Source organism: Variovorax paradoxus, assembly GCF_009755665.1.
Lineage (GTDB): Bacteria > Pseudomonadota > Gammaproteobacteria > Burkholderiales > Burkholderiaceae_C > Variovorax > Variovorax paradoxus_G.
This window is the reverse complement of record NZ_CP046622.1, coordinates 1-901,160: the sequence shown is the minus strand read 5'-3', so window position 1 is coordinate 901,160 and position 901,160 is coordinate 1. Positions and strand designations below refer to the sequence as shown.

Genomic DNA, 901,160 nt, shown 5'->3' with positions numbered 1-901,160 from the left:
TTCAACTTTGCAGCGCCGCACAAGTGGCTGGCGCTGGTGGCGGTGCTGATGTGGGGCGCGGTGGCTTTCGGCAACGTGCCGGGGCTGCAGGTGTATGTGGTGAAGCAGGCCGAGCGCTTTACGCCGCAGGCGGTAGACGTGGCCTCGGGCCTGAACATTGCGGCGTTCAACCTTGGCATTGCGCTCGCAGCATGGGTGGGCGGGCTGATCGTGACGCATCTTGGCTTGATGCACACGCCGTGGATTGGCGCGCTGGTGGTGCTGGTGTCGCTGGCGCTCACGCAGTGGAGCGGAACACTCGACCGCCGTGCCGGCATTCCGGTGCGGGCTTCGGGCCCGGTGCCGGTGGGGCACTGAGCGGCCCTCTTCTTTCTCTTTTTTGAAACGCATAAGGACGAACAACATCATGACAACCGACAACACCATTCCCGCCTTCGGTCTCGGCACCTTTCGCCTGAAGGGCCAGGTGGTGATCGACTCTGTGAAGAACGGGCTCGACCTGGGCTACCGACTCATCGACACGGCGCAGATCTACGGCAACGAGGCCGAGGTGGGCCAGGCCATTGCCGAAAGCGGCGTGCCGCGCAGCAAGCTTTTCATCACGACCAAGATCTGGACGGACAACTACGCGAAAGACAAGCTGGTGCCCAGCCTGAAAGAAAGCCTTGCCAAACTGCGCACAGACCATGTCGACCTGACGCTCATCCACTGGCCATCGCCCGGCAACGCGGTGCCGGTGGCAGAGTTCATGGGCGCGCTGGCCGATGCCAAGGCGCAGGGGCTCACGCGGCAAATCGGCATTTCCAACTTCAACATCGCACTGATGAAGGAGGCCATTGCAGCCGTGGGCGCGCAGAACATTGCCACCAACCAGATCGAGCTGCACCCCTATCTGCAGAACCGCAAGGTGGCAGAGTTTGCGAAGAGCCAGGGCATTCACATCACTTCTTACATGACACTGGCCTACGGCAAGGTGCTGGCCGACCCGGTGATCGAGGCGATTGCCAAGGCGCACAACGCGACCACCGCGCAGGTGGTGCTGGCGTGGGCCATGCAGCTGGGCTACGCGGTCATTCCGTCATCAACGCAACGCGCCAACCTCGAAAGCAACCTGAAGGCGCAGCAGCTGCGGCTGGCGGACGCCGAGATGGCGCAGATTGCCGCGCTCGACCGCGGCGAGCGGCTGACGGACCCCGCAGGCCTTTCGCCCGCATGGGATTGATACGAGTGTTTCAGGTCTGAGCTACCCCTCTATCGGCCCCCAACGGCGGGCTCGTGTGGCATTCTGAAGAGAGGCTGTATTGGCTTGCGCGCGCACTTTGTCGACGTGGCGCCTGACGGCATTTCTCTGCAACCACAATCGATCGAGGAGTTGCGATGCGGCAACTTGGACGAGCGCTGCGCGCGTTCGTGTTCGTCGGGGGCTGGGCGTTGGTGCTCGGCATGTCGAGCTGCGGCGGCGGGGGTGGCGGAGGTGGTGGCGCCGCGCTTCCCATTGCCTCGGTGGGTACCGCGCCTCCGCCGAGCAACACGCCCGCCGCACCGCCGGACACGCCCGCTACACCGCCCGCGCCCCCACCCGCTGAGCCGGTCGATCCGCCTCCGGCAACCAGCCGCGTGGTCTCCGACAGCATTGCCTCGGCCAAGACCGGCGCAAGCTATCCGCTCGAGATCTACCTGCCCGCCTCTTACGACGGCAGCTCAACGCGCTACCCCATCATTTATGCGCTGGACGGCGACGCGGTGTTCAACCCGCCCGGCACGCGCTTTTCCAACTTCAAAGACATTCTCGAAAGCCGCGGAACGCAGGCAATCCTGGTCGGCATTGGCGGCACGTCGCGCCGCGAGCAGGACTACACCCTGCCCGGCGCCAGGGCGTACCACGACTTTCTGACGCAGGAGCTGGTGCCGCTCATCGAAGCGAAGTACCGCGCCGACACAGGCAGGCGCATGCTCACCGGCCTGTCGCTGAGCGGGAGCATGGCGGGCATTGCGCTGTTTCTCGAAGGGGCGGCGGGCAGCTTGACGTTCTCGCACTTCCTGTCGTTCGAGGGTGCGTATGCGCACCAGGGGCCGGAGTACGAGAACCTCGAGCAGCAGATGCACGACTCGCTCAACGGCCGGCCCCTGCCCGCCACGCTCATCCTTACGCGCTGCAGCGATCCGGTCGAATGCAACTCGGGCCCTGTCGGCTCGATATTCAACCGGTTGCTGGGGCGCGTGTACCAGGGCCTGACGGTGGAAGAAACCACCTACTCGACAACGCACACCGAAACCGATATTCCGTCGTTCACGGATTCGGTTGCGAGGCTGCTGCCATAGGCCCCGGCGGTCGCCGTCAGAAGCGGTCTGGCAGCCCCATGGCCGGGTCGCTCACCGAATGCCGGCCGGTCTCGATGCGGCCGGCAAAGCGCCGGTAGAAAGACGGGTCGGCATCGCACGTCACCACAAAGTCGTACCACTGGCCGCTGGAGTCCAGGCTCCAGCGCATGGCGGTGTCGCCGCCGCCCTTGACGCGAACGCGCCATGAGCCGTCGGGATGGGGGCGGTAGATGCCGTTGTTGCCGTGGCCGCCGTGGGCGTTGTTCCGGTCGTTGCCGTGGCGGCGGTCGTTGTCGTCGTCTTCGCGGTCTTCATGGCGGTCCTTGCCGCCGGCCTGGTAAGCGTCGGGCCGCGGGTAGGCCTTGTTCGACTGCACGGTAAAGCGGCAATCGCGCCGGCCGTCGTTGCGCATCTGCAGGTAGATGTCGCCGCGGCGCGCGTCGTAGCCCACGCGAATTTCTGGCGCGGCCGCACCGCCGGCGCGCAGGCGGTTGAGGTCGCCCTTGAACTGCCGGTGAAAGCCGTTGGGGCCGAGCACCCACAGGTCGTACAGGCCGGCGTTGTCGGTCATGGCGTTCCAGTAGCCGTCGAGCTGCTTGCCGGGCTCGACTGCATAGCGGCGCGGCAGGCTGTCCGAAAGGTGCAGCTTGTCGTACACGTGGAACACCGCGGCCGCCTTGCCGCTGTTGGCGAACAGCAGCTGAACTCGGCCGTTGAGCGAATCGCTGCGGGCGCTGGTGTGCAGCTCGTAGGGCAGCGCACGCGAGGGCCGCACGCCGGTTGCCTGCACGGGCAACGCGGCATCGGCCGTGGGCACGATGCTCGGCATGGTCTGCTGCGCGGCGGTGAGCGCGTCGGCCTCGGCCTTGGTCTTGCGGCCGGCCAGGGTGGGCAAAGGCTCGTCGTTGGGGCGCTCGAAGTTGAAGGCGCTGGTGAGGTCGCTGCAAACAGAGCGGCGGTATTTGCTGATTTGCGGTTCGGCCACGCCGAAGCACTTTTCCAGGAACATGAGCGTCGAGGTGTGGTCGCACACCTGCGAGTTGACCCAGCCGCCGCGGCTCCACGGCGACACCACCCACATCGGCACGCGCGGGCCAGGGCCGTAGGGGCGGCCGTCCATGGCGGGTTGCCGCGGCGTGGCCGGCGTGTAGTTGTGATATTCGACGGCCACGTCGGCCTCGGCCATGGTGGTGGCGCCGGCAAGCGTTCCGTCGGGGTTGCGCGATGGTGCCGCGGGCGAAGGCAGGTGGTCGAAGAAGCCGTCGTTCTCGTCGAAATTGATGAGCAGCACGGTCTTGCTCCACACCTCGGGGTTGGAGGTGAGTGCGTCCAGCACTTCCTGCACATACCAGCCGCCCTTGGCCGGGCTCGATGGGCCGGGGTGCTCGCTGTAGGCAGACGGCGAAATGATCCACGACACTGCCGGCAAGGTGCCGTTGCGAATGTCTTCACGGAAGGTTTCGAGAAAGCCATACGGCATGGTGTTGCCGAAGCCCTTGGCCAGCGGGCTGAGCGGGTCATCGATGGCCGGGTCATAAAACGGCCCCGCGGCGGTGACCGGCTGCGTGATGTCGGTGGCGGGCACGTACACGGGGCGGCGGGCTTCGGGCATCTGCTCGATGGCGGTGCGCCAGTGCCTGAAGCTCATCATCTCGTTGCAGCCGAAGTTGTCGATCAGGCTCTGGTAGACCTTCCATTTGACGCCGGCTTTTTCGAGCCGGTCGGCATAGGTGGTCCAGGTCCAGCCTTCGGTGGAGGCGCCGATGTCGTTGCCCGCGTTGAACTGGTTGTTGAGTACCGCCAGCTGCACCTTGCTTCCATCGACCGGGCTGGTGCCGTTGGGGCCGTTGGTGCCGCTCCAGTAGAACAGGCGGTTGGCAATGGTGCCGGTGTGCATGCCGCAGTGGTAGTGGTCGCAAAGCGTAAAGGCCTCGGCCAGCGCCCGCTGGAAAGGCACTTCCGCGGTGTCGTAGTAGCCCATCGACAGCAGGTTCTTCGAGTCCGGCCACTTGAACATGCGGCCGTGGTCCCATGCGGCCTGCGAGTCGGACCAGCTGTGCGGCGTGCTGCCCGCGCGCTGCGCGTTGCCCTTGCTCTCGTCCAGGCGGTATGGCACATAGGTGCTGGGCGGCGATGTCTTGGTATAGGTCTGATGGAAGATGGTCTTGCCATTGGGCGCCGGAATGGCAAAGCGGTCGCCATAGCCGCGCACGCCCTTGAAGGTGCCGAAGTAGCTGTCGAAAGAGCGGTTCTCCTGCATCAGCAGAACGACGTGCTTCACGTCCTTGATGGTGCCGGTTTCGTGATGCGCCGGAATGGCCAGCGCGCGACGAATGCTGGGCGGAAAGGTGGCCAGCGTGGCGGCTGCAATGCCGGTGCCCGTGGCGCTCTGTAGAAACTTGCGACGTGTGGTCATGGTGGGTCGGTTTCAGGTGTTGATGATGCGCGCGCCTTCAGGGGGCGTAGCTGACGGTGGGTTCGCTGTTGTTGCCCGGGTCGGGCGTGGTAGATGCGGGGTCGGTCTTGGCCGTGTTGTCGCCGCTGTCCTTCGCGCTGGCGCTGGCGCTGAAGCCGCCACTTCCGCCACCGCCATCACCACCGCCGCATGCGCTCAACGCGCAAGCGAGGACCAACAGCGCGAGCGGCGCGCGCAGATACAAAAGCCGTGAATGCATGGATGAGTCACTCCTGATTTCGCCGAGGCAATTTGGATGGCCTTGACGAACGGCAGTGTCTCCGCCGCCAATGCATCAAGGCGGCTTCAAGCATACGAAGCAGCCATGACACCGCGATGTAGCAGCGATGCGAACCTTGGTAGGCATTGGTGGTGAATCAGTAATGCATTGGTAATGCATTGCCGATGTTTCTCAGTCGAACGGCGCCCATCGGCCGGATTCGGGGCACACGGTTGCTCGCTTGCCGTTCACCCTCACCTGCTCTTCATGCAGTTGCGATGCGGTTGAAGAATCGACGTCGAACGCAACGCCGAGTGCGCGCGCCACGCGGGCATCTTCAATGGGCAGCTCCCAGGTAAGGAACACCAGGGTGCAGTCTTGCTCCGGGCCGAAGCTGGCCGCATCGAAACCACTGCCGCCGCGCGGAACCACCGCATGAGGCTGGCCAGTGTCGAAGGCCAGGACCGTGCCGCGCGCAAGCGGAACGCGATGGCCCGTGGCAGCAAAGTGCACGTCCAGCCCCTTGTCTTCGCTCACGAAGAGATTGCAGAAGGCCGCACCGCCGTATTGCGCAGCATCGTGGTGGTACCTCGCACCGCGGCAAGCCATGAGGGCCACGTCGCTCGACGCAAGCATGTCGCCCAGGCCGAGTGCGCGCGTCCACTCCGCCGCGGCCTGCACGCAGCGTGCGTAGTCGGGCCAGCGCGCACGCGCGCGCGCCAGCGGCAAGGGCTCGACATCGCCGGGCTCCAGCGTCAGGCGCGAGGAAACCTCGCGCTCCCAATCTGCAATGAGGCGTGCGGGGGGCGCGGGCACATCGACCCTACCTGACAACACCACATCGCTCACGCTGCGGCTGCGCATGGCGTCGCCGCTCAGGAAGTGGGAAACGAGGTGGTCTTCTCGCACGCGATGCGGTGGAGTGGGAAGGCTCATCCGCAGCAGTGTAGTGAGGCAGGTTCCGCGTGCCCGCCTTCGCCGCGGGCGGCGTCAAGGCCTGAACGTGGACTCCCGCTTTGCATAGGCCAGCGCGGCGAGAAGGCCCAGGCCCGCCACGGCCGCGGCGCCCCAAGCCACCGCGGGGCTGCACAGCATGCGGCCGAGCGACGAGCGTTGTCCGCTTCCCGTTCCGATGCCCGTGGCGGCCCGTTCGAGCGGCGTGAGCGGCCGCGCCGTGTTCGGGTTTTCTTCGCCCTCAAGAACGGCCTGGGAAATTTCCAGTGGCGTCAGTTCATCGGCAACGGGTCCGGACAGCGATTTGTCGTTGGCGCGCATGCAAAGCCTTTCATTCGAAGTTTGAGTCTGCGGCGAAGACTCTCCTGGCGCCGGCCCGGCGTTCTACAGCCGACAGCGGACTTTTGCGTAGGCCGAGGGCGCGCACGTTTCGTTGCAGGCCGAAGTGTCCGTCCCGCAGACTCTCGATGATCGGCGCACCATGCCAACGACCCCACCCCGCATCGCTTTCGAATGGATGCTGCTCGCCGTGCTCGCCACCTGCTGGGGCGCCTCGTACACCTTCATCAAGATCGGCGTGCAGACGCTGCCGCCCGTCACGCTGATCGCGGCGCGCACGCTGATTGCGGGCCTGCTGCTGCTCGCGCTGCTGCGCATGCGCGGCGTGCGGCTGCCGCGGGAGCCCGCAATGTGGCGCCGCTTCGCGCTGCAAGCCTGCTTGAACAGCGTGCTGCCGTTCACGCTCATCGCGTGGGCCGAGCGCAGCGTGGATGCCGGGCTCGCCGCCATCCTCAACTCGACGTCGCCGATCTTCATCTTCCTCCTGGGCCTGGGCATGGGCGGCGCCGAGAAGCCGACGCTGCACCGCCTCTTGGGCGTGTGCGCGGGCCTCGCGGGCATCTGCCTGATCGTCGGCGTCGAGGCGCTGCACGGCCTCGGGCATTCGCTCTTTGCGCAAATCGGGCTGGTGGCGGCGGCCGTCTGCTATGGCTGCGCCGCCATGTTCGGCCGCGTGTTCAAGGGACTCGATCCGATGGTGCCGGCCGCGGGTTCGCTGCTTTGCGGCGCGGCGATGCTGCTGCCCGCGAGCCTCGCGATCGACCGGCCGTGGACACTGGCGCCTTCGGCCGGCTCGATGTTGGCGGTGCTGGCTCTCGCGGTGCTCTCCACGGCCCTTGCCTTCACGATCTACTTCCGGCTCATCAAGACGCTCGGGCCGATGTCGACCGCCGCGCAGGCCTACCTGCGCGTGCCCATCGGCGTGATGATCGGCGTGGTGTTCCTCGGCGAGGCGCTCTCGCCCACCGCATGGGCCGGGCTCGCGTGCATCGTGGCGGGCGTGGTCGCGATGACGGTGCCCGCGCGGCGGACCGCGCCTGACCAGGCTCCAGGCGTAGACCTCGGCTCCGGCCCGATCGGCCGCTGGGAAGAGATGCAGGTCTTTGATCTCTCCAAAGGGGGAGCGCCGATGAAAAGCCGCATCCGGCACATCGAATCAGCAGTAGCCGACCCACAGCCATTTGGCGCCAGAATGCGCCCATGAGCCACCATAACGACACGCAGGAGACCGCCGAACACATTCCTTTCGAGGAATTCCGCGAGGGGCTGCCGCAAGGGCGGTTCCGGGTCATCGTCAACCCCGCGCTGGCGGTGCCCTTCGTGTCCCACCGCATGCATGCGACGGCGTTGGCACTCGCCCTCATCGGCCCGGGCATTGCCGCGGCTCTGGCCGGGCATCCGTGGATCGGCGGGCCGTTGGTGGTGGCCGGCATCCTGGTGCGGTGGTCCGTCAAGAGGCAGGCGCCGCGTATTCTTTTGCACCTGGCCGCGCGCTTGCCTTCGGTCTACGAGCAGGCCGGCGAGCATGGCGTGATGGAAGTGCGCCGCGCCTGAGGAACGATGCGATGCAAACAGCAAACATGTACGCGGACCAAGGCGGCGAAGGCCCCGACCTGCTTCTCATGCTGCATGGCATGGGCGCAACCGGGGCCGTGTGGTCGCCCATGTGCGACACGGCCAGCGCCCGCTGGGCCGGCCGCTGGCTCGCCCTGGACTTGCCCGGCCATGGCCGATCTGGCCGGCAAGACTCTTATGCCGTTGGCCAATGCGCAGCAACCGTTGCGCGCGCCGCGCTGCCGCACGTCGACCCCGCGGGGCGGCTGGTGGTGCTGGGGCATTCGCTGGGCGGAGTGATCGCCCTCGCGCTGGCCACGGGCTGGTTCGGTGTGGCACCGCACCGGGTCTTTGGGGCCGGCATCAAGGCTGCATGGAGCGACGATGAACTGCGCCGCATGGAAACGCTGGCATTGCAACCCGCCAAGAAGTTTTCCACGGAAGAAGAAGCGCAGGAGCGATACCTGAAGGTTTCAGGCCTTGCGGGAATTGCCGATGCATCGGCGGCTGCCGCTGCAAGAGGCGTGGAGCGCGACGCCGACGGATGGCGCCTGGCGATGGACCCACGGGCCAACGCGGTCGGCAAGCCGCCGCTGTCTGAACTGATGGCGCTGGCCCGCTGCCCCGTTCACCTTGGCCGGGGGCGCGACGATGCGTTGGGGACGATGGAGCAGACCCGCGCGCTGGACCCCGATGCCCGCGACCTTGGACCGCACGCCCACAACGTGATGATCGAGGCGCCCGAAGCGGTTTGGGACTGGGTCGCTTCGTTCACCTGACCCAGGCGTCATTGCCCGTCGGTGGGTAGCGTGCCCACCACTGCCAAGGCGCCCTGGCGCGATCGCATGACCACGCCTTCACCGGACGCCAGCGCGACGCCCGTCAGCGCACTGATGTTGGCCTGGTGAGTGGTTACCACGAGCACGCCCGGGCCGCGCCAGGCCAAGAGCAGCGCCCGTGCACGCGCGCTCTGCTCCGGCTCGCGCGATCGATCGGAGAACAGCGAATTGAATGCACTGTCGACACGAGGCTTGATGGCGGGGAAGGCCAAGGTAGCGGTATCGCGCGCACGGCACCATTCGGACGTAAGCACGGTGGACACCGCAATGCCGCGTTCTCGAAACCGCTCGCCGATGCGGCGCGCTTGCTTGCGGCCCGTGTCGTCGAGGTTGCGCTGCGTGCTGCAGTCGTCCAGGCGCATGCCGGGCGGGTCTCCGATTCCCGGTGCCTCGGCATGCCGGAACAGAACGACGTCGCCGTTGCGCAGCGCGCCCCACCCAGTATCGGTCTGGCCCGAGCCTGGCGCGCAACCCAGCACAAGGGCACTGGCCAGCAGCATGCATACGGCAGCGCGGTTCATGTGAACTCCTGGTACGGGTCGACGCCAAATCGAGCCCTATAGTAAAGACCCGCCCTCAGCTTGAAAAGGAGTACCCGCTCGTGTCCAAGACACTTTCATTCAGGCCACTGGAAGAGCGCGACTTTCCGATGTTCCACGAATGGGTTCGGCGGCCCCACGTCGCCGAATGGTGGAGCGAGCCCAGCACGCTGGAAGAGATAAAGGACGAGTACCTGCCCACGCTCGACGGCAGGTCTTCGACCAGGGCGTTCATCGCCAGCCTTGATGATGAGCCGATCGGGTTCATCCAGATCTATGTGGTGCAAGACTCCGGAGACGGCTGGTGGGAAGACGAAACCGATGCCGGCGCGAGAGGCATCGACCAGTTTCTGGCAGACGCCGCGCGATTGAACCAGGGCCTCGGCACCGCAATGATCGAGGCTTTCGTCGAGCGGCTCTTTCAGGACCCAGCGGTTTCGAAAGTGCAGACAGACCCCTCGCCCGACAACGCACGTGCCATACGGTGCTACAGAAAGGTTGGCTTCAAGGACGTTGGCGAAGTCATGACGCCTGATGGACCTGCGCTGCTTATGCTGTATGAAAGAGAAGAGCCGATTTGATGACTGCGTCACTGCCCGCTGAAATCACCCCGCAGCTGTCGCAAGCGCGAGCCGTGCTCGAGCGTCACTTGGCCGACAACCTCCAAGCCATCCACCTGTTTGGTTCAGCCGTCGATGGTGGGCTCAAGCCGCTCAGCGACATCGATCTGATGGTTACCGTGAACAATGCGCTCACAGACCCGGTCAGGCGGTCGCTGATGATGGACCTGCTGTCCGTCTCGGCCGCACCGGGAGTCGACGGGCCATGGCGCCCCCTCGAAGTGACGCTTGTCGTTCAGAGCGAAGTCGTGCCGTGGCGATACCCGCCGCTTCGCGAACTGCAGTTCGGCGAATGGCTTCGCGAGGAGTTGCAAGCCGGAATCATCTCGCCCGCCGTGCCGGACCATGACCTTGCGATATTGCTCACAAAGGTGAGACAGCACAGCGTATGCGTGGCCGGTGCACCTGCCGTGGAATTGTTCGACCCTGTGCCTGAAGCCGACTTCTCGCAGGCCCTTCTGGACACTGTTGCGCAGTGGAACGACGAGCCCGATTGGCAAGGCGACGAGCGCAACGTAGTGCTTGCACTCGCGCGCATATGGTTCAGCGCGGCCACCGGTGAGATCACTTCCAAGAACGCCGCCGCGGAGTGGGTTCTTGAGCGCTTGCCCGACGAGCATCGGCCTGTGTTGGCGACAGCGTATGCGGCTTACTTGGGCTGTGCAGAAGACGACTTGGCCCATCGTGCGATGGAAGTGGCTGCGTTTGTGAGATACGCCAGGGCAATGGTCGAGCGCGTCTGCGCGGCCCGTTGGTTCGAGCAAAAGACCGAAATTTCTTCCCGTGGCTCACGCACTATGCTATTTGGCCGCAAAGATCATTTCGCCATCGAAGCGATGGTGGAGCCCGACTTGGTAGTGCCCTCCGCAGCATGGGGTCGAATGCGCGTTTGGGCCAGCGGGTTCTCCATTGGAGACTACGCAAATCCACGCTGCGGGCTGCCGCGTGATGAATTCGAGCAGCTCGCGATCAACTTGCCGGCTTTATGGAACCGGGAGTTCGACGGCATGGCTGACGTGGAATTGTTCGATTACTTGGACAGGCTCTTGTACGGCTGCCGCCGCGGCGCGGAGCTCTTCGACGACCGTACGTTGCCGCAATTGAGCGAGGATGAGCGGCTGTACGGCAAGTTCAGTTTTCTCATCAACTGGGGTGAGATGTTTGACAACAGCGGAAAGTCATTCATCTTTTGTCCGGATGGAAGAACCGTAAAGGTGTTGCACCAACCCCTTCGCTCAGAGCAATACATTTCTCTAGAGGCGCCGCTGGAGGCCGTTCGAGAAGCGTGCCACAAGTTCGTCGGGTGGTTCGATCAGCAGGTGCTCAGGCTTGCCCAACGGGCGGGGCGGGGTCGATGAATCTCAGCATTTTTGCCTGTTCACTGGAGGTGTGCTCCATCCCTTTAGACGAGTCGATGCAAAAAGGGAAATAAACAATTCATGAAGGCCCTGTGACCGACACCCGCAACATCCGCATGCTCACCCGCTACACGGCCTGGGCAAACTCACGCCTCTTCGGCGCGCTGGCCGAGTTGCCCAAAAGCGAGGAAGCTGCATCCGCATTGGGCGACATGATCAAGACGCTCAATCACGCCTATGTGGTCGACCTCATCTGGAAGGCTCACCTCGAAGGAGAACGCCATGGCTTCACTTCGCGCAACACAGAGGTGATGCCAAGCCTTGGGGAGCTTTGCAATGCACAGACGCTCATCGACGGCTGGTACATCGACTATGCCGACCGGATCTCCGGCACGGCGCACGATGAAGTCGTGCACTTCGAGTTCGTCGACGGCGGCCCCGGGGCGATGACCCGCGGCGACATGCTGCTCCACGTGGTGAATCACAAGACCTACCACCGCGGATATGTGGCGCAGATGCTTTACCAGGCATCGCTTCGTCCCCCGACGATGGACTTGCCGGTGTTCTTGAGGGATGTTCCGCTTGTTCTTTGAGGAGTAGACATGCAGATTCGCAGCGTTGCTGCTTCCGACGTCGAGGCGGTTTATCGGCTCCTTTCGGCTAACGGATGGGCCCACCGGATCTCTGGTGCCGAGTACCTCGGCCAGCTGATCTCGGCATCGCATGCGTCGGTGATCGCGGTGGCAGATGACCAGGTTGTCGGCTTTGCGCGCGCCATCGGCGACGGCCTGTCCAATGGCTACCTGTCCATGGTTGTGGTCGCCGAGCCGTTCCGCCGAAGAGGCATCGGACAGGCGCTCGTGCAGCACATCGTAGGTTCGGAGACAGACATCACATGGGTGCTGCGGGCGGGCAGACCCGGGGCCGCCGAGTTCTTCGCCAAGCTGGGCTTCCAAATTTCGTCGGTTGCGATGGAGCGGCCGCGGGGCCAATGGCCAACGAAGCTCGAACGCAGGCTCACCACGATGGTGGCCGCGTCAGACCCGCTGATGGCCGCGCTGCGTGCGGTTCGCTCGCTTCAACTCCAGTCCTGGTGCATCGGTGCCGGCGCCATCCGCTCGTTGGTGTGGGACACCCTGCATGGTTTCGACCACCGTTCGCCCGTCGAAGACATGGACGTTGTCTACTTCGATGCGAATGCCGGTCCCGAGCACGATGCCCATCTCGAAAAGCAGCTTCGCTCGGCCATGCCAACCCTCTGCTGGGAAGTAACGAATCAGGCCGGCGTCCATCGCTGGTTCGCCGACGCCCTCGGCCAGGTTGTTGCGCCGCTCGCCTCGCTGGAAGAAGGCGTTGCGACTTGGCCGGAGTTCGCCACGTGCGTTGGCGTGTACCTCAACAGCGACGGAACACTGGGCGTCGTTGCTCCGCACGGGCTTGATGATCTTTTCGGGCTGCGCGTCCGGCACAACCCGCAGAGGGCAAGCGCTGCGACCTACCGCGAGCGCGTTCAGGCCAAGCGGTTTGCCGAGCGGTGGCCCCGGCTTTCGATTGACGCGGCTTGATTGCCCAATGAACTGAACGCTTCGGAGAGCGACAGCACACGCCCGCAGTTCACCGCCTGGTAGCCCGGCAGCCGGTTCACCGCCTGCTGGTAGGCATCGCTGCGCAGAATGTCGAGCATCCGCTGCACGATGGGCGCCGCGAGCGAGCGTTCGTCGCACAAGAGAAAGTAGCGCTCCACCTGGTTGGAGATGAAGTCCAGCTTGAACTGCCGCGCGGGCGTTTCCACGCCGTAGCCCGCGTCGGCCATGCCGCTGGCCACGAAGGCGGCCACGGCTGCGTGCGTGAACTCGCATTGCTCGTAGCCCTTGATCGATTCGGGCGCAATGCCCTGCTCGCGCAACTGAAGATCGAACAGGTAGCGCGTGCCTGAACCCGCCTGCCGGTTGATAAAGCGGACATCGGGGCGCGCGAGGTCGGCCAGCGTGTAGATCTTTTTCGGATTGCCGGGCGCCACCATCAGGCCCTGGTGGCGCGTTGCCATGCCGATGACCTTCTGCGTGTCGGCGTTGAGCCAGGCGCCGTAGTGGGTTACGGCTTCGGCCTCGAATGCGCCGAGCGGCACGTGAAAGCCCGCCACGTCGCAGCTGCCGTGATGCAGCGAGGCCACGGCCTCTTCGCTGCCGCAGTAGCGCAGATCGCCCGGCACCTGCGCCGCGGCCAGGAAGCCGTGCAATGCCTCGATGGCAAAACCGTGGCTGGCGTGAATGCGCAGCAAGTTGGGCGCGGTGGGAATCAGCTTTTCTATCTCCGCGCCCAGTTCGGATGCCAGCGAATCGAGCAACGGCGAAAGGCGCGCGGTAATGCGGCGGTCTGCCCACACCAGCTTTTCGCCCAGCGGCGTGAGGCTGGAGCCCTTGCCCCGCTGCATGGCTACGAGCGGCTGGCCAAACATGGCTTCGCCCTGGCGGATGAGCTCCCATGCGTGGCGGTAGGACACGCCGGCCTCCGTGCAGGCACTGGACAGGCTGCCGTGCTCCAGCACCTTCACCAGCAGCTCGATCACCCGCGGCGCGAGGGCTGCGCCATCCGGCTGGCGAATGGTCCATTGCGGCTTGATGTGCACTTCATGCATGGATTTAGGCTTTTAAAAGCATATTTATTGGGCTGACCGCTTCATATTGTGGCACTTGGTTCTGCTCCATACACTCGCGCAACCACGAGTATGGCAACTCCGAAATTAGGAGATGAAAAGCATATGACAGAGACAACAGATACGGCAGGCCCGGGCATCGCGGCGTCCATCGCCGCCGCGCACAAGGACGTGCCGGGCGGGCTGCTGCCCGCGCTGCACGGCATACAAGACGCACAGGGCTACGTGCCGCCCGATGCGGTGCCGCTCGTGGCCGAGCAGTTCAACCTGTCGCGCGCCGAGGTGCATGGCGTGGTCAGCTACTACCACCACTTTCGCTCTGCGCCGGCGGGCCGGCTGCTGGTGCAGGTCTGCCGGGCCGAGGCCTGCAAGGCCATGGGTGCGGACGCACTGCTGCAGCATGCCGAGCAACGGCTGGGCTGCGGCGTGCATGGCACCTCGGCCGACGGCCAGTACTCGCTGGAACCGGTGTTCTGCCTGGGCCTGTGCGCCTCGTCGCCGTCCATTGCAATCAACGATGAAGTGCATGCGCGCATCACGCCGGCGCTGTTCGACGAGATCGTCGAGGAAGCGCGGCAAGCCTCATGACCACCACCGTGTATGTTCCCCGCGACTCCGCCGCACTGGCGGTGGGCGCCGACCGGGTGGCCCGGCAGATTGCAGCCGAAGCGCTTGCACGCAACCTGCCGGTACGCATCGTGCGCAACGGCTCGCGCGGCCTCTTCTGGCTGGAAACGCTGGTCGAAGTGCAAACACCGCAAGGCCGCGTCGCCTATGGCCCGGTCGTGCGCGCCGACGTTCCCGGCCTGTTCGACGCAGATTTTCTTGGCGGCGGCGCGCATGCGCTGAACCTGGGCCTCACGGAAGAGATTGCCTATCTGAAGAAGCAGGAGCGCCTGACCTTTGCGCGCATGGGCGTGACCGATCCGGTGTCGGTGGCCGATTACGAGGCGCACGAAGGCTTTGCGGGGCTGCGCCGGGCGCTGGCCTTGGCGCCGGCGGATATCGTGCAGCAGGTGCTCGACTCCGGATTGCGCGGCCGCGGCGGCGCCGCCTTTCCGGCCGGCATCAAGTGGAAGACGGTGCTGGCCGCGCAGGCGCGCCAAGAATACATCGTCTGCAACGCGGACGAAGGCGACTCGGGCACCTTCTCGGACCGCATGACGATGGAAGGCGATCCGCTCATGCTGGTCGAGGGCATGGCCATTGCGGGCATTGCGACGGGCGCAACCGAGGGCTACATCTACGTGCGATCGGAATACCCGCATGCCATTGCCACGCTGAACGAGGCCATCGGCAATGCGGAGCAGGCGGGTTTCCTGGGCGATGACATCCTGGGTTCGGGCCGCAGCTTCCGCCTGATTGTGCGCAAGGCTGCGGGCGCCTATGTGTGCGGCGAAGAAACCGCGTTGCTCGAAAGCCTGGAAGGCCGCCGCGGCATCGTGCGCGCCAAGCCGCCGCTGCCGGCGCTGCAGGGGCTGTTCGGCCAGCCCACGGTGATCAACAACGTGATCACGCTGGCGTCGGTTCCCCTCATCCTGGCGCGCGGGGCCGACTTCTACAAGCACTACGGCGTGGGCCGCTCGCGCGGCACGCTGCCGTTTCAGCTGGCCGGAAACATCCGGCACGGGGGCCTGGTCGAAAAGGCGTTCGGCCTCACGCTGCGCGAGCTTCTGTACGATTTTGGCGGCGGGAGTGCGAGCGGCCGGCCGATCAAGGCGGTGCAGGTGGGCGGGCCGCTGGGCGCCTATGTGCCCGAATCGCAATGGGACCTGCCGCTCGACTACGAGGCCTATGCCGCCGTGGGCGCGGTAGTGGGCCACGGCGGCATCGTGGTGCACGACGACACGGCCGACATGTCGCAGCTGGCCCGCTATGCCATGGAGTTCTGCGCGATCGAGTCGTGCGGCAAGTGCACGCCCTGCCGCATCGGCTCCACGCGCGGCGTGGAAGTCATCGACAAGATCACCAGCAACCAGAACCGGCCGCAGCAGGTCATTTTGCTGCGCGACCTGTGCGACACCATGCTGCACGGCTCGCTTTGCGCCATGGGCGGCATGACGCCCTACCCCGTGCTGTCGGCCATCAATCACTACCCGGAGGACTTCGGCATCGAAGCCCCCGACCGCGCTGCAGCCTAGTTGACAGGAGCCACTCCATGCTGAACCCATCGCAAGATATCGACTACGGCACGCCCAAGCGCGAGTCCACCGAAGAAGTCACGCTCGAAATCGACGGCATGCAGGTGACGGTGGCCAAGGGCACCTCGCTGATGCGCGCCGCGGTGGACGCGGGCGTGCAGGTGCCCAAGCTGTGCGCCACCGACAGCCTGGAGCCCTTCGGCTCTTGCCGGCTGTGCCTGGTGGAGATCGACGGGCGCAAGGGCTATCCGGCGTCGTGCACCACGCCGGCAGAGGCCGGCATGAAGGTGCGCACGCAAAGCCCCAGGCTGCAGGAGCTGCGCAAGGGCGTGATGGAGCTGTATATCTCCGACCATCCGCTCGACTGCCTTACCTGCGCCGCCAACGGCGACTGCGAACTGCAGGACATGGCCGGCGTGACCGGGCTGCGCAACGTGCGCTACGGCTACGACGGCGCCAATCACCTGAAGAGCGCCAAGGACGAATCCAATCCGTATTTCACGTACGACCCGTCCAAGTGCATCGTGTGCAACCGCTGCGTGCGCGCTTGCGAAGAAACGCAGGGCACCTTTGCGCTCACCATCAGCGGGCGCGGCTTCGAGTCGCGCGTATCGCCGGGCCAGGACGAGCCCTTCATGGATTCCGAATGCGTGAGCTGCGGCGCCTGCGTGCAGGCCTGCCCCACGGCCACGCTGCAAGAAAAATCGGTTATCTGGCTGGGCCAGGCCGAGCACAGCGCCATTACCACCTGCGCCTACTGCGGCGTGGGCTGCGGCTTCAAGGCCGAGATGAAGGGCAACGAAGTGGTGCGCATGGTGCCGTGGAAAGACGGCAAGGCCAACGAAGGCCACTCCTGCGTGAAAGGCCGCTTTGCCTGGGGCTACGCCACCCACAAGGACCGGGTGCTCAAGCCCATGATCCGCAGCAAGATCACCGACCCATGGCAGGAGGTGAGCTGGGATGAAGCCGTCAACTACGCCGCGAGCGAGTTCCGCCGCATCCAGGCCAAGTACGGCACCGATTCCATCGGCGGGCTCGTGTCGTCGCGCTGCACCAACGAGGAAGGCTACCTGGTCCAAAAGCTGGTGCGCGCGGCCTTCGGCAACAACAACGTCGACACCTGCGCGCGCGTGTGCCATTCGCCCACGGGCTACGGGCTGAAGCAGACCATGGGTGAATCGGCCGGCACGCAGACCTTCAAGTCGGTGGAAAAGTCGGACGTGATCATGGTGATCGGCGCCAATCCGTCAGACGGCCACCCGGTGTTCGCATCGCGCATGAAGAAGCGCCTGCGTGCCGGCGCGCGGCTGATCGTGGTCGATCCGCGCACCATCGACCTGGTGAGGTCGCCGCACGTCAAGGCCGACTATCACCTGAAGCTCAAGCCCGGCACCAACGTGGCGGTCATCAGCGCCATGGCGCACGTGATCGTGACCGAAGGCCTGGTCGACGAGGCCTTCGTGGCCGAGCGCTGCGAGCCCAAGTCGTTCAACGAATGGCGCGAATTTGTCGCGCGCCCGGCCAACTCGCCCGAGGCCATGGAAGAAGTGACCGGCGTGCCGGCCGCCGACCTGCGCGCCGCGGCACGGCTGTTTGCCCAAGGCCACGACGGCAAGCGCAACGCCGCCATCTACTACGGCCTGGGTGTGACGGAGCACAGCCAGGGCTCGACCATGGTGATGGGCATTGCCAACCTGGCCATGGCCACGGGCAACGTGGGCCGCGAGGGCGTGGGGGTGAATCCGCTGCGCGGCCAGAACAACGTGCAGGGCTCGTGCGACATGGGCTCGTTTCCGCATGAGCTGCCGGGCTACCGCCATGTGTCCGACAGCACCGCGCGCGGCAGCTTCGAATCGGCCTGGGGCGTGGAGCTGCGGCCCGAGCCGGGCCTGCGCATTCCCAACATGTTCGATGCCGCCATTACCGGTAGCTTCAAGGGCTTGTACTGCGAAGGTGAAGACGTGGTGCAGTCGGACCCGAACACCCAGCACGTGGCCGAAGCCATGATGGCGATGGAATGCATCGTGGTGCAGGACCTGTTCCTGAACGAAACCGCCAAGTACGCCCACGTGTTCTTGCCTGGTGCGTCGTTCCTGGAAAAAGACGGCACCTTCACCAACGCCGAGCGGCGCATCTCGCGCGTCACCAAGGTCATGCCGCCGAAGGCGGGCTATGCCGACTGGGAGGTGACGCAGCTGCTCTCCAACGCGCTGGGCTACCCCATGAACTATTCGAGCGCCGAAGAAATCATGAACGAGATCGCCGCGCTCACGCCCACCTTCACGGGCGTGAGCTACGCCAAGCTGGCAAAGCTGGGCAGCGTGCAGTGGCCGTGCAACGAGGCCGCACCCGAAGGCACGCCGACCATGCACATCGACCAATTCGTGCGCGGCAAGGGCAAGTTCATCATCACGCAGTACGTGGCCACCGATGAGAAGGTCACGCGCATGTACCCGCTGATATTGACCACCGGGCGCATCCTCTCGCAGTACAACGTGGGCGCGCAGACCCGCCGCACCGAGAACAACCAGTGGCACAGCGAAGACCGGCTGGAGATCCATCCGGCCGACGCGGAGGACCGCGGCATTGCCGAGGGCGACTGGGTCGGCATCCGGAGCCGGGCCGGCGAAACCGTGCTGCGGGCCACCATCACGGAGCGTGTGCAGCCGGGCGTGGTGTACACCACCTTCCACTTTCCGGAATCGGGGGCCAACGTGATCACCACCGACAACTCCGACTGGGCCACCAACTGCCCCGAATTCAAGGTGACCGCGGTGCAGGTGATGCCGGTGATGCAGCCTTCCGAATGGCAGCAGGAGTACAGCCGCTTCAATGCGCTGCAAGAAGAACTGCTGAACAAGCGGCTCGGCGAAGCGGCAGAAACAGCGGTGGCCAAATGAACCTGGCCGACATACCGCTGCGGCCCGGAGGCGCCGAGTTGCTGCCCGTGCGCGGCGTGCGCGCACGGCAGGCTTTCGACAACCGCGACTGGGTGGCCGTGGAGATACCGGTTGCGCTGGAGTTCAACGGCATTGCGCACGCCGTGATGCTTGCAACACCCACCGACCTGGCCGACTTTGCGCTGGGCTTTGCGCTCAGCGAGGGCATCTTGCTGGCGCGCGGCGAGCTCTACGGCATCGAGGAAGAGTACGGGCCCGAGGGCATTACCCTGAAGCTCGAAGTCGCAAGCGCGGCCTTCGCGCGGCTGAAGGATCGGCGCCGCTCGATGGCCGGCCGCACGGGCTGCGGACTGTGCGGCACCGAAAGCCTCGCGCATGTCGCGCGCGCGCTGCCGGCTTTGCCGCCGGGCCCCTCGCTCGCGAAGAGCGCTGTGGCCCGCGGCATGCGGGAGCTTGCGTCGCTGCAGGTGCTGCAGAAGGTGACGGGCGCGGTGCACGCGGCGGCCTGGTGCACGGCAGAAGGCGAGGCCCTGCTGGTGCGCGAAGACGTTGGCCGGCACAACGCGCTCGACAAGCTGGTGGGTGCGCTTGCCAAGAGCACGGTGGCCGCTTCCACCGGCTTCATCGCCGTGACAAGCCGCGCGAGTTTCGAGATGGTGCAAAAGACCGTTGCGGCCGGGGTGCCGCTGCTGGCCGCGGTGTCGGCCTCGACCTCGATGGCCACGGCCGTCGCGCAAGAAACAGGACTGACGCTGGCGGGCTTCGTGCGCGGCGACGACCTCGTCATCTACACCCACCCGGGGCGGCTGAACGGCCAACCCGCAACCGCCTGAGGTTTTCAGCAATGCATGTAGACCAGCTGATTCGCATGGTGAACCAGATGGGCAGCTTCTTCGAAGCCATGCCCGACCGCGGCGAAGCCCTGCAGGACTTGGCGCTGCACCTCAAGCGCTTCTGGGAGCCGCGCATGCGCAGGGAGCTGCTCGCGCACCTGGATGCGGATGGAAGCGGGGCGTTGAACCCGGTGTCGGCCGAGGCGATTCGCGTTCACCGGGCGTTGCTCGAATAGCGCCGCAGCACGCCCGGCTCTTCAAAAGCCTCAATCGATGCTGATGTTCGCGGCCTTGGCCACCTCGGCCCACTTCACGCGGTTGTCGTGCACCGTCTTCTTGAACTGCGCGGGCGATTCGATACGCACGGTGTTGCCCTGGCTTTCGAAGCGCTCGCGAATCTCGGGCTGTTCGAGCACCGTTTTCACGGCGGCATTGAGCTTGTTGACGATCTGCGGGTCGGTGCCCTTGGGCGCGAAGATGCCGAACCAGATCGAGCTGTCGAAATCCTTCGTACCCGGCAATCCGCTCGAGGCGATGGTGGGCACCTCCTTGACGGCCGCCACCGGGTTGGCCGTGGTCACGCCCAGGAGGCGCACCTTGCCCGCCTTGTAGTGCGGCAGCACCGTCTGCACCTGGTTCATGATGCAGCAGGTTTCGCCGCGCACCACCGAGGTGATGGCCTCGGGCCCGCCCTTGTAGGGCACGTGCACCATGCTCAGGCCAAGGCGCGAATTGAATTCGGCAAACGCCATGTGCGTGCCGGCGCCGTTGCCTGTAGACGCATAGTTGTACTTGCCGGGGTTGGCCTTGACGAGATCGACGAACTCCTTCAATGTCTTTGCGTTGATCACCTCGGGGTTGATGGTGAGCACGTTCGAAACATCGAGCACCGGCGCCACGGGCACGAAGTCTGCCTCCACGTCGAACGGCAGCTTCTTGTAGAGCGCGGCGTTGCTGCCGTGCGTGGCGGCGGTACCAAAGGAGAGCGTGTAGCCGTCGGGCTTGGCATGGGCCACGTATTCGCTTGCAATGTTGCCGGCCGCGCCCGACTTGTAGTCGATGATCACGGGCTTGCCGAGCTGCCTGGCAAGCGGCTCCTGGATGGCGCGGGCCACCACGTCCACGCCGGAGCCGGCCGGAAAGCCCATGATCAGGGTGACGGGCTGCTGCGGCCAGTCGGCTTGCGCAAAGGCGGCGGACGACGCGGCCACGCACAGCGCGGCGCCGGCCAGCAGCAGGCCGGGCCGGAAGGAACGTGAAAAGGGAGAATGAGTCATGACTGTCTTTCCTCGATGCGGGCGGTGCAGCCCGGGATTGTGGCGCGCGGTTCATGCCCGATCCGGTATGAGCTTATGCGGGGCGCGCCCGCATCGCGCCACCTCTCCATAATCGCCGCATGGTCCGCCCCACCCAACAACTCCACCCCGCACGCGAGCCGGTGCCTGTGCGCGCGGCAGCCACCGTGCTGCTGCTGCGCGATTCCGAAGCGGGCATCGAAGTGCTGATGACGCGCCGCTCCGACAGAGCAAGCTTCGCGCCAGGCGCCTATGTGTTTCCCGGCGGCCAGATCGACGCGGCCGACGAAGCCGCCAAGCGCATTTCCACCCACCGCCCAACGCAGAGCGGACTTCAACTCACGCAAGCCATCGCGGCCATTCGCGAAGGCTTCGAAGAACTGGGCGTGCTGCTTGCGCGCCATGCCGACGGCCGGCCGGTAAGCGCGGAAGACATCGCGTCCATGGACCGCAGCACCACGTCGCCCGTTTCCTTTGTGGAGCAGTGCGAGCAGCGCGGGCTGCTGCTCGCGTCCGACCAGGTGTTCACCCTCGCGCACTGGATCACCGACCGGGACTTGCCCAAGCGCTTCGACGTGCCCTTTCTTGTGGCGCGCATGCCGGAGGGCCAGACGCCCACGGCCGACGAAAGCGAGCAGTTCGAGCCCTGCTGGGTGCGGCCGGCCGACGCGTTGGCGCGCCATGCGGCGGGCAGCTTCTTCATGATCTTTCCGACGGTGCGCACGCTGCAGCGGCTGGCGGCCTATGCCAAGGTCGATGCGGTGCTGCAAGCCTGCGCCGGCGAAAAGCCGCTGTGGACCAGTTGCCCGCGCGCCGGGCTGCTCGGTGGGCAGGATGCTCGCTACATGGAAGGCGAATCGCCCTACGGCGAGCTCGCGCTGGTGTGCCCCGACGGCCAATTGCTGCACACGCTCGACTGGCAGAGCGAGCACGCGGTGCCGCTGCTCAAGAACGTGCAACGCCTGACCGCACCCAACTCAGGCGCCATGACCGGGCCCGGCACCAACAGCTACATCGTGGGCGATGCGGCCACGGGCTACCTGGTGATCGACCCGGGGCCCAACGATGCCGCGCACATCGGCCGGCTCTGGCGTGCCACGCAAGGCGACATCCGCATGATCGTGTGCACGCATTCGCATGCCGACCATTCGCCCGGCGCGGCGCCGCTGCAGGCGCTGTGCGAAAAGGCAAGGCCGCCGATCCTCGGGCTTTCTTCTGCACCCACGGCGCGTTCGTCCGCGCGCTTTACCGCCGAGCGCGAACTGCTCGACGGCGAGCGCCTGGTGCTTTCGGGCACCGACGCCGAAGGCCAAAAATTCACCCACACGCTGCGCGCCATTCACACGCCCGGCCATGCCGCCAATCATGTGTGCCTGGTGCTGGAGGAAGACGGCCTGCTGTTCTCCGGCGACCACATCCTGAACGGAAGCACCACCGTCGTCGACCCGCCCGACGGCGACATGAACGCGTACCTCGAGTCGCTGGACAAACTCGACGCGGCCTGCGAAGTGGGCGGCATCGACTTCATCCTGCCGGCGCACGGCTACGTCATCGGCAGCGCACGTGCCGCCATCGCCCAACTGAAAGCGCATCGCCTGAAGCGCGAAGCCAAGATTGCATCCGCCATGAAGAAACTCCCCCAAGGCACGCCTGAAGACTGGCTGCCGCTTGCCTACGACGACGTGCCCGAGCGCATGTGGCCCGTGGCGGCCCGCTCGCTGGCCGCGCACGTGGCGCGCATCCGGCAACTGGCTTCCGCCCAATGACCGGCGCCAGCGAAGAAGGCATTCGCCTGGCCAAGCGCGTGGCCGCCATCGCCGGCTGTTCGCGCCGCGAGGCCGAGCTGCTCATCGAAAACGGCGCGGTGCGGGTCGACGGCGTGCCGGCACTGCTGCCGCAGTCGCGCGTGCAAGACCACCAGAAGGTCGAGATCGAAGCCGGCGCCAAGCCCGAGCCGGTGCTGCCGGTCACGCTGCTGCTGCACAAGCCGGCCGGCATGCCGACCGAAACCGCGCACCGGCTGCTGGTGGCCGCCAACCATCACGAGCCCGAGCGCGCGGGCATGCGCTTTCTGCCGGCGCACGCCAAGGGCCAGAACTGCATGACGCCCCTGGAAACCGGCGCCAGCGGACTCGTCGTGTACACGCAGGATTGGCGCATCGAACGCAAGCTGCATGAAGACGCGGGCGTGATCGAACACGAGGTCATGGTCGACGTGGCGGGCACGGTCAGCCCCGAGCAGTTGGTGCGCTTCGAGCGCTCGCCCGCGCGCGTGAGCATCGGCCGCCAGGCCGACGAGCAGACGGGCCTGCGCTTTGCGCTCAAGGGCGCGCGGCCCGGGCAAATTGCGCACCTGTGCGACCAGGCCGGGCTGCGCATTCTTGCAATGCGGCGCATCCGCATCGGCCGCGTGCCGCTGTCGGGGCTGCAGCCCGGGCAGTGGCGCTATCTTTCGCCGCACGAACGCTTCTGACACGGCAACGACAACAACAAGAAAGAAGCTGTCGAGGGACAAAAAACAGGTACAGGGACAGGTACAGGGACAGGAGAAAAAATGAAGTTCGGAATCAAGACCGCCGCATTTGCCTGCACAGCGCCTCTTGCGCTGGCGGGCTGCAGTTATCTTGCGCCATTGCTGCCCAACCAGGCGCCGCCCGCGCCACAGGCACCCCCACCTGTCGTTTCATCCAGCGGGCTCGCGCCCATCACCGAAGAGCAGGTGGAGCGCATCCGCGAGGCGATCGTCGCCAAGCCGCCGACGCCGGCCGTGGCCAAGATCGTGCGAAGCGCGGCGCCGACCATCGAATCTTTCGTGCGGACCGAAGGCTGCATCACCGCCCGCAACGGCGCCGTGCTCAACCCCTTTGCGGCGCCGGGGCGGCTGTTCGAGGGCACGGGCTTCCAGGGTGGGCCCATGGCCGAAATGCACTACCACGACAAGACAGCCTGCGTCACCGTCAAGCGCATCCAGAACTGGAAGATGGTGTCGCCCAAGCTGCTGCGCTTCGACGTGGTGTACGTGGGAGACGACGGCGAAGAGCGCTCCGTCAGGCGCCACGAGCTGATGCGCCAGCCCAAGGGCGGCTGGCTGTTTACGCGCTGAGCGTACGCTCCGCGGCAGCTGCGCAATGGCTCGCTGCCCCGGGAAAGAAAAAGTGTGAAGCCCGCCGATAAGCCGGATTCTGTGCGTTGGGGTTGCCCCCAACGTGACCGCCATTACTCTGGGCCGTTTGTCGCCAAACGGCTCGATGCCACCTACCCGCCAGCTCAGCGGAACCACCTCGATACTGGCCTACTTGGTGTTGCTGCGCGCAGAGATTGCCCGTTTCACCCGAACTTAATCGGCTCGTCTCTGTTGCTCTGATCCTCACCTCACGGTGGAGAGTCGTTAACTCCTGCGCTGTCCTGTGCAGTCCGGACGTTCCTCCAGTGCGGTCTTTCGACGCGGCGCCTTGCGGCGTCGCCCCTTTCGGGCTTGCACCAGCGGCGGTCTGGCGTGCTTCACGAAGGGAATTATCGCCTGATCCCCTCGCATCCGCTGGCGGCCCGTTTCACAATGGCGCTTCGATTGACCTGCCCTGCCCCATAAAGCCCAAGGAGATCCAATGAAGGCCCAGAACATCCTCCAGACCATCGGCAACACGCCGCACATCCGCATCAACCGCCTGTTCGGCAATGCGAAGCAGCAGGTGTGGATCAAGTCCGAGCGCGCCAACCCGGGCGGCTCCATCAAGGACCGCATTGCGCTGTCGATGGTGGAAGACGCCGAGAAATCCGGCGCGCTGAAGCCCGGCGGCACCATCGTGGAGCCCACCTCGGGCAACACCGGCATCGGCCTGGCGATGGTTGCGGCCGTCAAGGGCTACAAGCTCATTCTGGTCATGCCCGACAGCATGTCGATGGAGCGCCGCCGCCTGATGCTGGCCTACGGCGCCACCTTCGACCTGACGCCGCGCGCCGGCGGCATGAAGGCCTCCATTGCCCGTGCCGAGGAAATCGTGGCCGGCACCCCGGGCGCGTGGATGCCGCAGCAGTTCAACAACCCCGCCAATGTCGATGTGCACGTGCGCACCACGGCCGAGGAAATTGCGGCCGACTTTCCGGACGGCATCGACGTGCTGATCACCGGCGTTGGCACCGGCGGCCACATCACCGGCGTGGCAAGGACTCTCAAGAAGAAGTGGCCCAGGCTGCAGGTGTTCGCGGTGGAGCCGGTGGCCTCGCCGGTCATCTCCGGCGGCGCGCCTTCACCGCACCCGATCCAGGGCATCGGCGCGGGCTTCATTCCAAAGAACCTCGACACATCATTGCTCGACGGCGTGCTGCAGGTCGACGCCGAGCCGGCCCGCGAAATGGCGCGCCGCTGCGCGGTAGAGGAAGGCATTCTGGTCGGCATTTCTTCCGGCGCCACGCTCGCGGCCATTGGGCAGAAGCTGCCCTCCCTGGCGCCCGATGCAGTGGTGCTGGGCTTCAACTACGACACCGGCGAGCGCTACCTCTCGGTCGAGGGCTTTTTGCCAGCCTGACCAGCTATCTCTTTCATAGCGCCTGCGGCGCGTAAAATCCGCGGTCTGCTTGATAACCACAAGCCACCGTCATGCTGAGAATCTCCGAACTCAAACTTCCCCTCGACCACGCGCCTGAAGCGCTCGTCACCCTGATCGCCCGGACCCTCGACGTCCCGCTCGAAGCGATCGCCTCCCACACCGTCTTCAAGCGCAGCTTCGATGCGCGCAAGGTCGACCTGCTCACGGTCTACATCTGCGACGTGCAGCTGACCGATGCAAAGCTCGAGGCTGCGCTGCTCGCAAAGCATGCCGGCCATCCGCACATCCAGCCTGCGCCCGACATGCGCTACACGCCGCCGGCGCACGCGCCCGAGGGTGCGCCCCGGCCGGTGGTGATCGGCTTCGGCCCCTGCGGCATCTTTGCGGCGCTGATGCTCGCGAAGATGGGCTTCAAGCCCATCGTGCTCGAACGCGGCAAGACGGTGCGCCAGCGCACCCGTGACACCTGGGGCCTGTGGCGCAAGAGCGTGCTCGACCCCGAGTCGAACGTGCAGTTCGGCGAAGGCGGGGCCGGCACCTTTTCGGACGGCAAGCTCTACAGCCAGATCAAGGACCCGCGCTTCCTCGGCCGCAAGGTGATGGAAGAGTTCGTCAAGGCCGGCGCACCGCCCGAAATCCTCTACGTCGCGCATCCGCACATCGGCACCTTCAAGCTGGTGAAGGTGGTCGAGAACATCCGCGAGCAGATCGTGGCACTGGGCGGCGAAATCCGCTTCGAGCAACGCGTGACCGACGTGCGCATCGAAGACGGCCAGCTTAGAGGCCTTACGGTGGTCGACCAGGCCACCGGCCAAAGCAGCGAACTACGCGCCGACCACGTGGTGATGGCGCTTGGCCACAGTTCGCGCGACACCTTCACCATGCTGCACGAGCGCGGCGTGCACATCGAGGCCAAGCCCTTCTCCATCGGCTTTCGGGTCGAGCACCCCCAGGGCCTGATCGACCGCGCGCGCTGGGGCCGCCATGCGGGCCATCCGCTGCTCGGCGCAGCCGACTACAAGCTGGTGCACCACGCCAGCAACGGCCGTTCGGTCTACAGTTTTTGCATGTGCCCGGGCGGCACCGTGGTGGCGGCCACCAGCGAGCCGGGCCGCGTGGTCACCAACGGCATGAGCCAGTATTCGCGCAACGAGCGCAACGCCAACGCGGGCATCGTGGTGGGCATCGACCCGCGCGACTTTCCCGGCTGGACGGCGGAGACCGCGGGCGACGCGCTCGCCGGCATCGCGCTGCAGCGCGAGCTCGAATCGAACGCCTTCGTGCTCGGCGGCGGCGACTATCGCGCACCGGGCCAGCTGGTGGGCGACTTCATCGCGGGCAAGCCTTCTACCGTGCTCGGCAGCGTGCTGCCTTCGTACAAGCCCGGCGTCACGCCCACCGACCTGCACCAGGCACTGCCGGCCTACGCCATCGAGGCGATGCGCGAGGCCTTTCCCGCCTTCGGCCGCAAGATCAAGGGCTTCGACCTGCACGATGCGGTGCTGACCGGCGTTGAAACGCGCACCTCGTCGCCCATTCGCATCACGCGCGGCGACGACTTTCAAAGCCTCAATGTGCGCGGCCTGTACCCGGCCGGCGAAGGCGCGAGCTACGCGGGCGGCATTCTCTCGGCCGGCGTGGACGGCATCAAGGTGGCCGAAGCGGTGGCACGCAGCGTCACCGAAGCATAAGGAGCCACCGCCATGTCCAGCAACAACAACACCGAAGACGGCTTCCATTTCTACGAGCCCGCCAAGGGGCACGGCCTGCCGCACGATCCGTTCAATGCAATGGTCGGTCCGCGGCCGATCGGATGGATCTCGTCGCAGGACGAGAACGGCGCGCTCAACCTTGCGCCGTACAGTTTTTTTAACGCCTTCAACTACACGCCGCCCATCGTCGGCTTTGCGAGCATCGGCGCCAAGGACAGCCTGCACAACATCCGCCAGACGCGCGAGTTCGGCTGGAACCTGGCTACCCGGCCGCTGGCCGAGCAAATGAACCAGTCGTGCGCGGCCGTGCCGCCCGAGGTGAACGAGTTCGAGCTTGCCGGCCTCACGCCAGCAGCTTCGCGCAACATTGCGGTGCCGCGCGTGGCCGAAAGCCCGGTTTCGTTCGAGTGCCGGCTCACGCAGCTGCTGCAGCTCGAAGGCGTGAACGGCGAGCCGGTGCCGACGTGGCTCATCCTCGGCGAAGTGGTGGGCGTGCACATTGCACGGCACCTGCTGAGGAACGGCATTTACGACACGGCTGCCGCGCGCCCCATCTTGCGTGGCGGCGGCCCGGCCGACTATTTCGAGATCAGCCCCGACAATCTCTTCAAGATGTTCCGACCGCGCTGAGCGCGGGGGAACATTGCTTTTCTTTCTGCCTGCTGCCAACCTGACAAGAACCGACCGATGACCGACACCGCCACGCCTCAAGAAATCCAGGAAGTCCAGCAAACGGAAGCCGGGGGCGCTGCCCAGCAGCCCCGCGCCGAAGGTGCCCGCCCGCCCCGGCAGCCGCGCCAGCCACGGCAGCAGCAGAAAAAACAAAAGGCCGGCAAGCAGGCCGCGGCGCAGCAGCAACAGCCGCAGCGCGCACGCAAGGTGCACCCTGCGCTCGAAAAGCTGTTCGAGCTTTATCCCGGCATGTTCGGCGCGCGCTTCCTGCCGCTCAAGCTCGGCGTGTTCCAGGACCTGCTCGAAAAGCACCCCGACGATTTCAAGAAGGACGACCTCAAGGTCGCGCTCGGCCTGCATGCGCGCTCCACGCGCTATCTCGAGGCCGTGGCGGCGGGCCTTCCGCGGCACGACCTCGACGGCAACGTGGTGGAACCCGTGGCGCCCGAGCATGTGCACCACGCCATCCTCGAACTCCACCGCCGCCGCGCGCAGCGCAACCCCGGCGAGGACCTGCGTCCGCAGCTGGTGGCACGCATTGCCCGCGCCGTGGAAGCCTCGGGCCTCGACCGCGAAGCCTATGCGGTGCTGGTGCGCTCGCGCGACGAAGAAACCAATGCCGTGCTCGACGAGGCGCTGGCCGAACTGGGCCGGCAAGCCGCCAAGCGCGAGGCGCTGCTGCGCGCCTTCGAGGCGAGCGGGCGCGACAGCGAGCAGGCCTTTGCCGAGATGTACGGCATGGACGCCGAAGAAGTGACGCGCACGCTGCAACGGGCGCGTGAAGACAACAAGCGGGCACTGGCTGCCGCCGAGACCGCCGCGCCTGCCGCCGCAGCGGCACCGGCCACTACCGGGTCCGACCAGCCCGCCGCCACCGGCAATTGAACGCCCGAAGCGCTCGGAAGGCCGCAACTGTGCAGGCTGACCGGAGCGCGGCGAAATTTTTTCGCTAGAGATCGGCGCTCTGGAAACGTTTTTATACATTTCCAGTTACATTTCTCCGGCCCATTTCGGGCGGAGGAGAAGTTAATTTGAAAAGAGTCATCAGGCTGCTTCTCGCAGCCGTGGCTGTTTCCGTGTTCGCGAGCGGCTGCGCCGTCAACCGCGCAACAGCCACCGCAGACCCCTCGGCGAATCTCGACAAGCTGCGCGTGGTGCAGGTCAGGAAGCTTGAGGGTGAAGACGGCACGATCCAGAAACTGATCGCCAGCAATCTGCGAAAACGCGGGTATGAAGTGTCGGAAGACGCCAAGCCGCCCGAGAAGGTCGATGCAGTCGTGACGTACGTCGACAAGTGGATGTGGGACATCACGATGTACCTGATCGAGCTAACCGTCACGGTCCGCGAGCCGAAATCCGACTTTCCGTTGGCCACCGGCAATTCGCTCCACTCCTCCCTCACACGCCTCTCGCCGACCGAAATGGTCGACGAGGTGGTCGGCAACATCTTCAAAGAATCGGAAAAATCCAAATGATCAGCACCACCACCCTTCGCCGCGCAGGCGCCCTGGCCGTTCTTTCCATCGTCGTCGTGCTCGCGGGCTGCGCTTCGTCGGCCAACCGCGAGGCCATGACGCCCACCAGCATTGCCTCGAGCAAGAAGCTGCCCTACTCGCTGTCGGTGAAAACCGGTGGCGGCAATGAAACCAACCCGCTGTGGAGCTCGGATATCTCCAACGAGGACCTGGCTGCCGCGATCGAGAAGACGGTGACGCAATCGGCCCTGTTCAAGGAAGTCGTCAAGGGCAAGAGCGGCGACTACGAGCTCTCGGTTTCGATCGTCAAGTTGACCAAGCCCACGTTCGGCGCCGCGTTCACAGTCGACATGGAGGCGGGCTGGTCGCTCATCAAGACCTCTGACAAGTCGGTGGCGATGCGCCAGGTCATCAAGTCGACCTACACGGGTGGCGCGTTCGATTCGCTCGTCGGCACGACCCGCCTGCGCATGTCTGTGGAAGGTGCCGCGCGCAACAACATCAAGCAGGGCCTGGAAGCCATCGCGGCACTCAATCTCTGATCGGTCGACAGACCGTTCGGTGAATGAAAAAAGGGGCTGGTGATTCACCAGCCCCTTTTTCTTGCGCCTCTGCGCAGTGATCAGCGCGCGTTCTGCAGCGCTGCAATGCGCTCTTCGATCGGCGGGTGCGTGGCAAACAGCTTGCCGATGCTGCCCGTGATGCCCATGGCTTCGACCGCCTTGGGCAGTTCACCGGCAGGCAGGCCGCCCAGGCGTGCGAGCGCGTTCATCATCGGCTGGCGGTTGCCCATCAGCGCGGCGGCGCCGGCATCGGCGCGGAACTCGCGCTGGCGCGAGAACCATGCCACCACAATGGCCGCCGCAAAGCCCAGCACGATGTCGAGCACGATGGTGCTCACGTAGTAGCCGATGCCGGGGCCGGAGGAACGGTCGTCGCCGCGGCGCAGGAAGCTGTCGACCGCATAGCCGATCACGCGCGAGAGGAACACGACGAAGGTGTTCATCACGCCCTGGATCAGCGTCATGGTCACCATGTCGCCGTTGGCGATGTGCGCCACCTCGTGGCCGATGACAGCCTCGACCTCTTCGCGCGTCATGTTCTGCAGCAGGCCGGTGGACACCGCCACCAGCGACGAGTTCTTGAACGCGCCTGTGGCAAAGGCATTGGGCTCGCCCTCGAAGATGCCGACCTCGGGCATGCCGATGCCGGCCTTGTCGGCAAACTTGCGCACGGTGCCGACGATCCAGGCCTCGTCGGGCGACTGGGGGTTGTCGATCATGCGGATGCCGGTGGTCCACTTGGCCATGGGCTTGCTGATCAGCAGCGAAATGATCGCGCCGCCAAAGCCCATGATCAGCGCAAAGCCGAGCAGCGCCGTCAGGTTGAGCCCGTTGGCCGTCAGAAAGCGGTTGACGCCGAGCAGGCTGGCAACGATGCCGAGCACTGCAACGACCATCACATTGGTCAAAACGAACAGAAGGATACGTTTCAAGTTGAATTCTCCGTGGGGGAACGCTGCCGCATAGATGAGGACCGGATGGCTCTCTTCAAGCCGTGCGATGTGTGGCCCTCTTCCGTTGTTGTTTGGTTCTGAAGGCGGCCTGCACGGCGGCTCGCGGGTAGAGCGATGATAGGAGCAAAAGTTCTACCGCCCGGGCCGGAAGACCTTCGAGTCGTCGTAGAAATCCGGCAGTTCGTTCTCCGGCCACCAGCCCGGCACGCCCAGCACCGGCAGCGGTACGAAGGGTTTCTGCACCAGGTATTCCGCATGGAGGCTGCGCGCGAGCGCCCCGTCGTCGAGTGCCGGCTGCCTGCCCGCCTCCGGCAAAGGCAGCAGCACATGCGCGGTGAGCGCCTTTCGCGGCGTGGCGAGTTTCTCGAGCAGCGCATGGCCGAACACCAGCAGGCGCGCCTCGGCCCAAAGGGCGCGCTGCGTCACGAAAAGCGAATGCCAGTCGCGCGCCGCCAGCGCCTTCCATAACGGTGCGGGCGCATCGAGCACGGCGCCGTTCTCGTCGAAGAGCGTGAGCGCATCGCGCAGCGCGCCGCGCGTGGACGCGATGCCCCTGCGGGCGATCTCCGCGGCTTGCAGCTCATTGAGGCGGCGCTTGGTTTGCGGAAAGGCAAGCCAGACCAGGCCGTTGAAGAAGTCGTGCAGGTTATCGCGCGTGGGCACCGTGCCGGTCTGGAAGATGTGCGCTTCGTAAGCCTGGCCCGCGGGCAGATCGAACTGCGGCACGAACTCGGGCGAGGCGCCCGGCACCGTGCCCTGCTGAAGCGCGGCCGCCACCGAGGTGGTGTGAAGTGCGGCGCGGGCGGCCGCCTCGCCTATGGCGCGATAAGGCGCAAGCCAGGGCTGCGCCCAGTCGATCGCCGCCAGGCTCAAGACGCGGGAGCCCCTGTCCAGCGGATGCGGTCGGGGTGCTGCAGCACGGTGAACTCCGCCGGGAGCTTGTCGAACAGCTTGAGCGAACTGCCGTGCTTGCCGAGCAGCCCGGCCGCGCGCAATGCCTGGGCCACGTCGTTGAGCGGCACGTCGGCACCGCTTCGCAGCGCGGGCGCCGCCTGCAGGATGAATTCGGCGGCTTCGGAAGGCGGCTGCGCCTGTGCCGGCTTCGCTGCTTTGGCGGTCTTTCGGGCCGGCGTCTTGGCCGCGGTCTTGCGGGCCGGCGCGGCTGCGCTTTTCTTCTCGGTCTTGGCGGCCGCGCGCTTGGCGGCCACCTTGGCCGCGGCCTTCTTCGCCGGCGCGGCGCGCGGTGCCACCGGCGCACCATGGTGCTGCAGGTCGGTGAATTCGTCGTAGACCGTCACCGTCTCTTCGCCCGTCTTGCCCTGCTGCCCGAGGCCGCACACGCGGCAGCCCTTTTCGCGCAGGCGAATCACGAGCGGCGCAAAGTCGGAATCGGAAGACACCAGCACCACCACATCGGGGCGCTCGGCCATGACAAGGTCGATGGCATCTACGGCGAGTGCGATGTCGGTGCTGTTCTTGCCCGCCGAGATATTGACCATCGGCCGCACCGACAACTGCTTGAAGAGCGCCTGCTGCTTGAGCGCGGTTTCGGCGTTGCAGTAGGCACGGCGCACATGCACCGCGCCGTACTCGGACATGGTTCGCTGCACGGCCTGCTCGATCACGTCGGCCGAAACGTTGTCGGCATCGATCAGCAGCATCACGCGCAGCGCGGGCGTCATGCGAGTCTCCAGGCCACCGTTTCACCCCCGCGCAGCGGCTTCAGCGTGGCGTCGCCGTAAGGCACCGTCTCGGGCACGGTCCAGCTTTCGCGCTTCAGCGTGATGGTGTCGCTGTTGCGCGGCAGGCCATAGAAGTCGGGGCCGTGGAAGCTCGCAAAGCCTTCGAGCTTGTCGAGCGCGCCCACGCTGTCGAAGGCCTCGGCATAAAGCTCGATGGCGGTCAGCGCGGTGTAGCAGCCGGCGCAGCCGAGCGCATGCTCCTTCAGGTGCGCCGGGTGCGGCGCGCTGTCGGTGCCCAGAAAGAAGCGGTCGCTGCCGCTCGCGGCCGCCTCGACGAGCGCCACGCGGTGCGTCTCGCGCTTGAGCACGGGCAGGCAGTAGTAGTGCGGGCGAATGCCGCCGGTGAAGATGGCGTTGCGGTTGTACAGCAGGTGGTGCGCGGTAATGGTGGCAGCCGTGAAGCGGCCGGCGTCGCGCACGTAGTGAGCGCCCTCTTTCGTGGTGAGGTGCTCGAACACCACCTTGAGCTCGGGGAAGTCGCGGCGCAGCGGAATCATTACGCGGTCGATGAAGACGGCTTCGCGGTCGAACAGGTCGATGGCAGGGTCGGTCACTTCGCCGTGCACCAGCAGCAGCAGTCCGTGCTTCTGCATGGCCTCGAGCGTCTTGTAGGTGTGGCGGATGTCCGTTACGCCGGCATCGCTGTTGGTGGTGGCGCCGGCCGGGTAGAGCTTGAGCGCGCGCACGCCGGCCTGGGCAGCCAGCGCAATTTCTTCGGGCGGCAGCTTGTCGGTCAGGTAGAGCGACATCACGGGCTCGAAGGCCGTGCCTTCGGGCACCGCGGCGCGAATGCGGTCGCGGTAGGCCGTGGCCTGCGCCGCGGTGGTCACGGGCGGGCGCAGGTTCGGCATGATCAGCGCGCGGCCGAACTGGCGCGCACTGTGCGGCACCACGGCTTCGAGCGCGGCGCCGTCGCGCACGTGCAGATGCCAGTCGTCCGGGCGGGTGATGGTGAGGGTGTCTGTCATGGGAGGGCAATTGTCGCATCGCAGCCTCGCGGCACGCGCCCGAGATGGCCGGGCGCGGCCCCGGAAACCTCGGCTGGCACACGTCGTGCTTCACCACCGGTTCGATCCCTTTGCCCTTTCAGCCCAAGGAGCTCCTGTGAAGCGTGCTGTTCCTGCCTCGATCCTGAAACCCCTGGCCGCCTGTGCGGCGCTTGCCACCCTGGCCTTTGCAACGCCGGCCCTGGCCCAGGAGAAAACGCTGCGCATCGCGATGACGGCGGCCGATATTCCGCGCACCCTGGGCCAGCCCGACCAGGGCTTCGAGGGCAACCGCTTCACCGGCATTCCCATCTACGACTCGCTCACGCAGTGGGACCTGTCGAAGGCCGACGCGCCGAGCGTGCTGATTCCGGCGCTGGCCAATTCATGGGTCGTCGACGCCAAGGACAAGACCAAGTGGATCTTCAAGCTGCGCCCTGGCGTCAAGTTCCATGACGGCTCGGCCTTCAATGCCGACGCCGTGGTGTGGAACGTGCAGAAGGTGCTCGACAAGGATGCACCGCAGTTCGACCCGAGCCAGGTGGGCGTGACCGCCTCGCGCATGCCGACGCTGCGCACCGCGCGCAAGGTCGACGACATGACGGTCGAGCTCACCACCAGCGAGCCCGACGCCTTCCTGCCGATCAACCTGACGAACCTGTTCATGGCCTCGCCCGCGCAGTGGCAGAAGAAGTTCGACGCCGCGGCCGGCGCCACGCACGCCGACAAGGCCAAGGCCGCATGGACCGCCTTTGCCGCCGACCCCGCAGGCTCGGGCCCGTTCAAGGTCACGCGCTTCGTGGCCCGCGAGCGGCTGGAGTTGGTCGCCAACAAGGCTTACTGGGATGCCAAGCGCGTGCCCAAGATCGACAAGGTCGTGATGCTGCCGATGCCCGAAGCCAACGCGCGCACTGCCGCGCTGCTCGGCGGCCAGGTCGACTGGATCGAAGCCCCTGCGCCCGATGCGATGCCGCAGATCACGCAGCGCGGGTTCAAGATCTATTCCAACGCGCAGCCGCACGTGTGGCCGTGGCAGCTGTCTTTCGCCGAAGGCTCGCCCTGGCTCGACAAGCGCGTGCGCCAGGCCGCCAACCTGTGCATCGACCGCGGCGGCATGAAGCAGCTGCTCGGCGGCATGATGGCCGAGCCCAAGGGCACCGTGCCGCCCGGCCATCCGTGGTGGGGCAATCCCAAGTTCGACATCAAGTACGACGTGAAGGCCGCCCAGGCGCTCATGACGCAGGCCGGCTACTCGGCCGCCAAGCCGATCAAGGTGAAGGTGCAGATCTCGGCCTCGGGCTCGGGCCAGATGCAGCCGCTGCCCATGAACGAATTTGCGCAGCAGTCGCTCAAGCAGTGCTTCTTCGACGTGGAGTTCGACGTGATCGAATGGAACACGCTCTTCACCAACTGGCGCAAGGGCGTGAAGGACCCGTCGGCCAACGGCGCCAATGCCACCAACGTGAGCTTTGCAGCCATGGACCCGTTCTTTGCCATGGTGCGTTTCGTGAGCACCAAGACCTTCCCGCCGGTGTCCAACAACTGGGGCTACTACGGCAACGCCGAGGTCGACAAGCTGGTGGCCGATGCGCGCACCAGCTTCGACGACAAGGCACGGGACGGCGCGCTGGCCAGGCTGCATGCGCACATCGTCGACGACGCACCGTTCGTCTGGATCGCGCATGACGTCGGCCCGCGTGCAATGTCGGCCAAGGTCAAGAACGTGGTGCAGCCGAAAAGCTGGTTCATCGACATCGCAACCATGACGATGGACTGATGCTGGCCTATTTGCTGCGCCGCGTGGTCTACGCCGTGCCGATCATGATCGGCGTGGCGCTGGTGTGCTTTCTGCTCGTGCACATCGCGCCCGGCGATCCGCTGGTGTCGATTCTTCCGCCCGACGCCTCGGCCGACCTGCAGGCGCAGCTGCGCGAGCTCTATGGCTTTAACCGTTCGCTGCCCGAGCAGTTCGCGATGTGGATCTGGCGCGCGCTGCATGGCGACCTGGGCGTTTCGATCGCAAGCAACCGGGCCGTGGCGGGCGAGGTGTTCACCGCCGTGGGCAACACGCTGCGGCTGGCGGTGGTGGCCACGTTCATCGGCTTTGTGCTGGGCTGCCTGTTCGGCTTTGTGGCGGGGTACTTCCGCAACTCGTGGATCGACCGCTTCGCCTCGATGCTGTCGGTGCTGGGCGTGAGCGTGCCGCACTACTGGCTGGGCATGGTGATGGTGATCGTGTTCTCGTCGCAGCTCATGTGGCTGCCGGCCACCGGCGCGGGGCCGGGCGGCTCCAGCGACTGGGCGTGGGACTGGGAGCATGTGCAGTTCCTCATCCTGCCGGCCTTCACCATGTCGGTGATTCCCATGGGCATCATTGCGCGCACCGTGCGCGCGCTGGTGGCCGACATCCTGGACCAGGAATTCATTGTCGGCCTGCGCGCCAAGGGCCTCACGCACTTCGGCGTGTTCCGCCACATGGTGAAGAACGCGGCACCCACCGCGCTGGCCGTGATGGGCCTGCAGCTGGGCTACCTGCTCGGCGGCTCGATATTGATCGAGACGGTGTTCTCCTGGCCCGGCACCGGCTTTCTATTGAACTCCGCCATCTTCCAGCGCGACCTGCCGCTGCTGCAGGGAACCATCCTGGTGCTGGCGCTGTTCTTCGTGTTGCTGAACCTGCTGGTCGACGTGCTGCAAACCATGCTCGACCCGCGGATTGCGCGGGCCTGACCACCATGAGCGCACTTCCCATCCCCTCCCCTGCTGCAGCCGCCGATGCAAAGCCGCTGCCGATGCAGCGCTCGCGCGGCTACTGGACCTCGGCGCTGCTGCGCTTCACGCGCGATCCGGTCGCCATGGGTGCCGCCTTGATGGTGCTGCTGCTCATAGGCCTGGCCGTGTTCGGCCCCTGGCTCGCGCCGGCCGACCCGTACGCCTCGTCGATGCTCAAGCGGCTCAAGCCCATCGGCACCGAGGGCTTGCCGCTCGGCAGCGACGAGCTGGGCCGCGACATGCTGTCGCGCCTGATCGTCGGCGCGCGGCTTTCGCTGTTCATCGGCATCACGCCGGTGATCTGCGCCTTCGTGCTCGGCACGGTGATCGGCATCGTCGCGGGCTACGCTGGCGGCCTCACCAACACGCTGATCATGCGCACCATCGACGTGTTCTACGCGTTTCCGTCGGTGCTTCTGGCGATTGCGCTGTCGGGCACGCTGGGCGCGGGGGTGGTCAACTCGCTGATCTCGCTCACCATCGTTTTCATTCCGCAGATTGCGCGCGTGGCCGAAAGCGTGACGACGCAGGTGCGCACGCGCGACTACGTGGAGGCAGCGCGCGCCTCGGGCGCCAACCCGTTCACCATCGTGCGGGTACATGTACTGGGCAACGTGCTCGGGCCTATCTTTGTGTACGCCACGAGCCTGATCGCGGTGTCGATGATCCTGGCCTCGGGCCTGTCGTTCCTGGGACTGGGCGTAAAGCCGCCGGAGCCGGAGTGGGGGCTGATGCTCAACACGCTGCGCACTGCGATCTATGTGCAGCCGTGGGTTGCCGCATTGCCTGGCGCGATGATCTTCATTACTTCGATCTCTTTCAATCTTTTGTCCGATGGATTGCGGTCGGCGATGGACAACAAGGGATGAAGATGGGCGCTTGTTCTTTTGTTGCGGTTGTTTGTTGCGAGCCGTCTTCGGGGCGCTCACCCGCCGACGGGGTACCTTTCTCCGCGAATGTCCCCCGGCCTGCGGCCTCCTCCTTTATTTCGCTGCGCAAGGCACCCCATCGACGGGTGCGTGATTCAGAGCAGTCGTTGATCAGCGGTGCACCCAGAGCGTGCCCCAGTGCACAGGGCATCGGGTGCTCCGCGCAGCGAAATAAAGGAGGAGGGCGAAGCCCGGGGGACATTCGCGGAGGGGAGTACCCGGTGGCCTTTGCACACGCCCTGAACAACAGCGCCAAAAACAAAAGCAACAAAAGGAGCCTGACAACATGGACACCATGAAAGACATAGGCGGCCCCGCACAGCCGCTGCTCACCATAACCGGCCTCGTCAAGCACTTCCCGCTCAAGAAAGACCCCCTGGGCCGCGGCGGCGGCGTGGTCCGCGCCGTGGACGGTGTCGATTTCGAAGTGCTCAAAGGTGAAACGCTGGGTGTGGTCGGCGAATCGGGCTGCGGCAAGTCGACCACTGCGCGGCTGCTGATGCAGTTGATTGCACCGACCCGGGGCGAGGTGATTTTTGACGGCCGCGAAGTCGGCGGCCGGGAACTTCCGCTCAAGGAGTTTCGGCGCCAGGTGCAGATGGTGTTCCAGGACAGCTATGCCTCGCTCAACCCGCGCCTCACCATCGAAGACTCGGTTGCCTTCGGTCCGCAGGTGCATGGCGTGAGCCGGCGCGAATCTGTGGCGCGTGCGCGCGACCTGCTCGCGCGCGTGGGCCTGGAGCCGCAGCGCTTCGCCGAACGGTATCCGCATGAGCTCTCGGGCGGGCAGCGCCAGCGCGTCAACATTGCGCGCGCGCTTGCGCTGCAGCCGCGCATGGTGATTCTGGACGAGGCCGTGTCGGCGCTCGACAAATCGGTCGAAGCGCAAGTCATCAACTTGCTGCTCGACCTGAAGGCCGAGTTTGGCCTCACCTATCTTTTCATCAGCCATGACCTCAACGTGGTGCGCTACGTGAGCGACCGCGTCATGGTCATGTACCTCGGCCAGGTGGCCGAGATCGGGCCGGCCGACGCGCTCTACGATGCGCCAGCGCATCCCTACACCCGCGCCCTGCTCTCTTCGATGCCCTCCATGGACCCCGACAACCGCACCATGGAAGCGGCGCTGGCCGGTGACCCGCCGAATCCGATCAACCCGCCCTCCGGCTGCCGCTTTCATCCACGCTGCGCGCTGGCCGCGCCGGTGTGCAGCCAGGTGGTGCCCGAGCCCGTCGCCACGGGTTCGTTGCACGCGGCGAGCTGCCTTGTTCTCGAGCCCGGGAGCGGGCACCCGATGGCGCAAACGCCGATGAGGCAGGCAGCATGAGCGACAGCAGCAGCAGCAACAACGGCAGCACCAACGTCATTCCCGCCGGCGAGCCGATGGTCCGCCTGCGCGACCTCAGCGTCACCTTCAGCGGCGGCCGCAAGCCCGTGCATGCGGTGAGCGGCGTGAGCCTGGAAGTGCAGCGCGGCGAAGTGGTCGCGCTCATCGGCGAATCGGGCTCCGGCAAGAGCGTGACCATGCGCACGCTGCTGCGCCTGCACCCCGAGCGCCGCACGCGCATGGGCGGGCACGTGCAGGTGGCCGGGCGTGACGTGCTTGCGATGCCGGCGCGCGCGCTCGACGATTTCCGCGGCAAGGTCGCCTCGATGATCTTCCAGGAGCCGCTGCTCGCGCTCGACCCGGTGTATTCGGTCGGCGCGCAAATCGTCGAATCGATCCGCCGGCACGAGAAGAAAGTGACGGCGGCCGAGGCGCACCAGCGTGCGCTCGCGCTGTTCGAGCGCGTGCGCGTTCCCAGCCCCGAGCGGCGCCTGGCCGCGTATCCGCACGAGATGTCCGGCGGCATGCGCCAGCGCGCCATGATCGCGCTGGCACTGGCCTGCAAGCCCCAGCTGCTGCTGGCCGACGAGCCGACCACCGCGCTCGACGCGACGGTGCAGATCCAAATCCTGCTGCTGCTGCGCGAACTGCAGCGCGACCTGGGCCTGTCGGTGATCTTCGTCACGCACGACATCGGCGCCGCGGTGGAGGTGGCCGACCGCATTGCGGTGATGTATGCGGGCCGCATCGTCGAGGAAGGCACGGCGCGCGAGCTGATCCGCTCGCCGCGCCACCCCTACACCATCGCGCTGCTCAAGAGCCGCGCGCATGGGGCGCTGGCGCGCGGTGCGCGGCTGGAGACCATTGGCGGCGCGCCGCCCGATCTATCCGCGCTGCCGCCGGGCTGCGCCTTTGCCGAACGCTGCGCGCTTGCCACCGATGCCTGCCGCGCCGCGCAGCCGCCGGTGGTCGAACTCGCGCCGAACCACCGCGCGCGCTGCATCCACACCGACGCCGCAGCAGCCATTGCGCCCACGCTGGTCGCCTGACCCGCACTGCACAACTCCTACCTACGCACCATGCCCTTGAACGACCCCGCCCACGCCTTCGTTCCGTATCCCGACGTGCCTGTGCCGCATGCGCCCACCGGTCCGCTGGCCGACCTGAGCTTTGCCGCCAAGGACCTGTTCGACGTGGCCGGCTACCCCACCGGCGGCGGCAACCCCATCGTGCTGGCGATGTCGGGCATCAAGACCCGTACCGCGCCTACCGTGCAAAAGCTGCTCGATGCGGGCGCGCGCTTCGCCGGCAAGACAGTGACCGACGAACTCGCGTTCTCGATGAACGGCAACAACGCGCATTTCGGCGCCCCCATCAACGGGGCCGCGAAGGACCGCATCACGGGCGGCTCGTCGTCGGGCTCGGCCTCGGCGGTGTCGTCCAGCCTTTGCGACTTTGCGCTCGGCACCGACACCGGTGGCTCGGTGCGTGCGCCGGCCAACCATTGCGGCCTGTACGGCCTGCGCCCGACGCACGGCCGCGTGAGCCTGGAAGGCGCGCTCGACCTTGCGCCGAGCTTCGACACCTGCGGCTGGTTCGCGCGCGACATCGGCACCTTCGCGCGCGTGGCCGACGTGCTGCTGGGCGCCGACACCCCGGCGCTGCCCGAACGCGTGCGCCTGCTGGGCCCCGACGACGTGTGGGGCCTGGCGGCGCCCGCCGCCACGAAGGCGCTGCAAGGCGTGATCGACCGTGTACAAGGCCTGCTCGGGCCCGCGCAGAGCACGACTGTGGCGATGGAATCGTTCGATGCGATGTACTGGAACTTTCGCTACCTGCAGTCGCGCGAGGCCTGGCTCACCGACGGCCCGCTGATCGAGCGCTATGCGCCGCCGCTGGGCCCGGGCGTGGCCGAGCGCTTTGCGTGGTCGCGCGACGTGACCGATGCGCAGGTGGTGGCCGCGCGCGTCTTTCGCGCCGCGTTTCGCGCGCACCTGGCCGCCTTGCTGGGCACCGACGGCGTGCTGCTGATGCCGACCATGCCCGACATTGCGCCGCTGCGCAGCGAAAGCGAGGCCGGGCTGGAGGACTACCGCAACCGCGCGATCCGGATGCTGTGCATTGCAGGCCTCAGCGGCTTTCCGCAGCTGTCGATGCCGCTGGCTTCGCGCGACGGCGCGCCGCTGGGCATTTCGCTGCTCGGGCCGGCAGGCTCTGACCGCTCATTGATCCGGATGGCCGAGCGCATCGCCGCCAGCTGACGCATTGCGGCGCAGCGCGCCTAGTCTTTCCAGTCGATGGCCGCCGGCGCCGGGAGCGCGCAGAGGTCGCAATCGACAGTCCCAGCGGCGCGCTCTATCACCACGAAGTCGCCCGCGTCCACCGCCAGCAGCGCGTGGTGCCAGGTGCCGGGCGCAAGCACCACCCCCTGCTTTCCGTTGGTAACGAAGGCGGCCAGCTCGCCGGCCGAGGCAGGCGCTTCGCCTGCACGCGCGACCACGATCACGAAGCGCCGCTCGCCCAGGGGCACGAAGGTCTGGCTGCCGAGCGCATGGCGCTCCATCTCGGCCACTGCGTGCGGAAAGCTGCGCGCCGCGGCACGGAACAGCGCGAGCATCGGGCGGCCGCCGGCGGCATCGAGCTGCAGGTTGTCGAGCAGGTCGAAGCGCCTTGCGTTGCCGCCGTTGATGTTGCGGCCACCGGCGGCGGGCGCCTCGATCACGGTACCGAAGGGCGCAAAGGCCTGCGGTGTCAGCGGCGCGACCCGCAAGGCGGTTGCGCAGGAAGCTTGTTCGTTCATGCGGCGATTGCAGCAGAAAGCGTGCCGCGCGCCAACGCAAGATCGGCCAGCCAGCGCCCGAAGGCTTCGCCCTGCTCCGGGTACGGCAGGCGCAGCAGCGCTGAAGGATGCAGGGTGACGAACACGGGCCGGCCATCGCCGCGCTCGTGCAGCCACGCACCGCGCTCGGTCTGCACCGCCACCGGCCGCCCCAGCAGCGTGCGCGCGGCCGTCGCGCCCAGCGCCACCAGACCCTGCGGGCGCACCAGCGAAATCTCGCTGTCGAGCCAGTGCGCGCAGGCTTCGGCCTCGCGCTGGCCCGCGGTCTTGTGGATGCGGCGCTTGCCGCGCAGCTCGTACTTGAAGTGCTTGACGGCGTTGGCCAGGTACACGGCGTCGCGCGCCCAGCCCAGCTGCGCCATTGCACGGTCGAGCAGCTGGCCCGCGGGCCCGACGAAGGGGCGGCCCGCGAGGTCTTCCTGGTCGCCCGGTTGTTCGCCGACCAGCATGTGCGTGGCGCCGAGCGGGCCTTCGCCGCACACGGCCTGCGTGGCGAGCGCGCCGATGGGGCAATCGCGGCAGGCATGCGCCGCCGCGCGAAGCTCGCCAAGGCTGGCGGGCGCCACGCCCGCCGCCGGCCGCAGGTGCAGCGCAACGGGCGCGCGGATGCGGCGCGGCGCGGTGGGCGGCGCCTCGATCATCGACTGGCTGCGCGCCGCAGCCGCCTCGGCCAGCGGCTGGATCAGCGCGGCCTCTGGCAGGTTGTGCCAGTAGCGGCGCGGCATTTCGCGCCGCATCATCGCGAGCTTGAGGCGTGCCGGGTTGAAGATGTGTTCGTAGTAGGTGAGCCAGAGCTGCTCGCCGGCATCGGGCGGCGGTTTCTCGCGGCGGTCGGCGCCGCCCTGGAAGGCCAGCGCCTGGCCGTTCCATTCGACGCAGCGCTCGGGCGTGAGGATGGCCCAGCGCATTTGCGCGAAGCGCCGCGAAAAGAACGGCGCATTGGCCTCGACGATGCGGTGCTCGGGCTCGAACCACGCCACGTGGCGCTCCAGGCCGTCGTCGCCCTGTACGCGGGTAAAGCGCACGAAGGCGCGCATCTTGTGGATGTCGCGGTGCACGGCCTTGGCCATCTGCCGGGCCTGCATCAGGTCGGCGTCGAGCGGATCGTGCCGCAACGCGGGCTCGTGCGAAAGGCGCCACAGCAGCCGGTACAAGAGCGCAAAGCGCTGCGAGTCGCGATGCAGGATGACGTCGCCGCACAGCTCGACGAACCATGCGGGCACAGGCTGATGCTGCGCGGCGGAGGCAAGCGCTGCTGGCGGCGCCGCATCGCTCGCAGCGCCGAACAGATCGGCGGCATCGCCAGCGGCCTGCGCCGCGTTCCATTCGACGCGGTCCGGCGGCACGCCCGCGGCGAGCAGCTGCCGCGCATGCCGGCGAAAGGCGTCGAGATCGACCGGGTCGTCGAGCCGCACATGCATGGCGAATACCTCAGCTCAGAACAGCGAGGCTTGCGCCGGGCGCTGCGGCGCCGGCGAAGGCATGGGCGCTCCGCGCGATGGCCGGTGCCCGTCTGCAACGACAAACGGCAGCACCTTGCGCGCCGGCACGTGCAGCCGCCGCAGGTCGTCCGCGCGCACCCGGCGCACGCGCCGTGCCTGCAGCAGCCGCTCGACGGCTTTGACGCCGAGCCCCGGCACGCGCAACAGCATTTCGCGCGGCGCATGGTTCAGGTCGACCGGAAAGCGATCGGCATGCGCGAGTGCCCAGGCGAGCTTGGGATCGACGTCGAGCCGCAGCAGGCCGTCGGGCTCGGCCACGATTTCCTGGTGCCCGAAGCCGTAGAAGCGCATGAGCCAGTCGGCCTGGTAGAGCCGATGCTCGCGCATCAGCGGCGGCGCCACCAGCGGCAGAGCGCGGGCGGCATCGGGGATGGGGCTGAACGCGGAGTAGTACACGCGCTTGAGCTTGTAGGCGCCGTAGAGGGTGGCGCTCGACGCGAGGATCTGCCGGTCGTCGGTGGCATCTGCGCCGACGATCATCTGCGTGCTCTGGCCCGCGGGCGCAAAGGGCGGCGGCTTTGCGGCGGCGGGCGCCGCGCCGGGCAGCGCGCGAATTGGCACCACGCGGCGCGCCTCTTCGCGCGTGTCGTCGATGCGCAGGCGCAGCCGCGCCATCGATCGGCGGATGGCGCTTTCGTCCTTCTCGGGGGCGAGCGCCTGCAGGCCTTCGGTGGTCGGCATCTCGACGTTGATGCTCAGGCGGTCGGCATAGCGGCCGGCGCGCGCGATGAGTTCATCGCTCGCATCGGGAATGGTCTTCAGGTGGATATAGCCGCGAAAGTCGTGGTCTTCGCGCAGCGTGCGCGCCACCTCGACCACCTGCTCCATCGTGTGGTCGGGCGACTTGACGATGCCGCTGGAAAGGAACAAGCCTTCGATGCAGTTGCGGCGGTAGAAGTCGAGTGTGAGTTGCACCACCTCGTCGACGCGAAAACGCGCGCGCGGCACGTTGCTCGACGCGCGGTTGACGCAGTAGAGGCAGTCGTACTGGCAGTGGTTGGTGAGCAGCACCTTGAGCAACGAGATGCAGCGGCCGTCGGGCGCAAAGCTGTGGCAGATACCGGCGCCCTCGGTCGAGCCGATGCCGCGCCCGCCGAGCGAGTCGCGCGGCTGCGAGCCGCTGGAGGCGCATGAAGCGTCGTACTTGGCGGCGTCCGCGAGGATGGCGAGTTTGCGCTGGAGGTCCACGGAAAACTGGGGTACTGAAATACTGTATGAATATACAGTTTTGAAGGGTGCGTGTCTTGAAGAACGGGAAAGCCCAGGGTCTTACAGCCGCTAAAGTCGCGGGCTCTCCTCCACCCATGCGCAGCGATGCGCTTTCCGATGCGCCGCCCACCCGCCCTCTCCGCTTTCTTTGCCCTGCCTCTCGCGGCTCTCGTCCTGGCCGGATGCGCCGCGCGGCCCGCGCCCCGCGTCACCTGGCTGGGCGACGGCGTGTTCAAGTCGCCCTCGGTGAAGGATGCCGAGGCCTACTGCCGCAACTTCGGCGCTCCGCTGCGCTACCTCGATCCGAAGGCGGCGGCGCGCGCGCCGGAAGCCGAAGTCACCTACCGCTGCGACTGATCGGCCGGCTCCGTAGCGGGCGGCCGCACCCGTTCCAGAATGAAGTCGATGAAGGTGCGGATCGCCCGCGTGTGCTGCCGGTTGGGCATGTAGAGCATGAACATCTGCGTGCCGAAAATACTCAGGCGCCAGTCGTCCAGCGTGGTCACCACCTCGCCCCGGCGCACGTCGTCCTGCACCACGTAGTCGGGCACCAGGCCAATGCCGAGCCCCGCGAGGATGGCCTGGCGCAGGAACAAGAAGTTTTCTGAAATCAGCGTCGGCTCTAGGATCACCTCGCGCCGGGTCTCACCCTGGTAGGCCGACACGCGCAGCTCCCGGCCAATGACCGCGGCGGTGACCACCGGTGCGCCCTGCAACTCGTCCAGTTGCACCGGCAGCGGGTGCTTCTGCGCATAGTCGCGCGAGGCGCAGGCCACGTAGCGCACCGGCCCCAGCTCCCGCGCCACAAGGTTCTGCGGCGGCTCCGGCACCACGCGAATCGCAATGTCGACCTCGTCGCGCAGCAAGTCTTCGATGCGGTTTTCGAACACCACGTCCAGCACGATGCCGGGGTACTGGCGCTTGAAGTCGATCAGCCAGTCGGCCATGACCAGTTGGCCGTAGCCGCTCGGCACGCTCAGCCGCACGCGGCCCTGCAGGCCCTGCCCCAGCGTGGTGACGGATTCTTTTGCGGCCAGCAATTCGGTCTGGATGGCGACCCCATGCTGGTAAAGGCGCAGGCCGATCTCGGTCGGCTCGGCGCGGCGGGTGGTGCGCCTCACCAGCTGGGCGCCCACCGAGCGCTCCAGCTGGTTCAGGTGGTAGCTGACATTGGCGCGGCTCATCTTGAGCCGGCGTGCCGCCGCGCTCAGGTTGCCCGCGTCGAGGATTTCCACCAGCAAGGTCAGCGATTGGAGGTCCATGCCCCGGATTGTGTCAAAAATCCTTTGACAGTCTGTCAACCGTCTATGCAATTGTCAAAGCGCCGCATCGGGCAAAGAATGCTGGGTTCACCCTGGAACCCGAGTCCGCCGCGCATTTGCAGGGCTCGCCACGAAAGAGACAAGAGAGACAAGACATGGCCACCACCGACTCCAGCCTTCCCGCGTCTTCTTCCAACCCTGTCAGCTTCGAGCGCGCCCCGCATCCGGGCGGCGTGTTCGTGGTGACCATCGACAACCCGCCCGTCAACGCCCTGGGCGTGGATGTGCGCCGCGGCCTGGTTGCTGCCATTGAGGCGGCGGAGGTCGACAGCGCGGCCGCCGCGGTGCTGATCGTCGGCGCCGGCCGCAACTTCATCGCGGGTGCGGACATCCGCGAGTTCGGCAAGACGCCGCAGCCGCCCTCACTGCCCGAGGTGTGCCTGAAGATCGAGAACTGCACGAAGCCTGTGATCGCCGCCATTCACGGCGCGGCACTTGGCGGCGGCCTCGAAGTGGCGCTGTCGGCGCACTACCGCCTGGCCGCCCCTTCGGCCAAGCTGGGCTTGCCCGAAGTGCAGCTCGGCCTCTTGCCCGGCTCGGGCGGCACGCAGCGCGCGCCGCGCCTCATCGGCGTGAAGCCCGCACTCGAGCTGATGCTCAGCGGCCGCCACGCCGGGGCAAAGGAAGCGTTGTCGCTCGGGCTGGTCGACCGCCTTGGCACCCAGGCCGATGCGCGCGCCGAAGGCCTTGCCTATGCACAAGAACTCGCCGCTGCCAAGGCGCCGGTGCGCCGTACGCGCGAGGCCGCCGGCCTGGCCGATGCGGAGGCCAGCCGCGCCGCGCTCGAAGCGGCGCGCGCCGACACCGCCAGGAAGAGCCGTGGGCTTTTCTCGCCGATGAAGATCATCGAAGCCGTCGAAGCCGCGCTCACGCTGCCTTTCGACGACGGCATGGCGCTGGAGCGCAAGCTGTTCCTGCAGTGCATCGACAGCCCCCAGCGCGCAGGCCTGATCCACGCCTTCTTCGCCGAGCGCGAAGTACTGAAGGCGCCCGAAACCAAGGCCGCCAAGCCGCGCGCCATCGAATCGGCCGGCATCATCGGCGGCGGCACCATGGGCGCGGGCATTGCGGTGGCGATGCTCGACGCGGGCCTGCCCGTGACCATGATCGAGCGCGACGAGCCCAGCCTTGCGCGCGGCCGCCAGCATGTCGAAAAGGTGTACGACGGCCTGATCGGCAAGGGCCGCATGACGCCCGAGGCCAAGGCGGCCGTGATGGCGCGCTTCTCGGGCTCCACCTCATACGACGCGCTCGCGCAGGCCGACATCGTGGTCGAAGCGGTGTTCGAAGACATGGGCGTGAAGAAGGCCGTGTTCGCCGAGCTCGACCGGGTGTGCAAGCCCGGCGCGGTGCTGGCCACCAACACCTCGTACCTCGACATCGACGAAATCGCCGCCAGCATCTCGCGCCCGCAGGACGTGGTGGGCCTGCATTTCTTCTCGCCGGCCAACATCATGAAGCTGCTGGAGATCGTGGTGCCTGCCAAGGTAAGTGCCGACGTGGTGGCCACCGGCTTCGAGCTTGCGAAGAAGCTCAGGAAGGTGCCCGTGCGCGCCGGCGTATGCGACGGCTTCATCGGCAATCGCATCCTCGCGGTGTACCGCCAGGCCGCCGACCACATGATGGAAGACGGCGCCTCGCCCTACCAGATCGACGAGGCGGTGCGCAATTTCGGCTACCCGATGGGGCCGTTCCAGGTGTCGGACCTGGCGGGCGGAGACATTGGCTGGGCCACGCGCAAGCGCAAGGCCGCCACGCGCGACCCCAAGGCGCGCTACGTGCAGGTTGCCGACCGCATCTGCGAGCGCGGCTGGTTCGGCCAGAAGACGCAGCGCGGCTATTACCTGTACCCCGAAGGCGCGCGCACCGGTGTACCCGACCCCGAGGTGCTGGCCATCATCGACGCCGAGCGCGAGCGCGCCGGCATCAAGCCGCGCGCCTTCACCGAAGAAGAAATCATGCGCCGCTACATGGCCGCGATGATCAACGAGGGCGCCAACGTCGTGCACCAACGCATCGCGCTGCGACCGCTCGACGTGGACGTGACCTTTCTCTACGGCTACGGCTTTCCGCGCCACCGCGGCGGCCCGATGAAGTACGCCGACACCGTGGGCCTGCCGAAGGTGCTGGCCGACATCCGCGAGTTTGCGAAGGAAGACCCGTTGTTCTGGCAGCCCTCGCCGCTGCTGGTGGAACTGGTCGAACGCGGCGCGAACTTCGACAGCCTCAATCACGCCTGACCCCCTTTTTTAAAGAAGCGACGCCATGGACCTGAACTTCACCCCTGAAGAAGAAGCCTTCCGCGCGGAAGTGCGCGCCTTCCTGGCCGGCAAGCTGCCCGCGCGCCTCTCGGCCAAGGTGAGCGGCGGCAAGATCCTCGCCAAGGCCGACATGGAGGAATGGCACGCCATCCTCAACGAGCGCGGCTGGCTCGCCAACCACTGGCCCGAGCAGTACGGCGGGCCGGGCTGGACGGCGGTCGAAAAATTCATCTTCGAGCACGAATGCGCGCTGGCCTTTGCGCCGCGCATCGTGCCCTTCGGCGTGAACATGCTGGGGCCGGTGCTCATCAAGTACGGCAACGAGGCGCAAAAGCGCCATTGGCTGCCGCGCATCCTCGACGGCTCCGACTGGTGGTGCCAGGGCTATTCGGAGCCCGGCGCGGGCTCCGACCTGGCGGCGGTAAAGACATCCGCCGTGCGCGGCATCGATGCCCGAGGCGACCACTACATTGTGAACGGCCAAAAGACCTGGACCACGCTGGGCCAGCATGCCAACATGATCTTCTGCCTGGTGCGCACCAACCGCGAGGCAAAGAAGCAGGAAGGCATCAGCTTCCTGCTGATCGACATGACTTCGCCCGGCGTGGAAGTGCGCCCGATCATCACGCTGGACGGCGAGCACGAGGTGAACGAGGTGTTCTTCTCCGACGTGCGCGTGCCGGCCGAGAATTTGGTCGGCGAAGAGAACAAGGGCTGGACCTGCGCCAAGTACCTCCTCACCTACGAGCGCACCAACATCGCGGGCGTGGGCTTTTCGGTGGCCGCGCTCGAACAGCTCAAGGGCATTGCGGCCACGCAAACGAAAAATGGCAAGCCCCTGGCGGAAGACCCGGCCTTTGCCGCGCGCATGGCGCGGGTCGAGATCGACCTGGAGAACATGAAGACCACCAACCTGCGCGTGATTGCGGCGGTAGCGGGCGGCGGCGTGCCAGGCGCGGAGAGCTCGATGCTCAAGATCCGCGGCACCGAGATCCGGCAAGAGATTTCGTCGCTCGCGCGCCGTGCGATGGGCGTGTACGGCCGGCCCTTCATCGAAGAAGCGCTGCACGACGGCTTCGACGGCGAAACCTTCGGCCCCGCCTACGCGTCGGCCGCGGCCGCGCGCTACTTCAACAACCGCAAGCTGTCGATCTTCGGCGGCTCGAATGAAATCCAGAAGAACATCATCAGCAAGATGATCCTCGGGCTGTAAAGGAGACACGCACATGAACTTCGAACACACCGAAGACCGGCGCATGCTCGCCGACAGCCTGAACCGCTTCATCGCCGAGCAGTACGCCTTCGATGCACGCGATCGCATCGCGAAGTCGCAGCACGGGTTCAGCAAGGAAATCTTTCAGCAGTTCGCAGAGCTGGGCGTGATCGGCGCGCTGTTCAGCGAGGCCGATGGCGGCTTTGGCGGCGGCGGCTTCGACATTGCCGTGGTCTTCGAGGCGCTGGGCCGCGGCCTCGTGGTCGAGCCGCTGCTGGGCGCGGTGATGGTCGGCGAGGCGCTCAGTGCCGCCGGCAATGCTGAGCAGAAAGAAAAGCTCGGCGACATCATCAACGGCGCCCTCGTCGCCGCCTTTGCGCACGACGAAGCCGGCGCGCACCACGAGCGCACGCACGTCGGCACCCGCGCCGAGCGCAGCGGCGACGGCTGGGTGCTGAGCGGTGCCAAGGCTGCCGCGCCGCAGGGCGAGCAGGCCGACGTATTCCTGGTTTCCGCCCGCACATCTGGCGACGTGGACGACGAAGCAGGCATCTCGCTGTTTCTGGTGCCCGCAAAGACGCCGGGCCTCACGGTGCGCGGCTGCCCCGCCATCGACGGCGGCCGCGTAGCCGAACTCGCATTCGACGGCGTGAAGCTGGGCGCCGACGCACTGCTGGGCACCGAAGGCCAGGGCCACGCCACGCTGGAGCGCGCCATCGGCCGCGGGGTGCTCGCACTGTGCGCCGAGGCCGTCGGCGCGATGGAAGCCGCCAAGACCGCCACGCTCGACTACCTGCGTACGCGCAAGCAGTTCGGCATGCTCATCGGCAGCTTCCAGGCGCTGCAGCACCGCATGGCCGACCTGCTGCTCGAGATCGAGCAGGCGCGCTCGGCGGTGATCAACGCGGCAGCCGCCATCGACGGTGCGGACCGCGTGGCGCGCGAGCGTGCGCTCTCGGCCGCCAAGTTCAGCATCGGCCGCATCGGCGCGCTGATGGCGGAAGAAAGCATCCAGATGCACGGCGGCATCGGCATGACGTGGGAGCTGCCGCTGCCGCACTATGCCAAGCGGCTCGTGATGATCGACCACCAGCTCGGCGACGAAGATCATCATCTGCAGCGCTACATCGCGCTTGGCAAGGAGACCGTGCAATGAGCGACAAGACCGTTCTCATCTCGCAGCAGGGCGCCGTCCGCATCCTGACCAACAGCAACCCGGGTGCACGCAACGCGATCACGCCGACGCTGTATGCCGAGCTGAGCGCCGCGCTCGCCGACGCGCAAGCCGATCCGGAAGTCGGTGCCATCGTCTTCACCGGCGCGGGCGATTTCTTCTGCTCGGGCGGCGACCTCAACCTGCTGGCCAAGCGGCGCGAACTGCCCGCCTCCGAACGGCGCGAAAAGCTCGAGAGCCTGCACAACCTGATCCGCGCCATCCGCGATTGCGGCAAGCCCGTCATCGCTGCCGTCGAAGGCGGTGCGGCGGGCGCGGGCCTGTCGATGGCGCTGGCCTGCGACATGCTGGTGTCGGCGCGCGACGCGTTCTACACCGTGGCCTATGTCAGGGTCGGCCTCACGCCCGACGGCGGGGCCACGGCTTTTCTGTCTGAGTTCGTCTCGCGCCAGTTGCTGACCGAAATGTGCCTGACCGGCGACCGCATGACGGCCGAGCGCCTGCATGCGCTGGGCGCGGTCAACCGGCTCACCGACAAGGGCGCCGCGCTGGCCGAGGCGATTGCGCTCGCGGCCAAGGTCGCCAATGGCCCGCAGCGTGCGAGCGCGCGCATCAAGGCGCTGTGTCGCCAGGCGCACTGCGCCACGCTCGAGGAACAGCTCGAGGCCGAGGCCGTGTACATGGTCGAGTCGCAAGCCGATGCCGAAGCGGCCGAAGGCATCGGTGCCTTTCTCGGCAAGCGCACGGCGGATTTCACTGCGCTGCGCCGGCAGGAGCCGGACCCTTCCTGACGACGCCGGCCGCATTCACCCCACATCACGCCTCGCACTCGCTGCGGGGCTTTCTCGTTTCAAGGGAGTTGCTCTCATGCCTATGCTGAATTCCTCGCTGCCGCTTGCCGGCGTGCGCGTTCTCGATCTGTCCCGCATCCTCGCGGGCCCCTGGTGCGGCATGGTGCTGGCCGACATGGGCGCCGAAGTCATCAAGGTCGAGCACCCGGGCCGCGGCGACGACACGCGCGACTGGGGCCTGCGTGTCGGCAACACCGAGACGGCCTACTTCAACAGCGTGAACCGCAACAAGCGCTCGGTCACGCTCGACCTGCAGACGCCCGAAGGCCAGCAGATTGCGCGCGACCTTGCCAGGCAGTGCGACGTGGTGATCCAGAACTTCAAGTTCGGCGGCATCGACAAGTTGGGCCTCGGCTACGAACAGCTCAGCAAGGAAAACCCGGGGCTCATCTACTGCTCGATCTCGGGCTATGACCGCACCGGCCCCGAGGCCGCGCGCCCTGGGTACGACCTGGTGGTGCAGGGCGAGGCGGGCCTGATGGCGCTGAACGGCGAAGCCAACCAGCCGCCGCTGAAGTTCGGCGTGGCGGTGGTCGACCTGTTCACCGGCATGTACTCGGCGCAGGCCGTGCTGGCCGCGCTGTACCAGCGCGAAAAAACCGGCAAGGGTCGCCATGTGGAGATGGCGCTGTTCGACTGCGGCCTGATGATCACCGCCTACTACGGCCTCGAAGCACTGCTGATGGGCGAAGACCCGCCGCGCTACGGCAACTCGCATCCCTCGATCGTGCCCTACGGCGTGTTCGACGCGGCCGATGGCCCGCTGGTCATTACGGTCGGCAACAACGCACAGTTCTCGCGCTTCTGCACCGACGTGCTCGAGCGGCCCGACCTTGCGGCGGACGAACGCTTCAAGACCAACATCCTGCGTTCGGCAAACCGCGCGGTGCTGCTGCCCGAGCTGCACGCCGAACTGGCCAAGCGCCAGCGCGCCGACCTGCTGGCCAAGCTCACGCAATCGGGCATTCCCTGCGGCGAGGTGCTGGGCCTGCTCGAAGCGCTCAACTCCAAGCGCGCGACCGACGCGGGCCTTGTTACCGAGCAGCCGCATCCGGTGGCCGGCAAGGTCAACGTGCTTGCCCCGCCCTACCGCTTCGACGGCGAGCGGCTGCCGGTGCGCAGCGCCCCGCCGCAATTGGGCGAAGCCACGCACGAGGTGCTGCAGTCGCTGCTCGGCCTTTCGGACGACAAGCTCGCGCAACTTAAATCGAACGGCGTTCTCTGAAGACGCTCTTTCCTTCTCCTCATTGATTCACTGAAGAAGTCATGGCATTTCCTTTTTCCCGCTCCCTTCGCAATCCCGCGCGCCGCGCGCTCATCGCCCTGGCGCTTCCGCTGGTGGCAGGCGCCGCCTTCGCGCAAGCCTGGCCGGCCAAGCCGATCACCGTGGTCGTGCCCTTTCCGCCCGGCGGCCCGACCGACGTGGCCACGCGCATCGTGGCGCAGAAGATGTCGCAGGGCCTGAAGCAGAACATCCTCATCGACAACCGCAGCGGCGCCTCGGGCACCATCGGCGCGGCGGCGGCCGCCAAGGCCGCGCCCGACGGCTACACCTTCGTGATGCTGGCCACGCCCACGCTGCTGGCCGCGCACCTGTACGGCCAGACGCCCTACGACATCTTCAAGAGCTTCACGCCCGTGGGCACGGTGTACGACCTGCCGATCGTGATGGTGGTCAACCCGAAGTCGCTGCCCGAAGTCACCGGCCTGCAAGGCCTCATTGCCAAGGCCAAGGCCGAAGGCGGCAAGCTCAACTACACGACCGCGGGCGCCGGCAGCTTCGGCCACCTGACGACCGAGCAGCTCAAGAACATCGGCAAGTTCGACATGCAGCACGTGCCCTACCGCGGCAGCGCGCCGGCCGTGACCGACCTGATCGGCGGGCAGGTGCCGGCCATGTTCTCTGACCTGGTGGCGGTAATGCCGCACATCCGCGCCGGCACGCTGCGCGCCATTGCGGTCGGTTCGGGCAAGCGCGTGAGCCTGCTGCCCGACGTGAAGACGGTGGCCGAACAGGGCTTCCCGGGCTTCGATGCCACCTCGTGGGGCGGCCTGCTCGCGCCCGCGGGCACGCCCAAGGACGTGGTCGACCGCATGAGCGCCGAACTGAAGACGGCGCTGGCCGACAAGGAAGTGCAGGACAAGCTCGAAAGCGTCGGCTCCTTCGCGGCCTACGGCACACCCGAGCAGACGGGTACGCGCATGCGCCAGGATTTCGAGCGCTGGGGCAAGGTCATTCGCGACAACAAGATCACGAACCAGTAAAACAGCGCTTCGCAGGCGGCCGGCAAGAAGACGACATCAGGAGACACGCATGGCAGACAGCAAGAAGACGACGGTGGGCGGCGAGCCGTTCCGCCCCCTGTTTCCGGTGCGCAGCCTGGCCGATATCCGGCGGCTCGAGGAAACGCCGCTCGCGGAGGCGCTGACGGTGCGCAGCACCTACGAGATCTTTCGCAACGCGGGCGCGGCCTTCGGCGGCAAGACGGCGCTCACCTTCCTGCGCACCGGCAACCCGGCCGATGAGCCGATCCGCTGGTCGTACGCCGATTTGCTCGCGGGCATCCACCAGACCGCGAACATGCTGCATGCGCTGGGGGTGGGCCCCCAAGACGCGGTGGCGGTGCTGCTGCCGGGCTGCCTCGAATACCACCTTGCGCTCTGGGGCGGCGAGGCGGCCGGCATCGTGCAGCCGCTCAATCCGCTGCTCACCGACGAGAAGCTGGTGGCGCTGATGACCGCCGGCCGCGCCAAGGTGCTGATCGCCTACGGCTCGGACAGCGAATCGGGCATGTGGTCGAAGGCCATGCGGTTGCGCAGCCAGGTGCCGACGCTCACCACCGTGGTTCGCGTGGCGCCGCACGACGAGGCGCCGGGCGCCTCGGGCGCATTGCCCGAAGGCGTCGCCGACTTCAACGCGCTGCGCGCCGCGCAGCCTTCGGACCGCCTCGTGAGCGGCCGCGACATTGCACCCACCGACATTGCCGCCTACTTTCACACCGGCGGCACCACCGGCGCACCCAAGCTCGCGCGCCACAGCCACGGCGCGCAGGTGTTCACCGCCTGGGCCAGCGTGCAGGTCGCGGGCATGAACGACCAGGGCATCTCGATCAACGGCTATCCGCTGTTTCACGTGGCGGGCGTGCTGCCGGCCTCGCTCGCTTCGCTCTCTGCCGGAGTGGAAGTGATCATTCCGACGACCTCGCTGCTGCGCAACAAGGAGGTGCTTGCCAACTATTGGAAGATGGTCGAAAAGTACCGGCCCACCTCGCTCTCGGCCGTGCCCACGGTGCTGGCCGCATTGGCGAACGTGCCGCTGGACGGCGCCGACATCTCGTCGATCGGCTACTGCCGCACGGGCGCCGCCGTGCTCTCGCCGGAACTGGCCGCGCGCTTCGAGCGGCTGTTCGGCCTGCATGTGCACGAAAGCCTGGGCATGACCGAGATGGCTGGCATCTCGACCATCACGCCGCCCGGCGTGGACGGGCCGGCGGGCTGCGTCGGGTTTCCGCTGCCGTATATGCAGATGCGCATCGTGGCGCTCGACGAAAACGGCAACGCGAGCGACCGCGACCTGCCGCCGGGCGAACAGGGCATGGTGCTGTTCAAGTCGCCCAACCTGTTCTCGGGCTTTGTCGATCCGGCGGACAACGCCAAGGCCTTCACGGCCGACGGCTGGCTTGCGACCGGCGACCTGGGCTGGATCGACGGCGAGGGGCGGCTCAACCTGAGCGGCCGTTCGAAGGACCTGATCATCCGCAGCGGCCACAACATCGATCCCAAGGTGATCGAGGACGCGCTGGGCGCGCATCCGGCGGTGCAGCTGTGCGCGGCGGTGGGTGCGCCCGATGCCTATGCGGGCGAGCTGCCGGTGGTGTTCGCGACGCTGGTGCCGGGTGCATCGGCAACGGAAGACGAGCTGCTGGCCTTTACCGCCGCGCGTGTGGACGAGGCACCCGCCAAACCCAAGTCGGTGATCGTCATCGAGAACATGCCGATGACCAACGTCGGCAAGATCTACAAGCCCGAGCTGCGCGCGATGGCGGCCAGCCGCGTGGTAGCCGCGGCCGTCGAGCAGGCCTGCGGCGAGCTTGGCGTCCGCGCAGAGGCCAGGCCGCTTACCGCCCATGAGGGCGAGCGCCTGGTGCAGGTGCGCATCGATGCCGGCGCCGCGGGCGCACTTGCGGGGCCGCTGCGGCAAAAGATCGAGGCGGCACTGGCGCCACTGCCGTTCAAGACCGGGGTGCTCACCGAATAGCCCGGAATCACCTTGGCTGGCGGCACGCGCATAAAAACAAATCAACCATCGGAGACATCGAGAACATGAACAACGCCACATTCACCACCACCCGCCGAGCCCTGCACGGCCTTGCCATTGCATCGCTCGCGCTCACGGGCACCACCGCCAGCTGGGCGCAGACCTATCCGGCCAAGCCGATCCGCATGGTGGTGCCCTTTGCCCCGGGCGGCGCAACCGACGTGCTGGCCCGCGTGATCGGCGAGAAGATGGCCGCCGGGCTGGGCCAGCCGGTCATCATCGACAACAAGCCCGGCGCCGCCGGCATCATCGGCACCGACGCCGTGGCCAAGGCGCCGCCCGATGGCTACACCCTGGTGCTGGCGCTGAGCAATTCGCTGCTGACCAACCAGTTCCTCTACCAGAAGCTGCCCTACGACACGCAGCGCGACCTCACGTTGGTCTACCAGATTGCCACCGCGCCGCTGGTGCTGGTGGTGCACCCCAGCGTGCCGGTGAAGAACGGGCCGGAGCTCTTGAAGTACGTGGCCGCCAACAAGGGCAAGGTGGCCTACGGCTCGTATGGCGTGGGCGCGTATCCGCACTTGGCCGGCGCGCACATGAGCCTTACGCAGAAGGCCGAGATGAACCACGTGGCCTACAAGGGCGAGTCGCCGATGCTGCAGGACCTGATCGGCGGCCAGATCCAGATGGCCTTTGCCAGCGCGCTGGTGGCCAAGCCGCACATCGAGGCGGGCAAGCTCAAGGCCGTTGGCGTGAGCGGCGAGCGCCGCATGGCCACGCTGCCCGACGTGCCGACGCTGGCCGAGCAGGGACTGGGCGATGAGGCCTACCGGGTGGCGGGCTGGCTTGCCATTGCCATGCCTGCCGGCACGCCCAAGCCGATCGTGCAGCGCATTGCCGAAGAAGTGGGCAAGGCCACGCGCCAGCCCGATGTGCAGGCGCGCGTGGCGGCCATGGGCTTCGACCTGAAGGAAAGCTCGCCGGAGGCCTTTGCCGCCGTGTACAAGAAGGAAAGCCCGATCTGGGAGCGCCTGATCAAGGATTCGGGCGCCAAGCTCGAGTAGCCCGTTTCGACAGGGGTGGAGGGAGGCGGAACCGGGCCGCAGCTTAGGAAAACCCCGATGAACGGATGGACATGGATCGTTACCATCCATAGCTGCTTTCCCCCTCCCTCTCGATGACCACTCCCAACGAGTCCGGCCCGGTGCTGGACGCCGCCAGCCCCCTTCCCCCAGACATCGAAGCCGCCGACGAGCCCACCAAGGTGCCGCTTGCCATCGAGGACTGGCTCACCGTGATCATCATGGGCGCGCTGGCGCTCATCACCTTTGCCAACGTGCTGGTGCGCTATTTCACCGATTCATCCTTTGCGTGGACGGAGGAGTTCTCGGTCTTCCTGATGATCATGCTGGCGCTGGTGGCCGGCTCGGCCGCCGTGGCGCGAGACCGGCACATCCGCATCGAATACTTCTCGGAGAGCGGCTCGATGGCGCGGCGCAAGCGCCTGGCGCAATTCGGCGCGCTCATGATCGCCATTCTGTTCACGCTGATCGGGGCGCTCAGCATCCGCATGGTGTGGGACGACTACCGCTTCGACGAAACCACGCCCGGCATCGGCCTGCCGGCCTGGTGGTATTCGATGTGGCTGCCCATCGTTTCCTTCGCCATCGCGCTGCGCGCGGTGGGCCTGATGATCCGCCGCGGCCGCAAGGCGTACACCGGCGAGCAAAGCAAGAACGACAAAGGCGACGCATCGTGATCGCCACCCTGCTCTTCGTCGCCTTCGTTGCGATGATGCTGGTGGGCGTGCCCATTGGCGCCGCGCTCGGCCTGGCCGGCGCCGCCTGCATTGCACTGGCCAACAGCGACGCGCAGTGGTTCGGCTTGTTGGCCGTGCCGCAGAACTTCTATGCTGGCCTGGGCAAGTACCCGCTGCTGGCCATTCCGATGTTCGTGCTGGTGGGCTCGATCTTCGACCGCTCGGGCGTGGCGCTGCGGCTCGTGAACTTTGCGGTGGCCATCGTCGGGCGCGGCCCCGGCATGCTGCCGCTGGTGGCGATTGCGGTGGCCATGTTCCTCGGCGGCATCTCGGGCTCGGGCCCAGCCAATGCCGCCGCCGTGGGCGCGGTGATGATCGCGGCCATGTCGCGCGCGGGCTACCCTGCCGCCTTCTCGGCCAGCGTGGTGGGCGCCGCGGCGGCCACCGACATCCTGATTCCACCTTCGGTCGCGTTCATCGTGTACTCGGTGCTGGTGCCGGGTGCCTCGGTGCCGGCGCTGTTTGCGGCCGGCATGATCCCGGGCGTGATGGCCGGCCTGGCGCTGATGATTCCGGCCGTGCTGCTGGCCCGCCAGCACAAGATGGGCGCGCTCGAATCGACGCTGCCGCGCCCGCCGTTCTGGAAGAGTTTTCGCGAGGCAGTCTGGGGCCTGGCGGCGCCGGTGCTCATTCTGGGCGGCATGCGTGCGGGCTGGTTTACACCCACCGAAGCTGCGGTGGTGGCGGTGTTCTACGGCCTGTTCGTGGGCATGTGCGTGCACCGGACGATCAAGGTGCGCGACCTGTTCGTGATCTTGCGTGAATCGGGCGAGCTGTCGGCGGTGATCCTGCTGGTGGTGTCGCTCGCGGGGATTTTTGCGTATTCGCTCTCGACGCTGGGCATCATCGACCCGGTGACGCGCGCCATCGTGAATTCGGGCCTGGGCGAATACGGCATCCTGGCGTTGCTGATCCTGCTGCTGATCACGGTCGGCATGTTCCTGGACGGCGTGTCGATCTTCCTGATTTTCGTGCCGCTGTTGCTGCCGATCGTGCAGTACTACAAGTGGGACCCGGTGTGGTTCGGCGTGATCCTCACGCTCAAGGTCGCACTGGGCCAGTTCACGCCGCCGCTCGCGGTCAACCTGATGGTGTCGTGCCGCATTGCCAAGGTGCGCATGGAAGAAACCGTGCGGTGGGTGGGCTGGATGCTGTTCTCGATGTTCCTGGTGATGGTGCTGGTGATCGCGTTTCCTGAGCTCGCGCTTTGGTTGCCGCGCAAGCTGGGGTATTGAGATGCGACTCTGCTTCTCTTTGCTTCGTGCTGTTGGGTTACCGCCTTGTTCGGGGCGCGCACCCGCCGACGGGGTACCTTTCTCCGCGAATGTCCCCCGGCCTGCGGCCTCCTCCTTTATTTCGCTGCGCAAGGCACCCCGCCAGCGGGCGCGTTATACGGAGCGGTCGTTGATCAGCGGAGCACCAGCAGCGTGCCCAGGCGCACAGGGCATCGGGTGCTCCCCGCAGCGAAATAAAGGAGGAGGGGCGCAGCCCCGGGGGACATTCGCGGAGGGGAGTACCCGGTGGCCTGGGCACACGCCCTGAACAACAGCCCCCCCGAACAGCAGCCCCGAAACGCCCAACCGTTCCCCAAAACATCCACCGCTTAATTGTGTTCAGAAAACAAGGAGACCTCTCATGAAATTCCGCCGCACCCTCTTGGGCCTTGCCGCCGTAGCCACCGCCCTGGGCATGTTCTCGACCGGCGCCATGGCGCAGGCCGCCTACAAGCCCGAATACAAGATGTCCCTCGTGCTCGGCCCGCCCACGCCGTGGGGCCAGGCCGGAAAAATCTGGGCCGACCTCGTGAAGGAGCGTACCCAAGGCCGCATCAACATCAAGCTCTACCCCGGCGTCTCGCTCATCCAGGGCGACCAGACCCGCGAGTTCAGCGCGCTGCGCCAGGGCGTCATCGACATGGCCGTCGGCTCGACCATCAACTGGTCGCCGCAAGTCAAGCAGCTCAACCTCTTTTCCATGCCCTTCCTGATGCCCGACTACGCGGCCATCGATGCGCTCACCCAGGGCGAGGTCGGCAAGGACATGTTCAAGACCCTCGACAAGGCCGGCGTCGTGCCCCTTGCCTGGGGCGAGAACGGCTACCGCGAAATCACCAATTCCAAGAAGCCGATCAAGTCGCCTGAAGACTTGAAGGGCATGAAGATCCGCGTCGTCGGCTCGCCGATTTATTCCGACATGTTCACCGCGCTGGGCGCCAACCCCACGCAGATGAGCTGGGCCGACGCCCAGCCCGCACTCGCGAGCGGCGCGGTCGACGGGCAGGAGAACCCTCTCTTCCTGTTCACCGTGCTCAAGATGCAGAACGTGGGCCAGAAATTCGTCACCACCTGGGGCTACGTGGCCGATCCGCTGGTGTTCGTGGTCAACAAGGAGATCTGGGCTTCGTGGACGCCGGCTGACCAGGCCATCGTGCGCCAGGCCGCCATCGATGCCGGCCAGCAGGAGATTGCCATTGCGCGCAAGGGCCTGGTGGAGGCCGACAAGCCCGTGCTGAAGGACATTGCCGCCATGGGCGTGACCGTGACCCAGCTCACGCCCGCCGAGCGCGAAGCCTTTGTGAAGGCCACGCGGCCCGTGTACGAAAAGTGGAAGGGCACCGTGGGTGCCGACCTCGTGGCGAAGGCCGAAAAGGCCATCGCAGCACGCAAGAAGTAATTCAGTAGAGAGACAGCACCGGCGTCGTTTCAGGGTGCCGCCGCGACAATGTCGCGATGCACACCCTGATCATCGACACGGACCCCGGCGCGGACGATGTGATCGCGCTGCTGTTTGCCATGGCGGCGCCTGAAGCACTGAAGCTCCAGGCGCTGACCACGGTGGCCGGCAATGTTCCGCTGGCCAAGACCTCGCGCAACGCGCGCCTTGCCTGCGAATGGGCCGGCCGGACAGACGTTCCGGTGTACGCCGGCGCGGAGCGCCCACTGCAGCGCACGCCAATTCACGCGGCCAACATCCACGGCCGCGAAGGCATCACCGGCGTCGAGGTTCACGAGCCGGCCACGCCGCTGGCCGAAGGGCATGCGGTCGATTACCTCATTCGCACACTGCGCGAGGCGCCCGAGAAAAGCGTGACGCTCGCCATGCTCGGCCCGCAAACCAACCTTGCGCTGGCGCTTGGGCAAGCCCCGGACATCGTGCGCGGCTTGCGCGAGCTGGTGCTCATGGCCGGCGCGCACTTCAACGGCGGCAACATCACGCCGACCGCCGAGTTCAATGTGTTCGCCGATCCTCATGCGGCCGAGGCCGTGCTGAAAAGCGGCGTGCCGACGACGATGCTGCCGCTGGACGTGACGCACAAGATTCTCACGAGCGAGGAGCGCATCGCGCGGCTGCGTGGCATCGGCAACCGGGCCGGCGCCATCGTCGCCGACATCCTGGATGCCTACGCGCCGCAGGAAATGCGGCACTACGAAATGCCCGGCGGGCCGGTGCACGACGCCACCGTGATCGCCTACCTGCTGCAGCCCTCGCTCTTCAAGGGCAGGCTGGTCAACGTCGAAGTCGACAGCCGCGAGGGCATGGGCTTCGGCCAGACGGCAGCTGACTGGTACGGCAGCCTGAACCGCCCCGCCAATGCGAACTGGATTGTCGATGGCGATGCGCAGGGCTTTTTCGACCTGCTGACCGAACACATCGCACGGCTGCCCTGAGAACCCAGGCAATAAAAAAGCCACGCTGCGAACAGCGTGGCTTTTGCTTTTGGTGCCGCAGCGAATCGATCAGTGCTGCAGAATTTTGTTGAGAAAATCCTTCGTGCGCGGCTGGCGGTTTTCCGGGTGGCTGAAGAATTCGTCCTTCGGGCAGTCTTCCAGGATCTTGCCGCCCACGTCGATGAAGATCACGCGGCTGGCCACCTTGCGGGCAAAGGCCATTTCGTGCGTCACCACCATCATGGTCATGCCGTCCCTGGCCAGGCTCACCATCACGTCGAGCACTTCGCCGACCATTTCGGGGTCGAGCGCCGAAGTGGGTTCGTCGAACAGCATCACGATCGGGTCCATGCTGAGCGCACGGGCAATGGCCACGCGCTGCTGCTGGCCGCCCGAGAGCTGGCCCGGGAACTTGTCCTTGTGCGCCATCAGGCCCACGCGGTCGAGCATCTTCAGGCCGCGGGTCTTGGCTTCGTCGGGGCTGCGGCCGAGCACCTTGATCTGGGCGATCGTGAGGTTCTCGGTGACCGACAGGTGCGGAAACAGCTCGAAGTGCTGAAACACCATGCCGACCTTGGAGCGCAGCTTGGGCAGGTTGGTCTTGGGGTCGTGCAGCGGAATGCCGTTGACGGTGATCTCGCCCTTCTGGAAGGGCTCGAGCGCGTTCACGGTCTTGATGAGGGTGGACTTGCCCGAGCCCGAGGGCCCGCACACCACCACCACGTCGCCCTTGGAGATGCTCACCGAACAATCGTTGAGCACCTGCACCGGGCCATACCACTTGGAGACGTTCTTGATTTCAATCATTTTTTCGGACATTTCTTTCTCCGGTTCAGCCACTCAGCGAATGATGGCAATCTTCTTGTGGAGGCGCTTGACGAGCCACGACAAGGCATAGCACATGATGAAGTAAACGACGGCCGCGAGCAGGTAGGCCTCGATCGGGCGGCCGAAGTTCTTGCCCGCGGTCTCGAAGCCCTTGAGCATGTCGTACGCGCCGATGGCGTAGACCAGCGAGGTGTCCTGGAACAGGATGATGGTCTGCGTGAGCAGCACCGGCAGCATGTTGCGGAACGCCTGCGGCAGCACCACCAAGCGCATGTTCTGGCCGTAGGTCATGCCCACTGCCTGGCCCGCATACACCTGGCCGCGCGGAATCGACTGGATGCCCGCGCGCATGATCTCGCTGAAGTAGGCCGCCTCGAACGCGATGAAGGTGATCACGGCCGAGATTTCCGAGCGGTAGTTCGAGCCGATGGAGCCGAAGGCCGCGTAGAACGAGGCCGGCACCAAGAGGAAGAACCACAGGATGACCATCACCAGCGGAATGCTGCGCATGCCGTTGACGTAGATGGCGGCGGGCGCATCGAGCCACTTCTTGCCCGAGAGGCGCATGAGCGCCAGCACGGTGCCAAAGAGCACGCCGCCAATGGTGGCGACGATCGTCAGCATGATGCTGAAGTAGAAGCCCTTGACGACGAAGTTGCTGATGACTTCCCAGTTGTAGAACGACAGGTCGAGATTCATCATGTCAATGTCCCCCGCCGCCGCTGGCCGAGACGATGAAGCCCGGCACGCGCGTCTTCTTCTCGATGAAAGCCATGATGCGGTTGATTGCAAAGGCCGAGACCACGTAGAGCCCCGTTACCGCAAGGTACACCTCGATGCCGCGCGAGGTTTCTTCCTGCGCCTGCATGGCGAACATCGTGAGTTCGGTCACCGACACGGCGAACGCCACCGACGAGTTCTTGAAGATGTTCATCGTTTCGCTCGTGAGCGGCGGAATGATGATGCGGTAGGCCATTGGCAAAATGACGTAGCGGTAGTACTGCGGCGTGGTAAAGCCCACCGCCATGCCCGCATAGCGCTGGCCCTTGGGCAGCGCCTGAATACCCGAGCGCACCTGCTCGGCAATACGCGCCGAGGTAAAGAAGCCCAGCGCCAGCACCACCAGCACGAAGCTCGGCACACCCTTCATGACCGGAATCAGCGCCGGAATGACGTGGTACCAGAGAAAGATCTGCACCAGCAGCGGAATGTTGCGGAACAGCTCGACCCAGGCATTGCCCAGGCGCACGAGCCAGGGGCTGTTGGGCAAGGTACGGATGATGCCGATCAGCGAACCCAGCACCAGCGCGACGATGAGCGCCAGCAGGGCCACCGACACGGTCCAGCCCCATGCGGACAGCATCCACTCCCAGTAGGTCGGGTACTTCCCGCCCGGGTCTTGCAAGAAGACCTGCCAATCCCAGTTTGATCCCATCGGGGACTCTCCTTCTTTCAGATTTCCAGACTGCCAGCTTGCAGAGGCCATGCCCGCGCGCCGCAGCATTGCGTTGCCTGCGAAAACAAACGCCCGCCGGGGGCGGCGGGCGTTGCGCGGATGACCTTCGTGGCGATTACTTCTTCGCGGCGTACTCTTCCATCGGCTTGTCGTTCGGGTTGGCCCAGGCCGTCTTGGTAGCTTCGGACAGGGGCAGGTTCACGGTGACGTTTGCCGGGGGAATCGGCTTCAGGAACCACTTGTCCCAGAGCTTGGCGAGTTCGCCGTTCTTGATCTGCGCCTTGATGCTGTCGTCCACCACCTTCTTGAAGGCGGCGTCGTCCTTGCGGATCATGATGGCGATGGGCTCGACGCTGAGCACTTCGCCCACGATCTTGTACTCGGCCGGCGACTTGGACTTGGCGATGTTCGAGGCCAGGATGGAACCGTCCATCACGAAGGCGTCGGCGCGGCCCGATTCGAGCAGCAGGAAGCTGTCGGAGTGGTCCTTGCCGTAGAGCTCCTTGAAGTCGATGCCGCCGGCGCGTTCGTTCTTGCGCAGCGTTTGCACCGACGTGGTGCCGGTGGTGGTGGCCACGGTCTTGCCGTTCAGGTCCTTGATGCTGTTGATGCCCGAGTTGGCCTTGACCGCAATGCGCACTTCCTCGACGTAGGTGGTCACGGCGAACGACACGTCCTTCTGGCGCGTGGCATTGTTGGTGGTGGAGCCGCACTCCAGGTCGACGGTGCCGTTTTGCACCAGGGGCACGCGGTTTTGCGAGGTCACGGGCTGGTACTTGGTTTCAAGCTTGGCCAGGCTGAGGTGCTTCTGGATGTCGCGAATGATGTTGGCGCAGACGTCGTAGTGGAAACCGGTGTACTGGCCGTTGCCCAGTGTGTAAGAAAGGCCGGAAGATTCCCGCACGCCTTCGGTGATGGTGCCCGAGGCCTTGATCTTGGCCAGGGTGTCATTGGCCTGTGCAAACGCGCTGCCGGCAGCCACGGCTGCGATTGCCAATGCCAATACTTGCTTTTTCATACGGAAAACTCCTGAGGTGACTGGAAGATACAGATACAACTAAATTTTAGACATTCAGGTCATGGGGAATACCCGGGCCAACCCGGTGCATTCTCGATGACGTGTGCACCGGCCCCGCGCATCGCGGTTCCGTCGTGGTGCAGAGGTACCCATTGGCATTGTCCGACTTTCACTAAGCAGCCTTTGTGCCCGAGGGCTCGGCAGCCGGCGGCACCGGTGCGGCCAAGCGCACGGGCTGGGTCAGATTTTCGGGCACGAGCAGCGCGTCCATCTCGGCGCGCGTCATGATGCCCAGCGATTCGGCCACCAGGTCGATGGGCCCACCGGTGGCGAGCGCGGTCTTGGCGATGAGCGCCGCCTTTTCGTAGCCGATGAGGGGATTGAGCGCAGTAACCAGCGTGACCGATTCCCGCACCCTTTTGGCCAGGAACTCGCGGTTCGCCTCGATGCCTTCGACGCAGTTCTGCCGCAGCGTGATGCAGGCATTGCTCAGGTGCCGGATGCTCTTGAACAGGCTCCACCCCATGATGGGCTCGAAGGCATTGAGCTGCAGTTGGCCGGCTTCCGACGCCATGGTGACCGTGATGTCGTTGCCGATCACCTCGAACGCCACCTGGTTCATGACTTCCGGAATCACCGGATTGACCTTGCCCGGCATGATCGACGAACCGGCCTGGCGCGCCGGCAGCCGGATTTCTCCAAAGCCCGCCTGCGGGCCGCTGGACAGCAGCCGCAAGTCGTTGCAGGTCTTGCTGAGCTTGGTGGCCACCCGCTTGAGCACGCCCGAAAGCTGCACGAAGGCACCGGTGTCCTGCGTGGCCTCGATGAGGTTGGCCGCCTGCTTCAGCGGCACGCCGCTTTGCTCGGCCAGGTACTGGCAGGCCAGATTGGCATAGCCGTGCGGGGCGTTGATGCCGGTGCCGATGGCAGTGGCGCCGAGGTTGATTTCCTCGATGAGCGCGCGCGCCTCACCGAGCCGGGCCTCGTCTTCCCCGATCATGATCGCGTAGGTCAGGAACTCCTGGCCCAGCGTCATGGGCACCGCATCTTGCAGCTGGGTGCGGCCGATCTTGAGGATGTCCTTGAATTCGAGTGCCTTGGCTTCGAAGCTCTTGCGCAGCGCCGCCATGGATTCGAGCAGTTTGTCGATCGCAAACCACAGCGCCAGCCGCACCGCGGTGGGATAGACGTCGTTGGTGCTCTGCGACGCGTTGACGTGGTCGTTGGGGTGCAGCACGTCGTAGCGGCCTTTTTCGTGGCCGAGCTTCTCGAGCGCGAGGTTGCAGATCACCTCGTTGGCGTTCATGTTGGTCGAGGTGCCGGCGCCGCCCTGGATCACATCGACCACGAACTCGTCGAGCAGCTTGCCTTCCACCAGGTCGTCGCAGGCCAGGATGATGGCGGCGGCGCGGTCGCGGTCGATGGCGCCCAGGTCGGCATTGGCGCGTGTGGCGGCCTTCTTCACCATGGCCAGCGCGCGCACCAGGTCGGGCATGGCCGACACGCGGGTGCCGGAGATCGCAAAGTTCTCGACGGCACGCGCCGTGTGCACTCCCCAGTAGGCGAAGGCAGGAATCTGCTTTTCGCCGAGGAAGTCGTGTTCGGTCCTGAAATTGGGGCTCATACAGGTTCCTCGGCTAAAAAAAAGCACGCGGGTGGCGCGTGCCGGAAGACTTGCTGTGACAGCGATTCGAAAACTGCCGCGACTGTAGTGGCGGCCCGCCCGCAACGCCAATGCCGTTTGCGGGGGGCCTCATGCGCGGCATTTATAGATTGTGCAGCGCACAAATTCGGCGCGTCAACCATGTCAACGGGTCGGCTGGGCACCGACCAGGTACGACCACAGCGCATCGGCCGTGCGCTTGGGCTGCAGGCTTTCCAGGCCCGCTGCGGCCTTTGCGGAGCGGCCGTTGCCGGTCTTGACGGGGACGGGCGCACTCGGCCGCTCGCGATAGGCGCGGATTTCCATCGTCGCCTCCAGGCTGTCGATCTCGGGCGGCAGCGCGCTCACCAGCTTGCGCGCCTTGATCTCCTTGCGCACCGCGCTTTGCGGCAGAAAGGCGATGCCGTGGCCTTCGAGCGCCATGACCTTCAGGCCTTCGGCCATGTCGGTTTCATAGACCCGGTCCAGGTGGATGGCCGTGCCCGATTCCTTGAGCAGCTGGTCGACCACACGGCCCAGGTAGGCGCCGGGCGCGTAGCCCAGGTAGGGCAGCGGCTGGCCGGGCCGGCCAGGCAAGCGAAAGCGCGGTGCGCCCTCGGCGTCGGCCTTGACCCATGGGGCCACGGTTTCCTCGCCCAGGCTGACCATTTCGTATTTGTTGGCGTCCAGCTGCAGCGGCTGCGAGGGGTGGTGATAGGCAATCAGCAGGTCGCAACTGCCTTCGACCAGGCGCAGCACGGCGTCGTGCACGTTGAGCGCGATGAGCCGGCTCTTGATGGGCCCGAAGTGCTCGCGCAAGCTGGTCACCCACGAGGGAAAGAAGGTGAAGGCGAGCGTGTGCGGCACCGCAATCTCGATCACGTCCTGCCCCGCGGCCGAATGGCCGCGCAACATGGCGCGGGTGCTCTGCAGCGATTGCAGCATCTCGATGGCCTGGCTGTAGAGCGTCTGGCCCGCGGGCGTGAGGCGCGTGGGGTAGGAGCTGCGGTCGACCAGGTCGGTGCCGGCCCAGCCCTCCAGCGCCTGGATGCGCCGCGAAAAAGCCGGCTGCGTGACATGCCTCAATTGGGCCGAGCGGCTGAAGCTGCGCGTTTCCGCCAGGCTGATGAAGTCTTCTAGCCACTTTGTTTCCATACGCGGCGATTATGCGAGCGCCGCGCCATACTGGGCGCCCCCTCCTTTTCCCGCACTCGCCATGCCTTTTGTCGACCTGCCCGGGCTGACCGCCACCGAACTGTCGCACCTGATCGGAAGCCGCAAGGTGTCCTGCCGCGAGGTGATGCAAGCCTCGCTGGCGCGCATCGAGGCGCTCAATCCGCGCTTCAACGCCATCGTTTCGCTGCGCGAACCCGAAGCCCTGCTGGCCGAAGCCAGCGAGCGCGACGCCGAACTGGCGCGCGGCGAGCGGCGCGGCTGGATGCACGGCTTTCCGCTGGCGGTGAAGGACCTGAGCCATGCCGCCGGCCTGCCGACCTCGATGGGCTCGCCGCTGTCGCCGCGCTCCCCGGCGCGCACCGACAGCCTGCACGTCGCGCGCATGCGGGCGTCCGGCGTCGTCGTGATCGGCAAGACCAACACGCCGGAATTCGGCCTGGGCTCGAACACCTACAACACGGTGTTCGGCATCACCAGCAACGCCTATGCGCCCGACCGCAGCGCCGGCGGCAGCAGCGGCGGCGCTGCGGTGGCGCTGGCCCTGGGCATGCTGCCGGTGGCCGACGGCAGCGACATGATGGGCTCGCTGCGCAACCCCGCCGCCTTCAACAACGTGATCGGCATGCGGCCTTCACGCGGCCGCGTGCCCGGCGATCCCGAGCAGGAATTGTTCTTCCAGCAACTGGGCACCGAAGGGCCGATGGCCCGCACCGTGGAAGACACCGCGCGGCTGCTGGCGGTGCAGGCGGGCTTCGACACGCGCGTGCCGCTGTCGTCGCCGCACGCCTTGCCCGCGCCCGATGCGCTGCAGCTCGACGACAACGTGGAAGGCCTGCGCGTGGGTTGGCTCGGCGGCATCTGGCCCGATCTGCCGCTGGCGCCGGGCATACGCGAGCTGGGCGAGCGCGCACTCGACACCTTTCGCGCCATCGGCTGCGAAGTGGAGCCCTGCACGCTCGACGTGCCGCGCGAGCACAACTGGAGCGCCTGGCTGCGCCTGCGGCAGCTGCTGGTGGGCGGCAAGCTCGGCGCGTACCTGAGCGACCCGAAGCTCTTTGCCCAGCTCAAGCCCGAGGCGCAGTGGGAAATCGAGCAGAGCCGCCACCTGGATGCGGCGTCGCTCTACCAGGCTTCGGTCTATCGCTCGAACGTGTACCGCGCGTTCCTCAGGCTCTTCGAGCGCTTCGACTTCGTGCTGGCGCCGTCGGCGCAGGTGTTTCCTTTCGATGCCGAGCTGCACTGGCCCGCCGAAGTGGCCGGCGTGCCGAGCGACACGTATCACCGCTGGATGGAGATCGTGACGCCGTTCACGCTGGCCGGCCTGCCCACGCTGAACGTGCGCGCGGGATTCGGCGAGGGTGGTTTGCCGATGGGCCTGCAGCTGGCCGGGCCGATCCATGCGGATCTTGGCGTGCTGCGGCTGGGGCATGTGTACGACCAAGCCTGCGGCTGGGGCGCCCAGCGCCCCGCGGTTTTGGGCTGACTCCCTCCCCTCCCGGGGGAGGGTTGGGGTGGGGGCACGCGGCGCTTCCACTGGGCGCCCTGCCCGCCCCCATCCCAACCTTCCCCCAGAGGGGGAAGGAGCAAGACCCTCAGACTGGCGTCAGGACACCACGCCCCGCGAAATGCCCTTCGGCATTCGCAAGGAAATGGTCGACCGATTTCTGCGTCGCCTCCGGCGACCAGCCCGCCATGTGCGGCGTGAGCAGCACGTTGTCCAGGCCGATCAGCGGCTCGGGGCGCTTCGGCTCGCTTTCGTAGACGTCCAGGCCCGCCCCGGCGATGCGGTTCTCGCGCAGCGCCGCAGCCAGCGCCTCGGTGTCGACCACGCTGCCGCGGCCGATGCTGACCAGGAAACCTTGCGGCCCGAGCGCATCGAGCACCTCGGCATTCACCAGGTGGCGCGTGGCCGGCCCGCCGGGCGCGGCGAGCACCAGGAAGTCGGCCCAGGTGGCGAGCGACTTCAGGTCGTCGAAGTAGCGCTGCGTTGCGCCTTCGCGCGGCTTGCGGTTGTGATAGCCGACCTCCATGTCGAACGCGGCGGCGCGCTTGGATATCTTCTGGCCGATGGTGCCGAGGCCGAGGATGCCGAGCTTCTTGCCCGACACGTTCGGCGGCTGCGGAATGGCCTCGCGCCACACACCCTCGCGGCACAGCCGGTCGAGCTGGCGAAACCCGCGAACGATGCTGATCAGCAGGCCGAAGGCGTGGTCGGCCACGCAGTCGTCATTGGTGCCGGCGCCGTTGGCCGTGACGATGCCGCGCGCCCGGGTCACGTCGAGCGGCACGCCTTCGTAGCCCGCGCCCATGCAGCAGACGAGCTCGAGCGCCGGCATGGCCGCGATTTCCTCGGGCGTGATGCCGATCACGCCGATGGTCAGCACCGCGCGAAATTTCTTGCCGTGCTCGGCAACGGCCGCCGCACGCGCGGCAGGGTCGAAGGCGTAGGTCACGTCGTAGACCTCGGCAATCTGGGCCTGGTGGGCACTCGAGAGGCTGTTGAGCACCAGCAGGGGAATCTTGGTCGGCACGTCTGAACTCCTGGATCGATGAAAGTAAGGGTGAATGGATGATCGGGCTACATCAGTGGTGTGGCTTCGCTCTTCTGCAAAGCCCACATCTGCGCATAGCGGCCCTGCCTGGCCAGCAACTCGGCATGCGTGCCGCGCTCGACGATCACGCCCGCTTCGAGCACCAGGATCTCATGCGCATCGACCACCGTCGAGAGGCGGTGCGCAATGACCAGCGTGGTCTTGTCCTGCGCCGCGCTCTTGAGCTCGGACTGGATGGCGCGCTCGTTGGCCGAATCGAGCGCCGAGGTGGCCTCGTCGAAGATCACGATCGGCGGGTTCTTGAGCAGCGTGCGCGCAATGGCCACGCGCTGCTTTTCTCCGCCCGACAGCTTGAGGCCGCGCTCGCCCACGGTGGTTTCATAGCCCCTGGGCGTGGCGGCGATGAAGTCGTGGATGCGAGCGGCGCGCGCGGCGTTCTCCACCTCTTCGCGCGTGGCACCGGGGCGGCCGTAGGCGATGTTGTATTCGACCGTGTCGTTGAACAGCACCGTGTCCTGCGGCACGATGCCGATGGCGCGGCGCACGCTCGACTGCTGCACCTCGCGGATATCTTGTCCGCCGATGGTGATTCGGCCCTGCTGCACGTCGTAGAAGCGGTAGAGCAGGCGCGCGAGCGTGGACTTGCCCGAGCCCGAGGGGCCGACTACCGCCACGGTCTTGCCGGCGGGAATTTCGAAGCTCACGTGCTTCAAGATGGGGCGGTCGGGCTCGTAGGCAAAGCTGACATCCTCGAAGCGGATGGTGGAGTCTACGCCGCTGCCCTCACCCCTGCCCTCTCCCGGAGGGAGAGGGAGCAAAGACAGAGGCTGCGCGCCAGGCGCGTCGCGCACCTCGCGCTCTTTTTCCATCAGCACGAACATCTTGTCCAGGTCGGTCAGGCTCTGCTTGATTTCGCGGTAGATCACGCCCAGGAAATTGAGCGGAATGTAGAGCTGGATCATGAAGGCGTTGACCATCACCAGGTCGCCCAGCGTCATGCGCCCTTCGACCACGCCCGAGGTGGCGCGCCACAGCATCAGCACCAGGCTGGTTGCGATGATCAGCTGCTGGCCGGTGTTGAGCATGCTCAGCGTGCGCTGGCTCTTGATGGCAGCCTTGCGGTAGCGGTCCAGGCTGGCGTCGTAGCGCTTGGCCTCGAACTCCTCGTTGTTGAAGTACTTGACGGTTTCGTAGTTCAGCAGCGAATCGACCGCGCGGCTCTGGGCCATGGAGTCGAGCTCGTTCATGGTCTTGCGGAACTGGGTGCGCCACTCGGTCACCGTGACCGTGAAGGTGATGTACAGCACCAGCGCCGCGCCGGTAATCCAGACAAAGAGCGAATCGAACTTCACGCCCAGAATGGTGAGCACCAGCACCAGTTCGATGATGGTCGGCACGATGCTGTAGAGCGACATCGAGATGAGCGAGTGCACGCCGCGCGTGCCGCGCTCGATGTCGCGCGTCATGCCGCCGGTCTGGCGCTCGAGGTGAAAGCGCAGGCTGAGCGAATGCAGGTGGCCGAACACCTCCAGGGCAATCTGCCGGGCCGTGCCTTCGGTGGCCTTGGCGAAGATCAGCTCGCGCAGTTCGCCGAAGAGCGCAGTCGAGAACCGCAGCAGCCCGTAGGCCAGCAGAAGGCCGATGGGCACGATCAGGAGCGCCTGCGCCATGTCCGGCTTGGGCGTCATCGTGTCGATGAGGTTCTTGAGCAGCACCGGCACGCCCACGTTGGCCACCTTGGCGCCCACCATGAAGGCGAGCGCGGCGATCACCCGCCACTTGTACTGCCAGAGGTAGGGAAAAAGCCGGCGCAGCGTGGCCCAGTCGGAGCGGTCGCTGCGCGCCGGGGGGTGCCCGGCGACGGGATGGGAGGATGGAGGTAGGGCTTCGCCGCTGCGGCGCATGAGGGACAATCGTGGTTGCTTGTTCTGCCTCAGATTGTGCCCATGTCCGATACTTCCAGCACCGACGCTGCCGCCACCCTCAAAAGCCTGCCCACCGACATGGAGCTGGTGCTCAAGGTCATTCCCATGCCGGCGGACTGCAACGCCAATGGCGACATCTTCGGCGGCTGGGTCATGGCGCAGTGCGACCTGGCCGGCTCGGTCATTCCGGCGCGATACGCCAAGGGCCGGCAGGCCACGGTGGCGGTGAACGAGTTCATCTTCAAGCAGCCGGTTCGGCTGGGCGACATTCTCTCGTTCTATTCGAAGCTGGTGCGCATCGGGCGCACCTCGGTCACGGTAACCGTCGAGGTGTTTGCCGAGCGCTTCCGGGCGCAGGGCGAGTACATCAAGGTGACGCAGGCCACGTTCACCTACGTGGCCATCGACGACAACGGCCGCCCTCGCCCGATCGAAAAGTAATCGGCGCAGGGGGCCGAGCGTCCTCAGACCTTCGAAAAATCCGGCTTGCGCTTTTCCATGAAGGCGCCGAAGGCCTCGCGCGCGGCCGGTTCCCGCAGCATGCGGCCGAAGCTCGCGCCCTCTTCGTCCATGCGCTCGAGCACGGCGGGCATCTGCGCCTTTTTCAGCAGGCGCTTGGTCTCGACCAGCGCGCTCAGTGGCTTGGCCGCGAGCTTGCGAGCCTGCACTTGGGCAATGGCATTGGCTTCGGTCGGCGGCACGATGCGGTTGACCAGGCCCACTTCGAGCGCGGCCTCGGCCATGAAGGGCTCGCCCAGCAGCAGCGCCTCGGCGGCGCGGTGGTAGCCCAGCATCTGCGGCACCAGCAGGCTCGAGGCCGCCTCTGGACATAGGCCCAGGTTCACGAAAGGCATCGAGAAAGCCGCGTTGTCACCGGCGTAGACGAGGTCGCAATGGAACAGCATGGTGGTGCCGATGCCCACGGCCGGGCCGCAGACGGCGGCGACAACCGGCTTGGGAAAGGTGGCGATGCCGCGCAGGAAGCGGAACACGGGCGATTCCTTGCCGGCGGGCGGAGCGTTCAGGAAGTCTCCGATGTCGTTGCCGGCGCTGAAGATGGTCGGGTCGCCCTGGATCAGCACGCAGCGCACGGCCGCGTCGCTCTCGGCCGTGGCCAGTGCATCGGCCAGCACGGCATACATGCCGCTGGTGATGGAGTTTTTCTTGTCGACGCGGTTGAAGGTAACGGTCATCACACCGGCTTCGGTGTGGACGAGGATGTCGCTCATGGGAATGGTCCTTGAATAAAAACGGGTGGCGCCAAGCTCAGGCGTCGAGGGCTTCTCGCACAAAATCCAGGCGGTCCTGACCCCAGAACATCTGGTCGCCGACAAACATGGTGGGCGCGCCGAACACGCCGCGCTCCACGGCTTCTTGCGTAACGGCTTTCAGGCGGTCTTTCACCTCCTGCGAACCGGCCAGCGCGAGCAAGGCGGTGGCGTCGAAGCCCGCATTTTGAAGCACGGCGCCGACGGCGGCCGGGTCATTCATGTTCTTGGGTTCGACCCACATGGCGTGGAAGATGGCGTCGACGTAGGCGCCAAAGCGTTCCGGCTCTTTCATCTGGATGCCTGTGGCACCGCGCATGAGCAGCAGTGTGTTGATGGGAAAGTGCGGGTTGTGCACAAAGGGTACGCCGTAGCGCCTGGCAAAGCGCTGCAGGTCAATGGTCATGTACGGTGCCTTGGGCACCACTTCGGCCGGAGACCGGTTGCCGGTGGCCTGGAACACGCCGCCCAGGAGCATGGGTTTCCAGACGAGTTCGGCGCCGGTGTCGGCGCAGACGTGCGGCAGCTGGGTGGCGGCCAGGTAGGCCGCGGGGCTGCCGAAGTCGAAATAGAAATCTACGGACTTTTTCATTGACGTCTCCTTTGGGGGGCGCTTGTTCAGGGCTTTTGTTCTTGGGTTGTTGTTCTGGGCGTTTTGTTCGGGGCGTGTTGTTCAGGGCGTTTTGTTCAGGGCGTGTGCCCAGGCCACCGGGTACTCCCCTCCGCGAATGTCCCCCGGGGCTGCGCCCCTCCTCCTTTATTTCGCTGCGGGGAGCACCCGATGCCCTGTGCACTGGGGCACGCTGCTGGTGTATCGCTGATCAACGACTGCTCTTTGCAACGCACCCGCTGGCGGGGTGCCTTGCGCAGCGAAATAAAGGAGGAGGCCGCAGGCCGGGGGACATTCGCGGAGAAAGGTACCCCGTCGGCGGGTGCGCGCCCTGAATGAGGCATCGAACGCACGACGCAACAAACCAACATCTCAGAACTTCTCCGACCACGGCCGCAGATCAAGCTCATGCGTCCACGCATCGCGCGGCTGCGAATGCAGCATCCAATAACTGTCGGCAATGTGCTCGGGGTTCAGGATGCCGTCGCTTTCCTTCAGCGCGTAACGCTCGGGGAAATTGCTGCGGATGAACTCCGTGTCGATCGCGCCGTCGACCACCACGTGCGCGACGTGAATGCCCTGCGGCCCGAGCTCGCGGGCCATCGACTGGGCCAGCGCCCGCAACGCCATCTTCGCGCCCGAGAAAGCACCGAAGTTTGCAGCGCCTCGCAGCGATGCGGTGGCCCCTGTGAAGATGATCGTGCCGCGATGCCCGCCTTTCGGGAGTTCGCGCGTCACCATGCGCTTTGCAACCTCGCGCCCGTTGAGAAAGCCCGAGAAGCAGGCCATCTCCCATACCTTGAAATACTTGCGCGCAGTTTCGGTGAGGATGCTCTCCGGCACGTTGGCACCGATGTTGAACACCATCACCTCGATCGGGCCGATGGTCGATTCGATCTGTTCGACCAGCGCGACCACTTCTTCTTCCTTGCGCGCATCGCAGCCGAACGCATGGGCGCGGCCGCCGTCGGCTTCGATCTGCGCGACCAGGGGCTGCAGCTTGTCGAGGCTGCGGCGGGTCACGCAGGCGGCATAGCCTTCGCGAGCGAAGCGGCGGGCAATGGCACCGCCGGTGGCGTCGCCGGCGCCGATGATGAGTGCGGTCTTTTGCATGGGCGTTCTCTCGCTATTCCTTGTAGTAGACGATCTGGTTCGACGTGGCGAGCAGCACGCCCTTCTCGCTCCACAGATGCGCCGCCTGGTCGAAAAAGCCGTTGAAGAACTGCTGCCCCACCGCACGGCCCAGCAGGTAGCCTGAGCCGACCTCCGCCAGTTGCTCCGGCCCGGCATGGAAGTAGGTGGTGATCGACACCGTGCCCGCCGGCACATGCTTGGCGCGGCGCAGCCACACGCGCGGATAGAACATGTCGCTCATTGCGGCGAGCGAGCAGAAGTCGAGCGGTCGCTCTTCTGCGTCGCGCAGCCAGAGCCGGCTTTCGCTGTGCTGAAGGCCGCCGTCCCACTTCGCGGGAATGCCGCCGCTGATGGGGCGCATCTCGTAGCGGTCCAGCCACGCCACGCCGGCCGGGCCGATGCTGAAGCGCTTGACCGCCTCTGGCGGCGGCGCCTCGGGCATGGGCATGTCGCTTTCGCCCCAGGTTTCGCGCCGTGCGGCCGTGACCACCGTGGCCGTGGTCGTCATGTTCGGCGCGCCGTTCGCTCCCGGCTGGGTGATCTGCACCGTCCAGTGTTGCGTCGACCGGTTGGTGCGCACCGGCGTGGCCTGCACGTCGAACGGGCCGGCCTCGAGCGCCGCCGCAAAGTTGACGGTCAACGCGAGCGGCGTGCCCAGCAGGTCCGGGTGCCGCAGCACCGACTGCAGCGCAATGGCCGCCGTGGCGCCGCCGAAGGGCCCGACCATGTTCCAGTAGTCGGGGCTGGTGGCGCCGGTGAAATGACCGGCGCGGATGTCGCTGTGCTCAAGCGCCAGGGCTTTGTCGAAGGGATGCGTACTCATGGTGATTTGCAGTGTGCCTCCGATGCGTGGCGTTATGCAGTCGTGTGCGGGACGCCGGGTTGCTGCACCGCGGTAAGTGCGGCCAGACGGTGCAGCTTGTCGATGGTGCTCGGCCAGAGGCTGCTCTTGAACTGTTCGCGGAAAAAGCCGAAGTGGCCGATGCGCCGCGCCTGCACGTCGGCGGGTGCAATGCGTTCCACGGCACGCGGCGCGCCCGCATAGAAGCTCACCAGGCTCTCGGTGCCGGCCAGCGTCATGAGTTCGTCGTCCGTCATCGACAATGCGAGCACCGGAAAGCGCACGCGCCCGTAGCTCTGCAAGGCGCTCTCTCCTTCGGCGCCCACGCTGTAGCGCGGATGAAGGCACCAGCGGCGCCATTGCAGGATGACCCCGCGCGGCAGGTCGCCCACCTTCTTGAGCTTGCGGCCCGGAAAGTAGCCGCACAGCCGCGTGACCAGCGGCACCAGCACAAACCAGAAATAGAGAATGCTGCGCTTGAGCTTCGGCGCGTTCTCGCGCCAGTAGCCGCTGCCCGCGGCGATGCTGACCAGGCCGTCTACCTGCTCCGGCCGCTGCAAAAATCCCGGCAGCTGGGCGCCGAGACTGTGGCCGAGAAGATAGAGCGGCTGTCCGGGCAGCGCGGTTTTTGCGGCGTCGATCACCGCCTCGTAGTCGCGCGCCCAATCAAACAGATCAGCCTCGAAGCCGCGCAGCGAGGCGCCATTGCGCGAATCGCCTGAGCCACGATAGTCGAAGGTCCACACCTGCAGGCCCTGCTGCGAGAGCCACTCTGCGAAAGGTTCGTAGAAAGACTGCCGCACGCCCATGGCACCGCCGATGACGATGCTGGCACGCGGTGGGCCGAGGGGCTCGTAGCGGCGCACCGCCACTTGCACGCCACCGTCGACCGATAGTTGTTGTGCCTGCATCGTTGTCTCCTTGTTTCGTTGACCAATCACCGCCCCGCGGCGTAGCGAGCGGGATGAGATGCAAGGCGCGGGTGGCGGGAAACCGGAGCGACCTTCAGGGTCGTGAGGATTTCCCGACGGGCCCCGCAACGCCGCAGATCGCCCGCGCAGTAGCCGCCTACACGCGCTCGAAGATGCCGGCTGCGCCCTGCCCCATCCCTACGCACATCGTGACCATGCCGTACTTCAGGTTCTCACGGCGCAGCGCATGCACCACGGTGGCCGCGCGAATCGCGCCGGTCGCGCCGAGCGGATGGCCCAGCGCGATCGCACCGCCCATCGGATTGACCTTGCTCGGATCGAGCCCCAGCGTGTTGATCACCGCGAGCGACTGCGCAGCGAAAGCTTCATTCAGTTCGAACCAGTCGATGTCCTCGTGCTTGAGGCCTGCGTAGCGCAGCGCCGCCGGAATCGCCTCGATCGGCCCGATGCCCATGATGTGCGGCGGCACGCCCTTGCTTGCAAAGCTCACGAAGCGCGCGAGCGGCGTGAGGCCGTACTGCTTCACGGCCTTCTCGCTGGCCAGGATGAGGGCACCTGCGCCGTCGGAAGTCTGCGAGCTGTTGCCCGCCGTGACGGTGCCGCGCGCGGCGAATACGGTGCGCAGCTTGGCCAGGCCTTCAAGGCTGGTGTCGGGGCGGGCGCCTTCGTCGAGGTTCACGGTGCGGGTTTTCGCAATCGATTCGCCGGTCTCGAGGTTCGGCGCGCGGTCGGTCACTTCGATGGGCGTGATCTCGTCCGCGAACTTGCCGGCCTTCTGCGCGGCCAGTGCCTTCTGGTGCGAGGCGAGCGCGAATTCGTCCTGCGCCTCTCGGCTCACCTTCCACTGCTGCGCAACCTTCTCTGCCGTCAGGCCCATGCCGTAGGCAATGCCCACGTCGCCTTCACGCTCGAAGATGGAGGGCGACAGCGACGGCGAGTTGCCCATCATCGGCACCATGCTCATGCTCTCGACACCGGCGGCAATCATCACGTCCGCCTCGCCCACGCGGATGCGGTCGGCTGCCATCTGCACGGCAGAGAGGCCTGAAGCGCAGAACCGGTTCACGGTAATGCCGCCGATGCTGGTGGGAAGGCCCGCCAGCACGGCGCCGATGCGCGCGACGTTCAGGCCCTGCTGCGATTCGGGAATCGCGCAGCCGCAGATGATGTCTTCGATGGCCTTGGGGTCGAGGCCGGGCACCGCGGCGAGTGCGGCTTTGAGCGTGGTCGCGAGCAGATCGTCGGGCCGGTAATTGCGGAAGTAGCCGCGATGCGACTTGCCGATGGGAGTGCGGGTGGCGGAGACGATGTAGGCGTCTTGGATTTGTTTCATGGATAGCTCCTGGATTTGGCTCCTTCCCCCTCTGGGGGAAGGTTGGGATGGGGGCAAGCGGCCGTCAATTCATCAAGTCGATTGATGACCGCCTGCAGCACCCCTTCAAAATTGACAAACGGATCGTTCGACCCGAAGCGCAAGACCTCAAAACCTTGGGCGCGCAGGAAAGCATCGCGTCGCCCGTCGTAGCCTTCTTGTATCTGATGCTGCGATCCGTCGAGCTCGACAATCAGTTTCGGTTCGAGACAGGCGAAGTCGGCGATGTAGTTCCCGAGCGGATGCTGCCGGCGAAACTTCACTCCCAATTGCTCGCTGCGCAGACCGCTCCAGAGCTTTCGTTCGGAGTCGGTCATCTCGCGCCGAAGAGCGCGAGCATTCTTTTGCGCGGTGGGAGTGGATTGGTTTTGCATAGGCCGGTGCCCCCATCCCGGCCTTCCCCCAGAGGGGGAAGGAGGAAGAGGAAACCTCGTCAGTTCCGCACCGGCTTCCCCGTGCTCAGCATCCCCATGATCCGCTCCTGCGTCTTCGGATGCACGATCAGCGAGCAGAACGCCTTGCGTTCCAGCGCCATCAGGTATTCCTCCGTCACCAGCGAGCCCGCGTCCACGTCGCCGCCAGTCACCACGTTCGCGATCAGGCTGGCAATGTGGAAGTCGTGCGCGCTGATGAAGCCGCCGTCGCGCATGTTCACGAGTTGGCCCTTGATCGTCGCGGCGCCGCTTCGGCCCGCCACGCGGAAGGTGCGGCGCAGTGGCGGGCGGTAGCCGGCGTCGGCCATTGCCTTCGCCTGCTGCAGCGCTACGTAAAGCAGCTCGTCCTTGTTCGGCACGATCACGTCGCTGTCGAGCAGAAAGCCGAGCTTCTTCGAATCGAGCGCGCCCGTGCCCACCTTGGCCATCGCCGCGGCGGTGAAGCCTTCGGTCAGGAACGGCAGGAGGTCGGTGCCCGTCGAGGCCGAAGCGTTCTCGGCCGCACGGCGCGCGATGTAGGTCAGGCCGCCCGCACCGGGGATCAGGCCCACGCCCACTTCGACCAGGCCGATATAGCTTTCCATCGCCGCGACGCGTTTCGACGAATAAACGGCCAGCTCGCAGCCACCGCCCAGCGCCATGCCGCGCACGGCGGAGACCACCGGCACGTTGGCGTATCGGATCTTGAGCATCACGTTCTGCAGCTCTTCCTCCGCGCCCTCGACCGCGCCGATGCCTGCGACCACGAAGGCCGGCAGCATTGCCTGCAGGTCGGCGCCGACCGAGAACATCTCGTCGGGCGACCAGATGACCAAGCCCTTGTATTCAGCCTCGGCCAAGTCGACTGCCGCGTCCAGCGCCTCGGCCACATCGGGGCTGATGGCGTGCATCTTCGAATGGATGCTGGCGATAAGCACTTCACCGTCGAGCGTCCACACGCGCACGTCGCCTTCGTCGCTGATCGTGGTGCCCGCGGTGTTGGCGTCGGCCGCGTTTGCGCCGAGCACGCTCTCGGGGAACAGCTGGCGGTCATGCACCGGCAGTTTGCGCTGCGGCACGAACTTGTTCTGCGATGCGCTCCAAGAACCTTCGGGCGTATGCACGCCGCCGGCTTTCGCCACCGGGCCTTCGAACACCCACTTGGGTAGCGGTGCCGTGCTCAGCGCCTTGCCGGCATCGATGTCTTCCTGCACCCACTTGGCAACCTGCGACCAGCCGGCTTCCTGCCAGAGCTCGAAGGGCCCCTGCTTCATGCCGAAGCCCCAGCGCATCGCAAAGTCGATGTCGCGCGCGCTCTCGGCAATGGTCTCCAGGTGCACGGCCGCATAGTGAAAGCTGTCGCGCAGGATGGCCCAGAGGAACTGACCCTGCGGCCCTTCGCTCTCGCGCAAGAGCTTCAGGCGCTCGCCCGCGGGCTTCTTGAGCATGCGGCCATACACCTCGTCGGCCTTGGCGCCTGCGGGCACATACTCGCCGCTCTGGAGGTCGAAGCGCAGGATGTCGCGGCCGGCCTTCTTGAAAAAACCGGCCTTCGTCTTCTGGCCCAGGTTGCCAAGCTCGAGCAGCTTGGCGAGTACCGGCGGCGTCGAGAAGTTGGCGTAGAACGGATCGCTTTTCTCGTCGAGGTTGTCCTGCAGCGTCTTGACGACGTGGGCCATGGTGTCCAGCCCCACCACGTCGGCAGTGCGAAAGGTGCCCGAACTCGCGCGGCCCAGCTTCTTGCCCGTGAGGTCGTCCACCACGTCGGGCGTGAGGCCGAATTTTTCCACTTCCTTCAGCGTGGCCAGCATGCCGGCAATGCCGACCCGGTTGGCGATGAAGTTGGGCGTGTCGTGCGCGCGCACCACGCCCTTGCCGAGCGTGCTGGTCACAAAGGCCTCGAGGTCGTCGAGCACCTTCGCTTCGGTGGTGGGCGTGTTGATCAGCTCCACCAGGAACATGTAGCGCGGCGGGTTGAAGAAGTGAATGCCGCAAAAGTGCGGCTTCAGGGCTTCAGGGAGCGCTTCGCTCAGCTTGGTGATCGAAAGGCCCGACGTATTCGAGGCCAGGATCGAATGCTTGGCGACGTGCGGCGCGATCTTCTTGTAGAGGTCGAGCTTCCAGTCCATGCGCTCGGCAATGGCCTCGATGATGAGGTCGCACTCGCCGAGCTTGGCCAGGTCGTCTTCATAGTTGGCCTGCTCGATGAGCATCGCATCGGCCACGTCGCCGAGCGGCGCGGGCTTGAGTTTCTTGAGGTTGTCGATGGCGCGCGTGACGATGCCGTTCTTCGCTGCACCTTGGGCGACAGCTCCGGTCGCGTCCTTTGCCGGCAGGTCGAACAGCACCACGGGCACGCGCACGTTGACGAGGTGCGCGGCAATCTGCGCACCCATCACGCCTGCGCCGAGCACGGCGACCTTCTTCACTTGAAATCGGGACATGTTGATTGGTATTTCTTGAATTGAAAACGCGGCGGATTACTGGACACGGTTCCAGGTCTGGGTGCGCCAGAACGGGCCCAGGTAGCCGCGCACTTCGAGCTTCTTGCCGCCATCGACAGGCGTGAAGCTCGCGCGGTATTCCTTGCCGTTCTCGGGATCGAGGATTTTTCCGCCTTCCCAGACGTCCTTGCCCTCGGCCTTCTTGCCGCCGCGAATGATTTCGAGGCCCGCAATGGGCTTGCCCTTGCGGTCGTCGGTGCATTCGTCGCAGATCGCGTCGGGCTTCGTGTCTTTTCGGAGCGACTTCTCGATGCGGCCGATGAGCGCGCCGTTCGCCTCGCCGATGCGGATCTCGGCCTTGGCTTCGCCCGTCTTGTCGTCGACGTTGCGCCACAAGCCCACGGGGGTGCTCTGCGCCATGGCTGTGGCAGAAATGGCAGCAAGGACGATGGCTGCAAGCGTCGTTTTCATGAGCGGCTCCGATTGAACGATGTCGGCGTAGAGGGGCGGCCTCAGGCCAGCGCCGCTTCCGTGTCCATCAGCACCTTGCTGCCGGCGCGCGCCGTGCGCATCAGCGTTGCCGTCTCGGGGAACAGCTTGGCAAAGTAGAAGCGTGCCGTCTGCAGCTTGGCCACATAGAACGGGTCGGTGTTGCCGGCGGCAATCTGGCGCAGCGCCATCTGTGCCATGCGTGCGAACAGGTAGCCGAACACGAAGTGGCCGGCCACGCGCAGGTAGTCCACTGCGGCGGCGCCCACTTCGTCGGGGTTCTGGAAACCCTTGAAGCCGATCTCGGTCGTGAACTTGGTGAGCTGGTCGCCGAGGCCCGCAATCGGGTTGATGAACTCGGCCATCTTCTCGTTCACGCCTTCTTCTTCGACCAGCCTGGCGACAAGCTTGCCGAACTTCTTGAGCGAAGCGCCGTTGTTGCCCAGCACCTTGCGGCCCAGCAGGTCCAGCGACTGGATGGTGTTGGTGCCTTCATAGATCATGTTGATGCGGTTGTCCCGCACGAACTGCTCCATGCCCCATTCCTTGATGAAGCCGTGGCCGCCGAACACCTGCATGCAGGCGTTGGTCGCGATGTGGCCGTTGTCGGTGATGAAGGCCTTAACGATGGGCGTGAGCAGCGCCACCAGTTCGCCGGAGTCCTTGCGCACCTTCTCGTCGGGATGGTTGTGCTCCTTATCGAGCAGCAGCGTGCAGAAGATCTGCAGCGCGCGGCCGCCTTCGGCGTAAGCCTTGGCGGTGAGGAGCATCTTGCGCACGTCGGGGTGCACGATGATCGGGTCGGCTTCCTTGTCCTTGGCCTTCACGCCGGAGAGCGAGCGCATCTGCGTGCGGTCTTTTGCATAGGCCAGTGCGTTCTGGTAGGCCACTTCGGTCAGGCCCAGCGACTGGTTGCCCACGCCCAGGCGCGCGGCGTTCATCATCACGAACATGGCCTGCAGGCCCTTGTTGGGCTCGCCCACCAGCGAACCGGTGGCGCCTTCGATCACGATCTGCGCGGTGGCGTTGCCGTGAATGCCCATCTTGTGCTCCAGGCCGGCGCAGAAGATCGGGTTGCGCTCGCCGAGCGAACCGTCGGCCTTGACCTTGTACTTGGGCACCACGAACAGGCTGATGCCCTTGCTGCCCTTGGGCGCATCGGGCAGGCGGGCCAGCACCAGGTGAATGATGTTGTCGGCCATGTCGTGCTCGCCGGCCGAGATGAAGATCTTGCTGCCCGTGATGCGATAGCTGCCGTCCGGCTGCGGCTCGGCCTTGGTGCGGAGCAGGCCCAGGTCGGTTCCGCAATGCGGCTCGGTCAGGCACATGGTGCCGGTCCATTCGCCGCTCGTGAGCTTGGGCAGGTAGGTCTTCTTCTGCTCTTCGGTGCCATGGGCCACGAGGGCTTCGTACGCCCCGTGCGAAAGGCCGGGGTACATGGTCCAGGCCTGGTTGGCGCTGTTGAGCATTTCGAAAAGGCACTGGTTCACCACGAACGGCAGCCCCTGGCCGCCGAAGGCCGGGTCGCACGACAGCGCGGGCCAGCCGCCTTCGACGTACTTGGCGTAGGCGTCCTTGAAGCCCTTGGGGGTTTTCACTTCGTGCGTGGTCTTGTCGAGCGTGCAGCCCTCTTCGTCGCCGCTGATGTTGAGCGGGAAGGTGACTTCGGCGGCGAACTTGCCGGCCTCTTCGATCACCGCGTTGATGGTGTCGGCATCGGTCTCGGCATGAGCCGGAAGCGCCTTGAGTTCATCGGCGACATTGAGCACTTCGTGCAAAACGAACTGCATGTCGCGTACGGGCGGGTTGTAGGTAGGCATCCGGGACTCTCCTGGTCGAAACTGAGATGAAAAGAAAAAAGGGGGGAACGAGAAAAAGAACGGGTCGCTCAGCGCACGGGCTTGAGCCGGCGGCTGGCGGGTTTGGCCGCCGCGGGTTCCGCAGCAGGCGGCGGTGCATCGGGCGTGGCGCTGCGCGCAAGGATGTTGTCGAAGCCGACGTTCGCGCGGCCAATGGAGCCGGGCACCTGCAGAAAGCGTGCTTCGTAGTGCAGCGCGAGAATCAGGCCGTGGATTTCGAAGGCGACCTGCCGCTCGTCGGCGTCGGCGCGCAAATGGCCTTCGCTCTTCGATTGCACGATGGCGCGCAAAACGGCTGCCTGCCAGATGCTGACCGACTCCACGAGTGCATCGCGCACCGGGCCGGGACGGTCGTCGAATTCGGAGGCGCCGCTGATGTAGATGCAGCCCGAGTCGATCTCGGCCGAGGTGCGCTTCATCCAGTTGGCGAACATGGCGCGCAGGCGGGGCAGGCCGCGCGGTGCATCGAGGGCCGGAAAGAAAACCTCTTGCTCGAAGCGTGCGTGATACTCGCGCACCACCGAGATCTGCAGTTCCTCGCGCGAGCCGAAGTGGGCGAATACGCCCGACTTGCTCATCTTGGTGATTTCGGCCACGGCGCCGATCGACAGGCCTTCGAGCCCGATCTGCGCAGCCAGCGCCAGCGCCGCGTCAACGATGACGGCTTTGGTCTGCTGGCCCTTCTGGGCCGCGCGGACCGGCTTGGCGGGAACGGCATTGACAGACATCGTGGAAGCTCCGAATAAAACGAACGGTCGTTCTATTTTGCAGGGGCTTTCTGCTTTTCGATGTCAATGCCCTTCCGCGGTTGAAGGTTAATCGATGGGACGGGGGCCGTCACCGGCCCCGCCCCGATCAGAACTCCTGCGCAACCGGCCGCAGCACCACCTCATTGATGTCCACGTCCGCGGGCTGCTCCACCGCATAGACCACGGCGCGGGCCACGGAGTCGGCCGGGATCTGGTTGGCCTCGTAGAAGGCCTTCACGCCGGCTGCGCTCTCGGCATCGGTGCTGCCGAACTTAAGCTCCGAATCCACCGCACCCGGCGACACGATGGTCACGCGCACGCCGCTGTTGCCCATTTCCACCCGCAGGCCTTCGGAGATGGCGCGCACGGCGTGCTTGGTTGCGCTGTACACGGTGCCGATGGGCGTGAACACCTTCAGCCCCGCGATGGACGCGACATTGACGATGTGGCCGCTGCCCTGCGCCTGCATGCGCGGCAGCACCGCGGCAATGCCGTAGAGCACGCCCTTGATGTTGACGTCGATGGTGCGGTCCCACTCGTCGACCTTGAGCTTGTCGATGGGCGACAGCGGCATCACGCCCGCGTTGTTGACCAGCACGTCGATGCGGCCGAAGGCTTCGACGGTGGCGGCTGCGAGCTTTTCCAGGTCGGCGCGCTGGGCCACGTCGGTGGCAACGGCAATGGCTTCGCCGCCGGCCTCGCGAATTTCGGCGACCACCTTGTCGAGCCGGTCGGTGCGGCGCGCCGCGAGCACCACCTTGGCGCCGCGCGCGGCCAGGTGGCGCGCGGTCGATTCGCCGAGCCCGCTGCTCGCGCCGGTGACGATGGCGACCTTGCCGCGGATGTTGTCTTGAACGGATGTCATGGAAGTTCCTTTCGGGTGTGTTGAAGAACAAGAAGTGCATGCAGTGTCGAAAATCCACGCGTTCCCGTAAATGAAACTCTTGCGACTTCAGAATTCCCGAAAGTGGAATACTCTGACTTTTGAAGTTTTTTTGAAGGCACCACCATGGCCAACCGCCTCGAAGCCCTGCGCGTGTTCTGCACCGCCGCGGATGCCGCCAACTTCCGGGAGGCTGCCGTGCGCCTGTCCGTATCGCCCCAGGTGGTGACCCGTGCGGTGCGCGAGCTCGAAGAAGAACTGGGCGAGCCGCTGTTCCACCGCAGCACGCGCGGCGTGCAGCTCACCGATTTCGGCCGGCAGCTAGCCGAGCGCGCCCGCGTGGCGGTGGGCGGCGTCGACGAGCTGTTCCATCAGATCGACCGGCGCACGCTCTCCCGCCACGCGGGCACGGTGCGGGTCACGGCGCCGCACATGTATGCGCGGCTCATTCCGCAGGCGCTCGCTCCGCTGCTGGCAGCGCACCCTGGGCTGGTGCTCGACCTGCGCTTGTCGGAGCAGCATGCCGATGTGGTCGACGAGCAGATCGACATCGGCATCCGCGTAGGCCCGATGCGCGACGCGCGCTTTGTTGCGCGCACCGTTGGGAAGATGCCGCTGCATGTGGTGGCGGCGCCGGCGCTCATCGAAAGGGTCGGCACGCCGCAGAACCTCGATGCGCTTTCGGCACTGCCGCTCACCGCGCTGATCGACCTGAGCTCGGGCCGCCCCTGGCCGTGGGCGTTCAGCAAGCGACGAGTCGTCACGGTGACGTCACCAGCCTTCGTGACCGACGACATCGATGCCGAATGTGCCGCCGTGCTGGCCGGCGTGGGCTTCGGGCAGCTCATTGCGCCGCTGGCCGAACCGTGGCTGCAAACGGGCGCGCTGGAGGCCGTGCTGGAAGCCGATGCACCGGAGCCATGGCCGATCAACGTCTACCGCCCGCAGCGTGCGCCGGTGCCGGCGCGCGTGCGGCTGGTGTATGACGAGCTGGTTCGCGTGCTGCGCTGAGCGTGCCAGGCAGCGCAAATAAAAAAGGCGCGGCGGGCCTCCGCCCACCACGCCGTTTCTTGCGTGCGTGTTTGCCTAGAGCTTGAAAGGCACCACTTCCTGGCGCTGCTCGCCCAGCCCTTCGATGCCGAGCGTCATCACGTCGCCCTTCTTCAGGTAGAGCGGCGGCTTCATGCCCAAGCCCACGCCGGGCGGCGTGCCGGTGGTGATGACGTCGCCGGGCAGGAGCGTCATGAACTGGCTCAGGTAGCTCACGATCTTGGCAATGCTGAAGATCATGGTCTTGGTGCTGCCGGTCTGCATGCGCTTGCCGTTGAGGTCGAGCCACATCGACAGCTTTTGCGGGTTGGACACTTCGTCGCGCGTTACGAGCCAGGGGCCGATGGGGCCGAAGGTGTCGCAGCCCTTGCCCTTGTCCCAGGTGCCGCCGCGTTCGATCTGGAACTCGCGCTCGCTCACGTCGTTGATGGTGCAGTAGCCGGCCACGAAGTTGAGCGCGTCCTTTTGCGAGACATAGCGCGCACGCGTGCCGATGACCACGCCAAGCTCCACTTCCCAGTCGCTCTTGACCGAGTTCTTGGGCAGCATGACCGGATCGTTCGGCCCCTGGATACAGCTGGTCGCCTTCATGAAGACCACCGGTTCCGCGGGGATCGGCAGGCCCGATTCGGCCGCGTGGTCGGCGTAGTTCAGGCCAATGGCAATGAACTTGCCGACGTTGGCCACGGGGCTGCCGAAGCGCGGCTTGCCCCTGACCAGCGGCAGCTTGTCGACCTTCTGCTTGCGCAGCTTGGCAATGGCGGCGTCGCCGAGTTGCTCGGGCCCGATGTCCTTGACCACCGCGCTCAGGTCGCGCAGGCGGCCTTCGTCGTCGATGAGGCCGGGCTTTTCCTTGCCGGGGTTGCCATAGCGAACGAGTTTCATGTTGTCCTTTCTTGGGGGAGACTGTTGTCTGTCTATCTAGTAAGTGGATCGGCCGCCGGAGAGATCGAACACGGCGCCGGTGGAAAACGAGCAGTCTTCGGTGCAGAGCCAGCCGACCATCGCAGCCACCTCTTCCACCGTGCCGAAGCGGCCCATCGGAATCTTGGAAAGCATGAACGCGATGTGCTCCGGTGTCATCTGGTCGAAGATGGCGGTCTTTACTGCCGCGGGCGTTACGCAGTTGACGCGAATGCCGGTGTCGGCCAGCTCCTTGCCCAGCGACTTGGTGAGCGCAATGACGGCGGCCTTGCTGGCACTGTAAGCGCTGGCGTTGGGGTTGCCCTCCTTGCCCGCCACCGAGGCGATGTTGACGATGCGGCCGTAGCCCTGCTTGCGCATTTGCGCTACCACTTCGCGGCAGCAGAGAAAGACGCCGTTGATGTTGACTTCCATCACCTGCCGCCAATCGTCGACCGGATAGTCCCAGAGCTTGGTGTTGGGGCCGGTGATGCCGGCGCTGTTGACCAGCGCATCGATGCGCGGCGATTGCGCCAGCGTGGCCGCGACGGCGGCTGCTACCGAAGGCTGCTGCGCCACATCGACCTTCACCGCGAAAGCCTTGGGCCCGAGCGCAGCAGCAGCCTTGTGTGCCGCGGCCTCGTCGCGATCCCACAGCGTGACGCTGCCGCCCGATGCGATCAGCCGCTCGGCAATGCCGTAGCCCAGCCCCGCCGCACCGCCGGTCACCACGGCGTGGCGGCCGGCGAAGTCGAGCTGGTTCATATGGTGATGCCGCCGTCTACCGTGAAGGCCTGGCCTGTTGCAAACACCGATTCGTCGCTGGCCAGGAACACAACCACGGGCGCGATTTCTTCTGCCTGGGCGAGCCGTCCCATGGGCTGGCGGGCGATGAAGGCCTTGCGCGCGGCGTCCGGGTCTTCATTGGCGTTGATGCGCTCGCCGAGCGAAGGCGTATCGACAGTGCCGGGGCACACGGCGTTGCAGCGGATGCCGCGCGCCACGAAGTCCGCTGCCACGCTCTTGGTGAGGCCGAGCACCGCGGCCTTGGTGGTGCCGTAGACGAATCGGTTGGGCAGCCCCTTCATGCTCGAGCACACGCTTGCCATGTTGATGATGCTGCCGCTTCCTGCGGCCAGCATGCCGGGCAGCGCGGCCTGGATGGTCCAGAACTGCGCGCGCACGTTCAGGTTGAAGGCAAACTCCAGGTCCTTGTCGGAAGCGTCGAGGGCGGTGCCGTTGTGCACCACGCCCGCGCAGTTGAAGAGCACGTCGAGCGCGGGAAGACTCTTGAAGAAGGCGCCGATGGCGTCCTTGTCGAGCACGTCGAGCCTGGCCGTGCGAACGTTGGCCACGCCGGCGTAGCGCTCGAGCAGCTTCTCGTTCACGTCGGTTGCCCAGACCTGTGCGCCTTCGGCCGCCATGGCGAGCACGCTCGCATGGCCAATGCCTTGTCCGGCTGCCGTCACGAGCACGGTCTTGCCCTTGAGTCTCATGCATGTCTCCTTGAAAGATGGGAACCGGCCGTTCAGGGTTTGGCCTGATGGCAATGGCGCGGTGCGGATCGTATTCTGAATTGGCCTTACCACTTGTCCAATTCAGGACAACCCTTAACAACAAGCCCCTCGTGCCGCTACAGACCGTCGAACCCCAGCGCTTGTACCGCCAGATTGCCGACCAGCTCCGCGGGCTGATCGGCCAGGGCGAGTTCGCGGTCGGCGCGCGGCTGCCGGCCGAACGAGACCTGGCCAAGCAGCTCGGCGTGAGCCGGCCTTCGGTGCGCGAGGCGCTGATTGCGCTCGAAGTCGAAGGCTGGGTCGAGGTTCGCACGGGTTCGGGCGTGTATGTGCTCGACCGCTCGCATCGCGCAAGCAAGCCGGTGGCGCCCACGGAGTGGGGGCCGCTCGAGTTGATTCGCGCGCGACGCGTGATCGAGGGCGAAACCGCCGCCATCGCGGCCACCATCGGCAAGCGCAAGGACATCGACGCCATGAGCCGCGCCATCGAGCTGATGCGCGAACTGGCCGACCGCGAAGTGCTGCCGCTGGACGGCGACCGCGCATTCCACGTGGCCATCGTCTCGGCCAGCGGCAATACCGTGCTGGTGGAAACGGTGCAGAGCTTCTGGGACTCGCGCAACGGCCCGATCTTCACGCGCCTGGGCGGCTACTTCGAAACGGTGCCCTCCTGGCGCTCGGCCATTGCAGAGCACGAGGCGATTCGCGACGCGGTGGCCGCGCACGACGCCGAGGGCGCGCGGGTCGCGATGCATATCCACATGGACAACTCCCACCAGAGATTCAGCGCGAGCTGGCGCCGCGCAAAAACTTCCTGAATCGCCAGCAGCATTTTCTTTCAGCCACTACAACGGAGACAAACCGATGAACAGCAGCAAACGCAACACCCTGAAAGCCATCGCCGCCTGCACCCTGGCAGCCACGGCGCTGGGCACCGCCGGCATGGCCGGCGCGCAAACCAAGCTCAAGTGGGCGCACGTGTATGAAACCTCGGAGCCGTTCCACAAGTATTCCGTGTGGGCCGCCGAAGAGATCAAGAAGCGCACCAACGGCAAGTACGACATCCAGGTGTTCCCGGCGTCCAGCCTGGGCAAGGAAGCAGACATCAACCAGGGCATGACGCTCGGCACGGTCGATATCGTGCTGACCGGCGCGAGCTTTGCGGGCAACACCTACAAGCCGCTGGCGGTGACCTACTTTCCGTTCATCTTCCGCGACGCGGAGCATCTGCTGAAGTATGCCAAGAGCGATGTGTTCAAGGAGCTTGCCAAGGGCTACGACGACAAGAGCGGCAACCACATCACGGCGCTCAACTACTACGGCGCGCGGCACGTTACCTCGAGCGCGGCCAAGCCGGTGACCAAGCCCGAGGACATGAAGGGCCTGAAGATCCGCGTGCCTGACGCGCCGGCCTACCTGGCCTTCCCGAAGGCGCTGGGCGCCAACGCCACGCCCATCGCCTTTGCGGAGGTCTACCTCGCACTGCAGAACAACACGGTCGATGCGCAGGAAAACCCGCTGCCGACCATCGAGGCCAAGAAGTTCTTCGAGGTGCAGAAGAACATCTCGCTCACGGGCCACATCGTCGACTCGCTGCTGACGGTGACCTCCGGCCAGCTGTGGGGCAAGCTTTCGGCCGACGAGAAGAAGATCTTCACCGAGGTGATGCAGGAAGCCGCTGAAAAGACGGGCCGCGACATCATCGCTTCGGAAGCCCGCCTGGTTGAGGAGTTCAAGAAGAAGGGCAACAACGTGATCACGGTGGACAAGGCCGCGTTCCGCGAAGCCGTGCTGAAGAACACCAAGCCCACGGACCACGGCTATCGCCAGCAGGACTACGACCGCATCACGGCAATCAAGTAGCACCCCCGAAGCGGCTCACTTCGTGTAGCCGCCTCCCCCTCTAGGGGGCGGCACCTGCGGCCCGGCAAAGCCGGTTCCGCGGTGCCTCCCGAACGGGCTTGGCTTCGCTTGCCGCTGGAGATTGCATTGACTGACGACAAGAAAATCATTGACGACGAGGGCCACTTCCACGCGGAAGACGAGGCCGTCGACCTTTCCCACACCATCGCCGAAGGCTGGATCTCGCTCGCGATCTTCTGGATGCTCGGGCTCACGGTGTTCTACCAGTTCGTCACGCGCTATGTGATGAACGACTCGGCCGCGTGGACCGAGGAAGTGGCGCGCTACATGCTGATTGCGGTGGTCTTCATCGGCGCCGCCATCGGTGTCGCGAAGAACAACCAAATCCAGGTCGACTTCTTCTACCGCCACATGCCGGCGGCCATGGGCCGATGGATGTCCCGCGCGGTCGACGTGCTGCGCACCGCATTCTTCGTTGCGGCCGTGATCATGACCGTGCAGATGATGCTGAAGATCGGCAACAACACGCGCATGACCATCGTCGACGCGCCCATGAACATCGTCTACGCGCTGTGCCTGTTCGGCTTCATCGCGATGACCTGGCGCTCCATACAGGTGGCACGCATTCACTGGAAGCGCGGCTACAGCGTGCTCGAACGTCCCGAATCCACCCTGGCCGACCACTGAGCCCGACGAGAACACTGCATGCTCAAAATATTCTTCCTGATCTTCATGGCGGGCGGCATTCCGGTGGCCGTGGCCATGGCCGGCGCCTCGCTGGCCTACATCCTCGTGAGCGGCAGCCTGCCGCCATTCGTCGTCATCCACCGCATGGTGAGCGGCATCGACAGCTTTCCGCTGCTGGCGGTGCCCTTCTTCATCCTGGCCGGCAACCTGATGAACAACGCGGGCATCACCACCCGCATCTACAACTTCGCGCTGGCGCTGGTGGGTTGGCTCAAAGGGGGCCTGGGCCATGTGAACGTGCTCGGTTCGGTGATCTTTGCCGGCATGAGCGGCACCGCCATTGCCGATGCGGCGGGCCTGGGCACCATCGAGATCAAGGCGATGAAGGAGCACGGCTACTCGACCGAGTTCGCGGTGGGCGTGACCGCGGCTTCGGCCACGCTGGGCCCGATCATTCCGCCGAGCCTGCCGTTCGTGATCTACGGGATGATGGCCAACGTGTCGGTAGGTGCGCTGTTCCTCGCGGGCATCCTGCCGGGCGCGTTGCTGGGCATTCTGATGATGCTCACCGTGGCGTACTTTGCCCATCGCAACGGCTGGGGCGGCGACGTCAAGTTCTCGAGCACGCGCTTCTTCAAGGCCATGTGCGAGTTGGCCGTGGTGGTCGGCTGGCCTCTCCTGATCTGGCTCCTGGTTTCGAAGCTGGGCACGCCGCCGCAGCTCACCGTATTTGCGGGCCTGGCCTCGCTCTTCGTGCTCGACAGGATCTTCAAGTTCGAGGCGCTGCTGCCGATCATGACGCCGGTGCTGCTGATCGGCGGCATGAGCACGGGCCTTTTCACGCCCACAGAGGGCGCGATTGCCGCCTGCGTATGGGCCATGATCCTGGGCTTTGCCTGGTACAAGACGCTCTCGTGGAAGATGTTCGTCAAGGTGTGCCTCGACACCATCGAGACCACGTCGACCGTACTGTTCATCGTGGCGGCCGCCTCGATCTTCGGCTGGATGCTCACCGCTACCGGCGTGACCACCGACATCGCCAGCTGGGTGCTGGGCTTCACCAAGGAAGCCTGGGTGTTCCTGCTGCTGGCCAACCTGCTGATGCTGTTCGTGGGCTGCTTCCTGGAGCCCACCGCCGCCATCACCATTTTGGTTCCCATCCTGCTGCCGATTGCCACACAGCTGGGCGTCGACCCGATCCACTTCGGCCTGGTGATGGTGCTGAACTTGATGATCGGCCTGCTGCATCCGCCGATGGGCATGGTGCTGTTCGTGCTGGCGCGCGTGGCGGGCCTGAGCTTCGAGCGCACGACGATGGCGATCCTGCCGTGGCTCATTCCGCTGCTGCTGGCCTTATTCGTGATTACCTATGTGCCTTCATTGGTACTGTGGTTGCCCAAAATGTTCTTCTGACCCACACAACACGAGTTCCACGATGAATCCCTTCATTCGCCTGCATCCGGCCGACGATGTCGTGATCGCGCGCAGCCAGCTGGTCGGCGGCGCCAAGGTCGAAGACTTCGCCGTGCGCGGCCTCATTCCTGCCGGCCACAAGGTGGCCACGCACGCCATTGCCGCGGGTGAGCCGGTGCGCCGCTACAACCAGATCATCGGCTTTGCGAGCAAGCCCATTGCGGCCGGCGAGCATGTGCACACGCACAACCTCGACATGGGCCCGGACAAGGGCGACTTCGAACGCGATTACGCCTTCGGAGCCGACGTGAAGCCGGCACCTGCAAAGCGCGAGGCTACCTTCATGGGCATCAAGCGGGCGGACGGCCGCGTGGCCACGCGCAACTACATCGGCGTGCTGACGAGCGTGAACTGCTCGGCCACCGCGGCGCGCGCCATTGCGGACCACTTTTCGCGCAAGACAAATCCGGCTGCGCTGGCGGACTACCCGAACGTCGACGGCATCGTGGCGCTCACGCACGGCACGGGTTGCGGCATGGACACGCAAGGCATGGGCATGCAGATCCTGGAGCGCACGCTCACGGGCTACGCCACCCACCCCAACTTTGCGGGCGTGCTGGTGGTGGGCCTGGGCTGCGAGGCGAACCAGATCAATGCGTGGCTCGCAACGGGCCACCTGGCCGAGGGCGAGAACTTCCGCACCTTCAACATCCAGGACACCGGCGGCACGCGCAAGACGGTCGAGAAGGGCATTGCGCTCATCAACGAGATGCTGCCGCGCGCCAACGCAGTGAAGCGCGAACCGTGCAGCGCCGCGCACATCACCATCGGCCTGCAGTGCGGCGGCTCCGACGGCTATTCGGGCATCAGCGCCAACCCGGCTCTGGGTGCGGCGGTCGACCTGCTGGTCGCGCATGGCGGCACGGCCATCCTCAGCGAAACGCCTGAGGTCTATGGCGCCGAGCACCTGCTCACGCGCCGCGCGGTGCGGCGCGAGGTCGGCCAGAAGCTGGTGGACCGCATCAAGTGGTGGGAGCACTACACCGAGATCAACGAAGGCGAGATGAACAACAACCCCTCGCCGGGCAACAAGGCGGGCGGCCTCACGACGATTCTCGAGAAGTCGCTCGGCGCGGTGGCCAAGGGCGGCACCAGCAACCTCGAGGCGGTGTACGAATATGCCGAACCAGTGACGGCACATGGCTTCGTCTACATGGACACCCCGGGCTACGACCCCGTGAGCGCCACCGGGCAGGTAGCCGGCGGCGCCAACATCATCTGCTTCACGACGGGGCGCGGCTCGGCGTATGGCTGCGCGCCCTCTCCTTCGCTCAAGCTCGCGACCAACTCGGCGCTCTGGCAGCGGCAGGAAGAGGACATGGACATCAACTGCGGCGAGATCGTGGATGGCAGCAGTTCGATCCAGGAGATGGGCCAGCGCATCTTCGAGCTGGTGCTGGCCACCGCGTCCGGCGAACCGTCGAAGAGCGAGAAACATGGCTACGGCCAGAACGAATTTGTGCCGTGGCAAGTCGGCGCCGTGATGTAGCTCGCCCCCAGGCTACGCGCACTTCGTGTCGCTTCTCCCTCCCCCTACCGGGGGCAACACCAGCGGCCCGGCAAAGCCGGTTCCGCGGTGTTTCACGAACGGGCCTTGCTGCGCGGCCCTTGATCAAACCCATGGAGTCAACTGATGCCCAAGACCCTTCCCGCCGCTACGTTGAGATCGCAATGCGCGCAGATCCTGACTGCTGCCGGCAGCACACCGGCCGAGGCCGAACAGGTGGCCGCCAACCTGGTGCTCGCCAACTTGAGCGGCCATGATTCGCATGGCGTGGGCATGTTGCCGCGCTATGTCGATGCGGTGGCCGAAGGCGGGCTCGTGCCCAATGCATCGGTCAAGGTCAATGCCGACATCGGCACGATGCTCGCGCTCGACGGCCAGCATGGCTACGGCCAGATCGTGGGCGTGCAGGCGATGGAACTCGGCATCGCACGGGCAAAGCAGCACGGCAGCTGCATCTTCACGCTCGCGAATGCGCACCACCTGGGCCGTATCGGGCACTTTGCCGAAATGGCGACGGCTGAAGGCCTGGTGTCGATGCACTTCGTCAACGTGCTCTCGCGGCCCGTCGTGGCGCCGTGGGGCGGCGGTGACGGGCGCTTTGGCACCAATCCGTGCTGCATCGGCATTCCTCTGGCGGGGGCCGAGCCCTTTCTGCTCGACTTTGCGACCAGCCGCGTGGCCCAAGGAAAGATGCGCGTTGCGCACAACAAGGGCGAGCGTGTGCCCGACGGCTACCTGATCGACGAGCGCGGCGCGCCCACCAACGACCCGGGCGTGGTGGTGGTGCCGCAATCCAACGGCCTCTTCGGTGCGCTCATGACCTTCGGCGAGCACAAGGGCTACGGCATGGCCATGGCCTGCGAGTTGTTGGGCGGTGCACTCACAGGCGGCGGCACCTGGCACCGCCCGGCCGATACGGCGCGCACAGTGCTCAACGGCATGCTGACCATCCTGATCGATCCCGCGAAGCTGGGAACGCAGGAAAGCTTCGCGAAGGAAGCGACAGCCTTCGTCGACTGGCTGCGCCAGAGCCCACCGGGCGAAGGCTTCGACCAGGTGCAGATCGCGGGCGAACCCGAGCGCGCCGCACGTATGGCGCGCGAGCGCAGCGGCATCTGGCTGGACGATGCAACGTGGGGAGAAATCGTCGGGGCCGGCTCGAAGGTGGGCGTCGCAATCGCGTAGAAGGCTTCGCTCCCGCAGCCCTCTAGCGGCGTGCGTTGCGCGACTTCTGGCTCAGCACGATGGCAATGCCACCCAGGATGGCCACCGATGCGGCCGCGAGCCGCGGCGTGATCGCTTCGGATAGCAGCAGCACGCCGCCGAACGCAGCCAGGAGCGGCACCGACAGCTGCACGGTGGCCGCCTGCATGGCCGAAAGGCGGGCCAGTGCCGCATACCAGACCACATAGCCGAGGCCCGAAGTCAGCGCGCCGGAGGCCACGGCCAACGCAATGCCGGTCGCGTCCGCATGGGCGCGCGCCACAAAAACGACGCTGAGCGCCAGGGCCAGCGGCACCGCCCGCAAGAAGTTGCGCGAGGTGGCGGCCAAAGGGTTGGGCACGCCACGACCACGGAGCGAATACACGCCCCACGCGACGCCGGCGACGGCCATCAGCACGGCGCCCAGGAGCGGCGGTGCAGCAACACCGGGCAACACCAGGTAGACCAGCCCTCCCGCCGCCAGCACGAAGCCGAGCCATGCGATGGGCCCGAAGCGCTCGCCTGCGCCAAGGCCCGCGCCGAGCATGGTGAGCTGAACCGCGCCGAACAGGATCAGCGCGCCCGTGCCCGCGGAAAGGCTCAGGTAAGCAAACGAAAAGAAGGCAACATAGGCGAACAGCATGGCGGCGGCGAGCCAGTCGGCTCGGGCGGCCGAAGGCGGCCGCGCCCTCAGCTGCACGACGAGGGCGAGCGTGATTGCACCGGAAACCAGCCGGATGCTGCCGAAGCTGGCCGGATCGATACCCTGCCGCTGCAGCGCGAGCCTGCACAACAGCGAGTTGGCCGCGAACGCGAGCATGGCCACCGCCGTCAGGGCGATGGTCTGCAGGGTGGACGGGCCGCGGCGGGCTTCGGACACAACTTCAGACATGGGACGCCACCATGAAGACAGCCCATCCCAGCAGCGCGAACCCGAGCGGCGCACTCAGCCGATGGCCCCAGGAAACGTTCTTCTCCAGTGCCATGACCACAGCCAGCAGCAGCATCCAACCCAGGCTGCCGGTGCCGAGCGCAAACATCAGGAGCATGAGCGCCCAGCAGCAGCCGACGCAGAAGAGGCCATGGTGCATGCCCAGCGCGAATGCCTGGCGGGTTTGCGCATGGCCGCGCCAGTGCTCGATGACGAAGCTCAGGGGCGTGCGGCACTTCTCCAGGCACTGATGCTTGAGGCGGCTGAACTGGAAGGCGCCAGCCAGCGCAATGGTTGCGGCACCGATAACCCAGCCATGCCAGGCCAGCGTGGGCGCGCTGGCCAGCAGTGCCAGCACCGCGCTGTGGAGCCCGTGCGCCAGCAGGCCGAAGGCGCCCCACACCGCCATGTAGCCAAGCCCCAGCATGGTGAGCAGGCGTGCGTGGTCGGCCCGCCCCGCGGTCAGGCGGTCGAAGGCGTTGAACAGCGGCAGCGTGGTCGGCAGCATCATGGCGGCCGTCATGAGAATCCACGCCGCGGCGTAGAGCACCGCAGGCACGACCACGCCGCCGGCCGGGACGACCTGGCACAGGAAGGCGGCGGGGCCAGAGACGGTCCAGTCGCCATGTTCGAGATAGCGTCCGTAGGGGCTGCGTGCCCAGGCCCACAACACCAGCCACGCGAGCGTGGCGAGCGCGGCAAGAACCGGCAGGAACACGCGGCGGTGCCGGACGGCATTGCCCGGCGCGGCGCTCATGAATCGAAGACGAAGGTGCTCTGCAGCGCGTTGTGGTTCTTGATGTCGAGGTCGATGCCGAGGGCGTGGTTCTTCGACCGGTAGGTGGGCGCCTTGCCGACGAACACCGGCGCGCCCGGCACCGTGGAAAACACGGTGTCGGACAGCGTGGTCTGCCCGCCGGTGGCGCCGCGGTAGGGCTCTAGTTCGGCGTAGTAGTCGGTGCCGATCTCCAGTTCGCCCTTGCCTTCGCTCACCGTGAAGCGGATGGGCGCCCGCTCGACCGACACGACCTCGCCGATGAGCTGGGCCAGGTCGGCGATGGGCCCGCCGGCTTGCCCGGTGTAGACCTTGAGCAGCGCTTCTTCCTGTTCCTTGGAGGCGTTGTCGTCGACGAAGATGGCCGCCGTCCAGTGGCCTTGGAGGATGTTTCCGGGCACGTGGGCCACGGCCGCGATGGTGTTGCCGCCGACGTCGATGCCGTCGATGGTTCCCTTGTCGATGCGCCATGCGACGATGGTGTCGCAGGTGCCGTTGTCGGGGTCCTCACCGATCCAGCAGGGACACAGGACATTGCAGTTGCAAACCTCGAGCAGGCGACCTTCCAGGTGATAGCTCATACGAACCTCCGTTCAGAAGCTACACGAACACACAGGCTTGTCGCCGCGACTCAGCGGCAAGGGGGCGCTGATCCTACGCCTCGCACCCGGGCAAGTCGAGTGCGCCATTCGGACCCATGCGGCGCCATGGGTACCCAGGGATACCCATGGGCTGCGGCGGATCAGCTCCGGCTTGAATCGTGCGCCGGCTTGCCGACCTGGACGCTCACTTCCTCGCCCTTGATCTTCGCCTGCACGGCCTTCACGGCTTTCTCGAGCCGCGCGCCGTAGTCGGCATCGGCCTGGCGGAAGTAGCTGATCGAGCGGTCGATGATGTCCTGCCGCGTCACGGCGCCCAGCCCGCCGGCGATGCTGTTCACCAGCCGCTCCTTGGCTGCTCCGTCCATCAGGCGATAAAGGTCGCCGGCCTGAACGAAATCGGTGTCTTCGGGGTGCTGCTGCCACTGGTGGCTGCCGGTCCAGCCGTGAATCTCGAGCGGCGCATACACCGGCTCGTTGGTCTGCTTGGGCGCGTTGCTGAAGCTGTTGGGCTCGTAGTTGGGGCCGCGGCCGCCGTTGCCGTCGCCGCGCATCGCGCCGTCGCGGCCGTAGTTCTGGGCCGTGGTCGCGTGCGGGCGGTTCACCGGCAGTTGCGTGTGGTTGATGCCCAGGCGGTAGCGCTGCGTGTCGCCGTAGCTGAACAGGCGGCCTTGCAGCATCTTGTCGGGCGACGGGCCAATGCCGGGCACGAAGTTGGCGGGGTTGAACGCGGCCTGCTCGATTTCGGCAAAGTAGTTGTCGGGGTTGCGGTTGAGCGTGAGGATGCCGATGTCGATCTTCGGATAGTCCTTGTGCGACCAGACCTTGGTCAGGTCGAAGGGATTGAAGCGGTAGGTCTGCGCTTCGGCCACGGGCATGATCTGCACCTGCACCTTCCAGCTCGGGAACTCGCCGCGCTCGATGGAGTGCAGCAGGTCGAGGTGGTGGTGGTTGGGGTTTTCGCCGCCCACGCGCTGCGCCTCTTCGGCCACGAAGGTCTCGATGCCCTGGTTGGTCTTGAAGTGGTACTTGACCCAGAAGGCCTCGCCCTTGGCGTTCACCCATTGGAAGGTGTGCGAGCCGAAGCCGTCCATGTGGCGGTAGCTCTTCGGAATGCCGCGGTCCCCGAAGAGCCAGGTGAACTGGTGTGTGGCTTCGGGCGAATGCGAGAAGAAGTCCCAGGCGTTGTTGGGCTCCTGCACGTGGCTGTAGGGATCGCGCTTCTGCGAATGGATGAAGTCGGGAAACTTGAGCGGATCGCGAATGAAGAAGACCGGCGTGTTGTTGCCGACAAGGTCGTAGTTGCCTTCTTCGGTGTAGAACTTGAGCGCAAAGCCCCGCGGGTCGCGCACGGTGTCGGCCGAGCCGAGCTCGAGCGCCACGGTCGAGAAACGGGCCAACACCTCGGTCTTCTTGCCCACCTGGCCGAGGAACTTGGCTTTCGTCCATTTCGACACGTCGGCCGTGACTTCGAAGGTGCCGAAGGCGCCCGATCCGCGCGCATGCACCACGCGCTCCGGAATGCGCTCACGATCGAAGCGCGCAAGCTTCTCGATGAGGTTGTGGTCCTGCATCAGCACAGGGCCGTTGACTCCGGCCGTCTGCGACTGCTGGTTGTTCTCGACGGGCGCGCCGTTTTCGGTGGTGAGCTTGCGGGAGTCGGTCATTTGTGGGCTTTCCTCGTGAGTTGTGGAGCCCATGTATTTTGTCAATGAATATGACGGCGTCACGTCATATTCAACTATCGCCTCGATAGGAGGCGATCTCCCCGCGAACGGCGGCGCGCCCGCGCTGCTGCCGCTAGACGATCAGCGCGATCGTGGCTTCGAGATGTTCCGAGGGCGGGCGGCGGAAGCCGGAGCGCGTGAAGCGCTGCAGCTGGCCGACCACGAAGGCCGTGAGCGCGGCGGCGCGCACCTGCGCGTCGACCGTGGGGGTTGCAGAACCATCAGCGGCGGCAGTGCCGCGCAGCACCTGGCGCAGCGTGGCCTCGATCTTGTCGAAGAACTGGTTCATGCGCTGCTGGAGACGCTCGTTCTCGAACACCAGTGCATCGCCCACCATGACGCGCGTCATGCCCGGGTTGCGCTCGGCAAACTGCACCAGCAGCGTGAGAATTCTTGCGGCCTGCTGCGCGCCCGTGGCACCTTCGCGCTCGAGAATCTGGTTGACCAGGGTGAAGACGCTCTGCTCGATGAAATCGATGAGGCCTTCGAACATTTGCGCCTTGCTCGCGAAGTGGCGATAAAGCGCTGCCTCGCTCACGTCCAGCCGGGCGGCGAGTGCCGCGGTGGTCACCCGCTCGGCGCCGGGCTGTTCCAGCATGGCGGCCAGCGCCTGCAGAATCTGCACGCGTCTTTCCCCTGGCTTGGGGCGCTTTCGCACCGGGGCGGCGGCTGCCGGCGGCTCTGTTGGAGTTTCTACGCCGGGATAGCTTGTCTCTTCGTTCTGCATGGGAGCGCGTGCAAAGATGTAATCAATTGATTCTCGCACAGGGCTGCGCAGTGAGCGCGCGCAAACGGGGCGGGAAAGCTCGTACAGAATCAACTTCCCTGACAAAGTAAAGAGTTTTGCATGGCCAACAACGTACTGGTTACCGGCGGGGCTGGATTCATTGGCAGCCACACCTGCGTGGCGTTGGCCGCGGCCGGCTATGTGCCGGTGATCCTGGACAACCTGGGCAACAGCGATGTGCGAGTGCTGGAACGCTTGCGCCAGATCACGGGCAACGCGCCGCGGCTGATCGAAGGCGATGTGCGCGACAGGGACCTGCTCGACCGTGTGCTGGGCAGCGAACGTTTTTCCGCCGTGATCCACTTTGCCGGCCTCAAGGCGGTCGGCGACTCGGTGGCCGACCCGCTGGCCTACTACGACAACAACGTGCACGGAAGCTTCGTGCTCGCCTCGGCAATGCAGCAGGCTGGAGTGCGGACGCTGATCTTTTCGTCATCGGCTACGGTGTACGGCGAACCCGACCACTCACCCATTCCGGAAGACGCGCCCTGCAGGCCGGCCAGCCCCTACGGGCGATCGAAGCACATGGTGGAAGAAGCACTCATCGATTTGCACCGGGCCGACCCGGAGTGGCGAATTGCGCTGCTGCGCTACTTCAACCCTGTCGGCGCGCATGAAAGCGGGCTCATTGGAGAACACCCGCAAGGAAAACCGAACAACCTGATGCCCTTCGTGTGCCAGGTGGCCGTGGGGCAGAGGGACAAGCTCGTCATTCACGGCAACGACTACCCCACGCCCGACGGCACCGGCGTGCGCGACTACGTGCACGTGATGGACCTGGCCGAAGGACACGTCGCGGCCCTGCGGCATGCGGAAGCCAATCCAGGCCTCGTCACGCTGAATCTCGGCACCGGCCACGGCGCTTCGGTGCTGGAGGTCGTGCATGCGTTCGAACGCGCGAGCGGGCGAACAATTCCTTGCGAGATCGGCCCGCGGCGGGCTGGCGATGTGCCCGCGTACTGGGGCGACCCCTCGCTCGCGCAGGCCACGCTGGGGTGGCGTGCGCATCGTGGGCTAGACCAGATGTGTGCGGACAGCTGGCGCTGGCAGCAGGCCAATCCGAACGGGTACGAGGGCTGAGCCTGCCCCTCGGAGATTGATTGGCTCAGCGCGCGCGAATCATCGTGCCGTAGGCCTGGTCGGTCAGGATTTCGAGCAGCATGGCGTGCGGCACGCGCCCGTCGATGATGTGCACCGCGTTCACGCCGCTCTTGGCCGCGTCGAGTGCGCCTTCGATCTTGGGCAGCATGCCACCGGAGATGGTGCCGTCGGCAAACAGGTCATCGATTTCTCGCGCGCTCAGGTTGGTGAGCAGCTTGCCGTCCTTGTCGAGCACGCCGGGCGTGTTGGTCAGGAGCATGAGCTTCTCGGCCTTGAGCACGGTGGCGAGCTTGCCGGCGACGACGTCGGCATTGATGTTGTAGCTCTCGTTCTCCTCACCGAAGCCGATGGGGCTGACCACGGGAATGAACGCGTCGTCCTGCAGCGCCTTCACCACGCTGGGGTCGATGGAGACGATGTCGCCGACCTGGCCCACGTCGTGATGCAGGTTGGGGTCGGTGCGATCGGCCATCTTGAGCTTTTGCGCGCGGATCATGCCGCCGTCACGGCCGGTCAGGCCCACGGCCTTGCCGCCGGCCTGGTTGATGAGGCCCACGATGTCCTGCTGCACTTCGCCGGCCAGCACCCATTCGACCACTTCCATGGTCTCGGCGTCGGTCACGCGCATGCCCTGGATGAAGCTGCCCTTCTTGCCCAGACGGTTGAGCGCCGCCTCGATCTGCGGGCCGCCGCCGTGCACCACCACCGGGTTCATGCCGACCAGCTTGAGCAGCACCACGTCTTCCGCGAAATCGGCCTGCAGGGCCGGGTCTGTCATGGCATTGCCGCCGTACTTGATGACGATGGTCTTGCCGTGGAACTTGCGGATGTACGGCAGCGCCTGGGCCAATATCTCGGCCTTGTCGCGCGGGGGAATGTTGAGGACGGGGTCGGTCATGGGCGGGCAGGCTCCAAAACGGTGAGGACGATGAATAGGGGAAATTGTCGCAACAAGCGCGCAGTCTTGATTGCCGTCACGGGCGCAGCCAGCGCGGCACCTTGAATCGCACGATCATCAGGTACGCACCCACATAAGTCGTGACGAACAGCAGGCAAAAGAGCATCAGCACGATGGTGTTGTTCCAGAACAGCACAGCCGGCACGACCGACAGCGCCGCGAACATCCACAGGTAGGGAGAGGTCCTGTTGTTGCGGGCAAGCAATTGCCGCGCCTCGTCGTCCGCGAACGCCACCCGCACGATGCGGCGAAAAATGAGCTGGTGAAAGTGCAGCGCGTCAGCGGTGCCGGGCGACTGCCCGCGTGCGAGCTTGCGGTAGATGGAAAACAGCGTCTCCCAGACTGGGTAGATCAGCAGCAGCATCGGGAACCACGGCGAGACGACACGGTGCCGCTGCACGAGCGTGACGCAGGCCACGGCGATGACCATGCCCCACACATAGGCGCCGCCGTCGCCGGCAAAGATCTTGCCGCGCGGGTAGTTCCAGATCAAAAAGCCGACGGTGGCGCCGACCAGGCAAACCATCATCGCCGCGAGTTGGCGGTCGCCCACCTGCAGCGCGACGTGCGAAATGGCAAGGCAGACCAGCACGGCCACAGTGCCGGCGAGCCCGTTGTAGCCGTCGATGATGTTGAAGGCATGCGGCAGCCCGCCGATGGCCAGCGCCGCGAACAGCACGGCGCCATAGGGAACCAGCGCCAGCCAGCCGTCGACAGCCTCGATGCCGGTGCGCGACAGGCTGAGCCCGAGCATCCAGCAGGCCAGCAAGGCGGAGCCGATGGTGAGCCCCAACCGGTAGCGCACCCTCACGTTCTGCGTCACATCCTCGACGATGCCGGCGATGACGGCCGGTGCAATGCACAGCAGCGTGAGCATCGATGTCTTGACCGGCCACGACACGTTGAACGGATCGGTCCCGGTGATGCCGGCCGCCAGCCAGGCCACGCCCATCCCGAACATGATTCCGGCGCCGCCAAGGCGCGGCACATGGCCCTTGTGGAAGCGCTGGGGCATGTCCGTGCCATAGAGCCGTGCATGCCTGCGCGCGCGGCGCATGAACAGCTGCACCGCAAAGGCAGAGGCAAAAAAACTGATGACGATCAGAGCAATCATGTGTGGGTGTTGGGGAACTCTAGAATTCCCGAGCGAAATTAGACCATGCCAGCGCCCTCCCCCTCCCTTCCCCCCATCACCGTTTCGATCGTCAGCCACGGTCAGCTCGCGCTGATACGGCCGCTGCTCGAGCAGTTGGACCGCTTCAGCGGCGCATGGACCGCCAAGGTGGTGCTCACGCTGAACATCCCCGAACCCGATGTACTGGCGGGCCAGGAATGGGGCTTTCCGGTCGAGCGCATCGAAAACGCCCACCCCAAGGGCTTTGGCGCCAACCACAACCAGGCATTCCAGCACTGCGAAACACCGTGGTTCCTGGTGCTCAACCCGGACATCCGCTTCGACGGCGACGTGCTGGCGCCGCTGATTGCACAGGCCGCCCCGGACGCGGGCCTGCTGACGCCGCGCATCCTGGAGCCAGGCAAGAGCACGCCCGAGCAGCATCGCGAGATCATCACGCCGCTCGAAATCGTGACCCGCCGGAACCCAAGCTATGAGCGCCCGGCGGTGCCGGCCTGGATTCCGGGCCTGTTCATGCTGTTTCGCAGCAGCGCCTACCGCCAGATCGGCGGCTTCGACGAGCGCTTTTTCATGTACGGCGAAGACTTCGACATCTGCGCCCGGACCCAACTCGCGGGCTGGAAGCTGCAGGTGGGAGAAGACCTGCTGGCGCGCCACGAGGCCCAGCGTGCGAGCCGCAGCAGCAAGAAGCACCTGTACTGGCACGTGACCAGCTTGCTGAAGGTGTGGACTTCAGGCGCCTTCTGGCGCTACAGGCGGCTCAAGGCGGGTACCCGCTAAGCAAGGTCCTGCGAGCCCGAGCTACCCGCGCTCGAGCAGGTCTTGCGCCACCGCGTGCCAGCCGCGCCCGAAGCGGTCATAACGCCCGCGGGCGGCCTCCAGGATCACCGGAACGAGGCGCGCGAGCCTGGACCGGGGCAACTCGGCCCTGAAGCGCTGGTGCGCCACCTTGGCACGCTGGGCCTCGAGGTACTTGGGTTGCACCTTCGCGCCGAGGGAGGTCAACCGCTCCAGCAGCGCTTCCGCCCTGCGCAGCCGCGCCCAGTGCTTGTCGCCGCGCTCGACAAACGCCTTGCCTATCTTTTCGGAGAGCGTCGGCCGGCGCGCGCCGATCTGGTTGCTTGCATGCTGCCGGTAGTCGATGAGCGGTTCCGCCAGCACGTCGACACGGCCCGTGGCCGCGGCCACCGCGCCAAGCCATTCGTCGTGCACCCATCCCTCGGGGAACGGCAAGGCGAATTCAAGCAGTTCCTTGCGAAACATGGTGGTGGCACCGGTCACCAGATTGCGCCGCAGCAGCACATCGAAGGCATTTCCGTTTGCAATGGCAGCCAGTTCGGCGGGTCGTACCTCCAATGCGTGAAAGAGCGAAGTGCCGAGCGGCGCGAGCTCGGCGTCGACCAGGCGGGCATCGGTGTGCAGCAGCAGCAACTCGGGCGCCGCCTCGAAACGAGCCGCCATGCGGGCCAGCCGGCCCGGGTGCCACACGTCGTCCTGGTCGCTGAGCGCGACGAGCTCGTGGGTGCACGCCCGCACTGCCTGCTCGAAATTGCGGGTGACGCCCAGTGCCGGCGAATTCTGGAACACAACGAGCTCGACGCCTTCGCCCACGCCGCAATCTGCCAGGGTGCTGCGCACCGTGGCGATGGTCTCGTCCGTCGAGCCGTCGTCGGAAAGCACGATCTGGCTCGGCCGCCTGTCTTGCGTGCAGATGCTGCGCACTTGCGCCGCCACAAAGCGGGCGCCATTGCGCGTGCAAAGCGCGACTGAAATACCGGGCATCTTCAAACCGGCGCCAGGCGCGGCGGCCAGGCGTAGCTGAAGTCTTCGCGGGCGAGCATGAGGTTTGGGCTGTAGGCAGGGTCGTTCTTCAGCAATTCGCCCCAGCGTTGCTGCATGTAGGCCGCCTCTTCCTCGAACTGCTCTTTTCTCTTCTGCGAGACATTCTTGGAGCGGGTCGCGGACTCGTGGTGGAACAGCTCCGCATACGGCGTCCACACGTTGCGCAGCCCCGCCTCGCGCAGCCGCAGGCAAAAATCGATGTCATTGAACGACTCCTTGAGGTGCACCTCGTCAAGGCCGCCAACTTGCAGGTAGAGGCTTTTCTGGATCACCAGGCAGGCGGCCGTGACGGCCGAGAGCGACTGGATAAGCGCCGCGCGCCCAGCATAGCCCTCTCTCCCGGCGGGCATGCCGCGATGCGAATGCGCGGCAATGCCTCCTATGCCCAGGATCACACCGGCGTGCTGGAGCGTCTTGCCTGGATACCAGAGCCTCGCACCGACCGCGCCTACCCCGGGTTGCAGCGCAAGACTCACCATCTCGCTCAACCAATCAGGCGAGATGACTTCGATGTCGTTGTTGACCAGCGCAAGCACCTCGCCTTGCGCAATGGCAGCCGCACCGTTATTGAGTGCCGAATAGTTGAAGTCCCGGTCGTCGCGCAGCACGCGAATGTTCGGGTTTTCTGCCGCAACGCTCTTGAACCAAGCCAGCGCGGCGGCGTCGTCCGAGCCGTTGTCGACAATGATGATTTCGTAGTGCGAATAACTCGTCTTCTGCAAGATGGAGTCGACGCACTGACGAGTCAGCTGCAACGCGTTGCGCGTGGGGATGATCAGCGAAACCAACGGTAAGACATCGGGCAAGGCGTAATGCACCCGGTAGCCAAAATCCAGATGCTCGGCAGTGGCGCGCACCCCTGTGCGCACGAAGTGTTCGTTCAGTGCCCGCTCGCCCGCAATGGCCGCATAGGGCTTGGCCATCATCGAACGGGCCGTGCTTTCGGCGTGCACGCGCCAGTGATAAAGCACGCGGGGAATGTGTTGAATCTGCCGCGGCTCTACACGCTCCATGCAGCGCAGCACCAGGTCCCAGTCTTGGGAACCTTCGAGCCCCACGCGAAAACCGCCGACCGAACGCATGAGGTCGGTGGACAGCACGCCAAGGTGGCTGAACATGTTCTGCGACCGAAACAGATCGACGTTCCAGTCCGACTTGAAATACGGTCCGAAGCGATGACCGCCTTCGTCGACCTTGTCTTCGTCCGAATAGATCAGTTGCACGCCGGGGTGCTCGGCAATGCAATCGGCAACCCAGAACAACGCATGCGCAGGGAGCAGATCGTCATGATCCATGAGCGCTACCCAAGGCCCTGCGGCCAGCTCCAGCGCGCTGTTGGACGCGGCGGAGATATGGCCGTTCTCAGGACGGAACACCACCTTGATGCGCGGGTCTGTTTCGCTGTACGACTTGAGGATCTCACGCACTTCCGCCGAGGGAGACGCGTCGTCGGCAATGCACAGCTCCCAATGCGGATAGATCTGCCCACGCACCGACTCGATGGCTTCGCGCAGCCATGCCGGGTTGGGGTCGTAGGTCGGCATCAGCACGGAGATCAGCGGACGGTCTTTCATGGCCGCCACCCGTTGCGCGATCTTCTGGCGCAGTTCGGGCGTGAGCGTGTCGTAGCGCCGCACCCATTTCGAATAGTCGTTGTAGCCGCCGATCCGCCGGCCCAACTCCCAGCGGATGCCCGGCCACCCCGACTTCTTGAACATTCGCCATGCCCGCTGCACGCGCCCCATCATTCCGGGGCCTTGCCAAAGTCCAGCCAGGCCGAGGATGAATCGATAAACAGATTTCATAGAAATTGCGCGCCCGCCGAGACGGATAGAGCGGAGCTTGTGAGGAAATACCTGAAATAGGCGGGACGATGCCCAAACATCGCGTCGCCGCGACTTGCGGCAGGATTATCTTCGCAACCGGCCGCAACAAAGGACGGCGCCCGCCACCCCCCCCTCGAAGGGCGGCCGAGAGGCTGCCCGTAAAATTGCCTTGTTAAAAAGCTAAAGGAAAACAATGAGACTACTCTCAGTGGTGCTCTCGGGAGGCGCCGGCTCCAGACTCTGGCCCGCTTCGCGTCAGGCTTTTCCCAAGCCATTCATGAAGATCGGCGACTCCACACTGCTTCAGCAGGCCGTTGAGCGCGGACAGGCTTGCGGAACCGGCGACCTCATGGTCGTGACCAACAAGGACCATTTGTTCCTCACGAAGGACGTCCTCGGGCAGATGAGCGACCCGCCGGCCACGACGTTTCTCCTTGAGCCCAAGGGGCGCAACACCGGCCCCGCCATCGCGCTGGCGGCGCTTCAATGTGCGCGCCAGTTCAGCGGCGACACGGTGATGCTCGTCCTCTCCGCGGACCACTTGGTGCCTGACGTGCACGCCTTCGTGGCCAGCGCAACAGAAGCCTTCCGCCTGGCCCAGGAAGGCAAACTGGTGGTCTTTGGGGTGAGCCCCACGAGCCCCGATACCGGCTTTGGCTACATCGAGGTCGAGCACGTTTCGCGAGAGAGCCAGGGGGTCAAGCGTTTCGTCGAGAAACCCGACCTCGAGACGGCACAGAAATATCTGGCCACCGGGCGGTACTACTGGAACAGCGGCATGTTCGCGTTCACGGCGGATACCATCATTGCGGCGCTCGAGACGCACGCCCCCGACGTGATCAGGGCGGCAAGGCACGCGCTCGAAACGGCCAAGACCTCCGGCACGTCGGTCAACTTCGATCTGCACGCGTTCGGCCTGCAGCCGGACATCAGCATCGACTACGCGGTGCTGGAGCGCGCTTCGAATGTCCATGTGGTGCCGGCAAAGTTCAGCTGGAGCGACGTGGGGTCGTGGCCTGCGGTGTCCAATGCGTTGATTGCCGACGCCAGCGGCAACACGTTTCCTGACGAAGTCGTGGCTCTCGACACGACCGGCACGCACGTACAGGTGGAAAGCTATGGTCCGAAGGTCGTCGCCACTGTCGGCGTTCATGACCTCGTGATCGTCGATACGCCTGACGCGCTCCTTGTGCTTCACAAGGACAGCGCACAAAAGGTGAAGAAGGTTGTCGACGTGCTCAAGGCCCGGAAGCACGACACCGTGCACCTGCCGCCGGTAGTGCATCGTCCGTGGGGCACCTACGCCTCGCTCAAGGAAGAAGAAGGCTACAAGGTCAAGCGCATCACCGTTCGCCCTGGCGAAGCCTTGTCCCTGCAATATCATCACCAGCGCGCAGAGCACTGGGTGGTGGTGCAGGGCCGCGGCATCGTGCAAATCGGAGAAACCGAGCATGAAACGCTTCCGGGGCAGTACCGCTACATTCCCTTGAAGGAAAAACACCGCCTGACCAATATTGGCGACGAAGAGCTGGTGCTCATCGAAGTCCAATGCGGCGGCTACCTCGGCGAAGACGACATCGTCCGCCTTGCAGACACTTACGGGCGTACATGAGTCAAGTTCATTCGAATCTCCACCGAAGCGCGGTTTCCGATTGGTGGGAAGGCACCCGCCGCACAGACATCTGGTGGACCCTCGCCTGGTTCGACATCGTGCTGCGCTACCGCCGCTCGATGCTGGGGCCCATGTGGCTCACGTTGAGCATGGGGGTGATGATTGCCGGCATGGGCCCGCTGTACAGCTCGCTCTTCGGTACCGAGCTTTCGAGGTTCTTTCCGCACCTGGCGTTGGGCATCATCTTCTGGGCATTTTTCTCCAGCATCGTGACCGACGCGTGCAATGCTTTCGTCGGGTCGTCCAATTATCTCAAGCAGGGCTACTTTCCGATCAGCCTCTTCGTCTGGCGCAGCCTGGCGCGCAACCTGATCCAATTTGCCCACCAGATCGTGCTCTACATTCCGGTAGCCATCTGGGCCGGCATTTCGCTGTCCTGGTCGGTGCTGCTTGTGCTACCGGCCTTCGCCATTCTCATCATCAACGCGCACGCGCTGGGGCTGCTGCTGGGCCTGATATGCACGCGCTATCGCGATGTCACGCAGATCGTCACCAGCGTGATGCAGATGCTGATGTTTCTGACGCCGGTGTTCTGGCTGCCCGAGAGCCTGCCCGGACGCGCCAAGTACGTGCTGTGGAATCCTTTTGCGCAAATGCTCGACCTTCTTCGCACGCCGCTCATGGGCGGCGTCGCGCACATTCACAGCTGGATCGGCATCCTGTTCTGGACGGCGCTGTGCCTCATCGCGGCCGTTCTGCTGTTCTCGAAGTACCGCCGCCGCGTGGTCTACTGGCTCTGATCCATGGCATTCATTTCACTTAAAAACGTCGCCGTTAACTTTCCCATCTATGGCGCCGGCGCCAACTCCCTCAAGAAAACGCTTGCAGCCTCCGTCACCGGCGGACGCTTTGGCAAGGAAACAGGTGTCACCGTCGTTCAGGCGCTTAGCGGCATTAACCTTGAGCTCAAAAGCGGGGACCGGCTCGGCTTGGTGGGGCATAACGGCGCAGGCAAGTCAACGCTGCTGCGGACGCTTGCCGGCGTGTACGAGCCGTCTTCGGGAGAATTTACCCGTCAGGGTACGGTCGCCAGCCTGATCGACCCCTCGCTTGGCATCGAGATGGACGCCACGGGCATAGAAAACATCATGCTACGCGGACTCGTGATGGGCATGAGCAAGAAGCAAGTTGACCAGCTTACACCCGAGATCTGTGAATTCAGCGGACTGGGCGAATACGTCAACATGCCGGTGCGTACCTATTCGACGGGCATGATGATGCGGCTGGCGTTCTCGATCTCAACGAGCGTGCAGGCAGACATCTTGCTCATGGATGAGTGGCTATCCGTAGGCGATGCGGAGTTCACCGAGAAGGCCGAGCAACGGATGCGCGATGTAGTGTCGAAATCGGGCATTTTGGTGCTCGCGTCCCACTCACCAGACCTGATCGCAAAAGAATGCAATCGTGTGATCCACCTTGAGCACGGGCGCGTGGTCGAACAATAGGTCGGGCGGATTCGCGTTCAGTCACCCGCCATTCGCAGAGCCCGGATCTCTTCGACGCGCGCAGCCATCCGCCGCCCTGCCGTCTCGAGCGAGAGGTGCGCCTCCGCGCTTGCCTTGGCGCGGGCTCCTACCTCGCGAGCCCAATCCTGGTCCTTGAAGACACGCCGCATGAGCATTGCCGCATGCTCAATTGATGGCTCGGCCCATTCGAGGTCAGCATCGTAGGGAGGAATCGGCTTGCCCACCTTGACTAACTCGTATGGAACAAGAAGGCTGTTGTCGTCGTCCATAAAGTCGACATTTCCAGAGAAGCGGGTTGCAATTACTGGCTTACCCATCAGCATGGCCTCGGCCATCGTCAAGCCCAAACCTTCGCTCCGATGCAATGAGACGTACGCATCGCAGGCGTCCATCAGCGACAAAACCTCGTCAGGGCTATAGACCTGGTCGATCAAGGTGATATTGGCGCCCTTGGCGGCTTTGCGCAGCTGCTGGAACTGCTTGGGATGCTTGTGCCCAAAAGAAGTCTTCAAAACCAGCCGCACCGAATCGCTGTTGCCGAAAGCGTCCTTGAAGGCGCGTATTAACCCCAGTGGGTTTTTCCGCTCCATCACGCTCATCATATGGAAGGTGAAAAGGAAGGTGTAGGGGGCTTCGGGCAAGCCGAAATATGCTCGACCCCGCTTTTCGTACGAGGCCAGTTTGATACCTGGGAACAACGTGCGCACCGGGAGGCGAAGGCGCTCGCGCAATCCGCGCGCGACAAATTCTGTTGCAGCCCATACTTCATCCACCGCTTGCGCGTGCTCGGCCCAAGAAGCGGGAATGGAATCGAATTCCCAGTACCAGTATGCAATTCGATATGTACGAGGGTTGCGTTCGATGACCTGGGACCTTTCATAGGCTACATCGAAGAACGGTTCGGGCTGCGCATGGATTATGGTTACATCGTGAATTTCCATGCCACGGAAGTCAACGTGATGAGGATCGTCGTTCGCGTCGGTTTTCAGATCGCGAAGAGAAACTTGAACTCCTACGGCCTTTGCGGCCTCCACCAGCGATTCGGCCGACACCCTCAGCCCCGACGGATAGCAAAAGTGCCCAATGACGTTGACGCCGGCTGTTGTTAGCTGCGCTGCGATCGCCCCATGATCGAGTCGCGCACACCAATCACATACATCCTTCGAAAGCCCCGACTCCTCAGTGGTCAACCATGCCAGCAATGCTCGAGCGCTCGCCTCTTCGTTCAATGCGTTCGGCCACTTCGCTCGCCACTCCTGGCTTGCCCAATAGCCCGCGAGGATTTGCAACGCCGGCGTTTCCCACTTAGGCCACGAAGAAGGATCGGTCCACCGTCCCTCGACGCCGTATTCTTCGACGATCCATCGCGCGAAGTCGACTCTGCCAAACACTGTCAAACCGGCGGGGTGGCGTTGCTGCCACGTCCTCGAAAAAGAGTGCGCCAGCATCAACTCGCGCCCGGGGTCGCCCTGTGCCTCCAGGAAGAGCCACCAAACCTCTTCCAGTCGCAGACCTGCATCGCGAGCACCACCTCGCATGAACCAGGAAAAAAGAGTCCTGATACCCGCAGGCGTCAAGCCGTGCGGCAACACAGCATTTAGCGTCTCGTTGACCAAAAATGCTTGGCGGGCCCGATCGGAAATGCCCGCCTTCAATGCCTCCTCCACATGGCGCATAGCGTCCTGGCTCAACCTTAATTCGGCTAGCCTCAAGGCCTGCGGGAACTGCGCACGAATGCCTTTCTGCGAACGCCAAGAGTCGATTAGGAATCGTGCCGCAGACCATCGATCCGCCACTTCTTCGGGCTTGACCGGCGTCCAAAGAATCTCGCTCAAGGCAAGGCCGGCGGCGCGCGAAAGGGCATCGTTATCGAACAAATCGAGCGGCTCGGGCGCCTCGACCTTGGCGCCTCGCTGCCGCAACGAGATGCGAGCCCGCTCCTGCTCGACCAGTAGCGTCATCTCGGCGGCACGCGCGTCCGCTAGCGCGCGGTCACGCATGAACGAAATACGTTTGGGCATGCTCCAAGGGGTTGCGAGCCACCACAATCCCTTGAGCGCCCTTCTAAGATACCTTCTGCCCTTTTTTTCACTGGGTGGTCCAGCGGACACCGATACAGGAGCCTGCGGCAAAAACGCCCCTGCATGCCGCGCATACGCCGCAGCAAGCGCATCGAGAACGATGCCAGCACTTCGATCCCAACTGAACAAAGCCGCGTGCTCAAGTCCCTTTGTGGCCAGCATGTCCCTGTATGACGCCGAGGCAGCGATTCGCTGGATCGCCTCTACCACTCCGTCGACGTCATCAGCGTCGAGCACGACACCCGCATCACCGACGACTTCGGGCAAGGAGGACGCGTTGGAACATATCACCGGCGTACCGCAGGCCATGGCTTCCAAGGGAGGTAGCCCGAACCCCTCGTAGCGGGAAAGATATACGAAACACAAGGCATCGCTATAGAGCGCAGACAGATCGGCATCGTCGACGAACCCAGTCAGGATGATCCGGTCGCGCGACCCACCGGCAGCATCCAGAGCCTGGTCGAGTTTGTCGAGCTTCCAGCCGGACATTCCCGCCAGAACCAGATGCATGTCGCTGGATGGATCCTGCGCTAGCAACTGGACGAACGCATTGACGACCTGATCGAGATTTTTTCGGATCTCCAGTGTTGCGAGACTGAGCACATATTGCACGCCTGGGGGAATGCCATACCGTTGTCGCACCGCCGCGCGCTCGGCGTGGTCCAGACATGGGTGGAACCGGTCGCCAGCCGCGAGCGGCATCACTGTGACCTGCTCTGCCTTTAGATCGGGTCGATGCTCGAGCAGATCTCTTTTCGTGTGCTCCGATACCGCGAAAATAAGCGTTCGCTCATCAAAGCTCGCAAAAATGCTTGCCACGCTCTTTGCCGTCTCCGCATCGAAGTATTCGGGTCGGTAGACGGCGATCAGATCATGGACAATGTGGGCGTGCAGCACATTCTTGTCAGCCAGCCACTCGACGGGGGCGACAGTGAACGGCGAAAGGAAGATCTCTGCGTCCGCAGAAGGTGCGGTGCGGTTTTGATAACCACGTGCGTCCATCTTCGTGGCGGACACGTACTTTCGAATCCTATGCGCATATCCGTCTCTTACGAAAAGGTATGTTTCGAAGCGAGGCGATGCATACAGCCTCCGAAATAGTTCGTCGCAGACCCTGTAGACACCCGTCTTTACGTCTTCGGCCAGCACATGCGCGTCAAGTGCGAGGCGTGGCTTTTGATGCTTGTCGTCCATGCAGCCTCTTAGTCGGAAGACACGTGCAAAACCAGATGGCGATCGGGCGTCAATCGGATGTGCGCCCGGCGAGAGGAGTCTTCGTTCTTTAAAAGCCGCGGAAAAATTAGCATGTGGGTCTTCTTTTTGAGTGCACAGTTGCGGTGTCACAACGGCGATATCGGCGCTGCAATGTCGATGCGCATGTTCCAGATGGCAGTTGCTTCGACAGCCCGTCCGCACTCGACCTTCGAGGGTCCGCGTGATTTTAAGTCTCATGCGCCAGCAAGTACGGCTCGAGGACGCCTGTCGCTTTAGGGCAAAATCCAGGGGTTTGGTGACTGCAAATGCATCACCGTCATTTGTATCGGAGGGTTTCCATGAAAAAACGTGCAGTAGTCACCGGCATCACCGGTCAAGATGGCGCATACCTAGCAGAACTACTGCTCGCCAAGGGATACGTGGTCTACGGGACCTACCGGCGGACGAGTTCGGTGAACTTTTGGCGCATTGAAGAGTTGGGCATCCAGAACAACCCTGATCTTCACCTCATCGAGTACGACCTCACTGATCTCGGAAGCTCGTTGACCCTGATGAAGGAAGCCGCTCCAGACGAGGTCTACAACCTCGCCGCACAGAGCTTCGTGGGCGTGAGCTTCAACCAGCCCGATGCGACCGCTCAAATCACGGGTATGGGTGCGTTGCACCTGCTCGAAGCAATCCGACTGACCAATCCCAAAATTCGCTTCTACCAAGCATCAACATCCGAGATGTTCGGCAAGGTCCAAGCAATCCCGCAGATCGAGGAAACGCCGTTCTACCCACGCAGTCCCTACGGCGTCGCCAAGCTGTTCGCGCACTGGATGACCATCAACTACCGCGAAAGCTACGGCATCTTTGGGTGCAGCGGTATTTTGTTCAACCACGAGAGCCCACTGCGTGGCAGGGAATTCGTCACTCGCAAGATTACCGATTCCGTCGCCAAGATCAAGCTCGGCAAACTCGACGTGCTCGAACTGGGTAATTTGGGCGCCAAACGTGATTGGGGCTTTGCCAAGGAATACGTCGAAGGCATGTGGCTCATGCTGCAGGCGCCCGAACCCGATAGCTTCGTACTGGCTACGAATCGTACTGAAACAGTCCGGGAGTTTGTCGACATGGCCTTCAAGGCTGCCGGATATGAGCTGCGCTTCGAAGGCTCGGAACAGAACGAAGTTGGCATCGACATCAAGACAGGCAAGACGCTAGTTCGCGTCAATCCAAAGTTTCACAGACCCGCCGAAGTGGATCTGCTGATCGGAAATCCAGCCCGCGCGAAGGAAAAGCTGGGTTGGGAGCCAAAGACAACGCTGGAACAGCTCTGCAGCATGATGGTAGCGGCCGATCTTCGCCGGAATGCTGAAGGGCATTCTTTCTAGAGCACCGACAGAGGCATAGACCTCGGCTGGTCATTTCTACGTCTCGGCTTCTTTATTACGACAGGACGTCCATGGCTTCGGACCGTGGCCTGCCTCTTTTAGCGGAAGCCCCCTCGATGGATTCAACACAAAAGACAGCGCGGCCCGGGGTGGACATACGTGTCGCGCTGTCCTCCTCAACCAAGACGACTGCTCTCAAGGGACGGCAAGGGTTGAGTTCGGCCAAGCCCCAGCTCGACCTCTCATCGGTCGCCATACCGCTGCGAAGCAAAGTCAAAGCTGTGATCAGGCGGATTGCGCGCGTTTGTTATCGCGCAGTGAAACCCTTTGCTCGCCCCATCGCCTTCAGGCTCCGGGCGTACTTCACCATCGTTCTCCAGCACGAGATCCAACAGGCTCATCTGCGAACTATCAAGGAACTCGAACAGCACGCGCGCCTGCAGCGTCAGTCGACCGAGCGCTTGCTGGCGACTCACACTGCCACCCTCCTGAAAGCGCTCAAATCGTCTCAGAAGGCAACCTCACCCGAGTTGGAGGCGCTGCGAGCGCAATCCGAAGAACAGCTTGCCGGCGTGCAGCAGCTACTGCAGAAGATACTGGTTCCGGGCGACACCTTTGTGAATGTCGGTGCTGGCGTAGGAGCAAATGCGTTGGCTGCACATCTTGCGCTGGAAGGTCAAGGACGTGTTGTGGCGTTCGCGCCGTCCTCTGCGGTACACGCGCCCCTGCGCGGTCCACTGCGGATCGACGACATCCTTGGCGACAACGACCGCGCCGACCTCATCGTGATCGACTCGGGCAACGCCGGACTGCATGTGCTCGAAGGTGCGTCTCGATCCATTGCATTCAACCGGAACATTGCGGTGGTTGTCGAATTAGGCACGCGCCAGGCAGGTGGGATCGGTGACTCAAGCAGAAAATTGCTTCCTTTCTTCAATGACCGCGGCTTTCAGTACGCTGTAATCGATTCCGCGTCCGGCGCATTGCACGAAAGCGCCGACCTCGTGATGGGGCAGACGAAAGCGGCCGGCCTGCTTTTTGCTCGACCGGGTTCTCCTGCGTGGGCGCGCGCGCGAGGCGAACAATGACCTTGGGCGCCGTTATCGTCGGAGCGGGCGGACACGCCAAGGTCTGCATCGAATTGCTGCGCGCCATGAATAAGCCCGTGGCGTTTTGCATCGGCGCAGAGGGCAGCGAGAGCAGTTGCCTTGGCGTGCCTGTACTTCAGGGCGATGCGCATCTGCAGGAGCTTCGTCGCGCCGGCTATACCTCGGCGTTCATCGCCATCGGCTCTAATGCACTTCGCCAGCGCCTCGGCGCCTCGGCGAAAGTCCTGGGCTATGAACTGATCAATGCCATTAGCCCGGCAGCAGTGGTCTCGCCGTCGGCCCGGCTTGGTTGCGGCGTTGCGATCATGGCAGGCGCCGTCATCAATGCAGACACTTCCATCGGCGACCTCGTCATCATCAATACATCGGCCAGCGTCGATCACGACGGCCGTATCGAAGAAGCCGCCCACATTGCCCCGCACTGCGGTCTGGCGGGCAATGTCACGCTCGGCCCTCGTGTATTCCTAGGAATTGGCTGCAAGGTGATTCCGGGCGTGTCCGTCGGTGCCGACGTCGTGGCAGGCGCCGGCTCGGTCATCATCTCGGATATCCCCCACCACTCCAGAATCGCCGGAATACCGGCTAAAAATCTCCGAAAAAAGGACTAAGACAAATGAATCGCATCTCAGTCGCCCATCCCAAACTCGAAGGCAACGAGCGCAAATACGTCCTCGATTGTCTCGACACCAACTGGATTTCCTCCAACGGCAAATACATCGGCGCGTTCGAGGAAGCCTTCGCCGCGTTCTGCGGAGTCAAGCACGCGGTGGCCGCCAACAACGGCACGACGGCATTGCACCTTGCATTGGTAGCTCTTGACCTGCAGCCCGGCGACGAGGTCATCATTCCCACGGTGACTTACATCGCAACTGCCAATGCCGTGCGTTATTGCGGGGCCGTCCCCGTGCTGGTCGATGTCTGTGCCGCCACGATGAATATCGACCCCAAACAGGTCGAAAAGGCGATCACGCCGCGCACGCGCGGCATCATTCCAGTACATCTTTACGGTCACCCGGCCGACATGGACCCACTCGTTGCTATTGCGAAGAAGCATGGCCTCTGGGTTCTGGAGGACGCGGCAGAGGCGCACGGCGCCGAAGTGAACGGAAAGCGCGTTGGCAGCATCGGCGATTGCGCGACCTTCAGCTTCTTTGGCAACAAAATCGTGACAACCGGTGAAGGCGGCATGGTCACCACGAACGACGATGCGCTCGCAGCCAAGTTGCGGCTGTATCGCGGCCAAGGCGTCGATCCAAAACGCCGCTACTGGTTCCCGGTAATCGGCTACAACTACCGCATGACTAACATCCAAGCCGCGATCGGCTTGGCGCAAATGGAAACCATCGACGTTTCTCTCAAGGAACGCCAGGAACTCGCAAGAATGTATGACGAGGCGCTAAGCCCGCTGAACGACTTGCTCGTCTTGCCGACAATACAGGCGCGTATGCACCACGTCTACTGGATGTACACCGTCTTCCTGCGTAGCGGCGATGAAGTCCAGCGGGACGCCCTCATGCGCGCGCTCGACGACACCGGCATCGAGACCCGTCCGGTGTTCTATCCGATGCACGTGTTGCCCCCCTACAAGGAAGACACGGTCTACCCGGTGGCCGACGAGTGGGCGCAGCGCGGACTGAACTTGCCAACCCACCAATACCTGACCCGCGACGACATCGCTCGCGTTGCTGCAGCTATTACAGGCGCGCTCGGACGATGAAAATCGCGCTCTGTTCTTCGTTTGTTCCGTTCGTGAATGGCGGCTACCGGAACATCGTCGAATGGCTTGAGCTCGCGCTGCAGGGTGCAGGGCATGAGGTAGAGCGCGTTTATCTTCCCGAGGTGGACGCCCCCGAACTGCTGTTCAAGCAGATGGCGGCGTTCCGCTTTGTGGACCTTGCAGCCGCCGACCGGATCATCTGCTTCAGGCCGCAATCGCATCTGATTCGGCACCCGCACAAAATCATCTGGTTTATTCACCATCTGCGTCCTTTCTACGATTTATGGGACAGTGAGTACAGAGGCTTTCCCGCAGATTCAGCGCATCGGGGCATTCGCGATGCGCTGCGCACTGCAGACACCGCGGCGCTACACGAAGCGAAGAAGGTGTTCTCGAACTCGCAGGTGGTCTCCGACAGACTTCGACGCTACAACGACATCGATAGCGAACCGCTCTATCCGCCAGTGCTGGGCGCAGAGCGTTTTCACCACCGCACGATGAACGATGAGATCGTGTGCATCTGCCGAATCGAGCATCACAAGCGACAGCACCTGCTAATCGAGAGTCTGAAGTATTGCCGCACGCCGGTTCGGCTGCGTCTTTGCGGCGCGGCGTCGGATTCGGACTATGTCGGCGCGCTGGCACGCACGGCTGAGGAAGCCGGCGTCGCGGACCGGGTCGCGCTGGATCACCGTTGGATCAGCCAGGAAGAAAAGATTGATCACCTGGCGGACTGCCTGGCGGCCGCCTATGTGCCTGTGGACGAGGACTCCTACGGATATCCGACGCTGGAGGCCGCGCACGCGGCGAAGCCGATCCTGACCACCACGGACTCCGGTGGCCCGCTCGAGTTCGTGTTGAACGACATAAACGGACTGATTACCGAGCCGCAGCCCGAGGCCGTCGCGCTGGCCATGGACCGCCTCTACACGGACAAGGAAGCATCTCGACGCATGGGGCTCAATGCCAACGCGCGCATCGGCGAACTGAAGATCGATTGGGCTCACGTTCTGCAAAGGCTCTTGGCATGAGGGTTCTCATCGTCAACAACATGGCGCCCTTCGTCTCCGGCGGCGCCGAAGCCATGGCCGAGCACCTGAAGCGAAACGTGGCCTTGGCCGGCCACGAGGTCGAAGTACTTCGAATTCCATTTCAATGGGAACCGGCAATGCTCATCCCATCGCAAATGTTGATGGCCCGTGCTTTCGAGTTGCAGAACGTGGACCATGTAATTGCACTGAAGTTTCCTGCCTACCTGATCCCTCACGCGCGCAAGACCTTGTGGCTGGTTCACCAGTACCGTCAGGCCTACGACCTCTACGATGCGCAGCAATCGAATTTGCCACCCGGAGAACTCGGCGCCGATATTCGCCGCGTGATCAAGAACGCGGACGACGAATGCTTTCGCGATGCGCGGCGCATCTTCGCTATTTCGGATGTCACGCAAAAACGGCTCAAGCACTACAACGGCTTTTCTTCGGAGGTGCTGCGCGCGCCTATCAACGATCCCGAGATTTTCACGGGTGGCCGCGATGAGGGCTACATCTTTGCGGGTGGAAGGGTGAACGATGCAAAACGGCAGCATCTGCTGCTGGAGGCACTCGCGCTCTGCCCTGGCACTGTGCGCCTCGTCATCGCCGGCCCGCCGGACTCGCCGGCCGATGCCGAAAAACTTCGCCGCGTGACTGAACGACTAGGCCTGCAGGACCGCGTGCGGTTGGACCTGAGATTCCTCGCACGCAGCGAATACGCCGCCTACATCAACGGCGCCTCGGCAGTCGCGTCGCTGCCCTTCGACGAAGAGTCGTTTAGCTACGTGGCCATGGAAGCCGCTACGGCGAAAAAACCCCTGATCAGCACCACCGACAGCGGCGGTGTGCTCGGCCTCGCAAAGAACGAAAAGACCGGCTGGGTGGCCGAGCCAGACGCGAAGGCGCTGGCCGATGCGATGAGCAATGTCTACGCAAATGCGAAACGCACGCGCGAAATGGGCGCCGCGGCTAAGGCTCTCTGGGTTCAATACGGCATCACTTGGCCTGCCACGGTCCAGGCGCTCCTGACATGAAGTTCGTCTTCTTCAGTCCCATGGCGACCAACTCGGCGATTGGCCGTGTCACGGTCCTGATCGTTCGCGCGCTGATGGCACAAGGTGATTCGGCCGTGGTTGTGCGTACCGAGCATGAGCAGCGATTGGACAAGCCCGCGCATGCCTGCGATACCGAGTTGATCGACTGGACGCAAACCGCCGCGGTCGAGGCAGCCATTAGCAGTGCGGATGCACTCATCTACCAGATCGGCAACAACTACAGCTTCCATTGCGGCGGACTGCATTGGCTCGCCACGCACCCAGGGATCGTTTGCCTCCACGACTTCATGGTCACCCACCTCTTCGCCGAGTGGGCCGAAGGACGCCGCGCAGAAGCCGAGGCGATTCTCGCGGACTGGTATGGCGAAGAGCTTGCCGAGGCGTTCTACAAGGCAAACACTGCCGAGAGCTTCATTGAAATGGCGACCCAGTCCTGTCCGATGACGGAATGGATCTGCTCGATGGCCCTAGCTGTGGTGTCGCACAGCCATTGGGGCATGGCGCGCGTTGCGCAATCATGCGCGGGCCCATTGCGCGTTGTTCCACTTCCCTACGACGCGCCCTCCTGCACAAGTGCCATGAGCCTAGCTGCATCGCCGCCTCCGCAAAAGAGTCGCGTCAATATTCTCACCGTCGGCCACGTCAACCCCAACAAGCGGGTCGACTCGGTCATTCGTGCCATCGGATCGAGCGCATTGCTCAGAGATACGGTTTCCTACAGGCTGTGCGGACTGATCGGCCCGCAGGTCGAACAAAGCCTGAGCAGATTGGCACGCGATCTGGGTGTTCAACTCGTCATTTCGGGTGAAGCCGATGATGCTGCGCTGCAGCAAGCAATGAACGAGGCGGATATCGCGTGCTGCTTGCGCTGGCCGAGCTTGGAGGCCGCATCGGCGACGACGATTGAGGGACTGCTGTATGGCAAGGCAGTAATCGTGATGGACGCAGCTTTTTACAGTGAATTGCCTGATGACTGCGTGAGAAAGATTTCTCCATTCAATGAAGTCGCGGAGTTGACCGAAGTACTGGAAGAACTCTGCGGCAATGCAGCGACACGCCAGGCGATGGCACATCGTGGACAAGTCTGGGCCGAGCACACATTCAGCGCGCCCAACTACGCCCGCGAGCTGGCGAACCTCTCGGTCAGCGCAGCAGCCGCACAGCCGGTCCTTTCGATGGTCGGCACCTTGGTCTCAACGCTTGACCGATGGGGCGCGTCACCGGCCCTGATGATGTCCGACGAAATCGCGGATGCGCTTCAGCTATTTCAAGGCCACGGCCAAGCTGCCGTTTAATCTGGGGAACGCAGCCCTGCTCTAGTCATGAAGGTGAAAAGATGATTCCGTTGTTCTCTGCCGCCGCGGCCAATGCGGGTTTGGACCTGGCGTCCGTTGTTCAACGTGTCGTCGATAGCAACTGGTACGTCCTTGGCGGCGAAGTCACGGCTTTCGAGCGCGAATTTGCCGATTACATCGGCGTCAAAGAGTGCGTTTCGCTGGCCAACGGCACAGATGCGTTGGAGTTGGCCTTGCGTGCGCTAGGCGTGTCCGCCAGCGACAAGGTCGCATGCGTGGCAAACGCCGGTTTCTACAGCAGCACCGCTATTCTTGCCATTGGCGCGACGCCCTTGTATGTCGACGTCGATGAGGATTCGTTGAATATGTCAGCCCGCTCGCTATCCGAGGCGCTCACGCAGCGGCCCAAGGCCGTGATTGTGACGCATCTGTATGGCCAGCTGGCGGAGATTGAAGAGCTCGCGAAGCTGTGTCATGCGGCAGGCACGGCTGTCATCGAAGACTGCGCACAGGCACATGGGGCCATGCGCGGCGCGCGCCGCGCAGGAAGCATCGGCGACATCGGCTGTTTCAGCTTCTATCCAACCAAAAACCTCGGCGCGCTTGGCGACGGCGGCGGCATTGTCTGCAATGACGCGAAACTTGCAGCCACGGTGCGAACCTTGCGGCAGTATGGTTGGTCGACCAAGTATCACGTCGCCACACCTAACGGTCGCAACAGTCGCCTCGATGAAATGCAGGCTGCCGTGCTCCGCGAAAAGCTCCCGAGGCTGGACGGATGGAATGCCATGAGGCGAGATATCGCGACCAGGTACAACGCTGCATTTGCCGATCTGCCGCTGGTGCTTCCGCCGTCGACCGGCGAAGACTACGTTGCGCATCTCTATGTAGTCCGGGTCGAGTCGCGTGAGGATTTCCGTGCGCATCTGGGATCGCACCATGTCGGGACCGACGTCCATTACCCGCTGCCCGACCATCGCCAGACGGCCTACGATCTGACAAGCACGACCATTTCGCTCACGCAAACCGAGCGGACCTGCGATTTGCTCGTTTCGCTCCCTTGCTTCCCGGGCCTATCTGCGCAAGAGGTGGATGAAGTCATTCGCGCTGTGCGCTCATACTTCCAACGCTGAGGTCGCACCGTGCTGACGCTCGTGATCCCGGTCTACCGGAATGAAGGTTCCATACCGGACTTGCTGCGCGCCGTGGCGATGCTGCATAGACAGCTGGACGGACAAATGCAAGCAGTGTTTGTCATCGACGGCAGTCCGGACCGTTGCTATGAATTGCTGCGAGATGCACTACCCTCGCAGCCCTTCCCTTCCAGGCTGATGCTCCTATCGCGCAACTTCGGCTCGTTCTCCGCCATCCGCGCGGGGCTCGAACTGTGCGAGAGTGAACGCTATGCGGTGATGGCAGCCGACCTCCAGGAGCCACCAGAATTAGTGCTCCAAATGGACCGCGCGCTACGTGGCGAGCCAGTCGACGTCGTGGTCGGCACGCGCAGCGGCCGCGAAGATCCCTTGCTGAGCCGCCTGCCAGCCCAGCTCTTTTGGGCGCTTTACAGAAAATATGTGGTACCTGAGGTTCCACCCGGCGGCGTGGACGTGTTCGGCTGTAACCGGGTCTTCAGAGATTCGCTGCTGCAGCTCGATGAGCGCCACAGCTCGCTGATTGCGCAACTCTTCTGGCTCGGCTTTCGACGCAAGCTTATTCACTATGTTCGCCAGACTCGCCAACATGGCAAGTCTGCGTGGACGCTCCGTAAAAAGATCAACTATCTGATGGACAGTGTGTTCTCGTTCACCGACTTGCCGATCCGCCTATTGGTGCGCGTGGGCGGGACCACCGCGGCGCTCGCAGGATTGCTGGGTATCGTCGTCATGATTGGCAGGCTGACAGGCTTCATCTCCGTTCCCGGCTATGCCATGACGATGCTGACCATCGTCTTCCTGGGCGCTGTAAACCTCTTCGGCCTAGGCATCGTGGGTTCTTATGCCTGGCGGATCTACGAGAACACAAAGGGCCGTCCGCACACAGTAGCGATGCGCATCCACGAATTCGATAAAGCGGCTTAGCCATGGACTACTTTGCACATCCGAACGCTCTCTGCGAGAGCACCCAAATCGGTAGCGGCACCCGAGTGTGGGCATTTGCGCACGTGCTGCCGAATGCGCGAATCGGAAGCGATTGCAATATTTGCGACAACGTTTTTGTCGAGAACGATGTAGTCGTTGGAGACCGCGTTACGGTCAAATGTGGTGTGCAGTTGTGGGACGGCGTGGTCATCGAGGACGATGTATTCATCGGCCCGAATGCGACCTTCACGAATGACTTGTTTCCCCGCAGTCGTCAGTATCCCGAGGCCTTCGGCAAAACGCTCATTCAGGCCGGTGCGTCGATCGGCGCCAACGCCACGATACTGCCCGGCATTACCGTAGGACGCAACGCGATGATCGGTGCAGGCTCGGTCGTTACGCGGTCTGTGCCACCCAATGCCATCGTGGTCGGCAACCCAGCGCGCATTACCGGATACGTCGACGCGCACGCGAATACGCACTCGCCCGCCGAGCATGGCAATTCGAAATCGGTAGGTACCAGCGCCACATCGATCGAAGGCGTGACACTACACACATTGCGCGCAGTGCCAGACATGCGCGGCAGCTTGTCGGTGGGCGAATTCGAGCGTGATATTCCCTTCAAGCCGCTTCGCTATTTCCTCGTCTACGACGTACCGACGGCGGAAACGCGAGGCGAGCATGCGCACCGCACCTGCCATCAGTTTCTGATCGCCGTAAAAGGCAAGGTTAGCGTCGTCGCCGACGACGGCAAGCGGCGAGAGGAATTCAAGCTTGACTCACCGTCAATTGGTGTCTACCTCCCACCCATGACCTGGGGTATCCAGTACCGCTATTCAGCGGATGCGGTGCTGCTGGTGTTCGCGTCCGACTACTACGACAACGCCGACTACATTCGCGATCATGGTGAATTTTTGCGCCTGAAGGTCGGCGGAGCCGGCCAATCCTGACGCCGTCGCCAATGCCCGCGCGGCAAATCGGATCGCCATTCGTCCGATTCCTGGTTTCAGGCGGTTTGAACACGCTCTGCACCTACCTGCTGTACCTGGCTCTGCTGCAGGTATTGCCATACTGGCTTAGCTATGCATTCGCATTCGTGGCCGGGATCGCACTTGCTTATGTGCTGAACAGAATCTTTGTCTTCGGCGCGCCACGCAGCGAGAAGAAAGCCGCAATGTTGCCGCTTGTCTATCTGGTGCAGTACCTGGTGGGTGCCCTGATCATTTATGTGTGGGTCGACGCGCTAAATCTGCATCCAACCTTCGCGCCGATCGCAAGCATCGCCATCACCATTCCGCTGACGTTCGCCGCGAGCCGGTGGCTGTTTCGTTAAAGCCGGCCCGACCCAATTTTCGCTCTTGATGAAATACGTGAGAAGAACCTGGCCCGCTTTCGCATTGCCATCGGTTGTCGTTGTACTGATGCTTTGGCTGCCATTCGGCTTCAGCCTGCACGGCCTGCTCGAGGAATGGGGAGTGCTGGGGCTTTTCACGAACACAGGACCGGTGCTGTTCGTGAAGTCCCAAACGATGCTGGAAGCGCACAGACTCCGGCCCCTCACGGTGTTCCCGCACGCGGTTGGCTATCTGCTGGATCGCGACTCGTTCGACTCTTGGAACTGGATATTGATGGCCACGCTGGTCTTAAAAGGGGGCGCGGCTTCATACCTCGCAGCTATTGCAACGCGTTCACCGCGTTGGGGCGTGTTCTTCGGGGTGCTGGTCTTGCTGTACCCGGCCGACACAATGCAGTTGTCGTTTCGCAGCCAGCACATTAATCTGTCGCTGTCGCTGCTGCTTCTCGGCGCCGCCCTGCTCGTTCGCACCCAGTACCAAGAAGCCGGATGGGCTCGCAGAGTCCTTATTGCACTGGGCTGTGCAAGCATGCTCGCGGCACAAATGATGTACGAGGTGGCGCTGATGATCATCGGGCTACCGCTTTTCGTGCTCTGGTGCCGAGAAGGGACTGCCGCAACGCTGCGCGAGCTGCGGCGCAATCCGTGGCCGGCATTGGGCTGGATCGCCTCTGCGGTTCTGTACGTGCTCTACGTCGTCGTAGCGTCGGCATCCGGTGGAGACTCCTACCAGCAAACCATCACGAACCGCAACTCGCCCTTTACGGTGCTGTACCAAGCGCTGCCGAAGCTCTTCGATGTCGGCATCGCTCGCGCTTTGGTCGGTGGATGGTTTGATGCTTGGGGCATGGCTGCACGCGAATTCCGAAGCTACCTCTATTTGTTCGCTTTCGGCTTAATCTCTTCAGGATGCATCCTGTTCTTTCCAGCTTCGGAACAAGAGAGATCAGGGCACAGCGTCGTCTTCGCAAGTAAGTTCCGCGCGGTGTTCTCGCAGATGCGTATGGCCGTTGTGGGCGCGCTGCTGCTGGTGTTGGGCTATGTGCCGTATCTGTTCTCTGCTTCCCACGTCCTCATTTCTCAAAGAACGTTTCTCTTCTCGACGTTAGGCGCTGCATTGATAGTGACTGCCCTCGTGATGTCGCTTGCCAAATTCTCAAAAATGTTGGCGTGTGCGTCTGTCGCGCTTCTTCTGACCGCCGGAGCCGCTTCTCAACTCTATCAATTCCACCACTACGTGGCCCTATCAGAAGATCAGCGCAAGATTTTGCGCGCAATCGTTGAGAATTTTGATCCGAGCACTCAAACCGGCAAGACGCTTTTAATCCTCGATCATTCGGGCCGGCTATCGCACAGCTGGATGCTGCGCGACAATCTCGACTATGCTTTGACTTACCTCTATGCCCAGCCAATCGAGGCACCCTATATTTGCCTGATGCCTAACGGAGATTGGCAAAAGCTCGATTCAATTTTGCGTGCCGGCCATTGCATCGAAGATTCCAAGACTTGGACCTTCACGCCTGCAGAGACGATTGCAAACATGCCGGCGCGCGCCACCCCGGACATCGTGAAATTGAAATCGCAATTGGTACAAATTGCAATCGAACTGAATGGTAACGTGGCTTCCGACAGCGGACTCGACCCCTATCGGGGGCTACTGGAAACCGCCGACACACCCGCTGCAAGGCGGTATCGCAATATACTGATGGCGGATCGACCCTTCGCGGCAGTAAACCTGTTCAACTCGGCCGAGGACAGGTCGACCTATCGATGGGATTTCGGCAAGTGGTGGAGCCTAGAGCAACCAATCCAGGGCAGTGGCTGGCGTGAGGCCGAATGGAGCCAAGGTTATTTGCACCATGATGCCGCCGCGTGGAAGTCGCAGAAAAAATCCAACCTGATTTTCAACATCAATCCGAGCGATCAGCCCTACGAGGTGGCGGGAACATTCGACCTCGTTCGGAACGCCTCCATCCGAGAAAGCATGCGAGTACTCGTCAACGGAGATGAACTGCCAATTCGCTGGGCCACCACCAGCAATTTTTCGGCTTCTATTCCAAAAGGCTTGCTGCGTCGTGGCGCGAACGTTCTTGAGTTGAATTCCGCCGTCGACAAAGATTACCACGGGCTCTCCGCGCGTCTGACTAGTATCGAGGTCCGTGTGAATCCCGTGCGGCACTGATGCGAGCATGAACAACAAAAACCATCATGCGCTGCGCTTCCAAGATTGGGATGCAGCGACGGATTGCCGTCGCGATTTGAGCACTGCGGCGTAGATTGCGCCTGAAAGGCTATCCGGCATCCCTCGCTAGGACAGCCATCTCATAAAAGCCGATGCCAATCTTGCGAGGATCCTGAGGAGGTGACGTCGGATACGGCACATCAATCTCAATGACCTTCGCAGGCACTTTCAAATCGAATTCGATCACTACAGGCTCGCTTGCCTGCGCCGTTAAATACATCGTTCGGGTTTGTTCGCCGATGCGTACCGCGATCGGTGCACCGATATTCGAGCCATATGCTGCGGCACGCAGGATGAGCGCGAAAGCGCCCTGAAGCGTGTGCTTCAGCTCGAGCATCACTGTTTTACCGTCGCTCCAACGCCCCCAAGGCTCGGGATCAGACAATCCTTGGATTGAATCGACGAACGCCGGAAATTCAGAAGACCGGAAATCCAATCCGTCCGTTAGTGTGGTGCCCAGTGCGCGCTTGGCATCCTCCAGACTCAGACCGATGGGCGATGCTGCGATCTTTACCAAACCGACCCCCAGGGAGCGCGTATCCACTTCAGGAACGGTCGGATACGGAATCGTTATTAGGATAACGTTCGCAGGTTTTTTCAGATTGAAATGCAGCCACACACCACTAGATTTCTCCAAGCTTGAAGCCAACTGCATCATTCGGGTCTGCGTGCCAATTCGCACGGGTACAGGTACCTCTGCATTTTTTCCGAATGCCACACCGTACACATAAAGTCGAAACTCTCCATGGAGTACGTGTTTGAGGACAATAGTGATTGTCTTGCCGTTGCTCCAGCGCCCCCAGCCTTCATCGGCGCTGATGCCGTCCACGAGATCGACGAACGGCGGAAACCCTACGTCCTTAAACGAAACGCCGTCGAAGAGAGATGAACCGTACTTCTCCTTAGCCTCAGTAGGTGTCAGCGTTGTACTCATCAGCGTCAAAGCTCGACGGTGAGGGTTGATCTTCAGCCGCCCGTGCGCAACCGGTTTCAGCAACGAGCGAAGAAGTTCGATCCAAGCGATTTGCCATTTTGACGTCCTTTGCATCGCTGCAAAAAATCCGCTGTTTTGCATCTGTCGGCGCCACGTCGGTTCGCAGTAAGCGTCTGAGAAATGATAGGCGATCTCCTGCTGATCGGCCTTGATCTCATCTATGAGTGGCCTGTCACCCGCTAGAATTCGCTCGACAAGTTCACGCGCCTCGGCGATGGAATTCACCCGGCCTTTTGTCGAACCGCGACTCAGCCTATCCAGCAATGAACCGGCGAAAAAGATCACTGGCATACCATTGATCGCGGCTTCGATTGGTGAATAGTGGACGTGTCGAACTTCAATGGACGGGTAATAAAGAAGTGCGCAATCCAGGTAAAGCCGATGAAGCTCATCGTCTGACACAAAACCCACAACGTGGGGGTCCGCAACCGGTACATCCTGTGCACCGACGATCACGTGCGGTAAGTCACCGAAGTTCTCTTTGAACTTCTTGTAAATGCCGGAGTAGTAAAGATTCGTGACCGCGTTTGGACACACGAAAAGAATTTTTTTGACTTTCCCGCGCCACTGCTTGGCGTTGGTGAAGAAGATCTTCGGAACGCCAATTGGGAGAAAGAGCGCCCTTTCTCCGAAGAGCGAGCTTTCGCACTCGTGCAGATTGTCATAGCCCTCCCCAAACCAGAATCTGTGCTTGATGCCTTCGATCTTGCGATGAATCATCGGGCCGTAAAGATGCGCGAGCGCCCGGGTGTAACAGTTGCCGTTCTCGAGACCGAAAGCTCTGAAAACGATTTGGCCTTCAAAGTTGTCGATCGCCTCCGATGCCTGTCTTAGGTGCGCAACGATGAAAGCGGCACCGAAGTATCGATTGATGATCACTACGATATCGCTGGGCCATGATTCCTCATAAAAATTGAATTCATTCAGCCGTTCCAAGACCCGAGGCGGGAGAGACAGTGAAGTGTCGTAGCCGTAGTCGACGTCTCCACTTCGAAATCCTGTCTTAGGAATTATCTTGGGGATAAATATCTCGAAGCCGAGCCGTCGAATAAGCGGCGCTTCGAAGGGCATCAAGGTGCGATGGTTCAGGAGCCAAAGAATCCGCTTGTGCTTATTAAACATTTGTTTTTGCGAGGCTCGCCTAATCCGGTCCCAAGTCGTCATGACTATGTTGGCGATTCCGCACCGGCGCGACCCTAGCATTAAGCCGTCACTCAAAGAACTCCGCGCTGTCCATGGTCGCCGCTTGGTGATCCTTAGCCGAAAGTTGCACGGGGACGCCTGTGTCCGGCCACTGTATCTCAAGTTTTGCGTCGTCCCATCGGATGGCGCGCTCATGCTCGGGCGCATAGTAATCTGTCGCCTTATACAAGACGTCAGCAGACTCTGTGAGCACCAAAAATCCATGTGCCAATCCTTCTGGCACCCAAAGCTGCTTGTGGTTTTTTTCAGTCAGTTCAACGCCAGTCCATTGGCCGAACGTTGGCGACGATTTACGAATGTCCACCGCGACGTCAAATACCGCCCCGCGCACCGCACGCACTAGCTTGCCCTGTGTCTGCTGTACTTGGTAATGCAGGCCTCGGAGAACTCCCTTTACAGAACGCGAATGATTGTCCTGAACGAACTTTACACGCCTCCCCACAGCCTCGTCGAAGGCGCCTTGATTGAAACTCTCGAGAAAGAACCCACGCGAATCGCCGAATACCTTCGGTTCGAGCACTAGCACGTCTGCAATAGCGGTAGCGGTGACTTTCACGAGCGCACCTCATCGTTCAGCAGGTGCTTGAGGTATTTGCCATAGCCGCTTTTCTCCAGCGGTGCAGCAAGTTTTTCGAGCTGCTCGGTTGTGATGAACCCATTGCGCCAAGCAATCTCTTCAGGACACGCAATCTTCAATCCCTGCCGATGCTCCAGCGTCGCAATGAACTGCCCAGCTTCCAGCAGGCTATCGTGCGTCCCGGTGTCTAGCCACGCATAACCGCGTTGCATGATCTGCACGTTTAACTGGTCCAACTCAAGGTACGCCTGATTGACTGCGGTGATTTCGAGTTCGCCGCGCGCGCTCGGCTTCACGGCCTTGGCGATGTCTACCACTTGGGCATCATAAAAGTACAGCCCTGTGACCGCATAGCTGCTCTTCGGCTTTAGTGGCTTCTCCTCGATGCTGCTGGCCTTGCCCTGTGCGTCAAAGGCCACCACGCCATAGCGCTCGGGGTCATGAACGTGATAGGCAAACACGGTTGCGCCCGAGTCCTTGGCGTCCGCACCGGACAGCAGGTGGACGAAGTCGTGGCCGTAGAAGATGTTGTCGCCCAGCACCAGCGCGCTAGGCGAATTTCCTACGAACTTGTCGCCGATGATGAATGCCTGCGCAAGCCCGTCGGGACTGGGCTGCACCGCGTACTGCAAGTTGATGCCCCACTGACTGCCGTCGCCCAACAGCTGCTGGAAGCGCGGCGTGTCCTGCGGCGTGCTGATGATCAGGATGTCGCGCATGCCACCCAGCATCAACGTGCTGAGCGGGTAATAGATCATCGGCTTGTCGTACACCGGTAGCAGCTGTTTGCTTATCGCCAGCGTTGCGGGGTGCAGCCGGGTGCCCGAGCCTCCGGCGAGGATGATGCCTTTACGTTGAGTCGTGGTCATGCGTTTCTTCTCGTGTGAATTCACTCTTCAGAGCGTCTCGCGCAGCATGCGCGCAACGCCTTCCTGCCAGGGCGGCAGGCGCAGACCAAATATGGTCTGCAGCTTGGCAGTATCGAGACGCGAGTTGTGAGGCCGCGTCGCTGGCGTGGGGAAGGCACTCGTGGGTATGGCTTCGACCTGTTCGGGGCCGGCCTTGAGTTCTACGCCAGCCTGGCGCGCTTGCTCGAGCACGAAGCGCGCATAGCCGCACCAGGTGGTCTCGCCGCCGGCCACCGCGTGATACAGGCCTGCCTTGGATGGGTCTTGCAAGGTGGCGCGAATCGCATGCGCCGTGACATCGGCCAGCAGCTCGGCACCGGTCGGGGCCCCGTATTGGTCGTCGATGACGGTCAGTTTGTCGCGTTCCTTGGCAAGCCGCAACATGGTCTTGGCGAAGTTGCCGCCGCGTGCGGCAAACACCCAGCTGGTGCGAAAGATCAGGTGCTTGACGCAGTGCGTAGCCACCAGTTGCTCACCTTCAAGCTTGGTACGGCCATACACGCTGAGGGGGCCGGTGGCATCGTCTTCCTGCCAGGGCTTGCTGCCGCTGCCGTCGAACACGTAGTCGGTCGAATAATGCACCATGAGTGCGCCGATCTGCCCGGCGGCTTCGGCCACGACGCCGGGTGAGGTGGCGTTGAGTTTGCGCGCGAAGTCGGGCTCGCTCTCGGCCTTGTCGACGGCCGTGTGAGCCGCGGCATTGACGATGACGTCAGGCCGCACCTTGAGCACGGTCTCGGCCAGCTGCTCGGGACGGCTGAAGTCGGCGTTGAAATCGGTGCTGTCGAAATCGAGCGCCACCAGTTCGCCCAACGGCGCAAGGCTGCGCTGCAGCTCCCAGCCGACCTGTCCGCCCTTGCCCAGCAGCAGCAACTTCATGCGGTCGCCTTCGTCGTGTCGTATTGCTTTTCGACCCACTCGCGGTACGCACCACTTTGCACGTTGCGCACCCATTCGCCATTGGCGAGGTACCACTCGACAGTCTTGCGGATACCGGTGTCGAAGGTTTCAGCAGGCTTCCAGCCCAACTCGCGCTCCAGCTTGCGTGCATCGATGGCGTAGCGCCGGTCGTGGCCGGGGCGGTCGGTGACGTAGCTGATCTGTTCCTTGTAGGGCTTGCCGTCTGCGCGCGGGCGCAGTTCGTCGAGCAGCGCACACACGGTGTTCACGATCTCGATGTTGGGCTTCTCGTTCCAGCCGCCGACGTTGTACGTCTCGCCGAGCTTGCCGGCTTCGAGCACGCGGCGGATGGCGCTACAGTGGTCCTTCACGTAGAGCCAGTCGCGCACCTGCATGCCGTCGCCGTACACGGGCAGGGGTTTGCCGGCCAGGGCGTTGACGATCATCAGCGGGATGAGCTTCTCGGGAAAGTGGAACGGACCGTAGTTGTTGGAGCAGTTGGTGGTGACCACCGGCAGGCCGTAGGTGTGGTGCCAGGCGCGCACGAGGTGGTCACTGCCGGCCTTGCTGGCCGAGTACGGACTGTTGGGCTCGTACTTGTTCTCTTCGGTGAACGCAGGGTCGGTCTTGGAGAGCGAGCCGTAGACCTCGTCGGTCGACACGTGCAGGAACCGAAATGCAGCCTTTTGCTCGGCCGGCAGTGCGCTCCAGTGGCCGCGCACCGATTCGAGCAGGCGAAAGGTGCCGAGCACGTTGGTTTGCACGAAGTCCTCCGGCCCGTGAATGGAACGGTCGACGTGCGATTCCGCGGCAAAGTTCACGATGGCACGCGGCTTGTGCTCGGCCAAAAGACGATCGACCAAGGCGCTGTCGCCGATGTCGCCCTGCACGAAGATATGGTTCGGGTTGCCCTTGAGCGATGCAAGCGTCTCGAGGTTGCCCGCATAGGTCAACTTGTCGAGATTGACGACCGGCTCATCGCTCTGCGCGATCCAGTCGAGTACGAAATTAGCGCCAATGAAGCCTGCGCCGCCGGTTACCAGGATCATGAGGTCCCCTGTTGTTGTCGAACGATCGCCCTCTGGCGAATGAACGGGCGATTATCCCATTGGCCCTCCGCCGGGTCGAAGCAAGGGTTGGCGCGTCCGCAAGCCCCGCCTACAATCGCCCCACTGCAGGAGAGCGGGCAACCCCGGTTGCCCTACCGAAGGCGCAAACTCCCATAAACGCTCAGGTCGGCCCGACGAGATTCTCGAAATTTCGGCAAGGGGCTTGTACTGCACCAAATGACACGCCGTCTGGAGAGCCATCACCTCGCGTGATGCACCGAAGGAGCAAACCCGTTGCGGGCGCAACGGGTGAATCTCTCAGGTACCGAGGACAGGGGGAGCGGCAACTTGGACGGCGGCGTCCGGTTGTTTGCTATCTATTGGATAGCACGCCTACCCCGCCGCTCAAGCGCTTCGACCTCAAAGGTACTTGAAATGCGCGTGATCGTTCTCGGCGCCGGCTTGCTCGGCGTGACCTCGGCTTATTACCTCCAGCAACTCGGCCATGAAGTGACCGTCGTCGACCGGCAGGCCACCCCCGCTGCCGAAACCAGCTTCGCCAACGGCGGGCAGATCTCCGTCAGCCATGCCGAACCCTGGGCCAATCCGAGTGCACCGCTCAAGGTGCTGCAATGGCTGGGCAAAGAAGACGCCCCGCTGCTGTTTCGCATTCGCGCTGACATGCGCCAATGGCTCTGGGGCCTGCAATTCCTGCGCGAATGCACCCCCGCCCGTACGAAGCACAACATCGAGCAGATCGTGCGCCTGGGCACCTACAGCCGCGAAGTACTGCAGCAGTTGCGGCGCGACACCGGCATTGCCTACGACCAACGCACGCAAGGCATCCTGCACTTCTATACGACACAGAAGGAATTCGACCGCGCCCTTGCGCCCGCCGAGCAGATGCGCGCGCTCGGCTGCGAACGGCAAGTCATCTCTGCGGACGAGGCGGTGAAGATCGAGCCCGCCCTTGCGCACGTCCGCCCGCAATTGGCCGGTGCCACCTACACGGCGGAAGATGAATCCGGCGACGCCAACCTCTTCGCCCGCGAAATGGCACGCTTGGCGGCAGCGGCTGGCGTGAAGTTCCTCATGAGCCACACGGTGACTGCACTGCGCGAAGCAGGCGGCAGCATCGACCACGTGGAGGCCACCGACAACGAAGGGCGCTTCCAACGCATTCGCGGCGACGCCTTCGTGCTTGCGATGGGCTCGTTGAGCCCGCTGTACGCCGCGCCGCTGGGCATTCGCCTGCCGATCTATCCGGCCAAGGGCTACTCGGTCACGCTGCCCGTGAAAGACGCGGCAAGGGCGCACCAGGTCTCGCTGACCGACGACGAGTTCAAGCTCGTGTTTTCGCGGTACACCTCAGGCTCCGGAGACCGCCTGCGCATTGCCGGCACAGCCGAACTCAATGGCTACGACCGAGACTTGAACCGCGTGCGTTGCGAGGCGATCGTGCGGCGCGTCGAGCAGCTCTTTCCGGGCGCCGGCGACACCACCCAGGCGCAGTTCTGGACCGGCCTGCGCCCCGCGACGCCGAGCAACGTGCCTCTGATCGGCAAGACGAAGCTGCCGAACCTGTACCTGAACACCGGACACGGCACGCTCGGCTGGACGCATGCGTGCGGCTCGGGCAGGTCGGTGGCGCGGATCGTGAGCGGGCTTGCACCCGAAGTCGATTTCGCGTTTACCGGCATGCCTGCACCAGCAGCGCGCGTGCTCCAGCCGGCCTGATCCGCCGACGGCAACGGGCTCAGTCGTTCCCGGTAAACACCGTCAACACCCCCGTATACCCATACAGGTGGTGCCGGGCAATCTCCCCCGCCGCAAAGAAGCCCACCAGCGGCACGTCGCCCAGCGCGTGCCGCACGATCTGCAGCTCAGCCCCCGGTGCGCCGAAATGCGGCCCGCCCCGCCCGGAGCAGCTCACGTACACGGCGCCGGCAATGCGGCGCGCCGGGTGCGGGGCTGCTTCGGCTTCTCCAGCCGCCACGGCGCGCGCGGTTGCCAGGGTTTGCTCTTCGGGCTCCAGTTCTTCGCGGATTTCCGCGCAGATGCGCATCAGGTCGGCGCGTGCCGCCTGCGCATTGCGCCGGCAGAAAGTCAGGCGCATGCCGGCCTCGGCCACGTCGGCAATGGCAATGCCGCGGCGCGTGGGGTCCAGGCCGATGATGTGGCGCACCAGCACGTCGGCGCCCAGGTCGCCGGTGCGGCGGATGCCGTCGCCGCCCGCATCGGCCAGGCCCACCAGGGTGGCGCGCACGGCGTCGATGGCTTCCTGCGGGCGCTCCAGCGTCACCTGCAGGTCGGCCAGCAGCACGTCGAGTGCGGGCTCGCCATCGAGCTTGAGCAGCAGGTTGCCGTCGGCTTCGGTGATCTCGCGCTCGCGCCCCGCGCCGGAGCGCAGCGGCTGGCAGCCTTGCGTGACGCGCGACACCAGCCGCACGCCCTCGCCGAACACCACGCCCGACAAGCCTCCCGAGAACACGCCGCCCGCCGCGCCGTGGCCGCGGATGTTGCCGTTGCCGCCGACCGCGAACTGCAAGGCGCCCGCACGGCCTGACGAGAGGCCGCCGAACAGATAGCCTGTGTCTGTGCGGCCCGCCATCTCGCCGATCAATTCGGCGAGGTCGGGGGTGGCCGGGTCCGCATGCACCAGCGCCGTATGCGCCTCGAAACCGCTCATTTCCGAGTTGCCCAGCGGCGCCACGCCGGAGAACACGCGGTACTGGTCGCTCGGCAGCGCGCAGAGCATCAGGCTCAGACCGGGCTCGTCGAAGTATTCGGCGTTGTTGGCCGACACGCCGATGCCGACGGTGCCGGACCAGTCGGTCACCTCCGGAAGCTCGGCGCTCAGGTGATCGAGGATGTCCTGCGCATCCGACGCGTAGTGGTCGGTGATGTAGAGCAGCCCGAGCGTCGGTGCCGACGCGTAGTCGGGCAGTGCCATCTGGGCGCGCAACTGGGCCAGCACGAGGCCAGCCGCCATGCGCCATTGCGGATGGGTGGCGTGACCGGAGGGAAACAACTTCATGATGCGTGCCAACCCGTTCTCTTCAAGATGTGTGTATGTATGACGTCAGCGCCGCCCCGTCGTTCGCTTTCGCGCGGCGGTCGGCGCCTTCTTTTTGGCAGCGGTTGCTGTCGCCTTCCTCGGGGCCGGCTTTGCAGCCGCGGGAGCGGCGGCCGGTGCAGGCACCTTGAGCTGGGCCGCGTCGTGCAGCGCCGATGTGGCGATCTGCTGGAACTGCTCGGTCAGCGAACCCCACCATTGCATCGGATCGACCACTGCACCGTCGCCGCCCGATGCGGAAGCAGCCGAGGCCGGCTTGCTGCGCGTTTTTTTGGCGGGCGCCGGCGCCTCCTCCTCCGCCTCGACTTCGGGCTCAGGCTCCGCCGACGGAGCGGCAACCGGCGCCGCCGGAGCCGCCTGCTTGGTGAACGCGCTCGCGATATCTTCCATCCGCACGTTCATGCCGCGCAAGGTCGAAAGTGTCATCTTTTGCACCTCGAGCGCCTGGATGGTCGCCTTGAGCGCGTGGCCGTTCTGCTCCAGCCAATATTGCACTGTCTTGAGCTCCTGGATGCGCTTGTCGACCTCTTCCACGCTGAGCGTGGGCGCCACCCAACTCGCAAGGCTTGGCAAACCGGGCACTGCGCTCGTGGCAGCGCCCGATCCGGCGGCGGCACCGCCTGCGAGGTTCTTCAGAAAGTCGAATCCGGGGACAAATTGACTGAAGTCAAAAGGCTGGCTGGCGTTGCTCATGCAGGGGTCTCCGGGTTGGGTTTTCTTGTGATGCCAGCTTACTCCAACGCCCCGGCAATTTGGGCCCGCGGCCCTCGCGTTTACCTGCCCGGAACTGTCAAAGCTCCGTGCGGACCTTGCTGAACACTTTCCAGAATGCGGCGTCCTGCGAGGTCGCGAAGTTGATGCGCATCATCGTGCTCGGCGGCCTGCGTGCATGGAACAGCGAGCCCGGCGCGAGCAGGTAGCCCTGGTCGAGCATGCGCTGCGTGAGCGCGTCTGTGTCCACGCCGGTATCGACCCAGCCGAACAGGCCCGCAGGCTCCGAGGCGAAGGTGCAGCCGTGCGCCATGGCCAGCTTGACCGCGCGGCTGCGCGCGCCGTCGAGCCGGATGCGTATGCGATCGGCATGCCGGCGCAGTTGCCCCTGGTCGATGCACCATGAAAGCGCCCGCTCGAACAGCGTGGGCGTGGTCAGCGTCGCCAGCAGCTTGGTTTCGAGCAGCCGCTCCTTCAGCTCGGGCGAAGCGGCCAGAAAACCGATGCGCCAGTTGGGCGCAAGGATCTTCGCGAACCCGCTCACGTAGATGGTGCGCTGCAGCCCGTCGAGCGCGCTGAGCCGCGTGGCGTGCTCGGGCGCGAGATGGCTGTAGGTGTCGTCCTCGACGATGTGGAAGTCGTGCTCGTTGGCCAGCTTCAGCACGCGGTGCGCGCTGCCCGGCGTCAGGCTGTAGCCGGTGGGGTTGTGCAGCACGCTCACGCTCACGAAGAGCTTGGGGCTGTGCAGCGCGCAGTACTGCGCCATCACTTCCAGATCGGGCCCGTCGGCACGGCGCGGCACCGGCAGGATGCGCATGCCCAGCGCCTCGAGCCGCGCGAATTCGAGCGCCCACCCAGGCTCCTCCACCATGACCGGATCGCCCGCGCGCAGCAGCGTGCGGCTCACGATGTCCAGCGCATGCGTGGCGCCAACCGTCGTCACGATCTGGTCCGGCGCGGCCGGCACATTGATGCCCACGAGCTTGTTCGACAGGCTGCGGCGCAGCGCGGCGTCGCCGGAGGGTTCGCCGTACTGGAGCGACAGCTCCTGCAGCGCGGCTGTATTGGTCATGCGGCGCACCGCGGTCGGCATGAAGGTCGACGCCATCCAGTCCGGCGGAAACACCCCCATGCCCGGCTGCGGCTTGTCGCTCGGCCGGTGAAACATGCTGCGGATGAGCGAACTCGCGTCGGCCGGTACACGCGACGCCATCATCTGCGCGACCATGGGCGCCGCATTGGCCGGGCGCCCCTCCGGCGCGGGCGCTGCATCGCGCACGTAGAAACCCCGCTGCCGGCGCGCCTCGACCAGGCCCTGCGCCAGCAGCTGGTCGTAGGCAGCCACCACCGTATAGGGGCTCACGCCCTGCTGGCGCGCGCATTCGCGCACCGAGGGCAGGCGCGCGCCGGGCGGCAGCAGCCGGGTGCGGATGCGCTCCGCCAGCCGGTCGGCCAATTGCCCTGTGAGCGACTGGGTTGAGGTTCGTGTCAGCATCGGCGTTGCGCTTCTGTGTCGAGTGGCAGACCAATACAGTTTTCGAATATGTTCGATCAACTGTATTGGAACTGTAATGGTCCCAAAGTTTAGAGTGTATGCAATGAACTGGCAAGAATTCACCGCGCTGCTGGTGCTGGCCACGGCGATGAGCTTCTCGCCCGGCCCCAACACCACGCTCTCCACCGCCCTGGCCGCCAACGGCGGCTTGCCGCGCGCCATGCGTTTCGTCATCGCGGTGCCGGTGGGCTGGACGCTGCTGCTCGTGCTGTGCGCAGCCGGCATCGGCGCGCTGGTGGTGGCGGTGCCATCGCTCCGCCTGGCCATCAAGGCGCTCGGCGTGGGCTACCTGCTGTGGCTTGCCTACAAGCTGAGCGGCAGCGGAACACTCGGCCGCGCCGACGGCGCCAACCTCGACATCGGCTTTGGGCAGGGCGTGATGCTGCAGTTCGTCAACATCAAGGCCTGGCTGCTCGCGCTCACGCTGGTGGCCGGCTGGATTGCGGGGCAACCCGACCAGCTCGGCCGGTTCGCCATCGTCGCGCCGGTGATGCTGGTCTACGCCTTCATCAGCAACTTCACCTATGCGCTGGTCGGCGCGCTGCTGCGCGAGTGGTTGTCCAAAGGCAAGCGCCTGCTGTGGTTCAACCGTGCGATGGGGCTGGTGCTGGTGCTCACGGCCTGGTGGATGTTGAGCGTATGAGCAGCAGGTTCAACATCAAGGATGAAACGCTGGGCATGTGGCTGGGCGTGATCGGCGTGGCGCTTTTCGCGGTCACTCTGCCGATGACGCGGCTGGCCACCGGCACGCAAGACGCGCCGCAGCTTTCGCCCTGGTTCGTCACGCTGGGTCGGGCCGCATTGGCCGGTGTTCTCTCGACGATCTTCCTGGTCGCCACGCGATCGCCCCGGCCGGCGCCGCACCAGTGGAAGCCGCTCGGCATGGCGGTGCTCGGCAATGTGATCGGCTATCCGCTGCTGCTGGGCTATGCCCTGCGCGTGGTCACGGCCAGCCATGCGGCCGTGGTCACCGCGCTGCTGCCGCTGGTGACCGCCGCGGTCGCGGCCCTGGTGCTGCACCAGCGCGCGCGGCTCGGCTTCTGGCTATGCGCCATTGCAGGCAGCGTGCTGGTCGTGCTGTTCTCGCTGCTGCGCGCAAGCCAGAACGGCCACGGCTTCGGCTTCGAGTGGGCCGACCTGCTGCTGGTCGGCGCGGTCATCGCAGCTTCGTTCGGCTACATCTACGGCGCGCAGGTCACGCCGTCGCTCGGCGCGGAACGCGTGATCTGCTGGGTCTGCGTGATGGCGCTGCCGGTCACCCTGCCGGCCACGTTTGCCTTGTGGCCGCAGGAGCCCATCGCCACCACGGCCTGGGCGGGCTTTGTCTACGTCGGCGTGTTCTCGATGTGGATCGGCTTCTTCGCCTGGTACCGCGGCCTTGCAATGGGTGGTGCGCTGCGCGTGAGCCAGACCCAGCTGCTGCAGCCGTTTTTGTCCATACTTGCCTCCATTCCGTTGCTGGGCGAGCCGCTCGATGTGGTGACCCTCGGCTTTGCCGGCGCAGTGGTCTGCACCGTGGTGCTCGGCAAGCGCCTTTCCCAGCCGCAGCCCGCTCCTGCCGTTTCGCCGCACCCTGCGCGCGCCGAACAATCCTGACATTCGCCCCTCACCTCACCCGCCTGAAAGAAGAACCCATGAACTGGAAACTCGCCGCCCGCGCCGCCAAGATGAACCCGTCGGTGCTGCGTGAAATCCTCAAGGTCACCGAGCGCCCCGGCATCATCAGCCTGGCCGGAGGCCTGCCCTCGCCCAAGACCTTTCCCATCCAGGCCTTTGCCGACGCCTGCGCCGAGCTGCTGCACAAGGACGGCCAGGCGGCCCTGCAATACGCCGCGAGCGAAGGCTACGCGCCGCTGCGCCAGGCCGTGGCCGACATGCTGCCGTGGAACGTCGATCCCGCGCAGGTGCTGATCACCACCGGCTCGCAGCAGGGGCTGGACCTCGTTGCCAAGGTGCTGCTCGACCCGGGCAGCAAGTTGCTGGTCGAAACGCCCACCTACCTTGGCGCGCTGCAGGCCTTCGGCCCGATGGAGCCGCAGCCCGTCAGCGTGGCCAGCGACGACGACGGCGTGATCGTCGAAGACCTGGTGGCCAAGGCGAAAGACGCGCGCTTCATCTACCTGCTGCCCAGCTTCCAGAACCCCACCGGCCGCACCATGACCGAAGAGCGCCGCGCGGCGGTCTCCGCCGCGGCTGCCGCTGCGGGCCTGCCCATCGTTGAAGACAATCCCTACGGCGAACTGTGGTTCGACGAAGCGCCGCCGCTGCCGCTGACCGCGCGCAACCCTGAAGGCTGCATCTACCTGGGCTCGTTCTCCAAGGTGCTGGCACCTGGCCTGCGCCTGGGCTTCCTGGTCGCGCCCAAGGCCGTCTATCCCAAGCTGCTGCAGGCCAAGCAGGCGGTCGACCTGCACACGCCCATCTTCACGCAGCGCATGGTTTCGGCTGTGATGAAAGACAACTTCCTCGAAAGCCATGTGCCCACCATCCGTGCGCTCTACAAACGCCAGCGCGACGCAATGATCGCCGCGCTCACGCGCGAGATGGCCGGCCTGGACGTGAAGTTCAACGCGCCAAAGGGCGGCATGTTCCTGTGGGCACGCATGCCCGAAGGCATCGACACGGTGGCATTGCTGCCCAAGGCGGTGGAGCGCAACGTGGCCTTCGTTCCAGGCGCACCGTTCTATGCGGGCCAGGGCGATCCGCGCACGCTGCGCCTATCGTTCGTCACCGCCAACGTCGAAGAGATCGACGTCGCCATCGCCGCGCTGGCAGCGGCCCTGCGCGAAAAACTGGCACTCCTGGGCGAACGCAAGCTCGCGCCAGAACCGGTCTGAGCCGCCATACACGCCATACAGAGAGGTACCACCATGCACATTGCCATACTGACCTTCGACGGCTTCAACGAACTCGATTCGCTGGTTGCGCTCGGGGTGCTCAACCGCATCAAGAAGCCGGGCTGGCGCGTGACGCTGTCCGCGCCCAGCGCCACGGTCACCTCGATGAACGGCGTCACCGTGCATGCGAGCTCCACGCTCGAAGCCGCCACCGAGGCCGAGGCGGTGCTCGTCGGCAGCGGCATCCGCACGCGGGAGATCGCGGCCGATCCCGCCATCATGGGTGTGCTGCGCCGGCTCGACGGCAAGCGCCAGCTGATCGGCGCGCAATGCTCGGGCACCCTGCTGCTCGCCAAGCTGGGCCTGCTGGGCGCAGTGCCGGCGTGCACCGACCTCACGACCAAGCCATGGGTGCAGGAGGCCGGCGTCGAGGTGCTCAACCAGCCTTTCTTCGCGAGCGGCAACGTGGCCACCGCCGGCGGATGCCTGTCGGCGCCCTACCTCGCGGCCTGGCTCATCGCGCGCAGCGAAGGCGTCGAGGCGGCAAGGAGCGCATTGCACTATGTCGCGCCGGTGGGCGAGAAGGACGACTACGTGGCGCGTGCCATGCGCAACATCGAGCCTTACCTCCCGCAGGTTGCGGCAATCGCGGCCGCCTGAAAGAAGAAGCATTGCAGGTCACGCCATGATCAGCCTCGCCACGCTCGCGCTCTTCCTCGTTGCCGTGCTCGCGCTGTTCCTGTCGCCCGGGCCGAACATGGCCTTCGTGCTCTCGCACGGCGTGGCGCACGGGCCGCGCGGCGGGTTCGCGGCGGCGCTCGGCATCTCGTCGGCCGACCTGGTGCACACGCTCTTTGCCGCCACCGGCGTGACGGCGCTGGTGGCGGCATGGCCGCCTTCCTTCGATCTGCTGCGCTACGCGGGCGCGCTGTACCTGCTGTGGCTGGCGGTGCAGTCGCTGCGCAGCAACAACAGCGGATTGCCCGGCGGCACGCGCGCGCAGCCCTCCGCCTTCGCGCGCATCGTGCGCATGGCCTTTTTCAACAACCTGGTCAATCCGAAGGCGCTGCTGTTCTTCATGGTGTTCCTGCCGCAGTTCGTCGACCCGGCAGGCGGCAGCGTGCCCTTGCAACTGGTGCAGCTCGGCGTCATGCTCTCGGCTGCCGCGCTCGTCTTCAACACGGTGCTCGGCGCATGCAGCGGGCAGGTCGGCCGATGGCTGCAGCGCCGCCCGGGGGCTGAAAGATTCCAGCGCGGCCTGCTGGCGCTGGTGATGGTCGGCCTGGCAATTCGCCTGCTGCTGCTCGACCGTCCTTCCATGCCTTCTGCCCTGTCCGCCACACCTGCTCAAGGAAGCTGAACACCATGCTCAACATCTGGGGCCGCATCAGTTCGATCAACGTGCGCAAAGTCGTCTGGTGCGCGCAGGAACTCGGGCTCGACTTTCAACGCACCGAAGCGGGCGGCCGTTTCGGCGTGGTGCAAACGCCCGAATACCTGGCGCTCAACCCGAACGCGATGGTGCCCACCATTGACGACGGCGAAGGCAGCGAGCGTGTCACGCTGTGGGAATCGAACGTGATCGTGCGCTACCTGTGCGCCAAGCATTCGCACGGCAAGTTCTATCCGAGCGACCTGCCCGCGCGCTTCGACGCCGAGCGCTGGATGGACTGGCAGCAGACCACGCTCAACCGCGCGAGCCGCGACGCTTTCGTGCAATGGGTGCGCACGGTGCCGGCCGAACGCGAACCCGCACTCATCGCGGCCTCGGTCCATGCGAGCGAAGCCTTGTTCGCAATGCTCGATGCGCACCTTGCGCGCCAGCCCTTCATGGCGGGCGACCGCTTCACCATGGCCGACATCCCCATCGGCTGCGAGGCGCACCGCTGGTTCGGCCTGCCGCCGGCCGAATACCAGCGCCCCAGCTGGCCGAACCTAGAACGCTGGTACGGCGAACTCATCTCCCGTCCGGGCACGCGCGGCGTGCTCGACCTCCCGCTCGAATGACATCATGAAACCCCGCCCGTTCAAACAAGTCGACGTCTTCACCGCAACGCCCTACCTCGGCAATCCGCTTGCCGTGGTGCTCGACGGCTCCGGTCTCGACGACGCCGCCATGCAGCGCTTTGCGCAGTGGACCAACCTGTCCGAAACCACCTTCCTGCTGCCGCCGACCGAGCCCACGGCCGACTACCGCGTGCGCATCTTCACGCCGGGCGGCGAGCTGCCGTTCGCGGGCCACCCGACCATCGGCAGCTGCCATGCCTGGCTGCAGGCCGGCGGCAAGCCCAAGGCGGCGGGCCGCGTCGTGCAGCAGTGCGCGGCGGGCCTCGTGCCGCTGCGGCTGGAAGGCGAGCGCCTGGCTTTCTCGGCCCCGCCGCTCAAGCGCAGCGCGCCCAGCCCCACGCTGCTGGCCAAGGTGGCGGGCGCACTGGGCCTGAAGGCGCAGCAGATCGTCGCGGCCCAGGTGCTGGACAACGGCCCGGTCTGGTTCGGCCTGCTGCTCAGCGACGCAGACACCGTGCTCCGGCTCGTGCCCGACCATCGCATGCTCAAGGAGCTCGGCGTCAAGGCCGGCGTGGCGGGTGTGCCTGCGGCCGAAGGTTCGTCGATGCTCATCGGCCGCTCGAACCGCGAGGCGCGCGCCTTCGGCGGCAAGGCCTCGGCCGCAGAAGGCGACGGTCAGAAGATCGACCTGGAGGTGCGCGCTTTCGCCGCGCCCATCGGCGTCGAAGAAGACCCCGTCACCGGCAGCCTCAACGCCGGCCTTGCCGAATGGCTGATTGCCGACGGCCACATGCCCGCGCGCTATGTGGCCGCGCAGGGCCAGTGCCTCGGCCGCGCGGGACGTGTGTACATCGAGCGCGACAGCGACGGCATGGTGTGGGTCGGCGGCGACGCCGTGACCTGCATCGACGGCCAGGTCACGCTGTAGGGGCAGGGCACCATGGCCGCTCAACTCGACCACCTGGTGATCGCCGCCGCCTCACTGGCCGAAGGCGTGGCGTGGTGCGAAGCCACCCTGGGCGTGACGCCCGGCCCCGGCGGCTCGCATCCGCTGATGGGCACACACAACCGGCTGCTGAACATTGCGAGCGGCGCGTTTCCCCAGGCCTACCTGGAAATCATCGCCATCGAACCGGGCAAGCGGCCTTCACGCCCTGGCACGCGCCGCTGGTTCGACCTGGACGATGCCGTACTGCAGGCTGGCCTCGTGCGGCGCGGGCCGCGGCTGGTTCACTTCGTTGCGCGCGTGCCCAATGCAAACGCGGCCCTTCAGGCGCTGGCGCACGACGAGCGCGCGCACATCGATCGCGGCCAGCTGCTCGAAGCCTCGCGCGACACGCCCGCCGGCCGGCTCGAATGGCAGATCACCGTGCGCGACGACGGCCAGCGGCTCTTCTACGGCGCGCTGCCCACGCTGATCCAGTGGGGCCCCGTGCATCCGACCGATGCCATGCCGACCTCCGGCCTTGCGTTGCAATCGCTGCAGGCCACGCACCCGCGCGCGGCCGACCTGGCCGCTGCGCTGTCCACCATCGGCATGGCCGGCATGGCCGTGCAGCCCGGCGCGCCCAACCTCGTGGCCGTGCTCGACACGCCGCGCGGCGCCGTCACGCTCCAATCCGAAGGACTCTGACCGACATGCTGACCTTGACCGAAATTGCCTGGTTCGCGCTCGCCTCCATGCTGCTCGCGCTCACGCCAGGGCCGAACATGATCTATTGCGTGTCGCGCACCCTCATCCAGGGTCGCCGTGCGGGGCTCATTTCGCTCGGCGGCGTGCTGATGGCCTTCCTGGTCCATCTGTTTGCCGCAGCGCTCGGGCTCACCGCGCTGCTGCTCGCCGTGCCGCTCGCGTTCGACGCCATTCGCCTTGCCGGTGCGGCCTATCTGCTGTGGCTGGCATGGCAGGCGGTCAAGCCTGGTGGCAATGCGCCGTTCGAGGCACGCGCACTGCCGGCCGACCGGCCCGGCAAGTTGTTTCGCATGGGTTTTCTCACCAACCTGCTGAACCCCAAAGTCGCGATGTTCTACCTGTCGTTCTTTCCGCAGTTCATCCACCCCGAGCGCGGCTCGGTGCTGCTGCAGAGCATGCAACTGGGCGCTGCGCAAATCGCCAGCAGCGCCGTGGTCAACACGGTCATGATTCTGGGCGCCGCCAGCATCACGGCCGTGCTGTCGCAAAGCGCAGGCTGGCTGCGCGCGCAGCGCTACATCATGGGCAGCGTGCTGGCGGCGCTGGCGGTGCGGGTCGCGCTCACGGAACGCAAGTAAACACAAGAAAAAACTCAAGAAGCAAAGGCCGCTCGTGAGATTCACCCGCGAAGAAATCGAAGCCGCGCAGCGCACCGTCGGCGCCGCCATGCCGCCCACGCCGCAGTACGCGTGGCCGCTGCTGGCTCAACGTCTTGGCGCCACCGTATGGGCCAAGCATGAAAACCACACACCGGCCGGCGCCTTCAAGATTCGCGGCGGGCTGACCTATTTCGAAACGCTGGCGCGCGAGCAGCCCGGCGTACGCCATGCCATCAGCGCCACACGCGGGAACCACGGCCAGTCGGTAGGCTTTGCCGCCCGGCGCCATGGGCTCGCAGCCACGATCGTGGTGCCGCACGGCAACTCGCTCGAGAAGAACGCCGCAATGCGCGCGCTGGGCGTGCAGCTGGTCGAGCATGGCGATGACTTTCAGGCAGCGGCGGAGCATGCCGCCATGCTTGCCGAGCGAGACGGCACGCATCGGGTCCCGTCGTTCCACCGAGAACTGGTGCGCGGCGTGTCGACGGCGTATGTCGAATTCTTCAGCGCACTGAAGAGCGCCCCGCCCGACGTGCTCTTCGTGCCGATCGGTCTCGGCTCCGGCTTTGCCGCGGCGGCGGCGGCGCGGGCCCATTGCGGCGTGTCGACCAGGCTCATCGGCGTGGTGTCAGCCCATGCCACGGCCTACCGCGACTCCTTCCGTGCAGGGCGGCCGGTCGAATCCCCGGTCAGCACGCGGCTCGCCGACGGCATGGCCTGCCGCACACCGGTGCCCGAGTCGGTGGAGGTGATCCTGCGCGAGGCCGATGACGTGATCACCGTCTCCGACGACGAGGTTGCCGAGGCCATGCGCATTCTCTTCAGCGACACGCACAACGTCGCCGAAGGCGCGGGCGCTGCGGCGCTCGCGGGGGCGTTGCAGCAGCAGGAGCGCTGGCGCGGCAAGACGGTCGGCATCAGCGTGAGCGGCGGCAATGTCGATTCGGAGATGTTCGCGGGGGTTCTGGGGCGGGGTGGCGCGAAGGCCTAGGGGTGCGGTTTTAGCTTGCGTCTGTGCGAGCGCTGTTGTTCAGGGTGCGTGCACAGGCCACCGGGTACTCCCCTCCGCGAATGTCCCCCGGGGCTGCGCCCCTCCTCCTTTATTTCGCTGCGCGGAGCACCCGATGCCCTGTGCACTAGGGCACGCTGCCGGTGTACCGCTGATCAACCACCACTCTGTGTAACGCACCCGTCGATGGGGTGCCTTGCGCAGCGAAATAAAGGAGGAGGCCGCAGGCCGGGGGACATTCGCGGAGTAAGGTACCCCGTCGGCGGGTGCGCGCCCTGAACAAGGCAGCCAAACAAGCGAACCAATGACGACTAAGGCAACGGCCCCGTATTGGCCGTATCCAACGGCAGCCGAGACACCTCAGCCAACAACAACGCCAACTGCTTGGCAGCCGCATCGACAACAGCCTGCCCACGCGCAGCAGTCGCCGCGGCCGCATTGCCCGCCGCGCCTTGCGGGTTGTAGTCCTCCATCGCCCAGCCGAGCTTTGCGCTCTTGCCGTTGCCGAGGATCGCGTAGTCCGCCGCGCGCTGCTCGGAGGTGGAGCGGAAGTTCTTTGCCTCGCTCATGCGCACCTGCTGCGGCGCCAACGCCAGCATCATCGATGTTTCGATATCGCCCGCATGCACGCCGAAGCGATGCTCGCGGTCGCCGAACTGTGCGCCCGCGTCGCCCAGCGGCAGATTGAACCAGCTCACGCTGTAGACGATGAGCCCGTGCTCCGAACGCAGCTCGCGCGCCACGATGTCCATTGCACCCACGTGCCCGCCGTGCGCGTTGAACAGCACCAGCTTCTTCACGCCGGCCCGCGCCACGCCGGCGCCGATTTCCTTCCACATGCGAATCACCGTTTCGGCCGACAGCGTGAGCGTGCCCGCAAAGCGCGCATGCTCGGGGCTCAGGCCGATTTGCTGGGTGGGCAAGAACAGCACCGGCAGGTCGGCCGGCAGCAGCGGCAGCGACGCGGCCACGATGCCGTCGGCCAGCACGGTGTCCACGCCCAGCGGCAGGTGCGGGCCGTGCTGCTCGGTCGCGCCGAGCGGCAGCACCGCCACGGTGGCTGCCACATCGAGCGCGGCAAAGTCGCGCGTCGTCAGTTGAGACCAGTAGCGGGGCAGGGATACCGAGGATGCATTCATCCGCCGATCTTAGAGCGGTGATTCAATCCACGCGACCCCGCGCCGCGCGGCCTTCTTTCTCTATTCACGATTCAAGTCAAGGACTCTCACATGGATCTCCAGCTCCAGGACCGGCACGTTCTCATCACCGGCGGCAGCAAGGGCATCGGCTTGGCCTGCGCGCTGGGCTTCTTGCGCGAGGGCGCGCGCGTGAGCCTTGTCTCGCGCGATCTGCAGAACCTGGAGCAGGGCCGCAAGATGCTGGTCGAGTCGTTCGCACAGGCCGAAGGCCGTGTCTCTGTGCACGCCGCCGACCTCAAGGACCCGGCCGGCGCAGTTGCCGCGCTCGACGCCGCCGAGCAGGCGTTCGGCCCGGTCGACGTGCTGGTCAATTCCGCCGGTGCCGCGCGCCGCACGCCGCCCGACGAGCTGAATGCCGCCGCATGGCACGACGCCATGGACGCCAAGTACTTCACCTACATCCACATGATCGACCCGGTGGTCAAGCGCATGGGCCAGCGCGGGAGCGGCGCCATCGTCAACGTGATCGGCCAGGGCGGCAAGGTGGCGAGCCCCGTTCACATGGCGGGCGGCGCGGCCAATGCGGCTCTCATGCTGGTGAGCGCCGGCATGGCGTCGGCCTACGCGGCCAAGGGCGTGCGGGTGAATGCGGTGAACCCGGGCCTCACGCTCACCGAGCGGCTGCAGGAGGGCCTTAAGGCGGATGCAAAGCTGCAAGGCATCGGCAGCGAAGAGGCGCTGCAGCGCGCAAAGGCCAGGCTGCCGCTCGGGCGCATTGCGGCACCCGAAGAAATTGCGAATGCGGTCGTGTTCCTGGCATCGCCGAAGGCGAGCTACATCACCGGCGCCATCGTGGCGATGGACGGCGCCGTCACGCCGATGATCTAGTCGGGCAGCGGCGCGAGCGCGTCGAACTTGGCGGCCAGAAAATCCACCAGCGCCCGCACGCGCGCCGGCACGAAGCGACCGCTCGGCAACAGCGCGTGCAGTGGATAAGGCTCGGTCTCCCACTCGGGCAGCAGGCGCACCAGCGTGCCCTTGCGCAGGTCGTCCCGCACGTCGAGCGCCGACTTCAGCACGATGCCGCGCCCCGCAACGGCCCACTCGCGCGCAAGCGATGCGTCGTCCACGCTGCGATCGCCCTTCACGCGCACCTCGGTCCATTGGCCGTTCTGTGCAAAACGCCATGTGCGGTGGCGGCGCCCGCCGCGGTCGAACGTGAGGCAGTTGTGGTGCACCAGGTCTTGCGGCGTCTTGGGCGCGGCATGGCGACGCAGGTAGCCGGGCGATGCGGTGAGCAGCGGGTTGGTCAGCGCAAAGGGCCGCGCCACAAGGCGTGAATCGGCCAGCGCACCGTAGCGCAGCGCCAGGTCGACCTCGTCGCGGGTCACGTCGAGCAGCCGGTCGCCGACCGAAAGCGACAGCTGCACGCCCGGGTGCAGCGCAAGGAATTCGTCGAACCAGGGCAGCAGCGTGCTGCGCGTAAGGTCCGAGGGGGCCGCCACGCGCAAGGTGCCGACCAGCTCGCCGCGGTCGGCCGTGACCAGAGACTCGCCTTCGTCCAGCAGCTCGAAGGCGCGCACCGCGTAGTCGAGCAGCGTCTGGCCTTGCGATGTCAGGCGCATGGCGCGGGTCGATCGCTCGAACAGCCGCGCACCCAGCTGTGTTTCCAGCCGCTTGAGGGTGGCGCTGGCGGCGGCGGGCGTCATGCCCAACGCGTGGGCGGCTGCCGTCAGGGTGCCGCCGCGCGCGGTCTGCACCAGCACCTGCAAGTCCGAGAGATTTTCAATTTTCATTTGAAAGTATTGCTTCAACAGGCAGTCTTATCAATCTTCATTTGCCATCCTACAGTCGAGCCATCGTTCAAGAAAGGTCCTTCGACATGAAAGCCATCGGTTACTACCAGCCCCTCCCCATCGACAACCCCGAGTCGCTGCAGGACATCGAATTGCCCACGCCCGCGGTCGGCCCGCGCGACCTGCTGGTGCGCGTCAAGGCGGTTTCGGTCAATCCGGTCGACACCAAGGTGCGCAAGAACATGGCGCCCGATGCCGGCCAGGCCAAGGTGCTGGGCTGGGACGCCGCGGGCACGGTCGAGGCCGTCGGCGCCGGAGTGAAGAACTTCAAGGTCGGCGACCGCGTGTACTACGCCGGCTCGATCGTCCGGCCCGGTACCAATTCGGAGTTGCATGCGGTCGACGAGCGCATTGCGGCCCTCGCGCCCAAGAGCCTCGACGATGCGCAGGCTGCCGCGTTGCCGCTGACCACCATCACCGCGTACGAGTTGCTGTTCGACCGCCTCAAGGTGCCGAAGGGCGGCGGCGCGGGGCAGACGCTGCTGATTACCGGCGGCGCCGGCGGCGTGGGTTCAATCTTGATCCAGCTCGCGCGCCAGCTCACCCAATTGCGCGTGGTGGCCACGGCCTCGCGCGCCGAGACGCGGGCGTGGTGCCTGGCACTGGGCGCGCATGCGGTCATCGACCATTCGAAGCCGCTTGCGGCCGAACTCAAAGCCGCCGGCATCGGCGAGGTCGACATGGTCGCAAGCCTCACGCAGACCGGGCAGCACTACGCGCAGATCATCGAAAGCCTCAAGCCCCAGGGCCAGCTGGCGGTGATCGACGATCTGCCGGCCCTCGACGCGATGCCGCTCAAGACCAAGTGCATCTCGCTGCACTGGGAAATGATGTTCACGCGTTCGCGCTTCGAAACACCGGATATCGCGGAGCAAGGCGCGCTGCTGGCCGAAGTGGCCGCGCTGGTCGACGCGGGCCGCATCCGCACCACGGCGAATGCGAGCTTCGGCACCATCAACGCGGCCAACCTCCGCAAGGCGCATGCGCTGATCGAAAGCGGCACCGCGCAGGGCAAGGTGGTGCTCGCGGGGTTCTGAGCACAATCGGCCGCATGGCCGACAGCATCACCCCGCCCCCGATCGAATTCGAAACCCCGCGCCTTCGGCTGCGGCAATGGCGCGAGAGCGATCTCGCGCCCTTTGCCGCGCTCGCGGCCGACCCGGAAGTCATGGCGTTTCTGCTGCCGCTTTCCACGCGGGCCGACAGCGATGCCTTGGCCGAACGCCTGAAGGCGCGCATCGATGAGAACGGCTGGGGTTTCTGGGCCGTCGAGCACAAGGCCTCGGGCGAATTCGCCGGCTTCACGGGCCTGAACATGCCGCTGGCCACGCTGCCCTTTTCACCCTGCGTGGAGATCGGCTGGCGCTTCGGCAGAAAGTGGTGGGGCCAGGGGCTCGCGAGTGAGGCTGCGCGCGGCGCGCTGCAGGTCGGTTTCGAACGGCTCGGCTTCGACGAGATCGTGGCGTTCACCGCCGTCGGCAATCTTCGGTCAGCCGCGGTCATGGAACGCATCGGCATGCATGAAGACGCGGCCGGTGTATTCGACCACCCTGCCGTGCCCGAGGGGCACCCGCTGCGCCGGCATCGGCTCTACCGCATCGGGCGCGCTTCGCAATAACAGCGCCGGCTGCTACTTCGCGGCCGAGACGCGCCAGACCACGTTGCCCACGTCGTCGGCCACCAGCAGCGCGCCGCTCTTGTCGAGCGCCACACCCACGGGCCGGCCCTGCGCCTTCTCGTCGGCGGAGAGAAAACCGGTCAGCACATCGACCGGGGGGCCACTGGGCTTGCCGCCGGTGAAGGGCACGAAGACCACCTTGTAGCCGGACTTGGGCTTGCGGTTCCACGAGCCGTGCTCGCCGATGAAGGCGCCGCTCGCAAATTGCGGCGGCATGCCCCGGCCGTCCGAAAAGACGAGGCCGAGCGGCGCGACGTGGGAGCCCAGGGCGTAGTCGGGTGCGACGGCCTTGGCGACCATTTCGGGGTTCGGCGGCGTCACGCGCGCATCCACATGGCCGCCGTAGTAGCTCCAGGGCCAGCCGTAGAAGGCACCCTCCTTTACCGAGGTCAGGTAGTCGGGCACCAGGTCGCTGCCGATTTCATCGCGCTCGTTGACCACGGTCCACAGGGCCTTGGTTTCGGGGTTCCAGGCCAGGCCGTTCGGATTGCGCAAGCCGCTCGCGAACAGGCGCTTCTCGCCGCTTTTCACGTCCACCTCCCAGATGGCGGCACGCCCTTCTTCGGCGGCGAGCCCGTTCTCGCCGATGTTGCTGTTGGAGCCGACCGTGACGTAGAGCTTGGTGCCCTCCGCGTTGGCGATCACGTTCTTGGTCCAGTGGTGGTTGATGCCCGCGGGCAGCGGCGTTACCACCGTGGGCGCGGCGCTGGCCGAGGTCTGGCCCTCGGTGTAGGGCACCTTCACGAGCGCATCGGCGTTGGCAATGAAAAGCTCGTTGCCCACCAGCGCCATGCCGAACGGCGAACTCAGGTTCGACAGGAACACCTGCTTCACTTCGGCCGCCCCATCGCCGTCGGCATCGCGCAGCAGCGTGATGCGGTTCGGGCTTGGCACGCCCGCACCGGCGCGGCTCATGACCTTTTCCATGACCCATTTGCGGACTTTGGCCACCGGGCCGCTGCCGCCATCGGAGCTGCCTTCGGGCTTGGGCGGCTTGTTGCTCTCGGCCACCAGCACGTCGCCGTTGGGCAGGGCGTACACCCAGCGCGGATGGTCCAGCCCACGCGCCAGCGCCTGCACGCGCAAGCCGCTGGCGGGCTTGGGAGCTGCGGCATCCGCCCAGCCGACCGCGGTCGCCACGTTCACGGTAGGAACCAGTGTCTTGTTGGGCTCGGCCAACTGCGGACGCGGCCCCGTCGTGGCTTCGGGCGCCACCTTGGCGGCTTCGCCGCAGCCGGCCAGCGCCAGCGCGGCGGCTACGGCGGCAGTGACAGTGGCCATGGAGGCCAGCGAGGAAACGGCGGTGCGAGGGACCTTCATTCGCTCTCCTTGGTTGTTGCGGCAAGCGCGCCACATCCCCACCAATCATGCGGACAGCGCCGGTTTGGACTGTCGGTCATGGGCGCTTTTTAGCGTGGGCGCACCTCATTCACGCATCGCCGCTACCATCGCCGCATGACCGACGACCTGTTCCGCGCAGACGCGTATCTGCGCGCCTGCGAAGCCCGCATCCTGCGCATCGACGACTCCGGCATCGTGCTGGATCGCACCGTGTTCTATCCGCTCGGCGGCGGGCAGGCCGGCGACACGGGCGTGCTGGCGCTGGCTGACGGGCGCGAAGTGGTCATTGCCGACACCCGCAAGGCCAAGAATGAAGAGGGCCAGCCGACGAGCGAATTCGTTCACGTGCCGGCGCCCGAGCAGGCCGAGTTGCTGGCCGGGCTGAAGCCGGGCGACACCGTGACGGCGCGCCTCGACTGGGAGCGCCGCCACCGGCTGATGCGCTTTCACACCGCAAGCCATCTGCTCTGCCACCTGGTGCCAGTGCCGGTGAACGGCTGCTCGATCACGCCCGACTACGCACGCATCGACTTCCACATGACGGACCCGCTCGACAAGGAAGCGCTGACTGCCGGCCTCGCCCGGCTGGTGGAAGCGGCCCATCCGCTGACCGTGGGCGCCATCACCGACGAGGAGCTCGATGCCAATCCCGCGCTGGTGAAGAGCATGAGCGTGCAGCCGCCGCGCGGCACGGGGACGGTGCGCACCATCCGCATCGGCGGCGAGGGCGACGCGCAGATCGACTTTCAGCCTTGCGGCGGCACGCATGTTGCAAACACTGCCGAGATTGGCGCGGTGATGGTCACCAAGATCGAGAAAAAGAGCGCCAATAGCCGCCGAGTGGTGCTGGGCTGGGCCGCTTGAGCGCCCCAGACCGCCCATACCGCCCGGAACTTCGCACCGCACGCCCGCTCCGACTGATCGGCATGATCCTCTCCCGCATCCATTTAGCTACGTTTCTGGTAGCAACCGCAGCAGCCTGCATGCCGGCTGCGGCGCAATTGGCCTCCAAGCCTGGCGCTGTCGTCACTACCCCCCACGTGCGCGCCGAACTGGTTGCGCATGCGCCGGACGGCGTGTCGCCGGGCGCACCGGTCTGGGTCGGGCTGCAGATCACCCATCAGCCCGAGTGGCACACCTACTGGAAGAACGCCGGCGATTCCGGCTTGCCGACGGAGCTGAACTGGACGCTCCCTGCGGGCGTGGCCGCCGGCGAAATCGCATGGCCGGTGCCGAAGAAGATCCCGATCGGCAACCTGGCCAACTACGGCTACGAGGGCACGGTGCTGCTGCCGGTGCCGCTCGAGGTGTCGAGCAATTTCAAGCCGCCGCTGGCGCTGGGCACGGGAGCGTCGGGCCTGGACATCCGCTTGAAAGCCACCTGGCTGGTGTGCCGCAAGGAATGCATCCCCGAGGAAGGCGAGTTCACGCTGGCCCTGCCGCTGCAGGGCTCGACCGCGCTGCACAAGGCCGAGTTCGACGCGGCCCAGGCCGCGCAGCCGCAGCCGCTCGACAAGCCAGGCACCGTGGAAGTCAGCGGCAACAACCTGCAGGTGCGGCTCGAAGGCCTGCCCGCCGCCGTCCAGGGCAAGACCCTGGGCTTCTTCCCCGAAACCCCCGAGCTGATCCGCACCGCGGCGGTCTCGGGCAAGGACTGGACGCAAACCTGGCAGGGCGGCACCTGGACCGCCACCTTGCCGCTGGCCGACCAGCGCAGCGCCAGCCCCACGACCTTGCCGCTGGTGGTAACGCTGGCCGAAGCCGACCGGCAGCCCGGCCAGCCGGTGGCCTGGCGCACCGAGGCGCCGGTCAGCGGCACTTGGCCGGCCACCGCGCCGCGCGCCGAGGTTTCGCCCGCGCTGCAGGCCGCGCTCGCCGCCAATGCGGCGAATGCGGCTGCCGCCCCGGCGCCGCCCACGGAGCTGCCGGCCCAGCCCGCCGGCACCTTTGTCGTCGCGCTGCTGGGCGCCGTGCTCGGCGGCCTGCTGCTCAACCTCATGCCCTGCGTGTTCCCGATCCTGGCCATCAAGGTACTGGGCTTCGCGCGGCAGGCGGGCAACCGCAGCGCCCACCGCACGGCGGGGCTGGCCTACACGGGAGGCGTGATGCTCTCGTTCCTCGCGCTGGGCGGCGCCATGCTCGCCCTGCGCGCGGCGGGTGCCCAACTCGGCTGGGGCTTCCAGCTGCAATCGCCGGCCGTGGTGGCGGCGCTGGCGGCGCTGTTCACGCTCATCGGCCTCAACCTCGCGGGCGTTTTTGAGTTTGGCCGCGCGGCACCGTTGTCGGTGTGTTCCGCCCAAGCCAAGCACCCGATTGCCAACGACTTTCTTTCGGGTGTGCTGGCCGTGGTGATCGCCTCGCCCTGCACCGCGCCGTTCATGGGCGTTTCGCTCGGCTTTGCCATCGGCCTTCCCGCCGCGCAGGCCCTGCTGCTGTTCGCGGCGCTGGGCCTCGGGCTGGCGCTGCCCTACCTGGTGGCGGGCTTCGTTCCGGCCATTGCGCGGCTGCTGCCCAAGCCCGGCCCGTGGATGAACACGCTGCGCCGGTTGCTGGCGTTTCCGATGTTCGCGACCGTGGCGTGGCTGGTGTGGGTGCTGGGGCAGCAAAGCGGTATCGACGGCGCGGGCACGCTGCTCGCGCTGCTGGTGTGCATGGCCGCCATCGTCTGGGCGCTGACGCTGCGCGGCCGCACGCGGCTGGTCATTGCCACGGTGCTGGTCGCCTTTACCGCGGTGCTCACCGCGGCCATCGGCCGCAACGTGCTGCAGACGGTAGAGCCGGCCAAGCTCGCATCGAGCACCGGCCAGCGCTGGCAGCCCTGGTCGGCCGAACGCGTGGCTGAACTCACGGGTGCGGGGCAGCCGGTGTTCATCGACTTCACGGCCGCATGGTGCGTGACCTGCCAGTACAACAAGAAGGCCACGCTGGCCGATGCCGATGTGCTGGCCGACTTCGACGGCAAGAAGGTCGCGATGCTGCGCGCCGACTGGACTCGCCGCGACCCCGCCATTACCGCCGCCCTGACCTCGCTCGGGCGCAGCGGCGTGCCGTTGTATGTGCTGCAGGCGCCCGGCAAGCCGCCGGTCGTCCTGACCGAAATCCTGGGCAAGGACGAAGTGCGCGCAGCGCTGGCCGCGCTTTGACCCCTTTTGACCCCCGGCGTGACATGGGTTGTCACATGCACTTGAGAAAAGCGCTCTAAGCTGTCGCCGTTATTTGTTTTTTCTTTTGGAGTTCAAGCTGGCCATGTCACTTTCGCCATCGTCCGACTCGCGTTCCATTCGTGCCGCGCGCCACGCCCGTGCCGCCCTCTCCCGAGCCTCGCGGCGCGCCGTCGTGGCGGCAGCCGTGGCACTCGGCGCCAGCTTCCTGATGGGCAACAACGCCTTCGCAGCGCCCGCCGTGGGCCAGCAGGCGCCCGACTTCGTTGCCGTGGACACCAGCGGCGCCAAGCACAAGCTCTCCGACTTTGCCGGCAAGTTCGTGGTGCTCGAGTGGACCAACCCGGGCTGCCCGTTCGTGCGCAAGCACTACAACAGCGGCAACATGCCCGCCACGCAAAAATCGGCCACGGCCCAGGGCGTGGTGTGGCTGTCGGTCAACTCCACCGAGCGCGCAGCCAGCGACTACCTTCAGCCCGCCGCGCTCGACGCGTGGATGAAGTCGCAAAAGGCCTCGCCCACCGCGGTGCTGATGGACGAAGACGGCGTGATCGGCCAGGCCTACGGCGCTCGCACCACGCCGCATATCTTCATCATTGACCCCAAGGGCGTGCTGGTGTACGCAGGCGGCATCGACAGCATTGCCTCGGCCCGGCCAGACGACATCAAGAGCGCAACCAACTACGTGAACCAGGCGCTTGGCGAGGCCTTCGGCGGCAAGCCGATCTCGACGGCCTCGACGCGGCCGTACGGCTGCTCGGTCAAATACAAGACCTGAAGTAAAAGCCGGCAGTGACAGGTACCTGACCACGGCGGTCAGGCAGCGGTCGGGAACCCCGGCCTACCCTTGGGCGAACTACTTCGCCCAAGGGGACAACGAGATGAATCCTGCGCACACCGCCGCGCAATCGGGCCCGGCCGCCCGCGCCTCTTCAGGCACTGCCGCTTCAGCCGCTGCTTCGACGTCCTCCTCTTCCTCGAAATTCGCCACCGTCCTGCGCGTGACGGGCGGCAATTTCATGGAGATGTTCGACTTCTTCCTGTTCGGCTTCTACGCCACGCAGATCTCGAAGGCCTTCTTCCCGGCGGGGGACGAGTTCGCCTCGCTGATGCTGACCTTCATGACCTTTGGCGCCGGCTTCCTGATGCGGCCGCTGGGCGCGATTTTTCTCGGTGCCTACGTCGATCGCGTGGGCCGCCGCAAGGGTCTGATCGCAACGCTCGCGCTGATGGCGCTCGGCACCCTGCTCATCGCCTGCGTGCCGGCCTACTCGACCATCGGCTTCGCGGCGCCGCTGCTGGTGCTGGTCGGGCGGCTGCTGCAGGGCTTCTCGGCGGGCGTGGAACTGGGCGGTGTCTCGGTCTACCTTTCCGAGATGGCCACGCCGGGGCGCAAGGGCTTTTACGTGAGCTGGCAGTCGGCCAGCCAACAGGTGGCAATCATCGTGGCGGCAGCGCTCGGCTACTGGCTGAACGTGACCTTCACCTCGCAGCAAATCGGCGACTTCTACTGGCGAATCCCGTTCTTCGTCGGCTGCCTGATCGTGCCGGTGCTGTTCGTCATCCGACGTTCGCTGCAAGAGACCGAAGAGTTCATGGCGCGCAAGCACCGGCCTGACGCACGCGAGATCTTCCAGTCGATGATCGCCAACTGGGGCCTCGTGGTCGCGGGAATGATGCTGGTGTCGATGACCACCGTGTCGTTCTACCTGATCACGGTCTACACGCCCACCTTCGGCAAGTCGGTGCTGCACCTGAGCACGACCGATGCGCTGATCGTCACGTTGTGCGTGGCCGTCTCCAACTTCATCTGGCTGCCGATCATGGGCGCGCTCTCCGACCGCGTGGGCCGCAAGCCGCTGTTGACCCTGTTCACGGCACTGACCATCCTCACCGCGTACCCGTCGCTCAAGTGGCTGGTGGGCGCGCCGAGCTTCGCGCGCATGCTCGAAGTGGAGCTGTGGCTGTCGTTCCTCTACGCGAGCTACAACGGTGCGATGGTGGTGGCGCTCACCGAGGTGATGCCGGTCAACGTGCGCACCGCCGGCTTTTCGCTGGCCTACAGCCTGGCCACCGCACTGTTCGGCGGTTTCACACCGGCCATTGCCACGGGCCTGATCGAGATGACGGGCGACAAGGGCGCGCCGGGTTTATGGATGACTGCCGCTGCCGTCTGCGGGCTCGTGGCCACGTTGTTGCTGTACCGACGCCAAGTGAATTCTGCGGATTCGGTGCGGGTGCCGGTGGTTTGAGTTCTGGTTCTTGTCGCGCTTGCTGATTCAGGGCGCTCACCCGCCGACGGGGTACCTTTCTCCGCGAATGTCCCCCGGCCTGCGGCCTCCTCCTTTATTTCGCTGCGCAAGGCACCCCGCCAGCGGGTGCGTTGCAAAGAGCGGTCGTTGATCAGCGGAACACCGGCAGCGTGCCCCAGTGCACAGGGCATCGGGTGCTCCGCGCAGCGAAATAAAGGAGGAGCCGAAGGCGGGGGACATTCGCGGAGGGGAGTACCCGGTGGCCTGGGCACGCGCCCTGAACAAGAGCGCTCAAACAAGCAGCTCAGCAAAAGCAAAGTCCCCTCCCCTGCGACAATCGGGCAATGCCTTTCGCCCCATTGCAAAACGACACTTTCCTGCGGGCCTGCTGGCGCCAGGCCACCGACCACACCCCCGTCTGGCTCATGCGCCAGGCCGGGCGCTACCTGCCCGAGTACGTGGCCACCCGCGCCAAGGCCGGCAGCTTCATGGGGCTGGCGACCAACACTGACTACGCCACCGAAGTCACCCTGCAGCCGCTCGAGCGCTATCCGCTCGACGCCGCCATTCTTTTCTCCGACATCCTTACCGTGCCCGACGCCATGGGCCTGGGCCTCTCGTTCGAGGCCGGCGAAGGCCCCCGCTTTGCACGACCCGTGCGCGACGAGGCCGCCGTTGCGGCGCTTGAAGTGCCCGACATGGCCAAGCTGCGCTACGTGTTCGATGCCGTGGCGTCCATCCGCAAGGCTCTCAACGGCCGCGTGCCCCTCATCGGTTTTTCGGGCAGCCCGTGGACGCTCGCCTGCTACATGGTCGAAGGCGCGGGTTCCAGCGACTACCGGCTCGTCAAGAGCATGCTCTACAGCCGCCCCGACCTGATGCACCGCCTGCTCGCGGTCAACGCCGACTCCGTGGCCACCTACCTCAATGCGCAGATCGACGCCGGCGCCCAAGCCGTGATGGTGTTCGACAGCTGGGGCGGCGTGCTCGCCGACGGCGCGTTCCAGGAATTCAGCCTTGCCTATACCGCACGCGTGCTGGCCGGCCTGAAGCGCAATGGCGCCGACGGCCAGCCCGTGCCGCGCATCGTGTTCACCAAGGGCGGCGGCTTGTGGCTCGAAACCATGCGCGAGCTCGACTGCGAAGTGCTCGGCGTCGACTGGACCGTGAACCTTGCGGCCGCGCGCCGCCTGGTCGGCGAAGGCAATGACGGCAAGGCCAAGGCCCTGCAGGGCAACATCGACCCCAACGTGCTGTTCGCGCCCCCCGCGCAGATCGAGGCCGAGGTGGCCAAGGTGCTGCAGGCCTTCGGCAAGCCGCACGCCGGCTCGACCAAGGGGCCGACCCACATCTTCAACCTGGGCCATGGCATTAGCCAGTTCACGCCGCCCGCCCACGTGGCGGCGCTGGTGCAGGCGGTGCACGCGCAGTCGCGGTCCTTGCGCCGCGGTTGAAACTGTTACGCGCAGGCCTGCGTGTGCCGGCGAACTGGTTTTCCCCGAAAAGCAATTCACAGCCGTTTGTCAAGCGCAAAAACGGTGTAGGAGGGACGACTTATGCACAAAACACGTGCTGCACTGCGCAAGATTATCTGAGGCGGGCCCCTCTTTGCTCCTAAACAAGTAGCGCGCGTAAGTGGTTGATTTATATAGGATTTGAACTTTGCTTTTTTTGAGGGCAATCCAGTCAGACGCTTGATTTTCAAGGCTCCGCAGCGTGTCGAGCCCTGTTGTCAACAAAGTTATCCACAGAATCTCTGGATGAGCTTCAAAGCACTGAAAAATCAACGACTTAAGCGATTTTGCTCAAAGTCGCATTAACAAACCTTGCCAACAGGGACGCCCATTTCCACCGCCAGCAGCCCAGCCCCGGAAACCGACGCAGCGCCGGCGAGCACGCCCGCCGCGATGGCCTGGCGGCTCGACATCGCCGTGCAAACACCCGCGCATGCCGCCCTGGGCGACCTGCTGAGCTATGCCAGCGCGGCGCCGCTCGCGCCCGGCACGCTGGTGCGGGTGCCGCTGGGCCGGCGCGAAGTGCTGGGCGTGGTCTGGAACGACCCCACATCGCTCGAGGGCGCCGAGCCCGATATGGCGCTCAAGCCCGTGGGCGCCGCGCTCGACGCGCTCGCGCCGCTCGGCGAAGCGTGGCGCGACCTCGTGGCCTTTGCAGCGCGCTATTACCAGCGCTCGATCGGTGAAATCGCGCTCGCAGCCTTGCCGCCGCAGTTGCGCGACCTGACCGGCACGCAACTGGCACGCCGGCTCAAGCGCAAGACCACCACCGGGCCGGTGGCCGAGACCGCCGAAGCCGCCAACCTGATTGCGCTCAGCCCGGAACAGACCGCAGCCCTCGCCCGCATCGAGGCCGAGACAGGCACCTTCCTGCTGGTCGGCAGCACCGGCAGCGGCAAGACCGAGGTGTACCTGCGCTGCGTGGCCGACCTGCTTACGCGCGACACCGGCGCGCAGGCGCTGGTGATGGTGCCCGAGATCAACCTCACGCCGCAACTCGAAGCGCGCTTCAAGGCGCGGTTCGGCGACGACGCCGTGGTGTCGCTGCACAGCGGCATGACCAATCCGCAGCGGCTCGCAAGCTGGCTTGCGGCGCACAGCGGGGCCGCGCGCATCGTGCTGGGAACGCGCATGGCGGTGTTTGCATCGATGCCGGGGCTGAAGCTCATCGTCGTCGATGAAGAGCACGACCCCAGCTACAAACAGCAAGAAGGCGCGCGCTATTCGGCGCGCGACCTCGCCGTGTGGCGTGGCCAGCGCGAAGGCGCGAAAGTCATCCTCGGCTCGGCCACGCCTTCGCTCGAAAGCTGGCACCAGAGCCGCCCGGCCGAAGGCGAAGACCCGGGCGGGCGCTACGTTCGGCTGGCCATGCCCTCGCGCATCGGCGCGGGCGAGTTGCCAGGCGTGCGGCTGGTCGACATGAACCTGCAGCCGCCGAAGACCGTGCTTTCGGCCGCGCTGCTCGACGCCATCGGCCAGCGCATTGCGCGCGGCGAACAGAGCATGGTGTTTTTGAACCGCCGCGGCTATGCGCCGGTGCTGGCCTGCGCCGACTGCGGTTGGAAGAGCGAATGCCCGCACTGCAGCGCCTACCGCGTGTTCCACAAGATCGACCGCACGCTGCGCTGCCACCACTGCGGCTTTACCGAGCGCGTGCCGCGCGCCTGCCCGGCCTGCGGCAACCCCGACATCGCGCCCGTGGGCCGCGGCACCGAGCGGCTCGAGGAGCACCTGGCCGAACTGTTCGCCAGTGTGAAGCGGCCCGACGGCAACGCGGTACGCATTGCGCGCATCGATGCCGACAGCACCAAGAAGCAGGGCGCGCTCGAATCGCAGCTCGCGTCCGTGCATTCGGGTGAGGTCGACGTGCTGGTCGGCACGCAGATGATTGCCAAGGGACACGACTTCCGGCGCATCACGCTGGTGGCGGCAGTGAACCCCGACGGCGCGCTGTTCTCCAGCGACTTTCGCGCCCCCGAGCGGCTGTTCAGCCTGCTGATGCAATCGGCCGGGCGTGCGGGGCGCGACGCGGCATACCTCGCGGCGCAAGGCGCCACGGCCGAGATGTGGATCCAGACGCACCATGCGCAGCATCCGCTCTTCGCCGCGCTGCGAAGGCACGACTACGCGGCCTTCGCACGGCAGCAGCTCGAAGAGCGCGCCGCGGCCGGCATGCCGCCCTTTGCATTCCAGGCACTGCTGCGCGCCGATGCGCGCACACAGGAGGCGGCGCAGGCTTTTCTCAACGCGGCAAGTGCCGCGGCCGACGCGCTCGAAGGTTCCGACCGCGTGCTGCGCTACCCCGCGGTGCCGCTTGCCATTCAGCGCGTGGCCAATGTGGAGCGGGCGCAGATGCTGATCGAAAGCCCGTCGCGCGCCGCGCTGCAGCGCCTCCTAGCCGGATGGCAACCGCTGCTGCACGCGTTGCGGCGCACGCCCGAGGGCAAGGGCGTGATCCGCTGGCTGGTCGACGTCGACCCGCACAGCATTTGAGGCAGCGGCCTTTTACCAAGGCCGGCCTTTGTCAGTGATGCAGGCCCGCGGGCTCCTTGCCCATGTCGACGTAGCGCAGCTCGCTGCTGCGCCGCCGAGCAATGCTTCCGGGCCATGCGAACACCACCAGGCTCAAGGCGCCCAACGCGAGCGACGTAGCGGTGCCGAGGGTGTCGGCATGCCACAACCAGCCCACGCTGGCGACCCAGGCCAGCCACAGCAGAATACGAACAAGTATTGCCATAGTGCCCTCATATGTACTTTGATTTGCAAACACTTTATCAGTGTTTTGAAAACACAAGCACTCATCTGGAGCAATAACGATAGCTATGGCTTATGGCCTACACGCGAATCAGAAATAAACTGAAAAACCGGTTGACTGCATGGCCGCCCGCTATTCAAGCTGTCACAGCGCGGGCCCGTTCCGGCATCGCGCGTCAAGCAAGAACGCTGGTCGCCAGGGGTTGCCGTGAAACTGCCTTCATGTCTCGGTTGGGCTCTTCTTTTTGCATGCGCATGCTCCGCGGCCGAACTCGAACTGCAGGGTAGCCGGCTGGTGGTGTCGGGCATGCTCGACGGCACGGCCATCAAGGCCTTTACCGAGCACCTGGGCAAAGGCACGGTGCGCACCGTGGTGTTCGAAGACTCGTTCGGCGGCACCGCCGAAGCAGCCGGCGCCTATGCCGAGGCCATCCGCTCGAGCGGCGTGGACACCGAAATCCGCGGCCAGTGCCTGGCTGCCTGCGCCTACGCGTTTCTTGCCGGCAAGACGCATCGCTTCGGTGACGGCTTTCAAGTGAACGGCGTGCTGCTGCCGGTGGCTGCCAGGCCCACCGCCTCCGAACTGGCAATGCGGTGGCGCGGCAGCGAAGTCCACAAGACGCTGGCCGAATTTTCGCCCGCCGCAGCCACCAGCGCGGCCCCCACCAGCGCCACGGAACTCGGCGCCGGCCCGGTCAAGGACAACTGGCAGCCCGATCATGGCGTGCTCTTCACGGCCAGCCCCACGCTGTTCGGCCACATCTACAACGCGTTCTATTGCGATGGAACCCAGGGCCGTGACTTCACGAAGTGCGAGCGCCTTTCGGACGCCGATCCGTTCAAGCTCGGCGTGCTGACGCCCTGATTCAGCAGACGCGCCTTGCAGCGCCCCGGCTCAGCGCAGCAGGCTCACCGCCAGCGGAAAACTGAAGAAGGTTGCGACCGTCGTCCACAGGATGATGCGCGCGATGCGGCCGTTGTCGGCGCCGAAGCGCTCGGCCAGCATGGCCACGTTGCTGGCGCTCGGCAGCGCCGCCACCAGCACGATCACCATCAGCGCCGAAGAAGAGAGCGGCAGCCCGAGCGCAATGGCGCCCTGCCCCAGCGCCCACACCAGCAGCGGATGTACGAGCAGCTTGGCGCCCACCACCGGCAGCACGTCGGCGAGCGGCGCCTTGCGCGCAAGCCCCGACTTCACCCCCATGGCCACGGCCACTTCCGCACTGGCCGCGTGCTCGCGGGCGAGCAGCGCCGAGCGCGCCAGCACGGCGCCGATGGTGAAGAGCGCCACCGGCGAAGCCGCGTCAGCCAGCATGGCCACGGTGCGCTCCACGGGCCCGGGCAGGCGCCAGCGCGCTGCTGAGAGCAGCACGCCCAGCAGGATCGACCACGGCATCGGATTGACCAGCACGCCGCGCAGCGCCTGGCGCGCCGCCTGCCGCGGGCCGTGATGTCCGGCACCACCGCCCGCACCACCGCCCGCGCTGCCGGCGCCGTCGAGCCGCGAGAGGGCAATGCACAGCGACGAGGTCACGACCAGGTCGAACGCGATGGTGATGATCATCGGCCCCGCGGCCTGGGCGCCCAGCAGCGCCACCAGGAGCGGCACGCCCATGAAGCCGGTGTTCGGAAAGGCCGCCACCAGCGCGCCGAAGGCGCCGTCGTTCCAGCCGATGCGCGCATTGCGGGTGAAGACGATCGTGCCGGCCACCACGGCCAGCGCGCTCACGCCCCAGACCAGTGCAACGCTGCCGTCTAGCAGTTGCCCGATCGGCGTGCCGGCACCAAAGCGCAACAGCATGCAAGGCAGCGCGAAATACAGCACGAAGGTGTTGAGCCCGGGAATCGCGTCCAGCGGCAGGACGCGTGCCCGTGCCGCGCCATAGCCGGCGGCAATCAACGCGAAGAAAGGAAAGGTAACGAGAAATACAGGCAGCACGGTGTGATTGTCGTTGCATCCCGCATCGTGAACTTCGGCGGGGTTGCGCGAAAGCTGCGCCCCGTATCATTGCCCGCTTTGCGCCTGCCCGTTCCCTCGCGGCCTTCCGTTTCCACTCCTCATGTCTTCCGGTCTCAATCTCGCGCAACAAGAAGCTGTCAACTACCTGCATGGCCCCTGCCTCGTGCTCGCGGGTGCCGGCTCGGGCAAGACGCGCGTCATCACGCACAAGATCGGGCGGCTGATCCAGGCCGGCCTGGAGCCCAAGCGCATTGCGGCCATCACCTTCACCAACAAGGCCGCGAGCGAAATGCGCGAGCGCGCCAAGGGGTTGATCGGCCGTGACGCGAAGCATGTGGTGATCTGCACCTTTCACGCGCTGGGCGTGCGCATGATGCGCGAAGACGGCGCCGTGCTGGGGCTGAAACCGGCCTTCAGCATCCTGGACAGCGACGATGTCACCAAGATACTGAAGGACGCCGGCGGCACCACCGACACCGCCACCGCGCGCATCTGGCAGTGGACCATCAGCAAGTGGAAGAACATGGGCCTGAACGCCGAACAGGCCGAGGCCGCCGCGGTGGACGACAACGAGCGCATCACCGCGCGCATCATGGCGCGCTACGAAGAGCGTCTTACGGCCTACCAGAGCGTCGATTTCGACGACCTCATCGGCATGCCGCTCAAGCTGCTGCGCGACTACGAAGAGGTGCGCACCAAGTGGCAGTCCACGCTGGGCCACATCCTGGTGGATGAATACCAGGACACCAACGCCACCCAATATGAAGTGCTGAAGGCGCTCGCCGGTGCGCGCGGGCGCTTCACCGCGGTGGGCGACGACGACCAGTCGATCTACGGCTGGCGCGGCGCCACGCTGGACAACCTGCGCAAGCTGCCGGTCGATTATCCGGACCTGAAGGTCATCAAGCTGGAGCAGAACTACCGCTCCACCAGCGCGATTCTGCGGGCGGCCAACAACGTGATCGGCCCCAACCCCAAGCTGTTTCCGAAGACGCTGTTCTCCGAGCTGGGCGAAGGCGAGCCGGTGCGCATCGTCGATGCCGACTCCGAGGCGCACGAGGCCGAGCGGGCGGTGGCGCGCATCATCAGCTTGCGCGCGGGCGACGCCACGGCGCAGGGCAAGCAGTACAAGGAGTTCCGCGACTTCGCCATTCTTTACCGCGCCAACCACCAGGCGCGCGTGTTCGAGCAGGCGCTGCGCAAAGCGCAGATTCCCTACAAGGTGTCGGGCGGGCAGAGCTTCTTCGACCGCGCTGAAATCAAGGACCTGTGCGGCTGGTTCCGCCTGTGGGTCAACAACGACGACGACCCGGCGTTCCTGCGCGCCATCACCACGCCCAAGCGCGGCATCGGCCACACCACGCTCGCGAGCCTTGGCACCTTTGCCAGCCAGTACAAGCTGAGCCTGTTCGAAGCGCTCTTCAGCCCATCGCTGCCGAGCGTGATGCCCAAGCGCACGCTGGAGGGCATCCACGAGTTCGGCCGCTACATCAACGACCTGGAATACCGCGCGCGCCGCACCATGGGCGCCGAAGACTCGCGCACCTTCATGCTCGACTGGCTGAAGGAGATCGACTACGAGAAGCATCTCTACGACGGCGAGGACAGCGAGCAGGCCGCAGCCGCGCGCTGGACCAACGTGATGGAATTCGTCGACTGGATGTCGCAGCGCGCCGGCGGCACCCTCGACGATGCCTCGGGCGCGGACAACAACATCGAGAGCGAACGCAAGAGCCTGCTCGAAGTGGCGCAGACCATCTCGCTGCTCTCCACCATCAGCGAGCGCGAGCAGGACCAGAACGTGGTCACGCTTTCGACGCTGCATGCCTCCAAGGGCCTCGAATGGCCGCACGTGATGCTCATCGGCGTGACCGAGGGCCTGCTGCCCTTCAAGCTCGAAGACGACAACGGCCGCCAGCTGAAGGTGAGCGACGAGACGCTACAGCGGCTGCAGGAAGAGCGCCGCCTCATGTACGTGGGCATCACGCGCGCGCAGCGCAGCCTGGCCGTGAGCTGGACCAAGAAGCGCAAGCAGGGCCGCGAAATGGTGCCCTGCGTGCCGAGCCGCTTCATCGCCGAAATGGGCCTGGACAAGGCCACCACGCGCGAAGACCCGCGCGAGAAGCTCAAGGCGCTGCGCGCCGAGTTCGCGCGCAAGGCCCAGGACAGTGCAGCGGCTGCAGCGGCGGCCGCCTCCGCGTCATGATGGCGCGGGTTCTCCTGCTGTCGCTGGCCGCCCTGTGCACCGCATGCGCCGGCCCCGGCGCGCACAACGCAGCACCGCCCGGATGCCCCGCCACCGCGCGGGACCTGCCGGTCGAAGCGCTGTACGGCAACTGGCAGGCACGCTTCGACGGCCTTCCGGGCGCGGCCTCGGTCGTGCTCGGCAAGCACCCCGAATACGTGGGCGTGCGCGGCATCATCACGCGCGCAACATCCGCGCCTTCGGCGAGCGCATCGGTCGCGCAACTGGCGGGCGATATCAACGACGAGGGCGAGCTCGCCATCGACGAATCGCTCGACGGGCGCAGCATCAGCGGCGTGTGGTCGGCCACGCTGCAGCCGGACTCCTGCGGACGCGAGTTCAGGGGCACCTGGCGCAATGCCGCCGACGAAACCACACATCCCTTCACTCTGAAAAAGACGGAACGGACCGCAGACAAATGAACCCAATCCATCTACGCACCACCCTTGCCGCAAGCCTGCTGGCGCCCGGCCTCCTTGCGTCGTCGCTGGCCAACGCGCAGGCTGTCGAAAAGCCTTCCAGCCCGCTGGCCGATGCCCAGCTGACCTGGCAGCAGTGCGCGGCGCTCGGCAACAGCAACGACGCACGGCTGGCCTGCTTCGACCGCTGGGCGCAGCAGCAGACGCTGCCTTCAGTGTCGGTGCCCGTGGCGCCGCCGGTGCTGGCAAGCACGCAGCCCGCGCCGCCGGTGGACGGGTCGATGCCGGCCACCCGCGTGGTGTCGGTCGCCACCAGCGAGGGCTGCCGTGACCGGCAGTACTCGGCGCTTTCGCGTTTCTGGGAGCTGGAGAACGGCACCGACTGCGGCACCTTCGGGTTCCGCGGCTACCGGCCGTTGAATGTGTCGGCCTCGGCTGCCACCAGCAAGCCCGATACGCCCACGTCGCCCTCCGAAGGCCACACCGCCTCCCCAGTGAACTACCAGGCGAATGAAATGCGCATTGGCCTCTCGGTGCGTACCAAGATCGCGCAGGGCCTGCTTACGCAGGGCGACCCGATCAAGAAAGACTCGCTCTGGTTCGCGTATTCGCAGCAGTCGACCTGGCAGCTGTTCAACGGCTCGATCTCGCGGCCGTTCCGCACGACCGACCACGAGCCCGAGCTGATGTATGTCTATCCGCTGGACTTCAGGCTGCCCGGCGGCTGGCGCTGGCGCTATGCGGGCGTGGGCCTGGTGCACCAGTCGAACGGCCAGAGCCTGCCGTTGTCGCGCAGCTGGAACCGCGTCTACCTGATGGGCGGCGCCGAGCTGGACGACCGCTTCAGCATTACCGGTCGCGTCTGGCAGCGGCTGTCGGAAAGCGTCGCAAAGGACGACAACCCCGACATCTCCAGCTACATCGGCCGCGCCGAGGTCACCGGCCGCTGGAACTTCAACCGCGACAACAGCCTGGGCCTCACGGTGCGCAACAACTTGCGCGACAGCGGGCGCGGCTCGATACGGCTCGAGTGGCTGAAGGCCATCGGCGATCCGACCACCAGCAACCTGCGCTTCCACACGCAGCTGTTCCACGGCTACGGCGACACGCTGGTGGACTACAACCGGAAGCGCACCGTGCTGAGCATCGGTCTCAGCCTGGTCGATTTTTAATTCGCTCCGATGAATGCACAGAAAGGTCGTGTCATGAATGCTGGTGAACTTACCCCCGTGGATGCCGTGCAGCGCGAGATCATTGCCTCGCTGCACGTAGCGCCGGTGTTCGATGCCGCCGAGGAGATCGAGCGGCGCATCGGCTTTCTGGCAGGGTACCTGCGCGCCACGGGCTTGAAGACGCTGGTGCTGGGCATCAGCGGCGGCGTCGATTCGCTCGTGGCCGGATGCCTTGCACAGCGCGCCGTGGAACGGCTGCGCGCCGAAGGCCGGGATGCCACCTTCATTGCGATGCGTTTGCCGTACGGCGTGCAGAAGGACGAAGCCGAGGCGCAACGCTCGCTCACGGTGATCAAGCCCGACCGCACCTTGACCGTCGACATCCGGCCCGCCGCAGACGGCATGCTCGCGGCATTGAAAGGCGGCGAGCTTGCGTTCCGCGATGCGGCGCATGAGGACTTCGTGCTCGGCAACATCAAGGCGCGCCAGCGCATGATTGCGCAGTTTGCGGCGGCCGGCGCGCACGATGGCATCGTCATCGGCACCGACCATGCGGCCGAGGCGCTGATGGGCTTTTTCACCAAGTTCGGCGACGGCGCGGCCGACGTGACGCCGCTCACCGGCCTCAACAAGCGCCGCGTGCGCGCGCTCGCGCAGCAACTGGGCGCACCCGATGCGCTGGTGTTCAAGGTGCCCACGGCCGACCTCGAATCGCTGGTGCCGCAAAAGCCCGACGAAGATGCGTTCGGCGTCAGCTACGAGCAGATCGACGATTTCCTCGAGGGCAAGCCGGTGTCCGCTGCGGCGCGCGAGATCATTCTTGCAACGCACCGCAAGAGCGCCCACAAGCGGGCGCTGCCCGCGGAGCCGCCGCTCTCCGCCTAGGTGCGGGGCGACTCGAGCAGTTGCTCGAGCAGCGCGGTCAGCTTGTCGACGTCGACGGGCTTCGTCAGGTGCGCGCGAAAACCCGCCTCCAGGCTGGTGTCCCTGTCGCTGGCCTGGCCGTAGCCGGTAATGGCAATCAGCGGCGGCGGGTTGATCATCTCGGCCCGCAGCCGCTTGGCGACTTCATGTCCGTTCAGGTCGGGCAGGCCGATGTCCAGCAGCACCACGTCCGGGTCTTGTGCCTTCACCGCCTCGATGGCCGACAGGCCGCCATGCGCGACGCTGGACTTGTAGCCCAGCGCCTCCAGCAGCAGCGCCATGGTTTCGGCCGCGTCCACGTTGTCGTCCACCACCAGCACGCGCTGCTCGCCCACGGGCCGCGGCTCCGCCTCCAGGGTGGCCATCGGCGGCTGTGTGGTCTGGAACTGCACCACGAACTCGCTGCCTTCCCCCGCCCGGCCGGTGCTGAACGCACTCACCCTGCCGCCATGCAGCGTCGTCAACTGCTGCACGAGGCTGAGCCCCAGGCCCAGGCCGCCCTGCGACCTTGCCATGTTCTGCTCGCCCTGCACGAACAGGTCGAAGATCCGCTGCAGGTCCTTGGGCGGTATCCCGGGTCCGTCGTCGCGCACGCTGATGTCGGCGTCCTCGCCGACCTGCGAGAGCGAGACATGGACGTTGCCGCTGTTGTGGGTGAACTTTGCGGCGTTGTGAATCAGGTTGCTGACGATCTGGATGACGCGTGCGCTGTCTCCGGAAATCCAGGGGTCCGTCTCCTGGAGATGCAGGTGCAGGGTCTGCGACTTGCTTTCGATCAGCGGCCGCACCGCCTCGGCAGCCTCGGCGATGGCATCGCGCAGGCGAACCGGCTTGCTCTCCAGGTGGATCTTGCCGCTCGTGATGCGCCCCACGTCGAGCAGATCGTCCACCAGCCTGGTCATCTGCTTGAGTTGCCGGCCGATGATGTCGCGGGTATGGGCGATGACCGCCGATTCCGCTTTTTCCCGCTTGAGGAGTTCGAGCGCGTTGGAAATCGGCGCCAGCGGATTGCGCAGCTCGTGCCCGAGCATCGCAAGGAAGTTCGTGACGCGGCGCCCTTCGTCTTCCAGCGCGGTCACGCGGCGCCGCTCCGTCAGGTCGCGCGTGACCTTGGCAAAGCCGCGATGCCGCCCGGTAGCATCGTGCAGCGCGGTAATGACAACGCTGGCCCAGAACCGGCTGCCGTCCTTGCGGATGCGCCAGCCTTCGTCCTCGAAGCGTCCGTCGCGCAGCGCGTTGCGCAGTTCCTGCTCGGGCCAGCCGGTCGCGGCCACCTCGGGCGGATAGAACACCGAGAAGTGCTGCCCGATGATTTCCGAGGCCTCGTAGCCCTTGTTCTTTTGCGCGCCGAGATTCCAGCTCACGATGTGGCCGGCGGGGTCGAGCATGAAGATCGCATAGTCCTTCACGCCCTCGACCAGCAGCCGGAAGCGCTCCTCGCTCATGCGCAGCATCTCGTCCTGGCGGCGGCGTTCGCTGAGGTCCCTCGTGATCATCGAGAAGCCGCGCACGTCCCCGTTGCTGCCGGTCATCCGCGTGATGACCACGCTGGCCCAGAAGCGCGTGCCGTCCTTGCGCAGGCGCCAGCCTTCTTCTTCCATGTGGCCGGCCTGGCGCACGGTTTCCAGCGCTCGGTCGGGCTGGTTCTGCTCGAGCAGCTCGCTCGGATAGAAAAGCGAGAAGTGCCGCCCGATCGCTTCGGCGGCGTCATACCCCTTGAGCTTTCTCGCCCCGTCATTCCAGCTGATGACGATGCCCCCGGGGTCCAGCACGATGATGGAATAGTCCGAGACCGCCTCGACCATCAGCCGGAAATCGGCGTCGGCCAGAGTGCGTTGATTCAGAGGTGCACTCCCACCGCCGTGATCTGCCATTGCTCTTCTTCCTCCAGTGGCCGCGCATCGGTGCAGCGGCATGCGGGCTCTCGCTTTTTTCTCGGCTGGCGCCGAACTCCCGGATTGCAGCGCTCGAACCTCGTGGCTGCCGTGCGGCAGATGCAGCAAATTTAGCATCAGCAGGTACTTTTCGCGTAGGACAAGGCCCAGATTGCACCTTGGCGCGGACAAGTCCCGGGAGCGCGTCAGGCGCTGGAAGGCTCCTGGCGGGGCCAAGGGACACTGCCCGCAGCCCTGGTCCGGGGCTCTGCCGTCATGAAGCGGTTCTTTCCTTCTTTCTTGGCCGAGTACAGTGCCGCATCGGCGCGCATGAACAAGGACGACAGATCCTCGTCTTCCTCTGCGATTGCAACACCGATGCTGGCTGTTGCCTGCAAGGAACGGCCGGAGAGATGAAACGCCGGCCGCATTGCGGCAAGCACCTTCTGCGCAACGATGCCCGCCTCGGCGATTCCGTCAACTCCCTCGAGAAGAATCACGAACTCGTCGCCGGCATAGCGCGCCGCCATGTCGGTCTCGCGCACGCTTTCCTTGAGCCGCCTGCCGAATTCCCTGAGCACCGCGTCGCCCGCCGCATGGCCCAGCGAATCGTTGATCGACTTGAAGTAGTCGATGTCCAGGAACAGCAGGCATATCGGCTTTCCCGAGCGCCGGGACCTGGCCATGGCCTCGCGCGCATGCTCTTCGAACGAACGGCGGTTGGGCAAGCCCGTGAGCGCATCTTCCCGCGCAAGGGCGTCCAGTTGCCTCTGCTTCTGCTTCAGGTCCGTGACATCGTGCGCGATGACGTACAGCCCGACGACGGCGCCGTCGGCATCCCTGTGCGGCAGGTACGTCGTCTGCAGGGTCCGCTCACCGATCAGCAGCTGGGCCGTCTGCTCGAACGACAGCACCTCGCCCGCGAACGCGCGCGCCAGGAGTGGCTTGCGCACGTCGTAGTGGGCCTCGCCGATGGTTTCCCGGATGTGCCGGTTCATCATCGAAGCCGGCTCGATGCCGAGCCACGCCAGATATCTGCCGTTGCAGAAAACCACGCGCTCTTCGAGATCGAGCTCGGTCAGGAGCGCCGGCACGTTGTCGGTGAGCCCGCGCAGGCGCCGTTCGCTGTCGGCGCTTCGCATCTCGGCCTGCTTGCGCTCGGTGATGTCGAAGGTCATCACGTAGTAGCCCGCCACGCCGTCGTCGCGAACATCTGGCAGCAGGTGGCATTCGAAAAAACCCTCCTTGCCCCTGCGGTCGTAGGTGCCTTCGGTGCGCGTCGGCGTTCCCTGGAGCGCCTTGGCCACCTGCGCCTCGAGCTGCCGGTAGACCGCGTCGGGCAGCGACTCCTGCATGGTCATGCGGCCGACGTCGGCTTGCGTCCGGCCCTGCATCCGCAGCCCCGCCTTGTTGGCGAAAAGACAACGTTGGTTGCGGTCGAAGTAGGCGACCACGGCCGGCAGGTTATCGGTCACGTCGCGCAGGAATCTTTCGCTCGACTGCACGCGCTGCTGGGCCGCACGGCGTTCCCGCATGAGCGAGTCGAAGGTGTTCGAGAGATCGCCCACCTCGTCCTGGCCAGACTCCTCCTCCAGCGGAGTGTAGGCAGAGTTGGCACGCGACACCTGCATGTGTTCGCGCAGGCGGGACAAGGGCGCGAGCTGCGAGCGCACGGTCATGAAGGTGAGCCCGCCGGCCAGCAAGGTGAGCAGGAGCGCCCCCGCCCAGGCAAAGCGCTCGATCTGCTCCGCCTTGGCAAAGGCTTCCTGGCGCGGATACATCGCGCCCAGCACCCAGTTGGTCTGGCGTATGTGCTTGAAGGCGTACAAGGCATGCACGCCCCTGCGGTTCACTCCTTCGGACGCTCCTTCGAATCCGGCAATGGCGCGATCGGCAGCGGTGTTGGGTACGCCGTCGGCGTCGATGTGCTGGAGCAGCCTGGACTTGTCCGGATGGTCGACGATGATGCCGCCGGTATTGACGATGAACATGTACCCGCTCTTGCCGAATTTCACGTTGGCAAGCTCACCCAGGAAGTTGTGTTCGCTCAGGGTGATGAAGGCGGCAATGACATAGGCCACCCTGCCCTCGGGGTCCAGCACGGGTTCGGTCATGGCAACTTGCGCGAGCCCGCTGATTCGGTTCTTGAAAGGCTGGGAAATCACGCCCGCCTTGGACGCGACGGTGCCTTGGAAATAGTCGCGGTCCTTGACGTTGATCTTGCCGATCTGCTGCGCACCGTTCATGTTGGCCACGATCTCGCCCTGCGCATCGATGAAGGCCAGGTTGTCGAAGGCTTCCCTGAGCGACTTGTGCTGCATGACAAGGTCCTGCAGGCTTTCGGCGCCGGTGAAGTTGTGGCTCTCGACGCTGTCGCCGAAGGTCTTGAGCAAGGTGCGCCGGCTCAGGAACTTCTGGTCCACCGCATCGGCAATGGCCGATATCCGCTCGAACTGCTCCTCGGCGATGGTCGCCTGCATGTTGCGCTTGACGAAGTAGAGCTCGGCGCTGGCAATACCGATCGTCGTCAGGAAAACAATGGCCACCACACCGCCCGACAACCGGGCACGCAGGCTGAAACGGGTCAGATCGGGTAACAGGAGACGCATCGTGTGTGGACTCCAGAAGGCGCAGCGGGCGCTCAGTCCGCCATGGCAACATCCAGCTGCGCTTCGAACTCCTCGAGCGGCACCGGCCTGCTGAACAGGTATCCCTGGCAAAGCATCGCTCCGTGCATCTGCAGAAACTCGAACTGCTGTTGCGTTTCGACGCCCTCCGCCACGATTTCAAGCTCGAGGTTGCGTGCCATGCCGATGATGGCCTGGATGATCAGTTCGACCTTCGAGTCGGTGCCGATGCTCTGCACGAAGAACTTGTCGACCTTGATCTGGTCCAGCGGAAGTTGCGTCATGTACGACAGCGACGAGTAGCCGGTGCCGAAGTCGTCCATCGAGAAACGCACGCCCATCGACGCGAGCAGTTGCATCTTGCTGACCGTCTCCGTCATCTTGTCCTGCAGCAGGCTCTCCGTGAGCTCGAGCTTCAGTCTTGTCGGGTCTGCGCCCGTTCTGCGCAGCACATCGCGAACGCGGTCCGCGAAGTCCGCGGTGCGGAACTGGCGCGCGCTGACGTTGACCGCAAGCTGCAGATGCCGGCGCCTCGGGTCGTGACTCCAGCGCTCGAGCTGCACGCAGGCCGTCTCGAGCACCCACAAGCCGATGGGCACGATCAGCCCGGTTTCCTCAGCCAGTTCGATGAAGCCTCCGGGCGGCACCATTCCGCGCTCCGGATGGTGCCAGCGTATGAGCACTTCCGCGCCCGCAATGTGGCCCTCGGACGTGACCTGGCTCTGGTAGTGCAGGATGAACTGATTGCCCGCCAGGGCCGCATGCAGTTCGCTTTCCAGCGTTGCCCGGGCGGTGATGGCCGTCTGCATCGCCGTCTCGAAGAAGCGCAATGCGTTGCCGCCCGCCGACTTGGCGTAGTACATGGCGATGCCCGCATGCTTGAGCAAGTCTTCCAGCGACTGGTTCGCGTCGCCGAAGACGACGGCGCCGATGCTGCACGTGCTGTGGTACTCGTGGTCTTCGAGCTGGAACGATTCGCCCAGCGCGCCGAGGATGGCTTCGCCGGTCGCGTTGGTCTGCATCGCGGCAACCGAAGGGTCTTCGCTGAGGTTTTCGATCAGCACCACGAATTCGTCGCCGCCCAGCCGCGCGACCGTGCCGCCTTCGCTCAGGCTGCCTTGAAGCCGGAGCGCAACCTGCTTGAGCAATGCGTCGCCGGTGGCGTGCCCGAGCGCGTCGTTGAGCGTCTTGAAATCGTCCAGGTCCAGGAACAGCAGCGCGGCGTGCCGCGAGCGGCGCAGGTTCGCGTCGACCGCGGCTTGCAGCCGGTGCAGCAACAGCTGGCGGTTGGGAAGGCCCGTCAGGTTGTCGTAGAAAGCCAGATGCTCGATCTCGCGGGCGGCCAGCTTGCTTTCGGTGATGTCCCTCAGGATGACGATGAACCGCGCGTCCGCACCCTCGCCCACCAGCTTGCGCGAGACCGAGATCTCGAACCACACAACGCCCCTGGGAACCCGGGTCTCGAACTGCCGTCCTGAAGAAAACCCGAACTCGAACGCATCGCGCAGTGCGACCATGACTTCGGCCGCGGCGTTCGCCGGCAAGAGATCGGACATCATCTTGCCGACCGGCTCGCGCACCTTGATCGACGACTTGGGGCGGCGCGGTGAATGGAAGCGGTAGCAACGGCCGTCGATGCCTGCCTCCAGCAGCACGTCCGGCAGGGCATCGAGCGTGGCTTGCAGCTGCGCCTTGCCTTCGAGAATGTCGGAGACGTGGCGCTTCTTCTCGGTGATGTCGCGGTAGATGCACACCAGGCCGCCGTCCGGCGTCGGGCTTTTGACGGCGACGACCACCTGCCCGCCCGGCAGGACGAGCTCCTGCTCGCTGTGCGGATGGAGGCTGCGCGAATTCTGTTCGTCGATGGGCTGGAAAGGGGCCTGCGGCGCAAGCAGCTTTTCCGCCCAGGGAAAGTAATCGACGAAGCGGCGGTTCCAGGTGATCACGCGGCCTTCGGGATCGAGCAGCACGAAACCGTCCGCCATGGATTCGAGCGCCTGGTCCAGCGTGGCCTTGGAGCGCAGCAGGTCGGCGCGGGCACGCCACTGCCGCGACAGCTGCGCCCGGGCGAAATAGGCGACCGCAAGAATCATCAGCGTGAAGGCCAGCGCAACGATCAGGATGGAATTGCGCTCCCTGCGCCAGTCCTCGAGTGCGAGCTGGAGTGGAATGCCGGCGACGATCAGCAGGTTTCTATGCAGCGTGGGCCGCGCGACAACGATGGCGGGCAGGCCGCTGAGGCGCGCGACCATCCGGTGCGGGCGGCCGTCGCTGGTTTGATCGGTCATGGCCGGCCTGATGCTCCGGCCGGCAAGGTCGTCGCGCGGCGGCATGCTGGCGAGCAAGGCCCCCGACTCTCGCTCCAGCGTGACCTCGAGCCCCCGGATGTTCGCCCCCTGCGCAAGGATGGTGGTGAGCATGGAGACCTGCACTTCGGCAACCGCCACGATCCTGCCGCCGTCCGCGAGCCGCAGCACGCGCCCGAAATACAGCACCTGCTGCGAAGTCGCCTGGCTGACGCTAGGTGCGCTGACCGACAGCATGGACCCCGGCCGGCTCAGGATCTCCTTCAGGAAGCCCTGGGGCAGTTGCAGCACCAGCTTCGCTCCGCGGCGGTCGGAAGACGCGATCACCGCGCCGTCGGTATTCAGGAGCGCCACATACCGGACCAGGAGGCTCTGGCGAACGACCGTCTCGACCAATTGCGCGGTTTCGGGCGCCGTGATGTCGGCCGCCACGCTGTCTTCGCTGGAGTTGCGCAGGAACTGCCCCATGCCCGCCAGCAGCATGTCGACGGCCAGCAGGCTCCGGTTCAGCGCGGCTTCGGAGGTAACGACGAACCGCGTGGCCTGGCTCTCGTTGTCGGAGATCGCCTTCTGGTAGGTCTGCCACATCGTGAACGCGGCAATGGCGAGAACGGCCGCCAGGAACAGCGCCGCCACGCCGTAGATAAAGGCGGTGATGCGGCGGGGCAGCAGCTTGTTCACTGCCCGACGGGAGCCTTGACGCCCACCACCGGGCCGACAGTCTGATCCCAGACCTCCGCGCACACGGTTCCGCATCGCTGCACCCAGCGCGTCAGCACGCTCGATGCGAATATTTCGCGCCGGCGGCGTTCGTCATTGGCGGAAGGACGTGCCTCGACCATGGCGCCCTTTGTACCTTTCACGCAGGTGGCGGCGCCCGTGTTGCATGCAATGCCGTTGCCGGTGTCGCGCTCCGATTCTTCCCAGACCGCGGCCTCGAGCTTTGGCAGCTCGGTTTTCAGCAGGGTCTTCAAATCTGCGGGAAGCGCGTTCCATGCGTCCGTGTTGGCGCCGAATACCGCGACCCCCCAGTTGATGGGCATCGTGTAGAGCGAACTCGTGACCTTGTGCAGGCCCAGCGTGTTGCCGGACATCGCGCCGGTGATGGCGCATTCGGTGTTGGCCGAACTCATGTTCGCCATGAGCTCGGCAAACTCGGTGGACACCGGCACGCCGCCGAGGGCGCGCACGAAGTCGGCCTGGGTGGTACCCGAAACACGCACGCGCCGGCCCGACAGGTCGGAAAGCTGCCTCATGGGCTGCTTGCAGAAGATCACCTGGGCCGGATATACATACACGGCCAGCAGCTCGACGCTATGGCGCTCGCGCAGCGTCTTCTCGAGATACGGCCGGAATGCGCCGATCACCCGCCGCATGGAGGACATGTCGGGATTCAGGCCGGCAATATCCGGCGTGCCGATTTCCGGATACTCGTTGCTGATCTGGCTGAGCAAGGCGGTTCCGAACGGAATGACGCCCAGTCGCATGAGATTGAGCATTTCCTGCCCGGGCACGCCGGCCTGGTTGAACGGAACGATGCTCGCGGTGTACTTGCCGCCGCTCAGGCGGGCCAGGTCCTTGCCCCAGAAGCGCTCTTCGTGGAGCGCGTACTGATTCAGGCCGGCCAAGCCGCCCACCACGCGAAGCCGCGTGGGCGCAGATTGCTGTGCTTCGCTGTTCGTTGCCGCGAAAGCCAAAGCAAGCGCGGCGACACAAACCCAGAGGGCAGGTCGCCAAGCGGATGCTGCTTCGCCGGTCGTCATGCCCCGGATCATGATGCCGATTGTGCTTCCTGTAAGAAGTTTTTTACAGAATCGCCGGTTTCCGGTCACCCGCGGACAGGAAAGTCAGGACGACTCGTTGCGCGCAAGGCACAGAGATACCATCCGCAAACCCCTGATCCTGGGTCGTCTTATTCAAATTCCAGATCGATGACCGCGCCCGACCTTTCCAGCCGCCAATTGCGCGCGTTCACGGCGCTGGCCGAACAGCGCAACTTTACGCGCGCCGCCCAAGCCTGTCATTTGTCGCAGCCCGCGTTCAGCGCGCTGATCCGCACGCTGGAAGACACGCTCGGCGCCCGCCTTTTCGACCGGGACACGCGCAGCGTGCAGCTCACGCCCGAGGGGCGGCTGTTCGAGCCCTCGGCCCGGCGCCTGCTCGACGACATGCAGGATGCGATCGGCGACCTCGCCGACCACTCGGAGCGGCGCAAGGGCCGTGTGAGCGTGGCGGCGTTGCCTTCGCTCGCGGCCGGCTGGTTGCCGGCCATCCTCGCCGAGTTCATGCAGACGTGGCCGGGCATTACGGTGGAGCTGCACGACGCGCTTTCCGACGCCTGCATTGCCCAGCTGCGCGGCCATCAGGCCGACTTTGCGCTGGCGGCCACCGGCGCCGATGCGGCCGCGGCCAGCGACCTGCGCGGCCGCAAGCTCTGCGAAGACCGCTTTCACCTGGTCTGCCGCAAGGACCATCCATTGGCTGGTGTCGCCAAACTCACGGCCAAGCAGCTCGCGCCCTGGCCCTTCATCCAGATGGCGCGCAACAGCAGCGTGCGCCAGTCGCTCGACGCCGCGCTGCACCCGTTGCGGCTCAACGCCGTGTTCGAAGTCGAGCACTTGGCCACCGTCACGGGCCTGGTCGAGGCCGGCATCGGCATCAGCGTGGTGCCGGAGCTCACGCTGTTCCACTTTCGGCGCGACACGCTGGTGACGCGGCCCCTGCCGCTGCCCGGCCTCACGCGCACCATCTACCTGGTGCAGCGCCGCGAGGGAAGCCTCTCGGTCGCCGCCCAGACGCTGTACGACCTCATTCTTGCGAGGCTCGGCACGCTGGCCTGAGGCCCGCATGCTCCGCGGGCATAAAAAAACGGCCCCGAAGGGCCGTCTTTTTTTGGAAGCAACCTTGCGGCCGCAAACCATGGCTCGCTGAAGTCTTACTTCTTTGCGGCCTTCTTGGCGGGAGCGGCGGCCTTCTTGGCCGGTGCCGCCTTCTTGGCGACGGGCTTGGCGGCTGCCTTGTCGGCCTTGCGCTTTGCAGCCTTGGGGTCGATGGCGGCCTTGAATGCTGCGCCCGGCACGAACTTGGGCACCTTCTGTGCGGCGATCTTGATCTTGGCGCCGGCTTGCGGGTTGAAGCCGGTGCGTGCGGCGCGAGCCACTTGCTTGAAGGTTCCGAAGCCGATGAGCTGGACGGGGTCGCCCTTCTTCACTGCGGCGACGATGGAACCCGTGACGGTTTCCAGGATACGGGCGGCTTCTGCCTTGCTGACGTTGTGGGCGGCGGCGATCTTTTCGACCAGTTCGATACGGTTCACTTGAAAATTTCCTTTGGATTGTTCTCGTCATGTTGCCAATGACGGCGCAGCGGCTGAGGCCACTGCAAGCGGCGCGGAGTGTAGCGCACACGGGAACCGGTTTCTTTGCGTTCAGGCGCTTGCCTTGATGGCATCGGTGAGGAATTGCACGAATGCCTTGCCCGCATCGGGCAGCGATCGGCCCGCCAGGGTCTCTACTTCGAGGTGACGCTCGTTCATTTCGCGGTCCTTCAGCGCAATGGCAACCAGCGCCTTCGACTTCAGCTGCGTACGGATCGACAACTCCCCATAGAACGCAATGCTTCCGCCCCCCGCGGCCGCAAAGCTCACCAGCGCGTTCGCATGGTTGCTCGACATGGCCTGCACGTACTGCAGCCCCTGCCGGCTGCAGCTGGTGTCGAGCAATTGCCTGATCGAGCTGTCCTGCGGCGGCAGCCCCAGCGGATAGGCCACCACCTGGCGCAAGGACAACTGCCGCTGCCCCGCCAGCGGATGGTCGTTGGCCATCACGGCGAGGATGGGGCTGGGGTGGCGCAGCTCGATCTTGATGCCGGGCTCGGGCACCGTGCTCAAGGTGATGCCGATGTCCGCCTCACCGTCGCGTATGCGCCCGGGTATGTCGTGCGGCGGGCACACCTCCAGGTGAAAGCGGATGCCCTCGTGCTTGCTGCGAAAGCGCGCAATCAGCGTCGGCAGGAAGTCGAAGGCAAAGCCTTCCGTGCTCACCACGCGCACGCGGCCGCTGCGCAGGCCGCGAAGACCCTGGATGTCGCTGGCAACCCGCTCGATGTCCTGCTGCATCCGCTTGGCATGCGCCGCCAACAACTCGCCGGCGGCATTGGGCACCATGCCGCGCGCATGGCGATCGAACAGCAGGGTGTCGAGTTCGCGCTCCAGGCGCGCAACCTGCCGGCTCACGGCCGACGGCGCCACGTTGAGCTTGAGGGCCGCCTCCTTGACCGAGCCGGTGCGCACCACCTCGAGGAAGTACCGCACGGCGGTCTCCTGCAGCGCATGAAGTGCCATGGAGTCTCCCGGTTCAAAGATGGACGAACAGCCGTATCGATTGCCGAAACGGCAATCCACAATTCTAAACATTGCGCTTGTGGCAGCGGGCTCCGGGTCCTAGGATGGAATTGCATCCGCCGTCCCCCAACCTCGTCCCCAGGAGTACCCATGAAACGCCTCCCCGCATTGGCCAGCCTGCTGCTGATGTCCTGCCTTGGCCTTGCATCGATGGCGGGCGCCGCGGAGACCGGCTTTCCGACACGCCCGGTCACGCTCGTGATTCCCTTTCCTCCGGGCGGCGCCACCGACGTGAACGCACGCGTGATCGCCCAGCGCCTGGGCAAGGAGCTCGGGCAGCCGGTGGTCGTCGAGAACCGCGCCGGTGCCGGCACGGTGATCGGCGCGAGCTATGTCTCCAAGGCAGCGCCGGACGGCTACACGCTGCTGGTGAGCTCGGGCACCACGTTCACCGTGAACCCCGCCATCCGCGCGAATCTTCCGTACGACCCGGTCAAGGGCTTCGACCAGATCGGCCTGGTCGGCCGCGTCGGCCTCATCCTGCTGGCCAACAGCGAGGTGCCGGTAAAAACCGTGAAGCAGTTCGTGGACTACGTGAAGGCATCGCCCGGCAAGTATTCGTATGCCTCGTACGGCACCGGCACCACGTCGCAGTTCGCGGGAGAAACCATCCTCAACGCCGCGGGCCTCAAGATGACTCACGTGCCGTACAAGGGCAGCGCACCGGCCATGACCGACCTGATGGGCGGCCAGGTTCCGTTCAGCATCGACACGGTGAGCGCCGCCATTCCCCAACTCAAGAGCGGCAAGATCAAGGCGATTGCGGTGACCACGGCCAAGCGCTCCACGCTGTTGCCCGATGTGCCCACGATGGCCGAGAGCGGCTACTCGGGCATCGACATGGACACGTGGCTTGTCGTGTCGGCGCCCAAGGGCCTGCCCGCCGACGTGAAGGCCAAGCTCGAAAAAGCGCTTGCCGCCACCGTCGCCGACGCCGACACCCGCGCCAAGCTGATCGCGCAGGGCCTGGAGCCGGCCTTCAGCAACGGCGCTGCGGTGAGCGACCTGATCAACAAGGAACTGCCGCTGATGCGCGCGGTCGCGGCCCGAGCCAACATCACTGCAGACTGATGGACAACCAATTGATCGAACAATCCGCAGTCGAACTGCGCCGGCTCATCGGCAGCAAGGCGGTCTCGCCGGTCGAGCTTCTGGAGGCTTGCATTGCGCAGATCGAGCGGGTGAACCCGTTCGTCAATGCCGTGACCGCGACCAGCTTCGACCGCGCGCGGGCCGAGGCCAAGGCCGCCGAAGCCGCCGTGATGCGCGGCGATGCCCTGGGGCTGCTGCATGGCCTGCCGCTGGGCGTGAAGGACCTGGAGCCCACCGAAGGCCTGCTCACCACCTGGGGCTCCGCCATCTTCCGCGACCACGTGCCCGAGGAAGACATCGAGCTGGTGTCCCGCCTTCGAAAGGCCGGCGCCATCGTGGCAGGCAAGACCAACGTTCCGGAAATGGGTGCCGGCGCCAACTCGCGCAACGAGGTGTGGGGCGCCACCGGCAATCCGTTCAACCCCAACCTGAATGCGGGGGGCTCCTCCGGCGGCTCGGCGGCAGCCCTGGCGTGCGACATGCTGCCTGTGTGCACCGGCTCCGATACCGGCGGCTCGCTGCGGATTCCGGCCGCCAAGTGCGGCGTGGTGGGCTTCCGGCCATCGCCGGGCATCGTGCCGAGCGTGCGAAAGCTGCTGGGCTGGACGCCGATTTCCGTCGTCGGGCCGATGGGCCGCACGGTGGCAGACGCCTGCCTGCAAATGGCCGCTTCCGCCGGCATGCACGCGGGCGACCCGTTGAGCTACCCGCTGGATCCACTCTCTTTTCAAAAGCCGATGGACCTCGACCTGAGCAGGCTGCGCGTGGCGTGGACCGAAGACTTCGGCGTTTGCGCGGTGGACGACGGCATCCGCGCCACCATGCGCCGGAAGATCGGCGCCATGCGGCGCCTGTTCAAGTCTTGCGACGAAGTGACGCTCGACCTCGGCGAAGCGCACCGCTGCTTCGACGTGCTGCGCGCCGAAGCCTTTGTGGCCGGCATGCACGCGGCCTACCAGCGCGACCCTTCCAGCCTGGGCCCCAACTCCCGCGCCAACTACGAGATGGGCGCTCAGATGAGCCTGCTCGACAGCGCCTGGGCCCAGGCCGAGCAGACGCGGCTCATCAAGCGGTTCCAGGCGACCTTTGCGGACTACGACCTGATTCTGTCGCCCACCACGCCGGTGTCGCCCTTCCCGTGGACGCAGCTGTATGCGGACACCATCAACGGCGAGAAGCAGGCCAACTACTACCGCTGGCTGGCGTTGACGTACGTCGTCACGTTGACGACGCATCCCGCGCTTTCGCTGCCCTGCGGCGTCGATCACGCGGGCATGCCCTTCGGGCTGCAGATCGTGGGCGGCTTTCGCGCCGACCACCAGGTGCTGGGCGCTGCGCATGCCATGGAAATGGCATTCGCAGCCGATGCGCAACTGCGCCGTCCGCGCCCCGATCTTTCGGCTTTGCGCATGGCGGAACCTGCCCTCACATCCATCGTCACCGCACCGCCGGGCCCGCATGGCGGCGCCGCTGCGGCTGCGGGCCACTCAGCGGTTTCCGCGGTCTGACAAGACCGCGCCCCAACTGAAAAGCCCCCGGCTCTGCGAAGAACCGGGGGCTTTTTAGATTTGGCGTTCAGCGGCTGGCGGGGGCTGCGCGATTGGACGTCAGTGCCACCGACGGAAAACGGATCAGCGGGCGCCCGTTGAGCTCCTGCAGCTTGCGGTTGTTGTGGGCATAGCGCGCGCGGAATTGCGCAATCTGCGCCGGAGACAGCGACACCGGCGCCTGCAGCACATACCACTCGACGTTTTCAGTCAGCGGCGGCGTGGTCAGCGAGCCCAGGTAGTGGTAGTAGGCCTTGTCCTTGGGCAGGAGAACGGAGATGTCGGCCTTGGACAGCTCGCCATGGCCTTCCTTCTCGAGCGCCGCCAGCACCTTGGCCGCCAGCGGATTGGCCGGGCCTTCGCGGTACATCACACCCACCACGGCCAGGCGGCCGTCCGCGGCGCGGAAGACGAAGTGCCCTTCGAGCGGGAAGTGCTTCCCATCGACCGTGTGCTCGCTCTCGGCATGGAAGTGGAACTGCAGCAGCTTGAAGTGGCGGCCGCGAATCATGGCATCGGGCCCCTTCGCCTCGACCTCCACCGCATGGCCGTTGTCGACGACGTCGAGCGCCGCGCGAGCGTTGCTGAGGCGAATGTCTTGCGGCTCGAGCGCATCGCCGGCCTTGGCTTCGCCGGTAGGAATGTCGATCGGTGACTGGGCGCTGTCGTGAACCGCCTTCCAGTTTTCCTGATGGTCGTAGTCCAGCGCCTGGGCGTGGACCGTTGACGCCGCGAGCAGCGCAACGCTCAGGAGACAGCGAGAAACTGGGGACATGGGCAAGGATTCCAGGAAATAGTTATGAGAGGAGCTCGCTGCGCGAGCCGGGGTGCGCATCGAAACGATCAGGGGACTGTCGTCTGTGATCGCCGCCTGGCGGAAGCCGGCTATCCGCGGCAGCCGCAGAAGCCGGCGCGATTGTCTGGACGCCGACCTGACCGGATGCTGACCGCCACGCTGCCCTCCGGTACCGAATGCGCGGCCCGCAGCATTCGAATTCGGCCTACATACATCTTCCCCCGATTTGTGCAAGTTGAGGCAATGACACAACCCATCGAACTCATCATCGAGGAGCCGGCCCTCGGTTCCTATGTCTGGCGCCTGCTTGAAACCGATACGGACGGAGCGAACCCCAAGGTGCTTCGCGACGCCTTCGATCCGGCGGACACCTACGAAGCCGCGCTGGCGGCGGGGCAACGCGCGCTGCAGAGCGAGATCCGCCGGCGAGCCGCACCGGCCCAGGCGCAGCACCACTAGCCTGCGGCAGGCCTCACGGCGCAGTGAGGCCCACCGCGCGCATCAGCCAGCGAAAGACCAGCGCCACCGCAAAGAGGGCGCCGACGCTGGCCAGCCAGATGGCAAGCAGCCATCCGAACCGGCGCAACCATTTGCCGCGGCCGGCGGGGCCGGGGTCAGTGGTACCCATCGCCATGCCGCACCTTGCCGCGGAACACCCAATAGCTCCATGCGGTGTACATCAGGATGACCGGAATGATCAGCAAGGCGCCGACCAGCGCAAAGCCCAGGCTCTGCGGCGGGCCCGCCGCCTGCCAGATGCTGATGTCCGGCGGGATGACGTTGGGCCACAGGCTGATGCCCAGCCCGGTGTAGCCCAGGAACAGCAGCACCAGCGTGAGCACGAATGGCGATGCGTGCCCCTCGCCGCCCAGTTCGCGCAGCAGGCGCCACGTGACCAGGGCCACCAGCGTGGGCACCGGCGCAAACCACAGCAGATTCGGAAAGCTGAACCAGCGCCTGGCAATCGCCTCGTGCGCGAGCGGCGTCCAGATGCTGATGGCGATGATCACGGCCAGCATCAGCCAGGCCAGCGGCCGTGCCAGGCTGCGCATGCGCATCTGCAGGCGGCCTTCGGTCTTCATCACCAGCCACGTGGCGCCCAGCAGCGCATAGGCCGCCACCAGCGCCGCGCCGGTAAAAAGCGAGAACGGCGAGACCCAGTCGAACGCCCCGCCGGCGTAGTTGCCGCCTTCCACCGGCATGCCGTTCAGGAACGCCCCCAGCGTCACCCCCTGGAAGAAGGCCGCGGTGACCGAGCCGCCGATGAAGGCATGGTCCCACCAGCGGCGCTTGCCCGCACGCGCCTTGAAGCGGAACTCGAAGGCCACGCCGCGGAACACCAGCCCCACCAGCATCAGGATGAGCGGCAGGTAGAACGCGCTGAGGATCACCGCGTAGGCCAACGGAAACGCCGCCAGCAGCCCGGCGCCGCCCAGCACCAGCCAGGTCTCGTTGCCGTCCCACACGGGCGCCACGGTGTTCATCAGCACGTCGCGGTCTTCCTTGGCGGGCACGAACGGAAACAGGATGCCGATGCCCAGGTCGAAGCCGTCCATCACCACGTACATCATGATGCCGAACAGGATGATCACGGCCCAGATCAGGGGAAGATCAATGCCCATCGCGCTCGCCCTCCTTGGCCGCATCGGCCCTGATGTCGGTCTCCGCCTGGTCGTCCTCGGGCGCGGCGGACAGCGGGCGCATCGGCGTTCGCGTCTCGCCCGGCCCGCCCCATGCAGGACGTTCGGCTTCGTCTCCGGCCGGGCCCTTGGCGATCAGGCGCAGCCCGTAGGCGGTGCCCGCGCCGAACACGACCAGGTAGACAACGACGAACAGCGCCAGCGTGAAGCCGACCTGCGCCGTCGAATGCTGCGGCGAGACGGCATCGGCGGTGCGCATGAGGCCGTAGACGATCCACGGCTGGCGGCCGATCTCGGTGGTGTACCAGCCCGCGAGGATGGCCACCAGCCCGGCCGGAGAGAGCGCAACCGCAAAGCGCAGGAAGTTCTTCCTGGCATAGAGCCGCTGCCCCCGGCGCAGCCACAGGCCCCAGAAGGCCAGCGCGATCATCAGCACGCCCAGGCCGACCATGGCGCGGAAGGTCCAGAACACGACGGTCGAGTTCGGCCGGTCTTCGGGTGCGAAGTCCTTCAGCGCGGGGATCTGCCCGTCCCAGCTGTGGGCCAGCAGCAGGCTGCCGGCGCGCGGAATCTCCACCGCGTAGCGCGTGACTTCGGCCTGCATGTCGGGCCAGCCGAAGAGCTTCAGCGGAACGCCTTCGCCTTCGGGGGTGCGCTCCCAGTGGCCTTCGATGGCGGCGAGCTTGGCCGGCTGGTGCTCGAGCGTGTTCAGCCCGTGCTGGTCGCCGATGACCGCCTGCAGCGGCGCGGCGGCCAGGAGCATCCACAGCGCCATCGACAGCATGGTGCGCACGCGGGTGTTGTCGCGGCCGCGCAGCAGGTGCCAGGCGGCCGCCCCGCCGACCATCAGTGCGGTGGCCAGGTAGGCGGCGGTGACGGTGTGCGCGAGCCGGTAGGGGAACGACGGGTTGAAGATCACCCTGAACCAGTCGACCGGCACGACGCGCCCGTCGATGATCTCGTGGCCCTGCGGCGTTTGCATCCAGCTGTTGGACGCGAGGATCCAGGTGGCGGAGATCAGCGTGCCGACGGCCACCGCGATCGTCGAGACGAAGTGCAGCGCGGGGCCCACGCGTTCGCGCCCGAACAGCATCACGCCGAGAAACCCGGCTTCAAGGAAGAACGCGGTCAGCACCTCGTAGGCCAGCAGCGGCCCGGTCACGCCGCCGGCAAAGCGCGAGAAGTTGCTCCAGTTGGTGCCGAACTGGTAGGCCATGACCAGGCCGGAGACCACGCCCATGCCGAAGGCCACGGCAAACACCTTGATCCAGAACTGGTACAGGTCCAGGTACACCTTGCGGCCAGTGCGCAGCCACAGGCCTTCGAGCACGGCCAGGTAGCTCGCCAGGCCGATGGTGAGCGCCGGAAAGATGATGTGGAACGAAATCGTGAAGCCGAACTGGATTCGGGCGAGCAGGAGGGCGTCCATGCGGCAGACCTTAACGTCACAAGCAAATACCCGCAACAGGCGCGTCCGTAAGATGAGCGCCGGCCACTGCCCATGCAGCCGTGCCTCCGTTGGCGCATTTGCGGGCTTGCCGGTTTCACAACGACAAAAGGAGATTTGCAGATGCAGAACGAACCCCTTCAAGCGCGCCGCCGCTTCCTCAAGACCGCCGTGGGATCGGGACTCGCCGCCTTCGCAGGCTTGGCGGGCGCGCAGTCTTTCGACTTCAAACCCAACCAGCGCTACCCCGACCCATCGGTGTTGATACTGGACCCGAGCTTTGCCAAATACCGCATCTACAGCAGCACGGTAGAGCAGCTCGGCACCGGCATGCGGTGGGCGGAAGGGCCGGTGTACTTTCCTGAAGGCGGCTACCTGCTGTGCAGCGACATTCCGAACAACCGGCTCATGAAGTACGACGAAAAGACCGGCAAGTTCACGGTGCACAAGCAGAACGCCAACTACGCCAACGGCAACACGCGCGACCGCCAGGGCCGTCTGATTACCTGCGAACACTCCGTCACGCGCCGCGTGGTGCGCACCGAGAAAGACGGCCGCATGACGGTTCTGGCCGACAGCTACGAAGGCAAGAAGCTCAACGCGCCCAACGACGTGGTCGTGAGGTCGGACGACACGGTGTGGTTCACCGACCCGACCTTCGGCATCAACGGCGAGTGGGAAGGCTCCAGGGCAACGCCCGAACAGGCGACGACCAATGTCTACCGCATTGCCAAGGACGGCAAGCTCACCGCGGTCATCACCGACCTGGTGAACCCGAATGGCCTCGCGTTCTCTCCGGATGAGAAAAAACTCTACGTGGTCGAGTGGAAAGGCACGCCCAACCGCAGCATCTGGAGCTACGACGTTTCGGCCGATGGCGCCAGCGTGTCGAACAAGACCAAGCTGGTGGACGCTGACGGCCCCGGCGCGCTCGACGGCTTCCGCGTCGACCGCGACGGCAACCTCTGGTGCGGCTGGGGCTTCAGCGGCGCCTTCTCGCCTGAGCCCACCGATGTGGGCGGCGGCATGAAGGCGCACTTGCCGCTCGGCAAATCCGAAGAGATGGACGGCGTGAAGATCTTCAACCCGCAAGGCAAGCCGATCGGCTTCATCCGCCTTCCGGAGCGGTGCGCCAACCTCGAGTTCGGCGGGCCCAAGCGCAACCGGCTCTACATGACGAGCAGCCACTCGCTCTACGCGCTCTACGTGGAAGCGCACGGCGCGGTGTAGGCGTTCCGCAAGCAGAAGCTGGCCCAGCGCCTGTCCGCCGGCAGCCGCACGCGGTAACACCGGCTGACTTGCGGGGCGGTGATGATGCGGCATACTCCCACCCCCCAAACTCGCCAGAAGCCCGCTGAATGGACAAGGAAGTCGACCCCCGCGTACTCGCCGTCATCGATGAGATGCGCCTGTCAGGACCGCGGCTCAGTCCGGTTGAAATCGTCGCCAAGATGGGCGTGTTCGACGCGCGCGACAAGCCCTTCGAGTACGCCTGGATGGCCACGGGCGACAACGTCATTGCCACCATCTGGGCGGAGTATGTGCACGTGGGCGCGAATGGGCGCTGGTTCTATCTCGAATCGCTCGACACGCAGCATCGCGCGGGCGGCGGCGCGCGAACGCCCAACCAGGTGCAGCGCGCGAAAGACCGCCTTGCATTGCTCAAGCGCACCTTCGATGCGGGCCAGGGCTTCCGTGCGGTAGTGCAGACCAACCGGGTTGCGATTGCAGAACTCGAAAGCAACAAGAGCGCGAAGGTGTCCACCCGCGTGCGCGACGACTCCGATTGGCACGTTGCAAGCTGGGAGCCCGAGCAGCTGCTGGCGGTGCTGGTGCGCGGCCCGCGCGGCTGGGTTCCCGATGAAGCCGACATGCAGGCCGCCAAGGCGCGAGGCGGCGTTCCGGCGGCCGTGGAAGCAGAGCCCGAGGTCGCCCCTGCCTCGCAAGAAGAGGTTCAGGCCGCCGCCATGGCTTATGTCATGGGCCACTTCAAGGGTTATGGCTACAAGGCCGAGGATGTGACGGGCCAGAAGCTGGGCTACGACATCGAGGTGTCGAATGCGAAAGGCGCAACGCTTCTCAGGGTTGCCGTGAAAGGCACCTCCACCGCAACGCCGAACTTCCACCTCACGCCTGAAGAAAGCGCATGCTCCGCGCGCGAGCCGCTCTGGCGCCTGCTGGTGGTGGCAGACGCCGGCGGTCCCACGGCGCAGCACAAGATCTACAAGCCTTCGGAGATGAGCCAGGCGCCCGGCTTCGAAGCCCGGGGCTAGAGCAGCGCCGCGATTTCCGCGGCGCCCAGCGCGCCCTGGTAGACCCGGAAGTCGTCCAGCTGGGCGCGCAGCGCCGGATCGTTCGGATACTGCGAGCGCCCGAGAAAGTTCTGCGTCGTCTCTCCCAGGTCGAAGGGCGCCAGCGTCATCTGCGCGTTGCTGCCCACCGCCGCGCCGTCGACATACAGCGTGCCGAGCGTGCCGGCCAGCGTCACGGCCACCTGCACCCAGCGCCCGGTCGGCAGCGGCGACGCGCCTTCGATCACCTGCTCGCTGTAGCCGTGAACCCTCGAGATCGCGTAGCGCACGGTGCCAGTGTTGCTGCGCGGCGTGAGCATCATCCAGCGGCGCGTGCCGGAGCCGAAGTCGAACACACGCGACCACGTCGATAGGCTGTCCACGTACACCCAGCATGCGATCGTGAAGTCCGCCGCATCCTTCACCAGGCCCGTGGGCAGGTCGACGTAGGCCCCCGTGCCGCCCAGCGCGACGGCCCCTGCGCTCCGGCCCGCGGTCCAGGCCGCGCCACCGGCAAGTTCGCTGGCGGCGAAACGGCCCGTCGCATCGGCGGCCGAGTTCCCTTGCGCTTCGTCGAACGTGAGATGCATCAGCAGTTCGGGCTTGAGGGCGGCCCGCGCTTCGACGGAAGGCTCGCTCTCTCCGCCCGCGTTCACGGCAACCACGGCGTAGTAGTACACCTCTCCCGCAACGCCTGTGGTGTCCGTGAAGGTGAGCGTGTCGGTGATGCCTGAAGCCACGGTGGTGCTGTACGGCCCGCCCGCGGTGGCCGCGCGCCTGACCGAGTAGCTCAGCGCACCGGTGCTGCCCCACCACGACAGCTCCACTTGCGATGCGCGCACTCGCGCGGTGAGCCCGCTCGGCCGGACGAGCGCCGTGAGCGGATCGCGCGTGAAGGTCAGGGTTCCGAAGCCGAGCTGGTCACCGTTGCCGCCGTCCGTTTCCGGGCGCATCTGCTCGGCCTGCAGCGCGGTGTAGGGCGCGGCAATGCCGAGGCGGTTTGCATAGTGGTTGTACACGCTCTCCCAGATGCCTCGCCGGTGCCCCTGCCCGCCCGTCGCCAGCACCGACTGCGTTCCCTGCCTGTTCACGTTGGTGACAAAAGGCACGGTGTAGAAGTCGCCCGCGCCGTCGCGAAGATTGGACTTGGCGACGTACTCGGCACCGGCCAGAAAGCGGTTGTTCTCGTAGCCGTAGATGTCGTCGCCCTGGTTCCATGCCATTTCGCAGAACGCGCCGGCCAGGCCGATGCCCAGGGTGCAGTGGCCCTGGTCGCGGCCGCTCTCCTGCCACTGGCCCAGATAGCCGGGATGCACGTGATAGACCGCCTGCAACCCGGCGCCGTTGCCCGCGCCGTTCTTGTAGTAGTTCAAGGCCTCGTCGTAGATGTCGCGCCGGTCGCACAGCACGCCGATGGCCAGGATGGCGCCAATCGTGCACTGGTCCCAGTTGGCCCAGTAGTTGGTGATCTCCGAGCCGTTGTGGTTGACGAGGAAGCTGTGGTTGAGCGGATAGAACACCGTCAGCATCATGTTCTGGAAGCGCGCGAAGTCGCTGGCCGCCCAGCCCGGATAGGTGCGCATGATCTCGGCCGCGTTCGCGAACTGCTGGCCGTAGATGCCCGCCGCAAGAAAGCGGTCGGCGTTGCCCTCGATCGCCGTCAGCGTGGACGACCATTCGTTGAGGAACTCGACCGCCAGGTCGGCATAGCGCGTGTCCTGCGAAACCTTCCAACGCAGCGCCAACTGATAGGCGCGCGCAACGTCGATGTAGAACTGCGCGAAGTTCTGGCCCGGGACGTCCCCCCGTATCACCGTGGCCAGCGGCCGCGGCGTGGCACCGAGCTGCGAGCGGCCGTTGGATGTGAGCGCATTCCATCCGGCGAGCCAGGGCTGAGCGTTGGCCGCAACCTTGAGGCGCATGCGCTCGAAGTCGGCTTCGGTGTGCAACAGGCCGGGATGAACGAACTGCTTCGCTTGCGCGGGCGAAGGCGCCGGCGCTGGTGCGTCTTCGGAGCCGGCACCCGTTGCGGGACCGGATGCCGCACCAGCAGTGCCCTGCGTTGCACCGCCAAGCAGGCCGAGGCCCCCGCCCGCTCCGCTGCCGCCGCCTCCGCCACCGCATGCGGTGGTTCCCAGGGCGACGAGACTCATCGCGCCCATGCAGAACACGCGGCGATCGAGGGAGTTGTTGATGAGGTCGGCGGGGCGCTTGTCGAAGGGGATGTTGTCTTCGCTGTCCGATGGATGCATGTTGTATTGAGGTTTTGTTAAACCTGGTTACAGCAACATGCATGCCCAAATCGCGGATGAGCCCTTTTCTATTCGCCTTGCTCGCGGATTGCTGCGAAGAGAAGCCTCATTGCCCACAAAACTCTCTGCACATGACAACAGTGTCACCCGCGCGGCGCAGCGTGCTCATAAATGTCACGCCTCGCGCCGCGCCGCTAGAGCTGCAGGTTGACGTCGACCTTGGGCGTGCCGGGCGCCGATTGCGCGACCACGACGATGCGTTCTTCCAGGCGCTGAAAGTGCAGGTCCACCCGCGCACTCCCCACCTGCAGCCCCTGCACGTGCAGCTGGTCGATGTCCGCGGGCAACTGTGGCCTCACGATCTTCACCTCGCGCCGGATGCCGTCCACCTGCAGGCCCAGGCAGGCTTGCAGCAGCATGAACACCGAGCCCGCCGCCCACGCCTGCGGCAGGCATGCCACAGGGTAGGCAACGGGTGACTGGCCGGGCTGGCGGTCGAAGCCGCAGAACAGTTCGGGCAAGCGCATGCCGAAGTGCGAGGCCGTCTCGAACAGGTTGTCCAGGATGCGCACCACGCCGTCGCGTTCGCCGTAGTGCGCAAGTCCGGCCGCACACAGCGCCACGTCGTGCGGCCACACCGAGCCGTTGTGATACGACATCGGGTTGAAGCGCACCGCCTCCGTCGGCAAGGTGCGAATGCCCCAGCCCGACGCGAAGGCCGACGACAGCAATTGGTGGCCGACAGACAAGGCGCGCTCTTCGCCGGGCAGGCCCGTGAAGAGCAGATGTCCCGCATTCGAGGCCCGCACGCGGCAGGGTTGGTTGGCACCGTCGATGGCAAGCGCGTAGAACTTCAGGTCGTCGAGCCAGAAGCGGCTTTCCACCGCTTCGCGCACGGCCTCCGCGCGCTGGCGCCACCGGGCGGAGCCGGAGTCGCCCTGCCATTCGGCCATCGACGACATCGCGAGAAACGCCGCATAGACATAGCCTTGCACCTCCACCAGCGCAATCGGGCCTTCGGGCGTGCGGCCGTCGGCGTGGAAGATCGAGTCGTGGCTGTCCTTCCACCCCTGGTTGGCAAGGCCGCTGGCCTCACCGCGCTGGTAGGCCAGCAGGCCGCCCTGGTGGCGCGCCATGTTGCGCTCCATCCATTCGCAAGCGGCGCACAGCGCGGGCCAGATGTGCGCGATGGTGGCGCGGTCGGCGGTGCGCTGCGCGTAGGCGCCTGCCAAGGCCACGAAAAGCGGCGTGGTGTCGACCCCGCCGTAGTACTGGCCGAAGGGCAGTTCGTCGACCGCGGCCATTTCGCCTTTGCGGGTCTCGTGCATGATTTTTCCGGGCTCGGCATCGCGAAAGCTCGAGGTCTGGTGCGCCTGCCGCGCCGCAAGAAATTCCAGCACGCCCTGCGCCAGCCTAGGGTCGATCCACAGCGTCTGGAAAGCGGTGACGATGGCGTCGCGCCCGAACGGCGTCGAGAACCATGGAATGCCCGCGTAGGGATACGGTCCCGTGGGCAGGTCGGTCGTGAGCAGCGCAAGGTCGGCGCGCGAACGATCGAGCCAGGCCTGGAACAGGCGGCCTGAAGCCTGCAGTCGCGAACCGCGGCGCTGGCGTGCGCGCATGCGCCACCGCGCGAGCACGCCGGCCTCGCGAAACCGCGCCGCGTTGGGTTGGCCAGGCTCGGTGCCCACCTCGATGTAGAGCGTCCACTCGCCGTGCGCCGCAAGCGGCACCGTGAACTCCGCAGTGCCTGCATTGAGGCGCTGCGGAATTTCCGAGAAGTCGATGCAGGCCAGGCGCGTGACCGTGTCCAGCCCCAGATAGCGCAGCACCACGCCGTGCGTGCCCAGCTCTGGCGCGCCGATGTCGCCGCGCCGCGCGCGCTGCTGGCCGCGCACTTCGAACATGTCGCGAAAGTCGGCGCCGAACTGCAGCGCGAGCGGCGCCTGCGCGGGCTGGTCGCTGTAGTTGACGAGCCGGATGCGCTCGAACAGCCGCGCGCCCCACAGAAAGCGCTTGCGCTCCAGGTGGATCACGCCCTGCGGCATCGATGTCGATCCGAGCACCGGCAGCGGGCGGTTGGTGAGATTGGCGGTGAAGAAAACGTTGTCCTGGCTGACCCCGCTGGACAAGAGCGACGGACGCGCGCCGTCGAGCCGCAGCACGAATGTCGACAGCATGCGCGTGTCGTCGTGAAAGAGCCCGTCCACGCCGCCGCCCACGTCGCCGTGGCCGTCCATCACAAAATAGGTATCGCCCTCCTTGAGCACGAACGCGTGCTGCACCGCGCGTTCGGCGGCCGGCTCGGCCTGATCGACGGCAGGCACTTCAACGCTCATCGCTCAGGCCGCCTCATGGTAGACATGGTCCTGCGGCGGCAGCACCCCGCCGCCGATCAGCCGCTTGTATTGCTCGACGTAGGCGCTTGCCATCGCCTGCGCGGAGAACCTGCGTTCGAACGCCTCGCGCACGCGGTGGCGGTCGAGCTGGCCGATGGCGCGCACGGCCTCCACCGCCTCTGACTCGTCTTCGACGATAAGCCCGCTCACGCCGTGCTCGATCACTTCGGGCACCGAGCCGCAGCGCCATCCGATCACCGGCGTGCCGCAAGCCATGGCCTCGATCATCACCAGGCCAAAGGGCTCCGGCCAGTCGATGGGGAAGAGCAGCGCGCGCGCACCGCCGAGAAATTTCGCCTTGTCGGCATCGCCGATCTCGCCGATGAATTCGACCAGCGGGTGGTCGAGCATCGGCCTTATCTTTTGGGCAAAGTAGCTCGCATCGGCCGTATCGACCTTGGCCGCGATCTTGAGTGGGAGCCCCGCTTTCTTCGCGATCTCGATGGCGCGGTCAGGCCGCTTCTCGGGCGAGATGCGCCCCAGGAAAGCCAAGTACCCGTCAGGCTTCGGCTGGAAGGCATAGGAAGTTTCATCCAGCCCGTGGGGGATGGTCGCGAACCAGTTGGCAAAAGGCAGCGGCTTGCGTTGGTGGCGCGAGATGGAGACCAGCGGATAGCGGCTCCAGCGCATGTAGGCACCGGGCAGATCGGCAATGTCGAGGCGGCCATGAAGCGTGGTGAGCGTGCGGCCCGCCATGTCCTCGAAGAACGGAAAGTGCATCAGGTCGACGTGGAAATGCAGCACATCGAACTGGTGCGCTCGTCGCCGCACTTCGTGAAGCATGCTCAGGTGACTGGCCAGGTCCGACTTCAGCGGCGCTGGGTCCAGGCGCAGGGCCTGCGCGCGCATGGGCGCCAGCTGTGCGCGAGTCTGCGTGTCCGCCGAAGCGAAAAGCGTGACCTCGTGGCCCTGGTCGACCAGCGCGTTGGCCAGGTGGGCGACGACCCGTTCGGTACCGCCGTAAAGCCGCGGCGGAACGGCTTCGTAGAGGGGTGCGATCTGCGCGATCTTCATCGTCAAGACAGTCTCCTCGAAGGAAATGAATGAACAAGGAATGAGGGCGAAGAAACGGAGGCGCGAAGCTTCCGAGCTGTAATTTTGATGCGGCTGTTTTTAATTTCAAGAGCATTCAAAAGCGCCCCTGCGGCGTCCGCCGCTTGCAGCCGGCGCCGCCTTGTTCTAGATTTTTTGCGTTGCATTGGAGGTCTCTTGATGAACATTCTCGAAACCGTTGCCGACCAGTCCGACGCGATGCGGCTGCCGCTCTATGCGGTGACCGTGACTGCCGTGGCCCGCGAAGAAGCGCCTGCGCTGCTGTCGCTGCACTGGCACGGCTTCTTCCGGCAGACGCCCTTGCATCTGCCGGGCCTCGAACTCCCGGCGCGGCCGGTGCCGCAATCGATGGCGCAGTTCGACATGCCCCAGGGTGTTCTCGATGCGTTCGACGCGCTCGAGCAATCGCTGCTCGAGGCCGCGTGGCAGCTCGGAGCCTGGGACGTCGAGCGGCTGGAGCGGCCGGCATGGTGGCGGCCTGGCGCCCCCGCAACCGAAGTGAGCGACGGCCGCCGCGCTTTCGGCTACTACGAGGACGACGACAGCGACAACGGCCACGTCATGGCCGATGCGCCCGATCGCGAGGAGCTGATGCGGCTTGCCGCGCACCGCGGCTACCTGCGCTGGCTGTTCCGCCCGCGCAAGCGCGGCATCTGGGCCGAAGTGCAGAACGATGGCGACGACACGCTCGACGAGAGCGGCGGGCGCCCGCTGCCCTGCCCTGTCTTGCCCCAGCCGCTGCATGGCGACGATGCGACGCGCCGCACCGTCTACCGGTTGGGCCGGGCGGATCGCATCCTGCTTGGGGGCGGCTGAAAAAAATCGTCACAAAAAAATCTCCAGCACGGCCTCTTGAAGCGTTGCCGGCGCGCCCATAGCTCTCGCGCGCCGGCATTTTCTCGGTGCCGGTTCAACTTTTTTTGATGACCTGTATCGCTTAGGAGATTGAACATGAAACTTCATCCTCTGTACGACCGGGTGATCGTCAAGCGGATCGAACAGCAGCGCAAGACGGCTTCCGGCATCGTGATTCCCGACTCGGCCGCGGAGAAGCCCGAACAGGGCGAGGTGCTCTCGGTGGGCCAAGGGAAGCTGCTTGCGGACGGCACCCTGCGCCCCTTGCACCTGAAGGCGGGCGACCAGGTGCTCTTTGCCAAGTACGCGGGGCAGACGGTCAAGGTCGAAGACGAGGAACTGCTGGTGATGCGCGAGGACGACGTGCTCGCGGTTGTCGACACCGGCGAACGCGGCGGCCTGAAGCGCGTCGCCTGATGATGTCCAGAAACCCGTTGTGAAAGGAGTGATTAAAAAATGAGTGCCAAGGACGTCAGGTTCCATGACAACGCCCGCCAGCGCATCGTCGCGGGCGTCAACATCCTTGCCGATGCGGTGAAGGTCACGCTCGGTCCCAAGGGCCGCAACGTGCTGCTCGAACGCAGCTTCGGCGCGCCCACCATCACCAAGGACGGCGTGTCGGTGGCCAAGGAGATCGAGCTTGCCGACAAGTTCGAGAACATGGGCGCGCAGATCGTGAAGCAGGTCGCCTCCAAGACGGCCGACGTGGCGGGCGACGGCACCACCACCGCCACCGTGCTCGCACAAGCCATCGTGCAGGAAGGCATGAAGCATGTGGCCTCGGGCATGAACCCGATGGACCTGAAGCGCGGCATCGACAAGGCCGCCACCGCGGTGCTCGAAGAGCTGCGCAAGCTGTCCAAGCCCATCTCCACGGGCAAGGAGATCGCGCAGGTGGCGGCGCTGTCGGCCAACTCGGACGAAGCCATCGGCAAGATCATTGCCGACGCGATGGAGAAGGTCGGCAAGGAAGGCGTGATCACGGTGGAAGACGGCAAGTCGCTCGAGAACGAGCTCGACGTGGTGGAGGGCATGCAGTTCGACCGCGGCTACCTGAGCCCCTACTTCATCAACGACCCCGAGAAGCAGGTGGCGCATCTCGATGATCCGCTGGTGCTGCTGCACGACAAGAAAATCTCGAACATCCGCGAACTGCTGCCCGTACTCGAAGCCGCCGCGAAAGCCGGCAAGCCGCTCCTGATCGTGGCCGAAGAGGTCGAAGGCGAAGCGCTCGCCACGCTGGTGGTCAACTCCATGCGCGGCGTGCTGAAGGTGGCGGCCGTCAAGGCGCCGGGCTTCGGCGACCGCCGCAAGGCGATGCTCGAGGACATTGCAGTGCTCACGGGCGCGACGGTCATCTCCGAAGAAACCGGCAAGCAGCTCGACAAGGCAACGCTCGAAGACCTGGGCCGTGCCAAGCGCGTCGAAGTGCAGAAGGAGAACACCATCATCATCGACGGCGCGGGCGACCAGGCGCTCATCGATGCGCGCGTCAAGTCGATCCAGGCGCAGATCGAGCAGGCAACCAGCGACTACGACCGCGAGAAGCTGCAGGAGCGCGTGGCCAAGCTCGCGGGCGGCGTGGCGGTGATTCGCGTGGGCGCTGCAACCGAGGTCGAGATGAAAGAGAAGAAGGACCGCGTCGACGATGCGCTGCACGCCACGCGCGCGGCCGTCGAGGAAGGCATCGTGCCTGGTGGCGGCGTGGCGCTGCTGCGCGCACGTGCGGCCATCACCGAGCTCAAGGGCGCCAACGCCGACCAGGACGCGGGCATTCGCATTGCGCTGCGCGCGCTCGAGGCGCCCTTGCGCGCCATCGTGGCCAATGCGGGCGTGGAGCCCTCTGTGGTCGTCGCCAAGGTGCTCGAGGGCAAGGGCAACTACGGCTACGACGCATCGACCGGCGAGTACGGCGATCTGGTGCAGATCGGCGTGGTCGACCCGACCAAGGTCACCCGCACCGCGCTGCAGAACGCGGCGTCGATCGCGGGCCTGATCCTCACAACCGATGCGACCGTGGCAGAGCTGCCCAAGCCTGCCGAGAAGGCACCGGCCATGCCTGCCGGCGGCATGGACTATTGATGAGTTCATATCTCGCTTGCTGAAGCACAGAGCGGCGTCCTTCGCGGGACGCCGCTTTTTTTTGCAACGCAGCGCGTCCGGCGAACGAAGCAGCGTTCGCGGATTTGTCTCAGACTATGCAGATGCGAACAACGGTGCCGCCAACTGAAAGCGCAAAGCATGCGGCTGTGCGATGGCCATGTGCCATGCCGCTGGTTCTGCTGGCGCCCATTGCGGGTGCGCATGCGCCCGAAGCGGGATCGCCCGCGCCGGCGATCGGGTGGAGCCCGGAGCCGTGGGTGCTTGCATGCCTGGCCACAAGCCTTCTGCTTTACCTGGCCGGCCTGCTGCGGCTGTGGCGCAAGGCCGGCGCTGGCCGGGGCGTCGGCAAGGCGCGCGCGGCTTCTTTCGGCGCCGGCTGGCTCGCGCTGGTGGTGGCGCTCGTGTCGCCGCTCGATGCGCTCGGCGGCTTTCTTTTTTCCGCCCACATGGTTCAGCACGAGGTGCTCATGATCGTGGCCGCGCCGCTGCTGGTCATGGGCCGGCCGCTTGCCGTATGGACCTGGGCGCTGCCCGCCATGTGGCGCTCGCGAACCAGCGGCCTGGTGAGGTTGCCCGCGGTGGCCGGAACCTGGAACGTACTGACCTATGCGCCCGTGGCCTGGGCCCTGCACGGCCTTGCGCTCTGGGTGTGGCACCTGCCGCCATTGTTCGAGGCGGCGCTGCGCAGCCCGGGCGTGCACAGCCTGCAGCACACCAGCTTTCTCGTCACGGCACTGCTGTTCTGGTGGCCGCCGCTGGGCGGGGCTTCGCGCGCGGGCCACGGCGGCTCGATGCTGTATCTCTTCACGACCATGGTGCATACCGGAGCCCTCGGCGCGCTGCTGACGTTCTCTACCGTGCCGTGGTATCCCGCCTATGGGGCGAGCACGCCCGCATTCGGATTCGACCTGCTCGAAGACCAGCGGCTCGGCGGGCTGATCATGTGGGTGCCTGCGGGCCTTGCCTACCTTGCGGTGGCGCTTGCGGCGGCTGCAAGGCTGCTGCGTGGGGAGCCGGCGCGCGCCTGAGGCTTGCCGCTCATCAATAGCTGCCGATAACCTGTCGGCTTGCCGCCCTACAGCCCGCGGCCCTTGCCTTGCTATGTTGCTGATGCCTCATGTCGGACCGGCAATCGATGCGAAGCCATAACCACACACAGAAGCGAAGCGCGCGATGGGCGAGCCTCTTGACAGGCAGCCTTTTGCCGGGCGCGTTCGCGCTTGCACATGCACAGCCCGCTGCTCCGGCGGATGGGCCGCCGCCCGGCGAGGGCGAGTGGACCATGCCCGCGCGGGACCATGCGAGCACTCGCTTCAGCCCGCTCGCGCAGATCACGAGCGCCAACGTTGCCAAATTGCAGCCGGCGTTCACCTTCTCCACCGGCGTGGTGCGCGGGCACGAAGCGGCGCCGCTGGTGGTGGGCGGCACCATGTACATCGTCGGCCCCTACCCCAATGTGCTGTTTGCGCTCGACCTCGCCAAGCCGGGCGCGCCGCTCAAATGGAAGTTCGAGCCCCGGCCCGACGCCGGCTCGCAAGGCGTTGCGTGCTGCGACCAGGTGAACCGCGGCGCAGCCTATGCCGATGGGCGCCTGTTCTTCAACACGCTCGACAACCAGACGATCGCAGTCGATGCGGCGAGCGGCGCCGAACTGTGGCGCGTAAAGCTCGGCGACATCCGCATCGGCGAAACCATGACGATGGCCCCGCTGGTGGTGAAGGGCAAGGTGCTGGTGGGCAACAGCGGCGGCGAGTTCGGCGTGCGCGGCTGGCTGACCGCGCTGGATGCGGCCACCGGCAGGACAGTGTGGCGCGCGTGGAGCACGGGCCCGGACCGCGACGTGCTGATAGGCGAGCAGTTCAAGCCCTTCTATGCGCAAGATCGCGGCAAGGACCTGGGCGTGAACTCGTGGCCGCCCGAGGCCTGGAAGATCGGCGGCGGCAATGCGTGGGGCTGGATCTCGTACGACCCGGAGCTCGACCTCATCTACTACGGCACAGGCAATCCGGGGCCATGGAACCCCGAGCAGCGGCCCGGCGACAACCGCTGGACCGCAGGGCTCTTCGCACGCCGGCCCGATACCGGCGAGGCGGTCTGGTTCTACCAGTTCAGCCCGCATGATCTGCACGACTACGACGGCGTGAACGAGAACATCCTGATCGATGCAGAGGTGGGCGGCAAGCCGCGCAAAGTGCTGGTCCACCCCGATCGCAACGGCCATGTGTACCTGATGGACCGCGCCAGCGGCGAGGTGCTGTCGGCCCGGGCCTTCGTGAAGGTGACGACCTCTTCCGGCGTGGACCTGAAGACCGGGCGCTTGCGCTACGACCCTGCCAAGGAGCCGAAGGTCGGCCGGACCGTGCGCGAGATCTGCCCTGCCTCGCCCGGCGCCAAGGACTGGCAGCCTTCGGCCTGGTCGCCGCGCACGCGGCTCGTCTACATACCGCACCAGAACCTGTGCCAGGACAGCCAGCCCTACCAGGTGAGCTACATCGCGGGCACGCCCTACGTGGGCTCCGAGACGCGCATGTACTCCGGGCCCGGCGGCCATCGCGGCCGGTTCACCGCGTGGGATCCGATCGCCGGCAAGGCGGCATGGTCGAAGGACGAGAACTTTCCGGTCTGGAGCGGCGCTCTCGCAACAGCGGGCGACGTGGTCTTCTACGGCACGATGGACGGATGGTTCAAGGCCCTCGACGCGCGAACCGGCACCCTGCTTTGGCAGTACAAGACAGAGTCCGGAATCATCGGCCAGCCGGTGTCCTACCGCGGACCCGACGGCAAGCAGTACGTGGCCGTGCTGTCGGGCGTTGGCGGCTGGGCCGGCTCCGTGGTGGCGGGCGACCTGGATGCACGCGACGGCACGGCGGCACTGGGCTTTGCCAATGCCATGAAAGACCTCTCCGCGGCAACACGAAAGGGCGGCAAGCTGTATGTCTTCAGGCTGCCCGATTGATTTGTCTCGCGCAGCATGCGCGGCCCTGCTCGCGCTGCTGGGCGCAATGCCTCATGCCCGCGCGCAGGACAAGGCCACCGCGGTGCAGCCGACAGCGCTGCGCGTTTGCGCCGAGCCCGACAACCTGCCTTACTCGCGCGAGGACCAGAGCGGTTTCGAAAACCGCATCGCGCGCCTCCTGGCGGACGACCTGCAATTGCCGCTGCAATACCAGTGGCTGCCCGACCGGCGCGGCTTCGTGCGCAAGACCATCGGTGCCGATGCTTGCGACCTGATCATCGGCGTACCCGCGGGCGACGACCGCGTGCTGACCACGAAGCCCTACTACCGCTCGAGCTACGTGTTCGTCCAGAACGAAACCGGCGCGGCGGGAAGCGGCGCGCTGCGTTCCTTCGACGACGCTCGCCTGCCATCGCTGCGCATCGGTGTGCAACTGGTCGGCAACGACCTGGCCGCCACGCCGCCCGGACATGTGCTCGCGCGGCACGAGGCGGTGCGCAACGTGGTCGGCTTTACCGTGTCCGGCGACGGGCCGCCTGCCCAGCGCATGGTGGACGCAGTGGCTCGCGGCGAGCTCGACGCCGCGGTGGTCTGGGGGCCGCAGGCAGGCTACTTCGCAGCACGGGCCACGCCTGCCCTGCACATCACGCGGGCAGCCGCGCCGGCCGACCCGGACCTTCCCTTCAGCTTTTCGATAGCAATGGGCGTGCGCAAGGGCGACCATGCAATGAAAGCGCGCCTCGAAGATTTCCTTGCGCGGCGCGCCGCCGACATCGGCGGCATTCTCGATGCCTATGCGGTGCCGCGCCTCCCCATGGTGGGCGCGGAGAAGCCATGACGGCAACGGCGGCATCGACCGCGCGCATTGCGGCGCTCGCGCTCTCTTCGGCGTTGGCGCTGTGTGCCTGCGAGCGCGAGATGCGCCGCTTTGAAACTCCGCCCGACAACCGCTCGAGCGCGCGCCCCGAAACACCGAGAACCAGCACCTTGCAACCCGCAGAGGCACGCAGCGACGCGGTGCGCATGCCGGCGGGCAACGGCGAAGGCTACGAAGGAAACGCCTACAACGTGGCGCAGGGCAAACGGCTGTACCGTTGGTACAACTGCGGCGGCTGCCACGCGCAGGGCGGCGGCGGAATGGGGCCGGCGCTCATCGACGACCAATGGCGCTATGGCAGCGAGCCGGCGCAGATCTTCAGCACCATCATGCAGGGGCGGCCCAATGGCATGCCTTCTTTCGGCGGGCACCTGAGCGAAGACCAGGTGTGGCAGCTCACCGCATACGTGCGCTCGATGAGCGGCCAACTGCGCAAGGACGTCGCTCCGGGCCGCGCCGACAGCCTGCAGGCCAACGAGCCGGAAGCGGCGCGCGACCGTGAACCGCCCCGGCCGGGAGCCAAATGATGGAAGCGCTGCACGACGTGCTCGCCCCCTTCGGCCCGCAAGCCGCCCATGTGCGCGAGCTGTGGCTGCTCACGCTGGCGGTATGCACGGTGGTCTTCGCGGCCGTGCTGGCGGCCTTGCTGTTTGCGCTGCTGCGCGCACCGCGCGCCAATGCGCAGAGCCCGCCCGGCCTGTCCGACCTGGGCCGGCCCGAGCCCGGCAAGCGGCGCAGCGTAATCGCGGCCGTGGCGGCCTCCACATTGCTGCTGCTCGCGCTCATTGCGGCCAGCATCTTCACCGACCGTGCGCTTGCAAGGCTTTCGACAGAAGGCGCGCTGCGGCTCGAAGTAACGGCCCACCAATGGTGGTGGGAAGTGCGCTACGTGGAACCCAACGTGGCCGACAGTTTTATTACCGCCAACGAAATCCATGTGCCGACCGGCCGCCCGGTGATCGTGACGCTCAAGGCGGACGACGTGATTCACAGCTTCTGGGTGCCGAGCCTCGCCGGCAAGAAAGACCTGCTTCCGGGCCGCACCACCACGATGAACTTTCGTGCGGACCGCGACGGCGTCTATCGCGGGCAGTGCGCCGAGTTTTGCGGCTCGCAGCATGCGCTGATGGCGTTCTTCGTGGTGGCCGATCCGCCGGAGCGCTATGCCGCGTGGGCGGCAGCACAGCGCCGCACGGCGAGCGAACCGACGGAAAGCCAGCCGATGCGCGGCCGCGAGATCTTCATGCGGTCGAGCTGCGCCATGTGCCATGCCATCGACGGCACCACGGCGCAGGCCGTGCGCGGCCCCAACCTGACCCATGTTGCCAGCCGCGGCACGCTGGCAGCGGGTGCGCTGGCCAACACGCCCGAAGACCTGAAGCGCTGGATCGCCGATCCGCAGCAGATCAAGCCCGGCACCTACATGCCCGCCACCAGGCTCGCGCCCGAAGAGATGGACGCGCTGGTGGGCTATTTGCAGACCCTGCGTTGAGTTGCACGACATGCAAAACACGCACGCCATGAACCGGCCCGGCCACGCCCCCGCTTCGCGCCTGAAAGACGGAACCGGCCCGGGCTCGCCCGAGGCCGCCGCATTGGATGCCACCTGGAGCGATCCACCAGGGCTGCTCGGCTGGCTCGCGGCCGTCAACCACAAGTCCATTGCCCGCCGCTTCATCGTCACCACCTTCTGCTTTTTCGTGGCGGGCGGCCTGCTCGCGGTGGTCATGCGGCTGCAGCTCGCGCGCCCCGGCTCAAAGCTGGTCGGGCCCGATCTCTACAACCAGCTGTTCACGATGCACGGCTCGACAATGATGTTTCTCTTTGCCGTGCCGGTGATGCAGGCCGTGGCCGTGTACCTCGTGCCGCTGATGCTGGGCACGCGCAGCATCGCGTTTCCGCGGCTGAACGCCTTCGCCTACTGGATCTTTCTGTTCGGCGGGCTGATGCTCTATGTGGTCTTCGTGCTGGGCGCCGGGCCCGATGCGGGCTGGTTCTCGTATGTACCGCTGGCGGGGCCGGACTATTCGCCCGGCAAGCGCGAGGACTTCTGGGCCCAGATGATCACGTTCACCGAACTGTCGGCGCTGCTGGAGGCCATTGTGGTGATCACCACGGTGTTCAAGCTGCGCGCACCGGGCATGACGCTCAACCGCATTCCGCTGTTTGTATGGGCCATGCTGGTCACGGCGTTCATGGTGCTGTTTGCCATGCCCTCCGTCATGCTGGCAAGCACCATGCTCATCATGGACCGGCTGGTCGGCTCGCACTTTTTCAACCCGGCCGAAGGCGGCGACGTGGTGCTGTGGCAGCACCTGTTCTGGTTTTTCGGCCACCCGGAGGTTTATCTCATCTTCTTGCCCGGGCTCGGGTTTCTCTCGGCCATGATCCCGACCTTTGCGCGGCGGCCGATCTTCGGCTACACGGCCATGGTGCTGTCGCTGATTGCCACCGCCTTCCTGGCTTTCGGGCTGTGGGTGCATCACATGTTCGCGGTCAACCTGCCGGAGCTCGGCAAGAGCTTCTTCACCGCCGCAAGCATGCTGATCGCCATTCCCTCAGCGGTGCAGATCTTCTGCTGGCTCGCCACGCTGTGGGGCGGCAAGCTCGACTTCAAGACGCCCTTGCTCTTCGTGCTGGGCTTCTTCTTCATCCTCGTGCTGGGCGGCATGACCGGCATCATGCTGGCCTCGGTGCCGCTGGACCTGCAGGTGCACGACAGCTACTTCGTGGTGGCGCACCTGCACTATGTGCTGATAGGCGGCGCGGTGTTTCCGCTCTTCGGCGCCTTCTACTACTGGTACCCCAAGATCACGGGCCGGCTCATGAGCGAGCGGCTCGGGCGGTGGAACTTCTGGCTTTTCTTCATCGGCTTCAACGTGGCCTTCTTCCCGATGCACCTGCTCGGCCTGAAGGGCATGCCGCGCCGCGTCTACACCTACCAGGCGGGGCTGGGCTGGGACGCCATGAACATGGTTGCAACCATCGGGGCGCTGACGATTGCCATGTCCGTGCTGCTCTTCATCGTGAACGCAGCGCGCAGCCTGCGGCACGGCGCACCGGCCGGCGCAAACCCGTGGGGCGCCGGCACACTCGAATGGGCCACCGAGTCGCCGCCGCCCCCCTGCAACTTTCATGCGATACCGGTGGTGCATGGCCGCGATCCGCTGTGGGAGCATCCGCGCCCTGAGGCCGAAGGCGCGCAGCCCGCTTTCACGCATGTGAGCGGGCTCGCGGCAGATACGCGCGAACTGCTCGCCACCACGGTGCTGGACGCCCGCCCCGATCTGCGCCTGAATTTCCCCGATCCCACCATCTGGCCGTTTGTGAGCGCGGTGGCCGTGACCGCGCTCTTCATCGGATCGGTCTTCACGCCCTGGGCGGTGGTGTGGGGCAGCATTCCAATTGCCATTGCCCTCACAGCGTGGTTCTGGCCCGACCGCGCGGAGACCTCGGTGCACCTGAGCCTGGAGCGCAAGCCATGACCTGGCGCGCACTCGACGTCTCCGGCCTGCCGAGCTATGCCTTCGGCCACCGCAGCCTGATGTGGTGGGGTACCTTCGGGCTGATCGCGATCGAGGGCACCCTCTTCGCGCTTGCCATCGGCTCCTACCTGTACCTGCGTAGCCAGTCTCAAGCATGGCCGATAGGAGCACCTCCGCCGCAGCTGCTGTGGGGCACCGTCAATACGCTCATCCTGCTGGCCAGCACCTGGCCGAACCACAAGGCCAAGCGGGCAGCCGAAGCTTGCGACCTGGTGCGAACACGCCGCTGGCTGATGGCAGGCCTTGCGTTCTCGGTAGCTTTTCTCGTGGTGCGCGGCTTCGAGTTCGGGGCGCTGCATACCCGCTGGGACAGCAACGCTTACGGCTCCATCGTGTGGATGCTGCTTGGCCTGCACACGGTTCACCTGCTCACCGACACCTACGACACCGCGGTGCTTGGCGTGCTTCTCTTCACCGGCCCGATGGAAGGCCAGCGGTTCGCCGACGTGAGCGAAAACGCGCTGTACTGGTACTTCGTGGTGTTCTCCTGGCTACCGATCTACGCGGTCATCTATGGCGTGCCGCGCCTTCAATGAGGACTGGCCATGGCAATCTTCAGGGGCTCCAAGACATGGCTTGCGCTGCTGGCGGTTCCCGCCTTCGCGCTGCTCTACCAGACCCTGGCGTATGCCGCCGTTCCGCAAGCATGCGACCTGCAGAGCTTGTTTCTGCTGCATGCGCTGAGCTTTTCGGCCCTGTTGGGTTGCCTCGCGCCTACGTTGCTCTCGGCACACGAATGGCATCGCCTTGGCTCCGCGCCGCGCAGCGACCGCATCCTGGACAGCGACGCCGCAATGCCCGCCGTGCGCCAGCGCTTCATGGCCGCGGCTGCTACAGGAGTGGGTGCGCTTTTCACGCTCGTGGTGGCGGCGCAATGGTTTGCGGCATGGGTGCTGTCCCCCTGCCTCCATTGAGCGGGCGATGGCGCCCTCGCGCCCGGTTCAAAGGGCCGGCGGCAGGCGGATCTCGATCGGGTGCGTGCGCTCGTAGCGCTCCTGGCATTCGACGCAGCGGGCCGAGGCGGGCATGGCATTGAGCCTTTCGGCCGGGATCTGCGTGCCGCAGTCCACGCAGGTACCGAATTCGCCGGTGCGCAGCCGCTCCCTGGCGGCCTCGATGTCGCGGAGTTCGGCCACGTCGCGGTCCATTTCCGCATTGCGCAGCGCGCCGCGGAGCCGTTCCTCGGCGGCATCGACCGCATCAGGCACTTGCACGTGCGGCGTTCGGGTGGGCACCTCGGCTTCATCCGCCTTGGCGGTCCTCAATTCGGACTCGAGTTCGGCCGCCCGCTCGTCGAGCTTGCGGTGCCACCGTTCAGTGTTCTTCGTCATGTCGCAAGCATCGGCAAACCGCATGCCCGCGGCGGGGCTTCAGCAGGCATGCGATGCTCCACCCGAACTCGCGGCAAAAGCCTGAACTGAATTGCAGCACTCCGACACCTTTCTTCTGGCCGCCCTGCGCACCACGCCGCGCAGGTACCGCATGCCCTCCTTGCCGGCGGACGCGGGCGCGGCCGCGGCAAGCAGCACGGATGCGGCCCTGGCCTTTGCGATAGAAGCCGTTCGCATTGGGCAGGAGGAGCTTGGGGTGCCGCCGCCGGCTTCCGTCCGTTCGCTTTTCACCGAGGCCCTGGCGCAGCTGATCCGCAAGGCGCTGGCGCCTGAAGGCGGGGACTCGGCCTTTCAGGCGCTGGTGATGCAGGCGCAGGATGCAGAGGTTCGTGAACATGCGCAGCTGTCCAAACAACGCGAGGCCGACCAGCGTGCCATCAGGGCCGCGACGAATGCCTTCGCGCATCCGGGCAAGTTGCGGCACATGCCGGCCGATGAAGTGCGCGACGCACTGGCGCGGTTGCACGGCTTGGCGGCGACGGACTCGTGGGAAGAACTTGCGCGCGCCATCGAGCGTTTGCTTGACCTGGATCTCTTCGCACAGAAAAACTTGCAACCGGCGCTGCAAGCCATTCTTTCCAACCCTGCGTTGGAGCGGCTGGTGCTCGGCAACCGATTGCTGCACCTGGAGGCCGTGCAGCGCTACCAGGCACTTTGCGAACGCCAGGGGCCGACGGCCGGAAGCCACGCTGCCCTCACCAAGGGGAGAGCGTCGGCCCGCCGCGGTGAGGCTGCCGAGGAAACCGGCGTGCAGGCGTTCCGGAAGATCGCGGATGCGCTGAATCAGCATGAAAAAGGTGTTGCGAGCTATCGCGTCGTGCAAAGCCTTCGAAACCCTCCCGCTTTCCCGGGCGAGGCGAACAAGGCCAAGGAGGAATGGGACGCCGCCATTGTGCGCAGCAGCGCGGGCGACGGCGACGAACTCGTTCTCCTTGCAGAGATCAAGGCTTCTCCTGCGGCTGCCACGGCGGACTTATCGCGCCTGCTGCGCGGCTTGCGGCGGCTGGCGGAGGCAAGCCCCGAGGCAACCTATGCCTTTGCATCCGCCGATGGCGTCGCGCGCATTCATGGAGGGTCGCTGCAAAGGCTGCAGCCCGACGGCGACTCATTGCCGCCGCACGTGATCTATTGCTGCTCGGCACCGCCCGAAGCGCATCCGCCGGTGCTGAGCGCGGCAAGCAAGGCCGTGCTGCTTGGAGAGCCCGCGAGCCTCGCCTTCGCGCACCAGCTTCTTGCAGGCGAGCTGCCGTCGCCCGCTTCGCTCGAGCCCGTATGGAATGCGCTCATGTCAGAGCCTCGGCTTCGGGCTGCGCTGCATCAATACGACACGGCGCGAAAGGCGCGCGCGGCAATGCTGCACCCGGCCGATCTGCTGGCGTCCGTCGCCCAATGCCTGGAGGCCGCGGGCGGCTAGTGCTTTGCGGAGCGCTGCGCCGGAATGGCGAACGCGGCGCCCGGCGCGACATCGGGCACCGGGAGCCCCAGCAGGGTCGCGTCGCGAGCGAGCGAACGAACGGCTCGCGCCAGGACTTCAGGCGTCGCCGACGTTCACAGTCACCGTGCCGGTGCCGTCGCAGTCCGGACAGGGCCCATTACCGGCTTGCCCCGAGCCGCCGCAGCGCGGACAGATGCCCTCGGCAGTCTGTGAAGTGCCTGGCGGCGCCTCGTCGCCCTCGTGTTCCGCATGGCTCTTGTGGCCCTTGCGGGAGCGGGGAGATAAGGGAGATGGCGCAGGGTTGTTGATATTCTGGGTCATCGAAAAATCCTCGGCGTGCAATCGGTCTTTTGCCGTGCCAAGGCGCATCGAGGCAACCCGCATGCCCGCAAACCCTGCCGCACGCGCCGGGCACCGCGCTTGCCGTGTACCCCGGATGCGCAACCCGGCGGACCTCCGCCCACCCAGGAACTGAAAAAAGATGACGGAAAGCAGAGCACGACCCGGTGACCAAGGCGCGACGCGTGACGACGATCGCTCGCAACCGCAAGCACCGGTGTCGGAAGCCGGCGTCGCCCGCACCTACGACCGGCTCGCGCCGCTGTACGACACGTTATTCGGCCAGGTGCTGGAGCCCGGGCGCAAGCGCATGGCGGAGGTCGTTCGCATGCTGCAGCCGGCATCGCTGCTCGAAGTCGGCGTGGGCACTGGCTTGGCGCTGGCGGGCTATCCGCCCCAATGCAGGATCGTGGGCATCGATCTTTCGCATGACATGCTCGACCGCGCACGGGAACGCGCGGCCCATTTGCCGCAGCACGACATCAGCATCGAGCACATGAATGCCGAGCGCATGCGCTTTCCCGATGGCGCTTTCGACTGCGTGACCGTGCCTTACGTGCTGTCCGTGACGCCGCGGCCGGCCGAACTCGTGCGCGAAATCCGACGCGTGTGCAAGCCCGGCGGAACCATCGTAGTGCTCAACCACTTCAGCGGCAGCAAGCTGTGGTGGCTTCTGGAGCGCGCCGTTCGCTCGGCGGCCGAGCACGTGGGGTTTCGCTCCGACTTCAGGTACGACGAGCAGATACTTTCTCATGACTGGCAGGTGCTGAGCGTCGAGCCGGTCAACCTGTTCGGGCTTTCGAAGCTGGTGGTGCTGAACAACCGCCGCTAGCGCGGCGCACGGGCGCACTGCTCCCGTCACTGCTCCTGGTAGTTCCACAGCAACCCACCGTCCACGACCAGGCTGCTGCCGGTGATGTAGCTGGCATCGTCCGACGCCAGGAAGGCGACGGCGCCCGCCACATCGTCCGGCTCGCCCATGCGGCCGAGGGGAATCTGGCCGATGAGCCGCTGCAGCTTTTCAGGGTTGCCCAGCAGATCGGCGTTGATGGGCGTGCGAATTGCGCCCGGCGCAACATTGTTGACCGTGACGCCGAGCGGCGCGAGCTCGACTGCGATGTTTCGCATCAGCATCTTCAATCCGCCCTTGCTTGCGCAGTAGGCCGCGAAATTGGGAAAGGGCAGCTCCTCGTGCACCGAGCTGATGTTGATGATCCTGCCGGGCCGGCCTGTTGAAGCAAGCGCCTGGGCAAAGGCCTGCGTCAGGAAGAACGGACCTTTCAGGTTCACATCGAGCACGGCGTCGTAGTCTTCTTCGCTCACCGCGAGAAAGCCCGCGTGCCGCTCGATGCCTGCGTTGTTGACGAGGATGTCGATCGCCGCAAAACGCGCGAGCGCGCGTTGCATCAACTGCTCTACAGCGGCGGTGCCGGCAAGGTCCGCGGGAACGACTTCGCAGGCACGGCCCAAGGCGCCGATTTCTCCAGCGGTTTCGCGCGCACGTTCATCGTCGTGCCGCACATGCAGGACGATGTCCGCGCCTTCCTGTGCAAGCCGCAAGGCGATTCCCTTGCCGATGCCCTGCGCCGCGCCGGTGACCAGCGCGACCTTGCCATGCAACCGGGTGCCGGCAGCGCCTTGGGCTCCTGGATGCGGTGCTTTCACGGACGTGCCGGCTGATGACATAGGTCTCTTTCTCGAGGTCGGTGGCATGGGTACGGCAAGCGGGGTGCCCGGCCTCGCAACTCATGGGGCAGTTGCGAGTTGTGCGGCAAATCTTGCCGCACGGGTGGCCCCGCCGCCAGGAATCGAACCTGGATCTCGGCCTTCGGAGGGCCGCATTCTGTCCGTTGAACTACAGCGGGAGCGCTGTCCCATCGGCTCAGCTCTTCGGGCGGACATGGATCTCCGGGTACTTGTCGTCGTAGAACGCCATGCGCTCTTTCAGCGCCTGGTGTTCGTCGTATGGATCCTCGTACGCCCATACGGCGTCGTCGAGCTGCCGCTCGCCCAGGTTCAAGCTGTAGTAGCTCGCATGGCCCTTGAAGGGGCATTCGGTGGTGGTCTGCGAGTGCTTCAGCTTCCCCATGCGGACGTCGGCGCGCGGAAAGTAGTAGCGCACCGGCGACTTGTCCTCGACAACCTTGATGACATTTTTCGAGCTGGCGACGATGGCTCCTTCGACTTCGACCTCCATCGATTGTTCAACCGGCTCTTCGCGTACCTTGTGATCGGGCCACTTCTGATGCCCTGGTGACTTGCCGCTCATTTCGCGTTACTCCTTCGCGTTGTTCCTGGGTTGGTTGAGATGGCTCTTGAACCAGTCGCGAGCCAAGGTGGAAACTGCGCCGAGCGCGTCGGGCTCTTCGAACAGGTGTGTCGCACCCGGCACAAGGGACAGCCGCTTCTCGCAGCGCAGCGCCGCAATGGCCTGCCAGTTCATGTCGATCACCGGGCCGTCGTTGCCGCCGACGATCAACAGCGTGGGTGCGCGCACGCGCTCCAATGACGCGCCGGCCAGGTCCGGCCGGCCGCCGCGGGACACCACGGCATCGACCGCGTCGGGCCGCTGCGCCGCCGCAACCAGCGCGGCACCCGCCCCGGTGCTCGCGCCGAAGTAGCCGATTCTCAAGCGGGCGGTTTGCTCGTGGCTGCGCAGCCAATCGGTCAGGCCGACCAGCCGATCGGCCAACATGGCGATGTCGAAGCGCAGCTCGCGCGTGCGTTCGTCCTCGGCTTCTTCGTCGGGCGTCAGCAGGTCGACCAGCAGCGTGGCCAGCTTTGCCGCATTGAGGCTTTCGGCAACCTGGCGGTTGCGCGGGCTGAAGCGGCTGCTGCCACTGCCGTGCGCGAACAGCACGATGCCGCTGCAAGCGGCGGGCAGGCTCAGGTCCGCCTCGAGCGTGATGGAGGCGGAAGAAGAACGCAGTGGAACGCGGAGCGCATGCTGCTCCACGGGTCTGGATGCGGAGTCCAAGGCTACGCCCCCGCAGAAGAGATTTGCGAAGGGCGTGTTCGATGCGCGCCGGCAGCCGCTGGCATTCGGAACATCTCGACAGTCATTCGGTTTCCTTTGTGCGAGGGCTCGACGTCGTCCGCCGGCCCTGCAATCGGTCACCTTAATTTTTTGTCGCCGTTCTTCTGTAGGGTGATGCCCACATTCGCGTAGGCGCAGTGCAGCGTTGCATCTTGAAAGAAAGAGTGGCGCGTGGCGTCACTCAGCTGTGCGCCGGGCCAGCTGAACCAGGCGCACCGGCTGGGCAAGAGGCCGCACCTGCACAGGTGGTGCCGCCGCAGGTTCGTCATCCTCCTCGTCGAGCTTGAAGGTGGCCACCACCTGCGACAGGCTGCCCGCCTGCTCCTGCAGCGATTGCGCGGCGGCCGCGGCCTCCTCGATCAGCGCGGCGTTCTGCTGCGTCACCTGATCCATCTGCGCGATGGCCTGGTTGACCTGCTCGATCCCCTGGGCCTGCTCGTGGCTCGCCGCCGTGATCTCGCCGACGATGTCCGTCACGCGCTTCACGCTGCCCACGATCTCTTCCATGGTCTTGCCGGCTTCGCCGACCAGCGCGCTGCCCACGTCGACCTTGCCCACCGAGTCTTCGATGAGGCCCTTGATCTCCTTGGCGGCCGCGGCCGAGCGTTGCGCGAGATTGCGCACCTCGGAAGCGACTACGGCAAAGCCCCTGCCCTGCTCGCCGGCACGGGCGGCTTCCACTGCAGCATTGAGCGCGAGGATGTTGGTCTGGAACGCGATGCCGTCGATCACACCGATGATGTCGACGATCTTCTTGGACGAGGCATTGATCGAGGCCATGGTGTCGACCACCTGGTTGACCACGCCTCCACCCTTGACCGCAACCTCCGAGGCCGAGAGCGCCAGTTGATTTGCCTGTTTTGCGTTGTCGGCGTTCTGCTTGACGGTGGAGGTGAGCTCTTCCATCGAAGCCGCCGTCTCTTCGAGCGAGCTGGCCTGCTGCTCGGTGCGCGAAGACAGGTCGTGATTGCCCGCGGTGATCTGCCCGGACGCCACCACGATCGAGTCGGTCGATGCCTTGATGCGCGTCACCACGTCGGTCAGCGTGTCTTCCATCTCGCCCATGCCGCGCAGCAGCCGGCCGAAATCGCCGCCGCGCTCGGTTTCGAATTCCTTGCTGAGGTCGCCCGAGGCCACGGTCTCCGCGATGAAGATCGCTTCGGCGAGCGGTTGCATGATGCTGCGCGACAGCCAGATGCTGCCGCCGAGACCAGCCGCTAGCGCGGCGAGCCCGAAGCCCAGCATGAAGCTCCGTGTCGACTCGATACGGCCTGCGAGCTCCGGAGCGACGCCGCTGCCGGCAGCAATGTCGTGAAGACATGCAATGCCAATGGCAAGCCCCGTCGCCATCAACAGCAACACGATCCCGAATGCCATGCCCATCTGGGCACCGATCTTCCAATTGCGCATGTGCTTTTCCATGACGGCCGCCGACGCGGAGGCCAGGTATCCAGGGATATCGGCAGGCGCTCGAGGAAACTTGAGGGGTGGAATCTAGGGATAAACCCGCACGGCCCGCGAGCGCCAGCCGGATCGGTGTCGCCACGAAGTTCCACCGGCCCATTCCGAACACGAATCCATGGAACGAATCAAGCGATTTCGGTCGCCTTCGCCCACGTCCGGTTGAAGAACGACTCCCGTGTTTTATTGAACACGACGCTCGAGTGCAGGCCGACAGCGGACTCTATCCGCGTTGTCTTGCCAAAGTCGGCGCTGGAAACCCAGACCGTGTCCGGCGCCACGAGCACAACTTTGGCGTTGTTGTTGCTGTGCAGTGCGATGCGTATCTCGGGGAAGCGGCGCTTGAGCATCCGCGCTTCCTTCTGCGCTTCGACATTCGCAATGATGAAGATGTCTCGCGGGCGCTTACCCAAGGTTTGAGAAATGTATTCCGGGTCCGGAAGAGACCCGGTCATGATCAGGACGGGACCGGTGATGCGTGCAATTTGCGCCAGGCGCTTGTTCCACGTGCTTGTGCAGATGGACATCTTCGCGTCGTCGCAGGAAAACGCGAATCCAACACTGTCATCTCTGAAAATCATCTTATGCGCAACCCGTGTCAGAGCGTCAGCGGAGCGCAAAGCCCTGGCTCGGCCGCGTTGGTTTGCTGCGGGTTCCGCCTCGCTCGACTGATCTTTTTCATGACTGCCCGAAAACTGACCTGCAGGCCATCCAATGAACTCGGTGCGAGGCTAGAGAACCGACAAATGCCCGTCCAGACTTTTGACAATTGCTGAGCATCCCAAGCGGATCTCCGGAAGTTTTCGCCCTTTCGAGAAGCCCAGCATCCAGCACCGCTAACACGCGCGTTACCAACGCGCTCGGATTTGACAGTCTTTGAGTTTTGGTTTGCAGCTTGTAATTGGTTGCTCCCTAAAATTGCATCAGCAAGCGCCCAGCCGCGTGCGCCCTCCTGCATCCGCAACCCGATCGAAGTAACCGAAATCATGCGAATCGCAGCTCTTGACGACGATATTGACCAGCTTGACCTGATTAAGAGCACCCTGAAGGCGATGAACCATCATTGCCACGTCTTCACGGACGGTGCTGCATTGGTGAACGAACTGCGCCGCGAGTCCTTCGATTTGCTGGTGCTCGATTGGGAACTCCCCGATATGTCAGGGCTGGATATCGTGCGATGGGTGAGGGCCAATGTGAGGGAGCACATCCCGATCCTTTTCGTGACCAATCGGCGAGACGAGCGCGACATCGTCGAAGGCTTGATGCTTGGCGCAGACGACTTCATGAGCAAGCCAGTGGGCGTCGGTGAGCTGACCGCGCGTGTGCGAGCGCTGCTGCGCCGCTCCTATGCACAGGTTCGGACCGAAGAGGAAATCTGGGGTCGCTACCGGTTCGTTCCGGCCCTGACGCAGCTCGAGATCAACGGCAAGCCCCTGCAGCTGACGCAAAGGGAATTCGACCTAGCGCTCTTTCTGTTCCGAAATTCCGGCCGGCTGATTTCGCGCGGGCACATGCTGGAAACCATATGGAAAACCAACAATCCAGTTGGCACTGAGTTGATGTCGCGTTCGCTGGATACACATATTTCCCGGGTGAGAACGGTGTTGGGATTGCGACCGGAGAACGGCTTTCGATTGACCGCGGTCTACGGCCAAGGCTATCGCCTGGAGGCCGTCCCGGACCTTGGCGCAGACATTGGAAAGATGGCTTGCGCGGCCTGATTTCTCCATAGCACGAGTCGACTGGGAACCTCACCCCCCATCCAAGCCCCTGCAGCTCGCGTCTGAGCGACCGCAGCCGAATTGACGCAACAGCAGCACATCGCGCGTGGCACGCAGCTTGCAAAGCTGCCGTACAACCCTGAATCCTCCAGTCTTGCATACAAGACTGATGACCGAATTTGAACCAATCAGTCCCCATTGAGGTGCATTTCACGCACCGTTCCAGAATCCCACAGAGAGCCACCCAGGGAATGCCCGCGACCACGGGAGCTGAAGGCAGTTGAAAGCGCCAATACCCGAGTACCTCTGGCCGTATGCAGGCCTGGATATGCACGCACGCCGGTCTGGGCACTTCAATCCGAAGGCTCACGCCCGACACCGGTACAGGCGCTGGATCCGGTGGGTGGGTCTCGCGGGTTTCGCGCTCATGCTGGTTTTGGGACTGGATGCGTTGGGAGTCGTGCGACAGCCGAACCGCATCTGGCAGGACACGCTCGTCGCATTGCAAGGCCGCGATGTGCGCAAGAGCAGCGTGATCGTGGTGGCTGTCGATGAACGGAGTATTGCGGCGCTGGGAAGCTGGCCCTGGCGCCGGTCCACCCACGCCGCGTTGATCGAGCGCCTCACGAAAGACACGCCGCTTGCGATCGGCTTCGACATTCCGATCTCGGAATCGGATCCGCATTCTGTCGAAGACAGCAAGGCACTGGCGGCGGCCCTGGAGCAGAGTGGGAAGATCGTATTGCCGATCCAGATGTACGAAGGCAGCAGTCCACTGACCCTGCAACCTGGATGCCCTCTTGTGGCGAGTGCAAACCGCGTGGGGCTTGACCGCTTGCCTGTCGACGATGACGGCATCTTGCGCAAGATCTATCTGCGTGAAGGCCTGCGAGGATTCGAGATGGACCACTTCAGTCTCGCAGTGCTTCGCGTGGGCGACCCGACACGCTTCTCCAAGGATTTGCCAGGCAGTCCGGAAGGAGAGGACCACCTTCACACGCCGCCCTCCGGCAAGTGGCTCGATTGGGAGCGCTCGCACAAACTGATGGTGCCGTTCGCGGGACCGGCCGGGCACTTTCGGCGCATCTCGTACATCGATGTGCTCGCGGGGACGGTCCCGCCGGGCACGTTTCGCGGCAAGTATGTTTTAGTGGGCACCACCGCCGCGTCGCTGGGTGGCCTCTATGAAACGCCGGCGACCGACGACGCCGGCTTGATGCCGGGCGTTGAAGTCAACGCCAACATCCTGGAGAGCCTGCTGAACCGTCATGAAGTGACGAACGCTCCACTTTGGTTGAACACGGGCGTCAACACATCGGTTGTATTGCTTGCCTTTGTCGGCATGGCTGTTCTCGAACCGGTTTCCGCGTTGCTGATGACCGGCGCGCTGGCCTTGGCATTGCTGGTGGTCTCCGGAATCGGCACCGTTGCGTTCCGTTTGCAGTTCGCCCCCGCCGCAGGAATACTGGGCTTGGGCACGGCATACACCTTGTGGAGCTGGGGCCGACTGAACGCAGCGACAAGGTACCTGATTGAGGCGTCCGCACACTTGCGCGCAAGCGCGAGCATCGCGCAAGTGCCTGCGATGCGAATGCATTCGTCCGGCGACTTCCTCGACCGGCGCATCAAGGGACTTGCGGTTGCGGCACAGCACCTGCGCAACGTGCACCAGCTCGTGAGCGACAGTCTCGACAACCTGCCCGACGCGACGCTCGTATGCGGCAAGCACGGCGACATACGCTTGGCCAATGCCGCCGCGGCACGTTATTTCAACGCTGACTCGGCCGAAGCGTTGCAGAACTTGTCGATCGTTGAGCTCATGCGGCAGGTGCGCTCAGTCGACGACAACCAGCCTGTAGCCACGCCAGCCTCGTTGGCGCGCCACCCCCTTGCGGGCGCGGTGCAGGCACGGGATCAGGCAGACCGCGATCTGCTGGTGAAACATGCACCGTCGCTCAGCATTGATGGACAACATGCAGGGTGGATCTTCAGCCTTGTCGACGTGAGCGAAATGCGGCGGGCCCAGCGCCAGCATGACGATGCAATCCACTTTCTGAGCCACGACATTCGCGCGCCGCAGACAGCCATAGTCACCCTGCTTGAGCTCAATCGACACGACCCCGCCGCGATGACAGCGGCACAGTTTCGGGAGCGGATCGCCCGGCATGCGCACAAGGCCTTGGCACTGTCGGAGGGCTTCATCCAACTGGCACGTGCCCGGTCGCAGCCCTACCGGATTGAACTGCGCAACCTTCCGGCTCTTCTGAACGAATGCATCGACGACGCCTGGGAAGCGCATGCAAGCAATCAGATTCAGGTGGTGCTCGACCCAAGCAGCGCGACCAAAGCTTTCTGCCGCATCGACCGCGACCTGGTCTCGCGCGCAATCGACAACCTTCTGGACAACGCCATCAAACACTCTCCGCCCGGTTCGACGATCGGGTGCGCCATCGAGCTGCACGGGGATTGCTGGGCAGTCCGCATCCAAGACCAAGGGCCCGGCATCGCGGCGGATCGGCAAGCTACGGTCTTCGAGCCGTTTGAACGCGGTGACCATGGCGGCGGCCGGAGTCACGGCGCCGGGCTCGGCCTCGCATTCGTCAAGACTGTGGCTGCTCGCCACGGCGGGCGGGTCTCGCTCTATAGCGCCGAAGGGATGGGCTGCGTATTTCGGCTGTTTCTACCGAGAGCGCCTGGCAGCCGAGAGTGAAGTGCCACAGACATTCCGGTGTTGAGGAAATGCGGGCATCCCACTTGCCCGCGCGGAATTCCAAGAATCCGTTCCGACCAGTCTTTCACCTGACTCATAATCCAGCGCATGCCTGCCCTGCGTCATGTCCGCAATCTCGTCCGCTTCGTGCTGGCCTGGTTCGTGTTGTCGCTGGGCGTGGCAGTGGCATCGCCCATGGTCCATCCACAAGAGATGGAACTGGTGTGTTCGGCTGCAGGCGCCATCAAGGTCGTTGTGCAGACCGATGACGGCGCACGCGAGCTCGGCGCCAGTCACCTCGACTGCCCGATGTGCGTGCTGACCGGCGCGCCACCGCCCGCGGCGCAGGCGGGCGATCTCCCTGGCATCTTGCCGCTGGGCCACGCTGTCCAGTCGATTCCGGCTGCGCGTCTCGCCGCAGCCACCGCCGCGCCGTTGCCCGCGCGCGGCCCTCCCGCTCTCTGCTGACCCGATCGAGATTCCGACGCGCGTGACGCCTGCACCGGTCTTCTGACCCTTGCGGCGCACGCAGTCTCTTTCGTTTCCGCAGACAAGCCGGCACCCCGATGGGTGCCGCAGAGAGCATCCATGAAGAAGACCATTTTTCCGCTCGCGCTGGGCGCGGCGTTTCCCTGGCTGGCCACGCCGGCCCATGCCGCCGCCGAACAACAACCCGCGCTTCCCGTCGTGTCGGTCACTGCCACCCACGACAGCGGCCTTGGCGCGCCCGTCGCAACAGGTTCGAACCTGGGCATTACGCCATTCCAGACACCGGCGAGCGTGGGCACCATCACGCGCGAGCAACTCGAGCAGCGCGGTGATGCGAACGTCGTCGACGCCATCACGCGGTCGACCGGCATCAGCAGCCTGGCCCATCCCGGCAACGGAGGCTCCTCCCTGGCTGCACGCGGATTCACCGATTCGACCTCCGTGATGCGGCTGTACGACGGCACGCGCCAGTACGGCGGCGTCGGCGTGACCTTTCCGTTCGACACCTGGTCGATCGATCGCATCGAGGTTCTTCGTGGGCCGGCATCGGTCATCTACGGCGACGGCGCCATCGGTGGCGTGGTCAACGTGATCCCCAAGAAGGCCCGCCGCGGGCCGATCGAGAACGAGGTGCAGGCCACCATCGGAACCCACAACACGCAAAGACTGGCCTTCGGCAGCGGCGGGGCCATCAACGACAGGCTGTCGTACCGGCTGGATGTCAGCGGCGACCGCTCCGACGGCTGGGTGGACAGCGGCGATTCGCGCAACCGGACGTTCTCGGGCGCGGTTCAACTGGACGTCTCTCCCGAGTTCAGCCTGCGGCTCAGCCATGCCCAGGGCAGGCAGAACCCGATGCGCTATTTCGGAACACCGCTGATCAACGGACAGCAACTCCCAGCGCTGCGAGAGAAGAACTACAACGTGGGCGACAGCACCATCCAGTACCGGGACCACTGGACCGAGCTGGCGGCGCAATGGACGCCGAGCGCGGACACCACGGTGCGAAGCCGCCTCTACCGCATCGACAGCAAGCGCTACTGGCGCAACGCGGAGTCGTATGCCTACAACGTGCGAACAGGCCTGATCGACCGGTCCGGCAACACGCAGATCCGGCACGACCAGTCGCAAACGGGGAACACGACCGATGCGACTTTCAAGGGCACTCTGTTCGGCCTGAACAACCAGGCCTCCGTGGGGTTCGACATCAACTCGAGCTCATTCACGCACACGAACAACACCTACGTCGGCTCGTCGCCGTCCGTCGACCCACTGAATCCGATCCCCGGCTACTTCGTCAGCGCCGTGCCCTTCATTCCCCGCTACCGCAACGAGGCGAGGCAGTCGGCGGTGTTCGCGGAGAACCGGCTCGAACTGAGCGATCGATGGTCCCTGGTCGCGGGCCTGCGCCACGACCACGCGCGCCTATCGCGGCGCGATCTGGTGGCCGGCACGGCGGCGTTCGACAAGTCTTTCTCCCACACCGGGTGGCGCATCGGGACCGTGTTCGAGATCGTCCCGAACCTTGCGCTGTACGCGCAGTACGCAAAGGCCGCGGACCCGGTGAGCGGGCTGCTCATGCTGTCGCCGGCGAACAGCAAGTTCGATCTCTCCACGGGCAAGCAGGCCGAAGTCGGCGTGAAGCAGACGTTCTGGGACCAGCGCGGTGAATGGAGCCTGGCGGCGTACCACATCACCAAGAACAACCTGGTCACGCGCGACCCGAACAACCCGGCGCAGAGCATCCAGGTCGGCCAGCGCTCGTCGCGGGGACTCGAAGCCAACGTGTCAATGGCCTTCGCTTCCGGCTGGCAGTTGGATGCCAACGCGGCCGTGCTGCGCGCGCGGTACGACGACTTCTCGGAAACCGTGCGGGGCATTGCCGTTTCGCGTGCGGGGAATGTGCCGGCCGATGTGCCCGAGCGGCTTGCGAACGTGTGGGTGAGCTGGAACTTCCTGCCGAAATGGACGCTGAGTTCCGGCCTGCGCTACGTGGGCAAGCGGTATGCGAATAGCGCCAACACCTTGACGCTGCCCGCTTACACCACGACGGACCTGGCGCTCCGGTGGCAGGTCACGCCCGACACCACGGTGACCCTTCGCGGCTTCAATATCTTCAACAAGCGCTACTACACGACGGCGTACTACACCAACACGCAGTGGTTTGTCGGAGACGGGCGCCGCTTCGAGCTGACCGCCCATCACCGGTTCTGAGCACGGGAGCTTCAAGATGTCGCTGGGCAAGCGCATGAAGCGCCTGACCTATCTCGTCCACCGCTGGACGGGCGTAGGGGCATGCGTGCTGATGGCACTGTGGTTCGTGAGCGGTGTGGTCATGCTGTTCGTGGGTTATCCGAAGCTCACGCCGTGGGAGCGGATGCGGGCACTGCCCGCGCTCGATCCCGCGCGGTGCTGCGTGCCGGTCGACGTGGCGCTGCCCGCAGCTGGCGCAGGCGGACGCGCGCAGGAGGTCGTCCTGACCCGCGTGAGTGGAAGGCCGACCTACCGCGTCCGCACGGCCGAGGGCAAGTACCTGCTGGTGGACGCGGCCGAAGGAAAGCCGGTGCCACCGGCCGATGCCGGTTCGGCGCTGAACGCGGCGCGGCTCTTCGTCGGCGGCGGCCAAGGTGAATACGTGGGTCTCGTTCGGGAGGACCGGTGGACGCACTCGCGCGGCCTCGATGCACACCGCCCGCTGCACGTCGTCGAGATGGACGACGCGGCGCACACGCGGCTGTACGTTTCTTCCGCCACCGGCCAGGTCGTGATGGACGCACCGCACGCGCAGCGGATGTGGAACTACGTCGGCGCGTGGCTGCACTGGGCCTACATGTTCCGTGACCGGTCTGTCGACCCCGTCTGGAGCTGGACCGTGATCGTGCTGTCCGCTGTGTGCGTTCTGACCTCGGTCACCGGCACCGTGGCCGGCATCTGGCGCTGGCGCTTCAGTGGCCGCTACAAGTCCGGCTCGCGTTCTCCCTACCGCGAGTTCCATCTGCGTTGGCACCATGTGCTGGGGCTGGCCTTCGCGTCGATTGTCTTCACATGGATCTTCAGCGGCCTGATGTCGATGAACCCGGCAGGCATCTTCGATGCCAGGGGGCCCCGTCCTGACATGGCGCAGTACCGCGGAAATGTTCCCGGGGCGGCGCGGCTGGATATTCCGGTCGCACAGGCACTCAGGCTTCTGGAAGCCTCTCGCTTTGCTGCAAGCGAATTGGAATGGCGGGTCCTCGACGGCCGCCCGTTCATTCTTGCGCGCAATGCCGCCAACGACACTCGTTTGATCGTGCAGGAGAAGGATCGGTATCGTGTGCTCGACGGATGGCCTCGGGCGGACCTCGTGCATGCGGCGACGCGGCTGCTTGCTGCGCCCATCCTGACGCAGGAGGAGCTCGAGCGCTACGACGCGTACTACTACGAGAGAAAGCCCGAAGCGATGATGGGTGCCGCGGAGCGCGGTCTGCCGGTGGTGAAGCTTCGCTTCGGCGATCCTCACGACACCTGGGTGTACCTGGACGTGCGAACCGGAGACGTGGCGCTGAACGCGGACAGATCGCAGCGCGTGGGCCGATGGCTTTTCAGTTTCCTGCACAGCTGGGACCTGCCGGCGATGCTGCGCGCGTCAGCCCTGCGGGAGGCCGTGCTGATCGTCTTCAGCCTGGGAGGGCTGCTGGTCAGCGTGACGGGTATCGTGATCGGGTACCGGCGTGTGCTCACTTGGATCACGCACATTAAAAGTCGGTCTAGCTATTCGAGCCGGCAGCACTGAGTCTGGCGCCGATACAGGCCAAATGCTCGAGCCCGCGAGATCTGCACCTTCAGCGTCAAGGCCGACAGCCTCACCTCGAGCAATCGCATGGAGCAAGCGGCCGTGCTGCACCGCGATAGCCGCCATGTGGTCGATACAGTTCGCGTTGCGAGAATGGGCATACAGCTCGATGAGCTGTCACTCATCGTCCACGCCCTGTCGAATCTGGTGAATGCGTCGCTGAACCCAAGCCTCGCGCACGAGCAGATAGTCATCGAACGCGTCGCGGCGGAACTTGTCCAGGGGCAGCATTTGCGCACGCCCAACGACTGTCTGCAGCAATAGCAATCCGTTCGACGTGCCGTTGTCCTGAATCTGCCCGATGGGCGACAACGGTTCGTCGCCCGCGATGGCCACCGCGTCGCGTAGCGTGCGCGGACCGAGCAGTGGAACCACCAGAAAGCGCGAACCACGCCAGCCCCAGATCGCCAGGGTCTGGCCGAGGTCCTCATCGTGACGCCGCACCATGCCGAAGCTTGAAGCCGGATCGAAAAGACCACCGATGCCGACGGTGGTATTGACGACGAGTCGCCCGATCGATTGCGCCGCATGTCCCGGCCGTCCCTGAAGGGCTTGGTTCACTGCCGTCGCAGGGATGCGCAGGTTGGCGAAGAAGCGCGAAACGCCCGCTTGTACAGGAGCGGGCGTGATCGTGTTGTAACCCACCGCCAGGGGGCGGAGAACCAGCGTGTCGGCTGCGTTGTTGAAGCCGTGGATCTTTCGGTTGAAGCCCTCCCACGGATCGCGCACCCCATCGTGTTCGTCGGCCGCTTCGGCATCCAGGTCAGCGGGGTCACCGTCCGCCGCCTCCGGGTCGGGACTCATGGCATTCGCCACACTCGATGTTTCGGGAACCGGAAGCGCGACCTGATGTTTCCCGGAGTGGCTGGCGCACGCGGTGCTGGCTAGCACTATCGCTATGAGCACGAGCTTTTGAAGGGCGTTCATATGAATGATCGAGGTATGCAGGCGTTGTGGGGAAAACGAGGGGAACTGGTGAGCGAGTTCGGAGGCCAGCCGTGCTGGCGACGACCCGGCTCAGGCTTTGGGAAACATGCGATTGACGATTGAGGCACCTCCGTGCATTGGCAACCAACGCTCCGGCCTGCAACTCTGGACCAGGTTGTCAATGACCTCATAGAGAACCGGAATCACCAGCAGGCTCAGGAAGGTGGAGGTGACGAGGCCGCCGATCACGACGATCGCCATTGGCGCGCGAAAGCTCGGGTCGGCCCCGAACCCAAGGGCGATCGGCAGCATGCCGGCACCCATGGCGACGGTCGTCATCACAATGGGCCGTGCGCGCTTATGGCAGGCATCGAGCAGCGCGTCGAGCCTGGGCAAGCCGCGATCGCGCTGCGCTGCGATGGCGTACTCCACCAGCAAGATGGAGTTCTTGGTGGCGATGCCCATCAGCATGATCACTCCGATCATGGCGGGCATGCTGAGGTTGGTGCCGGTCACGAACAGCGCCAGGACTGCTCCCGGGATCGACAAAGCCAAGGCCCAGAGGATCGTGACCGGCTGCACCCAGGCGTGGAACAGCAGGACTAGCACGATGTAGATGCAAGCCACGCCCGTGCCCATCGCCAAGAGGAAACTCCTGCCGAGCTCGTTGGAAGTTTCCGCTGGTCCGACGTCGTTCTTCACCAGGCCAGGCGGCAGGTGGGACAGGCTGGGAAGTGCGGCGGCGCGCTGCTGCACATCACCCAGTGCCTGACCATTGAGTTCGATCTCGAAATTCACGTTGCGCAGACGGTCCAGGCGGTTGATCTGCGCGGGGCCACTGGCGATCTCCACCTCCGCGACGTCGCGCAGCGGCACCGGGCCGCGAGCGCCCGGTACCGTAAGTTGCCGCAACAGTTCGAGGTCTCGCATCGCTTCGTCGGGCAGCCGCACCACGATAGGCACCTGGCGCTGGCTCAAGTTCAGCTTCGGCAGGAACTGGTCGTAGTCGCCCAGAGTGGCCACGCGCACTGTGTCTGCAATCGCGTCCGTGCTCACGCCCAGGTCCGCGGCGCGCGCGGTGTCCGGTCGGACGATCAACTCAGGTCGCTGCAGACTCGAGCTGCTGGTCACCTGGCCGATACCCGCCAAGCTGCGCAGTTCCTGCTCGACCTTAGCTGCCTGCTGCGCCAGCAGCTCGCCGTCCGCGCCGGAGAGCACCAGTGTGTAGGCTTCGTTCGCGGCCACCTTGACGCGTGCGCCGGCCACGTCCTGCAGGAGTGCGCGCAATTCGCGCTCGATTTGCTGCTGGCTCCGGCCCGGACGCTCCTTGCGCGGGGTCAGGTTCAACGTCATGTTCGCCCTGCGCGCCTCGGCCGCACTGCTCCCTGGACTGCCTCCGGCGCTGCCACCGCCCACGGCGGTGTAGACCATGGTCACATCAGGATGTTTTGCCACGGCGAAGCGAGCCTGCTCGGCAACGGCATGCGCTTGTTCGAAAGTGCTGCCCGGCGGCAACTCGACGCTGATCCGTGTCTGGCTCAGGTCGCCCGGCGGCATGAAGTCGCCCTTGATCGCACCCGTGAACAGCGGCGTGCAACTGGCGACGCCGAAGGCGGTCATCATCGCCAGTGTCGCGGCCTTGTGCGTGAACGCCCAGCGCGCAGCCTTCAGATATGCCGGCATCCAGAATGGCTCGGCAGGTGGACGGGGCGGCGTCTTCAGCAGGTAGGCCGCCATCATGGGCGTGAGCAGCCGTGCCACGACGAGCGAGAAAAACACGGCGATAGACGCCGTCCAGCCGAACTGCACGAAGAACTTGCCGGCCAAGCCTCCCATGAAGGCGGTGGGCAGGAAGACGGCGATCAGCGTGAAGGTGGTGGCGATCACTGCCAGCCCGATCTCGTCGGCCGCCTCGCGGGCAGCCGCCAGCGGCTCCTTGCCTTGCGCCAAGTGGCGCATGATGTTCTCGATTTCGACGATGGCGTCATCCACCAGGATGCCCACCACCAGCGACAGGGACAACAAGGTGATGATGTTCAGCGTGAACCCCATCCAGTGCATGAGCAGAAAGGTGGGAATGATGGACAGCGGCAGCGCCATGGCGCTGATGAAGGTCGCTCGGATATCGCGCAGGAAGAGTCCCACCACCAGCACCGCGAGCACCGCACCTTCGATGAGCAGCCACATGCTGCCTTCAAAGTTCTCCACGACCGGATCGACGGCGTTCAACGCCTCTGTGAGTTCGATGTCCGGCTGCTCCGCCTTCAATGCGGCGAGCGCTTGGCGCACGCCGTTGGCAACGTCGATATCGCCGGCACCCGTGGTACGCAGGATCTCGAAACCGACCACCGGCTTGCCGTCGAGGTAGGCGCCACTGCGGCGCTCGGCCTGCGCATCGGTCACGGTGGCCAGCTGATCCAGGCGCACGATGCGGCCATCCGGCAAGGGAATCTCCATGGCCGCGAGGGCGGCGGCCGAGGACGCGGTCCCGACGGTGCGCACGGTTTGCTCACCGCTGCCGAGCCTGACACGTCCGCCCGGGGCCTCGCGTTGCACCTGGACGAGCCGTCGCGAGACGTCGGCTGCACTCAAGCGCAACGACAGGAGTCGATCCGGGTCCAGTTCCACGCGCACTTCGCGGCTGACCCCGCCCACGCGGGTGACGGCACCGACACCGGGCACGGCAAGCAAACGGCGGGTGACCTGGTCGTCCACGAACCACGAGAGCGCTTCGTCGTTCAGGCGCGGCGATGACGCCGTGTAAGTCAGGATCGGATCATTCTTGAATTCGAACTTGCTGATCACGGGATCGCGCAAAGCTGCAGTCAGGTCTGTTCGCGCGCGGGCCACGGCCGCACGGGTGTCGTCCAAGGCTTCCTGCGGCAGCTTTTCCAAACGGAACTCCGCCGAGACCGTGGCCGTGCCATCCTGGACGCTCGTGTGCAGGTGTCGGAGCCCCTTCATGGTGGCCATCGCGTTTTCCAGCTTGCGTGCCACTTCGGTTTCCATCTGGGCGGGCGCCGTACCCGGCAAGCTGGCGACGACGGTGATCATGGGCAGGTCGACGTCCGGGAAGTTCTGCACCTTGGCCGCACGGAACGCGAACAGCCCTGCGGCCGTGAGCATGGCGAACAGCAGGATGGCCGGCACGGGTTTGCGAATCGACCAGGCTGAGAAGTTCATGGTCATCCCTTCAGCGTGCAATGGGCTCGGGGGACATATCCGGACCGGCTGCCGCGACGCGCACCGTCAGGCCGTCCGCGAGAAAGCCGACGCCCGATTCGACGACCGCGGCGTCGGCGAGCAATCCGTCGCGTATCTCGACCCGGTCACCACGCCGCGCGCCCAGCGTCACCTTCTGCTGCCGCACCTTGCCGCCTTCGATGCGGAAGACATAGCTGAAACCGTCGCGCAGCAGGACGGCGGTTTCCGGCAGGGTCAGGACCGTGTGCTGGTCCAGCAGAAGCTCGCCGCGGGCGAACAAGCCGGCCCGCACAGGAGCACCGGGGTTGAGTTCGACGTACACGATGCCGGTGCGGCTTTGCGGGTCGACCTGCGGCGCGACCTTGCGCACGCGGCCTTCCATGGCTTGCATGCCACCCGGTGCGATGCGCACCGTCTGGCCGGGTCTTACGCGTGCGAGTTCCGGACCCGGCAATTCGGCGCGCCACTCAAGCCGGCCCTGACGCTGCAGGCGCATGATCTCTGCCCCCTGTTGGACGAGCGCGCCTTCAACCGCCGGCCGGGCACTGATCACTCCGTCGTCCGGCGCGCGCACCTGGGTGTACGCCAGTCGCAGCGTGTCTGTTTGCACACGCGCGCGCGCTGCGGCCAGGCGGGCTTGCGCAGCATCACCGGCCGCCGAGGCCTGATCGATGGCTTGGGCAGACAGGACCTCGGTGCCCCGCAGTGCCCGGGCACGAGCGGCCGAGCGGCTTGCATCTGCGGCATTGACTTCCGCTTCCTGAAGCGCAGCACGGCTCGCGTCCAGATCGGCTGCGAGCGTGCCTGGGCTGAGCTGGGCCAGCAGCTGCCCCTCTTTCACCCGGTCGCCGACGTCGACCAAGAGACGCGACAGGCGCTGGCCGCCGATCTCGGCGCCGATGACCACCTCCTGCCAGGCGGCGATGCTGCCGACCGCGGCGAGCGTCTGCGGCCATTGCTGCGCAACGGCGGAGGTGCGTTTGACCGTCAGTGCGGCAAGTGCGACTGGGGGTTCGTTGGACGAGGCGTCCGCCCGGCGCGTCGCGAAGGTGGCCACGACGACCGTGGAAAGACATGCGAGCGCAGCGAGAACAAGGACGACGTGAGGCTTCATGGCTGAGCAGTCAGTTGATTGGTGGAGCTTGGGTCGGCGTTCCAGCCTCCGCCAAGACTGCGGTACAGACGGAACCAGGCCTGCGCCTGATCCGCTTGCGCGGTAAGTAGGTCGCGGTGCGCTGTCAGGGCATTGCGCTGCGAAGTGACGCGTTGCGGACCGCTGTGCAGACCGGCTTGGGCCTGAAGGACGGCGCGCTGTGCGATGCCTCGCCATTCACGCGCCACCGATTCGGCCTCGCCCCGGCGCTCGCGTGTGGCTGCCACGCGCTCGAGCGCTTCCTCGACCTCGGTGACGGCGCTTTGCCACTTGCCCTGCAGAGCCGCCGCCGCTTCTTCGCCCTCGGCCAGCGCGGCTTGGCTCTCGGCACGGCGTGCCCCGCCATCGAAAAGCGGCAGCGTCAAACTCGGGCCGAAGGACCAGAGCGAGCTCATCGAGCTCTGCCCGCCCACACGCAAGCGCGCTTCTCCGGCCAACGCGCCCAGGCTGAGCTGCGGGTACCGGCGGGCATCCACACTGCGGCGCTTGGCCAGCAAGGCCAGCCAGCGCTGGTGGCTGGCGGCCACGTCGGGCCGCTGCGCCAGCAACTGCGATGGCAACGCGTTGACCGCGAACGCGGGCACGCTGGGCAGCACACGGCCGGGCGGCGCCCAGTCCGTTGGCAAGGCGGAGGCCTCCAACTCGCCCGCCAGCGCAGCCGCCGGCGCGCCTATCAGCAAGGCCAGCTCCTGCAGTGTCACTTGTGCCTCGGCCCGCTCGGTGCTGCGACGGCTGGCGGCGAGCGATGCGCCTGTGTGCAGCAGGGCCAAGTCGCTCGCGTTCATGAGCCCGGCCGCCTGCTGCTGGCGACCCCATGCGGCAAGCTGGGCCGCCAGCAGACCGTCGAGCTCGGCAACCTCCTCGCGTGCCTGCGCCAGCCGCAGGTTCACGTAGGCTGCCGCTACGTCGGCTGCCAGTGTCACCCGCGCAGCATGCCAGTCATGCTGGGCGGCAGCGGCCCGCGCCGCCTGCTCGTCAACCTCGGAGCGCTTGCCGCCGAACACGTCGATCTCCCAACTGGCACTGAATTGGGCATCTGACTGGGTGGAAACACCGGGAATGCTGTTGAGGTTTTTACCCCGGCTCGATCCGGCATCAACGTCGAGTTGCGGCAGCAAGCCGGCGCGAGCTTGGTCGACCCACGCACGCGCCTGCCGATGCCTGGCCGCGGCGATCTGCAGGGTCGGATTGCCGGCCTGAGCGCGTGCGATCAGGTCGGCGAGCGTCGGATCGGGAAAGGCCTTCCACCAATCCACGAGTGCTGCCGTGGACCCGCCATGCGGCAACGGCGCGCGCCAGACTTCGGGCAGGTCAACGGAAACCGGCGCGCGCAAATGCGCGCTGCCGCAGGCGGCCAACAGCAATGCCAGCCCACAGCACGCGAGCAGGGAGGACAGGCGAAGGTTCATGGAGAGGCTTTCCGGTCACCCGCCAGGTGACCTGAATCGTCGGACATGGACCCCGTCAAGTGGGCGTAGCGCGGCAGTGGTTCGACCGTCGTGATGACGGCAGGTTTAAAAGGGCTCACATCAGGGGGGGACGTGCTTCACGCGCCCGAATATAGTTCGTAGTGCGATCTATTATTGATGCGTACTACGAACTATGTCAACATGGAAGCCGAGATGAAGAAGCACAAATCCATGAATCAAGACCCCGGGACCGGAGAAGGACTGGCCGATGCACTTGTGCCGATTGCCTTTGCCACGATGGCCATACTCACCAAGGTCGGTGCCGAGAACGACTTGTCCCTTACGCTGAACCGCGTCCTTGGAATCCTGTGGGACCGGCGGCCGCGAATGGCCGAGCTCGCCGACTATCTCGGCCTCGAGAAGCAGACGATGTCGGGACTCATCGCCAGGGCAGAAAAGAGAGGCTTGGTGGCGCGCGCGCCGAACGCAGAAGACGGCAGAGCGACGGACGTTTTTCTGACAAGCGAGGGCACGGAGCTCGTCAAACGCCTGCACGCGCAGACGCAGCAAGCATTGGCACCGCTCACGGAGCGGCTCAGCGCGTCCGATCAGCAGATCCTGAGGGATCTGCTTCGCCGCATGCTAGGCGCTCGGCAGAGTTGAAGGAGAGACAGGCATCGATTTGGCACCGGCCGATTCGAGCCAGCCTGCGGCACTGCGTCCTCGTCGGCGCTGCTCAATCCGCTCGGAAGCCGACACTCGCAAATCTGAAATCGCGCAGCGCCCACTCCGCGTCCCAGGAGTGGGCGTTCTTACGGACCATGAGGGATGCGGCCTAGCCCAAGGTATGAACCGATCTGAAACGGCAATTTGGTTCTCAGTGCGGCCCGAGCCCTCAGTTTATCGGCAGCAAGGGTATGCCGCGGGACAGTGACCAAAGCGCTACAGTGGTGCATGGCCCATGAGCAGACTGTCAGAAACATCGTTGTCATCGGCGCCTCCGCCGGAGGCGTCGAAGTCGATGCGTAGATAGGCGGAGGGCGAACGCGCAACAAGCTCGCACGCTATGGCAGTTTTTCCGGTGCCGGGTAGCCCGCCGAGAACAATCAGCATCGGCTTCTCCATGATGGGGTCGATTGAACCTGAGGGGCAATGACGAAGGTCCGCCTTTCGCCGAAGGCCGAAGGCCGAAGTTCAATACTAGGCCTCGGCGACAGCCGCGATCGAAATCTTCAGGCCCGGAATTCGTGCAGGCAGCTTCGCTCCCTGCCGCGCAGGCGGATTGGATGGAAACCACCTGAGCCACTCCTCGTTCATGCCCACGAAGTCATCCTCGTCCGCGAGGACGACGGTGAAGCTCACCGCCTTGTCCATGGAGCTACCTGCTTCCTCAAGAATCGCTTGCACGTTGGTCAGGCACTGTCGGGTTTGCTCCTGGATTGTGCTGCCCACTATTGCACCTGTGACGACGTCCGCTGGCGAGGTGCCGGAGACGAAAACGAGGCCAGCGGCTTTGACGGCCTGACTGTATGTCTGCGGTGGCTTGGCAGCCTTCGGTGTGAAAACAATATGACGAGCCATTTGTTTCTCCAGCAAAAAAAGGGGTGTTTCCCAATCAGCCGTCGACAGCGAGAGACGGCTTCTGGCCGCAAGCGGGCTGTAGCAGGGATGCTACTGCGGCCAGCTTCGTTGAAGAGCGCTGGATGCATAGCGATCACCGGCATGCTGACCGGCTGTCGTGCTGCGCATTGAGCCGCTGGGCGTCTCTTCCTGTCGGGCATCCATGGCTCGGTGCATGAGAACGGGGACTATCGGATCGCCGTCGAAGACGGTCTCTTTTCTACGATTCTCGCTGCTCGTTGTCCTCGCCGCTGAAGTGGTCCAGCGGCTCGTCAACTGTGTTGAACGGCACCGTTTCTGCATCCACTTCTCGCGCGTCGACGGCAAGGTCATCGAGAGCAAGTTGTTCGTCAAGCTGAGCATGGATCCAGCTGTCGGGAAACTGGCGCGGCGCTTCGAAGCGCAGAAGTGTCGCCGCGGCGAACACAACGACAGACTTCAAGACCAATTCGGAGCGCAGGCTGGTGGTTTCCTGCACTGGTTCGTCACCGACGGCCGCCTCAATTTCGCCTACGATCTGGTCGATGATCAGGCCCCACTGCGTTGGCGAGACGCCGAGTATCCGGTCGATGCCGCGCAGCAGAGCGGTAGCGTCCAGTTCTTCTCCGTCCTCAAGTTCAGGATCGACGTTGACCCAAACGTCAGCTTGCGCTGCCAACACTCGAGCCCGGCCCACGACAATATCCTCACTCACCTCAACATCGGTGAGGTACCCGCTGCTTGCGATCACCTCTCTGAATTTGTGGATCACCCCGTCTCCTGTGTGAAAGCGCCGTCCAAGTCTGCTTGTGGCCGACTGCAGTCGGTCACGAGCTTGCTCCGTCGGATCGATGCCCCTGTTAGCTTCGCTCGGCGTACAGGTTTCGGGCGGCGAAGGTTCATCTGAGAGCTTTGGCCAACGTTGAGTCGGGATTTGGATGTATCGCGCTGCAGTTGCTCGCCTCTTACTCTGGAGGCGCGGTTACCGAGAAAGTTACTGCGCGATGCCTCGGGAGCACCCGAAGCGGAAGCAAGCGCAATGAAAAAGCCCTAAGTAATTGATTTACTTAGGGCTTTTGGACTCAAGCGGAGAACCGCGTAAGTAGTATTGGTGGCCTGGGGCGGAATCGAACCACCGACACGCGGATTTTCAATCCGCTGCTCTACCAACTGAGCTACCGGGCCTTGGTGTGCAGCCTTAAATTATACAGCGCTTCTGCGGCCTCTCGAAAGATCGACGCCAAGTTGTTTGAGCTTGCGATAAAGATGGGTGCGTTCCAGCCCGGTCTTCTCTGCAACGCGGGTCATGGAGCCGTTCTCCATGGCGAGATGGAATTCGAAGTAGGCCTTCTCGAAACCGTCGCGTGCATCGCGCAGTGGGCGGTCCAGGTCGAAGCTCTGGGTCGACTGCGGGCCGGCGTCGGGCACGGGCACTGAAGCCAGCGAGGCGAGCAGCAGGCTGTCGCCGGTGGTGGTGATGGCTGCCGCCGGGTTGACTCCGGTGGCCGGCGGCACGACGCCGGCGGCCGCGCGCCTGGCGCTTTCACGGGCGAGGCCCTGCTCCACCGCCTTGAGCAGCTTTTGCAGGGTGATGGGCTTTTCGAGGAACGCAAAGGCGCCGATGCGGGTGGCGTCCACGGCGGTGTCGATGGTGGCGTGGCCGCTCATCATGATGACGGGCATGCTCAGCAGGCCGGCGGTGGACCATTCCTTGAGCAGCGTGACGCCGTCGGTGTCGGGCATCCAGATGTCGAGCAGCACGAGATCGGGCCGTGCGCGTTGCCGGGCTGCGCGTGCTTCGGCGGCGTTTTCCGCGAGCTCCACGTTGTGGCCTTCGTCATTGAGAATTTCGAAGAGCAGGTCCCTAATGCCCAGCTCGTCATCGACCACGAGAATGTTTGCCATGAGTGCTGCTTGTTGTATGCGCCGGTGTCTGCAATGGTGTGTATGGTCCGCCAGCCGATCCATCGACTGAGCGCAATGGATTTCTTTCGCGCTCAGGCGGCGGAAGACTTCGAATCTTCGGTGTGAGCGACCGCTGTTTGCGACTCGCCTGCCAGCGCGAATGATAGCGAGACTTGCGCCCCCGCTACAGCCCCATCGACAACGCGGTTGGAAAGCTCGATGCGGGCGCCGTGCTCGTCCGCGATCTTCTTGACCACGGCCAGCCCCAAACCAGTACCTTTTGTTTTCGTGGTGACGTAGGGCTCGAAGGCGCGCTTGAGAATGTTCTCGGCAAAACCGGGCCCGCTGTCCTGCACGGTCAGTCGCACGCGCTGGCCCGAATCGCCCAGGCGGGTGCGAATGACGACTTCGCCCGCCCTGCCGGTGGTACTGGCGGCGGCCTCGGCGGCGTCTTGCGCGTTTTGCAGCAGGTTGTGAATGACCTGGCGGATCTGCTGCGCATCGCCGCGAATGGGCGGGCAGCGCTCGTCCAGCTCGGAGCGCAGTGCGATGGGCGCGTTCTCGGCGCTGTAGAGCTGGAGCACGTCGGTCAGCAGCGCATTCAGGTCGATGGGCTTGAGGTCGGCCGCCGGCAAGCGGGCATAGTCGCGGAACTCATTGACCAGCCGCTTCATTGCGTCGACCTGGTCGACGATGGTCTTGACCGACTTGACGAGCACGGCCTGCTCGGGCGGCGCGACCTTGCCGGAGAGCTTCATCTCGAGCCGCTCGGCGGAGAGCTGGATGGGCGTGAGCGGGTTCTTGATTTCGTGGGCCAGGCGGCGCGCGACCTCGCCCCAAGCCTGTGCACGTTGGGCCGAGACGATTTCGGAGATGTCGTCGAACACCAGCAGCCGTGCGGCGCCGGGCAGTTCGGCACCGCGGGCGACGATGTTGATGGCGCTGCCCTGCTGCGGCAGGTCAGTGCCGGTGGCGTGCAGCTCGAAGGCATGCTGCCAATGGTCGAGGCCGTGCTGCAGGCGCTCGACCTGGAATTCGTCGAACTGCTGTTGCACGCTGTTGCCAAAGTCGGCCAGGCCGGGCACCTGCGCCAGCGGCTGCCCTTCGTAGGCGGCCAGCGGCGCGCGCAGCACGCGCGTGGCGCCGGGGTTGGTTGAAAGGATGGTGCCCTTGGCGTCGAGCACGATCACGCCGGAGGTCAGGTTGTCCAGAATGGTCTGCAGGTTGGCGCGGGCGGCGTCGAGCTGGCCCATGGTCTTTTCGACCGCCCCGCGGGCATCGGCCAGCTGCTGCGTCATCACGGCGAAGGAGCGGGTCAGGCCGCCAAGCTCGTCCTTGCCTTGCAGCACGGCTGTCGGCCGCAAGTCGCCGGCGGCCACCTGGCGAACGCCTTCCGCCAGCACAAGCAGCGGCCGCGCCAGCTGGTTGCCGAACAGAACCGCGAGCAGCACGGCGCCGAACACGGCCAGGAACAGGCTCAGCGTGAGGGTGCCGATGTACATGCGCCGCAGGCCTTCTCGGGCCAGGGCACGCTCCTGGTATTCGCGGTTGGCCTCTTGCACGGCGAGCGCATTGGCCACCACGGCCGGCGGCAGCGGCTGCGTCACCTGCAGAAAGCGCGGCGCGGTGTCGAAGTCGAACCCGGGGCGCTGCACCATCGCAATGGCGCGCACCGTGGCGGGCGGCAGGCTGGCCCCCGGCGCGGCGGTTTCGTCCAGGCCTTCGATATGGGCGATGGCGCGGTCCGCGCGCACTTGCCGCAACTGCTGGATGGTCGGCCGCTCGGGGTTCAGCTGAAAGCGCGAGGTGCCCGCCCCTGCAATGAGCTGCCCGGTGCCCGTCCAGAGCACGACGTCGCTGGCTTGGAGCTGGTCGCGAATGCGCTCGAGCGCGAGGCCCGCGCTCGCATCGGGCACTTGCGCAAGCTGGGCACTGGCCGCGCGGGTCTTGGCGGCCAGGTCGTCGGAGAGCGAATCGAGCGTGGCTCGGCCAAGATTGAGGCCGGCATCGAGCGCGCCCTCCACCTTGACGTCGAACCAGCTTTCGATCGACCGCGCGACGAACTGGTAAGACACCACATAGACCAGCGCACCGGGCACCACACCCACCAGCGCAAAGATGGCGGCCAGCTTGATGAGCAGCCGGCTGCCGAACTTGCCTTGGCGCAGCCGCCGCAGCAGGCGAAAAGCGACCCAGCCGATGACCAGCACCAGCAGCACCGCCACCACCACGTTGATGCCGAAGAGCCGCACGTAGTAACGCTCGTACAGCGCGCGGTTGTTGGTGGCTTGCGCCAGCAGGAACATCAGCACCAGGCCGATGGCGGTGACCAGCGCGGCGCCGACGCCCACGGCCCAGCGGACCGCGCGCGAACGGCGAGCGGCGGGTGTGGCCGCTGCGCCGCTGCGCGGTTTGGTGCTCACCGCTGCTTCTCCAGCGGCAGCTTGGCGCTCCGCTCGGCGACGATGTTCCAGTCCGCCTGCCCGACCACGCCGATCTGGAACGGGCGCGGCAGCTGCGAGGTGTCGAGCCGGAAGCGGAACACGACCTGGTGCTGCGCCTCGTCGCCGATGTCGGACAGGTCGCCCAGCCGCAGCCGGCCGACGCGTTTGACGGCGTCCATGGCGTCGGAAAGACTGTCGAAGTTCTGGTTCAGCGAAACGCCGAACCCGGCGGTGCCGGTGATGGGCACCGGCGATACGTTGAGGCGCCAGCGGCGCGTGAGCGGCTGATAGGCAAGCCGCATGTGGCGCGTGACCTGGGCGACCTTGCGGTCGGTCCAGTACCAGCGCTCCTGGAAGACCTCGGCCTCGGCCACGAAGTAGATTGCAATGCCCTTGTCGAGCACTTCTTCGACCAGCGAGGGCAACTCGAACTGCACGGCTGCCGTGAGGTAGACGCCGTCGTCCGCCTGCTCCAGGCGCATCTGGGTGACTGACGGGCCGTTGCGCCCTTGCGCCGCGGCGCTCAGGGGCAGCCAGCCCAGCAGCGTGACCATCACCACCGCCAGCAGCAGCGCCGCCATCCGCGCCAAGCCGCGCCGACCCCAAGTTTTAACCGGGACGTTTTTCAAGCAGGGCGTAGAAGAAGCCGTCGTGATCACCTGAGGGATTGTCCGGGACGGCGCGGGCATTCGCCCCGCTTTGGGGGAGCAAATGGCCCGGCGATGCCTTCAATCGGGCGTTGGTGTTGTGCGCAAGAAACGCATCGATTTGTTGCGAGCCCTCTTCGCGGAACACCGAACAGGTGCAATAGAGCAGCCGGCCGCCGGGCCGGACCAAGGGCCAGAGCGCGGCCAGCAGCGCGGCTTGCTGCACCGCCAGCTGGCCGGTGTCGCTCTCGCGGCGCAGCCAGCGCACGTCGGGGTGGCGCCGGACAATGCCCGAGGCCGTGCAGGGCGCATCGAGCAGGATGGCGTCGAAGGGCGTGCCATCCCCCCACGCAGAAGGACGTGCGGCATCGGCCACTACTACTTTAGCGGTCAGTCCGAGCCTGCTCAGGGTTTCGTCGATGCGGCGGCTGCGAACAGGGTCGACTTCAAGGGCAGTGACCTCGATGCCGTTCGGGCCGCCTACCTCGAGCAGGTGGGCCGTCTTGCCACCGGGAGCGGCGCAGGCATCGAGCACGCGCAGCGGTGCGGCGCTCTCGGCGGGCAGCAGCCCTTCGAGCAGCAGCGGCGCTGCCATTTGCGCGGCGGCATCCTGCACCGAGCAATCACCGTCGGCAAAGCCGGGCAGTTGCTGCACCGGCCGGGCGCGCGCCAATTGCAGGCCGGACGCACCCACGCGAACGGACTCCAGACCAATTGCTTCGAGCGCCAGCTGATAGGCAGGAACGGTGGTCTTCTGCACATTCACGCGCAGGGTCATCGGCGCGTGTGCGTTGTCTGCGGTGAGCACGCGCTGCCAGTCGCGCGGATGGTCGCGCTTGAGGCGCTCGATCCACCAGCGCGGATGGTTCCACTGCGCGACTGGCTCATGGTCGGTCGCGGCCACGAGCTCGTCGCGCTCCCTCAGGAAGCGGCGCAGGCAGGCGTTGATGAAGCTCGCCTGCGCGCGCGTGGCCGGGTTGCGCTTGGCGGCCTCCACGGCTTGGTCGACCAGGGTGAAGGGTTCGTACGGCGCATGCTGCGCATCCCAGGCCAGCGCCAGCGCGGTGCAAAGCAATGCATCGGGCAGCGGCGGCGGGGTGCGCTTGGCCAGGTGGCGGCGCAGGGCTTCGGCGCGGCCAAGCCAGCGCAGCACCTGAAAGCCGAGTGCCTGCACGCCGGGGCGCATGGCGGGCTCCACGGATTCGAAAGCGACGGTGCCTGAACTGCCGGCGCGAATCGACGCGAGCGCCACCGCGGTCAATTGCAGTTGGCGCCACAACGGCGGTTGCAGCAGCGGTGCGCTGCCGCCTGGATGATCGGTAGATAGTTCTGGCAAGTTGGGGCGATGGTAACGGCCCCGCGTGACGCACAGCGCCGCACAGGATTTAAGAAAAAAATACGACTTCGGCCGACCGGCCTCAGAGCAGCGGCGCGGCAGGACGCAAACGCACCAACCATGCCACCAGCAAAGCCGGAAACTGGACGATCGCGGCGTTGTACTGGCCTACCGCCACGTTGAACTGGCTGCGCGCAATTTCCGCCGAGGCCGAGGGCTCCGGCCATGCCATGGGTTCGACCGCGCCAGGCAGCCCAACCTCTGTGCTGGCACCGATTCCAGCCGACAGCAGCGGCGCGGGCCGCGAGAGCGTGCCGTCCGCATCGAAGACGGTAACCGCTGCGTCCGGATGCTGGCGCTGCCATGCGTTGATCAGCACCTGCAGCGCCGTGGCGAGCGCGGCCATGGCACCCGGATCGAGTGGACGCAGCCGGGTTGCGCCGAGCACCGAGGCAAGCTGGGTGGTGGCGGCCTGCAACGGCGCCACGGACGAAGACAGGCTGTCTGGTGGCGCCTCCTTCGGCGCCGTGGCCGTGATGCTGGCCTGAACGAAGTCGAGCTGCTTTCGCAGCGCCGCGTCGAGCGTGGCATAGGACTGCAGCACGGCCGCGCGCAGGCGCACCAGCCGGTTGTAGGCGCCCACGAACCAGAACAACAGCACCGCCGTAGCGATCCAGCCGGCCAGCGAGTCGGGCAATACGCTCATCGACAAAAACGTCTCATGAAAAGCTCAAAGAAAAACGCCCCCCAACCGGAAGCGGTCGGGGGGCGTCGGATACCGGTCATGACCGGTGATGCTAGCCGTTTATTCGGACGCGGCGCCTTCGCTGGCGTCGGCCGTGCTGTCGACATCGCTGGTCGAACCGGCCAGCTCTGCAGCTTCCGATTCGGCGATGGCGCGGCGCTCGGCCTCGTCCATCTGGTCCTTGACCTTGCGGGCCTGGTGGTAAGCCATGCCGGTGCCTGCGGGAATCAGGCGGCCGACGATGACGTTTTCCTTCAAGCCGCGCAGTTCGTCGCGCTTGCCCATGATCGCGGCTTCGGTCAGCACGCGCGTCGTTTCCTGGAACGAAGCCGCCGAGATGAACGAGTCGGTCGAGAGCGATGCCTTCGTGATACCCAGCAGCAGGTTGGTGAACGTCGCGGGGATCTTGCCTTCGGCGCGCAGGGCGTCGTTGGTGTTGAGCATTTCGCTGCGTTCGACCTGTTCGCCGGAGATGTAGCTCGTGTCGCCGATGTTGTCGACCACGACGCGGCGCAGCATCTGGCGAACGATCACCTCGATGTGCTTGTCGTTGATCTTCACACCTTGCAAACGGTACACGTCCTGCACTTCGTCCACGATGTAGCGCGCGAGTTCTTCCGAACCCAGGAGGCGCAGGATGTCCTGCGGGTCCGCCGGACCGTCGACCACGCTTTCGCCCTTGTTCACCACCTGGCCTTCGTGCACCAGGATGTTCTTTTCCTTCGGCACGAGGTCTTCCCAGACCGTGCCTTCCGGATCGGTGATCTGCAGGCGGATCTTGCCCTTGGTCTCCTTGCCGAACGACACGGTACCGGTCATTTCGGCCAGCATGCCCTTGTCCTTCGGCGAGCGGGCTTCGAAGAGCTCGGCAACACGCGGCAGACCGCCGGTAATGTCGCGCGTCTTCTGGCCTTCGACCGGAATGCGCGCCAGCACTTCGCCGGGGCCCACGTCCTGGCCGTCACGCACCTGCACCAGGGCGCCGATCGGGAAGCCGATCGTCACCGAGTGGTCGGTACCCGGGATCTTCACTTCGGCGCCGGAGGCGTCGATGAGCTTCACCTGCGGGCGCACGACCTTGGCAGCGCCGCGGCGCTTGGGGTCGATCACGACCAGGGTCGACAAGCCGGTCACTTCGTCCACCTGCTTGGCGACCGTGAGGCCTTCCTCGACGTTCTCGAACTGCGTCTTGCCGGCGAACTCGGTGATGATCGGGCGCGTCAGCGGATCCCAGTTGGCAAGCACGTGGCCGGCCTTGATCTGCTGGTCGGCCTTGACGGCCAGGGTCGCGCCGTACGGCACCTTGTGGCGCTCGCGCTCACGGCCGTGCTCGTCATGGATGACGATCTCGCCCGAGCGTGCAATCACCACCAGCTCGTTCTTGCTGTTGGTCACGTAGCGCATCGTGGCGTTGAAGCCGATCGTGCCGTTGGACTTGGCTTCGACGCTCGAGGCCACTGCCGCACGCGATGCCGCGCCGCCGATGTGGAACGTACGCATCGTGAGCTGCGTGCCGGGTTCGCCGATCGACTGCGCCGCGATCACACCGACGGCTTCGCCGATATTGATCAGGCCGCCGCGGCCCAGGTCGCGGCCGTAGCAGGTCGCGCAGATGCCGAAGCGGGTTTCGCAGGTCAGTGCCGTGCGGACCTTGACTTCGTCGACACCCTCGGCTTCGAGGAGTTCGATGTTGTCTTCGTCGAACATCTCGCCGGCCTTGAGCAGCACCGAGCGGTTTTCCGGGTGCAGCACGTCGTCCGCAGCCGAGCGGCCAAGGATACGGTCGCGCAGCGATTCGATGACTTCACCGCCTTCGACGATGGCGCGCATCAGGTAGCCGCCGTGCGTACCGCAGTCCTGCTCGGTCACCACCAAGTCTTGCGTCACGTCGACCAGACGACGGGTCAGGTAGCCCGAGTTCGCGGTCTTCAGTGCCGTGTCGGCCAGACCCTTACGGGCACCGTGGGTGGAGATGAAGTACTCCAGCACGTTCAGGCCTTCGCGGAAGTTCGCGGTAATGGGCGTCTCGATGATCGAGCCGTCCGGCTTGGCCATCAGGCCACGCATACCGGCCACCTGGCGAATCTGCGCTGCGGAACCGCGGGCGCCGGAGTCGGCCATCATGTAGATGGAGTTGAAGGACTCCTGCTCCACTTCCTTGCCGTGGCGGTCGACGACCTTCTGCTTGGACAGCTTGGACATCATGACCTTCGACACTTCGTCGCCGGCCTTGCCCCAGATGTCCACCACCTTGTTGTAGCGCTCGCCGGAGGTCACCAGACCCGAGACGTACTGCTGCTCGATCTCTTTCACTTCCTTGGCGGAACGCTCGATGATGCCGTGCTTTTCAGCAGGCACCAGCATGTCGTCGATCGCGATCGAGATACCGGCCTTGGTTGCCAGGCGGAAGCCGTTTTGCAACAGCTTGTCGGCGAACACGACGGTCTCTTTCAGGCCGCACTTGCGGAACGAGACGTTGATGAGCTTGGAGATTTCCTTCTTCTTCAGCGCCTTGTTGATGTTCGAGAACGGCAGGCCCTTAGGCAGGATCTCGGACAGCAGTGCACGGCCCACGGTGGTGTCCACCAGCGACGTGGACGGCGTGAATTCACCCGTTTCCTTGTCCTTGGTGTACTCCGTGATGCGCACGGCAACCTTGGCGGTCAGTTCGACTTCATTGGCGTCGAGCGCGCGCTGCACTTCACCGATGTCGGAGAAGATCAGGCCCTCGCCCTTGCCGTTGATGCGGTCGCGGGTCGTGTAGTACAGACCGAGCACCACGTCCTGCGAGGGAACGATCGACGGTTCGCCCGAAGCCGGGAACAGCACGTTGTTGGAGGCCAGCATCAGCGTGCGGGCTTCCATCTGCGCTTCCACCGACAGCGGCACGTGAACGGCCATCTGGTCGCCGTCGAAGTCGGCGTTGAACGCCGCGCAAACCAGCGGGTGCAGCTGGATGGCCTTGCCTTCGATCAGGATCGGCTCGAACGCCTGGATGCCCAAACGGTGCAGCGTAGGCGCACGGTTCAGCATGACCGGGTGTTCCTTGATCACTTCTTCCAGGATGTCCCAGACCACCGGCGTGCCGGATTCGACTTCCTTCTTGGCAGCCTTGATCGTGGTCGCGATGCCCATGGCTTCGAGGCGCGAGAAGATGAAAGGCTTGAACAGCTCGAGCGCCATCAGCTTGGGCAGGCCGCACTGGTGCAGCTTGAGCGTCGGGCCCACCACGATGACCGAACGGCCAGAGTAGTCGACGCGCTTGCCCAGCAAGTTCTGGCGGAAGCGGCCGCTCTTGCCCTTGATCATGTCGGCCAGCGACTTGAGCGCGCGCTTGTTGGCGCCCGTCATGGCCTTGCCGCGGCGGCCGTTGTCCAGCAGCGAGTCGACAGCTTCTTGCAGCATCCGCTTTTCGTTGCGCGCGATGATTTCCGGAGCCTTGAGCTCCAGCAGGCGGCGCAGGCGCGAGTTGCGGTTGATGACGCGGCGGTACAGGTCGTTCAGGTCGGAGGTCGCAAAGCGGCCGCCGTCCAGCGGCACCAGCGGACGAAGGTCCGGCGGCAGCACGGGCAGCACGTCGAGCACCATCCACTCGGGCTTGATGCCCGACTTGCGGAAGGCCTCGAGCACCTTCAGGCGCTTGGAGTTCTTCTTGACCTTGACTTCGGAGCCGGTCAGGTCGCCGCGCAGGCGTTCGATCTCGCTGTCGAGTTCGATGCCTTCGAGCAGGTCCTTGATGCCTTCGGCGCCCATCTTGGCGACGAACTCATCGCCGTATTCCTTGCGTTTCGCGTCATAGTCGTCCTCGGACATGATGCCGAACTTCTTCAGCGGGGTCATGCCGGGGTCGGTGATCACGTAGGCTTCGAAGTACAGCACGCGTTCGATGTCGCGCAGGGTCATGTCGAGCACGAGGCCCAGACGCGACGGCAGCGACTTCAGGAACCAGATGTGCGCGCAGGGCGCGGCCAGGTCGATGTGGCCCATGCGCTCGCGGCGCACCTTGGTCTGCGTGACTTCAACGCCGCACTTCTCGCAGATCACGCCGCGGTGCTTCAGGCGCTTGTACTTGCCGCACAGGCACTCGTAGTCCTTGATGGGGCCGAAGATCTTGGCGCAGAAGAGACCGTCGCGCTCGGGCTTGAACGTGCGGTAGTTGATCGTCTCTGGCTTCTTCACCTCGCCGAAAGACCACGAACGGATCTTCTCGGGCGAAGCCATGCCGATCTTGATGGCATCGAAATGCTCATCGGGTGTGAACTGCTTGAACAGGTCGAGTAGCGATTTCATGTGACTCTTTCCTCTTCTGATTACGAACGCTCGAGCTCGATGTCGAGACCCAGCGAACGGATTTCCTTGACCAGCACGTTGAACGATTCCGGCATGCCGGCTTCGATCGTGTGTTCGCCCTTGACGATGCTTTCGTACACCTTGGTACGGCCTTGCACGTCGTCGGACTTCACGGTCAGCATTTCCTGCAGGACGTAGGCGGCGCCGTAAGCTTCCAGCGCCCACACTTCCATTTCACCGAAACGCTGGCCGCCGAATTGCGCCTTGCCGCCCAGCGGTTGCTGCGTGACAAGCGAGTACGGGCCGGTCGAACGGGCGTGCATCTTGTCGTCCACCAGGTGATGCAGCTTCAGGAAGTGCATGTAGCCGACGGTGACGGGACGCTCGAACTGGTCGCCGGTGCGGCCGTCGAACAGGTACGCCTGGGTGCGCGTATCGGTCAGGCCCTTGAGCTTGGCGATGTCGTCCGGGTAGGCGAGCTTCAGCATGCCGCGGATTTCTTCTTCCGAGGCGCCGTCGAACACCGGCGTGGCGAAGGTCGCGCCGCTCTGCAGGTTGGCTGCCATTTCGAGCACGTCGGTGTCGCTCAGCTTGCTGAGGTCTTCCTTGCGGCCCGAGCCGTTGTACAGCTGCTCCATGAACTTGCGCAGCTCGGCCACCTTGGCCTCTTGCTGCAGCAGGTCGCCGATGCGCTGGCCGATGCCCTTGCCGGCCCAGCCGAGGTGCACTTCGAGCACCTGGCCCACGTTCATCCGCGAAGGCACGCCCAGCGGGTTCAGGCAGATGTCGCACGGCGTGCCGTCGGCCATGTGGGGCATGTCTTCGACCGGAACGATCTTCGACACCACACCCTTGTTGCCGTGGCGGCCGGCCATCTTGTCGCCGGGCTGCAGGCGGCGCTTGACGGCCAGGTAGACCTTGACCATCTTGAGCACGCCCGCGGGCAGTTCGTCGCCCTGCGTGAGCTTCTTGCGCTTTTCTTCGAACGCGAGGTCGAAGCTGTGGCGCGTCTGCTCCAGCGAGTTCTTGATCGACTCGAGCTGCGTTGCCACTTCGTCGTCCGCCGGGCGGATGTCGAACCAGTGGAACTTCTCGACCGACGACAGGTAGGCCTTGTCGAGCTTGGTGCCCTTGGCCAGCTTGTTCGGGCCGCCGTTGGCGACCTTGCCGGTCAGGAGCTTCTCGATACGGTCGAACGCGTCGGCTTCGACAATGCGAAGCTGGTCGTTCAGGTCGAGGCGGAAACGCTTGAGCTCGTCGTCGATGATCTGCTGGGCGCGCTTGTCGCGCGTGATGCCTTCGCGGGTGAACACCTGCACGTCGATCACGGTGCCTTGCGAGCCCTGGTCCACGCGCAGCGAGGTGTCCTTCACGTCGGAAGCCTTCTCGCCGAAGATGGCGCGAAGCAGCTTCTCTTCAGGCGTGAGCGTGGTCTCGCCCTTCGGCGTGACCTTGCCCACCAGCGTGTCGCCCGGCTGCACTTCGGCGCCGACATAGATGATGCCGGATTCGTCGAGGCGGTTGAGCTGCTGCTCGGCCAGGTTCGGAATGTCGCGCGTGATTTCTTCGGCACCCAGCTTGGTGTCGCGAGCCATCACCACCAGTTCCTCGATGTGGATCGAGGTGTAGCGGTCTTCCGCGACGACGCGTTCCGAGATCAGGATCGAGTCTTCGAAGTTGTAGCCGTTCCAGGGCATGAACGCGATCAGCATGTTCTGGCCGAGAGCCAGTTCGCCGAGGTCGGTCGATGCGCCATCGGCCACCACGTCGCCCTTGGCGATCTTGTCGCCGCGCTTGACGATCGGACGCTGGTGGATGTTGGTGTTCTGGTTCGAACGCTGATACTTGATCAGGTTGTAGATGTCCACACCGACTTCACCTGCAGCCGCTTCGGCGTCGTTCACGCGCACCACGATGCGGGTCGCGTCGACGTAGTCGACGATACCGCCGCGGGTGGCCGTGACAACGGTACCCGAGTCGACCGCGGAAACGCGCTCGATACCGGTACCGACGATCGGCTTTTCAGGACGCAGCACAGGCACGGCCTGGCGCTGCATGTTGGCGCCCATCAGCGCGCGGTTCGCATCGTCGTGCTCGAGGAACGGCACGAGCGAGGCGGCCACCGACACGATCTGCGCGGGCGACACGTCCATGTACTGGACGCGTTCGGCGCCCACCAGGATCGATTCGCCGGCTTCACGCGCGGAGACCAGGTCGCCGATCAGCTTGCCGTCCTTGTCCAGCACCGCATTGGCCTGGGCGATGACGTACTTGCCTTCTTCGATGGCCGACAGGTAGTCGATGTCCATCGTGACCTTGCCATCCACCACGCGGCGGTACGGCGTCTCGATGAAGCCGTATTCGTTCAGGCGGGCGTACAGGGCCAGCGAGTTGATCAGGCCGATGTTCGGGCCTTCAGGCGTTTCGATCGGGCACACGCGGCCGTAGTGGGTCACGTGCACGTCGCGCACTTCGAAGCCTGCACGTTCACGCGTCAGACCACCCGGGCCAAGGGCCGACACGCGGCGCTTGTGGGTGATTTCGGACAGCGGGTTCGTCTGGTCCATGAACTGCGACAGCTGCGAAGCACCGAAGAACTCCTTCAGCGCGGCCGAGATCGGCTTGCTGTTGATCAGGTCGTGCGGCATCAGCGGCTCTTGCTCCGCCTGGCCCAGACGTTCCTTCACGGCCTTCTCGATACGCGCGAGGCCGGTGCGGTACTGGTTTTCGGCCAGTTCACCGACGCAACGCACGCGGCGGTTGCCAAGGTGGTCGATGTCGTCGACTTCGCCGTTGCCGTTGCGCAGGTCAACGAGGATCTTGACCACGGCCAGGATGTCTTCGTTGGTCAGCACCATCGGGCCGGTCGATTCGTCGCGGCCGACCTTGGCGTTGAACTTCATGCGGCCGACGCGCGACAGGTCGTACGTGTCCGGGTTGTAGAACAGACGCTGGAACAGGGCCTGCACGGCGTCTTCCGTCGGCGGCTCGCCGGGGCGCATCATGCGGTAGATGGCCACGCGGGCGGCAAACTCGTCCACCGTCTCGTCAATGCGCAGGGTTTGCGAGATGTACGCGCCCTGGTCGAGTTCGTTGGTGTAGATCACCTGGATGTCTTGCACGCCGGCCGTGCGCAGCTTCTTCAGCAGCGCTTCGGTCAGCTCGTCGTTGGCCTTGGCCAGGATTTCGCCGGAGTCGGCGTCGACGATGTTGCGGGCGATGACGCGGCCGACCAGGAAGTCTTCCGGCACGCTGATGTGCGTGGTGCCCGACTGCTCGAGTTCACGCGTGTGGCGCGCGGTCACGCGCTTGTCCTTGGCGACCACGACCTTGCCCGACTTGTCGGTGATGTCGAAGCGCGCGACTTCGCCGCGCAGGCGCTCGGGAACGAATTCCATCTGCGCGCCGCTGTCCATCAGGCGGAAGTTGTCGTTCACGAAGAAGTTCGCGAGGATCGATTCCGGGTTCAGGCCGATGGCCTTCAGCAGGATCGTCACGGGCATCTTGCGGCGACGGTCGACGCGGAAGTACAGCATGTCCTTCGGGTCGAACTCGAAGTCGAGCCACGAGCCGCGGTAGGGAATCACGCGGGCCGAGAACAGGAGCTTGCCCGAGCTGTGCGTCTTGCCCTTGTCGTGTTCGAAGAACACGCCGGGCGAACGGTGCAGCTGCGAGACGATCACGCGCTCGGTGCCGTTGATGATGAACGAACCCTTTTCGGTCATGAGCGGCACTTCGCCCATGTAGACCTCTTGTTCCTTCACTTCCTTGACCACCTTCGACTGCGACGTCGACGACTCGCGGTCATAGATGATGAGCTGCACCTTGGCGCGCACGGCCGAGGCGAAAGTCAGACCGCGGGTCTGGCATTCGCGCACGTCGAAAGCCGGCTTCGCGAGGTTGTACTCGAGGAACTTCATCTCGACAAAACCATTGTGCGAGACGATCGGGAAGGCTGCGTCGAACGCGGCCTGAAGGCCTTCGACGGTGCGTTGTTTTGGCGGAATGCCGGCTTGCAGGAACGCGGTGTACGCGTCTTTCTGCATCTGCAGCAGGTAGGGGATTTCGACGACGCTGTCGCGGTTACCGAAACTTTTTCGGATGCGCTTGCGTTCGGTGTAACTGTACGCGGACGATTGGGCCATGAGAGCTCCGGAGCTTGAGATCTTCAGCGACTTGTCAGCAATGCCGAGGCACTACTGCTTGGCGGCTGGCCACTACCAGCCGTTGGCGGACAGCGATGCGTTGCACATCGCCCGAACCAAGGGGTCTTCTGCAGTCGGGGTCAGAAGACACTCAAAAAACGTCTTGGCCTTTGCTTTTCCGTCGACCTGAGGTCTCCGGGAAAGCCGGCGCCAAGCCGGCTTTTGGGTGCGCTCTGAAAGCGGCAAAGGCTGGAGGGCCTTTTTCAGGCACCTCCAGCCCTCTAGTGGGTCTGAATTACTTCAGTTCCACCTTGGCGCCGGCATCTTCCAGCTTCTTCTTGGCGGCTTCAGCGTCAGCCTTCGACAGGCCTTCCTTGACTGCCTTGGGAGCGGCTTCCACCAGGTCCTTGGCTTCCTTGAGGCCCAGGCCGGTGATTTCGCGCACAGCCTTAATGGCCGAAACCTTGTTCGCGCCTGCATCCATCAGCATGACGTTGAACTCGGTCTGCTCTTCGGCAGTAGCGGCGGTAGCACCACCACCAGCGCCGGCGGGGGCAGCCATTGCAGCGGCGCTCACGCCGAACTTCTCTTCGATGGCTTTCACCAGGTCGTTGAGTTCCAGGACCGTCATGCTGTCGAGCGCGGTCAGAAATGCGTCTTTATCGAATGCCATTTTTGTTTCCTAACAATTGGGTTGAATATTTCAAACGCAAGGCTCAAGCGGCCTGCGCTTCTGCCGGTGCATCGGCGGGTGCAGCTTCGCCACCACCACGCTTCTCGGCCAGCGCCGCGAGCACGCGGGCGGTACGAGAGATCGGGGATTGCATCAAGCCCAGCAATTGCGACAACAGCACTTCCTTGGAAGGGATGTTGGCCAGTTGCTTCACGCCCTCGACGTCCAGGACCTTGCCGCCAAACGCGCCGCCGCGAATCACCAACTTGTCGTTGGTCTTCGCGAAGTCGGCCACCACCTTGGCGGCGGCCACTGCGTCTTCGGAAAAGCCGTAGATCAGCGGACCGGTCATCTGGTCACCAACGACTTCGAATGCGCTACCAGCAACAGCACGGCGTGCCAGCGTGTTCTTCAACACGCTGAGAGTCACACCCTTGCTGCGAGCTTCGGTGCGCAGTTTGGTCATATCGGCAACCGTGATGCCACGGTATTCCGCCATCACGAGCGTTTGAGCTTTAGCGGCGAGGCTGGTCACATCACTGATGACCGCTTCTTTCTCACTGCGATTCAGACTCAAGGTCTACTCCTTTTAATGCGACCTTCGGCCGGGGCCTCGGATCGCGCTTCATGCAGCGACCAACTGTTTCGGAACAAAATCAATTCCTTGCAGTGGGGTCGCCATCTGCGCTGGATACCGGAAGGATCGATCCGGCGATTAAGTGCAGCGCCCTGCACACCAGCGGTCTTGGATGGCCCGCGGCAACCGGAGCTGCCGCGACCCACCACATCTGCCCTCCCCCTTGCGGGATCGGACAAATCTCTCTTAGCTCGCCGAGATGGTTTGCGTGTCCACGCGGACACCCAGACCCATGGTCGACGAAACAGCCACCTTGCGCAGGTACACGCCCTTGCTGGTCGCCGGCTTGGCCTTGACCAGAGCGTCGATCAGCGCGGCGAGGTTGCCTTGCAGCTTGTCGGTGTCGAACGAACGGCGGCCGATCGTGCCATGCACGATGCCGGCCTTGTCGACGCGGAACTGAACCTGGCCAGCCTTGGCGTTCTTCACAGCCGTGGCGACGTCCGGGGTCACGGTGCCAACCTTGGGGTTGGGCATCAGGCCGCGCGGGCCGAGGATCTGGCCGAGCGTACCGACCACGCGCATCGCGTCAGGGGCGGCAATCACGACGTCGAAAGGCATGTCGCCAGCCTTGACCATTGCAGCGAGGTCGTCCATGCCGACGATGTCGGCGCCGGCGGCCTTGGCTTCGTCAGCCTTGGCGCCCTGGGCGAACACGGCCACGCGCTTGGTCTTGCCGGTGCCGTTGGGCAGCACGACGGCGCCACGCACGACCTGGTCAGACTTCTTCGCGTCGATGCCGAGCTGCACGGCCACGTCGATCGATTCGTCGAACTTGGCGGTGGCGGCTTCCTTCACGAGGCCGATGGCGTCAGCCAGCGGGTACAGCTTGTTGCTGTCGACCTTGCCTGCGAGCGCTTTTTGCTTCTTGGTGATCTTGGACATTTACACGCCCTCCACATTCACGCCCATCGAACGGGCAGTACCGGCGATGGTGCGAACCGCGGCGTCCATATCGGCGGCCGTCAGGTCCTTCATCTTGGTCTTGGCGATTTCTTCGAGCTGAGCGCGCGTGATCTTGCCGACCTTGTCGGTGTGCGGACGGGCCGAACCCTTGTCCAGCTTGATCGCCTTCTTGATCAGCACGCCAGCCGGGGGCGACTTGATGATGAAGGTGAAGCTCTTGTCGGCGAACGCGGTGATGACCACCGGCAGCGCCAGACCCGGCTCGTAGCTCTGCGTTTGCGCATTGAACGCCTTGCAGAACTCCATGATGTTCAAACCACGCTGGCCCAGTGCGGGACCGATGGGTGGTGATGGGTTGGCCTTACCAGCTGGCACTTGCAGCTTGACGAAGCCGACGATTTTTTTCGCCATGATTTGCTCCTTGCGGGTGATATCGCCTTGGCTTTCGCCGCGGCTCCCCGGGGTTAAACGACTCTTCGATCAGGGCCGCGCGCCGAGTCGGACAACGCGCAGCCGGAAATGGTTCCAGTCCGAAGACCGGGGACTCAGGTCTTTTCGACCTGGCCGAATTCGAGTTCCACAGGCGTTGCGCGGCCGAAAATCATGACCGACACGCTGACCTTGCTCTTTTCGTAGTTCACGTCTTCGACGGTGCCGTTGAAGTCGGTGAACGGGCCTTCCTTGACGCGCACGAATTCGCCCACGGTGAACTCGACCTTGTGGCGCGGCTTCTCGGTGCCCTGCTGCATCTGGCTGACGATGTCCTCGACCTCTTTCTGCGAGATCGGGGCCGGGCGGTTCTTGGCACCACCGACAAAACCCGTCACCTTGTTGGTGTGCTTCACCAGGTGCCAGCTCTCGTCGTCCATGATCATTTCGACCAGCACGTAGCCCGGGAAGAAGCGGCGCTCGGTGGTGCGCTTCTGGCCGTTCTTGATCTCGACTACTTCTTCGGTCGGAACCAGGATGCGGCCGAACTTGTCCTGCATGCCGGCGCGGTTGATGCGCTCGGTGATGTTGCGTTCGACGGCCTTTTCCATGCCCGAATAGGCATGCACCACGTACCAACGCAAGTCAGGGTTGGCGGCGGGAGCCAGCACGGAGGTGTTTTCCTCTTCCGGGCTGCTCGGCGTGGTTTCAACAACGTCGTCAGTCATTTATTTTCTCCAGCCCAGAATGAGGTCGAAAAACACCCATTCGAGCGTCTTGTCGGTGAGCCAGAGGAAAACGGACATGATTGCCACAAAGGCAAACACGTAAGCCGTCATCTGCATTGCTTCCTTGCGGGCCGGCCAGACGACCTTCTTGACCTCGCGCCACGAGTCGCGGCCAAAGGCCCACAACTGGCGGCCATTCTCCGAACTGCCAAACGCGCCCACAGCCGCGGCCAGGCCGACGAGCAGCGCAGCCCATTGCACCAGCGAGCCTTGGCGCGCAAGCAGATAGAACGCCACGATGGCGCCCACTGCCAGCAGCACCGACACAGCCAATTTGGCCTTGTCGGCGCCCGTGCTCACGGTTTCGATTTGAGAAGTGGCCATGTTTGGCTGATTTCCTGCGGCCTTCCGGCCTTCAATTCAATGCGTCTTCTTGAGACGCCGAAGCCCATCGGGTTGCGATGGGCTTTTTTCGGGGTGCCACCTAGGTGGCAGGGGCAGTAGGAATCGAACCTACAACCTTCGGTTTTGGAGACCGACGCTCTGCCAATTGAGCTATACCCCTCCGGTACTCTTTACGCTCGGCTTAGATGTCGAGGATCTTTGCCACGACGCCCGAACCCACGGTGCGGCCGCCTTCACGGATGGCGAAGCGCAGGCCTTCTTCCATCGCGATCGGGTTGATCAGCTTCACGGTGATGCTGACGTTGTCGCCAGGCATGACCATTTCCTTGTCCTTGGGCAGCTCGATCGCGCCGGTCACGTCCGTCGTGCGGAAGTAGAACTGCGGACGGTAGTTGTTGAAGAACGGCGTGTGACGGCCGCCTTCGTCCTTGGACAGCACGTACACCTCGGCGGTGAAGTGCGTGTGCGGCTTGATCGAGCCGGGCTTGCACAGCACTTGGCCGCGCTCGACTTCTTCGCGCTTGGTGCCGCGCAGAAGCACGCCGACGTTGTCGCCCGCTTGACCTTGGTCGAGCAGCTTGCGGAACATTTCCACGCCGGTGCAGGTGGTCTTGACGGTCGGGCGAATGCCGACGATCTCGATTTCCTCGCCGACCTTGATCACGCCGCGCTCGACGGCGCCAGTCACCACGGTGCCGCGGCCGGAGATCGAGAACACGTCTTCCACAGGCATCAGGAAGGTGCCGTCCACGGCGCGCTCGGGCGTCGGGATGTAGCTGTCGAGGGCCTCGGCCAGCTTCATGATGGCTTCTTCACCGAGCTTGCCCTTGTCGCCTTCGAGGGCGAGCTTGGCCGAGCCGTGGATGATGGGGGTGTCGTCGCCAGGGAACTCGTACTTGTCGAGGAGTTCGCGCACTTCCATTTCGACCAGCTCGAGCAGTTCGGCGTCGTCGACCATGTCGCACTTGTTCAGGAAGACGATGATGTAGCCCACACCCACCTGGCGCGCCAGCAGGATGTGCTCGCGGGTCTGGGGCATGGGGCCGTCGGCGGCCGAGCACACGAGAATGGCGCCGTCCATCTGGGCTGCGCCGGTGATCATGTTCTTGACGTAGTCGGCGTGGCCGGGGCAGTCCACGTGGGCGTAGTGGCGGTTGGCCGTTTCGTACTCGACGTGGGCGGTGTTGATGGTGATGCCGCGGGCCTTTTCTTCGGGCGCCGCGTCGATCTGGTCGTAGGCCTTGGCTTCGCCGCCGAACTTGGCCGACAGCACCGTCGCGATCGCAGCCGTCAGCGTGGTCTTGCCGTGGTCAACGTGACCGATCGTGCCCACGTTCACGTGCGGCTTGGTGCGGGTGAATTTACCTTTTGCCATTTTTCGACTCCGAAAAAAACGATTTCAACGTATGCAGATGGGTTGCAAAGCTGCCGTTGCAACCCCCAAAAACTGGTGCCCTTTGCGGGAATCGGACCCGCGACCTCTCCCTTACCAAGGGAGTGCTCTACCACTGAGCCAAAAGGGCTTTTGTCTAACCAATCGCTTCCGGCGTCGAACCGGGTCTCTGGAGCGGGAGACGGGAATCGAACCCGCGTCATCAGCTTGGAAGGCTGGGGTTCTACCATTGAACTACTCCCGCATCGGGGGCACTCAAAGGCACCCAAAGCGCTAGATCCAATCGCTCTTAGAAACCAAATTCATCGCTGGTGGAGAGGGCTGGATTCGAACCAGCGTACTCGTAAGAGGGCAGATTTACAGTCTGCTGCCATTAACCACTCGGCCACCTCTCCGGCGAACCTCGAAATATAGCACGGTTTTGTGACTTCACAGAACCCCCAGCACCAATAAGACGCGGGAACCACACGAGGCGAACTGGCCGGAATTATCCGCGAAATCAGCCGCCTTGCTGGTGCGCCTCCCTCCAGGCACGCGCTTCGCCAAAATGCCCGCAGCCGATGAAGGGCACGGGCGGGCGCATCGCGGAAAGGGGCGAGGGATGGTTCGACATCAACACCTTGTGTCGGTCGATGTCGATCAGTGCGCGCTTGCTTTGCGCATGCGAGCCCCACAGCATAAAAACAACAGGTTTTGCGCCCTCTGATACATGTCGGATGACGGCATCGGTCAGCACCTCCCAGCCGCGCCCTGAATGGCTGGCCGGCTGCCCCTCTTCCACCGTGAGGCAGGTGTTGAGAAGCAGCACCCCGCGGGTCGCCCACTTCACTAGGCTGCCACCCGGGTTGGGGAACGGCGGCGGAGCCGCTCCAAGGTCGCGCTGAAGCTCCTTGAAGATGTTGCGCAGCGACGGCGGCAGCGCTACGCCGGGGGCCACCGAAAAGGCCAACCCCTCGGCCTGGCCACGCCCGTGGTACGGGTCCTGGCCCAGGATCACCACGCGCACGTCTTCGGGTGGCGTCAGTTCGAGCGCCCGCAGCGGCTGGGGCGGGAAAATTACGGCACCGGCATCGAGGCGCTCACGCAAGAAACCCAGCAGCTTCTGCCCCACGACGCCGCCGAAGAACCCATCGACCAGCGGCTGCCAGCCCGGCGCCACCGGCCAGTCGGCAGGGTCGCTGCTCGCCAGCTGATCGGGTCGGCTCATTTGAACAATGCGGCGAGTGCCTCGCCCGGCTCCTTGGCGCGCATGAAGGCCTCGCCGACCAGGAAGGCATGCACGCCGGCCGCACGCAAGGTGGCCACGTCTTCACGCGTGGCAATGCCCGATTCGGTGACGGCCAGCCTGTCGGCCGGCAACCGTGGCAGCAGGTCGATGGTGGCCTGGATCGAGACCTCGAAATTGCGCAGGTTGCGGTTGTTCACGCCGATGAGCGGCGTCCTGAGCCTGAGCGCGCGATCGAGCTCGACCGCGTCGTGCACTTCGACCAGCACCGCCATGCCCAGCCCGCGTGCAATGGCTTCGTAGTCTTTCATCTGCGCATCGTCGAGGCAGGCCGCAATCAAGAGAATCGCGTCGGCGCCCATGGCACGCGATTCGTACACCTGGTAGGGATCGACGATGAAATCCTTGCGCAGCACCGGCAGCTCGCAGGAGGCTCGCGCCTGCTTGAGGTAGTCGACCCCGCCCTGGAAGAACTGCTTGTCCGTCAGCACCGAAAGGCAGGCCGCGCTGATTTCTCCGTCGCCCTCTGCATAGCTCTGTGCGATGTCGGCCGGAATGAAGTCTTCCCGCAGCACGCCCTTGCTGGGGCTCGCCTTCTTGATCTCTGCAATCACCGCGGCCTCGCCGGCAGCGATCTTGGCGCGCAGGGCACCTTCGAAATCGCGCGTCAGCACGCGGCTCTCGGCGTCGAACCGCACGACTTCGAGCGGACTCTTTTTCTGCGCCGCAGCAATTTCCTGCCGCTTGACCGCAATGATCTTGTCGAGGATGTCGGACATGTTCTGTTTTCGTCTTTAGCGGTTGTTCAAACCGTTGTGGAAGCCTTGACCAGTTCGGCCAGCTTGTTCCGCGCCGCACCGGAGGCCACGGCTTCGCGCGCGCGCTCGATGCCGGCGGCCATCGAATCGGCCACATTGGCGGCATACAAGGCCGCGCCTGCGTTCAGCAGCACGATGTCGAGCGCCGGACCGGCCTGATTGTCGAGCACCCCCAGCAGCATGGTCTTCGATTGCTCGGGCGTTTCCACGCGCAGCGTGCGGTTGCTCGACATGGCAAAGCCGAAGTCTTCCGGGTGCAGCTCGTATTCGCGGATCTCGCCGTCCTTCAGCTCGCCCACCATGGTGGCTGCGCCCAGCGAAATCTCGTCCATGCCGTCGCGGCCGTACACAACCAGTGCGTGCTCGGTGCCCAGCCGCTGCAGTGCGCGCACCTGAATGCCCACCAGGTCGGGGTGGAACACACCCATCAGGATGTTCGGCGCGCCCGCCGGATTGGTCAGGGGCCCCAGGATGTTGAAGATCGTCTTGATGCCGAGCTCCTTGCGCACCGGTGCCACGTTCTTCATGGCCGGATGGTGGTTGGGTGCGAACATGAAGCCGATGCCCACCTGCTCGATGGAGCGCGCAATCTGCTCCGGCTGCAGGTTGATGTTCACGCCGAGCGATTCCAGCACGTCGGCGCTGCCCGACTTGCTCGAAACGCTGCGCCCGCCATGCTTGCTCACCTTGGCGCCCGCCGCGGCCGCCACGAACATCGAGCAGGTCGAGATGTTGAAGGTGTGCGAGCCGTCGCCACCGGTGCCGACGATGTCTACCAGGTGCGTGGTGTCTTTCACCGGCACCTTGGTGGACACCTCGCGCATCACCTGCGCGGCCGCGGTGATCTCGCCGATGGTTTCCTTCTTGACGCGCAGCCCCGTGATCAGCGCCGCCATCATCACCGGCGAGCATTCGCCGCTCATGATGAGCCGCACGATGTGCAGCATTTCGTCGTGGAACACCTCTCGGTGCTCGATGGTGCGCTGCAGCGCTTCCTGGGGGGTGATCATGGAAAGTCTCCTCGGTGTTTTCAGGGGCCGACGCGGCCGGCCGGCGCGTCCGTGAATGCAAGCTTGAGGCCGAAGCCGATGAACAGCACGCCGGCCGCGCGATCAAGCCAGTGCATGCCTTTTTGCACCGCGCTTCTGCGCGCCATCCAGCCGGCGAATGCGGCCCATCCCACGACGATGGGAATGGAGTTCAGGTTGAACAGAACGCCCAGCATGACGAAGTAGAGGCTCTTGTTGTCCGCATCGGGTGCGATGAACTGCGGCACGAAGGCCAGGAAGAACAAGGCCACCTTGGGGTTCAGCACATTGGTCCAGAAGCCGCCGAGAAAGATCTCCTTGAGCCCGCGCTCGGCCGCGCCCGCGGCAGCCGCTTGCATATCGGCCGGTGGCTTGGCGCGCGACAGCACCATGCGCACGCCCAGGTAGAGCAGGTAGGCCGCTCCCACGTACTTGAGCACTGTGAAGGCCGCCGCCGAGGTCGCCAGCAGCGTGCCGACACCGACTGCCGCCGCGAAGATATGGACGAAGCAGCCGGTGAGAACGCCAAACCCGCCCACAATGCCGGCACGCACGCCCGAGCGCAGCGAATTGGTGACGATGTAGAGCACGTCTGGTCCCGGCGTCAGGTTCAGCAGCCAGCCTGCGGCAATGAAAGCGAGCAGATGCGCAAGATCGGGCATCGCGGGCTCCTTGGTTTCCCTGATGTCAGGCGTTGAAGAAGCCGCGGATGGCGGCAACGGCACGGTCCACGCCCGCTGCATCCACGTCGAGATGCGTCACGAAGCGCAGCCGATAGAGGCCCGTCGCAAGAATGCCCTGCTGGTTCAGGTGTGCGAGCAGTTCCGTAGAACGCGCCTGCGCCGCCCCCGTCAGGTCGACGAACACGATGTTGGTGTGGGGCGCCTCGACCTTCAGGCCTTCGATGCCTTCGAGCCCCTGCGCCAGGCGCTGCGCGAGCGCGTGGTCATCGGCCAGCCGGTCGATGTGGTGGTCGAGCGCGTGCGATGCCGCCGCCGCAAGCAGTCCCGCCTGCCGCATGCCGCCCCCCGCCATCTTGCGGATGCGATGTGCCCGGGCGATGAACTCGCGCGACCCCGCCAGGGCCGAGCCGATAGGCGCCCCCAGGCCCTTGCTGAAACAGACCGAGACGCTGTCGAAGCACTGCGCAATGCGGCGGGCTTCCGCCCGGATGTCGCTGCGCTTGTTCAACGCAGCCTGCGCCGTTGCGGCATTGAAGAGGCGCGCGCCGTCCAGATGCCGCTGCAACCCCTTGCTCTTCGCAAGATCGGTCGCGGCCTGAACGTAGTCGAAGGGCAGCAGCTTGCCGCCCAGCGTGTTCTCCAGCGCAAGCAATTTCGTGCGCGCGAAGTGCGCGTCGTCGGGCTTGATGGCCGATTCGATCTGCGCCAGCGGCAGCGTGCCGTCGGGCGCATGGTCGAGCGGCTGCGGCTGCACGCTGCCGAACACCGCGGCGCCGCCGCCTTCCCAGCGATAGCAGTGCGCCTGTTGGCCGACGATGTATTCGTCGCCGCGCCCGCAGTGGGAAAGAATGGCGCACAGGTTGCTCTGCGTGCCGGTCGGCACGAACAGCGCCGCCTCGAAACCCAGCAGCGCCGCGATCTTCTCCTGCAGCGCATTCACGCTCGGATCGGTGCCGAAAACGTCGTCGCCGAGCGGCGCCGCCATCATGGCCTCGCGCATCGCCGGAGTGGGTTGCGTGACGGTGTCGCTGCGCAGGTCGACGATGGAGGAGCGGTCGGTCATGGCGGTCAGTCCAAGAAGTTCTTGAGCATGGCGTGGCCGTGCTCGGTGAGGATCGATTCAGGGTGGAACTGCACGCCTTCGATGCGCACGTCATGCGCAAACCCGGTGTGCCGCACGCCCATGATCTCGCCGTCATCGGTCCACGCGGTAATTGCCAGTTCCTTCGGGCAGCTTTCGCGGTCGATGGAAAGCGAGTGATAGCGGTTGACGATGAACTTCTCGGGCAGACCCGCGAAGACGCCCTCCTGCGTGGTCGTGATCTCGCTGGTCTTGCCGTGCATGAGCTGCTGTGCGCGGATGATCTTGCCGCCGAAGGCCGCGCCGATGGCCTGGTGGCCAAGGCATACGCCAAGGATCGGCAGCTTGCCCGCGAAGGCCTCGATGGCCGCCACCGACACGCCGGCTTCCGCCGGCGAACAAGGCCCCGGCGACACCACGAGGCGCGTGACGCCCGAGGCGATCAACTCGCCGATCTGCGCCACCGTGATCTCGTCGTTGCGGTGCACCTGAACATCCGCACCCAGCTCGCCCAGGTACTGGACGATGTTGTAGGTGAACGAATCGTAGTTGTCGATCATCAGCAGTTTCATGGCTTGCTCACAATCCGGTGCACGCCCTTGACCACGGGGAACACGTTGAAGTTGATCAGAAGGCCCAGCTTGAGGCCCGAGAGACGCAGCGCGGCGAGCACCTGCGCACGGTGCAGGTCGGTCAGCACATCGACTGCCTTGAGCTCCACGATGACCGATTGCTCGACCACGAAGCCTGCGCGGTACACCTCGCCGAGCGAGCGGCCCTTGTAGCTGGCCGACAGCGCCACGCCCTGCGCAAAGCCGATCTCGCGCTCGGCGAGTTCGATGGCCAGCGCGGCGGCATAGGCGTCCTCGTTCAGGCCGGTGCCCAGCACGCGCTGTACCTCGACCGCGGCGCCGATGATCTCGTGCGAAAAATCGTTCTGGATATCAGGCACGTTGCTCATTCCAGCCCCTCCTCGACCAGTTCGGCGGCGCGCAGCAATGCGCGCGCCTTGGCTTCTGTTTCTTTCCACTCCAGCTCAGGCACCGAATCGGCCACCACGCCGGCCGCGGCCTGCACGTGCAGCATCTGATCCTTCACGATGCCGGTTCGGATGGCTATCGCCACGTCCATGTCGCCCGCGTAGCTGATGTAGCCGCATGCACCGCCATAGAGGCCACGCTTGGTAGGCTCGAGTTGGTCGATGAGTTCCATCGCATGCACCTTGGGCGCGCCGGTCAGCGTGCCGGCCGGGAACGTGGCCTTGAGCACGTCGATGGCGGTCATGCCGTCCTTCAGCGTGCCTTCGACGTTGCTCACGATGTGCATCACGTGGCTGTAGCGCTCCACCGCAAAGGCCTCCGTCACCTTCACCGTGCCGGTTTTGGCGATGCGGCCGATGTCGTTGCGCGCGAGGTCGATCAGCATCACGTGCTCGGCGCGCTCCTTCGGGTCGTTGATGAGTTCTTCCTCTGCCGCCTTGTCGAGCTCGATCGACGCGCCGCGCGGACGCGTGCCGGCCAGCGGGCGAATGGTGATCTTCTGCTCGCCCTCGCCCGTGTTCTCCTGGCGCACCAGGATCTCGGGCGAAGCGCCCACCACATGGAAATCGCCCAGGTGGTAGTAATACATGTACGGCGACGGATTCAGCGAACGCAGCGCACGGTACAGCGAAAGCGGCGACTCGGTGTACCGCTTGCTGATGCGTTGGCCCACCTGCACCTGCATGAAGTCGCCGGCGGCAATCATGTCCTTGGCGCGCTCCACCGCAGCGAGGTAGTCGGCCTTGGCAAAAGTGCGCTCGGGCGGATGAGGCTGCGTGGGCTTCACGATGGGTGCGCTCACCGAATATTTGAGCTTTTCCTTCAGCTCGCGCAGGCGGCGCTTGCCTGCTGCATAAGCCTCGGGCTGCTTCGGATCGGCATAGACGATCAAATACAGCTTGCCCGAAAGGTTGTCGATGACAGCCAGCTCCTCGCACTGCAGCAGCAGGATGTCCGGGCAGCCCAGCGCGTCGGGCGGGCAGCTTTTCTCGAGTTTGCGCTCGATGTGGCGCACCGTGTCATAGCCAAAGTAGCCCGCAAGACCGCCGCAAAAACGCGGAAGCCCCGGACGCAGCGCCACCTTGAAGCGCTTCTGGTATTCGGCGATGAAGTCCAGCGGATTGCCCGCGGCGGTCTCGACCACCTGCCCGTCGGTCACCACCTCAGTTACGGCCTCCGCGCCAAAACCGCTGGCACGCAGCAGCGTGCGTGCGGGCAGGCCGATGAAGCTGTAGCGGCCGAAACGCTCGCCGCCCACCACCGATTCGAGCAAAAAGCTGTGCTTGCCGCCGCCCTGCGAATGGGCCAGCTTGAGATAGAGGGAAAGAGGCGTCTCGAGGTCTGCAAAGGCCTCGGCCATCAGCGGAATACGGTTGTAACCCTGGGCGCTGAGGCTCTTGAATTCAAGTTCGGTGATCACGGATTCGTTCTCCAATTGCCTCGCGGCGCTTCTTGGCCGGTGGCAAGGTCATTCACGGGTGGTCCGGCGTCTGCAGCGATCCGGTACCGCGGGCGCACGGCGTGCGCCGTGCAATCAAACAGTCAGCGATGTATGGCTACGCCAGGGCCAGGCTCCCCGGCTGCCTTGACCTGTTTGAATGATGTGATGAACGAACATGGAGCGTGGAGTTTAGCCCACGAAAACGCCAGCGCGCACAGCCGCCGCCTTCAGGGTTCCCCCGGGGAGCGGGAGTAAAACGAAAAGATACATTCGAACGATCGTTCGCAAATCGAGGAGATCCACGTGCCTTTTCTTTCGGTCCCGCCCCTGTTCTCCCGCCTTGCCGTGCTGGCCTGCGCCGCGGCAATCACGCTTGGTGCATCGGCCGCACAGGTGGACGTCGCCGGCGTCAAGTTGAACGACACCCTCGACTTGCGCGGCAGCACCCTGCAGCTCAACGGCGCGGGCGTGCGCTACAAGGCTGTCTTCAAGGTGTACACCGCCGGCTTCTACGTGGGCAAGAAAGTCTCCACGCCCGAGGAGGCGCTGGCGGCGCCGGGCCCCAAGCGCGTGGCCATCACCATGCTGCGCGACATCGAGGCCAATGAACTCGGCAAGCTCTTTACCAAGGGCGTGGAAGAAAACTCGCCCAAGAGCGAAATGGTCAATCTCATCCCTGGCCTGCTGCGCATGGGCCAGATGTTCGCGGACCAGAAGCAGCTCAAGGCCGGCGACACCTTCACCATCGACTGGCTGCCCGGCACCGGCACGCTCATTACCGTGCGCGGCGTGCCTCAGCCCGATCCGATCAAGGAACAGGCGTTCTTCAATGCGCTGCTGCGCATATGGCTCGGTCCCGTGCCGGCCGACTGGAAGCTCAAGGACGCGCTGCTCGGAAAGCAGTAGCCCGGCCTACACGGCCCTCACGGTCTCTCGCGCAGGCGCGCTCGCCTTCTCAGGCAGCCGCGCGCGCCAGCTCGGCCAGCGAATCCACGAATCCATCGGCATCGACGCCGCGCACCGGCTCGCCGTGGTTGTAGCCGTAGGTCACCAGCACCACCGGGCACCCGGCAGCACGCGCGGTCTTGGCGTCGTTGCTCGAGTCTCCAATCATCAGCGTGCGCGCGGGTGCGGTGCCCAACGCCTCGCAGGTTTTCAGCAGGGGTAGCGGGTCGGGCTTCTTGCGCGCAAAGGCGTCGCCGCCGAACGCGAACTCGAAGAATCCGTCGAGCCCCTTCGAAGCCAGCAACGGCTTGGCAAACGAGGTTGGCTTGTTGGTGAGGCAGGCCAGGCGCAGCCCTCGAGCGCGCAGTGCCTGCAAGCCCTCCGCCACGCCCGGGTATACCGCCGAATGCTGTCCGTTGATGGCCAGGTAATGGTGCTGGTAGCGCTCCCAGGCGCGATCGAAAAGAGCCTGCGCCCGCTCGTGCAGCGCATCCGCGCCGGCTGCTGAAGCCGCATCGCCGCCGGAGGCCATCACATGCGCGAGCGCGGAAAGAATCAGGTGCTCCGAACCCTTGCCCACCATTTTTTCGACAGCGGCCGGTGGCACCGGCGGCAGCGAAAGGTCGGCGAGCATGTGGTTCAGCGACACCGCGAAGTCGCCGAGCGTGTCGACCATGGTGCCATCGAGATCGACGATGGCGGCGTCGAAGCGGGTGAGGTCGAGATCGAGAGAGGTCAAGAACGGACGGCCGGAGTGAAAACAACGGCGTCCATTCTGCCCCGGCCGGTCGACCCGCACGCCGCCCCGGGGGCGGGTGACTTCTTCTTACTTGCTGGCGCGCATCTGGTCGCGCAACTGCTTGATCTGGTCGTGGTTGCGCTGCGCGCCTTCGGCCTGCTGCTGGATGATCGCGCGCACATCGGCGGGCAGATCTTCCTTCAGCGCCTTGCGATAGCGCGCCACGGCGGCGTCTTCACCGCGCTCGCATTCCTCCAGCATCGAGAGCGCGCTGTTCGCGCCCACCGAGCCCTTCACATGCACCCAGCCGCGATGCATGGCACCGCTCACGGTGCCGCCGTCGTCCGGCGAGCCGCCGAAGCGCCTGATGAGCTGAACCAGGTCTCCGGCCGCCTTGGCGCATTCCGCCGAGCGGTTCTGGAACACCTGCTTGAGTTGCGGAGACTCCACTTCTTCCGCGCAGGCGCGGAAACCGTATTCGCCGTCGCGCGTGTTCTCGAGCAGATCGTTCAGCACCTCGACAACGTCTTCGCTGTTCGCGGTTTCAGCAGTGTTCGTGTAGTTGGCCATGTAATGACTCCTTCGTTTGCCTCGTGAAGAGGCGGGTTGAAAATTGCCGCGCGTGCAGGCCCGAAGGCGGCCGCATTGCGCTGGTCCCAAGACAAATGGTCTTCGCGCGGATCGCGATCCGTGTCGGCTTCGCCCGACGTCCCCTGTAGGGGTTCTTCGGGCCATCGATGCCGCTTCAGCTCACTCTTCACGGAACGGTTTTTCGGGCCGTCCGGGCTGGCTGTAGGGCGAACTCCCGTGGTTGTCGGTTTCGCCCACGCCCGCATCGCCGGGCGTCGGCGGCTTGCGCTCGCCTGTGATTGCGGGGCCGTTGTTGGGGCCCACGGGATCGCCGTTCTCGGCAGGCGTCCTGGCCTCGCGCTTCATGCTTTTCTCTGCGGGTGTGGGCTTGCGGTATGCGGCCGTATCCGCCGCTTCATTCGCCGCCCCATCGGCCGCTTCATCCGGCTCGGCAGGCCGGTTCGGGGTCGTGGATCTGGTCACGCTGTGTCCTTTCGAAAACTTCACCGTGCGACGCGCCGGCGCGGCCGTGCGTAGGAAAGCGTCGCGTCTTCGGCGCAAGCGCCCGGCAAACGGGCGGGCAAGCACGCAACCGGCGCAAGGACGGTGTTCCTGCCTACAAGCACAGGGTGGTGTTGCGCGCGAAAAAAGAGGCTTCAGTTTTCGAGGATTCAATTCATGGCCAACGATGTATCGCGCTCCGCGCCCCGCCCTCTGCGGAAGTACGGTCTTGCTGCCGCATTGCTGCTCTCGGTGGCGGCAGTGGGCGCACAGCCCACCGGCAATCCGAAGGGGACACGTGCGCCCCCTATCAGCGATTCAGCCGAACCGCAGGGCGCGCGCCCGGCAGACCAGCCTCGCGGCTCCATCGACCAGGGCCCGCTGGGCTCGGACAAGGGGCCCGCCGCCGCACGCACGCAAACCTCGCGTCCGCCCTCGACCGCCACGCCGGGGGGCATTGCGCCTTCACGCGACGGCGATCCTTCCAAGGAGCAGCGCGGCAGCGACAAGCGGCATGCGCGGCCCGCGCCCCAATAAATGAACAGCGAGCCGCACATGACTTCCACTACTCAGATCGATGCACGCGTGGTCGGCCCTATGGAATTTCGTGCGGGCGACGGCCCGCAGCTGAAGATTCCGGAGGGCAACTGCCAGATCCTGATGGCGGACGACAGCGTCGTCATCACGTGGACCGAGAACGGCCAGTCGCTGACGGCGGCCATACCGAAGATCGAGTTCGACCGCTACATCCAGGACGGTGCAATCGTGCTGGGGAGGGGTTGAATACCCCCCTCTTTCAATCGCGCACCCTGGCCGCCGTGTCGATCGCCTGGGTGTACGAGGCGGCTTCCTCTTCGGTCATGGAGCCTTCCAGTTCCGCGAGTTCGAGCCGCTCGAAATCATAGGAAATCCATTCGAACAGGTGGGACTTCGGCATGTCGTCGAGGCTCTCGCAATCGCTCCACGATTGCAGCCGCGTGGGAGCGCTTTCCAGCAGCATGCGCAGGTAAAGCGCCCGCGCAACCTTGATCTCTGCAATCTGGCGCGGATCGTCGATGACGACGCGCAACTGAGCCAGCGCCTGCTCGCAGTGCAGCACGCGGCGGTGAGCCTCGTCCAGTATTGCTTCGGACCCATCGGTGGCATTCGCCCTCGCCTGCCAGGCGCGGGCGAACTCGCGCGCAATGCGGGCGTAGGCAAGCTGCTGGAGACTCTGGAGCGCGCAATCGATAGGGTGGTGCATGGTCATGGCCGTATCCAACCAACCCGCTTCAGGCGGCTCTGTCTTCGCCGTCTTCGTCGTCTTCGGGCTCGCCCGCCTCATCGGCCAGTTCTTCCGGCATGCCGGCATCTTCCTGCTCGATGGATGAGGCCACGTCTGCCGCGCTGCCAGGAACGATGCCCACGCGGTCCGGCAGGATGTCCGCGTCGGGCTCCACCGGCGGTGCGTCGGCCGATGCGCGCTCGCCGGTTCCTTCGGCGTCGCTGCTGCTTTCATGTGCCACCGAAAGCGCGCCTTCGGCGGCATCTTCAGGAATGGCGGAACGCTCGCGCGAGGTGCGCACATCGCTTCCGCTGTCGCTCGTGTCGCTGGGTCCAAGGCTGTCGACGTCCGTTCCCTTCGGTTCCGCCGGCGGATAGTCGCCTCCCAGAATGCTGCTCGTGGCCATGGCTTTCTTCACTTCAAAAAACGTTGATGAACGTGCTTCAGACTGGAGAGCCGCGGCCCGCCTGCGCGTAGGAAATGCGCGCATCGGGGCGCAGTCATTCACGGAGATTGCTCATCAACAATGGGTACCCTACCCTGGTCGTCGAGGCTCGGAGGCACGGTGACGGGAGATTGGCGCGTACTCCTACGCGAGGTCCGGTTGGTGCAGGTAGCCTGCGTTTTTCGCTCTCCACCTGGAACCCAATCCCATGAAGAACCTCCGCTACCTGATGATTGCCGGCGTCGTTGCGCTCGGTGCCTGCGCCAACACATCGGCGCCTCCATCGACCGCTTCCGCCGAGAACCGGCCCGACCCGACCATCCTGCTGGTGCCGGTGCGCATCGAAGACCCCGCGCTGGCTTCAGGCTGCTGGGCCCAGTTCTATACAGGGCGCAACTTCCAGGGCGACATGCTCACGCTGGTGGGCCCTGCCGAGGTCCAGAGCATGGACCGGGGCACCGCAAGGCAGCTCAAGCGCGAAATCGACAGCGTGAGCGTCGGCCCGCGCGCAACGCTGCAGGTGTATGAGCACGCGATGTTCAGGGATCGCACGGTCAACTTCCCGGCCAACAGCCGCGAAGGCGGCCTCATGCGCAAGCTGGGCTTTGGCGGACGAATCGAGGCAATGAAGCTCAGTTGCTCCTGAGCGGGGCCGTCGCGGCCATTGCGCGCGGCTCAACAAGCCTCACGCTTGCGCTTCGGTCAGGGCCTGCGCGGCCACCACCGCTTCGGTGCGGTTGCGCACATTGAGCGCGCGAAAGATCGCTGCAAGGTGAATCTTGACCGTGCCTTCGCTGATGCCCAGGCTGCGCCCGATGAGCTTGTTGGGCTTGCCCTGCGACAGCAGCTGCAGCACCTCGACCTGCCGCTCGGTGAGCACGCTGCGCAGGTGCTCCAGCGTTGCCGACGATGCGCCCGCGGCGCCGCTCTGCGTGGGCGCCACGCCGGCCACGATGCCCGGCGGCAATGCCGTCAGCATCATCGGCGGCACATACACGCCGCCGGCCAGCACCAGCCGTACGGCCGACAGCATCACCTCGGGCGAATAGGCCTTGGGAATGAAGCCGAGCACGCCGCGCTCGAGCGCGCTTCGCATGATGGCGGGGTCTTCGTAGCCGGACAGCACGATCACCGGCACGGCCGGATGGCGGCGGCGGATCTCGTCGATGTGGGCCTGGCCGTCAGCGCCGGGCATGTTGAGATCGATCAGGGCCAGATCGAGTTCATCGTTGGCGCCGGCAAGCAATTCGTCGACGCTCATGGCCAGGACGAATTCAATGCCGGGCTCGAGCTCCGACAACTTGGCCTTGACCGCCTCGATGACGAGCCGGTGGTCGTCGGCGATCAGAATTTTCATGGCGTGTCCCAGTGTCCCAGCGTGCGTTGAATTCAGCGGAAGCCGAAGATACCGGCGATTGCCTCGCGCAGCAATACCGCATCTACCCACGAACGGCATAGACCCCAAGCGATATGGCGCCCACCGCGCCCCGTTTGGAAGAATGAATACCCATTCGAAGGAACCGGGGACATAGGCATGCGCCACTGCTGCAGACGCCGGTGCAAGGCATCCTTCACAACGCAGGCGCAGTGAGCGGGGCACGGTTCATGGCCCGCCTGCTTGACAGTTTTTCGGCCTTCATCTCGTTCGGCCTCGCCCTTGATGCATCCATTGCGGCATCGACTGCCGGCTGCCCCGCCACGCTTTCCCATGATGCTGCACAGCAACAGGCCCGCCGCCTGCTCGACGAAGCGCGCACCTCGGCCGGCGCATCGGGCACGCCCGCGGGGCAGGTCGAATCCGCGGCCTTTGCCATGGTGGCCTGGATCGACGAAATCCTGGCGCGCCATCCCGGCGCGGGGATGGGCGCCGCGCCGCTCCAGATGCAGCTCTTCAACTCGAACAACGCCGCCAGCGAGTTCTTCCATCACTTGTCGGCGCTGACCGCGCAGGACGACGAGGTGCGCGAGGTCTACTGGCATGCGCTGGTGCACGGCTTCAAGGGCCAGTACTACTTCGAGAACGGCGACCAGGGCGAGCTCGGCAAGCTGAAGGAGCTGCACAGCCGGCAACTGCGGCTCCAGCCGCTGGCGCTCGGCAGCCTGGTGCAGGACCACATCACGCCCCAGCCCTATCGCGCGCCAGACCCGCCGGGCCCCTACGACGCGCGGCGCAGGAACCGTGCGCTGCTGCGCGCCACGGCTTCGCTCACGCTGCTGCTGCCGCTGCTCTACCTTCTGTGGTGGCAGTGGCTCGCAGGCCCCTCCACCGCCGAGCCACCCCTGGCCGGACGCGTCGAGCAGCATCTGCAAGGCTATGCATGCGCCGATCTCGCCGCCACCGCCCGCAAGGACGGGAGCCTGCGCGTGAGCGGCTTCGTGTCGCTGCCCGCGGACCTGGAACGGGTCGAGCGCGAAGTGGCCGCAATACCCGGCGCAGGCTCGCCCACGTTCGACGTCGAACTGCGCGCATGGCCGCATTGCGAGGTGTTCGCAATCCTCAAGCCCTACCAGCTGCGCAACCGCGAGAAGGCCCTGGGACTGGCAATGGACGTTCCCACCGCCACCAATAGCGAGCTGCGCGAAGGCGACAACGTGCGCGTGCGGGTGTCGGCACCGGGCCACGACAGCTACCTGTGGATCGACTACTACACCGCCGACGGTTCCGTCATGCATCTCAACGCCGGCCAGTCGGCCACGCGGCTGCGCGCGAGCGAAAAGCTCGAGCTGGGCCGCGACATCCCCTCGAGCTGGCTGGTGGGCCCGCCGTTCGGCCGCGTCCTGGTCACGGCGGTCTCGTCGCCCGTGCCGCTCGCCGCAATCGCCGACCGGCCTCCCTTCGAGCTCGCATCGGCCTATCTGCTGCGGCTGCGCGAAGCGCTCGCGGCCGGCAAGGGAAGCGAGCGGCTGGTGGCCGACTTCGTGTTTCTGGAAACCGTCCCGCGCTGAAGCGCAGAGAAGAACAGCGACGCCATTGCCATGACCGCCGTTCTTTCGCCCGTGCATCTCTTCTGGCTCCTGCTTGCGCTCTGCCTGGTGGGCTTCGCGCTGCTGTACGGCATGGTTCGCGATGCAGGTCGCGGCGCTCGCCGGCGTGCGCTGCGGCGGCGCATCGACGCGCTCGGCCCCTGGGCCGCCGAGGCCGACGAAGCCGCCGTTCCGGCCATCAAGGAAGCCATGTCCCACGCCCGGCAGGCCCTTCGCCAGCCGCCGCGGCCACGCGATGCGCCGGTGCCCTGGTTTCTCTTTCTGGGCGACGCGGCAGCTAACCTGCCGGGGCTGCTGGCGGCTGCGGGCGCCGAACGCCTTGCGCCGCCGGACAGCGAGCCCTTCGGCGAACCCTACTGGCGCTGGTGGCTGACGGGTTCGATGGCCGCGATCGAGTTGCATCCGGTGGCCGTGAGCGACAAGGCCAACGAGCCGCACACGCGCGGCCTGTGGCTACAGGCGCTGCTGGCACTGGCCGAGCGGCGCGAGCGCTTGCCGCTCAACGGCGTGGTGGTGTGCTTTGCAGCGAGCGAGCTGCTGCAGCCCGACACGGCAAACATGACGCCGCTGGCAGCCAGGATGCGGCGCCTGCTCGACGAGGCCGGCGACACCCTGCGCCTGCAGTTGCCTGTCTATCTTGTCGTGACCGGGCTTGAACGATTGGCGGGCTATGCCACGCTGCGCGGCGCGTTGCCGCCCGAGGTGCTGGCGCAGGCCGTCGGCCACCGGTTGGCCGAGCCGCTCGCCGCCAACGACACCGCCGCCGCGCGGCTCGATGCCGTGTTCGATCCCATGGCGCAGCAACTGCATGCGCTGCGCATGGCGCTGTTGCGAGAGCAGCCGGGTGCATCGAGCCGGCTCGCGATCCATGAGTTCATCGAGTCGATGCGTGCGCTGCAACCCGCGCTTCGCCAGGTTGCCCATGCCTTGTTCGAAAGCCATGGCCGCGGGTCGCGCGGCCCACGGTGGCGCGGACTCTATTTCACGGCCGCCGCATCGGGCGCGGCCGGCGGCGCGTTCACGGCCGACCTGTTCGGGCGCTTCCTCCCTGCCGACCAGCCACTGGTGAGGCCTGGGCGCCCGTCGAACGCGAGCGCGCCGCCGTGAAACGGCTACTTGCTCTCGACGCGGATCTGGCGAGCGCCGAAGGTCACCGTCATGGCCTGGGCCTTGCCGGTTTGCACCGGGCGCACTTCGCGCCAGCGCGCACGGTCCAGGTCACGGAACGCCGCCATCACGCCGATGGCCTTGGCATCGGGCGGCAAGGTGAGGTCGAGCTTGCGGGTCTCGCCCGGGCGCAGCAGCATTTCTTCGCGCTGCACGAGCTCTGCGCCCAGCGTGGCCTGGTCTTTTTCGAACAGCGAGAAGAAGTCGGCGCCTTCGAACGGGCCGGGCGACTTCAATGCATACACGCGCACCGTGAGCGGCGAAGCGCGGCCGCGCGCATCGGGGTTGGCATCGGCACCCGCAACCAGCGTGATCGACACCGTCGTGACCACGGGCTTGGGTGCGCAGCCTGCGAGCAGCACACCCGTCAACACCAGGCCGGAGGCCAGTGCAAGGCGCCGCGAGACCGCAGCGAAAGAGCGTCCATAGGACGAATGGCGTGTACCCAGCGTGCGCATGCTATTCCCTTCGTTGCATTGACCGGTTCTGCTGCATCTTTGATTATCACCAGCCAACTCGAACAGGCAACATGCTGACCAACGAACTTGTCGAAGCCCTGCTCACGCCCATCGGCGAGGCATCGCCGTGCGGTGAAGATCTGGAGTACGACGCGGCCTTTACCGCGCTGGCCGCGGCTTCGCAGCGCAAGCCAGAGCAGCAGTTCGGCGACACCGTCATTCCCGCGGTGGAGCCCGAGTGGCGCGACGTGGCCGAGCAGGCCGACGCCATCCTGCGCCGCAGCAAGGACGTGCGCGCCGCCGTGCTGCTCTTGCGCGCGGCCACGCGGCTGCAGGGCGTGCCCGGCTTCAACGCGGGGCTTCAATTGCTGATCGGCCTCTTCGATCGCTTCTGGGACGGCATACATCCAACGCTCGATGCCGACGACGACAACGACCCCACCATGCGGCTCAATGCACTGGCACCGCTGTGGGACGAGAACATGGTGCTGCGCGACCTGTACGACGCGCAAGTCGGCATGGCGCCCGGCGTGGGACAGATCCGCGTGCGCGACATCGCCATTGCGCACGGCGCGCTGAACGCCGTGGGCGGCGAGGCCACCTACTCGATGTCGCAGATCCAGGGCGGCCTGGAGGCGCTCCAGGCGCACCAACCCGAGCGCCTGCAGGCTGCAATGGAAGTGCCTGCGCTGGTCGAGAAGCTGCAAGCGCTGCTGCTCGATCGCACCGGCCGCTCCGACGCCGTCAACCTGGGTGCATTGCGCACCATCGGCCGTGTGCTGGCCAAAGCCTGCGGCGCTGCATCTGGTGCGGCCGAGATCGGCGGAGCGTCTGCGGCGGACGAAGGCACAGCGCTGCAGGATGCCGCCGCCGGTGCGGCCCGCACCGCGGCCATGCGCGGCGAGATCCAGAGCCGCCAGGACGCGCTGCAGATGCTCGATCGCGTGATCCGCTACCTGGAGCAAGCGGAGCCCGGCAATCCGGCCCCGCTCCTGATCGATCGCGCCAAGAAGCTCATCGGCGTGAGCTTCCTCGAGATCATGGCCAACCTCGCCCCGAACGCGATGGACACCATCGAAAACGTGACGGGCAAGCGCCCGTCCGAATAGGCCTGCCCTCTCCCCTTCAGCCTTCAGTTCACCGACCCATCCCATTCATTCCCGCAAGGAGCATCGCCATGGCCAAGAGCAGTCAGAAATTCATCGCCCGCAACCGGGCGCCACGCGTGCAGATCGAATACGACGTGGAACTCTACGGCGCCGAGAAGAAGATCCAGCTGCCGTTCGTCATGGGCGTGCTGGCCGATCTGTCCGGCAAGCCGGCCGATCCGCTCGCCCCGGTGGCCGATCGCAAGTTCCTGGAGTTCGACGTCGACAACTTCGACTCGCGCATGAAGGCCATGAAGCCGCGCGCCGCCTTCGCCGTGGAGAACTCGCTGACGGGCGAAGGCGACCTGAAGGTCGAGCTCACCTTCGAGAACATGGAGGACTTCTCCCCCGCCGCCGTCGCGCGCAAGGTCGGCGCGCTCAACAAGCTGCTCGAGGCACGCACGCAGCTGTCGAACCTCGTGACGTACATGGACGGCAAGGGCGGCGCGGAAGAGCTTCTCGCCAAGGTGCTGGAAGACCCTGCGCTGCTGCAGACGCTGGCCGCCAGCAAGAAGCCCGAAGACAGCGCGCCCGCCGCCTGACCCCATTCGACAGACACACTGGATTCCGAGGAGAAACACCATGGCCGACGCACTCGAACAACAGAGCGCACTGAAAGACGTTGCCTATGCGGGGAGCGACTTCTCGTCGCTGCTGCAAAAGGAATTCAAGCCGCGCAGCGACGAAGCCAAGAGCGCCGTCGAAGCCGCGGTGCTCACGCTCGCACAGCAGGCACTGAGCAACAGCACCGTGATCGGCAAGGACGTGACCAAGTCGATCCAGGCCATGATCGCCGCGATCGACGCCAAGCTCACCGAACAGGTCAACAAGGTCATTCACCACCCCGAGTACCAGAAGCTCGAGAGCGCATGGCGCGGCCTGCACTACATGGTGAACAACACCGAGACGGACGAGAACCTCAAGATCCGCGTGATGGACATCTCCAAGCAGGAGCTGGCCAAGAACCTGAAGAAGTTCAAGGGCGCCGCGTGGGACCAGAGCCCGATGTTCAAGAAAATCTACGAACAGGAGTACGGCCAGTTCGGCGGCGAGCCCTTCGGCGCCATCGTCGGCGACTACCACTTCGACCAGAGCCCGCCGGATGTGGAACTGCTCGGCGAGATGGCCAAGATCGCCGCCTCCGCGCATGCGCCCTTCATCACCGGCGCAAGCCCCAACCTGATGCAGATGGAATCGTGGCAGGAGCTCGCCAACCCGCGCGACCTGACCAAGATTTTTCTGACGCCCGAATACGCCGGCTGGCGCAGCCTGCGCGAGTCGGACGACTCCAAGTACCTGGGTCTTTGCATGCCGCGCTTCCTGGCGCGCACGCCCTATGGCGCCAACACCAATCCGGTGGAGGAGTTCGACTTCGAGGAAGACACCGCCGGAGCCGACCACAGCAAGTACGCCTGGGCCAACGCGGCCTATGCAATGGCGACCAACATCAACCGCTCGTACAAGCTCTATGGCTGGGGCTCGCGCATCCGCGGCATCGAATCGGGCGGCGCGGTGGAAAACCTGCCGCTGCACACCTTCCCGAGCGACGACGGCGGCGTGGACCAGAAGTGCCCCACCGAGATCGCGATCAGCGACCGTCGCGAAGCCGAGCTCTCCAAGGCCGGGCTGCTGTCGATGATCCACCGCAAGAACTCCGACTTCGCGGCCTTCATCGGCGCGCAGTCGCTGAACAAGCCCGCGGAATACGACGACCCGGACGCCACGGCCAATGCCAACCTGGCGGCTCGCCTGCCCTATCTCTTTGCCTGCAACCGCTTTGCGCACTACCTCAAGTGCATCGTGCGCGACAAGGTCGGCAGCTTCAAGGAGCGCGAGGACATGCAGCGCTGGCTCAACAAATGGATCATGAACTACGTCGACGGCGATCCGGCCAACTCGTCGGAGATCACGAAGTCGCAAAAGCCGCTGGCGGCCGCCGAAGTGGTGGTGGAAGAGGTCGAGGGCAACCCGGGCTACTACACCTCCAAGTTCTTCCTGCGTCCGCACTACCAGCTCGAAGGTCTCACCGTCTCGCTGCGGCTGGTCTCCAAGCTGCCCACGGCCAAGGGAGCCGGCTGAAAAGTCCTTTGAAATTTATTGAAATTCCCGGTTCCGTTTCGTTCTCTCAGTAGCTGCCGCGCATCTCTCCCAAAGGCGACTTGCCGGCAGCCATCGTCTTCATCTCGATCATCAACCGCCCGAATGCAATCGGGCCCCAAGGAGTAGGAACATGTCTTCTGACTTTCACATCAAGCTCGACGGCGTCAAGGGCGAGGCTTCCCACAAGGACCACAAGGACGAGATCGAGATTTCGTCGTGGTCCTGGAACGTGAGCAACGCATCCGGCGCAGGCTCCGGCGGCGGTTCCGGCAAGGGCAAGGCCACGCCGGGCGAGTTTCACTTCACGCATGCCTACGACAAGGCCTCCCCCGTACTGGCCAAGAACTGCGTGAGCGGCAAGCACTTCAAGGACATGGTCATGACCTGCCGCAAGTCGGGTGAAGGCCAGCAGGAATACCTCAAGGTCACGCTGAAGGAAGTCTTCATTTCCGGCGTGAGCCCCGGCGGCGCGCAAGGCGGCGACGTGCAGGAACAGGTGCTTTGTTCGTTCAAGGACATCGAGTTCGCCTACAAGGCCCAGGACGACAAGGGCGCGGGCGGCGGTGAAGTGAAGTTCGGCTGGAACGTGCCGACCACCGAAACCCGCTGACGGACAACGGATTCGTCGAGTCCGGACTCGGGCGCACAGCGTGCCGAGGTCCGGTCCCGCGTTTCCACACCGGAGCAACGCAATGGCATTCAGCACTCCAGTTATCGGCAGCAGCGGCAGGCTGCTCACCGCCTACAACATCGATTGGTCGGTTGGCCATATCGGCTCCAACACGCGCGAGGACGTGATGCTGGTGCAGGCCCTGTTCAAGATCTTCTATTACGAGCTGATGGGCTTCAACCACGATTTCGACCCGCCTCCGGACCAGACCGAGGTGATCGTCGTGGACGGCTACAAGGGGCCAATCACGCAGAAGCACATCACGCACTTCCAGGGGCAGATGATCGCGCGTGGGCAGAAGGTCCTGGCGGATGGCATCTTCGATCCGTTCCGGGCGCCCGGTGCGTCCAGCACGGTGAGCAAGTCGCGCTATGCGCTCGACCTGCTCAACAACGGCTGCGGCAACTTCTGCGAGGAGCAGGGCATTGACAACTACAGCAACCTGCCGAACCGGCAAGACATGCCCCAATTGCTGCGCAGTGCGCTGAAGCGGGTGAAGAAGACGGCCAGCAAGTACAGCTACGCCACCGCATGAAGGTTCCCGCCACAGGTGGCATCTGAAATGCCGCCGCCCGTCCGGGCAACAGCCAGGGGCTGAAGCGTCCGTTGCGTGGGCGGCGCTTCAGCCCCAGTTTTTTTGTTTTGACCGTAGTCAGGCGTCCGGCACAACGTTCTCCGGCAGCAGCCGCGTCACATCGTCGCCCTCGTCCTCGATCACCCACAGCGTGAGCGCCGTGTAGTTGTCGTGGCCCTGCTTGGCGTTGGCCCTCACCTTCGCGTCGATCAGCTCGGTCCACTGGCTGGGTGTGCGGGAGGCATGCAGCGTGTCGATCAGGCACTCGTCGCCCAGCGGCTCCCACACGCCATCGCTGCACAGCAGCAGCACGTCGCCGGGCAGCAGCCGCATGCGGTCGGACACCGCAATATCCGGCGCCTCCTCGATCGATCCCAGCGCGGACAGCAGCATGTTGCGCTGCGGATGCAGGCGCGCGCCTTCCTCGTCGAGCATGCCGCCCGCCACCATCTGCTGCACCAGGCTGTGATCGGTGGTCCGCGCCACGATGGCGCCGCCGCGAAACAGGTAGGCCCGGCTGTCCCCGCTGTGCACCCAGGCCAGCGCCTCGCTCTCCAGGTCGATGGCCGCAAACACGATGGTCGAGCGCATGCCCGCGAGCTTGCCGCCCTCCGCCTGGCGCGCCACCACGTCGCGGTTGGCCTGCTCGACCAGCGCGCGCAGGCTCGCTTCGTCCAGGCTCGGCGCGGCCGAGAAGCCGCCCAGCGCGCTGCTGCGCACGGTGGCTGCCGCCACGTCGCCGCCGCCGTGCCCGCCGGCGCCATCGGCCACCAGGCAGGCGACATAGCGCTCGTCATGCCAGTGGCCGTGCACGTCCTCGTTGTAACTGCGGCCGCCCTGTCTGGACAGCGTGACGATTTCGATTTCCAAGCGGATGCCTCGCGTTTGCTGATGCTGTTGCAGTTGTGCTTGAGGGGCGACGTTCAGGCGTCGGACTTCAGGCGCGCCATCTGTTCTTCGTAGGCCTCGAGAAAGGCCTTGCCGAAGAGGCTGTGGAAATCGTCCTCGGCTTCGCTCGCGATGCCGCCATACAGCGCCACGAACTGGTCCCAGAGCTTGGCCTTGCGGTTGGCGCTGAAGAGCGCGTCGAGCGCCGACCTCGCGCTGATCTTCTTCTCGAGCTCGTCGGGCTCGAAGCGCGCAATGACATGCGCCAGCGCCGCGCGCATGCCCACCATCACACCGAACTGGTGCGCGCGCAGGTCGTTGAAGGCATCGCGCATGGCAGCCTCCGGCGGCATGAAGCCGCGCACGCCGGGGCCGAGCAGGTGGGCCAGCGCGACATCGACGGTGGGCGAAAACTTGAGCGGGTTGTTGGCCTGCGACGCAATCATCGTGACCTCGGCACGCACCTCGCGCTTGAACTCCTGGCGCGTGAGCAGCAGCTGCAGCGTGCCCTCGGTGGCGCCGCGAAGAATCGTGCCGATGCGCTCCATGAGGCCCGGCGTGAGCATCTCCGGCGCCTGGTGCGTGCTGCCGAGCCCCCGCAGAAAGGCCGCGAGCAGTTCGTCGTCGGAAGCGGTGCGCTGCATTGCGGGTGCCGCCCTGGCGACCGGCGCCGGCGTGGGCAGCGGCTGTGTCGATGGCGACCGAGGCGCAGGAGGTGGCGGGGGCGCTGCCAGCAGCTCGGGCGCATCGTTCGGTCCGCCGAGAGAAGAAACCTCCGGCCCGCTGATGCGGATCGGCTGGCCCGTGACGTCGTCGAACTGCGGCAGCTGCGGCCGTGGCGCGTCGATCGCCTTCGGCGGGGTGAAGCCGAACTGGTCGATGGGCAAATGGTCGGCGCGCGGCACCGGCGTGGCCGGCGCCGCGCGCTGCAGCGCCGCCAGCGGATCGGCATCGGACGCCGTGTTGGGCTGCAGCAGCGGATCCGCCAGCGGAGAAAGCGAGAGCGGATCGCCGCCGATGCCTCCCCCACCGCCCATGCCGCCGAACAGCTCGTCGATGCCCGCGGCCTTGCCGCTCGCGGGCGGGGCGCCCAGGTCGGAAAAATCGTCGAGCGCGCCAAGGCCGCCTGCAGGCGCCGGTGAAGAAGGTGCGGTTCCCAGCAGATTGGCGAACGGGTCGATCTGCGCAGCCTGTGCATTGCGCGATCCGCTCTGCATCGGGTCGGCAAACAACAATGAATCGGTCGGCTCCGCAGCCGCGGGCGGCGATACCTTGGCCGCGGCCGCCGGTGCCGGCGGTGCAAGGCCCGCCAGCAGGTCGGCAAAAGGATCGTCGCTCGATGCCGCCGCCGCCGATGCGGGCACGGGCGCTTTCATTACCGTGTTGGGCACGGCAAGCGAAGGAGCAGCCGCGCCGGCCATCGCGCGCACACGAAGCTCGAAGCTGCCCACCACGAGCTGCGTGCCGTCGGTAAGCGGTGCTTCCTTGCCGGAGCCCAGCGGCACCCCGTTGCACTGCATCGGATTGCTGCCCCGGTCGATCACGAAATACTGGCCGTCGCGGCACAGCACCTGCGCATGCACGCGCGACACCGTGCGGTCCGGGTCGTCGAGCACCAGCGTGTTGGTGTCCGCACGTCCGATGGTGCCCCCGTTGGGGCCGAAATCGGCGGCAATGGCCTGCCCCGCCGGGGCGCCTTGCCGGGTGATGACAGCGATATGAATCATGAATCGGCCCCCGGGGCTGCGCCCGAACATGGCTCGCGCAAGCACGAGCCCAAAAACTCAGAAGGAGTATTCATTCCGGGGGGCCGCTTGGCAATCTCGCCTTAAGAGGTATGCCTTTATTGCAGTGGCGTTTCACGCCGCGCTTTCGAGCCAGCGCCGCTGCCGCCAGGCGGGCGCGCTGGTGGCGAACAACGGCGCGCGCGGCTCCAGCAGGCACAGGTGCAGCGCGGCCGCCACGCGCTGGCGCTGGAAGCCTTCGCGCAGCACGTTCGTGCAACCTTCAACGGAAACCGGTCGTCCCATGAAGAGCCGCACCCCGGGTGCGAAGCGCGCCCCGTTCTTCCCCCACCATGCGCGCACCTTGTCGATGTCCGGCCATGGCAAGGCAATGTCCTCGGGGAGCTCGACGTTCTCGTCGTCGGGGTCGTCGGTCGGGCCGTCTTCAAAACCATCGGGCGGCATGGTTTCCATCTGCTCCAGGTTGAAATCCACGCCGGTGATGGTGACGAACGCTTCGGCCGCAATGCGCGCCGTGGCCGGCTGCGCCATCTGCTCGATGAGCCATGGCACGTAGCGTGCGTCGCCGATGAAGCCCGAGCCCAGGATGCGCAAGCGCTGCACCTCGGGCAATGCGCCGCTGTCCAGCAGCAGCGCGTGACCCGGCACCACATCCACGGCCTGCAGCGCCAGCTGGAAGGCGCGCGGCTGGCGTGGCCCGCTCTTCAGCGCAAAGGCCGCGAGCGCATCGAGCGCCTGCGCCTGATCGCCCAGCAGCACTGCCGCCCAAGCGGCCCAGAAGCGCAGCTCTGGCTTGGCTTCGCCGAGCAGCGACTGCACCTGCCGCAACAGGTCGGCACGGCCCAGCTCGCCGGCTGCCCGCAACGCGCGGATGCGCACGCTGTCGGGCGCATCCACGAGCAGTTGCCCGAGCAATGCCCCGGGATCGCGCCGATGCAATGCACAGGCCGCAACGCCGAGCTTTTGCCGCAGCGGCGAGGCGTCTTCGAGCAGAGTCTTCACGCGTCCGCCGAGACGGTCCGGCTCCGTCCAGCCGATGGCAGAGATCAAGCCGGGCACCACTTCGGGCAGATCCTTGGCGCGCTCGACCAGGTCGTCGAAGCGGCTGTCGACTGCTTCGATGGCGAGCACTGCGGCGACGAAGAAGTCTTCCGGGCCTTCGTTGTCAGTGAGCGCGAGTGCATGCTTCCAGCCCTCCTCGCCGGCGACCCGCAGGCCGTCGACGTGGGCGGCAAGGCGTTCGTCGAGGTCGGCGAACTGCTGGGGCGAGTAGTTGGGCGCGTGGACCGCGCTCGCGCGCTGGAGCCAGAGGAAGGAGGCTTCGTCTGCGTGCTCGGCGACGATGGAAGGCAGCGTTTCGGCGTCCACGGAACAAGCTCCTACTCGAAATGCAACCGCACGATGGGCAGCTTCTCGTGCCAGGCGCAGCAGAGATTGACGATGAGATCCCACGCCTCGGCGTCGGCTTTGTCCCAAATCCATTCGTGATAGTGGATCGTGCGCGGATCGTTGAACATGGCCTGCGCGCCGCTGACTTCCACCGCCTCGTCGGGGTCGTTGGGATAGGCAAGCGTCAACGCGTCCCACAGCGCAAGGGTTTCGAGCAGGCCTTGCCGGACTTCGGGCGGCACCGGCTGTGCGAACTCGATCTCCACCAGCAATGCGTAGTTGCCGCCCATGTCCTCCGGGAACTCGACTTCGAATGGCGGCTCCTCCGGAGCGGCCGGGCGCACGCCCCTCTCGCGGAGCAGGTCAAGCTCGCGCTGGCCCAGCACGGCGCGCGCCGCGTGGAAAAGGACTTCGTGTTGACGGCAGTCCGCCAGCATGCCACCCAAAACATCCAGGGCCGTGACGGGGAGATCCTCGACCTGCAGCTGCGCCTGCACCGACGTGCCGGCGACGCGAAGCTCGGCCGGCGCCGAGGGAAGCCGCCTCCCCGGAAAAAAGAACCCCGCGTCGACCGCATCGAGAAAGACGCGAATGCGCCGCTCCACGAGCTCCACCGCTCCCTCGGGACCGCGCTCCAGCGTGGCCTGAAGCAGGACCGGGCCGCTGTAGCGCTCAGACGAAGAAACGTCGAAGCCAGTCATGCGCATCCTCTTCGGACATTGCATCAATCAGCAGCTCATCCAGAGCTTCGTCGGTCGCGCGCACGGGCCCGACGAGCCGACCCACGGCATGGTAGGCCGGCAACAAATCCTCGCGGTTCACGTCACCCAGTTTCGGTGCCTCACCCGCGCGAAGGATCACGCCGCCCTGGCCGAGCGAAAGCACCGACACCTCTGCAGGCGCATTGCTCGCCAACGCATCGGGTCCGCCCAGGGCAGCCACAAATTCAGCACCGAGGAACGTGAGCCAGTTGACCGCCACCACGCCTCGATCGACCGCATTCGACAAGCAGACAGCGTCGCCATAGCCAAGACCCGGGTGACGACGATGCAATGGGCCCGCCCAGGCGAGAACCTTTTCCTCAAGCGCTGTATCCGTCTCTTCCCAGACTAGGGAGTATCCGCAGTAACCGCTGCCAAGCGGCAGTTCTGCCAAGGCGGCCTGCGCCAGACTGAGCAGTTGCTGCGGCTCATCACCCCACTCCACCGGCAAGATCATCCGAAGTATGAAGCGCGGCGGCTCGAAGACGCCGGCCAATGTCATGTCCAAGGCCGGCGGACGCACATCACGAGCGGTCTCGCCGCTGTGCGCACGGAAGCTGAGCATGTTGGTGGCCAGCAGGCGCGGATCGGCAAACCAATGCGCCGGCCCCTCGAGCGCTTGCACGTCAAAGGCGCGAAAGCGCTTCATGTCCCCAGTGCGATAGAAGCGCAGCTGTCCGCCGAAGTTGCGGGCGAAGTCATTCAGGAATCTGGCAAAACCTGCGCCGCCGTTGTCCGGCAGGCCGTTGACAAATGCGACGATCTCGACACACGGCAAGGCCAGTACTTGGTCGCCCTTCGCTAGAGTGAATCGGTGCCATTCCATGGTTTTCGACCTTTCAGGAACAGATGCAGTGGTCTGCAGGTCTCAATTCAAAGACCTTCTTCTTTGTCTTGGGTGACATCTTGAGCATCTTCGTTTGATTGTCTGTCGGGCTGTCCCCCGGAAACTTGACCTCGATGATCTTGAATACGTCCTTCAGGACCACCTTTCCTTTCTCCACCAGCTTCTTGGATACCTTCTTTACACCGAGCAGCACAATGTCCCATCTGGCGCATCCCGCACCACTGCCGGTTGCCGCACCCCACTTCCCGATGAAGTCTCCCCCCACAAGATCTTGTGAAGCCTCGGTGATCAGCCCCGGCTGACTTCCTCGTTGCCCGCCTTTCTTGGGATCCAGCAGATTGCGCATCTCGTTCTGGAACTTTCTTGTTGACGGCTTCTGCTTCTTCTTGCTCTTTTTGGCTTTGTTCTTGGCCTTGGCATCTTTCTTCTTCTTCTTTTCCATTGCCTTGCAGGCCGCATCGCAGAGCTTGTCAGCCATGGTTTGACCAACTTCATCGATCAACGGCTGCTGAGCCACCCCACCCAGATTCGCCGCGTTCTTCGAGTTGTGGAACATCTTGTCCGTGAGCCGGGCCGCGTTCTTCCCGTCCATCTTCACGTCGAAGGAGTAAAGGATCCAGGTCGCCTCCTTCATGAAGGTGCTGGATTTCACGCCTCCGGCCACGCCCGCGTTGTCGCCATTGGAAATGGCGAACTTCGAACCCTTGTTCGCGGCCATTGCCTTGTCGCCCTTGACGGTGGTGGTGCCGCTCGACAGCGTGATCGAGTTGGCGATGTTCGGGTACGGGACCGGCACCGGGCCGCCAGGGCTGGGCGTCTTGCACACGTCGGGGATCGTCGCGGTGCTGATGCCGATGCTGAACTTGTGCACCAGCGTGAGACTGGTGCCGTTGACCCGGATGGTGAGCGGCATGGCTCAGCCTCGCAGCGGCTCAGCGCAGCGCACCAGCACCGCCCCGCGCTCGCCCGACTCGGAACTGCCCCACACCATCGACAGCGGACCGTTGGCGTAGCGCTTGCGACATGCAATGACAGCCAACGCGACGTGCAGCAGCGAGCCCGCCGCACCCACGTCGCCCCAGCAATCGGCCGGCGCGACAAAGTCCGACGCGGCACGAAAGTGCTCCCCGGCGCGCAGCGTGGCAAAGCCGAACTCGTCGGCGCGATAGGGCTCGCCGTTGAGATCACAGAACACGTTGTGCACCTGCTCGCCAGGCGCCAGACCCTGCAGCGCCGCACGGAAGGCCTGGGTCAGGCCCTCGCCGACGCACACCTCGTCGGTCTTGATGAGCCTGGACTCCATGCCGATGCCGACGGACACCAACTCAGCCAGCGGCGCGATGCCGCACAACTGCGCCAGTCGCGGCGTGCCAAGTAGCACCGCGCCAGCAGCCTCGCCGGGGATAAAGCCCCAGGCGTTGTTCAGCGGGCCGCCGCCGTGGAGTTGATCGCAGGCTTCGACCCATTCGAGCGTCTCGGGTGCGAGGTACGAGTCGGTGCCCGCCACCACGCACGCGTCGAAGGCATCACGCGCGCAGCCAGCCTCGGCGGCTGCCATGGCCATGCAGCCCGCCGCGTGGCCGACCTCGAAGCGGGCGATGCGGACGAACCGGTTTCCCATGCGTTCCCGGATGGCCACCAGCAGGTCATCGACCAATGCATCGGGCTGCCCAGGGCGCGGGGGCGGCAGCCCCAGTGCAAGGCCGATGCGCAGAGACAGGTTTCCAGCAAGCTCCGTCAACGGTGCCAGCGCCTCCTCGATGGCCGGGAGCAGCAGCGCGCCCAGCCGCGCGCTACCGCCGAGTCCCACGTCGAGCCAGGGTGCCCGCGCAATACGCATCGGCTCACCGGCCGTGTCGACCATGTACGGATGCTCGGAGAAGCCGCACACGCCGGCGCGTGCCGCCGCAGCGCTGGCCCATACATTGCGTCCTATCGGCGTGCTGGCGCCAAGCCCGACGATCTGCAACGGGTTGCCGGCCATGCTCAGGCCTCCACCGCCTGCTCGGACGCCGTCTCGCCTAAGCGCAGCAGCCGTTTCTCGACGATGCGCGTCTTCAGCAGCTTATGAACCTTGGGGTGGCACGGCAGCGCGCTGTGCCAGACCAGCGAAACACGCATCGCCGCTGGCTCGAGGATCACCGTGTGCAGTTGCGGCCGCTCATGCAACACCTGCGTGCCATCGGAGAAAAAGGTCTCGAGGCCCAGAAGCACGCGCGGCAGCGTGAAGCGGATCTCGGGCTGCGGCGCCAAATGCACCATCAACACCGGCTCGTCGCCCACCAGAAACTGCGGCGCCTGCTGATCCCCAGGTGCGCACTGGTAGTGCCGGTCATCGAAGTCCACCGGCAGCAAGGGCAACCGGTCGCGCTGCCACGCTTCGTCATACGTCCCCGCGAACCCCGCGCGCGGCTGCCAGTGGTTGCACAGCGGCCCGAAGCCCGCGGGTTCAGGTCGGTCGCTGCACGCCCGGACGCACTGGTCCGGATACTCGATGTTCGGCAGCCGCACGCCTTCAGCATGCGCAGCCTCCGTCACAAAGCCGGTGCCCACGGGGTTGCGCACGTCGAACTGCGGCAGCGGTGCATCGCGCGTCCACGGGTCGACGCCGCCGTACGCGCGCTCCCACACCAGCGGCATGGCAGTGAAGGCCTCGGGCTCCGACGGGACGCCGCCGAGCCACACGCGGTCGCCGGTCACGCGCAGGCGCTTGGCAATGGGGCCTACGCGCAAGCCCACATCGAGCTGCGTCACGGGCACGCCACCTGGCGCATGCGCGCGGCCGATCAGCACCACGTCGGTGGTCAGCTTGGTGCGCACCAGGTCCATCTCGTAGAGCAGGCTCGGCTGGGGCGAGGCTTCGTCGATGAAGACGGGCACCTGCGCAACGGGCGGTTGCTTGGCCGCGACGCTGGTCTCGCCATCGGGCGAGATGTCGAAGCTGCACTTCACCGCCACGAGCCAGATCTCCGCGCCGTCGCGGTCGCGCACCCAGGTGCGTTCGGCGGCATAGGGCGTGCGGTTGTCCAGCTGCCACATGGCGAATGCCTTTTCAGTTGATGCCCACGTAGGCACCCTTCACGCGGTTGGCGCCGCGCGAGCGCGAGAGCACGTAGTTGCCGTTGATCAGCACCTTGCCTGCGCGTGTGAGCACGATGCTGGCGTCGCCGCAGCGCAGCTCGATGCGCTCGCGCGCCTGCAGCACCACGCGCTCGCCATCTACGCTGGCTTCCACGCGCGCAGCATCGGCCGCCGGTGGTACTTCGGCGTGCGGCGACTGCACGCGCCCGACGATGACCGGGTGCCGCACCTCGCCCTTCTCGAAGGCAACGACAACGGCCGCGCCGGCATCGTCGGGCGCAAGGCCGACAGTCGATAGCGCCTGCACCGGCGCCATGCCCTCACCCAGCGTGACAAGAAAGCGCCCCTCGGCGTCGAACCCGGCAAAGGCGGCCACCGCCACGCCCTGGCCCGACAGCTTCGACCAGGCGGCCACGCTGTGCAGCAGGCTGCGCGCGCTCTGGAGATCGGTGTGGTCTTCCACGGCTCAGTCCTCCCCCAGGTTGGAGCCCTTGATCTTGATCGAGCCCCCAGCCTTGAACGATGCGCTGCCGTCGGCCTTGATGGTGATCTTGGCGCCCTTGATGGTGATGCCGCTGGCGTTCATGACGATCTTGCTGCCGCCGGCCTTGAGCATGATGGTGGGCGCCTCGACCATGCAGATGGCGCCGGCCTTGATCTTGATCGGCCCCTTCGATGTCTCGGAGATCACCGCGGCCGAGAGCTTGTGCGGCCCACCCACGGTGATGGACTGCAGCGCACCCACGCTCACCTTCTGCAGGCCGCCCACGCTCACGATCTGCGCGCCGCCCACCGTCACGGCCTGCACACCGCCCACGTTGATGGCCTCGCCCGCGCCCACGCTGTGCATGCGCCCCGCCCCTACCGTGTGCGCCTCGGCCACCGAGATGGTGGTGGTCTGCACGCCGTTCACGGTATGGCTGCGCCCGCCGTTGATGGTCACGGTTTCGCCGCCGTTCACGGTTTCGGTCCGGTGACCGCCGATGGTGATGGTCTCGGTGCCACCCACCGACTCTTCGCGGTTCGCGCCGACTGAAATCGTCTGGTTCGCCCCGATGCTCTGGGTCTGGTTGCTGCCCACGGTTTCCGAATCGTCGACATCCACCGCATCGGTGCGGTTGTTGTGCACGGTGGTGGTCTGGTCGTGCTCCACCGTGGTGTTCATGTCGTACTGGCCGTGGATGGTCACCTTCTCCTTGCCCGCGCTGTCGTCCATCGACAGCTCGTTGTAGCCCTTGCCCTTGTGCGTGTTCGACTTGATGCCGCTCACCACGGCGCCGGCCGGAAGGCCGAAGGGCGCCATCGATTCGCCGTTGTAGAAGCGCCCGACGATGATGGGCTGGTCGGGATCGCCGTCCAGAAAGTCGACGACCACTTCCTGGCCGATGCGCGGAATGCTGACCGCACCCCAGCCCTTGCCGGCCCAGGGGTGCGACACGCGCACCCAGCATGAGCTGTTCTCGTCGTTCTTGCCGTAGCGGTCCCAGTGAAACTGCACCTTCACGCGGCCGTGTTCCTCGGTCCATATCTGCTCGCCGCTGCGCCCCGTGACGATGGCGCTCTGGGGCCCGGGCATGGTGACGCGCGGTGTGAGGCGCGGCGGCCGCCACGGCGTGTTCAACGGAACCACCGTCAGCAGAAAGCTGCTGCTCGCGCGCTGGCCGCTGCGCAATGCCGGGGTCTCGGCCATCAGGTCGCCCAGCACTTCGCCCAGCCCGGTGTTGACGGGGTCGTCGGCCAGCGCGTCGTGCAGCACGGCGTCGATCGGGCGCGGGCTCTCGGCAATGTCCGCGCCTTCGTAGCCCGGGTGGCTGGCAACAAAGGTGCAGGCCGCGATCAGGTAGTCGCCGTCGTGCTTGCCCTCGGGGTCTCCCTTGAACGCAAAGCTGCGCCCCGCGGTCACGTCGGGCCAGCCGGTGAGTGCCCAGTGGCGCTGCCGACGGGCGATGAGCTCGTCCAGCCGCAACTGCGCCAGGTTGTCGGTGTCGTCGCCCGAGGCATAGCCGCCCGGAAACTCGAACACTTCCAGGTCCGACAGCTCGTGCGTGTCGGGGTCGCCCTTGTCTGCAAACAACTGCTTGCTGATGACCTTGAAGTCCCGGTCGCGCGATGCAAACTTGCCCGATTCGAACTGCCGCGAGCTGATCCAGCGCGTGATCTCGTTGGCACGCCCTTCCGATGCATCGCGCTCCGCATGGTGCAGCGTGTCGGTGGCGGGCAGCTTCTCGTGGGCCAGCGTGCTGGTGTCCGAGAGGTGCAGCGTGCCGGGCGCGTCGTGCGCGTCGAACCAGTAATAGATGCCCTCTTCTTCCAGCAGGCGCGACAGGAACTGGTAGTCGCTCTCGCGGTATTGCACGCAGTAGCCGTGGGGCGCATGGGGGCCGACCACGCCGGCCGACTTGATCTTCTTCAGGCTCCCGACCGGGCTGTCGTCCAGCACGGCGTCGATCACATCCAGCACCGGCTTGTTCTGCAGGATGCGCGCGTTGACGCGCTTGCTCAGCAGCCAGAACCATGAGCGCAGGCTGATGCGGTATTCGATGAAGCGCCCGCTGCGCCCCGCTCGCGTGAAGCGCACGGCATGCCCATGGCAATGCCGCTTGTGCGTGCCGCCCTCGGCATCTTCGAATTCGATCGCCACATCGAAAGCGCGGCCCAGCACGTCCGCAGGCTCGATGCTTTCGTTGTCGGTCAGCACGGTGAGTTCATAGGCCGACGGGCGCGCCAGCACCTCGTGGCCCACGATGCGCCAGAACATGAGCTTGTCGACGATGGGCGAGTCGCCCTGGATGCTGAACGTGTGATCGGTCATGCTTCCATCCCTTTTTACGTACCCCCTCCCGAATCTCGCCGCCGTTCTTCCGGCGGGCCGTGCGCCTAGGGCGCCAGCAGCAACACCAGCGCCTGGCTCGGCACGAGCCGCACTCCGGGGCAGTTGGTGCTGTTTTGCAGCGACACGCTGGTCATGCGCGTGGCCGGCATGCCGTTGAGCAGCACGGTGAACGCGCCGGTCACGTGCCGCGACGGCCCCATGACCGTGCCCGAGGCCACACCCATGTTCACGCCCGAGTTGTCGCCGTTGGTCATGGGAATGGTGGTTCCCAGGTTGTGCGCGGGCATGCACATGAAAAGAATCGTGGGGCAGTTCGGAATGGCCATCGGCCCCATGGCAATGTTGGGGTACGGAATGGGCACCGGCCCCGCGGGCGTGGGCGTGAGGCACACGTCGGGAAAGCCCATGTCGGTGCCCATCATCTGGCAGTTGGCGAACATGTCGGACTCCGGTTGAAATGAAGTACTCGGCTCAGCCGAAGTGAATCTGACCGCCGCGCGCCTTCACGAGATCCTGCCCGTTCAAGAGCAGGTGCTGCCCGGAAATGCGGGCCAGCTGCTCCGCCTCGCATTCGATGTGCATCGCCTGCACACGATCGATACCTTCCGTGGTCCGCACATGGCTCTTGCTGAAATGGGCCACCCGTTCAAAGACCGTGGAGAACACGGCACCGACGAACTTCACGGTGCTGCCGATGAAGTGCAGCTTCTGGCCGATCCACTGCGTGTCGTCCACCGCGAACCTCGCTGTCGCCGCATGCACCGAAAAATTGCCGGCCGCCACAGCCAGCTCGCGCGCGTCGAGCGTCAGCGCGCCGCCATCCACTTGCAGCCGCGTCGGCCCGTGGCACCGCAGCACATGCGCCACGCCGTCCTCGCGCTGGAGCACGGCAACCACCCACAGTTCCTCGGGCGCGACCAGCAGACCGGCCACGGTATCGCCGACGCAAGGCTCCAGCAGGCAACTGACCGCCCGCCGGCCGCGCACGCGCTGAGAACCGCTGGCGATGGTGAAGCCGTCGTCATTGCAGGCGACGACCAAGCCGACGCAATGCTGCGCGAGCATCGCTCCCGCCGGCATGCCGCCGAACTCGGCGGTGCGCTTGCGGACTGCGGAGACTGTGCCGCTGTGTGTCATGGAATATCTCCTTGGAGCATGTGATGTTCGCCTGGCGCTAGCGTCACCCGGCCACGGCCCAGCGTTCGGCCTTGGCCAGTTCGGGATCGGTTTCGAGCGCACGGCCACGGTCGGTCATGCGGGCGTTCTCTGTCGCGCTGCCGTGCAGGCAGGCGCGCAGCATGGTGGCCCGGCGCAGGTCGGCGCCGGTCAGATCGGCGTGGCGGAAATCGGCGTAGGTCAGCTCGGCCCCGGCCATGCTGGCGCCCGCCAGGCGGGCGTTCGCAAAGTGGCACTGATACAGGTCGGCCTCGTCGAAGCATGCGCCTTGAAACTGGCCCGCCGTGAACAGCGACTGCCGCAGCTTGGCCCCGGTGAAGTTCGCCCGCTCGCCCTGGGCCTCGCAGAACAGGGCCTGGACGCCCGAGGCACGCGAGAAATCGGCGCCGGCGATCGCCGCGCTTTGAAAGTTGCACTGGCGGATCGAAGCGCCGCCAAAGTTGGTCCCCGTCAGGTCCGCGGATGAAAACTGGCATCCGTCGAGCACCAGCCCCGCGAACGATTGGCCGCGCATCGCACTCTTGATGAAGGAACTGCGCGTCATTCGGGCGCGTGCCCACGTCAACTGCGCCAGATCGCACTGCAGCACCGTGGTGTGTTTCCAGTGGGTGTCGTCTGCGTTGACGTCGAGCAGGGACGACTCGGTCAGCGTTGCCGCTTCGAGGTCGGCACCGGCCAGGCTGGCATGGTCGAGCTTGCAGCGCGATACCGTCGCCATGCCCAGCCACGCCTGGGCAAACTGGGCATGAGGCAGCTGGCATTCGCTGAAGGTGGCGCCGTGCAGATTCGCGCCGCGAAAATCCGCATGGTCGAGCTTGCAGCGATTGAACACAGCGCGGCGCAGGTTGGCGCCGGCGAACATCGCGCCGTCGAGCGTGCATTGATCGAACACGCTCTCGCGCAGGTCGGACTCCCGGAAGTCCGCCTCTTGCAGATGCGCGTGGGTGAACACCCCGCCGCCCAGGAAAGTGCGGGCGAACTGCCCTTTGGCCAGCTTCAGGCCGTCGATGGGCTCACCCATGCTGACGACGAAGGAAAGCGTCTCGGCTTTCACAGCGGGCGCTCCACTGCGTACTGCGCCTGCTGGGCGGGCGACAGCCGTGGCCAGGTGCGAACCCGCTCGAGCAGCGCGCCGTCAAAGCGCACGTCGGCATCGAGCTTGGTTCGCGACAAGTCGGCGCCGAACAGGTTGGCTTGGCGCAGGTCGGCGCTGCGCAGGTCGGCATGCTGGAGCACGGCGTCCTTGAAGCTGGCGCCCGCCAGCCGCGCCCGGGTCAGCACGGCCCGGCGAAGCAGCGCGCCTTCGAGGTTTGCGAGCCGCGCGTCGCAGCCATTGAGCTGCGCCAGGGACAAATGTGCGCCCGCCAGTTGCGCCTTGACGAGCTTGGCGCCGCTCAGGTCGACCTCCGCCAGGTTGGCGTTTCGCAGGCTGGCCTGCGACAGGTCGGCGCCCGCGAGCGAGCAGCCCTTGGCAAACACGGCGCCGTCCAGCTGTGCGCCTTCGAGCCGCGCGCCGGCCAGGTTGCATTGGAGGAACGTGGCGGAGCCCAGGCGTGCGCCGCGCAGGTCGACACCGCCGAGGTCGCACTCGACGAAATTGCTGCCGGAGAGTTCGGCCTCGGTGAGCTGCAGCCCCTGCAGCTTCAGCTTGTAGAAGAACGACTGCGGGCCCTGGACGCGGCTCCAGTCCGCCACACCCCACGTGGTGTCCAGCAGTTGGGCCGCCGCGACGTTCGCTCCCCTGAGTTGGGTGACCGCCAGGTTGCAGCCGCTCAACATCGTGCCAACCAGCTTGGCGTCGTCCAGCACGGCATCGGTCAACGTGGCGTGCCCGAGGTTGGCCGCTGTGAAGTCGGTGCCGATCGCCACCACCTTCTCAAGCTTCGCATGCGCCAGCACTGCCCGCTGGAAGCAGGCGCCCGATACATTGGCCCCTTGAAGGTTGGCGCTCTCGAGCCACGCGTCGGTGAAATTCACGTCCCGCAGGTCCAGGGCCGACAGGTCGGCCCCCGTGAGATCGATGCCCGGCATATTGCGCAATCCATGCTCGAGCATCCACCGCAGCTGCGTGCGGCCGTCGACGGCGGCCTGGCCGTGCAGGGCATGCGCGGGCGGCTGCAAATGGGCACTTTGCAGGTAGCGTGCCCGTTCCACCGCTTCGCGCTGGCCCAGCTTGCGCTCGACCGCGGCCGCATCGAACACGGCACGCTGGCTGCGCTGGGCCATCAGCTCGGCCATGTGCAGGTCGGCGTTGTATCGCGGAGGGCCGCGATGCGCCAGCTTGCGGAGGTCGACCTTCCCCGCGTCTTCCAGGTCCATGGCGCGTTTCAGCTCGTCGGCGATCCGCTCGATGCCAGCCCATTGCTGCACCCGCGCTTCCTCGCGCTTGGCCTTGATGTAGGCCGGCAGTTCGGCCATGGACGGTGTCTTCTCCTGCGGTGTGAGCTGCAGGCCGAGCGCGTCGGGGTCCTTGCCTTGCGCCGCAGCGGCTTCGCGGGCGAGCTGGATTTCCATCTCGGCGCGGCGGCGCTGCGCGTCGCCTTGAAGGCCGTCCATCCTGAAGGCCTCCTGCATCTGCTCGCTTGCGGGATCCGTCATGTCGATGCCGTCCGGCAGCAGGTCGGCGTCGTTCAATGCCTCTATGCCGCCATCCACCAGGTCGCTCCGGCGCGCCAGCACGTCCATGTAGTGAGCGTCGTCCTTCGGTTCGCCGAGCCGCTCCACCCCGCCGAGCACGGCGGCAATGTCGCTGCCGTCGTCCTCCGCGCACTCCGCCATGCCGTGGAAGACCAGCACCATGCGTTGCGCGTGCGGAAAGAACCAGACCGTGGTGAGGCGCATCGGTACTTCGCGCAGCTTCTGCCGCTGCGAGCCGTCGCCGCCGGCCAGGTTGTAGTTCACGAACATCCGCACGCGCAGCGCCGGCAACCGGCCCTCGATGCGGCTTAGCGTCGGATGCAGGTTGTCCAGGGCAAAGGGCTCGTCGCCCTTCAGCGGCGCCGCCAGCCACTGGTCGCTGGGTGCAAGATTGAAGTGCTTCCAGTCGAGGTCGGGGGGGAAACCCGGCGAATGCGCCTGGAGGTAGCTGTTGTCGTAAGTACCCCGGTACTTCACCCGCTGCGGATGCACGCTCTCGAGCGGGCCGAAACCGGCGGGAATCACTTCCGAACGCGGCGTGAGCACGCGCGAACTCGGCAGCTCCAGGTTGGGCAGCCAGCGCCGCCCCTGAGTCTCGATGCGTCCCGCGCCTACCGAATTGAGCGGGTAGTCCGGGCCGCCGTAAGCTTTGTCCCAGCTCAGCGGAATCGGCTCGCCGGCAGCAGGAAGCACCTTGGGCGCATCGCCGTCCCAATACCGGTTGGAAAAGGCGAGGACGGTTTTTTCAGTGCCCCCGAGGCGCGCCCGCACGGCACACCCCTGCGCGGCCTCGGGCCCCGGATACGCATGGCCATGCACCAGGAATTCCGGCGTGAGCTTGGCAACGCCCTCGTCGAGCAGGGGGGTGGCCATCTCGCTTGCCACAAAGTTCCACAACGATTGTTCGCCCCAGATCCGGCCGGTTTCGCCTTGCTCGAAAGGCAGGTGAAGGAAGCCGCTCAGGCACAGTCCGAAGCGCTTGCGGTACTCGACAGCGCGACTGAGCAGCCCCAGCGACAGCGGCTTGTAGACCTGCATCAGCCGCCTCCCGAACCGCCGCCCGTTCCGCCTTTCGACGGCCCGGGTGCACCCGGCGCGGTCGGCGGTGTCGGCTGCGTGGGCGCCGCCCTGGGGGCCTCGTGCGGAGCCGGCGGACCGGGCGGCGTAGCGACGGTCGCGGGCAAGATCGCGTCGCCGGCGGCGCCGCCCAGTCCCGCACCCATCGCCACGCCGCCCGGGCCCGCCAAAACTCCGCCGACCACTGCACCGACCGCGGCGCCAACGCCGGCGCGCCCCTGGCGAAGCCTGCGATCGGCCGCTGACGCCATTTCGTTCAGCTTGGCTTGCAGCACCGGCATGTCGTTGAGTTCTGCGGCCGTGTCGCGCAGCGCCTTCGCCGCATCGGCATATTGCTGGAGCGTTGCGGCCACTCCGACCACTCCCATTGCGGCCGCGCCCAGACCGGCCAGCGCCGACACCGCAATCATCGCGCCCGCGCCCGCGCCGCCGCCTGCGCCCGGATTGACGACCTTGATGCCGGTCGAGTCGACGTCGAAGGCGGACAGGCTGAGATCGAGCGCGCCAACGTTGCCCATGCGCAGCCCCGCGCAGTTCTCCATGCTGATGGCCAAGGCGTTGTCGATCGAGGCCCCCATGAAGTTGCCCATCTGCAGCCCCAGGAAGGTGCTGGTCGCCAGGCCCATGTTGGCTTCGTTGGACATGCCCAGATAGCCGCTGCTGTTCGACCCGAGAACGGTCGTGTTGGAGCCTGTCGAGGTCTGGTTGATGTTCGCGTAGGACATCAGGTCCACATCGCCCGCACTCACGATCTTGACGCCGGAGGTTGCCGCTATCAGGTGGCTTCCGCCTGTCGTGTCCTTCCGGTCGGAGGCAGAGGCCACACTGATGTTGCCGGAGGAAGTGATCGCCAGCGCCCCCACCCCCATCGTCACCGGCCCCGAGGTCAGAGCCAGCGAGGCCGAGTGCTGCGTCATGGCGCCAGTGACGTTGGTGTTCAAGGTCTGGCCGATGATCATGTCGACCTTGCCGGCGATCTGGTTGAACTGCCCCTTGTCGCCGATGATGTTCTGCTGGTGCTGGCCGATGTTGTTGTACTGGCACCAGGTCACGTTGGTGTGCTGGTGCTGGTGAACGATGTTGCGCTGGTCCTTGTCGACTTCGCGTTTCTCGTTGCCGATGGTGTGCACCGTACGATCGTTCTCCACCGTGACGCTCTGGTCGTGGCCGACCGTGGTCGAGTCGTCGGCTTCCACCGAGCGCGACATGTTGCGCTCGGCATGGACGTTGATGTTCTCGGCGCCCTTCTTGTCCTCGAACATGATCTCGTTGTAGTTCCCCGAACCTCCCTTGGGCGTCGACCGGGTCTTGAAGCCGCTTTGCGTAGGCGACTGGTAGGGAATCGGCTGATCGTCGTTGTAGACCCGCCCGACGATCACCGGGCGGTTCGGGTTGCCCTCCAGGAAGTCGACCAGCACCTCCTGCCCGATGCGCGGCATGAAATAGCCGCCCCAGTTCTTTCCCGCCCAGGGCTGGGACACGCGCACCCAGCAAGTGGACTTCTCGTTACTCTCGTCGTAGCGGTCCCAGTGGAAGTGGACCTTGACCCTTCCGAACTCATCGACATAGGGCTCGTTCTCCTGGCCTTTGGGGCCCACCACGATGGCCGACTGCAAGCCGGGCATCCGGACGGTCGGTGTCAGGCGAGGGGGCCGGTAGGGCATGGCCTGCGGCATGACCGTCGCCACGAAGACGCTGGCATCGCGCCCGTCTCCACGCAGTTGGGGCGCGCTTTCGAACAGGTCCTGGACGATGGCCAGGTTCTCCATGTTGGGCGGATCGTCGGAGAGCACCGCGCGCAGCATGTCTGCCACCGGCTGGGGCTGCGGGGCCTGGTCAAGGCCCTCATAGCCGGGATGGCTCACGAAGAACGTGCAGGCCGCGATGGAGTATTCGCCGTCGCGAGTGCCGTCGGGGTCGCCCTCGAACTTGAAGCTGCGCCCCGCGGACACGTCGGGCCACGCAGTCAGGGCCCAGTGCCGCTCTCGGCGGCCGATCAATTCATCGCGGCGAACTGCGCCGACGACCTCGGACGTTTCCTTGTGGAAATAACCCCCAGGAAACTCGAAGCTTTCGAGATCGGCGAGTTCGCAATCGGCGGAACCGTCGGCCGTGACGCCGAGCAGCGTGTTGATCGTCTTGAAGTTGCTGTCGGTCGAAGCGTACTTGCCCGTATCCAGGCGAGTGGCCGAAACCCAGCGGCTGATCTCGTTGAAGCGCGCTTCGCTGCGTTGCTCGGCCACATGCGCGAGCGTGTCGGTGACAGGCAGTGCTGCGTGCGCAATGTCGCTGGCGTCGGCCAGGTACATCGTGCCGGGAGCATCGTGCGCGTCGAACCAGTAATGGATGCCCTCCTGCTCCATCAGGCGCGACAGGAAGTTGTAGTCGCTCTCTTCGAATTGCACGCAGTAGCGCAATGCGTCGTGCTTGCCGATGACCTGGTCCACATTGGTCTTCTTGACGCGCTTGATAGGACTGTCGTCCAGCGTCGCGTCGAACACCTCCAGGGTGGGCTTCACCTGGAAGATCCGCGAGTTCTTCCGCTTGGTCAGCAGCCAGAACCAGGAGCGCAAGGTGATCCGGTACTCGAAATAGCGCCCGAGTTCCTGTGCGCGCACAAAGCGCACCGCATGGCCATGGCAGTGCCGCTGGTGCGTGCCGCCGTCCGCGTCGGCAAAATCGATCACGACATCGAAGGCGCGGCCCAGGATGTCGGTCGCGCTGATTGCCCGGTTCTTCGAAACCACCGTGAGCTCGTAGAACGAAGCGCGCGACAGCGCCTCATGCCCCGCAAGGCTCCAGAACATCAGATCGTCGACGGCAGGCGAGTCACTCTTGATGTGGAACTTTTCTTCAGCCATGTCGGGGTGCTTGTGTTGTTTCAGTCGAAGGCGTAGGTAAAGTCGGCGTCCTTCACGTCCAGCGCCACGCGGCGAATCTCGCCGCCCGAGGCCAGCCGTTGCAGGTACTCGACCGAAATCGTCGGCAGCACGGTGTTGGTCAAGATCGCGTCGATCACACGCCCGCCGGACTCCGGGTCCTGGCAGCGCGCAACCACCTGGTCGACCACCGCGTCGCTGTACTCGAAGGGCACGCCGTGGTTGGTCTCCACGCGCTTCTTGATGCGGCCCAGCTGCAGCCGCACGATCTTCTTCATCATGTCTGGCGACAGCGGGTAGTAGGGAATGGTGACGATGCGGCCCAGCAGCGCGGGCGGAAACACCTTCATGAGCGGTGCCTTCAAGGCATCTGCCAGTGCGTTCGAATCGGGCAGCAGCTCGGGGTCGCGGCACATGCTCATCACCAGCTCGCTGCCGGCATTGGTGGTGAGCAGGATGATCGTGTTCTTGAAATCGATCATGCGGCCCTCGCCGTCTTCCATCCAGCCCTTGTCGAACACCTGGAAGAAGATCTCGTGCACGTCGGGGTGAGCCTTTTCGACCTCGTCGAGCAGCACCACGCTGTAGGGCCGGCGGCGCACGGCTTCAGTCAGGATGCCGCCCTCGCCGTAGCCCACGTAGCCGGGCGGCGCACCCTTGAGCGTGGAGACGGTGTGCGCCTCCTGGAACTCGCTCATGTTGATGGTGATGATGTTCTGCTCGCCACCGTAGAGCGCCTCGGCCAGAGCCAGTGCGGTCTCGGTCTTGCCCACGCCCGAGGTGCCGCAGAGCATGAACACGCCGATGGGTTTCTGCGGGTTGTCGAGCCGCGCGCGAGACGTTTGAATCCGCCGCGCGATCATTTCCAGGCCGTGCTTCTGGCCGATGACGCGTTGGTTCAGCGTGTCGGCGAGCTTCAGCACCGCCTCGACTTCGTTCTTGACCATGCGGCCGACGGGAATGCCCGTCCAGTCCGCCACCACCGAAGCCACGGCCTGCTCGTCGACCGAAGGCAGGATGAGCGGCGACTCGCCCTGCACCGCATGGATCTTCGCCTGCAGCGCATGCAACTCTTCGAGCAGCGCGGTGCGATCTGGAGAGGCGGCAATGCCATTGCCTTCCTGGCCGCCTCCGCCCGCCGATGCATCCACCGGCTTGTTCCCCGCCCGCAGCTTCGCACGCAACTCAAGCAGCCGGTCGACCAGCCCTTTTTCTTCCTGCCAGCGCGCATTCAAGCCTTCGAGCTGCAGCTTCGACTCGACCAGCAGCGCCTCCACCTGCGCCGAGCGCTTGGTCACGTCGATGCCGATGGTGGCCTCGCGGCCGATGATCTCCTGCTCGACCGTGAGCCCCTCGATGCGGCGCATGCAGTCTTCCACCTCGGGCGGCGTGGCGTGCTGCGACACCGCCACGCGCGCGCAGGCCGTGTCCAGCAGGCTCACGGCCTTGTCGGGCAGCTGGCGCGCGGGAATGTAGCGGTGGCTCAGCTTCACGGCCGCTTCGATGGCTTCGTCGAGCAACTGCACGCGGTGGTGCTTTTCGAGCACGCTGGCCACGCCGCGCAGCATCAGAATGGCCTTGACCTCGTCGGGCTCGGGCACCTGCACCACCTGAAAGCGCCGCGTGAGCGCCGGGTCTTTCTCGATGTACTTCTTGTACTCGGCCCAGGTGGTGGCACCGATGGTGCGCAGGTTGCCGCGCGCCAACGCAGGCTTCAACAGGTTGGCCGCATCGCCGGTGCCCGCCGCGCCGCCGGCCCCCACCAGCGTGTGGATCTCGTCGATGAAAAGAATGATGGGCGTGGGCGAGCTCTGCACCTCGTCGATCACCTGGCGCAGGCGCTGCTCGAACTCGCCCTTCATGCTGGCGCCCGCCTGCAACAGGCCGATGTCGAGCGTGAGCAGCTTCACGTCCTTCAGCTGCGGCGGCACGTCGCCGCGCGCAAGGCGCTGTGCAAAGCCTTCGACCACCGCGGTCTTGCCAACGCCCGCCTCGCCGGTGAGCAGCGGGTTGTTCTGGCGGCGGCGCATCAGGATGTCGACGATCTGGCGGATTTCTTCGTCGCGCCCGGTCACCGGGTCCATCTCGCCCTTCTTGGCCTTCTCCGTCAGGTCGACTGCGAACTTCTTCAACGCGTCGCCCTTGCCCATGGCAGCCGGCGCCATCGCGCCCGAGTCTTCGCCCGGCGCGCCGCTGCCCATGCCGGTGCCGTCCTGCGCGCGCATCTGCGATTCGGGCGAGGCGTCGCAGATCTTCACGAAGTTGTCGGCCAGGTCTTCGACTTTGACCTTCTCGAACTGCTTCGACAAGCCGAAGAGCGGGTTGCGCATGCTCTGCGTCTTGAGCATGCCCACCAGGATGTAGCCGGTGCGCACCTGCGCCTCGCCGAACTGCAGCGTGGCGTAGGTCCAGGCACGCTCGATGGCGTTCTCGATGTGCGGAGAAAAGTCGCTGATGGCAGTGGCGCCGCGCGGCAGGCGGTCGAGCGCGGCAGTCATGTCCTTGGCAATCACCGAAACGTCGAGCCCGTAGTGCTGGATCACGCGGTGCAGATCCGAGTCCTGCGCCTGCAGCAGTTGGGCGAACCAGTGCTCCAGCTCCACATACGGATTGCCCCGCATCTTGCAGAACACCGTGGCGCCTTCGATGGCTTTGTAGGCCAGCGAGTTGAGCTTGCCGAAAAGGGCGGTGCGGCTGATTTCACTCATGGAGGACTCCGTATCTCTTCAAGACGAATGAAGATGGGTTTATTGAAGTGGAAGCGCGTGCGGCCGCCGGTTCGCGCCGGCCGGCTGGCTTGCAATGCGCACGTCGGCCGCGTCGCGCGAGCGCGGCCTTTGTCCGAGCCACGCAATCCATCCGAGGCGCGGCGCATTGCCTTTCGCCTGCCCCAGGCGCGTGGGCGGCACCTGCGCGCCTTGCAGCGCAAGCTGCGCGTCCCACTCGAGCTCGTCACCGAGCAGTTGCTGCATCCAGCGCTGCAGCACGGGCTGCGCATCGCCGATGGGAAGGAACATGCGGTACTGGTCGAGCGTGAGGGGGCCCACGTGCAGCCGCACGCGGTGCTGCCTGTCCCAGGCGCGCGTGCCGAGCATTGCGCCCATGCCCATCGATCGCAAGGTCTCGCCCTGGCCGAGCCGGGTGAGCTCGCCGGCGGGCAGGCTCATCCAGTGGCCGACCCAGCGCTCCAGCTTGAACGGCACGCCGAAGTAGCTGCACAGCACCGATTCCACACCTTCGGCGTTGTGCACGCGCCGCGCGAGCCAACCCGAAAAATGCAGGCGCGCGTCGTCGTGCACCTCGTCGCGCCCGATGCGTCCCGGCGCGCCGATGCCAACCAGCGCACCCACCTGCAGCCTGAACCTGTCTTCGCTGGGCCGGTCGAGCGCCACGGCCGGCCGCGACTGCGCCCAGGCCCGGTAGAAGTGCAGCGAGAAGCGATGCGAGAAGCTGTCCAGGAAAGCCAGCCACGTCGGGTCGCCCTGGTTGATGCTGCGCTCGCGAATGAAGTCGCTCAGGTGCACCGGCAGCGGACCGTTGGGACCGATGTAGCTGAAGAAATGCTGGCGCAGGCGCGGCGGCGAATAGGCGGTGGCGGGCTCGAAGCGGCTGAAGCTGGCGGGCGCAAACGAGAGCGAAGGCTCCTGCCCCACGCGCACCGGCTCCGCGTTCGGCAACAGCGCGCGGCCCCAGCGCGGCGTGGTCCCTGCAATCGATTCCAGCCGGCGCAGCACCGCAAAATAGTCGAAGGCCCACGGCTCGGCCGACCACTCGCGCAGCGCGTTGTCCACGCGCGTTCCGACTGGCTCCGCACGGGCGACGCTCACAGAATCTGGCGTGTCCCGCACAGCGGCCTCCAGCGCATGATTTCGCCCTTGCCCGCAATACGCAGCACGGCCTCGACGAAGTGGTTGACCTCCACGTGGCGCGCCAGGTAGCGCGCCATCACGGCGCCAAAAAGAAAGACGCTGTGGCCGTGGAACGCATCCTTGTCGACTTCGAGCGTCACTTCGAGACCGCGGCCGAACGCAATCGGCCCCGGCAGCGGCAGTCTGCGTGCCACGGGCTTGCTCTTGACCGAGAGCAGGCCGCGCACCTGGCCCTGGCGCATTTCGTCCGCGTGCGCGGCGTAGAGCATCAAGGTTTCGCGCAATGCGGCGGCGCCCTGCTCGGGCGTGCTGTCCGAAAGCGACAGGTAGTTGAGTGCCAGGTGGTCGACCACGCGCCAACCGAGGCCCTGGCTGACCACCGGCGAGACCGGCCGCGAAGGCCCGCGCACCATGCGCACGCGCTGCGCCGGAAAAGAGTCGATGCAATCGAAGTCGTTGTCGCGGCCCAGCGGCATCAGGAGCGGCAGGTCGCGGTTGGTGCACAGCGCGGTCACCGCCAGCTGGCGCAGCGCGGTCGAATACGGCGCCTGCTGCGGATCGACGATCTGCATGTACACCTCGGAGCCGATATGGCTGCTGCGGTGCCCTTCGGTGCGCTGGCGTACCGAAAGCATGCGCGGCTCGCGCGTCGTCGTGTAGTAGGCCGGGTGCGCGTGGCGGCTGCCATGAAAAGCCGAATAGAACGGGCGAAAGGACTGCTCGGCCGCCACTTCCGCCGCGCCCGGTGCGCCGTGTCCGGTGACCTCGGTCACGGTGTGCACTTCAAAATCCTGCGGGCGCGTGCGGTCGGGCACCAGGTGGAACTGGCTCACGCCTTCCGACACGGGTACGCGGTCGAGCCGCTTGCTGAAGAGGTTGGCCACCGGCACGCAGTGCAACTGCACGTTGTCGGCACTCACCAGCTTTTCGAGTGCCGCATCGCCGCGCGAGAAGAGCAGCACAAGCTCAAGCTCCGCCGCGGCCATGTCCGCCAGCAGCGGCTGCAGGCCGCCGATGCGCGCGAACTGAAAACGCTGCGGAAACGCGAAGTACTCCTGCAGCAGCCTGAAGCCCGAGAAGCCGGTGGCCGTTACCGGCAGCAGCGCCTCGTCTTCCTCGAAGCCCACCGGCTGGATGGCACTGCCGGGCAGCGTCTTCATCGCGCCTTGCATTGCACCGCCGGGCGCCATCGGCCGCACCAGCACACCCACGGGCTGGCCCAGCGCGCATTCGTGCAGTTGCCACGCCACGTCTTCGGCGCCGCCGAAATGCAGCACCAGCTCGTCCATGGCGATCTGGCCGAAGTTCAGCCCCGCCGTCGCGCGCAGCGCAATGCGCAGCCCGCCGCGAATTGCGCGCGACTGCGGGTGCGCATTCAGCGGCAGGTCCGGCGCATAGGTGAAGTACTGGGCCCGCAGAATCTCGATGGGCCAGACGCGCAGTGCGCTGGCCGTGCGGAATTCGCAGTGCGTGTTCTGCCCTACCGCCTGCCGTGCGCGCAGCCCGCTGCCGCGCGGCAGCGTCGGGCCGGTGGCAAGCTTGGCGTCATCGGCATCGGGCGTCACCGACACAATGGCCATGGCCGGCGTGGGCGCCAGGAAGTGCGGATAGACGATGTCGAGCAGATGGCCCGTGAAGCGCGGGTATTCGGCATCGAGCTTCAGCCCCACGCGTGCCGAGAGGAATGCCGTGGCCTCGATCAGCCGCTCGACGTACGGGTCGGCGACCTCCTGGCCTTCGATGCCCAGGCGGTGCGCGATCTTCGGAAAGGCGCGTGCGAACTCCGAAGAGCTTTCGCGGAAGTAGCGCAGTTCCTGTTCATACAGGCTCAGCAACCTGGGGTCCATGGCGGACTTACCTCTGGGATTGCGCCATGTCCACGATCTCTATGCGGCCTTCTTCCAGGTCGACGCGGCTGCGCATCAGGAACTCGAGCGGCACGGGCTGCGCCCACAGCATGCCGCGGATCTGCAGGCCGATGCTGTTGTGGGAGTCCAATGCCGAGCCTTCCATGACGAGTTCAACTTCGAGAGTGCGGGACAGGATGCGTGGCTCGAACTGCAGGATTGCGTTCTTCAAAGCCTGCTCCATGCTGACACGCTGCACCGACGAGGTGTACTGGCCAGACAGCATAGGCAATCCGTAATTGATGACGGAGCGCGCCGCATTGGGAAAGCGCTTGTCGTCCATGGCAAGGCCATAGCTGGTGGCATTGAAAAGCCAGCCGAGGTCGCGCAGCACGGCTTGGCGCAGCGCCTGCTTGGTGAGCGTGCGCTTGTCGTCGCTCTCGCGCTTCTCGTCGGGCGCATGGTCGACGAGGCGATCGAGCAGCGACGGCTGCAGCCGCTCCTGTGCGGTGAGTTCAGCCACCGGTGCCGTCCTCCGACGGCGTGAACAGGATTTCGCGCACGTCCATCAGCGCGTACTCGCCGGCGTCGCTGCCCAGCACGCGCTGGCCGCTGCCGATCCACACCTCGGGCCGCAGTTCGCGCCACTCGGTCTTGCGTGCGAGCTGCAGTTCGCCGTCCGCGCTGTTCTCGCTGCCCTCGTAGCGCGTGGGAATCAGCGCAAGCGTCTCGCCGCCGTTCTCGAACTGCAGGTGGGCGGGCATCCAGACGCAATCGCGCAGGTCTTCGGGCGGCTCGATCTTGACGTGCGCGAGCCGCACATAGGGAATCCAGTAGTACTTGCCGTTGACGAAAGCTTCGAGCACCGGGCCGAGGCGCATGTCGGCATCGGCCAGCCAATCGAACGGTGCGCCGTCGATGGTGCCGCCGATGGCCGGTGCGGCGTCGAAGGCGCGCTGGCGCAGGTCTTCGGCCATGCCGTCTTCACCGCGGCCCTGGCGCAGCAGCGATTCGATCAGCAGCGCCAGCCATTCGTCCGGCTGGCCGAACACCATGGGCGTGCGCTTGCCCGCGAACACTTCTGCGCGCAGGCCCTCGCAGCGCACGGCTTCGCCGTACACCTGCTTCATCGGCACGGCCAGCGCATCGAGCTCGGCCGCCACGGTGAGCTGGTTGAGCGCGCGCTCCCATTGGCCCAGCACGCAGAGCAGCTGCGCCATGAAGACGCGGTGCTTGCTGTCGGACGGCTTGGCGCGCACTTCGTCGCTCAGTGCCTTGAGCGCAGCCACCGGATCGGCGGCCTTCAGCAGTTCGGATGCGGTCATGGTGTGGGGCCCCGGTTGGTTTCGATCACTCGGTGGATTCGAAGACGCACTCTCGCACCGCACCGCGCGCGCCCGCCTCCTTTTGTGGCGCCGAGCGGATGCTGAAACGCCTGAATGCGAAGCTGATGATTTCCGTCGGCACGCCCAGCACGCTGTTGGTGAGCAACATGTGGCTGGTCACCCGCACCTTCTCCATGGTGAACTCCAGCATGGACTGGGCCTCGGTCGACTTGACGTCCCCGCCCGACTTGTAGACGCTCACGATCACCTTTCCGGCTTCTGCATTGACCCGCAGCAGGCTCGCGATGGAGGCCGTGGCCGCATCGGTGCGGCGCACGACGATGAAGTTCGACAACGCGCGCGCCGCCGCGGCGCGGCCGGATTGCGAGTGCTGATGCCCGCCCCAGAAATAGCCGGCAATTTCCAGGCGCGGCTTGCCGTCTTCGAACTGGCGCGCCAGCTCTCCCTCGATGGGAGTGCCCGAGTGTTCGATCAGCATCACGAGATCGCAGCCGCTCGCCCCTCCCAGCGCAAGATCGAGCATGCGCAGCGCGTCGTCGGGATCGGGGACTCCGTTGGAAGTCATGGACATGGGCTTCTCCTTCTCGGTGATGTGTGATTCGGTGGATGTGTGCGGATGGACGTGTGCGGAGGGGCCTGGTCAGGGCGCGGCGAAGTTCGTCCAGCGCAACATGGCGCCGTACACCTGGCGCTCGCGCTCGGGCGTGAGCTGGCCGCGCACCCGCAGTTCCGCGGTGGGGGTCGTGGCTTCGGCGGTGCCGGCGCCGAACAGGCGCGGTGCACTGCGGGCCTGGGCCGGCGTTGCCAGCACCAACAGCCTGGCCGGCCGCCCGGGCTTGAGCCACGGCAGCGCAAAGCGCTTGGAGGCAGGCGACTCGCGCGTACCGCGTTCGAAGCGATTGGCTTCGCCCAGATCCTCGGGATAGACCGACCGCAGGACTCCCTGTGCATCGACACCGACCACCACGAGATCGATCGACTGGCCGCTGCCGTTGCGAACCATGAGCTCGGCGCGCTCTCCCGGCCGCAGCTGCAAGGCGCTGCCGGCGGTGTCGCGCACGTTCGCGCTGCGCAGCACGCGGCTGTCGTCGCGCACTTCGAGCACGGCGTCGAAACCGTCGAGCCGCCCGTCCTTTGCCAGCTCGGCAAGGCGCGACATCCACTTGAGTTGCGCCAGTGCCTGGAGCCGTACGCGGGCTTCGGCCATGTCGCGCACCACGATGCCGGACGGCGCAGAGCCTGCCTCCGCAGCCGCAGCGAGCGCGGGAGACAGCAGCTCCAGCCGGCCACCCGCCGCGCCAAGGTCCACCCAGCGCACATCGGCTTGCGCCTCGCCCGCCGTGCGGACGGAGGCAGGGTAGTCGAGGCTGAGCCCGCCGGGCAGCGCGGAATCGCTGCGCACCCGCAACGCCGCCGAGGCCGGCTCGCCCATCGGCGTCACGCTCCATGAAGTGGCCTGCGCGAGTTCGGCCAAGACCGGGGGGACAGCCAGCCGCGCGCTGCCGAGATCGGCCTGCGCCAGCCTGCCCTGCGCCGTGCGCTGGATGCCGTCGGCCAGGGTGGCGACGATGCGAAGCTCCTGCCCCGGCTCCAGTCCGTCGAGCAAGCCGGCCTTGAGCGTGAGGCTGCCGCCCGCGCGTTCGGCACGCCACACGGGCCGTGTCGAAAGAGGTGCCGAGGCGTTGGCGAAGATCGGCAGGTCGAGGTTGCCCTCCGCCACCGGCGACGGCAACTCGCGCGCGGGAAAGCGCGATTCGAGTTCTTCGATCACCGGCGGATACAGGTCCAGCACGCCGTTGAACAGGTCGCGCCAGGTCGCGGGCTTCTGCTGCAGCGCCTCGGCCACCGCCCACGTCAGCAAACCCTGGGGCCGCGCGTTGCGGGCCTTGCGCGGCAAGCGCAGTTCGGGCGTGACCTGGTGGCTCTCCGACGCGAAGAAGGCCACATAGCGCGCGCGGGGCACGCCGGCCGCAGCCTCGGGCAGCGCCTGCATCGGCGGCGGTGCCGCGGAGGGCCCGCTCGCAGCAAGCTGGCCGGCACGCACGCCGCGAAAGCGCACTTCATCGTCCGCGGGGCCGGCGTCTTCCGGCGGCTGTGCCGCGCTGCTGCGCGTCATCGAGGCCGCGGAGCAGGTGTCGAACACCGACCACACGAACACGTTCTTGCCCAGGAAGGCGCGGATCCAGCGGTCGAAGTCGACGTCGCGCAGGCCGCCCGGCAAGCTGCCGCCGGACGCATCCGTGCCCCGGGCGTCGCGTGCCAGAAAGTTTTCCGCCAGGCCATCGGGCTCCTGGTAGCGCTTGGTGCTGTCGCGCACCCGCGTGCCGTGGCCAGAAAAATAGAGCATCACGAAATCGCCCGAACGGGACTGCTCGAGCAGCCGGGCCAGCGCCTCGTTGATGCGCTCGGCTTCGGGCAGCGAGGCGCCCGCAACACCGTCGGCCAGCACGGTGACATCGGCGGGCGCAAAGCCCTGTTTCACCAGGGTCTGCCGCATCAGCATCACGTCGTTGCGCGGCGCCTGGAGCCACAGCGCCTGCGGCTGGTTCACCAGTTCGGACACCCCCACGAGCAGCGCGCGCTGCACTGCCGCCGCGTTGCCGCCCGTGGCAAGCAACACCAGCAACAGCATCAGGCGCGCCGCAATGGTCATGGCCGCTCCGGTGCCGGGCCGGCCGATGCAACCAGGGGGGACGCCGCCAAGGCGGCCAGGCCCTGCACGGGATCGGCCACGCGCAGCCGCCAGCGGCCGTCGGCACCCGGACCGCCGACCACTTCTGCAGAAATCGACTGCAGCAGGCGGTTGGTGTCTTCGACGCGCGCCTCGGGCTTCCAGCGCACCACCAGATCGGCAGGTGCGGCGGCGGTGGCGGGCGGAGCGGAGCGGAACCGCACATCGTCTTCTTCGGTGCGCTGGCCGAAAAGGCTCACGTTCTCCACCACGAGCACCAGCGCGAGCACCGCGAACGCGGGGCGCATCCAGCCATCGGCAGTGAACCAGCGGCTGATGCTGCCCCACCAGCCGTCCGCGGGCTTCAGCTGCGGAATGGCGCGCGCCGTGCCCGCCGCGGCCGATGCGCTGCTCAACTGCGATGCGGCATCGCGGTAGAGCGCCTGGTAGTCGGCGCGCGGGTCTTGCGCGCCCAGTGGTGTTCCGCAGAGCACCGAGAACACGTCGCCCACGGTGCGCAATGCGATGTGTCCGGGTTCGGGCGCAATGGCCAGCGGCGCCTGTGCGCTCCACTCGTCGTGCACTGCGCGAATCGCGGCGAGCCGCGTGGCCGAGACTTCGCCGAGCACGCGCGCGCAAAGCTGCGGACTGGGTTCGAGCGTGAGAACGTTCCAGGCCTGGATCAACCCGAAGGCGGGCTCGAAGGGTTCGTCGTCGGGCTCCAGCAGCACGTCGTGCGCGCTGGCCCAGTCCGCCTCGCCCGCGGCCATCCAGCCTTGCCACAGGTCGTCGTGGATGCAGCGGTCCAGCAGCACGCCGAGCAGCCGTCCTTCGTGCACCACGCTCACAAGGCGGCCCGGCGCCCATCGCGCCGTGAAGGCACGCTGGGCCACGGCCTCGCGGCGCCGGGCCAATTCGGTCAGGGGCAGCAACAGGTCGAGCACGGCGCGCGGCGGCTCGGCAGCGGCGCCGCTGGCGGATGACGTGCCCGGCATGGCCACGACGGACTCCTGCCCCGCGGCGTCCGCGGCAGCAGGCGCGGCGCCCCCGGCCTGGAACGCACTTCGGATCACGCTGAGAGGGGGCCAGAGTTCGGTGTTCATGGCGGTCTGTTCCTGAATGGCTATGTCTTCAGGCATAAGACGCTTCAGCACCGAGGATTTTGAAAACCTGCAGGATCGCGGCCATGTTGTCGGGCTCGATGGCAATGCCCAGCGTCTGCTGGATCCAGCCGCCCAGGCGGGTCTTGGCATAGTCCGCCGTGAGCCCCTCGCGCTTGTGCACCAGGCCGAGCCGGCCCGCGCGGTAGTGATAGGAAGCAATGGCATGGCGCGAGGCAATGCCTGACAAGCCGCCTTCGGCCTCCTTGCCGAAGCCTTCGCACAGCAGGATGCGCTCGGGCTCGGGCAGCCCGGCAATGAACGCGCGCGCGGCCTGCTGCACCGCGCCGGGGCTCAGCCCGTGCTCCGCAAGGCAGCCCTCGTGGTCATCGCTGCTGCCGATTGCGTCTTCGAGCTGCGCCTCGGTCACCTGGTCGCCGATAGAGAGCTTGCGGCGGAACGAACTCGCGCGCGTGCAGTCGATGAGGTAGCGCCTGAAATAGGCGCACAGCGCAAAGGCGCTGGAGGGCGCGCTGTGGCTCGCGCGCTCGTCGGCCTCGTCGGGGTCGGCGTCGAGCCGCAGCACCTTCACGTAGATGAACTGCGCCACCAGCTCCTGCCGGCCTTCGCCCAGCACCTGGAGCTCGGGCGGATTGCAGGCCACGAGCGCATCGCCCACGATGCGGTACATGGTGCCCATGTCGTGCGAAGACAGCGTCTGACGCCGCCGCCAGAGGCGGACGAGTTCCGTACTTTCTGCGGACGACAGCGTTTCCTGCATGAGACGACAAGGATTCGGAAGACAGCCGGGCTAGTCGTCCACGCACACGCCTTCTGTCGGCACCAGGCATTGCGGCAAGCCGGCGCCCGCCGGACCGCCGCGCGTGCGAATGGCCGAAGACACCGCCGCCGACGCCACGGCCAGGCCGCGCGGCAGCAAGATCCAGAGTTGCCCGCGCTCCTTCATGCGGCGCGCGTTGGTCGCGGCCTGCTGGCCGTTGCCGAAGAAATAGTCGGCCCGCACCGCGCCGCGAATCGCACCGCCGGTGTCCTGCGCAATGGTCAGCCGCTGCATCGGGGCACCGGTGCCGGGGGCGCGGGTAGACACGAACACGGGGTAGCCGAGCGGCGTGCTGCGCGGGTCCACGGCAATCGAACGTCCCGCCGACAGCGGCACGCCGAAGGCACCTACCGGCCCACCCGCGGGCGATGTCGATTCCTTGAAGAACACGTAGCTCGGGTCCTTGATGCCCGAACCGATGACCGGGCCGGCCGTGCGCCGCCCCGGCACCACGACGGCGCCGCTGGCGGTGGGCCGCGCGAGCGTGAAGCCGCGCGTGCGAATGGTGTTGGTCGAGGTGCCGCCGGGGTCTTCGTCGTCATCGCCGTCGTCCAGGTCCAGCTCGATGGACGAGCCGCGCACCTTCACCGGGCTGCGGGGCTTGCCGTTGGACGCCTGCGCCAGCGTGGGGCGGAAGGGCTGGCCGTTCTGCTCGGCGTAGGCCACGCGAATGATGTCGCCGTTGGCCAGCTTGATGCGGCCCGAGCCCTGGATCTGCATTTCGTACAGCGCGGTGGCGCTGCTCACGAAGGCCAGCACCTTGGCGTTGGGCGCACCCTTGGTTTCGATTTCTTCGCGCGTGTAGTACGGCAGCAGCTGCTTGCCCTCGACGCGCAGGCGCACCTTGCGGTCGAGCGTGTCGCGCGTGATGGCCGAGAGGTCGAGCGCATAGAGGCCCGGCGCACCCATGTCGCGCGTGCTGAGGCCGCTCTGCACCACCACGTTGCGGCCTTCGACGCGCGCCGCCACGGTGCCGTTGCCGGCCGGCAGCTTGCGCGCATCGGCAAACAGCATGTCTTCGGGTTGGCCGTACACCGGGTAGATGAAGGGCGCCGCGTATTGGCGGCTGCCCGGGATCTCGGGCTCGAAGTAGCCGGTGACCACGCCGTCGGGCTTGCGGTCGTCGTCGCGGATCTGGTAGGCCGAGAACTCCTGCTCGAAGAAGGCGCGGATGGCGGTGCTGTTCCTGCTGTCGACCCTGAGGGCGCGCGCACACACGTCCTTCCACTCGGCACCGCGGCCGGTGAGCACCTTGCAGCTGCCGAGAAACGCCGGCCAACTGTCGGAAAAATCGTCGCGCGCCCAGCCCGGCACGGCATCGAAGCTGACCGAGGTGTAGGTGGCCAGTTGGGTGGAGAAGGTGCGCGCCTGGCCGGCCACGCTCGAGCCGACCGGGGCCGGGCGCGATGCAGCCGCCGGCGCTCCGCCTGCTGTTGCCGTTGTGCCGGAAGCGGCCGCCCCGGTGCTGGCGTTGGCGTTGGCGCCAGCGGTGGCCGCTGGCGGCGTGTTGACGCAGCCTGCTGCAAATACGGCCGCGGCGGCGGCAGCCCAGCGAAGGGCGGAAAAAATGAAAATCGGCGACTGCGTGTACATGAAAGCCTCCTTGTCCGGAAAGACGGCCCCTTCGAGCCAATGCTCTACAGACGATTACTTCTCGACGATTTTGAAATTCGCGACGCCATAGACGTCGTTGCACGGGGTGTTGGGCGCGCACACCGGCTTGCCCAGCAAAGGCGACGGCCCCGTGCCGCGCGTGGCTTCGAGCGCCGCCAGCACGGGCAGGGGAAACTGCGGAAACACGCCGTCGTTCTGGACGCCAGAGGCGCCGAAATCGCGCTCGTGCTCGCTCACGAGCACCGCGAACTGGTTGGTGCCGGCCGGGCCGCCCGCATCCATCGGCCACGAAGCGCGCGGCAGCGAGAGCGGGCTGCCGGCGGTGATCTTGTTGTGCTTGTCGAGCAGGTTCGGAAACAGCAAGAACATCTCGCCACCGCTGGACAGCAAAAACACGTAGACGAAGCCGTCGCGCTTGCTGCGCACTTCGAACGCGAGCCTGTCCTTGCCGATTGCGACCTCTGGCTTCTTCGGCGCGGCCGCCACATCGAAGGCCGGCGACGCGCCTGTTGCGAGCGACTGCAGCGAGTCGAGCGGCGTGCGGGGTGCCGGAGGGGGCGGCGGCGGTGGTGGAGGCGCTTCAGCCACGCGAGCCTCGGGCGGCGGTGGAGGCGCCACGATGGCCTGCTTGCCGCCGCCACTGTCGCCCTCAGCGGCCGTGCGGCCTTGGTACCACCACCATCCACCGCCAGCCACCACGGCGGCCACCGCCAGCGATGCGATGGCGGGCACGGCCTTGCTTCTGCCGGAGCCGCCGCCGCTGTCCGTGCCCTGCACCGGTGGATTGCCTCGACCGATGATCGTCGGCGCGTCGGCGTTGCTGCCCGTTTTACGCGAGCCGGGCGTCACAGGCGGCGAGGTGCGCGGCACCGGTGCGATGCTGTGGCCCACCTCCAGGTCGAGCGCCGCGCGGAACTCGGCCATCGACTGGGGCCGCGACTCCGGCCGCACGCCCAGGCCCGCATCGATCGCCTGCAGCAGCCGCAGGCTGTAGCGCTGGCGCAGGATCTCGTTGCCCGCCAGCGGCACATAGCTGTCGGACAAGAGCCGTGCCACCGAGGGCGGCGGCGCGCGTCCGCAAACGGCCACGTGCATCACCGCCGCAAGCGCATAGACATCGGTCCACGCGCCCTGCGACATGTCGGGCATTTCGGCGTACTGCTCGATGGGTGCGTAGCCGGGCTTGAGGATGACGGTGATCGCCTGCGTCTTGTCGGTGATCACGCGGCGCGCGGCACCGAAGTCGAGCACCACCGGCCGGCCCGAGCCTTCGAGCAGGATGATGTTGTCGGGCGCGATGTCGCGGTGGTAGCAGTTGGCGCCGTGCATCACGCCCAGCGCCTGCGTCACGCCGTCCATGATGCGGATGAGCCAGGCCTCGTCCACGCCCGCCGGAATGGACACCAGCGCCTGGCGCAGCGTGTCGCCGCGGTAGAACGGCATGACCATGTAGGTGGTGCCGCGCTCCTGCCAGAAACGGTAGACCTTCAGCAGCGAGGGATGGTCGAACTGCGCGAGCAGGCGGGCTTCGTTGATGAAGCTGCGCATGCCGAGGTCGAAGGTTTCGCGGTGGCGTTCCGACAAGGGGACGACTGTTCCGTCCTGCTGCCTTGTCGAGAGTGACGTGGGCAGGTATTCCTTGATGGCGACGACGCGTTCGAGGGCGTGGTCCCAGGCTTCGTAGACCACGCCGAAGCCGCCCTGGCCAACGACACGGGTGATTTCGAATTCTGCGAGGCGGCTGCCTACGGGGAGGAGGCCGGCTTCGTTTGCTTCTGTGGCTGGGCTTGTGACGGGGGCGTTGGACAGGCTAGTGGGGCTGGCGGTGATTACCGTTACTGAGGTGTCTGTTTGCTGGACGGGTCTTGACATGACCTGGGTGCGGTCGTCTTCTGTCGGCTTGTTGGGGTTTGCTTCGGTCATTGACTTGCTCCCGTATGGACGTTGACGGGGGCTTGCTTTCCGAGGCCGGGTGTCGCCCCGGCGGGCGACCTACTTTTCTTTGCTTCGCCAAAGAAACGTAGGCAAAAGAAAGGCGACCCCACTGTCTGCGTCCCTCCGCTGCGCTGCGGGCAACCTGCGGTGCTCGGGTTTCGCGGGGTCTCGCAGAACTCGCTTCGCTCAGACAGCTGCGAGCCCTGATCCGCGAAACCCTGCGCTCCTCGGCGCATACAGAGGGGCTTGGAAACCGAACGGGCCTTTGCTTCGCTCGGCCACCGGGCCACTGCGGCGCTGCGCGTCGCAGTGGTTGGCATCGAGCGGGGCTGATGGCTGTTGGTATTGGCTGTTGGTATTGGCTGTTGGAGCCGAGCGAGAGCGAAGGCTGCCCGCTCCCACCCCTTCTGTATGCGCCGAGGAGCGCAGATGGAGGCGGGATCAGGGCCGCAGCTGTTTGAGCGAAGCGAGTTCTGCGGACCCCCGCCGGAGTCGAGCACCGCAGGTTGCCCGTAGCGCAGCGCAGGGACGCAGACAGTAGGGGTCGCCTTTCTTTGCTTACTTTCTTTGGCGAAGCAAAGAAAGTGAGTCGCCCGCCGGGGCGAGACCCGGCCTCCGACAACAAAACAAAGCAAGGAGTTCATTCCCCCTCCCCCACAAACAAAGCCTCGAACTCCCCATCCAAAGGCAACCCGGCAACCATCACCCCGGCGTCAGCCGAAGCAGCAGGATCGTCCAGCCACAAGGACCTCCCCGCCCCCGGCAAAGCCAGCGACTCCAATCCCCCTTCGCGCACCTCACCACCTTGCGTCGCAACAAACAACCGCTCAAGCAAAGCATCGAACCCCAGCGCATCCATATCCCCCTCAAGCCCCTCCAGCGCAGCCCGCGTCCCCCGCTCCCACCAAAGCAGCACCCCCGCAGCGCATCGCCCCCCAGCGTCTCGCCAGCAAATTCATCGAGCTCGACAGCCAGCGTGATCGGAAAGTACCGCCCCACGCCATCGACCGAAGGCATCATCACGCCGATCCAGGCACCCTCACCCGCCACGCCCGGCCCCAGCGCAAAGCACCACACCGGCGCCTGCAGGTAATGCGAAATCCAGTCTTCATGCCGGTCCTTCAGCCGTGCCAAGCCGCGCTGCAGCCAGTGATCCCACGCCGAGCGAAACGACTCAGGCAGCCGCCGGTGCGCAAAGTCCCCCATGCCCGGCAACTTGCCGAACCATCCTGGCAATGCAGCAGCAGAAGAAGGAAAAGCAAGCGCGTCGCTCACAACCCCTCCGGACAGGAAAACTCACGCAGTTCCTTCAAGCGGATCGGATGCTGCACGCTGTTCGTCGTCACCTCGAAGCGCGTCTTGCGGGGCCCGACCTGGAAGGTGATGAAGAACTTCTCGGGCGCATCGCCGGCTTCGAGCTGGCCGTCGTCGAGCGCGCGGAACAGCGCCCACGGCCCATCGACGGCGGAGCCCGAACTGCCGATGGTCGAAGGCGGGCTCACCTGAATGCGCACCTGGTTGCTGCCCTTGGGGCCTGGCCATTGCACCGCCATGGGCACCACCGGGCCGTGCGCGTATTTCACGAGCTGGCCGTCCACGTCGAGAATGAATTGGGTAATGCCCGCGTCCATCTCCACCGGCTTGAAGTCCAGCCGCATCGAAGGGCCGCGGCCGCCGCCGCGAAAAAAGATGTCCTTGATGCGCGCGGCCCGCTCGAACTGCGCCAGCGCCTGCGTGGTGACGGCGCCGCGCTCGGCCACTGGCTTGTAGCGCCACGGCTTGGTGCTGGTGTCGACCAATGCGGCCAGCCGCTTCTGGAAAAACTCGTCCATCAACCCGCCAGCGCCGAACATCTGGCCGAAGTCCTCGGGCAGCACGTCGCGCTTGCTGCTGCCCACGAAGGGGTAGCGGCCCGCAATGGCGCGGTTGCAGAACTCGGTCACGGGGCGCAGGTCCTGGCTCAGGTTGCCGCGCTCGGCCACCTGCGCCTGCGCGGCGCCCGACTGGCTCAGGTTCTCGACCATGGTGCGCACCGGCTCGGGCAGGCGCCCGGCGTCCGACTTGAGCTTGCCGGCCACGTCGCCGGGCGGCGGCGAGGTGCGGCCCTTCACGGCCGTGTCGACGGCGTTGAGGTACACATACACCTCGTTGAACAGCTTGAGCGCCTCGTCGATGGGCGCGGGCTGGTTGGGCGCAACGGGCGTGACCAGGCGGCGCAGCGGCTCGAAGCGGTCGTCCACGATGCTCTCGATGCGCTTGCCGCTGGCCACCGGCTTGTTCGGGTCGCCGCCGAAAAGGTCTTCGAGGCCCTTGCGCGTGTTGGCGACCGTGGCGGTCGCCTTGCTCACCACGTCCTTGGGCTGGTCGGCGGGAATGAGCGTGGTTTCCTTCACCACCGCGCGCAAGAAGTTGGCAAGCGGCGAACCCACGCCCGAGAGAATGCGCGCGGCCTCGATGTTCTTCTCGAGCCCGGTGGCGCGAATCAGCCGCACGTCGGCCAAGAGCGTCTCCCATACCTTGACGTATTCCGCCAGGTAGAGCCGGCGCACGCGGTCGGTCAGCGCGCCGAGGGCGGCCACGTCGCGCATGCGGTCGGTGGCGCTGCGGTCTTGCCCGAGCACCCACGGGTCTTCCTGCGCGAGCAGGCCGGTGAGCACCGTGACCTCGTTCTGGAAGCGCTTGTGATAGCCGTCGTAGGTGAACATGCCCGGCACGCCTTCGGTGAGCGGCTTGCCGCTGATGCGCTCGAACACCAGGGGTGCCGAGGGGCCGGCGGCGGTGGCGATGCTGAAACCCGGAATGTCCTTGGTGGCGCGCTGGCGCTTGAGGCGGCTGAACACGCGCTGCTCCAGCGGATAGCTCGCGAGTACAGCGCGCACGCTGCGCACCAGGTTCTCGTCCATCTTGAGCGGCGAGCGCGGCGGGCCTTGTGCAATGAGCACGTCGAGCTGGTCTTCGAGCGCCTGGCGCTGGTCTTCGGGAATGCCGCGGTCCAGGCTGCGCGCCCAGTCGAGCGTGATCCAGGCCTTGAGCGCCTCGGCATCGAAGTGCTCGGGCTGGTAGAGCATGAGGTAGCTCTTGAGCGCCTCGTACGTGTATTCGAGGTTGTCCTTCTGCGCGGTGCGCAGCTGGTCCTCGATGCGCTTGGCGATCTGCGGCAGGAAGGCGTCGTTGAGCGCGCGCTGGTGCGTGAGCATGGCGGCCGCATCGAGCTTGTCGCCCTGGTAGAGGCCGAGCGTCATCGACAGCGGCTCATCGCCCTGGCGGTTGTCGGGCGTCTTCCAGATGTCGCGCAAGCCCTGCAGCACGGGCGCCACCTCCACCAGGTTCTGCACCCGTGAAGGCAGCGCCGCAAGATTCTGGCGCGCAGGCTCGACACGGGCCTCGACCGACTTCAGGTAGTTGACGTTCTGCAGCGTGCTGTAGCCCCAGCCCGCCAGGAGCGCAAGCGTGACCAGCGTCATGGCTGCGACGCCGGCCATGCGCAGCGTGTGGCGTCGGCGCTCCAGCTTCACGTTGGCGCCGGCCAGGCGCTGTTCCGGGAACACCACCTCGCGCAGCAGTGCGGTGAGAAAGTAGCTGCGGCCGCTCGACTTCTGCGGCGCGAGCATGGCGCGCTCCAGGCCGAAGCTGCGCGCAAGGCTGCCCATCACGCGATCGATCGGGCTGCCCTCTTGTGTGCCGCTGGTGAAGTACACGCCGCGCACCCACGGCGGCTGGGCAAAACGCGAGCCGGTGAACACCTGGTCGAGCAGGTCGGAAAGCATCGAGCCGATGGAACCGAACTGCGCCGGAAAGCCGAAGATCGCCGCGCGCCGCGTGCCGTCGGTCTCGCGCTGCATGCGCGCGATGAGACCGTCGTTGACGCGGTTGTGCAGCAGCGCAAACTCGCGGTTGAAGGCGGTGGATAGGCCCTTCTCGTCGGCCTGCACGTTCTCGTCGGCCGGGAGCGTAAAGCCGAACACCTGCGCGCGCTGCTCCTTGCCAAGGTCATCGAAGTAGTCGGTGAAGCCGTAGAGCAAATCGCTCTTGGTAACGAGCACGTACACCGGCAGCCGCGTGGTGAGCTTCGCATCGAGTTCCAGCAGCCGCGCGCGAATGGAGGCCGCCAGCTGCGTGCGCTGCTCTGGGCCCTGGCTCAGCAGGTCGGCCACGCTCACGGTCAGGAACACGCCGTTCAGCGGGCGGCGCGGGCGTGCCTTCTTGAGCAGGCCGAGGAAGCCTTCCCATGCACTCTTGTCTTCCGACTGGTGGCTGTCCTGCGTGGTGTAGCGGCCGGCGGTGTCGATGAGCACGGCCTCGTCGGTGAACCACCAGTCGCAGTTGCGCGTGCCGCCCACGCCGCGAATGGCGCCGGGGCCGAACTTTTCCGCCAGCGGAAACGAGAGGCCCGAGTTGACCAGCGCGGTGGTCTTGCCCGCGCCGGGTGCGCCGATGAACACGTACCACGGCAAGTCGTACAGATAGCTGCCGCCGGAGATGGAAAGCCAGTCGCGCCAACCGGGCTTCTTGCCGGCCGCGTGCAGGCGCATCTGCTTGAGCGTGGCCACGGCTTCGCTGAAGCGCGTGTCCAGGATCTTCTGTTCGCCGTTGACCGGTGCATCGGTCTTGGCGGACGGCGCCTTCATCAAGCCGTCGGTCAGGTGCTGGCTCGCACGGCGCGCGCGCCACCGGCGGTAAATCGCGCGCAGCACCACGATGAGCACGATGGCACCGATCAGCAGCGCGCGCACGAGTTCGCTTTCGAACGGCGCCAGCGCGCCGATCTTCACCATGGGGCCGATCCACCAGATCAGCAGCGCGACGATGACCAGCGCCAGCAGGGTCAGCAGCAGCGGGCTGAACAGGAAGCCGAAGATTTTCTTGATCATTTCGTCACTCCCGCCGAAGCCACCCGGTCGGGCTCTGACAACAGCACGATGTCGACACGCCGGTTGCGCGCGCGGTTGGCCGGGGTGTCATTGGCGGCCACGGGCTCGGCGTCGGCCTTGCCATCGGAGCGCATGCGCGCCGGGTCCACCAGCGTGGTGAGCGAGCCCTTCACCGCATCGGCGCGCGCGGCCGAAAGATGCCAGTTGGACGGATAGCGAAGCGAGCGGATCGGCTGGTTGTCGGAGTGGCCGGTGATCAGCACCTCGCCCTTCACCTCGGCCAGCGCCTGGCCGATGCGGCGCAGCACCGGCAGCGATGCGGCCATGGGCTCGGCACTACCCGAGCCGAAGAAAGAGTCGCCGCGCAGGCGCACCACGCTGCGGTCGGCCTCGTCGGTCACCGTGACCAGGCCCTGCTTGATCTCGGGTTCGAGAAAGCGCGCGAGCCGCGGCGACTTGGCCGGTACGGCGGGCAGCGCAATCTGTATGTTGGGCACGCGCAGGCCCGACACGGCGGCATAGGTGGTGTCGGAGCGGTAGTTGAGCGTGAGCCTGAGGCCAAACCAAGCCAGCGCGAGCAGCAGCGCAAAGCCCGCCGCAAACACCCACAGCGGCAGCGATTCGCGCAGCCGCACCGTGCCCGCACCTTGCCCGCGCCAATGAGGAGAAAGCTCGGCCTCGAGCGGCGGGCGGTCCTTGGCGATGAGGTCGGCCAGGCGCTGGCGCACCGAATCGAGCTGGGCGCGGCCGTTGTCGACCACGCGGTAGCGGCCTTCGAAGCCGAGTGCGAGCACGCTGTAGATCAGCTCCAGCAGCTGGCGGTGCGTGGGCACGTCCTGCGCGAGCTTGGCAAGCAGCTGGAACACTTTTTCGCCGCCCCAGGTCTCATTGTGGAACTGCACCAGGAGGCTCTGCTTGTTCCAGCCGGCCTGCACGCCCCAGGGCGTGTTGGCCACGGCTTCGTCGAGCGCGGTGCACAGCACATAGCGCGCGGCAAGCACCGACTCGTTGCTCACCCCGGCGCGGCGAGCGGCGGCGTCGAACTGGTTCACCGCGTCGGCGGTGGAGGCGCGCAGGGCCGGCACGTTGGGCGGCTGCGCAAGATTGCGCAGCTTGCCGATCAGCACCAGCAGCTTGCCCGCGGCCGAGACCAGCGGATTGAGCAGGCCGATGTCGCCGACCTCAACCGCGGGCGTGGGATCGGCACCGCCGAAGAACGGCGCGGGTGCGGCCGCAGGCGGCGGCGTGCCGGCAGGCGTGCGCGGCTTGGGCTTGATGACCGTGCGCTCCGACTCGAAAGCGGCGAAGGGGTCTGGTGTGGTCATGATGGTGTTCCGTTTCCGTCAGCCCGATGCGGCTAGGAACGAATGGCCCAGAACGCGAGGTCGAGGCCTGGAAAGTCGCCCGCGATGTGCATCGCGATGCCGCCCGATTGCTCCAGCTGCCGCCACAGGTCGCTGTTGCGCGTTTCGAGCTCGAAGTAGTTGGCGCCGGTATGGAAGGGAATCTGCCGCGGCGCCACCGGCATCGGCGTGAGCGTGACGCCCGGCAGCGCCAGGTTGACCAGGTCGCGGATGCGCTCGACCGGGCCGATCTTGACCTGCGTGGGAAAGCGCGCGCGCAGCGCCTCGCTCGGCATGCTGGCATTCACCGCAAGCACGAAGGTCGCCTTGCGCTGCAGCTCCACGTCGGTGACCACCGCCACGCGCACGCCGTGCTTGCGGTCATGCAGCTCGATGCGGATGGCCGACTGCTCCAGCACCATCGAGAGGCTGCGGCGCAGGTCGTCCATCACCGGGCGGAAGCTCAGCGCCAGGTCGTCGTGGATGTAGGGGCCGAAGCGCGTGACGCGGCGCGAATCGCGAAAGCTCGCGAGATCGCCCGCCAGCCCGAGCGCATGCTCGAAGAAATGCTGCGGGTGCAACATCGCGCTCTTGGCCAAGTGTGCAAACACCGCCTCGTTGCGGTTGACCGTCTGCAGCAGCATGAAGTCCGCGATCTCGGCCACGCCGCCCGTGCCGCCTTGCGTCATGCGGCCGGCCAGCGCCTCGCCGCGCTGGCGCAAGAGGCCCAGCAGTTCGTCGAGCCACGAACGGATCACGGCATGGCCCGCCACGTCGAGCAGCGGCGGCAGCATGGCACGGTCGAGCTGCACCTGATTGTCGACGCGGCGCTCGACCACGCGTGCCACGCCCAGCGTGGTCCAGGCATCGGTCGCTTCGCTGGCGCGCATCAGGCGGGTATGAAGCTGGCCCAGTTGCAGCATGGCGGTGCGCTCGCCGGCGGTGTTGGAGTCGGGCACTTCGGACTCGAGCACGCGGTGGCGCACCAGCTCTTCATATTCTTCGGCATCGGCCTCGCGGGCACCGGCACGGCGCACGGGCAGCGCCAGCATCACGGCCTCGTCGCGCATGGCGGGCGGAATGTCGATGGGTTCGGGCAGCGGATCGACCGCCGGCATGTCGAACACCGTGCCGTCGCCGAAGATGCCCACCGCGCGCACCAGCGCGAGCTTGCCCAGCGTGAGCGCGGCCTGGTCGATCTCGATCTCCGCAAAACCCCAGGCATAGGGCGTGGTCGAACGCAAAAGCACATGCCGCGCATGGTCGCCATGACGCTCGCTCTGCTGCAGGTGCTGGGGCTGCAGCAGCATCCCCTCGCTCCAGACCACTTTTGTTCGCCAACTCATCCGCACTCCGTCAAAGGCAAGGGCTGCCCGAAAGAAGCACGGAGTTTCCGGCGCGCAAGGCCGGCGGCAAATCCGCCTAACGGCCTAGGCGGAGGGATTTGGAGCTACGGCGAAGGGACTAGGCGGGCGCCCGCACGCCTCGTTCAACGTGCGGCAGTAGACGCCGCCCGCAAAGTCTCGACCTGCTCCTTGTACGCCTGCTCTATGCGCCGCAGCCGCTGCTCGCGCGCCGCATCGTTGACCCAGGCAGCCGCCATGGCACTTTGCTTGCCCAACTGGTACTCGAGCGTGGCCTCGGGCAGCAGCGCGCTGTCGTCGGCCGGCGCATAGCCGTAGGCCGCGCGCAGCGTCTTGAGCACTTCGCGCTCGGCATCGGCGCGCGGGCCCTTGCCCTGGCCATAGCCGACCAGAAAGGCCTGCAGCCGGGCCTGAAACGCGGGCGGGTAGTCGCGCCGCACCACCATCTGCGCGCCGGGCGGCGGCTCGGACTCCCACACCACATGCAGCCGCGCGGCCTCGACGGGAAACTGCTCCCTGAAGCGCTCGAAGTCGGTGGTGTTGTTGGTGGCCACGTCGGCGTCGCCGTTGGCCACTGCAAGTGCTGTGGCCTGGTGGTTGCCGACGATCTCGCCTCGGAACCGGGTTTCCATCTGGATATTTCTCGGCAGGAACAGCTGGCTCTGCGGCATGAGAAAACCGGTCACCGAGCGGCTGTCTCCACGTGCGAGCCGCCAGCGCTCAGGCTCTGCGAGCACCGCTTCCAGCGTGTTGGGCGCGCCGGCCTTCCGCGTGAGCAGCACCGCGCGGTGGGTGGGCATGCCGGGCCGGCGGGCGATTTGCGCCACCACCTTCATGCGCCGCTGCATCACTGCGTCCAGCGCGATCTTGGCCGAGAGAAACGCCATGTCGACTTCATCGCGCTTGATGGCGCGGTCGAGCTCTTCGTACGACGCCACGGAGTACGCCGCCACCGGCACGCCGATGGCCTGGCTCATGTCGGCCAGCAGCGGCATCCACAACGCACGCGATTCGACGGCGCCTCCCAGCGGCAGCACGCCAAAGCGCACGGGCTTGGCGGGAACGGCCGCCTTTTCGGTAGCGCCGACGCTGCCCGGCGCCAGCAAGAGCGCGGTGGCAACAAGCATGAGCGGCAGTGCCATGGCGGCAAGCCACCTGACAGCGCGAGGCAGCGCGCGGGCAGGCATGTCAGGGCGACAGGTCCCGAAGGACGGTGGCCTGCTCCGAGTAGCCGCTCTCGATGCGCTTCAGGCGCGCCTGCCGCGCCTCGTCGTTGACCCATTGCGCGGTCATGGCGTTTTGCTTGGCCAGCTGATAGGCGAGCTTGGCGGCCGGCTGCAGCGAGCTGTTGTCCGCCGCCACGAAGCCGGCCAGGTCGTGCAGCGACTTGAGCACGGCCCGCTCCGCATCGCCCTTGGGCCCCTTGGCACGCCCGTAGCCGACCAGGAAGGCCTGCACGCTGCTGCGCAGCTCCGGCGGGTACTCACGCCGCACCACGATCTGCGCATGCGGAATCAGCTCCGACTCCCACAGCACCTGCAGCCGCAGCGCCTCGGCCGGAAAGCGCTGCTTGAAGCGCTCGAAATCGGCCGTGTTGTTGGTGGCCACATCGGCTTCGTTGTTGGCCACGGCCAGGGCGGTCGCCTGATGCGTGCCGACGATCTCGCTCAGGAAGCGGGTTTCCATGGCGATGTGGTTGGGCAGGAAGAACTGCAGCTGCGGCACGATGAAGCCCGACACGGACTGCCGCTCGCCGCGCGCAAGGCGCCAGCGTTCCGGCTCGCCGAGCAGGCTCTTCCTGGTGTTGAACGGCGGCGTCTTGCGGGTGAGCAGCAGGGCGCGGTAGCCGGCCAGGCCATCGTGCCGCACCACCTGCGCCACCACTTTCATGCGGCGCTGCGTCACGGCGTCGAGCGCCATCTTTCCGGACAGGAACGCCATGTCGACCTCGTCGCGGCGGATGGCCTGTTCGAGCGCTTCATACGAATTGACCGAGAGCACGCTCACCGGTCGGGAGATGGCGCGGCTCAGTTCGGCCAGCAAGGGGTCCCAGTCGCTGCGCGATTCGAAAGCGCCGCCGAGAGGCAGGATGCCGAAGCGCACCGGTGCATCGGGCTGCAGCGCGGGCTGGGCGGCCGCCAGCATCGGCAGGCCGGCGAGCAGCGTCAAGGCGAGTGCGCCGCGGCGAACCACCACGGCGGCAGCACGCCTGAACCGCGGGCTGCGGTGCGGGGCACGAAAGGCGTCAATGGCGCCGGAAGCCTTCCGGACGCGGCTTGGGGAGGCCTGCATTTTTGGGCACGGAACATGGGCCGCTGCGGGTCAGCGGGTCTAACATGGACAAACGCGGACACGATTAGATATCAAATACAAGCTGATTTTGTGATGTTTTTCCCATCTTTCGCTCCGTAACCTGGGTCCCTAAGCTTGATCTTCATGCGCCAAATGCCCCCATGAACTGGAACTTCCGCGTCGTCCGGGGGCTTGCGCGCCTCACCTTCGCGCAGCAGCTGATCCTGCTGGCGCTGGTGCCGGCAACCGCCGCCACGCTGGCGGCCATTGCCGTTCTGACGCGCCAGCACCTGGACAACCTCACCGAGCTGATGCGCGCCAACGCGCAAACGGTGGCGCTGCAGGTTGCCACCGCGGCGCAAGCCCCGCTGGTGCGCATGGACCGCCGCATTCTTCAGCGCACAGCCCAGTCGGGCACCTACCAGCCGCACGTGCAGCAGGTGCAGATCTGGTCGGACGATGGCGAGATCGTCGCCAACTCCGAAACCGTCGACCGCGCCCGGGGCGAAGGGCTGCAGGTGGTAGTGCCGATCGTGAGCGAGGACGGCCGGCACAGCGGCAAGGTCATGGTCGAGATGAGCCTGGACGCCGTGCAGGACGCGCGGCGCTCGGTGTGGCTCAACGTGGTGCTGGTGCTGGCAACCAGCCTGGTGGGCGTGGGGCTGGCGGGCTGGTGGGCCGCGCGGCGCATCAGCGAGCCGATCCGTGCGCTGGGCAAGGCGGTCGACCGCCTGGGCGCCGGCGAAGCCGCGAGCGTGACCATCGAGGGCACCTCCGAAGTGCGGCACCTGCAGCACGGCTTCAACCAGGCGGCGCGCGCGCTGGCCGAGAGCCACCGGCTGCTGCAAAGCCGCATCAGCGAGGCCACGGCCGAACTCGCGCGCAAGAACCAGCAGCTCGAAGTCGCGAGCCAGGCCAAGACGCGCCTGCTGGCGGCCGCCAGCCACGACCTGCGCCAGCCGCTGCATGCGCTCACGCTGTTTTCCGACGGCTTGGCCAACGGCGAGACCGACCCCGTGCGCCTGCAGCGCATCGGCCACATCCGCGAGTGCGTCGATTCGCTCGACCGGCTGTTCTCGGAACTGCTCAACCTCTCGCAGCTCGACGCCGGCGTGCTGCAGCCGCAGTGGGCGGACTTTCCGCTCGACCAGCTGTTCGACGAAATCAGCCGCAACTTCCGGCCGGTGGCCGAGCAGCAGGGCCTGCGGCTGGTGGCGCGCAAGACCGACCTCTGGGTGCGCTGCGACTACGTGATGCTCTCGCGCATTCTCAACAACCTGGTGTCGAACTCGCTGCGCCACACCATCGAAGGCGGCGTGCTGATCGGCGCCCGGCGGCGCGGCAAGGGTGTTCGCATCGACGTGGTCGACACCGGCGTGGGCATTGCCGTGCAGCATCAGGCACGCGTGTTCGAGGAGTTCTACCAGGTAGAGGCCACCGGCCGCCAGGCGCCGCGCGGCCAGCGCGGCATGGGCCTGGGGCTTGCCACGGTGCAGCGCCTGACGGAACTGCTCAACACCCGCGTCGAGCTGACCTCGCGGCCGAACAAGGGCACCTGCGTGCGGGTGCTGGTGCGTTCGGCGCCGGCCGCATTGCCCGCGCTGGACGTGACGCCGGCCCCCAGCGCCATCGAGGAGGAACCCAGCTTCGAACAGTTGCGCATCCTGGTGATCGATGACGAGCGCACCATTCTCGAAGGCCTGTCGGTGGTGCTCACCAATTGGGGCGCCGAAGTGCAGGCGGCGCAGACCCGCGCCGAGGCACTCGCGCTGGCCGACGCGTGGGAGCGGCCGCCGGACGTGGTGGTGAGCGATCTGCTCCTGCAGGGCGGCGACAACGGGCTGGACGTGATCGCGGCGCTCGAACGCCATCCGCGCGGCATCGGGCCCGGCACGGCACGCCTGCTGGTCACGGGAGAAACCAAGCCCGACCGCCTGCGCGAAGTGGCCAGCGCCGGCATCGCGGTGCTCTACAAGCCGGTTTCTCCGCGCGTGCTGCGCCAGGCCATCCAGGCCCAGCGCGCGGCGGCATTGCTCAACGCCGAAGCCTAGCGTCCTGGAGGCCCTAGTCCATCGGACATAGGCCAAGCAGCCGCCGCGCTGTGCACTTCATCACGCCCGCAAGCGGTGGCAGGCGCCGACATAAGCCCTCCGCCTTATCGCGCCAAGCAAGGGGCTTCCGTACATTGGGTACTGCTCTCTCTTGCTGCAGAAGCAGTCCATGTTTGTTGCCGTGAACCCTTTCATCTCGCTCTTCCGGAAACGGCTGCGCTGCGGCGCTCGCGCCGCGCTGGCCCTCGGCATCGCGCAGCTCGCCGCCGCCGCTGCATCGGCCACCGGTCTCACGGTGTTGATGAGCGACGACCTCGCCGCGCACTCGGAGTTCGTGCAGCATCTTCGCGCGGCCCAGGAGCCTGGCGGCCGCTTCGACCTGGTGCGGCTCCCGCAGGGCGGCGCGGACACCTCGCAAGCCGTGGAAGCAGCCACCGCCGAACCCCACCCCGGCGCCAATGCGGGTGTGCGAACGCGCGGCCTGCGCACCGCGCCGGCGGACGCCGGCATGACCCTGGCGGTCGGCGTGCCGGCCGCGCGCGCCGCGCTCGAGCGGCCCGGCCAGCAGCCGCTGGTGCTTGCGATGCTGAGCCGGCTCGACTACGAGACCCTGCGCGCCAGCAGCCCGGCCCTGCGGCGCGGCGACCGGCGCGTGGGCGTTCTGCTGCGCGACCCCGCCATGGGCGACCAGCTTGCGCTTGTGGGTGCAGTGCTGCCGCACAAGTACCGCATCGGCGTGGTCGCCACACCCGAATCGGAACCGCTGGTGCGCGAACTGCAACGCGCGGCACAGGGCGCAATCCCGCCGTGGGACGTGCAGGTGGAATACGCGCCGGACGCAAAGTCTCTCGCTTCCGCCTTGCATTCGGTGGTGCCGCGCAGCGACGCGCTGATGGTGCTGCCAGACCTGATCGGCGACAGCCAGGCCGCCACGCTTTCGGTATTGCGCGCGGGTGCTGGGGCGGGCTTGCCGGTGTTCGGTGCCAGCGAAGGGCTGGTGCGTTCGGGCGGTCTTGCGGCGGCGGTCTCCACGCCGGCGCAACTGGCGCGGCAGGCGCGGCTGCTCGGCCAGAAGCTGGCGAGCGCCGGTGGCGGCCCGCTGGTGGAGTCGGCCACGCCCGCCACCGTGCGCGTCAACGTGACCGTGGCGCGCGGACTCGGACTGCGCTTGCCGGAGGAGCGGGAACTGACCGAGCGGCTCACCGTCACCCGATGAGCGACATGGGGACGACGCCCGAAGGCACGCGCGCCGATTCGCCGGCGCAGCCGCAGCCCCTGTCCACGCCCACGCTGGTGGTGCGCGGCAACCTGCAGCGCGACCTGTTCCGTCTTGGCGTGGTGCCGTGCGCCGCGGTGGCGTTGGCGCTCACCGGCTGGTTCACGCACAGCCGACTGCAAACGCTCGAAGCGGCCTTCGACGCGGAGGGCCAGGCCGTGGCGCGCCAGGTGGCCGCCATGTCGGACCTGAGCCTCTATGCCGGCGACTTGCCGGCGCTGCAGAACGTGGCCAACGCAGCGCTGCGCGGCGGGCAGGTGATGCGGGTGGAAATCAGCAACAGCGCGGGCGTGTTCGTGACCGCCGGCCCCAAGGCCTCGGCGCTTGCGCAGCTGCGCATGTTCACCTCGCCCGTTACGCTGCGCGAGGCTTCGCGCGCCAGCGCCTTCGCGCCCGCGGGCTCCACCGCGGCGGGCGAAACACCCATCGGGCTGGTGCAGACCTTTCGCGACACCACGGCCTACGCGCGCGAGCGCAGCCGCTCGCTCATGGCGGGCATCGGCATTGCGATGGTGGCGCTGCTCGCGGCATGGGCCTCGGTGCGCCACATGGCGCGCACGGTAGCGCGGCCTCTGCGACGCGTGTCGCGCACGGTGGCGGCATTGGAGGCCGGGCACTTCGAAGCGCGCTGCGACGTGGTCGAAGGCGAGCCGCGGAGCGTTGCCCCGGCATCGTCCGGCCAGGGCCACACGCATGAACTGGCCGTGCTCGCGCACGACATCGACCGACTCGCCGAGCGGCTGCAGCGCAACCGCCAGGTCAGCGAGGAGCGCGTGCGCGAGGCCACGGCCGTGGCGCTGCAGCGCATGGCCGAAGCCGAACAGGCGGCGCTGTCGCGCGCACGGTTCCTGGCCGCAGCCAGCCACGACCTGCGGCAGCCGTTGCATGCCATGGGGCTTTTCATCGACGGCCTGCTGCCGAGCGCCACCGAGGCGCAGCGCCCGGCCGTGCTGCGCCTGCAGGAGAGCACCGAGTTCATGGGCGTGCTGCTCGACGACCTGCTCGAAATCTCGCGGCTCGACGCCCAGGTGCTGACGCCCGCGATCACCAAGGTGCCTTTGGCCGCGCTGTTCGACCAGCTCGATGCGCAGCACGCCCCCACCGCGGCCGAGACCCGTGTGCGGCTGCGCTGGAGCGACCGCGGGCTTGCGGTGCGCAGCGATGCGGCGCTGCTGCAGCGCATCGTTGGCAACCTGGTGGCCAACGCGCTGCGCCATGCGCCCGCCGGCGGCACGGTGCTGGTGGCCGCGCGGCGCAGCCGGGCCGGCGGCGACAACGTGCGCATCGAAGTGCGCGACAACGGCGTGGGCATTGCGCCCATTCACCAGGGCCGGATCTTCGAAGAGTTCTACCAAGTGGCCAACACCGAGCGAGACAGGCGCCGCGGCTTCGGGCTGGGCCTTGCCATCTGCGCGCGCATCGCCGCGCTGCTCGGAACCCGCATCACGGTGCGCTCTGCGCTGCAGGCGGGCAGCACCTTTGCGCTCACGCTGCCCGCCGCCCAGGCGGCCGAAGCCACCGCGCCCGCAGCCGCACCGCGCGCGCTCACGCCGCTGGCCGGCCTTCACTGCATGGTGGTCGACGACGACCCCGTGATCCTCGACGGCAGCCGCGCGCTGCTGGAGCAATGGGGTTGCGAGGTCGAATGCATCGCCACGGGCGCCGAGGCCATTGCGCGGCTGGGCACCGGCGACCTGCGCTTCGATGCAGTGCTGTGCGATTTGCAACTGGCCGGCGCCGACGACGGCATGGACGTGATCACCGCCGCCAAGCGCCTGCAGCCCGACGCACTCGCCGTACTCGTGTCCGGCGCCACCGGGCCCGAGGTGCTGCAGCGCCTGCGCCATGGGGGCGTGATGCTGCTCACCAAGCCGGTCGCACCCGCCAAGCTGCGCGCGCTGCTTTCCACGCGGCGGCATGCCGCCTCGCCGGCCTGAGCGCGCCCCCACACACCCAGGTCGCAGCCCCCTCGCTCGCCCACAGGAACGCTTCCGATGCTCGACATTGCCGCACTGAAAGACATCCGCCCCTTCATCGCGACGCCGAGCTATGGCGGCGCGCTGGCCTCGATCTACGTGCGCAGCCTGCTCGGCCTGGTGAACCTCGCCTGGAGCCAAGGCTTTTCGATGCAGACGCGCTTCCTCGACGGCGACAGCCTGATTCCGCGCGCCCGCAACCGGCTGGTGGCCGAGTTCATGGCCGACACGCGCTGGACGCACCTGTTCTGGATCGACGCCGACATCGGCTTCGAGCCTTCCGCAGCGCTGCGGCTGCTGTTGGCCGGCCGCGACGTGGTCGCCGGCGTCTATCCGCTCAAGGAGGACGGTTGGCCCGCCGACGGCCTGCGCGAAGCCTTGCCCGCGGGCAGCACGCGCGCCGACTTCGAGGCGCGGCATGCGCGCTTTCCGGCCAACGCACGGACCGGCGAGGGCAAACTCGATGCCGACGGTTTCATCGAGGTGCTCGATGCGCCCACGGGCTTCATGCTGATCGCCCGTTCGGTGTTCGAGCGCCTGGCCGAAGCGCGGCCCGACCTGCACTACACGCCCGAGCCGTCGCGCGACACCGCAGCAGAGGCATGGCCGCACTACCGCTTCTTCGACGTGCTGGCCGAGCCCGGCAACGGCCGCTACCTGAGCGAAGACTATGCGTTCTGCCGTCGCTGGCAGGCGCTGGGCGGCAAGATCCACATCGACGCGCAGTCCGACCTGGCGCACCAGGGACTGCGCACCTACACGGGCCGCTTCGGCGCCGCGGGCTAGCCGCTAGAAGTCGGCGCAGCCGTTGCGCTTCTCGGTGTCGACGCAGCTCGTGAGATTGGGCCGCGAGCGCACGCGCGACCATTCGCGCGCCAGCACGTCGTTGCCTTGCGAGGCGCGGTCGCCTTCGAGCGGGCCGGTCGCAAAGCAGATCGGCGGCGGGCCGATGTTGCGGTCGTACAGCCAGGTGGTCGGCAGGTCGCGGATCACATCGGCCTTCGGAATCTGCGGAAAGCCGCCGACTGTGAGCGTTCCCGGCACCACGTTGACCAGGTAGCCCTCTGCCGAGGTGAAGCTGCCGTTGATCGCATAAGCCCCGGGCGGGCTCGACCGGTTGGCCGCGGTGCCGACCGCACCGCTGAAGCCGGCGCCGCTGTCGCCAAGAATCAGGCCCGTGATGCTCCAGGTGAAGAACGGATTGTTCAGGCCCGCCGGCCTGAACGCATTGCCGATCACGACGGTCGCGGTAGGCCGCTGCGCATAGATGAAGTGGTTGTCACCCGGCGATACGGTGACGCCGCACAGGCCCAGGTAGGCGCAGTTGTAGAGGTTCGGCAGCAGGCCCGAGCCGACAACGCCGCCGCGCGTTTCGCCGATCCAGGTATCGGCCCACACGCGCCAGGGCGCCCCGCCCAGGCTGGCACCGCCCACGTTCTGGAACCGCGCCGCGGCCACCAGGTCGGCGCCCGAAGTGCTGGTCACCGCCGTACCCAACTGCAGGTCGCCGCTCAGCGTGCGCACGAACACCGTGTCCGCCGCCATGGAGCCGGCCGACACCACCTGCGGCGCATTGCCGGCCGCGTCGTAGCCGACGACCGAGACGGGCCCGATGCGCAGTTCGTCCACGTCCTGGTAGCGGAACGCACCGGCCGCCCCGCCGCCCAGCGTGTTCGCGCTCACGTTGTTGGCCGCCTGGTCGAGCAGCACGCTGCCGCCGCTGGAGCGAGCCAGCAGCGTGCCCGCCGTGATGGGTGCGGTTGCCGCCTGCGTGATGTTGCCAGCCGACACCAGGCCTACGCGCGGCGCCGTAATGGGCGCCTGCAGCGCGATGTTGCCGCCCCCTTCGTTCTGCAGCGTGAGGCCCGAGGCCAGCGCGAGCGGACCCACCACGTTGATGTCGGCTGCATGCGCATTGCTGCCGGCCACGATCGCGTTGCCGGCCGAGATGCGCGAGAACTCGGCGGCCGACACAGCGAAGCCCGTGTTGGCGGTGCCGCCGAGCGTGATCGGTGTCGCGACCTGGTCGAAGGCCGTGCCGTCGGCAGCCACGCCGCCGGGACGGAGGTTGACGACGTTGCCCGCGCTCACGGTGCCGTCGATCACCAGCGCATCGGTGCTGCCGTCGTTGCTGGCACGCAGCACGACGTTGCCGCCGGCCGATGACACGGAAACGCCCGCAAGCACCGGAGGGAACACGCCCGGCACGGGCGCTGGCGGCCCGATTCGCACGCCGGCGCCGTCGCCCTCGGCCTGGCCGGTGATCTCGATGCTGCCGCTGCCAGTGGTGGCAATCTGCGCGCCGGTGCGCAGCAGCACACCGTCGCCCCCCGTGCCCGGATCCGTGTCGGCCTGGCGCAAGCCGCGCACCGCGATGTTGCCGCTGACCGAGCGAAGCGCCGAATCGTTGATGACCACCCCATGGCCCGGGATCTCGCTGCTGTTGCCCGTGAAGTTGCCGACGCCGCGCACAGTGATGTTGCCGGTGGTGCTCGAGATGTCCGTGCGCCGGTTCGGGAGGCCCGTGCCCGAGAAGCGCGAGCCGAGCCGCACGCCGCTGGTGTCGGCGCCGATGCCCGTGATGTCGACGTTGCCGGTCGAGGCGCTGATCTGCACGCCGTTGATGTAGACCGCCGCATCCGTGAAGCCGCCGCCCGAGGGCCCGCTGGTGCTGCCGTTGATCGTTACCGAGCCGCCCGCGCCGGCATCGGTGCGGCCGACGCGCGTGTCGATGACGTTGCCGTTGAGGCTCACGCTCGGGCCCGCCCCCGAGGCCGACCAGGCGCCGTTCATCACCACATTGCCGCCGTTGGTGTAGATGTCGCCGCTGTAGCTCACCTGCCCGCCGCCGGTCGCGGCACCGCCGCCGTTGACATCGGTGTTGAACACCACATTGAGTGGCCCGCCGGCGCCCGAGGACTCGATCACCACGTTGTTGTCGCCGCGCACGCTGCGGTGGGCGTCGAGCTGAAAAGTCAACGGGCCGTTGGCCGTGCTGTAGTTGATGCGCACGCCATTGAACATGCGGATGTCGCCATCCGTGGGCGACCCCGCGCCGGGGTCGCCGGTGGTGATGCGCACGCTGGTGCCGCCGTTGAGGGCGGCGTTGATGTCGCCGTCCTGGATCGTGCTGGCCGCGAGCGGCTCGAAGGGATTGGTCGGCAGCGTGCCGGCCGCGGCGCCGGGAACGATGTCGACATTGAAGGGGTCGACGAGCCAGGTGCCGGCAGTGCCCGCGGGCGCGGCGGCATCCACGCGCAGCCCGTTGATGCTGAAGCCGCCGCCCTGTCCGTCGCCGGGCGCGGCAAAACCGCCGGAAGTCTCGATGAAGCCGCCGTTGCCGCCGCCCGAGCCGCCACGCGCCGAAATGCTGCCGTAGGCACGCAGGGTGCGTTCGGCCAGCAGGCGAACATCGCCGCCGTTGCCGGAAGCGACGGCGTCCGCGCGCGCGATCGACCCGGCGCCGAGCGCGATGGCGCCGGTGTCGCCGAGTTCGGCCACCGCGTTCGCATATAGGCGGATGCGCCCGCCGCCGGCGCTGCCGCTCGCGTCGAGAATGCCGCGGTCGTCGTTTCCGGGCGGCGGTGGTGGTGGCTCCAGCGGTGCGGAAACGTCGATGATGAGCGGAGGCGTGTAAGGCACGAGCCCAATCGCACGGCCCTTGATGTCGATGGTGCCGCCCGTGAGGCCGGCGCCATTGCCCACCGCGGAGACCAGGCCGCCTGTCATGCGCACGCCCTCGGGCGACAGCCCGCTGTCCAGAATGATCTCGCCATTTCGCGAAACCATGGAGTCGGCCCGCAGCACGCCGCGGAAATTGACCACGCCGTTCGACACTTCCGAGCCGCTCGTCGCTACCAGCGCCACACGGCCGCCGTTGGCCTGCATGGTGCCGCTGTTCGCCACGCCGCTGTAGATGCCGGGCGTCACCCGGAGCGTGGTGAGCCCGTCGCCGGCAAAGTCGAGCGTGACTGTCTCGCCCGACGCCATGGCGGCCGTGCCGCCGTCGGCAACGATGCTGCCGCTGTTGAGCACCTGCGATCCGATGAGCGCCGCGGTGCCGCCACTGCCCACCAGCGTGATGTTGCCCTGGTTGTCCACGGTGCCGAAACTGCCGTCCGGCCGCCTGAACTCGAGCTTGGACGCACCGGCCATGAAATCGTCGTTGCTGGTGGACATGTCGAGTGTCGATGCGACCAGCCCGCCGACGCTGATCGAGGAACCCTTGGAGAACGTCACGCCGGCCGGGTTGACCAGGAAGACGCGGCCATTCGCATTGAGCGATCCGGCAATGGCCGAGGGCTCCCCGCCGATCACGCGGTTCAGCAGCACGCTGCTGGCGCTCGGCTGCGCAACGTTGACCGTCGCTCCCGTCGAAATGGAGAAGGTGTTCCATTGCGCAATGGCGCGCGCCGTCGTCTGGTTGATGTTCATCGTCGCGGCATTCGGCGTCGCGGCGGTCACGCCTCCGGCAATGGGCGAGAACCCGGTGGGCAGGGTCTGCGCCAGCGCGGGTGCCAAGCCCAGGCACACCAGCGCGAGCGCGACGGGACGCAGCCGCAGGCGCGGCTGGAATCGTGGGGAACGGTTGTGCATTGCCATGTCAGAACACCTTTTGCGCCTGCACGTACAAACGCGGGTTGCGGCCGCCGCCATCGGTCTGCGCCGGCCGTGTGCCGTCGCGCCAGGCGAGCGTCGCGTTGATCGCAAAGTTGCCGGGCCGCGCCCACGAAATGCCGATGCCGAAACCGCGCAGGCTGTGGCGGTTGGGGCCGGTGTCGAACGGCGAGGGGTTGCGCACGATCTTTCCGCGCGCGGCGTCGTAGAACACGAAAGGCGTGAGCTCCGAGTTGAGGGACCAGCGCCATTCGACGGTGCCGATGGCGCCCTCGTCCACCAGCAGTTCGCCGGAGGGGTACGCACGCACAGCGCGCGCACCGCCGAGCGAGAGCTTCTCGGAAGCATCGAGATTCTTGCTCGCCCATTGGCCGCCGAGCGCCACATACAGCGAATGGTTCGGCACGATGGCCTGCAGCCGCGATACCTGGAAGCTCAGCTTGGTGTAGCCGCCCTCGGTGCGGTGGCCCGCCACGCTCTGGTCGAACGCGCGGCTCTGCTCGTCGCGAATGGAGAGGTCGCCGCGGTAGAGCGTGCCCGAGCTGGCCCAGTAGCCGCCGCCGAGCACCTCGTCGCGCCGCTCCCAGGCCCAGCCAAGGCCCAGGCCGTGCACGCGCTTCTTCGATGCGAAGTCGACCGCGTTCATTTCGTCGGTCAGGTTCTTCACGTCGGCGCCGAGGCGCAGGAAGAGGTTCTGCTGGCGCTGGCGGATCAACGGATAGTTGAGCGAAAAATCGAGCACGTCGGCCCTGCCCTGCGCCCCGAGTTCGGCAAACTCGCCGCCCAGCTCGTAGTTGACGCGCGCAAGGCCAATGCCGGCACGCAGGCCGCTGGTGCCGATGGGCGCCTCGTAGGCCACGCGCCCGAACTGCAGCGCGTTGCTGTTCGAAACCATCAGCCGCATGTCGAGGTTGTCGCCTATGCCGAAGGGGCTGAGATAGCGCGCGGTGCCACCGACGCGAAAGCGCCCCGATTCCTTGGTGCCGTGGTTGTCGCCCTCGGCCGTGAAGGCCCAGCGTGGGCCCGCGACGACTTCGACCGAAAGATCGGTGGTGCCGCTCTGCGTGCCCTCCTGCAGCCCCGACGTGACGCGGATGCCGGGCTGGTCCGACAGCAGCAGCATCGCGCGCTCGTAGGCGGGCGCGCTCACGGCTTCTCCGGGCTGCAGGGGCGCGAGAAAGCCGCGCACCCTTGCCTCGCTGATGGGCGCATCGGGTGCGACCGTGACGTCGACCTTGCCGAGCCGGCCTTCGATGACGCTGATCTCCACAATGCCGTCGCGCACGGTTTGAACCGGCACCACGGCCTGCGCGAGAAAGTAGCCGCGTTCCTTGTAGCGTGCGGTGATGGCCTGCGCCAGGCTTTCCAGGTCGCCGAGCGTGACGTTGCGCCCGATGTAGGGTGCGCTAATGCCTTGCAGCTCTTCGTTGGTCAGCGCCTTGACGCCGTTCAGGCGCAGGTCGTTGAGCTTGAACGAAGCAGCAGGCGGTTGCGGCGGTGCAGGCAGGCTTTGCGGTGCAACGGTGCCGGTGGCTTGGGCGAGCGGCCGGTCGCAGGTGCCGCAGGGATCTTTGGTGGGGAGCAGCGTGTTGGTGTCTGTTTCTGCTGCGTGGGTGCGTTGGGCTGCCAATAGAAATGCCGCACCCATCAGGGCGGTGACGGCGAAGGCAATGGGTGTAGGCCGTTGTTTCATGTCAGCTCCCCACCGTAAGGCGCCAATTGCCGATCAGGTTGAACGGCGCCCAGAAAAAGGGATGAGACATCTTCGGGTCCTTCAGCACGGCCAGCTGCCCCGCCTGCATCGCCTTCTGCAGATCGCGCCCCTTGGCGAGCTCGCCGTAGAGCGTGCCCATGAGCACCGCGGTTGCGTCGTCGGAAACGGGCCACAGCGATGCGATCAGGCTCGAGCTTCCGGCCGAGAGAAAGGAGCGTGTGAAACCCAGCACTTCGTCGCCCTGCGCAATGCGGCCGAGCCCCGACTCGCAGGCCGAGAGCGTGACAAGCGCCGTGCCGTCCATCGGCAGCCCGAGGATCTCGTGCGCCTCCAGAAAATTCTGCTTGCCGCCTTCGTTGGCCAGCAGGATGCGCGAGTACAGCGGGTCGACCGCATCGGCCTCTGCATGGGCCGCCACGTGCATCAGCGGCGAGCGTGCGGCCACGTCGCGGAACTGCGTCTTGGTGGCCGCCGCGCCCATGTACACGGTGTTGCGCGGGAACAGCTGCGCGAGCTGCTTCACCTCGACTTCGGCACCGGGCAGGTCGTACTTGTCTTCGATGCGCGGATTGCCGAATGCCGTGAGCGATGCGCTCACGCGCGGCGTGCGTTGTGCCAGCTGCACCGCAATGCTGATGGAAGGCGCCACCGCCACCGGATTCGTCTCGATCAGGTAGCGCCCACCCAGGCGCAGCGCCTGGAACGGCAGGTAGTGCAATGGCCCGTGGGGCACCACGATCACCCGCTGCCCCGGCGCCAGGCCCAGCGGGCCGAGCAGCGCCGCGCCCAGCTTGTCGGCATTGGTGATGGCCGCGCGGCGGCCGCGCACGATGGAGTTGCGGAACACCTCCACCAGTTCGGTGAGCTCCTCGCGGCGCACCGGCACCGTCTTGGCCTCGATGCCGGCGGGACTCACGACCCACACCAGCAGGCGGTCGGGCAGCGCGTGGAACTGCACCACGCGTTCGTCGGGCGCCAGCGTGCCTTGCAGCGTGGCCAGGTCGACGGTGTGCGCGGCGCGTTCGTTGATTTTTGCGCGGCCGCGCACCGCATCGAGCAGCGCGCGCGAGCGGCTGCGCTCGCTCACTTCAAAGGCCTGGCGTGCATCGCCCGCGTCGCTGTAGATGGACACGCCGCGCTCGAACACCGACTGCAGGTCCGAGAACAGGCCCATCTTGAATTCTTCGCTGCGGAACTTGGCGCGCACCTGGTCGACGCCGCCGAGCGCGCGGGCCACGGCGTCGGCCGCGGCCTGCTTCTGGCCCAGCGCGAGCTCGCTGCGCGCCACGCCGTCCCAGGCCCAGAGGCGGTAGTACTCGGTGTCGGTGCCCACCTGCCGGGCCGTGAGCGCGCGGTACAGGTCGCGTGCTTCGGTCGGCTTGTTCTCGGCCAGCAGCAGCCGTGCGCGCGTGCGGTCGAGCTGGGCCGTGAGCGGTGCGTCCTTGGGCGCCGCCATGCCGCCGAGCACTTCGCGCGCCCTGGCCGCATCGCCCGCTTCGATGAGCGCGTTGACCAGGGAGGCCTGCACCAGAGGGGCATAGCGGGCCGAGCTGTTGGCCAGTGCCTCGTCGTAGCTGATCACAGCGCCGGCATAGTCGCCGCGGCGAGTGCGCACATCGCCGATGACCTTTTGCACCGGGCCGACCACCAGCTTGGGGTCGCGCGCCTGGTGCTTGAGCGCCTCGCGTGCAAATTCTTCAGCCTTCTCGAGCTGGCCCGAATAGCTGTAGACGATGGCCAGGTCCCTGTTGGCCATGGCCATCAGGTTCGGGTCGCGCGTGGCATTGGCCAGGTGCAGCGCCTTGCTGGCGGCGCGCACGCTCTGGCGAAACTCGCCAGCTTCGGCCAGCGCCACCGCCTGGCTGCAGTACTGGTAGCCGGAGAGCTTGACCGCGTCTTGCCCGTAGAGCACCGCGCCCTCGCTGGTCAATGCCAGCAAGGTGTCGGTGTCGGCAAGCCGGGCCTGCTCGGCCTTGCTGGCCGCGGCCTCGGCGTTGGGCGCCTGCGGCTGCGCCAAGGCCAATGGCCCGTGCCCCAGCAAGAGAATGCCAGCCAGCCCGAGAGCACCCGCGGCTCCTGCACGACGTGCCGAGCGCTCCCATCCCGTTCTCGAAAACCACGTCATTGGACCCCCGCGTGCGGCCCGTGTGCCCGCGGTTGCGGGGGTCGACGCCGCGGAAGTGCGCGCCGTTCAGGCCTCGTGGGAAAGTCTAGGAGCGCCCTCCCGCGGCGGCTATTCGCAAGAAGGCCTAGCGCAAACGGACTACCTGAAGGAGTCCGTCAGGCGGGGACCGATTCGATGTCGGCCCGCTCCCAGTGGCGGTGCTTGGCAATGGCCGCGACGAAGTCCTGCGCGATCTGCGTGGCCGCGGTGTTGTCGCCCAGGTTGGTAACCGGCGTGGCCGCCACCACGACGCCCGGAGGCAGGTCGCCGGGTTGCGCGTCGGCGGCAATGCCGAGCCTGGACAACAGCTGCACGCCCTCGCCCACGGTGCAGATGGCCTTGCAGTGCTTGTAGGCCTCGAGCACGAAGTGCACGGCATCGCCAGTGGCCGCAAGGGCCGTGGCGCCCAGGCTGCCGCCGGGCACCAGCACGGCGTCGAACATCACCGAAGGCGCATTGGCGAAGGTCATGTCGATGTCGATCTGCCGCTTCGACGCACTGGCCACGGTGCCCAGGCGCGGGCCGACCACCTTGCAGCGCGCGCCGGCCTGCTCGAGCGCATCGCGGATCGGCTTGAGGGAGGCGGAGTCGATGCCGTCCGCCACCAGGATGGCGATCTTGCGCGTGCGGATCGTGCCGTCGCCGGAATCGGCCATGCTGAGCGCTGGAGACTCCGAGATCGGCAGCGACATGCGGTGTTCGCGATAGCCCGCGCGGCCCGCCGCGGCCTTGGCATCGGGAGCACCGATACCGAGCGGCTCCGCCACGCGCCGCGCGAGCTTCTCGTCCACGTGCGCGAGGTTGTCGACCATGCGCTGGCGGATGGCCGGCACGTCGACTTTCGAGAGCTCGAAGCGAAAGCCCGCGACGATGTGCTCTTTCTCGGCGGCGCTCTGGCTGTTGAAGAACAGGCGCGCCTGCGTGAAGTGGTCGTCGAAGGTCGGGCTGCGCCGGCGCACCTTGGGCGACTCCATCTCGTCGGGGTACGACTGGAAGCCGACGCTGCCGCCGTCCACCCGGAACTCCTTGCCGTCGCCCAGCGAATTGGGCTCGTAGGCGACCTGTCCACGCGCGATGGTCTGGCGGTGCATGCCGTCGCGCTGGAAGTTGTGGAACGGGCACACGCTCTTGTTGATGGGCAGCTCGTGAAAGTTGGCACCACCGAGCCGCGAGATCTGCGTGTCGGTATACGAGAACAGGCGCCCTTGCAGCAGCGGGTCGTTGCTGAAGTCGATGCCGGGCACCACGTGGCCCGGGTGGAATGCCACCTGCTCGGTTTCGGCAAAGAAGTTGTCGGGGTTGCGGTTGAGCACAAGCCGGCCGATGCGCTGCACCGGCACCATCTCCTCGGGAACGAGCTTGGTGGGGTCGAGCAGGTCGAAGCCGAGCGATTGCGCCTTGTCTGGCGCAATGAGCTGCACGCCGAGCTCCCACTCGGGAAAGTCGCCGTTCTCGATGGCTTCCCACAGGTCGCGCCGGTGAAAGTCCGGGTCCTTGCCCGCGATCTTCTGCGCTTCGTCCCATGCGAGGCCGTGAATGCCGAGCTTGGGCTTCCAGTGGAACTTGACGAAATGGCTCTCGCCGCGATGGTTGACGAAGCGGAAGGTGTGAACGCCGAAGCCTTCCATCATCCGGTAGCTGCGCGGAATGGCGCGGTCCGACATCGCCCACATCAGCATGTGGGTGCTCTCGGGCATGAGCGAGGCAAAGTCCCAGAAGGTGTCATGCGCGCTCGCGGCCTGCGGCATCGCGTGATGCGGCTCGGGCTTGACGGCGTGGACGAGGTCGGGAAACTTCATCGCGTCCTGGATGAAGAACACGGGGATGTTGTTGCCCACGAGGTCGTAGTTGCCTTCGCGGGTGTAGAACTTGACCGCGAAGCCGCGCACGTCGCGCACCGTATCGGCCGATCCGCGTTCGCCGGCCACCGTCGAGAAGCGCACGAAAACGGGCGTCTTCGCATCGGGGTCCTGCAGGAAGTCGGCCGAGGTGAACTGCGACATCGACTTGTAGACCTGGAAGAAACCATGCGCCGCCGAGCCGCGGGCATGCACCGCGCGCTCGGGAATGCGCTCGTGGTCGAAGTGCGTGATCTTCTCGCGCAGGATGAAGTCTTCGAGCAGCGTGGGCCCGCGCAGACCTGCCTTGAGCGAGTTGTGGTTGTCTGGAATCTGAAGACCCTGGTTGGTCGTCAGATTGGGCGCATGATCGGTTGCGAAGCCTTCGAGTTGCTGCTGCTTGGCATTGGTGCCGTCCGTGGCCTTAGATCGGCGTCCGGCGGCGGCCTTGTTCTGTGGCGTCATCGAGGATCTTTCATTGGGGGGTCAGCTTCGTTGTCGAGAAAAAGGTCCAGCACGTTCACCAACGCGATCAGGCAGATGAAACCTGCCACTGCGGCCACCACCCAGAACAGGATTTCATCCCCCCAAGTACCGGTGAGTGAATCGAACAACGCAGAGATATCCATGATTCGCTCCAGCAGATCAGATTGAACAAGACGTAATGCTTGCGCTGCAGCCGGTAAGGGCGATAAGAGCCGATTTGAAGGCGTTGCGAGCGATTCGAAAGGTTATGTTTGCCGCAGTCTGTTACCCGTAGTGGCGCCTCGCCCCAGCTTGTGGGAGAGGTGAGGCGCGCAAGGTAGGAGCGCGCCGACAGGGCCGGGCTGGCACCTACGCGGCTTTGCGCCTCTGCCCGCATGCCGCGGCACTGGGGCGCCGATAGCATCAACAAAGGAGGCACGAAGCCTGCTTGCACATCCGGACAGAACACATACTCGGCCGAGAGGGAAGAACGACATGCAGATAGAGATCGGTTTCGACATTGAACTGGCCGTCACGGCGCCCACGGCACTGATCTACATGCTGCAAGTCCACCCGTCGCGCGCGGCCGACCTGCAGAACGGCGAGCACATCACCATCAGCCCGCCGCTGCACACCGACTACTACATGGACGCCTTCGACAACCACTGCGCGCGGGTGCGGATACCGGCAGGCGTGGAGAGCGTGCGGCTGCGCAACCATGCCGTGGTGTTCGACCCCGGCTGGACTGACCCGGTGGACTACGGCGCCGTGGAGCACTCGGCCGCCGACCTGCCGGTGTCGACGCTGCGCTTTTTGCTGCCCAGCCGCTATTGCGAAGTGGACAGCGAACTGCTGCAGTTCGCATGGAACAACTTTTCGCGCGTGACGCCCGGCTGGCATCGCGTGCAGGCCATCTGCGATTTCGTGCACGAGCACCTGCGCTTCGACTACCAGGCCGCACGCGCCACGCGCACGGCACTCGAAGGCTTTCGCGAGCGCACGGGCGTGTGCAGGGACTTCGCGCACCTGGCCATCACGCTGTGCCGCTGCATGAACATTCCGGCCCGCTATGCCACGGGCTATCTGGGCGACATCGGCATTCCGCCCGTGCCGTACCCGATGGACTTCAGCGCCTGGTTCGAGGTGTACCTGGGCGACCGCTGGTACACCTTCGATGCGCGGCACAACGTGCCCCGCATCGGCCGCATCGTGATTGCGCGCGGGCGCGACGCGGCCGACGTGCCGATCACCATGGTGTTCGGCGCCAACTCGTTGCAGCGCTTCGAAGTAACGACGGCCGAAGTGCTGCAATAGGGCAGCCCGGCAAGCGCAGCGGCTTCACGAGGGCATGTAGCCCAGCATCTCCATGGCGGCCCGAAGCCCCGTTCGGCTGCTCTCCATGGCGTCCCAAGGCGTGTTTCCCACGCTGACGCGTTCGGCAATGGTGGCCACCGTCCAGTGGGCGGCGCTGCCCAGATCGGGCAGTTCTTCCCACGCCAGCGGCACCGACACGCCCATGCCCGGACGCGCGCGCGCCGACCAGGCACTGGCCGTGGTTGCGCCGAAACCGTTGCGCAGGTAGTCCGCGAAGATCTTGCCCACGCGGTTGCGCGGGCCGCTCTTGGCCACGAAGCGGTCGGGAACGATGCGCGCCAGGTGCTCGACGATGGCCCGCGAAAAGCCCCGCACCTCGTCCCAGCCAAGCTCGCGCCGAAGCGGCACCACCACATGCAGCCCCTTGCCGCCGCTGGTCTTCAGGAACGACGGCAGGCCGAGTTCGTCGAGCAGCACGTGCACCAGCAGCGCGGCCTCCTGGATCTGCTGCCAGTCGACACCTTCGCCGGGGTCGAGGTCGAAGGTCATGCGGTCAGGCTTTCCGAGGGCGCGCGAGGTGGCGTTCCAGGTGTGCAGCTCGATGGTGTTGTATTGCGCCGCCCCGATCAGCGCCTGGGCGGTGTCGATCTGCAGCAGCGGCTCATGCCCCGGGTCCAGCGCGGGGTCGAGCAGCTTGATGCCGGCAATGTCGCTGTGCTGCGCATGCTTCTGGAAGAACAGCTCGCCGCCCACGCCCTCGGGCGCGCGCACCAGGGCCACGGGGCGCCCCTTGAGGTGCGGAATGATCAGCGGCGCCACGGTGGCGTAGTAGGTTGCAAGGTCGCCCTTGGTCACGCCGCTGGCGGCGTCGATCATGCGTTCCGCATGGGTGATGCGCGGCGCCTTGGTCTCCATTCGGTCGCTCTTTCGGTCCGTCATGCCGCGCGGCGCCGGGCTGGGGCCGACTTGGCTGCGGAGCGCTTGCCGGCGGCACTGCCGCTGGTGCTCTTTGAGGTGGTCTTGCCGTGGGCCTTGGTCTTCGGCTTGGCCTTTGCGGTGGTCTTGCTCTTCGCGGACGGCTTGGCAGGCTCTTCTTCGTCGTCGTCCTCTTCGTCCGCGTCGGCGGTCTTGGTCGAGGCTTTTGCGCCGCCGCCCTTGCGCAGGCTGCGCTGCAGCAGCTCGGTCAGGTCGATGATCTTTGCGCCGCGGCCTTCCACGGCCTGGCCTTCCTCGGGCTCGATTTGCGTCACGGTCTCGGTCTGGCCCGCGGCCACCTTGCGGTCGACGAGCCGCAGGATCTCGTCCTTGAACTCGTCCTTGTATTCGTCAGGGTCCCAGTCGGCGCTCATGTCCTCGACCAACTGCTCGGCCATCTTGATCTCGCGTTCGTTCAGCCCGGCCTTCTTGGCGTCTTCGGAGGGCAGCGGCAGTTCGGTCCAGGGACGGATGTCGGAGCCCCAGCGCAGCAGGTTCAGCACCAGCCCGGGGCCCACGGGCACCAGTGCGGCAAGGTGCTGCTTGGTCTGGATGACCACGCGCGCCACGCCGATGCGGCCGCTTCGCTGCAGCGTTTCGCGCAGCAGCGCATACACCTTGGCGCCGCGGTTGATGGGCGCAACATAGTAGGGCCGCTCGAGATAGAGAAACGGAATGCCGTTGGCGGGCACGAAGGTCTCGATCTCGATGGTCTGCGTGGTCTTGGGGTACGCGTCGGCAATTTCCTTGTCGCTCAGCACCACGTATTCGCCGTCTTCGTACTCGACGCCCTTCACGATGTTCTCGCGCGCGATCTCCTTGCCGGTCTTCTTGTTGATGCGCTTGTAGCCCACGGGGTCCATGGTGCGCTTGTCGAGCCAGTCGAAGTCGATGCTCTGGCTGGTGGTGGCCGAGTACAGCGCCACGGGGATGTGGACGAGGCCGAAGCTGATCGCGCCCTTCCACAGGACGCGCGGCGCGGGTGCTTTTTTCGAGACTGCCATGGACACACTCCTTCAGGCTCAGGACTTTGCGCCAACGACGGCCCGCCGATGTAGGAGTGCTGCGGCGCCTGCCGTAGGGATCATGCATTTCTCCGTCCCCTTCCGAGGGAGGGCCGGGGTGGGGGCAAGCGGCGTGTCTATTCGGGCGCTCTGCCCGCCCCCATCCCAGCCTTCCCCCGGAGGGGGAAGGAGCGGATGCTTCAGGCCACAGAGCCGAGCACGCGCTCGCTCGGCCGCGCGAAGTAGAACCACTCGGCGCCGGGCAGTGCCAGCGCGTTGGGAAACACGATGAATCCGTCGTCCGGCGCGCTGACCAGCGTGCCGTCGTGGCGCACGCCGATGGGCTCGCCCCGCTGCACCGCATCGAAGGTGGCCCAGTCGCGCACGAAGCTGTCTTCTTCATGCAGGCGGTCGGTCACGCTGGCCAGCCGCAGCAACTGAGGCGGGCTGGGCGGCGCGGCCGCCATGCCTTCCGGCAACGCCGCCATGCCGAGCAGCGTGAGCGCGCGGCGAATGGCGCGCCACGCCACTTCGGGCGCCTGCGGGTCCTGGTGCTGGCCGCATTCGAGCGTGACGCCGTAGCCGCCGCAATTGCGGATGTACTCGTTGGTGCCGCGGCCGAAGTCGATGGCGTCTTCCCCAACGGCGGTGCCCGCGGAACGCTGCGCGAGCCCGGCCGCATAGATGTCGAGCCAGCCTTCCACCACGATGGGCGTGCCCAGGTGCAGCGCAAGCAGCCCCTCTTCGCGGGCGCGGGCAAAGGGCTCCAGCTGGCCGGCGTTGTCGCGCGGGCCGATCATCGCGAAGGCCTCGCCCTCGCTCTGGAACGAGTGCAGGTCGAGCAGCACGTCGTGCCGCTCGATGAGCGGGCACAGCACATTGGTCACTCGGCCCTCGTAGTCCGCCGGCGCCTCGCTGGGCTTGAACAGGCGATTGAGGTTGCGCTCGCCCTCGCGCCGCAGCCGCCGTCGCGCGAGCGGATTGGCCACGGGCACCAAGCTGAGCTGGCCGCGCAACAGCTGGAGCGTTCCGCCGTCGAATTCGGCCAGCACCCGCTCGATGCCCACGGTGCCGCAGGTTTCGTCGCCATGCACCCCGCCCATCACCAGCAGCCGGGGGCCGGGGTTCAGCGAGGCGAAGGTGTGGATGCGCAGGCTGTCGGTTGCTGCGCCGGCAAAAGGATCATCGGAAGACATCCGGTCGATTATTGCGGAGGGGTTGCCCTGTGCGCAAAGACGCTACTAGATTCATAGCGGCGCGGCACGCCTACAGGGCTCGCATCGGCTGTCCTACCGTCGCTACCGGCCGGGCGATGCAGGCTCGACTCATCAGATCGACACCGAGAGGAACACGCCATGAGCAGCAGCAAGCCCCGTTCGAAGGACCCCGGCAAGCCGGACGATCCGGTGCGGGACGCCGGCGGCGGCAACACCAAGGTCGAGCAAGGGGGCGATTCGGCGCCGCGCCTGCCGCATGAGCGCGACCAGTCTTCCGACAGCCAGGAGGCGCAGGACGGCCAGCCGAGCGAGGTGGGCCGCAAGGGCCATGACGACATCGAGCGCGGCGCCGTCGATACCGACCGCGGCCCGGTGACGGACCGCGTCTACAACGACAAGGTCAAGCGCTGAGCCCGATTTACTTCTTCTTGCCGACGCCGGCGAGCTGGTCGCGCATGGACGAGATCACCGCGCCGTAGTCCTTGGCATTGAAGATCGCGCTGCCGGCCACGAAGGTGTCGGCGCCCGCGGAGGCCACGCGCGCAATGTTGTCGGCCTTGATGCCGCCGTCCACCTCCAGCCGGATGTCGCGGCCGCTTTGCTCGATGCGCTTGCGCGCGAGTTCGATCTTGCGCAGCGCCGAGTCGATGAAACTCTGCCCGCCGAAACCGGGGTTCACCGACATGATCAGGATCAGGTCGATGTCGTCGATGGCCCAGTCCAGCGCCTCCAGCCCCAGCCCCGGGTTGAACACCAGCCCCGCCTTGCAGCCCGCGCCCTTGATGGCCTGGATGCTACGGTTGACGTGCGGCGACGCGTCGGGGTGAAAGCTGATGTAGTCGGCGCCCGCTTCCGCAAAAGACGCGGCCAGCGCGTCGACGGGCTGGATCATCAGGTGCACGTCGACCGGCACCGGCTCGCCGTCCGCCGTCTTGGCGTAGGGCTTCAGGGCCTTGCAGATCATCGGACCGAAGGTCAGGTTCGGCACGTAATGGTTGTCCATCACGTCGAAATGGATCCAGTCGGCGCCGGCGGCGATGACCTTGGTCAGCTCGTCGCCAAGGTGGGCGAAATCGGCGGAAAGAATGGAGGGGGCGATGCGGAACGGCGTGCTCATGCGCCGATTGTCGCAGCCGGCGCAAAACCCGGAAAGCAGTGCAAGAGAAGGCTCCAGTTACCATCGCGCGCATGTCACACAGCCCCTTCAGCGTCCAGGTCGAGCCCCGCTACTTGGCCGACCAGTCCTCCTCCAAGGACAACATCTACACCTTCTCCTACACGATCACCATCACGAACGTGGGCCAGGTGGGCGCGCAGTTGATCGCGCGCCACTGGCTCATCAACGACGCCTCCGGCCATGCGCAGGAAGTCAAAGGGCTTGGCGTGATCGGCCAGCAGCCGCTGCTGGCGCCGGGGGAATCGTTCCGCTATACCAGCGGCTGCCGCCTGCAGGCGCCGAGCGGCACCATGCACGGCAGCTTCTTCGTGGTGACTGAAGAGGGGGAGCGCTTCGACGTGCCGGTACCGATGTTCGTGCTGGAGGCCGACATCGGCGGAGCGCCTGTATCGCGTGTGTTGCACTAGGCTGGCCCCGGGCATCCAGGCACTGGCTGAACAGAAAACGCCTTTGTCCTGCACCGCCGGGACTCTGCCATGCGTTACAAACCTCGCATCGGCGTTTTTCCGGGCGCCGCCCCGTGCCCACCGCCGGGCCATCTTCATGCGCACACATATCTCGGGCTTCGCTTCCTCCATTCCGCTCGGACTCATGCCTGGCCCGCTGCCCGCATTAGCGGGTTTGTTCGGGCTAGCCTGGGCGTGCGCCACGTGACACTGTCGGCCGGCCAAATAGCGGCGGCCACCAGCTTTTTTCTACCTGCATGAATTTGACGAGTTTCATCAACGACCTGCTGGGCTTCTGGTCCGAGTGGCTGCGCCCTTCGGCGGGCCTGCCTACCGTGCTGTGGTCGCTTTTGCTGGCCGCCGCGGCGGCCTCCGGCCACCTGGTGCAGCGCTACCTGGGCTTGCCCAAGGTGGTCGGCTATTCGATCGTGGGCGCAGTGGTCGGCTTTGCCGGTTTCGAGGGCGCCATCTGGCCTCTGCGCGGCATCAGCCTGTTCCTGCTGGAGCTGGGCGCCGCTGTTGTGCTGTTCGAAGCCGGCGGCCGGCTGCCGCTGCGCTGGTTCCGCCACAACCCGATGGTGCTGGGGCAAAGCCTGCTGGAAGCCACTCTCACCTACTTCGGCGTGCTGTGGACACTGCAGCTGCTGGGCCTGCCCGACCCAGTGGCCAACCCCATTGCGCTGATGGCCATCGTCGCCTCGCCGGCGGTGCTGAGCCGCGTGATCATGGATACGCGCGCCTCGGGCCCCGTGACCGAGCGCGCCATGACGCTGGCCACGCTCAACACCTTTTATGCGCTGGCGCTCGGCTATGCGCAGGCGGGCCTGATCGAGCGTGCGCCGCAAACCCTGCTGCAAAAGCTCTATCCGGTGGCGGTGGTGCTCGGCCTGTCGTTCGTGATCGGCGCCATCCTGGCGCTGGCGCTTCGCACGGCGCTGCGGTTCATGAGCCCGACGAGCGAGAGCACCTCGATCCTTCTGCTCGCGCTGATTGCGGCCGGAGCCGCCCTCACGGCCCACGTCGGCGGCTCCGCGCCGCTGGCCGCGCTGATCGGCGGTGTGCTGCTGAAGACGCTCAACCCCAAGCCCTGGGCCTGGCAGCGGCAGCTCGGCACGGCCGCATCGCTGCTCACCATGCTGATGTTCGTGCTGGTGTCCATCGTGGCGGCGCAGGCCGACTGGACCTTGCCCGTTGCCAGCGTGGTGCTGGCGGTGATCGTGGTTCGCCTGTTTGCCAAGATTGCCGGCGTGGCCATTGCCAACCCCGGCAGCGGCGCCAGCTGGAAGCAGGCCTTCTGGGTAGGCTGCGCCATGTCGCCGCTGTCGGCGATCGCGCTGTTGATCGCATCCAACTTCACCACCGCCTCGCCGCTGCTCGGCACCATGATCACGCAGGTGGCCCTGCCCTCGATTCTCCTGATGGAAGTGATGGGCGCCGTGCTCGCCACCGTGGCCATTCACGCGGTGGGCGAGAGCTCGGTGCCTTGGGCGCCACAGGCTTTCAGCACCACGGAGGACACGCAGCGATGACCGCGTCCACGGGCTTTCCCGACAGCTCCAGTACCCCCCTCGTTCCCAGCATGGCGGACAGCGACGACTTCCGCTCGCCGGCGCTTCCCTCGGATCCCGCGAGCCGCGTGGTCAAGCTGGAGCCCTTCAACCGCTCCGAAGCACTGTCGCTCGGCGTGGAACTGGAGCTTCAGCTCGTCAACACGCACGACTACGACCTGGCGCCCTATGCCGAGGACATGCTCCGGCTGATGGCGCAAACCCCGCTGCCCGGCAGCGTGGTGCCCGAGATGACCTCGAGCATGATCGAGATCTCGACCGACATCTGCCATTCGGCGCAAGACGTCATCACGCAGCTTTCGCCCATTCGCGAGGCGCTGATCAAGAATGCCGACAAGCTCAACATCGCGGTGGTGGGCGGCGGCACTCACGCGTTCCAGCAGTGGCATGAGCGGCGCATCTACGACAAGCCGCGCTTTCGCGAGCTGTCGGAGCTGTACGGCTACCTGAGCAAGCAGTTCACCATCTTCGGCCAGCACGTGCACATCGGCTGCCCCGATGCAGACGCGGCCTTGCTGATGCTGCACCGCATGTCGCGCTACATCCCGCACTTCATTGCGCTGTCGGCCTCGTCGCCGTTCGTGCAGGGGCAGGACACGCAATTCGACTCGGCCCGGCTCAACTCGGTGTTCGCGTTTCCGCTCTCGGGGCGCGCGCCCTTCACCTTGAGCTGGAAAGAATTCGAAGCGTACTTCGAGCGCATGACCCGCACCGGCGTCGTGCGCAGCATGAAGGACTTTTATTGGGACATCCGGCCCAAGCCGGAGTTCGGCACCATCGAGATTCGCGTGTTCGACACGCCGCTCACGGTGGAGCGCGCCGCGGCGCTGGCGGGCTACGTGCAGTCGCTGGCCGCGTGGTTTCTGCAGGAGCAGCCCTTCGAGCCGACGGAAGACGACTACCTGGTCTACACCTACAACCGCTTCCAGGCCTGCCGCTTCGGGCTCGACGCGGTGTATGTCGACCCCGCCAGCGGCCAGCACATGCCGCTGCGCGATCACATCCTCATGACCATGACGCAGCTCGAATGGCACAGCGAGGCGCTCAACGCCACGCAAGCGCTCGGCGAGCTGCGCACCAGCGTGGAAGCCAACCGCAACGATGCGCGCTGGCTGCGCGAGAAGCAGGGCAAGGAGCGCCTGTTGGCCGAGGTGGTGCGGCAGGCGGCGCTGCGCTTTCGCGGCGCGGCCTGAGTCCGCTTCGGCCCCTGCCGGTCAGGCGGCGACGGCCTCCTGCGAGAACTGCCTGCGGTACGCCGTGGGCGAGGTCTTGAATGCCGCGACGAAGTGCTTTCGCAGCGACACCGCCGAGCCGAAGCCGGCGTCCGTCGCCACCTGTTCGATGGGCTGGCCGGTTGTCTCCAGCAGCCGCTGGGCCAGCGCCAGGCGCTGGTTCTGCAGCCACTGGCCGACGGTGGTGCCGGTGGCTTCGCGAAAGCGCCGCGTAAAGGTGCGCCGGCTCATCAGCGAGCGCCTGGCAAGGTCGTCCAGCTCATGCGGGCTGTGCAAATGGCGGCCCAGCCACTCGAGCAGCGGCGCAAGGCGGTCGCTTTCTGCAGCGGCGGGCACCGGCCGCTCGATGTACTGCGCCTGCCCGCCCTCGCGGTGCGGCGCAACCACCATGCGCCGCGCGGCGCGGTTGGCCGCCTCGGCGCCGTAGCGCACCCGCAGCAGATGAAGACAGCAGTCGATACCTGCTGCTGTGCCGGCCGAAGTGAGCACATCGCCGTCGTCGACGTACAGCACCTCGGGGTGCAGCGTGACCTTGGGATATTGCCTGGCAAAGGCTTCGGCCAGGTTCCAGTGCGTGGTGGCCGGGCGGCCGTCGAGCAGGCCCGCTTCGGCCAGCACGAATGCGCCCAGGCACAGCCCCACCACGATGGCACCGCGCCGATGCGCCGCCTGCAGCGCCCGGATCAGCGCGGGCGGCGCGGGCCGCCTGTCGTCGCGCCATGAAGGAACGACCACGATCTGCGCCTTTCTGAGCGCCTCCAGGCCGTGCGGCACCGTCAGCGTGAAGCCGGCATTGGTGCGCAGCGGGCCGGGCTCGATGCCGCACACCAGCAGACGAAAGCGCAGGTCGCCCGCTTCCGTGCGGTCTTCGCCGAAGACCATACACGGCACCGACAGGTGAAAAGGACTGATGCCATCGAAGGCAACGACGGCAATGGTTTCCGCAGGTTTTGTGGCCATGGCCCGATTTTATCGATGAATGGCTTTCGGGCCACTTTCTCTTACCAGCCCGGGCGGGAAGAATCACCCCATCCCAACACAACCATCGCCAGGAGCCACACACCATGAGCAACCCCACCCCGCGCCGCGCCCTCGTCGCGATCGACGTGCAGAACGAGTATTTCGAAGGCGGCGGCCTGCCGATCGAATTTCCGCCCGTCGAGCAATCGCTGCCGAACATCGCCAAGGCCATGGACGCAGCTCGCGCGGCCGGCACGCCGGTGGTGGTGGTTCGCCATCACGCGCCCAAGGGAGCGCCGGTGTTCCAGGCCGACACCCACAACGGCGAACTGCATCCAGAGATTGCAAAGCGCCCGCGCGACCACCTGATCACCAAGGCATTCCCCAGCGTGTTCACTGGCACCGACTTTGCCGACTGGCTCGCGCGCCATGAGATCGACACGCTCGCCGTGGCCGGCTACATGACTCACAACTGCGACGCCTCGACGGTGTTCGAGGCCATGCACCGCGGACTGAACGTGGAGTTTCTTTCTGATGCCACCGGCGCGCTGCCCTACTCGAATGCAGCCGGCCAGGTCAGCGCCGAAGAAATCCACCGCGTCTTCAGCGTCGTGTTCCATAGCAATTTCGCGGCCGTGGCGAGCACCGAGGCATGGATTGCCGCCCTGCAAGCCGGCCAAGCGATCGAGAAGGACAACGTGGTGATGTCGAACCGCCGCGCGCGGGGGTGAGTGACGCCGTGCGATGACGCGCGCTGGTTACGAGACGAGCGTGGCGCCGACCAGGAAGATCGCAATGCCCAGATACCAAAAGCGCATCATCCAGACGCCGACCTTGTGCCGTCTTGCATAGACATAGATATACAGCGGCACAAACAAACAAAGAAGCCCTTTGCCCGGGTTCCCCGTGAAAGCGTGCAACGCAATGCCGACTTGTGCCGCAACCGCGAGCGCGAGACCGGAAAGCAGCAAGAATGAGCCGAACGTTAGAGACATGAATGACCCCCCCTCTTTTGCTCGACTCTAGCCGCAGCTCGCCAGGTCGAGCAAGCCGGCTTCGGCTGCCGCAGCGCTTATGCTCGCCCCATGGGTGAATTCGACCTGATCACACGTTACTTCAAGCGTCCCGCCAAGCGCTCTCCGCTCGGCGTGGGCGACGACTGCGCCTTGCTCGCACCCGCGCCGGGCATGCAGTTGGCCGTGTCCTCCGACATGCTGGTCGAGGGCCGGCACTTTCTCTCGACGGTCGATCCGGCGCGGCTTGGCCACAAGGCGCTGGCGGTGAACCTCAGCGACCTTGCGGCCTGCGGCGCCAGGCCGCTGGCCTTCACGCTCGCGCTCGCATTGCCCGGGGTCGACGAGCCCTGGCTCGAAGGCTTTTCGCGCGGACTCTTTGCGCTGGCCGATGCGCACGGCTGCGAGCTTGTGGGCGGCGACACCACGCGCGGGCCGCTCAACATCTGCATCACGGTGTTCGGCGAAGTGCCGGCCGGCGCGGCGCTGCTGCGCTCTGGCGCGCGCGCGGGCGACGACATATGGGTCAGCGGCACGCTGGGCGATGCGCGGCTGGCGCTCGAAGTGTTTCGCGGCACGCTCGCATTGCCAGCCGACATCTTCGCGCAGGCAAGGATGCGCATGGAACAGCCGACGCCGCGCGTCGCATTGGGCCAGGCGTTGCGCGGCACCGCCTCGGCGGCGGTGGATGTGAGCGACGGGCTCGTCGGCGACCTGGGCCACATCCTCGCGTCGAGCCGGGTGGGCGCAACGCTCGATGCCGACGCGGCCACGAGCACGGTGGCCGCCGCATCCACACCGGGCTTGAGTATCGAGGCACTGCGCACCTGCGCGCTCTCGGGCGGCGACGACTACGAACTGGTTTTTACCGCGGCGCCCTCCGCGCGCGCCGCCGTGGAGCAAGCCGGCAAGGAAAGCCTCACTCGCGTGACGCGCATCGGCCGCATCGATGCCGAAGCAGGCCTGCGCATCGTGGACGCGAGCGGCTCACCCGTCGCGCAGCGATTCGGCTCGTTCGACCACTTCGTCTGATTAGCCCCCGCGCACCATTGCCTGCATTTTCGTTTGCGCGGCATTGATGGCCTTCGAATGGCCGTTGAGGTCCTGCAGCATCTTGTTGAGCTCCGCCTGCACCGCGGGGTCGGTCACGGCCACGGTCGAGCCCGAGACCTGGATCTTCGACTTGTTCTGCTCGATGTAGTTGCCCACGGCCAGCGCGCCGTCGAACACCGCATCGAGCGCGGGGAACACTTCCTTGAAGGTGGCGGCCGGCGCTGTCACCGTCTTTTCATAGGCCTTGTCGTACACCTGCTTCAGGTCGTCGGGCTGCTTGAGCTTGGCGCGCGCTGCGTCGGCCTTGGCAAGCTCCTGGTCGAGCGCGGTGCGCAAGCCGCCCAGGCCGTCTTTCGCAGCCTTGAGGTCGTCGCGCCGCGATGCCAGGTCGGCAACGGAGCGCAGCGCGCCCTTGGCCATGACCTGGCCCATCGGCTGGCTGACGGACTTGTTCATGCCTTCGTTGAAGTCGGCAATCACCGCGTAGTGCTGCGCATAGTCGCCGAAGGAGGCTTTTTCATCGGCGTTGGGCGCGGGCACGCGCAGGCCGGGCTTGTCGAGCACGCGGGTCTGCAAGAAGCCGATGAATGCGGCGCGCTGCTCGGCCTCCTTGTTGCCGCAGGCGGCGAGCAAGAGACTGAATGCGAGGCACAGGCACAACGCGTTGAAACGGACGAGGGTTGTCTTCATGATGAGTGGGCTTTCGCGCTTGAATGAGGCGCCAAGCATACGGCTCGTGCTTGCCGCGAAAAGAGGCGAAAAGAACTACAGCGACTGCTTCAGCACGTCGATGAAGCTGCGCGCCGCCGCCGACAGCGAATGCCCGCGCTTAGTCACCACCGAGACGTCGCGCGCCACGCGCGGCGCGCTGAGCACCTTGATCACCAGCGACGGATCGTTTGCGGCGCGGGCGAAGGCCGAGGGCATGATCGACGGCCCCATGCCGCTGGCGGTCATCCACAGTGCCGTTGAAAGAAACGAAACTTCGTTCACCACGTCGAGCGCCACGCCGGCATCGGCTGCGGTGCCGTCAATGAGCGGCCGCACGCCGTAGCCCGGCCGCACGGTAATCACGGGGTAGCGCCCGAGATCGCTCCAGCGGACCACGCGTGCATTGGCCAGCGGATGGTCGCTGCGGCACACCAGCGCGAGATGGTCGCGCATCAGCCGCTGCGTCTCGACCTCGGCGCCGGGCCGTTCGGGCGTGCCGATTCCGAAATCCACATGCTCGCCGAGGATGCGCGAAATGAACTGGTCGGGCGCGCAGTCGTTCACCAGCACGCGCACCTTGGGATGCTGCTGGGCGAACACGCGCATCGCGTCGGGCAGGAGCAGCGCGGCAAGCGTGGGCGTGATGGCCAGCGTCACGCGCCCGCGCTCGAGCGTGCTGAGTTCGCGGAAATCGGCCGAGAGCGAATCGACATCGCGCAGCACGCGTTCGACCGTGGAGAGCATTTCTTCCGCGGCGGCGGTGGGCTTGAGCGAACGCGTGGTGCGGTCGAACAGGCGCGTGCCCAGACCTTCCTCGAGCTGGCGGATCAGCATGCTCACCGCCGATTGCGTGACGAAGAGCTTTTGCGCCGCCGCACTGAGCTGTCGCAGCTGGTACACGGCAAGAAATGCACGCAACTGGCGCAGCGTAGGACTGAAGTTCGCGTTCATTAGAAAAGATGATATTTGATGCGGAATTCCTTGATTTACGGATGAATGCTGGCATCGTCCAATCGGCATCAAACAAGACCAATATTCAAGGAGTGATTCGATGACTGCAACCATGGCCTGCCAGGCACATGCGCTTCGCCGGAAGCTACTGCTGCTGGGCACGGCGTGCGCACTGCTGACCGGTACCGCCCACGCACAGGCACCCGCCGCCGGCGACTTTCCCGACAAGCCCATTCGCATGGTGGTGACCTTTCCGCCCGGCGGCAGCGCCGATGGCGTAGTGCGCATGCTGGTGCCGCGCATGAACGACAAGCTCGGCCAGCAGGTGGTGGTGGACAACCGCCCCGGTGCCGGGGGCAACGTGGGCCTTTCGCTGGTGGCCAAGGCGCCCGCCGACGGCTACACGCTGGGTGTGGGCGCGGCCGGCGCGCTGTCGGCCAACACGAGCCTGTATGCGCAGATGCCCTTCGATCCGCTGAAGGACTTCAAGCCGGTGGGCATGCTCGCGGCCATTCCGTTCGTGCTCGTCGGACACCCTTCCGTGGCTGCGAAGACGCAGCGCGAATTGATTGCACTTGCAAAGGAAAAGCCGGGCTCGCTCTCCATCGGCCATGGTGGCAACGGCACGGCCATGCATCTCTCGGCCGCGCTGTTCTCGCAGATGGCGGGCATCAAGCTGGTGGAGGTGCCCTACCGCGGCTCGGGACCGGCGGCGCTCGATGCGCTGGCGGGCCAGATACCGCTCGCGGTGGTCGACCTGCCTTCGTCGCTGCAGCAGATCAAGGCCGGCAAGCTGGTTGCCTTCGCCGTCACAAGCCCCGAGCGGCTCCCCATGCTGCCCGACGTGCCGACCGTGGCCGAAGGCGGACTGCCCGGCTACGACTCGACCGGCTGGTTCGGCGTGGTTGCGCCCGCGGGCACACCGGCGCCCGTGGTGGCAAGGCTGAATGCGGAGATCAATGCCGCACTGGCCGACGAGCAGAACAAGGCCGCCATGCGCAACCTTGGCGTGGAGCCCTCGCCGGGCACGCCGGAGGCCTTTTCAGCTTACATCCGCACCGAAACGAGGAAGTGGGCCAAGGTGATCCAGGACGCCCACATCAAGCTTGACTGAAGGGGTTCGAGAAACCATGACAGACAAGAATCTCGAAGCCGACGTGCTGATCGTCGGTGCGGGCCCGGTGGGCCTCACGCTGGCGATGGACCTGGCCTCGCACGGCCTCTCGGTCATCATTTGCGAAACCCGCCGGTTCGCCGAGCCGCCGAGCGTGAAATGCAACCACGTGTCCTCGCGCACCATGGAGCAGTTTCGCCGCCTGGGCGTGGCGCAGAAGCTGCGCGACGCGGGCCTGCCGGCCGACTATCCCAACGACGTGGTGTTTCGCACCAGCGCAACGGGCATGGAGCTCGCGCGCATTCCCATTCCGTGCCGGCGCGACCGCTACACCGCAACGGAAGGACCCGATGCACGCTGGCCCACACCCGAGCCGCCGCACCGCATCAACCAGATCTACCTGGAGCCGATCTTGCTCAGGCACACGGCGGCGCTGCCCGGCGTGCGGTTGCTGAACCGCACGCAGTTCACCTCGCTCGCGCAGGACGGCGGCGGCGTGAGCGCCACCGCACTCAATCTCGACAGCCACGCGACGCACACCATTCGCTGCCGCTACATGGTGGGCTGCGACGGCGGCAGCTCCGCGGTGCGCAAGCAGATCGGCGCGAAGCTGGAGGGCACGGCCGTAATCCAGCGCGTGCAGTCCACCCTCATTCGCGCGCCGCAGCTGCGTGCGCTCATGCCGGGCAAGCCGGCGTGGTCTTGCTACGCCATGAACCCGCGCCGCTGCGGCACCATGTTCGCCATCGACGGCCACGAGACCTGGCTGGTGCACAACCACCTGAACGCCGACGAGCCCGAGTTCGATTCGGTCGACCGCGACAAGTCGCTGCGTGAAATCCTGGGGGTGGGGCCCGATTTTTCCTACGAGATCATCAGCAAGGAAGACTGGGTCGGGCGACGTCTTGTGGCCAACCGGTTTCGCGAAGGCCGCGTGTTCCTTGCGGGCGACGCGGCGCATCTGTGGGTGCCCTACGCGGGATACGGAATGAACGCGGGCATTGCCGATGCGCTCAACCTCTCGTGGCTGCTCGCGGCCTGCGTGCGGGGCTGGGGCGACGAAGGCATTCTCGATGCGTATGAAGCCGAGCGCCTGCCGATCACCGAGCAGGTGTCGAACTTTGCGATGGAACATGCGCAGAAGATGATTCGCGCGCGCCGCGCCGTGCCGCAGGACATCGAGGCGCCCGGGCCCGAGGGAGATGCGCTGCGCGCCGAGATCGGCCGCGAGGCGTACGAACTCAACGTGCAGCAGTTCTGCTGTGCGGGCCTGAACTTCGGCTACTTCTACACAGGCTCGCCGATCATCGTGGCAGATGGCGAGCACGCCGCGCCGGCCTATTCGATGGGCGGCTTCACGCCCTCCACGGTGCCGGGCTGCCGCGCGCCGCATTTCTGGCTGGGCGATGGCAGGTCGCTCTACGACGCGTTCGGGCCGGGCTACACGCTGCTGCGCTTCGATCGCAGCGCGGACGTATCGGCGCTCGAGCGCGCGGCGCGCGCTTACGGCATGCCGCTCACCGTGGTCGACATCGAGGCGGCCGAGGTACCTGCCGCATACATGCACCGACTGGTGCTGTGCCGCGCCGACCAGCATGTGGCGTGGCGCGGCGCCTATGTGCCACCCGATGCTTACGAACTGGTGGCGCAGCTGCGCGGCGAGCGGCGGCATCTTCAGGGCCGCAGGCGGCTGCTGAGGTGGGAAGGCGTGATCGCCTGAGCCGCGCCGCACGCGCTCTCATCGACTGTGTGCGGCGGTCGCGAAGCGGGCGACGAGCCATGCCGCGAGCGCCGGTGCGAGCGCGAAGCTCGCGAACAGCCAGAAGGCGGCCGAGCGCGCGCCGGCCACGCCGCCCGGAGCGGTGAGGCCGGCCGCGTTCGCCACCAGCCCCGCAACCGCCGCGCCCACGGCCATACCGTAGAGCTGCACGGTCGTGATGGAGGCGGAGGCCAGTCCTTCCTGCCCCGCCGGCGCGAGCGACATCACGCGCGTGACCAGGTGCGGCCAGCCGATGCCCACGCCCAGCCCGACAGTGCCGAGGGCGATGGCAACCAGCAGTGTTTCGGCACCCGCGGCAAGGCGGCCATGCGCAGGCATCAGCACGGCCAGCGCCGCCAGGCCCAGCGTGCAGGCCACCGGTCCCGCACGCAGCATGCGGTCGGCGCCCGCGCCGCTGCGTCCCGACGACAGCAGCGAACCCGCGCTCCAGCCGCCGGCCATTGCCGCCGTGAGGTAGCCCGCCAGCAGAGGTGAATGCCCGTGCAGCAACTGCAGGAAGTACGGCACGAAGATTTCGGTGGTGGTGCCGATCATCAGCAGCACCACGCCGGCGTAGATGGCGCCCATCGGCGCGCGCACCGCATAGGCGCCGGTCGGCAGCAACCGCACGGCGGCGCGCCCGTCCACCCGTGTGGCGGCCACGCCGAGCCCGAGCCCCGCCGCCACGCCGATGGCCTGCCAGGCCAGCGCGGGTGCGAACTCGCTGGCGGCGATCAGCAGCACCGACGCCGCCAGCAAGCCGATCTGCAACGCGGGAATGCGCGGCATGCCGGCGGGGCGCACGTGCCGCACCCCGGCGCCGGGCCGCAGCTGCACCGCGACCAGGAGTGCCTGCACCGCCGCCAGCGGCAACAGCGACCAGAAGGCCCATCGCCAGTGCCCCGCCTGTGCGAACAGGCCGCCGACCGCCGGGCCGCAGAGCGTGGCCACGCCCCACATGCCCGACACCAGCGCCACCGCGCGAGGCCACAGCCGCGGCGCGAACACCAGTTGGATCAGCCCATAGCTCAGGGCCGCCAGCAGGCCGCCGCCCACCCCCTGCACCGTGCGGCCCGCAAGCAGCCAGGGCATGGCTGGCGCCAGCGCGCAGCCCATCGAGCCGGCGGTGAATGCCGCCAGCGCCGCAAGGCATGCACCGCGCGGCCCAAATGCGGCGAGCAGGCGCACCGACAGCGTGGCGCCGACGATCGACCCGACCACGAAGAGCGTGGTGCTCCAGGCATACCAGTCGAGCCCGCCGATTTCGCTCACCACCGAGGGCAGCACCGTCGTGACGATGTGCACGTTGACCGCATGCAGCGCGACGCCGCCCGTCAGCGCAAGGGCGCGCCAGCCATTGCGGCCCCGGAACAGGTCGCCCCATGCGGCGGTGGAGAGATTGGAAACCGGCGAAGCGGAATCGGCGGCGGAGCTGGGTGCGGCGGGCATCGGATCGGCGCCTCGTGTGAAGGAGGCGAATGTCGAAAGAGGACCCGATACTAGGCCGCATCGACCAATTAAACAAGATAAAGCTTTGACAAATAGAGGGTTCAGGCCGCCCGCGGATGCGCGACACTTCGCAGTGATGCAAGCCGTTCCCCCGCCTCCCTCTTCCTCCTCCTCGACCCCTTCCCCGTCCGGCCCCATCCCGGCTGGCGTGCCGGGCCGGCCGACCAAGGCCTTCCTGCTTTCCCACCCGGCGCACTTCATTGCCATGGGTTTCGGCTCCGGGCTGCCGCGCGTGGCGCCCGGCACGGTCGGCACGCTCTGGGCCTGGGCGGCCTTCGTGGTGATGCAGCTGTGGTTCACGCCAGCCACCATCGGCTGGGTGATCCTGGCTTCGCTGCCGATCGGCTGGTGGGCCTGCAGCGTGACCGCGCGCCACATGGGCGTGGCGGACCCGGGCAGCATCGTGTGGGACGAAGTGGTCGCGTTCTGGATCGTGCTCTGGCTCGTCACGCCGGCCGGCCTCGTCGCGCAGGCCGTGGCATTCGGGCTGTTCCGCTTCTTCGATGCCGCCAAGCCGGGCCCGGTGGCCTGGGCGGACGGGCTGTTCAAGCAGCGCGATGCCGCCGAGGTGCGCTGGTGGCGCGCGGGCTTTGGCATCATCCTCGACGACCTGGTAGCGGCGTTCTGCACGCTGCTGGTCATTGCGCTCTGGCGCGCATGGTGAACTTCATGGAACCCTCGGCCCCCTCCAACTTTCTTGCGGACCTGGACACACCCGCCCTCGTCGCGGCCACGGCCGGGCTGCTGCTGAAAAAAGGCTGGATGCTCGCCACGGCCGAAAGCTGCACCGGGGGCCTCATTGCCGGCGCCTGCACCGAACTGGCGGGCTCCAGCGCCTGGTTCGAGCGCGGCTTCGTCACTTACTCGAACGCGGCCAAGACCGAGTTGCTGGGTGTCGATGCGGCACTGATCGAAGCCCACGGCGCAGTCAGCGAACCCGTGGCGCACGCCATGGCCATGGGCGCCATCGCGCGTTCGCCCGCGCACGTGGCGGTGGCCGTCACCGGCGTGGCCGGCCCTACCGGCGGCACCCCCGGCAAGCCGGTCGGCACCGTGTGGTTCGGATGGTCGGTCGACGGGCAGGTGCGCACGGAGCGCCGCCGCTTCGACGGCGACCGCGCCGCGGTGCGCACGGCCACTGTGCACTACGCGCTGCAGACGCTGGCCGGCCTGCTCGGTCCCTAGACCAGAAGGCGCGCCGCAAATTCCGCCGTCTATGATTTCGCGCTGCGCCGCATTTCGGCCACGCAGCCATCGCACGTCATCCATAAGAAAGACACTTCAATGACAGCAGCAGCCAATGCCCAGACGATCGAGCGCTTCTACGAGGCGTTCTCACGGCTGGACGCCGCCACCATGGCCGCCTGCTATGCAAGCGATGCGCAATTCGACGACGAAGCCTTTTCATTGCGCGGCCGCCAGCAGGTGGGCGGCATGTGGCGCATGCTCTGCAGCGCAACCAAGGCCGGAGGCGCCGACGTGTGGAAGCTGACGTGGCGCGACGTGCATGCCGACGACACCAGCGGCCAGGCGCACTGGGATGCGCACTACCGCTTCAGCGCCACCGGCCGGGTGGTCGACAACAGCATCGACGCGCGCTTCGGCTTCACACCCGACGGGCTGATTGCCACGCACCGCGACAGCTTCGACTTCTGGGCCTGGTCGCGCCAGGCGCTGGGCGCACCCGGACTCCTTCTCGGCTGGACACCGATGCTGCGCAAGAAAGTGCGCGCCACCGCAGCCACCAATCTCGCTACCTATCTCGCACGCCAACCATGAGCAACAGCAACAATCTCGCCATCACCAACAACGAAGCCCAGCACCGCTACGAAGCCGCGCTCGAGGGCCAGCTTGCGGCCTACGCCGAATACAACCTGCTGACCGACGCCATCATGTTCACCCACACCGAGGTGCTGCCCGAGCACGAAGGCAAGGGCGTGGGTTCGGGCATTGCGCGGCATGTGCTCGACGAGGCGCGCGCCAAGGGCCTGCACGTGATTCCGGTGTGCCAGTTCATTGCGGGGTACATCCGCAAGCACCGCGAATACGCGGACCTGGTGCGGGCGGACGTCCAGCGCGCGTTCAAGATCTGAATGCGGCGTGCGGCGGCTGCCTGGGTCAGGCGCCGTGGCACTTCTTGTACTTCTTGCCGCTGCCGCAGGGGCACGGGTCGTTGCGGCCGGGCTCCGCTTCCTTGCGGATGGTCTCGACCTTGGGCCCCAGGCTCTTCCAGAGCTGACGCAGGTCGTACACGGCCCAGATGGCGGCGCCGAAGTCGTCCAGCCGCTGCTGGCTCACGCTCGGCGGGGCATCGTCGCTGTACATCGAGAGCGTGGGCTTGGCCTTGTCGTCCTCGGTGAGCGCAACGATGTTGTCGAGCGCGTCGTTCAGCATCTGCGCGGCTTCCTTGTCGCGCGGCGCGGCCCAGTCTTCGGGCCAGTTCTCGACTGCGTACATGAAGCCCAGCGCCCACACCTGGGCGAACGAGGGGATTTCCTCGCCCTCGATCTCGGCGCGCTCTTCCTCGGGCAGCGAGGCAATGGCGCCGCGGGTGTCGAGCACCTCGGGTTGCCAGCTGCGCTCGTCCTCGAGCGACTCCACGTCGGCGTCCAGGCCCTGCTCGATTTCGAGCCAGCGGCGCTTCCAGTTCCAGACGAATTCCATGTGCTGCGCGGGCACGAAGCCGTCGCCCAGCAGCACGGGCCAGTATTCGGAGGGCTCGATGGGCCGGCGGGTGCAGATCAGCGCGGCCATGAAGCCTTCGCAGAACTCCCACTGGGGAATTTCCTCGTCATGCTCGCGCATGGCGTCCAGCGCCTGGTCGAGGGCGTCGAAATCGTCGGGGCCGAGAGGAGCGGAAGCGGGCGCTGCGGCCTGGGGGGTGTCGTTGGTGGTGGTCATGGCAAGTTCGGGGCAGCCCTCTATGATGCAGCAGGCTCCGGCAGTCATTTCACCCCATGTCCACGATTATTCCGTTTCCGACGCGTTACAGCGCCTTTGCCCTGTGCGTGGCGGGCCTTGCCGCCAGCCTGGCCGCCGTGCTGGTGTCCCCGCACCTGTGGTTCGCCTGGGTGGCGCTGGTGGTTTTCGGGGCGCTCAGCGCCACCGGCGTGCACGACTTGCGGCAAACGCGCCACGCCATCCTGCGCAACTACCCGGTCATCGGCCATTTGCGTTTTCTGCTCGAATTCATCCGGCCGGAAATGCGGCAGTACTTCATCGAGAGCGACTCCGAGGCCGCGCCGTTCTCGCGCGCCCAGCGCTCGCTGGTGTACCAGCGCGCCAAGGGCGACCCCGACAACCGGCCCTTCGGCACCCAGCTGAACGTGACCATTGCAGGCTACGAGTGGATCAACCACTCGATGCAGCCGACCAAGCTCGACAACCACGACTTCCGCATCGTGATCGGCGGCACGCCGCAGCCGACGGAGGCCAACCCAGCCCAGGTCTGCACTCAGCCTTACAGCGCCAGCGTATTCAATATTTCCGCGATGAGCTTTGGCGCGCTGTCGGCCAATGCGATCCTTGCGCTCAACCAGGGCGCCAAGATGGGCGGCTTTGCGCATGACACCGGCGAGGGCTCCATTTCGCAGCACCACCGCGTGCATGGCGGCGACCTGATCTGGGAAATCGGCTCGGGCTACTTCGGCTGCCGCAACGACGACGGCACCTTCAATGCCGAGCGCTTCAGCGCCAACGCGCGCGATCCGCAGGTGAAGATGATCGAGATCAAGCTGAGCCAGGGCGCCAAGCCCGGGCACGGCGGCGTGCTTCCCGCCCCCAAGGTCACGCCCGAGATCGCGGCCGCGCGCGGTGTGCGGGTGGGCGTGGACTGCATCTCGCCCTCGTCCCACAGCGCGTTCGGCACGCCCATCGAGATGATGCATTTCATCGCCAGGCTGCGCGAGCTTTCGGGCGGCAAGCCCACGGGCTTCAAGTTCTGCCTGGGCCATCCGTGGGAATGGTTCGCCATCGTCAAGGCCATGCAGGCGACGGGCATCACGCCCGACTTCATCGTGGTGGACGGCGCCGAGGGCGGCACCGGCGCCGCGCCGGTCGAGTTCAGCGACCACGTGGGCGCGCCGCTGCAGGAGGGCCTGCTGCTGGTGCACAACACGCTCATCGGCGTGAACCTGCGCCACCGCATCAAATTGGGCTGCGCCGGCAAGGTGATCACGGCCTTCGACGTGGCGCGCATGATGGCGCTGGGCGCCGACTGGTGCAACGCGGCGCGCGGCTTCATGATGGCGCTGGGCTGCATCCAGGCGCAAAGCTGCCACACCGGCCACTGCCCCACCGGCGTGACCACGCAAGACCCGGTGCGCCAGCAGGCGCTGGTGGTGCCCACCAAGGCCGAGCGGGTTCGCAACTTCCACCGCAGCACCCTGCATGCGCTGCAGGAGCTGGTGCAGGCCGCGGGCCTGGACCATCCGCAGCAGATCACCGCGCACCACATCGTGCGGCGCATTTCCGACACCGAGGTGCGCCTCTTGAGCAACCTGGTGATGCAGGTGCAGCCGGGCGCCCTTCTGGGACCGCTCGACAAGCAGCACAACGTGTTCCGAACCTACTGGCCGCTGGCCAGTGCCGAGAGCTTCCAGCCCGTGACACAGGGGCCGCACGGCCTGGTGTCGAGTCTCGCGCTCGCCGCATGAACCCCTTGCGACGCGGTGGGTCGGCGCGGCTGCAGAGTGCCAAGGGTGCGGCCTCGGCGCCGGCGCCGCTGGATGCCCAGGCTTTTGTGCCGGGGCCGGGCGACTACGCCGAGTTCCTGCGCGCCGCCTTGCCCAAGCAGCAGAAGAACGTGGCCAGCCATCGGCTGGGCAGCGAGCGCGTGTGGCTCAAGAAGGCCGGCCCGCGCCACGGCAAGTGGGGCTACCGCGTGATGGCGGCGGTCGCGCGCATGGCGCGGCTGGACATCATCAAGCCGGTGCCCAATCCGGGCGGCGAGGCGGCCATTGCCACCGAGGCCCGGCGCCTGCGGCAGTTGGCGGCGGCGGGCCTGCGCGTACCCGCGGTGCTGGCCCAGCAGCCGGACGGCCTGCTGATTTCCGACCTGGGCGAAAGCGGCCGCAACACCGTGGTGCTGCAGGAAAAGCTCGACCAGGCCGCCGCAGCCGGGCCGGCCGCGCTGCTGGCCGTGTGGCGCGAGGGCCTGGCCGCCATTGCCAGGGTGCATGTGCATGGCCAGCATCTGAGCCAGGCTTTCGACCGCAACCTGGTGCAATGCCCCGACGGGGTCATCGGCTACATCGACTTCGAGGACGACCCTTCCGAAGTCATGACGCTGGCCGAGTGCCAGGCGCGCGACTGGCTGAGCTACCTGCACTCCACGGCCATGATGCTCGAAGCCGCTGCGCCCGAAGCTGCGGGCGTGCACTGGCATGCCGCGCTGGCCGAGGTAAGCGGCGAGGTTCGCGCCCGCATCGCCGAGGCTGCCCGGCGCATGAAATGGGCGCAGCGCCTGCCCGCCAGCCGCCGCTGGGGCCGCGACACGCAGCGCGTGCGCGCCGTGGCACGGCTCCTGGGTCGCTGGCACGGCGCCGGGGCGGCTTCCACCGGCCGCCGGCCGTAGCCGGCTAGAGCGCCAGCACCGCCTGCACCACCACGCCTTGCGCGGCGAGCCGCTTGCGCATCGTCAGCACGGCCTGATCCTTGCTGAGCAGCCGTGCGCGCCGGGCGACCGCCAGGTCGATGAAGACCTGGTCGTCCGGGTCCTTGCAGACGCAGGGCGCGCGCGGCGGTGTTTCGGCAACCAGCTGCACGTGGGCGTCGAATGCAGCCAGAACGCTTTGCGGCGCGAGGTTGCTGCGCGCCAGGCGGGCCGCGATGAGGGGATAGCCGAGCACCCGCTCGAGCTCGCTACGCATGGAGGCGGTGGCCAGCCAGCGCAGCTCGCTGGCGGCAAGGGCGGCGGCCAGCGGCAGGCAGTCGGGGTTGTCGAACACCAGCAGGTCGAGCGCGATGTTGGTGTCGATCACCACGAAGGCGCCGGGCGCGGCGTTTGCCGCTTCTGGAGAAATGGAAATGTGTGCGTTTGGAATAACCCCGATGTTGCACCATGCGCCGCCGCAAGCGCAAACCGCGCCGTCCATTCACAATGCTGCTGCCCGGGCCGTGCGCGGCGCTTTCCAGCTTTTCGATGATGAAACGACTTTCCCTGCTGCTCGCCCTTTTTGCCGGACCGCTTGCCCATGCGGAATGGCTCACGCTGACCGGTTCGGCCGGCGAAGCGGGCAACACCTATGTGCAGGTCGATCCGACCAGCGTGGTGGTGGAAGGCAGCAAGCGGCTGGTGGCGGTGCGGATCAGCCTGGCCGAGCCCCGCACCGGCGACGACGGACTCAAGTTCCGGTCCGTCGCGGCGAAGGCGAGCGTGGATTGCCAGGCGCGCAAGGCGCGATACGTGAGCGCCACCTATTTCGAACAGCCGAACTTCGTCGGGCCGCCGCTGTCGGTGCGCGAGTTCGATGAAACCGACGTCCGCCCGATGAATTTTGCCGGCCTGCCGGGCGACCTGGCCGTGCGGACGGTGAACGCCGCGTGCGGCGTGGGCGCGGCCAAGTAGCCCGCCAAACCGGCCACGGCTACTTCCGGGCCGAGCCGGCCACCATGTCGAAGCGGAACAGCCGGCACTCGATGGGCCCGTTCCACATCGGCACGCGGCGAGATTCCTTGAGCCGCATCTGCTTGGGCAGCTTCAGGTCGGGCGTAAGCACCCAGGCGGTCCAGCCGGCGTAATTTTTCTTCCAGTGCGTGGCGAGCTGCGGAAAGAACTCGCCGCCATCGCCGCCTTGGCCGCCCTCGTCTCCCTCGCGCTGGCCGGAGGTTTGCGCGGCCTCACGGGCGCCGAAGCGCGCGACGCCGCCCACCTCGATCCGCTCGCCGTAAGGCGGGTTGAGCATGATCACGCCGCCCTCGGCCGGCGGCATGCGCTGCAGCGCGTCGCCGCCGCGGAACTCGATGGCATCGGCAACACCTGCGCGCTCTGCGTTGCGCTCGGCAAAGTCGACCATGCGGTGCGAAACGTCGGAGCCGAAGATGGCGACTTCCTTGGGGGTGGCCGCCGATTCGGCTTCTTTCCTGATCGCGTCCCACACGTGCGGCTGGAACGGCAGCAGCTTCTCGAAGCCGAAGCGCCGCAGCCAGCCGGCGGGGATGCCGCGCGCAATTTGCGCTGCCTCGATGGCAATGGTGCCGCTGCCGCAGCATGGGTCGTACAGCGGCTCGCCGGCCACCGCGCCGGTCTCGGGGTTCCACCAGCCGCTGGCGGCCAGCATGGCGGCGGCCAGGGTTTCCTTCAGCGGCGCATCGCCCTTGTCCTGCCGCCAGCCGCGCTTGAAGAGCGGCTCGCCCGAGGTGTCGATGTAGAGCGTGCAGTGGTCGGTGGTCAGGTGCGCGAACACGCGGCAGTCGGGCCACTGCGTTTCGATGCTCGGGCGCACGCCGTTTGCCTTGGCGCGGAAGCGGTCGGCAATGGCGTCCTTGATGCGCAACGTGGCAAAGTTCAGGCTCTGCAGCGGGCTGTGCTGGGCCGTGGTCTCGATCTTGAAGCTCTGCTTGGGCGTGAACCAGATCTCCCAGGCCACGCCGCTCGCGATGGCGTACAGGTCGTTTTCGCTGCGGTAAGGCGCGTGAGCGAGTTCGACCAGCACCCGCTGGGCCAGACGGCTGTGCAGGTTGAGCTTGAGCATGTCGCGCCACTCGGCGCGCACCCGCACCCCGCCGCGCAGCGTGAGCAGGTCTTGCCCCACGCGGCCGGTGAGCGCATGGACTTCCTGCGCCAGGAGTTCCTCGACGCCGGCGGCGCAAGGCAGGAAAAGGGAAAGATCGTTCACAAGGGGTTCGCCATCGTCATCGGCTGCAGGGGGAATGCCATTGTCGCCGCCCTCGCGGCGCTTCTCTATATAGTGGCCCGAATCAACGTACAGCCACCGAAATCATGAACGACATCACGGTTCCCCTCCTGGGCATTGCGGGCGCGATGATCGTCGGAGCCATGAGCCCCGGCCCGAGCTTCGTCATGGTCGCGCGCACCGCCGTGTCGGCGTCGCGCGGTGACGGGTTGGCCGCGGCGCTCGGCATGGGCGCCGGAGGCATCGTGTTCGCCATCGCCGCGCTCGTGGGCCTGCAGGCGGCTTTCCTCGCGGTTCCCGCGCTCTACCTGGGGGTAAAGCTGCTCGGCGGGGCCTACCTCGTGTACCTGGGCATCCGCATCTGGCGCGGCGCACGCGAGCCGCTGGCCGTTTCGCATGAAGAGGGTTCGCCTGGCGATCGGGGCAACGGATGGCGCGCGTTTCTGCTCGGCATGGGCACGCAGGTCAGCAACCCGAAGACCGCCGTGGTCTACGCCAGCATCTTCGCGGCATTTCTGCCGCGCGAAGTGCCGCTGGGGCTGGCGCTCGCGGTGCCGGCCGTGATCTTCTGCATCGAGACTGGCTGGTATTCGATCGTCGCGCTGGCGCTCTCGTCGGCGGCGCCGCGCTCGGCCTACCTGCGCTACAAGGCCTGGATCGACCGCGCGGCGGGCGGTGTGATGGTGCTGCTGGGCGTCAAGCTGCTGTCCGGCGTGCGGGGCGGCTGAGCGGCCCTCCGTCCTGCAAGCGTCGGCCTACAAGGCCTTGCGCAGGTTGGCCGGCGCGATGCGCAACGCTTCGCGGTACTTGGCCACGGTGCGGCGTGCGCATTCGATGCCCTGCTCTTTCAGCATTTCGGAAATCTGGCTGTCCGACAGCGGCTTCTTGATGCTCTCGGAGCTCACGAACTGCTTGATCAGCGCGCGCACGGCGGTGCTCGACGCATTGCCGCCGGTCTCGGTGCCGAGCGCCGAGCCGAAGAAGTACTTGAGCTCGACCGTGCCGAACGGCGTAGCCATGTACTTGGCCGTGGTCACGCGCGAGATGGTCGATTCGTGCAGGCCGAGCTCGTCGGCAATCTCGCGCAGCACCAGCGGGCGCATGGCAAGCTCGCCGTGCACGAAGTAGCTCTTCTGCCGCTCGACGATGGCGTTGCTCACGCGCAGGATGGTGTCGAAGCGCTGCTGGATGTTCTTGATGAACCAGCGCGCCTCCTGCAGCCGCTGCGACAGCGCCTGGCTGCCTTCGCCCTTGTGCGACTTGAGCGCGCCGGCGTAGATGTCGTGCACGCGCAGGCGCGGCATCACCTCGGGGTTGAGCATGACGCGGAACTTGACGTTGGTGCCGCGGCCGATCTTGGTGACGATGACGTCGGGGATCACGATGTTGCGCTCGACGTCGACAAAGCGGCGCCCCGGCTTGGGCTCCAGGCGCGAAATGATCTGCAGCGCCGAGCGCACCAGGTCTTCGTTGGTGCGGGTGAGCGTGGCCAAGCGCTTGAAGTCGCGCCGCGCGAGCAGCTCCATCGGTTGCTTGCAGATGGCGATGGCGGTCTTGCGGACCAGCGCCTGTTCTTCGGTTTCGTCCTTGCTGGCCAGCGCGCGCAGCTGGATGCTCAGGCATTCGCCCAGGTCGCGCGCGCCGACACCGGTGGGCTCCAGGCTCTGCAGCAGGCCGAGTGCCACCTGGAAGTGGTGGACCAGTTCGTCGAACTGGTCATTGTCGTCGCCCGCAAGGCCCGAGGCCAGGGCAGGCAGCGAATCTTCAAGATAGCCGTCATCGTTGAGCGACTCGATCAGGAAGCGCAGCGCGGCGCTGTCGTTCTCGTTCAGGCGCAGGCTGAGCGCCTGCCGGTGCAGAAAGGATTGCAGCGACTCCTGGCTGCGCGCGAGCTCGGTGGCGTCGGCGCGCTCGTCGTCGCCAAGGTTGTTCTGCCGCGCCGGCGCATCGCCGCCCCACTCGCTGTCGTCGGGCGCCATGTCGACGGTGCCGTCGCCTTCCCAGTCGGGCTCGCGCTCGGCGATGTCGGCGGCGGGGGTTTCGGTGTCGCTTGTGGAGGTGCCTGTCTCGGACGCAGAGGTGGTCGCGCTGCTGGCCGGCAGCGAGGCGAATTCGCCCTCGCCGGCCTCCGCCGCTTCATCGCGCGGCGCGGGGGTGTCGACGGCGTCGAGCCCGAATTCCTCGCGCGCCGCTTCTTCCGCGGTGCGTTCGAGGAACGGGTTTTCGTCGAGCATCTGCTCCACTTCCTGGCTCAGTTCGAGCGTGGAGAGCTGAAGCAGCCGGATCGACTGCTGCAGCTGGGGCGTGAGCGCCAGGTGCTGCGAGACGCGAAGGGACAGCCCTTGCTTCATGGAGACCGACTCCTCCCTTACATCCGGAAGTGTTCGCCCAAGTACACCCTGCGTACTTCGGCGTTGTCGACGATCTCCGAGGGTGTGCCTTGTGCCAGCACATGCCCGTCGCTGATGATGAACGCGTGATCGCAGATGCCCAGCGTTTCACGCACGTTGTGGTCGGTAATGAGCACGCCGATGCCGCGCTCCTTGAGAAAGCTGATGATCCGCTGGATTTCGATCACCGCGATGGGGTCGATGCCGGCAAAGGGCTCGTCCAGCAGGATGAAGCGCGGCTGCGTGGCCAGCGCGCGGGCAATTTCGACGCGGCGCCGCTCGCCGCCCGAAAGCGCGAGCGCGGGGGAATCGCGAAGATGGTCCACCCGCAGGTCGGCCAGAAGCGCGGAAAGGCGCTCTTCGATGCGCTGCTTGGTCAGCGGCGCGGGCTTGCCGTTGCCGTCGGGCTCGCGCTGGAGCTCGAGCACGGCGCGCACGTTTTCCTCGACGCTGAGCTTGCGGAAGATCGACGCTTCCTGCGGCAGGTAGCTCAGGCCCATGCGGGCGCGGCGGTGGATCGGCATGTGCGCAATAGGCTCGCCGTCGATGGTGATCTCGCCGGCGTCGGCCCGCACCAGGCCCACGATCATGTAGAACGAAGTGGTCTTGCCCGCGCCGTTGGGGCCGAGCAATCCCACGACCTCGCCCTTTTGCACGTCGAGCGAGACATCCTTGACGACCTTGCGGCTGCCATAGCTTTTTTGCAGGCCGCGCACCACCAGGCGGCTGCCCGGCGTGCCATCGGCGTTCTGAGTTCCGGCGGTTTCGATCACTTGCGCCCTTCCCCTTCGCTACCCAGGGTGGTGGTCGAGCGCAGGCCCGCACCGGGTGCCGGCTGGGTCGCCGCGGGCGCGGGCTGTGCACCGGCGGCAGGCGCGGCAGCACCGGGCGCGGTGGCCGACTTGGGCGTGAGGATGGTCCTGACGCGTCCGCCCGACGGCGCATTCACTCCGGCGTTCGGCGGCACGGTGGAGCCGTTGACCGTGTAGGTATCGTTGCTCTGGTCGTAGACGATGAGCGCGCCGCTGCTTTCGTCGTTGGGCGTGGCGCCGATCAGGCGGCGCATGACGGCATTGCGGATGAACTTGACGTTGTCGGCGCGGCTGTCGTACTCGATGACTTCCGACTCGCCCTCGATCCACTCGTCGGGCGCGTTGCGCTTCTGCTTGTAATAGGCCCGCTTGCCGGGCGCCGCCGTGACCACGCCGTACTGGTAGCCCTCGGCGTCCTGGCGCACGTCGATCCGCGCGCCGCGGATGATGATGGTGCCCTTGGTGACCAGCACGTTGCCGGTGAACACGCTGGTCTGCTTGAGGTCGTCGTAACGCATGGCGTCCGACTCGATATTCATCGGCTTGGTGCGGTCGGCCGTCTCGGCCAGCGCGCCCGAGGCAGCGCCGGCCAGGCACAGCGCGCCAATGCCAAGGCGGGCCAGGCGGCCGATGCGGTCCAGAAGAGGAGTGGTGTTGGAGTAGGAGTGCGATGTCATAGAGGCACGAAACTTGCTCTGCATTGTATGCGGCGGATCGCGCCAGCCCAGCGCGCGCAGATGAAAAAGCCCGCCAAAGCGGGCTTGACATCCGATCCGGGAACACTGCGGGCCCGGCGTGGCCGGGCCGCTGTCTTGCCCCTGAAGGCGATCAGCCCTTCTTGGCTTCGCCGATCAGGTAGTTGGTGACCTGGAGCGCCTTGGTCATGTTACCGGCCAGCTCGCCATCCACGTACCAGCGGCCGCCCACGGCCAGCGCCGGAACGCCGGCCACCTTGTAGGCTTCGGTCAGCTGCGTGGCGCGCTTGGCCTTGCTGGCCACGCTGAACGAGGTAAACACTTCCTTGAACTTGGCGCCGTCGAGGCCGTTGGCCGTGGCCCAGGCAACGATGTTGGTGTCGCCGTTGACGTTCTGGCGTTGCCTGTGAATCGCGTTGAAGATCTTCGGCTGGAATTCCTCGACCTTGCCCATGGCTTCGAGTGCGTAGTACAGGCGCTGCTTGGCTTCGACGTCGTTGCCGACGAAGGGCACCGGCACGCGGCGGAAAGCCACTTCCTTGGGGGCCGTCTTGAGCCACGCGTCGAGCTGCGGCTCGAAATCGTTGCAATGCGGGCAGTTGTACGAGAAGAACTCGATCACTTCGACTTTGCCGGCGGGCGCGTCGACGGGCACGCGCTTGTCGAGCACCAGGTACTCGGTGCCGGCCTTGGGCGCGCGCGCCTGGGCGTGCGCCGTATTGCCAGCCAGCGAAATCAGACCGAGCGAAGTGGCGGCCAGCGAAAAGTCACGACGTTTCATTGAAAAAGTTCTCCTATTGGGTACGGCAGACAGAGCCGGGGCGCCGCGCGGAGTTCCCGCATGCGGCATGCCCAAGACGCGATCTTGGCGGCGGCCCATGCCGCAAAGCTTAGGGATTATTCATGACGGCTGCCGCAAGGCCGCAGCCGCCTCGGGAATACACCTCAGCGCTGCACGCGCACCAGCGCCGATTCGAGGCCGCCGCTGTCGAGCCGCTCTTTCAGGCGATCGGCATCGTCCTTCTTGTTGAACGGACCCGCGCGCACGCGATAGACCGTGCGGCCCGCCTGCTCGCGCTCGGTGACCCGGGCCTCCACACCCATCAGCGACAGCTTGGCACGCTGGGCCTCGGCGTCGTCGGTGGTGCGGAACGCGCCGGCCTGCACAAAGTACATGAACGGATCGGGGCCGGACGACGGCGCCGCGCTGTTGTTGCTGCTGCTTGGCGCGGCAGCAGTGGTAGTGCTGCCGCTGTTGCCGCCGGCGCGCGCGCGGGCCAGATCGCCCAGCGGATCGTTCGAGGGCGGCAGCGGATTGGCTTCGGCCGGCACCGGCGCCGGACGCGCCGGCTTGGGCGCCACGACCACCGGCACCGGCGGAGCGGGCGGCGCGGCTCCCGGCGCCACGGCCGTGTTGTCGCCGCCGGCGGGAGCCACCGGGCCGCCTGCGGCCGTGGGCGGCTTGGCGGGCGTGCCGGGCTTGCCGGCCAGGGGCGCATTCGGATCCCAGTCGCGGTTCTTGCGAGCCTCGGCTTCGTCCTGCTCGGCGCCGCCGCGCTGGGTCTTGGTTACGAACGGAATCGGCACCTTGGTCACGTAGACCGCAATGCCCAGCGCGACACCCAACCCCAGCACCAGGCCGATGATGAGGCCGATGACGATGTTGCCGCGTTGTCTGGTTGTCTTCTTCATGGTGGTTTCACATCTTGCTCGGCGCACTGACGCCGAGAATCGCGAGGCCATTGTGCAGCACCTGCGCAGTGGCGGCGACGAGCGCGAGCCGCGCCAGTTTTACCGGTTCTTCGTCGACCAGGATGCGCTCGGCGTCGTAGTAGCTGTGGTAGCTGGCGGCCAGTTCGCGCAAATAGAAAGTCACGTCGTGCGGGGCGAAATCCTTCGCCGCCGCCGTCAGCATGGCCGGATATTTGGCGAGCAGCAGCATCAGCGCCTGCGCGGCCGGGCTTTCGAGCGGCGACAGGTCGACGTTCTTCAGCGTGGCGGCGTCGCCGCCCCAGCCGGCCAGCACCGAGCAGATGCGCGCATGGGCGTATTGCACGTAGTACACCGGGTTGTCGTTGTTCTTCGTCACGGCCAAGTCGACGTCGAAGGTGTATTCGGTGTCGGGCTTGCGGCTCAGGAGGAAGAAGCGCACGGCGTCGGTGCTGGTCCATTCGATCAGGTCGCGCAGCGTGACGTAGCTGCCCGCGCGCTTGCTGATCTTGACCTCTTCGCCGCCCTTCATCACGCGCACCATGGTGTGCAGCACGTAGTCGGGGTAGCCCTCGGGAATGCCGACGCCCGCGGCCTGCAGGCCGGCCCGCACGCGCGCGATGGTGCCGTGGTGGTCGGTGCCCTGGATGTTGACGACCTTGTGGAAGCCGCGCTCCCACTTGGCGATGTGATAGGCGACGTCGGGCACGAAGTACGTGTACGTACCGTCCTGCTTCTTCATCACGCGGTCCTTGTCGTCGCCGTAGTCGGTCGACTTGAGCCACAGCGCGCCGTCCTGCTCGTAGGTCTTGCCCGCCGCCACGAGCTTTTGCACCGCCGCCTCGACGCGGCCGCTGGTGTAGAGGCTCGATTCGAGGTAGTAGTTGTCGAAGCGCACGCGGAAGGCCTGCAGGTCGAGGTCCTGTTCGCGGCGCAGGTAGGCCACGGCGAATTCGCGGATGGAGTCGAGGTCGTCGATGTTGCCGCTGGCGGTGTATTCGCGGTCGTCCGACTTGACGGTCTTCTTCGCCTTGAAGTCTTCGGCGATGTCGGCGATGTAGTCGCCGTTGTAGGCGGGCGCCTTTTCGCCGCTCGGCCATTCGGGGTCGCCGGGCTTGAAGCCGCGGGCGCGCAGTTGCGTGCTGTTGGCCAGCGTCTGGATCTGCACGCCGGCGTCGTTGTAGTAGAACTCGCGCCAGACCGTGTCGCCCTGCGAGGCGCGCAGGTTGCAGATGGCGTCGCCGAGCGCGGCCTGGCGGCCGTGGCCGACGTGCAGCGGCCCGGTCGGATTGGCCGAGACGAACTCGACCAGCACCTTTTCGCCGGTGGCGGGCTGCTGGCCGAAGGCGTCGGCCGCATTCAGCACTTCGCGCACGATCTGCTGCTTGGCGGAAGTCTTGAGGCGGATGTTGAGAAAGCCGGGGCCGGCGATTTCGATGGCTTCGACCCACTGGCCGAAAACGGGGGTGGCGAGCAGCGCGGCGCTGAGCTCCTCGGCCAGTTCGCGCGGCTTGCGGCCGAGCGGTTTGGCGAGTTGCATGGCGGCCGTGCTGGCGAAGTCGCCATGGGCGGCCACCTTGGGCGACTCGAACGCGGCTTTGGAGCCAGCGCCGGGCGAGAGGGATTCGAGCGTGTTCGCGAGCGCCGCGAGCAGCTCCTGTTTGACCAATAGCATCTGCGGATTTTACCGGGGGCAAACCCGCTCGGCGGCGCCGGCGGTCATCGAATGCATGCCCCCGCCCGTTAGGATGGGCGGCCCCGGGGGCGGGGCACCTGTCACAACCCAATCTTGCAAGGACATATCACCATGAAGAAGCTCCTTTCCCTGGTCGCCCTGGGCGCCTGCCTTTCCTTTGGCGCCGCACAGGCGCAAGACAAGGCGCCCGCGCCTGTGGTCGTCGCCCCGGCCGCCACCCCCGCGACGCCGGCCACCCCGGCGGCCAAGGCCCCCACCGCCCAGCAAAGCAAGATGACAACCTGCAACCAGGAAGCGGGCGACAAGAAAGGCGACGAACGCAAGGCCTTCATGAAGAGCTGCCTGAGCGCCAAGCCGGCCATGACCGCCAAGCAGACCCAGCAGCAAAAGATGAAGACCTGCAACGCCGACGAAAAGGCCAAGACCCTCAAGGGCGACGCGCGCAAGGCCTTCATGAAGGAATGCCTGAGCGCCAAGGCCTGACACCAGCCGCGCTTTTCTGAAACAAGCCCCGCCCGGTCCCGCGCCGGCGGGGCTTTTTCATGGGCGCTACTTGAGCACGCCCAGCAGGTTGTTGAAGTCGTCGGTCCAGGGGCGGGTATCGGCCGGAAGCGCGATGGGCGAAGCCGCGCCGCGCAGCGGCTCGCGCGCCAGCACGCCCGGATCGCGCGCAACCAGCACCCAATCGGTCGAGTTGAGCCACTTCGAATCCTTGGCGTCGTCGCTCACCAGCACCGCGTGCACCCCTTTCAACGCCGCGATTCGCGCCACCACGGGTGCGAGTTCGAGATAGCGGTTGGACACGTGAAAGGCCACGATGCCGTCGGGCTTCATGTGGCGCAAGTAGACGTCCATCGCCTCGGCTGTAAGCAGATGGACCGGCACTGCGTCGCCCGAGAAAGCGTCGACCGCCAGCAGGTCGAAGCCCTGCGGCGCTTCGCGCTCCAGCGCCAGCCGCGCATCGCCGAGCACGCGCTCTGTCTTCGCAGGGCTGTCGCGCAAAAAGGTGAACTCGCTGTCCGCCAGCTCGAACACCTGCGGATTGATCTCGTAGATGCGGTAGACGTCGCCGCTTCGGCCGTAGCTCGCAAGCGTGCCCGCGCCCAGGCCGATCAGCCCCACGCGGCGCGGCCCGCCCGGCGCGGCGGCCATGGCCCGGCCGATGCCCGAGGTGGCGCCGTAATAGGTGGTGGGCTCGCGCCGCCTGAGCGGGTCGAGAAACTGTTCGCCATGCTTGATGGAACCATGCGACAGCAGCCGCACGTAGCTCGGAGGGTTGGCGCGGCGCACATCGAAGGTGATCAGTGCGCCGTAGAAGTTGCGCATCAGGTGGCGCGCGCCGGACCTGTCGCTGCGGATCTGCGCCACCAGGAAAAAGACGCAGCAGGCCGCCAGGGCCACGCCGGAAACCCGCAGCCACAGGCGATGGCGCAGAACGGCCACGGCAGCCAGCGCAGTGAGCGTGAGCCCGATGCCCAGTTCGTAGTACGCGGGCAGCACGTGCGGTGCGACCAGCCCGACCATGGCGCCGCCGATGGCGCCGCCCAGCGAGAGCATCAGGTAGAAGCGCGTGAGATAGCGCGGCGCAGGCCGCAGCCTTGCGGTTTCTCCGTGCAGGAACATGCACAGCACGAACAGGCCGCCCACATAGATCGGCAGCCCCGTGCGCACGTCCGAGCCGATGTGGTGCTGCAGGCCGAAGGCGCACAGCACCAGCACGCCCGCCGCCAGCGGCAGGAAAACGCCGCGCCGGTACCAGCGGTCGCTTTCGAAGCACAGCACAAAGGTGAACAGGTACAGCGACAGCGGCAAGATCCAGAGAAACGGCACCGCGGCGACGTTCTGGGTGATGTGGTTGGTCACGGCCAGCAGCAGCCACGACGCGAGCGCCGGCAAGGCGAGCCAGAGCAGCGCGTCCGACCAGCGCGGAGGCGCCTCCCCGCCCGCCGCAGCCGCTGCCGCCGGCGATGCCGGTGCCGGCAGGGCTTCCGACCAGCGGTACGCCACGAGCAGGGTCGTGCCCGCGCAAAGCACCACGAACGCGCCATAGCCCCACGACCACCCCTGCGCCTGCCGGAGCAGCGAGCTGCGCGGCTCGATCAGCACCGGATAGCTCAGGAGCGACAGCAGCGAGGCCAGGTTAGACAGGGAGAAGTACCGGTACACCCGCGCGCTCCAGGGCGTGCGCGCCACCCACGACTGCACCAGCGGCCCGGTGGTCGAAAGCAGAAAGTAGGGAAGCCCGATGGTCGCGAGCAGCAGGCCCAGGATCAGCCACGTGGGGTCTTCGTCGCCCGTAGGCTTCAAGTGGGCGGCCACCACCAGCGGCAGGAATGCCAGGCTCGCAAGCAGAAGGCCCACGTGCAACGCGGCCTGCGTGCGAACGCGAAGATGCCGCGTCACCCAGTCGGAATAGGCATAGCCCGCGAGCAGCACCGCCTGGAAGAACACCATGCAGATCGACCACACGGCGGCCGAGCCGCCGAACCAAGGCAGGATCTGCTTGGCGATGAGCGGCTGGACGAGAAACAGCAGGAACGCGCTGCTGAAGATGGTGCCGGCAAACAGGAACTGGATGCCGGCGCGTTCCATGCCGGCCCTATTTGCCGAAGCCGCGCGCAAGGAACACGGCGACCAGCGGAATCACCGCAATCAGGTGGGCCTGCACCATGACCAGCTTGCGCGTTTTTTTCACATCGTCTTCGGTCGGCAGCGTGCCGTTGGCGCGCAGAGCCTTGCGCCAGCGGAAGTAGGTGAGCGTCGGAAAGATCGAGAGCACGCCGATGATGATGAACAGGCCGAGCTTCACGTGCAGGAGCGGGTTGGTCCAGTACCAGGCGGTGCCCTTCACGCCCCACACCGTGCGGGCAATGCCGGTCGCGAGCACCGCAATGGCGGCCATGCCGTAGACCAGGTCGACTTTGGCGAGCCGCTCGACCACGGCGGCATTGAGCCACTGCACGCGGCACAGCGCCGCTTCGCTCGAAATGAACACCACCATCGTGAGGATGGCCAGCAAGTGCAGGTAGGCAAGGATGGCTTCGAGGGTCATCGAACGGCTTTCTTCTTCAATGGGGTTGCAAATGCTTGCGCATTGTGCCGCCGCTCGGGCGGCTTTACCCTCTTCCGCCCCAGAATTCGGGGCGTCCGTATTGCTCCTTGAGGAAATCAAGCCACAGCCGCACCCGCAGCGGCAGGTGCTTGGTGCCCGTGAACACGGCGTAGATGCCGTTGGGCGGCGCGGCGAAATCATCGAGCAGCGGCACCAGCAAACCCGCGTCGATCTCGGCCTCGACCTCCCAGGTGCTGCGCCAGGCAATGCCGTGGCCGGCCAGGCACCAGTCGTGCAACACCTGTCCGTCGGAACAATCGAGCGGGCCCTCGGGCCGCAGGTAGATCAGTTCGTCGCCGCCCTCGCCCTCTTCGGCCGGCAGGCGGAATGCCCAGCCGCGCGTCTGCGAGGCATCGCTCGACAACGTGAGGCAGGCGAAGCGCGACAGCTCGCTCGGGTGCTTGGGCATGCCGTGGCGGCGCACGAATTCGGGCGTGGCGACGCAGCGACGCCGGTTGTCGGCGAGCCGGACGCTCACCAGCGACGAATCGGGCATGTCGCCCACACGCACCGCGCAGTCGAAGCTCTCGCCGCGCACGTCGACCACGCGGTCGCTGAGGTTGAGCGAGATCGTGACTTCGGGGTGCATCGCATGGAACCGCGGCACCAGCGGCGCCACATGGCGGCGGCCAAAGCCCGCCGGCGCCGTGACGCGCAAGTGCCCGCTGGCCTTGACGCCGCCGGCGCTCACGCTGGCCTCCGCATTGGCGAATTCGGTCAGCAGGCGCTGGCAGTCCTCGAGAAAGGCGCTGCCTTCGTGTGTGAGCGTGATGCGCCGCGTGGTGCGCACCAGCAGCTTCACGCCCAGCCTGGCCTCCAGCGCGTCGAGGCGTCGCCCCATGATGGCGGGCGCCACGCCCTCGGCCTTGGCCGCGGCCGTGAGACCGCCGCGGGTCGCCACCGAGACGAAGGATTCGAGTTGCTTCAGGCGGTCCATGGCGCCCGAACTATATCTTCCGGGTCTTGCCTTGGGCTCACCCGGCAGCGCCAGCCCGGCGCGCCTCGAAGGCGGCGATTTCGCTGTCGCTGTAGCCCACCTCTTTCAGCAGCTCGGCAGTGTGCTCGCCGATGCGCGGAGGCTGCATGCGGATGCCGGGGCGCTTGCCATCCAGCGTGAAGGGCATGAGCGGCACCTTGGCCATGTGGCCGTCGTTCATGCGAACCGGCGCGATCCCGCCGGTGGCGTTCAGGTGAGGGTCGTCGAACAGCTCCTGCGGCTTGGTGATGGGCGCGAAGGGCAGCTCGTTCTGCTCGAACACCGCGCTGAGTTGTGCGGCGCTGTGGCCGGCCAGGTGCGAGCGCAGGATGGGCATCATCCATTCGCGCGCCAGCACGCGGTCGTTGTTGGTCTTCAGGCGCGGGTCGGCCAGCATTTCTTCCAGCCCGAAGGCCTTGCAGAAGATCGCCCACTGCTTGTCGCTCACGGCGGCGAGAAAGATCTGCTCGCCGTCTTTCACGGTGAATACGTCGTACACCGCCCAGGCGGAAATGCGGCTGGGCATCGGGTCGGCCGCCTTGCCGGTGGCGGCGAACTGCATCATGTGCTGCGCGACCAGGAACACGTTGTTCTCGAACAGCGCGGACTGCACCTCGCAGCCGTTGCCGGTGAGCTCGCGCTGGCGCAGCGCGGCCATGGCGCCGATGGCGCCGAACATGCCGCCCATGATGTCGTTCACGCTGGTGCCCGCGCGCAGCGGATCGCCGGCGCGGCCGGTCATGTAGGCCAGGCCGCCCATCATCTGCACCACCTCGTCAAGCGCGGTGCGATGGTCGTACGGGCCCGGCAGAAAGCCCTTGTGGCTCACGTAGATGAGGCGCGGGTTGAGCTGCTTCAGGCTGTCGTAGTCCAGGCCCAGCTTCTTCATGGTGCCGGGCTTGAAGTTCTCGCTCACGATGTCGGCCGTGGCGACGAGGCGCAGCGCGGCCTCCACGCCTGCGGGCGTCTTGAGGTCGAGCGCAATGCTCTTCTTGTTGCGGTTGAAGGTCGGGAAGAAGCCCGAGCCCGAGCCGAGCAGGCGGCGCGTGCTGTCGCCCTCGATGGGCTCGACCTTGATGACCTCGGCGCCAAGGTCGGCCAGCAGCAGGCCGCAGGTCGGGCCCATGACCATGTGGGTGAACTCGACGACGCGAACGCCGGCATAGGGAAGCGGATTGGATTCAGGCATGTGGGTTGGTTTCCTGGACAGGGCCTTGGACAAAACCCTTGGGCAGGCCGGCTTCAGGCGTCATGCCGTAGACCGGTTCGCCCGGCAGGCCAGCCATGAGCGGCGCGCGCGCCGCAATGAGTTTTTCGATGTCGATGCCGGTGCGAACGCCCATGGCTTCGAACATGAAGACGAGGTCTTCGGTGACCGCATTGCCGGAGGCGCCGGGCGCATAGGGGCAGCCGCCGAGGCCGCCGAGCGAGGCGTCGAAGGTGCGCACGCCCTCGTCCCACGCCGCAAGGCAGTTTGCGATACCGAGGCCGCGCGTGTTGTGCATGTGGGCCGCGCCGGCGTGTTGGCCGAGTTCGGCGCGCAGGCGCTTGAAGAGCCGGCGCACCTGCGCCGGGTTGGCATAGCCCACGGTGTCCGAAAGGCCGGCCTCCTCGGCGCCGGCCTCGATGCACTGCGCGGCCAGGCGGATCACGTCGTCTTCGGGCACCAGCCCCTGCAGCGTGCAGCCGAAAGCAGTGGAAATGCCGACTTCGAGTAGCACCTCGGGTGCCGTTTGGCGGCGCAACTCGGAAATGGCGCGCACTTCATCAACCATTTCGGCCGGCGTCTTGCGCACGTTGGCCAGCGAGTGCGCCACGCTGGCCGACACCGGCATGGTGAGCTTGTGCGCGCCGGCTTCGAGCGCCGCCTGAGCGCCCTTGCGGTTGGGCACCAGCGCCATCACCACCAAGCCGGGCAGCGTAGCGGCATGGCGCACCACTTCTGCCGCATCGGCCATTTGCGGCAACAGCCTGGCGGGCACGAAGGAGGCGACCTCGATCTCGCGCACGCCGGCGGCGTAGAGCGCGTCGATCCAGCGCAGCTTGCCGGCGGTGGGCATGGTGGCCTTGACCGATTGCAGGCCGTCCCGCGGGCCAACCTCGCTGATCACAACATCGGGAGGTGTCATCGACTCTTGTCTCCTTGGAGCGATCGGCTGCCCCGATCGCTTGACAGTTCTATCTAGCAGAACTAAATTCCATTAAACAGAATTAGACCGCCAAACGACTTTCGCTGTCAAGCCAACGCCATGCCCCGCAAAGCCCAGACCGAATCGGTTTCCGACCTCAACGCCGCCCCCGGCGGCGCCGCGGCGGTCGACCGCGCACTGAGCTTGCTCTCGGCTTTCCAGCCCGGCGACGAGGCGCTGTCGCTCGCGCAATTTGCAGAGCGCACCCAGCTCTACAAGAGCACGGCACTGCGTCTCCTGGCTTCGCTCGAACATGCGCGATTGATCCGCCGGCAAGACGACGGGCGCTATGCGCTCGGCGCCGAGATCGCACGCCTGCACGGCCTCTATTCGGCGTCGCTCTCGCTCGACCGCATCGTGCTGCCGGTGCTGCGCGCTCTGGCTGCGGCCACGGGCGAAAGCGCGGCGTACCACGTGCGGCAGGGCCAGGGCGACAGCTGGGTGCGGCTGTGCCAGTTCCGCGTCGATTCGTCGCATGTGGTGCGCGACCACGTGCGCGCGGGCGACCTGCTGCCCAACGACCGCGGCGCCGGTGCGCGCGTGCTGATCGCCTTCGGCCCAGAAGCCGAACAGCCGCGCAGCCCCAAGGAACGGAAGCTGTACGACGCCATTCGCGCGCAGGGCTACTGCGCGCTGGTGGGCGACCGCACGGCCGAACTGGCGGGCATTTCGGCGCCCGTGTTCCATGCCGATGGCCGCCTGGCCGCGGCGGTGACGCTGACCATGCCCGCGCACCGCTACGACGCTCGCCATATAGAGCCGGTGCGCGCCGCGGCCCGCCAGCTCAGCGGAATGAGCTGAAAACGCGACGGAGCGAGCGCTAAGAACTCGCAATTACCGTCATTTTTGTCACTGATAAATCACGCTTTCGGCTCTTACAGGCTAGCAAAGTATCGAATAAAGTCCTTGCATGGAACCACGGCGCAGCGCTGTTCTGACAGACATCGCCTCCTGTTCCGTCCACATTGAATCGTTCTCCAGGAGAAAAACATGACCGCCCGCACCACCGCCCACGGACTCCAGGTCGCGACCGAGTTGCACCGCTTCATCGAAGAAAAGGTCTTGCCGGCCAGCGGTGTGGCCAGCGATGTTTTCTGGAAGGGCTTCGACGCCATCGTGAGCGACCTCGCGCCGAAGAACATCGCGCTGCTGGCTGAACGCGACCGCCTGCAGGCCGAGCTCGACGCCTGGCACAAGAAGAACCCCGGCCCGATTGCCGACATGCCGGCGTACCGCGCATTCCTCGAAAAAATCGGCTACCTGCTGCCGCAGCCCAAGGGCGCGAAGGCCACCACAGCCAACGTCGACTCCGAACTCGCGCTGCAGGCCGGCCCTCAGCTGGTGGTGCCCATCCTGAACGCGCGTTACGCACTCAATGCCGCCAATGCGCGCTGGGGCTCGCTGTACGACGCTCTCTACGGCACCGATGCCATTCCCGAAACCGGTGGCGCCGAAAAGGGCAAGGGCTACAACCCCGTGCGCGGCGCCAAGGTGATCGAATTTGCGCGCAACGTGCTCGACCAGGCCGCGCCGCTCGAAAACGGTTCGCACAAGATGGCGACCGGCTACAGCGTGAAAGACGGCCAGCTGCACATTGCGCTGCAAAGCAGCAGCACCACGCTGCGCGACCCCGCCGCCTTCGTGGGCTACCAGGGCGATGCGGCCTCGCCGTCTTCGGTGCTGCTCAAGCACAACGGCATTCACCTGGACATCCGCATCGATCGCAGCACGCCCATCGGCAAGACCGACGCGGCCGGCGTGAGCGACCTGGTGCTCGAAGCTGCGCTCTCGACCATTCTCGACCTCGAAGACTCGGTGGCCGTGGTCGATGCGGCCGACAAGGTGCTCGCGTATGCAAACTGGCTCGGCATCGTACAGGGCACGCTCACCGAAGAAGTGGCCAAGGGCGGCAAGACCTTCACGCGCGGCCTCAACCCCGACCGCGAATACACCGGCGCCGACGGCAAGCCCGTGAAGCTGCACGGCCGCTCGCTCATGTTCTTGCGCAACGTGGGCCATCTGATGACCAACCCCGCCGTGCTGTATGCGGACGGCAAGGAAATTCCCGAAGGCATTCTCGATGCCGTGGTGACCACCACCATCGCGATGATCGACCTGAAGCGCAAGGGCAACTCGCGCACCGGCAGCATCTACATCGTCAAGCCCAAGATGCACGGCCCGGCCGAAGTGGCCTTTGCGAGCGAACTGTTCGGCCGCGTCGAGCAGCTGCTCGGCCTGCCCGCCAACACCGTGAAGCTCGGCATCATGGACGAGGAGCGCCGCACCAGCGTCAACCTCAAGGCCTGCATTGCCGAAGCCGCCGCGCGCGTGGCCTTCATCAACACCGGTTTCCTCGACCGCACCGGCGACGAGATGCACACCGCCATGCAGGGCGGCCCGATGATCCGCAAGGGCGACATGAAGTCGAGCGCGTGGATCGGCGCGTATGAAAAGAACAACGTGCTGGTCGGCCTCTCGTGCGGCCTGCGCGGCAAGGCGCAGATCGGCAAGGGCATGTGGGCCATGCCCGACCTGATGGCCGCGATGCTCGAGCAGAAAATTGCGCACCCCAAGGCCGGCGCCAACACCGCCTGGGTGCCCTCGCCCACCGCGGCCACGCTGCATGCGCTGCACTACCACCAGGTGAGCGTCACGGCCGTGCAGCTAGAGCTCGAAAAGATCGACGCCGACGCCGAGCGCGACAACATCCTGAACGCGCTGCTGCAAGTGCCCATTGCGCCGGCAGCCAAGTGGACCGATGCCGAGAAGCAGCAGGAAATCGACAACAACGTGCAGGGCATCCTTGGCTACGTCGTGCGCTGGATCGACCAGGGCGTGGGCTGCTCCAAGGTGCCCGACATCCACAACGTGGGCCTGATGGAAGACCGCGCCACGCTGCGCATCTCGAGCCAGCACATCGCCAACTGGCTGCTGCACGGCGTGGTGACCAAGGCGCAGGTGGACGAGGCCTTCCAGCGCATGGCCAAGGTGGTCGACGAGCAGAACGCGGGCGACCCGGTGTACCAGCCGATGGCCGGCAACTTCGACACCTCGGCCGCCTACAAGGCTGCGCAGGACCTGGTGTTCAAGGGCATCGAGCAGCCGAGCGGCTACACCGAACCGCTGCTGCATGCATGGCGGCTGAAGGTGAAGGCGGGCGCCTGAGACGCCCGCCGTCCTACAGCTGACCGCGCAGCCCACCGACCGCGCGGTCGTGTACCGAGGCTAGTTTGACTATCGGTTGCTCCATCGAGCGATCGATTCATTCATTCCATCCAAGGAGATACACATGACCCGTTCGATCAAGATGACCATGGCCACCATCGCCCTTACCAGCGCCGCCGGGTTCGCCATTGCACAGGGCAATCCGCCGACCACCGGCTCGCCGAATCCGGCAACCGGTGCCGGCCAGCAGACGCAGCAGAACACCCCGATGGGCACCACCGGCACGCCGGCCACCAATCAAGGCACGATGTCCGGCTCTACCGGCGGCACCACGACCAACCAGGCGACCACGTCGCCGAGCACCGGCCAGGACATGTCGAACCAGGGCGGTTCGCAAGGCTCGATGCGCATGGCACGTGCCGACCGCAACTGATCGCGCGATGCGGGTCGGCTCTGATGGCCGCAGCCGCGGCCTCGCTTCCGGCATCGCCATTGCTGCGCTCGCTTCACTGCTGAGCGCGGCACCGCCGGCGCATTCGTCGCCGGCGGTTTCTCGCGATACCGAAACCGTCGCCGGCTGGGTTCGCACCACCGGCGACAACCAGGGCACGCCGTTCGCGATCGTCGACAAGAAAGCCGCCGTGGTCCACATCTTCGATGCGGACGGCAAGCGGCGGGCGTCTTCGCCCATCCTGCTCGGCCTTGCGAAGGGCGACCACTCGGTGCCAGGCATCGGCGAGCGCCAGATGGCCGACATCCGCGACGACGAGCGCACCACGCCCGCAGGCCGCTTCGTCAGCGAGCCGGGCCGCAATCTTTCAGGCGAAGACATCGTCTGGGTCGACTACGACGCGGCGGTGTCGATGCATCGCGTGCGGGCGACCAACAAGGCCGAGCGGCGGCTCGAACGCCTGGCCACGCCGACCGCAGCGGACAACCGCATTTCCTACGGCTGCATCAACGTGCCGGCGGCCTTTTACGACGCGCATGTGAAGCCGTCGTTCGGCACCGCGAAGGCCGTGATCTACGTGCTGCCGGAGACGAGACCGGCGAGCACGCTGTTTGAAACTTCGACCGCCCGGTCCGAGGCGCCCCCGGCGCGCTGATTCTTCCGGCGCGTCAGTCCTCGCGCCCGAGGCTGCGCGCGGCCTTCTGCAATGCCACCTTTTGCGCACGCCGCTCCGCGCGGTGCGTGCGCAAATGGCGGCCCGCCTTCTGATTTGCCTCGCCGCGTGCGATGGCAGCCAGGACCGGGTTGCGAGGTGCCGCCGCGCTCGGCACCGAAAAATAAAACCGGCCCAGACGCTTTCCGTCGTCGCGGGCCTTTCGTTGAGCACTCATGTGCGCACACTCCAAAAACAAGAAGGCCCCGGCGAATGGCTGCGCGGGGCCTTTGTCGATGGGCCTCGGCGGATGCATGGATGCACGTCCGGCCGGGGCGGTCGGTGTGCGGGTCAGGTGTTCAGGAAACGGTTCATTGAGTGAGTTGCCGCCCGGGAGGTTGGTCGTCGCCGGGCGCGAATAAAAAACTGTTGCCGAAAAAGGAAGGCGGATTCTGGCGAGCACGCGTGCCGCGCGCAAGTTCCGCACGCGCCGATGTGGCGCAAAGCCCACGCGAATCCAAATGCGCCCACGCCTCGTATAGGTCTCGAGCGCATCGCGCCTCCGAGCTGCCGGCGGTTTCCACAGCTGTCTTCAAGAACATTCTTACCAGGAGTCCTCAATGAAAAAACTCGTGATCGCAATCGGCGTTTCGGTCCTGCTTGGCGCTTGCGCGGGCGGCATGGGCATGAGCGGCGCCACCACGCCCAACCCCATGGTCGGCGGTGCCGCGATGTTCCCGACGAAGGACATCGTGGACAACGCGGTGAATTCGAAGGACCACACCACGCTGGTCGCCGCGGTGAAGGCCGCCGACCTGGTGGGCACGCTCAAGAGCCCCGGCCCCTTCACCGTGTTCGCGCCGACGAACGCGGCCTTCTCGGCACTGCCGGCCGGCACGGTCGACACGCTGCTCAAGACGGAGAACAAGCCCACGCTTACCAAGGTGCTGACGTACCACGTGGTGCCCGGCAGGATGGACGGCGCCGCGCTCATGAGCGCCATCAAGACGGGCGGCGGCAAGGCCACGCTGAAGACCGCGAGCGGCGGCACGCTGACCGCCACCATGAGCGGCAGCAACGTGAGGGTGAGCGACGCCACGGGCGGCACGGCAACGGTGACCATTGCCAACGTGTACCAGTCGAACGGCGTGATCCACGTTGTCGACAAGGTGCTGCTGCCGGGCTGATCACCCGGCGCTCGGCGGTCTCGTCAGCCTCGCTGCGCCGCCTCGGCTTCCTCGCGCAGCCACTGCGCAAACTCCTGCGCGTCGCGGTTGCCCGCGGCGCGCCTCGAGGTTTCGACGAAGTAGCCGCGGTGCGAGGCCGCGCCTTCGCCGAGCGGCGCGACCAGCCGGCCCGTCTGCACCAGATCGCGCAGCAGCGGCAGCCGGCCGATCACCACGCCCTGGCCTGCGACAGCGGCGGCCACGGCATCGGTGTACAGGGTAAAGCGCAGCGTGCTCTTCACGCGCAGGTGCTCGAGCCCCATCACCCGAAGCCAGGGCTCCCAGTCGACTGTGGGGGCCTCGCCGTGATCGGGATAGTCCACCGTCAGCAAAGTGAGCTTCGAAAAATCGGACGGCTCGCGCAGCGACGCGGCGAGTTGCGGCGAACACAGCGGGATCACCGATTCCTCGAACAGCGCCGTTCCGATGCCGCGGCCGATCGGCACGAAGCGCACCGCCAGGTCGATGCGGCTGCTCTCCAGGTCGAGCACCTCGAGCGTGGCCGACACGCGAACGTCGACCTGCGGGTGGCTTTCGGTGAAGCGCGCCAACCTTGGGATGAGCCAGAACGACGCGAAGCCCGGCGTGCTGGTGATTGCCACCTGCCGCGGCGCGGAGGTCGCGCGCAGCCTCGCCGTGGCGTCGCGCAGGCGCTCCAGGCTGTCGGTCACGGCTCGCTGCATGACGCCGCCCGCCTCGGTGAGGGCCAGCGAGCGGTGCCGGCGCTCGAACAGCAGCACGCCAAGGCTGGCTTCGAGCTGCTGGATCTGGCGGCTGACGGCCGACTGCGTGAGATGCAGCTCGCCCGCCGCCAGCGTGAAGCTCAGCCGCCGCGCCGCGGCCTCGAAACTGCGCAGCAGCTCCAGCGGCGGAAGCTCGCCGCCCATGGTGCCAAGGGTTTTCGCATTCTCTGGATGCATGCAACGAGTTCCGAATTACCGCGTGTAAGAGAAGGGCCAGATCACTATATTCATTCGTATCACGAATGCAATGGAGCTTGCCATGAGCACCCAACACCTTTCTTCGCGCTTTCATGTCAGCCTGCCGACCCGTTCCATCTTTGCGGTTCCCGACGGCGCCGGGGTGGGCATCGAATGCCGCAGCGGCTCGGTCTGGGTGACGCTCGATCACGATCCGCGCGACATCGTGCTTGCACCGGGCGAGCGGTTCGAAGGCACCGACCACCGCCGCGTGCTGGTTTCGGCGCTGGAGTCTTCGTGCATCACCATCTCCGACGCACAGCCGGCCGCCATGCCGCTGCCAACGCGGGCGAGCCGCCGGTCGCCTTGGCGACTGCCTTCTCTCGGGTTGTCCCCGGCTTGACCTGAGCGCGCCCGGCATCGAACCTCGATGCCATGGACTTTCCAAGCACTGAACGCCGCCGTCGTGACGGGCGGCTTTTTTGCGTTGGGCGCCCGATTCACGCTGTTTTCTTTTGAAGAAGGACATAACCATGGCAGAGGCATACATCGTGGCCGCGGCGCGCACGGCCGGTGGGCGACGCGGCGGCAAGCTCGCGGGCTGGCATCCGGCCGACCTGGCGGCGCAGGTGATCGACGCGCTGGTGGCCAGGAGCGGCATCGATCCGGCGGCGGTGGAAGACGTGATTCTTGGCTGCGTGAGCCAGGTGGGCGAGCAGGCAACCAACATCGCGCGCAATGCGGTGCTGGCATCCAGGCTGCCCGAATCGGTTCCGGGCACCTCGGTCGACCGGCAGTGCGGCTCGTCGCAGCAGGCGCTGCATTTCGCGGCGCAGGCCGTGATGTCGGGCAGCATGGACGCGGTGATTGCGGGCGGCGTCGAAAGCATGACGCGCGTGCCTATGTTCACGCCCAATGCCTTGCCGGCCAAGGCGGGCCTGGGCACCTACATGAGCCCGGCAATGAAGCAGCGCTATCCGGGTGTGGAGTTCAGCCAGTTCACCGGCGCCGAGATGATTGCGAAGAACTACGGCATCGAGAAGGACGAGCTCGACCGCTACGCGCTCGAAAGCCACCGGCGCGCGATTGCGGCGAGCCGCGAAGGCGCGTTCGGCGACGAGATCGTGCCGATCGAGATCCTGCTGGCGGACGGCACCGGCACCGGCGAGCAGCACACGGTGGACGAAGGCATCCGCTTCGACGCCACGCTGGAGGGCATCGCGGGCGTGAAGCTGATCGCCGAGGGCGGGCGCTGCACCGCGGCCACCGCGAGCCAGATCTGCGATGGCGCGAGCGGCGTGCTGGTGGTGAACGAACGCGGCCTGAAGGCGCTCGGCGTGAAGCCGCTCGCGCGCATTCACCACATGAGCGTGATGGGGCACGACCCGGTGATCATGCTGGAGGCTCCGCTGCCCGCGACGCAGCGCGCACTGAAGAAGGCCGGCATGCGCATCCAGGACATCGACCTGTACGAAGTGAACGAAGCCTTCGCGCCCGTGCCCATTGCCTGGTTGCAGACGCTCGACGCCGACCCGGCGCGGCTCAACGTGAACGGCGGCGCCATTGCGCTCGGCCATCCGCTCGGTGCCTCGGGCACCAAGCTCATGACGACGCTGATCCATGCGCTCGGCCGCCGCGGCAAGCGCTACGGCCTGCAGACGATGTGCGAAGGCGGCGGCATGGCCAACGTCACCATCGTGGAAAGGCTCTGATGACTGTGCAGCAACCCTACGTTCTCCATGAACTGGCCGACGGCATCGCCACGCTCACTCTGAACCTGCCGGCCAAGCTGAACCCGATTGCGCGCGAACTGCAGATCGAGCTGCGCGACACGCTGGAACGCATTCGCGACGACCGCGAAGTACGCGCGGTGATCCTGACCGGCGCCGGCAAGGCCTTTTGCGTGGGCGCGGACCTGAGCGCCATGACGCCCGGCGAAGAAGGCAAGTCGCTTGGCGACCAGACCGCCGAATGGATGCAGTCGCTCAGCAACCCGCTGATCGAAACGCTGCGCACGCTGCCTGTGCCGGTGGTGGCCGCGGTCAACGGCGCCGCGGCGGGCGCGGGTGTCGGATTGGCACTGGCGGCCGACGTGACGATTGCGGCGCGCAGCGCCTACTTCTACCTGCCCTTCTTGCCCAAGCTCGGCATCGTGCCCGACCTGGGCTGCACCTGGGCCATTCCGCGGCGCGCCGGCAGGGCGCGCGCCATGGGCATGGCACTGCTCGACGAGCGCCTGAGCGCCGGCCGCGCGGTGCAGTGGGGCCTGATCTGGGCCTGCGCCGACGACGAGCAGCTGCTCGAGGAAGCACGCGCGATTGCGCAGCGCCTCGCCCGCCTGCCGGCCCACGCGGTCATGGAGGCGCGCGACGCCTTCGAGGCCGCCGAGCGCCACACGCTGGCCGAACAACTGCACTACGAAAGCGAACGCCAGCGCGAACTGATCGACCGGCCAACGTTCCGAGAAGGCGTGAGCGCCTTCCTGCAGAAGCGCCCGCCAACATTCCCGGGGCGCTGAGGCAGCCATGATCGAACGTACGCTTTTCAGCGCCGACCACGAAGCGTTTCGCGACAGCTTCCGCCGCTTCATGGACAACGAGATCGCGCCCTTTCACGAGGCGTGGGAAGAACAGGGCTACGTCGACCGCGCCGTGTGGCCCAAGGCCGGCGAGAACGGCTTTCTCTGCATGGCGCTGCCCGAGGAATACGGCGGCGCCGGCGCCGACCTGCTCTATTCGGTGATCCAGTTCGAGGAGCTCTGGGCGCGCGGCTTCACGGGCATCGGCTTCGGGCTGCACAGCGAGATCGTGGCGCCGTACATCCTGCGCTATGGCACCGAGGCGCAGAAGCAGCACTACCTGCCCAAGCTCGCGAGCGGCGAGATGGTGGGCGCCATTGCCATGAGCGAGCCCGGCGCAGGCAGCGACCTGCAGGCGGTCAAGACCAGCGCGATCCGGCAACCTGACGGCAGCTACCTGCTCAACGGCAGCAAGACCTTCATCACCAACGGCTGGCATGCCGACCTCGTGATCGTGGTCGCCAAGACCGACCCGGCTGCGGGCGCGAAGGGCACCAGCCTGTTCCTGGTCGAACGCGGCATGGCGGGCTTCGAAAAAGGCAAGCGGCTCAAGAAGCTGGGGCTCAAGGCGCAGGACACTTCGGAGCTGTTCTTCAACGACGTGCGGCTGCCGGCAGACGCACTGCTCGGCGACGCCGCGCAACTGAACCGCGGCTTCGTTTGCCTGATGGAACAACTGCCCTGGGAGCGGCTGCAGATTGCCATCGGCGCGGTGGCGGCTTCGCAGGCTGCCATCGACCAGACCGTGGCCTACGTGAAGGAGCGCAAGGTGTTCGGGCAGCCCGTGGGCAACTACCAGAACACGCGCTACACCCTCGCCGAGCTGCAGACCGAGGTGCAGGTGGCGCAGGTGTTCGTCGACAAATGTATCGAGCTGCTGATGGCCGAAAAGCTCGATACCGCCACCGCCAGCATGGCCAAGTACTGGACCACCGACCTACAGTGCAAGGTGATGGACGAATGCGTGCAGCTGCACGGCGGCTACGGCTTCATGTGGGAGTACCCGATCACGCGGGCCTACGCCGATGCGCGGGTGCAGCGCATTTACGGCGGCACCAACGAGATCATGAAGGAAGTGATCACGCGGTCGATGGGACTCGGCGGACGCTGAAACCTGCCGAAGCCAGACACTGGCGTCTGGCTTGAGGCTGCGGGAGAATGGCCGCATGCCCATCCTCAACGCCTTCTACGCCCAGTCGGGCGGCGTCACCTCGGTCATCAATGCGTCGGCCTGCGGCGTGATCGAGACGGCACGAAAACACCCGGACCGCATCGGCAAGCTCTACGCCGGGCGCAACGGCATCATCGGCGCGCTGACCGAAGAGCTGATCGACACCGGCGCCGAACCGGACGAGGCGATTGCGGCGCTGCGCACCACGCCTTCGGGCGCCTTCGGTTCGTGCCGCTACAAGCTCAAGTCGCTCGAGAAGAACCGGCGCGAGTACGAGCGGCTCATCGAGGTGTTCAAGGCGCACGGCATCGGCTACTTCTTCTACAACGGCGGCGGCGATTCGGCCGACACCTGCTTCAAGGTGAGCCAGCTGTCGCAGTCGCTCGGTTACCCGCTGCAGGCCATTCATGTACCCAAGACCATCGACAACGACCTGCCGCTGACCGACTGCTGCCCGGGCTTCGGTTCGGTGGCCAAGTACGTGGCGGTGTCGACGCTCGAAGCCTCGTTCGACGTGCGTTCGATGGCGGCCACCTCCACCAAGGTGTTCGTGCTCGAGGTGATGGGGCGCCATGCAGGCTGGATTGCGGCGGCAGGCGGGCTCGCGGCGGACCACGGCATTCCGGTGGTGGTGCTGTTCCCCGAGATCGAATTCGACAAGGAACGCTTCATCGCGCGGGTGGACGAACTGGTGAAGCAGCACGGCTACTGCTCGGTGGTGGTGTCCGAAGGCTGCCACTACCCCGACGGTACCTTCCTGGCCGAGCAAGGCACGCGCGATGCGTTCGGCCATGCGCAGCTCGGCGGTGCGGCACCGGTGGTGGCGCAAATGGTCAAGGATGCGCTGGGCCACAAGTTCCACTGGGCCGTGGCCGACTACCTGCAGCGCGCGGCGCGGCACATTGCCTCGGCCACCGACGTTCGGCAGGCCTACGAGCTGGGGCAGCGCGCGGTCGAGCTCGCGCTGGAAGGCCACAACGCGGTCATGCCGACCATCGAGCGTACCTCTGACGCGCCCTACACCTATCGCATCGGCAGCGCACCGCTCGATGCGGTGGCGAATGTCGAAAAGCCGATGCCGCGCGACTTCATTTCGGAAGACGGCTACGGCATTACCGACAAGTGCAGGCTTTACCTGCTGCCGTTGATCGAGGGCGAGGATTACCCCGCCTACCGCAACGGCCTGCCGGTGTACGCAACGCTCCGGAATGTGGCCGTGGCGAAGAAGCTGCCGGCCTTCGAGCTCGCCTGACGGCCATGGCTGCTGTACTGGACACGATCGACGCCACGCGCTGCCCGCTCTGCGGCGAACAGAATCGCTGCGCGATGGAAGTTGCGCGCGAAACCGGCGAGCCGCAATCGCCCTGCTGGTGCATGGCGGCGGATTTTCGGAATGCACCGCTGGCGGCGGTGCCGCGGGAAATGCGCGGCAAGGCCTGCATCTGCGCGCGCTGCGCCGCAGGCACGCCTGTCGAATCCTAGGCTCCCAGGGGCCTTGCCGGCCTTTTAGAACTGCGCTGAGTTCTGCTGCTGGCTTTGCGCCTGTGACTGCTCGGCTGCCGGTTCGTTCGCCGGCGCGGCAGGCTGCGACTCCTCCGGCTGCGGCACAGTCGGCGCAGCCGCTGTGGACGAGGCGCGGTCGCGCTGCTCGGTCACCACGCAGTGGATGAACTGCAGCTTGCCCACGGCGGCGCGCGGCAGCACGAAGGGGTAGTAATCAGGCTGCCCCATGCTGCGCGACAGCTCGTTCAGCACATTGGTGAGCAGCACCCAGCCGTTCAGAAAATCCAGAAACTTGGCGGCGCCGGGATGCTCCGGCCGCCACAGGTCTTCGAGCGTGAACAGGTCGCTCGCAAGTTCGACGTTGGTGGCGTCCACGCCGAAGCTCATGGCCGTGTCGGTGGTGTCGGCCATGTGCAGGTAGTGGGCCCAGGTTTCGGCCCAGTCTTCCCACGGATGCATGCTCGCGTAGCTGCTCACGAAGTGAATCGACCAGTCGGGCGGCGGCCCCTGTTCGTAATGCCGCTGGAGTGCCGCGGTGTAGTCGGCGCGCTCGTCGCCGAAGAGCGCGCGAAACTCGTCGAGCCATTGCGTGGGCTGCACCAGCAGGTCCCAGTAGTAGTGGCCGATTTCATGGCGAAAGTGCCCGAGCAGCGTTCGGTAGGGCTCGCGCATTTCGGCGCGGATGCGTTCGCGCACGGCATCTTCGGCCTCTTCTGCGTTGAGGGTGATCACGCCGTGCTCGTGGCCTGTCATCACATGCGGGCTGCCCGGCATGTTGCTCAAGAAGTCGAACGCGAGGCCGTGCGCCGGATCGGCGTGGCGGCTCACCACCGGCAGCCCGAGCGCCAGCAGCTGCGAGATGAGCCGACGCTTCGCATGCTCGAGCTTGCGCCATAGCTCGCCGTTGCTTTCCACCGAAAGGTCTGGAATGGTGCGGTTGACGCTGCATGCCAGGCAGAAGCCCGGCGCCAGGCCGTCGGTGTTGAACGAAGGGTCGTCGCCCTCGCGCGGGGCCGGCACCATCCAGTTGCAGCTGGCTGCCGTCATGAGGTTGGCGCAGCGGCGGTATCTCTTGCCGTCCGGATTGCCGAACACCGTGAAGGTATCGGGCGCGGGGCGCTCGCCCTCCGCTGCCGGCTCGATTTCACCGGCCTCTTCGACGGGCGCGAGCGGCACCACGCCGAGCCGATCGATCACGTATCCGAGCGGCGTGCCGCAGGCCAGGCACTGGCTGTTGCGCAGGAACACCGGCCGGCCGCACTGGCAGCGGTAGGCGCGGCTTACGGTGGGCGCGGCCAGTTCGGCCGCGAGGTTGGGCGCAGCGGGCGGCGTCTGCGAATCAGCTGCACCGGCTTGGTCGCCGGGTTGGACGGCAGGTTGATCGGATTGGGGGGCCATGTCGTTTTTTGTTTTCTCGAAAGCAGTGCGGACAGCACGTGCATTGTGCGTGCCGTTCCATCGGCGCCCATTCGCGCAAAGACCGATATGCTTGTAGGACGACAGACCCGCATCCAAGCCGGGCCGTCGCCTCACGATGCCCACTCCCCGCCCGAAGCCGCACCGCCGGCCCCGCCCACCCTCGGCACCATGCGCGAACGCTACGGCCCGCGCTACCGCTGGTACCTGCTGGTCTCGGTCATGGTCGGCGTGATGGCATCGATCATGTCATCGACCATCGTCAACGTGGCGATCCCGGGCATGAGCCACCACTTCTCGCTGGGCCAGGAGCGGGCGCAATGGGTGAGTTCGGGCTTCATGGTGGCCATGACCGTCTCGATGCTCACCACGCCGTGGCTGCTGTCGCGCTACGGCTACAGGCGCACCTACGTCGGCACCATGGTGCTGCTGCTCGCGGGCGGCGTGGCGGGCGGGCTGGCCAACAACTTCACGCTGGTGCTGCTGGCGCGCGTGGCCGAAGGGCTTGCGGCCGGCGTGGTGCAGCCCATTCCGGCCATCATCATCCTGCGCGCCTTCGAGCCGCACGAGCAGGGGCGCGCCAGCGGCATCTTCGGCATGGGCGTGGTGCTGGCACCGGCCATCGGGCCGAGCATCGGCGGGGTGCTGGTCGACCTGTTCGGCTGGCGCTCGATCTTCTTCATGGTGGTGCCGTTCTGCCTGGCCTCGCTCTGGCTGGCCTACAAGTTCGTGCCCACCACGGCGCCGGGCGGCGTGGCGGCCTCGCGCGGCAGCGGGCTCGACTGGCGGGGCCTGGCACTGGGCACGGCAGGCACGCTCTGCCTGCTGAACGGGCTGGTCGAGCTGCGCGGCGACTCGCCCATCGAGGCCGCCCTGCTGCTGAGCGGTGCGCTGGCGGCCTTTGCAGGCTTCATCTGGTGGCAGCGCCGGTTCGCGTCCTCGGGCGGCACGCCGCTGATGAACCTGGGCCTCTTCCAGTACCGCCAGTTCGCCATGGGCAGCGTGGTCGCCTTCATCTACGGCACGGCGCTGTTCGGCTCGACCTACCTGCTGCCCGTGTACATGCAGGTGGGGCTGCAGCTGTCGGCCTCGCACGTCGGCACCATCCTGCTGCCGGCGGGCATCGTGCTGGCCGTGGCCATTGCGGGCGTGGGCCGCTTGGCCGACCGGCAGCCGACATGGCTGCTGGTGAGCATCGGGCTGGCGCTGCTGGCGGCCTCCTTCGCGCTGATGGTGGTGCTGAGGCTCGACAGCGCCCTGTGGCTCCTGGTGGCATTTGCCATCATCGGGCGCATCGGGCTGGGCTTCATCCTGCCTTCGCTCAACCTGGGTTCGATGCGGCCACTGGCCAAGCCGCTGATCCCGCAGGGTGCCAGCGCCATCAACTTCTTGCGCATGCTGGGCGGTGCGGCCGGCGTAAGCCTGTGCGCCATCGTGCTCGAGTGGCGGCTGGCGGCGCACGGCGATTCGCTCGCCAACCCGACGAGCAGCGCGGCGCGGCTGGCGGCTTTCGACGAGGTGTTTCTGATGCTGGCGGCGCTGTGCGCAATAGCCATTTGTGCCGCTTGGCAGTTGCGTCAACCGGCGCAACAGGAAGGGTAATCACTTAGTAGACATTCATTCCCGTCGTTTCTAATTGTTAATACTTGTTAGTTAATTTAGACGGGTGATCTACATGCAGCGCAGAAGTTTTGTCGCCTCATCGGCGGTTTTCGCCGCGGGCCTGGCCCGCCTCTCATCGGCGCACGCCGCCGAGATGGGCGTGACCGACACCGAGATCCTGCTCGGCAGCTCGGCCGTGCTGAGCGGGCCGCTCGGTTCGCAGATCAAGGTCGTGCACAACGGCGCTGCGCTGGCCTTCGATGCCGCCAACGAACAAGGCGGCGTGGGGGGGCGCAAGATCAAGCTGGTGGCGCTGGACGACGAGCTGAAGCCCGAAAAAGCGCTCGAAAACTACGGCAAGCTGCTGAACGACCACCGCGTGTTCGCCTTCTTCGGCTGCGTGGGCTCGGGCACCACGTCCGCTGCGGCCAAGCTGCTGCAGCAAAGCGGCGCGCCCAGCGTGGGCGGCTACGGCGTGGGCGACAGCGCCCGCGAGCGCGTGGCAGGCTCGGCCTACTTCGTGCGCGCCAGCAACGCCCGCGAGGCGCAAGCACTGGTCGAGCACCTGTCGACCATTGGCGTGAGCAAGATCGCGATCGCCCACCTGGACAACCCCGGCGGCCTCGAGGCGGTCAAGCTGATCGAGGCGGCCATGGCCACCCACAAGCAGACGCCCACGGTGGTGGTGGCGGTGAAGGGCGACGGCTCGACCTCGGCCGCCGCGGGCAAGACGCTTGCCGACAGCCAACCCCAGGCCGTGCTGATGTACCTGGCCGGCACGGTGACCGGCGAGGTGATCAAGGCCATGTATGCCGCCGGCAGCAAGCCGATGTTCTACGGCATGTCGGTCGTCTCGGGCGAAGTCACGGCCAAGGTGGTTCCGCTGCAGGCGGGCGGGCTGGCCATTTCGCAGGTCACGCCCTACCCCTGGGGCGAGGTGGAGGCCGTCACGCGCGACTACCGCCGCCTGGCCGAGCGCGCCCAGGTGCCGGTGGGCTACGGCAGCTTCGAGGGCTACCTGAACGGGCTGGTGATGATCGAGGCGATCAAGCGCACCGGCCGCGACCTGACGCGCGCCCGCCTGCACGCCACGCTGCGCGCGCTCAAGCTGCGCCTGGCCGGCATGGACATCGACTTTTCGACCGGCGCCACCACCGGCTCGCGCTTCATCGAAATGGTGCGCGTCACGCCTGAAGGCCGCTTCGTTCGCTGAGCGTTGGGCGGGTTCGTCCGCGGCGGCTGCGCTCGCGCTTTAATAGCGCCATGTGCCAACTGCTTGGAATGAACTGCAACACGCCCACGGACGTGACCTTCAGCTTTACGGGCTTTGCCCAGCGCGGCGGCCGCACCGACCATCACGCCGACGGCTGGGGCATCGCCTTCTTCGAGGACCGGGGGCTGCGCCACTTCGTCGATCACATGCCCGCGAGCGAATCGCCCGTGGCCGAGCTGATCCGGCGCTACCCGATCCAGAGCCGCAACGTCATTGCGCACATCCGCAAGGCCACGCAGGGCGCCATCAACCTGCAGAACTGCCACCCTTTCGTTCGCGAACTGTGGGGCCGCTACTGGGTGTTTGCCCACAACGGCGACCTGAAGGACTTTCGCCCGCGCCTGCACGGCAACTTTCATCCCGTGGGCAACACCGACAGCGAACACGCCTTCTGCTGGCTCATGCAGGAGCTGGCCAAGTCGCATGCGGGCGTGCCGAGCATCGAGGAGCTCACGCTCACGCTGCGCGAACTGGCGCCGCAGCTCGCGCGCCACGGCACCTTCAACTTCATGCTCTCGAACGGCCAGGCGCTCTGGGCGCATGCCTCCACCAACCTCTGGTACGTGGAACGGCGCCATCCCTTCGTGACCGCGCAGCTCGCGGACGAAGACCTCGAGATCGACTTTGCGCGGCACACCACGCCCAACGACCGCGTGGCCGTGGTGGTGACCGCGCCGCTCACGAGCAACGAGAGCTGGACGCCTTTTGTGCCGGGCGAGCTGCACGTGTTTGTGGACGGGCAACGCTTCGGGCACTGAGGCGTTTCTACTGACACTTTTTCGCAACATTGCGAGAAAGTATCGGCAAACCGGTTCGACGGGGTAACAATAATGCTTCTCATTTGCGCCCCTTTCGAACTTTTCAATGTCTTCTTCATCCTCCTTCCTGCGCGCGAGCCTGCGCCCGACCGTTGCCGCCACGCTGCTCGCACTTCACGCATTGGCCGCTTCCGCCCAGACCGCCGCGCCGGCTGAAGCCGCCGGCACCCTCGGCACCGTCACCGTCGAAGCCAGCGCCGACGCCTCGGCCGAAGGCCTGACCAAGCCTTACGCCGGCGGCCAGGTGGCGCGCGGCGGGCGCGTCGGCATCCTGGGCAACCAGGACATGATGAGCACGCCGTTCTCGAGCACCAACTACACCAACGAGCTCATCCAGGACCAGCAGGCCAAGAGCGTTGCCGACGTGCTGCTCAACGATCCGTCGGTGCGCCAGGCGCGCGGCTTCGGCAATTTCCAGGAACTCTACGTGGTGCGCGGCTTCCCCGTGTACTCGGACGACGTGGCCTACAACGGCCTCTACGGCATGCTGCCGCGCCAGTACATCGCCTCTGAATTCTTCGAGCGCGTGGAAGTGTTCCGCGGCGCAAACACCTTCCTGAACGGCGCGGCGCCCGGCGGCAGTGGCATCGGCGGCGCAATCAACCTGCTGCCCAAGCGCGCGCCGAACGAGCCGCTCACGCGCGTCGGCTTCGGCGTGCAAACCGGTGGCCAAGGCTACGTGAACCTCGACCTGGCGCGCCGCTTCGGCCCCGACGACAGCCTGGGCGTGCGCGTGAATGCCGTGCGCCGGGAAGGCGGAACCGGCGTCCACAAAGAGAGCCAGCAGCTCAGCGCCTTCGCCGTCGGCGTGGACTGGCGCAACCGCAACGTGCGCCTGTCGGCCGACTTCGGCTACCAGGACTACGACCTGAAGGACGGCCGCCCGAGCCTCACGCCCTCGTCGGCGCTGCCGATTCCGCGTGCACCCGACGCCAGCACCAACTTTGCGCAGCCCTGGACCTACTCGAAGGAAAAGGACAAGTTCGCCACCTTCCGCGGTGAAGTCGACATCACCGACAACATCACCGCCTGGGCCGCCGGCGGCGTGCGCCGCAGCGACGAAGACAACGTGCTGGCGAACCCGACGCTCGCCGACGCGTTCGGCAACACCAGCGGCACGCGTTTCAGCAACACGCGCAAGGACCGCATCGGCACCGCCGAGATCGGCGTGCGCGGCAATTTCGTGACCGGACCGGTGAAGCACACGGTGGTGGCTTCGGCCGCCACATACAGCAACGACCGCGACAACGCCTACACGATCTCGCGCGGCAGCCTGCGCAACAACATCTACGCGCCGTACGCCTCGCCGTTCCCGGTGGCCAACGGCTTCACCGGCAACACGCTGGAAGACCCGCGCCTGACCGACAAGATCGAGACCTCGAGCGTTGCGGTGGCCGACACCATGTCCTTCATGGACGACCGCCTGCTCGTCACGCTCGGCGTGCGTCGCCAGACCATCAAGCAAACCAGCTTCGCCTACAACACGATCAAGGAAACGAGCGCCTACGACGAGAGCAAGACCACGCCGGTGGCCGGCATCGTGTTCAAGGTCACGCCGAGCACCTCGGTCTACGCGAACTACATCGAAGGCCTCGTCAAGGGCAACGTGGCACCCGGCACCGTCAACAGCCGACCGGTCACCAACGCCGGCGAGGTGTTCGCGCCGTACCAGGCCAAGCAGAAGGAAATCGGCGTCAAGTACGACGGCGGCACGATCGGTGCAAGCGCTGCCTTCTTCACCACCGACCAGCCGACCTACCAATACGAGGGCCAGACCTACGGCCTCTACGGCAAGCAGCGCAACCAGGGCCTCGAGTTCTCGGTGTTCGGCCAGCCTGCCAAGGGCCTGCGCCTGCTGGGCGGCTTGACGCTGCTCGACGCGAAGCAGAAGAACACCCAAGGCGGTGCGACCGACGGCTTCACCGCCATCGGCGTGGCCAAGCAGCAGGCCAACCTCGGCGCGGAGTGGGACGTGCCGGGCGTGCGCAACCTGTCGCTGAATGCGCGCCTGCTGTACACCTCCAAGCAGTACGCCAATGCCGCCAACACGCAGCAGATTCCGGGCTGGACGCGCTTCGACATCGGCGCGCGCTACTTGGTCGACCTGGGCAACGGGCGCCTGCTCACGCTGCGCGCGCGCATCGACAACCTGTTCAACAAGTCGTACTGGGCGTCGGTGGGCGGCACGCAAGGCTCCAACTACCTGGTCCTGGGCGCACCGCGCACCTTCGCGGTGAGCGGCACCATCGATTTCTGATGCGCGCCTTCTGGACCGCAGTGCACCGCTTCGCGGGGCTCGCGATTGCACTGTTCCTGATCGTCTCGGGCCTGACCGGCGCCGTGATCTCGTGGGACCACGAGATCGACGGCTGGCTCAACAGCGAGCTCTACGACACGGACTCGCGCGGCCCGTTCCGCGACCCCTTCGAGCTCGCGGCCGCGGTAGAGGCGCACGACCCGCGCGTGCGGGTCGCGTACATGCCGCTCGGCTTCGAGGAAGGGCACGCGGCCGGCTACTTCGTGCAGCCGCGCACCGATCCCGCCACGGGCAAGCCTTATCAGCTCGGCTACAACCGCGTGTACGTCGATCCGGTGACGGCCGAGATCCGCGGCCGGCGCGATTCGGCTGCGATCTCGCTCAGGCCCGAGACGCTGATGCCCTTCCTTCGCAAGCTGCACTACACGCTGCATGTGCCGGCCGTCTGGGGCACCGACCGGCTAGGCCACGGGATCATGGGCACGGTGGCGCTGGTGTGGCTGCTCGACAGCTTCGTCGCGCTCTATCTCACGACACCCCGGCGCCAGCGCCAAGCCGCGCACCCCGAGCACCGCGGCGCGCGCGAATGGTGGCGGCGCTGGAAGCCCGCATGGGCCGTGCGCTGGGCGGCCGGCGGCTACAAGCTCAACTTCGACCTGCACCGCGCGGGTGGGCTGTGGATATGGGTGCTGATCATCATCATCGCCTTCACCTCGTTCTCGCTGAATCTCTACAAGGAAATCTTCCACCCGATGCTGTCGCTGGTGTCGAAGACCACGCCGGGGCCGTCGGCACTGGTGCCGCTCGCGCCGCTGGGCGCGCGCATCGAACCCACGATCGGCTTCCGCCAGATCGTGGCCGACGCCGAGGCCGAAGCACGCCGGCGCGGCTGGACCACACCGCTCGGCGGCGTGTTCTACAACCAGCGCGGCGGCTTCTACAACGTGTCGTTCTTCGACCACGCCTCGCACGACGACAGCGACGGCATGGGCCTGTCGAACCTCTACCTGGACGGCCGCGACGGCCACATCATCAGCAGCAACCGGCCGTGGCACGGCACCGCCGCCGACGTGTTCGCGCAGCTGCAATTGCCGCTGCACGGCGGGCGCATCCTGGGGCTGCCCGGACGCATCCTGATGTCGCTCATGGGGTTGGCGGTGGCGGGCCTGTCCGTCACGGGCATCGTGATCTGGTGGCGCAAGCGGCGCGCGCGGCTGATGCAGGCGCGGCGCGAGCGCGAGGCGCTACCCGAGGAACTCAGCGTGGTGCGGCAAGGTGCGCTTCGAGCGCATCGATGAACATCTTCGGCACGTCGAAGCCGGTCTGCTCGGTGATCTCCTGAAAGCAGGTCGGGCTCGTCACGTTGATCTCGGTGACCGAGTCGCCGATCACGTCGAGCCCGATCAAGAGCAGCCCGCGCGGCGCGAGCACCCGGCCAATGGCCTCCGCGATTTCGCGGTTGCGCGCCGTGAGCGGCTGCGCCACGCCCTTGCCGCCGGCTGCCAGGTTGCCGCGCACCTCGGTGCCTTGCGGAATGCGCGCCAGCACAAAAGGCGCCGGCTCGCCCGCGATGATCAGGATGCGCTTGTCGCCCTGCACGACCTCGGGCACGAAGCGCTGCACCATGATGGTTTCGGCGCCGTCCTTGTTGAGCGTCTCGACGATGGAGCCCAGGTTCAGCGCGTCCTGCTTCACGCGGAAGATGCCCATGCCGCCCATGCCGTCGAGCGGCTTCAGGATGATGTCGCCATGCTCGGCATGAAAGTCGCGCACGGCCTGCGCGCTGCGCGTGACCAGCGTGGGCGTGACGAACTGCGGAAACTCCATGATCGCGAGCTTCTCGGGATGGTCGCGCAACGCGCTCGGCTTGTTCACCACGCGCGCGCCTTCGCGCTCGGCCTGCTCGAGCAGGTGCGTGGCGTAGATGTACTCGGCGTCGAAGGGCGGGTCCTTGCGCATCAGCACGGCATCGAAGTCCTTCAGCGCCTTGGCCTCGCTGATGTCGACGCGGTACCAGTCCCTTGCGTCTCCGGTGAGCGTGATCTGCTGCACCGTGGCGGTGACCTGCCCGCCCGACTTCCACTGGATGTCCTGCGGCAGGCAGGCGGCGATGCGATAGCCGCGGCGCTGGGCCTCGCGCATCATCGAGAAGGTGGTGTCCTTGTAGATCTTGAAATGGTCGAGCGGATCGGCGACGAAGAGGATGTTTTTCATCAGGGAGTCTTTCCGGCGCCGGGTGTGGCCGCCATGTTGCTGCTGTCTGGCGCGATGTTGCCGGAAGCGGCGATGTCCTTGCCGGCGGAGGCCTTTGCCTTCGTGCGCCCGGCCTGCTGCACCGCCAATGCCAGCGCACCGGCCACCACGCCCCAGAAGGCCGAGCCGATGCCAAGGATGGCCACGCCCGAGAGCGTGACCAGGAAGGTGATGATCGCGGCCTCGCGGTGCGGCTCGTCGCGCACCGCGCCAGCCAGCCCGCTGCCGATGGTGCCCAGCAGTGCCAGGCCGGCAATGGCGGCGACCAGTTCTTTCGGAAAGGCCGTGAGCAGCCCGGTGACCGCCGCGCCGAAGAACGCGATCACCACGTAGATGGCGCCGCAGCTTGCGGCCGCCGTGTAGCGCCGCCCCGGGTCTTCATGCGCCTCGCGGCCCATGCAGATGGCGGCGCTGATGGCGCCCAGGTTCAAGGCAAAGGCGCCGAAGGGCGCCAGCACCAGCGTTGCCAGCCCGGTGATGGTGATGAGCTTGCTGACCGGCAGATCGCCGTAGCCCGCCGCACGTATCGTTGCCACGCCCGGCAGGTTCTGCGAAGCCATGGTGACGATGAAAAGCGGCAGAGCCAGGCTGACGATGGCCTGCCAGCTGAACACCGGCATGGTGAACACCGGCCATGTGAGCGAGAAGTGCACCGTCGACCAGCTCAGCTCGCCGCGCGCGGCCACGAAGGCAATGGCGGCCAGCAGCGTGAGCGGCACCGCATAGCGCGGCAGCAGGCGCTTGGCGACCAGGTAGGTGCCGAGCATCAGCAACACCAGCGGCAGCGCCGTTTTGGCGGCAATGAACGCATCGAGCCCGAAGCGCGCGAGCACACCGGCAAGCAGCGCCGAGGCAATCGCCATCGGAATCTTGTTCATGACCCGTTCGAACCAGCCCGTGGCGCCCGCCAGCACGATCAGCGCGGCGCAGGCGATGAAAGCGCCGACCGCCTCGCCCATGCCGTAGCTGCCCGCCGCGACGGCAAGCACGGCGGCGCCCGGCGTGCTCCAGGCAATCATCACCGGCTTGCGCCACCAGAGCGACAGCACGATGGAAGGCAGGCCCATGCCTATGCCCAGCGCCCACATCCACGAGGCCGCGATCTCGGGCGTGGCACCAAAAGCCTGCGCGGCCTGGAACACGATGGCCACCGAACTCGTGAAGCCCACGAGCACGGCGACGAAGCCCGCGGTAAAGGCGGAAAGGCTCAGATCCTTGAAGAAACGCATCGGCCGATTGTGCCGGGGACGCCGGGCCTCCAGAACAGGCGATTCGGCGCGGGACTTGCTTTGGCATCGTCATGCCATTGCCATGCACCGCATGGCCTCATGCCGGAGAAACCATGGACCCACTTGCTTCGCCCGATGCGCCCGCACCCCCGGGCCCTGCCACGCCCGCCGAGGTCGTCGACGAATTCCTTCGCCTCGTGATGATTCCCGACCCGCAATCGGCCTCGCGCTTTACCGCGCCCGACATCCGCATTCGCTTTACCGGCAATCGCACCATGCACGCGCCCGGAGACACCTCGGCCTTCAACGCGAAGCGCTATGCCTGGGTGAAGAAGAAGATCGAGCGCACCGAAACCGTGGCCGGCGGCACGCCGGAGGAAACGGTGGTCTACAGCCTGGGCACGCTCTACGGTGCCTGGCCGGACGGCATGGCCTTCGAAGGCAACCGCTATGTCGACCGCTACCTGGTGCGCCACGGGCTCATCGTGCAGATGGACGTGTGGAACGACAGCGCCGAATGGCTCCTGGTGCGGGCCGGGCTGGCGGTGCTGTGAGGCCCTGCAGATGACGGCACGCTGGCCAGATGGGCTCCCCACGCACGGCCGCTTCGGCTACAGCCCCATCACGCGGCGGCCCGGCTACGCCTGGCCGAACGGGGCGCGGCTGGCCGTGTACATAGGCTTCAACATCGAGCACTTTGCATTCGGCGACGGGCTGGGTGCCTGCATCGGCCCGGCCTCGCCCGAGCCCGATGTGCTGAACCACGGCTGGCGCGAATACGGCAACCGCGTGGGCGCCTGGCGCTGCCTCGAGTTGTTCGATTCACTGGCACTGCCCACGGGCGCGCTCATCAACACGGCGCTCTACGACCATTGCCCGCAGCTGGTGCAAGCCTGCGTGGCGCGCGGCGACGAACTCATTGGCCACGGCCACAGCAATGCGGAACGCCAGGGCGGCTGGGACGAAGCACACGAACGCGCGCTGCTGGTGCGTTGCCGCGAGCGCATGCTGGGGGAAAGCGGCCAGGCGCCCGCCGGATGGCTGTCACCCTGGATTTCAGAAAGCGCCGTCACGCCCGACCTGCTGGCCGAGACCGGCTATGGCTACACGCTCAACTGGTGCCACGACGACCAGCCGGTGCGCATGCGCACGCGCGGCGGCGGTTCGATCTGGTCGGTGCCGTATCCGCAGGAGCTCAACGACATTCCGATGATCGTGGGCCGCCTGATGGACGCCAAGGACTTCAGCGCGATGATCGTCGACAACTTCGACGAGATGCTCGAGCAGTCGCGCGCGCAACCGCTGGTGATGGGGCTGGCGCTCCACCCTTACATCGTGGGCCAGCCGTATCGGCTGAGGCACCTGCGAACGGCGCTGGCGCACCTGGCGCGTGCGCGCGACCGCGGCGAGATATGGGTCACCACGCCGGGCGCGATTGCGGCGCACATGACGCAGCTCGCGGCGGAGCGGCCGGCGGACTTCGCTTGAGCCCGGCGCCGCGCGCGCGGCCCGTCAGATCTCGATCTTCGAGCCCAGTTCCACCACCGCGTTGTTCGGCAGCCCCAGGAATGCGGCCGCGCCGCTTGCGTTGTGGTGCATCTGCGCGAACAGCTTTTCACGCCACGGCGCCATGCCGCTGCCGAGCGTGGGAATGACGACGTCGCGCGAGAGGAAGTAGCTCGTCGCCATGGGCTCGAGCTGGCAGCCGCGCAAGCGCGCGTGGTCCAGAGCGCGCGGCAGGTCGACGTCGTTCTTGAAGCCGTAGTGCACGATGATCTGCCAGCAATGGTGGCCGAGCGCCTCGATCTCGATGCGCTTGTCCATCGGGATCCAGGGCACCTCGTGGTTGCGCACGGTGACGAACATGTTCTGCTCGTGCAGCACCTTGTTGTGCTTCAGGTTGTGCAGCAGCGCATTGGGCACCACGCCGGGCTCGGCGGTCAGAAACACCGCCGTGCCTTCCACGCGCGCGGGCGGGCTTTCGAACACGGAGTCGAGAAAGGCCTTGAGCTCGATCGCATCGGCGCGCTGCACCTCGCCCATGAGGCGGCGGCCTTCCTTCCAGGTGATCATCAAGGTGAACACGAAGCCGCCGATCACCAGCGGGAACCAGCCGCCTTCGAACAGCTTGAGCAGGTTGGACGCGAAGAACAGGAAGTCGACCACGAAGAAGACCGCCGTGGACGCGATGCACAGCGCCAGCGGCAGCTTCCACGCATAGCGGATCACGAAGAAGGTCAGCACCGTGGTGATGAGCATGTCGGTGGTGACCGCAATGCCGTAGGCGGCGGCCAGGCTGCTCGACGAGCGGAACATGACCACGGCCAGCACGATGGCCACGAACAGGCCCCAGTTGACCAGCGGAATGTAGATCTGCCCGGCCGTGCGCACGCTCGTGTGCTCGATGTTCAGGCGCGGCAGGTAGCCCAGCTGGATGACCTGGCGCGTGACGCTGAAGGCGCCGGTAATGAGCGCCTGCGACGCGATGACGGTGGCCGCCGTGGCCAGCAGCACCAGCGGAATGAGCGCCCATTCAGGCGCCATCATGAAGAACGGGTTCTTCACCGCATCGGGGTTCTCGAGCAGCAATGCGCCCTGCCCGAAGTAGTTGAGCGTGAGCGCCGGCATCACGACCGTGAACCATGCCACGCGGATCGGCCGCTTGCCGAAGTGGCCCAGGTCGGCATAGAGCGCCTCGGCGCCGGTCACGCACAGCACGGTGGCGCCCAGCAGAATGAAGCTGGTGCCGGGGTTGTCCCACATGAACTTCAGCGCGAACCAGGGGTTCAGCGCCTTGAGGATTTCGGGGTGGTGAACGATCTGCGACACGCCGAGCACTGCAATGGCCAGGAACCACGCCAGCGTGATCGGGCCGAAGAACTTGCCGATGCCCGCGGTACCGCGCTTTTGCACCACGAAGAGGCAGAACAGCACCACCAACGTGATCGGCAGCACATAGTGCTTGAAGTGGGGCGACACCACTTCGAGGCCCTCCACCGCGGAAAGCACCGAAATGGCGGGCGTGATGACGCCGTCGCCATAGAAGAGCGAGGTGCCGAAGATGCCCACCAGCAGCAGCACGTTGCGCAGCCTGGGCTTGTCGGCCACCGCGCGCGAGGCCAGCGCCAGCATGGCAACCAGGCCGCCCTCGCCTTCGTTGTCGGCCCGCAGCACCAGCACCACGTACTTGATCGACACGATGACGGTGAGCGTCCAGAAGAACATCGACAGGATGCCGTAGACGTTCTCGACAGTGAAAGGCAGGTGGCCGTGGCCGAACACTTCCTTGACTGCATACAGCACGCTGGTGCCGATGTCGCCATAGACGACACCGATGGTGCCGATGATCAAGGCGGCGGCGGAAGAAGATTTGGGAGGTGACACGAAGTCGATGGGAAAAAGAGCGAATTGCAAGCGCGTAACCAGGCGTTACGCGCACCGGACTGCTGCCGCGGTGGAGTTTCCAGCCGCTGCGCGCACCCTCCGCCCTTTTCTTTCCTTTGCTGTGGGGCCGCTATTTTGCCGCCGACCGCACCCGCCGCAACCCGCTCGGCAAAATCATTCGTAGATTTCGGCGTCCGGATCGGTGGCTTCCATCTCGTAGCTGGCCGCCACCATGGCCAGGCGGCCCACCACGCCATACATGTAGAAGCGGTTGGGCGCGCTCGCGCCGGGCTTGGCGCCGGGCTGCGGCAGATGCGCGCTTTCGGAGAAAGCCAGCGGCACGAAGCTCGCGCCCGGCGACTTGAGGTTCTCGTCCGGGGCGCGCTCCGCGTGCACGCGGTAGAAGCCGCCCACTACATAGCGGTCCATCATGTAGACCACCGGTTCGGCCACGCCGTTGTGCACCCGCTCGTTGGTCAGCACGCCTTCCTGGACGATCACTTCGCCGGGGCCGCGCAGTTCCCTGGCCGCGGCGGCCTTGGTGCTTGCTGCGGCGCGGGGCTTTCCGACCAGGCCTTCGACCTCTTTGGCGTCGTGCACCGTGATCACGCCCGGGCCGTCGCTGCCGGTATGGCCCTTGACGATCACGAAGGGCTTCTCGTTGATGCCATATTCCTTGTACTTGCGGCGCACCTTGGTCAGCACCGCGTCCACATGGCTGGTCAGCACGTCGATGCCGCGGCCTTCGGCAAAGTCGACGCCTTCAGTGCGCGCATAGATGGGATTGATGAGCCAGGGGTCGATGCCCAGCAGCTTGCCGAATCGCTTGGAAAGCTCTTCGTAGCTGTGCAGGTGATTGCTCTTGCGCCGCACCGACCAGCCGGCGTGCAGCGGCGGCAGCAGGTACTGCTCGTGCAGGTCTTCCAGGATGCCCGGCGTGCCGGCCGAAAGCTCGTTGTTGAGCAGGATGGTGCAGGGGTCGAAGTTCTTGAGCCCCAGGCGCCGCTTGCTGCGCACCACAGGCTCCAGGCACACGGTTTCGCCGTTGGGCAGTTCGATTTTCTTGGGCGACTTGATTGCCGGATCGATCGACCCCACCCGCACGTTGAGTCCCGCCATGTGGAAGATGCGCACCAGTTGCGCAATGTTGGCGAGATAGAAGGTGTTCTTCGAGTGGTTCTCGGGAATGACGAGCAGGTTGCGCGCCTCCGGACAGATCTTCTCGATGGCGGCCTGCGCGGCCTGCACCGCCAGCGGCAGCATCTCCTTGGTGAGATTGTTCCAGCCGCCCGGGAAAAGATTGGTGTCGACCGGCGCAAGCTTGAAGCCGGCGTTGCGGATGTCGACGGCGCTGTAGAACGGCGGCGTGTGCTCCATCCATTCGAGCCGGAACCAGCGCTCAATGGCGGGCGTCGAGTCGAGTACCCGCTGCTCCAGTTCGTTGATCGGGCCGGTCAGGGCGGTGACGAGATGCGGAACCATGCGGCGGCCTTGTTGGTTTTGTACTTGAAGGTAGAGCGGAATTGTAGGATTTGGGGGTGGCCGCCCCAATGACAAGACTACGTATGGCAGTCTTGGTTCAATCCGCCCGCCTTCGGTGCATCAACTCCGGACTTCGCCCTGCCCAAGCACCACATACTTGAGCGAGGTCAGCCCTTCGATGCCGACCGGCCCGCGCGCATGGAATTTGTCGGTGCTGATGCCGATCTCGGCCCCCAGGCCAAACTCGAAACCGTCTGCGAAGCGTGTGCTCGCATTGACCATGACGCTCGCCGAATCGACCTCGCGCAGAAAACGCTGCGCATGAACGTGGTCGCGCGTGACGATGGCGTCGGTGTGATGGCTCGAGTAGCGGTTGATGTGCGCAATGGCCTCATCGACGCCCTCGACCACCTTGATGCTGATCACCGCGGCAAGGTATTCCTCGGACCAGTCGGACTCGACCGCATCGACGATTTTTCCGCTTGAACCGACGGCATCGTCCGCGCGCAGGATGCGGGCCGCGACCGGGTCGCAGCGCATTTCCACGCCCTTGGCCGCAAAGATGGCCCCAATGCGGGGCAGGAAGTCTTCGGCCACCGCCGCCGACACCAGCAGGCCCTCGGCCGCGTTGCAGGGGCTGTATTTCTGGGTCTTGGCGTTGTCGACGATGCGCAGCGCCATTTCAAACTCTGCCGTGTCGTCCACGTAGACGTGGCAGTTGCCGTCCAGGTGCTTGATGACCGGCACCTTGGCATCGCGGCTGATGCGCTCGATCAGGCCCTTGCCGCCGCGTGGAATGATCACGTCCACGAACTCGGGCATGGCGATGAGCTGGCCCACGGCCTCGCGGTCGGTGGTCTGCACCAATTGCACCGCCTCGACCGGCAGGCCGGCCTCGGCCAGCGCCTCGGACACCAGCAGCGCCAGCGCCTTGTTCGATTCGATGGCCTCCGAGCCGCCACGCAAGATCGCCGCGTTGCCGCTCTTGATGGCCAGGCTCGCGGCTTCGATGGTCACGTTGGGGCGGCTCTCGTAGATCATGCCGAACACGCCAATGGGCACGCGCATCTGGCCCACGCGAATGCCGCTGGGCTGCTGCTTCATGCCGATGATCTCGCCGATCACGTCCGCCATGCCCGCGAGCTGCTCGCAGCCCTGCGCCACGGTCTCGATGACCTTGGGCGTGAGTTTGAGTCGGTCGACCATCGGGGCCGACAGGCCCGCGGCCGTGGCGCGCTCCAGGTCCTTCTGGTTGGCCTCGGAAAGGCCGGGGCCGGCTTCGCGCAGGCGCTTGGCCAGGGCCTTCAATGCTCTGTTTTTGGTAGCTGCATCCGCACGGGCCATGAGGAATGCGGCGGATTTGGCTTGCAGGCCAAGGGCCTGCATGTGCTCGCTGACGTTGAACGCGTTCATGTCGGCATTTTCCTGCATTTGGATCAACCCCGGGCTTTGCATCCCTTGGGTGTTGTCCCATCTCCCTCAGCGAGCGGGAGCTGGGCCGCTGCTGCAGGCGCGGCACAGCATCAGGGCCAGACGCTGCAGCGCCTGCCAGCCGCTGGCGGGCCAATCGGGCTGCTTGAGGCCCTTGCAGATGCCGTCCACCACATGCGCGGCGCGCAGCAGCCGGGCCAGCATGCGGTCGTCGAGCCTTGGCAGCACGCGCTCGAAGGCGCGCTCGCGCGGGCCCCAGATGCGGTTTTCGCGCAGCGCCATGGGCAGCGGCCGGCCCGAGGCCATGGCGTCCTTCACGCGCTTGAGCGCACGGATGTCCTCGGCAATCGTGTAGTGCACCAGCACCTCGGCCTCGCCCTCGGCCTGCAGCCCGTCGAGCATGCGCGCCACGCGCTGCGGATTGCCGGCCAGGACGGCCTCCGACAGCTTGAACACGTCGTAGCGCGCCACGTTGTTGACCGCGGCCTCGACCTGCTCCCAGCTCAGTTCGCCCGCCGGATGCAGCAAGGCGAGCTTCTGGATTTCCTGGTGCGCCGCGAGCAGGTTGCCCTCGACGCGGTCGGCAAAGAACTGCAGCGTGCGCTGGCCTTCGTCGCCCGGCATCACGCGCTGGCCCTGCACGCCCAGGCGCTGTGCGATCCACTGCGGCAGCGCGGCGCGCTCGATGGGATCGACCTGGATGCTCACGCCGTTGTTCTCGAGCGCCGAAAACCAGGCGCCCGTGCGCGTGGCCTTGTCCAGCCGCGGCAGCATCACCAGCGTCAGCGTGCTGTCGTTGCCCTGCGCCGCTTCGGCCAGCTGCTGCAGCGCCGTGCTGCCGTCCTTGCCGGGCTTGCCCGAGGGAATGCGGATCTCGACGATCTGCTTGTCCGCGAAGAGCGAGAGCGAACCGCCCGCCGCAAGCACCGCGCTCCAGTCGAAGTGCGCGCCGGCCACGGTGTACGAGCTGCGCTCGGTGTAGCCCTGCGTGCGCGCCGCAGCGCGAATGGCATCCGCGGCCTCTTGCGCGAGCAACGGCTCGTCGCCGTGGATCGTGTAGAGGGACTTCAGCCCCTTTTGCAGGTGGGGCCCGAGCTGGGCGCTGGCAAGTTGCATCGGATCGCGGCAGGCGCAGGCTTGCGCCTAGAGTTCCTTGACGGCCGCCAAGCGCCGCATCAACTGCTGCGCGATGTCGGCCTGCATGTCGCGGTACAGCAGTTCGGCCTCGCCGTCTTTCGCGAGCGCGTTGGTTTCGTTGAAGCTCAGGTCGCGCGTCTGCGACACCTCGGTCGGCGGCAGCAATGTCTTGCCGCCCGGCGTGCGCAGCGAGAAGCGCACGCGCAGCTGCAGTTGCAGCTCGCGAAGCGCGCCCGCCGAGTTGGTCGATATCACGATGCGGTCGCGGTTCTCGCCAAGAATCTCGAGGATCGCATCGGCGGTCTGCGCCTCGGTAGGCGGCACCAGCGTCACGGTGCCGGCAGCGCGCATTTCGCGGCGCAGCCGGTTGATGAGCTCCGAATTGCCCGACACGGCCAGCGTCTTGAACGCGAACACGGGCGCCTTGCGCAGCTCGAACCCGCAGCCGGCCAGCGCAAGGCTCGCGCCCGCGGCGGACAGGCCCAGTAGAAAGCCGCGGCGCGGCAGCGAGGCAATTCGATTGTTCATGCTTGTGTCGTTACTCAAATGACCACGTTGACCAGGCGGCCGGGCACCACGATGACGCGCTTGGCCGGTGCGCCTTCCGCGAACTTGACGAAGTCGTCGCAGGAAAGCGCGAGCTGCTCGATCTCGGCCTTGGAAGCGCCGGCCGGCACGCGCAGCGCGCCGCGCAGCTTGCCGTTGACCTGGAGCATGAGCTCGAGCTCGTCCTGCTCGAGCGCACTCACGTCCACCACGGGCCAGGGTGCGTCCAGCAGGCCGCCCAGTTCCTTGTCGTAGCCGAGCTGCTGCCAGAGTTGGAAGGCGATGTGCGGCGTGGCGGGATACAGGCAACGCAGCAGGATGCCGAAGCCTTCGCGCAGCGCGGCCGCATCGGCAGGGCTGCCATCGGGCTTGAAGCCTTCGAGCGCGTTGAGCAGCTTCATCGCACCTGACACCACCGTGTTGTATTGCATGCGCTGGTAGTCGTAGTCGACTTGGCGCAGCACCGTGTGCACCTCGCGGCGCAGCGCCTGGGCGTTCTTGCCGAAAGACTGGCCGCCGATGGCTGCCGGTTGCACGTCCGCCTGCGCCACGCCGAAGTTCCACACCCGGCGCAGGAACCGGTAGCTGCCTTCGACGGCCGCGTCGTTCCACTCGAGCGTGGCTTCCGGCGGCGCGGTGAACATGGTGTACAGGCGCGCGGTGTCGGCGCCGTACTTCTCGATCAGGTCCTGCGGGTCGACGCCGTTGCGCTCGCTCTTGCCCATCTTGCCGACACCGCCGTACTCGACCTTGGTGCCGTCGCCGGTGGTGCCGCCGACGATGCGGCCCTGCGCGTCGAGCACGGGCGTCACTTCCAGCGGCGGATGGTAGTTCTTGCCGCCTTTTTCGTCGCGGTGGTAGTAGATGTGGTTCAGCACCATGCCCTGCGTGAGCAGCTTGCTGAAGGGCTCGTCGACCTTCACAAGGCCCAGGTCGCGCATCACCTTGGTCCAGAAGCGCGCATACAGCAGGTGAAGAATCGCGTGCTCGATGCCGCCGATGTACTGGTCCATCGGCATCCAGTAGTCGGCGCCCCCGGCCACCATCGCCTCGTCGTTCTTCGGGTCGCAGTAGCGCATGAAGTACCACGAGCTGTCGACGAAGGTGTCCATCGTGTCGGTCTCGCGCCGCGCGGCCTTGCCGCACACGGGACAGACCACGCCGGCATGAAAGCCTTCGTGCTTGGCCAGCGGGTTGCCCGAGCCGTCGGGCACGCAGTCGGTCGGCAGCACCACGGGCAGGTCCTTCTCGGGGACCGCCACCGCGCCGTGCTCGTCGCAATGGATGATCGGGATCGGCGTGCCCCAGTAGCGCTGGCGGCTCACGCCCCAGTCGCGCAGGCGCCAGGTGGTCTGCATTTCGCCAAGGCCCTTCTGGCCCAGCGCATGCGCCACGGCGGCCACGGCCTCCTTGTGGCTCATCCCGCTGAAGTTGTCGGAGTTGATGGTCACGCCGCGTTGCTTGTCGCCGTACCAGTCCTGCCACTTGTGATAGTCGAAGTGGGGCTCGTCGTCGACCAGCACCACCTGGATGATCTCGATGCCGTACTTGTTGGCAAAGGCGAAGTCGCGCTCGTCGTGCGCGGGCACGCCCATCACGGCGCCGTCGCCGTAGTTGATGAGCACGTAGTTGCCCACCCACACCGGCACCTGTTCGTCGGTGATCGGGTGCGTCACGGTCAGGCCCGTGGGCACCCCCTTCTTCTCCTGGGTGGCGAGCTCGGCCTCGGTAGTGCCGCCGGCCTTGCATTCCTCGATGAAGGCCGCGACCTTGGGGTCGAGCGTGGCGGCGTGCGCAGCCAGTGGATGCTCGGGCGCCACGGCGCAGAAGGTCACGCCCATGATGGTGTCGGCGCGCGTGGTGAACACGTACATGCGGCCGTCCTGGATCAGCTGGCCGCTCGCGTCCTTGATGTCGTGCGTGAAGGCGAAGCGCACGCCCTCGCTCTTGCCGATCCAGTTCTCCTGCATCAGCTTGACGCGCTCGGGCCAGCCCGGCAGCTTGTGCTGGGTGTGCTCGAGCAGTTCTTCGGCGTAGTCGCTGATCTTCAGGTAGTAGCCCGGAATCTCGCGGCGCTCGACCGTGGCGCCGGTGCGCCAGCCCTTGCCGTCGATCACCTGCTCGTTGGCCAGCACGGTCTGGTCGACCGGGTCCCAGTTGACGACCTGGGTCTTGCGGTACGCAATGCCCTTTTCGAGCATCTTCAGGAACAGCCACTGGTTCCACTTGTAGTAGCTCGGGTCGCAGGTGGCGATCTCGCGGCTCCAGTCGATGGCCAGGCCCATGGCCTGGAGCTGGCCGCGCATGTAGTCGATGTTCTCGTACGTCCACTTGGCCGGCGGCACGCCGTTTTTCAGCGCCGCGTTTTCGGCCGGCAGGCCGAAGGCGTCCCAGCCCATGGGCATGAGCACGTTGTAGCCGCTCATGCGCAGATAGCGCGTGAGCATGTCGTTGATGGTGTAGTTGCGCACATGGCCCATGTGCAGCTTGCCGCTGGGGTACGGCAGCATCGAGCAGGCGTAGTACTTTTTGCGGCTCGCGTCCTCTGTGACGCGGTAGGCATCGGCGGCGCTCCATTGCGCCTGGGCAGCGGACTCGACGTCGCTGGGTTTATAGCTGGGGTTCATGACGGTACGGCAGGAGCCCGGCTCGGAGCGGCCGGGGAAGGCGGATTATCGCGCCGACTAGACTCGCTCCCAGTCTTCGCGCACTTCCTGCCACCTGACGCAGATCGGAAAAAGCCATGAAACTGCTTTGGAAACACCTGGCACTGGGGCTTGCGGCCTGCCTTGCCACTGCCACGCCGCTGTGGGCGCAGCCGGCGAGCGACAAGCCGCTGCGCATCGTCGTGCCCTTCGCCCCGGGCGGCGCGCAGGACGTGATTGCCCGCTACCTGGGCGCCAAGCTCACCGAAAAGCTGGGCGGCAGCGTCATCGTCGACAACAAGGCGGGCGCGGGCGGCATCCTGGCGGCCGATGCGGTGGCCAAGGCGACCGACGGCGCCACCGTGCTGCTGGCGACCGGCGGCGCCATCACCATCGCGCCCCACCTGCAGGCCAGGCTGGCCTACGACCCGGTGCACGACCTCGTGCCCGTGGCCCTGGTCGGCGACACGCCCATGACGTTGGCCGTGCGCACCGAAAGCCCCTACAAGACCGTGGCCGACGTGCTGCGCGATGCCAAGGCCAAGCCCGGCCAGGTCACCTACGCATCGACAGGCAACGGCACGGTGTCGCACCTCACGGGCGCCCTGCTCGCGCAGGCGGGCGGCGTGAACCTGCTGCATGTGCCGTACCGCGGCGCGGCGCCGGCGCTCACCGACCTGCTGGGCGGCCAAGTGGCGCTGATCGTGACCAGCGCCGCCTCCATCGAACCGATGGTCGCGACGGGCAAGGCCCGCGTGCTCGGCACCTTCTCGCGCGCGGCGCTGCCCAGCCTCGGCACGCCGCCGACGGTGGCCGAGGCAGCCGGCCTTGCCGGCATGGACGTGCCGGTCTGGGTCGGCGTGATGGCGCCCGCGCGCATGCCCGCGGCCAGCCTCGACAAGCTCTCTGCGGCGCTGGTCGAAGTGTGCAACCTGCCCGAAACGAAACAGCGTTTCGCACAGCTTGGCGCCGTGAACACCTGCGGCGGCGGCGCGGCGCTGGGCAAGGTCATTTCGGAAGACAGCCAGCGCTGGGCGAAGGTGATCAAGCAGGGCGGGATCAAGGTTGACTGAGCCTGCGGTCAAGCTGTACCGCGTCGGAATCGCGGGCGCCGGGGCCATCGCGCTGGCCAGTGCGGCCTGGCTGCGGCAAATGGACCATGGCGTCACGCTATGGTCGCCCGGCGGTCAAGGCGCCGAGGCGTTGCGCATGCAGCCGCTCGAAGCCAGCGGTGTGCTGCCATGCAGCGTCACGGTCGATGTGGCGGACGATGCAGCCCGGCTTTGCCTTGGATCGGACGTGCTGCTGATCGCATTGCCGGTCAACGGCCACAAGCGCGTGATGGATGCGCTGCTGCCCTTCCTGCGCAACGGGCAGACGGTGATCGTCAGCTCGATGGCCTCGCTGTCTTCGCTGTATCTCTACGAAAGCGCCCATCGCGCGGGCCGGCGGATCACGGTCGCAAGCTTCGGCACGACGGTGCTGACCGCACGCCGCGAGTCCGGCACGCAGGTCAAGGTGATGACGCGGCGCAAGGCGGTCGGCGTGTCCGCCCTGCCGGGCGCGAAACTTGAGGAGGCCATCGCGCTTTGCACTGCCCTGTTCGGTAACGGCTTCTTTCCGCAGCAAAACACGCTCGCCAGCGCACTCGCCAACGTCAATCCACAGTCCCACGGCCCGCTGGCCGTCTTCAACTGGAGCCGCATCGAGCGCGCCGAAAACTGGCCGCAGTACCACTGCATGACGCCCGGCGTGGCTCGGGCAATCGAGGCGCTGGACATGGAGCGGCGGGCCGTCGCGCAGGCCTTCGGCATCGAGCTCGGCCCCATCGAGGAACACTTCGCGCGCTCTTTCGGCACGGAATCGGCGCTGCTCGAAGACATTGCGGCCGAACTGCATGCCAAGCGCGGCGGCCCGCCCGGCCCCGTGCGCACCGACACTCGCTTCGTGACCGAAGACATGCCCTACGGCCTGGCCTTTATCGAGGCGCTGGGGCAGATTGCCGGCGTGCCCACGCCCGCAACCCGCACCATCGTCGACGCAGCCTCGCTGGTGAGCGGCACCGACTTCCGGCAACAGAACGACCTGCTGGCGCCGCTCAACCTGCCCGGCGAAACGGTGGCCGGGCTGCTCGCCCGCCTATGAAGTTGCCGTTGCCTCGGGAAAGACCGGCTCGCCCAGGTTGAGCATCAGCCGGTTGGCCCAGGCAAACAGCGCCACCGAGTGGATCAGGTCCAGGATCTCGAGTTCGGTCAGTCCCACCTCTTTCAGCGCCCGCACGTCATCCGCCGACACCTTGTCGGGCTCGGCGCCGAGTCGTATCGAAAATTCGACGATGGCTTTTTCGCGCGCCGTGGTGCCCGCCGAAGCCGGCTCCTCGAACACCTGCGAGATCACGTCATTGCGCTTGGCAAGCTGTTCGAAGCGCTGCGCATGCACCGAGGCGCAATACACGCAGCCGTTGACGCGCGATTCCACCGTGGCGCCCAGCTCGCGCTCGGCACGCGGCATGCCGCCCGGCGCAAACATGATCGCGTTGAAGGCAATGGAGCGTTGCAGCAGCATCTCGGGCTGATGCGCCAGCACCAGGAAGTACGGCGAGGTGCGCGCCTGCGGGCTCATTTCGTCGAGCGCGGCCAGTTGGGCCGGCGTGGCGGCGGCAACATCGACCGGATCGAGCCAGGGCTTCCAGCTCAGCACCTCATTGGTGAAGCCCTTGATGCGAATCGGCGTGGTCATTGCGACACCTCCGCAGCCGCCAAGGCCTGCAGGCCCGCGACCATGCGTATCTGGTAAGACAAGAAGGCGATCAGCTGGCCCAGCGCGACGATCGCGGGCGTTGAAAGGCCCGCCTGCGCCAGCGCCTCGACCGAGGCCTTGTCGCCTTCGATGGGCCGCTCGATCAGGCTGGCGGTGAACGCCAGCACCGTGCGCAGGCGTGTATCCGCCGCCGGCGCGCCGCTTCCCACGGCAGCAACCAGTTCGCGGTCCACACCTTCGGCCAGCAAGCGCTCGCGGTAGTGAGCGGCAAGCGTCGCAGCCTTGGAGACGCTGCAGGCGTGCAGTGCCACCAGCAGGCGCTCGGCCACCGAAAGGCCCTCGACCGTGGGCGAGAACATGGCGTCGTAGCTGCCCTGCGTGGCCGCCACGACCTTGTCGCGCTGCAGCCGCAGCATGCGGGTGGGCTGGGTTGGTGCCAGCGGCACCGAAGCGTCGACCACGTCGAGCGGTGTGGATGCGTCGTAGGAAGTTGTCGTCATGCGTTTCAGTTCAATTCGATCCGGTTCAATGGGTCTGCAGGTTCAGCCGCGTTCGGCCGGCGGCGGCGCGGGCACCCACTCGTCGCCGAACAGTTCGGGCTCGCTGTAGGCCTCGATGTTGGCAAAGTGGTGCTCGAAATCTTCGCGGTAGAACAGGCTGGCCATGCCGCTCGCAAGCCGCCTGGCGCCGTCGCTGATTGCGGGTATGTCGCCCGACACCGTGCCGTGCGACAAGGCCGCCGGGTAGCAGAAGCAATGGATGCGGTCGAGACCTGGGCATTCCCCCGCCGTGCGCTCCAGGAATTCGAACACCGGGCCGAGATCGGGCGAATCCGCCAGCTCCTGGTCTTCGTTGCCGGGCTCGGGCACGAAGCGGTCCCCCCACGTGCGCACATGCGGCGCGATGGCGTCGAACTCCGGCCGGTTGCTCCAATCGACCTTGAAGCCGGTCGAGACGATGAGAAAGTCGAACACGAAATCGCCCTTGGGCGTGGCCACCCGCATGGCCGTGCCCTGCGGCTCGATCGAAAGAACCGGGCAACCGAAGTTGAAGAACGCATTCGGAAACCGCGACACGCGCAGCGTGCTGCCGTGCGGCGGCGGCACGTTGGCGACGTTGATGTAGTGGCGAATGCGCCACTTGAGCTCATCGGGCAGGTCGTAGTGGCCCTGCGTCAGGCCCGGCACGCCGGCGCCCTTGCCCTTGTTGACGCGCGGCAGGTCGGGCCGTCGGATCAGCAGCTCGACGCTGTGCGCGCCGCATTCCAGCGCAGTGGCCGCGCTGTCCATGGCCGATGAGCCCGCGCCGATCACGCCCACGCGCAGGCCCGCAAGCTTGCCGTAGTCCATGGCGTCGGACGAATGCGCCCATTGCGAGCGCGGCAGTGCGTCGACAAAAGCGGGAACGGCCGGGCCGCCAAGCCCGTCGCGCCCCGTGGCAAGCACCACGCGGCGCGCCAGCACGCGCTGCGCCCCAGCGGGCGTGCGCAGTTCCAGCCGCACCAGCGGCGCATCGGGCAGCGGCTTGATCCCGGTGACTGCGGTTTCGTTGCGCACATCGACGCTCATCACCCGCCGGTACCAGACCAGGTAATCCATCCACTGGAGGCGCGGGATCTTGTCCAGCGCAGCCCAGGCTTCGGCGCCGAACTGCGCCTCGAACCACGCGCGGAAGGTCAGCGCGGGCAGGCCGAGCGCAGGGCCGGTCAGCTCCTTCGGCGAACGCAGGGTTTCCATGCGCGCGGTGGTGGCCCACGGGCCTTCGTTGCCTGCGGGCGCTCGGTCGAACACCACGGCCCGGATGCCCTGCTGCGCAAGGGCTGCGGCGGCGGCCAGCCCGGCCTGCCCTCCGCCGATGACGACCACGTCAAGCACCGGCTCGCCCGCGTGCTCGCGAACGGGCATCCATGAGCGTGCGGGCCAGCCCAGGCACTCGAGGTCCTTGGCGAGCCGCCGCTCGAGCGCGGCAAGCCCTTCCGGCGAAGAAGAAAGTACGAGGGGAACGGAGTCGGTTGTCATCTTGCGAGCGGGAACGGGAGCGGGGTTCACATGAAACCCCTGCCCAGTGTAGAAAGCTTTTCAGGCGCGACCGGAGAGACCCATGCATGGACCGGGCCCGGATCTCGCATGCCACAATGATTTTCAGACCACAGGGGCAGCATGCTCAGCAATCACAGCAGCAACAGCGAATGGTGGCGCGGCGCGGTGATCTACCAGATCTACCCGCGCAGCTTCATGGACAGCAACGGCGATGGCATTGGCGACCTGCCTGGCATCACCTCCAGGCTCGAGCACGTCGCGGCCCTGGGGGTCGATGCGATCTGGGTGTCGCCCTTCTTCCGCTCGCCGATGAAGGACTTCGGCTACGACGTGTCCGACTACCGCGACGTCGACCCGATCTTCGGCACGCTCGCCGATTTCGACGAGATGCTGGCCCGCGCGCATTCGCTGGGCCTGAAGATCATCATCGACCAGGTGCTTTCGCATACCTCCGACCAGCACGCCTGGTTTGCCGAAAGCCGCTCGAGCCGCGACAACCCCAAGGCCGACTGGTACGTGTGGGCCGACCCACGGCCCGACGGCACGCCGCCGACCAACTGGCTCTCGGTGTTCGGCGGTTCGGCTTGGCAATGGGACTCGCGCCGCCGGCAGTACTACCTGCACAGCTTCCTGAAGGAGCAGCCCGACCTGAACTTTCATTGCGCCGAGGTGCAGGAGGCCTTGCTCGGCGAAGTGCGCTTCTGGTGCGAACGCGGCGTGGACGGCTTCCGCTTCGATGCCTGCAACCACCAGTTTCATGACGCGCAACTGCGCGACAACCCGCCGGCCAGCACGGCCGCGCTGGACGAGGTGAGCACCGTGCGGGCCGACAACCCCTATGCGATGCAGCAGCACCTTTACGACAAGAGCCAGATGGAGAACCTGCTCTTCCTCGAAAACCTGCGCAAGCTGCTCGATGACTACGGCGCCGTCGCGCTCGGCGAAGTGGGCGACGAGAACGCACCGCCCGTGATGGCGCAATACACCGAGCTGGGCCGGCGCCTGCACCTGGCCTACAGCTTCAGCCTGCTGACGGCCGAGCACAGCGTGCAGCACCTGCGCCACCAGGTCGAAACGCTGGACCAGGCGCTCGCACCCACGGGCGGCTGGGGCTGCTGGGCCGTCTCCAATCACGACGTGCCCCGCGTCGCCACGCGCTGGAGCAACGGCAAACCCGAAGACACGCGGCGCGACCGGCTCTGGCTCACGCTGCTGCTCACGCTGCGCGGCAGCGCCAGCATCTACCAGGGCGAGGAACTCGGCCTGCCCGAGGCCGAGGTGCCGTTCGAACTGCTGCAAGACCCGTACGGCCGCGCGTTCTGGCCCGAGTTCAAGGGCCGCGACGGCTGCCGCACGCCCATGCCATGGAAGGCCGACGAGCTTCATGCCGGGTTCACCACCGGCGGGCCGTGGCTGCCGGTCCATGGGCGCCACCTGCCGCTGGCCGTAGACCGCCAATCGACCGACCCCGATTCGATGCTCGCCTTCAGCCGCGCGCTGCTGCACTGGCGCCGCACGCAGCCGCTGCTGCGCACGGGCAGCATCGCTTTCTTCGATGCGCCCGAGCCTGTGCTGTGGTTCGAGCGGCGCGAGGGCAGCCAATCGCTGCAGGCGCTCTTCAACATGGGAGACGAGTCCGTCTCGGTCGCGCTGCGCGAGGCGCTCGTGCCATTGCCGGGGCATCCGCATTCGCCGCAGGCCGGGGCCCGCGTGCAGGCAAGCGGCGACAGCTGCATGCTGACGCTGCCCCCCTACGGCGTCTTTTTCGGCCGCCCGGCCAGCGAAGAGCAAATGTGAAGAACATGCCACCGATGCTGCTGCCCGAACGCGAAGCGCGCGCACTGATGCGCGCCGAGCACGGCGATCCGTTCGCGGTGCTCGGGCCGCATGAGACGCGCGACGGCCTGCAGGTGCGTGCGCTCCTGCCCGGCGCACACAGCGTGGCGGTGATGCACACGCGCACGGGCTGGCCGCTGGCCATGCTCGCCCGGCAGGAAGGCTCAGACATCTTTTCGGGCCTGGTGCCGGCGGCGGAGGCGCTGCTGGGCTATTCGTTCCAGGTCGACTGGGGCACGCACACCTCGCGGCTCGAAGACCCCTACCGCTTTCCTTTCGTGCTCGGCGAAACCGACGTGTGGCTGCTGGCCGAGGGCACGCACCTGCGGCCCTGGGAGCGGCTGGGCGCACACTTGCGCGAGATGGATGGCGTGAAAGGGGTGGCCTTTGCGGTGTGGGCGCCCAACGCGCGGCGCGTGTCGGTGGTGGGCGACTTCAACAACTGGGATGGCCGGCGCCACATGATGCGGCTGCGCCGCGAGTGCGGCGTGTGGGAAATCTTTGCGCCGCACGTGGCCACAGGCGACAGCTACGAGTTCGAGATTCTTTCGTCCGAAGGCGAGGTGCTGCGCAAGGCCGACCCGTTCGCCTTTTCTTCGCGCCTGCGGCCTGAGACCGCCTGCGTGGTGGCACCGCTGCCCGCGCCGGTGGCCATGCCGCCCGAACGAGCAGCGGCCAACAGCCGCCACGCGCCAATCAGCATCTACGAAGTGCACCTGGGCTCGTGGCGGCGCAAGAACGGGCACGAATGGCTGGACTACCGCGAGCTGGCCGACACGCTGGTGCCGTATGCGCGCGACATGGGCTTCACGCACATCGAGCTGCTGCCGGTGAGCGAGCATCCGTTCGACGGCTCGTGGGGCTACCAGCCCATCGGCCTGTATGCGCCCACCTCGCGCTTCGGCACGCCGGGAGACTTTCGGCATTTCGTCGAAGCGGCGCATGCGGCGGGGCTGGGCGTGATCCTCGATTGGGTGCCCGCGCACTTTCCGACCGATACGCACGGCCTTGGCCGCTTCGACGGCACGGCGCTCTATGAATATGCCGATCCGCGCGAAGGCTTCCACAACGACTGGAAGACGCTCATCTTCAACTACGCGCGCACGGAGGTGCGCAACTACCTGGTCGGCAATGCGCTGTACTGGCTCGAACGCTACGGCGTGGACGGCCTGCGCGTGGATGCGGTGGCGTCCATGCTCTATCGCGACTACAGCCGCAAGGCCGGCGAGTGGGTGCCCAACGCCTACGGCGGACGCGAGAACCTCGAGGCCATCGGCTTCCTTCGGCGCATGAACCACGTGGTCGGCGTGGAGCGGCCGGGCGCGATTACGCTGGCCGAGGAGTCGACGAGTTTTCCGGGCGTGACGCGGCCGCCCGAGGACGGCGGCCTGGGCTTTCACTACAAATGGAACATGGGCTGGATGAACGACACGCTCGCCTATGCGGGCACCGACCCCGTCCACCGCAAGCACCATCACCAGCAGATCACCTTCGGGCTGATGTACGCGCACAGCGAGAACTTCGTGCTGCCGCTGTCGCACGACGAAGTGGTGCACGGCAAGGGCTCGATGTTCGGGCGCATGCCGGGCGACGAGTGGCAGAAGTTCGCGGGGCTGCGCAACCTCTACGGCTACCTGTGGGCCTACCCGGGAAAGAAGCTGCTCTTCATGGGAAGCGAATTCGCCCAGGTGGCTGAATGGAACGCCGACCGCAGCCTGGACTGGCACCTGCTGGAGCACCCGATGCACCAGGGGGTGCGCCGGCTGGTGCGCGACCTGAACAACGCGTACCGGCACTTTCCCGCCCTGTACGAGCTGGATACCGAGAGACCCGGCTTCGAGTGGATCGTGCACGACGATTCGGACCAGTCGGTGTTCGCCTTCGTGCGCCGGGCGCGCGACGGCTCGTTCGTGGTGGCGGTGTGCAACTTCACGCCGTTGCCCCGGCACGGCTATCGGCTGGGGGTGCCCGCGGCGGGCGCGTACCGCGAGGCCATCAACACCGATGCCGCGGTGTACGGCGGCAGCGGCGTGGGCAATGGCGTGGTCGAGAGTTCATCGACCCGCTGGCACGGCAAGGACCACGCGATCGAAATCAGCGTGCCGCCCTTGGCCACCGTGATGTGGGTTCTGGCTTGAAACGATGCTAAATACGGGCTCCCCTTTTCCTCTTGGCGCAACGCTTTCGCCGAACGGCGTGAACTTCGCGCTCGTGGCGCCGAATGCCGAGGCTGTCGAGCTTTGCCTTTTCGACGCGACGGGCCGCAACGAGCAGCAACGCATCCGGCTGCCCGCCTTCACCGATGGCGTCTGGCACGGACTGCTGCCAAGCGGTCGCGCCGGGCTGGTCTACGGCTACCGGGTGCACGGCCGCTGGGCGCCGCACGAGGGGCAGCGATTCAACGCCGCCAAGGTGCTGCTCGATCCCTATGCGCGCGAGATCGTCGGCGCATACGACGGCAGCGACCTGTTCCTGGGACACGACCCCGCGAGCCCGGACCAGCGGAGCACGCGCGACAACGCAGCCGTGGCGCTCAAGGCCCGCGTGGCGGCGGCCGGCAGCACGGCGGCAGCCCCAGGCCATGCCCGCATTCCGGCGGGCGAGCGCGTGCTCTACGAATTGCATGTGCGTGGACAGACCCGGCTGCACCCGGCCGTGTCCGCCGCACTGCGCGGCACCTACGCCGGCCTGGCCGAGCCCGCGGTGCTCGACCATCTGCAATCCCTGGGCGTGACCACGCTGAGCCTGATGCCGGTGCAGCACCGCGCGGACGAACAGCGGCTGCTCGCCATGGGCCTGAGCAACTACTGGGGCTACAACACCATCGGCTGGTTTGCGCCCGAGGTGCGCTACTGGAGCGGCCGCCCCGGCACCACGCCGGCAAGCGAGTTCCGCGCCATGGCCGATGCGGTGCATGCGCGCGGCATGGAACTGGTGATCGACGTGGTTTACAACCACAGCGCCGAGACCGACGAGTTCGGCCCCACGCTCTCGCTGCGCGGCATCGACAACGCGCTGTACTACCACCTGCGTTCGGACGATCGCGCGCTGTATGCCAACTGGACCGGCTGCGGCAATTGCCTGAACCTTGCCGAGCCCCGCGTGCTGCAGCTGGTGATGGACAGCCTGCGCCATTGGGTTTGCGAACTCGGCGTGGACGGCTTCCGCTTCGACCTGGCGCCGGTGCTGGGCCGCGGTGCCGATGGCAGCTTCGACCCGCGCGCGCCCTTCTTCGCGGCCGTTGCGCAAGACCCGGTGCTCTCGCGCACCTTGCTGATCGCCGAGCCCTGGGACATCGGCGCGGGCGGCTACCGCCTTGGCGAATTTCCACCGGGCTGGCTCGAGTGGAACGACCGCTATCGCGATACGCAGCGCGGCTTCTGGCTGCGGCAGGGGCGTGGCGGCGCGGCAGGCCTGGGCGATTTTGCGCATCGCTTCACCGCGTCGAGCGCGCAGTTTGCCCACCACGGCCGCGCGCCCACCGCCAGCGTCAACTTCATCACGGCGCATGACGGCTTCACCTTGCGCGACCTGCTGAGCTACGAAGAACGGCACAACCTGGCCAACGGCGAGAACAACCGCGACGGCCATGCCCACAACCTCGGCAACAACTTCGGCGTCGAAGGGCCCAGCGACGAGCCCGCGGTGCTGGCCGAACGCAGCCGGATGCAGCGCGTGCTGCTCGCCACGCTGCTGCTCTCGCAAGGCACGCCCATGCTGCTGGCCGGCGACGAGCTCGGCCACAGCCAGCAAGGCAACAACAACGCCTACTGCCAGGACAACGAAACCACCTGGCTCGCGTGGATCGGCACGCACGAACCCACAAGCGATGCCGCCCGCCTGAGCGACTTCGTCGCCCGGCTCATCGCCCTGCGCCGCGAAGCGCCCCCACTGCGCAGCACGCGCTGGTGGCCGGCGCAGCCGACACCGGGAACACCGGGCATCCGCTGGCTGCGGCCCGACGGATCGCCCATGCAGGAAGCCGACTGGAACCTCGGCACGGCGCTTGCAATCCTTTTCGAAGCCGCGGCAACGGATGGGCCGGCCTGGCTGGTACTGGTGAATGCAGGGCCGCAAGCTGTTTCGTTCGCACTGCCTTCCGGCGCCTGGCGCTGCCGGCTCGCGACCGACCCCGCGGCGGACGCCGGCTGCAGCCCCGACCAGACCCATGCGGGCACAGTGGAAGTGCCTCATTCGAGCCTGTGGATTGCAAGAACGTAGGAGCCAGCCGTGCGGCACGGTGCTAGGCTGATTGCGGAAACCCTGACGACGACGAGACGACCCGACAACGAACGGAGACCGAAATGGACAACAACAGCACGCCGCAAGCGCCCCTGCAGGCGCATCAACTGGTCCGCCGCACCATTGCGCTGGTGTTGGCCGGCGGGCGCGGTTCGCGCCTGAAGCAGCTGACCGACCGGCGGGCCAAGCCGGCGGTCTACTTCGGCGGCAAGTTCCGCATCATCGACTTCGCGCTGTCGAACTGCCTCAACTCCGGCATCCGGCGCATGGCGGTGGTCACGCAGTACAAGTCGCACTCGCTCATGCGCCACCTGCAGCGCGGCTGGAGCTTCCTGCGCGCGGAGCTCAACGAAATGGTCGACGTGCTGCCCGCGCAGCAGCGCACGGGCGACGAACACTGGTACCGAGGCACGGCCGACGCGGTGTTCCAGAACCTCGACATCATCCAGACCCGCTCGACCAAGCACGACTACGTGGTGGTGCTGGCCGGCGACCACATCTACAAGATGGACTACTCGATCATGGTCAAGGACCATGCCGAGCGCGGCCTGGGCTGCACGGTCGGCTGCATCGAGGTGCCGCGCATGGAGGCCACGGCGTTCGGCGTGATGGCCGTCGATGACGGCCGGCAGATCACCGCCTTTCTCGAAAAACCCGCCGATCCGCCCGCCATGCCGGGCCACCCCGACCTGGCGCTGGCGAGCATGGGCATCTACGTGTTCGACTCCGAATACCTCTACCAGCTGCTCGAGGAAGACGCCGCCAATCCCGATTCGAGCCACGATTTCGGCAAGGACATCATTCCGCGCGCCGTGGCGCAAGGGCGTGCGCTGGCGCATCCGTTCGGCATGTCGTGCGTCACGCGCGCCTCGCGCGGGCCCGACGCCAAGGCCTACTGGCGCGACGTGGGCACGATTGATGCATTCTGGGCAGCCAACCTCGATCTGGCCTCGATCACCCCCGAGCTCGACATCTATGACACAGACTGGCCCATCTGGACCTACCAGCGGCAATTGCCGCCGGCCAAGTTCGTGCTCGACCGGGACGGCAAGAACGGCATGACCGTCAACACCATCGTCTCGGGCGGCTGCATCGTCTCGGGCTCGAAGGTCAGCAGCTCCGTGCTGTTCTCGGGCGTGCGCATCCATTCGTTCTGCGAAATCAACGAAGCCGTGCTGCTGCCCGACGTGGAGGTCGGCCGCGGCTGCAGGCTCAACCGGGTGGTGATCGACCGCGGCTGCGTCATTCCGGACGACATGGTGATCGGCGAAGACGCCGAGGCCGATGCCGCGCACTTCGAGCGCACCGAAACCGGCGTGGTGCTGGTCACACGCGAAATGCTCAAGCGACTGGCTGCCTGAGGCCGCACCGCCCCACGATGCGAATACTCCAGGTCAGCGCCGAACTCTTTCCCCTGCTCAAGACCGGCGGCCTTGCCGACGTGGCGGGCGCATTGCCGCTCGCGCTCATGGCCGCCGGGCAAGACGCGCGGGTGCTGCTGCCCGGCTTTCCGGCCATTGTGGCCGGCGTGCGCGACCTGGCTCTGGTGGGGGAGCTTGCCGCGCCGTGGGGCGAACGCTTCGCCCTGCTCGCGGGCCGCATCACCATCGACGGCAACCCGCCGATTCCCGCCTACGTGATCGATGCGCCGGCGCTCTACGACCGGCCCGGCAACCCGTACGAAGACGCCACGCGCCAGCCCTATGGCGACAACCACCGGCGCTTCGCGCTCCTGGGCTGGGCGGCGGCGCAGCTGGCACAGGGCATCGACCCCACGTGGCAGCCCGAGGTCGTGCATGCGCACGATTGGCATGCGGGCCTGGCGCCAGCCTACCTGCACTTTGCGCGGCAGGCCGGCGCGCCCCGCGTGGGAAGCGTGTTCACCGTGCACAACCTGGCTTACCAGGGCATTTCGGCGCCATGGAACTTTGCCGACCTCGGACTGCCGGGGCCGGCATTCCACATGAACGGGCTCGAATACCACGGGCAGGTGTCGTTCATGAAAGGCGGCCTCTACTTTGCGGACCGCCTGACCACCGTGAGCCCGACCTACGCGCGCGAGATCCAGACGCCCGAGCAGGGCTTCGGGCTCGACGGCCTGCTGCGCCTGCGCGGCAGCGTGCTCACGGGCATCCTCAACGCGGTGGACGACAAGGTCTGGAACCCGGCCATCGACACGGCGCTGGTGCAGGGCTATCACACGCCCGAAGGCCGCCACATGGCGGGCAAGGCGCGCTGCAAGGCGGTGCTTCAGCATCAGCTGGGGCTGGCCGTGCGCGCCGATGTGCCGCTCTTCATTCTGGTGAGCCGGCTCACCGAACAGAAAGGCCTGCACCTGGTGCTCGGCGGACTCGACGCGCTGCTGGCCGAAGGCGGCCAGCTCGCGCTGCTGGGCAGCGGCGAAGCCTGGCTCGAAGAAGCCTTTCGCCAGCGCGCGGCGGCGGCGCCGCAGTCGGTCAGCGTCACCATCGGCTACAACGAATCGCTGGCGCATCAGCTCTTCGGCGGCGGCGACGTGACGCTGGTGCCGTCGCTGTTCGAGCCCTGCGGGCTCACGCAGATGTACGGCCTGAAATACGGTAGCCTGCCGCTGGTGCGGCGCGTCGGCGGCCTGGCCGATACAGTCGTCGACTGCACGCTCGAAGACCTGGCCAGCGGCGACGCGACCGGCTTTGTCTTCGACCGTTTCGACGACGCCGACTACAACCGCGCGCTGCGGCGCGCCTTCGCTCTTTACCAACGCGCGCCGGACTGGCGGCGGGTGCGCGGCAACGCCATGCGGCGCCCGGCAGACTGGGCCACCGCAGCCGCCCAATACATCGAGGTGTACCGGCAGGCGCTCGAGCCCGCGGCCGCCTGATTGCGCCAAGGCGCACAACCCACAACCATTTACCGAAGCCCATGACCATCAAAGACTTCGCCTATGACCATCCCGACCGCGACGTGGCCGCCTTCAAGCGCGCAGTCGCGAACAAGCTGATCTACGCCGTCGGCAAAGACCCCGTGGCCGCCAGCCAGGACGACTGGCTGAACGCCACCGCGCTGGCCGTGCGCGACCAGCTGGTCGAACGCTGGATGGCGACCACCCGCGCCAACTATGCGCAAGACCTGAAGCGCGTCTATTACCTCTCGATGGAGTTCCTGATCGGGCGCACCTTCACCAACGCGCTGCTGGCGGTCGACCTGTACGACACGGTGCGCGACGCGCTGGCCGACTTCGGCGTCGACATGGCGGCGCTGTCAGAGCGCGAGCCCGATGCGGCGCTGGGCAACGGCGGCCTCGGCCGGCTCGCGGCCTGTTTTCTCGATTCGATGGCCACGCTCGGCGTGCCGGGCATGGGCTACGGCATCCGCTATGAATACGGCATGTTCCGCCAGCGCATCGTCGACGGCCAGCAGGTGGAAACGCCCGACTACTGGCTCACGCGCGGCAACCCGTGGGAGTTTCAGCGACCGGAGGTGAACTACCGCGTGCGCTTCGGCGGCCACGTGCAAAGGCGCGAAGGCACCAACGCTCCCTACGGCGCGGCCGACTGGGTCGACACGCACGACGTGCTGGCCGTGGCCTACGACACCATCATTCCGGGCTACGGCACGCAGGCCACCAACACGCTGCGGCTGTGGTCGGCGCGCGCCACCGAGGAGATCGACCTCTCGGCCTTCAACCGCGGCAACTACATGGCGGCGGTGGAAAGCAAGAACCACTCGGAGAACGTTTCACGCGTGCTCTACCCCGACGACTCCACGCCATCGGGCCGGGAGCTGCGGCTGCACCAGGAGTATTTTTTCTGCAGCGCCAGCGTGCAAGACCTGCTGCGGCGATACCTGCGCAACCACAAGACCTTCGACCAGCTGGCCGACAAAGTGAGCATTCACCTGAACGACACGCACCCGGTGCTCGCAGTGCCCGAGCTCATGCGCCTGTTGCTCGACGAGCATGGCCTCGCATGGGACGTGGCCTGGGCCCACACGCAAAAGGTGTTCAGCTACACCAACCACACGCTCATGCACGAGGCGCTGGAGACTTGGCCGGTCGAGATGCTCGGCCGCATCCTGCCGCGGCACCTGCAGATCATCTACGACATGAACGCGAAGTTTCTGGCCACCGTGACGCAGAAGGCCGGTAACGACGTGGAGCTTTTGCGCCGGCTCTCGCTGGTCGACGAGGCGGGCGAGCGCCGCGTGCGCATGGCCTACGTGGCGGTGCTCGCAAGCCATTCGATCAACGGCGTGTCGGGCCTGCATTCGGAACTCATGAAGCAATCGATCTTTGCGGACTTCGCGAAGATCTTTCCAGAACGCTTCAACAACAAGACCAATGGCGTGACGCCGCGGCGCTGGCTTGCGCAGGCCAACCCGCCGCTTGCGAGCCTGCTCGACCAGCGCCTGGGCAAGGGCTGGCGGCGCGACCTTTCGCAGCTCGAGGCGCTGCGGCCGATGGCGGTGCAGCCGCCCTTTGCGCGCGCATTTCGCCATGCCAAGCGCGAGAACAAGCTGCGCCTGGCCAACTGGGTCGAACAGCACATGGGCCTGGTGCTCGACACCGACGCGATGTTCGACGTGCAGGTGAAGCGCATCCACGAATACAAGCGGCAGCTGCTCAACGTGCTGCACGTGATCACGCGCTACCACCGCATCCTCGATGCGCAGGCCGCGGGCGGAACCGTAGACATCGTGCCGCGCGTGGTGGTGTTCGCGGGCAAGGCTGCATCGGCCTACCAGATGGCCAAGCTCGTGATCCGGCTGATCAACGACGTGGCGAGCACCATCAACAACGACGCCCGCGTCGGCAAGCTGCTGAAGGTGGTGTTCCTGCCCAACTACAGCGTGAGCCTGGCCGAGGTGATCATGCCCGCGGCCGATCTGTCGGAGCAGATCTCGACGGCGGGCACCGAGGCCTCGGGCACCGGCAACATGAAGTTCGCGCTCAACGGGGCGCTCACCATCGGCACGCTGGACGGCGCCAACGTGGAGATGCGCGACAACGTGGGGGCAGAGAACATCTTCATCTTCGGCAACACCACGCCCGAGGTGGCCGACATTCGTGCGCACGGCTACCAGCCGCGCGACATCTACGACGCCAACCCCGAGCTCAAGCGCGTGCTCGACGCGATTCGCGACGGCACCTTCTCGCACGGAGAGACGGCGCGCTACCAAGGCATCTTCGACGCGCTGGTGAACTGGGGCGACCACTATCTGCTGCTGGCCGACTACGCGAGCTACGTCGCGAAGCAGGCCGAAGTCGATGCGCTCTACCGCGACGCGGACGCGTGGACGCGCATGGCCATCCTGAACGTGGCGGGCATGGGCGCGTTTTCGTCGGACCGGACGATCGCGGAGTACGCGCACGAGATCTGGCACACGAAGCCGGTGGTGCTGGGCTGAGTCGTTCTCTCCCTCCCCTTTCGGGGGAGGGCCGGGGTGGGGGCACGACGGCCTCAATGCCTTCGCGTCATTGGATGCGGGGTCAGCCCCCATCCCAGCCTTCCCCCGAAAGGGGAAGGAGCAAGACACGGTCAGCGCGGCTTTTCGGGCGCCGCCTCGGCCTCGGTCACAAACCCGATGCGGCTCAGGCCCGCCTTGTTCGCAATGCCCATGAGCGCCACGACCTTGCCGTAGGGCACGGTCTGGTCGGCGCGCAGCTGCACCTCGGTGTCCTTGCTGTCGGCGGCGGCCTTCTGCAGCCGGGCGGCCAACTCTTCATCGGTAACCGCCTGGTCGTTGAAGAAGACCTTGCCCGATGGATCGACCGACACGCTCACGAACTTGGGCGTGTCGTTGGGCTGGCCCGCATCGGTCTGGGGCAGGTCGAGCTTGATCGAGCTCGCCATCAAAGGCGCGGTAATGATGAAGATCACCAGCAGCACCAGCATCACGTCGACCAGCGGGGTGACGTTGATGTCGGACAGCGGCCGCTGTCCGCCCGCGCCTGTCGCGCGCCCGCCACCAGCGGCACTGCTGCCGAGCGAGGTGCGACCGAAGGCCATGGTGTGTCGAGCCCCGTTCGATCAGGCCGAAACCGGCATCGGCCTTGCAGGCGGCGGTGCGGCCGGCGCCGGCGCGCTGCCGAAGCTGCCGAGCAGGTCGTGCGCAAAGCCCTCGAGCTCGGCCTCGACACGGCCGATGACGCGGCCGAACACGTTGTAGGCCAGCACGGCCGGAATGGCGACGGCCAGGCCGAAAGCCGTCATCACCAGCGCCTCGCCCACCGGGCCCGCCACCTTGTCGATGGTGAAGCCGCCCGATTGGCCGGCGATGCCCGAGAGCGCGCCGTAGATGCCCCACACCGTGCCGAGCAGGCCGACGAACGGGGCCGTGGCACCAACGGTGGCAAGCAGGATCTGGCCGGACTGCAGGCGGCGCAGCGCACCATGCAGCGCCTCGCGCAGGGCCCGTGTGAGGCGCTGGTTGCGGTCGCCGGTGGCACCGAGGGTTGCGCTGTTCACATCGGCCGCTGTGTTCTTGATGGCGCTCACCGCCGGCAGTACCAGCGTGGCGCGGTCGAAGGCCTTGAGTCGCTGCTCCGCATCGGCCAGCGTGGTCGATTGCCAGAACGCCGCAATGCTGCGCAGCACGTCGCGCGTGCCGCCGCGCAGCAACCAGGCCTTCCAGAGAATGACGACCCAGCTCGAAATCGACATTGCGAGCAGCAGCGCAGCCACCGAGCGGCTGACGCCGTCGCCCTGGGTCAGCAGTTCGAGCACGCTCATCGGTTGCGGCCGCCGCCGGGCCGCCCCAAGGCGAGCCGCGCCTCACCCACGGGGGGTGGCGAAACACACGAAGTGGTAAGCCGGGGGGCCGTCATTTCAGCGCAGGCCGAGCACGTCGAACATGTCGAAGAGGCCCGCCTTCTGGCCCGCCAGGAAGCGCACGGCGCGCAGCGCGCCCTGTGCGTAGGTCACGCGGCTGGCGGACTTGTGGGTGATTTCGATGCGCTCGCCGGTGCCGGCGAACAGCACGGTGTGGTCACCCACGATGTCGCCGCCGCGGATGGCGGAGAAGCCGATGGTGGAGGGGTCGCGCTCGCCGGTGATGCCTTCGCGCGCGTAGACGGCGCATTCCTTCAGGTCGCGGCCCAGCGCATCGGCGATGACTTCGCCCATCTTGAGCGCGGTGCCCGAGGGCGCATCGACCTTGTGGCGGTGGTGCGCCTCGATGATCTCGATGTCGTAGCCGGTCGACATGGCCTTGGCCGCCATTTCGAGCAGCTTGAAGGTGACGTTGACGCCCACGCTCATGTTGGGCGAGACCATGATCGCGATGTCCTTCGAGATCTCGGCGATTTCAGCCTTTTGCGCGTCGCTGAAGCCGGTGGTGCCGATGACGGCCTGCACGCCGAGTTCACGGCAGATGGCCAGGTGCGCGAGGGTGCCTTCAGGGCGCGTGAAGTCGATGAGCACCTGCGCGTCCTGCAGCCCGGTTCGCAGGTCGGAGACGATCGGCACGCCGCTCGTGAAGCCGAGGAAAGCGGCCGCATCGGCACCGATGGCGTCGCTGCCCGCCATGTCGAGCGCGCCGGCCAGGCGGCAATCCTGCGCCTCGCGCACCGCCTCGACCAGCATGCGGCCCATGCGGCCCGAGGCTCCGGCAATTGCGACGCGCCGCAGGGCGGGCGTGGAAGACTCGGAAATGGGAGAAGAAATGGATTCAGTCACGCAGGTTCAGCCTTCGAAATAGGGCATGGAGACCGGCACGCGCCCGCCTGACCCGGCGGGTGCGCCCGCCCTCGCTGGTTGACGCGTGCTCAGCGCGCCGCTTCGAGCGGGGGATACGCCGCCGGCAGCGGCGGCAGGTTGGGGGCAGCAGCGGTGGCCTCGGCCTTCTTGCTGCTGTCTTCCTTGGGGGCGAATTTCTTCAGCTCTTCTTCCGACGCCTCGAGCGGCGGAACCTTGCCGCTCTTCTTGCGGGTGTCAAGCGTGGCGACGAATTCTTCTTCGCTGGGCATCGAGTCGCCCTCGAAACGGTCGAGCAGCTCGCCCTTGAAGAAGACCGTGAGACGGCGCTCCTGCGGATCGACGCCCTGGCGCTTGATGGTGAAGACGTAGTCCCAGCGGTCCTTGTGGAAAACGTCGGTCAGGAGAGAAGTGCCGAGGATTTCACGCACTTGCTGGCGCGACATGCCGGGCTTGAGCGCCTCGACCTGTTCCTTGGACACGAAATTGCCCTGGACCACTTCGACCTTGTAGGGCGTGATGGCCGCAAGCGCACCCCGCGTGCGATCGCTGAAACCGCTGCAGGCGCTGAGGCAGAACGTCGCTGCGACGGCCGCGGCCAGCAGCCAGGGACGGCGTTGGAGAATGGCAGGCATGGGAGAAAAGAGGGTAGCGATATGATCGGCCATTGTAGCGGCTGGCCCCTTGGGGACCTGACCGCAGCACTGGGCAGGAACCATCATGGCCAATATCGACGAACTCAAGAATACCGGCCTCAAGGCCACACTGCCACGCCTGAAGATCCTGGAGATCTTCCAGACCGGCAGCCAGCGCCACATGACGGCCGAAGACGTGTTTCGCGTGCTTTTGAACGAGCACTCCGACATCGGCCTGGCCACCGTCTACCGCGTGCTGACGCAGTTCGAACAGGCCGGCATCCTCGAGCGCAGCCACTTCGAGAGCGGCAAGGCGGTGTACGAGCTCAACGAGGGCACGCACCACGACCACCTGATCTGCACTTCATGCGGCAAGGTGGAGGAGTTCTATGACGCCGAGATCGAGCGCCGCCAGCAGATGATTGCCAAGGACAAGGGCTGGATCCTGCAGGACCATGCGATGTCGCTTTACGGCCTCTGCGGCGATTGCGTCAATAAGCGGTAGCCGGTCAATCCCCGTCGCGGCCGCTTTCCATGGCCTTGTGGTGGCGCGCGACAAAGTCGGCATAGGTGTCGATGCCGCGCAGCTGCAAGATTGAATTGCGCACGGCGGCTTCGACCAGCACGGCGATGTTGCGGCCGGCCACCACTTGGATGATGACCTTGCGCACCGGAATGCCCAGCACGTCCTGCGTGAGCGGCGCCGAGGGCATGCGCTCGTAGTCTCGCTCGAAGCTGTCGCGCCGCACCAGGTGCACGATGAGCTTGAGCCGCATCTTCCGGCGCACCGCCGTCTCGCCGAAGATCGCGCGGATGTCCAGCAGGCCGATGCCGCGCACTTCCAGCAGGTTCAGCAGCAGGTCGGGGCAGCGCCCTTCAATGGTGTTCTGGTTGATGCGGTAAAGATCGACCGCATCGTCGGCGACCAGGCCGTTGCCGCGCGAAATCAGCTCCAGCCCGAGCTCGCTTTTGCCGAGCCCCGATTCGCCCGTGATCATCACGCCCATGCCCAGAATGTCCATGAACACGCCGTGCATCGAGGTGCGCTCGGCGAAATGCTTGGACAGGTAGGCCCGCAGCAGGTCGATCACGAAGGCCGACGATTCGCGGGTGGCAAACAGCGGCAGCTGGGCGCGCTCGCAAATCGATAGCAACTCGTCCGGCGCGACCTGTCCGTCGGCCAGCACCAGCATGGGCGGCTCGAGCGTGACGATGCGGGCGATGCGCCGGGCGCAGTCTTCCTGGCTGCCGCGCGTCAGGTAGGCCACCTCGCGGGCGCCCAGGATCTGCACGCGGTACGGGTGGATGTAGTTGAGGTAACCGACCAGGTCGGCCGCCGACTGGGCGCGGCTGATGACTTCGGGGTCGAATTGGCGTTCGGAGGCGCCGAGCCCTGCGAGCCACTCCCAGCGGAGCGACCCGCGGAATTCCTCGAACATGGCATCGGCGCTGATGACGGTCGGCTTCATGCGTGCGGGAGATGGCGCTCAGCGCCTAGTGTTGGAGCAGGCCAGAATAACCCGGAACCGGCGCTGCGGGGCCGCTGCTGCGGCCACTGAAGGGTGCGGGAAGCACCTCTACGCGACTTGCGTGGACTGCCAGCCGGCAATGAGCCCGTGCAGCGCGGCTGCGTCGGTGCTCGACTTGATCTGCTCGCGCAGGCCGGCGTCGCTCAGCAGCTCGGCAATCTCGGACAGGATTTCAAGATGCTTCTGGGTGGCCGCCTCGGGCACCAGCAGAAAGATGAGCAGGCCGACGGGCTGCTCATCCGGCGCGTCGAACCCGATCGGGTTTGCCAACTGGAAGACGGCGGCCATGGGAGCCTTCAGGCCCTTGATGCGGCCATGCGGAATGGCAACCCCGTGGCCGAGCCCGGTGGAGCCCAGACGCTCGCGCGCAAACAGGCTATCGGTGATCAGGGCACGGCCCAGGCCGTGAAGGCTCTCGAACAACAAGCCTGCTTCTTCGAAAGCACGCTTCTTGCTCGTAGCGTCGACGCTCACGAGGACTTGAGCGGGCGGCAGGATGGACGCGAGGCGATTCATGGTGGGTGCGGGGCGGGGGCGATTATGCACCTGCTTGGTAAAAACCCCCAGTCCGGTTACTTACTTTTTATCTACATGTTGCCCAAGCGCCCGTGGATCAAGGGCCGAAAAGACGTAATAAAAAGCAAAAGCCGCCCGAAGGCGGCTTGGTGCAGGCCGGCCCCAGCCGGGGCCCTGCCTTACATCACGCGCTTGGGCGCCGCGTGATGGTGGTCTTGCAGGCGGTCCTTGTGGCGCACCACTTGCCGGTCGAGCTTGTCGACCAGCTCATCGACCGCGGCGTAGAGATCAGCGTGGCTCGATTCCGCGAACATGTCATTGCCCTTGACGTGAATGTTGCATTCCGCCTTTTGCCGGCGTTCCTTTTCCTTCTGCTTTTCCACCGTAAGGATCACCTTGACATCGACCACCTGGTCGAAATGCCGGGTGATCCGGTCCAGCTTGCTCGTGACGTAAGTGCGCAAGGCAGGTGTGACGTCGAGGTGATGACCGCTGATCGTCAAATTCATGAAAGACCTCCTGGAATTGACGGTTGGGGAAATGGCCAGCACTCCGGAATGAAGCGTGGCCGGCGACATACAGATGAAATGGGTGCGGGGGAGAGAAAGAGAAGAAGAGAAAGAGGAGAAGGTCGATTCACTATGCCCAAGCTGTCACGGTATTGCAATACCTGAGTTGCCCGGGGGGTCGCGCTGCGTTCTTGCCCCGGTTTCAGCGGGCGGGCCTTGTTCAGTTCCAGGCCGCGCGCATGCGGTTGCGCAGGTCGATGACCGCGGCGGGCGGCGGCACGGCGGGTGGGCGCTCCGGCGGGGGCGGCCAGGTCTGCTGCTCGAAGCCCGCAAGATCGCGGTCGGAGATGAAGCGCGTGCGGTTGGCATAGAGGTGCCGGTCGCCGCGCACGGCCTGCTGCGTGACGTAGAAGCGCTGCGGCACCAGCAAATGCAGGTGGTCGCGCGCGCGGGTCATCGCCACATAGAGCAGGCGCCGCTCCTCCTCGAGCTCGTGCGCGCCCTGCGCCACGTCGGCCGGCAGGCAGCCGTCGACCACGTTGAGCACATGCACCGAGTTCCACTCCTGCCCCTTGGCCGAATGGATGGTCGAGAGAATGAGGTAATCCTCGTCGAGCAGCGGCGGGCCGGGCCGGTCGCTCGTGGCTTCGGGCGGATCGAGCGTGAGCTCGGTCAGGAAGCGCTCGCGCGAGCCGTAGCCCCCCGCAAGCCGCGCAAGTTGTTCGACGTCGCCACGCCGCACGCCCGAGGGATCGTCATAGAGCCGCTCCAGGTGCGGCAAGTACCAGCGAACCGCCAAGTCCACGTCGGCGGGCCATGGCAGCGAGGGCGCACGCAGCGCGGCATAGGCTTCGGCGAACACCGCCCATTCGGCACGCGCCGCGGCCGGCGGCACGAAGTCGCGCACCGCCGCGGCCGGGTCGGCCGCCTGATCCATGGCGTCGAGCAGCCGCGCGCCGGTGGCGGGCCCGATGCCCGGAATGAGCTGCGTCACGCGAAAGCCCGCCATGCGCCCGCGCGGGTTTTCGGCGAAGCGCAGCACCGCGAGCAGGTCTTTGACATGCGAGGCCTCGAGGAACTTGAGGCCGCCGTATTTCACGAACGGAATGTTGCGGCGCGCCAATTCGAGCTCGAGCGGCGCGCTGTGCGTGGAGGTTCGAAAAAGCACCGCTTGCGACTTGAGCGCAAGGCCGCCTTCGCGGTGCTCCAGCACCTTGTCGGCCACCCACACCGCCTGCTGCGCCTCGTCGGGCACCAGCACCAGCTGCGGCCGGCCGGCGGATGGCTTGTCGGTCCAGAGCGTCTTGGCATGCCGTTCGGCGGCTTGGGCAATGACCCGGTTCGAGACGTCGAGGATCGGCTGCGTCGAGCGGTAGTTGCGCTCCAGCGTGACGACGCGCGCAGCCTGCGAAAACTGCGAGGGAAAGTCGAGGATGTTACGGACCGTTGCGCCCCGGAAAGAGTAGATCGACTGCGCATCGTCGCCCACCACTGTCACGCCGCGTCCGTCGGGCTTGAGCGCGAGAAGGATCGAGGCCTGGAGCAGGTTGGTGTCCTGGTATTCATCGACCAATACGTGGTCGAAGCGCGCGCCGATCATGCCGGCCAACGCGGGCTCGGCCACCATTCCGGCCCAGTAGAGCAACAGGTCGTCGTAGTCGAGCACGTTCTGCTGCTGCTTGGCTTCAACGTAGGCGCCGAAAAGGCGCTTGAGCTCGGCTTCCCACTCGGCGCACCACGGAAAGGCTTCGGACAGCACCTGGGCCAGCGGCGCCCGCGTGTTGACGCAGCGCGAGTAAATCGAAAGGCAGGTGCCCTTGCGCGGAAAACGGTTCACGCTCGTCGACAGGCCGAGCTCGTGGCGCACCAGGCCCATCAGGTCTTCGGCGTCGCCCCGGTCGTGAATGGTGAAGTTGTCATTCAAGCCGATGTGCGCTGCGTATTCGCGCAGCAGGCGCGCGCCGATGCCGTGGAAAGTGCCGGCCCATGGCAGCGCCGGCGGCTTTTCGGATTTGAGCCCCAGCACGCGCGCCAGCACCTGGCCGGCGCGGCGTTCCATTTCCTGCGCGGCGCGGCGCGAGAAGGTCAGGAGCAGCAGGCGCTGCGGATCGACGCCGCCGGCAATCAGGTGCGCCACGCGGTGCGCCAGGGTGCTGGTCTTGCCGGAGCCCGCACCGGCAATCACCAGCAGCGGACGCTCGTCGCGGCCGACCAGGGTGCCGACGCCGTGCTCGACCGCGGCGCGCTGCTCGTCGTTGAGGGTGCCAAGCGCGGCGGCCAGGCGGTCGGCCTGCGTGGCACCGGCGGCGGAAAAAACAGGGAGCGCAGCAGTCTGCATGACCGCGACTTTACTGTATGTCCATCCAGACCGGCGAGGCCGCCGTCATATGGCCGATGACATAATCGCGCCTCGCTGCAACTGGAGACCGCACCATGGAAACCGCCCCGTCTCGGCAGCTTTCAACTCCCCTCTGACGCCTGCCTGCCGGGCCTGGGAATTGAAAGCGCCCCTCCCTCGCCCCATCGCCTCAGTCATTTCACGGGAGTGAGCCATGCTCAATATCTTTACGCTCGCCAACGGTCGCCTTGTCCAGGAAGAGATCGAATCGCTGGAGGAGCTCTCCAAGTTCCAGCCGATCTGGGTCGACCTCGAATCGCCCACGCTCGAGGAAAAGCGCTGGATCAAGCAGTACTACGGCCTCTCGATTCCCGAAGACGCGATGGACGAGGACATCGAGGAATCGGCCCGCTTCTACGAAGAGGACAACGGTGAACTGCACATCCGCTCCGACTTTCTGATCGACGACGACGAAGACCCGCGCTCGGTGCGCGTCGCGTTCATCCTGAACCAGCACAACGCCGAGCTTCGCAGCCGCGGCGTGCTGTTTTCGATCCACGACGAAGACGTGCCGGTGTTCCGACTGCTGCGCATGCGTGCGCGCCGCGCGCCGGGGCTGATCGAAGACGCGAAGGAAGTGCTGCTCAAGCTGTTCGACGCCGACGCCGAGTATTCGGCCGACACGCTCGAGAACATCTACGACGAACTCGAGATCGCGGGCAAGAAGGTGCTCGAAGGCAACGTGAGCGACGAGCTGGCCGGCGAGGTGCTGGGTGCCATCGCGCGGCAGGAAGACTTGAACGGCCGCATCCGCCGCAACGTGATGGACACGCGCCGCGCGGTGAGCTTCATGATGCGCAGCCGCATGCTCAATGCCGAGCAGTTCGAAGAGGCGCGGCAGATCCTGCGCGACATCGAGTCGCTGGACAACCACACGGCCTTCCTGTTCGACAAGATCAACTTCCTGATGGATGCAACCGTCGGTTTCATCAACATCAACCAGAACAAGACCATCAAGATCTTCTCGGTGGCCAGCGTGGCGCTGCTGCCGCCCACGCTCATCGCGAGCATCTACGGCATGAACTTCAAGTTCATGCCCGAGCTCGACTGGTCGCTGGGTTATCCGTATGCCCTGGCGCTGATGGCGGCCAGCGCGCTCGTGCCGATGTGGTACTTCCGCCGGCGCGGCTGGCTCAAGTAGCTCAAGTACCGGCGGGCGCTTCGCCGGAAGGCGGCAGCGTGGCCAGCCACGCGCCGACCAGCGCAAGGCCGTAGCGGCTCGCCACCTCGACGACAAAGCGGGCGAAGTCGCCATGCGCCTCGTCGTCGGCGCGGTCCGAAATGGTGCGCATGGCCGCGAACGGCACGTTGTAGTCATGGCACACCTGCGCCATCGCGGCGCCTTCCATTTCCACCGCCAGCGCGTCGGGCAGGTCGCGCCGGAGCGCTTCGCTTTCGGCGCTGGTCGATACGAAGCGGTCGCCGCTCACCAGCAGGCCGCGGTGCACCTTGGGCGCTTTGATGCCGAACTTGTCGAGCGCCTGCTGGCCGACCAACGCGACCGGGTCGCGCAGCACCTGCGTCGCCACGACCGAAAGCGCATCGGCGATGGCGGCATCGGCCGGGAAGCGCGCCATGCCCATGAGCGGCACTTCGTACTTCGGAAAGATCGGGGATGCATCCAGATCGTGCTGCAGCAGCTCCGACGCGACCACCACGTCGCCCACATTCACGCCCGGCGCAAGCCCGCCGGCAACGCCCGTGAACACGATGGCCCGCACGCCGAAGCGTTCGAGCAGCACCGTGGCCGTGACCGCAGCAGCGACCTTGCCGATGCGCGACAGCACCGCCACCACCGGCTGGCCGTGCAGGTGGCCGACCCAGAAGTCGCGCCCCGCCACACGCACGCGCTGCTCGTCGGGCATCTGCGCGAGGAGCGCGCTGAGCTCCTCATGCATGGCCGCGACGATGGCAACGGGTGCGCTCATCGGCTACTTGATGTCCACGCCGTAGAAGGTGTGGCGCCCGAACGGGCTGAGCTTGAAGTCGACCACTTCCTTGCGCACCGGCTTCAGCTGCACCGCGTGCGCAATGGTGAACCATGGCGCCTGCTCCTTGAAGATGACTTGCGCCTTCTTGTAGAGCGCATCGCGGTCGGCCTGCTTGGTTGCGGTCTTGGCCTTCAGCACGAGATCTTCATAGGGCTGGTAGCAGAACTTCGAGATGTTGCTGCCGCTTGCGGATTGCGCAGACGCACACCCCAGCAACGTGTAGAGGAAGTTGTCAGGGTCACCGTTGTCGCCTGTCCAGCCCAGCATGCCCATCTGGTGCTCGCCGGCCTGCAGGCGCTTGCGGTACTCGCCCCATTCGAAGCTCTTGATCTCGGCCTTGACGCCGATCTTGGCAAGGTCGGCCTGCATCAGCTCGGCAATGCGCTTGGCATTCGGGTTGTAGGGGCGCTGCACCGGCATGGCCCAGAGGTCGGTGCTGAAGCCATCGGCCAGGCCGGCCTGCGCGAGCAGCTTCTTGGCCGCTTCAGGGTCGTAAGCGTCGTCCTTGGTCGCGTCGTTGTAGGACCACATGGTCGGCGGAATGGGGTTCTTCGCAGCCACGCCCGTCGACAGGTACACGCCGTCGATGATCGCCTTCTTGTTGATCGCCATGTTGATGGCCTTGCGCACGCGCACGTCGTCGAAGGGCTTCTTCGTGGTGTTGTACGAGAGGTAGCCCACGTTGAGGCCGGGCTGCTCCAGCAGTTGCACGTTCGGGTCCTTGCGGATGGCGTCGAGGTCGGCCGGGTTCGGGTACGGCATCACGTGGCACTCGCCCTTCTGCAGCTTGGCCCAGCGCACCGAGGCGTCGGGCGTGATCGCGAACACCAGGTCGTCGATCTTGGCCTTGCCGCCCCAATACTGCGGAAAGGCCTTGAAGCGGATGACCGCATCCTTCTGGTACTGAACCAGGTAGAACGGACCTGTGCCGATCGGGTCCTGGTCGACCTTCTCGGGCGTGCCCGCCTTGAGCATGGCAATGGCGTATTCCTTCGACTGGATGCCCGCGTACTGCATTGCAAGGTTGGCGAGGAACGGCGCCTCGGCCTTGTTGAGCACGATCTTGACCGTGTACTCGTCGATGCGGTCGACCGACTTCAGCAGCTTGGGCATGCCCATGTCGTTGAAGTAGGAGTGGTTCTGGCTCGTGACCTTGAAGAACGGATCGCTCTCCTTCCACTGCCGCTCGAGCATGAAGATGAAGTCGTCGGCGTTGAAGTCGCGCGTCGGCTTGAAGCTCTTGCTGGTGCTGTGCCACTTCACGCCCTTGCGCAGGTGAAAGGTGTACTGCGTGCCGTCGGTTGAGATGTCCCATTTTTCGGCCAGGCCCGGCACGACCTTGGTGCCGCCCCGCTCGAATTCGACGATGGTGTTGTAGACCTGCGTGGTCACGTCGAACGAGGTGCCGGTGGTGTTCACACCCGGATAGAAGTTCTCGGGGCTTCCCTCCGAGCAATAGACGAGCGTCTTGGCGGACACGGCTCCGCCGGCCAGGGTGAGCACGGCGAGTGCCGCCGGCGCGAGCAAGGCGGCGAGCTTTCGCGATTGGCGCGAAGCGAATGGCTGGGTCTTCATGGGAACTCCTTCAGGCACGGTGGAAGAGAACTAGAGATTCGTCGCCACGGGCGCGGCGAACGGCGGAGACAACGGCGCATCGGCGCGAACCGGTGGCGAGCCGTCGAGAAACTTCTCGGCGTAGTGGCAGGCCACCAGCCGCTCGTCGAGCGCGCGCAGCGGGGGCCGCTCGTCGCGGCAGCGCTGCGTCACATGCGGGCAGCGCGTGCTGAAGACGCAGCCCGTGGGCGGGTTGAGCGGCGAAGGCAACTCGCCCTTGAGCACGATGCGCTGGCTGCTCAGACCAGGCGTGGAAGCGAGCAGCGCCTGCGTGTAGGGGTGCAGCGGCCGCGCAAAGATGCGCGCCTTGGGCCCTTGCTCCACCGCATGGCCGAGGTACATCACCAGCACGTCGTGCGCAATGTGCCGCACCACGCCGAGGTCGTGCGAGATGAAGAGATAGGCCAGGCCGAGCTCGGCCTGCAGATCGGCCAGCAGGTTCAGCACCTGCGCCTGGATCGACACATCGAGCGCCGACACCGGCTCGTCGGCCACCAGCAGGCGCGGCTCCAGCATGAGCGCGCGCGCAATGGCAATGCGCTGGCGCTGGCCGCCCGAAAACATGTGGGGATAGCGGTTCGCGTATTCGGGCCGAAGCCCCACGCGCGCCAGCATGTCGCGGGCCTTGGCGGCACGCTCCGGCTTGCCAAGACTCGTGTTGATGGCGAGCGGGTCCTCGAGCACCGTACTGATCTTCTTGCGCGGGTTCAGCGACCCGTAGGGGTTCTGGAACACCAGCTGCACGGCCTGCCGCAGCTCGCGCCGCTGGTCGGGGTGGGGGCTGACGGCATCGTGGCCGACCAGCGTGAGCTGCCCGGCGGTCGGCTTTTCAATCAGCGCGACCATGCGCGCGAGCGTGGACTTTCCGCAGCCCGATTCGCCGACGACGGCGAGCGTACGGCCGCGCTCGATGCGAAAAGAAATATCGCCCACCGCGCGCAACTGCGCCGGTGGACGAAACAGCCCGCGCCGCACGTCGTAGGTGCGCTGCAGGTTGCGCGCCTCCACGACGACGTCGCCCGGCAGCGCGCTCACGACAATGCCTCCACCACCTTGGGCCGGTCCGCCTCGATGGCCGCCATGCGCCCGGGCTCGCCGAGCGGAAAGTGGCAGCGCACCTGGGCGCCTGGCTGCGATGGCGCCGCGCGCAGCGCCGGCCTCACGTTGCAGGCCTTCGTCGTCACGTAGCTACAGCGCGGCGCAAAGAGGCAGCCCTCCGGCCGGTCGTGCACGCCCGGCACCACGCCCGCGATGGTGGCGAGCCGGCCCTCCGGCGCGGCGCGTTCGGGCAGAGCCGCCAGCAAGGCCTCGGTGTAGGGGTGCTGCGGGTTTGCAAAGAGGCGATCCACGCGCTGCTGCTCCATGACCTGGCCTGCATACATCACCGCAATGCGCTGCGCCATTTCGCTGACCACGCCCATGTTGTGCGTGATGAGCACCAGCGCCATGCCGCGCTCTTTCTGCAGCTCGCGCAGCAGGTCCAGGATCTGGGCCTGGATGGTCACGTCGAGCGCGGTGGTCGGCTCATCGGCGATCAGCAGGCGCGGGTTGCAGGCAATGGCCATCGCGATCATCACCCGCTGGTTCATGCCGCCCGAAAGCTGGTGCGGGTAGCTGCCCAGGCGTGACGAGGCGGCGGGTATGCCGACTTGTTCGAGCAGCTCGGTCGCGCGCTTCCTTGCGGTGCGTTTGTCCAGATGCAGGTGCAGCCGCAGCGTTTCCATGAGCTGGAAGCCGATGGTGAAGCACGGGTTGAGGCTGGTGGTCGGCTCCTGGAAGATCATTGCGACTTCCTTGCCCACCAGCGTGCGGCGCGCCTTGTCGGAAATACCGAGCAGCTCCTTGCCTGCAAAGCGCATGTGGTCCGCGCGCACGCGGCCCGGAAAGCCGACGAGCCCCATCAGCGCCATCATCGTCACGCTCTTGCCCGAACCCGATTCGCCGACGATGCCGAGCACCTCGCCTTCCTCGAGCGAAAGGCTCACGCCGTCGACCGCGTGCAGCACGCCGCCCTGGGTGGGGAATTCGACGTGCAGGTCCTTGATGTCCAGGAGCATGTTCATCTCTTGAGCTTCGGGTCGAGCGCATCGCGCAGGCCGTCGCCGAGCAGGTTGAAGGCCAGCACGGCCGCAAGAATTGCCAGGCCCGGAAAAGTGACGACCCACCAGGCCCGCAGCACGAACTCGCGTGCGTCGGCGAGCATCGTTCCCCATTCGGGCGAAGGCGGCTGCGCGCCGAGGCCGATGAAGCCCAGCGCCGCCGCGTCGAGGATGGCGGTCGAGATGCCGAGCGAGGCCTGCACGATCAGCGGCGCCGCGCAGTTGGGCAGCACTTCGCGGAACATCAGCCGCAGCGTGCCGGCGCCGCTCACGCGCGCGGCGGTCACGTAGTCGCGCGAGATCTCGGCAATCACCGCCGCGCGCGTGATGCGCACGTAGTGCGGCAGCACGACGATGGCCACCGCGACCATGGCGTTGATCAGCCCCGGCCCGAGAATCGCCACGATCACGATGGCCATCAGCAGGCTGGGCATCGTGAGCACGATGTCCATCAGCCGCATGATCGCGATCTCCAGCACGCCGCGGAAGAAGCCCGCGACCAGCCCGAGCACCACGCCGACGACCACCGACAGCGCCACCACCGCGACGCCAATGGACAGCGAGAGGCGCGCGCCGTACATCAGCCGCGAAAGAATGTCGCGCCCGATGGCGTCCGTGCCCAGCAGATAGCTCACGGAGCCGCCCTGCTGCCATGCCGGCGGCAGCAGGAAGACGGCGCTGTTGGTCTCGTTGGGCGCATGCGGCGCGATCCACGGCGCGAACAGCGCAACGAACAACAGCAGGACGATGGTGGCAAGGCCGATCACCGCGCCGCGGTTGGCCGAGAAGGCCGTCCAGAACTCGCGCCAGGGCCCGGGGGGTGCCGTACCCCCTGCACTGCTTGAAACTGCGTGTGTCGTTGCCATGGAATCAGTCAGTGCCGGATGCGTGGATTGATGACGCCATAGGTCACGTCGACCAGCAGGTTGATCAGCATCACGATGCCGCCGAGCAGCAGCATGCCGCCCTGCAGCACCGGATAGTCGCGCCGCCCGATGGCCTCGATGAGCCACTTGCCGACGCCGGGCCAGGAGAAGATGGTCTCGGTCAGAATCGCGCCGGTAAAGAGCACGCCCACCTGCAGGCCGATGACCGTGACCACCGGGATCAGCGCGTTGCGCAGCGCGTGCAGCCCCACCACCCGAAACCGCGAAAGGCCCTTGGCGCGTGCGGTGCGGATGTAGTCTTCGCCAAGCACCTCGAGCATGGCCGAGCGCGTCATGCGCGCAATGACCGCAAGCGGCACGGTGCCGAGCACGATCGCCGGGAGAATCAGGTGATGCAGCGCGGACCAGAAGGCGTCGGTCTCGCCGGCGCGCAGCGAGTCGATCAGAAGAAAGCCGGTCTGCGGTTCGACGAAATACTGCACCGAGATGCGGCCTGAAACGGGCGTCCACCCCAGCTGCACCGAGAAGAACAGGATCAGCAGCAGCCCCCACCAGAAGATCGGCATCGAATAACCGGTGAGCGAGGTGGCCATCACGCCGTGATCGAAGATGGAATTGCGGCGCACCGCCGCAAGAATGCCGGCCGGAAGCCCCAGCAGAAGCGCAAAGGCAATTGCGCACACGCCCAGCTCCATCGTGGCTGGGAATAGCGCCAGGAACTCGCTCATCACCGAGTCCTGCGTGATGAGCGACTTGCCGAGATCGCCCTGCAGCACGCGGCCGATATAGATGCCGTATTGCACGATCACCGGCTTGTCGAAGCCGTAGGCCGTGCGCAGCTGGGCGTGGCGCGCAGGGTCGATCCCGCGCTCGCCGGCCATGGTTTCAATGGGGTCGCCCGGCACCAGCCGGATGAGAAAGAAGGCAAGCAGCGTCATGCCGATGAAGGTCGGCACCAGCAAGCTCACGCGCGTGAGTAGGAAGCGAAGCATCGACCCGCAATATGCAAGATCGATGCCGCCGCCCTACCCGGGCCGAACCCTTACTTTTTGGCGTCCCGCAACTCGCGCCGCAGGATCTTTCCTACAGGGGTCTTCGGCATGTCGGTGCGGAACTCCACGATCCTCGGCTGCTTGTAACCCGTTAGGTTTGCTTTGCAGTATTCGCGAACCTGCGCTTCGGTCAGCGAAGGGTCCTTCTTGACGATTACGAGCTTGACGGCCTCGCCGGTCTTCTCGTCGACGATGCCGACCGCGGCGCATTCGAGCACGCCCGGAATCTGCGCCACCACGTCTTCGACCTCGTTCGGGTACACGTTGAAGCCCGACACCAGGATCATGTCCTTCTTGCGGTCGACCACCTTGAAGTAGCCGCGCTCGTCGACCATGCCGATGTCGCCGGTCTTGAAGTAGCCGTCGGCCGTCATGACCTTGGCGGTTTCGTCGGGCCGCTGCCAGTAGCCCGCCATCACCTGCGGGCCCTTGATTGCGATTTCGCCCGGCTGGCCCGGCGGCACCTCGCGGCCCTCGTCGTCGAGCAGCTTGAGCGAGGTGCTCGGCAGCGGCAGTCCGATGGTGCCGGTGTAGGCCTTGCTGTCGGTCGGGTTGCAGGTGGCCGAAGGCGAGGTTTCGGAAAGACCGTAGCCCTCGCAGATGGGGCAGCCGGTTTTCTCGAGCCAGAGCTTGGCCACCGCGGCTTGCACGGCCATGCCGCCGCCGACCGAGACCTTGAGGTTCTTCCAGTTGACGGTGTTGAAATCCGGATGGTTCGCCAGCCCGTTGAACAGCGTGTTGACCGCCGGGAAGGTGTGGATCGTGTGCTTGGAGAGTTCCTTGAGCACGCCCGCCAGGTCGCGCGGATTGGGAATGAGGATGAGCTTGCCGCCCGTGTGCATGCTCAGCATCATGCCCACCGTGAAAGCGAAGATGTGATACAGCGGCAGCGCGCAAACGCCCGTGGGTTGCTCGCCCGCCGGTACCTGCGCCATGGCGGGCTCGTTCCAGGCTTCGGACTGCAGCACGTTGGCAATCACGTTGCGGTGCAGCAGCACCGCCCCCTTCGAAACGCCCGTGGTGCCGCCGGTGTACTGCAGCACGGCCACGTCGTCGGGCCCGATCACCGGCAGCTGCAGCGTGCGGCCCGCGCCCTGGTCGAGCGCATCGTTGAAGCGCACCGCGCCGGGCAGGCTGAAGTGCGGCACCAGCTTCTTGACGTTGCGCACCACGTAGTTGACCAGCGCACCTTTCAGAAAACCGAGCCGGTCGCCCATGGCCGCCAGCACGATGTGCTTGATGGGCGTGGCCGCGATGCATTGCTGCAGCGTGGTGCCGAAGTTCTCCATGATGATGATGGCCTTGGCGCCCGAATCCTTGAGCTGGTGCTCGAGTTCGCGCGGCGTGTACAGCGGGTTCACGTTCACCAGGATGAGGCCGGCGCGCAGGATGGCCGCCACCGCAATCGGGTACTGCGGGCAATTGGGCATCATGACCGCGACCCGGTCGCCCTTGGCCAGTGCCAGGCCTTGAAGGTAAGCCGCGAACGCCCTGCTGAGCTTGTCGGTCTCCCCGTAGCTCACGTCCTTGCCCATGAAGCTGTAGGCCGTGCGGTCGGCGTACTTGGCGAAGCTCTCTTCCATGAGCGCCACCAGCGACTGGTACTGGGAAGGATCGATATCGGCAGGCACGCCTTGCGGGTAGCTGCCGAGCCAGGGACGATCGGTCATGGATGTGTCTCCTCCAAAAATCGGGTATTTGAAAAACGAAAACGGCGCACTTGATGGCGCCGCGATGATCTGGCCCGCGCTGCGCGGGCGCGGAACCTTTGGCCTATTCGATGGCCTTGCCCATATCTTCCACTACTTTTTTCGCATCGCCAAAGACCATCATCGTCTTGTCCATGTAGAAGAGCTCGTTGTCCAGGCCGGCATAGCCCGCCGCCATGGAGCGCTTGTTCACGATCACCGTCTTGGCCTTGTAGGCTTCGAGAATCGGCATGCCGTAGATCGGGCTGCCCTTGGTGTGCGCGGCGGGGTTCACCACGTCGTTGGCGCCCAGGATGATGGCCACGTCGGCCTGGCCGAATTCGCCGTTGATGTCTTCCATTTCGAACACCTGGTCGTACGGCACCTCGGCCTCGGCCAGCAGCACGTTCATGTGGCCCGGCATGCGGCCGGCCACCGGGTGAATGGCGTACTTCACGGTAATGCCCTTGTCGGTGAGCTTTTGCGCCAGTTCCTTCACTGCATGCTGCGCACGTGCCACCGCCAGGCCGTAGCCCGGCACGATGACCACCGTCTCGGCATTGCCGAGCACGAAGGCTGCGTCGTCGGCGCTGCCGCTCTTGACCGGACGCTGCTCCTTCGCGCCGCCTGTGGCTGCGGCTGCGTCGCCGCCGAAGCCGCCCAGGATCACGTTGAAGAACGAGCGGTTCATGGCCTTGCACATGATGTAGCTCAGGATTGCGCCCGAAGAGCCCACCAGCGAACCGGCCACGATCAGCATTGCGTTGTTCAGGCTGAAACCGATGCCCGCCGCCGCCCAGCCCGAGTAGCTGTTGAGCATCGACACCACCACCGGCATGTCGGCGCCGCCGATCGGAATGATGATGAGCACGCCCATCACGAAGGCCAGCGCCAGCATCGCGAAGAAGGCGGGCCAGCTTTCGGTGAACATGAACACCAGGCCCAGCCCGATGGTGGCCACGCCGAGCACCAGATTCAGCATGTGCTGGCCGGCAAACTGCACCGGCGCGCCCTGGAACAGGCGGAACTTGTACTTGCCCGACAGCTTGCCGAAGGCGATGACAGAGCCGCTGAAGGTGATGGCGCCGATCGCCGCACCCAGGAACAGCTCGAGCCGGTTGCCCGCGGGAATCATCTCGCCCTTGGGCGTGATGTTGAAGGCATACGGCTCGGCCACGGCCGCCACGGCGATGAACACCGCGGCCAGGCCGATCATGCTGTGCATGAAGGCGACCAGCTCGGGCATCTTGGTCATCTCGACCTTGTTGGCCATATAGGCACCCAGGCCGCCGCCCAGCACCAGCGCAACCAGCACGTAGCCCAGGCCGGTGAGGCTGCCGCCCGCCAGCTTGTAGATGAGCGCGCCGGTCGTCAGCACGGCAATGGCCATGCCGGTCATGCCGAAGACGTTGCCCCGGATGGAGGTGGTGGGATGGGAGAGGCCCTTCAGGGCCTGGATGAAGCAGATGCTGGCAACGAGGTACAGCAGCGTGACGAGATTCATGCTCACTTGGCGACTCCCTCTTCAGCCTTGGGTGCGGCCTTCTTTTCTTTCTTCTTGAACATCTCGAGCATGCGCCGCGTGACGAGGAAGCCGCCGAAGACGTTCACCGCGGCCAGCGCCACCGCCAGCACGCCCATGGTCTTGCCCAGGCCGGTTTCGGTGAGCGCCGCCGCGAGCATGGCGCCCACGATCACGATGGCCGAGATCGCGTTGGTCACCGCCATGAGCGGCGTGTGCAGCGCGGGCGTCACCGTCCACACCACGTGGTAGCCCACGTAGATGGCCAGCACGAAGATGATCAGGTTGATGACTGTGTGGGAAACGATGTCCATGGGTTCTTCTCCTCGTTCGAACGCTGGGGGGCCGCTTACTTCTTCGTGACCTGGCCGTCGTGCGCAACGCGGCAGGCGGCGACGATGTCGTCCTCGAGGTCGATCTTGAGCGCGCCCTCCTTGGTGACGATGAGCTTGAGGAAGTCCAGCACGTTGCGCGCATAGAGCGCCGACGCATCGGCCGCCACCAGCGCGGGAAGATTGGTTTCGCCCACGATGGTCACGCCGTGCTTCACCACCGTGCGGTCGGCCTCCGACAGCGGGCAGTTGCCGCCCATGCCGTCCGGACCCTTGCCGGCGGCAATGTCGACGATCACCGAGCCGGGCTTCATGGACTTGACCATGTCCTCGGTGATGAGCGTGGGTGCCGCGCGGCCGGGAATGAGCGCGGTGCTGATGACGATGTCGGCCAGCGCCACGCGCTTGGCCACCTCGACCTGTTGGCGCGCGAGCCAGCTCGCGGGCATGGGCTTGGCGTAGCCGCCGACGCCCACGGCGGCTTCTTTCTCCTCGTCGGTGTCGTAGGACACTTCGATGAACTTGCCGCCGAGCGATTCGATCTGCTCCTTCACGCTCGGGCGCACGTCCGAAGCTTCGATGACCGCGCCCAGGCGCTTGGCCGTGGCGATGGCCTGCAGGCCCGCCACGCCCACGCCCAGGATGACCACGCGTGCCGCCTTCACGGTGCCGGCGGCGGTCATCAGCATGGGAAAGAAGCGCTGGTATTTGTCGGCCGCCATGATCACGGCCTTGTAGCCCGCAATGTTGGCCTGCGAGCTGAGCACGTCCATGCTCTGGGCCCGGGTGGTGCGGGGGGCGGCTTCGAGCGCAAAGGCGGTGAGCCCGGCCGTGGCCAGCCGCTGCAGGCCGGCGGCGTCGAAGGGGTTGAGCATGCCAATGACGACGGTGCCCGGCTTCATGAGCGCGGCTTCGGCGTCATTCGGCGAGCGCACCTTGAGCACCATGTCGGCCCCGAAGGCGCCCGCCACGTCGGTGATTTCAGCACCGGCTGCAATGTAGGCGGCATCGGTGACGCTGGCTGCAACGCCGGCTCCGGACTGCACGCGAATCGTGTGCCCCGCAGTGACAAGTTTCTTCACCGTTTCGGGTGTAACGGCCACACGGGTTTCGCCGGCCGTCGTTTCGGCAGGCACGCCTATCAGCATAGAAATCTCCTCAGGGCAAGGGCAACACGGAACGCGGGCAGAGCTTACAGCAAGATTACGGCCACCACTGTCGCCTGAATCGCAGTATCTATTGGCGCTTGATGACCGTGATCATTGCGTTTGTAGCTACATAAATGCTAGCGGTTCCGGGGGCCGGAATCACGGTCGCCCATAGGCAGGCGCAATGAGGCCACGTATGTTGTTTTCATGGGCCGATCAGAACGCAGAGCGCGCGCCTCTCGGAAAAACAGATTTGTTTTCAATTGTTCCCAACTGCTGTCAGTTTGCCGGGATAAAGTTCAATAACGTGCATTAATTGCATGCAACGTTCATTGCCGCAGACGCAGATAGATACACTTCTTCGACAGCACTCAGAGGCTGCACGGTCGGAAGAAGGGGACGGAATGCGTATCGCAGTACTTGATCACGAGCCTGATCAGCTTCACCTGATCAATCAGGCAATGGCGGGGTTCGGGCACGAATGCCACCCTTACACCGAAGGACGGACACTGCTGCAGGCACTGCGCCGGCAAACCTTCGATCTCCTGATTCTCGACTGGGGGTTGCCCGACATCCGGGGCATCGACGTGGTGAAGACCGTCCGTAACGACCTCAAGAGCCGCCTTCCCATTCTTTTTGTCAACGCGGAGCGCGACGACCCCGAGGTGGTTGAAGGGCTCAACGCCGGCGCCGACGACTTCATGGCCAATCCGGACCATGCCAAGGAGCTCGAAGCCCGGGTCAACGCACTCCTGCGCCGGTCTTACCCCGCCCAGCACGAGGTGGAACTGGTGTTCGGCGATTACCACTTCTACCCGCCGTCGCGCGTCCTGAAGGTCAAGGGCGTGCAGGTCGACCTCAAAAACCGCGAGTACGAACTCGCTCTTTTCCTGTTCCAGAACATGGGCCGCCTGCTGTCGCGCGAGCATCTTCATGAGGCAGTGTGGGGTCTTGGCGTGGAGGCGCTCTCACGATCGCTCGACACCCATGTCTCGCGCCTGAGAACCAAGCTCGCCTTGCGCCCGTCGAGCGGGTTCCTGCTGCTGGCCATCTACGGCATGGGCTACAGGCTGGAAACCGTGGAGCCGAACACACGTTCCGGCTTGCTCGCGCGCTAGGCGAAGCGCAGATTGCGCCGCGCGTACCGGCGGCACGGCCACGTTGGCTCGACCAAGCGGGGAATCTCTGCGTAGATACTGTCTCCAATTGCTTGCTTCGACAGCCACAGGAATGAAATCGATGAAACCAACCGCCAGGCGGCTGCTGATTGCCGCGATGTTCTGGAGCCTTCTCGTCGGCGCCGCAGCCGCGCAAGACGTGGAAGCCAGCGACATGGTACGAGGCGGAATCCAGGCAATCCAGATGATCGACCAGGGCAAGGCCGACGAACTCTGGGAGGGTGCCACTCCGGCAACCCGCAAGCGCGTGACCCGCACTGACTTCCTGGCCAGGGTTTCCAGGAGCCGTTCGCCGCTCGGCGCGCCTTTGCAGCGCACATGGGTTGCAGTCAACCGCCAGGCGGTGGCCGACCCGGAAACCGACACGGCCGGCCAGTATGTCAGCATCGAGTACGAGACCCGTTTCAGCAACAAGCCCGACGGCACCCTGCGCGAACTCGTGAGCTTTCACCTGGACCGCGACCGCGTCTGGCGCTTCAGCGGTTATGTGCTGCGCTAGAAAGCCCAAGACGATGACGACCTCGCGCTGGAAACCCAATGTCACCGTGGCTGCGGTCATCGAGCAAGACGGCCGCTTTCTGCTGATCGAGGAGCACACGGCCCAAGGCCTCCGGCTCAACACGCCGGCGGGGCACCTCGACCCCGGCGAATCGCCCGTCGAGGGCTGTGCCCGCGAAACGCTCGAAGAAACCGCCCACGCCTTCACGCCCACCGCGCTGATCGGCATCTACATGGCGCGCTCGAGCCATCGCACCGGCAGCAAGGAAGACGTGACCTACATGCGCTTTGCCTTTGCCGGAACGCTCGGCCCGGAAGAAACAGGCCGGGCGCTCGACGAAGGCATTGTGCGCACCGTGTGGATGAGCGCCGATGAAATTCGCGCCAGCGTGCCGCGCCACCGCAGCCCGCTGCTTTTGCAGTGCGTGGAAGACTATCTGGCCGGGAAGCGGTATCCGCTCGAGCTGATTCACGTCGATGAATCGGTGCGCTGAAGGCTGCAGCGCACGCCTTCGCACGAATCAGACGATGACGCCGCCCCCCAGGCAGCGCTCGCCGTCGTAGAGCACGGCCGACTGGCCGGGCGTGACGGCCCACTGCGGGTCGCCGAAGCGCAGGCTGAAGGCCGCCTCGGCTCCGGCATCGTCCGTTCCGCTCAGATCGCACGGTGCATCGGCCTGGCGGTAGCGCGCCTTGGAGCCGTAGCTGCCCGGTGCGGGCGCCTCGCCGGAGACCCAGCTCGCATCGCCGGCCGTGAGCGCAGAAGACAGCAGCCAAGGATGGTCATGGCCCTGCACCACCCAGAGCGTGTTCTTTTCGACGTCCTTGCGCGCCACGAACCACGGCGAGTGGTCGCCCGAACCACGCTGCGCGCCCTTGTCCTTGACGCCGCCGATGCCCAGCCCCTGCCGCTGGCCCAGCGTGTAGAAGCTCAGGCCCTGGTGCTCGCCGAGCTTGCGGCCGCGGTCGTCTTTGATCGGGCCCGGCTCCTTGGAGATGTAGCGGTTCAGGAACTCGCGGAACGGCCGCTCGCCGATGAAGCAGATGCCGGTCGAATCCTTCTTCTTCGCGTTGGGCAGGCCGATCTCTTCGGCAATGCGGCGCACTTCCGTCTTGTGCAGTTCGCCCACGGGAAACAACGTTTTCGACAGCTGCGCCTGATTGAGCCGGTGCAAAAAGTAGCTCTGGTCCTTGGACGGGTCGAGCCCCTTGAGGAGTTCGTGCCTGCCCGTGGCCTCGTTCAGGCGCACGCGCGCGTAGTGGCCGGTGGCGATTTTCTCTGCCCCCAGGCGCATTGCATGATCGAGAAAGGCCTTGAACTTGATCTCGGCATTGCACAGCACGTCGGGGTTGGGGGTGCGGCCGGCCTTGTATTCACGCAGGAATTCGGCGAATACGCGATCCTTGTAGTCGGCCGCGAAATTGACGTGCTCGATCTCGATGCCGAGCACGTCGGCCACGCTGGCGGCGTCCACGAAGTCGATGTTCGACGAGCAGTATTCGCTGTCGTCGTCGTCTTCCCAGTTCTTCATGAAGATGCCGACCACCTCGTGCCCCTGCTTCTTGAGCAGGTGCGCCGTCACCGCGGAATCGACTCCGCCGCTCAGTCCCACCACGATCCGTTGCTTTTCCATAAGCCCGCCATTGTCCCAGCCCCGCACCGGGGCGGGCGGCGTGGGGGAAATCAGCCCTGGCTGCGCAGGCCGGCCAGCAGCTCGTAGGAGCGCAGCCGCGCCACGTGGTCGAACACCTGCGAGGTGATCATCAGCTCGTCCGCGCCCGTGCGTTCGATGAAGGCCTGCACGCCTTCGCGCACCCTGGCAGGCGAGCCCACGGCCGAACACGACAGCACCGAGTCGAGCAGCGCGTTCTCCGCCGGGCCGACCTTCTGCCGATAGTTTTGGACAGGCGGCGGCAGGCGCCCCGGCCGGCCGCTGCGCAGGTTCACGAAGGCCTGCTGCCATGAGGTGGCGCGGAATTCCGCCTCTTCATCGGTATCGGCCACGAACACGTTGAAGCCCAGCATCACATACGGCTTCTGCAACTGGGCCGAGGGCTTGAAGGTCTCGCGATAGATCTGGATCGCCTGCATGAGCTGCTGCGGCGCAAAGTGCGAGGCAAACGCATAAGGCAGGCCCAGGTGCGCGGCCAACTGGGCGCCGAAAGTGCTCGAGCCCAGAATCCACACCGGCACCTCGAGCCCCGCGCCGGGCACCGCGCGCACGGGCTGCTGGGGCTCCTTGGACATGAAATCCATCAGCTCGACCACGTCCTGCGGAAAGCGGTCGGCGTCGGACTCGAGATTGCGGCGCAGCGCGCGCGCGGTGCGCTGGTCGGAGCCGGGCGCGCGGCCCAGGCCGAGGTCGATGCGCCCCGGATACAGCGACTCCAGCGTGCCGAACTGCTCGGCAATCACCAGCGGCGAATGGTTGGGCAGCATCACGCCGCCGGCACCGATGCGGATGGTCGAGGTGCCCGCCCCGATGTACGACAGCAGCACCGCGGTCGCGGCGCTCGCGATGCCCGGCATGCCGTGGTGCTCGGCCAGCCAGTAACGCGTGTAACCCAGCTTTTCGCCGTGCTGCGCAAGCGAGAGCGAGTTGCGGAACGACTGCGCGGCGTCGCTTCCCTCGGTGATCGGGGAGAGGTCGAGGATCGAGAACGGAATCATGGGCGGGATGATGGCGCGATCCGGCGGTCCTTGCTTGTGCAGGCTATTCCGCGCTCTGGTAGGCAGCTCAGGCCGGGGGGCTTCGCTTGCGCCACCGGCCCAGGTCGGCCTCGATGCGCTCGTCGATGTTGCGGCTCCATTGCGCACCGAAGCCGGCGGCCCGCAGCAATTCGACGATGCGGTCTCCAATCATGAATGTGTTCGCCTCGCGCTGATCGGTCTCGGGGATCATGCCGCCGCTGAATGCCAGGTGCAGGCGTCCGGTGCGCACGGCGGCGTCGAGGTCCTGCGAGTGGTAGAAGCAGCAGCCGCGAATACCGGACGCGAGCCGCCCGGCGGCGCGCCACTGTTCACGCACGTCGTCATGGCCGTCGGCCAGGGAATTGCCGGCACGGTGCAGCGCAATGACCTTTTCGCTGCGCAACCGGGCAAACACTCCCTCGAGCCGGTCGTACTCCGTCTCCGCGGGCCAGCCGGCCTCGGCGGCGCGCTTGTCGGCGCAGGCGCGAGCGACTTCGGTCCTGACCCAGGCGCGGTCTTCGGCCGTGAGTTCGTCAGGGTCGAGGTACTCGTCGGTGATCATCGGTTCGATGTCGCCGTCCGGATGGAAGCCGGACCACACCAGGTCGTGAATGCGTTGGCGTGTGTCTTCGGGGTCGAGGGTGAGTGCCATGCGTATTCGGTTCAACGCGCGCAGGGCTGAAGGCCCGCGGCAGCGAACCTGATCGTACCGGGCTGCGACCAAACCCCGGCATGCTCCGTTCAGGTCAGCGGCCTGGTTGTAGTGCGAAAGCATCCGCCCACGTGGCGAATCAACCACGGCCAACACGGCACGCAGGACTGGCTATGCTCGCCGCCTCTTTTGCAGGCTATGGACTTCATCTCGCCAGACGGCCGCCGAGCGCTGACGGTCCGACGGCCCGACGGCATGGCGAAAATGAAAAAGCCGGCCACGCTTTCGCATGGCCGGCTTCTGGAGCGAGCGCTCGCCGGGTATTACAGCGGCAGCGAGTCGCCGCGAGCGGCAGCGCGGGCTGCGGCACGCACCGTCGCGCGGTCCACCGTGCTGGCGACGATGGGTGCGACGCCGGCGGAAGCGCCTTCGGCGTACGGATCAGCGCTGCGGGCGGCTACAACAGCGCCGGCACGGACCGTGTCGCGGCTGTTCGACGAGACGAACACTTGGGCCGGGCCAGCGTTGGCACCGGTGGCATAGGGGTTGGCGCTGTGTGCGGCAACCACGGCCTGGCTGGCGACTTCGGCGCGGCTGGCGGCCGAGGTCAGTTGATGCACGCCTTCATAGGTTTCGGCGTGGGCGGCACCGGCAACGGCCATGAGGGCAACAGCAACGGCGGAGAGGATCTTCGAGGCGTTCATTTTGATTTCCTTCAATTCAGTTCAGTTTTGACTTTGGATGATTTCGAACCGGTCTTGGGTGGGTCACCGTCCCTTCGGGGGGCGGCCACCTCGCTCGGGGCCCTGTTCACCCAGATCGGCTTGGGGGCCGGTCTGTGAGATGAATTGTGCGCCGTTCTCTAAGTAAAAACCCTCATCAAAAGGAACCTCGGCGTTCACAGAACGGAAACAATGGCAGTGCCTAGCGGCAGAAGACCTGAGCTTCCTGGAAGAAAATCGCTGGCTGCGGGCTCCGGCTAAAGTAGTCGCCCCAAACCGGCTGTCCAGCCCCTCGGCCCTCCTCCAGGCAGGCCAGGCAAGGCAACGCCGTCCACACAACACACAGGAACATCAGCATGGGCGCACAGTGGAAAGCAAAGCACAAGGACCTGGCCGCCAATGCCAAGGGCCGCCTGTTCGGAAAGCTGGCCAAGGAAATCATGATCGCCGCTCGCAGCGGCGCCGATCCGGCCTCGAACGCACGGCTGCGGCTGGTGGTGGAGCAGGCCCGCAAGGTGTCGATGCCCAAGGACACGCTGGACCGCGCCATCAAGAAGGGCGCCGGGCTCACGGGCGAGGCGGTGAATTTCGAGCACGTGATCTACGAAGGCTTTGCGCCGCACCAGGTGCCCGTGATGGTCGAATGCCTCACGGACAACGTGAACCGCACTGCGCCTGAAATGCGCGTGCTGTTCCGCAAGGGGCAGTTGGGCACCTCGGGCTCGGTCTCATGGGATTTCGACCACCTGGGCATGATCGAGGCCGAACCCTCGCGGCCGGATGCCGACGCCGAGGTGGCCGCCATCGAAGCGGGTGCGCAAGATTTCGAGCCGGCCGGCGAGAACGGAGCCACGGTGTTCCTGACCGACCCCACCGATCTCGACCTCGTGAGCCGCGCGCTGCCGGCCCAGGGCTTCACCGTGCTGTCGGCCAAGCTGGGCTACAAGCCCAAGAACCCGGTCGATCCCGCCAGCCTCAGCGCCGAACACCTGGAAGAGGTCGAAGTCTTTCTTGCGGCCATCGACGCGAACGACGACGTGCAGAACGTGTTCGTGGGCTTGGCCGGCTAGGCCCCGAGCGGGGCCGCGGAGCCTGCGCCGGCCGGCTGAGCGCCGCGCACGAGCGGCAGCCACAGCGTGAAAAGCGTGCCCTGCGCCCCTGAGCGCCAGGAGACGTCGCCGCCCACCACCTGGGCCCGGCGCTGCTGGTTGTTCATGCCGCGCCCCCCGGCCTCCCGCAACGCCTTTTCGACATCGAAGCCTTGCCCGTTGTCCTCGATGGTCACATGCACGCCTGAAGCATCTGTCGCGGTGGCCACGCGGATTTCGGTGGCAAGTGTGTGGCGCAGGATGTTGGCAATGCTCTCCTGGACGATGCGCAATATGTGCAGCGCGCTGGTCGGGTCGAGCCATTCCAGTGCAGGAAGCTCCTGCACGTTCCACTGCAGGGCGACGCCCGAGCTCTCGAGCCGGGGGCCCAGCCGGTAGCGCAGCGTGGCGAGCAACAGCAGCAGGTCGTCTTCGAGCGGCTCCATCGAGTCGATGGTCAGCTTCAGGTCGTCCAGGCAGCTCTTGAGTACCTGCGACACCTTGTCGTCGCTCATGCCGCCGCTTTCCACCGAACGGATGGCGCTGATCAGCGACGAGCCCAGGCCGTCGTGCATGTCCTGCATCAGGCGCTGGCGCTCGTCGCTGATGGTCTGCAGCTTCTCGACCTCGCGCAGCCGCTGGTGGCTCCGCTCGAGCTCGGCCTCGCGGGCCTGGAGGCGCTCGGCCAGGCCGGCGTTGACCCGCTCCACCTCGGCAATGGCGTTGACGTAGCGCCGGTACATCAGCACTCCGAATACGCTGAACGTCACTGCATTGGTGTACGCGCCGAGGTACCAGCCCTCGGGACTGACGAAGTTGTTCTGCAGCAGCCAGTCGGACACGCCCAGCAGCACGCAGGCGCCGATGCCGACCGCCACCAGCCTCCCTTCGCTGGAACGCTTCCAGGCGCTGATGCCGCCCACCAGCGCCACGGTCACGCCCATCAGTGCAGCCCCGATGTAGATCAGCGGCGTGACTTGCGGGGTGTTTCTCAGGATGGCCGGCCCCGGCAGTGTCAGCACGCCGATCAGCACGGTCCACGCCACCACCGCAAAGGTCAGCCACCCGAGCCGCCGGCCGTGCAGCTGGCGCAACGCGAAGTGCACCACCGCCACCAGCCAGAACAGCGAGTTGACGGTCAGCCAGGCGAACCAGTCGTTGGCAATCGGCACGGCAACATAGAAATGCAGGCTTCGCAGGAACGATGTGATCGCCAGGTTGAAGAAGAGCAGGTAGCCGGTTTCGTGGCTGCGCTTGAACCACACGAACAGCGCGAATACGCCCACCGCCATGAAGGCGGCGCTGAGCATGGCCGGCAGGTCTTGCTGGAGCCACTGCCGCATGCGATGGCGGACTTCCAGCGCCTCGACGGGGCCCAGCCACAGCGATGAAACCGCCACCTGCACGGTTTGCCTGTGCTCGATTCGAAGCAGGATCTCGTCCAGAGGCGCGCCGTCAGGCGTCTTGCCCAGCAAGGCCCACAGCGGCGTGCGGGTGCTGTTCCAAAGCAGGCCTTGCACTTGCGCGCGGTACGCCAGCCGACCGTTGGCATACACCGCAATGGGGCCGTCCGTCTTGATCCGCGCGCCATACAGCGCAAGCGGCGCCGAAGTGGCGGGCAGTTCGCGCGCTGAAATCCGTAGCCAGGTGATGCGGGTTGCGCCGGTGGATGCGCTGCCCTCGGCCTGGCGCAGCAAGGCAATCGGCAACGCCCGGGGCAACTCGACGGGTTGCCAGGCGTGTGGAAGGGCCTTGCTGTCCGCGGCAAGCGGCAACGGGCTGAAGCGCGGGGCGTCCGCATCTTCTTCCTGCCAGTCGGCCCGCACCATGTGCAGGACCGCCGATTCATGCTCGGCGTCGGTCGCGCTGAAGTAGGCCGCTATCGCCACGAGCAGCGCCATGGAAACGACCAGCACCGCGTTCGCCCAGAACGACGCGAAACGGTATTTGCCAAAGCGTTCGAGGAGGCGCGCACGCAGCCGGCGCGGGAATGCGGAGCTCATGGGCGCACCGACGTGTCCTCAAAGTCGTATTGACAACATTTTGTCCGCGTTTGGGACCGATTTTTACGTTTTTACGAATGGCGAGCGCCGGGCGAAGGCCTCAGAGATGTAACAACGATTGTTAAATACTTTGCACTCATTGCAACTAAATGTGCAATTGTGTGAACTATTCTACTATTCACAAACGACAATAGCCGGCACCATCCGCACCCGTTCCCCCGTCGTTTTTTTTACAACTGTTGGCATCTTTCATGAAAAAACCCTCTCTTCTCCTCGCCTCCATCCTCGCCATCACGGCCACCAGCGCTGCAATGGCCGCAACGTCTTCGTCTACCTTCCAGGTACTGATCACGGTCGCCAAGGCATGCTCGGTTACCGCAGGTAACGCCTCCAACATCGACTTCAGCACGGTCGCTTCGTCTGCCACCGGCCTGGTTGCTTCCAGCAACATCAGCGTTACATGTTCCAAGACGACGCCGTACAACGTGGGCCTGATGCCCTCGAACACCAACACCGCGGGTGCCGGTGTAATGTCCGCCCCGCCTGGTAATCCGGACACCGTTGCGTACCAACTGCGTTCGGTAAGCGCCACGGGTCCGGTCTGGGGCAACACCGCCACCCCCACCACGGTGGGCAACGGCGTGGCCGGCACCGGCACGGGCGCCGCGCAGGTGATCCCTGTGTTCGCCACCGTCGCGAACGCCAATGTGACCCCTGGTTCCTACTCCGACACCGTGACCGTCCAGGTCAACTACTGATCGACTCCCCGTGCACCACATGCTCCGTTACACCGCCGCCCTCGCGCTCGCCTTGGCGCACGCGTTCGCCTCGGCGAGCGGACTGCAGGTTTCGCCGGTCACGCTGACGCTCCAGGCCACGCAGAACGCGGATGGCCTCTGGCTTAGCAATACCGGCGACACGGTGGTGCACGCCCAGGTACGTGTCTATCAGTGGACGCAGGAAAACGGCGCCGAAAAGCTCACAACCTCGCGCGAACTTCTCGTAAGTCCGCCGATGGTGCAGGTGGGCGCCTCCGAGCGCCAGCTGATCCGCGTCATCCGCACCGGCGCCACTGCCGGTGGGGTTGAAGGCTCGTACCGGGTCATCATCGATGAGCTGCCGGTCGAGATGAAGGAAAAGAAGGGCCTGCAGCTGGTGCTGCGCTATTCGGTGCCCATCTTCATCGCGGCCGCGGGCGCCGGCGCGCAGTCGCCCGCACCCCAGCTCACATGGTCTCTTCGCAGGGAAGAAGGCCAGGCCGTACTCGAAGTCGCCAACAACGGCGGCATGCACGCGCAGCTGGCCGACCTGGATTTTGTAGACACCGTCGGCCGTCGCACACCCGTGCATGCCGGACTGATGGGCTATGTCTTGCCCGGCGCCCGGATGCGCTGGCCACTGAAGACATCCGCAGAAACATTCGCCCTCGGGGGCGTTCTGGAAACGAAGATCAATGGCAACGCGACGCAGGAAAACATCCCGCCGCTCCCACGCGTCCGCTAAGCGCCTGCTGCCACTGTTGCTTCTTTCCGGTCTGACGTCCTTGGCCGCTCAGGCCCAGAACGTTGCAGCCGTGTCCAGCTCGCTGGTGGCCGCGTCTGCGGAAGAAAACCTCGCCGGAACCGGCGGCGGCGACCTCTTCCTGGAACTGAGCCTCAATGGCAATCCCCAGGGACTGGTTCATTTCGGCCTGCGCGGCAAGGAACTCTGGGCCGCCGCCGCCACGCTGCGGCAGCTGGGCTTCGTGCTGCCGCCAGGCGTATCCGACCCCGTGCCGCTCAAGAGCCTTCCGGGCGTACAGGTCGACTACGACGCTGCGGGTCAGCGCCTGGCGATCATTGCCTCGGCCGACGTGCTGCGCCTGCCCACGACCGTGGTCGACACCTCGACCCTCGTCGCACAAAAGGCCAATGCGGCGCCCGGCTTGCTGCTCAACTACGACCTTTACGGCACCCAGGGCCGGGGCAATACGTCCAGCTTCAACGCGCTGACCGAACTGCGCGCATTCAGCGGCAGCGCCGTGTTCAGCAACACCCTGATGTCGCGCGCAGCCCGCCTCGACGGCGAGGGCTGGCAGCATGACTCCGTGCGGCTCGACACCACCTGGAGCAAGTCGTTCCCGGATGAAATGCTGACGCTTCGCGTGGGCGACACCACCACGGCTTCGCTGCCGTGGTCGCGCTCCACCCGCATCGGCGGCATCCAGCTTTCGCGCAACTTTGCGCTGCAACCCTATCGCACCACCACGCCACTGCCGGCGTTCCTGGGATCGGCCACGCTGCCCTCGCAGGTGGAGCTCTATATCAACGGCCTGCGCCAGTACTCGGGCCAGGTGCCGGCGGGGCCTTTCCAGCTCAAGACGGTGCCGAGCATCAACGGTGCCGGCAACGCGCAGGTGGTGCTCACCGACGCCTTCGGCCGCGCAACAACGCTCGATTTTTCGCTCTACGACACGCAGCGGCTGCTGCAGGCGGGCCTTTCCGACTGGTCTGTCGATCTCGGCATGGTGCGCAAGAGCTACGGCCTGCGCTCCTTCGACTACGGCAGCGACGCCGCGGCCAGCGGCACCTGGCGCTACGGTGTGAGCAACAGCTTCACGCTGGAGGCGCATGGCGAGGCGACTCGAGGCTTGGTCAAGGGCGGCGTCGGCGGCGCATGGCTGCTCGGGCAGAGCGGCGTGGTCGCAGGCGCCGTGGCGCACAGCAGCTACGGCGGAGAGCAGGGTTCCCTGATGAACCTGGGCTACAGCTGGCGCGACAACCAATTCAACTTTGCCGTCGAAGGCACCCGCACGCGCGGCGAATACCGCGACGTTGCATCCCTCTACGGCGGCCCGCCGCCGCGCGGTTCGGGCCGCGCGTCCATCGGCTACACCACGGGCAGCTTCGGCAGCTTCGGCCTCAGCTATCTTTACCTGCGCTATCCCGCGCAGCAGGCAACGCGCCTGGCAAGCGTCTATTGGTTCAGGGGCGTGGGCCGCAATGCCTCGGTGAACGTCAGCCTGAACCAGAACCTCGACGACCGCCGCGAGCGCAGCCTCTTCGTCGGCTTCACCTGGGCGCTGGACGGCAACGTCACGGCCAGCGCCGGCCTTCAGCGCGAGCGCGACCGCAACATCTACACCGTCGATGCGCAGAGCTCCACGCCGGGCGAAGGCGGTGTCGGCTGGCGCGCCGGCCTGCGCCAGGGCGGGGGCCAGAACGGCGGACAGGCCGAGATCGACTACCTGGGCCGCTACGGCCGCGCCATGGCCGGCATCAGCGTGCTCGGCGACAGCCGTTTTGCCTATGCCGGAGCCACCGGCTCGGTCGTGTTCATGGGCGGCCAGCCGTTCGCGGCCCGCCGCATCGACGACGCATTTGCGGTGGTCTCCACCGACGGCATCGCCGGCGTACCGGTAAGGCTGGAGAACCGGGACATCGGCACGACCGACGGCAACGGCATGTTGCTGGTGGCCCCGCTCAGCGCCTATCAGAACAACCAGCTTTCCATCGACCCGATGCAATTGCCCGCCGACGTGAGGATCGAACGCGTGAAGACCATTGCCACGCCGAGCGACCGCGCCGGCACGCTGGTGCGCTTCGGCATCACGCCGGTCAGCGCGGCCGCACTGATTCTGGTGGACGAGACAGGCAAGCCCCTGCCGCTGGGCAGCCGCGTGCGCGCCAACGCCCAAGGCGGCGAGCCCGCCCTGGTCGGCTTCGACGGCGCGGTGTACCTCGAATCGCTCCAGCCCCGGAACACGCTCGACGTACAGACGCCTTCTGGCCGCTGCCGCGCGAGCTTCGACTATCGCAAGGAAGCCTCGGGAATTCCGCAGATCGGCCCGCTGCGCTGCGCCAAGGAGACCAAGACGCCATGAGCCTTCTGACCCGCTCTTTGCAGGCCCTCGGCCTGCCCCTGCTCTTTGCGCTGCTCTGGTGGCTGCCGGCGGGCCCCGCGCAGGCGGCGGTCAGCTGCAACGCGACGATGACGAACCTGGTCTTCGGCACGGTCGAGCTGGTCAACGGGGCCACGGCGGCGCCCACCACCGCGACGCTGAACTACAACTGCACCAACGACAGCACCACCGCCATCGAGCAGGTCAGGGTCTGCTTCAACATCGGCGACGGCAACGAGGGCCTCGGGAACTTCAATCCACGAGTGATGGAGACCACCGCCGGGAATCAATTGAGGTTCCAGCTGTACCAGGCAACGAGCGGCACCGTGTGGGGCTCCAACGGCAACGCGCAGGTGCCGAACCCGTTCTCCGTCACGATGAGCATTCCTCGCCGTACGACTGCGGGCGGCCTCGGACGGGTGACGGGAAGCACCACCATGCGCGGCGAACTGCTCCCCCTCCAGGGCGCGGTGCCTCCAGGTTCGTACCAGGACAACTTCGTCGGGGACCACACCTCGATCACGCTGTCGAGGAGCACTTCCGCCATGCCGGCGACCTGCGACACCATACAGCCCGGCAGGTTCGCCTTCCTGGTCACCGCAACAGTCGCCAAGAGCTGCCTGGTCACCGCGGACCCGCTGAACTTCGGCACCATCAACGGCCTGCCGGGCCAAGCCGACAGGGACCAGACCAGCACGATCAACGTCACCTGCACCACGCCCACCCCGTACACGGTTGCGCTGACGCCTTCGAATGGCTCGACGACCGGCGCAGGAACGATGACGCCGACAGGCGGCGTGCCCGGCAACGCCGAGACGGTGCCCTATCAGCTCTACCGCAACGCCGCGCGCAATTCCGTCTGGGGCAGCGTCGCGGGCACAGGCGGGAACGTTGCTGCGGGCACAGGCAACGGAGCCGCCCAGGCGCTGACCTTGTATGGACGCGTTCTCGGCACCAACGCCAACGTGCGGCCGGACAACTACCGCGACGTGGTGACGGTCAGCGTGACCTACTGAACTCCGCCGGCAAGCAAGCCGGTGCGGAAAAACCTGCTAGCCATTGGCAGGTTATGGGTAAAGAATGGCGCAGACGGCCTTCATTTTCCCGCGACTCTGCCGATAAACCAGGACAGGGCATCAATGCGATGCCCTCCACCCGGTTGCGACGAGAGGAGGAGTTCCAATGTCCGGAAACATGTCCGCTGCAGGTGCAACTGCCCTGCGCCCGACGCGAATAGCGCAACCGTTGGCTGCCGCCGGCATGCTGCTGTTCTTGCTGCCGCTACCGCTGCGGCTCAGTTCCGCGGAGCCGACGCACGGCATGAACAGTTCCACGGCCCGCTTCACCATCTCGATGGTCGTTCTGCCGACCTTCAAGGTGCTCGAGGTCACACCGGTCAAGGGCGGGCATGAATACCGCGTCTGGACCAACATGAAGTCGGTGGCCATCAAGGGCCGCGAGTACCGTTTCGACAAGATCGGCGAGACAACGCTCATGGTGGCCGGAAACGATGCGGACGGCCGCGACAGCCTCGCTTCCGCCTGGCAAGGGGTCATCGGTGCGATGGCGGCGACCACAGGCTCCGCCCCACCGCAAGCCGCGGCGTCAGCCGGCGATGGCAGCAATGCGATGCGGGTGACGGTGACCTACTGACTGGCTGCGCTCCAGAAAAAAAGCCTGCAGCGATGAACTGCAGGCTTTCGATCGGCAAATTCCGATGAATCGATTTCAGAACGGAATGTCGTCATCCATGTCGTCGAAGCCCGACGACGACTTGGCCGGTGCCTGGCGCGGCGCCGCCGCCGGAGCGCGCGGTGCCGCGGCGGGTGCACGGGGGGCATAACCGCCGCCACCGCCGCCACCGCCACCGCCTTGCGAGTAGCCGCCACCGCCGCCACCCTGCGAATAACCGCCGTCGTCCTCCGGACCGCCCGAGGGGCCGCCCTGGCCCTGGCGGCTACCCAGCATCTGCATCTGGTCGGCGCGGATTTCGGTGGTGTACTTTTCTATGCCGTCCTTGTCGGTCCACTTGCGCGTGCGCAGGCTGCCTTCGACATACACCTGCGAGCCCTTGCGCAGGTATTGGCCGGCAATTTCGGCCAGGCGGCCGTTGAAAACGATGCGGTGCCACTCGGTGGCTTCGCGCATTTCGCCGCTTTGCTTGTCTTTCCAGCGATCGGTGGTGGCCACGGTGACGTTTGCCACCTGGTCGCCGCTTGGGAAGGTACGCATTTCGGGGTCGCGCCCCAGGTTGCCGACGACGATGACTTTATTGACCGATGCCATATGCACTGCCCCTGATAAGTAGATGGAGGAGGAGGTTGAAAGGAACCCTCGATTGTGCCCCAGGCAACCGCCCCCACCCCCTCCGGGTGCCAGAATGGGCGTTCCGCATGAACAGAGAACCTGACTTTTTCGAGCACTTGCGCGCCGAATTGCGCGGGGGCCGCATCTGGCTCGACCGTGCCATCGTGCTCGGCTACGCCATTGCGGCCGGCCTCTTCGTGGTGGGCTTCACAGTTGCCAGCGACTGGGTCTTCGGCCAGTTCCACCGCTTCTACCAGGCGTGGCCCTGGGCCGTGCTGCTGACCACGCCGCTCGTCACCGCGGCCATCGTGTGGTTCACACTGCGCTTCTTTCCGGGTGCGGGCGGTTCGGGCATTCCGCAGATCAAGGCGGCGCTGCATCCGGCGCTGCCGGAGGAGCGGCGCTTCGTCTTCGCGTCGCTCCGGCTGACGGTCGCAAAAATCGGGCTGGGCGTTGCGGGCTTCGCGGCCGGGCTGTCGATCGGGCGCGAAGGCCCCTCGGTGCAGGTTGCGGCGGGCGTGATGCAGCATGCGCGGCGCTGGCTGTCGCCCAACACCACCATCGACTCCCGCGCGCTGCTGGTGGCGGGCGGGGCGGCGGGCATTGCGGCAGCCTTCAATGCGCCGCTGGCGGGCGTGGTGTTCGCCATCGAAGAACTGTCGGGCCGGCTGGAGGCGCGCTCCAGCGGCCTGATCATCACGGCCATCGTGCTGGCGGGCCTGGTGGCGGTGTCGGCATTCGGCAATACCAGCTACTTCGGCGTGATCCGCGTGCCGCGGCTGGGCTGGGACGTGCTCGGGCCCGGGCTGCTGGTCGCGTTGCTGAGCGGCGCGGCAGGCGGGCTGTTCGCGCGCCTGCTGATTGCGTCGCTGACCGGCACGGCCGGGCGGCTCAACCGCTGGCGGGCACGCTTTCCGGTGCGCTTCGCGGCCTGCGGCGGGCTCGCGGTGGCCGTCATCGGGCTGGTGACGGGCGGGGTCACGTTCGGTGCGGGGTCCGAAGCGGTCAAGCAGATGCTGCAGGGCCATGACGAACTTACACCGCTCTACACCGCTCTCAAGTTCATTGCCACCTGGCTCACCGCGTGGTGCGGCGTGCCTGGCGGCATCTTCGCGCCTTCGCTGTCCATTGGCGCGGGCATCGGCGATGCGGTAGCCGGGCTGGCCGGCAGCGACCTCGGGCCCGCACTCATCGCGATGGGCATGGCCGGCTTCCTGGCCGCGGTCACGCAGGCACCGCTCACCGCCTTCATCATCGTGATGGAAATGGTCGACGGCCATTCCATGGTGCTGAGCCTCATGGCTTCGGCCATGCTGGCCAGCCTGGTCTCCCGCATGATCAGCCGCCCGCTCTACGAGACATTGGCCGAGCACATGGTCGGCCGGGCCATCGGCAGCACCGCACCGGTGCACCGGCCGGGGCCCGAAGCTCCCGCGGAGAAAGCCTCTCAACCCGCCCCCTCGCCATGAAATGCAGGGCGGACTATCATGTTCGGTTGCCCTCGGACGATCGAACCCTTGAAATCCCCCGCAACTGACAACCCGGAACGCGACGCCTACCTGGGCGCCGTGCTCGCGCAGCAGCGCATCAGCATCCGCGGTGCGCGCACCCACAACCTGAAGAACGTCGACCTCGACATTCCGCGCAACAAGCTGGTGGTCATCACCGGCCTGTCGGGCTCGGGCAAGTCGAGCCTGGCTTTCGACACGCTGTATGCCGAAGGGCAGCGGCGCTACGTGGAAAGCCTCTCGGCCTATGCGCGGCAGTTTCTGCAGCTCATGGACAAGCCCGACGTCGACGTGATCGAGGGCCTCTCGCCCGCCATCAGCATCGAGCAGAAGGCCACCAGCCACAACCCGCGCTCCACCGTGGGCACGGTGACCGAGATCCACGACTACCTGCGCCTGCTTTATGCACGCGCCGGCACGCCCTACTGCCCCGAGCACCACCTGCCGCTGCAGGCGCAAACGGTGTCGCAAATGGTCGATGCCACGCTTGCCATTGCCAATGAGCCGCGCCTGATGATCCTCGCGCCCGTGGCGCGCGAGAAGAAAGGCGAGTTCCTGGAGCTCTTCGCCGAAATGCAGGCCGCCGGCTACGTGCGCTTCCGCGTCGACGGGCAAACCTACGAATACAACGACCTGCCCAAGCTCAAGAAGACCGAGAAGCACGACATCGACGTGGTGATCGACCGGCTGCGCGCGCGCCCCGACATGCAGCAGCGCCTGGCCGAGAGCTTCGAGGCGGCGCTGCGTCTTGCAGAAGGCCGCGCCATTGCGCTGGAGCTGGGCGCCGAGGGAGCGCCCGACAAGGAGCACCTGTTCAACGCCAAGTTCGCGTGCCCGATCTGCCACTACTCGCTATCGGAACTGGAGCCGCGCCTTTTCTCGTTCAACTCGCCCGTGGGCGCCTGCCCGAGCTGCGACGGCCTCGGCCACCGCGAGGTGTTCGACCCGGCGCGCGTGGTGGCCTTCCCGTCGCTCTCGCTGGCCAGCGGCGCCATCAAGGGTTGGGACCGCCGCAACAGCTACTACTTCAGCATGATCGAGAGCGTTGCGAAGCACTACAAGTTCGACGTCGACGCGCCCTTCGAATCCCTGCCCGCCTCGGTGCAGCAGGTGCTGCTGCACGGCTCGGCGGCCGAAGAGATCAAGTTCAACTACACCATGGAATCGGGCAACTTCGCGGGCAAGAAGCTCACGAAGAAGCACCCCTTCGAGGGCATCATCCCGAACATGACGCGGCGCTACCGGGAGACCGATTCGGTGATGGTGCGCGAAGACCTCGCGCGCTTTCGCAACCTGCAGCCGTGTCCCGACTGCGGCGGCTCGCGCCTCAGGCCCGAGGCGCGCAACGTATTCCTGGTCGATGAATCGAACCGCCCCGCCGATGGTGGCGAGCCGCCGCGCATGGCGATTTTCGAATTGAGTCATCTCACGCTGCGCGATTCGCTCGCCTGGTTCCAAAACCTGAAGCTGCGCGGTGCCAAGGCCGACATCGCCGACAAGGTGGTGCGCGAGATCGGCTTGCGCCTCAAGTTCCTGAACGACGTGGGCCTGAACTACCTGAGCCTGGACCGCAGCGCCGAAACGCTCTCGGGCGGCGAGGCGCAGCGCATCCGCCTGGCCTCGCAAATCGGCTCCGGCCTCACGGGCGTGATGTACGTGCTCGATGAGCCCAGCATCGGCCTGCACCAGCGCGACAACGACCGCCTCATCGGCACGCTGAAGCACCTGCGCGACATCGGCAACAGCGTGATCGTGGTCGAGCACGACGAGGACATGATCCATGCCGCCGACCACGTGATCGACATGGGCCCCGGTGCCGGCGTGCACGGCGGCCGCGTGATGGCGCAGGGCACCTATGCCGAGGTGTCGGCCAACCCCGACTCGCTCACTGGCCAATACCTTTCGGGCACCAAGAAGATCGAAGTGCCCAAGCACCGCACCGCCTGGCTGCCGGTCGTGAAGAAGCCGGCCTTCAACGAAGGCAAGAAGGCCTCGCGCTTTCCGCCGAGCCCCGCCGCCGAACGGCGCGCCGCGCGCGAAGCGGCGCACCTTGCCTCGCAGACCGACCTGCAGGAAATCCGCGTGGTCGGCGCCACCGGCAACAACCTGAAGAACGTGAGCGTGGCCTTTCCGGTCGGTCTGCTGACCTGCGTCACGGGCGTTTCGGGCTCAGGCAAATCGACTCTGGTGAACGACACGCTCTACACCGCCGTGGCGCGCACGCTCTACCGCGCGCACGAAGAGCCGGCCGCGCACGAGTCGGTCGAGGGCATCGAGTATTTCGACAAGGTCATCAACGTCGACCAATCGCCCATCGGCCGCACGCCGCGCAGCAACCCGGCCACCTACACGGGCCTGTTCACGCCCATTCGCGAGCTGATGGCCGAGACCAACACCGCGCGCGAACGCGGCTACGGCCCGGGCCGCTTCAGCTTCAACGTGGCGGGCGGCCGCTGCGAGGCCTGCCAGGGCGACGGCGTGGTGAAGGTCGAGATGCACTTTCTGCCCGACGTGTACGTGCCCTGCGAGGTGTGCCACGGCCAGCGGTACAACCGCGAGACGCTCGAGGTTCAGTACAAGGGCAAGAACATCGCGCAGATCCTCGAGATGACGGTCGAGGTGGCGCACGAGTTTTTGAAAGCCGTGCCGACCATCGAGCGCAAGCTGCGCACGCTGCTCGACGTGGGCCTTTCATATATCAAGCTCGGCCAGTCGGCCACCACGCTCTCGGGCGGCGAGGCGCAGCGCGTGAAACTTGCACTGGAGCTCAGCAAGCGCGACACCGGCCGCACGCTCTACATCCTGGACGAGCCGACCACTGGCCTGCACTTTGCCGACATCGAACTGCTGCTGAAGGTGCTGCACCAGCTGCGCGACGCGGGCAACACCATCGTCGTGATCGAGCACAACCTGGACGTCATCAAGACGGCCGACTGGCTCGTCGACATGGGCCCGGAGGGCGGCGCCGGCGGCGGCACGGTGGTGGGCGAAGGCACGCCGGAAGACATCGCGGCCAATGAGGCCAGCCACACGGGGCGCTACCTCAAACGGTTGTTGCCGAACTGAGAGCCGATTGAGTGGCAACGCTCAATCGTTCAGATCGCTCAACAGTCCGCGCTGTCCGTTGTCAAACCAGGCTGCATCGAAACCATCGGCCAGCAAGATGGATTTCACACTGCTGGTACCTGCCTTGTTCAGTCGGTCCAGGTACTTCACCAGAGTCTGGGCATCCTCTGTGAGGATATGCGTTAACGATTCGCAGATTGCCTGGGCGATCAGCTTGATGTCGTCCTTGACCGCACTGCGATCGTCGCCAGCATCCCGCTTGATATCTCGCATCAACAAGCCAGCCTGCATGGCGTGATCGATGTTGAATGGCAGCACTTCGAAATTGCGCAATGGCAGATCGGTCACGGCCTGCTTGACCTGAAATTCCGAAGCCGCGACCGCCGAAAGGTACAGCGGCACACCGCGCTTCAAGGCTTCGCGAAGATAGCTGACCGCGACGCGATGGTGAGCGCGCCGGATCAGCCAACGAGATCAGATAGCTCGTATCGAGCAGGATCGCGCTCACTCCTTGCTTCCCCGAAGCTCGTCGACCCAAGTGCCCGCGTCGGGCACATCCCTCCATGCCTTGACCCCGCGTTGGGTGAGGCGATCAAGAGCCTTTTCGTCGAACCGGCTTTCGTGTTCGACAAATTCAAGCAGCCGAGCACCCCGGTATTCACGCGTCACCACGTTGTATTCGGCAACGATTCGGATCATCGCGGGCTTGTACAGACGATTGGTCTTTTCGTCCCGAAGCATTTCACGCGCCGCCTCTACGAGGAGTGCCTTGCCATCAGGCAGGCGAATGTGGGCATTCGGTTTGCTGTGTCCGCCCATGTCTTCGATCTCGCCACGCACATACCGCTCCACGCGAACCCATTGATCTGCATCGTCGGCATGAAAGTCGGACGAGGCGCTGATGACAATCCCCGCTGGCAGGAAATTAGATTCGATGCTCACACGCCACTGACGCCCAGAACGTGCGTTTTTCTGCCATCTCTCGATCACCGCGCGGCGCTTCAAACTCACGCCGTCCATTTGTTGATCGTTGGCCAGCTTTTGCAAGTCGCTCAACAAGACCGGATTGGCAGTGGGTGCTGTCCGGATACCCAGCGACCCATTCACGACAGAGACATCCAGCGCATTTGTATCGACTTCGTTGCCGTCGCCACGCAAAAACTCATCCACGTCCTTGGCAAAGGCACGCAGCACAGACAGCGGCACTCTGTCGGGCGAGATTTCGTATCCCGCCGACTCGTCGTGCAAAGCAATCAACAACTCTTGCGCTTCCATAAGGGCATTCTAGGCGTGCAAGCCGCTTTTTGTAGGGCCACGAAAGGCTCACGTTCCCGACGCGGCTGCACGAATGCGCAAGCCGCGCCACAATCGCGGCCAATGCCCTCCTTCACGCCGCGCCAGTTCGTCCTGCTCGTTCTCCTCACCCTTGCATGGGGCCTCAACTGGCCCGTGATGAAACTCGGCGTGGCGGACTATCCGCCGCTCGCGTTTCGCGCCATTTCCATCTGGCTCGGCCTTCCGGTGCTGGGCCTCGCGCTGGTGTGGATGAAGGTGCCGTTCCGCGTGCCGCGAAGCGCATGGCCCGAGCTGGTGTGGCTGGGCGCCACCAACATGTTCGTCTGGCATGCCTGCATCATTCTTGCGGTGAAGGCGCTCTCGGGCGGGCGCGCGGCAATCCTCGGCTACACGATGCCGGTGTTCTCGGCCGTGATCGGCGCGTTGCTGTTCTCTGCCGTGCTCACGCGGCGCGCATGGATCGGCGTGGGTGCCTGCGCGGTGGGCGTGGGGCTGCTGCTCTGGCACGAGCTCACCGACTTGGCGGGGCGGCCCGGCTACGTGGCGCTCGCATTGGCGGCTGCGGCAACCTGGGCATTGGGCACGCAGCTGCTGCGGCACACCCGCATCGGGCTGCCCACGCTCACGCTCTCGTTCTGGATGACGGCGATGACGGCTGTCGTGATGACGGTGCTCACGCTGCTCTTCGAGCGCGACCAGTGGCGCTGGCCGGGCCACGTGACCTGGGGTTCGATTCTCTATAACGCCGTGCTGATCTTCGGCTTTGCGCACGCGGCGTGGTTCTACCTGGCGCGCGGCCTTCCGCCGGTGGCATCGACGCTGAGCGTGATGTTCATTCCGGTGCTCGGCGTGTTCAGCGGCGCGGTGTGGCTGGGCGAAGTCGTGCACTGGCAGGACTGGATCGCCGTCGCGCTGATGATGGTGGCCATCGCCTCGGTGCTCTGGCCTTCGCGCAGCACCGCCAAGACCTGACGGAGAAGACTCAGGTCGTCGTCTGCACGTGCAGGCGGCTCGTCTTGCAGCGGTGCAGCGCGCGGTAGTGCTCCAGCGGCCGGCCGTTGGCGCCATAGGCAATCGACTCGATGCGCAGCAGCGGCTCGGGCTGCGGCAGGTCGAGCAGCTTGCAGGTTTCGGCATCGGGCAGCACCGCATCGATCCAGCGCTCGGCCCGCACCAGGCGCAGGCCGTATTGCCGGCGCAGCACGTCGTAGAGCGAACGGTCTTCCAGGCGTGCGCGGTGCAGCCCGGGTGCCAGGTCGGCCGGCACAACGGTCTCGACCAAGAGGCGCAGTTCGCCGTCGACGCTGCGCAGGCGCTTGAGCGCCACCACCTGCGTGTCGTCGGCCAGGCCCAGCGACGCGGCCTCTTGCGCGGTGGGCGAGCGCAGTTCCTGCGTGAGGATTTGCGTGCGCACCGAGCGGCCCTTGCGTTCCATCTCGTCGGAGAAGCCCAGCACGGTGGAAACAAAGTCTTCGTCGCGCTCGCGCGCCGACACGAAGGCACCGCGCCCCTTGATCTTGTAGATGAGGTTGTTGCGCACCAGGTCGGCCAACGCCTCGCGCACCACGATGCGCGAAATGCCGAACTGCTCGCCCAGTTCCGCCTCGGAGGGCAGCTTGGCGCCGATGGGCAGCACGCCTTGCAGGATCTGCAGGCGAATGGTGTCGCGAAACTGCGCCCACAGCGGCGATTCGGAGTTGCGGTCGAGCACGGTCGACATGTCGTTGGGACTGTTCACTTTTTAGGCTTGGCCAAGCACTGGGTTGGCCATCAATGATGCATCGAAAGAAGGTTTTTCGCCCGCGGGCACGGCATGAAGGCGTACGTTGTGTCGCTCGCGCAGCGCCGTGGCGCAGGCGCACAGCTCGTTATGGGCATGCACGGCGTCCCAGCCCAGAGCCTCGGCCGCAACAGCCGCAATCTCGGCCAGGGCCGCGTCGGTGACCAGGCCGCGAATGGCCAGCAGCGTGCGGCGAATCACGAGGTCGTCCAGGTGCACCACGCCGGTTTCAAGGCACAGGTACGACAGTTCGGCGGCCGAATAATCCGGCGCATGCTCGAGCGGCACGTCGCCCGACGCCGCAAGGCGCTGCGCCAGCGGCAGCGCCTTGGAGCCGTAGCGCGCCAGCAGGTTCAGCGCACGCGTGCGGTCCATGCCCGACGCGATCATCATCTTCTCGATGAAGCGGTCGGTCGCCGATGCATCGGCCGGCAGCTCCGCACCGCCGCCGATGGGCAGCAGCTCGGTCGATGCGGTGCGCGAGCGGCCCAGCAGCTGCAGCACTTCGCTGGTGGCTTCTTCGGCCAGCGAGCGAAAGGTGGTCCACTTGCCGCCGACGAGGCCGACGATGGCAATGTCGCGCGTGGCATTCGGCGGATCGACCACCACCGAGTGGTCGCGCGAAATCTGGCCCGGCTTGTCGGCATCCGAACGCGCGAGCGGCCGCACGCCAACGTAGGTGTAGACCACGTCGCCGCGGCCGAAAGCCATGTTCGGAAAGACCTCGCGAAGCACGTCGATCAGGTAGTCGACCTCCGCCGGCTCGGTGACGATCTGGTCCGGGTCTTCCACCGGAATGTCGGTGGAACCCACCAGCACGCGGTCCAGAAACGGGTAGACGATGCACACGCGCCCATCCACCGCCTCGAAGTAGGCCATGCGGCCGTCGAGCGCGTCGCGCAGCGCCGGATGGTCGAGCACCAGGTGCGAGCCCTTGGTGCCCATCACGCGCGGGCCGGCACCACCGAGCACCGCCGCGCTGCGGTCCAGCCACGCGCCGGTGGCGTTCACCACGGTGTCGGCGGTTACGCGTACGAGCGCGCCGGTGATCTCGTCGCGCAGCGTAAGGATGTTGCCCGCGCAGCCCATCACGCGGCAGTAGTTCGCGGCCGCGGAGCGCGGCTGGTCGCGGCAGGCATCGCCGATGAGTTCGAGAATGAGCCATTCGGGATGGCTGATCCACGCGTCGAAAAAGGTGGCGGTCCAGCGGATGGCCGCGCGGAACAAACCGCGGTCAGCCGAGGGCACGCGGCTGATGCGGTGGCCGGGCATCACGCGCTGGCGGCGCCCCAGCAGGTCATACAGCCGCAGGCCCAGCGCCACGGCCAGCAGGCCGCGCGTGCGCTGCGGCGGCGTGCGCCCGAAGAACTTGAGCGCACTGCTCATCAGCCCGCCGAAGAAGTTGGCAAGCGGCACCACCGTCTTGAGCGGCCGCACCAGATGCGGCGCATTGCGCAGCAGCAGGTTGCGCTCGCGCGTGGCTTCGGCCACCAATGAAAAGCTGCCGCTCTCCAGGTAGCGCAGGCCGCCGTGGATCATCCGCGAGGGCGCGCTGCTGGCGCCGGCGCCAAAGTCGCCCTTGTCGACGATCAGGCAGTCGACGCGCTGCAGCGACAGGTCGCGGAACACGCCGACGCCGTTGATGCCGGCGCCCACGATCACAGTGGAGAAATGCCGCCCCGCCAGCGAGGCGGGACGCACGAAGGGCAATTGCCAAGCGCTCATAGAAAAACCTCCGCGCTGCGCGCTGCGGTGCGAGCGTCTTCGGGCAGCCGGGCGGCGCTCATCTCGCGCCTCCCGCAAGGTGGGTGAATACAGGTGACATGCTGTCGATCAGTTCGTTGAAACCGGCGTTGAAATCCGCATGGGCGCTGGCGTCCCGTGCATTGGGTTCGATCACTTCGCAAGGCGCGAGCAAGGGGCTGCCCTGGGCCGCGTCGTCGAGGCCTTGCGACATGGCCGCGTAGATTGCGGCGCCGCGCGCGCCGGTCTCGTCGTCGGCACAGCGCTCGACCGGTCGGCCGAGAAAGGCCACGAGCAGGCGCACGAGGCGTGCATCGCCCGCGCCGCCGCCGAGCACCGTCGTTTCGCCAACCGCGAGGCCGGCCGCGGCAAGGCGCGCCGTGTGCCGCGCATGCAGTGCTGCAACGGAATCGACCACGGCACGCGCCATGTCGGCGCGCGTGTGATGGCTCTTGAGGCCCACGAAGCCGGCAGTCACGCCGCCTCCGCCATTGACGAAGGGAAGAAAGCGCAGGCCGCCGGCGCCGAGCGGCACCGTCATGGCCAGGTCCACCACCGCGCGTGAATCGGGCAGTGCGAGCACGCCCGCCAGCCAGGCGATGTTGGCCATCGAAGACGGGCTGTTCTCCATGTAGAGCCGCTCGTTGGTGTGGCCGAAATTCACGATGGCTGCGACGGCGGGCTTGGGCTCCAGCACCGGCCCGACCACGGCGTTGACGCACCAGGTGCCGAACACCGATACCGCGCGGCCGCGTGCCTCCGCGCCAATCGCCGTCATCGAGGCGAGCAGGTCGATGGCGCCCGTCGCCACCGGAATGCCCGCGGGCAATCCGCACAGCGCCGCCTCCGAAGGCCGCAGTTTTCCGATGACGGTGCCGCTCGGCACGATGGGGCCGAAGGCATGCGCGCCAAGCTCCGCAATGCCCGACGCATCGAAAGCCGCCTGCGACCAGTTGCCGGTGGCAAGCGACGCCAGCCCGGCGGTGCTCGCATCGCTCGCGTCGGTCGCAATTTCGCCGGTGAGCAGAAAACCGAGGTAGTCCTTGGCGAACAGCAGGCGGCGCAGCTCGCCGCGCTGCACGGCGTCCGCGCCCAGCAACTCGGCGGCGATCACCGTCGGCTGCCCGGGCCAGGGGCTGCAGCCCACCTCTTCGAACAACTGCGCGCCATGGCTTGCCGCCAGGGCGCGCGCACGCGCATCGGCGCGCTGGTCGGTGGAGGCGACGGCACGCCCGCCAAGGAGCTGGCCGTTGACATCGAGCGCATAGAGGCCGGCGCCGTGGCCGGTGCAGGCCATGGCGCGAACCTCGGCCGTGCGCGGGCCGAGTTGTCGGGCAACGTCGCGCAGCACATGCGTCAACGCCTCGCGGATGGCGTGCGCGCCCACCTCGCAGCCGCCGCCGGCCAGCCGGTCGTGCGGCAGGGGCATGCGGGACAACGCAACGGTGCGGCCGCTCGCAGCTTCGAGGGCCAGCGCCTTCAGGCTGCTCGAGCCCATGTCGACGCCGATCAATATGTTTGGCTTCATGTCATAACAGCTTCTGCGACTTGAAAGCGGCTTGCCAGTAGCGTTTCCCCTAGTTATCGCGGCAAACAACCCGCGATTACATTCTACCTGTCATAACAACTGTCGTGACAACGAGGTCCCAAAGATCTGCTCTCCAAAGGCAGGTCGCAAGCTCTGCCAGTCAACGCGAGGAGACACAAGATGAGGCGAAATTTCCTGAAGTCCGCTGCGGCCGCCGGTATCGGCCTGGCCGGCACCAGCGCATTTGCGCAGTCCACCCCCACGGCCGCCGCCACCGGATTGCGCGGCAACGCGAACGACGTGTACGTGATGAACGTGATGGTGTCGGGCGTCGAATACTGGTTTCCGGTCTACGAAATGATGAAGCAGCTCGGCCGCACGCTGGGCGTGCGCACGCGCTACACCGGCACGCCCGAGTACGACGTGAACAAGCAGCTGGCCTCGTTCGAGCAGGAGCTGGCGCGCAAGCCCGCGGGCATCCTGCTGCACCCGATGAACCCCGACCCGTTCATCGAGCCGATCAACCGGGCGGTGGCCATGGGCATCCCGGTCGTGACCTTCGCGGCCGACTCGCCCAACTCCAAGCGCGCATCGTTCGTCACCTCTGACAACGACCGCGAAGGCACGCAGGCGGCGGACGCGATTGCCGCGGCGCTGGGCGGCAAGGGCGAATACGCGGTGCTCGAGAACCCCGGTCAGGACAACCACGACCGCCGCATCGCGGCCTTCATCAACCGCATGAAGACCAAGCACGCCGGCATGAAGCTGGTGGGCCGCGCCGCCAGCAACCAGGACCCGAGCAAGGCCTACCAGGCGGTGCTGAGCCTGGCGCAGGCCAACCCGAACCTGGGTGCGCTGTTCATGCCCGAAGCCAACTCGGCTTTGGGTGCGGCGCAGGCCAAGATCGAATCGAAGAAGAACATCCGCGTGATGTGCTGCGACGTGAACGCCAAGATCCTCGACATGATCAAGGCCGGCGACGTGTTCGGCGCCATCAACCCCAACCAGGGCATGCAGGGCTACATGGGCATGATGATGCTGTTCCTGGCCAAGAACCCTTCGCTCATCGACCCGATGAACGACGCCAAGCGCAACGGCACCAATCCCATGTCGGTGCCGTTCCTGGACAACGGCCTGTCGGTGGTCAGCAAGGCCAATGCCGACGACTTCTACTGGGACAAGTACCTCGCGCGCCGCGGCACCAAGGGAATCGGGGAGTGAGCGAATTGCTCGAACTGCGCGGCATCAGCAAGCGCTTCGGCGCTTCGCGCGCGCTCTCGGGCGTGGACTTCTCGCTGCGCGCGGGCGAGATCCACGCCCTGTGCGGCGAAAACGGCGCGGGCAAGTCGACGCTGATGAACATCATCGACGGCATCCACCGGCCCGACGAAGGCGACATCGTTCTCAACGGCAAGAAGGCGGTCATCGACGGCCCGGCGCACGCCATGCGCCTGGGCATCGGCCTGGTGCACCAGGAGATCGCGCTGTGCGCCGACGCCACCGTGGCCGAAAACATCTTCATGCCCGAGATCAACGCGGGCAAGCAGGCCTGGATGAACTACGCCAGCCTGAATGCGCGCGCGGCCGAAGTGCTGGCGCGGCTCGGGCAGGACATAGACCCTGCCGCGCCCGTGAGCGAACTCAGCATTTCAAGCCAGCAGCTGGTGGAGATTGCCAAGGCGCTCACACTCGACTGCAAGGTGCTGATCCTCGACGAGCCCACGGCCGCGCTCACCGACAACGAATCGGCCGCGCTCTTCCGCGTGCTGCACGACCTGAAGGCGCAGGGCATCGGCATCATCTACATCAGCCACCGCATGGCTGAAATATTCACGCACTGCGACCGCGTCACGGTGCTGCGCGACGGGCGCAACGTGCATTGCGGGCCGCTGGCCGGGCTGACGGCCGACGAGCTGGTGCGCCGCATGGTGGGCCGCGAGCTCGGCAACTACTACCCGCCCAAGCAGCAGGGCGCCGAGCCGTCCGGGCCGGTGCTCGAAGTGACCGGCATTGCCGACGGCGAGCGCGTACACGGCATCTCGTTTGCACTGAAGCGCGGCGAGATCCTCGGCATTGCAGGCCTGATGGGCGCCGGCCGCAGCGAACTGGCCGAAACGCTGTGCGGCCTGCGCACCGCCACGCAAGGCACGGTGCGCCTGAACGGCAAGACGCTTTCCATCCGCAAGTACAGCGACGCGCTGCGCGAAGGCATCGCCTACCTCAGCGAAGACCGCAAGGCCGCGGGCGTGTACCTCGACCTGCCGATTGCGCAGAACATCTCTTCGATGGCGCTGCGGCGCGTGAGCTCCGCCTGGGGCCTGCTGCAGCGCTCGGCCGAACACCGCCTGGCACGCGAGCTGGGCGCCAAGCTCAACCTCAAGTCGGACGGCGTGGCCATCGAGGTGTCGAGCCTTTCGGGCGGCAACCAGCAGAAGGTGGCCATTGCCAAGCTGCTGGCCACCAACCCATCGGTGCTGCTGATGGACGAGCCCACGCGCGGCGTGGACGTGGGCGCGAAGTCCGAGATCCACCACATCCTTCGCGAGCTCGCGAACCAGGGCGTGGGCGTGATCGTGATCTCTTCGGAGCTGCCCGAGATCATCGGCCTGTGCGACCGGGCGCTGGTGATCCGCGACGGACGGCTGGCCGGCGAATTGAATTCCAACGAAATGACGGAGGAAGCCCTGCTGCGGCTCGCCTCCGGACTCTGCGAACAGGAGATGGCATGAACTACCCGGCACAACTCGATGCGGGCCTCGCACCCAGGCAGTCAGGAGGCGGCCCCGCAAAACCCACCAACAAGCTCACCAGCATGCGCGAGATGGGCCTGCTGCTGATCATTGCGGTGCTGTGCGTGGCGATGAGCTTTGCGTCGCCCTACTTCCTGACCTGGGAGAACGTGCGCGCGATGCTGCTGTCGTTCTCCATCGAAGGCATCGTGGTGGTCGGCATGACCATCCTGCTGATCGTCGGGGGCATCGATCTTTCGGTGGGCTCGGTGGTCTGCTTTGCGATGGTGGTCACGGGCAAGCTCTTCTTGATGGGCGTGGACCCGTGGCTCGCGAGCCTGGTGGCCATTGGCGCAAGCGGGCTCATCGGCGCAATGATCGGCGGCTGCGTCACCCGCATCGGGCTCAACCACTTCATTGCATCGCTGGCCTTCATGGTGATCGTGCGCGGGCTGTGCCTCGCGCTCACGCAGGGCACGCCGCAGTCGCTGTTCTCGCTGCCGGCCGAGTTCAAGTTCATCGGGCAGGGCACGCTGTTCGGCGTTCCCGCGGTCATCCTGATCTTCATTGCCATCGTCGTCGTGAGCGACTTCGTGCTGCGTCGCTCCACCTTGCTGCGGCGCGTGTTCTACACCGGCAGCAACGAAAAGGCGGCGCTGTATTCGGGCATTCGCGTGGGCCGCGTGAAATTCTGGGTCACGGTGCTGTGCGCTGCATCGGCCGGCCTTGCGGGCGTGATCTACACGGCGCGCTTCGGCGCGGCCACGCCCACCTTCGGCGTGGGCATGGAGCTCAACGTGATCGCAGCCGCGGTGATCGGCGGGGCCAGCCTCAAGGGCGGCTCCGGCACGGTGCTGGGCGCGGTGCTCGGCCTGGCGCTGCTGTCGGTGGTGACCAGCTCGCTGATCCTGCTGGATGTGTCGCCTTACTGGCAGGACGTGATCAAGGGCCTGATCCTGCTCGCGGCCGTGACCATCGACCACCTCCTGAACACGAGAAAGAAGACCAGATGAAGAGCGAGATGAAGAAGACCACGCTGGGCCCGTCGGGCATCGAATGCTCGGCCATCGGCCTGGGCACCTGGGCCATGGGCGGGTGGATGTGGGGCGGCGGGGACAACGCGGCGGCCGTCGTCGCCATCCAGGCCTCCCTGGACGCGGGCGTGAACCTGATCGACACCGCGCCGGCCTACGGCCTGGGGCGCTCGGAGAGCATCGTGGGCACGGCGCTCAAGGGGTGGCGCCACGAGGCCGTGATCGCCACCAAGTGCGGCCTGGTGTGGCACACGCAAAAGGGCACGCATTTCTTCGAGGAAGACGGGCACCCGGTGTACCGCTATCTCGGCCGCGACTCGATCTTCCATGAATGCGAAGAGAGCCTGAAGCGCCTGCAGACAGACTACATCGACCTCTACATCACGCACTGGCAGGACAGCACTACGCCGGTGGCCGAGACCATGGATGCGCTGCTGGAGCTGAAGAAGCAGGGAAAGATCCGCGCCATCGGCGTGAGCAACGTGAGCCCCGAGACGCTTGCCGAGTACCTGCGCCATGGCCCGGTCGATGCGGCGCAGGAGCGCTACAGCCTGATCGACCGCGAGATCGAGACCACGCTCGCGCCCTTGTGCAGCGAGCACAATGTGGCGGTGCTGGGCTACTCCTCGCTCGCGCTCGGCCTGCTTGCCGGCCCGATCGATCCGGCACGCGAGTTCAAGGGCGACGACCAGCGTGCGAGCAATCCGCGCTTCAGCGAAGCCAACCGCTCCAAGCTCAAGGCCTTCTTCGAAGAGCTCGATCCGCTGCGCACGCAACTGGGCTGTTCGTTCGCCCAGTTGATGATTGCCTGGACCATTGCACGTGGCACCGTCTCCCTGGCGCTGTGCGGCGCACGCGTGCGCCAGCAGGCCATCGAGAACGCGGGCGCTGGCGCCGTCGAGCTGGGCGACGACGCCCTGCGGCAGATCGACGCCGCGGCCAAGCGACACCTGGGCGCGCTCGCCTGACCTTTCCCTTCTTTTTCCGACCCCAACAAGGAGTTCTTTCCATGTCGAAAGACAAGACAGCGCGGCTCAACCGGCTGCTGACCAACGGCCGCTGCCTGGACATTGCCCTGGACCACGGCGTGTGCAACGAGCCCTCGTTCCTCGACGGCCTGGAGGACATGCCCCAGGTCATGGACAAGCTCCTGGCCGCCGGGCCCGATGCGATCCAGCTCAACTACGGACAGTCCGACCTGCTGCAGGACCGCCCCGGCCGCGACAAGCCCGCACTGGTGATGCGCATCGACATGGGCAACCCCTACAACGCCACGCTGCACCGCGTGATGTGGGCGCAGCTGCAGAACGAGCATGACCCGGTGCTGCCGGCCGTGCAGCGCGACGCGGCCTGCGTGGTGGTCAACCTCTTCATGCTGCCGAACGAGCCCGACCTGTTTCGCCAGTGCGTGCAGAACATCGCGCGCGTGCGTGCCGACTGCGACCGCTACGGCATGCCGCTGATGATCGAGCCGCTGGTGATGCAGTCGCCCACGCCGGGCAGCCGCTACCAGGTCGACGGCGACGCCGAAAAAATCGTCACGCTGGTGCGCCTTGCGCGCGAAATGGGCGCCGACATCGTCAAGGCCGACCCGACCAGCGACCCTGCCGACTTCCACCGCGTGGTGCAGGCGGCGCGTTGCCCGGTGCTCGTGCGCGGCGGCGGGCGCGAAGACCTGCAGCAGGTGTTCGCGCGCTCGCGCGCACTGCTGGACCAGGGTGCCGTCGGCATGGTGTACGGGCGCAACGTGTACCAGCACGCCAACCCCTCCGCGGTGGTGAACGCGCTGATGGCCATGATCCACCGCGGCGCGAGTGCCAGGGAGGCCTGGGCCCTCTACGAATCGGGCGGCGCCAAGTAAGACAAAGAGCGAGCGCCGGCGCAAGAACCAAGAAGAAATCAGCACGGCAGGCGATGCACCCGTCGCCTGCCGGGGTGCGTCCTGCGCGCGCACTGGAGAGGGGTCGAGCAACGGGTTGCCCTGCGAACTTCTAACAATCTGGAGGCGACGATGAAGATCCGGTATTTCTTGATGGCGTTCCTGGCCCCGCTCGTCACATTGCTGACGCATGCGGCCGTCACCGGGGTCAGCCCGATGACCACCCTCGACAACATGGCGACGGCGGTTGCCGAAGCCATGGCCGACCCGCTCCCGCTGCAGGGGCCGGGCCTCGGCAACCTCACCTACACATCGGCCGAGCTGTTCAAGCCCGTGTCGATGATCACCAGCCCCAACCACCCGCTCGATCCGGCGCACAGCAGCGCCTACGAGTCGCGCGAGGTGCCCGCCACGTACCCCGGCCGCAAGGACTACGGCATGAACGCGGGCATCATGATCAACGGCTACTTCCTCACCTCGTTCGCGCCTGACAGCGGCCTGGGCCCGGGCGGCTTCCTGCTGTACGACGTGTCGAACCCGCGCCAGATCCAGCTGGTCAAGAAGATCTACGAACCCGAGGCCCGCACCAAGGAGTTCCGCGAAACGCACTCCTTCGGCACGGCCAAGATCGGCGGCAAGACGTACGTGGTGCTGCCCAGCATCAACGGAGTGGAGTTCTGGGACTTCACCGACATCAACGACATCAAGCAGGTGAAGAAGCTGGCGCTGCCTGGCGTCAACTCCGGCGACTACGAGAATGTCGCCTGGCAGCTCTGGTGGCAGGCGCCCTACCTGTACGTGGCCTCGGCGGGGCGCGGCATGTTCATTGTCGACGCGACGGACCCGGCAAACGCCGTGGTTGCGAACCGCGGCGCGGGCAAGCCCAACCCGGTGCCCACGGGTGAGCTCGGCAACTTCCGGATCGGCCCGATCTTCACCATGGGCAACCACATGGTGCTGACCGCGATGGAAAGCAACGGCGGGTTCGCGAGCCTCGACATCTCCGACCCGCTCAACCCCAAGGTGCTCGATTCCATTGTGGGCACCACGCCGTTCTACTACGCCACCTGCTTCGACGGCAAGAGCCTGCACGTCTCGACGCGCGGCGGCGGCGCCAAGATGTACAGCTACGACCTGGGCGACCGCTCGCGCTTCGTGGCCGAGGACAACCGGCTGGTCATCGACGAGCAGCTGTACTGCGCCACGCAGGACAACTACGTCATCCAGGGCGCGCAAACGCGCATCCACAAGGTCGACGTGAGCAATCCGCTGAACCATGTGGAGGTGGGCCGCGGCAGCATCTTGCGCGAGGACGACCCGAACTTCTCGCATTCGGACAACGGCCAGGTTGCGATGTTCGGCAACCTCGTCTTCGTGGGCAACGACCACGGCTCAGGCAGCGGCTTCGTCGTGCATGCGGTAGACCCCGACATCACCAAGCCTGAAGTGAAACAGGTTTCGCCGGCCAACGGCGCGAAGCAGCAGGCGCTCACCTCGCGCATCGGCATCGGCATGACCGACAACATCCGCCCCGAGAGCGTCAACGCCAACACCTTCGTCGTGCGCGCGGTGGGCGGCAACACGCTCGCGGGCACCTACAGCGTGCAGCTGGGCATCATCAACTTCCACCCCGAGCAGCCTCTGCAGCCGGGCACCAGCTACGAGGTGTTCCTGCCCGCCAACGGCGTGAAGGACTATGCGGGCAATGCCATCGGCGCCGACTTCAAGTCGGTCTTCAACACCGGCAACGCGACCGACATCAACCTGCAGCACTACTGGACGCTGGCGGGCAACCTCTCCGACCAGATCGGCAGCAACAACGGCACGCCGGCGTCGGGCGATGCGTTCGAGAGCATCGGCATGAACTTCGCGGCGCGCACCGCCGGCGTGCCGCTGAAGAACGACACCGTCGCCACGGTGCTCGGCGGCACCGCCTCGCTGAGCTTCTACATGAAGACCACGCAGGCCGGCAGCGCCAACCCGTGGACCGCGCCCGGGATCTTCGGGCGCGACCAGGCCAACGGCGCGGACGATGTGTTCTGGGGCTGGATCGACGGCAGCGGCTTCATGAATCTCTCGGTGGCCAACAAGGCCACCAACAACCCGGGCACCCGTTCGCAGGCGGCCGTGAACGACGGCAACTGGCACCACGTCGTAATGACCCGCGACGCGGCCTCGGGCGCGCAGACCATGTACGTGGACGGCGTGAAGACCAGCTCCACGGGTCTCACCGGCACCAAGGGGCTGGCGAACAAGTTCCAGGTCATGGGCCAGATCCAGGGCAACACCGATCTGTTCAAGGGCACGCTGGCGGAAGTGCGCGTGTACAGCCGCGTGCTTACCGACGGCCAGGTGGCCACGCTGCGCGGGCAAGCCGTCATCGGGGACCCCGGCATCGGCGGCGGGCCGAAGATCGTCAACGGCCAGCTGGTGTTCGACCCGGCCACGCTCGGCAGCGGCGGCGCGCAGTTCCGCTGGAACTTCGGCGACGGCACGCAGACGGCCTACTCCACCCAGCCGCGCTATACCTACACCTACACGCGGCCGGGCCACTACACCGTGACGCTCACGGTGCGCGACGCGAGCGGGCGCGAGACCTTCTACACCTACAACCTCACGGTGATCGCCCCAACCACGCCGCGGGCGCCCACGCACACCACCAACATCGCGGGCGATGCGAATTCGGTCTACTCGGTCAACCCCGACAGCGGCACGGTCGCCGCCATCGACGCACAAACCCTGGCCAAGCGCTGGGAAGTGCGCGTGGGCGACGAGCCGAAGACGCTGGCGGTGGGCCCCGATGGACGCATCTGGGTCACGGTGCAGGGCGAAGACAAGCTGGTGGCGCTCAGCGCGGCCGACGGCAGCCTCTCGGCCACGGTGCCGCTGGCCTACGGCAGCGGCCCCTACGGCGTGGCCTTCACGCCCGACGGTACGAAGGGCCTGCTGACGCTGGAGAGCAAGTCGGTGCTGATGAGCTTCGACCCGAGCAACGGCGCCACCACCGGCGCGGTCGCGCTCGAAGGCAGCCTGCGCGGCATTGCGGTGAGCTCGGACGCACAGGTGGCGTATGTCACCCGCTTCAAGTCGAAGATGACCGGCGGCCAGTTGCACAAGGTGAACCTGCAGAGCATGAGCGCGATGACCGCCATCGCGCTGCCGGTGGACACCACCACGGTCGACACCGAGAGCCGCGCGCGCGGCGTGGCCAACTACCTGAGCCAGGTCGTGATCTCGCCCGACGGCAGGCGCGCTGTACTGCCTTCGAAGAAGGACAACATCGTGCGCGGCAAGTTCAGGGACGGCAACAACCTGCTGCACGACCAGACGGTGCGCTCCATCCTCTCGCAGGTCAACCTGCAGACCGCCGCTGAAGTGTTCGACGAGCAGATCGACTTCGACGACCGCGCACCCGCGCGCGCCGCGCTGTTCTCTCCATCGGGAGACTACCTGTTCGTGGCGCAGATGGAAGGCAACCGCGTGGCCATCGTCGACCCCTACAGCCGCGCGGTGCGCGGCGAGATCAACGCCAGCAGCGCGCCGCACGGCCTGTACCTGGACGCGGCACGCAAGCGGCTGTTCGTCAACAACTTCCTGGCGCGCTCGGTATCGGTGCACGACGTGGCCCTGGTGCTGAGCTCGGAGACCAATGCCGCAACCTTCCTGCAGAACGTGCCGACGGTGGCGCAGGAGCCGATGGCGGCCGCGGCCTTGCGCGGCAAGCAGGTGTTCTACAACGCCTCCGACCGGCGCATGAGCAAGGACAACTACATCTCGTGCGCAAGCTGCCATGCCGACGGCGGCGACGACGGCATGGTGTGGGACTTCACCCAGCGCGGCGAAGGCCTCCGACGCACCATCAGCCTCATGGGCAAGCGCGGCGCGGGCCACGGCAAGATGCACTGGACCGCCAACTTCGACGAGGTGCAGGACTTCGAGAACGACATCCGCAACGAGTTCGGCGGAACGGGCTTCTTGAGCAATGCCGACTTCGCGGCCACGTCCGATCCGCTGGGCGCGCCCAAGGCCGGCAAGAATGCGCAGCTGGACGACCTTGCGGCCTACCTGAGTTCGCTGAACAAGTACATGCGCAGCCCGGCGCGTGCGGCGGACGGCAGCCTGAGCGTGGAGGCGGTGCGGGGCCAGACCGTGTTCAACACGGCGCAGTGCGCCACCTGCCACACCGGTGGCACCTTCCGCGACGGCCTCAGGCACGACGTGGGCACGATCCAGCTTTCCTCCGGCAAGGGCATCAACCAGCCGCTGGCGGGCCTGGGTTTCGACACGCCTACGCTCTCGGGCACCTGGAACACCACGGCCTTCTTCCACAACGGACAGGCCGCCACCTTGCAGGATGTACTGAGCGGCGGCCACGGCAACGCATCGAGCTTGCCGGCAACGGACGTGGTGGCGCTGCGCGAGTACGTGCGATCGCTGGACACGGCCCCGGCCGTGGTCACGCGCCTGCGCTCCGACCTGAACCCCACGATGTGCGTGAACATCAAGGGCGCGCTCACCACCAGCGGCACCACGGCTGTGCAGTGGCCCTGCGGCAACGCGGGCAACGAGAAGTTCACGGTGAACAGCATCACCGGCGGCTACGTGCAGTTCGTGGCCGAGCACAGCGGGCTGTGCCTGGCGCAGAACGGCACGGCGACCACCAATGCGCCCGTGGTGCAGGTGGCCTGCTCGGCCGGCAACACGGCGCAGTGGAGCCTGGTGGGCGGAAGCATCCGCAACCGCGCCTCGGGCTCGTGCCTGGACGTGCCTGGCGGCGCGACGGCGCAGGACACCGCGCTCATCACCTGGACCTGCAACGGCGGCACGAACCAGAACTGGACCCAGCTGCCCTGACGCGCTGACGTTCCTTGAAAGCCGGCCGCCTCTCGCGGCCGGCTTTTTTTCGTCCTGCCGATGACCTCCGGCGTCATGGACCGCACGCACCCGCTTTGAGAAAGTACCTCCATCGATCAACCAACCAGGAGAAAACACCATGACCGGCTTCAACATCCTTCCGCTTGCAGTGGCCCTGCTGATCGGCATCGCGGCGCTTGGTTCCTGCCTGGGTATTGCGCTCGTCGGGCAGAAGTTTCTCGAAAGCAGCGCGCGCCAACCCGAGATGATCGACGCGCTGCAGACCAAGTTCTTTCTGGTGGCGGGCGTGACCGACGGCGCGTTCATCATCGCCACCGGCATCGGCCTGTGGTTTGCCACGGCCAGCCCCTTCGGCTGAGGCGATCCGCGCACCAGGAAGTGACACGATTCACTGGCACCATTCGTGCTAGCACCGTTGACACCGAATTGTTTATGGTTAAAGTATTTAGCTATCAACTGTTCGATGTCCTTGGCACCGCATGGCGCGGTGCCAAGGACATCGTTTCACCCTTTCTTTGCCCTGGAGAACCCATGAGCCACCCGTCCCCGAAGTTGCCCGCGCTGCCGCGCACCCTGCTTTCGCTGCTGCTCTGCGGTGCAGCCCTTGGCGGTGCGGTCTCCGCCATGGCCGCGCCGGTCAAGGTGGGCCTGGCACTCGACATTTCGGGTCCGTTCGCGGCGTTGGGCGCCGAGGCGCGCGACGGCTTTGCGCTTGGCATCAAGCAGCTGGGCGGCAAGCTCGGCGGGCAGGACGTGGAGTTTGTGCAGGCCGACATGGCCGGCAGCCCCGACCAGGCCAAGCAGCTGGTCGACCGCATGATCCAGCGCGACAAGATCGATATTTTCAGCGGTCCCATCGGCTCCAACGTGGCGCTGGCCGTCGGCCCGACGCTGTTCAACGCCAAGGTGCCCTATCTTTCGGCCAACGCCGGCCCCAGCCAGTTTGCGGGCGCACAGTGCAATGCGTTCTTCTTCGGCACCGCCTACCAGAACGACCAGTTCCATGAGGCCGCCGGCAAGTTCGCGCAGGACCGCGGCTTCAAGAAGACCGTGCTCATTGCGCCGAACTATCCCGCCGGCAAGGACGCTCTGGGCGGCTTCAAGCGCCAGTTCAAGGGCCAGGTGGCCGACGAGCTCTACACCAAGCTCGGCCAGATCGACTACGCGGCCGAGCTCGCGCAGTTGCGCGCGGCCAAGCCCGACTCGATCTACTTCTTCCTGCCCGGCGCAATGGGCATCAACTTCATCAAGCAGTTCGTCGGCGCCGGCCTCTCGAAGGACATCACGCTCGTGACCAGCGGCTTCTCGGCCGACGAGGACGTGATCGGCGCCGTGGGCGAACCGATGCTCGGCCTGTTCAACACCTCGCACTGGGCGCACGACCTGGACAACGCCGCCAACAAGGCCTTCGTGGCCGCCTTCCGAAAGGAATACAACGGCCGCTATCCATCGGTATACGCAGCGCAGGCCTATGACGCCATTCTTGCAATGGACGCCGCCGTGAAGCAGGCCGGCGGCAACGCGCAGAACCGCGAAGCCGTGGTGGCCGCACTGAAGAAGGCCAACTACGCTTCGACGCGCGGCACCTTCAAGTATGCGAACAATCACTTTCCGATCGAGAACTTCTACCTGCGCGTGATCGGCAAGGATGCGCAGGGCAAGGTCACGAACAAGCTGATCAATACCGTTCTCACGAACTACGGCGACTCGTACGCCGCAAAGTGCCCCCTCAAGTGAGCGGCATCCTCGTTCTCGAGCAACTGCTCAACGGCCTCGGCTATGGGCTGATGCTGTTCCTGCTGGCGGCGGGGCTCACGCTGGTGTTCGGCATCATGGACGTGCTGAACCTGGCGCATGGCTCGCTCTTCATGTCGGGCGCCTACGTGGCCGCCGAGGCGCACACGCGCACCGGTTCGTTCACCGCAGCCATCGTCATCGCGGTGGCGGTGACGGTGGTGGTGGCGCTGCTGCTCGAAGTGCTGCTGATGCGGCGCCTGTACACACGCGACCACCTCGCGCAGGTGCTCGCCACCTTCGGCGTCATCCTGGTGGCGGACGACATCGTCAAGATGACCTGGGGGCCGTCGCCGGTGATGGCACCGACACCGGCCGCGCTGTCCGGGCCAATCAATCTGGTCGACGGCCTGCCCTACCCGGCGTATCGCCTCGTGATCCTTGCCGGCGGTCTGCTGGTGGCGCTCGCGCTGTACCTGTTGGTCAATCACACGCGCATCGGCATGCGGGTGCGCGCCGGCGCTTCAGACCGGCCGATGGCCGAGCTGATGGGTGTGCGCGTGGGCCGCATCTTCAACGGCGTGTTCCTGCTCGGCGCGGCGCTGGCTGCACTGGCCGGCGCGCTGATGGGGCCCATCGTCGCGGTGCAGGTGGGCATGGGCGAAGCCATCCTGATTCCGGCGCTGGTGGTGCTGGTGATCGGCGGCATCGGCTCGGTGCGCGGCGCCTTCGTGGCCGCCCTGCTGGTGGGCGTGGTCGACACCATCGGCCGCGCCTTCGTGCCGATGCTGCTGCGCGCCACGCTGCCGCCGGCCACGGCCGCCGACCTGGGTCCGCTGTTCGCCGAAGTGGCGATGTATGCGCTGATGGTGGTCGTCCTCATCTTCCGGCCCTCCGGCCTCTTTTCGGCGCGGTCGTGACATGAAGTCTTCCTCACGCTATATCGGACTCGGGCTGCTCTTCGTGCTGCTCGCGGCGTTTCCGCTGGTCGCGCCGCTGCTCGGGCTCGACTTCTACATCGGCTTCGTGCGGCGCGTGCTCGTGGTGGCACTGGCGGCCGCGAGCCTCAATTTCATCCTCGGTTTCGGCGGCATGGTGGCGCTCGGGCATGCGGGCTTCATCGGCATGGGCGCGTACACGGTGGTGGCGCTCAGCGATGCGGGCGTGATGTCGGCCTGGGTGATGTGGCCGCTGGCCGCGCTGGTCGCCGGCGGGGTTGCGGCGCTCATCGGCACGGTGGCGCTGCGCACGCGCGGCGTGTACTTCATCATGACGACGCTGGCCTTTGCGCAGATGCTGTACTTCGTGGTGGTGTCGCTGCGGCGCTATGGCGGCGACGACGGCTACACGCTCATGAGCCGGCCCACGCTGCTGCCCGGAATCGACCTGGGCAACGAGTCGAACTTCTATTGGGTGGTGCTGGTCGTCGTGGCGCTTGCGCTCTGGTGGCTGCAGCGCGCAACGCAGTCGCGCTTCGGCCATGCGCTCATGGGCATTCGCGACAACGAGACGCGGATGCGTGCGCTGGGCTACCCGGTGTTCCGTCTGCAGCTCGTGGCCTTCACGATTGCCGGCGCCATTGCGGGACTGGCGGGCGCACTGCTCGCGGGCGGCAATGGGTTCGTGAGCCCGGCGACGATGCATTGGACGCAATCGGCCACGCTGCTCGTGATGGTGGTGATCGGCGGGTTGGGGCGCAGCTGGGGCGGGCCTGTGGGCGCCATCGTGTGGCTGCTGCTTGAAGAATTCTTGAAGCAGCACACGGAGCACTGGCACATGCCGCTCGGGTTGCTGTTGATTGCTGTTGCGTTGTGGGCACCCAAAGGGCTTGCTGCACTCTACAAGCGCCGCTTGCCCCTCACCCCGGCCCTCTCCCCAGAGGGGCGAGGGAGTAAAGCATGAGCCTTTTCAGAATCGAAGGGTTGGTCAAGCGCTTTGGCGGCTTGCTCGCAACCGACCATGTGAATCTGACCGTGGAGCGCGGCGAAGTGCATGCGCTCATCGGGCCGAACGGCGCGGGCAAGACCACGCTGGTGAACCTGATCACCGGGCTGCTCAAGGCCGATGCCGGGCGCATCCTGCTGGACGAGAAGGACATCACCGGCTTCAAGGACCATCAGCGCGTGGCGGCAGGGATGTCGCGCTGCTTTCAGGTCACGCGCGTGTTTGCCAAGGAAACTGTGCACGACAACCTCATGCTCGCGGCGCAGGCCCATGCGGGCAGCAGCCTGCGCTTCATGGCACCGCGTGCGAACGAGAGCGCCCTGGTGGAGCGTGCCGTGGCGCTGGCCGAACGCGTCGGCCTGGGCGCCGAACGCCATCGCATTGCGGGCACCTTGCCGCACGGTGCCCAGCGGGCGCTCGACGTGGCGCTGGCGCTTGCGGCCGAGCCCAAGCTGCTGCTGCTCGACGAACCGATGGCGGGCATGGGGCCTGACGAATCGGCGCGCATGGTGGAGCTGATCGAATCGCTGCGCGAGTCGATGGCCATCCTGTTGATCGAGCACGACATGGACGCGGTGTTCCGCCTGGCCGACCGGCTCACGGTGCTCGTGCAGGGCCGCGTGCTGATGAGCGGCACCGCCGACGAAGTGCGCGGACACCCGGACGTGCAGGCGGTGTACCTCGGTACGGAAGCAGAGGGACACGCATGAACGCCGCCACCACATTGCTCGACGCGAAATCCGTCGAGGCCGGCTACGGCGCCAGCCAGGTGCTGTTCGGCATCGACCTGAAGATCGGCGCGGGCGAAGTGCTCGCGCTGCTCGGCCGCAACGGCATGGGCAAGAGCACGCTGCTGAAGGTGCTGACGGGCACGCTCGCGCCGATTCGCGGCAGCGTGCATTTCGGCGGCGATGCCATCGGCGGCCACAAGCCGGATGCGATCGCGCGGCGCGGCGTCGCCATCGTGCCCGAGGGGCGGCATGTGTTTCCGAACCTCAGCGTCGACGAGCACCTGCGCGCCTTCGCACGCCCCCGGCCGGGCAGCGCACCGCGCTGGACGGTCGATGCGCTGTACGCCCTGTTTCCGCGGCTCGCGGAGCGCAAGGCCAACGCGGGCAACCAGCTTTCGGGCGGCGAGCAGCAGATGCTGGCAATTGCCCGCGCGCTCTCCACGCATCCGCGCCTGTTGATACTCGACGAGGCCACCGAGGGCCTGGCGCCGGTGATCCGCGAGGAGATCTGGCACTGCATCGCCACGCTCAAGGCCGAAGGCGAAGCGATTCTGGTGGTGGACAAGTACGTGCAGCGCCTGCTGCCACTGGCCGACCGCCATGTGATCCTGGAGCGCGGACGCGTGGTGTGGCAGGGCGACTCGGCCGCGCTCGATGCCGACCGTTCGCTCTGGACGCGCTACCTGGGCGTGTAGCTCGGCTCGTTCGGTGCGGCGCACCCGGCCGGCGCCACGTGCCGCGTCAGCGGCCTACTCGGGCGCCGCGTCGAGCCTCAGGATAAGGTCTCGGCTGGCCTGGTTGAGCCCGGCGACGTTTACCACGCTGCTGTGCTTGCGCAGCCGCTCGACCACCTTGTTGAGCGCCGCCACCGCGGTCACGTCCCAGAAGTGCGCTTGCGACACATCGATGTGCACGGGTGCGCCGTCGATCTCGCGCACGTCGAAGGCATCGACCAGCATGTCGGCCGAGGCGAAGAACACCTGGCCGCTCACGCGATAGACGCGCACGCCGCTTTCATCGGCGGCTTCCGCATGCACGTGCAGCAGACGCGCGACCTTGAACGTGAAGAACACGCCGCTGAGCATCACGCCGGTGGCCACGCCTGCAGCCAGGTTGTCGGTGGCGACCGTGACGGCCACCGTCGCGAGCATCACGGCACTGGACATGCGCGGGTGGCGCACCAGCGTGCGCAGAGAACCCCAGTCGAAGGTGGAAGCCGACACCATGACCATGATGGCGACCAGCGCCGCCACCGGCACCTGCGACACCCAGGGCTTGAGCAGCACCATGAGTATGAGCAGGAAGACGCCCGCGAACAGCGTGGACAACCGGCCGCGCCCGCCGTAGCGCACGTTGCTCACGGTCTGGCCGATCATTCCGCAGCCTGCGATGCCGCCGAAGAAGCTGGCCGCGACATTGGCAATGCCCAGGCCGCTGCATTCGCGGTTCTTGGAGCTCGGCGTGTCGGTCAGGTCGTCCACCACGCTGGCGGTCATCATCGATTCGAGCAGGCCGACCATCGCAATGGCAAAAGCCGGCAGCGCGATGATGCGCAGCGTATCGAGCGACATGGGCACCGACAGCAACGCAAAGGCGGGCAGCGCGTCGGGCAACTGGCCAAGGTCCGCCACGGTCTTGAGCGGCAGGCCCAGCCAATGGCCCACGAGCGTGACCACCACGATGCACACCAGCGGCGAAGGCACGGCCGTGGTGATGCGCGGCAGCAGGTAGATGATGGCAAGCCCCAGCCCCACCATGGCCCAGGTGGCCGTGTTGGCGCCGATGAAGTGCGGCATTTGCGCCGCAAAGATCAGAATGGCCAGCGCATTGACGAAGCCCGTGCGCACCGACGTGGAAACGAAGCGCATCAGCACGCCGAGGCGCAGCAGGCCGAACACGATCTGCATGACCCCCGCCAGCACGCCGGCTGCCAGCAGGTACGGCAGGCCGTGGGCATGCACCAGCGGTGCGGCCACGAGCGCCACCGACCCCGCCGCGGCCGAAACCATGGCCGGCCGGCCTCCGGTAAAGGCAATGACGATGCTGATGATGAACGAAGCAAAGAGCCCGACGGCCGGATCGACACCGGCCACGAAAGAGAAGGCGATGACTTCGGGAATGAGGGCGAAGGTGGCGACGGCGCCGGCCATCAGTTCGCGCGGAATGCTCGGAAACCATTCGGCTCGCAAGCGGCTGTGTGGAGAAGACATGGATGGAGAGGCCCGCGCGCGGCGACAAGAAAGGCCGCGCCACGCCTCACGGGCAGATGCTCTCGATTGTAGGTAGCGCCTTGGGTGCCCCCAGGGCGCTCACACCGAGCGGGTGATGCCGCCGTCCACGCGCAGGTTCTGGCCGGTGATGTAGCCGGCGCCTTCCGAGGCGAGAAAGCCGATGACGGCCGCAATCTCGCTGCTCTTGCCGTAGCGGCCCATCGGAATGCGCGAGCGGAACTCGGGCTTCTCGGGCAAGCTGTCGATGAAGCCTGGCAGCACATTGTTCATGCGCACGTTCTGTGCGGCGTACTTGTCGGCAAAGAGCTTGGTAAACGCCGCGAGGCCGGCGCGGAACACGCCCGAGGTCGGAAACACAGGGTCGGGCTCGAAGGCGGCGAAGGTCGAGATGTTGATGATGGTCCCGCCGCCCTGCTTGACCATGAGGGGTGCCACAAGGCGGCTCGGGCGCACGGCGCTCAGCAGGTAGACATCCATTCCGCGGTGCCAGTCTTCATCGGTAATGTCGAGAATGGGTGCCCGTGGACCGTGGCCCGCGCTGTTGACCAGCACGTCGACGCGGCCCCATTCTTCAGTGACCTTGTCGACCAATCGCTTCAGGTCGTCGTTCGACTGGTTGGAGCCGGTCACGCCAATGCCACCAAGTTCGGCAGCGAGCGCTTCGCCCTTTCCCGATGACGAGAGGATGGCTACGCGAAAGCCGTCGTCCGCAAGTCTGCGTGCTGCGGCGGCGCCCATGCCGCTGCCGCCGGCGGTGACGATTGCTACTTTTTGGGGGGCTTCGGGAGACATGCAAGGTTCCTTGGTTCGTGCGAAGGCTGCATTTAGCCAAGGATTCGGGGCGTTTGCACGGGCTGGGACTCTTGTTCAGGGCGCGTGCAAAGGCCACCGGGTACTCCCCTCCGCGAATGTCCCCCGGGGCTGCGCCCCTCCTCCTTTATTTCGCTGCGGGGAGCACCCGATGCCCTGTGCACTGGGGCACGCTCGTGGTGTACCGCCGATCAACGACCGCCCCGTATAACGCACCCGCTGGCGGGGTGCCTTGCGCAGCGAAATAAAGGAGGAGGCCGCAGGCCGGGGGACATTCGCGGAGTAAGGTACCCCGTCGGCGTGTGCGCCGCCCCGAACAGCAGCACACAACACCGCCTCAGCGCTTGACCCGCAGCATCCCCTCTTGCGCCGTAGAAGCCACGAGCCGCCCGTCACGCGAATACAGGCTGCCACGGCATAAGCCGCGCGCGCCGCTTGCGCTTGGTGAGTCGAGTACGTACAGCAGCCAGTCGTCCATGCGGAAATCGCGGTGGAACCACATGGCGTGGTCGAGGCTTGCGGGGCGCACCTGGCCGCTCATGAAGCTCAGGCCGTGCGGCAGCATGGCGGCACGCAGCAGGCCGTGGTCGGAGGCATAGGCGAGCAGCGCGCGGTGCACCACCGGGTTGTCGGGCAGCGGCGCAATGGCACGCATCCAGATCGCGCTTTCAGACGGGCGCACCTCCGGCGTCAGCAGGTCGTCGGCCTCCACGCGGCGGTATTCGATGCCGTGCGGCTCCAGTCCCTTGATGCGCCAGCGCTCGGGCAGGCGGTCGCCGAGCGCGATGCGCTGGTCGAGTTCGCTCACCAGGCCTTCGGGGCCTTGCACCGTTGGCATCTCGAACTGGTGTTCGACGCCCTCGTCCACCGTCTGGAATGACGCGGACATCTCGAAGATGATGCGTTCCTGCTGTCGCGCCACCACGTGCCGCGTGGTGAAGCTGCGGCCGTCGCGCACGCGGTCTACGCTGTATTCGATAGGCGCGTGCTCGCCGGGCAGCAGAAAGTAGGCGTGCATCGAGTGCACCGGCCGGTCGGCGCCGACGGTGAGGCTTGCAGCCGCCAGCGACTGGCCGAGCACCTGGCCGCCGAAAACCGCGGGCGTGCCGATGTCTTCGCTCTGGGCCAGGAATTTGTCGCCCCCCAGCGGCTCGAGTTGCATGAGCGCGACGAGTTCGTCGACAAGGCGGGAGGCGGTGGCGGGATCGGTGGTCATCGGAAGAAAGGGCTGCAGGCGTCAGCAAAAAGAATCAACCCGCAACCATAGCAAAGGCCGGGCCCGCGGGCTGTCGCGGGCCGGTCAGCACCGGCCCGGCCCCGGCCTGCAGGCTCAGCGGTCGAGGTCGACGCCGTCGGCCGCGAGCTTCTCTTGCAACGCCGGCACATCAACGTCGGCAAACCGGGCGCCGCTGCCCAGCGAAGCCGCCGCCGTTCCCGCGGCCTGCCCCATCACAAAGCAGCCGCCGCTCGCGCGCGCGGCCGACTGGCCCTCGTGCGTCATGGCGGCGCAACGGCCGGCCACCAGCAGGTTGTCCACAGTGCGAGGCACCAGCATGCGCCAGGGCAGCTGGTTGTAGGTGCGGCTCTCGTCGCGCGGAAAGGCCCATTCGATGCGGCCGTCGGCGTGCATTTCCATCGGCCAGGCATTGATGCCGATGTTGTCGTCGAACCTGGCCGACGAGAGGATGTCCTCGCCGGTGAGCGCATAGAGGCCTTCGATGCGGCGCGTTTCGCGGATGCCGACCTGCGGCGCGATCTCGACGATGGCCGACTTTGCGAAGCCCGGCACCTCGGCCTTCATGAACTTGAAGTACTCGGCAATCTGGCGCCGGCCTTCGAGCTCGCCTTCGGTGAGTTCGCGAGCGTCCACGCCGTTCATCGCGCGGCCGGCCGCATTGCGGATCTGCGTGACGTTGGCGCGCCATTCGCGCGGGTCGATGTTGGGCCGAAGGATCGCGCCTTCGCGCGGAAACTTGTACTTGCCGGGCTTCTGCTGCTGCACCGCGGCCATCAGGTCGTTGATGGCCTTGAACTCGCCGACGGCCGCAAGGGCCGGCTCGGCATCGACCTGGCCGACGCGGAACATCGTGGTGGGGAACAGGCCGCTGCCGTGGCCGTCGCCCACTTCGAAGGGCACGCCCGCAAAGGCGGCCACGTCGGCGTCGCCGCTCGCGTCGATGAATGCATTGGCGCGAATGGCCTGCCTGCCGGACTTGGTTTCGACCACGAGCGCCGCGATGCGGTCGCCGTCGCGCACCACCGCGGCCGCCCACGCGTGGAACAGCAGGTTCACGCCGGCGTCCGCCAGCAACTGGTCGGCCGCGATCTTGTAGGCAGAGGTGTCGTAGGAGCGCACGCGGATGCGGCCTTGCATGCCGTCCTGCGGCTTGTTGAGGCCGCCCAGCGCGTCGATGCGCGCGAGCAGGTCGTCGACCACGCCGCGCACCAGCAGCGTCATTTCGCCGTTGCGCTTGCCGTACAGGCCCGCGAAGTTGGTCACGCCGCCCGCGGTGCCCATGCCTCCCAGAAAGCCGTAGCGCTCCACCAGCAGCGTATTGGCACCGTGGCGCGCCGCGCTCACGGCCGCCGCAATGCCGGCGGGGCCGCCGCCGACCACCACCACGTCGTACTCGCCGAAGACCGGCAGTTCGCGTGCCGGTTCGGTCAGGGTGTTCTGCCTGGCTGTTGTCATCACTGGATCTTGATGCCGCGGGCCGAAATGATCTTGGTCATGATCGCGGCCTCTTCCTTCACGCGCAGGCGCATGCCGTCCGGCGAGGTGCCGACTGCCTGCCAGCCCTGCTCGAAGAGCTTCTGGCGCACTTCGGGCTGCTTCATGATGGTTTCGACTTCTCGGCTGAGGCGGGCCTGCGCGGTCTTGGAGAGGTTGGCGGGGCCGAGCAGCGCCACCCACACCTCGAGTGAAAAGTCGCGCACGCCGGCATCGGCCAGCGGCGGGAGCTCGGGCACCAGCGTGCTGCGGCCGCCGGTGAGGCCGACGGCCTTGAGCTTGCCGGCGCGCACCTGCGGCATGGCCACGCCCGGGGGAATGAGGGCCATCTGCACCTGGCCGCCCAGCATGGCGGTCACGACCTGCGGGTTGCCCTGGTAAGGCACGTGTTCGGCGTTGAAGCCGGGCACGCGGCTCTTGAGCAGTTCCATGCCCAGGTGGCCGACCGAGCCGACGCCTACCGAGCCGTAGTTCCACTTGTCGCCGCCCTTGCGGGCCGCATCGAAGAAGGCGGTGCCCGAAGGCAGGCTGTTCTGCGCCACCAGAACCAGGGGCGCGGTGGCAATCAGCGACAGGTAGGTGAAGTCTTTTGCCGGGTCGTAGGGCAGCCGTGGGTACAGCATCTTCGACGAGGTGAGGTTGCCGTTGATGACGATGCCGAGGGTGTGGTCGTCATTGGCCTTGGCCACGATGTCGGCCGCGATGTTGCCCGAGGCGCCGGGCTTGTTGTCCACCACCACGGGCTGGCCGAGCGCCTTGGCCAGCGGCTCGGCGATGGTGCGGGCGGCGATGTCGGGTGTGGAGCCGCCCGGAAAACCCACGAGCAGGCGAATCGGCTTGGTCGGCCAGGCGTTGTTCTGTGCATGGGCCGCCAGCGGCAGCGCGGCGGCGGCAGCCAGGCCGCAGGCGATCAGGAGGGCTCTCTTGGTTGCTTGCATGGAAGGTGAAAAAAGGGAAATGTGAAAAAACGTAATGATGACAGCTACTCAAGGCTGATGTTGCCCCGGCGGACCAGGTCGCCGTACACCTTGGACTTGGCCTCGGCGTTGCGCTCGATTTCTTCTGGCGACCAAGCCAACGGCTCGAAGGCGAAGGTGTCGAAGCGGGCGCGGATCTCGGGGTCGGCAATCACCTTGGCCACGTCGGCGTTGATTTTCGCCTTGACCGCCGCCGGCACGCCCTTGGGCGCGAGCAGCGAGACAAAAGAGTTGACCTCGAGCGACGCCGGCCCGCCCGCCTCCGCCATGGTGGGCACGTCGGGCATCTGGGGAATGCGCTTGGGCGCCGCCACGGCGATGTAGCGCAGCTTGCCAGCCTTGTAGATGCCCTGGCTCGACGGAATGCTCGCGAAGGCCCACGGCACTTCGCCGGTGCCCACGTTCGAATACAGCTGCGACACCTCGCGATACGGTGCATGCCGCATGCGAATGCCCGTGAGCGCCTCGAGCTGCTGCGCACCCAGGTGGCCCGGGCTACCCACGCCCCACGATCCATAGACCATCGCCTCGGGGTTGGCTTTGGCTTCGGCGATCAGGTCGCCCATGTTCTTCAGCTTCGATTCGCTGGAAACCGCGACGAAAAACGGCGTGCGGAACAGCGAGGCCACCGGGTCGAAATGCTGCAGGGTGACGAAGTTGCGCGACTTGTACAGGTGCGGCAGCGCGGCCACGTGCTCGCTGTCGAGCTGCAGCAGCGTGTAGCCATCGGGCGCGGCGCGGCGTGCCTGGTCGATGGCGATGAAGCCGCCGCCGCCCGGCCGGTTGTCGACCACCACGCGCTGGTTCCACAGGCGCGAGAGCTTGTCCGAAACCAGGCGCAGCACCGCGTCGGGCCCGCTGCCGGCGGCAAAGGGCGTGACCAGCGTCACCGGCTTGCTCGGATAGTCGCTGGCCTGCGCCAAGGCGTTGGTGCCGAGGACGGCGGTGGCCGCGGCAAGCACGCCTGCCAGCAATGCGCGTGAAGAGAAGTTCATGGTTGTTGTCTCCTGGGCCTGCGGCCTCGAATAGTGATGACGGGAAAAAAAATGGTTGGTCGTCGGTGCCGGTCAGTGCGGGGAAAGCACGGCCGCGGCGTCGGCACCCGCCGCCGCGAGTGGTCGCAGCCGCTCCGGCGCATCGTCCAGGCAATGCTCGGGCCGCCAGGCATAGAGCCATTCGACCGCATCGTAGAAGCGTTCGGGCGTGCGGCCTACCCAAAGGCTGTTGCGCACCAGCCGCTCCACGCCCTTGGCGTGATACAGGCGCCCCATTTCGCGCACCGACAGCACCACGCGCGCGGTGCGCGGAATGCGCGCGGCCTCGTAGAGCTTGAAGGCGGCGGGCATGTCGAAATTGCAGGCCTGCACCGCGGCGCCGAGCGTGACGGCGTCTTCGATCGCCATGCAGGCGCCCTGCGCGAGGTACTGCATCATGGGATGCGCGGCGTCGCCGAGCAGCGTGGCCGGGCCCTCGCTCCAGCGCTCCACCGGATCGCGGTCGGCCGTGCTCCAGCGGCGCCACGAGGTCGGCCGGTCGAGCAGCTGGCGCGGTCGCGCATGCACGCCCTCGAAGTACGACAGCACTTCTTCCTTGCTGCCGTCGGAAACGCCCCACTCTTCCTGCTCGCGGCTGTGGAAGGTGACGACCAGGTTGTATTGCTCGCCATGGCGCAGCGGATAGTGCACCAGATGGCAGTTGGGCCCGGCCCAGACCACGGGCGCATTCCAGCGCAGGTCGGCCGGCATGTCGGCCACCGGCACCACCGCGCGGTACACCACATGGCCCGAAACGCGCGGCTCGTCGCCGACGAGCTGGGCGCGCACCACCGATTTCACGCCGTCGCAGCCCACGATGGCGTCGGCCGTGAAGCGCCGGCCGTCGCGCGTGACGGCAACCACGCCCCGCGCCTTGCCGCCGCCGATGTCGATCGACTCGACCTGCGCCGACGTGTGAAAGCGGATGAGCGGGTGCTGCTTCACCGCCTCATGGATGGCGCCGTGCAGGTCGGCGCGGTGGCTCACCGCATACGGATTCTTGAAGCGTGCGCGGAAGGCCTCGCCCACGGGCACCGATGCGACTTCGCCGCAATCGACGGCGTCCATCATCACCAGCCGGTCGGTGAACACCGAGTTGCGGCGCACCGCCTCGCCCACGCCCAGTGCGTCGAGCGCTGCAAAAGCGTTGGGGCCGAGCTGCAGGCCGGCGCCGATTTCGCCGATGGTGGCGCTCTGCTCGAGCAGGTCGATGGAAACACCAAGGCGCGCCAGCGCCAGCGCGGCCGCCATGCCGCCGATGCCACCGCCGACGAGCAGCACGCGAGGCGGGTTCTTCGTGGGAGATGTGCTCATTGCGAGGCCTCTTCTGCGCAGCGTTCCGTCAATCGATGCGCACGGTGAGCGAGGGGAGCTTGTCGATGCTCACCTTGATCGTCTGGCCCGGCTTGACCGCGCCCACGCCTTCGGGCGTGCCCGTGAAGATCAGGTCGCCAGGCTGCAGCGCGAAAAGCGTCGACAGATTGGCAATCACTTCGTTCACCGACCAGATCAGGTGCGTGATGTCGCTGTTCTGCCGCACCTGGCCGTCGACTTCGAGCGTGATGGCGCCGGCATTGATCTCGCCCACGTCGGCCAGCGTGCGCAGCGGCGCAATGGGCGCCGAGAAGTCGAACGCCTTGCCGATCTCCCACGGCCGGCCGGCTTCGCGCATCTTCATCTGCAGGTCGCGGCGAGTCATGTCCAGGCCCACGGCGTAGCTGTGGATGTGGCCGGCCGCCTGTTCCACAGCGATGTTCCTGCCGCCCTTGCCGATGGCCACGACGAGTTCGGCTTCGTAGTGGTAGTTGCTGGTGAGCGGCGGATACGGAATGGCGCCGGTTTCGCCTTCGGCCACAGGCACCACCGAGGCGTCGTCATTGGGCTTGCAGAAGAAGAACGGCGGCTCGCGGTCGGGGTCGAAGCCCATCTCGCGTGCGTGCGCCGCGTAGTTGCGGCCGACGCAGTAGACGCGGCGCACGGGAAACAGGTCGCCCGAACCCACGATGGGCAGGCCGACGATGGAAGGAGGCGTGAAGAGGAAGGACATGAGGGCTCCTGCCGCGCGGGGCGGCACGTGGTCGAGACAAAAGAAAAGAGAAGGAAGAAGTGAGGCCGGCTTTCAGGCGTCTTCGAGAAAGGCTTCGCGCAGCACGCCCATGGCCTGCTGCACCGGACGGTCGGAGAAGCTGAACAGCACCACGTCTTCGCCCGTTGCCGAAAGGCGCAGCGGCGCCCACGACGGAACGACGAAGGTGTCGCGCGGGCCGAATTCGAAGCGCTGGCCGGCGATGTGTGCCGTGCCGCGGCCTTCGACCACGCTGTAGACGGCGCCGTCGGTGGCGCGGTGCGTTTTGCCTGCAAAGCCCTTGGGCAGCAGCTGCAGGTGGGTGCCGATGGTGGGCATCGGTGCGCCGCCGGTCAGCGGGTTGACGTAGCGCAGCTTGTGGCCCAGCCAGGCATCGGGCGCTTCCTGCTTCTGCAGCAGGGCCAGCGCCTCGCGGCTGCGGGCGTAGGGGTAGTTGAAGATCGGCGAGGTGGGCGACACGTGGTCGTGGCGCACCGGCACCATGTTGTGGCCGAAGCGCGCGAGGCTGTTGCCCTCGGGGCGCGCCACGTGCTGCACCTTGGCGTCGTCGTTCTCTGCAAAGCCGGCGTCGAAGAAGCGCAGCATCGGAATGTCGAGTCCGTCGAGCCAGACCACCGGTTCCACGGTACCGCCGACGCCCTCGTTGCCGTGGTCGTGCCAGGCCCACGACGGCGTGATGATGAAGTCGCCCGGGTACATGGTGGTGCGCTCGCCGCCTACCGTGGTGTAGGCGCCCTTGCCGTCGACGATGAAGCGCAGCGCCGACTGCACGTGGCGGTGCGAAGGCGCCACCTCGCCCGGCATGATGAGCTGCAGGCCGGCGTAGATCGATTGGGTGATGGACGAGTTGCCGGGCAACGCCGGGTTTTCGAGCACGAGCACGCGGCGCACCGCTTCTTCGGCGGTGATGAGGTCGGCCGATTCCATCAGCAGCGGGCGGATCTCGTCGTAGCGCCAGAGCGCCGGCACGCACGGGGTGGTGGGCTCGCGCGGCACCAGGGCGTGCAGCAACTCCCACAGCGGCGTGAGGTTCAGCGGGCGGATGCGCTCGTAGTAGTCGCGCCGCTCGGCGGCGTTGGCATGGGCCGGGGCGGCTGGTTTCTGGGCTGATGGATTCATGGCGGTTGGGCCCTTGGCGCGGCCTTTTGTCTCCGGGGGAGCGGCTATCTTCCGCCGGTACTACTATTGGCGCAATGCAGCCATGCCGATAGCTGCGATCCTGTTTTTCGATAGTGGTGGCTTCATTTGGCCGCCGAGGAGATGCTTGATGGCCCAGCTCGATCTCGAATGGCTGCTGGTTTTCGACGAGGTCTACAAGACGGCGAACGTGTCGAGCGCGGCCGAGCGGCTGGGCATTTCCCAATCGGCGGCCAGCACGGCGCTGGCGCGGCTGCGAACGCATTTCGGCGACAAGCTGTTCGTACGCACTTCGCGCGGCATGGAGCCCACACCCTACGCGCGCCAGATCCAGCCGCTGGTGCTGGACATCCTCGACCGCCTGAACCGGGCCAAGGGCGGGCGCGCCAGCTTCGACCCGGCCACCGCAGCGCGCAGCTTTCGCATCTGCATGACCGACATCAGCGAGGTGGTGCTGCTGCCCGGCCTGCTCGACCACCTGCGGCATGCGGCCCCGGGGGTGCGCATCGAGACAGAAATCATTTCCACCGACAGCGGCAGGCGGCTGGAAGACGGCGCGGTCGACCTGGCGGTGGGCTTCATGCCGCAGCTCGATGCGGGCTTCTACCAGCAGACGCTCTTCATGCAGAACTTCGTCTGCCTGGCGGCGCGCAACCATCCGCGCATCGGCGACCGGCTCACGCGCAAGCGCTTCGAGACCGAGGCGCACGCGGTGGTGGCCTCCTCAGGCACCGGCCACGCCATTGTCGACAAGACCATCGCGCGGCTTGGGCTGAAGCGAAATGTGGTGACCAGCCTTTCGAGCTTCCTGAGCGTGGCGCGCATCGTGGCGCACACCGAGCTCATCGTGATCGTGCCCAGCATCCTTGGAAAGGTGCTCGCCACGCAGGAGCCGGTGAAGCTGCTGGAGCCGCCCTTCGAGCTGCCCGCCTATGCCGTGAAGCAGCACTGGCACGAGCGGTTCCATGCGGACGCCGGCAACGCATGGCTCCGGCGCACCCTGGCAGAGCTGTTCGGCGGGGGCTGAGCGTGCGCGGCGCCGACCGGCGGCGCGCATTTGCGGGGGCGGGCGCTCGCATAATCGGGGCTCCCACCAACACAGCCCACAAAAAGGCGGCGCATGTCCTCCATCACACTTCGATTTCTGGCCGAGCCCAGCACCGTCAACTTCGGCGGCAAGGTTCATGGCGGCACCGTCATGAAGTGGATCGACGAAGCCGGCTACGCCTGCGCCACCAGCTGGGCCAAGCGCTACTGCGTGACGGCGTTCATCGGCAGCATCCGCTTTCACCACCCGATCATGATCGGCGACCTGGTCGAGGTGGAGGCCCGGCTGGCCTACACCGGCTCCACCAGCATGAACATCTCGGTCGAGGTGCGCAGCGGCGACATGAAGGGCGGCACCATGGACAAGACCACCGAATGCCTGATCGTCTTCGTCTCGGTCGATTCGCACGGCCGCCCGCTCCCGGTGCAGGCGTATGTGCCGGGCACCCCGGGCGAAATGGCGCTGGCCGAACGGGCCAAGACCCACTTGGACGCGAGCCGGGCGGCGGGGAAGGCCTAGCCTCAGGCTTCACTCATAGACGTGAAGCTCTAAAGGCAGAGGCGTCTTGCGGCTAGAGTAGCCCGATTGTTTTCACAGGAACATTCCGCATGGCTACGCAGGACGACGAGAACGGCAACAACAAAGGTGCCGACCGCATCAAGGATTCCGCCCAGCAGATCTGGCTGGCGGGGCTCGGTGCCTTTGCCAAGATGCAGCAGGAGGGCAGCAAGGCTTTCGAGGCGCTGGTGAAGGACGGCGCCGGCATGCAGAAGAAAACCCAGGCCGCCGCCGAGGAAACACTTGCGCAGGCGCAAACGCGCATGGCCGGCTTTGCGAGCGAATTCGGTACCAAGGCTGCCGGCCAGTGGGGCAAGCTCGAGAACATCTTCGAAGAGCGCGTGGCGCGCGCCCTCGAAAAGCTCGGCCTGCCTTCGGCCGCCGACTATGCCGCGCTGCAGGCCCGCGTGGCGGCGCTCGAAGCCGAGCTGCAGCGCAGCGAGAAAAAACCGGCCGCCGCCCCCGCTCGGGCAAGCCGCAAGACAGCAGGCCGCAGTGCGGCGCCCGCTGCCGCTCCCAAGAAGACCGTGCGGCGCAGCACCAAGGCCGGCTAGACCGCCTGCCTGGCAGAGAGGGGTAGCCACCCCTTCTTTTGCGGCACTGCACAACGCGTGCTGCCGCAAAACATTGCCCCGCGTTGTTCAAGGCGCTGTGTACATACGCTAGAGTGTCCCCACAAGAGACAAAACGGGGACTGACATGGCCAAGAAGGCGCCACGCCGCACAGCGCAACGCATTCTCGAAGCCGCACTGGAGCTGTTCAACCGCTTCGGGGAGCCGAACGTCTCCACCACGCTGGTGGCGGGCGAGCTCAATATCAGTCCCGGCAATCTCTACTACCACTACCCCGCCAAGGAAGAGCTGATCAACAAGCTCTACGAGAGCTACGAGGCCGAGCTCAATGAGCTCCTGCATGCCAGCGAGGGCGTGCACGACGTGGAAGACGCCTGGTTTTTCATGCACAGCCTGTTCGAGTTGATCTGGCGCTACCGCTTTCTCTACCGCGACCTGAACGACCTGCTCAGCAAGAACCGGCACCTGGAGACGCAGTTCCAGCTGGTGCTGAAGAACAAGGCGCGCGCCATCCGCGTGCTGATTGCAGGGCTGAGCCGGTCCGGGCATCTCGACATCGACGCCCACGAGGTCGATACCCTGGCGCAAAGCATGGTGGTGGTGCTGACCTATTGGCTGAGCTACGAATACGTGCGCAACCCGCGCGAAGCGCTCGAACCCGCGCACGCGCAAGGCGCGCTGATGCGCGGTGGCCAGCACACGCTCCACCTGCTCGCGCCCTATCTCGGGCGAGACCAGCGGAGGCATTTGCTGACACTCAGCAACGCCTACAGCGGCGAAGATCCGGCAAGCGACGCGCCGTCGGTTGCGCCCATCGATCTGGCGGCCTAGATGACCATGCCCCATCCAGACTTCAAACCGCTTTCGCTGATGTCCGCCGGCCATGTTGCCGCGGCGGCACCGGCGGAACCCTGGACGCCGCTGCCCTACGCCGACGTGCCGCGCTACGACGCGAACACGTTGCTGTCGCAGTGGCTGCGCCTTCATGCCGGCCACCCCTTGCCGCCGCCGGAGAAGGAGCATCCGCTGGCGGACGGCTGGGCGCTGTATCACAGCGGGGAGTTCGAGCGCGCCGCCGCGCTTGGCCTGCTGCACGGACCCGAGGGCCTGGTGCTGGCCAATCAGGCCACCGCCATTTACGCCAACTATCTCGAGCCCCGCGAATCGGTGCGGCTTTCGATGTTCCGGCAGGTCATCGAACGCGCCGGCGCACAGGCCACCGCCGAGCCCGACAACTGCCAGGCGCTCTACTGGCAGGCCTACGCCCTCGGCCGCTACAGCCAGGGCATCAGCGTGGCGCGCGCGCTGGCGCAGGGCCTGGGCAGCAAGCTCAAGGGTGCGCTCGAACGCGTGATCGAGCTGCAGCCGGACCATGCCGACGCGCACATTGCACTGGCCGCCTTCCATGCCGAGGTGATCGACAAGGTGGGCGCGCTGGTCGGGCGCATGACCTACGGCGTGCGGGCCGACGTTTCGGTCGAGCTGTTCAAGCGCGGCCTTGCGCTGAACCCCCATTCGGCCAGCGCGCTGATGGAATACGGCCGCGCGCTGCTCATGCTGCACGGCGACGCGCGCATGGGCGAAGCCACGCAGCTGTACGAAAAGGCCGCGGCCCTGGAGCCGGTGGATGCGAAGGAACGGCTGGACGTGGAACTGGCGCGGGCGGGGCTGTCGGACTGAGACGGCCGGCGGCTGGTACCCGCAGGTACCGCGCCACTTAAGATGCGTACTCTTCGCTTTTCAACAGACCACGCATGTCCGACCTCAACGCCCAATTCGAAGCCGCCCAAGCCAACTCCAAGCTGCTGGCCGAGCGCCCCGACAACCCGACGCTGCTCAAGATCTACGGCCTCTTCAAGCAGGCCACCGAGGGCGACAACACCGCCAAGAAGCCGAGCTTCAGCGACATCGTCGCGCGCGCCAAGTGGGACGCGTGGACCGCGCAAAAGGGATTGAGTGCGGACGCGGCCAAGCAGAAGTACATCGACCTGATCGAGTCGCTGCGCGGCTGACCTCCCCCTTCAGCCGACGATCCCGCGTTCGTGCAGCGCGGCAATCTGCTCTGCGGTAAGGCCGATCTCCTTCAGCACCGCGTCGGTGTCCGCGCCGAGTGCAGGCGCGTTGTGCCGGTGGCCGGCCGGCGTGAGCGACAGCTTGGGCACGAAGCCCGGCACGGCCAGCGTGCTGCCGTCCGCCATGTGCACCTGTTGCAGCATGCCGCGCGCGGCATAGTGCGGGTCGGCCGCAATGTCGGCAATGGTGTAGATGCGGCCGGCCGGCACGTGCGCGGCATCGAGCGCGGCAAGCACTTCGTCCACCGTTCGTTGCGCGGTCCATTCGCCGATGGCGGCATCGAGCATTTCCACTTGCGCCACCCTGCCGGTGTTGCCGGCCAGCGCCGGATCGGCGGCAAGGTCGGGCCTGCCGATGCATTCCATCAACCGCCGAAAGATACTGTCGCCGTTGCCTGCCACGATGGCATAGCCGCCGTCGGCGCAGCGGTAGGCATTGGTGGGCGCAATGCCGGGCAGCGCGCTGCCGGCTGCCTCGCGCACCGCACCGAACGCGCTGTACTCGGGCAGCAGGCTTTCCATGCAGTTGAAAACGGCCTCGTAGAGCGCCACGTCCACCACTTGCCCCCTGCCCTTCGGATATTCGGCGCTCACCGTGGCGTGGCGGTGCTGCATGGCCATGAGCACGCCGATCACGCCGTGCAGCGAAGCCAGCGTGTCGCCGATGGAAACACCCACCCGCACCGGCACGCGACCTGGCTCGCCCGTGAGATGGCGCAGCCCGCCCATGGCCTCGGCCACCACGCCAAAGCCGGGGCGGTCGCGGTAGGGGCCGGTCTGGCCGTAGCCGCTGATGCGCAGCATCACCAGCGCGGGGTTCGCGGCCAGGAGCTCATCGGGCCCCAGGCCCCAGCCCTCCATTGCGCCGGGGCGAAAGTTCTCGATCAGCACGTCGGCTTCGGCCGCAAGCTGCCGCACGATGGCCTGTGCTTCGTCCTGACGCAAGTCGAGCGCCAGCGAGCGCTTGTTGCGCGACTGGACCTGCCACCAGACCGAGGTGCCGTCTTTCAGCAACCGCCACGTGCGCAGCGGATCGCCCGCGCCGGGCGGCTCGATCTTGATGACCTCGGCGCCGAAATCGGCCAACGTGCGTGCCGCGAAAGGCCCGGCGATGAGCTGCCCGAGCTCGACGACCTTGAGGCCGGCCAGGGGACCGGCGGCTGCTGACTTGGCGGGCGAAGAAGAGGTGTGGGTCATGACGCCAGAGTGTGCCGCGGCGCCAGTCGGCGCTCATGGGGCGGGAAAACACCTATGAATTCTTGACACAGCCTCTCCCGGCTTTTCCGCAGTGCAGCAATCGCCTTGCAAGAAGGGCTTTCCCCCGAGGAGAAAGCGGCTTGCTGCACCGCAATGCCTGCGCGTTGCAGCTCATCTGAACGTCAAAAAAGTATCAGTTTCGGCCTCTAACTCTGGTTGTGGGGGTCCGGGGCGATTCGTACAGTCCGCCCACTGTCATACGCTGCAAACCACAACAAGGAGACGAGAAAACGCCATGCAACCCGATCTGGAAATCGTCGAAGTCCGCGGAGACGAATCGTTCACCGCCTGGGCGCACGGCTATCCGTATCGCACGGTGCGCTGGCATTTCCATCCCGAGTACGAAATCCAGCTGATCGTGGAAACGCGCGGCGTGTACTTCGTGGGCGACCACGTCGGGCACTTCGAGCCGGGCAACCTGGTGCTGATGGGCCCCGACCTGCCGCACAACTGGATCAGCGACGTGCCCGCGGGCCAGAGCGTCGAGCGGCGCGGCATCGTGATCCAGTTTCCGGCCGGGCTGGTCGACCGGATGGCGGGCACTTTTCCGGAGTTCGCCCGCATCGGCCCGCTGCTGGCCGAGGCCGGCTCGGGCCTTCTCTTTTCGGCGGAAACAGCGGTCACGGCCAAGCCGATCATGGAGGCGCTGCTCGAAGCACGCGGACTGCGCCGCGTGATCCTGCTGCTGTCGCTGCTTGAACTGCTGGAAGCCAGCAACGACCGCCAAAGGCTCGCGAGCCCGGCGTTCAAGCCCGATCCCAAGGCCTTCATGTCGCACGCCATCAACAACGTGCTGGCGCACATTGCGGCCAACCTGGGCGACGACCTGCGCGAACCGATGCTGGCCGAGCTGGTGGGCCAGAGCCCGAGCGCCTTCTCGCGCTCGTTCCGCAAGCACACGGGCCAGTCGTTCGTGCGCTATGTGAATCGCCTGCGCATCAGCCGCGCATGCGAACTGCTCACCAGCAGCGAAAAACCGGTGCTCGACGTCTGCATGGACGTGGGGTTCAACAACGTGTCGAACTTCAACCGCCAGTTCCTGCTGCACAAGCGCATGCCGCCGACGAAGTTCCGCAGTTTCCATCGCATGCAGGCCGCGGCCTCGCGTACCGCAAATCCGCCGTAGCCGGCTTTCTTCCCTGTTCCCGTGTCCTCATCGGCGCGGTGCTCCGAGCGCCGCGTGGGGGCGCCTTTGCCCGAGTTTTTCGACAGCCATCACAAACCAGGAGACACAGCCATCATGAAGAACCTTCTCAAAGCCACCGCCATCCTTGCCGCGCTGGTCTGCGGCGCCTCCGCCGCGCAGGCGCAAGCCCCCAAGCAGCCGCTGCGCATCGGCATGACTTTCCAGGAACTGAACAATCCGTACTTCGTGACGATGAAGCAGGCGCTCGAGGAAGCCGCGGCCAGCATCGGCGCGACCGTGGTCACCACCGACGCGCGGCATGACGTGTCCAAGCAGATCGGCGACGTGGAAGACATGATCCAGAAGAAGATCGACATCCTGCTGCTCAACCCGACCGACTCCACCGGCGTGCAGTCGGCGGTGCGCTCGGCCAAGAAGGCGGGGCTGATCGTGGTGGCGGTGGATGCCAATGCGCAGGGGCCGGTCGATTCGTTCGTGGGCTCGAAGAACCTCGATGCGGGCCGCTTGGCCTGCGAATACCTGGCGAAGAACATCGGCGAGAAAGGCGACGTGGCCATTCTCGACGGCATCCCGGTCGTGCCGATCCTGGAGCGCGTGAAGGGCTGCCGCGGGGCCCTCGCCAAGTACCCGGGCATCAAGGTGGTGAGCACGCAGAACGGCAAGCAGGAGCGCGCCACCGCCCTCACCGTGACCGAGAACATCCTGCAGGCCAACAAGGACCTGAAAGGCATCTTCAGCGTGAACGACGGCGGCTCGATGGGTGCGCTGGCCGCCATCGATGCCAGCGGCAAGGACGTGAAGCTCGCGAGCGTGGACGGCGCGCCCGAAGCCATCAAGGCCATGCAGAAGCCCAACTCGAAGTTCATTGCCACCACCGCGCAATACCCGCGCGACCAGATTCGCCTGGCCATCGGCATTGCGCTGGCCAAGAAGTGGGGCGCCAACGTGCCGGCCGCGGTGCCGGTCGATGTGAAGCTGATCGACGCCGAGGGCGCGAAGACGTTCAGCTGGTAACCCGCGCCGGCCATGAGCTCCCCCGCAGAAGAAAGCCCCGAGATGCTCCGGCTGGAAGGCGTGTCCAAGCGCTTTCCGGGTGTGAAGGCGCTGTCGGGCATTGACCTGTCGATCCGCAAGGGCGAGGTGCATGCGCTGCTCGGCGAGAACGGCGCGGGCAAGTCGACGCTGATGAAGATCCTCGGCGGCATCTACCAGGCCGACGAGGGCCGCATCTTCATCGACGGCCGCGAGCGGCAGTTCGCGGGCTACGGCGACGCAATCGCGGCGGGTGTCGGCATCATCTTCCAGGAGTTCAGCCTCATTCCGTACTTGAACGCGGTGGAGAACATCTTTCTCGGCCGCTATCTGAAGAACCGGTTCGGGCTGCTCGACAGGGCCGCCATGAAACGCTCCGCGCAGGCGATCTTCGAGGAACTGGGCGTGCAGATCGACCTCGACGTGCCGATCTGCCGGCTTTCGGTGGCGCAGCAGCAGTTTGTCGAAATCGGCAAGGCGCTGTCGCTTAAGGCGCGGCTGCTGGTGCTCGACGAGCCGACCGCCACGCTCACGCCCAACGAGGCCGGGCACCTGTTCAAGATCATGCGGGAGCTGCGCGCCAAGGGCGTGGCAATGATCTTCATCTCGCATCACCTGGATGAGATCTTCGAGGTGTGCGACCGCATCAGCGTGCTGCGCGACGGCGCCAATGCCGGGCATGCAGAGGTGGGCGCGACCGATGTGAACGCGCTGGTCGAAATGATGGTCGGCCGCAAGATCGAGCACAACTTTCCGCCCAAGCCAGTGCCCGCGCCGCGCGGGCGCAAGGTGCTCGAAGTGCCGGAGATCCAGCTTGCCAAGGGCGGGCCGGTGAACAGCTTCGACTTGCACGAGGGCGAGATCCTCGGCTTTGCGGGGCTCGTGGGCTCGGGGCGCACCGAACTCGCGCTGGGAATGATGGGCGCCGACCGCGTGCACCGCAAGACAGTGCTGCGCAACGGAAAGCCGGTGCGGCTGAACGACCCGACGCAGGCGTTGGAGAACGGCATTGGCCTGTTGCCCGAGAGCCGAAAGGTCGAAGGGCTGATTACCGACTTCACGATCCGCTTCAACATTTCGATGAACAACCTCGGCAAGCACAGGAGCGCCGGGCTCGTGAGCCAGAAGTCGGAGAAGCAGTCGGCCGATGAACTCTCCAGGCGCGTGGGCGTGAAGGCGCCAGGCATCGAGACACGCGTGGCCACGCTGTCGGGCGGCAACCAGCAGAAGGTGGTGATTGCGCGGTGGCTCGACCACGGTTGCGAGGTGCTGATCTTCGACGAGCCCACGCGCGGCATCGACGTGGGCGCCAAGGCGGAGATCTACAGCCTGATGCGCGACCTCACGCAGCAGGGCAAGGCCATCATCATGATTTCGAGCGAGCTGCCCGAGATCGTGGGCATGTGCGACCGCGTCGCCGTGTTTTCGAACGGGTCCATCGTGGCCACGCTCGAGGGCGACTCCATCAACTCCGGCGGCATCATGCGCCACGCAACGACAGGGGGCTCGCAATGAATGCAACCGCCATCCACCCCACACCACCCACGCCCGACAGCGGATTGTTCACGCAGCTGCGCCGCTCCACGGCCTTTCTGCCGCTGGTCGGCCTGGTTGCGATCTCGGTCTTCATGATCGTTGCGACCGACAACTTTCTGTCGTGGGGCAACCTGCAGAACATCGCGCTGCAATCGTCGATCAACGCAATCATCGCCGTGGGCATGACAGCCGCCATCCTCACCGGCGGCATCGATCTTTCGGTAGGCGCGGTTGTGGCGCTGTCGGGCACGCTGGCCTCGGGAATGATGGTGCAGTTCGGTCTGCCGCCGATGCTTGCGGTGCCGCTCGGGCTGGCCGTGGGCGTGGTGATCGGCCTGTTCAACGGCTATTGCGTGGCCTACCTTCGCATGCCGCCGATCATCGTGACGCTGGCCACCATGGGCATTGCACGCGGTATCGCGCTCATCTACACCGGCGGCTACCCGATCGACGGGTTGCCCGAGTCGTTCGCCTTTCTCGGTGGCGGCGTGCTGGCGGGCATCAAGGTGCCGATCCTCATCATGCTGGCCACCTACCTGGTCGCCTATGTGCTGCTCAACATGGCGCCGTTCGGCCGCTATGTGTATGCCATCGGCGGCAATGAGGAGGCGACGCGGCTCTCGGGCGTGCGCGTGTCTCGCTACAAGCTGCTGGTGTATGCGCTGAGCGGTTTTACCGCAGCCGTGGCCGGCATCGTGCAGGCGGCGCGCGTCACGAGCGGGCAGCCGGGCGTGGGCGTGGGCTTCGAGCTCGACGCCATCGCGGCGGTGGTGATGGGCGGCACGTCCATCGCCGGCGGGCGCGGCGCCATCGTGGGCACGCTCGTGGGTGCGCTGCTGCTGGGCGTGCTGAACAACGGGCTCAACATGATCGGCGTGTCGCCGTACCTGCAATTGATCATCAAGGGCGGGATCGTGCTGCTTGCGATCTTCATCAGCCGAGAAGCCAAGCGCTGACTTCCCTGCCTTGCTCCTTCCCCCTTTGGGGGAAGGCTGGGATAGGGGCAGGCTGGGCGTGCCCGGTAGTAACGCCGCTTGCCCCCACCCCGGCCCTCCCCCGGAAGGGGAGGGAGAAAAACCAAACCCAACACAACCTCCGACCACAAGGAACCCATGTCGTACCAAAAACTCCAGCCCGGCGCATCGGGCGCCATCGGAAAGCTCGCCGCCATGCAGGCCGTCGTGTGCCATGGCCCGAAGGACTACCGGCTCGAAACCGTCGACGTGCCCGCCATCGGCCCGAACGAGCTGCTGATCTCCATCGCGGCCTGCGGCATCTGCGCCTCCGACTGCAAATGCCATTCGGGCGCAAAGATGTTCTGGGGCGGCGACGGCCAGCCCTCATGGGTCAAGGCACCCGTGGTCCCCGGCCATGAATTCTTCGGCTACGTGGAAGCACTCGGCGAAGGCGCAGCCGAGCACTTTGGCGTGGAGAAAGGCGACCGTGTGATCGCCGAGCAGATCGTGCCCTGCGACAAGTGCCGCTTCTGCACATCGGGCAAATACTGGATGTGCGAAGTGCACAACATCTTCGGCTTCCAGCGCATCGTGGCCGACGGCGGCATGGCCGACTACATGCGCCTGCCGCCGACCTCGCGCGTGCACAAGATTCCCGACGGCATTTCGCTGGAGGACGCGGCCATCATCGAGCCGCTCTCGTGCGCGATCCACACGGTGAACCGCGGCGACATCCAGCTCGACGACGTGGTGGTGATCGCGGGGGCCGGCCCGCTCGGGCTGATGATGGTGCAGGCGGCGGCGCTCAAGACGCCGAAGAAGCTGATCGTGATCGACCTTGTGCCCGAACGGCTCGCGCTCGCGAAGCAGTTCGGCGCCGACGTGACGATCAACCCAAAGACCGAGAACGCCGATGCGATCGTCAAGGGAATGACCGAGGGCTACGGCTGCGATGTCTACATCGAGACCACGGGTGCGCCCATCGGCGTGACGCAGGGTCTGGACATGATCCGCAAGCTCGGCCGCTTCGTCGAGTTCAGCGTGTTCGGCTCGGAGACGAGCGCCGACTGGTCGATCATCGGCGACCGCAAGGAGCTCGACGTGCGCGGCGCGCACCTGGGCCCCTACTGCTACCCGATCGCCATCGACCTGCTGGCGCGCGGACTCGTCACATCCAAGGGCATCGTGACGCACGACTTTCCGTTGACCGAGTGGGAGCGCGCCTTCACACTGGCCAACTCCCTCGATTCGATCAAGGTGCTGCTCAAGCCGCAGCCCAGGTCCTGAAAGACGGTGTTGCCATGAAGTACGTGATCGGCGTCGACATCGGCACGCAGAGCACCAAGTGCCTGCTGGTGGGAATCGACGGCAAGGTGCTTTCCCAAAGCAGCGTGGCCTACCAGCCCGAGACGCCGAAGCCGTTGTGGGCGCAGCAAGACTGCGAAGTGTGGTTCGACGCAGTGTGTGAGAGCGTGCGCGCCTGCGTCGCGAAGAGCGGCATCGCAACGACCGATATTGCCGCGATGTGCGTGAGCAGCCTGTATGGCGGCGCGGGCATCCCCGTCGACGAGGCGATGCGGCCGCTGCATCCGTGCCTGATCTGGATGGACCGGCGCGCCACGGCAGAGGTCGATGCGGTGAACGCAACCGTCGATGTGGCGCGGCTGCAAGCGATTACCGGCAACGGCATCGACAGCTACTACGGCTTCACCAAGATGCTGTGGATTCGCGAGCACCTGCCTGAGGTTTGGGCGAAAACACGCTACTTCCTGCCGCCCAACAGCTATGTCAACTGGCGTCTGACGGGCGAACTCGCGGTCGACCACAGCTCGGCCGGCAATATCGGCGGCGTGTACGACGCGGCGCAGCGCGGCTGGTCTGAAGAAGCGCTCGGCATGCTCGGCATTCCGGCGCGCATGATGCCGACGCGCCTGGTCGAATCGAGCGACGCGGTCGGCGGGCTGAGCGCCGAATGGGCCGCCAAGCTGGGTCTCGCCCAAGGCATGCCTCTCATGGCCGGCGGCGTGGATGCGGCCGTGGCCACCTTTTGCGCCGGTGTCACCGGCAGCGGCGACCACGTTGCGATGATCGGCACCAGCATGTGCTGGGGCTTCGTGAGCCCCACGGTCGATGCCCGCCACAAGCTCATCACCATGCCTCACGTGTACCGGGGCGCCGACCGCAGCTATGTGTTCGGCGGCGCCATCACCGCGGGCGCGGCGGTCACGTGGTTTCGCGAAAGCTTCTGCCAGGCCGAATTGGCCGAGGCCGCACGCACCGGGGAAGACGCGCATGCGCTGATCGAACGCAAGGCCGTCGACGTGCCGCCCGGTGCGGAAGGCTTGGTCTTCCTGCCCTACATGATGGGCGAGCGCAGCCCCATCTGGGATGCACAAGCCAAGGGCGCGTTCATCGGCCTTTCGCTCGCACACAGCCGCGCGCACCTGTACCGCGCGGTGCTCGAAGGCGTGAGCTTCGCGCTGCAGCACAACATCGAGGCTGGACGACAAAGCGGACAACCGCTGGACGACCGCCTGATCGTCGTCGGCGGTGCGGCGCATTCGGATCTGTGGATGCAGATCGTGGCGGACATCACGGGCTACCCGGTGTTCACCATCGAGGAAGAAGTCGAAGCGGCCCTCGGCGCTGCAATGCTTGCGGCGCTTGGTGCGGGCCTGGTGAATGCGGCGGCGGCGGAGCGCGGCTGGGTCACGCTGGTGGGACGCGCGCAGCCACAACCTGAAGCGCAGGCGATCTACCGCAAACGCTTCGATATCTACAAATCTCTTTATCCCGCATTGCGTGATGCGATGCATAGGCTGACGTGAAGTCTTGCTCTTCGGTTTGTTGCGTTGTCCGTCATTCAGGGCGCGCACCCGCCGACGGGGTACCTTGCTCCGCGAATGTCCCCCGGCCTGCGGCCTCCTCCTTTATTTCGCTGCGCAAGGCACCCCATCGACGTGAGCGTTGCACAGAGCGGTCGCTGATCAGCGGTACACCAGCAGCGCGTCCAGGTGCACAGGGCATCGGGTGCTCCCCGCAGCGAAATAAAGGAGGAGCCGAAGGCGGGGGACATTCGCGGAGGGGAGTACCCGGTGGCCTTTGCACGCGCCCAGAATGCATTCCAGCGCATGCCATGCCATGCCAACACAGTAAACAACTGATATGAAAACCTCCTTCGACTTCTCCGCCAAACGCGCCCTGGTGACCGGCGCCAGCAGCGGCATCGGCCGCGCAGTAGCAGTACGGCTCGTGCAATCGGGCGCATCGGTAACGGCCGTGGGCCGCAACGCCGCAGCACTCGACGCTCTGCAAAAGGAAGCCGGCTGCACCCCACTGGTGATCGACGTCGAAGATGCGGCCGCACTGGAACGAGAGCTCGCAGACTTGCCAGCCTTCGACCTCGTGGTGAACTGCGCCGGCATCGCACTGCTCGAATCGGCGTTCGACTTCCAGCCCAAGAACTTCGATGCCGTGATGGCCGTCAACGCGCGCGCCGCGGCGCTGGTGGCCTCGCGCTGCGGCAAGGCGATGGTCTCGGCCGGCGTGCGCGGCAGCATTGTCAACGTGTCGAGCCAAGCCTCGCTGGTCGCGCTCGATGCGCATCTTTGCTACTGCGCGTCGAAGGCGGCCATGGATGCGATCACGCGTTCGCTGTGCCTTGAATTCGGACCCTACGGCATTCGCGTGAACAGCGTGAACCCCACCGTCACGCTCACGCCCATGGCCGAACAGGCCTGGGCCGATCCGGCAAAGAGCGCGGCTGCACTCAGGAATATTCCGCTCGGGCGGTTTGCGCAGGTCGACGAAGTGGTGGCGCCGATCTTGTTTCTGCTCTCGGGCGGCGCATCGATGATCAGCGGTGCGGCGCTGCCGGTGGACGGCGGCTACACCATCGTCTGAAGCCGCCCCGGCGAAGGACCGTCAGGCAAAGCGGCTTTTGCCGCCCGGCGCATCGAGCAGTGCGTCAAGGTTCTTCGCAATCTTCTGCTCGATCTGGTCGCTGAAGCTGCTGAACAGAAAACCCAGCGTGGCCTCCAGCGTCAACGTATTGGCCGTGACCTCCACGGTGCCGTCGATGCCTGCGCGGCTGAACTGCGCAATGTCGCTGGTCTCGCCTTCTGTGTAGGTGCATTCCAGGCCGTAGTCCTGCTCGACCTGCTGCATCCATTGGCGTGCGACTTCGCGTGCGCCGGCAATGCCCAGCGCGTGGTTTCGTTCGATATGGATGTCAGGCACCGTGATCTCCGTGGTTGTCTTGGTTCTTGCGGATGGAATTGTTCGTCTGCAGGATGCCGGTGGCCGTCTGCAATGCATGGCGCCGCTCCTCCATCGAGGGTAGCGCGGCAATGCGGCGCACCTCCTTGTAGAAGCGCGGCCAGTTGCGCCCTTCGCGCTCGAACAGCGCCTCGAAGCCGGGCACCAGGTCATCGTAGGCTCCCTGGGCTGCGAAGCTCGCGTTGTTGGCGCGTGCCACCCAGAGGTCGTAGGCGCCCTGGCGCGGGCCCTGCCATTCTGCGCGCAGCCGGGCGTAGCGCTCGCGAAAGTCGTCCATCGCAGCCTTCTTCATTGCGTCGACCGCCGTCCAGTCGCCCGCCTCGGCCTGCGCGGATTCGTACACCTGGTTGAGCGCTCGGCGCGTGTTGAGGGCCAGCGCGCGGAACTGCTGGCGCTGCGCATCGAAGCGCGCGTATTCGCTTCGCGCGGTTTCGCTGGCCTCGCGCTGCAGCCACATGGCGCCGCCGATGCGCTCCACCGCCGTGGCGTACGACTCGTTGAAGACCGTGTCGCCGGGCACGTAGAGCACCTGGTGCGCGAGCTCGTGGAACACGATGCGCGCCAGCTCGCCTTCGGGGTAGCCGATGAAGGTGGAAAGCAGCGGGTCGCCGCCGGCCCAGTTCATCCAGCCCAGCGTGGAATACGCCGGCACGGGGTACACGGCGGTTTCCAGGCCCTTGCCGCTTTGTGCCTCGGCTTCGGCCTTGGCCGCAGCCTCGTCGTAGTAGCCGCGATAGCCCACGCAGCCGGCCACCGGAAAGCACCAGTTCTTGAGCGTGAGCGAATACGGCGGCGCGGCCACCACGTTCCACACCGCGGCGCGGCGGCGCAGGTCGGCGTACGAGGTGTAGCTCGGGTTGTCGGGCAGGGCCAGTTCGGTCACGGCAAAGCGGCGGATGCGCTGCGCGAGTTCGAGCTTGGCTTTCAGCGGCTCGGAAACCGCAGGGTCGGCCAGCCACTCGGGCACCGGCTTGGCGGCCCGCATGATGCCGATGTGGCCGCTGGCCGATTGCCAGTAGTAGCCGAGGTCGGCGCAACCGCTGAGCAGCAGCAGCGCGCCGGCCAGGGCGGATACGGAGGCAGCCCTCACCCCAACTCTCTCCCAGGGGGAAAGGGAGCAATACGCTCCACTTCGACCAGGCAGTCGTAGAAGGTCGGGCCGCGGCCGATGTCGGTCAGGCGCTGGCTGGTGAGCTGGTTGACGTTGGTACCGTCCATGCCGAGCTTGCGCCACCAGATGCCCATGCCGTGCACCACGCCCGGCCGCGCGCGGCGCGAGACTTCGGCGCGGCAGCGGTGCTCGCCGCGGCTGTTGAACACGCGCACCGTGGCGCCGTTCTCGATGCCTCGCGCGGCGGCGTCCGCCTCGTGAATCTCGAGCAGCGGCTCGCCTTCGATCGCGCGCAGGCTCGTCACGTTGACGAAGGTCGAATTGAGAAAATTGCGCGCCGGCGGCGAAATCATCGCGAGCGGAAATTCAGCGGAACCGCCCGCCGGCTCGTAGTTGGGCACATGGTCGGGCAGCCCGTCCATGCCCTGCGCCTGGAGCCGTGCGCTGAAGAATTCGCAGCGGCCCGAAGGTGTCGGAAACTTGCCGTCTGCAAAAGGCGCCTCGGGCAGCGGCAGGCTGGTGAAGCCTTGCGAGAGCAGCTCTTCGTAATCGATGGCACCGGGCGCAAAAGCGGTGCGGCACAGCGTCTCGTCGCCCTCGGAGAAACAGGGCTCGTCGAAGCCCATGCGGCGCGCCAGCTCGCGGAAGATCCATGCGTTGCTGCGCGCCTCGCCGCGCGGCGCAACCACGGGGCGGTTCAACAGCACGTCGGTGTGGCCATAGCTGCAGTGGATGTCCCAATGCTCGAGCTGGGTGGTGGCCGGCAGCAGGTAGTCGGCGTAGTCGGCCGTGTCGGTCTGGAACTGCTCCAGCACCACGGTAAAGAGGTCTTCGCGCGCAAAACCCGCCACCACCTTGCCCGACTCGGGTGCCACCGCGACCGGGTTGCTGTTGTAGACCACGATGGCCTTTACCGGCTTTGCCTGGTCGAGCAGCGCGTCGCCGATGGTGCTCATGTTGATGGTGCGCGGCTGGCGCCCCGCGAGCAGGTCGGGGCGCTGCAGCGCGGCGCGGTCGGCCGGATAGTGGCCCGAACTGCTCAACAGAAGCCCGCCCGCGCGGTCGCGCCAGGCGCCCACCAGCGCGGGCAGGCAGGCAATCGCGCGCGCCGCGTTGCCGCCGCCGCGCACGCGCTGCATGCCGTAGTTCAGGCGAATGGCGGCGGGTTTGGTGGTGCCGTAGGCCTGCGCCAGCGCCACGATCTGCGCCTCGGGCACGCCGCACACGGCAGCGGCGCGCGACGGCGGCCATTGCAAGGCACGCTCGCGCAGCTGCTCCCAGCCGAGGGTGTGGTTTTCAATGTAGTCGCGGTCGAGCCAGTCGTGCACGATGAGTTCGTGCATCAGCGCCAGGGCCAGCGCCGCATCGGTGCCGGGCAGCAAGGCGATGTGCTCGTCGCACTTGTCGGCGGTCTCGGTCTTGCGCGGGTCGATGCACACCAGCCGCGCCCCGGCGCGCCGGGCGGCCTGCGCATGGCGCCAGAAATGCAGGTTGCTGGCAATGGAGTTGCTGCCCCAGATCAGGATCAGCCTGGCTTCGGCGAAAAACTCGACCCGCATGCCGATCTTGGCGCCCAGCGTGTAGACCATGGCCTCGCCGCCGGCCATGGAACAAATGGTGCGGTCGAGCAGCGTGGCGCCCAATTTGTGGAAAAAACGCCGATCCATGGACTCGCCCTGCACAAGACCCATGGTGCCTGCGTAACTATAAGGCACAATTGTTTCCGGATCTGTCTGCAATGCACGGAGATGCGCGGCGATGTCGTCAAGAGCGGCGTCCCAGCTTACGGGTTCGAACTGGCCGCTGCCTTTGGGACCGATGCGTTTCATGGGCTGCACGAGGCGCTCGGCATGGCTGTTGCGCTCGATGTAGCGTGAAACCTTGGTGCAAAGGACGCCGCCGGTGTGCGAATGGGCCGGATTGCCCTGCAGCTTTATGGCCACGCCGTCTTTGACGGTGGTGACCAGGGCGCAGGTGTCCGGACAGTCGTGCGGGCAAGCGCCCAGGACCGTGGAAGTTTCGGTGGGGAGAACAGCAGTTGTAGAGACCGGGGCATCGTCCATCCGGCAAGTCTAAAGTTTTCCAGATAGTGCGCGGCAACGCGGAAGAGGTTTTCACCATGATGAATCGCAGACATTTTTCACTGGCCACGGGTGCGGCCGCGCTGGGTGGTTTCCAGCTGGCCAGGGCGCAGGGCGACACGCCGCTGGTTCTGGGCCAATCGGCTCCCTTCACCGGCCCGGCCGCTCAGCTCGGCATCCAGTTTCACCAGGGCGCCAAGCTGTTCCTGGACCAATACAACGCCCAGCCCGGCCGCCGCCAGGTGGTGATCAAGAACCTGGACGACGGCTACGAGCCCGACCGCTGCGCGGCCAACACGCAAAAGCTGATCGAGGAGGATGTGTTCGCGCTGTTCGGCTACATCGGCACGCCCACCAGCATGGCGGCGCTGCCGCTTGCCGTGAAGGACAAGGTGCCCTTCGTGGCGCCGTTCACCGGTGCCATGTCGCTGCGCGAGCCGTTCCATAAGAATGTGTTCCACCTGCGCGCTTCGTACAACGACGAGACCGCGCTGATCGTGAAGCAGCTCACCCACCTGCACCTGAAGAAGATCGCGGTCTTCTATCAGAACGACGCCTATGGGAAGGCCGGACTCGACGGCGTGACGCTGGCGCTTTCGCAGCAAGATCTCAAGCCGGTGGCGCTGGCCACGGTGGAGCGCAACTCGGTCGACGTGGCCTCGGCCGTGAAGAGCATCGTGGCGGCGCGCCCCGACGCGGTGGTTCAGGTGGGCGCCTACAAGGCGTGCGCCGCCTTCATCCGCGAGGCCCGCAAGGCAGGCTACGGCGGCACTTTCTTCAATGTGTCTTTCGTGGGTACCCAGGCGCTGGCCGACGAGCTGGGCAAGGGCGGCGCGGGCGTGATGGTGACGCAGGTGGTGCCCTCGCCCTACAACCCCGCCAACGCGATCACGCGCGAGTTCAGCGACGCAGTCAAGAAGGCCGGCGCCGCGGCGAGCGCCAATTTCTCGAGCATGGAAGGCTACCTTGCCGCCAAGGTGCTGACCGAGGGCCTGCGCCGCGCGCCGGGCAAGGCTTCGCGCGAGGGCCTCATTGCGGGCCTGGAGAGCATCGACCGCCAGCAGTTCGGCGGCTTCGAGGTGTCGTTCTCGCCCAAGAACCACGTCGGCTCGAAGTTCGTCGAGCTGTCGATGATCACCGCGGACGGCAAGATCCGGACCTGACCACCGGGGCTTCGCGCCCCGTTTCTTGCGTCAGCCGCTCAAGCCGTCCACGGCCTGGAACATGGCCTGGCGGGCTTGGCTGACGACCTGGCCGCGCCAGGCATCGGTGTCGGTATAGAAGGCATCGCGCATTCGCGCGCGAATGCCGTCGGCCAGTTCGGCCGGTGCGTCGGGATGCTTGTGCAGCCAGTGGTCGGCGCGTAGCGCACCCAGAACGTCGAGCATGGGCAGCGTGCCGTATTCGAGCGCAATGCCGGTGTATTCGGCCTGCGGACATTCCTGGTAAACCGCTTCGCTGACGAGGCCGCTCAACAGCGCCGAGGTGGACGAGCCGTCATAGACCGACGTCACCGGCGCCGCGGGCGCGCCCCACCAGGCGTTGGCGCGCGCGTAGGCCGCCTTGTCGTCCCTGCCAGCGAAGATACGTTCGCCGATGCCGTTCGGCCCGAGCCCGGTGTGCAGGTCGATCCAGCCCAGCCGGCGCGCGCCGGCCGCATGGCGGCGCAGCACGTTGCGCAGTGTCTTGTTGCTCCAGGTTTGCGCCTTGCCGCCGAAGAACAGCCCGTCGTCGAACTGGTATTGCCCGCCGGTGACAGCCGCTTGGAAAGCAGCGGCGCCGTGCTTTTCGATCCATTGATCAACCGCGGCCTGGTTCTCGGGCGTGGGCGGCCAGGCGTCGGGCAACAGCAGCGGATGCAGCTTGGCGTAGGCCTGGTTGACCGGCAGCGGCTTCGAGAAATCGAGAAAGTTGCGGTTCAGGTCGACGTTTTCCTGCGTGACACGCCGGCCATATGAAAAGCCGTGCGGGTTGAGCGCGTGCACGTACAGCACCGCAACACCCTGCGCCTTGGCCTTCTCGCGCCATTCGGCGTCGTGCAGCGCGAACACCTGCACGCCGCTGCCGCAATGGCCCTCCACGCCATGGCAGGCACTGGAGACGATCAGCAGGCGCTCGGCGTTGGCATCGCCGTCGAGCGCCACGTCCATCGAAAGCTCTTCGCCGCCCTGCCCCTTGCCCGGATGCGCATGCGGCTCGACCGTGAGGCCCGCGCTCACGCAAGCCTGCAGGAATTTCTGGCGCGCCTGGGCGTAGCGCGGCGAAAACGCCTCGCCGATGCCGATCAAGATGCGCTTCCTCCGGGCTTCAGGAACTGCTCGGCCAACTGCACCCAGCAGGTGGCGCCCAGGGGAATGAGGTCGTCGTTGAAGTCGTAGCTCGCGTTGTGCAGCGTGCACGGCCCTTCGCCGTGGTGCACGTCGCGGTGCGAGCCGTCGCCGTTGCCGATGAAGGCATAGGCGCCCGGCTTGGCCTGCAGCATGAAGGCGAAGTCTTCCGAGGTCATGGCGGGTTCCTGACGCAGCACGTTCTCTGCGCCCACGATCTCGCCCATCACGCGGCGGGCAAAGTGGGCCTCGGCCTCGGTGTTGATGGTGGGCGGGTAGTAGCGCTCGAAGCGGAAGTCGCAGGTGGCGTCGTGCGCCGCACAGATGTTCTCGGCAATCTTCTTCATGCGCGCCTCGATCAGGTCGAGCACCTCGATGGAGAAGGTGCGCACGGTGCCCGTCAACTCGCAGTTGTCGGGAATCACGTTGTTGGCCTCGCCCGCGTGAATGGTGGTGACCGAGATCACGGCCGAATCGGTCGGCTTCATCTTGCGCGTGAGAATGGTCTGGAAGGCCTGCACGATCTCGCAGGCGATCGGCACCGGGTCGATGCCGGTCTGCGGCAGCGCGGCATGGCCGCCCTTGCCGATCACGTTGACATAGAACTTGTTGCCCGACGCCATCACCGGCCCCGGACTCACCGCGAACTGGCCGGCCTTCATGCCGGGCCAGTTGTGCATGCCGAACACGGCGTCCATGGGGAACTGCTCGAAGAGCCCTTCCTTGATCATTTCGCGCGCGCCGCCGCCGCCCTCTTCGGCCGGCTGAAAGATCAGGTACACCGTGCCGTCGAAGTTGCGGTGCTTGGCCAGGTGCTGCGCTGCGGCCAGCAGCATGGCGGTGTGGCCGTCGTGCCCGCAGGCGTGCATCTTGCCGTGGTGCTTGCTGGCATGGGCGAAGGTGTTGAGCTCCGTTACCGGCAGCGCGTCCATGTCGGCGCGCAGGCCGACGGCGCGGTTGCTGGTGCCGTTCTTGACAATGCCCACCACGCCGGTGGTGCCCAGGCCGCGGTGGATGGGAATGCCCCATTCCGTGAGCTTGCCTGCCACCACGTCGGCGGTGCGGACTTCCTGGAAGCAGAGTTCGGGGTGGGCGTGGAGGTCACGCCGCACGGCGGCGATACCCGCCGCCTGCGTGACAAGCGAATCGATGAGTTTCATGGGGCACAGTCTAGACTTTGCGGCTCACCACCGCAAAGACCGTGCCGGCGAATTACGCACTCCCCCAGGCTTCGCGCACTTCGTGTCGCTTCTCCCTCCCCCTCGCCGGGGGCAACACCAGCGGCCCGGCAAAGCCGGTTCCGCGGTGTTCCCCGCGAAAACTCAGCGGCCGATGCTCTTGAGGTAGTCGGCGCGCGCGGCAACCGCCGTGTCGGTGAAGTCGGTGAACACGCCGTCCACGCCGAGCTTGTAGTAGATGGCGTACTCGTTCTTGCCGTCCTTGTTGTAGTCGGCCGCCAGGCGGCGCGACTCGTTGCGGAAGGTGAACGGATGCACGAACAGGCCCGCCTTGTGGGCGTCGGCCACCAGCGTGGTGGGCGAAATCGAGGTGGCATCGGCATCGTTGATCTTGCCGTCCTTGTTGACGTCGATCGGCTTGCCGTCGGCGCCGACGCTGCCCTTGATGCTCACGATGTAGCGCTTCCACGGGCCGATGCCGTCGGCATAGGTCTTGATTTCGGCCAGCCCGGCGGGCGTGACCATGACATCGAAGTTGCGCTTGTCGCCCGCCTTGGTCCATTCGTAGGGGCGGTCGACCGGCACGGCGTAGGTCATGGCGCCGGTCTTCATGTCGATGCCGTCACCATCGATCAGCTGGATGAGCCGGGTGTTCAGGCCCTTGCTCTTCATGTACTTGAGGCTGCCGGGCTCAAACGACTGCACGAAGATGGGCGCGGTCTTGCTGTTCCAGCCGGCCGCATTGATGGCGGCAACAACCTTGTCTTCCATCGGCAGGCCCAGGTCGCGGAAGTAGGTCGGGTTCTTGGTCTCGGGGTAGATCGCGATGGTTCGGCCGGTTTCCTTCGACTTCGCCTTGGCAAAGTCGATGATCTCCTGGAAGGTGGCAATCTTGAACTTGCCGTTGAATTCCTGCGGCCGCTCGGCGTCGGTCGAAATACCGCCCAGCGTCTTGATCTCGGCCAGCGTGAAGTCGTTGCTGAACCAGCCGGTTTGGGTTTCGCCGTCGACCTTGATGGTCTTCTTGCGCGAGGCGAAGCGCGGGTGCCTGGCCACGTCGGTGCTGATGGCCAGGTTGGGGTCGTGGCGGGCAATGAGCACGCCGTCCTTGGTGGAGACCAGGTCCATCTCGATCACGTCGGCGCCAAGTTCGATGGCGCGCGCATAGGCTTCGAGCGTCTGCTCGGGCAGGTACCCCGAGGCACCGCGGTGCGCAATGACCAGCGGCGGCTGGCCGTCGAGCGTCAGCAGCTTTCCGGACGAGCCGGCGGGGCCGGTGATGCCGCAGGCGGCAAGGCAGAGGGCTGCGGTTGCAGAGAGAGCCAGCTGAAGGGTGCGCATCGTCTTTTTCTCCATCCAAAAGAGGCGCAGGGTACCCGCTTCGCATGACAGCGCCGGCAATCGCGGCGCGCAGCGCCGACTTCTTGGACAATCTGTTGCATGCTCCATACGCTTTCCCCTCAAAGCCTCGCGCTGGCCCAGGCGCTCGTGCGCATGAACACCATCAGCGCAAACAGCAACCTCGAACTGATCGACCTCGCCCAGAGCCACCTGGCCGCGCTCGGCGTCAAAAGCCGCATCACCTACAACGCCGAACGCACCAAGGCCAACCTGTTCGCCACGCTCGGCGAAGGCAAGCCGGCCGGCGTCATCGTTTCGGGCCACACCGACACGGTGCCCTGGGACGGGCAGGAGTGGAGCGTAGACCCGCTCTCGGCCGTGGTGCAGAACGATCGGCTCTACGGCCGCGGCTCGGCGGACATGAAGAGCTTCATTGCCATCGCCCTTGCCAACGCCAAGCGCTTCCTGGAAAGCGACTCGCCTTACGCGGTGCACTTCGCCTTCAGCTATGAAGAAGAAATCGGCTGCTTCGGGGTGAAGGAACTCATCGCCGACATGCGCGACGCCAACATCAAGCCGCTTGCCTGCATCGTGGGCGAGCCCACCAGCATGGTGCCGGCCATCGCGCACAAGGGCGTGTACCGCTACAAGTGCTGCGTGCGTGGCAAGGAGGCGCATTCGTCGCTCACGCCGCATTCGGTCAACGCCATCGAAATGGCGGCCCGCGTGGTCGGCAAGGTGCGCGACATGGCCGAGGGCTTCGAGCGCAGCGAGCCGCGCTACGAAGGCTTCGACGTGCCCTTCAGCACCGCGAGCGTGGGCCAGTTCCACGGCGGCATTGCCGACAACGTGGTGCCGCGCGACGCCGAGTTCCGCTACGAGTTCCGGGACCTTCCCACGGCCGATGCGAAGCGCATGCAGGCCGACGTGCTGGCCTATGCCGCGAGCATCGAGCCCGCGATGAAAAAGGTGGCGCCGGATGCGGGCTTCAAGTTCGAAACCATCTGCGAGATTCCGAGCTTTCTTGGGTCAGCGGACGATCCCATCACGCTGCTGGCCCAGCGCCTGGCGGGCGAAGAGCGCACCACGCTGGTGGCCTTCGGCACCGAAGCAGGCCTTTTCAAGAACGCCGGCATCCCCACCGTGGTGTGCGGCCCGGGCAGCATCAACCAGGCGCACCAGCCCGACGAGTTTGTGAGCCTGGAGCAACTGGCGCGCTGCGAACTGTTCATGGAACGCCTTGCGGCCACGCCCACCATTGGCTGAAGACCACCACGGCAGCGGCGCGCTGCAACGCATGAAGCGCGTGGCGCTGGGCTTGCTGTGCGCCGCGGCGCTGCTGTATGCGCTGGCCAGTGCGCTGCACGGCCAGCACCCGGCCTGGGGCTACGTGGCTGCCTTTGCAGAAGCTGCGATGGTCGGCGCCATTGCCGACTGGTTCGCGGTGGTGGCGCTCTTCCGCCACCCGCTGGGTTTGCCGATTCCGCACACGGCCATCATCCCGAGCAACAAGGACCGCATCGGCGCCAAGCTGGCCGGCTTCATCTGCAACAACTTTCTCGGCACCGAGCAGGTGCTGGCCAAGCTGCGGGAGTTCGACGCAGCCGGCCGCATCGCCGAGTGGCTGGCCCGCCCCGCCAGCGGCGAGAAGCTGGGCGAATGGGGCGTGGCCGCCGCGCGCTACGGCCTCTCGGCATTCGATGACGAGCGGGTTCGCGCCTTCATGGGGCGTGCCGCGGCCGCGGGCCTGGAGAAGATCGACCTCTCGCGCCTGACTGGCCAGGCGCTGGACGCACTCACCGCGGGCGGGCGCCACCAGGCCCTGCTCGACGATGTGCTGCAGCAGGTGGCCGGCCTGCTCGAAGGCGAAGAGATTCAGGCGCACATCACCGAAGCCATTGCACGCGAGATAAAGACGCTGCGCTACGTGGGGCTGGACCAGGTCGCGGCCAAGCTCGCCACGCGCAAGATCGTCGCGGCCGTAGCGCGCACCATTGCCGAGCTGGCGGCCGAGCCCGGCCACCCGATGCGCAAGCGCTTCGACCACTTTGTCGACGACTTCGTGGTGCGGCTCAAGCTCGACCCCGAGTTCCAGCAGCGCGGCGAACAGATCCGCGCCGAGCTCATGGCCCATCCCGCGCTGGGCGACTACCTGCATGGGTTGTGGGGCGAGCTGCTGGCCTGGCTGCATGACGACCTGGGCCGGGGCGACTCGACGATCCGCCGGCGCATCGCGTCGATGGCCGGAGCGCTGGGCGCGCGCCTGCAGGCCGACGAAGCGATCCGCCGCTGGATCAACGAGCAGATCGAGGCCGCCGCGCCGCTGGCCATCGAACGCTACCGCGAGGACATCCGCCGCTACATCGAGGAGCGGGTGGCCGAATGGAACGCGGAGGAGATGACCGTGGAACTCGAACGCAACATAGGCCGCGACCTGCAGTTCATCCGCATCAACGGCACGCTGGTGGGCGGGCTGGTGGGGCTGTTGATCCACACGGCGACGCAACTGCTGCGCGGGTAATCGACGGCAGGCAAAAGTCCGCATGAGTCGGTTCTCACTGACTATCGAATTTTTACCCTGCCTCGCGGACCCTTTGTTCTTGACCGCCCATGCGCCGTAGCATTGCCCCCGGAGACAATCGAGGGCTTTTACGCAAGCGCTCCATCTTTAGCAGACGCGTTTCGACGCGCGGTCTGGCGTCCGCTGACTACTACGGCTACGCACCGCTCGCACTCCGTGATCTCTTTTGCCTGTTCATGCACCCTGCCAACCCCGCCCATCCCTTTTTGACGAACCGCAGAGTCGTTTTTTTTCTCGCCCTTCTGTGCTGCGTGCTCTGGGGCAGTTCGTATCCGGCCATCAAGGGCGGATATGCGTTGTTCGGCATTGCCCCTGCCGACGTGCCCTCCAAGCTCGTCTTCGCAGGCTGGCGTTTCCTGGTCGCGGGCCTGCTCCTGCTGGTCTACGCCGTGGCCAGTGGCCAGGCGGTGCGAGGCTTCACGCGGCGGGAGTGGACGCAGATCTCGCTACTGGGCCTGACACAGACGACGCTGCAATACGTGTTCTTCTACGTCGGCCTGGCGTACACCAGCGGGGTGAAGAGTTCGATCATGAACGCCACCGGCACCTTCTTCAGCGTGCTGCTGGCGCACTTCATCTTCCACAACGATCGACTGAGCTTCAACAAGGTGGTGGGGTGCATCGCGGGTTTCGCGGGCGTGATGGTGGTTAACCTCGGGTCAGGCTTGGGCGGCATCCCGTCCTTCGAATTCACGTTGCTCGGCGAAGGCTTCGTGGTCATTGCGGCTTTGGTTCTGGCCGCTGCGAGCATCTACGGCAAGCGCATCTCCCAGGGCATCGATCCGATCGTGATGACGGGATTGCAGCTGTCAATTGGCGGTGCCGCACTGCTGGTGGGCGGATACGCGAGCGGTGGCCATCTTTCGGGCTTCACTCCCGCCTCGACGGCGCTACTGGTGTACATTGGCTGTACTGTCCTCACTGGCGATCTCCATCTGGAGCCTGCTGCTCAAATACAACCGCGTGAGCATGATTACGGCCTTCAACTTTATGGTGCCGGTCTTCGGTGTGGCCTTGTCGAGCCTCTTCCTGCATGAGAGCCTCTTGGATTGGCGCTACGCGGCGGCCACGGTGCTAGTCTGCGGCGGCATCTGGCTCGTGACAAAGGAGCCGGCTGCCTGAGGTCTTCTGCCCCGCCCGGCGCAGCCTCACCTCCAAGGGGCGGTCGCGGCCCGCGGCGAAAGTGCCATCCGATGCGGCTGTGCCCTTTCTCCGCTTGTTCCCTAGCAGCGCCGCTGTGCGCTGACCTGTCGCGAAACTACAAGTCGGCCAGCAGCGGACATTCGCCGCCTTCCTTCAATTCAGGCCTCCACGGGAACGTGGAAATCGATAAATGCTCCTGGCTGCTGTGGATCGAAACGGCCGTCATAGAGCTCAAAGTCGGGACCGTTGGCGACCTTCAAGCCGGAGGTCGGGATCAACTCGCCCCATATGGATGCCAGAGCCTCTTTGACCTGCGGTTGCAGCGCCGTGCCATTGAGGGTGATTCGGAACACGACGTAGGTTGCGGCCGGGATCTCCATCGTCGAGAAATTGGACGGCGGCACGCAGGTGGATTCGACACCGACACCTGCCATGTACTGAAAACAGCCCTCAGCCTTGTCAGCAATGGAGACAACACCATAGGTCGCCCAGCTCTGGACCTGGCCTGCGAATGGCAGCGCACCGATCAACGCGGACCACAACTGCGGGATCTCCGACTTGGTAGCCTCGTCGAAGCGGCGCGAAGGGCCGGCGACGCGGAAAGCGGGCATCGCTACGAGCTCGGGCAAACGAGAGACGGATGTATTCTGTGCAGGAGGGAGGTTCATAGGATATTGGCCTTCAATGGGTTCGACCGCAAATCCGCTGCGGAACCGGCCCGGGGAGACGCCGAACAGGCGCTTGAACGCGCGCGTGAACGCCTCCTGGGATTCGAATCCGCAGTCGAACGCAAGATCGACGAGCTTCAGGTCTGGCTCATCGCAGAGCCGTCGGGCCCCGCGCACGAGTCTGCGGCCGCGCACATAGGCCATGACGCTGCGGCCCATGCGTGCGGTGAACAGCCGTGAGAAGTGATATGGCGACAGGCCAACCTGCGCCGCGACCAACTCCAGAGTCAACGATTGGTCGAGCTGCAGCTCTATCCAGGCAACGACGCTCGAGAGCGGGTCGAGGACTGGTGGTGCCGTGCTGTTCATGGCTGGATCATGTCAAAGGGATGGCTTCGCGTCTTGACCGAATTTGCTGTGCAGACACACCTCGCCTCCATGGCCAAGAGTTGCCGCTCGCAAGCGACCGGCTATGGTCGGCCAAAAGCGGCCTGTCGGCCTCGGCCCTCGAAAGCGCGTGCGCGCTGACCGAGTCTTAGATAACAATCGACTAAGTGCCGTCTTTTGGCGTCGGCATACAAAAATCCGAATTGACAGAGGGAAACATGGACGCCGCATATCTCAGGCAACACTACGACCGCTTTGAATCCGACGAGTTGATCCGTCTTCGCTCGACTGACCTGACGCCTGAGGCCAAGGTCGTGCTCGAAGCTGAATTGGCGTCGCGGGATGTTGCGCACTCTTTTTCTACAGTGCCTGCCAGCGCCTCTGCGCTGCGCCCGCTCGACCAGTCATTGCTGGCTCCGCTGTGGAGGCGATTTGTAGCTGCGACACTCGACTATGCTGGACTCTTCTTCGTGCTGTTCGGTGTGAACTTCCCAATATATCTGTACACCCCGAAGACCTTCTCTGATTTGGTTGGATACGCATCCATCGGGGTAGCCTTGACATACTTGTTTTTCAAGGATGGCCTGAACGGTCAAAGCTTCGGGAAGCGACTCCTCAAGATCAAGGTTTTGGAGAGGGCTACAGGTGACTCATGCAGCCTGCCTCGCTCTCTAGTCCGCAACGCGTTTAATGGACTGGGCTTCATTGATTGGCTATTTGCCCTCGGCCGTGAAAACAGACGCCTCGGCGACCATGCTGCAGGCACATACGTTGTGAACGCCTAAAACACCTATCGTCGGTGCGGAACAAATTCGATGTTCTAGATGGGCTGCTTTGGGAGCCGGAGACGGCCGGTAGGGGCCCTTCGCGACGATAGCGCGACCGGCTACAGTCGGCCAATAGCGGCTGTTGAAGAGGAAGGAGAATTTTTTGCCCAACACGGCGCACCTTCTACCAGTCGACAAACACGATCTCCCAAAGGCAGAAGCAATCGTCGCTCTCGGCTACCCAGCCGTCGACGCGCTGCTTCCTGCGTTGCTCGCCTGGATGCAAGACATCAACTGGCCTGTCACAAAGGTCCTCACTCCCTTCTTGGCCGGAATTGGTGAGCCGCTGGCACCTCATTTGCACGCGATCTTCGAATCCGAGGATTACGTCTGGAAGTACTGGGTACTCGAGAAACTTGTTGATCCGTCATCTCAACTCGCGGCGGCGGTCGAGCCGCACCTTCTGCGCATGGCCCTGAACCCGAGCGCAGGCGAAACCGACGAAGGGGTTGATGTGATCGCTCGCAGGATTCTTGCGAAGAGGGCCGCCTGAGCAGGACGCTATTGAGGATTGGGAAGGCACCTCTGGCTCATCTCTGCTCCGCCGCTTGTGGCAACATCCGGCCAAAGCAGACCTTCGCCACGTTGGCCTAGATGGCAGCTGGCGAACAACATAATCGCCGCAAGCACGCCTGCCGAACTCCGATGAAATTCAATGATCTTGCCCGCAAGGCCGCCAAGGGCTCCGGCCCATTGTCCTACGGTGGCGCGGTTCATCCGGAAGACTTGATTCGGTTTTCACTCGCGTACGGCGCGGACGGTGCTGATGAGATTGAGCGGCTCTGCAAGCAGCATGGATGGCACGAGGACGGCGTACTGGCAGACGGAAAAAGAGTAACGCCGCTCGCGCGGTGGGCTGCAGCCTGCATTGCCTACGGCCGCGGCGGCATCGCCTCACTGAAGCAGTTGCTCGCCGATCGAGCACTTGCAACATTTGCCATTGCGGTTTTAAGCGAAGTTCGCTCTGAATCTAGCGTAACGGTGTTGTTGGACTACTGCATGTCGACCACCGCTCTATCGGACGAGCCAGATGACCCGTTCTGGCGAGCGCTGGGCGCATTAAACGGATTGACGAGCTTCGATGACGGGTTGGTGCCGCCGCAAGAACAACAGAAAAAACTGCAAGAGCTGGTGATCAGAACCTTCTCCAACTCCGGGATGGCATATCAGCAGACGCTTTGCCTGTGCGCGTTGAGAGGGGCGCCCATCGAAGGTTCATTGGAGTGGGCAGAAGCCCAGACGGTGAACGATCCTGGGGCGATGCGCGCAAGATCTACCGCGATAAAGTCCCTCCGACGCCGTCGTTCCGACGCTTGCAAGCCGCCTAATGCTGAAGAGAAACGTCAGATTCGCAGGCAGCGAGCGCTCGATGTTTAGCGCGCTAGCTGCGTCCTTGCTCTCGATCTCGAGGCGACTTCGAGTCCGTTAAGGCAGAGCCCGCACTCGGCCAAGATCGGACCTTCGCAAGCACTCACGTTGCACTAACTGATGAACAACTTTCCTGCGTTTGGGTTTCTGCTGGCCTTCGCAGCCGTGGCACTTTCGCTCGGCGCACTGGTCCTCTTTGGCTGCCTGGTCGTAGCGGCGATGTATCCTCGCGGCCATCCGTCCGCAGACCGATTGCGAACGTTCGCCGCGAGCCTGCCTCGCCTTGTCGCCCGTAGCGTCATGTTTTTCGACGGGCTTGCTTTCATATTCATTTTGGCCATGTTCGCGGTTCTGACATTCGTCTTTTCCTGACCTCGCCAGCAAGGACAGAATGCGGCCAGAAGCTGAAGTTGGCCACGCCCCTCCCGTTCGCTCTATCACAAAATGCACAAGTCCCCCCTCTTTCGTAAGGAGAACACAACGGCCCACCGGCCGCAGATCAGGGTCGGTGGAGACTATCGTGACCAGCGGAACACAAAGAAAGGAGCCCACTCCGATGCGAAGCGAAGTTCAATGCACGCCAAAGAGCATCGCGGTCGTGACTACACGCCTCTTTTCAAGTTCCTGCTGGCGCATGTAGGCAAACCTTGGAACGAGGTGTACTCCGAGGCAGTTAGCCGGCTCGATCGCGCCGATCCGATTTTCTGGCTGGTCGCGTTGACCGAATGCGACCGTGACGAGTTCGTACGCGCCGGAGAGTCGTCGTACTACAGTGGTCTCTATGTCGATGACAGCGGCCTTCTGCAACGGGTCAATCCGAAGCTTGGACCATCCAGCCTGGCTCCGGAATGCAAATGCTGCACACACACATTCAACGGCGTTCGCTTCACTCAGCCGTTCCGTTTGTCGGAATTCAGCCTAGAGCCGGGTTCAAATTCTGAGACCTAGGCGTACCGCCTACCTCGAATGAACTGGCGCATCGCTGAACTTGCTCACTATGCGGATGCCATTCGTTGGCTCGACGCGGTAAAGGCGAGAAAGGCATACGAACTCGTGCTCCGGTTCGATTCCCAGTCTCAATTCGGACTCAATCAGGCATCTGTCCAGGGGATAGAGCGCCTTAAGTTTGGCGACGACGAGGAAGCGGGGACCACATGGTTGCGGAGCCGGCTGCCGGCCGGTCAATCTCTTGTCGTAGTGTTCGGCAAGACCGCGTGCTTCAAGTGCGATGTGGCATTCTTTGTCGACAACTGGCAGGACATCTTCCGCCCCGGGCGAGATGACGCAATGGTCTATTCCGAAGACAGCAGCCTCATTCTTTTCGTGAATCATGAGGGCGGATTTGAAGTCGGCGAACGACCGCTTTAGAGTTTTCTGAACTTCGGCTTCGGGCGGCGGATTCAACCGGTCGATGCAACAGATTCGCTGAACATTTCAGCGGGCGTTTGGAAGCCGAGCGTCTTGCGCGGCCTCTCATTCAATTGTCGCGCGATCGCATTGAGCTGAGCCTGTGAGTAGCTCGAGATGTCGATGCCCTTGGGCATGTACTGCCTGAGCAGCCCGTTCGTGTTCTCGTTACTTCCGCGTTGCCAGGGACTTCGTGGGTCGCAGAAATAGACCTGAATGTCTGTGGCCATCGTGAACTGCTTGTGCCCATGCATCTCCGTGCCTCTGTCCTAGGTCAGAGATTTGTAGAGTTCCTGCGGCAACTTGCGAGCATTCTTGATGAGCGCTTTTACGACCGTCTGCGTGTCTTTGCCTTCCAGCTTCACCAACATGACGTACCGCGTTTGGCGCTCGACCAGCGTCGCGATCTGGCTATTGGCACTGCCGAACACCAAGTCTCCTTCCCAGTGACCAGGCACCGCTCGATCTTCGACACAAGGGGGCCGCTCGCTGATCGAAACGGCATCGATGATCTGACCATGGATCGCCGTCTTCTGCGTGTGATGACGAGAGCGACGCATACCGCGGGTACGTCTGAGGTGCTCCAGCAACTCCTTCTTCAAGGCGCCACGCGCTTGAATGAACAGACTGCGGTAGATGGTCTCGTGTGACACGTGGAAGCTCTCGTCGCACGGATAAGTATGCTTGAGCCATCCAGCGATTTGCTCTGGCGACCACAGCAGGCGCAGCTTGTTGGTCACGACACACGCCAAAGCGCGGTTCTCTGCCAGTTTGCAGCGCTTGGGACGATGTGCCCGATCCCAAGCTCCGCTGTCGGCCTGGTTCGCTCGATAGCCAACTCGTCCACCATTGCGCTCGATCTCGCGGCTGACCGTTGAGGGTGCTCGTCCGATCCGCGCCGCGATCGCACGGATCGAGTGACCGATCACCAAGGCGCGCGAGATTTCCTCTCGCTCAGCAAGCGTCAGCGCCAGCCTCGAGCGATGTCGTTCGGGCGGGCGGATTCCGCCCGTCTGAACCAAGATGCCTCGCACGGATCCGTGCGATCGATCAAACAGCTGAGCAATCTGATGGAGAGTCCAGCCAGCTTTCCAACGCTCCCACATCAGTGCCTTCTGGGAATCCGTATAGAAGGTTCGGGTCCGATACTTCATCTGCAACACTCCGACTGCCTACGCAGCTTTTAGTGTGTTGCATCGACCGGTTGAATCCGCCGCCCTAGAGAGACATTCGCGTCACTCCGAAGCGGTCTCTCAGGGGTGCGGCCTAGCGACGGAGGGAGGCAGTGCCGTAGGTGATTGGTTCGACCGCCGCATTTGGACTCGGACAGCCTTGAACTTCCGAAAATTTACACAGTTCTACGCCGTGGATTATTTGTGAGGGTGTCCGTCCAAAGGGGATAGACGCAGGCCGCTTGGCGCGTTCAGGATCGGACAGGGACCTACGATCCCAAGACGACTTGTGGCATTGAACTCCACGGAAACAAACTGGAGCGATTGCGCGGCATCGTAGGACCACTTGCCATCTGGATTGCGGCCAACGTATGAATACACGTGCGAGTGAGGTATACCGTAAAGCTCGAGAAGTCCCGCGACGTATTGAGCACGTGCTAGGGCCAAATGCTCCTGTCTCTTGCGTTCGCCTTCACTGGCATTGCTAAAGCCCGTCACGACTGCTGCGCCAAACCAACACCAGTCTTTTTGGTGAAGCTCTTCAACGGCGTATTGAATACGACTACGTTGCTCCTCGGTCAGCGATGTCGCATGCGGCAAAAAAGTGACCTCAACCCCTCTGGCACGAGCGGGGCTGAGCGAATAGGCAGAAGATGCGCCCAGAATTGCTGCAGCAGCTACCAGAAAGTTGAGTAGGCGATTCATGATTCTTGCATCGGCAGTCAGTCGGAGCATCCGGTGTTGGCAGACTGTAGCCGGTCGCGACACTGTCGTGAGCGGGCCCGAAGCTGCCGATCGGAATTGCCCAAAGCGGAATAGCAGCATCCCAAAACGATCCCTTGGCGTAAGTTCATGGATTCGGTGTCTGCTCTTGGCCGACTGTGGTCTGAAGGATTTTCGGCGCAAAAGGCACGAAACCTTCGCTTGGGTCGCCGAAATCGGCGACTCAGATTCAGCTCTTGTCCTCGTAGCGCGTCATAGGGACAGCCACAAATACAAGGACTTTTCGGCGGCCACGGCATCCCTTGCGTGGACTGAAAGCGCGCGAATAAATTCAGACGCGTCGTCCACGGACCATCCATCCATCTGTACCTCTTCTGTTGCTTGCCATGCTTGTGCAACGCCATGAAGATTCGACGAATCTAGACGTGCGACGCATCTGAGGATGTCACCTGGAAACTCAAACACCCATGGGCCTTCTTCCTTGTCGCCACCAACGAGTTGGAACGATTTCTGAAGGTCGTTGTGATAGTCCTTGCCACTTATTGCGCAGTACAACGTCGCCAGCTTTATTGTTTCCACTCCCTTCGCCTGCAAAGTCGGCCAACGATCTATGGGGTTGATGCTCTCACCAATCTGGACGCCGGAGCCCGTGTCAGCGATAACAAAGTCCGAAAGTATGCCCATACAACTTTCCTTTGGTCGGCAGCTCCGACGTTGATTTCTTGGAATTGCCGCAAGTATTGCGTCTGCCCTGAATGCTTGGTGAAGGCGATGCCGCCCCCGATGAACGACCGCTTTAGGGCGCATTCTGCCGGACCACCGAACGACCGATCTTGGCCGAACGCCGACTAATTGCACCGCCGGCCTTTGGCGGCTGTTCAATCCGCTAGCTTTATCGAGCGCTCCATCAGTTCCACCATTGGCATCCAAGTGGCGCGCTCGCTGTCTTGCATATGGAACGTCACACGAAAGTTGTGGTCACTTGTAGCCACAATATATTGCCGTACGTAGAGGTTTCCTCTCGGCGTCGTCTCCACCGCTTCGCTGAACAGTGCGGGGCGTCCTGCAAGCTTAACTCGCCGCAACGGTGACAGCTTAAGAAGTTCCATGTTCAATGAGCGGAGCGTGTTGCTCATGAGTGTCTCGGCCTGTTTTGAGTAGGCGCGAAGGTCGTCTTCGGTGACTGTTGTAATGTTGATTTCGGATGCGTTGTGAGGCTGGCTCACGATACGCACGCTCGTACCGAACGGCTGAGGCCCAACATGACGTGCGAGTAGCGTAGTAGTCGTCGACTCTCCGCGGGCGATACGCTCAGCGTCCCCGGAGGTCGACATCATTTTTCCGAGCATTGCCTGGCGTCCCGCCGAGTTGGACGGTATCCAGTCGACAGGCATGTTGATGGTCACGCCGTGTTCGAGCTTCATGGGCAATAGCTTGCCATCCCGCTCGGAAGGGGCTTGCGCCAGGCCAATTGCACACGCCAAAGCAAGGCTCAGCGCCACAACGGCCCGGCCACGGATTCCAATTCGCATGCGCACTCCCCGTAGTCGAGGCGCATCGTACGCCCGGACGCTTTGAACGCCCACTCCCGGGCGATTTGAGTCAAGTTTCTGAATGACTGATTCTGGCCGATTCTGTTGAAAAACTCTGCCGCAGCGTTCACCGCGTCTCGGCGGCGAAAAACGACCTCTCAGATCGGCCCAGGATCGACGATCGCGACTCGGGGAAGGGTTTAAGTACCCCCGCGAATGTGCCCAAGAGAGCGGCACTCGAGTTTTTCAACACAATCGGCCGAGAGCAGTTACTCTGCAGGCTCAAAGGGACCAAATTCTCGATGGACTTCGCCAGCGCGAATGTCACGAGCCCATGTGTCGAACATTTCTTCGCCAACACCGCGTGCAAAGAACGTGACCGATGGGAATGCCAGCGAGATTTCTCGAAGCATTGCTATTAAGAGCTCGGCATAGATGGAGTTGTAGCCCGGGCGATCAAGCCCTTTTTCCTCGGCGGACGCCAGCAGGTCTTTGAGGACATCCAGCGACCAACCATTGCTGACAACAAAGCTCTTGGCTGCTTCAGCGATCAGTTGAGGCGTGAGGCTTCCATGCGCGTAGTCGGCATCGTCCCATTGCAGTTCTAAGCGGGTGTAGTAACTCATGGTTTTTCTCCCTCATTAATTAAAGATCCTACAAAGGGGCTCTCAGATGTCCGTTCTTGGCCGAATTTTGTCCGACAGTGCGAACGGCCGGTTGTGGCCGACTGCAGCTGCACGCTGCATCTACGCATTCAGGTCACGCAGAACCCTGAGAGCGAGCGCCCCGCGTCCAACGCCTGTGCCACGATTTTGCTCGCTGAGGTTCTGGACGTTCGTCACATCCGCCCATCGCTCCACTCGTACTTCGCCCATTGTGTCGATCTCAAATGCTATGAAGCGCTGGTCTTGTGTCACCAGCTCACCAAAGATGCTGGGCATTCCCGGGAAGTCCACGCTAAGTTCAATCACTATCGATTTTTCCCATTGGACACCTCGCTCCACTCCCACACGCGCCAAGATCGGAGGCAGGCCATGCTGCCTCCAATAGCTTGCTTCAGCGTGCAGCGAACGCTCGACATGGGCGTTTTGCTGCTGTACGTTCGATTGCCGCGGTCCGCGCTTTTGCATCGCTGAAATGAGATCGACCCGGGTGGATTGAGATATCCCGGATTCTGCCGCAGCAGCATATGTCCGCTGCTGATCGATTCTTCCCCGCCACCAGTGAACAGTTCCGAAGCACGTCCTTGTTCTCAGCGGAAAGAAGCCCCGGGCTTTGGAGACAGCTTCCTCAAGCGTTTTTGGATAGATCATGGGTAGGTCCGCTTTTGGCCGACTCAGCCTGTCTAGTTCTCAACCGTTATGTGCCGGTATCCCCGCGCGAGATCGCTCTCGACGGCCTGCTGGCAGGCCATGCCGCGCATCCGGAAGGTGCCCAGTCCCAGCCGAGGGACGGAGACGCCGTGAATGGTCAAGGCTTGCATCCATTCTTGCTCGTTGATGTAAGGAGCTCAGGCTCTTGCCAAGCCGGTGTAGATGCCGCGCTCAAAAGCACCGAAAAGTTCGACCATGCGCGCGTCGTAGAACGGCAGCAGTTGCGTGAATACCGCACCGGTCACTTTCTTGACCGGGTCGACCCAGAAGTAGCAGTTGAGCAACCCGGCCCACGCGTAGCTGCCCGCGCTGCGACCGTTGGGCCCGGGCTGCGTGTTGATGTCGAACGACAGGCCCCACTTCTGCGGCATGCCGGGGAACAGGTCGGCGTCGTTCGACCACGCTGCCGCGGATGTCTTCAGCGGGTTCACGTTCAGATCGCCGATCTGGTTCTGGCGCATCATGGCCACCGTCTGTGGCTTCAGGATGCGGGCGCCACGGAAAGTACCGTCGCTCAGCAGCATCTGCAGAAGGGCCATGTAGTCGCGCGGCGTGCCGAACAGGCCACCCCCGCCCGAGAAGAACTCCGGGCACTGCGGCATTTCGAACGGCATCGACGTGAGCGAGCCGTCCGACTGGCGGATGTACGTCGTCGCCACGCGACGCTTCTGCGCACTGCTAATCAAGAAGCCGGTATCGGTCATGCCGAGCGGCGCGAAGATGTTCTCGCGGAAGTAGACCTCGAGAGATTGATCGCTAACGGCCTCGACGATCTTGCCCACGGCATGCATGCCCGTGCCGTACTGCCAGCGATCGCCCGGGTCGAACTCGAGCGGAGCGGCGAACGCGCCGTTCTTGCTTTCGGCGATATCGGGCAGACCCGTGAACTTCTCGTACTGGGGCAGCTTGTCGCTCCAGTTGCTATAGGTAAGGCCCGAGGTGTGGGTCAGCAGGTGGAGCAAGGTGATTGGCCGCCTGGCTGGCCGCAGCGTGGGTGCACCAGACGCATCGAAGCCTTCCAGAACCTTGGGCGACGCCAGTTCCGGCATCAGTTTGCCCACGGGATCGTCAAGTTGCAGCTTGCCCTGTTCGACGAGTTGCATGCAGGCGACTGCCGTTGCCGCCTTCGTCATTGACAGCAGCCAGAAGACGGTGTCGAGCGACATGGCTGGACCGTGCGCCGCGTCGCGCTTGCCGAACGACCCTTCGTAGACGATGCCTTTGTCAGTCGCACTCATGGCAACGACGCCAGCGACTTGCCTCGCGTCAACAGCACGCTGAAGAATTCGATCGATCGAGTTGAAGGCGCCACTGCGAGGGTATTTGGCCACCGGGCTCGGGGTACGTGCCGTCGCCGCCATAGCCGGGGCGCTCGCCAACTGGGCGAGCGCGGGGACGGTCATCAACGTGGCAGCACCTTTGAGCAGATTGCGCCTACTGAAGTCTTCGTTCATGTTCATGACTCCTGTCAGGCGCGCGCGATCAGGGTTTGCAGAACCGTATCCAGGGACACGGTGCCTTTGCGCGTGCTGGATGCGTCGCCCTCGAAGTCGATCCACCCTTCATTGAAGCCATCCAGCATCTGGGCCCGTGGCACCGGGTTCTTCATCCCCTGCGACTTGAACAGCGCCTCCCAGGTGGCACGCGGCACCGCTTCCATCCGCACCTTGCGTTCGAGCACGCGCCCAAAGGCCGCGGCGATGTCATTGGGTGACAAGCGCGCGCCTTCCAATTCGACGACGCGCCTGCCTTGCCAGGTTTCCTGGAGCAACTCGGCCGCCACGCGCCCGATGTCCTCGGTGGCGACCATCGGCACCGGCTTGTCCAACGGATAGAGAAAGCTCGGGATCACGCCGGTCGTGCGGGCCGGTGCGACATCCCATGTCGCGTTCTCCATGAACCAGGCGGCGCGCAAGAAGGTGATAGGCAGCGGCAAGGTTCCCAGGCTTTTCTCCTGCAACTGGTGCTGCTGCAGCAGGTTTGGCTGCAGCGCTTGAGCGCCTATCGTCGACAGGGAGACAACCTTGGAGGGCCGCGCGACTTCGAGCGCCTCACGGACGGCGGCGATCACACGACGCGCTTCGTTAAAGTCGGGCGACGGATCGAACACCGGCGGCAGCAGGAAGAAGACCCCTTGCACGCCGGCGAAGGCCTTCTTCAGTGCGGCGGCATCGTACAGGTCCGCGACTGCGACCTCACATCCTTTGCGCGCCCATGCCGCGCCCTTTTCAGCATTGCGCACGACTGCTCGTACCCGCTGTCCATTGTCGATGAGTGCCCTTGCGACGGTACCCCCGACCTGACCTGTGATTCCTGTAATGGCGAACATTCGAGACTCCTTGGGAAGGCGGCACTGAGCCGCGGTGCAAGAAGTCTCGGAGAACGAGCCTGTTACTTCAATGACATAGGTGTCATTTCATTAATGACACAAGATCATCATTGAAGCTGGAGGCTAATGCAGCAGCGCGACGATGAAGTCCAGAAACGCGCGCGTCTTCGCGGGCACATGATGGCGTGACGGGTGCAGCGCATACAACGGAAACCGCTCATCGGGCCAGTCTGGAAACACCTCGACCAATCGTCCATCGGCAATCATCGGCCCCACGCCCAAGTCCATGACTTGGGCCATCCCGTGACCGGCGAGGCACACGCTGTACAGCGTTCCGGCATCATTGACCGTCAACGAGCCGCTGGTTTCGAGCACCAGCTTCTTGCGACGTTTGTGAAACTCCCATGGATAGGGGCGCCCGGACTCCGGATCACGGAACTGAATGCAGACGTGATGACCCTTCTCGAGTTCGCGTGGGTCTTTGGGATGGCCGTAGCGCTTGAGGTAGGCGGGCGCTGCGATGGTCACCATCCGGGTGTCCAGCAGCTTGCGTGCAACCAGTGTCGACGGGCGAGGATTTCCGAAGCGCACGGCCAGATCGAAACCATCGGCCACAAGGTCGCCCAGGCGATCCGTTGTGATCAGTTCGAGGCGCAACTGCGGATAGCTCTCGAGGAATGCGCCCAACCTTGGCCCCAGGATGAGCCGAGAGAAATACGGATCAAGATTGACCCTCAGGCGCCCGCGAACGGCGGCCGCGCCTTGGGCGGCGGAGGCCGCAGCCTCTTCCAGGCCGGCCAAAAGGGGCATCACCTGCTCGTAGAAGCGCCTGCCCTCGTCGGTGAGGCTGACAGATCGCGTGGTGCGTTCGAGCAGCCGAATACCCAGCCGCGCCTCAAGCCGCGCAATCGACCGGCTGACGCCAGATTGCGACATGTTCAGTATGTCGCCAGCCGCCGCAAACGTGCCGCTGTCGACGATCGCGGACAGCACGCTGATCCCGTTTGTCACCCGATCGTCAAAGCCTGCCATGCATGCCAATTTGTCATTTAAGAAACGACATACATGCTATCGCCATCTTCAATCGCGACGCACGGGATCGAATTCTCTGTGTTGTTGCTATCGTTGTCGGGCGGTTGCAGTGGCTAGCGATTCGGCGTCGACAGCTAGGAGCATCCAGCGCAGCCCTACGGTTCAATGAGCAAACGCGGTGGCGAGAGATGATGCTGCTTGGCGTGCGCAGCGTAAGCGTCCGCTTTCGGACGGATCGCGAACGACCCCTCATGGCCGATTTTTGCCCGTCGACGCTCCTAAGTCGATGGACCTGACGATGGTGCCAGCTTTGGCGAGCTCTGCTGCGGCATCGCAGCTTGCCGCCCCGGGCGATGTTCAAAGGAGCCCGGATTTCCTGTCAACCCGCACATCAGTGGACACCGCTAAGGATTTCTCGATGCGGACTGGAGATGTCCCACCCCGGCTGCTTCCAGAACGCCTCGAGGCCAAGCCGCTCGAGAAGACCTAGCTCCTCCTCGAAAAGCGGATAAACCGCTTTGATGATGCAGTTGTAATCCTTGAGACGGACTTGTGCTTCCTGCTTTGTGAGATGAATGGGCGCGAAAACGAGGAACGCGTTCATGGCCGACTCTGTACTGATGGGCTTTCCATAATTGATGGTCTCGCCGAATGTGAACGGGCAGCGCCCTCGCAGTTCGCTTACCAAGCGGCCTATCGCTTCGGACCATGAATCGTTGTTCGATTCCATCGAAATGGTCAACTCGGCGCGACCATGCTTCCAGTCCGGATGGGTTGCATGCGACAAGCCGAAGGTGAACGCCGACGTCATTCCGACCGTTGGCCAGTCGCGGTATACGAGGATGGTCACGCTGTCTGAGGGCTCATCTCTTGAGCCGACCCTATGAACCTCGGGCTCCGGATTTCCTGTGATGGAAGTGAGGTGGCTGAAGTAGATCTCTCGGTCGTTCATGAATTCAACTCGGCGCTCAATGTTTAGGGCAGTAGCTTCTCGTCATCTGAGGAGCATCCGGAATCCGTTAGTGATGTCCGCTTGTGGCCGACTGTAGCCGGTCGCGACCTCAGGCTCTCTGCGCTGCTTCACGCCTCGCCGGGCTTCCAGTCTGGGCTGTAACCGCCAAGCGCCGGGTGGTACATCTCGTCCCCGTCGTGCTGAGTGAACTCGACGTTGAGTTGGTTTTCCTGCAGGCCGAGAATGTCAACGCAGTGCTGGCAGAGGGCCTTTGCTACTTGCATTCGCAGCTCGGCGGGCCGGCCTCTGCGGATGTCCAACATAAGCATTGAGACGGGAGTCGGCTCGTCCCCCATCTCTGGAATACGCCACACCCCGCCCTCGCCCAGCTCACGGATAGCGACACTGATTCGCCGAATGTCCACGGACATCATGCGCGCGTAGGTCTCACTCATCGCCGCGGCCAACCGCTTCTTGTCGCCTACGGAATAGCTGCAGGTCACGTCTAACTGAAGGTACGGCATAAAAATTCGATTGAACGAAGTGAGCGAATGTCCGGTCGTGGCCGACTCAGAAGTCAATGAGGTGACTGGATCGTATCGTGCTTCGCAACCGTTACGCTCTCCTCAAGACGCTCCATTTGCAAGTGGCTCGGTCCGAAGGCAACAGCAGTAATCTTCACTGCTTGCTGGCGCGTCTCCGCCATTGAAACCCGGACTTCAAGCTGGAGTTCCTCGCCTTCCACGTCGACAGTTTTTGAAATTGGATCGGCGCCGACATGCATCGCAAGGACGGGCCATGGCAGCAGGCGGAACGCCTCTAGCTCAGTTGCAAGTACTGCATAGGCGCTTGCACGCTTCATGACATTCCTTCAAAAAGTCATCGACGATGGTACTGGCGGTACGATGAACGACCGGTTTTGGCGTCAGTTGAAATTCGTGCTCGGCTCTTCGGTTCCATCGGGATTCCAGAACCGCCACACGCCGACCTCCTTGCCCTCGCGATAGCATCCCTCGGCTGCAGGCCGGCCGTCCGGATGGAAGTCTCGCCAAAGCCCGTCTTCCTTGCCATCAACGTACTGGCCTTCGGACACCACTGTGCCGTTCTCGTGGTATTCAACGAAGAGACCGTGCCGGATCCATCGTGTCCTGTCTGGTGCCATCACCCTGGCATAGCGGAACCTGATGGCTCCCGACTCGTGGGGAATCTCGGCGATGTTGAGGTCAGAGTCGATGGTCATGCTTTCGGCGTTGACGGGCGAATTGGCAGGCGATCGGGAACGTCCGGTGTTGGCCGAGTGCGGCCTTCTACCTACGCCACGCTTGGTTGAGCAATGGAAGGTACAGGACTCGTCTGCTCTTGTTCGCCTTGAAATCCTCAAGCTGGCGCAGCTCATATAGATACTGCTCCCAGAAAGCGTTCCATTTCTTCAGCCTTGAAGGTGCTGGGACGTGCAGTTTCCATGGAACCCGAATACTCTCCTTCCCGCACAGTGGGCAAAAAAACGCTTCAGTGTGCTGGCTCCGACGTTGCAGCTTTCGGCAGGAGAGGCAAGCGAAGGTGCGATTGCTCATTGTTTGAGGGCACGAGTGAATGACTGGTCTTGGCCGGCAACCGCCGATGCTTCCTCGGCTCAGTCAGGGCCAGAAACATCCTCTCCAAACATCATGCGGTGACCGTCAATGGTCTCGATTCCAAACTCTCGCATGCCCCAGGGCTCTGTACGAAGAGCCTTGACCATCTGAACACCCCGCGCAGCCAGATCCTTGTGCAAGCCCGTGACATCGTCGACCTCAACGTAGGCCATATATGAATGCTCGCCCAGTTCCCGCGCGGCAGGTGTGTCCGGGCACTCTCCCGCCATGATGGTGCAGGCGTCGCGTCTGAACAGACGCCAGCCGGGCACTTCCTTCCACTCGATCGAGAACCCCAGGACGTCGCGGTAGAAATCGGCGGACCGGGCCAGGTCGCGCACTGCGATCACGAACCGAGGTTGTTTGAGCATGACGAATATGACGGAGGATCGAATGACTACCCGCAGGATTCTGCTTCAGAGGTCGGCTGGTCGCCAAGGTCAATGCCCAGCGTCGGAACCGGCGCGCGGCGCGCTGCAAGTGGCGCAGTAGTTCGCGGCGGGAGTGCGAAGCGGCTTCCCGCATTCAGAAGACGGCGGCCCATAGAGGCTCAGGCGATGGTGGTAAAGAGCAAGAGGATTGGTCTCTTTGAAGCCGGTGATGCGCTCATAAATTGCTAGCGCTTGCTCTCCGACGTCCGTCTGTGCCTGACGTAAGTCGACCCCTGTTTTCTCGCGATATTCCCGTATCTGCTCTATGAAACTCTTAGGGAAGACCAGTTCATATTCCTCCTCCGTGAGAATCGGGAGATCGATCTTGCATCGCCAGCAATACATAGTGGTAGCCACTCTTCCACGCTCCTTTCTATGAGGCACATGCTTCTGGAAGACAAAAACTGTACGTCCGCCCGAATGTCCGGTACTGGCCGACTGTAGCCTGCCGCTATGTCTGCGCAAAGGGCTCAAGGCCGCTCTAGAAACACGTCGGGAGCGGCCACATGGTGTTCGCGTCGCACGACCTGCAGCCCGTGCTCTGATTCAATCGCATCGAACGACGCCGAACTTCATGAACGGATCGTTGTTGCTGTAAGCGTAGCGGTACTCCACAACACCGCCAATCCGAAAGAACCGGTAGGTTTCGGAGCTTGGTTGGCACAAGCTTGGTTTAACTGATTGCGAGTAGCGATCTTGGAACTGCTCAAGAGTGACGCCGCTCTGCTTGAAATGTCTATTCGCTGTTTCAGCATCAAATGCAAACCTTCCCGACACCACGACGACGTGCTTCTCGGCGACCGCCGTTTCAATAGAGACTTGAGGGCTCGGCTTCATGGGCAGTTGTTGCTGGATCGCAGCGGCAAGCTTTTGAGCGGTACGACAAGCTTCCTGCAGAGCGGAAGCACACGGACTTTCTTGAGCCATTCCCAAGATCGGGACGAAGAGACCGATGAGGGCCAGACGATACCAAGGAGGATTGTTCTTTTGATTCACGATGCATCTCTTTTTCTACTAGATTCACTTCGGTCAGCACGTCGCCTACTCCAGGCCCATAGCCACCAAAGAATCCACCAGAGAATCAGGCCGCCGATGAGATCGCCAATTAAGTTGCTGGGCTCGATTCCAGTCGAGGAGTAAATTCCCGTCAACACGCCGGTGATCGCTCCAAACAAAAGAAACTTCCATCGATGTCTCGTGTATCGATCGTTCATTTCACCACCTCCTCAGTGCGTCGCAATCTTGAAGGGTGCCGCCAAGCTAACTCCGTCGACCTCTCTGGCTGCAAGACAGTTTGGCTCGGTATTCAAGGCCGCCTTTGCGTTCCTAAAGCTATGCAAGGAACGTCTGGTTCTGGCGGCATTCTGCCCGTCGGACGGCGCCGCACTCATGAGGAAAACCGGCCAACAAGGCGCGCACATGCAGCGCGAACCTGCTGCCGGTGAAGAACCTCGAGCTCGCGCGCCTCGCGATCGCGCTGTTCTAGCCAGGCCGACGCACACTGACTGCGGAGCTCGTGCGGCGGCAGGTGATCCGATTCACTCGCAATAGCGACGAACAACGTGAAGTCCGGGTCATGGTCAAGCCGTGACGCCTCAAATCTCAGGGCTGCCAACTGCCTGACACCCTCAACAAATGGGACCGTGCCATCCGCGAGGCCCCGAGCGGTGTCCACAACTGCCTTGTGCGCCGCGCGGAGATGGCCTTCGTCAAGCATGCTCACGTCGCTCCTCCACACATGTTCACTATCATTCGGCCTCGCCGTTCGAAGGTCAGCTATTGGCCGACTGTAGCCGGTCGCACCCTAGCTTCGTCCGCATGCTGAGCCCGATCCACGCCCAATCGGCAGCGTCGCAGGCTGGGAAACCATCGCGATTGCTTCAGCAGTCGGATATGCGAGGATACGAGCATGAGAGTTTTCGCGTTGCGTACGTATCTAGCATTTTTAGTCTCTTCGGTTTCGGCACCTACGTTCGCGGATGCCATAGCTTCGGATCCAACAGTCACGGCTAGCAATGCCGATTTGCAATCCGCATATTGTGTTCATGTCATCGGGGCGTTCGTGGAGGACATAAAGCGGAGGGTTGCAGGCGAAAGGGACGACGAGAAAAAAAAGATCCTCCTCGACTATCAAACACGAAAGGAAATCGATCGAGATCGCGTCAAAGAGTCCGTGATCGACAAGTTAAATACCCCAGGCGTGTGGGAGGCGCTGAACAAGGGGGGTGCCGATATCCTCGCCAATTTCGACGCAAGAGTCGCCTGTGCGCCGGCCTGCAAAGAATCAAGCGGGAGGGCGGGCGAATTTTCTGCGTGTATTGATCAATGTTCCGCCTCGGAAGTGACAAGGAAAATCCGGTCCTGTGATAGCGTGAATTGGCTTCAGTAGCGCTGATCGAGCCAGGCCTACCGAATCTTTCGGCAGGAGAATCCAGGAGTGCTCGATAGAGCGACACACAGTGCAATGAGCCGCCACACATGATCAGGAGGCGCGTCAATGTCAGGTTCTGGCCGCATCTTGCCCTTTGAAGTTCAGCCGAAATCAACGGACCTGACGATAGTGCCCGCATCGGCGAGCTCGGCCGCGGCATCGCCGCTTTCAGCCGCTGCCACGTATGTGACAAGTGCCACGTCGGGGCCGTTGGTCAAGTACCAGGCACGAATCACATCGCCTGCATGCAGGAAGCTCCCGCCGACATAGTGGCTTGCGGACTTGCCTCGTTCAACGTCCGCAGCCACGCCAAGCGAACGTGTGTCGGCGAACTCCTTGAGATCGCGTCAAGGTCGTCCAGGCTGACCTGTGGGTCGGCGCCCGAAAGATACCGTCCTACAGAGAACTGCAGTGCCCCGACCCCTTCCGGCTTTGCCAGAGTGGGCGGTATTCCTTTGGGCATGTCGTCGCTGGTGTCGACCCAGCCGTTGGGGAGAGCGATGCGGACGCCCGCGAAGGTGCAGAGTTGGCTCATCGTTTTGAGAAGTCAGAGGGTAGGGTCGAAGGTCCGGTCTTGGCCGCATTCTGCCGATGAACGTTGCCGCTCAGAGCACGGCCTGCCCGGGTTTCCATTTCCAGCCGTCGGCAATAACCTCCAGATAGTCGTCATGCCCAAGCAGCAAAAAGTGACGAGCATCGCGAGGATGGCCTCGAGCCGCAAGCCAGAGCGAACCCTCTACCTCATACATCCCCGGGTCCGGACAAGCTCCCGTGGACAACCAAAGGTCATGAACACGTTGAACGCAGGCTTCGGCGGTTTCGTCCTCTCGCATGTTGCTTGGTACGAGCGACCAGTCGTACGCCTCTTCCTCGACAACCTCCGTATCGGCGAAAGCAGGTGTTTGTCGGACCCTTAAGCAGTTCGAGAATTCAAGCTGCACCAGCCTGTGTCTAGAGCCGTGCCAATCGGACGCTTCGACGAAGTCCTCGGGGACCGGGATTATCGCCGTGACCGAATCGGCTGCCGCATCCAGACCAGCGGTTTTGAAGAACCCGATAAAGGTCACGTATGCGCTGCCATCGACGTCTGGGTGGGTGACGCCAATGTGCGGGACCGACGGACTGACTTTCCAAGGGACCGTAGGCGGACGAAGACGTGGCTTCATGCCCGTTTTCCGCCATCGAAACTGCAAATCAGAAGGTTCATTGGAATGTCTGGTCTTGGCCGCATTCCGAACTACGGGCGAGTTCGAGAGCTCGGGTGCGGCTCAACGCTGTCAAAGCACACTGTCAGTCCAGTCGACGAGGCAGGTAAGCCGTTGACCTCCTCGTCAACCTGCAGCAACACCCTCCAGTGCGGCATGTCAGAGAGCGAGCGCTGAACTGCTGCAACAAGCTCTGGCGTAATGAACGCGAGCCGCGACACACAAACCTTGTGGGATGTATCGCCATAGTCGTCGTCGACGATCCAGTAATCACCGTTGCCGTAGGCATCCTCTTCGCCAAACCGCGATAGCGTCGCGCCTAGGGAGCGATACAGCGTTTGCCATTCGTCTTCACGCGGGTCAGGCTTCGTGCTCAACTTTCTGGGCGGAGGTCTGATTCTGGCCGACTGTATCTAACAACCATTCCACTCATCCCGATGTCTGCTTGTGGCCGACTGTAGAAGTCATCTTGTTGACGGCACGACCAACGGATTCTGTCTCCGAAACTCTTCGAGGACGCAGTCCGGCAAGATTCCGTAGTTGCCCTTTGCATATGTGTCAACGAGGGTCAGCATGACGGTGTCGTTCCATCGCCGGACGATGGGCCAAATTTCGTACTCCCTACTGCCCGCGACAGCGAGGTAGGACATAGGCGTCGCCGACTTTTCCAGTTCTGATACCCCAAGCACCTTGGCGAGTTCTGGAAGCGGACCTTTGCAGTCGATGAGATAGCGGTGATAGAGCACCTCAAGATCGGCGCGTTGAACCGCCACCTCTCCCTCTGGTTGTGGCTGGGCACGCGCGGTTGCCTGGAATCCGATGAGGTCGGCCGCGAGGCGACCGGACAAGTACCAAACGAATCCATCATCGTAGGCAAGGCTGGGCTTCGGGTCGGCGTGGGCCGATAAGCCGAGGCACGCTGTCAGGATGAGAGCTGCAGTTCGATGAAACATCTGATTCTTGATCGAGGTCAGCTTGAACGCGGCAACGCGATGGCTTAAGGGTGCTGGCAAATGTCCGATGTTGGCCGGATTCTGACCTACCCCGGCCAGCACGCGCAGCACCCTGAAAACTTTCTCGCGCCCCAGCGAGACCAAAGTGGGCAGGCCTCTGCCCGAGTTTCCGGGGGTGCTGCGGCCAGGCGGGATTCCGCGTTAGAAAGCATTCGTGCCGAAGCCGCGCATGCTTTGAAACGACGGAAGGTGACCAGCATGCCTGCAATCATGCCCAGGCGCGCAATCGCTCGCTTTGCGAACCGCGAGCAGGAAGCTCCGCCCGTGCGCACGCGATGCGCGCAACTGAAGCCCTTGTACGGCGAAATGAATCGCTGGTATCCGTCGATGGCGGCTATCGCGAAGTTCTTCATGTGCCTAGTTGAATGTCGATGCTGGAGGTCCGGTTTTGGCCGCGTCCTGCCTAGCCGTACAAGATTACTGCACCCACGAAGTAAGCCGCGATCAGCGTTGCTGCAAGAATCTTTGCGATATGCAGAAGCCTTTCAGGCGACAGCCTGCTCTTCATTGGATGCTCCTCAGGCAACACCTTCTTCAGCACCCAGGCGCCGAAGAACAACAGAGCCAGTAGTGTCATGCAGGCGAGCAGGAAGAAGCCCTGAATGATGCTCTTGCCGCTCAATTCCATACTCACGCAACTTTCCGCATTAAAGCTCGAATGTCTGGTCCTGGCCGAATTGTGCCCATCGCGACCATCACGTATGCGGCGCCGCACGCCAAGTTTCGACAAGGCGAATCGCTCGTCTATCCATTCGTTCCGGGGGCCCGGGTTGGAAGAGGGCCTGAAAATCTTCGAGGCCGTCAAGGCAGAGTTCGGCGTGCCCATCCTCACCGACGTGCACGAGCCATGGCAGGCGGATCCCGTCGCCGAAGTTGTGGACGTTCTACAGCTACCTGCGTTTCTCGCCCGCCAGACTGACTTGGTCGTCGCGCTTGCCAGGACGGGCAAGGTCATCAATGTCAAGAAGCCCCAGTTCTTGAGCCCGTCGCAGGTACTCAACATCGTCGAAAAAATCAGAGAAGCGGGAAACTCCCCTGTCATTCTGTGCGATCGCGGAACCTGTTTCGGCTACGACAACCTGGTGGTGGACATGCTTGGATTCGGTGCAATGAAGAAGGTCACCGGCAATCTGCCCGTCATCTTCGACGTTACCCATGCCCTCCAGCAACGCGACCCGAACGCTGCCGTCTCTGGCGGGCGACGCGAGCAAGTGGCTGAGCTAGCGCGCGCCGGCCTGGCCGTAGGCTTGGCAGGCCTCTTTCTTGAGGCTCATCCTGACCCAACGCAAGCTAAATGCGACGGACCCAGCGCTCTGCCGCTGGACCAGTTGGAGCCTTTTCTCGCGCAGCTGAAGGCGTTGGACGACTTGGTGAAGTCGTTCGTGCCCCTGCATATCCGCGCCTGAACGTGACGTCGCGACCCGACGCACCTGCATGGGCAAGCTCAGGACAGGTTGAGATCAACGGGATTTTCATGCGCTTCTGTGGAACTGGAGGGCGACGTCGAAGGCGGCTTTGGGCGAATGCAGCCTTCTTCGCCTCAAACACCACATCGCCACAGCTTACCTAAGACGCTAGCGCCGAGGCCGCGATCTAGCCGCTGACTTCCGAAGCCATTTAGACAACACCACGAATAATTCCATCTCCAGCGAAACAGCGATTCCCCTCTGGATGATCGTTGACGCGTAAGTGGTGACTCCGCATGGACACGGGAGCCAACCGCGCTGCGACTCGACACATGTCACGCGCGTGACTGCGCCGCATCCCCTTTCTCCTTCTAGACTGCACGCGCAACCACAAGAAGGAGAAGGCATGCCCCGTCGCCTGTTGCGCGCTACCGCCGCGCTGACCGCCACGCTCGCCCTGCTGGGCGCCTGCAGCACCGTTGTCGCACCGCCACCCGCCACCCGGCCGGCGTCATGGAGCGCGCCCGAGGTGCTGGTGCCGCCGTCCTCCTTCTCGGGGGTGCACGGCCTGGCCATCGACCAGAAAGGCCGGCTGCTCGCCGGTTCGGTGCTCGGCAACACGCTCTGGGAGGTGGACCGCACCACCGGCGCGGCCAAGGTGCTGATCGATGCACCCGAAGGCCAGGCCGACGACATTGCGGTCGGTCCCAAGGGCGAACTGGCGTGGACCAACTACCTCATGGGCATGCTGCGCTATCGCGAGAACGACGGCGCGCCGATGCGCGTGCTCGCCAAGGACCTGCCCGGCCTCAACTCGCTCGACTTCGACCGCCGCAACAACAAGCTCTATGCCTCGCAGGTGTTTCTGGGCGATGCGCTCTGGGAGATCGACCGCGAAGGCCAGAAGCCACCGCGGCTCATCAAGAAGGACATGGGCGGCTTCAACGGCTTCGAGGTCGGCCCCGACGGCATGCTTTACGGACCGCTCTGGTTCAAGGGCCAAGTCGTGAAGATCGACCCCGCCAACGGCCAGATGACTGTGATTGCCGACGGCTTCAAGATTCCCGCGGCCGCCAATCTGGACGGCAAGGGCAACCTCTGGGTGGTCGATGCGCGCAGCGGCGAACTGGTGCGCGTGGACCTGGCCACCGGCCGCAAGACCGTCGCGAAGCAGCTGCGCCCCTCGCTCGACAACCTGGCCATTGCGCACGACACGCCCGACGGCACCATCTACGTGTCGAACATGGCCAACAACGAGGTGCAGGCCTTCAACCCCGCCACCGGCGCGCTGCGCACGCTCACCAGCGGCAAGCTCGCGGCGCCGGCGGGCCTCAAGATCGAAGGCCACACGCTCTGGGTGGCCGATGTGTTCGGCTTTCGCCAGGTGGATGTGCGCACCGGCGAAGTCCGCGACGTGTTCCGGATGCAGCGCGACCCGGAGCTCGACTATCCGTTTGCCGTCGGCCTGTCGGGCAAGCTGTTTGCCCTGACCTCGTGGTTCACAGGCACGGTGCAGCTGGTCGACCGCCAGACGCTGCGGACCGTCGAGACCATTCACGGGCTGAAGGCGCCTTTCGACGCCCTGCCCATGGCCGACGGCAGCGTGATCTATGCCGAGATCGCCACCGGCAGCATCACGCGCGCGCGGGGCGCCAAATTTGCAGACAAGCAAGTGCTCGCTAGTGGGCTGAGCGGCCCTGTGCAAATGATCATTGGCCAGGACGGCGCTCTTTACGTGACCGAGGCGGCCGGCAAGCTGACCCGCATCCCGCTCGATGCGAGCGCGCCGCTTCGTGCCATTGCGGAGGGGCTGGCGCTGCCTGAAGGTCTGGCGCAAACGCCGTGGGGCAGCTTCATCGTGGCCGAAAGCGCGGCGCGCCGGCTGGTGGAAATCGACCCGGCGAACGGCTCGCGCCGCACCGTGGCCGAAAACCTGCCGATCGGCTTGGCCGCAGGCCCCGGATTGCCGCCGCCCTACGTGGTAACAGGCGTTGCCGTGGGCGGTGACGGGAGCATCTACGTGGCGGCCGACCGGAACAACGCGATCTATCGAATCCGACCCCAGCGGTGAGGTGTGAGAAGGTAAACAAACCAGCAGCAAATTCTGTTTACTTTTAAAAACAACTATCACAGACTGGCCCACGAACGACTCGTTACAACCCTTTCTACATCCGATCCACGGCGGTGAGTCGTTCTTTTTAGGAGAACAAAAGCATGACTCCCCTCGTTGTTGGCCAGTTGCTGTCGCCCGAGTATTCGCTCGGCTTGGTGGCGCTCTCGTTTCTCATTTCGTTCGCGGGTTCCCTGGTGGCGCTGATCTGCGCGGGGCGCATGGTTGGTGCGGACGGCAAACCCAACCTTGCGGTGGTGGCGTGCGCCGCCGTGGCGCTGGGCGGCATCGGCATCTGGTCGATGCACTTCATCGGCATGCTGGCCTACCGCCTGCCGGTGGGCATTTCTTACAACGTGCCGCTGACCGTCGTGTCCCTGGTGGCGGCCATCCTGATCTCCGGCATTGCGCTGTACCTGGCGGGCGGGCGAAGCAAATTCAGCAAGCCGGGCTGGCTGGCCGGCAGCCTGCTGGCGGGCGTGGGCGTTTGCGTGATGCACTACATGGGCATGTTTGCAATGAACATGCGCGCCTCGATGGATTTCGATCTCAACATCGTCGGTCTGTCCGTGGCAATTGCCATCACTGCCGCGGGCGCGGCCCTGTGGCTGGCCTTCAACCTGCGCCGGCTGAGCCACAAGGTCGCCGCCGCCGCGGTGATGGGCGTGGCGGTCTGCACCATGCATTACGTGGGCATGAGCGCCGCCAACATGATCTGCATTGCGGCCGCTCCGGCCGATGCGCTGGCCATCGGCGGCAACTACATGGGCCTGTCGGTCTTCGGCACGGCCGGCGCGGTGCTGATCTTCATCTACTGGGTGATCACAGGCACCAGCCTGGACGCCCCCGCTGCGGCACGCCGGGTCCGCACCAGCTAATTGGCGCAAGCCCGGCGCGCATCGGCGCCCTAGAGTCAGCGCAGAGCGAAAGCGATCTGCACTGACTCCTTCATGCCCGCCATCGAATCCCGGCTGCACGCGGCCAGCGAATCCTTCCAGGCCCATCGGGCCGGCATGCTCGCTTTGCTTGCCGAAGTGCGGTCGCACGAGGCACGCTCGGTGGCAGCCTCGAGTGCCTCGGCCGAGCGCTTTGCCAGGCGCGGGCAGTTGCTGCCGCGCGAGCGCCTGGCGCTGCTGCTCGACACCGGCGCGCCTTTTCTGCCGCTGGCCTCGCTGGCCGGCCTGGGCCACGACCACGAAGACCTCGGCAAGAGCGTGCCCGGCGGCGGGGTGATCGCGGGCATTGGCCGGGTGGCGGGCGTGCGCTGCATGGTGAGCGCCTCCGACTCCGGCATCGACGCCGGTGCGCTGCAGCCGATGGGCCTGGACAAGCAGCTGCGCATGCAGGAGATCGCGCTCGAAAACAAGCTGCCCTATGTTCAGCTGGTGGAAAGCGCGGGCGCCAATCTCATGCAATACCGCGTGCAGGACTTCGTGCGCGGCGGCGGCATCTTCCGCAACCTGGCGCGGCTCTCGGCCGCGGGGCTTCCGGTGGTGACGGTGACGCACGGGTCCTCGACCGCGGGCGGTGCCTACCAGACGGGGCTTTCAGACTACATCGTGATGGTGCGGGACCGCACCCGCGCGTTCCTGGCCGGCCCGCCGCTGCTCAAGGCGGCCACCGGCGAAATTGCCACCGAAGAAGAGCTGGGCGGTGCCGTGATGCACACGCACATCTCGGGGCTGGGCGACTACCTGGCGGAGGACGATCGCGATGCCATCCGCATCGCGCGATCCATTCTGGGCGGCTTCGACTGGGCACGCGACGAAGCCGCGCGCAAATTTGCACCGCCGCTCTACGACGCCGAAGAGCTGCTCGGCATCATGCCCGGCGACGGACGGCGGCCGGTCGACATGCGCGAGGTGATTGCGCGCATCGCCGACGGCTCCGAGTTTCTCGAGTTCAGCGAGCACTACGGCAGCGCCACGGTGTGCGGCCACATGCGGCTCGAAGGCCATGCCGTGGGCATCATCACCAACAACGGCCCGATCGATTCAGACGGAGCCACCAAGGCCACGCATTTCATCCAGGCCTGCTGCCAGTCGCGCACGCCCATCGTCTACCTGCAGAACATCACGGGCTACATGGTCGGCCGCGCGCACGAGGAGGCCGGCATCATCAAGCACGGCGCCAAGATGATCCAGGCGGTGACCAGCGCCACCGTGCCGCAGATCACGCTGCATTGCGGTGCCTCTTACGGCGCGGGCAACTACGGCATGTGCGGCCGCGGCTTCGCGCCGCGCTTCTGCTTTTCGTGGCCCAACGCGCGCACTGCCGTAATGGGCGGCGAGCAGGCGGCAAGAACCATGGCCATCGTGATGGAAGCGGGCATGGCGCGCAAAGGTGCTGTCGATCGCGCGAAGATCGACGCGATGCAGCAGCAGATCGTCGAGCGCTTCGATCGGCAGATGAGCGTGTTCACCACCAGCGCGCTGCTGCTGGACGACGGCGTGATCGACCCGCGCGACACACGGGCGGTGCTGGCCGAAGTGCTCTCCGTCTGCCGCGATGCCGATGCGCGCATGCCGCAGCCCATGCAGTTTTCGGTGGCGCGGCCATGAGCTTCAGCAAGATCCTTGTCGCCAACCGCGGCGAGATCGCAGTCCGCGTGATGCGCACCGCGCGCGCCATGGGCTGCCGCACGGTGGCCGTGTATTCCACAGCCGACGCCGACGCGGAACATGTGCGCCAGGCCGACCAGTCGGTCTGGATCGGCGAATCGCTGCCCGCGCAAAGCTACCTGAATATTTCCGCCATCGTCGATGCCGCGCTTGCAAGCGGCGCGCAGGCCGTGCATCCGGGCTACGGCTTTTTGGCGGAGAACGCCGCGTTCGCGCAGGCCTGCCGCGATGCGGGCCTTGTCTTCATCGGCCCTTCGCCCGAAGCCATCCGCGCGATGGGCGACAAGGCCGGCGCGAAGCGGCTGATGCAGGCGGCCGGCGTGCCGTGCATTCCTGGCTACCAGGGTGAAGACCAGAGCCAGTCCACGCTCGCCGCCGAAGCCGCGCGCATCGGCTGGCCCGTGATGATCAAGGCAACGGCCGGGGGCGGCGGACGCGGCATGCGCCTGGTGCCGTCGGCCGCGGCCTTTGCCGAGCTGCTGCAGAGCGCGCAGTCCGAAGCGCTCAATGCCTTCGGCGATGCGGCCGTGATCCTGGAGCGCGCCATCGTGGCACCGCGCCACATCGAGATCCAGGTCTTCGCCGACCGGCACGGCAACGCCATTCACCTGGGCGAACGTGACTGTTCGGTGCAGCGGCGGCACCAGAAGGTGATCGAGGAGTCGCCCTCGCCGGCCGTTTCCGCAGCCTTGCGCGAACGCATGGGCGCCACGGCCGTCGCCGCCGCAAAGGCCATCGGCTACGAAGGTGCGGGCACGCTGGAGTTCTTGCTCGATGCCGACGGCCGCTACTGGTTCATGGAAATGAACACGCGACTGCAGGTCGAGCATTCTGTGACTGAAGCCGTGACGGGGCTCGACCTGGTCGAGCTGCAGTTGCGCATCGCGGCCGGGGAAGCGCTGCCACTCACGCAACAGGATGTGTGCATGAGCGGCCACGCCATCGAAGTGCGCCTGTGCGCCGAAGACCCGCGACAGGGCTTTCTGCCGCAAAGCGGCATGCTCGCCGCGTGGCGCCCCTCACCGACCTTGCGCACCGAGCACGCGCTGCGCGATGGCGCTGCGGTGCCGCCGTTCTACGACTCGATGATTGCCAAATTGGTGGCGCACGGCCGCACGCGCGACGAAACCCGGCAACGGCTGCTCGCCGGCCTGCAAGACACGGTGGCACTGGGCGTTGCCACCAACCAGCAGCTGCTGCAGCGCGCGCTGGCGCACCCGGTGTTCGCGAGCGGCGCGGCGACCACCGCCTTCATCGCCGAAGAGCTCGACGACTTGCTCGCACCCAACGGCGTGGCCGAAGCGCGCGCCACGTTGCTCGCTGCGCTGTTGCTCCAGCTCGGAGCGCACGGCTGGCCCTCGCCACTCGCGCACAGGCTGCCGAATGCATTGCGCTTCGCACTCGATGGAACGCATTGCCAGGCGCGCGTGCAGCCTCTTCGCGCTGGCCGGTTCGACATTTCCATTGGCGAACAACCGCCCGTGCGCGTCGACCTGCTTGCGCTGCCCGGCGATGGGCACGTGCGCTTCTCTTGCAATGGGCTGGCCGAACAAGCGATAGTGTCGCGTCGATCGGCGAGCGGCCTCTTCTTTCACTTTCGCGGCCAGCCCTTTCAGTTGGACAACCTGACGCATGTCGCGGTCGCACGCGAGGATGCCGCTGCCGCCGACGGTCTGCTGCGCGCCTCGATGAACGGCCGCGTCATCGCGCTTCTGGCAGCCGAAGGCGACACCGTGGCCGCTGGCCAGCCGCTCGTCACGCTCGAGGCCATGAAGATGGAGCATGTGCACTGCGCGCCGCGGGCCGGCCGGTTGGCCGCGCTGCATGTGGCGGTGGGCGCGCAAGTGGCCGCGCGCCATGTGGTGGCGGAGATCGCCGATCCATGACGACGCCGCTCTCGCGCAGATATTTGTTGAAAGCCGTCCGATGAACTCGCCCTCCCGGTACCGTTCCGTTTTTTCGCCCGGCCTCTTTGCCGGCCAGGTGATCGTCGTCACAGGAGGCGGCTCCGGCATCGGCCGCTGCACGGCGCATGAACTCGCATCGCTCGGCGCGCAGGTGGTGCTTGTCGGCCGCAACCTCGAAAAGCTCGAAGCTGTGCAGGCCGAAATCACCGATGACGGCGGCAAGGCGAGCACGCAGGCCTTCGACATCCGGCATGAGGAAGCCGTGCGCAACGCGGTAGCCGCCATCGTTGCCTTGCATGGCCGCATCGACGGCCTCGTCAACAACGCGGGCGGCCAGTACATCACGCCGCTCGCGTCGATCTCGGCCAAGGGCTGGGAAGCGGTGATTCACACCAATCTCACCGGGGGCTTTCTCGTGGCGCGCGAGTGCTTTCTGCAGAGCATGCAGGCGCATGGCGGCGCCATCGTCAACATCGTGGCCGACATGTGGGGCTCCATGCCCAACATGGGCCACAGCGGCGCGGCGCGCGCCGGCATGGTGAGCTTCACCGAAACCGCCGCGCTCGAATGGGCTGCGAGCGGCGTGCGCGTGAATGCCGTGGCGCCGGGCTACATCGCATCGAGCGGCATGGACCACTATCCGCCCGAAGCCGGCGACATGCTGCGTGCCATGCGCAACACCGTGCCCGCGGGCCGCTTCGGCAACGAGGCCGAGACCTCGGCCGCCATCGCCTTCCTGCTGAGCCCGGCCGCAAGCTTCATCAGCGGCAGCGTGCTGCGCGTGGATGGCGCGCGGCCGCAGGTGCGCATGGGTTGGCCGATGCCAGTGCCAAAAGCGCAGGTGCAGCAGCGCCGGGCCGTGCGGCCGTTCGACGGCTTTCACCGGGCGCAGACGCCGCGAGTTTTCAAGGACGCCGACGAACCGAACGACTGATTGGAGACAACCGCATGCAGTACACCCACGAGCATCTCGAAATACAGAAGACCCTGCGCCGCTTCATCGACGAAGAGATCAATCCGCATGTCGACGGATGGGAAGAAGCCGAGATCTTTCCCGCGCACGAGGTCTTCAAGAAGCTTGGCAACCTGGGCATGCTGGGCCTGAACAAGCCCGAAGCCTTCGGCGGCGCCGGGCTCGACTATTCGTATGCGATGGCCATGGCGGAAGCGCTGGGCCATGTGAGCTGCGGCGGCGTGCCGATGGCCATCGGCGTGCAGACCGACATGTGCACGCCCGCGCTCGCGCGCTTCGGCAGCGACGAACTGAGGCGCGAGTTCCTCGCACCCGCCATTGCGGGCGACATGGTCGGCTGCATCGGCGTGAGCGAGCCTGGCGCGGGCAGCGACGTGGCGGGCCTGAAGAGCCATGCGCGCAAGGACGGCGGCGACTATCTCATCAGCGGCCAGAAGATGTGGATCACCAATAGCCTGCAGGCCGACTGGATGTGCATGCTGGTCAACACCGGCGATGGTCCCGTGCACCGAAACAAGTCGCTCGTGATGGTGCCGATGGACAGCCCCGGCATCGAAAAGGCGAAGAAGATCCGCAAGATCGGCATGCATTCGAGCGACACGGGCCTCATCTACTTCGACAACGTGCGCGTGCCGCAACGCTACCGCATCGGCGAGGAAGGACAGGGCTTCGTCTACCAGATGCAGCAGTTCCAGGAGGAGCGGCTGTGGGCCGCCGCAAGCTCGCTCGAACCGATGGAAGACTGCATTGCGCAGACCATCGAGTGGGCGCAGGAGCGCAAGTTGTTCGGTGCCACGCTGGCCGACCAGCAATGGGTGCAGTTCAAGCTCGCCGAGCTCAAGACCGAAGTGGAGGCATTGCGCGCCCTCACCTACCGCGCCTGCGACTTGCATGTGCAGGGCCAGGACGTGCTCGAGCTGGCATCGATGGCCAAGCTCAAGACCGGGCGGCTCACGCGCCAGGTGGCCGACACCTGCCTGCAGTTCTGGGGCGGCATGGGTTTTACGCTCGAGAACCGCGTCTCTCGCCTTTATCGCGACGGGCGCCTGGGCTCCATCGGCGGGGGCGCGGACGAAGTGATGCTCGGCATCCTCGCCAAGACGATGGGCATCGCCAAGCGGCCGCCGCGCGGCTGAAGCGCACATGGACGCCGAACTGCAGGCCGACCGGGCGGCTCTCGCCGACACGGTGCGGCGCTTTGCCGGGGACGAGATCGCGCCGCATGTGCAGGCCTGGGACGACGCGGGCGAGTTTCCCCGGGCGCTGTACGCGCGCGCAGCGGAACTGGGCTTGCTGGGCCTCGGCTACCCCGAGTCGCTGGGCGGCACGCCGGCCTCATATTCACTGAAGCTCCCCGCATGGATTGCGCTCGCGCGCCATGGCAAGAGCGGCGGCGTGCTCGCCAGCCTGTTCTCGCACAACATCGGCCTGCCGCCCGTGGTGCTGCATGCGAACGATGCGGTGCGCGGCGAGGTCGTGCCACCGGTGCTGCGCGGCGAGAAGATCGCGGCGCTCGCCATCACCGAACCCGGCGGCGGCTCCGACGTGGCGGCGCTGCGCACCACGGCGCGGCGCGACGGCGAGCACTACGTGGTGAACGGCGAAAAGACCTTCATCACCTCGGGCATGCGGGCCGACTGGATCACGGTGGCGGTGCGCACCGGCGAAGAGCGCGGCGCCGGCGGCATCTCGATGCTGCTGGTGCCCGGCGATGCGCCCGGCGTCACGCGCACGCGCCTCGCCAAGATGGGTTGGCTGTGCTCCGACACCGCCCAGCTTCATTTCGACAACGTGCGCGTGCCTGCGCGCTACCTTCTAGGGAACGAAGGCGCGGGCTTTCGCATGGTCATGGGCAACTTCAACGGCGAACGCATCGGCCTGGCCGCGGGCGCACTCGGCTTTGCGCAGGCCTGCCTCGACGAGGCGCTGGCCTGGTCACAAGGGCGCAAGACCTTCGGCGCCGCGCTCATCGAACACCAGGCGGTGCGCCACAAGCTGGTGGACATGCAGATGCGCATTGCGTCCACCGAGGCGTGGCTGGAGGCCGTATCGGCGCAGGGAGATGCGCATGAGGCGGCGGGCCGCTTCAATGCACCGGAGTGGGTCGCGCAGGTCTGCATGCTCAAGAATCACGCGACGCAAACCATGCAGTTCTGCGCCGACCAGGCCGTGCAGATCCTGGGCGGCATGGGCTTCATGCGCGGCACCGTGAGCGAGCGCATCTACCGCGAAGTGAAGGTGATGATGATCGGCGGCGGCGCCGAGGACATCATGAAGGAATTGGCCGCCCGGCAGATGGGCTGGCTCTAGCCACGCGGCTTCAGTCGTTCTGTTCGCCGTCGCCCTGCCGCGCCGCTGCCAATGCGTTCGCGGCACGCAGCTTGTCCTTCTTGCTCGGCCGCTTGCCCTTGATGCCACCCGTACCCGAGCTGTCGACCGCCGGCACCGCAGTTTCGGTCGGCTCGAAGCCTTCGATGCGCTCGCGCGGGAGGTGGAGGCCCTGGCGCTTCTCGATCACGCGAAAGTGCGCCTCGGTGGCCGCGCTCACGAAGCTGATGGCCAGCCCGCTTTCACCCGCACGGCCGGTACGGCCGATGCGGTGGATGTAGTCAGTGGGCGAGCGCGGCAGGTCGTAGTTGATGACGACCGGCAGTTGCGCAATGTCGATGCCGCGTGCGGCCAGGTCGGTCGCAATCACCACGTCCCATCGGCTCTCCTTGAACTGCGCGAGGATGCCGGTGCGCGTGCCCTGCGCAATGTCGCCGTGAAAAGGCACGGCATAGACGCCGTTCTTGTAGAGCTTCTCGGCCACGGTCTGGGCCGCATGCTGGGTGGCGACGAAGACCAGCACGCGGTCCCATTCGTTTTCCTTCAGCAGATGGCGCAGCAGCTGGGTGCGGCGGTTGGCGTCGACCTCGATCACGCGCTGGACGATGGCGGGCTCGGTGCCGGGCTCGCCCTGCACGTCGATCACCGCCGGGTCGCGCAGCGTGCCGTCGGCCAGCGCCTGGATGGCGGGCGGAAAAGTGGCGGAAAACAGCAGGTTCTGGCGCTGCGCCGGCAGCAGCCCGAGAATGCGGCCCAGCTCCTCGGCAAAGCCGAGGTCGAACAGGCGGTCGGCCTCGTCGAGGACGAGCATGGAAACCGCGTTGAGCTTGAGCGCGTTGTGGTCCACCAGGTCGAGTAGCCGGCCCGGCGTGGCCACCACGATGTCGGCGCCGCCGCGCAGGCTCATCATCTGCGGGTTGATCGACACGCCGCCGAAGGCGATGGCGATCTTGAGCCGCTCGGGCAGATGCTGCGCCAGGCTGCGCATGGTTTCGCCCACTTGGGCGGCCAGTTCGCGCGTGGGCACGAGCACCAGCGCGCGCACGCGGCGCGGCGACGCCGCGCGCTCGGCCGCCAGGCGCTGCAGCAGCGGCAGGGAAAATGCGGCGGTCTTGCCGGAGCCGGTCTGCGCCGAACCCCGCACGTCGCGGCCTTGCAGAATTGCGGGAATGGCCGCGGCCTGGATGGCGGTCGGCGCGGCATAGCCGCTTTCGGCGGCAGCCTGCACGAGCGCGGGGGCCAGGCCCAGTGAGTCGAATGGCATGTGAGCAGACAGAGAGAAAGATGAACCGGGAACCAGCAGGAACCGAAGCGTTGAAGAAGAGATCGACCGAATGACGATGAAGAGCAATCAGTCCACCGCCCTGGTGTATTCCACCGAAGCCGGAGGCCGCATGTGCCCCGAGTGCCGCGCGCCGATGGCGCAGTGCCGCTGCAAGGAGCTCAAGGCGCGCGTTCTGGCCACTGACGGCATTGTGCGTGTATCGCACGAGACCAAGGGCCGCAAAGGCAAGGGCGTGACGGTGGTCAAGGGCCTGGCGCTCGATGCGGCGGCGCTCGCGGCCGTGGGCAAGCAACTCAAGACGGCCTGCGGCACGGGCGGCACGGTAAAGGACGGCACCATCGAAATCCAGGGCGACCATCGCGAACTCGTGATCGCGGCGCTCACCAGGCAAGGCCACGTGGTGAAGCGCGCCGGGGGCTGAATCTCATGAAACCCGAAGACCTTCAGCGCCTTGTCACGCTAGAAATGCCTTTCGGCAAGCACAAGGGCACGTTGATTGCCGATTTACCCGGCAATTATCTGAATTGGTTCGCACGCGAGGGTTTTCCCGCAGGTGAAATCGGCCGGCTGCTCCATTTGATGCATGAAATAGACCACAACGGGCTCTCCGGCCTTCTGGAACCGTTGCGAAACCGCCCGCCAAGGCGTGATGTTTCGTAAGAAGCGCGAATTTCATCACCCTTTTTCCAGATCGCATTGATAATCGTGCCTACGTGTCTGTGAGCTTGCCTCCCGTGCACGTAATTCGGTGATCGGTCAGTTTCGCGCCACAGCGCATTTGTTTGTTGTGATTCTGGGACTCCATCGCTTTGTCTTGTTGGTTTGAATTAGGAGTCCCTCAATGGGCAAGAAACTCTACGTAGGCAACCTCGCCTACTCTGTGCGTGACAACGACCTGGAACAGGCTTTCGGCGAGTTCGGCTCGATCGTCAGCGCCAAGGTCATGATGGAACGCGACACCGGCCGCTCCAAGGGCTTCGGCTTCGTGGAAATGGGCACCGACGCTGAAGCGCTGGCTGCCGTTGAAGCCATGAACGGCCATTCGCTCCAGGGCCGCGCCCTGACCGTGAACGAAGCACGTCCGATGGAAGCTCGTCCCCCCCGTACCGGTGGTGGCGGCGGCTACGGCGGCGGCGGCGGTGGTGGTTACGGCGGTGGTGGTGGCGGCGGCTACGGTGGCGGCGGCGGTGGCCGCAGCGGTGGTGGCGGTGGCTACGGCGGCGGCGGCGGTGGTCGCGGCGGCTACTAAGCCCTCCCCCCGAGACCTCGCTCTCAAATGAAAAAGCTCCTTCGGGAGCTTTTTTCGTTTCTGCGCCCATCGTTCGCGCGAAGGCCTGGGCCGCCTGGTACGCATTTGTCCTTACCGCGCCGGTCAGCCCACGGTCAGCCGCGGGCGACGACCCTCACCCGTCCAATCAAGAGGGTCGAGGCAATGCGCATAAAGAGTCAGGCGGACTTCTTTTCAGGAGTCATGTTCACAAGTGTCGGCGGTGCTTTCGCCATCGGCGCCACCACCTACACCATCGGCGACGGTGCCCGCATGGGCCCCGGCTACTTTCCGCTCATGCTGGGCATTTTGCTGGCGGTGCTCGGCGGGGCGATCATGTTCCAGGCCATGGTGGTCGAAACCGCCGGCGGCGACCCGATCGGCAAATGGGCCTGGAAACCGCTGGCCTTCGTGCTGGGCGCCAACCTGGCTTTCGGCGTGCTGCTCGGCGGGCTGCCGAGCATCGGCCTACCCGCCATGGGAATGATCGTCGCGATCTACGCGCTCACCATCATCTCGAGCATGGCGGGCGAGCACTTCAAGCTGCGCGACGTGCTGGTGCTCTCCACCATCCTGGCGGCCGGCAGCTATGTGGCCTTCATCTGGGCGCTCAAGCTGCAGATCCAGGTCTGGCCTACTTTCATTTCGGGTTGAGGAGCACACCGCCATGGAACTGTTCCACAACCTCGCGACCGGCTTCGGCGTCGCCTTCACTTTCACCAACCTGCTGTACTGCCTGGTCGGCTGCATCCTGGGCACGCTGATCGGCGTGCTGCCGGGCATTGGCCCGGTTGCCACCATCGCGATGCTGCTGCCCGCCACGTACGCGCTGCCGCCCGTATCGGCGCTGATCATGCTGGCCGGCATCTACTACGGCGCGCAATACGGCGGCTCGACCACCGCCATCCTGGTGAACCTGCCCGGGGAATCGTCCTCCGTGGTCACCTGCATCGACGGCTACCAGATGGCAAGGCAGGGCCGCGCAGGCCCGGCGCTCGCCGCGGCGGGCCTGGGCTCGTTCTTTGCCGGTTGTGTGGGCACGCTGATCCTGGCTGCCTTTGCGCCGCCGCTCACCGAGTTGGCCTTCAAGTTCGGCCCGGCCGAGTACTTCTCGCTGATGACCCTGGGCCTGATCGGCGCCGTGGTGCTGGCCTCGGGTTCGCTGCTCAAGGCAGTGGCCATGATCGTGCTGGGCCTGCTGCTCGGCATCGTCGGCACCGACGTCAATTCGGGCGTGGCGCGTTTCAGCTTCGACATTCCAGAGCTCACCGACGGCATCGGCTTCGTGGTGATTGCGATGGGCGTGTTCGGCTATGGCGAAATCATCGGCAACCTTTCGCAGCCCGACGACGAGCGTGAGGTGTTCACGCACAAGGTGAAGGGCCTGTGGCCCACCAAGGAAGACTTCAAGCGCATGACGCCCGCAGTGCTGCGCGGCACCGCGCTGGGTTCGGCGCTCGGCATCCTGCCCGGCGGCGGCGCGCTGCTGGCGGCCTTTGCGGCCTATGCGCTCGAAAAGAAGATCAAGATGCGCCCCGGCGAAATCGCCTTCGGCAAGGGCAACATCCGCGGCGTGGCATCGCCCGAGTCGGCCAACAACGCCGGCGCGCAGACCTCGTTCATTCCGCTGCTCACGCTGGGCATTCCGCCCAACGCCGTGATGGCGCTGATGGTGGGCGCGATGACCATCCACAACATCCAGCCCGGCCCGCAGGTCATGACCAGCAACCCGGAACTCTTCTGGGGCCTGATCGCCTCGATGTGGATCGGCAACGCGATGCTGATCGTGCTGAACCTGCCGCTGATCGGCATGTGGATCAAGCTGCTGACGGTGCCCTACAAGTTCCTGTTCCCGGCCATCGTGCTGTTCTGCGCGATTGGCGTGTACTCGACCAACAACAACACCTTCGACATCTGGATGGTGGCGGCCTTCGGCTTCATCGGCTATCTGTTCATCAAGCTGAAGACCGAGCCGGCGCCATTGCTGCTGGGCTTCATCCTCGGGCCGATGATGGAAGAGAACCTGCGGCGCGCCCTGCTGCTGTCGCGCGGCACATGGAGCGTGTTCGTCACGCGGCCGCTGTCGGCGGGCCTGCTGGTCGCGGCGGCTCTCTTGCTCGGCATCGTGCTGCTCCCGTCTATCAAGGCCAAGCGCGAAGAAGCCTTCGTCGAGGAATGACCCACCCCCGTCCCTCGCTCACTTCGTGTAGCTCGACTCCCCCCTCAAGGGGGCAACACCAACGGCCCGGCAAAGCCGGTTCCGCGGTGTTCCTGGAATACCCAGTCTCAAGTTCCGGGTCAACGCGCAAGTAATTGCCAGGCCATGCCGGCAACTGCCGAAGCGAGCACCACCGGAATCACGCCGGCCTTGAAGCGGAAGAGCGCGATGGACGCGAGCGCGCCGAGGACGGCGGAGGGAAACTCGAAGGGCCCTGACAGGCCCTTCGGCCAGAGCACGTGGTAGGCGAAGAAGACCGCCAGGTTGACAATCACGCCAACCACGGCTGCGGTAATGGCGGTCAGCGGCGCGGTGAATTTCAGGTTGCCGTGGGTCGATTCGATGAAGGGGCCGCCCAGCAGGATGAACAGGAACGACGGCAGGAAGGTGAAGAAGGTCACCACCGTCGCGCCCGCAACGCCCGCCGCGAACAGCGCATGGGGGCCGAACAGCGCCTGGCCCCAGGCGCCGACGAAGCCCACGAACGACACCACCATGATCAAGGGGCCAGGCGTGGTTTCTCCGAGCGCGAGGCCATCGATCATCTGCGTGGCGCTCAGCCAGCGATGGTGGTCGACCGCGCCCTGGAACACATAGGGCAGCACCGCGTAGGCGCCGCCGAAGGTCAGCAGCGCCGCCTTGGTGAAGAACCAGCCCATCTGTGTGAGCGCGCCGCTCCATCCGTACAGCGCCGTGAGCGCGCCCAGCGCGCCGAGCCACAGCAGGAAGAACAACGCCAGCACGCGCGCGAAGCGGCCCCAACCGAACAAGGCATGCCGCGGCGTTGGCGTGTCGTCGTCGATCAGCGCGGGCCCGGCCGAGCCCGCCGCAGCGCCATGCCCGCCGCCAGGCGCGAAGTACGCCGGCGCGAACCGGCTGCCGAAGTACCCGATGACCCCGGCGGACAGCACGATGAGCGGAAACGGCAGCCGCAGCGCGAAGATCGCGACAAAGGCGGCAACGGCAATCGCCCAGAGCCAGGCGTTCTTGAGCACCCGCGAGCCGATGCGCCACGCCGCGAACAGCACGATGGCCGTGACCGCGGGCTTCACGCCGTAGAGAAGGCCCGCCACCGCCGGCACGTGCCCATAGGCCATGTACGCCCACGACAGCCCGATCAGGATGAAGAGCGAAGGCAGCACGAAGAGCACGCCCGCCGCAAGGCCGCCCCAGGTGCGGTGCATGAGCCAGCCGATGTAGGTGGCGAGTTGCTGCGCCTCAGGGCCCGGCAGCAGCATGCAGTAGTTGAGGGCGTGCAGAAAGCGCTTTTCCGAAATCCAGCGCCGGCGCTCCACCAGTTCCTGGTGCATGAGCGCAATCTGCCCCGCCGGGCCGCCAAAGCTGATGAAGCCGAGCTTGAGCCAATAGGCGAAGGCCTGCCAGAAGCTGACGGGTGCGGGGCGTTCAACAGGCTCTGGCAATGCCATGAATGAGACTTTCTCGCTGTGCTATTTCAGGAATGCGTCATAGGCGGTCTTCAGGATGAGTGCGCTCACCACCACGATGAACACCACCCGCACGAAACCGGCCCCGTGCTTCAGCGCAACACGCGTGCCCAGCAGGCTGCCCGCCACGTTGGCAACAGCCATCACCAGCCCATAGTGCCACCACACATGCCCCTTGAGCGCGAGCAGCAGCAGGGCCGCAGCGTTGGTGAGCGTATTGATGATCTTGGCCGACGCAGAAGCATTCAGGAAGTCGTAGCCCATCCAGCGCACGAACAAAAAGACGAGGAAGCTGCCCGCCCCAGGCCCGAAGAAGCCGTCGTAGAACCCGATCGACACGCCGATGGCGCAGGCGGCCAGCGTTTCGGCACGGCCGCTGAAGCGCGGTACGTGGTGGCGGCCCAGGTCCTTGCGCGCCAGCGTGTAGAGCAGCACGCCAAGCAGCACGATGGGCAACGCGCGCCGCAGGAAGTCACCGGGAAACAGGGTCACGCCCCAAGCGCCGAGCATTGAACCAGCGAATCCGAGCAGGGCGGCCGGCCACAAAGCACCCCAGCGCATCTGCACCCGCTGGCTGAACTGGGCGGCCGCGGCCGCCGTGCCCCAAATAGAAGCGCTTTTGTTGGTGCCCAGCAACGTGGCCGGCGGTGCGCCCGGAAACACGGCGAAGAGCGCCGGCACAAGGATCAAACCGCCGCCGCCCACGATCGAATCGACAAACCCTGCGAGCAGCGAAGCGCCCGTGACCACCAGCATTTCCATGCCTGAATTGTCGCACCCAGGCCGCTACTAAAAGAGGAGCTTCGATCAAAGGCAGGACGGGCCTGCAAACGCTCTTCCGTCAGTCAAAAATCGGCAGGCGAAGGGGCAGCGCCGGGCAATAAAAAAGGCGCCGACCAGCGGCGCCTTTCAAGTTCAAACACGGCTTCTCGAACGGAAGCCTTGAAGAATTTTTCTTGTAGACCGAATTTTGTCTCCTCGGACCCTCGGCAGCACGAGCTTGGCCCGTTCGCGAGTGGGCAGACTTTAGGCGGTGCACCGGCCCAGTGCATTGGGAATTACCCGCTTTGCCTTACGTTCAAAGGGCTCTTGGCAAACAAAAGTGTTTCGGGGCGTTAATAGCGCGGGTCGACATGGCACGACTTGTGCACGCAGGCGGTTCGAGCCATTCATGGAGCCCCTCGAACCATGTCCATGTCCGAAAGCGAACGCATCGCCCTTGCCGCACGGCTGCACGTGGCACTGCGGCGAAAGCACGGGCGCGTGACCGACACCGAATGGATGGCCACCAATGCCGAATACGCCGCCGAGATCGTGCGCATGACGCGCGCCCATGCCGCCGAAACCAAGGACGAGGATCTCTACCTGCTCGCCACCCGCCTCGAGCAGGCCATGGAACCGTTGGCCCGCGCCGCCCGGCTGGCGGCGCGCACGCCCGACGGCAATCCGCCGAAGCCCCGGCCGCGGTTTGCGGGCGGCTTGGGCTGATCCTTTTTTGACGCCAGGCGCTCAGCCGGCAGCCAGTGCCGCCTTGCGGATGCTCTGCAGCGTGCTGGCCGGCGTGATGGCTTCCGGATCGAGCAGGCAATGCAGCACCGCGGGCTTTCCGCTCGCACGGGCGCGCGCCAGCGCGGGGCCGAACTCCTCCGTGCGGGTGACGCGCTCGCCGTGGCCGCCGAACACTTCGGCATAGCCCCGGAAGTCGGGGTTCTTCAGCTGCGTGGCGCTCACGCGTCCCGGATAGTGCTTTTCCTGGTGCATGCGGATGGTGCCGTACATGGCGTTGTCCAGCAGCACCACAATGATCGGCAGGCCGTACTGCACGGCGGTGGCGAACTCCTGGCCGTGCATCATGAAATCGCCGTCGCCCGCGAACACCACCACCTCGCGCTGCGGCCACAGCCGCTTGGCACCCACGCCGGCCGGCAGGCCATAGCCCATCGATCCGCTGGTGGGCGCCAGCTGGCTCGCGAACGCGCGAAACGGCCAGAAACGATGCACCCAGGTGGCAAAGTTGCCCGCACCGTTGCAGAAGATGGTGTCGGCCGGCAGCACCTCGCGCAAGTGCTGCATCACCTCGCCCATCTGCAGCGGGCCCGGAATGCGGATGGGAGCCGGATCGCTCCAGCGCAAGAAATCTTCGCGCGCGGTCTTCGTCTCGGCCTGCCAGGCCGGCGCCGAAGCCGGGCGCAAGCCGGCCACCGCCTCGGCAAAGGCCTGCGGCGTGGCGTGGATGCCCAGCGCCGGTCGGTAGAGCTTGCCGAGCTCGTCGGCATCGGCATGCACATGCACCAGCGCCTGCTTCGGCTGCGGAATGGCAAGCAGCTCATAGCCCTGCGACGGCACCTCGGACAGGCGGCCGCCCACCAGCAGCACCAGGTCTGAATTGCGAATGCGCTCCAGCATGCGCGGATTCGCCCCCAACCCCAGGTCGCCCGCATAGCACGGATGCTCGGCCGACAGCAGCATCTGGCGGCGGAACGAGCAATACACCGGCAGCGAGAACGCCTCCGCAAAGCCGGCGAACTGCCGCGTCGCGGCTTCGGACCAGCGGCTGCCGCCGAGGATGACCACGGGCCGTTGTGCCTGTGCGAGCCGCTGCTGCAGTTGCGCGATTTGCGTCGGGCCCGGATAGGTTTCGGTTACCGCATAAGGCTGCGCATCGGCCACCGTGGCGGCTTCGGTCAGCATGTCTTCCGGCAGGGCGATCACCACCGGACCGGGCCGGCCGGAGGTGGCGACGTGGAAGGCGCGCGAGACCAGCTCGGGCACGCGTGCCGGATCGTCGATCTGCACCACCCACTTGGCCATGGTGCCGAACACCGCGCCGTAGTCCAGCTCCTGGAACGCCTCGCGGCCCAGGGCCTCGCGCGCCACCTGGCCCACGAAGAGGAGCATCGGGGTCGAATCCTGGTGCGCGATGTGCACGCCGGCCGCCGCATTGGTGGCGCCCGGCCCGCGCGTGACAAAGCACACGCCGGGTTGGCCGGTGAGCTTGCCCTGCGCCTCGGCCATCATTGCGGCGCCGCCTTCCTGGCGGCACACCGTCACGTCGATGGAGGCATCGTGCAATGCGTCGAGCACGGCCAGAAAGCTTTCGCCGGGCACGCAGAAGAGCTGCTTGACGCCGTGGGTGATGAGCTGGTCGACCAGGATCTGGCCGCCGGTGCGGGAAGAAGTCATGCTAGGTCCAATGCAATGAAGGTCTTGGTATCTACCCCTTCCCCCTCCGGGGGAAGGCTGGGATGGGGGCAGGCGGCGCTGGCCAAGCCGACAGCAGTTGATACGCCGCTTGCCCCCACCCCTGCCCTCCCCCGGAAGGGGAGGGAGAAATTCATATGAGAGCTTCGCATGCCGCGGCAATCCGCGCACACGCCTCCTCGAGCTGCGCCATCGACGTGGCATACGAAATGCGGAAGTACGGCGCCAGCCCGAACACGCTGCCCGGCACCACCGCCACTTCGTAATCCTGCAGCAGGTAGCTGCAGAAGTCGCTGTCGGTCTGCAGCAGCGTGCCGCTGCGCGTGCGCCGGCCGAGCACGCCGGCACAGCTCGCAAAAGTATAGAAGGCACCCTCCGGCACGCGGCAATGCAGGCCGGGCGCGCGGTTCAATGCCGCCACCACGAAGTCGCGCCGTGCCTGGAAGTCGCGCTGCCGCTCCGCCACGATGTCTTGCGGCCCGGTGAGCGCCTCGATGGCGGCGGCCTGGCTCACTGACGAAGGACACGAGGTCGACTGGCTCTGCACCACCGCCATGGCGGCGATCAGCGCGCGCGGCCCCGCTCCGTAGCCCACGCGCCAGCCCGTCATCGCATAGGCCTTCGACACGCCGTTCACGGTGAGCGTGCGCTCGCGCAGCCGCGGCTCCACGGCCGCCGGGGTGGCAAATGCAAGACCGTCGTAGAGGATGTGCTCGTAGATGTCGTCCGCCAACACCCACACCTGCGGGTGCCGCAGCAGCACCTCGCACAGCGGCGTGAGCTGCGCCGCGCTGTAGGCCGCGCCGCTCGGGTTGGACGGCGAGTTCAGAAAGAGCCAGCGCGTGCGCGGCGTGATGGCCGCCTCGAGCTGCGCCGCATCCAGCCTGAAGCCGTTGGCCTCGCCGCAGGGCACGTTCACCGGCACGCCGCCGCAGATCTGCACGATGTCCGCGTAAGAGGTCCAGTAGGGCGCGGGCAGGATCACCTCGTCTCCGGGGTTCAGGCTGGCCATGAGCGCGTTGAAGATCACCTGCTTGGCGCCCGCGCCCACGCTGATTTCATTCAACGCAAAGTCCAGCCCGTTGTCGCGCTTGAACTTGAACTGCACCGCAGTCTTCATGGCCGGGCTGCCGTCGAGCACGGTGTAGCGCGTGTCGCCGCGCTCCATGGCACGGGCCGCGGCGGCGCGAATGTGCTCGGGCGTGTCGAAGTCAGGCTCGCCAGCGCCCAGCACGATCACCGGCCGGCCGGCGCGTTTCAATGCATTGGCATGGTCGGTGATGCGCAAGATTTCCGACACGCCAATGGCGCGCACGCGTTGCGCGGGCTCGAAGGTGCAGGCCGACGAAAGCGCGGAATCGAGCACTGCGGACATCACTTCGCGTAGGCCTCGAGCGGCTTGTCGTTGGGCTCGGCAATCAGCTGCTTCAGCGCCGTGCTCATCGGCAGGTTCAGGCTCGTGTTCTTCGGCGGAATCGGCGCGACGAACCACTTGGTGTAGATCTTCTCGAGCTCGCCGCTCTTCATGAGCTTGCGCAGCGAATCGTCCACCGCGGCCTTGAAAGCCGGATCGTCCTTGCGGAACAACAGCGCAATCGGCTCCGAGCCCAGCGCCTCGCCAGTGATGCGATAGGCCGTGGGGTTCTTCGAGTTCGCGATGATCCCGGCGAGCAGGTTGTCGTCGAGCACAAAGGCATCGGCGCGGCCCGACTCCATCAGCAGAAAGCTCTCGAGATGGTCCTTGCCCAGCATCGTGTTGATGGTGGTGTTCTGCGCGCGCTCGCGCTTGCGCAGAAGCTGCACTGCGGTGGTGCCGGTGGAAGCCGACACGGTGCGGCCGGCCAGCTGGTCGAGCGAGCTGATGCCCGAATCGACCTTGGTCGCCATGCGCACTTCGCTCACATACGTGGTGAGCGCAAAGGCCACCTGCTGCTGGCGCGCGGTGTTGTTGGTGGTGGGGCCGCAGCCGATGTCCAGCGTGCCGTTCTGCACCAGGGGAATGGTGTTCTGCGCCGTGACGGCCATGTATTCGAGCTTGGTGGAAGGCGCGATGTCCTTCAGCACACGCTCGCAAAGCTCGACGTGGTAGCCCACGTATTTGTCGTTGGCGCCCAGCATGTAGGCCATGGGTGGCGAGGCCTCGCGCACGCCGAGCACGGCCTTGCCGCTGCTCTTGATCTTGTCGAGCGTGCCGCCGGCAGGGGCCTGCTGTGCCGAAGCGCCGAATGCGAGTGCAAGCAGCGCTGCGCCGGTGAGTGTCTTGAAACGCATCTTCATCTTCTCTGTCTCCTGGTGGTTTTACTTGAGGCTCGCGCAGCGTTCTGCCTTGCCGGCGCAGCAGAACTGCGCGGCAAGGACAAAGGCCTGGGTTGGATCAATCGCCGATATCGAAGGTCACGCCTTGCGCAAGAGGCAACGCCGTCGAGTAATTGATGGTGTTCGTTGCGCGGCGCATGTACGCCTTCCAGCTGTCGGAGCCGGCTTCGCGGCCGCCGCCAGTTTCCTTCTCGCCGCCGAACGCACCGCCGATCTCGGCACCGCTCGGGCCGATGTTGACGTTGGCAATGCCGCAGTCGGAACCCGCGCTCGACAGAAAGCGCTCGGCCTCGCGCACGTTGAGCGTGAAGATCGACGACGACAGGCCCGCGCCCACCGCGTTGTGCCATTCGATGGCATCGTCGAGCTCGCTGTAGCGCACCACGTAAAGAATGGGCGCGAAGGTTTCGCGCAGCACCGGGCCGTCGTGCGACTTCAGCTCCACCAATGCGGGGCGCACGTAGTAGGCGTCCTTGGTGCCTATCCCCTCGACCCGCTCGCCGCCGTGCACCGTGGCGCCGATCTCGCGGCTTTCGCCGAGCGCCTTCTGCATGCCGTCGAATGCAGCGCGGTCGATCAGCGGCCCGACCAGCGTGCCGGTCTCGCGCGGATCGCCGACCCGCACATTGCCGTACACCTTGGCGAGCTTGGGCACGAGCGCGTCGTACACGCTGTCGTGCACGAAGAGCCGGCGCAGCGTGGTGCAGCGCTGGCCGGCCGTGCCCATGGCCGAGAACGCAATGGCGCGCAACGTGAGGTCCAGATCGGCCGATGGCGTGACGATGGCGGCGTTGTTGCCACCGAGCTCAAGAATGGCGCGCGCAAAACGCGCAGCCAGCTTCGGCCCCACCTGCCGGCCCATCGCAGTCGAACCGGTGGCCGAGAGAATCGGCACGCGGTGGTCGTCGACCAGCACCTCGCCGATGTCTCGTTGCCCCAGCAGCAGGCCGAGCAACCCTTCAGGCGCATCGCCGAAGCGCGCAACGGCGCGCTGCGCGATGGCGTGCGTAGCCAGCGCGGTGAGCGGCGTTTTTTCCGACGGCTTCCACACCACCGGATCGCCGCACACCAGCGCCAGTGCCGCGTTCCACGACCACACGGCCACCGGAAAGTTGAAAGCCGAGATCACGCCGCACACGCCCAGCGGATGCCAGGTTTCCATCATGCGGTGCTCGGCGCGCTCGGTGGCCAGCGTCAGGCCGTAGAGCTGGCGCGAGAGGCCGACTGCGAAGTCGCAGATGTCGATCATTTCCTGCACCTCGCCCGCGCCTTCGGTCGGAATCTTTCCGGCCTCGAGCGTGACCAGGCGACCGAGGTCGGCCTTGGCGGCGCGCAACTCTTCGCCCAGCAGCCGCACCAGCTCGCCGCGGCGCGGTGCCGGGACGCTGTGCCAGGCCTTGAAAGCTTCATGCGCGTGGCCGATGGCGGCGGTTGCTTCAGCCGGGCTGGTTTGCGGCACCTGTGCAATCACCTCGCCCGTCACCGGCGAGCGCACCGTCAGTTCACCGCCGGTGTAGGCGCTGCGGGGCACGCCCAGGCGCTGCAGCAGCTGTTCGATTTCGGCGGCAAGGGAGACAGGGGCTTGGGCTTCGGACATGGGCGCGCTCCGGGAAGGGAGGAGGAGAGGAAAGGAAACGGCAAGACGGGACCGGCGCAATATCTTCCAATCCCGCGCGCTTGCCTAGTGAAAAAAAGGAAGGACTTGATGCGTTTGCCGAATGAACTCGGCATGCGCCCGGTGCGGGACGGGCTTCGCGCCTACGCGCAACCCGCCGGGCTGCGCCGAAGATTCCGCACCCCGGCGCGGTCCTCGTGCGCTGCCCCGGGGCCTCGCCTCGCCGCACGTTCAACACCGATAGCGCCATGAAGTCGATCCTCACCCTGTACGCCGCAATCCATGCCCTGATGGCTCTCGCATTCGCCGCCGCATCGCTCGTTCTTGTCGTCATCGCGGCGCGGGCCGGCTGGGGTGCCGTGATGCAGGGGCTCGACCTTCCCGCGGCCGAGGCGATCATCGAGGCGGTGGGCCTGCTGGCGGCCGGCGTCGTGGCACTGCAGATCTCACAGACCGTGCTGGAAGAAGAAGTGGTGCGCGACGCGCACATCGGCGCGCCGACACGGGTGCGCCGCTTTCTCTCCCGCTTCATGGTCGTCATCGTGGTGGCCGTCGCGGTCGAAGGCCTGGTTGCGACCTTCAAGGCGCGCGAAGCGCCCGAGCTGATGCTGCATGCCGCCGCCATGCTGGGCTCGGTCGGCCTTCTCATGGCGGGCTGGGGCATCTTCATCCGCCTGAACCGCTCCGCCGAGGAACTGGAGCCCGAGGCCATGGCGGAAGCCAAGAGCGAAGACAGGAAGCTGAAATGAACGTGGCGCCTATCGGGGCTCCGGCGCGTCCGGCAAGGGGATCTTCTGCCCTGCCGGCGACCCCGCCAGGCTCTGCGCCGGCCTTCTGAGCGTTGCATCGAATGGGTTGATCTTCGGCCCGATGGCTGCGGCCTCGCGCTTGAGCAGTTCGACCACGGTGGGCATGCGGTCGGCGTTGAGCCGGTCTGCGATGGTGCCCACGCTCAGCGCGGCCACCGCGCGGCCCTCGCGGTCGAGAATGGGCACCGCCACGCCGGCCATGCCTTCGAGCAGGCCGGTGTTGCGCCCCGCATAGCCGGCTTGGCGCACGCGCTCGATCTCGGTGCGCAGATAGACCTCGTCGTACACGCCGTACTCGCGCACGCGCGAGAGGTTGAAGCGGATCACTTCCTCGCGCTCGGCCTCCGGCAGAAACGCCAGGATGGCGAGCGCGCCCTGCCCCACGCCCAGCGCAATGCGACCGCCAATGTCGCCCGTGAACGAACGAATGGGAAACGGGCCTTCGCTGCGGTCGAGGCACACCGCGTCGAAGCCGCTGCGGGCCAATAGAAAGATGCTGTCGCCCAGGCTCGCGCACAGGCGCAGCAGCACCGGGCGGCAAATGGAGCGCAGGTCACCCGGGTTGCCGGCGCTGGCCGCGAGCGCGAAGAAATCGATGCTCAGGCGGTAGAGCTTGCTGCGCTCGTCCTGCTCGACCATGCCCTCGGCCATGAGCGACTGCAGCAGGCGGTGCGTGGTCGCCTGCGTGAGGCCGACCGAACGTGCAATTTGCGTCACGCGGCCGCCTTCGGCCTGCACCGCGCCCAGCGCTCGAAGCACTGAAAACACGCGCGGAACGCCGCCGCTCGCGGCCGTGGGGCTTTCTATGGCTTCTCCTGTGGAATTCTTTGGGTCCATTGTCCGCATCATATTCCGTTGGATGGAATAAATAATAGAAATATTCTGATTAATGGAATACCCGAGGCGAGTTGGCGCAATCGTTGCAATAGAGTGAATTGAAAGTTCTCTCTTGTCCATGGCGCGCACCAAGGTGCGGCGCGCCGTTCACGACACCGCGCAGAAAGGCTCTTCCATGTCATTCCTCAGGCTCACCGACGTGAGCAAGTTCTACGGCGCGACGCGCGCCGTGTCGGCCATGAACCTTGCAGTGGAAAAGGGAGAGTTCGTTTCGCTGCTCGGGCCTTCGGGCTGCGGCAAGACCACGACGCTGCAGATGATCGCGGGCTTCGAGGCGGTGTCGAGCGGGCGCATCGAACTTGCCGGCAAGGACATCACGCATGCCAAGGCCAACACGCGGGGCCTTGGCATCGTGTTCCAGACCTACGCGCTCTTTCCGCACATGACCGTGGCCCACAACGTGAGCTTTGGCCTCGAGATGCGCAAGATGCCCAAGGCCGAGCGCGCCGAACGGGTGAAGCAGGCCCTCGCGCTCGTTCACCTGGAAGCGCATGCCACACGCTACCCGCGCGAACTCTCGGGCGGCCAGCGCCAGCGCGTGGCACTTGCGCGCGCGCTGGTCATCGAGCCGCCTGTGCTGCTGCTCGACGAACCCCTCTCCAACCTGGACGCCAAGCTGCGCGAAGAAATGCAGTTCGAGCTGCGCCAGATCCAGCGCAAGGTCGGCACCACCACGGTGATGGTCACGCATGACCAGAGCGAGGCCATGTCCATCAGCGACCGCGTGGTGGTGATGGAAGGCGGCTGCGCCACGCAGATCGACCATCCGCACCGCGTGTACGAACATCCGAGCACGCGTTTCATTTCCACCTTCGTGGGCAAGGCCAACCTGCTGGACGCCCGCGTCACGGCCTGTGGCGCACGCAGCTGCCGTGTCGAGATCGGTTCGCTCACCGTCGAGGTCGAAGACACCGGCTACAAGCCGGGCGACCCGGTGCTGATGAGCGTGCGCCCCGAAAAGCTGCAGCTGGTGGAAGCCGGCCGCGGCCGCCTCGACGGCACGGTGCGGGAGCGCTTCTTCCTGGGCAGCCAGTGGCTCTACCGCCTGGGCACGCCCGCCGGCGACCTGATGGTGCTGAGCCCCAACGACGGCCGCGAAGCGCTCGATGAAGGCAGCGCCGCCGGCATCGACTGGCCCGCGCATTGCACGCGCCTGTTGCCGGCCGAAGAGGCGGTGGCGGCATGAGCGGATCGACCCCCAAGGCTGTGGCCTGGTGGCTTTCGGCGCCCGCGCTTCTGCTGTTCGCGGCCTTGCTGGTGGTGCCGCTCGCGCTCACGGCGGTGCTGTCTTTCAATGTGTACGACCCGGCCACCGGGCCGAAGACGGGCGAGTTCACGCTCGAGCACTACACGCAGGTTTTCACCGACTCGTACTACCACGGCATCTTCTGGCGCACCTTCTGGATCTCGGGCCTCGTCACGCTGATCTGCGTGCTGGTCGGCGCACCCGAGGCCTATGTGCTGAGCCGCATGCGCAACCCGTGGCGATCGATCCTGCTGCTGGTGGTGCTGGCGCCACTGCTGGTTTCGGTGGTGGTGCGCGCTTTCGGCTGGAGCATGCTGCTGGGGCCTGAGGGCGCAGTGAACGCGCTGCTGGGCCTTGTGGGCATCGGGCCGGTGAAGATGCTCTACACCGAGATCGCGGTGATCGTGGCGCTGGTCCACGTGATGCTGCCGTTCATGGTGATCCCGGTGTGGACCTCGCTGCAGAAGCTCGATGCAGGCGTGGAGAACGCCGCGCTTTCGCTCAGGGCCTCGCACTTCACCACGCTGCGGCGCATCGTGCTGCCGCAGGTGATGCCGGGCATTCTCTCGGGAAGCCTGATCGTGTTCGGCCTGGCCGCGAGCTCGTTCGCCATTCCGGGTCTGCTCGGTGGACGCCGCCTGAAGATGGTTGCCACCGTTGTCTACGACGAATACCTGCACGAGCTCAACTGGCCGCTCGGCGCCGCGGTTGCACTGGTTCTGCTGGCAGCCAACCTCATCGTGATGCTGAGCTACAACCGGCTGGTCGAAGGCCGCTACAAGAAGGCACTGGGGTAATCCGATGAGCAAGAACGGCCCCCTCGCCCTCGCGTTCAACGCGCTTGTCATCACCTTCATGCTGGCGCCGCTCGTGGTGGTGTGCATCGTCGCGTTCACGCCCGAGAACACGCTGACGATTCCCACCACGCACTTCTCGCTGCGCTGGTTCAAGGCGGTGTTCGCGCACCCGGACTTCATGCAGTCGTTCTGGAACAGCCTGTGGCTTGCGCTGGCCTCGGCCACCATTGCCACGCTGCTCGCGGTGCCCGCGGGCATGGCGATCACGCGCTACGCGTTTCCGGGCCGTGACTTCCTGAACGGCCTCTTCCTCTCGCCGCTGATCATTCCGCACCTGGTGCTGGGCGTGGCGTTGCTGCGCCTCTTTGCGCTGGTGGGCGGCACCGGCAGCTTCGGCTGGCTGGTGATGGCGCATGCGCTGATCGTTACGCCCTACACGCTGCGCCTGGTGGTGGCCGCGCTCGTGGGCTTCGACCGCAGCGCCGAGCAGGCCGCGCTGTCGCTTGGCGCGAGCCAGGCGACGGTGTTCCGGCGCATCACGCTGCCGATGATCCTGCCGGGCGTCACGGGCGGCTGGCTGCTGTCCTTCATCAACAGCTTCGACGAAGTGACGATGTCGATCTTTGTCACGTCGCCCAGCACGGTCACGCTGCCGGTGCGCATGTACATGTATGCCACCGAGTCGATCGATCCGCTGATGGCGGCGGTGTCGGCGCTGATGGTGGCGGTGACGGCCGTTGCGATGGTGGTGCTCGACCGCGTCTACGGGCTGGACCGCGTGCTGGTGGGGCGCCGATGAGCCTGCCGACCGTTTTTCAACCGCTGTTGCATCGCGTGGCCGAGACCGGCCGCGCCGCGGTGCTCTTCACGCTCGACGGCGAGCCAGCCTCCGCACTTGCGGGCGACACTGTGCTGACTGCCGTGCTCACGCAAGCCGCCCAGCTGCGCCGCAATGAGTTCAGCGACGAGCCGCGCGCCGGCTTCTGCATGATGGGCGCCTGCCAGGATTGCTGGATTGCCACCGAGCAAGGCGAGCGCCTGCGCGCCTGCTCCACCTTCATTGCGCCGGGCATGGCGCTGGTCACGGGAAGGAGCGGCGCATGACGGCTCCTTCTTCTTTTTCCGCATTGCAGCCGGTGGTCGTGGGCGCGGGGCCGGCGGGCGTGCGCGCCGCACAGGCGCTGGTGGCACACGGCCTTCGGCCCGTGGTGATCGACGAGGCGTCGCGTGCCGGCGGCCAGATCTACCGGCGCCCGCCTTCGAGCCTGGCGGAGCGCAGCGCGAATGTGCTCTACGGTTTCGAGGCCCGCCGCGCCGATGCGGTGCACACCGCCTTCGACGCCTTGCGCGAACGCATCGACTACCGCGCCGACAGTCTGGTGTGGAATGCGCAAGGCGGCCGGCTCGACGTGCTGCACGGCCCCACGCGCAGCACCTCCAGCGTGCCCTACGGGCAATTGATCGTCGCCACGGGCGCCACCGACCGCGTGCTGCCAGTCCCTGGCTGGACGCTGCCCGGCGTCTACACATTGGGCGGCGCGCAGGTGGCGCTCAAGTTCCAGGGCTGCGCCATCGGTCAGCGCGTGGTGTTCATGGGCACCGGCCCGCTGCTCTACCTGGTCGCGTACCAGTACGCAAAGGCCGGAGCGAAGGTGGCCGCGGTTCTGGATACGTCGCGGCTCGCGGACCAGCTTGCCGCCACACCCGCGATGCTGCGGCAACCGGCGGTGTTCGCCAAGGGCGTGTACTACGTGGCCTGGTTGCGCGCGCACGGCGTGGCGCTGCACGGCGGCGTGCGGCCGTTGCGCGTGCTCGGCGACGCAACGGAAAACCGCGTGGCCGGTGTGGCGTGGCATGACGGGCAAGAAGAACGCACGCTGGCCTGCGACGCCGTCGGCTTCGGCTATGCGCTGCGTTCCGAAACCCAGCTGGCCGATCTGCTGGGCTGCCGCTTCGAGTTTGCGCCGCTGCACCGTGCGCACCTGCCGGTGCGCGACGCGGCCGGCCGCTCCAGCGTGCGGGGCGTGTACCTCGCGGGCGACGGCGCCGGCATCATGGGTGCGGATGCGGCCGAGTGGGCCGGCGAACGCGCCGCGCTCGCGCTGCTGGCCGACGGCGGGGCGGCCATCGATGCCGCACGCGCCGCAATGCTCGAACGCAAGCTGCACAAGCTCGGCGCCTTCCGCCAGGGGCTGGAGCGCGCCTTTCCGGTGCCGCACGATTGGGCCGCGCATGCGCCCGACGAACTGGTGGTGTGCCGCTGCGAGAACATCACCGCGGGCACGCTGCGCCAGACCGTTGCCGAGAACGGCGCCGACGAAATGAACCGGCTCAAGGCGCTCTCGCGCGTGGGCATGGGCCGCTGCCAGGGCCGCATGTGCGGCGTGGCGGCAGCCGAGATCCTTGCGCATGCCACGGGCCAGCCGGTGCAGCAGGTCGGCCGGCTGCGCGGGCAGGCGCCGATCAAGCCGATTCCGATTCACCTGGCCAACACGGCGCCTTCGACCGAAGGAGCCGGCGCATGAGCGGACGCAAGACATTGCGGACCGATGTCGCCATCGTCGGCGGTGGCATCGTCGGCGCATCCGCAGCGCTGGCCTTGCGGCGGATGGGCATCGGCGTGGTGCTGCTGGAGCGCGACCTGTGCGGCTCGCGTTCCAGCGGCGTCAACTACGGCGGCGTGCGGCGGCAGGGCCGGCCGGTGAGCCAACTGCCGCTCGCGCAACGCGCACACCGCATCTGGGGCAACCTGCGCGAAACCATCGGCACCGATGGCGAGTACCTGCGTTCGGGGCATTTCAAGATCGCGCGCAGCGAGGCCGACATGGCGTCGCTGGAACGCTACCGTGCGCAGAGCCGCGACTTCGATCTCGGGCTCGAACTGATCTCCGACGCCCGCCTGCGCGAGCGCTGCCCCTGGCTCGGCACGCGTGCGGTGGGCGGCTCGCTGTGCGCCGAAGACGGGCAGGCCAACCCGCGGCTGGTGTCGCCCGCCTTTGCGCTTGCTGCGCAGCGCGCGGGCGCGCAGATCTTCGAGCGCCACAAGGTGGACGAAGTGGCGCACGACGGGCAGGCGTTCATACTGCGCTCGGGCAACGCGCTCGAAGTGCATGCGCCGGCGCTGCTCAACTGCGCGGGCGCATGGGCAGGGCCGATCGCCACGGAGTTCGGCGAAGAGGTGCCGCTGCAATCGGGCCATCCCGCGATGGCAGTGACAGAGCCGCTGCCCTTCTTCATGAACTGGAGCCTCGGTGTGGAGGGCGGCGGCATCTACTGCCGGCAGGTGGCACGGGGCAACCTCGTGCTCGGTGGCGGCGGCAAGGGCATTGCGCTCGATGCCGACCGCGCGCGCTCCGACCGCGATGCGATCGCCTCGCTCTCCGTACAGGCCATCGAGCTGTTGCCCGCGCTGCGCCATGCGCACTTCATCCGCACCTGGAGCGGCACCGAGGGCTACCTGCCCGACCGACAGCCGGTGCTCGGCCCGAGCCGCACCACGCCCGGCCTGTTCCATGGCTTCGGCTTCTCGGGCGCGGGCTTCCAGATCGGCCCCGCCGCCGGCGAGGTACTCGCCGAGCTCGTGCGCGACGGCCGCAGCAGCACGCCGATCGATGCCTTCTCGATCGAACGCTTCTTTCCCGAAGAAACCACTACCAGCCCACCCTGAAAGGAAAACACCATGTCCCGTTTCCAGAAGACCTTTTTCTTCTCTCTTCGCCGGACCGTGCTCGGTGCGGCAGCAGTGGCCGCGCTCGCGGCCGGCGGCACCGCCGGCGCGCAGACCAAGACGCTCTACATCGGCATGAACGGCGGCACCATGGAGAAGGCATACACGCAGTACGTGTTTCCCGCCTTCGAGAAGGTCTACGGCGCCAAGGTGGTGGTGGTGCCGGGCACTTCATCCGACATCCTTGCGAAGGCGCAGGCCAACAAGGACCGCCCGCAAATGCATGTGATGTTCCTGGACGACGGCATCATGGTGCGCGCGATCGGCATGGGCCTGTGCCAGAAGCAGCGACCCAATCCGTCGCTCGCCGAGATCTATCCGGCCGCCCGCTTCAAGGACGACATGGCCAGCGGCGTGAGCCTGGGCATGACGGGCCTGGCATACAACGCCAAGATGTTCAAGGACAAGGGCTGGGCGCCGCCCACCTCGTGGATGGACCTGGCCGACCCCAAGTACAAGGGCAAGGTGGTGTTCCAGTCGATGTCGTCATCGTCCTTCGGGCTGCACGGCTTCTTGATGTTCAACCGCATCCAGGGCGGCAACGACAAGAACGTGGAGCCGGGCTTCAAGGCCTGGCCCACCACCATCGGCCCGAACGTGCTCGAGTACATCCCCAGTTCGGCCAAGCTCTCGGAAATGGTGCAGACCGGCGAAGCCGCGATCTTTCCGTTGACGCCCACGGCCGTGGCCGCGCTGAAGACCAAGGGCATTCCGGTGGAGTACGCGCCACCGAAGGAAGGCGCGGTGGTGCTGATGGTGGGCCAGTGCGTGATTGCCAACAACAGCGAGCCAGAGCTGTCGCAAAAGCTCGCCGAGTTTCTGCTGAGCCCGCTGGCTCAGGCCAACGTATTGCAGTACGGCGCGCAGATTCCCACCAACCCCAAGGCTCCGGCCGTGGGCGATGGGGTGAAGCAGGTGGCCGACATCAACCAGTGGATGAAGGCTGCGGTCACCATCGACTGGGACAGCATCAATGCGAATCGTCCTGCTTGGAATGCGCGTTGGAACAAGACTATTGAGAAGTGATCGCTGCGTGAGTTTTTGGAGCGGCGGTGTTCAGGGCGGCGCTCCCGCCGACGGGGTACCTTTCTCCGCGAATGTCCCCCGGGGCTGCGCCCCTCCTCCTTTATTTCGCTGCGCAAGGCACCCCATCAACGTGAGCGTGATCCAGAGCAGTCGTTGATCAGCGTTGCACCAGCCGCGTGCCCCAGTGCACAGGGCATCGGGTGCTCCCCGCAGCGAAATAAAGGAGGAGCCGAAGGCGGGGGACATTCGCGGAGGGGAGTACCCGGTGGCCTTTGCACACACCCTGAACAGCAGCGCCCCGAACCCGCAACAGCCCCGAGCAAAAGTTCTCAGCGATTCGCTTCCAGAATCCACCCCACGGCCTTCTCGGCCATCATCAGCGTCGGGCTGTTCGTGTTGCCACTGGTGATGGTCGGCATCGCGCCCGCGTCGACCACGCGCAATCCCTGCACGCCGCGCACACGCAGCTTCGAGTCGAGCACCGCCATCGGGTCGCCGTCGGCGCCCATCTTGGTTGTGCCCACCGGATGGAAGATCGTGGTTGCAATATCGCCCGCGAGGCGCGCCAGGTCTTCATCGCTCTGGTACTGCACGCCGGGCTTCCATTCCTCCGGCTTGTATTTGGCAAGCGCAGGCTGCGAGGCGATGCGGCGCGTCACGCGCAGCGAATCGGCCGCCACCTTGCGGTCTTCGTCCGTGCTCAGGTAATTGGGTGCAATGGCCGGCGCGTCCTGAAAGCGGGGGCTCCTGATCCGCACGGTGCCGCGGCTCGTGGGGTTGAGGTTGCACACGCTCGCGGTAAAGGCCGGAAAGCTGTGCAGCGGCTCGCCGAATGCGTCTAGCGACAACGGCTGCACGTGGTATTCGAGGTTGGGCCACTCGTGCTCGGGCGAACTGCGCGTGAATGCGCCCAGTTGCGAAGGCGCCATGCTCATCGGGCCGCTGCGCTTCATCAGGTATTCGAGGCCGATTTTTGCCTTGCCGTACATCGATGACGCCAGTACGTTGAGCGTGGGCGCGCCGTTGATCTTGTAGACCGCGCGAATCTGCAAATGGTCTTGCAGGTTGGCGCCGACGCCCGGTGCATCGACCACCACATCGATGCCATGCTGGCGCAGCAGCTCGGCCGGGCCGATGCCCGAAAGCTGCAGGATCTGCGGCGAGCCGATGCTGCCCGCACACAGCACCACCTCGCGCGTGGCATGCGCGGTGATCATCTCGTGGCCGTCCCACACCTGCACGCCGGTGCAGCGCTGGCTGCCGTCGGGCTGGGTCTCGATGATCAGCTTGGTGACGTGCGCATTGACCCACATCTCGAAATTGGGCCGGCCGTAGCACACGGGCCGCAAGAAGGCCTTGGCCGTGTTCCAGCGCCAGCCGTTCTTCTGGTTGACCTGGAAGTAGCCGACGCCTTCGTTGCTGCCGCGGTTGAAGTCGGTGCTGTGCGGCACGCCGGCCTCCACGGCGGCTTCGGCGAACGCGTCGAGGATGTCCCAGCGCAGGCGCTGCTTCTCCACCCGCCATTCGCCACCCGCACCGTGCAGCTCGTCCGCGCCAAGGTAGTAGTCCTCGTGCTTCTTGAAGTCGGGCAGCACGTTTTGCCACTTCCAGTCGTCGTCGCCCGTGAGCTGCGCCCACTGGTCGTAGTCGCGCGACTGGCCGCGCATGTAGATCATGCCGTTGATGCTGGAGCAGCCGCCCAGCGTCTTGCCGCGCGGGTAGCGCAGCGTGCGCCCGTTCAGCCCCGCATCGGGCTCGGTGCTGTAGAGCCAGTCGGTGCGGGGATTGCCGATGCAATACAGATAGCCCACTGGAATATGGATCCAGTGGTAGTCGTCCTTGCGGCCGGCCTCGATCAGCAGCGTGCGCTGTTGCGATTTTCGGGTCAGCCGGTTGCACATCAGCGCGCCGGCCGTGCCGCCTCCAATGACGATGTAGTCGAATGTGTTGTCGCTCATGGCGCCTGCTTGTCTCCGGGGGAACGATATTTTTGATGCTCATGGGCCTTTCGCAGGCCTCTTGGGCAAGTTTCGCCCAAGCTACCAACAAAAAGCCAATGATTTCGGCGTTGTTAGCTTATAAATCGTTCTTATATGACTGCCGCCGCCCTGGACCTCCAGATCTTGCGTGCCTTTGTGCTTGCGGCGCGCGAGGGCAGCGTGTCGCGCGCCGCCGAGCGGCTGCACCTGACGCAGCCTGCGGTGAGCCTGCAATTGAAGCGCCTGGCCGAAGAAACCGGGCTCCAGCTCTTCACGCGCACGCCGCACGGGCTGGCGCTCACTGCCGACGGGGCCGCGTTGCTGCCGCAAGCCGAGCGCGTGCTTTCGGCCGTGGGCGACCTGCAGCAGGCCGCGCGCAACCTGCAGGGCACGGTGCGCGGGGCGCTTCGCATCGGCACCATCCTCGATCCTGAGTTCACCCGGCTTGGCGTGTTCCTGCGCGAGCTTGTTGAATCCGCGCCGCAGATCGAGACGGAGCTTCGCCACGGCATGAGCGGCAACGTGCTGGCGCAGGTGCTGCGCGGCGAGCTCGATGTGGGTTTTCACCTCGATACGGATGACGACGGCGAGACCATCGCGCCAGCTCCGCTCGCGACGCGCACGCTCACCCGCTTCACCTACCGGGTGGTCGCACCCGCGGGTTGGGGGCCGCAGGTGCTGGGCCGCGACTGGAAGGCGCTGGCCGCCTTGCCATGGCTGGGCACGCCGCCGGAATCCGCGCATCACCGGCTGCTCAACAAGGTGTTCGGCCCGCTCGGGCTTTCGCCGCGACGGGCGGCGCTGGTGGACCAGGAAGCCTCGATGCTCGACCTGCTCAAGTCGGGCGTAGGGCTTAGCCTTTTGCGCGACTCCATTGCAATCCGCGAGAGCCAGTCGCACGGCCTGGTGATGGCCGACCGCGTGCAGCTGGACTGCGCGCTGCGCTTCGTCTCGCTGGCGGCCCGGCGCAACGAGCCCGTCATCGCGAGCGCATGGAACGCGTTGGCGCGAGCCTGGAACTGACCGGAAAAAGGGCGCGCTTGGCCATTCGAACGGCGTTCCGCCCTACGCAAAGCGCCGGCGTGGCGTACGGGAAAAGCCGATTCATCCGGTTACGATGCGCCCTTTCCGACCGCTTCTTTTTTCTTACTTCGCCCTGCTCCGCCGCACCATGCCCATAGCAACTTCGCCTGCCGACGCATCCGCCGCCGACAGCGTGTTGCCGCGCGTCGAGCAGCGCGAGCACGACGGCCGCAACTGGACCGTGGCGCGCGGACGATGGACCACGCTGGCCATATCCTCGCGGGCCGCGTGGCAGGCCATCGAGAAGGACCTGGCAGGCGCACCGCCGTCGGACGACCGCGCTTGGGACCTGCGCCCCATCGAGCAGCTCGACCACATCGGCGCGCAGCTGCTGTGGGAACACTGGCGCCACGACTGGCCGGCCACGCTCGAGATGTCGCCGCAGCACAAGGCGGTGCTCGACCAGGTGGCCCAGTACACGGTCGGAACGCCTGAAGACCCGCCGCCCACGCTCGCGGAGCGGCTGCGCCATTTTTCGCACACGGGTCCGCGCGCGCTGCAGGTGATGCGCGACTTCGTGGGGCTGGTCGGCCAGCTCGCACTCGATGCCTGCACGCTCGTCCGCGCGCCGCACCGAGCGCCGTGGCGCGATTTTTCAGGTCACCTGTATCAGTTCGGCGCCACGGCGCTGCACATCACGGCGCTGGTCGGCCTGTTGATTGGCGTGGTGCTGGCGTACCTGATCTCGCAGCAGCTTCGCCAGTACGGCGCCGAGGCTTTCGTGGTCAACATCCTCGGGCTTTCGCTGATCCGCGAGCTTGGGCCAGTGCTGGCTGCGGTGCTGATTGCGGGGCGCTCCGGATCGGCCATCACGGCGCAGATCGGCGTGATGCGCGTGACCGAAGAACTCGACGCCATGCGCGTGATGGGTATTCCGCACGGCTTCAGGCTGGTGATGCCGCGGGTGATGGCGCTTGCCATCGCGATGCCGCTGATCAGCCTCTGGACATCGATGGCGGCGCTTGCGGGCGGCATGCTCGCGGCCGATGCGGCGCTCGACATTTCGCCCGCCTACTTTCTTTCGGCGCTGCCGCGCGCGGTGCCCATGGTCAACCTCTGGCTCGCACTGGCGAAGTCGGCGGTGTTCGGCATCTTGATTGCACTGATCGGCTGCTACTTCGGCATGAAGGTGAAACCCAACACCGAGAGCCTGGGGCGCGGCACGACCTCGTCGGTGGTGACCTCGATCACCGCGGTAATTCTGGTCGACGCGCTGTTCGCGGTTTTGTTCAAGGGAATCGGATTCAGAGCATGACCGATTCGAACAACGTGGTCGATATCAGCAAGCTCTGGACGGTGTTCAAGAATGCCGAGGGCGAGCATGTGGTGCACCGCGATCTCGAGCTGCACATCGCGCGCGGCGAAGTGCTCTCGCTGGTGGGCGGATCGGGCACCGGCAAGACGGTGCTGCTGCGGCAGATCCTTGGGCTTGAAAAACCTTCGAAGGGCACGGTCGAGGTGCTGGGCCAGGCGCCCGGCGAGCTCAGCGCGAAGGGCGCAGCCAACGTGGGCATGCTGTTCCAGCACGGCGCGCTGTTCTCGGCGTTCAGCGTGCTCGAAAACATTGCCTTTCCGCTGCGCGAGCTCAAGCTGCTGCCCGACGAACTGATCCGCAACGCGGCACTGGTCAAGCTGCAGATGGTGGGCCTGCAGCCCCGGCACGCCAACATGAGCCCGGCCGATCTGTCGGGCGGCATGATCAAGCGCGTGGCGCTGGCGCGCGCGCTCATCATGGACCCGCCGTTGCTGCTGCTCGACGAGCCCACGGCCGGTCTCGACCCCGAAGCCTCCGACAGTTTTTGCGACCTGCTGCGCGGCCTGCACCGCGAACTGGGCTTGACGGTGGTCATGGTCACGCACGACCTGGACACGCTGTTCGACCTGAGCACCCGCATTGCGGTGCTGGCGGACCACAAGGTCATCGTCAGCGGCTCGGCGCGCGAGGTCATCGCGTATCCGCATCCGTTCATCCACGAATATTTTCTGGGAGGGCGCGGCCAGCGCGCCTTGGAGGCCCTGCATGACAAACCCTCCAACGCCGCGCCGCCACCTGCCGGCGCGGCCCACTGAAAGGTAGCCACACATGGAAAACAAAGCCCATGCCCTCGCCGCCGGCGCCTTCGTGCTCGGCCTCATTGCCGTGCTCGTGGGGCTGGTGGTCTGGTTCACGCGCGACGACACTGTGCGCAACATCTACGAGCTCTCCACGCGCGACCCGGTCAGCGGCCTGCAGCCGCAGGCCATGGTGCGCTACCGGGGCATTGCGGTCGGCAAGGTGACCTCGATCGACTTCGACCCCAAGACCAAGGGCAACGTGCGCGTGCGCATCACGGTCGACCAGCGCGTGCCGCTCACCACGTCGAGCTTTGCCACGCTGAGCTACCAGGGCGTGACCGGCCTGGCGTTCATCGCGCTGGACGACAAGGGCGAATCGAACGTGGTGCTTGCACCCAACAACGACGACCCGCCGCGCATTCCGCTCAAGCCCTCGATGCTCGCGCAACTGCAGGACCGCGGCGAAGCCATCATCGACCAGATCGACGAAGCCACGAAGCGCGCCAACCAGCTGCTCGGCGACGGCAACCAGAAGCGGGTGGCCGATGCGCTGGAGAACATCGCGGCGGCATCGGCCAGCGCCAATACGCTGCTCAAGCAGCTGGATAACACGGTGAAGACAGGCCTCAACCCGACACTCGCGGCGCTGCCCGGCACGCTGTCGTCAGTAAAGACGGCGGCCGGCGATGTCTCGCGCGTGGCCAACAACTTCAACACCACGGTGAGCCGCCTCAATGCGCCCGAAGGCCCGATCGAACGCCTGGGCGATGGCACCAAGGCGCTGGCGCAGGCAGTCGACTCGTTCAACTCGGCCACGCTGCCGCGCGTGAACCGGGTGGCCGACGACACTTCGCGCGCGGTGCGCCGGCTGGGCCGCGCGGCCGACGGCATCAACGACAACCCGCAATCGCTGCTGTTCGGCAACGGCGGCACCGCGGCGGGGCCGGGCGAGCCCGGCTTCTCCGCGCCGCCCACCACCAATTCGCTGGGACGCCCCTGAAGTGATGACCATGAAGAAGAACGCCATGCACTCCCGTCCATCCCTCGGTCTCGGCCTGGGTTCCGGCCTGACACTGGGCCTGGCGCTGCTGCTTGCCGGCTGCGGCGCGCTGCCCGACAAGCCCGCGCGCGCAACGCTGTACGACTTCGGGCCCGGCATTGCCGCGTCGGCCGCGGCCGCCAATCCACCCGCCGCCGCATTGCCCACGCTGGCGCTGGCCGAAATCGAGAGCAACGCGCGGCTCGACGGCACGCAGATTCTTTACCGGCTGGGCTATGCCGATGCCAACGAACTGCGGCCCTACGGCCAGTCGCGCTGGAGCCTGCCGCCGGCACAGCTGCTGCGGCAGCGGCTGCGCGATGCGCTTTCCGAACGGCGCACGGTGCTGGGCCCGGAAGAAAGCGCGACCATCGCGCGCACCGAGGGCCGCGTGCCCGACACGCTGCGCATTTCGCTCGACGAGTTCAGCCACTATTTCGAATCGGCCGGCAGCAGCGTGGGCCTGGTGCGCCTGCGCGCCACGCTGATCCGCGGCACCACGGGCGGCGACCGCGTGCTCGGCCAGCGCACCTTCACCGTGCGCCGGCCGGCACCGAGCGCCGATGCGCCCGGCGGCGTGAAGGCGCTGGCCGCGGCCACCGATGCGGCCGTGGCCGACATCGTGCAGTGGGTCGACCAGCAGCCTCGGCAGTAAGCTCGGTTCGGCCCGACGCCACCCTACCAATAACCCCGAGGAGACCTCACCATGAACGCAACACGCATCGCCGGCATCCTGCTCATCGTGGCCGGCATCGCGGGCCTCGGGCTCGGCGGCTTCAGCTTTACCAAGGAAACGCACCAGGCCAAGTTGGGCCCGCTGGAGTTTTCGGTGAAGGAAAAGCAGCAGGTCAACTTCCCGGCCTGGGCGAGCGTGGCCGCCATCGTGGTGGGCGGCGCTCTGGTGCTGTTCGGCGGCAAGAAGAGCTGATCGGCATTCAGGCCGGCGAGCCGCCGAGCCCCGCCAGCAACTGCGGCAGCAGGATTTCGGATTCCCCGCGCAAGACCACCGCGGCCGCGTCGTCCAGATGCGGCAACGGCTCCATATTGAGCGTGATCAGCCGGCTGCCATGCGACGCCGCCATCTGCGGCAGCTCGGCCGCCGGATACACGATGGCCGTGCTGCCGACCACCATGAACACGTCCGACTCCTGCGCGGCCGCCTGCGCATCGAGCAGCACGCCCTGGTTCAGCATTTCCCCGAACATGACGACGTCCGGCCGGGCGCGCGAGGCGCAGCGCATGCAGCGGTGAAAGGGCCACGGGCCCTGGCGGTTGCCGCAATGGTCGCAGCGCCACCGGCGCAGCGAGCCGTGCAGTTCGAGCACGTCGAGCCCGCCGGCCAGCGTCAGCAGCCCGTCGACGTTCTGCGTGATGAGGCGCGTGGCGGGCCGCAGCCGCTGCAGCAGCGCAAGCGCGGTATGCCCCGGGTTCGGCTGCGCGTCCTCCACCGCGGAAAGCCGCCGCGACCAGAAGCGCGTGAATCCCGCGGGGTCGCGCTGCAGGTCTTCGGCATGCGAGTACTGCAGCGCGTTCTGGTTCATCCAGAGTCCGTCGCTGTCGCGGTAGGTCGGAATGCCGGAGGCCTTTGACAGCCCGGCGCCGGAGAACACGACGATGCGCCGGGCGGCGCTCAGCAAGGCAATGGCGGATTCGATCGGGGGTGTGGAAGACGAAGCGGTGATGTCCGGGCTCATGGATCCAGGTGTGCGGAGGCGTTTCTTCCGGCCGACGTTGCGCCCAGCCGCTCGGACACCGTGCCCGCGCAGGCCTTGAGCGCGCGTGCGATTTCGCCGTCCCAGCCGGTGTCGAAGATGGCGGCCGGGCCGATGGCCGTGACCGAGAGCACGATGGCGCCCGTGTGGTCGAACACCGGCGCCGCCATGGCGCTCACGCCCTCGATCACCTCGCCTTCCGAGCGGCTGACGCCGTGCACGCGCACTTCCTGCAGTTGGCGCTCGAATTCGCTCCACGACGGCAGCGGCGGCTGCGGCGGCATGCCGGCCAGCGGCGGCTGCTCGCCCGCCTTGCGCTGCTTTTGCCGCTGGCGCTCGGCGTCGAGCAGTTGCTTGACTGTTTCGGCCTCCAGGTAGGCGGCGAACACGCGGCCAGAGGCCGTGTTGGTGAGCGAGAACACCGTGCCGTGGCGCATGTTCACATGCACCGGCGACGGCGATTCGGCCGTGCGCACGATGGTGGCGCCTCGTGCCCCCCACACTGCCAGCGCCACCGTGTGGCCGATGCGCTGCGCCAATCCCGCGATGAGCGGCGTCGCAATGTGCACCGGGTCGGCCTGCTGCAGGCTGATGAGCCCCAGTTGCAAGGCCAGCGGGCCGAGCAGATAGTGGCCGCTGGCGCGGTCCTGCTCGATCAGGCCCAGCCGTCCGAAGCTCACCATGTACGGGTGGGCCTTGGCGGCCGTCATGTCGGCTTCCCGCGCCAGGTCTTTCAGGGCCATCGGCCGGCCGTGGTGCACCAGCGCGCGCAGCAGCTGGCCGCCCACTTCGATGCTCTGGATGCCACGCTGGGCGGCGCGGTCGGTCTCGTTGGCTGCCATGGCCGCCTTGGCGTCTGATTGTTCGTTCATGAAGAAGGGATTAGACATTAACTGATCTCGGGCTTACACTTCAGAAATTCGTTAACCGCAAATTCATTTGCTTTAGACGAATCAAATTTCGATCCACTCGACGGAGACACACGATGAGCCAAGCCAAGAAGTTCGCCAGCCAGGCCGACATGGAAGAAAAGAAGATCACCTTCAGCCAGATCTCGGAGCACGCCTGGGCCTACACGGCCGAGGGCGATCCGAACACCGGCATCGTCATTGGCGACGACTGCGTGCTGGTGGCCGACACCCAGGCCACGCCCGCCATGGCGGCCGACGTGGTGCGCCGCATCCGCGAGGTGACTGACAAGCCCATCAAGTACGTGGTGCTCACGCACTACCACGCGGTGCGCGTGCTGGGCGCGGCCGGCTATGGGGCCGAGCACATCCTGGCCAGCCAGGACACGCGCGACCTGATCGTGGAACGCGGCGAGGCCGACAAGGCCAGCGAAATCGGCCGCTTTCCGCGCCTGTTCCAGAACGTGGAAACAGTGCCGCCAGGCCTGACCTGGCCCACCATGACCTTCACCGGCAAGATGACGCTGTGGCTCGGCAAGCTCGAGGTGCAGTTGATCCAGCTCGGCCGCGGCCACACCAAGGGCGACACGGTCGTGTGGCTCCCGCAAGAGCGCACGCTGCTGTCGGGCGACCTGGTCGAGTTTGGCGCCACGCCGTACGCCGGCGACGCCTACTTCCAGGACTGGCCGAAAACGCTGGACAACATCGCGGCGCTCAAGCCCGCCGCGCTGGTGCCGGGCCGCGGCGCCGCTCTCACCACGCCGGCCGAAGTGGCCGAGGGCCTGACCGGCACGCGCAACTTCATTTCCGACGTGTACGCGAGCGTGCAGGAGGGCGTGAAGGCCGGGCGCGACCTGAACACTGTCTACAAGGACACCTACGCCAAGCTCAAGCCCAAGTACAGCCAGTGGGTGATCTTCGATCACTGCATGCCGTTCGACGTGAGCCGCGCGTACGACGAAGCCTCGGGCCATGCCGATCCGCGCGTGTGGACGGCGGAGCGGGACATCGAGATGTGGAAGGCGCTCGAAGGCTGAAGTCCCGAGTCACGGAGACAAACGTGCTCGACTACCAAAGCCTGCGCTTCGACTACAAGCGCCACGCCGACCAGGATGCGCCCTCGCCCGCCCGCCGCCCGGTGGTCGTCGTCGGCGCCGGCCCGGTGGGCCTCACGCTGGCCATCGACCTTGCGCTGCGCGAGATTCCGGTGGTGCTGCTCGACAACGACAACACCCTTTCCAGCGGCTCGCGCGCGATCTGCTTTGCCAAGCGCACGCTCGAGGTGTTCGACCGCCTCGGCTGCGGCGACCGTATGGTCGGCAAGGGCGTGTCGTGGCATGTGGGCCGGGTGTTCTTCCACGACGAGCAGGTCTACAGCTTCGACCTGCTGCCCGAACCCGGCCACGAGCGTCCGGCCTTCATCAACCTGCAGCAGTACTACGTCGAGGGCTATCTCGTCGAGCGCGCCGCGGCGCTGCCGCTGATCGACCTGCGCTGGAACAACAAGGTGACGGGCATCGAGCAGAACGACGGCGGCGCCGTTCTCACTGTGGAAACGCCCGAGGGCGACTACCGACTGCAAGCCGACTATGTTGCCGCCTGCGACGGCTCGCGCTCGAACCTGCGCCAGTTGCTGGGGCTCGAAGCCAAGGGCCGCACCTTCCGCGACCGCTTCCTGATTGCGGACATCACGATGGATGCGCAGCTGCCTACCGAGCGGCGCTTCTGGTTCGACCCGTCGTTCCACCCGGGCCAGAGCGTGCTGCTGCACAAGCAGGCCGACGGCATGTGGCGCGTCGACTTCCAGCTCGGCTGGGACGCCGACCCGGTGGAAGAGCGCAAGCACGAAAACATCACGCCGCGCGTGCGTGCGCTGCTCGACAGCATCGGCTTCGAAGGCGTGCAATTCACCATCGGCTGGGCGAGCGTCTACACCTTTGCCTGCCAGCGCATGGAGCGCTTTCGCCATGGCCGCGTGCTGTTTGCGGGCGACTCGGCGCACGGCGTGTCGCCCTTTGGTGCGCGCGGCGCCAATTCGGGCGTGCAGGACGCGGACAACCTCGCATGGAAGCTCGCGGCCGTGCTCCGGAGCGAGGCACCCGATGCGCTGCTCGACAGCTACGCGAGCGAGCGCGAATTCGCGGCCGACGAAAACATCCGCAACTCCACGCGCGCGACCGACTTCATCACGCCCAAGAGCGAAGTGAGCCGCCTGTTCCGCGACGCGGTGCTGGAGCTGACGAAGCGCCATGCGTTTGCGCGCACGCTGGTCAACAGCGGGCGGCTCTCGGTGCCGGCGGTGCTGCGTGATTCGCCGCTCAACACGCCCGACGCCGACACCTTTGCCGGTGCGATGGTCCCCGGCGCCGCAGCGGCCGACGCCCCCGTGGTGCGCACCGATGGCAGCAGCGGCTGGCTGCTGCGCGAATGCCATGTGGCGCAGTTCACGGCGCTGGTATTCGGCACCGGTGAAGCGACCGAACGCAGCCTGCAGGCGCTGAAGGCATGCGACCTTCCGTTGCACATCGTGCGCGTGAAAGACGCTACGACCGCAGGCGAACTCGCCATGCACCGCTATGACGCGCAACCCGGCACCGTCTACCTGCTGCGGCCCGACCATCACGTGTGCGCGCGCTGGCGGCAACCCACGGCGGGGAACATCCGCGCCGCCATAGACCGTGCGTTGGCAAAGGGATGAGCAGCACCATGCAACCACATCTGATCACCACGCCGAACCTCGAAGCACCCGACGATTTCTACGAGGCGCTGATCGAGGCCCACCAGGGGCTTTCCAACGAAGAGAGCCATGCCTTCAACGCGCGGCTCGTGCTCGTGCTGGCCAACCACATCGGCTCGCTGGCCGTGCTGCGCGAGGCTTTCGAGGCCGCACGCGGCAGCTGAACACATACCGGCGCCATCGCCCCGATTTTCGAAAGAGAACACCATGACCCATCCAACCGCCAGTGCCGAGCGGCGCTACCAGAGCGGCTTCGGCAACGAGTACGCCTCCGAAGCCGTGGCCGGTGCCCTGCCCCAGGGCCGCAACAACCCGCAGCGCGCGCCCTTCGACCTTTACACCGAGCTGCTCTCGGGCACCGCCTTCACCGCGCCGCGCCATGAAAACCGCCGCACCTGGCTGTACCGCCGCCAGCCCTCGGTGGTGTCCGGCCGCTACCAGCCGTATGCCCAGCCGCACTGGACCACCGGCGCCGACCGCGAAATCGCATTGCCGCCCGAGCCGCTGCGCTGGCATCCGATGCCGCTCGACGGCGCGGCCGATGTGGACTTCATCGACGGCATGCACACCGTCGCAGCCAACGGCGATGCCGAATCGCAGGTCGGCATCGGCTCGCTCATGTACCTTGCGGGCCGCTCGATGGAGAAACGCGCCTTCGTCAACGCCGACGGCGAAATGCTCGTCGTGCCGCAGCAGGGCCGCCTGGTCATCACCACCGAGCTCGGCGTGCTCGACGTGAAGCCCGGCGAGATCGCGGTGCTGCCGCGCGGCATGGCGTTCAAGGTGGCATTGCCCGACGGAATCTCCCGAGGCTATGTCTGCGAGAACTACGGTGCGCATTTCCGCCTGCCCGAGTTGGGCCCCATCGGCTCGAACGGCCTGGCCAACGCGCGCGACTTCCAGGCTCCTGTGGCGGCTTTCGAGGAAGACGGCGGTGCCTACGAGCTGGTGAAGAAATTCGGCGGCCGCTTCTGGAAGGCACCAACCAGGCAGTCGCCTTTCAACGTGGTCGCATGGCACGGCAACCTGGCGCCGGTGAAGTACGACACGGCCAACTTCATGGTGATCGGCTCCATCAGCTTCGACCATCCCGATCCTTCCATCTTTACGGTGCTGACCTCGCCGAGCGACACGCCCGGCACCGCGAACTGCGACTTCGTGATCTTCCCGCCGCGCTGGATGGTGATGGAAAACACCTTCCGTCCGCCCTGGTTCCACCGCAACCTCATGAGCGAGTTCATGGGGCTTGTGCTCGGCGAATACGACGCCAAGCCGGGCGGCTTCAAGCCCGGCGGCGCGAGCCTGCACAACTGCATGGTGCCGCACGGGCCGGACGAGGAAGCCTTCGACAAAGCCACGCACACCGACCTGAAGCCGCACAAGCTCGACAACACGCTGGCCTTCATGTTCGAAAGCCGGTACCGCTTAATTCCGACGAACTTCGCGCTGCAGAGCCCCGCGCTGGACACCGACTACGCCGATTGCTGGGCGGGCCTCAAGGACCAGTTCAAGCCCTGACGGCCGACGAGCAGGCGCCACATCCAAAGAAAGACATTCCATGACCATCGCACTCAACGCCACCCACGACCCGAAGCTGCGCAGCTGGGTTGCCTCGGCCAATGAAGCCGGCTGCGACTTCCCGATCCAGAACCTGCCCTTCGGCCGCTTTCGCGCGGCGGGCAGCAGCGAGGCCTTTCGCATCGGGGTGGCCATTGGCGACCAGGTGCTCGACCTGAAGGCCGCAGGCCTGGTCGATACCGACGACATGAACGCGCTGATGAACGCGGGCGTGAAAGACCGCCAGGCGCTTCGCGCGGCCATCTCGGCGGGCCTTGCGGAAGGCAGCGGCAAAGAGGCCGCATGGTCGAAGGCGCTGCTGCCTCAGGATGCGGCCGAGCTCACCGTGCCCTGCCGCATCGGCGACTACACCGATTTCTACACCGGCATTCACCACGCCACCACCATCGGCAAGCTGTTCCGCCCCGACCAGCCGCTGATGCCCAACTACAAGTGGGTGCCCATCGGCTATCACGGCCGTGCGTCGTCGATCGGCGTGAGCGGCCAGGTCTTCAAGCGCCCGCAGGGCCAGACCAAGGCGCCAGACGCCGCAGAGCCGAGCTTCGGCCCTTCGAAGCGGCTCGACTACGAGCTGGAGCTTGGTTTTCTGGTCGGCCGCGGCAACGCACTCGGCGAGCCGATTGCCATCGGCGAGGCCGAAGAGCATCTGTTCGGCGTGACGCTGCTCAACGACTGGTCGGCGCGAGACCTGCAGGCCTGGGAATACCAGCCGCTCGGCCCCTTCCTCGCGAAGAACTTCGCGAGCACGCTATCGCCGTGGATCGTGACGATGGAAGCGCTGGCGCCGTTCCGCGCCAGGTTCGAGCGGCCCGCGGGAGACCCGCAACCGCTGCCTTACCTCGATGCGCCCTCGAACCGCGAAAGCGGCGCGCTCGACATCACGCTCGAAGTGCTGCTGCAGACCGCGAAGATGCGCGCCGCAGGTGAAGCGCCCACACGGCTCACGCGCGGCAACACCACCGAAGCCGCCTACTGGACGGCCGCGCAGCTCGTTGCACACCACACGGTGAACGGCTGCAACCTGCAGCCGGGCGACCTGCTGGGCTCCGGCACGCTCTCGGGCCCCAAGCCCGACGAAGCCGGCTCGCTGATGGAGCTGACGCTCGGCGGCAAGCAGCCGATCACGCTGCCCAATGGCGAGAAACGCACGTTCCTTGAAGACGGCGACACGCTGGTCATGCGCGGCTACTGCGAGCGGGAGGGTGCGGTGCGAATCGGGCTGGGTGAAGTCAGCGGCACGGTGGCAGCGGCTTAGGGTGTTGTCCCCTCTCCCTCTGGGAGAGGAGAAAAACCGTCAGGGCGCGGTGGCAGCAGTGCCAGCCACTGGCCAAGCCACTTCACTCGCCACGCGCGGCTTGCCGATCGGGGCGCCGGCCTTGCCGATCCTGATGGCAGCCATGTCGGCCTCGCTCGGGTACTGGTCCATCAACACGTAGTCGAACACGCGGCGCGCAATGGGTGCCGCGGCGCCCGCGCCCCAACCGGCGTTCTCGACGATCACTGCCAGGGCGATCTTCGGGTTGTTGACAGGCGCAAACGCCATGAACAGCGCGTGATCGCGCTGGTGCTCTTCGAGCGCGCGGGCGTTGTACTTGGTGTTCTGCGCCTGGGTCACGGCCTGCGCCGTACCCGTCTTGCCGGCCGCCTGGTAGCCCGCGCCGGCGAACACCCCGCGCGCGGTTCCGCTGGTGACCACGCTGGTCAGTCCTTCGCGGATCACCGCGATGTTGGCCGGCGTATAGCCGAGGTTCTCCGCGGGCGGTTGCGGCAGCGGGGCCACTTCGCCGCTAACCGTGTTGCGCGTGGCGAGAGCAACGTGCGGCTTGCGCTTCATGCCGCCGTCGGCCACGATGGCCGTGGCCTGCGCGAGCTGCAGCATGGTGAAGGTGTTGTAGCCCTGGCCAATGCCCAGCGAAATGGTTTCGCCCGCGTACCACTTCTTCTGCTCGGGCCGCTTGTATGCGTTGCGTTTCCACTCGGTGCTGGGCAGCACGCCGCGCACCTCGCCGCCCAGGTCGATGCCGGTGATCTGGCCGAAACCCAGCGGCTTCATGAAGTCGTGGATCAGGTCCACGCCCATCTCGTTGGCCAGCGAGTAGTAATAGATGTTGCTCGACAGCTGGATCGAGCGCCGCATGTCGACGCCGCCGATGTTGCCTTCGGGGCTGCCGAAGCGGTGGCCGCCAAAGTTGAAATACCCGGGGTCGTTCACTACCACGTTCGGGCCGCGCTTGCCGGTTTGCAATGCAGCCAGCGCCATGAAGGGCTTGTAGGTCGAGCCGGGCGGATAGGTGCCACGCAGCGCCCGGTTGAGCAGCGGCTTGTCGAGCGATTCGCTGAGCTCTTTCCAGCTTTCGGTGTCGATGCCTTCGACGAAGAGGTTGGGGTCGAAGGTCGGCTTGCTCACGAAGGCCAGCACCTCGCCGGTCTTGGGGTCGATGGCCACCAGCGCGCCGCGGCGGTCGCCGAACATGTCTTCGACCAGCTTCTGCAGCTTGATGTCGAGCGACAGCATCACGGTGTTGCCTGGCGTGGCCGGATGGCTCGCAAGCCGGCGCACCGCGCGGCCGCCGGCCGAGGTTTCCATCTGCTCGACGCCGGTATGGCCGTGCAGTGTTTTTTCGTAGCTTTGCTCGATGCCGAGCTTGCCGATGTAGTCGGTGCCCTTGTAGTTGGCCTGGTCTTCCTCGGCCCAGTCTTCCATCGCGGTCTTCTCGCGCTGGTTGATGCGGCCGATGTAGCCGAGCACGTGCGAGGCGACCTCGCCATGCGGATAGTTGCGGAACAGCCGCGCCTTGATTTCCACGCCCGGGAAGCGGTAGCGCTGCGCCGCGAAACGGGCCACTTCTTCGTCGTTCAGGCGGGTGCGGATCGGAATGGAGTCGAAGCTGCGAGAGTCTTCGCGCAGGCGCTTGAAGCGGCGGCGGTCGCGCGGCGAAACCTCGAGCACCTGGGTCAGCGCGTCGATGGTCTCTTCGACGTCGCCCACCTTGGAAGGCGTGATCTCCAGCGTGTAGGCGGAGTAGTTGGAGGCCAGCACGATGCCGTTGCGGTCGAGGATGAGCCCGCGGTTCGGCACCACCGGCACGATGGCCGTACGGTTGCTCTCGGCCTGCTCGGCGAGGTCGTCATGCCGCACCACCTGCAGGTAGAACAGCCGCGAGCCCAGCAGCCCGAAGGCGAAGAGCACCACCATGCCGATCACGATCACGCGGCGCTTGAAGCGCGCGAGGTCGGCGGCAACGTTGCGGATTTCGGTCATGGCGGCGTGAGCTTAGGCGCGTGCAAGTGCGTTGGCAAATGCATAGGAAGGTGGACTGCCCGGCTTAGAGCGGGCGGTTCTCGTCGGGTTCCGGCGTGCGGCGCTGGGGCGCCAGCAGCAGCGCCGTTGCCAACGGCCACAGCGCGGCCTCGATGACCGGGGAGGCCAGCACCCACCAGCCCGGAAAAATGCCGCCGCCGATCATGCGCGTCACCACCTCGATGAATTGCGAGAGCGCAAAAAGCGGCAGCACCTGCAGCGCCTGCGAAGCCACCGGGTACCAGAGCAGGCGCCGGTGAATGGTGATCGCGAAGAAGCCCAGCGTGGTGTAGGACAGCGCATGCTGGCCCAGCATGGACGCCTGGTGCACGTCCATGCACAGCCCGAAGACGAAGGCCGCGCCAATGCCTACGCGCATCGGCTGGTGCACGCCCCAGAACACGATGGCCAGCGCGAGCAGGTCGGGCATCCAGGCGGCGCGCCCAATCGGAATCATGTTGATGAGCAGCGCCACCACCAGACTCGACCACATGAAAAGCGGGCTGACGGGCAGCAGCAGCTGCTGTTGGCCGGGGCGTTTGATCATCGGGCGCGCTCCGCGGCTTTCTTGTCTGCCTTGGGCTCGGGCTTCTTGCCGCGCGCGGGGGCGGCCGGCGCGGGCGGTGCCGCGGGCGCCCCCGTGGGCGCCAGCACCAGCACGTAGCGCGCTGCCGTCACGCGGGCCAGCGGAACGCAGTAGATGCGCGCAAAGGCCGAATCGGCGCGGCGCTCGATGCGCTCGATCTTTGCAACCGGCAGGCCGGCCGGATAGACGCCGTCGACGCCGCTGGTGGAGAGCAGGTCGCCCTCCTGCAGGTCGGCATTGGCAGCCATGAAGCGCAGCTCCAGCCCCGCGCCGTGCGCCGATGCATCACCGAAAGCCACGCTGCGCACGCCGGTGCGGGTGTTCTGCACGGGAATGGAAAGATCGCGGTCGATCACCAGCGTGACCTCGCTCGTGAAGGGCAGCACCTGTGTCACCTGGCCGAGCACGCCGTTCGCGTCGATCACCGGCGAACCGGCCGCCACGCCGTGCGTGAGCCCCTGGTCGATGACGATCTTGCGCGTGTAGGGGTCGGCGGCGTCGTAGAGCACCTCGGCGGCGCGGCCCGGCGCCTGCGTGGTCTGGCGCAGTTCGAGCAACGCGCGAAGGCGTGCGTTGTCCTGCGCGAGCGTGTCGGCCTGGCTCGCACGCTCTGCCTGCTGCATGAGCGCCTTGCGGGCTTCTTCTTCGTTGCGCTGGGCCGTTTGCAGGTCTTCGAAGTAGCGGCTGCCGCCCACCACGAACTGCACCGGCTTGAGCGCCAGCCACTGCACCGGATAGAGCACCGCCCCCACGGCCGCGCGTATGGGCTGAACCAGATGGAAGCGCGCGTCGGCCACCATCAGGAACAGCGAGAGCGCACCGAAGAAAATCAACTTGCTCAGGGCCGACTGCCCCTGGTTGAACAGGGGCGGGGCTGTGCGATCGAGCGTGCCCAAGGGCATGGTTCAGGCCTGGCTGTGCAACGTCAGATGGCAAAAAGGCCGGCCTGCACAAGCAGGGCCGGCCGATGATGGCAGTGGCGCATTCACTCGCTCGTGAAGATGCTTCCCAAGCGATCCATGCGCTCGAGAGCAATGCCGCAGCCGCGCACCACGCAGGTCAGCGGATCTTCGGCCACCAGCACCGGCAGGCCGGTTTCCTCGGCCAGCAGGCGGTCCAGGTCGCGCAGCAGTGCGCCGCCGCCGGTCAGCATCATGCCGCGCTCCGCGATGTCGGCGCCCAGTTCGGGCGGCGTTTGCTCCAGCGCGTTCTTCACGGCGGAGACGATGTTGTTGAGCGGATCGGTCAGGGCTTCCAGCACTTCGTTGCTGCTGATGGTGAAGCTGCGCGGCACGCCTTCGGAAAGGTTGCGGCCCTTGACTTCCATTTCCTTGACTTCGGAGCCCGGGAAGGCCGAGCCGATGTTCTTCTTGATGACTTCGGCCGTCGGCTCGCCGATCAGCATGCCGTAGTTGCGGCGGATGTAGTTGATGATGGCTTCGTCGAAGCGGTCGCCGCCCACGCGCACGGAGCCCTTGTAGACCATGCCGCCCAGGCTGATGACGCCCACTTCGGTGGTGCCGCCGCCGATGTCGACCACCATGGAGCCCGAAGCCTCGCTGACCGGCAGGCCCGCGCCGATGGCCGCGGCCATGGGCTCTTCGATGAGGTAGACGGAAGTGGCGCCCGCCGCTTCGGCCGCGTCCTTGATGGCACGGCGCTCGACCTGGGTGGAGCCGCAGGGCACGCAGATGATGATGCGCGGGCTCGGCGTGAGCAGCGTGCGCGGGTGCACCATCTTGATGAACTGCTTGATCATCTGCTCGGTGATCACGAAGTCGGCAATCACGCCGTCCTTCATCGGGCGGATCGCCTCGATGTTGCCGGGCACCTTGCCCAGCATGGCCTTGGCTTCCCGGCCGACAGCCTGGATCACCTTCTTGCCGTGGGGGCCGCCTTCGTGGCGGATGGCGACCACCGAGGGCTCGTCCAGCACGATGCCCTTGTTGCGGGCAAAGATCAGTGTGTTGGCGGTGCCGAGGTCGATCGCGAGGTCGGTGGAAAAATACCGACGGAAAGCTCCAAACATGTGCGGAATCCTCTGGAGCACGCCTGCGCGTCGGCAAGTCGTCGCTCTCTGTTTTTTGGTCGTTTGACGGGGTGGATTGATCGTTTTTGGCGCAAAAGCCGGCGCGTTCGCGGGGGTTGCGGCAAAGGCGGGATAATACCTGAATCCCCCTCTGAATCCCGTGTCAGCACCCTCTCCGGCGTGCGAATACTCCCGGTTTTCCAGCCATTTCGACCCATGTCACTTTCCGCTTCAGATATTGCACGCATCGCCTCGTTGGCCCGGCTGCAGCTTGCTTCCGACGAAAGCGAGCGCATGCTCAGCCAAATTAATGGCTTTTTCGATTTAGTCGAACGTATGCGTTCGGTCGACACCGCCGGCATCGAGCCGCTGGCCCACCCGGTGGCCGCCATCGGAGACATTACGCTGCGTTTGCGCGACGACGTGGTGAGCGAACCCAACAACCGCGAAGCCAACCAGAAGAGCGCCCCGGCCGTCGAAGCCGGCTTGTTCCTCGTGCCCAAGGTGATCGAATGAGCGGCGAATTGCATCAAATGGGCGTGGTCGCCCTGGCCAAGGCATTGGCCGACCGCCAGGTTTCGGCGGTCGAGGCGTCCCAGGCCTTTCTGGGCCGCATGAAGTCCCACGAATCGCTCGGCACCTTTGTGGATGTGAACGAGGAAGTCACGCTGGCCCAGGCCCGTGCGGCCGACGCGCAGCTTGCCACCGGCAACGCCCCGGCACTGGCCGGCGTGCCGATTGCGCACAAGGACATCTTCGTCACCACCGATTTCGCCACCACCGCCGGCTCGAAGATGCTCGCGGGCTACCGTTCGCCCTTCGATGCCACCGTGGTGCGCCGCCTGGCCGAAGCCGGCGCAGTCACCCTCGGCAAGCTGAGCTGCGACGAGTTCGCCATGGGCTCGGCCAACGAGAACGTGGCCGTGCCCGCCGTGGGCCACGACAAGGCCGTGCCGGTGCAAAACCCCTGGAACCGCGAGCGCATTCCGGGCGGCTCCTCGGGCGCCAGCGCCGCGGCCGTGGCGGCCCGCCTGGCCCCTGCGGCCACCGGCACCGACACCGGCGGCTCGATCCGCCAGCCGGCCTCGTTCTGCGGCATCACCGGCATCAAGCCCACGTACGGCCGCGCCTCGCGCTACGGCATGGTGGCGTTCGCATCGAGCCTCGACCAGGCCGGCCCCATGGCCCGCTCGGCCGAAGACTGCGCGCTGCTGCTGTCGGCCTTCTGCGGCCCCGACCTGGACCGCGACTCCACCTCGCTCGACAAGCCCGCCGAAGACTTCAGCCGCTCGCTGAACGACTCGCTCGAGGGCCTGCGCATCGGCGTGCCGAAGGAGTTCTTCGGCGAAGGCGTGGCGCCCGGCGTGCGCGCCGCCGTCGATGCGGCGCTGGCGCAATACGAGAAGCTCGGCGCCAAGCGCGTCGAAGTGAGCCTGCCGCGCACCGAACTGTCGATTCCCGTGTACTACATCCTGGCCGCGGCCGAGGCGTCGAGCAACCTGAGCCGCTTCGACGGCGTGAAGTTCGGCCACCGCGCCAAGCAGTACAAGGACCTGGGCGACATGTACGAGCGCACGCGCGCCGAAGGCTTTGGCGACGAGGTGAAGCGCCGCATCATGATCGGCACCTACGTGCTCTCGCACGGCTACTACGACGCCTACTACCTGCAGGCGCAAAAGGTGCGCCGCATGATCGCCGACGACTTTCAGCAGGCCTTCAAGCAGTGCGACGTGATCGCCGGCCCCGCCGCGCCGACCACCGCCTGGAAGATCGGCGAGCATGGGGACGACCCCGTTGCCGACTACCTCGCAGACATCTTCACGCTGCCCGCGTCGCTGGCCGGCCTGCCCGGCATGAGCGTGCCCGCGGGCTTCGATGCGGGCATGCCCGTCGGCCTGCAGCTGATCGGCAACTACTTCGGCGAAGCGAAGCTGCTCGGCGCAGCGCACCGCTTCCAGCAAGCCACCGACTGGCACATGCGCACGCCGGAGGGCTTCTGAAATGAGCGAGACAGTGAACACCTTCGAAGCACAACAACAAGGCCGTCCGACCGGCCCGCTGGTCCGCGGCTATGAAGTCATCATCGGCTTCGAGACGCACGCCCAGCTGTCGACCGCGAGCAAGATCTTCAGCCGCGCCTCCACCGCCTTTGGCGCGGAGCCCAACACGCAGGCCTGCGCGGTCGATCTGGCACTGCCCGGCACGCTGCCCGTGATGAACAAGGGCGCGGTCGAACGCGCCATCAAGCTGGGCCTGGCGCTCGGCTCGCACATTGCGCCGCGCAGCGTGTTCGCGCGCAAGAACTACTTCTACCCCGACCTGCCCAAGGGCTACCAGATCAGCCAGTTCGAAATTCCGGTGGTGCAAGGCGGTTCGGTGTCGTTCTTCCTGGGCGAAGAAAAGAAGACGGTGCGCCTGGTGCGCGCCCACCTCGAAGAAGACGCCGGCAAGTCGCTGCACGAGGACTTCATCGGCCAGAGCGGCATCGACCTGAACCGCGCCGGCACGCCGCTGCTCGAAATCGTGACCGAGCCCGACATGCGCTCCACCGCGGAGGCCGTGGCCTATGCGCGCGAGCTGTACAAGATCGTCACGTGGATCGGCATCTGCGACGGCAACATGCAGGAAGGCAGCTTCCGCTGCGACGCCAACGTGTCGGTGCGCAGGCCCGGCGAAAAACTCGGCACGCGGCGCGAGATCAAGAACCTGAACAGCTTCAAGTTCATGCAGCAGGCGATCGACTACGAGATCCGCTGGCAGATCGAGGAGATCGAGGACGGCCGCAAGGTCGAACAGGCCACCGTGCTGTTCAACCCCGACACGGGCGAGACGCGTGCGATGCGCGCCAAGGAAGACTCGGCCGACTACCGCTACTTCCCCGATCCGGACCTGCCGCCGCTGGTCATCGCCGCCGACTGGATCGAGCGGGTGCGTGCCACCATGCCCGAGCTGCCGCGCGCCATGGCCGAGCGCTATGTGCGCGATCACGGCATGTCGGAATACGACGCGACGCAGCTCACGCAGAGCCCGGCGCTCGCCCGCTATTTCGACGACGCGGTGAAGGCCGGCGCAACCCCCAAGCTCGCAAGCAACTGGATCACCGGCGAAATGGCGCGCCGCCTGAACGCGCAGGAAATCGGCATCGAAGCCGCGCCCGTCACCGCGCAGCAGCTGGCCCAGCTGGTGCAACGCGTTGCCGACGGCACGCTGCCCAACAACGCGGCGCGCCAGGTGTTCGATGCGCTCTGGACTGGCGACGGCAGCGATGTCGACGCCATCATCGAAGCCAAGGACCTGAAGCCGATGAACGACACCGGCGCGCTCGACAAGATCCTGGACGAGGTGATTGCCAAGAACCAGAAGAACGTCGAAGAGTACCGCGCCGGCAAGGAAAAGGCCCTGAACGGCCTCGTGGGCCAGGTGATGAAGGCGAGCGGCGGCAAGGCGAACCCCGCTCAGGTCACCGAACTGCTCAAGGCCAAGCTGGCCTGACCGGCCCCTACGGCGGCGGGGCTACTTGCCGCCGCCGTTTTGGGGCGACCAGATCTGTTTGAGGCGCGCGCGCTCTTCGTCGAAGCGCGCGTTCACGCGCTTCTTCTCGTCTTCCTGCTCGCCGATGAAGCGGTTCTGCACCGCCGCGCTCTGCGCGTTGTCCTCGAGCTTGCGGCGCACCGCGCCCGGCGCCTTGCTGATGTCGTGCTTGTAGAACTCAAGCTCCTCGTCGATCTTCTTGCGGTCTTCGGCGAGTTCGGCCAGGCGCTTCTGCGCGGCCTGGATCACCGCATCGATCTGCACCAGCGCCTCCTTGCGCTCCCGCTCGTGCACGGTCACGTTGGGGTAGCGCACCAGCAAGGCACGCTCGCGCCGGCGCTCGTCGATGAGGCGCGCGGCCTGCAACGCGGCCTCGCGGGCCCGGTCTTCGCGCTCGGCCAGTTCGCGCGCGGTGTAGGTCGGCTCGATCTTGCGGCGCGTGGTGCCGCTCGGGCCGAGCTCGCGCTGCTCGCGATCGCTGCATTCGGCAATCGGCCGGTCCGCCGTGAGCGTGCGGCCACGGGCGTCGGTGCAGGAGTAGATGGCAGCCGGCGCCGGCGCGGGCTGTGCCGGCACCGCCATGGGCAACAGCGCCGCCGCGAGCGGCAGCAGCAGCAACACCGCTGTGGCGAACGGCCGGGCCGGCTGGTCGAACTTGCGCACGGGCATGGCGATGGCCTCAGTGAGCGCCATAGCGGGCGCGGTAGGCAAGAACGCGCTCGCGATGCGCACCCAGGTCGGCGGCGGCGTTGCCCGACAGGTAGTTCAAGAGGTCGTCGAGCGTGGCAATGGCCACCACCTGCAGGCCCAGCTGGTTGCGCACGTACTGCACGGCGCTGTGGTCCACGTCCACGCCGTTTTCGGTGGCCTTCTCCTGCCGGTCGAGGGCAATGGACACCGCGTGCGGGGTGGCGCCGGCGGCTTCGATGGCCGCAATCGATTCGCGCACCGCGGTGCCGGCCGACATCACGTCGTCGACGATGAGCACGCGGCCCTTGAGCGGCGCACCCACCAGGTTGCCGCCCTCGCCGTGGGCCTTGGCTTCCTTGCGGTTGTAGGCAAAGGGGTAATTGCGGCCCCGGCGCGCCAGTTCGGCCGCCACCGTGGCGCCCAGCGGAATGCCCTTGTAGGCCGGGCCGAAGATCATGTCGAACTCGACACCGCTTTCGATCAGCCGGTCTGCATAGAATCCGGCCAGACGCGCGATCTTGGCGCCGTCGTCGAAGAGACCCGAATTGAAGAAGTAGGGGCTCAGGCGGCCGGCCTTGGTCTTGAACTCGCCGAAGCGCAGCACGCCGGAGTCGAGTGCGAACTGGACGAAATCCTGCGCAACCGAACTGCTTTCCACACCATCTACAGCCATCGGAATTTCCTTGTGTTCAAACTGACCAGCCTCAATCTCAATGGCCTGCGTTCGGCCGCCACGAAAGGGGTGGCGGACTGGGTGGCCGAACTTGCGCCGGATTGTATTTGCATGCAGGAGATCCGGGTGCAGGCCAGCGACATCGAAGGCCGGTTCGAAGAAATGGCCGGTCTCAAGGGCTATTTCCACTTTGCCGAGAAAAAAGGCTACGCCGGCACCGCCATCTACACAAGGCACGCGCCAAGCGCCGTGGTCGTGGGCTGGGGCGACACCGAATTCGACGCCGAAGGCCGGTATCTCGAGCTGCGCTTCGACACGCCCGAGCGCAAGCTCTCGATCATCAGCTGCTACTTTCCGAGCGGCAGCTCGGGCGAGGAACGGCAGGAGGCCAAGTTCCGCTTCCTGAAGGGCTTCTTCCCGCACCTGATTGCGCTCAAGAAAGAGCGCGAGTTCATCCTCTGCGGCGACATCAACATCGCGCACAAGGAAATCGACCTCAAGAACTGGCGCGGCAACCAGAAGAACAGCGGCTTCCTGCCCGAGGAACGCGCCTGGATGACCCGCCTGCTGGACGCCGGCACCGACGGCGCGGGCCTGGTGGACGTGTACCGCATGCTCAAGCCCGAGACCACGGCCGAGGCCTACACCTGGTGGAGCAACCGCGGCCAGGCCTATGCCAACAACGTGGGATGGCGGCTCGACTACCACCTGGCCACGCCGGCGCTCGGCGCGCTGGCGCGCAACGAGCAGATCTACAAGACCATCAAGTTCAGCGACCACGCGCCGATCACGGTCGACTACGACTTCACGCTGTAGCCGCGGCCCCGCTTCAGCGCGGCGCCGTCTTTCCGGCATGCCGCGCCAGGTGCACCTGGTGCAGCGTGATCTTGCGCACCTCGGCCTGGCTGGTCTCGATGTGCGCGCGCAGCAGCATTGCGGCCTGGTCGCCGCGGTTGGAGCGAACGGCCTTCAGGATCTTGGCGTGCTCGTCGTAGGTGGCATCGATGCGCGGCTGCTGCGTGAAGTCGAGGCGGCGGATGATGCGGATGCGTTCGGTCACGTCGCCGTGCACGCGCGCCATCTCGGCGTTGCCTGCGGCGGCCACCAGCGAGCAGTGAAAAGCCTCGTCCCATTGCGCCACCTGGGCGGTGTCGCTGCTGCGCTGGGCCGCGGGCACGAGCCAGATGTCGGCCAGTGCCTCGAGCAGGCTGCGGTCGACGCGGCGATCCGCCTCGCAAAGGCGATGCACGGCCGTGGTCTCGAGCACCATGCGCAGGTCGTAAAGCTGCTCGAACTGGTCGAAGTCGAACGGCAGCACGCGCCAGCCGCTGCGGAACAGCACCTCGACAAAGCCCTCTTGCTGAAGGCGGAAAAGCGCCTGCCGCACCGGCGTGCGCGAAACCCCGAGCCGCTCGCTGATCTCGTTCTCGGTGAAGCGGTCGCCCGGCACAAGAATGAAATCGGCCACGTCGCGCTTGAGCTGCGCGTACACCTCGTCGGCGCGGGTGCGAAAAGCGGTTTCGCCGGCGGCGGGGACGGCGGGTACGGGCGAGGCGGAGCGGGAACGAACAGTAGGCACGTGGGGAATATTAGTCGCTGTCATTGCCCACCGCGAAGCGCAGCCAGCAGCGCCCTGCTTGGCGCGGTCCAGCCGACGATGCCGCCCTGGGCGCGAACCATGTCGAGCGTGGCTGCCTTGAAGGCCGGAAAGTAGCTCTCGGTGCAGTCTTCGAGCAGAAGGCAGTCGTAGCCGCGGTCGTTGGCTTCGCGCATGCTGGTCTGCACGCAGACCTCGGTGGTCACCCCGCCGAACAGCAGGTGCGTAATGCCGCGCGCTTGCAGCAGTTCGTGCAGGCCGGTGGCGTAGAACGCGCCCTTGCCGGGCTTGTCGATGACGATTTCGCCTTCGACCGGCGCCAGCGCATCGATGATCTGGTTGCCCGGTTCGCCCGCCACAAGGATGCGGCCCATCGGGCCTTCGTCGCCGATGCGCAACGCCGGGTTGCCGCGGCTGCGCTTGGCGGGCGGGCAATCGGAAAGATCGGGCTTGTGCGCCTCCCGCGTGTGCACCACGAGGCCGCCGGTTTCCCGCCAGGCCTGCAACGCCGCTTTTGTGGCAGGAACGATCGCTTCGAGCAGGGACACGTCGTTGCCCAGCGTTTCACCGAAGCCGCCGGGTTCGATGAAGTCGCGCTGCATGTCGATGAGGACCAGGGCAGCTTTCTTGATCTCGAACTCGTAGGGGAAGGGAATGGCTTCTTCTATGCGCATGTTGTTGCTCACTTGTTCAGAGGGCGCGGGTGCGGCGATCGGCGGGATGCACAGGGGCAAACACTCCACCTTTGAGCCCGGTGTGCGGCCTTCCGATGAACAGCAGAGCACTCATGCCACAGCCTCCAACGGCTCATGATGCCCGCCACCCATGTGCGCCCCGATCACGTGCCTCTCAGCGCCCTCAGCCGAAGTCTCGAACACGATGCGCCCTTCGCTCATCACGACGATGCGGTCGGCCAGTTCCAGCAGTTCGTCGAGGTCTTCGCTGATGAGCAGCACTGCCCCGCCCTTCTCGCGTACCTGCACGATGCGTTCGTGAATCTCGGCCACGGCCGCAAAGTCGAGCCCAAACACCGGGTTGGCCGCAATCAGCACATTGATGTCGCCTGCGAGTTCGCGCGCCAGTACGGCGCGCTGCACGTTCCCGCCTGAAAGGCTGCGAATCGGCGCGCCCTCACCCTGCGTCTTCACGCCGTATTCGGCGATCCACTCGCGCGCCCGGTTGCGCCAGAAGGGATAGTTCAGCACCCCGCCTCGCGACAAAGGCGGCCTGTCGAAATCACGAAGCGCCATGTTCTCTGCCACGCTGAGATCGCCCACGCACGCGTTGCGCAGCGGCTCCTCGGGCAGGCTGCGCACCTTGAGGCTTCGGTTCTCTCCGCGCCGTGCGCTGTATGGTTGGCCCATGACGCTCACCTTCCCGGCAAGCCGCGGACGCTGCCCGACCAGTGCCTCGACCAGCTCGCGCTGCCCGTTGCCCGAGACGCCCGCCACGCCGAGGATTTCGCCCGCGCGCACCGAAAGTGCCAGGTCGTGCAGCGCCAAGGTGCCCCGGTCGCCCTGGGCCCGGAGGCCTTCGACCTTCAATGCAATGGGCGCCGCAGCGGACACGGGCTTTCTGGCAGCGGGCAATGCAGCCGGTGCGGAGGAAGAAGCCTCAGCATCCTCGCCGCCCATCATGGCCCCTGCCAACCGTGCCGGGCTCGTGTCCGTCACGCGGCAATGGTGTACCGCCTTGCCGCGGCGCAGCACCGTCACGCCGTCCGCATAGGCCATGACCTCGCGAAACTTGTGCGTGATGATGAGCACGGTGCACAAACCGCTGCGCGCGAACTCCCGCACATGGCCCAGCACCTCGTCCGCCTCCTGCGGCGTCAGCACCGAGGTCGGCTCATCGAGGATCAGGAGCCGCGGCTTCAAGTACAGCTGCTTGAGAAGCTCGAGCTTCTGTTTTTCGCCCGCGGCAAGCTCCGAAGGCCGCGCGTCCAGGTCGAGACTGAAGGGCGTGGTCGCGAGAAACTCCTTCAGCTCTGCGCGCTTGGCTTTCCAGTCGATCAGCGCGGGCGTCTTGCCGCCCGCGAGCAGCAGGTTCTCCGCCACCGTCATGCCCGGCGCCAGCGTGAAGTGCTGGTAGACCATGCCGATGCCCAGCGCACGCGCCACGATGGGATTGGCAATGTCCTGCTCGCGCCCGTCGATCAGGATGCTGCCTTCTTCCGCGCGCTGGAAGCCGGCCACGCATTTCACCAGCGTGCTCTTGCCCGCGCCGTTCTCGCCGAGCAGCGCATGCACCGTGCCGGGTTCCACGCGCATCGTCACGCGGTCCATCGCGGTGAAGGCGCCGAAGCGCTTGGTCAGCTCGTAGGTGTCGAGCGCGAGTGCGCCGCTGCCGCCCGGCAGGGCACCAATCGCGTGGGGCGCGGCGCTCATGCGTGAATCACCCGAGCGCGGCCAGCAGTTGCTGCGAACCGGCGTGCGCACCGAACACGCCGCCCTGCATCGTGATCATCTTCAGCGCTGCAAGATGGTTGCCGTGGTCGGTGGCAGCCGTGCAGTCGGACAGCAGCAGGCATTCGAAGCCGCGGTCGTTGGCGTCGCGCATCGTGGTGTGCACGCACACGTCCGTGGTGATGCCCGCAAGAATCAGGTTCTCGATGCCGCGCGTGCGCAAGATCAGTTCGAGATCCGTCGCGTAGAACGACCCCTTGCCGGGCTTGTCGATCACCACCTCGCCGGCGAGCGGCGCCAGTTCCGGAATGATTTCCCAGCCCGGCTCGCCGCGCACCAGGATGCGTCCGCACGGCCCGTCGTCGCCAATGCCCACGCCGCCGGCGCCAATCTGCCGCGAGCGCCAGCGCTTGTTGGCGGGCAGGTCCGCCAGGTCGGGCCGGTGGCCTTCGCGCGTATGAATGATGTGAAAGCCCAGCGGCCGCATCGCCGCGAGCGTGCGCGCAATGGGCTGGATCGGCGCCTGGACCAGCGAGAGGTCGTATCCCATCACGTCGACATACCCGCCCTTGCCGCAGAAGTCGGTCTGCATGTCGATCACGACGAGCGCGGTGTTGTCGGGCCGCAATGCGCCGTTGTAGGGCCAGGCATAGGGTTCGGCATCCACGTGGCGGCCAGTTGTCGTTGTCATGGCGTTCAGTTCCTTGTCGATGAAAGTTCGCCGGGGCTGCCGAGTGCCGTGCTGCCGGGCCTGCAGGTAAGCACAAGAATGACCAGCGTGAGCACGTAGGGCACGGTGTTGAACAGGTGATAGCCCCAGCCGATGCCGATGGACTGCAGCGCGGGCCCGATGGCACCCGCGCCGCCGAAGAGAAACGCAGCACCCACGCAGCGCAGGGGGCTCCAGCGCGCAAAGATCACGAGCGCCACCGCAATGAGGCCCTGGCCGCTGGAAATGCCTTCGTTCCAGCTGCCCGGATAAAACAGCGTGAGCGACGCGCCGCCGAGCCCGGCGATGAAGCCGCCGGCCGTTGTCGCCGCGATGCGCAGGCCCGAGACCGAGTAGCCGAGCGCGCGCGTCGCCTGCGCCGAATCGCCGGCCATGCGCACCAGCAGGCCGGCGCGTGTGCGCGCAAAGCCCCACCACAGCAGCACTGCGAGCGCCACGCCGATGGGTACCAGCGCATTGAGCTGCAGCGCCGATCGCACCACCGTGTTGTCGCTCCAGAAGCCCAGCGGTATGGCGGGAATCTGAGGCGCCTGCGGCTGGATCAGTGGCTTGCCCAGGTAGAACGCGAGCCCCGTGCCGAGCAGCATCAGCGCGATGCCCGTGGCCACATCGTTCACGCGGTCGAGCGAACACAACACGCCGTGCAGCAGCGCGAGCGCCGCGCCCGCCACAGCGCCGATCAGCACGCCGAGCCAGGCCGAATCGGTGAGATAGGCGCCACCGAAAGCCGCCATGGCCGACAGCACCAGCACGCCCTCGAGCCCGAGGTTGATGCGCCCCGACTTCTCGGTAAGGCATTCACCCAGGCTCACGAAGAGAAACGGTGCGCCCACGCGCAGCGCACCGCCGACGATGCCGGCCGCGAGCGCGATCCACTGGTCAACCGTCATGCCGGGCTCCCCGAAGCGCGGAGCATGCGTGCGCGCAGCGCGCTCCAGTCGATCATGCGCAGGCCCTCGCTCGCAAGAATGAGCACGAACGCAATGCCCTGCAGCACCAGCACCGATGCATCGGGCAAGCCGAGCCGCCGCTGCAACAGGCTGCCCGCCGCACCGAAGCCGCCGAACAGGATGGCCACCGGCACGATGGCCGCGGGGTTGTGCCGCGCGATGAACGACACCAGGATGCCCGCATACCCGTAGCCCGCAATCAACGAAGCATTGGCATTGGTGTGAACCGCCGCCACCTCGACCGCGCCAGCGAGCCCCGCGCAGGCACCGCCGAGTGCGCAGGCACCGAGGATGAGCCGCGTGGCCGGCAGCCCTACGAGCTGCGCCGTGCGCGGATTGCCGCCCACCACGCGCACCGAAAAGCCCGAGGCCGTGGCGCGCAGCCACCACGCGAGCCCGAGGCAAGCGAGCACACCGATGACGAAGCCCCAGTGCACGTCGGAGCCACCGATGCCGCCGATCAGCAGCCCCTCGTTCAGCGCATGGGTCGATGGCTTGTTGAGGCTGGCCGGGTCGCGCAGCGGCCCCTCGACAAGGTGCTTGAAGATGCCGATGGCAATGTAGGCCAGCAGCAGGCTGCTGATGGTTTCGTTGATGCCGCGGTACTGGCGCAGCCAGCCCGCAAGCGCGATCCACAGCGCCCCGGCAAGAGCGCCCGCAGCGCACACCGCCGCGGTGCCCACGAAGTTATGAGGCAAGGGCACCGCGTGCGCGAGCGCCGCAGAGGCCAGGCCGCCCAGCACCAGCGCCCCCTCTCCGCCGATGACGATGAGCCCCGCCCGCGCCGGCAGCGCCACGCACAGCGCGGTGAGCATCAGCGGCGCAGCGCGCTGCAACGTGTTCTGCCAAGAAAACCAGTCGCCGAACGCACCCTTGAACAGCGTTGCCCAGACCTCCACCGGATCGACGCCGGCAAAGGCCACCAGCACACCGAAGAGCAGCAGCGCTGCCGCAATGGCGAACACCGGCAGGGCAAATTCCTTGAGCGCGTGGCGCATGGTGATGATGAACCCGGATCAGGCCGAGCCGATCACGCCTTCGACCAGGTAGTTCATCTTTTCCAGCTCCAGGTCGGTCTGCTTCAGCACCTTGCCGGCCGGCACCACGACGGCGCCCTTGTTGTCCTTGATGCCGTCCTTGAAGATGTCGAAGGTGCCCGCGATCATCCTGGCCTTGATGTCGTCGGCCTGCTTCTTTGCGGCGTCGGGCACCATGGGGCCGTAGGCGGACATCTTCACGTAGCCTTCCTTCAGGCCTCCGCGCAGGAAGTTGGGGTGCGGCTTGCCGGCTTGAGCGGCCTCGATGGCCGCCTTGTAGGCCGTGAGCCAGTTCCACTCGGCACCGGTGAGATACGCATTGGGTGCCAGCTTGGCCTGGCTCGCGTGGTAGCCGCAAACCATCTTGCCGCGCTTGGCCGCCGTCTCCACCACCACCTTGGGGCCGTCGACGTGCATGGTGAACGCGTCGCAGCCCTGGTCGGCCAGGCTGTTGGTGGCCTCGGCTTCCTTCACGGCCATCGACCAGTCGCCGGTGAAGATCACGCTGCAGGTGATGTTCGGCTTGACTGAGCGCGCGCCGAGCGTAAAGGCGTTGATGTTGCGCAGCACTTGCGGAATGGGCTTGGCGGCAACGAAGGCGATCTTGTTGCTCTTGGTCATGTGCGCCGCGATCACGCCGTTCAGGAACTGGCACTCGTCGATGTAGCCGAAGAAACTGCCGACGTTCTTCGGGTGCTTGCCCTCGGTCCAGAGGCCGCCGCAGTGCGAGAAGCGCACATCGGGGTTCTTGGGCGCCACGGCAAGGATGTGCGGATCGAAGTAGCCGAACGACGTGGGAAACAGCAGCTTGGCGCCGTCCTGCGAGATCATGCCGGCCATCGTCTTCTGCACGGCGGCGGTCTCGGACACGTTCTCTTCTTCGACCACCTTCACGCCGGGCAGCTTCTTGACCTCGGCCGCCGCCATGGCGTGCGCCTGGTTGTAGCCATAGTCGTCGCGCGCGCCGACGTAGATCACGCCGACGGTCAGCGGCTTGGCCTGTGCGCCGGCAAGGGCGCTCCAGCCTCCAAGGGAACCGGCAGCGCCGAGCGCGGCCAGGGATTTGAGGGACTCGCGGCGATTGATGGGGCTGGTCATGGGGTTCTCCGGTCTTGGATACAAGGTGGGGTGCAAAAAATGTGCCTGCCTGTTCAGTCGATCAGGCTCACGTGCGCGGCGGCCACGCGCCAGCCATCGGCGGTGCGCAGCCAGGTCTGGCTCTGGCGGCCCGTCTGGCGGCCGCCTTCGCGGCAGAACTCGGTATTGGCGGTCGCGAAGTCGCGGCCGTAGGTGGTGATGACGGTGCGCAGCAACTCGCGCGGCGGGCTCTGCACCGGCAGCGACGCACGAAAGGCGCTGATCGCCGCATGGCCGTAGTGGTTCTCGGCGTAGCCGTAGCGCAGCGTGTGCGGGCTGTTCCAGAACAGCTCGTCGAGCACATCGCGCCGGTTGGTGACCAGTGCTTCTTCGTAGCGCGCGAACACCGCGGTCACTTCGGCAAGCACTTCGGGGATGTTGATTTCCAGGGTCATCTGCGCACCTCGCGTTGAAAGATGTCGAGGCTGAGCTTCTTCATTGCGACAAAGCTCTCGGTGCTCAGCGTCTCGACCGTGCGCGGCCGGGCATCGCCGTAGCGCAGGATCTCGGCCACCCTGGTGGGCCGCTTGGTCAGAAGCAACACCTCGTCGGCCAGGTACACGGCCTCTTCGAGGTCGTGCGACACCAGCAGCATGGTGGTGCCGGTCTGCATGAACACTTCCTGCAGCTTCTCGCGGATGAAGAGCGTCATCTCGAAATCGAGCGCGGAAAACGGCTCGTCGAGAAACAGCACTTCGGGGTTGGGCGCGAGCGCCCGCATGATCGATGCGGTCTGCTGCTGGCCGCCCGAGAGTTCGTACGGAAAGCGCTTCAGGTCGAACTTGACGTCGAAGGACGCCACCAGCTCTTCCATGCGCCGGTCGACCTCGGCCTTGCTGCGCCCTTCGAGCTTCAGCGGGTAGGCGATGTTGTCGATGGTGCGCATCCACGGGAACATCGCCTCGCGGTAGTTCTGGAACACGTAGCCGATCTTGGTGTCCTTGCGCTGCTTGCCGTCGAACAGGATCTCGCCCGCATCGATGGGAATGAGCCCCGCGATCATGTTGATGAGCGTGGACTTGCCGCAGCCGTTGGGGCCGAACACCGAGACGATCTTGTGCTTGGGAATGTCGAGATCGAAGTTCTCGTACAGCGGCCAGCCGGCAAAGTACTTGGTCAGGCCGCGGATGGTGATGTGCGTGCCGGCGGGGCCGGGCTTGAAGACGGGCTTGGGCACGTCGGCATACACCGGGCCGTTCACGACGATGTCTTGCGTGGCTTTCATCGGCCGCTCCAGTGCACGATGCGGCGCTCGGCCACAAGAAAGAGAATGTTGAGCGCATAGCCCAGCGCACCGGCGGCAAGAATGGCCGCATACATGCTCTTCACGTTGAGCACCTGCTGCGCATCGATGATGCGGTGGCCAAGGCCGGTGTCGGAGCCGATGAACATCTCGGCCACGATGACGATCACCAAGGCCATCGACACCGCCGAGCGCAGGCCCACGAAGCTGGGCTGCAGGCTTTCCCACACCAGCACGTCCTTGAAGATCTGCCAGCGCGAGGCACCCATGACACGCGCCGCCATCACGCGCTGCTTGCGCGCATTGATGACGCCATAGGCGCTGTTGAACACCACGATCAGCAGCGCACCGAAAGCCGCAATGGCCACCTTGTTGACGTCGGACACGCCGAAGATCAGGAGGAACAGCGGAATGAGCGCGGACGAAGGCGTGGAGCGGAAGAAGTCGATCAGGAATTCGACGCTGCGGTAGGCCTTCTCATTGCTGCCGAGCAGCACGCCCAGCGGCACGCCGACCACCGCCGCAATCAGAAAGGCCTGCAGCGTGCGCCACACGGTCATCGCAAAGTCGGTGAGCAGCGGCCCACCCGCAAGCCCCGTGATCAGCGCCGCAACGGTGTCGGCGGGCGTGGGCAGCAGGATCGGCTTGATGAAGCCGAGCCGCACCGCCAGGTCCCACACGATGAACAGCACCACGGGTCCGATGAAGGGCAGCAGCCGGTCGCGCAGCGGGGGCTTGGGCAAAGCCGCTGCCGGGGCTCCGGCGGCCGGCGGCGTCCACGGCGCGGCCGTGGTCGTGCTTGCGTCCGCCATGGTCATGCCTTGTAGAGCAGGCCGTCCACCAGCACCTTCTTCTCGAAGATGCCTTTCTCGGTGAACAGGTCGTAGAACTTCTGGAAGTAGGCCACGTCGCTGGGCTTGAACTCGTTGTAGAGCATGTAAGAGGCGAGAGGTACTTCGGCCGTGAGCTTGCCCTCGATGGCGGTGTAGCCCTTCATGTGCTGGCGGGCGTCGTCGGGCTTGGTGCGCACCAGCTCCACGCCGCGCGCATAGGCGGCGATGTACTTCTTGGCGACTTCCGGGTTCTTCTTGATGAACTCGCTCGTGAGACTGGCCGCGCCGCCGTGCCAGGGCGCCATGGGATCGCCCAGGATATACCTGGCGACCACGCCGGCTTCGATGACGCGCGTGGTGCCGTTCATGCGGCCCACAGTGCCGGTGGGCTCCAGCGTGTAGCAGGCGTCGACCTGGCCCGCGACGAGCGCGGCCACGTGCTGGCCGATGGGCAGCTCGCTCACCGTGGCCCCTTTGGCGCCGGCGCGTTCGAGCATGGTCTTGCACAACGTCACGTTCTGGATGCCGGGGCCGGACGCGATCTTCTTGCCGGCCAGCTCGGCCATGGTCTTGATCGGGCTGTCCTTGGCGACGATGAACTCGTCGAGCACGAACTTGGCGTTGCTCGGGTTGGTGCAGAAGATCTTGAAGAGGCCCGGCTGCGCAATCTCGCCGATGGCGAGGTTGGCAGAGCCGGTGCCGTTGGAGCTGCCGTCGCAGCGGCCCGCCAGCATGCCTTCCATGACCTGCTGCGCGCCGGCGAACTTGAGCGGCTCCACGTCGAGGCCGGCTTCCTTGAAGTAACCGCGGTCCACCGCGGCAAAGAAGGGGAGGCCGGCGGCCACGGGCCAGAAGCCGATTCGGATCTTCGGTGCGGCTTGCGCTCGCACGATGGCCGGTGCGGCCAGCACGGCCAAGCCCGCTGCGCCGGCTTGCAACAGCTGGCGGCGCGACGCGGCGGCGGGCGATTTTTCAGGGATGCTCATGAAGACTCCTCGATCGATCAGGTTGAAATGGCTTGGGAAGGAACGGTGCGGCTCGCGATGTAGGCACGCCAGCCGCCGTGGTGGCTCACGTCTTCGGCGTCGGCCAGCGCATGGCCTTCGCAGATGAAGCCGTGCACCCAGCTGCCGTCGGCAAGCTCCACGCTGCCGAGCCCCAGTGGAGGCGGAATCAGCGCCAGGAAGCTGCCGACCTGCGCAACCGGAACCGACCACACCTCGAGCGCGATGGCGGTACCGCCGCCTGCGCTGCGCTGCAGGCCCGGCTTGGGCGGCACGGTGCCGGGCAATGCATGCAGCCGGTAGCGGGGCGCGGTGGTCGTGGCACGCAGCAGCGTGGCGCCGCGCTCGGTGAGCTGGCTATTGAGCGGCATGCCCGAAAGGTGTGCGCCGACGACAGCGATGGGCATCGTCTGCACTTGCGAGACGCCCAGGCCCAGAATGGCGCGCGGCTCTGGCAGCGGTAAGCCGGTGGCGCCTTGCGGCAGCCCAGTGGCGTGGTGATAGCGCTGGCCCAGATCGGCCAGCGCAAGGTCGCTGCCGCACGGCGCGATCAGCGTGATGCCGAACGGCAGGCCGTCGGCGCGCAGCGAACTCGGCACCGAAATGGCGGCGTAGTCCAGCAGGTTGACGAAGTTGGTGTACGCGCCGAGGTTGCGGTTGAGCACGACCGGATCGGCGCGCATCTGGTCGCGCGTGTAGTGCGTGGGCGCCGTTGGCACCAGCAGCACGTCGATGCCGCGCCACATCGGCTCGACCTGTTGCGCGAGCGCGCGCAGTCTTGTCTGCGCCTCGAACACATCGGCGGCGCTGTAGCCGCGTCCGCTCTCGAGAATGCCGCGCACCGGTTCGATGACCTGGGAGCCGTGCGCATCAAAAAACCCGCGCACCGCGGCATAGCGCTCGGCCACCAGTGCGCTCTCATAGAGCAGCGCGGCGGCCTCGGCCAGCGGCGCGAAGGGAATCGTCATCGGCGTGCCGCCGAGCGCGACGAGCCGCGCCTGTGCGTCGCGGAAGGCTGCTTCGGCTTCGGTGTCGCCGAAGAAGCTCAGCGTATCGGGCACGCCGAAGCGAAATGCCGGTGTAAAGGGGTCGCTGCGCAAGGCAAGTTCGCGCGAATAAGGATCGCGCGCGTCCGGACCCGCGGCCGCAAGAAGCACGTCGACAGCCAGGCCGACCGTGCGCGCGAAGATCGACACGCAGTCCGCGCTCTGCGCAGCAGGCACCACGCCGAACGCACTCAGCAAGCCGCGCGAAGGCTTGATGCCGACGATGTTGTTGAGCCCGGCGGGCACGCGGCCCGAACCGGCCGTGTCGGTGCCGAGCGCGAAATCAACCTCACCCGCGGCCACCACATAGGCCGAGCCCGAGCTGGAGCCGCCCGAGACATAGCGCGGGTCGAAGGCGTTGGGCACCTCGCCATACGGAGAGCGCGTGCCGTTCAGGCCGCAGGCGAACTGATCGAGGTTGGTCTTGCCGAGCAGCGATGCACCGGCATCGAGCAGCTTCTGCACCACGGCCGAGTGCTCGGTGGGCCGGCGATCGAACGATGGACAGGCGGCCGTGGTGGGCACGCCGGCCACGTCGATGTTGTCCTTGACGGCGAAGCGCAGGCCGGCGAGCGGGCCTTTTCCCGTATCCACGCCGGGCACGGGCCGAGGGAAGCGCGCGATCCACGCCGCGGCGGCCGATCCGTTTTCTTCATGCACCATATCAAAGCATCCAAACTTGTGTACAAGTCGAGATGCAAGCAGTGTGCCAAGGCGATCGGAGGATCGCGCTTCAGCAGATTTCGCTCAGGAGTTTTGCCCCCTCTCCCTCTGGGACAGGGTTGGGGTGAGGGCTGCGTGCCGCCGATGAAGCACGGCTCTTATATGAGGGCAGCTGCCCTCACCCCGCCTTCTCCCGGAGAGGGAGAGGGAGAGGGAGTAATACCCAAGCGCCGCCTCAGCTCCGCTTGGCTTCGCGGTAGAGCTTTTCCACCTTCGGCAGGTTGGCTTCGAGCTTCTGGATGCGGTCCGGCCCGCTCGGGTGGGTCGAAAGAAAACTCAGCCCACCCTGGTTCTTCGAGGCAGTGGCCATCTTTTTCCAGAGCGACACCGATGCCTGCGGGTCGTAGCCCGCCCGCGCCGCCAGCTCGAGGCCGACGAGGTCGGCCTCGGTCTCATCGCTGCGGCTGAATTTGAGGGTGATCAACTGCGTGCCGGCGCGGGCTGCCAGGTCGCCCATCTGGCCCAGGCCCAGCAGCTGCGCGCCGATGGAGAGCGCGGCGCCGGTGCCGGCGCTCTTGGCCATGCGGGCGCGCGCATGCTCGCGCAGCGCATGGGCCATCTCGTGGCCCATCACCATCGCAACCTCGTCGTCATTGAGCTTGAGCTGCTCGAGGATGCCGGTGAAGAAGGCGATCTTGCCGCCCGGCATGCAGAAGGCATTGATCTGCTTGCTGCCGATGAGGTTGACCTCCCACTTCCAATCGCGCGCCCGCGTGTTCCAGGGCGTGGCAAAGGGAATCAGGCGGTTGGCGATGGTGCGCAGCCTTTGCAGCTGGGCGTTGCCGTCGCCCGCCAGCGCCCCCTTGGCGCGCGCCTGCGCGAGCAATTGCCCGTACTGCTGAACGCCGGCGGCCTCGATCCGGTCGGCCGGCACCAGGTTGCGCGCCACGGATGCATTGCCCACGTTGACCTGCGCCAGCGCCGGACCCGTCAGTGCCGCGCCAGCCGCGGCAAGCAGGAAGGCCCGCCGCGGCTGCCACGCCGAGGAACGGGAGACCGAAGAAGCCGCAGAAGGAAGAAGGAGCTCGCATCGTGTGCACATGCGCGGATCATAGGAACAATTGCCGACAAAAAGACGGCTCGGCGCATGCCGCGCCCTCATGGACAATCCGGGGTTCATGTCTGCCCAGCCCGCCGAAACCCCCACCGCCTCTTCCCTGCCCTGGCGCGACGCGCTGAAGGTCTATCTCGAGCCTGCCACCCTGCGCATGCTGGCGCTCGGCTTTTCGGCCGGCCTGCCGCTGCTGCTGGTGCTGGGCACGCTGAGCTTCCGGCTGCGCGAAGCAGGCATCGACCGCACCACCATCGGCTACCTGAGCTGGGTGGGCCTGGCCTACGGCTTCAAATGGGTCTGGGCGCCGCTGGTCGACCGGCTGCCGCTGCCGCCGCTAACCACGCTGCTCGGGCGCCGGCGCGGCTGGCTGCTGCTGGCGCAGGGGCTGGTGATCGCGGGGTTGGTGGGCATGGCGCTCAACGACCCGCGCCAGGGACTGCAGCCGCTGATCTGGTGTGCGCTGCTCGTGGCCTTCGGCTCGGCCACGCAGGACATCGCGCTCGACGCCTTCCGCATCGAATCGGCCGAAACCCGGAAGCAGGCCGCGCTCGCCGCCGCGTATCAAACCGGCTACCGCCTCGCGATGATCTGGGCCGGCGCCGGCGTGCTGTGGGTCGCGGCCTGGGCGGAGGTGGCGCCGGTGGCAGGCGTCACGGGCGCTGCGGCCTACCAGAACGCAGCCTGGAAAACCGCCTACCTGGTCATGGCCGCCTCGATGGCGGTGGGCGTGCTCACGGTGCTGCTCTCACCCGAGCCGGCGCGTCGCGTGCTGCCCAAGGCAAGGAACGCGGCCGAGTGGCTGCAGGGCGTGCTCGTCGAGCCCTTTGCCGACTTCATCCGCCGCTACAAGTGGCAGGCCGCGCTGATCCTCGCGCTGATTGCCATCTACCGCATCAGCGACGTGGTGATGGGCATCATGGCCAACCCGTTCTACGTGGACATGGGCTTTACCAAGGACGAGGTGGCCACGGTCAGCAAGATCTACGGCGTGGTGATGACGCTGGCCGGCGCCTTCGTGGGCGGCGTGCTGTCGATGCGACTGGGCGTGATGCGCGTGCTCATGCTGGGCGCGGTCCTCAGCGCCGCCAGCAACCTGCTGTTTGCCTGGCTGGCCTCGCGCGGGCACGACCTCACGGCGCTGATTGCGGTGGTGTCCGCCGACAACCTGGCTGGCGGCATCGCCTCGGCGGCGTTCATCGCCTATCTCTCCAGCCTGACGAACATCAGCTACTCCGCCACGCAGTACGCCCTGTTCAGTTCGCTGATGCTGCTGCTGCCGAAGTTCATTGCCGGCTACTCGGGTGTTTTTGTCGACGCCTACGGCTACGCCCCGTTCTTTACCGCCACGGCGCTCCTGGGGGTGCCGGTGCTGTTGCTGGTGGCATTGGCCGCCCGGATCACCACGACCACAGCCCCCGCCGAGCGTCAATAGAGCACGGGCCCTATAGGAAAACAGCTGACGCTGGGGCCCCCGCACAACTGGTAGGCTGTCATTTTCCGGTTACCTTTCGCATCGCTTTCAAAGCGTTTACTTTCCGTCCGAACCCTCAAGCAACGTGCCGCCCCGCATTTCTCCCCTTCAGATCAGCGCCTTCACGGCCACTTCGGCCGTCGGTGTCGGCAAGGAGCCGCTCGCCGAGGCGCTCGCGCATTCGCGCAGCGGCTTGCGCGCCAACGATTTCGGCGATGCGCCGCTGCCCACCTGGATCGGCCGCGTCGAGGGGCTCGAAGACATTCGCCTGCCCGAAGACCTCGCCCACTGGGATTGCCGCAACAACCGGCTCGCCTGGCTCGGCCTGCATGCCGACGGGTTTCCCGAGGCGGTGGCAGCCGCTCGGGCCAAGTACGGGCCTTCGCGCATCGCGCTGATCCTGGGCACCTCGACGTCCAGCATCGGCGAAACCGAGCTGGCCTACACCCAGCTCGACGCCGACGGGCTCTTTCCGATGGGCCAGCGCCGCCCTGCGGTGCACACGCCGCATTCGCTGGCCATGTTTGTGCAGCAGGTGCTCGGGCTCACCGGTCCCAGCGAGACGATTTCCACCGCCTGTTCGTCGAGCGCCAAGGTGTTCGCCTCGGCCGAGCGGCTGATCCGCCTCGGGCTGGCCGACGCCGCCGTGGTCGGCGGGGTCGACACGCTGTGTGGCAGCGTGCTGTTCGGCTTCAATTCGCTCGAACTGGTGTCCAGCGAGCCCTGCCGGCCTTTCGACGCCGGCCGCAAGGGCATCAGCCTGGGCGAGGCGGCCGGCTTTGCGCTGGTGGAGCGCGTGCAGGACGATGCGGACGCTCCGCTGCGCCTTCTCGGCTACGGTGAAGCCAGCGATGCGCACCACATGTCGACGCCGCACCCGGAAGGCCTGGGCGCCGAACGCGCGCTCGACGAGGCGCTGGCGCGCGCGGGCCTGGCCCCCGACGCCATCGACTACATCAACATGCACGGTACGGCGAGCCAGAAGAACGACGAGGTCGAAGGCGCACTGGTGGCCCGCCGCTTCCCCGCCACCACCCACGCCAGCTCGACCAAGGGCTTCATGGGCCACACGCTGGGCGCGGCGGGCATTGTCGAGTCGGTGATCAGCCTGCTGGCCATCGAGCGCGGTCTGATGCCGGGCACCGTGAACACGAACGAACTCGACACGGGCTTCGGGCCGCAGATCAAGCTGGAGCCCGCGCACGGCGAGGTTCGCTACGCGCTGACCAACTCATTCGGCTTTGGCGGCAACAACTGCTCGCTGGTGTTCGGCAAGGCCGCTCAATGACCGCCGCGAACCAGGCTCCGAAGCCGCCCACCCTCTACATCGAAGGCCCGGCCTTCTGGACGCCCACCCTGCCCGGCTGGGAGGCCGCCCGTGCCGCCTTTCGAGGTGAAGGCACGCTCACCGACCCGCCCGCCAAGCGCCCATCGCCGCAGGTGCTGGCGCCCGCCGAGCGCCGCCGCGCACCCGATACCGTGGCCCTTGCGCTGGAGGTGGCCGCCGCCTCGATGGCGGGCGCGGGGCGCAATGCGGCCGACGTGCCCTGCGTGTTTGTTTCAGCGCACGGCGATCTTTCGATCAACGACTACATGTGCAGCACGCTCGCCACAGACCCGACGGTGCTGTCGCCCACGCGCTTTCACAACTCGGTGCACAACGCGGCCGTGGGCTACTGGACCATCGGCACGGGCTGCATGGCGGCCAGCAATTCGGTTTCGGCCTACGAGAACAGCTTTGCCGCCGGCCTGCTCGAGGCCGCGGTGCAGTGCGCGGCCGACCACTCGCCGGTGCTGCTGGTGGGCTACGACACGCCCACCGTGGGCGCGCTGACCTCGGTCACCGACAGCCAGGGCCTGCTGGCCGTGGCGCTGGTGATTGCGCCCGAGCGCACCGAGCGCACCGTGGCGTCCTTCGACTGGTCGACAGAGAGCGGCAACGGCAACGTGCCGGCGCCCCTGTCGGCCGCCGCGAAGACGCTGGCGCACATCAACCCGATGGCGCATGCGCTCAGCTTGTTCGAATCGCTTGCGCGTGTGGCGGACGACGACCCGCCCGCGCCGCTGGACCTGCCGCTTTCTTCCACCCTGGCGCTGCGGCTGCAACTGCAGCAGGTCCGGGACTGAAGTTCCATGACGGGCACTGCGCATACATGTGACGCAGTGATCATGGGCGGCGGGCTCGCGGGCCTCACGCTGGCGCTGCAGCTCAAGCAGCGCTTCGAGGACATCGAGGTGCTGGTGCTGGAGCGGCGCAAGCACCCGGTGCCGCACGCGGCCCACAAGGTGGGCGAGTCGTCGGTGGAAATCGGCGCGCACTACTTCGACACGGTGCTCGGCCTCAAGCCGCACATGGACAGTGCGCAGCTGCGCAAGTTCGGCTTTCGCTTTTTCTTCAGCGAGGGCCGGCGCGACATCGACCAGGTCACCGAAATCGGCGCGAGCCGCTACCTGGCGGTGCCCAGCTACCAGATCGACCGCGGTATCTTCGAGAACTATCTTGCCCAGGAGGCCGTTCGGCGCGGGGTGCGCTTCGACGATGCCGCGCTGGTGCGCCGCGTCGAGCTGGCTTCGGACGCCAAGGCGGCGCACCGCGTCGAATGGTCGCACGGCGACCAGACGCACAGCGCCGAGGCGCGCTGGATCATCGACGCCTGCGGGCGCGCCGGGCTGCTCAAGCGCAAGCTGGGGTTGGCCGAGCCCAACGCGCACGACGTCAACGCGGTGTGGTTCCGCATCGGCGAGCGGGTTGCCATCGACGACTGGAGCGACAACGCCGACTGGCAGGCGCGCTGCGATCCCCGCGCGCGCTGGCTTTCGACCAATCACCTGTGTGGCGCCGGGTACTGGGCGTGGCTGATTCCGCTGGCTTCGGGTTCGCACTCGGTGGGCATCGTGGCCGACCCGAAGCTGCATCCGCTGGGCACCTTCGACACCTTCGAGAAGGCGATGCAGTGGTTTGCGACCTACCAGCCGCGGCTGTATGAAGCGCTCGACGGCAAGCGGCACCTGCTGCAGGACTTCGCCTTTCTCAAGCACTTCTCGCACGGCTGCAAGCAGGTGTTCTCGGGCCAGCGCTGGGCGCTGACGGGCGAGGCGGGGCTGTTTCTCGACCCGTTCTATTCGCCGGGCAGCGACTTCATCGCGATGAGCAACACCTACATCACCGACCTGGTGGCGCACGACCGCGCGGGCCGTTCGGTGGAGGCGCGCGCGCAGCTGTACGACCAGATCTACCAGTCGTTCTACGAAAGCACGCTGGCGCTCTACCAGGACCAGTACCCCCTCTTCGGCGACCCCGAGGTGCTGCCGGTGAAGGTGATTTGGGACTACGCCTACTACTGGGGCGTGCTGTCGCAGATCTTCTTCCAGCAGCGGCTCACCGACCTGATGCTGCTCGGAAGCCTGAAGGAAGAGCTGCAGCATTGCCAGCGCCTGAACTTGGCGGTGCAGCAGCTGCTGCGCGCATGGTCCGCCGCAAGCGCCAGGCGCAACGCCCCGGTGCTGCTCGACCAGGCCGCAATGCCGTGGTTTGCCGAACTCAACCGGAGCCTGAAGGACCCGCGGCTGGACGATGCCGGGTTCAAGGCGCGCATCCGGGCTTCGACGGCGCAGTTGCGGCAGCTCGCGCGCGAAATTCTCGAGCGGGCGCGGGCCGACAATACGGACCTGGGCGATTGCGCCCTGCCCTCCATCCTCGAAGAAAACATGTCTTCGCCGCCCGCCTCTGCGGAAAGCGGCGCTATGCTTTTCGCAGCGCTTCCGGTTGACTACCGGGAGCCGCGTTTACCCAACTTTACGGAGCGTTCAAGCCCCGTTGCCCCCCGTGCACGACCATGAAGCGCATGAGCACCCCCCAACTCCTGATGATCGAAGACGACGCCCGCCTGGCGCAGATGGTGGGCGAATACCTGACGCAGTCGGGTTTTCTCTTCACCCATGCCGGCGACGGCGCCAGCGGCCTCGAGCAGCTGCAGCAGCACGCGCCCGACCTGGTGATCCTCGACCTGATGCTGCCCGATACCGACGGCCTTGAAATCTGCCGTCGCATCCGCTCGCTGCCCGCCCCGGCTTCGAAGGTGTCGGTGCTCATGCTCACCGCCAAGGGCGACCCCATGGACCGCATCATCGGCCTGGAGATTGGCGCCGACGACTACCTGCCCAAGCCTTTCGAGCCGCGCGAGCTGCTGGCGCGCATCCGCGCGGTGCTGCGCCGCCGCAGCGAGAGCAACGCCGACACCGAAGCCAGCACGGTGATGCGCTTCGGCACGCTCGAGATCGACCGCAACGCGCGCACCGTGGCTGTGGGCGGCGCGCTGGCCGACCTCACCTCCTACCAGTTCGACCTGCTGGTGGCCATGGCCGAGCGTGCGGGCCGTGTGCTCACCCGCGACCAGATCATGGAAGCCGTGCGCGGCCGCGAGCTCGAGGCCTTCGACCGCTCGATCGACGTGCACATGGGCCGCATCCGCGCCGCCATCGAGGTCGACGCCAAGAACCCCAAGCGCATCCTGACCGTGCGCGGCGTGGGCTACGTGTTCGCCAAGCAGCAGGACTGACCGGCCGATGCTGCGCAGCCTGTACTCCCGGCACCTCTATGTCCGCATCTGGCTCGCGGTGGTGGGCGGTGTCGTCATCCTCACGCTGATGGCCAACTGGATCGTGCGCGAAGCCGCGGAGGCCGAGCGCGAGCGCCTGGCACCGGTGCCGCGCAACGTGGTGGTGCTCGATGCGCAAGACCGCACCATCGGCAGCGGCAAGGCCCTGCGCGTGCCGGGCCAGGGGCTGGAGTTCGACGTGACGCTGAGCGACGGCAAGGCCATCACGCTGCGCGTGGCGCCGCGCGACCGGCCCACCGGCACCGGCGGGTTCGCGCCCTGGCGCACGCCTTTCGGGCTGGGCTGGATGATCGCGCTCGTGGGCATTGCCGTGGCGCTGGGCGTGTACCCGATCGTGCGGCGGCTCACCCAGCGGCTGGAGTCCCTGCAGCGCGGCGTGCAGCGCTGGGGCGAAGGCGATCTCTCGGTGCGCGTGATCGAAGAAGGGCAGGACGAAGTGGCTGATCTCTCCAAACGTTTCAATGCCTCGGCCGAACGCATCGAAAAACTGGTGCGTTCGCACAAATCGCTGCTGGCCAATGCATCGCACGAGTTGCGCTCGCCGCTCACCCGCATCCGCATGGGCCTGGAACTGATGGGCGACCGCCCGAGCCCCGCGGCGCGCGAGGAAATTTCGCGCAACATCGGCGAGCTCGACCAGCTCATCGACGAGATCCTGCTGGCGAGCCGGCTCGATGCGAGCGAGGCCGACATGGGCACCATCGAGGCCGTCGACCTGACCGGGCTCGCGGCCGAGGAGTGCTCGCAGGTGAACGCCGAGCTCGACCTGGTGGAAGGCACCGACAACGCCAGGCTCACCGTGCCGGGCGTGTCGCGCCTGTTGCGCCGCGCAATCCGCAACCTGCTCGAGAACGCGCGCCGCTACGGCGCGGGCGACATCCGGGTGGAGCTCGGCAGCGCCAACGGCTTTGCGACGGTACGCGTCACCGACGGTGGCCCGGGCGTGCCGGCGGCGCTGCGCGAACGCATCTTCGAGCCCTTCTACCGACTGCCCGGCGCCAGCGAGCGCAACGGCGGCGTCGGCCTGGGGCTTGCGCTGGTGAAGTCGATTGCCGAGCGGCATGGTGGCAGCGTGCGCTGCGAAGACGGCCCGGAGGGCGGCGCGAGCTTCGTGATCCGCCTGCCGGCGGGCGCGCCCGCGCACTGAACCCGCCTCCCGGCGGCGGGCCGGGGCAAGTCAGGTCGGGGCCACCCGGCCCACCTAAAATCCCGCCCCTATGCAGAGATCGCACATCGTCAGGCCCGCGGCCGCGTTCTGGGGGCTGGTGGTGTTCATGCCCGTCGGCGTCACCTACCTTTCGGCCTTGCTGTTGCTCGCCACCATGCTGGTGGCCGGCAGCTTGCGCGAGCGCTATGAGCGGCTGCGCGCCAATCCGCTGTGGTGGCCGCTGGTGGCGTACCTGGGCTGGACTTTCATCGTGCTGGTCATCGGGCCGCACTACCCCGAGACCGGCTCGAACCTGTTCCACGGGCTGCGCATCGGCATCACCATATTGATCGCGCTGGCGCTCACCCGCGAGGAAGCCCTGTGGGCGCTGCGCGGCTTCCTGTTGATCGCGGCGCTGAATATTGTGTTGATCGTTGCCTTCTACGCCATCGGTTTTCCGATCTGGTCGCCGCTGCGCGCCGTGGTCATGGAGGTGGGCAACAAGTCGATCAGCAATGCGCTGCTTTTCAGCGTGGTGGCCTCGACGGCCGCCGTGTGGGGCATTGCGCAGATCGCTGCGCACAGGCCGCTGCGCGCCGTTCCCGCCTTTGTGCTGGTGCTCGGCCTGGGCCTGGTGGTGGCGCTGCCGCTGACCTCGCGCACCTCGGTGCTCGCGCTGATGCTGGTGATTCCGGTGGTGTGCATCCACCAATGGCGCAGCCACCTGAAGATGCTGGTGAGTTCGCTGGTGCTGGGCGCCGTGGTGCTGGCCGCCGCGCTTTACCAGTTGCCGCAGCTGCAGCACAAGGTCGAGACCGGCATCGAGGAAATCGAAAAGGCCCAGGCGGGCGCGGTCTTCAAGGGCAGTTGGGTCATTCGCTACTACATGTACCGCGACACCGGCCTCATGATTGCCGACCGGCCGCTCGCCGGCTGGGGCATCGGCGGCTGGACCGACCAATGGCACAAGCGCGGCCCGGCGATGTTTGCGGATTCGAACATGCCGCACAACGACTTCCTGTGGGTCGGCGCGCAGGGCGGCCTGCCGGCCTTGCTGAGCCTGCTGGTCATCATGGCGGGCGCCGTCTGGCAGGCGTGGAAGCGGCCCGACATTGCAGGCCGCTACGCGTTGGCGGCCACGCTGATCGCATTGATCGCATCGAGCGTGAATTCGGCCGTGCGCGACGCGCAGATCGGCCTGGCGCTGCTTTGGATTGCGATGGTGTACCTGCGGCTTGCACAGGAACCCCGGAGCGTCCAGGCCTGGAACGACTTGTTGCCGGGAAGCCGCATGGCAGCGGTGCCCGAGGCTCCCGCTTCCAGCTAGCTAACTGGCGGCCGCGCTCAGTGCCGCGACGACACCGTCTCGCCCGCCGCCAGGCGGTAGACGGTGCCGCAATACGGGCACTTGGCCTCGCCGGTGCGCGCCACGTCCAGGTACACCTTGGGATGGGTGTTCCAGAGCTTCATGTCGGCCTTGGGGCTGGGGCAGAACACGCCGCCCTGGTGGTTGAGCTCCTTGGCCAGGAGTTCGACGACTGCGTTGGTAGACATGTTTCTCAGACTTTCGTGAGCCAGTGGGCGTACTTGGGGTTCTTGCCGTTCACGATGTCGAAGAAGGCCGTCTGGATCTTCTCGGTGATCGGGCCGCGCGAGCCGCCGTCGCCGCGGTTGCCGATCTCGATGCGGTCGAGCTCGCGGATGGGCGTGACTTCGGCCGCGGTGCCGGTGAAGAAGGCTTCGTCGGCAATGTAGACCTCGTCGCGCGTGATGCGCTTTTGCACCAGCTCGAGCCCCAGGTCCTTGCACACGTGCAGGATGGTGTTGCGGGTGATGCCGTTCAGCGCGCCGGCCGACAGGTCGGGCGTGTAGACCACGCCACCCTTCACCACGAAGATGTTCTCGCCCGCGCCTTCGGAGACGAAGCCGCTCGCGTCGAGCAGCAGCGCCTCGTCGTAGCCGTCGTCCAGCGCTTCCATGTTGGCAAGAATGGAGTTGGTGTAGTTGCTCACCGACTTGGCCTGCGTCATGGTGATGTTGACGTGGTGGCGGGTGTAGCTGGAGGTCTTCACGCGGATGCCGCGCTTCATGCCCTCTTCGCCCAGGTAGGCGCCCCAGGACCAGGCCGCGACCATGGCGTGGATCTTGTTGCCCTTGGGGCTCACGCCGAGCTTCTCGGAGCCGATCCAGATCAGCGGGCGCAGGTAGCAGCTTTCGAGCTTGTTCTCGCGCACGACCTGCTTCTGGGCCTCGTTCAGCTGTTCGGGCGTGAACGGGATCTTCATGCGCAGGATCTTGGCGCTGTTGAACAGGCGCTCGGTGTGCTCGGCCAGGCGGAAGATGGCCGTGCCTTCGGGCGTCTTGTAGGCGCGCACGCCCTCGAAGGCGCCGCAGCCGTAGTGCAGCGTATGGCTCAGCACGTGGATCTTGGCGTCGCGCCAGTCCACGAGTTCGCCGTCCATCCAGATCTTGCCGTCACGGTCGTCCAGCGAGGGGGGGATCGAGCTCATTTCCTGATTCCTTTGGGGGCAGCTGTGTGGGGAGCGACCCGGGAGTCGCAAAAGCTTTCGATTTTACGGCGCCCGGCGGAACGGGGTGCCCGACAATGGCGGGTTGTCCAAACCAGTGGAAAAAGGGTTTCCGTGTCCGTATTCAAGAACGTCATCGTCTATCGCATCGAACCTGCCTGGTCCCAAACACTGACCGAGATCGAAGAAGGCCTCGGCAAGCAGCGCTTCGAACCCTGCGGCCCTTCGCAGGAAAAATCCGCCGGCTGGGTCGAACCCCGGGGCGAGGCCAACGGCCCGCTGGTCGAGTCCATCGGCGGCCAGTGGCTGGTCGAATACATGATCGAGAGCAAGGAGGTGCCCGGCTCCGTGGTGCGCCGCAAGCTCGACGAGCGCTGCGCGCAGATCGAGGCCACCACCGGCCGCAAACCCGGCAAGAAGGAAAAGAAAGAGCTCAAGGAAGACATCACCCTCGAGCTGCTGCCCATGGCCTTCACGCGCAGCGCGCGCGTGGCCGTGTGGATCGACCAGGCCGAGCGCCGCCTCGTGATCAACAGCGCCAATGCCGCCCGCGCCGACGAAGTGGTGACCAGCCTCGTGAAGTCGCTCGACGGCTTTGCCGTGGCCCTCATCAACACGCAGGTCGAGCCCGCCGCGGCCATGGCCAACTGGCTGCTCACGCAGGAGCCGCCGGCCGGCTTCACCATCGACCGCGAGTGCGAGCTCAAGGCCTCGGACGATTCCAAGGCCGTGGTGCGCTACGCCAAGCACCCGCTCGACATCGAGGAAGTGCAAAAGCACATCACCGACGGCAAGCGCCCGACGCGTCTTGCGCTCACCTGGGACGACCGCGTGTCCTTCGAGCTGACGCACGGCATGCTGATCCGCAAGATCGTGTTCCTCGAAGGCACGGGCGACGGTGCCTCGGGCGGCAAGAAGGAAGACAACTTCGACGCCGACGTGGCCATTGCCACCGGCGAGCTCGGCCAGCTGGTGCCGGCGCTGCTCGATGCGCTGGGCGGCGAAGCGGCCTTCAGCGGCGCGCCGACCGATGCAGCGCCCAAGGCTGCTGCAGAAACGCCCACGACAACCACTCCGGCAGACGCCGAAGTCGAAGAAGACGCGCCGTTCTGACCTGACAGCGCCCGCGGCGGCTCAGCCCGCCGTGTTTTCTTCGGAAGGCGGAGCGCTGTCGGGCTCCGCTTCAGGGCGCGTCAGCGTCCAGCTTTGCAGCTTGCCGCCTTTGAACACGGCGTCGACGTACGAGCCGCCCGTATCGGTCCACCGATAAAGCTCGGGCTGCTCGTCCTGCGGCGAGCGCAGCTCGCCAAGCGCGCGCGTCATCGCGATCACGTGCATCAGCGTGACGCCCTTCTTGAGCTTGGCATTGAGCATCACCGAGCTTGCGACATAGCCGACCGGGCGATCGGCCGCGCGCTTGAGCACCTGCATGGCGCGGGTGAAGTGCATCAGCAGGAACATCACGATCACGCCGCCCGCCAAGGCGACGCCGCCCCAGCCGCCGCTGCGCCAAGCCAGGCCGAGAAGGACGATGGCGCCCACGGGCACCAGCAATTTCTGGAAATTCATGGCGCGCATTGTCGCCGCGCGGCGGCCTGCGCCCCGATGGCGTCATTCGAAAGTACGCATATGAATCGAGGGCGATTTTTGCCGCACCGGCAAGGCCGGCGGCAGTAGCGGCCCTGGCTACCGCCGGGCGCGCGGCGTGGTACTCACCTTGAAAAACATCCGGCGCGGGGGCGCCAGCCGCCACATTTCATCTCACGGGCATCAGCCCGGGCCACTGAAAAGCGTATGAGCATTCCCCGATCCGTCACATTCGTTCGTCTCAGCCTTTGCGCCGCACTCACGGCCACCGCCCTCAGCGGTTGCTACGTGGTGCCGCTCGGACAACCCGCTCCCGCGGCGCCGCCTTCGCAGGCCTATGCCGTGGCACCGGGCCCGGTGGCGCAAAGCTTCAGCGCGCGGTTGTATCCGTCGAACGCCGAAGCGGCGCGCTACGGAACCATTGCGGGCACGGTGACAAACGACATGAACGGACGCGGACGCTTCAATACGGTGATCGGCAACGAGCAGTTTCAGGGAGAGGCGACCCGGGTTGCCGGCTCGCGAGGTGCCGGCCTGGCGAACGCCAGCGGCAATCGCGGCGGCAACCTGAGTTGCCAGTACACGATGAACTCGGCCACCTTGGGCAGCGGCCAATGCGTGCTCAACGGCGGACCGGCGTTCACGATGCACATCGGGGGGTAGGGAGGGTGGCCCGGCGCGCCTGTGGTGCGCCGGGCGTTTTTTCCCGGACGATCAGTCGAGGCGGCGGACCACGTCCATCGCCTCTTCGATGCGCTCGACGGCGTGGATGGTCAGGCCTTCGATTTCCTTCGTGCCCTTGCGCGGCGCATTCGCCTTGGGCACCACGGCCACGCTGAAGCCCAGCTTGGCCGCTTCGCGCAGGCGCTCCTGCCCACGCGGCGCAGGGCGCACTTCGCCCGCCAGCCCCACTTCGCCGAACGCGATGAAGCCCTTGGGCAGCGGCTTGCCGCGCAGGCTCGAAGTAATGGCCAGCATCACGGCCAGGTCGGCTGCCGGTTCGCTGATGCGCACGCCACCCACCGCGTTGACGAACACATCCTGGTCCATGCAGGCCACGCCAGCATGGCGGTGCAGCACGGCGAGCAGCATTGCGAGCCGGTCGCGGTCAAGCCCCACCGAAAGGCGGCGTGGGCTCGGGCCTCCGTTGTCGACCAGCGCCTGGATTTCGACCAGCATCGGCCGCGTGCCTTCGAGCGTGACCAGCACCACGCTGCCGGGCACCGGCTCGGCGTGCTGGCTCAGGAAGATCGCGCTCGGGTTGGCCACGCCCTTGAGGCCGCGCTCCGTCATGGCGAACACGCCGATTTCGTTCACCGCGCCGAAGCGGTTCTTGATGGCCCGCACAAGGCGAAAGCTCGAGTGCGTGTCGCCTTCGAAGTACAGCACCGTATCGACCATGTGTTCGAGCACGCGCGGGCCAGCGAGCGCGCCCTCCTTCGTGACGTGGCCCACCAGCACCACCGCCGTGCCGCTGGTCTTGGCGAAGCGCGTGAGGTGCGCCGCGCATTCGCGCACCTGCGCCACCGAGCCGGGCGCTGATGTGAGCTGATCGGAGTACACGGTCTGGATCGAATCGATCACCGCGATGGCCGGCCGATTGGCGTCGAGGGTCGCGATGATTTTTTCGAGCTGGATTTCGGCCAGCACCTGCACCTGCGAATGGTCGAGCCCCAGCCGCTTGGAGCGCAGCGCCACCTGCGAGCCGCTTTCCTCGCCGGTGACATAGAGCGCGTTTTGCCCGGCGCGCTGCAGTGCGTCGACCGCCTGCAGCAGCAGCGTCGACTTGCCGATGCCCGGGTCGCCGCCGATGAGCGTGACACCGCCCGAGACGATGCCGCCGCCCAGCACGCGGTCGAGTTCGTCAAGCCCCGTGGGCGTGCGCGCAACGTCGGTCGCTTCTATTTCAGACAGCGTGGCGAGCTCGGACACACCCGCGAGCGCGGTGTATTGCGTGCCGAAGCGGTTGTTGGCCGGGCCGGTGCTGCCGGCCACCTGCTCGATCAGTGTGTTCCAGGCGCCGCAGCTCGGGCATTTGCCGAGCCACTTGGGGCTGGTGCCGCCGCATTCGCTGCAGACGAAGAGAGATTTTTCCTTGGCCATGCGGTGAGTTTAGGTGTCCGCACAAACCCTGATGGAAAACGGCTTGGAAAGAAATTCCCAATCATTTAACATGTTAACTAATTTGAAAGGCACAGCTCTTGAGCACTACCTTCGCGCACCGCAATTTGCCGCGCCTGCTGCTGCAGGCCCGCGAAGCCGTGATGGCCCACACCCGGCCCAGCTTGCGCGAGCACGCGCTGTCCGACCAGCAATGGCGCGTGCTGCGCGTGCTCGGCGAGCACGGCGCTGTCGAAACAGGCCACGTTGCGCGAGAGGCGTTCATCCTCGGCCCCAGCCTGACCGGCGTGCTGGCGCGCATGGAGCGGGACAAGCTCATCACGCGCAGCCGCGACCCCGCAGACCAGCGCCGCACCGTGGTCGAAGCCACTGCGCACGGAATGAAGCTGGTGAAGAAGCTGTCCTCGAGCATCGAGGCGCACTACCAGTGGCTGGAACAGTCGCTGGGCAAGACCAAGCTGACGCAGCTGTATGGGCTGCTGGACGAACTGATCGCGCTGGAGCAGCCCGAATGACCCTCTCTCCTTTCCTGCCCACCGGCACGGTGTACGGCACGCTGCTGAACTTCCGCACGGAAGTGGAAGCGCTCGCGCCGCAAATGACGCAGCCGCCGTACAAGGCACCGCCGAAAGCGCCGGTGCTCTATGTGAAGACTGCCAACACCTGGAGCCCGCATGGCAGCGCGATCACCGTGCCTGCATCCGTGCCCGAAGTGGAGATCGGCGCGAGCATCGGCCTGGTGATCGGCGCCGAAGGCGACATCGAAGGCTTCGTGCTGATGAACGATTTGTCGATCCCGCATGCGAGCTTCTTTCGCCCGCCGGTGAAGTTCAAGTGCGTCGACGGCTTCCTGGGCATCGGCCCGGCGCTGCGCGATGCGCAGGAAGTGGCCGACCCGGCAAACTTCCGCGTTGAGGTGCGCATCAACGGCGCGCTGAAGCAGTCCGTCGACTTTTCGCAGCTTGTGCGGCCCGCGCAGCAACTGCTTGCCGACGTGGGCGAATTCATGACGCTCGCGCACGGCGACGTGCTGCTGCTGGGCTGCGACGCCGGCCGGCCGCTGGTGCGCGCGGGCGACCGCATCGAGATTTCTTCACCCGGCTTCGAGACATTGATCAACACGCTGGTGCAGGAGACCGCCGCATGAAGCACGCACGCGTCATCTACGAAGGCCGCGAGCACATCGGTACCGCGCACGAGTTCGGCGGCCACCCCGACGCGGCCGTGCGCCTGGACGACGGCCGCGTCGTTCCGCAAGAGCAGCTCACCTGGCTGCCGCCGCTCGCACCCACGGCGCGGCCGCGCACCATCCTCGCGCTGGGCCTCAACTACGCCGACCATGCCAAGGAGCTCGAGTTCAAGGCGCCGGAGGAACCGCTGGTGTTCGTCAAGGGCCAGAGCACGCTCATCGGCCACCGCCAGCACACGCACCGCCCGGCAGGCGTGCAGTTCATGCACTACGAATGCGAACTGGCCATCGTGATTGGCAAGACTGCGAAGAACGTGACGCGCGATGACGCCTACGACTTCATCGGCGGCTACACCGTGGCCAATGACTACGCGATCCGCGACTACCTCGAGAACTGGTATCGCCCCAACCTGCGCGTGAAGAACCGCGACACCTGCACGCCGCTCGGCCCGTGGTTCGTCGATGCGGCCGACGTGCCCGACCCGATGGCGCTTGCATTGCGCACCACGGTCAACGGTACGGTCACGCAGCAGGGCAGCACGCGCGACATGATCTTCGATGCTCCGTTCCTCATCGAATATTTCAGCCGCTTCATGACGCTCTCGCCAGGCGACCTGATCCTCACCGGCACGCCGGACGGGGTGGTCGACTGCAAGCCGGGCGACGTGGTGGTGACCGAGATCGAGGGCGTCGGCGCGCTGGTCAACACCATTTCCGGCAACACCTAGCGACCTGGCGCCGCACCGCACGCCACCTGCTTCGCTCCACATACCAACTACAGAAGAGACAAACCAGCATGACGATCAGGAACAAGCTCGGGCTCGCAGCGGCCCTTGTGGCTTTTGCCGCCACCACCCTCCTGCCCCAGCACGCACAGGCCCAGGCCTTTCCCGCCAAACCCGTGCGCTGGGTGGTGGGCTATCCCGCGGGCGGCGGCACCGACTTTCTCGCGCGCACCGCCGGCGCGCAGCTCTCGCAGCAGTTGGGGCAGCCAGTGCTGGTGGACAACCGCCCCGGTGCGGGCGCCATCATCGCGTCGGAGAACGTGGCGCGCTCGCCCGCCGACGGCTACACGGTGTTTTCGGCCGACAACGGCGTGCTGGTGTACAACCCCGCGCTCTACAAGAAGCTGCCCTACGACGCCGAGAAAGACTTCGCGATGGTGGGCATGATGGGCCGCTCGACGCTGGTCATCACGGCCGCGCCCAATGCCGGCCTCGCCGATGCCAAGGCACTGATTGCCGCACTGAAGGCATCGCCCGGCAAATACAGCATTGCCACGCCGGGAACCGGCAGCCCGCACCATCTGGCGCTGGAGCTTTTTCAGCGCGAAGCCGGCGTAACGATGCTGCACGTGCCCTACAAGGGCGGCGCACCCGCTTTGCAAGACCTGATGGGCGGTCAAGTGCCGCTGATGATGCTCGACCTGCCCAGCGGCGTGAGCGCGGTCAAGGCCGGCAAGGTGGTGCCGCTCATCACGATGGGCGCCGAGCGCATTCCGCAGCTGCCCAATGTGCCAACCGCCAAGGAACTGGGCTATGCCGGTGTCGAGGCCTACACCTGGCAGGGCCTCGTGGTGCCCACAGCCACGCCGAAGGACGCGCAAGCCCGGCTCGGCGCCGACTTGCAAAAGACCATGGCCGATGCCGGCGTTCGCCAGAAGCTCTTCGACGCAGGCTGGGAAGCACGCCCCGCCGACGGCGCCGAGATGGCGCGCTTCGTCGACGCTGAACGCAAGAAGTGGCATGCCTTGATCAAGGCGCGCGACATCAAACTCGACTGACCGACCCCGCAGGGCAACCATGCAACAGATCCATCATCTCATCGGCGGCAAGAGCGTTGCCGGCACCGATTACTTCGAAACCGTCAACCCCGCCACGCAAGAGGTGCTGGCAGAGGTTGCGTCGGGCGGCGAAGCCGAAGTGAACGCGGCCGTGGCCGCCGCCAAGGAAGCGTTTCCCAAATGGGCCGGGCTGCCTGCCGCGGAGCGCGCGAAACTGGTGCGCAAGCTGGGTGACCTGATCGCGAAACACGTGCCCGAGATCGCGCAGACCGAGACCAACGACTGCGGCCAGGTCATCGCGCAAACCGGCAAGCAGTTGATTCCGCGCGCGGCCGACAACTTCTACTACTTTGCCGAGATGTGCACGCGCGTCGACGGCCACACCTATCCCACGCCCACGCACCTGAACTACACGCTGTTCCATCCCGTGGGCGTGTGCGCGCTCATCAGCCCGTGGAACGTGCCGTTCATGACGGCCACGTGGAAGGTCGCGCCCTGCCTCGCCTTCGGCAACACCGCGGTGTTGAAGATGAGCGAGCTCTCGCCGCTCACGGCCGCACGGTTGGGCGAGCTCGCGCTCGAAGCGGGCATTCCGCCCGGCGTGCTGAACCTGGTGCACGGCTACGGCAAGGAAGCGGGCGAGCCGCTGGTGGCACACCCGGATGTGCGCGCAATCTCGTTCACCGGCTCCACCGCCACCGGCAACCGCATCGTGAAGAGCGCGGGCCTGAAAAAGTTCAGCATGGAACTGGGCGGCAAGAGCCCGTTCGTGATCTTCGACGACGCAGACCTGGACCGTGCGCTGGATGCGGCGGTGTTCATGATCTTCAGCAACAACGGCGAACGCTGCACGGCCGGCTCGCGCATTCTGGTGCAGCAGTCGATCTACGCGGACTTTGCAGCGAAGTTTGCCGAGCGCGCGAAGCGCATCGCGGTGGGCGACCCGCTCGACGAGAAGACGATCGTCGGGCCGATGATTTCTCAGGGCCACCTGGCGAAGGTGCGCAGCTATATCGAGCTGGGCCCGAAGGAAGGCGCGACGCTCTTGTGTGGCGGACTCGAGGTTCCGGGCACCCTGCCGGACCGCGTGAAGAAGGGCAACTATGTGATGCCCACCGTGTTCGCCGACGTCGACAACCGCATGCGTATTGCGCAAGAAGAAATCTTCGGCCCGGTCGCCTGCCTGATCCCGTTCAAGGACGAGGCCGACGCGATCCGCCTGGCGAACGACATCCAATACGGCCTCTCGAGCTACGTGTGGACGGAGAACATCGGCCGTGCGCACCGTGTGGCGGCTGCGGTCGAAGCCGGCATGTGCTTCGTCAACAGCCAGAACGTAAGAGACCTGCGCCAGCCCTTTGGCGGCACCAAGGCCTCGGGGACGGGGCGCGAAGGCGGCACCTGGAGCTATGAAGTGTTTTGTGAGCCGAAGAACGTCGCGGTGTCGATGGGGTCGCACCATATTCCGCATTGGGGTGTGTGAGATGAATACGGGATACCTTCTTGGGGGCGCACCCAGAGCGCGCCCCAGTGCACAGGGCATCGGGTGCTCCGCGCAGCGAAATAAAGGAGGAGGGGCGCAGCCCCGGGGGACATTCGCGGAGGGGAGTACCCGGTGGCCTTTGCACGCGCCCTGAAAGAACACCCAAGGCATCCCCAATGAGCCTCTACGCAATGCAGAAATTCCTGTTCGCCCTCAACCGCGACACAGAGGTACAACGCCGCTACGCAGAAGGCGGCGACACGCGCGCGACCTTGCTGGGAGCCTATGATTTCAACGAAGAAGAACGTGAAGCCATAGACAAAGGCGACATCGGAAAGCTCTACGTGCTCGGCTGCAACGGACAACTGCTCATGCACTTCGCGCCGCTGCTGGGCATTGCATGGGCCGACTACCTCGAAGCCATGCGCGAAGGCGTACGCAAATACGGTCCCGTGCGCGCAGGCATCTACGCGATGACAACGGGCACAGACGAAAAGGTGGCAGGTGTATGAGTCTTGTATTTGCAGGCGTTTGCAGCCACGCCCCCGGCATTACCGGCCGCGCCCACCTGGCCGATTCGGCGGTAAAGGACGAATTTCATGCGCAGTTCCATCGCTTCGGCGAAGCGATGCGCGCGGCGAAGCCCGACGCAGTGATCGTGGTCGCGGCCGAGCACTTCGCGAACTTCTTCATGAACAACATGCCGACGTACGCCATCGGCATGGCCGACAGCTACGAAGGGCCGATCGAAGACCCGAAGTGGCTCGGCATCGAAAAAACGAAGGTGCCGGGCGATGCCGCACTTTCGCAGCGCCTGATCCGCGAGGTGATGCAGACGGTGGACGTGGCCTACGCGGAGGAATGGAAGTTCGATCACGGCATCATGGTGCCGCTGCACTTTCTTACGCCGAAGTTCGACACCAGGGTCATCCCCGTGAACATCAACTGCCAGGGCCCGCCGCTCACACCGCTGCACCGCGCATGGGCGTTCGGCGAGGCGCTGCGCCGCGCCTGCGACAAGGCGCCCGAACGCATTGCGCTGGTGGGCACCGGGGGCATTTCGCACTGGCCCGCCACACCCGACTCCGGCAAGGTCAACGCCGAGTGGGACGCCGAGTTCATGCGACGCTGGTGCGCCAACGACCGCGAAGCCTTGCTCTCGCAGGCCGACTACAACGACGAAGCCACCTATCGCGAAGCCGGCCAGGGCGGCTTCGAGATTCGCACCTTTCTTAGCGTGGCCGCGGCCGCGCGCGGCAAGGGCCATATCCTGCACATGAAGGCCATCCCCATCTTCGCGGTGACATGCACCGCCGCGACGATGTCCATTGAATAAATGAACGGAACACCGGCATGCCGCACCTCGTGATTTTGTACACGCCCAACATCGAAGCCGAAACCGACATGTCGGCGCTTTGCCGCACGCTGGCCGACACCATGCTGAAGCAACGCGACGAGGCCGGCAAACCGGTGTTTCCCATCGGCGGCACGCGCGTGCTGGCCTACCCGGCCGCGCACTACGCGGTGGCGGACGGCAAGGCCGACTACGCCTTCGTGTACCTGAACATCCGCATGGCGGGCGGGCGCTCCGAAGCCGTGAAGAAAAAGGCCGGCGACGAACTGCTGGCCGACGTGCGTGCGCATTTCGAACCGATTTTCGACAAGCGCCACATCGGCATCACGCTGCAGATAGACGAAAGCCCGGGCCAGGTGTATGACGGCAAGCACAGCAACCTGCATCCCCTCTTCAACAAGTAACCTCATGCTCACTTCCGACACCATCGCCAGGCTTGCGGCCGAACTGCACGAAAGCGAGAAGTCGCGCGTGCAGGTCGAGCATTTTTCCAAGCGCTTTCCCGAAATGACGGTGGAAGACGGCTACGCCATCTCGCGTGAATGGGTCAAGGCCAAGATCGCCGAAGGCCGCACCGTGAAGGGCCACAAGATCGGCCTCACCTCGCGTGCCATGCAGCTGTCCAGCCAGATCGACGAGCCCGACTACGGCACGCTGCTCGACGACATGTTCTTCGAGCAGGGCAGCGACATTCCCTTCACGCGCTTCATCGCGCCGCGCATCGAGGTGGAGCTGGCCTTCATCCTCGGCAAGAAGCTGCAGGGCCCGAACGTGACCATCTTCGACGTGCTGGCGGCCACCGACTACGTGGTGCCCGCCATCGAGATCATCGACGCGCGCATCGAGCAGTTCGACCGCCACACCAAGGCGCCGCGCAAGGTGTTCGACACCATTGCCGACAACGCGGCCAATGCAGGCATCGTGCTCGGCGGGCGCCCGGTCAAACCCGATGCGGTGGACCTGCGCTGGGTGAGCGCGCTGCTCTACAAGAACGGCGTGATCGAGGAATCGGGCGTGGCCGCGGCCGTGCTCAACCACCCGGCCACTGGCGTGGCGTGGCTGGCGAACAAGCTCGCGCCGTGGGACGAACACCTCGAAGCCGGCGAAGTGGTGCTCGGCGGCTCGTTCACGCGGCCGACCACCGCCCTGCCGGGCGACACCTTCCATGCCGACTACGGCCCGCTCGGCAGCATCGCCTTTCGTTTCGCTTGAAAGACTTCCATGCAAACACCGCTCAATACCTTCAAGCAGGCCATGCAGGCCGGCGAACAGAAAATCGGCCTCTGGGTCGGCCTGGCCGACGGCTATGTGGCCGAGCTGCTGGCGGGCACCGGATTCGACTGGCTGCTGGTCGATGGAGAGCATGCGCCCAACGACGTGCGCTCTGTGCTCGCGCAGCTGCAGGGCATCTCCAGCGCATGGTCGGCTCAGCCCGAGGCCGAACGCTCGCACCCGGTGGTGCGCGTTCCGGTGGGCGACACCACGCTGCTCAAGCAGTACCTGGACATCGGCGCGCAGACCATCCTGGTGCCGATGGTCGACACCGCCGAGCAGGCCGCGCGCATGGTGAGGGGCATGCGCTACCCGCCGGAAGGCATCCGCGGCATGGGCAGCGCCCTGGCGCGCTCCTCGCGCTGGCAGGCCTACCCCGGCTACCTGCATGAAGCCAATGCGCAGACCTGCCTGCTGGTGCAGGCCGAGACGGTCGAAGCCATGAAGAACCTCGACGCCATTGCCGCCACGCCGGGCGTGGACGGCGTGTTCATCGGCCCGGCCGACTTGTCGGCATCGATGGGCTTCGTGGGCCAGCCGAACCACCCGGAGGTGCAGGCCGTGATTGCCGACGCCATCGGGCGCATCCGCAAGGCAGGCAAGGCACCGGGCATCCTCTCGACCACCGAGGAGCAGGCGCGCAAGTGGCTGGCTGCCGGCGCGCAGTTCGTGGCAGTGGGGGTGGACACCATTCTGCTCACCGCGGCGGCCAGGCAGCTGGCGTCCAAATACAAAACGGACAAGAACACCGGTGGCACCACCACGCCCAACGGCTACTGAAACCTTCCGCCTTCCTGCGCCATGACTTCCCCGACCGACCCCAAGCCCACGCCCAAGCGCTTCCGCTCCGCCACCATCCGCGAAGGCACGATCCGCGCGACCACGCGCAGCTTTCTGCATGCGCTGGGCCAGGACGACGAGGACATCGAACGTCCGCATATCGGCGTGTTCCACACCGGCGGCGAAATGAGCCCGTGCAACCTCAACCTGCGCGAGCAGGCGCAGCACGCCAAGACCGGCATCTACGCCGGCGGCGGCACGCCGCACGAATGCCCGGTGGTGTCGGTGAGCGACGGGCTCACCATGGCGCATTCGGGCATGCGCTTCTCGCTGATCTCGCGCGAGCTGATCGCCGACAGCGTAGAGGCCTCCACGCGCGGCCACCAGTGGGACGGCATCTTTGCCATTGGCGCCTGCGACAAGAACCTGCCGGGCCTGATGATGGGCATGGTGCGCTGCAACGTGCCGAGCGTGTTCGTGCATGGCGGCTCGGCACTGCCGGGGCAGATGCCGGGGCCGGACGGCCGCGACCTCAACGTGGTCGATACCTACGAGACCATCGGCAAGGTGCTGGCCGGCATCGCCACCCACGACGAACTCGACGCCATGAGCCGCGCCTGCCTGCCCACGGCCGGCGCCTGCGCGGGCCAGTTCACGGCCAACACCATGGGCATGGTGTCCGAGGCGCTGGGCCTTGCGCCCATCGGCTCGAGCATGGTGCCCGCGGTGTTCAGCGAACGCGCGCCCTTGATGCGCCGCGCCGCGAAGAACCTCATGAAGGCGGTGATGGGCGACAGCCCGCTGCCGCGCGACATCGTCACGCGCAAGGCGCTCGAAAACGCCTGCGCCGTGGTCTCGGCCACGGGCGGCTCGACCAATGCTGCGCTGCACTTGCCGGCCATTGCGCACGAGGCGGGCATCAAGTTCCACCTGGACGACGTGGCCGAGATCTTCGCGCGCACGCCGCTCATTGCCGACCTGCGCCCGGGGGGCCAATACCTGGCGCGCGACGTGTTCTACATCGGCGGCGCGGGCGTCATCTTGCGCACGCTGATGGAGCAAGGCTTTTTGCATGGCGACGCGCTCACCTTCACTGGCCGCACCATGGCCGAAGAGCTGGCCGATGCCGCGGCGCCCGATGGCCGCGTGGTGCGCGCAGCCGGCAACCCGATCACCCGCGACGGCGGGCTGGCCGTGCTCAAGGGCAATCTCTGCCCCGACGGCGCGCTGCTCAAGACCGCTGGCCTGCAAACGCTGGTGCACCGCGGCCCGGCGCGCGTCTTCAACTCCGAGGAAGAAGCCCAGGCGGCGGTGCAGAACCGCCGCTACGAGCCCGGCGACGTGATCGTGATCCGCAACGAAGGCCCCAAGGGCAGCCCCGGCATGCGCGAGATGCTGGGTATTACCGCCCTGCTCTACGGCCAGGGCATGGGCGACAAGGTGGCGCTTCTGACCGACGGCCGGTTTTCCGGCGCCACGCGCGGCCTGTGCATCGGCTATGCGGGCCCGGAAGCAGCCGACGGCGGGCCGATTGCGGTGCTGCGTGACGGCGATGTGGTGGCCATCGACGCGCGCGCCGATGCGCGCAGCATTTCGGTGGAACTCACGGCGGAAGAAATTGCGCTTCGGCTCTCCAAACGTGAGGTAAACGCGGGGGTGGCGCACCGCGGCTTGCTGGAAAAATACGCGCTCACCGTGCGTCCTGCCCATCAGGGCGCAGTGACCCATTCGGGCGCAGTCACCTGGCTGCGCGACGAGTCGTAAACCCGCAACCAACCACCAACACCCGGAGACACACCATGACATTCACCCGCCGCCAGTTGCTGCAGACCACCGGCGCCTCGGCGCTGCTCGCCAGCCTTGGCCAGCACGCCTTTGCGCAAGCCGCGCTCGAAACCGCCACCATCGTCACCGGCTTTGCGGCCGGCGGCACCTCGGACACCACCTGCCGGCGCATCGCGCAAAAGCTGAGCCCGGACTACGCCAAGTCGGCCGTGGTCGAAAACCGCACCGGCGCGGGCGGCCAGATCGCCGTGAGCTACGTGAAGGGCCGGCCTGCCGACGGCGCCACGATTCTGCAGACGCCGACCTCGATCCTCACGATCTATCCGCACATCTACAAGAAGCTGCCGTACGACCCGATGGTCGACCTCACGCCGGTCAGCATCGCCTGCATCTTCGACTTCGGCTTTGCGGTCGGCCCCTCGGTGCCTGCCAACGTGAAGACCGTGCCCGAGTTTCTGGCCTGGGCCAAGGCCAACCCGACCGGCGCCAATTTCGGCTCGCCCGCCGCGGGCTCCACGCCGCACTTCATCGGCGCGCTGCTGGGCAAGAAGAGCGGCGTCGAGCTGAAGCACGCCGCCTACCGCGGCACGCAGCCGGCCATGCTCGACCTGCTGGGCGGCAACATCTCCGCCGTCTCGGGCCCCATCGGCGACATCACCCAGCACCTGGCCTCGGGCAAGGTGCGCATCTTGGGCGTTTCGGGCTCCAAGCGCAGCCGCTTCGCGCCCGACGTGCCCACCTTCGGCGAGCAGGGCATCAAGGACATGGCGCACAGCGAATGGTTCGCCTTCTTCCTGCCGGCCAAGGCCTCGCCGGACGTCGTGGCGCGGCTGAACGCATCCATGAAGACCGCGCTGGCGCACAAGGACGTGATCGAAGGCCTCGGCAACTTCGGGCTGGAAGCCATGTCTTCCACGCCGGGCGAGCTGACCGACCTGCTCAAGAAAGACACCGCGAAGTGGGCGCCGATTGTGAAGGAAGTCGGCTTCACCGCAGAGGGCTAACCGTATGAAGGAACTGCAATGAACACACTCTCCACCCCCGCGGCGCCGTCGGCGCTGGTCCATCCCTCGATCCACCCGGACGAGCGCGCCGCGCGCGAACAGCTTGCGGCCTGCTATCGCGTCTTCGCGATGCTGGGCTGGACCGAGATGATCTACAACCACATCACGCTGCGGCTGCCCGACAGCGTGACGGGTGGAGAGAAGCAGTTCCTCATCAACCCCTTCGGGCTGCATTACAGCGAGGTCACGGCCAGCAACCTGGTGAAGATCGACCTGCAGGGCAAGGTGCTCGACGGCTCGACCTATCCGGTCAACCCGGCAGGCTTCACGGTGCACGCCGCCATTCATGATGGCCTGCCCGGCGCCCATTGCGTAATGCACACCCACACTACCGCCGGCGTGGCCGTGGCCTGCCTGCAGGGCGGACTGCAGCAGACCAATTTCTATACCGCCCAGCTGCACGGCATGGTGGCCTACCACGACTTCGAGGGCATCACCATTCACGCCGACGAAGGCCCGCGCCTCCTCAAGAGCATCGGCAACCGCAACGCGGTGATCCTGCGCAACCATGGGCTGCTGGCCTGGGGCCAGACCCTGCCGCAGACCTTCGCCATCCTGTGGACCTTGCAGCGCGCCTGCGAAGTGCAGATGGCAACCTTTTCGATGGGCGCCGCCATTCCGGTGAGCGAGGAAATCGCCGAGCGCTGCACGCGCGATGCGCTGCAGTTCAGCCCCGAGCACGGCGCCGGGCAAGACGTGTTCGATGCGCTGGTGCGCCAGGTCGACCGCATCGACCCGAGCTACAAGAACTGAGGCCACCCTTTTCATGAAGATTTGCATCTACGGCGCCGGCGCAATCGGCGGATGGATCGGCGCCGGTCTCGCGCAGGCCGGCGAACGGCTCAACGTGGTGGCGCGCGGCGCTACGCTCGAGGCACTGCAGCAGGGCGGCCTCTCATTGATGCGCGGCGACGTGCGCACGCGCGTGCCGGTCAATGCGGTGGCCGACCCGGAATCGCTCGGCACGCAAGACCTCGTGATCATCGCCGTGAAGGCGCCCGCGCTGGCCGGCGTGGCCGAGCGCATCGGCCCGCTGATCGGGCCCGACACCATCGTGCTGGTGGCGATGAACGGCGTGCCCTGGTGGTTTCTCGAGGGCGGATTCGGCGGGGCCATCACGGGCCATCGCCTGGCAGCCGTCGACCCTGACGGCGCAATTGCCAAGGCCATTCCGGCGCGCAACGTGATCGGCTGCGTGGTGCACGCGAGCTGCTCGCTCGATGCGCCGGGCGTGGTGCGGCATCACTTCGGCAACGGGCTGATCGTGGGCGAACCCTCGGGCGAAGCCACGCCGCGCGTGAAGAAGCTGGTCGAATTGCTCAAGAACGGCGGCTTCGACGCCACGCTGTCGCCGCAGATCCAGAAGGACGTGTGGTTCAAGCTCTGGGGCAACATGACAGTGAACCCCATCAGCGCGCTGACGGGCACCACCACCGACCTGATCATGGGCGACGACTACGTGCGCGGCTTCATCTCCGCCGTGATGCTCGAAGCCAAGGAAATCGGCCGCCGCATTGGCATCGAGATCACGCAGAGCCCCGAAGACCGGCATGCGGTGACGATGAAGCTCGGCGCGTTCAAGACCTCGATGCTGCAGGACGTGGAGGCCGGGCGGTCGGTGGAACTGGATGCGCTGGTGACCGTCGTGCGAGAACTGGGTGAACTGACGGCGGTTGCCACCCCGTTCACCGATGCGCTGCTGGGATTGGCGCGGCTGCGGATGCGGCAGCTCGGGCTGTACTGAGCTCGGCTGCCCGGCTTACCACCGCTTCTCGGGCGCGGCCGCCAGTGTCTCGGTGCAGCTGGCCACCGCCTTCGCGCGCTCCTCGCGCAGCCGCTGCCAGTTGTCCGCCTTCCATTGCGTCCAAGCCACGGGCTCCGATTGATAGAAGCACTCGAGCGGTGGGCGCATGAAGCCCGGGCGGCCCAGCTCGGCGCCGAACTTCAGTCGGAACAGTTCGTCCGTGCCCGCCAGGTTCTCGTAGACAAGGTGCCACGGCCCCGAGTTCAGGGGCGTGTCGGCTTCTTTCTGGACCTTTCGCGCTTCTTCGATTTCCTCTGGCGTCGAGCCATCCGTCAGGGCCGTTGCATACGCCGCTTCAGCGCGCTTGCGATAGATGCCGGTGGCGACCTTGCTCAAGGCATCGTTCAGCTCGGTCATGGCCGGGTTGACGGCCAAGGGATCGTCCTTCAGTTCTTCCAGCGTCACGCCGCCCAGGTCGTCCTTCGAAAAACTCTGTGCGCCAATGGCGAGCCTGCCCGCGATCAAGGTCGTTGCCACGTTCAGCGCGACCTGTGTCGCGACGTGATTGCCCGTGTTTTCGCGCCGAACCACGCGAAGCCGTTCGATGCCGGGCTTGTAGACGCCGCGAGTGAAGCGCAGCCGGGTTTGCGGGGCCGCAGCCTCCTGTGCAGCCGGAGCGACCGGTGACAGCGGCGGGGTGGCTGGGGCGTCAGCGGTAGTCGTCGCGGATGGGGTTGCCGATACCGATGCTTCCGGCTCGGCGGCATGCACCGAAAACCCGCTGATGGCCAGCACCATGCCGCAGGTGAAAGCGGCGTGCAGTTGTTTTTTAAAAGTCATGTGAACAGTTCTTCCTCCGGCCGGAATTGTCCTTGGCCGGAAGGGCGCCCGACAGGTGCGCGCCGTGAAAAATTCACGCGTGTGTGCGCAGCGCGACAGGCGACTGCAGCCGGAAACGCACTCAGTGCTTCTTCAGAGCAGGGTCCGCACGGCCTCGGGCAAGGAGTTGACCTGGGGCATGAAGTGGTCGAGCACGGCGCCGAGGGCGACGGCGCAGACCACCGCCCCGAGCAGCGGCTTCCAGGTCAGCCGCACGGCCGCCATCAACCAGCCCTCGCGCGCCACGCGCACCGCGGCGCGGGCCGACACGTACGAGAACGCCACTTCGATGGCCACGGCCAGCAGGGCGTCCCAGCTGAAGTAAAGCAGCACAAGGGACCCGGCGCCGAGCACAACGGCCACGCAGATCAGGAAAATGGCGACCACGGGCACCACGATGATGGCGCCTTCGTCGGCACTGCCCGCGACCTCGAGCGCGCCGCTGGCCGCATCGGAAAGCACGCCGCCCTCGTCGGCGGTGCCCGTGGTGGATGGGTATTGCTGCGATCCGCCGCCCAGGTCGACGTCGGGCACATCGACGTCCAGGTCGGCACTGCGGCGCTCGACCAGCCGCTTGGCCCACCAGCGCAGCACCAGCAGGTAGCCGAGGTAGCCCACGCCCAGCGTGAGGAAATAGCGCACCGCCAGGGACTGCACATCGAACACATGCATCTGCAACGCCGACACACCCCACATCAGCAGCAGTGTGAAGGTGCCGATCAGGATGCCGTGCGTGCGCAGGCTGTAGCTGCGATGAAGGTCGCGCTCGAGCCGCGTTTCCCACAGGCGCACCGAGCGCCAGTCGGAGAGAACCTTCATTCGTCGGCGGGAGCGAATGGAACGCGCGGCGCCACCGCGCACATGAGTTCGTAGCCGACGGTGCCGGCCGCCTGCGCGACCTCGTCGATGGGCAGCACGGCACCGGTTGCGGCCGAGCGGCCCCACAGCGTGACCTCGGCGCCGAACTTCGCGTCGGGCACGGGAGTGAGGTCGACAGTGATCATGTCCATGCTCACGCGGCCCACCATGCGGGTGCGCACGCCGTTCACCAGCACTGGCGTGCCGGTGTTGCAGTGGCGCGGATAGCCGTCGGCGTAACCGACCGCCGCCACGCCGATGGTGAGCGGTCCGTCGGCCGTGAAGTTGGAGCCGTAGCCGATGGTGTCGCCCGCCTTCAGCTGCTGCACGCCGATGAGCCTGGTCGCGAGCGTCATGGTGGGCTGCAGCTGCCAGTGCGCGGTGTCGTGCTGCGGAAAGTCGGGCGCGCTGCCATACAGCACGATGCCCGGGCGCACCCAGTCGCCGCGGGTCTGCGAAGCATGGCGCAAGGTGGCGGCGCTGTTCGCAATGGAGCGCTCGCCCGGCAGGTCGCGCGTGACACGCTCGAACGCTTCGAGCTGGTGCGCAATGCCGCGCGGGCCGTCGGCGTCGCTGAAATGCGTCATCAGCGAAATCTCGTCCACCTGCGGCAGCGCGTTGAGGCGCGTCCAGGCCGAGCCGAAGCGCTCGGGCGCGAAGCCCAGGCGGTTCATGCCGGAATTCATCTTGAGGAACACACGCTGCGGCTTGAGCGTCTTGTGGGCCGCGAGCATGTCGATCTGCTCGTCGCAGTGCACCGTGTGCCAGAGGTCGAGGCGCGAGCACAGTTCCAGGTCGCGTGCGTCGAACACGCCTTCGAGCAGCAGCACGGGGCCGCGCCAGCCGAGTGCGCGCACCCGCTCGGCTTCGGCCAGGTCGAGCAGCGCAAAGCCGTCGGCGCCGCGAAGGCCCTCATACACCCGCTCGATGCCGTGGCCATAGGCATTGGCTTTGACCACGGCCCAGACGCGGGCATCGACCGCGGCGCGGCGCACGCGGTCGAGGTTGTGGCGAAGTGCGGCGGTGTGGACGGTGGCAAGGATGGGACGCGGCATGGGAGACGTCGATTGGTGAATAGATGGGTTTTAGCATCTTCCCGGGGAGAAACGTCCAGGGTGGCAACGCTGATTTCGCGGTCGTACCCCCATGCTATAACCGCCCATTCGCCAAAAAGACGCGACACTTTCTCACTACTGCCAGCACCCCACTGGCCAGCCAGCCCATCGATGAAGCGCGGTTTCTACACGATCATGTCGGCCCAGTTCTTTTCGTCGCTGGCCGACAACGCGATCTTTGTCGTGGCTGTCGAGCTCATGCGCAGCTCGGGAGCAGCCGAATGGCAACGCGCGGCCCTGGTGCCGATCTTCGCCGTCTTCTACGTGGTGCTGGCGCCGCTGGTGGGCGCCTTTGCCGACGCCTTGCCCAAGGGGCGGGTGATGTTCATCAGCAACGCGATCAAGGTGGTCGGGTGCCTGATGATGCTGTTCGGCTCGCACCCGCTGCTCTCCTATTCGATCGTGGGGCTTGGCGCTGCAGCCTATTCGCCGGCCAAGTACGGCATCCTGACCGAGTTGCTGCCGGCTTCGCAGTTGGTAAAAGCCAACGGTTGGATCGAAGGCCTCACCATCGCCTCGATCCTGCTGGGCATCGTGCTCGGCGGCTCGCTGGTGGGGCACGCGGTGTCCACGCAGTTGCTGTCCTTCGACATGCCGCTCATCGACACTGGCATCGATTCGCCGGCCGAAGCGGCCATTGCGGTGCTGATCTTCGTCTATGCACTGGCGGCCTGGTTCAACACGCGCATTCCGCACACCGGCGTCGAAATGCGGCCGCTGCGAGCCATTCCGCAGCACGGGCTCGCGCGCAACATGCTGGCGCTGCTGCCTGATTTCTGGCACTGCAACGCACGCCTGTGGCGCGACAAGCTGGGACAGATTTCGCTGGCTACCACCACGCTCTTCTGGGGCGCCGGGGCCAACCTCAAGTACATCGTGCTGGCCTGGGCCTCGCTCGCGCTCAACTACAACACCACGCAGGCCACGGCGCTCACCGGCGTGGTGACCGTCGGCATGGCGGTGGGCGCCATCGTCGCTTCGATGCGCATGCGCCTGGACATGGCCACGCGCGTGATCCCGATGGGCATTGCCATGGGCCTGCTGGTGATCAGCATGAACCTGATCGGCAACGTGTGGATCGCCGTGCCTTTCCTCATTCTGCTGGGCGGGCTGGGTGGCTTCCTGGTGGTGCCCATGAACGCACTGCTGCAGCACCGCGGCCACAACCTGATGGGCGCCGGCCGCTCCATTGCGGTGCAGAACTTCAACGAACAGGCCTGCATCCTGCTGCTCGGCGGCTTCTACAGCGCCTGCACCGGGCTGGGCCTGTCGGCCTATGCGGCCATCGGCGCCTTCGGCGGGGTGGTGGCGGGCTGCATGTGGATCATCCAGCGCTGGCATCATCACAACCTGCGCAAATATCCCGAAGAAGTCGAGCACCTGCTCGCCATCGCCCGTAGCGACAAGCATCATTGACCTCCCCCAGGCTGCGCGCACTTCGTGTCGCTCCGCCACCCCTCACCCGGGGGCAACACCGGTGGCCCGGCGAAGGCGGTTCCACGGTGTTCCACGAATAACTCCGCCCTATGCCAGCGCTCGCACTGATCTTCAACGCCTTTGTATGGGGCGTTTCGTGGTTCCCGTTCCGGCACATCGAAAGCCATGGGCTGCACCCGGTGTGGACCACCTGCTTCATCTACGTGGCGATTTCGCTCGCAATGGGCTTCTTTCGCCGGCATGCGTGGCGCGGCTTTGCGGCGTTTCCGATGCTGGTGGCGCTGGGCCTTGCGGCCGGCTTCACCAACCTGGGCTTCAACTGGGCCGTCACGCAGGGCGACGTGGTGCGGGTGGTGCTGCTTTTCTACCTGATGCCGTTGTGGAGCGTGCTGCTGGGTTGGGCCGTGCTGGGCGAGCGGCCCACGGCGGGTGCGCTTGCACGCGTGGCGCTGGCGCTTATCGGCGTGGTGGTGGTGCTCAAGGCGCCGGGTGTCGACTGGCCCGTGCCTTCCAGCCTGCCGGACTGGTTGGGCGTGGCGGCCGGCTTCAGCTTTGCAGTGACGAACATCCTGCTGCGCCACCTGCACGGCGCCCCTGGTGAATCGCGCGCGCTGGCCATGTTCTGCGGCTGCGCGCTGGTGTCCGCCATTGCCGCGGCCACGGGTACCCTGCTCGGTGCGTTCGCGTCTCCCCTCGCGGTGCAGCCGGGCTGGATCGGCTGGGCCGCATTGCTGGGAGTGGGCTTCGTGGCAGCCAACTTCTGCCTGCAGTACGGCGCGGCCCGGCTGGCGGCCAGCGCCACCGCGGTGATCATGCTGTCGGAGGTGCTGTTCGCCAGCGTCTCGTCGGTGGCGCTGGGCGCTGCCGACATGAGCCCGCGAATTCTCGTGGGCGGTGCGCTGATCGTGCTGGCGGCCGTGTGGTCGGCGTTTGCGCGAACGCCGACACAGGGCGATGATCGCCTTTCGTCTTCCACCACCTGAGGTAGCGCATGACCGGCATCTACGACTTCGAAGCCAGGCAGATCGACGGCAAGAGCGTGAAGCTCTCGGACTTCCGCGGCAAGGTGCTGCTGATCGTGAACACGGCCAGCAAGTGCGGCTTCACGCCGCAGTTCGCGGGCCTCGAGGCGCTGCACGAAAAGTATGCGGCCAAGGGGCTGGTGGTGCTCGGTTTTCCGTCGAACCAGTTCGGCTCGCAAGACCCGGGCACCAACGAGGAAATCGGCGCCTTCTGCACCACCAACTACGGCGTGAGTTTTCCGATGATGGAGAAGATCGACGTGAACGGCAGCGGCGCCGCGCCGCTCTACCAGTGGCTCACCAAGGAGAAGCCGGGCCTTCTGGGCAGCACCGCCATCAAGTGGAACTTCACGAAGTTCCTGGTGGGGCGCGACGGCAAGGTGCAAAAGCGCTATGCGCCGCTCGACACGCCCGCTTCGCTCGCGCCGGACATCGAGGCGGCGCTGGCGGCGGGCTGAGGCCCAGCAAGAACCCGGTCAGAACCGGAAGCTGGCCGTCTTGGGACTGCCGCCCACGGTCACCGACTGGCTCTGGACGCTGCCGCCCGCCGTGGCGGCATCCACCGTATAGCGGCCTGCGGGCAAATCGACCAGGCAGACCGGCCCGCTGGCGCGCAACGCGAGCGAAGGCGCACCGCCGGTGCCCTTGATGTCGACCTGCACATCCGCCAGGTAGGCGCCGTCGGAGCGCGCGAAAAGCAGGGCCAGCGGATGCTCCTTCATGGCCGCGCGCATGGCGTTCGATTCGTCCGAGCCGATGCCGCCGCACACGTAGCGCACTGCGCCCTCCCCCTTCCACTGCGGCATGGCCGACTGGGCCTGTGCGCCGACGGCGCCCAGTGCGCAGGCAAAGGCCAGCAAGGCGCGCCGCAAGTTCGTCTGGACGATGAAAGCTTGAACGGAAGACATGAGGCTTGCTCCTTGGAAGAATCGGTGCCGCCATGATGCGGCGCAAGCGGCTTGTGCGCGAGTCGGACCAGGGCGCTCTTCGGTGTGCGATCAGGCCGGCGCCAGCGCGGCATCCAGCAGCTCCACCCAGTGGCGCACGGGCGTTTCCTGGCTGCCGCTTTGCAGATGCGTGATGCAGCCGATGTTGGCCGAAGCGATGACGCTCGGCTGCAATTGCCGCAGATGGCCGAGCTTGCGGTCGCGCAGCGGATACGCCAGCTCTGGTTGCAGCACCGAATACGTGCCCGCCGAGCCGCAGCACAGGTGCGATTCGTTCATGGCCACGCGCACGTCAAAGCCCAGCGCGCGCAGATGCGTCTCGACCCCGCCGCGCAGCTTCTGCCCGTGCTGCAGCGTGCACGGCGGGTGGTAGGCCACCACGCCCTGCGGCGCGTGCACACGCGCCTTCAGGGCCGGCACCAGGTCGGGCAGCAGTTCGCTCAGGTCGCGTGTTAGTTGGCTGATGCGTGCCGCCTTGGCCGCATAGGCTGGGTCGTGCTGCAGGATGTGGCCGTACTCGCGCACGGTGACGCCGCAGCCCGAAGCATTCATCACAATCGCTTCGACCTCATTGCGTTCGACCTGCGGCCACCAGGCGTCGATGTTGGCGCGCATCTGCGCCTTGCCGCCGTCCTGGTCGTTGAGGTGGAACTTCACGGCGCCGCAGCAGCCGGCCTCCTTGGCGATCAAGGTCTGAATGCCCGCCGCGTCGAGCACGCGCGCGGTCGCGGTGTTGATGTTGGGCATCATCGACGGCTGCACGCAGCCCGCGAGCATGAGCACCTTGCGCGCGTGCGTGGCGGTGGGCCAGGCGCCTGCGTCCTGCCTGGCCGGAACCTTGGCCTTGAGCGCATCGGGCAAGAGCCCGCGCACCGCCTGGCCGAGCTTCATTGCGGGCGCGAAAAGCGGCGACGGCAGGCCTTCCTTCAGCAGCCAGCGCGTGGCCGATTCCATGGCGGGCCGCGGCACCTTCTCGTCGACGATCTTGCGGCCGATGTCGACCAGGTGGCCGTACTGAACGCCGCTCGGGCAGGTGCTTTCGCAGTTGCGGCAGGTGAGGCAGCGGTCCAGGTGCAGCTGCGTGCTGCGTGTGGGCTCCTTGCCTTCGAGCACCTGCTTGATCAGGTAGATGCGCCCGCGCGGGCCATCGAGTTCGTCGCCGAGCAGCTGGTAGGTGGGGCAGGTGGCGGTGCAGAAGCCGCAGTGCACGCACTTGCGCAGAATGGCTTCGGCCTCGCGGCCTTCGTCGGTGCCGCGGAATTCGGGGGCGAGTTCGGTTTGCATCGCGGAAAAGGTGTCGGTTGTTTTTTTATTCGGCTGCGAGGAGCCGGCCGCGGTTGAAGATGCGATGCGGGTCGAACTCCTGCATCAACGCGCGATGGATGCGGGCGACCGGGGCACTCATGGCATCGAAGCGGGGAATTGCTGCATCCGTTGCACCGGAAGCAGGCAGCCGGAAAAGCGTGGCGTGCCCTCCCGCTGCATGCGCAATGCCGCGGATGTGCGCGGCTTGGTCGGGCGCCGCCTTGTACCAGCGCTGCGCGCCGTGCCACTCGACGAGCGGCGCGCTGCCGTCCATGGCGAGCACCGGCGCGGTCTGCGGCACCGACAGGCGCCAGAGCGCAGTGGAACCTTCATCGCCGGCAAACCAGGGGTGCTGATGGTCGCGCAGCAATTGCCAATTGGCCGCGGCAGTAGCGTTGTCTTGCCGCTCGCCGCCCAGGTGCGTGCAAGCGGCTTCCACCGCCGCGACCGCGCCACGCAGGCGCAGGTACAAGGTGCCCGCACCGGTTTGCTCGACCCAGCAGCTCGCGTTCAGCGGCAGCGGCCGGCCGCCCCACTCGTTGAGCAGGCGCAGCGCATCCGCCTGGCTGCAAGCGAACGCCAGCGTGGCTTCGGCGGGCGCGACGGGCAGCACCTTGAGGCTGACCTCCGCGATCACGCCCAGCGTGCCGAGCGAACCTGCCAGCACGCGCGAAACGTCGTAGCCGGCCACGTTCTTCATGACCTGCCCGCCGAAGGTCAGCACCTCGGCGCGGCCGTTGACCAGCGTGGCGCCGAGCACGTAGTCGCGCACCGCGCCCACGCTCGCGCGCGCAGGGCCGCTGAGCCCGGCTGCGACCATGCCGCCCACGGTGCCGCCGCCTGCGAAATGCGGCGGCTCGAACGGAAGGCACTGCCCTTTTTCGGCCAATGCAGCTTCGAGTTCGACGAGCAGCGTGCCGGCGCGCACGGTAACCACCAGCTCGCTGGGCTCATAGCTCGTGATGCCTGCGAGGGCGCTGGTGCCGAGGATTTCTCCTTGCAGCAACTCGCCATGAAAGTCTTTGGTGCCGCCGCCGCGAATGCGCAGCGGCGTGGCGTCAGAGGCCGCGGCGCGGACGCGCTCGACGATGTGGCTGAGGGCTTGATCCATGTGTCTCTATTGTTCTTTTTCAGAAGCGCGGCAGATCGGGGTGCGGCAGTTGCCCGCCGCGCACCACCTGCTTGCCGTATTCGGCGCAGCGCTGCAGCGTGGGAATCACCTTGCCGGGGTTCAGCAGGCCGGCCGGATCGAACGCGCGCTTGACGCCGAACATCTGCTCGTTCTCCGCCGCGGTGAACTGCACGCACATGCTGTTGAGCTTTTCCACGCCCACGCCATGCTCGCCCGACACGGTGCCGCCCATGGCCACGCTGGTCTCGAGAATGTCGGCGCCGAAGAGCTCGCAGCGGTGCAGCTCATCAGGGTCGTTGGCATCGAACAGCACCAGCGGATGCAGGTTGCCGTCACCCGCGTGGAACACGTTGCAGCAGCGCAGGTTGTACTTCTGCTCCATCTGCTGGATGGCAAGCAGGATGTCCGCGAGCCGCTTGCGCGGAATGGTCGAGTCGAGGCACATGTAGTCGGGGCTGATGCGGCCAGATGCCGGAAAGGCGTTCTTGCGCCCGCTCCAGAACCTCATGCGCTCTTCTTCGCTGTTGCTCACCGCGATGGCGGTGGCGCCACAGCCGCGCAGCACGGCCGTCATGCGGCCGATTTCTTCTTCCACCTCTTCGGGCGTGCCGTCGGATTCGCACAGCAGAATGGCCGCGGCGTCCAGGTCGTAGCCCGCGCGCACAAAGTCTTCGACGGCGGCTGTCATGGGCTTGTCCATCATTTCGAGTCCCGCGGGAATGATGCCGGCGGCGATCACCGCGGCCACCGCGTCGCCGGCTTTGCGAACGTCATCGAAGCTGGCCATGATGCAACGCGCGAGCTGTGGCTTGGGCACGAGCTTGACGGTGACCTCGGTGGTCACGGCCAGCATTCCTTCGCTGCCGATGACCAGCGCGAGCAGGTCGAGCCCCGGTGCATCGAGCGCCTCACCGCCGAACTCGATAGCTTCGCCCTCGGCCGTGAAGCCGCGCACACGCAGCACGTTGTGCAGCGTGAGGCCGTATTTCAGGCAATGCACGCCGCCCGAGTTCTCGGCCACGTTGCCGCCGATGGTGCAGGCGATCTGGCTCGACGGATCGGGCGCGTAGTAAAGGTTGAAAGGTGCGGCCGCCTCGCTGATGGCGAGGTTGCGCACGCCGCACTGCACCACCGCCGTGCGGCTCACAGGGTCGATCTTCAAGATGCGGTTGAACTTGGCGAGCGAGAGCGTAACGCCCAGCGCATGGGGCATGGCGCCGCCGGAGAGCCCGGTGCCGGCGCCGCGCGCCACCACGGGCACGCCAAGCTCGTGGCAGGTCTTGAGTACGGCGGCCACCTGGGCTTCGGTTTCGGGCAGCGCCACCACCAGCGGGCGCTGGCGGTAGGCGGTGAGGCCGTCGCATTCGTAGGGCGTGGTGTCCTCGGCGTGCCAGATGAGCGCGTGCGCTGGCAGGTGGGCCTGCAGGGCGCGCACGACCTGCGACTGGCGTTCGGTTTTCTGCAGCGAATCGTGCTGGGCAGGGGTAAGCGGCGCGTTCATGCGGCAAGCCTCTTTTTTGTCGGGCGGATGTGTCTCGTGGTGTAGCGCACTCTACGCAAATGCGGCGCCGCCGGGTTGAAGCTTTTTTGCGCCCCGCTTGAGAGAACTTTGCCGCGCGGTGCCTTCGCTTTTTTTCTTCAGTGCAGGCTCTGCGCCAGCCAGTCGGCAAAGGCGGCGCATTCCCAGCGATCGAGCGTGCCGGGCTGCCAGCAGATGGTATGGCGGTGCGGCGAAGGCACGGGCCGGTCGGAAAGCGGCACCAGCCGGCCCGACTCGAACCATGCGGCGCCCATCTTCAGTCGCACGAGTGCCACGCCAAAGCCGCTGGCGGCCGCGTCGTAGACCAAGCCTAGGTCGTTGAATTGCGAGCCGACGTGCGGTTCGGGCTGGTCGATGCCGCAGCTCGCGAACCAGGTTCCCCAGGGCTCGAGCGGGCTGCGAATGAGCCGGGCGCTGGCAATTTCGGCCGCGGTACGAAAGCCGTTGAACGGGCCAAACTCGTTGAGGAAACTCGGGCTGCAGGCGGGCACCACTTCTTCTTCGAGCAAGAGCCGGTGTTCGCAGTCGGCGTATGCACCGGTGCCGTAGCGCACTTCAAGATCGGCCTGCTCTGCGGTCACGTCGAGCAGCGGAATGGACACCTGCAGCACGAGCTCGATGTCCGGATAGATGTTGCGGAACAGTTCGAGCCGCGGCATGAGGAACTGGCGGCTGAAGGTGGGCGTGACGGCAATGCGCAGACGGGTGGCGCGCTGCTGCGCCGCATTGCCGGTGGACATGGCTTGCAGCGCCGCAAGGCCGGTACGCACGTTGGCAAGGTAGGCAGCGCCGTCGGCCGTAAGGCTGAAGTCGCTGCGACCGAAGAGCTTGAAGCCCACGTGGGATTCGAGTTGCCGGATGCGATGGCTCACGGCGCTGGGCGTGACGCACAGTTCGTCTGCAGCTCTTCCGGCGTTTCGCAGCCTGGCCACGGCTTCGAAGGTCAGCAGGCACTGGATGGGTGGGATGTGCTGGAGGGCCACTTGTCTAACCTCCGGGGGATTTTGTTGGCGCCGCTGTCCAGGGCGGGTGCACCGCTGATCAACAACTGCTCTGAATCACGCACCCGTCGATGGGGTGCCTTGCGCAGCGAAATAAAGGAGGAGGCCGCAGGCCGGGGGACATTCGCGGAGAAAGGTACCCCGTCGGCGGGTGCGCGCCCTGAATGACCCACTTCAGTCCTCGAAGAAGCTGACAGGCAACCCGGGCACATCGACGCGCATGGAGATCACTGTGCCCGATGCCGGCAGACGCTCGATCTCTGCAGCGGGCCGGCCCTTGCGCCCGCTGGTGACGAAAAGCGTCTTCAGATCGTCGCCGCCAAAACAGGGCATGGTTGGGCACTGAACGGGAACAGCGACAGACGCCACGATTTCGCCGGACGGTGCGAAGCGCAGCAGTTGCGCACCTTCAAACATCGCAACCCAATAGTGGCCGTCGGCATCGACTGTCGCCCCATCCGGGCGGCCTTCGTAGCGCACCGGTGAGTCAGGGGTCCAGCCCTGGGGCTTGGGCTCGAACTGATGGAACACGCGCGCACGTGAAAGCGAATTGGCCTCGGAGTCCCAGTCCCACGCACACACCACGTGCGCGGCGGTGTCGGCCCAGTAGAGCGTGCGGGCATCGGGCGAGAACGCGAGCCCGTTGCCGGTGGTGGACTCGTTGGCCATTTGCGTCAACGTGGGCGACACACCGGTGTCGGTGCGGGCATCGAAGCAATAGAGCGCGGCATTGGCCTTGTCCTTGGCCTCATTGAGCGAGCCGGCCCAGAAGCGGCCCAGCGCATCGCATTTGCCGTCGTTGAAGCGCATGGCGCGAGCGTCGTGCTCCACGCGCGCAACCGCAATCAGTTCACCGCCCCATTCGCGCGCCCGGTAGATGCCGTCGCGCAGCGCGATCACCAGCCCGCCGCTTCGCGCCGGAGCCATGCAGCCGGGCTCCGTAGCCAGGGCCCAGCGCTCCACCTTGGCGCCAGGCGTGCCGATTTCCCCGCGCGTGCGCAGCACCGCCCGCCCCGGAATGTCGAGCCAATAAAGCGAGCGTTCGTGCGGGTGCCAGAACGGCGATTCGCCGAGCTCGCAAAGGCTGTCTTCGAGGGTGGTCCACATGATTCCGGCATTGTGCATCCGCTCCCCCTCAGGCCAAAAAAAAGCCCGCTGACGCCGAAGCGCTCGCGGGCTGAACATCCAAAGGAGACCTTGCTGAAAAGGATCGTTTCTTGTGGTTCTTATAAGCAGCCTTCGCCTCGTATGCCCCCTTCGTGGAACACCGAGGAACCGGCTTTGCCGGGCCTCTGGTGTTGCCCCCCAGCAGGGGGGTTGGCGAAGCGACACGAAGTGCGCGAAGACTGGGGGGGTTACCTGTTGTATGCGGTCTCGCCGTGCGAGGAGATGTCGAGGCCTTCGCGCTCTTCTTCTTCCGACACACGCAGGCCGATGGTGAGGTCGGCAATCTTGAAGGCGATGAACGCCACCACGCCCGACCAGACGATGGTCAGCAGAACGCCCTTGAGCTGGATCCAGACCTGTGCGCCGATGCCGTTGGACACCACGCTGGCCGTGACCCAGTCGCCCACGAGGCCGGGGCCGCCGAGAGCCTGGGTGTTGAACACGCCGGTGAGCAGCGCGCCGACGATACCGCCGACACCGTGTACGCCGAACACGTCGAGCGAGTCGTCCGCGCCGAGCAGCTTCTTGAGGCCGTTGACGCCCCAGAGGCAGGCGAAGCCGGCGATGAAGCCGATGATGATGGCGCCCATCAGGCCGACGTTGCCGGCGGCCGGGGTGATGGCCACCAGGCCTGCAACGGCGCCCGAAGCGGCGCCCAGCATCGAGGCCTTGCCGCGCATCAGCGCTTCACCGATGCACCATGCGAGCACGGCGGCTGCCGTGGCGGTGAAGGTGTTCATGAAGGCGAGCACGGCGCTGGTGCCGGCTTCGAGGGCCGAACCTGCGTTGAAGCCGAACCAGCCGACCCACAGCAGCGAGGCGCCGACCATGGTGAGCGTGAGCGAGTGCGGCGTGAAGGCTTCCTTGCCGTAGCCGACGCGCTTGCCGATGACATAGGCGCCAACCAGGCCTGCAACGGCTGCATTGATGTGCACCACGGTGCCGCCCGCGAAGTCGAGCGCGCCCCATTGCCAGATCAGGCCGGCCTTGGCGTTGTTGGCATCCACCACGCTGGCGGCGGTGTAGGCGTCAGGGCCGAGCCAGAACCAGACCATGTGGGCCAGCGGCGCATAGCTGAAGGTGAACCAGATCACCATGAACAGCAGCACGGCCGAGAACTTGGCGCGCTCTGCGAAGGCACCCACGATCAGGCAGCAGGTGATGCCGGCGAACGTAGCCTGGAAGGCGGCGAACAGCAGCTCGGGGATATACACACCCTTGCTGAAGGTGGCGCCCGGTGCGAACACGCCGGTGGCCGGATCGAACACGCCCTTCATGAAGAGCCGGTCGAAGCCGCCGATGAAGGCATTCCCCTCGGTGAACGCGAGGCTGTAGCCATAGATGAGCCACAGCACGACGATCAGCGAGAAGGTGACCATCACCTGCATCAGCACCGACAGCATGTTCTTGCTGCGCACCAGGCCGCCGTAGAACAGGGCCAGGCCAGGAATGGTCATCATGATGACGAGCAGCGTGGACAGCATCATCCAGCTGGTGTCACCCTTGTTGAACGAAGGGGCGGGAGCCGCGGCAGGCGCTGCTTCGGCCGCAGCAGCGGGCGCGGCGGCAGGTGCCGCGGCCGCGGGGGCTGCAGCGGGAGCCGGGGCGGTTGCAGCCGGTGCCGTGGCAGCCGGCGCTTCAGCCGCCGGCGCCTGTGCGAAGGAGGCGGTGCCGGCAGCGAGCACGCTCAAGCCGAGCGCAAGAGAAACAAGCAGTTTTTTCATGGTTGTTTTTTTCCGGGCTGATCAGAGGGCTTCTCGGCCGGTTTCACCGGTGCGGATGCGAACGACCTGCTCGAGGTTGTAGACAAAAATCTTGCCGTCACCGATCTTGCCGGTGCGGGCAGCGCCTTCGACGGCTTCGATCACGCGGTCGACGAGGTCGTCGGACACCGCCGCTTCGATCTTGACCTTGGGCAGGAAGTCGACAACGTATTCGGCGCCGCGGTACAGCTCGGTGTGGCCCTTCTGGCGACCGAAACCCTTGACCTCCGTGACCGTGATGCCCTGCACGCCGATGGCCGACAGTGCTTCACGCACTTCGTCGAGCTTGAACGGTTTGATGATGGCTGTGACCAGCTTCATGATGACTTTCTCCTTCTTGGATGGATGAATGGTGCGGCAGCTTGGGCCGCACCTTGTTCTTGTGCCTGCTTACAGCGTCTTGCTGAGCGTAACGATGAAGCGCGCCTTGTTGGGCGAGTAGTACTGCTCGCCGATCGGGCCGAAGCCGAGGTCCACGCCCGGGTTGCTCAGCGCGAGGTAAGAGCTCTTCTTGTTGGCGCCCTGCACCGAGCCGGCCAGTGCCAGGCCGTTGCCGAAGTCATACGACACGCCCACGTTGTAGTCCACGTAGCTCTTGTAGCCCAGGCTGCGGATGTCGCTGGACATGTGCGTGTAGCCCACGGCCGCCTTCAGCGTGAGCTTGGGCACGATCTCCTTGCTGTAGGCCAGGTTCAGGTAGCCGGTGTTGCGGCCCTTCAGGCCCGAGCCCGACTTGTAGCCGGCGTAGCCGAAGTAGTCCTTGGAAACCGTGTGCGAGTACTTCAGGGTGAACGAGCCGATGGCTTCGTCGGCCCAGGTGCCCGCGCCGTACAGCTCGGTGGTGTTGCCGATGGAGTTGCCCGGGTAGATGTAGGTCAGCGCGCCCACGTCCAGGTCGAACGGGCCGGCCTTGAACTTGTAGCCGCCGTAGAGGTCGCTCTCGATGCTGTTGCCCTGGAGCCAGTTGACGCTGGAGTTCCAGTTGCCCACATAGAAGCCGCTTTCGCCGAAGGCGTAGTCGAAGCCGCCCTGGATGGCGGGCTTGAAGCCCTTGGTCTTGGCGTAGTCGTTGTTCCCGATCATGTCCTGGTCCTGGCCGCGGAACTTGTAGTTGCTGGTCAGGGCCACATTCCCCGAGAGCTGGGCGCTCGCCAGCATCGGCAGGGCTGCAAGACCGGCCACGGCCACTGCCTGGGCGAATTTACGGTGCATCATCGAGACTCCTCGGAGTTGGTTGGATAGTTGGGGGACACCGTCTCGTAGCAGGGAGCGTGCCAAAGTGCTCGTTCTTCCAGCCGCGCAGCGGCCGCCCGTCATCCGCAATCCGCTTGAAAAGTTACAAGAGTGTTCAGGTGCGACGCCCCTCCGGGCGCCGCGGTGCACAAGCCCGACCAAAAACGGGCGCACCATAATGGGGAGAGTAATAAGAATGAGCTTGTCTTTGGTGCAAAGCCGCGCTTTGCTTGGGCTGGAAGCGGCCAGTGTCACGGTCGAGGTGCATCTGGCGAACGGCCTGCCCAGTTTTACGCTGGTCGGACTGGCCGAAACCGAAGTCAAGGAAGCACGCGAACGCGTGCGTTCGGCCATCCAGAACGCTGGCCTCGAGTTTCCAAATAACAAACGGATCACAGTCAACCTGGCGCCGGCAGACCTGCCCAAGGACTCCGGCCGGTTCGATCTGCCGATTGCGCTCGGCATCCTGGCTGCCAGCGGGCAAATACAGTCCGCCGGCCTGGCAGGGCACGAGTTTGCCGGCGAGCTTTCCCTTTCAGGCGAGCTTCGGCCCGTGCGCGGCGCGCTGGCCATGGCGCTTGCGCTGCACACCCGCGGCATCGCGACACGCCTGGTTTTGCCTACCGAAAGCGCCAGGGAAGCCGCGCTGGTGCCCGGCGGCGAGGTGTACGGCGCCAGGCACCTGCTGGACGTGGTGCAGCGCTTCATGCCCGAAGGCGCCGCCGCGCAGCAGGCCGACCCAGCCGAGCCGCCCGGCGCGGATGGCTGGGCCCGCATCCACGCCGCGGCGGCCGGGGCCGCGCCCCTGTATGCCGACCTGGCGGATGTGAAAGGCCATGCGAGCGCCAAGCGTGCGCTCGAAATCGCCGCCGCCGGCGGGCACAGCCTGCTGATGGTCGGCGAGCCGGGCTCGGGCAAGTCGATGCTGGCGCAGCGCTTTGCCGGCCTGCTGCCGCCGATGAGCATCGACGAGGCGCTGGAGACCGCGGCGGTCGCCAGCCTGGGCGGCAGCTTCTCGACCGAGCGTTGGATGAGCCGGCCGACTTCTTCGCCGCACCACACGTCCAGCGCCGTGGCGCTGGTGGGCGGCGGCTCCCCTCCGCGGCCGGGCGAAATCTCGCAGGCGCACCACGGCGTGCTCTTTCTCGACGAATTTCCGGAGTTCGCAAGGTCCGCCCTCGAGGCGCTGCGCGAGCCGCTCGAAACCGGCACCATCACCATCGCGCGGGCCGCCAGGCGCGCCGAGTTTCCCGCGCGCTTCCAGCTCATTGCGGCCATGAACCCCTGCCCTTGCGGCTACCAGGGCTCGGCGTTGAAGGCCTGCCGCTGCACGCCCGACCAGGTCTCCCGCTACCAGAGCAAGCTCAGCGGCCCGCTGCTCGACCGCATCGACCTGCACATCGAAGTACCCGCGGTGTCGGCGCAGCAGCTGCTCGGTGCGCCGGCCGGCGAGGCGACCGGCAGCATCCGCGCCCGCGTGGTCGCCGCGCGCAACCTGGCGCTGCAGCGCCAGGGCGGCCCCAACCAGGCACTGCAGGCCGGCGCCATCGACCAGCATGCCGCATTGGACGAGGCTGCGCGCAAGTTCATGGTCAACGCCGCAGCCAAGCTCGGCTGGTCGGCGCGCAGCACGCATCGCGCCCTCAAGGTGGCGCGCACGGTGGCCGACCTGGCCGGCGCCGAATCGGTGCAGGCCGTGCATGTGGCGGAGGCGGTGCAGTACCGTCGGGGTTTGCGAAACTGACTCTCCAGCAGTGAATACACCCGACCCAACGCCCTACAACCGCCGCATGGTCGGGTGGCTGTCGCTCGGCCAGCTCATCACCTGGGGCAGCGTTTTCTACGGCTTCGCGCTGCTGATGGAGCCGGTCGAGCGCGAGTTGGGTCTGAGCCGGGCGCAGTCGTCGCTGGCCTTCAGCCTCGCGCTGCTGGCCGAAGGCGCCTTGGCGTGGCCGGTGGGCCGCTGGATCGACCGCGGCCATGAGCGGGCGGTGATGACGGGCGGCTCGCTGGTCATCGTGGCCGGCCTGCTGCTGCACAGCGTGGTGCACAGCGCCCTTGGCTTCTACGCGGCGTGGACGCTGCTCGGCGCAGGGCTTGCGGCCACGCTCTACAGCCCCGCGTTCTCCATCGTCACACGGCGCTTTCCCAACGCCTTTCGCCGCGCGATCATCACGCTGACTTTTCTCGGCGGGCTGGCGAGCACGGTGTTCATTCCGGTCGTGGCCTGGCTCATTGCGGAGCTCGGCTGGCGGCATGCGCTATGGGTGCTCGCGGCCATCCATCTTTTCATCTGTGTGCCGCTGCATGCGCGGGTGCTGCGGCATGCGCCCCATCCCGCAGCAGGTTCGAAAGCCGGGTGGCCACGCGCAGGCGCGGCGGCGGCTGTGGCGCCCGCAAGCCACTACATGCGCACAGCGCCGTTCCTGCTGGTGGGCGTTTTCACCGTGTTGCTGATGGCTGTCACGGCCGCGCTGCCGCCGCACATGGTGAGCCTGCTGCGCGGTGCGGGGCTGAGCGAGTCGTGGGCCATTGCCGTGCCCGCGAGCATCGGGCTGGTGCAGGTGCTGGGGCGGGCGCTGCTGTACTTCTTCGAGCACCACTTCGACCTGCATCTGGCGAACCGGCTGATTCCCTGCCTGATTCCGCTCGGCCTTCTTGCGTTGCTCGCGGGTGCGGGCAGCCCGGGCGCGGCGCTGCTGTTCGTGTTTTTCTATGGCATGGGCAACGGCATGCTCACCATCGTGAAGGGCACCGCGATCGCGCAATACGTGAACCGCGACCATGTGGCCACGCTCAACGGCGCACTGGGCTTGCCGAGCGCCATCGCCCGCGCGCTGGCACCCTTGATGCTCGGAGTGCTGTGGCAGCCGGGCACCGGCTACACGCTTGGCCTTTGGATGCTGCTGGCGGCCAGCGTTGTTGCGGTGCTGGCGCTGGTCGGCGCGCAGCGCTGGCGCCGGGTGCCGGGCGCTCCTACTTGAACTCGTGGCTGACCACGGGCGCCGAGCGGCTGTCCTGCACGGTCACGCGCTGCCTGTACACATCCAGATCGCCGTTGCGCACTTCGATGTTGTAGATGCCCGGGCGCAATGACAACGACTTGAGCGGCGGGCTCACACCGCGGTCGGCGCCGTCGACGAACACCTGGCCCCAGGGACGGATGTTGAGCACCACGCGCCCATTGCCGGGCGGAGCAGCCGGCTGCGTGGGCGGCGTGGCGCCGCCGGCCACCACGGTGGGCACGGCATTGGTCGGCGTGGTGCCGGGGGCTGCGGGCACGGTGGGCGAGAGCCGGTTCAGCTCGGCAATGGCGTTGCGCGCCTCGCGTGCATGCAACCCGCGGCGGTACCGGCGCAGGTAGGCCTCGTAGCCTTCGCGCGTGTTCTCGGCCTGGGCCAGGTTCCAGTCTTCGACTTCAGAGGTGGCGAGAGCGGGCTCCGGCGGTGTGACCGGCGTGGCCGGTGTGGTCGGGGTAGTGGCCGTGGGCGGCACGGCCGCGGTGGGGGGTGCCGCAGGTGCGGGCGCAATCACCGGCACGTTGTCCAGCGGCGTCAGCGAACCGGCCGGCGCGCTGGCCGCAGGCGCCGGCGGAGTGGCGCCGGCGGGCGCTGCCGCCACGTTGCCACCCGGTGCGCTTTCGCCCGGCGGCACGGCCGGAGGTGGCGCGTCGGCAGACATCGGTCCCGAAGGCGGAGGCACCGGCACCATGGCGGTCGATGTTTCCTGCCGGCCGGAGCTCAGGTGCAGGCCGATCCAGGCGCCGACGGCCAGCAGCGCGATCACCAGCACGCCGACCAGCTTCCATGGCGGCTGCGACGATTTCCTGGCGGGCGAAGGCGGCGGCTTGGCAGCGACCGGTGCCGCACGCGCGGGGGCGGCGGTCTTGGGTGGAGGAGCCGGAGCCCTCTCCGGGCCGGCCTCGGGCTGAGATGGCCTGGGCTTGACCGGTTCGGGCGAGGCGGTTTCGGCGCGTGCCGTGCCGGCCAATGCAGCGGCCTCCTTCACAACGGCGGGTGCCGGTGCGGGCGCAGCTCTCTGCGGCTGCGGCACCACCGCGGGCGCAGCCTTCGCAGGTGGAGGAACAACGACGGCCGGCACCGCCAGCCCGCTCACATAGGTATCGCCGAGCTTGGCCAGGCCCAGCTCGGCCGCGAACGCCGCCACGGTTTGCGTGCGGTCCTTGCTGTGCACTGCCAGCGTGTGGTCGACGGCGGCGCAGAACGCCGGGCTCAGGTCGTTACGGCCCAGCGACGACAGGGGCACATACGCGTCCTGCACGCTGCGCACCACGGCCGAGGGCGGCGGATGCCCGGTGACCGCGCGGTACAGCACGGCGCCCAGCGCATACAGATCGGTCCATGCGCCCTGCAGCAGCGTGTTGTCGTCGGCGTACTGCTCGATGGGCGAGTAGCCCGACTTCACCATCACCGCCACTTCGTCGACCAGGTCGGCAATCGACTTGCGCGCCGCGCCGAAGTCGAGCAGCACCGGCAGGTCGTCCTGCTGGATGAAGATGTTGTCGGGCGCGATGTCGCGGTGAAAGCACTGGCTGCGGTGCAGCGTTTCGAGCGCGCCGAGCAGCGGTCCCAGCATCCCGAGCAGCCATGCTTCGGAAATCTTCGATGGCTCCTCCTCGGCCAGGCGGCGCAGCGTGCGGCCGCGATACAGCTGGATGGCCATGTAGGCGGTGCTGTTCGCCTCCCAGAAGCGATGCACCCGCACCAGCGCCGGATGGCTGAACTGCGCGAGCGTGCGCGCCTCGTTGATGAAGCTGCGCAGGCCCGCCTGGAAGGTGGCGGTGAGCCGGTCGGAACGCACGTGCACGCTGTCGTCGCCCACGCGGCGCGCCAGCATCGAAGGCATGTATTCCTTGATGGCCACTTCGCGCTGCAGCGAGTGGTCGTACGCGCGGTAGACGATGCCGAAGCCGCCTTCGCCGATCACTTCGAGCAGCTCGAACTCGTCCAGCCTGTGGCCCGTGCCCAGCGGATGCGGCCGCTCTTGCGAATCGGCCGGCGCGCTGCTGCTGGCATTCCTGCTGGCGTTGGTCGTCATGCATCTCCTCCCGCGGCGGGGGTCTGTTCAGTCATGCCCATGGCACATGCCCCTGTGAAAACAACTTCGAAAACAATGGCGTGTTCAGGCCCCCGCCGTGGGCGGCGGTGCGAAGCGGCGAGCCGTCCGCCTGGTTGGTCCACCAGTAGCTGGTGCTTCCGAAGGCATCGAAGCACAGCGGAAGTTCGGGCCAGCCCAGGCGCTGCTGGGCCGCCGCGCCGGCGCCTCCGGCTGCGGCCCCGAGGATCGACAGGATGTCGTCCGAGCCGCCGCTCGCGGTCTGGAACCCGCCGTGCGCCGCGGCCAGCACCTGCTGGTCGAACTGGTCGGGCGCCACGCTATGGCGAATGGCCTGAAGCAAGGCGGTGCCGCATTGCCAGTACCAGGCGGCCGAGCCTTCGAGCATGGAGGGCCGGTAGCTCGATGCGGCCACCTGCAGCGTGACGCACACGGGGTAATAGCGCCCCACGCGATCGCAGCTTGGCGCAATGCAGCCGAACTGCACCGCGTCCACGCCCTGGGTGGCCGGAATCGCAAAGTTCCAGACCGGCGCGACGACGTAGTGTCGCGTCATCGCGTCGGGCCAGCGCTTGAAGGAACCGAGGCCGTTCTGCATCCAGCGGTCCCACCAGGCCTGCAGCTCGCGCGGCATGCGGCGGTAGAGAAAGTCGCCGGCCGCTGGCAGCTTGCCGTACCAGCCGATCTGCTCGTCGGCCGGCACCCACGCATGCGACGAGGGAAAGCCGCTGTTCATGTCACGACTTTCCCGGGCATGAGAAACCGCTCATCTGGCTGAGGCGCAGCGGGTTGTAGACGCTGTTCGCGGTCACTGCGAGCACCACCTTCTTGCCCTGCATGTCGAAGGTCGCGTTGAACGACTCGGGCGACCTGCCGGCCGAGACCGAGGCCTTGTCGAAAAGCCGGTGCAGCGCCCACGGCCCTTCGGTGACGATGCCGCCGGCCGGCGTGCCGTTGGCGGTGGTTACCTGCAGCCGCACCTGGTTGCTGTTGCGCGGGCCGGGCCACTTCACGGTGCTGGGCGCCTGCGGGCCGTGCGCGTAGCGCACCGTCTGTCCGTCGATGTCGAGCGTGAACTGGGTGAGCGCGGCGTCCATGTCCTCGGGCCGGATGTCGATGGTGAACGACGGCGTGCGGCCGCCGGCCATACCGGTAAAGAACACGTCGCGGATCGCCTGCGCCCTCTGGAACGAATCGAGATACGACGAGCGCCCCGGCGAGCTGCCGTCCACACCCTTCTTGAAGGCCCACGGGTTGACGGAAGTGTCGACCTGCGAGGCGAGGTTCTTCTGGAAGAAGTCGTCCATCATGCCGCCCGGCGAAAACAGCTGCGCAAAGTCGCCGGCCGCCACATCGCGGTTGGAGCCGCGCGAAAACGGATAGCGCCCCGCAATGGCCTGGTTGCAGAACTGGCCGATGGTGGCCGCCGCGCTCTGCCCGATGTTCTGCCGCGTCACGGCCGCGGCCTTGGACGACGCGGTGGCCGAAAGATCGTTCAGCATGCCCTGGAACGGCACCGGCAGCCGGCCCGCTTCGGCCTGCACCTTGGTGACCGCATCGCCGGACGGCGGAATGTTGCCGCTGCGCAAGGCGGTGTCGGTGGCGGTAAGGAAGGTGTAGAGCTCGTTGATGAGCGCCGCGGTCGCGTCGATGGGGGCCTGCCCGCCGGCCTTGGGCGCGGTCACCATGCGGCGAAGCGGCGCAAAGTGGTTGTCCACCAGCGACTCCGGCCGGTCCGGCGCCGTGTTGCGGCGCTGGCTGCCGTCGGGCTGGCCGATGAGCTGCTCGATGCGCTCGCGCGTGCTGGCCACGCGGTTCTGCGCCTGGTCGAGCAGGCTGCGCGCGGCCTCGTCGTGGTTGCGCAGCAGGTCGGTCTCGCGCGCTGCGCCGCGAATGAGGCGCGACATCGGCGACTCGGAGGTCGAGAGGACGCGCGTCATCTGGATGCTTTGCAGCAGCGAGCGGCTGTCGGCCAGGCGAATGTCGGCCAGGTACTCGTCCCAGATGCGGATGTAGTCGGTGAGATAGAGCCTGCGCACCTCGCGCAGCAGCAGCTCGCGCGAGGTGATGTCCGTCATGCCCGGTGCACGGATCTGCAGCACCCAGCGGTCTTCCTGCTCGAGCGCGAGCGTGGTCTCGGCCATGCGCTTGTCGAAGATGTCCCAGTAGCCGCGATAGGTGAAGAGCGTCGGAATGCCATCGGTCAGCGGCTTGCCGCTGGCGCGCTTGATGACCAGCGCCGACTCGGCCCCGCCCGCCTCCGCAATGCTGAAGGCGTTGGGCGGACTGGTCTGCAGCAGGATGCGCCGCAGCCGCGCATAAGCGCGCTGCGCCAGCGGCACGCCGGCTAGGCGGTCGCGCGTCTGCACCACGAGCCGGTCGTCCTTGGCAAAGGGCGAAGTCACCACGCGCCCCGCAAACAGCGCCTGCAGATGCGTCTCGAGGTTGGCGCGCTGCTCGCGCGTAAGAGCCGCGCCTATCTTGCGGTCCACGTCGGTGAGCAGCCACGCCTGCAGAAAGTCGGCGTCGTAGCGTTCGGCGTCGTACAGCATGAGGTAGGCCTTGAGCGCCTCGTAGCTGTATTCGGCATCGGTCTTCGAGGCTTCGCGCAGCGCCTGCTCCACGCGCTGGGCGGCCTGCGGCAACAGCACGCTTTCAAGTGCGCGCTGGTAGACGCCGTCGGTCGCCGCCTGCAGCTTCTCGCCCTGATATAGGCCGAAGCGGTAGCTCACCGGCGGATCGCCGATGTCGAAGTGGCTCGACTTGGGCAGGTCGCGCAATCTGTCGAGCACCAGCAGCGAGCTGGCGATGTCGCTGTTGGAGTCGACCACGGTCGGCAACTCGCCCCGCGCCGCGGCCTTGTTGAAGGCCTTGGCGTTGTTGTCGACCTCGGCCACGTAGTCGGTGTTGTTGCGCCAGCTGTTCACGCACGCGCCCAGCAACACCACCAGCAGCACGCCGATGAGGCTGTAGCCGGCCAGGTCGATGGCACGCTTGCGCCGGTACCAGCGCAGGTTGGTTCCGGCCACGCCCGCGTCGCGGAAGATCACCTGCTGCAGCAGCTCCTTCAAGAAGTAGCTCTTGCCCGGGCCCGGCGGCGGCGCCGGCGGCGCGTTGACCTGCAGGTAGCGCTTGATGGCGCCCATCACGCGGTCGAAGGCCGTGCCCTCCTGCGTGCCGCTGGTGAAGTACACGCCGCGCAGCATCGGCGCGACTTCGAACTTGGAGGGGTTGAACACGTCGGCCAGGAAGGTGCCCAGGATGTCCTCGAAGCTCGCGAATTGCTGCGGCAGCAGGTAGGCCTGCGCGCGGCGCATCTGGTCGGGCTCGGCCGCCAGCAGTTCGGGCAGGCGCTCATCCAGGCGCTGGTGCAGCAGCTTGTATTCCTGGTGAAAGCGCTCGCGCAGGTCGGCCTTGGCAGGGTCGGCCGGGTTGGCATCGATGGGGAAGGTAAAGCCCCACACCTGCGAGCGCTCGGCCCGGCCCAGCGAGCCGAAGTACTCGTTGAAGCCGGCCAGCAAGTCGGTCTTGGTAACCAGCACGTACACCGGAAAGTTGATGCCCAGGTCGTTGCGCAGTTCGAGCAGCCGCTTGCGCAGCGCCATGGCGTGGCGCGCGCGCTGCGCGTCGTCGGCCAGCGGCAGGTCGGCAATGCTGATGGTGAGGATTGCGCCGTTGATCGGCTGGCGCGGGCGGAACTTCTTCAGCAGATCGAGAAAACCCTTCCACTCGCTCTCGTCGGTCTCGCGGTTGCTCTCGTGCGTGGTGTAGCGCCCCGCGGTGTCGATCAGCACCGCCTCGTTGGTGAACCACCAGTCGCAGTTGCGCGTGCCGCCAATGCCGCGCACCGCGGCCTTGCCGAGCTGGTCGGCCAGCGGAAAGTCGAGGTCGGAGTTGACCAGCGCAGTGGTCTTGCCCGAGCCCGGTGCGCCGATGAAGATGTACCAGGGCAGCTGGTACAGGTACTGCCGGTCGAACACCGAGAAGCGGCCCGCGGCCTTGCCTTCGGCACCCGAGCCGAAGCGCATGTTCTTCAGTATGGCCGTGGCATCGGTGAAGCCGCTTTGCAGCTCCTTGATCTCGGGTGCGTCCTCGGGCTTGGCAGCCTTTTCCTTCGCGGTGGGGGTGCGCAGCTGGTTGAGCAGTTGTGCGTTGAGGCGCCGCTCGCGCCACTTGCGGTAGAGCACCCGCGCAATCCAGATCGTGAACATCAGCGCGATGACCACGATGCGGACGAACTCGCTTTCGAAGGGCCGGTAGCGGCCCACCGCAATGACGGGCCCGATGACCCAGATCAGGAACGCGAGAGCCAGCAGACCGAAAAAGACCCACAGGTCGCGGCTCACGAGAAAACGGAAAATCGCGCGCAGCATCAGCGGGCTCCTCCCTGCGGCGCGGTGGTGGCGTTGGCCGCCGCCACGGGCGCCACGAGCAGCGTCACTTCCACCCGCCGGTTGCGCGCGCGGTTGGCCGGCGAATCGTTGGGCACCAGCGGATCGGCATCGCCGCGGCCTTCGGCGCGCAGGCGCTCAGGCCGGGTCACGCGGCTCGCAATCATTTTCTTGACGGCATCGGCGCGCGCCTGCGAAAGCTGCCAGTTGGACGGAAAGCGCACGCTGCGAATCGGCTGGTCGTCGCTGAAGCCGCTGATCAGCACGTTGCCTTCCACGGAATTGAGCGCGTCGGCCACGCGCGCGAGCACAGGCGCATAGCGGTCGAGCACGCGGTCGGAACCCGATGCGAACAGGCCATCGCCGCGCAGCACCACCACGCTGCGGTCGGCCTCGTCGCGCACCGTCAGCAGGCCGTCGCGGATTTCGGGTTCCAGAAAGCGCTGCAGGCGCGGCTGCGGCGCGGGCAAGGCCACGGCACGCGCGGTCTGCGGCAGGCGCACCGCGTTCACGGCCGAGAACGCACCGTCGGAGCGGCCGGCCAGGCTGAAGGTGAGCACACCGAACACCAGCACCAGCAGCACCGCCGCCACGGCGCCCACGGCCCACAGCGGCAGCCAGTTGCGCGTGCGCCGCACCGGCGCGGTTGCGTCCTGCCAGTGCGGAGACAGCGGCACGGCAATTTCTCCGCGCGTTTGCCGAATGATCTGCAGCAGCCGCTGCTTGAGCGTTTCGAGCTGCGTGCGGCCGTTGTCGATGACGCGGAAACGCCCTTCGAAACCCATCGCCAGGCAGAAGTAGATGAGCTCGATGAGCTGCAGATGCTGCTGCGGGTTCTGCACCAGGCGCGACAGCAGCTGGAAGAACTTTTCGCCGCCCCAGGTCTCGTTGTGGAACATCACGAGCAGGCTCTGCGACGACCAGATGCTGCCGCCCCACGGCGTGAGCGCGGCGGCCTCATCGACGGCAGTGCACAGGCAGTAGCGCGCGCCGATGATCACCTCGGGCGCAATGCCGCTTTGCTGCGCGCGTGTTTCGAATCGCCTGACCTCGTCGACCAGGTGCTCGCGCAACTGCGCAGGCGCGTCGTGGTGGCCCGTGGCGCGAATCTGCGGAATCAGGTCGAGCAGCGGATTGGCCGCCGCCACGAGCGGGTTGTTGCCCGCGAGCGCCGTGTCGCCTGCATGCGGACGCCGCGCGTCATGCCATGCGGTGAATGACTGGGGCTGCTGGCCGAGGCCGCGCGATGCCGGGGACATGCCCGTCGCGTCGCCATTGCCAATGCCTCCAATGCCGCCATTGTTGCCACCACTGCCGTTGTTGCCGCCGCCCGGGTTCGGCGGCACGAAGCCACCCGGACCGACAGCCATGTCGTTGACACCGTTCATAGGGTCCCTCACGGACGAATGGCCCAGAACTCCATGGCCAGACCTGGAAAGTCACCGGCCAGGTGCATTGCTACGCCGCCCGATTTTTCGAGCTGGCGCCACATGTCGCCGGTCTTGTCGAGCTCGAAATAGTGGTAGCCCGCGTTGTATGGAATCTGCCGCGGCGCCACCGGCAGCGGACGAACCGTGACACCGGGCAGTTGCAGCTGCACCAGGTCGCGAATGCGCTCGACCGAACCGATCTTGACCTGCGTGGGAAAGCGCTGCTGGATGGCATCGGCGGGCAAGTCCGCATGCACTGCGAGCACGAAGCCCGCGTTGCGCACCAGCACGGGGTCGGGCATGCGGCCCACGCGCACGCCGTGGCTGCGCTCTTCGAGCTCGATGGCGATGGCGCTCTGCTCGAGCACCGCCGACAGCGAGCGCCGCAGCTCTTCCATCAGCGGACGGATGCTCTCGTTGAGGTTGTCGTGGTCGTACACCGGCCACACCACCGGGCGCCGCGTGGGCGAGGTGTGCGTGGCGAGATGGCAGGCCAGCTTGAGCCAATCGGTGAACAGCTGCTCGGGGTGCACCTGCACCGCCTGCTGCGCATGCCATGTGGTTGCGAGATAGCGGTTGACCAGCTCGAGCAAGAGAAAGTCCGACACCTCGCTCACGCCGCCGCGGCCCGGCTGCGAAAGGCGCGATGCCAAGGCTTCGGAGCGCTGCGTGAGCAGGCCGTGCAGCTCGGCGATCATGCTGCGCAGCATGGCGTGCGCCGATGCATCGAGCACCGGCGGAATGTAGTTGGCGTCGACCACCAGCTTGTGGTCGGTGCGGCGCTCTATGACGCGCACCGCGCCAATGGCCTGCCACTCCGCCGACAGCGACGATGCGCGCGCCAGGCGCAGGCGTGGCTTTGCGAGCTGCAGCACCGCGGGGCCGAGCGCCACCGCGTTGCCGTCGGCCACCTCGCGCTCGATCACGCCGAAACGCGCCGCCGAACCTTCGTCTTCCGAGAAGATGACTTCTTCGCTGCCGGTGCGGCGCAGCGGCAATGCGAGAACGATGAGTTCGTCCGTCAGGTCGCTCGGCACTTCATAGGGAAGCGGTGCATCTTCTGCGCCGAACGAGAACGGCGTGCCGTCGGGCAGCACGCCCGCGCCGCCGAGCAAGGACACGCGCCCGAGCGCGTAGGCGTCGCGGTCGATGTCCAGGTGAAGCCATCCCCAATAGGCACCTTGCAGGCCCGCCGTGCGTCGAGTGACGTACTGCTCGACATAGCGCTCCAGTTGCTGGAAGTGCTGAGGCCGCAGGTACATGCCTTCGGACCACACCACACGATTCGCCAACGCCTGCGGATGGGCGCCCTGCCTGCCAGCGCCCGGATTGCGAACTGTCACCAAAGAACCTCCTGGGGAGTGCCCACACTGAAGCGGGAGGCGCTTGCTGACGCCCTCCCTATTGATTCATTATTTTTCTCTGATGCTACACGGCGCTTCTTACGTTTTGCACCGAATTTCTCGTGCGAATTGCTCGCACTTTTTAGCTACAAAGCAGAGAAATTAACGACTTGGTAGTAACTCGATGCCCGTCTTGCGAATGGCGATTCGCACGCTTTGCTCGCTCGGCGAAAACTGCCACACCTTGTAGAGATTGGTTTGCTTCGGCTCCTTGAGCGGCAAGACGATGCGCCAGCGTGAAGCCTCCAGCTTGCGATAGCCGGCGATGATGCCGATGGCACGCGAGTCGAGCCCTGCTTCCCGCTTGAAGACACGCTCTTCGCCGCTGCGCATGATGGCCTGGTCGGCGTTCACGAGCTCCGTCAGAAGCGTTTCGCGATCGCGGTCCTGTAGTGCAAAGTAGTCTGCCGTCTCGAAGTTACCGGAAGATTTCAGTTCGAAGACTTTGACGAGAATCGGCGCCGGCTGGCCGCGTCCGTCGGGGTTGACGCCATCGTCGATGCGAATGGTGACTGCATAAGGTGTGGGCAATGACTTCGCAGTCGATGCGCACCCACTGAGGCCACCAAACAACGGTGCGGTTGCAAGTGCGCCTTGAAGCAAGGTTCGTCGATGCATGAGATCTCCCTCAATGGTTCGCGGCCTATATTATCGAAGTCGTGCGCACGAACAGAGTCGCATATCTCGTGCAACATCGCGTGTCTTATCAAGCATTGCCTTTCGCAAGGTTGGAGAGAAGATTGAAGTCATGTCTGCCTGCTTTGGCGCTCACCTTATTTCTTGCTGCCGGTTGCACCACCACGCCTCCGCCCGAACCGCAACCCGAGCGCCTGAGCCAGCAAGTGGCGCGCACCACGCTCGAACGCGCGCAGCAGGCGTATGACGAAGGCGACTACGCCAAGGCCGTCACCACACTGAAGAGCGGCGGCGTTTCGGTGTTCGATGCGGCGGAGCCCGGCACGCGGCTCGACGCGATGAAGCTCGAGGCGTTCAGCTACTGCGTGTCCAACCAGGTGGCCGAGTGCCGCACGCAGTTCCGCAAGTTGCTCGATGCCTTTCCCAACTTCGACCTGAGCGTTGCCGAACGCAAGCACCCGGTGTGGGGCCCCGCGTTCGAGGCTGCCAAGCGGATGAAGCGTTGAGCGCCTGGAACGCCTTGAGCGGCAGCACACCGCAGCTCGCCATGAACACGGAGATGCCATGCGTTGGACGGTGATCGAACATGCCGGCAAGCCGGTGACATCGGGCCCTTCGGCCTTGCTCGCGGCGCCGGGCGGAACCATCGGGCGCAGCCCCGACAACCACCTGGTGCTGCCCGACGATCAGCGCCAGATCTCGCGCCTGCAGGCCACTGTGCGCTTCGACGAGCAGGGCGTCGAGGTGCTTCGCAACATGAGCGCGGTGCTGCCCATCAGCGTGAACGGACGCACGCTGCAGCACGAGGAAGAATCGCCGGTGGCCGATGGCGACCGCGTCACCATCGGGAGCTATGTGCTCGAAGCGGCAAGCGGCCATCGCACGGCCGCAGTCGTACCCGTTGCAGCCATGATGCCGATGCCGTCACCACCGCCGGCGGCGCCAGTGCGCGATGTCCCCGTAGCCGGCGCGATGGCGCAAGCGCCCATGGATTCGCTGCTGCCGGCCGCGCCGGTTTCCGACGTGTTCTCCGACCTCTTCGGTGCCGGCGCGCTGCCCATCGGCGATGCGCAACCTGTCACCGTGGCAATGCCGCCGCCCGCATCGCCACTGCCGCGCGCCGAAGCCCCTGCGCCCGCGCCATTGCCGGCGACGCCTGCTGCCGCACCAGCGTTCGCTTCGCCGCTTGCACCGGTGCCGCCGCCGGCAAGCACTCGCACGGGCACCTCGCAGATTCCGTCCGCAGCCGACTGGGACGCCATCCTGGCAAATGCGCCGCGCCGCGAAAAGACTGCGCCCGAGCCCATGCCCGACCCCATGGCGCACGAACCATTCGAGCTGCCTTCGCAGGCGCGCAGGAACCCGGTCGATCCGCTCTCCGAGCTGAACCCTCACTCGGCCACCGACATGTCCGACGTGGCGCTGAAGCGCGGCGTGGACCCGCTCTCTTTCTTTGCCGCCGACAGCAACGCGCCCTCGCCGCTTTCCGATCCGCGCCCGACCGCGCTGACCCACGAAGACCCGCTGCGCGAGGTGCATCCTGCGCTCGACCTGCTGGCCAGGCCGGCCGCCGCGCCGCAAGGGCACAGCCATTCGAACCATGCGCGGGAAGTGTCCGCGCAGTTCAGGCCGCCGAACCCGGTGGCCTTCGATCCGCCGCCTGCGGCGAAGCCGAAGAAGGCGGAAGTGGCTGCAGTGCCGGTGCAGGCACCGACACCAGCACCAGCACCAGCACCAGCAGTATCGGCATCGAAACCTGCTGCACCGCCTGAGCCAGCGACGCCGCCGCCCCAGCCTGTTGCTCCTCCGCCGGCTGTCGTCCCCCCGCCGGTGGCCGCCGCGGTGGCACCGACGGTAGCGCCCGCCTCGCCGTCATCCTCATCGGACGAACTCTTCAGGGCCTTTCTCGAAGGCGCCGGCGTACCCGACGTCGCGGGCCAGCAGCCGCTGAACGCCGAAGCCATGCGGCGACTCGGCCGGCTCATGCGCGCGTTCACCGACGGGACCATAGAGCTGCTCTCGTCGCGCGCCATGCTCAAGCGCGAAGTGCGTGCCGAGATCACGATGATCGTCGACGAGGAAAACAACCCGTTCAAGATTCTTCCCAACGGACGCGCGGTGCTCATGCAGATGTTCGGCGCGCGCATGCCCGGCTTCCTGTCGCCCGAAGCCGCCGTGCACGACGCGCTCGGCGACCTGCAGTCGCACCAGCTCGGCATGGTGGCCGGCATGCGCGCCGCGCTGCTCACCGTGCTCAAGCGCTTCGACCCCAGCGCGCTGAACGACGCCACGCCGCACGACGGCGGCCTCGGCGAAAAGCTGCTGCCCGGCGGCCGCGAGGCACGCCTATGGCGCCAGTTGCAGAAGCTGCATGCGGAAACCACGGCGGCCGTCGAGGACGACTTCCAGGCCGTCTTCGGCCGCGCCTTCCAGCAGGCCTACGACAAGGAAATGGAACGACTGAAGGAGGCACGCCGTGCTTGAAACCACCCCTCGTGCTTTCGCGGTCCCCATTTCCACCTCGCAGTTCTCCTGCGTGGGCGAACGCAGCGGCAACCAGGACGCCATCGGCTACCACCTCGACGAATACAACGCCTGCTTCGTCGTGAGCGACGGCGTGGGCGGCAACGCGGGCGGCGAGCTGGCCGCGCGCATTGCGGTCGACACCGCGCTCAACACCTTCGTCGACAACCCGTCGGTCGAAAAAGAAGACATCCAGCATGCGGTGAAGGCCGCCAACGACGCCATTCTTGCCAAGCAGCGAGAGCTCGCCGACCAGAGCAGGATGAGCGCGACCATCGTCTCGCTCTTCGTCGACCGCACCAGCGGCCAGGCCTGCTGGGCCCACGTGGGCGACAGCCGCCTCTACTGGTTTCGCCGCGGCGCGCTGATGCAGCGCACCGAAGACCACAGCCTGTCGGAGCGCTCCGGCGAAGCGGCCCTCGGCAACGGAGCCAACGGCGGCGAGCGGCTGGTGAAGACCAACCTGCTGTACCGCGCGCTGGGCGCAAGAGCCACAGCCGAAACCACTGTGTCAACGCCGCAGCGGCTCGCCGATGGCGATGCATTTTTGCTGTGCACCGACGGCCTGTGGCAGCTTATTTCGCAGCAAGTGATGGAACGCTCGCTGCAGCTCGCCGACAGCGCCGAAGAGTGGCTCGCACTGCTGCGGCGCGCGGCAGAAGCCAAGGCCGACGAATCGCGCGACAACTACTCGGCACTTGCCGTGTGGGTGGGGTTTCCGCAGCAGGTGACGCTGGCGGGGACGGCGCGGCCCGCCTGACTGTCCTGCTGCCCCTCGTGCCCTCTTCAGGGTGCCAGCATCAGCACCTTGAACTGGCTCGGCACGATGCGCATGCCCACCATGTTGCAGCGGTTCTGCACCGTGATGCTGGTGACCCGCGTGGCCGGCGTACCCTTGAGAAGCACGGTGAACGCGCCTGTCACATGACGCGATTGCTGCATGAACGTCTGCGACACAACGCCGCCCAGTACCCCGGGCTGATCCCCCAGGGTGATGGGCGTGGTCGTCGCCATGTTGTGCGCAGGCATCGCCATGAAGAGGATGTTCCAGGCATTCGGAACAGCCATTGGCCCCAGGGCCATGTTCGGGTATGGAATGGGCACCGGCGTCTTGCAGACGTCGGGGAACGCCATGTCCATTCCCATGAGCTGGCAATTGGCAAACATCTGGTATCTCCTCGTCTAGCCCATGTGGATCTGAGCCGCGTCCACCTTCACCAGCTCCTGGCCGGTGACCATCGTGTGGTGGCCATGAATGCGCACCGTCTCGCTTGCCTTGTAGTCCATGTGGCCGGCACGCACCTGGTCGACTTCATCCGTCAGGCGCAGCGTCTGGCGCGCCATCTGCACGATGCGATCGGCCACGGTCTCGAACACCTTGCCGACCAGCCGGACGCTTCCGGCGGCGGCCTGCACGGCGCGCGTCACCAGCCGCAGTTCACCGATGTCGCACTCGCCCTCTTCTGCCTTGAGTACGAAGCGCTTGTCCGCGCGAAGCCTGAGCTCCGAGGCACTCGCGATGGTCACCCGGCCGCTGCCGGCAGACGCAAAGGTGACGTCGCCCGCCGCCTCGATGCAGCTTGACGACGCATCGGCCTGCTCGATCACGGCAATCAGGTAGGCTCGTGCGCTGTCGGGACCGGACACCAACACGGTATCGCCGCTGGCCGGTTTGAGCAGGCAGCTCGCCGCGCGCCGGCAGACCCAGACATCACCCTGCTCGTCGCCGACGGTGACACGTCCATCCGGCAGCAATGCGGCGACCACCCCCTGGAAGTGAACCGGAGCCGTCAGCTTCGAGGCCTTGTGCAGTGAAACGACTGTCATGGAGATTTCCTTGTCTCGATGGGTAAACAGTGGAACGGACAGGCCTGGCGGTATCAGCGCGGCGGAATGATCTCTTGAGCCTTGAACAGCTCCGGATCGTTTTCGATGATCCCACCGCTTCCCGATAAACGCGCATCTGCGCGCGCGGCCCGATGAAAGCGGGTGCGCAGAAAACGTGCATCGCGCAAGTCCGCGGAATGAAGTTGGGCGTAGGAAAAATCAGCATCCTGCAGGTCCGCGTCGCGAAAGCTGGCACCACTGGCCTGCGCACGATGGAACACGCTCAGCGGCAGACGCGAGCGGCTGAAATCGGCACCTTCGAGTTTGGCGTCGGCCCAGATCGACTGATCGAAGATGGCATCGCTGCAATTCGCTTCACGCAGATCGGCCTCCGGGAACATCGCCTGGGCGGCATCCACTCCGCTGAAGTTCGCCTTGGTCAGCACGGCGCCCTTGAAGTTGCTCTGGGTCAGCACGGCGCCGCTGAAATCGACACCTGCCATCGCGCTGTCGGTGAACTGGCAACGCAAGAAGGCGGTGTGCGGCAAGCGCTGACCTTCGAGATTGCACTCCATCAGGATCGAACCATCGCATTGGGCCTGGGCGAACTCCACCGTGCGCAGATCCATGCGAAAGAACATCAGGTGCAAAAGCTGTGCCCCGCGGCAATCGAGCTGATCGACCCGTGATTCGGTGATGACGATCTGATCGCAAATGGCCGGCTTCAACACAGCATGCCCGAGCTCGCATCTGACAAAAGCCACGCGCTCCATTTGCGCTTTCCCGAAATCCGCACGAGCCAGCGAAGACTCGAAGAAGTTGGCGTCCTGCATGAACGCGCGGCCGAGTTGCGCGGACTCCAACCGGCACCGAAACACGCGCACGCTTCTCAAGCTGGCCGCCGACAGGTCTGCGTGATCGAAGTTGCATTGCGCCAGTGAACTGTCGTCGAGGCTCGCGCCACGCAGATTCGTCCGACTCAAGTCGACGTGCTCCATCTGTGCCCCCGCCAAGTCGACGCCGCTGAGGTCCTGACCCGCGAGACTCGCCTTGACCACTGGTTCGCCATGCCGAATCTTGTCCAGAAGTTCTTCGACTCTCATCGGACCGGCTCAGTCCTTCGTGCGGGCAAGGTCTTGGCTCCCTGGGTGTAGGCGCCGATGAAGGTGGTCGAGCCGTCGATGGCGGCCTGTGACACGTCGGCGCGAAACAAATTGGCATCCTGCAGGCTGGCAAAGCGCAAGTCGGCTTTGGAGAGATTGGCGTCGATGAGGTTGGCACCGCGCAACGAGGCTTCGCGCAAGTCCGCGCGAATGAACAGGCTCTCGCCGGCGTGCAATTCCTCCAGCCGCGCGCGCCGCAGGTCGCACTCGGAGAAGTCGCAGCCTTCAAGGCGTGCCTTCGCGAGGTCGGCGCCAACCAATAGGGCGCCGCGCAGGCCGCACTGCCTGAGCGAAGCGGCGCAGAACACGGCCTGCACCAGGCTGCAGCCATGGACGAAGGAACAGGTGACGAGGCTGGCCTCCGTGAAGTCGACTCCCTCCTGCGCATCGACGGTGACGAAAGCACAGGCGTTCAGCGCGGCGCGTACGAAGGATGTCCCCTTGAAGCTGCACTCGATCCAGCTCACCTGCTTGAACGTGGCGTTGTCGAAAGCCATGTCTTCCAGTGCCAGCTTGGTCATCGCCATTTGTTCCCAGTGCGAGCCGCGCGCATCGCAGCGCACCCATTCGCTTTCGAACAGATCGGCTTGGTTGAACACGGCCTTCGCCAGCACGCAGGAACGAAAAATAGTTTTACTGCAACGCGTCTGCACGAAGCTCGCACCCGTGAAGTTCACGCCTTCGCATTGCGCGCCACCCAGATTGGCCTCGTCCAGCCGCGCATCGGTGAGCGAAGCCCGGACAAGCCGCGTCCGCGCAAGCACCGCGCGCGTGAAGTTGCAGCCATCGAGCCGCGCGTCGCTGAAGTCGACGTCTTCGAGGTTCGCTTCCGTGAAGTCGGCACCGCGCAGATCCAGGCCCGAGAGATTGGCACCAGCGAAGCTCATGCCTGCGAAACGACGCTCGCCACCGACTGCGGCCTCAAGACGCCGACGCAGCCGCCTGGAGCGCAGGCTGCTGGCCGGTGGCGCCGGCTCGAACAGGTGTGCGCCGTACAGGTGCCCCATGCGCGCGCTGCGCCCGGCCTGCTCGCGCAGCCGCGCGCTTTCGGCGGTCTCGTCGGCTGTGAGGGGTGTTCGGCGCTCGCGCGCTGCGTCTTCCTCGAGGCGCGCGAGGTCACGCAGCAGGCGGTCCGGGTCGAATCGGCGCTGCACAGGCTTGCCGGTCCGCGACGCCACCTCCGCCATGGCCTTGTCGATGCTCGCCTTGATCTCGCCGGACAGCTTGTGCGGATCCATCTGCGACAGCGGCGGGATATCGATCTCGGGTTGAACCGCAGCGGGCATCCCGTGTGCGACGGCCTGAGCCCGGCTTTCGGCGTTGCGGGCAAGGGCCGCCTCGCGCATTTGCTCGAGGGCTCGATCGGCCTTCTCGGCAAAGTCGGGCAGATCGTCCACGGAGGCGGGCGGCTGCAAATCCGGTTCGGCCAGGGGCGGCAGATGCTGTTCGGGATCCAGGCCCTGCGCCAGCAGGCGGGTACGCAGGCGTTCGTGCTCGCGCTGCCGGCCTGCGTGCAGGTTACGCACCAGCGGAAGCGAGGCGATATCGGGCATCTGGTCGCCCGCCCACGGTCCCATGATCGCCTTGGGGACCAGGTCGCTGTCGCGCAGGACCAGCACCGCCTTGGCTGGATCGATGCGCTGCTGCAGCACCTGTTGGTAATGGGCGAGCGGCCGCGGCTGCCCGCGCAGCTCGAGCGCGGGCATGATGTGCTTGACGTCGGCCGCGTCGTCCTCTGCGATGGGCGATGCACCGTGCCAGATCAGGATGACGCGCTCCGCGTGCGGAAAAAACCAGGCCGTGCTCAGGCGCAGCGAAATCTCCGACAGCGCGCCACCGTCTTTCTGAAAGCTGGCGAAGCAGCGCGCATGCCAATCGGGTAGCTGGCCGCGCATCACCGGCTGCCGGGGGTGCATGTTCCACAGCTCGTAGGCGGCGCCCGGCGGCAATTCGCGCTGGCCGGGCAGGCGCTGGTCGGGAGGCGCGGCATTGAAGTAGCGCCAGTCCATGTCCTCGGCGAAGCCTGGATACTCGTGCTGCAGCCACTGCTGGTCGTAGGCGCGCCCCATCAGCGAGAGCCGCTGCGGCCGATCGGGGGGTACGGCGCCGAAACCCGCAGGCACGATGCGCCGCCCGGGTGCCTCCTGACGCGCGCCGGGCAACTCGACATTGGGAAGCCGGCGCGTATGCACGCCGTTGACCGTTTCATCGAAGCTGCCGATGCCTTCCGGGTTTTCGGACTCGCTCGGGCCGCCATAGGCATGTGCCCAATCCAGCCTCAGGCGCTCGAAAGGCTGGGGATGCGTAGCGCGGCCGTCAAGCCAGTAGCGATCACCGCTCACAAGCAATGACTTGGCCTTGCCATGGAAGACGGCCTGGGCCGCGCACAGTGTCTTGTCGTCCTGATGCGCCGTATACGCATAGCCGCTGACCAGCCACTCCGGCTCGATCTTGGGCACGCCCAGGTCCAGCACGTTGCCGGGCCCGATCTCGTCGGCTGCCAGCTTCCAGAGATCCTGGTCGGGCATCAGCAAGGGCTCAGGCGCCAGGCTGGCCATCGCGAAGACCGAGACGCCCAGGTGGTCTTGCCGCTGCCGCCGGAAGGGCCGCGTGAGGATGCTCAGGCGAAAGGGCTTGATGGTCTTCATCGGGGGCGGCGCACCTGCTTCAGCGCATCGGCTGGTCGATGGCGATCTCGCGCGAGACCGGATCGAAGCGCAGCTTCACGGAGCGCCCCGGAGCGAAATCGGCGAGCTTCACCGGACTGATCGGGGCGTCCAGTTCAGTCTGGTAGGCGGGCAATCCGCCCTCGGGCTGTACCTGGAGCTTGAGCCGCACGATGATGTAGATGCGCTCGACCCGAACGCCGGTGTCATAGCTCTCGAGCACCATCGCTACGGCCGGCTGCCCCGTACGAAGCACCCGCTCGGCGCGATCCGCACCCATCACGTGACGGTTGACCTCACTCTGCATATGCATCATGCGCAAGACATGGCGCTTGCCCAGTGTGATCATCACGAACGCCAGCAGCGCGACGACAGCGATGGGGACAATCAGATACCAGTACTTGGTGAACCACACGGCGAAAAGATCCAACATGCGCCCCCGTCTCAGAGATACACGGTGATGCCCCTGGGGTTCACCTTGATCTGGGACAAGTCGATTTTTGTCGCCTTGTTGTCCGCCGTGAAAACCGTCTGGGTGGTGGTAAAGAGGCCGACCGCACCGCTGGCGGAATACACGTCGAACTTGTTGATGGCGCCTGTGATCGAGTAGGCGTTGAAGCCCAGGTTCTGGGCGGCGACGCTGATCACCGCCACATTGGCGAAGACGGCGACCCCGTTGATGCTCACGGTCATCCCGTTGATCCCCATGTTGAAGCCCTTGAAGGCAATGCCCCAGTCCGTGAACGTGACCTTCTTTGCCGACTTGTCCTCCACGTGAGGTGCATCCAGGACGATCTTGGTCGGTGACTTGACCGTGATGTCCGCAGCGGTGCTTTCCAGGTTCATGGGGCCATCCGTCGTCGCGTTCAACGACGTGTTCGCATGCACCTTTTGCGCCCCCTTGACGAGATAGTCCTCGTCGCCGTCGACCGTCACCTTCTTCCCTTTGGTTTCTTCGGTGTACAGGCCGACCACCTTGGTGGTCTGCGGGCCATCGATGTCTTCCTTGAGCGACGTACCGATGATTCGCTCTTCACCGCTGTCTACGGTGTCCTTGCGCTTGCCGGTGACATGGATGGTCTGATTCCCGATGACATCGACCTGCTGGTTGCCGCCATCCACCTTGATGAACTGGTCGCCGCCGTTGACAGTGATCTTCTGCGGCGCCCCCTTGTTGACCGTCAGCGTGTGCGGCCCGTTGACCGTCTCGTCCAGGGAGGTGTTGGTGGTGTAGTTGTCCGCGCCTTCGATGGTCGCGGTTCTCTTGCCTGCGACCGTATCGGTTTCGTCGGCTTCCACGTCGAGCTCGTAATTCTTCTCGGCGTGAATCCGCACCAGCTCGGAGCCCGGTGCGTCGTCCAGGATGAACTCATTGGCATTCGCGGGCGTGCCGTCCTGGCTGCGGCTCACGAATCCGCTCACCGTGACCTTCGCGGGCAACTCGAGCGGCGGCATCTGGTCCGAGTTGTAGACGCGGCCGATGATGATCGGACGGTCAGGGTGGCCGCCGATGAAGTCGACGATCACCTCCTGCCCCTTGCGCGGGTGGTTCACGGCGCCGTAGTTCGAGCCGGCCCAGGCACTGGAAACGCGCACCCAGCAGGAGCTGTTCTCGTCGCTCTTGCCATAGCGGTCCCAGCGAAACTGCACCTTCACGCGGCCGTATTGATCGACCCAATACTCCTGGCCGGCCTTGCCCACCACGGTGGCGGTCTGCGGCCCGTTGGTGCGGGTCATCGGCGTTACGCGCGGCGGGCGGAACGGGTACGAGGTCGGCTGCACCGCAAAGCTGAAGCTGTAATGGCTGTCGGCGGCGCCGCTCTCGTAGCCGCCTTCGCGCAATGCATAGGCCACGGAGACGATCAGGTATTCGCGGTTGTCGTCCTGCCGCGGGCAGTTCTGCATCGTGAAGCGGTAGCCAGGCGCCATTGCGCGCACGCTGCTGTGGCCAATGTCCCGCTCGGCCTGCGACTGCGCCTCTTCAAGCCTGATGCGCGAGTAATGCTCGCCCTGCTCGGCCTCGCTGAAACCGCCGAGCCATTCGTAGATCTCGTAGGTGTCGTGCGGATTACCGCGCGGCTGGCTGCGCATGCCCATCAGGTCGGCTTTCGACTTCTTGAAGTCGTAGTCGTCCACCACATAGGTGCCGGGGCGGATTTCCTCGGTTACCTGCCATTGGTCGATCACCTCCTGGAAGGGGTCCGGGTCGCGGTCGGCTGCGAGATAGCTGATCTTGGAATAACCCGGCAGGGTTTCGTGCGCGCCGATATCGTCGGCAAGCACCAGCGTGTGCTGGTCCTTCTCGTGCTTGAAGTAGTAGTAGATGCCCTCGTGCTCCATGAGACGGCTCACGAAGGCGAAGTCGGTCTCCTGGTACTGCACGCAGTACTCCCACTGCCGGTAGGTTCCGCTGAGCTTCTTCTCGAACGCGAAGTTGTAGTCGGCAAACACTTCCTCGAGGATGTCGACGACCGACTTGTTCTGGAAGATCTTGCAGTCGCTGGTGCGCGTCAGGTACCAGAGCCAGGGCCGCACGGTGGCGCGGTACACCACATAGCGCGAAGTGCTGCTCTCCCTGCCGACCATGGTGAAGCGCACGATCTGCCCGTTGAGAAAACGCGGTTCGCCGACCGTCTGTATTTCAAGCGAGAGCGGCTTGCCCAGCACCGACTTCATGTCGAGCGACACGCTTGGGCTCAACAGGTCCACCTCGAACTCGAACAGCTGCGACAGTCCCTCGGTGCCATGCATCGAGCGGAAGATCAGCTGGTCTTCCGCCAGCGGCGTGTGGGCTTTGACGATTCGGGTGGCCATGGCTTACTCCCTTTCTTCGTTCAGCGTTCAGAAAATTCGTAGTGAAAGTCGTCGTTCGCCGCGCTCAGCCGCACCTTTGCGAGCTTGCGCGCGCTGACCGTGGCACCAATGACTTCTTCGCTCAGCCGCGGAAGAATGGTGTGCGTGAGGATCGCGTCGATCATTCGCCCCCCCGACTCGATCGCAGTGCAGCGGCGCGCCACCAGTTCGACGGCGCTGTCGTCGTAATGCAGCGCAATGCCGTGGTTCGCGTCAAGGCGAGCGGCAATGCGGTCGAGCTGAAGGCGGATGATGCGATGCAGCGCATCGGCGTGCAGCGGGTAATACGGCACCACAACCAGCCGCCCGAGCAGCGCCGGTGCAAACACCTTGAGCAAGGGTTCCCGCAGCGCGGCCGCCAGCGGCTCGGGGTCGGGGCGCAGGGTCGGGTCTTCGCACAGCTGCATGACCAAGTCGGTGCCGACGTTGGAGGTCATGATGATCACGGTGTTGCGAAAGTCGATGTGCCGGCCCTCGCCGTCTTCCATCCAGCCTTTGTCGAACACCTGGAAGAAGATCTCGTGCACGTCGGTGTGCGCCTTCTCGATCTCGTCGAGCAGCACCACGCTGTAAGGCCGGCGGCGCACGGCTTCGGTCAGCACGCCGCCTTCGCCATAACCCACGTAGCCTGGCGGCGCGCCCTTGAGCGTGGAGACGGTGTGCGACTCCTGGAACTCGCTCATGTTGATGGTGACAAGGTTCTGCTCGCCGCCGTAGAGTGCCTCCGACAGCGCCAACGCGGTCTCGGTCTTGCCAACGCCAGAGGGGCCGCAAAGCAGGAACACGCCGACCGGCTTGTTCGGGTTGTCGAGCCGCGCACGCGCGGTGCGGATGCGGCGCGAAATGGTTTCGAGGGCATCGGGCTGCGCCACCACGCGGGCCGAAAGAATCTCGCCCAGGCGCAGCACCGATTGCGCGTCGTCGCGCACCATGCGGCCGATGGGGATGCCGGTCCAGTCGGCCACCACTGTGGCAATGGCCTGCGCATCGACTGCAGCCAGGATGAGCGGCGATTCGCCCTGCAGCTGGGCGAGCTTGTCTTGCGCCTGGTTGAGTTCGGCGCGAATCTCTTCGGGTGCTCGCTCGGGCTCGGACAGCGCGGCTTCGACCTGCGCCGATGCCTCGGCGTCTTCGCCCTCCACGTCCTCCGACACAAGCTCGGCCTGCACGGGAACGGCGGCGGGCGACAACTGCTTGCGCAGCGCGACGATGCGCTCGACCAGCGTCGCTTCTTCCACGCGCCGCTTTTCCAGCAAGTCGAGTTCCGCCTGCGCGGCGGCCACTTCGGCCGCGATATCGTCGACGCGCTTCGCCTCGCCGACACCAATGGCGGCTTCGCGCTGCGCAATGCCCCGCTCGATGCCCAGTACCTCGATGCGGCGTTGCAGGTCTTCGATGGCGGCGGGCAGCGCATGCTGGCTCAACGCCACGCGCGCGCACGCGGTGTCGAGCAGGCTCACCGCCTTGTCAGGCAGTTGGCGTGCGGGAATGTAGCGGTGCGACAGGCTCACGGCCGCTTCGAGCGCGGCATCGAGAATGAGCACGCCGTGGTGCTTTTCGAGTTCGGCCGAAATGCCGCGCAGCATGACCACGGCCTTGGGCTCGGTAGGCTCATGCACCTGAATGGTCTGGAAACGCCGCGTGAGGGCTGGGTCTTTTTCGATGTACTTCTTGTATTCCGACCAGGTGGTAGCGCCGATGGTGCGTAGCCGACCGCGCGCGAGCGCCGGCTTCAGCAGGTTGGCCGCGTCGCCGGTGCCGGCGGTGCCGCCCGCACCGACCAGCGTGTGCACTTCGTCGACGAACAGCACGATAGGCTTGGGGCTCTTCTCGACCTCATCGATCACCTGGCGCAGGCGTTGTTCGAACTCGCCCTTCACACCCGCGCCGGCCTGCAGCAGCGTGGGGTCGAGTACCCACAGCGACACGTCCTTGAGCGAAGGCGGCACATCGCCCGCCGCAAGCCGCGAAGCGAGTCCTTCAACGACGGCTGTCTTGCCCACGCCGGCCTCGCCGGTGAGCAGCGGGTTGTTCTGGCGCCGGCGCATGAGGATGTCGATGATCTGGCGGATCTCGTCGTCGCGGCCATAGACCGGATCGAGCTCGCCCGCGCGGGCCTTCACCGTCAGGTCGCTTGCATACTTGGCCAGCGCGGAGCCGCCGGCCGCCGCACCGTCGCCCTGGTGAGCCGCCGCGTGGGCCGCGTGACCGCCACCCTGCCCTTGCGGTGCGGCGTCGAAATCGTCTTCGGGCGAACCTTCGGTCCATGCGGGGAGCTGGGCAATGAGCACGTCGGGCACGATCTTGTCGAACTCGCGCGAAATGCCCGACAGCACCTGCCGCAGCCCCGGCGTCTTCACGATGCCCGCGAGCAGGTAGGCACCGCGGATCGAAGTGGCCTCGAAGCGAAGGCTGGCATACACCCAGGCACGCTCCACCGCGTTGTCGACATGCTCGGAGATGTCGCTGATCGACGTGGCGCCGTGCGGCAGGCGGTCGAGCGCGCGCACCAGGTCTTGCTCGACCGCGTCGATATTGAGGCCCGCGCGCTTGACAATGCGCAGCAGATCGCTGTCTTGCAGCTGCAGTATCTGGTGCAGCCAATGCACCAGCTCTACATAGGCATTGCCGCGCAGCTTGGCAAACGCAGTAGCGGTCTCCAATGCCTTGTAGAGCATCGGGTTCAGTTTGGAAAAAAGAGAGACGCGGCGAATATCGGTCATAAGGCCATGGAAGAAACTTCAGCCGCCACGGAAGCTGCCGATGCGGAACGGGAAAACAATGCTTCGGGCTGGAACACCATGTCGCCTGCATCGGTGTCCGAGAGGCGTGTGCCAAGCCAGCTGCCCCAGCCGAGCCGCTGCCCGCCGCTCAGTTGCATGCCGCGGGCCTCCTCTTTCTTGAGCACGAGCCGCAGCTCCCAGGCAAACTCGATGCCGACGTACTGGCGCACCCAATCGACCACCTGCTGCAGCCGTTTGCTGCCCGGCAAGAATTCGCTGAACTCTTCTTGCGAGAGCGGGCCCAGCTCAAGGCGGAATTTGCTTTGTGCATCGCGCACCGCCAGGCCGATGGTCGCGCCGCCGCCCAGCTGGTGGTTGCGCCCGAAGAGACCGAGCCGGCTCACTTGCCGCTCGTCGATCGTCACCCAGCCGCTCACGAATTCGTCGACGCGCACGGGCACGTCGAAGTACAGCTTCAGGATCTGGATCAGGCCTTCCGGATTGCGCGTCTGGCGCACCAGGTGTCCCGCCATGAAGGTGCGCGCATGGTCGGCAATGCGGTCGCGCTCCTTCAGGCCCGGCTGCCCCATGTTCATGAGGCTGGCCACGTAGTCGACGAAGCGATGGCCGTCGGGGCGGTCGAGGCTGTTGACCGATTGGGCATCGGCCCACGCGCGGTAGAACAGCAGGATCAGCCGGTGATGGAACAGGTCGGCAAACGCGCTGAGCGTGTTGTCGCTGTGATGGCGCTTGCGCTCGCGCGCGTACTCGGTCAGGTGCAGCGGCAGCGGACCGTTGGGGCCGAACAGACCGAAGCCGTAGATCGAGATGCGCGGCGGGCCGTCGCCGTCTACATCCACGCCGGAGACGTTCGACGGCGCGAACGCCATCGAGGGCTCCTGCCCCAGGCGCAGCGGCTCGTCGAGCGGGCGCGGCGCGCGGCCCAGCAAAGGGTGGCCGCCTTGCGCATCGAGCCGGCGCAGCAGCATGAAGAGATCATGCTCGAAAGGCTGGTCGACAAGGCGCGCCCACAAGACCGGATCGGCCTCTGGCGCGCCGCGCCGCGCGGGCTGCTGGGCGCCCGCGGCCGGCGAATCGGGCACCGATGACGGCGCCGTCGAAGCTTCGGTGGCGTGCAGGGCGCTCATACGGCGGGGCGGCGTCCGATGCGCGGCGTCCACCGCGCGATTTCTCCGCGCTGCAGGCTGGAGAGCGCGAACTCGGTGAACGCGTTGAGCGACACGTGCCGGCTGAAGAACTGCTCCAGCACGGCGCCGAAAAGATATGGGCTCGAACCCGAGAAGGCGACCTCGTCGATCTTCAGCGCCACCTCCACGCCGCGGCCGAAGACGATAGGGCCCGGCTCGGGCAACCGGCGGAACACGGGCGCGAGCGCCATCGAGCGCACGCCTTGGATCTGCCGGCGCACCGCCGGGTCGGCCAGGTTGCCGTACAGATCGAGCATTTCGCGCAGCGCCGCAGCGCCTTGGTCGGCATTGACGTCGGTCAGGCTCAGGTAGTTGAGGCCCAGGTGGCTGATGAGGCGCCAGGTAAGCGCGCCCTCTGCCAACGCCGGGTAGGGCCGCGACGGGCCGCGCAGTATGCGCACCGCACGCACGGGCGCCGAGACGCGCAGGGTGAAATCGGACTCGAGCCCCGTGGGCAACAGCAGCGGCAGGTCGCGGTTGGTGCACAGCGCATCGATGGTGATGTGCCGCAGGCTGTGCGGAAACGGTGCATCATGCTGGTCGACCAGCGACACATACACCTCGCTGCCGGTGTAGCTGGTGCGGGTGCCTTGCGCGCGGGCGCGGTCGGACACCAGGCGCGGCTCGCGGCGCAGCGAAAAGTAAGAACCGAAGTCGCCGTCGTCGGCCGCGAAAGAGCCGAGAAACGGCCTGAACTCCCGCTCCTCGGAGCCGTTGCTCATGTGGCCCGTGACGCGCTCCACCGTAAATATCTCGAAGTCGCGCGGCCGCGTGCGGTCGATCACCGCATGGTGCTCATGCTGCCCCGGCCCCACCGGAATGCGGTCGCTGCGGCGCGGCACCAGGTTGATGATGGGCGTGCAGAAGAGCGAGAAGTGCCGCGCATCGACGACCCGCTCCAGGTCGCTGTCGGCACGGTCGAGCAGGATGACGATTTCCATCGTGCTGCCGCTCATGGCGGCGGCCGCGGCGCGCAGGTTCTTCACGCTGAAGAACAAATAGCGATCAGGAAACGCGAAGTACTCGTGCAGCAGCCGGTAGCCCTGGAACGAGCGTGCGTCGTACGGCAGCAGCGACTGGTCGGGGTCGAAGCCTTCGTGGCGAATGGCCTCGTCGCCCAGCGGCACGATGCGCGCGGTGCTGCCCGGGCCGCTGCGGCACACGGCGCCCACGCTGTGGTGCACCGCCAGTTCGAGCACGCGCAAAGCGTGCAGCTCGGCGCCCGAAAGAAAAAACTCGAGCCGGTCGAGCGGCATTTCGGCAAACCGGGCGCCGCCCACCGCTTCGAGCTTGATGGTGATGGCGCTCTTGGCCTGGCGCGCAACCACCGGCATGGCGTGCGCAATTTCCGCCGGCACGGGACCGATGCTCGCCTCGGCAATCTTGATGGGCCACAGCGTCACGGCATGGCCGGTGCGAAATTCGCAGGCCGTCTGCTCGCCCTTGATCATGCGGCCGCGCAGGATGGTGTGGCGGGGCAGCTCGTAGCCGGCCTTCAGCGAGCCTTCGTTCAGGTTGCCGTCGATCTGCACCACGCCCATGGCGGGCAGCGGTGCAAGAAAGTTCGGGTACACCACTTCGAGCAGCCGCTGCGAGAAGCGCGGAAACTCCGCATCCATCTTGAGCTGGATGCGCGCCGTGAGAAAGCTGAAGCCTTCGAGCAGCCGCTCCACATACGGGTCGCTCACCTCGATGCCGCGCATGCCCAGACGGCCGGCGATCTTGGGGTAGCGCTGCGCGAACTCGGCACCGAGCTCGTGCATGTAGGTGAGTTCGCGGTTGTAGTAGTCGAGCAGCCGCGCGTCCATCAGAGCCCTCCCGTCGGGCGAAGGACCATGTGGCCGCTTTCGAGGTCGAGCTCGGAGCGCAGGATGAATTCGATGGGGTAAGGCACCGACCACAGCGTGCCTCGGATCTCGAGCGCGAGCAGGTTGTGATGCTCCAGGTCGGTGGAGTCGGTCACGCAGCGCACGTCGATGCTGTCTTTCATGATGCGCGGCTCGAAGTCGATGATGGCCGCGCGAATGGCGGCCTCGACGTCGGCAAAGTCGACTTCCGACATGCGCCCGCCGGCCCAGCCGCGCACGCCGTAGTTCACGACCGAGCGGCGCGCGCGCGGCATGGCGTTGATGTTGTGGTCAGCGCCGAAATTGGTGGTGTTGAGCAACCACTGCAAGTCGCGCAGCACCGAGTCGCGCAGCAGCTTGCCGCTCATGAGGAACGCACCCGCGCGCTCCTGGCGGGCCTGCGGCTGCTTGTCGGTCAGGCGGTCGAGCAGCACCGGCTGCAAACGGTCGCGTGCAACGCTTTCTTGCTGGTGGTCGCCCTCGGCCTCCATGGGCAAGCGGCTGGCTGGCAAGAGTGAACTCACTGGGCAGCACTCTGCGCAGCTGCAAACTCGACGAGGCGAATGTCGAGCAGCGAATGGTCGCCGGCTTCGCTGATCAGCGTGCGCTGGCCCACGCCGGCGTACTGCTCTTCACCGGCCAGCGGCAGCCAGTCGGTGCGGCGGCCCAGCGCCGCTTCGTCTTCCAGCGCATCGAGCGCGCCGGGGTAGCGCACAGGCACCAGGCCGTTGAGCCCGCGGCCGTCGTGCAGCACGATTTCGGCCGGCGCCCACAGCAGGTCGACCAGATGCTGCGGACGCGAAAACTTGAGGCGCCGCACGACCGGCAACGGCAGCCATGCGTAGCCTGAAGGCGTGAGCAGTTCGAGCACGGCGCCAATACGCACGTCGCCGTCGCAAAGCCATGCGAACTCGATGCTTTGCACCGGCTCGCCGTCAATAGCCTGCGCGGCGCGCGAGTCGGACCGGTCGACACAGCTCAAGGTGCCCTGCAAGGCGGGCGCCGCCTGGCGCGCGGCTTCGCGCAGGTCGGCCGCTTGCGTGGCCTGCTCGGGCGGCAGCGCGGCGGCGGCAATCAACCCCGCGACCCAGTCGTCGTTACCGTCACCGCCGGCAATGACGGCTGGCGCACGGCCGCCGTTCCAGAATTCGGTTCGGTGGCGCTCGGCTGCCAGGGCCATCGCACAGGTGGCGCTGGCAGGAGCGAAAGAAGGATCGAGCTTCGCGGCGAGCTTGAGCTGGTCTTCAGCCCGCTGCCATTCGCCGCGCAACGCAAGAAAGTGGCCGAGGGCAAGCCGCAGGCTGGCGTTCTGGGGCTGCGCGCGGATCTGCCGCTGTACCCATTCGGTGTGCTCGGCCACGGAGCGCTCGCCCAGCACTGCAAACCCATCGCCCATGAAACTTCCTCATTGACTCGCATGCGGCCATGGGCCGCCGGTGAATATCTGCGGGTGACCGGAGCCCCGCGGCACGCCGCCATGCGGCGCGCGCGGAGTCGGTCAGGCAAAAAAACGGAAATCAGGCTTCCCGGTTTTCCTTGATGTTCCAGGCCAGAACGGTTTCGGCGCCCTTGCCGCCCTTGTCCGTCTGTTCCCAGTACTGCTGCTTCACCTTGGCGGCCTGGAAGGCGAACTGCACCAGCACCGCATCGCTGCCCTGCTCGGCCGTGTACTGCACCGAGGTCACCAGCACTTCTTCGAGCGTGACGCGGGTGTATTCGATCTGCGAGCCGCCGGCCTTGCACACCGACACTTCGACCTTGCTCAGGTGCTTGCCGCTTGCGCAGTTCTTCATGACGGACGGGGCCGCCTTGTCGATGCGTGCAAGAACCTGCAGGTCGTTGAAGCTTGCCTTGCCCACACCGCCACCACCGCCGCTGACCATGTTTCCAGGCTGCGTCGCTCCCCATGCAAACGACTTGATATCCGTCCAGTCCTTATGGTTCGAGTCCTTGGATTCGCCGTTTGCGCCCTCGACGCGCATGAACATGTCTACTGCCATGATTAACCCCCAAAGTTATATATGCCCGATTGCGGGACACCGTTGAACTAGCTGCTGTCCTTCTTGTTGGATGGCAGCTTCGAAACCAGCCGCAACGACACCGTCAGCCCTTCGAGCTGATAGTGCGGCCGGAGAAAAAACTTGGCGGCGTAGTAGCCCGGGTTGTCCTCGATGGCTTCCACCTGGACTTCGGCCGCCGCCAGTGGCTTCATTGCCTTCGTGTCCTGCGACGACGTGCCTGGGCTGCCGTCCACGTAGTTCATGATCCAGTCGTTGAGCCAGCGCTCCATGTCCTCGCGCTCGCGGAACGAACCGATCTTGTCGCGCACGATGCACTTCAGGTAGTGCGCAAAGCGGCAGCATGCAAACAGGTACGGCAGGCGCGCCGCCAGGTTGGCATTGGCCGTGGCGTCTGCGTCGTAGTACTCGGCGGGCTGCTGCAGCGACTGCGCGCCGATGAAGGCCGCAAAGTCGGAGTTCTTGCGGTGCACGAGCGGCATGAAGCCGTTCTTGGCCAGCTCGGCCTCGCGCCGGTCGCTGATGGCGATTTCGGTCGGGCACTTCATGTCCACGCCGCCGTCGTCCGTCGGGAAGGTGTGAGTGGGCAGGTTCTCGACCGCGCCGCCCGATTCCACGCCGCGGATCGACGTGCACCAGCCGAACTGCTTGAACGACCGGTTGATGTTCACGCCCATTGCATAGGCCGAATTGGCCCATGTGTAGCGGTTGTGCAGGGCCGAGTCGGTTTCTTCTTCAAACTCGAACTCGTCGACCGGGTTGGTGCGCGCACCGTACGGCAGGCGCGCAAGAAAGCGCGGCATGGCCAGGCCGATGTAGCGCGCGTCTTCCGATTCGCGCAGCGACCGCCATGCGGTGTGCTCGGTGTTCTGGAAGATCTTGGTCAGGTCGCGCGGGTTGGAGAGCTCTTGCCACGAATCCATCTGCATCACCGTCGGCGATGCGCCGGCAATGAAGGGGCAGTGCGCGGCCGCGGCAATCTTGGCCATTTCGCCGAGCATCTCCACGTCGGGCGGGCTGTGGTCGAAGTGAAAGTCGCCGATGAGCGCGCCGAACGGCTCGCCGCCGAACTGGCCGTACTCCGCCTCGTAGATCTTCTTGAACAGCGGGCTCTGGTCCCAGCCGATGCCCTTGTGGCGTTTGAGCGAGCGCGCCACTTCGCGCTTGGATGCGCACATCACGCGAATCTTGAGCTGCTCGTCGGTCTCGGTGTTGTTGACCAGGTAGTGCAGGCCGCGCCATGCGCCTTCGAGCTGCTGGAAGTCTTCGTGATGAAGGATCTGGTTGATCTGCTCGGAGAGCTTGCGGTCGATCTCGGTGATGATCGCCTGCACGGTGCGGTAGGCGTCGTTCGAGATGGTGACGGTGCTTTCGAGCGCCTGTACCGCCAGCGTCTTGACGGCGCTTTGCACCGCGTCGCGGGCTTGGTCGGTCTTGGGCTTGAACTCTCGCTGCAGCAGGTCGGAGAACTCGTTGGGCTCGAGTGCTTCGATGGTGGCGGCTTGTGCGCGCGCTGTCTGTTTGGGTGCGGTGCTCATGATGGACGTCCTGTCGGCTTGCTCTGCTTATTCGGAAGAGGTGCCGGGCCCGCCCGACTTCTCGTTTGCCGCTTCCACCGCCTTGGCTACGGCCGGATTGGGCGCGGACGCGAGCGACTTGAGCAGTTCCGGGTTCTGCAGCGCCTGGGCAATGAGCTGCTCGGCGCCGTTCTTGCCGTCCATGTAGGACAGCAGGTTGGAAAGCTCGGTACGTGCTTCGAGCAGGTGCTGCAGCGCGCCCACCTGGCGTGCAATGCGCGCGGGCGAGAAGTCGTCCATGCTGTCGAAGGTGATGTCGACATTCATCTGCCCTTCGCCCGTGAGCGTGTTGGGCACCTGGAACGCCACGCGCGGCTTGATGGCCTTCATGCGGTCATCGAAGTTGTCGATGTCCACGGCCATGAAATCGCGCTCCGCCAGGTCGGGCATCGGGTCGACCTGCTTGCCCGCTAGATCGGCAATGACGCCCATCACGAAGGGGAGCTGGATCTTGCGTTCGCTGCCGTAGATCTCGACGTCGTACTCGATCTGCACGCGCGGTGCGCGGTTGCGCGCAATGAACTTCTGACCACTGTTTCTGACACGGTTGTCTGCCATAAGCTTCCTCTTGAATCTCTATGCGTGTGGGTCGGAGTTGCCTCTGACTAATCTGACCTTGCGTTCCCGCGCTGCTTGCCGCCCTGCCACTTATTGGCCGGCACTTCTATTCGGCGCCGGTACTCAGCGGGCGTCCCGCCAGGCTCTCTATCTTCTGCAAGCCCTCGGGCACGAGTTCTTCGATGATCTGGAAGAAGTTGAGGTCCAGCAGTCTTTGCGCTCTTCGGATGAGCATGGGTGCCGGATGGCTGGGTTCGGTGCGCTCCATGTATTGGCACGCTTTTTCCAGCAACAGCTGCACATCATCACGATTCGATATTTCAATATCTTTAATGCCCGCTACGCGCTGGCCAGCCGCACCATTGGCAGCACTGGCAGAGCCTTGCACCGGCGAGGCCGATTGCGCCGCATCACTGCCTTGCGCAACTTCCGATGCATCGGCCAGTGCCTGCTGGGCCTGCTCAGGCAGCAGCTGCACCACGGTGCGAAGAGAACGTTCGAGCCTGGAAAAATCGGGCGCCCAGCTTTGGCCCAGGGCCCGCTCCGAGGTCTCACGAATTCGCTGCAAGAGCTCCAGGGCCGCATGCAATGCCAGCACCGGCGGCGCCGCCTTTTCTTGCGCGCGCCGTGCCACTTCGCGCAGCCGGCCGATGCCGCCCGGGTAATCGATCTGGTCGGCCTTGCTCGAATCGAGCAGTGCCTCGACCTGCCGCAGGCTCATCGACACGCCGGCGTCTTCGAGCAGGCGCGCATCGCGCACGCTGCGCCCCAGTCCCTCGGCTTCGGCCAGTGCGGCCAGCGCATTCATGCGCGGCAGCGGGTCTTCGAAACCTTCATCGACCACGCGCGGATGCACGTCGTCCCAAAATTTTTGCAACACGCCATCGACCACGCGCAGGCCGTCGACATAGCCGGGCAGCCCCCGGCTCTCGGTCCACGCCAGCGTGAGCGGAACCAGCACGCGCAGGTCGAGCGTGCGCTGGCACAGTTGCTTTGCAATGCGTTCAACGCGAGCCCAGTCGGGCGGTTCGGCCGGAATGATGGTCGAGCCGAACTGCTGCTCCCGCTTTCCGGTCGTTGCCTGCTGCAACGCCATGAAGTCGGGGTCGTATTCGAGGTCTTCGCCGCACGGGAGCGGGCCTTCAACAGGCGACTGCAGTAGTTCGATCTCGCTTGGCGGCAACGCCATCTCCCTTTTATTAACAACCATCAACAATGGTTATCTTGAGGGGAACGCGAAGCGCGGTCAACAGCAACACATTGCTACGTGCTGCCTATGAATTACAAAGGAGTACAACTCCTTTTAAAGCGTAGAAAGAACGTTTACAGCAATCCGCGCCCACCAAGATTGCGCATCAACGCGCTTAACCCGAAAGTCCACCGTGGCGCCTGGTCCGAATGAACCACGCGATTCACGAGGGCGCCGAGTTCCGGCGCGGCGATGCGAACGCGATCGCCGACGACATGGGTGAATCCTTGCCCAGGACCATGACGGTCTTGTGTCGGCGCGAACATCGTGCCGAGAAACAACATGAGGCCGTCGGGGTAGTCGTGATGCACGCCAATGGCTTGCGACACCAGGTCGAGCGGATCGCGGCTGATCTTCGAGAGCGAGCTCGAGCCTTCGAGCTTGAAGCCTTCGGGGCCGACGACTTCGAGCGCGACCGTGATGCGGCGCACATCGTCGATGCCGAAGTGCGCATCGAACAAGCGAATGAACGGACCGATGGCGCAGGAAGCGTTGTTGTCCTTCGCCTTGCCGAGCAGCAACGCGCTGCGGCCTTCGAAGTCACGCAGGTTGACGTCGTTGCCGAGCGCAGCGCCCAATGTTTGGCCGCGGCTGTTGACCGCAAGCACGACTTCGGGCTCTGGGTTGTTCCACACCGATGCGGCATGAATGCCGATGTCGGCTCCGGTGCCCACCGAAGAGAGCACCGGAGCCTTGGTGAAGATCTCCGCGTCGGGGCCGATGCCCACTTCGAGGTACTGCGACCATGCGCCCTGCGCCAGCAGCACCTCTTTCACCTTTGCGGCCTCGGCCGAGCCCGGCACGATGCCCGCGAGGTTGTCGCCAAGCACGCCGCCCAGCGCGGCGCGCGTGGCCTCGGCACGCGATGCGTCGCCGCGCGCCTGCTCTTCGATCACGCGCTCGAGCAGGCTTTCGACGAAGGTCACGCCGCTGGCCTTGATGGCCTGCAGGTCGCAAGGCGCAAGCAGCCAGGCCTTGGATTTGTCGTGCGCCGTTGCGTCGCTGTTGGCAATGGTCTCGTCGAGCGAGGCGATGCGCGGCGCCTGGCCGCCCTGCAGCGCGCGCCGCACGGCATCGGACGGCGACTCTTTGGCTTCGAGCAGGTCGCTCATGGTGGGTGCGAGTTGGGAAAGGTCGTGCAGCCCGCCCTCATGGACGGCCACCAGCACCGGCCCGACGCCGGGTTGCCATAGGCGGCCGACAAGCGTGGCACGCGCGGCGTCTTGCGGAAGGCTCGAGGAGGTGTCGAGGTTCAGTGGCATGGAATTGTCTCGCTTGGGTTTGTGGGTAGATGGGTGATCGTAGCGCCATGCTTTTGATGCAATGCGGCGCGTCCGGCTCACATCGACGCATGAAGAGCCTGGCAGCAAGCTCTACGTGCGATTGAAGCTGCTGTCCCGCTCGAAGATTCCGTTTACGACGCAGGCCTACAACCCTCGTCTTGGCGCCTTTTGCAGCAGCTCCGCAAGCTGCGCCTTCCACCATGTTGCCTGGCCCGTGGTTCCGTGCCCGGTGGTCCGGTCGCTGGCCGGGATCAGGTAGTAGCGGCCATTTTTCACGCGCTTCATTTCACGTTCCATGATGCCGGTCTCAGGCGGATTGCGCTCGTCATCGGCTGCGTTGATGGCGAGCACGGCAGCCTGAATGCGCTCCAGCCCGGGCGATGGGTTGTAGTCGGCGGAGGCTTCCCATTGGTAGAGGATGTCGTTTGCATCTGCAGCAAAGGGGGCTCCCAGGCGCGTCTCCAGCAGCTTGTCGGCCTGGGCGCGCGTCGGCGCGGCCTTGTACATCGCCAGGTTGCCGCCATTGGTGGCCGTGGCGAAGAACACGGAGGCAAACTGGGCGCTGCGAGGCTGGGCGGTGTAGTTGCCGTTGTTCCATTCCGGATCCCTGCGGATGGACTCGGTCAGCAGCCGCCGCATCATCCAGTTGCGGCTGGACATCTCGGTGGGCTGGCACGCCATCGGCACCAGCGCGTCCATGGCGTTCGGGTACTTCACGCCCCACATCCACGCGTGCATGCCCCCCATCGAATTGCCAACGATCGCCCGCAGGTGCTTGACCCCAAGATGCTCGGTGACGAGCCGGTACTGCGCATCCACCATGTCGTCGTAGTTGTAGCGGGGAAAGTTGGCGCGCAGGCCATCGGAGGGGCGGGCCGACTTTCCCGTTCCCAGACCGTCGGGAATGATGATGTAGTAGCGGGTGGCATCCAGCGGCTGGCCCACGCCGAAAAGCTCGCTGGCAAATGCGGGCGTCAGCATGCTTGCCGCCGAGCCGGCGGTTCCATGCAGGACCAGCACCGGCTCGCCGCTGGGCGCGCCGATGGTGACGTAGTTAAGACGCAGCTCCGGCATGACCTGGCCGGTGTGAAAGCGAAAGTCCTTCGCGATCCAGCTGCCCTCCTTGGGCGCCGGGTAGTCGGCGGCGCGGCTCGTCAAGGCGAGCATTGCCAGACAGGAGTACAAGGCGGCCCGCAAGCCGAAACGGTTGAAGTGCGGATTGGCGGGCATGCTTTGTCTCCTGTGGTTTGAGCGCAATTTACGCGAAAGCCACATCCGCCGCGCCATGGAGGCGCCGGTCCTTGCTGCCCGCCGCCCGGATTCAGCCGACCGCGTACGGCGTTTCGGGCACCTGCATGTGGAAGCTGGCATTGAGCATGTTCCACGAGCGAATGGCGCCCACCGCGAACGTGAGGTCCGCGATCTGCGCATCACTGAAGTGCCGCCTCACGGCGTCGAAGTCCGCGTCGCTGGGCGTGCGCTGCGGCACCGCGTTCACGGCCTCCGCCCAGTTGAGCGCGGCGCGCTCGGCCTCGCTGAAGAAGCGCACCGCCTCGCGCCAACCGGCCACGGCGTTGACATGGCGCGGATCCATGCCCTGCTTGAGCAGGTCGGCCCAGTGCATGTCGATGCAGAAAGCGCAGCCGTTGATCTGGCTGATGCGCAAGTTCACCAATTCACGCAGGCGCTTGTCCAGCGTACTGCCGGCGGCGTGGGAAAACTGGGCGCCGGCGCGTGCGGCGGCGGGTGCGAGGGCGTGGTAGTCGAGTCGGGCTGAGGACATTTCGAGCTCCTTGTAGCTTGAGGGTTGAGGGAAACACCTCTTAGACGCGCATGCACATCGATTTGTGACAGGCAGCGGCAATCTTGACGCAGGTCAAGAGCTTTTCTTGCGATCGCCCGGACATTGCCCCTTCGGATCGATTGCATGCGAGTGCGGCGATTCGATGGCTTTCCACAACTACAGACTCCACAAAAGAGACAAAGGAAAGGTTCTTTTCATGATCCCTCAGCCCAGGGATGGCACGCCTTCGCGCGCAGCCATCGCCACCACCCCCCACGTGGCCGCCACGGCCACAACTATCCCCGCCACCGCCACTACGAGCAGTTCATTGCGCTGGGTGCAGCTCGCGCTGGGCATCGTCTGCATGGCGATGATCGCCAACGTGCAGTACGGTTGGACCCTGTTCGTTGCTCCGATGGACGCCAAGCATCACTGGGGCTTGGGCGCAATCCAGATTGCCTTCTCGATCTTCGTCGTCGTGGAGACCTGGCTGGTGCCCGTCGAAGGCTGGCTCGTCGATCGCTTCGGGCCACGCCCGGTGGTCGCCGCCGGCGCTGTGCTCGCCGCGATGGGCTGGATTCTCAACGCCTATGCCGACGGGCTGACCATGCTCTATACAGCCGCCGTGATCTCCGGCGTTGGTGCGGGTTGCGTCTACGGCACCTGCGTGGGCAACGCGTTGAAGTGGTTCCCTGACAAGCGCGGCCTGGCCGCGGGCCTGACGGCGGCCGGGTTCGGTGCCGGCGCGGCGCTCACTGTGATCCCGATCGCGAACATGATCCAGAGCACGGGCTACGAACACACGTTCGTGTACTTCGGCATCCTCCAGGGAGGCTGCATCTTCGTGCTCGCGATGTTCATGGTGAAGCCTTTCGCGCCCAAGGGGGTGGCCGCGCAAACCCGCCTGGTCATGACCAAGGTCGACTACACGCCTGCTCAGATGATGAAGAAGCCGGTCTTCTGGCTCACGTACCTGCTGTTCGTGCTGGTGGCCGCCGGCGGACTCATGGCGACGGCGGAGATCGGCCCGATCGCGAAGGACTTTCACATCGACAAGTTGCCGATGCATTTCCTCGGCATGTCGATGCCGCTGCTGACCATGACGCTTGCCATCGACAACCTGGCGAACGGCTTCACCCGGCCGCTGTGCGGCTTTGTCTCGGACAGGATCGGCCGAGAGAACACCATGCTGCTGGTCTTCGTCGGCGAAGGGCTTGCGCTGCTCGGCCTGAAGATGTACGGCCATGAACCCGCAGCCTTCATGACCTTTGCGGCGCTCGTCTTCCTGTTCTGGGGCGAGATCTACTCGATCTTTCCGGCGCTGGTGGCCGACACCTTCGGCGGCAAGAATGCCGCCAGCAACGCCGGCACCATGTACACGGCCAAGGGCACCGCATCGCTGTTCGTGCCGCTCGGCTCGGTACTCGCCGCGGGCGGCAACTGGGACCGCGTGTTCCTGGTGGCCGCCGTCGTGTCGATCGGCGCTGGCATTGCCGCCAAGCTGGTCCTTGCACCGATGCGCCGGAGGACGATCGAGACGGGGAACGAGAACTTGGGACGAAGGCGCTGAGAACCAAGCGCGGCGGCGTAGGTACCTCTGGTGAGTTCTGATTCTCGCCGGGCAATGCGCGCTTGTTCGTCGGATACCATGCTGCCGACGCTCTTCTTCCTCACAGCAAAACGACTCGATGCCATGCGCGCCGCCATCTATTACTCGCTGATGCTCCTGCTCGGATTTGCCTGGTACAGGTTCGGGCAGAACTTGCTTCGCAAGGGGCGGTGGGATGAGAACGGCCAACGCACCGAGGGAGTTGTAGGGCCGGTGGGTTTGCTCGTGACTTCTGTCCTGGCCTGCTACTTGTTGTTTGAGTTTTTGCGTGCGCTGATTCGGGGTGAGGTGCCATGCGTCGGCAAGGCCTGCAGATTGCAGGTCTACACCTTGGCGGCAGATACCGGTGATTACTGGGCCAACATGTTTTTTCTTGCCTGGATGGTGCTTGGCCTGGGCTATGCGATGTATGTGACGCTCAAGATCTGGTTCCGGGAGTAGCGCTGCCTGATTGCTGTGCATCTATGCGATGAGAACGGCCACAAGCGGACCTTCTCAGCAACCATGCCAGGCGGTCAAGAACAAGTGCCCCCTGCTACTGCCGCGAAATAACCGACCATGTCCTCGACCGGAACTTTGCGCGGGATCACCGCGATGCTGTTGGCCTGCGCCTTCTTTGCCTGCATGGACGCGCTGCTCAAGAACCTGGCCGGACACTACCCGCCCGTGCAAGTGATGGCGCTGCGCGGACTCACGGCTCTGCCCTTGGTGTGCGTATACATCGCATGGCGACGCGAGGCAGCGGGCGTTTTCAGCCGTCGGCTGCGTTGGCGCCTGCACCTGCTGCGCACCGCGCTGAACATGACGATGCTTGTGCTCTTCGTCTATGGCCTGAAGTCCCTCGGCCTGGCAGAGGCCTACACACTCACGTTCATCGCTCCGCTGCTGATGGTGCTCATCGCCGTGCCAATGCTGGGCGAGTCGGTCCAGCCGCGACACTGGATCGCCATCGGCCTGGGCTTCCTCGGTGTCGTGATCGCGCTGCGGCCCGAGCAGGGAGCCGCCTTCCTCTCGGTGGGCGCTCTGGCGATCCTGGTGGCCGCAGTCTGCTACGCGCTGTCGAACGTGCTGGGCCGGCTCATCAGCCGCACTGAATCGAGCGCTGCCCTGGTCTTCTGGACCACAGCCGGCATGGCTGTGGGCGGTTGCCTGCTATCGGCTCCGCAATGGGTGCCGATCCAGGCTCAGCACACGTGGGTGCTGGCGGGTTTGGCCATCAGCGGCTTTCTGGGACAGATGGCCATAGCCGAAGCCTTCCGCCACGGCCAGGCCGCTGCCATCGCTCCCTTCGAATACAGCGCGCTCGCCTGGGCACTCATGCTGGACTGGGCATTCTGGCAAGCCACGCCCGATGCATGGACGCTGGGTGGTGGCGCGTTGATCATTGCGAGCGGACTGTGGCTGGCGCGCATCGAGGCGCCAGCGTTCCAGCTGGACGAGTCTGCGAACGCATCGTGAACCAAGACGATAGTCGGCTTGGCGGTAGCGCCGCCTTCGATGGCAACGATGCAAAGATGCTGGCTGCAAGAACGCGCGAGATGAACCTGAACATGCTCAGTCCTTGAAGACTGGGACCGTGCCGCTGGCGTTTCGCCGGTCGCCGGCGGCAATCAGGAGCCGCCGCAGTCGTTCGATGTTGGCCTCGCCCTTCGCCAGTGAATTTGCAGAGGTGTGTACGGAATAGCTCCCGAGATGCAAGTCATGGGGATGTGGTGTTGCGGAGCCGATCACGAAGATTGCGTCGCCACTTGAGCTGGCCTTCAGGTCGATGCGCTGGCGTGCCTGCTCAAAAATGACCATCTCGCCGGCATCGGCTGGCGTGTCCCCGATCAAATGACCGCTCGAGACCGCCAGCCAGGCGATCGGCTCTGTCGGAGGTGGCATAAACGTCCACTCGCTGCCAGCGGCCAGCCTGACCAGGAGGTAAGTCACACCCTCGGGGGCACGAGCCGGGCTGCGGACGCCTTCATAGCTGCCGAGAATCACGTGCGCGGGTCCAACAGTCGGTACGTGCTCGGCTTCAACGTACTGGCTGTCTACAGCCTCGTGCTCAAGGTCGGGGCGCAACGCAATCCAGAGCTGAAACCCCTTTGCTTTCGGTGTCGTCCCGCCTGACAGCTCTTTACCGTGCCACACGCCGTTGCCCGCGCGCATCCACTCGAAGCCGCCGAAACCGATGTGACCTGTTCCGTCTGCTGGATCGTCGAATCGCAGGTCGCCGTCGGTGATGACGGTGATCGTTGCAAGCCCCGAGTGCGGATGGATGGAAAAGCCTGCCCGCGGGTCGTGGAGGTCGACGTCAAACAGGTCGAGAAACACATAGGGCTTGAGGAGGTGACCAAGGTCCGATGGGCTCATCAATCGGGTGACCGGACCGTGCATATGGCCCCGCGTCCTGAAGGTGACGCGGCGAAAGTTGGCGCTGGCGGAAATCGGCAGGTCGTTGGGTGAGTTCATGGTTTTCTTCTTTCAGGCTGTCGCTGCCATTGCGGCGCAAGGCAAAGCCCGAGCATCTCGGAATCTTGTCGGCATGCGCGGGGGGACTTGGTCGCAGACAAGCCCGCCTTGCTCTTCACATGCCCGGCGTGGCCGCCTTTCCCGCAGACGCGAGGAGCTGCACCTCCCAGGCATATGCGATGCCACTGGCGCCGCCGTGCTCGGCCATCACGCCTGCCAACTCGACCGCGGTTTGTTCTCGCGCCCAATCGCGCTGCCACTCGCTGACGACGGCCATCCAGGTGATGGGGACCGCGCCGGCCTGGACCAGTCGGCGGACGGCGATATCGTGCGATTCGGCTGAGACTCCGCCCGATGCGTCGGTCACGACAAAGACTTCATAACCTTCGCCTAACGCCTGAATCGCCGGCTGCGCCAGGCAGACCTCCGTCCACAGCGCTGCCAAGACGAGCTGCTTCCGCCCGCTCTTCTTCACGATGTCCGTGACATGCGGATCCTGCCAGGTGTTGATCCATGTGCGGTTGATCGGCTTCTGGTCGGGGTATACATCCTGCAGCTGCTTGATGATGTAGCCACCGCGTTCTTCAATCACCGTTGTGAGAATGGTCGGCACATTGAAGACCTTTGCTCCCTTGGCCAGGCCGACGACGTTGTTGACGATCGTTGTTGCGTCGTGGCTGTTCAAGTTGGTGAATTGATACGGCTGATGGTCGATGAGAACGACGATGCTGTCTTCAGGGCGAAGCAATGCGTTGAGACCCGCTTTGGACATGGGAAAACTCCTTGAAGTACTTGACGCCTTCGCATCGTTGAGGAATTGAAGAGCTCGGAGAGAGGATGCTGCCAAGGCCGACGTCGGCCGTCACTGTCGGAACTTGCGGCTGACAGTTCGAAATCGCTCACTCGGCGGCCGGCCAGCCGAATCCGGTCCGAGCACAGGCAGGCAGTGCCCCGGGATCGAAGGTGTGCTTCAGCCAGGCCCGTTTGCGGCGGCGACGACCCGGCGTCTGGCGAAAGCCGCAGCGGAGATCGAAGCGCTGTCCATGAGCGAATCGTGCTGCCGCCGTCAAGAACGATCAGTGACTGTGCGGAAGCAAGACGGCAGCATCCTCCTCCTCGACGCACACCGCGGCGAAGTTCAACCCGATCGCATTGGCGCGTCGCGGTGTTCTTTCAAATTCATCGATGAGGAATGGCAGTGAAGTTGATACTCGTGATCGGACTGATAGTGGCGAATGGCTTGACCAACGCCCATGCACAAGCCAGACAGGATGCCCCGGGCGCGGACCTGATCGTGCACAACGCCAAGATCTTCACCGGCAACCCCGCGCAACCCGCGGCGTCCGCCCTGGCCGTCAAAAGCGGTCGCATCTATTCGGTCGGTACGGATGCCGAGGTGCTGGCTTTGAAGAACTCAAACACCCGGCTCATCGATTCCAGCGGCCGGCGGCTCATCCCGGGCATCATCGACGCCCACACCCATGTGCTCAACGAGGGGGGATACAACTACACCCTGCGATGGGAAGGGGTTCCAACGCTGCGCCGGGCCCTGGCGATGCTCAGCGAGCAAGCCAGACGAACGCCGGAAGGCCACTGGGTCAAGGTGATTGGCGGCTGGTCTCCCTACCAGTTCGAGGAGAAGCGCTTTCCCACCATGGACGAACTCCGCAAAGCCGTCCCCAATCGCCCGCTCATCGTGCAGTACGCCTACAACCGCGCCTTCCTGAACCAGCAGGCGATGGATGCCCTCGGCGCGGGCACCGACAAGTTCCCCCAGTTGCCGGGCACCGAGCTGGAGAAGGACGCGCAGGGCAGGTACACCGGTGTGGTCCATGGCTACACGTTCACGTTCATCGCCATGGAGGCCATGGTCCCCCAGCTCTCCTTCGACGAGGAGGTGAGCTCCCTGGTGCAGACGATTCACAGTCTCAACCGCGTCGGCGTCACTTCCATCGTCGATGCGGGTACGGGATTCCGCGGCTATCCCAAGGCCGTGCCCACCGTGAATGCTCTTGCCCGCGACAATCGCCTCAACATCCGCATGCCCTTCGTGGACATCCAGTTTGAGGAAGGCGCCGACTTCAACGTGGTGGACGCGCAGATCACGGCAATCACGAAGACTGCGCCGATCGGTCCCGGGCACAACCTGCACCCGCACCTTGCCCACGGCCACACCTACCAGGGAGCTGGCGAGTTGCTGTCGGTGGAGGTGCACGACCACGAGAACTTCGACCGTCCGGCGGTCGTCATCGAGCCGCACAAGATGCGGGAACTGGTGGAGCGGGACATTGCCAAGCTGGTCCAACGGCGCATTCCTTTTCGCGAGCACATCACCTACGACGAGAACATCACGCCCTTCCTCGATGCGCTCGAGAAGCTCAACGAGAAGATGCCGCTCGATGGTCTGCGGTGGAGCATCGAACACGCCGAGACCATCAGTCCCGCAAACATCGCCAGGGTCAAGGCGCTGGGCGGCGGCATCGCGCTGGACACCAAGATGGCGCTGCACGGCGAGGCCTTCATCAAGACCCACGGCCGTGACAAGGCAATGCTGACCCCGCGCCTGCGCCAGCTCGCCGACAGCGGCATCCCCGTGGCAATGACCACGGACGCCTTCCGCGCGGCTTCGTTCAATCCATGGGTCGGCATCAGTTGGATGGTGACGGGGAAGTCGGTCTCCGGGGCCGAAGTACTGGCCAAGGACAACCGTCTGTCGCGCGCCGAAGCGCTGAGGCTGTTCACGCGCAATGCGTCGTGGTTCCTGAACGCCGAATCTGAGATGGGCATGATCGCCCCCGGCCACCTCGCCGACTTCGCGCTGCTGGACAGGGACTACTTTGCGGTTGCGGAATCCCAGATCAAGTCCATTTCCTCGGTCTTGACGGTCATGGATGGCCGGGTGGTTTACGGCGCTCAGGGCTACCAGCCGCTTTCCCCGGCATTGCCCGAGATCCTGCCCGCCTGGTCACCCATCAAGCATTTTGGCGGCTATCACCAGGCCCAGTGAAATCACCCCGATCGAGCAATCCCGAAAGGCTACAGAGATGAAAGCGATCGTTCTGAAGAAGTTTGGCGGGCCTGACAGCTTCGAGCTGCAGGAAGTGGCAGTCCCCGAAGCCGGTGCAGGCGAATTGTTGGTGCGTGTGCTCGCCACAGCCATCAACCCGCTCGACTATCAAATCCGCCGGGGCGACTATCCGGCATATGTCCCCCTTCCCGCCGTCATCGGCCATGACGTCTCCGGCGTCGTGGAAAAGGTGGGACCCGGCGTCGCCGACTTCGCGGTGGGGGACGAGGTGTTCTACACGCCGCAGATCTTCGGTCCGAAAGGAGGCTCCTACGCTCAGTACAACGTCGTGGCTGAGGCACTGGTGACTCGAAAGCCTGCCAACTTGACGCACGAAGAAGCGGCCTCCACGACCCTCGTTGGAGGGACGGCATGGGAGGCCCTTGTCACGCGAGCCAGATTGCATCCGGCCGAGTCTGTGTTGATCCATGGCGGAGCCGGTGGTGTTGGCTCCATCGCGATTCAACTCGCCAAGGCGATGGGCGCAACTGTGTTCACGACTTGCAAAGCCGGAGATCTGGCGTTCGTTCGCGAGCTGGGTGCAGACCACGCCATCGACTTCACCAGCCAGGACTACGTCCAGGAGATCGCCGGCCTGACGGGGAAGAAGGGCGTGAACGTGGTGTTCGACACGATCGGCGGGACGACCTTGAGCCAGTCGCCTCATGTGCTTAGCGACGGGGGCCGTGTCGTGTCGATCGTCGACCTGGCCACGCCTCAGAACCTTGTCGCGGCATGGGGCGTGAACGCCGAATACCACTTTGTCTTCACTCGCCAGAATCGGGGCAAACTGCTCGCGCTCAAGACGCTGCTGGAGAGCGGCCGCATCCGCCCGATCATCGGGGCGACCTTCTCGCTCGACCAGATTCCGCAGGCGCACACGGTCCTCGAGCGCCGTGAAGTCGACGGCAAGCCATTCCATGGGAAAGTAGCGATCTCCGTTGCTTGATTCGCGTCTCTCCATGCGATGTCGATCAGTGGCCCCTCGACACTACGGCCGCATTCAAGACGAGAGGCCGGACGCTTATCGGCCAACGAGGACGTTATCGTCGAAGTCGGGAAACAACCTAAAGTAGTCCGTCAGCATCTCTGTCAGCACCCTGATCTTTCGCGCGGGATGCTGACCTGGTGGGCGCACAACGTATACGCCTGCTGGCTTGGTTGAATGCTGCGGCATGATCACCACCAGCGCCCCGGACGCCAGATGGGGGCGCGTGAGTCCAAGAGGCAAGCAACCGATGCCTAGACCCGCCACGGCCGCGGCGACGAGCGCAATTCCGTTGTCTGCCTTGAAGCGGCCTTGGGGCCGAACAGATACGGCCTCGTTTCCATCCATCAACTGCCAGCTTTCCGTGCCCTGCATCAGTGCTTCGTGGTCAAGGAGTTCGTCTAGCGTTTGAGGTGCGCCGTGCGCGTTGATGTACGCAGGGCTTGCGACCAAGCTCCCGTTCACGGGTCCAACATGTCGAGCGACAAGGGTGGAGTTCGGAAGATGACCGACGCGAATGGCGCAGTCGTACCCTTCGGCGACCAAATCGACGAACCGGTCGCTGTAGCAGGTCTGGATATGAAGCTGCGGATGCCGATTGGCCATCTCGGCAAGTATTTTCGCGAAGTGGGTCGGACCGAAGGACAGCGGCGCCGCCACGCGTAGTCGGCCGCGAAGTTCCCCAGCGGGCAGGATCGTCTCTTGGGCAACGTCTATCTCTGCACACACCCTGGCTGCATAGTCACGAAACGTCGCACCAGCCTCCGTGAGGGAAGCGCCTCGCGTGGTACGAGCGAGCAACTGAACGCCCAGCCCCGCTTCAAGCCTGATGAGCCGTCGGCTGACGATGGACTTGGCGACACCCAGACGCGCGGCGGCCGCCGTGATGCCTCCCGCATCGGCAACTTCAACAAAGGTTCTTAGCTCTTCGATATCCACCAGCGTTCCTGGTTCTGCGACATTGATGCGCAGATTACAGGTCTACCGTACCACGAAACGGCATGGGAAGATGGCCGAGCGCGCCTCGCGGGGGGTGTCGAAAGCAGTCCCATAACGTATGTCGAACGAATTCGAACTTCCTGAGAACGTGGCCATGATGAAGCTGTCCACTCGTAGCTGGAATGGCATGAATGTCAGCCTGACTGAATACACCTGCACGGGCAAAGTCCTGTTTCATCTCGAAAAGAATCAAGACTCGGCTCGAATTGGTGCCGAGCTCGAGTACGTCGGACGGCACCGTGCTGAGCTCAGGTCGGCGCCCAACGTACCGAATTCGATTGTCTACAGGCCTCGGCCTATCTATTTCGCACCGGCGGAGATGGAGCTGTGGGGGCATTCGGGAGATGCCTGCTATCTCAAGTGCGGCGGGATCACCTTCGACGTAGACATGCTCCAAGAGCGTCTTGAAATGCCCGACTCACTGGAACCGATTGATGTTCCTCGGCTCCGCTTCTCCGATGACCGGTTATGGACGTTGATCAAGTTGCTTACAGACGCGATCAACGACTCTGATCCCACCGCTCAGCTGTATGGTGACTCGCTGACCACGGCGATTGCAGCAAGGCTCTTCGAACGACCCAAAGAGGTCAAAGGAAGCGAACACGGGCTGTCAGCGATTCAGCTCAAAGATGCCATGAGCTATCTCGAGGCGAAGATGCCGGCGAGAGTGGACCTTGCAACACTCGCGAGACTGGCTGGTTTGTCGCTCTCGCATTACAGCCGCGCCTTCAAGGCGTCTACCGGGCTCGCGCCGTATCAATGGCAGTTGCGGGCTCGTGTCGAGCGAGCCAAGGAACTGCTGGTGAATACCAATAGATGCCTGCAGGATATTGCTGACGCCACCGGCTTTGCAGACGCGGTCCACTTCGGTCGGACATTCCGCAAGATGACCGGCGCCACGCCAGCTGCATGGCGGATGGACCGGCTCAACTAAGGAAAACCGAAGGCGCCCCTTAGCAGCAAGACCCTCAAGCCTCACGGCATCAGCAGCAGCTTGCCCATCGTCACGCGGCTCGCCATGTCGGCGTGAGCCCTGGCCGCATCGGCCAGCGGGTACACGCCGCCTATGTGGACCTTCAGCTTGCCTTCGGCAACCCAATCGAACAGCCGCGCAGAGCGCGCGCGCAGCAGTTCCGGTGTGCGGATGTGATCGAAGAAAACCGCATAGCCCAACTTGATGCTCTTGGGCAGGCTCATGATTTCGATGGCACCGGGTCCGCCGAGCACCGGGCCGTACCAGCAGAAGGTCCCCGAGCGCCGCAGCACGTCGAGCGACCCTTGAAAAGTGCTCGGGCCAGAGCCGTCGAACACCACGTGCACGCCTTCGCCGCCAGACAATTGCCGCGCTTGCTCGACAAACTTTCCTTCGGTATCGACGATCACGTGATCCGCGCCTGCCGCCTTGGCTACCGCCACCTTGTCTGCCGACGATACGCGGCCGATGACCTGCCCGCCGCGCAGCTTGATGATCTGGGTCAGCAGCAGCCCGAGGCCGCCGGCGGCTGCGTGAACGAAGGCGATGTCGCCCGGTTGTACAGGATGGAAATCGGTAGCGAAGTGGCTGGCCGTCAGGCCTTGCATCATCACCGAGGCGGCGGTCGTGTCGTCGATGCCATGGGGCACAGCCACGAGCGATGAAGCCGGGATGACGACCTTCTGCGCATAGCTGCCGGGCGCGTAGACCCAGGCCACACGTTGGCCGATCTCGAATCCGCTCACGCCTTCGCCCACGGCCAGCACGCGGCCCGCGCCTTCAACGCCCAGGATCTTCGGGTTGGGCATCTCGTTCCACGCGATGCCCTGGCGTACGCCAATGTCCATGAAATTGACGCCAGCAACCGCAATCTCCACCAACACCATTCCACGGCCGGGCACGGGGTCTGGCCGCGTCACATACGCCAGCACGCTGGCGTCACCAATCTGGTTCATCACCACTGCTTTCACTGATGCTCCTTTCTATTTCGAAATGGTTTCCGCCTTACCCACGCGTTACGTCGATCACGGCCTTGGCAAAGGCCTCGGGCGCTTCCTGCGGCAGGTTGTGGCCGATGCCGCCGCTGACCAGCCGATGCTCGTAGCGCCCTGAGAACTTGCCCGCGTAGGCGCTCGGTTGCGGGTGCGGCGCGCCGTTGGCGTCGCCTTCCAGCGTGATGGTCGGCACGCCGATCACCGGTGCCTTGGCCAGCCGGTCCTCGAGCGCTTGGTACCTGGCCTCGCCCTCGGCCAGGCCAAGGCGCCAGCGGTAGTTGTGGACGGTAATGGCCACGTGGTCGGGGTTCTCGAAAGCCACGGCACTGCGCTCGAACGTGGCCGCATCGAAGTCCCACTTGGGCGATGCGAGCTGCCAGATGAGCTTGGCGAAATCGTGCCGGTTCTTCTCGTAGCCCGCGCGGCCGCGCTCGGTTGCAAAGTAGTACTGGTACCACCACTGCAGCTCGGCCTCGGGCGGCAGCGGGTTCTTGCCGGCCGCCTGGCTGCCGATGAGATAACCGCTCACCGACACGAGCGCCTTCACGCGTTCGGGCCACAGCGCGGCCATGATGCACGCCGTGCGTGCGCCCCAGTCACAGCCGGCCACGGTGGCCGTCTTGATCTTCAAGGCGTCCATCAGCGAAATGATGTCGACGGCGACGGCCGACTGCTGCCCGTTGCGCGGTGTGTCCGCCGACAGGAATCGCGTAGTGCCGTAGCCGCGCAGATACGGCACGATCACGCGGAAGCCCGCGGCGGCAAGCTGCGGTGCGACGTCCACGAACATGTGGATGTCGTACGGCCAGCCGTGCAGCAGGATCACCGGCGCTCCGTTGGCCGGGCCGGCTTCGTAGTAGCCGATGTCGAGGCTGCCGGCTTCGATGCTCTTGAGCGGCTCGAGCCGCCTGGCGCTGCCTGCCCTCGCGGATTGCGCGAAAGCGGGCACCGTCGAAGTCAGCTGCACGGCAGCCACGCCGAATACAGCCTTGGCAAGGAAGGAGCGGCGGGGCAATTGGGAAGAAGCGATCATTTGAGATTCCTTGAGGGGTAAGCGATGGCAATCTGGACGAGGGTTTGTCAGCCGGATCGATGCGCATCTCCCAACTGATGGGGGTGATTGTTCGGCGCAGAGCGCGCGGGGCGAGCGGCTTTCGTATGCCTCTGTATCTGAGGCAGCTTCACCAACAATAAATTTCAATCCGGCGCGCAGCCGCGTGCGATCGCGCAGCCGCCCAGCCCGCGGCTGTGCTCGATGATCGGCAGCGTTACCGCGCCGAAGCCGCCCGCACGCGTGCCACCTGCGCCTGCAGGTCGGTCCACGCGGGCTCCTGCGGTGCGAACCGCGCACGCATGTAGCCGGCGAGTTCGGCAATCTGCCGGTCGTCGAGCGCGTCGCGAAACGCCGGCATGAAGCCGATGTCGCGGCTCGCGGGCTCGCGCACGCCATCGAGAATGGTGCGCAGCAGGTTGTCGGGCCGCGTGCTCGTGAGATTGCTGTTCAGCGCAAGCGGCGTGTTCACGCCCAGCAGCGTGGGGCCGTCGCCATCGTGGTGGCATGACGCACAGGCGCTGTCGAACATGCGTTGCGCGGGGCCGAGCAACTGACCCTGCGTGCGCGCGGCGGTGTCGACGACTTGTTGCGCCAGGGCTTGTGGCTGCGCCACGGGCGCCGGGTTGAACGAAGCAAGGTAGGTGGCCATGGCGCGTACGTCGGCATCGGGCACCTGTGCCAGCTCGCGCACCACTTCCGCCATGGGGCCGCCTGCAATGCCATGGCGCTGCGTGTGGCCCTGGCGCAGATAGCGGTAGAGCTCGTCGGCGTCCCACGGCACCGCCGATTTCGAAAGGCTTGTAAGCGCGGGCGCTTCCCAGCCCTCGATCATCGCGCCCGAAAGGAATGCGCTGCCGCCCTGCTCCGCGCCAAGCGCGTTGCGCGGCGTGTGGCAGGCGCCGCAGTGGCCCAGGCCGTTCACCAGGTAGGCACCGCGGTTCCACTCCGCGCTTTGCGTGGCCACCGGCTGCAGCGGCACCGGGTCATGAAAGAGCGCGTTCCAGCCCGCCATCAACGGCCGCATGCTGAACGGGAACTTCAACTCGGCCTTCGGCGTTTCGGCGCGCAGGGCCGGCATGGACATGAAGTACGCGTAGAGCGCCTGCAGGTCGTCGTCGCTGGTCTTTGCGAACGCCGTGTATGGAAAGGCCGGGTACAGGTGGTGGCCGTCGCGCGAGATGCCTTCGCGCATCGCGCGCTGGAAAGCGCTGAACGACCAACGGCCCAGGCCCGTGTCGGCATCGGGCGTGAGATTGGTGGTGTAGAGCGTGCCGAACGGCGTTTCCATGGCACGGCCGCCTGCGTTGGGCGCTCCGCCCGGCGCGGTGTGGCACACGGCGCAGTCGCCGAGCGAGGCGAGCACGCGGCCGCGTTCGATGGTGGCTTCGCTGTAGACCGGGGCGCTGAGCGAAACGGGGGCGATGGCGGAGCGCCATCCGAGCAGGCCTGCGATGAGGCCAATGCCGCCGATGAAGAGGGCCGCGCCGGTGGCGAAAAGGCCCTTGCGGCGAGGCCAGGCGGTATTGCTCCTTCTCCTTCCGGGGGAAGGTTGGGATGGGGGCACGGCAGCGTCACCACTCGAACGCCGCTCGCCCCCACCCCCGCCCTCCCCCAAAGGGGGAGGGAGAAACTCCCGATTCAACGCAGCCAGCACCTTCTCCGGCGTGAACGGCGGCTCGCGGAAGCGCACGCCCGTCGCGTCGAAAATCGCATTCGCAATGGCCGCGGTCCCCGGCACCGAAGACGATTCGCCCGCACCCAGCGAAGGCTCGCCGGGGCGTGGCACGTGCATGACCTCGATCACCGGCACTTCGCGGAAGTTGATGATCGGGTAGGCTCCCCATTCGCGGCTTGCGACCACGCCGGCCGGCAAGACGCCCGGCAGCTGCGGGCCATTGTTCGAGCCCGCGCCCTGCTTTTGCCGAGGCGCGAACTGCACCTCTTCCTTCAACGCGCGGCTCGTGGTCTGGATCACGTTGCCATGCACCTGGTGCTCGACGCCCGCGGGGTTGATCATCAGCCCCGCGTCGTGTCCCACCACCACGCGGCGCACATGCACTTCGCCGGTCTTGCGGTTGACCTCGACGTCGGCCACCCACGCGGCCCACGCGGCGCCGAAGCCGGGCCACTTGCTGTGGATGTAGCGTGCGTACGCAAAGCCCTGGCCAAAGAGAATGTCGCCGCCCGCGCCAAGCCCGCCGTCGGCGTTTTCCTGCGGACCGGTGCGCATGCGCCAGCCGGCCTTCTGCGCGGTGGCCTGCACCAGCTCTACGGCACGCGGATCGTTCAGGTGGCGCAAGCGGAACTGCACGGGGTCGACGCCCGCCGCGGTGGCGAGCTCGTCGATGTACGACTCGTGCGCGAACGAACTCGGCAACGCCGACACCCCGCGCAGCCACGAGGCCCGCACGATCGGCGCCATGTCGTTGACCTTCACGCGCAGGTTGTCGTAGCCGTAGGGCGGGCGTGCCGTGCGGTCGCCCATCTCGTAGGCCTGCGCCACTGGCTCCATGGTGCGCGTGAGCAGCAGCGCGAGCGTCGGCGCGCCGTTCGATGGATACGAGGTCTCGAAGTCGTAGGCGGCGATGCGGCCGTCGGCCATCAAGCCGCCGTCCACCTCCATGAGCTGCGCGGCGCCCTTGGGCTCCCAGGCATGCTCCTGTTCGCGCGTGAGCTGCACGCGCACCGGCGCGCCCACTGCACGTGCGAGCAGCGCTGCATCGGCGGCCACGTCGTCGGCGCCGTTGCGGCCATAACAGCCCGCGGCTTCCATGCGAACCACGTCGACTTGCACATCGTCCACGCCCGTGAGCCTGGCGAGGTCGGCGCGCAGCACATGCGGGTTTTGCGAACCGGCCCACACGCGAAGCTGTGTGCCGCTGCCGTCCTGCGGCTGCCAGTCGGCCAGCGCGCACGAAGGGCCTATGGACGCATGCATCTGGTAGGGCCACACATAGGTGCGGTGCATCGGCTGCGCGGCGGCGGCAAGCGCGGCGTCGACGTCGCCTTCGTCCACCAGCAGGCGCTGCGTCGACGGGTTGTCGCGCAGGGCCTGCGCCAGGTTGGAGAGGTCCGGCATGCCAGGCCAGGGCTTCCAAGCCACGCGCAGCTCACGCAGGGCCTGCTCCGCGTGCTCTTCGCGCTCGGCCACGATGCCGACGAAGTCGCGGATCACGACCACCGCGCGAATGCCCGGTATGTGCGCAATGGACGACTCGTCCACCGACTCGAGCGTGTTCCCGATGAAGTCGCCGTGGTCCGCGCCGGCGTACGGCGGGCGCACCACGCGGCCGTGCAGCATGCCCGGCAAGCGCATGTCGTGCACGAAGACGCTCTCGCCAGCGAGCTTGGCCGGGATGTCCACGCGCGGCTGGCTTGTGCCGACGATGCGGTAGTCGGCCGGGTTCTTGGGCTGCGCGCCGGGGTCGAGCCGCAGCACGGTCCGCTGCCCTGCCAACAGGTCGGCGTAGGTCACGCGACGATCCGGCTCTTCGATCACGCGCACCACGCCATTGCGAATCTGCAGCGCGTCGGCGGCCACGCCAAGGCGTTCCGCTGCGCGCGCCAGCAGCCATGCACGCGCTTGCGCAGCGGCCAGGCGCAACGGCTGCGAATGGATCTGGATCGAGGCGCTTGCAATGGTCGCGCCCTGGTTGGGCGCGCGCGCAGTGTCGCCGAGCATCATGCGCACGCAGGGCATGCCCAGGTCGAGTTCTTCCGCCACGATCTGCGCGAGCGCTGTCTGTATGCCGGTGCCGAGATCGACGTGACCGTTGAGCGCCGAGGCGCTGCCGTCGTCCCATACCGCGAGCAGGATCTCGTCGCCTTCGATGGGGTTGCCTGCCACGGCTGTGGGTTGGCCCTTGGCGAGTGGGGGCGCGGGTGGTGTTTCGCGCACGACGAGCAGCACGCCGTCGGCGGCGAGAAACTCCGCGCGTGTCCGGGGCAGGTCGGCGCGGCGCGTCATGGTTTCTGCCTCCCGTCTTGCTCCCTCTCCCTCTGGGAGAGGGCTGGGGTGAGGGCCGGCGGCGGTAGCGAAGGTTTTGCTTGTGCGAAGGCCGATGCCCTCACCCTAGCCCTCTCCCAGAGGGAGAGGGGACAAGACGAACGGCTCACCGGTTTGTCTCCGCGCGCATGCGCAGCGCAGCCCGCTGCACCGCATCCAGAATTTCGATATGCGTTCCGCAGCGGCACAGGTTGCCCGACAGTTCGCTGCGAATCCGCGCCTCGCTCGCCTGCGGATCGCGCGCAAGCAGCGCCGCCGCCTGCATCACCATGCCGTTGAGGCAATAGCCGCACTGCGCGGCCTGTGCGTCTTCGAATGCGGCCTGCACGGGGTGCCAATGGCCACGCGTGCCTAGCCCCTCGAGCGTGGTGACTGCGCGGCCCGCCACGCCATGCGCGGGAATCACGCAGGCGCGGGCCGCCACGCCATCGATATGCACCGTACAGGCACCGCACTGCCCCAGGCCGCAGCCGTACTTGGGCCCGTTCAGGCCCAGGTCGTTGCGCAGCAGGTGCAGCAGCGTGGCCTCGCGCGGCACGGTCGCAAGCGAACAGGCCTGTCCGTTGACCTGCAGCTGCAGCGGCTCAGCGCCGCAAGTGGCCGTCACGGGTGTACATCTCCAGGTCGACGAACGTCGAGCCGTTGTGGTTCCTCGCGCTGTATTCGACCGGGAAATCGCCGAAGCGCGTGCTGCCGATGCTCTCCAGCCCGGCGATGAAGCTGTCGCGCGTGAGCGTCTTGCCGCCGCGGCGCAGGCCCTCGACCATCACACGCGATGCAATGTAGCCCTCGAGCGTGGTGTAGCTGTCGATCTTCTCGCCGAACTCGGCGCGGTCGCGCTGGTAGTCGGCCACGATGGGCACGCGCACGGCTTCCGGCGGCGGCACGATGCTGGCCGTGACCAGCCCGGCCAGCTTGCCCTCGAGCCGCTTGGCGGAACCTGCCGCATCGGTAATGCCGACCGACAGCGTGTAGAGCGGCGCAGCCCCGCCGCTCGCGCGGTAGTCGCGCATGAAGACTTCGACCATGCGCCCCGCCATGATCATCAGCACCGCACCGGGCTTCGCCTCCGCCAGGCCGGCGACCACCTGCTTGGCGTCTTCGGCGGTGATGGCAAGCGGCAGCGTCTTCACGACCTGCACCTTGTAGTCGGCCGCAAGCTGCTCGCAGGTGGCAAGGTTCGACTTGCCGAAGGCGCTGTCCTGGTAGACCACCGCAATCGACGAAAGGCTGATGGTCGAGAGATGGCTGATGATCTTGCGCAGCTCCAGGTCGTAGCCGGCGCGCACATGAAACAGCAGGCGGTTGACCTTGGCGCGGAACGAGCTGGTGCCCACCAGCGGCGCGAACATGGGAACGCCCGCCTTCTCGGCCAGCGGCATCGCGGCCACGAGGTTGCCGGTGGCCACATAGCCCGCGAGCGCGAAGACCTTGTCCTCATCGATCAGCTTGGCCGTGTTGATGGCCGTCTTTGCGGGGTCGTACGCATCGTCGTACGTCACCAGCTCGAGCTTGCGCCCGTTGATGCCGCCCGACTTGTTGACGCGATCGAAGTAGAGCTTGATGCCGGCGCGATAGTCGATGCCGAAGTCCTTGGCCGGGCCGCTGAAGACCGCCGACTGGCCGATGCGGATGATGCTGTCGGTTACGCCGTTCTCCGCGCGTGCCGGGCGCAGGAGTCCGGGTCCGATTGCCAGGGCTGCGCCGCCCGCCACGAGGGAGCGCCTCGAAATGGAAGTCTTCATACGTCGTCGGTTTGTTGTGGTTGTTGTTGTTGCCGTTGGAATGAACGCGATGGCGGCACGTGCGTTCAGGCGGTCTGGATGTCGGCGGACTGGATGCGCTTGACGCCCTTGGCGGTCATCTGCTTCCATGCCGCTGCGAGCGAGCCGTTGAGGTCGATGGCGCGCGTGGCGTCTTCGATCACATACACCTCGAAGCCGGCCTTGCGCGCATCGAGCGCGGTCCAGGCCACGCAGAAGTCGGTGGCCAGGCCGGCCACGTAGACCGTCTTGATGCCACGCTGCTTGAGATAGCCGCCCAGTCCGGTGGCGGTCTTGCGGTCGGCCTCTTCGAAGGCCGAATAACTGTCCACGCCCTTGTGGAAGCCCTTGCGGATGATGACCTGCGCAGTCGGAAGCTTCAGGTCCTTGTGCAACGCCGCGTCGTCGGTGCCCTGCACGCAGTGGTCGGGCCACAGTACTTGCGTGCCGTACGACAGCTTGATGCTGCTGAACGGCTTCTGGCCCGCATGCGCGCTCGCGAAGGACGCATGGCCTTGCGTGTGCCAGTCTTGCGTGACGACGATGTTCTCGAACGATTCGGCCAGCTTGTTGATGACCGGCACCACCTCGGCGCCGCCCTTCACGGGCAGCGTGCCGCCGTCGACAAAGCAGTTCTGCACGTCGATGACGATCAGCGCGGACTTGTCGTTCGGCTTGATCTTCGGCGCCGCGAACAGCGCCCCGGCCGCACCCAGCATGCTCAATGCAGCCGTGGACTTGAGAAGGTATCTTCGCTGCGCGTCGTGCATGGTGTGTGCTCCGGTGGTTGATGACAAAAAAACGAAGGAGCCCGCGGGCTAGACGCTCAGGTAGGCGCGGCGCACTTCCTCGTTGGCCGCAAGCTCCGCCATGGTGGCGTGGTAGCGGATCTGGCCCTTCTCGAGCACATAGGCGCGGTCGGACACCAGCTCGGCAAAATGCATGTTCTGCTCCGACAGCAGGATGCTCACGCCCTGCGCCTTGAGCTCCAGGATCATGTTGGCCATCTGCTCGACGATGACCGGCGCCACGCCCTCCGAGGGTTCATCGAGCAGCACCAGGTAGGGGTTGCCCATGAGCGTGCGCGCCACGGTCAGCATCTGCTGTTCGCCGCCGCTCATGCGGCCGCCGGGGCGGTTGGGCATTTCACCCAGATTGGGAAAGAGCTTGAACAGCCGCTCGGGCGTCCACAGCGGGGCCTCGCTGCCATCGGCCCAGCGGCGCGGCGCCTGCTTGCCGACCTCGAGGTTTTCCATCACCGTGAGGTCGGTGAACACGCGGCGGTCTTCGGGCACAAAGCCGAGGCCGAGCTTTGCCGCGTGATGCGGCTCGCTCTTCGAGATGTCGTGCCCCAGAAAACTCACGCTGCCCTTGCGCTTGGAGAGCATGCCGATCAGCGTCTTCAGCGTGGTCGACTTGCCGGCGCCGTTGCGCCCCATGAGCGCGACGACTTCGCCCCGGCGCACTTCGAGATCGACGTCGTACAGGATTTGTGCGGCGCCGTACCAGGCGCACAGCGCGTTGGCCTTCAACAGTGTTTCGTGCGTGCTCATACCGTTACCGCTCCCACCGCCGCATTCACTTCGGCGGCCTTTTCTGCAATCTTCTCGAAGGTCTTGCCGCTGCCGAAGTACACCTCCTGCACTTTCGGATGGTCGCGGATCTCAAGCGGCTTGCCTTGCGCAATGAGGCGACCACGCGCCAGCACGATCATGCGGTCGGCGTACGCAAAGACCACGTCCATGCTGTGCTCGGTAAAGAGCACGGCCATGCCGCGGTCGATGACCAGCTGCTTGGTCAGCGCCATGAGCGAATTGCGCTCCTTGGGCGCCATGCCGGCGGTGGGCTCGTCCATCAGCAGCAGCTTGGGCGCGTTGGCCATGGCAATCGCGAGTTCGACGCGCTTGACGTCGCCGTAGGCAAGCTCGCTGCAGGGGCGGTCGGCCTGCGCCTTCATTCCGACCTGCTCGAGCAGCGCCAGTGCCTCGTCGCGCCGGTGGTCGGCGGCACGGCGCCACATCGAGAACAGCTTGCCGTCGTGCGAGAGCAGTGCCATCTGCACGTTCTCGACCACGGTGAGCGATGCGAAGGTTTCGGCAATCTGGAAGGTGCGGCCCACGCCCATGCGCCAGATGGCGCGCGGCTTGCGGCCGATCAGTTCCTCGCCGCCGAAGCGTATGGAGCCCTGGTCGGCCTTGAGCTGGCCGTTCACCATGTTGAAGGTGGTCGACTTGCCGGCGCCATTGGGGCCGATCAGCGCGAGCAGTTCGCCGGGCGCGAGATCGAAGCTGATGCCGTCGACCGCCTTGACGCCGCCGAAGGACTTGCCCAGGTTCTCGACCTTGAGCAGGGGAGCGTGCGCGCTCATGCTTTCACTTCCTCGAGTTTTGCCGTTTCGCGTGCGCCGCGGGTGCGGATGCGGCCGGAAAGCTGCTTGGCGAAGCCCGCAATGCCTTGCGGGAACAGCAGCACCAGCAGCAGGATGATGGCGCCGAGCATGGCGCGCCAGTAGTCGGTGTTGCGCGCGACGGTGTCATGCAGCCACGTGAAGGTGACGGCGCCGACCACCGGCCCGGCCAGCGTCTGGATGCCGCCGAGCAGCACCATGACCAATCCATCGACCGACTTGCCGACGCTCAGGGATTCGGGCGAGATGCTTCCCTTGGAGAAAGCGTAGAGCGCGCCGGCCAGGCCCGCGGCGGTGCCCGCGATCACGAAGGCGACCCACTGCATGCGCTTGACGTCGATGCCGATCGCATCGGCGCGCAGCACCGAATCGCGCCCCGCCCGCAGCGCATAGCCGAAGGGCGAGAACAGCACGCGGCGCAGCCCCAGCACGCCCAGCGCCACAAGCGCCAGCGTGAGCCAGTAGTACACGCGCTTGTCCGACAGCCACTCGGCCGGCCAGACGCCGGTGAGCCCGTTGCTGCCGCCGGTGAAGGTGTCCCACTGGTAGGTGATGGCCCAGGTGATCTGCGCAAAGGCCAGCGTGAGCATTGCAAGATAGACGCCCGACAGCCGCACGGCGAACCAGCCGTAGACGAAGGCGCCGATGGCTGCGACCAGCGGCGCCACGACGAGCGCCAGTTCCATCGGCATGCCGCTTGCGCGCACCAGCAGTGCCGCGCCGTAGGCCCCCAGGCCGAAGTACGCCGCATGCCCGAACGAATGCATGCCGGCCGGTCCCATGATGAAGTGCAGGCTGGCCGCGAACAGCGCGGCGATGAGCAGGTCGATCATCAGCACCGTGGTGTAGGGCGAGTCCGCGGTGAGCAGCGGTGCCGCTGCCAGCACCAGGCCGAACACCGCAGCTGCCACCACGTAGGTCTTGCTGGCGCGGCGCAGCGGTTCTTCCTGCATGCCGACGTAGCGGCTTGGCGCCTGCGGCCGGCCGAAGAGGCCCCACGGGCGCCACACCAGCACCACCGCCATCACCAGGAAATCCACCACCAGCGTGAGCTTGGAAAACGAGACGCTGATGCCGAACACATCGACCACGCCGAGCCAGATGCAGATGGCCTTGATCTCGGCGATCAGCAGCGCCGCCGCATAGGCGCCCGGGATCGATCCCATGCCTCCGACAACCACGACGACGAAGGCCGCGCCGATGGTGTTGAGGTCCATCTCGAGCGTGGCGGGCTCCCGCGGCAACTGCAGTGCACCGCCAAGGCCCGCGAGCAACGCGCCGAGCGCGAACACCGCCGTGAACAGCCACGCCTGGTTGACGCCCAGCGCACTGACCATCTCGCGGTCTTGCGTGGCGGCGCGCACCAGCGTGCCGAAGCGGGTGCGCGTGAGCAGCATCCAGACCAGGCCGAGCACCAGCGGCCCGACGACGATGAGGAACAGGTCATAGGACGGGAACTGCCGGCCCAGGATCATGACCGAGCCCGACAGGCCCGGCGCGCGCGGCCCGAGCAGTTCGTCCGGGCCCCAGAGCCAGAGCACCGCATCCTTGATGACGAGGACGAGCGCAAAAGTGGCGAGCAGCTGAAACAGCTCGGGCGCCTTGTAGATGCGGCGCAGCAGCACCACCTCGATCACGGCGCCAAGGATGCCGACGGCCACCGCCGCCAGCAGCAGCGCGGGCCAGAAGCCGAGGCTGCCGCCGAGCTTCTCGACCAGCGTGTAGGCGATGTAGATGCCCACCATGAAGAACGAGCCATGCGCGAAATTCACGATCCGCGTGACGCCGAAGATCAGCGACAGGCCGGCTGCCACGAGAAAGAGCGACGACGCGCTCGCAAGCCCGTTGAGCAGCTGGACGATGAAACCTGAAAAACTCATTCGGAAATCCTTGAGTCCCAGCGCTCGCGCAACGCTGTCTCTTCGCGAAACACCGCGGAACCGGCTTTGCCGGGCCGCTGGTGTTGCCCCCGGCGAGGGGGTTGGCGAAGCGACACGAAGTGCGCGAAGACTGGGGGTGGAGCTTTGTCAGTCCGCTGCGCGGGTTTTCTTGATTTCAGCCGGCGACGGCTGGTACTTGGCGTCCGCGCCATCGAGGTAGGTGTAGTTCACCATCACGCCCTTGCCACCCTCGTTCTTGGTGCGGCCCACGAAGGCGCCCATGGTCGACTGGTGGTCTTCGGGGCGGTAGGTGATCTTGCCGAACGGCGAATCCACCTGCAGGCCCTTGAAGGCGGCCACCAGCTTCTCGGTGTCGGTGCTCTTGGCCTTGGCAATGCCCGCCGCGGCCGACTTGATCATGCTGTAGCCCACCACCGAGCCCAGGCGCGGATAGTCCTTGAACTTGGCCTGGTAGGCCTGCTCGAACTTCTTGTGCTCCGGCGTGGCGATGCCGTACCAGGGATAGCCGGTCACGATCCAGCCGTTGGGCGCTTCGTCCTTCAGCGGATCGAGGTACTCGGGCTCGCCCGTCAGCACGCTCACCACCTCGCGGTCCTTGAACAGGCCGCGCGTGTTGCCTTCGCGCACGAACTTGGAAAGGTCGGCGCCGAACAGCACGTTGAAGATCGCGTCGGGCTTGGCATCGGCCAGTGCCTGCGCCACGCTGCCGGCATCGACCTTGCCCAGGGGCGTGGCCTGCTCGGCCACGAACTCCACGTCGGGCTGCGCAGCCTTGAGCAACTGCTTGAAGGCCGCGACGGCCGACTGGCCGTATTCGTAGTTGGGGTACACGATGGCCCAGCGCTTCTTCTTGAGCTTGGCGGCCTCGGGCACCAGCATGGCGGCCTGCATGTAGGTGCCGGGGCGCAGGCGGAAGGTGTACTGGTTGCCGCCCTGCCAGGTGATCTTGTCCGTCAGCGGTTCGCCGGCAAGGAAGAAGAACTTCTTCTGCTTGGCAAAGTCGGTCACGGCCAGGCCGGTGTTCGACAGGAAGGTGCCGGCCAGCATGTCGACCTTTTCGCGCGAGACGAGTTCTTCGGCCACGCGCACGGCATCGCCGGGGTTGGCGTTGTCGTCGCGCGTGATCAGCTCGATCTTCTTGCCGTTGACGCCGCCCGCGGCGTTGATTTCATCGACGGCGAGTTCCATGCCCTTCTTGTAGGGCTCCAGGAAGGCGGGCTGCGCCTTGTAGCTGTTGATCTCGCCGATCTTGATGACGCCTTGCGCCTGCGCGACCGGAATCAGTGCGACGGTGAGCGCAGCGAGCGACACCACGTTGAAGGCAAAACGCATGGTCATGGGGAACTCCTCGTTGAAATGGTCAATGGAACCGAATAAATGCAATGGGCGCAAGGCGCAAACCTGGGGATGCGCGTCATTTGAGGCCGTCTTCGCCCTTGATGTCGGCGACCTGCAGGCCGCCGATGCGAGGCAGCGGACGGCCGCTGTCGGTGACGGCCACCGCCACCACGATTTCGTTGGCGCGCGGTGCGTCGGACACGCGGGCCTCGACGGCGTCGAAATGGCTGCGCACGAAGGCGGCGTCCTTGTGGCCGAGCGGCACGTCGATGGCGGTGCCCAGCGTGCCGCGCTTCTTGGCAGAAGGGACCAGCGCCGCGCCCTTTTCAACAGCCACGCGCAACGGCGCACCGAGCTTGGGGTGCAGGATGGCGGCCGCATGCTCGAGCTCGCCGTTCTCGCCCACGATGGCGGCCTTGCCGTAGCTCTGCGCCTGGCCGGGCTCGATGCCGAGCGCCTTCACGGCCTTCTGGCCGAGCAGAGCGCCCAGCTCTTCGCCGATGGCGATCAGTTCGTCGAGGTTTTCGCTGAAGCGGCCCGCATAGGGGTTCTCGATCACGGCGATGGCCACCGCGCGGCGCGTGGGCGGCGCGATGTCCTTGCCCATTTCCTTGCGGGTTTCGTCGACCTGGATGACGAGCTTGCGGATGTTGGCGGTCATGTCTTGTATTCCTTCTTGTCTCTTGAGAGGCGGCTCAGCGCAGGCCGTCCCATTTGCTGATGTCCTTGGCGAGCAGCCCACCCACGCGCGCATGCACGCGGTAGCCCGTGCTCATGGCCAGGATGAAGACGATCTCGTCGGCCGCGGGCGCGCCGGGCACGCGCACTTCAATCGCGTCGAACTGCCCGCGCACGTAGCTGGCATTGATGTTGGTGAGCGGCACGTCGAGCGTGGCGCCGGGCGGGCCGACCTTCTTGGTCGAGGGCACGATGGAAAGCGCGTTGCCGGGCTGGCCGGTTTTTTCTTCGGCCTTGCCCGCGGTGTAGGCGGCGCGGCTGCCCTTCCAGCCGAGCAGTTCGCGCATGGCGTAGCCGCCGGGCACATGCCAGAGCGCGCCGTGCTCCAGCTCGCCCGCGGCACCGACGATGGCGCCTTTGCCGTAGGTGGCAATCTGCTCCAGGGGCACGTCCATGGCGGCGTGCAGCCTGTGCGCCATGTCGACGCCCACGGGATCGAGCAGCGCCATCATCGGCAGGATGTCGGGCTCGTAGCGGCCCGCAAAAGGGTTGGTCAGCACCGCGCCGATGGCACCGCGCACCAACGGGGTGTCGGCGCGCGGGCCGAACTCGTGGTGGATGTGCTCGACATGGGTGAAGACGCGGCGTATATCGATCATGAAAGGAACCTTGCTTTTCGTTAAGCAAATACTGAACCAACTGCCACGGAGGCCGCCGCCGGCAGCGCCTTCGAGCATAAGGGTTCGACAAGTCGCCACTGCCCCTGGCAAACGAGCAGAACGGCCCAGACGAGCCCGCCTTTTTGCAGCACCTTGGCGCAGACAACCCCCGTATCGAGAGCGCTTTTAACCTGCGAAGGCGCCAGCGGCGGCACATCGACCGTGACCCGGATGTCGCCCAGGTCGCTATCGTCCTTGCATTCGTTCGCGGGGCGCCGTTGGATGGCCGCATCGTCCACGTCGACGGCATTGGCAATCACGGTAGCGGCCGCATCGGCTTGTGCCGCCGTGGCGGCAAGCACCGTCACGCTGTCGGCAATGCCCAGCGAGAAACTGCGGCCACGCCACCCGCTGGTGGCCACGCCGCGCACCGGCTGCTCGGCCTTGATTTCGAACTGGCCGTCGGTGGTGAGGATGCTGGTGTCCCGCCAGTCGAAGCGCGCCAGGTCGGCATAAACGCCCACGCGCGCCGACTGGCCAGGCGCGAGATGAAGCGCGATGTCGCCGCCGTTGTTGATCCATGCGCGCTCGACGCCCGGGCGGTCGTAGAACGCAATGAGTTCCTGTGCAACGGAGCCGGCCACCGCCGCCATGGGCGTGACGAACATCGGCGAGAACGCGGCGCACGCATTCCACATGCGCCTGGCAACCACGCCGCGCGGGCGCATGTTGTCGCTTGCGGGCAGGCGCAAGAGCGGCAGCTCGTGCACGAGTTCGTCGAGCACGTGAACGAAGCGCGCCCAGGCCGCGTCGTGCGCGGCCGCGACGGCGTAGGGGTCGCCATGCGCCTCGGCCACGATGTCGATCGGGCCATGGTTGAAGTGCCAGCGGCTCTTGTCGAGCGCGCTGCGTTGGGCGGTCATAGTTCAGCCCAGCATCGGAGCATGGCCGAGCGGCCATGGATTGGCGTCGTCCATCACGACCCACTGCCGCGCCAGCGGTGCGCCGTCTTCCTGCCACGCGCCGCGCGCGAGCGCCTGTTCGAGCGAGAAGATGTGCTCCATGTGGCCGCCGAGCGCTTGGTAGTCGCTCTGCCGCATGCTGAACTCGATGGGCGCCACGATGGCGGGCGTAGGCACGGTGCCAAAGCTGTTGTCGGGCATGCGCATGACGTCGGCCATGACCGTGATGCCGCCGCCGGGCCACACATAGGCCGGCGCGCCGCCGCAGGTCACGTTGACGAGCGCGCGCTTGATGGCGCGCGTGAGCAGCACCGGGTTTTCAGTGACGCCTGCACGCAAGCTGCCACCCGCACCGCCGAGGAACAGCACCGTGCATAGAGACGGTTCGCAGTTCTCGCCGATGCGCTCGACGATGCGCTTCACTTCGGCGGGCATTTCCTGCTCGACGGGCTTCAGCGCGTCGTCGAGCACATACCACTGCGCGTGCTCGCCGGTGGTCGATGTCATCAAAAGGCGCAGGCCCGGGCGCGCAACGCCCTCTTCCCAGCCTTCGATGATCGAGAGCGGATCGGCAATGTCGGTGCCGCCCCAGCCGTTGCCCGGGTTCGCCACCTGGAAGTAGCGCCCCGGCGTGGACTTGCGCCCCAGCATCTGGATGCCCGAAGGCGCCATGTCGAGGCAGCGCCCCGCCTGGTGCTCGGTCAGCACGCCGGTGATGTGGTCGTCGACCACCACCACCTCGTCGGCCACGCCCGCGAATTGGCGCGCGAAGATGCCGACTGCCGCCGAGCCGCAGCCCACACGCATGCGTTGCTCTTCCACGCCGTTGACGATGGGCGCCTTGCCGGCCTGGATGACGAGCGTGGAGCCGCCGTCGATGGTGCACTCCACCGCCTTCTTGTTGCCCAGCAGCTGCATCAGCTCGGCCGTCATGCGGCCTTCCTTCTTGCTGCCGCCGGTGAGATGGTGCACGCCGCCGAGCGAGAGCATCTGCGATCCGTATTCGGCCGTGGTGACGTGGCCGACCACCTCGCCGCGGTAGCGCACGTTGGCCTGCTCGGAGCCGAGGAAGCGGTCGGTGTCGATCTTCACCTTGAAGCTGCAGTAGCTGAAGATGCCCTCGGTAACGACGGTGACCATGTCGACGCCCTGGGCTTTCGAGGCCACGATGAAGGGGGCGGGCTTGTAGTCCGGGTAGGTGGTGGAAGAACCCACGCCGGTAACGAAGACTTCGTCGGCGTGCAGCAGGTCGCCGTTCCAGTCGGGAGCGGCTGTCTCGGCCGCGTCGGCCTTTTCGGCGGCAGGCCGGTCGAAAGGCACCAGCACGGGGGCTTCGCTCGCAATCTCGCGGCGCAGCAGCACCACGGGATCGACGCGCACCAGCACGCCTTCGCGGTTGGCGTAGCGGTCGCAGGCGCCCGTGCGGCCGTCGGAAATCTGGCACAGCACGGGGCAGGCATTGCACTCGACCTTGGCGGTGCTCATGCGCTCGTTGCGCGGCCGCGCCTTGCCGAAGGCGCTGCTGCCGGCTTCTGCGACCACCGGCATGTCCATGCCGGGCATTCCGTCTGTCTTGGTGTGTTCGGTCATCGGGGCGATCTCGTGGGCAGTGTGTATGGGGCAATCCGGTGTGGCGGGGTTTGCAACAAACGTGCCGTCTGCCCGCTTGTGCCCGGTCTGCCGTTTGTGTAGCATTCCCTACACTTTCATGTTGCGTTCACTACATTCGCGGTCAATGTAGCAAACAGGCCCGATGCTTGCAATGGTGTTTTCTCGCGGTGTTCATCGGGGTTTTTCCGACCAACGACAATGGAGGGTTCGCAGCCGGCCGACGGCTAGCGCCCCAAAGGCGTGCATTTCGGCTCAGCCAGCTTCCTCAGTTACCAACCAACTCTTGAGTTCCGTATGAGTGCATTCAGCGAAGAACGCGTCCTGAGCGTCCACCACTGGACCGACCGCCTGTTCACCTTCACCACCACGCGCGACCCGGCGCTGCGTTTTTCGAACGGCCATTTCACGATGATCGGCCTGAAGGTGAACAACAAGCCCCTGCTGCGCGCGTACAGCATCGTGAGCCCGAACTACGAGGAGCATCTCGAGTTCCTGAGCATCAAGGTGGAAGAAGGCCCGCTCACCTCGAAGCTGCAGCACATCCAGGTGGGCGACACCATCATCGTGGGCCGCAAGCCCACCGGCACGCTGCTCATCGACTACACGCTGCCGGGCAAGCGCCTGTACCTGTTCGGCACGGGCACGGGCCTCGCACCGTTCATGAGCATCATCCGCGACCCGGACACCTACGAGAAGTTCGAGCAGGTCATCCTGGTGCACGGCGTGCGCCAGGTCGACGAGCTGGCCTATCACGACCTCGTGACGGACCACCTGCCCAAGCACGAGTTCCTCGGCGAAATGGTCGAGAAGCAGCTGCTCTACTACCCCACGGTCACGCGCGAGGAGTTCCGCAACCAGGGCCGCATCACCGACCTGATTTCGAGCAACAAGCTCACCGACGACCTCGGCCTGCCCCCCATCAACCCCGAGGAAGACCGCGTGATGCTGTGCGGCAGCCCCGGCCTGCTGGTGGACCTGAAGCACATCCTCGAGGCACGCGGCTTCAAGGAAGGCAACACGAGTACGCCGGGCGACTTCGTGGTCGAGCGCGCCTTCGCTGAAAAATAAGCCAAGTCCCACGCGCACGATGGCCGACAGCCGCTCCGCCAGCACCAAGCCCCAACGTCGCACCGGCGTGCGCGAGGCGGCGGCGCAGGCCACGCGCGACAGCATCCTGAAGGCGGCGACCAAGGTGTTCGCCAAGTACGGCTACGACGGCGGCAGCGTCGAGAAGATCTCGAAGGCCGCCAAGTCGTACGACCGGATGATCTACTACTACTTCGGCAGCAAGGAAGGCCTCTTCATTGCGGTGCTCGAAGGCATCTACCAGCGCATGGACGACGCCGAGGCCGCCATTGCGCTCGACGCGTCGCGGCCCGTGGAGGCGCTCACCGAAGTCATTCGCTTCGTGCTGGGCTACTACCGCAAGAACCCCGAGTTCGTCACGCTCCTGAACACCGAGAACCTGCACAAGGGCCGGCACATTTCCAAGTCGCTCAGGGCGCGCGAATACTCGTCGCGGGCGGTGGCGATCATTGCCGAGATACTGGCCAGCGGCGCCGCGCAGGGGCTGTTCCGCAAAGACCTGATTGCGCGCGACATCTACCTGCTGATTGCATCCACTGGCTACTTCTACACCTCCAACCGGCACACGCTCACCGCGTTTCTGGGCGAGCCGCTGGAGTCGGCCGAGGCGATCACGCACTGGGAAGACTTCGTGATCGAGACCGTGCTGCGCACCGTGCGCGCGGACGACATCCAGGAACAAGACAACACCCCACCCCACGACCAGGACCACACGAAATGGCAGAAATCGCAACCGGCGGCAAGTCGGGCAAAGTCGTCATAAAGAACATCGGGCTGCTGCTCTCGGGCGACATCGACAAGCCCATCCTCGACGCGGACACCGTCGTGGTGAACGACGGCCTGATCGTTGCGGTGGGCAAGGAAAAAGACTGCGACCTCGAAGGTGCGAAGACCGTCATCGACGCGAAGAAGACCTGCGTGGCACCCGGCCTGATCGACAGCCACGTGCACCCGGTGTTCGGCGACTGGACACCGCGCCAGGGCCAGATCGGCTGGATCGACTCGACCATGAACGGCGGCGTGACCACCATGATTTCGGCCGGCGAAGTGCACCTGCCCGGCCGCCCGAAAGACATCGTGGGCCTGAAGGCGCTGGCCATCACGGCGCAGCGCGCGTTCGACAACTTCCGCCCCGGCGGCGTGAAGGTTCTGGCCGGCGCGCCAGTCATCGAGAAAGGCATGGTCGAGAGCGACTTCAAGGAGCTAGCCGAAGCCGGCGTGGGCCTGCTCGGCGAAGTGGGGCTGGGCTCGGTAAAGGCCGGCTACGAAGCCAAGGAGATGGTGGCCTGGGCGCGCAAGTACGGCATCCAGAGCACCATTCACACGGGCGGCCCGTCCATCCCAGGCTCGGGCCTGATCGACAAGGACGTGGTGCTCGAGGCCGACGCCGACATCATCGGCCACATCAACGGCGGCCACACTTCATTGCCCGAGGCGCATGTGTGCGAGCTGTGCGAGAAGAGCTCACGCGCCATCGAGATCGTGCACAACGGCAACGAGAAGGTGGCCATTGCGGCGGCCAAGGCCGCGCTCGAACTCAAGTGCCCGCACCGCGTGATCCTCGGCACCGACGGGCCGGCCGGCTCGGGCGTGCAGCCGCTGGGCATCTTGCGCATGGTGGCCATGCTCTCGTCGATTGCCAACATTCCGGCCGAGCTGGTGTTCTGCTTTGCCACGGGCAACACGGCGCGCATCCGCAAGCTGAACTGCGGGCTCATCGAAGTGGGCCGCGATGCCGATTTCGTCTTCATGGACCGCGCACAGCACTCGCCCGCGCCGGGCCTGCTGGAGAGCGTGCAGCTCGGCGACATTCCAGGTGTGGGCATGGTGATGATCGACGGCATCGTGCGCTGCGGCCGCAGCCGCAACACGCCGCCGGCAACCGAGATTCCGGTCGTCGTCTCGGGCGGGCACTGAACAACGCTCCCTTGCTCCTTCCCCCTCTGGGGGAAGGCGGGGATGGGGGCAGGCAGGGCGCCCGATGGATGCGCCGCGTGCCCCCACCCCAGCCCTCCCCCAGCGGGGGAGGGAGCCACACGGCTACTTCGCGCGAAACACCAGGTACCGCGCAGAAATAAAGTTCACCACCAGCCCCGCGCAGCTGCCCAGCGCCACACCGGCCGCCGGTGCCCAAGGCCCGCTGAACCAATGCAGCACGAGCACATACGCCCCATAGTTGACGACCGCGCCGCCCAGCATCGTCACCAGGTAGCCGAGATATTCGCGCAGCACTGAGGCACCGGCGTTCCGCCCGCTGAAGGTATAGCGGCGGTTCAGCGCCCAGGTGGCGGTGGCTGCGGCAAGAAACGACAGCACCCGCGCCCCGTACCAACCTAGCAGCGGCGCCGCAAGGTACAGCACGGTCACGTCGATCACGAATCCGGCCGCGCCCACCACGGCGAACGACAGGAACTCCCGGCCGAGCTTCATTTGGGTGCGCGGTGGCGCACGCCCGGTGTTGCAAGGTAGCGCAGGCGCTTGGCCTCTCGGCGGCCGAGCCGGATGGCATGCATCACCACGCCGCAGACCATCGACAGCATGGCGGCCAGCATGGCGCCGGTGGCCAGCACCGCCGTGGGGAGCCGCGGCACCAGGCCGGTGTGCATGTAGGTGAGCAGCAGCGGAAAAGCCAGCGCGATGGCGCCCGCAGCCAGCAAGGCCGCAATGATCGAGAAGAACTGCAGCGGCCGTTCGCTGATGAACAGCTTGCAGATGGTCTTCAGGATGCGCCAGCCGTCGCGGTAGGTCGAGAGCTTGCTGTGCGAGCCTTCGGGCCGCGTGCTGTAGGCGGTGTCGAGCTCGGCATAGGGCATGCGCAGTTCCAGCGCGTGCACCGTGAGCTCGGTCTCGATCTCGAAGCCGTGCGAGAGCGCCGGAAACGACTTGGCATAGCGGCGCGAGAACACGCGGTAGCCCGAGAGCATGTCCGTCAGCCCGCCGCCGAACAGCTGCGCCACGGCGCCGGTGAGCAGCCGGTTGCCGAAGCGGTGGCCGGCGCGGTAGGTGAGCGCGTTCTGCCCGTCGTCCACGCGGCAGCCCACCACCATGTCGAGGTTGCCCGCCACCAGTGCATCCACGAGCCGGGGCGCGCTGGCCACGTCGTAGGTGGCGTCTCCGTCGACGGTCACGTACACGTCGGCCTCGACATCGGCAAACATGCGCCGCACCACGTTGCCCTTGCCCGGTGCGGCCACGTGCGTCACGAATGCGCCGCTCGCGCGCGCGATGGCCGCGGTGTCGTCGGTCGAGTTGTTGTCGAAGACGTGGATCTCGGCCTCGGGCAGTGCCGCCTTGAACTGCGCGACCACCTGCGCGATGGACAGCGCCTCGTTGTAGCAGGGGATCACCGCCGCGATGCGCATCGGCGCGCGGGCTGCCGCGGATTGGTCGAGATCGGTCATGGTGCGGGAGGAAGAATACGGTAGACCCGGCTGCCGTCTTTCTCGTACTGCAGGGTGAAATATTTGTCGAAGTCGGTTCTGCCGCTGAACACCGGCACCACCGAATTCGGAAGAACGACAGCCACGAAGCCCAGGCTGCCGAGCTTGCCCGCAAGGTCCTTGCCGGACAGGCGGCCGAAGTCGGTGTAGCGCCACGGCCCGAGGGTATCGCCCCAGATCGGATTGGGACCGTAGTAGATCGCCTCGTTCAGGTTGATCTGGTAGACGCGGCCGGTGGCGGTGCGGCGCAGGTAGTCCATCACCGCATAGCCCGGCACGTGCTGGCGCAGGAAGGCTTCGCGCTGCTCCTGGGTGGGCGAAATCATCGCGACCTTGCCAGCAGTCTGGCGCACGGACACCGCGGCCAGCACAGCCAGCAGCAGCACGGCCACCCAGTCGCCGACAAGGCCCGCGCGGCCCGAAGGAGCCCCCTCGACGGGATTGACGACCGGGTTCGCGATTTGCCCGGATTTGGGGCCGAATAAGCGGCGCAAGCCGGTGGCGATCCAGCCGAACAGCACCTGCCAGCCGATTGCCGCCGTAAAGGCGAGCAACGGAAACGACGCCGTGAGGTAGCGCGGATAACGCGAGGTCACCAGCCACACTGCTACTGAATAGAAGCAGAACCAGCCCGCGGCACGCACCGCGGCGGAGCGTTTCCACATGGCGCTGAAGGGCAGCAGCACCACCGACCAGATCAGCACGTTCGGCCTTGCCGCATGGTCGCGCACGTCGGCCAGCTGCTGCACATAGTCGGCCGGAATCCAGTCGGTAAAGCCGAACACGCGCGCGCCGATGGGGTTGAACGGGTCACCCGTCATGATGGCATTGCGCGCATACCAGTACACGCACGGAATCAGAAAGCAAAGCAGCGCCAGCGCCCAGGCCTTGGGCCGGCGCTCATGCCACACGACGAACAGCGCCACCAGCGGCAGGAAGGTGAGCGCCTGGTACTTGGAGCCCGCGGCCACGCCGAGGCAGAACGCCGCCACGCCGAGCCACCGCAAGCCGCTATGCACCGGCTGCGATTCGCGCCACCACCACAGCGCCACGCACGCGCTCAGCACGAAGAGCGCCACGCCCATGTCGATGAGCGCGTTCGAATAGTCGCCAATGCCGAGCCAGATGGCCGCGCCAATGCAGGCGGTGAGCCGGTTGGCATGCTGCATGCCAAGGCGGAAGACCATCACCACCGACAACGCACCGGCCAGCGCATTGAGGAAGTGCGGCAGCACGTCGTCGCCTACCTGCAGCGCGGCGGCATAGAGCAGGTTGTAGTTGTATGGGAACCAGGGGTAGCGCAGCCACTCGTGGATGCCCAATACGCCCTGCTCCGCCACCTGCCGTGCATAGGGCAGGTGGTACATCAGCTCGTCGAAGGCAGCGGGCGGTCCGAGCGGCGCGACCAGTGCGGGCAGCGCCACCAGCGCCAATGCCATTGCGGCGATCTTGTCGGCGCGGGTCCACGGCGCAGCGGGCGCGGTGCCGGCCCGAAGCGTGCGCACTTCGCGCAGCCAGGGCCGCAGCTGCAACGCAGCCGCCAGCACGCCGGCGGCAATCAGCGCAACGGTGGCGCCCACCTTGAAGGCACCGAAGATGGCCAGTGCCTGGAAGCCGCAGATGAAGATGCCCACGCCCAGGGCCGCGGCCATCGAGGCTTCGAGCCAGGCGTCCCGGCGCGTCGGCGGTGCGAGGCGCGCCAGCAATGCGCGCCCGAAGCCCCAGCAGCCGACGACAAAGACGGCCAGCGCCGCGTAGTGCGCGGCAGCAAATATCAACTTCTGAATAACAACTCCCGGCGCCGGTCGGCCATGCCGGCCGGCAGGTTCAAAGGTTCGGCGCCAGCAGGCGCTCGAGATCGGATTCGCTTTCCTTGCGCCGTGCGGCCTGGTCCTGCAGCTGGTCGTGCCCGATCTTGCCGACGTTGAAGTACGTCGAGTCGGGGTGGCTCAGGTAGAAACCACTGACGCTGGCGGCGGGCATCATAGCGAGGCTTTCCGTCAGGGTCATGCCAATGTCCGCGCAGTTCAGAAGGTCGAACATCGGGCGCTTCACGCTGTGGTCCGGGCAGGCCGGGTAGCCGGGCGCGGGGCGGATGCCGCGGTATTTTTCCGCGATCATGTCTTCGTTGCTCAGGCCCTCGTCGGGTGCGTAGCCCCAGAGGTCGGTACGCACGCGGTGGTGCAGCGCCTCCGCAAAGGCTTCGGCCAGGCGGTCGGCCAGCGCCTTCAGCATGATGGCGGAGTAGTCGTCGAGATCGTCGATGAAGTACTTTTCCTTCTTCTCGACGCCGAGGCCCGCGGTCACCGCGAACACGCCCACGTAGTCCTTCAGGCCGCTTTCCTTGGGCGCGACGAAGTCGGCCAGGCAGCGGCTCGGCCGCGTGACGCCGTCGATCACCTGCTTCTCGGTCTGCTGGCGCATGCCGTACCAGGTCATGGCAACTTCGCTGCGGGTCTCGTCGGTATAGAGCTCGATGTCGTCGTCGTTCACCGTGTTGGCGGGCCAGAAGCCGACCACGCCGCTCGCACTGAGCCAGCGCCCTTCGATCAGGCGCTTGAGCATGCGCTGGCCGTCGGCGTACACGCGCACGGCCTCGGTGCCCACGATCTCGTCCTTCAGGATGGCCGGGAACGGGCCGGCCAGGTCCCAGGTCTGGAAGAAGGGGCCCCAGTCGATGTACTTCGCGAGCTCGGTGAGGTCGAAGTTCTTGAACACGCGCCGACCGATGAACTTGGGCACCGGCGGCGTGTAGTGGGTCCAGTCGACGGGCGTCTTGTTGGCGCGCGCCTTGGCCAGCGGCCACATCGGCACCTGCTTCTTGTTGGCGTGCTGCGTACGGACCTTCTCGTAGTCGGCGTTGATCTCGTCGATGTACGCGGTAGCCTGGTCGCTCAAGAGGCTTTGCGCCACGCTCACGCTGCGCGAGGCATCGGGCACATAGACCACCGGGCCTTCGTAGTGCGGCGCAATTTTTACGGCCGTGTGCACGCGGCTGGTGGTGGCGCCGCCGATGAGCAGCGGAATCTTCTTGATGCGGAAGTGGTCGTCCTTCTGCATCTCGCCGGCCACGTATTGCATTTCTTCCAGGCTGGGCGTGATGAGGCCCGAGAGGCCGACGATGTCCGCCCCCTCGACCTTGGCCTTGGCCAGGATCTCGTGGCACGGGACCATCACGCCCATGTTCACCACTTCGAAGTTGTTGCACTGGAGCACCACGGTCACGATGTTCTTGCCGATGTCGTGCACGTCGCCCTTCACGGTGGCAATGATGATCTTGCCCTTGGTGCGCACGTCGCGCCCCGCGGCCTCGTCCTGGCGCTTTTCTTCCTCGATGTAGGGAATGAGGTGGGCCACGGCCGACTTCATCACGCGCGCCGACTTGACCACCTGCGGCAGGAACATCTTGCCCTGGCCGAACAGGTCGCCCACGATGTTCATGCCGTCCATGAGCGGGCCTTCGATCACGTGCAGCGGGCGCCCGCCCTTGGCGAGGATCTGCTGGTAGGCCTCTTCGGTGTCTTCGACGATGAAGTCGGTGATGCCGTGCACCATGGCGTGCGAGAGCCGCTGATTCACATGCACCGGATGCTCGGGCGTGCCGCGCCATTCGAGCTTCTTGCTGTCGTCCTTGGCGCCGCTCTTGGCGGTTTCGGCCACTTCGACGAGGCGCTCGCCCGCATCGGGCCGGCGGTTGAGCACCACGTCTTCCACGCGCTCGCGCAGCGTCGGCTCCAGGTCGTCGTACACGCCCACCATGCCGGCGTTGACGATGCCCATGTCCATGCCCGCCTTGATGGCGTGGTACAGAAACACGGTGTGGATGGCTTCGCGCACCGGGTCGTTGCCGCGGAAGCTGAAGCTCACGTTGCTGACGCCGCCCGACACCTTGGCGCCGGGCAGGTTCTCCTTGATCCAGCGCACCGCGTTGATGAAGTCGACCGCGTAGTTGTCGTGCTCCTCGATGCCGGTGGCAATCGCGAAGATATTGGGGTCGAAGATGATGTCCTCGGGCGGAAAGCCCACCTCGTCCACCAGGACGCGGTAGGCACGCTCGCAGATCTCGATCTTGCGTTCGTAGGTGTCGGCCTGGCCTTTCTCGTCGAAGGCCATCACCACCGCGGCGGCGCCGTAGCGCTTCACCAGCTTGGCCTCGTGCTTGAACTTGTCGACGCCCTCCTTCATGGAGATGGAGTTGACGATGCCCTTGCCCTGGATGCAGCGCAGGCCTGCCTCGATCACTTCCCACTTGGAGCTGTCGACCATCACCGGCACGCGCGCAATGTCGGGCTCGCTGGCAATCAGGTTCAAGAAGCGGACCATGGCGGCCTTGCTGTCGAGCATGGCCTCGTCCATGTTGATGTCGATCACCTGGGCGCCGTTCTCGACCTGCTGGCGCGCAACGGCCAGGGCGTCTTCGAACTGGCCGTTCAGGATCATCCGCGCGAAAGCCTTGGAGCCGGTGACGTTGGTGCGCTCGCCGATGTTGACGAACAGCGACCCGGAATCGATAGCCACCGGTTCGAGGCCGGACAGCTTCATCGGGGGAACGGAGGGCGCGGGAACATCGCTCATGGGGGCTCACCTGTGCAGGAAAAAACGTCAGGTGAGCGTCGTTTGCGGCTTGCGCCCCGGCCAACGGGGCGCCTTCCAAGCCTGACGGCGGGCCGGTTGACTTGGGCCGCCGCTGCAACGCTCCTTGGAAGGGAGCGCAATTTTACCGGCTGCGGCAAGGGCCGCGGCCGTGGGGGATGTTCAGGCCCCCTGCCCGGCCGCGGCGGCGGTGCCGATGGGCGCCGCCGAAGCCGGCAACCCGAACACCCGGTCGAAGACCCAGTTGAAGACGAAGGTGTAGACCAGGAAGAACACCACCAGCCCCAGGTCCATGACCAGCGCCTGCCAGAGCGACACGCCCAGGCCCCAGGCAAAAAGCGGCACCAGGAAGGCGATCAGCCCGCCCTCGAAGCCGATGGCATGGGCAATGCGCCGGCGCACACTGCGCCCCCGCACCGCTTGGCGCGACTCCCAGCGCTCGAACAAGGCGTTGAAAGCCAGGTTCCAGATGACGGCAATGACCGATGCGGCCACCGCCAGCACGCCGGAATGGCCCAGCCCGGCATCCGTCATCAGCGCCAGGCCGGCACTGGCGGCCACGATGGCAATCCCTTCGTAAAGGGTGATGTAGACGACGCGGCGCTGAAACCCCTGCATGAACGTTTCCTCTGGCAAATCAAGGTGATCACTGGACTTTATTTGCCCCCTGCTGATATAAAAAGTTAAGTTATTTCAATCTAATTGATAGATCGGGGCGGCTGAATGGCCTTTTCCAGCGACACCGTCGAAGTCTTCCTGGCTGTGATCGACCACGGCTCTTTCTCGGCGGCGGCGCGCGCGCTGCACAAGGTGCCCTCGGCAGTGAGCATGGCCATTGCCAACCTGGAGGCCGAGCTCGCGCTGCCCCTCTTCGACCGCAGCGGCCGCGAGCCTCAGCCGACCGCGGCGGCCCGCTCGCTGGAGCCGCAGGCGCGTCTATTGGCGGCCCAGTTGAAGCAGCTGCAGGTGCAGGCCCTGGCGCTCACACAGGGGCTCGAAAACCGCCTCACGCTGGCCATTGCGCCCGAACTGCTGGCCGCGCCCTGGAGTGCGCCGCTGGCTGCGCTGGCCGAGGAATATCCGCTGCTGGAGGTCGAGGTGCTGGCCGCTCCGCAGGCCGACGCGCTGGCGCTGCTGCACAGCGGGCGCGCGCAGCTGGCGCTGGTGTTCGAGCGCCCCAGCCTCGATGGCCGCGAGGGTTTCCAGGAAGTGGGCAGCGACACCATGGTGGCCGTGATGGCGCCCCACCATCCCGTGCTGCTTGCGGCAGCCGGCGAGCGCCTGCGCGAAGAGCACCTCACGAACACCCGGCAGATCGTGGTGGCCGGGCGCGACCTGGCGACGAGCGACCCGCGCTTCGTGTTCGCGCGCCATGTCTGGCGCACCGACAACGCGCTGGCCGCGCTCAGCCTGATCACCGCCGGGCTCGGCTGGGGATGGCTGCCGCGCAACTTTGCCAAGCCCCACGTGGCCGCTGGCGCGCTGGTCGAGATTCCGTTCGAAAACTTGAGCAACGGGCTCGACCTGTGGGTCGACGTGGTGTGGTCGCGCGAGCGGCCGCTGGGGCTGGGCGCGCAGCGCTTCGTGGCGCTGATCGCGCGCGACCGGCAGGCCGCGGCGGGGATTGCGTCCGCGGGCTAGCTAGTCGCGGTGGCCATGGCCGTGCCCGCCGCCCTTGCCACCGCCTCCGCCGTGGCCTCCACCCTTGCCGCCGCCGTCACCTCCGCCGCCGTGGCGGGCGCCCCCCGCCACCACCACCACCCCCCGTCACCCCGGCCGTGACGTCCGCCTCCACCTCCGCCCTGATGCATTTGCGGCTGGCCGGGCGGCGGTCCGGGCCGGAAGGCCGGCTGCGGCCGCGGCGGCTTGAAGCCGGGGTCCGAGGGCGGGCGGAAGTCCGGCCTGGGCTGCGGAGGCCGGTGGCCCTGTGCGTGCTGCGGGCGAACGCCCGGCCCCGGCGCGGGCCTGAACCCTGGGCCCGGCCATGGCCTGGGTTGCCAGGCCGGCCGCACGGGCGGCGGCGGGCGCCAGCCCGGCACTGGCGGAGGCGGCGGCCGGCTGCCCCACCAGCGCCGCTCGCCGTACCAGGGCCGGTCGCGGTAGTAGTTGGACCAGTAGTTGCCGATCACGAAGGTCACGACCGGCACGCCGATCACCGCGGCGTAGGTCGAGAGCGGCACGCGCTGCTCCTGGTAGGCGTAGTCGAGGCTGCGGGCCCAGACCCAGCCGCGCCCGCCGTCGGGCAGCACCACGTCGCACCAGCTGTAGCCGCCGGTACAGCCCATCACGTCGAGCGGCTGGCCCGGCGCGAGGCGGGCCACCAGCGGATAGTCGCCCGAGGGGCCCGCGCGCATGTTGACCGTGCCGCGCGTGAAGGCCTGCTGCGCCGAGGCGGCCAGGGGCAGCGCCAATGCAAGCGCGCCGATGCCGACCCAGCGCATGGCAAATGTGTACTTCATGAATAGGCTTCCTTTGCGCCGCCAGCCTAGGCGGCGGCCCGGATGCCGTCAATCAGCCGAGGGCGCGAACGCCCGGGGCTGGTCAGGCCGCTTCGCGGTAGAAGCGAGCGTTGTTGTTCAACAGCCTTCCGGGCACAGGCGCCACGGCTTGGCCAATGGCCGCGATGTGGTCCGGCGTGGTGCCGCAGCAGCCGCCGACGATGTTCACCAGCCCTTCGGCCGCAAACTCGTGCAGCAGCCGCGAGGTGACGTCCGGCGTCTCGTCGAAGCCGGTTTCGCTCATGGGGTTGGGCAAGCCCGCGTTCGGGTAGCAGCTGATGAAGGTGTCGCCCGCCACCTTGGCGAGTTCCTGGATGTAGGGCCGCATCAGCGCCGCACCCAGCGCGCAGTTCAGCCCCACGGCCAGCGGCTGCGCGTGGCGCACGCTGTGCCAGAAGGCGGTCACCGTCTGACCGCTCAGGATGCGGCCCGAGGCGTCGGTCACCGTTCCGCTGATGATGAGCGGCAGGCGCTGGCCGCTGTTGTCGAAATACTCGTCCACCGCGAACAGCGCGGCCTTGGCATTGAGCGTGTCGAAAATCGTCTCGACCAGGATCACGTCGGCGCCGCCTTCGACCAGCGCTTCGGTCTGCTCGTAGTAGGCCGCGCGCAGCTGCTCGAAGTCGACATTGCGCGCGCCCGGGTCGTTCACGTCGGGGCTGATGCTGGCGGTCTTGGGCGTCGGGCCCAGGGCGCCGGCCACGAAGCGGGGCTTGTCGGGCGTGCTGAACTTGTCGCACGCCGCGCGCGCGAGCTTGGCCGATTCGAGGTTCATCTCGCGCGCCAGGTGCGCCATCTTGTAGTCCTCCTGCGCGATGGTGGTCGCGCCGAAGGTGTTGGTCTCGATGAGGTCGGCGCCCGCCGCAAGGTAGCCCTCGTGGATGTCGCGGATCACATCGGGCCGCGTCAGCGAGAGCAGCTCGTTGTTGCCCTTCACGTCGCGCTCGAAGTCCTTGAAGCGCTCGCCGCGGTACTGCTCTTCGGTGAGCTTGAAGCGCTGGATCATCGTGCCCATGGCGCCGTCGAGGATGGCGATGCGCTTTTCGAGGATGCCGGCGAGTGCCTGGCCGCGGGTGTAGATGACGGGCTTCATAGACCCCGATTGTAGGAAGCGGGGCCGCCCCTCGCGGCCGTCGGTGCTTTAGCGGCTTTCGACGAACGCCAGCACCGCCTCGATCATCCGCCGCACATGCGGCTGCACGCCCGCCGCCACCTCGGGCAGGTAGTCGAAGGGCAGCTGCTCCTGCATGTAGCTCGACTGCGTCATTTCCAGCTGCACCGCGTGCACACCGCCGGCGGGGTTGCCGTACTGGCGCGTGATGTGGCCGCCCTTGAAGCGGCCGTTGAGCACGCCGGTGTAGCCGGTGGCCGATTCGGCAATGCCCAGCAGCGTGGCTGCCAGCGCCGGGTCGCAGCTGGTGCCGTTGCCGGTGCCCAGATTCAGGTCGGGCAGCTTGCCTTCGAAGAAGCGCGGCAGCATGGAGCGGATCGAGTGCGCGTCCCACAGCGCGATGGTGCCGTGCGCGGCCTTCAGGCGGTCGAGTTCGGCTTGCAGCTGCTGGTGGTACGGGCGCCAGACCGCTTCGCGCCGCGTGGCGACTTCCTCGTCGTTCGGCAGATCGTCGCTGGATGCGTAGACGGGCGTGTCGTCGAAGGTGTCGACCGGGCACAGGCCGGTGACGCTCTGGCCTGGGTACAGGCTCGCGCCGTCCGGCGGACGGTTCAGGTCGATCACGTAGCGCGAGTGCGTGGCAACGAGCACCGAGGCGCCGAGCTCGTCGGCAAAGTCGTAGAGCCGCTCGAGGTGCCAGTCGGTGTCTGGCACGTGGCGCGCCTCTTCGGTAAAGCGGGCGGCCAGCGCGGGCGGCACATGGGTGCCGACGTGCGGCATGGAGATGAGCAAGGGACGCGTGCCCTGGCGGAAGCGGAATGCGGGTTCGGTGGTGGTGAAACTCATGGGGCTCAATTTTCCAGAAGAAGCTGGCCGCGCGCGGCGACGAACGCGGCGGCGGCCTCGTTGTGCAATGCATGGCGGCCCGCCTGCACGCGCGGCCGGCCCGCCACCCACACGGCATCGATGGCCGACGTGCGGTGGCTGGCAAAGACGTGCGACGACAGCATGTCGGGCGCGGCGAGGCCCTGCAGCGCGAGTTGCGCGGCATCGAGCACGACGAAATCGGCTTGCTGCCCGACCGCAAGCCCGCCGACGGGCCGGCCCGCCGCCTGCGCGCCGCCGCGCACCGCTTCGAGGGTGAGCGCGGTGGCCACGTGCGGCTGGGCCGCGGTGGCACCGACGTTGCGCTGCCGCTTGCCGAGGCGCTGGCTGTATTCGAGCATCAGCAGCTCTTCGGCCGCGTTCACGGTGGCATGGCTGTCGGAGCCCACGCCCCAGGCGCCGCCGTGGTGGCGCCATGCCGAAAAGTCGAAGATGCCGTCGCCAAGGTTGGCTTCGGTGGTCGGGCACAAGCCCGCCACCGCGCCGCTCTTTGCGCCGCGCTCGTATTCGGCCATGTCCATGTGCGTGGCATGCACCAGGCACCAACGCGCATCGACCGGCGCATGGTCGAGCAGCCATGCCACGGGGCGCTGGCCGCTCCAGGCCACGCAATCGTCGACCTCCTTGGTCTGCTCGGCAATGTGGATGTGAATCGGCGCGCCGGGATCGATGGCTTCGAGGCCGGCCACCGCTTCGCGCAATGCATCGGGCGGCACGGCGCGCAGCGAGTGCGGCGCAAGGCCCAGCCGCGCACCCTGTGCATCGCACACGGGCTTGAGCGCATCGAGCAGGCGCAGCATCGAGCCGGTCGATCGGATGAAGCGGCGCTGCCCGTCGTTGGGCGGCAGGCCGCCGAAGCCGCTGGTCTGATAGAGCACAGGCAGCAGCGTAAAACCGATGCCCACTTTTTGCGCGGCGCGCAGCAGCGCGAGGCTGAGCGTCGCGTCGTCCGCATAGGGGCGGCCGTCGGTGTCGTGATGCACGTACTGAAATTCGCACACGCTGGTGTAGCCGGCTTCGAGCATTTCGGCATAGAGCCAGGTGGCAATGGCTTCCATGTGCTGCGGCCCGAGGCGCGCGGCAAAGCGGTACATCAGCGTGCGCCAGCTCCAGAAGCTGTCGTGCTGCTCGGCGCGGTGTTCGGTGAGGCCTGCGAAGGCGCGCTGGAAGGCGTGCGAATGCAGGTTGGGCATGCCGGGGATCACGGGGCCGTTTGCCACCTGCGCACCGGCGGCAGGCTGGGCCGCGGACTGCACCTGGGTGAGCTGGCCGGCATCGTTCCACGACAGCAGGACGTTCTTCGCCCATCCGGCAGGCAGCAATGCATCGGCCGCGAAAAGCGTGCGTGTCATGCGGCGGCTCCCACGGCAATGCGGCCCTGCCGCACGACCGTGCGCACTGGGCGCTGGCCGAACCAGTAGGCAAGCTCGGCCGCCTCGCGCACGTTCCACAGCACGAAGTTGGCGGGCATGCCTGCGGCGATGGCGCCGTGCGTGTCTTGCAGGCCCAGCGCGCGCGCCGCGTGCACCGTCACGCCGGCCAGCGCCTCGGGCACGGTCAGGCGGAACAGCGTGCACGCCATGTTCATCATCAACAGCAGGCTCAGTGCGGGCGAGGTGCCGGGGTTGTGGTCGGTCGACACGGCCATCGGCACGCCGGCGGCGCGCAGCGCCTCGATGGGCGGCAGGTGCGTGTCGCGCAGCGTGTAGTAGGCGCCCGGCAACAGCACGGCCACGGTGCCCGACCGGCGCATGGCCTCGATGCCCGCGGCCGACAGATGCTCGATGTGGTCGCACGAGAGCGCACCGTAGCGCGCGGCCAGCGCGGCCCCGCCCATGTCCGAGAGCTGCTCGGCATGCAGCTTGACCGGCAGGCCCGACGCTTTCGCGGCCTTGAAGACCTGCTCGGTTTCGGCCAGTGAAAACGCGATGCGTTCGCAGAACACGTCCACCGCATCGACCAGCCCCTCGGCCGCAAGCGCGGGCAGCATCTGGCTGCAGACGAGGTCGATGTAGTCGCCGCTGCGGTCCGCGTATTCGGGCGGCAGTGCATGCGCGCCGAGAAAGGTGGTGCGCACGGTCACGCCGTAGGCCTCGCCAAGGCGCCGCGCCACGCGCAGCTGCTTGCGCTCATGCTCGAGCGAAAGGCCGTAGCCCGACTTGATTTCGATGGCGCAGACGCCGTCGGCCAGCAGTTGCTCGAGCCGTTGCCCGGCCTGCGCGAACAGCGTGTCTTCATCGGCTTCGCGCGTGGCCCGCACCGACGAAACGATGCCGCCGCCCGCCTTGGCCACTTCTTCGTAACTGGCCCCGGCGAGCCGCATCGCGAACTCGTTGGCACGCTGGCCGCCGTAGACCAGGTGGGTGTGGCAATCGACCAGGCCCGGCGTGACGAGTGCGCCGCCGGCGTCATGCGGCGCAAGGCCGGCAAATTCAGCGGGCAGCGCCCGGCGCGCGCCTACCCAGCGGACCATGCCCCCTGCCACCGCGATGGCGGCATCGGCCGCGGCTTCAGGTGCGGTGCCCGGAGCAGCATCGGGCGCCAGGCGAAGGCCGGTCCAGAGGCCATCGGCCGATGGGAACGAAGTTGCGGATGTCATGGGTCTCTTTCGGTATTCCAGAGCTTACGCCGGCACGATGCGAACCGCCGCCAGCCGCGCGCCTTCGTCTTCCGGCACGGCTTGCCACGCCTGCGCGTCTTCGGCCCAGTACACGCCCTCTCCCTCGGCCCGGGCCTCGCCGTTCAGGCGCCACGTGCCGCGCAGCGCAAGCAGCACGCCGTGCGGCGCCGGCTCCACCACCGAGGGCTCCGCGAGCACCTGCACTTCGGCGCGCCACCGGCCCCGCCGGGCCATGATGTTGAAGTCGTTCGATGCGCCGCCGAGCAGCGCGCAATCGATCGGCTCGTCGCCGCTGAAAGTGAATGGCCGGTGCGGTGCGTCGAGCCGGTGGTCCGTTCGCCCGTCTGGCGTGAACAGCCGCACGCCGTCGCCTTCGAGCAGCATGATGCTGCGGTCGACGCCTTCGAACACCGAGAACGGTCCCGGCGCCGCGATGGTGGCAATGCTCGCGCGCCAGCTGAAGTCGTCGAGCCCCGCGCCCTCGGGCCAGCTCACGATTTCCTGCGTGGTGCCGCCGCCGTTCTTCCATCGCCTGGCCGGCAGCTCGGTGCGGGAAAAGCGAACCACGTTCATCGCATCAGCCCGCCTTGCCGAAGCTTCTGCTCGAAGTGCCTGAGAACCAGCGTCATCGTGCCCGTGAGCACGAAATACACGAGCGCGATGGCAAGGTACACCTCCAGCGAGCGGTAAGACACGCTGATGATCTTCTGCCCTTCATGCATCACGTCGTGGATGGTGAGCAGCGACACCAGCGCCGAGTTCTTGATGAGCGCGATGAACTCGTTGCCCAGCGGCGGGATCATGCGCACCACCGCTTGCGGCAGCACGATCTCGCGCATCGCCGTGGCGGGTGTCATGCCCAGCGACTGGGCCGCCAGGGTCTGGCCCTTGTCGATCGACTGGATGGCGCCGCGCACGATCTCCGACACATACGCGCCCGAATACACGCCCAGCCCCAGCACGCCGCACAGGAAGGCCGGCAGCAGGATGCCGAAGTGCGGCAGGCCGAAGAACAAAATGAACAGCTGCACCAGCAGCGGCGTGCCGCGAATCGCCGCCACATAGGCCGTGCAAATGCCGTAGAGCCAGCGCCGCTTCGGGTTGAGCCGCCCGATGCCGACCACGAGCCCCAGCACGCAGCCGAGGGCGAGCGCGCAGGCGGTGATTTCCACCGTGACGAGGGCGCCGCGCAGCAGGTCGGGCCAGCCTTGCCAGACCGGCGAGAAATCGAAATCCATGAGCCGACCGGATTACTTGGCGCTGGCGTTGAACCACTTCGCGACGATTTGCGCATAGGTGCCATCGGCCTTGAGCTTCTCGATGGCGCCGTTCACGGCCTTGGTGAGCTCGGGCGTGTCCTTGCGGATGGCCATGCCGTATTCCTCGGTGGTGATCTGCTCGGGCAGCACCTTCAGGCCGCCGCGCGTGCGCACATACTGGTAGGCGGCAGGCTTGCCGGTCACGGCTGCGTCGGCGCGGCCGATGTCCACCAGGTTGAACATTTCCTGGTTCTTCTCGACTTCCATCAGCTGCACCTGCGGATACTTTTCCTTGGTGTAGGAGACCGACTTGGTGCCCACCTGCACGCTGACCTTCTTGCCGTTGATGTCGGCCGGCGTCTTGATGGCGGTGTTGCCGTCCTTCACCATCACCACCAGGCCGCCCGCGTAGTAGGGCACCGTGAAATCGACGACCTTCTTGCGCTCGTCGGTGATGTAGATGGCCGACACGGCCATGTCGAAGCGCTTGGAGATGAGGCCCGGCACCAGGCCCTTGAAGTCGATGTCGATCCATTCGATTTTGCGGCCCAGCGTCTTGCCGATGGCCTCGACCAGTTCCACGTCGAAGCCCGTTCGCTTGCCGTTCTCGACGAACTCCATCGGCGGAAAGGTGGCATCGGTGGCCACGCGCAGCGGCTCGCCCTGGGCTTGCGCGGTGGCGGCAAAGCCGAAGAAGGCAAGGCTGGAGAGTGCGGCGGCAATGAGGGTGCGGCGGGTGTTCATGTGAAGGCTTCCGTGAGTTGAAAGAAAGAAAGAAAAAAATTCGTGCAGCGTGACCGGCTACTGCAGCGCGCGAGAAATGCGCGCCGCCGTGACAACGGTCATGTGGAGCAACGCAGCTTCCATGCCCTCGACACGCGTGAGTGGGGCCATGAGCGTGATCGCGCCGCGCAGGCGCCGGCCCGATGCAAGCACCGGTGCGCTCGCGCCCCACACGCCTGCGTCGACCTCGCCATGCGTCACGGCATGGCCGGCTTCGCGAATGGCGTCGAGCTCTGCGGCGCGCTGTGCGCGGCGCTCGGGGCTTTCGCCGAATGCGTCGAGCAATGCATCGCGCTGGTCGGTCGGCATGTGGGCCAGCAGGCACTTGGCGCTGGCGCCGTCGCGCGCCGGCACGCTGCGGCCGCGGTCGAACGAACAGCGCAGCGACTGTTCGCTGTCGATCATCTCGAGGCACACCACGCGGTCGTTCACCGCCGTGATCAGCGCCACGCTTTCGCGGCTCTGCTGCGCGAGCGCCCGCATGTCGGCGCGCGCCGCCATCACGAGGTCGGAGTTGCCGTCGAAGCCGGTTGCAAGCTGCACGCTCACGGGGCCGGGCGAGTAGCGACCTTCGGCCTCCATGACGAAGCCCCAGCGCCGCAGCGTGGCGATCTGCCGGTACAGCGTGCTCTGCGAAAGGCCGGTGGCCTGCATCAGCTCCGCGGCCGACATGGCCGCCTTGCTCTGCGCCAGCACCGACAGCACCAGCAGGGCTCGGTCGTTGTGGGCGGAGGCTTCGGGCGTCATCGGGAGCGGTCGCGAGAGGTATCGAGAAGTGGGTGCGGCGTCAGTATCTTTTCCGCCGTTCCCACGTCCAAGCCTTGATTCCCACTGAGTGGGAATCGGTGCGTTTTTTCTTTCTACCTTCGTCTTACTGCTTCACTCCGGGTCAGCGCACCATCGGCAACTTGAGGCCTTGCTTCTTCGCGGTGGCCACCGCAATGTCGTAGCCCGCATCGGCATGGCGCATGACGCCCGTAGCCGGATCGTTCCACAGCACGCGCTCGATGCGCTTGGCGGCGGCATCGGTGCCGTCGCACACGATGACCACGCCCGAGTGCTGCGAGTAGCCCATGCCCACGCCGCCGCCGTGGTGCAGGCTGACCCAGGTGGCGCCGCCTGCGGTGTTGAGCAGCGCGTTGAGCAGCGGCCAGTCGCTCACCGCGTCGGTGCCGTCCTTCATCGCTTCGGTCTCGCGGTTGGGGCTGGCCACGGAGCCGGTGTCCAGGTGGTCGCGGCCGATGACGATGGGTGCCTTGAGCTCGCCGTTCTTCACCATCTCGTTGAAGGCCAGGCCGGCGATGTGGCGCTCGCCCAGCCCGAGCCAGCAGATGCGCGCCGGCAGGCCCTGGAAGGCGATGCGCTCGCGTGCCATTTCGAGCCAGCGGTGCGTGTGGGTGTTCTCGGGGAACAGCTCCTTGATCTTGGCGTCGGTCTTGTAGATGTCTTCAGGGTCGCCCGACAGCGCCACCCAGCGGAACGGGCCCTTGCCTTCGCAGAACAGCGGGCGGATGTAGGCGGGCACGAAGCCCGGGAAGTCGAACGCGTTCTTCACGCCTTCGTCGAAAGCGACCTGGCGGATGTTGTTGCCGTAGTCGACCGTGGGAATTCCCATGGCCTGGAAGTCGAGCATGGCCTGTACGTGCACGGCGCACGACTTCGCGGCGGCCTTCTTGAGTGCGTCGTGCTGCGACGCATCCTTCATCGCGGCCTGCCATTGCGGCACGCTCCAGCCCGAAGGCAGGTATCCGTTGATGAGGTCGTGCGCCGAGGTCTGGTCGGTGACGAGGTCGGGCTTGATGCCGCCGGCCTTCGCGCGCTTGACCAGCTCGGGCAACACGTCGGCCGCGTTGCCGAGCAGCGCGATCGACACGGCCTCCTTCGCATCGCAATGCTGCTGGATGAGCTCGAGCGCATGGTCGATGTCGCGCGCCTGCTTGTCGACATAGCGCGTACGCAGGCGAAAGTCGATGCTGGTCTGCTGGCACTCGATGTTGAGCGACACCGCACCCGCGAGCGTGGCCGCGAGCGGCTGGGCGCCGCCCATGCCCCCAAGGCCGGCCGTGAGAATCCACTTGCCCGCGAGGCTGTTGTTGTAGTGCTGGCGGCCGGCTTCGACAAAGGTTTCGAAGGTGCCTTGCACGATGCCCTGGCTGCCGATGTAGATCCAGCTGCCCGCGGTCATCTGGCCGTACATGAAGAGGCCCTGGCGGTCGAGCTCGTTGAACTGCTCCCAGTTGGCCCACTTGGGCACCAGGTTCGAATTGGCGAGCAGCACGCGCGGCGCGTTCTCGTGCGTCTTGAACACGCCAACGGGCTTGCCCGATTGAACAAGCAGCGTCTCGTCGTCGTTCAGTTCCTTCAGCGAGGCAAGGATCTGGTCGTAGCAGGCCCAGTTGCGCGCTGCGCGGCCGATGCCGCCGTACACCACGAGGTCTTGCGGACGTTCGGCCACCTCGGTGTCGAGGTTGTTCTGCAGCATGCGGAACGGGGCTTCGGTGAGCCAGCTCTTGCAGTTCAGTTCGCTGCCTCGCGGTGCTCGGATCACGCGCGTGGGGTCATGGCGTGGGTCGGTGTTTTGCAGCGGAAGCTTTTCGGGTGCGTTCATGGCGAGGTTCTCCTTGATCGGTGTTCAGGCGTGGCTGGGCAGGATGTTCAAAAGCGCGGCGGGCAGCTCGGCCTTCAGCGCCCACTGGCGCATGGCTTCGATGTCGGGTGCGAGGTAGCGGTCGGTTTCAAGAAACGCGACCTTCTGGCGGATGGCGGCGAATTCGGCTTCGACCAGCGGGGAGCTCTTGAGGTTTCGGTTCAGTTCGATGCCTTGCGCTGCGGCCATGGCTTCGATGCCGACCACGACTGCAGTGTTGTTGACCATGTCGCCGAGGCGCCGCGCCGCGAAGGTGGCCATCGACACATGGTCTTCCTGGTTGGCCGAAGTGGGCAGGCTGTCGACGCTGGCGGGATGCGCAAGCGACTTGTTCTCGGAAGCCAACGCGGCCGCCGTGACCTGCGCAATCATGAAGCCCGAGTTCAGGCCGCCATCGCGCACCAGGAACGGCGGCAGGCCCGAAAGGCCGGTGTCGAGCAAGAGAGCGATGCGGCGCTCGACAATGGCGCCAACCTCGCTGATGGCCAGCGCGATGATGTCGGCCGCAAAGGCGACCGGCTCGGCGTGGAAGTTGCCGCCGGAGATCACTTCGCCGGTGTCGGTAAAGACCAGTGGGTTGTCCGAAGCGGCATTGGCCTCGATGACCAGTACGCGCGCGGCATGCGCGAGGTTGTCGAGGCAGGCGCCCATGACCTGCGGAATGCAGCGCACCGAATACGGATCTTGCACGCGGCCGCACGCTGCGTGAGACGGCACGATCTCGCTGCCTTCGAGCAACGTGCGCACCGCGCCGGCCACGGCAATTTGCCCCGGCTGGCCGCGTGCTGCGTGAATGCGCGCATCGAAGGGCTTGATCGAACCCTGGATAGCCTCGAGCGAGAGCGCACCCGACATTAGCGCCGAAGCGAACACGTCTTCGGCACCGAACAGCCCGGCCAGCGCGAGCGCGGTCGACACCTGCGTGCCGTTGAGCAGCGCCAGGCCTTCCTTGGGGCCGAGCACGAAGGGCTCGAGGCCGACGAGGCGCATGGCCTCGGCACCGCTGACCACGGTGCCGTCGGCAGTGGTCGCCTCGCCCTCGCCGATCAGCACGCAAGCCATGTGCGCGAGCGGCGCGAGGTCGCCCGATGCGCCGACCGAACCCTTGCAAGGAATGCGCGGCATCACACCCGCATTGAACAGCGCCAGCAAGGCATCGACCAGCGCGGGCCGCACGCCCGAGTGGCCGCGCGCCAGGCTCACCGCCTTGGTGGCCAGCACCATGCGCACCACCGGCGCAGCCAGCGGCTCGCCCGTACCCACGCTGTGCGAGAGCACGAGGTTGCGCTGCAGGTCGGCCAGGTGGTCATTGCCGATGCGCGTGCTCGCGAGCTTGCCGAAGCCGGTGTTGATGCCGTAGACCACCTGGTCGTTGTCGACGATGTGGCGCACCGCCGCTTCGGCGCGCGCCATGCCGTCCTGCACCGACGGGTCGAGCGCCAGCCGCACGCCGCCGGCCTGGATGCGGCGCAGCATGGCGAGGTCCACCTTGCCGGGCGTGAGGGTCAGGATGGCGGGGGTGTGATTGTTTGTTGGCATATAAACCTGTCTATACAAGTGGTTGCGAGAGAAGACCTGCGGTTTCCGCGACAAGAAATTCAGCCGAAGGAAGGGTTGCCGTCGGCTTTGAAACGGCTGCCGAGGCTGTAGCGCGAGGCAGGATGGAGGCACCGCACCCAGGTGACGGGCGTGTTGCGCGTCCATGTGCGGCGCGTGAGCAGCAGGCAGGGGTCGGTGGGTTCCATCGCGAGCCGGCTCGCCTGCTCGGCGGTGGGCAGCACGGCATCGACGACGTGTTCGATCTGGTCGAAAGGCACGTTGCGGACCAGGTACTCGCTGGGGGCCACGGCGACAAAGTCCTGCTCGAGAAAATCGGGCACGACCTGCGGATTGACGTACCGTTCTTCGAGCTGCACCGGGGTGTCGTTCTCCAGGTGCAGGCAAACGCTGTGGAACACCGAGGTGCCTGCGCGCATGTCGAGCCAGGCCGCCACGTCGGGCGATGCGGCAATGCGTTCTACCGCAAGCATTTCGCAGCGGTAGTCATGGCCGCGCTGGCGGATTTCGCTTGCGATGTTGGCAATCTGCAGCAACGTGGACTGGGGCTTGTTCTCGGCCACGAAGCTGCCAACGCCGGCCATGCGCACGATGCGGCCCTGTTCCATCAACTCGCGCAGTGCGCGGTTCACGGTCATGCGAGAAATGCCGAACTGCGCGACCAATTCGCTTTCGGATGGCAGGCGGTGGCCGGCGGGCCAGGTGCCGTCCTGGATCTTGCGGGAGATGTGATCCTTGACTTGCGCATAGAGCGCGAGGGAGGGGAGGTCGCGCTTCATGTCGGCGCTCCAACGCGCCGCTGTTCAGGGCGTGTGCACAGGCCACCGGGTACTCCCCTCCGCGAATGTCCCCCGCCTTCGGCTCCTCCTTTATTTCGCTGCGGGGAGCACCCGATGCCCTGTGCACTTGGGCACGCTCTGGGTGCACCGCCGATCAACGACCGCTCTGAATAACGCACCCGCTGGCGGGGTGCCTTGCGCAGCGAAATAAAGGAGGAGGCCGCAGGCCGGGGGACATTCGCGGAGAAAGGTACCCCGTCGGCGGGTGCGCGCCCCGAACAACGCACCAACAGCAACCCGCGATGAAGTGAGTACCCGGCCTTCATTCCTAGTGCTCCGCAGCAGCCATCGACTCCGCGCGAATCTCTTCGGTCAACCGCGCCTTGATTTCCATGAACTCGGGCGAAGTCTTGATCGTGTAGTGGCGCGGGTGCGGAAAGTCGACCGCGATCTCCGTCTTGATGCGTCCGGGCCGCGCGCTGAACACCGCCACGCGGTTGGCCATGAAGATGGCTTCGTCGATGTCGTGGGTGACGAAGAGCACCGTCTTCTGCGCCGATTCCCAGATACCGAGCAGCAGCTCCTGCATCAGCACGCGCGTCTGGTTGTCGAGCGCACCGAAGGGCTCGTCCAGCAACAGCATCTTGGGGTCGTTGGCGAGTGCGCGCGCAATGGCCGTGCGCTGCTGCATGCCGCCCGAGAGCTGCTTGGGAAAGTGGTTCTCGAAACCGCGCAGGCCCACCTTGGCGATGAAGAACTCGCTGCGGTCCTTCTGGTCGGCCTCGCTCATGCCGCGCTCGCGCAGGCCGAAGCGGATGTTCTGCGCCACGGTGAGCCACGGAAAGAGCGTGTAGCTCTGGAACACCACGCCGCGGTCGGCACCGGGGCCTTCGATGCGCTCGCCGTCGAGCAGCACCTGGCCGGTGGTCGGAAAGTCGAGCCCCGCCACGATGCGAAGCAGCGTCGACTTGCCGCAGCCCGACGGGCCGAGGATGGTGACGAAGTCGTTCTCCTTCACCTCGAAATCGATTGGCAGCAGCGCCTGCGTGCTCTGGCCCTTGGTGCCGGTGAAGACGCGCGACACGCCCTGGATGGAGAGTTGGTTGTTGTTCGTCATCATCAGAGTGCCGCCCAAGCGAACATGCGGCGGTTGAGCGCCTTGAAAGCAAAGTCGGACACCAGTCCGATGACGCCGATCACGATGATCCCGAAGATGATCTGCCCGGTGTTCAGCAAGGCCTGGCTGTCGGTGATCATGTGGCCGATGCCCGAAGACGAGCCGATGAGTTCGGCCACGATCACGTAGGTCCAGGCCCAACCCAGAACAAGGCGCAAGGTTTCGGCAATGCCGGGCGCAGCACCCGGAATGAGCACGCGCGCAACAATGCCGCGGCTCCTGGCGCCGAGCGTGTAGGCCGCTTCGACAAGGTCGCGCCGCGCGCCGCCCACCGTTACCGCCACCATCAACACGATCTGGAAGAACGAGCCGATGAAGATCACCAGCAGCTTCTGCATTTCGCCCAAGCCCGCCCACAGGATGAGCAGCGGAATGAATGCAGAGGCCGGCAAGTAGCGGCAGAACGACACGAAGGGCTCGAAGAAGGCTTCGACGGCCTTCCAGGTGCCCATGGCGATGCCCAGCGGCACTGCCAGCACGGCCGCCAGCAAGAAGCCGCCGAACACGCGCCACACGGTCATGCCCACGTCGCCGATGAAGCCGAACTCGGCGAACAGCATCCAGCCTTCCTTCAGCATGGTGACCGGACTGGCAAGGAAGGTCGGCGGCACGAAGCCGCCGAGCGTGGCGATGGACCACACGAGCACGAAGGCCACGAAGAAACCCAGGCCGAGCAGCACGCGCGCGCGGCCGCTGATGGGCTCGAGCGGTGCGAGCGAGCGGCGCCGCGCGGACACGGCAGGCTTGCCGGAACCGGCGGAGGCGGGGGAAACGGCCGACGCAGGTGCCGACGCGCGCGGTGGCACCTGCGGCAGGGCCTTACTTGACGAAGCTTGCATCGAACGTGGCTGCGTAGTCTTCAGGAGCCTTGCGGATCACCCCGGCTTCCAGCAGGATGGGCGCGGCTTCCTTCATGAAGCTGGTGAGCTCGCCCGCAAAGAACTTCTGGTTGGCGGCCTTGTCCTGCCAGCGCAAGAAGGCCGACGACTTGGCGAACTGCTCACCGGTTTGCTTGACGGCCGAGCCCATCAGTTCGTTGGCCTTGGCAGGGTCGGCCTTGATCATGTCCAGCGCCTCGAAGTACGACTGCGTGAGCGCCTGCGCCGCCTTGGCGTTGGCCTTGAGCCAAGTGGGCGCGCAACCGACGGTGTCCATCACCATCGGGTAGTCGAGCGTGGTGGCCAGGATCTTGCCGGCGGCGGGGTTGGCGCGCACGGTCGAGAGATAGGGCTCGTAGGTCATGGCGGCGTCGTTCTGGCCGGCCACGAACGCCTGGGCGGCGGGCTGGGGCTCGAGCGAAACCACCTTCACATCCTTCAGCGTCATGCCGTTCTTGTTGAGCATCCAGGCCAGGCCGAAGTACGGCGCGGTGCCGGGCGCGCTCACGCCGATGGTCTTGCCCTTGAGGTCGGCAAAGCTCTTCACGTCGTTGCGCACTGCCAGGCCGTCGGCACCGTAGGACTTGTCCATCTGGAAGATCTGCACGATGGGCACGCCGTTGGCGTTCCAGGCCACATGCGTTTCCACCGTGGTGGCTGCGCACTGGATGGCGCCCGCGGCCAGCGCCAGGTGGCGGTCCTTCTGCGGAATCATCTTCAGCTCGACGTCCAGGCCGTTCTTCTTGAAGATGCCGGCCTTGTCGGCCAGCGAAAGCGGCGCGAAGCCGGTCCAGCCGGACATGCCGAGCGCGATCTTGGTTTCTTGCGCGGCGGCCGTTCCGGCCATGCCCGCTGCACATGCGCCTGCTGCCAGCAGGGAAGCGACTTTCACAACTACCGTCTTGACCATGGGTACTCCTGGTTCCGTTTCTTGAGGATGGCTAGGCGATGCGCTGCCGATCACGGGCTGCGCGCGCCTCGCATTGTTGCCGAGCGCCCCAACTTGTATATACAGGATAACCCGAGAGAGCCGTTTCGGTGCATACCGTCAGGAAAATGCACCAGATTGCTGTCTATACAGGAAGGGTGGCGGGACGGGTTTTGCGATTGCAAACCTCGTGCCACAGTCGTGTCGATGCCGCTGGGGGACAATCCGGCTTCGCTTCCTTTTTCTCCGTTTCGCCCCTTCGCACCTGCCGCCCCCGCCCTGTGTCCTCGCTCGCTCCCCTCCCCCTCGACGCTCCCGGCAGCAGCAGCGCACCCGCCGACATCCTTCACGAAGTCTTCGGCTATTCGCAGTTTCGCGGGCCGCAGCAGGACATCGTGGAGCACGTGGTGGGCGGCGGCGATGCGCTGGTGCTGATGCCCACGGGCGGCGGCAAGTCGCTGTGCTACCAGATACCGGCCATTGCACGGCAGCGCGCGGGGCGTGGCGTTTCGGTGGTGGTGTCGCCGCTGATCGCGCTGATGCACGACCAGGTCGGCGCGCTGCACGAGGCCGGCGTGAACGCGGCCTTTCTCAATTCGACGCTCGACTGGGAGCAGACGCAGGACGTGGAGCGCCGCATGCTGCGCGGCGAGATCACGCTGCTGTATGCGGCGCCCGAGCGCGTGAACACGCCGCGTTTTCTGTCGCAGCTCGATTCGCTGAAGGAGCGCGGCAAGCTCTCGCTGTTCGCGATCGACGAGGCGCATTGCGTGAGCCAGTGGGGGCACGACTTCCGGCCCGAATACCGCGCGCTCACTGTGCTGCACGAACGCTACCCGGGCGTGCCGCGCATCGCGCTCACGGCCACGGCCGACGCGCTCACGCGCGCCGACATCGTCGAGCGGCTGCAGCTGGAGGAGGCGCGGCAGTTCGTCTCCAGCTTCGACCGGCCGAACATCCGCTACACCATCGTCGAGAAGAAGGACGCGACCACGCAGCTGCTGCGCTTCATCGAGCGCGAGCACGAAGGCGATGCGGGCGTGGTCTATTGCCAGTCGCGCAAACGCGTGGAAGACGTGGCCGTGACGCTGCAGGGCGCGGGCATCAACGCGCTGCCCTATCACGCGGGGCTGGACGCCGCGGTGCGGCAGAAGCACCAGGACCGGTTCCTGCGCGAGGAAGGCATCGTGATGGTGGCGACCATCGCCTTCGGCATGGGCATCGACAAGCCCGACGTGCGCTTTGTCGGCCACCTCGACATGCCCAAGAACATCGAAGGCTACTACCAGGAAACCGGCCGCGCGGGCCGCGACGGCGCGCCGGCCGACGCCTGGATGGCCTACGGCCTGCAAGATGTGGTGAACCAGCGCCGCATGATCGACGAGAGCCCGGCCGGCGAAGAGTTCAAGCAGGTGATGCGCGGCAAACTCGATGCGCTGCTCTCGCTGGCCGAGGCGAGCGACTGCCGGCGCGTGCGGCTCCTGGGCTACTTCGGCGAGAAGAGCACTCCCTGCGGCAACTGCGACAACTGCCTGAACCCGCCGCAGGTGTGGGATGGCACCGATGCCGCGCGCAAGCTGCTCTCGACCATCTACCGCGTGCATCAGCTGAGCGGCATCAGCTTTGGTGCGGGCCACATCATGGACATCCTGCGCGGCAAGGAGACCGAGAAGGTCAAGCAGTTCGGGCATGAGCGCATCAGCACCTTCGGGCTGGGCGCGGAGTTCAGCGAAGTGCAGTTGCGCGGCGTGCTGCGGCAGCTCATTGCCACGGGCGCGCTGGCCGTCGATGCCGAGGCGTTCAACACGCTGAAGCTCACCGAAGGATCGCGCCCGGTGCTCAAGGGCGAAGCGAACGTGACGCTGCGCGAGTCGATTTCGTCGCCTGCGGAGCGCAAGCCGCGCCGCGAGAAGGTGGCCAAGGGCGCGCCGTCACCGGCCGCCGCCAAGCTCGACGACACCGGCAAGAAGCGCTTTGAGGCGCTCAAGGCCTGGCGCGCCGAAGTGGCGCGCGAGCACAACCTGCCGGCCTACGTGATCTTTCACGACGCGACGCTGGCGGCCATTGCCGAACGCGCACCCGCCTCGCTCGAAGACCTGCAGGGCATCAGCGGCATCGGCACCAAGAAGCTCGAGGCCTACGGCAGCGAGGTGCTGCGCGTCGCCTCGGCTTTCTAGGCTCGCCGTCCCGCGCGTGTCGGTCAGCTGGCCGGCGGCAGCGTGATCGGCACCGGCCGCGTGAGCAGGTCCACATACAGTTCGAAGAAGCGCGCGTTGTCGAACTTCTTCACCACCGTCATCTTCTGCAGCGTGGGCCCCGCGGGCTGCGCGCTGTAACCGATGGAGCGGCCGTTTTCGGCGGCGCCCGGTTGGGCGACCACGTCGACATAGCGCTCCACCGTTTGCGTGGCGTAGCTCGGGTCGATGAGGTAGGCGAGCGTGAGCGTGTCCCAGATGTTCTGCGTGTAGCTGGGGTTGTTCTCGAAGCCGTTGGTGCCGCTGAAGCCGTAGCCGTTGAGCTGCCTGAACACCTCGGTCACGGCGGTCGGCTTGGCCGGGTGCGCGATGCGGTCGTAGATGGGCTTGGTGAGAAACACGGTGTCGGTCACGTCGAGCGGCACCACCACCTGCGGAATCGGCAGTCGCACCACGAACTGCGCGGCCTCGGGGTCGAACCACCAGTTGAACTCGGCAAACTTGGTGGTGTTGCCCGCCACGTCGATGGCGCCGCCCATGTAGATGATCTTCTTGATGAGCGGCACGATTTCGGGGTTCTGCTTGACCGCGAGTGCAATGTTGGTGAGCGGGCCGATGGCGAGGATGGTGATCTCGTTGGGGTTGGCCTTCACCGTATCGACGATGAAGTCGACCGCGCTCTTGCGCTGCAGCACGGTGCGGGTCGCAAATCCGTCGGGCGAGGGTTTCAGGTCGGCATCGGTCTTGGGCTCGGGGCCGCTCCATGCGCCCAGGTAGCCGTCGCCTCCGGCGCCAGCAGCCATTTCGGCTTCGATGGTCGCGTAGTCGTGGTTGAACGCGTAGTTCGCGCCGGCGTAAACGCCGATGCGGTCGCCCACGCCAAGGCGCTCCACCGACATCAGCGCATCGGCCACGCCCTGCTTGAGCCACTGGTTGCCCGAGACCACGCTGATGCCCATGACCTGCACCTTGCCCGAGGCCTGCAGCTGGGCAGCCATGACGCCGAGCTGGCCGTCGTCGCTCATGGTGTTGTAGTCGCTGTCGATGATGATCTTCTGCGCGGGAGGCGGGGCTGCGCCGTACCCCGGGGCAAGCCCGATGCCGCCGTTGTTGTCACCGCCGCCGCCGCAGGCCGACAGCACCGTGGCAAGAAGGGCCGCGGCCATCCATTTGCGTCGCTGAATCCGAATCTTCATCCCGGCTCCTTTGAGTTGGTTTTGCCATGTAGAACTAAATGCCAAACGATTGCGCAAACGTTTGCTTGAACTCTAATGGGCGAGCCGCCAGAGCGGCAAAAGGGATGGTTTCAAGCAGTAACCGCGAGGGCGCGAGCCCGCTCAGCCCGGGGCGGGCGCGGCATCGAGCAGGCGGATTTCGCGCAGCGGCGTGCGCTGGAGCAGGTAGGGCTGCTCGGCGGCGGCTTCGGACTTCTCGAGCCCCGGCAGGGTCTTGGTCGAAGCCGATGCGGGACATGCGCCGCCGTTGCGCATTGCCAGCGCGGCGGCCAGCCGAGCCTCCGCCGGGTCGCCAAGGGCATGGTCGAAATCGTCGGCCACGGTACAGCTGGGCACGAAGCCGTCGCCATAGTCGCCGAAGTTCTTGGCGTTGACGCCCTGGAACTGGATGGCGAAGTAGCTCGTGCCGCAGTTGTCTTGCGGCGAGAAGCCGTAGGGCTTGCCGCAGGTGGCGCCGCCGACGAGGTTGACCTGGACGTCGACCCCGCGCAGGCTGTTGATGACCGATTCGCTCGCCGAGCAGGTGTCGGGGCCGACGAGCACCGTCACCTGCGAAAGGCCGAGCCTGGGGAGCTCGGCGCCCGAGCGGCTCCTGGCGTGGAAAGGAATGATCGTTTGCGCCGGGGTCAGGTGGAACGGGTTCTTGTCGTTGAAGACAAGGCGCTCGAAGGTCTTGCCCGAGGTGGCGGTGGGCGAAGACACCATGGTGGCCAGCCGGCTCGCGATGTTGAGCTGGCCGCCGCCGTTGTAGCGAATGTCGAGCACGAGGTCCTGGATGCCGCTGCCGGCCTTCATCTGGTTGACCGCATCGATGAGCTGCGCCTCGGAGGTCGTGATGTGGTCGTTGAAGAGCAGGTAGCCCACGCGGCCGCTGCCGGTGTCGATGGTCTTCACGTTCTGCACCGGCGTGCGCGTGATGCTCGCGGCCGACAGCGTCACGGTGCGCGTGGTGCTGCCTTCCTGCAGCTTGAAGGTGTGCGATTCGCCGATGGTGGTGGGTGAGATGCCGCGGTTGATGACGGTGGTGTTGGTGCCTGCTATCACGTCGACACCGTCGACCTCGAGCACCTTTGCGCCGCGCGCAATGCCGGCATTGGCCGCGGGCGAACCGGGTTCGGTGAACGCAATACGCAGGTCGCGCGGCCGCGAGTTGCGCACGAAGGCGAACTCCATGCCGTAGCCCGGCGCCACGCCGGCCTCTGAAAGCTGCCGGTACCGCTCGGTGTCGTACACATAGTGAAAGCGGTCCTTCGCGCGGCCCGAGGCTGTGAGGGCCGGGCTCTTGAGCACGCTGAAGTAGGCGACCGGCGTGGCGTAGTCGGCGGCCTTCAGGGTGGTCGGCACCTCGCCATACCAAAGATAGGTTTCGTCGATCCAGCCGCGCACCCAGCGTTTTTCATCGGTGAGGGTGCCGGCGTTGTCAGGGTAGGCGGTGCCGGTCTCGGGGTTGGTGCCTGTGCGCGGCGCCGCGCACAGGCCGGCCACGGTGGACGAGGCAACGATGGTGTCGTCATTGCCGCCCCTGGCGGGCGGCGTGGTGGTGGGCGGCAGGAAGATCGGCAGCCCCCGCCGCCCCCCCTCCTCCACCACCGCCGCCTCCACAACCGGCCAGAACGAAGGCGGCGAAGGTCAGCGCGAATGCGGCTTGCGCGCGGACGGTGGCGCGCGGCTTCTCCCACGCGTTCGCTTCGAGTGAATTCATCGAACCCCTCCTCGTGTCCGCTGCCGCGGACGGTATTTCTTGTTTGCCGCTTTTTGATGGTTGTGTTCTGCGGCGTGTTCTGCAACGGTCTACTGCACAAAACCGATGCCGCGCGATTCGCGCACCTCGGGCTTGATGCGGTGCTCGGCCTCGAGCTGGTCCAGGAATTCGGCGGCCGAAAAGTCGACCGCCAGAATATCCGTCTGCCGTTTCACGGCCGCAAAATCGCCCGGGCACAGCTGCCTCATTTGCGCCAGGCGAGCCTTGATTTCTCCGGTGAGCAATGCCGCATCACCGGCCAGTGCCTCGGTAATGAACATGCGCTCGCGCTGCGCGGCGGTGAGCGGCATGAACTTGATCTTGAACGTGAAGCGCCTGAGCGCCGCCTGGTCGAGCCGGTCGAGCAGGTTGGTGGTGCAGATGAAGGCGCCGTTGAAGCGCTCCATGCCCTGCAGCATCTCGTTGACTTCGGTCACTTCGTAGGTGCGCTGCGCGCCGCGCCGGTCCTGCAGAAAGCTGTCGGCCTCGTCAAGCAGCAGCACGGCCTTTTCGGCCTCCGCTTCCTTGAACATGGCGGCCATGTTCTGCTCGGTTTCGCCGACGTACTTGCTCATGAGGTCGCTGGCCTGCTTGATGATGAGCGGGCGGCCGATGGCCTTGGCAATGTGCTCGGCCAGCGCGGTCTTGCCAGTGCCGGGTGCGCCGTAGAAGCACAGCGTGCCGTGCCCGCGCGCCTTGATGGCCGCCACGATGCGCGGAATTTCGAAACGGGTCTCGACGTTGAGCATGTCGAGGTCGTAGGTGGTCACGCTGCGCCGCTCGCCCAGGCCCGTGTCGAGTGTGCCAAGCGCGAGGTCGGCATTCTTGAGCTGCCGTTCGATCAGCGCTTCCATCGATGCGCCCTCGGTTTGCGCGAGCCCCGCAAAGCGCACCGCGGTGCGGATCTGCGCAGGCGTGAGGCCCTTGCGTTCGGCCAGCTTGGCGGTAAAGGCCTCCGACACCACGATGCCTTCGAGCGTTTTCTTGATGAGCTGCTCGCGCGCGCCGGGCGGCGGCGACTTGAGCTCGAGGTGATACGCAAAGCGGCGGCGGAACGCAGGGTCGATCTGCTCGATGCGGTTGGTGACCCACAGCGTGGGCACCGGATTGGCTTCGAGGATCTGGTTGACCCAGGCCTTGCCGCTCACGCTGCCGCTGGTGGGCGCCGGAATCTGCTCGGCGCGCGCCATGAACTGCGCCGCTTCGGTGCTGATGGGCGGAAACACGTCTTCCACCTCGTCGAACAGCAGCGCGGCCTGGGCGCTTCCCTTGAGGAACACCTGCGCAATCTGCAACGAACGGTAGCGGTCGCGGCCGCTCAGCGAATTGCCGTCGCGGTCGGCGTATTCGACCTCGAACAACTCGAGCCCCGCCGCCTGCGCCACCACCTTGGCAAGCTCGGTCTTGCCCGTGCCGGGCGGCCCGTAGAGCAGCACGTTGACGCCGGGCTCCTTGCGCGCAACGGCGGCGCGCAGCAGCGTGACGAGCATTTGCGCGTCTTCCTGCACAAAGGAAAAGTCGTGCGTGGTGAGCGTGCTCTTGGCGGAGGGCCGCGTGAACACGGCCATGAGCTCATTGTGGTCGCGGTACTCGCGCATCAGCACCGGCGGCAGCTTTTCGCTGACCTTCATGAGGTCGGCCAGGTCGGTGATGTTGTGTTCGGAAATCAGGTTTTCGACCAGGCCTATGCGCTCGAGCCGCGAACCCGCGCGCAATGCCTCGCCCACTTCGCTCGCATTGACGCCCGCAATGTCGGCAATGGCTGCATAGGCTTCGGGCGCGTTGTTGACCTTGAACTCGACCAGCAGCGAACGCAGGTCGCGCTGGTAGCGCGCGAGCGTGCCGTAGAGCAGCAGCGCGCGCTCGGCCTTGTTGAGCTGCAGCAGGCCCGCGAGCGCATCGATGTTCTTTTCGACCAGCGTCGATTGCTTGCGCAGCGCATGCGTGAGCCAGTCGCGCGTGACGGCCAGCACCGACAGCAAGTCCTTGGGATGGTCCTTGGCGTACTCGTCGAGATAGAAGAACAGCGTGCCTTCTTCATACGGGCCGCGCCACACGCCATGCCGCTCGAGCAGCGTGCGGCCGTCGAAATCTTCCACGCCTTTCCAGGCCTCGTTGCCGGCGCAACGCCGGCCGAGAAATTCGCGCAGCCGCTGCAGCACCGCAACGGGCCACACCAGATGGCGGCCGGTGAGCGACAGCAGGCCGTTGATGTCGCGGCGCACGTTGAAGCGCGGCCCCTGCTTGGCGGCGAGCGTGAGCACGAAGTGCGAGCACATGAGCTCGAGCACCGGCGCGCCCTTGAGCCCGGGCGACGGCAGTGCCTGCCCGCGTACCGCAGCAGCCACGACATCGACACCCGCACGCTTGACCATCGGACAACCTCCAGACGAGGAACTTCTTGGAGCGACCATAACGCAGACTTTTAGCTTGGGGAAGACGCCGGAACGGTAAAAACCCTGATGGTGCGATTCCAGCCACAATGCCCGCCATGGTCGGAATCGAAGAAATCCGGCGCGCCGCGGCGCGTCTGCAGGGTCAGGTGCTCAATACGCCCTGCGTCGAGTCGCGCACGCTCTCGGAGATCGTGGGCGCGCAGGTCTACCTGAAGTTCGAGAACCTGCAGTTCACATCCTCGTTCAAGGAACGCGGGGCGTGCAACAAGCTGGTCGATCTTTCGGAGAACGGACCCGAGGGCGAGGGCAAGGAAACCGCGCGCGGCGTGATCGCCATGTCCGCCGGCAACCATGCACAGGGTGTGGCCTATCACGCGCAGCGGCTCGGCCTTCGCGCGCTCATCGTGATGCCGCGGTTCACGCCCGGCGTAAAGATAGAACGCACGCGCGGCTTTGGCGCCGAAGTGGTGCTGCATGGCGACACGCTGGACGCGGCGCGCGCGCATGCGCTGGAACTGGCCGGGCGCGAAGGGCTGACCTTCGTACATCCCTATGACGACGAGGCCATCATCGCGGGCCAGGGAACGGTGGCGCTCGAAATGCTCGACGTGGTGCCCGATCTCGACGCGCTGGTGGTGTCGGTCGGCGGCGGCGGGCTGATTGCCGGCATGGCCGTTGCGGCGCGCGACCGCCGGCCCGGCATCGAGATCGTCGGCGTGCAGACCACGCGCTTTCCGGGCATGGTGAATGCCGTGAAGGGCACGCAGCACCTGCAGGGCAAGAGCACCATCGCGGAAGGCATTGCGGTCGGCACGCCCGGCGTGCTCACGCGCGAGATCATCGCCAAGCATGTGGACGACCTGCTGCTGGTCGACGAAGGCGACATCGAGCAAGGCGTGCTGATGCTGCTCGAAATCGAGAAAACCCTGGTCGAAGGGGCCGGCGCGGCAGGCCTTGCGGCGCTGATTCGGCACCCGGAGCGCTTCAGGGGCAAGCGCGTGGGGCTGGTGCTTTCGGGCGGAAACATCGATCCGCTGCTGCTTGCCGCCATCATCGAACGCGGCATGGTCCGGGCCGGCCGGCTGGCGCGCGTGCGGGTGAGCGCACGCGATGTGCCGGGCTCATTGGCCCAGATCACGGCCACTGTAGCGGAAGCGGGCGCTAACGTCGATGAGGTTCATCATCAACGGGCGTTTACCATGCTGGCAGCGCAGAATGTCGATATCGAACTGGTGCTGCAGACCCGCGGACGGGCGCATCTGGCCAGCGTGCTGGGCGCGCTGCATGACGCGGGCTTCGAGGCCGAAGAGCAGCACTGAAGGGGCCCTGGCAAGCCCCTAGACCGCCGGGCCCGGGCCCATCGGTAAAATGCCCGCAGTTTTGTATTTGTGTATTCGAGGTACTTTCAATGTCCAACCCTACGCCCGTCGAGCCGCACCACGCGGCCGCCGTTGAAAAAGACGCCGTCGAATCGGTCGTGCACCTGATGCCGCTCGTCCTGCCATTGGCCGGCGGCGTGCTGATGCTTTTGCTTGCATCCATTGCTGTCTATTTGGCCTGACAGGCATTAGCGTCTTCGTCCGCGGGCTTTGCGGCCCGCGTTGACGCAGTCTCCCAACGCGAAACGTTTTCTCAAACGGACCTCCGTGCCTCGATGGCGCGGCGTCCCGTTCGGAAAGACGATTTTTCAACTTAGGAGATTTCCGATGAACGCACCCACGATGCAGGGCCTTGCCATTCAGGCACCCTCATACGTCAAGAACGCAAAACTGATTGCCTGGGTGGCCGATATGGCCGCGCTTTGCAAACCCGAGGCCGTCTACTGGTGCGACGGCAGCAAGGAAGAGTACGACCGCCTTTGCCAGAAACTGGTCGACGCGGGTACCTTCAAGAAGCTCAACCCGGCCAAGCGGCCCAACTCCTTCCTCGCGGCTTCCGACCCGAGCGACGTGGCGCGCGTTGAAGACCGCACCTTCATCTGCTCCGAAAAGAAGGAAGACGCCGGCCCCACCAACAACTGGATGGCCCCCGCCGAGATGCGCACCACGCTGCAGCCGCTGTTCGACGGCTGCATGAAGGGCCGCACGATGTACGTGGTGCCTTTCAGCATGGGCCCCCTCGGCTCTCCCATTGCGCACATCGGCATCGAGCTTTCCGACTCGCCTTACGTGGCGGTCAACATGAAGATCATGACCCGCATGGGCAAGGCCGTGTACGAAGTGCTCGGCGCCGACGGCGAGTTCGTGCCCTGCGTGCACACGGTGGGCGCGCCCCTCGAGCCCGGCCAGAAGGACGTGACCTGGCCCTGCAACAAGACGAAGTACATCGTTCACTACCCCGAGACCCGCGAGATCTGGAGCTACGGCTCGGGATACGGCGGCAACGCGCTGCTGGGCAAGAAGTGCTTTGCGCTGCGCATCGCCTCCACCATGGGCCGCGACGAGGGCTGGCTGGCCGAACACATGCTCATCCTGGGCGTGACCTCGCCGCAGGGCAAGAAGTACCACGTGGCCGCCGCGTTCCCGTCGGCCTGTGGCAAGACCAACTTCTCGATGCTGGTGCCCCCGGCCGGCTTCGACGGCTGGCAAGTGACGACCATCGGCGACGACATTGCCTGGATCAAGCCCGGCAAGGACGGCCGCATGTACGCCATCAACCCCGAGGCGGGCTACTTCGGCGTGGCCCCGGGCACCAACCTCAAGACCAACCCCAACTGCCTGAAGAGCCTGGACCGCGACGTGATCTTCACCAACGTGGCGCTCACCGACGACGGCGACGTGTGGTGGGAAGGCCTGGAAGACGACGTGCCCGGCAAGAAGCTGCCCGAGCACCTGATCGACTGGCAGGGCAAGGACTGGACGCCGCAAATCGCGAAGGAAACCGGCGCCAAGGCCGCGCACCCGAACTCGCGCTTCACGGTGGCCGCCACCAACAACCCGGCGCTCGACCCGGCCTGGGACGATCCGGCCGGCGTGCCGATCGACGCTTTCATCTTCGGCGGCCGCCGCTCGACCACGGTACCGCTGGTGACCGAAGGCCGCAACTGGACCGAAGGCGTCTACATGGCCGCCACCATGGGCTCCGAAACCACAGCCGCCATCGTCGGCCAGGTGGGCGTGGTGCGCCGCGACCCCTTCGCCATGCTGGCCTTCATGGGCTACAACATGAGCGACTATTTCCAGCACTGGCTCGACCTGGGCAAGAAGCTGGAAGCATCGGGCGCCAAGCAGCCGAAGATCTACACGACCAACTGGTTCCGCAAGGGCCCGGACGGCAAGTTCGTGTGGCCGGGCTACGGCGAGAACATGCGCGTGCTCAAGTGGATCATCGACCGCATCGAAGGCAAGGCCGAGGGCGTGGACCATGTCTTCGGCGTGAGCCCGCGCTACGAAGACCTCAACTGGACCGGCCTGGATTTCAGCGCCGAGCAGTACGCCACCGTCACCAACATCGACAAGGCCGCGTGGCAGGCCGAGCTGAAGCTGCACGCCGAGCTGTTCGAGCAGCTGGCGCATCACCTGCCGAAGGAACTGCCGGAAACCAAGGCAGCCATCGAGCAACGCCTGGCAGCCTGACGCTTGCCACTGTGCGGCGCGAGCCGCACCAACGAAAAAAGCCGCCCTAGGGCGGCTTTTTCATGACTCGGCTAGCGAAGCGATCGAAGGATCAGTAGTAGCGCGAGCTGTTCATGCGGCGCATGGCTTCGTAGAGCGTCGGCATGCGGGCGTCGTTGCTGGCACGCGCAGCCTTGCGGGCAACTGCGTCAACCTTGGCAACAACGGCGGTGGAAGCCTTGCCTTCCGACTGCTGGCGCCACACGGCGGCTTGCAGTTCCTGCATCACGCGCGGGTCGCTGTGCGCGGTGGCAAGAAACCGGGCGTCGGCGCGGTTGGCCGCACGGCGCTTGGCTGCTGCGTTCCACAGGCCTGCAACCTTGGAGGCCGGGGCGCGCAGCGAGCTGGCAAACAGCGCGATGCCGGCGAAGACGGCGCCGCAGAGCACGGCCCAGGCGGCGAGCAGAGCGCCTTCGTCCCAGGTGGAAACGAGCTTGTCGCCCACCACCAGCACCGCCGCGATCACGGCGACGACGAGCAGGGCGATCAGCGGACGCGAACCGTTCGCGCCGGCGCGGGCGGCCTTGATCTGGCCGAAAAGAATCTCGGCGCGCTGCACGCCGGGATGGGAAGTGGGTTGGTCAACGTGGACAAAGCTGGTCATGATGAATCCCTCCAGGGATAAGTGGCTGATGCCGATGGGGTAGATATTAGGGTTTGCCCTAGTGTTACGCCACTTTATCTTTCTGATGTTTATCATTCACAACACTGATGGACGTCAACTTTCGCACACTCGACCTCAACCTCCTGCGCGTCTTCGACGAGGTCATGGCGGAGCGCAACCTGACCCGGGCGGCGCGCAACCTCTCGATCACCCAGCCCGCGGTGAGCAATGCGCTGCGCCGCCTGCGCGACGTGCTTGGCGACGAACTGGTGAACCGGGCCGGGGCAGGCGTGGAGCCCACGCCGCGTGCGCTGGCGCTCTGGCCCACCGTGCGGGAGGCGCTGCGGCAGCTGCAGCACACCCTGGCGCCGGGCGAGTTCGATGCCGCCACCGCGGACACCACCTTCCTCTTGGCCATGGCCGATGCCACTGCCGCCGAGCTCATTCCCGGGCTGGTGCAAATCGTGGAGAAGGAAGCGCCCGCTATCTCGCTACGCGTTCTGCCGCTTACGACTCGTGATCCACGGCGCATGCTCGAGCAGGAAGAAGTCGACATGGCGATCGGCTACTTTCCGGCCGTGATCGCCAGCCTGGCGGCGCGCGGGCAATCGGGCGTCGGGGTGGCGTTCGAAACCCAGCGGCTCTACCTGGGCCAGTATGTGTGCGTGATGCGCCGCGGCCATCCGCTGGCGGATGCACCCCTTACGCTCGATGATTACTGCGCCGCGCGGCACCTCTTGGTGAGCTTTTCGGGCCGGCCATATGGCTTTATCGACCAGACGCTCGGCGCCCTGGGACGGGAGCGGCGCATCGTCGTGACCGTGAACCAGTTTTTCACGGCGGGGCGCGTCGTCGCCAATTCAGACCTGCTCACGGTGCTGCCGCGGCATTTTGTGACCGTGACAGGCATCGACGACCAGCTGGTGCTGCGCGACCTGCCCTTCGACCAGCCGATGGTGCACGTCGACGCCATCTGGCACCGGCGCGCACAGCACCTGCATTCGCACGAATGGCTGCGCACCGCGCTGTTGCGCTCCGCCGCGGCGGCTTTTGCGGATTCGATCCTCGGGCAGAAGGTGCCCGGATGACCCCCGCGGGTTTTTTAGCGAATGACGGAGAGCCAGGCGCTGGCTGCAACACGCAGTTCCTGCGCCTGGTGGGCGTCGAGGCCGGCACGGGCATCGGCGCTTTCCATCAGCGCGGCGGCGTGACTGACCGAGGCGCTGCCATTGGAAGAACGGAAGAAACGGGCCACTTGGGCAATGAGGCTGAACATGACAGTGCGCTGCTCTTGGCTGCGCTGGAGTGGTTGATGTTCCAAGAATAGGGGTTATCCCTAATATTGAAAGCCCCACTTCATGCGCTTTATGCATGGGCTCATTCCCAAAGGCCTGCCCTAGACTGAGCACGATGAAGCTGCAACTGCTCTCCGACCTGCACCTGGAGTCCCACCCCCGTTTCCAAGCCGAGCCGGTGCCCGGCGCAGACATGCTGGTGTTGGCAGGCGACATCGGCTCGTACCAGGAAGGCTCCCGCCTGACGGAAACCGACTTCGGCCTTGGCCGCTTTTCGCCCCGCAACGGCTGGCCCGTGCCCGTGATCTACGTGCCCGGCAACCACGAGTACGACAACACCGATTTCGACGCGACCCACGAGCGCCTGCGCGCCCTCTGCGCGGAACTCGACATCCTGTGGCTGGAGCGCGAGACGGCCGTCATCGGCGGCATCCGCTTCATCGGCACCACGCTCTGGGCCGACTTCGATGCGCTGGTGGAACCCACCGACGGCCTTGCGGACGCACTCAAGAAGCGCGGCAAGGCGATGCGTGCCGCCGACTTCTACCTGGAAAAGGCCGCCACGGTGCGCAGCGGCCAGCCGTTCATGGCCGGTGCGATGCGCGAGCAGGCGCTGCTGTGCCAAACCTGGCTCGAACAGGCGCTGGCCGAGCCTTTCGACGGCACCACGGTGGCCATCACGCATTTCGCGCCGAGCCTTGCCAGCGCCGACCCGCGCTACGGCCTCACGCCCGGCACTGCGGGCTTCTGCAATTCGCTCGATGCGCTGCTTCCCCGCGCCCAGCTGTGGCTGCACGGCCATCTGCACTGCCCGTTCGACTATGTGAAGGACGGCTGCCGGGTGGTCGCCAACCCGCTCGGCTACAAGGGCAAGGGCGAACAGGAAGGTTTTCGGCCCGACCTGCTGATCGAAGTGGGCTGAGCACGGGCTACAGCAGCTCTTCGCCGACGATTGGCAGCAGCAGCCAGTTCTTGAAGCGCAACCAGAGAAACTCGCCGGGCTCATCCTCGTGGACGATGTCGCCCCCGGCATCGTCGTATTCCAGCCATTGCACCCGGCGGCCATTGGGGCCGAGCCGCAGCCGGTAGCCCAGGCTCACGCGCCCGCCGCTCAGGAGCTTTTCGTAGTCGGCCACGAGGTCGGGGCTGTCGATCACGAGCCCCATCTCGGTATTGACCGCCGCGGAACGGTGGTCGAGGTTCATCGAGCCGATGAAAAAGCGCTGGTCGTCGATCACCGCGATCTTGGCGTGCAGGCGGCTGATCGACTGGCCAAAATTGCCGAAGTGCGCCGAACGTGCGCTGAGCATCGGCGCAATCTCATAGATGTTGACACCGATCTTGAGCATGTCGGCGCGGTAGCGTTCGTAGCCCGCATAGGCCAGCGGCTCGTCGGTGGCGCCCAGCGAGTTTGTCACCACGGTGATCTTTCCGCCGCGATCGATGGCCGCCTTCATCATGGCCATGCCGCGCGGGCCGGGAATGAAGTACGGCGACGCGATCTTGACCTCGCGCCGGCCTGAATTGATGACGCCCAGCGCACCCTCGTTCACGCTGCCCGCATAGGCCGCCACAGACGCGCGCGTGATCTTCGCGGGGTCGTCCACGAACAGCGTGAACGGTGCCCAGCGCAGATCGACCTTGCCAGTGGTGAGCTGCTCGCCCACCGGCGACCTGTTCATCACGTCGCGCTGGCGAATCGGCACGTCGGGCTGGGCCTTGGCGGCAATGGCATCGAAGCGCTTCTGCGCCTCGTCCACTGTCATGCGCAGCGGCGCAATGCGCTCGATGGGCCACGCATGCTCGCTGTTCCAGTAGCGGTCGAAGCCCTCGGACATCTGGCGCACCACCGGCCCGCTGGAGAGCACGTCCATGTCGATGAAGTTTGCCGCCGTGCCGCGCATGAAGTATTCGTTGGCAATGTTGCGCCCGCCCGAAACGGCGAAGCTGTTGTCGGCCACCAGCAGCTTGTTGTGCATGCGGTGGTTGATGCGGCCGAAGTCCGCAATCGAGAGCAGGAGCCGCAGCGCGAGCGAGCCGGCCCGCGATGGCAGCGGGTTGAACAGCCGCACCTCCACGTTCGGAAAAGCCGACAGCGTGCCGAACACCTCGTCTTCGCCCGACGTGTAGAGGTCGTCCACCAGGAGGCGCACCCGGACGCCGCGCGACGCCGCGTCGCGCAACTCGCGCAGCAGCAGCAGGCCGACGTCGTCGTTCTGGATCAGGTAGTACTGCACGTCGAGCGACTTCTCGGCGTGCCGCGCCAGCGAAATGCGGGCGTCGAAGGCGAAGGCCGCTTCCGGCAGCAGCCGAAAGCCCGACTGCGGCGCCGCCTCGGGGGCGCCCGCCCGCACCAATTGGCCGAGCGCGGTGCCGGCCACGTCGGTGATGGCCGCGGTCGGCGTGCGCGGCTGCGGCGGCGGCAGGCCCGCGCAACCCACCAGCCACGCCGAAGCCACCGCAACCCACACCAGGGCCGCGAGCCGGCGGATCAGCAAAGTGGCTGTCATGGACCGCACTGTAGCCCGCGGCGAGCACCAGCGGAGCCCTATGATCGACGCCACAAAAAAGGGAAAGAACGCGCGTGCTCAACGGCTTGTGGCTGGGTTTCTTCGGAATGGCGATGCTGGCAGCGCTCGGGCGCTGGCTCGTGGGCGGCGACCCGGCCGTTTTTGCGGCCATCGTCGAAAGCCTGTTCGCCATGGCGCGGCTCGCGGTCGAGGTGATGGTGCTGCTGTTCGGCACGCTCACGCTGTGGCTCGGCTTCTTGCGCATTGCGGAGGCGGCGGGGCTGGTGGGCTGGCTGGCGCGCCTGCTGGGGCCGTTGTTCCGCAGGCTGATGCCGGGCGTGCCCGCGGGCCATCCGGCGCTGGGGCTCATCACCATGAACTTCGCGGCCAACGCGCTCGGGTTGGACAACGCAGCCACGCCCATCGGCCTCAAGGCCATGCGCGAGCTGCAGCGGCTGAACCCCGACCCGGTCACAGCCACCAACGCGCAGATCCTGTTTTTGGTGCTCAACGCATCGTCGCTCACGCTGCTGCCGGTGACCATCTTCATGTACCGCGCGCAGCAGGGCGCGGGCGATCCGACGATGGTGTTTCTGCCCATCTTGCTGGCCACCAGCGCATCGACGCTGGTGGGCCTGCTCTCGGTGGCCGTGGCGCAGCGCCTGCGGCTGTGGGACCCGGTGGTGCTGGCCTACCTGGTGCCGGGCGCGCTGCTGCTCGGCGGCTTCATGGCGCTGTTGGGCACCCTGTCGGCGGCAGCCATTTCTTCGCTCTCGTCGCTCATGGGCAACCTCGCGCTGTTCGGCATCATCATCGTCTTCTTGCTGGCCGGGGCCATTCGCCGCATCAAGGTCTATGAATGCTTTGTCGAAGGCGCAAAGGAAGGCTTCGACATTGCGAAGAACCTGCTGCCCTACCTCGTCGCAATGCTGTGCGCCGTGGGCGTGCTGCGCGCCTCGGGCGCACTCGACTTCGTGCTTGGCGGGCTGCGCTGGCTGGTCGACATGGGCGGCTGGGATTCGCGTTTTGTCGACGCCATGCCCACCGCGCTGGTCAAGCCCTTCTCGGGCAGCGCGGCGCGCGCGATGCTGATCGAAACCATGAAGACACAAGGCGTCGACAGCTTCCCCGCGCTCGTGGCCGCCACCATCCAGGGCAGCACCGAGACCACCTTCTACGTGCTGGCCGTGTACTTCGGCGCCGTGGGCATCCAGCGGGCGCGCCATGCCGTGGCCTGTGCGCTTGTGGCCGAGCTGGCGGGCGTGGTGGCGGCCGTCTCGGTCTGCTACTGGTTCTTCGGCTGAGCAGCATTGCGAGGGTGCTGCCGGTTTAAGCTCGCAGGCCTATGAAGAAAACCTCCGCGTCAAGGTCGCCCGCCGAATCGTCCGCCAATCCGGCGGCATCCGGCGCAGGTGCGCCGGTAGAGGGCACCGAGGCCAAGCGTTCGACCTACCACCACGGCAACCTGCGCGATGCACTGGTGATGCGCGGCATCGAGATCCTCGATGCGCAGGGCCTTGCCGCGCTGAGCCTGCGCCAGGCGGCGCGCGACGTCGGCGTGTCGCAGACGGCGCCGCTGCACCACTTCGAGGGCAAGTCGGGCTACCTCGCGGCCATTGCCGCGCAGGGCTTCCGCATGATGTTCGACCAGCGCATCCGCGCCCTGCGCAGCCTGCACGATCCGCGCGAACGGCTGCTCAGCGTGATGCTCGCCCATCTGCAGTTCTCGATCGAGCGGCCCGCGCTGTTCCAGGTGATGTACGGCCCGGCCATTCCGCAGAAGCTGCAGTTCCCCGACCTGGAGCAGGCCGCCACGCGCTCCTATGGCATTCTGGAAACCTGCGTGGGCGACTACCTGAGCCACCGCAACGTGCCGCTCGCCCGCGTGCGGCCGGCGGCGCTGGCCGCGTGGACGGCCTGCCATGGCCTGGCCACCGTGATGGTCGACCGCCAGAACGCATGGGACATCGTCGGCAAGGACCCGATGAAGATCGGCCACGACGTGTTCTCGATCTTCATCGCGGGGCTGGACTACCAGCCCGCGGCAGCCTAGCCCGGAGCTACCTCGAACAGGCCGGCGGCGCCCATGCCGCCCCCGACGCACATCGTCACCACCACGTACTTCACGCCGCGGCGTCGCCCTTCGTGCAGCGCGTGGCCGGCCATGCGGGCGCCCGACATTCCGAAGGGATGGCCGATAGCGATGGCGCCGCCGTTCACGTTCATGCGGTCGACCGGAATGCCGAGCCGGTCGGCGCAATGGAGCACCTGCACCGCGAAGGCTTCGTTGAGTTCCCAGAGCCCGATGTCGTCCACGGCAAGGCCCGCCTGCCGCAGCAGCCTGGGCACGGCAAAGACCGGGCCGATGCCCATTTCGTCGGGTGCGCAGCCGGCTACCGCGAAGCCGCGGAAGCAGCCCAGCACCGCAATCCCGCGCCGCGACGCCAGATCGGCGTCCATCACCACGCAGGCGGCCGCGCCGTCCGACAGCTGGCTGGCGTTGCCCGCGGTCACGGTGCCGTTCGCGAGCACCGGCTTCAACCCGGCCAGCGTTGCGGCGCTGGTGCCGGCGCGCGGGCCTTCGTCGCGCGCCAGCGTGGCGGCCTCGTCGCGCGCGGAGCCATCGCGCTCGTGGCGTCGCGCGGCGGTGTGGATCGGCACGATCTCGGCGTTGAAGCGGCCCGCCGCTTCTGCCTCTGCCTGGCGCTGCTGGCTCAGCGCCGCATACGCGTCCTGCCGCTCGCGCGAGATGCCGTAGCGCCGCTGCACCACCTCGGCGGTTTCGAGCATCGGCATGTAGACCTGCGGCGCATGCGCGGCCAGCCAGGGCTCTTCGCGCATGAACTGGTTGGTGTGCTCGCGCACGCAGCTGACCGATTCAGTCCCGCCGGCCACCGCCACCTGCAGGCTGCCCGCGCGCACCGCCTGCGCGGCGATGGCGATACTCTGCAGGCCCGACGAACAGTAGCGGTTGACCGTCATGCCCGGCACGCTCTCGGGCAGCCCGGCGGCAAGGGCCGAGATGCGCCCGACGTTGAAGCCGTTGGCGCCTTCGGGAAAGGCGCAGCCGAGGATCACGTCTTCCACCTCGTCGGCGGGAATGCCGGCACGCGCCACCGCATGCCGCACCACGTGGGCGCCGAGCGTGGCGCCATGCGTCAGGTTGAGCGTGCCGCGAAAGGCCTTGCCGATCGGCGTGCGGGCATAGGAAACGATGGCGGCATCACGCATGCTGGGGTTCCGGAAGATCGAAGGGGAATGCAGAAGGCGCCGCTCGGCTTGTGGGCGACGCGCCGCGGTGCAGCGCAAAGGCCTGCAATGCCTGCATGGCTTCGGCCTCGCCGGCAAACACCGCAAAGCCGGCCCGGGCGAAGGCCGCCCGTACATGCGCATGCGGGCTGTAGACCGCCAGCGGCTTGGCCGCGCCATCCACCACCGCCCGGCATTCGCGCACGAAGCGCGCGAGGTCGTAGCTTGGCCCGCCCACCGCCAGCAAGCCCAGGGCGGCGGCGTCCACGGCCGCGTCCTGCAGCACCACCTGCATCACCGCGCCGAGCAATGCCGGTTCGGCCAGCAGCATCGCCGTCAGGTCGACCGGATTGCGGTTGAGCGAAAAATTGGGCAGCAGCTCGGCCAGGCGCTGCTCCGCGTCCGCCGACAGCCGCGCCAGCGGCAGCCCGCGGGCCTGCGCCTCGTCGGCCGCCAGCACGCACGACGCACCGGAGTTGCTGACGACCGCGAGCCGCGGCACCCCGCCCGCGCCGCCGGCACCGGGCGCCGGCCCGAGGTACAGCGGCACCGCGCCGACCAATTCGACAAGGCCGCCCACGGTGCGGCAGCCGTGCGACTCGAACATGACGTCGAGCCCGGCACCGGCCGCCCCGGCCGAGCCCGTATGCAGGTCGGCCGAACGCCTGCCGTGTGCCGAACGCCCGGAGCGCACCGCCAGCACCGCCACGCCGCGCTGGCGCGCCGCTTCGAGCGCCGCGGCCATGCGCACCGGGTCGGGCACATGTTCGACATAGAGCAGCACCAGCCGCACGCCAGGCTGACGCGCCAGTGCATCGACCAGGTCGGCCGTGTCGACATCGGCCTCGTTGCCGGTGGCGGCCACGCAGCGCACGCCCCAGCCCGCTTCGCGCAGCAGCGCATAGGCGGAGACACCGAAGGCGCCGCTTTGCGAGACGATGGCCACCGGCCCGTCGAGCGGCGCATGGTCGCTGTAGATCGATGCGAAGGAGAGCACCGCACCGCTGTCGAAGCTCGCGACACCGATGCTGTTGGGCCCCACCAGGCGCACACCGCCGGCCCGGGCGATGCCGGCCAGGGCTTCCTGCCGGGCGCGGCCCTCGGCGCCGACCTCCGCATAGCCCGAGGCGAACAGCAACGCATGTCCCACGCCCAGCCGCGCGCACTCGGCAAGCTGCTGCTCCGCCTGGTCGGCACCGATGCAAAGCACCACCGCATCGGGCACCTCGGGCAGCTGATCGAGCGCCGCGTAGGCCTGCAGGCCCTGCACCTCGCCGGCGCGCGGATGAACCGGATAGATGCGGCCGCCGAAACCTTGTTCCAGCAGGTAGCGGATCGGGCGGCCGCCGACCTTGTGCGGGTTGTCGGACGCGCCGACCACCGCCACCGAACGAGGCGCCAGCAGCCGGTCGAGCGAGGGCCGCACCCGCGCCGGCACGGCTTGCGCCAGCGCCTTCAGCTGCGCCTTGAGCAGCTTGCCGGTGGGACTGGCGGGCAGCTGCGCCATCACGTGCACTTCGGCCGGCACCTTGTAGGGCGCCAGGCGTTCGCGCAAAAAGGCGCAGAGCCGCGCGGCGTCGATGCTGCGGCCCTGCAGCGGCTCGACGAAGGCGACGATCTCCTCGTCGCCCGGCACGCTGCGCCCGACCACCGCGCACTGCGCCACTTCCGCGAAGGCCGCGATCGCCTTCTCCACCTCGGCCGGGTACACGTTGAAGCCGCCGCGGATGATCATCTCCTTGCTGCGGCCCACGATGGAAAGGTCGCCGGCCGGCCCGAAGACGCCGATGTCGCCGGTGTGCAACCAGCCCTCGACATCGACCGCAGTGCGCGTTTGCGCCGGATCGCGAAAGTAGCCTTTCATCACGTTGGGCCCGCGGATCAGTACCTCGCCCCGCTCGCCGCGTGCGACCGGCCGTCCGTCTGCATCTGCGAGCACCACCTCCACGCCCGGAATCGGCCAGCCGGCGGTCACGTCCGCGGGCGGCGGATGGCCGAAGGTGCGGGTTGCCGCCGGTGCCGACTCGGTCAGGCCGTAGCCGTGGTGCAGCGGCAGGCCGAGCAGCGCCTCGGTCTGCGCCTTGCGCGTGGCGTCGACCAGCGAGCCGCCGATATAGGCCATGCGCAGCCGGTTGGGGGTCAACGGGCGGCCCTGCTGCTGCGACCATTCGTGCAGCCGCGCGTACATCGCGGGCACGCCCTGGAACACCGTCACCTGTCCACTGGTGATCGCCTCGGCCAGCAGCCCGGCCGAGAAGCGGCCCACCAGGCGCAGCGTGGCTCCCGCGCGCAGCCCGCACAGCAGCGCGGAGATCAGCCCGAACGAATGCGAGATCGGCAGCGCGTGGAAGATCACGTCGTCCGGCAGCAGCACCTGCTGCACCATCGAGGCACGGGTGACGAAGTCAAGGTTGCCGTGGGTCAGCATCACGCCCTTGGGCAGGCCGGTGCTGCCCGAGGTGTAGATCATCAGGGCGACGTCGCCAGACGCATCTTCGGCCGCCGTGCCCGGGCCTTCGCAGCGCTGCAGGCGCCCTCCCGGCGCGCAGGCGAGCACGCCGGCGGCACCACGGCGTCCGGCGTGGGCCAGCGCGTCGCCCGATGCGCCGGCCGCAAAGTACACGAGCCGGGGCTCGCAGTGCGCGCAGATCGCATCGATCTCGCCGCCCGACATGCGGGCATTGAGCGGCACCGCCCAGCCGCCGGCGCGAATGGCGCCGAGCAGCACCACCACCATGTCTTCGCTGTTCTCGCCTACCAGCACCATGCGCTGACCCGGCGCGAGGCCGGCCTCGGTAAGCGCAGCCGCCGCTTCTTCGATGCGCGCGGCCAGCTGCCCGTACGACAGCGCGCGCCCGTCCTCCAGCACCAGCGCGGCGTGATTGCTGCGGCCCGCTGCAACCACCTCGTCGACGATCCGGTCGATCCTCATGAATCGCCCCGGGGCGCGGCATCCGGCCCAGCCGCTTCGCGCAGTGCCCGGTCGCGTGCGTCCTGCCCCCGTATCGCCTCCCGCATGCCGCGCCAAGCCTCGTCGTCCAGGTCGGCCAGTTCGGTGAAGGACGCGCCGTTCTGCCGATGGCCCGCGCCGTCGATCGCAATGGTCTCGCCCGTGATCCACTCGACGCCATCGGCCATCAGGAACACTGCCAGGTTCTGCAGCTCGGGCATGCGGCCCAGCCGGTTCATCGGGTTGCGCACCGCGCCGTCTTCCCAGGCCGCCTTGGGGCTGAGGCGGCTGTTCGCGCCCTCGGTCGGAAAGATGCCCGGTGCGATGGCGTTCAGCCGGATGCCGTAGCGGCCCCACTCGATGGCGAGCGACTTGGTCATCACGTCCACACCGGCCTTGCTCATGGCCGACGGAACCACGAAGGGCGCGCCGGTGCGCACCCAGGTCACGACGATGGAGATCACCGAGCCCTTGTGGCCGGTGGCGATCCAGCGCCGCCCGACGTGGTGGGTGACGTAGTAAGTGCCGTGCAGCACGATGTTGGCCACGGCGTCGAAGCCGCGCGGCGACACGTCCTGCGTGCGGCTGACGAAGTTGCCGGCCGCGTTGTTGACCAACCCGTCGAGCGGGCCGTGCTCGGTCCAGATGCGCTCGACCATGGCATCGACGGCATCGGCATGGCGGATGTCCACCGCATGCGCGCGCACCACGCCGCCGTGGCGCTCGGTGAGTTCGGCGGCGGTGGCGTCGAGCATCGGCTGGCGGCGGCCGCAGATATGGACCTCGGCGCCCAATTGCAGGTAGCGCTCGGCGATCTCGCGGCCGAGGCCCGAGCCGCCGCCGGTCACGAGGATGCGCTTGCCGCGCAAAAGATTGGCTTCGAACATAAGCTGGGTTCCGATGAGGTGCGGGACTATTCGAGGACGATGTGCTTGGCGCGGATCAGCGGCGCCCAGCGCTCACGCTCGCGGCCGATGTAGGTGTTGAACTCGGCCGCCGTGAGCGCCGGCGGCACCACCAGCCCGAGCGCCTCGAACTGGTCGCGGAAGCTGCGGTCGGCCACCGCGTGTCCCGCAGAGGCGTTCAGGCGGCTCACCACGTCAGCCGGCGCGTTGCGGGGCAGCATGAGGCCGAACCAGGTGGTGACCTCGTAGTCGGGATAACCGCTTTCCGCGACCGTCGGCACCTCCGGCAGGGCCGGCAGCCGTTCGCGGGTGGTAACCGCCAGCGGACGCAGCTTGCCGCCGCGCACCAGGCCCATGGCACTGCCCGTGGAGTCGGCAAAGAACTGGATATCGCCGGCCATCAATGCGGCCTGGGCCGGTGCGCTGCCGTTGTAGGGCACATGCACCAGCGAAACACCGGTGGCGCTTTGCAGCAGTTCGACGGCCAGGTGCAACGAACTGCCGGTGCCCGTGGATGCGTAGTTGAGCTTGCCCGGGTTCGCCTTCGCGTCGGCGACCAGGTCGCGCAGCGTGCGGTGCGGCGAGCTGTTGCCGACCAGCATCACCATTGGCGTGACCGCGATACGAGCTACGGGCTGCAGCTCCTTCTCGGGGTTGTAAGACAGCTTGGGATAGAGCAGCGGGTTGAGCACCGCAGTGGCGCCGGTGGCAAACAGCACCGTGTAGCCGTCAGGCTCGGCGGAGGCCACCAGTCGTGCGCCCAGCGCGGTGTTGGCGCCCGGCTTGTTGTCCACGATCACGGGCTGGCCCAGGTCCTTGCGCATGCGCTCGGCCAACGCCCGAGCCAGCACATCGCTGATGCCCCCGGGGGTGTAGGGCACAACCAGCCGAATTGGCCGGTCCGGGTAGGCGGCGGCGGCCGCAGCGGCGGCGCTGAAGAGCGCAAGCATGGCAAACGGCGCCCACTGCCGCAGGAACCGAGAGAGTTGTCGTCCGAGCATGTCGTCTCCTTTTTCTGGCTCGCCACCGGGCGGTGGCAGGGCGCAATTTAATCTTATCAGTGTTAAGTTAATAAGAAAACATAAGAGCTTTCCCTATACGTTTCTGTCCGTACAGCATCGGGCTCATCGGAATATGAATCTGATCGTCAACAAGATCAGCGGCACCCGGAAGCGCCGTTCGGCGGTCCTCGCGGCCTTCGGCCAGAATAGAGCGGCGTCATCCTGCGCACTCTCTGGCTTTTTCGTGAACGCTCCCGCCCAGGCGCAACCGCCTTCCTTCTCGACCGAAGAATTCCGCAGCGCGCTCGGCATGTTTGCCACGGGCGTGACCATCGTCACCGCGCGTTCGGCCGACGGCGTGCTGGTCGGCCTCACGGCGAACTCGTTCAACTCGGTGTCGCTTGCGCCGCCGCTGGTGCTGTGGAGCCTGGCGCGCGCCGCGGGCTCGATGCCGGCGCTCAGCACCGGCTCGCACTACGCCATCAACATCCTGGCGGCCAACCAGAAGGAATTGGCCGAGCGCTTCGCCACCAAGAACATCGACCGCTGGGCCGACGTGGCCTTTACCGAAGGCCTTGGCGGTGCGCCGGTGCTGGCAGGTGCGGCGGCCAGCTTCGAGTGCTTCAACCGCAGCCGCTACGACGAAGGCGACCACGTGATCTTCGTCGGCGAAGTGGAGCGCTGCACGCACAACGCGGGCGCCTCGCCGCTGCTGTTCCACGGCGGGCGCTTCTACACCGAGCATCCGCTCTGACCCGACGAATGATCCAGCGCAAGACCCACCTCGACTCCCTCGCCATTGGCCTTCTCATCGCATGCTGCGCGTTCTGGGGGCTGCAGCAGATTCTCATCAAGACCACCGTTACCGAAGTGCCGCCGCTCTGGCAGGCCTCCATCCGCATGGCGGGTGCCGTGGCGCTGCTGTGGCTCTGGTGCGTATCGCGGCGGGTGCCGCTTTTCGAGCGGGACGGCACGCTGCCCGGGGGCCTCCTGGTGGGGCTGCTGTTCGCGGGCGAGTTCGCCTGCATCTACCTGGGCCTGCAGCACACCTCGGCCTCGCGGCTCACGGTGTTCCTGTACACCGCGCCGTTCTGGGTGTCGCTGCTGCTGCCGCGCTGGGTGCCGGCCGAACGCCTGCGGGGCTTGCAATGGCTGGGCCTCGTCATCGCGTTCGCAGCCGTGGTGTTCGCGTTCAGCGAGGGCTTCGGGCACTCGAGCTCCAACCAGTTGCTGGGCGATGCGATGGGGCTCGTGGGCGGCATGCTCTGGGGCCTGACCACGCTGGCGCTGCGCACCACGCGGCTTGCCACCGCGAGCGCCGAGAAGGCCTTGTTCTATCAAGTCGGCGTGACCGCGGCGGTGTGCCCGGTGATCTCGCTGGTGCTGGGTGAAAAGTGGGGCTTCTCGTACTCGGCCTGGGCGTGGACCTCGATCGGCCTGCAGACCGTGATCGGCGCATTCGCGAGCTATCTCACCTGGATGTGGCTGCTGCGGCACTATCCCGCCACGCAGATGTCGTCGTTCAGCTTTCTGACGCCGCTGTTCGCGCTGGTGTTCGGCGTGGTGCTGCTCAGCGAGCCGCTCACGCTGCAGCTCATGCTGGCGCTGGCGGGTGTCGCCCTGGGCATCGTGCTGGTCAACCGGCGAAAGGCGCGGCCATGAAGGGCTCAGACTTCCAGCCGGTGCTCGACGACATCGTCGCCACGCTGCGGCCATTGCTGGGCACGGCCGGCACGGTGGCCAGCTACATTCCGGCGCTGGCGTGCGTCGATGCGCGCCAGCTCGGCATTGCACTGCGCACCTGCCAGGGCGCCGAGGCCTATGCGGGCGATGCCGAAACTCCGTTCTCGATCCAGAGCGTGTCCAAGCTCTTCACGCTCACGCTCGCCATGCAGCGCATGGGCGACGCGCTGTGGGAGCGCATCGGACGCGAGCCCTCGGGCAACCCCTTCAACTCGCTGGTGCAGCTGGAAAACGAGCACGGCAAGCCGCGCAATCCGTTCATCAATGCGGGCGCCATTGCAGTGGCCGACCGCCTGGTGAGCCAGGCGCTTGCCGCCGGCGGCAGCGCCAAGGCCGACATTCTTGCGTTGATGGGCAACCTGTGCGGGGAGCCGATTGCATTCGACGACGAGGTGGCGCGCTCCGAGGCAGCCACGGGCTTTCGCAACATCGCGCTGGCCAACTTCATGAAGAGCTTCGGCAAGATCGACAACGACGTGGCCGATGTGCTGGACACCTACTTTCATCAGTGCGCGCTGCGGATGAACTGCCGCCAGCTCGCACGGGCGGCGGCGTTCCTGTGCCGCGACGGCGCGCATCCGATCGACGGCCAGGCCGATGTAACCGGCGAGCGGCAGGCGCGGCGCATCAATTCGCTGATGCTCACCTGCGGAACCTACGACGCCGCTGGCGACGTGGCGTTCTCGATCGGCCTGCCCTGCAAGAGCGGCGTGGGCGGAGGCATCGTGGCCGTGGTGCCCGACCGGCTCACGCTGTGCGTCTGGTCTCCTGCGCTGGACGCCACGGGCAACTCGCTGCTCGGCATGAAGGCGCTGGAGCTCTTCGTCGCGCGCACCGGGCTGTCGGTCTTCTGAGCGCCCGTTCGCTGGCGCGCAGGCGAAAATGGGCCGCGCACGAATCCACGCCCTCACAAGCATCCGAATGACCGAAGCCACAGATTCCACCGACTCCGACGACACCCTCCCCCTTCAGGAAGCCCGCCTCTGGCGCGACGGCCAGTGGACCGCCCGCGTGATCAAGAACGAGGAAGACGACGGCTGGGCCGTCGAGATGACCCGCCACGGCGACCCGGAACCTGCGCTGGTCGGCCCGTGGACCATGGGCCGCGACAAGAAGAACCCCAAGCCGCTCGACGGGCCCGCCTTCTCCACGCTGGTGAAGACCGCCGCCGAAGTCATTCGCCGCCATGAGCAGCAGCTCCACGCCACGCTCAACAAGAGCGTGACCGTCACCGCCCGCAACGACCAGCGCGTGCGCGTGTCGCTCGCCATCGTGCCCGACGAAGACAGCCCCTCCGCCACGCTCACCGCGCACGACGATGTGGACGACACCGAGCTTGCCAGCGTCAACGTCTCGCCCGCCTTCAGGCTCACCATCTCAAGCGCCACGGCCTGGATCGAATCGGACTACGCACGCCCGCGCTGAAGGCCGCCGCAATCAGCGAAATGACGTATGGGCAGCCCCCGCTGAGTTGAGAACAATCGGCTTCGACGACACCCACCGCCGCACCGCAAAAAAGCCCGAGCCGGATGAACACCGGGCCGGGCTTTTTTTCTTGTTTCTCAACCATCCTTCAGGAGCAGCGTCATGCGACATGGTGATATTTCGAGCAGCAGCGATTGCGTGGGCGTCGCGGTCGTCAACTACAAGATGCCCCGCCTGCACACCAAGGCCGAGGTGCTGGACAACGCCCGCAAGATCGGCGAAATGCTGGTCGGCATGAAGAAGGGGCTGCCGGGCATGGACCTGGTGATCTTTCCCGAATATTCCACGCACGGGATCATGTACGACGCGAAGGAGATGTACGACACCGCCGCCACCGTGCCCGGGGAAGAGACCGCCATCTTTGCCGACGCCTGCCGGCGCGCCAACGTGTGGGGCGTGTTCTCGCTGACCGGCGAGCGCCATGAGCAGCATCCGGACAAGGCGCCCTACAACACGCTGATCCTCATGAACAACCAGGGAGAGATCGTCCAGAAGTACCGCAAGATCATGCCGTGGGTGCCCATCGAGGGCTGGTACCCGGGCGACCGCACCTACGTGAGCGACGGCCCCAAGGGCATGAAGATCAGCCTCATCGTCTGCGACGATGGCAACTACCCCGAGATCTGGCGCGACTGCACCATGCGCGGCGCCGAGCTCGTCATTCGCTGCCAGGGCTACATGTACCCGGCCAAGGAGCAGCAGATCCTTGTGTCCAAGGCCATGGCCTTCATGAACAACACCTACGTGGCGGTGGCCAACGCGGCGGGGTTCGACGGCGTGTACTCGTACTTCGGCCACTCGGCCATCATCGGCTTCGACGGCCGCACGCTCGGCGAATGCGGCGAGGAAGAAATGGGCATCAACTACGCCGAGCTGTCCATGGGGCTGATCCGCGACGCGCGCAAGAACGGCCAGTCGCAGAACCACCTGTTCAAGCTCATGCACCGCGGCTACACCGGCGTCATCAATTCGGGCGACGGCGACAAGGGCGTGGCCGAATGCCCGTTCGACTTCTACAAGCAGTGGATCGAAGACCCCGAAGCGGCGCGCAAGCAGGTGGAGTCGTTCACGCGCAGCACCATCGGCACCGCCGAATGCCCGATCGAAGGCCTTCCGAACGAAGCCACGCGCAGCTGAAATCAGAGCTGGCGAAACTCCGTCAGCACCTTCAACACGCTCAGCGTGGCGCCGTCGAGCGTGGCGCGCTGGCGGTGTGCAATGCCGAGCCGGCGCGTGAGCCTGGGCGTGACCGGCAGGATCTGCATGCGCTCGTTCAGCGCCGCGTCGGTGGTTTGCTGCAGCGGCAACAGCGCGGCGCCATAGCCGGCCGCCACCAGGCTGCGGATGGCCGCGTCGTAGTTCAACTCGATGCGCGCGCGCGGCGCGAAGCCCGCCGCCGCAAACCACTCCATGGTGAGCCGGTACATGTGCGTGGTGGCCTCGTTGAAGATCAGCGGCTGCGCCGCCAGCCATGCGGGCGAGACGCGCTTGGGCGCCTTCCAGCGCTGCGGCACGAAGGCCATCATGGGCTGGTCCCGCCATGGCGTCACGACCAGCTCGCGCAGCGGCGGCTGCGGTACCGCCACCAAGCCAATATCGAGCGTGCCCGCTGCCAGCCGGGACATTGCGTCGTTCGAGCCGAGGATGCTCACCTCCACGTCGATACCCGAATGCCCCACGCCCAATGCCTCGAGCACCTGCGGCAGCAGGTCGACCACCACGCCCGTGGACGTGCCCAGGCGGACGCGGCCGGTGCGGCCCTCGGCCTGGCGCTTGACGGCTTCGATGGCATCGTCGGTATCGCGCAGCAGCTTGCGGCCGCGCTCGACCAATGCCGCGCCAGCCGCGGTGGGCGTGACGCGGCGGTTGCCGCGCACCACCAGAGACGTGCCCAGCCGCGATTCGAGTTCGCTGATGTGCAGGCTTACCGTGGGCTGCGCAAGATGCAGCGCACTGGCCGCCGCAGAGAAAGTGCCAAGGTCCGCAATCGCGATGAGCGTGCGAAGCTGGTCGAGGTTGAGTTGTCGCATCAGGAATGCTGATTGGAAGTGTCAGAAATCTCAACTTCCACAATAGCATGCCTCGCCGCAAGATCAGTGCTCCCAACAAGGAGCCCATCGTGACAGCGCCAACGCACTCGCCCTTTCATCAACGCCTGATGCACGCCCTGCGCAGTTGGCGCCGCCGTGCCGCGGAGCACCGCCGCAGCCGCGCCGACTCGCAGCATCTGGCCAGCATGAGCGACCATGAGCTGCGAGACCTGGGCCTCGGGCGCAGCCAGGTCCAAGCGCTGATCGAGCGAGACAAGTACTGAAAGAAAACGGCCTCGACCTTCAGACGTTCTCGCGCAATTTGAGGTTCAATCCGGGGCGTGCCCAAACCCGCTACACCCGCCCCGCTTTCCATCGAACTCACCTCGCCGCAATCGGTGAACGGCCGCCGCGCGTCCTTCCAGTCGCTCTGGCTGCTCGCGCGCATGAAGCACGCGCACGATGCCGAAGGCGGCATCGTGCGGCTCTCGGACCTCCGCGGCGAAGTCACCGGCGCGAGCACGCTGCGCATGGTGGTGAGCCGGGCCTTCCGCGACTTCAAGGCGTGGAACATCGAAGTTGGCTGGGGTGAGGACACGCAGCGCGAGCCGCGCTTCTTGAACGACGAACGGCGCAGCCAAGGGCCCTTCTGGTTGCCCGCGGCGGAGGCGAAGCGTGTACGCCTGCTGGCGGGTGGCCGCGCCGCCACGGCGGCCGAGGTGGCCTCTTTTCTTGGGCTGCGCTCGCGCAAGACAAGTTCAACGGCGATCAGCTCGCCGATGGCGCCCGATGCGGTGCACCTGCAAGACGCCGCGTTCTGGAAGCAGCTGGTCGCCTCGCAGCAGGCGGCGCGGCAAGGCCGGCTGATGGCGCCCGTGGCAGGCGGCAGCACGCCTGGCCAACCGGCCAGCGCACTCGAATCCGTCCGCCTGGCCGGAACGCTGGCCGCCACGGACTTCCAGCGCGCGCTGGTCACGCTCAGCGAGGCCATGCTCTGGCGCCGGCTTGGCGACAACGAACAGGCGCGCCGCCGGCTGCAGGCGCTCAAGAAGCAGCGCCTCGCGCACCATGTGGCGGGCAACGACTATCTGGGTGCGATGGAATGCATCGTCTCGGCGTGGTGCGCCTACACCGCGCGCGACCTGCCGTTGGCCGAATCGCTGCTGGGCGGCATGGCCCGCGACGCGGCGCGCGGCCTGGTGCTGCGGCACCACCCCGACGTGCGCTTCGAGTGGTGCAACTTATGGGCGCTGGTGTGCCGCTCGCGCGCGCTGGGGCTTGCCGCCGACGACAAACCCGCCGCCGCTGCACTGGCGGAAGAGGCATTGCGCCGCTTCGGTGAGGCGCTGGCCGCGGCCTTCGAGTCGCATTCCTTCGACGCGGCGCAGCACGTGGCCGCCAACATGGGCATGGCCGCGTGGCTGTTCGACCGCGTCGGCCTCTCCGACCTGCCGGCCCTTGCGCATGACGGCAATGCCGACACCACGCGCCGCGCCGTGCAGTGGATTGCCTTCAGCGAATGGCTCTGCGGCCACACCGACGGGCAGGGCCGCTCGGCGTGGAACGCGATCTACCTGATGCGCATCGCGCGCGGCCATTGCCGCCCCGAGCCGCAACCCACGCTCGCGCAATTCCGTGCGCAGAAGCCGCTGGACCCGACCGCAATATCGAAGCTCGCCGGACCGCTTGCGGATGCGTTCGATGCGGCGCACTGGCCTGCGCGGTGGGTCGATGTGGCACAGGCGCGGCTGGCCGATCACCTGGCCGGACGCCGTCGCTATCCGGGCCTGCAGCATTGCAGCCTGCTCTTCGAGCACGCCTGGTATGCGGCGCATGCAGGCGATCTGAAAGCGGCCGGGCAGTCCCTGGATCTGCTGCGCGAAGCGTTGCCCCAACTCGTGCCGAGCGACCGCGCCTATTTCACCGAGTCATGGAATGACACGCTGCCGGCCGAGCTGGTTTTAGAGACAAAGCCGCCGCGCCGGCCCGCGGCGCGGAAGAAGGCTGTTCGAAAATCCGCCTAGCTCAGCTAGCCGGCATTTGCCAACACATGGCGCACGCGCTCGCGCAGCACCGGCAGCACGTCGCGCTCGAACCACGGATGGTGCTTGAACCAGCCCGTGTTGCGCGGCGACGGATGCGGCAGCGGAATGAAGCGCGGTGCGTATTCCGCAAAGGCTTCGACGGTTTCGGTCACGCCGCCCTTGCTGGCGCTGCCGAGGAAGTGGCGCTGCGCATACTGGCCGATGAGCAGTGTCAGTTCGATCTCCTTCATCTGCGCAAGCAGGCGCTCATGCCATAGCGCGGCGCATTCCTTGCGCGGAGGCAGGTCGCCGCTGCTGCCGCGGCCCGGGTAGCAATAGCCCATCGGCATGATTGCCACGCGCGACGCGTCGTAAAACACTTCGCGGTCGATGCCGAGCCAGCGGCGCAACTGCTCGCCGCTCTTGTCGTTCCACGGCACGCCGGTGGTGTGCACCGTCAGGCTCGGCGCCTGGCCGACGATCAGCAGCCGCGCACTGGCACTGGCCTGCACCACCGGCCGCGGCCCCAGCGGCAGGTAAGCCACGCAGGCCTTGCAGCTGCGGATTTCCGCAAGCAGCGTATCCATCGTCGGTTGACCCGGCTCGAAGCTTTTCCTCGCCTACCTCTTTCCGAACGGACGAAAGAAACCGTCGAGTTCGCTGCCCATGGCGGCGCCCGCAAAACCGTCGAAGCGCCCCTCTTCCGCCAGCGTGCGCGCGGCGCGCATGAACCCGCCCCAGGCCGCGCGCGCGAGCGCGCCGCCCACGCTCACGCGCCGCACACCCAGTTCGGCGATGTCCTGCATGGTGAGCTCGCTGGTCGATCCGACCAGCAGGTTGACCGGTTTCGGCGCCACGGCCGCAACCACTGCGGCGATCTGCTCGCGCGTCTTGATGCCGGGTGCGTAGAGGCAATCGGCGCCGGCTTCGGCATAGGCCTTGAGCCGCGCGATGGTGTCGTCCAGGTCGGGCCGGCCCGCGAAGAAATTCTCGGCGCGGCCCACCAGCAAGGTGTCGCCGCCCGCCGCATCGATGGCTTGGCGCGCGGCGCGCAGCCGCTCAACGGCCACGTCGATCGGGAAAAGCGGGCTCGCGGCATCGCCGGTCGAATCCTCGATCGAAAGGCCGGCCACGCCGGTCTCGACCGCAAGCCCCACGCTCTCGGCAACGCCCTGCGCATCGGCGGCAAAGCCGTTCTCGAAATCGGCGTTCACCGGCAGGTCGGTGGCCGCGACCAGCTCGCGCAGATGGTCCAAGATCAGCCCGCGATCCAGCGCGCCATCGGCCCTGCCGTGCGACCATGCAAAGCCCGAGCTGGTGGTGGCCAGTGCCTTGAAGCCCAGGCCTTCGAGGTAGCGCGCGCTGCCCGTGTCCCAGGGGTTGGGAATGACGAAGCAGCCCTGTTCATGAAGGGCGCGGAAGTCGGCGCGTTTTTGCGCGATGGTGCGGGTCATCGAAGCCTCGTCTTTCTTTCTTGCATGCGAAAGACGGAGTTTTAACGCAACAGCGCCGACATTGCGCACTCGCGCCTTTCGGTGTTCTGATCGGTCCCCATGCAACACGTCATCCTTCTTTTCATCCACCTCCTGGCCGCCGCCTTCTGGGTCGGCGGCATGGCCACCCTGCACTTTGCGGTGCGCCCCGCCGCTGTCGCCACGCTCGAGCCGCCGCTGCGCCTGCGCATGATGGCCGCGGCGCTGCGGCGCTTCTTCGTCGGCGTGGATGCGGCGGTCACGCTGCTGTTCGTGACCGGCGTGACGATGATCCTGCTGATGGGCGGTTTCCGCGGCGTGCACTGGCGGGTCGAGGCGATGATGGGCATTGCCATCGTCATGGCCGGCATTTACGTGTACATCCGCGCGTCGGTGTTCAGGGCGCTGCGTCGCGCGGTCGACGAGAGCGCCTGGCCCGTGGCGGCCGGGCGGCTCGACATGGTGCGCAAGCTGGTGAGCCTGAACCTCGCGCTCGGCGTGGTGGTATTCGGCGTGGCGATCGTTGGGCGTGCCGGCTAGCTGTTGCCCGGGTCCAATTCGATCCGCGGCTCGCTGGTACAAAGAACGGAGACGCAGTCAGTGAATCCGGCCACCAGGTATTCCTGAACACCGGGATAGAACAACCCCACGCAACTGCCGGAGCGCGCCGACTCCTGTGACAGCCAACCACCCGATCGAATCGAATAAACCCATCCGTTCGGCAGGGAACAGGCGGGCCAGTATTCGCCCAGGTCGCGCTCGTCCATGACCCGATAGGCCACGACGTCGTCGAACCTGACCCTGATCGACGTATCGCTTTTTACATCCTGGGCCACGACTGTGAGTTGCCGCAGCGCGTAGTCGACACGCACGATCTCCCAGGCACCCTGGTCATCGAATACGGTCGGCACAGCGACCGCCTCGACCTTTTCCATCTGAGTCATCGCCCGGGATTCCTTATTGGCGCTCGCCCAACACCGCGCCGTCCACCGGCTTCAGCAGCCACTGTGCGATGTCCTCGCCCAGCTTGTAGGTCACGACACCGACCATGCTGCAGGTGCTGCGCGGCATGCCGAAGTAGATGAACATCTGGCGCTGCGCGGTGAACTTCGCGGGCGCGTCGCCCTGGCGCTCCAGCGTGCCGCGCAGCTGAACGATCTTTGGGCCGCCGTAGAGGCCGCCCGCGTTCGCCAGCAGGTCGGTAATTTCCAGCTTCAGCACGGGCGCGGCCTGCGCGTTGGCGGGTGCCGGCGGCGCGAGCAGAAATTCGTAGGGCTCAAGCAGCTGATCCTGCACGGCTTGCCGCAGCGAGGCAGGCACATCGCACGCGTCGTCGGCCTTCGACAGTTGCACGCCCTTGGTGGTGGTGCCGTAGGCGATGGCGGGCATGACGACGCTGTTGCGCGGCGTGGCGGTCGCGGGTGGTGGCTCGGGCGTGGCCGGTTGGCGCGAGCCGCAGGCGGCCAGCAGTGTGGCGACGGCCAGCGCGGACATGGCGACGGAAAGTCGCGCGGTGGCACGCGCGGCAGATGAATGTTCAGACATTGAAAAGCTCCCTTGAAGAATCGTTGTGTGCGCGATGGCGCGCGCCGATTCTCCGCGAAGCTCAAGGGGCGGAGCGGTAACCTAGGTGCGGGTGCATTCGGGGCGTGTGCAACGCACCCGCTGGCGGGGTGCCTTGCGCAGCGAAATAAAGGAGGAGGCCGCAGGCCGGGGGACATTTGCGGAGAAAGGTACCCCGTCGGCGGGAGCGCCGCCCTGAACGAACAGCAGCGCCGACCCTGAAACCGCGGCAAACAGAATCAGCCCGCCGCACCCTTGAGTTCGATGCCGTTGCCGTCAGGATCGGTGATGTAGATCGAAGGCCCGTCGCCTTCGGCGCCGAAGTTGTTCTGCACCTCGCCGTTCACCGGCACGCCGTGCCGTGCCATCAACGCGCGGATCGCCGCTTCGTCGAAGGGCTCGACGCGCAGGCAGATGTGGTCGACGTTGCGGCCTTCCTTGCCGGCCATCGCGCCGCCCTGTTTGCCGAGCGGGCCGTCGAGCGTGACAAGGTCGATGAGGTTGGTGCCGGCGCGCAGGTGCACGAGCCCGAGGTGTTCGCGGCGCCTCTCGACCGCGCAACCGAGCACGTCGCGGTAGAAGGCAATGGCGCGCTCGGCGTCCTCCACGCGCAGCACGACGTGGTCGATGCGCAGCACCGAGAACGGAAGGCTGTGCGTCGGGTCCGTCATGGCTTGCTCTCCTTGTTCGCTTTCTTCTTAGACCACGCCCGCCGCGCGCAGGGTGTCGAAGCGCGCGGCGTCGATGCCGAACTCCGCCAGCACCTCGCGCGTGTGTTGCCCGAGCGCCGGCGGTGCGTGGCGCAGCACGGGAGGCGTGGCCGTCAGGCGCAGAGGGCTCGCCACGCCGGTGATGCTTTCAATGCCGTCGCCCGCACCGCGCGGCAGCGTCACGGCCAGGCCGCGGGCCTTGACCTGTGCATCGTCGAAGGCCTGCGCAATGTCGTTGATCGGGCCGCAGGGCACGGCCTTGTCTTCGAGCAGCGTGACCCAATCGGCCGTGGTGCGGGTGCGGGTGAGCTCTTCCATCATCGGAATGAGCACGCCGCGGTGCTTCACGCGCAGCGTGTTGGTGGCAAAGCGCGCATCGGCCGCCCACTCGGGGTGGCCGGCCGCCTCGCAGAAGCGCGCGAACTGGCCGTTGTTGCCGATGGCGAGCAGCATCGAACCGTCGAGCGTGGGAAAGTCTTGATAAGGCGCAAGGCTCGGGTGCGTGTTGCCCTGGCGCTGCGGCGCCTTGCCGGTGTTGAGAAAGGCGCTCGCTTGGTTGGCGAGGATGGCCATGCCCACGTCGAGCAGCGCCATGTCGATGTGCTGGCCTTCGCCGGTGCGGTCGCGCACCTGCAATGCGGCCAGGATGGCTGTGCTCGCGTACACGCCGGTGAACAGGTCGGTAAGAGCCACGCCCACGCGCAGCGGGCCGCCACCGGGCTCGCCGTCGGGGCGGCCGGTGATGCTCATCATGCCGGTCATGGCCTGGATCATCAGGTCGTAACCCGCCCGCTCGGCATAAGGGCCGTTGTGGCCGAAGCCGGTCACGCTGCAGTAGATGAGCCGCGGGTTGGCCGCGCGAAGGCTCTTGTGGTCGAGGCCGTATTGCTCGAGGCCGCCGGTCTTGAAGTTCTCGACCACGATGTCGGCCTGCTCCGCCATCTGCTTGAGCAGCGCCTGCCCGTCGGGCGTGGCCATGTCGACCGTGACCGAGCGCTTGTTGCGGTTGCAGGCCGTGAAGTAGCTGGCCTGGTCGGTGTCGTTGCCGTTCGCGTCCTTGATGAACGGCGGGCCCCAGGTGCGCGTGTCGTCGCCCACGCCGGGGCGCTCGATCTTGATGACATCGGCGCCGAGGTCCGCGAGGATCTGCGTGCACCACGGGCCCGCGAGCACGCGGGACAGATCGAGGACCTTGATGCCGTCCAGGGCTGCGGGCTTGGCCATGCGTGTTTAGTTCGCGAAAGCCGCAATGCCGGTGATCGCGCGGCCCAGGATGAGCGCGTGGATGTCGTGGGTGCCTTCGTAGGTGTTCACCACTTCGAGGTTCACCAGGTGGCGCGCCACGCCGAATTCGTCGCTGATGCCGTTGCCGCCCATCATGTCGCGTGCCAGGCGGGCAATGTCGAGCGCCTTGCCGCAGTTGTTGCGCTTCATGATCGAGGTGATCTCGACCGAAGCCGTGCCTTCGTCCTTCATGCGGCCCAGGCGGAGGCTCCCTTGCAGGCCCAGGGTGATCTCGGTCTGCATGTCGGCCAGCTTCTTCTGGATGAGCTGGTTGGCCGCGAGCGGGCGGCCGAATTGCTTGCGGTCCAGCGTGTACTGGCGAGCGCGGTGCCAGCAGTCTTCGGCGGCGCCGAGTGCGCCCCACGAGATGCCGTAGCGCGCGCTGTTCAGGCAGGTGAACGGGCCCTTGAGGCCCTGCACTTCAGGGAACGCGTTTTCTTCAGGGCAGAACACGCCGTCCATCACGATCTCGCCGGTGATGCTGGCGCGCAGGCCGACCTTGCCGTGGATCGCAGGAGCCGAGAGGCCCTTCATGCCCTTTTCGAGCACAAAGCCGCGGATCGGGCCCACGGTGCCGCTTTCGCTGACTTCCTTGGCCCACACCACGAACACGTCGGCTATGGGCGAGTTGCTGATCCACATCTTGGCGCCGCTGAGCGAGTAGCCGCCCGGCACCTTCTTGGCGCGGGTGACCATGCTGCCGGGGTCGGAGCCGTGGTCGGGTTCGGTCAGGCCGAAGCAGCCGATCCATTCGCCGGTGGCGAGCTTGGGCAGGAACTTCTGCTTTTGCGCTTCGGTGCCGAATTCGAAGATGGGCACCATGACCAGCGAGCTCTGCACGCTGGCCATCGAGCGGTAGCCCGAATCGACGCGCTCGACTTCGCGGGCGATCAGGCCGTAGGCCACGTAGTTGAGGCCGGGGCCGCCGTACTGCTCGGGAATCGTGGGGCCCAGCAGGCCGAGCGCGCCCATTTCGCGAAAGATGGCGGGGTCGGTTTCGCCGGTGCGAAAGCCTTCGATGACGCGGGGCGCCAGGCGCTCCTGGCAGTAGGCATTGGCCGCGTCGCGGATCATGCGTTCTTCGTCGGTCAGTTGCTGGTTGAGAAGAAGGGGGTCGTCCCAGTGGAATTGCGCTTTGGCGGCCATGTGGCTGTCTCCGGAATAGGGGAAAAAAAGAAACCGAGGGGGAATGGGCCGATCCTAGCCATGCAAAGGGCCGGGCGCAAACGATGAATCCTCACCCAGATATGCGCACCACGCACAACTTGTGGCTCTGCGCAGAGGTGTTTCCATTGGTAGCGGCCGGGCACCAGTCATACACTAGCGGCATACATGCGCCGCAAGATCCCACCCCTGCAGACTCTCGTATGCTTCGCCGCCGCCGCGCGCCACGAGAGCTACACCCGCGCCGCGCAGGAACTCGCGCTTACGCAAAGCGCGGTGTCGCGCCAGATCGGCACGCTGGAGGCCTTCCTGGGCGTGGCGCTGTTCCGCCGCACCCGCCATGGCGTGGCTCTTACCGCGAGCGGCGCGGCGTATGCGCGGCAGATCACCAAACGCCTCGAAGCCATGGAGCGCGACACGCTCGACGCCATGGCACACCAAGGCGAAGGCGGCTCTCTCTCTTTGGCGGCCGTGCCCACCTTTGCCACGCGCTGGCTGATGCCGCGCCTGAAGGGCTTTGCAGCGCTGCAGCCCGACGTGGTGGTGCACATCGAGACGCGCACCCGGCCGTTTCTTTTTGCCGATGCGGAGTTCGACGCCGCGCTGTACGCCGGCACGCCCGCGCAGGTACAAAACTGGGCCGGCACGCACACCGTCATGCTCATGCATGAAGACGTCGTGCCGGTGTGCAGCCCTTCGCTTCTGCCGCGTGGCAAGCCGGTGGCGCCCGCGGCCATCGCGAAGATGCCGCTGCTGCAACAGAGCACGCGGCCGGACGGCTGGCGCCAGTGGTTCGACGCGCAGCAGATCGATGCACCCAATGCGCGCGGCGGGCCGCGCTATGAGCTGTTTTCCATATTGGCCGCGGCGGCTTCGCACGGCCTTGGCGTGGCGCTGATGCCGACGATGCTGGTGGCCGACGAGCTTGCACGCGGCGAACTCGTGGTGGCCTGCGCACGGCCGCTCTCGGGCGAGCGCAACTACTACCTTGTAACGCCCGAACGCGCCGACCAGCGGCCGCTGCTGAAGTTCTTCAGCGACTGGCTCTTGGCCGAGGCACGGCGCGACTCATCCTGAGACGCTGCCGATATGATGGCCTGAACCACCAGGCGGACCGTCTTCCGCCTCTTCCGCCTCTCACACCATGCTGAACAACCTCGCCCCCTTTCTCGTGCACTGGGCCATCACGGCGCTGTCGCTGTGGGTCGCAAGCCTGATCTTCCGCGGCCTCAAGTTCGAGAGCACTTCGGCACTGGTGATCTCGGCCCTGCTGCTCGGCCTGGCCAATGCCGTGGTCAAGCCGCTTCTGATCGTGCTCACCCTTCCGTTGACGCTGCTGACCTTCGGCCTCTTCCTGCTGGTGATCAACGCGCTGATGATCATGCTGGTGGCCGCGCTGGTGCGCGGGTTCAAGGTCTCGGGTTTCTGGACCGCGTTCTTCGCGAGCATCTTCATCTCGCTGCTGAGCATTGCCATCGGCGCGCTGGTGAGCAGCGGCGACCCAGCCACCAACATTCAGATGCCGACGGGCAGCGGCAAGTGGATATAAGCGCGGGGCGGATATAGGCCGCGGGTAGGCACGCAGGAAGTGGTGTCCGGAAACGGCCAGCGCCGCCGCTGCGCCGGCAGCACACTGCCCGCATGCCGACGATCTCTCCCGAAAAATCCGTTGCAGCCCTCGACTGGCCGCGCATCGAAACCGAGCTTGCCACGCGCGGCTGCGCCACGACGGGCGTGCTGTTCAGCCCCAAGGAATGCACCGCGCTGGCCGCGCTCTACAACGAGTCCGGTCATTTCCGCAGCCGCGTGGTGATGCAGCGCCACGGCTTCGGCCAAGGCGAGTACCAGTACTTCGCCAACCCCCTGCCACCCTTGCTCGCCGGGTGGCGCAGCGCCCTCTACGAACGGCTGGCGCCTCTTGCCAACGCATGGGCCGCGGCCATGGGCCAGCCGGCCGACTACCCGGCGGACCACGCCTCCTACCTCGCGCGCTGCCATGCGGCGGGCCAGTTGCGCCCCACGCCGCTACTGCTTCGCTACGAAGAGGGCGACTACAACTGCCTGCATCAGGACCTGTATGGCGACCTGCAGTTTCCGCTGCAGCTCACGGTGCTGCTGAGTCGCCCGGGACAAGACTTCACGGGCGGCGAATTCGTGCTGACCGAGCAGCGGCCGCGCATGCAGTCGCGCGCCGAGGTGGTGTCGCTTGCGCAGGGCGAGGCGGTGATCTTCGCGGTCAACCAGCGGCCGGTGGCAGGCACGCGCGGCACCTACCGTGTGACCATGCGGCATGGCGTGAGCCGCGTGCGCTCCGGGCGGCGGCACACGCTCGGAATTATTTTTCACGACGCGCGTTGACCCAAATAGTTCCCGTGCGCCGCGGAAGTGTTGCGGCAGCCGCGAAATCCTGCACACCTCGGTTGAAAACTTCAGTGCGTTAGTAGCGCAATGCACACTTACGCTGACACCTGTTAGCGCACTCAACGCAAAATGACCGCTGCATTCCTCGACGGGGCAGCCGTCTTTTGCTTTTGTGGAGACAACAACAACACCGCCAAGGGCCACGGGCCCCTATCGCAAGCCGCGCCGCTTCAGAGTGGACGTGGGCACTGTCGTCAGCGCCGTTGCCCTGAGCCAGTCGCTGCTGCTGGTGGCGCTGGGCTACTGGGGCTCGCAGCGCCTGGTCTCCAGCATCGGCCAATCGGCCCACAAGGCAAACCACGACCGCACCGAAGACAAGGTGCTCGCCTTCCTGGCCAAGACTGAATCGGTGGTGGGCGCAATCAGCGACTCGCCCAACCTGCGCCCCGCGGGTGACAACTCCGGCCAGACCGCCGAGCTGCTGTGGACGCTGCTGCAGCAATCGCCCGAACTCGACAGCACCTACGTGGCCAACAACGACGGCCAGATGCTGATGGTGTTGCGCTACCCGGCGCTGGCGGTGCGTCAGATTTCGCGCGGGCCGGCCTTCACCACGGAAACATGGCAGTACAAGCCGGCCTCCAATGTGCCGGGCGACGTGCGGCAGCGCTACGGCACGACGCGCATCGAGGCCTACCGCAGCAGCTACGACCCGACGCAGCGCAGCTGGTACCTGCAGGCCCGCCAGGCCAAGGGCCCGATCTGGACCCAGCCCTACGTTTTTGCCGCCGCGCAGGAGCTGGGCGTGACCTATGCACAGCCAAGCAGGCGCGGCCCGGACGAAGGCAGCGGGGGCGCCATGGTCGTGGCGGGCGACGTATCGCTGGGGCGGTTGTCCGAATTCGTGCGCCTCTTCAGCAGCGGCAGCGGCCAAGGCAACAGTGCATTGCTGAGCGCCGACTATCAAGTGCTCGCCCGCAGCGACGTACCGGGCGTGGTCCGCGAACTGGCACCGGCCAAGGGCGGCATTCTGGGCGCGCTGCACGAGCACATGGCTGCCGACGGCCTTGCGGCAGGCCCGCACGACACCAGCTTTTCAATCGCGTTCGAGGGCAAGCGCTATCTGGTGCAGCACTCGCGCATTCCGTCCACCGGCTGGCAGCTGGTGAGCTGGGTGCCCGAAGACATGCTGCTGGGCAGCCTGCAGCGGACCGTGCTGTGGGGGCTGTTGCTGGCGGTGATTTTCCTGGCGGCGACGCTGTTGCTGTCGCTGCGGCTCTCCAAGCTGGTCACGTCTCCGGTCGAGAACCTCTCGCGCATTGCGCGGCGCATCGGCTTGCTGGAGCTGGACAACCTGCCGCGCGAGCCGAGCCGGGTGCTCGAGATCCAGCACCTGGACCAGGCCCTGGACGAATCGGCGCGAAGCCTCAAGGCGTTCAGCAAGTTCGTGCCGGTGGACGTGATCAACCGGCTCATCGCCGAAGGCCACACGCTGGCGCCCAGCGGTTCGCCGCGCCGCATTGCCGCGATGTTCACCGATGTCGAAGGTTTTGCCCGTATCTCCGAATCGCTTGAACCTGACGTGCTGGTGGGCATGCTGACGGAGTACTTCAATCTTGCGGCGCGCGTGTTCGCGCAGCACGGCGGCGTGATCGACAAGTTCATCGGCGACGGCATCATGGTGCTGTGGGGCGCGCCCGCGGACCTGCGCGACGCCGAATACCAGGCCTGCACAGCGGCCCTTCAGCTGCACGCCGAAATGGGCGAGCTCAACCGCAAATGGCGCGCCCAAGGCCTGCCTGAATTCCGCACGCGCATCGGCATTCACACGGGCGTGGTGATCGCCGGCGTGCTCGGGTCGAACGACCGCCTGGCCTACACCGCGTTCGGCGACGTGATCAACGTGGCGAGCCGCATCGAGGGCATCAACAAGCAGCTGGGCACGCAAACGCTAGTGTCGGAGGCCACCTATGAAGCGCTGCGCGGGCGGTTGCGTACGCGCCGCATCGAGGAAGACGCCGAGATTCGCGGGCGCCGCACGCGCATGGTGCTCTACGAACTGCTGGCCTGAGCCGCGCGCCGCGCTGCAAAGGCCACGAACCAGTCGAGGCTGCCGGGATTGGCCATGGCCTCGCGGTTGACCACTTTCTCGATCGGCTGGCCGAGCAGCAGCTTCTTGATCGGCAGCTCCTGCTTCTTGCCCGAAAGCGTGCGCGGGATCTCGTCGACCTGGAAGATGTCGTTGGGCGCAAAGCGCGGCGAGAGCGATGTCTTGATGGCGTCGTTGATCTTCGCGCGCATGGCGTCGTCCAGCGGCACGCCGGGGCGCAGCACCACGAACAGCGGCATGTAGCTTTCGCGGCCGAGGTATTCGAGGTCGACCACCATCGAGTCGAGCACTTCGGGCAGTCCTTCCACGGCGCTGTAGATCTCGCTGGTGCCCATGCGCAGGCCCTGGCGGTTGATGGTGGCGTCGCTGCGGCCGTAGATGATGCAACCGCCGTCTTCGCCGATCTTGATCCAGTCGCCGTGGCGCCAGATGCCGGGGTAGGTGTCGAAGTAGCTCGACAGGTAGCGCGCATTGCCTTCGTCGCCCCAGAAGTACAGCGGCATCGATGGAATGGGCTTGGTGCAGACCAGCTCGCCCACCTCGCCGATGACGGGCTGGCCGTCTTCGTTCCATGCCTCGACCGAGTGGCCGAGCTGCCGGCATTGCATCTGGCCGGGCACCTCGGGCAGCTCGCGGTTGCCGCCGACAAATGCGCCGCAGAAATCGGTGCCGCCCGAAATGTTGCACCACCACACGCTGTCGGCGCCCGCGCCCAGCAGCTGCTCTGTTCCCCAGCGCTGCACTTCTTCCGACAGCGGCGAGCCGGTGCTGCCGAGCGCGCGCACGCGGGTGAGGTCTCCGCATTCGGCGGCCACCACACCGGCCTTCATGCAATTGGTGAAGTAGGCCGCGCCGGCGCCGAAGAAGGTGATGCGGTGCTTGGCGACAAAGCGCCACAGCACGGCCCAGTCGGGCTTCTCCTTGCTGCCAGCCGGATGGCCGTCGTAGATGACGATGGTCGAGCCGAAGGCCAGCCCGCCGAGCTGGCAGTTCCACATGACCCACCCCGTGGAGCTGTACCAGTGAAAGCGCTCGCCGAAGTTGTTGGCACCGTAGCTCGCGCCCACGTCGTTGTGCAGCCCGCAGGCATACATCGTCATGATGATGCCGCCCTGTCCGTGCACGATGGGCTTGGGCAGGCCGGTGGTGCCGCTCGAATAGACGATCCAGATCGGATGGTCGAAGGGCAGCCACTCGGGTTCGAACGCGGCCACCTCGGCGTCATTGCGCGCAATGGCGTCTTGCCAACCGGCGTCGGCGTCAAGCTGTTGCGCGGCATACGGTGTTCTGAGCAGCAGCAGCTTCTGCACGCTGGGCAGTGCGCCGCGCAGCTCTTGCACCACTGCGCTGCGGTCGATGGGCTTGGCGCCGTAGTGCACGCCGTCGGCAGCAATCAGCAGCGTCGGTTCGATCTGCCGGAAGCGGTCGACCACGGCGGCCGTGCCCATGTCGGGCGCGCACACGCTCCACACCGCGCCGATGCTCGAGCACGCGAGAAACGCCACCATGGTTTCGGGCACGTTGGGCATGTAGGCGGCCACGCGGTCTCCGCGCCGCACGCCAAGCGAGCGCAGCGTGAGCGCGACCGAAGCCACCTGGCGGCGCAGCTCGGGCCACGACATCTCACGCACTTGGCCGAGTTCGTTGTCGCTCACGATGGCGGGCATGCCGGCCACGTGCGCCGCATCGGCATGGCGCAGCACCTCGCGCGCGTAGTTGACCTGCGCGCCCGGGAACCACGTGGCGCCGGGCATGCGCGCTCCGGCCAGCACCGCGGTGTGCGCCGTGGGCGACTGCATGCCCATGTAGTCCCAGATGCTTTGCCAAAAGGCGTCCAGGTCAGTCACTGACCAGCGCCACAGCGCGTCGTAGGTGTCGAACGACAGGCCGCGCTTGTCGCGCAGCCAGTCTTGGTAGAGGCGGATCTGGGGAGTGTTGGGAGCGAGCATGGCATTGAGCGTAATGCCGCATTCCACGCCGCTCAATCGGGGTTGACCTCAGGGTTTGTACGCGTGTTCAATAGTTTTGTACGGCCGTTCAATACGCCCGATGAACACCCGGACCCCGCCCGCCAAACGAAGCGCCCACCGGGCTGCGGCCCCCGTGGCTGAAGCCACCCGGCCCGACCGGCGGCAGGCCATTCTGCTGGCGGCAGAAAAGCTCTTTGCACAGCACGGCTACCACGCGGTCACGATCCGCCAGATTGCCGAAGAGGCGGGCGTGCCGCTGGCCCTGGTGGGCTACTACTACGGCCCGAAGCACGAGCTCTTCCATGCGATTTTCGAGCACTGGAGTCACAGCATCGATGAGCGGCTGGCGGGCCTCAAGGCGGTGCACATCGACCCGGCCGACCTGCGCACGCTGCCGCGCATCATCGAAGCTTTCACCGGTCCGGTGCTTGCGCTGCGCGCCAGCGCCGAGGGCGAGTACTACGCGCTGCTGGTGGCGCGCGAGCTCTACCACGCCACCGAAGAAGCCGACCGCGTGTTGCGCGGCTACTTCGATCCGCTGGCCGAGGCGTACATCGATGCACTGCACCTCGCCATGCCGCACGCCACGCGCGGGCAAGTGGCGTGGGCCTACCAGTTCGCGCTGGGGGCGCTGCTGCATCACCTGAACGACAGCCGCATCGAACGGCTGTCGCACGGCGAGAACGTGCGCAGCGATCCGGCGGCCACGCCAATGCTCGTGAACTTCATCGTCGGCGGGCTGCGTGCAGCGCTGCCGCGCCCGAAGGCCCCGCCAAAGAAAACCACCACTCCCAGGAGACAAAAGACATGATGAAACGACGCACCCTGCTGTCGGTGCTGGGCGCCGCATCGGCCGCCGCGGCCCTGCCATCGCGCGCGCAATCGAACCCGAAGATCGTGTTCGGCTACACGGCCGTGTCGGACTTCGCCTCGGTGTTCGTATCCGCCGAAGAGGGCTACTTCAAGAAGCGCAACCTCGAGGTCGAGCTCAAGTTCATTCCGCTCAACTCCACCATTCCCGCGGCGCTGCAGTCCGACTCGCTGCAGATCGGCGGGCCCACGCCCTCGGTGTTCCTGCAGGCGGTGGATGGCGGGCTCGACCTTGTGCTGGTCGCGGGCGGCGGACTCACGTCGAAGACGATCACCGGCTTCGGCCTGGTGGCGCGCGCGGGCTCGGGCATCAAGAACCCGCAGGATTGCGTAGGCAAGAAAATCGGCGTGCCCGGGCTCGGCGCGTTCCTGCACGTGACCTTTCGCGCATGGCTCAAGGACAGCGGCGTGGACTACCGCAAGGTCAACTTCGTCGAGGCGTCGTTTCCGCAGCACGCCGACCTGCTGCGCGGCGGCTCGGTCGATGCAGTGGTGTCGGCCGACCCGTTCATGAGCCGCATCACCGAGAGCGGCGCGGGCTACGTGGCCTCCTATTACTCCACCTTCTTGCCGGAGAACAACCAGACCATCGTGCATGCGGCCAAGCGCGAATGGGTGGCAAAGAACCCGGCTGCCGCGCGCGCGTTCCGCGAATCGCTGGTCGAGGCCGCGGCCTTCATGCAGCAGCCGAAGAACGACGCCAAGGTGCGCGCGGCCATCGGCAAGTACATCAAGCTGCCGCCCGAGGTGCTCGCGAAGATCCAGATCTCGCCGCCGGGCGCCACGGTGAACGAAAAGCAGCTGGGCTACTGGGTCGGCCTGATGAAGGACCAGGACATGCTGAAGACCTCCATCGACGTTGCAAAGCTGATTGCCAAGTGAACGCTGCCGCCGACTTTCTTCGCTTCGACGGCGTCGCGATCCGGCTCGGCGGGCGCGAGATCCTGTCGCCCACTTCGTTCGACGTGGCGCGCGGCGAGTTCGTCTGCATCGTCGGCCCGAGCGGCTGCGGCAAGACCACGCTGCTGCGCGCGGCCAGCGGCCTTGTCACCGCCAGTGCCGGAGAAGTGCGGCGCAACGGCGTGAAGATGACGGAGCCTTCGCGCGAAGTGGCCTTCGTGTTCCAGGACTATGGCCGCGCGCTGCTGCCCTGGCGCACGGTGGAAGGCAACGTGAGCCTGGCGCTCGAGGCCGCCGGTGTGCCCGCGGCCGAGCGTGCGCCGCGCATTGCCGACGTGCTCGGCAAGGTGGGCCTTGCAAAGCACGCGCAGAAGTTTCCGGTGCAGCTTTCGGGCGGCATGCAGCAGCGCGCGCAGATCGCTCGCTGCCTGGCGCAGAAGCCCGAACTCATGATGATGGACGAGCCCTTCGGCGCGCTCGATGCGCTTACGCGCCAGAGCCTGCAGGACGAGCTCGCGCGACTGGTGCGCGACGACGGGCTGACGGTGCTGTTCGTCACGCACGACCTGGAAGAAGCCATCTATCTGGGCGACCGCGTGATCGCGCTGCAAGCCAACCCCGGCCCGGGGCGGCCCAGCCTCGCGCGGATGATCGACGTGAAGATTCCGCGCCCGCGCGACCAGCTCACGACCAAGGAGCATCCGGAGTATCTGCGGCTGCGCCGCGAGTTGTTCGCCTTCATCGAGCAGGGCCATGACTGAACGCGGCATCTTTCGGTGGCTGCGGCCATGGGTCTTTCCGGCCATGCTGGTCGGCGCGTTCGAGTGGTACGCACGCCGCGCGGCCGCATTGGGCAGCGACGCGCTTGCGCCACCGAGCGCCGCGGCCAAGGCCTTCATGGGCGCGGCGCTCGACGGCTCGCTGTGGCAGGCCACGGGCTTCACGCTGGGCACGGCCGCGCTCGGCCTGCTGGTGGGCGCGGTGCTCGGCATTGCACTCGGGCTGGTGATCGGTCTCTCGCGCCGCGCGGCGCAGCTTGGTTCGCTTTCCATCGAAGTGCTGCGGCCGGTGCCTTCGGTCGCACTGATTCCGCTCGCAATGCTGACCTTCGGCTTCGGCGTGCGCATGGAGCTGGCCATCGTCGCGTTCGCCACCTTCTGGCCGCTGCTGGTGCTGGTGCAGTCGGCGGTGCAGCAGATCGAGCCCCGGCTGCTCGAAGTGAGCCGCGTGCTGGGTCTCTCGCCGCGCGAGCGGGCCTTCAAGATCGTGCTGCCGGCCATCGTGCCGCGCCTGTTCGTCGCACTCCGCCTCGGCGTGGCGGTGGCGCTGGTGGTGGCCGTGACGGTGGAGATTGCGGCCAACCCGCACGGCATGGGCTACGCGATGATGATCGCGCAGCAGAGCTTCGACCCTGCGCTGATGCTCGCCTGGCTTGGCTGGATCGGCGTAGTGGGCTTTGCGATCAATGCGGGCATGGTGCTGCTGCAGCGCGTGGTCGCGCGGCGCATGGGGGTGCTGCCATGAACGAGGCAAGCCGCCGCCGCGTCGGCACGGAGTGGCTCGGCTCCTTCGCCGTGCTGTGCGCGCTCATTGCACTGTGGTGGGTTGCAAGCAATGCCGGCTGGGTGAGTCGCGTGTTCCTGCCCACGCCGCAAGCCACCTTCGCGAGCCTGCTCGAAGGGCTCAACCTCTCGGGCGCGAACGTCAATGGGGGCAACGGCGAACTGCTCGGCTTCACGCAGGCCACCGTGGGCCGCATGGTGCAGGGCTGGCTGCTGGCCTCGCTGTTCGGCGTAGTGCTGGGTGCGGCCATTGGCGTGTCACCCGCAGTGCGCGCGTGGGTGCAGCCAACGCTTGAATTCATTCGCCCGCTGCCGGCCTCGGCGCTGCTGCCGCTGGCCATCTCGATCTTCGGACTGAACCCGGGCATGGTGCTCTTCGTGGTGGCCTTCGGCGCGATGTGGCCGGTGCTGCTGGCCACGGTGCACGGCTTCGCGGCCGTGGAGCCGCGGCTTTCGGAAGTGGCGCGCTGCCTGCAGATGTCGCGCGCGGCCTTCGTCTGGAAGATGGGCCTGCCCAATGCCATGCCCGACATCCTGGCCGGCATGCGGCTCGCGCTGACCATTGCGCTCATCGTTGCGGTGGTGGGCGAAATGATCGCCTCGCAAAGCGGCCTGGGCCAGGCCATTCTTCTCGCGGCGCGCGCGTTTCGCGCCAGCGAACTTTTCGCCGGCATCGTGCTGCTCGGGCTCATCGGCTTCGTGAGCAACGCGCTGCTGGCCTTTGCCGAGAAGCGGCTGCTGCGCTGGCAGCAGCCCTGACGAAATCTTCACGCCAACATCAATACCCTGCAAGGAGCCCCGCCATGCCACGCAAGTTTGTCGACCTGTCGATCTTTCTCGAGAACGATGTGCTCTCCGATCCGCCCGCCTTCGCGCCGAAGATCCAGTACTTCACGCACGAGCAGACGTACGAGCAGATCGAGCCCTTCTTTCCCGGCCTCAGGAAAGAAGACCTGCCCGACGGCGAGGGTTGGGCCGTGGAGCTGGTGCAGCTTTCCACGCACAACGGCACGCACCTCGATGCGCCCTATCACTTCCACTCCACGATGGACAAGGCGCTGGGCGAGAAGAAGCCGGCCATTGCCATTCACGACGTGCCGCTCGAATGGTGCTTTCAGCCGGGCGTGAAGCTCGACTTTCGCCACTTTGCAGATGGCTATGTGGTCACGGCCGACGACGTGGAAGCCGAGCTCAAGCGCATCGGCCACACGCTGAGCCCGCTGGAGATCGTGGTGGTGAACACGCGTGCAGGTTCGCGCTACGGCAACCCCGACTATGTGTCGGCCGGCGCGGGCATGGGCTACGAAGCCACCATGTATCTGCTGGAGCGCGGCGTGCGCCTGACGGGCACCGATGCGTGGAGCTGGGATGCGCCCTTCGTGCACACGGCCAAGAAGTACGGCGAAACGAAGGATGCCTCGCTCATCTGGGAAGGCCACAAGGCCGGCCGCGACATCGGCTATTGCCATATCGAGAAGCTGCACAACCTGGAGGTGCTGCCGCCCACCGGATTCTTCATCAGCTGCTTTCCGCACAAGATCCGCGGCGCATCCGCGGGCTGGACGCGCGCGGTCGCGATCTTCGACGATGCGCTGATGGCGTCGGTCTGAACCCCAGGGCTTCAAGACAAAATGAGCGCGCTCAACCACACGCATGACGCCGGCATCAGAAGCTGGCTCGACGCGGCCAATGCCGCTGAAACAGACTTTCCGATCCAGAACCTGCCCTATGCGGTGTTCCGCCGTGCGGGCAGTCCGGAGCCGTTTCGCGGCGGCATCGCCATTGGCGACCAGGTGCTCGACGTTGCGGCGCTCTCGGCGCGCCAGCTGCTCGACGGGCTCGCGCTCGATGCGGCCCGCGCCGCCGCGTTGCCTGCGCTCAACGACTTCTTCGCGCTCGGCGGCTCCGCATGGCAGGCGCTGCGCCACGCGGTGTTCGCATTGCTGCGGGGCGACGCACCGATCGCGACGAGAAACGCCGTGCGCGAATGCCTGGTGCCGCAAACCGAGGTCGAATACACGGTGCCCGCGCGCATCGGCGACTACACCGACTTCTACACCTCCATCGACCACGCGCTCAACATCAGCCGCCTGATGAACCCCGATGGGGACGTGACGCCGAACTTCCGCTGGGTTCCGACGGCGTACCACGGGCGCGTGTCGACCATCGGCGTCAGCGGCCAGCGCTTTCACCGCCCCATGGGACAGACGATGGCGCCGGGCGCAAAGGCACCGACGTACCACGCCTGCGCGCGGCTCGACTATGAGCTCGAGCTCGGCGTGTGGATCGGCGAAGGCAATGCGGCGGGCGAGCCCATTCCGCTCGCGCATGCGGAAGAACACATCTTCGGCATCTGCCTGCTCAACGACTGGTCGGCACGAGACATCCAGTTCTGGGAGATGGCGCCGCTCGGGCCCTTTCTGGCAAAGAACTTTGCGACCACCATCTCGCCGTGGATCGTGACGATGGAAGCGCTGGCGCCGTATCGCCAGGCCTGGACGCGGCCCGCGAACGAGCCCCAGCCGCTCGACTACCTGGAGAACGAAGCGAACCGCGAGAGCGGTGCCATCGACATCCGGCTCGAGGTGTGGCTCGAAAGCGAAAAGGCGCGGAGCGACAGGAGCGGCCCCTCCCGCCTGTCGCGCACGAGCTTCAAGCACCAGTACTGGAGCGTGGCGCAAATGGTGGCGCACCACACGGTGGGCGGCTGCAGCCTGAACCCTGGCGACCTGTTCGGCAGCGGAACCATCTCGGGGCCGGGGCCCGGAGAGGCCGGCGCCATCATCGAACTGACGCGCGCCGCACAAAGCCCGGTCACTCTGGCCAACGGTGAGCAGCGCGGCTTTCTGGAAGACGGCGATGCGGTGCTGCTGCGCGGCTGGTGCGAGAAGCCGGGGCACGCGCGCATCGGATTCGGCGAAAGCCGGGGGACGGTGCTGCCGGCACGGGGCTGAAAACTTTGCAGCGCCCAAAAGAAAAGGCCACCGGTGAGGTGGCCTTTTGCACGAAATGTGGAGCGGGAAAAGAGTCTCGAACTCTCGACCTCAACCTTGGCAAGGTTGCGCTCTACCAACTGAGCTATTCCCGCATTTCAGGAGTCGAATTATAGAGGGATTTTGGAGCCGTTTCGGCGGGGTCAGGTTTCGAACACCAGCGACCTGTGCAGAGACACCCCCGCCATCACGCCGTCGGCGGACGCCAGCGTGGCGTTGTGCATGAGCATGGCGGCATCGCCCGCGGCAAAGACGCCGGGCACCGTGGTCATCTTCATCGCGTCGGTGCGGATCACCGGGCCGAACGGACCGTCGTCGAATGCGCAACCCAGCTGTTCGGCCAGCGGACTGCCTGGCCGCGTGCGGGGCGCCAGGAACAGCGCGTCGAGCGGCACGAGGCGGCCGCCCTCAACGCGCACGGCGGACAGTTCCTGCCCCGGCCCTTCGAGCGCCACGACGCGATCCGTTTCGATGGTCACGCCGCGCGCCTGCAGCTTGGTGCGCACTTCTTCGTCGACCGAGTTGTTGCCGTTCAAGAACAGCGTGGCCGGCCCCCATTCGGCGATGAGCATTGCGTGCTCGGGTGGGTGCGGGCTTTCGAGCAGGATGCCCAGTTGCCTGCCGCTGAACTCATAGCCGTGGCAATAGGGGCAGTGCAGCACGCTGGTGCCCCAGCGTTCGCGCACGCCGGCGATGTCCGGAAAGCCGTCCTGCACGCCGAATGCCAGAACGATCTTGCCGGCCGATAGCTGTTGGCCGCCTTCCAGGGACGCATTGAACCCGCCCGAGCCATCGGCATGGGCACTCGCCACGCTCCCTTCGATGAAGGCGACGTTCGGATACGCCAGCACCTTGGCGCGGGCATCGGCAATCATCTTCATCGGCGGCGTGCCGTCCTGGCCGAAAAATCCGTGCGAGGCGGCGGCAAAGCGGTTGCGCGGCGCGCCCGCATCGACCACGCACACTTTCTTGCGCGCACGGGCAAGCTGCATTGCAGCGGAAAGGCCGGCAAAGCTGCCGCCCACGACAAGAGCGTCATAGCGCATGTTCAATGTCCTTCTGAGTGAAGCCGCCGCCCGTCATGCGGCGATGAAAGTCTTTCGACAAGTCGGCCAGGGTGATGCTGTTGAAACGCTTGAGCAGCAAGGCCTCGGCCTCCTGGCAGGCACCGTCGAGCGCGGCGTTCACCGCCTGCTCGACGACGCAGCCGGGGCTCTCGGTGCGGTTGCCCATGGCCAGCAGCGCGGGCGAGCCGACCGCGTTGTGGATGTCGCCCAGCGTTACCGCGGCCAGCGAGCACGACAGCACCCACCCGCCGCCATGGCCCTTGGCCGAGCTCACGAAGCCGGCCTGGCGCAGGCCTGCCATGACCCGCCGCACCACGACCGGGTTGGTGTGCATTGCGACGGCCAGCGATTCGGAGGTGACGGGCCCGTCAGTCTCGGCCATGTGCAGCAGCACGTGAAGAACGGCGGAAAGCTTGCTGTCTCGTTTCATGCAACATTATTAGTTGCATGACTATCAAGGTGGTAGCCGCAGTCACTCTTGACCCTTCGCGTCCCAAGGTTGTCGGTTGGTCGCCTGTTATCTTCGGCCGCTTTCAAGGCATTCCTTCCCTTCTCCAGCCGCTGCATGTCCGTCTCCGCGCCCTCGACCCTGGCCGACGCCGCCCTTCGCGGCGTCTTGATCGCATTGCTGCTCCTGCTGGCGTTGGTGCTGGGCCGCGACAGGCCCCGCCTGCCGGCCGCGCGTGCAGGCGCGGCACTGGCGCTCGGTCTTGCGGTGCAGGTGGTCGGCTCCACCCCGATGTTCGAGGCGCTCGTGCCCAGGCCCTGGCAGGCGCCGCTGGTTGCGGTCTCTGTCGGCAATGCGGTGCTGTTCTGGGTGTTCGTGCAGGCGCTATTCGACGACGATTTCACGCTGCGGCCAATGCACGTGGCCGCCTGGGCGGGGGTCGCCGCGCTGGCCGCGTTCAACTGCGCAGCCGTGCCCGAAGCCGCTTCGGCGACCGCCGCCGTCACGCTGGGTCTGCAGCGCGCTGTGCCATTGGTGTTCGCGATACTTGCCGCGTTGGCGGCGGCTTCTTGCTGGCGCGGCGACCTGGTGGAGAAGCGGCGCAGGCTGCGCGTGTTCATCTTGGTGACCGGCATCGGCTACAGCCTTGCAATGCTCGGAGTGAGGCTGGCGTCGCCGCATGGCCAGTTGTCAAGTGTATGGGCCGCGGCGGACGTCGCGATGTTGCTGCTGATCGTGGCGGTCGTGACGGCGCGGATGGTGCGCCTGGGAGCTTCGGAACTGTTCCCGCCAGTACTTGCCGGGGCAGCTCCGGCCAGGCCGCCCGCCGTACTTCCTGCCGCATTTCCTGCAGCGGTCGAGCCCGCCGCTGCGCCCTCCTCAAGCGGAGCCAGGCTCGAAGCCGCGTCCGATCCCGCAGACGACCGGCTGGTGGAATCGCTTCAGCGCGCGATGGCGGTCGACCGTGCCTACCGCAGCGAAGACCTGAGCATCGCCAGCCTGGCCGCGCGGTTGGCCGTTCCCGAGTACCGCCTGCGGCGGGCTATCAACCAGCGGCTCGGGCATCGCAACTTCAGCGCCTTCGTCAATGGCTTTCGGCTTGCCGAGGCAATGGCCGCACTGGCCGATCCGGACAAGCGCGATCTGCCCGTTCTCACCATCGCGCTCACCGCGGGTTTTCAGTCGATCGGACCGTTCAACCGCACATTCAAGACGGCGACTGGCCTCACGCCAACTGAATTCCGCAAGCAAAAGCTGGCCGATTCCTGAAAACGGGCAGCCGAAAGCCGCGCTTGCGGTTTTCGGCAAGACGCAGCAAGCGCGCCGCGGCATCGTTCCGGCCGCCAAAGGCATGGGCCTTTGACGACCACAAGGAGTTCGATTCAATGCAACGTGTGTTTTTCTTGCTGCCGGCTTGGGGGCTGGCGCTGTTGGCCGGATTGGCGCATGGCGCCATGGGGCTTTCGGAGATTCCCGGCGCCGCGGGCGATGGGCCCGTCACTGTGTTCTACCCCTCCAGCAGCGAGGCCCTGCCGGTGCGGCATGGCCGCCTCACGCTGGACGTGGCCGAGCAAGGCACTCCGGTTCGCGGCAACGGCCGGCTGATCGTCGTTTCGCACGGGTCTGGCGGTGCCCCGTGGGTTCATGCAGACCTCGTCCGGGGCTTGGTGGAGGCGGGCTTCGTCGTGGCCATGCCCGAGCACAGGGCCGACAACTACAAGGACGTCCGCAATCCCGGGCCCGACAGTTGGGCCATGCGCCCAGGCGAGGTTTCGCGCGCTATCGACTCGATCGCGCGCGATGCACGCCTTGCGCCGCTGCTCGAACTGGACAAGGTCGGGATGTACGGCATATCGGCCGGTGGCCACACCGCGCTGAGCCTGGCAGGCGGGCGCTGGTCGCCGGCGGCTTTCACGCGGCATTGCGAGGCCGACCTCGAAGGCGATTTCCAGGCCTGCGTCGGCCTGATCACACGGCTGACAGGAAGCTGGCTCGACCACATCAGGAAGTGGGGCGCGCTGTTCGTGATCCGCCGGCGCTTCAGCGACGCGGTGCCGCATGAGCACCACGACCCGCGCATCGCCGCCGTGGTGGCAGGTGTTCCTTTTTCGGCGGACTTCGACCTGGCCACGCTCGCCACGCCACGTGTACCGCTGGGCCTGATCACCGCGCGGCAGGACCGCTGGCTGGTTCCGCGCTATCACAGCGACCGGGTGCTCGCCGCATGTCTGCCGCGCTGCCAACTGATTGCCGACCTGCCCACAGGCGGACATGGCTCGCTCCTCTCGCCGCTGCCGCCGGGGCTCACGGGATTGCTCGGCGACATGCTCAACGATCCGCCGGGGTTCGACCGCGCCACCGCGCTGCCCGAGGTGAACCGCAAGACAATCATCTTCTTCAGCACGCACCTGCTGCTTTGATTGGCCGTGTCGAGCTCCGGGGGCTAACGCGCGAGCCCCCGTTTCCGCCGACGGAGGCGTCCCACGCAAGTGAGCGACTGCTTCGTACACGGCGACATATCTCGCTGTGGTCACGGTAGCGACCGAACTGGCCCAAAGCCGGTTCTGGTCATCCGACCATTCAATCGAAAGGAAAAGTTACCTATGAAGCAGCAACAACAACACAAGTCCATCGTCGTCGGCGCCTTGCTCGCAAGCCTGCTCGCACTGAGCGGCTTTGCACAGGCGCAAGGCGTCGGAGTCGGTGTAGGCGTGAATGCCGATGTCAACACGTCGGGCGCGGTCAAGACCGCACCGGCCCAGGGCAGCGCAGGTGCAGGGGCGGGAACGGCCGCAACAGCGGGCACCTCTGCCAGCGGCAATCCCGGCGGTGGCACCGGCGGCGCAGCGGGCGGCCTGGGCAATACCCTCGGAGGCGCGGTCGGCGGTGCAACGGGTGCCGTGGGTAACGCAACGAATACGGTAGGCGGTGCCACGGGCGCCGTGGGCGGCGCAACCAATGCAGCCGGCGGGGTGACCAACACGGTAGGCGGCACGCTGAACAGCGCGACAGGTGCAGTGGGTTCGGCCGGCGGTGCCGTGAAGCCTCCAGCCGTGGGCGCGAAAGCCAGCGGCAAGGCCAAGGGCTCGGGTGCGGTCGACGTAACGAAGTAAACCGTTTCGTGCCCAAAGGCCGCTAGTGGCCAGGAAGCCCGCAGCGCCCAGGCGTTGCGGGCTTTTTTTCACGGTGCGTCAGCCTGTCGCTTCAAGCCTGAAAAGGCTGGTGACCTCCACATCGAGCACCATCAATTCGCGTTGGTTGAAGAGCCGCCAGCGCCAGCGCATGATGCCCAGCGTGGGCCGCTTCTCCGAGCGCCGCACCTCGATGACGTCGGCCACGAGCCGCAAGGCGTCGCCGGGCCGCACGGGATGGGGCCAGCGCACATGCTCGAGCCCCGGCGACGCGAACGACTCGGAGCCCGCGAGCGCGGCATCGACCACCAGCCGCATCGCGATGGAGCAGGTGTGCCATCCGCTCGCGATGAGCCCGCCAAACGCGCTGCCGGCCGCGGCCTCTGCGTCGGTATGAAACGACTGCGGGTCGTACGCTTGCGCAAACCCGACCAACTCCGCCTCGGAAACAACGTAAGGCCCGGCCTCGATGACCTGCCCCGTGTGAAAGTCGGCGAACTTCATCCGCCGCAGCTTAATACGTCTCCAGGTGCAGCCGACCTTCGCGCTTCAGTGCGGCACCCACGGTGTCCCAGTCCAGGCCCGCTTCCTTCGCCACGTCGCGCAATGCGAGCACCACGCCCTCTTCCATGCTCTTGAGGCCGCACACGTAGAAGTGGCTTGCGCCGTCCTTCAGCAGCGCGGCCAGGTCGGCGGCGCGCTCGCGCATCAGGTCTTGCACATAGCGCTTGGGCTGGCCCGGCGTGCGCGAGAACGCAAGGTTGATGTCGATGAAGTCCTTCGGCAGCGACTGCAGCGGGCCGAAGTACGGCAGCTCCTGCTGGGTGCGCGCGCCGAAGAACAGCATGAGCTTGCCGCCTTCGAACTTGCCGCTCTTGCGCAGGCGCCGGCGCCACTCGGTCATGGCACGCATCGGTGCGCTGCCGGTGCCGGTGCAGATCATCACGATGTGCGACTTGGGATGGTTCGGCATGAGGAACGAGGCGCCGAAGGGCCCCACCACCTGCACCGTGTCGCCCACCTTCAGGTCGCACACATAGTTGGAGCACACGCCGCGTACGGGGTCGCCCTGGTGGTCTTCGGTCACGCGCTTCACGGTGAGCGACACGTTGTTGTAGCCAGGCCGCTCGCCGTTGCGCGGGCTGGCCACCGAGTACTGGCGCGCATGGTGGCGTTTGCCGATGGCGTCCACACCCGGCGGAATGATGCCGATCGACTGGCCCTCGAGCACCGGGAACGGCACCACGCCGAAGTCGAGCACGATGTGATGCGTCTCGCTGTCGAAGCCCGCCTCGGTGCAGTTGAAGTTGCCGACCACCGTCGCCGTCGTCGGGGACTTCGGCGGAAAGAGATTGGTGTAGGCGTGCGCGGCGGACCACGGCGGCACGGTGGCGCCGTACTGGGCCGAATTGAAGACGGGCTCGACGGGCTCGGCAGCGGCCTGTGCTTGCGTCGGCACGGGTGTGGGTGCCGCCCCGGCTTCATCGCCTGTATCGGCGGCAACGCCCGCGGCTTCGAGCTCTTCGGGCGAGAGCTCTGCCGGCAGCGATTCCCAGGTGAACTGCTCTTCGATCGAATACGCGCGCACCACCGGCATGGTGCGCCAGTTGTCGATCGAACCCGTCGGGCACGGCGAGATGCAGGCCATGCAGCCATTGCAGATGTCGGCGCGAACGACATAGTTGTTGTCGTCGTGCGTGATCGCGTTGACGGGGCAGGTGGCCTCGCAGGTGTTGCAGCGGATGCAGATCTCGGGGTCGATCAGGTGCTGCTTGATGACCCCGGCTTCAACGGCCATGTCCATGTTGTTCTCCTAGAGCCCTCCCCTTCCGGGGGAGGGTTGGGTGGGGGCAAGCGGCGCTTGTCGTGGTCACGCTGCTTGCCCCCATCCCTGCCCTCCCCCAGAGGGGGAAGGAGCAATACCGATTACCCGAAACGCACGTACTCGAAATCCACCGGCTGGCGGTTGATACCCATCACCGGCGGCGAAATCCAGCCGGCGAACTTGCCCGGCTCCACCACGCGGCCCATCAACGATGCCACGAAAGCAAAGTCTTCGGCGCTCGGCAGCCATTCGTTCTTCCTGGCGGCCCATTCGACCTCGTTCACCACGCGGCCTTCGGGCGACATCTTGATGCCGGCGAGTGCGCCGATCTGGCGGTTGAAGGCCTTGTGCGGCACCACCAGGCGGGTGGGAATGCCGGCCTTCTCGAGCACCTTGTTCCAGCGGCCGACACCGGCCACCGAGTCCTTGATGAAGTCGTCGCGCAGCACTTCGTTCAGCGCGTTGAGCATCGGCACGTCCTTCTCGACGAGCTGGCCGTCTTTCACCTCGAGCACCTTGTAGGTCTGGCCCTTGAGCACGTGGTCGTCGGTGCGCTTGCCTTCTTCGTAGCGGCCCTTCAGGCCCGAGCTGTAGAAGATGGCGGCGTTGCTCGACTGGTCGGCACCGAACAGGTCGATGGTCACGCTGTAGTGGAAGTTCAGGTAGCGCTGGATGGTGCCCAGGTCGATGGCACCGGCCGCGCGCACCTTCTGCGCATCGTCGGTCTTCAGCTCGTTCATGACCTGCGCGGTGCGCGCCAGGACGCGCGACACGCCGCTTTCGCCCACGAACATGTGGTGCGCTTCTTCGGTGAGCATGAACTTGGTGGTGCGCGCCAGCGGATCGAACGCGCTTTCGGCCAACGCCGAGAGCTGGAACTTGCCGTCGCGGTCGGTGAAGTAGGTGAACATGAAGAACGCGAGCCAATCTGGCGTGCGCTCGTTGAAGGCACCCAGGATGCGCGGGTTGTTCTCGTCGCCCGAGGTGCGCTGCAGCAGCGCCTCGGCTTCCTCGCGGCCGTCGCGGCCGAAGTGCTTGTGCAGCAGGTACACCATGGCCCACAGGTGGCGGCCCTCTTCCACGTTGATCTGGAACAGGTTGCGCAGGTCGTACATGCTCGGCGCCGTCAGGCCCAGGTGGCGCTGCTGCTCGACCGATGCGGGCTCGGTGTCGCCCTGCGTCACGATGATGCGGCGCAGGTTGGCACGGTGTTCGCCCGGCACGTCCTGCCAGGCCTTCTCGCCCTTGTGGTCGCCGAAGTGGATCTCGCGGTTGGCGTCGCCCGGGTTCAGGAAAATGCCCCAGCGGTAGTCGCGCATCTTCACGTGGCCGAACTGCGCCCAGCCCTGCGGATCGACGCTCACCGCCGTGCGCAGGTACACCTCGTGGTTGGTCGAACCCTCGGGGCCCACGTCGTCCCACCAGTTGATGAAGTTGGGCTGCCAGCCTTCGAGCGCGCGCTGCAGCGTGCGGTCTTCGCCGAGGTTGACGTTGTTGGGGATCTTCTCGCTGTAGTTGATCGTGCTCATGGCGAAACCTTTATCGATGGGTTGCTGGAGAGATGTCTGTGCGGGGAACGCCGCGGAACCGGCTTTGCCGGGCCGCTGGCGTTGCCCCCTGGAAGGGGGTTGGCGAAGCGACACGAAGTGCGCGAAGACTGGGGGTCATACACGATTGAGGTCGAAGCCGGCTTTCTCGCCGGTGCCATAGACCTTGAGCGCGCCCTTTTCGCCGACGGCGTTGGGGCGGTTGAAGATCCAGTTCTGCCAGGCGGTGAGCCGGCCGAAGATGCGGGTGGCCATGTTCTCCTTGCTGGCAAAGCGCAGGTTGGCTTCCAGGCCGGTGAGCGCGTCGGGCGACATGGCGGCGCGCTCTTCGACGGCAATGCGGATCTCATCGTCCCAGTCGATGTCGTCGGGCGCGGCGGTCACCAGGCCGAGCTTCAGCGCTTCGTCCGCGTCGAGCGGCTTGCCGGCGGCGGAGCGTGCTGCGTCGAGCGGCGCGGCTTCTTCATAGAAACGGCGCTCCAGGCGGCTCTGGTCGTTCACCATCGGATAGAAGCCGAAGTTGAATTCGTTGAGCACGAGCTTCGGTGCGCGCTCGGCGTCGTCGGGCAGCGCCAGCATGTAGCTGCGGTCGGCGGCAAAAGCGAGCTCGGCCAGCGTGCCGGCAAAGCACGAGCCGGCCGCGACCAGCGCGAACAGGCTGCGCGACGACACGTCCAGGCGCGCCAGCGTGCGGCGCAGTGCGCCGATGGTTTCGCGCACCAGCCAATGGTCCTTGTGCGCGAGCATCATGGCGTCCGATGCGAGCACGGCCTCTGCATCGCCTTCGGTCTTGAGCAGCCAGGTGCCGATGTCGAGCTCATTGGTGCGCAGGTGAAGAATGGCGTCGTCCAGCTCGCGGCACACGGCCAGCGGCCACCATGCGGCGCCTGCGGCCTCGATGTCTGCAACGCCGGCCGGCTGCGCGCCGGTGGGCGCCTTGACAGTGATGGTGGCCGTGCGCTTGCTGCGGTCGATCTGGATCTCGACATTCGAATAGCGCAGGCTGTCGGCGGTTTCCTCGCGCTCCAGGCGGGTCAGCGCCACGCCCTTGCCGCCCGCGGGGCGATCGCTGCCGGCGGCAAGCTGCGCGGCGCGGTCTTGCACGGCAGCTGCGAACTGCGCGGGCTTGGCGACCGCGTCGACCAGGCGCCAGTCGACGGCGCGCTGGCCGCGCACGCCTTCGACGCTGGTGCAGAAGATGTCGGCGAGGTCATGGCGCACGTGGCGCTTGTCGGTCACGCGGGTGAGGCCGCCAGTGCCGGGCAACACGCCGAGCAGCGGCACTTCGGGCAGCGACACGGCCGAGGAGCGATCGTCCACCAGCAGGATTTCGTCGCAGGCCAGCGCCAGCTCGTAGCCGCCGCCGGCGCAGGCGCCGTTCACGGCCGCGATGAACTTCAGGCCCGAATGCTTCGACGAGTCTTCGATGCCGTTGCGCGTCTCGTTGGTGAACTTGCAGAAGTTCACCTTCCAGGCGTGGCTCGAGACGCCCAGCATGAAGATGTTGGCGCCCGAACAGAAGATGCGGTCCTTGCCGCTGGTGACGATCACGCTGCGCACTTCAGGGTGCTCGAAGCGCACGCGGTTGAGCGCGTCGTTCAGCTCGATGTCCACGCCCAGGTCGTAGCTGTTGAGCTTGAGCTTGTAGCCGGGGCGAATACCGCCGTCTTCCGCGATGTCGAGCACCAGGCGCGCCACCGCGCCGTCGAAGCTGAGCTTCCAGTGCTTGTATTGGGTGGGCTCGATGCGGTAGTCGACGCGCGGAGGCGCCTGAAGGGTCGTGGTCTCGGTCATACGGAAGTCTCCTGTGGGGGCCAGATGCAAACCGGAAGAATAGTGCATCTTCTGGTTCCGATGACATGCATCATGCTGCATGCGAACAGGCAAGTCAATGCCTGAATCGCTTTTTTTCAAACTTCAGTTCAGGCGCCGATGCCCATGGCCTGGCGGGCGACGCCGCGCAAGGCCTGGAAGCTCTGCGCCAGGCTCCGGCCGCTGGTGTCCACCGAGAGATCGGCCTTCGAATAGAAGGCGGCGCGCCCGTTCAGGATGCGCCGCAGGTCTTCCATCGCCTCCTTGCTGGCGGCCATGGGACGGGTGTCGCCCTGCGCGGCCACGCGGCCCATGTGCTCTTCGGGCGCGGCCTGCAGCCACACGGTGGTGCAGTGCGCGAGCAGTTCGTTGAAGGTGGCGGGGTCGGACACGATGCCGCCCGGCGTGGCAATGACCACTTCGCTGTAGATCTGGATCGTTTCCTCGAGCGCGCGGCGTTCGTAGCGGCGGTAGGCGTTGGTGCCATACAGGTCGTGGATCTCGCGCACGCTGCAGCCCGCAAGCTTCTCGATCTCGCGGCTCAGTTCCACGAAGGGCAGCTCCAGGTCGTCGGCCAGCATTTGCCCGAGCGTGGACTTGCCTGCACCGCGCAGGCCCACCAGCGCAATGCGGCGGTGCCGGGCCGGATCGACCGAGGCCGTGCCCAGCAGCTCGCCCAGCGCCAGGCGCACGCGGCGCAGGTCGGTTTCGCTGCGGTTCTCGAGCAGTTCTCGAATCAGCAGCCATTCGGGCGAACTGGTGGTCACGTCGCCGACGAGCTCGGCCAGCGAGCAATGCAGCGCACCAGCCACCTGCTGCAGCACCAGGATCGATGCGTTGCCGATGCCGTATTCAAGATTGGCCAGGTGCCGCTCCGACACGCCGGCCGAAATGGCCACCGCCTTGCGCGTGAGGCCGCGCTGCGCTCGCAGGTTGCGCACGCGATCGCCCAATGCCGCCAGCAATGGGTTCCTGGCCTCCCCGGCCGATGCGGCGGCGGCGTTGCCGACGTGATTGCCGTCGTGCGCGGTGGACAGCACCGCGTCTACATGCTCGTTCATGCAAGTCCTCGTTCTTGGCCGGGATTGTGCGCGCTCAGGGTAAACACCATATATGCACTATATTGCTTGACACCTATTGACTCGGTGCTTATCGTTCGACCACAAGCAAGATACTGCACACGCAACGATCCTGCAATGTAGTTCATAAGTTCGCTGTGGCGCCCCCCTGCCAGCCAGCCTCCAAAAAGGAAGCCCGCCAATGTCCAGCAAGGAAGCATTTCACCAGTTGATTGCCGGCCTGACCGCCGAAATTGCCGGCCGGCCTCTCGACGAACAACTCGACCACTGGCTGAACGCCACGCACGGCGTGGGCACCGCCACTTTCGAGCAACTTCGCCAGGCCTGCATCGGCGGCGTGGCCGAAGGCTGGATGTGCGAGCGCGAGGGCGGCGGCATCCGCTACGGCCGCGTGTTCAAGGCCGAAGACGCACTGCACCGTTTCTCCGTCGACGTGGTCGACATGCAGGACATCGCGGGGCCGCACCACACGCATCCCAATGGCGAGATCGACCTGATCATGCCGCTCGAAAGCAGTGCCGGCGCCACCTTCGACGGCCGGCCCGCGGGCTGGTGCGTCTACGGCCCCGGCACCGCGCACCGCCCGACCGTGGCGCAAGGCCGCGCGCTCGTTCTCTATCTCTTGCCCGAAGGGCAGATCAAGTTCACCCAATGACCGAGCTCCTTTCCAACTATGTCGCAGGCCGCTGGCAAAGCGGTTCGGGCGCCGGCACGCCTCTTTTCGACCCGGTGCTGGGCACCGAGCTCGTGCGCGTCGACGCCACCGGGCTCGACCTGCCCGCGGCCTTTGCCTTTGCACGCGAACAGGGCGGCGGCGCACTGCGCGCCCTCACCTACCGCCAGCGCGCGGGGCTGCTTGCTGCCATCGTGAAGGTGCTGCAGGCCCATCGCGACACCTATTACGAGATTGCGACGGCCAACTCCGGCACAGTGAAGAACGACTCGGCCGTCGACATCGACGGCGCGATCTTCACGCTGGGCCAGTACGCCAAGTGGGGCGATACGCTCGGCGACGTGCGCGCGCTGCGCGACGGCGATGCGGCGAAGCTCGGCAAGGAGCCGGTGTTCATGTCGCAGCACCTGCAGGTGCCGACGCATGGGGTGGCGCTCTTCATCAATGCGTTCAACTTTCCGTCGTGGGGCCTGTGGGAAAAGGCGGCGCCGGCGCTGCTCTCGGGCGTGCCCGTGATCGTGAAGCCCGCCACGGCCACCGCCTGGCTCACGCAGCGCATGGTGCGCGACGTGGTCGATGCCGGCGTGCTGCCCGCGGGTGCGCTCTCCGTCATCTGCGGCAGCTCGGCCGGCCTGATGGACGCGCTGCAGCCCTTCGATGTGGCTTCGTTCACCGGCTCGGCCAAAACCGCGGCGGTCATCCGCTCGCACCCGGCCGTTACCGAGCGCGCGGTGCGCGTCAACATCGAGGCCGACAGCCTGAACAGCGCCCTGCTGCTGCCCGGCGACGCGCCCGGCAGCGAGGCCTTCAACCTGCTCGTGCGCGAAGTGGTGCGCGAGATGACGGTGAAGTCCGGCCAGAAATGCACCGCCATCCGCCGCATCCTGGTGCCGGCCGAGGTGTACGAAGCCACCGCTGAAGCCATCGGCGCCAAGCTCAAGAACGTGACGGTGGGCAATCCGCGCAACGAGAGCGTGCGCATGGGTTCGCTCGTGAGCCGCGCGCAGCTGAATGCGGTGAGCGAGGGACTGGAAGCGCTCTCGGCACAGACCACGGTGCTGCATGACGGCCGCAACACCCCGCTGATCGATGCCGAGCCTTCGGTCGCCGCCTGCATCGGCCCGGTGCTGCTGGGCGCGCGCGATGCCGATGCGGCGCAGCGCGTGCACGACGTGGAAGTGTTCGGCCCCGTGGCCACGCTGCTGCCCTACCGCGACCTTGCGCACGGCATTGCGCTGGCGCACCGCGGCCAGGGCTCGCTGGTGACGTCGCTCTACGGCAGCGACGACGCCGCACTGGCGCAGGCCGCGGTTGCCGTTGCGCCGAGCCACGGACGCGTGCACGTGATCACGCCCGAGGTGGCGCAGGCCCACACCGGCCATGGCAACGTGATGCCGATGTCGCTGCACGGCGGCCCGGGCCGCGCGGGTGGCGGCGCCGAGCTCGGCGGATTGCGCGCGCTGGATTTCTATCACCGCCGCAGCGCGGTGCAAGCGAGCCCCGGCGTGCTCGCGCAACTCGGCCTCTAGCCCTTTAGAACCGAGAAGAAAAGAACACGGCCCCAGGAGACACGCATGACAAGCCCGCCCGCACGATTCAACTTTGCCGAACACCTGTTCGCCCTCAACCGCGGCCGCGCCGAACGCATCGCCTACATCGACGACCGCGGCACGCTGAGCTACGGCCAGCTCGAAGAACGCGCGCGCCGCCTGGCCGCCGCGCTGAAGGCCGCTGGCGTGCGGCGCGAGGAACGCGTGCTGTTGCTCATGCTCGACAGCAGCGACTGGCCCGTGGGTTTTCTGGGTTGCCTCTATGCCGGCGTGGTGCCCGTTGCGGTCAACACCCTGCTCACGCCAGACGACTACGCCTACATGCTCGACCACAGCCGCGCGCAGGCCGCGCTGGTGTCGGGTGCGCTGTTGCCGGGCCTGCAGGAGGCGATGGGCCGCGGCACGCATGAAGTGCACACGCTGATCGTCTCGCAACCGACGGGCGCGCTGCCTGGAGGCGCGCTAGAGTTCGACAACCTGATCGCCGCTGCCGAGCCGATGGCATCCGCCGCGGCCACGGCTTCCGACGACCCCGGCTTCTGGCTGTATTCATCCGGCTCCACCGGCAAGCCCAAGGGCACGGTCCACACGCATGCCAACCTGTGGTGGACGGCCGAGCTCTACGGCAAACCGGTGCTCGGGCTCACCGAGAACGACGTGTGCTTCTCGGCCGCGAAGATGTACTTTGCGTATGGCCTCGGCAATGCGCTGACCTTTCCGTTGTCGGTCGGCGCGACCGTGGTGCTGATGGCCGAGCGCCCCACGCCAGATGCCACCTTCCGCCGCTGGACCGAACACAAGCCGACCGTCTTTTTCGGCGCGCCCACGGGCTTTGCCGGCATGCTCGCCTCTTCGAAGCTGCCGGCGCGCGAGCAGGTGGCGCTGCGCATGTGCTCTTCCGCCGGCGAGGCACTGCCTGGCGAGATCGCACAGCGCTTCAAGGCGCATTTCGGCTGCGAGATCATCGACGGCATCGGCTCCACCGAGATGCTGCACATCTTCATCTCCAACCGTCCCGGCGACGTGCGCTACGGCACCACGGGCCGGCCGGTGGAAGGCTACGAGGTGGAGCTGCGCGGCGAAGACGGCCGCCCGGTGCCCGACGGCGAAGTGGGCGACCTCTACATCCGCGGGCCGAGCGCGGCGCTCATGTACTGGTGCAACCGCGAGAAGTCGCGCGAAACCTTCCAGGGCGGCTGGACCAAGAGCGGCGACAAGTACACGCGCGATGCCGACGGCTACTACACCTATGCCGGCCGCAGCGACGACATGCTGAAGGTCAGCGGCATCTATGTGTCGCCCTTCGAAGTGGAAGCCACGCTGATGCAGCACCCGGCCGTGCTCGAGGCCGCGGTGATCGGCAAGGAAGATGCGGACGGGCTGACCAAGACCAAGGCCTTTGTCGTGCTGAAGGAAGGACAGTCGGTCACGGACGAGGAACTGAAGGCGTTCGTGAAGGAGCGGCTCGCGCCGTACAAGTACCCGCGGTTTCTTGAATTTGTGCAGGAACTGCCGAAAACGGCGACGGGAAAGATCCAGAGGTTCAGGTTGCGTGAGCGGGAGAGGCAGGCATGAGCAGGGACATGAGGTTCCCGCGTTGTCCCCTCTCCCTCTGGGAGAGGGCTAGGGTGAGGGCGTCGGCCGTCGCAAGCGCACTGCTTTCCCCAGCGCCGCTGGCCCTCACCCCCGCCCTCTCCCGGAGGGAGAGGGGGCAACAGCCAGGGGCAAGGCCGTGAGCACCCCCGACTTCGCCACCATCAACTGGCGCAACCGCCCCATCCGCATCGAATGCCAATGGATCGCCCCCCAGCGCACCGATGCCCCGCTCATCGTCTTCCTCCATGAAGGCCTCGGCTCCGTCGCCATGTGGAAGGACTTTCCCGCCCAGGTCTGCAAAGCCGCCAATGCCCGCGGCCTGGTGTTCTCGCGCCCCGGCTACGGCCGCTCCACGCCGCGCGAAGAAAACGAGATCTGGGACGTCGACTTCATGCACCGCCAGGCGCATGAGGTGCTGCCCGCCCTCTTCGCCGCACTGAAGCTCGGCGATGATGAAAAGCCCTGGCTCTTCGGCCACAGCGACGGCGGCTCGATCAGTCTGCTGTATGCCTCGCGCTTTCCCGACAAGGTGCAGGGCCTCGTGGTCCTGGCGCCGCACATCTTCGTGGAAGACGTGACTGTCGCGAACATCGAGCAGGCCCGCACCGCGTACCTTTCCACCGACCTGCCTAAGAAGCTCGGCCGCTATCACGACAGCGCCGATTCGGCCTTTTGGGGCTGGAACCGCATCTGGCTGCACCCGCCGTTCCGCGAATGGAACATCGAGGCCGAGCTCGACGCCATCCGCTGCCCGATGCTGGCCATCCAGGGTATCGACGACGAGTACGGCACGCTCGCGCAGATCCGCGGCATCGCGGCGCGCGTCAGTGGATGCGAGCTGCTCGAAATCCCTGAATGCGGGCATTCCCCGCATCGCGATCAGCCGGATCGTGTCATCGTCGCGACCACTTCTTTCATTACCAAAAACAGGAGACAAACACCATGACCATCCGCACAGCACGCCTCGCGCTCACCGCGATCGCATTCGCCGCACTGGCATCCGCCGCCGGCGCCCAGGGCACCGGCAAACTCAAGGTCGGCCTGATGCTGCCCTACAGCGGCACCTATACCGCGCTCGGCGTGGCCATTGAAAACGGCTTCAAGCTCTATGTCGACGAACAAGGCGGCAAGCTCGCGGGCCGCGAAATCGAGTTCTTCAAGGTCGACGACGAGTCCGATCCGGCCAAGGCGACCGACAACGTCAACAAGCTGATCAAGCGCGACAACGTCGACGTGATCGTGGGCACCGTGCATTCGGGCGTGGCCATGGCCATGGCCAAGGCCGCCAAGGAAAGCGGCACCGTGCTCATCGTGCCCAACGCCGGCGCCGACGCCGTCACCGGCCCGATGTGCGCGCCCAACATCTTCCGCAGCTCGTTCAGCAACTGGCAGCCGGCCTACGCCATGGGCGAAGTGGCGGCCAAGCAGCAGGGCAAGAAGAAGGTCATGACCATCACCTGGAAGTACGCGGCCGGCGAAGAGTCGGTCAACGGCTTCAAGGAAGGCTTCGAGAAGGCCGGCGGCAAGGTCGACAAGCAGCTCACGCTGCCGTTCCCCAACGTCGAGTTCCAGGCCCTGCTGACCGAGATTGCAGCGGCCAAGCCCGACGCGGTGTATGCCTTCTTCGCGGGCGGCGGTGCGGTGAAGTTCGTCAAGGACTACCAGGCCGCCGGCCTCAACAAGACGATTCCGCTCTACGGCCCGGGCTTCCTGACCGACGGCACGCTCGACGCGCAGGGCGAATCCGCACAAGGCATGCTGACCACGCTGCACTACGCGGACGGCCTGAACACGGCGCGCGACAACGCGTTCCGCGTGGCCTATGCCAAGTCGTTCAAGCTGCAGCCCGACGTGTATGCCGTGCAGGGTTACGACGCGGCGCAGATGCTGGGCGTGGGCCTGGCCGCCACCAAGGGCGACATAGGCAAGAAGGCCGAATTCACCGCCGCCATCGAGAAGGCCAAGATCGACAGCCCGCGCGGTGCGTTCACGATGAGCAAGTCGCACAACCCGGTGCAGGACATCTACCTGCGCAAGGTGGAGGGCAAGGAGAACCGGCTGGTGAGCATCGCGATCAAGGGCCTGACGGACCCTGCCCGCGGCTGTCGCATGTGACCCACCCCCGTCCCTCGCTCACTTCGTGTAGCTCGACTCCCCCCTCGAGGGGGCGACACCGGCGGCCCGGCGAAGCCGGTTCCGCGGTGTCCCCCGAACATCGCGGGCGCTGCGCGCCTCGCTCTTTCTCTGAGCCCTCTACCGGGATGATCTAACGTGGATTTCGGCACCTTTCTTGTCCAGTGCCTGAACTCGGTTCAGTACGGACTCCTGCTCTTCCTGGTGGCCTCGGGGCTCACGCTGATCTTCGGGATCATGGGCGTGATCAACCTGGCTCACGGCAGCTTCTACATGATCGGCGCGTACATGGCCTTTGCGCTCGCGCCGCTGTTCGGCGACCAGTTTCTGCTGATGCTGGTGGCCGGCGTGGTGCTGGCGGCCATCTTCGGCTACCTGCTCGAATGGGCCTTCTTCAGCTACCTTTACCAGCGCGACCACTTGCAGCAGGTGCTCATGACCTACGGGCTGATCCTGGTGTTCGAGGAGCTGCGCTCCATTCTGGTGGGCAACGACGTGCACGGGGTCAAGGTGCCGGCATGGCTGGACGGCAGCTTTGCGCTCGGCAATGTCATGAGCTACCCGTGGTACCGGCTCTTCGCCTCGGCCGCATGCATCGTGCTGGCGGTGGCGCTGTACTGGGTGGTCAACCGCACGCGGCTGGGCATGATGATCCGTGCCGGCGCAAGCAACCGCGACATGGTGCGCGGCCTGGGCATCGACGTGAAACGGCTCTACCGCATCGTGTTTGCGGCGGGCGTGGCGCTTGCGGCGCTGGCCGGCATGATCGCGGCGCCGATGTCGTCGGTGTATCCGAACATGGGCGCGAGCGTGCTCATCATCTGCTTCGTGCTGGTGGTGATCGGCGGTATCGGCTCGATCACCGGCGCGCTGCTGGCGTCACTGCTGGTGGGCTTTGTCGACACCTTCGGCAAGGTGTTCTTCGCGGACCTTGCCGGCATCGGCATCTACCTGCTGATGGCCATCGTGCTGATATGGAAGCCTGAAGGGCTGATGGGGAGGCGGCCATGACGCAAGCGCACACCTCCATGCGGCGCGGCGCGTTTCTCGTGCCGGTGATCTGCGCCATTGCCATCGGCGTGCTGGGCCCGCTCATGGGCAACTACGTCTCTGACTTCGTCGTCAAGGTGATGATCCTGTCGATCTTCGCGCTGAGCCTCGAGCTGCTGGTCGGCATGACCGGCCTCGTGAGCCTGGGCCACGCGGCGTTCTACGGCATCGGGGCGTACGTCACGGTGCTGGCCTCGGGCAACGAGGGCGGCAACCTCGCGTTGCTGCTGCCCGGGGCCATGGGTGCTGCTGCGCTCTATGCATTGTTCGTGGGCGCGCTGAGCCTGCGCACGCGCGGCGTGTACTTCATCATGGTGACGCTGGCCTTCGCGCAGATGGCGTTCTTCGTGTTCCACGACACCAAGGTCGGCGGCGGCAGCGATGGCATCTACATGTATGTGCGCCCTGCCATCGGCAAACTCGACATGGAAAACCGCATGGTGCTGTTCTATGTGGTGCTCGCATCGCTGGTGTTCACCTACGGCCTCCTGGCGCTGGTGCGCCGCTCGCGCTTCGGCGCGGCGCTGGCGGGCATTCGGGTGAACGAGCAGCGCATGCGCGCAGCGGGTTTTCCGGTGTACGGCTACAAGCTCGCGGCCTTCGTGCTGGCGGGTGCGCTAGCCGGGCTGGCGGGCTTTCTGCTGGCCTCGCGTGACGGCGTGGTCAACCCCGAGCTGATGGCGTGGCATAACTCGGGCGAGGTGCTGCTGATGGTGATCCTGGGCGGCCTGGGGCATTTGCGCGGCGCGGTCATCGGCGCCGTTGCGTTCACGCTGCTGAAGGAGATCTTCTCCACGCATGCGGTGATGGGGCCGCTCGCGGACCATTGGCAGCTGACGCTGGGGATCGCGATCATCGTGTTCGTTGCGCTGTTGCCGAAGGGGCTGATCGGCCTTGCGAAGCGGCTGTCGCCGAAGGGGGCTGCATGAGCCACCTCCGCCTTCCGTCGTTCTCCCTCCCCTTCCGGGGGAGGGCCGGGGTGGGGGCACGCGGCGCCACCATCGGGCGCTCTGGCTGCCCCCATCCCAACCTTCCCCCGGAAGGGGAAGGAGCTAAATCATGAACGCCACCGCTCTCCTTTCCGTTCAAGGCCTCACCCGCCGCTTCGGCGGCCTCACCGCCGTCAACGCCGTCACCCTCGACCTGCACGTCGGCGAAGTGCATGCGGTCATCGGCACCAACGGCGCTGGCAAGTCGACGCTCATCAACATGCTCTCGGGCGAGATCGAGGCCTCCGAAGGCCGCATCGCGCTCGACGGCGCCGACGTCACGCAACGCGCGCAGTGGCGCCGCGCACGCGCCGGCGTGGGCCGCAGCTACCAGCGCACGACCATCTTCCCGGAGTTCAGCGTGCACGAGAACTGCCGGCTCGCGGCGCAGGCGGCCACGGCCCGGCCGTGGACCGTGTGGCAGTCGTCGCAGCGCTGCGCGGCCAGCAATGCGGCGGCCGATGCGGCGCTGGACGCGGCAGGCCTTGCGAACGAAGCCCAGCGCATTGCCGGCACGCTGAGCCACGGCGCGCAGCGGCAGCTCGAAGTGGCGATGTGCCTTGCCACCGAGCCCCGCGTGCTGCTGCTCGACGAGCCGCTGGCGGGCATGGGCGCCGAGGAAACCGACCGCATGCTCACCCTGCTCACGCGGCTGAAGGCCACGCACGCCATCCTGCTGGTGGAGCACGACATGGATGCGGTGTTCCGCATTGCCGACCGCATCACGGTGATGGTGAACGGCACGGTCATCGCCACCGGCGACCCGGCCTCGATTCGAGAAAACCCCGAAGTGCGCACCGCCTATCTCGGAGAGGACCACTGATGCTCGTCGTCCGCGATCTCAACACCTACTACGGCAACAGCCACATCCTGCGCGGCGTGCATGCCGGCATACCGGCTGCCACGTCGGTGGGCCTGCTCGGGCGCAACGGCATGGGCAAGACCACGCTCATCCGCAGCATGATGGGCTACGTGCGGCCGGCGTCGGGCGAAGTGCAGGTCGATGGCCGCACCGTCACCGGCTGGCCGCCCGAAAAAATGGCGCGCCTGGGCATCGGCTACGTGCCCGAAGGCCGCGGCATCTTTCCAAACCTTTCGGTGCGCGAAAACCTCGTGATGAGCGAGCGCGCGGGCATCGACGGCCGCCGCGCCTGGACCTTCGACCGCGTGATGGCCACGTTTCCGCGGCTGGCCGAACGGCTCTCGCATGGCGGCCAGCAGCTCTCGGGCGGCGAGCAGCAGATGCTTTCCATCGGCCGCGCGCTCATGACCAACCCGCGCCTGCTGATCCTCGACGAGGCCACCGAAGGTCTCGCGCCGTTGATCGTCGCGGAGATCTGGCGCGTGATCGGCGAGATCCGCGCAACCGGCATCGCCACGCTGATCGTGGACCGCGACTACCGCAAGGTGCTTGCGCACACCGACCTTGCGGTGGTCATGGAAAAGGGCCAGATCGTGCGGCACGGGGCTTCGGCCGATTTGCTGGCGGAGCCGAAGGCGCTCGAGGAACTGCTGGGCGTGTAGAGCGGAATGTAGAAGGAGCGCACGGCGATGGCACGCGAGATCAGCCTCCTCGACCTTTCGGGCAAGCCCGTGCGGTTCGACGGCAGGATGCTGATGAACGCGGCCGCCACGCCATGGCAGGGCTTTGCGCTGGAAGTGCGCGCCATGCACGGCGACGGCGAAAACCCGGCCTGCTACAACCCCCATCCGCTGCTCGCCTTCTGCATGCGCGGCCAAGTGAAGTCCGCAATGACTACGGGGCGCCGCACCAGCCACGTCGAGAGCCGGCCCGGCAGCGTTTGCATCTTCGACCAGGGCTACGAGGTCGACCGCGTGACATGGTCCGGCCAGTGCGACGAAGTGATTGCACTGGAGATCCGCCCCGAAACCCTGCGCAGCCTGATGCCCGAGAGCAATGGCGAGCTGCACCTGCAGACGCATCTCTCGACCACAGATGCCACGCTGACCTCGCTTGCCATTGCCATGCGCGACGAAGTGGAGCGCGGCTGCACATCGGGCCGCATGCACGCGCAGGGCCTGTCCATGGCATTGGTGAGCTATCTGCAAAGCCGCTACGGGGGCGCGCGCAACGCAAAGCGCGCGCCGGGGCGGCTTTCGCAGGCGGACCTGCGCAAGGTGTACGACTGGGTGATGCAGCACCTGGGCGAAGACTTCGGCATCGACGAACTCGCGGCCGAGCTGAACATGAGCGCGGTGCACTTCACGCGCCTCTTCAGGTCCAGCACCGGCTCGACGCCGTACCGCTATGTGATGGAGCAGCGCGTGCGCCACGCGCTCACGCTGCTGGAGGGCCGGTTGTCGCTGGCCGAGATCGCGCACACGGTCGGCTTCTCGAGCCAGGCGCATTTCACGCAGGTGTTCAAGCAGCTGGTGGGCACCACGCCCGCGCGCGCACGGCTCGGGTAAGTCCCGGTGCGAGGTGAATGGATCCCGCAAGCGATGATCGCTTGTCGATAGACCGGGACGCAGGCGAAAGGCAAATTCGATCTCCACACCACAGGAGACAAGAAGATGCCCCGAACGACCCTGCGCCCCGGACAAAACACGCGAACCCCTCCACGCGCTGCGCCGGCGCTGACTGCGCTGTGCATGGGCATTTGCGCCGCCGCGGCGCTCACGGCCTGCGGCGGCAGCGACTCCTCTGGGCCCTCGCTGCCTTTCATTCCCACATCGCCGCCGCCCGCCGGCCCGACGACGCCCACCGCGCTGGCCTGCGACGAAAGCCTGAAGACCGCCTTCAAGCCCGATGCGAACACCACCGTCACCGTGGTGAAGCAGTTCAAGCAGGGCGACGATCTGAACCTGGATGGCAAGGCCTCGGGCACCGTGGCGGCCAGCGACGTTTGCATGGTCAAGCTCAACGTCGGCCCGGGCCATGCGGGGCCGGCCGATGCGCCGTCCACCTCGTCCGGCATCGGCATCGAGGTGTGGCTGCCGGCCACGGCCAAATGGAACAACCGCCTGCGCGTGCTCGGCGGTGGCGGCTTCGTGGGCGATGCGGGCATCAGCTCAAAAACGCAGATAGGCGGCGCCGGCGCAGCCGCCATTGCGACGGGTGAAGGCTCTGTGAGCGCCGTGACCGACGCGGGGCATGCATCGAAATTGCCCATCGGCGCGGTGGACGGCTCGTTCGCAATGAACCCCAACGGCACCATCAACACCACGCTCTGGACGGACTTCGCGAGCCGCGGTATCCACGAGATGGCGGTGAAGACCAAGGCGCTTGCGGCCGGCTTCTACCAGCGCGACGCAAAGTACGCCTATTGGGATGGCTGCTCCACCGGCGGCCGCCAAGGCCACATGCAGGCGCAGGTGAACCCCGACGATTTCGACGGCATCCTGGCGGGCAACAGCGCGATCAACTGGACCACCTTCATCACCGCCGAGCTCTATCCGCAGATCGTGATGCAGCGCGACCTGGGCGGCACGCCGCTCACGCCAGATCAGATGACGTTGGTGTCGTCCGCCGCGGTGAGTGCCTGCGACAGCACGCTGACCGGCCAGCACGAAGGCTTCATCAGCGACCCCGCCGCCTGCAAGTACGACCCCACGCAGGACACCGCCGTGCTGTGCACCGGCAGCGGCGGCAGCAATGCCACCGCCGCCTGCCTGACGACCGTGCAGGCGCAGGCCGTCAACAAGATCTGGTACGGCCAGACGCGCGACGGCAGCGCACCGGTGCCCGCAAGCGACGTGGGCTATGGCGCCACGCTGGCCTCGGGCCAGCTCTGGTACGGCCTCGCGCGCGGCACCGCGCTCAACAGCCCCGGTATGCCGGGGTTCTCGCTCGCGGATTCCACGGGCGGCGTGCCCAACCCGTTTCCGATTGCAGCGCACCAGGTGGCGCTGAATCTGCAAGACCCGACGATTGCGACGCCCGATTTCATCAACGCAACCGGCAATGGCGCGAACAACTGGAAGGCGCTGTCGTATACGCAACTGGCCAACGCCAGCGACCGCGGCGAGGCACTGCAAACCGCCTTCGCGAACATCAATGCCGACAACCCCGACCTGGCCAGGTTCCGCGACCGCGGCGCCAAGCTGCTGACGTACCACGGGCTCGCCGATCAGCTGATTCCGAACTCGGGCACGGCCAACTACTACGAGCGCGCGGCCAAGGCCATGGGCGGCATCGATGAGACGCAGAAGTTCTACCGCTACCTCGAGATCCCCGCGATGGGCCACTGCGCGGGCGTGGGCTCGGTCAACGGCCTGGCCGGCGTGAGCCCCGCGGCCAACCCGCCGCTGCCGGCACCGAACCAGCTGTTTGCCGCGTTGACCGATTGGGTCGAGAAAGGCGTGGCGCCCGACAACCTGGTGCTGCAGAACGCCGACCAATCGCTCGCTCGGCCACTGTGCACTTATCCGAAGAAGCTTGCGTATCTTGGCGGCGACGTGAAGGCGGCGACCAGCTTCGCCTGCCGCTGAGCCTTCAGCCCGGCCGCTGCGCCATCAGGAAATCGATGAACACTCGCATGCGCAGCGGCACGTGGCGCCCGTCCGGATACAGCAGCGTGTAGGGGCGCGAGCGGCCCGCAAAGGGCTTGAGCACTTCGACGAGCGTGCCGTCGGCCAGCTCTTTTTCCACCACGAAGCGATAGGTCTGGAACAGCCCGGCGTCGCTCCTGGCCAGGGTGACGCCGCCGAGCACGTCATCGGAGCAGCTGTAGGCGCTGTCCGCGAAAACCTCGCGGTCCTTGCCGTTCTCCTTGAAGAGCCACGAGATGCGGCGGCCGCTGCTCGGCAGCTCGAACTGGATGCACTCGTGCGCGGCAAGATCGTCCAGCGTGCGCGGTGTGCCGGCCTTCTTCAGGTACTTTCGGGTGGCGACCACCACCAGGCCGGCATCTTCCAGGTGCCGTGCGATCAGCGTGGAATCGGGTTGGGCGCGCACGCGCACGGCCATGTCGTAGCCCTCTTCCACGAAGTCGATGTTGCGGTTGCTCAGGTGCACGTGCAGCCGGATGTCGGGAAAGCGTTCGCGGAACGCCGGCAGCAGCGGCAGGATGCGGTGGTGGCCGTAGGTGGTAGGGACGCTGATGCGCAGCGTGCCTGAAGGCTGCGCCTGGTGGCCCATCACCTCGCGCTCGGCATCGGCAAGCTGCGCCAGCGCCTGCTGGCACTGCGCGAAGTAGGTGCGGCCCGCATCGGTGAGCCGCACGCTGCGCGTGGTGCGCACGAACAGTCGCAGGCCCAGCCGCTTTTCGAGCCGCGAGATCGAGCGGCTTACGGCCGCCGGCGTTACACCGGCCGCAAGCGCCGCCGAAGTGAAGCCGCCCGTCTCTGCCGCAAGGCAGAAGAGTTCGATGCTGCCCAGGAGGATGTCGCCGAACTGCCGTTGCATGGATTGATTACCCCGCGTATCAAGTGAAGTGCGAGTCTAGTGATTTATCTATTGCGGTGTCATCAATACAGTTCTCCTCACGTCATCAACCTGTTTGGAGAACCGACATGCAAGACAGCAACAGCAACTCACCCACCGTCGTCATCACCGGCGCCTCGAGCGGCATCGGCCTGGGCCTTGCGCAGGCCTACCTGGAGCGCGGCTTCAACGTGGTCGCGAATGCGCGCACCGAAGAGCGGCTTGCCGCCGCCGCAAAGCAGCTGGGCAACCCGGCGCGCTTCCTGGGCGTGGCGGGCGACATCGGCAAGCGCGATACCGCGCAGCAGCTCATCGACCGCGCCGTGGAGCGCTTCGGCCAGGTCGACGTGCTCGTCAACAACGCGGGCATCTTCAATGCCAAGCCGTTCGTCGAATACACAGAGGAAGAGCTCGACCAGCTGGTGGCCACCAACCTCAAGGGCTTTGTCTACGCCTCGCAGGCCGCGGCAAGGCACATGGTGGCGCGCCGCCAGGGCCACATCGTGAACATCACCGCCAGCATCGCACTGCAGCCGAACCAGCAGGTGCCCGCCCTGCTGCCGGTGCTCATCAAGGGCGGCATCAACGCCGCAACGCGCGCGCTGGCGCTCGAACTCGCGCCGCACAACGTCAAGGTGAATGCGGTGGCGCCCGGCATCGTCGACACGCCGCTGTACACGCCCGAGCAGCACGGCTTCCTGAACGGCCTTGCGCCCGCCGGACGCATTGCGACCGTGCGCGAAATCGCCGATGCGGTGCTCTACCTCACGAGCGCCGATTTCACGACGGGCGTGGTGCTGCCGGTGGACGGCGGCATGAGCACGGGCAAGTGGTAATCACCTCGTTCAATCATCCAAGGAGCACACCATGCCTTTCATCAACCTGAAGATCACCCGCGACGGCGTGACGCGCGAACAGAAGACCCAGGTCATCGCCGAGTTCACGGAAACGCTTGAACGCGTGCTGAACAAGCCGCCCGAGTGGACGCACATCGTCATCGAGGAAATCGACACCGACGACTGGGGGTTTGCGGGCCTGACGACGACGGAGTACCGCAAGCGGCTGGCAGAAAAGGCGAAGCCGGCGAAGTGAAGGCGCCCGGGCGCGGCGAGCCGCGCCTATTCGATGAACCGCCGGAGCCCCTCCAGGTCGATCACGGTGATGCCGCCGTACTCGATGCGCAAAAAGCCCGCCTCCTTCAGCCGGTTCAACGCCGCATTGCACCGCTGCCGCGAGACCCCCGAAAGATTCGCAATCTCTTCCTGCGAGGTCTGCAGGTGCAGCTCGCTGCCCGGGTACAGCCACGGATGGAACAGCCCCGCCAGCGCGCGTGCCACCTGGCTGTCGGCGTCGAGCAGCCGGTGCGCCGCGTAGTTGCCCATGAACCAGTGCAACCGCTCGTTGAGCTGCTGCAGCAGAAAGTGATCGAAGCCGCGCTGCGTGCGGTGCAGCCACTCGAAAGTTTCCAGCGGCAGCTGGGCCACACGGCTGGGGCGTAGCGCAATGACGTCGGCCGAGCGCGGGGCGGCGCGCAGCAGCGTGCCTTCGCCGAACCAGCAGCCGACCGAGAGCCCGCCAAAGGTGACCGAGCGGCCGTCGCTGGAGGTGATCGACCACTTGAGCAGGCCTTCGAGCGTGCCGTACCAGTGCAGCGGCGTATCGCCGCGGCGGCACAGCGCGGCGCCGGCCGCAACCTCGACTTCGCGCATCTCGTCGAGCACGCGCTCGCGCGCCGCTTCGTCGAGCAGCGGAAACCAGGCCGAGCGCTGAAGCAGCTGCTCGATCGTGAGCGATGCCGCCTTGATGGCCGGCTTCGTCGTGGACATGAAAAGAAAGCTCCTGATGGCGCGGAAAAGGGGGCCGCGCCGCGTAAACCCTGACTCCAAATGTCGTCGCAATGACTGAGTGTGCCTGCGCCTCCAAAAAATAATAGCGCGCCCCTCATGAACGAAGACACCAGGAGACCCGGAGCATGTCGTCGAAGCGCAAAGTGATCGTGACCATTGCCCCCACGGGCGGCATGGCGCACAAGTCGCAGAACCCGCACCTTCCCACCCAGCCGGCCGAAATCGCGGCCGACGTGCTGCGCTGCTGGAACGCGGGCGCCAGCGTGGCGGCCATCCATGCGCGGCGGCCCGACGACGGCGCCACCTGCGACGCCGAGGTGTACCGCGACATCAACAGCCGCATCCGCGACGCCGGCTGCGACATCGTCATCAACAACTCCACTGGCGGCGGAGTGCATGGCGACATGGTGAAGCCGCTGGCGGGCGACCGCTGGGAGATTGCGTGGGAAGAGCGCATCAAGGGCATGGACGCCGGTGCCGAGATGTGCACGCTGGATGCGACCACCCTGAACCTGAGCTTCGAGGGCAGGCAGATCCTGATGGACACGCCCATCACCCGCGGCCGCGAACTGGCCGCCGGCATGAAGGCGCGCGGCATCAAGCCCGAGTGGGAGGTGTTCAGCCCCACGCACATCCTGCAGGACACGACCACGCTGATCGGCGAGGGCCACGACGACGAGCCCTACTTCATCAACCTGGTGATGAACGTGCACCGCAACTTCCAGAACGCGATGCCGTATTCGCCGCGCTTCCTGCAGATGATGGTCGACACCCTGCCCAAGGGCAGCATCTTCGGCGTGAGCGGCATCGGCACCTCGCAGCTGGAGGCCAATGTGGCGGCGCTGCTGCTGGGCGGGCATGCGCGCGTGGGGCTGGAAGACAACCTTTATTTCCGCCACGGCGAGCTCGCCACCAACGTGCAGCTGACCGAACGCATCGTGCGCGTTATCCATGAGCTCGACATGGAAGTGGCCACGCCGGCCGAAGCAAGGCAGATGATGGGACTGCCGCGCCGAGGCGGGCCGCGCCCCGAGTTCGCGCCGCGTTGAAGCGGCCGATCAACCCCGCAGAACCTTGCCAGAACCCGCCAGAAAAACAGGAGACATTCCATGAACAACCGCCGCCACTTCCTCCACACGCTCGGCGCAGCCACTGCGCTGGGTACCCTCTCCCCGCTGGCCGCGCTGGCCCAGGCGCTCGAGCAGGTCAAGATCTACTACGGCTTTCCGGCCGGCAGCGCGGGCGACAGCGTGGCGCGCCGCGTGGGCGAAAAGCTCGCGGGCTCGGCCTACACGCGCAACGTGGCCGTGGTCGAGAACAAGCCAGGAGCGGGCGGCCGCATTGCGCTCGAAAGCCTGAAGAGCGCGCCGGCCGACGGAAGCGTGCTGGCACTGTCGCCGTTCTCGTGCACGTCGATCTATCCGCACATCTACAGCAAGCTCAGCTACGACCCGGCCAGGGACTTCGTGCCGGTGTCGATTGCCGCGGTCATGCACCACGGCCTTGCCGTCGGCCCGCTGGTGCCGCCCGAGGTGCGCACGGTGAAAGACTTTCTCGCCTGGGCAAAGGCCAACCCCAACCAGGCCAGCTACGGCTCGCCCGCGGCGGGCTCCACGCCGCACTTCATCGGCGCGCTGCTGGGCCTGAACAACGGAGTGGACCTGAAGCACGTGCCCTACCGCGGCTCGATTCCAGGCGTGACCGATGTGGTGGGCGGGCAGATTGCCGCCATGGTCACCCCCAGCGGCGACTTCATTCCCAACCACAAGGCCGGCAAGCTGCGGCTGATTGCCACATCGGGCAAGGCGCGCTCGCCCTTCTCGCCGGAGGTGCCGACCTTTGCAGAACAGGGCTTCGGCGAGCTGACCACCGAAGAGTGGTTTGGCTTCTACGCACCGGCCAAAACCCCCGCTAGCGTGGTGGCCGCGGCCAATGCCGCAATCAACGCAGCCATCAAGGAAAAGGTGGTGACGGACAGCCTGGCCGTGGTCGGCCTGATCGCCCAGGGCTCCACGGCCGAGGAGATGGCGCGTTCGCAGCGGGCCGAGGCGGAGCGCTGGGGGCCGCTGGTGAAGAAGATCGGCTTCACGGCGGATTCCTGAGGCGATGCGGATGGAACCGACTCCCCACCCTGCCAAATCCCCGCAGCGCGTGGCGGTGGTTGCGACGGGCGTCATCGGCGCCAGCTGGGCCGCCTTCTTCCTGGCAAAGGGGCTGGACGTAGACGCCACCGATCCCTCGCCCGATGCAGAGGCGCGGCTGCGCGCGGCGGTGGCCGCGCATTGGCCGACGCTTGAACGCTTCGGCCTGGCGGCCGGGGCTTCGGCCGGGCGGCTGCGCTTTCACGCCCGGCTTGAAGACGCCGTGGCGCACGCCGACTTCGTGCAGGAAAGCGGCCCCGAGCGGCTGGACTTCAAGACGGACCTGTTCCGGCGCATGGACGAGGCCGCGCCGGCCCATGCCATCCTGGCGTCGAGCTCTTCAGGGCTTGCCATCAGTGCCGTGCAGGCCGAATGCAAGCACCCGGAACGCGTGGTGCTGGGCCATCCGTTCAATCCGCCGCACCTGATTCCGCTGGTGGAAGTGGTCGGCGGCGAGCGCACTTCGGCCGAAACCATCGAACGCACGATGGCGTTCTATGCGGCCATCGGCAAGCGGCCGATCCACGTGAAGCGCGAGGTCAAGGGCCACATTGCCAACCGGCTGCAGGCCGCGCTCTGGCGGGAAGCCTTTCACCTGGTCAACGAAGGCGTGGCGAGCGTGGCCGACATCGACGCCGCCATTGCGCACGGCCCGGGCCTGCGCTGGGCGGTGATGGGGCCGTTCATGAACCTGCATCTCTCCGGCGGTGCGGGCGGCATCGAACACGTGCTCGCGCACCTGGGCGGGCCGATCGAGGACTGGTGGAAGGACCTCGGTGCGCCGTCGATGACGCCTGACCTCAAGCAGCAGGTGACGCAAGGCGTGGCCGAGGAACTGGGTGCGCGGCGCGTTACCGACCTGGAAGCAGCGCGGGACATCCTGCTGTTAGACCTGATTCGCGCCAAGGCCGATACCGGCAGACTCGACTAGAAATGACCGACGACGACTTCCTCCTGGACGAGAGCCACATCGCCCCGCCCCGCACGGTGCGCATCGACTTCGACGACGGCTCCTTCGCGCTGCGTTCACCGGTGGCCCTGCGGCCCTATGCGCGCTGCATCGGCGAATGGATCGAGCGCTGGGCGCGCGAAACCCCCGACGCGCTGGCCTTTGCGGAGCGCGACGAGAGCGGCGAAGGCTGGCGCAGGCTCGACTACCGCGCGCTGCGCAAAGCCGTGGGCGCGGTGGCGCAGGCGCTGCTCGACCTGAAGCTGCCCGAGGGCAAGCCCATCGCGATCCTCTCGGACAACTCGATCGACCATGCCGTGCTGATGCTGGCGGCCATGCACATCGGGCGCACGGCCTGCTCGCTGTCGAGCGCGTACTCGCGCATGGCCAAGGACCCGTCGCGGCTGCACGGCATGCTGCAGGCGCTGCAACCGGCGCTGGTCTACGCATCGGACGCCAAGGTGTACGGCGGCGCGCTCGCGGGCTGCGGCGTGGAGGCGGTGGCAGTGTTCAGCCGCAATGCCGATGTGCATGCCGGCGCCCTGCCCCTCGCGCAACTGCTCGAGGCCAGCGAAACGCCGGCCGTGATGCAGGCCTACCAGGCCGTGCTGCCCGACACCCACGCCAAGTACCTGCTGACCTCGGGTTCCACGGGCAAGCCCAAGGTGGTGATCAATACGCACCGCATGCTGTGCGCCAACCAGCAGATGATGGCGCAGACCTGGCGTTTTCTCACGCAGGAGAAGCCGGTGCTGGTCGACTGGCTGCCCTGGAGCCACACCTTCGGCGCCAACCACAACCTGAACATGGTGCTGTGCCACGGCGGCGCGCTGTACATCGACGAGGGCCGGCCTGCGCCGGGGCTCATCGAAAAGACCGTGCGCAACCTGCGCGAGGTAAAACCCACGCTGCTGTTCAACGTGCCGCGCGGGTTCGACATGCTGCTGCCGTTTTTCGAAGCCGACGATGCGCTCGCGGCCGAGGTGTTCTCGCGGCTGCGGCTCGCCTTCTATGCGGCGGCGGCGCTCGCGCCCTCGACCTGGCAGCGGCTCGAAGCAGTGGCCGAGCGCGTGCGGCCCGAGCGGCCGCTGTGGCTCACCACCTCGTGGGGAGCGACCGAAACTTCGCCCGCCATCACCTCGGCGCACTGGAAGCTCGACGGCGCGGGCTGCATCGGCGCACCGCTGCCGGGGCTCGAACTCAAGTTCGTGCCCAACGGGCAGAAGCTCGAGATGCGCGTCAAGGGCGTCTCGGTATTTCCGGGCTACCGCCATGCGCCGCGCGAAACGGCGGAGGCGTTCGACGAAGAGGGCTACTACCGCATCGGCGATGCGGGCTATCTGGCCGATGCCGGCCGGCCCGAGCGCGGCGTGGTCTTCAACGGCCGCGTGGCCGAAGACTTCAAGCTCTCGAGCGGCACCTGGGTGTCGGTGGGTACCCTGCGCGTCAAGCTGGTGTCGATGCTGGCGCCGCATGCGCAGGACGTGGTGCTCACCGGCCATGACGGCGACGAGATCGGCATGCTGGTGTTTGCCGCTCCCCAGGCTGCGCCGCAGGCACTGGCCGCGCGAATCGCCGACGTGCTGCGCACGCTGCGGGACGAAGGCGGGGGATCGTCGCAGTGCCCCACGCGCGCGCTGGTGCTCATCGAGCCGCCGAGCCTGGATGCGGGCGAGATCACCGACAAGGGCTACATCAACCAGCGCGCGGTGCTCACGCGGCGCGCGGCCGACGTGGCACGGCTGCATGCCGGCGCGGGGCACGACTTGCAGGTGATACGCCCGGGCGATTGAATCACGAGGGCTGCTCGAACAGCGCCAGCAGCGTGTTCTTCAGCCACTGGTGCAGCGCGGAGGTCTCGTGCCGCTGGTGCCAGAAGAGTTCGATGATGCGCGCCGGCGCCTCCAGCGGCACCGGCATCCGGCGCAGGCCGGCCAGGCGCGCGGGCTCGAACTTCTCGGACCACGGCAGCACTGCGATCAGGTCGGAACGGCGCACCACCTCGTACGCCGCGCCATAGTGGTTCACCGTCGCGACGAGGTTGCGTTGCAGCCCGCGGCTGTGCAGGAACAGGTCGTAGGTGGGCGTGGTCTTGCCAACCAGGCTCACGTCCACGTGGCGCGCCGCCAGGAATTTCTTCAGCGGGATCCTGTCGGCACGCGCCAGTGAATGCCCGGTGCGCATGACGCAGACGAAATCGGGCGACCACAGCGCCCTTGACTTGAGAAATGCCGGTCGCTGCACTTCCTCGTTGTAGACGCTGATCGCGAAGTCGGCCTTGTTGTCAGCCAGCACCTTGTCGAAATCCACCAGCCTGTTGGGAATGGCATGGATCTGCATCGACGGCGCCGCCTTGCTGAGCTTGCTGGCGAGCCGCGGCACCACGATGCCCGACACGTAGTCTGACATCGCGATGCTGATGCTGGCTGTGCTGCGCAGGGCGTCGAAGCGCTCTACATCGAGCGTGCCGCGAATCGCATGGAGCGACTGCGACAGCGGCTCCCACAGGTCGATGGCCCGCCGAGTCGGGTTGACGCCGGCGCCGCTGCGCACGAACAGCGCATCGTCGAAGGTTTCCCGCAAGCGGCGCAGTGCATTGCTGACCGCCGGCTGCGTGAGCGACAGCTTGCTGGCTGCGCGTGTGACGTTGCCTTCGGTCATGAGGGCCTCGAACACCTTCAGCAGGTTGAGATCGGCGGAGCGGTAGTTCATTGTGCGGCCTGACCATTCACTGAATCTATAAACACAATCACACGTATAAATTTGTCGTGATATCCCCGCGATCCTACGATCTGCCGCTTCATCGCACTACCACCGAAGTCGAGGGATTCACATGACCATGCTGTCGGCTCGTATCGAGCGCCTGCCCTTCTCCGGTTTTCACCGCCGGCTGCTCATGATGGGAGGGCTGGGCTACACCTTCGACGCAATGGACGCCGCGGTAATCGCCTTCGTACTGCCGGTGCTGCGCACCGAATGGGGGCTCAGCAGCGTGCAGATAGGCGTGCTGGCAAGCGCGAACTTCATCGGCTTCTTCTTCGGTGCGCTCGCGTCCGGCACCTGCGGAGACCTGTTCGGGCGGCGCGTGGTCATGATGTCGGCGCTGGCGATCTACTGCGTGGCATCGCTCTTCAGCGGCATGGTCGACAGCTGGACGGTGTTCCTTGCGCTGCGCATCGTGGCCGGCTTCGGCGCAGGTGCCGAGAGCGCGATCATTGCGCCCTACCTTTCGGAGTTCGTGGCGCGCCGCTACCGGGGCACTTTCACCGGCGCACTCGCGGGCTTCTTCTCGTTCGGCTTCGTCGCGGCGGCGCTGCTGGGCTACTTCATCGTGCCGGCGCATCCGCAAGGATGGCGCATCGTCATCTTCATTACCGCGATGCCGGTGCTGCTGCTGTTGTGGTGGCGGCGCGCACTGCCCGAATCGCCGCGCTGGCTCGAAAGCCAGGGCCGGCAGGCCGAAGCCGAAACCATCGTCGACGCGATGGAGTCCGAGACGGTGGAGCGCGGCCTTGCGTTGCCCGCGCTCAACGCGGAAGACGTGGCCGCGCCGCCGCCCAGCAACAGCCGCGGCAGCCTGTTGAAGAACTACGCCACGCTGGTTTCCCGCAAGCTCATCCGCATCAGCACCATGACCTGGCTGATGTGGCTGGCGATCACCTTCAGCTACTACTCGTTCTTCACCTGGATTCCCAGCCTTCTGATCCAGAACGGCATGACGATCACCAAGAGCTTCGGCTACTCGCTCGTGATCTACCTCGCGCAGATTCCGGGCTACTTCTCGGCCGCATGGCTCAACGAGAAGATCGGCCGGCAAGCCACCATCGTGAGCTACATGCTGCTGGGCGGCATCTCTGCGCTGGGGCTGGCCTTTACGCACAGCGACGCTCAGATCATGGCGGCAGGCGTTCTGCTGTCCTTCTTCATGAACGGCACCTACGCGGGTGTCTATGCCTACACACCAGAGGTGTTTCCGACCCAGGTGCGAGCAACGGGCTCGGGCTTGGCGTCGGCCATCGGGCGCATCGGAGGCATCACGGCGCCGATCTTGGTGGGCTTTATCTATCCGGCGCTGGGCTTTGCGGGCGTGTTCGGCATGACCACGGCAGTGCTGCTGCTGGGCGCGGCGGCCGTCACCTTCATGGGCATTCCGACACGTGGCCGCTCGCTCGAAGACATTGCGGCAGCCGAACTTTCCTGACACAAGACATCCATGCAACCCAAGCTTCTCGATGAATCGCTGTCGGTCGTCGCACGCGCGCACGCCGACACGCAGCAACCCCAGGCCACCTTCGGCGCGCTCGACAAGGCTGTGGCCGCAACCATCGGCCACCGGCTCTTCACCATCCTGGTGCACCACCGGGAGGCGCGAGAGTCGGAGCGCGTGTACACCAACATGCGCGAGGCCTACCCGGTGGGCGGGCGCAAGCCGGTTACCGATTCACCGTGGATGCAGCAGGTAATGCAGCGCGGCCTGCCTTACATCGGCCGCAACGCCGACGACCTGCGCGACGTTTTCTACGACCACGAACTCATCGTTTCGCTGGGCTGCCGCAGCGTGCTGAACATTCCGCTGCGCTGGCGCGGCGAAACACTGGGCACGCTCAACATGCTGCATGAAGAGAACTGGTACGGCACCGGGCATGTCGAGCTCGCGCGCGTGTTCGCGCAACTGGCGGTGCCCGCCGTGATGGCGCAACACAGCAAGGAGTCCAGGGCATGACGAACACGGTGCTTTTCAAGAACGCCTACCTGCTCGATCCGCTACGCGGCGAACTGATGGAAGGGCACGACGTGCTGGTGGAAGACGGCGTGGTGCGCGAGGTCTCCGACAAGCCGCTGCAGAGCAAGGCAGCGCGGGTCATCGACCTGAAGGGCAAGACGCTGATGCCCGGCCTGATCGACCTGCACGTGCACGTGGTCGCGGTGGAGCTCAATCTCTCGCGGCAGGTGCACATGCCGAACGTGCTCATTACGCTGCGCAGCGTGTCCATGCTGCGCGGCATGCTGCGACGCGGGTTCACCACCGTACGCGATGCCGGCGGTGCGGGGTTTGCGTTCAAGCAGGCGGTCGAATCCGGGCTGGCCCAGGGCCCGCGCCTGTTCGTCTCGGGCCGCGCGCTGAGCCAGACGGGCGGTCACGGCGACATGCGGGCGCGCTCCGACTTTCTCGACCCCAACGGCCCCTGTCCGACCTGCGTGCGGGTGGGCGCGCTGGCACGCGTGGTCGACGGGGTCGACGCGGTGCGCCGGGCCGTGCGCGAAGAACTGCAGATGGGCGCGGACCAGATCAAGATCATGGCCTCGGGCGGCGTGGCCTCGCCGACCGACCCGGTGGGCGCTTTCGGCTACAGCGAGGATGAGATCCGCGCCATCGTCGAGGAAGCGCGGGCACGCGGCACCTATGTGCTGGCCCACGCCTACACCGCAGAGGCCATTGCCCGGGCCGTGCGCTGCGGTGTGCGCACCATCGAGCACGGCAATCTGGTGGACGCGCCCACGGCGGCGCTCATGGCGCAAATGGCCGCCTTCGCGGTGCCGACGCTGGTCACCTACGACGCGCTGGCCAATGAAGGCGAGAGCTTTGGCCTGCCGAAGGAAAGCGTCGCCAAGGTGGCCGACGTGCGCGAGGCCGGCCTGCGCTCGCTGGAGATCTACAAGGCGGCCGGCGTGAAGATGGGCTTCGGCTCGGACCTGCTGGGCGAATCGCAGCGGCTGCAGAGCGACGAGTTCCGCCTGCGTGCCGAGGTGTTGTCGCCGGCCGAGGCCATCGCCAGTGCCACCGTGATCGGCGCCGAAGTGCTGGGCATGCCAGACCGGCTGGGCCGCCTGGTGCCGGGTGCGCTGGCCGACCTCCTGGTGGTCGACGGCAATCCGCTGCGCGACGTCTCGTGCCTGCTGGGGCAAGGCGAGCGCATTCCGCTGGTCATGAAGGAGGGTGTGATCCAGTTCAACGAGCTGGCGTGACGCCCGGCTTCCGTGGCGCAGGCGCCGCCTTTTTGGTGGGTGTCTCCGCGCCGAACAGCTTTTCCACCTGCTGCCCCACGCGCGCGCCGATGGCCGTGCCCACGCCCGGCAGCACCGCGGTGCCGACCGCGGCGCCGGCCAGCGCACCGCCGGTCAGGGAAATCTGTGGGTCGCTGGCGGTGCCGCCGATCTTGAGCGGCATGCCGACCACGCCGTCGACGATATCGACCGCCAGCTCGCCGTCCAGCTTGCGGTTGAAGAACCGCAGGTTGCCGCTGGCGGTAAGTACCCCGGAGCGCGCCTTGAGGTTGGTGTAGCGCAGCACGATGCCGTCTTCGGTGCCCTGCGTTTCGAGAGTGCCCGTGAGCTCGTCGAGCGGCGTGGTGCCGCTGCGCTCGGTACCCGCGGTGAGCACCGTCTTGGCCAGGTCCAGCCCGGTGAGCGTGGCGGGGCGGACCGAAAAGGTGGTGCGGGAGCGCATGCCGCGGATCAGCCCGCCCAGGTCGCCGGCCTCGGCCACCAGCGTGGAAAAGCCGGAAACCTTGCCGACGACCGCCGTGCGCCGGCCGAAGGCTTGCACCAGGCCTTCGAGGTCGATCTGGCGCGGCTCGAGTTCGGCCGATACGCGCAGCCTGTCTTCCGGCAGCGTTTCCAGCAGAGTGACACCGTTCCACGTGCCGCCGCCCACGTCGATGCGGGTGCGCCACCGGTCCTGTCCTGCCGCGGCGCGGTCCAGGCGCAGCCGGGCGGGAGGCGATGCGCCGGCGCGTTCGAGGCGCGCCTGGCGCGGGCGCCAGTTGGCATCGAAGCTGATCTCGCCGTCATAGGCCAGCGCAATATCGCGCCGGTCGATCCAGACCACGTCGCGCCAGCGCAGCTTTTCGAGCGGCACGGGCGCGAGCGTCCAAGGAGAGGGCAGCGCGACAATGTTGCCGGCTTCCTTCGGCTTGGGCTCCTTGCCGCGAAATGCGCGGAACGATTCGCGCGGCAGCACCAGGCTTTCGATCTCGGCCTCGTCGAGGGCGACGACGCGGCGCAGCAGCTCACCTAGCTTGAACTGGAGGGTGATGCGGCGCAGCGTGATCGGGCGGGGCTGATCGGTAGCGACGTTGGAAAGCACGAGCACGGGCGCCGGAAGCAGCGCCCAATGCGCACCGCCCACCTTCAGGCCAACGCCGAAGCGCTTTTCGAAGGCTTCGGAAATCCGGACCGCCACCTCTTCGTCGCTGGGCAAGCGGGTGCTTACCACCCACACCAGCCCCCCGGCTCCGAGCAGCAGGACCGCGGCAATGCCGGCAAGCCAGAGTCTGAAAGGGCGCTTCATCGCAGCAAGTTAGCACGCAAAGGAGACTGCCATTGTCAGCCGCCATCGCTATAGTTTCCAGAACATCCGTACCGGAGAAAACGAATGCGAATCTGGAAGAAAGACATCTCGGTCGAAGAGCTCACCCGCAACCACATCGGCACCGCCGTTTCCACGCTGGGCATGGAGTTTCTGGAGGTGGGCGACGACTTCATCCGCGCCCGCGTGCCGGTGGACGAGCGCACGCGCCAGCCCTACGGCATCCTGCACGGCGGGGTGTCGGTGGTGCTGGCCGAAACGCTGGGCTCGTGCGGCGCGCACTATTCGGCGCCCGAGGGCGACCGGGCCGTGGGCCTGGACATCAACGCCAACCACATCCGCTCGGCCACCAGCGGCTGGGTCACGGGCACGGCACGGCCGGTGCACCGCGGGCGCACCACGCAGGTGTGGCAGATCGACATGACCAACGACGCGGGCGACCTGACCTGCGTCTCGCGCATCACAATGGCGGTGCTGCCGCCGCGCTAGCGAACAAGACAGCCGCCCGGCGCGCGGGGCGGCAGCGGGCCGATAAAAGCGGCCAGAACAAGCCCACAAGGCACATAAAACTACCGAGGAGATAACCACTCATGAGCAATCTATTCAGCTGGCGCGAAGTCGCCGCCACCGAGGGCAGCGTGGTCGCGCCCGACGAACGCCTGCCCTGGCTGCAGACCGGCGCCATGGGCGTGCAGCACGTCATTGCGATGTTCGGCGCCACGGTGCTGGCGCCCATCCTCATGGGCTTCAATCCGAACATCGCGATTCTCATGAGCGGCATCGGCACGCTCATCTTCTTCCTGGTGACGGGCGGCAAGGTACCCAGCTACCTGGGCTCCAGCTTCGCCTTCATCGGCGTGGTCATTGCGGCCACCGGCTATGCGGGCAAGGGGCCGAACGCCAACATTGCAGTGGCGCTGGGCGGCATCGTGGCCTGCGGGGTGATCTACATCCTTATCGGCGCGATCGTGCAGGCCGTGGGCACGGGGTGGATCGAACGCTTCATGCCGCCGGTGGTTACCGGTGCGGTGGTGGCGGTGATCGGGCTCAACCTGGCAAGCGTGCCGGTCAAGAACATGGCGGCCGGCAACTTCGACGCCTGGATGCAGGCCATGACCTTTCTTTGCGTGGGGCTGGTGGCGGTGTTCACGCGCGGCATGCTGCAGCGCCTGCTGATCCTGGTCGGGCTGATCCTGGCCACCGTGATTTATGCGGCGCTTACCAACGGCATGGGCCTGGGCAAGCCGGTGGACCTGAGCGGCATTGCCAACGCGGCGTGGTTCGGCCTGCCGACCTTCACCGCGCCTGTGTTCACGGCCAATGCCATGCTGCTGATTGCACCGGTGGCGATCATCCTGGTGGCGGAAAACCTTGGCCACCTGAAGGCCGTCACCGCCATGACGGGCCGCAACCTCGACCCCTACATCGGCCGCGCGTTCATCGGCGACGGCATTGCCACAGTGGTGAGCGGCGCCGCCGGCGGCACGGGCGTGACCACCTATGCCGAGAACATCGGTGTGATGGCGGCCACGCGCATCTATTCAACGGCGGTGTTCGTGGTGGCCGCGGTCATTGCGCTGGTGCTGGGCTTCAGCCCCAAGTTCGGCGCGCTGATCCAGGCGATTCCGCTGCCGGTGATGGGCGGCGTGAGCATCGTGGTGTTCGGCCTCATTGCCATTGCGGGCGCCAAGATCTGGGTCGACAACCGGGTCGACTTCTCGCAGAACAAGAACCTCATCGTGGCCGCGATCACGCTGATCATCGGCACCGCCGACTTCACCTTGAAGTTCGGCGACTTCGCTCTGGGCGGCATCGGAACCGCCACTTTCGGTGCGATCATTCTTTACGCACTGCTGGGCCGATCGCGCAACGCCTGAGCGCAGTGAAAGTGAAACGCCGTGCAAGAAGTGTTGTTGCGGGTGATTGATGCGGGGGCCGGTCGCCGGCCCGAAGCCCGCGCCCGTTAGACTCCAACGCTTTTCGCACCGACGTTTTCCAATGGCCGATGTCTCCGCCGCGCGCACCAAGGCGGTTTTCGAATTCAAAAGCGCCACGCTGCCGCTGATTGCAGTGATCCTCAAGACGGCCGACCTGGCCGTGCTGGCCGAGGCACTCGATGCGCAACTGGCCGACTCGCCCGATTTCTTCGAGCAGGAGCCGGTGGTCATCGACCTCTCGCAGCTCCAGCCCGACGAAGAGAGCGGTGAGGAACCCGCCGAGCTCGACTTTGCGGCGCTGCGCGGCCTCTTGGCGCGCCACCAGACGCAACCCATTGCGGTGCGCGGGGGCAACGACGCCCAGAATGCCGCGGCCCGCGCGGCCGGCCTCTCGTTGACGGCGATGCCGGTGGCGCCCGCGCCGCGTTCCCCCGCACCGCCGGCCGCAGCCCCAGCGCCCGCCAGCGAGGCCCCGCAAATCGTGCGCGAAGTACCGGTGCCCGCCAACGGCACGCTCGTGATCGACAAGCCGCTGCGCTCTGGCCAGCAGGTCTACGCTCGCGGCGGCGACGTGGTGGTGACCGCGGTGGTGAGCTTTGGCGCCGAAGTCATCGCCGACGGCAACGTGCATGTGTATGCACCGCTGCGAGGCAAGGCGATTGCCGGCGCCCGCGGCAACACCGAGGCGCGCATCTTCTCGACCTGCATGGAAGCGCAGCTGGTGGCCATTGCGGGCATCTACCGCACCAACGAAGTGCCGCTGCCCGACCCCGTGCTTGGCAAGCCCGCGCAAATACGCCTCGACGGCAAGAAGCTAGTGATCGACGCGATTCCCTGACCGGGCACGCGGCGAATCTTAAAAACCAACAACCGAATCGAAACAAGAAGGAATGGCCATGGCCAAAATTGTGGTGGTGACCTCAGGCAAGGGCGGCGTCGGCAAGACCACGACGAGCGCCAGCTTTGCGTCGGGCCTCGCGCTCGCGGGCAAGAAGACGGCGGTGATCGACTTCGACGTGGGCCTGCGCAACCTCGACCTGATCATGGGCTGCGAGCGCCGCGTGGTGTACGACCTGATCAACGTGATCCAGGGCGAAGCCAACCTGAGCCAGGCGCTCATCAAGGACAAGCAGTGCGACAACCTCTTCGTGCTGGCGGCCTCGCAGACGCGCGACAAGGAGGCCCTGACGCAAGAGGGCGTGGAAAAGGTGCTGAACGACCTGGCCGCCATGGAGTTCGACTACATCGTGTGCGACTCGCCCGCGGGCATCGAGACCGGCGCGATGATGGCCATGCACTTTGCAGATGAGGCACTGGTGGTGACCAACCCCGAGGTATCCTCGGTGCGCGACTCCGACCGCATCCTGGGCATGCTGAGCAGCAAGACCAAGCGGGCGAAGGAAGGCGGCGACCCCATCAAGGAGCACCTGCTGATCACCCGCTACAACCCCAACCGCGTGGCCGGCGGCCAGATGCTCTCGCTGGAAGACATCCAGGACATCCTGCGCATCAAGCTGATCGGCGTCATTCCCGAATCCGAAAGCGTGCTGCAGGCGTCCAACCAGGGCGTGCCCGCCATCCACGACAAGGACACCGACGTGGCCAAGGCCTACAGCGACGTGGTCGCGCGCTTCCTGGGCGAAGACCGCCCGATGCGCTTCGTCGATGCCGAAAAGCCGGGCTTCTTCAAGCGAATCTTTGGAGGCAAGTAGGCCATGTCCTTTTTCTCGTTCCTGCTCGGCGAAAAGAAGAAGACAGCCAGCGTCGCCAAAGAGCGGCTGCAGATCATCCTCGCGCACGAGCGGTCCAGCCTCAGCGGCAAGAAGCGCCCCGACTACCTGCCCGACCTCCAGCGCGAGCTGATGGCGGTGATCTCCAAATACGTGAAGATCAATGCCGAGGACATCAAGGTTCACCTGGAAAAGCAGGACGACCTCGAAGTGCTCGACATCAAGATCGAACTGCCCGACGCCTCGCCCACGCCGGCGCGCTGAACGCCCGCGAGGCGGGCCGCGCAACCCGCTCTGCCTGCGCGGCTTCGGTCAGTCCGCACGCGCAATGAAGCGCGTTACCTGGCGGACCACCTCCTCTTCCTTGAGGATGCGGCGGTGCCCCAGCCCCTGCGTGGCCACGAGCTGCGCCCCCTTGATTGCATCGCGGTAGGCCTCCGCATCGGCGAACCGGTTCACGCGGTCGTCACGGTCGTGCACGATCAGCGTCGGCTGCACGATGCGCGGCCCCACGGCGGCCGGTTCGAGCTGTGCCATCAAGAAGCCTTCCTGCGCCTCGAACAGCCGCTGCATGGCGAGCCGCGTCTTCTCGCTCAGCCCGAAGGTGTGCGTGAAGTAGCGAGTGAATTCGCGCGCCGACGCCGGTGGTGCCAGCAGCACCAGCCGCTCGGCGCGCAAGCCCTGCGCGGCGGCCACCCCGAGCGCGTTGGCGCCCATCGAATGCGCGACCACGGCGCTGAGCGCATGGCCGTCCGCCACGAGCCTTGCCACCACGTACGAGATGGCACGCGCGAACTGCGGCGCGTTGCTCATCATGCCGGCGCTGCGGCCATGGGCCGGCAGCTCGAGCAGCACCGGGCGCAGGCCGGCGCCGGCAACCGCCTCCGCCAGCGTCAGCATCTGGCCCGCATGCCCGCCCCAGCCGTGCACCAGCAGCACGACGGGCGCGGATTCGGCGCCTGAATCCTGCGTGGCGAGGTGATAGAGCCCGAGGCTCGCGTTCTCGAAGCTCCAGGCTTCGCGCCGCCATCCTGCGCCGGGCGCCTGCGCGCGATAGAGCCACTTGAGCGGCAGCGGCGTGCCGAAGATGCGATGCGCCGCACGCACGCCCAATGCGGGCCACAGGCGCTCCGACGTGGTCAGGCCGAGGCGCACTGCGCGCATCAGGCGGCTGGGGCGGTAGTAGTTCGATTGCGCGGCATGCGTTGCCGCGGACGAGGAGGTGCTGCTGGTGCTTGTCATTCAATGGGCTCCCGCGTTCAGAACCAGACCCAGTCGTCGTTGCTGCGCGGCAGGCTGCGCAGCGCATCGCGGACGGTTTCGACGCCGATGGCGCCCACATAGACAACGAGGCAGAGAGCGATGATCAGCATGGTGCTGCTCCTTTTTTATCGCACGATTGTGCGAAATTGAATCGAAGAATGACGAAGGAAACTGCCCGTCCGGTGCTCAGGCGCGGTAGCTGGAAAGCAGCCGCTGCCAGGTGCGCATGGCGCGGTCGGCGGCTTGTGGATCGCGCAGAAAGCGCGCGTCGTGCAGAAGGCCGATGATGAGGCCGTTGATCTCGCTGACCACCTGCCCGGCGTCGGTGTCGGCCCGGAGTTCGCCGGTTTCGACCGCCTGCAGCACTGTGCGGCGTAGCGCGGCGCGCCAGCGGGTGATCTCGCTGAACAGCAGGTCGCGCAGCTCGCCTTCGCGGTCGTCGTACTCGAACGCGCCTGCCGTGTAGATGCAGCCGGTTTCGGCCTCGATGTCGCGGGTGCGAGCGATCCAGCGGTCGACGATGTCGTTGAGCCGTGCAAGGCCCTTCGGCTTTTGCATGGCGGGCACGAACACGTCGGCCAGGAAGCGGCGGCCGTACTCTTCGATCACGGCCTTCTGCAGCGCCTCGCGCGAGCCCACGCGGGAAAACACGCCGCTCTTGGAAAGCGCCAGGCGGCTGGCCACGGCCTGGAGCGTGATGGCTTCCAGGCCCTCGGTCAGGGCAACGTCCATCGCCGCACCGATGATGGCGGTGCGGGTGAGTTCGCTTTTCTGGGTCTTGGCGTCCATGGAGGCGACTTTAGCACATACGTGCGAAATTGCAAATCGGCGTGCGAGCGCAATGCAGCATGCCCGCAAAGATGATTTGCTCATGTGAAACCAACAAACGCATCGTTCCCCGCATATGCGCTTCTGCCGAGAATCGCTGGGCGGCCCCGCTACGGGCCTGTCACCGTTTTCCCCTCTCTCTTCCTCTCGGATTCCTTCGCGCCAGATGAACTTCCAACAACTGCGCTCGGTACGCGAGGCCGTTCGTTGCGGCTTCAACCTGACCGAGGTTGCCAACACGCTGCACACCTCCCAGCCGGGCGTGAGCCGGCAGATCCGCGAGCTGGAGGAAGAACTGGGCATCGAACTCTTCGTGCGCGCCGGCAAGCGGCTCACCGGGCTTACCGAACCAGGCGGCCACGTGCTGCCGATCATCGAGCGCATGCTGATGGAAAGCAGCAACCTGCGGCATGCGGGACAGGAGTTCGTGGCGCAGCAGAGCGGGCTGCTCTCGGTGGCGGCCACGCACTCGCAGGCGCGCTATGCAATGCCGGTGGCGGTGCAGGAATTTCGCGCGCAGTTCCCCAACGTGAAGCTGCACCTGCACCAGGGCTCGCCCAAGCAGATTGCGCAGATGCTGATCGAGGGCGAGGCCGACGTGGGCATTGCAACGGAAGCGCTCGGCGACTACCCGCAACTGGTGGCCCTGCCCTGCTACCGCTGGACGCACTCCGTGGTGGTGCCGCCGGGCCATGCGCTGCTCGACGCGCCGCTGACGCTGGAGGCGCTGGCGCGCTTTCCGCTCATCACCTACGACACCGGCTTTACGGGCCGCTCGCGGATCGACGAGGCGTTTGCGCAGCGAGGGCTGGCGCCGAACATCGTGTTGTCGGCCATGGATGCCGACGTGATCAAGACCTACGTGCAGCTGGGCATGGGCGTGGGCATCGTGGCCGGCGTGGCCTACGAGACCGAGCGCGACACGCAGCTGCGCGCGCTCGATGCGGGCCGGCTCTTCGGCATCAACCTGACCAAGCTCGCGGTGCGGCGCGGCAACTATCTGCGCAAGTACGTGTACGCGTTCATCGAATCGTTCGCACCCACGTTGACGCGCACCGTCGTCGAAAAGGCTCTGGGCGGCGAAGCGACGGGATCGCACTACGAAATCTAGCGCGGATGCAACGTATTCGACGCTCGCAGCAACAGGATTAAAAAAGAAGCATGCCGCTTCACACAGGGAGCGTACATTCGGGTTAATTCCTTGGCTTCCCGGAACGGATCAGCAATGGCATCGACCCCGCAGCAGCAACAGCAAACCAAGGCCGCCCTCAAGGCGGCCGACGCCGCCGAACGGCGTGAGCGGCTGAGACGGGCATTGCCCGCCACCGTGGAGTTGCTGCAAAGCCGCCAGGCCGACCGCATCGACGACAGCGACATCGAGGCGTATGTGAGCCTTAACTGGCTCGAATGGCACGGCGGCGGCCTGCGGCTCACCATCACCGGGCGCAACGTGTGCGCCCAGTCGCTGCCCACTGTGACAGCGTAGGCTGAGCCTGGCGCTTACTGGTTGCCCACGATGATCTGGGCAATCAGGCCCGTGGCAATGGCCGCGAGCACATAGTCGCCGCCCACGCCCACCCATTGGTAGCCGCGGGGCGGCTGCTGCAGGCGGTAGGCGCGCCAGTCGTTCACCACGTAGTTGCGGCCGCGGTACTCATGAGGCACACGTCCGCCGCGGCGCCACTCGGCGTGCGGTTGCGGATAACCGCGGCGATCGAAGTGGCGGCCTTCCCGGTAGTCTTCGCGGCTGTAGCGGTCGCCGCGATCGCCGCGCCGGTTGTCGTGCCGGTCGAACTGGCGATGCTGCTGTTCGTAGCGGCCGTTGCCGTGATCGTTGCCACGGTCGTAGCCCCGATCATGGCCACGGTCTTGCGCGAAGGCGCTTCCCGCTGCCATGCACATCGCGAGTGCCGCAGCTGCAACGGCCATGCTCTTTGACTTGATGATCATCTGGAACTCCTTCGTGTTGATGACGAGTCCATTGTCAGCAGCGCTTGTGTCTGCCCGGAGCACATCAGGTCGCCGTCAGGTGAAATCACGTAAGCGCTGGTATCGGGGCGGCACGTTGTCCTTCAATCCCGGTTTTGCATGGGTGATTTGCGTCGAGCTTGGGTGCTTTGGGGACAATGCGAATACAGATCATCAGGCGCTGGAGGCGCCATCAATCAAATATGCGCGACAAGATCATCGGTGCCATCGGCGTAATTTGGGGTGGAGGCATGCTCCTCCGGTGGTTCATGACGGGCCCGCCTGCCGGAGTGGGCGGCTACGAGGGCGGCCAGACAGCCGTCGCGTTCCTGGGCGCCGTCATGGTGGTTGCCGGCCTCTACCGGTTCTTCAAACGCCCTGATTGAACGGCGTCGGAAGCATGTGGTTCCGCGACTGCGTTTAAGCTCGCGCGCAGCATGAAGCGACGACACCTCCTCCACCTGCTGGCCACCGTGCCCGCAACAACCCTGCTGGCCGCCTGCGGCAAGCGCAAGCCCTCCACCGCGGCGTTGAAATCGGATGCCCGCGTGCTCGCCCTGGGCGACAGCCTGACCTTCGGCTACGGCGCACCTCCCGGCGCGGCGTGGCCTGTGAAACTGGGTGAGCTCACCGGCTGGCAGATCGAGAACGCGGGCATCAACGGCGACACGTCAGCGGGGGCGCTGGAGCGTTTGCCGGCGCTGCTGGCCGCGGAAAGCTATGACGCCATCCTGATCGGCATTGGCGGAAACGACATGCTGCGCGGCGTGTCACCCTCGGCCACGCGCGAGAACCTCGCATCGCTTGTGAGCCAGGCACGCGCGCACACGCCGTATGTCGCGCTGCTTGCCACGCCGGCACCCGATGCGATGCGCGCAGCCGTGGGCTCGCTGAGCGACGCACCGTTCTACGAGGAAGTCGCGAAGTCCGGGCAGGCGCTGCTGGTTGCCAATGTGTATTCGAGCGTGTTGTCGGACACGTCGCTGCGCTCCGATCGCATCCACGCCAACGCTCAGGGCTATGCCAAAGTCGCGGAACAGCTCGCGGACCAGCTCAAGGCCGCGGGCTGGCGCTGACAACAGCGCTCATGCGGCCTGCTGCAGCAGATCGACGTAGGCGCCCTGCACCAGCTGGTCGGATGCAATGCCGAGTTGCGCCATGAGCGCATGGGCCTCGGCCACGCCAGCCTCGGCGGATTCGCCTTCTTTCAGAACCACTTCAAGCTCGAGAAATTCACCGAGCCCTTCGACACGGTCGAGGTGCACCCGCGTGCGGCCCACAATGAAGAGCCGACGCTGCTTGCGCACGCGGCCCGCTTGGCCCCATGCGAGCGTGAGCGATTCGCGCAGCGTGTCCGGCGTTGTAGTGGGCGAGATCAGGTAGAACGATTCCTTGGGGCCGCTGCTGTTCGCGCGGCGATAGAAGATCAGCTCGGCGCGGTCGGGCGCGAAGGTGCGCAGCTTGAGGCGGTCTGCGCTGTTCTCGCAGCGGAAGAAGGTGTCGTCCTGTGCGATTTCGATGGGACCTGAATCAGCGAACTTCGCTGCAATGAGCGCCACGCGTTCCACGCTGTCGATGCGGGCCTTGATCTCAATGTTTCTTGCCATTTGTTGGTTGTTCGCTGTCTGCCGTGTTCGGGGGCTTTTGTCGAGGCGCTCTTGGCTCTTGTTCAGGCGCTCTTGTTCAGGGCTCGTGCACAGGCCACCGGGTACTCCCCTCCGCGAATGTCCCCCGGGGCTGCGCCCCTCCTCCTTTATTTCGCTGCGCGGAGCACCCGATGCCCTGTGCACCGGGTCACGCTGCTGGTGCAACGCTGATCAACCGCCGCCCCGAACAAAGCACGTCAATCAGGGCGCGTTCCCTTGCGGCCCCACAGGCGGCGGCGCAGCGCGGCCACTGGACCCCGGTGCCAGCTTGCGCCCAAAAGACTCGCCCACTCGGCGCACCGGCCGGCTGGCTTTTTCCGACACGTTGTTGACACCACGCCGCGTTGCGTCTTCCGCGCGGTCGATGCCGCGGCCCGCAGCGTTGGTGCCGCGCTGCACGCTGTTGACGACCGTGCTGCCGCGCGGCGGCGGGTTGAGCGTGTGGGCGCGCTCCGCCTTGGGCGGGTTGTCGGCGCTCTGCGCATGCACGGTGGGCACGGACAGCAGCAGGGCCGCTGCAGCCGCAACGGCCAGGGCGTGGGCATGGACGGACATCTTCTTCATGATGGGCTTCCTTCGTCTTTGGCATCGGCGGCCGCTGCGCGCGCCATGCGCTCGCTCTTCCAGTACACGTCGTCGCCGCCGTTCATGCGGTTGAGCACACGTGCGAGCACGAAGAGCAGGTCGCTGAGCCGGTTGAGATACTGGCGCAATGCGTCGTTGAGTTCGGCCGTGGCGCCGAGTGCCACCACCGCACGCTCGGCACGCCGTGCCACCGTGCGGCACACGTGCGCGAGCGAGGCCGCGCGCGTGCCCGCGGGCAGGATGAATTCAGCAAGGCGCGGCAAGGCGGCGTTGTGTTCGGCAAGGGCGTTGTCGAGCTGCAGCAGCGCATCGGCCTTCAGCAGTGTGTAGCCCGGCATCGACAGCTCACCGCCCAGGTTGAAGAGCTGGTGCTGCACGTCGACCAGCAGCTCGCGCACGGGCTCTGGCATGGGCTCGCACAGCAACAGGCCAATCTGCGAATTGAGCTCATCCACGTCGCCCATGGCATGCACGCGCAAGTGGTCCTTGGGCACGCGGGTGTTGTCGCCGAGGCCGGTGGTGCCGTCGTCGCCGGTGCGGGTGGCGATTTGCGAAAGTCGGTTGCTCATGGGCGCTCCTGTTCTTGTGTTTTCTACTGCCCGACCTTGGATGCATCGATCTTGCCGAGCAGCCACTGCAGGCCTGCAAGATGCTGCTGGTCGTGGCTGCAAAGGTAATGAATGAGGCTGCGCATGGTGAGCGGTCCGTAGCCCTCGAACACGGCCGGGCGTGCGAGTTGCGCGTCGCTCAGCTGCGAGATGATTTCCATCGTCTGCGCGCGCGCAATGCGGAATTCGGCCAGCACTTGCGCCGCGTCGGCCTTGCCGTAGCCGCGTTCGATGGCAAGCGGTTCGCTGTCGATCGACGCCAGCGTGGGGGTGTCTTCTTGCAGCGTGCGGCGAAAGCGCTCGTGGTAGCCCTCGATTTCGATGTCCCGCACATGGCACAGCTGCTCGATGGCCGTGAAGGCCTCGCTGGGCACGCCGACCCATGACCGCGGGGCCCAGTGGCGGTGCGCCTCAGGGATGATCGCGTAATGCGCTTCGAGCAGTGAGGGAAATGCCGCAAGGGCAGCGAGCGTCGTAGGGTTCATGGCTTTTTCCGAAGCGCATTATGGTGCTCGCTCCGTAAAATGACCGAACAGAGCCCCGCATCCACATCATTCAGGAGACACCCGATGAACGCCCCGACCCAAACCTCGCACCTGCTGCCGGAGCTTCATCTGCGCGACGTGCCCGCCGCCCTCATCGACGGGCTGAAGGCTCGCTTCGGCGCCAACTGTTCCACGGCCATGGCGGTGCGCACGCAGCATGGCCGCGACGAGTCGTCGTTCGACGCCCCGCCCCCTTCGGCCGTGGTGTTTGCCGAAAGCACGCAGGACGTGGCCGATGCCGTGAAGCTCGCGAGCGAGCACAGCGTGCCGGTCATTCCGTTCGGCGTGGGCTCATCGCTCGAAGGCCATCTGCTGGCGGTGCAAGGCGGCATCAGCATCGACGTGTCGCGCATGAACAAGGTGCTGTCGGTCAATGCCGACGACCTCACGGTGACGGTGCAGCCCGGCGTCACACGCAAGCAGGTCAATGAAGAGATCAAGAGCACGGGCTTGTTCTTCCCCATCGATCCGGGTGCCGACGCCTCCATCGGCGGCATGACCGCCACGCGCGCGAGCGGCACGAATGCGGTGCGCTACGGCACGATGCGCGAGAACGTGCTGGCGCTCGAAGTGGTCACGGCCAGCGGCGACGTCATCCGCACCGGCACGCGCGCAAAGAAATCTTCCGCCGGCTACGACCTCACGCGCCTCATGGTGGGCAGCGAAGGCACGCTGGGCGTGGTCACCGAGGTCACGCTGCGCATCTATCCGCTGCCCGAGGCCGTGTCGGCCGCGATCTGCTCGTTCCCGAGCATCGAAGCCGCGGTGCGCACCACCATCGAAACCATTCAGCTCGGCGTGCCGATTGCGCGCGTGGAACTCATCGATGTGAACACGGTGCGCATGGTGAACGCCTACGCCAAGCTCAACCTGCGCGAAGAGCCGATGCTGCTGATGGAATTCCACGGCTCGCCGGCCGGCGTGAAGGAACAGGCCGAGACCGTGCAGGAGCTCGCGAGCGGCCACGGCGGCAATGCCTTCGAATGGGCCAGCACGCCGGAAGAACGCACCCGCCTGTGGACCGCGCGGCACAACAGCTACTTTGCGGCCGTGCAGTCGCGCCCCGGCTGCCGCGTGATCTCCACCGACACCTGCGTGCCGATCTCGCGCCTGGCCGATTGCCTGCTCGACTCGGTGGCCGAGGCCGACGCCAGCGGCATCCCCTACTTCCTGGTCGGCCACGTGGGCGACGGCAACTTCCACTTCGGCTACCTGCTCGACCCGAACATTCCCGAAGAGCGCGTGAAGGCCGAAAAGCTCAACCACGACCTGGTGAGCCGCGCGCTGGCGCTCGAAGGCACCTGCACCGGCGAGCACGGCGTGGGGCTGCACAAGATGGACTTCCTGGTGACGGAAGCCGGCGTGGGCGCCATCGACATGATGCGCACGATCAAGCGCGCGCTCGATCCCAAGAACATCATGAATCCCGGAAAGATCTTCGCGCTCTGATCCGTTCGAGGACAAGAAAAAAGCCCGGCGGCTCGCAAGAGCGCCGGGCTTTTTGTTGAGCGATGGCCGCGTGTTTTATCTGCGGCGGCGGGCCGGTGCGGCTTGCTCCGCAGGTGCCGACGTCTGCGACGGCGCAGCGCCGCCGTCCACGCCCAGGCGGCCACCGCCGCCCAGGCCCTGGCCGCGCACCGTCTGCGCCTTGTAGTTGCGCAGCGAGCGAACCATCTGGTTGAACGCGTCCATGAAGGCCGCGGCGATCACCTTGCCTTGGGCAGTGTTCGTGTAGCCGCCGAGGCCCCCGCCGGCGCGGCCGCCGAAGACCGAGCCGAAGGCGCCGAAATCGGTCTTGGAGGCGCTGCCTTCCGAGGCCGCGACCTGCACGCCCGAGCGGTTGTCGATGAGCGTCAGGAGCGCATTGGCTTCCTTGGTCTGCATGCTGCCGCCGACCGCAGCCAGGGCGCGCCCACGGTTGCCGCCCACCAGGCCGCCCAAGGCGCCGCCGATGCCGCCCGCGTCGCTGTTGCTGAAGACGATCTCGGGCGAAAGCCCGTAGTCGGAAGCCACCATCTGGCCGCGGCCGAAATTGCTGCCGCCGCGCATTTCGCCCGACTGCATGAGCGCGCGTTCACGGTTCATGGCGTTCATGCCGGCCGCGCCGCGCTCGACCACCACGAAGCAGTTCGATTGCTGCACCAAGAGGCGCAGCAGGTTGGCCGTGGGCGGCAGGCGGTATTCGCCGGTAAGGATGGTGTACCAGCCCGAGTTCACGTTCTCGATCAGCGAGACGGTGCCGAGCGGAGATTCGCAGCGCTCGAGCTGGCTGCTTTCGCCGGCGGTTGCCGAACCGGCGGCGCTGCCGGTGGCGGTGGTCTTGGCAGCCTGGCTGCCCATCTGCATGTCCGTTGTCACGCAGCCAGTCAGCAGCAGCGCGCCCACGGCCACGGCCGCGACGGGAAACTTGTTGAATTTCATGAAGGACTCCCTCTCCTCGAGATTTGCGATTTGAAAATCAGCGGAGAGGATACGCGTAAAAGATTGCAAGAAGCAATTGCGCAAAAGTCCGAGCCGCAGCCCGCTGGCTAGGCCGTTCGGCGGATGCGTTCGATCAGGCCGTTGAGGGCTTCGATGGAGCCGAAGTGAATGGCGAGCTCCCCGCTCTCCTCGACCTTGCCGCCGCGCTTGCTGCGCTTCTTGATGCGGACCTCGACCTCGGCAGTGAGCAGGTCGGCCAGTTCTTCTTCCACGCGCTGCAAGTCGCGCGACTTTTCGCCGTCGTTGCCACGGCGCGACGGGGTCAGCGTGAATTCGGCGGCAAGGCGCTTCACCAGCGACTCGGCCTCGCGCACCGACATTTTCTTGGCGGCGATCTGGTTGGCGGCGGTGATCTGCGTGCCGCGGTCCAGCGACAGCAGGGCGCGGGCGTGGCCCATGTCGATGTCGCCGGCCATCAGCATCTGCTGCGCCGGCTCGGCCAGGTTCAACAGGCGCAGCAGATTGCTGGCGGCGCTGCGCGAGCGGCCCACCGCCTGCGCGGCAGCTTCGTGAGTGAGCCCAAACTCTGAGACCAAGCGTTGCAGGCCTTGGGCTTCTTCAAGCGGGTTGAGGTCTTCGCGCTGGATGTTCTCGATCAGCGACATGGCGGCCGCGGCTTCGTTGGGCACGTCGCGCACCAGCACCGGCACCCGGTCGAGGCCCGCCAGCTTGGCGGCCCGGAAACGGCGCTCACCGGCGATGATTTCGTACTCGGCGTTCTTGGCGGCAGCCGATGCCTCGTCCAGCCGGCGCACCAGGATCGGCTGCATGATGCCCTGCACCTTGATGCTCTCGGCCAGCTCGTACAGCGCGCCTTCGTCCATGCGAGTACGCGGCTGGTAAACGCCGGCCACCATCTGGTCGAGCATCAGCGTGTTCGGGTTCTGCGCCGAGGCGCCCTCTTCCGCTGCGTTGTTGTTGTCGGCGGCGGGTGCGGCCGTGGGGCCGAGCAGCGCTTCGAGGCCGCGCCCCAGACCCTTGGGTTTCTTGGTCGCCATCAGTGCTTGTCTTTCGAGATTTCGTTCAATAGTTGCCGGCCTTCGGGCCAGTCGCCCAGGCCGGACTCGGCGTTCAAATGGCCGCCCGCGCCGGCATCGACAAAGCGCGCGCCCCAGTCGGCCGCCATCTGGCGGGAGCGCTTGGCGTCGCAGTACGGATCGTCGTTGGCGGCGGTCAGCACCGCCGGAAATGGCAGCGGCTTGCGCACGATGGGCGCCCAACCCGGAATCAGCTGGCGCAGGTCGTCGCGTTCCAGGTCGCCGGGTGCGACCAGCAGTGCGCCGCGCACCTTGTGCGTGTTGCGCGAATGCGCAGCCCAGGCGGCCACCAGGATGCAACCGAGGCTGTGCGCCGCAAAGACGACGGGGCCAGAGGCGGCCAGCACTTCTTCCTCGAGCCGCGCGGACCAGTCGCCGCGCAACGGGTGCATCCAGTCATGCTGCTCGACGCGGTGATCGCCATACAGCGACTCCCAACGGGTTTGCCAGTGGCCAGGGCCGCTGTTCTGCCAGCCCGGCAGCAGCAGGATGCGTGAGATTGTCATTTGCTTGCTAAGAACTTGAGGCGCGCGTCCAGGGTGGACGGCGTCAGATGCTTTTTTCGCTGGTATCGGGTGCGGCGGCAGGTGCCAGCACGTCCTCGGGAATCGCCAGGCTCGGAGCGGCCGGCGCAACCTCCGCGATGGGCGGCGCCACCGCGCCGGAGGCGAATGCGCTGGCCGGCGGCATCTTCTCGACCAATTCCTTGGCAAAGGCGATGAAGGCTTGGCTGCCCCGGGCGGCCGGATCGAACACCACGCCGGGCAGTCCGTAGCTTGGCGCCTCGGCAAGCCGCACATTGCGCGGAATGACCGTGTCGAACACCTTGTCGCCGAAGTGAGACTTGAGTTGCTCGCTTACCTGCTGCTGCAGCGTGATGCGCGGATCGAACATCACGCGCAGCAGGCCGATGATCTGCAGGTTCTTGTTGAGGTTGGCGTGCACCTGCTTGATGGTGTTGACCAGATCGGTCAGCCCTTCGAGCGCAAAGTACTCGCACTGCATCGGCACGATCACGCCATGGGCCGCGCACAGCCCGTTGAGCGTGAGCAGGCTCAGGCTAGGCGGGCAGTCGATCAGCACGAAGTCGTACTCGGCGCCGACGGCGGCCAGCGCGGTGCGCAGGCGCTTCTCGCGGCGGTCGAGTGCCACCATTTCCACCTCGGCGCCCGCCAGTTCGCGGTTGGCGCCCAGCACGTCGTAGCCGCAGCCGCCCTCCACCAGCTTGTCCGCCTTGACGCGCGCCTCGGCCACGGAGGCCGATTCGAGCAGCACGTCGTACACCGTCAGCTCCAGCTGGCGCTTGTCGATGCCCGAGCCCATGGTTGCATTGCCTTGGGGGTCGAGGTCGATCATCAGCACCCGCTGGCCGACCTTGGCCAAGCCGGCGGCAAGATTGACGGTGGTGGTGGTCTTGCCGACGCCGCCCTTTTGGTTGGCAATACAGAAAATCTTGGCCATGTGGAGATCAGCGGGAAATGGCGAGCTTGACGCCGAAGGCAATCAGAAAGACACCCGCGAGCTTTTCAAGGGCGCCTGAAATACGCGGATTGGCTCGGATGCGTTCGGCCAGATAGTGCGTGAGCAGTGTGGACGTGAGGCCGTACATAAAGGTGAGCACTGCAATCGTTATCGCCATGGCGCCGAAAGTGACCACGCCCTGGTGGCGCGCCGGATCGACGAACAGCGGAAAGAAAGCCATGTAGAACACGATTGCCTTGGGATTGAGCAAGGTGATCATCAGCGCCTGCCGCAAGAAGTGGCTTGGGCGAATGTTGAGGATCGGCGCTGCGCCGGGCTTGGCGAGCAGCATCTTGAAGCCGAGCCAGGCAAGGTAGGCTGCGCCCAGCCACTGGACTGCGGCAAAGGCGGTCGGGTAAGCGGCCAGCACGGCCGACACGCCCGCCACCGCCGCCCACATCAGGCACTGGTCGCCAATGATCACGCCGAAAGTGGCAGCCAGTCCGCCGCGGATTCCGCCCTTGCTGGTCGAGGTGATCAGCGCCAGGTTGCCCGGACCGGGAATCAGGAGAAAGAGGACGATGGCAACAACGAATGCGCCGTAGTCAGCAATGCCGAACATGGGATTTGCCTCGGAAAAGAGAGCCAGGGGGAGGCGTCGAGTCTAAGCGAGGCAGGTGCCGCAAGGAGCGTTCGGCGCCGGCTTTCACCGGCGTCGCCGCTTCTTTTTTGCCGGATCAGGCCGTTTCTTTGCGCGCCCAGACGATGCAGCGCTCGGCATCCAGACCCGGAACCGCCAGTTGTTCCACGTGAAACACTGCAACGCCTTCCGGCAGCACGGCAAGCTCATCGCTCGGCACCTTGCCTTTCATGGCCAGCCAGATACCGCCGGAAGCCAGGAGGTGTTTCGATCCGTTGAAGAAATCCGGAAGCGAGGCAAAGGCCCGGGAGCTGATGACCTCGTAGCTGCCGGTGAGCGACTCGACCCGCGCATGAAGGCCGCGCAGATTGGGCAGCTCAAGCTCGGCAGCCACCTGTTGAACGAAGGCCGCCTTCTTGGCAACCGCGTCGAGGCAGCTCACATCGAGATCCGGCCGCATGATGGCGATCACCACGCCCGGCAACCCGCCGCCGGATCCGACGTCGAGTAGTTTCCCCTTCCCTGCCCACTCGCGCTGCAGCGGCATTACCGCCGCCAGGCTGTCGAGCAGATGGTGTGTCAACACGCTGGCAGGGTCGCGCAAGGCCGTTAGGTTGTAGACCTTGTTCCACTTGAGCATGAGCGTGCCGTAAGCCAACAGCTGTTCCGCCTGCTTGTCGGACAAAGCGCTGCCCGAGGCTGCCGCGCCTTGGCGCAGCGTTTCGATGGGCGCGCTCATTGGGCGGACTGCGATTCTGCGGTCGCTTCCGGGGCGGCGTCGCGGTTGAACGCTTTGTGGCCGCCCTTTCGCAGATGGATCATCAACAGCGAAATTGCAGCTGGCGTTACGCCCGAGATACGCGAAGCCAAGCCCAGCGTTTCGGGCCGGTGCTTGTCGAGCTTCTGGCGAACCTCGAAGCTCAGTGCCTTGACTTGGCTGTAGTCGAAATCCGCCGGCAGCCGCAGGTTCTCGAAGTGCGCGGCGCGCTCTACTTCGTCGTGCTGGCGCTCGATGTAGCCGGAATACTTCGCTGAGATTTCGATCTGCTCGATTTCCGTTTCGCTGAGTGCCGAGGCCGCGCTGTACTTTCCCCCGTCCAGCGACATCAATGTTTGGTAGCTCACATCAGGCCGGCGCAGCAGGTCGGCTAGGTTGTATTCATGCTCGATGGCCTTGCCGAGCACGCGCTCCGACTCTGCCGCCGGAAGGTTGCGCGGATTCACCCAGATCGACTTGAGGCGTTGTGTTTCACGTGAAACAGCATCGCGCTTGCGGCTGAAAGCGTCCCATTGCTCGTCGCCGACCAGGCCGAGCTTGCGCCCTGCTTCGGTCAGGCGCATGTCGGCGTTGTCCTCGCGCAGCTGCAGCCGAAACTCCGCGCGGCTGGTGAACATGCGGTACGGCTCGGTCACGCCCTTTGTAATGAGGTCGTCGACCAGTACGCCCAAGTACGCTTCATCGCGGCGCGGCAGCCAGGCATCGTCGCCCCGGCATTGAAGCGCGGCATTGATGCCGGCAAACAAACCCTGGGCGGCGGCCTCTTCGTAGCCGGTGGTGCCGTTGATCTGGCCGGCAAAGAACAGGCCCTTGATTGCACGGGTCTCGAAGCTGCTCTTGAGCTCGCGCGGATCGAAGTAGTCGTACTCGATGGCATAGCCTGGCCGCAGGATGTGGGCGTTCTCCAGCCCGGGCATCGAGCGAACGAGTTGGTACTGGATGTCAAACGGCAGGCTGGTCGAAATCCCGTTCGGGTAGTACTCGTTGGTCGTCAGGCCTTCGGGCTCGAGAAAGATCTGATGGCTTTCCTTGTCGGCAAAGCGGTTGATCTTGTCTTCCACGCTCGGGCAGTAGCGCGGACCGACGCCGTCGATCTTGCCGGTGAACATCGGGCTGCGGTCGAAGCCGGAGCGAATGATGTCATGCGTGCGCTCGTTGGTATGGGTGATCCAGCAGGCCATTTGCTGCGGGTGCATGTCGACCCGGCCCATGAAGCTGAACACGGGCATCGGCCCTGCCCCACCCGGCATGCCGTCGCCCGGTTGTTCGGTGCACTTCGAAAAGTCGATGGTGCGGCCGTCGAGTCGCGGCGGTGTACCGGTCTTGAGGCGACCCTGAGGCAGCTTCAGCTCCTTGAGCCGCGCCGAAAGGCTGATGGCCGGCGGGTCGCCCGCGCGCCCGGCCTGGTAATTGTCGAGGCCGACGTGGATGCGGCCATCGAGAAAAGTCCCGGCAGTAAGCACCACGGTGCGCGCGCGAAAGGCAATGCCCACCTGCGTAACGGCACCCACCACCCGATCGCCCTCCACCATCAGGTCGTCGACCGCCTGCTGGAACAGGCTCAGGTTCGGCTGGTTCTCCAGGCGGCGGCGGATCGCGGCCTTGTACAAGACGCGGTCGGCCTGGGCGCGGGTCGCGCGAACGGCCGGGCCCTTGCTCGAATTGAGAATGCGAAACTGAATGCCCGCCTCATCCGTCGCGATGGCCATGGCGCCGCCAAGCGCATCGACCTCTTTCACCAGGTGGCCCTTGCCAATACCGCCGATCGATGGATTGCAGCTCATCTGCCCCAACGTCTCGATGTTGTGGGAGAGCAGCAGCGTCTTGGCGCCCATGCGGGCAGCAGCAAGCGCGGCTTCGGTGCCGGCATGGCCACCGCCAACGACGATGACATCGAATTCTTCGGGATACAGCATGAGAGAGGGGGCGCACTGACGCGTGCGCTGCGCAAAGGGGGCACCAATTTTAATCGGGGGTGCTGCTTTGCGCCTGGAATGGGGGCAACGTGGTTAATCGCTTTGAAACGCCTCGGACCCGCGCTCACCGCCTCGTGTCTGCTATATATTTGATAGCAAACAACTAAGTGTGGATAAGGCCTAATCGGCAGCGGCGGCCAGCTCCACCACCGGCACCGGCTTTTCGATGCCCACCAGCGCCCCCGTGGGCTCGGGCTCGGCCGGCGGCGCCACGCTCTCGTCCTGCAGCTCGCGAATCACGAGCGTCTTGCCTGTCATGGCCACGGCGCCGAATATGGTGCAGAAGGCCACGTCCTTGGCGTCGCGCCCGGTGCCCACGCGTACCAGCCGGTCGACCGGCGCCATGCGCGTGGGGTCGAACAGCACCCATCGATCGCCAAGCCAGGCTTCGAAGACAGCATGGAAATCCTGCGGCGGTTCGTCGAACCACACGTAGCCCACCACCAGCCGCGCCGGAATGTTCAGCGCGCGGCAGAAGGTAATGCCCAGGTGCGCAAAGTCGCGGCACACGCCCGCGCGCTCCACAAACACTTCGCGTGCGGTCGTCGTCGAGTCGCTGCTGCCTGGCTCATAAGTGATGCTGTCGTAGATCCAGTCCACGATGGCCTGCACCCGGCCGATGCCCGGCGCAAGATCGCCAAAGAGCTGCTGCGCGCAACGCGACATCAGGTCCGACTCGCAGTAGCGCGACGGCATCATGTAGTGGAGGATTTCGTTCGGCACCTGGTTGACCGGCACCTCCTGCAGATCGAGCGGCACGTCGACCTGCCTGCGTTGCACGGTCGCCTTGTAGCGGATCTTCAGCGGGCCAGGCTGCGCATCGAAGCGCACGAAGCGATTGCCGCTCGACTCGTCGCAGTACACCTGCACCTCGGTCGGCGGCTCGATGGTCAGCGCTTCGCTGATCACGGCTTGCGAGCCGGCCTGTGCAGCCTCGATGTTGAGTTGCATGTGCGCGGGCGCGCTGACTTCGTAGCCGAGTTCCGCCTCGATGTGGGAGATGTGCATGCGCGCCTTGGGTGGTTTGTTGTTGTCGATCGGGGTTCAGGCGCGTCGGCGGCGCGAGCGGTGCTCGGGAAGCTGCCAGTGCGTTTGCGTCACCAGCAGCACCCGCATCACGCGGTGGGCCGGGCTCTGCAGCAGTACGCCCAGCGGACGCGCGCGCGGCCACCGCGGAACAAGGCTGTGCATCAATCGATTGCCTTTTTGACTGCCCCGATTCCCAGCGCCGCGAGAACCACGAAGATCACCGCCAGCACCAGGAACAGGCCGAACAGCAGCTTGGCAATACCGGCCGCGCCGGCAGCAACGCCGCCGAAGCCCAGGACACCGGCCACCAGCGAAATGACCGCAAAAATGATCGCGTACTTCAACATCTGAAACTCCTTGTGATGGGCCACCCCACCGTTGCGGCGAGCTTAGAAAGGGCCCGCCGCCGCACCGATAGTCGGCGCGCGCGAGCGGCCGTAGGACAAAACGCGCATCGTGAAACCCGCTAGCATGCAGGCGGTCCAAAGATTTTTTCGCTATCCACATCCTTCGGAGATTTCTCGCATGAAGCTGTATTACTCACCCGGCGCCTGCTCGCTCTCGCCCCACATCGCACTGCACGAAGCCGGACTCGCCTTCGAACCCGTGCTGGCCAGCACCAAGAGCCACAAGCTGCAGGACGGCACCGACTACTACGGCATCAACCCGCTGGGCTATGTGCCGCTGCTCGAGCTCGACGACGGCACACGCCTGCGCGAAGGCCCGGCCATCGTTCAGTACATTGCCGATCTCGCGCCCACCAAGAACCTCGCGCCGGCCGCCGGCACGCTGCAGCGCTATCGCCTGCAAGAGTGGCTCACCTTCATCGGCACCGAAATGCACAAGGGCTACAGCCCACTGTTCAACTCGGCCATGCCCGAAGAAGCCAAGACCATCTTCAAGGACAAGCTCAGGTCGCGCTACCAGTGGCTCGACGGCCAGCTCGCCGACAAGCAGTACCTGATGGGCGACCACTTCAGCGTGGCCGACGGATACCTGTTCACCGTGACCAACTGGGCCAAGCCCACCGGCGTCGACATTTCGGACTTCGCCAATGTGCAGGCATGGCACGCGCGCGTGGCCGCCCGCCCCGCCGTTCAGGAGGCAATGAAGGCCGAAGGCCTGCTGAAGTAAGAAGAAGCCCTCAGAACGCACCTGAAAGCGGACCGGCCCTCTAGGGAAAACCCGGGCCGCTTCAGCCACAAGCCGCATGTTGCGGCTTTTTTTTCGGACCACGCTAGGGGTCGAATGCAGACCTTGCAGTGAAGGAACCGAACGATGGCCGAAGCCCCTTCCCCACCAGAACTGCGCGAGGAGATGCGCGGGCCCGTGATGTGGCTCACCATCGACCGCGAGGAGCGCCGCAACGCCATCAGCGCGGGCGTGCTCTCGGCAATGTCGAATGCACTGGCGCGCGCCAACCAGGATCGCGCGGTGCGCGCCGTCGTCATTACCGGCAGCGGCACGCGTGCATTCTGCGCGGGTGCCGATCTGCAGAGCGGCACCTCCTTCAAGTTCGACTATGCGGAGCCTCACCAGGGCTTTGCCAACCTCTTTCGCCAGGCACGCCACTCGACCGTGCCGCTGATCGCGCGCGTCAACGGCGCCTGCATGGCGGGGGGCATGGGGATCATGGGCATGTGCGACATGGCCGTGGCCAGCAGCCAGGCCGTGTTCGGCCTGCCCGAGGTCAAGGTCGGCCTCTTCCCCGCGCAGGTGCTCAGCGTGCTCGGCAACCTGCTGCCGCGGCGCGTACTGGCCGAGATGTGCATCACCGGCGAACCGATCACCGCTGCACAGGCGCTGGAGTACCGGCTCGTCAACCATGTGAGCGACGACCTCGATGCGAGCGTCGACTGGCTGCTCGGGCGCCTGCTCGACAAATCGCCCGCTGCGATAAGGCGCGGCCTGTACACCATGAAGAAGATCGAGGCCATGGCCTTCGAGGAGTCGATGGCGTTCACCGAAAGCCAGATCGGCCTCTTCGCTCTGACGGAAGACGCGGCGGAAGGCCAGCTCGCCTTTCGCGAAAAGCGCAAGCCGCAATGGAGCGGGCGATGAACCGCACCGTGCGCATCGGCGGCGCATCGGGCTTCTGGGGCGACAGCAGCGTGGGCGCGCCGCAGCTCGTGGCCAGCCGGCAGATCGACTACCTGGTGTTCGACTACCTGGCCGAACTCACCATGTCGATCCTCGCGGGTGCGCGGCTCAAGAAGCCGGAGCTCGGCTACGCCACCGACTTCGTTTCCGTTGCGATGAAGGCAGTACTGCAGGACGTTGTGCAGCAAGGCATCCGCGTGGTGAGCAACGCAGGCGGCGTCAATCCGCAGGGCTGCGCCGATGCGCTGGCCGCGCTCGCGGCCGAGCACGGCATTGCATTGAAGATCGCGGTGGTGAGCGGCGACGATGTCTCGCCGCTGCTGCCGCAACTTCGGCAGCAGCAGCCCGCGGTGCGCGAACTGCAAAGCGGCGCACCGCTGCCGGAGCGCGTGCTCACGGCCAATGCCTATCTGGGCGCAACGCCCATCCAGGCCGCGCTCGACGCAGGCGCACAGGTGGTCATCACCGGCCGGTGCGTCGACTCAGCCGTGATCCTCGGCGTGCTGATGCACGAGTTCGGCTGGCAGCCCGGCGACCACGACCTGCTCGCGGCCGGCAGCCTTGCCGGCCACATCATCGAATGCGGCTGCCAGGCCACGGGCGGCCTGCACACAGACTGGGACACCGTGCCCGACTGGCCGAACATCGGCTACCCGATCGTGGAGTGCCATGCCGACGGCCGCTTTGTCGTCACCAAGCCCTCGGGCACGGGCGGCAAGGTGACGCCAGCAGTGGTCGGCGAGCAGATGCTGTATGAAATCGGCGACCCCTCGGCCTACCTGCTGCCCGACGTGGTGGCGGACTTCACGCAGGTTCGCATCGAACAGGCCGGCAACCACCGCGTGCGCGTGCACGGCGCGCGCGGCCGCGCACCCACTGCAAGCTACAAGGTCTGCGCCACCTATGTGGATGGGTTCAAGGCCGCATCGCAGCTCACCATCGTCGGCTTCGATGCGGTGGCCAAGGCGCAACGCACCGGCGAGGCGATCCTCACGCGCACGAGCACACTGTTTGCGCAGCACGACTACGGCCCGTACAGCGGCACGCAACTCGAGGTGCTTGGCGCGGAGTCTTGCTACGGCCCGCACGCACGCGCGACGCAAACGCGCGAGGCGGTGCTCCGGATCGCGGTCACGCATCCGCGCAAGGAAGCGCTCGAGCTCTTCGCGCGCGAGGTGGCACCGGCCGGCACCTCGTGGGCGCCGGGCACCACCGGGGCCGCCAGTGGGCGCTCTGCGGTGTCGCCGTCGATTCGCCAGTACGCATTCCTGCTCGACAAGTCGAAGGTGGAAGCGCGCGTGGAGATCGACGGACAGCGCATCGAAGTGCCGTGCGATGCAGGGCCGGTTGCCGGCGAAGAGACGTTCTCGCCAAAGTCGCCGACGAGCATTGACGAACCGCAGGCTGCATCCTTCGACGCCGATGCCGACATCGTCGCGGTCCCGCTCATCCGCCTCGCCTGGGCGCGCAGCGGCGACAAGGGGGACACCTCGAACATTGGCGTCATCACGCGCCACCCTGCCCTGCTGCCGCTGTTGCGCGAGCAACTGACCGAAACCCGCGTGGCCGAATGGCTCGCGCATCTGGTCAAGGGCCCGGTCACACGCTACGAAGTGCCAGGCATTGGTGCCTTCAACTTCGTCTGCGAACAGGCGCTGGGCGGCGGGGGCATGGCGTCGCTGCGCAACGATGCGCTCGGCAAGGGCATGGGGCAGATCCTGCTCGCAATGCCGGTGCGCGTGGGCGCCGAATGGCTCGCGCTACTGGAGGCAGGCGCACCGGCAGACCACGCCGCGGCAGGCGCCTAGCAGCAAACGGGCAACCGTGCCGCAGCAGGGTTGGCCGCGCGGGCTTAGCCTCGCGGCCTCTGTCCCACTCTTTCCGGCAATCTCCGGTTCACGCAATGCCTTCTCTTTTCGACCCCGTACAAGCTGGCGACCTGCAACTCGCCAACCGCATCGTGATGGCACCGCTCACGCGCAACCGCTCGCCGAATGCCATCCCGACCGAGATGGCCGCCACCTACTACGCGCAGCGCGCTTCGGCCGGCTTGCTCATCACCGAAGCCACCGCCATCAGCCACCAGGGCCAGGGCTATGCCGACGTGCCGGGCCTCTACGGCACCGAACAGCTCGACGGATGGAAGCGCGTGACCGACGCGGTGCACGCCAAGGGAGGAAAGATCGTGGTCCAGCTCTGGCATGTGGGCCGCGTGTCGCACACCGAACTTCAACCTGAAGGCGGCAAGCCCGTCGCGCCTTCGGCCATCACCGCCAAGACGAAGACCGTGCTCATCAAGAACGGCGTGCCGACCTTCGTCGAAACCTCCGAGCCCCGCGCGTTGGACGCCGAAGAGCTGCCCGGCATCGTCCACGCCTACGCCGCCGCCGCACGCAATGCCGTGGAAACCGCCGGTTTCGACGGCGTGGAACTGCATGGCGCCAACGGCTACCTGCTCGACCAGTTCCTGAAGGACGGCAGCAACAAGCGCACCGACGACTACGGCGGCAGCATCGAGAACCGCGCCCGCCTGCTGCTCGAAGCCACGCGCGCCGTGGTCGATGCGGTCGGCGGCGGCAAAACCGGCATCCGCCTGTCGCCCGTCACGCCCGCCAACGACGTGCACGACTCCGATCCGCAGCCGCTCTTCACCTACGTGGTGAAGCAGCTCGCGCCGCTCGGCTTGGCGTACGTCCACATCATCGAAGGCGCCACCGGCGGCCCGCGTGAAATCGAAGACCGTCCGTTCGACTACGAGGCACTCAAGGCCGCCTACCGCCAGGCCGGCGGCAAGGGCGCATGGATGGTCAACAACGGCTACGACAAGCCGCTGGCCGATGAAGCCGTCAAGGAGGGCGACGACCTCGTGGCTTTCGGCAAGCCCTTCATCGCCAACCCCGACCTGGTGCGACGCCTGCGCGAGAACGCACCGCTCAATGAAGTGGACAAGGCCACGATGTACGGCGGCGGCGCCAAGGGCTACACGGACTATCCGACGCTGGCCTGATTCGCAAGGCGGCGCGAGGCCATGGCAAGATGCGGCGGCACATTGACCCGCCGCAGGAGACAAACGCCATGGCCCGCATCGAACAGCGACTCGCAACCCTCGGCCTCGTGCTGCCGCGGCCGGTCTCGCCGCCGCCCGGCGTGGTGCTGCCTTTCAGCTTCGTGCGCATCGTCGGCCGCCGCGCGATCATCTCCGGGCACGGACCGCTGAATGCCGACGGCACCATTGCCGCGCCGCTCGGCAAGCTGGGCCGCGAACTCACTGTCGAGCAAGGCTACGCATCGGCACGGCTGACGGCGCTGGCGATGCTGGGCAGCCTGCAGCGCGCGCTCGGCGACCTGGACCGCATCACCGCGTGGACGCGCGTGTTCGGCATGGTGGCCTCGGCACCGGGCTTCGACAAGCAGCCGGCCGTCATCAACGGCTTCTCGGACCTCGTGCTCGAACTCTTCGGTCCCAATGTCGGTGCGCATGCGCGCAGCGCCGTGGGCATGGCGGAGCTTCCGTTCAACATCCCGGTCGAGATCGAAGGCGAAGTGGAATTCGAGGCTTGACGCCGGAGCGCTACGAGGCCGGGCCGGACACCCCGCCCGGCGCACTGCCGTCGTAGTCGTCCTGCAGCGGACGGTGATGAATCTCAGCGAAAGTCACGCTCACCCGCAATCCCGATGGCTCGGCCGCATCGAGCCGCAGCTCGGCGCCGAGCAGCTCCGCGTAGCGCGCCACGATCGACAGGCCCAGCCCCGAGCCCTGCCCCAGCTTCTGGCCGGCCGGGCCTTGCGCCCAGCGCTGCATCAGGTCGCGCTGCGCCTCGAGCGGAATGCCCGGGCCGTCGTCGATCACGCTCAAGGTGCGGCCGGCCAGCTCGACAGTGATGGTGCGCCCGCCGTAGCGCAGCGCGTTGTCGATCAGGTTGTCGAGAATGCCTTCGACCAGGGCTTCGTTCGCCAGCACAGTCACGCGCTCGTCGAGGCCGCGCGCACCCAGGTCGACACCGCGCGTGTCGGCGCGGGCCAGGTGCCGCAGCACGGTCTGTTCGGCGAGCACGTCGAGCCGCACCGGTTCTCGCGCAAGGCCGGTGCGCGCCTCGTCGGCCAGGGCCAGTGCCAGCAGCTGGTCGATGAGATGGCTCGCGCGGGCCTGCCGTTCGGCCACGCGCGCAAGCTGCTCGCGCCACACTTTGGAGTCGGGCTGCGCAAGGCCGTATTCGGCCAGCGCGCGAATGCCGGCAAGCGGCGTGCGCAATTCGTGCGCCACGTTGCCCACGAACTCGCGCTGCGCGCGCACGCTGTGGTTCAACCGCTCGAACAGTGCATTGACCGCATTGCCCAGGCGCTGCACTTCGCGCGAGGTTTCGACCACCGCCACCGGCGAAAGGTCGTACACGTCGCGACGGTCGAGCGCCTGCTGGAGTGCGCCGAGCGGACGCAGGTCGCGCCGGATGCCACGCCAGAGCCACACGGCAAGCAGCACCAGCAGCAGTGCCTGCGGCGTGAGCGCAAAACCGAGCAGCTGCCGCACCAGCGCTGCGCGGCTCAGCGTGGTCTGCGCAATGATCACGCGGTAGGGCATGAGCAGGCCGGGATCGGCAGCGTGATCGAGCACCACGGCACGCAAGACCTTGCCGTCGTAGTTCACGTCCGAGAAACGATGGCGCGCGCCCTCCGCCGGCAGCGGCGCGTTCAAGCCCGCCTGGCCCGAGATCAGCGTGCCATCGAGCCGCTGCACCGCGAAATACACCTGGTCCACCTGGTCGAACAGCACCGTGGCCACTTCCCGCGGCGACAGCAGCAGCTCGATGCCGCGCTCGCCCGCCTGCACGTTGGCCGAGAGCGCATAGGCGTCGTCCAGCATGCTGCGGTCGAAGGCCTGCTCGGCAAAGTAGTTGGCGATGACCAGCGCAATCACCGCGCCGAGCATCCAGGTAAGCGCCAACGGCACCAGCACGTTGCGCAGCACGCGGCGCGTCAGCGAAGGCGCGGCCTTCTGCCGGCGCGGCGCGGCGGGTGCGGTGCGGCTCACACTTCGGCTTCGAGCAGGTAGCCGATACCGCGCAGCGTGCGAATGCCCGCGCCCGAGCCGACCAGCTTCTTGCGCAGCCGCGAGATGAAGGCCTCCAGCGCGTTGTCGCCCAACGATTCGTCGAAGCTCGACAGCTTGTCGGAGAGTGCCCGCTTGCTCACCGTGCGGCCCGGCGGGCTCATCAGTTCCCACAGTACTTCGAACTCGCGCGCCGGCAGGTCGAGCGGCCCGTTCGCTGTCGAAAAGCGGCGCGCCTTGCGGTCGAGCTTGAGGTGCCCGAGCAGCACGATGTCTTCGGTGCCCTTGGCACGGCGCACCAGCGCGCGCAGGCGGGCCTCGACCTCCGCAAGATCGAAGGGCTTGCCCAGGTAGTCGTCGGCGCCGGCGTCGAGACCCGCAATGCGTTCTTCGGTGCGGCCGCGCGCCGTGAGCACCAGCACCGGCGTGCGGTCGCCTCGCGCGCGCGCCTGGCGCAGGGCGGTCAGGCCGCTTGCCAGGCCGCTCGTGGGGCTTGCAGTGGCCGGCAGGTTCAGGTCGAGCAGCACCGCGTCGAAAGGCTGTACGCGCCAGAGATGGTCGGCGTCCTCGACATTGGCCGACACGTCGACCCGATGGCCGGCATCCGCAAGGCTGCGCAGCATCACGTCGCGCAGTACGGCATCGTCTTCGACAAGCAGGATTCGCATGGTGTGTGTAGTGGGTTGAGAAGCCTATTCTTGCGCGAAGGAGGGTCAGCGGCCCGTCAGTGCCTACCGGCGATAAACGCGCCATGAGCATACGACAGCAACCCGCAGCGCGCCGCACGGCCATCGTGCTGCTGCATGGTTTATGCAGCACACCTGACGAGCTCCTGACCGTGCAATCGGCCCTGCGCGGCAGCGGGTATCCGGTGCATCCGATGCGCGTCGACGGCTACTCCTTCGATGCCGCCGCGCCGGTGCAGCATGCCGCACCCTACGAGCATTGGCTCGACGCCGTCGAAGCGCAGGTCAAGATGCTGCGCGCGCAGCATGACCGTGTGCTGCTGGTCGGCATCTCGGCCGGTTCTTCGCTTGCGCTCGGCGCGGCCATCCGCTGCGGCAGCGATGTCGACGCGCTGGTGCTGATGTCGACCACGCTGCGCTTCGACGGCTGGGCCATTCCGCGCACGCACATGCTGCTGCCGCTGGCGCTGTACACCCCCCTCGGCCGGCTCTGGCAGTACCGGGAGCGCCCACCCTACGGTGTCAAGAACGAACGCGTGCGCGCATGGATCGAGCGCGAACTGCGCCAGCGCAAGGTATCGAGCGCCGGCAGCGCGCTGATCGGCGTCGGCCACCTGCGCGAGCATGACCGGCTGATCCGCCATGTGAGGCGCAACCTTCGCCGCGTGCAGTGCGCGAGCGTGCTCGCGCTCCATGCGCAGCAGGACGAAGTGGCCAGCGTAGCCAACCTCGACATCCTTGCGCGAGGCCTGCGCTGCAAGGCATTTCGCAGCGTGGTGCTGCCCGACAGCTATCACATGATCACGATCGACAACGACCGCCACCAGGTGGCGCGCGAAACAGTCGCCTTCGCCGATGCCGTGGCGCACTGCACGCCGGACACGTCGGGCATGCCGGTTGCTTCCGCCGCTTTGTCCATCCGCAGCAGCTTTCTCGCCTGAAAGAAACGTTTCATGTCCTCCTCTTTGTCTTCACTGATCTTCAACAACATCACGGCCATTCTGGTGAGCAAGTTCGAAGTCGAGCGAACGGCCATCGCGCCCGGCACAGCCTTGTCAGAGCTCGGTCTCGACTCGCTCGGGTTGATGGAATTCGTCTTCGCAGTGGAAGACGCGTTTCATCTGCGCCTTCCCGAAGACCGGCTCGATCCGCGCGAAGCGGGCATCACCCTCCAGAGCCTGGGCGAGGCGATCGAAGAGCAGATCAGGTGCGACGCCGAGTCGCCGGCGGCCGTGCACGCGTGAGCAACGAAAAACCCCGTTCGATCCAGCCGGCCGGTGCGCCGGTGTTCGTGACGGGTCTGGGCTTTGTCACGCCGCTAGGGCGCACTGTCGACAGCTTCGACGATGCGCTCTTCAATGCACGTTCCGCGGTGCGCGCGCAAACGCTTTGCATCGAAGGTCTCGACCCGATCGAACTTGCCGTCGCCGGCTGCGAGTTCAACGCGGAAGAGGTGCGCAGCAACTCGCGCCTGCCACTCGACCGCGGCACTGCCATGGCGCTCGCGGCCGCACACGACGCCGCCGCAGAGGCAGGGCTCTATCCTGGCTGCGTCGATCCCACGCGCCTCGGCATCTTCTGGGGCAGCGGCCTGGCCGGCGCAGGCACCTTCGACGAGACCACGCACGCGCTCTACGCCGAGCAGCATCGCATGCGGCCGACGACGGTGCTCACCGTCATGCCCAATGCGGCAGTGGCGGAACTCGCATTGCAGTACGGGGCGCAAGGCGCCGCCATTGCATACGCCTGCGCCTGCGCCTCTTCGGCGGTGGCCATCGGTGAAGCGATGCGCGCCATCCGCGGCGGCTGGATCGACGTGGCCATTGCAGGCGGACACGACGCGATGCTCACGCCGGGCGTGATGGCCAGCTGGCATGCGATGCGCGTGACCGCACCCTTGCCGCCCGGTGCACCCGAAAGCGCTTGCAGGCCGTTTGCGGGTGACCGCGCGGGCTTTGCACTGGGCGAGGGAGCCGCCGCGCTGGTGCTCGAATCGCAGGCGCACGCATCGGCACGCGGCATTGCCGACGACACCGCGCTCGCGCTGAGCGGCTATGCCACCAACTGCGACGCCACGCACATCACCAACCCCAGCGCCGCTGGCCAGGTGCGCGCCATGCGGGCGGCATTGCACGACGCCGGCATCGACCCTTCGCAGGTCGGCTACATCAATGCGCACGGCACCGCCACCCGGGCAGGCGACGCCGCGGAAGCCGCTTCCATCCGCGAAGTGTTCGGCAACGCCACGCCGGTGAGCGCCACCAAGGCCATCCACGGACACGTGCTCGGCGGCGGCGGTGCGATCGAACTCGTGGCCGCATTGCGCGCGTTGGCCCGGGGCATGCTTCCACCCACTGCCAACCTGCGTGCGCCCGATGCGGCCTTCGATCTCGACCTGGTGCGAGGCGATGCGCGCGAAGCCGGACACCTGAGGCATGTGCTTTCCAACTCGTTCGCGTTCGGCGGCACCAACGCCGTACTGATTGCTTCCCGCAGCGCGCACCCCTGAAGCCAGAGGCGATTCAGCGCGACATGCGGGGCCAGGACAAGACTCGGTATGCTGGCGGACTCATCTGCATCCGCAGGCAACCCGGTCACCATGCGCAGGCTCGCAACACCTCTCGATCTCGAAGCGGTCTTCACCATCTACATGCATGAGCGTGTCGTGCCTTTCCTCGGCTACGACCCGATGCCGCTGGATGAATTTCGCGCCATCTACAAAGAGCTGGTCGACAGCCGAAGCTTCTACATTTATGAAGACGACGGCCGCGTGGCTGGCTTCTACCGTGCGACGCGCTACCCCGGGCGCGTGCGGCACGTGGCCTGCTTCGGTACGCTGGCGGTCGATCCGGCGCTGCACGGCAAGGGCATCGCCCATGCGATGGTGAGCGATGCCATCGAGCACCTCAAGGCCGACGGCGTGAAGCGCATCGAGCTTTATGTCGAAAGCGACAACGCGCCGGGGCTGCGCTTCTACAAGAAGCTGGGCTTCGAATGCGAAGGCACGCTGCGCAAGTTCTACAAACGTGCCGGCGAAGCGGACTACATCGACGACCAACTGCTCGCGCTGCTGATCGACTGAAGCGGCAAAGCCTCAAGGCCTCCAGCGCCGCAACAGCAGCGCATTGGCCATCACGCTGACGCTCGACAGCGCCATGGCCGCACCCGCCACCACGGGGCTCAGCAGCCCGAAGGCCGCGAGCGGAATGCCGGCCACGTTGTAGGCAAAGGCCCAGAAGAGGTTCTGCCTGATCTTTGCCACCGTGCGTGCCGAAAGGTCGAGCGCCTGGGCCACCAGCGCCAGGTCGCCGCGCATCAGCGTGATACCCGCGGCCTCCATGGCCACGTCGGTACCACCGCCCGAAGGTGCCATTGCAATGCCCACATCGGCGGCCGCCAATGCGGGTGCGTCGTTCGCACCATCGCCGACCATTGCGACCACATGGCCGTCGTGGCGCAGTGCACCGACCTGTGCCGCCTTGTCGGCCGGCAGAACGTCGGCACGCACATCCGGGGCGGCAATGCCAAGCCGCGCCGCCATGGCTTGTGCGGCACGCTCGTTGTCGCCCGAGATCATCACCACGCGCAGGCCCCTTTCGCGCAAGGTGCGAACCGCTTGCGCAGCCTCGGGCTTCGGCTCGTCGGCAAAGGCCAGCAGCGCCTGTACCTGCGCAACGCCCGCCGCATCGAAGCGCAGCAGCGCCGACACGGTGGCACCTTGCGCATGCAGGCGCTCGACCGCTGCAGCGTCGGGAACAACGCCCAGTTCGGCGCACCAGCGCAGGCTTGCAATGGCCCAACTCTCGCCATTCACTTCACCGCGCACACCGCGGCCCGGCATCGCCTGCATGGCGGCCAAGGACGGCACCTGCAAGCCGCGCTGCGCCGCAGCCGCCGACACGGCACGCGCGAGCGGATGTTCGCTGCCGCCTTGCAAGCTGGCAGCCGTTGCCAGCAGTCCGGCTTCATCGCCAGGGTCTCCCGCCGGAATCAGCGCGGTCAGCACCGGTCGGCCCAGGGTCAGCGTGCCGGTCTTGTCGAAAGCCACCATGTCGACCTTGTGCGCAAGTTCCAGCGCGCGCGCATCCTTGATGAGAATGCCGCGGCGCGCCGCAACACCAGTTCCGGCCATCACCGCGACGGGCGTCGCGAGGCCCAGCGCACAAGGACACGCGATGACCAGCACGGCCACCGCGTGGATCATTGCAATCTCGATGCCGGTGCCCGCGAGCAGCCAGCCCGCCAGCGTGGCCAGTGCGATCAACAGCACCACGGGCACGAACACCGCCGCAACCTGGTCCACCAGCCGCTGGATTGGCGCCTTCGCGGCCTGCGCGTCTTCGACCAGGCGGATGATGCGGGCCAGCACGCTTTCGGCACCCACGGCACTCACTTCGACGACCATGCGGCCATCGCCGTTGACGGCGCCGCCCGTCAACGAATCGCCGGGGCCCTTGGCCACCGGCAGCGGCTCGCCGGTGAGCATCGACTCATCGACTTCGGAACGCCCTTCGATCACGTGCGCATCGGCCGGCACACGTTCGCCCGGCCGCACTGCAAGCCGGTCGCCCACCATCACTTCCGCCAGTGGCACATCGGTTTCACCGCGCTGGCCGACGAGGTGCGCAGTTTCGGGCCGCAGTTGCTGCAGCGCGCGAATGGCGGAAGTGGCCTGCCGCTTGGCGCGCGCCTCCAGCCACTTTCCGAGCAGCACCAGCGTGATCACCACGGCCGAGGCCTCGAAGTACAGGTGCGGCACAGCGCCATGCCCCGCATGGTCGCCCGTGGCCGCGCGCCACCAGAGCCAGAGCGACAACCCGAAGGCCGCGCTGGTACCGAGCGCCACCAGCAGATCCATGTTGCCGGTGCGGGCCTTTGCGGCATGCCAGCCCGCACGGTAGAAACGCGCGCCAAGCCAGAACTGCACCGGCGCGGCCAGCAGCAACTGCGCCCACGGCGCAAGCATCCAGTCCTGGCCGAAGGGTTGTCCCAGCATGGGTGCCAGCAACGGAATCGAGAGCAAGAGACCGATGCCCACGGGGCCGAAGCCGTGCCAGGGCGATACCGCCGCGGCTTCGTCGGCCGCATTGCCGGCCGCGCGCGGCTCGTAGCCCGCGGCGCGCACCGCGCGGCGCAGGCGCGCATCCATGTCTTCGCCATCGGCCGCCACCACGCGGGCCGACTCGGTGGCCAGGTTCACGCTCACGTCCTGCACGCCGGGAACGCTCTTGAGCGCGCGTTCCACGCGCATCACGCACGATGCGCAGGTCATGCCGCCAACAGAAAGATCCAGGGTGCTCATGGGGTTCGAGGGGTAGTGCTGCAGATTGTCCATGCACCGAAGGTAAAGTCTCACATCATGGCAAGGTCAAGCCCAAAGCACAGTGCCCCTGCGCTGGACATTGACATCGTGAGAGGGTTCAAACTGGCGGCTTCCTTGATTCAACTTCTCAACAGGAGCAAGAAAGATGAGCCAGAAATTCCAGGTCTCGGGCATGAGCTGCGGCCATTGCGTGAGCGCGGTACAGAACGCGGTGCAAACCATCGACCCCAAGGCGCAGGTCACGGTGGATCTTGAAACAGGCCATGTCGACGTGCTGAGCACGCAGCCGCGGCAGGACATCGTCGCCGCGATCGAGAACGCCGGATACAAGGTGCAATGAGCAACAGCTTCGGAACCGTCTCCATCGGCGAGGCCGCAAGGCTTTCAGGCGTTTCCGCGCGCATGGTCCGGCACTACGAAGGCCTGGGCCTCCTGCCAGCGGTGCCGCGCACCGAAAGCGGCTACCGGCAGTACGGCGATGCCGACATCCACACGCTGCGCTTCATCAAGCGTTCGCGCGACCTTGGTTTTTCGATGGAAGAAATTGCCGAGCTCGTCGGGCTGTGGCACAACCGCCGGCGTACCAGCTCGAGCGTGAAGCGGGTGGCACAAAAGCACCTGGACGAACTGGAGCAGCGCATTGCCGACATGCAGTCGATGCGCAGCACCCTCGCGCACCTGGTGCATTGCTGCCACGGGGACGCGCGCCCCGACTGCCCCATCCTCGACGACCTGGCTGGATAGGCTCTCCCCAGGAGAAAGGCTCAGGCTCCTCTGACGAGCGACAGCACCTTGCCGGCGTCGAGCGTGCGGGCTTTTTCCTGGATGGCGGGCAGGTACTGGGTCTGCAGGCCCTTGCCTTCCTGCATCACGCCCGCGAAGGTGTCCTTCAGCATCTGCGTGGAGAGCGTGCGGCCACCGGCGTAGTAGCGCTTGGCCACGTGCCCCAGCGCATAGGTCGAGGCAAAGCTCATGCCCGAGCTCACCGCCTGGTTGCCGAGGCCGCGCAGCATGCCGCCACCCATCTTGCCGAGCAGGCCGCCAAGCAGCTTGCGCCCGGCCTGCTCGAGGTACTGCGACGTCAGGCCCACGCCGACCGTCGCCAGAAAATCCTTGATGTGGCCGCTGTCGAGCTCATAGCCATGGGCCTTGCCGATGCGGTAGACCAGCTTCATCTGCAGCGGAATGATCGCCATGGTCGAGAGCGTTTCCGGCAGCAGCTCGAGCGCGCCGTTCAGGATGGACGCATTGAGGATGGATTTGTCGAGCTCGGCGCTGTCGGGTGATGACGCGGCGACCGCGGCGGACGTGGGCAGTGGCGCCGCTGCCGCTGCGGCACTGGTGGCGGCCACCGGAACCGCGGCAATTTCCTCCGCCTGGCGCGAGAACTGGGCGGCCGAGGCATCGAGTCCGAGCGAGGTGCGCACCTCGGCCAGGAACATGCGCTCCGCCTCCGATTGCGTGCCGTCCGCATCGCACACGCACACCGCCATTTCATAGGCCAGCTGCTTCGATTCCGTGCTTTGCAGTTCGCCCGCCACAGAGGCCAGCGACACCCGCTTCATCAGCACGTCCTGGTAGAGCGTGGGCAGGTTCACGCCGTCCGCTTGCGAAAGGCCTTCGGCAATGCGCTTGATTTCCGCACGTTCGCGCTCGTGCTTTTCGCCGTCGACAAAGGCAGCCAGGAGGCTGAGGGTCACGATGGCCCTGGTTTCGGTAGGTGTCACGTTGGAAATTCCGCTGGTTGAAGGACAAAGTTCGTTCGGCGCCGCGCGCGAAGGTTCCGCTGCGGTTCTCCCCACAAAGCTTGGGCAACTCTGTGGATAACACTCGCACTTCTTTGTAGGAGAAAGCTAAGTCCTTGATCTGCAACGCAAATCTACAGTCTGCCTAAATAAGCGGCAATGAATTTCTTGCGCCGGAAACTGTCTTTCGCAGAATTCCGGAACCCTGTCAAAGGACAACTCTGGGGAGAGTTCTGGCACAAGCGGGCGGTTATCCACAGGCCGGACGCGCCCGGCAATGTTGTTCCTTTTGGCGCGACAGCACGGAAGCGCGGCTGCGCACAGTGACAGAGGTATGACAAGTGACTGTCACACAAGGAAAAAAGCGGCATGTCCACAGACAGGTGCCGCCCTTATCTACTACTACTAATTTGAATAAGAGAGATAAGAAGAAGATACAGAGCCCACGCCGCGCCGGAAAAAAAGACCGCGAAAGGCCGCGCCGTGTCCTCGGCGCCACGCAACAAAACCAGCCTCGCCGGACTGCGCCCCCTCGCTAACATCCAGGGGATGAGTTTCAAACCCCGGATCCTGATTGCCGAAGACGAATCGGGCATTGCCGACACGCTGCAATACGTCCTGAAGAGCGATGGCTTCACGCCGGTCTGGTGCGCAACGGCCGAGGAAGCCATCGCGCAGTTCGCACAGGAGCCGCCGGCACTGGCCATACTGGACGTTGGCCTGCCCGACCTCAATGGATTCGAGCTCTTCAAGCGCTTGCGCGCGCTGAACCAGTCACAGGGCGGCGCCGAGGTGCCGATGCTGTTTCTCACCGCGAGAAGCGACGAAATCGACCGCGTGGTCGGGCTGGAGCTCGGTGCCGACGACTACATTGCCAAGCCGTTTTCTCCACGTGAACTCGTCGCACGGGTGCGCACCATCCTGCGGCGCAGCGCACGAGCGGCCCCTGGAGGCCCCGCGGCAACAAACAACGGGGGTCCCCCTCAAAATCCGGGTTCGGTGGCTCCTGCGGGCTCCCAGCCCTCCGCAACGCCGTTTGCGCTGGACAACGAGCGCATGCAAATCCGCTACTACGGGCGGCTGCTCGAGCTTTCGCGCTACGAATACGGCCTGCTGCGGCTCCTGGTGCAGCGGCCGGGCCGTGTTTTCACGCGCGACGAGTTGCTGCAGCTGGTCTGGGACGATGCGAGCGACAGCTTCGACCGCACGGTCGACGCGCACGTGAAAACGTTGCGCGCCAAGCTCAAGGCCGTGGCGCCCGATGTGGAGCCGATCCGCACGCTGCGCGGCACTGGCTACGCGTTGAACGAAGAATTGCCCCAGACGCCGTGAGCCGGCGCACGCGAATCTTCATCGGCATCCTGCTGATCTACACGGCGGGCATCGCATTCCTGCTCTACCGCGTGGTGTCCGACATCGACCCGCGCTACCGCGAATCGGCCGAGGAGTCGCTGGTCGAAACCTCGCAGCTGATTGCCAGCCTGGTCGAGCAGGACGTGATCGCGGGGGCCATCAACACCGCGCGGCTCGAGCCGCTGTTCCGCACGGTGTATGCGCGCGAGTTCTCGGCCCAGATCTACAACCTGCACAAGAACCGCGTCGAGCTGCGCGTGTACGTGACCGACCGCAGCGGCCGGGTGATGTTCGATTCGCTCGGCAGGCACCTGGGCGCCGACTACTCGCAGTGGAGCGACGTGAACCGCACGCTCGCGGGGCTGTACGGCGCGCGCACCTCGCGCGACGTCGACGGCGACCCGCGCACTTCGGTCATGTACGTGGGCGCGCCGATCCGCTGGAACAACGAGATTGTCGGCATGGTCAGCGTCGGCAAGCCGGTGCAGAGCTTCGGCCAGTTCGTCGAAGACGCGCGCGCCCGCACGCTGTGGGTGGGTGTGGGCTCAGGCCTGGCGCTGTTGCTGCTGGCGATCATCGTCTCGGTCTGGCTGGTGAGGCCGTTCGGCCTGATCTCGGACTACTGGACCTGGGTACGCGCCCAGAAAAAATTGAGCCTCTCGCGCATGGCACGGCGCGCGGTCGATGCGGTGCGCACCGGCTTCAGTGAAATGCGCGATGCGCTCACAGGCCGCAACTACGTGGCCGACTACGTGCAGACCTTCACGCATGAAGTGAAGAGCCCGCTATCGGCGATTCGCGGTGCGGCCGAGCTGCTGCAGGAACCGTCGATGCCGCATGCGGAGCGCGAGCGCTTCCTGAAGAACATCGAACGCGAAACGCAGCGCATCCAGGAAATCGTCGACCGCATGATGGAGCTCACCGCACTCGAAACACGGCGCGGCCTCGATCGCACCGAGCCGGTGGCGCTGGCTTCGCTGATCGAGGACGTCGCCCTCAGCGCGCAGCCTGCCGCGGCCAAGCGCAACATCGGCGTGCGCGTGAACATTCGCACCGATGCCAATACCGAAGGCGATCCGTTTCTGCTGCGCCGCGCCGTCAGCAACCTGCTGGACAACGCCATCGATTTTTCACCGCAGGGCAGCGAGGTGCTGCTCACGCTCGAGACCACTTCGAAGCTCGCACGCGTGACCGTGCGCGACCGCGGACCGGGCATTCCGGACTACGCACAGGAAAAGGTTTTTCAGAAGTTCTATTCGCTGGCGCGGCCGCACAGCCAGAAGAAAAGCACGGGCCTGGGCCTGGCCTTCGTGAAAGAGATTGCCGCGCTGCACCGCGGGCGCATCGAGCTCGGCAATGCGGCACGCGGCGGCGCAGTGGCCACGCTCACCTTGCCGCTTTTGCCTTCATCGCATCACTGAAGGACCGAGGCGCGGTTCACCGGCCGATGAGCGTGCCGTAGGCCCGGCGCGTGGCCGGGCTCACCGCTTCCAGCAGTTGCTCGTACGAGGTCTTGTGCCGCGCCAGCATGCGCGCGGATGCCACGGTTTTCGACTTGCAGAACCAATGGCAGGTGTGCTGCATCAGGAACAGTTCGGCCGACATGGTGAAGGCCTTGGACTTCGGCGTGCGGCTTGCTTCGTTGCGCATCACCTCCGCAATGCCGCGCGCATGGATGACGAGCGCTTCGCGCAGGTCGAAGGTGGCGGCGGGAAACAGCTTGTGCGCGAAGGGAACCGCCAACGGCAGCTTGCTCACGCGTGCATCCGCCGCATCGACCCGTGCGAACGCTGCGGCAAAGCTGTCGAACTGGCCCGAGAGTTTTTCCTCGGTGGAATCGAGCAGGCTCCAGATCTGCTGGCGCCGTTCGGCGTCGTCCTCGCCCAGGCAGCGCAGGTAACCCTCGGTGAGGGTTTCCATGAGCCTCTCGATCTGGTATCTGCCCAGATGGCTTCCGAGCAGCGCGATGCGCTGGCGCTGTTCGCGGGACCTGAGGATGTAGGCGCCGATGACGAACAACGTCACCAGGGTAAGAATTTCCATGAGAGCGTGGGCAAGTTGGAGCGGAAGGCAGCACCGAGTGTAGAGACCCGGAACCACCCTCTCCTTTGCCCGCCCGTCCCGCGCTTGTGCTTACCGGAAGAATTCGAGAATGCGGTTGCGTTCTTCGGGCGGTGGCGGTGGGCCCAGCGGCACGCCCGAGAGTTCTTCGGCCGGCGGCGCCGGTGCCTCGGTGTTTTCGACGCCGAGGCTCGCCACGCCGTGGCCAGGCGTGAAGTCGTCGAAGTACCACTCGCCATCGATGTTGACGACGCCCGCGGGCTCGGCAATCTTGCTCACAGGCACGCCCTTCAGCGCCGTCTGCATGTAGCCGATCCAGATCGGCAGGCTCAGGCTGCCGCCGGTTTCGCCGCGCACGCCCAGCTGGCGCGGCGTGTCGTAGCCGATCCATGCAATGCCCACGGTGGTGGGCTGGAAGCCTGCAAACCAGGTGTCGAACGAGTCGTTGGTGGTGCCGGTCTTGCCGAACAGGTCGTCGCGCTTGAGCGCCTGGTAGGCACGCGCGGCGGTGCCGCCCTTCACCACGCTTTGCAGCAGGGAATCCATGATGAAGGCATTGCGCTCGGGAATGGCGCGGCGCGATTCGTCGAGCACCGGCGGTTCGGTTTCGAGCAGCACCTTGTCGCGCAGATCGGTCACGCGCGTGACCAGATACGGATTGACGCGATAGCCGCCGTTGGCAAACACCGAGTAGGCCGTGGCCATCTGCATGGGCGTGACCGATCCGGCACCGAGCGCCATCGGCAGGTAGGCCGGGTGCTTGTCCTTGTCGAAGCCGAACTTCGTGATCCAGTCTTGCGCGTATGGCGCGCCAATGGACTGCAGCAGGCGGATCGTCACCAGGTTCTTCGACTTCATGAGCGCGGTGCGCAGCGGCATCGGCCCTTCGAAGCCGCCGTCGAAATTCTTCGGTTCCCAGGGCTGGCCTCCGGGGGTGCTCGGCTCGAAGTACAGCGGAGCGTCGTTCACGATGGTGGCCGGAGTGAAGCCCTTCTCGAGCGCGGCCGAGTAGATGAACGGCTTGAAGCTCGAACCCGGCTGGCGCCAGGCCTGCGTGACGTGGTTGAACTTGTTCTTGCCGAAGTCGAAGCCGCCCACCAGCGACTTGATGGCGCCGGTGCGCGGGTCCATGGCAATGAACGCACCCTCGACCTCGGGCAACTGCGTGATCTCCCAGGTGTTCTTGGGCGTCTTCGCCACGCGGATCACCGCGCCGCGGCGGATCTTGATGTTGGGTGGCGCCTTGGCCGCAAGGCCCGATTGCGCGGGCCGCAGGCCTTCGCCGGTGATCTGCAGGGTTTCGCCATTGGCGCGCACGGCCTTGATTTCCTTGGGGCCGGCCTCCAGTACCACCGCCGCCATCACGTCGCCGTTGTCCGGGTGTTCGGCCAGTGCGTCGTCCACCGCCTCGTCGGCCTCCTTGGCGTCGTCCGGCAGGTCGATGAAGCGCTCGGGTCCGCGGTAGGGCTGGCGCCGCTCGTAATCCATGATGCCCTTGCGAAGCGACTTGTAGGCCGCTGCCTGGTCGGCAGCGACCAGCGACGTGTACACCTTCATGCCGCTGGTGTAGATGCTGTCGCCATACTGCGCGTACATCATCTGGCGCACTGTCTCGGCCACGTATTCGGCATGCAGCCGGTTCGGATCGGCGGCATCGCGCAGGTGCAGTTCTTCCTTCTTGGCTTCGGCCGCCTGCTCGGCGGTGATGAAGCCGGTCTCCTGCATGCGGTCGATCACATAGAGCTGCCTCGCGCGGGCGCGCCGCGGGTTGGCCACCGGGTTGTTGGCGCCGGGCGCCTTCGGCAGGCCGGCCAGCATGGCGGCTTCGGCCGTGGTGATGTTCTGCAGCGGCTTGCCGAAATATGCCTCGGACGCTGCAGCAAAACCGTAGGCGCGGTTGCCCAGGTAGATCTGGTTCAGGTAGATCTCCAGAATCTGGTCCTTGGTGAGCTGCTGCTCGAGCCGCAGGGCCAGCAAGATCTCGTAGGTCTTGCGGCTCAGCGTGCGCTCGGAGCTGAGGTACACATTGCGCGCCACCTGCATCGTGATGGTCGAGGCTCCCTGCTTGCGGCCACCCTTCAGGCTGGCAACGGCCGCGCGTGCAAAGCCCTTGTAGTCGACACCGCCATGATCGTAGAAGCGCGCGTCTTCCACGGCCAGCACGGCGTCTTTCATTACCTTGGGAATGTTGGCAAAGGGCGTAAGGGTGCGGCGCTCCTCGCCGAATTCGCCGATGAGCGTGCCTTCGACCGAATACACGCGCAAAGGCAGCTTGGGCCGGTAGTCGGCAAGCTCCGAGATGTCGGGCAGCCGGGGCGATATGACGGCCACCGCCACGCCGGCGGCCACCACCAGAACCAGCGCGGCCGAACCGCCCACGATGGCGCTCCACCGCGCAATGCGCCGCAGCCGCATCGAGCGCTCGGAGCGCGCCGGTTCGGTGGAAGGAGAGGAATCGTCCATGGAAATCAGTAGTTAAGAAAAAACAGTCGGTAGCGTCAGTTACACGGACGGAGCCACTTCAGGTACGACTGGCTCGGGGGGTCGGGGGTTCCCGACGGACAACGCATACCAGTCGACCTTGCGCGTGGCGAGCATCAGCACAGTCAGCATGCCGAATGTCAGCAGGGCGCCGAGCAGAAGAGCATTGCTTTCCGATGCCAGCAGGCCGTAGAGCGCGCCATAGAGTACCGCGACATAGGCCCCGAAGCCCGCGCCGCGTTTCCAGCTTTGCAAAACCGCGCTGAAATAAATGCCGAGCAGCAGCACGCTGGCGCCGGCCGCGCTGGCATAGGCCAGCCAGAACGCCAGTTTCTCGGACAGCGCCAGCAGCAGCAGGAAGAACAGCGCAATCGAGAGGCCCACCAGCCCGTATTGCACCGGGTGCATGCGCTGCCTGCGGAACAGCTCGAACATGAAGGCGGCCATGACCACCAGGCCGATGAAGAGCGCACCGTACTTGCCGGCGCGCGTGCTCATCGAGTACACGTTGATGGGTTGGGCGAGCGACACGTCGAAGGTTTGCAGCGGGCCGAGGTTGCGCGGTGTATGGGCGACTACTGCCGCGGCGGACGCGGCAGTGGCAGCAGCGCTGCGATCCTCGCGGTCAGACAGTCCGGCACGCACCTGCTCGCGCGCCGAGGTCACCAGCGACGACACGCGCCAGTGCGCATCGAAGCCCTGCGGAGTCACGTCGCGTTTCGCGGCGAGAAAGCGGCCGCCGAAACTCGGGTGCGCCCATGGCGAGCTCAGGTGGGCGGTGGTCTCTTCGGCAATTGGCACCATCGAGAGCGTGTCTTGGCCGACAAGGCCGACCTTCATTTCGAAAGGCATCGGCGCCTTCGATTCCCATGCGGCAAGCGCGGCGCCGGTGAGCGGCGCGTGGACTCCATCGGCCAGCCAGCTGTTGTCGGCCAGGCCGGGCACGCGCTGCCTGAAGCGCAGGCCTTCGCTGTTCATTGCGATGGAAGGCGACCCGTCGAGCCCGCGCAGGTCGCTCACGTAGAAGACGACGAAAGGGGCCTTGAACTCGATGCGCGAATCGGCTTCGCTGTGCGCCACCGATTTGGGGTCGAAGGCCGCGAAGCCGCCGCCCAGCGTGGCATTGAGCGTATAGAACGGAATCTTGAAAATCCCGCGATAGCGCTCTTGCGGCGTCATCGAACCTTCGATATGCAGCTTGTCGGGAAACACCGCGTGGGCCATTTCCTTGCTGCGCGCCTCCTGGCCGATCACCTTGCCTTTCGCATCGCGCAGCGGCTCCATCCAGCGCTCCACATAGGGCACCAGCAGTACCGGACCCACCATGGTCTGGGCGCTCGCATAGGTGGCGGCGAGCTCCTCGGCCGCCTCGCGCTGGCTGCGGCCGCGTTCGCGGTTGATCGAATTGATTTCAGCGAGCGGAATGCACAGCAAGAGCGTGAGCAAGAGCAGGCCGGCCACCTTGACCAGCATGGAACTCTGCAAGGCCTTGAACAACTGGAACATGTTTTTTTCTCCTCTTCGATAACGAAGTGGCGATGCTCGCCGCGTGACCCGAAGGCTGTGTGAAGCGCGCCCGCCAGCCGACTTCACACAGGCTTCACACAAGGCGGCAACCGGTTGCCGCACTTCAAGCAGCCTTCCAATTTCCTTCTCGCGCGGCGTCGAAAGTTGCGGCTGTGCAAGTTCGCACGGACACCACTCCACACCGCCATGGACGCCCAAATCTCCACCCGCCCCGGCCGCTGGCTCTGGCTCGCCACCGTGAGCCTGGCCGCCGCTGGCTTCGTCGCGCTCAGCGTGCACCCGGTGCATGCCCAGGAAGCACCCGGCCCGCGGCTGAAGACCGAGAGCCCGTATTTCTTCGTGAAGAGCGACGACCCCTCCGTCGACCGCCTGCCGCTCAAGGGCACAGAGGTGTCGGTGAAGATCTCGGGCGTCATCGCCGACGTGACCGTGACGCAGACCTACCGCAACGAGGGCCAGCGCGCGATCGAAGCCAAGTATGTTTTTCCGGGATCGACCAAGGCCGCGGTGAGCGGCCTGAACGTGCGCCTGGCCGACCGGCTGATCACCGCGCAGATCCGCGAGAAGCAGCAGGCGCAGATCGAATACGACACCGCCAAGAAGGAAGGCAAGACCGCCGCGCTGCTCGAGCAGCACCTGCCCAATGTGTTCCAGATGAACGTCGCCAACATCCTGCCCGGCGACGACGTGAAGGTGGAACTGCGCTACACCGAACTGCTGATGCCGCAGTCGGGCAACTATGCCTTCGTGTTTCCCACCGTGGTGGGCCCGCGCTACAACAGCCCGCAGTCGGAGAATGCGCAGGCCCAATGGGTGGCGCAGCCCACGTTGCGCGCGGGCGTGGCGCCCACCACCCGCTTCACGCTCAAGGCCAGCATCGACACGCCGATGGGCCTGAAAGAAGTGCGCTCGTCGTCGCACACCATCGAGGTGAAGAAGAGCGATGAAGACCGGCACGCCGACGTGGCACTCGCAGCCGATGGCCGGCCCGCGGACAACCGCGACTTCGTGCTCGACTATCGCCTTGCGGGCGAAAAGATCGAATCGGGGCTGATGCTCTACAAGGGCCAGGGGCAGAACGCCGACGGAAGCGCAGAAAACTTCTTCCTCGCGATGGTCGAGCCGCCCAAGGCTGTAGCCGCCAGCGCCATTTCGCCGCGCGACTACATCTTCGTGGTCGACATCTCGGGTTCGATGCACGGCTTTCCGCTGGACACCGCCAAGACGGTGCTCGAGCGGCTGATCGGCGGGCTGCGCCCGAGCGATACCTTCAACGTGCTGCTGTTCTCGGGCAGCAACAAGATGCTCTCGCCCAAGTCGGTGCCGGCCACGCGCGCCAACATCGAGCAGGCGCTGGCCACCATCCAGAACTACAGCGGCAGCGGCAGCACCGAGCTGATTCCGGCGCTCAAGCGTGTCTACGCCGAACCGAAGGAAGAGAACGTGTCGCGCACCGTGGTGCTGGTGACGGACGGCTACGTGACCGTGGAGCGCGAGGCCTTCGAGCTGGTGCGCAAGAACCTTTCGAAGGCCAACGTGTTCGCCTTCGGCATCGGCTCGTCGGTGAACCGCAGCCTGATGGAAGGCATTGCACGCGCCGGCATGGGCGAGCCCTTCATCATCACCGATCCGATCCAGGCGCCGGAGCAGGCCGCGCGCTTCCGCCGCATGGTGGAGTCGCCGGTGCTCACCAATGTGAAGGTGACTTTCGGCGGCCTCGACGTGTACGACGTGGAGCCGCAAGCGCTGCCCGACGTGCTGGGCGAACGCCCGGTGACCGTGTTCGGCAAGTGGCGCGCCGATGCCGAAGGCAAGGCCCGTGGCCGCGTGATTGTTGAAGGCCAGGGCGCCAGCGGCCCTTACCGCCAGGAACTGCGCATCGACCCGCAGCTGCGCCAGGACACGGCCGCGCTGCGCACGCTGTGGGCGCGGCACCGCATCCAGAGCCTGAGCGACCAGGAAACACTCGAGGGCGGTGCCGCCTTCAAGGAGCGCATCACCGAGCTTGGACTGAAGTACAGCCTGCTGACACAGTACACCAGCTTCATCGCGGTCGACAAGGTGGTGCGCAACGTTGCGCCGCAGAACAGCGTGGACGTGAACCAGCCGCTCCCCCTGCCCCAAGGCGTGAGCGAACTCGCACTCGGCGCCGAAGTGCCGAGCACACCCGAACCCGAAACCCTGGGCGCCATTGCCGTCGTGCTGTCGATGCTTGCCATGCTGCGCCGCCGTGCGCGCCGCAACGATCCGCGCCGCTTCACGGCCTGAGCGCGGCAGAAAGGGGAAAAAGAAATGTCATTGGCCGCACTTGCCCACCGCCACCCGCGCGTCGTGGATTGGGGCATTCAAATCGATCGCGCCCCGGCCGCCTTCTGGCTGGCGCTGCAATTCGCGGCGCTCGCGCCGACCTGGGCCTGGATGGTCCGGCGCATGCGCGACGGCTCCGACGATCCGCTGGGCCTGCTGGCATTGGCCGCCCTGGCGGCGCTGGCATGGCAATGGCGGCGCGAGCTGCGCGCCGCGCCGCGGCTGGGCTGGCTGGCCCTGGCAGCCGCCGGCACCTTGGTGGCCACGCTGCTGCGCACCGGCGCCGGCGCCCTGCCCGCCTTGCCGCCGCTCGCGGCAAGCCTGATGGCGGTGCTGGCGCTGGCGTGCGGGTTGCTGGCCTTTCTTCCGCGCCGCGTGGCCGCGCTGCCGGTCGCGGGGCTGGCGGTGCTGGCCTTGCCCCTTTTGTCGTCGCTGCAGTTCTATGCCGGCTATCCGCTGCGCGTGGTCACGGCCGAGGCGAGCCGCTGGCTGCTGGCCCCGGGCTTCAGCGTGGCGCGCGAGGGCAGCAGCCTCGTGGTCGACGGGCGGCTGGTCATCGTGGATGCACCGTGCTCCGGCGTGCAGATGGTGTGGCTCGGCTACTTCACGGCCTGCGCGGTGGCGCTCTGGGCGCGGCAGAGCGACCGCGGCTTTTTGCGCCGGCTGCCGGTGGTCGGCCTGCTGGTGCTGGGCGGCAACATCGTGCGCAACAGCGTGCTGATTGCCTTCGAAGGCGCGGGGCAGCCGCTGGCGCCCTGGGCGCACAACATGCTCGGCCTGGTGGTTTTGGCCGCTGTGTGCGGCGGCGTCGCCCGCCTCATGGTGCCGGAACGCACTTCTGCCGGACTTGCCGACCAGCCGATTCCCGGAATGATCACCACGCAGGGAGGCCGCCATGTCGACACGGTTCTTTGAAAGCTTTTTCGCCAATCACTTCATCAACCGCATCGGCCACAAGACGGGCTTTGCGCTCGCGATGCTGCTGTGCCTGCTGTGGTCTACAGCCGCCGCGCTGCGCGCGCCGCAAGAACACCTGGCGGCCGCGGCATCGCATGAGTGGCCGCGCGAATGGGACGGCGTTCCGCTGCGGCCGATGGCGCTGGGCGACGTCGAGCAGCGCTTTGCCGACCGCTTTCCGGGCGCCATCGGCCGCATGACCGATGGCACGCAGATGATCGTGATGCGCGCGGTGAACACGCCAACGCGCATGCTTCATCCCGCTGCCGACTGCTACCGCGCACTCGGCTATCGCATCGAGCAGGCGCGGCTGGAACGCGATGCGCAGGAGCGCTTGTGGCGCTGTTTTGTTGCGCAAATGCACGGCTTGCAAAAGTTCCGCGTTTGTGAGCGCATCGTCGATGCCGAAGGCACTGCTTTCACCGACACTTCAGCTTGGTACTGGGCGGCGGCCAGCGGGCAGTCGACCGGTCCGTGGCAAGCCGTCACGGTGGCGAGACCCTTGTGAGAGTTGTGTGAACAAGACCCTGAGATCTGCGATTTACGGGCTGTTGGCCCTTGTAGTCACTGCAGCGATAGCTATCTTCCTGATAGTGAAGTTCGCCCTCGCGCCCGCACCGGGCGAATGGCGCAGCACGGTCATGGCCGGCCCGCTGAGTTTCGAAGTCGGCGTGCCCACGGCGGTGCGCCTGGCCACTTCTCCGTGGCTAGCGCCGCACCTCGACGGCCACGCGCTCGACACCCGCTTCGGCACTGTGCACTTCGCCTGGAAGAATGCGGCCGGCGCGCTCGAACTGCGCTGCGCTCCCTGCACGGTCGAGGTTCCGGCGCTCGGCACGCAGCCGATCCGGGTCGAAGGCCTGCTTGCCACTGTCAAGCGCGACGGCAACACCCTGACGGGCATCCTCGAGGCCACACCCGGTAGCGCCGACGCGTCGGCCGTGATCCACGGCCACTGGGAAGGCCGCCTCACGCCCAAGAACCTGCTGCTCAGCGCCGACATCAAGGATGCGCCCATTTCCCGCTGGTACGCGGTGCTTGCACCCAACCTGCCCGAACTGCAGCGCGCGCGCATCGGCGGCACGCTGGCGCTTCGCGGGCAGGTCGCATTGCCTGAGGGCACGTTCGCAGTCGTTCCCGTAGTCAGCCAGTTCACCGTCGAAGGGCTGGGCACCGAAGCCATGCTCGGCGCACGCACCGGCTGCGGCGCGCCGTCGAAGCTGGCCAACGACAGCTGGCTGGCGCGCTCCGTCATTGCGGCCGAAGACCAGCGCTTTTTCACCCATGCCGGCTACGACCTGGCGGAAATCGTCGCCTCGCTCGACAACAACCAGAAGGACGGCCAGACCAAGCGTGGCGGCAGCACGCTCACGCAGCAGCTGGCCAAGCTGTTGGTCACCGGCAGCGACCGGACGGCAGAACGCAAGCTGCGCGAACTGCTCTATGCGGTCGAAATGGAACAGACCCTGGGCAAGGCGCGCATCCTGCAGCTGTACCTCGACAACGCCCCTTGGGGCGGCAACCTGTGCGGCGCCGAAGCTGCCGCGCGGCGCTACTTCAAGCGCCCGGCACGCAACCTGGAGCCCGCGCAGGCCGTCTGGCTCGCGGCCATGCTGCACAAGCCGAACGCGGTGCTCGAACAATGGCGGCGCGACGGCCGCATCGATCCTGACCGAACCAAATGGGTGGCCGAAGGCGTGCGCGGCATCAGCCGCATCCAGCGCGAATCGCTGCTCAAGAGCGTTGCGGCCGCCAAGTTCGCCGCGCCGGAGGCGGCCCCATGAGCGAGACGGACGGATTTGTGGAAATTGCCGACATCGAAGCCATCGAGCGCGCCACCGTCGCCGCCGTGTCGCCCCTTGCGGTCGAAGAGCTCGACGGCTGGCTCTTGCCCTTCGACGACGGCACCGTCAAGCGCGCGAGATCGGCGGTTCCGCTGCACCGCGGCGCCGTGAGCGACAGCACGCTCGACCGTATCGAGGCCCGCTACGACAGCCACCAGTTCGTGCCCGCGTTCCGCCTGGCCGACACGGCCTGCTTCGACCCGCTGCGGGCCGAACTGGAGCAGCGGCATTACGTGGGCGATTCGCCCACCTGCGTGCAGATCGGCTCCGCAAGGCGCATGCGGCAAGTGGCCGCCGCCGACGCGGGGTTGGCCGACGTCGATGCCGCACCCGACGACGCCTGGGCCACGCTGTTCCTGGGCGAAGGCTTCGATCCCGTGGACGGCGCGCACCGCGTGCGGGCGCTGTCCCGCGCCAAGGGTTCGCTCTATGCCAGCGTGCGCGAAGGGCGCCGCACCGTCGCGGCCGGCGCCATGGCCTTTGGCCACGGATGGGCCAGCGTCCATGGCATGCGCACTGAGCAGTCGCAGCGCGGCCGGGGCCTGGCCGGGCGCGTGCTGGCCGGGCTGGCGCAGGCCGCGCTCGAACGCGGCTTCGAACGCGTGTTCCTGCAGGTCGATGCGCACAACATGCCGGCCCATGCGCTCTACCGGCGCGCCGGTTTTTCCACGCACTGGCAGTACCGCTACTGGCAGCGGCAGCAGTGGCCGCGCTGATTTCGTAGCCTGAAACCGGCACCCCCACGGGTGGCGCGGTCGGGTCGTTAGTGCCACCATGGCCGCATGAAGAACGCAAACCACCCCACCGATCCCGTGGCCACGCCGCGCGGCATCGACCACATCGTGGCCGGTGTTTCCACCAGCGATGGCGACGGCGTCAAACTCACTCGCGTGCTGCAGCAGCCGCTGCAGAAGCGGCTCGACCCCTACCTGATGCTCGACGCCTTCGGCAGCGACAACCCGGGCGACTACATCGGCGGCTTTCCCAGCCATCCGCACCGGGGCTTCGAAACCGTGACCTACATGATCGCGGGCCGCATGCGCCACCGCGACAGCGCGGGCCACGAGGGGCTGCTGCAAAACGGCGGCGTACAGTGGATGACGGCCGGCCGCGGGTTGGTGCACAGCGAGCTGCCCGAGCAGGAAGAAGGCCTGATGGAGGGCTTTCAGCTCTGGCTCAACCTGCCGGCCAGGGACAAGATGCGCGAGCCCTGGTATCGCGACATCCAGAGCGAGGAAATTCCTGAATACACCACCGCCGCGGGCGTGCACGTGCGCGTGATCGCGGGCGAAAGCCACGGCATCGAAGGCGCGGTGCGGCGCGAGCACACCGAGCCGCTGTACCTCGACCTCAGCCTGCCGCCGGGCGCGGAGTTTGCCCAGCCTCTGCCTGACGACCACAACGCGCTGGTGTACGTGTACCGCGAGTCGGTGTGGATTGCCGGCAGCGAGGTGCCGACGCGCCGCATGGCCATTCTGGCGAACGACCCGGGCAGCGACGGCGTGGTGCTGCGCGCGGGCGCCACCAACCACAGCCCCGCGCGCGTGCTGCTGATTGCCGGCAAGCCGCTGAACGAGCCCATTGCGCAATACGGCCCCTTCGTGATGAACACGCAGGAGCAGGTGAAAGAGGCCGTGCACGATTTTCAGAACGGCAAATTCGGATAACGGTGTAGTCGCAGGCCTACCGAAAATCGGCACCGTCCGCAGGTCACAGGCACGGGGGCTCGGCATAGATTGGAGTCATGCCCTCCAGCACGCCCCCTCCGACAACCGCGACCAAAACTCCCCAAGTCCGCAAGGGCCAGGCACCCGAGACACTGAAGCGCGAGCAGTTCCACGAGCGCTTCATGCAGCCGTTTCGCGACCCGGCCTTCGAAGCCGAAAAGGAAGCACTGCAGCGCATCGAACTGGTTGCGTGGGAGGCCTACCAGGAGGGCCGCAAGGCGCCCCTCACCCGCAAGGCCGGCCCCGGCTATGCCGACCCGGACTACGACCTGTCCGTCGACTGGCTAGAAGCCAAGGCGCGCATCGATGCGGCCCAGACGGCTTGGCGCAGCCCGCAGACGCGGTCGCGCGTGCTGCTGGTCAACGGCTCGCCGCGCAACGACGGCACCTGCCCCGGTGAAGTTTCGAAGACCTGGCGGCTGGTGCAGCTCGCGCGCGAGGTGCTCGAGGGCTGCGGCATCGAGGCCGATGTGCTCGACCTGAGCCTGCTCACCTCCGACTACGGGCGCCACATTCATCCGTGCAAGGGCTGTGTCTCCACCGCCATGCCGCTGTGCCACTGGCCGTGCAGCTGCTATCCCAACCACTCGATGCGCCAGACCGGCGACTGGATGAACGAGATCTACGAGCGTTGGGTGGCCGCGCACGGCGTGATCGTGTTCACGCCCACGCACTGGTACCAGTCGGCCAGCCCGCTGAAGCTCATGATCGATCGCCTGGTGTGCGCCGACGGCGGCAATCCCGATCCCACCAGCACCCACGGCAAGAAGCCCGAAGAAGCCAAGGCGCTCGAACTCGAGGGCTGGGGCTATCCCAAGCACCTCGAAGGCCGCGTCTACGGCGTGGTGGTGCACGGCGACGTGGCCGGCGTGGAGAGCGTGCGCCGCAACCTGTCGGACTGGCTCGACTGGATGGGGCTCATCGATGCCGGCTCGCAGGCCCGCTTCGACCGCTACATCGGCTACTACGAGCCCTATGCCACCAGCCACGACGCCCTGGACGCCGACGAAGACGTGCAGGAAGAGGTGCGCAACGTGGCGCGCGCGGTGGCGCTGGCGGTGGGCGAGATGCGCACCGGCAAGCTGCAGTCGCCCGACCGTGGATTGAAGCCCCCAAGGCCCAAATAAATCACGCCTGGAGCTGCGGGGTCCGTGCGGTTCATGATTCTTTACGCACGCTCACTTTCGGCTCACCTGGGAGATACAGAGGTCTTCCACACTTCGCTTCACCTGCTGCCCATTGGCGGCGGGCTTCTTCGAAAGGAAGCACTTCTCATGATCTCTCTTCGCCAACGCATCGTCTGGGCCAGCCTTCTCGGCTCGGCCGCCCTCGCCTCTTCGGGCGCCTTTGCACAGGCCCCGGCTGCGCCCGCGACCTCCGCCGCCCCGTCCGCCGCCGTTGCGCAGGCCGACGGCGCGGCACCCAAGGTGCAGCACAAGCGCATGGACCCGGCGCAGCGCATGGAGCGCATGCAAGCGCACCGCGCCAAACGCCTGGCCGCGCTGAAGGAAAAGCTCAAGCTGACCTCCGCGCAGGAAAGCGCATGGGCCAGCTTCACGACGGCCACCCAGCCGCCGGCCGGTGCCCGCCCGCAGCGCATGGACCGCGCGGAATTTGCCAAGCTGACCACGCCCGAGCGGCTGGAGCGCATGCAGGCCCGCCAGGCCGAGCGCAGCGCAAGGTTCGCCAAGCGCGCTGAAGCCACGAAGACCTTCTATGCCGCGCTGACGCCCGAGCAGCAGAAGACCTTCGACGCGGAAACGGTGCATGCCGGCATGCACGGACATCGCGGCCACCGCGGTCATCACGGCCATGGCGACGCCGGCCACACCGCGGCACCCGCCAAGAGCTGAGCCCCGCGTGCCTGAAGGCGCCTGACAAGGCGCACGCATGAAAAAGCCCGCCATGCAGCAGTGCATGGCGGGCCTTTTTTCGTACACGGGCGCTTATTGCGGCGTGCCGGTCTTCCCGGTCGGGTTGGTCGGCACATCGGGCCTTTCACCCTTCTGGCCGAACTGCGGCTTGGTTTTGCGGGCCTGCTGGCTGACCTCGGCGCGCGACATCGCGCCCGTGGGTTGCGGCATGGCGTTGGGCTGCGCATTCACCGTGGTGCTGGCTTCGCCCTTGGGCACCGGGTTGTTGATGTTGTTGCGGTTGTGGGCTCGGGCCTCGGCCTTCACCGCTTCGCGCGAATTGGGCATGCTCGCATCGGGCCGCTGCGGCGGGTTGGGCACGCCGGAGGGCGTTTGCGTGCTGGCCTGGCCACCCACGGCCGGGTCGGGCTGTGCGGGTATCGATGTGGCTTGCGCCATGGCGGCGCCGGCGGCGGCCATCAGGCCGGCCAGCACCGTGGCGTGAAAGACTGCGTGCTTCATGATGTTGTTCCTTTGCTTGTCTCGACGGATGAACGAAGTGGAAAGACGGACCGGCTTCCGGCCCCGAATTCACCGTAGGAGGCCCGCCATGGCGTCTGTGTCGGGGTGCGGCAGGCCTGCCTGTAGGAGCCGGCCCCCCTGTCGCGAAGGCCGGAAGCAAAGGCGGCAAGAAGGTGGCGCGTTCCTACAGGCGTGACCGGCGCGGCAACGTACAACCGCAGAACCGATGTCTTCCTCCCCGATTCCACTCGCTGCCGCCGCGCCGACCTCGCTCAAGGTGATGACCGTGAACACCCACAAGGGCTTCACCGCACTCAACCGCAAGTTCATCCTTCCGGAACTGCGGGATGCGGTGCGCACGGTGGGTGCCGACGTGGTGTTTCTGCAGGAAGTGCTCGGCACCCATTCGCGCCACTCGCGCAAGGTGAACAACTGGCCCGAGGCGCCGCACTACGAATTCCTGGCCGACACCATGTGGCCGCAGTTCGCCTACGGGCGCAATGCCGTGTACCCGCGCGGGCACCACGGCAACGCGGTGCTGTCCAAGTTTCCGATCGTGCATTACCGCAACCACGACGTATCGGTGGCGGGCCCTGAAAAGCGCGGCCTGCTGCATTGCGTTCTGCGGCTGCCCGGCCGGCCCATCGACGTGCATGCGATCTGCGCCCACCTGGGCTTGGCGGAGGCGCACCGGCAGCAGCAGCTGGAGCTGCTGTGCCATATCGTGCGCGACGAAGTGCCCGCCGATGCGCCGCTGATCGTGGCGGGCGACTTCAACGACTGGCGCGGCCGTGCGCATCGTGTGCTGGAAGAAGGCGCCGACCTGCGCGAGGTGTTCGTTCATGCGAACGGCTCGGCTGCCAAGACTTTTCCATCGCGCTTTCCGCTGCTGTCGCTCGACCGCATCTATGTTCGCAACGCGGGCGTTCATGCGCCGGTGGTGCTGCCGCGCAAGCCCTGGTCGCACCTATCGGACCATGCGCCGCTGGTGGCGAACATCGACCTTTGAAGATGGTGGCCGACATGGACCAGAGAGCCCGCTGGGTCGGTGGCAACAGCATTTCATTGCTGGAGAATGGCGAGGAGTTCTTTCCGCGCGTGTTCGACGCCATTCGCCAGGCCAAGCGCGAGGTGATCATCGAAACCTTCATCCTCTTCGAGGACAAGGTCGGCATGGCGCTGCATGCCGCCATGCGCGCGGCGGCCCAGCGCGGCGTGAAGGTCGACGTGCTGGTCGACGGCTTCGGCTCGCCGGATCTTTCGCGCGAGTTCATCGAGGGGCTGAGCTCGGTCGGCGTGAAGATGCGGGTGTTCGATCCGGGCAAGCGCATCCTGGGCCAGCGGCTCAACGTGTTTCGCCGCATGCATCGCAAGATCGTGGTGGTCGACGGTGAGCTGGCGTTTGTCGGCGGCATCAACTATTCGGCCGACCATCTGCTCGACTTCGGCCCCAAGGCCAAGCAGGACTACTCGGTCGAGCTCCGCGGGCCGATCGTGGCGCAGATCCATCAATTCGTGCTGCGTGCCATTGCGCTCGGCGACAAGGGGCCGCGCTGGTTTCGCCGCCGCCTCAAGCAGGCACCGCCGGTGGCGCGGGAGCACGTGGGCGAAGTGAAGGCGATGTTCGTTACGCGCGACAACCGCCGCCACACCAACGACATCGAGCGCCAGTACCTGGCTGCCATTCGGGCCGCGCGCCGGCGCATCGTGATTGCCAATGCGTATTTCTTTCCGGGCTACCGGCTTATCAAGGAGTTGCGCCGCGCCGCGCGCCGTGGTGTGGATGTGCGGCTCATCCTCCAGGGCGAGCCCGACATGCCGATCGTCAAGACTGCCGCGAGCATGCTCTATCACCACCTGCTGCATGCGGGCGTGCGCATCTTCGAATATTGCGACCGGCCGCTGCACGCGAAGATCGCGCTGATCGACGACGACTGGAGCACCGTGGGTTCGAGCAACCTCGATCCGCTGAGCCTCTCGCTCAACCTGGAAGCCAACGTGATTGCGCGCGACAAGGCGTTCAACGAATTGCTGTGGCAACGCATGGACACGCTCATGCGCGAGAGTTGCAAGCTGATTCGCGAGGACGATCTGGCGAGCGAGTGGAGCGGCTGGCGGCTGGTGCGCAGCTTCTTCATCTTCCACTTCTTGCGCTGGTATCCCTCGTGGCTGGGCAGGTTGCCGCGCCAGGTGCCGCGCCTCACGCTGGCCCAAGCCACCGATCTTGCCGAAAAGCGCGACCAGCGCGAGAAGACCGGCGATAACGGTGCCACCCAGACGACGGAAGCGGCATGACCCGGCGGGCTGTTCATCGGGCGAACAAGGCTGCCGACTGCGCGGCGGTTTTTCAATGAGCACCATGAGCCTCGCGCACCGCCCCTGGTGGCCCTGGGTGCGCCGCATCGCCGTGTGGGGCTTCTTCGGCCTCATTGCATGGCTGCTGATCAACCAGGCGCGCGCGATCGATTGGCAAGAAGTGTTAGACGCCATGCGTGCGTTGCCTGCTTCAACGCTGCTGCTGGCGGGCGCGCTGGCCGCCGGCAGTTTTGCCATCTACAGCACGTACGACCTGCTGGGGCGGTATCTCACCCGCCACCGGCTGCGCGCAGCGAGCGTGATGGGGGTGACCTTCATCAGCTATGCCTTCAACCTGAACCTGGGTTCGCTGGTGGGCGGCGTGGCGTTTCGCTACCGGCTTTATTCACGCCTTGGTCTTTCCAACGACACCATCACGCGCGTGCTCGGCTTCAGCATGCTGACCAACTGGTTGGGCTACCTGGTGGTGGCGGGCGCGGCCTTCTGCTTCTGGCCGATGGTGTTGCCGGACGAATGGAAGATCGACAACGGCGGCCTGCGCATTCTTGGCGCGGTGCTGTTGTTGCTGGCGGCGGCCTATCTGGTGCTGTGCGCGGTGGCCAGCGGGCGCGTCTTTCGCATACACCGCTATCTGTTCAAGGTGCCGAAGCTGCGCATGGCGCTGCTGCAACTGGCCATGTCGTGCCTGAACTGGTCGCTCATCGGCGGCGTGATCTGGGTCCTGCTGCAGGGCCAAGTGGCTTACCACCAGGTGCTTGCGGTGCTGCTGGTGGCTGCGGTGGCGGGCGTGGTTACGCACGTGCCGGCGGGCCTTGGCGTGCTGGAAGCGGTGTTCATCGCCCTGCTCTCGCACCAGGTGCCGCAAGGCAAGCTGCTGGGTGTGCTGCTCGTTTATCGGGGGCTTTATTACCTCTTGCCGCTGGCGGTGGCCACGGTGGCCTACTTTGTGACCGAACTGCGCACTCGGCGCCTGCGCACGACCGCGCGCTGAGCGTTCTTGTTTTTCTTCTAGAAGCGATAGGTGTAGCGGAGCCGGACAAAGTTTTCGCCGGGGTTCGGCTTCTTGATGCCGGCGTTCGAAAAGTGCTGCAGGCGCAGCGTGAGTTCATGCCGGCCGTTCTCGCCAAAGCTGCGTCCCACGCCGAGCACCTCGGTGAACTGGAACGCGGTGCTGAAGGTGCGGTCCGGCGTCTTGTAGAGGTGGTCCATCACCGTGGCGCCCACGCCGCCCTCGGCAAACCAGGGGGAGCTGCCGGCGCCGAAGCGGTAGCGCCAGGTGTAGATGGCGCCAATCTGCGCGTAGTTGCGCGAGCCGTCGCCAAACGCCGGCGCATGCCACTGGCTGATGAACAGGTCCCAATAGGAGGTCAGCGCGCCTTCGTGCACCGGCTGGCGCAATGACCAGGGCAGCGTGACGCCCACGGTGGCTGAATTGGTGGCCCCCTTGTCGCCATGCGGAGCACGGCCGCCCTCGAAATAGATGCCGCGTGCGCTGTCTTCGAACGCATGAGCCTCGGTGCCCAGCAGGCAAAGAATGCCTGCGAACACGGCAGCCCCGAGGGACGCGGACGGTTGTACTTTCATGATGTGGGTTTTGAAAGCAAATGATGGAAAGGAAGGAAATAATTACTTTCCGTCCCGTTCCGCGCCGTCGCCCGAGGCTATTGCCATGTCAAAAGGTAGGACTTGTTCAACATTCCTGCAGAGTTGTTTTTGTTGCAGTGCAGCAATTCAGGCGTCCGGAGGCCTATAGTGATGTCCATTCATCCTCATCGATCGGCCCCCGCCCCATGTCGTCCCTTACCTCTGCTGCCCGTTTGGCCAGCCCGCTGATGCTGTGGGCCGACGTGGCCCTGAAGACCCAGGAAATGCTGCTGTCTTCCGGCTCGGTGATTCACATGCGCACTGAGCGCATGGTCAAGGCGGGGCTCACGCCTAGCCCGGCCGATCTTGCGGAGTTCCAGCTCATGGGCGATGAAAAACTCGCCGCTGCGGGTGAGGCGGGCGCTGCCATGGCCCGCCAATGGCACAGCAGCCATGTGTCGCTCACGAGCCGCGTGCTGCAGCAATGGCTTCTGAGCGCAGGCGCTTTTCTTTCGATGGCCGGCAGCATCACGCCGGCTCAGGCGGCGGTGCGGGGCGACGCATTCGTCAAGGCCACCACGCGGGCAGTCAGCACCACCGGGCAACTCTCCGGCACGGCGGTCCGCATTGCCCGCGAGGGACTCAAGCCGATTCACGCAGCGGCCACCTCCAACGCCCGGCGCCTGGCCGAGCTGCGCGCCTGACCGGCAAAAGCGTCAGCCGCGCGCCGGCACCAGCGTGACCAGCGTGATTTCGGAAGGCGCGCCAAAGCGCTTGGGCGGCCCCCAATAGCCGGTGCCCCGGCTCACGTAGACCCACATGTCGTGCAGCCGGTGCAAGCCCGCGGTGAAGGGCTGCTGCATCGGCACGAACAGGTTCCAGGGAAAGAACTGCCCGCCATGCGTGTGGCCCGACAGCTGCAGCTGGTAGCCGGCCCGTGCCGCGAGCGGCGCGCTGCGCGGCTGGTGGGCAAGCAGCACGCGCGTGTGCACCAGCGGCGGCGCGTCGTGCAGCGCAAGATGCGGATCGCTCTGGTGCGCGGGATCGAAATGGCCGGCGGTGAAGTCGGTCACGCCGGCCAGCACCAGCTGGCTCTCGAAGAGTTCTTCGTCGTTCTGCGCGCCGCGCACATTGCGCGTCTGCAGCACCACGTGCTCGTTGAGCAGCACCTTCAGCCCGAGGCGGCGCAGCTCATCGATCCATGCATGCGCGCCGGCGTAGTACTCGTGGTTGCCCGTCACCACGAAAGTACCGTGCCGTGCGCGCAATCCTGCAAGGGGCGCGATGTGCTCGCGCAGCTCGGCCACGGTGCCGTCCACCAGGTCGCCGGTGATCGCGATGGCGTCGGCGCCGAGCCGGTTCACCGCATCGACGATGCGCTGGATGTAGTCGCTCCGGATCGTCGGACCCACGTGGATGTCGCTGAGCTGCGCAATCGTGAAGCCCTCGAGCGCGGAAGGCAGCCCTTGAATGGGAACCTCGACACGCTTGACGGCCGCGGTGCGGCGGGCGTTGAGAAAACCCACCAGGGAGGCCAGCGTTGCCACGACCGGCACCGCCATTGCGCTCCACGGCAGCAGCGCGCTCCAGGGCACCTGCAGGCCGGCCAGCGCGCTCGCCAGCCAGGTGAGCAATAGCCCCACGTCGCGCAGCAGCGTCAGCACGAACATCGAGGAGAACCAGCCCATGCTGATCAGCCCGGTCCATTTGAGCGCTTCCTTCAGCGAAGCGTTGCGCTCCGAGCGGCGCGAGACGAACGGCAGCGGAATCGTGAAAGCCGAAATCGCGAGTGCAACAAGCGCCAGCGGCCAGGCGGCGGTGAGCATGGCCAGCGCGGGCAACAGGCGCAGCGCGATGTAGACATGCAGGAGCGCGGTCAGGACGCTCAGGGGACGTATCGGCATTGGGGCAATGGGAACGGGCACTGCCCGGGAGGCAACATCTGCAAGGCGCATGCCGTGCATTCAAGACGCCAGCTGACCCGCGGCGCGCTATTTTTTCTATAGCGTGCTTCACCCGGATAGCAGGCGTCGCGGACGACACCGGCGCCGGAATGCATGCTCCGGCGCCGGGCCTGAGAACCCGCCTCGCGTTCTACTGCACCGTGCGCGTGCCGGCAGATGCCATGTCGGTGCCCGCCGGCCACACAAATGCCACCTTGGTGGGCGTACCCGGCAAGACGTGCAGCGTTTGCTTGAGCGTGTTTCCAAGCAAGCGAGCCTCCACTTCGTAAGTGCCGGGGTCGAGCCGGGCCACCATGAACGGGCCACCCGACACCACGTTGTCGATCAATGCGGTGCCCTTGCTGTCGCGCACCGTCACGTGGACGTCCGCCGCGAACTCCGCGCCCTTGTGGTCCTTGATGGCGAATTCGAAAGTGGCCGGCCAGCGCGGCGCCACGTTTTCCATCAGCTTGGCTTCGTCGCTGCCGATGCCCCCGCTCATGTACTCGACGCCGTGCGTCATGTAGATAGGCGGGTTGACGGCCGCATGCGCCGAAGAAAGCGCCGCGAGAAGAACGGCGCCGCACAGCGCGGCGGCCGCAAGGGGCCGCCTGCGAGATGAAATCAGGGTGGTCATGGTCCGAATCCTTTCTTCCTTGTGTGCGTGGCGGAAGGCCACGGCGCCACTGTGCGGCGCACGGCTTAGACAAGGCTTAACAGGAAGGACCGGCGTCTCCCCGGACGAGGCGGGGGAAAAAACCCGCCTAGCGGGCGGCGGAGGTCTGCGCGAGCGCCTGCGTTTGCGGCGCGGGCGGCAGCACCGAGGCCATGTCGAAATTCGAAGGCCACATGAAGACCGCGCGGGCCGGCACGCCGGCAATCACGGTCAGCGTCTGCGTGATCGTCAGGCCGCCGAGCGTCACGTTCACGTCGTATGCGCCGGGATCGAGCCGGGCGAGCATGTAAGGCCCGTTCGACTGCGCTTCCATCACGGGGCGGCCCGTGTACTTTTCGCGCACCTGAACCGCGGCCCGGACCGGGAAATTGCTCTTCTGCGTGCTGTCGTTGATGCCGAACTCGATGGTTGCCGCCCATCGCGGCGACACCATCTGCATGAACGACGCCTCGGCCTTGCTCGTGCCCCCGCACATGTATTCGACGCCTTGCGCCATTTGTATGGGCGGGTTCGAGAACGCATGGGCCGATGTGGTCATCGCCCCGAAGAATGCTGCTGTGCCGCCCAACACCAGCGCAGCCATCGGCTGCCGGAGACGCAAAAGGTTCATTGCTTCGATGTCCTCGATCATGGGTGACGTGAATCCGTCGAGGATTTTGCTTAGCAAGAGTCGGGCTAGATATAGCGTTTACGAGGAACGATCCTCGCGAAAGTGGTGAACGCTATTGTTTTAATAGCTCGTGACGCCTGTGTGACGAGCCCCTAGACGGTTTTTGGTCTTCCTCTATGTGAAAACCCTGAGAAACGGCGCCGTGCGCCCGATTCGGCACGTTGCATGTGACCGGCGCCTACACCGGTGCATCGGCTCGCTTGATATGAAGAAGTTCGTACAGAAAGGAGCTTCCAATGAACATCGGATCCAAGATCGAAGCAGTCAAGAAGATGGACGCGCAGCGACCGGACTTTCCGGGCGAGCACCTCGCGGTTCTTGGCGCGGGCGTTCTGCTGCTGCTGACGGCCGGACGCAGCCGGTCGTTCGTGCGCCGGGTGCTGGCGGGCGCGGCGGGCGGCGCATTGATTGGGCGAGCCGCCAGCGGAACCGGCGGCTTGGCGCGGGTCGCACGAATGCTGCAGGGCGGTATTGGCCGGCGCCAGGCAATGCGCATTCCGTAAAACCGGCATGAGACCACACGTCGGTTTCAGCTTCGGGCACTGCTCATTCCTGCGTAAAAATTCTGGACCTCTGATATAGAAATTTAAACAACGTAAAAATAATTCTATTAATAATATCGACCTAAATCGCTCTGGCGCTATTTGTCAATCTAGATCATGACTGATGTGGGAGGCCTATTCCAAGCTTGCTCGTGGCGGCTTCATGTTGGATCGGGTCCTGCCTATACTGCGGCGCTGCGCGAGCAGCAGCGCTGCGGGCGTGAGCACCTCGTGAATTAATTCACCAATGAAAAACCGAAGCTTCGAAATGTTAATTAAAGCCTGGCATTTGTGAACTAATACCTTCAGGCTATCCGGCCATTGCTAATAGTCTCCACGCCTGCCGCAAAAGTCGGCGTGCCATAGCAATGGGTTGCCGGAAATGGTTCCGATTGACCGCATCGCTTGGACTTTTTTGGAGCGAGGGTCATTACATGAACAGGTCATTTCGAAGCATCTGGAATGAGGCGCTAGGCGCCTGGGTGGCAGCCAGCGAGGTTTGCACCGCGCGTGGCAAGAAGTCGTCGAGCGCCACGCTCGGCGCGGTTGTCCTGGCGACAGCGGCCTTCGGGGGCGCATCGTCCGCCTGGGCGGCCGATGAGTGCGGGGCTGTCGCCGTCGGTGGAACCGTCATCTGCAACGGTGACGGAACGCCAGTGGGGGACGCGAACCCAAACACAACCGGCGTTGCCTATGGCACCGACGGCATCACCGTCATCGTGGATGGCACCGCGGCGCCCTTTACCATCGAGCCGGTCACGACGGCGACGACCGCCAATGCCATCTATTCAGGCGGTAACGGCACAGGCAATCGACTGATCGAAGTCAACGGCCCCGTCACGATCAATCTGACCACCCCGGCGGGCAATCCGGTGTCCGGTGCAGCGTGGGGTGTGCTGGCCAACTCACTCACAACCGGCGCTGGCGGTGATGCAAGCATCGTCATCAATGGTGCCAAGATCACCAGCAACGGCGAAAACGCTATGGGCGTCGCCACCAGCGTCGTCGGCAACGGCAATGCAACCTCGATCCTCAACAGTGGCTCCATCTCCACCACTGGCACGCAAGGTTCAGGAGTCGGTCTGCTTGCAGAAACGCACGGCACCGGCAAGGCGACGGTTGTAGTGAACGGCGGCTCGATCAGTACCGGCACTGCGGCGGGCGGGTCGCACGCGGCTTACGCCTTGGCATGGGGCAATGGCGATGCTGTTGCGTCCATGACCGGTGGTGACGCCACCACACAGGCCGCGAATAACACGGCCCTTGTTTCCCAGACACTGGGCTCAGGCAATGCTTACGCCACCATATCTGGCGGCACCGCGACAACGAACGCCGCCAGCGCGAGCATCGTCGCTGTCGTCACCGGAACCGGCAACGCGATTGCCAGCCAGACGGGAGGGACGTTGATCGGCAACGGAGCGGGCGGGGGCGGGCTGGCCGCGAGCAACTCGGGTACCGGCCCGGGCTCCGCGAGCGCGTCGATGACGGGTGGCAGCATCGTGATGCACGGCGCCGACGGCTACGGAATCTTGGCCCGTAACAGGGGCACGGGCGCGGCAACGGCAAGCATGGACGCCGCAGCTTCGACGATCACCACGCTGCAGACTGGTACCTACGGGATCTATTCCGCGATCACAAACGCGGCCAATACGGCCGCCGCCACCACCGCGCTCTTGAACGGCAACGTCAGCACCGCAGGCGCCGGCGCGCACGGCCTGTACAGCCAGACCGACGGCACCGGCCTGGCCCAGGTCGCAATGGCCGCGGGCACGGTGGCCGCCACAGGCCTCAATGCCGACGGCCTGCGCGCCACCTCGGCCGGGGGCACCTACCAGGTCGAGGTCACGGGCGGCAGCCTGACCAGCGGCAGCGGCGCGGGCGCGGCCATCCACACGTTGGCAGCAGCAGGCGGAACCGTCAACATCGGCGCGGCGGCCACGGTCAACGGCGCCGCCTCCGGCATCGCGATTCGCGACGGCGATGCGGCCAGTACCGGCACCGACACCCTCGGCGGAAACGCCGTGGTCGCCACGGCCGGCACCGTCACCGGCGACGCCATCCTGGGCCTGGGCAACGACAGCCTGGCGCTCACCGGCGGCACCTTCACCGGCAACATCTACGGGGACGACCGTGTAGCCAGCGCCGCCGACGGCAACGACACCGTCACCTGGACCGGCGGCACCCTCGCGGGCGGCTTCTACGGCCAGAACGGCTCCGACACCGCCCTGGTGGCCGCCCCCGCCTACAACGGCAGCCAGGTGCTGGACGGCGGCGACGACGTCTCGGCCGCCGACGGCTGGGTCGACAAGCTCACCCTGCAGGGCGTGACCGCCACTGCCGGCGGCGACACCCTGCGCAACTGGGAAACCATCACCCTGGACAACACCCGCCTGACCTTGGCCGGCGCCCCGCTGGCCGTGGGCACCGGCACCGACGCCAGCGGCGCTCCGATGGGCCTGTTCATCCAGCCCACCAGCAGCGTGTTCATGGGCCAGCCGGCCTTCACCCTCACCGGCGACCTGCACAACGCGGGCCTGCTGGACCTGCGCAACGCCGCCGGCACGCCCGGCAACGCGCTCACCGTCAACGGCAACTACGCCGGTGCCAACGGGCTGGTGAGGATCAACACCGCCCTGGGCAGCGACGCCAGCGCCACCGACAAGCTGGTGGTCAACGGCAACACCAGCGGTACCACCCGTGTGCTGGTGGCCAACACCGGCGGCGCCGGTGCCGCCACCATCAACGGCATCCAGGTGGTGCAGGTGTCCGGCACCTCTTCAGAAGGCAACTTCACCCTGGCCGCCCCCGTGCAGGCCGGCGCCTACGAGTACGGGCTGCACCGCGGCGGGCGCACCGACGGCGACGCCAACAGCTTCTACCTGAGCAGTGTCTACAACACGCCGCCGGCAGTGCCGGTGCCCGGCGTCCCGAACCCCGCGCCTGTCCCCGCCCCCGAGGTGCTGCGCCCCGCCGTGCCCGGCTACGTGATGGGCCAGGTCGCCACCCAGGAACTGGGCCTGGGCCTCCTGGGCACGCTGCACCAGCGCGTGGGCGAGCAGCAGACCCTCAAGTGGGACCACTGCGGCTGCGACGACAAGGCGCCGGCCGACCAGGCGTGGATGCGCCTGCACGCGCAGCGACTGGACGTGGACGGCAAGCGCCAGTTCGGCTTCGAGCAGGAAATGCAGTACTTCCAGCTGGGCAAGGACCTGGCCGTGCGCTACAGCGGAGACGCCGGCGACAAGTCGCGCAGCCACACCGGCGTCAGCGCGGGCTACGGACGTACCAGCACCAACTTCAACGACCGCCGCCGCGGCGAAGCCGGCATGGGCTACGACACCGGCAAGATGAAGGGCCAGATGCTCACTCTGGGCGCGTACCACACGCGCTACGCGGACAACGGCAGCTACCTGGACCTGGTTGGTCAACTGCATGCGGTGCAGAACAAGTACACCGACAAGTACGGCGGCGAGGGCACGCAAAAGGGCACCGGCGGCGGGCTGAGCGTGGAAGTGGGCCGCCCATGGCAGATCGGCGACAGCCAGTGGCTGATCGAGCCGCAGGCGCAGCTGAGCTACCAGCTCACGCGCTACCGCGGCTTTGCGGACAACATCTCCACGGTGGACGGCTTCACCAGCCACAGCCTGCGCGGGCGTCTGGGCGCGCGCCTGGCCTGGAACGACAAGGCCGAGCGCGGCGAAAAGCTCACGCGCACCAACACCTTCTATGTGACGGCCAATGTGCTGCACGAGTTCAAGGACCCCAAGGGCGTGACCATCGGCAACACCACGGTGAACGAGCAGTGGGCCAAGCAGACCTGGGCCGAGTTGGGCGTGGGCGCGCAGCTGCCGCTGAGCAAGGCCGCCTACCTGTACGGCGGGGTGCAGTACCAGCGCTCGCTCAGCGGCACGAGCCGCGAGGGCGTCTCGGGCCAGCTGGGCGTGCGGGTGGCGTGGTGAGCGCCGCCCAATAAACAGACAACGCCAAGGAAAGAACACATGCAAACGAAGAACACTCCGACACGGCTCGCGCTCGGCGCCGCAGCTCTCGCCACCCTCGTCCTGTCCGGCTGCGCCAGCCTGCACGACGAGCGCTACAACTGGTGCCAGGGGCAGAACTGCGCGCTCACCCCTGTGGTGACGCCGGCGCCCGCGCCCGTTCCAACTCCGGCGCAGCCGACGACGCGGCGGGTGAACCTGAGCGCGGACACGCTGTTCCGGTTCGACCGCTCGGCCGCGGCAGACATGCTGCCGCAGGGCCGCGCCGAGCTGGACGCGCTGGCGCGTGCGCTGCAGAGCCCGGAGGTGCAGGTGCAGAGCCTGACGATCACGGGACACACCGACCGGCTGGGCAACGAGGCCTATAACGACCGGCTGGCGCTGCAGCGCGCGAACACGGTGCGCGACTACCTGAAGGCCGCGGGTGTGCGCGCGCCGATGGAGGTGCGCTCGATGGGCGAGCGCGAGCCGGTGACGCGCGACTGCCAGGGCCTGCAGCGCTCGGCGCGGCTGGTGGCTTGCCTGCAGCCGGATCGGCGCGTGGTGGTGGATATCTTGGGGCAGGCGCAGGGGAAATAAGTAAGTACGCCGGCCTGAGCAGCACCGGCCCGCAGAGCAGCGGGTTGAGCTGCCTGAGGACCTTGAACTAAAAAGCGCCCAGCAATGCTGAGGCGCTTTTTCTTTTTCACTGACCCTGGCTACGCATCGAACTTCAGGGAGCGACGCGCCGTCGATCCGGCTCTGATCGGATCTCGACGTGGTCTGACTGCAACTAACTCGATGAATTTCTCCACACTTCCCGGCGACAGCTGTGCGGCGCGACCAAATCTTCCTCCGGCCTGCGCATTTTGCACATGAGGAACAGAAGAAGGAGGGACCGATATACATAAGATCCAAGCCCTTGACCTCACGGTCGTTGACAGAGAAAAACTTGAAAACCGCCATTACTGTCTTAGCTTTCGGGATCGCTTTAGTTTTGATTGCAGCCCTTCCCCCTGCTGCGCCCGCAGCTCCGCCGATCGATTCCGCCAGTTCGGGTGTCAGCGAGTAAGTAGTGCGTTGCATGGTCTCGAGCAAACCCATAACGAGACCATCTGGGCGAAAGCTATCGCGGACTTGCCGAAGCCGCTGTCGGTCCCAAACCACCGGCGCCGGCGGCTCTCTCTGCCGTCCAACGTCGATTCCGAAGGTGGTCTTGAGGCTAGAGCACCGACTGGAACAACTCCACATCTCTTCAATATTCCAAATTTTCGAAGGAGGTCCCTGCAAATTTCATTACCTAGGGAGTGCGCCTGTTTGGCGCGAACGACACAACACCAATCAAGAAACAAATGTCGGAAAAAATCAAAGTCGCTACTGTCACAGCGCCCTGCAGATTGCATATCTCGTTGATCGATATGCATGGGCAGTTCAGCAATCGCGTAGACGGGGGCGTGGGCATTGCCCTTGACTCTCCTCGCGCAGCACTCAATGCACGTACTCGGAAAAGTGCCGAAATCGAAGTTGTTGTGCTTGTCCCGCCTGATGGCGAGGGAGACGAGCTTCGAGGTGCGATCGAAAAGACGATCACCGCGGTCATGGTTCGGCTGAATCTGAAAGGTCTGATCGAAATTCAAGTCACACGGTCACTGGAGCCACACACCGGACTTGGGTCAAAAACAGCGCATCTGCTGGCCGCAGCCCGTGCAGTCACATTGCTCTACGGTTTGAACTTTTCAGCCACAGAGCTTGCCAACCTTGTTGGCCGCGGTGGTACTTCAGGCATTGGCACCGCCGCCTTTGCAAACGGCGGATTCGTGCTTGATTGCGGCCACTCGTTCGCGGCAAAGGGGGGCAGCTTTCGAGCGTCCTCGTACTCCCGGGAGATGCCACCCGCGCCGATGGTGTTTCAGCAACGCCTTCCGCGTTGGCCGATCTTGCTGGCCACGCCAAAGGGCTTGGCTATCCATGGGGCGATCGAGCAAGCTTTCTTCGAGGAGGTTTGCCCCGTGCCCTTGCAAGATGTACAGAAGGTCTCGCACGCAGCCCTCATGATGCTCATTCCGGGCGTTATCGAAGCGGATATTGACGCCTTCTGCCGCGGTTTGAATGTGATTCGCGAATGCCGCTGGAAATCTTTCGAGATTGCGTCCCAGGCGCCAGTCGTGCGCGACGTCCTGGAGCTTTGGAGAGAATTCGGGCTGCTCGGCACGGGGATGAGCAGTTGGGGGTCGAGTGTCTTCGCCTTGGATCCCCGCCTCGCCGATCACGAGTGGACGCATCGCATTGTCAAGACGACCCAGGAACTGATGAACCAGCATGACAGCGGTACCGTCGGAATCACCTATGCGGCGGACGCTGGCCACACGCATACGGTCAACTACGAATAACAACGAGGGACGGTCATTGCCGACCGGCCATCCTACAAGCAAGGCGGACGATGACGACTGGACCTCTGATCGGCGGTACTGCGGGTGTGATGCTGGGTTTCGTGGACTTCTTCCTCAAGCGCGGTTCGGCGGGTCGGGGAACGCTCACTGCTATGACCGTGGTGTACCTGATACCGCTATTGCTATGGGTTCCCTTCGTCCTGCTGTTGCCGCAGTTCGGGATATGGAGCCTCTGGAAGGCCCAATCTGCGTTCGCCGTTTACGCTGCGGTTCGCTCTGTATTGCTCATCCTTGCCTATGGCTTGGCGATCATTTCGCTACGAGACATTCCACTGTCCCAAGCTGTGTTGGTCCGCGCGATTGCGCCGGCCGTCCCTCTGATTGTTGGGCTGTGTGTCGAAGGGCTTCAGCTCCGATCGATGGGATGGTTCGGCATGCTTTGCGTGCTTCTCTCGTATGCCGCCGTCTACTTGGGAGCGCACCGCGCACACGGTAGTGGTAGTCGACGCGCTCTTCTGATTGCAGGCATGTCTGCTGTGCTTTCAGGGATCGTCGTCGTTTTGGACCGAACGCTATTGCGAGCGCAGCCGAGTGAAACGGTCTTGTCAGTGCAAGTTTGGTCCGATGTACTCAGGGCGATTATTCTGATTGCGCTGTTGCCAATGGCGCGCAAGCTGCTGCCACAACAGCCAAAGGAAACTCCGCGCGCCGGATGGATCGGCTATCTCGTGCTCGCAGGCGTCTTCATCACAATCGGCGAATCGCTTTTCCTGGTGTTTCTTGCGTTAGACAGTAGCCAGATGTCGACCGCTTCGCTTTTTCGACGCCTCAGCCTGGTTGTATCGTTTTTGATCGGTATGGCCGTTCTCCGAGAGCGCCCCACCAGAGTCAATATTTATGCGAGCCTGCTGAGCCTGATCGGTATCCTTGCGCTGTCTGTCGACTCGCTGACCTGAGTGCTCATGAACTTTACTTGAGGCAGGCCCAACCGCCTTGCTGTCCTTGGCCTCGGTCTGCAATCGCACGCGCTGCTGGTCCGCGGTTGCCTGCAGCGCGTCTTTAGGCCTGTGGTCTTGGTCGCGCGGCTATGTCAAAAAATCTCCCCGGGAGGGAAGCCTTGACACTCAGACGTCGATATTCGCAGCCCGCAGCGCGTTCTGCTCGATGAACTCGCGCCGCGGCTCCACCTCGTCGCCCATCAGCATCGTGAACACGCGGTCGGCTTCGATTGCGTCGTCGATCTGCACGCGCAGCAGGCGGCGCACGGTCGGGTCCATGGTGGTTTCCCATAGCTGTGCGGGGTTCATTTCGCCCAGGCCCTTGTAGCGCTGGCGCGAGGTGGCGTTTTCGGCCTGGCCGATGAGCCACTTCATCGCGATGCGGAAGTCGGCCACCTTTTCTTCCTTGGCGCGCTCGCCCTCGCCGCGGCGCACGATGGCGCCATCAGCGCTCAGCAGGTTGCGGAACGTGTTGGCGGCTTCGGCGAGCGCGGCGTAGTCGGCACCGTGCACAAAGTCCTGCGTGAGCACGCTGCTCTTGATGTTGCCGTGGTGGCGGCGGCTGATGCGCAGCAGCGGCTTGTCGGTGCGGGCGTCGAACTCGCTGCTCACTTCGGCGGGCACGCCGGTGGTGTTGAGCTCGCGCAGCTTGGCCTGCAGCGCCACGGCCGAAGCCTCTGCCGCGGGCGTGGTGTCCAGGTCGAGCGCCACGCCGTCGGCAATGGCGCGCAGCGCTTCGGCATCCATGAAGTTGCGCAGGCGCGCGATCACGGCTTCGGCCAGCTGGTGCTTGCGCGCGAGCTCGGCCAGCGTGTCGCCGCTCAGGGTGGTCGAGTTGGGCCCGCCGGTCTCGATGCTCGCATCCTTCAGCGCCACCTTGAGCAGGAAGGCGTCCAGCGCTGGGCCGTCCTTCAGGTACTGCTCTTCCTTGCCGACCTTCACCTTGTAGAGCGGCGGCTGCGCAATGTAGATGTGGCCGCGCTCGACCAGCTCCGGCATCTGCCGGTAGAAGAACGTGAGCAGCAGCGTGCGAATGTGCGCGCCGTCGACGTCGGCGTCGGTCATGATGATGATGCGGTGGTAGCGGAGCTTGGCGACGTTGAAGTCGTCCGCCCCGCCGCCAGCGGTGGTGGCGCCGGCGCGGCCGATGCCGGTGCCCAGTGCCGTGATCATCGTGAGAATTTCGTTGCTGGTGAGCAGCTTCTCGTAGCGCGCCTTTTCCACGTTCAGGATCTTGCCGCGCAGCGGCAGGATGGCCTGGAACTTACGGTCGCGGCCCTGCTTGGCGGAGCCGCCTGCGGAGTCGCCCTCCACCAGGTAGACCTCGCACAGCGCCGGGTCCTTTTCCTGGCAGTCGGCCAGCTTGCCGGGCAGGCCCATGCCGTCGAGCACGCCCTTGCGGCGCGTCATTTCGCGGGCCTTGCGCGCGGCTTCGCGGGCGCGGGCGGCCTCGATGATCTTGCCGCAGATGATCTTGGCGTCGTTCGGGCGTTCCTGCAGGTAATCGGTGAGCAGGCGCCCGACGATGTCTTCCACCGGCGCGCGCACTTCGCTGGACACCAGCTTGTCCTTGGTCTGGCTGGAGAACTTGGGCTCGGGCACCTTCACGCTCAGCACGCAGCACAGGCCTTCGCGCATGTCGTCGCCGGTGACTTCGACCTTGGCCTTCTTGGCCAGCTCGTTCTCTTCGATGTACTTGTTGATGACGCGGGTCATCGCGGCGCGCAGGCCCGTGAGATGGGTGCCGCCGTCACGCTGCGGGATGTTATTGGTGAAGCACAGCACCTGCTCGTTGTAGCCGCTGTTCCACTGCATGGCCACTTCAACGCCGATGTGCGTGCCCGGAATGCCGCCGTAGGTGTCGGCCGGCTTTTCGCCCGCTGCGTAGAACGAGTTCGGATGCAGGACGGTCTTGCCCTTGTTGATGAACTCGACAAAGCCGCGCACGCCGCCGGCGCCCGAAAAGTCGTCTTCCTTGCCGGTGCGCTCGTCCTTCAGGCGGATGCGCACGCCGTTGTTCAGAAAGCTCAGCTCGCGCAGGCGCTTGGAGAGGATTTCGTAGTGGAAATCGTTGTTCTCCTTGAAGATTTCCGTGTCGGGCAGAAAGTGCACCTCGGTGCCGCGCTTGTCGGTGTCGCCGATGATCTTCATGGGCGAGACCTCGACGCCGTTCACGGTCTCGAGCAGGCGGTCCTGCACGAAGCCGCGGCTGAATTCGAGTTCGTGGATCTTGCCCTCGCGGCGCACCACCAGGCGCAGCATCACGCTCAGCGCGTTCACGCAGCTCACGCCCACGCCGTGCAGGCCGCCCGACACCTTGTAGCTGTTCTGGTTGAACTTGCCGCCGGCGTGCAGCTCGGTCAACGCAATTTCGGCCGCCGAGCGCTTGGGCTCGTGCTTGTCGTCCATCTTCACGCCGGTGGGAATGCCGCGGCCGTTGTCGGTAACGGAAATCGAGTTGTCGCTGTGGATGGTGACGACGATGTCGTCGCAATGGCCGGCCAGCGCTTCGTCGATGGAGTTGTCGACCACCTCGAACACCAGGTGGTGCAGGCCCGTGCCGTCGGAGGTGTCGCCGATGTACATGCCGGGGCGCTTGCGCACCGCCTCGAGCCCCTCGAGGATCGTGATCGAGCCTTCGCCGTAGCTGGTGTCGGCGGGCGTGATCTCGATCGGCACCGCACTCTCGATCTCGGGCGTGTAGACCGGTTCGGTGTGGGGTACTTCGGGCTTGTTTTCTTCTGCACTCATTCGGATATTCCTCTATCTCTCACGGCATTCACGGGATTTTTCGGGCCTTGGCGGCCTGCTTTTCCTGCCTCTTGAAAGCGCAAACCCGCGGAGGGCCGCGGGCTGTCTGCGCAAGGCGCTGTGTTTTCTGTCTTCTAGATCCGCATCGGCATCACGACATATTTGAAGGATGCGTTCTCGGGGATGGTCAAAAGGGCGGAGCTGTTGGAGTCGGCCAGGTCCAGCTTGACCATGTCCTGGCCCATGTTGGCGAGAGCGTCGATCAGGTAGGTCACGTTGAAGCCGATCTCGATGGCGTCGCCGCCGTAGTCGATGTCGAGCTCGTCCTGTGCTTCTTCCTGCTCGGCATTGTTGGAGGCGATGCGCAGCGTGCCGGGCTCGATGTTCAGGCGCACGCCCTTGAACTTCTCGCTCGTCAGGATGGCGGTGCGCTGCAGGCTGGCCAGCAGGGGCGCGCGGCCGAGCGTGACGCTGTTCTTGTGGTTCTTGGGAATCACGCGGTTGTAGTCGGGGAACTTGCCCTCGACCAGCTTGGTGACGAACTCCATGCCGCCGAAGCTGAACTTGGCCTGGTTGTTCGCAAACTGCATCTCGATGGCGCCTTCGGCATCCGACAGCAGGCGCTGCATTTCGAGCACGGTCTTGCGCGGAAGAATCACTTCCTGGCGCGGCACTTCGACGTCGAGCGTGGCCGACGAAAACGCCAGGCGGTGGCCGTCGGTGGCCACCAGGCTCAGCTGCTTGCCTTCGGCCACGAACAGAATGCCGTTGAGGTAGTAGCGGATGTCGTGCACGGCCATGGCAAAGGAAACCTGCGAGAGCAGGTCCTTCAGCGTCTTTTGCGGCACGCTGAACACGGGACCGAAGTTGGCGGCTTCCTGCACCAGCGGAAAGTCTTCTGCCGGCAGCGACTGCAGCGTGAAGCGGCTCTTGCCGCCCTTGAGCACCAGCTTGCTCGCGCTCGACTCGAGGCTCACGGTCTGGTCGGCCGGCATGGTGCGCAGGATGTCGATGAGCTTGCGCGCGCCGATGGTGGTGGTGAAGTTGCCTTCGTCGCCGCCAAGCTCGGCCGTGGTGCGGATCTGGATCTCGAGGTCGCTGGTTGTGAGCTGCAGCTGGCCGCCGGTCTTGCGGATCAGCACGTTGGCCAGGATAGGCAGGGTATGGCGCCGTTCCACGATGCCTGCCACCGACTGCAGCGCGGCGAGGACTTTGTCTTGGGTTGCCTTCAAAACGATCATGTCTTCTTCCTCTTCTCTTTTATCTCTTTGAATCCGCTTGTAAGACGCCATTCTCCGCTGTTGCGGGTGGCTTTCTTGATGACATCCGGGGTCAGCCCTTGAGCGTTTGTTCGAGCACGTGGAGTTGCTGGTTCAGTTCGGTGAGCTGCTGGCGCTCGCCCGAGATCTTGCGCACCGCATGCAGCACCGTTGTGTGATCGCGCCCGCCGAACAGCTCGCCGATTTCCGGCAGGCTCTTCTGGGTGAGTTCCTTGGCCAGGTACATCGCGATCTGCCGTGGCCGCGCAATGCTGGCCGGGCGCTTCTTGCTGTACATGTCGGCGACCTTGATCTTGTAGTAGTCGGCCACCGTCTTCTGGATATTTTCGACCGAGATCTGCCGATTCTGGATCGACAGCAAGTCGCGCAGCGCCTCGCGCGCCAGGGCGATCGAGATTTCTTTCTGGTTGAAGCGCGAGTAAGCCAGGATCTTGCGCAGCGCGCCTTCGAGCTCGCGCACGTTGGAGCGCACGTTCTTGGCAACGAAGAAGGCCACCTCTTCCGGCATTTCGGCCGATTCGGCGCGCGCCTTGTTGATCAGGATGGCCACGCGCATTTCGAGTTCGGGCGGTTCGATGGCGACCGTCAGGCCCGAATCGAAGCGCGAAACCAGCCGCTCGTGAATGTCGGCCAGGCCCTTGGGATAGGTGTCGCTGGTCATCACGATGTGCGACTTCTTGGCCAGCAGGGCCTCGAACGCATTGAAGAATTCTTCCTGCGTGCGGTCCTTGTTGGCGAAGAACTGCACATCGTCGATCAGGAGCAGGTCGAGCGAGTGATAGCGTTCCTTGAACTCGTCGAAGGTCTTGCGCTGATAGGCCTTGACCACATCCGAGACGAACTGCTCGGCATGGATGTAGAGAACTTTGGAATCGGGCCGATCGGCGAGCAGCCGGTTACCCACAGCGTGCATCAGGTGGGTCTTGCCCAGGCCGACGCCGCCATAGATGAACAGCGGGTTGTACAGATGGCCCGGCATGCCGGCCACGTGCATGGCCGCGGCACGCGCCATGCGGTTGGCCGTGCCCTCCACCAGGGTGTCGAAAGTCAGGCCCGAATTCAGCCGGTTCTTGAAGCCGGCCGCGGCCGGCTCCTCCCCAGGGCCGGCCATGTCGCGCGGCACGTCGGTTTCCGCCAGGACGGCAATGGGTGCAGAGCGCACGGGCGCTTCACGCGGAGCAAGCGCTAACTCAACTGCCACCGGCTGGCCGTACATCTTCTCGGCCATGGCGGCAATCTTGCCGGCGTACTGGGCGCGGATCCAGTCGAGCTTGAAGCGGTTGGCAACGAACACCGTCATGCGCGAAAGGTCGTCGGTGACCTGCGCTGTCAGGGGTTTGATCCAGGTATTGAACTGCTGCTCGGACAGCTCCTGCGCGAGCTGGTCGACACAGGCCTGCCAGAGGCTCTCACCGATGCCGTCAGTCGACAT

At 66.1% G+C, this 901,160-nt stretch carries 819 protein-coding genes, 7 tRNA genes, 1 other RNA gene, 6 pseudogenes and 2 riboswitches (1 of these 835 running past the window's edge); of the genes and pseudogenes, 398 read left to right on the top strand and 435 right to left on the bottom strand.

Annotated features, from left to right (window positions below):
* The 3 genes from GOQ09_RS04145 to GOQ09_RS04135 all read left to right on the top strand — a co-directional run.
* Positions 1-357, top strand: partial view of an MFS transporter gene (locus GOQ09_RS04145; protein WP_157612012.1) — the 3' end only. The gene continues 846 nt to the left of window position 1, outside the view; the window shows 357 of its 1,203 coding nt (coding positions 847-1,203); the start codon falls outside the window, past its left edge; the stop codon is at positions 355-357.
* Positions 358-406: 49 nt separating this feature from the next.
* Positions 407-1,222, top strand: coding sequence for a 2,5-didehydrogluconate reductase DkgB (dkgB, locus tag GOQ09_RS04140; RefSeq protein WP_157612011.1), 816 nt, complete (start codon positions 407-409; stop codon positions 1,220-1,222).
* 155 nt (positions 1,223-1,377) lie between these two features.
* A complete protein-coding gene (locus GOQ09_RS04135; RefSeq protein WP_157612010.1) occupies positions 1,378-2,322 on the top strand; it encodes an alpha/beta hydrolase in 945 nt (314 codons plus the stop codon).
* A 16-nt stretch (positions 2,323-2,338) separates the two neighbouring features.
* Here GOQ09_RS04135 and GOQ09_RS04130 read toward each other — a convergent pair whose 3' ends face one another.
* The 4 genes from GOQ09_RS04130 to GOQ09_RS04115 all read right to left on the bottom strand — a co-directional run bounded on the left by GOQ09_RS04130 (position 2,339) and on the right by GOQ09_RS04115 (position 6,272).
* Entirely contained in the window at positions 2,339-4,738 is a 2,400-nt protein-coding gene (locus GOQ09_RS04130) for a phosphocholine-specific phospholipase C (protein WP_157612009.1), read from the bottom strand.
* 37 nt (positions 4,739-4,775) lie between these two features.
* On the bottom strand, positions 4,776-4,997 hold the full coding sequence (locus tag GOQ09_RS04125) for a hypothetical protein (protein ID WP_126747536.1): 222 nt from the start codon (positions 4,995-4,997) through the stop codon (positions 4,776-4,778).
* Between the two features lie 192 nt (positions 4,998-5,189).
* On the bottom strand, positions 5,190-5,933 hold the full coding sequence (locus GOQ09_RS04120; protein WP_157612008.1) for a hypothetical protein: 744 nt from the start codon (positions 5,931-5,933) through the stop codon (positions 5,190-5,192).
* A 54-nt stretch (positions 5,934-5,987) separates the two neighbouring features.
* Positions 5,988-6,272, bottom strand: coding sequence for a hypothetical protein (locus GOQ09_RS04115; protein WP_157612007.1), 285 nt, complete (start codon positions 6,270-6,272; stop codon positions 5,988-5,990).
* Between the two features lie 160 nt (positions 6,273-6,432).
* On the opposite strand from GOQ09_RS04115, the pseudogene GOQ09_RS04110 reads away from it, so the two are divergent.
* The 3 genes and pseudogenes from GOQ09_RS04110 to GOQ09_RS04100 form a co-directional block, all read left to right on the top strand.
* A pseudogene (locus GOQ09_RS04110) lies at positions 6,433-7,323 on the top strand (DMT family transporter); the annotation flags it as partial.
* Between the two features lie 167 nt (positions 7,324-7,490).
* Positions 7,491-7,844 carry a hypothetical protein gene (locus GOQ09_RS04105; RefSeq protein ID WP_157612006.1) on the top strand — a complete coding sequence of 118 codons (354 nt, stop codon included), beginning with the start codon at positions 7,491-7,493 and terminating at the stop codon, positions 7,842-7,844.
* Between the two features lie 11 nt (positions 7,845-7,855).
* The gene (locus GOQ09_RS04100) at positions 7,856-8,623 is read left to right on the top strand and encodes an alpha/beta fold hydrolase (RefSeq protein WP_242630985.1); all 768 of its coding nucleotides are present in this window, start codon (positions 7,856-7,858) and stop codon (positions 8,621-8,623) included.
* An 8-nt stretch (positions 8,624-8,631) separates the two neighbouring features.
* Here the strand turns inward: GOQ09_RS04100 and GOQ09_RS04095 are convergent, their stop codons facing one another.
* The gene (locus GOQ09_RS04095; protein WP_157612005.1) at positions 8,632-9,204 is read right to left on the bottom strand and encodes a histidine phosphatase family protein; all 573 of its coding nucleotides are present in this window, start codon (positions 9,202-9,204) and stop codon (positions 8,632-8,634) included.
* A 128-nt stretch (positions 9,205-9,332) separates the two neighbouring features.
* Between GOQ09_RS04095 and GOQ09_RS04090 the strand changes: the two genes are divergently transcribed.
* From GOQ09_RS04090 to GOQ09_RS04070, 5 genes and pseudogenes are all read left to right on the top strand, one after another.
* Complete coding sequence (locus GOQ09_RS04090) at positions 9,333-9,803, top strand: GNAT family N-acetyltransferase (protein WP_157616576.1); 471 nt, start codon at positions 9,333-9,335, stop codon at positions 9,801-9,803.
* Positions 9,803-10,582: pseudogene (locus tag GOQ09_RS26265) on the top strand (AadA family aminoglycoside 3''-O-nucleotidyltransferase); the annotation flags it as partial. The gene GOQ09_RS04090 and the pseudogene GOQ09_RS26265, both read left to right, overlap by 1 nt.
* Before the next feature lie 710 nt (positions 10,583-11,292).
* A complete protein-coding gene (locus GOQ09_RS04080; protein WP_242630984.1) occupies positions 11,293-11,793 on the top strand; it encodes a DinB family protein in 501 nt (166 codons plus the stop codon).
* 9 nt (positions 11,794-11,802) lie between these two features.
* A pseudogene (locus tag GOQ09_RS04075) lies at positions 11,803-12,102 on the top strand (GNAT family N-acetyltransferase); the annotation flags it as partial.
* 123 nt (positions 12,103-12,225) lie between these two features.
* A complete protein-coding gene (locus tag GOQ09_RS04070) occupies positions 12,226-12,765 on the top strand; it encodes a nucleotidyltransferase family protein (protein ID WP_157616574.1) in 540 nt (179 codons plus the stop codon).
* Here GOQ09_RS04070 and GOQ09_RS04065 read toward each other — a convergent pair.
* Positions 12,711-13,838, bottom strand: coding sequence for a substrate-binding domain-containing protein (locus GOQ09_RS04065; RefSeq protein WP_157612003.1), 1,128 nt, complete (start codon positions 13,836-13,838; stop codon positions 12,711-12,713). The genes GOQ09_RS04070 and GOQ09_RS04065 overlap by 55 nt on opposite strands.
* A gap of 123 nt (positions 13,839-13,961) precedes the next feature.
* On the opposite strand from GOQ09_RS04065, the gene GOQ09_RS04060 reads away from it, so the two are divergent.
* Genes GOQ09_RS04060 through GOQ09_RS04040 form a run of 5 tightly spaced genes read left to right on the top strand, consistent with a single transcriptional unit; the run spans position 13,962 to position 19,966 of the window.
* Positions 13,962-14,444 carry a formate dehydrogenase subunit gamma gene (locus GOQ09_RS04060; protein ID WP_157612002.1) on the top strand — a complete coding sequence of 161 codons (483 nt, stop codon included), beginning with the start codon at positions 13,962-13,964 and terminating at the stop codon, positions 14,442-14,444.
* Complete coding sequence (locus GOQ09_RS04055) at positions 14,441-15,997, top strand: formate dehydrogenase beta subunit (protein ID WP_157612001.1); 1,557 nt, start codon at positions 14,441-14,443, stop codon at positions 15,995-15,997. The genes GOQ09_RS04060 and GOQ09_RS04055 overlap by 4 nt, the downstream gene beginning before the upstream one ends.
* Positions 15,998-16,014: 17 nt before the next feature.
* On the top strand, positions 16,015-18,897 hold the full coding sequence (gene fdhF / locus GOQ09_RS04050) for a formate dehydrogenase subunit alpha (protein WP_157612000.1): 2,883 nt from the start codon (positions 16,015-16,017) through the stop codon (positions 18,895-18,897).
* On the top strand, positions 18,894-19,730 hold the full coding sequence (fdhD, locus tag GOQ09_RS04045) for a formate dehydrogenase accessory sulfurtransferase FdhD (protein WP_157611999.1): 837 nt from the start codon (positions 18,894-18,896) through the stop codon (positions 19,728-19,730). Before fdhF ends, fdhD begins: the two co-directional genes overlap by 4 nt.
* Before the next feature lie 11 nt (positions 19,731-19,741).
* The gene (locus tag GOQ09_RS04040; protein ID WP_157611998.1) at positions 19,742-19,966 is read left to right on the top strand and encodes a formate dehydrogenase subunit delta; all 225 of its coding nucleotides are present in this window, start codon (positions 19,742-19,744) and stop codon (positions 19,964-19,966) included.
* Between the two features lie 30 nt (positions 19,967-19,996).
* Here the strand turns inward: GOQ09_RS04040 and GOQ09_RS04035 are convergent, their stop codons facing one another.
* A complete protein-coding gene (locus GOQ09_RS04035) occupies positions 19,997-21,007 on the bottom strand; it encodes a Bug family tripartite tricarboxylate transporter substrate binding protein (protein ID WP_207309924.1) in 1,011 nt (336 codons plus the stop codon).
* Positions 21,008-21,126: 119 nt separating this feature from the next.
* Between GOQ09_RS04035 and GOQ09_RS04030 the strand changes: the two genes are divergently transcribed.
* From GOQ09_RS04030 to GOQ09_RS04020, 3 genes are all read left to right on the top strand, one after another.
* The gene (locus tag GOQ09_RS04030) at positions 21,127-22,791 is read left to right on the top strand and encodes an MBL fold metallo-hydrolase (RefSeq protein WP_157611997.1); all 1,665 of its coding nucleotides are present in this window, start codon (positions 21,127-21,129) and stop codon (positions 22,789-22,791) included.
* The gene (locus GOQ09_RS04025; protein WP_157611996.1) at positions 22,788-23,498 is read left to right on the top strand and encodes an RNA pseudouridine synthase; all 711 of its coding nucleotides are present in this window, start codon (positions 22,788-22,790) and stop codon (positions 23,496-23,498) included. Before GOQ09_RS04030 ends, GOQ09_RS04025 begins: the two co-directional genes overlap by 4 nt.
* Positions 23,499-23,579: 81 nt before the next feature.
* Positions 23,580-24,128, top strand: coding sequence for a hypothetical protein (locus GOQ09_RS04020; RefSeq protein ID WP_157611995.1), 549 nt, complete (start codon positions 23,580-23,582; stop codon positions 24,126-24,128).
* 52 nt (positions 24,129-24,180) lie between these two features.
* Here the strand turns inward: GOQ09_RS04020 and rnpB are convergent.
* Positions 24,181-24,528: RNase P RNA component class A (gene rnpB, locus GOQ09_RS04015), an RNA gene on the bottom strand.
* A 102-nt stretch (positions 24,529-24,630) separates the two neighbouring features.
* Between rnpB and cysK the strand changes: the two genes are divergently transcribed.
* From cysK to GOQ09_RS03985, 6 genes are all read left to right on the top strand, one after another.
* Complete coding sequence (gene cysK / locus GOQ09_RS04010; RefSeq protein ID WP_157611994.1) at positions 24,631-25,551, top strand: cysteine synthase A; 921 nt, start codon at positions 24,631-24,633, stop codon at positions 25,549-25,551.
* A 71-nt stretch (positions 25,552-25,622) separates the two neighbouring features.
* Positions 25,623-27,263: an NAD(P)/FAD-dependent oxidoreductase gene (locus GOQ09_RS04005; protein ID WP_157611993.1), complete on the top strand. Its 1,641-nt coding sequence runs from the start codon at positions 25,623-25,625 to the stop codon at positions 27,261-27,263.
* 12 nt (positions 27,264-27,275) lie between these two features.
* Positions 27,276-27,914 carry a flavin reductase family protein gene (locus tag GOQ09_RS04000; RefSeq protein ID WP_157611992.1) on the top strand — a complete coding sequence of 213 codons (639 nt, stop codon included), beginning with the start codon at positions 27,276-27,278 and terminating at the stop codon, positions 27,912-27,914.
* A 57-nt stretch (positions 27,915-27,971) separates the two neighbouring features.
* Entirely contained in the window at positions 27,972-28,841 is an 870-nt protein-coding gene (locus GOQ09_RS03995; protein ID WP_157611991.1) for a ProQ/FINO family protein, read from the top strand.
* A 179-nt stretch (positions 28,842-29,020) separates the two neighbouring features.
* Positions 29,021-29,431 (top strand): hypothetical protein, encoded by a 411-nt coding sequence (locus tag GOQ09_RS03990; RefSeq protein ID WP_242630983.1) that lies wholly within the window; start codon positions 29,021-29,023, stop codon positions 29,429-29,431.
* Positions 29,428-29,973, top strand: a complete 546-nt coding sequence (locus GOQ09_RS03985; protein ID WP_157611989.1) for a hypothetical protein — start codon at positions 29,428-29,430, stop codon at positions 29,971-29,973. Before GOQ09_RS03990 ends, GOQ09_RS03985 begins: the two co-directional genes overlap by 4 nt.
* An 80-nt stretch (positions 29,974-30,053) precedes the next feature.
* Here the strand turns inward: GOQ09_RS03985 and htpX are convergent, their stop codons facing one another.
* From htpX to pyrC, 4 genes are all read right to left on the bottom strand, one after another.
* The gene (htpX, locus tag GOQ09_RS03980; protein WP_126747554.1) at positions 30,054-30,926 is read right to left on the bottom strand and encodes a protease HtpX; all 873 of its coding nucleotides are present in this window, start codon (positions 30,924-30,926) and stop codon (positions 30,054-30,056) included.
* 153 nt (positions 30,927-31,079) lie between these two features.
* A complete protein-coding gene (locus GOQ09_RS03975; protein ID WP_157611988.1) occupies positions 31,080-31,820 on the bottom strand; it encodes a DUF3025 domain-containing protein in 741 nt (246 codons plus the stop codon).
* On the bottom strand, positions 31,817-32,629 hold the full coding sequence (locus GOQ09_RS03970) for an NYN domain-containing protein (protein ID WP_157611987.1): 813 nt from the start codon (positions 32,627-32,629) through the stop codon (positions 31,817-31,819). Before GOQ09_RS03970 ends, GOQ09_RS03975 begins: the two co-directional genes overlap by 4 nt.
* Positions 32,626-33,657 (bottom strand): dihydroorotase, encoded by a 1,032-nt coding sequence (pyrC, locus tag GOQ09_RS03965; protein WP_157611986.1) that lies wholly within the window; start codon positions 33,655-33,657, stop codon positions 32,626-32,628. Before pyrC ends, GOQ09_RS03970 begins: the two co-directional genes overlap by 4 nt.
* A gap of 136 nt (positions 33,658-33,793) precedes the next feature.
* On the opposite strand from pyrC, the gene GOQ09_RS03960 reads away from it, so the two are divergent.
* The 6 genes from GOQ09_RS03960 (at position 33,794) to GOQ09_RS03935 (ending at position 40,964) form a co-directional block, all read left to right on the top strand.
* A complete protein-coding gene (locus GOQ09_RS03960) occupies positions 33,794-35,452 on the top strand; it encodes an ABC transporter substrate-binding protein (protein WP_157611985.1) in 1,659 nt (552 codons plus the stop codon).
* Entirely contained in the window at positions 35,452-36,405 is a 954-nt protein-coding gene (locus tag GOQ09_RS03955; protein WP_157611984.1) for an ABC transporter permease, read from the top strand. Before GOQ09_RS03960 ends, GOQ09_RS03955 begins: the two co-directional genes overlap by 1 nt.
* 5 nt (positions 36,406-36,410) lie before the next feature.
* On the top strand, positions 36,411-37,316 hold the full coding sequence (locus GOQ09_RS03950; RefSeq protein WP_157611983.1) for an ABC transporter permease: 906 nt from the start codon (positions 36,411-36,413) through the stop codon (positions 37,314-37,316).
* A gap of 346 nt (positions 37,317-37,662) precedes the next feature.
* Complete coding sequence (locus GOQ09_RS03945; RefSeq protein ID WP_157611982.1) at positions 37,663-38,703, top strand: ABC transporter ATP-binding protein; 1,041 nt, start codon at positions 37,663-37,665, stop codon at positions 38,701-38,703.
* Positions 38,704-38,759: 56 nt separating this feature from the next.
* The gene (locus tag GOQ09_RS03940; protein ID WP_157616572.1) at positions 38,760-39,752 is read left to right on the top strand and encodes an ABC transporter ATP-binding protein; all 993 of its coding nucleotides are present in this window, start codon (positions 38,760-38,762) and stop codon (positions 39,750-39,752) included.
* Between the two features lie 30 nt (positions 39,753-39,782).
* The gene (locus GOQ09_RS03935) at positions 39,783-40,964 is read left to right on the top strand and encodes an amidase (protein WP_157611981.1); all 1,182 of its coding nucleotides are present in this window, start codon (positions 39,783-39,785) and stop codon (positions 40,962-40,964) included.
* Between the two features lie 20 nt (positions 40,965-40,984).
* Here GOQ09_RS03935 and GOQ09_RS03930 read toward each other — a convergent pair whose 3' ends face one another.
* The 3 genes from GOQ09_RS03930 to GOQ09_RS03920 are packed head-to-tail and all read right to left on the bottom strand — an operon-like array spanning position 40,985 to position 44,232.
* A complete protein-coding gene (locus GOQ09_RS03930) occupies positions 40,985-41,503 on the bottom strand; it encodes an ureidoglycolate lyase (protein ID WP_157611980.1) in 519 nt (172 codons plus the stop codon).
* On the bottom strand, positions 41,500-42,963 hold the full coding sequence (locus GOQ09_RS03925; RefSeq protein WP_157611979.1) for a UdgX family uracil-DNA binding protein: 1,464 nt from the start codon (positions 42,961-42,963) through the stop codon (positions 41,500-41,502). The genes GOQ09_RS03930 and GOQ09_RS03925 overlap by 4 nt, the downstream gene beginning before the upstream one ends.
* Before the next feature lie 15 nt (positions 42,964-42,978).
* On the bottom strand, positions 42,979-44,232 hold the full coding sequence (locus tag GOQ09_RS03920; RefSeq protein WP_157611978.1) for a putative DNA modification/repair radical SAM protein: 1,254 nt from the start codon (positions 44,230-44,232) through the stop codon (positions 42,979-42,981).
* A 138-nt stretch (positions 44,233-44,370) separates the two neighbouring features.
* Between GOQ09_RS03920 and GOQ09_RS03915 the strand changes: the two genes are divergently transcribed.
* A complete protein-coding gene (locus tag GOQ09_RS03915; protein WP_157611977.1) occupies positions 44,371-44,610 on the top strand; it encodes a hypothetical protein in 240 nt (79 codons plus the stop codon).
* Here GOQ09_RS03915 and GOQ09_RS03910 read toward each other — a convergent pair.
* The gene (locus GOQ09_RS03910) at positions 44,595-45,515 is read right to left on the bottom strand and encodes a LysR family transcriptional regulator (RefSeq protein ID WP_157611976.1); all 921 of its coding nucleotides are present in this window, start codon (positions 45,513-45,515) and stop codon (positions 44,595-44,597) included. The two genes, GOQ09_RS03915 and GOQ09_RS03910, sit on opposite strands and share 16 nt — an antisense overlap.
* A 155-nt stretch (positions 45,516-45,670) precedes the next feature.
* On the opposite strand from GOQ09_RS03910, the gene GOQ09_RS03905 reads away from it, so the two are divergent.
* From GOQ09_RS03905 to GOQ09_RS03850, 12 genes are all read left to right on the top strand, one after another.
* A complete protein-coding gene (locus tag GOQ09_RS03905; protein WP_157611975.1) occupies positions 45,671-47,815 on the top strand; it encodes a 3-hydroxyacyl-CoA dehydrogenase NAD-binding domain-containing protein in 2,145 nt (714 codons plus the stop codon).
* A 25-nt stretch (positions 47,816-47,840) separates the two neighbouring features.
* Positions 47,841-49,049: an acyl-CoA dehydrogenase family protein gene (locus GOQ09_RS03900; RefSeq protein WP_157611974.1), complete on the top strand. Its 1,209-nt coding sequence runs from the start codon at positions 47,841-47,843 to the stop codon at positions 49,047-49,049.
* A gap of 13 nt (positions 49,050-49,062) precedes the next feature.
* Positions 49,063-50,205, top strand: a complete 1,143-nt coding sequence (locus GOQ09_RS03895; protein WP_157611973.1) for an acyl-CoA dehydrogenase family protein — start codon at positions 49,063-49,065, stop codon at positions 50,203-50,205.
* Positions 50,202-51,014, top strand: a complete 813-nt coding sequence (locus GOQ09_RS03890; protein WP_157611972.1) for an oxepin-CoA hydrolase, alternative type — start codon at positions 50,202-50,204, stop codon at positions 51,012-51,014. Before GOQ09_RS03895 ends, GOQ09_RS03890 begins: the two co-directional genes overlap by 4 nt.
* 76 nt (positions 51,015-51,090) lie before the next feature.
* A complete protein-coding gene (locus GOQ09_RS03885) occupies positions 51,091-52,299 on the top strand; it encodes a CaiB/BaiF CoA transferase family protein (protein ID WP_157611971.1) in 1,209 nt (402 codons plus the stop codon).
* A 41-nt stretch (positions 52,300-52,340) separates the two neighbouring features.
* Positions 52,341-53,339 (top strand): Bug family tripartite tricarboxylate transporter substrate binding protein, encoded by a 999-nt coding sequence (locus GOQ09_RS03880; protein ID WP_157611970.1) that lies wholly within the window; start codon positions 52,341-52,343, stop codon positions 53,337-53,339.
* A 49-nt stretch (positions 53,340-53,388) separates the two neighbouring features.
* Positions 53,389-55,332 (top strand): acyl-CoA synthetase, encoded by a 1,944-nt coding sequence (locus tag GOQ09_RS03875; protein ID WP_157611969.1) that lies wholly within the window; start codon positions 53,389-53,391, stop codon positions 55,330-55,332.
* Between the two features lie 65 nt (positions 55,333-55,397).
* A complete protein-coding gene (locus tag GOQ09_RS03870; RefSeq protein ID WP_157611968.1) occupies positions 55,398-56,399 on the top strand; it encodes a Bug family tripartite tricarboxylate transporter substrate binding protein in 1,002 nt (333 codons plus the stop codon).
* Positions 56,400-56,512: 113 nt separating this feature from the next.
* Positions 56,513-57,094 carry a TRAP transporter small permease gene (locus GOQ09_RS03865; protein ID WP_157611967.1) on the top strand — a complete coding sequence of 194 codons (582 nt, stop codon included), beginning with the start codon at positions 56,513-56,515 and terminating at the stop codon, positions 57,092-57,094.
* Positions 57,091-58,389 (top strand): TRAP transporter large permease, encoded by a 1,299-nt coding sequence (locus tag GOQ09_RS03860; protein ID WP_157611966.1) that lies wholly within the window; start codon positions 57,091-57,093, stop codon positions 58,387-58,389. The genes GOQ09_RS03865 and GOQ09_RS03860 overlap by 4 nt, the downstream gene beginning before the upstream one ends.
* Before the next feature lie 400 nt (positions 58,390-58,789).
* Positions 58,790-59,827, top strand: a complete 1,038-nt coding sequence (locus tag GOQ09_RS03855) for a DctP family TRAP transporter solute-binding subunit (protein WP_157611965.1) — start codon at positions 58,790-58,792, stop codon at positions 59,825-59,827.
* Between the two features lie 56 nt (positions 59,828-59,883).
* Positions 59,884-60,822, top strand: a complete 939-nt coding sequence (locus GOQ09_RS03850; RefSeq protein WP_157611964.1) for a nucleoside hydrolase — start codon at positions 59,884-59,886, stop codon at positions 60,820-60,822.
* 69 nt (positions 60,823-60,891) lie between these two features.
* Here the strand turns inward: GOQ09_RS03850 and GOQ09_RS03845 are convergent, their stop codons facing one another.
* The 6 genes from GOQ09_RS03845 to GOQ09_RS03820 form a co-directional block, all read right to left on the bottom strand.
* Positions 60,892-61,629 (bottom strand): amino acid ABC transporter ATP-binding protein, encoded by a 738-nt coding sequence (locus GOQ09_RS03845; protein WP_157616571.1) that lies wholly within the window; start codon positions 61,627-61,629, stop codon positions 60,892-60,894.
* Positions 61,630-61,662: 33 nt separating this feature from the next.
* Positions 61,663-62,352: an amino acid ABC transporter permease gene (locus tag GOQ09_RS03840; protein WP_157611963.1), complete on the bottom strand. Its 690-nt coding sequence runs from the start codon at positions 62,350-62,352 to the stop codon at positions 61,663-61,665.
* Position 62,353: 1 nt separating this feature from the next.
* Positions 62,354-63,085, bottom strand: a complete 732-nt coding sequence (locus tag GOQ09_RS03835; protein WP_157611962.1) for an amino acid ABC transporter permease — start codon at positions 63,083-63,085, stop codon at positions 62,354-62,356.
* 136 nt (positions 63,086-63,221) lie between these two features.
* Positions 63,222-64,124, bottom strand: a complete 903-nt coding sequence (locus GOQ09_RS03830) for an amino acid ABC transporter substrate-binding protein (RefSeq protein ID WP_157611961.1) — start codon at positions 64,122-64,124, stop codon at positions 63,222-63,224.
* 172 nt (positions 64,125-64,296) lie between these two features.
* Complete coding sequence (locus tag GOQ09_RS03825; RefSeq protein ID WP_157611960.1) at positions 64,297-65,748, bottom strand: aspartate ammonia-lyase; 1,452 nt, start codon at positions 65,746-65,748, stop codon at positions 64,297-64,299.
* Between the two features lie 183 nt (positions 65,749-65,931).
* Positions 65,932-66,921 carry a LysR substrate-binding domain-containing protein gene (locus GOQ09_RS03820; RefSeq protein WP_157611959.1) on the bottom strand — a complete coding sequence of 330 codons (990 nt, stop codon included), beginning with the start codon at positions 66,919-66,921 and terminating at the stop codon, positions 65,932-65,934.
* 61 nt (positions 66,922-66,982) lie between these two features.
* Between GOQ09_RS03820 and GOQ09_RS03815 the strand changes: the two genes are divergently transcribed.
* Entirely contained in the window at positions 66,983-68,425 is a 1,443-nt protein-coding gene (locus tag GOQ09_RS03815) for an amidase (protein WP_157611958.1), read from the top strand.
* 109 nt (positions 68,426-68,534) lie between these two features.
* On the opposite strand, the gene GOQ09_RS03810 is transcribed toward GOQ09_RS03815, so the two are convergent.
* Positions 68,535-69,473, bottom strand: coding sequence for a 2-hydroxyacid dehydrogenase (locus GOQ09_RS03810; protein ID WP_157611957.1), 939 nt, complete (start codon positions 69,471-69,473; stop codon positions 68,535-68,537).
* Between the two features lie 47 nt (positions 69,474-69,520).
* Positions 69,521-71,398: an ABCB family ABC transporter ATP-binding protein/permease gene (locus GOQ09_RS03805; RefSeq protein WP_157616570.1), complete on the bottom strand. Its 1,878-nt coding sequence runs from the start codon at positions 71,396-71,398 to the stop codon at positions 69,521-69,523.
* 42 nt (positions 71,399-71,440) lie between these two features.
* Here GOQ09_RS03805 and GOQ09_RS03800 point away from each other — a divergent pair, with 42 nt between their 5' ends.
* Positions 71,441-71,860 (top strand): acyl-CoA thioesterase, encoded by a 420-nt coding sequence (locus GOQ09_RS03800; protein WP_157611956.1) that lies wholly within the window; start codon positions 71,441-71,443, stop codon positions 71,858-71,860.
* 23 nt (positions 71,861-71,883) lie between these two features.
* Here GOQ09_RS03800 and GOQ09_RS03795 read toward each other — a convergent pair whose 3' ends face one another.
* The 12 genes from GOQ09_RS03795 to GOQ09_RS03740 form a co-directional block, all read right to left on the bottom strand.
* Entirely contained in the window at positions 71,884-72,648 is a 765-nt protein-coding gene (locus tag GOQ09_RS03795) for an enoyl-CoA hydratase (RefSeq protein ID WP_157611955.1), read from the bottom strand.
* Positions 72,649-72,685: 37 nt separating this feature from the next.
* Positions 72,686-73,279 carry a 2-hydroxychromene-2-carboxylate isomerase gene (locus tag GOQ09_RS03790; RefSeq protein WP_157611954.1) on the bottom strand — a complete coding sequence of 198 codons (594 nt, stop codon included), beginning with the start codon at positions 73,277-73,279 and terminating at the stop codon, positions 72,686-72,688.
* Positions 73,280-73,669: 390 nt separating this feature from the next.
* Positions 73,670-74,410 (bottom strand): SDR family oxidoreductase, encoded by a 741-nt coding sequence (locus tag GOQ09_RS03785; RefSeq protein ID WP_157611953.1) that lies wholly within the window; start codon positions 74,408-74,410, stop codon positions 73,670-73,672.
* 13 nt (positions 74,411-74,423) lie between these two features.
* The gene (locus tag GOQ09_RS03780) at positions 74,424-75,254 is read right to left on the bottom strand and encodes an acyl-CoA thioesterase (RefSeq protein WP_157611952.1); all 831 of its coding nucleotides are present in this window, start codon (positions 75,252-75,254) and stop codon (positions 74,424-74,426) included.
* Positions 75,255-75,286: 32 nt separating this feature from the next.
* Positions 75,287-76,183 carry an alpha/beta hydrolase family protein gene (locus GOQ09_RS03775; protein WP_157611951.1) on the bottom strand — a complete coding sequence of 299 codons (897 nt, stop codon included), beginning with the start codon at positions 76,181-76,183 and terminating at the stop codon, positions 75,287-75,289.
* A gap of 157 nt (positions 76,184-76,340) precedes the next feature.
* On the bottom strand, positions 76,341-77,537 hold the full coding sequence (locus GOQ09_RS03770; RefSeq protein WP_157611950.1) for an acetyl-CoA C-acyltransferase: 1,197 nt from the start codon (positions 77,535-77,537) through the stop codon (positions 76,341-76,343).
* The gene (locus GOQ09_RS03765) at positions 77,534-77,893 is read right to left on the bottom strand and encodes an endonuclease domain-containing protein (protein ID WP_242630981.1); all 360 of its coding nucleotides are present in this window, start codon (positions 77,891-77,893) and stop codon (positions 77,534-77,536) included. The genes GOQ09_RS03770 and GOQ09_RS03765 overlap by 4 nt, the downstream gene beginning before the upstream one ends.
* A 116-nt stretch (positions 77,894-78,009) precedes the next feature.
* Complete coding sequence (locus GOQ09_RS03760) at positions 78,010-80,433, bottom strand: 3-hydroxyacyl-CoA dehydrogenase/enoyl-CoA hydratase family protein (RefSeq protein ID WP_157611948.1); 2,424 nt, start codon at positions 80,431-80,433, stop codon at positions 78,010-78,012.
* 36 nt (positions 80,434-80,469) lie between these two features.
* The gene (locus tag GOQ09_RS03755) at positions 80,470-80,904 is read right to left on the bottom strand and encodes a DUF2147 domain-containing protein (RefSeq protein ID WP_157611947.1); all 435 of its coding nucleotides are present in this window, start codon (positions 80,902-80,904) and stop codon (positions 80,470-80,472) included.
* A gap of 41 nt (positions 80,905-80,945) precedes the next feature.
* Positions 80,946-82,742 (bottom strand): acyl-CoA dehydrogenase C-terminal domain-containing protein, encoded by a 1,797-nt coding sequence (locus GOQ09_RS03750; RefSeq protein ID WP_157611946.1) that lies wholly within the window; start codon positions 82,740-82,742, stop codon positions 80,946-80,948.
* Positions 82,743-82,810: 68 nt separating this feature from the next.
* Positions 82,811-83,509: a TetR/AcrR family transcriptional regulator gene (locus tag GOQ09_RS03745; protein WP_157611945.1), complete on the bottom strand. Its 699-nt coding sequence runs from the start codon at positions 83,507-83,509 to the stop codon at positions 82,811-82,813.
* Between the two features lie 127 nt (positions 83,510-83,636).
* The gene (locus GOQ09_RS03740; RefSeq protein WP_157611944.1) at positions 83,637-84,395 is read right to left on the bottom strand and encodes an SDR family oxidoreductase; all 759 of its coding nucleotides are present in this window, start codon (positions 84,393-84,395) and stop codon (positions 83,637-83,639) included.
* A gap of 144 nt (positions 84,396-84,539) precedes the next feature.
* Here GOQ09_RS03740 and GOQ09_RS03735 point away from each other — a divergent pair, with 144 nt between their 5' ends.
* The gene (locus GOQ09_RS03735) at positions 84,540-85,424 is read left to right on the top strand and encodes a LysR family transcriptional regulator (RefSeq protein ID WP_157611943.1); all 885 of its coding nucleotides are present in this window, start codon (positions 84,540-84,542) and stop codon (positions 85,422-85,424) included.
* Positions 85,425-85,499: 75 nt separating this feature from the next.
* Here the strand turns inward: GOQ09_RS03735 and GOQ09_RS03730 are convergent, their stop codons facing one another.
* The 3 genes from GOQ09_RS03730 to GOQ09_RS03720 are packed head-to-tail and all read right to left on the bottom strand — an operon-like array spanning position 85,500 to position 87,862.
* Positions 85,500-86,348 (bottom strand): fumarylacetoacetate hydrolase family protein, encoded by an 849-nt coding sequence (locus tag GOQ09_RS03730; protein ID WP_157611942.1) that lies wholly within the window; start codon positions 86,346-86,348, stop codon positions 85,500-85,502.
* A gap of 36 nt (positions 86,349-86,384) precedes the next feature.
* Positions 86,385-87,131, bottom strand: coding sequence for an SDR family NAD(P)-dependent oxidoreductase (locus GOQ09_RS03725; protein ID WP_157611941.1), 747 nt, complete (start codon positions 87,129-87,131; stop codon positions 86,385-86,387).
* Positions 87,128-87,862: an SDR family oxidoreductase gene (locus GOQ09_RS03720; RefSeq protein ID WP_157611940.1), complete on the bottom strand. Its 735-nt coding sequence runs from the start codon at positions 87,860-87,862 to the stop codon at positions 87,128-87,130. Before GOQ09_RS03720 ends, GOQ09_RS03725 begins: the two co-directional genes overlap by 4 nt.
* Before the next feature lie 131 nt (positions 87,863-87,993).
* Here GOQ09_RS03720 and GOQ09_RS03715 point away from each other — a divergent pair, with 131 nt between their 5' ends.
* From GOQ09_RS03715 to GOQ09_RS03690, 6 genes are all read left to right on the top strand, one after another.
* Positions 87,994-88,701 carry a FadR/GntR family transcriptional regulator gene (locus tag GOQ09_RS03715; RefSeq protein WP_157611939.1) on the top strand — a complete coding sequence of 236 codons (708 nt, stop codon included), beginning with the start codon at positions 87,994-87,996 and terminating at the stop codon, positions 88,699-88,701.
* Between the two features lie 46 nt (positions 88,702-88,747).
* Positions 88,748-89,746, top strand: a complete 999-nt coding sequence (locus GOQ09_RS03710; RefSeq protein WP_157611938.1) for a sialic acid TRAP transporter substrate-binding protein SiaP — start codon at positions 88,748-88,750, stop codon at positions 89,744-89,746.
* 126 nt (positions 89,747-89,872) lie between these two features.
* The gene (locus GOQ09_RS03705) at positions 89,873-90,433 is read left to right on the top strand and encodes a TRAP transporter small permease (RefSeq protein ID WP_157611937.1); all 561 of its coding nucleotides are present in this window, start codon (positions 89,873-89,875) and stop codon (positions 90,431-90,433) included.
* Between the two features lie 18 nt (positions 90,434-90,451).
* Entirely contained in the window at positions 90,452-91,846 is a 1,395-nt protein-coding gene (locus GOQ09_RS03700) for a TRAP transporter large permease (protein WP_157611936.1), read from the top strand.
* A gap of 22 nt (positions 91,847-91,868) precedes the next feature.
* The gene (locus GOQ09_RS03695) at positions 91,869-93,395 is read left to right on the top strand and encodes a UxaA family hydrolase (protein WP_157611935.1); all 1,527 of its coding nucleotides are present in this window, start codon (positions 91,869-91,871) and stop codon (positions 93,393-93,395) included.
* 144 nt (positions 93,396-93,539) lie between these two features.
* Positions 93,540-94,598: a malate/lactate/ureidoglycolate dehydrogenase gene (locus GOQ09_RS03690; RefSeq protein WP_157611934.1), complete on the top strand. Its 1,059-nt coding sequence runs from the start codon at positions 93,540-93,542 to the stop codon at positions 94,596-94,598.
* Between the two features lie 22 nt (positions 94,599-94,620).
* Here GOQ09_RS03690 and GOQ09_RS03685 read toward each other — a convergent pair whose 3' ends face one another.
* The 5 genes from GOQ09_RS03685 to slmA form a co-directional block, all read right to left on the bottom strand.
* Positions 94,621-95,508 (bottom strand): DMT family transporter, encoded by an 888-nt coding sequence (locus tag GOQ09_RS03685; protein WP_157611933.1) that lies wholly within the window; start codon positions 95,506-95,508, stop codon positions 94,621-94,623.
* On the bottom strand, positions 95,501-96,304 hold the full coding sequence (locus tag GOQ09_RS03680) for a DUF2182 domain-containing protein (protein WP_157611932.1): 804 nt from the start codon (positions 96,302-96,304) through the stop codon (positions 95,501-95,503). Before GOQ09_RS03680 ends, GOQ09_RS03685 begins: the two co-directional genes overlap by 8 nt.
* Complete coding sequence (locus GOQ09_RS03675) at positions 96,301-96,903, bottom strand: DUF1326 domain-containing protein (RefSeq protein WP_157611931.1); 603 nt, start codon at positions 96,901-96,903, stop codon at positions 96,301-96,303. The genes GOQ09_RS03680 and GOQ09_RS03675 overlap by 4 nt, the downstream gene beginning before the upstream one ends.
* A gap of 161 nt (positions 96,904-97,064) precedes the next feature.
* On the bottom strand, positions 97,065-98,588 hold the full coding sequence (locus GOQ09_RS03670) for a catalase (protein WP_157611930.1): 1,524 nt from the start codon (positions 98,586-98,588) through the stop codon (positions 97,065-97,067).
* A gap of 133 nt (positions 98,589-98,721) precedes the next feature.
* Positions 98,722-99,375, bottom strand: coding sequence for a nucleoid occlusion factor SlmA (gene slmA / locus GOQ09_RS03665; RefSeq protein WP_157611929.1), 654 nt, complete (start codon positions 99,373-99,375; stop codon positions 98,722-98,724).
* Positions 99,376-99,495: 120 nt separating this feature from the next.
* On the opposite strand from slmA, the gene galE reads away from it, so the two are divergent.
* Positions 99,496-100,515 (top strand): UDP-glucose 4-epimerase GalE, encoded by a 1,020-nt coding sequence (gene galE / locus GOQ09_RS03660; protein ID WP_157611928.1) that lies wholly within the window; start codon positions 99,496-99,498, stop codon positions 100,513-100,515.
* A gap of 25 nt (positions 100,516-100,540) precedes the next feature.
* Here the strand turns inward: galE and argB are convergent, their stop codons facing one another.
* Together argB and GOQ09_RS03650 are read right to left on the bottom strand one after the other, a co-directional pair.
* On the bottom strand, positions 100,541-101,434 hold the full coding sequence (gene argB, locus GOQ09_RS03655) for an acetylglutamate kinase (protein ID WP_093021615.1): 894 nt from the start codon (positions 101,432-101,434) through the stop codon (positions 100,541-100,543).
* A 76-nt stretch (positions 101,435-101,510) separates the two neighbouring features.
* Entirely contained in the window at positions 101,511-102,608 is a 1,098-nt protein-coding gene (locus GOQ09_RS03650; RefSeq protein WP_126747620.1) for a glycosyltransferase family 4 protein, read from the bottom strand.
* A gap of 45 nt (positions 102,609-102,653) precedes the next feature.
* On the opposite strand from GOQ09_RS03650, the gene GOQ09_RS03645 reads away from it, so the two are divergent.
* Positions 102,654-103,409, top strand: coding sequence for a glycosyltransferase family 2 protein (locus GOQ09_RS03645; RefSeq protein WP_157611927.1), 756 nt, complete (start codon positions 102,654-102,656; stop codon positions 103,407-103,409).
* A 21-nt stretch (positions 103,410-103,430) separates the two neighbouring features.
* On the opposite strand, the gene GOQ09_RS03640 is transcribed toward GOQ09_RS03645, so the two are convergent.
* The gene (locus tag GOQ09_RS03640; protein ID WP_157611926.1) at positions 103,431-104,411 is read right to left on the bottom strand and encodes a glycosyltransferase family 2 protein; all 981 of its coding nucleotides are present in this window, start codon (positions 104,409-104,411) and stop codon (positions 103,431-103,433) included.
* A 2-nt stretch (positions 104,412-104,413) separates the two neighbouring features.
* Positions 104,414-106,189, bottom strand: coding sequence for a glycosyltransferase family 2 protein (locus GOQ09_RS03635; RefSeq protein WP_242630980.1), 1,776 nt, complete (start codon positions 106,187-106,189; stop codon positions 104,414-104,416).
* Positions 106,190-106,490: 301 nt separating this feature from the next.
* On the opposite strand from GOQ09_RS03635, the gene GOQ09_RS03630 reads away from it, so the two are divergent.
* From GOQ09_RS03630 to GOQ09_RS03620, 3 genes are read left to right on the top strand one after another with little or no spacing between them, the layout of a single operon-like run.
* Complete coding sequence (locus GOQ09_RS03630; RefSeq protein WP_157611924.1) at positions 106,491-107,909, top strand: mannose-1-phosphate guanylyltransferase/mannose-6-phosphate isomerase; 1,419 nt, start codon at positions 106,491-106,493, stop codon at positions 107,907-107,909.
* Positions 107,906-108,709 carry an ABC transporter permease gene (locus GOQ09_RS03625; RefSeq protein WP_157611923.1) on the top strand — a complete coding sequence of 268 codons (804 nt, stop codon included), beginning with the start codon at positions 107,906-107,908 and terminating at the stop codon, positions 108,707-108,709. Before GOQ09_RS03630 ends, GOQ09_RS03625 begins: the two co-directional genes overlap by 4 nt.
* A 3-nt stretch (positions 108,710-108,712) precedes the next feature.
* On the top strand, positions 108,713-109,414 hold the full coding sequence (locus GOQ09_RS03620; protein ID WP_157611922.1) for an ABC transporter ATP-binding protein: 702 nt from the start codon (positions 108,713-108,715) through the stop codon (positions 109,412-109,414).
* A 17-nt stretch (positions 109,415-109,431) separates the two neighbouring features.
* Here the strand turns inward: GOQ09_RS03620 and GOQ09_RS03615 are convergent, their stop codons facing one another.
* Positions 109,432-112,710 carry a glycosyltransferase gene (locus tag GOQ09_RS03615; protein ID WP_165442062.1) on the bottom strand — a complete coding sequence of 1,093 codons (3,279 nt, stop codon included), beginning with the start codon at positions 112,708-112,710 and terminating at the stop codon, positions 109,432-109,434.
* Positions 112,711-113,069: 359 nt separating this feature from the next.
* On the opposite strand from GOQ09_RS03615, the gene gmd reads away from it, so the two are divergent.
* The 12 genes from gmd (at position 113,070) to GOQ09_RS03555 (ending at position 125,928) form a co-directional block, all read left to right on the top strand.
* Positions 113,070-114,107: a GDP-mannose 4,6-dehydratase gene (gene gmd / locus GOQ09_RS03610; RefSeq protein ID WP_157611920.1), complete on the top strand. Its 1,038-nt coding sequence runs from the start codon at positions 113,070-113,072 to the stop codon at positions 114,105-114,107.
* Between the two features lie 71 nt (positions 114,108-114,178).
* On the top strand, positions 114,179-115,195 hold the full coding sequence (locus GOQ09_RS03605; RefSeq protein WP_157611919.1) for a hypothetical protein: 1,017 nt from the start codon (positions 114,179-114,181) through the stop codon (positions 115,193-115,195).
* On the top strand, positions 115,192-115,824 hold the full coding sequence (locus tag GOQ09_RS03600) for an acetyltransferase (RefSeq protein WP_157611918.1): 633 nt from the start codon (positions 115,192-115,194) through the stop codon (positions 115,822-115,824). Before GOQ09_RS03605 ends, GOQ09_RS03600 begins: the two co-directional genes overlap by 4 nt.
* Positions 115,825-115,829: 5 nt before the next feature.
* Entirely contained in the window at positions 115,830-116,933 is a 1,104-nt protein-coding gene (locus GOQ09_RS03595) for a DegT/DnrJ/EryC1/StrS family aminotransferase (RefSeq protein ID WP_157611917.1), read from the top strand.
* Entirely contained in the window at positions 116,930-117,964 is a 1,035-nt protein-coding gene (locus GOQ09_RS03590) for a glycosyltransferase family 4 protein (RefSeq protein ID WP_157611916.1), read from the top strand. The genes GOQ09_RS03595 and GOQ09_RS03590 overlap by 4 nt, the downstream gene beginning before the upstream one ends.
* A gap of 20 nt (positions 117,965-117,984) precedes the next feature.
* Positions 117,985-118,998 carry a glycosyltransferase family 4 protein gene (locus GOQ09_RS03585; RefSeq protein ID WP_242630979.1) on the top strand — a complete coding sequence of 338 codons (1,014 nt, stop codon included), beginning with the start codon at positions 117,985-117,987 and terminating at the stop codon, positions 118,996-118,998.
* The gene (locus tag GOQ09_RS03580; RefSeq protein WP_157611914.1) at positions 118,995-120,314 is read left to right on the top strand and encodes a glycosyltransferase family 4 protein; all 1,320 of its coding nucleotides are present in this window, start codon (positions 118,995-118,997) and stop codon (positions 120,312-120,314) included. Before GOQ09_RS03585 ends, GOQ09_RS03580 begins: the two co-directional genes overlap by 4 nt.
* Before the next feature lie 41 nt (positions 120,315-120,355).
* Positions 120,356-121,447 carry a DegT/DnrJ/EryC1/StrS family aminotransferase gene (locus GOQ09_RS03575; protein ID WP_157611913.1) on the top strand — a complete coding sequence of 364 codons (1,092 nt, stop codon included), beginning with the start codon at positions 120,356-120,358 and terminating at the stop codon, positions 121,445-121,447.
* 9 nt (positions 121,448-121,456) lie between these two features.
* The gene (locus GOQ09_RS03570; protein ID WP_157611912.1) at positions 121,457-122,392 is read left to right on the top strand and encodes a glycosyltransferase family 2 protein; all 936 of its coding nucleotides are present in this window, start codon (positions 121,457-121,459) and stop codon (positions 122,390-122,392) included.
* 2 nt (positions 122,393-122,394) lie between these two features.
* On the top strand, positions 122,395-123,342 hold the full coding sequence (locus GOQ09_RS03565; RefSeq protein WP_157611911.1) for a WxcM-like domain-containing protein: 948 nt from the start codon (positions 122,395-122,397) through the stop codon (positions 123,340-123,342).
* 11 nt (positions 123,343-123,353) lie between these two features.
* A complete protein-coding gene (locus GOQ09_RS03560) occupies positions 123,354-123,725 on the top strand; it encodes a GtrA family protein (protein WP_157611910.1) in 372 nt (123 codons plus the stop codon).
* A 28-nt stretch (positions 123,726-123,753) separates the two neighbouring features.
* Positions 123,754-125,928, top strand: coding sequence for a hypothetical protein (locus GOQ09_RS03555; protein ID WP_157611909.1), 2,175 nt, complete (start codon positions 123,754-123,756; stop codon positions 125,926-125,928).
* A 109-nt stretch (positions 125,929-126,037) separates the two neighbouring features.
* On the opposite strand, the gene GOQ09_RS03550 is transcribed toward GOQ09_RS03555, so the two are convergent.
* From GOQ09_RS03550 to rfbB, 5 genes are read right to left on the bottom strand one after another with little or no spacing between them, the layout of a single operon-like run.
* Positions 126,038-128,146: a DUF7024 domain-containing protein gene (locus GOQ09_RS03550; RefSeq protein ID WP_157611908.1), complete on the bottom strand. Its 2,109-nt coding sequence runs from the start codon at positions 128,144-128,146 to the stop codon at positions 126,038-126,040.
* A 46-nt stretch (positions 128,147-128,192) separates the two neighbouring features.
* Entirely contained in the window at positions 128,193-128,741 is a 549-nt protein-coding gene (rfbC, locus tag GOQ09_RS03545; protein WP_157611907.1) for a dTDP-4-dehydrorhamnose 3,5-epimerase, read from the bottom strand.
* The gene (gene rfbA / locus GOQ09_RS03540; protein WP_157611906.1) at positions 128,738-129,631 is read right to left on the bottom strand and encodes a glucose-1-phosphate thymidylyltransferase RfbA; all 894 of its coding nucleotides are present in this window, start codon (positions 129,629-129,631) and stop codon (positions 128,738-128,740) included. Before rfbA ends, rfbC begins: the two co-directional genes overlap by 4 nt.
* A 27-nt stretch (positions 129,632-129,658) precedes the next feature.
* The gene (gene rfbD / locus GOQ09_RS03535; protein ID WP_157611905.1) at positions 129,659-130,549 is read right to left on the bottom strand and encodes a dTDP-4-dehydrorhamnose reductase; all 891 of its coding nucleotides are present in this window, start codon (positions 130,547-130,549) and stop codon (positions 129,659-129,661) included.
* Positions 130,546-131,619: a dTDP-glucose 4,6-dehydratase gene (rfbB, locus tag GOQ09_RS03530; RefSeq protein WP_157611904.1), complete on the bottom strand. Its 1,074-nt coding sequence runs from the start codon at positions 131,617-131,619 to the stop codon at positions 130,546-130,548. The genes rfbD and rfbB overlap by 4 nt, the downstream gene beginning before the upstream one ends.
* A 239-nt stretch (positions 131,620-131,858) precedes the next feature.
* Positions 131,859-131,964: riboswitch (glycine riboswitch) on the top strand.
* Positions 131,965-132,054: 90 nt separating this feature from the next.
* Between rfbB and GOQ09_RS03525 the strand changes: the two genes are divergently transcribed.
* Positions 132,055-133,356: a D-amino acid dehydrogenase gene (locus tag GOQ09_RS03525; protein WP_157611903.1), complete on the top strand. Its 1,302-nt coding sequence runs from the start codon at positions 132,055-132,057 to the stop codon at positions 133,354-133,356.
* A gap of 19 nt (positions 133,357-133,375) precedes the next feature.
* Here the strand turns inward: GOQ09_RS03525 and GOQ09_RS03520 are convergent, their stop codons facing one another.
* The 3 genes from GOQ09_RS03520 to GOQ09_RS03510 form a co-directional block, all read right to left on the bottom strand.
* Positions 133,376-134,656 (bottom strand): FIST signal transduction protein, encoded by a 1,281-nt coding sequence (locus GOQ09_RS03520; protein WP_157611902.1) that lies wholly within the window; start codon positions 134,654-134,656, stop codon positions 133,376-133,378.
* Positions 134,657-134,701: 45 nt separating this feature from the next.
* A complete protein-coding gene (locus tag GOQ09_RS03515) occupies positions 134,702-135,388 on the bottom strand; it encodes a PhaM family polyhydroxyalkanoate granule multifunctional regulatory protein (RefSeq protein ID WP_157611901.1) in 687 nt (228 codons plus the stop codon).
* Between the two features lie 97 nt (positions 135,389-135,485).
* Positions 135,486-136,901, bottom strand: coding sequence for a PLP-dependent aminotransferase family protein (locus GOQ09_RS03510; RefSeq protein WP_157611900.1), 1,416 nt, complete (start codon positions 136,899-136,901; stop codon positions 135,486-135,488).
* Positions 136,902-137,004: 103 nt separating this feature from the next.
* Here GOQ09_RS03510 and GOQ09_RS03505 point away from each other — a divergent pair, with 103 nt between their 5' ends.
* From GOQ09_RS03505 to GOQ09_RS03460, 10 genes are read left to right on the top strand one after another with little or no spacing between them, the layout of a single operon-like run.
* The gene (locus GOQ09_RS03505; protein WP_157611899.1) at positions 137,005-137,604 is read left to right on the top strand and encodes a LysE family translocator; all 600 of its coding nucleotides are present in this window, start codon (positions 137,005-137,007) and stop codon (positions 137,602-137,604) included.
* Positions 137,601-138,557 (top strand): DMT family transporter, encoded by a 957-nt coding sequence (locus tag GOQ09_RS03500; protein WP_157611898.1) that lies wholly within the window; start codon positions 137,601-137,603, stop codon positions 138,555-138,557. Before GOQ09_RS03505 ends, GOQ09_RS03500 begins: the two co-directional genes overlap by 4 nt.
* 38 nt (positions 138,558-138,595) lie before the next feature.
* A complete protein-coding gene (locus GOQ09_RS03495) occupies positions 138,596-139,798 on the top strand; it encodes a PLP-dependent aminotransferase family protein (RefSeq protein ID WP_157611897.1) in 1,203 nt (400 codons plus the stop codon).
* Between the two features lie 33 nt (positions 139,799-139,831).
* Complete coding sequence (locus GOQ09_RS03490; RefSeq protein ID WP_157611896.1) at positions 139,832-140,458, top strand: DJ-1/PfpI family protein; 627 nt, start codon at positions 139,832-139,834, stop codon at positions 140,456-140,458.
* A 25-nt stretch (positions 140,459-140,483) separates the two neighbouring features.
* Positions 140,484-141,158 carry a LysE family translocator gene (locus tag GOQ09_RS03485; RefSeq protein WP_157611895.1) on the top strand — a complete coding sequence of 225 codons (675 nt, stop codon included), beginning with the start codon at positions 140,484-140,486 and terminating at the stop codon, positions 141,156-141,158.
* A gap of 5 nt (positions 141,159-141,163) precedes the next feature.
* Positions 141,164-141,805 (top strand): glutathione S-transferase family protein, encoded by a 642-nt coding sequence (locus GOQ09_RS03480; RefSeq protein ID WP_157611894.1) that lies wholly within the window; start codon positions 141,164-141,166, stop codon positions 141,803-141,805.
* Positions 141,806-141,809: 4 nt separating this feature from the next.
* Positions 141,810-142,733, top strand: coding sequence for a PhzF family phenazine biosynthesis protein (locus GOQ09_RS03475; protein ID WP_157611893.1), 924 nt, complete (start codon positions 141,810-141,812; stop codon positions 142,731-142,733).
* 12 nt (positions 142,734-142,745) lie between these two features.
* On the top strand, positions 142,746-143,438 hold the full coding sequence (locus tag GOQ09_RS03470; RefSeq protein WP_157611892.1) for a VOC family protein: 693 nt from the start codon (positions 142,746-142,748) through the stop codon (positions 143,436-143,438).
* A 5-nt stretch (positions 143,439-143,443) separates the two neighbouring features.
* Positions 143,444-144,076: a LysE family translocator gene (locus tag GOQ09_RS03465; protein WP_157611891.1), complete on the top strand. Its 633-nt coding sequence runs from the start codon at positions 143,444-143,446 to the stop codon at positions 144,074-144,076.
* 34 nt (positions 144,077-144,110) lie between these two features.
* Positions 144,111-145,088, top strand: a complete 978-nt coding sequence (locus GOQ09_RS03460) for a threonine dehydratase (protein ID WP_157611890.1) — start codon at positions 144,111-144,113, stop codon at positions 145,086-145,088.
* Positions 145,089-145,417: 329 nt separating this feature from the next.
* Here the strand turns inward: GOQ09_RS03460 and GOQ09_RS03455 are convergent, their stop codons facing one another.
* The gene (locus GOQ09_RS03455; RefSeq protein WP_157611889.1) at positions 145,418-146,245 is read right to left on the bottom strand and encodes a creatininase family protein; all 828 of its coding nucleotides are present in this window, start codon (positions 146,243-146,245) and stop codon (positions 145,418-145,420) included.
* A 90-nt stretch (positions 146,246-146,335) separates the two neighbouring features.
* Between GOQ09_RS03455 and GOQ09_RS03450 the strand changes: the two genes are divergently transcribed.
* The gene (locus GOQ09_RS03450; protein WP_157611888.1) at positions 146,336-147,133 is read left to right on the top strand and encodes an SDR family oxidoreductase; all 798 of its coding nucleotides are present in this window, start codon (positions 146,336-146,338) and stop codon (positions 147,131-147,133) included.
* On the opposite strand, the gene GOQ09_RS03445 is transcribed toward GOQ09_RS03450, so the two are convergent.
* Positions 147,130-148,041 carry a LysR family transcriptional regulator gene (locus GOQ09_RS03445; protein ID WP_157611887.1) on the bottom strand — a complete coding sequence of 304 codons (912 nt, stop codon included), beginning with the start codon at positions 148,039-148,041 and terminating at the stop codon, positions 147,130-147,132. The genes GOQ09_RS03450 and GOQ09_RS03445 overlap by 4 nt on opposite strands.
* A gap of 86 nt (positions 148,042-148,127) precedes the next feature.
* Here GOQ09_RS03445 and GOQ09_RS03440 point away from each other — a divergent pair, with 86 nt between their 5' ends.
* The gene (locus GOQ09_RS03440; RefSeq protein ID WP_157611886.1) at positions 148,128-149,138 is read left to right on the top strand and encodes a zinc-binding alcohol dehydrogenase family protein; all 1,011 of its coding nucleotides are present in this window, start codon (positions 148,128-148,130) and stop codon (positions 149,136-149,138) included.
* Positions 149,139-149,152: 14 nt separating this feature from the next.
* Positions 149,153-149,719: a GNAT family N-acetyltransferase gene (locus tag GOQ09_RS03435; RefSeq protein ID WP_157611885.1), complete on the top strand. Its 567-nt coding sequence runs from the start codon at positions 149,153-149,155 to the stop codon at positions 149,717-149,719.
* 12 nt (positions 149,720-149,731) lie between these two features.
* Here GOQ09_RS03435 and GOQ09_RS03430 read toward each other — a convergent pair whose 3' ends face one another.
* Positions 149,732-151,099, bottom strand: coding sequence for a PQQ-dependent sugar dehydrogenase (locus GOQ09_RS03430; protein WP_157611884.1), 1,368 nt, complete (start codon positions 151,097-151,099; stop codon positions 149,732-149,734).
* A gap of 135 nt (positions 151,100-151,234) precedes the next feature.
* Here GOQ09_RS03430 and GOQ09_RS03425 point away from each other — a divergent pair, with 135 nt between their 5' ends.
* The 6 genes from GOQ09_RS03425 to GOQ09_RS03400 all read left to right on the top strand — a co-directional run bounded on the left by GOQ09_RS03425 (position 151,235) and on the right by GOQ09_RS03400 (position 160,540).
* Positions 151,235-151,984: an alanyl-tRNA editing protein gene (locus GOQ09_RS03425; protein ID WP_157611883.1), complete on the top strand. Its 750-nt coding sequence runs from the start codon at positions 151,235-151,237 to the stop codon at positions 151,982-151,984.
* Between the two features lie 62 nt (positions 151,985-152,046).
* A complete protein-coding gene (locus GOQ09_RS03420) occupies positions 152,047-154,263 on the top strand; it encodes a protein-disulfide reductase DsbD family protein (protein WP_207309923.1) in 2,217 nt (738 codons plus the stop codon).
* A gap of 103 nt (positions 154,264-154,366) precedes the next feature.
* On the top strand, positions 154,367-155,059 hold the full coding sequence (locus tag GOQ09_RS03415) for a thioredoxin family protein (protein ID WP_207309922.1): 693 nt from the start codon (positions 154,367-154,369) through the stop codon (positions 155,057-155,059).
* Between the two features lie 103 nt (positions 155,060-155,162).
* Positions 155,163-156,533: an MFS transporter gene (locus tag GOQ09_RS03410; protein ID WP_157611882.1), complete on the top strand. Its 1,371-nt coding sequence runs from the start codon at positions 155,163-155,165 to the stop codon at positions 156,531-156,533.
* Between the two features lie 344 nt (positions 156,534-156,877).
* Entirely contained in the window at positions 156,878-157,987 is a 1,110-nt protein-coding gene (gene hemE / locus GOQ09_RS03405; protein ID WP_157611881.1) for a uroporphyrinogen decarboxylase, read from the top strand.
* 453 nt (positions 157,988-158,440) lie between these two features.
* Positions 158,441-160,540, top strand: a complete 2,100-nt coding sequence (locus GOQ09_RS03400) for a primosomal protein N' (RefSeq protein WP_207309921.1) — start codon at positions 158,441-158,443, stop codon at positions 160,538-160,540.
* Positions 160,541-160,571: 31 nt separating this feature from the next.
* Here GOQ09_RS03400 and GOQ09_RS03395 read toward each other — a convergent pair whose 3' ends face one another.
* Positions 160,572-160,784 (bottom strand): hypothetical protein, encoded by a 213-nt coding sequence (locus tag GOQ09_RS03395; RefSeq protein ID WP_157611880.1) that lies wholly within the window; start codon positions 160,782-160,784, stop codon positions 160,572-160,574.
* A 225-nt stretch (positions 160,785-161,009) separates the two neighbouring features.
* Here GOQ09_RS03395 and GOQ09_RS03390 point away from each other — a divergent pair, with 225 nt between their 5' ends.
* Positions 161,010-161,666 carry a hypothetical protein gene (locus GOQ09_RS03390; protein WP_242630978.1) on the top strand — a complete coding sequence of 219 codons (657 nt, stop codon included), beginning with the start codon at positions 161,010-161,012 and terminating at the stop codon, positions 161,664-161,666.
* Positions 161,667-161,696: 30 nt separating this feature from the next.
* Here the strand turns inward: GOQ09_RS03390 and GOQ09_RS03385 are convergent, their stop codons facing one another.
* Positions 161,697-162,740 carry an AEC family transporter gene (locus GOQ09_RS03385; protein WP_157611879.1) on the bottom strand — a complete coding sequence of 348 codons (1,044 nt, stop codon included), beginning with the start codon at positions 162,738-162,740 and terminating at the stop codon, positions 161,697-161,699.
* A 121-nt stretch (positions 162,741-162,861) separates the two neighbouring features.
* On the opposite strand from GOQ09_RS03385, the gene GOQ09_RS03380 reads away from it, so the two are divergent.
* The 4 genes from GOQ09_RS03380 to nadE are packed head-to-tail and all read left to right on the top strand — an operon-like array spanning position 162,862 to position 167,482.
* Positions 162,862-164,967, top strand: a complete 2,106-nt coding sequence (locus GOQ09_RS03380; RefSeq protein WP_157611878.1) for an ATP-dependent helicase — start codon at positions 162,862-162,864, stop codon at positions 164,965-164,967.
* Positions 164,964-165,428 (top strand): hypothetical protein, encoded by a 465-nt coding sequence (locus GOQ09_RS03375; RefSeq protein WP_242630977.1) that lies wholly within the window; start codon positions 164,964-164,966, stop codon positions 165,426-165,428. The genes GOQ09_RS03380 and GOQ09_RS03375 overlap by 4 nt, the downstream gene beginning before the upstream one ends.
* Positions 165,425-166,597 carry a phospholipase A gene (locus GOQ09_RS03370; protein WP_157611876.1) on the top strand — a complete coding sequence of 391 codons (1,173 nt, stop codon included), beginning with the start codon at positions 165,425-165,427 and terminating at the stop codon, positions 166,595-166,597. Before GOQ09_RS03375 ends, GOQ09_RS03370 begins: the two co-directional genes overlap by 4 nt.
* A gap of 33 nt (positions 166,598-166,630) precedes the next feature.
* The gene (nadE, locus tag GOQ09_RS03365) at positions 166,631-167,482 is read left to right on the top strand and encodes an ammonia-dependent NAD(+) synthetase (protein ID WP_157611875.1); all 852 of its coding nucleotides are present in this window, start codon (positions 166,631-166,633) and stop codon (positions 167,480-167,482) included.
* Here the strand turns inward: nadE and GOQ09_RS03360 are convergent.
* The 4 genes from GOQ09_RS03360 to GOQ09_RS03345 all read right to left on the bottom strand — a co-directional run bounded on the left by GOQ09_RS03360 (position 167,479) and on the right by GOQ09_RS03345 (position 176,103).
* Complete coding sequence (locus GOQ09_RS03360) at positions 167,479-169,395, bottom strand: PAS domain-containing hybrid sensor histidine kinase/response regulator (protein WP_157611874.1); 1,917 nt, start codon at positions 169,393-169,395, stop codon at positions 167,479-167,481. The genes nadE and GOQ09_RS03360 overlap by 4 nt on opposite strands.
* 206 nt (positions 169,396-169,601) lie before the next feature.
* Positions 169,602-172,004: a diguanylate cyclase domain-containing protein gene (locus GOQ09_RS03355; RefSeq protein WP_157611873.1), complete on the bottom strand. Its 2,403-nt coding sequence runs from the start codon at positions 172,002-172,004 to the stop codon at positions 169,602-169,604.
* Between the two features lie 32 nt (positions 172,005-172,036).
* Complete coding sequence (locus tag GOQ09_RS03350; RefSeq protein WP_157611872.1) at positions 172,037-175,009, bottom strand: bifunctional diguanylate cyclase/phosphodiesterase; 2,973 nt, start codon at positions 175,007-175,009, stop codon at positions 172,037-172,039.
* On the bottom strand, positions 175,006-176,103 hold the full coding sequence (locus GOQ09_RS03345) for a TRAP transporter substrate-binding protein (protein WP_157616565.1): 1,098 nt from the start codon (positions 176,101-176,103) through the stop codon (positions 175,006-175,008). The genes GOQ09_RS03350 and GOQ09_RS03345 overlap by 4 nt, the downstream gene beginning before the upstream one ends.
* Before the next feature lie 156 nt (positions 176,104-176,259).
* Between GOQ09_RS03345 and GOQ09_RS03340 the strand changes: the two genes are divergently transcribed.
* Positions 176,260-177,168 (top strand): LysR family transcriptional regulator, encoded by a 909-nt coding sequence (locus GOQ09_RS03340; protein WP_157611871.1) that lies wholly within the window; start codon positions 176,260-176,262, stop codon positions 177,166-177,168.
* Positions 177,169-177,263: 95 nt separating this feature from the next.
* Here the strand turns inward: GOQ09_RS03340 and GOQ09_RS03335 are convergent, their stop codons facing one another.
* Both GOQ09_RS03335 and GOQ09_RS03330 read right to left on the bottom strand, forming a co-directional pair.
* Positions 177,264-177,644 (bottom strand): HU family DNA-binding protein, encoded by a 381-nt coding sequence (locus tag GOQ09_RS03335; protein WP_126747720.1) that lies wholly within the window; start codon positions 177,642-177,644, stop codon positions 177,264-177,266.
* 111 nt (positions 177,645-177,755) lie between these two features.
* Positions 177,756-178,670, bottom strand: a complete 915-nt coding sequence (locus GOQ09_RS03330; RefSeq protein ID WP_157611870.1) for a LysR family transcriptional regulator — start codon at positions 178,668-178,670, stop codon at positions 177,756-177,758.
* Between the two features lie 150 nt (positions 178,671-178,820).
* Here GOQ09_RS03330 and GOQ09_RS03325 point away from each other — a divergent pair, with 150 nt between their 5' ends.
* Positions 178,821-179,801, top strand: a complete 981-nt coding sequence (locus GOQ09_RS03325; RefSeq protein ID WP_157611869.1) for a Bug family tripartite tricarboxylate transporter substrate binding protein — start codon at positions 178,821-178,823, stop codon at positions 179,799-179,801.
* Positions 179,801-181,330, top strand: a complete 1,530-nt coding sequence (locus tag GOQ09_RS03320; RefSeq protein WP_157611868.1) for an amidase — start codon at positions 179,801-179,803, stop codon at positions 181,328-181,330. Before GOQ09_RS03325 ends, GOQ09_RS03320 begins: the two co-directional genes overlap by 1 nt.
* Positions 181,331-181,397: 67 nt before the next feature.
* On the opposite strand, the gene GOQ09_RS03315 is transcribed toward GOQ09_RS03320, so the two are convergent.
* Complete coding sequence (locus GOQ09_RS03315) at positions 181,398-182,144, bottom strand: carbonic anhydrase (protein WP_157611867.1); 747 nt, start codon at positions 182,142-182,144, stop codon at positions 181,398-181,400.
* Between the two features lie 264 nt (positions 182,145-182,408).
* Here GOQ09_RS03315 and GOQ09_RS03310 point away from each other — a divergent pair, with 264 nt between their 5' ends.
* Positions 182,409-182,624 (top strand): hypothetical protein, encoded by a 216-nt coding sequence (locus GOQ09_RS03310; protein ID WP_207309920.1) that lies wholly within the window; start codon positions 182,409-182,411, stop codon positions 182,622-182,624.
* A gap of 13 nt (positions 182,625-182,637) precedes the next feature.
* Here GOQ09_RS03310 and GOQ09_RS03305 read toward each other — a convergent pair whose 3' ends face one another.
* From GOQ09_RS03305 to GOQ09_RS03295, 3 genes are read right to left on the bottom strand one after another with little or no spacing between them, the layout of a single operon-like run.
* Positions 182,638-182,793, bottom strand: a complete 156-nt coding sequence (locus tag GOQ09_RS03305; RefSeq protein ID WP_242630976.1) for a DUF2474 domain-containing protein — start codon at positions 182,791-182,793, stop codon at positions 182,638-182,640.
* Positions 182,780-183,787: a cytochrome d ubiquinol oxidase subunit II gene (cydB, locus tag GOQ09_RS03300; protein ID WP_157611865.1), complete on the bottom strand. Its 1,008-nt coding sequence runs from the start codon at positions 183,785-183,787 to the stop codon at positions 182,780-182,782. Before cydB ends, GOQ09_RS03305 begins: the two co-directional genes overlap by 14 nt.
* Positions 183,777-185,234 carry a cytochrome ubiquinol oxidase subunit I gene (locus tag GOQ09_RS03295; RefSeq protein WP_157611864.1) on the bottom strand — a complete coding sequence of 486 codons (1,458 nt, stop codon included), beginning with the start codon at positions 185,232-185,234 and terminating at the stop codon, positions 183,777-183,779. The genes cydB and GOQ09_RS03295 overlap by 11 nt, the downstream gene beginning before the upstream one ends.
* A gap of 141 nt (positions 185,235-185,375) precedes the next feature.
* Here GOQ09_RS03295 and GOQ09_RS03290 point away from each other — a divergent pair, with 141 nt between their 5' ends.
* Together GOQ09_RS03290 and GOQ09_RS03285 are read left to right on the top strand one after the other, a co-directional pair.
* A complete protein-coding gene (locus GOQ09_RS03290; protein ID WP_157611863.1) occupies positions 185,376-186,482 on the top strand; it encodes an SMP-30/gluconolactonase/LRE family protein in 1,107 nt (368 codons plus the stop codon).
* A gap of 128 nt (positions 186,483-186,610) precedes the next feature.
* Positions 186,611-187,525 carry a protein NO VEIN domain-containing protein gene (locus GOQ09_RS03285; protein WP_157611862.1) on the top strand — a complete coding sequence of 305 codons (915 nt, stop codon included), beginning with the start codon at positions 186,611-186,613 and terminating at the stop codon, positions 187,523-187,525.
* Here the strand turns inward: GOQ09_RS03285 and GOQ09_RS03280 are convergent.
* From GOQ09_RS03280 to GOQ09_RS03270, 3 genes are all read right to left on the bottom strand, one after another.
* Positions 187,522-189,795, bottom strand: a complete 2,274-nt coding sequence (locus GOQ09_RS03280) for a LamG-like jellyroll fold domain-containing protein (RefSeq protein WP_157611861.1) — start codon at positions 189,793-189,795, stop codon at positions 187,522-187,524. The two genes, GOQ09_RS03285 and GOQ09_RS03280, sit on opposite strands and share 4 nt — an antisense overlap.
* A 194-nt stretch (positions 189,796-189,989) precedes the next feature.
* Positions 189,990-192,134, bottom strand: coding sequence for an amylo-alpha-1,6-glucosidase (locus GOQ09_RS03275; protein WP_157611860.1), 2,145 nt, complete (start codon positions 192,132-192,134; stop codon positions 189,990-189,992).
* 3 nt (positions 192,135-192,137) lie between these two features.
* Positions 192,138-193,208: a glycosyltransferase family 4 protein gene (locus GOQ09_RS03270; RefSeq protein ID WP_157616563.1), complete on the bottom strand. Its 1,071-nt coding sequence runs from the start codon at positions 193,206-193,208 to the stop codon at positions 192,138-192,140.
* 198 nt (positions 193,209-193,406) lie between these two features.
* On the opposite strand from GOQ09_RS03270, the gene GOQ09_RS03265 reads away from it, so the two are divergent.
* The 11 genes from GOQ09_RS03265 (at position 193,407) to GOQ09_RS03215 (ending at position 204,497) form a co-directional block, all read left to right on the top strand.
* Positions 193,407-194,063, top strand: coding sequence for a diguanylate cyclase (locus GOQ09_RS03265; protein ID WP_157611859.1), 657 nt, complete (start codon positions 193,407-193,409; stop codon positions 194,061-194,063).
* Between the two features lie 135 nt (positions 194,064-194,198).
* A complete protein-coding gene (locus tag GOQ09_RS03260; RefSeq protein ID WP_126749957.1) occupies positions 194,199-194,519 on the top strand; it encodes a co-chaperone GroES in 321 nt (106 codons plus the stop codon).
* Between the two features lie 39 nt (positions 194,520-194,558).
* Complete coding sequence (gene groL, locus GOQ09_RS03255; protein WP_157611858.1) at positions 194,559-196,184, top strand: chaperonin GroEL; 1,626 nt, start codon at positions 194,559-194,561, stop codon at positions 196,182-196,184.
* 185 nt (positions 196,185-196,369) lie between these two features.
* Positions 196,370-197,233: a cytochrome c oxidase assembly protein gene (locus GOQ09_RS03250; RefSeq protein WP_157611857.1), complete on the top strand. Its 864-nt coding sequence runs from the start codon at positions 196,370-196,372 to the stop codon at positions 197,231-197,233.
* Positions 197,234-197,322: 89 nt separating this feature from the next.
* A complete protein-coding gene (locus GOQ09_RS03245; protein ID WP_157611856.1) occupies positions 197,323-199,161 on the top strand; it encodes a methanol/ethanol family PQQ-dependent dehydrogenase in 1,839 nt (612 codons plus the stop codon).
* A 1-nt stretch (position 199,162) separates the two neighbouring features.
* The gene (locus tag GOQ09_RS03240) at positions 199,163-199,999 is read left to right on the top strand and encodes a substrate-binding domain-containing protein (RefSeq protein ID WP_242630974.1); all 837 of its coding nucleotides are present in this window, start codon (positions 199,163-199,165) and stop codon (positions 199,997-199,999) included.
* Positions 199,996-200,565 carry a c-type cytochrome gene (locus tag GOQ09_RS03235; protein ID WP_157611854.1) on the top strand — a complete coding sequence of 190 codons (570 nt, stop codon included), beginning with the start codon at positions 199,996-199,998 and terminating at the stop codon, positions 200,563-200,565. Before GOQ09_RS03240 ends, GOQ09_RS03235 begins: the two co-directional genes overlap by 4 nt.
* Positions 200,562-201,530: a cytochrome c oxidase subunit II gene (gene coxB / locus GOQ09_RS03230; protein ID WP_157611853.1), complete on the top strand. Its 969-nt coding sequence runs from the start codon at positions 200,562-200,564 to the stop codon at positions 201,528-201,530. Before GOQ09_RS03235 ends, coxB begins: the two co-directional genes overlap by 4 nt.
* A 28-nt stretch (positions 201,531-201,558) precedes the next feature.
* Positions 201,559-203,523: a cytochrome c oxidase subunit I gene (ctaD, locus tag GOQ09_RS03225; protein WP_157616562.1), complete on the top strand. Its 1,965-nt coding sequence runs from the start codon at positions 201,559-201,561 to the stop codon at positions 203,521-203,523.
* Entirely contained in the window at positions 203,520-204,119 is a 600-nt protein-coding gene (locus tag GOQ09_RS03220; protein ID WP_157611852.1) for a cytochrome c oxidase subunit 3, read from the top strand. The genes ctaD and GOQ09_RS03220 overlap by 4 nt, the downstream gene beginning before the upstream one ends.
* A 9-nt stretch (positions 204,120-204,128) precedes the next feature.
* Entirely contained in the window at positions 204,129-204,497 is a 369-nt protein-coding gene (locus GOQ09_RS03215) for a hypothetical protein (protein ID WP_157611851.1), read from the top strand.
* 27 nt (positions 204,498-204,524) lie between these two features.
* On the opposite strand, the gene GOQ09_RS03210 is transcribed toward GOQ09_RS03215, so the two are convergent.
* Positions 204,525-204,914 (bottom strand): TraR/DksA family transcriptional regulator, encoded by a 390-nt coding sequence (locus tag GOQ09_RS03210; RefSeq protein ID WP_157611850.1) that lies wholly within the window; start codon positions 204,912-204,914, stop codon positions 204,525-204,527.
* Between the two features lie 91 nt (positions 204,915-205,005).
* Here GOQ09_RS03210 and GOQ09_RS03205 point away from each other — a divergent pair, with 91 nt between their 5' ends.
* Both GOQ09_RS03205 and GOQ09_RS03200 read left to right on the top strand, forming a co-directional pair.
* Entirely contained in the window at positions 205,006-206,388 is a 1,383-nt protein-coding gene (locus tag GOQ09_RS03205; protein WP_157611849.1) for a hypothetical protein, read from the top strand.
* A gap of 502 nt (positions 206,389-206,890) precedes the next feature.
* Positions 206,891-207,580: a class I SAM-dependent methyltransferase gene (locus GOQ09_RS03200; protein WP_157611848.1), complete on the top strand. Its 690-nt coding sequence runs from the start codon at positions 206,891-206,893 to the stop codon at positions 207,578-207,580.
* Between the two features lie 26 nt (positions 207,581-207,606).
* On the opposite strand, the gene GOQ09_RS03195 is transcribed toward GOQ09_RS03200, so the two are convergent.
* From GOQ09_RS03195 to GOQ09_RS03170, 6 genes are all read right to left on the bottom strand, one after another.
* A complete protein-coding gene (locus GOQ09_RS03195; protein WP_242630972.1) occupies positions 207,607-208,413 on the bottom strand; it encodes an SDR family NAD(P)-dependent oxidoreductase in 807 nt (268 codons plus the stop codon).
* A 125-nt stretch (positions 208,414-208,538) separates the two neighbouring features.
* Positions 208,539-208,613: transfer RNA gene (locus GOQ09_RS03190), tRNA-Arg, on the bottom strand.
* 17 nt (positions 208,614-208,630) lie between these two features.
* Positions 208,631-209,017 carry a DUF427 domain-containing protein gene (locus GOQ09_RS03185; protein ID WP_157611846.1) on the bottom strand — a complete coding sequence of 129 codons (387 nt, stop codon included), beginning with the start codon at positions 209,015-209,017 and terminating at the stop codon, positions 208,631-208,633.
* 6 nt (positions 209,018-209,023) lie between these two features.
* On the bottom strand, positions 209,024-209,704 hold the full coding sequence (locus GOQ09_RS03180; protein WP_431769309.1) for a dienelactone hydrolase family protein: 681 nt from the start codon (positions 209,702-209,704) through the stop codon (positions 209,024-209,026).
* 258 nt (positions 209,705-209,962) lie between these two features.
* A complete protein-coding gene (locus GOQ09_RS03175; protein WP_157611844.1) occupies positions 209,963-211,195 on the bottom strand; it encodes a methyl-accepting chemotaxis protein in 1,233 nt (410 codons plus the stop codon).
* A gap of 179 nt (positions 211,196-211,374) precedes the next feature.
* Positions 211,375-211,773, bottom strand: coding sequence for a hypothetical protein (locus GOQ09_RS03170; RefSeq protein ID WP_207309919.1), 399 nt, complete (start codon positions 211,771-211,773; stop codon positions 211,375-211,377).
* Positions 211,774-212,232: 459 nt separating this feature from the next.
* On the opposite strand from GOQ09_RS03170, the gene GOQ09_RS03165 reads away from it, so the two are divergent.
* The 5 genes from GOQ09_RS03165 (at position 212,233) to GOQ09_RS03145 (ending at position 219,938) form a co-directional block, all read left to right on the top strand.
* On the top strand, positions 212,233-212,967 hold the full coding sequence (locus tag GOQ09_RS03165) for a response regulator transcription factor (RefSeq protein WP_157611842.1): 735 nt from the start codon (positions 212,233-212,235) through the stop codon (positions 212,965-212,967).
* 403 nt (positions 212,968-213,370) lie between these two features.
* Positions 213,371-215,677 (top strand): CHASE2 domain-containing protein, encoded by a 2,307-nt coding sequence (locus GOQ09_RS03160; protein WP_207309918.1) that lies wholly within the window; start codon positions 213,371-213,373, stop codon positions 215,675-215,677.
* Positions 215,678-215,785: 108 nt separating this feature from the next.
* A complete protein-coding gene (locus tag GOQ09_RS03155; RefSeq protein WP_157611840.1) occupies positions 215,786-216,145 on the top strand; it encodes a hypothetical protein in 360 nt (119 codons plus the stop codon).
* 120 nt (positions 216,146-216,265) lie between these two features.
* Entirely contained in the window at positions 216,266-218,380 is a 2,115-nt protein-coding gene (locus GOQ09_RS03150) for a TonB-dependent receptor (protein ID WP_207309917.1), read from the top strand.
* Between the two features lie 16 nt (positions 218,381-218,396).
* A complete protein-coding gene (locus GOQ09_RS03145) occupies positions 218,397-219,938 on the top strand; it encodes a PepSY domain-containing protein (protein ID WP_157611839.1) in 1,542 nt (513 codons plus the stop codon).
* A 177-nt stretch (positions 219,939-220,115) separates the two neighbouring features.
* On the opposite strand, the gene GOQ09_RS03140 is transcribed toward GOQ09_RS03145, so the two are convergent.
* The 4 genes from GOQ09_RS03140 to GOQ09_RS03125 all read right to left on the bottom strand — a co-directional run bounded on the left by GOQ09_RS03140 (position 220,116) and on the right by GOQ09_RS03125 (position 226,691).
* Positions 220,116-220,925 carry an MlaA family lipoprotein gene (locus GOQ09_RS03140; RefSeq protein ID WP_157611838.1) on the bottom strand — a complete coding sequence of 270 codons (810 nt, stop codon included), beginning with the start codon at positions 220,923-220,925 and terminating at the stop codon, positions 220,116-220,118.
* A gap of 90 nt (positions 220,926-221,015) precedes the next feature.
* Positions 221,016-224,108 (bottom strand): efflux RND transporter permease subunit, encoded by a 3,093-nt coding sequence (locus tag GOQ09_RS03135; RefSeq protein WP_157611837.1) that lies wholly within the window; start codon positions 224,106-224,108, stop codon positions 221,016-221,018.
* Between the two features lie 10 nt (positions 224,109-224,118).
* A complete protein-coding gene (locus tag GOQ09_RS03130) occupies positions 224,119-225,243 on the bottom strand; it encodes an efflux RND transporter periplasmic adaptor subunit (RefSeq protein ID WP_157611836.1) in 1,125 nt (374 codons plus the stop codon).
* Entirely contained in the window at positions 225,240-226,691 is a 1,452-nt protein-coding gene (locus tag GOQ09_RS03125) for an efflux transporter outer membrane subunit (protein ID WP_157611835.1), read from the bottom strand. The genes GOQ09_RS03130 and GOQ09_RS03125 overlap by 4 nt, the downstream gene beginning before the upstream one ends.
* Before the next feature lie 201 nt (positions 226,692-226,892).
* Between GOQ09_RS03125 and GOQ09_RS03120 the strand changes: the two genes are divergently transcribed.
* Positions 226,893-227,354 carry a MarR family winged helix-turn-helix transcriptional regulator gene (locus GOQ09_RS03120; protein WP_207309916.1) on the top strand — a complete coding sequence of 154 codons (462 nt, stop codon included), beginning with the start codon at positions 226,893-226,895 and terminating at the stop codon, positions 227,352-227,354.
* Between the two features lie 279 nt (positions 227,355-227,633).
* On the opposite strand, the gene GOQ09_RS26170 is transcribed toward GOQ09_RS03120, so the two are convergent.
* The 30 genes from GOQ09_RS26170 to trpE all read right to left on the bottom strand — a co-directional run bounded on the left by GOQ09_RS26170 (position 227,634) and on the right by trpE (position 256,268).
* Positions 227,634-227,804, bottom strand: a complete 171-nt coding sequence (locus GOQ09_RS26170; RefSeq protein WP_207309915.1) for a hypothetical protein — start codon at positions 227,802-227,804, stop codon at positions 227,634-227,636.
* A gap of 87 nt (positions 227,805-227,891) precedes the next feature.
* On the bottom strand, positions 227,892-228,272 hold the full coding sequence (locus GOQ09_RS03110; RefSeq protein ID WP_157611834.1) for a RidA family protein: 381 nt from the start codon (positions 228,270-228,272) through the stop codon (positions 227,892-227,894).
* Positions 228,273-228,531: 259 nt separating this feature from the next.
* Positions 228,532-229,062 (bottom strand): cytochrome C5, encoded by a 531-nt coding sequence (locus GOQ09_RS03105; protein WP_157611833.1) that lies wholly within the window; start codon positions 229,060-229,062, stop codon positions 228,532-228,534.
* 337 nt (positions 229,063-229,399) lie between these two features.
* Positions 229,400-229,475, bottom strand: a tRNA-Phe gene (locus GOQ09_RS03100).
* An 18-nt stretch (positions 229,476-229,493) separates the two neighbouring features.
* Positions 229,494-230,195, bottom strand: a complete 702-nt coding sequence (locus GOQ09_RS03095) for a response regulator (protein ID WP_157611832.1) — start codon at positions 230,193-230,195, stop codon at positions 229,494-229,496.
* A gap of 92 nt (positions 230,196-230,287) precedes the next feature.
* Complete coding sequence (locus GOQ09_RS03090) at positions 230,288-232,618, bottom strand: sensor histidine kinase (protein WP_157611831.1); 2,331 nt, start codon at positions 232,616-232,618, stop codon at positions 230,288-230,290.
* Complete coding sequence (locus tag GOQ09_RS03085; protein WP_207309914.1) at positions 232,615-233,220, bottom strand: DUF4390 domain-containing protein; 606 nt, start codon at positions 233,218-233,220, stop codon at positions 232,615-232,617. Before GOQ09_RS03085 ends, GOQ09_RS03090 begins: the two co-directional genes overlap by 4 nt.
* 28 nt (positions 233,221-233,248) lie before the next feature.
* Entirely contained in the window at positions 233,249-234,577 is a 1,329-nt protein-coding gene (rsmB, locus tag GOQ09_RS03080) for a 16S rRNA (cytosine(967)-C(5))-methyltransferase RsmB (protein ID WP_157616559.1), read from the bottom strand.
* Between the two features lie 127 nt (positions 234,578-234,704).
* Positions 234,705-235,328, bottom strand: coding sequence for a lema family protein (locus tag GOQ09_RS03075; RefSeq protein ID WP_157611829.1), 624 nt, complete (start codon positions 235,326-235,328; stop codon positions 234,705-234,707).
* A 99-nt stretch (positions 235,329-235,427) separates the two neighbouring features.
* Entirely contained in the window at positions 235,428-239,657 is a 4,230-nt protein-coding gene (gene rpoC, locus GOQ09_RS03070) for a DNA-directed RNA polymerase subunit beta' (RefSeq protein WP_126749939.1), read from the bottom strand.
* A 20-nt stretch (positions 239,658-239,677) separates the two neighbouring features.
* Entirely contained in the window at positions 239,678-243,802 is a 4,125-nt protein-coding gene (rpoB, locus tag GOQ09_RS03065) for a DNA-directed RNA polymerase subunit beta (protein ID WP_126749938.1), read from the bottom strand.
* Positions 243,803-244,097: 295 nt separating this feature from the next.
* Positions 244,098-244,475 carry a 50S ribosomal protein L7/L12 gene (gene rplL, locus GOQ09_RS03060; protein ID WP_157611828.1) on the bottom strand — a complete coding sequence of 126 codons (378 nt, stop codon included), beginning with the start codon at positions 244,473-244,475 and terminating at the stop codon, positions 244,098-244,100.
* 43 nt (positions 244,476-244,518) lie between these two features.
* Entirely contained in the window at positions 244,519-245,052 is a 534-nt protein-coding gene (gene rplJ, locus GOQ09_RS03055) for a 50S ribosomal protein L10 (RefSeq protein ID WP_126749936.1), read from the bottom strand.
* Between the two features lie 246 nt (positions 245,053-245,298).
* On the bottom strand, positions 245,299-245,997 hold the full coding sequence (gene rplA, locus GOQ09_RS03050) for a 50S ribosomal protein L1 (protein WP_126749935.1): 699 nt from the start codon (positions 245,995-245,997) through the stop codon (positions 245,299-245,301).
* A complete protein-coding gene (gene rplK, locus GOQ09_RS03045; RefSeq protein ID WP_028258525.1) occupies positions 245,998-246,429 on the bottom strand; it encodes a 50S ribosomal protein L11 in 432 nt (143 codons plus the stop codon).
* 134 nt (positions 246,430-246,563) lie between these two features.
* Positions 246,564-247,175 carry a transcription termination/antitermination protein NusG gene (nusG, locus tag GOQ09_RS03040; protein ID WP_157611827.1) on the bottom strand — a complete coding sequence of 204 codons (612 nt, stop codon included), beginning with the start codon at positions 247,173-247,175 and terminating at the stop codon, positions 246,564-246,566.
* A complete protein-coding gene (gene secE, locus GOQ09_RS03035) occupies positions 247,176-247,559 on the bottom strand; it encodes a preprotein translocase subunit SecE (protein ID WP_157611826.1) in 384 nt (127 codons plus the stop codon). It lies immediately after the preceding gene.
* Positions 247,560-247,664: 105 nt separating this feature from the next.
* Positions 247,665-247,740, bottom strand: a tRNA-Trp gene (locus GOQ09_RS03030).
* A gap of 21 nt (positions 247,741-247,761) precedes the next feature.
* Positions 247,762-248,955 (bottom strand): elongation factor Tu, encoded by a 1,194-nt coding sequence (tuf, locus tag GOQ09_RS03025; protein WP_124962315.1) that lies wholly within the window; start codon positions 248,953-248,955, stop codon positions 247,762-247,764.
* 73 nt (positions 248,956-249,028) lie between these two features.
* Positions 249,029-249,103: transfer RNA gene (locus GOQ09_RS03020), tRNA-Thr, on the bottom strand.
* Positions 249,104-249,143: 40 nt separating this feature from the next.
* Positions 249,144-249,217: transfer RNA gene (locus GOQ09_RS03015), tRNA-Gly, on the bottom strand.
* A gap of 65 nt (positions 249,218-249,282) precedes the next feature.
* A tRNA-Tyr gene (locus GOQ09_RS03010) sits at positions 249,283-249,368 on the bottom strand.
* A 104-nt stretch (positions 249,369-249,472) separates the two neighbouring features.
* Complete coding sequence (locus tag GOQ09_RS03005; protein ID WP_157611825.1) at positions 249,473-250,180, bottom strand: uracil-DNA glycosylase; 708 nt, start codon at positions 250,178-250,180, stop codon at positions 249,473-249,475.
* Complete coding sequence (gene trpC / locus GOQ09_RS03000) at positions 250,177-250,977, bottom strand: indole-3-glycerol phosphate synthase TrpC (RefSeq protein ID WP_157611824.1); 801 nt, start codon at positions 250,975-250,977, stop codon at positions 250,177-250,179. The genes GOQ09_RS03005 and trpC overlap by 4 nt, the downstream gene beginning before the upstream one ends.
* A 26-nt stretch (positions 250,978-251,003) precedes the next feature.
* Positions 251,004-252,026, bottom strand: a complete 1,023-nt coding sequence (trpD, locus tag GOQ09_RS02995) for an anthranilate phosphoribosyltransferase (RefSeq protein WP_157611823.1) — start codon at positions 252,024-252,026, stop codon at positions 251,004-251,006.
* A gap of 20 nt (positions 252,027-252,046) precedes the next feature.
* Complete coding sequence (locus GOQ09_RS02990; RefSeq protein WP_157611822.1) at positions 252,047-252,706, bottom strand: LysE family translocator; 660 nt, start codon at positions 252,704-252,706, stop codon at positions 252,047-252,049.
* 25 nt (positions 252,707-252,731) lie between these two features.
* Positions 252,732-253,790: a low-specificity L-threonine aldolase gene (gene ltaE, locus GOQ09_RS02985; protein ID WP_157611821.1), complete on the bottom strand. Its 1,059-nt coding sequence runs from the start codon at positions 253,788-253,790 to the stop codon at positions 252,732-252,734.
* A gap of 5 nt (positions 253,791-253,795) precedes the next feature.
* The gene (locus GOQ09_RS02980) at positions 253,796-254,380 is read right to left on the bottom strand and encodes an aminodeoxychorismate/anthranilate synthase component II (protein ID WP_157611820.1); all 585 of its coding nucleotides are present in this window, start codon (positions 254,378-254,380) and stop codon (positions 253,796-253,798) included.
* Positions 254,377-254,769, bottom strand: coding sequence for a GxxExxY protein (locus tag GOQ09_RS02975; protein ID WP_157611819.1), 393 nt, complete (start codon positions 254,767-254,769; stop codon positions 254,377-254,379). The genes GOQ09_RS02980 and GOQ09_RS02975 overlap by 4 nt, the downstream gene beginning before the upstream one ends.
* Complete coding sequence (trpE, locus tag GOQ09_RS02970; protein WP_157611818.1) at positions 254,766-256,268, bottom strand: anthranilate synthase component I; 1,503 nt, start codon at positions 256,266-256,268, stop codon at positions 254,766-254,768. Before trpE ends, GOQ09_RS02975 begins: the two co-directional genes overlap by 4 nt.
* Before the next feature lie 324 nt (positions 256,269-256,592).
* Between trpE and GOQ09_RS02965 the strand changes: the two genes are divergently transcribed.
* Positions 256,593-257,195: a chalcone isomerase family protein gene (locus tag GOQ09_RS02965; protein WP_157611817.1), complete on the top strand. Its 603-nt coding sequence runs from the start codon at positions 256,593-256,595 to the stop codon at positions 257,193-257,195.
* Positions 257,196-257,244: 49 nt separating this feature from the next.
* Here the strand turns inward: GOQ09_RS02965 and gph are convergent, their stop codons facing one another.
* The 3 genes from gph to GOQ09_RS26260 all read right to left on the bottom strand — a co-directional run bounded on the left by gph (position 257,245) and on the right by GOQ09_RS26260 (position 259,026).
* Positions 257,245-257,973, bottom strand: coding sequence for a phosphoglycolate phosphatase (gene gph, locus GOQ09_RS02960; RefSeq protein WP_157611816.1), 729 nt, complete (start codon positions 257,971-257,973; stop codon positions 257,245-257,247).
* Between the two features lie 87 nt (positions 257,974-258,060).
* Entirely contained in the window at positions 258,061-258,543 is a 483-nt protein-coding gene (locus GOQ09_RS02955) for a ferritin-like domain-containing protein (protein ID WP_157611815.1), read from the bottom strand.
* 180 nt (positions 258,544-258,723) lie between these two features.
* Positions 258,724-259,026, bottom strand: a complete 303-nt coding sequence (locus GOQ09_RS26260) for a hypothetical protein (RefSeq protein ID WP_242630971.1) — start codon at positions 259,024-259,026, stop codon at positions 258,724-258,726.
* A gap of 195 nt (positions 259,027-259,221) precedes the next feature.
* Between GOQ09_RS26260 and GOQ09_RS02945 the strand changes: the two genes are divergently transcribed.
* A complete protein-coding gene (locus GOQ09_RS02945) occupies positions 259,222-259,581 on the top strand; it encodes a translation initiation factor IF-2 (protein ID WP_157611814.1) in 360 nt (119 codons plus the stop codon).
* A gap of 18 nt (positions 259,582-259,599) precedes the next feature.
* A complete protein-coding gene (locus GOQ09_RS02940; protein ID WP_157611813.1) occupies positions 259,600-259,827 on the top strand; it encodes a hypothetical protein in 228 nt (75 codons plus the stop codon).
* 13 nt (positions 259,828-259,840) lie between these two features.
* On the opposite strand, the gene GOQ09_RS02935 is transcribed toward GOQ09_RS02940, so the two are convergent.
* Both GOQ09_RS02935 and GOQ09_RS02930 read right to left on the bottom strand, forming a co-directional pair.
* Positions 259,841-260,293, bottom strand: a complete 453-nt coding sequence (locus GOQ09_RS02935; protein ID WP_242630970.1) for a hypothetical protein — start codon at positions 260,291-260,293, stop codon at positions 259,841-259,843.
* Positions 260,294-260,315: 22 nt separating this feature from the next.
* Positions 260,316-260,714, bottom strand: a complete 399-nt coding sequence (locus GOQ09_RS02930; RefSeq protein WP_157611812.1) for a hypothetical protein — start codon at positions 260,712-260,714, stop codon at positions 260,316-260,318.
* A gap of 247 nt (positions 260,715-260,961) precedes the next feature.
* Here GOQ09_RS02930 and GOQ09_RS02925 point away from each other — a divergent pair, with 247 nt between their 5' ends.
* Positions 260,962-261,399, top strand: coding sequence for a beta/gamma crystallin domain-containing protein (locus GOQ09_RS02925; protein WP_157611811.1), 438 nt, complete (start codon positions 260,962-260,964; stop codon positions 261,397-261,399).
* A gap of 39 nt (positions 261,400-261,438) precedes the next feature.
* Here GOQ09_RS02925 and GOQ09_RS02920 read toward each other — a convergent pair whose 3' ends face one another.
* Positions 261,439-262,110, bottom strand: a complete 672-nt coding sequence (locus GOQ09_RS02920; RefSeq protein WP_157611810.1) for a response regulator — start codon at positions 262,108-262,110, stop codon at positions 261,439-261,441.
* A 248-nt stretch (positions 262,111-262,358) separates the two neighbouring features.
* Here GOQ09_RS02920 and GOQ09_RS02915 point away from each other — a divergent pair, with 248 nt between their 5' ends.
* On the top strand, positions 262,359-263,699 hold the full coding sequence (locus GOQ09_RS02915) for a DotU family type IV/VI secretion system protein (protein WP_157611809.1): 1,341 nt from the start codon (positions 262,359-262,361) through the stop codon (positions 263,697-263,699).
* A gap of 30 nt (positions 263,700-263,729) precedes the next feature.
* Positions 263,730-264,845 (top strand): type VI secretion system protein, encoded by a 1,116-nt coding sequence (locus tag GOQ09_RS02910; RefSeq protein WP_157611808.1) that lies wholly within the window; start codon positions 263,730-263,732, stop codon positions 264,843-264,845.
* Between the two features lie 5 nt (positions 264,846-264,850).
* Here GOQ09_RS02910 and tssJ (GOQ09_RS02905) read toward each other — a convergent pair whose 3' ends face one another.
* Positions 264,851-265,363 carry a type VI secretion system lipoprotein TssJ gene (gene tssJ, locus GOQ09_RS02905; RefSeq protein ID WP_157611807.1) on the bottom strand — a complete coding sequence of 171 codons (513 nt, stop codon included), beginning with the start codon at positions 265,361-265,363 and terminating at the stop codon, positions 264,851-264,853.
* 71 nt (positions 265,364-265,434) lie between these two features.
* Between tssJ (GOQ09_RS02905) and tssA (GOQ09_RS02900) the strand changes: the two genes are divergently transcribed.
* The 5 genes from tssA (GOQ09_RS02900) (at position 265,435) to GOQ09_RS02880 (ending at position 269,816) form a co-directional block, all read left to right on the top strand.
* Positions 265,435-266,472, top strand: a complete 1,038-nt coding sequence (gene tssA, locus GOQ09_RS02900; RefSeq protein ID WP_157611806.1) for a type VI secretion system protein TssA — start codon at positions 265,435-265,437, stop codon at positions 266,470-266,472.
* A gap of 68 nt (positions 266,473-266,540) precedes the next feature.
* Positions 266,541-267,053, top strand: coding sequence for a type VI secretion system contractile sheath small subunit (tssB, locus tag GOQ09_RS02895; protein WP_157611805.1), 513 nt, complete (start codon positions 266,541-266,543; stop codon positions 267,051-267,053).
* Between the two features lie 40 nt (positions 267,054-267,093).
* Positions 267,094-268,590 carry a type VI secretion system contractile sheath large subunit gene (gene tssC / locus GOQ09_RS02890; RefSeq protein WP_157611804.1) on the top strand — a complete coding sequence of 499 codons (1,497 nt, stop codon included), beginning with the start codon at positions 267,094-267,096 and terminating at the stop codon, positions 268,588-268,590.
* 151 nt (positions 268,591-268,741) lie between these two features.
* Positions 268,742-269,221, top strand: a complete 480-nt coding sequence (locus GOQ09_RS02885) for an Hcp family type VI secretion system effector (protein WP_157611803.1) — start codon at positions 268,742-268,744, stop codon at positions 269,219-269,221.
* Positions 269,222-269,303: 82 nt separating this feature from the next.
* On the top strand, positions 269,304-269,816 hold the full coding sequence (locus GOQ09_RS02880) for a peptidoglycan-binding protein (protein ID WP_157611802.1): 513 nt from the start codon (positions 269,304-269,306) through the stop codon (positions 269,814-269,816).
* A gap of 117 nt (positions 269,817-269,933) precedes the next feature.
* On the opposite strand, the gene GOQ09_RS02875 is transcribed toward GOQ09_RS02880, so the two are convergent.
* The 32 genes from GOQ09_RS02875 to phnD form a co-directional block, all read right to left on the bottom strand.
* A complete protein-coding gene (locus tag GOQ09_RS02875; RefSeq protein ID WP_157611801.1) occupies positions 269,934-270,725 on the bottom strand; it encodes a PP2C family protein-serine/threonine phosphatase in 792 nt (263 codons plus the stop codon).
* Between the two features lie 53 nt (positions 270,726-270,778).
* Positions 270,779-272,470, bottom strand: a complete 1,692-nt coding sequence (gene tagH / locus GOQ09_RS02870) for a type VI secretion system-associated FHA domain protein TagH (RefSeq protein WP_157611800.1) — start codon at positions 272,468-272,470, stop codon at positions 270,779-270,781.
* Between the two features lie 132 nt (positions 272,471-272,602).
* Positions 272,603-273,856, bottom strand: coding sequence for a TIGR02270 family protein (locus tag GOQ09_RS02865; protein ID WP_242630969.1), 1,254 nt, complete (start codon positions 273,854-273,856; stop codon positions 272,603-272,605).
* 11 nt (positions 273,857-273,867) lie between these two features.
* Complete coding sequence (locus GOQ09_RS02860; RefSeq protein ID WP_157611798.1) at positions 273,868-274,578, bottom strand: hypothetical protein; 711 nt, start codon at positions 274,576-274,578, stop codon at positions 273,868-273,870.
* Positions 274,550-275,464: a type VI immunity family protein gene (locus GOQ09_RS02855; protein ID WP_157611797.1), complete on the bottom strand. Its 915-nt coding sequence runs from the start codon at positions 275,462-275,464 to the stop codon at positions 274,550-274,552. Before GOQ09_RS02855 ends, GOQ09_RS02860 begins: the two co-directional genes overlap by 29 nt.
* A gap of 13 nt (positions 275,465-275,477) precedes the next feature.
* The gene (locus GOQ09_RS02850) at positions 275,478-276,398 is read right to left on the bottom strand and encodes a DUF4150 domain-containing protein (RefSeq protein WP_157611796.1); all 921 of its coding nucleotides are present in this window, start codon (positions 276,396-276,398) and stop codon (positions 275,478-275,480) included.
* A gap of 3 nt (positions 276,399-276,401) precedes the next feature.
* Positions 276,402-277,469 (bottom strand): beta-ketoacyl synthase, encoded by a 1,068-nt coding sequence (locus GOQ09_RS02845; RefSeq protein ID WP_157611795.1) that lies wholly within the window; start codon positions 277,467-277,469, stop codon positions 276,402-276,404.
* A 2-nt stretch (positions 277,470-277,471) separates the two neighbouring features.
* Positions 277,472-278,524: a DUF2169 family type VI secretion system accessory protein gene (locus tag GOQ09_RS02840; RefSeq protein WP_157611794.1), complete on the bottom strand. Its 1,053-nt coding sequence runs from the start codon at positions 278,522-278,524 to the stop codon at positions 277,472-277,474.
* A 13-nt stretch (positions 278,525-278,537) separates the two neighbouring features.
* On the bottom strand, positions 278,538-279,029 hold the full coding sequence (locus tag GOQ09_RS02835; RefSeq protein ID WP_157611793.1) for a DUF6484 domain-containing protein: 492 nt from the start codon (positions 279,027-279,029) through the stop codon (positions 278,538-278,540).
* 3 nt (positions 279,030-279,032) lie between these two features.
* A complete protein-coding gene (locus tag GOQ09_RS02830) occupies positions 279,033-281,378 on the bottom strand; it encodes a type VI secretion system Vgr family protein (RefSeq protein WP_157611792.1) in 2,346 nt (781 codons plus the stop codon).
* A 65-nt stretch (positions 281,379-281,443) separates the two neighbouring features.
* A complete protein-coding gene (locus tag GOQ09_RS02825) occupies positions 281,444-281,839 on the bottom strand; it encodes a DUF4150 domain-containing protein (protein ID WP_157611791.1) in 396 nt (131 codons plus the stop codon).
* A gap of 31 nt (positions 281,840-281,870) precedes the next feature.
* The gene (locus GOQ09_RS02820) at positions 281,871-282,536 is read right to left on the bottom strand and encodes a DUF3540 domain-containing protein (RefSeq protein WP_157611790.1); all 666 of its coding nucleotides are present in this window, start codon (positions 282,534-282,536) and stop codon (positions 281,871-281,873) included.
* A 43-nt stretch (positions 282,537-282,579) separates the two neighbouring features.
* The gene (locus tag GOQ09_RS02815; RefSeq protein WP_157611789.1) at positions 282,580-283,629 is read right to left on the bottom strand and encodes a pentapeptide repeat-containing protein; all 1,050 of its coding nucleotides are present in this window, start codon (positions 283,627-283,629) and stop codon (positions 282,580-282,582) included.
* Complete coding sequence (locus GOQ09_RS02810) at positions 283,626-286,250, bottom strand: DUF2169 family type VI secretion system accessory protein (RefSeq protein WP_157611788.1); 2,625 nt, start codon at positions 286,248-286,250, stop codon at positions 283,626-283,628. The genes GOQ09_RS02815 and GOQ09_RS02810 overlap by 4 nt, the downstream gene beginning before the upstream one ends.
* Positions 286,250-289,150 (bottom strand): type VI secretion system Vgr family protein, encoded by a 2,901-nt coding sequence (locus GOQ09_RS26475; RefSeq protein ID WP_157611787.1) that lies wholly within the window; start codon positions 289,148-289,150, stop codon positions 286,250-286,252. Before GOQ09_RS26475 ends, GOQ09_RS02810 begins: the two co-directional genes overlap by 1 nt.
* Positions 289,151-289,170: 20 nt before the next feature.
* Positions 289,171-291,876, bottom strand: a complete 2,706-nt coding sequence (gene tssH / locus GOQ09_RS02800) for a type VI secretion system ATPase TssH (protein WP_157611786.1) — start codon at positions 291,874-291,876, stop codon at positions 289,171-289,173.
* A gap of 39 nt (positions 291,877-291,915) precedes the next feature.
* Complete coding sequence (gene tssG, locus GOQ09_RS02795) at positions 291,916-292,995, bottom strand: type VI secretion system baseplate subunit TssG (protein ID WP_242630968.1); 1,080 nt, start codon at positions 292,993-292,995, stop codon at positions 291,916-291,918.
* Entirely contained in the window at positions 292,992-294,884 is a 1,893-nt protein-coding gene (gene tssF / locus GOQ09_RS02790) for a type VI secretion system baseplate subunit TssF (protein ID WP_157611785.1), read from the bottom strand. Before tssF (GOQ09_RS02790) ends, tssG (GOQ09_RS02795) begins: the two co-directional genes overlap by 4 nt.
* Before the next feature lie 7 nt (positions 294,885-294,891).
* A complete protein-coding gene (tssE, locus tag GOQ09_RS02785) occupies positions 294,892-295,407 on the bottom strand; it encodes a type VI secretion system baseplate subunit TssE (protein ID WP_157611784.1) in 516 nt (171 codons plus the stop codon).
* A complete protein-coding gene (locus GOQ09_RS02780; RefSeq protein ID WP_157611783.1) occupies positions 295,400-296,209 on the bottom strand; it encodes a type VI secretion system accessory protein TagJ in 810 nt (269 codons plus the stop codon). The genes tssE (GOQ09_RS02785) and GOQ09_RS02780 overlap by 8 nt, the downstream gene beginning before the upstream one ends.
* Positions 296,210-296,234: 25 nt before the next feature.
* The gene (locus GOQ09_RS02775; RefSeq protein WP_157611782.1) at positions 296,235-296,801 is read right to left on the bottom strand and encodes a type VI secretion system tube protein Hcp; all 567 of its coding nucleotides are present in this window, start codon (positions 296,799-296,801) and stop codon (positions 296,235-296,237) included.
* Between the two features lie 69 nt (positions 296,802-296,870).
* Positions 296,871-298,883, bottom strand: coding sequence for a caspase family protein (locus GOQ09_RS02770; protein ID WP_157611781.1), 2,013 nt, complete (start codon positions 298,881-298,883; stop codon positions 296,871-296,873).
* Positions 298,880-300,004 (bottom strand): hypothetical protein, encoded by a 1,125-nt coding sequence (locus tag GOQ09_RS02765; protein WP_157611780.1) that lies wholly within the window; start codon positions 300,002-300,004, stop codon positions 298,880-298,882. The genes GOQ09_RS02770 and GOQ09_RS02765 overlap by 4 nt, the downstream gene beginning before the upstream one ends.
* A gap of 28 nt (positions 300,005-300,032) precedes the next feature.
* Positions 300,033-300,782, bottom strand: coding sequence for a hypothetical protein (locus GOQ09_RS02760; RefSeq protein ID WP_157611779.1), 750 nt, complete (start codon positions 300,780-300,782; stop codon positions 300,033-300,035).
* 30 nt (positions 300,783-300,812) lie between these two features.
* Complete coding sequence (gene mltA / locus GOQ09_RS02755; RefSeq protein ID WP_157611778.1) at positions 300,813-302,435, bottom strand: murein transglycosylase A; 1,623 nt, start codon at positions 302,433-302,435, stop codon at positions 300,813-300,815.
* A gap of 54 nt (positions 302,436-302,489) precedes the next feature.
* Positions 302,490-304,379, bottom strand: coding sequence for a serine/threonine-protein kinase (locus tag GOQ09_RS02750; RefSeq protein WP_157611777.1), 1,890 nt, complete (start codon positions 304,377-304,379; stop codon positions 302,490-302,492).
* Between the two features lie 714 nt (positions 304,380-305,093).
* Positions 305,094-305,666 carry a type VI secretion system-associated protein TagF gene (tagF, locus tag GOQ09_RS02745; RefSeq protein ID WP_242630967.1) on the bottom strand — a complete coding sequence of 191 codons (573 nt, stop codon included), beginning with the start codon at positions 305,664-305,666 and terminating at the stop codon, positions 305,094-305,096.
* Positions 305,663-309,262, bottom strand: a complete 3,600-nt coding sequence (gene tssM, locus GOQ09_RS02740) for a type VI secretion system membrane subunit TssM (RefSeq protein ID WP_157611776.1) — start codon at positions 309,260-309,262, stop codon at positions 305,663-305,665. The genes tagF (GOQ09_RS02745) and tssM (GOQ09_RS02740) overlap by 4 nt, the downstream gene beginning before the upstream one ends.
* Positions 309,259-310,587, bottom strand: coding sequence for a DotU family type VI secretion system protein (locus tag GOQ09_RS02735; RefSeq protein ID WP_157611775.1), 1,329 nt, complete (start codon positions 310,585-310,587; stop codon positions 309,259-309,261). Before GOQ09_RS02735 ends, tssM (GOQ09_RS02740) begins: the two co-directional genes overlap by 4 nt.
* A gap of 32 nt (positions 310,588-310,619) precedes the next feature.
* Positions 310,620-311,951 (bottom strand): type VI secretion system baseplate subunit TssK, encoded by a 1,332-nt coding sequence (tssK, locus tag GOQ09_RS02730; RefSeq protein WP_157611774.1) that lies wholly within the window; start codon positions 311,949-311,951, stop codon positions 310,620-310,622.
* A 143-nt stretch (positions 311,952-312,094) separates the two neighbouring features.
* Positions 312,095-313,111: a phosphate/phosphite/phosphonate ABC transporter substrate-binding protein gene (locus tag GOQ09_RS02725; protein WP_242630966.1), complete on the bottom strand. Its 1,017-nt coding sequence runs from the start codon at positions 313,109-313,111 to the stop codon at positions 312,095-312,097.
* Between the two features lie 46 nt (positions 313,112-313,157).
* Positions 313,158-314,162, bottom strand: a complete 1,005-nt coding sequence (gene phnD, locus GOQ09_RS02720) for a phosphate/phosphite/phosphonate ABC transporter substrate-binding protein (RefSeq protein ID WP_157616555.1) — start codon at positions 314,160-314,162, stop codon at positions 313,158-313,160.
* Between the two features lie 260 nt (positions 314,163-314,422).
* Here phnD and GOQ09_RS02715 point away from each other — a divergent pair, with 260 nt between their 5' ends.
* From GOQ09_RS02715 to GOQ09_RS02700, 4 genes are all read left to right on the top strand, one after another.
* Complete coding sequence (locus GOQ09_RS02715) at positions 314,423-316,312, top strand: ATP-binding response regulator (RefSeq protein ID WP_157611772.1); 1,890 nt, start codon at positions 314,423-314,425, stop codon at positions 316,310-316,312.
* 169 nt (positions 316,313-316,481) lie between these two features.
* Positions 316,482-317,528 (top strand): ABC transporter substrate-binding protein, encoded by a 1,047-nt coding sequence (locus GOQ09_RS02710; RefSeq protein WP_207309913.1) that lies wholly within the window; start codon positions 316,482-316,484, stop codon positions 317,526-317,528.
* Positions 317,525-319,525 (top strand): ATP-binding response regulator, encoded by a 2,001-nt coding sequence (locus GOQ09_RS02705; protein ID WP_157611771.1) that lies wholly within the window; start codon positions 317,525-317,527, stop codon positions 319,523-319,525. The genes GOQ09_RS02710 and GOQ09_RS02705 overlap by 4 nt, the downstream gene beginning before the upstream one ends.
* A 57-nt stretch (positions 319,526-319,582) precedes the next feature.
* Positions 319,583-320,350, top strand: coding sequence for a hypothetical protein (locus GOQ09_RS02700; protein WP_157611770.1), 768 nt, complete (start codon positions 319,583-319,585; stop codon positions 320,348-320,350).
* 3 nt (positions 320,351-320,353) lie between these two features.
* Here GOQ09_RS02700 and GOQ09_RS02695 read toward each other — a convergent pair whose 3' ends face one another.
* From GOQ09_RS02695 to GOQ09_RS26080, 5 genes are all read right to left on the bottom strand, one after another.
* Positions 320,354-324,166 (bottom strand): filamentous hemagglutinin N-terminal domain-containing protein, encoded by a 3,813-nt coding sequence (locus tag GOQ09_RS02695; protein ID WP_157611769.1) that lies wholly within the window; start codon positions 324,164-324,166, stop codon positions 320,354-320,356.
* Position 324,167: 1 nt separating this feature from the next.
* Complete coding sequence (locus tag GOQ09_RS02690; protein WP_157611768.1) at positions 324,168-325,874, bottom strand: ShlB/FhaC/HecB family hemolysin secretion/activation protein; 1,707 nt, start codon at positions 325,872-325,874, stop codon at positions 324,168-324,170.
* Between the two features lies 1 nt (position 325,875).
* Positions 325,876-328,020: a CHAT domain-containing protein gene (locus tag GOQ09_RS02685; RefSeq protein ID WP_157611767.1), complete on the bottom strand. Its 2,145-nt coding sequence runs from the start codon at positions 328,018-328,020 to the stop codon at positions 325,876-325,878.
* Between the two features lie 155 nt (positions 328,021-328,175).
* On the bottom strand, positions 328,176-330,362 hold the full coding sequence (gene katE, locus GOQ09_RS02680) for a catalase HPII (RefSeq protein ID WP_157611766.1): 2,187 nt from the start codon (positions 330,360-330,362) through the stop codon (positions 328,176-328,178).
* Positions 330,359-330,526, bottom strand: a complete 168-nt coding sequence (locus tag GOQ09_RS26080; protein WP_165442059.1) for a hypothetical protein — start codon at positions 330,524-330,526, stop codon at positions 330,359-330,361. Before GOQ09_RS26080 ends, katE begins: the two co-directional genes overlap by 4 nt.
* Positions 330,527-330,857: 331 nt before the next feature.
* Here GOQ09_RS26080 and GOQ09_RS02675 point away from each other — a divergent pair, with 331 nt between their 5' ends.
* Positions 330,858-331,676, top strand: coding sequence for a transglutaminase-like domain-containing protein (locus tag GOQ09_RS02675; RefSeq protein WP_157611765.1), 819 nt, complete (start codon positions 330,858-330,860; stop codon positions 331,674-331,676).
* A 24-nt stretch (positions 331,677-331,700) separates the two neighbouring features.
* On the opposite strand, the gene ligD is transcribed toward GOQ09_RS02675, so the two are convergent.
* From ligD to GOQ09_RS02660, 3 genes are all read right to left on the bottom strand, one after another.
* A complete protein-coding gene (ligD, locus tag GOQ09_RS02670) occupies positions 331,701-332,591 on the bottom strand; it encodes a non-homologous end-joining DNA ligase (protein ID WP_431769296.1) in 891 nt (296 codons plus the stop codon).
* Positions 332,592-332,611: 20 nt separating this feature from the next.
* Complete coding sequence (locus GOQ09_RS02665; RefSeq protein WP_157611763.1) at positions 332,612-333,655, bottom strand: Ku protein; 1,044 nt, start codon at positions 333,653-333,655, stop codon at positions 332,612-332,614.
* Positions 333,656-333,855: 200 nt separating this feature from the next.
* Entirely contained in the window at positions 333,856-334,851 is a 996-nt protein-coding gene (locus GOQ09_RS02660; RefSeq protein WP_157611762.1) for a succinylglutamate desuccinylase/aspartoacylase domain-containing protein, read from the bottom strand.
* A gap of 159 nt (positions 334,852-335,010) precedes the next feature.
* On the opposite strand from GOQ09_RS02660, the gene GOQ09_RS02655 reads away from it, so the two are divergent.
* The gene (locus GOQ09_RS02655; RefSeq protein ID WP_157611761.1) at positions 335,011-335,283 is read left to right on the top strand and encodes a hypothetical protein; all 273 of its coding nucleotides are present in this window, start codon (positions 335,011-335,013) and stop codon (positions 335,281-335,283) included.
* A 7-nt stretch (positions 335,284-335,290) separates the two neighbouring features.
* Here GOQ09_RS02655 and rpe read toward each other — a convergent pair whose 3' ends face one another.
* A complete protein-coding gene (rpe, locus tag GOQ09_RS02650; protein ID WP_157611760.1) occupies positions 335,291-335,989 on the bottom strand; it encodes a ribulose-phosphate 3-epimerase in 699 nt (232 codons plus the stop codon).
* A 71-nt stretch (positions 335,990-336,060) separates the two neighbouring features.
* Here rpe and apaG point away from each other — a divergent pair, with 71 nt between their 5' ends.
* The 4 genes and pseudogenes from apaG to GOQ09_RS02635 all read left to right on the top strand — a co-directional run bounded on the left by apaG (position 336,061) and on the right by GOQ09_RS02635 (position 339,256).
* Entirely contained in the window at positions 336,061-336,456 is a 396-nt protein-coding gene (gene apaG, locus GOQ09_RS02645; protein WP_157611759.1) for a Co2+/Mg2+ efflux protein ApaG, read from the top strand.
* A gap of 30 nt (positions 336,457-336,486) precedes the next feature.
* Positions 336,487-336,738: pseudogene (locus GOQ09_RS26250) on the top strand (site-specific recombinase); the annotation flags it as partial.
* 14 nt (positions 336,739-336,752) lie between these two features.
* Entirely contained in the window at positions 336,753-338,024 is a 1,272-nt protein-coding gene (locus tag GOQ09_RS02640) for a cation:proton antiporter (RefSeq protein ID WP_157611758.1), read from the top strand.
* Between the two features lie 50 nt (positions 338,025-338,074).
* Complete coding sequence (locus tag GOQ09_RS02635; RefSeq protein WP_157616553.1) at positions 338,075-339,256, top strand: YbdK family carboxylate-amine ligase; 1,182 nt, start codon at positions 338,075-338,077, stop codon at positions 339,254-339,256.
* A 21-nt stretch (positions 339,257-339,277) separates the two neighbouring features.
* On the opposite strand, the gene GOQ09_RS02630 is transcribed toward GOQ09_RS02635, so the two are convergent.
* Positions 339,278-340,255, bottom strand: coding sequence for a helix-turn-helix domain-containing protein (locus GOQ09_RS02630; protein ID WP_157611757.1), 978 nt, complete (start codon positions 340,253-340,255; stop codon positions 339,278-339,280).
* Between the two features lie 104 nt (positions 340,256-340,359).
* Between GOQ09_RS02630 and GOQ09_RS02625 the strand changes: the two genes are divergently transcribed.
* Positions 340,360-340,986 carry an isochorismatase family protein gene (locus GOQ09_RS02625; protein WP_157611756.1) on the top strand — a complete coding sequence of 209 codons (627 nt, stop codon included), beginning with the start codon at positions 340,360-340,362 and terminating at the stop codon, positions 340,984-340,986.
* Between the two features lie 27 nt (positions 340,987-341,013).
* Here the strand turns inward: GOQ09_RS02625 and GOQ09_RS02620 are convergent, their stop codons facing one another.
* Positions 341,014-341,250, bottom strand: a complete 237-nt coding sequence (locus GOQ09_RS02620) for a hypothetical protein (protein ID WP_157611755.1) — start codon at positions 341,248-341,250, stop codon at positions 341,014-341,016.
* Positions 341,251-341,340: 90 nt separating this feature from the next.
* Between GOQ09_RS02620 and thiL the strand changes: the two genes are divergently transcribed.
* Complete coding sequence (gene thiL, locus GOQ09_RS02615; RefSeq protein ID WP_157611754.1) at positions 341,341-342,300, top strand: thiamine-phosphate kinase; 960 nt, start codon at positions 341,341-341,343, stop codon at positions 342,298-342,300.
* Here thiL and GOQ09_RS02610 read toward each other — a convergent pair whose 3' ends face one another.
* Together GOQ09_RS02610 and GOQ09_RS02605 are read right to left on the bottom strand one after the other, a co-directional pair.
* The gene (locus GOQ09_RS02610) at positions 342,301-343,011 is read right to left on the bottom strand and encodes a DUF3053 domain-containing protein (RefSeq protein WP_157611753.1); all 711 of its coding nucleotides are present in this window, start codon (positions 343,009-343,011) and stop codon (positions 342,301-342,303) included.
* Positions 343,012-343,086: 75 nt separating this feature from the next.
* A complete protein-coding gene (locus GOQ09_RS02605) occupies positions 343,087-343,983 on the bottom strand; it encodes a LysR family transcriptional regulator (protein ID WP_157611752.1) in 897 nt (298 codons plus the stop codon).
* A gap of 100 nt (positions 343,984-344,083) precedes the next feature.
* Here GOQ09_RS02605 and GOQ09_RS02600 point away from each other — a divergent pair, with 100 nt between their 5' ends.
* Both GOQ09_RS02600 and GOQ09_RS02595 read left to right on the top strand, forming a co-directional pair.
* Positions 344,084-345,097, top strand: coding sequence for a Bug family tripartite tricarboxylate transporter substrate binding protein (locus GOQ09_RS02600; RefSeq protein ID WP_157611751.1), 1,014 nt, complete (start codon positions 344,084-344,086; stop codon positions 345,095-345,097).
* Positions 345,098-345,113: 16 nt separating this feature from the next.
* Positions 345,114-346,817 carry an FAD-dependent oxidoreductase gene (locus GOQ09_RS02595; protein ID WP_157611750.1) on the top strand — a complete coding sequence of 568 codons (1,704 nt, stop codon included), beginning with the start codon at positions 345,114-345,116 and terminating at the stop codon, positions 346,815-346,817.
* Between the two features lie 18 nt (positions 346,818-346,835).
* Here the strand turns inward: GOQ09_RS02595 and GOQ09_RS02590 are convergent, their stop codons facing one another.
* Positions 346,836-348,305 (bottom strand): MFS transporter, encoded by a 1,470-nt coding sequence (locus GOQ09_RS02590; protein ID WP_157611749.1) that lies wholly within the window; start codon positions 348,303-348,305, stop codon positions 346,836-346,838.
* A gap of 136 nt (positions 348,306-348,441) precedes the next feature.
* Between GOQ09_RS02590 and GOQ09_RS02585 the strand changes: the two genes are divergently transcribed.
* From GOQ09_RS02585 to GOQ09_RS02570, 4 genes are all read left to right on the top strand, one after another.
* The gene (locus GOQ09_RS02585; RefSeq protein ID WP_165442058.1) at positions 348,442-349,029 is read left to right on the top strand and encodes a phosphatidylglycerophosphatase A family protein; all 588 of its coding nucleotides are present in this window, start codon (positions 348,442-348,444) and stop codon (positions 349,027-349,029) included.
* Positions 349,023-349,550 carry a CinA family protein gene (locus GOQ09_RS02580; protein ID WP_157611748.1) on the top strand — a complete coding sequence of 176 codons (528 nt, stop codon included), beginning with the start codon at positions 349,023-349,025 and terminating at the stop codon, positions 349,548-349,550. Before GOQ09_RS02585 ends, GOQ09_RS02580 begins: the two co-directional genes overlap by 7 nt.
* A 99-nt stretch (positions 349,551-349,649) precedes the next feature.
* A complete protein-coding gene (locus GOQ09_RS02575) occupies positions 349,650-350,144 on the top strand; it encodes a nuclear transport factor 2 family protein (RefSeq protein WP_157611747.1) in 495 nt (164 codons plus the stop codon).
* Positions 350,141-350,458 (top strand): GNAT family N-acetyltransferase, encoded by a 318-nt coding sequence (locus tag GOQ09_RS02570; protein ID WP_126748756.1) that lies wholly within the window; start codon positions 350,141-350,143, stop codon positions 350,456-350,458. The genes GOQ09_RS02575 and GOQ09_RS02570 overlap by 4 nt, the downstream gene beginning before the upstream one ends.
* 25 nt (positions 350,459-350,483) lie before the next feature.
* Here GOQ09_RS02570 and GOQ09_RS02565 read toward each other — a convergent pair whose 3' ends face one another.
* Positions 350,484-351,266, bottom strand: a complete 783-nt coding sequence (locus GOQ09_RS02565) for a YecA family protein (RefSeq protein ID WP_126748757.1) — start codon at positions 351,264-351,266, stop codon at positions 350,484-350,486.
* A 56-nt stretch (positions 351,267-351,322) separates the two neighbouring features.
* On the opposite strand from GOQ09_RS02565, the gene GOQ09_RS02560 reads away from it, so the two are divergent.
* Positions 351,323-353,020: an FMN-binding glutamate synthase family protein gene (locus tag GOQ09_RS02560; protein WP_157611746.1), complete on the top strand. Its 1,698-nt coding sequence runs from the start codon at positions 351,323-351,325 to the stop codon at positions 353,018-353,020.
* A complete protein-coding gene (locus GOQ09_RS02555; RefSeq protein WP_157611745.1) occupies positions 353,017-353,940 on the top strand; it encodes a hypothetical protein in 924 nt (307 codons plus the stop codon). The genes GOQ09_RS02560 and GOQ09_RS02555 overlap by 4 nt, the downstream gene beginning before the upstream one ends.
* Before the next feature lie 4 nt (positions 353,941-353,944).
* On the opposite strand, the gene GOQ09_RS02550 is transcribed toward GOQ09_RS02555, so the two are convergent.
* On the bottom strand, positions 353,945-354,460 hold the full coding sequence (locus GOQ09_RS02550) for a putative toxin-antitoxin system toxin component, PIN family (RefSeq protein ID WP_157611744.1): 516 nt from the start codon (positions 354,458-354,460) through the stop codon (positions 353,945-353,947).
* A 5-nt stretch (positions 354,461-354,465) separates the two neighbouring features.
* On the opposite strand from GOQ09_RS02550, the gene GOQ09_RS02545 reads away from it, so the two are divergent.
* Entirely contained in the window at positions 354,466-354,933 is a 468-nt protein-coding gene (locus GOQ09_RS02545; RefSeq protein WP_242630965.1) for a surface-adhesin E family protein, read from the top strand.
* A gap of 19 nt (positions 354,934-354,952) precedes the next feature.
* Here GOQ09_RS02545 and GOQ09_RS02540 read toward each other — a convergent pair whose 3' ends face one another.
* Entirely contained in the window at positions 354,953-356,203 is a 1,251-nt protein-coding gene (locus tag GOQ09_RS02540; RefSeq protein ID WP_157611743.1) for a THUMP domain-containing class I SAM-dependent RNA methyltransferase, read from the bottom strand.
* Between the two features lie 104 nt (positions 356,204-356,307).
* On the opposite strand from GOQ09_RS02540, the gene GOQ09_RS02535 reads away from it, so the two are divergent.
* Positions 356,308-356,949: a LysE family translocator gene (locus GOQ09_RS02535; protein WP_157611742.1), complete on the top strand. Its 642-nt coding sequence runs from the start codon at positions 356,308-356,310 to the stop codon at positions 356,947-356,949.
* A 27-nt stretch (positions 356,950-356,976) separates the two neighbouring features.
* Here the strand turns inward: GOQ09_RS02535 and rpoN are convergent, their stop codons facing one another.
* From rpoN to argS, 6 genes are all read right to left on the bottom strand, one after another.
* Positions 356,977-358,572, bottom strand: coding sequence for an RNA polymerase factor sigma-54 (gene rpoN / locus GOQ09_RS02530; RefSeq protein ID WP_157611741.1), 1,596 nt, complete (start codon positions 358,570-358,572; stop codon positions 356,977-356,979).
* Between the two features lie 17 nt (positions 358,573-358,589).
* Complete coding sequence (gene lptB, locus GOQ09_RS02525; protein WP_157611740.1) at positions 358,590-359,384, bottom strand: LPS export ABC transporter ATP-binding protein; 795 nt, start codon at positions 359,382-359,384, stop codon at positions 358,590-358,592.
* Entirely contained in the window at positions 359,381-360,100 is a 720-nt protein-coding gene (gene lptA / locus GOQ09_RS02520; RefSeq protein ID WP_157611739.1) for a lipopolysaccharide transport periplasmic protein LptA, read from the bottom strand. The genes lptB and lptA overlap by 4 nt, the downstream gene beginning before the upstream one ends.
* A gap of 151 nt (positions 360,101-360,251) precedes the next feature.
* Positions 360,252-360,899 carry a thiol:disulfide interchange protein DsbA/DsbL gene (locus GOQ09_RS02515; RefSeq protein ID WP_157611738.1) on the bottom strand — a complete coding sequence of 216 codons (648 nt, stop codon included), beginning with the start codon at positions 360,897-360,899 and terminating at the stop codon, positions 360,252-360,254.
* 164 nt (positions 360,900-361,063) lie between these two features.
* Positions 361,064-361,810 (bottom strand): SPOR domain-containing protein, encoded by a 747-nt coding sequence (locus tag GOQ09_RS02510; protein ID WP_157611737.1) that lies wholly within the window; start codon positions 361,808-361,810, stop codon positions 361,064-361,066.
* 7 nt (positions 361,811-361,817) lie between these two features.
* Complete coding sequence (gene argS, locus GOQ09_RS02505; RefSeq protein ID WP_157611736.1) at positions 361,818-363,503, bottom strand: arginine--tRNA ligase; 1,686 nt, start codon at positions 363,501-363,503, stop codon at positions 361,818-361,820.
* 132 nt (positions 363,504-363,635) lie between these two features.
* On the opposite strand from argS, the gene GOQ09_RS02500 reads away from it, so the two are divergent.
* A complete protein-coding gene (locus GOQ09_RS02500; RefSeq protein WP_157611735.1) occupies positions 363,636-364,007 on the top strand; it encodes a PsiF family protein in 372 nt (123 codons plus the stop codon).
* Positions 364,008-364,073: 66 nt separating this feature from the next.
* Here GOQ09_RS02500 and GOQ09_RS02495 read toward each other — a convergent pair whose 3' ends face one another.
* From GOQ09_RS02495 to GOQ09_RS02475, 5 genes are all read right to left on the bottom strand, one after another.
* Positions 364,074-366,116, bottom strand: a complete 2,043-nt coding sequence (locus GOQ09_RS02495) for a fused MFS/spermidine synthase (RefSeq protein ID WP_157611734.1) — start codon at positions 366,114-366,116, stop codon at positions 364,074-364,076.
* 7 nt (positions 366,117-366,123) lie between these two features.
* Positions 366,124-366,576, bottom strand: coding sequence for a DUF2214 family protein (locus tag GOQ09_RS02490; protein WP_157611733.1), 453 nt, complete (start codon positions 366,574-366,576; stop codon positions 366,124-366,126).
* A gap of 64 nt (positions 366,577-366,640) precedes the next feature.
* On the bottom strand, positions 366,641-367,573 hold the full coding sequence (locus GOQ09_RS02485) for a LysR family transcriptional regulator (protein WP_157611732.1): 933 nt from the start codon (positions 367,571-367,573) through the stop codon (positions 366,641-366,643).
* 37 nt (positions 367,574-367,610) lie between these two features.
* The gene (locus GOQ09_RS02480) at positions 367,611-368,801 is read right to left on the bottom strand and encodes a CaiB/BaiF CoA transferase family protein (RefSeq protein WP_157611731.1); all 1,191 of its coding nucleotides are present in this window, start codon (positions 368,799-368,801) and stop codon (positions 367,611-367,613) included.
* A complete protein-coding gene (locus tag GOQ09_RS02475) occupies positions 368,794-369,741 on the bottom strand; it encodes a hydroxymethylglutaryl-CoA lyase (protein WP_157611730.1) in 948 nt (315 codons plus the stop codon). Before GOQ09_RS02475 ends, GOQ09_RS02480 begins: the two co-directional genes overlap by 8 nt.
* A 120-nt stretch (positions 369,742-369,861) precedes the next feature.
* On the opposite strand from GOQ09_RS02475, the gene GOQ09_RS02470 reads away from it, so the two are divergent.
* The 4 genes from GOQ09_RS02470 to GOQ09_RS02455 all read left to right on the top strand — a co-directional run bounded on the left by GOQ09_RS02470 (position 369,862) and on the right by GOQ09_RS02455 (position 374,072).
* Positions 369,862-370,602 carry an IclR family transcriptional regulator gene (locus GOQ09_RS02470; RefSeq protein ID WP_157611729.1) on the top strand — a complete coding sequence of 247 codons (741 nt, stop codon included), beginning with the start codon at positions 369,862-369,864 and terminating at the stop codon, positions 370,600-370,602.
* Between the two features lie 189 nt (positions 370,603-370,791).
* The gene (locus GOQ09_RS02465) at positions 370,792-372,966 is read left to right on the top strand and encodes a malate synthase G (protein ID WP_157611728.1); all 2,175 of its coding nucleotides are present in this window, start codon (positions 370,792-370,794) and stop codon (positions 372,964-372,966) included.
* 124 nt (positions 372,967-373,090) lie between these two features.
* Entirely contained in the window at positions 373,091-373,399 is a 309-nt protein-coding gene (locus tag GOQ09_RS02460; RefSeq protein WP_157611727.1) for a proteophosphoglycan ppg4, read from the top strand.
* Positions 373,400-373,406: 7 nt separating this feature from the next.
* Complete coding sequence (locus GOQ09_RS02455; protein ID WP_157611726.1) at positions 373,407-374,072, top strand: L,D-transpeptidase; 666 nt, start codon at positions 373,407-373,409, stop codon at positions 374,070-374,072.
* Between the two features lie 13 nt (positions 374,073-374,085).
* Here GOQ09_RS02455 and GOQ09_RS26245 read toward each other — a convergent pair whose 3' ends face one another.
* A complete protein-coding gene (locus GOQ09_RS26245; RefSeq protein WP_242630964.1) occupies positions 374,086-374,532 on the bottom strand; it encodes a hypothetical protein in 447 nt (148 codons plus the stop codon).
* A gap of 217 nt (positions 374,533-374,749) precedes the next feature.
* Here GOQ09_RS26245 and GOQ09_RS02445 point away from each other — a divergent pair, with 217 nt between their 5' ends.
* Positions 374,750-375,256: a fasciclin domain-containing protein gene (locus GOQ09_RS02445; RefSeq protein ID WP_242631103.1), complete on the top strand. Its 507-nt coding sequence runs from the start codon at positions 374,750-374,752 to the stop codon at positions 375,254-375,256.
* 23 nt (positions 375,257-375,279) lie between these two features.
* Here the strand turns inward: GOQ09_RS02445 and GOQ09_RS02440 are convergent, their stop codons facing one another.
* Positions 375,280-376,215: a LysR substrate-binding domain-containing protein gene (locus GOQ09_RS02440; protein WP_157611724.1), complete on the bottom strand. Its 936-nt coding sequence runs from the start codon at positions 376,213-376,215 to the stop codon at positions 375,280-375,282.
* Between the two features lie 82 nt (positions 376,216-376,297).
* Between GOQ09_RS02440 and GOQ09_RS02435 the strand changes: the two genes are divergently transcribed.
* The 6 genes from GOQ09_RS02435 (at position 376,298) to GOQ09_RS02410 (ending at position 381,446) form a co-directional block, all read left to right on the top strand.
* The gene (locus tag GOQ09_RS02435) at positions 376,298-376,618 is read left to right on the top strand and encodes a DUF2917 domain-containing protein (protein ID WP_157611723.1); all 321 of its coding nucleotides are present in this window, start codon (positions 376,298-376,300) and stop codon (positions 376,616-376,618) included.
* 130 nt (positions 376,619-376,748) lie between these two features.
* The gene (locus GOQ09_RS02430; RefSeq protein WP_157611722.1) at positions 376,749-377,927 is read left to right on the top strand and encodes an acetyl-CoA C-acetyltransferase; all 1,179 of its coding nucleotides are present in this window, start codon (positions 376,749-376,751) and stop codon (positions 377,925-377,927) included.
* Entirely contained in the window at positions 377,927-378,733 is an 807-nt protein-coding gene (locus GOQ09_RS02425; RefSeq protein ID WP_157611721.1) for an enoyl-CoA hydratase-related protein, read from the top strand. The genes GOQ09_RS02430 and GOQ09_RS02425 overlap by 1 nt, the downstream gene beginning before the upstream one ends.
* A 7-nt stretch (positions 378,734-378,740) precedes the next feature.
* Positions 378,741-379,904 carry an acyl-CoA dehydrogenase family protein gene (locus GOQ09_RS02420; RefSeq protein WP_157611720.1) on the top strand — a complete coding sequence of 388 codons (1,164 nt, stop codon included), beginning with the start codon at positions 378,741-378,743 and terminating at the stop codon, positions 379,902-379,904.
* Positions 379,905-379,959: 55 nt separating this feature from the next.
* Positions 379,960-381,216 (top strand): 6-phosphofructokinase, encoded by a 1,257-nt coding sequence (locus tag GOQ09_RS02415; RefSeq protein ID WP_157611719.1) that lies wholly within the window; start codon positions 379,960-379,962, stop codon positions 381,214-381,216.
* Positions 381,217-381,221: 5 nt separating this feature from the next.
* Entirely contained in the window at positions 381,222-381,446 is a 225-nt protein-coding gene (locus tag GOQ09_RS02410) for a cysteine-rich CWC family protein (protein ID WP_157611718.1), read from the top strand.
* A gap of 24 nt (positions 381,447-381,470) precedes the next feature.
* On the opposite strand, the gene GOQ09_RS02405 is transcribed toward GOQ09_RS02410, so the two are convergent.
* Entirely contained in the window at positions 381,471-382,865 is a 1,395-nt protein-coding gene (locus GOQ09_RS02405; protein ID WP_157611717.1) for a zinc-binding metallopeptidase family protein, read from the bottom strand.
* Between the two features lie 189 nt (positions 382,866-383,054).
* Here GOQ09_RS02405 and GOQ09_RS02400 point away from each other — a divergent pair, with 189 nt between their 5' ends.
* From GOQ09_RS02400 to GOQ09_RS02380, 5 genes are all read left to right on the top strand, one after another.
* Positions 383,055-384,485 (top strand): MFS transporter, encoded by a 1,431-nt coding sequence (locus GOQ09_RS02400; RefSeq protein WP_157616549.1) that lies wholly within the window; start codon positions 383,055-383,057, stop codon positions 384,483-384,485.
* Positions 384,486-384,558: 73 nt separating this feature from the next.
* On the top strand, positions 384,559-385,698 hold the full coding sequence (locus tag GOQ09_RS02395) for an ABC transporter substrate-binding protein (RefSeq protein ID WP_157611716.1): 1,140 nt from the start codon (positions 384,559-384,561) through the stop codon (positions 385,696-385,698).
* A gap of 50 nt (positions 385,699-385,748) precedes the next feature.
* On the top strand, positions 385,749-386,516 hold the full coding sequence (locus GOQ09_RS02390; protein ID WP_157611715.1) for a class II glutamine amidotransferase: 768 nt from the start codon (positions 385,749-385,751) through the stop codon (positions 386,514-386,516).
* A gap of 106 nt (positions 386,517-386,622) precedes the next feature.
* Positions 386,623-388,833 carry a TonB-dependent receptor gene (locus GOQ09_RS02385; protein WP_157611714.1) on the top strand — a complete coding sequence of 737 codons (2,211 nt, stop codon included), beginning with the start codon at positions 386,623-386,625 and terminating at the stop codon, positions 388,831-388,833.
* The gene (locus GOQ09_RS02380; protein WP_157611713.1) at positions 388,833-390,131 is read left to right on the top strand and encodes a PepSY-associated TM helix domain-containing protein; all 1,299 of its coding nucleotides are present in this window, start codon (positions 388,833-388,835) and stop codon (positions 390,129-390,131) included. Before GOQ09_RS02385 ends, GOQ09_RS02380 begins: the two co-directional genes overlap by 1 nt.
* Here the strand turns inward: GOQ09_RS02380 and gshB are convergent.
* Positions 390,091-391,047, bottom strand: coding sequence for a glutathione synthase (gene gshB, locus GOQ09_RS02375; protein ID WP_157611712.1), 957 nt, complete (start codon positions 391,045-391,047; stop codon positions 390,091-390,093). The two genes, GOQ09_RS02380 and gshB, sit on opposite strands and share 41 nt — an antisense overlap.
* Entirely contained in the window at positions 391,047-392,315 is a 1,269-nt protein-coding gene (locus GOQ09_RS02370; RefSeq protein WP_157611711.1) for a benzoate/H(+) symporter BenE family transporter, read from the bottom strand. The genes gshB and GOQ09_RS02370 overlap by 1 nt, the downstream gene beginning before the upstream one ends.
* A gap of 113 nt (positions 392,316-392,428) precedes the next feature.
* On the opposite strand from GOQ09_RS02370, the gene GOQ09_RS02365 reads away from it, so the two are divergent.
* Positions 392,429-392,869 carry a nuclear transport factor 2 family protein gene (locus tag GOQ09_RS02365; RefSeq protein WP_157611710.1) on the top strand — a complete coding sequence of 147 codons (441 nt, stop codon included), beginning with the start codon at positions 392,429-392,431 and terminating at the stop codon, positions 392,867-392,869.
* Positions 392,870-392,879: 10 nt separating this feature from the next.
* Entirely contained in the window at positions 392,880-393,803 is a 924-nt protein-coding gene (locus GOQ09_RS02360) for a polysaccharide deacetylase family protein (protein WP_157611709.1), read from the top strand.
* Between the two features lie 24 nt (positions 393,804-393,827).
* Here GOQ09_RS02360 and GOQ09_RS02355 read toward each other — a convergent pair whose 3' ends face one another.
* The 6 genes from GOQ09_RS02355 to leuS all read right to left on the bottom strand — a co-directional run bounded on the left by GOQ09_RS02355 (position 393,828) and on the right by leuS (position 402,922).
* Positions 393,828-395,699, bottom strand: a complete 1,872-nt coding sequence (locus GOQ09_RS02355; RefSeq protein WP_157611708.1) for a potassium transporter Kup — start codon at positions 395,697-395,699, stop codon at positions 393,828-393,830.
* A gap of 174 nt (positions 395,700-395,873) precedes the next feature.
* Positions 395,874-397,181, bottom strand: a complete 1,308-nt coding sequence (gshA, locus tag GOQ09_RS02350; protein ID WP_157611707.1) for a glutamate--cysteine ligase — start codon at positions 397,179-397,181, stop codon at positions 395,874-395,876.
* A 120-nt stretch (positions 397,182-397,301) separates the two neighbouring features.
* A complete protein-coding gene (locus tag GOQ09_RS02345; RefSeq protein ID WP_207309912.1) occupies positions 397,302-398,594 on the bottom strand; it encodes a glutamate-5-semialdehyde dehydrogenase in 1,293 nt (430 codons plus the stop codon).
* Between the two features lie 66 nt (positions 398,595-398,660).
* On the bottom strand, positions 398,661-399,728 hold the full coding sequence (holA, locus tag GOQ09_RS02340; RefSeq protein WP_126748795.1) for a DNA polymerase III subunit delta: 1,068 nt from the start codon (positions 399,726-399,728) through the stop codon (positions 398,661-398,663).
* A gap of 27 nt (positions 399,729-399,755) precedes the next feature.
* The gene (gene lptE, locus GOQ09_RS02335; RefSeq protein WP_126748796.1) at positions 399,756-400,277 is read right to left on the bottom strand and encodes an LPS assembly lipoprotein LptE; all 522 of its coding nucleotides are present in this window, start codon (positions 400,275-400,277) and stop codon (positions 399,756-399,758) included.
* 14 nt (positions 400,278-400,291) lie between these two features.
* Positions 400,292-402,922, bottom strand: coding sequence for a leucine--tRNA ligase (leuS, locus tag GOQ09_RS02330; RefSeq protein WP_157611705.1), 2,631 nt, complete (start codon positions 402,920-402,922; stop codon positions 400,292-400,294).
* Positions 402,923-403,038: 116 nt separating this feature from the next.
* Here leuS and GOQ09_RS02325 point away from each other — a divergent pair, with 116 nt between their 5' ends.
* Both GOQ09_RS02325 and GOQ09_RS02320 read left to right on the top strand, forming a co-directional pair.
* Positions 403,039-404,013, top strand: a complete 975-nt coding sequence (locus GOQ09_RS02325) for a Bug family tripartite tricarboxylate transporter substrate binding protein (RefSeq protein WP_157611704.1) — start codon at positions 403,039-403,041, stop codon at positions 404,011-404,013.
* Positions 404,006-405,085, top strand: a complete 1,080-nt coding sequence (locus GOQ09_RS02320) for an NAD/NADP octopine/nopaline dehydrogenase family protein (RefSeq protein ID WP_157611703.1) — start codon at positions 404,006-404,008, stop codon at positions 405,083-405,085. Before GOQ09_RS02325 ends, GOQ09_RS02320 begins: the two co-directional genes overlap by 8 nt.
* Here the strand turns inward: GOQ09_RS02320 and GOQ09_RS02315 are convergent.
* From GOQ09_RS02315 to GOQ09_RS02305, 3 genes are read right to left on the bottom strand one after another with little or no spacing between them, the layout of a single operon-like run.
* Positions 405,080-405,679, bottom strand: coding sequence for a peroxidase-related enzyme (locus tag GOQ09_RS02315; RefSeq protein WP_157611702.1), 600 nt, complete (start codon positions 405,677-405,679; stop codon positions 405,080-405,082). The genes GOQ09_RS02320 and GOQ09_RS02315 overlap by 6 nt on opposite strands.
* Positions 405,676-406,200, bottom strand: coding sequence for a CMD domain-containing protein (locus tag GOQ09_RS02310; RefSeq protein ID WP_157611701.1), 525 nt, complete (start codon positions 406,198-406,200; stop codon positions 405,676-405,678). Before GOQ09_RS02310 ends, GOQ09_RS02315 begins: the two co-directional genes overlap by 4 nt.
* A 42-nt stretch (positions 406,201-406,242) precedes the next feature.
* A complete protein-coding gene (locus GOQ09_RS02305) occupies positions 406,243-407,718 on the bottom strand; it encodes a flavin-containing monooxygenase (protein ID WP_157611700.1) in 1,476 nt (491 codons plus the stop codon).
* A 141-nt stretch (positions 407,719-407,859) separates the two neighbouring features.
* Between GOQ09_RS02305 and GOQ09_RS02300 the strand changes: the two genes are divergently transcribed.
* The 6 genes from GOQ09_RS02300 (at position 407,860) to GOQ09_RS02275 (ending at position 419,202) form a co-directional block, all read left to right on the top strand.
* Entirely contained in the window at positions 407,860-409,536 is a 1,677-nt protein-coding gene (locus tag GOQ09_RS02300) for an alpha-amylase family glycosyl hydrolase (RefSeq protein WP_157611699.1), read from the top strand.
* A gap of 5 nt (positions 409,537-409,541) precedes the next feature.
* On the top strand, positions 409,542-411,713 hold the full coding sequence (gene glgB, locus GOQ09_RS02295) for a 1,4-alpha-glucan branching protein GlgB (RefSeq protein ID WP_157611698.1): 2,172 nt from the start codon (positions 409,542-409,544) through the stop codon (positions 411,711-411,713).
* A gap of 4 nt (positions 411,714-411,717) precedes the next feature.
* Positions 411,718-413,796, top strand: coding sequence for a glycogen debranching protein GlgX (glgX, locus tag GOQ09_RS02290; protein WP_157611697.1), 2,079 nt, complete (start codon positions 411,718-411,720; stop codon positions 413,794-413,796).
* Between the two features lie 83 nt (positions 413,797-413,879).
* Positions 413,880-415,178, top strand: a complete 1,299-nt coding sequence (glgC, locus tag GOQ09_RS02285) for a glucose-1-phosphate adenylyltransferase (RefSeq protein ID WP_157611696.1) — start codon at positions 413,880-413,882, stop codon at positions 415,176-415,178.
* 17 nt (positions 415,179-415,195) lie between these two features.
* A complete protein-coding gene (glgA, locus tag GOQ09_RS02280; RefSeq protein WP_157611695.1) occupies positions 415,196-416,677 on the top strand; it encodes a glycogen synthase GlgA in 1,482 nt (493 codons plus the stop codon).
* A gap of 41 nt (positions 416,678-416,718) precedes the next feature.
* Complete coding sequence (locus tag GOQ09_RS02275) at positions 416,719-419,202, top strand: glycogen/starch/alpha-glucan phosphorylase (protein ID WP_157611694.1); 2,484 nt, start codon at positions 416,719-416,721, stop codon at positions 419,200-419,202.
* 131 nt (positions 419,203-419,333) lie between these two features.
* On the opposite strand, the gene GOQ09_RS02270 is transcribed toward GOQ09_RS02275, so the two are convergent.
* The 4 genes from GOQ09_RS02270 to GOQ09_RS02255 form a co-directional block, all read right to left on the bottom strand.
* Positions 419,334-419,804, bottom strand: coding sequence for an ExbD/TolR family protein (locus GOQ09_RS02270; protein WP_157611693.1), 471 nt, complete (start codon positions 419,802-419,804; stop codon positions 419,334-419,336).
* 21 nt (positions 419,805-419,825) lie between these two features.
* Positions 419,826-420,527 carry a MotA/TolQ/ExbB proton channel family protein gene (locus tag GOQ09_RS02265; protein ID WP_157611692.1) on the bottom strand — a complete coding sequence of 234 codons (702 nt, stop codon included), beginning with the start codon at positions 420,525-420,527 and terminating at the stop codon, positions 419,826-419,828.
* 96 nt (positions 420,528-420,623) lie between these two features.
* Positions 420,624-421,388 carry a 4-hydroxy-tetrahydrodipicolinate reductase gene (dapB, locus tag GOQ09_RS02260; RefSeq protein WP_431769308.1) on the bottom strand — a complete coding sequence of 255 codons (765 nt, stop codon included), beginning with the start codon at positions 421,386-421,388 and terminating at the stop codon, positions 420,624-420,626.
* Between the two features lie 173 nt (positions 421,389-421,561).
* Positions 421,562-422,125, bottom strand: coding sequence for an outer membrane protein assembly factor BamE (locus tag GOQ09_RS02255; protein ID WP_157611690.1), 564 nt, complete (start codon positions 422,123-422,125; stop codon positions 421,562-421,564).
* Between the two features lie 85 nt (positions 422,126-422,210).
* On the opposite strand from GOQ09_RS02255, the gene fur reads away from it, so the two are divergent.
* Positions 422,211-422,630: a ferric iron uptake transcriptional regulator gene (fur, locus tag GOQ09_RS02250; protein ID WP_157611689.1), complete on the top strand. Its 420-nt coding sequence runs from the start codon at positions 422,211-422,213 to the stop codon at positions 422,628-422,630.
* A gap of 4 nt (positions 422,631-422,634) precedes the next feature.
* On the opposite strand, the gene hprK is transcribed toward fur, so the two are convergent.
* The 4 genes from hprK to GOQ09_RS02230 form a co-directional block, all read right to left on the bottom strand.
* Complete coding sequence (gene hprK / locus GOQ09_RS02245; protein ID WP_157611688.1) at positions 422,635-423,594, bottom strand: HPr(Ser) kinase/phosphatase; 960 nt, start codon at positions 423,592-423,594, stop codon at positions 422,635-422,637.
* A 108-nt stretch (positions 423,595-423,702) separates the two neighbouring features.
* Complete coding sequence (locus GOQ09_RS02240; protein ID WP_126748816.1) at positions 423,703-424,170, bottom strand: PTS sugar transporter subunit IIA; 468 nt, start codon at positions 424,168-424,170, stop codon at positions 423,703-423,705.
* A 179-nt stretch (positions 424,171-424,349) separates the two neighbouring features.
* Positions 424,350-424,679 (bottom strand): ribosome hibernation-promoting factor, HPF/YfiA family, encoded by a 330-nt coding sequence (gene hpf / locus GOQ09_RS02235; RefSeq protein WP_126748817.1) that lies wholly within the window; start codon positions 424,677-424,679, stop codon positions 424,350-424,352.
* Between the two features lie 220 nt (positions 424,680-424,899).
* A complete protein-coding gene (locus tag GOQ09_RS02230; RefSeq protein ID WP_157611687.1) occupies positions 424,900-427,017 on the bottom strand; it encodes an ATP-dependent helicase in 2,118 nt (705 codons plus the stop codon).
* 214 nt (positions 427,018-427,231) lie between these two features.
* Between GOQ09_RS02230 and corA the strand changes: the two genes are divergently transcribed.
* Positions 427,232-428,218 (top strand): magnesium/cobalt transporter CorA, encoded by a 987-nt coding sequence (gene corA / locus GOQ09_RS02225; protein ID WP_157611686.1) that lies wholly within the window; start codon positions 427,232-427,234, stop codon positions 428,216-428,218.
* Position 428,219: 1 nt separating this feature from the next.
* On the opposite strand, the gene GOQ09_RS02220 is transcribed toward corA, so the two are convergent.
* The 10 genes from GOQ09_RS02220 to GOQ09_RS02175 form a co-directional block, all read right to left on the bottom strand.
* Positions 428,220-429,005 carry a 5'-methylthioadenosine/adenosylhomocysteine nucleosidase gene (locus tag GOQ09_RS02220; protein WP_157611685.1) on the bottom strand — a complete coding sequence of 262 codons (786 nt, stop codon included), beginning with the start codon at positions 429,003-429,005 and terminating at the stop codon, positions 428,220-428,222.
* 3 nt (positions 429,006-429,008) lie between these two features.
* Positions 429,009-430,643 (bottom strand): ABC transporter substrate-binding protein, encoded by a 1,635-nt coding sequence (locus GOQ09_RS02215; protein WP_157611684.1) that lies wholly within the window; start codon positions 430,641-430,643, stop codon positions 429,009-429,011.
* A gap of 30 nt (positions 430,644-430,673) precedes the next feature.
* Positions 430,674-431,717, bottom strand: coding sequence for a peptide ABC transporter ATP-binding protein (locus tag GOQ09_RS02210; protein ID WP_278189365.1), 1,044 nt, complete (start codon positions 431,715-431,717; stop codon positions 430,674-430,676).
* Positions 431,714-432,745, bottom strand: a complete 1,032-nt coding sequence (locus GOQ09_RS02205; RefSeq protein ID WP_157611683.1) for an ABC transporter ATP-binding protein — start codon at positions 432,743-432,745, stop codon at positions 431,714-431,716. Before GOQ09_RS02205 ends, GOQ09_RS02210 begins: the two co-directional genes overlap by 4 nt.
* The gene (locus tag GOQ09_RS02200; RefSeq protein WP_157611682.1) at positions 432,742-433,647 is read right to left on the bottom strand and encodes an ABC transporter permease subunit; all 906 of its coding nucleotides are present in this window, start codon (positions 433,645-433,647) and stop codon (positions 432,742-432,744) included. Before GOQ09_RS02200 ends, GOQ09_RS02205 begins: the two co-directional genes overlap by 4 nt.
* A gap of 8 nt (positions 433,648-433,655) precedes the next feature.
* Positions 433,656-434,660, bottom strand: coding sequence for an ABC transporter permease subunit (locus tag GOQ09_RS02195; protein WP_157611681.1), 1,005 nt, complete (start codon positions 434,658-434,660; stop codon positions 433,656-433,658).
* A 50-nt stretch (positions 434,661-434,710) separates the two neighbouring features.
* Positions 434,711-436,390 carry a long-chain-fatty-acid--CoA ligase gene (locus tag GOQ09_RS02190; RefSeq protein WP_157611680.1) on the bottom strand — a complete coding sequence of 560 codons (1,680 nt, stop codon included), beginning with the start codon at positions 436,388-436,390 and terminating at the stop codon, positions 434,711-434,713.
* A gap of 103 nt (positions 436,391-436,493) precedes the next feature.
* Positions 436,494-437,918 carry an NAD(P)(+) transhydrogenase (Re/Si-specific) subunit beta gene (locus GOQ09_RS02185; protein WP_157611679.1) on the bottom strand — a complete coding sequence of 475 codons (1,425 nt, stop codon included), beginning with the start codon at positions 437,916-437,918 and terminating at the stop codon, positions 436,494-436,496.
* Positions 437,915-438,244, bottom strand: a complete 330-nt coding sequence (locus GOQ09_RS02180) for an NAD(P) transhydrogenase subunit alpha (protein WP_126748827.1) — start codon at positions 438,242-438,244, stop codon at positions 437,915-437,917. The genes GOQ09_RS02185 and GOQ09_RS02180 overlap by 4 nt, the downstream gene beginning before the upstream one ends.
* 35 nt (positions 438,245-438,279) lie before the next feature.
* Positions 438,280-439,410, bottom strand: coding sequence for a Re/Si-specific NAD(P)(+) transhydrogenase subunit alpha (locus tag GOQ09_RS02175; protein WP_157611678.1), 1,131 nt, complete (start codon positions 439,408-439,410; stop codon positions 438,280-438,282).
* 404 nt (positions 439,411-439,814) lie between these two features.
* Between GOQ09_RS02175 and GOQ09_RS02170 the strand changes: the two genes are divergently transcribed.
* The 3 genes from GOQ09_RS02170 to GOQ09_RS02160 all read left to right on the top strand — a co-directional run bounded on the left by GOQ09_RS02170 (position 439,815) and on the right by GOQ09_RS02160 (position 441,580).
* Positions 439,815-440,528: a response regulator transcription factor gene (locus GOQ09_RS02170; RefSeq protein ID WP_157611677.1), complete on the top strand. Its 714-nt coding sequence runs from the start codon at positions 439,815-439,817 to the stop codon at positions 440,526-440,528.
* Positions 440,529-440,649: 121 nt separating this feature from the next.
* Entirely contained in the window at positions 440,650-441,087 is a 438-nt protein-coding gene (locus GOQ09_RS02165; RefSeq protein ID WP_157611676.1) for a DUF4019 domain-containing protein, read from the top strand.
* 13 nt (positions 441,088-441,100) lie between these two features.
* Positions 441,101-441,580: an NUDIX hydrolase gene (locus tag GOQ09_RS02160; protein WP_157611675.1), complete on the top strand. Its 480-nt coding sequence runs from the start codon at positions 441,101-441,103 to the stop codon at positions 441,578-441,580.
* 27 nt (positions 441,581-441,607) lie between these two features.
* On the opposite strand, the gene mnmA is transcribed toward GOQ09_RS02160, so the two are convergent.
* The 4 genes from mnmA to GOQ09_RS02140 form a co-directional block, all read right to left on the bottom strand.
* Positions 441,608-442,720: a tRNA 2-thiouridine(34) synthase MnmA gene (mnmA, locus tag GOQ09_RS02155; protein WP_157611674.1), complete on the bottom strand. Its 1,113-nt coding sequence runs from the start codon at positions 442,718-442,720 to the stop codon at positions 441,608-441,610.
* A gap of 50 nt (positions 442,721-442,770) precedes the next feature.
* Entirely contained in the window at positions 442,771-443,757 is a 987-nt protein-coding gene (locus GOQ09_RS02150) for an LLM class flavin-dependent oxidoreductase (protein ID WP_157611673.1), read from the bottom strand.
* Between the two features lie 67 nt (positions 443,758-443,824).
* Entirely contained in the window at positions 443,825-444,430 is a 606-nt protein-coding gene (locus GOQ09_RS02145; RefSeq protein WP_157611672.1) for a DUF6891 domain-containing protein, read from the bottom strand.
* Between the two features lie 323 nt (positions 444,431-444,753).
* The gene (locus tag GOQ09_RS02140; protein ID WP_157611671.1) at positions 444,754-445,134 is read right to left on the bottom strand and encodes a helicase SNF2; all 381 of its coding nucleotides are present in this window, start codon (positions 445,132-445,134) and stop codon (positions 444,754-444,756) included.
* A gap of 374 nt (positions 445,135-445,508) precedes the next feature.
* Between GOQ09_RS02140 and GOQ09_RS02135 the strand changes: the two genes are divergently transcribed.
* Positions 445,509-446,222 carry a YebC/PmpR family DNA-binding transcriptional regulator gene (locus tag GOQ09_RS02135; protein ID WP_157611670.1) on the top strand — a complete coding sequence of 238 codons (714 nt, stop codon included), beginning with the start codon at positions 445,509-445,511 and terminating at the stop codon, positions 446,220-446,222.
* On the opposite strand, the gene GOQ09_RS02130 is transcribed toward GOQ09_RS02135, so the two are convergent.
* Complete coding sequence (locus GOQ09_RS02130) at positions 446,219-448,141, bottom strand: sensor histidine kinase (RefSeq protein WP_157616547.1); 1,923 nt, start codon at positions 448,139-448,141, stop codon at positions 446,219-446,221. The genes GOQ09_RS02135 and GOQ09_RS02130 overlap by 4 nt on opposite strands.
* Before the next feature lie 353 nt (positions 448,142-448,494).
* On the opposite strand from GOQ09_RS02130, the gene GOQ09_RS02125 reads away from it, so the two are divergent.
* The 5 genes from GOQ09_RS02125 to GOQ09_RS02105 all read left to right on the top strand — a co-directional run bounded on the left by GOQ09_RS02125 (position 448,495) and on the right by GOQ09_RS02105 (position 453,776).
* A complete protein-coding gene (locus tag GOQ09_RS02125; protein ID WP_157611669.1) occupies positions 448,495-449,001 on the top strand; it encodes a Csu type fimbrial protein in 507 nt (168 codons plus the stop codon).
* Positions 449,002-449,020: 19 nt separating this feature from the next.
* Entirely contained in the window at positions 449,021-449,746 is a 726-nt protein-coding gene (locus GOQ09_RS02120) for a fimbrial biogenesis chaperone (protein ID WP_242630963.1), read from the top strand.
* A 40-nt stretch (positions 449,747-449,786) separates the two neighbouring features.
* Positions 449,787-452,105 carry a fimbria/pilus outer membrane usher protein gene (locus GOQ09_RS02115; RefSeq protein WP_242630962.1) on the top strand — a complete coding sequence of 773 codons (2,319 nt, stop codon included), beginning with the start codon at positions 449,787-449,789 and terminating at the stop codon, positions 452,103-452,105.
* The gene (locus GOQ09_RS02110; protein WP_157611666.1) at positions 452,102-453,139 is read left to right on the top strand and encodes a Csu type fimbrial protein; all 1,038 of its coding nucleotides are present in this window, start codon (positions 452,102-452,104) and stop codon (positions 453,137-453,139) included. Before GOQ09_RS02115 ends, GOQ09_RS02110 begins: the two co-directional genes overlap by 4 nt.
* Positions 453,140-453,305: 166 nt before the next feature.
* Complete coding sequence (locus GOQ09_RS02105) at positions 453,306-453,776, top strand: hypothetical protein (protein WP_157611665.1); 471 nt, start codon at positions 453,306-453,308, stop codon at positions 453,774-453,776.
* Positions 453,777-453,851: 75 nt separating this feature from the next.
* Here GOQ09_RS02105 and ssb read toward each other — a convergent pair whose 3' ends face one another.
* Positions 453,852-454,409, bottom strand: a complete 558-nt coding sequence (gene ssb, locus GOQ09_RS02100) for a single-stranded DNA-binding protein (RefSeq protein WP_157611664.1) — start codon at positions 454,407-454,409, stop codon at positions 453,852-453,854.
* Between the two features lie 107 nt (positions 454,410-454,516).
* Here ssb and GOQ09_RS02095 point away from each other — a divergent pair, with 107 nt between their 5' ends.
* Both GOQ09_RS02095 and uvrA read left to right on the top strand, forming a co-directional pair.
* The gene (locus GOQ09_RS02095; RefSeq protein WP_157611663.1) at positions 454,517-455,899 is read left to right on the top strand and encodes a chloride channel protein; all 1,383 of its coding nucleotides are present in this window, start codon (positions 454,517-454,519) and stop codon (positions 455,897-455,899) included.
* 18 nt (positions 455,900-455,917) lie between these two features.
* Positions 455,918-459,004 (top strand): excinuclease ABC subunit UvrA, encoded by a 3,087-nt coding sequence (gene uvrA, locus GOQ09_RS02090; protein WP_157611662.1) that lies wholly within the window; start codon positions 455,918-455,920, stop codon positions 459,002-459,004.
* Between the two features lie 21 nt (positions 459,005-459,025).
* Here uvrA and GOQ09_RS02085 read toward each other — a convergent pair whose 3' ends face one another.
* Positions 459,026-459,418 (bottom strand): hypothetical protein, encoded by a 393-nt coding sequence (locus GOQ09_RS02085; protein WP_157611661.1) that lies wholly within the window; start codon positions 459,416-459,418, stop codon positions 459,026-459,028.
* Positions 459,419-459,508: 90 nt separating this feature from the next.
* Positions 459,509-460,279: a hypothetical protein gene (locus tag GOQ09_RS02080; protein WP_157611660.1), complete on the bottom strand. Its 771-nt coding sequence runs from the start codon at positions 460,277-460,279 to the stop codon at positions 459,509-459,511.
* Positions 460,280-460,381: 102 nt separating this feature from the next.
* Here GOQ09_RS02080 and GOQ09_RS02075 point away from each other — a divergent pair, with 102 nt between their 5' ends.
* On the top strand, positions 460,382-461,272 hold the full coding sequence (locus GOQ09_RS02075) for a DMT family transporter (protein WP_157611659.1): 891 nt from the start codon (positions 460,382-460,384) through the stop codon (positions 461,270-461,272).
* A 10-nt stretch (positions 461,273-461,282) separates the two neighbouring features.
* Here GOQ09_RS02075 and GOQ09_RS02070 read toward each other — a convergent pair whose 3' ends face one another.
* The 3 genes from GOQ09_RS02070 to GOQ09_RS02060 are packed head-to-tail and all read right to left on the bottom strand — an operon-like array spanning position 461,283 to position 465,351.
* On the bottom strand, positions 461,283-462,020 hold the full coding sequence (locus tag GOQ09_RS02070) for a GntR family transcriptional regulator (RefSeq protein WP_431769307.1): 738 nt from the start codon (positions 462,018-462,020) through the stop codon (positions 461,283-461,285).
* Positions 462,021-462,041: 21 nt separating this feature from the next.
* Positions 462,042-463,805, bottom strand: coding sequence for a glycerol-3-phosphate dehydrogenase/oxidase (locus GOQ09_RS02065; RefSeq protein WP_157611657.1), 1,764 nt, complete (start codon positions 463,803-463,805; stop codon positions 462,042-462,044).
* Between the two features lie 58 nt (positions 463,806-463,863).
* Positions 463,864-465,351 carry an FGGY family carbohydrate kinase gene (locus GOQ09_RS02060; protein WP_157611656.1) on the bottom strand — a complete coding sequence of 496 codons (1,488 nt, stop codon included), beginning with the start codon at positions 465,349-465,351 and terminating at the stop codon, positions 463,864-463,866.
* A 180-nt stretch (positions 465,352-465,531) separates the two neighbouring features.
* Here GOQ09_RS02060 and GOQ09_RS02055 point away from each other — a divergent pair, with 180 nt between their 5' ends.
* The 12 genes from GOQ09_RS02055 (at position 465,532) to GOQ09_RS02000 (ending at position 480,972) form a co-directional block, all read left to right on the top strand.
* Complete coding sequence (locus GOQ09_RS02055; protein ID WP_157611655.1) at positions 465,532-466,572, top strand: substrate-binding domain-containing protein; 1,041 nt, start codon at positions 465,532-465,534, stop codon at positions 466,570-466,572.
* Positions 466,569-468,080 carry a sugar ABC transporter ATP-binding protein gene (locus GOQ09_RS02050; RefSeq protein ID WP_157611654.1) on the top strand — a complete coding sequence of 504 codons (1,512 nt, stop codon included), beginning with the start codon at positions 466,569-466,571 and terminating at the stop codon, positions 468,078-468,080. Before GOQ09_RS02055 ends, GOQ09_RS02050 begins: the two co-directional genes overlap by 4 nt.
* Complete coding sequence (locus GOQ09_RS02045) at positions 468,077-469,093, top strand: ABC transporter permease (RefSeq protein ID WP_157611653.1); 1,017 nt, start codon at positions 468,077-468,079, stop codon at positions 469,091-469,093. The genes GOQ09_RS02050 and GOQ09_RS02045 overlap by 4 nt, the downstream gene beginning before the upstream one ends.
* Positions 469,090-470,082 (top strand): aldo/keto reductase, encoded by a 993-nt coding sequence (locus GOQ09_RS02040; protein WP_157611652.1) that lies wholly within the window; start codon positions 469,090-469,092, stop codon positions 470,080-470,082. Before GOQ09_RS02045 ends, GOQ09_RS02040 begins: the two co-directional genes overlap by 4 nt.
* Positions 470,083-470,123: 41 nt before the next feature.
* Positions 470,124-470,975, top strand: a complete 852-nt coding sequence (locus tag GOQ09_RS02035; protein ID WP_157611651.1) for a class I fructose-bisphosphate aldolase — start codon at positions 470,124-470,126, stop codon at positions 470,973-470,975.
* A gap of 150 nt (positions 470,976-471,125) precedes the next feature.
* The gene (locus GOQ09_RS02030) at positions 471,126-475,847 is read left to right on the top strand and encodes a LamG-like jellyroll fold domain-containing protein (protein WP_157611650.1); all 4,722 of its coding nucleotides are present in this window, start codon (positions 471,126-471,128) and stop codon (positions 475,845-475,847) included.
* Positions 475,848-475,986: 139 nt separating this feature from the next.
* Positions 475,987-476,226, top strand: coding sequence for a F0F1 ATP synthase subunit C (gene atpE, locus GOQ09_RS02025; RefSeq protein ID WP_157611649.1), 240 nt, complete (start codon positions 475,987-475,989; stop codon positions 476,224-476,226).
* 173 nt (positions 476,227-476,399) lie between these two features.
* Complete coding sequence (locus tag GOQ09_RS02020; protein ID WP_157611648.1) at positions 476,400-477,605, top strand: ABC transporter substrate-binding protein; 1,206 nt, start codon at positions 476,400-476,402, stop codon at positions 477,603-477,605.
* A complete protein-coding gene (locus GOQ09_RS02015) occupies positions 477,602-478,522 on the top strand; it encodes a branched-chain amino acid ABC transporter permease (protein WP_157611647.1) in 921 nt (306 codons plus the stop codon). The genes GOQ09_RS02020 and GOQ09_RS02015 overlap by 4 nt, the downstream gene beginning before the upstream one ends.
* Before the next feature lies 1 nt (position 478,523).
* Entirely contained in the window at positions 478,524-479,504 is a 981-nt protein-coding gene (locus GOQ09_RS02010; protein ID WP_157611646.1) for a branched-chain amino acid ABC transporter permease, read from the top strand.
* Complete coding sequence (locus GOQ09_RS02005; protein WP_157611645.1) at positions 479,501-480,256, top strand: ABC transporter ATP-binding protein; 756 nt, start codon at positions 479,501-479,503, stop codon at positions 480,254-480,256. Before GOQ09_RS02010 ends, GOQ09_RS02005 begins: the two co-directional genes overlap by 4 nt.
* On the top strand, positions 480,253-480,972 hold the full coding sequence (locus GOQ09_RS02000; protein ID WP_157611644.1) for an ABC transporter ATP-binding protein: 720 nt from the start codon (positions 480,253-480,255) through the stop codon (positions 480,970-480,972). Before GOQ09_RS02005 ends, GOQ09_RS02000 begins: the two co-directional genes overlap by 4 nt.
* Before the next feature lie 54 nt (positions 480,973-481,026).
* Here GOQ09_RS02000 and GOQ09_RS01995 read toward each other — a convergent pair whose 3' ends face one another.
* From GOQ09_RS01995 to gtdA, 9 genes are all read right to left on the bottom strand, one after another.
* Positions 481,027-482,487, bottom strand: a complete 1,461-nt coding sequence (locus tag GOQ09_RS01995; protein WP_157611643.1) for a SulP family inorganic anion transporter — start codon at positions 482,485-482,487, stop codon at positions 481,027-481,029.
* Positions 482,488-482,586: 99 nt separating this feature from the next.
* Positions 482,587-483,300 (bottom strand): SDR family oxidoreductase, encoded by a 714-nt coding sequence (locus GOQ09_RS01990; RefSeq protein WP_157611642.1) that lies wholly within the window; start codon positions 483,298-483,300, stop codon positions 482,587-482,589.
* A 355-nt stretch (positions 483,301-483,655) separates the two neighbouring features.
* Entirely contained in the window at positions 483,656-484,534 is an 879-nt protein-coding gene (locus tag GOQ09_RS01985; protein ID WP_157611641.1) for an acyl-CoA thioesterase, read from the bottom strand.
* Between the two features lie 114 nt (positions 484,535-484,648).
* Positions 484,649-486,010, bottom strand: coding sequence for an FAD-dependent oxidoreductase (locus tag GOQ09_RS01980; RefSeq protein ID WP_157611640.1), 1,362 nt, complete (start codon positions 486,008-486,010; stop codon positions 484,649-484,651).
* Positions 486,010-486,987, bottom strand: coding sequence for a Bug family tripartite tricarboxylate transporter substrate binding protein (locus GOQ09_RS01975; RefSeq protein WP_157611639.1), 978 nt, complete (start codon positions 486,985-486,987; stop codon positions 486,010-486,012). The genes GOQ09_RS01980 and GOQ09_RS01975 overlap by 1 nt, the downstream gene beginning before the upstream one ends.
* Before the next feature lie 44 nt (positions 486,988-487,031).
* Positions 487,032-488,021, bottom strand: a complete 990-nt coding sequence (locus GOQ09_RS01970) for a Bug family tripartite tricarboxylate transporter substrate binding protein (protein ID WP_157611638.1) — start codon at positions 488,019-488,021, stop codon at positions 487,032-487,034.
* Between the two features lie 72 nt (positions 488,022-488,093).
* On the bottom strand, positions 488,094-489,374 hold the full coding sequence (locus GOQ09_RS01965) for a 3-hydroxybenzoate 6-monooxygenase (RefSeq protein WP_157611637.1): 1,281 nt from the start codon (positions 489,372-489,374) through the stop codon (positions 488,094-488,096).
* A 28-nt stretch (positions 489,375-489,402) separates the two neighbouring features.
* The gene (locus GOQ09_RS01960) at positions 489,403-490,107 is read right to left on the bottom strand and encodes a fumarylacetoacetate hydrolase family protein (RefSeq protein WP_157611636.1); all 705 of its coding nucleotides are present in this window, start codon (positions 490,105-490,107) and stop codon (positions 489,403-489,405) included.
* A 72-nt stretch (positions 490,108-490,179) separates the two neighbouring features.
* A complete protein-coding gene (gene gtdA / locus GOQ09_RS01955; protein ID WP_157611635.1) occupies positions 490,180-491,265 on the bottom strand; it encodes a gentisate 1,2-dioxygenase in 1,086 nt (361 codons plus the stop codon).
* Positions 491,266-491,413: 148 nt separating this feature from the next.
* Here gtdA and GOQ09_RS01950 point away from each other — a divergent pair, with 148 nt between their 5' ends.
* The 6 genes from GOQ09_RS01950 (at position 491,414) to GOQ09_RS01925 (ending at position 495,474) form a co-directional block, all read left to right on the top strand.
* The gene (locus GOQ09_RS01950) at positions 491,414-492,310 is read left to right on the top strand and encodes a LysR family transcriptional regulator (protein ID WP_157611634.1); all 897 of its coding nucleotides are present in this window, start codon (positions 491,414-491,416) and stop codon (positions 492,308-492,310) included.
* Positions 492,311-492,403: 93 nt separating this feature from the next.
* Positions 492,404-492,850: an acyl-CoA thioesterase gene (locus GOQ09_RS01945; RefSeq protein WP_157611633.1), complete on the top strand. Its 447-nt coding sequence runs from the start codon at positions 492,404-492,406 to the stop codon at positions 492,848-492,850.
* Between the two features lie 89 nt (positions 492,851-492,939).
* Complete coding sequence (locus GOQ09_RS01940) at positions 492,940-493,443, top strand: phasin family protein (protein ID WP_157611632.1); 504 nt, start codon at positions 492,940-492,942, stop codon at positions 493,441-493,443.
* 145 nt (positions 493,444-493,588) lie between these two features.
* Positions 493,589-494,293: a TetR/AcrR family transcriptional regulator gene (locus tag GOQ09_RS01935; RefSeq protein ID WP_126747777.1), complete on the top strand. Its 705-nt coding sequence runs from the start codon at positions 493,589-493,591 to the stop codon at positions 494,291-494,293.
* Between the two features lie 6 nt (positions 494,294-494,299).
* A complete protein-coding gene (locus GOQ09_RS01930; RefSeq protein WP_207309911.1) occupies positions 494,300-495,142 on the top strand; it encodes a hypothetical protein in 843 nt (280 codons plus the stop codon).
* A gap of 74 nt (positions 495,143-495,216) precedes the next feature.
* Positions 495,217-495,474, top strand: coding sequence for an acyl-CoA-binding protein (locus GOQ09_RS01925; protein ID WP_157611631.1), 258 nt, complete (start codon positions 495,217-495,219; stop codon positions 495,472-495,474).
* A 9-nt stretch (positions 495,475-495,483) separates the two neighbouring features.
* Here GOQ09_RS01925 and GOQ09_RS01920 read toward each other — a convergent pair whose 3' ends face one another.
* Complete coding sequence (locus GOQ09_RS01920) at positions 495,484-496,731, bottom strand: CaiB/BaiF CoA transferase family protein (protein ID WP_157611630.1); 1,248 nt, start codon at positions 496,729-496,731, stop codon at positions 495,484-495,486.
* Positions 496,732-497,026: 295 nt separating this feature from the next.
* Between GOQ09_RS01920 and GOQ09_RS01915 the strand changes: the two genes are divergently transcribed.
* The 7 genes from GOQ09_RS01915 (at position 497,027) to GOQ09_RS01885 (ending at position 505,365) form a co-directional block, all read left to right on the top strand.
* The gene (locus GOQ09_RS01915) at positions 497,027-497,917 is read left to right on the top strand and encodes a helix-turn-helix domain-containing protein (protein WP_157611629.1); all 891 of its coding nucleotides are present in this window, start codon (positions 497,027-497,029) and stop codon (positions 497,915-497,917) included.
* 114 nt (positions 497,918-498,031) lie between these two features.
* Positions 498,032-498,952, top strand: coding sequence for an ABC transporter substrate-binding protein (locus tag GOQ09_RS01910; RefSeq protein WP_157611628.1), 921 nt, complete (start codon positions 498,032-498,034; stop codon positions 498,950-498,952).
* Between the two features lie 12 nt (positions 498,953-498,964).
* Positions 498,965-500,485 carry a sugar ABC transporter ATP-binding protein gene (locus GOQ09_RS01905; protein ID WP_242630961.1) on the top strand — a complete coding sequence of 507 codons (1,521 nt, stop codon included), beginning with the start codon at positions 498,965-498,967 and terminating at the stop codon, positions 500,483-500,485.
* Complete coding sequence (locus tag GOQ09_RS01900; protein WP_157611627.1) at positions 500,482-501,462, top strand: ABC transporter permease; 981 nt, start codon at positions 500,482-500,484, stop codon at positions 501,460-501,462. Before GOQ09_RS01905 ends, GOQ09_RS01900 begins: the two co-directional genes overlap by 4 nt.
* 156 nt (positions 501,463-501,618) lie before the next feature.
* Complete coding sequence (locus tag GOQ09_RS01895) at positions 501,619-502,749, top strand: alcohol dehydrogenase catalytic domain-containing protein (RefSeq protein ID WP_157611625.1); 1,131 nt, start codon at positions 501,619-501,621, stop codon at positions 502,747-502,749.
* A 14-nt stretch (positions 502,750-502,763) separates the two neighbouring features.
* Positions 502,764-504,290 (top strand): FGGY-family carbohydrate kinase, encoded by a 1,527-nt coding sequence (locus GOQ09_RS01890; protein WP_157611623.1) that lies wholly within the window; start codon positions 502,764-502,766, stop codon positions 504,288-504,290.
* Between the two features lie 337 nt (positions 504,291-504,627).
* The gene (locus tag GOQ09_RS01885) at positions 504,628-505,365 is read left to right on the top strand and encodes an SDR family oxidoreductase (protein ID WP_157611621.1); all 738 of its coding nucleotides are present in this window, start codon (positions 504,628-504,630) and stop codon (positions 505,363-505,365) included.
* Positions 505,366-505,386: 21 nt separating this feature from the next.
* Here GOQ09_RS01885 and GOQ09_RS01880 read toward each other — a convergent pair whose 3' ends face one another.
* Genes GOQ09_RS01880 through GOQ09_RS01870 form a run of 3 tightly spaced genes read right to left on the bottom strand, consistent with a single transcriptional unit; the run spans position 505,387 to position 508,914 of the window.
* Complete coding sequence (locus tag GOQ09_RS01880) at positions 505,387-505,701, bottom strand: polyhydroxyalkanoic acid system family protein (RefSeq protein ID WP_157611619.1); 315 nt, start codon at positions 505,699-505,701, stop codon at positions 505,387-505,389.
* Positions 505,694-506,830 carry an aminopeptidase gene (locus GOQ09_RS01875; protein ID WP_157611617.1) on the bottom strand — a complete coding sequence of 379 codons (1,137 nt, stop codon included), beginning with the start codon at positions 506,828-506,830 and terminating at the stop codon, positions 505,694-505,696. The genes GOQ09_RS01880 and GOQ09_RS01875 overlap by 8 nt, the downstream gene beginning before the upstream one ends.
* Positions 506,827-508,914 (bottom strand): molybdopterin-containing oxidoreductase family protein, encoded by a 2,088-nt coding sequence (locus GOQ09_RS01870; RefSeq protein ID WP_157611615.1) that lies wholly within the window; start codon positions 508,912-508,914, stop codon positions 506,827-506,829. Before GOQ09_RS01870 ends, GOQ09_RS01875 begins: the two co-directional genes overlap by 4 nt.
* 56 nt (positions 508,915-508,970) lie before the next feature.
* On the opposite strand from GOQ09_RS01870, the gene GOQ09_RS01865 reads away from it, so the two are divergent.
* Positions 508,971-510,095, top strand: coding sequence for an ABC transporter substrate-binding protein (locus GOQ09_RS01865; RefSeq protein WP_157611613.1), 1,125 nt, complete (start codon positions 508,971-508,973; stop codon positions 510,093-510,095).
* Between the two features lie 30 nt (positions 510,096-510,125).
* Here the strand turns inward: GOQ09_RS01865 and GOQ09_RS01860 are convergent, their stop codons facing one another.
* The 3 genes from GOQ09_RS01860 to GOQ09_RS01850 form a co-directional block, all read right to left on the bottom strand.
* Positions 510,126-511,220, bottom strand: coding sequence for a M14 family metallopeptidase (locus GOQ09_RS01860; RefSeq protein ID WP_157611611.1), 1,095 nt, complete (start codon positions 511,218-511,220; stop codon positions 510,126-510,128).
* Positions 511,217-512,419 carry a M20 aminoacylase family protein gene (locus tag GOQ09_RS01855; protein WP_157611609.1) on the bottom strand — a complete coding sequence of 401 codons (1,203 nt, stop codon included), beginning with the start codon at positions 512,417-512,419 and terminating at the stop codon, positions 511,217-511,219. The genes GOQ09_RS01860 and GOQ09_RS01855 overlap by 4 nt, the downstream gene beginning before the upstream one ends.
* A 162-nt stretch (positions 512,420-512,581) precedes the next feature.
* Positions 512,582-513,778 carry a glycerophosphodiester phosphodiesterase gene (locus GOQ09_RS01850; RefSeq protein ID WP_157611607.1) on the bottom strand — a complete coding sequence of 399 codons (1,197 nt, stop codon included), beginning with the start codon at positions 513,776-513,778 and terminating at the stop codon, positions 512,582-512,584.
* Positions 513,779-513,877: 99 nt separating this feature from the next.
* Between GOQ09_RS01850 and argE the strand changes: the two genes are divergently transcribed.
* The 3 genes and pseudogenes from argE (at position 513,878) to GOQ09_RS01835 (ending at position 517,481) form a co-directional block, all read left to right on the top strand.
* On the top strand, positions 513,878-515,044 hold the full coding sequence (argE, locus tag GOQ09_RS01845) for an acetylornithine deacetylase (protein WP_157611605.1): 1,167 nt from the start codon (positions 513,878-513,880) through the stop codon (positions 515,042-515,044).
* Positions 515,037-516,299: a DUF445 domain-containing protein gene (locus tag GOQ09_RS01840; RefSeq protein WP_242630960.1), complete on the top strand. Its 1,263-nt coding sequence runs from the start codon at positions 515,037-515,039 to the stop codon at positions 516,297-516,299. The genes argE and GOQ09_RS01840 overlap by 8 nt, the downstream gene beginning before the upstream one ends.
* A 236-nt stretch (positions 516,300-516,535) precedes the next feature.
* A pseudogene (locus GOQ09_RS01835) lies at positions 516,536-517,481 on the top strand (DMT family transporter).
* Positions 517,482-517,660: 179 nt separating this feature from the next.
* On the opposite strand, the gene GOQ09_RS01830 reads toward GOQ09_RS01835, so the two are convergent.
* Complete coding sequence (locus GOQ09_RS01830) at positions 517,661-518,539, bottom strand: AraC family transcriptional regulator (protein ID WP_157611603.1); 879 nt, start codon at positions 518,537-518,539, stop codon at positions 517,661-517,663.
* A gap of 236 nt (positions 518,540-518,775) precedes the next feature.
* Here GOQ09_RS01830 and GOQ09_RS01825 point away from each other — a divergent pair, with 236 nt between their 5' ends.
* The 6 genes from GOQ09_RS01825 (at position 518,776) to GOQ09_RS01800 (ending at position 522,120) form a co-directional block, all read left to right on the top strand.
* Positions 518,776-519,342, top strand: a complete 567-nt coding sequence (locus GOQ09_RS01825; protein WP_157611601.1) for an RDD family protein — start codon at positions 518,776-518,778, stop codon at positions 519,340-519,342.
* A gap of 145 nt (positions 519,343-519,487) precedes the next feature.
* Positions 519,488-519,877 (top strand): DUF5071 domain-containing protein, encoded by a 390-nt coding sequence (locus tag GOQ09_RS01820; RefSeq protein ID WP_157611599.1) that lies wholly within the window; start codon positions 519,488-519,490, stop codon positions 519,875-519,877.
* A gap of 152 nt (positions 519,878-520,029) precedes the next feature.
* Complete coding sequence (locus GOQ09_RS01815) at positions 520,030-520,761, top strand: hypothetical protein (RefSeq protein ID WP_157611597.1); 732 nt, start codon at positions 520,030-520,032, stop codon at positions 520,759-520,761.
* Positions 520,762-520,872: 111 nt separating this feature from the next.
* On the top strand, positions 520,873-521,124 hold the full coding sequence (locus tag GOQ09_RS01810) for a hypothetical protein (protein WP_157611595.1): 252 nt from the start codon (positions 520,873-520,875) through the stop codon (positions 521,122-521,124).
* A gap of 201 nt (positions 521,125-521,325) precedes the next feature.
* Positions 521,326-521,700, top strand: coding sequence for a hypothetical protein (locus tag GOQ09_RS01805; protein WP_207309910.1), 375 nt, complete (start codon positions 521,326-521,328; stop codon positions 521,698-521,700).
* A gap of 18 nt (positions 521,701-521,718) precedes the next feature.
* Complete coding sequence (locus GOQ09_RS01800; RefSeq protein ID WP_157611592.1) at positions 521,719-522,120, top strand: hypothetical protein; 402 nt, start codon at positions 521,719-521,721, stop codon at positions 522,118-522,120.
* 32 nt (positions 522,121-522,152) lie between these two features.
* Here the strand turns inward: GOQ09_RS01800 and GOQ09_RS01795 are convergent.
* The 16 genes and pseudogenes from GOQ09_RS01795 to GOQ09_RS01720 form a co-directional block, all read right to left on the bottom strand.
* Positions 522,153-523,313, bottom strand: a pseudogene (locus GOQ09_RS01795) (IS30 family transposase).
* Between the two features lie 216 nt (positions 523,314-523,529).
* Positions 523,530-524,036 carry an OmpA family protein gene (locus GOQ09_RS01790; protein ID WP_157611590.1) on the bottom strand — a complete coding sequence of 169 codons (507 nt, stop codon included), beginning with the start codon at positions 524,034-524,036 and terminating at the stop codon, positions 523,530-523,532.
* Between the two features lie 270 nt (positions 524,037-524,306).
* Complete coding sequence (locus GOQ09_RS01785) at positions 524,307-524,738, bottom strand: hypothetical protein (protein ID WP_157611589.1); 432 nt, start codon at positions 524,736-524,738, stop codon at positions 524,307-524,309.
* Positions 524,739-524,932: 194 nt separating this feature from the next.
* Positions 524,933-525,478 (bottom strand): hypothetical protein, encoded by a 546-nt coding sequence (locus tag GOQ09_RS01780; protein WP_157611587.1) that lies wholly within the window; start codon positions 525,476-525,478, stop codon positions 524,933-524,935.
* Between the two features lie 377 nt (positions 525,479-525,855).
* Positions 525,856-526,212: a hypothetical protein gene (locus GOQ09_RS01775; RefSeq protein WP_157611585.1), complete on the bottom strand. Its 357-nt coding sequence runs from the start codon at positions 526,210-526,212 to the stop codon at positions 525,856-525,858.
* A gap of 120 nt (positions 526,213-526,332) precedes the next feature.
* A complete protein-coding gene (locus GOQ09_RS01770) occupies positions 526,333-526,899 on the bottom strand; it encodes a hypothetical protein (protein ID WP_157611583.1) in 567 nt (188 codons plus the stop codon).
* Positions 526,900-527,096: 197 nt separating this feature from the next.
* A complete protein-coding gene (locus GOQ09_RS01765; RefSeq protein WP_157611581.1) occupies positions 527,097-528,413 on the bottom strand; it encodes a serine hydrolase domain-containing protein in 1,317 nt (438 codons plus the stop codon).
* Positions 528,414-528,427: 14 nt separating this feature from the next.
* The gene (locus GOQ09_RS01760) at positions 528,428-529,288 is read right to left on the bottom strand and encodes an NmrA family NAD(P)-binding protein (RefSeq protein WP_157611579.1); all 861 of its coding nucleotides are present in this window, start codon (positions 529,286-529,288) and stop codon (positions 528,428-528,430) included.
* 123 nt (positions 529,289-529,411) lie between these two features.
* Positions 529,412-530,320: a LysR family transcriptional regulator gene (locus tag GOQ09_RS01755; RefSeq protein WP_126748004.1), complete on the bottom strand. Its 909-nt coding sequence runs from the start codon at positions 530,318-530,320 to the stop codon at positions 529,412-529,414.
* 391 nt (positions 530,321-530,711) lie between these two features.
* Positions 530,712-531,170 (bottom strand): suppressor of fused domain protein, encoded by a 459-nt coding sequence (locus GOQ09_RS01750; protein WP_207309909.1) that lies wholly within the window; start codon positions 531,168-531,170, stop codon positions 530,712-530,714.
* A gap of 230 nt (positions 531,171-531,400) precedes the next feature.
* Entirely contained in the window at positions 531,401-531,796 is a 396-nt protein-coding gene (locus GOQ09_RS01745) for a tautomerase family protein (protein ID WP_157616543.1), read from the bottom strand.
* A gap of 53 nt (positions 531,797-531,849) precedes the next feature.
* The gene (locus GOQ09_RS01740; protein WP_157611575.1) at positions 531,850-532,134 is read right to left on the bottom strand and encodes a hypothetical protein; all 285 of its coding nucleotides are present in this window, start codon (positions 532,132-532,134) and stop codon (positions 531,850-531,852) included.
* A gap of 63 nt (positions 532,135-532,197) precedes the next feature.
* Positions 532,198-532,512, bottom strand: a complete 315-nt coding sequence (locus GOQ09_RS01735) for a toxin-antitoxin system YwqK family antitoxin (protein ID WP_157611573.1) — start codon at positions 532,510-532,512, stop codon at positions 532,198-532,200.
* Positions 532,513-532,905: 393 nt separating this feature from the next.
* Positions 532,906-533,277 carry a VOC family protein gene (locus GOQ09_RS01730; RefSeq protein WP_157611571.1) on the bottom strand — a complete coding sequence of 124 codons (372 nt, stop codon included), beginning with the start codon at positions 533,275-533,277 and terminating at the stop codon, positions 532,906-532,908.
* Positions 533,278-533,346: 69 nt separating this feature from the next.
* Complete coding sequence (locus tag GOQ09_RS01725; RefSeq protein WP_157611568.1) at positions 533,347-533,694, bottom strand: hypothetical protein; 348 nt, start codon at positions 533,692-533,694, stop codon at positions 533,347-533,349.
* Between the two features lie 189 nt (positions 533,695-533,883).
* Positions 533,884-534,333, bottom strand: a complete 450-nt coding sequence (locus GOQ09_RS01720) for a hypothetical protein (RefSeq protein ID WP_157611566.1) — start codon at positions 534,331-534,333, stop codon at positions 533,884-533,886.
* A 913-nt stretch (positions 534,334-535,246) separates the two neighbouring features.
* On the opposite strand from GOQ09_RS01720, the gene GOQ09_RS01710 reads away from it, so the two are divergent.
* A complete protein-coding gene (locus tag GOQ09_RS01710; RefSeq protein WP_157611562.1) occupies positions 535,247-535,726 on the top strand; it encodes a hypothetical protein in 480 nt (159 codons plus the stop codon).
* Between the two features lie 143 nt (positions 535,727-535,869).
* Here the strand turns inward: GOQ09_RS01710 and GOQ09_RS01705 are convergent, their stop codons facing one another.
* From GOQ09_RS01705 to GOQ09_RS01680, 6 genes are all read right to left on the bottom strand, one after another.
* Positions 535,870-536,076 carry a hypothetical protein gene (locus tag GOQ09_RS01705; protein ID WP_157611560.1) on the bottom strand — a complete coding sequence of 69 codons (207 nt, stop codon included), beginning with the start codon at positions 536,074-536,076 and terminating at the stop codon, positions 535,870-535,872.
* 297 nt (positions 536,077-536,373) lie between these two features.
* Positions 536,374-536,934, bottom strand: a complete 561-nt coding sequence (locus GOQ09_RS01700; RefSeq protein WP_157611558.1) for a hypothetical protein — start codon at positions 536,932-536,934, stop codon at positions 536,374-536,376.
* Between the two features lie 71 nt (positions 536,935-537,005).
* The gene (locus GOQ09_RS01695; protein WP_157611556.1) at positions 537,006-537,350 is read right to left on the bottom strand and encodes a hypothetical protein; all 345 of its coding nucleotides are present in this window, start codon (positions 537,348-537,350) and stop codon (positions 537,006-537,008) included.
* Between the two features lie 87 nt (positions 537,351-537,437).
* Positions 537,438-538,037 (bottom strand): hypothetical protein, encoded by a 600-nt coding sequence (locus GOQ09_RS01690; RefSeq protein ID WP_157611554.1) that lies wholly within the window; start codon positions 538,035-538,037, stop codon positions 537,438-537,440.
* Positions 538,013-538,339 (bottom strand): membrane protein insertion efficiency factor YidD, encoded by a 327-nt coding sequence (gene yidD, locus GOQ09_RS26580; RefSeq protein ID WP_157611552.1) that lies wholly within the window; start codon positions 538,337-538,339, stop codon positions 538,013-538,015. Before yidD ends, GOQ09_RS01690 begins: the two co-directional genes overlap by 25 nt.
* A 50-nt stretch (positions 538,340-538,389) precedes the next feature.
* Positions 538,390-538,608 (bottom strand): hypothetical protein, encoded by a 219-nt coding sequence (locus tag GOQ09_RS01680; protein WP_157611550.1) that lies wholly within the window; start codon positions 538,606-538,608, stop codon positions 538,390-538,392.
* A gap of 79 nt (positions 538,609-538,687) precedes the next feature.
* Here GOQ09_RS01680 and kdsA point away from each other — a divergent pair, with 79 nt between their 5' ends.
* The 8 genes from kdsA (at position 538,688) to GOQ09_RS01640 (ending at position 549,313) form a co-directional block, all read left to right on the top strand.
* On the top strand, positions 538,688-539,392 hold the full coding sequence (gene kdsA, locus GOQ09_RS01675) for a 3-deoxy-8-phosphooctulonate synthase (protein WP_157616542.1): 705 nt from the start codon (positions 538,688-538,690) through the stop codon (positions 539,390-539,392).
* 406 nt (positions 539,393-539,798) lie between these two features.
* Positions 539,799-541,463 carry a hypothetical protein gene (locus tag GOQ09_RS01670; RefSeq protein ID WP_157611548.1) on the top strand — a complete coding sequence of 555 codons (1,665 nt, stop codon included), beginning with the start codon at positions 539,799-539,801 and terminating at the stop codon, positions 541,461-541,463.
* 143 nt (positions 541,464-541,606) lie between these two features.
* Complete coding sequence (locus GOQ09_RS01665) at positions 541,607-542,380, top strand: MHYT domain-containing protein (RefSeq protein WP_157611546.1); 774 nt, start codon at positions 541,607-541,609, stop codon at positions 542,378-542,380.
* A gap of 72 nt (positions 542,381-542,452) precedes the next feature.
* Positions 542,453-544,063 (top strand): acyl-CoA carboxylase subunit beta, encoded by a 1,611-nt coding sequence (locus tag GOQ09_RS01660; RefSeq protein WP_157611544.1) that lies wholly within the window; start codon positions 542,453-542,455, stop codon positions 544,061-544,063.
* Entirely contained in the window at positions 544,060-546,009 is a 1,950-nt protein-coding gene (locus GOQ09_RS01655) for an acetyl/propionyl/methylcrotonyl-CoA carboxylase subunit alpha (protein ID WP_157611543.1), read from the top strand. The genes GOQ09_RS01660 and GOQ09_RS01655 overlap by 4 nt, the downstream gene beginning before the upstream one ends.
* 40 nt (positions 546,010-546,049) lie before the next feature.
* Positions 546,050-546,964 (top strand): SDR family oxidoreductase, encoded by a 915-nt coding sequence (locus tag GOQ09_RS01650; protein WP_157611541.1) that lies wholly within the window; start codon positions 546,050-546,052, stop codon positions 546,962-546,964.
* 14 nt (positions 546,965-546,978) lie between these two features.
* Positions 546,979-548,139 (top strand): acyl-CoA dehydrogenase family protein, encoded by a 1,161-nt coding sequence (locus GOQ09_RS01645; protein ID WP_157611539.1) that lies wholly within the window; start codon positions 546,979-546,981, stop codon positions 548,137-548,139.
* A 7-nt stretch (positions 548,140-548,146) separates the two neighbouring features.
* Entirely contained in the window at positions 548,147-549,313 is a 1,167-nt protein-coding gene (locus GOQ09_RS01640) for an acyl-CoA dehydrogenase family protein (RefSeq protein ID WP_157611537.1), read from the top strand.
* Positions 549,314-549,323: 10 nt separating this feature from the next.
* On the opposite strand, the gene GOQ09_RS01635 is transcribed toward GOQ09_RS01640, so the two are convergent.
* Entirely contained in the window at positions 549,324-550,595 is a 1,272-nt protein-coding gene (locus tag GOQ09_RS01635; protein ID WP_157611535.1) for a DEAD/DEAH box helicase, read from the bottom strand.
* Positions 550,596-550,671: 76 nt separating this feature from the next.
* Here GOQ09_RS01635 and GOQ09_RS01630 point away from each other — a divergent pair, with 76 nt between their 5' ends.
* The 5 genes from GOQ09_RS01630 (at position 550,672) to GOQ09_RS01610 (ending at position 554,062) form a co-directional block, all read left to right on the top strand.
* Positions 550,672-551,037 (top strand): translation initiation factor Sui1, encoded by a 366-nt coding sequence (locus tag GOQ09_RS01630; RefSeq protein WP_207309952.1) that lies wholly within the window; start codon positions 550,672-550,674, stop codon positions 551,035-551,037.
* Positions 551,038-551,042: 5 nt separating this feature from the next.
* Positions 551,043-551,276: a DUF3820 family protein gene (locus GOQ09_RS01625; protein WP_157611531.1), complete on the top strand. Its 234-nt coding sequence runs from the start codon at positions 551,043-551,045 to the stop codon at positions 551,274-551,276.
* A 181-nt stretch (positions 551,277-551,457) separates the two neighbouring features.
* Positions 551,458-551,865: an RNA recognition motif domain-containing protein gene (locus GOQ09_RS01620; protein ID WP_157611529.1), complete on the top strand. Its 408-nt coding sequence runs from the start codon at positions 551,458-551,460 to the stop codon at positions 551,863-551,865.
* Between the two features lie 183 nt (positions 551,866-552,048).
* The gene (locus GOQ09_RS01615) at positions 552,049-552,537 is read left to right on the top strand and encodes a tripartite tricarboxylate transporter TctB family protein (protein WP_126747806.1); all 489 of its coding nucleotides are present in this window, start codon (positions 552,049-552,051) and stop codon (positions 552,535-552,537) included.
* 13 nt (positions 552,538-552,550) lie between these two features.
* Positions 552,551-554,062, top strand: a complete 1,512-nt coding sequence (locus tag GOQ09_RS01610) for a tripartite tricarboxylate transporter permease (protein WP_157611527.1) — start codon at positions 552,551-552,553, stop codon at positions 554,060-554,062.
* Between the two features lie 119 nt (positions 554,063-554,181).
* Here the strand turns inward: GOQ09_RS01610 and chrA are convergent, their stop codons facing one another.
* Positions 554,182-555,528: a chromate efflux transporter gene (gene chrA, locus GOQ09_RS01605; protein ID WP_157611525.1), complete on the bottom strand. Its 1,347-nt coding sequence runs from the start codon at positions 555,526-555,528 to the stop codon at positions 554,182-554,184.
* A 21-nt stretch (positions 555,529-555,549) separates the two neighbouring features.
* Positions 555,550-556,308 carry a TSUP family transporter gene (locus tag GOQ09_RS01600; protein WP_157611523.1) on the bottom strand — a complete coding sequence of 253 codons (759 nt, stop codon included), beginning with the start codon at positions 556,306-556,308 and terminating at the stop codon, positions 555,550-555,552.
* A gap of 426 nt (positions 556,309-556,734) precedes the next feature.
* Here GOQ09_RS01600 and GOQ09_RS01595 point away from each other — a divergent pair, with 426 nt between their 5' ends.
* A complete protein-coding gene (locus GOQ09_RS01595; RefSeq protein WP_157611521.1) occupies positions 556,735-557,034 on the top strand; it encodes a hypothetical protein in 300 nt (99 codons plus the stop codon).
* 21 nt (positions 557,035-557,055) lie between these two features.
* Here the strand turns inward: GOQ09_RS01595 and GOQ09_RS01590 are convergent, their stop codons facing one another.
* The 4 genes from GOQ09_RS01590 to amaB form a co-directional block, all read right to left on the bottom strand.
* On the bottom strand, positions 557,056-558,729 hold the full coding sequence (locus GOQ09_RS01590; protein WP_157611519.1) for a thiamine pyrophosphate-binding protein: 1,674 nt from the start codon (positions 558,727-558,729) through the stop codon (positions 557,056-557,058).
* A 151-nt stretch (positions 558,730-558,880) separates the two neighbouring features.
* On the bottom strand, positions 558,881-560,122 hold the full coding sequence (locus GOQ09_RS01585; RefSeq protein ID WP_207309908.1) for a pyridoxal phosphate-dependent aminotransferase: 1,242 nt from the start codon (positions 560,120-560,122) through the stop codon (positions 558,881-558,883).
* Positions 560,122-561,024 carry an amino acid ABC transporter substrate-binding protein gene (locus GOQ09_RS01580; protein ID WP_157611514.1) on the bottom strand — a complete coding sequence of 301 codons (903 nt, stop codon included), beginning with the start codon at positions 561,022-561,024 and terminating at the stop codon, positions 560,122-560,124. The genes GOQ09_RS01585 and GOQ09_RS01580 overlap by 1 nt, the downstream gene beginning before the upstream one ends.
* Positions 561,025-561,121: 97 nt before the next feature.
* On the bottom strand, positions 561,122-562,660 hold the full coding sequence (gene amaB / locus GOQ09_RS01575) for an L-piperidine-6-carboxylate dehydrogenase (RefSeq protein ID WP_157611512.1): 1,539 nt from the start codon (positions 562,658-562,660) through the stop codon (positions 561,122-561,124).
* Between the two features lie 266 nt (positions 562,661-562,926).
* On the opposite strand from amaB, the gene GOQ09_RS01570 reads away from it, so the two are divergent.
* Positions 562,927-563,427, top strand: a complete 501-nt coding sequence (locus tag GOQ09_RS01570; protein WP_157611510.1) for a hypothetical protein — start codon at positions 562,927-562,929, stop codon at positions 563,425-563,427.
* A 9-nt stretch (positions 563,428-563,436) separates the two neighbouring features.
* On the opposite strand, the gene GOQ09_RS01565 is transcribed toward GOQ09_RS01570, so the two are convergent.
* Positions 563,437-564,324: an IclR family transcriptional regulator gene (locus GOQ09_RS01565; protein WP_431769295.1), complete on the bottom strand. Its 888-nt coding sequence runs from the start codon at positions 564,322-564,324 to the stop codon at positions 563,437-563,439.
* A gap of 175 nt (positions 564,325-564,499) precedes the next feature.
* On the opposite strand from GOQ09_RS01565, the gene GOQ09_RS01560 reads away from it, so the two are divergent.
* Genes GOQ09_RS01560 through GOQ09_RS01530 form a run of 7 tightly spaced genes read left to right on the top strand, consistent with a single transcriptional unit; the run spans position 564,500 to position 571,180 of the window.
* Entirely contained in the window at positions 564,500-565,570 is a 1,071-nt protein-coding gene (locus tag GOQ09_RS01560) for an ABC transporter ATP-binding protein (protein ID WP_157616540.1), read from the top strand.
* The gene (locus GOQ09_RS01555) at positions 565,567-566,427 is read left to right on the top strand and encodes an ABC transporter permease (protein WP_157611508.1); all 861 of its coding nucleotides are present in this window, start codon (positions 565,567-565,569) and stop codon (positions 566,425-566,427) included. The genes GOQ09_RS01560 and GOQ09_RS01555 overlap by 4 nt, the downstream gene beginning before the upstream one ends.
* Positions 566,428-566,431: 4 nt before the next feature.
* On the top strand, positions 566,432-567,226 hold the full coding sequence (locus GOQ09_RS01550) for an ABC transporter permease (protein WP_157611506.1): 795 nt from the start codon (positions 566,432-566,434) through the stop codon (positions 567,224-567,226).
* Positions 567,223-567,531 carry a (2Fe-2S)-binding protein gene (locus GOQ09_RS01545; protein WP_157611504.1) on the top strand — a complete coding sequence of 103 codons (309 nt, stop codon included), beginning with the start codon at positions 567,223-567,225 and terminating at the stop codon, positions 567,529-567,531. Before GOQ09_RS01550 ends, GOQ09_RS01545 begins: the two co-directional genes overlap by 4 nt.
* Positions 567,528-568,952 (top strand): NAD(P)/FAD-dependent oxidoreductase, encoded by a 1,425-nt coding sequence (locus GOQ09_RS01540; protein ID WP_157611502.1) that lies wholly within the window; start codon positions 567,528-567,530, stop codon positions 568,950-568,952. The genes GOQ09_RS01545 and GOQ09_RS01540 overlap by 4 nt, the downstream gene beginning before the upstream one ends.
* Positions 568,949-570,094, top strand: coding sequence for an NAD(P)/FAD-dependent oxidoreductase (locus GOQ09_RS01535; RefSeq protein ID WP_157611500.1), 1,146 nt, complete (start codon positions 568,949-568,951; stop codon positions 570,092-570,094). The genes GOQ09_RS01540 and GOQ09_RS01535 overlap by 4 nt, the downstream gene beginning before the upstream one ends.
* A gap of 12 nt (positions 570,095-570,106) precedes the next feature.
* Entirely contained in the window at positions 570,107-571,180 is a 1,074-nt protein-coding gene (locus GOQ09_RS01530; RefSeq protein ID WP_157611498.1) for an ABC transporter substrate-binding protein, read from the top strand.
* A 329-nt stretch (positions 571,181-571,509) separates the two neighbouring features.
* On the opposite strand, the gene GOQ09_RS01525 is transcribed toward GOQ09_RS01530, so the two are convergent.
* Positions 571,510-573,138, bottom strand: coding sequence for a GMC family oxidoreductase (locus GOQ09_RS01525; protein WP_157611496.1), 1,629 nt, complete (start codon positions 573,136-573,138; stop codon positions 571,510-571,512).
* A gap of 135 nt (positions 573,139-573,273) precedes the next feature.
* Here GOQ09_RS01525 and GOQ09_RS01520 point away from each other — a divergent pair, with 135 nt between their 5' ends.
* The 6 genes from GOQ09_RS01520 (at position 573,274) to GOQ09_RS01495 (ending at position 578,264) form a co-directional block, all read left to right on the top strand.
* Positions 573,274-574,182, top strand: a complete 909-nt coding sequence (locus tag GOQ09_RS01520; protein ID WP_157611494.1) for a LysR family transcriptional regulator — start codon at positions 573,274-573,276, stop codon at positions 574,180-574,182.
* A 148-nt stretch (positions 574,183-574,330) separates the two neighbouring features.
* Positions 574,331-575,497, top strand: a complete 1,167-nt coding sequence (locus GOQ09_RS01515) for an MlaE family ABC transporter permease (RefSeq protein ID WP_157611492.1) — start codon at positions 574,331-574,333, stop codon at positions 575,495-575,497.
* Positions 575,494-576,312, top strand: coding sequence for an ABC transporter ATP-binding protein (locus tag GOQ09_RS01510; RefSeq protein ID WP_157611490.1), 819 nt, complete (start codon positions 575,494-575,496; stop codon positions 576,310-576,312). Before GOQ09_RS01515 ends, GOQ09_RS01510 begins: the two co-directional genes overlap by 4 nt.
* Before the next feature lie 13 nt (positions 576,313-576,325).
* Positions 576,326-577,297, top strand: coding sequence for an MlaD family protein (locus GOQ09_RS01505; protein WP_157611489.1), 972 nt, complete (start codon positions 576,326-576,328; stop codon positions 577,295-577,297).
* A 10-nt stretch (positions 577,298-577,307) separates the two neighbouring features.
* On the top strand, positions 577,308-577,991 hold the full coding sequence (locus GOQ09_RS01500; protein WP_431769294.1) for an ABC-type transport auxiliary lipoprotein family protein: 684 nt from the start codon (positions 577,308-577,310) through the stop codon (positions 577,989-577,991).
* 51 nt (positions 577,992-578,042) lie between these two features.
* A complete protein-coding gene (locus GOQ09_RS01495) occupies positions 578,043-578,264 on the top strand; it encodes a hypothetical protein (protein ID WP_157611485.1) in 222 nt (73 codons plus the stop codon).
* 7 nt (positions 578,265-578,271) lie between these two features.
* On the opposite strand, the gene GOQ09_RS01490 is transcribed toward GOQ09_RS01495, so the two are convergent.
* Both GOQ09_RS01490 and GOQ09_RS01485 read right to left on the bottom strand, forming a co-directional pair.
* A complete protein-coding gene (locus tag GOQ09_RS01490; protein ID WP_157611483.1) occupies positions 578,272-579,030 on the bottom strand; it encodes an SIR2 family NAD-dependent protein deacylase in 759 nt (252 codons plus the stop codon).
* Positions 579,027-579,890, bottom strand: coding sequence for an IclR family transcriptional regulator (locus GOQ09_RS01485; RefSeq protein ID WP_157616539.1), 864 nt, complete (start codon positions 579,888-579,890; stop codon positions 579,027-579,029). The genes GOQ09_RS01490 and GOQ09_RS01485 overlap by 4 nt, the downstream gene beginning before the upstream one ends.
* Before the next feature lie 143 nt (positions 579,891-580,033).
* Between GOQ09_RS01485 and GOQ09_RS01480 the strand changes: the two genes are divergently transcribed.
* From GOQ09_RS01480 to fahA (GOQ09_RS01460), 5 genes are read left to right on the top strand one after another with little or no spacing between them, the layout of a single operon-like run.
* On the top strand, positions 580,034-580,993 hold the full coding sequence (locus GOQ09_RS01480) for an MBL fold metallo-hydrolase (protein WP_157611481.1): 960 nt from the start codon (positions 580,034-580,036) through the stop codon (positions 580,991-580,993).
* Between the two features lie 23 nt (positions 580,994-581,016).
* Positions 581,017-582,654 carry an FAD-dependent oxidoreductase gene (locus GOQ09_RS01475; RefSeq protein WP_157611479.1) on the top strand — a complete coding sequence of 546 codons (1,638 nt, stop codon included), beginning with the start codon at positions 581,017-581,019 and terminating at the stop codon, positions 582,652-582,654.
* 8 nt (positions 582,655-582,662) lie between these two features.
* A complete protein-coding gene (locus GOQ09_RS01470) occupies positions 582,663-582,857 on the top strand; it encodes a DUF2783 domain-containing protein (protein WP_157611477.1) in 195 nt (64 codons plus the stop codon).
* Positions 582,858-582,900: 43 nt separating this feature from the next.
* Complete coding sequence (gene hmgA, locus GOQ09_RS01465; protein WP_157611475.1) at positions 582,901-584,211, top strand: homogentisate 1,2-dioxygenase; 1,311 nt, start codon at positions 582,901-582,903, stop codon at positions 584,209-584,211.
* Between the two features lie 40 nt (positions 584,212-584,251).
* On the top strand, positions 584,252-585,526 hold the full coding sequence (fahA, locus tag GOQ09_RS01460) for a fumarylacetoacetase (protein WP_157611473.1): 1,275 nt from the start codon (positions 584,252-584,254) through the stop codon (positions 585,524-585,526).
* Positions 585,527-585,565: 39 nt separating this feature from the next.
* Here the strand turns inward: fahA (GOQ09_RS01460) and mrdA are convergent, their stop codons facing one another.
* The 4 genes from mrdA to GOQ09_RS01440 form a co-directional block, all read right to left on the bottom strand.
* Positions 585,566-587,533, bottom strand: a complete 1,968-nt coding sequence (gene mrdA / locus GOQ09_RS01455) for a penicillin-binding protein 2 (protein WP_157611471.1) — start codon at positions 587,531-587,533, stop codon at positions 585,566-585,568.
* Positions 587,534-587,597: 64 nt separating this feature from the next.
* Positions 587,598-588,119: a rod shape-determining protein MreD gene (gene mreD / locus GOQ09_RS01450; protein ID WP_157611469.1), complete on the bottom strand. Its 522-nt coding sequence runs from the start codon at positions 588,117-588,119 to the stop codon at positions 587,598-587,600.
* Positions 588,116-589,060, bottom strand: a complete 945-nt coding sequence (gene mreC / locus GOQ09_RS01445) for a rod shape-determining protein MreC (protein ID WP_157611467.1) — start codon at positions 589,058-589,060, stop codon at positions 588,116-588,118. Before mreC ends, mreD begins: the two co-directional genes overlap by 4 nt.
* A gap of 83 nt (positions 589,061-589,143) precedes the next feature.
* Positions 589,144-590,187 carry a rod shape-determining protein gene (locus GOQ09_RS01440; protein WP_007833435.1) on the bottom strand — a complete coding sequence of 348 codons (1,044 nt, stop codon included), beginning with the start codon at positions 590,185-590,187 and terminating at the stop codon, positions 589,144-589,146.
* A gap of 216 nt (positions 590,188-590,403) precedes the next feature.
* Here GOQ09_RS01440 and gatC point away from each other — a divergent pair, with 216 nt between their 5' ends.
* The 3 genes from gatC to gatB are packed head-to-tail and all read left to right on the top strand — an operon-like array spanning position 590,404 to position 593,679.
* Positions 590,404-590,703 (top strand): Asp-tRNA(Asn)/Glu-tRNA(Gln) amidotransferase subunit GatC, encoded by a 300-nt coding sequence (gatC, locus tag GOQ09_RS01435; RefSeq protein WP_157611466.1) that lies wholly within the window; start codon positions 590,404-590,406, stop codon positions 590,701-590,703.
* On the top strand, positions 590,700-592,187 hold the full coding sequence (gene gatA, locus GOQ09_RS01430; protein WP_157611464.1) for an Asp-tRNA(Asn)/Glu-tRNA(Gln) amidotransferase subunit GatA: 1,488 nt from the start codon (positions 590,700-590,702) through the stop codon (positions 592,185-592,187). The genes gatC and gatA overlap by 4 nt, the downstream gene beginning before the upstream one ends.
* 1 nt (position 592,188) lies before the next feature.
* A complete protein-coding gene (gene gatB / locus GOQ09_RS01425; RefSeq protein ID WP_157611462.1) occupies positions 592,189-593,679 on the top strand; it encodes an Asp-tRNA(Asn)/Glu-tRNA(Gln) amidotransferase subunit GatB in 1,491 nt (496 codons plus the stop codon).
* Positions 593,680-593,700: 21 nt separating this feature from the next.
* Here gatB and GOQ09_RS01420 read toward each other — a convergent pair whose 3' ends face one another.
* On the bottom strand, positions 593,701-594,387 hold the full coding sequence (locus GOQ09_RS01420) for a DUF4124 domain-containing protein (RefSeq protein WP_157611460.1): 687 nt from the start codon (positions 594,385-594,387) through the stop codon (positions 593,701-593,703).
* Positions 594,388-594,397: 10 nt separating this feature from the next.
* Positions 594,398-595,081, bottom strand: coding sequence for an orotate phosphoribosyltransferase (gene pyrE, locus GOQ09_RS01415; RefSeq protein WP_157611458.1), 684 nt, complete (start codon positions 595,079-595,081; stop codon positions 594,398-594,400).
* Between the two features lie 12 nt (positions 595,082-595,093).
* On the opposite strand from pyrE, the gene GOQ09_RS01410 reads away from it, so the two are divergent.
* Positions 595,094-595,897, top strand: a complete 804-nt coding sequence (locus tag GOQ09_RS01410; protein ID WP_157611456.1) for an exodeoxyribonuclease III — start codon at positions 595,094-595,096, stop codon at positions 595,895-595,897.
* A 13-nt stretch (positions 595,898-595,910) separates the two neighbouring features.
* Here the strand turns inward: GOQ09_RS01410 and GOQ09_RS01405 are convergent, their stop codons facing one another.
* From GOQ09_RS01405 to GOQ09_RS01345, 13 genes are all read right to left on the bottom strand, one after another.
* A complete protein-coding gene (locus GOQ09_RS01405; protein ID WP_157611454.1) occupies positions 595,911-596,684 on the bottom strand; it encodes a GntR family transcriptional regulator in 774 nt (257 codons plus the stop codon).
* Positions 596,681-597,352: a cysteine hydrolase family protein gene (locus GOQ09_RS01400; protein ID WP_157611452.1), complete on the bottom strand. Its 672-nt coding sequence runs from the start codon at positions 597,350-597,352 to the stop codon at positions 596,681-596,683. Before GOQ09_RS01400 ends, GOQ09_RS01405 begins: the two co-directional genes overlap by 4 nt.
* A gap of 111 nt (positions 597,353-597,463) precedes the next feature.
* Positions 597,464-599,065, bottom strand: a complete 1,602-nt coding sequence (locus tag GOQ09_RS01395; protein ID WP_157611450.1) for an ABC transporter ATP-binding protein — start codon at positions 599,063-599,065, stop codon at positions 597,464-597,466.
* Positions 599,066-599,072: 7 nt separating this feature from the next.
* Positions 599,073-599,774: a biuret amidohydrolase gene (biuH, locus tag GOQ09_RS01390; protein ID WP_157611447.1), complete on the bottom strand. Its 702-nt coding sequence runs from the start codon at positions 599,772-599,774 to the stop codon at positions 599,073-599,075.
* A gap of 5 nt (positions 599,775-599,779) precedes the next feature.
* Positions 599,780-600,703 (bottom strand): ABC transporter permease, encoded by a 924-nt coding sequence (locus GOQ09_RS01385; RefSeq protein WP_157611445.1) that lies wholly within the window; start codon positions 600,701-600,703, stop codon positions 599,780-599,782.
* Positions 600,700-601,761 (bottom strand): ABC transporter permease, encoded by a 1,062-nt coding sequence (locus tag GOQ09_RS01380; RefSeq protein WP_157611443.1) that lies wholly within the window; start codon positions 601,759-601,761, stop codon positions 600,700-600,702. The genes GOQ09_RS01385 and GOQ09_RS01380 overlap by 4 nt, the downstream gene beginning before the upstream one ends.
* An 18-nt stretch (positions 601,762-601,779) precedes the next feature.
* Positions 601,780-602,898, bottom strand: a complete 1,119-nt coding sequence (locus GOQ09_RS01375; protein ID WP_157611441.1) for a BMP family ABC transporter substrate-binding protein — start codon at positions 602,896-602,898, stop codon at positions 601,780-601,782.
* A gap of 53 nt (positions 602,899-602,951) precedes the next feature.
* Positions 602,952-603,332, bottom strand: a complete 381-nt coding sequence (gene hpxZ / locus GOQ09_RS01370) for an oxalurate catabolism protein HpxZ (RefSeq protein WP_157611439.1) — start codon at positions 603,330-603,332, stop codon at positions 602,952-602,954.
* Positions 603,329-604,162 (bottom strand): ABC transporter ATP-binding protein, encoded by an 834-nt coding sequence (locus tag GOQ09_RS01365; RefSeq protein ID WP_157611437.1) that lies wholly within the window; start codon positions 604,160-604,162, stop codon positions 603,329-603,331. Before GOQ09_RS01365 ends, hpxZ begins: the two co-directional genes overlap by 4 nt.
* Complete coding sequence (locus GOQ09_RS01360) at positions 604,159-604,992, bottom strand: ABC transporter permease (protein ID WP_157611435.1); 834 nt, start codon at positions 604,990-604,992, stop codon at positions 604,159-604,161. The genes GOQ09_RS01365 and GOQ09_RS01360 overlap by 4 nt, the downstream gene beginning before the upstream one ends.
* Positions 604,993-604,994: 2 nt before the next feature.
* Positions 604,995-605,999 (bottom strand): ABC transporter substrate-binding protein, encoded by a 1,005-nt coding sequence (locus tag GOQ09_RS01355; protein ID WP_157611434.1) that lies wholly within the window; start codon positions 605,997-605,999, stop codon positions 604,995-604,997.
* 17 nt (positions 606,000-606,016) lie between these two features.
* Positions 606,017-607,726, bottom strand: coding sequence for an allophanate hydrolase (atzF, locus tag GOQ09_RS01350; protein ID WP_157611432.1), 1,710 nt, complete (start codon positions 607,724-607,726; stop codon positions 606,017-606,019).
* A 235-nt stretch (positions 607,727-607,961) separates the two neighbouring features.
* Positions 607,962-608,828 carry a M48 family metallopeptidase gene (locus GOQ09_RS01345; RefSeq protein ID WP_157611430.1) on the bottom strand — a complete coding sequence of 289 codons (867 nt, stop codon included), beginning with the start codon at positions 608,826-608,828 and terminating at the stop codon, positions 607,962-607,964.
* A gap of 58 nt (positions 608,829-608,886) precedes the next feature.
* Here GOQ09_RS01345 and GOQ09_RS01340 point away from each other — a divergent pair, with 58 nt between their 5' ends.
* The 7 genes from GOQ09_RS01340 (at position 608,887) to GOQ09_RS01310 (ending at position 617,404) form a co-directional block, all read left to right on the top strand.
* Positions 608,887-610,272, top strand: a complete 1,386-nt coding sequence (locus GOQ09_RS01340) for an AmpG family muropeptide MFS transporter (RefSeq protein ID WP_157611428.1) — start codon at positions 608,887-608,889, stop codon at positions 610,270-610,272.
* A gap of 124 nt (positions 610,273-610,396) precedes the next feature.
* Complete coding sequence (locus GOQ09_RS01335) at positions 610,397-611,599, top strand: beta-ketoacyl-[acyl-carrier-protein] synthase family protein (RefSeq protein ID WP_207309906.1); 1,203 nt, start codon at positions 610,397-610,399, stop codon at positions 611,597-611,599.
* On the top strand, positions 611,596-612,438 hold the full coding sequence (locus GOQ09_RS01330) for a beta-ketoacyl synthase chain length factor (protein WP_157611426.1): 843 nt from the start codon (positions 611,596-611,598) through the stop codon (positions 612,436-612,438). The genes GOQ09_RS01335 and GOQ09_RS01330 overlap by 4 nt, the downstream gene beginning before the upstream one ends.
* A gap of 6 nt (positions 612,439-612,444) precedes the next feature.
* A complete protein-coding gene (locus tag GOQ09_RS01325; protein WP_157611424.1) occupies positions 612,445-614,151 on the top strand; it encodes an NAD(P)/FAD-dependent oxidoreductase in 1,707 nt (568 codons plus the stop codon).
* Positions 614,148-614,870, top strand: a complete 723-nt coding sequence (locus GOQ09_RS01320; RefSeq protein ID WP_157611422.1) for a response regulator transcription factor — start codon at positions 614,148-614,150, stop codon at positions 614,868-614,870. The genes GOQ09_RS01325 and GOQ09_RS01320 overlap by 4 nt, the downstream gene beginning before the upstream one ends.
* Positions 614,871-614,877: 7 nt before the next feature.
* Entirely contained in the window at positions 614,878-616,077 is a 1,200-nt protein-coding gene (locus GOQ09_RS01315) for an ATP-binding protein (RefSeq protein WP_157611420.1), read from the top strand.
* Positions 616,078-616,147: 70 nt separating this feature from the next.
* On the top strand, positions 616,148-617,404 hold the full coding sequence (locus tag GOQ09_RS01310) for an O-antigen ligase family protein (RefSeq protein ID WP_242630958.1): 1,257 nt from the start codon (positions 616,148-616,150) through the stop codon (positions 617,402-617,404).
* A gap of 17 nt (positions 617,405-617,421) precedes the next feature.
* On the opposite strand, the gene GOQ09_RS01305 is transcribed toward GOQ09_RS01310, so the two are convergent.
* Together GOQ09_RS01305 and GOQ09_RS01300 are read right to left on the bottom strand one after the other, a co-directional pair.
* Entirely contained in the window at positions 617,422-617,631 is a 210-nt protein-coding gene (locus GOQ09_RS01305; protein ID WP_157611418.1) for a zinc-finger domain-containing protein, read from the bottom strand.
* A gap of 5 nt (positions 617,632-617,636) precedes the next feature.
* Positions 617,637-618,587, bottom strand: a complete 951-nt coding sequence (locus tag GOQ09_RS01300) for a branched-chain amino acid transaminase (protein ID WP_157611416.1) — start codon at positions 618,585-618,587, stop codon at positions 617,637-617,639.
* 132 nt (positions 618,588-618,719) lie between these two features.
* Here GOQ09_RS01300 and GOQ09_RS01295 point away from each other — a divergent pair, with 132 nt between their 5' ends.
* The gene (locus GOQ09_RS01295; protein ID WP_157611414.1) at positions 618,720-619,718 is read left to right on the top strand and encodes a recombination-associated protein RdgC; all 999 of its coding nucleotides are present in this window, start codon (positions 618,720-618,722) and stop codon (positions 619,716-619,718) included.
* A gap of 21 nt (positions 619,719-619,739) precedes the next feature.
* Here the strand turns inward: GOQ09_RS01295 and GOQ09_RS01290 are convergent, their stop codons facing one another.
* Entirely contained in the window at positions 619,740-620,183 is a 444-nt protein-coding gene (locus GOQ09_RS01290) for a glycerate kinase (RefSeq protein ID WP_157611412.1), read from the bottom strand.
* A gap of 216 nt (positions 620,184-620,399) precedes the next feature.
* On the opposite strand from GOQ09_RS01290, the gene GOQ09_RS01285 reads away from it, so the two are divergent.
* Complete coding sequence (locus GOQ09_RS01285) at positions 620,400-620,855, top strand: hypothetical protein (RefSeq protein WP_157611410.1); 456 nt, start codon at positions 620,400-620,402, stop codon at positions 620,853-620,855.
* Positions 620,856-620,906: 51 nt separating this feature from the next.
* Here the strand turns inward: GOQ09_RS01285 and radA are convergent, their stop codons facing one another.
* On the bottom strand, positions 620,907-622,295 hold the full coding sequence (gene radA / locus GOQ09_RS01280; RefSeq protein ID WP_157611408.1) for a DNA repair protein RadA: 1,389 nt from the start codon (positions 622,293-622,295) through the stop codon (positions 620,907-620,909).
* A gap of 98 nt (positions 622,296-622,393) precedes the next feature.
* On the opposite strand from radA, the gene hpaR reads away from it, so the two are divergent.
* From hpaR to GOQ09_RS01210, 14 genes are all read left to right on the top strand, one after another.
* Positions 622,394-622,828 (top strand): homoprotocatechuate degradation operon regulator HpaR, encoded by a 435-nt coding sequence (gene hpaR / locus GOQ09_RS01275; RefSeq protein WP_157611406.1) that lies wholly within the window; start codon positions 622,394-622,396, stop codon positions 622,826-622,828.
* Positions 622,825-623,460 carry a fumarylacetoacetate hydrolase family protein gene (locus GOQ09_RS01270; protein ID WP_157611404.1) on the top strand — a complete coding sequence of 212 codons (636 nt, stop codon included), beginning with the start codon at positions 622,825-622,827 and terminating at the stop codon, positions 623,458-623,460. Before hpaR ends, GOQ09_RS01270 begins: the two co-directional genes overlap by 4 nt.
* Positions 623,457-624,230, top strand: a complete 774-nt coding sequence (locus tag GOQ09_RS01265) for a fumarylacetoacetate hydrolase family protein (protein ID WP_157611402.1) — start codon at positions 623,457-623,459, stop codon at positions 624,228-624,230. Before GOQ09_RS01270 ends, GOQ09_RS01265 begins: the two co-directional genes overlap by 4 nt.
* 68 nt (positions 624,231-624,298) lie before the next feature.
* Positions 624,299-625,285 carry a Bug family tripartite tricarboxylate transporter substrate binding protein gene (locus GOQ09_RS01260; protein WP_157611400.1) on the top strand — a complete coding sequence of 329 codons (987 nt, stop codon included), beginning with the start codon at positions 624,299-624,301 and terminating at the stop codon, positions 625,283-625,285.
* Positions 625,286-625,304: 19 nt separating this feature from the next.
* Positions 625,305-626,768 (top strand): 5-carboxymethyl-2-hydroxymuconate semialdehyde dehydrogenase, encoded by a 1,464-nt coding sequence (hpaE, locus tag GOQ09_RS01255; protein WP_157611398.1) that lies wholly within the window; start codon positions 625,305-625,307, stop codon positions 626,766-626,768.
* A 176-nt stretch (positions 626,769-626,944) separates the two neighbouring features.
* Positions 626,945-627,280 (top strand): aromatic ring-opening dioxygenase subunit LigA, encoded by a 336-nt coding sequence (locus tag GOQ09_RS01250; protein ID WP_157611397.1) that lies wholly within the window; start codon positions 626,945-626,947, stop codon positions 627,278-627,280.
* Positions 627,277-628,104: an extradiol ring-cleavage dioxygenase gene (locus tag GOQ09_RS01245; RefSeq protein WP_157611395.1), complete on the top strand. Its 828-nt coding sequence runs from the start codon at positions 627,277-627,279 to the stop codon at positions 628,102-628,104. Before GOQ09_RS01250 ends, GOQ09_RS01245 begins: the two co-directional genes overlap by 4 nt.
* Positions 628,105-628,121: 17 nt before the next feature.
* Complete coding sequence (locus tag GOQ09_RS01240) at positions 628,122-628,526, top strand: 5-carboxymethyl-2-hydroxymuconate Delta-isomerase (protein WP_157611393.1); 405 nt, start codon at positions 628,122-628,124, stop codon at positions 628,524-628,526.
* Between the two features lie 4 nt (positions 628,527-628,530).
* Positions 628,531-629,334, top strand: coding sequence for a 2-oxo-hept-4-ene-1,7-dioate hydratase (gene hpaH, locus GOQ09_RS01235; RefSeq protein ID WP_157611391.1), 804 nt, complete (start codon positions 628,531-628,533; stop codon positions 629,332-629,334).
* Between the two features lie 9 nt (positions 629,335-629,343).
* Positions 629,344-630,174 carry an aldolase/citrate lyase family protein gene (locus GOQ09_RS01230; protein ID WP_157611390.1) on the top strand — a complete coding sequence of 277 codons (831 nt, stop codon included), beginning with the start codon at positions 629,344-629,346 and terminating at the stop codon, positions 630,172-630,174.
* Positions 630,175-630,195: 21 nt separating this feature from the next.
* A complete protein-coding gene (gene ilvD / locus GOQ09_RS01225; RefSeq protein WP_157611388.1) occupies positions 630,196-631,938 on the top strand; it encodes a dihydroxy-acid dehydratase in 1,743 nt (580 codons plus the stop codon).
* 35 nt (positions 631,939-631,973) lie between these two features.
* Entirely contained in the window at positions 631,974-632,963 is a 990-nt protein-coding gene (locus GOQ09_RS01220) for a Bug family tripartite tricarboxylate transporter substrate binding protein (protein ID WP_157611387.1), read from the top strand.
* A gap of 18 nt (positions 632,964-632,981) precedes the next feature.
* Positions 632,982-633,776: a class II aldolase/adducin family protein gene (locus GOQ09_RS01215; protein WP_157611385.1), complete on the top strand. Its 795-nt coding sequence runs from the start codon at positions 632,982-632,984 to the stop codon at positions 633,774-633,776.
* Positions 633,777-633,789: 13 nt separating this feature from the next.
* Positions 633,790-634,767: a 2-dehydropantoate 2-reductase gene (locus GOQ09_RS01210; RefSeq protein ID WP_157611383.1), complete on the top strand. Its 978-nt coding sequence runs from the start codon at positions 633,790-633,792 to the stop codon at positions 634,765-634,767.
* Positions 634,768-634,782: 15 nt separating this feature from the next.
* Here GOQ09_RS01210 and GOQ09_RS01205 read toward each other — a convergent pair whose 3' ends face one another.
* The 3 genes from GOQ09_RS01205 to alr all read right to left on the bottom strand — a co-directional run bounded on the left by GOQ09_RS01205 (position 634,783) and on the right by alr (position 637,559).
* Positions 634,783-635,607, bottom strand: a complete 825-nt coding sequence (locus GOQ09_RS01205; RefSeq protein ID WP_157611381.1) for a hypothetical protein — start codon at positions 635,605-635,607, stop codon at positions 634,783-634,785.
* A 132-nt stretch (positions 635,608-635,739) separates the two neighbouring features.
* Entirely contained in the window at positions 635,740-636,465 is a 726-nt protein-coding gene (locus GOQ09_RS01200) for a hypothetical protein (protein WP_157611379.1), read from the bottom strand.
* Positions 636,462-637,559 carry an alanine racemase gene (gene alr, locus GOQ09_RS01195; RefSeq protein WP_157611377.1) on the bottom strand — a complete coding sequence of 366 codons (1,098 nt, stop codon included), beginning with the start codon at positions 637,557-637,559 and terminating at the stop codon, positions 636,462-636,464. Before alr ends, GOQ09_RS01200 begins: the two co-directional genes overlap by 4 nt.
* Before the next feature lie 171 nt (positions 637,560-637,730).
* On the opposite strand from alr, the gene lplT reads away from it, so the two are divergent.
* The 3 genes from lplT (at position 637,731) to GOQ09_RS01180 (ending at position 640,536) form a co-directional block, all read left to right on the top strand.
* Positions 637,731-639,035: a lysophospholipid transporter LplT gene (lplT, locus tag GOQ09_RS01190; protein ID WP_157611375.1), complete on the top strand. Its 1,305-nt coding sequence runs from the start codon at positions 637,731-637,733 to the stop codon at positions 639,033-639,035.
* 110 nt (positions 639,036-639,145) lie between these two features.
* Complete coding sequence (locus GOQ09_RS01185) at positions 639,146-640,039, top strand: DMT family transporter (protein WP_157611373.1); 894 nt, start codon at positions 639,146-639,148, stop codon at positions 640,037-640,039.
* 8 nt (positions 640,040-640,047) lie between these two features.
* Positions 640,048-640,536 carry a glutathione peroxidase gene (locus GOQ09_RS01180; protein WP_157611371.1) on the top strand — a complete coding sequence of 163 codons (489 nt, stop codon included), beginning with the start codon at positions 640,048-640,050 and terminating at the stop codon, positions 640,534-640,536.
* 18 nt (positions 640,537-640,554) lie between these two features.
* Here the strand turns inward: GOQ09_RS01180 and GOQ09_RS01175 are convergent, their stop codons facing one another.
* The 9 genes from GOQ09_RS01175 to GOQ09_RS01135 all read right to left on the bottom strand — a co-directional run bounded on the left by GOQ09_RS01175 (position 640,555) and on the right by GOQ09_RS01135 (position 650,148).
* Positions 640,555-640,986, bottom strand: a complete 432-nt coding sequence (locus GOQ09_RS01175) for a carboxypeptidase regulatory-like domain-containing protein (protein ID WP_157611369.1) — start codon at positions 640,984-640,986, stop codon at positions 640,555-640,557.
* A gap of 90 nt (positions 640,987-641,076) precedes the next feature.
* On the bottom strand, positions 641,077-642,309 hold the full coding sequence (glcF, locus tag GOQ09_RS01170) for a glycolate oxidase subunit GlcF (RefSeq protein ID WP_157611366.1): 1,233 nt from the start codon (positions 642,307-642,309) through the stop codon (positions 641,077-641,079).
* Between the two features lie 25 nt (positions 642,310-642,334).
* Entirely contained in the window at positions 642,335-643,441 is a 1,107-nt protein-coding gene (glcE, locus tag GOQ09_RS01165; RefSeq protein WP_157611365.1) for a glycolate oxidase subunit GlcE, read from the bottom strand.
* Positions 643,442-643,460: 19 nt separating this feature from the next.
* Complete coding sequence (locus GOQ09_RS01160) at positions 643,461-644,963, bottom strand: FAD-linked oxidase C-terminal domain-containing protein (RefSeq protein ID WP_157611362.1); 1,503 nt, start codon at positions 644,961-644,963, stop codon at positions 643,461-643,463.
* 137 nt (positions 644,964-645,100) lie between these two features.
* On the bottom strand, positions 645,101-645,985 hold the full coding sequence (locus GOQ09_RS01155) for a LysR substrate-binding domain-containing protein (RefSeq protein ID WP_157611360.1): 885 nt from the start codon (positions 645,983-645,985) through the stop codon (positions 645,101-645,103).
* A gap of 192 nt (positions 645,986-646,177) precedes the next feature.
* Positions 646,178-647,110 (bottom strand): SMP-30/gluconolactonase/LRE family protein, encoded by a 933-nt coding sequence (locus GOQ09_RS01150; RefSeq protein WP_157611358.1) that lies wholly within the window; start codon positions 647,108-647,110, stop codon positions 646,178-646,180.
* Positions 647,111-647,358: 248 nt separating this feature from the next.
* On the bottom strand, positions 647,359-648,894 hold the full coding sequence (locus GOQ09_RS01145; RefSeq protein WP_278189364.1) for an ammonium transporter: 1,536 nt from the start codon (positions 648,892-648,894) through the stop codon (positions 647,359-647,361).
* Between the two features lie 21 nt (positions 648,895-648,915).
* A complete protein-coding gene (glnK, locus tag GOQ09_RS01140; RefSeq protein WP_007833403.1) occupies positions 648,916-649,254 on the bottom strand; it encodes a P-II family nitrogen regulator in 339 nt (112 codons plus the stop codon).
* A 69-nt stretch (positions 649,255-649,323) separates the two neighbouring features.
* The gene (locus GOQ09_RS01135) at positions 649,324-650,148 is read right to left on the bottom strand and encodes a TorF family putative porin (RefSeq protein WP_157611356.1); all 825 of its coding nucleotides are present in this window, start codon (positions 650,146-650,148) and stop codon (positions 649,324-649,326) included.
* 214 nt (positions 650,149-650,362) lie between these two features.
* On the opposite strand from GOQ09_RS01135, the gene GOQ09_RS01130 reads away from it, so the two are divergent.
* Positions 650,363-651,910, top strand: coding sequence for a YifB family Mg chelatase-like AAA ATPase (locus tag GOQ09_RS01130; protein WP_157611354.1), 1,548 nt, complete (start codon positions 650,363-650,365; stop codon positions 651,908-651,910).
* A gap of 10 nt (positions 651,911-651,920) precedes the next feature.
* Positions 651,921-653,150, top strand: a complete 1,230-nt coding sequence (locus GOQ09_RS01125) for an MFS transporter (protein WP_242630956.1) — start codon at positions 651,921-651,923, stop codon at positions 653,148-653,150.
* Here GOQ09_RS01125 and GOQ09_RS26470 read toward each other — a convergent pair.
* The 6 genes from GOQ09_RS26470 to tssJ (GOQ09_RS01095) all read right to left on the bottom strand — a co-directional run bounded on the left by GOQ09_RS26470 (position 653,143) and on the right by tssJ (GOQ09_RS01095) (position 663,084).
* Positions 653,143-655,224 carry a serine/threonine-protein kinase gene (locus GOQ09_RS26470; RefSeq protein ID WP_157611350.1) on the bottom strand — a complete coding sequence of 694 codons (2,082 nt, stop codon included), beginning with the start codon at positions 655,222-655,224 and terminating at the stop codon, positions 653,143-653,145. The genes GOQ09_RS01125 and GOQ09_RS26470 overlap by 8 nt on opposite strands.
* A 31-nt stretch (positions 655,225-655,255) precedes the next feature.
* Positions 655,256-655,978 (bottom strand): type VI secretion system-associated protein TagF, encoded by a 723-nt coding sequence (gene tagF, locus GOQ09_RS01115; protein WP_157611348.1) that lies wholly within the window; start codon positions 655,976-655,978, stop codon positions 655,256-655,258.
* Between the two features lies 1 nt (position 655,979).
* Positions 655,980-659,615 (bottom strand): type VI secretion system membrane subunit TssM, encoded by a 3,636-nt coding sequence (tssM, locus tag GOQ09_RS01110; RefSeq protein WP_157611346.1) that lies wholly within the window; start codon positions 659,613-659,615, stop codon positions 655,980-655,982.
* On the bottom strand, positions 659,615-661,021 hold the full coding sequence (locus GOQ09_RS01105) for a DotU family type VI secretion system protein (RefSeq protein WP_157611344.1): 1,407 nt from the start codon (positions 661,019-661,021) through the stop codon (positions 659,615-659,617). Before GOQ09_RS01105 ends, tssM (GOQ09_RS01110) begins: the two co-directional genes overlap by 1 nt.
* A gap of 8 nt (positions 661,022-661,029) precedes the next feature.
* A complete protein-coding gene (gene tssK, locus GOQ09_RS01100; protein WP_157611342.1) occupies positions 661,030-662,409 on the bottom strand; it encodes a type VI secretion system baseplate subunit TssK in 1,380 nt (459 codons plus the stop codon).
* Between the two features lie 159 nt (positions 662,410-662,568).
* The gene (gene tssJ, locus GOQ09_RS01095) at positions 662,569-663,084 is read right to left on the bottom strand and encodes a type VI secretion system lipoprotein TssJ (RefSeq protein ID WP_157611340.1); all 516 of its coding nucleotides are present in this window, start codon (positions 663,082-663,084) and stop codon (positions 662,569-662,571) included.
* Between the two features lie 122 nt (positions 663,085-663,206).
* Here tssJ (GOQ09_RS01095) and GOQ09_RS01090 point away from each other — a divergent pair, with 122 nt between their 5' ends.
* The 3 genes from GOQ09_RS01090 to GOQ09_RS01080 are packed head-to-tail and all read left to right on the top strand — an operon-like array spanning position 663,207 to position 666,385.
* Positions 663,207-663,608 (top strand): TssQ family T6SS-associated lipoprotein, encoded by a 402-nt coding sequence (locus tag GOQ09_RS01090; protein ID WP_157611338.1) that lies wholly within the window; start codon positions 663,207-663,209, stop codon positions 663,606-663,608.
* 58 nt (positions 663,609-663,666) lie between these two features.
* Positions 663,667-665,586, top strand: coding sequence for a type VI secretion system-associated FHA domain protein TagH (gene tagH / locus GOQ09_RS01085; RefSeq protein ID WP_157611335.1), 1,920 nt, complete (start codon positions 663,667-663,669; stop codon positions 665,584-665,586).
* The gene (locus tag GOQ09_RS01080; RefSeq protein WP_157611332.1) at positions 665,579-666,385 is read left to right on the top strand and encodes a PP2C family protein-serine/threonine phosphatase; all 807 of its coding nucleotides are present in this window, start codon (positions 665,579-665,581) and stop codon (positions 666,383-666,385) included. Before tagH (GOQ09_RS01085) ends, GOQ09_RS01080 begins: the two co-directional genes overlap by 8 nt.
* A gap of 26 nt (positions 666,386-666,411) precedes the next feature.
* On the opposite strand, the gene GOQ09_RS01075 is transcribed toward GOQ09_RS01080, so the two are convergent.
* From GOQ09_RS01075 to GOQ09_RS00990, 18 genes are all read right to left on the bottom strand, one after another.
* Entirely contained in the window at positions 666,412-666,792 is a 381-nt protein-coding gene (locus GOQ09_RS01075; RefSeq protein ID WP_157611330.1) for a DUF4150 domain-containing protein, read from the bottom strand.
* Between the two features lie 15 nt (positions 666,793-666,807).
* A complete protein-coding gene (locus GOQ09_RS01070) occupies positions 666,808-667,452 on the bottom strand; it encodes a DUF3540 domain-containing protein (RefSeq protein WP_157611328.1) in 645 nt (214 codons plus the stop codon).
* Between the two features lie 53 nt (positions 667,453-667,505).
* Entirely contained in the window at positions 667,506-668,555 is a 1,050-nt protein-coding gene (locus GOQ09_RS01065) for a pentapeptide repeat-containing protein (protein WP_157611326.1), read from the bottom strand.
* Positions 668,552-671,263, bottom strand: coding sequence for a DUF2169 family type VI secretion system accessory protein (locus GOQ09_RS01060; protein ID WP_157611324.1), 2,712 nt, complete (start codon positions 671,261-671,263; stop codon positions 668,552-668,554). Before GOQ09_RS01060 ends, GOQ09_RS01065 begins: the two co-directional genes overlap by 4 nt.
* Positions 671,264-671,282: 19 nt before the next feature.
* A complete protein-coding gene (locus tag GOQ09_RS01055) occupies positions 671,283-671,714 on the bottom strand; it encodes a hypothetical protein (RefSeq protein WP_157611322.1) in 432 nt (143 codons plus the stop codon).
* A gap of 11 nt (positions 671,715-671,725) precedes the next feature.
* Positions 671,726-674,095: a type VI secretion system Vgr family protein gene (locus GOQ09_RS01050; RefSeq protein ID WP_242630955.1), complete on the bottom strand. Its 2,370-nt coding sequence runs from the start codon at positions 674,093-674,095 to the stop codon at positions 671,726-671,728.
* 20 nt (positions 674,096-674,115) lie between these two features.
* Positions 674,116-676,857, bottom strand: coding sequence for a type VI secretion system ATPase TssH (gene tssH / locus GOQ09_RS01045; protein WP_157611320.1), 2,742 nt, complete (start codon positions 676,855-676,857; stop codon positions 674,116-674,118).
* Positions 676,854-678,005, bottom strand: a complete 1,152-nt coding sequence (tssG, locus tag GOQ09_RS01040) for a type VI secretion system baseplate subunit TssG (protein ID WP_157611318.1) — start codon at positions 678,003-678,005, stop codon at positions 676,854-676,856. The genes tssH (GOQ09_RS01045) and tssG (GOQ09_RS01040) overlap by 4 nt, the downstream gene beginning before the upstream one ends.
* The gene (gene tssF, locus GOQ09_RS01035) at positions 678,002-679,873 is read right to left on the bottom strand and encodes a type VI secretion system baseplate subunit TssF (protein WP_157611316.1); all 1,872 of its coding nucleotides are present in this window, start codon (positions 679,871-679,873) and stop codon (positions 678,002-678,004) included. The genes tssG (GOQ09_RS01040) and tssF (GOQ09_RS01035) overlap by 4 nt, the downstream gene beginning before the upstream one ends.
* Positions 679,873-680,403: a type VI secretion system baseplate subunit TssE gene (gene tssE / locus GOQ09_RS01030; RefSeq protein WP_157616536.1), complete on the bottom strand. Its 531-nt coding sequence runs from the start codon at positions 680,401-680,403 to the stop codon at positions 679,873-679,875. The genes tssF (GOQ09_RS01035) and tssE (GOQ09_RS01030) overlap by 1 nt, the downstream gene beginning before the upstream one ends.
* A 29-nt stretch (positions 680,404-680,432) precedes the next feature.
* Positions 680,433-681,308, bottom strand: coding sequence for a type VI secretion system accessory protein TagJ (locus tag GOQ09_RS01025; protein WP_157611314.1), 876 nt, complete (start codon positions 681,306-681,308; stop codon positions 680,433-680,435).
* A 121-nt stretch (positions 681,309-681,429) separates the two neighbouring features.
* The gene (locus GOQ09_RS01020) at positions 681,430-681,912 is read right to left on the bottom strand and encodes an Hcp family type VI secretion system effector (RefSeq protein WP_126746719.1); all 483 of its coding nucleotides are present in this window, start codon (positions 681,910-681,912) and stop codon (positions 681,430-681,432) included.
* Positions 681,913-681,959: 47 nt separating this feature from the next.
* Entirely contained in the window at positions 681,960-683,468 is a 1,509-nt protein-coding gene (gene tssC, locus GOQ09_RS01015) for a type VI secretion system contractile sheath large subunit (protein ID WP_157611312.1), read from the bottom strand.
* Positions 683,469-683,495: 27 nt separating this feature from the next.
* Positions 683,496-684,065 (bottom strand): type VI secretion system contractile sheath small subunit, encoded by a 570-nt coding sequence (gene tssB, locus GOQ09_RS01010; protein ID WP_126746717.1) that lies wholly within the window; start codon positions 684,063-684,065, stop codon positions 683,496-683,498.
* A 106-nt stretch (positions 684,066-684,171) separates the two neighbouring features.
* Positions 684,172-685,254, bottom strand: a complete 1,083-nt coding sequence (gene tssA, locus GOQ09_RS01005) for a type VI secretion system protein TssA (protein ID WP_157611310.1) — start codon at positions 685,252-685,254, stop codon at positions 684,172-684,174.
* A gap of 134 nt (positions 685,255-685,388) precedes the next feature.
* Positions 685,389-686,576, bottom strand: a complete 1,188-nt coding sequence (locus GOQ09_RS01000; RefSeq protein WP_157611308.1) for a fumarylacetoacetate hydrolase family protein — start codon at positions 686,574-686,576, stop codon at positions 685,389-685,391.
* 165 nt (positions 686,577-686,741) lie between these two features.
* A complete protein-coding gene (locus GOQ09_RS00995; RefSeq protein ID WP_157611306.1) occupies positions 686,742-687,827 on the bottom strand; it encodes an alpha/beta fold hydrolase in 1,086 nt (361 codons plus the stop codon).
* 91 nt (positions 687,828-687,918) lie between these two features.
* Positions 687,919-688,380 carry a carboxymuconolactone decarboxylase family protein gene (locus tag GOQ09_RS00990; protein ID WP_157611304.1) on the bottom strand — a complete coding sequence of 154 codons (462 nt, stop codon included), beginning with the start codon at positions 688,378-688,380 and terminating at the stop codon, positions 687,919-687,921.
* A gap of 217 nt (positions 688,381-688,597) precedes the next feature.
* Between GOQ09_RS00990 and oxlT the strand changes: the two genes are divergently transcribed.
* From oxlT to GOQ09_RS00975, 3 genes are all read left to right on the top strand, one after another.
* Positions 688,598-689,950, top strand: coding sequence for an oxalate/formate MFS antiporter (oxlT, locus tag GOQ09_RS00985; RefSeq protein ID WP_157611303.1), 1,353 nt, complete (start codon positions 688,598-688,600; stop codon positions 689,948-689,950).
* A gap of 78 nt (positions 689,951-690,028) precedes the next feature.
* Positions 690,029-690,430 (top strand): hypothetical protein, encoded by a 402-nt coding sequence (locus tag GOQ09_RS00980; RefSeq protein WP_242630954.1) that lies wholly within the window; start codon positions 690,029-690,031, stop codon positions 690,428-690,430.
* A 117-nt stretch (positions 690,431-690,547) separates the two neighbouring features.
* Positions 690,548-691,447, top strand: a complete 900-nt coding sequence (locus GOQ09_RS00975) for a DMT family transporter (RefSeq protein ID WP_157611301.1) — start codon at positions 690,548-690,550, stop codon at positions 691,445-691,447.
* A gap of 96 nt (positions 691,448-691,543) precedes the next feature.
* Here GOQ09_RS00975 and GOQ09_RS00970 read toward each other — a convergent pair whose 3' ends face one another.
* Both GOQ09_RS00970 and GOQ09_RS00965 read right to left on the bottom strand, forming a co-directional pair.
* Positions 691,544-692,446, bottom strand: coding sequence for a pirin family protein (locus GOQ09_RS00970; protein WP_157611299.1), 903 nt, complete (start codon positions 692,444-692,446; stop codon positions 691,544-691,546).
* Between the two features lie 115 nt (positions 692,447-692,561).
* Entirely contained in the window at positions 692,562-693,218 is a 657-nt protein-coding gene (locus GOQ09_RS00965) for a hydrolase (protein WP_157611297.1), read from the bottom strand.
* Between the two features lie 468 nt (positions 693,219-693,686).
* Here GOQ09_RS00965 and GOQ09_RS00960 point away from each other — a divergent pair, with 468 nt between their 5' ends.
* Both GOQ09_RS00960 and GOQ09_RS00955 read left to right on the top strand, forming a co-directional pair.
* Positions 693,687-695,453: an amidohydrolase gene (locus GOQ09_RS00960; protein ID WP_242630953.1), complete on the top strand. Its 1,767-nt coding sequence runs from the start codon at positions 693,687-693,689 to the stop codon at positions 695,451-695,453.
* 37 nt (positions 695,454-695,490) lie between these two features.
* Complete coding sequence (locus GOQ09_RS00955) at positions 695,491-696,462, top strand: zinc-dependent alcohol dehydrogenase family protein (protein WP_157611293.1); 972 nt, start codon at positions 695,491-695,493, stop codon at positions 696,460-696,462.
* 75 nt (positions 696,463-696,537) lie between these two features.
* Here the strand turns inward: GOQ09_RS00955 and GOQ09_RS00950 are convergent, their stop codons facing one another.
* The gene (locus tag GOQ09_RS00950; protein ID WP_157611291.1) at positions 696,538-697,440 is read right to left on the bottom strand and encodes a LysR family transcriptional regulator; all 903 of its coding nucleotides are present in this window, start codon (positions 697,438-697,440) and stop codon (positions 696,538-696,540) included.
* A 118-nt stretch (positions 697,441-697,558) separates the two neighbouring features.
* Between GOQ09_RS00950 and GOQ09_RS00945 the strand changes: the two genes are divergently transcribed.
* Positions 697,559-698,434, top strand: coding sequence for an AraC family transcriptional regulator (locus GOQ09_RS00945; protein WP_207309904.1), 876 nt, complete (start codon positions 697,559-697,561; stop codon positions 698,432-698,434).
* Positions 698,435-698,475: 41 nt separating this feature from the next.
* Here GOQ09_RS00945 and GOQ09_RS00940 read toward each other — a convergent pair whose 3' ends face one another.
* The 14 genes from GOQ09_RS00940 to GOQ09_RS00875 all read right to left on the bottom strand — a co-directional run bounded on the left by GOQ09_RS00940 (position 698,476) and on the right by GOQ09_RS00875 (position 715,826).
* Complete coding sequence (locus GOQ09_RS00940) at positions 698,476-699,429, bottom strand: quinone oxidoreductase family protein (protein ID WP_242630952.1); 954 nt, start codon at positions 699,427-699,429, stop codon at positions 698,476-698,478.
* A gap of 49 nt (positions 699,430-699,478) precedes the next feature.
* The gene (locus GOQ09_RS00935) at positions 699,479-700,501 is read right to left on the bottom strand and encodes an alpha/beta fold hydrolase (protein WP_157611287.1); all 1,023 of its coding nucleotides are present in this window, start codon (positions 700,499-700,501) and stop codon (positions 699,479-699,481) included.
* A gap of 235 nt (positions 700,502-700,736) precedes the next feature.
* Entirely contained in the window at positions 700,737-704,489 is a 3,753-nt protein-coding gene (locus GOQ09_RS00930) for a molybdopterin cofactor-binding domain-containing protein (protein WP_157611285.1), read from the bottom strand.
* A 145-nt stretch (positions 704,490-704,634) separates the two neighbouring features.
* Positions 704,635-705,135 carry a (2Fe-2S)-binding protein gene (locus GOQ09_RS00925; RefSeq protein WP_157611283.1) on the bottom strand — a complete coding sequence of 167 codons (501 nt, stop codon included), beginning with the start codon at positions 705,133-705,135 and terminating at the stop codon, positions 704,635-704,637.
* The gene (locus tag GOQ09_RS00920) at positions 705,113-706,273 is read right to left on the bottom strand and encodes an ABC transporter substrate-binding protein (protein WP_157611281.1); all 1,161 of its coding nucleotides are present in this window, start codon (positions 706,271-706,273) and stop codon (positions 705,113-705,115) included. The genes GOQ09_RS00925 and GOQ09_RS00920 overlap by 23 nt, the downstream gene beginning before the upstream one ends.
* 65 nt (positions 706,274-706,338) lie before the next feature.
* Positions 706,339-707,061: a bifunctional nicotinamidase/pyrazinamidase gene (pncA, locus tag GOQ09_RS00915; protein WP_157611280.1), complete on the bottom strand. Its 723-nt coding sequence runs from the start codon at positions 707,059-707,061 to the stop codon at positions 706,339-706,341.
* 48 nt (positions 707,062-707,109) lie between these two features.
* A complete protein-coding gene (locus tag GOQ09_RS00910; protein WP_126746697.1) occupies positions 707,110-707,844 on the bottom strand; it encodes an ABC transporter ATP-binding protein in 735 nt (244 codons plus the stop codon).
* The gene (locus GOQ09_RS00905) at positions 707,841-708,659 is read right to left on the bottom strand and encodes an ABC transporter ATP-binding protein (RefSeq protein WP_157611279.1); all 819 of its coding nucleotides are present in this window, start codon (positions 708,657-708,659) and stop codon (positions 707,841-707,843) included. The genes GOQ09_RS00910 and GOQ09_RS00905 overlap by 4 nt, the downstream gene beginning before the upstream one ends.
* A complete protein-coding gene (locus tag GOQ09_RS00900; RefSeq protein WP_157611278.1) occupies positions 708,656-710,578 on the bottom strand; it encodes an ABC transporter permease in 1,923 nt (640 codons plus the stop codon). The genes GOQ09_RS00905 and GOQ09_RS00900 overlap by 4 nt, the downstream gene beginning before the upstream one ends.
* Before the next feature lie 147 nt (positions 710,579-710,725).
* Entirely contained in the window at positions 710,726-711,931 is a 1,206-nt protein-coding gene (locus GOQ09_RS00895) for an ABC transporter substrate-binding protein (RefSeq protein ID WP_431769306.1), read from the bottom strand.
* A gap of 82 nt (positions 711,932-712,013) precedes the next feature.
* Positions 712,014-712,598 (bottom strand): amino acid synthesis family protein, encoded by a 585-nt coding sequence (locus GOQ09_RS00890; protein WP_157611276.1) that lies wholly within the window; start codon positions 712,596-712,598, stop codon positions 712,014-712,016.
* A 34-nt stretch (positions 712,599-712,632) separates the two neighbouring features.
* The gene (locus tag GOQ09_RS00885; protein WP_157611275.1) at positions 712,633-713,274 is read right to left on the bottom strand and encodes an amino acid synthesis family protein; all 642 of its coding nucleotides are present in this window, start codon (positions 713,272-713,274) and stop codon (positions 712,633-712,635) included.
* 20 nt (positions 713,275-713,294) lie between these two features.
* Entirely contained in the window at positions 713,295-714,197 is a 903-nt protein-coding gene (locus GOQ09_RS00880) for a UPF0280 family protein (protein WP_157611274.1), read from the bottom strand.
* 3 nt (positions 714,198-714,200) lie between these two features.
* On the bottom strand, positions 714,201-715,826 hold the full coding sequence (locus GOQ09_RS00875) for a 6-hydroxynicotinate reductase (RefSeq protein WP_157611273.1): 1,626 nt from the start codon (positions 715,824-715,826) through the stop codon (positions 714,201-714,203).
* Between the two features lie 315 nt (positions 715,827-716,141).
* Here GOQ09_RS00875 and GOQ09_RS00870 point away from each other — a divergent pair, with 315 nt between their 5' ends.
* The 3 genes from GOQ09_RS00870 to GOQ09_RS00860 are packed head-to-tail and all read left to right on the top strand — an operon-like array spanning position 716,142 to position 718,850.
* Complete coding sequence (locus GOQ09_RS00870) at positions 716,142-716,915, top strand: ferredoxin--NADP reductase (protein ID WP_157611272.1); 774 nt, start codon at positions 716,142-716,144, stop codon at positions 716,913-716,915.
* 19 nt (positions 716,916-716,934) lie between these two features.
* Positions 716,935-717,696: a TetR family transcriptional regulator gene (locus GOQ09_RS00865; RefSeq protein ID WP_126746687.1), complete on the top strand. Its 762-nt coding sequence runs from the start codon at positions 716,935-716,937 to the stop codon at positions 717,694-717,696.
* Positions 717,651-718,850, top strand: coding sequence for an amidohydrolase family protein (locus tag GOQ09_RS00860; RefSeq protein WP_157611271.1), 1,200 nt, complete (start codon positions 717,651-717,653; stop codon positions 718,848-718,850). Before GOQ09_RS00865 ends, GOQ09_RS00860 begins: the two co-directional genes overlap by 46 nt.
* Positions 718,851-718,973: 123 nt before the next feature.
* Here GOQ09_RS00860 and GOQ09_RS00855 read toward each other — a convergent pair whose 3' ends face one another.
* From GOQ09_RS00855 to GOQ09_RS00835, 5 genes are all read right to left on the bottom strand, one after another.
* A complete protein-coding gene (locus GOQ09_RS00855; RefSeq protein WP_157611270.1) occupies positions 718,974-719,363 on the bottom strand; it encodes a GtrA family protein in 390 nt (129 codons plus the stop codon).
* Complete coding sequence (locus GOQ09_RS00850; protein WP_157611269.1) at positions 719,360-720,334, bottom strand: glycosyltransferase family 2 protein; 975 nt, start codon at positions 720,332-720,334, stop codon at positions 719,360-719,362. Before GOQ09_RS00850 ends, GOQ09_RS00855 begins: the two co-directional genes overlap by 4 nt.
* Complete coding sequence (locus GOQ09_RS00845; protein WP_157616533.1) at positions 720,331-722,148, bottom strand: ArnT family glycosyltransferase; 1,818 nt, start codon at positions 722,146-722,148, stop codon at positions 720,331-720,333. The genes GOQ09_RS00850 and GOQ09_RS00845 overlap by 4 nt, the downstream gene beginning before the upstream one ends.
* 52 nt (positions 722,149-722,200) lie before the next feature.
* The gene (metH, locus tag GOQ09_RS00840; protein WP_157616532.1) at positions 722,201-724,915 is read right to left on the bottom strand and encodes a methionine synthase; all 2,715 of its coding nucleotides are present in this window, start codon (positions 724,913-724,915) and stop codon (positions 722,201-722,203) included.
* A 59-nt stretch (positions 724,916-724,974) separates the two neighbouring features.
* Positions 724,975-725,080: riboswitch (S-adenosyl-L-homocysteine riboswitch) on the bottom strand.
* Between the two features lie 48 nt (positions 725,081-725,128).
* Complete coding sequence (locus GOQ09_RS00835) at positions 725,129-725,584, bottom strand: PACE efflux transporter (protein ID WP_157611268.1); 456 nt, start codon at positions 725,582-725,584, stop codon at positions 725,129-725,131.
* Positions 725,585-725,689: 105 nt separating this feature from the next.
* Between GOQ09_RS00835 and GOQ09_RS00830 the strand changes: the two genes are divergently transcribed.
* Entirely contained in the window at positions 725,690-726,607 is a 918-nt protein-coding gene (locus GOQ09_RS00830; protein WP_157611267.1) for a LysR family transcriptional regulator, read from the top strand.
* On the opposite strand, the gene GOQ09_RS00825 is transcribed toward GOQ09_RS00830, so the two are convergent.
* The 15 genes from GOQ09_RS00825 to GOQ09_RS00755 all read right to left on the bottom strand — a co-directional run bounded on the left by GOQ09_RS00825 (position 726,604) and on the right by GOQ09_RS00755 (position 742,070).
* Positions 726,604-727,425, bottom strand: coding sequence for an SH3 domain-containing protein (locus tag GOQ09_RS00825; protein WP_242630949.1), 822 nt, complete (start codon positions 727,423-727,425; stop codon positions 726,604-726,606). The genes GOQ09_RS00830 and GOQ09_RS00825 overlap by 4 nt on opposite strands.
* An 82-nt stretch (positions 727,426-727,507) precedes the next feature.
* On the bottom strand, positions 727,508-728,557 hold the full coding sequence (locus GOQ09_RS00820) for a homocysteine S-methyltransferase family protein (protein WP_157611266.1): 1,050 nt from the start codon (positions 728,555-728,557) through the stop codon (positions 727,508-727,510).
* A 48-nt stretch (positions 728,558-728,605) separates the two neighbouring features.
* Positions 728,606-729,421 (bottom strand): N-formylglutamate deformylase, encoded by an 816-nt coding sequence (gene hutG / locus GOQ09_RS00815; RefSeq protein ID WP_157611265.1) that lies wholly within the window; start codon positions 729,419-729,421, stop codon positions 728,606-728,608.
* Between the two features lie 5 nt (positions 729,422-729,426).
* Entirely contained in the window at positions 729,427-730,812 is a 1,386-nt protein-coding gene (locus GOQ09_RS00810) for a formimidoylglutamate deiminase (RefSeq protein WP_157611264.1), read from the bottom strand.
* Positions 730,809-732,059, bottom strand: a complete 1,251-nt coding sequence (gene hutI, locus GOQ09_RS00805; protein WP_157611263.1) for an imidazolonepropionase — start codon at positions 732,057-732,059, stop codon at positions 730,809-730,811. The genes GOQ09_RS00810 and hutI overlap by 4 nt, the downstream gene beginning before the upstream one ends.
* 24 nt (positions 732,060-732,083) lie before the next feature.
* The gene (locus GOQ09_RS00800; RefSeq protein ID WP_157611262.1) at positions 732,084-732,653 is read right to left on the bottom strand and encodes a HutD/Ves family protein; all 570 of its coding nucleotides are present in this window, start codon (positions 732,651-732,653) and stop codon (positions 732,084-732,086) included.
* Complete coding sequence (locus tag GOQ09_RS00795) at positions 732,650-733,318, bottom strand: amino acid ABC transporter permease (protein ID WP_157611261.1); 669 nt, start codon at positions 733,316-733,318, stop codon at positions 732,650-732,652. The genes GOQ09_RS00800 and GOQ09_RS00795 overlap by 4 nt, the downstream gene beginning before the upstream one ends.
* 12 nt (positions 733,319-733,330) lie before the next feature.
* Positions 733,331-734,083, bottom strand: coding sequence for a transporter substrate-binding domain-containing protein (locus tag GOQ09_RS00790; protein ID WP_157611260.1), 753 nt, complete (start codon positions 734,081-734,083; stop codon positions 733,331-733,333).
* Positions 734,084-734,140: 57 nt separating this feature from the next.
* Entirely contained in the window at positions 734,141-734,869 is a 729-nt protein-coding gene (locus GOQ09_RS00785) for an IclR family transcriptional regulator (RefSeq protein ID WP_157611259.1), read from the bottom strand.
* A gap of 142 nt (positions 734,870-735,011) precedes the next feature.
* The gene (hutU, locus tag GOQ09_RS00780; RefSeq protein ID WP_157611258.1) at positions 735,012-736,730 is read right to left on the bottom strand and encodes a urocanate hydratase; all 1,719 of its coding nucleotides are present in this window, start codon (positions 736,728-736,730) and stop codon (positions 735,012-735,014) included.
* 24 nt (positions 736,731-736,754) lie between these two features.
* Positions 736,755-738,308: a histidine ammonia-lyase gene (gene hutH, locus GOQ09_RS00775; protein WP_157611257.1), complete on the bottom strand. Its 1,554-nt coding sequence runs from the start codon at positions 738,306-738,308 to the stop codon at positions 736,755-736,757.
* Between the two features lie 59 nt (positions 738,309-738,367).
* Positions 738,368-739,105 (bottom strand): histidine utilization repressor, encoded by a 738-nt coding sequence (gene hutC / locus GOQ09_RS00770; RefSeq protein ID WP_157611256.1) that lies wholly within the window; start codon positions 739,103-739,105, stop codon positions 738,368-738,370.
* 328 nt (positions 739,106-739,433) lie between these two features.
* Positions 739,434-740,225 (bottom strand): ABC transporter ATP-binding protein, encoded by a 792-nt coding sequence (locus GOQ09_RS00765; protein ID WP_431769293.1) that lies wholly within the window; start codon positions 740,223-740,225, stop codon positions 739,434-739,436.
* Positions 740,225-741,121, bottom strand: a complete 897-nt coding sequence (locus GOQ09_RS00760) for an ABC transporter permease (protein ID WP_157611255.1) — start codon at positions 741,119-741,121, stop codon at positions 740,225-740,227. Before GOQ09_RS00760 ends, GOQ09_RS00765 begins: the two co-directional genes overlap by 1 nt.
* The gene (locus tag GOQ09_RS00755) at positions 741,102-742,070 is read right to left on the bottom strand and encodes an ABC transporter substrate-binding protein (RefSeq protein WP_157611254.1); all 969 of its coding nucleotides are present in this window, start codon (positions 742,068-742,070) and stop codon (positions 741,102-741,104) included. Before GOQ09_RS00755 ends, GOQ09_RS00760 begins: the two co-directional genes overlap by 20 nt.
* A 299-nt stretch (positions 742,071-742,369) precedes the next feature.
* Between GOQ09_RS00755 and recQ the strand changes: the two genes are divergently transcribed.
* Positions 742,370-744,265, top strand: a complete 1,896-nt coding sequence (gene recQ / locus GOQ09_RS00750; protein WP_157611253.1) for a DNA helicase RecQ — start codon at positions 742,370-742,372, stop codon at positions 744,263-744,265.
* 23 nt (positions 744,266-744,288) lie between these two features.
* On the opposite strand, the gene GOQ09_RS00745 is transcribed toward recQ, so the two are convergent.
* From GOQ09_RS00745 to GOQ09_RS00735, 3 genes are all read right to left on the bottom strand, one after another.
* Positions 744,289-745,479 carry a nucleoside hydrolase gene (locus tag GOQ09_RS00745; protein ID WP_157611252.1) on the bottom strand — a complete coding sequence of 397 codons (1,191 nt, stop codon included), beginning with the start codon at positions 745,477-745,479 and terminating at the stop codon, positions 744,289-744,291.
* Between the two features lie 141 nt (positions 745,480-745,620).
* Entirely contained in the window at positions 745,621-747,108 is a 1,488-nt protein-coding gene (locus GOQ09_RS00740; RefSeq protein ID WP_242630948.1) for a S41 family peptidase, read from the bottom strand.
* Positions 747,109-747,309: 201 nt separating this feature from the next.
* The gene (locus GOQ09_RS00735; protein WP_157611251.1) at positions 747,310-749,634 is read right to left on the bottom strand and encodes an ATP-binding protein; all 2,325 of its coding nucleotides are present in this window, start codon (positions 749,632-749,634) and stop codon (positions 747,310-747,312) included.
* Between the two features lie 116 nt (positions 749,635-749,750).
* On the opposite strand from GOQ09_RS00735, the gene GOQ09_RS00730 reads away from it, so the two are divergent.
* From GOQ09_RS00730 to GOQ09_RS00725, 3 genes are all read left to right on the top strand, one after another.
* Positions 749,751-750,974, top strand: a complete 1,224-nt coding sequence (locus GOQ09_RS00730) for a threonine ammonia-lyase (RefSeq protein WP_207309903.1) — start codon at positions 749,751-749,753, stop codon at positions 750,972-750,974.
* An 89-nt stretch (positions 750,975-751,063) separates the two neighbouring features.
* Positions 751,064-751,216: a hypothetical protein gene (locus GOQ09_RS26065; protein ID WP_165442056.1), complete on the top strand. Its 153-nt coding sequence runs from the start codon at positions 751,064-751,066 to the stop codon at positions 751,214-751,216.
* Positions 751,217-751,361: 145 nt separating this feature from the next.
* Positions 751,362-753,230, top strand: coding sequence for a phosphoenolpyruvate carboxykinase (GTP) (locus GOQ09_RS00725; protein WP_157611249.1), 1,869 nt, complete (start codon positions 751,362-751,364; stop codon positions 753,228-753,230).
* A gap of 91 nt (positions 753,231-753,321) precedes the next feature.
* On the opposite strand, the gene GOQ09_RS00720 is transcribed toward GOQ09_RS00725, so the two are convergent.
* The gene (locus tag GOQ09_RS00720) at positions 753,322-753,873 is read right to left on the bottom strand and encodes a hypothetical protein (RefSeq protein ID WP_157611248.1); all 552 of its coding nucleotides are present in this window, start codon (positions 753,871-753,873) and stop codon (positions 753,322-753,324) included.
* A 107-nt stretch (positions 753,874-753,980) separates the two neighbouring features.
* Here GOQ09_RS00720 and GOQ09_RS00715 point away from each other — a divergent pair, with 107 nt between their 5' ends.
* The gene (locus tag GOQ09_RS00715; protein WP_157611247.1) at positions 753,981-754,961 is read left to right on the top strand and encodes a LysR family transcriptional regulator; all 981 of its coding nucleotides are present in this window, start codon (positions 753,981-753,983) and stop codon (positions 754,959-754,961) included.
* Between the two features lie 14 nt (positions 754,962-754,975).
* Here the strand turns inward: GOQ09_RS00715 and GOQ09_RS26060 are convergent, their stop codons facing one another.
* Positions 754,976-755,149, bottom strand: a complete 174-nt coding sequence (locus GOQ09_RS26060) for a hypothetical protein (protein WP_165442055.1) — start codon at positions 755,147-755,149, stop codon at positions 754,976-754,978.
* Between the two features lie 134 nt (positions 755,150-755,283).
* Here GOQ09_RS26060 and GOQ09_RS00710 point away from each other — a divergent pair, with 134 nt between their 5' ends.
* The gene (locus GOQ09_RS00710) at positions 755,284-756,090 is read left to right on the top strand and encodes a metallophosphoesterase (RefSeq protein WP_157611246.1); all 807 of its coding nucleotides are present in this window, start codon (positions 755,284-755,286) and stop codon (positions 756,088-756,090) included.
* A 7-nt stretch (positions 756,091-756,097) separates the two neighbouring features.
* On the opposite strand, the gene GOQ09_RS00705 is transcribed toward GOQ09_RS00710, so the two are convergent.
* The gene (locus GOQ09_RS00705; RefSeq protein WP_157611245.1) at positions 756,098-757,678 is read right to left on the bottom strand and encodes a phospholipase D family protein; all 1,581 of its coding nucleotides are present in this window, start codon (positions 757,676-757,678) and stop codon (positions 756,098-756,100) included.
* 74 nt (positions 757,679-757,752) lie between these two features.
* Here GOQ09_RS00705 and GOQ09_RS00700 point away from each other — a divergent pair, with 74 nt between their 5' ends.
* Both GOQ09_RS00700 and GOQ09_RS00695 read left to right on the top strand, forming a co-directional pair.
* Entirely contained in the window at positions 757,753-758,982 is a 1,230-nt protein-coding gene (locus tag GOQ09_RS00700; protein WP_157611244.1) for a nucleoside recognition domain-containing protein, read from the top strand.
* Positions 758,983-759,023: 41 nt separating this feature from the next.
* The gene (locus GOQ09_RS00695; RefSeq protein ID WP_157611243.1) at positions 759,024-759,731 is read left to right on the top strand and encodes a TetR/AcrR family transcriptional regulator; all 708 of its coding nucleotides are present in this window, start codon (positions 759,024-759,026) and stop codon (positions 759,729-759,731) included.
* Here GOQ09_RS00695 and GOQ09_RS00690 read toward each other — a convergent pair.
* Genes GOQ09_RS00690 through GOQ09_RS00675 form a run of 4 tightly spaced genes read right to left on the bottom strand, consistent with a single transcriptional unit; the run spans position 759,728 to position 765,783 of the window.
* Positions 759,728-760,909, bottom strand: coding sequence for an acetyl-CoA C-acyltransferase (locus GOQ09_RS00690; protein ID WP_157611242.1), 1,182 nt, complete (start codon positions 760,907-760,909; stop codon positions 759,728-759,730). The genes GOQ09_RS00695 and GOQ09_RS00690 overlap by 4 nt on opposite strands.
* Complete coding sequence (locus GOQ09_RS00685) at positions 760,902-763,859, bottom strand: AMP-binding protein (protein WP_157611241.1); 2,958 nt, start codon at positions 763,857-763,859, stop codon at positions 760,902-760,904. Before GOQ09_RS00685 ends, GOQ09_RS00690 begins: the two co-directional genes overlap by 8 nt.
* Positions 763,856-764,764: an SDR family oxidoreductase gene (locus GOQ09_RS00680; protein WP_157611240.1), complete on the bottom strand. Its 909-nt coding sequence runs from the start codon at positions 764,762-764,764 to the stop codon at positions 763,856-763,858. The genes GOQ09_RS00685 and GOQ09_RS00680 overlap by 4 nt, the downstream gene beginning before the upstream one ends.
* A gap of 26 nt (positions 764,765-764,790) precedes the next feature.
* Positions 764,791-765,783, bottom strand: a complete 993-nt coding sequence (locus tag GOQ09_RS00675) for a Bug family tripartite tricarboxylate transporter substrate binding protein (RefSeq protein WP_157611239.1) — start codon at positions 765,781-765,783, stop codon at positions 764,791-764,793.
* Positions 765,784-766,093: 310 nt separating this feature from the next.
* On the opposite strand from GOQ09_RS00675, the gene GOQ09_RS00670 reads away from it, so the two are divergent.
* From GOQ09_RS00670 to GOQ09_RS00650, 5 genes are all read left to right on the top strand, one after another.
* The gene (locus tag GOQ09_RS00670; RefSeq protein WP_274708910.1) at positions 766,094-766,537 is read left to right on the top strand and encodes a flavin reductase family protein; all 444 of its coding nucleotides are present in this window, start codon (positions 766,094-766,096) and stop codon (positions 766,535-766,537) included.
* Positions 766,538-766,545: 8 nt separating this feature from the next.
* Positions 766,546-767,445: a DMT family transporter gene (locus tag GOQ09_RS00665; protein WP_157611237.1), complete on the top strand. Its 900-nt coding sequence runs from the start codon at positions 766,546-766,548 to the stop codon at positions 767,443-767,445.
* Positions 767,442-768,380 (top strand): glutaminase, encoded by a 939-nt coding sequence (locus tag GOQ09_RS00660; RefSeq protein WP_157611236.1) that lies wholly within the window; start codon positions 767,442-767,444, stop codon positions 768,378-768,380. Before GOQ09_RS00665 ends, GOQ09_RS00660 begins: the two co-directional genes overlap by 4 nt.
* A gap of 67 nt (positions 768,381-768,447) precedes the next feature.
* Entirely contained in the window at positions 768,448-768,951 is a 504-nt protein-coding gene (locus GOQ09_RS00655) for a hypothetical protein (protein WP_157611235.1), read from the top strand.
* 162 nt (positions 768,952-769,113) lie between these two features.
* Positions 769,114-770,148 (top strand): aliphatic amidase, encoded by a 1,035-nt coding sequence (locus tag GOQ09_RS00650; RefSeq protein WP_157611234.1) that lies wholly within the window; start codon positions 769,114-769,116, stop codon positions 770,146-770,148.
* A 2-nt stretch (positions 770,149-770,150) separates the two neighbouring features.
* Here the strand turns inward: GOQ09_RS00650 and GOQ09_RS00645 are convergent, their stop codons facing one another.
* On the bottom strand, positions 770,151-771,041 hold the full coding sequence (locus GOQ09_RS00645; protein WP_157611233.1) for a LysR family transcriptional regulator: 891 nt from the start codon (positions 771,039-771,041) through the stop codon (positions 770,151-770,153).
* A gap of 89 nt (positions 771,042-771,130) precedes the next feature.
* Here GOQ09_RS00645 and GOQ09_RS00640 point away from each other — a divergent pair, with 89 nt between their 5' ends.
* A complete protein-coding gene (locus GOQ09_RS00640) occupies positions 771,131-771,325 on the top strand; it encodes a DUF1127 domain-containing protein (RefSeq protein WP_157611232.1) in 195 nt (64 codons plus the stop codon).
* A gap of 57 nt (positions 771,326-771,382) precedes the next feature.
* Complete coding sequence (locus GOQ09_RS00635) at positions 771,383-773,065, top strand: hypothetical protein (protein ID WP_157611231.1); 1,683 nt, start codon at positions 771,383-771,385, stop codon at positions 773,063-773,065.
* 5 nt (positions 773,066-773,070) lie between these two features.
* Here GOQ09_RS00635 and GOQ09_RS00630 read toward each other — a convergent pair whose 3' ends face one another.
* Together GOQ09_RS00630 and GOQ09_RS00625 are read right to left on the bottom strand one after the other, a co-directional pair.
* On the bottom strand, positions 773,071-773,652 hold the full coding sequence (locus tag GOQ09_RS00630; RefSeq protein ID WP_157611230.1) for a uracil-DNA glycosylase family protein: 582 nt from the start codon (positions 773,650-773,652) through the stop codon (positions 773,071-773,073).
* A gap of 33 nt (positions 773,653-773,685) precedes the next feature.
* A complete protein-coding gene (locus GOQ09_RS00625; RefSeq protein ID WP_157611229.1) occupies positions 773,686-774,519 on the bottom strand; it encodes an isocitrate lyase/PEP mutase family protein in 834 nt (277 codons plus the stop codon).
* 99 nt (positions 774,520-774,618) lie between these two features.
* Between GOQ09_RS00625 and GOQ09_RS00620 the strand changes: the two genes are divergently transcribed.
* Positions 774,619-775,077 (top strand): CopD family protein, encoded by a 459-nt coding sequence (locus GOQ09_RS00620; protein ID WP_157611228.1) that lies wholly within the window; start codon positions 774,619-774,621, stop codon positions 775,075-775,077.
* Here the strand turns inward: GOQ09_RS00620 and GOQ09_RS00615 are convergent.
* The 5 genes from GOQ09_RS00615 to GOQ09_RS00595 form a co-directional block, all read right to left on the bottom strand.
* Positions 775,074-775,481 carry a hypothetical protein gene (locus tag GOQ09_RS00615; protein WP_157611227.1) on the bottom strand — a complete coding sequence of 136 codons (408 nt, stop codon included), beginning with the start codon at positions 775,479-775,481 and terminating at the stop codon, positions 775,074-775,076. The two genes, GOQ09_RS00620 and GOQ09_RS00615, sit on opposite strands and share 4 nt — an antisense overlap.
* A gap of 13 nt (positions 775,482-775,494) precedes the next feature.
* Positions 775,495-776,082, bottom strand: coding sequence for a hypothetical protein (locus GOQ09_RS00610; RefSeq protein WP_157611226.1), 588 nt, complete (start codon positions 776,080-776,082; stop codon positions 775,495-775,497).
* A gap of 257 nt (positions 776,083-776,339) precedes the next feature.
* Positions 776,340-776,771 carry a VOC family protein gene (locus GOQ09_RS00605; protein ID WP_157611225.1) on the bottom strand — a complete coding sequence of 144 codons (432 nt, stop codon included), beginning with the start codon at positions 776,769-776,771 and terminating at the stop codon, positions 776,340-776,342.
* Positions 776,772-776,798: 27 nt separating this feature from the next.
* Positions 776,799-778,034 carry a CaiB/BaiF CoA transferase family protein gene (locus GOQ09_RS00600; RefSeq protein ID WP_157611224.1) on the bottom strand — a complete coding sequence of 412 codons (1,236 nt, stop codon included), beginning with the start codon at positions 778,032-778,034 and terminating at the stop codon, positions 776,799-776,801.
* A 6-nt stretch (positions 778,035-778,040) separates the two neighbouring features.
* The gene (locus tag GOQ09_RS00595) at positions 778,041-779,240 is read right to left on the bottom strand and encodes an acyl-CoA dehydrogenase (protein WP_157611223.1); all 1,200 of its coding nucleotides are present in this window, start codon (positions 779,238-779,240) and stop codon (positions 778,041-778,043) included.
* 186 nt (positions 779,241-779,426) lie between these two features.
* Between GOQ09_RS00595 and GOQ09_RS00590 the strand changes: the two genes are divergently transcribed.
* The 4 genes from GOQ09_RS00590 to GOQ09_RS00575 all read left to right on the top strand — a co-directional run bounded on the left by GOQ09_RS00590 (position 779,427) and on the right by GOQ09_RS00575 (position 783,690).
* Complete coding sequence (locus tag GOQ09_RS00590; protein ID WP_157611222.1) at positions 779,427-780,335, top strand: LysR substrate-binding domain-containing protein; 909 nt, start codon at positions 779,427-779,429, stop codon at positions 780,333-780,335.
* 67 nt (positions 780,336-780,402) lie between these two features.
* The gene (locus tag GOQ09_RS00585; protein WP_157611221.1) at positions 780,403-780,807 is read left to right on the top strand and encodes a phage holin family protein; all 405 of its coding nucleotides are present in this window, start codon (positions 780,403-780,405) and stop codon (positions 780,805-780,807) included.
* A 92-nt stretch (positions 780,808-780,899) separates the two neighbouring features.
* A complete protein-coding gene (locus GOQ09_RS00580) occupies positions 780,900-781,616 on the top strand; it encodes a 2OG-Fe(II) oxygenase (protein WP_157611220.1) in 717 nt (238 codons plus the stop codon).
* Between the two features lie 175 nt (positions 781,617-781,791).
* Positions 781,792-783,690: an adenylate/guanylate cyclase domain-containing protein gene (locus GOQ09_RS00575; protein ID WP_431769292.1), complete on the top strand. Its 1,899-nt coding sequence runs from the start codon at positions 781,792-781,794 to the stop codon at positions 783,688-783,690.
* Here GOQ09_RS00575 and GOQ09_RS00570 read toward each other — a convergent pair.
* Positions 783,672-785,678 carry an acetoacetate--CoA ligase gene (locus GOQ09_RS00570; protein WP_157616529.1) on the bottom strand — a complete coding sequence of 669 codons (2,007 nt, stop codon included), beginning with the start codon at positions 785,676-785,678 and terminating at the stop codon, positions 783,672-783,674. The genes GOQ09_RS00575 and GOQ09_RS00570 overlap by 19 nt on opposite strands.
* 100 nt (positions 785,679-785,778) lie before the next feature.
* On the opposite strand from GOQ09_RS00570, the gene GOQ09_RS00565 reads away from it, so the two are divergent.
* From GOQ09_RS00565 to fahA (GOQ09_RS00535), 7 genes are read left to right on the top strand one after another with little or no spacing between them, the layout of a single operon-like run.
* Positions 785,779-786,510 (top strand): TetR/AcrR family transcriptional regulator, encoded by a 732-nt coding sequence (locus GOQ09_RS00565; RefSeq protein WP_157611219.1) that lies wholly within the window; start codon positions 785,779-785,781, stop codon positions 786,508-786,510.
* On the top strand, positions 786,507-787,451 hold the full coding sequence (locus tag GOQ09_RS00560) for an ABC transporter substrate-binding protein (protein WP_157611218.1): 945 nt from the start codon (positions 786,507-786,509) through the stop codon (positions 787,449-787,451). Before GOQ09_RS00565 ends, GOQ09_RS00560 begins: the two co-directional genes overlap by 4 nt.
* The gene (locus tag GOQ09_RS00555; protein ID WP_126746635.1) at positions 787,448-788,230 is read left to right on the top strand and encodes an ABC transporter ATP-binding protein; all 783 of its coding nucleotides are present in this window, start codon (positions 787,448-787,450) and stop codon (positions 788,228-788,230) included. Before GOQ09_RS00560 ends, GOQ09_RS00555 begins: the two co-directional genes overlap by 4 nt.
* Positions 788,223-788,993, top strand: coding sequence for an ABC transporter permease (locus GOQ09_RS00550; protein ID WP_157611217.1), 771 nt, complete (start codon positions 788,223-788,225; stop codon positions 788,991-788,993). Before GOQ09_RS00555 ends, GOQ09_RS00550 begins: the two co-directional genes overlap by 8 nt.
* A complete protein-coding gene (locus GOQ09_RS00545) occupies positions 788,990-789,790 on the top strand; it encodes an ABC transporter permease (RefSeq protein WP_157611216.1) in 801 nt (266 codons plus the stop codon). Before GOQ09_RS00550 ends, GOQ09_RS00545 begins: the two co-directional genes overlap by 4 nt.
* Positions 789,791-789,834: 44 nt before the next feature.
* A complete protein-coding gene (locus GOQ09_RS00540) occupies positions 789,835-790,641 on the top strand; it encodes a cyclase family protein (RefSeq protein WP_157611215.1) in 807 nt (268 codons plus the stop codon).
* 21 nt (positions 790,642-790,662) lie between these two features.
* Positions 790,663-791,985, top strand: coding sequence for a fumarylacetoacetase (fahA, locus tag GOQ09_RS00535; RefSeq protein WP_157611214.1), 1,323 nt, complete (start codon positions 790,663-790,665; stop codon positions 791,983-791,985).
* A 58-nt stretch (positions 791,986-792,043) separates the two neighbouring features.
* Here fahA (GOQ09_RS00535) and GOQ09_RS00530 read toward each other — a convergent pair.
* The 3 genes from GOQ09_RS00530 to GOQ09_RS00520 form a co-directional block, all read right to left on the bottom strand.
* Positions 792,044-792,119: transfer RNA gene (locus tag GOQ09_RS00530), tRNA-Gly, on the bottom strand.
* 48 nt (positions 792,120-792,167) lie between these two features.
* Complete coding sequence (locus GOQ09_RS00525; RefSeq protein WP_157611213.1) at positions 792,168-793,070, bottom strand: NAD(P)/FAD-dependent oxidoreductase; 903 nt, start codon at positions 793,068-793,070, stop codon at positions 792,168-792,170.
* Entirely contained in the window at positions 793,060-793,521 is a 462-nt protein-coding gene (locus GOQ09_RS00520; protein ID WP_157611212.1) for an RrF2 family transcriptional regulator, read from the bottom strand. The genes GOQ09_RS00525 and GOQ09_RS00520 overlap by 11 nt, the downstream gene beginning before the upstream one ends.
* A 48-nt stretch (positions 793,522-793,569) precedes the next feature.
* On the opposite strand from GOQ09_RS00520, the gene GOQ09_RS00515 reads away from it, so the two are divergent.
* The 3 genes from GOQ09_RS00515 (at position 793,570) to GOQ09_RS00505 (ending at position 796,652) form a co-directional block, all read left to right on the top strand.
* A complete protein-coding gene (locus GOQ09_RS00515) occupies positions 793,570-794,808 on the top strand; it encodes an AraC family transcriptional regulator (RefSeq protein ID WP_242630945.1) in 1,239 nt (412 codons plus the stop codon).
* A 116-nt stretch (positions 794,809-794,924) separates the two neighbouring features.
* Positions 794,925-795,959: an alpha/beta hydrolase family protein gene (locus tag GOQ09_RS00510; RefSeq protein WP_157611211.1), complete on the top strand. Its 1,035-nt coding sequence runs from the start codon at positions 794,925-794,927 to the stop codon at positions 795,957-795,959.
* 183 nt (positions 795,960-796,142) lie between these two features.
* Positions 796,143-796,652, top strand: a complete 510-nt coding sequence (locus GOQ09_RS00505; protein WP_157611210.1) for an adhesin — start codon at positions 796,143-796,145, stop codon at positions 796,650-796,652.
* Positions 796,653-796,730: 78 nt separating this feature from the next.
* Here GOQ09_RS00505 and GOQ09_RS00500 read toward each other — a convergent pair whose 3' ends face one another.
* The 5 genes from GOQ09_RS00500 to GOQ09_RS00480 all read right to left on the bottom strand — a co-directional run bounded on the left by GOQ09_RS00500 (position 796,731) and on the right by GOQ09_RS00480 (position 802,915).
* On the bottom strand, positions 796,731-797,174 hold the full coding sequence (locus GOQ09_RS00500; protein WP_157611209.1) for a MaoC family dehydratase: 444 nt from the start codon (positions 797,172-797,174) through the stop codon (positions 796,731-796,733).
* A gap of 10 nt (positions 797,175-797,184) precedes the next feature.
* Entirely contained in the window at positions 797,185-798,474 is a 1,290-nt protein-coding gene (gene boxA, locus GOQ09_RS00495; protein WP_157611208.1) for a benzoyl-CoA 2,3-epoxidase subunit BoxA, read from the bottom strand.
* A 122-nt stretch (positions 798,475-798,596) separates the two neighbouring features.
* Positions 798,597-800,024 carry a benzoyl-CoA 2,3-epoxidase subunit BoxB gene (gene boxB / locus GOQ09_RS00490; RefSeq protein ID WP_157611207.1) on the bottom strand — a complete coding sequence of 476 codons (1,428 nt, stop codon included), beginning with the start codon at positions 800,022-800,024 and terminating at the stop codon, positions 798,597-798,599.
* 135 nt (positions 800,025-800,159) lie between these two features.
* Positions 800,160-801,836, bottom strand: a complete 1,677-nt coding sequence (boxC, locus tag GOQ09_RS00485; protein WP_157611206.1) for a 2,3-epoxybenzoyl-CoA dihydrolase — start codon at positions 801,834-801,836, stop codon at positions 800,160-800,162.
* A 128-nt stretch (positions 801,837-801,964) separates the two neighbouring features.
* Positions 801,965-802,915 (bottom strand): helix-turn-helix transcriptional regulator, encoded by a 951-nt coding sequence (locus GOQ09_RS00480; protein ID WP_157611205.1) that lies wholly within the window; start codon positions 802,913-802,915, stop codon positions 801,965-801,967.
* Positions 802,916-803,114: 199 nt separating this feature from the next.
* On the opposite strand from GOQ09_RS00480, the gene GOQ09_RS00475 reads away from it, so the two are divergent.
* The 11 genes from GOQ09_RS00475 to GOQ09_RS00425 all read left to right on the top strand — a co-directional run bounded on the left by GOQ09_RS00475 (position 803,115) and on the right by GOQ09_RS00425 (position 815,376).
* Complete coding sequence (locus GOQ09_RS00475) at positions 803,115-803,588, top strand: DUF4863 family protein (protein ID WP_157611204.1); 474 nt, start codon at positions 803,115-803,117, stop codon at positions 803,586-803,588.
* Complete coding sequence (locus GOQ09_RS00470; protein ID WP_157611203.1) at positions 803,585-805,135, top strand: 3,4-dehydroadipyl-CoA semialdehyde dehydrogenase; 1,551 nt, start codon at positions 803,585-803,587, stop codon at positions 805,133-805,135. The genes GOQ09_RS00475 and GOQ09_RS00470 overlap by 4 nt, the downstream gene beginning before the upstream one ends.
* Before the next feature lie 45 nt (positions 805,136-805,180).
* Positions 805,181-806,731, top strand: a complete 1,551-nt coding sequence (locus tag GOQ09_RS00465; RefSeq protein ID WP_157611202.1) for a benzoate-CoA ligase family protein — start codon at positions 805,181-805,183, stop codon at positions 806,729-806,731.
* Positions 806,732-806,888: 157 nt separating this feature from the next.
* Positions 806,889-807,698: an alpha/beta fold hydrolase gene (locus tag GOQ09_RS00460; protein ID WP_157611201.1), complete on the top strand. Its 810-nt coding sequence runs from the start codon at positions 806,889-806,891 to the stop codon at positions 807,696-807,698.
* Positions 807,695-808,867, top strand: coding sequence for an ABC transporter substrate-binding protein (locus GOQ09_RS00455; RefSeq protein WP_157611200.1), 1,173 nt, complete (start codon positions 807,695-807,697; stop codon positions 808,865-808,867). The genes GOQ09_RS00460 and GOQ09_RS00455 overlap by 4 nt, the downstream gene beginning before the upstream one ends.
* 156 nt (positions 808,868-809,023) lie before the next feature.
* A complete protein-coding gene (locus tag GOQ09_RS00450; RefSeq protein ID WP_157611199.1) occupies positions 809,024-809,896 on the top strand; it encodes a branched-chain amino acid ABC transporter permease in 873 nt (290 codons plus the stop codon).
* Positions 809,893-810,864 (top strand): branched-chain amino acid ABC transporter permease, encoded by a 972-nt coding sequence (locus tag GOQ09_RS00445; protein WP_157611198.1) that lies wholly within the window; start codon positions 809,893-809,895, stop codon positions 810,862-810,864. The genes GOQ09_RS00450 and GOQ09_RS00445 overlap by 4 nt, the downstream gene beginning before the upstream one ends.
* A 130-nt stretch (positions 810,865-810,994) precedes the next feature.
* The gene (locus GOQ09_RS00440; RefSeq protein WP_157611197.1) at positions 810,995-811,747 is read left to right on the top strand and encodes an ABC transporter ATP-binding protein; all 753 of its coding nucleotides are present in this window, start codon (positions 810,995-810,997) and stop codon (positions 811,745-811,747) included.
* Complete coding sequence (locus GOQ09_RS00435) at positions 811,747-812,448, top strand: ABC transporter ATP-binding protein (protein ID WP_126746614.1); 702 nt, start codon at positions 811,747-811,749, stop codon at positions 812,446-812,448. Before GOQ09_RS00440 ends, GOQ09_RS00435 begins: the two co-directional genes overlap by 1 nt.
* A gap of 27 nt (positions 812,449-812,475) precedes the next feature.
* Positions 812,476-813,354, top strand: coding sequence for a helix-turn-helix domain-containing protein (locus GOQ09_RS00430; RefSeq protein ID WP_157611196.1), 879 nt, complete (start codon positions 812,476-812,478; stop codon positions 813,352-813,354).
* Positions 813,355-813,459: 105 nt separating this feature from the next.
* Complete coding sequence (locus GOQ09_RS00425; protein ID WP_157611195.1) at positions 813,460-815,376, top strand: tannase/feruloyl esterase family alpha/beta hydrolase; 1,917 nt, start codon at positions 813,460-813,462, stop codon at positions 815,374-815,376.
* A gap of 4 nt (positions 815,377-815,380) precedes the next feature.
* Here GOQ09_RS00425 and GOQ09_RS00420 read toward each other — a convergent pair whose 3' ends face one another.
* Complete coding sequence (locus GOQ09_RS00420; RefSeq protein WP_157611194.1) at positions 815,381-816,292, bottom strand: LysR family transcriptional regulator; 912 nt, start codon at positions 816,290-816,292, stop codon at positions 815,381-815,383.
* A gap of 107 nt (positions 816,293-816,399) precedes the next feature.
* Between GOQ09_RS00420 and GOQ09_RS00415 the strand changes: the two genes are divergently transcribed.
* The gene (locus tag GOQ09_RS00415; RefSeq protein WP_157611193.1) at positions 816,400-817,146 is read left to right on the top strand and encodes an SDR family NAD(P)-dependent oxidoreductase; all 747 of its coding nucleotides are present in this window, start codon (positions 816,400-816,402) and stop codon (positions 817,144-817,146) included.
* Between the two features lie 31 nt (positions 817,147-817,177).
* Positions 817,178-817,402, top strand: coding sequence for a tautomerase family protein (locus GOQ09_RS00410; RefSeq protein ID WP_157611192.1), 225 nt, complete (start codon positions 817,178-817,180; stop codon positions 817,400-817,402).
* Between the two features lie 26 nt (positions 817,403-817,428).
* Here the strand turns inward: GOQ09_RS00410 and GOQ09_RS00405 are convergent, their stop codons facing one another.
* Positions 817,429-818,136 carry a Crp/Fnr family transcriptional regulator gene (locus GOQ09_RS00405; RefSeq protein WP_157611191.1) on the bottom strand — a complete coding sequence of 236 codons (708 nt, stop codon included), beginning with the start codon at positions 818,134-818,136 and terminating at the stop codon, positions 817,429-817,431.
* Between the two features lie 146 nt (positions 818,137-818,282).
* Between GOQ09_RS00405 and GOQ09_RS00400 the strand changes: the two genes are divergently transcribed.
* From GOQ09_RS00400 to GOQ09_RS00385, 4 genes are read left to right on the top strand one after another with little or no spacing between them, the layout of a single operon-like run.
* Positions 818,283-819,206: a 3-keto-5-aminohexanoate cleavage protein gene (locus GOQ09_RS00400; protein WP_157611190.1), complete on the top strand. Its 924-nt coding sequence runs from the start codon at positions 818,283-818,285 to the stop codon at positions 819,204-819,206.
* A gap of 60 nt (positions 819,207-819,266) precedes the next feature.
* A complete protein-coding gene (locus tag GOQ09_RS00395) occupies positions 819,267-820,259 on the top strand; it encodes a Bug family tripartite tricarboxylate transporter substrate binding protein (RefSeq protein WP_157611189.1) in 993 nt (330 codons plus the stop codon).
* Between the two features lie 10 nt (positions 820,260-820,269).
* Positions 820,270-821,229, top strand: coding sequence for a 3-hydroxyacyl-CoA dehydrogenase NAD-binding domain-containing protein (locus tag GOQ09_RS00390; RefSeq protein ID WP_157611188.1), 960 nt, complete (start codon positions 820,270-820,272; stop codon positions 821,227-821,229).
* 2 nt (positions 821,230-821,231) lie between these two features.
* On the top strand, positions 821,232-823,040 hold the full coding sequence (locus GOQ09_RS00385) for a feruloyl-CoA synthase (RefSeq protein ID WP_157611187.1): 1,809 nt from the start codon (positions 821,232-821,234) through the stop codon (positions 823,038-823,040).
* Position 823,041: 1 nt separating this feature from the next.
* On the opposite strand, the gene GOQ09_RS00380 is transcribed toward GOQ09_RS00385, so the two are convergent.
* On the bottom strand, positions 823,042-823,959 hold the full coding sequence (locus tag GOQ09_RS00380) for a LysR family transcriptional regulator (RefSeq protein ID WP_157611186.1): 918 nt from the start codon (positions 823,957-823,959) through the stop codon (positions 823,042-823,044).
* A gap of 121 nt (positions 823,960-824,080) precedes the next feature.
* On the opposite strand from GOQ09_RS00380, the gene GOQ09_RS00375 reads away from it, so the two are divergent.
* The 3 genes from GOQ09_RS00375 to GOQ09_RS00365 are packed head-to-tail and all read left to right on the top strand — an operon-like array spanning position 824,081 to position 827,214.
* Positions 824,081-825,448 carry an MFS transporter gene (locus GOQ09_RS00375; RefSeq protein WP_157611185.1) on the top strand — a complete coding sequence of 456 codons (1,368 nt, stop codon included), beginning with the start codon at positions 824,081-824,083 and terminating at the stop codon, positions 825,446-825,448.
* Positions 825,449-825,460: 12 nt separating this feature from the next.
* The gene (locus tag GOQ09_RS00370) at positions 825,461-825,970 is read left to right on the top strand and encodes a GAF domain-containing protein (RefSeq protein WP_157611184.1); all 510 of its coding nucleotides are present in this window, start codon (positions 825,461-825,463) and stop codon (positions 825,968-825,970) included.
* The gene (locus GOQ09_RS00365) at positions 825,967-827,214 is read left to right on the top strand and encodes a metal-dependent hydrolase family protein (protein ID WP_157611183.1); all 1,248 of its coding nucleotides are present in this window, start codon (positions 825,967-825,969) and stop codon (positions 827,212-827,214) included. The genes GOQ09_RS00370 and GOQ09_RS00365 overlap by 4 nt, the downstream gene beginning before the upstream one ends.
* On the opposite strand, the gene GOQ09_RS00360 is transcribed toward GOQ09_RS00365, so the two are convergent.
* A complete protein-coding gene (locus GOQ09_RS00360) occupies positions 827,198-828,538 on the bottom strand; it encodes a hypothetical protein (protein ID WP_157611182.1) in 1,341 nt (446 codons plus the stop codon). The two genes, GOQ09_RS00365 and GOQ09_RS00360, sit on opposite strands and share 17 nt — an antisense overlap.
* 84 nt (positions 828,539-828,622) lie before the next feature.
* Between GOQ09_RS00360 and GOQ09_RS00355 the strand changes: the two genes are divergently transcribed.
* The 5 genes from GOQ09_RS00355 (at position 828,623) to minE (ending at position 832,487) form a co-directional block, all read left to right on the top strand.
* Positions 828,623-829,045, top strand: coding sequence for a hotdog fold thioesterase (locus tag GOQ09_RS00355; RefSeq protein ID WP_021004772.1), 423 nt, complete (start codon positions 828,623-828,625; stop codon positions 829,043-829,045).
* Between the two features lie 101 nt (positions 829,046-829,146).
* Entirely contained in the window at positions 829,147-830,433 is a 1,287-nt protein-coding gene (locus tag GOQ09_RS00350; protein ID WP_157611181.1) for a solute carrier family 23 protein, read from the top strand.
* A gap of 121 nt (positions 830,434-830,554) precedes the next feature.
* Entirely contained in the window at positions 830,555-831,331 is a 777-nt protein-coding gene (gene minC / locus GOQ09_RS00345; protein ID WP_157611180.1) for a septum site-determining protein MinC, read from the top strand.
* Between the two features lie 58 nt (positions 831,332-831,389).
* The gene (gene minD, locus GOQ09_RS00340) at positions 831,390-832,205 is read left to right on the top strand and encodes a septum site-determining protein MinD (protein WP_157611179.1); all 816 of its coding nucleotides are present in this window, start codon (positions 831,390-831,392) and stop codon (positions 832,203-832,205) included.
* Between the two features lie 3 nt (positions 832,206-832,208).
* On the top strand, positions 832,209-832,487 hold the full coding sequence (gene minE / locus GOQ09_RS00335; protein ID WP_126746603.1) for a cell division topological specificity factor MinE: 279 nt from the start codon (positions 832,209-832,211) through the stop codon (positions 832,485-832,487).
* Between the two features lie 48 nt (positions 832,488-832,535).
* On the opposite strand, the gene GOQ09_RS00330 is transcribed toward minE, so the two are convergent.
* On the bottom strand, positions 832,536-833,465 hold the full coding sequence (locus GOQ09_RS00330; protein ID WP_157611178.1) for an alpha/beta hydrolase: 930 nt from the start codon (positions 833,463-833,465) through the stop codon (positions 832,536-832,538).
* Positions 833,466-833,672: 207 nt separating this feature from the next.
* On the bottom strand, positions 833,673-834,275 hold the full coding sequence (locus GOQ09_RS00325) for a TetR/AcrR family transcriptional regulator (protein WP_157611177.1): 603 nt from the start codon (positions 834,273-834,275) through the stop codon (positions 833,673-833,675).
* Between the two features lie 205 nt (positions 834,276-834,480).
* On the opposite strand from GOQ09_RS00325, the gene GOQ09_RS00320 reads away from it, so the two are divergent.
* Together GOQ09_RS00320 and GOQ09_RS00315 are read left to right on the top strand one after the other, a co-directional pair.
* Positions 834,481-835,425, top strand: a complete 945-nt coding sequence (locus GOQ09_RS00320) for a CysB family HTH-type transcriptional regulator (RefSeq protein WP_157611176.1) — start codon at positions 834,481-834,483, stop codon at positions 835,423-835,425.
* A gap of 114 nt (positions 835,426-835,539) precedes the next feature.
* Entirely contained in the window at positions 835,540-835,800 is a 261-nt protein-coding gene (locus GOQ09_RS00315; RefSeq protein WP_126746599.1) for a hypothetical protein, read from the top strand.
* A gap of 14 nt (positions 835,801-835,814) precedes the next feature.
* Here GOQ09_RS00315 and GOQ09_RS00310 read toward each other — a convergent pair whose 3' ends face one another.
* Positions 835,815-836,264: an RcnB family protein gene (locus GOQ09_RS00310; protein ID WP_157611175.1), complete on the bottom strand. Its 450-nt coding sequence runs from the start codon at positions 836,262-836,264 to the stop codon at positions 835,815-835,817.
* 221 nt (positions 836,265-836,485) lie between these two features.
* Here GOQ09_RS00310 and GOQ09_RS00305 point away from each other — a divergent pair, with 221 nt between their 5' ends.
* Positions 836,486-836,668 (top strand): hypothetical protein, encoded by a 183-nt coding sequence (locus tag GOQ09_RS00305; RefSeq protein ID WP_126746597.1) that lies wholly within the window; start codon positions 836,486-836,488, stop codon positions 836,666-836,668.
* A gap of 51 nt (positions 836,669-836,719) precedes the next feature.
* On the top strand, positions 836,720-837,358 hold the full coding sequence (locus GOQ09_RS00300; RefSeq protein ID WP_157611174.1) for a GDSL-type esterase/lipase family protein: 639 nt from the start codon (positions 836,720-836,722) through the stop codon (positions 837,356-837,358).
* 9 nt (positions 837,359-837,367) lie between these two features.
* Here GOQ09_RS00300 and GOQ09_RS00295 read toward each other — a convergent pair whose 3' ends face one another.
* The 4 genes from GOQ09_RS00295 to GOQ09_RS00280 all read right to left on the bottom strand — a co-directional run bounded on the left by GOQ09_RS00295 (position 837,368) and on the right by GOQ09_RS00280 (position 839,606).
* Positions 837,368-837,889, bottom strand: a complete 522-nt coding sequence (locus GOQ09_RS00295; RefSeq protein ID WP_157611173.1) for a class IV adenylate cyclase — start codon at positions 837,887-837,889, stop codon at positions 837,368-837,370.
* A 240-nt stretch (positions 837,890-838,129) separates the two neighbouring features.
* Positions 838,130-838,492: a hypothetical protein gene (locus GOQ09_RS00290; RefSeq protein ID WP_242630944.1), complete on the bottom strand. Its 363-nt coding sequence runs from the start codon at positions 838,490-838,492 to the stop codon at positions 838,130-838,132.
* Positions 838,489-839,082, bottom strand: coding sequence for a cob(I)yrinic acid a,c-diamide adenosyltransferase (locus tag GOQ09_RS00285; RefSeq protein WP_157611172.1), 594 nt, complete (start codon positions 839,080-839,082; stop codon positions 838,489-838,491). The genes GOQ09_RS00290 and GOQ09_RS00285 overlap by 4 nt, the downstream gene beginning before the upstream one ends.
* Before the next feature lie 23 nt (positions 839,083-839,105).
* Positions 839,106-839,606, bottom strand: coding sequence for a DinB family protein (locus GOQ09_RS00280; protein ID WP_157611171.1), 501 nt, complete (start codon positions 839,604-839,606; stop codon positions 839,106-839,108).
* An 84-nt stretch (positions 839,607-839,690) separates the two neighbouring features.
* Here GOQ09_RS00280 and GOQ09_RS00275 point away from each other — a divergent pair, with 84 nt between their 5' ends.
* Positions 839,691-841,115, top strand: coding sequence for an FAD-binding oxidoreductase (locus GOQ09_RS00275; protein ID WP_157611170.1), 1,425 nt, complete (start codon positions 839,691-839,693; stop codon positions 841,113-841,115).
* 75 nt (positions 841,116-841,190) lie between these two features.
* On the opposite strand, the gene GOQ09_RS00270 is transcribed toward GOQ09_RS00275, so the two are convergent.
* The 10 genes from GOQ09_RS00270 to GOQ09_RS00230 form a co-directional block, all read right to left on the bottom strand.
* Positions 841,191-842,087: a CsgG/HfaB family protein gene (locus tag GOQ09_RS00270; RefSeq protein ID WP_157611169.1), complete on the bottom strand. Its 897-nt coding sequence runs from the start codon at positions 842,085-842,087 to the stop codon at positions 841,191-841,193.
* Positions 842,088-842,194: 107 nt separating this feature from the next.
* Positions 842,195-843,145: a ParB/RepB/Spo0J family partition protein gene (locus GOQ09_RS00265; protein ID WP_157611168.1), complete on the bottom strand. Its 951-nt coding sequence runs from the start codon at positions 843,143-843,145 to the stop codon at positions 842,195-842,197.
* Positions 843,145-843,690, bottom strand: a complete 546-nt coding sequence (locus GOQ09_RS00260) for an RBBP9/YdeN family alpha/beta hydrolase (protein ID WP_157611167.1) — start codon at positions 843,688-843,690, stop codon at positions 843,145-843,147. The genes GOQ09_RS00265 and GOQ09_RS00260 overlap by 1 nt, the downstream gene beginning before the upstream one ends.
* 43 nt (positions 843,691-843,733) lie before the next feature.
* A complete protein-coding gene (locus tag GOQ09_RS00255; protein WP_157611166.1) occupies positions 843,734-844,645 on the bottom strand; it encodes a ParA family protein in 912 nt (303 codons plus the stop codon).
* Between the two features lie 7 nt (positions 844,646-844,652).
* On the bottom strand, positions 844,653-845,267 hold the full coding sequence (locus GOQ09_RS00250; protein ID WP_157611165.1) for a LysE family transporter: 615 nt from the start codon (positions 845,265-845,267) through the stop codon (positions 844,653-844,655).
* A gap of 115 nt (positions 845,268-845,382) precedes the next feature.
* A complete protein-coding gene (gene rsmG, locus GOQ09_RS00245) occupies positions 845,383-846,024 on the bottom strand; it encodes a 16S rRNA (guanine(527)-N(7))-methyltransferase RsmG (RefSeq protein WP_157611164.1) in 642 nt (213 codons plus the stop codon).
* Complete coding sequence (mnmG, locus tag GOQ09_RS00240; RefSeq protein WP_157611163.1) at positions 846,021-847,979, bottom strand: tRNA uridine-5-carboxymethylaminomethyl(34) synthesis enzyme MnmG; 1,959 nt, start codon at positions 847,977-847,979, stop codon at positions 846,021-846,023. The genes rsmG and mnmG overlap by 4 nt, the downstream gene beginning before the upstream one ends.
* Before the next feature lie 180 nt (positions 847,980-848,159).
* The gene (locus GOQ09_RS00235; RefSeq protein ID WP_157611162.1) at positions 848,160-849,047 is read right to left on the bottom strand and encodes a transglutaminase-like domain-containing protein; all 888 of its coding nucleotides are present in this window, start codon (positions 849,045-849,047) and stop codon (positions 848,160-848,162) included.
* Positions 849,048-849,083: 36 nt separating this feature from the next.
* Positions 849,084-849,230 carry a hypothetical protein gene (locus tag GOQ09_RS26055; protein ID WP_165442054.1) on the bottom strand — a complete coding sequence of 49 codons (147 nt, stop codon included), beginning with the start codon at positions 849,228-849,230 and terminating at the stop codon, positions 849,084-849,086.
* Positions 849,230-849,415, bottom strand: a complete 186-nt coding sequence (locus tag GOQ09_RS00230) for a DUF1328 domain-containing protein (protein ID WP_126746582.1) — start codon at positions 849,413-849,415, stop codon at positions 849,230-849,232. The genes GOQ09_RS26055 and GOQ09_RS00230 overlap by 1 nt, the downstream gene beginning before the upstream one ends.
* Before the next feature lie 178 nt (positions 849,416-849,593).
* Here GOQ09_RS00230 and gstA point away from each other — a divergent pair, with 178 nt between their 5' ends.
* The 5 genes from gstA (at position 849,594) to GOQ09_RS00205 (ending at position 854,729) form a co-directional block, all read left to right on the top strand.
* Positions 849,594-850,202, top strand: coding sequence for a glutathione transferase GstA (gene gstA, locus GOQ09_RS00225; protein WP_157611161.1), 609 nt, complete (start codon positions 849,594-849,596; stop codon positions 850,200-850,202).
* Between the two features lie 144 nt (positions 850,203-850,346).
* Positions 850,347-851,129: an enoyl-CoA hydratase-related protein gene (locus GOQ09_RS00220; RefSeq protein ID WP_157611160.1), complete on the top strand. Its 783-nt coding sequence runs from the start codon at positions 850,347-850,349 to the stop codon at positions 851,127-851,129.
* Positions 851,126-852,976 carry an acyclic terpene utilization AtuA family protein gene (locus GOQ09_RS00215; RefSeq protein ID WP_157611159.1) on the top strand — a complete coding sequence of 617 codons (1,851 nt, stop codon included), beginning with the start codon at positions 851,126-851,128 and terminating at the stop codon, positions 852,974-852,976. The genes GOQ09_RS00220 and GOQ09_RS00215 overlap by 4 nt, the downstream gene beginning before the upstream one ends.
* Positions 852,977-853,071: 95 nt before the next feature.
* Complete coding sequence (locus GOQ09_RS00210) at positions 853,072-854,175, top strand: alkene reductase (protein ID WP_157611158.1); 1,104 nt, start codon at positions 853,072-853,074, stop codon at positions 854,173-854,175.
* A 68-nt stretch (positions 854,176-854,243) separates the two neighbouring features.
* Complete coding sequence (locus GOQ09_RS00205) at positions 854,244-854,729, top strand: RidA family protein (protein WP_157611157.1); 486 nt, start codon at positions 854,244-854,246, stop codon at positions 854,727-854,729.
* A 10-nt stretch (positions 854,730-854,739) separates the two neighbouring features.
* Here the strand turns inward: GOQ09_RS00205 and GOQ09_RS00200 are convergent, their stop codons facing one another.
* The gene (locus GOQ09_RS00200) at positions 854,740-856,197 is read right to left on the bottom strand and encodes a sensor histidine kinase (RefSeq protein ID WP_242630943.1); all 1,458 of its coding nucleotides are present in this window, start codon (positions 856,195-856,197) and stop codon (positions 854,740-854,742) included.
* Positions 856,194-856,883 (bottom strand): response regulator transcription factor, encoded by a 690-nt coding sequence (locus GOQ09_RS00195; protein ID WP_157611156.1) that lies wholly within the window; start codon positions 856,881-856,883, stop codon positions 856,194-856,196. The genes GOQ09_RS00200 and GOQ09_RS00195 overlap by 4 nt, the downstream gene beginning before the upstream one ends.
* An 83-nt stretch (positions 856,884-856,966) precedes the next feature.
* Here GOQ09_RS00195 and GOQ09_RS00190 point away from each other — a divergent pair, with 83 nt between their 5' ends.
* The 4 genes from GOQ09_RS00190 to GOQ09_RS00175 are packed head-to-tail and all read left to right on the top strand — an operon-like array spanning position 856,967 to position 859,983.
* Positions 856,967-857,842 carry an alpha/beta hydrolase gene (locus tag GOQ09_RS00190; RefSeq protein WP_157611155.1) on the top strand — a complete coding sequence of 292 codons (876 nt, stop codon included), beginning with the start codon at positions 856,967-856,969 and terminating at the stop codon, positions 857,840-857,842.
* 12 nt (positions 857,843-857,854) lie between these two features.
* Positions 857,855-858,145, top strand: coding sequence for an acyl carrier protein (locus GOQ09_RS00185; RefSeq protein WP_157611154.1), 291 nt, complete (start codon positions 857,855-857,857; stop codon positions 858,143-858,145).
* 20 nt (positions 858,146-858,165) lie between these two features.
* On the top strand, positions 858,166-859,410 hold the full coding sequence (locus GOQ09_RS00180; protein ID WP_157616526.1) for a beta-ketoacyl-[acyl-carrier-protein] synthase family protein: 1,245 nt from the start codon (positions 858,166-858,168) through the stop codon (positions 859,408-859,410).
* A 48-nt stretch (positions 859,411-859,458) separates the two neighbouring features.
* Positions 859,459-859,983, top strand: a complete 525-nt coding sequence (locus GOQ09_RS00175; protein WP_157611153.1) for a GNAT family N-acetyltransferase — start codon at positions 859,459-859,461, stop codon at positions 859,981-859,983.
* Positions 859,984-859,995: 12 nt separating this feature from the next.
* Here GOQ09_RS00175 and GOQ09_RS00170 read toward each other — a convergent pair whose 3' ends face one another.
* Positions 859,996-862,236 (bottom strand): heavy metal translocating P-type ATPase, encoded by a 2,241-nt coding sequence (locus tag GOQ09_RS00170; RefSeq protein ID WP_157611152.1) that lies wholly within the window; start codon positions 862,234-862,236, stop codon positions 859,996-859,998.
* Between the two features lie 133 nt (positions 862,237-862,369).
* Here GOQ09_RS00170 and GOQ09_RS00165 point away from each other — a divergent pair, with 133 nt between their 5' ends.
* On the top strand, positions 862,370-862,564 hold the full coding sequence (locus GOQ09_RS00165) for a heavy-metal-associated domain-containing protein (RefSeq protein WP_126746571.1): 195 nt from the start codon (positions 862,370-862,372) through the stop codon (positions 862,562-862,564).
* Complete coding sequence (gene cueR / locus GOQ09_RS00160; protein WP_157611151.1) at positions 862,561-862,968, top strand: Cu(I)-responsive transcriptional regulator; 408 nt, start codon at positions 862,561-862,563, stop codon at positions 862,966-862,968. Before GOQ09_RS00165 ends, cueR begins: the two co-directional genes overlap by 4 nt.
* A gap of 20 nt (positions 862,969-862,988) precedes the next feature.
* On the opposite strand, the gene GOQ09_RS00155 is transcribed toward cueR, so the two are convergent.
* Entirely contained in the window at positions 862,989-863,951 is a 963-nt protein-coding gene (locus GOQ09_RS00155; protein WP_157611150.1) for a YcjF family protein, read from the bottom strand.
* Between the two features lie 567 nt (positions 863,952-864,518).
* On the opposite strand from GOQ09_RS00155, the gene creB reads away from it, so the two are divergent.
* A complete protein-coding gene (gene creB, locus GOQ09_RS00150; protein ID WP_157611149.1) occupies positions 864,519-865,301 on the top strand; it encodes a two-component system response regulator CreB in 783 nt (260 codons plus the stop codon).
* Positions 865,298-866,743: a two-component system sensor histidine kinase CreC gene (creC, locus tag GOQ09_RS00145; protein ID WP_157611148.1), complete on the top strand. Its 1,446-nt coding sequence runs from the start codon at positions 865,298-865,300 to the stop codon at positions 866,741-866,743. Before creB ends, creC begins: the two co-directional genes overlap by 4 nt.
* Before the next feature lie 16 nt (positions 866,744-866,759).
* Here creC and GOQ09_RS00140 read toward each other — a convergent pair whose 3' ends face one another.
* The 3 genes from GOQ09_RS00140 to creD form a co-directional block, all read right to left on the bottom strand.
* Positions 866,760-867,365, bottom strand: coding sequence for a hypothetical protein (locus GOQ09_RS00140; RefSeq protein ID WP_157611147.1), 606 nt, complete (start codon positions 867,363-867,365; stop codon positions 866,760-866,762).
* Between the two features lie 90 nt (positions 867,366-867,455).
* A complete protein-coding gene (locus GOQ09_RS00135) occupies positions 867,456-869,846 on the bottom strand; it encodes a penicillin-binding protein 1A (RefSeq protein WP_157611146.1) in 2,391 nt (796 codons plus the stop codon).
* A gap of 39 nt (positions 869,847-869,885) precedes the next feature.
* Complete coding sequence (gene creD, locus GOQ09_RS00130) at positions 869,886-871,370, bottom strand: cell envelope integrity protein CreD (RefSeq protein WP_157611145.1); 1,485 nt, start codon at positions 871,368-871,370, stop codon at positions 869,886-869,888.
* 207 nt (positions 871,371-871,577) lie between these two features.
* Between creD and GOQ09_RS00125 the strand changes: the two genes are divergently transcribed.
* The 8 genes from GOQ09_RS00125 (at position 871,578) to GOQ09_RS00090 (ending at position 880,079) form a co-directional block, all read left to right on the top strand.
* Complete coding sequence (locus tag GOQ09_RS00125) at positions 871,578-873,659, top strand: VIT and vWA domain-containing protein (RefSeq protein ID WP_157611144.1); 2,082 nt, start codon at positions 871,578-871,580, stop codon at positions 873,657-873,659.
* A 24-nt stretch (positions 873,660-873,683) separates the two neighbouring features.
* A complete protein-coding gene (xrtQ, locus tag GOQ09_RS00120; RefSeq protein ID WP_157611143.1) occupies positions 873,684-874,613 on the top strand; it encodes an exosortase Q in 930 nt (309 codons plus the stop codon).
* Positions 874,594-875,163: a hypothetical protein gene (locus GOQ09_RS00115; protein ID WP_157611142.1), complete on the top strand. Its 570-nt coding sequence runs from the start codon at positions 874,594-874,596 to the stop codon at positions 875,161-875,163. Before xrtQ ends, GOQ09_RS00115 begins: the two co-directional genes overlap by 20 nt.
* 85 nt (positions 875,164-875,248) lie before the next feature.
* Complete coding sequence (locus GOQ09_RS00110) at positions 875,249-876,439, top strand: biosynthetic peptidoglycan transglycosylase (protein WP_242630942.1); 1,191 nt, start codon at positions 875,249-875,251, stop codon at positions 876,437-876,439.
* Entirely contained in the window at positions 876,436-877,215 is a 780-nt protein-coding gene (locus GOQ09_RS00105; protein WP_207309902.1) for a GNAT family N-acetyltransferase, read from the top strand. Before GOQ09_RS00110 ends, GOQ09_RS00105 begins: the two co-directional genes overlap by 4 nt.
* Before the next feature lie 66 nt (positions 877,216-877,281).
* Entirely contained in the window at positions 877,282-878,166 is an 885-nt protein-coding gene (locus GOQ09_RS00100) for a pirin family protein (RefSeq protein WP_157611140.1), read from the top strand.
* A gap of 77 nt (positions 878,167-878,243) precedes the next feature.
* A complete protein-coding gene (locus tag GOQ09_RS00095) occupies positions 878,244-879,353 on the top strand; it encodes a flavodoxin family protein (protein ID WP_157611139.1) in 1,110 nt (369 codons plus the stop codon).
* Between the two features lie 147 nt (positions 879,354-879,500).
* Entirely contained in the window at positions 879,501-880,079 is a 579-nt protein-coding gene (locus GOQ09_RS00090) for a Spy/CpxP family protein refolding chaperone (protein WP_157611138.1), read from the top strand.
* Between the two features lie 93 nt (positions 880,080-880,172).
* On the opposite strand, the gene GOQ09_RS00085 is transcribed toward GOQ09_RS00090, so the two are convergent.
* The gene (locus tag GOQ09_RS00085; protein ID WP_157611137.1) at positions 880,173-880,601 is read right to left on the bottom strand and encodes a serine/threonine protein kinase; all 429 of its coding nucleotides are present in this window, start codon (positions 880,599-880,601) and stop codon (positions 880,173-880,175) included.
* A gap of 226 nt (positions 880,602-880,827) precedes the next feature.
* Here GOQ09_RS00085 and GOQ09_RS00080 point away from each other — a divergent pair, with 226 nt between their 5' ends.
* From GOQ09_RS00080 to GOQ09_RS00070, 3 genes are read left to right on the top strand one after another with little or no spacing between them, the layout of a single operon-like run.
* Positions 880,828-881,610 (top strand): endonuclease/exonuclease/phosphatase family protein, encoded by a 783-nt coding sequence (locus GOQ09_RS00080; RefSeq protein WP_157611136.1) that lies wholly within the window; start codon positions 880,828-880,830, stop codon positions 881,608-881,610.
* Positions 881,611-881,624: 14 nt separating this feature from the next.
* Positions 881,625-882,896, top strand: coding sequence for a cardiolipin synthase ClsB (gene clsB / locus GOQ09_RS00075; RefSeq protein WP_157611135.1), 1,272 nt, complete (start codon positions 881,625-881,627; stop codon positions 882,894-882,896).
* A gap of 55 nt (positions 882,897-882,951) precedes the next feature.
* Positions 882,952-883,908, top strand: a complete 957-nt coding sequence (locus GOQ09_RS00070) for a lysylphosphatidylglycerol synthase domain-containing protein (RefSeq protein ID WP_157611134.1) — start codon at positions 882,952-882,954, stop codon at positions 883,906-883,908.
* A 17-nt stretch (positions 883,909-883,925) separates the two neighbouring features.
* Here the strand turns inward: GOQ09_RS00070 and GOQ09_RS00065 are convergent, their stop codons facing one another.
* On the bottom strand, positions 883,926-884,501 hold the full coding sequence (locus GOQ09_RS00065; protein ID WP_157611133.1) for an acyloxyacyl hydrolase: 576 nt from the start codon (positions 884,499-884,501) through the stop codon (positions 883,926-883,928).
* Positions 884,502-884,707: 206 nt separating this feature from the next.
* Here GOQ09_RS00065 and GOQ09_RS00060 point away from each other — a divergent pair, with 206 nt between their 5' ends.
* Positions 884,708-885,205, top strand: a complete 498-nt coding sequence (locus GOQ09_RS00060) for a polyhydroxyalkanoate granule-associated phasin (RefSeq protein WP_157611132.1) — start codon at positions 884,708-884,710, stop codon at positions 885,203-885,205.
* A gap of 12 nt (positions 885,206-885,217) precedes the next feature.
* Here the strand turns inward: GOQ09_RS00060 and GOQ09_RS00055 are convergent, their stop codons facing one another.
* The 3 genes from GOQ09_RS00055 to GOQ09_RS00045 form a co-directional block, all read right to left on the bottom strand.
* Positions 885,218-886,465, bottom strand: a complete 1,248-nt coding sequence (locus GOQ09_RS00055) for a metallophosphoesterase (protein WP_157611131.1) — start codon at positions 886,463-886,465, stop codon at positions 885,218-885,220.
* A gap of 130 nt (positions 886,466-886,595) precedes the next feature.
* Positions 886,596-887,081 (bottom strand): hypothetical protein, encoded by a 486-nt coding sequence (locus tag GOQ09_RS00050; protein ID WP_157611130.1) that lies wholly within the window; start codon positions 887,079-887,081, stop codon positions 886,596-886,598.
* 127 nt (positions 887,082-887,208) lie between these two features.
* The gene (locus tag GOQ09_RS00045; RefSeq protein ID WP_157611129.1) at positions 887,209-887,730 is read right to left on the bottom strand and encodes a hypothetical protein; all 522 of its coding nucleotides are present in this window, start codon (positions 887,728-887,730) and stop codon (positions 887,209-887,211) included.
* 296 nt (positions 887,731-888,026) lie between these two features.
* Here GOQ09_RS00045 and GOQ09_RS00040 point away from each other — a divergent pair, with 296 nt between their 5' ends.
* From GOQ09_RS00040 to GOQ09_RS00020, 5 genes are all read left to right on the top strand, one after another.
* Positions 888,027-888,293: a hypothetical protein gene (locus GOQ09_RS00040; RefSeq protein WP_157611128.1), complete on the top strand. Its 267-nt coding sequence runs from the start codon at positions 888,027-888,029 to the stop codon at positions 888,291-888,293.
* Between the two features lie 473 nt (positions 888,294-888,766).
* Complete coding sequence (locus GOQ09_RS00035) at positions 888,767-892,291, top strand: autotransporter outer membrane beta-barrel domain-containing protein (protein ID WP_165442122.1); 3,525 nt, start codon at positions 888,767-888,769, stop codon at positions 892,289-892,291.
* Positions 892,292-892,330: 39 nt separating this feature from the next.
* Positions 892,331-892,909 carry an OmpA family protein gene (locus GOQ09_RS00030; RefSeq protein ID WP_157611126.1) on the top strand — a complete coding sequence of 193 codons (579 nt, stop codon included), beginning with the start codon at positions 892,331-892,333 and terminating at the stop codon, positions 892,907-892,909.
* 752 nt (positions 892,910-893,661) lie between these two features.
* On the top strand, positions 893,662-894,699 hold the full coding sequence (locus tag GOQ09_RS00025) for a beta-ribofuranosylaminobenzene 5'-phosphate synthase family protein (protein ID WP_157611125.1): 1,038 nt from the start codon (positions 893,662-893,664) through the stop codon (positions 894,697-894,699).
* Positions 894,700-894,749: 50 nt separating this feature from the next.
* A complete protein-coding gene (locus GOQ09_RS00020; RefSeq protein WP_157611124.1) occupies positions 894,750-895,655 on the top strand; it encodes a DMT family transporter in 906 nt (301 codons plus the stop codon).
* A gap of 168 nt (positions 895,656-895,823) precedes the next feature.
* On the opposite strand, the gene gyrB is transcribed toward GOQ09_RS00020, so the two are convergent.
* The 3 genes from gyrB to dnaA form a co-directional block, all read right to left on the bottom strand.
* Positions 895,824-898,448: a DNA topoisomerase (ATP-hydrolyzing) subunit B gene (gyrB, locus tag GOQ09_RS00015; protein ID WP_157611123.1), complete on the bottom strand. Its 2,625-nt coding sequence runs from the start codon at positions 898,446-898,448 to the stop codon at positions 895,824-895,826.
* A 134-nt stretch (positions 898,449-898,582) separates the two neighbouring features.
* Positions 898,583-899,689, bottom strand: a complete 1,107-nt coding sequence (gene dnaN, locus GOQ09_RS00010) for a DNA polymerase III subunit beta (protein WP_157611122.1) — start codon at positions 899,687-899,689, stop codon at positions 898,583-898,585.
* Between the two features lie 91 nt (positions 899,690-899,780).
* The gene (gene dnaA / locus GOQ09_RS00005) at positions 899,781-901,160 is read right to left on the bottom strand and encodes a chromosomal replication initiator protein DnaA (RefSeq protein WP_157611121.1); all 1,380 of its coding nucleotides are present in this window, start codon (positions 901,158-901,160) and stop codon (positions 899,781-899,783) included.

Bases quoted from the DNA above. Each gene is read 5' to 3' on its own strand.
- dkgB (WP_157612011.1), top strand. From the start codon at position 407: ATGACAACCGACAACACCATTCCCGCCTTCGGTCTCGGCACCTTTCGC.
- GOQ09_RS04135 (WP_157612010.1), top strand. From the start codon at position 1,378: ATGCGGCAACTTGGACGAGCGCTGCGCGCGTTCGTGTTCGTCGGGGGC.
- GOQ09_RS04130 (WP_157612009.1), bottom strand. From the start codon at position 4,738: ATGACCACACGTCGCAAGTTTCTACAGAGCGCCACGGGCACCGGCATT.
- GOQ09_RS04125 (WP_126747536.1), bottom strand. From the start codon at position 4,997: ATGCATTCACGGCTTTTGTATCTGCGCGCGCCGCTCGCGCTGTTGGTC.
- GOQ09_RS04120 (WP_157612008.1), bottom strand. From the start codon at position 5,933: ATGAGCCTTCCCACTCCACCGCATCGCGTGCGAGAAGACCACCTCGTT.
- GOQ09_RS04115 (WP_157612007.1), bottom strand. From the start codon at position 6,272: ATGCGCGCCAACGACAAATCGCTGTCCGGACCCGTTGCCGATGAACTG.
- GOQ09_RS04105 (WP_157612006.1), top strand. From the start codon at position 7,491: ATGAGCCACCATAACGACACGCAGGAGACCGCCGAACACATTCCTTTC.
- GOQ09_RS04100 (WP_242630985.1), top strand. From the start codon at position 7,856: ATGCAAACAGCAAACATGTACGCGGACCAAGGCGGCGAAGGCCCCGAC.
- GOQ09_RS04095 (WP_157612005.1), bottom strand. From the start codon at position 9,204: ATGAACCGCGCTGCCGTATGCATGCTGCTGGCCAGTGCCCTTGTGCTG.
- GOQ09_RS04090 (WP_157616576.1), top strand. From the start codon at position 9,333: ATGTTCCACGAATGGGTTCGGCGGCCCCACGTCGCCGAATGGTGGAGC.
- GOQ09_RS04070 (WP_157616574.1), top strand. From the start codon at position 12,226: ATGGTGGCCGCGTCAGACCCGCTGATGGCCGCGCTGCGTGCGGTTCGC.
- GOQ09_RS04065 (WP_157612003.1), bottom strand. From the start codon at position 13,838: ATGCATGAAGTGCACATCAAGCCGCAATGGACCATTCGCCAGCCGGAT.
- GOQ09_RS04060 (WP_157612002.1), top strand. From the start codon at position 13,962: ATGACAGAGACAACAGATACGGCAGGCCCGGGCATCGCGGCGTCCATC.
- GOQ09_RS04055 (WP_157612001.1), top strand. From the start codon at position 14,441: ATGACCACCACCGTGTATGTTCCCCGCGACTCCGCCGCACTGGCGGTG.
- fdhF (WP_157612000.1), top strand. From the start codon at position 16,015: ATGCTGAACCCATCGCAAGATATCGACTACGGCACGCCCAAGCGCGAG.
- fdhD (WP_157611999.1), top strand. From the start codon at position 18,894: ATGAACCTGGCCGACATACCGCTGCGGCCCGGAGGCGCCGAGTTGCTG.
- GOQ09_RS04040 (WP_157611998.1), top strand. From the start codon at position 19,742: ATGCATGTAGACCAGCTGATTCGCATGGTGAACCAGATGGGCAGCTTC.
- GOQ09_RS04035 (WP_207309924.1), bottom strand. From the start codon at position 21,007: ATGACTCATTCTCCCTTTTCACGTTCCTTCCGGCCCGGCCTGCTGCTG.
- GOQ09_RS04030 (WP_157611997.1), top strand. From the start codon at position 21,127: ATGGTCCGCCCCACCCAACAACTCCACCCCGCACGCGAGCCGGTGCCT.
- GOQ09_RS04025 (WP_157611996.1), top strand. From the start codon at position 22,788: ATGACCGGCGCCAGCGAAGAAGGCATTCGCCTGGCCAAGCGCGTGGCC.
- GOQ09_RS04020 (WP_157611995.1), top strand. From the start codon at position 23,580: ATGAAGTTCGGAATCAAGACCGCCGCATTTGCCTGCACAGCGCCTCTT.
- cysK (WP_157611994.1), top strand. From the start codon at position 24,631: ATGAAGGCCCAGAACATCCTCCAGACCATCGGCAACACGCCGCACATC.
- GOQ09_RS04005 (WP_157611993.1), top strand. From the start codon at position 25,623: ATGCTGAGAATCTCCGAACTCAAACTTCCCCTCGACCACGCGCCTGAA.
- GOQ09_RS04000 (WP_157611992.1), top strand. From the start codon at position 27,276: ATGTCCAGCAACAACAACACCGAAGACGGCTTCCATTTCTACGAGCCC.
- GOQ09_RS03995 (WP_157611991.1), top strand. From the start codon at position 27,972: ATGACCGACACCGCCACGCCTCAAGAAATCCAGGAAGTCCAGCAAACG.
- GOQ09_RS03985 (WP_157611989.1), top strand. From the start codon at position 29,428: ATGATCAGCACCACCACCCTTCGCCGCGCAGGCGCCCTGGCCGTTCTT.
- GOQ09_RS03970 (WP_157611987.1), bottom strand. From the start codon at position 32,629: ATGACGCCCGCGCTGCGCGTGATGCTGCTGATCGATGCCGACAACGTT.
- pyrC (WP_157611986.1), bottom strand. From the start codon at position 33,657: ATGACAGACACCCTCACCATCACCCGCCCGGACGACTGGCATCTGCAC.
- GOQ09_RS03955 (WP_157611984.1), top strand. From the start codon at position 35,452: ATGCTGGCCTATTTGCTGCGCCGCGTGGTCTACGCCGTGCCGATCATG.
- GOQ09_RS03950 (WP_157611983.1), top strand. From the start codon at position 36,411: ATGAGCGCACTTCCCATCCCCTCCCCTGCTGCAGCCGCCGATGCAAAG.
- GOQ09_RS03945 (WP_157611982.1), top strand. From the start codon at position 37,663: ATGGACACCATGAAAGACATAGGCGGCCCCGCACAGCCGCTGCTCACC.
- GOQ09_RS03940 (WP_157616572.1), top strand. From the start codon at position 38,760: ATGGTCCGCCTGCGCGACCTCAGCGTCACCTTCAGCGGCGGCCGCAAG.
- GOQ09_RS03935 (WP_157611981.1), top strand. From the start codon at position 39,783: ATGCCCTTGAACGACCCCGCCCACGCCTTCGTTCCGTATCCCGACGTG.
- GOQ09_RS03930 (WP_157611980.1), bottom strand. From the start codon at position 41,503: ATGAACGAACAAGCTTCCTGCGCAACCGCCTTGCGGGTCGCGCCGCTG.
- GOQ09_RS03925 (WP_157611979.1), bottom strand. From the start codon at position 42,963: ATGCATGTGCGGCTCGACGACCCGGTCGATCTCGACGCCTTTCGCCGG.
- GOQ09_RS03915 (WP_157611977.1), top strand. From the start codon at position 44,371: ATGCGCCGCCCACCCGCCCTCTCCGCTTTCTTTGCCCTGCCTCTCGCG.
- GOQ09_RS03910 (WP_157611976.1), bottom strand. From the start codon at position 45,515: ATGGACCTCCAATCGCTGACCTTGCTGGTGGAAATCCTCGACGCGGGC.
- GOQ09_RS03905 (WP_157611975.1), top strand. From the start codon at position 45,671: ATGGCCACCACCGACTCCAGCCTTCCCGCGTCTTCTTCCAACCCTGTC.
- GOQ09_RS03900 (WP_157611974.1), top strand. From the start codon at position 47,841: ATGGACCTGAACTTCACCCCTGAAGAAGAAGCCTTCCGCGCGGAAGTG.
- GOQ09_RS03895 (WP_157611973.1), top strand. From the start codon at position 49,063: ATGAACTTCGAACACACCGAAGACCGGCGCATGCTCGCCGACAGCCTG.
- GOQ09_RS03890 (WP_157611972.1), top strand. From the start codon at position 50,202: ATGAGCGACAAGACCGTTCTCATCTCGCAGCAGGGCGCCGTCCGCATC.
- GOQ09_RS03885 (WP_157611971.1), top strand. From the start codon at position 51,091: ATGCCTATGCTGAATTCCTCGCTGCCGCTTGCCGGCGTGCGCGTTCTC.
- GOQ09_RS03880 (WP_157611970.1), top strand. From the start codon at position 52,341: ATGGCATTTCCTTTTTCCCGCTCCCTTCGCAATCCCGCGCGCCGCGCG.
- GOQ09_RS03875 (WP_157611969.1), top strand. From the start codon at position 53,389: ATGGCAGACAGCAAGAAGACGACGGTGGGCGGCGAGCCGTTCCGCCCC.
- GOQ09_RS03870 (WP_157611968.1), top strand. From the start codon at position 55,398: ATGAACAACGCCACATTCACCACCACCCGCCGAGCCCTGCACGGCCTT.
- GOQ09_RS03865 (WP_157611967.1), top strand. From the start codon at position 56,513: ATGACCACTCCCAACGAGTCCGGCCCGGTGCTGGACGCCGCCAGCCCC.
- GOQ09_RS03855 (WP_157611965.1), top strand. From the start codon at position 58,790: ATGAAATTCCGCCGCACCCTCTTGGGCCTTGCCGCCGTAGCCACCGCC.
- GOQ09_RS03850 (WP_157611964.1), top strand. From the start codon at position 59,884: ATGCACACCCTGATCATCGACACGGACCCCGGCGCGGACGATGTGATC.
- GOQ09_RS03845 (WP_157616571.1), bottom strand. From the start codon at position 61,629: ATGATTGAAATCAAGAACGTCTCCAAGTGGTATGGCCCGGTGCAGGTG.
- GOQ09_RS03840 (WP_157611963.1), bottom strand. From the start codon at position 62,352: ATGATGAATCTCGACCTGTCGTTCTACAACTGGGAAGTCATCAGCAAC.
- GOQ09_RS03835 (WP_157611962.1), bottom strand. From the start codon at position 63,085: ATGGGATCAAACTGGGATTGGCAGGTCTTCTTGCAAGACCCGGGCGGG.
- GOQ09_RS03830 (WP_157611961.1), bottom strand. From the start codon at position 64,124: ATGAAAAAGCAAGTATTGGCATTGGCAATCGCAGCCGTGGCTGCCGGC.
- GOQ09_RS03825 (WP_157611960.1), bottom strand. From the start codon at position 65,748: ATGAGCCCCAATTTCAGGACCGAACACGACTTCCTCGGCGAAAAGCAG.
- GOQ09_RS03820 (WP_157611959.1), bottom strand. From the start codon at position 66,921: ATGGAAACAAAGTGGCTAGAAGACTTCATCAGCCTGGCGGAAACGCGC.
- GOQ09_RS03815 (WP_157611958.1), top strand. From the start codon at position 66,983: ATGCCTTTTGTCGACCTGCCCGGGCTGACCGCCACCGAACTGTCGCAC.
- GOQ09_RS03805 (WP_157616570.1), bottom strand. From the start codon at position 71,398: ATGCGCCGCAGCGGCGAAGCCCTACCTCCATCCTCCCATCCCGTCGCC.
- GOQ09_RS03800 (WP_157611956.1), top strand. From the start codon at position 71,441: ATGTCCGATACTTCCAGCACCGACGCTGCCGCCACCCTCAAAAGCCTG.
- GOQ09_RS03795 (WP_157611955.1), bottom strand. From the start codon at position 72,648: ATGAGCGACATCCTCGTCCACACCGAAGCCGGTGTGATGACCGTTACC.
- GOQ09_RS03790 (WP_157611954.1), bottom strand. From the start codon at position 73,279: ATGAAAAAGTCCGTAGATTTCTATTTCGACTTCGGCAGCCCCGCGGCC.
- GOQ09_RS03785 (WP_157611953.1), bottom strand. From the start codon at position 74,410: ATGCAAAAGACCGCACTCATCATCGGCGCCGGCGACGCCACCGGCGGT.
- GOQ09_RS03780 (WP_157611952.1), bottom strand. From the start codon at position 75,254: ATGAGTACGCATCCCTTCGACAAAGCCCTGGCGCTTGAGCACAGCGAC.
- GOQ09_RS03775 (WP_157611951.1), bottom strand. From the start codon at position 76,183: ATGCAGGCACAACAACTATCGGTCGACGGTGGCGTGCAAGTGGCGGTG.
- GOQ09_RS03770 (WP_157611950.1), bottom strand. From the start codon at position 77,537: ATGAAACAAATCCAAGACGCCTACATCGTCTCCGCCACCCGCACTCCC.
- GOQ09_RS03765 (WP_242630981.1), bottom strand. From the start codon at position 77,893: ATGACCGACTCCGAACGAAAGCTCTGGAGCGGTCTGCGCAGCGAGCAA.
- GOQ09_RS03760 (WP_157611948.1), bottom strand. From the start codon at position 80,433: ATGTCCCGATTTCAAGTGAAGAAGGTCGCCGTGCTCGGCGCAGGCGTG.
- GOQ09_RS03755 (WP_157611947.1), bottom strand. From the start codon at position 80,904: ATGAAAACGACGCTTGCAGCCATCGTCCTTGCTGCCATTTCTGCCACA.
- GOQ09_RS03750 (WP_157611946.1), bottom strand. From the start codon at position 82,742: ATGCCTACCTACAACCCGCCCGTACGCGACATGCAGTTCGTTTTGCAC.
- GOQ09_RS03745 (WP_157611945.1), bottom strand. From the start codon at position 83,509: ATGTCTGTCAATGCCGTTCCCGCCAAGCCGGTCCGCGCGGCCCAGAAG.
- GOQ09_RS03740 (WP_157611944.1), bottom strand. From the start codon at position 84,395: ATGACATCCGTTCAAGACAACATCCGCGGCAAGGTCGCCATCGTCACC.
- GOQ09_RS03735 (WP_157611943.1), top strand. From the start codon at position 84,540: ATGGCCAACCGCCTCGAAGCCCTGCGCGTGTTCTGCACCGCCGCGGAT.
- GOQ09_RS03730 (WP_157611942.1), bottom strand. From the start codon at position 86,348: ATGAAACTCGTTCGCTATGGCAACCCCGGCAAGGAAAAGCCCGGCCTC.
- GOQ09_RS03725 (WP_157611941.1), bottom strand. From the start codon at position 87,131: ATGAACCAGCTCGACTTCGCCGGCCGCCACGCCGTGGTGACCGGCGGT.
- GOQ09_RS03720 (WP_157611940.1), bottom strand. From the start codon at position 87,862: ATGAGACTCAAGGGCAAGACCGTGCTCGTGACGGCAGCCGGACAAGGC.
- GOQ09_RS03710 (WP_157611938.1), top strand. From the start codon at position 88,748: ATGAACAGCAGCAAACGCAACACCCTGAAAGCCATCGCCGCCTGCACC.
- GOQ09_RS03700 (WP_157611936.1), top strand. From the start codon at position 90,452: ATGCTCAAAATATTCTTCCTGATCTTCATGGCGGGCGGCATTCCGGTG.
- GOQ09_RS03695 (WP_157611935.1), top strand. From the start codon at position 91,869: ATGAATCCCTTCATTCGCCTGCATCCGGCCGACGATGTCGTGATCGCG.
- GOQ09_RS03690 (WP_157611934.1), top strand. From the start codon at position 93,540: ATGCCCAAGACCCTTCCCGCCGCTACGTTGAGATCGCAATGCGCGCAG.
- GOQ09_RS03685 (WP_157611933.1), bottom strand. From the start codon at position 95,508: ATGTCTGAAGTTGTGTCCGAAGCCCGCCGCGGCCCGTCCACCCTGCAG.
- GOQ09_RS03680 (WP_157611932.1), bottom strand. From the start codon at position 96,304: ATGAGCGCCGCGCCGGGCAATGCCGTCCGGCACCGCCGCGTGTTCCTG.
- GOQ09_RS03675 (WP_157611931.1), bottom strand. From the start codon at position 96,903: ATGAGCTATCACCTGGAAGGTCGCCTGCTCGAGGTTTGCAACTGCAAT.
- GOQ09_RS03670 (WP_157611930.1), bottom strand. From the start codon at position 98,588: ATGACCGACTCCCGCAAGCTCACCACCGAAAACGGCGCGCCCGTCGAG.
- slmA (WP_157611929.1), bottom strand. From the start codon at position 99,375: ATGCAGAACGAAGAGACAAGCTATCCCGGCGTAGAAACTCCAACAGAG.
- galE (WP_157611928.1), top strand. From the start codon at position 99,496: ATGGCCAACAACGTACTGGTTACCGGCGGGGCTGGATTCATTGGCAGC.
- argB (WP_093021615.1), bottom strand. From the start codon at position 101,434: ATGACCGACCCCGTCCTCAACATTCCCCCGCGCGACAAGGCCGAGATA.
- GOQ09_RS03650 (WP_126747620.1), bottom strand. From the start codon at position 102,608: ATGATTGCTCTGATCGTCATCAGTTTTTTTGCCTCTGCCTTTGCGGTG.
- GOQ09_RS03645 (WP_157611927.1), top strand. From the start codon at position 102,654: ATGCCAGCGCCCTCCCCCTCCCTTCCCCCCATCACCGTTTCGATCGTC.
- GOQ09_RS03640 (WP_157611926.1), bottom strand. From the start codon at position 104,411: ATGCCCGGTATTTCAGTCGCGCTTTGCACGCGCAATGGCGCCCGCTTT.
- GOQ09_RS03635 (WP_242630980.1), bottom strand. From the start codon at position 106,189: ATGTTCAAGAAGTCGGGGTGGCCGGGCATCCGCTGGGAGTTGGGCCGG.
- GOQ09_RS03630 (WP_157611924.1), top strand. From the start codon at position 106,491: ATGAGACTACTCTCAGTGGTGCTCTCGGGAGGCGCCGGCTCCAGACTC.
- GOQ09_RS03625 (WP_157611923.1), top strand. From the start codon at position 107,906: ATGAGTCAAGTTCATTCGAATCTCCACCGAAGCGCGGTTTCCGATTGG.
- GOQ09_RS03620 (WP_157611922.1), top strand. From the start codon at position 108,713: ATGGCATTCATTTCACTTAAAAACGTCGCCGTTAACTTTCCCATCTAT.
- GOQ09_RS03615 (WP_165442062.1), bottom strand. From the start codon at position 112,710: ATGGACGACAAGCATCAAAAGCCACGCCTCGCACTTGACGCGCATGTG.
- gmd (WP_157611920.1), top strand. From the start codon at position 113,070: ATGAAAAAACGTGCAGTAGTCACCGGCATCACCGGTCAAGATGGCGCA.
- GOQ09_RS03605 (WP_157611919.1), top strand. From the start codon at position 114,179: ATGGCTTCGGACCGTGGCCTGCCTCTTTTAGCGGAAGCCCCCTCGATG.
- GOQ09_RS03600 (WP_157611918.1), top strand. From the start codon at position 115,192: ATGACCTTGGGCGCCGTTATCGTCGGAGCGGGCGGACACGCCAAGGTC.
- GOQ09_RS03595 (WP_157611917.1), top strand. From the start codon at position 115,830: ATGAATCGCATCTCAGTCGCCCATCCCAAACTCGAAGGCAACGAGCGC.
- GOQ09_RS03590 (WP_157611916.1), top strand. From the start codon at position 116,930: ATGAAAATCGCGCTCTGTTCTTCGTTTGTTCCGTTCGTGAATGGCGGC.
- GOQ09_RS03585 (WP_242630979.1), top strand. From the start codon at position 117,985: ATGGCGCCCTTCGTCTCCGGCGGCGCCGAAGCCATGGCCGAGCACCTG.
- GOQ09_RS03580 (WP_157611914.1), top strand. From the start codon at position 118,995: ATGAAGTTCGTCTTCTTCAGTCCCATGGCGACCAACTCGGCGATTGGC.
- GOQ09_RS03575 (WP_157611913.1), top strand. From the start codon at position 120,356: ATGATTCCGTTGTTCTCTGCCGCCGCGGCCAATGCGGGTTTGGACCTG.
- GOQ09_RS03565 (WP_157611911.1), top strand. From the start codon at position 122,395: ATGGACTACTTTGCACATCCGAACGCTCTCTGCGAGAGCACCCAAATC.
- GOQ09_RS03560 (WP_157611910.1), top strand. From the start codon at position 123,354: ATGCCCGCGCGGCAAATCGGATCGCCATTCGTCCGATTCCTGGTTTCA.
- GOQ09_RS03555 (WP_157611909.1), top strand. From the start codon at position 123,754: ATGAAATACGTGAGAAGAACCTGGCCCGCTTTCGCATTGCCATCGGTT.
- GOQ09_RS03550 (WP_157611908.1), bottom strand. From the start codon at position 128,146: ATGACGACTTGGGACCGGATTAGGCGAGCCTCGCAAAAACAAATGTTT.
- rfbA (WP_157611906.1), bottom strand. From the start codon at position 129,631: ATGACCACGACTCAACGTAAAGGCATCATCCTCGCCGGAGGCTCGGGC.
- rfbD (WP_157611905.1), bottom strand. From the start codon at position 130,549: ATGAAGTTGCTGCTGCTGGGCAAGGGCGGACAGGTCGGCTGGGAGCTG.
- rfbB (WP_157611904.1), bottom strand. From the start codon at position 131,619: ATGATCCTGGTAACCGGCGGCGCAGGCTTCATTGGCGCTAATTTCGTA.
- GOQ09_RS03525 (WP_157611903.1), top strand. From the start codon at position 132,055: ATGCGCGTGATCGTTCTCGGCGCCGGCTTGCTCGGCGTGACCTCGGCT.
- GOQ09_RS03520 (WP_157611902.1), bottom strand. From the start codon at position 134,656: ATGAAGTTGTTTCCCTCCGGTCACGCCACCCATCCGCAATGGCGCATG.
- GOQ09_RS03515 (WP_157611901.1), bottom strand. From the start codon at position 135,388: ATGAGCAACGCCAGCCAGCCTTTTGACTTCAGTCAATTTGTCCCCGGA.
- GOQ09_RS03510 (WP_157611900.1), bottom strand. From the start codon at position 136,901: ATGCTGACACGAACCTCAACCCAGTCGCTCACAGGGCAATTGGCCGAC.
- GOQ09_RS03505 (WP_157611899.1), top strand. From the start codon at position 137,005: ATGAACTGGCAAGAATTCACCGCGCTGCTGGTGCTGGCCACGGCGATG.
- GOQ09_RS03500 (WP_157611898.1), top strand. From the start codon at position 137,601: ATGAGCAGCAGGTTCAACATCAAGGATGAAACGCTGGGCATGTGGCTG.
- GOQ09_RS03495 (WP_157611897.1), top strand. From the start codon at position 138,596: ATGAACTGGAAACTCGCCGCCCGCGCCGCCAAGATGAACCCGTCGGTG.
- GOQ09_RS03490 (WP_157611896.1), top strand. From the start codon at position 139,832: ATGCACATTGCCATACTGACCTTCGACGGCTTCAACGAACTCGATTCG.
- GOQ09_RS03485 (WP_157611895.1), top strand. From the start codon at position 140,484: ATGATCAGCCTCGCCACGCTCGCGCTCTTCCTCGTTGCCGTGCTCGCG.
- GOQ09_RS03480 (WP_157611894.1), top strand. From the start codon at position 141,164: ATGCTCAACATCTGGGGCCGCATCAGTTCGATCAACGTGCGCAAAGTC.
- GOQ09_RS03475 (WP_157611893.1), top strand. From the start codon at position 141,810: ATGAAACCCCGCCCGTTCAAACAAGTCGACGTCTTCACCGCAACGCCC.
- GOQ09_RS03470 (WP_157611892.1), top strand. From the start codon at position 142,746: ATGGCCGCTCAACTCGACCACCTGGTGATCGCCGCCGCCTCACTGGCC.
- GOQ09_RS03465 (WP_157611891.1), top strand. From the start codon at position 143,444: ATGCTGACCTTGACCGAAATTGCCTGGTTCGCGCTCGCCTCCATGCTG.
- GOQ09_RS03455 (WP_157611889.1), bottom strand. From the start codon at position 146,245: ATGAATGCATCCTCGGTATCCCTGCCCCGCTACTGGTCTCAACTGACG.
- GOQ09_RS03450 (WP_157611888.1), top strand. From the start codon at position 146,336: ATGGATCTCCAGCTCCAGGACCGGCACGTTCTCATCACCGGCGGCAGC.
- GOQ09_RS03445 (WP_157611887.1), bottom strand. From the start codon at position 148,041: ATGAAAATTGAAAATCTCTCGGACTTGCAGGTGCTGGTGCAGACCGCG.
- GOQ09_RS03440 (WP_157611886.1), top strand. From the start codon at position 148,128: ATGAAAGCCATCGGTTACTACCAGCCCCTCCCCATCGACAACCCCGAG.
- GOQ09_RS03435 (WP_157611885.1), top strand. From the start codon at position 149,153: ATGGCCGACAGCATCACCCCGCCCCCGATCGAATTCGAAACCCCGCGC.
- GOQ09_RS03430 (WP_157611884.1), bottom strand. From the start codon at position 151,099: ATGAAGGTCCCTCGCACCGCCGTTTCCTCGCTGGCCTCCATGGCCACT.
- GOQ09_RS03425 (WP_157611883.1), top strand. From the start codon at position 151,235: ATGACCGACGACCTGTTCCGCGCAGACGCGTATCTGCGCGCCTGCGAA.
- GOQ09_RS03420 (WP_207309923.1), top strand. From the start codon at position 152,047: ATGATCCTCTCCCGCATCCATTTAGCTACGTTTCTGGTAGCAACCGCA.
- GOQ09_RS03415 (WP_207309922.1), top strand. From the start codon at position 154,367: ATGTCACTTTCGCCATCGTCCGACTCGCGTTCCATTCGTGCCGCGCGC.
- GOQ09_RS03410 (WP_157611882.1), top strand. From the start codon at position 155,163: ATGAATCCTGCGCACACCGCCGCGCAATCGGGCCCGGCCGCCCGCGCC.
- hemE (WP_157611881.1), top strand. From the start codon at position 156,878: ATGCCTTTCGCCCCATTGCAAAACGACACTTTCCTGCGGGCCTGCTGG.
- GOQ09_RS03400 (WP_207309921.1), top strand. From the start codon at position 158,441: ATGGCCTGGCGGCTCGACATCGCCGTGCAAACACCCGCGCATGCCGCC.
- GOQ09_RS03395 (WP_157611880.1), bottom strand. From the start codon at position 160,784: ATGGCAATACTTGTTCGTATTCTGCTGTGGCTGGCCTGGGTCGCCAGC.
- GOQ09_RS03380 (WP_157611878.1), top strand. From the start codon at position 162,862: ATGTCTTCCGGTCTCAATCTCGCGCAACAAGAAGCTGTCAACTACCTG.
- GOQ09_RS03375 (WP_242630977.1), top strand. From the start codon at position 164,964: ATGATGGCGCGGGTTCTCCTGCTGTCGCTGGCCGCCCTGTGCACCGCA.
- GOQ09_RS03370 (WP_157611876.1), top strand. From the start codon at position 165,425: ATGAACCCAATCCATCTACGCACCACCCTTGCCGCAAGCCTGCTGGCG.
- nadE (WP_157611875.1), top strand. From the start codon at position 166,631: ATGAATGCTGGTGAACTTACCCCCGTGGATGCCGTGCAGCGCGAGATC.
- GOQ09_RS03360 (WP_157611874.1), bottom strand. From the start codon at position 169,395: ATGGCAGATCACGGCGGTGGGAGTGCACCTCTGAATCAACGCACTCTG.
- GOQ09_RS03355 (WP_157611873.1), bottom strand. From the start codon at position 172,004: ATGCGTCTCCTGTTACCCGATCTGACCCGTTTCAGCCTGCGTGCCCGG.
- GOQ09_RS03345 (WP_157616565.1), bottom strand. From the start codon at position 176,103: ATGATCCGGGGCATGACGACCGGCGAAGCAGCATCCGCTTGGCGACCT.
- GOQ09_RS03340 (WP_157611871.1), top strand. From the start codon at position 176,260: ATGACCGCGCCCGACCTTTCCAGCCGCCAATTGCGCGCGTTCACGGCG.
- GOQ09_RS03330 (WP_157611870.1), bottom strand. From the start codon at position 178,670: ATGGCACTTCATGCGCTGCAGGAGACCGCCGTGCGGTACTTCCTCGAG.
- GOQ09_RS03325 (WP_157611869.1), top strand. From the start codon at position 178,821: ATGAAACGCCTCCCCGCATTGGCCAGCCTGCTGCTGATGTCCTGCCTT.
- GOQ09_RS03320 (WP_157611868.1), top strand. From the start codon at position 179,801: ATGGACAACCAATTGATCGAACAATCCGCAGTCGAACTGCGCCGGCTC.
- GOQ09_RS03315 (WP_157611867.1), bottom strand. From the start codon at position 182,144: ATGTCCCCAGTTTCTCGCTGTCTCCTGAGCGTTGCGCTGCTCGCGGCG.
- GOQ09_RS03310 (WP_207309920.1), top strand. From the start codon at position 182,409: ATGACACAACCCATCGAACTCATCATCGAGGAGCCGGCCCTCGGTTCC.
- GOQ09_RS03305 (WP_242630976.1), bottom strand. From the start codon at position 182,793: ATGGGTACCACTGACCCCGGCCCCGCCGGCCGCGGCAAATGGTTGCGC.
- cydB (WP_157611865.1), bottom strand. From the start codon at position 183,787: ATGGGCATTGATCTTCCCCTGATCTGGGCCGTGATCATCCTGTTCGGC.
- GOQ09_RS03295 (WP_157611864.1), bottom strand. From the start codon at position 185,234: ATGGACGCCCTCCTGCTCGCCCGAATCCAGTTCGGCTTCACGATTTCG.
- GOQ09_RS03290 (WP_157611863.1), top strand. From the start codon at position 185,376: ATGCAGAACGAACCCCTTCAAGCGCGCCGCCGCTTCCTCAAGACCGCC.
- GOQ09_RS03285 (WP_157611862.1), top strand. From the start codon at position 186,611: ATGGACAAGGAAGTCGACCCCCGCGTACTCGCCGTCATCGATGAGATG.
- GOQ09_RS03280 (WP_157611861.1), bottom strand. From the start codon at position 189,795: ATGCATCCATCGGACAGCGAAGACAACATCCCCTTCGACAAGCGCCCC.
- GOQ09_RS03275 (WP_157611860.1), bottom strand. From the start codon at position 192,134: ATGAGCGTTGAAGTGCCTGCCGTCGATCAGGCCGAGCCGGCCGCCGAA.
- GOQ09_RS03270 (WP_157616563.1), bottom strand. From the start codon at position 193,208: ATGAAGATCGCGCAGATCGCACCCCTCTACGAAGCCGTTCCGCCGCGG.
- GOQ09_RS03265 (WP_157611859.1), top strand. From the start codon at position 193,407: ATGAACATTCTCGAAACCGTTGCCGACCAGTCCGACGCGATGCGGCTG.
- GOQ09_RS03260 (WP_126749957.1), top strand. From the start codon at position 194,199: ATGAAACTTCATCCTCTGTACGACCGGGTGATCGTCAAGCGGATCGAA.
- groL (WP_157611858.1), top strand. From the start codon at position 194,559: ATGAGTGCCAAGGACGTCAGGTTCCATGACAACGCCCGCCAGCGCATC.
- GOQ09_RS03250 (WP_157611857.1), top strand. From the start codon at position 196,370: ATGCCGCTGGTTCTGCTGGCGCCCATTGCGGGTGCGCATGCGCCCGAA.
- GOQ09_RS03245 (WP_157611856.1), top strand. From the start codon at position 197,323: ATGTCGGACCGGCAATCGATGCGAAGCCATAACCACACACAGAAGCGA.
- GOQ09_RS03235 (WP_157611854.1), top strand. From the start codon at position 199,996: ATGACGGCAACGGCGGCATCGACCGCGCGCATTGCGGCGCTCGCGCTC.
- coxB (WP_157611853.1), top strand. From the start codon at position 200,562: ATGATGGAAGCGCTGCACGACGTGCTCGCCCCCTTCGGCCCGCAAGCC.
- ctaD (WP_157616562.1), top strand. From the start codon at position 201,559: ATGAACCGGCCCGGCCACGCCCCCGCTTCGCGCCTGAAAGACGGAACC.
- GOQ09_RS03220 (WP_157611852.1), top strand. From the start codon at position 203,520: ATGACCTGGCGCGCACTCGACGTCTCCGGCCTGCCGAGCTATGCCTTC.
- GOQ09_RS03215 (WP_157611851.1), top strand. From the start codon at position 204,129: ATGGCAATCTTCAGGGGCTCCAAGACATGGCTTGCGCTGCTGGCGGTT.
- GOQ09_RS03210 (WP_157611850.1), bottom strand. From the start codon at position 204,914: ATGACGAAGAACACTGAACGGTGGCACCGCAAGCTCGACGAGCGGGCG.
- GOQ09_RS03200 (WP_157611848.1), top strand. From the start codon at position 206,891: ATGACGGAAAGCAGAGCACGACCCGGTGACCAAGGCGCGACGCGTGAC.
- GOQ09_RS03185 (WP_157611846.1), bottom strand. From the start codon at position 209,017: ATGAGCGGCAAGTCACCAGGGCATCAGAAGTGGCCCGATCACAAGGTA.
- GOQ09_RS03175 (WP_157611844.1), bottom strand. From the start codon at position 211,195: ATGCGCAATTGGAAGATCGGTGCCCAGATGGGCATGGCATTCGGGATC.
- GOQ09_RS03170 (WP_207309919.1), bottom strand. From the start codon at position 211,773: ATGTCCATCTGCACAAGCACGTGGAACAAGCGCCTGGCGCAAATTGCA.
- GOQ09_RS03165 (WP_157611842.1), top strand. From the start codon at position 212,233: ATGCGAATCGCAGCTCTTGACGACGATATTGACCAGCTTGACCTGATT.
- GOQ09_RS03155 (WP_157611840.1), top strand. From the start codon at position 215,786: ATGCCTGCCCTGCGTCATGTCCGCAATCTCGTCCGCTTCGTGCTGGCC.
- GOQ09_RS03150 (WP_207309917.1), top strand. From the start codon at position 216,266: ATGAAGAAGACCATTTTTCCGCTCGCGCTGGGCGCGGCGTTTCCCTGG.
- GOQ09_RS03145 (WP_157611839.1), top strand. From the start codon at position 218,397: ATGTCGCTGGGCAAGCGCATGAAGCGCCTGACCTATCTCGTCCACCGC.
- GOQ09_RS03140 (WP_157611838.1), bottom strand. From the start codon at position 220,925: ATGAACGCCCTTCAAAAGCTCGTGCTCATAGCGATAGTGCTAGCCAGC.
- GOQ09_RS03135 (WP_157611837.1), bottom strand. From the start codon at position 224,108: ATGAACTTCTCAGCCTGGTCGATTCGCAAACCCGTGCCGGCCATCCTG.
- GOQ09_RS03130 (WP_157611836.1), bottom strand. From the start codon at position 225,243: ATGAAGCCTCACGTCGTCCTTGTTCTCGCTGCGCTCGCATGTCTTTCC.
- GOQ09_RS03125 (WP_157611835.1), bottom strand. From the start codon at position 226,691: ATGAACCTTCGCCTGTCCTCCCTGCTCGCGTGCTGTGGGCTGGCATTG.
- GOQ09_RS03120 (WP_207309916.1), top strand. From the start codon at position 226,893: ATGGAAGCCGAGATGAAGAAGCACAAATCCATGAATCAAGACCCCGGG.
- GOQ09_RS26170 (WP_207309915.1), bottom strand. From the start codon at position 227,804: ATGCTGATTGTTCTCGGCGGGCTACCCGGCACCGGAAAAACTGCCATA.
- GOQ09_RS03110 (WP_157611834.1), bottom strand. From the start codon at position 228,272: ATGGCTCGTCATATTGTTTTCACACCGAAGGCTGCCAAGCCACCGCAG.
- GOQ09_RS03095 (WP_157611832.1), bottom strand. From the start codon at position 230,195: ATGGCAAACATTCTCGTGGTCGATGACGAGCTGGGCATTAGGGACCTG.
- GOQ09_RS03085 (WP_207309914.1), bottom strand. From the start codon at position 233,220: ATGGCGGCGCTGCTGCTGGCGGTGGTGATGGTCACGCTGCTGGGCTGG.
- GOQ09_RS03075 (WP_157611829.1), bottom strand. From the start codon at position 235,328: ATGAGCGTATTGCCCGACTCGCTGGCCGGCTGGATCGCTACGGCGGTG.
- rpoC (WP_126749939.1), bottom strand. From the start codon at position 239,657: ATGAAATCGCTACTCGACCTGTTCAAGCAGTTCACACCCGATGAGCAT.
- rpoB (WP_126749938.1), bottom strand. From the start codon at position 243,802: ATGGCCCAATCGTCCGCGTACAGTTACACCGAACGCAAGCGCATCCGA.
- rplL (WP_157611828.1), bottom strand. From the start codon at position 244,475: ATGGCATTCGATAAAGACGCATTTCTGACCGCGCTCGACAGCATGACG.
- rplA (WP_126749935.1), bottom strand. From the start codon at position 245,997: ATGTCCAAGATCACCAAGAAGCAAAAAGCGCTCGCAGGCAAGGTCGAC.
- rplK (WP_028258525.1), bottom strand. From the start codon at position 246,429: ATGGCGAAAAAAATCGTCGGCTTCGTCAAGCTGCAAGTGCCAGCTGGT.
- nusG (WP_157611827.1), bottom strand. From the start codon at position 247,175: ATGACTGACGACGTTGTTGAAACCACGCCGAGCAGCCCGGAAGAGGAA.
- secE (WP_157611826.1), bottom strand. From the start codon at position 247,559: ATGGCCACTTCTCAAATCGAAACCGTGAGCACGGGCGCCGACAAGGCC.
- tuf (WP_124962315.1), bottom strand. From the start codon at position 248,955: ATGGCAAAAGGTAAATTCACCCGCACCAAGCCGCACGTGAACGTGGGC.
- GOQ09_RS03005 (WP_157611825.1), bottom strand. From the start codon at position 250,180: ATGAGCCGACCCGATCAGCTGGCGAGCAGCGACCCTGCCGACTGGCCG.
- trpC (WP_157611824.1), bottom strand. From the start codon at position 250,977: ATGTCCGACATCCTCGACAAGATCATTGCGGTCAAGCGGCAGGAAATT.
- trpD (WP_157611823.1), bottom strand. From the start codon at position 252,026: ATGATCACCCCCCAGGAAGCGCTGCAGCGCACCATCGAGCACCGAGAG.
- GOQ09_RS02990 (WP_157611822.1), bottom strand. From the start codon at position 252,706: ATGCCCGATCTTGCGCATCTGCTCGCTTTCATTGCCGCAGGCTGGCTG.
- ltaE (WP_157611821.1), bottom strand. From the start codon at position 253,790: ATGACCGACCGCTCCTCCATCGTCGACCTGCGCAGCGACACCGTCACG.
- GOQ09_RS02980 (WP_157611820.1), bottom strand. From the start codon at position 254,380: ATGAAACTGCTGATGATCGACAACTACGATTCGTTCACCTACAACATC.
- GOQ09_RS02975 (WP_157611819.1), bottom strand. From the start codon at position 254,769: ATGAGCAACGTGCCTGATATCCAGAACGATTTTTCGCACGAGATCATC.
- GOQ09_RS02955 (WP_157611815.1), bottom strand. From the start codon at position 258,543: ATGGCCAACTACACGAACACTGCTGAAACCGCGAACAGCGAAGACGTT.
- GOQ09_RS02945 (WP_157611814.1), top strand. From the start codon at position 259,222: ATGGCCAACGATGTATCGCGCTCCGCGCCCCGCCCTCTGCGGAAGTAC.
- GOQ09_RS02940 (WP_157611813.1), top strand. From the start codon at position 259,600: ATGACTTCCACTACTCAGATCGATGCACGCGTGGTCGGCCCTATGGAA.
- GOQ09_RS02935 (WP_242630970.1), bottom strand. From the start codon at position 260,293: ATGACCATGCACCACCCTATCGATTGCGCGCTCCAGAGTCTCCAGCAG.
- GOQ09_RS02930 (WP_157611812.1), bottom strand. From the start codon at position 260,714: ATGGCCACGAGCAGCATTCTGGGAGGCGACTATCCGCCGGCGGAACCG.
- GOQ09_RS02925 (WP_157611811.1), top strand. From the start codon at position 260,962: ATGAAGAACCTCCGCTACCTGATGATTGCCGGCGTCGTTGCGCTCGGT.
- GOQ09_RS02920 (WP_157611810.1), bottom strand. From the start codon at position 262,110: ATGAAAATTCTGATCGCCGACGACCACCGGCTCGTCATCGAGGCGGTC.
- GOQ09_RS02915 (WP_157611809.1), top strand. From the start codon at position 262,359: ATGGCCCGCCTGCTTGACAGTTTTTCGGCCTTCATCTCGTTCGGCCTC.
- GOQ09_RS02910 (WP_157611808.1), top strand. From the start codon at position 263,730: ATGACCGCCGTTCTTTCGCCCGTGCATCTCTTCTGGCTCCTGCTTGCG.
- tssJ (WP_157611807.1), bottom strand. From the start codon at position 265,363: ATGCGCACGCTGGGTACACGCCATTCGTCCTATGGACGCTCTTTCGCT.
- tssA (WP_157611806.1), top strand. From the start codon at position 265,435: ATGCTGACCAACGAACTTGTCGAAGCCCTGCTCACGCCCATCGGCGAG.
- tssB (WP_157611805.1), top strand. From the start codon at position 266,541: ATGGCCAAGAGCAGTCAGAAATTCATCGCCCGCAACCGGGCGCCACGC.
- tssC (WP_157611804.1), top strand. From the start codon at position 267,094: ATGGCCGACGCACTCGAACAACAGAGCGCACTGAAAGACGTTGCCTAT.
- GOQ09_RS02885 (WP_157611803.1), top strand. From the start codon at position 268,742: ATGTCTTCTGACTTTCACATCAAGCTCGACGGCGTCAAGGGCGAGGCT.
- GOQ09_RS02880 (WP_157611802.1), top strand. From the start codon at position 269,304: ATGGCATTCAGCACTCCAGTTATCGGCAGCAGCGGCAGGCTGCTCACC.
- tagH (WP_157611800.1), bottom strand. From the start codon at position 272,470: ATGATTCATATCGCTGTCATCACCCGGCAAGGCGCCCCGGCGGGGCAG.
- GOQ09_RS02860 (WP_157611798.1), bottom strand. From the start codon at position 274,578: ATGACTGGCTTCGACGTTTCTTCGTCTGAGCGCTACAGCGGCCCGGTC.
- GOQ09_RS02855 (WP_157611797.1), bottom strand. From the start codon at position 275,464: ATGGAATGGCACCGATTCACTCTAGCGAAGGGCGACCAAGTACTGGCC.
- GOQ09_RS02850 (WP_157611796.1), bottom strand. From the start codon at position 276,398: ATGCCGCTCACCATCCGGGTCAACGGCACCAGTCTCACGCTGGTGCAC.
- GOQ09_RS02845 (WP_157611795.1), bottom strand. From the start codon at position 277,469: ATGGCCGGCAACCCGTTGCAGATCGTCGGGCTTGGCGCCAGCACGCCG.
- GOQ09_RS02840 (WP_157611794.1), bottom strand. From the start codon at position 278,524: ATGTGGCAGCTGGACAACCGCACGCCCTATGCCGCCGAACGCACCTGG.
- GOQ09_RS02830 (WP_157611792.1), bottom strand. From the start codon at position 281,378: ATGACCGATCACACGTTCAGCATCCAGGGCGACTCGCCCATCGTCGAC.
- GOQ09_RS02825 (WP_157611791.1), bottom strand. From the start codon at position 281,839: ATGTTCGCCAACTGCCAGATGATGGGCACCGACATGGGCTTTCCCGAC.
- GOQ09_RS02820 (WP_157611790.1), bottom strand. From the start codon at position 282,536: ATGACACACAGCGGCACAGTCTCCGCAGTCCGCAAGCGCACCGCCGAG.
- GOQ09_RS02810 (WP_157611788.1), bottom strand. From the start codon at position 286,250: ATGCAGGTCTACAAGCCGCTGTCGCTGGGGCTGCTCAGTCGCGCTGTC.
- GOQ09_RS26475 (WP_157611787.1), bottom strand. From the start codon at position 289,150: ATGGCTGAAGAAAAGTTCCACATCAAGAGTGACTCGCCTGCCGTCGAC.
- tssH (WP_157611786.1), bottom strand. From the start codon at position 291,876: ATGAGTGAAATCAGCCGCACCGCCCTTTTCGGCAAGCTCAACTCGCTG.
- tssF (WP_157611785.1), bottom strand. From the start codon at position 294,884: ATGGACCCCAGGTTGCTGAGCCTGTATGAACAGGAACTGCGCTACTTC.
- GOQ09_RS02780 (WP_157611783.1), bottom strand. From the start codon at position 296,209: ATGACCGCATCCGAACTGCTGAAGGCCGCCGATCCGGTGGCTGCGCTC.
- GOQ09_RS02775 (WP_157611782.1), bottom strand. From the start codon at position 296,801: ATGTCCATGACTTCCAACGGAGTCCCCGATCCCGACGACGCGCTGCGC.
- GOQ09_RS02770 (WP_157611781.1), bottom strand. From the start codon at position 298,883: ATGACCATTGCGGCGCGCCTGATGCTGTTGCTGGTGTTGCTTGCCACG.
- GOQ09_RS02765 (WP_157611780.1), bottom strand. From the start codon at position 300,004: ATGAACACCGAACTCTGGCCCCCTCTCAGCGTGATCCGAAGTGCGTTC.
- GOQ09_RS02760 (WP_157611779.1), bottom strand. From the start codon at position 300,782: ATGCAGGAAACGCTGTCGTCCGCAGAAAGTACGGAACTCGTCCGCCTC.
- mltA (WP_157611778.1), bottom strand. From the start codon at position 302,435: ATGTACACGCAGTCGCCGATTTTCATTTTTTCCGCCCTTCGCTGGGCT.
- GOQ09_RS02750 (WP_157611777.1), bottom strand. From the start codon at position 304,379: ATGACCGAAGCAAACCCCAACAAGCCGACAGAAGACGACCGCACCCAG.
- tssM (WP_157611776.1), bottom strand. From the start codon at position 309,262: ATGATCAAGAAAATCTTCGGCTTCCTGTTCAGCCCGCTGCTGCTGACC.
- GOQ09_RS02735 (WP_157611775.1), bottom strand. From the start codon at position 310,587: ATGACCACACCAGACCCCTTCGCCGCTTTCGAGTCGGAGCGCACGGTC.
- tssK (WP_157611774.1), bottom strand. From the start codon at position 311,951: ATGAGTTGGCGAACAAAAGTGGTCTGGAGCGAGGGGATGCTGCTGCAG.
- GOQ09_RS02725 (WP_242630966.1), bottom strand. From the start codon at position 313,111: ATGGCACTGCCGCTCATGCTTGTTGCCACCGCGCTCTTGCTGGCGCCG.
- GOQ09_RS02715 (WP_157611772.1), top strand. From the start codon at position 314,423: ATGAACTGGAACTTCCGCGTCGTCCGGGGGCTTGCGCGCCTCACCTTC.
- GOQ09_RS02710 (WP_207309913.1), top strand. From the start codon at position 316,482: ATGTTTGTTGCCGTGAACCCTTTCATCTCGCTCTTCCGGAAACGGCTG.
- GOQ09_RS02705 (WP_157611771.1), top strand. From the start codon at position 317,525: ATGAGCGACATGGGGACGACGCCCGAAGGCACGCGCGCCGATTCGCCG.
- GOQ09_RS02700 (WP_157611770.1), top strand. From the start codon at position 319,583: ATGCTCGACATTGCCGCACTGAAAGACATCCGCCCCTTCATCGCGACG.
- GOQ09_RS02695 (WP_157611769.1), bottom strand. From the start codon at position 324,166: ATGGCAATGCACAACCGTTCCCCACGATTCCAGCCGCGCCTGCGGCTG.
- GOQ09_RS02690 (WP_157611768.1), bottom strand. From the start codon at position 325,874: ATGAAACAACGGCCTACACCCATTGCCTTCGCCGTCACCGCCCTGATG.
- GOQ09_RS02685 (WP_157611767.1), bottom strand. From the start codon at position 328,020: ATGACGTGGTTTTCGAGAACGGGATGGGAGCGCTCGGCACGTCGTGCA.
- katE (WP_157611766.1), bottom strand. From the start codon at position 330,362: ATGACGCCACAGAACAAGGCCGCCGCCGGACGCCGATCTAAGGCCACG.
- GOQ09_RS26080 (WP_165442059.1), bottom strand. From the start codon at position 330,526: ATGGATATCTCTGCGTTGTTCGATTCACTCACCGGTACTTGGGGGGAT.
- GOQ09_RS02675 (WP_157611765.1), top strand. From the start codon at position 330,858: ATGCAGATAGAGATCGGTTTCGACATTGAACTGGCCGTCACGGCGCCC.
- ligD (WP_431769296.1), bottom strand. From the start codon at position 332,591: ATGGAGACCAAGGCGCCGCGCATCACCCATGCGGAACGCATGATCGAC.
- GOQ09_RS02665 (WP_157611763.1), bottom strand. From the start codon at position 333,655: ATGGCAGTCTCGAAAAAAGCACCCGCGCCGCGCGTCCTGTGGAAGGGC.
- GOQ09_RS02660 (WP_157611762.1), bottom strand. From the start codon at position 334,851: ATGTCTTCCGATGATCCTTTTGCCGGCGCAGCAACCGACAGCCTGCGC.
- GOQ09_RS02655 (WP_157611761.1), top strand. From the start codon at position 335,011: ATGAGCAGCAGCAAGCCCCGTTCGAAGGACCCCGGCAAGCCGGACGAT.
- rpe (WP_157611760.1), bottom strand. From the start codon at position 335,989: ATGAGCACGCCGTTCCGCATCGCCCCCTCCATTCTTTCCGCCGATTTC.
- apaG (WP_157611759.1), top strand. From the start codon at position 336,061: ATGTCACACAGCCCCTTCAGCGTCCAGGTCGAGCCCCGCTACTTGGCC.
- GOQ09_RS02640 (WP_157611758.1), top strand. From the start codon at position 336,753: ATGAATTTGACGAGTTTCATCAACGACCTGCTGGGCTTCTGGTCCGAG.
- GOQ09_RS02635 (WP_157616553.1), top strand. From the start codon at position 338,075: ATGGCGGACAGCGACGACTTCCGCTCGCCGGCGCTTCCCTCGGATCCC.
- GOQ09_RS02630 (WP_157611757.1), bottom strand. From the start codon at position 340,255: ATGGCCACAAAACCTGCGGAAACCATTGCCGTCGTTGCCTTCGATGGC.
- GOQ09_RS02625 (WP_157611756.1), top strand. From the start codon at position 340,360: ATGAGCAACCCCACCCCGCGCCGCGCCCTCGTCGCGATCGACGTGCAG.
- GOQ09_RS02620 (WP_157611755.1), bottom strand. From the start codon at position 341,250: ATGTCTCTAACGTTCGGCTCATTCTTGCTGCTTTCCGGTCTCGCGCTC.
- thiL (WP_157611754.1), top strand. From the start codon at position 341,341: ATGGGTGAATTCGACCTGATCACACGTTACTTCAAGCGTCCCGCCAAG.
- GOQ09_RS02610 (WP_157611753.1), bottom strand. From the start codon at position 343,011: ATGAAGACAACCCTCGTCCGTTTCAACGCGTTGTGCCTGTGCCTCGCA.
- GOQ09_RS02605 (WP_157611752.1), bottom strand. From the start codon at position 343,983: ATGAACGCGAACTTCAGTCCTACGCTGCGCCAGTTGCGTGCATTTCTT.
- GOQ09_RS02600 (WP_157611751.1), top strand. From the start codon at position 344,084: ATGACTGCAACCATGGCCTGCCAGGCACATGCGCTTCGCCGGAAGCTA.
- GOQ09_RS02595 (WP_157611750.1), top strand. From the start codon at position 345,114: ATGACAGACAAGAATCTCGAAGCCGACGTGCTGATCGTCGGTGCGGGC.
- GOQ09_RS02590 (WP_157611749.1), bottom strand. From the start codon at position 348,305: ATGCCCGCCGCACCCAGCTCCGCCGCCGATTCCGCTTCGCCGGTTTCC.
- GOQ09_RS02585 (WP_165442058.1), top strand. From the start codon at position 348,442: ATGCAAGCCGTTCCCCCGCCTCCCTCTTCCTCCTCCTCGACCCCTTCC.
- GOQ09_RS02580 (WP_157611748.1), top strand. From the start codon at position 349,023: ATGGTGAACTTCATGGAACCCTCGGCCCCCTCCAACTTTCTTGCGGAC.
- GOQ09_RS02575 (WP_157611747.1), top strand. From the start codon at position 349,650: ATGACAGCAGCAGCCAATGCCCAGACGATCGAGCGCTTCTACGAGGCG.
- GOQ09_RS02570 (WP_126748756.1), top strand. From the start codon at position 350,141: ATGAGCAACAGCAACAATCTCGCCATCACCAACAACGAAGCCCAGCAC.
- GOQ09_RS02565 (WP_126748757.1), bottom strand. From the start codon at position 351,266: ATGACCACCACCAACGACACCCCCCAGGCCGCAGCGCCCGCTTCCGCT.
- GOQ09_RS02560 (WP_157611746.1), top strand. From the start codon at position 351,323: ATGTCCACGATTATTCCGTTTCCGACGCGTTACAGCGCCTTTGCCCTG.
- GOQ09_RS02555 (WP_157611745.1), top strand. From the start codon at position 353,017: ATGAACCCCTTGCGACGCGGTGGGTCGGCGCGGCTGCAGAGTGCCAAG.
- GOQ09_RS02550 (WP_157611744.1), bottom strand. From the start codon at position 354,460: ATGGACGGCGCGGTTTGCGCTTGCGGCGGCGCATGGTGCAACATCGGG.
- GOQ09_RS02545 (WP_242630965.1), top strand. From the start codon at position 354,466: ATGCTGCTGCCCGGGCCGTGCGCGGCGCTTTCCAGCTTTTCGATGATG.
- GOQ09_RS02535 (WP_157611742.1), top strand. From the start codon at position 356,308: ATGAACGACATCACGGTTCCCCTCCTGGGCATTGCGGGCGCGATGATC.
- rpoN (WP_157611741.1), bottom strand. From the start codon at position 358,572: ATGAAGCAAGGGCTGTCCCTTCGCGTCTCGCAGCACCTGGCGCTCACG.
- lptA (WP_157611739.1), bottom strand. From the start codon at position 360,100: ATGACATCGCACTCCTACTCCAACACCACTCCTCTTCTGGACCGCATC.
- GOQ09_RS02515 (WP_157611738.1), bottom strand. From the start codon at position 360,899: ATGAAACGTCGTGACTTTTCGCTGGCCGCCACTTCGCTCGGTCTGATT.
- GOQ09_RS02510 (WP_157611737.1), bottom strand. From the start codon at position 361,810: ATGAAGAAGACAACCAGACAACGCGGCAACATCGTCATCGGCCTCATC.
- argS (WP_157611736.1), bottom strand. From the start codon at position 363,503: ATGCTATTGGTCAAACAGGAGCTGCTCGCGGCGCTCGCGAACACGCTC.
- GOQ09_RS02500 (WP_157611735.1), top strand. From the start codon at position 363,636: ATGAAGAAGCTCCTTTCCCTGGTCGCCCTGGGCGCCTGCCTTTCCTTT.
- GOQ09_RS02495 (WP_157611734.1), bottom strand. From the start codon at position 366,116: ATGGAACGCGCCGGCATCCAGTTCCTGTTTGCCGGCACCATCTTCAGC.
- GOQ09_RS02490 (WP_157611733.1), bottom strand. From the start codon at position 366,576: ATGACCCTCGAAGCCATCCTTGCCTACCTGCACTTGCTGGCCATCCTC.
- GOQ09_RS02485 (WP_157611732.1), bottom strand. From the start codon at position 367,573: ATGGACCGCCTGAAGCAACTCGAATCCTTCGTCTCGGTGGCGACCCGC.
- GOQ09_RS02480 (WP_157611731.1), bottom strand. From the start codon at position 368,801: ATGCCTGAATCCAATCCGCTTCCCTATGCCGGCGTTCGCGTCGTCGAG.
- GOQ09_RS02475 (WP_157611730.1), bottom strand. From the start codon at position 369,741: ATGACACCTCCCGATGTTGTGATCAGCGAGGTTGGCCCGCGGGACGGC.
- GOQ09_RS02470 (WP_157611729.1), top strand. From the start codon at position 369,862: ATGCCCCGCAAAGCCCAGACCGAATCGGTTTCCGACCTCAACGCCGCC.
- GOQ09_RS02465 (WP_157611728.1), top strand. From the start codon at position 370,792: ATGACCGCCCGCACCACCGCCCACGGACTCCAGGTCGCGACCGAGTTG.
- GOQ09_RS02460 (WP_157611727.1), top strand. From the start codon at position 373,091: ATGACCCGTTCGATCAAGATGACCATGGCCACCATCGCCCTTACCAGC.
- GOQ09_RS02455 (WP_157611726.1), top strand. From the start codon at position 373,407: ATGCGGGTCGGCTCTGATGGCCGCAGCCGCGGCCTCGCTTCCGGCATC.
- GOQ09_RS02445 (WP_242631103.1), top strand. From the start codon at position 374,750: ATGGGCATGAGCGGCGCCACCACGCCCAACCCCATGGTCGGCGGTGCC.
- GOQ09_RS02440 (WP_157611724.1), bottom strand. From the start codon at position 376,215: ATGCATCCAGAGAATGCGAAAACCCTTGGCACCATGGGCGGCGAGCTT.
- GOQ09_RS02435 (WP_157611723.1), top strand. From the start codon at position 376,298: ATGAGCACCCAACACCTTTCTTCGCGCTTTCATGTCAGCCTGCCGACC.
- GOQ09_RS02430 (WP_157611722.1), top strand. From the start codon at position 376,749: ATGGCAGAGGCATACATCGTGGCCGCGGCGCGCACGGCCGGTGGGCGA.
- GOQ09_RS02425 (WP_157611721.1), top strand. From the start codon at position 377,927: ATGACTGTGCAGCAACCCTACGTTCTCCATGAACTGGCCGACGGCATC.
- GOQ09_RS02420 (WP_157611720.1), top strand. From the start codon at position 378,741: ATGATCGAACGTACGCTTTTCAGCGCCGACCACGAAGCGTTTCGCGAC.
- GOQ09_RS02415 (WP_157611719.1), top strand. From the start codon at position 379,960: ATGCCCATCCTCAACGCCTTCTACGCCCAGTCGGGCGGCGTCACCTCG.
- GOQ09_RS02410 (WP_157611718.1), top strand. From the start codon at position 381,222: ATGGCTGCTGTACTGGACACGATCGACGCCACGCGCTGCCCGCTCTGC.
- GOQ09_RS02405 (WP_157611717.1), bottom strand. From the start codon at position 382,865: ATGGCCCCCCAATCCGATCAACCTGCCGTCCAACCCGGCGACCAAGCC.
- GOQ09_RS02400 (WP_157616549.1), top strand. From the start codon at position 383,055: ATGCGCGAACGCTACGGCCCGCGCTACCGCTGGTACCTGCTGGTCTCG.
- GOQ09_RS02395 (WP_157611716.1), top strand. From the start codon at position 384,559: ATGCAGCGCAGAAGTTTTGTCGCCTCATCGGCGGTTTTCGCCGCGGGC.
- GOQ09_RS02390 (WP_157611715.1), top strand. From the start codon at position 385,749: ATGTGCCAACTGCTTGGAATGAACTGCAACACGCCCACGGACGTGACC.
- GOQ09_RS02385 (WP_157611714.1), top strand. From the start codon at position 386,623: ATGTCTTCTTCATCCTCCTTCCTGCGCGCGAGCCTGCGCCCGACCGTT.
- GOQ09_RS02380 (WP_157611713.1), top strand. From the start codon at position 388,833: ATGCGCGCCTTCTGGACCGCAGTGCACCGCTTCGCGGGGCTCGCGATT.
- gshB (WP_157611712.1), bottom strand. From the start codon at position 391,047: ATGAAAAACATCCTCTTCGTCGCCGATCCGCTCGACCATTTCAAGATC.
- GOQ09_RS02370 (WP_157611711.1), bottom strand. From the start codon at position 392,315: ATGCGTTTCTTCAAGGATCTGAGCCTTTCCGCCTTTACCGCGGGCTTC.
- GOQ09_RS02365 (WP_157611710.1), top strand. From the start codon at position 392,429: ATGGACCCACTTGCTTCGCCCGATGCGCCCGCACCCCCGGGCCCTGCC.
- GOQ09_RS02360 (WP_157611709.1), top strand. From the start codon at position 392,880: ATGACGGCACGCTGGCCAGATGGGCTCCCCACGCACGGCCGCTTCGGC.
- gshA (WP_157611707.1), bottom strand. From the start codon at position 397,181: ATGGTTCCGCATCTCGTCACCGCCCTGACCGGCCCGATCAACGAACTG.
- GOQ09_RS02345 (WP_207309912.1), bottom strand. From the start codon at position 398,594: ATGAACGCGTTCAACGTCAGCGAGCACATGCAGGCCCTTGGCCTGCAA.
- holA (WP_126748795.1), bottom strand. From the start codon at position 399,728: ATGCAACTTGCCAGCGCCCAGCTCGGGCCCCACCTGCAAAAGGGGCTG.
- lptE (WP_126748796.1), bottom strand. From the start codon at position 400,277: ATGAACAATCGAATTGCCTCGCTGCCGCGCCGCGGCTTTCTACTGGGC.
- leuS (WP_157611705.1), bottom strand. From the start codon at position 402,922: ATGAACCCCAGCTATAAACCCAGCGACGTCGAGTCCGCTGCCCAGGCG.
- GOQ09_RS02325 (WP_157611704.1), top strand. From the start codon at position 403,039: ATGAAACTGCTTTGGAAACACCTGGCACTGGGGCTTGCGGCCTGCCTT.
- GOQ09_RS02315 (WP_157611702.1), bottom strand. From the start codon at position 405,679: ATGACCACGCCGATTCGCATCAAGGGCTTCACCAATGAGGTGCTGAGC.
- GOQ09_RS02310 (WP_157611701.1), bottom strand. From the start codon at position 406,200: ATGACGACAACTTCCTACGACGCATCCACACCGCTCGACGTGGTCGAC.
- GOQ09_RS02305 (WP_157611700.1), bottom strand. From the start codon at position 407,718: ATGACAACCGACTCCGTTCCCCTCGTACTTTCTTCTTCGCCGGAAGGG.
- GOQ09_RS02300 (WP_157611699.1), top strand. From the start codon at position 407,860: ATGCTCAGCAATCACAGCAGCAACAGCGAATGGTGGCGCGGCGCGGTG.
- glgB (WP_157611698.1), top strand. From the start codon at position 409,542: ATGCCACCGATGCTGCTGCCCGAACGCGAAGCGCGCGCACTGATGCGC.
- glgX (WP_157611697.1), top strand. From the start codon at position 411,718: ATGCTAAATACGGGCTCCCCTTTTCCTCTTGGCGCAACGCTTTCGCCG.
- glgC (WP_157611696.1), top strand. From the start codon at position 413,880: ATGGACAACAACAGCACGCCGCAAGCGCCCCTGCAGGCGCATCAACTG.
- glgA (WP_157611695.1), top strand. From the start codon at position 415,196: ATGCGAATACTCCAGGTCAGCGCCGAACTCTTTCCCCTGCTCAAGACC.
- GOQ09_RS02275 (WP_157611694.1), top strand. From the start codon at position 416,719: ATGACCATCAAAGACTTCGCCTATGACCATCCCGACCGCGACGTGGCC.
- GOQ09_RS02270 (WP_157611693.1), bottom strand. From the start codon at position 419,804: ATGGCCTTCGGTCGCACCTCGCTCGGCAGCAGTGCCGCTGGTGGCGGG.
- GOQ09_RS02265 (WP_157611692.1), bottom strand. From the start codon at position 420,527: ATGAGCGTGCTCGAACTGCTGACCCAGGGCGACGGCGTCAGCCGCTCG.
- dapB (WP_431769308.1), bottom strand. From the start codon at position 421,388: ATGGGCCGCATGCTGGTCGAGGCGGTGCGCGAGGCGCAGGATTGCCGC.
- GOQ09_RS02255 (WP_157611690.1), bottom strand. From the start codon at position 422,125: ATGCCTGCCATTCTCCAACGCCGTCCCTGGCTGCTGGCCGCGGCCGTC.
- fur (WP_157611689.1), top strand. From the start codon at position 422,211: ATGGCCAATATCGACGAACTCAAGAATACCGGCCTCAAGGCCACACTG.
- hprK (WP_157611688.1), bottom strand. From the start codon at position 423,594: ATGAAGCCGACCGTCATCAGCGCCGATGCCATGTTCGAGGAATTCCGC.
- GOQ09_RS02240 (WP_126748816.1), bottom strand. From the start codon at position 424,170: ATGAATCGCCTCGCGTCCATCCTGCCGCCCGCTCAAGTCCTCGTGAGC.
- hpf (WP_126748817.1), bottom strand. From the start codon at position 424,679: ATGAATTTGACGATCAGCGGTCATCACCTCGACGTCACACCTGCCTTG.
- GOQ09_RS02230 (WP_157611687.1), bottom strand. From the start codon at position 427,017: ATGCAGACTGCTGCGCTCCCTGTTTTTTCCGCCGCCGGTGCCACGCAG.
- corA (WP_157611686.1), top strand. From the start codon at position 427,232: ATGCTCAATATCTTTACGCTCGCCAACGGTCGCCTTGTCCAGGAAGAG.
- GOQ09_RS02220 (WP_157611685.1), bottom strand. From the start codon at position 429,005: ATGAGCGCACCCGTTGCCATCGTCGCGGCCATGCATGAGGAGCTCAGC.
- GOQ09_RS02215 (WP_157611684.1), bottom strand. From the start codon at position 430,643: ATGAAGACCCAGCCATTCGCTTCGCGCCAATCGCGAAAGCTCGCCGCC.
- GOQ09_RS02205 (WP_157611683.1), bottom strand. From the start codon at position 432,745: ATGAACATGCTCCTGGACATCAAGGACCTGCACGTCGAATTCCCCACC.
- GOQ09_RS02200 (WP_157611682.1), bottom strand. From the start codon at position 433,647: ATGGCAACGACACACGCAGTTTCAAGCAGTGCAGGGGGTACGGCACCC.
- GOQ09_RS02195 (WP_157611681.1), bottom strand. From the start codon at position 434,660: ATGCTTCGCTTCCTACTCACGCGCGTGAGCTTGCTGGTGCCGACCTTC.
- GOQ09_RS02190 (WP_157611680.1), bottom strand. From the start codon at position 436,390: ATGACCGATCGTCCCTGGCTCGGCAGCTACCCGCAAGGCGTGCCTGCC.
- GOQ09_RS02180 (WP_126748827.1), bottom strand. From the start codon at position 438,244: ATGGACATCGTTTCCCACACAGTCATCAACCTGATCATCTTCGTGCTG.
- GOQ09_RS02175 (WP_157611678.1), bottom strand. From the start codon at position 439,410: ATGCTGATAGGCGTGCCTGCCGAAACGACGGCCGGCGAAACCCGTGTG.
- GOQ09_RS02170 (WP_157611677.1), top strand. From the start codon at position 439,815: ATGCGTATCGCAGTACTTGATCACGAGCCTGATCAGCTTCACCTGATC.
- GOQ09_RS02165 (WP_157611676.1), top strand. From the start codon at position 440,650: ATGAAACCAACCGCCAGGCGGCTGCTGATTGCCGCGATGTTCTGGAGC.
- GOQ09_RS02160 (WP_157611675.1), top strand. From the start codon at position 441,101: ATGACGACCTCGCGCTGGAAACCCAATGTCACCGTGGCTGCGGTCATC.
- mnmA (WP_157611674.1), bottom strand. From the start codon at position 442,720: ATGGAAAAGCAACGGATCGTGGTGGGACTGAGCGGCGGAGTCGATTCC.
- GOQ09_RS02150 (WP_157611673.1), bottom strand. From the start codon at position 443,757: ATGATTCCGTTCTCGATCCTCGACCTCTCCCCGATCACCGAGGGAAGC.
- GOQ09_RS02145 (WP_157611672.1), bottom strand. From the start codon at position 444,430: ATGGCACTCACCCTCGACCCCGAAGACACACGCCAACGCATTCACGAC.
- GOQ09_RS02140 (WP_157611671.1), bottom strand. From the start codon at position 445,134: ATGAACGCCTCGAAGATCCTCTCCGCCGTTGCTGTTGCCCTCATGGCC.
- GOQ09_RS02135 (WP_157611670.1), top strand. From the start codon at position 445,509: ATGGGCGCACAGTGGAAAGCAAAGCACAAGGACCTGGCCGCCAATGCC.
- GOQ09_RS02130 (WP_157616547.1), bottom strand. From the start codon at position 448,141: ATGGCGCTGCTCGTGGCGATAGCGGCCTACTTCAGCGCGACCGACGCC.
- GOQ09_RS02125 (WP_157611669.1), top strand. From the start codon at position 448,495: ATGAAAAAACCCTCTCTTCTCCTCGCCTCCATCCTCGCCATCACGGCC.
- GOQ09_RS02120 (WP_242630963.1), top strand. From the start codon at position 449,021: ATGCTCCGTTACACCGCCGCCCTCGCGCTCGCCTTGGCGCACGCGTTC.
- GOQ09_RS02110 (WP_157611666.1), top strand. From the start codon at position 452,102: ATGAGCCTTCTGACCCGCTCTTTGCAGGCCCTCGGCCTGCCCCTGCTC.
- GOQ09_RS02105 (WP_157611665.1), top strand. From the start codon at position 453,306: ATGTCCGGAAACATGTCCGCTGCAGGTGCAACTGCCCTGCGCCCGACG.
- ssb (WP_157611664.1), bottom strand. From the start codon at position 454,409: ATGGCATCGGTCAATAAAGTCATCGTCGTCGGCAACCTGGGGCGCGAC.
- GOQ09_RS02095 (WP_157611663.1), top strand. From the start codon at position 454,517: ATGAACAGAGAACCTGACTTTTTCGAGCACTTGCGCGCCGAATTGCGC.
- uvrA (WP_157611662.1), top strand. From the start codon at position 455,918: ATGTTCGGTTGCCCTCGGACGATCGAACCCTTGAAATCCCCCGCAACT.
- GOQ09_RS02080 (WP_157611660.1), bottom strand. From the start codon at position 460,279: ATGGAAGCGCAAGAGTTGTTGATTGCTTTGCACGACGAGTCGGCGGGA.
- GOQ09_RS02075 (WP_157611659.1), top strand. From the start codon at position 460,382: ATGCCCTCCTTCACGCCGCGCCAGTTCGTCCTGCTCGTTCTCCTCACC.
- GOQ09_RS02070 (WP_431769307.1), bottom strand. From the start codon at position 462,020: ATGTCGACCGTGCTCGACCGCAACTCCGAATCGCCGCTGTGGGCGCAG.
- GOQ09_RS02065 (WP_157611657.1), bottom strand. From the start codon at position 463,805: ATGAGCGCTTGGCAATTGCCCTTCGTGCGTCCCGCCTCGCTGGCGGGG.
- GOQ09_RS02060 (WP_157611656.1), bottom strand. From the start codon at position 465,351: ATGAAGCCAAACATATTGATCGGCGTCGACATGGGCTCGAGCAGCCTG.
- GOQ09_RS02055 (WP_157611655.1), top strand. From the start codon at position 465,532: ATGAGGCGAAATTTCCTGAAGTCCGCTGCGGCCGCCGGTATCGGCCTG.
- GOQ09_RS02045 (WP_157611653.1), top strand. From the start codon at position 468,077: ATGAACTACCCGGCACAACTCGATGCGGGCCTCGCACCCAGGCAGTCA.
- GOQ09_RS02040 (WP_157611652.1), top strand. From the start codon at position 469,090: ATGAAGAGCGAGATGAAGAAGACCACGCTGGGCCCGTCGGGCATCGAA.
- GOQ09_RS02035 (WP_157611651.1), top strand. From the start codon at position 470,124: ATGTCGAAAGACAAGACAGCGCGGCTCAACCGGCTGCTGACCAACGGC.
- GOQ09_RS02030 (WP_157611650.1), top strand. From the start codon at position 471,126: ATGAAGATCCGGTATTTCTTGATGGCGTTCCTGGCCCCGCTCGTCACA.
- atpE (WP_157611649.1), top strand. From the start codon at position 475,987: ATGACCGGCTTCAACATCCTTCCGCTTGCAGTGGCCCTGCTGATCGGC.
- GOQ09_RS02020 (WP_157611648.1), top strand. From the start codon at position 476,400: ATGAGCCACCCGTCCCCGAAGTTGCCCGCGCTGCCGCGCACCCTGCTT.
- GOQ09_RS02010 (WP_157611646.1), top strand. From the start codon at position 478,524: ATGAAGTCTTCCTCACGCTATATCGGACTCGGGCTGCTCTTCGTGCTG.
- GOQ09_RS02005 (WP_157611645.1), top strand. From the start codon at position 479,501: ATGAGCCTTTTCAGAATCGAAGGGTTGGTCAAGCGCTTTGGCGGCTTG.
- GOQ09_RS02000 (WP_157611644.1), top strand. From the start codon at position 480,253: ATGAACGCCGCCACCACATTGCTCGACGCGAAATCCGTCGAGGCCGGC.
- GOQ09_RS01995 (WP_157611643.1), bottom strand. From the start codon at position 482,487: ATGTCTTCTCCACACAGCCGCTTGCGAGCCGAATGGTTTCCGAGCATT.
- GOQ09_RS01990 (WP_157611642.1), bottom strand. From the start codon at position 483,300: ATGTCTCCCGAAGCCCCCCAAAAAGTAGCAATCGTCACCGCCGGCGGC.
- GOQ09_RS01985 (WP_157611641.1), bottom strand. From the start codon at position 484,534: ATGACCACCGATCCCGCCACCGCCTCCCGCCTTGTCGACGAACTCGTC.
- GOQ09_RS01980 (WP_157611640.1), bottom strand. From the start codon at position 486,010: ATGACAACAGCCAGGCAGAACACCCTGACCGAACCGGCACGCGAACTG.
- GOQ09_RS01975 (WP_157611639.1), bottom strand. From the start codon at position 486,987: ATGCAAGCAACCAAGAGAGCCCTCCTGATCGCCTGCGGCCTGGCTGCC.
- GOQ09_RS01970 (WP_157611638.1), bottom strand. From the start codon at position 488,021: ATGAACTTCTCTTCACGCGCATTGCTGGCAGGCGTGCTTGCCGCGGCC.
- GOQ09_RS01965 (WP_157611637.1), bottom strand. From the start codon at position 489,374: ATGAGCACATCTCCCACGAAGAACCCGCCTCGCGTGCTGCTCGTCGGC.
- GOQ09_RS01960 (WP_157611636.1), bottom strand. From the start codon at position 490,107: ATGTCCTTCCTCTTCACGCCTCCTTCCATCGTCGGCCTGCCCATCGTG.
- gtdA (WP_157611635.1), bottom strand. From the start codon at position 491,265: ATGAATCCATCAGCCCAGAAACCAGCCGCCCCGGCCCATGCCAACGCC.
- GOQ09_RS01950 (WP_157611634.1), top strand. From the start codon at position 491,414: ATGGCCCAGCTCGATCTCGAATGGCTGCTGGTTTTCGACGAGGTCTAC.
- GOQ09_RS01945 (WP_157611633.1), top strand. From the start codon at position 492,404: ATGTCCTCCATCACACTTCGATTTCTGGCCGAGCCCAGCACCGTCAAC.
- GOQ09_RS01940 (WP_157611632.1), top strand. From the start codon at position 492,940: ATGGCTACGCAGGACGACGAGAACGGCAACAACAAAGGTGCCGACCGC.
- GOQ09_RS01935 (WP_126747777.1), top strand. From the start codon at position 493,589: ATGGCCAAGAAGGCGCCACGCCGCACAGCGCAACGCATTCTCGAAGCC.
- GOQ09_RS01930 (WP_207309911.1), top strand. From the start codon at position 494,300: ATGCCCCATCCAGACTTCAAACCGCTTTCGCTGATGTCCGCCGGCCAT.
- GOQ09_RS01925 (WP_157611631.1), top strand. From the start codon at position 495,217: ATGTCCGACCTCAACGCCCAATTCGAAGCCGCCCAAGCCAACTCCAAG.
- GOQ09_RS01920 (WP_157611630.1), bottom strand. From the start codon at position 496,731: ATGACCCACACCTCTTCTTCGCCCGCCAAGTCAGCAGCCGCCGGTCCC.
- GOQ09_RS01915 (WP_157611629.1), top strand. From the start codon at position 497,027: ATGCAACCCGATCTGGAAATCGTCGAAGTCCGCGGAGACGAATCGTTC.
- GOQ09_RS01910 (WP_157611628.1), top strand. From the start codon at position 498,032: ATGAAGAACCTTCTCAAAGCCACCGCCATCCTTGCCGCGCTGGTCTGC.
- GOQ09_RS01905 (WP_242630961.1), top strand. From the start codon at position 498,965: ATGAGCTCCCCCGCAGAAGAAAGCCCCGAGATGCTCCGGCTGGAAGGC.
- GOQ09_RS01900 (WP_157611627.1), top strand. From the start codon at position 500,482: ATGAATGCAACCGCCATCCACCCCACACCACCCACGCCCGACAGCGGA.
- GOQ09_RS01895 (WP_157611625.1), top strand. From the start codon at position 501,619: ATGTCGTACCAAAAACTCCAGCCCGGCGCATCGGGCGCCATCGGAAAG.
- GOQ09_RS01890 (WP_157611623.1), top strand. From the start codon at position 502,764: ATGAAGTACGTGATCGGCGTCGACATCGGCACGCAGAGCACCAAGTGC.
- GOQ09_RS01885 (WP_157611621.1), top strand. From the start codon at position 504,628: ATGAAAACCTCCTTCGACTTCTCCGCCAAACGCGCCCTGGTGACCGGC.
- GOQ09_RS01870 (WP_157611615.1), bottom strand. From the start codon at position 508,914: ATGGACGATGCCCCGGTCTCTACAACTGCTGTTCTCCCCACCGAAACT.
- GOQ09_RS01865 (WP_157611613.1), top strand. From the start codon at position 508,971: ATGATGAATCGCAGACATTTTTCACTGGCCACGGGTGCGGCCGCGCTG.
- GOQ09_RS01855 (WP_157611609.1), bottom strand. From the start codon at position 512,419: ATGAAACTCATCGATTCGCTTGTCACGCAGGCGGCGGGTATCGCCGCC.
- GOQ09_RS01850 (WP_157611607.1), bottom strand. From the start codon at position 513,778: ATGCGCACCCTTCAGCTGGCTCTCTCTGCAACCGCAGCCCTCTGCCTT.
- argE (WP_157611605.1), top strand. From the start codon at position 513,878: ATGCTCCATACGCTTTCCCCTCAAAGCCTCGCGCTGGCCCAGGCGCTC.
- GOQ09_RS01830 (WP_157611603.1), bottom strand. From the start codon at position 518,539: ATGAACAGCACGGCACCACCAGTCCTCGACCCGCTCTCGAGCGTCGTT.
- GOQ09_RS01825 (WP_157611601.1), top strand. From the start codon at position 518,776: ATGGACGCCGCATATCTCAGGCAACACTACGACCGCTTTGAATCCGAC.
- GOQ09_RS01815 (WP_157611597.1), top strand. From the start codon at position 520,030: ATGAAATTCAATGATCTTGCCCGCAAGGCCGCCAAGGGCTCCGGCCCA.
- GOQ09_RS01810 (WP_157611595.1), top strand. From the start codon at position 520,873: ATGAACAACTTTCCTGCGTTTGGGTTTCTGCTGGCCTTCGCAGCCGTG.
- GOQ09_RS01805 (WP_207309910.1), top strand. From the start codon at position 521,326: ATGCACGCCAAAGAGCATCGCGGTCGTGACTACACGCCTCTTTTCAAG.
- GOQ09_RS01800 (WP_157611592.1), top strand. From the start codon at position 521,719: ATGAACTGGCGCATCGCTGAACTTGCTCACTATGCGGATGCCATTCGT.
- GOQ09_RS01790 (WP_157611590.1), bottom strand. From the start codon at position 524,036: ATGAATCGCCTACTCAACTTTCTGGTAGCTGCTGCAGCAATTCTGGGC.
- GOQ09_RS01785 (WP_157611589.1), bottom strand. From the start codon at position 524,738: ATGGGCATACTTTCGGACTTTGTTATCGCTGACACGGGCTCCGGCGTC.
- GOQ09_RS01780 (WP_157611587.1), bottom strand. From the start codon at position 525,478: ATGAAGCTCGAACACGGCGTGACCATCAACATGCCTGTCGACTGGATA.
- GOQ09_RS01775 (WP_157611585.1), bottom strand. From the start codon at position 526,212: ATGAGTTACTACACCCGCTTAGAACTGCAATGGGACGATGCCGACTAC.
- GOQ09_RS01770 (WP_157611583.1), bottom strand. From the start codon at position 526,899: ATGATCTATCCAAAAACGCTTGAGGAAGCTGTCTCCAAAGCCCGGGGC.
- GOQ09_RS01765 (WP_157611581.1), bottom strand. From the start codon at position 528,413: ATGAACGAAGACTTCAGTAGGCGCAATCTGCTCAAAGGTGCTGCCACG.
- GOQ09_RS01760 (WP_157611579.1), bottom strand. From the start codon at position 529,288: ATGTTCGCCATTACAGGAATCACAGGTCAGGTCGGGGGTACCGTCGCA.
- GOQ09_RS01755 (WP_126748004.1), bottom strand. From the start codon at position 530,320: ATGGCAGGCTTTGACGATCGGGTGACAAACGGGATCAGCGTGCTGTCC.
- GOQ09_RS01745 (WP_157616543.1), bottom strand. From the start codon at position 531,796: ATGCCGTACCTTCAGTTAGACGTGACCTGCAGCTATTCCGTAGGCGAC.
- GOQ09_RS01740 (WP_157611575.1), bottom strand. From the start codon at position 532,134: ATGAAGCGTGCAAGCGCCTATGCAGTACTTGCAACTGAGCTAGAGGCG.
- GOQ09_RS01735 (WP_157611573.1), bottom strand. From the start codon at position 532,512: ATGACCATCGACTCTGACCTCAACATCGCCGAGATTCCCCACGAGTCG.
- GOQ09_RS01730 (WP_157611571.1), bottom strand. From the start codon at position 533,277: ATGCTCAAACAACCTCGGTTCGTGATCGCAGTGCGCGACCTGGCCCGG.
- GOQ09_RS01710 (WP_157611562.1), top strand. From the start codon at position 535,247: ATGAGAGTTTTCGCGTTGCGTACGTATCTAGCATTTTTAGTCTCTTCG.
- GOQ09_RS01700 (WP_157611558.1), bottom strand. From the start codon at position 536,934: ATGAAGCCACGTCTTCGTCCGCCTACGGTCCCTTGGAAAGTCAGTCCG.
- yidD (WP_157611552.1), bottom strand. From the start codon at position 538,339: ATGAAGAACTTCGCGATAGCCGCCATCGACGGATACCAGCGATTCATT.
- kdsA (WP_157616542.1), top strand. From the start codon at position 538,688: ATGCGGCGCCGCACGCCAAGTTTCGACAAGGCGAATCGCTCGTCTATC.
- GOQ09_RS01670 (WP_157611548.1), top strand. From the start codon at position 539,799: ATGCCCCGTCGCCTGTTGCGCGCTACCGCCGCGCTGACCGCCACGCTC.
- GOQ09_RS01665 (WP_157611546.1), top strand. From the start codon at position 541,607: ATGACTCCCCTCGTTGTTGGCCAGTTGCTGTCGCCCGAGTATTCGCTC.
- GOQ09_RS01660 (WP_157611544.1), top strand. From the start codon at position 542,453: ATGCCCGCCATCGAATCCCGGCTGCACGCGGCCAGCGAATCCTTCCAG.
- GOQ09_RS01655 (WP_157611543.1), top strand. From the start codon at position 544,060: ATGAGCTTCAGCAAGATCCTTGTCGCCAACCGCGGCGAGATCGCAGTC.
- GOQ09_RS01650 (WP_157611541.1), top strand. From the start codon at position 546,050: ATGAACTCGCCCTCCCGGTACCGTTCCGTTTTTTCGCCCGGCCTCTTT.
- GOQ09_RS01645 (WP_157611539.1), top strand. From the start codon at position 546,979: ATGCAGTACACCCACGAGCATCTCGAAATACAGAAGACCCTGCGCCGC.
- GOQ09_RS01640 (WP_157611537.1), top strand. From the start codon at position 548,147: ATGGACGCCGAACTGCAGGCCGACCGGGCGGCTCTCGCCGACACGGTG.
- GOQ09_RS01635 (WP_157611535.1), bottom strand. From the start codon at position 550,595: ATGCCATTCGACTCACTGGGCCTGGCCCCCGCGCTCGTGCAGGCTGCC.
- GOQ09_RS01630 (WP_207309952.1), top strand. From the start codon at position 550,672: ATGAAGAGCAATCAGTCCACCGCCCTGGTGTATTCCACCGAAGCCGGA.
- GOQ09_RS01625 (WP_157611531.1), top strand. From the start codon at position 551,043: ATGAAACCCGAAGACCTTCAGCGCCTTGTCACGCTAGAAATGCCTTTC.
- GOQ09_RS01620 (WP_157611529.1), top strand. From the start codon at position 551,458: ATGGGCAAGAAACTCTACGTAGGCAACCTCGCCTACTCTGTGCGTGAC.
- GOQ09_RS01615 (WP_126747806.1), top strand. From the start codon at position 552,049: ATGCGCATAAAGAGTCAGGCGGACTTCTTTTCAGGAGTCATGTTCACA.
- GOQ09_RS01610 (WP_157611527.1), top strand. From the start codon at position 552,551: ATGGAACTGTTCCACAACCTCGCGACCGGCTTCGGCGTCGCCTTCACT.
- chrA (WP_157611525.1), bottom strand. From the start codon at position 555,528: ATGGCATTGCCAGAGCCTGTTGAACGCCCCGCACCCGTCAGCTTCTGG.
- GOQ09_RS01600 (WP_157611523.1), bottom strand. From the start codon at position 556,308: ATGGAAATGCTGGTGGTCACGGGCGCTTCGCTGCTCGCAGGGTTTGTC.
- GOQ09_RS01595 (WP_157611521.1), top strand. From the start codon at position 556,735: ATGTCCATGTCCGAAAGCGAACGCATCGCCCTTGCCGCACGGCTGCAC.
- GOQ09_RS01590 (WP_157611519.1), bottom strand. From the start codon at position 558,729: ATGACTTCTTCCCGCACCGGCGGCCAGATCCTGGTCGACCAGCTCATC.
- GOQ09_RS01585 (WP_207309908.1), bottom strand. From the start codon at position 560,122: ATGTCCGCAGTGCTCGATTCCGCGCTTTCGTCGGCCTGCACCTTCGAG.
- GOQ09_RS01580 (WP_157611514.1), bottom strand. From the start codon at position 561,024: ATGAAGATGCGTTTCAAGACACTCACCGGCGCAGCGCTGCTTGCACTC.
- amaB (WP_157611512.1), bottom strand. From the start codon at position 562,660: ATGTCCGAAGCCCAAGCCCCTGTCTCCCTTGCCGCCGAAATCGAACAG.
- GOQ09_RS01570 (WP_157611510.1), top strand. From the start codon at position 562,927: ATGAAGTCGATCCTCACCCTGTACGCCGCAATCCATGCCCTGATGGCT.
- GOQ09_RS01565 (WP_431769295.1), bottom strand. From the start codon at position 564,324: ATGGACCCAAAGAATTCCACAGGAGAAGCCATAGAAAGCCCCACGGCC.
- GOQ09_RS01560 (WP_157616540.1), top strand. From the start codon at position 564,500: ATGTCATTCCTCAGGCTCACCGACGTGAGCAAGTTCTACGGCGCGACG.
- GOQ09_RS01555 (WP_157611508.1), top strand. From the start codon at position 565,567: ATGAGCGGATCGACCCCCAAGGCTGTGGCCTGGTGGCTTTCGGCGCCC.
- GOQ09_RS01550 (WP_157611506.1), top strand. From the start codon at position 566,432: ATGAGCAAGAACGGCCCCCTCGCCCTCGCGTTCAACGCGCTTGTCATC.
- GOQ09_RS01545 (WP_157611504.1), top strand. From the start codon at position 567,223: ATGAGCCTGCCGACCGTTTTTCAACCGCTGTTGCATCGCGTGGCCGAG.
- GOQ09_RS01540 (WP_157611502.1), top strand. From the start codon at position 567,528: ATGACGGCTCCTTCTTCTTTTTCCGCATTGCAGCCGGTGGTCGTGGGC.
- GOQ09_RS01535 (WP_157611500.1), top strand. From the start codon at position 568,949: ATGAGCGGACGCAAGACATTGCGGACCGATGTCGCCATCGTCGGCGGT.
- GOQ09_RS01530 (WP_157611498.1), top strand. From the start codon at position 570,107: ATGTCCCGTTTCCAGAAGACCTTTTTCTTCTCTCTTCGCCGGACCGTG.
- GOQ09_RS01525 (WP_157611496.1), bottom strand. From the start codon at position 573,138: ATGAGCGACAACACATTCGACTACATCGTCATTGGAGGCGGCACGGCC.
- GOQ09_RS01520 (WP_157611494.1), top strand. From the start codon at position 573,274: ATGACTGCCGCCGCCCTGGACCTCCAGATCTTGCGTGCCTTTGTGCTT.
- GOQ09_RS01515 (WP_157611492.1), top strand. From the start codon at position 574,331: ATGCCCATAGCAACTTCGCCTGCCGACGCATCCGCCGCCGACAGCGTG.
- GOQ09_RS01510 (WP_157611490.1), top strand. From the start codon at position 575,494: ATGACCGATTCGAACAACGTGGTCGATATCAGCAAGCTCTGGACGGTG.
- GOQ09_RS01505 (WP_157611489.1), top strand. From the start codon at position 576,326: ATGGAAAACAAAGCCCATGCCCTCGCCGCCGGCGCCTTCGTGCTCGGC.
- GOQ09_RS01500 (WP_431769294.1), top strand. From the start codon at position 577,308: ATGAAGAAGAACGCCATGCACTCCCGTCCATCCCTCGGTCTCGGCCTG.
- GOQ09_RS01495 (WP_157611485.1), top strand. From the start codon at position 578,043: ATGAACGCAACACGCATCGCCGGCATCCTGCTCATCGTGGCCGGCATC.
- GOQ09_RS01490 (WP_157611483.1), bottom strand. From the start codon at position 579,030: ATGAGCCCGGACATCACCGCTTCGTCTTCCACACCCCCGATCGAATCC.
- GOQ09_RS01485 (WP_157616539.1), bottom strand. From the start codon at position 579,890: ATGGCAGCCAACGAGACCGACCGCGCCGCCCAGCGTGGCATCCAGAGC.
- GOQ09_RS01480 (WP_157611481.1), top strand. From the start codon at position 580,034: ATGAGCCAAGCCAAGAAGTTCGCCAGCCAGGCCGACATGGAAGAAAAG.
- GOQ09_RS01470 (WP_157611477.1), top strand. From the start codon at position 582,663: ATGCAACCACATCTGATCACCACGCCGAACCTCGAAGCACCCGACGAT.
- hmgA (WP_157611475.1), top strand. From the start codon at position 582,901: ATGACCCATCCAACCGCCAGTGCCGAGCGGCGCTACCAGAGCGGCTTC.
- fahA (WP_157611473.1), top strand. From the start codon at position 584,252: ATGACCATCGCACTCAACGCCACCCACGACCCGAAGCTGCGCAGCTGG.
- mrdA (WP_157611471.1), bottom strand. From the start codon at position 587,533: ATGACCGAAATCCGCAACGTTGCCGCCGACCTCGCGCGCTTCAAGCGC.
- mreD (WP_157611469.1), bottom strand. From the start codon at position 588,119: ATGATCAAACGCCCCGGCCAACAGCAGCTGCTGCTGCCCGTCAGCCCG.
- mreC (WP_157611467.1), bottom strand. From the start codon at position 589,060: ATGCCCTTGGGCACGCTCGATCGCACAGCCCCGCCCCTGTTCAACCAG.
- GOQ09_RS01440 (WP_007833435.1), bottom strand. From the start codon at position 590,187: ATGTTTGGAGCTTTCCGTCGGTATTTTTCCACCGACCTCGCGATCGAC.
- gatC (WP_157611466.1), top strand. From the start codon at position 590,404: ATGTCACTTTCCGCTTCAGATATTGCACGCATCGCCTCGTTGGCCCGG.
- gatA (WP_157611464.1), top strand. From the start codon at position 590,700: ATGAGCGGCGAATTGCATCAAATGGGCGTGGTCGCCCTGGCCAAGGCA.
- gatB (WP_157611462.1), top strand. From the start codon at position 592,189: ATGAGCGAGACAGTGAACACCTTCGAAGCACAACAACAAGGCCGTCCG.
- GOQ09_RS01420 (WP_157611460.1), bottom strand. From the start codon at position 594,387: ATGCCCGTGCGCAAGTTCGACCAGCCGGCCCGGCCGTTCGCCACAGCG.
- pyrE (WP_157611458.1), bottom strand. From the start codon at position 595,081: ATGGCTGTAGATGGTGTGGAAAGCAGTTCGGTTGCGCAGGATTTCGTC.
- GOQ09_RS01405 (WP_157611454.1), bottom strand. From the start codon at position 596,684: ATGACAGCGACTAATATTCCCCACGTGCCTACTGTTCGTTCCCGCTCC.
- GOQ09_RS01400 (WP_157611452.1), bottom strand. From the start codon at position 597,352: ATGCGCATAGAAGAAGCCATTCCCTTCCCCTACGAGTTCGAGATCAAG.
- GOQ09_RS01395 (WP_157611450.1), bottom strand. From the start codon at position 599,065: ATGAGCGCCGCGCCCCACGCGATTGGTGCCCTGCCGGGCGGCAGCGGC.
- biuH (WP_157611447.1), bottom strand. From the start codon at position 599,774: ATGACAACGACAACTGGCCGCCACGTGGATGCCGAACCCTATGCCTGG.
- GOQ09_RS01385 (WP_157611445.1), bottom strand. From the start codon at position 600,703: ATGACGGTTGACCAGTGGATCGCGCTCGCGGCCGGCATCGTCGGCGGT.
- GOQ09_RS01380 (WP_157611443.1), bottom strand. From the start codon at position 601,761: ATGCGCCACGCGCTCAAGGAATTTGCCCTGCCGGTGTTCGCCATTGCG.
- GOQ09_RS01375 (WP_157611441.1), bottom strand. From the start codon at position 602,898: ATGACCAGCCCCATCAATCGCCGCGAGTCCCTCAAATCCCTGGCCGCG.
- hpxZ (WP_157611439.1), bottom strand. From the start codon at position 603,332: ATGACCCTGGAAATCAACATCCCCGAAGTGCTTGCCGAAGTGACCGCG.
- GOQ09_RS01365 (WP_157611437.1), bottom strand. From the start codon at position 604,162: ATGAAAGCCACGCAAGACATCGTCGTGAACGGCCCGGTGTATGCCGAC.
- GOQ09_RS01360 (WP_157611435.1), bottom strand. From the start codon at position 604,992: ATGGCGGACGCAAGCACGACCACGGCCGCGCCGTGGACGCCGCCGGCC.
- GOQ09_RS01355 (WP_157611434.1), bottom strand. From the start codon at position 605,999: ATGAGCATCCCTGAAAAATCGCCCGCCGCCGCGTCGCGCCGCCAGCTG.
- atzF (WP_157611432.1), bottom strand. From the start codon at position 607,726: ATGGTGCATGAAGAAAACGGATCGGCCGCCGCGGCGTGGATCGCGCGC.
- GOQ09_RS01345 (WP_157611430.1), bottom strand. From the start codon at position 608,828: ATGTGCACACGATGCGAGCTCCTTCTTCCTTCTGCGGCTTCTTCGGTC.
- GOQ09_RS01340 (WP_157611428.1), top strand. From the start codon at position 608,887: ATGGACAATCCGGGGTTCATGTCTGCCCAGCCCGCCGAAACCCCCACC.
- GOQ09_RS01330 (WP_157611426.1), top strand. From the start codon at position 611,596: ATGACCGCCGCGAACCAGGCTCCGAAGCCGCCCACCCTCTACATCGAA.
- GOQ09_RS01325 (WP_157611424.1), top strand. From the start codon at position 612,445: ATGACGGGCACTGCGCATACATGTGACGCAGTGATCATGGGCGGCGGG.
- GOQ09_RS01320 (WP_157611422.1), top strand. From the start codon at position 614,148: ATGAAGCGCATGAGCACCCCCCAACTCCTGATGATCGAAGACGACGCC.
- GOQ09_RS01315 (WP_157611420.1), top strand. From the start codon at position 614,878: ATGCTGCGCAGCCTGTACTCCCGGCACCTCTATGTCCGCATCTGGCTC.
- GOQ09_RS01310 (WP_242630958.1), top strand. From the start codon at position 616,148: ATGCAGAGATCGCACATCGTCAGGCCCGCGGCCGCGTTCTGGGGGCTG.
- GOQ09_RS01305 (WP_157611418.1), bottom strand. From the start codon at position 617,631: ATGTCTACCAACGCAGTCGTCGAACTCCTGGCCAAGGAGCTCAACCAC.
- GOQ09_RS01300 (WP_157611416.1), bottom strand. From the start codon at position 618,587: ATGAGCTCGATCCCCCCCTCGCTGGACGACCGTGACGGCAAGATCTGG.
- GOQ09_RS01290 (WP_157611412.1), bottom strand. From the start codon at position 620,183: ATGCGCGCCATGAATTTCCAGAAATTGCTGGTGCCCGTGGGCGCCATC.
- GOQ09_RS01285 (WP_157611410.1), top strand. From the start codon at position 620,400: ATGAGCATTCCCCGATCCGTCACATTCGTTCGTCTCAGCCTTTGCGCC.
- radA (WP_157611408.1), bottom strand. From the start codon at position 622,295: ATGGCCAAGGAAAAATCTCTCTTCGTCTGCAGCGAATGCGGCGGCACC.
- GOQ09_RS01270 (WP_157611404.1), top strand. From the start codon at position 622,825: ATGACCCTCTCTCCTTTCCTGCCCACCGGCACGGTGTACGGCACGCTG.
- GOQ09_RS01265 (WP_157611402.1), top strand. From the start codon at position 623,457: ATGAAGCACGCACGCGTCATCTACGAAGGCCGCGAGCACATCGGTACC.
- GOQ09_RS01260 (WP_157611400.1), top strand. From the start codon at position 624,299: ATGACGATCAGGAACAAGCTCGGGCTCGCAGCGGCCCTTGTGGCTTTT.
- hpaE (WP_157611398.1), top strand. From the start codon at position 625,305: ATGCAACAGATCCATCATCTCATCGGCGGCAAGAGCGTTGCCGGCACC.
- GOQ09_RS01250 (WP_157611397.1), top strand. From the start codon at position 626,945: ATGAGCCTCTACGCAATGCAGAAATTCCTGTTCGCCCTCAACCGCGAC.
- GOQ09_RS01245 (WP_157611395.1), top strand. From the start codon at position 627,277: ATGAGTCTTGTATTTGCAGGCGTTTGCAGCCACGCCCCCGGCATTACC.
- GOQ09_RS01240 (WP_157611393.1), top strand. From the start codon at position 628,122: ATGCCGCACCTCGTGATTTTGTACACGCCCAACATCGAAGCCGAAACC.
- hpaH (WP_157611391.1), top strand. From the start codon at position 628,531: ATGCTCACTTCCGACACCATCGCCAGGCTTGCGGCCGAACTGCACGAA.
- GOQ09_RS01230 (WP_157611390.1), top strand. From the start codon at position 629,344: ATGCAAACACCGCTCAATACCTTCAAGCAGGCCATGCAGGCCGGCGAA.
- ilvD (WP_157611388.1), top strand. From the start codon at position 630,196: ATGACTTCCCCGACCGACCCCAAGCCCACGCCCAAGCGCTTCCGCTCC.
- GOQ09_RS01220 (WP_157611387.1), top strand. From the start codon at position 631,974: ATGACATTCACCCGCCGCCAGTTGCTGCAGACCACCGGCGCCTCGGCG.
- GOQ09_RS01215 (WP_157611385.1), top strand. From the start codon at position 632,982: ATGAACACACTCTCCACCCCCGCGGCGCCGTCGGCGCTGGTCCATCCC.
- GOQ09_RS01210 (WP_157611383.1), top strand. From the start codon at position 633,790: ATGAAGATTTGCATCTACGGCGCCGGCGCAATCGGCGGATGGATCGGC.
- GOQ09_RS01205 (WP_157611381.1), bottom strand. From the start codon at position 635,607: ATGACTTTTAAAAAACAACTGCACGCCGCTTTCACCTGCGGCATGGTG.
- GOQ09_RS01200 (WP_157611379.1), bottom strand. From the start codon at position 636,465: ATGAAGGTTCTCTCCGACTGGCGCTCGGTGCGCCTGTGGGAAACGCGG.
- alr (WP_157611377.1), bottom strand. From the start codon at position 637,559: ATGCCGCGTCCCATCCTTGCCACCGTCCACACCGCCGCACTTCGCCAC.
- lplT (WP_157611375.1), top strand. From the start codon at position 637,731: ATGAAGCGCGGTTTCTACACGATCATGTCGGCCCAGTTCTTTTCGTCG.
- GOQ09_RS01185 (WP_157611373.1), top strand. From the start codon at position 639,146: ATGCCAGCGCTCGCACTGATCTTCAACGCCTTTGTATGGGGCGTTTCG.
- GOQ09_RS01180 (WP_157611371.1), top strand. From the start codon at position 640,048: ATGACCGGCATCTACGACTTCGAAGCCAGGCAGATCGACGGCAAGAGC.
- GOQ09_RS01175 (WP_157611369.1), bottom strand. From the start codon at position 640,986: ATGTCTTCCGTTCAAGCTTTCATCGTCCAGACGAACTTGCGGCGCGCC.
- glcF (WP_157611366.1), bottom strand. From the start codon at position 642,309: ATGCAAACCGAACTCGCCCCCGAATTCCGCGGCACCGACGAAGGCCGC.
- glcE (WP_157611365.1), bottom strand. From the start codon at position 643,441: ATGGATCAAGCCCTCAGCCACATCGTCGAGCGCGTCCGCGCCGCGGCC.
- GOQ09_RS01160 (WP_157611362.1), bottom strand. From the start codon at position 644,963: ATGAACGCGCCGCTTACCCCTGCCCAGCACGATTCGCTGCAGAAAACC.
- GOQ09_RS01150 (WP_157611358.1), bottom strand. From the start codon at position 647,110: ATGTGGACCACCCTCGAAGACAGCCTTTGCGAGCTCGGCGAATCGCCG.
- GOQ09_RS01145 (WP_278189364.1), bottom strand. From the start codon at position 648,894: ATGAAAAAACTGCTTGTTTCTCTTGCGCTCGGCTTGAGCGTGCTCGCT.
- glnK (WP_007833403.1), bottom strand. From the start codon at position 649,254: ATGAAGCTGGTCACAGCCATCATCAAACCGTTCAAGCTCGACGAAGTG.
- GOQ09_RS01135 (WP_157611356.1), bottom strand. From the start codon at position 650,148: ATGATGCACCGTAAATTCGCCCAGGCAGTGGCCGTGGCCGGTCTTGCA.
- GOQ09_RS01130 (WP_157611354.1), top strand. From the start codon at position 650,363: ATGAGCTTGTCTTTGGTGCAAAGCCGCGCTTTGCTTGGGCTGGAAGCG.
- GOQ09_RS26470 (WP_157611350.1), bottom strand. From the start codon at position 655,224: ATGACGACCAACGCCAGCAGGAATGCCAGCAGCAGCGCGCCGGCCGAT.
- tagF (WP_157611348.1), bottom strand. From the start codon at position 655,978: ATGAACAGCGGCTTTCCCTCGTCGCATGCGTGGGTGCCGGCCGACGAG.
- tssM (WP_157611346.1), bottom strand. From the start codon at position 659,615: ATGCTGCGCGCGATTTTCCGTTTTCTCGTGAGCCGCGACCTGTGGGTC.
- GOQ09_RS01105 (WP_157611344.1), bottom strand. From the start codon at position 661,021: ATGAACGGTGTCAACGACATGGCTGTCGGTCCGGGTGGCTTCGTGCCG.
- tssJ (WP_157611340.1), bottom strand. From the start codon at position 663,084: ATGCATCGACGAACCTTGCTTCAAGGCGCACTTGCAACCGCACCGTTG.
- tagH (WP_157611335.1), top strand. From the start codon at position 663,667: ATGCGTTGGACGGTGATCGAACATGCCGGCAAGCCGGTGACATCGGGC.
- GOQ09_RS01075 (WP_157611330.1), bottom strand. From the start codon at position 666,792: ATGTTTGCCAATTGCCAGCTCATGGGAATGGACATGGCGTTCCCCGAC.
- GOQ09_RS01070 (WP_157611328.1), bottom strand. From the start codon at position 667,452: ATGACAGTCGTTTCACTGCACAAGGCCTCGAAGCTGACGGCTCCGGTT.
- GOQ09_RS01065 (WP_157611326.1), bottom strand. From the start codon at position 668,555: ATGAGAGTCGAAGAACTTCTGGACAAGATTCGGCATGGCGAACCAGTG.
- GOQ09_RS01060 (WP_157611324.1), bottom strand. From the start codon at position 671,263: ATGAAGACCATCAAGCCCTTTCGCCTGAGCATCCTCACGCGGCCCTTC.
- GOQ09_RS01055 (WP_157611322.1), bottom strand. From the start codon at position 671,714: ATGTTGGATCTTTTCGCCGTGTGGTTCACCAAGTACTGGTATCTGATT.
- GOQ09_RS01050 (WP_242630955.1), bottom strand. From the start codon at position 674,095: ATGGCCACCCGAATCGTCAAAGCCCACACGCCGCTGGCGGAAGACCAG.
- tssH (WP_157611320.1), bottom strand. From the start codon at position 676,857: ATGACCGATATTCGCCGCGTCTCTCTTTTTTCCAAACTGAACCCGATG.
- tssG (WP_157611318.1), bottom strand. From the start codon at position 678,005: ATGAGCGCCCTGCACGCCACCGAAGCTTCGACGGCGCCGTCATCGGTG.
- tssF (WP_157611316.1), bottom strand. From the start codon at position 679,873: ATGGACGCGCGGCTGCTCGACTACTACAACCGCGAACTCACCTACATG.
- tssE (WP_157616536.1), bottom strand. From the start codon at position 680,403: ATGGAGGCCGAGGGCGACCACCAGCAAGAAAGCGTTGCACGCGACCGT.
- GOQ09_RS01025 (WP_157611314.1), bottom strand. From the start codon at position 681,308: ATGGGCGATGGGTTTGCAGTGCTGGGCGAGCGCTCCGTGGCCGAGCAC.
- GOQ09_RS01020 (WP_126746719.1), bottom strand. From the start codon at position 681,912: ATGGCAGTAGACATGTTCATGCGCGTCGAGGGCGCAAACGGCGAATCC.
- tssC (WP_157611312.1), bottom strand. From the start codon at position 683,468: ATGAGCACCGCACCCAAACAGACAGCGCGCGCACAAGCCGCCACCATC.
- tssB (WP_126746717.1), bottom strand. From the start codon at position 684,065: ATGGCAGACAACCGTGTCAGAAACAGTGGTCAGAAGTTCATTGCGCGC.
- tssA (WP_157611310.1), bottom strand. From the start codon at position 685,254: ATGGCGTTGCCGCCAAGCGAGATCGAACTACTGCAGTCGCCTGTTGAA.
- GOQ09_RS01000 (WP_157611308.1), bottom strand. From the start codon at position 686,576: ATGCCACTGAACCTCGACACCTCCTCGAGCCTTCCGCAAGACGCCGCG.
- GOQ09_RS00995 (WP_157611306.1), bottom strand. From the start codon at position 687,827: ATGCCCGCCAATCCGCACTTCAACCGTTTCGGCTTGCGGGCCGCCTTG.
- GOQ09_RS00990 (WP_157611304.1), bottom strand. From the start codon at position 688,380: ATGTCCTCAGCCCGACTCGACTACCACGCCCTCGCACCCGCCGCCGCA.
- oxlT (WP_157611303.1), top strand. From the start codon at position 688,598: ATGATCCCTCAGCCCAGGGATGGCACGCCTTCGCGCGCAGCCATCGCC.
- GOQ09_RS00980 (WP_242630954.1), top strand. From the start codon at position 690,029: ATGCTGCCGACGCTCTTCTTCCTCACAGCAAAACGACTCGATGCCATG.
- GOQ09_RS00975 (WP_157611301.1), top strand. From the start codon at position 690,548: ATGTCCTCGACCGGAACTTTGCGCGGGATCACCGCGATGCTGTTGGCC.
- GOQ09_RS00970 (WP_157611299.1), bottom strand. From the start codon at position 692,446: ATGAACTCACCCAACGACCTGCCGATTTCCGCCAGCGCCAACTTTCGC.
- GOQ09_RS00965 (WP_157611297.1), bottom strand. From the start codon at position 693,218: ATGTCCAAAGCGGGTCTCAACGCATTGCTTCGCCCTGAAGACAGCATC.
- GOQ09_RS00955 (WP_157611293.1), top strand. From the start codon at position 695,491: ATGAAAGCGATCGTTCTGAAGAAGTTTGGCGGGCCTGACAGCTTCGAG.
- GOQ09_RS00945 (WP_207309904.1), top strand. From the start codon at position 697,559: ATGTCGAACGAATTCGAACTTCCTGAGAACGTGGCCATGATGAAGCTG.
- GOQ09_RS00940 (WP_242630952.1), bottom strand. From the start codon at position 699,429: ATGAACCAGATTGGTGACGCCAGCGTGCTGGCGTATGTGACGCGGCCA.
- GOQ09_RS00935 (WP_157611287.1), bottom strand. From the start codon at position 700,501: ATGATCGCTTCTTCCCAATTGCCCCGCCGCTCCTTCCTTGCCAAGGCT.
- GOQ09_RS00930 (WP_157611285.1), bottom strand. From the start codon at position 704,489: ATGACGCGCCGCGCCGACCTGCCCCGGACACGCGCGGAGTTTCTCGCC.
- GOQ09_RS00920 (WP_157611281.1), bottom strand. From the start codon at position 706,273: ATGAAGACTTCCATTTCGAGGCGCTCCCTCGTGGCGGGCGGCGCAGCC.
- pncA (WP_157611280.1), bottom strand. From the start codon at position 707,061: ATGCACGACGCGCAGCGAAGATACCTTCTCAAGTCCACGGCTGCATTG.
- GOQ09_RS00910 (WP_126746697.1), bottom strand. From the start codon at position 707,844: ATGAGCACGCACGAAACACTGTTGAAGGCCAACGCGCTGTGCGCCTGG.
- GOQ09_RS00905 (WP_157611279.1), bottom strand. From the start codon at position 708,659: ATGAGCGCGCACGCTCCCCTGCTCAAGGTCGAGAACCTGGGCAAGTCC.
- GOQ09_RS00900 (WP_157611278.1), bottom strand. From the start codon at position 710,578: ATGAGTTTTTCAGGTTTCATCGTCCAGCTGCTCAACGGGCTTGCGAGC.
- GOQ09_RS00895 (WP_431769306.1), bottom strand. From the start codon at position 711,931: ATGCGTTTTGCCTTCAACGTGGTGTCGCTCGCTGCGCTCACCGTCGCA.
- GOQ09_RS00890 (WP_157611276.1), bottom strand. From the start codon at position 712,598: ATGACCGCCAACATCCGCAAGCTCGTCATCCAGGTCGACGAAACCCGC.
- GOQ09_RS00885 (WP_157611275.1), bottom strand. From the start codon at position 713,274: ATGATCGATATACGCCGCGTCTTCACCCATGTCGAGCACATCCACCAC.
- GOQ09_RS00880 (WP_157611274.1), bottom strand. From the start codon at position 714,197: ATGACCGCCCAACGCAGCGCGCTCGACAAGAGCCGCTGGCACTTCAAC.
- GOQ09_RS00875 (WP_157611273.1), bottom strand. From the start codon at position 715,826: ATGACCGAACACACCAAGACAGACGGAATGCCCGGCATGGACATGCCG.
- GOQ09_RS00870 (WP_157611272.1), top strand. From the start codon at position 716,142: ATGAGTGCATTCAGCGAAGAACGCGTCCTGAGCGTCCACCACTGGACC.
- GOQ09_RS00865 (WP_126746687.1), top strand. From the start codon at position 716,935: ATGGCCGACAGCCGCTCCGCCAGCACCAAGCCCCAACGTCGCACCGGC.
- GOQ09_RS00860 (WP_157611271.1), top strand. From the start codon at position 717,651: ATGGCAGAAATCGCAACCGGCGGCAAGTCGGGCAAAGTCGTCATAAAG.
- GOQ09_RS00855 (WP_157611270.1), bottom strand. From the start codon at position 719,363: ATGAAGCTCGGCCGGGAGTTCCTGTCGTTCGCCGTGGTGGGCGCGGCC.
- GOQ09_RS00850 (WP_157611269.1), bottom strand. From the start codon at position 720,334: ATGACCGATCTCGACCAATCCGCGGCAGCCCGCGCGCCGATGCGCATC.
- metH (WP_157616532.1), bottom strand. From the start codon at position 724,915: ATGAAGCTGTCCGGCCTCGAACCGGTGGCTATCGATTCCGGGTCGCTG.
- GOQ09_RS00835 (WP_157611268.1), bottom strand. From the start codon at position 725,584: ATGCAGGGGTTTCAGCGCCGCGTCGTCTACATCACCCTTTACGAAGGG.
- GOQ09_RS00830 (WP_157611267.1), top strand. From the start codon at position 725,690: ATGGCCTTTTCCAGCGACACCGTCGAAGTCTTCCTGGCTGTGATCGAC.
- GOQ09_RS00825 (WP_242630949.1), bottom strand. From the start codon at position 727,425: ATGAAGTACACATTTGCCATGCGCTGGGTCGGCATCGGCGCGCTTGCA.
- GOQ09_RS00820 (WP_157611266.1), bottom strand. From the start codon at position 728,557: ATGAAGCCCGTCATCTACACCCGCGGCCAGGCACTCGCCGGCATCCTC.
- hutG (WP_157611265.1), bottom strand. From the start codon at position 729,421: ATGAGTTTCACCACCACCGAACCCGCATTCCGCTTCCGCCAGGGCACG.
- GOQ09_RS00810 (WP_157611264.1), bottom strand. From the start codon at position 730,812: ATGACACGCACGCTTTTCGCGGCCGATGCATTGCTGCCTGCCGGATGG.
- hutI (WP_157611263.1), bottom strand. From the start codon at position 732,059: ATGACATCCGCAACTTCGTTCCCATCGGCCGATGGCCTCTGGACCGGC.
- GOQ09_RS00800 (WP_157611262.1), bottom strand. From the start codon at position 732,653: ATGAACGTGGTTCGCTTTTCCCGCACCGAGCTGCCGGCCAGGCGATGG.
- GOQ09_RS00795 (WP_157611261.1), bottom strand. From the start codon at position 733,318: ATGGATTTCGATTTCTCGCCGGTCTGGCAAGGCTGGCCCGACCTGCTG.
- GOQ09_RS00790 (WP_157611260.1), bottom strand. From the start codon at position 734,083: ATGAACACCCGCCGCACCCTCATTGCCGCCGCACTCTCCAGCCTTGCC.
- GOQ09_RS00785 (WP_157611259.1), bottom strand. From the start codon at position 734,869: ATGACGCCCGAAGCCTCCGCCCACAACGACCGAGCCCTGCTGGTGCTG.
- hutU (WP_157611258.1), bottom strand. From the start codon at position 736,730: ATGAACGCACCCGAAAAGCTTCCGCTGCAAAACACCGACCCACGCCAT.
- hutH (WP_157611257.1), bottom strand. From the start codon at position 738,308: ATGCCAACAAACAATCACACCCCCGCCATCCTGACCCTCACGCCCGGC.
- hutC (WP_157611256.1), bottom strand. From the start codon at position 739,105: ATGAAGCGCGACCTCCCCTCCCTCGCGCTCTATGCGCAAGTCAAGGAT.
- GOQ09_RS00765 (WP_431769293.1), bottom strand. From the start codon at position 740,225: ATGATGACGAACAACAACCAACTCTCCATCCAGGGCGTGTCGCGCGTC.
- GOQ09_RS00760 (WP_157611255.1), bottom strand. From the start codon at position 741,121: ATGCAAGCTTCGTCAAGTAAGGCCCTGCCGCAGGTGCCACCGCGCGCG.
- GOQ09_RS00755 (WP_157611254.1), bottom strand. From the start codon at position 742,070: ATGGTCAAGACGGTAGTTGTGAAAGTCGCTTCCCTGCTGGCAGCAGGC.
- GOQ09_RS00745 (WP_157611252.1), bottom strand. From the start codon at position 745,479: ATGAAGATTCGGATTCAGCGACGCAAATGGATGGCCGCGGCCCTTCTT.
- GOQ09_RS00735 (WP_157611251.1), bottom strand. From the start codon at position 749,634: ATGGTCAAGCGTGCGGGTGTCGATGTCGTGGCTGCTGCGGTACGCGGG.
- GOQ09_RS00730 (WP_207309903.1), top strand. From the start codon at position 749,751: ATGGTCGGAATCGAAGAAATCCGGCGCGCCGCGGCGCGTCTGCAGGGT.
- GOQ09_RS26065 (WP_165442056.1), top strand. From the start codon at position 751,064: ATGTCCAACCCTACGCCCGTCGAGCCGCACCACGCGGCCGCCGTTGAA.
- GOQ09_RS00725 (WP_157611249.1), top strand. From the start codon at position 751,362: ATGAACGCACCCACGATGCAGGGCCTTGCCATTCAGGCACCCTCATAC.
- GOQ09_RS00720 (WP_157611248.1), bottom strand. From the start codon at position 753,873: ATGACCAGCTTTGTCCACGTTGACCAACCCACTTCCCATCCCGGCGTG.
- GOQ09_RS00715 (WP_157611247.1), top strand. From the start codon at position 753,981: ATGGACGTCAACTTTCGCACACTCGACCTCAACCTCCTGCGCGTCTTC.
- GOQ09_RS26060 (WP_165442055.1), bottom strand. From the start codon at position 755,149: ATGTTCAGCCTCATTGCCCAAGTGGCCCGTTTCTTCCGTTCTTCCAAT.
- GOQ09_RS00710 (WP_157611246.1), top strand. From the start codon at position 755,284: ATGAAGCTGCAACTGCTCTCCGACCTGCACCTGGAGTCCCACCCCCGT.
- GOQ09_RS00705 (WP_157611245.1), bottom strand. From the start codon at position 757,678: ATGACAGCCACTTTGCTGATCCGCCGGCTCGCGGCCCTGGTGTGGGTT.
- GOQ09_RS00695 (WP_157611243.1), top strand. From the start codon at position 759,024: ATGAAGAAAACCTCCGCGTCAAGGTCGCCCGCCGAATCGTCCGCCAAT.
- GOQ09_RS00690 (WP_157611242.1), bottom strand. From the start codon at position 760,909: ATGCGTGATGCCGCCATCGTTTCCTATGCCCGCACGCCGATCGGCAAG.
- GOQ09_RS00685 (WP_157611241.1), bottom strand. From the start codon at position 763,859: ATGAGGATCGACCGGATCGTCGACGAGGTGGTTGCAGCGGGCCGCAGC.
- GOQ09_RS00680 (WP_157611240.1), bottom strand. From the start codon at position 764,764: ATGTTCGAAGCCAATCTTTTGCGCGGCAAGCGCATCCTCGTGACCGGC.
- GOQ09_RS00675 (WP_157611239.1), bottom strand. From the start codon at position 765,783: ATGCTCGGACGACAACTCTCTCGGTTCCTGCGGCAGTGGGCGCCGTTT.
- GOQ09_RS00670 (WP_274708910.1), top strand. From the start codon at position 766,094: ATGTTTGCCACGGGCGTGACCATCGTCACCGCGCGTTCGGCCGACGGC.
- GOQ09_RS00665 (WP_157611237.1), top strand. From the start codon at position 766,546: ATGATCCAGCGCAAGACCCACCTCGACTCCCTCGCCATTGGCCTTCTC.
- GOQ09_RS00660 (WP_157611236.1), top strand. From the start codon at position 767,442: ATGAAGGGCTCAGACTTCCAGCCGGTGCTCGACGACATCGTCGCCACG.
- GOQ09_RS00655 (WP_157611235.1), top strand. From the start codon at position 768,448: ATGACCGAAGCCACAGATTCCACCGACTCCGACGACACCCTCCCCCTT.
- GOQ09_RS00650 (WP_157611234.1), top strand. From the start codon at position 769,114: ATGCGACATGGTGATATTTCGAGCAGCAGCGATTGCGTGGGCGTCGCG.
- GOQ09_RS00645 (WP_157611233.1), bottom strand. From the start codon at position 771,041: ATGCGACAACTCAACCTCGACCAGCTTCGCACGCTCATCGCGATTGCG.
- GOQ09_RS00630 (WP_157611230.1), bottom strand. From the start codon at position 773,652: ATGGATACGCTGCTTGCGGAAATCCGCAGCTGCAAGGCCTGCGTGGCT.
- GOQ09_RS00625 (WP_157611229.1), bottom strand. From the start codon at position 774,519: ATGACCCGCACCATCGCGCAAAAACGCGCCGACTTCCGCGCCCTTCAT.
- GOQ09_RS00620 (WP_157611228.1), top strand. From the start codon at position 774,619: ATGCAACACGTCATCCTTCTTTTCATCCACCTCCTGGCCGCCGCCTTC.
- GOQ09_RS00615 (WP_157611227.1), bottom strand. From the start codon at position 775,481: ATGACTCAGATGGAAAAGGTCGAGGCGGTCGCTGTGCCGACCGTATTC.
- GOQ09_RS00610 (WP_157611226.1), bottom strand. From the start codon at position 776,082: ATGTCTGAACATTCATCTGCCGCGCGTGCCACCGCGCGACTTTCCGTC.
- GOQ09_RS00605 (WP_157611225.1), bottom strand. From the start codon at position 776,771: ATGACGGACCCGACGCACAGCCTTCCGTTCTCGGTGCTGCGCATCGAC.
- GOQ09_RS00600 (WP_157611224.1), bottom strand. From the start codon at position 778,034: ATGGCCAAGCCCGCAGCCCTGGACGGCATCAAGGTCCTCGATCTGTCC.
- GOQ09_RS00595 (WP_157611223.1), bottom strand. From the start codon at position 779,240: ATGGCCGCCAAAGCGCAATTCCACTGGGACGACCCCCTTCTTCTCAAC.
- GOQ09_RS00590 (WP_157611222.1), top strand. From the start codon at position 779,427: ATGCGCCGCAAGATCCCACCCCTGCAGACTCTCGTATGCTTCGCCGCC.
- GOQ09_RS00585 (WP_157611221.1), top strand. From the start codon at position 780,403: ATGCTGAACAACCTCGCCCCCTTTCTCGTGCACTGGGCCATCACGGCG.
- GOQ09_RS00580 (WP_157611220.1), top strand. From the start codon at position 780,900: ATGCCGACGATCTCTCCCGAAAAATCCGTTGCAGCCCTCGACTGGCCG.
- GOQ09_RS00570 (WP_157616529.1), bottom strand. From the start codon at position 785,678: ATGCTCGCTCCCAACACTCCCCAGATCCGCCTCTACCAAGACTGGCTG.
- GOQ09_RS00565 (WP_157611219.1), top strand. From the start codon at position 785,779: ATGAACACCCGGACCCCGCCCGCCAAACGAAGCGCCCACCGGGCTGCG.
- GOQ09_RS00560 (WP_157611218.1), top strand. From the start codon at position 786,507: ATGATGAAACGACGCACCCTGCTGTCGGTGCTGGGCGCCGCATCGGCC.
- GOQ09_RS00550 (WP_157611217.1), top strand. From the start codon at position 788,223: ATGACTGAACGCGGCATCTTTCGGTGGCTGCGGCCATGGGTCTTTCCG.
- GOQ09_RS00545 (WP_157611216.1), top strand. From the start codon at position 788,990: ATGAACGAGGCAAGCCGCCGCCGCGTCGGCACGGAGTGGCTCGGCTCC.
- GOQ09_RS00540 (WP_157611215.1), top strand. From the start codon at position 789,835: ATGCCACGCAAGTTTGTCGACCTGTCGATCTTTCTCGAGAACGATGTG.
- fahA (WP_157611214.1), top strand. From the start codon at position 790,663: ATGAGCGCGCTCAACCACACGCATGACGCCGGCATCAGAAGCTGGCTC.
- GOQ09_RS00525 (WP_157611213.1), bottom strand. From the start codon at position 793,070: ATGCGCTATGACGCTCTTGTCGTGGGCGGCAGCTTTGCCGGCCTTTCC.
- GOQ09_RS00520 (WP_157611212.1), bottom strand. From the start codon at position 793,521: ATGAAACGAGACAGCAAGCTTTCCGCCGTTCTTCACGTGCTGCTGCAC.
- GOQ09_RS00510 (WP_157611211.1), top strand. From the start codon at position 794,925: ATGCAACGTGTGTTTTTCTTGCTGCCGGCTTGGGGGCTGGCGCTGTTG.
- GOQ09_RS00505 (WP_157611210.1), top strand. From the start codon at position 796,143: ATGAAGCAGCAACAACAACACAAGTCCATCGTCGTCGGCGCCTTGCTC.
- GOQ09_RS00500 (WP_157611209.1), bottom strand. From the start codon at position 797,174: ATGAAGTTCGCCGACTTTCACACGGGGCAGGTCATCGAGGCCGGGCCT.
- boxA (WP_157611208.1), bottom strand. From the start codon at position 798,474: ATGGACATGGCCGTTGAAGCCGGGGTCATCAAGCAGCACCTGATCGAC.
- boxB (WP_157611207.1), bottom strand. From the start codon at position 800,024: ATGAGCACGATCAACTACAGCGAGAAGATCCCCAACAACGTCAACCTC.
- boxC (WP_157611206.1), bottom strand. From the start codon at position 801,836: ATGACCGAGACCACGACCCTTCAGGCGCCTCCGCGCGTCGACTACCGC.
- GOQ09_RS00480 (WP_157611205.1), bottom strand. From the start codon at position 802,915: ATGAACGAGCATGTAGACGCGGTGCTGTCCACCGCGCACGACGGCAAT.
- GOQ09_RS00475 (WP_157611204.1), top strand. From the start codon at position 803,115: ATGTCCAGCAAGGAAGCATTTCACCAGTTGATTGCCGGCCTGACCGCC.
- GOQ09_RS00470 (WP_157611203.1), top strand. From the start codon at position 803,585: ATGACCGAGCTCCTTTCCAACTATGTCGCAGGCCGCTGGCAAAGCGGT.
- GOQ09_RS00465 (WP_157611202.1), top strand. From the start codon at position 805,181: ATGACAAGCCCGCCCGCACGATTCAACTTTGCCGAACACCTGTTCGCC.
- GOQ09_RS00455 (WP_157611200.1), top strand. From the start codon at position 807,695: ATGACCATCCGCACAGCACGCCTCGCGCTCACCGCGATCGCATTCGCC.
- GOQ09_RS00445 (WP_157611198.1), top strand. From the start codon at position 809,893: ATGACGCAAGCGCACACCTCCATGCGGCGCGGCGCGTTTCTCGTGCCG.
- GOQ09_RS00440 (WP_157611197.1), top strand. From the start codon at position 810,995: ATGAACGCCACCGCTCTCCTTTCCGTTCAAGGCCTCACCCGCCGCTTC.
- GOQ09_RS00435 (WP_126746614.1), top strand. From the start codon at position 811,747: ATGCTCGTCGTCCGCGATCTCAACACCTACTACGGCAACAGCCACATC.
- GOQ09_RS00430 (WP_157611196.1), top strand. From the start codon at position 812,476: ATGGCACGCGAGATCAGCCTCCTCGACCTTTCGGGCAAGCCCGTGCGG.
- GOQ09_RS00425 (WP_157611195.1), top strand. From the start codon at position 813,460: ATGCCCCGAACGACCCTGCGCCCCGGACAAAACACGCGAACCCCTCCA.
- GOQ09_RS00420 (WP_157611194.1), bottom strand. From the start codon at position 816,292: ATGCAACGGCAGTTCGGCGACATCCTCCTGGGCAGCATCGAACTCTTC.
- GOQ09_RS00415 (WP_157611193.1), top strand. From the start codon at position 816,400: ATGCAAGACAGCAACAGCAACTCACCCACCGTCGTCATCACCGGCGCC.
- GOQ09_RS00410 (WP_157611192.1), top strand. From the start codon at position 817,178: ATGCCTTTCATCAACCTGAAGATCACCCGCGACGGCGTGACGCGCGAA.
- GOQ09_RS00405 (WP_157611191.1), bottom strand. From the start codon at position 818,136: ATGTCCACGACGAAGCCGGCCATCAAGGCGGCATCGCTCACGATCGAG.
- GOQ09_RS00400 (WP_157611190.1), top strand. From the start codon at position 818,283: ATGTCGTCGAAGCGCAAAGTGATCGTGACCATTGCCCCCACGGGCGGC.
- GOQ09_RS00395 (WP_157611189.1), top strand. From the start codon at position 819,267: ATGAACAACCGCCGCCACTTCCTCCACACGCTCGGCGCAGCCACTGCG.
- GOQ09_RS00390 (WP_157611188.1), top strand. From the start codon at position 820,270: ATGGAACCGACTCCCCACCCTGCCAAATCCCCGCAGCGCGTGGCGGTG.
- GOQ09_RS00385 (WP_157611187.1), top strand. From the start codon at position 821,232: ATGACCGACGACGACTTCCTCCTGGACGAGAGCCACATCGCCCCGCCC.
- GOQ09_RS00380 (WP_157611186.1), bottom strand. From the start codon at position 823,959: ATGAACTACCGCTCCGCCGATCTCAACCTGCTGAAGGTGTTCGAGGCC.
- GOQ09_RS00375 (WP_157611185.1), top strand. From the start codon at position 824,081: ATGACCATGCTGTCGGCTCGTATCGAGCGCCTGCCCTTCTCCGGTTTT.
- GOQ09_RS00370 (WP_157611184.1), top strand. From the start codon at position 825,461: ATGCAACCCAAGCTTCTCGATGAATCGCTGTCGGTCGTCGCACGCGCG.
- GOQ09_RS00365 (WP_157611183.1), top strand. From the start codon at position 825,967: ATGACGAACACGGTGCTTTTCAAGAACGCCTACCTGCTCGATCCGCTA.
- GOQ09_RS00360 (WP_157611182.1), bottom strand. From the start codon at position 828,538: ATGAAGCGCCCTTTCAGACTCTGGCTTGCCGGCATTGCCGCGGTCCTG.
- GOQ09_RS00355 (WP_021004772.1), top strand. From the start codon at position 828,623: ATGCGAATCTGGAAGAAAGACATCTCGGTCGAAGAGCTCACCCGCAAC.
- GOQ09_RS00350 (WP_157611181.1), top strand. From the start codon at position 829,147: ATGAGCAATCTATTCAGCTGGCGCGAAGTCGCCGCCACCGAGGGCAGC.
- minC (WP_157611180.1), top strand. From the start codon at position 830,555: ATGGCCGATGTCTCCGCCGCGCGCACCAAGGCGGTTTTCGAATTCAAA.
- minD (WP_157611179.1), top strand. From the start codon at position 831,390: ATGGCCAAAATTGTGGTGGTGACCTCAGGCAAGGGCGGCGTCGGCAAG.
- minE (WP_126746603.1), top strand. From the start codon at position 832,209: ATGTCCTTTTTCTCGTTCCTGCTCGGCGAAAAGAAGAAGACAGCCAGC.
- GOQ09_RS00330 (WP_157611178.1), bottom strand. From the start codon at position 833,465: ATGACAAGCACCAGCAGCACCTCCTCGTCCGCGGCAACGCATGCCGCG.
- GOQ09_RS00325 (WP_157611177.1), bottom strand. From the start codon at position 834,275: ATGGACGCCAAGACCCAGAAAAGCGAACTCACCCGCACCGCCATCATC.
- GOQ09_RS00320 (WP_157611176.1), top strand. From the start codon at position 834,481: ATGAACTTCCAACAACTGCGCTCGGTACGCGAGGCCGTTCGTTGCGGC.
- GOQ09_RS00315 (WP_126746599.1), top strand. From the start codon at position 835,540: ATGGCATCGACCCCGCAGCAGCAACAGCAAACCAAGGCCGCCCTCAAG.
- GOQ09_RS00310 (WP_157611175.1), bottom strand. From the start codon at position 836,264: ATGATCATCAAGTCAAAGAGCATGGCCGTTGCAGCTGCGGCACTCGCG.
- GOQ09_RS00305 (WP_126746597.1), top strand. From the start codon at position 836,486: ATGCGCGACAAGATCATCGGTGCCATCGGCGTAATTTGGGGTGGAGGC.
- GOQ09_RS00300 (WP_157611174.1), top strand. From the start codon at position 836,720: ATGAAGCGACGACACCTCCTCCACCTGCTGGCCACCGTGCCCGCAACA.
- GOQ09_RS00295 (WP_157611173.1), bottom strand. From the start codon at position 837,889: ATGGCAAGAAACATTGAGATCAAGGCCCGCATCGACAGCGTGGAACGC.
- GOQ09_RS00290 (WP_242630944.1), bottom strand. From the start codon at position 838,492: ATGAAGAAGATGTCCGTCCATGCCCACGCCCTGGCCGTTGCGGCTGCA.
- GOQ09_RS00285 (WP_157611172.1), bottom strand. From the start codon at position 839,082: ATGAGCAACCGACTTTCGCAAATCGCCACCCGCACCGGCGACGACGGC.
- GOQ09_RS00280 (WP_157611171.1), bottom strand. From the start codon at position 839,606: ATGAACCCTACGACGCTCGCTGCCCTTGCGGCATTTCCCTCACTGCTC.
- GOQ09_RS00275 (WP_157611170.1), top strand. From the start codon at position 839,691: ATGAACGCCCCGACCCAAACCTCGCACCTGCTGCCGGAGCTTCATCTG.
- GOQ09_RS00270 (WP_157611169.1), bottom strand. From the start codon at position 842,087: ATGAAATTCAACAAGTTTCCCGTCGCGGCCGTGGCCGTGGGCGCGCTG.
- GOQ09_RS00265 (WP_157611168.1), bottom strand. From the start codon at position 843,145: ATGGCGACCAAGAAACCCAAGGGTCTGGGGCGCGGCCTCGAAGCGCTG.
- GOQ09_RS00260 (WP_157611167.1), bottom strand. From the start codon at position 843,690: ATGACAATCTCACGCATCCTGCTGCTGCCGGGCTGGCAGAACAGCGGC.
- GOQ09_RS00255 (WP_157611166.1), bottom strand. From the start codon at position 844,645: ATGGCCAAGATTTTCTGTATTGCCAACCAAAAGGGCGGCGTCGGCAAG.
- GOQ09_RS00250 (WP_157611165.1), bottom strand. From the start codon at position 845,267: ATGTTCGGCATTGCTGACTACGGCGCATTCGTTGTTGCCATCGTCCTC.
- rsmG (WP_157611164.1), bottom strand. From the start codon at position 846,024: ATGAGCGCGCCCATCGAAACGCTGCGCCAAGGCGCGGCAGCCTCGGGC.
- mnmG (WP_157611163.1), bottom strand. From the start codon at position 847,979: ATGCTGTATCCCGAAGAATTCGATGTCATCGTCGTTGGCGGTGGCCAT.
- GOQ09_RS00235 (WP_157611162.1), bottom strand. From the start codon at position 849,047: ATGCACATCTCCCACATCGAGGCGGAACTCGGCTACGAAGTCAGCGCG.
- GOQ09_RS26055 (WP_165442054.1), bottom strand. From the start codon at position 849,230: ATGCACAGCCTTGTTCCGCGGTGGCCGCGCGCGCGTCCGCTGGGCGTA.
- GOQ09_RS00230 (WP_126746582.1), bottom strand. From the start codon at position 849,415: ATGTTGAAGTACGCGATCATTTTTGCGGTCATTTCGCTGGTGGCCGGT.
- gstA (WP_157611161.1), top strand. From the start codon at position 849,594: ATGAAGCTGTATTACTCACCCGGCGCCTGCTCGCTCTCGCCCCACATC.
- GOQ09_RS00220 (WP_157611160.1), top strand. From the start codon at position 850,347: ATGGCCGAAGCCCCTTCCCCACCAGAACTGCGCGAGGAGATGCGCGGG.
- GOQ09_RS00215 (WP_157611159.1), top strand. From the start codon at position 851,126: ATGAACCGCACCGTGCGCATCGGCGGCGCATCGGGCTTCTGGGGCGAC.
- GOQ09_RS00210 (WP_157611158.1), top strand. From the start codon at position 853,072: ATGCCTTCTCTTTTCGACCCCGTACAAGCTGGCGACCTGCAACTCGCC.
- GOQ09_RS00205 (WP_157611157.1), top strand. From the start codon at position 854,244: ATGGCCCGCATCGAACAGCGACTCGCAACCCTCGGCCTCGTGCTGCCG.
- GOQ09_RS00195 (WP_157611156.1), bottom strand. From the start codon at position 856,883: ATGCGAATCCTGCTTGTCGAAGACGATGCCGTACTGCGCGACGTGATG.
- GOQ09_RS00190 (WP_157611155.1), top strand. From the start codon at position 856,967: ATGAGCATACGACAGCAACCCGCAGCGCGCCGCACGGCCATCGTGCTG.
- GOQ09_RS00185 (WP_157611154.1), top strand. From the start codon at position 857,855: ATGTCCTCCTCTTTGTCTTCACTGATCTTCAACAACATCACGGCCATT.
- GOQ09_RS00175 (WP_157611153.1), top strand. From the start codon at position 859,459: ATGCTGGCGGACTCATCTGCATCCGCAGGCAACCCGGTCACCATGCGC.
- GOQ09_RS00170 (WP_157611152.1), bottom strand. From the start codon at position 862,236: ATGGACAATCTGCAGCACTACCCCTCGAACCCCATGAGCACCCTGGAT.
- GOQ09_RS00165 (WP_126746571.1), top strand. From the start codon at position 862,370: ATGAGCCAGAAATTCCAGGTCTCGGGCATGAGCTGCGGCCATTGCGTG.
- cueR (WP_157611151.1), top strand. From the start codon at position 862,561: ATGAGCAACAGCTTCGGAACCGTCTCCATCGGCGAGGCCGCAAGGCTT.
- creB (WP_157611149.1), top strand. From the start codon at position 864,519: ATGAGTTTCAAACCCCGGATCCTGATTGCCGAAGACGAATCGGGCATT.
- GOQ09_RS00140 (WP_157611147.1), bottom strand. From the start codon at position 867,365: ATGGAAATTCTTACCCTGGTGACGTTGTTCGTCATCGGCGCCTACATC.
- GOQ09_RS00135 (WP_157611146.1), bottom strand. From the start codon at position 869,846: ATGGACGATTCCTCTCCTTCCACCGAACCGGCGCGCTCCGAGCGCTCG.
- creD (WP_157611145.1), bottom strand. From the start codon at position 871,370: ATGTTCCAGTTGTTCAAGGCCTTGCAGAGTTCCATGCTGGTCAAGGTG.
- GOQ09_RS00125 (WP_157611144.1), top strand. From the start codon at position 871,578: ATGGACGCCCAAATCTCCACCCGCCCCGGCCGCTGGCTCTGGCTCGCC.
- xrtQ (WP_157611143.1), top strand. From the start codon at position 873,684: ATGTCATTGGCCGCACTTGCCCACCGCCACCCGCGCGTCGTGGATTGG.
- GOQ09_RS00115 (WP_157611142.1), top strand. From the start codon at position 874,594: ATGTCGACACGGTTCTTTGAAAGCTTTTTCGCCAATCACTTCATCAAC.
- GOQ09_RS00105 (WP_207309902.1), top strand. From the start codon at position 876,436: ATGAGCGAGACGGACGGATTTGTGGAAATTGCCGACATCGAAGCCATC.
- GOQ09_RS00100 (WP_157611140.1), top strand. From the start codon at position 877,282: ATGAAGAACGCAAACCACCCCACCGATCCCGTGGCCACGCCGCGCGGC.
- GOQ09_RS00095 (WP_157611139.1), top strand. From the start codon at position 878,244: ATGCCCTCCAGCACGCCCCCTCCGACAACCGCGACCAAAACTCCCCAA.
- GOQ09_RS00090 (WP_157611138.1), top strand. From the start codon at position 879,501: ATGATCTCTCTTCGCCAACGCATCGTCTGGGCCAGCCTTCTCGGCTCG.
- GOQ09_RS00085 (WP_157611137.1), bottom strand. From the start codon at position 880,601: ATGAAGCACGCAGTCTTTCACGCCACGGTGCTGGCCGGCCTGATGGCC.
- GOQ09_RS00080 (WP_157611136.1), top strand. From the start codon at position 880,828: ATGTCTTCCTCCCCGATTCCACTCGCTGCCGCCGCGCCGACCTCGCTC.
- clsB (WP_157611135.1), top strand. From the start codon at position 881,625: ATGGACCAGAGAGCCCGCTGGGTCGGTGGCAACAGCATTTCATTGCTG.
- GOQ09_RS00070 (WP_157611134.1), top strand. From the start codon at position 882,952: ATGAGCACCATGAGCCTCGCGCACCGCCCCTGGTGGCCCTGGGTGCGC.
- GOQ09_RS00065 (WP_157611133.1), bottom strand. From the start codon at position 884,501: ATGAAAGTACAACCGTCCGCGTCCCTCGGGGCTGCCGTGTTCGCAGGC.
- GOQ09_RS00060 (WP_157611132.1), top strand. From the start codon at position 884,708: ATGTCGTCCCTTACCTCTGCTGCCCGTTTGGCCAGCCCGCTGATGCTG.
- GOQ09_RS00055 (WP_157611131.1), bottom strand. From the start codon at position 886,465: ATGCACGGCATGCGCCTTGCAGATGTTGCCTCCCGGGCAGTGCCCGTT.
- GOQ09_RS00050 (WP_157611130.1), bottom strand. From the start codon at position 887,081: ATGACCACCCTGATTTCATCTCGCAGGCGGCCCCTTGCGGCCGCCGCG.
- GOQ09_RS00045 (WP_157611129.1), bottom strand. From the start codon at position 887,730: ATGAACCTTTTGCGTCTCCGGCAGCCGATGGCTGCGCTGGTGTTGGGC.
- GOQ09_RS00040 (WP_157611128.1), top strand. From the start codon at position 888,027: ATGAACATCGGATCCAAGATCGAAGCAGTCAAGAAGATGGACGCGCAG.
- GOQ09_RS00035 (WP_165442122.1), top strand. From the start codon at position 888,767: ATGAACAGGTCATTTCGAAGCATCTGGAATGAGGCGCTAGGCGCCTGG.
- GOQ09_RS00030 (WP_157611126.1), top strand. From the start codon at position 892,331: ATGCAAACGAAGAACACTCCGACACGGCTCGCGCTCGGCGCCGCAGCT.
- GOQ09_RS00025 (WP_157611125.1), top strand. From the start codon at position 893,662: ATGTCGGAAAAAATCAAAGTCGCTACTGTCACAGCGCCCTGCAGATTG.
- GOQ09_RS00020 (WP_157611124.1), top strand. From the start codon at position 894,750: ATGACGACTGGACCTCTGATCGGCGGTACTGCGGGTGTGATGCTGGGT.
- gyrB (WP_157611123.1), bottom strand. From the start codon at position 898,448: ATGAGTGCAGAAGAAAACAAGCCCGAAGTACCCCACACCGAACCGGTC.
- dnaN (WP_157611122.1), bottom strand. From the start codon at position 899,689: ATGATCGTTTTGAAGGCAACCCAAGACAAAGTCCTCGCCGCGCTGCAG.
- dnaA (WP_157611121.1), bottom strand. From the start codon at position 901,160: ATGTCGACTGACGGCATCGGTGAGAGCCTCTGGCAGGCCTGTGTCGAC.